The sequence below is a fragment of the Rhizobium albus genome, from assembly GCA_030160035.1.
Classification (GTDB): domain Bacteria; phylum Pseudomonadota; class Alphaproteobacteria; order Rhizobiales; family Rhizobiaceae; genus Georhizobium; species Georhizobium albus.
The window spans coordinates 280069-1202814 of sequence record BSNO01000003.1; the positions used below are offsets into that span (position 1 = coordinate 280069).

General features: G+C 62.4%; 842 protein-coding genes, 5 tRNA genes, 8 pseudogenes and 2 other annotated features (2 of these 857 cut by a window edge). Of the genes and pseudogenes, 509 read left to right on the top strand and 346 right to left on the bottom strand.

The window, feature by feature from the left end; translation table 11 throughout:
* The 3 genes from QQL76_RS09160 to QQL76_RS09170 all read left to right on the top strand — a co-directional run.
* Positions 1 to 90, top strand: partial view of a glycerate kinase type-2 family protein gene (locus QQL76_RS09160; RefSeq protein ID WP_499208343.1) — the final stretch only. Its footprint begins 1185 nt before the window's first position; only the last 90 of its 1275 coding nucleotides appear in the window; its start codon lies off the left edge, out of view; its stop codon occupies positions 88 to 90.
* A gap of 106 nt (positions 91 to 196) precedes the next feature.
* Positions 197 to 1549 (top strand): putative bifunctional diguanylate cyclase/phosphodiesterase, encoded by a 1353-nt coding sequence (locus tag QQL76_RS09165; protein WP_126011615.1) that lies wholly within the window; start codon positions 197 to 199, stop codon positions 1547 to 1549.
* Positions 1550 to 1650: 101 nt separating this feature from the next.
* The gene (locus QQL76_RS09170) at positions 1651 to 2508 is read left to right on the top strand and encodes a DMT family transporter (protein ID WP_499207360.1); all 858 of its coding nucleotides are present in this window, start codon (positions 1651 to 1653) and stop codon (positions 2506 to 2508) included.
* A 9-nt stretch (positions 2509 to 2517) separates the two neighbouring features.
* On the opposite strand, the gene QQL76_RS09175 is transcribed toward QQL76_RS09170, so the two are convergent.
* Positions 2518 to 4146: a long-chain-fatty-acid--CoA ligase gene (locus QQL76_RS09175; protein WP_499207361.1), complete on the bottom strand. Its 1629-nt coding sequence runs from the start codon at positions 4144 to 4146 to the stop codon at positions 2518 to 2520.
* 225 nt (positions 4147 to 4371) lie between these two features.
* Here QQL76_RS09175 and QQL76_RS09180 point away from each other — a divergent pair, with 225 nt between their 5' ends.
* On the top strand, positions 4372 to 5103 hold the full coding sequence (locus QQL76_RS09180) for a LuxR family transcriptional regulator (protein ID WP_499207362.1): 732 nt from the start codon (positions 4372 to 4374) through the stop codon (positions 5101 to 5103).
* Here QQL76_RS09180 and pcaQ read toward each other — a convergent pair.
* The gene (gene pcaQ / locus QQL76_RS09185; protein ID WP_126011607.1) at positions 5100 to 6020 is read right to left on the bottom strand and encodes a pca operon transcription factor PcaQ; all 921 of its coding nucleotides are present in this window, start codon (positions 6018 to 6020) and stop codon (positions 5100 to 5102) included. The genes QQL76_RS09180 and pcaQ overlap by 4 nt on opposite strands.
* Before the next feature lie 88 nt (positions 6021 to 6108).
* Between pcaQ and pcaD the strand changes: the two genes are divergently transcribed.
* From pcaD to QQL76_RS09235, 10 genes are all read left to right on the top strand, one after another.
* On the top strand, positions 6109 to 6912 hold the full coding sequence (gene pcaD, locus QQL76_RS09190) for a 3-oxoadipate enol-lactonase (RefSeq protein ID WP_499207363.1): 804 nt from the start codon (positions 6109 to 6111) through the stop codon (positions 6910 to 6912).
* Positions 6909 to 7310 carry a 4-carboxymuconolactone decarboxylase gene (gene pcaC / locus QQL76_RS09195; protein ID WP_404862717.1) on the top strand — a complete coding sequence of 134 codons (402 nt, stop codon included), beginning with the start codon at positions 6909 to 6911 and terminating at the stop codon, positions 7308 to 7310. Before pcaD ends, pcaC begins: the two co-directional genes overlap by 4 nt.
* Before the next feature lie 9 nt (positions 7311 to 7319).
* A complete protein-coding gene (pcaH, locus tag QQL76_RS09200) occupies positions 7320 to 8060 on the top strand; it encodes a protocatechuate 3,4-dioxygenase subunit beta (protein ID WP_126011603.1) in 741 nt (246 codons plus the stop codon).
* Entirely contained in the window at positions 8060 to 8674 is a 615-nt protein-coding gene (gene pcaG, locus QQL76_RS09205) for a protocatechuate 3,4-dioxygenase subunit alpha (protein ID WP_499207364.1), read from the top strand. The genes pcaH and pcaG overlap by 1 nt, the downstream gene beginning before the upstream one ends.
* A 24-nt stretch (positions 8675 to 8698) precedes the next feature.
* The gene (locus QQL76_RS09210) at positions 8699 to 9556 is read left to right on the top strand and encodes a CoA transferase subunit A (protein WP_499207365.1); all 858 of its coding nucleotides are present in this window, start codon (positions 8699 to 8701) and stop codon (positions 9554 to 9556) included.
* On the top strand, positions 9553 to 10368 hold the full coding sequence (locus tag QQL76_RS09215) for a CoA-transferase subunit beta (RefSeq protein ID WP_499207366.1): 816 nt from the start codon (positions 9553 to 9555) through the stop codon (positions 10366 to 10368). The genes QQL76_RS09210 and QQL76_RS09215 overlap by 4 nt, the downstream gene beginning before the upstream one ends.
* Complete coding sequence (pcaF, locus tag QQL76_RS09220; protein WP_499207367.1) at positions 10361 to 11566, top strand: thiolase family protein; 1206 nt, start codon at positions 10361 to 10363, stop codon at positions 11564 to 11566. The genes QQL76_RS09215 and pcaF overlap by 8 nt, the downstream gene beginning before the upstream one ends.
* Before the next feature lie 85 nt (positions 11567 to 11651).
* Positions 11652 to 12716: a 3-carboxy-cis,cis-muconate cycloisomerase gene (locus tag QQL76_RS09225; RefSeq protein WP_499207368.1), complete on the top strand. Its 1065-nt coding sequence runs from the start codon at positions 11652 to 11654 to the stop codon at positions 12714 to 12716.
* A gap of 4 nt (positions 12717 to 12720) precedes the next feature.
* Positions 12721 to 13206 carry an SAM-dependent methyltransferase gene (tsaA, locus tag QQL76_RS09230; protein ID WP_499207369.1) on the top strand — a complete coding sequence of 162 codons (486 nt, stop codon included), beginning with the start codon at positions 12721 to 12723 and terminating at the stop codon, positions 13204 to 13206.
* 99 nt (positions 13207 to 13305) lie between these two features.
* Positions 13306 to 14118, top strand: coding sequence for a class I SAM-dependent methyltransferase (locus tag QQL76_RS09235; RefSeq protein ID WP_499207370.1), 813 nt, complete (start codon positions 13306 to 13308; stop codon positions 14116 to 14118).
* A gap of 3 nt (positions 14119 to 14121) precedes the next feature.
* Here QQL76_RS09235 and QQL76_RS09240 read toward each other — a convergent pair whose 3' ends face one another.
* Both QQL76_RS09240 and QQL76_RS09245 read right to left on the bottom strand, forming a co-directional pair.
* Complete coding sequence (locus QQL76_RS09240; RefSeq protein WP_499207371.1) at positions 14122 to 14889, bottom strand: anti-sigma factor family protein; 768 nt, start codon at positions 14887 to 14889, stop codon at positions 14122 to 14124.
* Positions 14886 to 15431, bottom strand: coding sequence for an RNA polymerase sigma factor (locus tag QQL76_RS09245; protein WP_499207372.1), 546 nt, complete (start codon positions 15429 to 15431; stop codon positions 14886 to 14888). Before QQL76_RS09245 ends, QQL76_RS09240 begins: the two co-directional genes overlap by 4 nt.
* A gap of 178 nt (positions 15432 to 15609) precedes the next feature.
* Between QQL76_RS09245 and QQL76_RS09250 the strand changes: the two genes are divergently transcribed.
* A complete protein-coding gene (locus tag QQL76_RS09250; RefSeq protein ID WP_499207373.1) occupies positions 15610 to 17202 on the top strand; it encodes a S8 family serine peptidase in 1593 nt (530 codons plus the stop codon).
* A 19-nt stretch (positions 17203 to 17221) separates the two neighbouring features.
* On the opposite strand, the gene arsB is transcribed toward QQL76_RS09250, so the two are convergent.
* From arsB to QQL76_RS09265, 3 genes are read right to left on the bottom strand one after another with little or no spacing between them, the layout of a single operon-like run.
* A complete protein-coding gene (arsB, locus tag QQL76_RS09255) occupies positions 17222 to 18301 on the bottom strand; it encodes an arsenic resistance protein (protein ID WP_499207374.1) in 1080 nt (359 codons plus the stop codon).
* 18 nt (positions 18302 to 18319) lie between these two features.
* The gene (locus tag QQL76_RS09260) at positions 18320 to 18841 is read right to left on the bottom strand and encodes an arsenate reductase ArsC (RefSeq protein ID WP_499207375.1); all 522 of its coding nucleotides are present in this window, start codon (positions 18839 to 18841) and stop codon (positions 18320 to 18322) included.
* Between the two features lie 9 nt (positions 18842 to 18850).
* The gene (locus QQL76_RS09265; protein ID WP_499207376.1) at positions 18851 to 19183 is read right to left on the bottom strand and encodes an ArsR/SmtB family transcription factor; all 333 of its coding nucleotides are present in this window, start codon (positions 19181 to 19183) and stop codon (positions 18851 to 18853) included.
* Positions 19184 to 19358: 175 nt separating this feature from the next.
* Between QQL76_RS09265 and QQL76_RS09270 the strand changes: the two genes are divergently transcribed.
* The 8 genes from QQL76_RS09270 (at position 19359) to QQL76_RS09305 (ending at position 30592) form a co-directional block, all read left to right on the top strand.
* Complete coding sequence (locus QQL76_RS09270) at positions 19359 to 20012, top strand: ABC transporter ATP-binding protein (protein WP_499207377.1); 654 nt, start codon at positions 19359 to 19361, stop codon at positions 20010 to 20012.
* Positions 20009 to 22507 (top strand): ABC transporter permease family protein, encoded by a 2499-nt coding sequence (locus QQL76_RS09275; RefSeq protein WP_499207378.1) that lies wholly within the window; start codon positions 20009 to 20011, stop codon positions 22505 to 22507. The genes QQL76_RS09270 and QQL76_RS09275 overlap by 4 nt, the downstream gene beginning before the upstream one ends.
* Positions 22497 to 23579 (top strand): lipocalin-like domain-containing protein, encoded by a 1083-nt coding sequence (locus QQL76_RS09280; RefSeq protein ID WP_499207379.1) that lies wholly within the window; start codon positions 22497 to 22499, stop codon positions 23577 to 23579. The genes QQL76_RS09275 and QQL76_RS09280 overlap by 11 nt, the downstream gene beginning before the upstream one ends.
* Positions 23580 to 23762: 183 nt before the next feature.
* On the top strand, positions 23763 to 24854 hold the full coding sequence (locus QQL76_RS09285; RefSeq protein WP_499207380.1) for a HupA family protein: 1092 nt from the start codon (positions 23763 to 23765) through the stop codon (positions 24852 to 24854).
* Positions 24855 to 24941: 87 nt separating this feature from the next.
* Positions 24942 to 26300: a porin family protein gene (locus tag QQL76_RS09290; protein WP_499207381.1), complete on the top strand. Its 1359-nt coding sequence runs from the start codon at positions 24942 to 24944 to the stop codon at positions 26298 to 26300.
* A 72-nt stretch (positions 26301 to 26372) separates the two neighbouring features.
* Positions 26373 to 28568: a sensor histidine kinase gene (locus QQL76_RS09295; RefSeq protein WP_499207382.1), complete on the top strand. Its 2196-nt coding sequence runs from the start codon at positions 26373 to 26375 to the stop codon at positions 28566 to 28568.
* On the top strand, positions 28565 to 29248 hold the full coding sequence (locus tag QQL76_RS09300; protein ID WP_126011566.1) for a response regulator transcription factor: 684 nt from the start codon (positions 28565 to 28567) through the stop codon (positions 29246 to 29248). Before QQL76_RS09295 ends, QQL76_RS09300 begins: the two co-directional genes overlap by 4 nt.
* A 78-nt stretch (positions 29249 to 29326) precedes the next feature.
* On the top strand, positions 29327 to 30592 hold the full coding sequence (locus QQL76_RS09305; RefSeq protein WP_499207383.1) for a c-type cytochrome: 1266 nt from the start codon (positions 29327 to 29329) through the stop codon (positions 30590 to 30592).
* Positions 30593 to 30596: 4 nt separating this feature from the next.
* Here the strand turns inward: QQL76_RS09305 and QQL76_RS09310 are convergent, their stop codons facing one another.
* Positions 30597 to 32645 (bottom strand): 4Fe-4S binding protein, encoded by a 2049-nt coding sequence (locus QQL76_RS09310; RefSeq protein WP_499207384.1) that lies wholly within the window; start codon positions 32643 to 32645, stop codon positions 30597 to 30599.
* 119 nt (positions 32646 to 32764) lie between these two features.
* On the opposite strand from QQL76_RS09310, the gene QQL76_RS09315 reads away from it, so the two are divergent.
* The 17 genes from QQL76_RS09315 to QQL76_RS09395 all read left to right on the top strand — a co-directional run bounded on the left by QQL76_RS09315 (position 32765) and on the right by QQL76_RS09395 (position 48702).
* The gene (locus QQL76_RS09315; RefSeq protein ID WP_499207385.1) at positions 32765 to 33499 is read left to right on the top strand and encodes a lipoate--protein ligase family protein; all 735 of its coding nucleotides are present in this window, start codon (positions 32765 to 32767) and stop codon (positions 33497 to 33499) included.
* Entirely contained in the window at positions 33496 to 34065 is a 570-nt protein-coding gene (locus QQL76_RS09320; RefSeq protein ID WP_499207386.1) for a DUF6505 family protein, read from the top strand. Before QQL76_RS09315 ends, QQL76_RS09320 begins: the two co-directional genes overlap by 4 nt.
* 5 nt (positions 34066 to 34070) lie before the next feature.
* Entirely contained in the window at positions 34071 to 35075 is a 1005-nt protein-coding gene (locus QQL76_RS09325; protein WP_499207387.1) for a DUF6352 family protein, read from the top strand.
* Positions 35076 to 35115: 40 nt separating this feature from the next.
* Entirely contained in the window at positions 35116 to 35619 is a 504-nt protein-coding gene (locus tag QQL76_RS09330; protein WP_499207388.1) for a DUF3305 domain-containing protein, read from the top strand.
* Between the two features lie 16 nt (positions 35620 to 35635).
* On the top strand, positions 35636 to 36376 hold the full coding sequence (locus QQL76_RS09335) for a DUF3306 domain-containing protein (RefSeq protein ID WP_499207389.1): 741 nt from the start codon (positions 35636 to 35638) through the stop codon (positions 36374 to 36376).
* 282 nt (positions 36377 to 36658) lie between these two features.
* A complete protein-coding gene (locus QQL76_RS09340) occupies positions 36659 to 37273 on the top strand; it encodes a TorD/DmsD family molecular chaperone (RefSeq protein WP_404862691.1) in 615 nt (204 codons plus the stop codon).
* Between the two features lie 110 nt (positions 37274 to 37383).
* A complete protein-coding gene (locus tag QQL76_RS09345) occupies positions 37384 to 37590 on the top strand; it encodes a hypothetical protein (protein WP_151984656.1) in 207 nt (68 codons plus the stop codon).
* Between the two features lie 12 nt (positions 37591 to 37602).
* Positions 37603 to 40554 (top strand): formate dehydrogenase subunit alpha, encoded by a 2952-nt coding sequence (locus QQL76_RS09350; protein ID WP_499207390.1) that lies wholly within the window; start codon positions 37603 to 37605, stop codon positions 40552 to 40554.
* Between the two features lie 15 nt (positions 40555 to 40569).
* Positions 40570 to 41166 carry a formate dehydrogenase FDH3 subunit beta gene (gene fdh3B, locus QQL76_RS09355; protein WP_126011546.1) on the top strand — a complete coding sequence of 199 codons (597 nt, stop codon included), beginning with the start codon at positions 40570 to 40572 and terminating at the stop codon, positions 41164 to 41166.
* A gap of 67 nt (positions 41167 to 41233) precedes the next feature.
* Positions 41234 to 42244 carry a formate dehydrogenase subunit gamma gene (locus QQL76_RS09360; RefSeq protein WP_210210785.1) on the top strand — a complete coding sequence of 337 codons (1011 nt, stop codon included), beginning with the start codon at positions 41234 to 41236 and terminating at the stop codon, positions 42242 to 42244.
* A 152-nt stretch (positions 42245 to 42396) separates the two neighbouring features.
* The gene (locus QQL76_RS09365; RefSeq protein ID WP_499207391.1) at positions 42397 to 42588 is read left to right on the top strand and encodes a hypothetical protein; all 192 of its coding nucleotides are present in this window, start codon (positions 42397 to 42399) and stop codon (positions 42586 to 42588) included.
* 366 nt (positions 42589 to 42954) lie between these two features.
* Positions 42955 to 44091, top strand: a complete 1137-nt coding sequence (locus QQL76_RS09370; protein WP_499207392.1) for a TRAP transporter substrate-binding protein — start codon at positions 42955 to 42957, stop codon at positions 44089 to 44091.
* Positions 44092 to 44175: 84 nt separating this feature from the next.
* Positions 44176 to 44793, top strand: coding sequence for a TRAP transporter small permease subunit (locus QQL76_RS09375; RefSeq protein ID WP_126011540.1), 618 nt, complete (start codon positions 44176 to 44178; stop codon positions 44791 to 44793).
* A complete protein-coding gene (locus QQL76_RS09380; RefSeq protein ID WP_499207393.1) occupies positions 44790 to 46205 on the top strand; it encodes a TRAP transporter large permease in 1416 nt (471 codons plus the stop codon). The genes QQL76_RS09375 and QQL76_RS09380 overlap by 4 nt, the downstream gene beginning before the upstream one ends.
* Positions 46198 to 47559, top strand: a complete 1362-nt coding sequence (locus tag QQL76_RS09385) for an amidase (protein ID WP_499207394.1) — start codon at positions 46198 to 46200, stop codon at positions 47557 to 47559. The genes QQL76_RS09380 and QQL76_RS09385 overlap by 8 nt, the downstream gene beginning before the upstream one ends.
* A 25-nt stretch (positions 47560 to 47584) precedes the next feature.
* Positions 47585 to 47743 (top strand): hypothetical protein, encoded by a 159-nt coding sequence (locus tag QQL76_RS09390; protein WP_499207395.1) that lies wholly within the window; start codon positions 47585 to 47587, stop codon positions 47741 to 47743.
* A complete protein-coding gene (locus QQL76_RS09395) occupies positions 47740 to 48702 on the top strand; it encodes a 2-hydroxyacid dehydrogenase (protein WP_499207396.1) in 963 nt (320 codons plus the stop codon). The genes QQL76_RS09390 and QQL76_RS09395 overlap by 4 nt, the downstream gene beginning before the upstream one ends.
* Positions 48703 to 48898: 196 nt before the next feature.
* Here QQL76_RS09395 and QQL76_RS09400 read toward each other — a convergent pair whose 3' ends face one another.
* From QQL76_RS09400 to QQL76_RS09410, 3 genes are all read right to left on the bottom strand, one after another.
* On the bottom strand, positions 48899 to 50074 hold the full coding sequence (locus QQL76_RS09400; RefSeq protein ID WP_499207397.1) for an acetyl-CoA C-acyltransferase: 1176 nt from the start codon (positions 50072 to 50074) through the stop codon (positions 48899 to 48901).
* Between the two features lie 93 nt (positions 50075 to 50167).
* Entirely contained in the window at positions 50168 to 51142 is a 975-nt protein-coding gene (locus tag QQL76_RS09405; protein ID WP_499207398.1) for an NAD(P)/FAD-dependent oxidoreductase, read from the bottom strand.
* Positions 51139 to 51591, bottom strand: a complete 453-nt coding sequence (locus QQL76_RS09410; protein ID WP_499207399.1) for a DUF3429 domain-containing protein — start codon at positions 51589 to 51591, stop codon at positions 51139 to 51141. Before QQL76_RS09410 ends, QQL76_RS09405 begins: the two co-directional genes overlap by 4 nt.
* Positions 51592 to 51773: 182 nt before the next feature.
* Between QQL76_RS09410 and QQL76_RS09415 the strand changes: the two genes are divergently transcribed.
* Positions 51774 to 52421 carry a BA14K family protein gene (locus QQL76_RS09415; protein ID WP_499207400.1) on the top strand — a complete coding sequence of 216 codons (648 nt, stop codon included), beginning with the start codon at positions 51774 to 51776 and terminating at the stop codon, positions 52419 to 52421.
* Positions 52422 to 52459: 38 nt separating this feature from the next.
* On the opposite strand, the gene QQL76_RS09420 is transcribed toward QQL76_RS09415, so the two are convergent.
* Positions 52460 to 53410, bottom strand: coding sequence for a LysR family transcriptional regulator (locus QQL76_RS09420; RefSeq protein WP_499207401.1), 951 nt, complete (start codon positions 53408 to 53410; stop codon positions 52460 to 52462).
* Positions 53411 to 53513: 103 nt separating this feature from the next.
* Here QQL76_RS09420 and QQL76_RS09425 point away from each other — a divergent pair, with 103 nt between their 5' ends.
* From QQL76_RS09425 to QQL76_RS09460, 8 genes are read left to right on the top strand one after another with little or no spacing between them, the layout of a single operon-like run.
* Entirely contained in the window at positions 53514 to 54584 is a 1071-nt protein-coding gene (locus tag QQL76_RS09425) for a maleylacetate reductase (protein ID WP_499207402.1), read from the top strand.
* 44 nt (positions 54585 to 54628) lie between these two features.
* Positions 54629 to 55903 carry an ABC transporter substrate-binding protein gene (locus QQL76_RS09430; RefSeq protein WP_499207403.1) on the top strand — a complete coding sequence of 425 codons (1275 nt, stop codon included), beginning with the start codon at positions 54629 to 54631 and terminating at the stop codon, positions 55901 to 55903.
* A gap of 53 nt (positions 55904 to 55956) precedes the next feature.
* Positions 55957 to 56676 carry an ABC transporter ATP-binding protein gene (locus QQL76_RS09435; RefSeq protein WP_499207404.1) on the top strand — a complete coding sequence of 240 codons (720 nt, stop codon included), beginning with the start codon at positions 55957 to 55959 and terminating at the stop codon, positions 56674 to 56676.
* On the top strand, positions 56676 to 57386 hold the full coding sequence (locus tag QQL76_RS09440; RefSeq protein WP_499207405.1) for an ABC transporter ATP-binding protein: 711 nt from the start codon (positions 56676 to 56678) through the stop codon (positions 57384 to 57386). Before QQL76_RS09435 ends, QQL76_RS09440 begins: the two co-directional genes overlap by 1 nt.
* The gene (locus tag QQL76_RS09445) at positions 57383 to 58246 is read left to right on the top strand and encodes a branched-chain amino acid ABC transporter permease (protein ID WP_499207406.1); all 864 of its coding nucleotides are present in this window, start codon (positions 57383 to 57385) and stop codon (positions 58244 to 58246) included. The genes QQL76_RS09440 and QQL76_RS09445 overlap by 4 nt, the downstream gene beginning before the upstream one ends.
* 10 nt (positions 58247 to 58256) lie before the next feature.
* A complete protein-coding gene (locus tag QQL76_RS09450; RefSeq protein WP_499207407.1) occupies positions 58257 to 59345 on the top strand; it encodes a branched-chain amino acid ABC transporter permease in 1089 nt (362 codons plus the stop codon).
* Positions 59346 to 59347: 2 nt separating this feature from the next.
* Positions 59348 to 61132: an FAD-dependent oxidoreductase gene (locus QQL76_RS09455; protein ID WP_499207408.1), complete on the top strand. Its 1785-nt coding sequence runs from the start codon at positions 59348 to 59350 to the stop codon at positions 61130 to 61132.
* A 5-nt stretch (positions 61133 to 61137) separates the two neighbouring features.
* Entirely contained in the window at positions 61138 to 61995 is an 858-nt protein-coding gene (locus QQL76_RS09460) for an intradiol ring-cleavage dioxygenase (RefSeq protein WP_499207409.1), read from the top strand.
* 81 nt (positions 61996 to 62076) lie between these two features.
* Here QQL76_RS09460 and QQL76_RS09465 read toward each other — a convergent pair whose 3' ends face one another.
* Both QQL76_RS09465 and QQL76_RS09470 read right to left on the bottom strand, forming a co-directional pair.
* Positions 62077 to 63468, bottom strand: coding sequence for an NAD-dependent succinate-semialdehyde dehydrogenase (locus tag QQL76_RS09465; protein WP_499207410.1), 1392 nt, complete (start codon positions 63466 to 63468; stop codon positions 62077 to 62079).
* Positions 63469 to 63741: 273 nt separating this feature from the next.
* On the bottom strand, positions 63742 to 64503 hold the full coding sequence (locus QQL76_RS09470) for an SDR family NAD(P)-dependent oxidoreductase (protein WP_499207411.1): 762 nt from the start codon (positions 64501 to 64503) through the stop codon (positions 63742 to 63744).
* A 360-nt stretch (positions 64504 to 64863) separates the two neighbouring features.
* On the opposite strand from QQL76_RS09470, the gene QQL76_RS09475 reads away from it, so the two are divergent.
* From QQL76_RS09475 to QQL76_RS09510, 8 genes are all read left to right on the top strand, one after another.
* Positions 64864 to 66066: a transporter substrate-binding domain-containing protein gene (locus QQL76_RS09475; protein ID WP_499207412.1), complete on the top strand. Its 1203-nt coding sequence runs from the start codon at positions 64864 to 64866 to the stop codon at positions 66064 to 66066.
* Positions 66063 to 66716, top strand: a complete 654-nt coding sequence (locus QQL76_RS09480) for an ANTAR domain-containing response regulator (RefSeq protein ID WP_499207413.1) — start codon at positions 66063 to 66065, stop codon at positions 66714 to 66716. The genes QQL76_RS09475 and QQL76_RS09480 overlap by 4 nt, the downstream gene beginning before the upstream one ends.
* Positions 66717 to 66749: 33 nt before the next feature.
* On the top strand, positions 66750 to 67994 hold the full coding sequence (locus QQL76_RS09485; RefSeq protein ID WP_425364938.1) for an urea ABC transporter substrate-binding protein: 1245 nt from the start codon (positions 66750 to 66752) through the stop codon (positions 67992 to 67994).
* Positions 67995 to 68068: 74 nt separating this feature from the next.
* Entirely contained in the window at positions 68069 to 68941 is an 873-nt protein-coding gene (locus QQL76_RS09490) for an ABC transporter permease (protein ID WP_499207414.1), read from the top strand.
* Positions 68941 to 70038 carry an ABC transporter permease gene (locus QQL76_RS09495; protein ID WP_499207415.1) on the top strand — a complete coding sequence of 366 codons (1098 nt, stop codon included), beginning with the start codon at positions 68941 to 68943 and terminating at the stop codon, positions 70036 to 70038. The genes QQL76_RS09490 and QQL76_RS09495 overlap by 1 nt, the downstream gene beginning before the upstream one ends.
* Positions 70038 to 70757 (top strand): ABC transporter ATP-binding protein, encoded by a 720-nt coding sequence (locus QQL76_RS09500; protein WP_126011496.1) that lies wholly within the window; start codon positions 70038 to 70040, stop codon positions 70755 to 70757. The genes QQL76_RS09495 and QQL76_RS09500 overlap by 1 nt, the downstream gene beginning before the upstream one ends.
* Positions 70750 to 71466 (top strand): ABC transporter ATP-binding protein, encoded by a 717-nt coding sequence (locus QQL76_RS09505; RefSeq protein WP_499207416.1) that lies wholly within the window; start codon positions 70750 to 70752, stop codon positions 71464 to 71466. Before QQL76_RS09500 ends, QQL76_RS09505 begins: the two co-directional genes overlap by 8 nt.
* Before the next feature lie 39 nt (positions 71467 to 71505).
* The gene (locus QQL76_RS09510; RefSeq protein WP_499207417.1) at positions 71506 to 72507 is read left to right on the top strand and encodes an acetamidase/formamidase family protein; all 1002 of its coding nucleotides are present in this window, start codon (positions 71506 to 71508) and stop codon (positions 72505 to 72507) included.
* Positions 72508 to 72583: 76 nt separating this feature from the next.
* Here the strand turns inward: QQL76_RS09510 and QQL76_RS09515 are convergent, their stop codons facing one another.
* On the bottom strand, positions 72584 to 73054 hold the full coding sequence (locus tag QQL76_RS09515; protein ID WP_404862660.1) for a fasciclin domain-containing protein: 471 nt from the start codon (positions 73052 to 73054) through the stop codon (positions 72584 to 72586).
* 252 nt (positions 73055 to 73306) lie between these two features.
* On the opposite strand from QQL76_RS09515, the gene greA reads away from it, so the two are divergent.
* From greA to QQL76_RS09570, 11 genes are all read left to right on the top strand, one after another.
* The gene (greA, locus tag QQL76_RS09520; protein WP_499207418.1) at positions 73307 to 73789 is read left to right on the top strand and encodes a transcription elongation factor GreA; all 483 of its coding nucleotides are present in this window, start codon (positions 73307 to 73309) and stop codon (positions 73787 to 73789) included.
* Between the two features lie 55 nt (positions 73790 to 73844).
* The gene (locus QQL76_RS09525) at positions 73845 to 74318 is read left to right on the top strand and encodes a DUF427 domain-containing protein (protein WP_499208344.1); all 474 of its coding nucleotides are present in this window, start codon (positions 73845 to 73847) and stop codon (positions 74316 to 74318) included.
* 227 nt (positions 74319 to 74545) lie between these two features.
* Positions 74546 to 74755: a cold-shock protein gene (locus QQL76_RS09530; protein ID WP_499207419.1), complete on the top strand. Its 210-nt coding sequence runs from the start codon at positions 74546 to 74548 to the stop codon at positions 74753 to 74755.
* A 129-nt stretch (positions 74756 to 74884) separates the two neighbouring features.
* A complete protein-coding gene (locus tag QQL76_RS09535) occupies positions 74885 to 75109 on the top strand; it encodes a hypothetical protein (RefSeq protein ID WP_499207420.1) in 225 nt (74 codons plus the stop codon).
* 36 nt (positions 75110 to 75145) lie between these two features.
* Positions 75146 to 75526: a DUF6481 family protein gene (locus tag QQL76_RS09540; RefSeq protein WP_499207421.1), complete on the top strand. Its 381-nt coding sequence runs from the start codon at positions 75146 to 75148 to the stop codon at positions 75524 to 75526.
* A 224-nt stretch (positions 75527 to 75750) separates the two neighbouring features.
* A complete protein-coding gene (locus tag QQL76_RS09545) occupies positions 75751 to 76128 on the top strand; it encodes a CopG family transcriptional regulator (RefSeq protein WP_499207422.1) in 378 nt (125 codons plus the stop codon).
* A gap of 35 nt (positions 76129 to 76163) precedes the next feature.
* Entirely contained in the window at positions 76164 to 77450 is a 1287-nt protein-coding gene (locus QQL76_RS09550; RefSeq protein ID WP_499207423.1) for a CE1 family esterase, read from the top strand.
* A gap of 338 nt (positions 77451 to 77788) precedes the next feature.
* On the top strand, positions 77789 to 78049 hold the full coding sequence (locus tag QQL76_RS09555; protein WP_499207424.1) for a hypothetical protein: 261 nt from the start codon (positions 77789 to 77791) through the stop codon (positions 78047 to 78049).
* Positions 78046 to 78342 carry a hypothetical protein gene (locus tag QQL76_RS09560; protein ID WP_499207425.1) on the top strand — a complete coding sequence of 99 codons (297 nt, stop codon included), beginning with the start codon at positions 78046 to 78048 and terminating at the stop codon, positions 78340 to 78342. Before QQL76_RS09555 ends, QQL76_RS09560 begins: the two co-directional genes overlap by 4 nt.
* On the top strand, positions 78335 to 78481 hold the full coding sequence (locus tag QQL76_RS09565) for a hypothetical protein (protein ID WP_404862651.1): 147 nt from the start codon (positions 78335 to 78337) through the stop codon (positions 78479 to 78481). Before QQL76_RS09560 ends, QQL76_RS09565 begins: the two co-directional genes overlap by 8 nt.
* Before the next feature lie 215 nt (positions 78482 to 78696).
* Positions 78697 to 78849 carry a hypothetical protein gene (locus tag QQL76_RS09570; RefSeq protein WP_164527950.1) on the top strand — a complete coding sequence of 51 codons (153 nt, stop codon included), beginning with the start codon at positions 78697 to 78699 and terminating at the stop codon, positions 78847 to 78849.
* Positions 78850 to 78948: 99 nt separating this feature from the next.
* On the opposite strand, the gene QQL76_RS09575 is transcribed toward QQL76_RS09570, so the two are convergent.
* Complete coding sequence (locus QQL76_RS09575) at positions 78949 to 79284, bottom strand: DUF982 domain-containing protein (protein ID WP_499207426.1); 336 nt, start codon at positions 79282 to 79284, stop codon at positions 78949 to 78951.
* A 230-nt stretch (positions 79285 to 79514) separates the two neighbouring features.
* Between QQL76_RS09575 and QQL76_RS09580 the strand changes: the two genes are divergently transcribed.
* Positions 79515 to 80012: a peptidase associated/transthyretin-like domain-containing protein gene (locus QQL76_RS09580; RefSeq protein WP_499207427.1), complete on the top strand. Its 498-nt coding sequence runs from the start codon at positions 79515 to 79517 to the stop codon at positions 80010 to 80012.
* A 5-nt stretch (positions 80013 to 80017) separates the two neighbouring features.
* The gene (locus tag QQL76_RS09585; protein ID WP_499207428.1) at positions 80018 to 80629 is read left to right on the top strand and encodes a ferric reductase-like transmembrane domain-containing protein; all 612 of its coding nucleotides are present in this window, start codon (positions 80018 to 80020) and stop codon (positions 80627 to 80629) included.
* On the opposite strand, the gene QQL76_RS09590 is transcribed toward QQL76_RS09585, so the two are convergent.
* From QQL76_RS09590 to QQL76_RS09615, 6 genes are all read right to left on the bottom strand, one after another.
* On the bottom strand, positions 80630 to 81601 hold the full coding sequence (locus tag QQL76_RS09590; RefSeq protein ID WP_499208345.1) for an NAD(P)H-binding protein: 972 nt from the start codon (positions 81599 to 81601) through the stop codon (positions 80630 to 80632).
* A gap of 170 nt (positions 81602 to 81771) precedes the next feature.
* Positions 81772 to 82218 (bottom strand): ribose 5-phosphate isomerase B, encoded by a 447-nt coding sequence (gene rpiB, locus QQL76_RS09595; RefSeq protein WP_404862647.1) that lies wholly within the window; start codon positions 82216 to 82218, stop codon positions 81772 to 81774.
* Between the two features lie 21 nt (positions 82219 to 82239).
* Positions 82240 to 83517 carry a TRAP transporter large permease gene (locus QQL76_RS09600; protein ID WP_499207429.1) on the bottom strand — a complete coding sequence of 426 codons (1278 nt, stop codon included), beginning with the start codon at positions 83515 to 83517 and terminating at the stop codon, positions 82240 to 82242.
* 5 nt (positions 83518 to 83522) lie between these two features.
* Positions 83523 to 83990, bottom strand: a complete 468-nt coding sequence (locus tag QQL76_RS09605; protein ID WP_126011458.1) for a TRAP transporter small permease — start codon at positions 83988 to 83990, stop codon at positions 83523 to 83525.
* 73 nt (positions 83991 to 84063) lie between these two features.
* Positions 84064 to 85053, bottom strand: coding sequence for a TRAP transporter substrate-binding protein (locus QQL76_RS09610; protein ID WP_499207430.1), 990 nt, complete (start codon positions 85051 to 85053; stop codon positions 84064 to 84066).
* A gap of 42 nt (positions 85054 to 85095) precedes the next feature.
* Complete coding sequence (locus QQL76_RS09615) at positions 85096 to 85836, bottom strand: FadR/GntR family transcriptional regulator (protein WP_499207431.1); 741 nt, start codon at positions 85834 to 85836, stop codon at positions 85096 to 85098.
* A gap of 125 nt (positions 85837 to 85961) precedes the next feature.
* Between QQL76_RS09615 and QQL76_RS09620 the strand changes: the two genes are divergently transcribed.
* The 11 genes from QQL76_RS09620 (at position 85962) to QQL76_RS09670 (ending at position 97525) form a co-directional block, all read left to right on the top strand.
* Positions 85962 to 86816: a DeoR/GlpR family DNA-binding transcription regulator gene (locus QQL76_RS09620; RefSeq protein ID WP_499207432.1), complete on the top strand. Its 855-nt coding sequence runs from the start codon at positions 85962 to 85964 to the stop codon at positions 86814 to 86816.
* A complete protein-coding gene (locus tag QQL76_RS09625; protein ID WP_499207433.1) occupies positions 86813 to 87622 on the top strand; it encodes a BtpA/SgcQ family protein in 810 nt (269 codons plus the stop codon). The genes QQL76_RS09620 and QQL76_RS09625 overlap by 4 nt, the downstream gene beginning before the upstream one ends.
* Before the next feature lie 4 nt (positions 87623 to 87626).
* Entirely contained in the window at positions 87627 to 88610 is a 984-nt protein-coding gene (locus QQL76_RS09630) for an ABC transporter permease (RefSeq protein WP_126011448.1), read from the top strand.
* Positions 88607 to 89707 carry a M42 family metallopeptidase gene (locus tag QQL76_RS09635; protein ID WP_499207434.1) on the top strand — a complete coding sequence of 367 codons (1101 nt, stop codon included), beginning with the start codon at positions 88607 to 88609 and terminating at the stop codon, positions 89705 to 89707. The genes QQL76_RS09630 and QQL76_RS09635 overlap by 4 nt, the downstream gene beginning before the upstream one ends.
* The gene (locus QQL76_RS09640) at positions 89704 to 91206 is read left to right on the top strand and encodes an FGGY-family carbohydrate kinase (protein ID WP_499207435.1); all 1503 of its coding nucleotides are present in this window, start codon (positions 89704 to 89706) and stop codon (positions 91204 to 91206) included. Before QQL76_RS09635 ends, QQL76_RS09640 begins: the two co-directional genes overlap by 4 nt.
* A gap of 44 nt (positions 91207 to 91250) precedes the next feature.
* Positions 91251 to 92246, top strand: a complete 996-nt coding sequence (locus QQL76_RS09645; RefSeq protein WP_499207436.1) for an autoinducer 2 ABC transporter substrate-binding protein — start codon at positions 91251 to 91253, stop codon at positions 92244 to 92246.
* A gap of 64 nt (positions 92247 to 92310) precedes the next feature.
* Positions 92311 to 93801, top strand: coding sequence for a sugar ABC transporter ATP-binding protein (locus tag QQL76_RS09650; protein WP_499207437.1), 1491 nt, complete (start codon positions 92311 to 92313; stop codon positions 93799 to 93801).
* Positions 93798 to 94811: an ABC transporter permease gene (locus QQL76_RS09655; protein WP_499207438.1), complete on the top strand. Its 1014-nt coding sequence runs from the start codon at positions 93798 to 93800 to the stop codon at positions 94809 to 94811. Before QQL76_RS09650 ends, QQL76_RS09655 begins: the two co-directional genes overlap by 4 nt.
* Before the next feature lie 22 nt (positions 94812 to 94833).
* Entirely contained in the window at positions 94834 to 95832 is a 999-nt protein-coding gene (locus tag QQL76_RS09660; RefSeq protein WP_499207439.1) for a dihydroxyacetone kinase subunit DhaK, read from the top strand.
* A gap of 11 nt (positions 95833 to 95843) precedes the next feature.
* Positions 95844 to 96452, top strand: a complete 609-nt coding sequence (locus QQL76_RS09665) for a dihydroxyacetone kinase subunit L (RefSeq protein ID WP_499207440.1) — start codon at positions 95844 to 95846, stop codon at positions 96450 to 96452.
* An 11-nt stretch (positions 96453 to 96463) separates the two neighbouring features.
* Positions 96464 to 97525: an aldo/keto reductase gene (locus tag QQL76_RS09670; RefSeq protein ID WP_499207441.1), complete on the top strand. Its 1062-nt coding sequence runs from the start codon at positions 96464 to 96466 to the stop codon at positions 97523 to 97525.
* 255 nt (positions 97526 to 97780) lie between these two features.
* Here QQL76_RS09670 and QQL76_RS09675 read toward each other — a convergent pair whose 3' ends face one another.
* Positions 97781 to 105271 (bottom strand): peroxidase family protein, encoded by a 7491-nt coding sequence (locus tag QQL76_RS09675; RefSeq protein ID WP_499207442.1) that lies wholly within the window; start codon positions 105269 to 105271, stop codon positions 97781 to 97783.
* A 402-nt stretch (positions 105272 to 105673) separates the two neighbouring features.
* Here QQL76_RS09675 and QQL76_RS09680 point away from each other — a divergent pair, with 402 nt between their 5' ends.
* Both QQL76_RS09680 and QQL76_RS09685 read left to right on the top strand, forming a co-directional pair.
* The gene (locus QQL76_RS09680; protein WP_499207443.1) at positions 105674 to 107035 is read left to right on the top strand and encodes a sensor histidine kinase; all 1362 of its coding nucleotides are present in this window, start codon (positions 105674 to 105676) and stop codon (positions 107033 to 107035) included.
* Positions 107035 to 107694 (top strand): transcriptional regulator, encoded by a 660-nt coding sequence (locus tag QQL76_RS09685; protein ID WP_499207444.1) that lies wholly within the window; start codon positions 107035 to 107037, stop codon positions 107692 to 107694. Before QQL76_RS09680 ends, QQL76_RS09685 begins: the two co-directional genes overlap by 1 nt.
* 30 nt (positions 107695 to 107724) lie before the next feature.
* On the opposite strand, the gene QQL76_RS09690 is transcribed toward QQL76_RS09685, so the two are convergent.
* Both QQL76_RS09690 and QQL76_RS09695 read right to left on the bottom strand, forming a co-directional pair.
* Positions 107725 to 108075, bottom strand: a complete 351-nt coding sequence (locus QQL76_RS09690; protein ID WP_499207445.1) for a DUF2200 domain-containing protein — start codon at positions 108073 to 108075, stop codon at positions 107725 to 107727.
* A 100-nt stretch (positions 108076 to 108175) separates the two neighbouring features.
* Positions 108176 to 109123 (bottom strand): helix-turn-helix transcriptional regulator, encoded by a 948-nt coding sequence (locus QQL76_RS09695; RefSeq protein ID WP_499207446.1) that lies wholly within the window; start codon positions 109121 to 109123, stop codon positions 108176 to 108178.
* A 97-nt stretch (positions 109124 to 109220) separates the two neighbouring features.
* Here QQL76_RS09695 and QQL76_RS09700 point away from each other — a divergent pair, with 97 nt between their 5' ends.
* The 3 genes from QQL76_RS09700 (at position 109221) to xth (ending at position 111594) form a co-directional block, all read left to right on the top strand.
* The gene (locus QQL76_RS09700; protein WP_499207447.1) at positions 109221 to 109979 is read left to right on the top strand and encodes a Rossmann-fold NAD(P)-binding domain-containing protein; all 759 of its coding nucleotides are present in this window, start codon (positions 109221 to 109223) and stop codon (positions 109977 to 109979) included.
* A 206-nt stretch (positions 109980 to 110185) separates the two neighbouring features.
* Positions 110186 to 110821: an alpha/beta hydrolase family protein gene (locus QQL76_RS09705; protein ID WP_499207448.1), complete on the top strand. Its 636-nt coding sequence runs from the start codon at positions 110186 to 110188 to the stop codon at positions 110819 to 110821.
* Positions 110818 to 111594: an exodeoxyribonuclease III gene (gene xth / locus QQL76_RS09710; RefSeq protein ID WP_499207449.1), complete on the top strand. Its 777-nt coding sequence runs from the start codon at positions 110818 to 110820 to the stop codon at positions 111592 to 111594. The genes QQL76_RS09705 and xth overlap by 4 nt, the downstream gene beginning before the upstream one ends.
* 74 nt (positions 111595 to 111668) lie before the next feature.
* On the opposite strand, the gene QQL76_RS09715 is transcribed toward xth, so the two are convergent.
* Genes QQL76_RS09715 through QQL76_RS09725 form a run of 3 tightly spaced genes read right to left on the bottom strand, consistent with a single transcriptional unit; the run spans position 111669 to position 113843 of the window.
* Entirely contained in the window at positions 111669 to 112400 is a 732-nt protein-coding gene (locus tag QQL76_RS09715) for an amino acid ABC transporter ATP-binding protein (protein ID WP_499207450.1), read from the bottom strand.
* Positions 112397 to 113071 (bottom strand): amino acid ABC transporter permease, encoded by a 675-nt coding sequence (locus QQL76_RS09720; protein WP_499207451.1) that lies wholly within the window; start codon positions 113069 to 113071, stop codon positions 112397 to 112399. Before QQL76_RS09720 ends, QQL76_RS09715 begins: the two co-directional genes overlap by 4 nt.
* Positions 113072 to 113078: 7 nt before the next feature.
* Positions 113079 to 113843 (bottom strand): amino acid ABC transporter substrate-binding protein, encoded by a 765-nt coding sequence (locus QQL76_RS09725; protein ID WP_499207452.1) that lies wholly within the window; start codon positions 113841 to 113843, stop codon positions 113079 to 113081.
* Between the two features lie 370 nt (positions 113844 to 114213).
* Here QQL76_RS09725 and QQL76_RS09730 point away from each other — a divergent pair, with 370 nt between their 5' ends.
* Positions 114214 to 115209 (top strand): L,D-transpeptidase family protein, encoded by a 996-nt coding sequence (locus QQL76_RS09730; RefSeq protein WP_499207453.1) that lies wholly within the window; start codon positions 114214 to 114216, stop codon positions 115207 to 115209.
* Between the two features lie 95 nt (positions 115210 to 115304).
* Here QQL76_RS09730 and QQL76_RS09735 read toward each other — a convergent pair whose 3' ends face one another.
* The gene (locus QQL76_RS09735; RefSeq protein ID WP_499207454.1) at positions 115305 to 116267 is read right to left on the bottom strand and encodes a helix-turn-helix domain-containing protein; all 963 of its coding nucleotides are present in this window, start codon (positions 116265 to 116267) and stop codon (positions 115305 to 115307) included.
* Between the two features lie 162 nt (positions 116268 to 116429).
* On the opposite strand from QQL76_RS09735, the gene QQL76_RS09740 reads away from it, so the two are divergent.
* The 3 genes from QQL76_RS09740 to QQL76_RS09750 all read left to right on the top strand — a co-directional run bounded on the left by QQL76_RS09740 (position 116430) and on the right by QQL76_RS09750 (position 121155).
* A complete protein-coding gene (locus tag QQL76_RS09740; RefSeq protein WP_499207455.1) occupies positions 116430 to 116660 on the top strand; it encodes a hypothetical protein in 231 nt (76 codons plus the stop codon).
* Positions 116661 to 116931: 271 nt separating this feature from the next.
* Positions 116932 to 120399 carry a S8 family serine peptidase gene (locus tag QQL76_RS09745; protein ID WP_499207456.1) on the top strand — a complete coding sequence of 1156 codons (3468 nt, stop codon included), beginning with the start codon at positions 116932 to 116934 and terminating at the stop codon, positions 120397 to 120399.
* Between the two features lie 90 nt (positions 120400 to 120489).
* Positions 120490 to 121155, top strand: a complete 666-nt coding sequence (locus tag QQL76_RS09750; RefSeq protein WP_499207457.1) for a hypothetical protein — start codon at positions 120490 to 120492, stop codon at positions 121153 to 121155.
* Between the two features lie 125 nt (positions 121156 to 121280).
* Here the strand turns inward: QQL76_RS09750 and QQL76_RS09755 are convergent, their stop codons facing one another.
* A complete protein-coding gene (locus QQL76_RS09755) occupies positions 121281 to 121817 on the bottom strand; it encodes a SixA phosphatase family protein (protein WP_499207458.1) in 537 nt (178 codons plus the stop codon).
* Between the two features lie 181 nt (positions 121818 to 121998).
* Between QQL76_RS09755 and QQL76_RS09760 the strand changes: the two genes are divergently transcribed.
* Positions 121999 to 122154: a hypothetical protein gene (locus QQL76_RS09760; protein WP_499207459.1), complete on the top strand. Its 156-nt coding sequence runs from the start codon at positions 121999 to 122001 to the stop codon at positions 122152 to 122154.
* Between the two features lie 60 nt (positions 122155 to 122214).
* Here the strand turns inward: QQL76_RS09760 and QQL76_RS09765 are convergent, their stop codons facing one another.
* Positions 122215 to 123558, bottom strand: coding sequence for a UDP-glucose dehydrogenase family protein (locus QQL76_RS09765; protein ID WP_499207460.1), 1344 nt, complete (start codon positions 123556 to 123558; stop codon positions 122215 to 122217).
* 290 nt (positions 123559 to 123848) lie between these two features.
* On the opposite strand from QQL76_RS09765, the gene QQL76_RS09770 reads away from it, so the two are divergent.
* From QQL76_RS09770 to QQL76_RS09810, 9 genes are read left to right on the top strand one after another with little or no spacing between them, the layout of a single operon-like run.
* On the top strand, positions 123849 to 124970 hold the full coding sequence (locus tag QQL76_RS09770; protein WP_499207461.1) for an NAD-dependent epimerase/dehydratase family protein: 1122 nt from the start codon (positions 123849 to 123851) through the stop codon (positions 124968 to 124970).
* Positions 124967 to 126982 (top strand): Rossmann-fold NAD(P)-binding domain-containing protein, encoded by a 2016-nt coding sequence (locus tag QQL76_RS09775; protein WP_499207462.1) that lies wholly within the window; start codon positions 124967 to 124969, stop codon positions 126980 to 126982. The genes QQL76_RS09770 and QQL76_RS09775 overlap by 4 nt, the downstream gene beginning before the upstream one ends.
* Positions 126983 to 128281: a TIGR04295 family B12-binding domain-containing radical SAM protein gene (locus QQL76_RS09780; protein ID WP_499207463.1), complete on the top strand. Its 1299-nt coding sequence runs from the start codon at positions 126983 to 126985 to the stop codon at positions 128279 to 128281.
* Complete coding sequence (locus QQL76_RS09785) at positions 128266 to 129426, top strand: glycosyltransferase family 4 protein (protein ID WP_499207464.1); 1161 nt, start codon at positions 128266 to 128268, stop codon at positions 129424 to 129426. Before QQL76_RS09780 ends, QQL76_RS09785 begins: the two co-directional genes overlap by 16 nt.
* On the top strand, positions 129423 to 130520 hold the full coding sequence (locus tag QQL76_RS09790) for a CgeB family protein (RefSeq protein WP_499207465.1): 1098 nt from the start codon (positions 129423 to 129425) through the stop codon (positions 130518 to 130520). The genes QQL76_RS09785 and QQL76_RS09790 overlap by 4 nt, the downstream gene beginning before the upstream one ends.
* Positions 130517 to 131620 (top strand): CgeB family protein, encoded by a 1104-nt coding sequence (locus tag QQL76_RS09795; protein WP_499207466.1) that lies wholly within the window; start codon positions 130517 to 130519, stop codon positions 131618 to 131620. Before QQL76_RS09790 ends, QQL76_RS09795 begins: the two co-directional genes overlap by 4 nt.
* Positions 131617 to 132687, top strand: coding sequence for a CgeB family protein (locus QQL76_RS09800; protein WP_499207467.1), 1071 nt, complete (start codon positions 131617 to 131619; stop codon positions 132685 to 132687). Before QQL76_RS09795 ends, QQL76_RS09800 begins: the two co-directional genes overlap by 4 nt.
* On the top strand, positions 132684 to 133475 hold the full coding sequence (locus tag QQL76_RS09805) for a class I SAM-dependent methyltransferase (RefSeq protein ID WP_499207468.1): 792 nt from the start codon (positions 132684 to 132686) through the stop codon (positions 133473 to 133475). The genes QQL76_RS09800 and QQL76_RS09805 overlap by 4 nt, the downstream gene beginning before the upstream one ends.
* The gene (locus QQL76_RS09810) at positions 133472 to 134455 is read left to right on the top strand and encodes a UDP-glucuronic acid decarboxylase family protein (RefSeq protein ID WP_499207469.1); all 984 of its coding nucleotides are present in this window, start codon (positions 133472 to 133474) and stop codon (positions 134453 to 134455) included. The genes QQL76_RS09805 and QQL76_RS09810 overlap by 4 nt, the downstream gene beginning before the upstream one ends.
* 20 nt (positions 134456 to 134475) lie before the next feature.
* Here the strand turns inward: QQL76_RS09810 and QQL76_RS09815 are convergent, their stop codons facing one another.
* The 5 genes from QQL76_RS09815 to QQL76_RS09835 all read right to left on the bottom strand — a co-directional run bounded on the left by QQL76_RS09815 (position 134476) and on the right by QQL76_RS09835 (position 139489).
* Positions 134476 to 135864, bottom strand: coding sequence for an alpha,alpha-trehalose-phosphate synthase (UDP-forming) (locus tag QQL76_RS09815; protein WP_499207470.1), 1389 nt, complete (start codon positions 135862 to 135864; stop codon positions 134476 to 134478).
* Positions 135861 to 136748 carry a trehalose-phosphatase gene (otsB, locus tag QQL76_RS09820; protein ID WP_499207471.1) on the bottom strand — a complete coding sequence of 296 codons (888 nt, stop codon included), beginning with the start codon at positions 136746 to 136748 and terminating at the stop codon, positions 135861 to 135863. Before otsB ends, QQL76_RS09815 begins: the two co-directional genes overlap by 4 nt.
* A 424-nt stretch (positions 136749 to 137172) precedes the next feature.
* Positions 137173 to 137472 (bottom strand): hypothetical protein, encoded by a 300-nt coding sequence (locus QQL76_RS09825; protein ID WP_499207472.1) that lies wholly within the window; start codon positions 137470 to 137472, stop codon positions 137173 to 137175.
* Positions 137473 to 137494: 22 nt separating this feature from the next.
* Positions 137495 to 138700 (bottom strand): EAL domain-containing protein, encoded by a 1206-nt coding sequence (locus QQL76_RS09830; RefSeq protein ID WP_499207473.1) that lies wholly within the window; start codon positions 138698 to 138700, stop codon positions 137495 to 137497.
* A gap of 75 nt (positions 138701 to 138775) precedes the next feature.
* A complete protein-coding gene (locus QQL76_RS09835) occupies positions 138776 to 139489 on the bottom strand; it encodes a response regulator transcription factor (protein WP_499207474.1) in 714 nt (237 codons plus the stop codon).
* A gap of 214 nt (positions 139490 to 139703) precedes the next feature.
* Between QQL76_RS09835 and QQL76_RS09840 the strand changes: the two genes are divergently transcribed.
* Entirely contained in the window at positions 139704 to 142652 is a 2949-nt protein-coding gene (locus QQL76_RS09840; protein WP_499207475.1) for a hybrid sensor histidine kinase/response regulator, read from the top strand.
* Positions 142653 to 142704: 52 nt separating this feature from the next.
* Here QQL76_RS09840 and QQL76_RS09845 read toward each other — a convergent pair whose 3' ends face one another.
* A complete protein-coding gene (locus tag QQL76_RS09845) occupies positions 142705 to 144633 on the bottom strand; it encodes a methyl-accepting chemotaxis protein (RefSeq protein WP_499207476.1) in 1929 nt (642 codons plus the stop codon).
* Between the two features lie 374 nt (positions 144634 to 145007).
* Here QQL76_RS09845 and QQL76_RS09850 point away from each other — a divergent pair, with 374 nt between their 5' ends.
* The 3 genes from QQL76_RS09850 to QQL76_RS09860 all read left to right on the top strand — a co-directional run bounded on the left by QQL76_RS09850 (position 145008) and on the right by QQL76_RS09860 (position 148120).
* Positions 145008 to 146414 (top strand): NAD(P)/FAD-dependent oxidoreductase, encoded by a 1407-nt coding sequence (locus tag QQL76_RS09850; RefSeq protein ID WP_499207477.1) that lies wholly within the window; start codon positions 145008 to 145010, stop codon positions 146412 to 146414.
* 192 nt (positions 146415 to 146606) lie between these two features.
* Complete coding sequence (nadE, locus tag QQL76_RS09855; protein ID WP_499207478.1) at positions 146607 to 147218, top strand: NAD(+) synthase; 612 nt, start codon at positions 146607 to 146609, stop codon at positions 147216 to 147218.
* The gene (locus QQL76_RS09860; protein ID WP_499207479.1) at positions 147188 to 148120 is read left to right on the top strand and encodes a nicotinamide-nucleotide amidohydrolase family protein; all 933 of its coding nucleotides are present in this window, start codon (positions 147188 to 147190) and stop codon (positions 148118 to 148120) included. Before nadE ends, QQL76_RS09860 begins: the two co-directional genes overlap by 31 nt.
* A 130-nt stretch (positions 148121 to 148250) precedes the next feature.
* On the opposite strand, the gene QQL76_RS09865 is transcribed toward QQL76_RS09860, so the two are convergent.
* The 4 genes from QQL76_RS09865 to QQL76_RS09880 all read right to left on the bottom strand — a co-directional run bounded on the left by QQL76_RS09865 (position 148251) and on the right by QQL76_RS09880 (position 152071).
* Positions 148251 to 148484, bottom strand: coding sequence for a DUF6894 family protein (locus tag QQL76_RS09865; RefSeq protein WP_499207480.1), 234 nt, complete (start codon positions 148482 to 148484; stop codon positions 148251 to 148253).
* A 125-nt stretch (positions 148485 to 148609) separates the two neighbouring features.
* The gene (locus tag QQL76_RS09870) at positions 148610 to 149068 is read right to left on the bottom strand and encodes a hypothetical protein (RefSeq protein ID WP_499207481.1); all 459 of its coding nucleotides are present in this window, start codon (positions 149066 to 149068) and stop codon (positions 148610 to 148612) included.
* Between the two features lie 241 nt (positions 149069 to 149309).
* Positions 149310 to 151217 (bottom strand): glucose/sorbosone family PQQ-dependent dehydrogenase, encoded by a 1908-nt coding sequence (locus QQL76_RS09875; RefSeq protein ID WP_499207482.1) that lies wholly within the window; start codon positions 151215 to 151217, stop codon positions 149310 to 149312.
* Positions 151218 to 151333: 116 nt separating this feature from the next.
* A complete protein-coding gene (locus QQL76_RS09880) occupies positions 151334 to 152071 on the bottom strand; it encodes a DUF2243 domain-containing protein (protein WP_499207483.1) in 738 nt (245 codons plus the stop codon).
* Between the two features lie 139 nt (positions 152072 to 152210).
* Between QQL76_RS09880 and QQL76_RS09885 the strand changes: the two genes are divergently transcribed.
* The 5 genes from QQL76_RS09885 (at position 152211) to QQL76_RS09905 (ending at position 155108) form a co-directional block, all read left to right on the top strand.
* Positions 152211 to 152801, top strand: a complete 591-nt coding sequence (locus QQL76_RS09885) for a hypothetical protein (protein WP_499207484.1) — start codon at positions 152211 to 152213, stop codon at positions 152799 to 152801.
* A 32-nt stretch (positions 152802 to 152833) separates the two neighbouring features.
* Positions 152834 to 153688 carry an NAD(P)H-binding protein gene (locus QQL76_RS09890; protein ID WP_499207485.1) on the top strand — a complete coding sequence of 285 codons (855 nt, stop codon included), beginning with the start codon at positions 152834 to 152836 and terminating at the stop codon, positions 153686 to 153688.
* 38 nt (positions 153689 to 153726) lie between these two features.
* Positions 153727 to 154122 carry a DoxX-like family protein gene (locus tag QQL76_RS09895; protein ID WP_499207486.1) on the top strand — a complete coding sequence of 132 codons (396 nt, stop codon included), beginning with the start codon at positions 153727 to 153729 and terminating at the stop codon, positions 154120 to 154122.
* Between the two features lie 19 nt (positions 154123 to 154141).
* Positions 154142 to 154591, top strand: coding sequence for a DUF2269 family protein (locus QQL76_RS09900; RefSeq protein ID WP_499208346.1), 450 nt, complete (start codon positions 154142 to 154144; stop codon positions 154589 to 154591).
* A 61-nt stretch (positions 154592 to 154652) separates the two neighbouring features.
* Positions 154653 to 155108: a hypothetical protein gene (locus tag QQL76_RS09905; RefSeq protein ID WP_499207487.1), complete on the top strand. Its 456-nt coding sequence runs from the start codon at positions 154653 to 154655 to the stop codon at positions 155106 to 155108.
* Between the two features lie 51 nt (positions 155109 to 155159).
* Here the strand turns inward: QQL76_RS09905 and QQL76_RS09910 are convergent, their stop codons facing one another.
* From QQL76_RS09910 to QQL76_RS09965, 12 genes are all read right to left on the bottom strand, one after another.
* Entirely contained in the window at positions 155160 to 155372 is a 213-nt protein-coding gene (locus QQL76_RS09910; protein WP_499207488.1) for a hypothetical protein, read from the bottom strand.
* 17 nt (positions 155373 to 155389) lie between these two features.
* A complete protein-coding gene (locus QQL76_RS09915; RefSeq protein WP_499207489.1) occupies positions 155390 to 155590 on the bottom strand; it encodes a hypothetical protein in 201 nt (66 codons plus the stop codon).
* A gap of 48 nt (positions 155591 to 155638) precedes the next feature.
* Positions 155639 to 156151: a ferritin-like domain-containing protein gene (locus QQL76_RS09920; RefSeq protein WP_499207490.1), complete on the bottom strand. Its 513-nt coding sequence runs from the start codon at positions 156149 to 156151 to the stop codon at positions 155639 to 155641.
* A gap of 28 nt (positions 156152 to 156179) precedes the next feature.
* A complete protein-coding gene (locus QQL76_RS09925) occupies positions 156180 to 156575 on the bottom strand; it encodes an HIRAN domain-containing protein (protein WP_499207491.1) in 396 nt (131 codons plus the stop codon).
* A gap of 12 nt (positions 156576 to 156587) precedes the next feature.
* The gene (locus QQL76_RS09930; protein ID WP_499207492.1) at positions 156588 to 157412 is read right to left on the bottom strand and encodes a manganese catalase family protein; all 825 of its coding nucleotides are present in this window, start codon (positions 157410 to 157412) and stop codon (positions 156588 to 156590) included.
* Between the two features lie 238 nt (positions 157413 to 157650).
* Complete coding sequence (gene treY / locus QQL76_RS09935) at positions 157651 to 160050, bottom strand: malto-oligosyltrehalose synthase (protein ID WP_499207493.1); 2400 nt, start codon at positions 160048 to 160050, stop codon at positions 157651 to 157653.
* On the bottom strand, positions 160047 to 161873 hold the full coding sequence (malQ, locus tag QQL76_RS09940) for a 4-alpha-glucanotransferase (protein ID WP_499207494.1): 1827 nt from the start codon (positions 161871 to 161873) through the stop codon (positions 160047 to 160049). The genes treY and malQ overlap by 4 nt, the downstream gene beginning before the upstream one ends.
* Positions 161870 to 163663 carry a malto-oligosyltrehalose trehalohydrolase gene (gene treZ / locus QQL76_RS09945; protein WP_499207495.1) on the bottom strand — a complete coding sequence of 598 codons (1794 nt, stop codon included), beginning with the start codon at positions 163661 to 163663 and terminating at the stop codon, positions 161870 to 161872. The genes malQ and treZ overlap by 4 nt, the downstream gene beginning before the upstream one ends.
* Entirely contained in the window at positions 163663 to 165762 is a 2100-nt protein-coding gene (gene glgX / locus QQL76_RS09950; RefSeq protein WP_499207496.1) for a glycogen debranching protein, read from the bottom strand. The genes treZ and glgX overlap by 1 nt, the downstream gene beginning before the upstream one ends.
* Before the next feature lie 2 nt (positions 165763 to 165764).
* A complete protein-coding gene (glgB, locus tag QQL76_RS09955; protein ID WP_499207497.1) occupies positions 165765 to 167954 on the bottom strand; it encodes a 1,4-alpha-glucan-branching protein in 2190 nt (729 codons plus the stop codon).
* Positions 167951 to 171253, bottom strand: a complete 3303-nt coding sequence (gene treS / locus QQL76_RS09960; protein ID WP_499207498.1) for a maltose alpha-D-glucosyltransferase — start codon at positions 171251 to 171253, stop codon at positions 167951 to 167953. The genes glgB and treS overlap by 4 nt, the downstream gene beginning before the upstream one ends.
* On the bottom strand, positions 171250 to 173238 hold the full coding sequence (locus QQL76_RS09965) for an alpha-1,4-glucan--maltose-1-phosphate maltosyltransferase (RefSeq protein WP_499207499.1): 1989 nt from the start codon (positions 173236 to 173238) through the stop codon (positions 171250 to 171252). Before QQL76_RS09965 ends, treS begins: the two co-directional genes overlap by 4 nt.
* Before the next feature lie 146 nt (positions 173239 to 173384).
* Here QQL76_RS09965 and QQL76_RS09970 point away from each other — a divergent pair, with 146 nt between their 5' ends.
* Positions 173385 to 173645 carry a DUF2934 domain-containing protein gene (locus QQL76_RS09970; protein ID WP_499207500.1) on the top strand — a complete coding sequence of 87 codons (261 nt, stop codon included), beginning with the start codon at positions 173385 to 173387 and terminating at the stop codon, positions 173643 to 173645.
* 239 nt (positions 173646 to 173884) lie between these two features.
* On the opposite strand, the gene QQL76_RS09975 is transcribed toward QQL76_RS09970, so the two are convergent.
* On the bottom strand, positions 173885 to 175000 hold the full coding sequence (locus tag QQL76_RS09975; protein ID WP_499207501.1) for a mandelate racemase/muconate lactonizing enzyme family protein: 1116 nt from the start codon (positions 174998 to 175000) through the stop codon (positions 173885 to 173887).
* A 403-nt stretch (positions 175001 to 175403) separates the two neighbouring features.
* Between QQL76_RS09975 and QQL76_RS09980 the strand changes: the two genes are divergently transcribed.
* The 5 genes from QQL76_RS09980 to QQL76_RS10000 all read left to right on the top strand — a co-directional run bounded on the left by QQL76_RS09980 (position 175404) and on the right by QQL76_RS10000 (position 180562).
* Positions 175404 to 176387 (top strand): TRAP transporter substrate-binding protein, encoded by a 984-nt coding sequence (locus tag QQL76_RS09980; RefSeq protein WP_499207502.1) that lies wholly within the window; start codon positions 175404 to 175406, stop codon positions 176385 to 176387.
* Between the two features lie 20 nt (positions 176388 to 176407).
* Positions 176408 to 176890, top strand: a complete 483-nt coding sequence (locus QQL76_RS09985) for a TRAP transporter small permease (protein WP_151984252.1) — start codon at positions 176408 to 176410, stop codon at positions 176888 to 176890.
* Positions 176891 to 176923: 33 nt separating this feature from the next.
* On the top strand, positions 176924 to 178210 hold the full coding sequence (locus QQL76_RS09990) for a TRAP transporter large permease (protein WP_499207503.1): 1287 nt from the start codon (positions 176924 to 176926) through the stop codon (positions 178208 to 178210).
* 62 nt (positions 178211 to 178272) lie between these two features.
* Complete coding sequence (locus QQL76_RS09995) at positions 178273 to 179208, top strand: Gfo/Idh/MocA family protein (RefSeq protein WP_499207504.1); 936 nt, start codon at positions 178273 to 178275, stop codon at positions 179206 to 179208.
* Complete coding sequence (locus QQL76_RS10000; RefSeq protein WP_499207505.1) at positions 179201 to 180562, top strand: MmgE/PrpD family protein; 1362 nt, start codon at positions 179201 to 179203, stop codon at positions 180560 to 180562. The genes QQL76_RS09995 and QQL76_RS10000 overlap by 8 nt, the downstream gene beginning before the upstream one ends.
* A gap of 9 nt (positions 180563 to 180571) precedes the next feature.
* Here QQL76_RS10000 and QQL76_RS10005 read toward each other — a convergent pair whose 3' ends face one another.
* Both QQL76_RS10005 and larB read right to left on the bottom strand, forming a co-directional pair.
* A complete protein-coding gene (locus tag QQL76_RS10005) occupies positions 180572 to 181654 on the bottom strand; it encodes a LacI family DNA-binding transcriptional regulator (RefSeq protein WP_499207506.1) in 1083 nt (360 codons plus the stop codon).
* Positions 181651 to 182403: a nickel pincer cofactor biosynthesis protein LarB gene (gene larB / locus QQL76_RS10010; protein ID WP_499207507.1), complete on the bottom strand. Its 753-nt coding sequence runs from the start codon at positions 182401 to 182403 to the stop codon at positions 181651 to 181653. Before larB ends, QQL76_RS10005 begins: the two co-directional genes overlap by 4 nt.
* 140 nt (positions 182404 to 182543) lie before the next feature.
* On the opposite strand from larB, the gene QQL76_RS10015 reads away from it, so the two are divergent.
* From QQL76_RS10015 to larE, 7 genes are read left to right on the top strand one after another with little or no spacing between them, the layout of a single operon-like run.
* Positions 182544 to 184259 (top strand): IlvD/Edd family dehydratase, encoded by a 1716-nt coding sequence (locus tag QQL76_RS10015; RefSeq protein ID WP_499207508.1) that lies wholly within the window; start codon positions 182544 to 182546, stop codon positions 184257 to 184259.
* A 10-nt stretch (positions 184260 to 184269) separates the two neighbouring features.
* Complete coding sequence (locus QQL76_RS10020; RefSeq protein WP_499207509.1) at positions 184270 to 185592, top strand: nickel pincer cofactor-dependent isomerase, group 22; 1323 nt, start codon at positions 184270 to 184272, stop codon at positions 185590 to 185592.
* A 1-nt stretch (position 185593) separates the two neighbouring features.
* A complete protein-coding gene (locus QQL76_RS10025; RefSeq protein WP_499207510.1) occupies positions 185594 to 186685 on the top strand; it encodes a Gfo/Idh/MocA family protein in 1092 nt (363 codons plus the stop codon).
* Positions 186686 to 186710: 25 nt separating this feature from the next.
* Positions 186711 to 188432: a GMC family oxidoreductase gene (locus QQL76_RS10030; protein ID WP_499208347.1), complete on the top strand. Its 1722-nt coding sequence runs from the start codon at positions 186711 to 186713 to the stop codon at positions 188430 to 188432.
* Between the two features lie 20 nt (positions 188433 to 188452).
* Entirely contained in the window at positions 188453 to 189949 is a 1497-nt protein-coding gene (locus QQL76_RS10035; protein WP_499207511.1) for an aldehyde dehydrogenase family protein, read from the top strand.
* Positions 189950 to 189969: 20 nt separating this feature from the next.
* Complete coding sequence (larC, locus tag QQL76_RS10040; protein ID WP_499207512.1) at positions 189970 to 191244, top strand: LarC family nickel insertion protein; 1275 nt, start codon at positions 189970 to 189972, stop codon at positions 191242 to 191244.
* Positions 191234 to 192019 (top strand): ATP-dependent sacrificial sulfur transferase LarE, encoded by a 786-nt coding sequence (gene larE / locus QQL76_RS10045; protein ID WP_499207513.1) that lies wholly within the window; start codon positions 191234 to 191236, stop codon positions 192017 to 192019. Before larC ends, larE begins: the two co-directional genes overlap by 11 nt.
* A 15-nt stretch (positions 192020 to 192034) precedes the next feature.
* On the opposite strand, the gene QQL76_RS10050 is transcribed toward larE, so the two are convergent.
* Both QQL76_RS10050 and QQL76_RS10055 read right to left on the bottom strand, forming a co-directional pair.
* Entirely contained in the window at positions 192035 to 192829 is a 795-nt protein-coding gene (locus QQL76_RS10050) for an enoyl-CoA hydratase/isomerase family protein (protein WP_499207514.1), read from the bottom strand.
* A gap of 36 nt (positions 192830 to 192865) precedes the next feature.
* A complete protein-coding gene (locus QQL76_RS10055) occupies positions 192866 to 193804 on the bottom strand; it encodes a dihydrodipicolinate synthase family protein (protein WP_499207515.1) in 939 nt (312 codons plus the stop codon).
* Between the two features lie 281 nt (positions 193805 to 194085).
* On the opposite strand from QQL76_RS10055, the gene QQL76_RS10060 reads away from it, so the two are divergent.
* The 8 genes from QQL76_RS10060 to QQL76_RS10095 are packed head-to-tail and all read left to right on the top strand — an operon-like array spanning position 194086 to position 204850.
* Positions 194086 to 195639, top strand: coding sequence for a CoA-transferase (locus QQL76_RS10060; protein WP_499208348.1), 1554 nt, complete (start codon positions 194086 to 194088; stop codon positions 195637 to 195639).
* A gap of 47 nt (positions 195640 to 195686) precedes the next feature.
* Positions 195687 to 197375 carry an ABC transporter permease gene (locus tag QQL76_RS10065; RefSeq protein WP_499207516.1) on the top strand — a complete coding sequence of 563 codons (1689 nt, stop codon included), beginning with the start codon at positions 195687 to 195689 and terminating at the stop codon, positions 197373 to 197375.
* Between the two features lie 34 nt (positions 197376 to 197409).
* On the top strand, positions 197410 to 198417 hold the full coding sequence (locus tag QQL76_RS10070; protein ID WP_499207517.1) for an ABC transporter substrate-binding protein: 1008 nt from the start codon (positions 197410 to 197412) through the stop codon (positions 198415 to 198417).
* A 3-nt stretch (positions 198418 to 198420) separates the two neighbouring features.
* A complete protein-coding gene (locus QQL76_RS10075; protein WP_499207518.1) occupies positions 198421 to 199572 on the top strand; it encodes an ABC transporter ATP-binding protein in 1152 nt (383 codons plus the stop codon).
* Positions 199569 to 200645: a mandelate racemase/muconate lactonizing enzyme family protein gene (locus QQL76_RS10080; protein WP_499207519.1), complete on the top strand. Its 1077-nt coding sequence runs from the start codon at positions 199569 to 199571 to the stop codon at positions 200643 to 200645. The genes QQL76_RS10075 and QQL76_RS10080 overlap by 4 nt, the downstream gene beginning before the upstream one ends.
* A gap of 27 nt (positions 200646 to 200672) precedes the next feature.
* Positions 200673 to 201566, top strand: coding sequence for a dihydrodipicolinate synthase family protein (locus QQL76_RS10085; protein WP_499207520.1), 894 nt, complete (start codon positions 200673 to 200675; stop codon positions 201564 to 201566).
* A 57-nt stretch (positions 201567 to 201623) separates the two neighbouring features.
* Entirely contained in the window at positions 201624 to 203243 is a 1620-nt protein-coding gene (locus tag QQL76_RS10090; RefSeq protein WP_499207521.1) for a fucose isomerase, read from the top strand.
* Positions 203243 to 204850: an FGGY-family carbohydrate kinase gene (locus tag QQL76_RS10095; protein WP_499207522.1), complete on the top strand. Its 1608-nt coding sequence runs from the start codon at positions 203243 to 203245 to the stop codon at positions 204848 to 204850. Before QQL76_RS10090 ends, QQL76_RS10095 begins: the two co-directional genes overlap by 1 nt.
* Before the next feature lie 28 nt (positions 204851 to 204878).
* Here the strand turns inward: QQL76_RS10095 and QQL76_RS10100 are convergent, their stop codons facing one another.
* A complete protein-coding gene (locus tag QQL76_RS10100; RefSeq protein ID WP_499207523.1) occupies positions 204879 to 205646 on the bottom strand; it encodes an IclR family transcriptional regulator in 768 nt (255 codons plus the stop codon).
* 207 nt (positions 205647 to 205853) lie between these two features.
* Between QQL76_RS10100 and QQL76_RS10105 the strand changes: the two genes are divergently transcribed.
* The 8 genes from QQL76_RS10105 to QQL76_RS10140 all read left to right on the top strand — a co-directional run bounded on the left by QQL76_RS10105 (position 205854) and on the right by QQL76_RS10140 (position 215005).
* On the top strand, positions 205854 to 206777 hold the full coding sequence (locus tag QQL76_RS10105) for a dihydrodipicolinate synthase family protein (RefSeq protein ID WP_499207524.1): 924 nt from the start codon (positions 205854 to 205856) through the stop codon (positions 206775 to 206777).
* A gap of 115 nt (positions 206778 to 206892) precedes the next feature.
* On the top strand, positions 206893 to 207891 hold the full coding sequence (locus QQL76_RS10110; RefSeq protein ID WP_499207525.1) for a dihydroxyacetone kinase subunit DhaK: 999 nt from the start codon (positions 206893 to 206895) through the stop codon (positions 207889 to 207891).
* 11 nt (positions 207892 to 207902) lie between these two features.
* Positions 207903 to 208502 carry a dihydroxyacetone kinase family protein gene (locus tag QQL76_RS10115; protein ID WP_499207526.1) on the top strand — a complete coding sequence of 200 codons (600 nt, stop codon included), beginning with the start codon at positions 207903 to 207905 and terminating at the stop codon, positions 208500 to 208502.
* Positions 208426 to 209328, top strand: a complete 903-nt coding sequence (locus tag QQL76_RS10120) for an HAD family hydrolase (RefSeq protein ID WP_499207527.1) — start codon at positions 208426 to 208428, stop codon at positions 209326 to 209328. The genes QQL76_RS10115 and QQL76_RS10120 overlap by 77 nt, the downstream gene beginning before the upstream one ends.
* Before the next feature lie 489 nt (positions 209329 to 209817).
* On the top strand, positions 209818 to 210798 hold the full coding sequence (locus tag QQL76_RS10125; RefSeq protein WP_499207528.1) for a TAXI family TRAP transporter solute-binding subunit: 981 nt from the start codon (positions 209818 to 209820) through the stop codon (positions 210796 to 210798).
* Positions 210799 to 210883: 85 nt separating this feature from the next.
* Positions 210884 to 213550: a TRAP transporter permease gene (locus QQL76_RS10130; protein WP_499207529.1), complete on the top strand. Its 2667-nt coding sequence runs from the start codon at positions 210884 to 210886 to the stop codon at positions 213548 to 213550.
* A 10-nt stretch (positions 213551 to 213560) separates the two neighbouring features.
* A complete protein-coding gene (locus QQL76_RS10135) occupies positions 213561 to 213986 on the top strand; it encodes a universal stress protein (RefSeq protein ID WP_499207530.1) in 426 nt (141 codons plus the stop codon).
* A 167-nt stretch (positions 213987 to 214153) separates the two neighbouring features.
* The gene (locus QQL76_RS10140) at positions 214154 to 215005 is read left to right on the top strand and encodes a YihY/virulence factor BrkB family protein (RefSeq protein ID WP_499207531.1); all 852 of its coding nucleotides are present in this window, start codon (positions 214154 to 214156) and stop codon (positions 215003 to 215005) included.
* 65 nt (positions 215006 to 215070) lie between these two features.
* On the opposite strand, the gene QQL76_RS10145 is transcribed toward QQL76_RS10140, so the two are convergent.
* From QQL76_RS10145 to QQL76_RS10165, 5 genes are all read right to left on the bottom strand, one after another.
* Positions 215071 to 215331 (bottom strand): DUF6894 family protein, encoded by a 261-nt coding sequence (locus QQL76_RS10145; protein ID WP_499207532.1) that lies wholly within the window; start codon positions 215329 to 215331, stop codon positions 215071 to 215073.
* Positions 215332 to 215529: 198 nt separating this feature from the next.
* A complete protein-coding gene (locus tag QQL76_RS10150; RefSeq protein WP_499207533.1) occupies positions 215530 to 217515 on the bottom strand; it encodes a hypothetical protein in 1986 nt (661 codons plus the stop codon).
* Positions 217516 to 217625: 110 nt separating this feature from the next.
* Positions 217626 to 218852, bottom strand: a complete 1227-nt coding sequence (locus QQL76_RS10155; RefSeq protein ID WP_499207534.1) for an ATP-grasp domain-containing protein — start codon at positions 218850 to 218852, stop codon at positions 217626 to 217628.
* Positions 218853 to 219109: 257 nt separating this feature from the next.
* Positions 219110 to 219580 (bottom strand): DUF421 domain-containing protein, encoded by a 471-nt coding sequence (locus QQL76_RS10160; protein ID WP_499207535.1) that lies wholly within the window; start codon positions 219578 to 219580, stop codon positions 219110 to 219112.
* A 68-nt stretch (positions 219581 to 219648) separates the two neighbouring features.
* Positions 219649 to 219960: a YrhK family protein gene (locus QQL76_RS10165; RefSeq protein ID WP_499207536.1), complete on the bottom strand. Its 312-nt coding sequence runs from the start codon at positions 219958 to 219960 to the stop codon at positions 219649 to 219651.
* A 159-nt stretch (positions 219961 to 220119) separates the two neighbouring features.
* On the opposite strand from QQL76_RS10165, the gene QQL76_RS10170 reads away from it, so the two are divergent.
* Positions 220120 to 220569 (top strand): DUF305 domain-containing protein, encoded by a 450-nt coding sequence (locus tag QQL76_RS10170; protein ID WP_499207537.1) that lies wholly within the window; start codon positions 220120 to 220122, stop codon positions 220567 to 220569.
* 239 nt (positions 220570 to 220808) lie between these two features.
* Positions 220809 to 221078: pseudogene (locus QQL76_RS10175) on the top strand (NADPH-dependent oxidoreductase); the annotation flags it as partial.
* 108 nt (positions 221079 to 221186) lie between these two features.
* Here QQL76_RS10175 and QQL76_RS10180 read toward each other — a convergent pair.
* Positions 221187 to 222548, bottom strand: coding sequence for a PRC-barrel domain-containing protein (locus QQL76_RS10180; protein WP_499207538.1), 1362 nt, complete (start codon positions 222546 to 222548; stop codon positions 221187 to 221189).
* Between the two features lie 392 nt (positions 222549 to 222940).
* On the opposite strand from QQL76_RS10180, the gene QQL76_RS10185 reads away from it, so the two are divergent.
* A complete protein-coding gene (locus QQL76_RS10185; protein WP_499207539.1) occupies positions 222941 to 223216 on the top strand; it encodes a hypothetical protein in 276 nt (91 codons plus the stop codon).
* Positions 223217 to 223346: 130 nt separating this feature from the next.
* Here the strand turns inward: QQL76_RS10185 and QQL76_RS10190 are convergent, their stop codons facing one another.
* From QQL76_RS10190 to QQL76_RS10210, 5 genes are all read right to left on the bottom strand, one after another.
* A complete protein-coding gene (locus QQL76_RS10190; protein ID WP_499207540.1) occupies positions 223347 to 224831 on the bottom strand; it encodes a SulP family inorganic anion transporter in 1485 nt (494 codons plus the stop codon).
* A gap of 78 nt (positions 224832 to 224909) precedes the next feature.
* Positions 224910 to 224965, bottom strand: a sequence feature (sul1 is cis-regulatory element that is thought to sense ions involved in sulfur or methionine metabolism; They are found in Alphaproteobacteria).
* Between the two features lie 180 nt (positions 224966 to 225145).
* Positions 225146 to 226396 carry a glycosyltransferase gene (locus tag QQL76_RS10195; protein WP_499207541.1) on the bottom strand — a complete coding sequence of 417 codons (1251 nt, stop codon included), beginning with the start codon at positions 226394 to 226396 and terminating at the stop codon, positions 225146 to 225148.
* A gap of 221 nt (positions 226397 to 226617) precedes the next feature.
* Complete coding sequence (locus QQL76_RS10200) at positions 226618 to 226866, bottom strand: DUF6894 family protein (RefSeq protein ID WP_499207542.1); 249 nt, start codon at positions 226864 to 226866, stop codon at positions 226618 to 226620.
* Positions 226867 to 226971: 105 nt separating this feature from the next.
* On the bottom strand, positions 226972 to 227265 hold the full coding sequence (locus QQL76_RS10205) for a helix-turn-helix domain-containing protein (RefSeq protein ID WP_499207543.1): 294 nt from the start codon (positions 227263 to 227265) through the stop codon (positions 226972 to 226974).
* Positions 227174 to 227734, bottom strand: coding sequence for a Crp/Fnr family transcriptional regulator (locus QQL76_RS10210; protein WP_499207544.1), 561 nt, complete (start codon positions 227732 to 227734; stop codon positions 227174 to 227176). The genes QQL76_RS10205 and QQL76_RS10210 overlap by 92 nt, the downstream gene beginning before the upstream one ends.
* A 576-nt stretch (positions 227735 to 228310) precedes the next feature.
* On the opposite strand from QQL76_RS10210, the gene QQL76_RS10215 reads away from it, so the two are divergent.
* The 3 genes from QQL76_RS10215 (at position 228311) to QQL76_RS10225 (ending at position 231912) form a co-directional block, all read left to right on the top strand.
* Positions 228311 to 228772 (top strand): (2Fe-2S)-binding protein, encoded by a 462-nt coding sequence (locus tag QQL76_RS10215; RefSeq protein WP_499207545.1) that lies wholly within the window; start codon positions 228311 to 228313, stop codon positions 228770 to 228772.
* Between the two features lie 9 nt (positions 228773 to 228781).
* The gene (locus QQL76_RS10220) at positions 228782 to 231094 is read left to right on the top strand and encodes a xanthine dehydrogenase family protein molybdopterin-binding subunit (protein ID WP_499207546.1); all 2313 of its coding nucleotides are present in this window, start codon (positions 228782 to 228784) and stop codon (positions 231092 to 231094) included.
* 179 nt (positions 231095 to 231273) lie between these two features.
* Positions 231274 to 231912, top strand: a complete 639-nt coding sequence (locus QQL76_RS10225) for a DedA family protein (protein WP_499207547.1) — start codon at positions 231274 to 231276, stop codon at positions 231910 to 231912.
* Here QQL76_RS10225 and QQL76_RS10230 read toward each other — a convergent pair.
* Both QQL76_RS10230 and QQL76_RS10235 read right to left on the bottom strand, forming a co-directional pair.
* Complete coding sequence (locus QQL76_RS10230) at positions 231909 to 232919, bottom strand: aldo/keto reductase (RefSeq protein ID WP_499208349.1); 1011 nt, start codon at positions 232917 to 232919, stop codon at positions 231909 to 231911. The genes QQL76_RS10225 and QQL76_RS10230 overlap by 4 nt on opposite strands.
* 101 nt (positions 232920 to 233020) lie before the next feature.
* On the bottom strand, positions 233021 to 234019 hold the full coding sequence (locus QQL76_RS10235; RefSeq protein WP_499207548.1) for an MBL fold metallo-hydrolase: 999 nt from the start codon (positions 234017 to 234019) through the stop codon (positions 233021 to 233023).
* A gap of 122 nt (positions 234020 to 234141) precedes the next feature.
* On the opposite strand from QQL76_RS10235, the gene QQL76_RS10240 reads away from it, so the two are divergent.
* Positions 234142 to 235059 (top strand): LysR family transcriptional regulator, encoded by a 918-nt coding sequence (locus QQL76_RS10240; RefSeq protein WP_499207549.1) that lies wholly within the window; start codon positions 234142 to 234144, stop codon positions 235057 to 235059.
* Positions 235060 to 235078: 19 nt separating this feature from the next.
* On the opposite strand, the gene QQL76_RS10245 is transcribed toward QQL76_RS10240, so the two are convergent.
* From QQL76_RS10245 to QQL76_RS10260, 4 genes are all read right to left on the bottom strand, one after another.
* Positions 235079 to 236491, bottom strand: coding sequence for a sensor histidine kinase family protein (locus QQL76_RS10245; protein ID WP_499207550.1), 1413 nt, complete (start codon positions 236489 to 236491; stop codon positions 235079 to 235081).
* A complete protein-coding gene (locus QQL76_RS10250; protein ID WP_499207551.1) occupies positions 236488 to 237213 on the bottom strand; it encodes a response regulator transcription factor family protein in 726 nt (241 codons plus the stop codon). Before QQL76_RS10250 ends, QQL76_RS10245 begins: the two co-directional genes overlap by 4 nt.
* A gap of 280 nt (positions 237214 to 237493) precedes the next feature.
* Positions 237494 to 238006, bottom strand: coding sequence for an SDR family oxidoreductase (locus tag QQL76_RS10255; RefSeq protein ID WP_499207552.1), 513 nt, complete (start codon positions 238004 to 238006; stop codon positions 237494 to 237496).
* A 4-nt stretch (positions 238007 to 238010) separates the two neighbouring features.
* Entirely contained in the window at positions 238011 to 238904 is an 894-nt protein-coding gene (locus tag QQL76_RS10260) for an AraC family transcriptional regulator (protein WP_499207553.1), read from the bottom strand.
* 434 nt (positions 238905 to 239338) lie between these two features.
* Here QQL76_RS10260 and QQL76_RS10265 point away from each other — a divergent pair, with 434 nt between their 5' ends.
* From QQL76_RS10265 to QQL76_RS10290, 6 genes are all read left to right on the top strand, one after another.
* Complete coding sequence (locus tag QQL76_RS10265; protein ID WP_499207554.1) at positions 239339 to 240094, top strand: SDR family NAD(P)-dependent oxidoreductase; 756 nt, start codon at positions 239339 to 239341, stop codon at positions 240092 to 240094.
* A gap of 789 nt (positions 240095 to 240883) precedes the next feature.
* Entirely contained in the window at positions 240884 to 241537 is a 654-nt protein-coding gene (locus QQL76_RS10270; RefSeq protein WP_499207555.1) for a helix-turn-helix transcriptional regulator, read from the top strand.
* Between the two features lie 476 nt (positions 241538 to 242013).
* On the top strand, positions 242014 to 259380 hold the full coding sequence (locus QQL76_RS10275) for a carbohydrate-binding protein (protein WP_499207556.1): 17367 nt from the start codon (positions 242014 to 242016) through the stop codon (positions 259378 to 259380).
* Positions 259381 to 259522: 142 nt separating this feature from the next.
* The gene (locus QQL76_RS10280) at positions 259523 to 261250 is read left to right on the top strand and encodes a type I secretion system permease/ATPase (RefSeq protein WP_499207557.1); all 1728 of its coding nucleotides are present in this window, start codon (positions 259523 to 259525) and stop codon (positions 261248 to 261250) included.
* Positions 261240 to 262550, top strand: a complete 1311-nt coding sequence (locus tag QQL76_RS10285) for an HlyD family secretion protein (protein WP_499207558.1) — start codon at positions 261240 to 261242, stop codon at positions 262548 to 262550. The genes QQL76_RS10280 and QQL76_RS10285 overlap by 11 nt, the downstream gene beginning before the upstream one ends.
* A 44-nt stretch (positions 262551 to 262594) precedes the next feature.
* The gene (locus QQL76_RS10290) at positions 262595 to 263212 is read left to right on the top strand and encodes a hypothetical protein (protein ID WP_499207559.1); all 618 of its coding nucleotides are present in this window, start codon (positions 262595 to 262597) and stop codon (positions 263210 to 263212) included.
* Between the two features lie 428 nt (positions 263213 to 263640).
* Here the strand turns inward: QQL76_RS10290 and QQL76_RS10295 are convergent, their stop codons facing one another.
* The 4 genes from QQL76_RS10295 to QQL76_RS10310 all read right to left on the bottom strand — a co-directional run bounded on the left by QQL76_RS10295 (position 263641) and on the right by QQL76_RS10310 (position 266928).
* Entirely contained in the window at positions 263641 to 264183 is a 543-nt protein-coding gene (locus QQL76_RS10295; protein WP_499207560.1) for a DUF1003 domain-containing protein, read from the bottom strand.
* A gap of 243 nt (positions 264184 to 264426) precedes the next feature.
* Positions 264427 to 265158 (bottom strand): hypothetical protein, encoded by a 732-nt coding sequence (locus tag QQL76_RS10300; RefSeq protein WP_499207561.1) that lies wholly within the window; start codon positions 265156 to 265158, stop codon positions 264427 to 264429.
* A 551-nt stretch (positions 265159 to 265709) separates the two neighbouring features.
* Positions 265710 to 266003, bottom strand: coding sequence for a hypothetical protein (locus tag QQL76_RS10305; protein WP_499207562.1), 294 nt, complete (start codon positions 266001 to 266003; stop codon positions 265710 to 265712).
* Positions 266004 to 266166: 163 nt separating this feature from the next.
* The gene (locus QQL76_RS10310; RefSeq protein ID WP_499207563.1) at positions 266167 to 266928 is read right to left on the bottom strand and encodes a Crp/Fnr family transcriptional regulator; all 762 of its coding nucleotides are present in this window, start codon (positions 266926 to 266928) and stop codon (positions 266167 to 266169) included.
* Between the two features lie 387 nt (positions 266929 to 267315).
* Between QQL76_RS10310 and QQL76_RS10315 the strand changes: the two genes are divergently transcribed.
* From QQL76_RS10315 to QQL76_RS10325, 3 genes are all read left to right on the top strand, one after another.
* A complete protein-coding gene (locus QQL76_RS10315) occupies positions 267316 to 267681 on the top strand; it encodes an SPW repeat domain-containing protein (RefSeq protein WP_499207564.1) in 366 nt (121 codons plus the stop codon).
* A 221-nt stretch (positions 267682 to 267902) separates the two neighbouring features.
* Entirely contained in the window at positions 267903 to 268820 is a 918-nt protein-coding gene (locus QQL76_RS10320) for an NAD(P)/FAD-dependent oxidoreductase (RefSeq protein ID WP_499207565.1), read from the top strand.
* Between the two features lie 727 nt (positions 268821 to 269547).
* Positions 269548 to 270426, top strand: a complete 879-nt coding sequence (locus tag QQL76_RS10325) for a formate/nitrite transporter family protein (RefSeq protein WP_499207566.1) — start codon at positions 269548 to 269550, stop codon at positions 270424 to 270426.
* A 303-nt stretch (positions 270427 to 270729) separates the two neighbouring features.
* Here QQL76_RS10325 and QQL76_RS10330 read toward each other — a convergent pair whose 3' ends face one another.
* The gene (locus QQL76_RS10330; RefSeq protein WP_499207567.1) at positions 270730 to 271236 is read right to left on the bottom strand and encodes a hemerythrin domain-containing protein; all 507 of its coding nucleotides are present in this window, start codon (positions 271234 to 271236) and stop codon (positions 270730 to 270732) included.
* Positions 271237 to 271391: 155 nt separating this feature from the next.
* On the opposite strand from QQL76_RS10330, the gene ccoN reads away from it, so the two are divergent.
* From ccoN to ccoS, 8 genes are all read left to right on the top strand, one after another.
* The gene (gene ccoN, locus QQL76_RS10335) at positions 271392 to 273014 is read left to right on the top strand and encodes a cbb3-type cytochrome c oxidase subunit I (protein ID WP_499207568.1); all 1623 of its coding nucleotides are present in this window, start codon (positions 271392 to 271394) and stop codon (positions 273012 to 273014) included.
* A gap of 11 nt (positions 273015 to 273025) precedes the next feature.
* Positions 273026 to 273757, top strand: coding sequence for a cbb3-type cytochrome c oxidase subunit II (gene ccoO / locus QQL76_RS10340; RefSeq protein ID WP_499207569.1), 732 nt, complete (start codon positions 273026 to 273028; stop codon positions 273755 to 273757).
* 10 nt (positions 273758 to 273767) lie between these two features.
* Positions 273768 to 273938, top strand: a complete 171-nt coding sequence (locus QQL76_RS10345; RefSeq protein WP_499207570.1) for a cbb3-type cytochrome c oxidase subunit 3 — start codon at positions 273768 to 273770, stop codon at positions 273936 to 273938.
* Complete coding sequence (gene ccoP / locus QQL76_RS10350; RefSeq protein WP_499207571.1) at positions 273935 to 274786, top strand: cytochrome c family protein; 852 nt, start codon at positions 273935 to 273937, stop codon at positions 274784 to 274786. Before QQL76_RS10345 ends, ccoP begins: the two co-directional genes overlap by 4 nt.
* A gap of 153 nt (positions 274787 to 274939) precedes the next feature.
* Positions 274940 to 276511: an RdxA/RdxB/FixG family protein gene (gene ccoG / locus QQL76_RS10355; RefSeq protein ID WP_499207572.1), complete on the top strand. Its 1572-nt coding sequence runs from the start codon at positions 274940 to 274942 to the stop codon at positions 276509 to 276511.
* Positions 276508 to 276999, top strand: coding sequence for a FixH family protein (locus QQL76_RS10360; protein WP_499207573.1), 492 nt, complete (start codon positions 276508 to 276510; stop codon positions 276997 to 276999). Before ccoG ends, QQL76_RS10360 begins: the two co-directional genes overlap by 4 nt.
* Positions 276996 to 279224 carry a heavy metal translocating P-type ATPase gene (locus tag QQL76_RS10365; RefSeq protein ID WP_499207574.1) on the top strand — a complete coding sequence of 743 codons (2229 nt, stop codon included), beginning with the start codon at positions 276996 to 276998 and terminating at the stop codon, positions 279222 to 279224. Before QQL76_RS10360 ends, QQL76_RS10365 begins: the two co-directional genes overlap by 4 nt.
* On the top strand, positions 279221 to 279376 hold the full coding sequence (ccoS, locus tag QQL76_RS10370; RefSeq protein ID WP_126011282.1) for a cbb3-type cytochrome oxidase assembly protein CcoS: 156 nt from the start codon (positions 279221 to 279223) through the stop codon (positions 279374 to 279376). Before QQL76_RS10365 ends, ccoS begins: the two co-directional genes overlap by 4 nt.
* 767 nt (positions 279377 to 280143) lie before the next feature.
* Here the strand turns inward: ccoS and QQL76_RS10375 are convergent.
* Both QQL76_RS10375 and QQL76_RS10380 read right to left on the bottom strand, forming a co-directional pair.
* Positions 280144 to 281565 carry a M20 family metallopeptidase gene (locus tag QQL76_RS10375; protein WP_499207575.1) on the bottom strand — a complete coding sequence of 474 codons (1422 nt, stop codon included), beginning with the start codon at positions 281563 to 281565 and terminating at the stop codon, positions 280144 to 280146.
* Between the two features lie 111 nt (positions 281566 to 281676).
* Positions 281677 to 282597, bottom strand: coding sequence for a MurR/RpiR family transcriptional regulator (locus QQL76_RS10380; RefSeq protein ID WP_499207576.1), 921 nt, complete (start codon positions 282595 to 282597; stop codon positions 281677 to 281679).
* Positions 282598 to 282666: 69 nt separating this feature from the next.
* Between QQL76_RS10380 and QQL76_RS10385 the strand changes: the two genes are divergently transcribed.
* The 5 genes from QQL76_RS10385 to QQL76_RS10405 all read left to right on the top strand — a co-directional run bounded on the left by QQL76_RS10385 (position 282667) and on the right by QQL76_RS10405 (position 286840).
* On the top strand, positions 282667 to 283443 hold the full coding sequence (locus tag QQL76_RS10385) for a type 2 periplasmic-binding domain-containing protein (RefSeq protein ID WP_499207577.1): 777 nt from the start codon (positions 282667 to 282669) through the stop codon (positions 283441 to 283443).
* 83 nt (positions 283444 to 283526) lie between these two features.
* Positions 283527 to 284216, top strand: coding sequence for an ABC transporter permease (locus QQL76_RS10390; protein ID WP_499207578.1), 690 nt, complete (start codon positions 283527 to 283529; stop codon positions 284214 to 284216).
* Positions 284213 to 284956, top strand: a complete 744-nt coding sequence (locus QQL76_RS10395) for an ABC transporter permease (protein WP_499207579.1) — start codon at positions 284213 to 284215, stop codon at positions 284954 to 284956. Before QQL76_RS10390 ends, QQL76_RS10395 begins: the two co-directional genes overlap by 4 nt.
* The gene (locus tag QQL76_RS10400) at positions 284943 to 286061 is read left to right on the top strand and encodes a succinylglutamate desuccinylase/aspartoacylase family protein (RefSeq protein ID WP_499207580.1); all 1119 of its coding nucleotides are present in this window, start codon (positions 284943 to 284945) and stop codon (positions 286059 to 286061) included. The genes QQL76_RS10395 and QQL76_RS10400 overlap by 14 nt, the downstream gene beginning before the upstream one ends.
* An 11-nt stretch (positions 286062 to 286072) precedes the next feature.
* Positions 286073 to 286840 carry an ABC transporter ATP-binding protein gene (locus QQL76_RS10405; RefSeq protein WP_499207581.1) on the top strand — a complete coding sequence of 256 codons (768 nt, stop codon included), beginning with the start codon at positions 286073 to 286075 and terminating at the stop codon, positions 286838 to 286840.
* A gap of 115 nt (positions 286841 to 286955) precedes the next feature.
* On the opposite strand, the gene QQL76_RS10410 is transcribed toward QQL76_RS10405, so the two are convergent.
* The gene (locus QQL76_RS10410; RefSeq protein ID WP_499208350.1) at positions 286956 to 287393 is read right to left on the bottom strand and encodes an Lrp/AsnC family transcriptional regulator; all 438 of its coding nucleotides are present in this window, start codon (positions 287391 to 287393) and stop codon (positions 286956 to 286958) included.
* A 123-nt stretch (positions 287394 to 287516) separates the two neighbouring features.
* Between QQL76_RS10410 and rocF the strand changes: the two genes are divergently transcribed.
* Both rocF and ocd read left to right on the top strand, forming a co-directional pair.
* Positions 287517 to 288440: an arginase gene (gene rocF, locus QQL76_RS10415; protein ID WP_499207582.1), complete on the top strand. Its 924-nt coding sequence runs from the start codon at positions 287517 to 287519 to the stop codon at positions 288438 to 288440.
* Complete coding sequence (ocd, locus tag QQL76_RS10420; protein WP_499207583.1) at positions 288437 to 289495, top strand: ornithine cyclodeaminase; 1059 nt, start codon at positions 288437 to 288439, stop codon at positions 289493 to 289495. Before rocF ends, ocd begins: the two co-directional genes overlap by 4 nt.
* A gap of 202 nt (positions 289496 to 289697) precedes the next feature.
* Here ocd and QQL76_RS10425 read toward each other — a convergent pair whose 3' ends face one another.
* A complete protein-coding gene (locus tag QQL76_RS10425) occupies positions 289698 to 290273 on the bottom strand; it encodes a tautomerase family protein (protein WP_499207584.1) in 576 nt (191 codons plus the stop codon).
* Between the two features lie 90 nt (positions 290274 to 290363).
* Between QQL76_RS10425 and QQL76_RS10430 the strand changes: the two genes are divergently transcribed.
* The 14 genes from QQL76_RS10430 to QQL76_RS10495 all read left to right on the top strand — a co-directional run bounded on the left by QQL76_RS10430 (position 290364) and on the right by QQL76_RS10495 (position 305819).
* Positions 290364 to 291245, top strand: coding sequence for a GntR family transcriptional regulator (locus QQL76_RS10430; RefSeq protein ID WP_499207585.1), 882 nt, complete (start codon positions 290364 to 290366; stop codon positions 291243 to 291245).
* Between the two features lie 33 nt (positions 291246 to 291278).
* Complete coding sequence (locus QQL76_RS10435) at positions 291279 to 292520, top strand: ABC transporter substrate-binding protein (RefSeq protein WP_404861766.1); 1242 nt, start codon at positions 291279 to 291281, stop codon at positions 292518 to 292520.
* Positions 292521 to 292601: 81 nt separating this feature from the next.
* Entirely contained in the window at positions 292602 to 293474 is an 873-nt protein-coding gene (locus QQL76_RS10440) for a branched-chain amino acid ABC transporter permease (protein ID WP_499207586.1), read from the top strand.
* 6 nt (positions 293475 to 293480) lie between these two features.
* Entirely contained in the window at positions 293481 to 294458 is a 978-nt protein-coding gene (locus tag QQL76_RS10445) for a branched-chain amino acid ABC transporter permease (RefSeq protein ID WP_499207587.1), read from the top strand.
* Positions 294451 to 295206, top strand: a complete 756-nt coding sequence (locus tag QQL76_RS10450) for an ABC transporter ATP-binding protein (RefSeq protein ID WP_499207588.1) — start codon at positions 294451 to 294453, stop codon at positions 295204 to 295206. The genes QQL76_RS10445 and QQL76_RS10450 overlap by 8 nt, the downstream gene beginning before the upstream one ends.
* Positions 295199 to 295948, top strand: coding sequence for an ABC transporter ATP-binding protein (locus QQL76_RS10455; RefSeq protein ID WP_499207589.1), 750 nt, complete (start codon positions 295199 to 295201; stop codon positions 295946 to 295948). Before QQL76_RS10450 ends, QQL76_RS10455 begins: the two co-directional genes overlap by 8 nt.
* 3 nt (positions 295949 to 295951) lie before the next feature.
* Positions 295952 to 297217: a 3-isopropylmalate dehydratase large subunit gene (locus QQL76_RS10460; protein WP_499207590.1), complete on the top strand. Its 1266-nt coding sequence runs from the start codon at positions 295952 to 295954 to the stop codon at positions 297215 to 297217.
* A gap of 2 nt (positions 297218 to 297219) precedes the next feature.
* Positions 297220 to 297735: a LeuD/DmdB family oxidoreductase small subunit gene (locus QQL76_RS10465; protein WP_404861770.1), complete on the top strand. Its 516-nt coding sequence runs from the start codon at positions 297220 to 297222 to the stop codon at positions 297733 to 297735.
* Positions 297732 to 298607: an isocitrate lyase/PEP mutase family protein gene (locus QQL76_RS10470; protein ID WP_404861771.1), complete on the top strand. Its 876-nt coding sequence runs from the start codon at positions 297732 to 297734 to the stop codon at positions 298605 to 298607. Before QQL76_RS10465 ends, QQL76_RS10470 begins: the two co-directional genes overlap by 4 nt.
* Positions 298604 to 300295: a hydantoinase B/oxoprolinase family protein gene (locus QQL76_RS10475; protein ID WP_499207591.1), complete on the top strand. Its 1692-nt coding sequence runs from the start codon at positions 298604 to 298606 to the stop codon at positions 300293 to 300295. The genes QQL76_RS10470 and QQL76_RS10475 overlap by 4 nt, the downstream gene beginning before the upstream one ends.
* 8 nt (positions 300296 to 300303) lie before the next feature.
* On the top strand, positions 300304 to 302358 hold the full coding sequence (locus tag QQL76_RS10480) for a hydantoinase/oxoprolinase family protein (RefSeq protein WP_499208351.1): 2055 nt from the start codon (positions 300304 to 300306) through the stop codon (positions 302356 to 302358).
* Positions 302359 to 302361: 3 nt separating this feature from the next.
* The gene (locus QQL76_RS10485; RefSeq protein WP_499207592.1) at positions 302362 to 302976 is read left to right on the top strand and encodes a cysteine hydrolase family protein; all 615 of its coding nucleotides are present in this window, start codon (positions 302362 to 302364) and stop codon (positions 302974 to 302976) included.
* Positions 302973 to 304406 (top strand): FAD-dependent oxidoreductase, encoded by a 1434-nt coding sequence (locus QQL76_RS10490; RefSeq protein ID WP_499207593.1) that lies wholly within the window; start codon positions 302973 to 302975, stop codon positions 304404 to 304406. The genes QQL76_RS10485 and QQL76_RS10490 overlap by 4 nt, the downstream gene beginning before the upstream one ends.
* 369 nt (positions 304407 to 304775) lie before the next feature.
* A complete protein-coding gene (locus tag QQL76_RS10495) occupies positions 304776 to 305819 on the top strand; it encodes an ABC transporter ATP-binding protein (protein WP_499207594.1) in 1044 nt (347 codons plus the stop codon).
* A gap of 9 nt (positions 305820 to 305828) precedes the next feature.
* Here the strand turns inward: QQL76_RS10495 and QQL76_RS10500 are convergent, their stop codons facing one another.
* Positions 305829 to 307577, bottom strand: a complete 1749-nt coding sequence (locus tag QQL76_RS10500; RefSeq protein WP_499207595.1) for an ABC transporter permease — start codon at positions 307575 to 307577, stop codon at positions 305829 to 305831.
* A gap of 17 nt (positions 307578 to 307594) precedes the next feature.
* Entirely contained in the window at positions 307595 to 308566 is a 972-nt protein-coding gene (locus tag QQL76_RS10505) for an ABC transporter substrate-binding protein (RefSeq protein ID WP_126007288.1), read from the bottom strand.
* 297 nt (positions 308567 to 308863) lie between these two features.
* Here QQL76_RS10505 and ugpB point away from each other — a divergent pair, with 297 nt between their 5' ends.
* The 4 genes from ugpB (at position 308864) to QQL76_RS10525 (ending at position 313082) form a co-directional block, all read left to right on the top strand.
* Entirely contained in the window at positions 308864 to 310177 is a 1314-nt protein-coding gene (gene ugpB / locus QQL76_RS10510; RefSeq protein WP_499207596.1) for a type 2 periplasmic-binding domain-containing protein, read from the top strand.
* Between the two features lie 107 nt (positions 310178 to 310284).
* On the top strand, positions 310285 to 311169 hold the full coding sequence (ugpA, locus tag QQL76_RS10515) for an ABC transporter permease (RefSeq protein WP_499207597.1): 885 nt from the start codon (positions 310285 to 310287) through the stop codon (positions 311167 to 311169).
* Between the two features lie 3 nt (positions 311170 to 311172).
* The gene (gene ugpE, locus QQL76_RS10520) at positions 311173 to 312021 is read left to right on the top strand and encodes an ABC transporter permease (protein WP_499207598.1); all 849 of its coding nucleotides are present in this window, start codon (positions 311173 to 311175) and stop codon (positions 312019 to 312021) included.
* Between the two features lie 2 nt (positions 312022 to 312023).
* Complete coding sequence (locus QQL76_RS10525) at positions 312024 to 313082, top strand: sn-glycerol-3-phosphate import ATP-binding protein UgpC (RefSeq protein ID WP_499207599.1); 1059 nt, start codon at positions 312024 to 312026, stop codon at positions 313080 to 313082.
* 658 nt (positions 313083 to 313740) lie between these two features.
* Here the strand turns inward: QQL76_RS10525 and QQL76_RS10530 are convergent.
* Positions 313741 to 315921 carry a TonB-dependent hemoglobin/transferrin/lactoferrin family receptor gene (locus tag QQL76_RS10530; protein ID WP_499207600.1) on the bottom strand — a complete coding sequence of 727 codons (2181 nt, stop codon included), beginning with the start codon at positions 315919 to 315921 and terminating at the stop codon, positions 313741 to 313743.
* Positions 315922 to 316108: 187 nt separating this feature from the next.
* Between QQL76_RS10530 and hemP the strand changes: the two genes are divergently transcribed.
* The 6 genes and pseudogenes from hemP to QQL76_RS10560 all read left to right on the top strand — a co-directional run.
* Positions 316109 to 316300 (top strand): hemin uptake protein HemP, encoded by a 192-nt coding sequence (hemP, locus tag QQL76_RS10535; protein WP_499207601.1) that lies wholly within the window; start codon positions 316109 to 316111, stop codon positions 316298 to 316300.
* A gap of 8 nt (positions 316301 to 316308) precedes the next feature.
* Entirely contained in the window at positions 316309 to 317358 is a 1050-nt protein-coding gene (locus tag QQL76_RS10540) for a hemin-degrading factor (RefSeq protein WP_499207602.1), read from the top strand.
* Positions 317359 to 317366: 8 nt separating this feature from the next.
* The gene (locus tag QQL76_RS10545; RefSeq protein ID WP_499207603.1) at positions 317367 to 318260 is read left to right on the top strand and encodes a heme/hemin ABC transporter substrate-binding protein; all 894 of its coding nucleotides are present in this window, start codon (positions 317367 to 317369) and stop codon (positions 318258 to 318260) included.
* Positions 318257 to 319354, top strand: coding sequence for a FecCD family ABC transporter permease (locus tag QQL76_RS10550; RefSeq protein WP_499207604.1), 1098 nt, complete (start codon positions 318257 to 318259; stop codon positions 319352 to 319354). Before QQL76_RS10545 ends, QQL76_RS10550 begins: the two co-directional genes overlap by 4 nt.
* A gap of 7 nt (positions 319355 to 319361) precedes the next feature.
* A complete protein-coding gene (locus QQL76_RS10555) occupies positions 319362 to 320147 on the top strand; it encodes a heme ABC transporter ATP-binding protein (protein WP_499207605.1) in 786 nt (261 codons plus the stop codon).
* Between the two features lie 347 nt (positions 320148 to 320494).
* Positions 320495 to 320712 (top strand): annotated as a pseudogene (locus tag QQL76_RS10560) (transposase); the annotation flags it as partial.
* Positions 320713 to 320889: 177 nt separating this feature from the next.
* Here the strand turns inward: QQL76_RS10560 and QQL76_RS10565 are convergent.
* Together QQL76_RS10565 and QQL76_RS10570 are read right to left on the bottom strand one after the other, a co-directional pair.
* On the bottom strand, positions 320890 to 321873 hold the full coding sequence (locus QQL76_RS10565) for a substrate-binding domain-containing protein (protein WP_499207606.1): 984 nt from the start codon (positions 321871 to 321873) through the stop codon (positions 320890 to 320892).
* 13 nt (positions 321874 to 321886) lie between these two features.
* The gene (locus tag QQL76_RS10570) at positions 321887 to 322750 is read right to left on the bottom strand and encodes a fumarylacetoacetate hydrolase family protein (protein WP_499207607.1); all 864 of its coding nucleotides are present in this window, start codon (positions 322748 to 322750) and stop codon (positions 321887 to 321889) included.
* A 125-nt stretch (positions 322751 to 322875) separates the two neighbouring features.
* Here QQL76_RS10570 and QQL76_RS10575 point away from each other — a divergent pair, with 125 nt between their 5' ends.
* The 5 genes from QQL76_RS10575 to QQL76_RS10595 all read left to right on the top strand — a co-directional run bounded on the left by QQL76_RS10575 (position 322876) and on the right by QQL76_RS10595 (position 327243).
* Complete coding sequence (locus tag QQL76_RS10575; protein ID WP_499207608.1) at positions 322876 to 323538, top strand: FadR/GntR family transcriptional regulator; 663 nt, start codon at positions 322876 to 322878, stop codon at positions 323536 to 323538.
* A gap of 76 nt (positions 323539 to 323614) precedes the next feature.
* A complete protein-coding gene (locus QQL76_RS10580) occupies positions 323615 to 324436 on the top strand; it encodes an ABC transporter ATP-binding protein (protein ID WP_499207609.1) in 822 nt (273 codons plus the stop codon).
* The gene (locus QQL76_RS10585) at positions 324436 to 325314 is read left to right on the top strand and encodes an ABC transporter permease (RefSeq protein ID WP_499207610.1); all 879 of its coding nucleotides are present in this window, start codon (positions 324436 to 324438) and stop codon (positions 325312 to 325314) included. The genes QQL76_RS10580 and QQL76_RS10585 overlap by 1 nt, the downstream gene beginning before the upstream one ends.
* On the top strand, positions 325311 to 326189 hold the full coding sequence (locus QQL76_RS10590) for an ABC transporter permease (RefSeq protein ID WP_499207611.1): 879 nt from the start codon (positions 325311 to 325313) through the stop codon (positions 326187 to 326189). Before QQL76_RS10585 ends, QQL76_RS10590 begins: the two co-directional genes overlap by 4 nt.
* 16 nt (positions 326190 to 326205) lie before the next feature.
* A complete protein-coding gene (locus QQL76_RS10595) occupies positions 326206 to 327243 on the top strand; it encodes an ABC transporter substrate-binding protein (RefSeq protein WP_499207612.1) in 1038 nt (345 codons plus the stop codon).
* A gap of 207 nt (positions 327244 to 327450) precedes the next feature.
* Here QQL76_RS10595 and QQL76_RS10600 read toward each other — a convergent pair whose 3' ends face one another.
* From QQL76_RS10600 to QQL76_RS10625, 6 genes are all read right to left on the bottom strand, one after another.
* On the bottom strand, positions 327451 to 328806 hold the full coding sequence (locus QQL76_RS10600) for a four-carbon acid sugar kinase family protein (RefSeq protein WP_499207613.1): 1356 nt from the start codon (positions 328804 to 328806) through the stop codon (positions 327451 to 327453).
* Complete coding sequence (locus tag QQL76_RS10605; RefSeq protein WP_499208352.1) at positions 328803 to 330062, bottom strand: ribulose-bisphosphate carboxylase large subunit family protein; 1260 nt, start codon at positions 330060 to 330062, stop codon at positions 328803 to 328805. Before QQL76_RS10605 ends, QQL76_RS10600 begins: the two co-directional genes overlap by 4 nt.
* Positions 330059 to 331021 carry an NAD-dependent epimerase/dehydratase family protein gene (locus QQL76_RS10610; protein ID WP_499207614.1) on the bottom strand — a complete coding sequence of 321 codons (963 nt, stop codon included), beginning with the start codon at positions 331019 to 331021 and terminating at the stop codon, positions 330059 to 330061. Before QQL76_RS10610 ends, QQL76_RS10605 begins: the two co-directional genes overlap by 4 nt.
* 33 nt (positions 331022 to 331054) lie before the next feature.
* Complete coding sequence (locus QQL76_RS10615; protein ID WP_126011276.1) at positions 331055 to 332347, bottom strand: TRAP transporter large permease; 1293 nt, start codon at positions 332345 to 332347, stop codon at positions 331055 to 331057.
* The gene (locus QQL76_RS10620; RefSeq protein ID WP_499207615.1) at positions 332344 to 332859 is read right to left on the bottom strand and encodes a TRAP transporter small permease; all 516 of its coding nucleotides are present in this window, start codon (positions 332857 to 332859) and stop codon (positions 332344 to 332346) included. Before QQL76_RS10620 ends, QQL76_RS10615 begins: the two co-directional genes overlap by 4 nt.
* A 62-nt stretch (positions 332860 to 332921) precedes the next feature.
* Positions 332922 to 333884, bottom strand: a complete 963-nt coding sequence (locus QQL76_RS10625; protein WP_126011272.1) for a TRAP transporter substrate-binding protein — start codon at positions 333882 to 333884, stop codon at positions 332922 to 332924.
* 150 nt (positions 333885 to 334034) lie between these two features.
* Here QQL76_RS10625 and QQL76_RS10630 point away from each other — a divergent pair, with 150 nt between their 5' ends.
* Positions 334035 to 334847, top strand: a complete 813-nt coding sequence (locus QQL76_RS10630; protein WP_126011270.1) for an FCD domain-containing protein — start codon at positions 334035 to 334037, stop codon at positions 334845 to 334847.
* Positions 334848 to 335538: 691 nt separating this feature from the next.
* On the opposite strand, the gene QQL76_RS10635 is transcribed toward QQL76_RS10630, so the two are convergent.
* The 3 genes from QQL76_RS10635 to QQL76_RS10645 all read right to left on the bottom strand — a co-directional run bounded on the left by QQL76_RS10635 (position 335539) and on the right by QQL76_RS10645 (position 339641).
* The gene (locus QQL76_RS10635) at positions 335539 to 336384 is read right to left on the bottom strand and encodes an alpha/beta hydrolase (protein ID WP_245451344.1); all 846 of its coding nucleotides are present in this window, start codon (positions 336382 to 336384) and stop codon (positions 335539 to 335541) included.
* A 1242-nt stretch (positions 336385 to 337626) separates the two neighbouring features.
* On the bottom strand, positions 337627 to 338970 hold the full coding sequence (locus QQL76_RS10640) for a sensor histidine kinase (protein ID WP_499207616.1): 1344 nt from the start codon (positions 338968 to 338970) through the stop codon (positions 337627 to 337629).
* Positions 338967 to 339641 carry a response regulator transcription factor gene (locus tag QQL76_RS10645; protein ID WP_499207617.1) on the bottom strand — a complete coding sequence of 225 codons (675 nt, stop codon included), beginning with the start codon at positions 339639 to 339641 and terminating at the stop codon, positions 338967 to 338969. Before QQL76_RS10645 ends, QQL76_RS10640 begins: the two co-directional genes overlap by 4 nt.
* Before the next feature lie 271 nt (positions 339642 to 339912).
* On the opposite strand from QQL76_RS10645, the gene QQL76_RS10650 reads away from it, so the two are divergent.
* Positions 339913 to 340818 (top strand): LysR family transcriptional regulator, encoded by a 906-nt coding sequence (locus QQL76_RS10650; protein ID WP_499208353.1) that lies wholly within the window; start codon positions 339913 to 339915, stop codon positions 340816 to 340818.
* Positions 340819 to 341189: 371 nt separating this feature from the next.
* On the opposite strand, the gene QQL76_RS10655 is transcribed toward QQL76_RS10650, so the two are convergent.
* Entirely contained in the window at positions 341190 to 342134 is a 945-nt protein-coding gene (locus tag QQL76_RS10655) for an alpha/beta hydrolase family protein (RefSeq protein ID WP_499207618.1), read from the bottom strand.
* Between the two features lie 65 nt (positions 342135 to 342199).
* Positions 342200 to 342958: an SDR family oxidoreductase gene (locus tag QQL76_RS10660; protein ID WP_499207619.1), complete on the bottom strand. Its 759-nt coding sequence runs from the start codon at positions 342956 to 342958 to the stop codon at positions 342200 to 342202.
* A gap of 95 nt (positions 342959 to 343053) precedes the next feature.
* Here QQL76_RS10660 and QQL76_RS10665 point away from each other — a divergent pair, with 95 nt between their 5' ends.
* Entirely contained in the window at positions 343054 to 343968 is a 915-nt protein-coding gene (locus tag QQL76_RS10665) for an AraC family transcriptional regulator (RefSeq protein WP_499207620.1), read from the top strand.
* Between the two features lie 118 nt (positions 343969 to 344086).
* Here QQL76_RS10665 and QQL76_RS10670 read toward each other — a convergent pair whose 3' ends face one another.
* Positions 344087 to 344641, bottom strand: coding sequence for a TetR-like C-terminal domain-containing protein (locus QQL76_RS10670; protein WP_499207621.1), 555 nt, complete (start codon positions 344639 to 344641; stop codon positions 344087 to 344089).
* 125 nt (positions 344642 to 344766) lie between these two features.
* On the opposite strand from QQL76_RS10670, the gene QQL76_RS10675 reads away from it, so the two are divergent.
* A complete protein-coding gene (locus tag QQL76_RS10675) occupies positions 344767 to 345207 on the top strand; it encodes a nuclear transport factor 2 family protein (protein WP_499207622.1) in 441 nt (146 codons plus the stop codon).
* Positions 345204 to 346037 (top strand): NAD(P)H-binding protein, encoded by an 834-nt coding sequence (locus tag QQL76_RS10680; RefSeq protein ID WP_499207623.1) that lies wholly within the window; start codon positions 345204 to 345206, stop codon positions 346035 to 346037. The genes QQL76_RS10675 and QQL76_RS10680 overlap by 4 nt, the downstream gene beginning before the upstream one ends.
* 488 nt (positions 346038 to 346525) lie before the next feature.
* On the opposite strand, the gene QQL76_RS10685 is transcribed toward QQL76_RS10680, so the two are convergent.
* Positions 346526 to 347887, bottom strand: a complete 1362-nt coding sequence (locus tag QQL76_RS10685; protein WP_499207624.1) for a sensor histidine kinase family protein — start codon at positions 347885 to 347887, stop codon at positions 346526 to 346528.
* Positions 347884 to 348543, bottom strand: a complete 660-nt coding sequence (locus tag QQL76_RS10690; RefSeq protein WP_499207625.1) for a response regulator transcription factor — start codon at positions 348541 to 348543, stop codon at positions 347884 to 347886. The genes QQL76_RS10685 and QQL76_RS10690 overlap by 4 nt, the downstream gene beginning before the upstream one ends.
* Before the next feature lie 144 nt (positions 348544 to 348687).
* Between QQL76_RS10690 and QQL76_RS10695 the strand changes: the two genes are divergently transcribed.
* From QQL76_RS10695 to QQL76_RS10730, 8 genes are all read left to right on the top strand, one after another.
* A complete protein-coding gene (locus tag QQL76_RS10695; RefSeq protein WP_499207626.1) occupies positions 348688 to 349008 on the top strand; it encodes a PepSY domain-containing protein in 321 nt (106 codons plus the stop codon).
* Positions 349001 to 349672, top strand: a complete 672-nt coding sequence (locus tag QQL76_RS10700; protein ID WP_499207627.1) for a cytochrome b/b6 domain-containing protein — start codon at positions 349001 to 349003, stop codon at positions 349670 to 349672. The genes QQL76_RS10695 and QQL76_RS10700 overlap by 8 nt, the downstream gene beginning before the upstream one ends.
* A gap of 184 nt (positions 349673 to 349856) precedes the next feature.
* Positions 349857 to 350219: a hypothetical protein gene (locus tag QQL76_RS10705; protein WP_499207628.1), complete on the top strand. Its 363-nt coding sequence runs from the start codon at positions 349857 to 349859 to the stop codon at positions 350217 to 350219.
* A gap of 39 nt (positions 350220 to 350258) precedes the next feature.
* Positions 350259 to 350729, top strand: a complete 471-nt coding sequence (locus QQL76_RS10710) for a DUF2271 domain-containing protein (RefSeq protein ID WP_499207629.1) — start codon at positions 350259 to 350261, stop codon at positions 350727 to 350729.
* Positions 350730 to 350740: 11 nt separating this feature from the next.
* Positions 350741 to 352948 carry a PepSY domain-containing protein gene (locus QQL76_RS10715; RefSeq protein WP_499207630.1) on the top strand — a complete coding sequence of 736 codons (2208 nt, stop codon included), beginning with the start codon at positions 350741 to 350743 and terminating at the stop codon, positions 352946 to 352948.
* The gene (locus tag QQL76_RS10720; RefSeq protein WP_499207631.1) at positions 352929 to 353909 is read left to right on the top strand and encodes an FAD:protein FMN transferase; all 981 of its coding nucleotides are present in this window, start codon (positions 352929 to 352931) and stop codon (positions 353907 to 353909) included. Before QQL76_RS10715 ends, QQL76_RS10720 begins: the two co-directional genes overlap by 20 nt.
* 5 nt (positions 353910 to 353914) lie before the next feature.
* Positions 353915 to 354205, top strand: coding sequence for a hypothetical protein (locus tag QQL76_RS10725; RefSeq protein ID WP_499207632.1), 291 nt, complete (start codon positions 353915 to 353917; stop codon positions 354203 to 354205).
* Positions 354202 to 354903, top strand: a complete 702-nt coding sequence (locus QQL76_RS10730; protein ID WP_499207633.1) for a VIT1/CCC1 transporter family protein — start codon at positions 354202 to 354204, stop codon at positions 354901 to 354903. Before QQL76_RS10725 ends, QQL76_RS10730 begins: the two co-directional genes overlap by 4 nt.
* A gap of 259 nt (positions 354904 to 355162) precedes the next feature.
* Here QQL76_RS10730 and QQL76_RS10735 read toward each other — a convergent pair whose 3' ends face one another.
* A complete protein-coding gene (locus QQL76_RS10735; protein WP_499207634.1) occupies positions 355163 to 356731 on the bottom strand; it encodes an ABC-F family ATP-binding cassette domain-containing protein in 1569 nt (522 codons plus the stop codon).
* A gap of 413 nt (positions 356732 to 357144) precedes the next feature.
* Here QQL76_RS10735 and QQL76_RS10740 point away from each other — a divergent pair, with 413 nt between their 5' ends.
* The 3 genes and pseudogenes from QQL76_RS10740 (at position 357145) to QQL76_RS10750 (ending at position 358961) form a co-directional block, all read left to right on the top strand.
* Positions 357145 to 357501 carry an iron chaperone gene (locus QQL76_RS10740; protein ID WP_499207635.1) on the top strand — a complete coding sequence of 119 codons (357 nt, stop codon included), beginning with the start codon at positions 357145 to 357147 and terminating at the stop codon, positions 357499 to 357501.
* A 515-nt stretch (positions 357502 to 358016) separates the two neighbouring features.
* Positions 358017 to 358193 (top strand): annotated as a pseudogene (locus QQL76_RS10745) (helix-turn-helix domain-containing protein); the annotation flags it as partial.
* Positions 358194 to 358262: 69 nt separating this feature from the next.
* A complete protein-coding gene (locus tag QQL76_RS10750; RefSeq protein WP_499208354.1) occupies positions 358263 to 358961 on the top strand; it encodes a LysR family transcriptional regulator substrate-binding protein in 699 nt (232 codons plus the stop codon).
* On the opposite strand, the gene QQL76_RS10755 is transcribed toward QQL76_RS10750, so the two are convergent.
* On the bottom strand, positions 358952 to 359437 hold the full coding sequence (locus tag QQL76_RS10755) for a RidA family protein (protein WP_499207636.1): 486 nt from the start codon (positions 359435 to 359437) through the stop codon (positions 358952 to 358954). The two genes, QQL76_RS10750 and QQL76_RS10755, sit on opposite strands and share 10 nt — an antisense overlap.
* 282 nt (positions 359438 to 359719) lie before the next feature.
* Between QQL76_RS10755 and QQL76_RS10760 the strand changes: the two genes are divergently transcribed.
* From QQL76_RS10760 to QQL76_RS10775, 4 genes are read left to right on the top strand one after another with little or no spacing between them, the layout of a single operon-like run.
* A complete protein-coding gene (locus QQL76_RS10760) occupies positions 359720 to 361099 on the top strand; it encodes an amidase (RefSeq protein ID WP_499207637.1) in 1380 nt (459 codons plus the stop codon).
* A gap of 37 nt (positions 361100 to 361136) precedes the next feature.
* On the top strand, positions 361137 to 362123 hold the full coding sequence (locus QQL76_RS10765) for a TRAP transporter substrate-binding protein (protein ID WP_499207638.1): 987 nt from the start codon (positions 361137 to 361139) through the stop codon (positions 362121 to 362123).
* A gap of 21 nt (positions 362124 to 362144) precedes the next feature.
* Positions 362145 to 362654 carry a TRAP transporter small permease gene (locus QQL76_RS10770; protein ID WP_499207639.1) on the top strand — a complete coding sequence of 170 codons (510 nt, stop codon included), beginning with the start codon at positions 362145 to 362147 and terminating at the stop codon, positions 362652 to 362654.
* A gap of 12 nt (positions 362655 to 362666) precedes the next feature.
* Entirely contained in the window at positions 362667 to 363941 is a 1275-nt protein-coding gene (locus tag QQL76_RS10775) for a TRAP transporter large permease (protein WP_499207640.1), read from the top strand.
* Here QQL76_RS10775 and QQL76_RS10780 read toward each other — a convergent pair.
* Together QQL76_RS10780 and QQL76_RS10785 are read right to left on the bottom strand one after the other, a co-directional pair.
* Positions 363938 to 364447, bottom strand: coding sequence for a hypothetical protein (locus QQL76_RS10780; RefSeq protein WP_499207641.1), 510 nt, complete (start codon positions 364445 to 364447; stop codon positions 363938 to 363940). The genes QQL76_RS10775 and QQL76_RS10780 overlap by 4 nt on opposite strands.
* A gap of 262 nt (positions 364448 to 364709) precedes the next feature.
* Positions 364710 to 364783: transfer RNA gene (locus QQL76_RS10785), tRNA-Gln, on the bottom strand.
* Between the two features lie 605 nt (positions 364784 to 365388).
* Between QQL76_RS10785 and QQL76_RS10790 the strand changes: the two genes are divergently transcribed.
* The 14 genes from QQL76_RS10790 (at position 365389) to QQL76_RS10855 (ending at position 379074) form a co-directional block, all read left to right on the top strand.
* Complete coding sequence (locus QQL76_RS10790) at positions 365389 to 367131, top strand: Ppx/GppA phosphatase family protein (protein ID WP_499207642.1); 1743 nt, start codon at positions 365389 to 365391, stop codon at positions 367129 to 367131.
* The gene (locus QQL76_RS10795; RefSeq protein ID WP_499207643.1) at positions 367128 to 367844 is read left to right on the top strand and encodes an RlmE family RNA methyltransferase; all 717 of its coding nucleotides are present in this window, start codon (positions 367128 to 367130) and stop codon (positions 367842 to 367844) included. The genes QQL76_RS10790 and QQL76_RS10795 overlap by 4 nt, the downstream gene beginning before the upstream one ends.
* Positions 367845 to 367990: 146 nt before the next feature.
* On the top strand, positions 367991 to 368998 hold the full coding sequence (locus QQL76_RS10800) for an MBL fold metallo-hydrolase (protein WP_499207644.1): 1008 nt from the start codon (positions 367991 to 367993) through the stop codon (positions 368996 to 368998).
* A 240-nt stretch (positions 368999 to 369238) separates the two neighbouring features.
* Positions 369239 to 370744: an IMP dehydrogenase gene (gene guaB / locus QQL76_RS10805; protein ID WP_499207645.1), complete on the top strand. Its 1506-nt coding sequence runs from the start codon at positions 369239 to 369241 to the stop codon at positions 370742 to 370744.
* Positions 370745 to 370747: 3 nt separating this feature from the next.
* A complete protein-coding gene (locus QQL76_RS10810) occupies positions 370748 to 371164 on the top strand; it encodes an MAPEG family protein (RefSeq protein WP_404862526.1) in 417 nt (138 codons plus the stop codon).
* Positions 371165 to 371215: 51 nt separating this feature from the next.
* Positions 371216 to 372499 (top strand): RsmB/NOP family class I SAM-dependent RNA methyltransferase, encoded by a 1284-nt coding sequence (locus QQL76_RS10815; RefSeq protein WP_499207646.1) that lies wholly within the window; start codon positions 371216 to 371218, stop codon positions 372497 to 372499.
* A gap of 69 nt (positions 372500 to 372568) precedes the next feature.
* The gene (locus QQL76_RS10820; RefSeq protein ID WP_499207647.1) at positions 372569 to 373024 is read left to right on the top strand and encodes a TspO/MBR family protein; all 456 of its coding nucleotides are present in this window, start codon (positions 372569 to 372571) and stop codon (positions 373022 to 373024) included.
* 86 nt (positions 373025 to 373110) lie between these two features.
* A complete protein-coding gene (locus QQL76_RS10825) occupies positions 373111 to 373566 on the top strand; it encodes a PaaI family thioesterase (protein WP_126011205.1) in 456 nt (151 codons plus the stop codon).
* Entirely contained in the window at positions 373563 to 374264 is a 702-nt protein-coding gene (locus QQL76_RS10830) for a 5'-methylthioadenosine/S-adenosylhomocysteine nucleosidase (RefSeq protein ID WP_499207648.1), read from the top strand. The genes QQL76_RS10825 and QQL76_RS10830 overlap by 4 nt, the downstream gene beginning before the upstream one ends.
* 41 nt (positions 374265 to 374305) lie before the next feature.
* Entirely contained in the window at positions 374306 to 375874 is a 1569-nt protein-coding gene (gene guaA / locus QQL76_RS10835; RefSeq protein WP_126011201.1) for a glutamine-hydrolyzing GMP synthase, read from the top strand.
* A 122-nt stretch (positions 375875 to 375996) separates the two neighbouring features.
* Positions 375997 to 377175: a two-component system sensor histidine kinase NtrB gene (locus tag QQL76_RS10840; protein WP_245451339.1), complete on the top strand. Its 1179-nt coding sequence runs from the start codon at positions 375997 to 375999 to the stop codon at positions 377173 to 377175.
* Positions 377168 to 377779 carry a response regulator transcription factor gene (locus tag QQL76_RS10845; RefSeq protein WP_404862519.1) on the top strand — a complete coding sequence of 204 codons (612 nt, stop codon included), beginning with the start codon at positions 377168 to 377170 and terminating at the stop codon, positions 377777 to 377779. Before QQL76_RS10840 ends, QQL76_RS10845 begins: the two co-directional genes overlap by 8 nt.
* A 78-nt stretch (positions 377780 to 377857) precedes the next feature.
* Positions 377858 to 378211 (top strand): response regulator, encoded by a 354-nt coding sequence (locus QQL76_RS10850; RefSeq protein ID WP_164527930.1) that lies wholly within the window; start codon positions 377858 to 377860, stop codon positions 378209 to 378211.
* A 200-nt stretch (positions 378212 to 378411) separates the two neighbouring features.
* Positions 378412 to 379074, top strand: a complete 663-nt coding sequence (locus tag QQL76_RS10855; RefSeq protein ID WP_499207649.1) for a Crp/Fnr family transcriptional regulator — start codon at positions 378412 to 378414, stop codon at positions 379072 to 379074.
* A gap of 27 nt (positions 379075 to 379101) precedes the next feature.
* On the opposite strand, the gene cueR (QQL76_RS10860) is transcribed toward QQL76_RS10855, so the two are convergent.
* Genes cueR (QQL76_RS10860) through QQL76_RS10870 form a run of 3 tightly spaced genes read right to left on the bottom strand, consistent with a single transcriptional unit; the run spans position 379102 to position 380208 of the window.
* The gene (gene cueR, locus QQL76_RS10860; RefSeq protein ID WP_499207650.1) at positions 379102 to 379500 is read right to left on the bottom strand and encodes a Cu(I)-responsive transcriptional regulator; all 399 of its coding nucleotides are present in this window, start codon (positions 379498 to 379500) and stop codon (positions 379102 to 379104) included.
* 24 nt (positions 379501 to 379524) lie between these two features.
* Positions 379525 to 380001, bottom strand: coding sequence for a DUF305 domain-containing protein (gene copM, locus QQL76_RS10865; protein WP_499207651.1), 477 nt, complete (start codon positions 379999 to 380001; stop codon positions 379525 to 379527).
* A gap of 9 nt (positions 380002 to 380010) precedes the next feature.
* Complete coding sequence (locus QQL76_RS10870) at positions 380011 to 380208, bottom strand: heavy-metal-associated domain-containing protein (RefSeq protein WP_499207652.1); 198 nt, start codon at positions 380206 to 380208, stop codon at positions 380011 to 380013.
* 165 nt (positions 380209 to 380373) lie between these two features.
* On the opposite strand from QQL76_RS10870, the gene QQL76_RS10875 reads away from it, so the two are divergent.
* Positions 380374 to 382869 carry a heavy metal translocating P-type ATPase gene (locus tag QQL76_RS10875; RefSeq protein ID WP_499207653.1) on the top strand — a complete coding sequence of 832 codons (2496 nt, stop codon included), beginning with the start codon at positions 380374 to 380376 and terminating at the stop codon, positions 382867 to 382869.
* Positions 382870 to 382935: 66 nt separating this feature from the next.
* On the opposite strand, the gene QQL76_RS10880 is transcribed toward QQL76_RS10875, so the two are convergent.
* The gene (locus tag QQL76_RS10880; protein WP_499207654.1) at positions 382936 to 383964 is read right to left on the bottom strand and encodes a TerC family protein; all 1029 of its coding nucleotides are present in this window, start codon (positions 383962 to 383964) and stop codon (positions 382936 to 382938) included.
* A gap of 268 nt (positions 383965 to 384232) precedes the next feature.
* On the opposite strand from QQL76_RS10880, the gene QQL76_RS10885 reads away from it, so the two are divergent.
* The 13 genes and pseudogenes from QQL76_RS10885 to QQL76_RS10945 all read left to right on the top strand — a co-directional run bounded on the left by QQL76_RS10885 (position 384233) and on the right by QQL76_RS10945 (position 396471).
* The gene (locus QQL76_RS10885; protein WP_499207655.1) at positions 384233 to 385363 is read left to right on the top strand and encodes a glycosyltransferase; all 1131 of its coding nucleotides are present in this window, start codon (positions 384233 to 384235) and stop codon (positions 385361 to 385363) included.
* A 1-nt stretch (position 385364) separates the two neighbouring features.
* On the top strand, positions 385365 to 386324 hold the full coding sequence (locus tag QQL76_RS10890; protein WP_499207656.1) for a UDP-glucuronic acid decarboxylase family protein: 960 nt from the start codon (positions 385365 to 385367) through the stop codon (positions 386322 to 386324).
* A gap of 12 nt (positions 386325 to 386336) precedes the next feature.
* Complete coding sequence (locus QQL76_RS10895; RefSeq protein ID WP_499207657.1) at positions 386337 to 387497, top strand: MFS transporter; 1161 nt, start codon at positions 386337 to 386339, stop codon at positions 387495 to 387497.
* 154 nt (positions 387498 to 387651) lie between these two features.
* Positions 387652 to 388941, top strand: coding sequence for a peptide transporter (sbmA, locus tag QQL76_RS10900; RefSeq protein WP_499207658.1), 1290 nt, complete (start codon positions 387652 to 387654; stop codon positions 388939 to 388941).
* Positions 388942 to 388960: 19 nt separating this feature from the next.
* A complete protein-coding gene (locus QQL76_RS10905; protein ID WP_499207659.1) occupies positions 388961 to 389542 on the top strand; it encodes an NnrU family protein in 582 nt (193 codons plus the stop codon).
* 191 nt (positions 389543 to 389733) lie between these two features.
* Positions 389734 to 390384: pseudogene (locus QQL76_RS10910) on the top strand (tetratricopeptide repeat protein); the annotation flags it as partial.
* Between the two features lie 337 nt (positions 390385 to 390721).
* Positions 390722 to 392161: a ribosome biogenesis GTPase Der gene (gene der / locus QQL76_RS10915; protein ID WP_499207660.1), complete on the top strand. Its 1440-nt coding sequence runs from the start codon at positions 390722 to 390724 to the stop codon at positions 392159 to 392161.
* Positions 392162 to 392484: 323 nt separating this feature from the next.
* Positions 392485 to 393552 (top strand): cell wall hydrolase, encoded by a 1068-nt coding sequence (locus QQL76_RS10920; RefSeq protein ID WP_499207661.1) that lies wholly within the window; start codon positions 392485 to 392487, stop codon positions 393550 to 393552.
* A gap of 262 nt (positions 393553 to 393814) precedes the next feature.
* Positions 393815 to 394180 carry an AtpZ/AtpI family protein gene (locus QQL76_RS10925; protein ID WP_126011176.1) on the top strand — a complete coding sequence of 122 codons (366 nt, stop codon included), beginning with the start codon at positions 393815 to 393817 and terminating at the stop codon, positions 394178 to 394180.
* 68 nt (positions 394181 to 394248) lie between these two features.
* Positions 394249 to 394998, top strand: a complete 750-nt coding sequence (locus QQL76_RS10930; RefSeq protein ID WP_126011175.1) for a F0F1 ATP synthase subunit A — start codon at positions 394249 to 394251, stop codon at positions 394996 to 394998.
* Positions 394999 to 395077: 79 nt separating this feature from the next.
* Complete coding sequence (locus tag QQL76_RS10935; protein ID WP_126013498.1) at positions 395078 to 395305, top strand: F0F1 ATP synthase subunit C; 228 nt, start codon at positions 395078 to 395080, stop codon at positions 395303 to 395305.
* A gap of 82 nt (positions 395306 to 395387) precedes the next feature.
* The gene (locus tag QQL76_RS10940) at positions 395388 to 395981 is read left to right on the top strand and encodes an ATP synthase subunit B family protein (RefSeq protein ID WP_499207662.1); all 594 of its coding nucleotides are present in this window, start codon (positions 395388 to 395390) and stop codon (positions 395979 to 395981) included.
* A gap of 10 nt (positions 395982 to 395991) precedes the next feature.
* Positions 395992 to 396471, top strand: a complete 480-nt coding sequence (locus QQL76_RS10945; RefSeq protein WP_499207663.1) for a F0F1 ATP synthase subunit B — start codon at positions 395992 to 395994, stop codon at positions 396469 to 396471.
* A gap of 65 nt (positions 396472 to 396536) precedes the next feature.
* On the opposite strand, the gene rnhB is transcribed toward QQL76_RS10945, so the two are convergent.
* Positions 396537 to 397202, bottom strand: a complete 666-nt coding sequence (gene rnhB, locus QQL76_RS10950) for a ribonuclease HII (protein ID WP_499207664.1) — start codon at positions 397200 to 397202, stop codon at positions 396537 to 396539.
* 267 nt (positions 397203 to 397469) lie between these two features.
* The gene (locus tag QQL76_RS10955; protein WP_499207665.1) at positions 397470 to 398627 is read right to left on the bottom strand and encodes a radical SAM family protein; all 1158 of its coding nucleotides are present in this window, start codon (positions 398625 to 398627) and stop codon (positions 397470 to 397472) included.
* A 117-nt stretch (positions 398628 to 398744) separates the two neighbouring features.
* Here QQL76_RS10955 and QQL76_RS10960 point away from each other — a divergent pair, with 117 nt between their 5' ends.
* Positions 398745 to 399263 (top strand): glycosyl transferase family 2, encoded by a 519-nt coding sequence (locus QQL76_RS10960; protein ID WP_499207666.1) that lies wholly within the window; start codon positions 398745 to 398747, stop codon positions 399261 to 399263.
* Here QQL76_RS10960 and moaB read toward each other — a convergent pair.
* From moaB to QQL76_RS10980, 4 genes are all read right to left on the bottom strand, one after another.
* Positions 399226 to 399792 (bottom strand): molybdenum cofactor biosynthesis protein B, encoded by a 567-nt coding sequence (moaB, locus tag QQL76_RS10965; protein ID WP_126011169.1) that lies wholly within the window; start codon positions 399790 to 399792, stop codon positions 399226 to 399228. The genes QQL76_RS10960 and moaB overlap by 38 nt on opposite strands.
* The gene (locus tag QQL76_RS10970) at positions 399789 to 400712 is read right to left on the bottom strand and encodes a 4-(cytidine 5'-diphospho)-2-C-methyl-D-erythritol kinase (RefSeq protein ID WP_499207667.1); all 924 of its coding nucleotides are present in this window, start codon (positions 400710 to 400712) and stop codon (positions 399789 to 399791) included. Before QQL76_RS10970 ends, moaB begins: the two co-directional genes overlap by 4 nt.
* A 3-nt stretch (positions 400713 to 400715) precedes the next feature.
* Positions 400716 to 402617, bottom strand: a complete 1902-nt coding sequence (locus QQL76_RS10975; RefSeq protein WP_499207668.1) for a tetratricopeptide repeat protein — start codon at positions 402615 to 402617, stop codon at positions 400716 to 400718.
* A gap of 147 nt (positions 402618 to 402764) precedes the next feature.
* Positions 402765 to 403781, bottom strand: a complete 1017-nt coding sequence (locus QQL76_RS10980) for a polyprenyl synthetase family protein (RefSeq protein WP_499207669.1) — start codon at positions 403779 to 403781, stop codon at positions 402765 to 402767.
* A gap of 110 nt (positions 403782 to 403891) precedes the next feature.
* Between QQL76_RS10980 and QQL76_RS10985 the strand changes: the two genes are divergently transcribed.
* From QQL76_RS10985 to QQL76_RS11015, 7 genes are all read left to right on the top strand, one after another.
* On the top strand, positions 403892 to 404119 hold the full coding sequence (locus tag QQL76_RS10985) for a putative signal transducing protein (protein ID WP_126011166.1): 228 nt from the start codon (positions 403892 to 403894) through the stop codon (positions 404117 to 404119).
* Between the two features lie 7 nt (positions 404120 to 404126).
* Positions 404127 to 404921: a tRNA1(Val) (adenine(37)-N6)-methyltransferase gene (locus tag QQL76_RS10990; RefSeq protein ID WP_499207670.1), complete on the top strand. Its 795-nt coding sequence runs from the start codon at positions 404127 to 404129 to the stop codon at positions 404919 to 404921.
* A 114-nt stretch (positions 404922 to 405035) separates the two neighbouring features.
* Complete coding sequence (locus QQL76_RS10995) at positions 405036 to 405902, top strand: S49 family peptidase (protein ID WP_499207671.1); 867 nt, start codon at positions 405036 to 405038, stop codon at positions 405900 to 405902.
* Positions 405903 to 405925: 23 nt separating this feature from the next.
* Positions 405926 to 406123, top strand: coding sequence for a hypothetical protein (locus tag QQL76_RS11000; RefSeq protein ID WP_126011164.1), 198 nt, complete (start codon positions 405926 to 405928; stop codon positions 406121 to 406123).
* A 115-nt stretch (positions 406124 to 406238) separates the two neighbouring features.
* Positions 406239 to 407186 (top strand): glycine--tRNA ligase subunit alpha, encoded by a 948-nt coding sequence (locus tag QQL76_RS11005; protein ID WP_499207672.1) that lies wholly within the window; start codon positions 406239 to 406241, stop codon positions 407184 to 407186.
* A 36-nt stretch (positions 407187 to 407222) separates the two neighbouring features.
* The gene (glyS, locus tag QQL76_RS11010) at positions 407223 to 409538 is read left to right on the top strand and encodes a glycine--tRNA ligase subunit beta (RefSeq protein WP_499207673.1); all 2316 of its coding nucleotides are present in this window, start codon (positions 407223 to 407225) and stop codon (positions 409536 to 409538) included.
* 65 nt (positions 409539 to 409603) lie between these two features.
* Positions 409604 to 409981, top strand: coding sequence for a PH domain-containing protein (locus QQL76_RS11015; protein WP_404862498.1), 378 nt, complete (start codon positions 409604 to 409606; stop codon positions 409979 to 409981).
* Between the two features lie 117 nt (positions 409982 to 410098).
* Here the strand turns inward: QQL76_RS11015 and QQL76_RS11020 are convergent, their stop codons facing one another.
* Positions 410099 to 410584 (bottom strand): hypothetical protein, encoded by a 486-nt coding sequence (locus QQL76_RS11020; RefSeq protein ID WP_499207674.1) that lies wholly within the window; start codon positions 410582 to 410584, stop codon positions 410099 to 410101.
* A gap of 113 nt (positions 410585 to 410697) precedes the next feature.
* Complete coding sequence (gene purD, locus QQL76_RS11025; protein ID WP_499207675.1) at positions 410698 to 411966, bottom strand: phosphoribosylamine--glycine ligase; 1269 nt, start codon at positions 411964 to 411966, stop codon at positions 410698 to 410700.
* A gap of 143 nt (positions 411967 to 412109) precedes the next feature.
* On the opposite strand from purD, the gene ubiA reads away from it, so the two are divergent.
* Positions 412110 to 413075 (top strand): 4-hydroxybenzoate octaprenyltransferase, encoded by a 966-nt coding sequence (gene ubiA / locus QQL76_RS11030; RefSeq protein ID WP_499207676.1) that lies wholly within the window; start codon positions 412110 to 412112, stop codon positions 413073 to 413075.
* Between the two features lie 63 nt (positions 413076 to 413138).
* Here the strand turns inward: ubiA and QQL76_RS11035 are convergent, their stop codons facing one another.
* From QQL76_RS11035 to QQL76_RS11050, 4 genes are all read right to left on the bottom strand, one after another.
* Positions 413139 to 413540 carry a hypothetical protein gene (locus tag QQL76_RS11035; protein WP_126011157.1) on the bottom strand — a complete coding sequence of 134 codons (402 nt, stop codon included), beginning with the start codon at positions 413538 to 413540 and terminating at the stop codon, positions 413139 to 413141.
* A 219-nt stretch (positions 413541 to 413759) separates the two neighbouring features.
* Positions 413760 to 414341: a DUF6101 family protein gene (locus QQL76_RS11040; RefSeq protein ID WP_499207677.1), complete on the bottom strand. Its 582-nt coding sequence runs from the start codon at positions 414339 to 414341 to the stop codon at positions 413760 to 413762.
* Positions 414342 to 414508: 167 nt separating this feature from the next.
* Positions 414509 to 415948, bottom strand: a complete 1440-nt coding sequence (locus tag QQL76_RS11045; RefSeq protein WP_499207678.1) for an FAD-binding oxidoreductase — start codon at positions 415946 to 415948, stop codon at positions 414509 to 414511.
* Positions 415949 to 415968: 20 nt separating this feature from the next.
* Positions 415969 to 416970: an L-threonylcarbamoyladenylate synthase gene (locus QQL76_RS11050; protein WP_499207679.1), complete on the bottom strand. Its 1002-nt coding sequence runs from the start codon at positions 416968 to 416970 to the stop codon at positions 415969 to 415971.
* A gap of 247 nt (positions 416971 to 417217) precedes the next feature.
* Between QQL76_RS11050 and QQL76_RS11055 the strand changes: the two genes are divergently transcribed.
* Together QQL76_RS11055 and QQL76_RS11060 are read left to right on the top strand one after the other, a co-directional pair.
* On the top strand, positions 417218 to 418993 hold the full coding sequence (locus tag QQL76_RS11055; RefSeq protein ID WP_499207680.1) for an acyl-CoA dehydrogenase family protein: 1776 nt from the start codon (positions 417218 to 417220) through the stop codon (positions 418991 to 418993).
* Positions 418994 to 419004: 11 nt separating this feature from the next.
* Positions 419005 to 419766, top strand: a complete 762-nt coding sequence (locus tag QQL76_RS11060; protein WP_499207681.1) for a Clp protease/crotonase-like domain-containing protein — start codon at positions 419005 to 419007, stop codon at positions 419764 to 419766.
* A 16-nt stretch (positions 419767 to 419782) separates the two neighbouring features.
* Here the strand turns inward: QQL76_RS11060 and QQL76_RS11065 are convergent, their stop codons facing one another.
* Complete coding sequence (locus QQL76_RS11065) at positions 419783 to 421039, bottom strand: class I SAM-dependent RNA methyltransferase (RefSeq protein WP_499207682.1); 1257 nt, start codon at positions 421037 to 421039, stop codon at positions 419783 to 419785.
* Positions 421036 to 421827: a TlyA family RNA methyltransferase gene (locus QQL76_RS11070; RefSeq protein WP_499207683.1), complete on the bottom strand. Its 792-nt coding sequence runs from the start codon at positions 421825 to 421827 to the stop codon at positions 421036 to 421038. The genes QQL76_RS11065 and QQL76_RS11070 overlap by 4 nt, the downstream gene beginning before the upstream one ends.
* A gap of 279 nt (positions 421828 to 422106) precedes the next feature.
* Between QQL76_RS11070 and QQL76_RS11075 the strand changes: the two genes are divergently transcribed.
* A complete protein-coding gene (locus QQL76_RS11075; RefSeq protein WP_499207684.1) occupies positions 422107 to 423063 on the top strand; it encodes a sensor histidine kinase in 957 nt (318 codons plus the stop codon).
* A 22-nt stretch (positions 423064 to 423085) separates the two neighbouring features.
* Here QQL76_RS11075 and dxs read toward each other — a convergent pair whose 3' ends face one another.
* A complete protein-coding gene (gene dxs, locus QQL76_RS11080) occupies positions 423086 to 425020 on the bottom strand; it encodes a 1-deoxy-D-xylulose-5-phosphate synthase (protein ID WP_499207685.1) in 1935 nt (644 codons plus the stop codon).
* 400 nt (positions 425021 to 425420) lie between these two features.
* Here dxs and QQL76_RS11085 point away from each other — a divergent pair, with 400 nt between their 5' ends.
* The gene (locus QQL76_RS11085; RefSeq protein WP_499207686.1) at positions 425421 to 426938 is read left to right on the top strand and encodes a putative bifunctional diguanylate cyclase/phosphodiesterase; all 1518 of its coding nucleotides are present in this window, start codon (positions 425421 to 425423) and stop codon (positions 426936 to 426938) included.
* A gap of 20 nt (positions 426939 to 426958) precedes the next feature.
* Here the strand turns inward: QQL76_RS11085 and QQL76_RS11090 are convergent, their stop codons facing one another.
* From QQL76_RS11090 to QQL76_RS11125, 8 genes are all read right to left on the bottom strand, one after another.
* Entirely contained in the window at positions 426959 to 427222 is a 264-nt protein-coding gene (locus QQL76_RS11090) for an exodeoxyribonuclease VII small subunit (protein ID WP_499207687.1), read from the bottom strand.
* The gene (locus QQL76_RS11095; protein ID WP_499207688.1) at positions 427219 to 428148 is read right to left on the bottom strand and encodes a histone deacetylase family protein; all 930 of its coding nucleotides are present in this window, start codon (positions 428146 to 428148) and stop codon (positions 427219 to 427221) included. The genes QQL76_RS11090 and QQL76_RS11095 overlap by 4 nt, the downstream gene beginning before the upstream one ends.
* Positions 428149 to 428170: 22 nt before the next feature.
* Positions 428171 to 429268: a 3,4-dihydroxy-2-butanone-4-phosphate synthase gene (ribB, locus tag QQL76_RS11100; RefSeq protein WP_126011144.1), complete on the bottom strand. Its 1098-nt coding sequence runs from the start codon at positions 429266 to 429268 to the stop codon at positions 428171 to 428173.
* Between the two features lie 49 nt (positions 429269 to 429317).
* The gene (aroC, locus tag QQL76_RS11105; RefSeq protein WP_499207689.1) at positions 429318 to 430430 is read right to left on the bottom strand and encodes a chorismate synthase; all 1113 of its coding nucleotides are present in this window, start codon (positions 430428 to 430430) and stop codon (positions 429318 to 429320) included.
* Positions 430431 to 430541: 111 nt separating this feature from the next.
* On the bottom strand, positions 430542 to 431141 hold the full coding sequence (locus QQL76_RS11110) for a histidine phosphatase family protein (protein ID WP_499207690.1): 600 nt from the start codon (positions 431139 to 431141) through the stop codon (positions 430542 to 430544).
* A gap of 25 nt (positions 431142 to 431166) precedes the next feature.
* Complete coding sequence (gene fabI / locus QQL76_RS11115) at positions 431167 to 431985, bottom strand: enoyl-[acyl-carrier-protein] reductase FabI (RefSeq protein ID WP_499207691.1); 819 nt, start codon at positions 431983 to 431985, stop codon at positions 431167 to 431169.
* 98 nt (positions 431986 to 432083) lie between these two features.
* Positions 432084 to 433151: a DnaJ C-terminal domain-containing protein gene (locus tag QQL76_RS11120; protein ID WP_499207692.1), complete on the bottom strand. Its 1068-nt coding sequence runs from the start codon at positions 433149 to 433151 to the stop codon at positions 432084 to 432086.
* 70 nt (positions 433152 to 433221) lie between these two features.
* Positions 433222 to 433548, bottom strand: a complete 327-nt coding sequence (locus tag QQL76_RS11125; protein WP_499207693.1) for a hypothetical protein — start codon at positions 433546 to 433548, stop codon at positions 433222 to 433224.
* Positions 433549 to 433711: 163 nt separating this feature from the next.
* Here QQL76_RS11125 and pdxH point away from each other — a divergent pair, with 163 nt between their 5' ends.
* Positions 433712 to 434332 (top strand): pyridoxal 5'-phosphate synthase, encoded by a 621-nt coding sequence (gene pdxH, locus QQL76_RS11130; RefSeq protein ID WP_499207694.1) that lies wholly within the window; start codon positions 433712 to 433714, stop codon positions 434330 to 434332.
* Here pdxH and QQL76_RS11135 read toward each other — a convergent pair.
* The 4 genes from QQL76_RS11135 to QQL76_RS11150 form a co-directional block, all read right to left on the bottom strand.
* Positions 434315 to 435388, bottom strand: a complete 1074-nt coding sequence (locus tag QQL76_RS11135; protein WP_499207695.1) for a polysaccharide deacetylase family protein — start codon at positions 435386 to 435388, stop codon at positions 434315 to 434317. The two genes, pdxH and QQL76_RS11135, sit on opposite strands and share 18 nt — an antisense overlap.
* 63 nt (positions 435389 to 435451) lie before the next feature.
* Entirely contained in the window at positions 435452 to 436177 is a 726-nt protein-coding gene (locus tag QQL76_RS11140; RefSeq protein ID WP_499207696.1) for an NAD-dependent deacylase, read from the bottom strand.
* 16 nt (positions 436178 to 436193) lie between these two features.
* Positions 436194 to 437609, bottom strand: a complete 1416-nt coding sequence (gene tldD, locus QQL76_RS11145) for a TldD/PmbA family protein (protein ID WP_499207697.1) — start codon at positions 437607 to 437609, stop codon at positions 436194 to 436196.
* A 127-nt stretch (positions 437610 to 437736) separates the two neighbouring features.
* Positions 437737 to 438366, bottom strand: a complete 630-nt coding sequence (locus tag QQL76_RS11150) for an invasion associated locus B family protein (RefSeq protein WP_126011134.1) — start codon at positions 438364 to 438366, stop codon at positions 437737 to 437739.
* Positions 438367 to 438690: 324 nt separating this feature from the next.
* Between QQL76_RS11150 and coxB the strand changes: the two genes are divergently transcribed.
* From coxB to rnhA, 11 genes are all read left to right on the top strand, one after another.
* Complete coding sequence (gene coxB, locus QQL76_RS11155) at positions 438691 to 439590, top strand: cytochrome c oxidase subunit II (RefSeq protein WP_499207698.1); 900 nt, start codon at positions 438691 to 438693, stop codon at positions 439588 to 439590.
* A gap of 18 nt (positions 439591 to 439608) precedes the next feature.
* Complete coding sequence (gene ctaD, locus QQL76_RS11160) at positions 439609 to 441267, top strand: cytochrome c oxidase subunit I (RefSeq protein WP_126011132.1); 1659 nt, start codon at positions 439609 to 439611, stop codon at positions 441265 to 441267.
* Between the two features lie 108 nt (positions 441268 to 441375).
* Positions 441376 to 442338: a heme o synthase gene (cyoE, locus tag QQL76_RS11165; RefSeq protein WP_404862475.1), complete on the top strand. Its 963-nt coding sequence runs from the start codon at positions 441376 to 441378 to the stop codon at positions 442336 to 442338.
* Between the two features lie 11 nt (positions 442339 to 442349).
* Complete coding sequence (locus tag QQL76_RS11170) at positions 442350 to 442502, top strand: cytochrome c oxidase system small membrane protein (RefSeq protein ID WP_164527743.1); 153 nt, start codon at positions 442350 to 442352, stop codon at positions 442500 to 442502.
* Between the two features lie 11 nt (positions 442503 to 442513).
* Positions 442514 to 443128 (top strand): cytochrome c oxidase assembly protein, encoded by a 615-nt coding sequence (locus QQL76_RS11175; protein WP_499207699.1) that lies wholly within the window; start codon positions 442514 to 442516, stop codon positions 443126 to 443128.
* Positions 443129 to 443187: 59 nt separating this feature from the next.
* Positions 443188 to 444066 carry a cytochrome c oxidase subunit 3 gene (locus QQL76_RS11180; RefSeq protein ID WP_499207700.1) on the top strand — a complete coding sequence of 293 codons (879 nt, stop codon included), beginning with the start codon at positions 443188 to 443190 and terminating at the stop codon, positions 444064 to 444066.
* 103 nt (positions 444067 to 444169) lie between these two features.
* A complete protein-coding gene (locus QQL76_RS11185) occupies positions 444170 to 444559 on the top strand; it encodes a DUF983 domain-containing protein (RefSeq protein ID WP_499207701.1) in 390 nt (129 codons plus the stop codon).
* Complete coding sequence (locus QQL76_RS11190) at positions 444543 to 445316, top strand: SURF1 family protein (RefSeq protein WP_499207702.1); 774 nt, start codon at positions 444543 to 444545, stop codon at positions 445314 to 445316. The genes QQL76_RS11185 and QQL76_RS11190 overlap by 17 nt, the downstream gene beginning before the upstream one ends.
* Positions 445316 to 446350 (top strand): 4-hydroxy-3-methylbut-2-enyl diphosphate reductase, encoded by a 1035-nt coding sequence (gene ispH, locus QQL76_RS11195; RefSeq protein WP_499208355.1) that lies wholly within the window; start codon positions 445316 to 445318, stop codon positions 446348 to 446350. Before QQL76_RS11190 ends, ispH begins: the two co-directional genes overlap by 1 nt.
* A gap of 2 nt (positions 446351 to 446352) precedes the next feature.
* Positions 446353 to 447324: a homoserine kinase gene (locus tag QQL76_RS11200; protein ID WP_499207703.1), complete on the top strand. Its 972-nt coding sequence runs from the start codon at positions 446353 to 446355 to the stop codon at positions 447322 to 447324.
* A complete protein-coding gene (rnhA, locus tag QQL76_RS11205) occupies positions 447321 to 447773 on the top strand; it encodes a ribonuclease H family protein (RefSeq protein WP_499207704.1) in 453 nt (150 codons plus the stop codon). Before QQL76_RS11200 ends, rnhA begins: the two co-directional genes overlap by 4 nt.
* Positions 447774 to 447780: 7 nt before the next feature.
* Here rnhA and QQL76_RS11210 read toward each other — a convergent pair whose 3' ends face one another.
* Positions 447781 to 448266 carry a peroxiredoxin gene (locus tag QQL76_RS11210; protein WP_499207705.1) on the bottom strand — a complete coding sequence of 162 codons (486 nt, stop codon included), beginning with the start codon at positions 448264 to 448266 and terminating at the stop codon, positions 447781 to 447783.
* Positions 448267 to 448403: 137 nt separating this feature from the next.
* Positions 448404 to 449180, bottom strand: a complete 777-nt coding sequence (locus tag QQL76_RS11215; RefSeq protein ID WP_499207706.1) for a protein-disulfide reductase DsbD domain-containing protein — start codon at positions 449178 to 449180, stop codon at positions 448404 to 448406.
* Between the two features lie 250 nt (positions 449181 to 449430).
* Between QQL76_RS11215 and QQL76_RS11220 the strand changes: the two genes are divergently transcribed.
* Positions 449431 to 450039, top strand: a complete 609-nt coding sequence (locus QQL76_RS11220; RefSeq protein WP_499208356.1) for a YqgE/AlgH family protein — start codon at positions 449431 to 449433, stop codon at positions 450037 to 450039.
* An 8-nt stretch (positions 450040 to 450047) separates the two neighbouring features.
* On the opposite strand, the gene QQL76_RS11225 is transcribed toward QQL76_RS11220, so the two are convergent.
* The 4 genes from QQL76_RS11225 to thrC all read right to left on the bottom strand — a co-directional run bounded on the left by QQL76_RS11225 (position 450048) and on the right by thrC (position 456354).
* Complete coding sequence (locus tag QQL76_RS11225; RefSeq protein WP_499208357.1) at positions 450048 to 452900, bottom strand: EAL domain-containing protein; 2853 nt, start codon at positions 452898 to 452900, stop codon at positions 450048 to 450050.
* A 53-nt stretch (positions 452901 to 452953) separates the two neighbouring features.
* On the bottom strand, positions 452954 to 453541 hold the full coding sequence (locus QQL76_RS11230) for a GNAT family N-acetyltransferase (RefSeq protein ID WP_404864563.1): 588 nt from the start codon (positions 453539 to 453541) through the stop codon (positions 452954 to 452956).
* A gap of 83 nt (positions 453542 to 453624) precedes the next feature.
* Entirely contained in the window at positions 453625 to 454932 is a 1308-nt protein-coding gene (locus QQL76_RS11235) for a M16 family metallopeptidase (RefSeq protein ID WP_499207707.1), read from the bottom strand.
* 6 nt (positions 454933 to 454938) lie between these two features.
* Positions 454939 to 456354, bottom strand: coding sequence for a threonine synthase (gene thrC, locus QQL76_RS11240; RefSeq protein ID WP_499207708.1), 1416 nt, complete (start codon positions 456352 to 456354; stop codon positions 454939 to 454941).
* Between the two features lie 205 nt (positions 456355 to 456559).
* On the opposite strand from thrC, the gene QQL76_RS11245 reads away from it, so the two are divergent.
* The gene (locus QQL76_RS11245; RefSeq protein ID WP_499207709.1) at positions 456560 to 457114 is read left to right on the top strand and encodes a hypothetical protein; all 555 of its coding nucleotides are present in this window, start codon (positions 456560 to 456562) and stop codon (positions 457112 to 457114) included.
* A 24-nt stretch (positions 457115 to 457138) separates the two neighbouring features.
* Here QQL76_RS11245 and QQL76_RS11250 read toward each other — a convergent pair whose 3' ends face one another.
* Positions 457139 to 457828, bottom strand: coding sequence for an HAD family hydrolase (locus tag QQL76_RS11250; RefSeq protein WP_499207710.1), 690 nt, complete (start codon positions 457826 to 457828; stop codon positions 457139 to 457141).
* 196 nt (positions 457829 to 458024) lie between these two features.
* Between QQL76_RS11250 and QQL76_RS11255 the strand changes: the two genes are divergently transcribed.
* Positions 458025 to 459173, top strand: a complete 1149-nt coding sequence (locus tag QQL76_RS11255; RefSeq protein WP_499207711.1) for a site-specific DNA-methyltransferase — start codon at positions 458025 to 458027, stop codon at positions 459171 to 459173.
* A gap of 72 nt (positions 459174 to 459245) precedes the next feature.
* On the opposite strand, the gene QQL76_RS11260 is transcribed toward QQL76_RS11255, so the two are convergent.
* Together QQL76_RS11260 and mutY are read right to left on the bottom strand one after the other, a co-directional pair.
* Positions 459246 to 459860, bottom strand: a complete 615-nt coding sequence (locus tag QQL76_RS11260; RefSeq protein WP_499207712.1) for an HAD family hydrolase — start codon at positions 459858 to 459860, stop codon at positions 459246 to 459248.
* Between the two features lie 24 nt (positions 459861 to 459884).
* Positions 459885 to 460973: an A/G-specific adenine glycosylase gene (gene mutY / locus QQL76_RS11265; RefSeq protein WP_499207713.1), complete on the bottom strand. Its 1089-nt coding sequence runs from the start codon at positions 460971 to 460973 to the stop codon at positions 459885 to 459887.
* Positions 460974 to 461088: 115 nt separating this feature from the next.
* On the opposite strand from mutY, the gene QQL76_RS11270 reads away from it, so the two are divergent.
* The 5 genes from QQL76_RS11270 (at position 461089) to ppdK (ending at position 469197) form a co-directional block, all read left to right on the top strand.
* On the top strand, positions 461089 to 461586 hold the full coding sequence (locus QQL76_RS11270) for a DUF721 domain-containing protein (RefSeq protein ID WP_126011114.1): 498 nt from the start codon (positions 461089 to 461091) through the stop codon (positions 461584 to 461586).
* A gap of 118 nt (positions 461587 to 461704) precedes the next feature.
* A complete protein-coding gene (locus QQL76_RS11275; protein ID WP_499207714.1) occupies positions 461705 to 462448 on the top strand; it encodes a DsbA family protein in 744 nt (247 codons plus the stop codon).
* 90 nt (positions 462449 to 462538) lie between these two features.
* Positions 462539 to 466000, top strand: a complete 3462-nt coding sequence (smc, locus tag QQL76_RS11280) for a chromosome segregation SMC family protein (protein ID WP_499207715.1) — start codon at positions 462539 to 462541, stop codon at positions 465998 to 466000.
* 87 nt (positions 466001 to 466087) lie between these two features.
* Positions 466088 to 466399, top strand: coding sequence for a PilZ domain-containing protein (locus QQL76_RS11285; protein WP_499207716.1), 312 nt, complete (start codon positions 466088 to 466090; stop codon positions 466397 to 466399).
* Positions 466400 to 466524: 125 nt separating this feature from the next.
* Positions 466525 to 469197 (top strand): pyruvate, phosphate dikinase, encoded by a 2673-nt coding sequence (gene ppdK / locus QQL76_RS11290; protein ID WP_499207717.1) that lies wholly within the window; start codon positions 466525 to 466527, stop codon positions 469195 to 469197.
* Between the two features lie 69 nt (positions 469198 to 469266).
* Here the strand turns inward: ppdK and QQL76_RS11295 are convergent, their stop codons facing one another.
* Entirely contained in the window at positions 469267 to 470079 is an 813-nt protein-coding gene (locus QQL76_RS11295) for a hypothetical protein (protein ID WP_499207718.1), read from the bottom strand.
* 198 nt (positions 470080 to 470277) lie between these two features.
* Positions 470278 to 470670: a hypothetical protein gene (locus QQL76_RS11300; RefSeq protein ID WP_499207719.1), complete on the bottom strand. Its 393-nt coding sequence runs from the start codon at positions 470668 to 470670 to the stop codon at positions 470278 to 470280.
* Between the two features lie 230 nt (positions 470671 to 470900).
* Here QQL76_RS11300 and QQL76_RS11305 point away from each other — a divergent pair, with 230 nt between their 5' ends.
* Complete coding sequence (locus QQL76_RS11305; protein ID WP_499207720.1) at positions 470901 to 471773, top strand: DUF1499 domain-containing protein; 873 nt, start codon at positions 470901 to 470903, stop codon at positions 471771 to 471773.
* Positions 471774 to 471778: 5 nt separating this feature from the next.
* Here QQL76_RS11305 and QQL76_RS11310 read toward each other — a convergent pair whose 3' ends face one another.
* Entirely contained in the window at positions 471779 to 472681 is a 903-nt protein-coding gene (locus tag QQL76_RS11310; protein WP_499207721.1) for an MBL fold metallo-hydrolase, read from the bottom strand.
* Between the two features lie 119 nt (positions 472682 to 472800).
* Between QQL76_RS11310 and QQL76_RS11315 the strand changes: the two genes are divergently transcribed.
* The 7 genes from QQL76_RS11315 (at position 472801) to QQL76_RS11345 (ending at position 478125) form a co-directional block, all read left to right on the top strand.
* Positions 472801 to 473397: a biotin transporter BioY gene (locus QQL76_RS11315; protein WP_404862456.1), complete on the top strand. Its 597-nt coding sequence runs from the start codon at positions 472801 to 472803 to the stop codon at positions 473395 to 473397.
* Positions 473398 to 473613: 216 nt separating this feature from the next.
* Positions 473614 to 474519, top strand: a complete 906-nt coding sequence (gene cysD, locus QQL76_RS11320) for a sulfate adenylyltransferase subunit CysD (RefSeq protein ID WP_499207722.1) — start codon at positions 473614 to 473616, stop codon at positions 474517 to 474519.
* Positions 474519 to 476459 carry a bifunctional sulfate adenylyltransferase subunit 1/adenylyl-sulfate kinase gene (gene cysN, locus QQL76_RS11325; RefSeq protein WP_499207723.1) on the top strand — a complete coding sequence of 647 codons (1941 nt, stop codon included), beginning with the start codon at positions 474519 to 474521 and terminating at the stop codon, positions 476457 to 476459. The genes cysD and cysN overlap by 1 nt, the downstream gene beginning before the upstream one ends.
* A gap of 127 nt (positions 476460 to 476586) precedes the next feature.
* Entirely contained in the window at positions 476587 to 477207 is a 621-nt protein-coding gene (locus tag QQL76_RS11330) for a L,D-transpeptidase (RefSeq protein ID WP_499207724.1), read from the top strand.
* Positions 477208 to 477344: 137 nt separating this feature from the next.
* Positions 477345 to 477419, top strand: a tRNA-Gln gene (locus tag QQL76_RS11335).
* Between the two features lie 77 nt (positions 477420 to 477496).
* Positions 477497 to 477955 (top strand): MaoC family dehydratase, encoded by a 459-nt coding sequence (locus tag QQL76_RS11340; RefSeq protein ID WP_499207725.1) that lies wholly within the window; start codon positions 477497 to 477499, stop codon positions 477953 to 477955.
* Between the two features lie 93 nt (positions 477956 to 478048).
* Positions 478049 to 478125, top strand: a tRNA-Pro gene (locus QQL76_RS11345).
* Between the two features lie 78 nt (positions 478126 to 478203).
* Here QQL76_RS11345 and QQL76_RS11350 read toward each other — a convergent pair.
* Positions 478204 to 480483 carry an MHYT domain-containing protein gene (locus tag QQL76_RS11350; RefSeq protein WP_499207726.1) on the bottom strand — a complete coding sequence of 760 codons (2280 nt, stop codon included), beginning with the start codon at positions 480481 to 480483 and terminating at the stop codon, positions 478204 to 478206.
* A 267-nt stretch (positions 480484 to 480750) separates the two neighbouring features.
* Here QQL76_RS11350 and QQL76_RS11355 point away from each other — a divergent pair, with 267 nt between their 5' ends.
* From QQL76_RS11355 to QQL76_RS11380, 6 genes are all read left to right on the top strand, one after another.
* Positions 480751 to 481878, top strand: a complete 1128-nt coding sequence (locus tag QQL76_RS11355) for a type 2 periplasmic-binding domain-containing protein (RefSeq protein WP_499207727.1) — start codon at positions 480751 to 480753, stop codon at positions 481876 to 481878.
* Positions 481879 to 481955: 77 nt separating this feature from the next.
* A complete protein-coding gene (locus tag QQL76_RS11360; RefSeq protein ID WP_499207728.1) occupies positions 481956 to 483020 on the top strand; it encodes an ABC transporter ATP-binding protein in 1065 nt (354 codons plus the stop codon).
* On the top strand, positions 483013 to 483894 hold the full coding sequence (locus QQL76_RS11365; RefSeq protein WP_404862449.1) for an ABC transporter permease: 882 nt from the start codon (positions 483013 to 483015) through the stop codon (positions 483892 to 483894). Before QQL76_RS11360 ends, QQL76_RS11365 begins: the two co-directional genes overlap by 8 nt.
* The gene (locus tag QQL76_RS11370; RefSeq protein ID WP_499207729.1) at positions 483891 to 484700 is read left to right on the top strand and encodes an ABC transporter permease; all 810 of its coding nucleotides are present in this window, start codon (positions 483891 to 483893) and stop codon (positions 484698 to 484700) included. The genes QQL76_RS11365 and QQL76_RS11370 overlap by 4 nt, the downstream gene beginning before the upstream one ends.
* Before the next feature lie 89 nt (positions 484701 to 484789).
* Positions 484790 to 485926 carry an Mrp/NBP35 family ATP-binding protein gene (locus QQL76_RS11375; RefSeq protein ID WP_499207730.1) on the top strand — a complete coding sequence of 379 codons (1137 nt, stop codon included), beginning with the start codon at positions 484790 to 484792 and terminating at the stop codon, positions 485924 to 485926.
* Between the two features lie 121 nt (positions 485927 to 486047).
* Complete coding sequence (locus QQL76_RS11380) at positions 486048 to 486803, top strand: SDR family NAD(P)-dependent oxidoreductase (RefSeq protein ID WP_499207731.1); 756 nt, start codon at positions 486048 to 486050, stop codon at positions 486801 to 486803.
* On the opposite strand, the gene QQL76_RS11385 is transcribed toward QQL76_RS11380, so the two are convergent.
* Positions 486800 to 487534, bottom strand: coding sequence for a DUF3750 domain-containing protein (locus tag QQL76_RS11385; protein WP_499207732.1), 735 nt, complete (start codon positions 487532 to 487534; stop codon positions 486800 to 486802). The genes QQL76_RS11380 and QQL76_RS11385 overlap by 4 nt on opposite strands.
* Positions 487535 to 487641: 107 nt before the next feature.
* Here QQL76_RS11385 and QQL76_RS11390 point away from each other — a divergent pair, with 107 nt between their 5' ends.
* Positions 487642 to 488649 carry an asparaginase gene (locus QQL76_RS11390; protein WP_499207733.1) on the top strand — a complete coding sequence of 336 codons (1008 nt, stop codon included), beginning with the start codon at positions 487642 to 487644 and terminating at the stop codon, positions 488647 to 488649.
* Between the two features lie 22 nt (positions 488650 to 488671).
* Here QQL76_RS11390 and QQL76_RS11395 read toward each other — a convergent pair whose 3' ends face one another.
* Positions 488672 to 490045 (bottom strand): TIGR03808 family TAT-translocated repetitive protein, encoded by a 1374-nt coding sequence (locus QQL76_RS11395; RefSeq protein WP_499207734.1) that lies wholly within the window; start codon positions 490043 to 490045, stop codon positions 488672 to 488674.
* 188 nt (positions 490046 to 490233) lie between these two features.
* Between QQL76_RS11395 and QQL76_RS11400 the strand changes: the two genes are divergently transcribed.
* Positions 490234 to 490737: a YciE/YciF ferroxidase family protein gene (locus QQL76_RS11400; protein WP_499207735.1), complete on the top strand. Its 504-nt coding sequence runs from the start codon at positions 490234 to 490236 to the stop codon at positions 490735 to 490737.
* A gap of 57 nt (positions 490738 to 490794) precedes the next feature.
* Here the strand turns inward: QQL76_RS11400 and QQL76_RS11405 are convergent, their stop codons facing one another.
* From QQL76_RS11405 to QQL76_RS11425, 5 genes are all read right to left on the bottom strand, one after another.
* Positions 490795 to 491184, bottom strand: a complete 390-nt coding sequence (locus QQL76_RS11405) for a type II toxin-antitoxin system death-on-curing family toxin (RefSeq protein WP_499207736.1) — start codon at positions 491182 to 491184, stop codon at positions 490795 to 490797.
* Positions 491181 to 491402, bottom strand: a complete 222-nt coding sequence (locus QQL76_RS11410) for an AbrB/MazE/SpoVT family DNA-binding domain-containing protein (protein ID WP_126011033.1) — start codon at positions 491400 to 491402, stop codon at positions 491181 to 491183. Before QQL76_RS11410 ends, QQL76_RS11405 begins: the two co-directional genes overlap by 4 nt.
* Positions 491403 to 491456: 54 nt before the next feature.
* On the bottom strand, positions 491457 to 493604 hold the full coding sequence (gene scpA, locus QQL76_RS11415; RefSeq protein WP_499207737.1) for a methylmalonyl-CoA mutase: 2148 nt from the start codon (positions 493602 to 493604) through the stop codon (positions 491457 to 491459).
* The gene (locus tag QQL76_RS11420; protein ID WP_499207738.1) at positions 493601 to 494965 is read right to left on the bottom strand and encodes a methylmalonyl-CoA mutase family protein; all 1365 of its coding nucleotides are present in this window, start codon (positions 494963 to 494965) and stop codon (positions 493601 to 493603) included. Before QQL76_RS11420 ends, scpA begins: the two co-directional genes overlap by 4 nt.
* 174 nt (positions 494966 to 495139) lie before the next feature.
* Positions 495140 to 495490 (bottom strand): hypothetical protein, encoded by a 351-nt coding sequence (locus QQL76_RS11425; RefSeq protein ID WP_126011030.1) that lies wholly within the window; start codon positions 495488 to 495490, stop codon positions 495140 to 495142.
* A 164-nt stretch (positions 495491 to 495654) separates the two neighbouring features.
* On the opposite strand from QQL76_RS11425, the gene QQL76_RS11430 reads away from it, so the two are divergent.
* Entirely contained in the window at positions 495655 to 497241 is a 1587-nt protein-coding gene (locus tag QQL76_RS11430; protein WP_499207739.1) for a helicase HerA-like C-terminal domain-containing protein, read from the top strand.
* A 61-nt stretch (positions 497242 to 497302) separates the two neighbouring features.
* Here QQL76_RS11430 and QQL76_RS11435 read toward each other — a convergent pair whose 3' ends face one another.
* Together QQL76_RS11435 and QQL76_RS11440 are read right to left on the bottom strand one after the other, a co-directional pair.
* Positions 497303 to 498085: a L,D-transpeptidase gene (locus QQL76_RS11435; RefSeq protein WP_499207740.1), complete on the bottom strand. Its 783-nt coding sequence runs from the start codon at positions 498083 to 498085 to the stop codon at positions 497303 to 497305.
* Positions 498086 to 498225: 140 nt separating this feature from the next.
* Entirely contained in the window at positions 498226 to 498876 is a 651-nt protein-coding gene (locus QQL76_RS11440) for a (S)-2-haloacid dehalogenase (protein ID WP_499207741.1), read from the bottom strand.
* Between the two features lie 170 nt (positions 498877 to 499046).
* On the opposite strand from QQL76_RS11440, the gene QQL76_RS11445 reads away from it, so the two are divergent.
* The 4 genes from QQL76_RS11445 (at position 499047) to QQL76_RS11460 (ending at position 502231) form a co-directional block, all read left to right on the top strand.
* Complete coding sequence (locus tag QQL76_RS11445) at positions 499047 to 499922, top strand: branched-chain amino acid aminotransferase (RefSeq protein WP_499207742.1); 876 nt, start codon at positions 499047 to 499049, stop codon at positions 499920 to 499922.
* A 125-nt stretch (positions 499923 to 500047) separates the two neighbouring features.
* Positions 500048 to 500650, top strand: coding sequence for a superoxide dismutase (locus QQL76_RS11450; protein WP_499207743.1), 603 nt, complete (start codon positions 500048 to 500050; stop codon positions 500648 to 500650).
* A gap of 150 nt (positions 500651 to 500800) precedes the next feature.
* A complete protein-coding gene (locus tag QQL76_RS11455) occupies positions 500801 to 501253 on the top strand; it encodes a c-type cytochrome (protein ID WP_126011024.1) in 453 nt (150 codons plus the stop codon).
* A 72-nt stretch (positions 501254 to 501325) separates the two neighbouring features.
* Positions 501326 to 502231, top strand: a complete 906-nt coding sequence (locus QQL76_RS11460) for a cytochrome c (protein WP_499207744.1) — start codon at positions 501326 to 501328, stop codon at positions 502229 to 502231.
* A 27-nt stretch (positions 502232 to 502258) separates the two neighbouring features.
* Here QQL76_RS11460 and QQL76_RS11465 read toward each other — a convergent pair whose 3' ends face one another.
* A complete protein-coding gene (locus QQL76_RS11465; RefSeq protein WP_126011022.1) occupies positions 502259 to 502603 on the bottom strand; it encodes a hypothetical protein in 345 nt (114 codons plus the stop codon).
* A gap of 101 nt (positions 502604 to 502704) precedes the next feature.
* Positions 502705 to 504801, bottom strand: a complete 2097-nt coding sequence (locus QQL76_RS11470; protein WP_499207745.1) for a S9 family peptidase — start codon at positions 504799 to 504801, stop codon at positions 502705 to 502707.
* Between the two features lie 163 nt (positions 504802 to 504964).
* On the opposite strand from QQL76_RS11470, the gene QQL76_RS11475 reads away from it, so the two are divergent.
* Positions 504965 to 505132 (top strand): hypothetical protein, encoded by a 168-nt coding sequence (locus QQL76_RS11475; protein ID WP_404862429.1) that lies wholly within the window; start codon positions 504965 to 504967, stop codon positions 505130 to 505132.
* A 16-nt stretch (positions 505133 to 505148) separates the two neighbouring features.
* Here QQL76_RS11475 and msrB read toward each other — a convergent pair whose 3' ends face one another.
* On the bottom strand, positions 505149 to 505562 hold the full coding sequence (gene msrB, locus QQL76_RS11480) for a peptide-methionine (R)-S-oxide reductase (RefSeq protein WP_499207746.1): 414 nt from the start codon (positions 505560 to 505562) through the stop codon (positions 505149 to 505151).
* 225 nt (positions 505563 to 505787) lie between these two features.
* Here msrB and QQL76_RS11485 point away from each other — a divergent pair, with 225 nt between their 5' ends.
* The 10 genes from QQL76_RS11485 to QQL76_RS11530 all read left to right on the top strand — a co-directional run bounded on the left by QQL76_RS11485 (position 505788) and on the right by QQL76_RS11530 (position 513861).
* Positions 505788 to 508166 carry a monovalent cation/H+ antiporter subunit A gene (locus tag QQL76_RS11485; protein WP_499207747.1) on the top strand — a complete coding sequence of 793 codons (2379 nt, stop codon included), beginning with the start codon at positions 505788 to 505790 and terminating at the stop codon, positions 508164 to 508166.
* A gap of 1 nt (position 508167) precedes the next feature.
* Positions 508168 to 508587, top strand: a complete 420-nt coding sequence (locus QQL76_RS11490) for a Na(+)/H(+) antiporter subunit B (RefSeq protein WP_126011019.1) — start codon at positions 508168 to 508170, stop codon at positions 508585 to 508587.
* On the top strand, positions 508587 to 508964 hold the full coding sequence (locus QQL76_RS11495) for a Na+/H+ antiporter subunit C (RefSeq protein WP_499207748.1): 378 nt from the start codon (positions 508587 to 508589) through the stop codon (positions 508962 to 508964). The genes QQL76_RS11490 and QQL76_RS11495 overlap by 1 nt, the downstream gene beginning before the upstream one ends.
* 18 nt (positions 508965 to 508982) lie before the next feature.
* Positions 508983 to 510551 (top strand): monovalent cation/H+ antiporter subunit D, encoded by a 1569-nt coding sequence (locus QQL76_RS11500; RefSeq protein WP_499207749.1) that lies wholly within the window; start codon positions 508983 to 508985, stop codon positions 510549 to 510551.
* Positions 510548 to 511021: a Na+/H+ antiporter subunit E gene (locus QQL76_RS11505; protein WP_499207750.1), complete on the top strand. Its 474-nt coding sequence runs from the start codon at positions 510548 to 510550 to the stop codon at positions 511019 to 511021. The genes QQL76_RS11500 and QQL76_RS11505 overlap by 4 nt, the downstream gene beginning before the upstream one ends.
* A complete protein-coding gene (locus QQL76_RS11510) occupies positions 511018 to 511365 on the top strand; it encodes an MrpF/PhaF family protein (RefSeq protein WP_499207751.1) in 348 nt (115 codons plus the stop codon). The genes QQL76_RS11505 and QQL76_RS11510 overlap by 4 nt, the downstream gene beginning before the upstream one ends.
* Entirely contained in the window at positions 511362 to 511727 is a 366-nt protein-coding gene (gene mnhG / locus QQL76_RS11515) for a cation:proton antiporter (protein WP_499207752.1), read from the top strand. Before QQL76_RS11510 ends, mnhG begins: the two co-directional genes overlap by 4 nt.
* Positions 511728 to 512037: 310 nt before the next feature.
* Positions 512038 to 512466 (top strand): Ros/MucR family transcriptional regulator, encoded by a 429-nt coding sequence (locus QQL76_RS11520; RefSeq protein WP_499207753.1) that lies wholly within the window; start codon positions 512038 to 512040, stop codon positions 512464 to 512466.
* Between the two features lie 209 nt (positions 512467 to 512675).
* Positions 512676 to 513107, top strand: coding sequence for a helix-turn-helix domain-containing protein (locus QQL76_RS11525; RefSeq protein ID WP_499207754.1), 432 nt, complete (start codon positions 512676 to 512678; stop codon positions 513105 to 513107).
* A complete protein-coding gene (locus QQL76_RS11530; protein ID WP_499207755.1) occupies positions 513097 to 513861 on the top strand; it encodes a DUF6456 domain-containing protein in 765 nt (254 codons plus the stop codon). The genes QQL76_RS11525 and QQL76_RS11530 overlap by 11 nt, the downstream gene beginning before the upstream one ends.
* Positions 513862 to 513867: 6 nt before the next feature.
* Here the strand turns inward: QQL76_RS11530 and QQL76_RS11535 are convergent, their stop codons facing one another.
* Both QQL76_RS11535 and QQL76_RS11540 read right to left on the bottom strand, forming a co-directional pair.
* Positions 513868 to 514287, bottom strand: a complete 420-nt coding sequence (locus tag QQL76_RS11535) for a SufE family protein (RefSeq protein WP_126011012.1) — start codon at positions 514285 to 514287, stop codon at positions 513868 to 513870.
* A gap of 79 nt (positions 514288 to 514366) precedes the next feature.
* Complete coding sequence (locus tag QQL76_RS11540; RefSeq protein WP_499207756.1) at positions 514367 to 514792, bottom strand: DUF5330 domain-containing protein; 426 nt, start codon at positions 514790 to 514792, stop codon at positions 514367 to 514369.
* 471 nt (positions 514793 to 515263) lie between these two features.
* Between QQL76_RS11540 and QQL76_RS11545 the strand changes: the two genes are divergently transcribed.
* From QQL76_RS11545 to QQL76_RS11555, 3 genes are read left to right on the top strand one after another with little or no spacing between them, the layout of a single operon-like run.
* Complete coding sequence (locus QQL76_RS11545; RefSeq protein ID WP_499207757.1) at positions 515264 to 516898, top strand: sensor histidine kinase; 1635 nt, start codon at positions 515264 to 515266, stop codon at positions 516896 to 516898.
* Positions 516858 to 517958 carry a peptidoglycan-binding domain-containing protein gene (locus QQL76_RS11550; RefSeq protein WP_499207758.1) on the top strand — a complete coding sequence of 367 codons (1101 nt, stop codon included), beginning with the start codon at positions 516858 to 516860 and terminating at the stop codon, positions 517956 to 517958. Before QQL76_RS11545 ends, QQL76_RS11550 begins: the two co-directional genes overlap by 41 nt.
* Before the next feature lie 9 nt (positions 517959 to 517967).
* Positions 517968 to 518312 (top strand): DUF1491 family protein, encoded by a 345-nt coding sequence (locus tag QQL76_RS11555; protein WP_499208358.1) that lies wholly within the window; start codon positions 517968 to 517970, stop codon positions 518310 to 518312.
* Here QQL76_RS11555 and QQL76_RS11560 read toward each other — a convergent pair.
* A complete protein-coding gene (locus QQL76_RS11560; RefSeq protein ID WP_499207759.1) occupies positions 518299 to 519327 on the bottom strand; it encodes a DUF2336 domain-containing protein in 1029 nt (342 codons plus the stop codon). The two genes, QQL76_RS11555 and QQL76_RS11560, sit on opposite strands and share 14 nt — an antisense overlap.
* A 205-nt stretch (positions 519328 to 519532) precedes the next feature.
* Between QQL76_RS11560 and QQL76_RS11565 the strand changes: the two genes are divergently transcribed.
* On the top strand, positions 519533 to 519715 hold the full coding sequence (locus QQL76_RS11565) for a hypothetical protein (protein ID WP_499207760.1): 183 nt from the start codon (positions 519533 to 519535) through the stop codon (positions 519713 to 519715).
* 3 nt (positions 519716 to 519718) lie between these two features.
* Here QQL76_RS11565 and QQL76_RS11570 read toward each other — a convergent pair whose 3' ends face one another.
* The 3 genes from QQL76_RS11570 to QQL76_RS11580 all read right to left on the bottom strand — a co-directional run bounded on the left by QQL76_RS11570 (position 519719) and on the right by QQL76_RS11580 (position 523132).
* Entirely contained in the window at positions 519719 to 520279 is a 561-nt protein-coding gene (locus tag QQL76_RS11570; protein WP_404862416.1) for a DUF1254 domain-containing protein, read from the bottom strand.
* Entirely contained in the window at positions 520272 to 520868 is a 597-nt protein-coding gene (locus QQL76_RS11575) for a DUF1214 domain-containing protein (RefSeq protein ID WP_126011005.1), read from the bottom strand. Before QQL76_RS11575 ends, QQL76_RS11570 begins: the two co-directional genes overlap by 8 nt.
* Before the next feature lie 104 nt (positions 520869 to 520972).
* A complete protein-coding gene (locus QQL76_RS11580; protein WP_499208359.1) occupies positions 520973 to 523132 on the bottom strand; it encodes a transglycosylase domain-containing protein in 2160 nt (719 codons plus the stop codon).
* Between the two features lie 167 nt (positions 523133 to 523299).
* On the opposite strand from QQL76_RS11580, the gene QQL76_RS11585 reads away from it, so the two are divergent.
* The 33 genes from QQL76_RS11585 to QQL76_RS11745 all read left to right on the top strand — a co-directional run bounded on the left by QQL76_RS11585 (position 523300) and on the right by QQL76_RS11745 (position 553791).
* A complete protein-coding gene (locus QQL76_RS11585) occupies positions 523300 to 523764 on the top strand; it encodes a YcgN family cysteine cluster protein (protein WP_499207761.1) in 465 nt (154 codons plus the stop codon).
* A gap of 178 nt (positions 523765 to 523942) precedes the next feature.
* Entirely contained in the window at positions 523943 to 524110 is a 168-nt protein-coding gene (locus QQL76_RS11590) for a hypothetical protein (protein ID WP_164527916.1), read from the top strand.
* Positions 524111 to 524373: 263 nt separating this feature from the next.
* Positions 524374 to 524733 carry a hypothetical protein gene (locus QQL76_RS11595; protein WP_499207762.1) on the top strand — a complete coding sequence of 120 codons (360 nt, stop codon included), beginning with the start codon at positions 524374 to 524376 and terminating at the stop codon, positions 524731 to 524733.
* Positions 524720 to 526018 (top strand): DNA-packaging protein, encoded by a 1299-nt coding sequence (locus tag QQL76_RS11600; protein ID WP_499207763.1) that lies wholly within the window; start codon positions 524720 to 524722, stop codon positions 526016 to 526018. The genes QQL76_RS11595 and QQL76_RS11600 overlap by 14 nt, the downstream gene beginning before the upstream one ends.
* A gap of 19 nt (positions 526019 to 526037) precedes the next feature.
* Positions 526038 to 527225, top strand: a complete 1188-nt coding sequence (locus QQL76_RS11605) for a phage portal protein (protein ID WP_499207764.1) — start codon at positions 526038 to 526040, stop codon at positions 527223 to 527225.
* A gap of 73 nt (positions 527226 to 527298) precedes the next feature.
* Positions 527299 to 527604, top strand: coding sequence for a DUF6107 family protein (locus QQL76_RS11610; protein WP_404862411.1), 306 nt, complete (start codon positions 527299 to 527301; stop codon positions 527602 to 527604).
* 55 nt (positions 527605 to 527659) lie between these two features.
* On the top strand, positions 527660 to 528229 hold the full coding sequence (locus QQL76_RS11615; RefSeq protein ID WP_499207765.1) for an HK97 family phage prohead protease: 570 nt from the start codon (positions 527660 to 527662) through the stop codon (positions 528227 to 528229).
* Positions 528222 to 529466 (top strand): phage major capsid protein, encoded by a 1245-nt coding sequence (locus QQL76_RS11620; protein WP_499207766.1) that lies wholly within the window; start codon positions 528222 to 528224, stop codon positions 529464 to 529466. Before QQL76_RS11615 ends, QQL76_RS11620 begins: the two co-directional genes overlap by 8 nt.
* 71 nt (positions 529467 to 529537) lie before the next feature.
* The gene (locus QQL76_RS11625; protein ID WP_499207767.1) at positions 529538 to 530107 is read left to right on the top strand and encodes a head-tail connector protein; all 570 of its coding nucleotides are present in this window, start codon (positions 529538 to 529540) and stop codon (positions 530105 to 530107) included.
* Positions 530104 to 530439, top strand: a complete 336-nt coding sequence (locus QQL76_RS11630; RefSeq protein ID WP_499207768.1) for a head-tail adaptor protein — start codon at positions 530104 to 530106, stop codon at positions 530437 to 530439. Before QQL76_RS11625 ends, QQL76_RS11630 begins: the two co-directional genes overlap by 4 nt.
* Positions 530436 to 530840, top strand: a complete 405-nt coding sequence (locus QQL76_RS11635; protein WP_499207769.1) for a DUF3168 domain-containing protein — start codon at positions 530436 to 530438, stop codon at positions 530838 to 530840. Before QQL76_RS11630 ends, QQL76_RS11635 begins: the two co-directional genes overlap by 4 nt.
* Positions 530841 to 530925: 85 nt before the next feature.
* The gene (locus tag QQL76_RS11640) at positions 530926 to 531336 is read left to right on the top strand and encodes a phage tail protein (RefSeq protein ID WP_499207770.1); all 411 of its coding nucleotides are present in this window, start codon (positions 530926 to 530928) and stop codon (positions 531334 to 531336) included.
* A complete protein-coding gene (locus QQL76_RS11645; protein WP_499207771.1) occupies positions 531333 to 531683 on the top strand; it encodes a gene transfer agent family protein in 351 nt (116 codons plus the stop codon). Before QQL76_RS11640 ends, QQL76_RS11645 begins: the two co-directional genes overlap by 4 nt.
* Positions 531684 to 531742: 59 nt before the next feature.
* Complete coding sequence (locus QQL76_RS11650) at positions 531743 to 531910, top strand: rcc01693 family protein (RefSeq protein ID WP_499207772.1); 168 nt, start codon at positions 531743 to 531745, stop codon at positions 531908 to 531910.
* On the top strand, positions 531907 to 532452 hold the full coding sequence (locus QQL76_RS11655) for a phage tail tape measure protein (RefSeq protein WP_499207773.1): 546 nt from the start codon (positions 531907 to 531909) through the stop codon (positions 532450 to 532452). Before QQL76_RS11650 ends, QQL76_RS11655 begins: the two co-directional genes overlap by 4 nt.
* 1 nt (position 532453) lies before the next feature.
* Positions 532454 to 533092: a DUF2460 domain-containing protein gene (locus QQL76_RS11660; RefSeq protein ID WP_499207774.1), complete on the top strand. Its 639-nt coding sequence runs from the start codon at positions 532454 to 532456 to the stop codon at positions 533090 to 533092.
* Positions 533089 to 533982, top strand: coding sequence for a phage/gene transfer agent baseplate hub protein (locus QQL76_RS11665; RefSeq protein ID WP_499207775.1), 894 nt, complete (start codon positions 533089 to 533091; stop codon positions 533980 to 533982). Before QQL76_RS11660 ends, QQL76_RS11665 begins: the two co-directional genes overlap by 4 nt.
* A complete protein-coding gene (locus QQL76_RS11670) occupies positions 533979 to 534431 on the top strand; it encodes a C40 family peptidase (RefSeq protein ID WP_499207776.1) in 453 nt (150 codons plus the stop codon). Before QQL76_RS11665 ends, QQL76_RS11670 begins: the two co-directional genes overlap by 4 nt.
* Positions 534431 to 538270, top strand: a complete 3840-nt coding sequence (locus tag QQL76_RS11675; RefSeq protein WP_499207777.1) for a glycoside hydrolase/phage tail family protein — start codon at positions 534431 to 534433, stop codon at positions 538268 to 538270. Before QQL76_RS11670 ends, QQL76_RS11675 begins: the two co-directional genes overlap by 1 nt.
* Before the next feature lie 28 nt (positions 538271 to 538298).
* Positions 538299 to 538505 (top strand): hypothetical protein, encoded by a 207-nt coding sequence (locus QQL76_RS11680; protein ID WP_499207778.1) that lies wholly within the window; start codon positions 538299 to 538301, stop codon positions 538503 to 538505.
* Between the two features lie 169 nt (positions 538506 to 538674).
* A complete protein-coding gene (locus tag QQL76_RS11685; protein ID WP_499207779.1) occupies positions 538675 to 538890 on the top strand; it encodes a hypothetical protein in 216 nt (71 codons plus the stop codon).
* Between the two features lie 57 nt (positions 538891 to 538947).
* Positions 538948 to 539637 (top strand): response regulator transcription factor, encoded by a 690-nt coding sequence (locus QQL76_RS11690; protein WP_404862398.1) that lies wholly within the window; start codon positions 538948 to 538950, stop codon positions 539635 to 539637.
* On the top strand, positions 539609 to 541048 hold the full coding sequence (locus QQL76_RS11695; RefSeq protein WP_499207780.1) for a sensor histidine kinase: 1440 nt from the start codon (positions 539609 to 539611) through the stop codon (positions 541046 to 541048). Before QQL76_RS11690 ends, QQL76_RS11695 begins: the two co-directional genes overlap by 29 nt.
* 217 nt (positions 541049 to 541265) lie before the next feature.
* Positions 541266 to 541622: an RT0821/Lpp0805 family surface protein gene (locus tag QQL76_RS11700; RefSeq protein WP_499207781.1), complete on the top strand. Its 357-nt coding sequence runs from the start codon at positions 541266 to 541268 to the stop codon at positions 541620 to 541622.
* Between the two features lie 126 nt (positions 541623 to 541748).
* Positions 541749 to 542984: a tetratricopeptide repeat protein gene (gene ccmI / locus QQL76_RS11705; RefSeq protein WP_499207782.1), complete on the top strand. Its 1236-nt coding sequence runs from the start codon at positions 541749 to 541751 to the stop codon at positions 542982 to 542984.
* The gene (gene ccmE / locus QQL76_RS11710; protein ID WP_126010992.1) at positions 542981 to 543430 is read left to right on the top strand and encodes a cytochrome c maturation protein CcmE; all 450 of its coding nucleotides are present in this window, start codon (positions 542981 to 542983) and stop codon (positions 543428 to 543430) included. Before ccmI ends, ccmE begins: the two co-directional genes overlap by 4 nt.
* A gap of 40 nt (positions 543431 to 543470) precedes the next feature.
* Positions 543471 to 545483 (top strand): heme lyase CcmF/NrfE family subunit, encoded by a 2013-nt coding sequence (locus QQL76_RS11715; protein ID WP_499207783.1) that lies wholly within the window; start codon positions 543471 to 543473, stop codon positions 545481 to 545483.
* On the top strand, positions 545480 to 545959 hold the full coding sequence (locus QQL76_RS11720; RefSeq protein WP_499207784.1) for a cytochrome c-type biogenesis protein: 480 nt from the start codon (positions 545480 to 545482) through the stop codon (positions 545957 to 545959). The genes QQL76_RS11715 and QQL76_RS11720 overlap by 4 nt, the downstream gene beginning before the upstream one ends.
* A 130-nt stretch (positions 545960 to 546089) precedes the next feature.
* On the top strand, positions 546090 to 547625 hold the full coding sequence (locus QQL76_RS11725; protein WP_499207785.1) for a Do family serine endopeptidase: 1536 nt from the start codon (positions 546090 to 546092) through the stop codon (positions 547623 to 547625).
* A 211-nt stretch (positions 547626 to 547836) separates the two neighbouring features.
* Positions 547837 to 548517 (top strand): response regulator transcription factor, encoded by a 681-nt coding sequence (locus tag QQL76_RS11730; protein WP_499207786.1) that lies wholly within the window; start codon positions 547837 to 547839, stop codon positions 548515 to 548517.
* 4 nt (positions 548518 to 548521) lie between these two features.
* Positions 548522 to 549934 carry a sensor histidine kinase gene (locus QQL76_RS11735; RefSeq protein WP_499207787.1) on the top strand — a complete coding sequence of 471 codons (1413 nt, stop codon included), beginning with the start codon at positions 548522 to 548524 and terminating at the stop codon, positions 549932 to 549934.
* A gap of 25 nt (positions 549935 to 549959) precedes the next feature.
* Positions 549960 to 552959: a bifunctional [glutamine synthetase] adenylyltransferase/[glutamine synthetase]-adenylyl-L-tyrosine phosphorylase gene (locus QQL76_RS11740; RefSeq protein ID WP_499207788.1), complete on the top strand. Its 3000-nt coding sequence runs from the start codon at positions 549960 to 549962 to the stop codon at positions 552957 to 552959.
* Between the two features lie 199 nt (positions 552960 to 553158).
* Positions 553159 to 553791, top strand: a complete 633-nt coding sequence (locus tag QQL76_RS11745) for an EF-hand domain-containing protein (RefSeq protein ID WP_499207789.1) — start codon at positions 553159 to 553161, stop codon at positions 553789 to 553791.
* A 333-nt stretch (positions 553792 to 554124) separates the two neighbouring features.
* Here the strand turns inward: QQL76_RS11745 and QQL76_RS11750 are convergent, their stop codons facing one another.
* A complete protein-coding gene (locus QQL76_RS11750; RefSeq protein WP_499207790.1) occupies positions 554125 to 556506 on the bottom strand; it encodes a PAS domain-containing sensor histidine kinase in 2382 nt (793 codons plus the stop codon).
* A 135-nt stretch (positions 556507 to 556641) separates the two neighbouring features.
* Positions 556642 to 559287: a M1 family metallopeptidase gene (pepN, locus tag QQL76_RS11755; protein ID WP_499207791.1), complete on the bottom strand. Its 2646-nt coding sequence runs from the start codon at positions 559285 to 559287 to the stop codon at positions 556642 to 556644.
* A 255-nt stretch (positions 559288 to 559542) separates the two neighbouring features.
* Here pepN and QQL76_RS11760 point away from each other — a divergent pair, with 255 nt between their 5' ends.
* Entirely contained in the window at positions 559543 to 561849 is a 2307-nt protein-coding gene (locus tag QQL76_RS11760; protein ID WP_499207792.1) for a xanthine dehydrogenase family protein molybdopterin-binding subunit, read from the top strand.
* A gap of 208 nt (positions 561850 to 562057) precedes the next feature.
* Positions 562058 to 563002 (top strand): DMT family transporter, encoded by a 945-nt coding sequence (locus QQL76_RS11765; RefSeq protein WP_499208360.1) that lies wholly within the window; start codon positions 562058 to 562060, stop codon positions 563000 to 563002.
* Positions 563003 to 563005: 3 nt separating this feature from the next.
* On the opposite strand, the gene QQL76_RS11770 is transcribed toward QQL76_RS11765, so the two are convergent.
* A complete protein-coding gene (locus tag QQL76_RS11770; protein ID WP_499207793.1) occupies positions 563006 to 563518 on the bottom strand; it encodes a CBS domain-containing protein in 513 nt (170 codons plus the stop codon).
* 260 nt (positions 563519 to 563778) lie between these two features.
* Here QQL76_RS11770 and QQL76_RS11775 point away from each other — a divergent pair, with 260 nt between their 5' ends.
* Positions 563779 to 564981: a sensor histidine kinase gene (locus QQL76_RS11775; RefSeq protein WP_499207794.1), complete on the top strand. Its 1203-nt coding sequence runs from the start codon at positions 563779 to 563781 to the stop codon at positions 564979 to 564981.
* Between the two features lie 18 nt (positions 564982 to 564999).
* Here QQL76_RS11775 and QQL76_RS11780 read toward each other — a convergent pair whose 3' ends face one another.
* Positions 565000 to 566271 carry an MFS transporter gene (locus QQL76_RS11780; protein WP_499207795.1) on the bottom strand — a complete coding sequence of 424 codons (1272 nt, stop codon included), beginning with the start codon at positions 566269 to 566271 and terminating at the stop codon, positions 565000 to 565002.
* 170 nt (positions 566272 to 566441) lie between these two features.
* Positions 566442 to 567341 (bottom strand): uracil-DNA glycosylase, encoded by a 900-nt coding sequence (locus QQL76_RS11785; protein ID WP_499207796.1) that lies wholly within the window; start codon positions 567339 to 567341, stop codon positions 566442 to 566444.
* A 167-nt stretch (positions 567342 to 567508) separates the two neighbouring features.
* On the opposite strand from QQL76_RS11785, the gene QQL76_RS11790 reads away from it, so the two are divergent.
* The 4 genes from QQL76_RS11790 to QQL76_RS11805 all read left to right on the top strand — a co-directional run bounded on the left by QQL76_RS11790 (position 567509) and on the right by QQL76_RS11805 (position 571873).
* Complete coding sequence (locus tag QQL76_RS11790; protein WP_499207797.1) at positions 567509 to 569179, top strand: electron transfer flavoprotein-ubiquinone oxidoreductase; 1671 nt, start codon at positions 567509 to 567511, stop codon at positions 569177 to 569179.
* 12 nt (positions 569180 to 569191) lie between these two features.
* A complete protein-coding gene (locus QQL76_RS11795; RefSeq protein WP_499207798.1) occupies positions 569192 to 570064 on the top strand; it encodes an exonuclease/endonuclease/phosphatase family protein in 873 nt (290 codons plus the stop codon).
* 76 nt (positions 570065 to 570140) lie between these two features.
* Positions 570141 to 570755, top strand: a complete 615-nt coding sequence (locus QQL76_RS11800; protein WP_499207799.1) for a LysE family translocator — start codon at positions 570141 to 570143, stop codon at positions 570753 to 570755.
* Between the two features lie 164 nt (positions 570756 to 570919).
* Complete coding sequence (locus tag QQL76_RS11805; RefSeq protein ID WP_499207800.1) at positions 570920 to 571873, top strand: diacylglycerol/lipid kinase family protein; 954 nt, start codon at positions 570920 to 570922, stop codon at positions 571871 to 571873.
* On the opposite strand, the gene QQL76_RS11810 is transcribed toward QQL76_RS11805, so the two are convergent.
* Positions 571842 to 573344 carry an AMP nucleosidase gene (locus QQL76_RS11810; protein WP_499207801.1) on the bottom strand — a complete coding sequence of 501 codons (1503 nt, stop codon included), beginning with the start codon at positions 573342 to 573344 and terminating at the stop codon, positions 571842 to 571844. The genes QQL76_RS11805 and QQL76_RS11810 overlap by 32 nt on opposite strands.
* Before the next feature lie 309 nt (positions 573345 to 573653).
* Between QQL76_RS11810 and QQL76_RS11815 the strand changes: the two genes are divergently transcribed.
* Positions 573654 to 575621 (top strand): HAMP domain-containing methyl-accepting chemotaxis protein, encoded by a 1968-nt coding sequence (locus tag QQL76_RS11815; protein ID WP_499207802.1) that lies wholly within the window; start codon positions 573654 to 573656, stop codon positions 575619 to 575621.
* Positions 575622 to 575777: 156 nt separating this feature from the next.
* The gene (locus tag QQL76_RS11820) at positions 575778 to 577781 is read left to right on the top strand and encodes an AI-2E family transporter (RefSeq protein WP_499207803.1); all 2004 of its coding nucleotides are present in this window, start codon (positions 575778 to 575780) and stop codon (positions 577779 to 577781) included.
* A gap of 15 nt (positions 577782 to 577796) precedes the next feature.
* Here the strand turns inward: QQL76_RS11820 and QQL76_RS11825 are convergent, their stop codons facing one another.
* Positions 577797 to 577964 carry a hypothetical protein gene (locus QQL76_RS11825; protein ID WP_499207804.1) on the bottom strand — a complete coding sequence of 56 codons (168 nt, stop codon included), beginning with the start codon at positions 577962 to 577964 and terminating at the stop codon, positions 577797 to 577799.
* 178 nt (positions 577965 to 578142) lie between these two features.
* Here QQL76_RS11825 and QQL76_RS11830 point away from each other — a divergent pair, with 178 nt between their 5' ends.
* The gene (locus tag QQL76_RS11830; protein ID WP_499207805.1) at positions 578143 to 578838 is read left to right on the top strand and encodes a glutathione S-transferase family protein; all 696 of its coding nucleotides are present in this window, start codon (positions 578143 to 578145) and stop codon (positions 578836 to 578838) included.
* 5 nt (positions 578839 to 578843) lie between these two features.
* Here QQL76_RS11830 and QQL76_RS11835 read toward each other — a convergent pair whose 3' ends face one another.
* Positions 578844 to 579194, bottom strand: coding sequence for a DMT family protein (locus QQL76_RS11835; protein ID WP_126010970.1), 351 nt, complete (start codon positions 579192 to 579194; stop codon positions 578844 to 578846).
* 199 nt (positions 579195 to 579393) lie between these two features.
* A complete protein-coding gene (locus QQL76_RS11840; protein ID WP_245451326.1) occupies positions 579394 to 579741 on the bottom strand; it encodes a DUF2147 domain-containing protein in 348 nt (115 codons plus the stop codon).
* A 504-nt stretch (positions 579742 to 580245) separates the two neighbouring features.
* Here QQL76_RS11840 and QQL76_RS11845 point away from each other — a divergent pair.
* Positions 580246 to 580512 carry a sel1 repeat family protein gene (locus tag QQL76_RS11845; RefSeq protein ID WP_126010969.1) on the top strand — a complete coding sequence of 89 codons (267 nt, stop codon included), beginning with the start codon at positions 580246 to 580248 and terminating at the stop codon, positions 580510 to 580512.
* Between the two features lie 58 nt (positions 580513 to 580570).
* On the opposite strand, the gene QQL76_RS11850 is transcribed toward QQL76_RS11845, so the two are convergent.
* Both QQL76_RS11850 and QQL76_RS11855 read right to left on the bottom strand, forming a co-directional pair.
* Positions 580571 to 581683, bottom strand: coding sequence for a pyridoxal phosphate-dependent aminotransferase (locus QQL76_RS11850; protein ID WP_499207806.1), 1113 nt, complete (start codon positions 581681 to 581683; stop codon positions 580571 to 580573).
* Positions 581684 to 581705: 22 nt separating this feature from the next.
* Positions 581706 to 582137 (bottom strand): YqaA family protein, encoded by a 432-nt coding sequence (locus QQL76_RS11855; RefSeq protein ID WP_404862374.1) that lies wholly within the window; start codon positions 582135 to 582137, stop codon positions 581706 to 581708.
* 223 nt (positions 582138 to 582360) lie between these two features.
* On the opposite strand from QQL76_RS11855, the gene QQL76_RS11860 reads away from it, so the two are divergent.
* From QQL76_RS11860 to fhuB, 5 genes are all read left to right on the top strand, one after another.
* Positions 582361 to 583323, top strand: coding sequence for an AEC family transporter (locus tag QQL76_RS11860; RefSeq protein WP_499207807.1), 963 nt, complete (start codon positions 582361 to 582363; stop codon positions 583321 to 583323).
* 137 nt (positions 583324 to 583460) lie between these two features.
* Entirely contained in the window at positions 583461 to 585593 is a 2133-nt protein-coding gene (locus tag QQL76_RS11865; RefSeq protein WP_499207808.1) for a TonB-dependent siderophore receptor, read from the top strand.
* A 7-nt stretch (positions 585594 to 585600) separates the two neighbouring features.
* Complete coding sequence (locus QQL76_RS11870) at positions 585601 to 586425, top strand: ABC transporter ATP-binding protein (RefSeq protein WP_499207809.1); 825 nt, start codon at positions 585601 to 585603, stop codon at positions 586423 to 586425.
* On the top strand, positions 586422 to 587309 hold the full coding sequence (locus QQL76_RS11875; RefSeq protein ID WP_499207810.1) for an iron-siderophore ABC transporter substrate-binding protein: 888 nt from the start codon (positions 586422 to 586424) through the stop codon (positions 587307 to 587309). Before QQL76_RS11870 ends, QQL76_RS11875 begins: the two co-directional genes overlap by 4 nt.
* Complete coding sequence (gene fhuB / locus QQL76_RS11880; RefSeq protein ID WP_499207811.1) at positions 587299 to 589287, top strand: iron ABC transporter permease; 1989 nt, start codon at positions 587299 to 587301, stop codon at positions 589285 to 589287. The genes QQL76_RS11875 and fhuB overlap by 11 nt, the downstream gene beginning before the upstream one ends.
* Before the next feature lie 30 nt (positions 589288 to 589317).
* Here the strand turns inward: fhuB and QQL76_RS11885 are convergent, their stop codons facing one another.
* On the bottom strand, positions 589318 to 590499 hold the full coding sequence (locus QQL76_RS11885) for a GGDEF domain-containing protein (RefSeq protein ID WP_499207812.1): 1182 nt from the start codon (positions 590497 to 590499) through the stop codon (positions 589318 to 589320).
* Positions 590500 to 590725: 226 nt separating this feature from the next.
* Between QQL76_RS11885 and QQL76_RS11890 the strand changes: the two genes are divergently transcribed.
* On the top strand, positions 590726 to 591403 hold the full coding sequence (locus tag QQL76_RS11890; protein ID WP_499207813.1) for an HAD family hydrolase: 678 nt from the start codon (positions 590726 to 590728) through the stop codon (positions 591401 to 591403).
* A 36-nt stretch (positions 591404 to 591439) separates the two neighbouring features.
* Here QQL76_RS11890 and QQL76_RS11895 read toward each other — a convergent pair whose 3' ends face one another.
* The 7 genes from QQL76_RS11895 to QQL76_RS11925 form a co-directional block, all read right to left on the bottom strand.
* Positions 591440 to 591832, bottom strand: a complete 393-nt coding sequence (locus tag QQL76_RS11895) for a DUF983 domain-containing protein (RefSeq protein ID WP_499207814.1) — start codon at positions 591830 to 591832, stop codon at positions 591440 to 591442.
* Between the two features lie 229 nt (positions 591833 to 592061).
* On the bottom strand, positions 592062 to 594293 hold the full coding sequence (locus tag QQL76_RS11900) for a tetratricopeptide repeat protein (RefSeq protein WP_499207815.1): 2232 nt from the start codon (positions 594291 to 594293) through the stop codon (positions 592062 to 592064).
* Positions 594290 to 595279: a family 8 glycosyl hydrolase gene (locus QQL76_RS11905; RefSeq protein ID WP_499208361.1), complete on the bottom strand. Its 990-nt coding sequence runs from the start codon at positions 595277 to 595279 to the stop codon at positions 594290 to 594292. The genes QQL76_RS11900 and QQL76_RS11905 overlap by 4 nt, the downstream gene beginning before the upstream one ends.
* A gap of 50 nt (positions 595280 to 595329) precedes the next feature.
* Entirely contained in the window at positions 595330 to 597780 is a 2451-nt protein-coding gene (locus tag QQL76_RS11910) for a cellulose biosynthesis cyclic di-GMP-binding regulatory protein BcsB (RefSeq protein ID WP_499207816.1), read from the bottom strand.
* On the bottom strand, positions 597777 to 599966 hold the full coding sequence (bcsA, locus tag QQL76_RS11915; RefSeq protein WP_499207817.1) for a glycosyltransferase family protein: 2190 nt from the start codon (positions 599964 to 599966) through the stop codon (positions 597777 to 597779). Before bcsA ends, QQL76_RS11910 begins: the two co-directional genes overlap by 4 nt.
* Positions 599967 to 600147: 181 nt before the next feature.
* The gene (bcsN, locus tag QQL76_RS11920; RefSeq protein ID WP_499207818.1) at positions 600148 to 601098 is read right to left on the bottom strand and encodes a cellulose biosynthesis protein BcsN; all 951 of its coding nucleotides are present in this window, start codon (positions 601096 to 601098) and stop codon (positions 600148 to 600150) included.
* Between the two features lie 161 nt (positions 601099 to 601259).
* The gene (locus QQL76_RS11925; RefSeq protein ID WP_499207819.1) at positions 601260 to 602162 is read right to left on the bottom strand and encodes a LysR family transcriptional regulator; all 903 of its coding nucleotides are present in this window, start codon (positions 602160 to 602162) and stop codon (positions 601260 to 601262) included.
* A gap of 102 nt (positions 602163 to 602264) precedes the next feature.
* Here QQL76_RS11925 and QQL76_RS11930 point away from each other — a divergent pair, with 102 nt between their 5' ends.
* The 3 genes from QQL76_RS11930 to QQL76_RS11940 all read left to right on the top strand — a co-directional run bounded on the left by QQL76_RS11930 (position 602265) and on the right by QQL76_RS11940 (position 603873).
* Positions 602265 to 602594 carry a nuclear transport factor 2-like protein gene (locus QQL76_RS11930; protein ID WP_499207820.1) on the top strand — a complete coding sequence of 110 codons (330 nt, stop codon included), beginning with the start codon at positions 602265 to 602267 and terminating at the stop codon, positions 602592 to 602594.
* The gene (locus tag QQL76_RS11935) at positions 602591 to 603373 is read left to right on the top strand and encodes an SDR family oxidoreductase (RefSeq protein WP_499207821.1); all 783 of its coding nucleotides are present in this window, start codon (positions 602591 to 602593) and stop codon (positions 603371 to 603373) included. Before QQL76_RS11930 ends, QQL76_RS11935 begins: the two co-directional genes overlap by 4 nt.
* Before the next feature lie 182 nt (positions 603374 to 603555).
* A complete protein-coding gene (locus QQL76_RS11940; protein ID WP_499207822.1) occupies positions 603556 to 603873 on the top strand; it encodes a hypothetical protein in 318 nt (105 codons plus the stop codon).
* A 254-nt stretch (positions 603874 to 604127) separates the two neighbouring features.
* On the opposite strand, the gene QQL76_RS11945 is transcribed toward QQL76_RS11940, so the two are convergent.
* Both QQL76_RS11945 and QQL76_RS11950 read right to left on the bottom strand, forming a co-directional pair.
* Positions 604128 to 604988 carry a Rossmann-fold NAD(P)-binding domain-containing protein gene (locus QQL76_RS11945; protein ID WP_499207823.1) on the bottom strand — a complete coding sequence of 287 codons (861 nt, stop codon included), beginning with the start codon at positions 604986 to 604988 and terminating at the stop codon, positions 604128 to 604130.
* A gap of 379 nt (positions 604989 to 605367) precedes the next feature.
* The gene (locus QQL76_RS11950) at positions 605368 to 606459 is read right to left on the bottom strand and encodes a PAS domain S-box protein (RefSeq protein ID WP_499207824.1); all 1092 of its coding nucleotides are present in this window, start codon (positions 606457 to 606459) and stop codon (positions 605368 to 605370) included.
* A gap of 416 nt (positions 606460 to 606875) precedes the next feature.
* Between QQL76_RS11950 and QQL76_RS11955 the strand changes: the two genes are divergently transcribed.
* From QQL76_RS11955 to QQL76_RS12005, 11 genes are all read left to right on the top strand, one after another.
* Positions 606876 to 607451, top strand: a complete 576-nt coding sequence (locus tag QQL76_RS11955; protein ID WP_499207825.1) for a GAF domain-containing protein — start codon at positions 606876 to 606878, stop codon at positions 607449 to 607451.
* Between the two features lie 370 nt (positions 607452 to 607821).
* Positions 607822 to 608808, top strand: a complete 987-nt coding sequence (locus tag QQL76_RS11960; protein WP_499207826.1) for a GlxA family transcriptional regulator — start codon at positions 607822 to 607824, stop codon at positions 608806 to 608808.
* Positions 608809 to 608874: 66 nt separating this feature from the next.
* On the top strand, positions 608875 to 610629 hold the full coding sequence (locus tag QQL76_RS11965; RefSeq protein ID WP_499207827.1) for a putative bifunctional diguanylate cyclase/phosphodiesterase: 1755 nt from the start codon (positions 608875 to 608877) through the stop codon (positions 610627 to 610629).
* Positions 610630 to 610795: 166 nt separating this feature from the next.
* Positions 610796 to 611662: a helix-turn-helix transcriptional regulator gene (locus QQL76_RS11970; RefSeq protein ID WP_499207828.1), complete on the top strand. Its 867-nt coding sequence runs from the start codon at positions 610796 to 610798 to the stop codon at positions 611660 to 611662.
* 95 nt (positions 611663 to 611757) lie between these two features.
* Positions 611758 to 614736, top strand: coding sequence for a xanthine dehydrogenase family protein molybdopterin-binding subunit (locus tag QQL76_RS11975; RefSeq protein ID WP_499207829.1), 2979 nt, complete (start codon positions 611758 to 611760; stop codon positions 614734 to 614736).
* Complete coding sequence (locus QQL76_RS11980; RefSeq protein ID WP_499207830.1) at positions 614733 to 615560, top strand: FAD binding domain-containing protein; 828 nt, start codon at positions 614733 to 614735, stop codon at positions 615558 to 615560. Before QQL76_RS11975 ends, QQL76_RS11980 begins: the two co-directional genes overlap by 4 nt.
* Positions 615548 to 616060, top strand: coding sequence for a (2Fe-2S)-binding protein (locus QQL76_RS11985; RefSeq protein WP_499207831.1), 513 nt, complete (start codon positions 615548 to 615550; stop codon positions 616058 to 616060). Before QQL76_RS11980 ends, QQL76_RS11985 begins: the two co-directional genes overlap by 13 nt.
* Positions 616053 to 617573 carry an acyl-CoA synthetase family protein gene (locus tag QQL76_RS11990; RefSeq protein ID WP_499207832.1) on the top strand — a complete coding sequence of 507 codons (1521 nt, stop codon included), beginning with the start codon at positions 616053 to 616055 and terminating at the stop codon, positions 617571 to 617573. The genes QQL76_RS11985 and QQL76_RS11990 overlap by 8 nt, the downstream gene beginning before the upstream one ends.
* Before the next feature lie 33 nt (positions 617574 to 617606).
* Complete coding sequence (locus QQL76_RS11995; protein WP_499207833.1) at positions 617607 to 618413, top strand: enoyl-CoA hydratase/isomerase family protein; 807 nt, start codon at positions 617607 to 617609, stop codon at positions 618411 to 618413.
* 87 nt (positions 618414 to 618500) lie between these two features.
* On the top strand, positions 618501 to 619766 hold the full coding sequence (locus QQL76_RS12000) for a benzoate/H(+) symporter BenE family transporter (RefSeq protein ID WP_499207834.1): 1266 nt from the start codon (positions 618501 to 618503) through the stop codon (positions 619764 to 619766).
* Between the two features lie 539 nt (positions 619767 to 620305).
* Complete coding sequence (locus QQL76_RS12005; protein WP_499207835.1) at positions 620306 to 620695, top strand: glycosyltransferase; 390 nt, start codon at positions 620306 to 620308, stop codon at positions 620693 to 620695.
* A 161-nt stretch (positions 620696 to 620856) separates the two neighbouring features.
* Here the strand turns inward: QQL76_RS12005 and QQL76_RS12010 are convergent, their stop codons facing one another.
* The 3 genes from QQL76_RS12010 to QQL76_RS12020 are packed head-to-tail and all read right to left on the bottom strand — an operon-like array spanning position 620857 to position 622783.
* Entirely contained in the window at positions 620857 to 621591 is a 735-nt protein-coding gene (locus QQL76_RS12010) for a hypothetical protein (RefSeq protein WP_499207836.1), read from the bottom strand.
* A 21-nt stretch (positions 621592 to 621612) separates the two neighbouring features.
* A complete protein-coding gene (locus tag QQL76_RS12015) occupies positions 621613 to 622347 on the bottom strand; it encodes a HupE/UreJ family protein (RefSeq protein ID WP_499207837.1) in 735 nt (244 codons plus the stop codon).
* Between the two features lie 58 nt (positions 622348 to 622405).
* A complete protein-coding gene (locus QQL76_RS12020) occupies positions 622406 to 622783 on the bottom strand; it encodes a hypothetical protein (RefSeq protein WP_499207838.1) in 378 nt (125 codons plus the stop codon).
* A 102-nt stretch (positions 622784 to 622885) separates the two neighbouring features.
* Here QQL76_RS12020 and QQL76_RS12025 point away from each other — a divergent pair, with 102 nt between their 5' ends.
* From QQL76_RS12025 to QQL76_RS12040, 4 genes are all read left to right on the top strand, one after another.
* Positions 622886 to 623164 carry a metal-sensing transcriptional repressor gene (locus tag QQL76_RS12025; RefSeq protein ID WP_499207839.1) on the top strand — a complete coding sequence of 93 codons (279 nt, stop codon included), beginning with the start codon at positions 622886 to 622888 and terminating at the stop codon, positions 623162 to 623164.
* Positions 623165 to 623176: 12 nt separating this feature from the next.
* The gene (locus QQL76_RS12030) at positions 623177 to 624499 is read left to right on the top strand and encodes an MFS transporter (protein WP_499207840.1); all 1323 of its coding nucleotides are present in this window, start codon (positions 623177 to 623179) and stop codon (positions 624497 to 624499) included.
* A 44-nt stretch (positions 624500 to 624543) separates the two neighbouring features.
* A complete protein-coding gene (locus tag QQL76_RS12035) occupies positions 624544 to 625266 on the top strand; it encodes a nickel/cobalt transporter (protein ID WP_499207841.1) in 723 nt (240 codons plus the stop codon).
* Positions 625267 to 625512: 246 nt separating this feature from the next.
* Positions 625513 to 627831: a heavy metal translocating P-type ATPase gene (locus tag QQL76_RS12040; RefSeq protein ID WP_499208362.1), complete on the top strand. Its 2319-nt coding sequence runs from the start codon at positions 625513 to 625515 to the stop codon at positions 627829 to 627831.
* A 33-nt stretch (positions 627832 to 627864) separates the two neighbouring features.
* On the opposite strand, the gene QQL76_RS12045 is transcribed toward QQL76_RS12040, so the two are convergent.
* From QQL76_RS12045 to QQL76_RS12085, 9 genes are all read right to left on the bottom strand, one after another.
* Entirely contained in the window at positions 627865 to 628329 is a 465-nt protein-coding gene (locus QQL76_RS12045; RefSeq protein ID WP_499207842.1) for a c-type cytochrome, read from the bottom strand.
* Between the two features lie 201 nt (positions 628330 to 628530).
* Entirely contained in the window at positions 628531 to 628899 is a 369-nt protein-coding gene (locus QQL76_RS12050) for a hypothetical protein (RefSeq protein ID WP_499207843.1), read from the bottom strand.
* A gap of 19 nt (positions 628900 to 628918) precedes the next feature.
* A complete protein-coding gene (locus QQL76_RS12055; RefSeq protein WP_499207844.1) occupies positions 628919 to 632059 on the bottom strand; it encodes an efflux RND transporter permease subunit in 3141 nt (1046 codons plus the stop codon).
* 10 nt (positions 632060 to 632069) lie between these two features.
* Complete coding sequence (locus QQL76_RS12060; protein ID WP_499207845.1) at positions 632070 to 633746, bottom strand: efflux RND transporter periplasmic adaptor subunit; 1677 nt, start codon at positions 633744 to 633746, stop codon at positions 632070 to 632072.
* Between the two features lie 99 nt (positions 633747 to 633845).
* Positions 633846 to 634277 carry a hypothetical protein gene (locus QQL76_RS12065; protein ID WP_499207846.1) on the bottom strand — a complete coding sequence of 144 codons (432 nt, stop codon included), beginning with the start codon at positions 634275 to 634277 and terminating at the stop codon, positions 633846 to 633848.
* 158 nt (positions 634278 to 634435) lie between these two features.
* The gene (locus tag QQL76_RS12070) at positions 634436 to 634564 is read right to left on the bottom strand and encodes a hypothetical protein (protein ID WP_499207847.1); all 129 of its coding nucleotides are present in this window, start codon (positions 634562 to 634564) and stop codon (positions 634436 to 634438) included.
* Between the two features lie 12 nt (positions 634565 to 634576).
* Positions 634577 to 634978: a Cu(I)-responsive transcriptional regulator gene (gene cueR / locus QQL76_RS12075; protein WP_499207848.1), complete on the bottom strand. Its 402-nt coding sequence runs from the start codon at positions 634976 to 634978 to the stop codon at positions 634577 to 634579.
* A 119-nt stretch (positions 634979 to 635097) separates the two neighbouring features.
* On the bottom strand, positions 635098 to 635637 hold the full coding sequence (locus QQL76_RS12080; protein WP_499207849.1) for a DUF305 domain-containing protein: 540 nt from the start codon (positions 635635 to 635637) through the stop codon (positions 635098 to 635100).
* Between the two features lie 455 nt (positions 635638 to 636092).
* Positions 636093 to 636290: a heavy-metal-associated domain-containing protein gene (locus tag QQL76_RS12085; protein WP_499207850.1), complete on the bottom strand. Its 198-nt coding sequence runs from the start codon at positions 636288 to 636290 to the stop codon at positions 636093 to 636095.
* Positions 636291 to 636442: 152 nt separating this feature from the next.
* On the opposite strand from QQL76_RS12085, the gene QQL76_RS12090 reads away from it, so the two are divergent.
* The 5 genes from QQL76_RS12090 to QQL76_RS12110 all read left to right on the top strand — a co-directional run bounded on the left by QQL76_RS12090 (position 636443) and on the right by QQL76_RS12110 (position 642307).
* A complete protein-coding gene (locus QQL76_RS12090; RefSeq protein WP_499207851.1) occupies positions 636443 to 638959 on the top strand; it encodes a heavy metal translocating P-type ATPase in 2517 nt (838 codons plus the stop codon).
* Positions 638960 to 639088: 129 nt separating this feature from the next.
* The gene (locus QQL76_RS12095) at positions 639089 to 639562 is read left to right on the top strand and encodes a DUF411 domain-containing protein (RefSeq protein ID WP_499207852.1); all 474 of its coding nucleotides are present in this window, start codon (positions 639089 to 639091) and stop codon (positions 639560 to 639562) included.
* Between the two features lie 556 nt (positions 639563 to 640118).
* Positions 640119 to 640793 (top strand): SDR family NAD(P)-dependent oxidoreductase, encoded by a 675-nt coding sequence (locus QQL76_RS12100; protein ID WP_499207853.1) that lies wholly within the window; start codon positions 640119 to 640121, stop codon positions 640791 to 640793.
* Positions 640790 to 641566 (top strand): SDR family NAD(P)-dependent oxidoreductase, encoded by a 777-nt coding sequence (locus tag QQL76_RS12105; RefSeq protein ID WP_499207854.1) that lies wholly within the window; start codon positions 640790 to 640792, stop codon positions 641564 to 641566. The genes QQL76_RS12100 and QQL76_RS12105 overlap by 4 nt, the downstream gene beginning before the upstream one ends.
* A gap of 54 nt (positions 641567 to 641620) precedes the next feature.
* On the top strand, positions 641621 to 642307 hold the full coding sequence (locus tag QQL76_RS12110) for a DUF3047 domain-containing protein (RefSeq protein ID WP_499207855.1): 687 nt from the start codon (positions 641621 to 641623) through the stop codon (positions 642305 to 642307).
* Positions 642308 to 642330: 23 nt separating this feature from the next.
* On the opposite strand, the gene QQL76_RS12115 is transcribed toward QQL76_RS12110, so the two are convergent.
* The 11 genes from QQL76_RS12115 to QQL76_RS12165 form a co-directional block, all read right to left on the bottom strand.
* The gene (locus QQL76_RS12115) at positions 642331 to 643854 is read right to left on the bottom strand and encodes a class I adenylate-forming enzyme family protein (protein ID WP_499207856.1); all 1524 of its coding nucleotides are present in this window, start codon (positions 643852 to 643854) and stop codon (positions 642331 to 642333) included.
* The gene (locus QQL76_RS12120) at positions 643851 to 644675 is read right to left on the bottom strand and encodes a Clp protease/crotonase-like domain-containing protein (protein ID WP_499207857.1); all 825 of its coding nucleotides are present in this window, start codon (positions 644673 to 644675) and stop codon (positions 643851 to 643853) included. Before QQL76_RS12120 ends, QQL76_RS12115 begins: the two co-directional genes overlap by 4 nt.
* Positions 644672 to 645091: a PaaI family thioesterase gene (locus tag QQL76_RS12125; protein WP_499207858.1), complete on the bottom strand. Its 420-nt coding sequence runs from the start codon at positions 645089 to 645091 to the stop codon at positions 644672 to 644674. Before QQL76_RS12125 ends, QQL76_RS12120 begins: the two co-directional genes overlap by 4 nt.
* Positions 645088 to 646065, bottom strand: coding sequence for an acyl-CoA dehydrogenase family protein (locus QQL76_RS12130; RefSeq protein ID WP_499207859.1), 978 nt, complete (start codon positions 646063 to 646065; stop codon positions 645088 to 645090). Before QQL76_RS12130 ends, QQL76_RS12125 begins: the two co-directional genes overlap by 4 nt.
* A gap of 43 nt (positions 646066 to 646108) precedes the next feature.
* Complete coding sequence (locus tag QQL76_RS12135; RefSeq protein ID WP_499207860.1) at positions 646109 to 647305, bottom strand: acyl-CoA dehydrogenase family protein; 1197 nt, start codon at positions 647303 to 647305, stop codon at positions 646109 to 646111.
* 12 nt (positions 647306 to 647317) lie between these two features.
* Complete coding sequence (locus tag QQL76_RS12140) at positions 647318 to 648493, bottom strand: thiolase family protein (RefSeq protein ID WP_499207861.1); 1176 nt, start codon at positions 648491 to 648493, stop codon at positions 647318 to 647320.
* Positions 648490 to 650601 carry a fatty acid beta-oxidation multifunctional protein gene (locus tag QQL76_RS12145; protein WP_499207862.1) on the bottom strand — a complete coding sequence of 704 codons (2112 nt, stop codon included), beginning with the start codon at positions 650599 to 650601 and terminating at the stop codon, positions 648490 to 648492. Before QQL76_RS12145 ends, QQL76_RS12140 begins: the two co-directional genes overlap by 4 nt.
* Positions 650594 to 651403 carry an IclR family transcriptional regulator gene (locus QQL76_RS12150; RefSeq protein WP_499207863.1) on the bottom strand — a complete coding sequence of 270 codons (810 nt, stop codon included), beginning with the start codon at positions 651401 to 651403 and terminating at the stop codon, positions 650594 to 650596. The genes QQL76_RS12145 and QQL76_RS12150 overlap by 8 nt, the downstream gene beginning before the upstream one ends.
* A gap of 7 nt (positions 651404 to 651410) precedes the next feature.
* The gene (locus QQL76_RS12155) at positions 651411 to 652748 is read right to left on the bottom strand and encodes a TRAP transporter large permease (protein ID WP_499207864.1); all 1338 of its coding nucleotides are present in this window, start codon (positions 652746 to 652748) and stop codon (positions 651411 to 651413) included.
* Between the two features lies 1 nt (position 652749).
* Positions 652750 to 653262 (bottom strand): TRAP transporter small permease, encoded by a 513-nt coding sequence (locus QQL76_RS12160; RefSeq protein ID WP_499207865.1) that lies wholly within the window; start codon positions 653260 to 653262, stop codon positions 652750 to 652752.
* Between the two features lie 132 nt (positions 653263 to 653394).
* Entirely contained in the window at positions 653395 to 654450 is a 1056-nt protein-coding gene (locus QQL76_RS12165) for a C4-dicarboxylate TRAP transporter substrate-binding protein (protein ID WP_499207866.1), read from the bottom strand.
* A 439-nt stretch (positions 654451 to 654889) separates the two neighbouring features.
* Between QQL76_RS12165 and QQL76_RS12170 the strand changes: the two genes are divergently transcribed.
* The 5 genes and pseudogenes from QQL76_RS12170 to QQL76_RS12190 all read left to right on the top strand — a co-directional run bounded on the left by QQL76_RS12170 (position 654890) and on the right by QQL76_RS12190 (position 661926).
* Complete coding sequence (locus QQL76_RS12170; RefSeq protein ID WP_499207867.1) at positions 654890 to 655837, top strand: GGDEF domain-containing protein; 948 nt, start codon at positions 654890 to 654892, stop codon at positions 655835 to 655837.
* 48 nt (positions 655838 to 655885) lie between these two features.
* Positions 655886 to 657139: a sensor domain-containing phosphodiesterase gene (locus QQL76_RS12175; RefSeq protein ID WP_499208363.1), complete on the top strand. Its 1254-nt coding sequence runs from the start codon at positions 655886 to 655888 to the stop codon at positions 657137 to 657139.
* A gap of 691 nt (positions 657140 to 657830) precedes the next feature.
* The gene (locus tag QQL76_RS12180; protein WP_499207868.1) at positions 657831 to 659399 is read left to right on the top strand and encodes an ABC-F family ATP-binding cassette domain-containing protein; all 1569 of its coding nucleotides are present in this window, start codon (positions 657831 to 657833) and stop codon (positions 659397 to 659399) included.
* Between the two features lie 374 nt (positions 659400 to 659773).
* Positions 659774 to 661002, top strand: a pseudogene (locus tag QQL76_RS12185) (IS3 family transposase).
* Positions 660055 to 660171: a sequence feature (AL1L pseudoknot), on the top strand. It overlaps the preceding pseudogene by 117 nt.
* 414 nt (positions 661003 to 661416) lie before the next feature.
* Positions 661417 to 661926: a GAF domain-containing protein gene (locus QQL76_RS12190; RefSeq protein WP_499207869.1), complete on the top strand. Its 510-nt coding sequence runs from the start codon at positions 661417 to 661419 to the stop codon at positions 661924 to 661926.
* 147 nt (positions 661927 to 662073) lie between these two features.
* Here QQL76_RS12190 and QQL76_RS12195 read toward each other — a convergent pair.
* The 4 genes from QQL76_RS12195 to QQL76_RS12210 all read right to left on the bottom strand — a co-directional run bounded on the left by QQL76_RS12195 (position 662074) and on the right by QQL76_RS12210 (position 666491).
* Positions 662074 to 663218 (bottom strand): IS3 family transposase gene (locus QQL76_RS12195; protein WP_499207870.1). Its coding sequence is split into 2 segments (ribosomal slippage): positions 662074 to 662951 and positions 662951 to 663218, totalling 1146 coding nucleotides; the frame shifts between segments, so codons are not numbered across the junction.
* A gap of 130 nt (positions 663219 to 663348) precedes the next feature.
* Entirely contained in the window at positions 663349 to 664806 is a 1458-nt protein-coding gene (locus QQL76_RS12200; RefSeq protein WP_499207871.1) for an ATP-binding protein, read from the bottom strand.
* A gap of 121 nt (positions 664807 to 664927) precedes the next feature.
* Positions 664928 to 666205 (bottom strand): hypothetical protein, encoded by a 1278-nt coding sequence (locus QQL76_RS12205; protein WP_499207872.1) that lies wholly within the window; start codon positions 666203 to 666205, stop codon positions 664928 to 664930.
* A gap of 31 nt (positions 666206 to 666236) precedes the next feature.
* On the bottom strand, positions 666237 to 666491 hold the full coding sequence (locus QQL76_RS12210) for a hypothetical protein (protein ID WP_499207873.1): 255 nt from the start codon (positions 666489 to 666491) through the stop codon (positions 666237 to 666239).
* Positions 666492 to 667088: 597 nt separating this feature from the next.
* Here QQL76_RS12210 and QQL76_RS12215 point away from each other — a divergent pair.
* From QQL76_RS12215 to QQL76_RS12245, 7 genes are all read left to right on the top strand, one after another.
* The gene (locus QQL76_RS12215; protein ID WP_499207874.1) at positions 667089 to 667400 is read left to right on the top strand and encodes a hypothetical protein; all 312 of its coding nucleotides are present in this window, start codon (positions 667089 to 667091) and stop codon (positions 667398 to 667400) included.
* Between the two features lie 139 nt (positions 667401 to 667539).
* On the top strand, positions 667540 to 668529 hold the full coding sequence (locus tag QQL76_RS12220) for a hypothetical protein (RefSeq protein WP_499207875.1): 990 nt from the start codon (positions 667540 to 667542) through the stop codon (positions 668527 to 668529).
* On the top strand, positions 668529 to 669074 hold the full coding sequence (locus tag QQL76_RS12225) for a hypothetical protein (protein WP_499207876.1): 546 nt from the start codon (positions 668529 to 668531) through the stop codon (positions 669072 to 669074). Before QQL76_RS12220 ends, QQL76_RS12225 begins: the two co-directional genes overlap by 1 nt.
* Positions 669071 to 671068: an ATP-binding protein gene (locus QQL76_RS12230; RefSeq protein WP_499207877.1), complete on the top strand. Its 1998-nt coding sequence runs from the start codon at positions 669071 to 669073 to the stop codon at positions 671066 to 671068. Before QQL76_RS12225 ends, QQL76_RS12230 begins: the two co-directional genes overlap by 4 nt.
* Positions 671062 to 671442 (top strand): DUF6634 family protein, encoded by a 381-nt coding sequence (locus QQL76_RS12235; protein WP_499207878.1) that lies wholly within the window; start codon positions 671062 to 671064, stop codon positions 671440 to 671442. Before QQL76_RS12230 ends, QQL76_RS12235 begins: the two co-directional genes overlap by 7 nt.
* Positions 671439 to 672236, top strand: a complete 798-nt coding sequence (locus QQL76_RS12240; protein WP_499207879.1) for an ATP-dependent metallopeptidase FtsH/Yme1/Tma family protein — start codon at positions 671439 to 671441, stop codon at positions 672234 to 672236. The genes QQL76_RS12235 and QQL76_RS12240 overlap by 4 nt, the downstream gene beginning before the upstream one ends.
* A gap of 458 nt (positions 672237 to 672694) precedes the next feature.
* Positions 672695 to 673051, top strand: coding sequence for a hypothetical protein (locus QQL76_RS12245; RefSeq protein ID WP_499207880.1), 357 nt, complete (start codon positions 672695 to 672697; stop codon positions 673049 to 673051).
* Positions 673052 to 673386: 335 nt separating this feature from the next.
* Here the strand turns inward: QQL76_RS12245 and QQL76_RS12250 are convergent, their stop codons facing one another.
* The 4 genes from QQL76_RS12250 to QQL76_RS12265 all read right to left on the bottom strand — a co-directional run bounded on the left by QQL76_RS12250 (position 673387) and on the right by QQL76_RS12265 (position 678496).
* A complete protein-coding gene (locus tag QQL76_RS12250; protein WP_499207881.1) occupies positions 673387 to 675237 on the bottom strand; it encodes a hypothetical protein in 1851 nt (616 codons plus the stop codon).
* Between the two features lie 417 nt (positions 675238 to 675654).
* Positions 675655 to 675744: transfer RNA gene (locus QQL76_RS12255), tRNA-Ser, on the bottom strand.
* A gap of 89 nt (positions 675745 to 675833) precedes the next feature.
* A complete protein-coding gene (locus tag QQL76_RS12260; protein WP_499207882.1) occupies positions 675834 to 677033 on the bottom strand; it encodes a polysaccharide biosynthesis/export family protein in 1200 nt (399 codons plus the stop codon).
* A gap of 263 nt (positions 677034 to 677296) precedes the next feature.
* A complete protein-coding gene (locus QQL76_RS12265; RefSeq protein ID WP_499207883.1) occupies positions 677297 to 678496 on the bottom strand; it encodes a capsule polysaccharide biogenesis protein in 1200 nt (399 codons plus the stop codon).
* A 118-nt stretch (positions 678497 to 678614) separates the two neighbouring features.
* On the opposite strand from QQL76_RS12265, the gene QQL76_RS12270 reads away from it, so the two are divergent.
* The 3 genes from QQL76_RS12270 to QQL76_RS12280 all read left to right on the top strand — a co-directional run bounded on the left by QQL76_RS12270 (position 678615) and on the right by QQL76_RS12280 (position 681568).
* The gene (locus tag QQL76_RS12270) at positions 678615 to 679874 is read left to right on the top strand and encodes a capsule polysaccharide biogenesis protein (RefSeq protein ID WP_499207884.1); all 1260 of its coding nucleotides are present in this window, start codon (positions 678615 to 678617) and stop codon (positions 679872 to 679874) included.
* Positions 679875 to 679953: 79 nt separating this feature from the next.
* Complete coding sequence (locus QQL76_RS12275; RefSeq protein WP_126010861.1) at positions 679954 to 680742, top strand: SDR family oxidoreductase; 789 nt, start codon at positions 679954 to 679956, stop codon at positions 680740 to 680742.
* An 85-nt stretch (positions 680743 to 680827) separates the two neighbouring features.
* Complete coding sequence (locus QQL76_RS12280) at positions 680828 to 681568, top strand: DUF6030 family protein (RefSeq protein ID WP_499207885.1); 741 nt, start codon at positions 680828 to 680830, stop codon at positions 681566 to 681568.
* A 2-nt stretch (positions 681569 to 681570) separates the two neighbouring features.
* Here the strand turns inward: QQL76_RS12280 and QQL76_RS12285 are convergent, their stop codons facing one another.
* The 12 genes from QQL76_RS12285 to rfbA all read right to left on the bottom strand — a co-directional run bounded on the left by QQL76_RS12285 (position 681571) and on the right by rfbA (position 694778).
* On the bottom strand, positions 681571 to 683751 hold the full coding sequence (locus QQL76_RS12285; protein WP_499207886.1) for a glycosyltransferase family 2 protein: 2181 nt from the start codon (positions 683749 to 683751) through the stop codon (positions 681571 to 681573).
* 93 nt (positions 683752 to 683844) lie between these two features.
* Positions 683845 to 684858, bottom strand: coding sequence for a glycosyltransferase family protein (locus QQL76_RS12290; protein WP_499207887.1), 1014 nt, complete (start codon positions 684856 to 684858; stop codon positions 683845 to 683847).
* A gap of 106 nt (positions 684859 to 684964) precedes the next feature.
* Positions 684965 to 686233: a KpsE/RkpR family capsule polysaccharide export protein gene (locus tag QQL76_RS12295; protein ID WP_499207888.1), complete on the bottom strand. Its 1269-nt coding sequence runs from the start codon at positions 686231 to 686233 to the stop codon at positions 684965 to 684967.
* Between the two features lie 16 nt (positions 686234 to 686249).
* Complete coding sequence (locus QQL76_RS12300; protein ID WP_499207889.1) at positions 686250 to 686912, bottom strand: ABC transporter ATP-binding protein; 663 nt, start codon at positions 686910 to 686912, stop codon at positions 686250 to 686252.
* Between the two features lie 10 nt (positions 686913 to 686922).
* Positions 686923 to 688200 (bottom strand): KpsE/RkpR family capsule polysaccharide export protein, encoded by a 1278-nt coding sequence (locus tag QQL76_RS12305; RefSeq protein ID WP_499207890.1) that lies wholly within the window; start codon positions 688198 to 688200, stop codon positions 686923 to 686925.
* Positions 688201 to 688233: 33 nt separating this feature from the next.
* Positions 688234 to 689289, bottom strand: a complete 1056-nt coding sequence (locus QQL76_RS12310; protein ID WP_499207891.1) for a hypothetical protein — start codon at positions 689287 to 689289, stop codon at positions 688234 to 688236.
* A gap of 27 nt (positions 689290 to 689316) precedes the next feature.
* Entirely contained in the window at positions 689317 to 690144 is an 828-nt protein-coding gene (locus tag QQL76_RS12315) for a class I SAM-dependent methyltransferase (protein WP_499207892.1), read from the bottom strand.
* Positions 690145 to 690335: 191 nt separating this feature from the next.
* Positions 690336 to 691310, bottom strand: coding sequence for a sulfotransferase family protein (locus QQL76_RS12320; protein WP_499207893.1), 975 nt, complete (start codon positions 691308 to 691310; stop codon positions 690336 to 690338).
* Positions 691295 to 692197: an SDR family oxidoreductase gene (gene rfbD / locus QQL76_RS12325; RefSeq protein ID WP_499207894.1), complete on the bottom strand. Its 903-nt coding sequence runs from the start codon at positions 692195 to 692197 to the stop codon at positions 691295 to 691297. Before rfbD ends, QQL76_RS12320 begins: the two co-directional genes overlap by 16 nt.
* Positions 692194 to 693246 (bottom strand): dTDP-glucose 4,6-dehydratase, encoded by a 1053-nt coding sequence (gene rfbB, locus QQL76_RS12330; protein WP_499207895.1) that lies wholly within the window; start codon positions 693244 to 693246, stop codon positions 692194 to 692196. Before rfbB ends, rfbD begins: the two co-directional genes overlap by 4 nt.
* Before the next feature lie 61 nt (positions 693247 to 693307).
* The gene (gene rfbC / locus QQL76_RS12335) at positions 693308 to 693859 is read right to left on the bottom strand and encodes a dTDP-4-dehydrorhamnose 3,5-epimerase family protein (RefSeq protein WP_499207896.1); all 552 of its coding nucleotides are present in this window, start codon (positions 693857 to 693859) and stop codon (positions 693308 to 693310) included.
* 40 nt (positions 693860 to 693899) lie between these two features.
* On the bottom strand, positions 693900 to 694778 hold the full coding sequence (gene rfbA / locus QQL76_RS12340) for a sugar nucleotidyltransferase (protein ID WP_499207897.1): 879 nt from the start codon (positions 694776 to 694778) through the stop codon (positions 693900 to 693902).
* Positions 694779 to 695354: 576 nt separating this feature from the next.
* On the opposite strand from rfbA, the gene QQL76_RS12345 reads away from it, so the two are divergent.
* Entirely contained in the window at positions 695355 to 702848 is a 7494-nt protein-coding gene (locus tag QQL76_RS12345) for a type I polyketide synthase (protein WP_499207898.1), read from the top strand.
* A gap of 2 nt (positions 702849 to 702850) precedes the next feature.
* The gene (locus tag QQL76_RS12350; protein WP_499207899.1) at positions 702851 to 704266 is read left to right on the top strand and encodes an aminotransferase class I/II-fold pyridoxal phosphate-dependent enzyme; all 1416 of its coding nucleotides are present in this window, start codon (positions 702851 to 702853) and stop codon (positions 704264 to 704266) included.
* 78 nt (positions 704267 to 704344) lie between these two features.
* Here the strand turns inward: QQL76_RS12350 and QQL76_RS12355 are convergent, their stop codons facing one another.
* The 12 genes from QQL76_RS12355 to QQL76_RS12410 all read right to left on the bottom strand — a co-directional run bounded on the left by QQL76_RS12355 (position 704345) and on the right by QQL76_RS12410 (position 717054).
* Positions 704345 to 705421 (bottom strand): DUF475 domain-containing protein, encoded by a 1077-nt coding sequence (locus tag QQL76_RS12355; RefSeq protein ID WP_499207900.1) that lies wholly within the window; start codon positions 705419 to 705421, stop codon positions 704345 to 704347.
* A gap of 96 nt (positions 705422 to 705517) precedes the next feature.
* Complete coding sequence (locus tag QQL76_RS12360; protein ID WP_499207901.1) at positions 705518 to 707023, bottom strand: tripartite tricarboxylate transporter permease; 1506 nt, start codon at positions 707021 to 707023, stop codon at positions 705518 to 705520.
* A gap of 10 nt (positions 707024 to 707033) precedes the next feature.
* Entirely contained in the window at positions 707034 to 707498 is a 465-nt protein-coding gene (locus QQL76_RS12365) for a tripartite tricarboxylate transporter TctB family protein (RefSeq protein ID WP_499207902.1), read from the bottom strand.
* Positions 707499 to 707636: 138 nt separating this feature from the next.
* Positions 707637 to 708623, bottom strand: coding sequence for a tripartite tricarboxylate transporter substrate binding protein BugD (locus QQL76_RS12370; protein WP_499207903.1), 987 nt, complete (start codon positions 708621 to 708623; stop codon positions 707637 to 707639).
* 188 nt (positions 708624 to 708811) lie between these two features.
* The gene (locus QQL76_RS12375) at positions 708812 to 710149 is read right to left on the bottom strand and encodes a sigma-54-dependent transcriptional regulator (RefSeq protein WP_499207904.1); all 1338 of its coding nucleotides are present in this window, start codon (positions 710147 to 710149) and stop codon (positions 708812 to 708814) included.
* Positions 710146 to 711990 carry a sensor histidine kinase gene (locus QQL76_RS12380; protein WP_499207905.1) on the bottom strand — a complete coding sequence of 615 codons (1845 nt, stop codon included), beginning with the start codon at positions 711988 to 711990 and terminating at the stop codon, positions 710146 to 710148. The genes QQL76_RS12375 and QQL76_RS12380 overlap by 4 nt, the downstream gene beginning before the upstream one ends.
* Before the next feature lie 115 nt (positions 711991 to 712105).
* Positions 712106 to 713953 (bottom strand): ABC transporter ATP-binding protein, encoded by a 1848-nt coding sequence (locus tag QQL76_RS12385; RefSeq protein ID WP_499207906.1) that lies wholly within the window; start codon positions 713951 to 713953, stop codon positions 712106 to 712108.
* A 71-nt stretch (positions 713954 to 714024) separates the two neighbouring features.
* On the bottom strand, positions 714025 to 715233 hold the full coding sequence (locus QQL76_RS12390) for an energy transducer TonB family protein (RefSeq protein WP_499207907.1): 1209 nt from the start codon (positions 715231 to 715233) through the stop codon (positions 714025 to 714027).
* The gene (locus tag QQL76_RS12395) at positions 715230 to 715625 is read right to left on the bottom strand and encodes an ExbD/TolR family protein (RefSeq protein ID WP_404862301.1); all 396 of its coding nucleotides are present in this window, start codon (positions 715623 to 715625) and stop codon (positions 715230 to 715232) included. The genes QQL76_RS12390 and QQL76_RS12395 overlap by 4 nt, the downstream gene beginning before the upstream one ends.
* Before the next feature lie 22 nt (positions 715626 to 715647).
* Positions 715648 to 716031, bottom strand: coding sequence for a biopolymer transporter ExbD (locus QQL76_RS12400; RefSeq protein ID WP_404862300.1), 384 nt, complete (start codon positions 716029 to 716031; stop codon positions 715648 to 715650).
* Positions 716031 to 716741: a MotA/TolQ/ExbB proton channel family protein gene (locus tag QQL76_RS12405; RefSeq protein WP_499207908.1), complete on the bottom strand. Its 711-nt coding sequence runs from the start codon at positions 716739 to 716741 to the stop codon at positions 716031 to 716033. Before QQL76_RS12405 ends, QQL76_RS12400 begins: the two co-directional genes overlap by 1 nt.
* A gap of 16 nt (positions 716742 to 716757) precedes the next feature.
* Positions 716758 to 717054 carry a hypothetical protein gene (locus QQL76_RS12410; RefSeq protein WP_499207909.1) on the bottom strand — a complete coding sequence of 99 codons (297 nt, stop codon included), beginning with the start codon at positions 717052 to 717054 and terminating at the stop codon, positions 716758 to 716760.
* A gap of 328 nt (positions 717055 to 717382) precedes the next feature.
* Between QQL76_RS12410 and QQL76_RS12415 the strand changes: the two genes are divergently transcribed.
* Positions 717383 to 717736 carry a PRC-barrel domain-containing protein gene (locus QQL76_RS12415; RefSeq protein ID WP_126013397.1) on the top strand — a complete coding sequence of 118 codons (354 nt, stop codon included), beginning with the start codon at positions 717383 to 717385 and terminating at the stop codon, positions 717734 to 717736.
* 112 nt (positions 717737 to 717848) lie between these two features.
* Here QQL76_RS12415 and QQL76_RS12420 read toward each other — a convergent pair whose 3' ends face one another.
* The gene (locus tag QQL76_RS12420; protein ID WP_499207910.1) at positions 717849 to 719372 is read right to left on the bottom strand and encodes a helicase HerA domain-containing protein; all 1524 of its coding nucleotides are present in this window, start codon (positions 719370 to 719372) and stop codon (positions 717849 to 717851) included.
* A gap of 312 nt (positions 719373 to 719684) precedes the next feature.
* Between QQL76_RS12420 and QQL76_RS12425 the strand changes: the two genes are divergently transcribed.
* From QQL76_RS12425 to QQL76_RS12440, 4 genes are all read left to right on the top strand, one after another.
* Positions 719685 to 720845 (top strand): DegT/DnrJ/EryC1/StrS family aminotransferase, encoded by a 1161-nt coding sequence (locus QQL76_RS12425; RefSeq protein WP_499207911.1) that lies wholly within the window; start codon positions 719685 to 719687, stop codon positions 720843 to 720845.
* Positions 720846 to 720972: 127 nt separating this feature from the next.
* Complete coding sequence (glmU, locus tag QQL76_RS12430) at positions 720973 to 722331, top strand: bifunctional UDP-N-acetylglucosamine diphosphorylase/glucosamine-1-phosphate N-acetyltransferase GlmU (RefSeq protein ID WP_499207912.1); 1359 nt, start codon at positions 720973 to 720975, stop codon at positions 722329 to 722331.
* Positions 722332 to 722382: 51 nt separating this feature from the next.
* Positions 722383 to 724209 carry a glutamine--fructose-6-phosphate aminotransferase gene (gene glmS, locus QQL76_RS12435; protein ID WP_499207913.1) on the top strand — a complete coding sequence of 609 codons (1827 nt, stop codon included), beginning with the start codon at positions 722383 to 722385 and terminating at the stop codon, positions 724207 to 724209.
* A 357-nt stretch (positions 724210 to 724566) separates the two neighbouring features.
* On the top strand, positions 724567 to 725619 hold the full coding sequence (locus tag QQL76_RS12440; protein ID WP_499207914.1) for a porin: 1053 nt from the start codon (positions 724567 to 724569) through the stop codon (positions 725617 to 725619).
* A gap of 210 nt (positions 725620 to 725829) precedes the next feature.
* On the opposite strand, the gene QQL76_RS12445 is transcribed toward QQL76_RS12440, so the two are convergent.
* Together QQL76_RS12445 and QQL76_RS12450 are read right to left on the bottom strand one after the other, a co-directional pair.
* Positions 725830 to 726708: an alpha/beta fold hydrolase gene (locus QQL76_RS12445; RefSeq protein ID WP_499208364.1), complete on the bottom strand. Its 879-nt coding sequence runs from the start codon at positions 726706 to 726708 to the stop codon at positions 725830 to 725832.
* A gap of 50 nt (positions 726709 to 726758) precedes the next feature.
* The gene (locus QQL76_RS12450) at positions 726759 to 728858 is read right to left on the bottom strand and encodes a lytic transglycosylase domain-containing protein (RefSeq protein WP_499207915.1); all 2100 of its coding nucleotides are present in this window, start codon (positions 728856 to 728858) and stop codon (positions 726759 to 726761) included.
* A 328-nt stretch (positions 728859 to 729186) separates the two neighbouring features.
* Between QQL76_RS12450 and dapA the strand changes: the two genes are divergently transcribed.
* Both dapA and smpB read left to right on the top strand, forming a co-directional pair.
* Positions 729187 to 730068 carry a 4-hydroxy-tetrahydrodipicolinate synthase gene (gene dapA / locus QQL76_RS12455; protein ID WP_499207916.1) on the top strand — a complete coding sequence of 294 codons (882 nt, stop codon included), beginning with the start codon at positions 729187 to 729189 and terminating at the stop codon, positions 730066 to 730068.
* A gap of 12 nt (positions 730069 to 730080) precedes the next feature.
* On the top strand, positions 730081 to 730554 hold the full coding sequence (smpB, locus tag QQL76_RS12460) for an SsrA-binding protein SmpB (RefSeq protein ID WP_126010834.1): 474 nt from the start codon (positions 730081 to 730083) through the stop codon (positions 730552 to 730554).
* Positions 730555 to 730562: 8 nt separating this feature from the next.
* On the opposite strand, the gene QQL76_RS12465 is transcribed toward smpB, so the two are convergent.
* From QQL76_RS12465 to QQL76_RS12480, 4 genes are all read right to left on the bottom strand, one after another.
* On the bottom strand, positions 730563 to 731453 hold the full coding sequence (locus QQL76_RS12465; protein ID WP_499207917.1) for a GNAT family N-acetyltransferase: 891 nt from the start codon (positions 731451 to 731453) through the stop codon (positions 730563 to 730565).
* 119 nt (positions 731454 to 731572) lie between these two features.
* On the bottom strand, positions 731573 to 732421 hold the full coding sequence (locus QQL76_RS12470; RefSeq protein WP_499207918.1) for a hypothetical protein: 849 nt from the start codon (positions 732419 to 732421) through the stop codon (positions 731573 to 731575).
* 211 nt (positions 732422 to 732632) lie between these two features.
* Positions 732633 to 733301: a uracil-DNA glycosylase gene (locus QQL76_RS12475; protein ID WP_499207919.1), complete on the bottom strand. Its 669-nt coding sequence runs from the start codon at positions 733299 to 733301 to the stop codon at positions 732633 to 732635.
* The gene (locus QQL76_RS12480) at positions 733298 to 733879 is read right to left on the bottom strand and encodes a LabA-like NYN domain-containing protein (protein WP_499207920.1); all 582 of its coding nucleotides are present in this window, start codon (positions 733877 to 733879) and stop codon (positions 733298 to 733300) included. The genes QQL76_RS12475 and QQL76_RS12480 overlap by 4 nt, the downstream gene beginning before the upstream one ends.
* 185 nt (positions 733880 to 734064) lie before the next feature.
* On the opposite strand from QQL76_RS12480, the gene rpoZ reads away from it, so the two are divergent.
* The 10 genes from rpoZ to QQL76_RS12530 all read left to right on the top strand — a co-directional run bounded on the left by rpoZ (position 734065) and on the right by QQL76_RS12530 (position 743281).
* Positions 734065 to 734481 (top strand): DNA-directed RNA polymerase subunit omega, encoded by a 417-nt coding sequence (gene rpoZ, locus QQL76_RS12485; protein ID WP_126010830.1) that lies wholly within the window; start codon positions 734065 to 734067, stop codon positions 734479 to 734481.
* A gap of 113 nt (positions 734482 to 734594) precedes the next feature.
* The gene (locus QQL76_RS12490; RefSeq protein ID WP_499207921.1) at positions 734595 to 736844 is read left to right on the top strand and encodes a RelA/SpoT family protein; all 2250 of its coding nucleotides are present in this window, start codon (positions 734595 to 734597) and stop codon (positions 736842 to 736844) included.
* Between the two features lie 96 nt (positions 736845 to 736940).
* Positions 736941 to 737531, top strand: a complete 591-nt coding sequence (locus QQL76_RS12495; RefSeq protein ID WP_499207922.1) for a DUF2062 domain-containing protein — start codon at positions 736941 to 736943, stop codon at positions 737529 to 737531.
* Positions 737528 to 737932 carry a holo-ACP synthase gene (gene acpS, locus QQL76_RS12500; RefSeq protein ID WP_499207923.1) on the top strand — a complete coding sequence of 135 codons (405 nt, stop codon included), beginning with the start codon at positions 737528 to 737530 and terminating at the stop codon, positions 737930 to 737932. The genes QQL76_RS12495 and acpS overlap by 4 nt, the downstream gene beginning before the upstream one ends.
* Positions 737933 to 738132: 200 nt before the next feature.
* The gene (gene lepB, locus QQL76_RS12505) at positions 738133 to 738888 is read left to right on the top strand and encodes a signal peptidase I (protein WP_126010826.1); all 756 of its coding nucleotides are present in this window, start codon (positions 738133 to 738135) and stop codon (positions 738886 to 738888) included.
* Positions 738889 to 738904: 16 nt separating this feature from the next.
* Positions 738905 to 739621 carry a ribonuclease III family protein gene (gene rnc / locus QQL76_RS12510; RefSeq protein WP_499207924.1) on the top strand — a complete coding sequence of 239 codons (717 nt, stop codon included), beginning with the start codon at positions 738905 to 738907 and terminating at the stop codon, positions 739619 to 739621.
* Between the two features lie 13 nt (positions 739622 to 739634).
* Complete coding sequence (gene era / locus QQL76_RS12515; RefSeq protein ID WP_499207925.1) at positions 739635 to 740576, top strand: GTPase Era; 942 nt, start codon at positions 739635 to 739637, stop codon at positions 740574 to 740576.
* A 67-nt stretch (positions 740577 to 740643) separates the two neighbouring features.
* Complete coding sequence (gene recO / locus QQL76_RS12520; protein ID WP_499207926.1) at positions 740644 to 741390, top strand: DNA repair protein RecO; 747 nt, start codon at positions 740644 to 740646, stop codon at positions 741388 to 741390.
* 186 nt (positions 741391 to 741576) lie between these two features.
* Positions 741577 to 741969 (top strand): hypothetical protein, encoded by a 393-nt coding sequence (locus tag QQL76_RS12525; protein WP_499207927.1) that lies wholly within the window; start codon positions 741577 to 741579, stop codon positions 741967 to 741969.
* An 85-nt stretch (positions 741970 to 742054) separates the two neighbouring features.
* Positions 742055 to 743281: a PqqD family peptide modification chaperone gene (locus tag QQL76_RS12530; RefSeq protein ID WP_499207928.1), complete on the top strand. Its 1227-nt coding sequence runs from the start codon at positions 742055 to 742057 to the stop codon at positions 743279 to 743281.
* 6 nt (positions 743282 to 743287) lie between these two features.
* Here QQL76_RS12530 and QQL76_RS12535 read toward each other — a convergent pair whose 3' ends face one another.
* A complete protein-coding gene (locus tag QQL76_RS12535) occupies positions 743288 to 744529 on the bottom strand; it encodes an MFS transporter (RefSeq protein ID WP_499207929.1) in 1242 nt (413 codons plus the stop codon).
* Between the two features lie 282 nt (positions 744530 to 744811).
* On the opposite strand from QQL76_RS12535, the gene nadA reads away from it, so the two are divergent.
* Positions 744812 to 745885, top strand: a complete 1074-nt coding sequence (gene nadA / locus QQL76_RS12540; RefSeq protein WP_499207930.1) for a quinolinate synthase — start codon at positions 744812 to 744814, stop codon at positions 745883 to 745885.
* Between the two features lie 67 nt (positions 745886 to 745952).
* Here the strand turns inward: nadA and QQL76_RS12545 are convergent, their stop codons facing one another.
* Entirely contained in the window at positions 745953 to 746522 is a 570-nt protein-coding gene (locus QQL76_RS12545; protein ID WP_499207931.1) for a LysM peptidoglycan-binding domain-containing protein, read from the bottom strand.
* Between the two features lie 77 nt (positions 746523 to 746599).
* Between QQL76_RS12545 and QQL76_RS12550 the strand changes: the two genes are divergently transcribed.
* Positions 746600 to 748150 carry an L-aspartate oxidase gene (locus tag QQL76_RS12550; protein ID WP_499207932.1) on the top strand — a complete coding sequence of 517 codons (1551 nt, stop codon included), beginning with the start codon at positions 746600 to 746602 and terminating at the stop codon, positions 748148 to 748150.
* A 12-nt stretch (positions 748151 to 748162) separates the two neighbouring features.
* Complete coding sequence (gene nadC, locus QQL76_RS12555) at positions 748163 to 749041, top strand: nicotinate-nucleotide diphosphorylase (protein ID WP_499207933.1); 879 nt, start codon at positions 748163 to 748165, stop codon at positions 749039 to 749041.
* A gap of 104 nt (positions 749042 to 749145) precedes the next feature.
* Here the strand turns inward: nadC and QQL76_RS12560 are convergent, their stop codons facing one another.
* On the bottom strand, positions 749146 to 749937 hold the full coding sequence (locus QQL76_RS12560) for a DUF4394 domain-containing protein (RefSeq protein ID WP_499207934.1): 792 nt from the start codon (positions 749935 to 749937) through the stop codon (positions 749146 to 749148).
* A 239-nt stretch (positions 749938 to 750176) separates the two neighbouring features.
* Between QQL76_RS12560 and QQL76_RS12565 the strand changes: the two genes are divergently transcribed.
* Positions 750177 to 750719, top strand: coding sequence for a sigma-70 family RNA polymerase sigma factor (locus tag QQL76_RS12565; protein ID WP_499207935.1), 543 nt, complete (start codon positions 750177 to 750179; stop codon positions 750717 to 750719).
* The gene (locus QQL76_RS12570) at positions 750716 to 751438 is read left to right on the top strand and encodes an anti-sigma factor (RefSeq protein ID WP_499207936.1); all 723 of its coding nucleotides are present in this window, start codon (positions 750716 to 750718) and stop codon (positions 751436 to 751438) included. The genes QQL76_RS12565 and QQL76_RS12570 overlap by 4 nt, the downstream gene beginning before the upstream one ends.
* A 19-nt stretch (positions 751439 to 751457) precedes the next feature.
* On the opposite strand, the gene QQL76_RS12575 is transcribed toward QQL76_RS12570, so the two are convergent.
* The 7 genes from QQL76_RS12575 to QQL76_RS12605 all read right to left on the bottom strand — a co-directional run bounded on the left by QQL76_RS12575 (position 751458) and on the right by QQL76_RS12605 (position 755900).
* Positions 751458 to 752432 (bottom strand): NUDIX hydrolase, encoded by a 975-nt coding sequence (locus QQL76_RS12575; RefSeq protein ID WP_499207937.1) that lies wholly within the window; start codon positions 752430 to 752432, stop codon positions 751458 to 751460.
* Positions 752429 to 752962 carry a tyrosine phosphatase family protein gene (locus QQL76_RS12580; RefSeq protein ID WP_499207938.1) on the bottom strand — a complete coding sequence of 178 codons (534 nt, stop codon included), beginning with the start codon at positions 752960 to 752962 and terminating at the stop codon, positions 752429 to 752431. Before QQL76_RS12580 ends, QQL76_RS12575 begins: the two co-directional genes overlap by 4 nt.
* A gap of 1 nt (position 752963) precedes the next feature.
* Complete coding sequence (locus tag QQL76_RS12585) at positions 752964 to 753542, bottom strand: YfbR-like 5'-deoxynucleotidase (protein WP_499208365.1); 579 nt, start codon at positions 753540 to 753542, stop codon at positions 752964 to 752966.
* 41 nt (positions 753543 to 753583) lie between these two features.
* The gene (gene ygfZ / locus QQL76_RS12590) at positions 753584 to 754435 is read right to left on the bottom strand and encodes a YgfZ/GcvT domain-containing protein (protein WP_499207939.1); all 852 of its coding nucleotides are present in this window, start codon (positions 754433 to 754435) and stop codon (positions 753584 to 753586) included.
* A 102-nt stretch (positions 754436 to 754537) separates the two neighbouring features.
* On the bottom strand, positions 754538 to 754807 hold the full coding sequence (locus QQL76_RS12595) for a hypothetical protein (protein ID WP_126010810.1): 270 nt from the start codon (positions 754805 to 754807) through the stop codon (positions 754538 to 754540).
* A 90-nt stretch (positions 754808 to 754897) separates the two neighbouring features.
* Positions 754898 to 755395: a TIGR02301 family protein gene (locus QQL76_RS12600; protein ID WP_499207940.1), complete on the bottom strand. Its 498-nt coding sequence runs from the start codon at positions 755393 to 755395 to the stop codon at positions 754898 to 754900.
* A gap of 46 nt (positions 755396 to 755441) precedes the next feature.
* A complete protein-coding gene (locus tag QQL76_RS12605; protein ID WP_499207941.1) occupies positions 755442 to 755900 on the bottom strand; it encodes an NUDIX hydrolase in 459 nt (152 codons plus the stop codon).
* 64 nt (positions 755901 to 755964) lie between these two features.
* Between QQL76_RS12605 and QQL76_RS12610 the strand changes: the two genes are divergently transcribed.
* Genes QQL76_RS12610 through QQL76_RS12620 form a run of 3 tightly spaced genes read left to right on the top strand, consistent with a single transcriptional unit; the run spans position 755965 to position 758103 of the window.
* Complete coding sequence (locus tag QQL76_RS12610; protein ID WP_499207942.1) at positions 755965 to 756648, top strand: DUF2799 domain-containing protein; 684 nt, start codon at positions 755965 to 755967, stop codon at positions 756646 to 756648.
* Positions 756649 to 756700: 52 nt separating this feature from the next.
* Positions 756701 to 757477 carry an SOS response-associated peptidase gene (locus tag QQL76_RS12615; protein WP_499207943.1) on the top strand — a complete coding sequence of 259 codons (777 nt, stop codon included), beginning with the start codon at positions 756701 to 756703 and terminating at the stop codon, positions 757475 to 757477.
* Positions 757478 to 757488: 11 nt separating this feature from the next.
* A complete protein-coding gene (locus tag QQL76_RS12620) occupies positions 757489 to 758103 on the top strand; it encodes a LysE/ArgO family amino acid transporter (RefSeq protein ID WP_499207944.1) in 615 nt (204 codons plus the stop codon).
* Positions 758104 to 758130: 27 nt separating this feature from the next.
* On the opposite strand, the gene QQL76_RS12625 is transcribed toward QQL76_RS12620, so the two are convergent.
* The gene (locus QQL76_RS12625) at positions 758131 to 758316 is read right to left on the bottom strand and encodes a hypothetical protein (protein WP_499207945.1); all 186 of its coding nucleotides are present in this window, start codon (positions 758314 to 758316) and stop codon (positions 758131 to 758133) included.
* A gap of 438 nt (positions 758317 to 758754) precedes the next feature.
* Here QQL76_RS12625 and cysS point away from each other — a divergent pair, with 438 nt between their 5' ends.
* Genes cysS through rarD form a run of 5 tightly spaced genes read left to right on the top strand, consistent with a single transcriptional unit; the run spans position 758755 to position 764262 of the window.
* Complete coding sequence (gene cysS / locus QQL76_RS12630; protein ID WP_499207946.1) at positions 758755 to 760242, top strand: cysteine--tRNA ligase; 1488 nt, start codon at positions 758755 to 758757, stop codon at positions 760240 to 760242.
* Positions 760239 to 760733, top strand: a complete 495-nt coding sequence (locus QQL76_RS12635) for a GFA family protein (protein ID WP_499207947.1) — start codon at positions 760239 to 760241, stop codon at positions 760731 to 760733. The genes cysS and QQL76_RS12635 overlap by 4 nt, the downstream gene beginning before the upstream one ends.
* Positions 760730 to 761689, top strand: a complete 960-nt coding sequence (gene pip, locus QQL76_RS12640; RefSeq protein ID WP_499207948.1) for an alpha/beta hydrolase family protein — start codon at positions 760730 to 760732, stop codon at positions 761687 to 761689. The genes QQL76_RS12635 and pip overlap by 4 nt, the downstream gene beginning before the upstream one ends.
* Positions 761686 to 763302: a (R)-citramalate synthase gene (gene cimA / locus QQL76_RS12645; RefSeq protein WP_499207949.1), complete on the top strand. Its 1617-nt coding sequence runs from the start codon at positions 761686 to 761688 to the stop codon at positions 763300 to 763302. The genes pip and cimA overlap by 4 nt, the downstream gene beginning before the upstream one ends.
* Positions 763303 to 763314: 12 nt before the next feature.
* Positions 763315 to 764262 carry an EamA family transporter gene (rarD, locus tag QQL76_RS12650; protein WP_499207950.1) on the top strand — a complete coding sequence of 316 codons (948 nt, stop codon included), beginning with the start codon at positions 763315 to 763317 and terminating at the stop codon, positions 764260 to 764262.
* 15 nt (positions 764263 to 764277) lie between these two features.
* Here the strand turns inward: rarD and QQL76_RS12655 are convergent, their stop codons facing one another.
* The 3 genes from QQL76_RS12655 to QQL76_RS12665 form a co-directional block, all read right to left on the bottom strand.
* Positions 764278 to 765519: a glycerophosphodiester phosphodiesterase family protein gene (locus QQL76_RS12655; RefSeq protein ID WP_499207951.1), complete on the bottom strand. Its 1242-nt coding sequence runs from the start codon at positions 765517 to 765519 to the stop codon at positions 764278 to 764280.
* 71 nt (positions 765520 to 765590) lie between these two features.
* Positions 765591 to 767138, bottom strand: coding sequence for a carbon-nitrogen hydrolase family protein (locus QQL76_RS12660; protein ID WP_499207952.1), 1548 nt, complete (start codon positions 767136 to 767138; stop codon positions 765591 to 765593).
* A 96-nt stretch (positions 767139 to 767234) separates the two neighbouring features.
* Positions 767235 to 767855 carry an LOG family protein gene (locus QQL76_RS12665; RefSeq protein ID WP_499207953.1) on the bottom strand — a complete coding sequence of 207 codons (621 nt, stop codon included), beginning with the start codon at positions 767853 to 767855 and terminating at the stop codon, positions 767235 to 767237.
* 168 nt (positions 767856 to 768023) lie between these two features.
* On the opposite strand from QQL76_RS12665, the gene QQL76_RS12670 reads away from it, so the two are divergent.
* The 5 genes from QQL76_RS12670 (at position 768024) to pssA (ending at position 774089) form a co-directional block, all read left to right on the top strand.
* On the top strand, positions 768024 to 769955 hold the full coding sequence (locus QQL76_RS12670) for a LysM peptidoglycan-binding domain-containing protein (protein ID WP_499207954.1): 1932 nt from the start codon (positions 768024 to 768026) through the stop codon (positions 769953 to 769955).
* Between the two features lie 160 nt (positions 769956 to 770115).
* On the top strand, positions 770116 to 770433 hold the full coding sequence (locus QQL76_RS12675; protein WP_499207955.1) for an ArsR/SmtB family transcription factor: 318 nt from the start codon (positions 770116 to 770118) through the stop codon (positions 770431 to 770433).
* 3 nt (positions 770434 to 770436) lie between these two features.
* Positions 770437 to 772332: an ABCB family ABC transporter ATP-binding protein/permease gene (locus QQL76_RS12680; RefSeq protein ID WP_499207956.1), complete on the top strand. Its 1896-nt coding sequence runs from the start codon at positions 770437 to 770439 to the stop codon at positions 772330 to 772332.
* Between the two features lie 130 nt (positions 772333 to 772462).
* The gene (locus tag QQL76_RS12685) at positions 772463 to 773161 is read left to right on the top strand and encodes a phosphatidylserine decarboxylase (RefSeq protein WP_126010791.1); all 699 of its coding nucleotides are present in this window, start codon (positions 772463 to 772465) and stop codon (positions 773159 to 773161) included.
* A gap of 43 nt (positions 773162 to 773204) precedes the next feature.
* Positions 773205 to 774089, top strand: coding sequence for a CDP-alcohol phosphatidyltransferase family protein (pssA, locus tag QQL76_RS12690; RefSeq protein ID WP_499207957.1), 885 nt, complete (start codon positions 773205 to 773207; stop codon positions 774087 to 774089).
* A 6-nt stretch (positions 774090 to 774095) separates the two neighbouring features.
* On the opposite strand, the gene QQL76_RS12695 is transcribed toward pssA, so the two are convergent.
* The 4 genes from QQL76_RS12695 to radA all read right to left on the bottom strand — a co-directional run bounded on the left by QQL76_RS12695 (position 774096) and on the right by radA (position 778477).
* Positions 774096 to 774833, bottom strand: a complete 738-nt coding sequence (locus QQL76_RS12695) for an SDR family NAD(P)-dependent oxidoreductase (RefSeq protein WP_126010789.1) — start codon at positions 774831 to 774833, stop codon at positions 774096 to 774098.
* A 9-nt stretch (positions 774834 to 774842) separates the two neighbouring features.
* Positions 774843 to 776318, bottom strand: a complete 1476-nt coding sequence (gene purF, locus QQL76_RS12700; protein ID WP_499207958.1) for an amidophosphoribosyltransferase — start codon at positions 776316 to 776318, stop codon at positions 774843 to 774845.
* 100 nt (positions 776319 to 776418) lie between these two features.
* Positions 776419 to 776991, bottom strand: coding sequence for a CvpA family protein (locus tag QQL76_RS12705; protein WP_404862251.1), 573 nt, complete (start codon positions 776989 to 776991; stop codon positions 776419 to 776421).
* Between the two features lie 76 nt (positions 776992 to 777067).
* Positions 777068 to 778477 (bottom strand): DNA repair protein RadA, encoded by a 1410-nt coding sequence (radA, locus tag QQL76_RS12710; protein WP_404862250.1) that lies wholly within the window; start codon positions 778475 to 778477, stop codon positions 777068 to 777070.
* A 106-nt stretch (positions 778478 to 778583) separates the two neighbouring features.
* On the opposite strand from radA, the gene QQL76_RS12715 reads away from it, so the two are divergent.
* On the top strand, positions 778584 to 779171 hold the full coding sequence (locus tag QQL76_RS12715; protein ID WP_499207959.1) for a dioxygenase family protein: 588 nt from the start codon (positions 778584 to 778586) through the stop codon (positions 779169 to 779171).
* Here QQL76_RS12715 and QQL76_RS12720 read toward each other — a convergent pair.
* The 11 genes from QQL76_RS12720 to rpsF all read right to left on the bottom strand — a co-directional run bounded on the left by QQL76_RS12720 (position 779168) and on the right by rpsF (position 788893).
* Positions 779168 to 779479, bottom strand: coding sequence for a type II toxin-antitoxin system RelE/ParE family toxin (locus QQL76_RS12720; protein ID WP_499208366.1), 312 nt, complete (start codon positions 779477 to 779479; stop codon positions 779168 to 779170). The genes QQL76_RS12715 and QQL76_RS12720 overlap by 4 nt on opposite strands.
* Positions 779461 to 779739 carry a ribbon-helix-helix domain-containing protein gene (locus tag QQL76_RS12725; protein WP_499207960.1) on the bottom strand — a complete coding sequence of 93 codons (279 nt, stop codon included), beginning with the start codon at positions 779737 to 779739 and terminating at the stop codon, positions 779461 to 779463. Before QQL76_RS12725 ends, QQL76_RS12720 begins: the two co-directional genes overlap by 19 nt.
* Positions 779740 to 779829: 90 nt before the next feature.
* Positions 779830 to 780789, bottom strand: a complete 960-nt coding sequence (locus QQL76_RS12730; RefSeq protein ID WP_499207961.1) for a cupin domain-containing protein — start codon at positions 780787 to 780789, stop codon at positions 779830 to 779832.
* Positions 780789 to 781967 carry a GNAT family N-acetyltransferase gene (locus QQL76_RS12735; protein ID WP_499207962.1) on the bottom strand — a complete coding sequence of 393 codons (1179 nt, stop codon included), beginning with the start codon at positions 781965 to 781967 and terminating at the stop codon, positions 780789 to 780791. The genes QQL76_RS12730 and QQL76_RS12735 overlap by 1 nt, the downstream gene beginning before the upstream one ends.
* Positions 781968 to 782098: 131 nt before the next feature.
* The gene (gene alr / locus QQL76_RS12740; protein ID WP_499207963.1) at positions 782099 to 783235 is read right to left on the bottom strand and encodes an alanine racemase; all 1137 of its coding nucleotides are present in this window, start codon (positions 783233 to 783235) and stop codon (positions 782099 to 782101) included.
* A complete protein-coding gene (locus QQL76_RS12745) occupies positions 783232 to 784764 on the bottom strand; it encodes a replicative DNA helicase (RefSeq protein WP_126010781.1) in 1533 nt (510 codons plus the stop codon). Before QQL76_RS12745 ends, alr begins: the two co-directional genes overlap by 4 nt.
* A 208-nt stretch (positions 784765 to 784972) precedes the next feature.
* A complete protein-coding gene (locus QQL76_RS12750) occupies positions 784973 to 786217 on the bottom strand; it encodes an SAM-dependent methyltransferase (RefSeq protein ID WP_499207964.1) in 1245 nt (414 codons plus the stop codon).
* 132 nt (positions 786218 to 786349) lie between these two features.
* Positions 786350 to 786973: a bL9 family ribosomal protein gene (gene rplI, locus QQL76_RS12755; protein ID WP_499207965.1), complete on the bottom strand. Its 624-nt coding sequence runs from the start codon at positions 786971 to 786973 to the stop codon at positions 786350 to 786352.
* A 29-nt stretch (positions 786974 to 787002) separates the two neighbouring features.
* Positions 787003 to 787983: a DUF2232 domain-containing protein gene (locus QQL76_RS12760; protein WP_499207966.1), complete on the bottom strand. Its 981-nt coding sequence runs from the start codon at positions 787981 to 787983 to the stop codon at positions 787003 to 787005.
* 190 nt (positions 787984 to 788173) lie between these two features.
* Positions 788174 to 788422, bottom strand: a complete 249-nt coding sequence (rpsR, locus tag QQL76_RS12765; RefSeq protein ID WP_007196805.1) for a 30S ribosomal protein S18 — start codon at positions 788420 to 788422, stop codon at positions 788174 to 788176.
* Positions 788423 to 788434: 12 nt separating this feature from the next.
* Entirely contained in the window at positions 788435 to 788893 is a 459-nt protein-coding gene (gene rpsF / locus QQL76_RS12770) for a 30S ribosomal protein S6 (protein ID WP_499207967.1), read from the bottom strand.
* On the opposite strand from rpsF, the gene QQL76_RS12775 reads away from it, so the two are divergent.
* The 8 genes from QQL76_RS12775 to gmk all read left to right on the top strand — a co-directional run bounded on the left by QQL76_RS12775 (position 788892) and on the right by gmk (position 795954).
* On the top strand, positions 788892 to 789191 hold the full coding sequence (locus QQL76_RS12775; RefSeq protein ID WP_499207968.1) for a hypothetical protein: 300 nt from the start codon (positions 788892 to 788894) through the stop codon (positions 789189 to 789191). The genes rpsF and QQL76_RS12775 overlap by 2 nt on opposite strands.
* Before the next feature lie 76 nt (positions 789192 to 789267).
* Positions 789268 to 790257, top strand: coding sequence for an ACP S-malonyltransferase (gene fabD / locus QQL76_RS12780; RefSeq protein WP_499207969.1), 990 nt, complete (start codon positions 789268 to 789270; stop codon positions 790255 to 790257).
* A 42-nt stretch (positions 790258 to 790299) separates the two neighbouring features.
* Positions 790300 to 791037 carry a 3-oxoacyl-[acyl-carrier-protein] reductase gene (fabG, locus tag QQL76_RS12785; protein ID WP_126010776.1) on the top strand — a complete coding sequence of 246 codons (738 nt, stop codon included), beginning with the start codon at positions 790300 to 790302 and terminating at the stop codon, positions 791035 to 791037.
* Between the two features lie 272 nt (positions 791038 to 791309).
* Positions 791310 to 791546, top strand: a complete 237-nt coding sequence (locus QQL76_RS12790) for an acyl carrier protein (protein WP_126010775.1) — start codon at positions 791310 to 791312, stop codon at positions 791544 to 791546.
* Positions 791547 to 791661: 115 nt separating this feature from the next.
* On the top strand, positions 791662 to 792924 hold the full coding sequence (fabF, locus tag QQL76_RS12795) for a beta-ketoacyl-ACP synthase II (protein ID WP_499207970.1): 1263 nt from the start codon (positions 791662 to 791664) through the stop codon (positions 792922 to 792924).
* A gap of 182 nt (positions 792925 to 793106) precedes the next feature.
* A complete protein-coding gene (gene mltG, locus QQL76_RS12800) occupies positions 793107 to 794339 on the top strand; it encodes an endolytic transglycosylase MltG (protein WP_126010773.1) in 1233 nt (410 codons plus the stop codon).
* A gap of 57 nt (positions 794340 to 794396) precedes the next feature.
* Positions 794397 to 795281: a YicC family protein gene (locus QQL76_RS12805; protein WP_499207971.1), complete on the top strand. Its 885-nt coding sequence runs from the start codon at positions 794397 to 794399 to the stop codon at positions 795279 to 795281.
* A 13-nt stretch (positions 795282 to 795294) separates the two neighbouring features.
* Entirely contained in the window at positions 795295 to 795954 is a 660-nt protein-coding gene (gene gmk / locus QQL76_RS12810) for a guanylate kinase (protein WP_126010771.1), read from the top strand.
* A gap of 83 nt (positions 795955 to 796037) precedes the next feature.
* On the opposite strand, the gene rsmA is transcribed toward gmk, so the two are convergent.
* The 6 genes from rsmA to lptF form a co-directional block, all read right to left on the bottom strand.
* Positions 796038 to 796871: a ribosomal RNA small subunit methyltransferase A gene (rsmA, locus tag QQL76_RS12815; RefSeq protein ID WP_499207972.1), complete on the bottom strand. Its 834-nt coding sequence runs from the start codon at positions 796869 to 796871 to the stop codon at positions 796038 to 796040.
* Complete coding sequence (gene pdxA, locus QQL76_RS12820; protein WP_499207973.1) at positions 796868 to 797881, bottom strand: 4-hydroxythreonine-4-phosphate dehydrogenase PdxA; 1014 nt, start codon at positions 797879 to 797881, stop codon at positions 796868 to 796870. Before pdxA ends, rsmA begins: the two co-directional genes overlap by 4 nt.
* Positions 797882 to 797893: 12 nt before the next feature.
* The gene (locus QQL76_RS12825; protein ID WP_499207974.1) at positions 797894 to 798853 is read right to left on the bottom strand and encodes a SurA N-terminal domain-containing protein; all 960 of its coding nucleotides are present in this window, start codon (positions 798851 to 798853) and stop codon (positions 797894 to 797896) included.
* A gap of 130 nt (positions 798854 to 798983) precedes the next feature.
* Complete coding sequence (locus QQL76_RS12830) at positions 798984 to 801311, bottom strand: LPS-assembly protein LptD (RefSeq protein ID WP_499207975.1); 2328 nt, start codon at positions 801309 to 801311, stop codon at positions 798984 to 798986.
* 29 nt (positions 801312 to 801340) lie between these two features.
* On the bottom strand, positions 801341 to 802426 hold the full coding sequence (gene lptG, locus QQL76_RS12835; RefSeq protein WP_499207976.1) for an LptF/LptG permease family protein: 1086 nt from the start codon (positions 802424 to 802426) through the stop codon (positions 801341 to 801343).
* Between the two features lies 1 nt (position 802427).
* A complete protein-coding gene (lptF, locus tag QQL76_RS12840; protein WP_499207977.1) occupies positions 802428 to 803624 on the bottom strand; it encodes an LptF/LptG permease family protein in 1197 nt (398 codons plus the stop codon).
* A gap of 343 nt (positions 803625 to 803967) precedes the next feature.
* Here lptF and QQL76_RS12845 point away from each other — a divergent pair, with 343 nt between their 5' ends.
* From QQL76_RS12845 to QQL76_RS12860, 4 genes are all read left to right on the top strand, one after another.
* Positions 803968 to 805458, top strand: a complete 1491-nt coding sequence (locus tag QQL76_RS12845) for a leucyl aminopeptidase family protein (protein ID WP_499207978.1) — start codon at positions 803968 to 803970, stop codon at positions 805456 to 805458.
* Positions 805459 to 805465: 7 nt separating this feature from the next.
* Positions 805466 to 805918 carry a DNA polymerase III subunit chi gene (locus QQL76_RS12850; RefSeq protein ID WP_499207979.1) on the top strand — a complete coding sequence of 151 codons (453 nt, stop codon included), beginning with the start codon at positions 805466 to 805468 and terminating at the stop codon, positions 805916 to 805918.
* A gap of 31 nt (positions 805919 to 805949) precedes the next feature.
* Complete coding sequence (locus QQL76_RS12855; RefSeq protein ID WP_499207980.1) at positions 805950 to 806939, top strand: magnesium transporter CorA family protein; 990 nt, start codon at positions 805950 to 805952, stop codon at positions 806937 to 806939.
* 102 nt (positions 806940 to 807041) lie between these two features.
* Positions 807042 to 807263 carry a hypothetical protein gene (locus tag QQL76_RS12860; RefSeq protein ID WP_126010762.1) on the top strand — a complete coding sequence of 74 codons (222 nt, stop codon included), beginning with the start codon at positions 807042 to 807044 and terminating at the stop codon, positions 807261 to 807263.
* A 46-nt stretch (positions 807264 to 807309) separates the two neighbouring features.
* Here the strand turns inward: QQL76_RS12860 and QQL76_RS12865 are convergent, their stop codons facing one another.
* The gene (locus tag QQL76_RS12865) at positions 807310 to 809208 is read right to left on the bottom strand and encodes an ABC-F family ATP-binding cassette domain-containing protein (RefSeq protein ID WP_499207981.1); all 1899 of its coding nucleotides are present in this window, start codon (positions 809206 to 809208) and stop codon (positions 807310 to 807312) included.
* Between the two features lie 173 nt (positions 809209 to 809381).
* On the opposite strand from QQL76_RS12865, the gene QQL76_RS12870 reads away from it, so the two are divergent.
* Positions 809382 to 810071: a glutathione S-transferase family protein gene (locus tag QQL76_RS12870; protein WP_499207982.1), complete on the top strand. Its 690-nt coding sequence runs from the start codon at positions 809382 to 809384 to the stop codon at positions 810069 to 810071.
* 108 nt (positions 810072 to 810179) lie between these two features.
* Complete coding sequence (gene ndk, locus QQL76_RS12875; RefSeq protein ID WP_126010760.1) at positions 810180 to 810602, top strand: nucleoside-diphosphate kinase; 423 nt, start codon at positions 810180 to 810182, stop codon at positions 810600 to 810602.
* 100 nt (positions 810603 to 810702) lie between these two features.
* Here ndk and QQL76_RS12880 read toward each other — a convergent pair whose 3' ends face one another.
* The 5 genes from QQL76_RS12880 to QQL76_RS12900 form a co-directional block, all read right to left on the bottom strand.
* Positions 810703 to 811443, bottom strand: coding sequence for a phosphoadenylyl-sulfate reductase (locus QQL76_RS12880; RefSeq protein ID WP_499207983.1), 741 nt, complete (start codon positions 811441 to 811443; stop codon positions 810703 to 810705).
* Between the two features lie 129 nt (positions 811444 to 811572).
* The gene (locus QQL76_RS12885; protein ID WP_499207984.1) at positions 811573 to 812052 is read right to left on the bottom strand and encodes a molybdenum cofactor biosynthesis protein MoaE; all 480 of its coding nucleotides are present in this window, start codon (positions 812050 to 812052) and stop codon (positions 811573 to 811575) included.
* Between the two features lie 6 nt (positions 812053 to 812058).
* Entirely contained in the window at positions 812059 to 812316 is a 258-nt protein-coding gene (gene moaD / locus QQL76_RS12890; protein ID WP_126010757.1) for a molybdopterin converting factor subunit 1, read from the bottom strand.
* Positions 812313 to 812897, bottom strand: a complete 585-nt coding sequence (pgsA, locus tag QQL76_RS12895; RefSeq protein ID WP_499208367.1) for a CDP-diacylglycerol--glycerol-3-phosphate 3-phosphatidyltransferase — start codon at positions 812895 to 812897, stop codon at positions 812313 to 812315. Before pgsA ends, moaD begins: the two co-directional genes overlap by 4 nt.
* Positions 812898 to 813143: 246 nt before the next feature.
* Entirely contained in the window at positions 813144 to 813452 is a 309-nt protein-coding gene (locus QQL76_RS12900; RefSeq protein ID WP_499207985.1) for a hypothetical protein, read from the bottom strand.
* A gap of 31 nt (positions 813453 to 813483) precedes the next feature.
* Between QQL76_RS12900 and QQL76_RS12905 the strand changes: the two genes are divergently transcribed.
* A complete protein-coding gene (locus QQL76_RS12905; protein ID WP_499207986.1) occupies positions 813484 to 813654 on the top strand; it encodes a hypothetical protein in 171 nt (56 codons plus the stop codon).
* A 20-nt stretch (positions 813655 to 813674) separates the two neighbouring features.
* Here QQL76_RS12905 and uvrC read toward each other — a convergent pair whose 3' ends face one another.
* Together uvrC and QQL76_RS12915 are read right to left on the bottom strand one after the other, a co-directional pair.
* Positions 813675 to 815759, bottom strand: coding sequence for an excinuclease ABC subunit UvrC (gene uvrC / locus QQL76_RS12910; protein WP_499208368.1), 2085 nt, complete (start codon positions 815757 to 815759; stop codon positions 813675 to 813677).
* A 94-nt stretch (positions 815760 to 815853) separates the two neighbouring features.
* Positions 815854 to 816621: an SDR family oxidoreductase gene (locus tag QQL76_RS12915; protein WP_499207987.1), complete on the bottom strand. Its 768-nt coding sequence runs from the start codon at positions 816619 to 816621 to the stop codon at positions 815854 to 815856.
* Positions 816622 to 816960: 339 nt separating this feature from the next.
* Between QQL76_RS12915 and QQL76_RS12920 the strand changes: the two genes are divergently transcribed.
* Positions 816961 to 817629, top strand: coding sequence for an outer membrane protein (locus tag QQL76_RS12920; protein ID WP_499207988.1), 669 nt, complete (start codon positions 816961 to 816963; stop codon positions 817627 to 817629).
* A 105-nt stretch (positions 817630 to 817734) separates the two neighbouring features.
* On the opposite strand, the gene QQL76_RS12925 is transcribed toward QQL76_RS12920, so the two are convergent.
* The 4 genes from QQL76_RS12925 to QQL76_RS12940 form a co-directional block, all read right to left on the bottom strand.
* Positions 817735 to 818328, bottom strand: a complete 594-nt coding sequence (locus tag QQL76_RS12925; RefSeq protein WP_499207989.1) for a glutathione S-transferase family protein — start codon at positions 818326 to 818328, stop codon at positions 817735 to 817737.
* 33 nt (positions 818329 to 818361) lie between these two features.
* Positions 818362 to 818940, bottom strand: a complete 579-nt coding sequence (locus QQL76_RS12930) for a ribonuclease T2 family protein (RefSeq protein ID WP_499207990.1) — start codon at positions 818938 to 818940, stop codon at positions 818362 to 818364.
* 71 nt (positions 818941 to 819011) lie between these two features.
* Complete coding sequence (locus QQL76_RS12935; protein WP_499207991.1) at positions 819012 to 819449, bottom strand: hypothetical protein; 438 nt, start codon at positions 819447 to 819449, stop codon at positions 819012 to 819014.
* A gap of 97 nt (positions 819450 to 819546) precedes the next feature.
* A complete protein-coding gene (locus tag QQL76_RS12940; protein WP_499207992.1) occupies positions 819547 to 820413 on the bottom strand; it encodes a 23S rRNA (adenine(2030)-N(6))-methyltransferase RlmJ in 867 nt (288 codons plus the stop codon).
* An 81-nt stretch (positions 820414 to 820494) separates the two neighbouring features.
* Here QQL76_RS12940 and QQL76_RS12945 point away from each other — a divergent pair, with 81 nt between their 5' ends.
* Positions 820495 to 822627 (top strand): molybdopterin-containing oxidoreductase family protein, encoded by a 2133-nt coding sequence (locus QQL76_RS12945; RefSeq protein WP_499207993.1) that lies wholly within the window; start codon positions 820495 to 820497, stop codon positions 822625 to 822627.
* Between the two features lie 12 nt (positions 822628 to 822639).
* Here the strand turns inward: QQL76_RS12945 and purN are convergent, their stop codons facing one another.
* Positions 822640 to 823320, bottom strand: a complete 681-nt coding sequence (gene purN / locus QQL76_RS12950) for a phosphoribosylglycinamide formyltransferase (protein WP_499207994.1) — start codon at positions 823318 to 823320, stop codon at positions 822640 to 822642.
* Positions 823317 to 824393, bottom strand: a complete 1077-nt coding sequence (gene purM / locus QQL76_RS12955) for a phosphoribosylformylglycinamidine cyclo-ligase (protein ID WP_499208369.1) — start codon at positions 824391 to 824393, stop codon at positions 823317 to 823319. The genes purN and purM overlap by 4 nt, the downstream gene beginning before the upstream one ends.
* A gap of 197 nt (positions 824394 to 824590) precedes the next feature.
* On the opposite strand from purM, the gene QQL76_RS12960 reads away from it, so the two are divergent.
* From QQL76_RS12960 to ppx, 5 genes are all read left to right on the top strand, one after another.
* The gene (locus tag QQL76_RS12960) at positions 824591 to 825124 is read left to right on the top strand and encodes a CDP-alcohol phosphatidyltransferase family protein (protein ID WP_499207995.1); all 534 of its coding nucleotides are present in this window, start codon (positions 824591 to 824593) and stop codon (positions 825122 to 825124) included.
* Between the two features lie 109 nt (positions 825125 to 825233).
* Positions 825234 to 826367, top strand: a complete 1134-nt coding sequence (locus QQL76_RS12965) for an AI-2E family transporter (RefSeq protein ID WP_499207996.1) — start codon at positions 825234 to 825236, stop codon at positions 826365 to 826367.
* Positions 826368 to 826370: 3 nt separating this feature from the next.
* Positions 826371 to 827078 (top strand): P-loop NTPase family protein, encoded by a 708-nt coding sequence (gene hdaA / locus QQL76_RS12970; RefSeq protein ID WP_499207997.1) that lies wholly within the window; start codon positions 826371 to 826373, stop codon positions 827076 to 827078.
* A gap of 82 nt (positions 827079 to 827160) precedes the next feature.
* The gene (locus QQL76_RS12975; protein WP_499207998.1) at positions 827161 to 829404 is read left to right on the top strand and encodes an RNA degradosome polyphosphate kinase; all 2244 of its coding nucleotides are present in this window, start codon (positions 827161 to 827163) and stop codon (positions 829402 to 829404) included.
* A gap of 8 nt (positions 829405 to 829412) precedes the next feature.
* Complete coding sequence (gene ppx / locus QQL76_RS12980) at positions 829413 to 830933, top strand: exopolyphosphatase (RefSeq protein ID WP_404862215.1); 1521 nt, start codon at positions 829413 to 829415, stop codon at positions 830931 to 830933.
* A 144-nt stretch (positions 830934 to 831077) separates the two neighbouring features.
* Here ppx and QQL76_RS12985 read toward each other — a convergent pair whose 3' ends face one another.
* Together QQL76_RS12985 and rnd are read right to left on the bottom strand one after the other, a co-directional pair.
* Positions 831078 to 831317 carry an amino acid transporter gene (locus QQL76_RS12985; RefSeq protein ID WP_499207999.1) on the bottom strand — a complete coding sequence of 80 codons (240 nt, stop codon included), beginning with the start codon at positions 831315 to 831317 and terminating at the stop codon, positions 831078 to 831080.
* Positions 831318 to 831329: 12 nt separating this feature from the next.
* On the bottom strand, positions 831330 to 832484 hold the full coding sequence (gene rnd, locus QQL76_RS12990) for a ribonuclease D (RefSeq protein WP_499208000.1): 1155 nt from the start codon (positions 832482 to 832484) through the stop codon (positions 831330 to 831332).
* Positions 832485 to 832679: 195 nt separating this feature from the next.
* On the opposite strand from rnd, the gene aspS reads away from it, so the two are divergent.
* Entirely contained in the window at positions 832680 to 834470 is a 1791-nt protein-coding gene (aspS, locus tag QQL76_RS12995; RefSeq protein ID WP_499208001.1) for an aspartate--tRNA ligase, read from the top strand.
* 5 nt (positions 834471 to 834475) lie between these two features.
* The gene (locus QQL76_RS13000; RefSeq protein WP_499208002.1) at positions 834476 to 835147 is read left to right on the top strand and encodes a pyroglutamyl-peptidase I; all 672 of its coding nucleotides are present in this window, start codon (positions 834476 to 834478) and stop codon (positions 835145 to 835147) included.
* On the opposite strand, the gene QQL76_RS13005 is transcribed toward QQL76_RS13000, so the two are convergent.
* Entirely contained in the window at positions 835101 to 836282 is a 1182-nt protein-coding gene (locus QQL76_RS13005; protein WP_499208003.1) for an aq_1923 C-terminal domain, read from the bottom strand. The two genes, QQL76_RS13000 and QQL76_RS13005, sit on opposite strands and share 47 nt — an antisense overlap.
* Positions 836283 to 836461: 179 nt before the next feature.
* Between QQL76_RS13005 and parC the strand changes: the two genes are divergently transcribed.
* Both parC and QQL76_RS13015 read left to right on the top strand, forming a co-directional pair.
* Complete coding sequence (gene parC / locus QQL76_RS13010; RefSeq protein WP_499208004.1) at positions 836462 to 838711, top strand: DNA topoisomerase IV subunit A; 2250 nt, start codon at positions 836462 to 836464, stop codon at positions 838709 to 838711.
* Positions 838712 to 838739: 28 nt separating this feature from the next.
* The gene (locus tag QQL76_RS13015) at positions 838740 to 839099 is read left to right on the top strand and encodes an MliC family protein (RefSeq protein ID WP_499208005.1); all 360 of its coding nucleotides are present in this window, start codon (positions 838740 to 838742) and stop codon (positions 839097 to 839099) included.
* A 27-nt stretch (positions 839100 to 839126) separates the two neighbouring features.
* Here QQL76_RS13015 and QQL76_RS13020 read toward each other — a convergent pair whose 3' ends face one another.
* The 3 genes from QQL76_RS13020 to hemB all read right to left on the bottom strand — a co-directional run bounded on the left by QQL76_RS13020 (position 839127) and on the right by hemB (position 841683).
* A complete protein-coding gene (locus QQL76_RS13020; protein WP_499208006.1) occupies positions 839127 to 839882 on the bottom strand; it encodes an aspartate/glutamate leucyltransferase in 756 nt (251 codons plus the stop codon).
* Positions 839883 to 840062: 180 nt separating this feature from the next.
* The gene (locus QQL76_RS13025; RefSeq protein WP_499208007.1) at positions 840063 to 840548 is read right to left on the bottom strand and encodes an RDD family protein; all 486 of its coding nucleotides are present in this window, start codon (positions 840546 to 840548) and stop codon (positions 840063 to 840065) included.
* An 88-nt stretch (positions 840549 to 840636) separates the two neighbouring features.
* Complete coding sequence (gene hemB, locus QQL76_RS13030; protein WP_499208008.1) at positions 840637 to 841683, bottom strand: porphobilinogen synthase; 1047 nt, start codon at positions 841681 to 841683, stop codon at positions 840637 to 840639.
* Between the two features lie 90 nt (positions 841684 to 841773).
* On the opposite strand from hemB, the gene QQL76_RS13035 reads away from it, so the two are divergent.
* From QQL76_RS13035 to QQL76_RS13045, 3 genes are all read left to right on the top strand, one after another.
* A complete protein-coding gene (locus tag QQL76_RS13035) occupies positions 841774 to 842283 on the top strand; it encodes a DUF6163 family protein (RefSeq protein ID WP_499208009.1) in 510 nt (169 codons plus the stop codon).
* A gap of 134 nt (positions 842284 to 842417) precedes the next feature.
* The gene (ldtR, locus tag QQL76_RS13040; protein WP_499208010.1) at positions 842418 to 842924 is read left to right on the top strand and encodes a MarR family winged helix-turn-helix transcriptional regulator; all 507 of its coding nucleotides are present in this window, start codon (positions 842418 to 842420) and stop codon (positions 842922 to 842924) included.
* Between the two features lie 384 nt (positions 842925 to 843308).
* Positions 843309 to 844580, top strand: coding sequence for a L,D-transpeptidase family protein (locus tag QQL76_RS13045; RefSeq protein ID WP_499208011.1), 1272 nt, complete (start codon positions 843309 to 843311; stop codon positions 844578 to 844580).
* A 509-nt stretch (positions 844581 to 845089) separates the two neighbouring features.
* On the opposite strand, the gene QQL76_RS13050 is transcribed toward QQL76_RS13045, so the two are convergent.
* Positions 845090 to 846061, bottom strand: a complete 972-nt coding sequence (locus QQL76_RS13050; protein WP_499208012.1) for a phytanoyl-CoA dioxygenase family protein — start codon at positions 846059 to 846061, stop codon at positions 845090 to 845092.
* Positions 846062 to 846187: 126 nt separating this feature from the next.
* On the opposite strand from QQL76_RS13050, the gene QQL76_RS13055 reads away from it, so the two are divergent.
* From QQL76_RS13055 to QQL76_RS13095, 9 genes are all read left to right on the top strand, one after another.
* Positions 846188 to 847075, top strand: coding sequence for an AraC family transcriptional regulator (locus tag QQL76_RS13055; protein WP_499208013.1), 888 nt, complete (start codon positions 846188 to 846190; stop codon positions 847073 to 847075).
* Positions 847076 to 847184: 109 nt separating this feature from the next.
* On the top strand, positions 847185 to 848504 hold the full coding sequence (glyA, locus tag QQL76_RS13060) for a serine hydroxymethyltransferase (RefSeq protein ID WP_499208014.1): 1320 nt from the start codon (positions 847185 to 847187) through the stop codon (positions 848502 to 848504).
* A gap of 8 nt (positions 848505 to 848512) precedes the next feature.
* Positions 848513 to 848995 carry a transcriptional regulator NrdR gene (gene nrdR / locus QQL76_RS13065; RefSeq protein ID WP_126010729.1) on the top strand — a complete coding sequence of 161 codons (483 nt, stop codon included), beginning with the start codon at positions 848513 to 848515 and terminating at the stop codon, positions 848993 to 848995.
* Positions 848988 to 850112 (top strand): bifunctional diaminohydroxyphosphoribosylaminopyrimidine deaminase/5-amino-6-(5-phosphoribosylamino)uracil reductase RibD, encoded by a 1125-nt coding sequence (gene ribD, locus QQL76_RS13070; protein WP_499208015.1) that lies wholly within the window; start codon positions 848988 to 848990, stop codon positions 850110 to 850112. Before nrdR ends, ribD begins: the two co-directional genes overlap by 8 nt.
* Positions 850112 to 850717 (top strand): riboflavin synthase, encoded by a 606-nt coding sequence (locus tag QQL76_RS13075; RefSeq protein ID WP_499208016.1) that lies wholly within the window; start codon positions 850112 to 850114, stop codon positions 850715 to 850717. Before ribD ends, QQL76_RS13075 begins: the two co-directional genes overlap by 1 nt.
* Before the next feature lie 113 nt (positions 850718 to 850830).
* On the top strand, positions 850831 to 851289 hold the full coding sequence (ribH, locus tag QQL76_RS13080; protein ID WP_499208017.1) for a 6,7-dimethyl-8-ribityllumazine synthase: 459 nt from the start codon (positions 850831 to 850833) through the stop codon (positions 851287 to 851289).
* The gene (gene nusB, locus QQL76_RS13085) at positions 851286 to 851837 is read left to right on the top strand and encodes a transcription antitermination protein NusB (RefSeq protein ID WP_499208018.1); all 552 of its coding nucleotides are present in this window, start codon (positions 851286 to 851288) and stop codon (positions 851835 to 851837) included. Before ribH ends, nusB begins: the two co-directional genes overlap by 4 nt.
* A gap of 20 nt (positions 851838 to 851857) precedes the next feature.
* Positions 851858 to 853084: an MFS transporter gene (locus tag QQL76_RS13090; RefSeq protein WP_499208370.1), complete on the top strand. Its 1227-nt coding sequence runs from the start codon at positions 851858 to 851860 to the stop codon at positions 853082 to 853084.
* 210 nt (positions 853085 to 853294) lie between these two features.
* A complete protein-coding gene (locus QQL76_RS13095) occupies positions 853295 to 855433 on the top strand; it encodes a sodium/proton-translocating pyrophosphatase (RefSeq protein WP_499208019.1) in 2139 nt (712 codons plus the stop codon).
* Positions 855434 to 855508: 75 nt separating this feature from the next.
* On the opposite strand, the gene QQL76_RS13100 is transcribed toward QQL76_RS13095, so the two are convergent.
* Positions 855509 to 856024: an outer membrane protein assembly factor BamE gene (locus QQL76_RS13100; protein ID WP_499208020.1), complete on the bottom strand. Its 516-nt coding sequence runs from the start codon at positions 856022 to 856024 to the stop codon at positions 855509 to 855511.
* 178 nt (positions 856025 to 856202) lie between these two features.
* Here QQL76_RS13100 and QQL76_RS13105 point away from each other — a divergent pair, with 178 nt between their 5' ends.
* From QQL76_RS13105 to QQL76_RS13135, 7 genes are all read left to right on the top strand, one after another.
* Positions 856203 to 856769, top strand: coding sequence for a ubiquinol-cytochrome C chaperone family protein (locus tag QQL76_RS13105; RefSeq protein ID WP_499208021.1), 567 nt, complete (start codon positions 856203 to 856205; stop codon positions 856767 to 856769).
* Positions 856766 to 857320: a DUF177 domain-containing protein gene (locus tag QQL76_RS13110; protein WP_499208022.1), complete on the top strand. Its 555-nt coding sequence runs from the start codon at positions 856766 to 856768 to the stop codon at positions 857318 to 857320. Before QQL76_RS13105 ends, QQL76_RS13110 begins: the two co-directional genes overlap by 4 nt.
* A gap of 154 nt (positions 857321 to 857474) precedes the next feature.
* Positions 857475 to 858527 (top strand): phosphate acyltransferase PlsX, encoded by a 1053-nt coding sequence (gene plsX / locus QQL76_RS13115; protein WP_126010720.1) that lies wholly within the window; start codon positions 857475 to 857477, stop codon positions 858525 to 858527.
* 34 nt (positions 858528 to 858561) lie between these two features.
* Positions 858562 to 859533, top strand: a complete 972-nt coding sequence (locus tag QQL76_RS13120; RefSeq protein WP_499208023.1) for a beta-ketoacyl-ACP synthase III — start codon at positions 858562 to 858564, stop codon at positions 859531 to 859533.
* Between the two features lie 117 nt (positions 859534 to 859650).
* Entirely contained in the window at positions 859651 to 859986 is a 336-nt protein-coding gene (locus QQL76_RS13125) for an integration host factor subunit alpha (protein WP_126010718.1), read from the top strand.
* A 131-nt stretch (positions 859987 to 860117) separates the two neighbouring features.
* Complete coding sequence (locus QQL76_RS13130) at positions 860118 to 860639, top strand: MerR family transcriptional regulator (RefSeq protein WP_499208024.1); 522 nt, start codon at positions 860118 to 860120, stop codon at positions 860637 to 860639.
* 114 nt (positions 860640 to 860753) lie between these two features.
* A tRNA-Pro gene (locus QQL76_RS13135) sits at positions 860754 to 860830 on the top strand.
* Between the two features lie 14 nt (positions 860831 to 860844).
* Here the strand turns inward: QQL76_RS13135 and hmuQ are convergent.
* Positions 860845 to 861159 (bottom strand): antibiotic biosynthesis monooxygenase family protein, encoded by a 315-nt coding sequence (gene hmuQ, locus QQL76_RS13140; RefSeq protein ID WP_499208025.1) that lies wholly within the window; start codon positions 861157 to 861159, stop codon positions 860845 to 860847.
* A 200-nt stretch (positions 861160 to 861359) separates the two neighbouring features.
* Here hmuQ and QQL76_RS13145 point away from each other — a divergent pair, with 200 nt between their 5' ends.
* Both QQL76_RS13145 and QQL76_RS13150 read left to right on the top strand, forming a co-directional pair.
* Positions 861360 to 862403, top strand: coding sequence for an aldo/keto reductase (locus QQL76_RS13145; RefSeq protein ID WP_499208026.1), 1044 nt, complete (start codon positions 861360 to 861362; stop codon positions 862401 to 862403).
* 16 nt (positions 862404 to 862419) lie between these two features.
* Positions 862420 to 863448: an AbrB family transcriptional regulator gene (locus QQL76_RS13150; protein WP_499208371.1), complete on the top strand. Its 1029-nt coding sequence runs from the start codon at positions 862420 to 862422 to the stop codon at positions 863446 to 863448.
* On the opposite strand, the gene QQL76_RS13155 is transcribed toward QQL76_RS13150, so the two are convergent.
* The 4 genes from QQL76_RS13155 to QQL76_RS13170 form a co-directional block, all read right to left on the bottom strand.
* Positions 863390 to 864598, bottom strand: a complete 1209-nt coding sequence (locus QQL76_RS13155) for an O-antigen ligase family protein (protein ID WP_499208372.1) — start codon at positions 864596 to 864598, stop codon at positions 863390 to 863392. The two genes, QQL76_RS13150 and QQL76_RS13155, sit on opposite strands and share 59 nt — an antisense overlap.
* Before the next feature lie 80 nt (positions 864599 to 864678).
* On the bottom strand, positions 864679 to 866238 hold the full coding sequence (locus tag QQL76_RS13160) for a sugar transferase (protein WP_499208027.1): 1560 nt from the start codon (positions 866236 to 866238) through the stop codon (positions 864679 to 864681).
* A gap of 47 nt (positions 866239 to 866285) precedes the next feature.
* On the bottom strand, positions 866286 to 867467 hold the full coding sequence (locus QQL76_RS13165) for a glycosyltransferase family 4 protein (protein ID WP_499208028.1): 1182 nt from the start codon (positions 867465 to 867467) through the stop codon (positions 866286 to 866288).
* Positions 867468 to 867472: 5 nt separating this feature from the next.
* On the bottom strand, positions 867473 to 868045 hold the full coding sequence (locus QQL76_RS13170) for a polysaccharide biosynthesis/export family protein (protein ID WP_499208029.1): 573 nt from the start codon (positions 868043 to 868045) through the stop codon (positions 867473 to 867475).
* Positions 868046 to 868276: 231 nt separating this feature from the next.
* On the opposite strand from QQL76_RS13170, the gene QQL76_RS13175 reads away from it, so the two are divergent.
* On the top strand, positions 868277 to 870478 hold the full coding sequence (locus QQL76_RS13175; RefSeq protein ID WP_499208030.1) for a GumC family protein: 2202 nt from the start codon (positions 868277 to 868279) through the stop codon (positions 870476 to 870478).
* 27 nt (positions 870479 to 870505) lie between these two features.
* Here QQL76_RS13175 and QQL76_RS13180 read toward each other — a convergent pair whose 3' ends face one another.
* Together QQL76_RS13180 and QQL76_RS13185 are read right to left on the bottom strand one after the other, a co-directional pair.
* The gene (locus QQL76_RS13180; RefSeq protein ID WP_499208031.1) at positions 870506 to 871708 is read right to left on the bottom strand and encodes a GNAT family N-acetyltransferase; all 1203 of its coding nucleotides are present in this window, start codon (positions 871706 to 871708) and stop codon (positions 870506 to 870508) included.
* A gap of 145 nt (positions 871709 to 871853) precedes the next feature.
* A complete protein-coding gene (locus tag QQL76_RS13185; RefSeq protein WP_126010708.1) occupies positions 871854 to 872081 on the bottom strand; it encodes a DUF2842 domain-containing protein in 228 nt (75 codons plus the stop codon).
* Between the two features lie 136 nt (positions 872082 to 872217).
* On the opposite strand from QQL76_RS13185, the gene QQL76_RS13190 reads away from it, so the two are divergent.
* Positions 872218 to 873339, top strand: a complete 1122-nt coding sequence (locus tag QQL76_RS13190; protein WP_499208032.1) for a COX15/CtaA family protein — start codon at positions 872218 to 872220, stop codon at positions 873337 to 873339.
* A 30-nt stretch (positions 873340 to 873369) separates the two neighbouring features.
* Here QQL76_RS13190 and argC read toward each other — a convergent pair whose 3' ends face one another.
* The 5 genes from argC to QQL76_RS13215 all read right to left on the bottom strand — a co-directional run bounded on the left by argC (position 873370) and on the right by QQL76_RS13215 (position 877138).
* Positions 873370 to 874311 carry an N-acetyl-gamma-glutamyl-phosphate reductase gene (gene argC, locus QQL76_RS13195; protein WP_499208033.1) on the bottom strand — a complete coding sequence of 314 codons (942 nt, stop codon included), beginning with the start codon at positions 874309 to 874311 and terminating at the stop codon, positions 873370 to 873372.
* Between the two features lie 78 nt (positions 874312 to 874389).
* Complete coding sequence (speB, locus tag QQL76_RS13200; RefSeq protein WP_499208034.1) at positions 874390 to 875346, bottom strand: agmatinase; 957 nt, start codon at positions 875344 to 875346, stop codon at positions 874390 to 874392.
* A 178-nt stretch (positions 875347 to 875524) separates the two neighbouring features.
* On the bottom strand, positions 875525 to 876013 hold the full coding sequence (rpsI, locus tag QQL76_RS13205) for a 30S ribosomal protein S9 (protein WP_404862181.1): 489 nt from the start codon (positions 876011 to 876013) through the stop codon (positions 875525 to 875527).
* Positions 876014 to 876015: 2 nt separating this feature from the next.
* On the bottom strand, positions 876016 to 876480 hold the full coding sequence (gene rplM / locus QQL76_RS13210; protein WP_126010703.1) for a 50S ribosomal protein L13: 465 nt from the start codon (positions 876478 to 876480) through the stop codon (positions 876016 to 876018).
* A gap of 208 nt (positions 876481 to 876688) precedes the next feature.
* A complete protein-coding gene (locus tag QQL76_RS13215; protein WP_499208373.1) occupies positions 876689 to 877138 on the bottom strand; it encodes a PaaI family thioesterase in 450 nt (149 codons plus the stop codon).
* A 108-nt stretch (positions 877139 to 877246) separates the two neighbouring features.
* Here QQL76_RS13215 and QQL76_RS13220 point away from each other — a divergent pair, with 108 nt between their 5' ends.
* The gene (locus QQL76_RS13220; protein ID WP_499208035.1) at positions 877247 to 878071 is read left to right on the top strand and encodes an enoyl-CoA hydratase; all 825 of its coding nucleotides are present in this window, start codon (positions 877247 to 877249) and stop codon (positions 878069 to 878071) included.
* A 12-nt stretch (positions 878072 to 878083) separates the two neighbouring features.
* Here the strand turns inward: QQL76_RS13220 and QQL76_RS13225 are convergent, their stop codons facing one another.
* Complete coding sequence (locus tag QQL76_RS13225) at positions 878084 to 878731, bottom strand: RraA family protein (RefSeq protein ID WP_499208036.1); 648 nt, start codon at positions 878729 to 878731, stop codon at positions 878084 to 878086.
* A complete protein-coding gene (locus QQL76_RS13230; RefSeq protein ID WP_499208037.1) occupies positions 878728 to 879423 on the bottom strand; it encodes a fumarylacetoacetate hydrolase family protein in 696 nt (231 codons plus the stop codon). Before QQL76_RS13230 ends, QQL76_RS13225 begins: the two co-directional genes overlap by 4 nt.
* Positions 879424 to 879605: 182 nt before the next feature.
* Here QQL76_RS13230 and QQL76_RS13235 point away from each other — a divergent pair, with 182 nt between their 5' ends.
* The 8 genes and pseudogenes from QQL76_RS13235 to QQL76_RS13270 all read left to right on the top strand — a co-directional run bounded on the left by QQL76_RS13235 (position 879606) and on the right by QQL76_RS13270 (position 885866).
* Complete coding sequence (locus tag QQL76_RS13235) at positions 879606 to 880628, top strand: ABC transporter substrate-binding protein (protein ID WP_499208038.1); 1023 nt, start codon at positions 879606 to 879608, stop codon at positions 880626 to 880628.
* The gene (locus QQL76_RS13240) at positions 880625 to 881440 is read left to right on the top strand and encodes an ABC transporter ATP-binding protein (protein ID WP_499208039.1); all 816 of its coding nucleotides are present in this window, start codon (positions 880625 to 880627) and stop codon (positions 881438 to 881440) included. The genes QQL76_RS13235 and QQL76_RS13240 overlap by 4 nt, the downstream gene beginning before the upstream one ends.
* The gene (locus QQL76_RS13245) at positions 881437 to 882312 is read left to right on the top strand and encodes an ABC transporter permease (protein ID WP_499208040.1); all 876 of its coding nucleotides are present in this window, start codon (positions 881437 to 881439) and stop codon (positions 882310 to 882312) included. The genes QQL76_RS13240 and QQL76_RS13245 overlap by 4 nt, the downstream gene beginning before the upstream one ends.
* A 35-nt stretch (positions 882313 to 882347) precedes the next feature.
* Positions 882348 to 883076 (top strand): GntR family transcriptional regulator, encoded by a 729-nt coding sequence (locus QQL76_RS13250; RefSeq protein ID WP_499208041.1) that lies wholly within the window; start codon positions 882348 to 882350, stop codon positions 883074 to 883076.
* A 125-nt stretch (positions 883077 to 883201) separates the two neighbouring features.
* A pseudogene (locus QQL76_RS13255) lies at positions 883202 to 883567 on the top strand (VOC family protein); the annotation flags it as partial.
* A 33-nt stretch (positions 883568 to 883600) separates the two neighbouring features.
* Complete coding sequence (locus QQL76_RS13260) at positions 883601 to 884173, top strand: CoA-binding protein (RefSeq protein WP_499208374.1); 573 nt, start codon at positions 883601 to 883603, stop codon at positions 884171 to 884173.
* Positions 884174 to 884238: 65 nt separating this feature from the next.
* Positions 884239 to 885522, top strand: coding sequence for an O-acetylhomoserine aminocarboxypropyltransferase (locus QQL76_RS13265; RefSeq protein ID WP_499208042.1), 1284 nt, complete (start codon positions 884239 to 884241; stop codon positions 885520 to 885522).
* A complete protein-coding gene (locus QQL76_RS13270) occupies positions 885522 to 885866 on the top strand; it encodes a cupin domain-containing protein (protein ID WP_499208043.1) in 345 nt (114 codons plus the stop codon). The genes QQL76_RS13265 and QQL76_RS13270 overlap by 1 nt, the downstream gene beginning before the upstream one ends.
* A gap of 9 nt (positions 885867 to 885875) precedes the next feature.
* Here the strand turns inward: QQL76_RS13270 and QQL76_RS13275 are convergent, their stop codons facing one another.
* The gene (locus tag QQL76_RS13275; protein ID WP_499208044.1) at positions 885876 to 887120 is read right to left on the bottom strand and encodes a cytochrome P450; all 1245 of its coding nucleotides are present in this window, start codon (positions 887118 to 887120) and stop codon (positions 885876 to 885878) included.
* A gap of 105 nt (positions 887121 to 887225) precedes the next feature.
* Here QQL76_RS13275 and QQL76_RS13280 point away from each other — a divergent pair.
* The 5 genes and pseudogenes from QQL76_RS13280 to hupB all read left to right on the top strand — a co-directional run bounded on the left by QQL76_RS13280 (position 887226) and on the right by hupB (position 893939).
* Positions 887226 to 888325 (top strand): annotated as a pseudogene (locus tag QQL76_RS13280) (NAD(P)/FAD-dependent oxidoreductase).
* Positions 888326 to 888463: 138 nt separating this feature from the next.
* On the top strand, positions 888464 to 889096 hold the full coding sequence (locus QQL76_RS13285) for an ATP-dependent Clp protease proteolytic subunit (RefSeq protein ID WP_126010692.1): 633 nt from the start codon (positions 888464 to 888466) through the stop codon (positions 889094 to 889096).
* Positions 889097 to 889437: 341 nt separating this feature from the next.
* Positions 889438 to 890715: an ATP-dependent Clp protease ATP-binding subunit ClpX gene (gene clpX / locus QQL76_RS13290; RefSeq protein ID WP_126010691.1), complete on the top strand. Its 1278-nt coding sequence runs from the start codon at positions 889438 to 889440 to the stop codon at positions 890713 to 890715.
* A 318-nt stretch (positions 890716 to 891033) separates the two neighbouring features.
* Entirely contained in the window at positions 891034 to 893451 is a 2418-nt protein-coding gene (lon, locus tag QQL76_RS13295; RefSeq protein ID WP_499208045.1) for an endopeptidase La, read from the top strand.
* Between the two features lie 215 nt (positions 893452 to 893666).
* A complete protein-coding gene (hupB, locus tag QQL76_RS13300) occupies positions 893667 to 893939 on the top strand; it encodes a DNA-binding protein HupB (protein WP_126010689.1) in 273 nt (90 codons plus the stop codon).
* A gap of 88 nt (positions 893940 to 894027) precedes the next feature.
* Here the strand turns inward: hupB and QQL76_RS13305 are convergent, their stop codons facing one another.
* The 9 genes from QQL76_RS13305 to dgcN form a co-directional block, all read right to left on the bottom strand.
* On the bottom strand, positions 894028 to 895662 hold the full coding sequence (locus QQL76_RS13305) for a M20/M25/M40 family metallo-hydrolase (protein ID WP_499208046.1): 1635 nt from the start codon (positions 895660 to 895662) through the stop codon (positions 894028 to 894030).
* On the bottom strand, positions 895655 to 896689 hold the full coding sequence (locus QQL76_RS13310; RefSeq protein WP_499208047.1) for a class 1 fructose-bisphosphatase: 1035 nt from the start codon (positions 896687 to 896689) through the stop codon (positions 895655 to 895657). The genes QQL76_RS13305 and QQL76_RS13310 overlap by 8 nt, the downstream gene beginning before the upstream one ends.
* A 32-nt stretch (positions 896690 to 896721) precedes the next feature.
* Complete coding sequence (locus QQL76_RS13315) at positions 896722 to 897696, bottom strand: peptide ABC transporter ATP-binding protein (RefSeq protein WP_499208048.1); 975 nt, start codon at positions 897694 to 897696, stop codon at positions 896722 to 896724.
* A complete protein-coding gene (locus QQL76_RS13320; RefSeq protein WP_499208049.1) occupies positions 897693 to 898715 on the bottom strand; it encodes an ABC transporter ATP-binding protein in 1023 nt (340 codons plus the stop codon). Before QQL76_RS13320 ends, QQL76_RS13315 begins: the two co-directional genes overlap by 4 nt.
* On the bottom strand, positions 898715 to 899653 hold the full coding sequence (locus tag QQL76_RS13325) for an ABC transporter permease family protein (RefSeq protein ID WP_499208050.1): 939 nt from the start codon (positions 899651 to 899653) through the stop codon (positions 898715 to 898717). The genes QQL76_RS13320 and QQL76_RS13325 overlap by 1 nt, the downstream gene beginning before the upstream one ends.
* A gap of 9 nt (positions 899654 to 899662) precedes the next feature.
* Positions 899663 to 900667: an ABC transporter permease gene (locus tag QQL76_RS13330; RefSeq protein ID WP_499208051.1), complete on the bottom strand. Its 1005-nt coding sequence runs from the start codon at positions 900665 to 900667 to the stop codon at positions 899663 to 899665.
* A 56-nt stretch (positions 900668 to 900723) separates the two neighbouring features.
* Positions 900724 to 902319, bottom strand: a complete 1596-nt coding sequence (locus tag QQL76_RS13335; RefSeq protein ID WP_499208052.1) for an ABC transporter substrate-binding protein — start codon at positions 902317 to 902319, stop codon at positions 900724 to 900726.
* 280 nt (positions 902320 to 902599) lie between these two features.
* Positions 902600 to 903583, bottom strand: a complete 984-nt coding sequence (gene dgcA / locus QQL76_RS13340) for a dipeptide epimerase (RefSeq protein WP_499208053.1) — start codon at positions 903581 to 903583, stop codon at positions 902600 to 902602.
* 3 nt (positions 903584 to 903586) lie between these two features.
* Positions 903587 to 904582 (bottom strand): N-acetyltransferase DgcN, encoded by a 996-nt coding sequence (dgcN, locus tag QQL76_RS13345; protein ID WP_499208375.1) that lies wholly within the window; start codon positions 904580 to 904582, stop codon positions 903587 to 903589.
* Between the two features lie 183 nt (positions 904583 to 904765).
* Here dgcN and QQL76_RS13350 point away from each other — a divergent pair, with 183 nt between their 5' ends.
* A complete protein-coding gene (locus QQL76_RS13350; protein WP_499208054.1) occupies positions 904766 to 905782 on the top strand; it encodes a DUF808 domain-containing protein in 1017 nt (338 codons plus the stop codon).
* A 128-nt stretch (positions 905783 to 905910) separates the two neighbouring features.
* Here QQL76_RS13350 and xseA read toward each other — a convergent pair whose 3' ends face one another.
* Together xseA and QQL76_RS13360 are read right to left on the bottom strand one after the other, a co-directional pair.
* The gene (gene xseA / locus QQL76_RS13355) at positions 905911 to 907509 is read right to left on the bottom strand and encodes an exodeoxyribonuclease VII large subunit (RefSeq protein ID WP_499208055.1); all 1599 of its coding nucleotides are present in this window, start codon (positions 907507 to 907509) and stop codon (positions 905911 to 905913) included.
* Positions 907510 to 907554: 45 nt separating this feature from the next.
* Entirely contained in the window at positions 907555 to 908505 is a 951-nt protein-coding gene (locus QQL76_RS13360; RefSeq protein WP_126010679.1) for a LysR substrate-binding domain-containing protein, read from the bottom strand.
* Between the two features lie 275 nt (positions 908506 to 908780).
* Here QQL76_RS13360 and QQL76_RS13365 point away from each other — a divergent pair, with 275 nt between their 5' ends.
* Positions 908781 to 909068, top strand: a complete 288-nt coding sequence (locus tag QQL76_RS13365; RefSeq protein ID WP_499208056.1) for a DUF1127 domain-containing protein — start codon at positions 908781 to 908783, stop codon at positions 909066 to 909068.
* A 114-nt stretch (positions 909069 to 909182) separates the two neighbouring features.
* On the opposite strand, the gene QQL76_RS13370 is transcribed toward QQL76_RS13365, so the two are convergent.
* From QQL76_RS13370 to QQL76_RS13410, 9 genes are all read right to left on the bottom strand, one after another.
* The gene (locus tag QQL76_RS13370; protein WP_499208057.1) at positions 909183 to 909989 is read right to left on the bottom strand and encodes a DUF937 domain-containing protein; all 807 of its coding nucleotides are present in this window, start codon (positions 909987 to 909989) and stop codon (positions 909183 to 909185) included.
* Between the two features lie 75 nt (positions 909990 to 910064).
* Positions 910065 to 911438, bottom strand: a complete 1374-nt coding sequence (locus tag QQL76_RS13375; protein WP_499208058.1) for a glutamate--cysteine ligase — start codon at positions 911436 to 911438, stop codon at positions 910065 to 910067.
* 153 nt (positions 911439 to 911591) lie between these two features.
* Entirely contained in the window at positions 911592 to 912329 is a 738-nt protein-coding gene (locus QQL76_RS13380) for a 16S rRNA (uracil(1498)-N(3))-methyltransferase (RefSeq protein WP_499208059.1), read from the bottom strand.
* Positions 912330 to 912360: 31 nt separating this feature from the next.
* The gene (locus QQL76_RS13385) at positions 912361 to 912987 is read right to left on the bottom strand and encodes a hypothetical protein (protein WP_499208060.1); all 627 of its coding nucleotides are present in this window, start codon (positions 912985 to 912987) and stop codon (positions 912361 to 912363) included.
* Between the two features lies 1 nt (position 912988).
* On the bottom strand, positions 912989 to 913744 hold the full coding sequence (locus tag QQL76_RS13390) for a metallophosphoesterase family protein (protein ID WP_499208061.1): 756 nt from the start codon (positions 913742 to 913744) through the stop codon (positions 912989 to 912991).
* Between the two features lie 2 nt (positions 913745 to 913746).
* Positions 913747 to 914439: a LutC/YkgG family protein gene (locus tag QQL76_RS13395; protein WP_499208062.1), complete on the bottom strand. Its 693-nt coding sequence runs from the start codon at positions 914437 to 914439 to the stop codon at positions 913747 to 913749.
* Entirely contained in the window at positions 914432 to 915862 is a 1431-nt protein-coding gene (locus tag QQL76_RS13400; RefSeq protein ID WP_499208063.1) for a lactate utilization protein B, read from the bottom strand. The genes QQL76_RS13395 and QQL76_RS13400 overlap by 8 nt, the downstream gene beginning before the upstream one ends.
* Before the next feature lie 2 nt (positions 915863 to 915864).
* Positions 915865 to 916644 carry a (Fe-S)-binding protein gene (locus QQL76_RS13405; RefSeq protein WP_499208064.1) on the bottom strand — a complete coding sequence of 260 codons (780 nt, stop codon included), beginning with the start codon at positions 916642 to 916644 and terminating at the stop codon, positions 915865 to 915867.
* Entirely contained in the window at positions 916641 to 917465 is an 825-nt protein-coding gene (locus QQL76_RS13410) for an FCD domain-containing protein (protein WP_499208065.1), read from the bottom strand. Before QQL76_RS13410 ends, QQL76_RS13405 begins: the two co-directional genes overlap by 4 nt.
* Before the next feature lie 169 nt (positions 917466 to 917634).
* On the opposite strand from QQL76_RS13410, the gene QQL76_RS13415 reads away from it, so the two are divergent.
* Positions 917635 to 918954, top strand: coding sequence for a DUF3422 family protein (locus QQL76_RS13415; protein ID WP_499208066.1), 1320 nt, complete (start codon positions 917635 to 917637; stop codon positions 918952 to 918954).
* A 159-nt stretch (positions 918955 to 919113) separates the two neighbouring features.
* Here the strand turns inward: QQL76_RS13415 and QQL76_RS13420 are convergent.
* Positions 919114 to 920004, bottom strand: a pseudogene (locus QQL76_RS13420) (LysR family transcriptional regulator); the annotation flags it as partial.
* 194 nt (positions 920005 to 920198) lie between these two features.
* On the opposite strand from QQL76_RS13420, the gene QQL76_RS13425 reads away from it, so the two are divergent.
* Entirely contained in the window at positions 920199 to 921689 is a 1491-nt protein-coding gene (locus QQL76_RS13425) for an FAD-binding oxidoreductase (protein ID WP_499208067.1), read from the top strand.
* Between the two features lie 23 nt (positions 921690 to 921712).
* Positions 921713 to 922746: the 5' portion of a glycolate oxidase subunit GlcE family protein gene (gene glcE, locus QQL76_RS13430; RefSeq protein ID WP_499208376.1), read on the top strand. 202 nt of this gene lie beyond the right edge of the window; only the first 1034 of its 1236 coding nucleotides appear in the window; its start codon is at positions 921713 to 921715; its stop codon lies beyond the right edge, outside the window.

Here is a 922746-nt window from a genome sequence, read left to right on the forward strand (position 1 = left end):
TTCGAAGCCTCCGGCGACCTGATCGTGACCGGGCCGACGCGGACCAACGTCAACGATCTCCGGCTGATCCTGATCGCGCCGAAGGGCTGAGAGAACCACCGATTACGGTATCTTGAGGCCGTTGAAGATGAATTGTTAAGGAACCAGCGCCCATCTTGCATCTGATGACTCGCCAGAATGTTTCAGAACTGGACTGATGATGCCGCAGCTGGGCGCCGATGAGGTGGAAAGCACCCGCGAAGCCGTGTTGACCCACACCGACGCCCTGACCGGTCTCGGCAACCGCAGGCGCATGCGCGAAAAGGTTGAAGGCCTCGCAGCCGAGCGCGCCGAGGATCCGGCACCCTTCACCATCGGTCTTGCCAATCTCGACGGCTTCAAGCCCATCAACGACCTCTTCGGCCATGGCGCCGGCGACGTCATCCTCACTCAGGTTGCACACAGGCTGAAGGCCTGCATGCCCGATGGCGCGACTGTCGTTCGACTTGGCAACGACGAATTCGGCTTCGTGCTGCCGCTGGTGTTCGATTCCCGCGGCGCCGAAAAGATGGCGCGCCTGATCAAGGATGTTCTGTCGGCTCCTTTCGATCTCGGTGCCCGCACAGTGCGTTTGACCGCATCGTTCGGCTTCTCGGTCTATCCGTTCGCCGGAACCGATTTCGACAGTCTGATGAGCTGCGCCGAGACGGCGCTCTACCGCTCCAAAAGGCGCGGGCGCAGCCAGATCACGGTCTATTCGCAGGAGATCGCCGAGGAATTCCGCCGCGCGACCGAACTGGAACAGGCACTGCGCCGCGCGATCATCGCAGACGATGTCGCCGTGCATTTCCAGCCGATCGTTCGCCTGGCCGATGGCCAGATCATGGGGTTCGAGGCACTCGCGCGCTGGCATGACGCCGAGCTCGGCTTCGTGCCGCCGAACGTCTTCATCACGCTTGCCGAGGAACGCGGCTTCATCGACCTCCTGACAGAAGTGCTGCTGAAGAAGGCAGCCGCGACCGCGTTGCGCTGGCCGGAGGACATGTACCTGTCCTTCAATCTGTCTTCGGCGCAGCTCGTCGATCCTATGACGAGCCTGTCGATCCTGGCCATCCTCAATCGCGCCGGCCTCGACCCACGCCGGCTCGAGCTGGAAATCACCGAAACTGCGATGATGTCGGATCCCGACATGGCGCAGAAGATCGTCACCGAACTCCGGGCTGTCGGCATCAAGATTGCCCTCGACGATTTCGGAACGGGACAATCGAGCCTCGGCCGCCTGCGCGACTTCACCTTCGACAAGGTGAAGATCGACCGCGCCTTCGTGTCGGAAATCACCCGCGACCGTCCGTCGGAACATATCATCAAGGCCATTCTGGCCATGTGCGAGGGCATGGATCTCGCCGTCATCGCCGAAGGCATCGAAGAGGTGGAGCAGGCCGCAAAGCTGATCCAGCTCGGCTGCCGGCTCGGACAGGGCTATCTCTACGGAAAGCCGATCAAGGCATCCGACACCCTGCGCCTGATCGCCGCCAACGCCCGTCCGCTGGAAGCCATCGCTATCGCCTGAGTCTCATCCAAGACCATGGTCGGGTTCCCGGGTGGTTGCAGTGCCTCACCCGAAGGTTAGTCTTGCGCCGTCAGCCAAAGTTCGTTGCTGGATCAGACTTCATGCCAATGACAGCGTTTCTCACCGCCATCGCCATGATTGCTTTTGCGGCGAACTCGATCCTTGCGCGTGAAGCTTTGGCAGACGGCGCCATGGATGCTGCTGCTTTCACCGGATTGCGTCTCGCATCGGGCGCCGTAGCGCTTGCGCTCGTTCTTGCCCTGCGGCGGACGGCCAAAGGAAAAGTCGTGCCAGGGAGTTGGCTGTCCGCGCTGGCGCTTTTTGTCTACGCGATCGCTTTCTCTTTTGCCTATGTGCAGCTCGGCGCTGCAACCGGCGCGCTCGTTCTCTTCGTCTCCGTGCAGTTGACCATGATCGGCTGGGGCATCGTGCGTGGCGAACGACCACGTGTCATGCAATGGGCGGGTATCGTCATGGCGCTTGCAGGCTTCGTTTATCTCGTGTCGCCGGCTCTGACGCGGCCGGACCCGGTTGCGACGACGCTCATGATCACGGCCGGCATCGCCTGGGGCGTTTATTCGTTGCGAGGTCGCGGCAGTCGCGATCCGATTGACGATACGGCAGGGAACTTCATCCGCACCATGCCACTTGCGCTGGCTCTGCTGGCTTTCGCCATTTTGGTCCAGGACAATCCCGCGGGCACACTGTCGGGCAGAGGCATCGGACTGGCCGTCGCCTCGGGCGTTCTCGCATCCGCCGCCGGCTACGTGGTCTGGTACCGAGTTCTGCCGCATCTGGCGGCGATAGCTGCAGCGATCGTTCAGCTGTCCGTGCCGGTCATTACTGCTGCCGCCGGCGTGCTGTTTCTGGCCGAGCCAGTGACCATTGAACTGGTTCTCGCCGGCATGCTCATCCTCTCGGGCCTCGCCCTTGCGATCGCTGCACGCCGAAAAGCCTGAGCTTCCCTGTCAGCCGTCTGTGAACCGGAAGTCCTTCATCTGCTCGCGCAGCGTGGTCTTCTTGATCTTCCCCGTTGCGGTGTGGGGAATTTCATCGGTGAAGACGACCTCGTCCGGCATCCACCACTTGGCGATCTTGCCCGACATGAAATCGAGAATTGACTGCTTGTCCGGCTGACGGCCTTCCTTGAGCACGATGACGAGCAGAGGGCGCTCGTCCCATTTCGGATGAGCGACGCCGATGACGGCGGCTTCGGCAACATCTGGATGACCAACGGCCAGGTTTTCAAGATCGATGGTTGAAATCCATTCGCCGCCCGATTTGATGACGTCCTTGGCCCGATCGGTGATCTGCAGATAGCCGTGCGCGTCCATATGGCCGACGTCGCCCGTATCGAACCAGAGCTCCTCGTCGAACTGCTCGGCGCCGCGGCCCTTGTAGTAGCTGGACGACACCGCGGGGCCGCGCACCTTCAGGCGCCCGAAGGTCTTGCCGTCCCAGGGCAGGATGCGTTCCTCGTCGTCGACGATCTTCATTTCGACGCCGAAGGGCGGATGGCCCTGCTTCACCTGCAGGTCGAGCTTGGCCTCCCCGGTGAGATGCGCGTAGTCCGGCTTAATCGAGCAGACCGTCCCGAGTGGGCTCATCTCAGTCATGCCCCAGGCGTGCATCACGTGAACGCCGTAGCGGTCCTGGAAGGCCTGCGTGATCGCACGGGGGCAGGCCGAGCCGCCGATGACGACGCGTTCGAGATCGGGCAACTGTCCGTGTTCCTTTTCCAGATGCTGCAGCAGCATCAGCCAGACCGTCGGGACCGCGGCCGTGATCGTCACCTTCTCGTTCGTGAGCATCTCGTAGATTGACTTGCCGTCCATGCCCGGTCCCGGAAAGACCAGCGTCGCGCCGGCCATCGGTGTCGAGAACGCCGTCGACCACGCATTGGCGTGGAACATCGGAACGACCGGCATCATCACGTCGCGCGAGGCAATGCCCAGCATGTCCGCCTGCAGCGCTGTCATGGCATGCAACACGTTCGAGCGGTGCGAATAGACGACGCCTTTCGGATCGCCGGTCGTGCCCGACGTGTAGCACATGCCTGCAGCCGTGCGCTCATCGAAGTCCTTCCAGCGGAAGTCGTCGTCGGCTTCGGCAAGCCAGTCTTCATAGGCGACGGCAGGGAAGGGAAGATCAGCGGGCATATGCGCTGCGTCTGTCAGAATGACGATCCGCTTCAGGCTCGACACCTGGGGTGCGATGGCCTTGACGATGGGCAGAAAGGTCAGGTCGACAAAGAGAAGCCGGTCTTCCGCATCGTTCACGATCCAGGCGATCTGGTCGGGAAAGAGCCGCGGATTGAGCGTGTGGTAGATGGCGCCGATGCCAAGCGTGCCGTACCAGACCTCCAGGTGCCGCCACGTGTTCCAGGCAAGCGTCGCCACCCGGTCGCCGAGCGCGATGCCTTCCATGTCCAGCCGCTTCGCTAACTTAAGTGCGCGGTTACGAACGGTTCGGTAGTCCGTGCGATGGATCGGGCCTTCCACCGATCGGGAGATGACAGGTCGACCACCATGATAGTGTGCCGCATGATCGATGACCTTGTGACAAAGAAGCGGCCATTCCTGCATCAGTCCCAGCATGCACGTTCCTCCATTCCCCGCAGCCTCCTCGCTGCGTTCTTGGCCGACTATGGAGCGGTGGGGCGCATTATGAAAGATGGGCCTTTCGTCGAGGTGCTGACGGCTAGCATTGATCCGCATCAAGGGAAGTTTCTTGTTTGCTGATAATGCGTCCTATAAGAATTGATTCACGGCACGAACGAGACCCAAGAATCGATCCACTTCAGCCACCCGGGCGCCTCCATCATGAAGTCAGGCCTATCCGGCGACGCGCCTCTCGACCAGTTGAAGGAAATCACGACTCTTCAAACGCAGTTCGAGGTTTTTCGCCAGTTCAAGAAGACTGTAGAGCTGTACGGTTACCGGTGCTTTCTGGTGCTGCGTCTGCCGCCGCCAACCTCATTGGACCTGGCCGAAAACTCCATCATCACGAATTTTCCCGCTGAATTTCTGGGCGCTTTCGATCGGCAGAAGCTGATGCGCAGCAGCCCCCTGTTTGCCCGCTTGCGTACGTCGATCCTTCCTTTTTCGTTTCGCTATGCCGAATTCGTCGCTGGCCGGAGCGCCAAGGACGCGACGATGGCCGCCAAGCTCTACGAGGAGTTCGGGCTGGTCGATGGTATCTGCCTGCCGGTTCAAAGTGTGGAAGGCGATCGCTGTGCCGTCGTCTTCGCCGGCGAACGGGACCCGCTCGACAACGACGCGATCGCGCAATTGATGCTGCTGACGCTTCACCTCTTCCAGCGCTTGGGCGAAGTCTCTCAGCGCTCGGCGAAACTCGAGCAGCCGCTGACCGAACGCGAACTCGAATGCCTGACATGGACGGCGGCGGGCAAGACGAGCGCGGACATCGCGCAGATCCTCGAACTCTCCGAACACACGGTCAATCACTACCTGAACCGCGCAACCAAGAAGCTCGATACGGTCAACCGCACCCAGGCGGTGGCAAAGGCGCTCCGCCGCAGCCTTATTCGCTAGCCGTCCGCCGTCTGCCGTGCAACGGCGCGGACAGATTGCATGAAGATGGAGAGCGCCAGCGACTGGTCTCCGGTCCCCCGCGTCGTCAGGCCGACCGAGCCGACGGTCTCGCTCGTATCGATCGGCAGGCGAGCGACGCGCCCGTCGCGAATGTCGTTGGCGACAGCACCCTCCGATATGATCCAGATCGCATCATGTGCCCGGATGTAAGCGCGCCCGAATGCGTCTGACACGGTCTCGATGCGCACCGGCAACTCGGCGATCCCGTTGGTGACGAGGAAGCGATCGACGAAGGGGCGGATGACGGCGTTCGGCGTCGGCATCAGGATCGTATAGTCGCGCAATTCGCCGAGCGAAAAATTGGGCTTGCTCATCAGCGGGTGGCCCGTTCGAACGGCAAAAATGACGTGCTCTGAGTAGAGCGGTTCGAAGGAGAGGCCGATCATCATCTCCGGCGGCGCAAGGCGCCCGACGACGAGATCGAGCGCGCCGGTGCGCAACTGTTCCAAAAGCACGGAATTGTCGCCTGTCACCACCGTGATTGGACTTCCCGTGTTCTCCTTCAGGAACTGCGCCACCGCATCGGGCATGATCCGTGCTGAAACAGTGGGCAGCGCTCCGATGCGGACCGGCGGCCCTTCCGAGCGCAAGGCCTGCTGAATGGAATCAACGCCCTGCCTGAGCGCAGCGACGCTCGAACCCGCATGACGTAGGAACACCTCGCCGAAGCGCGAGATGCGAATGCCGCGGCCATCCTTCTCGAACAGCCGCACGCCGAGTGCATCTTCGAGCTCCCGGATCGTGCGCGTGACCGCCGGCTGGGTGAGCGCCAGCACGTCCGCTGCCTTGCTCACGCTCTTCTGGCGGGCTACCTCCATGAAGGTCTGGAGATGCCGAAACTTGATCTGCTGGTCCATCGCATACCGAAAAGATTATGGATCAGGCCCAAGAATATCATTTTACCATACCGATACAATTTGCTTTGAAAGCCTGAGGGAGAATTCGATGCAGTTTCACAAGGTCAACGGCGTCACACTGCATTATCAGCTGATCGGCGCGCCCGAAGGGCGCCCTGTGCTGGTCTTCGCCAATTCCCTCGGCACCGATTTCCGCATCTGGCGTGATGTCATAGTCCGGCTCGTCGGCGAGTTCGCGATCGTGCTCTACGACAAGCGCGGCCACGGACTGTCCGATGTCGGCGAGACGCCCTACACGATCGACGATCACGTCGACGACTTGTCCGGCCTGCTCGACCATCTGCGCGTGCGCAAGGCTGTCATCTGCGGGCTATCGGTCGGCGGGCTGATCGCGCAGGGCCTTGTCCACAAGCGCTCCGATCTCGTGCGCGCCCTCGTTCTTTGCGACACCGCCCACAAGATCGGAACGGCGGAAATGTGGGATGCCCGCATCCGCGCGATCTACGAAGAAGGCATCGAGGCGATCGCCGACCTGATCCTCGAGCGCTGGTTCACCGTCGATTACCGCAAGCCCGACAACGCCGAGTTCACCGGCTACCGCAACATGCTGATCCGCACGCCGCGCGATGGCTATACCGCCACCTGCGCCGCGATCCGGGACGCCGATTTCACCGAAGCTGCGAAGCTGATCGACGTGCCGACCATGTGCGTTGTTGGCACCGAAGACGGCTCGACACCGCCAGAACTCGTCGGTGAGCTGTCCCGGCTGATCCCCGGTGCCCTTTACCAGGAGATCCCGCAGGCCGGCCATCTGCCCTGCATCGAGCAGCCGGTGGTTCTGACGGACGCCATCAAGCTGTTCGTCGAAAAGATCACGAAGGAAGGCAAATGAGCGCCACGACAAAATCTCCCCGCCACATCGAAGGTATGGCGACGCGCCGCTCGGTGCTCGGAGATGCGCATGTCGACAGGGCAGAGGCGGCGAAGTCGGAATTCGATGCGCCCTTTCAGGAGATGATCACCGAGGGCGCCTGGGGCACCGTCTGGTCGCGGCCGAACTGGACGAAGCGCGAGCGCTCCATTGTCACGATCGCACTGCTTGCAGCACTCGGCCATGACGACGAGGTGGCGATGCATGTGCGCGCCACCGCCAACACCGGCGCGAGCGAAGACGATATCCGCGAAGCGCTGATGCATGTGGCGATCTATGCCGGCGTTCCGGCCGCCAATCACGCGTTCAAGATCGCCAAGCAGACGTTGAAGGAGATGGCTGCCGAAAAGGCGGCTTGAGGAGCGACGATGTCGAACAGGAAACCCGAAACCGGTGCCTTCTTTCCGCGCGATCGCGCCTGGCAACCGGACGCTTACACGCCGTGGTACAAGACGAGCGTGCTCCGCTCGCCGCAAAAGGCGCTTCTGTCCATCAACAACACCCTGTCGGAGATGACCGGCCCGGTCTTCGGCCACGACATCCTCGGCGAACTCGATGACGACCTCATCCACAATTTCGCCAAGCCTGGCGAAAGCGCGATCGGACCGCGCATCATCGTCCATGGCCGCGTCATGGACGAGCGGGGCAGGGGCGTCGGCGGTGCGCTGCTTGAATTCTGGCAGGCGAATGCCGGTGGCCGCTACCGCCACAAGAAGGAGGGCTACGTCGCCGCGCTCGATCCGAATTTCGGCGGCTGCGGGCGCACCATCACCGATGAGGACGGTCATTACTCGTTCCGCACCATCAAGCCGGGGCCGTATCCATGGCCGAACGGCGTCAATGACTGGCGCCCGGCCCACATCCATTTCTCCGTCTTCGGCCATGGCTTCGCGCAGCGGCTGATCACCCAGATGTATTTCGAAGGCGACCCGCTGATCCCGCTCTGCCCGATTGTGAAGACCATCGCCGATCCGAAAGCGATCGAGGACCTGATCGCACCGCTCGACATGGCCAACACGATCCCCATGGACGCCAGCGCCTACAAGTTCGACATCGTCCTGCGCGGCCGCCGCTCGACCATGTTCGAGAACCGGATGGAGGGGAACTGATGCCGCAATCGCTGAACCGCCTGAAGGAATCCGCGTCGCAGACGGCTGGTCCTTATGTCCATATTGGGCTGACGCCGAATTTCGCGGAGATTGGTGGCGTCTACGCCGATGATCTCGGCAGTCGCATGCTGACGGGCGATGCCAGTGGCGAGCGCATCACCATCAAGGGACGCATCTTCGACGGAACGGGCACGCCGCTGAAGGATGCGCTGGTCGAAATCTGGCAGCCGGATGCGGCAGGGCTTTTCAATTCGCCATCCGAGATGCGCGGTTCGGCCGATCCGCATTTCACCGGCTTCGGGCGTTGCGCGACCGATATGGCAAACGGCGAGTTCGTCTTCGAGACGATCAAGCCGGGTCCGGTTCCCTATCCTGACGGCCGGATGCAGGCGCCGCATGTCACGCTCTGGATTGTCGCGCGCGGCATCAATATCGGCCTTCACACCCGCATGTATTTTTCCGACGAGGAGAAGGCCAATGCGGACGATCCGTTGCTCAACCGGATCGAGCACCGCCACCGCGTCGCAACGCTCATCGGAAAGCGCGATGGCGATGTCGTGACCTTCGACATTCACCTGCAGGGCGACGACGAAACCGTCTTCCTCGATATCTGACGACAACCAACAGGCAGGAAATCCATGGCGAAGTTCCAGGATTTGAAGACAGCCGTCGCGGAGAATCTCCATGACGGCGATATGGTGGCCTTCGAGGGCTTCACCCATCTGATACCGCATGCGGCGGCCCACGAAGCGATCCGCCAGGGCCGGAAAGACCTGACGCTCGTGCGCATGACGCCGGACGTCATCTACGACCAGATGATCGGCATGGGCATGGCGAAGAAGCTCGTCTTCTCATACGCCGGCAACCCGGGCGTTGGCCTTCTGCGCCGGCTGCGCGATGCGGTCGAAAACGGCTGGCCGAACCGGCCGGAAGTGGAAGAACACAGCCATGCGGCGATGGCCAATGCCTATGAGGCGGGCGCAAGCGGCCTGCCATGCGCCATCTTCCGCGGATACCTCGGCGCCGGGCTCGAACAGGTAAACCCGAACATCAAGCGCGTCGCATGCCCGTTCACCGGCGAAATGCTGGCGGCTGTGCCGTCGGTGCGCCCGGATGTGACCTTCATCCACGCGCAGAAGGCGGACCGGAAGGGCAACGTGCTCGTCGAAGGCATCATCGGCATCCAGAAGGAAGCGGTGCTTGCCGCCAAGCGTGCCGTGGTGACGGTCGAGGAAATCGTCGAGAATTTCGACGACGTGCATCCGAACGCCTGCATCCTGCCCCGATGGACGGTCACCGCGATCTGCGAAGTGCCGGGCGGCGCTCATCCTTCCTATGCGCACGGCTATTATGACCGCGACAACAAGAGCTATCTCGACTGGGACAAGATCGCCGCCGAGCGCAACAGTTTCCAGGCATGGATGCAGGACAATGTGTTGAACGCCGGTCCGCAAGACTTTGCCGGACGCGTCGAGCATTTGAGGAGCGCCAAATGAGCGATCTTGGTTTTACGCCCGATGAGATGATGACAATCGCTGCGGCGCGCGCGCTGAAGAACGACGACGTCTGCTTCGTCGGCATCGGTGCGCCATCGGCTGCCTGCAACGTGGCGCGGCTGACGCATGCCCCGGACATCACTCTGATCTATGAGTCCGGCACGATCGGCACGGCGCCGGACGTGCTGCCGCTCTCAATCGGCGACGGCGAACTCTGCGACACGGCCGTTACCACGGTGTCGGTGCCGGAGATGTTCCGCTACTGGCTGCAGGGCAGTCGCGTCACGATCGGTTTCCTTGGCGCCGCGCAGCTCGACAAGTTCGGCAACATCAACACGACCGTCATCGGCGACTACGACACGCCGAAGACCCGCCTGCCTGGCGGCGGCGGCGCGCCGGAAATCGCCTCGTCTTCGGGTGAGATCTACATCACCATGAAGCAGACGAAACGCGGCATGGTCGACAAGATCGACTTCTTCACGTCCTTCGGTCATGGAACCGGTGGCAAGGACCGTGAAAATCTCGGCATCAAGACCAAGGGCCCGACGCTGCTGATCACCGATCTGGCGATCTGGAAGCCCGATCCCGAGACCAAGGAATTCACGGTCGTTTCCATGCATCCGGGCGTGACGCGCGAGCAGGTTCAGGAAACCTGCGGCTGGCCGGTGAAGTTCGCCGATCAGGTCGAGGTCACGCCGGCGCCGGACGAGACGGAACTGAAGACGCTGCGCGATCTTCAGGCAAGAACGAAGGCCGCCCATGAGGGAACCGGCCGTGGCAAGAACAAATTCGGGAGCCAGCGCGATGGCTGAAGCCTATATCTGTGATTACATCCGCACGCCGATCGGTCGCTTTGCGGGCGCGCTTTCGTCCGTGCGTGCCGACGATCTGGGCGCCGTGCCACTGAAAGCGCTGATGGAGCGCAACGCGTCTGTCGACTGGGCGGCGATCGACGAAGTCATCTATGGCTGCGCCAACCAGGCCGGCGAGGACAACCGCAACGTCGCGCGCATGTCGTCGCTTCTGGCCGGCCTGCCGGTTGAAGTGCCCGGCACCACCATGAACCGGCTTTGCGGATCGGGCATGGACGCCGTCATCGCCGCGGCCCGTGCCATCAAGGCTGGCGAAATCGACATTGCGATTGCCGGTGGCGTGGAATCCATGTCACGCGCGCCCTTCGTGATGCCGAAGGCGACGAGCGCCTTTTCGCGCGACAATGCGGTTTATGACACGACGATCGGCTGGCGCTTCGTCAATCCGTTGATGAAGAAGCAATACGGCGTCGATTCCATGCCGGAGACCGGCGAAAACGTCGCCGCCGACTGGCAGGTGAGCCGTGAGGACCAGGACAAGTTCGCCGTGCGCTCGCAGCAGAAAGCCGGTCGCGCCATGGAAAACGGCAGGCTGGCAAAGGAAATCACGCCGGTCTCGATCCCGCAGCGCAAGAAGGACCCGATCGTCGTCGATCGCGACGAGCACCCACGCCCCGACACGACGTTCGAAGCGCTGGCCAAGCTGCCGACCCCGTTCCGCGAAGGTGGCACGGTCACGGCCGGCAATGCCTCCGGCGTCAACGATGGCGCGGCAGCGCTGATCGTCGCATCGGAAGAAGCGGCCCGCAAACATGGGCTGACCCCGATCGCCCGCATCCTCGGCGGTGCGACCGCGGGTGTCGCGCCCCGCATCATGGGCTTCGGGCCTGCACCGGCCGCAAAGAAGCTCTTCGCTCGCCTCGGTCTTGGAGCCGGCGATTTCGACGTGATCGAGCTCAACGAAGCCTTCGCGAGCCAGGGCTTGGCGACGCTGCGCGATCTCGGCATCGCCGATGACGACGAGCGCGTGAATCCAAATGGCGGCGCCATCGCGCTCGGCCATCCGCTCGGCATGTCCGGCGCGCGTATCACCGGCACGGCAGCGCTCGAACTCGCCGAACGCGACGCAAGGCGCGCGCTCTCCATGATGTGCATCGGCGTTGGCCAGGGCATTGCGATCGCGCTCGAGCGGGTCTGAACCATCGAACTTAGCTCAAAGGGCCGGTGTCATCGCCGGCCCTTTGGCGTTATAAGGCGGCCATCTTGACTGCCGGGAGGTATCGATGTCGCTGTCGCTTTTTGAGCACCCCGTGCTCGCCGCACATTTCGGGGACGACGCGCTCGCCGCTCATTTTCGGCTGGAAGCCGAAATCTCCACTATGCTGACCTTCGAAATGGCGCTGGCGGAAGCGGAGGCCCATGAGGGCCTGATCGCTCCGGAAGCCGCCGCTGCCATTGCAAAAGCCTGCGAGGACTTCGCGCCGGATTTCGATGCGTTGCGCGAGGGCGTCGCCCGCGACGGCCTGATCGTGCCCGAACTCATCCGCGAACTGCGCAAGACCGTGCCGGAGCCCCACGCGGCGCATCTGCATTTCGGCGCGACCAGCCAGGACGTGATCGATACGAGCCTCGTTCTTAGGCTCAAGATGGTGCTGCCGATGCTGGCGGCGCGGCTGGAAAACCTGATCGCCGCCCTGCAGGACCTCGACGAGCGCTTCGGCCACAACCATCTCATCGGCCGCACCCGCATGCAGGCCGCGATACCGATCCCGGTCGGATCGAGGCTGCGCGCCTGGATGATGCCGCTGTCGCGCGCTCTGGACGAACTGGAAGACATCGGCCCGGAACTGTTGCAGCTGCAGTTTGGCGGCGCTGCCGGTACGCTCGAGAAGCTCGGCGATGACGCGGCAGGCGTCGCGGCGCGGGTCGGTTACCTGCTCGATCTGGAAGTTCCGCAATCGAACTGGCACTCCCAGCGCGATTCCATCGCCCGCTTTGCCAACTGGCTGTCGCTGATCTCCGGCGCGCTCGGCAAGATCGGCCAGGACGTCGCGCTGATGGCGCAGAACGAAATCGGCGAGATCGCCATGACCGGCGGCGGCGGCTCATCCGCAATGCCGCATAAGCAGAACCCGGTGCGCGCAGAAACGCTGGTGGCGCTCGCACGCTTCAATGCCACCCAGCTTGCGGGCATGCACCACGCGCTCGTCCACGAGCAGGAACGCTCGGGCGCCGCATGGTCGCTCGAATGGATGATCCTGCCGCAGATGGTGGTGGCCGCCGGCGCCTCGACACGGCTCGGCGGCGAGCTTCTGGATTCCATCGAACGCATTGGCGCAGCGGAGTAGCGGCATGGCTGAAGCAGCGGTCCATCGCTCCGACAGCATTCGCGACGGCGAAGTGCAGGGCAGTCTGCCGGAGCATTTCGACGCGTCTGTCTATTTCATCGGTCGCATCCACACGCCGTTCAAGACGCGGGCAGACTGTCCGCGCAGGGGCGATCCGGAGCAGGGACCGGACTGCACGATCGAGCTCGATGCCCGCTTTGCCGATGCGCTGAAGGGCCTGGATGCCTATGAACACATCGCCGTGCTCTACTGGATGGATCAGGCGCGGCGCGACCTTTTGGTCCAGAACCCCAAGCACGATGGCGGGCTCGTTGGCACCTTCGCGCTGCGCTCGCCGGTCCGCCCGAACCCGATCGCGCTTTCCATCGCTCGGCTGATCAGGATCGATGGCGCGACGCTGACGGTGCGGGGGCTGGACTGCGTAAATGGCACGCCGCTGATCGACATCAAGCCGGAATTCACCGGCGGGCGCAAACCCTGTCACGCTTGATCGCCGCCCCAGCGCCCTTGCCGCACGGCGTTCCTGCCGATAGGACCGCGCGAGAAAAGGCGGCCAGCGCCGTCATCAGCCGATGGGATTTGTAAGCCGATGAGCGATTTCGACGAGGATGCACTGGCCGAGGCGTATAATCGCGGGCTGGACCTGGAAAAGGCCGGACGTCGTGAGGAAGCCGCCGTCTTCTATCGGCGCGCACTGGAGCTCGATCCCGACGATCATGGCGGCGCTGCCGTACGGCTTGCCTCCATGGGCCTTGCGCCCGCACCGGACAAGGCGCCCGATGCCTATGTCATGACCCTGTTCGACCAGCATGCGGAAGTGTTCGACAGCGTGCTCGTCGACCAGCTCGGCTATTCCGTCCCGATGATGCTGGGCGACGCGCTTCCGGCGTTCCTGCCCGACGGTGCGGCCCGCCTACTCGACCTCGGCTGCGGCACGGGCCTTGTCGGCGAAGCGCTCTATGACAGTGTCGACCATGCGGTGGGTGTCGATCTCTCGGAACGCATGATCGAGATCGCCGACGAGCGCGAAGTCTATGACGAGCTTTATGTCGCCGAGATAGGCCTTTTTCTCGAGGAGAGCGAAGCACTGCCTTTCGATCTCGTCGTGGCTGCGGACGTGCTGCCTTATATGGGCAAGCTCGAACGCTTCTTCTCAGGCATCGCGAAGCATACGACGACTGCCGGCCTGCTCGCGTTTTCCAGCGAGACACTGCCGGACGAGGCCTTTGGCGGAGCCGATTTTACCGTCGGACCGCATCAGCGTTTCGCCCATCCGCTCAGCTACATCGATCGCCTGCTCACCGTAAATGGCTTCGAACGGCTGCTGGCCGAACCGATCGTCGTGCGCCACGAGCAGGGCACGCCCGTGCCCGGCCATCTGGTCATTGCGCGCAAGAGCTGAACTTCAGCGGAACGCCGCGAGCGCCGCCGCTTCGTCTTCGAGAGAGAGTGGGGCGCCAGCGTCGATACCCGTCAAATAGGCGTCGAGCGTGTCCAGCGAGGAAGCCGGCTGATAGCCGGTTCCGTCGGCCGAGCCGGTTCCCATGGCGAAGGTGAGCTGCCAGTCATCGGTCGTGCGACAAGCGACGCCGACGAATGCCTGCTCGGAAGCCAGTTCGAACTCGCGGCAGACACGGTTTGCACCATCCGTGAAGGTCGAGACGGCCGTCAGCGTGCCGGCGCCCGCAATTTCGGTCGTGTCGCCCGATGCCGTCGTCAGCAACGCGTCATCAAGCCCCGGAACGTCGATCAGCGCGACCTGTGCCGAACCGGCAGGCGCTGAACCCTGGCCGGCCATGTAGCCGGCAAGACCGGCAGCGACGATGGCGACGGATGCGGCGGCAGCCATGGCAAACCGCGCAAAGCCACGCCGGTTTTCGTTGGCTGCTGCAGGGACCCGACCCTTCTCTCGGAAGGGCAGAACGGTCGCCGCTGCAGCAGGTGCGGCAATCATCCGCTCGACTGCCGCCTGCAGCGATGGCGGCACGGGCTGAGCGAGTTGGCTTGCAAACACGCCCTCGGCCAGTTCGCGCGCTTCCATGAAGAGCGCAACGCGCTCGGCAAGCGCCGGATCGTCGTTCATGGCGGCTTCGACGCGCTCCATTTCGGCGTCGTCAAGTTCGCCATCGGCGAAGGCCATCAATGTCTCGTCGCTGAAATCGTGTGTCGTCATGATCCGTGCCCGTCCTCTTCAGGCTGAGAACGTCGGGCATCGGCGTTTATTCCACCGCCCTCGACAAGTTTCTTGCGCGCTCGTGCCAGCCGGCTCATCACGGTGCCGATCGGGATGCCGAGAAGTTCCGACACTTCCTTGTAGGACATGTCTTCGGCGCAGACGAGCAGCAGAATTTCGCGCTGGTCGTCAGGCAGCGCAGCGATGGCGCGCGACACGTCGCCGAGATCCATGCGGGCATGCGCTTCCCGCGCGCCGTCTGTGCCAACGAGATCGATCTGCGTGTCGATGTCTTCGGCCTGTCCGGCCGACTTGCCCTTCCGGATCTGGTCGATCCAGAGATTGCGCATGATGCGGAACACCCACGAATCGAACCGTGTGCCCGGTGTAAAGCCAGATGCATTGGCCAACGCCTTCTCGCATGCGGCCTGCACAAGGTCGTCGGCGCTGTCCATATTGCGCGTCAGCGTATAGCCGAACCGGCGCATATTGGGCAGGAAAACGATGAGCCGTCGCCCGATCTCATCTCTGGCATCCGTCACGCGTTATCGATCCTCAAAAGTTCATGACGGGGCCGGAATAAGTGGGCGCCGCGGCCGTTATGCAGCATATGGTTTTGAAAGCGGCAACTGAAATTCGCGTCACGCAAGCATAAAGTGCAGATCGACTTGCCGCCCGAATGAACCAATCCAATTAGCGCGTCGAATGGAGATTTCGATCGTGATCAGCATCGTCAGGTTCATTGCCGCTTGCGGCCTGGCCGTTACAGCCGCCTTGCCGAATGTCCCTGTCGGCACGGGCACGCTGGTTGCCGGCGCAGCCCTCGTTCACGCAACCGCTCCCGCTTTCGCTCAGGAAGGCGATGACGGTGACGATGGCGACGACGGGGATGATGGCGGCGGTGGCGGCGGTGGTGCTGGCCCAAGCGGCGGTGGCCGATCGGGCGGAGATGGCGAAAGCCGGCAGTTTCGCGGCGGCAGCGGTCAGGCACCCGAGTTCATCCGGCGACCATTGCGCACACTTCGCTCGCTCTTCGATCAGGGATCGCCGCCGCCGAGGCAGGCCCGCAGAGCAGCACCGCAGCCGGCACCCTTGCCGGACCGTGCCGCGCGCGAACTGACGGCACTTGGTCTGGACGACGACGACGTGGCCGCACTCGAGGCCCAGGGCTTTGCCGTGGACGAGCGGGTGCTGATCGAACTGCTCGGCGGCGAACTGGTGCGTCTCGTTGCACCGGACGGCGTGTCGCTGGAAGAAGCGCGTGCCACCGTCGCCGGCCTCAACGCGACATCGGCCGTGGATTTCAACCATTATTACCGGCCCGAGGCCCGCCCGCTCGAAGACTGCGAAGGCATGAACTGCCCGGCCACCGAACTCATCGACTGGCACTTTGCAGCGACCGAGGACGGATGCGTGGTGCCGGCACGGATCGGGCTGATCGATACCGGGATCAACCCGGACCACGATGCATTCTCCGCCGGCTCGGTCACGGTCCTCGATCGTGTCGGCCAGGCCGAGGAGACCTCCGACCTCAAACACGGCACCGCCGTCGCAGCGCTTCTCGTCGGATCGAAGCAGGAGCGCACGTCCGGCCTTCTTCCCGGCGCCGATCTGGTTGCGGTCGATGCATTCCAGACGGCAGGCGCCGATACGAGGGCGACCGCCTACGATCTTGTGCGCGCCATCGACCGGGTCGCACGCGAAGAGATCGCGGTCCTCAATCTCAGTCTCGCCGGTCCGGCGAATGAACTGCTCGAGCGCACCGTTGCAGCCATCGCTGAAAACGGGATCATCCTGGTGGCAGCGGCCGGCAACAATGGGCCGAGCGCACCGCCTGCCTATCCTGCAGCCTATGAGGATGTGATTGCGGTGACAGCCGTTGATCGCAGCCGGCGGCCTTACCGGCGAGCGGGGCAGGGCGACCACATCGATATCGCCGCACCTGGCGTGGAGATATGGACGGCGGCGTCGATTTCAGGCGCCCGACCGAAGACGGGCACCTCCTTTGCCGCGCCCTTCGTGACGGCCGCGATCGCGCTCGCCAAGGCCGTCGATCCCACCATGGATGCGGCGACGATCGCGGGTCATCTGGAAGCGAGCGCCGATGATCTCGGTGATCCTGGACGCGACGCTGTCTTCGGCTGGGGCCTGCTCAACACGCCCGCACTGTGTCGCGCCGTCACCGCGGCGCAGGAGGAAGACGACGCGTCGATGCTGATTTCGGCGTCGGAGGAAGGCTCGGGCAATATGGTTGCGGGCGCCGATCCCAATGTGGGTCCGGCAACCGGCGGCAGGGCAAGCGGCGTTCGCTAGAGCCCCAGAGGAGGACGGTTCAGTCGGCCGGGAACCAGTGCTTTGTGCGGTTTGCGAACGCGACCAGCGAAAGCATCACCGGCACCTCGACGAGCACGCCGACCACGGTCGCAAGCGCGGCGCCCGAGCCCAGTCCGAAGAGGCTGATGGCGACGGCAACGGCGAGTTCGAAGAAATTAGAGGTGCCGATCAGCGCGCAGGGAGCCGCGATGGTGAAGGGCAGGCGCCACGCCCGTGCCGCGAAATAGGCGGCGAAGAAGATGCCGTAGGACTGGATTAGAAGCGGCACGGCGATGAGAAGGATTACCAGCGGCTGTTCGAGAATGACTTCTGCCTGGAAGCCGAACAGCAGCACGACGGTGACCAGCAACCCGAAGACGGAAGCTGGTTTCACGCGGGCACTGAAGCGGGCAATGGCTGCGTCTTCCTCTACCTTGCTTCGCGTGCCCCGGCTGAGCTTTACGCGCGTCAACGCGCCTGCCGCCAGCGGGATGACGATATAGAGCCCGACAGAGAGAAGCAGCGTCATCCATGGCACGACCAGATCGGTGACACCGAGCAGAAGCGCGACGATCGGGGCGAATGCGAACACCATGATGACGTCGTTCACCGAGACCTGGACGAGCGTGTAGTTCGGGTCGCCGCGGGTCATCTGGCTCCAGACGAACACCATGGCCGTGCACGGCGCTGCCCCGAGCAGGATGAGGCCGGCCAGATATTGCTCCGCATCGGCCGGCGCGATCAGGTCTGCGAAGACATACTCAAAGAAGAGCACGCCGAGCGCCGCCATCGTGAATGGCTTCACGAGCCAATTGATGACGATCGTCACCACGAGGCCCTTTGGTTTGGCACCGACCTGGCGCAGGCTCTTGAAGTCGACACCCACCATCATCGGATAGACCATTGCCCAGATCAGCACGGCGACCACGAGGTTGACCGAGGCGTATTCGAACGCCGCCAGGCGCTGGAAAAGTCCAGGAACGAGATTGCCGAGCAGCAGCCCGGCGAGGATCGCCGCACCGACCCAGACTGAAAGCCATTTCTCGAACGGCCCGATGCCGGCCGGAGCCGGCGCCTCGGCGGAAGTGTCGATGGACATGGACGAACCTTCAGGCGGTCAGGATGCGCGCAGCGTGTCGTCTGCGGATGAGCGCCCGATTGCCTCGATCTGGCGCTGAATGGAGAGGCGGTCGAGCGACGCGAAGGGCAGGGCCGTGAACACCGAAATGCGGTTGGACAGCATGCGGAAGGCGTCTGCAAAAGCGAGGTGCTTTTCTGCGTCCGTTCCGGTCGCAGCCGCCGGATCCGGCACGCCCCAGTGCGCGGTCATCGGCTGGCCCGGCCAGACGGGGCACTGCTCGTTCGCGGCGTTGTCGCAGACCGTGAACACGAAATCCATCACGGGAGCATCCGAGGCGGCAAACTCCTCCCAGCTCTTGGAGCGGGCAAAGCCAGTGTCGAAGCCGGAGTGTTCCAGCAGCGACAAGGTGTAGGGGTGGACCATTCCGCGCGGCTGCGATCCCGCTGAGAAGGCGCGGAAGCGCCCGTTCCCAATTTTGTTCAGGATCGCTTCGGCGAGTATCGAGCGGGCTGAATTGGCGGTGCAAAGGAAAAGAACGTTAAAGCTGCGGTGGGTCATGGCGCTCTCTCAGCAATGACAGGTGATGGCCTCGATGACGGGCTGGCAGAGCTCGGGCGATCCGGCGCAGCAGTCCTCCATCAGGAAAGCCAGAAGGTCGCGAACGCCGGTGAAATTCGCACGATAGAGGATCGAACGCCCTTGGCGTTCCGCGGTCACCAGCCCGGCATGGTCGAGAATCTTGAGATGGGCAGACAAGGTGTTTTGAACCGCGCCAAGCCGCGAAGCGATTTCACCGGCCGGAAGCCCCTCGGCGCCGGCGCGTACCAGAAGGCGAAACACATCGAGCCGCGTTTCCTGGCCGAGTGCCGCAAGCGCTCCGAGTGCAGATAACTTGTCCATATATCCAGCTTTCTAGAATTATGAGTTAAATAGCAGGTCGTTCGGTGACACGCAAGTGACGATCATCGCCGATCCGCGCTTAGCGCGGCCGGTCGGCTGAGCCATGCGACACCGCAATCCATGGCCTTCGCGCCTGGCGCACCCTATCTTTCACATGTGCATGCGAAAGAGCCAGATGCTGACCCTCCGGAATGTTTCAAAGACCTACCCATCGGCGCAGGGGCCCGTTCACGTCCTGCGCGGTATCGATCTTGATCTGCCAGCGGGGCAGACGCTGGCGCTGACCGGCGAATCCGGCAGCGGCAAGAGTACGCTTCTGCACCTTGCCGCGGCACTCGACGCGGCTGACGGCGGTGAAATCGTCGTTGCGGGCCAGAGCCTGGTCGGCATGGGCGACAGTGCGCGTGCCCAGTTGCGCCGCGAGCGGATCGGCCTCGTCTTCCAGCAGTTCAATCTGGTGCCAAGTCTGAAGGTTCGCGAAAACCTTGCGTTCCAGGCGCGCATCGCCGGTCGGCATGACCCGGCCTGGGTCGAGAGCCTGACGCAGAAGCTCGGCCTTTCGAAACTCGTCGACCGTTATCCCGAGCAATTGTCAGGTGGCCAGCAACAACGCGTCGCCATCGGCCGCACGCTCGCCTGCCGGCCGAACCTCATTCTCGCAGACGAGCCGACCGGCAATCTCGATGAGGAGACCAGCGATGCGGTGCTGAAACTCTGCCTCGATCTCGTCGAGCAGACCGGAAGTGCGTTTCTGATGGTGACGCACAGCCCCCGTCTGGCAGGCCTGCTCGGGCGGCGCATTCACTTGAGCGCAGGCCGGCTCGCGTGAAGCGTCATCTCTGGACGCTCGCGGTTTTGCTGTCGCACTGGCGGAGGCGTCCGTTCCAACTGATGACGCTCGTCATCGGACTTGCGGTCGCAACTGCGCTGTGGAGCGGCGTGCAGGCGCTGAACGTACAGGCACGGCAAAGCTATGACCAGGCCGCAAGATTGATCGGCGGCGACGCGTTTGCGAGCCTCAGGCCCACCAACGGGACGAATTTCGAGCAGGCGCTTTACGTCACACTGCGCCGCGCCGGCTGGGATGTGTCGCCTGTCATCGAAGGCGATGTGCGCATCGCCGACCGAAGCATCCGCATCGTCGGCATCGATCCGGTGACGCTGCCGCAGGGTGCCGGCCCGATCACGCGCGATGCGCTGGATGATGGTCCGGAGACCGCCGACGGGAGCGGCGAGAGCCGCGCCGTGCGCCTGCTGACGGCGCCGTCTCTCGCGCTTGGGGATGCCGAGACGGTTGCGGCGCTGGGCGGCGTGGATACGCGACCAACGCTCGGAAACGGCGGACAGCTGCCGCCGCTCGTCGTCGCCACTTCCCTGCCGCCCGAGACACTGGTGACGGATGTCGGCGTGGCGCAGGCGCTCCTCGATCAGCCGGGGCGGTTGTCTCGCCTGATCCTGACCGCTGCGCCTGAAACGCGTTCTCAATCTCTGGCAGATCTGACCGGCGGCGCGCTGGAGCGGGTCGAACCGGACGACCAGGGCGATCTGGAACGGCTGACAGACAGCTTTCACCTGAACCTCACGGCCTTCGGCTTCCTGTCCTTTCTCGTCGGCCTGTTCATCGTCCATGGTGCGATCGGGCTTGCCTTCGAACAGCGTCGGCCGATGCTGCGCACCATGCGCGCGTGCGGCGTCTCGGCGCGCGCGCTGACAGCCGTGATGCTGCTTGAACTGACGACGATCTCGGCGCTCGCCGGCATTATCGGCACGGTTGCCGGTTATGTCATCGCCTCGGCTTTGCTGCCGGACGTGGCGGCAAGCCTGCGCGGTCTTTACGGGGCGCGTGTTGCCGGGGAACTGTCGCTGCAGCCGAGCTGGTGGCTGGCCGGCGTCGCGATTAGCGTCATCGGTGCTCTCGTCGCCGCGGGATCGAGCCTCTATCGCGCCTGGCGCCTGCCACTCTTCGCCACGGCACAGCCGGAAGCCTGGGCCGGTGCCGAGGCGCGGGCGCGCCGCTGGCAACTGGCTGCGGCGGTCTTCCTTGCAGCGATCGCGATCGGCGTGCTGCTCCAAGCCTCAGGCCTGGTTGCGGGCTTCGTGCTGATGGGTTCAGTGCTGCTTGCCGCAGCGCTGCTGTTACCATCGGCTCTGGTTGGGCTGCTTGCCATCGCGCAGCGCCTTGTGCGCGGGCCGGTGGCGCAATGGTTCTTTGCGGATGCCCGCCAGCAATCGGGCGGCCTGTCGCTCGCCCTGATGGCGCTGCTTCTTGCACTTGCCGTGAATATCGGCGTCGGCACGATGGTCGACAGCTTCCGCCAGACCTTCACCGGCTGGCTCGACCAGCGCCTCGCCGCCGAACTCTATGTCGGTGCGCGAGACCCGGCGCGCGCCGCAGACATTGCCGACTGGCTCGAGACGCGGAACGATGTCGACGCAGTGCTGCCCGTTTGGGACGCGGAAACACGCTACCGAGGTTTTCCTGTCGAGGTCTTCGGTTTCTCCAACCACCCGACTTATTCCGATCATTGGCCGCTCCTGGCGAGCCTTCCCGATGCCTGGAGCGAGGCGGAGGCCGGGCGCGCGGTGCTTATCAGCGAACAGCTCGCACGCCGCTTTGCGCTTGCCCCCGGCGACCCTATCGACATTGCCGCGCCCGGAGGCGACTGGGACGGCACGGTTGCCGCGATCTATTCCGACTATGGCAATCCGCGCGGTCAGGTCATGATCGCGGTGGATGAGCTCGTCGCGCGCTTTCCTCACGCAGAGCGCGGCAATTTTGCCGTGCGCGTTGCGCCGGAAGCTGTCGATACCGTCATGGACGATCTGACGGCGGCGTTCGGTGCGGGCACGGTGGAAGTGGTCGACCAGCGCACCATCAAGGATATCTCTCAGCGGATCTTCGATCGCACCTTTGCCGTCACGCTCGCACTCAATACGCTCACTCTTATTGTTGCCGGCATCGCGCTTCTGGCCAGCCTGCTGACGCTCGCAGATGCGCGGCTTCCGCAGCTTGCACCGCTTTGGGCGCTGGGCCTTACGCGGCGTCGGCTTGCCGCGATGGAACTGATCAAGGCCGCGACACTTGCGCTTCTGACAGCGCTTCTTGCCATCCCGCTCGGCCTGGCGGTGGCGTGGATCCTCACCAATGTCATCAATGTGGAAGCCTTCGGCTGGCAGTTGCCGGTCTACGCCTTCCCCGAACAATGGCTGCGGCTCATCGTTCTGGCGCTGATCACCGCAATCGCCGCTGCCGCTTGGCCGGCACTCAGCCTTCGCCGCATGCCGCCAACGAAACTGCTCAAGGTGTTCGCCGATGAACGTTAGAGCCGTGCTGTTCATTTTGCTGGTCTTCGCCGTACCGGCCTTTGCGCAAGGGTTTGCGGGGCTTGGCACCGATGCGGAAGGCTATAGTACCGTGGAGCCCGGCCGCACCTTCTCGTTTCCGGTCGATCACGGCCCGCACGAAGGCTTTCGCATTGAATGGTGGTACGTCACCGCCAATCTGGAGGATACGGACGGCAACGATTACGGCCTGCAATGGACCCTGTTCCGCCAGGCCTTGGCGCCGGGTGAAGAAGGCGAGGGCTGGGAAAGCAGCGCGCTCTGGATGGGCCATGCTGGCCTGACGACCGGCGAACGCCATTTCAGTGCCGAAAAATTCGCCCGCGGCGGCATTGGTCAGGCCGATGTCACCGCCGCTCCGTTCGAGGCGTTCATCGATGATTGGGCGCTCACCGGAGATATTGCTGCTGAACAAGCACCAGACGGCGACACGATGGCCGAAGTCGCGGTCAACGCGACCGGAGCAGATTTCAGCTACGCGATGACCCTCACCACCGAGCGTGCGCCCGTGTTGCAAGGCGAGGCGGGTTACAGCGTCAAGTCCGATGCCGGCCAGGCATCCTATTACTACAGCCAGCCATTCTATCGGGCGGAAGGGACGATCACCGTAGACGGTGAAGCAATTCCGGTCACGGGAACCGCATGGCTGGACCGCGAATGGTCGAGCCAGCCGCTCGCGGACGACCAGGAAGGCTGGGACTGGTTCTCGCTGCACCTGCCAGGCGATGACAAGCTGATGCTGTTTCAGGTGCGGTCGGAAGATGGATCGAGCTATTATTCCGGCACTTGGTTCACCCCGGATGGCGTGGCGACCCCGCTCGCCAATGACGCGATCACCATGACGCCGCTCGGCACGACCGATATCGACGGGCGCCTCGTGCCGACGCAATGGCGTCTAGAAATCCCCTCCCGCGATTTCGAAATCACCACAGAGGCGCTCAACCCGCAAAGCTGGATGGCGACGACGTTTGCCTATTGGGAAGGCCCGATCCGGTTCTCGGGCACCCATGAAGGCAAGGGCTACCTCGAAATGACCGGCTACGACTCCGACTGAGCGGACGCTCCATTCCTCGCCGACCTCACCTGTTCAGGTGATAGCGGGGCGATTTTCGCCGTGATTGTATCCCCGCCAATGGCAGCGCCGCGCTCGACCGTCCGTCGAGCAGGCGCAGCCGGGCAGGGGGCTGGGGAAATTGCATGAATCCACCTGCTTGAAACAATCAACAGGAGCAGGTGGATGAACAAGCCAGTGGCAAGATTTTTGGTTCTCGGGATGGCATCGGCATTGGCCGCATGCAGCAGTTCCGGCAGCAGCGGCGTCGCGGGAGCGGGAGCAGGCGGTGGCGGAGGTGCATCCGCCGGTGGCTCGCTGCCGATCACGGCTCAAGGCCGCATGCTCGCCGTGCGCCTCCCGGCCAACGTCACGTCGACCGTCAGCTCGTTCAATCAGCTGCCGCAACTCGATACGCCTGCCACCTCGGCCGTGGCGCTCGATCGCACCGCCGCTGGCGGTGTGGGTATTTCGGGCTCTGCGAAAGAAGATCCGAGCCCCAACAACAACCAGGGCGCCGCCGGTATCGCACCACCGGCCCTGATTTCGGCATCGGCTGACGGAACCCTCGCCGGCGGTGCGGCGATCATCGGCCTGACCGATGCCAAGGGCAACGTCTATTTCGAGAATGGTAACTTTGGCGATCCGCAGGTTGAAAGCGCCAATGCGGCGATCAGCAGCGTCAGCGTCTACAATGTCAGCGCCACCGAGCAGATCGTTCTGTCGGACGCGACCACCATCCGCTACCGCGACGGCAATGCTGGCGATACGGCGGCAAACTACGGCGTCGGCTATGTCGGCAATGCCACCACCAATATGCCGACCTCCGGCACGGCGAGCTACAAGGGCTTTTTCGAAAGCGGCCAGTCGATTTATACGCGACCGGATGGCTCGGTCGAGAATTTCGGCTTCGACAACAACGCCACTGTCGCGCTCGCTGCCGATTTCGCAGCCGGCAAGGTGACCGGCGGCATCACCGGCGGCCAATTGCGCGCCTTCACCAATCTCGGCCAGAACGTCGTCGATGTCGCGCCGACGATCACCGGCATGGCGATCGACGCCACGATTACCGGCGCCGATTATGCGGGCACCGCGCGGCTCGTTGACGCGCAAGGAGCGGCGGTCGGCACCGTATCGAATGGCGAGGCCATCGGCAGCTTCTTCGGAAACGCTGGCCGCGAAACGGTGGCCGCGGTGTCCATCGAAGGCAACGCCACGCTCGAGGGTGGGGCGAGCGATTATGTCTTCCAGGGCGTGATCGGGGCGGTGAAGCAGTAGCGGCAAGCGGGGCCCATGGCCGTGGCCGCCACCCTTCACAAACCGCGCCCGCGCAGAACGAGGTCGCTGCCACGCGGCAGCGTCCGGATGCTTAGCATCTGGGTGCTGATCGTCCTGTTCGTCACCGTTCCGCTCGCTTTGGCGACACCGGGGGAAGTGGCAGGCGAAGGCGAGTCGACCGCCTCGCCTTCGCCTGCCGCGCGCTACGGCGACCTCACCCAGGCCGAGCGCATTCAGGCCATTCGTGGTTTCATCGAGCGGGGGGATCTGGATACCGCGCAATTGCTGCTCGCCAACTCCCGCTTCGATGAGGGCGACCTCGGCTATCAAGCAGCTTTTCTGCAGACCATCGTACTAGAGCGGCGGGGTGAACTAGCCGAAGCGGAACAGCTGTCGCGGACGATCCTCGCAGAGCGGCCCGAGTTCGATCTCGTTCGGATGCATCTTGCACGCATTCTCGCGCGGCAGGGCAATGCCACCGGTGCGACCTATCATTTGCGCCTGCTTGCTGAATCCAGCAGCGACCGCACGTCCCGCGAGCGGTTCGAAAGCTTCATCGACGCGCTGGACGCAAACCGGCCGTTCACTGTGGGCGGGTTCATCTCTTTTGCGCCCAGTACGAACGTCAACAATGGCAGCTCCGGCACGCAGGTCATGCTCGGCGGCCTTCCCTTCACGATCGATGAAGGCGGACGGGCGCAGTCCGGCATGGGCGTTCGCGCCGGTCTGAACGCCGGTTACTCGCATGCGCTGAACGAGCAATTCACGCTCTACACCGCTGGATCGGCCGTGTTTTCGGATTATTCCGGCAAGGATTTCGACACTCTGGTCGGCGATCTGCGTGTCGGCATGCGCTACCGCACGGCAAGCCGCATGCTGAGCGCGGAATTCATCGCCGACCGGCGCTGGTTTTCGACCACACCATCGGATTACGGCATCGGCGGCCGCATCTTCGGCAGCCAGGCGCTGATGCCCAAGCTGATCGCGTCCGGCGAGTTGCTCTTCATCGATCGAACCTATGACGATATCCCGTCGGCGGCAGCCGAGACGGTGCGGGCAAATGGCAGGCTGAGCTACTATCCAAGCGCCGCATTCTCGGTTTTCGCGGGTGCCGGCGGCGAGTGGGAACAGGTGGACGGGCGGCCCCACAACGCCTTTGACGGCGCCTTCGTTGAGATCGGTGCGACCCGGCAGTTCGCCTACGGCATCACCGCGTCCTTGCAGGCCAAGGTCGGCAAGCGTGACTATGAAGCCGATTTTCCCGGCATGACCGAGCCGCGAGAGGACGACTATCTCGAGCTTCGCAGCGGCTTCGTGAAGCGGGACTGGCAGTTTCAGGGTTTCACGCCGCAACTGGCCGTCAGCTACTACGACCAGTCAAGCAACGTGGTCTTCTACGACTACGACAAGCTCGGCTTCGACATCACACTGACCAAGGAATTTTAGAAAATGCGAGAATTCAGTTGAGTGGTCGCAAGTCTTGGCTCTAGACTTCGGATCGGGGATTGACTGGGGGCGGTGCCGCGGCGCCGTATTTCGCCTGTGACGCTGGTCCAGCGCTTTTCACTGGCCTTGACGATCATCGCGCTGGTAACGGCGCTGACGATGCTTGTCGCCATGCGCAATCCCCACCTGGGATTGCTTCTGGAACTGGATGCCGACGCCGGCACTGTGCTGGTCTCGGGCTCAAGTGGTCCGGCGGCAGAGGCAGGCGTCCTATCCGGATCGCAGCTGATCTCAATCGCTGCCGCCGCTGATCCGACAGAAGCGATCCTGCTTGAGCCGCTGGACCTGATCGACGAGCCCGACACGCTCGACTACGCAACTTACGATCGCTTCGTCGATCGGCAGGGCGAACTCCATGGCGCGTTGTCCGCCGGACCGGTTGCGGTGACGGTGGCCGAGCCAGGCCAAGATCAGCGCTCGATCACTGTTCGGGCGACCGCATGGCGACCGATATCGGCATTGCCCTTCGCATTCTGGTACCAGATCGCCTGCGCCGTCATCATCTGCGTCATCGGAGCCTGGGTGCAGTGCCTCAGCCCCAAGGATGGCAAGGTCCGCTTCTTCGCCTTCGCCGGATATGGAGTTGCTTTGGCCGTCTTCAGCGCGGCGGCTTACTCGACCCGCGAACTCGCGCTGTCGGAGCCGGTCTTCCGCAGCCTGTCCATCCTGAACAACATCGGCGCCATGTCCTTCGGCATCGGCATGATCGGGCTTTTCGCCCGCTATCCAGTCGATCTGAAAATCGCGCGCCTCACCAATGGCCTGATCGCAATCTTCGTCCTGTGGATCGCAGCGACCCACTTGCGGATTTTCTACGATGCCGGGCTCGGCACCATGGGCTATCTCGGCATCCTGTGCGAGATGATTGCGATCGTCGTTCTTACCGGCGCGCAATATGTGGCAACGCGGCGCGATCTTGCGGCCCGCCGTGCGCTCACCTGGCTCGGCGTCAGCGTCATCCTGGGCGCAGGCGCCTTCGTGCTCCTGGTCGCGGTGCCGTTGCTCATGGGATTGAACGTCGTCCTGCCGCAGGGCTACGCCTTCGGCTTCTTCGTCCTGATCTATCTCGGCGTCGCACTTGGGCTGACGCGATACCGGCTGTTCGAGCTCGATCGTTGGGCGTTTTCGATCTTCACCTACGTGCTGGCAGCGTTCCTGTTCGCGGCTATCGATTTCACGCTGATCGGCATGCTGGCGCTGACGCCAGCCGTCTCGCTCGGCATCACCGCGGTGCTCGTTGGCCTGCTTTACCTGCCCGTGCGCAACCTCCTGATGGCCAGATACATGGCGCGCAAGGAGCTGGATCCGCTGGCGCTTTATCGGGCCTCGACGGAGATCGCGCTTCAGACTTCGAGCGAAGCCCGTGCCGAGCGGTGGCGGCAGGCGCTCGTCGAGTATTTCGAACCTCTGCACGCGGATGTGCCGGAAACTTCCGGCCAGAGCCCCGCCATACGAGATGACGGCGCGACACTGCTGCTTCCTGCCTATGACTGGTCGCCTCCTTTGCGATTGCGTCATCCCAAGCGCGGCCGCGCCCTGTTCGGAACGCCGCATCTCGCCATCGTCGAGGATTTCGTGCGGCTGGTGGCGGCTGCGGAGGAACAGCGCGATGCCTATGACCGGGGCGTCAAGGAGGAGCGCGGGCGCATCGGCCGCGATCTGCACGACAGTGTCGGCGCACGGCTTCTGTCGAGCTTGCGCGCCACCGACGACACGGATGCACGCCAGATGGTGCGCAATGCGCTTGGCGACATCCGCGAAATCGTCGGAGGCCTTTCGGACCGCCGCGAGACGCTGGCAAACATCATCGCCGAACTGCGCGCCGAGACGATGGAACGGCTGGATGACGGCACCGTCGAATGGCCGCTGTCCGAGGCCGACCGTTCGGGTCTCGTGCTGCCTTATCTGGTGTTCCGCAACTTCACCTCGGCGCACCGCGAACTTGTGACCAATGTCATCAAGCACGCGCCGGGCGCGGATATCGTCGTGACGACCGAGCTTCTCGGCGATCGTCTCGTGCACACAGTGGAAAACACGCTGCCGGGCGCGGCGTCGCAGGAAAACCGACGGGCGTTCTCCGGCAATGGCCTTGAAAACATCGCCGCGCGCGCCCGCCAGACCGGCGGCCAATTCGACTACCAAGTGACGCCGAAGGCCTTCATCGCGACCATCAGCCTGCCGGTCGCCATCGGAGCCGTCGCCGCATGAAGGTGGAGCGGGTTCTGGTTATCGAGGACAACGCCCGCGCCAGACAGTGGATGGTGGAATGTGTCGCTGCCGGGTTCCCGGGCGCGCAGGTCAGCGAGGCGACGTGTCTTGAAGATGCGCGGCGATGCCTGCGCAATGCCGTGGCGTGGGCGCGGGCGCACGGACTTCCCGGCGCGTTCGATCTCGTTCTGATCGATATCGGCCTGCCGGATGGATCGGGCATCGATCTCATCGAGGAGATCAACGCATGCGACAGCCACTGTGCGCCTGTCATCACCACGATCTTCGATGATGCGCAGCAGATCTTCGACGCAATTTCCGCCGGTGCACGGGGCTACCTTTTGAAGCATCATGACACCGAACGGTTCATCCAGCTGATGAAGCGCATCATCGACGACGAGCCGCCGCTGTCGCCCGCCGTCGCGCGTCACGTCATGACGGCGCTGCAATCCCTGAACGCGCGCATGGTGCCGGATGCAGCGCTGACCGCGCGCGAGGAAGAGGTGCTCACCCTTCTGGGCCGGGGGTTTCAGCTGAACGCGGTGGCGAAGACTTTGACGATTTCGCAAAACACCGCATCCACCCACGTGAAGTCCATATATCGCAAGCTCAACATCAAGACGCGGGCCGAGGCGGCCCTTGCCGCCCGCGACCGCGGCCTTCTTCAGCGCGAACACTGACCGAAGGTAGCGCCAGCCCGAGGGTTGACGCGCGCGGCCAGCCGGCCAACATGCCGGTCTTTCGGAGAGATGTGCGCAATGCGATGGATCGTCGGGGCCGCTGTGGCCGTTCTTTTGGCAACACCGCTTCTGACCTTGCCGGCGGCAGCCGATTTTCGTGGCCATGGCGGGCCGATCCGGGCGCTGGCCGTCTCGGCTGATGGATCGCAGATCCTGTCCGGCTCCTTCGATACGACCGCTATTCTCTGGAGCCGCGATACAGGCGCCGCTGTCTCCGTGCTGCGCAGCCACGACGAATCGGTCAACACGGTGGCGCTGTTGCCCGGCGGCGGCATGGTCACCGGCGGCCAGGATGGCCGCATCGTCATCTGGAACGCCGATGGTGAACCGCGCGAGCTTGGGCGACACGATGGCCCGGTGGCGAGCCTCGCCCTGTCGGCAGACTCCAGAACCGTCGCCTCGGCCTCGTGGGACGGAACGGCGCGACTCACGCCACTTGACGGCAGTGATTATCGCTCGCTGACCGGTCATCAAGGCAACGTGAACGCGGTCGCGTTCCTGCCCGACGGCCGGGCCGTGACGGCTGGATATGATGCAACACTGCGGATATGGCCGCTCCAAGATGGGCCTGCGGAAGTGATCCCGGTCAACGCACCGTTGAATGCGCTCGCAGTCATGAGTGACGGAACGATCGTCGCCGCGGGTGTTGACGGTCGGCTTCGGATCCGAACCTTGGACGGCGCGCTCCGCGAGATCGAAACAGCGCCTGTTCCCGTAACGGCACTTGCCATTTCGCCGGACGAGGCAACGATCGCCTCCGCCGCGATCGACGGCTCGATTTGGCTGGTGGACCGGGCAAGCGGCTCGGTGCGCCTCACGCTGCAGGGCGCCGACAGTCCGGTGTGGTCGCTGGCGTTCGATCCCGGCGACGGCAGTCTTCTTGCAGGCGGCGGGGACCGCGTCATCCGCCAGTGGGATGCGGCGACCGGGGAGCGGCTGAACCGGACCGACGCGGGCGAAACGATCGAGGATTTCGGCGACAGTCGAGGTGCCCAGGTCTTTGCCGCCTGCCAGGCCTGCCACACACTGTCGGAGGATGCCGGCAATCGCGCCGGGCCCACGCTGCACGGTATTTTCGGTCGCCGCATCGGCACTGCCGAGGGCTACAACTATTCCGAAGCGCTCAAGGGCATGGACATCGTCTGGACCCCGCAAACCGTGTCCGAGCTCTTCGATGTCGGCCCGAACCACTACACGCCCGGCACCAAGATGCCTGAGCAGCGGATCACCGATCCCGCCGATCGCGCAGCGCTCATGGAGTTTCTGGAGGAGCGGACCCGGTAGCCTCTCAATGTCGGCTCTGGTTCCGCTCTTCGCGTTCGCGCAGATAGTCGTCCGTGGTGCGAACCGTGCGCGTTTCGGCCTGGTGCGGATCGAAGCTTTCCTTGACGACGACGGCCACGCGGCAATCCTCGCACATTTCCAGAACCCGACGGCGCTGTTCGCCCTCCGGCCCTGAGAACATCCAGTGGCTTTCGAGCTTCTCGATCACACGATTGATCGTCGAGCGCGTGCCGAAAGCCTTGCCGCATTCGATGCAGTGATGCGGTTCTTCCTCTTTCAGCAGCCGCTTGGGCTCTGCCCAGGACGTGAAATCGAGCCGTGGCGCAAGCGTGATGACATCTTCCGGGCAGGTTGCTTCGCAAAGGCCGCACTGCACGCAGAGGCTTTCCGAAAAGCGCAGCGTCGGACGGTCCGGATTGTCGGTGATCGCATTGGCGGGGCAGGCGGACACGCAGGAGAGACACAGCGTGCAGCCATTGACATCCACCTCGATGCCGCCGAAAGGCGCACCGCGCTCAAGTGCGATCACGTCGACCGGCGAAGGTGCGGCACGATGCAGTTCGCGGAAAGCGAGTTCGAGCAGCCCGCGCTTTTCCGGCGGCGGAAGGAAACTCGCCGGCACCGCCGTGCGGGCGGGCATCGCACAAGGGGCTGCAAGCGCCTCGCCGAGCTGGTCCGGATCATCCGTCTCGATCAGCTGGACGAGATCATCGCCGTATCCAAGTTCGGAGAAGATGCGGTTGGTCATTGCCAGAATGGCCGTCAGGCCCGACAGATCGTGCTTCGGCCTGGCGCGGGATGCGAGGAACACGCGGTCTGCGCCATAGGCGACGGCCGCTGCCAGAAGTTCCGGGCCGGTCTGCGTGATCTCGTTGACGAGCAGCGGGATCACCCGCGCCGGCAGGCCCTGGCCAAAGCGCGCAAGCGCATCGATGAGCGGCGCGCCATGGTCGCCATCGTGCAGCAGGATCGCGGGCCTCGTGCCGCCTGCCTTGAAATAGGCCGAGAGCATGACGCGCAGTTTCTCGGTGACGGCATCGACCGGCGGCAGCGCGTATGAAACGGCACCGGTCGGGCAGGCGCCGGCGCACTGGCCGCATCCAGCGCAGATGGCAGCGTCGATCGCGACATGATCGCCGTCCGGGGTGATCGCGCCGGTCGGGCAAAGATCGAGGCAGCGGGTGCATCCGGTGATCGTCGAGCGGGAATGGGCGCAGATCGATGCATCGAAGGTCACGTAACGCGGCTTGTCGAAGATGCCGACAAGGCCCGATGCCTTGAGGATCAGCCGCTCGATGGCCGCGTTGTCGCGCGGATCGACGCGCAGATAGCCGTCACGCAGGTCGTCGGCGGAAAAGAGAGGCTGGTCGCCGGTCAGGTCGATGATGAGGTCGCAGCTGGATTCCGCGCCATTGCGGGCGGCACCGAAGATCAGCTTCGAGCGCGATGAGGGCGACGGAAGCGCATAGTCGTCGATGGTGAGCTCGAACGCGCCGAGATGACCCGACGCATTGCGAACCCGGCCCTTCAGCACGGGAAACACCGTTTTTGCCGGCGGCGTCACGTCCTTCGGATCGACGAGGAGCACGGTGATGTCGAGATGATCGGCAAGCCGTGCCGCCACCTCGATCGCGGTTTCGTCGCGGCCAAGGACGAGCGTTACCCCTTGCGATTCGAGCGACACCGTCGAAATGGGCGGCATGTCGACCGCCGCAGCGGCGAGAAGTGCTGCCATCTTGGGGCCTGCTTGGCGTCCTTCGGCGGACCAACCCGCCTGTTCGCGGATGTTGACGAAGGACAATGCGCCGGTGAACCCGGCATCCTCGGCCATTTCGGCAAAGAGCGGCTCTTCCTGTGTGCAGGCGACGGTGATGGGACCGCCATCTTGCAGAGCCGCAGCAAACCGCGTGCTCTCGTGACGGCACAACTGGTCGGCGCGCTCGAAGCTGCCGGTGCAGCCGCGCGCGATCGATCCCTCGTCGAGCGCCATTGTCTTTTCGCACGAGCAGATGAATACACGGCGCTCTGAAGCGCGGCGCCTCGTCTCTGTCATTCCGTCAAACCTCCAGGCCACTCGTCCGCGTGCGATGACGCCGGTTCCGGCCTTGCATTGCCCCATCGGGCACCCTTACTTTTGAGCGGTTCTAACTTAGCCCCAGAGGAATGTCACGAATGCTGAGTGCAGCCGGGGAGGGTGCATTGGTCCTCCCGCCGCTTTTCGAAGCCGTTTTGATCGCTGATCCAAGCGACGTCCATGCCCATGCGTGCCGAATTGCCGCGCAATCGGGCGCCGGAACGCTGGTTTATGCGATCTCGGAGGAAACGGTGGCGCTCGCTATCGTGCTTGAGCCGGACAAGCCGCTGGTCGCTGCGCGCCTCGCCTTTTTCGCCGGTATGGCTGCGATGGGTGATTCGCTTGCCTTCCATTGCGTGCCCGAACGGCAGGTCGCTTTCGCCTGGCCCGACGAATTCCTGTTCGACCTTGCCCGCTTGGGCGGGGCGCGGCTCGCCGTGCCTGAAGGCACCGATGATGACGATGTGCCCGAATGGATGGTCTTTTCCGTCGAACTGATCCATGCCCGGCCGAGCCTTGCCGATCCGGGGGCCTATCCTGGCTCGACATCGCTCGTCGAAGAAGAGTTCGATCCGCCGGAAGCGATCATCGAGAGCTTCACGCGCCACCTGATGCGCGCTTTCGACGCAATGGCGACCGAGGGCATGTCCGCCGTGACGACGGCCTATCTGGAGCGCCTGCAGGCCAATACCGACCGCGATTGGATGATCGACGGCCGCGGCGATCTCCTGCAGCGTGGCGAGCCCGGCGCTGCGCCGACCCGTCATAGCCTGTCGAACGGCCTTGCCGCCTGCCGCTGGTACGACCCGGTCCGCAAGGCGCCGCTTCTATGAGCGCACCGATGAAGCTGCCCCGCACGATCCGGATGGATCCGTCCGATACATTCGTGTTCGCAAAGGCGGCCGAGCCTGGCGAGTGGGCGGTCGCGGGCACGTTTCTGTTCCATGGCGCGAAGATCGCCGATCTTGGGCCCAAGCAACGTACCGCTTTTCGGGCGGGCTTTCTGGGGATCGAGAGCTTCGGCCATTCGACGCTCGCCGTCGTTTCCGAGGTGGTCGGCGACGAAATGGAGGAAGCGACGCACAGCCTTGCCGCACAGCTTGTGCGTCATTGCGGGGCCCCGAGCGTGGAGGTGGCGCTGCCGGCGGCGCGCGAGGAAATCGCATTTGCGGCCGATCTCTGTCGCGACCATGCGATCGGCACATTGCTGGCGCTTCACCGCGCTGAAGAGGACGGCCAGATCCGCGAGCGGTTCCGCACCTTGCGTCCGCGCGCCGAAACGACGATGGCGGGGCCAGGGCTGAAGGGGCTTGATCGCGCCTTCCTGGTGATCGAAACGGATGACGACGACGACCAGCCGGAAGAGCAAGTCGATCTTCTGTCGCTTGGAAAGGAATAGAGTACGTGCGGGAATTTTGGGTATCGAGCGGCCATCACATGGTGCGGCGTCGCGACGATGGGCGGCTTTCAGTGACCGACGAGTTGCTGCTGACCTATCTGGCGCGGCCGGAGATCGTGCCGCCGGAAGATGCGTGCGTGGTGGAGCGCGCGCTTTATCAGCAGCTGAAGGCTTCGCCGCGCGCAGCAGTCGACGCCGCAACGATCGCCTCCATGGCGGATGCCGATGCGCGTGAGAACTGGCAGTTTCTCATCGCCTACCGCGACCTCCTCATTCGTGAGGAGAGCATCGAGGGCGCCTATTTGGCGATCGTCAGGGAGCGCATGCCGGTGCCGCCGCTCTTCCTGAACCAGCTGGTCCATCTCATCCTGCGCAATGCGCTTGAAGGCTGCAGCGATCCCTACGTGCTGCGCGCCGCCGAACTGATGTTCAGGCCGCAGCGCGCGTCCGTGCTGGAGGGTGCACTGTTGCTGGCCGATCAGGAGCTGGTCGAAGAGCGCGAGCGCGAGCAGCACGAAAAGCCCCTGGCCGCGATGTTCGCCGGTGAACCGGGAAGCGAACTCGACGTGCTCGACGAGGACAACGCCTGGACCTATTGGAGCCGATCCGACGCGCACTCCATGGCGCTCAATTTCGGAGGCGATCCGAAAAGCCGCACGGGTCTTGCCGTCGCACTGACCGTCTTCATCCACCATCTGCTCGGGACGAAGGTGACGATCGAGCCTTTGATCGACGTCAAGGAAGTGGACTTCCGCTGGTTCGTCGGTCTCGATCAGGATGCCACGACGCTTGGGAATAGGCTCTGGCGCGGCGAAGAAGTACCATCCGATCTGACGGAGCGTCTGATCGGCCTGTTCCGGCTGGATTTTGCCGAGGACGAGGGGCAGCAAAGGCAGTCGGAAGGGCCGGTCTATCTTCTGATGACGATGAGCCCGGACAAGACCGTGCGGCTGAAGCCTCAAAATCTCGTCACCGGTCTGCCGCTCGCCGAGGACCGACCGGCCGCGTGAACACGAGACAGCGAGACCGTCGCTGTCGGAAAGGAGACCCATGCCAAAGCTTTTCTGTCGTCTCGGCATCGTCACCGTGTCGAGGAAGCCGGTGACGCGATGGGGCAAGCGAGGCTTCGCCCCGCACTCGGTCCTTCCCGACGTCGCGGCAACGCCGGCGGGCGAGCGCTTGAGCCCGCCCGGCGACGTCGAGCTCTATTATGCGGGCGACTTTCAGCTGATGCTCTATTCTGGCGAAGCGGCGCATTATCGCGACAATCTGTTCGCCAAGCCGACTTTGTGGGTGGCGATGCGTCCCGACGACCCGAAGGGCGTCGTTATGCTGACCGCCGATCCTTACGAAGGCGAGGCCCGGGCTGGTGACGAAGCACTCGTCGTCGCTGCATTGCCGATGCCGCCGAGCGTTGCCTTGTGGGTGGAGGGCTTCATGTCGCTTCACTACAAGGAAGAGGTCTTCGTGAAGCGCAAGCGCAAGCGCGCCGATCCCGATGCGCTGACCCGCGGCGGCAAGCGCGTGCTCGACAAGGACGAATTTTTGCCATGACCGGGAGCAAGAGGCGATGAGCGGCAAGAACGAGGACGGCGGCTTCCTGTCACGCTGGTCGCGCCGCAAGCGCGCCGCAGCGGTCGAGGAGGAGCCTGCCACCGATCTTGAGATCGGGCCGAACGACGCCGGCGGCGCCGAGACGGATGGTACGGTGATCCGGGGCCAGGTCGAAGGGCAGGCTGATGCGCCACTTGCCGGGGATGTGGCTCCAGAAGAGACCCTAACCAAGGAAGAGATCGAGGCGCTTCCGCCGCTGGACACAGTCACTTCGCGCGAGGAATTGCAGCTCTTCCTGCGCAACGGCGTGCCCAAAGCTCTGCGGCAGGCGGCTTTGCGCAAGGTCTGGATGCTCAATCCGAAGATTTCCGGCTATCTCGATGTCGCTCGCGACTACGCCTATGACTGGAACGTCGCGGGCGGCGTGCCGGGCAATTCCGGAACACTGTCGCCAGGTGAAGCACTGCGAATGGTCGACAAATTCCTGCAGAAGAAGCCGGAACCAGCGGATGAGCCTTCGTTGAGCGAAAAAGCACCCCAGGTCGCCGCAAAAGCACCGGAGGTCGCCGAAATTGCAGCCGAAGAGATAGAAACGACCGCTGAATTTCCACAGGATCAAACGGAAACCGACACTGTCACCGATAATCCACAGGATACGACTTTCGTCGCAGATGCCGAGGTGACCGTGCCGGACACTGACAGCGCTCCAGGCGATATTGCCCCCCGGAGAAGACATGGAAGCGCCATTCCGCGCTGATCAGTGAACACTCGCGATATGTCTGGTCATGCACGCTCTACGTCGAACGCTGCTCTAAGGAAAATACCGGATGAATCGCAGGAATTTGCAGGATTATGGGATATCGCTTTCCGCTGAAGCAATCGTATAAGACCTAAATCCTGTGCGTTTTTATCAGGAATTTCACGGACTTGACGCATTGCTGCAATGGTTGCACGCGGCGTTGCGTTCCCTCATGTTTTGTAACAACAAGAAATGGTTGGGATCGAATCCCGATCTTCTAGGGTAGAGGAGCGCGGCGCGTTGAGCGCAGTCGAAAGAACACGGGCGGGTAACGTCAAAGCCGACGAAGTCGATTTTCTGCGCGCGCAGGAATACCGGCTACTCGCGGCGCTTTTGCGTGGTGCGCCCAGCGCCGACCTGCTGTCGGACCTTTCGCAGTTGCGCGGCGACGAGACGCCGCTCGGTTCGGCCCATACCGCGCTGGCTTCGGCTGCGAACGAGGCGGATCCTATTGCTGTCGACCGCGAGTTCTTCTCGCTCTTCGTCGGCGTCGGTCGTGGCGAGCTTCTGCCCTACGGGTCGTTCTATCTCACCGGGTTCCTGAACGAGCGCCCGCTCGCCGCGGTGCGCCACGACATGGCCAAGCTCGGCCTGGAGCGGGCTGAGGGTCTCTTCGACCCGGAAGACCACATCGCGACGCTGTGCGACGTGATGGCGGCGCTGGCGACCGGTGACGTCCCCGCGGATGCTGTCAGCGAGGCCGATTTCTTTCGCTGGCATCTGGCGCCGTGGGTTGATCAGTTTTTCGCCGATCTGAAGACCGCGCCTTCAGCATTCTTTTACCGTCACGTGGCGGAAGTCGGATCTGTCTTCATGGCCGTGGAGCGCGAAGCCTTCGCCATGGACGCCGCCTGATTGAGTGCCGGCCGCGAATGCGGCCTAAAAGACTGAACTCGACCGGTCGCGAAAGCGGCCCAAAAGACTGAACTTGAACTGTGGGGCAAGAGCCCCGATGGGAGATTGAGATGACGATCCAGGACGACCAGAAGGGTCTCGGGCGCCGCGGTTTCCTCGGCGCATTTGCCGGTGTGGGTGCCGCTGCCGCCGCGGTTGCCGTTGGCACCGGTGGCGTTCAGGAAGCCGCTGCACAGGAAACGGACGATGAGAAGCGCAAGGCGCGCTATCAGGAAACCGACCACGTCAAGGCTTTCTACCGCACCAACCGCTACTGAGGGGAGGGCGTCATGCTCGTCAAACGTAAAGCCGGCGCAGCTTCGCGCAGCAAACTGCAATCCGTCGTGGCCGGGCTCGCATCCGCCGCACTCGACCGACGGTCGTTCCTGAAGCGCTCGGGCATCGCCGTCGGCGGCCTTGCAGCCATCGGATCGCTCGGCGCGGGCGGGATCCGCAAGGCGCAAGCCGGCCCGACGATGGAAGGCGTGGAAATCGAAGTCCGCAAGAACATCTGCACGCACTGCTCGGTCGGCTGCACGGTCACCGCAGAGGTGCAGAACGGCGTGTGGACGGGCCAGGAGCCATCCTGGGCAAGCCCGATCAACCGCGGCACCCACTGCGCCAAGGGTGCATCGGTGCGCGAGTTGGTCCATGGCGACCGTCGCCTCAAATATCCGATGAAGAAGCAGAACGGCGAATGGGTGCGCGTCTCCTGGGATGACGCCTTCTCCGAAATCGGCGCGAAGCTCGGCGAGATCCGCGAAGAGTCCGGTGCTGATTCCGTCTACTGGCTCGGTTCGGCGAAGTTCTCGAACGAGGGCTCCTATCTCTGCCGCAAGCTGGCGGCCTTCTGGGGCACCAACTCGGTCGACCACCAGGCGCGCATTTGTCACTCCACCACGGTCGCAGGTGTTGCCAACACCTGGGGCTACGGCGCGATGACGAATTCGTACAACGACATCCGCAATTCCAAGACCATCATCTTCATGGGCTCCAACGCCGCCGAGGCGCACCCCGTCTCGTTGCAGCACATTCTGTCGGGCAAGGAACAGCAGCGCGCGAACGTGATCGTTCTCGATCCGCGCTTCACGCGCACCGCCGCTCACGCAACCGAATATGTACGCATGCGCTCCGGCACCGACATCGCGGTGATCTGGGGCATCATGCACCACATCTTCGCCAATGGCTGGGAAGACCAGGACTTCATCGATGCCCGTGTCCACGGCATGGACCAGATCCGCGCCGAATGCGACAAGTGGACCCCGGAAGTCGTCGAGCGCGTGACCGGCATCCCGGGCGAGCAGCTGCGCCGGGTCGCTGAAACCTTCGCGACCCAGAAGCCCTCCACCTTCATCTGGTGCATGGGCGGCACGCAGCACACGGTCGGAACGGCCAATGTGCGCGCCTATTGCAACCTGCTTCTGGCAACGGGCAATGTCGGCGGCAACGGCATGGGCGCCAACATCTTCCGTGGCCACTGCAACGTGCAGGGCGCGACGGATCTCGGCCTCGATATCACCAACCTGCCGCTCTATTACGGCTTGGCTGAGGGTGGCTGGCGCCACTGGTCCCGCGTCTGGGATGTGCCTTACGAGTATTTCGTCTCGCGCTTCGACGAAGTGCCGGCGAAAGACGGCCGCGAGGGTCGCACGCGCGAGCAAAACATGCAGACGCCGGGCATTCCCTCGACCCGCTGGTTCGATGCCGCAACAATCGATCCGGAGCAAATCGACCAGCGCGACAACATCCGCGCCATGATGGTCCTGGGCCACGGCGGCAACACCGTGCCGCGCCAGGCCGAGGTGAAGGCCGGTCTGGAAGCGCTCGATCTTCTCGTGGTCGTCGATCCGCATCCGACGTCCTTCGCATCGCTGCATGCGCGCCCGGACAACACCTATCTGCTGCCGGCAGCAACGCAGTTCGAATGCTCGGGCTCGCGCACCTGCTCCAACCGTTCGATCCAGTGGTACGAAAAGGTCGTGGAGCCGGTCTTCGAAGCTGCCAACGACTATTGGATCCTTTACCGTCTGGCCCAGGAACTCGGCTTTGCCGACGAGATGTTCAAGAACATCGAGATGGTCGAAGGCAAGTTCGGTCCCGAGCCGCAGCCGGAATCGGTCATGCGCGAAATCAACCGCGGTGGCTGGTCGACCGGCTATTGCGGCCAGTCGCCCGAGCGGCTCAAGGCGCACATGGCCAATCAGGACAAGTTCGACCTGGTGACGCTGCGCGCGCCGGCGGACGATCCGGAAGTGGGCGGCGATTATTACGGTCTGCCCTGGCCCTGCTGGGGGACGCCGGAAGTCCGCCACCCCGGGACGCACATCCTCTACAACACCAACCTTCACGTGATGGACGGCGGCGGCAACTTCCGTCCGCGCTTCGGACTGGAGTACGAAGGCCAGACGCTGCTGGCCGAAGGCACATCGTCGCTGGGCGCCGAGCTCGACGACGGCTATCCCGAGTTCACCATGGCGGTTCTCCGCGAACTTGGCTGGGATGCCGATCTGACAGCCGAGGAACTGGCGCAGATCGAGCGTCAGGGCGGCGCCAATGTCGATGCCGTTTCCTGGTCGACGGATCTCTCGGGCGGTATCCAGCGCGTGGCGATGCTGCATGGCTGCGTGCCGTTCGGCAACGGCAAGGCCCGCGCGGTTGCGTGGAACCTGCCGGATCCGGTCCCGCAGCACCGCGAGCCGATCTACACGTCCCGCCCGGATCTCGTCGCCGAGTTCCCGACGCGCGACGATGCCCGCGAATTCCGTGTGCCGAATATCGGTCGCACGCTTCAGCAGGCAGCGGTCGATCGCAACATCGCACAGGCCTTCCCGATCGTCCTCACCTCCGGCCGACTGGTCGAGTATGAAGGCGGCGGCGAAGAAACCCGTTCGAACCGTTGGCTGGCCGAACTGCAGCAGGACATGTTCGTCGAGATCAACCCCGCAGACGCCTCCGCCCGCGGCATTGCCGACGGTAGCTGGGTGTGGGTGAGGGGACCTGAAAACGACAGCCGGGCCCGCATGAAGGCGCTTGTGACGGAACGTGTCGGCCGGGGCGTCGCCTTCATGCCGTTCCACTTCGCCGGCTGGTTCCAGGGCGAAGATCAGCGCGGCAACTACCCGCAAGGGGCCGACCCGATCGTGCTTGGCGAAAGCGTGAACACCATAACGACTTACGGTTACGACCCGGTCACCGGCATGCACGAAGGCAAAGCGACGCTTTGCCAGATCGAAGCCGCGTAAGGGGAGGATGAACAAATGGCACGAATGAAATTTCTCTGCGACGCGGATCGCTGCATCGAATGCAACGCCTGCGTCACCGCATGCAAAAACGAACACGAAGTGCCGTGGGGCATCAACCGCCGCCGCGTCGTGACGATCAATGACGGCCTGCCGGGCGAGCGCTCGGTATCGATGGCCTGCATGCACTGCACCGATGCGCCTTGCGCCTCGGTCTGCCCCGTGGATTGCTTCTACACGACCGCTGATGCCGTCGTTCTGCACTCCAAGGATCTGTGCATCGGCTGCGGCTATTGCTTCTACGCCTGCCCATTCGGCGCGCCGCAATATCCGAAAGTCGGCAACTTCGGCTCGCGCGGCAAGATGGACAAGTGCACCTATTGCGCCGGTGGTCCGGAAGCCGACATGACGATGGCCGAATATGAAAAATACGGTGCCAACCGTCTGGCGGAAGGCAAGCTGCCGCTGTGCGCCGAGATGTGCTCCACCAAGGCACTTCTCGCTGGCGACGGCGACATCATCGCCGAAATTTATCGTGAGCGCGTGACCACCCGTGGTTACGGTTCGGGCGCCTGGGGCTGGCAGACGGCCTACCAGGAAAGCATCAACGTCTAAGGCGCGTGCGTGCCGGCCGCGCTACCCGCGCGACCGGCCAACAGGCAAGGCTGTAAGGAGACCGGAAATGGTCGCTCAATCTTATTTCGCCCGCATCACGCTCACGCTTGCGATGCTGGCAGCTCTCTTCTTCGCAGCGCCGATGGCCGGCGCGCAGGAACCCGTCAATCCAACGGCCCGCTCCGTGCAGGAACAGCAATTGCTGGAAGCGCTGCAGGGTGGCAACGCCATCTCGGGCCGCGTGTCGATCCCAGACCAGCGTGCCGCTGACCTGATCAAGCCGGAAGGCCGCAACTGGTCGGGCACTCACAATAGCACGGTCTACTGGACGACGACCGCCGTCGTTCTCGGCATGCTCGCTCTGTTGACCGTGTTCTATTTCGTGCGCGGACGCATCCGTCTCGAGCACGGCTTTGCCGGTCGCACGATCAAGCGCTTCAATTCGTTCGAGCGTTTTGCCCACTGGCTGACCGCCGTGTGCTTCATCCTGCTGGCGCTGACGGGTCTCAACCTGATCTTCGGCCGCTACGTGCTGATCCCGCTTTTCGGCGCGGACACGTTCGCCACGGCGACGCAGCTCGGCAAGGTGGTTCACAACTACATCGCCTGGCCGTTCATGCTCGGCATCGCGATCATGCTGGTCGTCTGGATCAAGGACAACATCCCTGGCCGGATCGATCTCGACTGGATCAAGGCCGGCGGCGGTATGCTGAAGGGTGGCGGCCATCCGCCTGCCAAGCGCTTCAATGCCGGTCAGAAGATCATCTTCTGGTCGGTCGTGCTCGGCGGCGCGGCCCTGTCCTTCACAGGCGTGCTCCTCCTCTTCCCGCAGCTGGCGGGCGAGCCTGGAAACTGGCAGCTGGCACAGCTGGCGCATGCGATCATCGCAGCCGTCATGACGGCCGTCATTCTGGCGCACATCTATATCGGTACACTCGGCATGGAAGGCGCTTTCGATGCGATGGGCAGTGGCCAGGTGGATGTGAACTGGGCACGCGAACACCATTCGCTCTGGGTCGCCGAGCGCGACACTGCAGTCGAAGGTGAGCCACGCGGACACGTCGCTCCGGCGGAATAAGTCGCCCGCGGCGATGGTCAATTGATGAATGGAGGACCGTGGCGCGATGGTCCTCCGCAGTGGTGATATCGGTTGCGCGGGTGCAGCACCGATCTTGGGGGTTCGGTCAGTCCAGGCTTCGGTGCCGCACTGACCGCGAAAGGACATAGACCATGAAAACATTCCTTTTGGCGGCGATTACGGCTGGGGTCCTGGCCTATGGCGCCAATTTCATCCTGAACAGCAACTGGCAGGCGACGTCCGCCACCGCTTATACGACCTCCGGCGCGCGCGTCGGGGATCCAGGCGACAATCTGGTTGGCGCCGACTGGCCTGCTGCAGCCGAATCCGAACAGGACAGCTGAGTTTTCTTCATCAAGCCCGCACCGCCAAACAGGCGGTGCGGGCGCGGCCCTTCTGCGCTGCAGTAAATTCCACGCCCGCAATGCTGCGGTGCGCGTCGAAAGTCGAGCAGATCTCCTTTCGATATTGTCACTTCCAAGATCAATCACATCGATACTGCTGATTCAATCGGTTAAAGCAACCGATTAGCTTTATCGTGAATTTTGTGCAGTGCAGCGATCTTTGCCTTTGTGTCTACGACTTTGGTTGCACTGCGTTTGGCGCGGAAAAGCCAGCGAAAATAGTTGATTGATCAGGGGCGATGACTATGATCGCCGCCAACAAGAAGAACAACGTGAACAGCTTGCTTGCTTCAATGGGAGAGAGAAATGACTTCAACAGATTCAAAGAGCGTATCGCGCCGTCGGTTCCTTAAGGGCACTGCGGTCATCGGTGGTGCAGCTGCCGGTTCAACGCTCGCTGCGCCCGCCGTGCTTGCGCAGGCGCCGCTCGTCGTCCGCATGCAGACCTCGTGGCCATCCTCGGACATCTGGCAGGAAATGGCCCAGGACTACGCCGATCGCGTCGAGGCCATGTCCGGTGGTCGTCTCTCGATCGACCTTCTGCCTGCCGGCGCGGTCGTCGGCGCCTTCCAGGTGATGGACGGCGTTTCGGACGGCGTCATCGATATGGCGCACTCGGTCTCGGCTTACTGGTACGGCAAGCACAAGGGTGCTTCCATGTTCGGAACGGGCCCTGTTCTCGGCGGTAACCCAACCACGCTGCTGTCCTGGTTCTACGCTGGCGGCGGCAATGAGCTCTACCGCGAACTGACCCAGGACATCCTCGGTCTCGATGTGGTCGGCTTCCTCGGCATGCCGATGCCTGCGCAGCCCTTCGGTTGGTTCAAGAACGAAGTGAACACCGTCAGCGATATCCAGGGCTTCAAATACCGCACCGTGGGCTTGGCTGCCGATCTTCTGCAGGGCATGGGCATGAGCGTGGCGCAGCTTCCGGGCGGCGAAATCGTTCCCGCCATGGAGCGTGGCGTTATCGACGCGTTCGAATTCAACAACCCGACGTCGGACCGTCGCTTCGGCGCGCAGGACGTGGCCAAGAACTACTATCTCGCCTCCTACCACCAGGCGGCCGAGCAGTTCGAGTTCATCATCAACCGTCCGTTCTTCGAAGACCTCGATGAGGATCTGCGGGCGATCCTTCAGTACGCGGTCGAAGCATCGGCCACCGCCAACACAGCCAAGGCGCTCGACAACTATTCGCGCGACCTTGCCGAACTGCAGAGTGGCGGCGTCACCGTTCACCGCACCTCGAGCGAAATCCTTCAGGCGCAGCTCGATGGCTGGGATCGGGTCATCGAAGAGCAGCTTGAGACCGACGAGTTCATCGCGCGCGTTCTGCAGAGCCAGCGCGATTGGGTCGAGCGCGTCACGTACTACGAGCTGATGAACGCGCCGGACTATCGTCTGGCCTACGATCATTACTTCCCGGGCAAGCTCGCCATCTAATTCACTGCAATCTTGAAGATATCGAAGCCCGGCATCGTGTTCGCACCTTGCCGGGCTTCTTCAACCCACCTTCCGGGGAATCCCATGGTTCGGTTCATCAATTTCGCCGATGCGTTATCTGCATGGTTCGGCAAGGCTTTCGGCTGGCTGATCATCATGATGTCGTTCGGAATGGGCTACGAAGTTCTGGTTCGGTACATGTTCAACAGCCCGACGCCCTGGGCCTTCGACGTGTCGTTCATCATGTATGGCGCGCTGTTCATGATGGGCGGGGCTTATACCCTGTCCCGTGGCGGCCACGTGCGAGGCGACTTCGTCTACCGAACATGGACGCCCAAGACCCAGGCGACGGTCGAGCTCGTTCTCTATTTCCTGTTCTTCTTTCCGGGCATCCTGGCGCTCATTCTCGCAGGCTGGAAGTACGCCTCCCGCTCGTGGAGCTATGGCGAGGTCAGCATCAACAGCCCGGCCGGCATTCCGATCTATCAGTTCAAGACCATCATCGTTGCAGCCGGCATCCTTCTGTTCATTCAGGGTATCGCACAGGTGTGCCGCTGCATCCTGTGTCGCCGGGAAGGGTATTGGCGCGAGCCAGAAGAAGACGTGATGGAAACCGAACAACTCCTCGCGCGTGAAACCAATCCGAATCTCACTTCGGTCGATAAAACGCCAAGCGTTGGCCCCGATGGAGCGGCTCGATGACCGACCCTCAAATTGCAATCGCGATGCTGGGAATTTTCATTTTCCTGGTGTTTCTTGGATTTCCAATCGCCTTCACGCTCATGGCGATGGGCATCGGATTTGGCTACTACGCCTATTTCGATCCGTCCCGCATGTGGCGCAGCTATAACAGGCTTGCTGAAGACTCCGGCTTGTTCGAGCAGGTCAGTCTCTGGATAGACGGGTTCTTCACGAACCGCATTTTCGACCTCTTCGTGAACCAGACTTATACGGTCATGGCGAACGAGGTCCTGACGGCGATCCCGCTGTTCCTGTTCATGGGGTACATCGTCGAGCGCGCGAATATTGTTGAGCGGCTGTTCACCACGCTGAACATCGCAGCAAAGAATGTTCCAGGTTCGCTTGGCGTTGCGGCGCTCATCACTTGCATGTTCTTCGCGACTGCGACGGGCATCGTCGGCGCCGTTGTCACGCTGATGGGCTTGCTCGCGCTGCCTGCCATGTTGCGTGCTCGCTATGACCACTCCTTCGCATCGGGCATCATCTGCGCCGGTGGAACGCTCGGCATCCTTATTCCGCCGTCGATCATGCTGATTGTGTATGCTGCGGCATCTGGCGTCTCGATCGTCCGTCTTTATGCAGCTGCGCTTCTGCCCGGTCTGTTGCTCACCGGCCTTTACCTGATCTACGTCGTCAGCCGGTCGATCGCCCAGCCGCATGTCGCGCCGAAACCTGCACCCGGTGAAATTCCCGAAGTGCCGCTCGGCAAGCTTCTGGTCATGGTGTTCACGTCATTCGTGCCGCTGGCGTTCCTCATCCTGTCGGTCTTGGGCTCGATCCTCTTCGGCCTGGCAACGCCAACGGAAGCGGCGTCCATCGGTGCGTTGGGTGGCCTGTTCCTCGCCGTCGTCTACCGTGCGCTCACATGGCAGAGACTGCGGGAATCCGTCTACCTCACCGTCCGTACGACGGCGATGGTGTGCTGGCTGTTCGTCGGCTCTTATACCTTCTCGTCGGTGTTCTCCTATCTCGGCGGTGAAAACCTGATCGCTCACTTCGTCGAAGGCCTGGACCTGAGCCCGGTCACCTTCCTCATCCTGGCGCAGCTCATCATCTTCCTCTTGGGTTGGCCGCTGGAGTGGTCGGAAATCATCATCATCTTCGTTCCGATCTTCCTGCCGCTGCTGGATCAGTTCGGCGTGGACCCGCTGTTCTTCGGCGTTCTCGTGGCTCTGAACCTGCAAACGTCGTTCCTGACACCGCCGATGGCAATGTCGGCCTATTACCTTAAAGGCATAGCGCCTGCTCAGGTGAAGCTGACGGAGATCTTCAAGGGATGCATGCCGTATCTCGCCATGGTGATCATCGCGATGGTGCTGGTCTACGTCTTCCCGCAAATCGTGTTCTGGCTGCCGAGTTTGGTCTATGGTTAAGCGTAAAGCAGCTCCCGAAGCATTGATTGCTTTGGGAGCGGTTGCCCTGCGAGATCGGTTGGCAAGCGGGGCTCTGCGGGCCGTCGATCTGGCTTCTGCCTGCCTCGAAGTGATTGCGGCGCGTGAACCGGAGGTTCACGCCTGGGCCTGGCTCGACTCCGACTACGTCTTGAAGCAAGCCGAAGCTCTCGATCTGAGGCGAAAGCAGGGGCGCCCCATCGGGCCGCTTCACGGATTGCCGGTCGGCCTGAAGGACATCATCGACACCGCCAAAATACCCACGGAAAACGGGACGGCACTTGATCGGGGGCGGGTGCCGCGGGAGGACGCCTTCATCGTGGCGCGCCTGAAGCAGGCAGGCGCCGTCATCATGGGCAAGACGGTCACGACCGAACTTGCCTTCCTGAATTCGGCCAAGACGACCAACCCGCACAATTTCGAACACACGCCCGGCGGTTCTTCGTCCGGATCGGCCGCAGCCGTTGCCGCCAACATGATTCCGCTGTCGGTCGGTACGCAAACCGGTGGCTCGATCATCCGGCCCGGCTCGTATTGCGGCGTCACCGCGTTCAAGCCGACGTTCGGCATGGTGCCGCGTACCGGCGTCCTGCGGTCTGCACCAACGCTCGACACGATCGGGGTTTACGGCCACTCTGTCGAAGATGCCGCCTTGCTTGCCGATGTGCTGGCGGGTCACGATCCTCTCGATCCTGCGACAAGCCCGATCCCTTCGCCGCGCCTTTACGAGACAGCCAGTGCCAAGCCGCCACTAAAGCCGGTCTTCGCCTTCGTCCGGCCGTTTGGCTGGGATCAGGCTGAACCGGAAATGCAGGAGGCGGTGCTCGAGCTTGTCGAGTTCCTGGGCGAGCAGTGTTTCGAAGTCGCGCTTCCGAGGGCATTCGAAGAAGCACTCCAGCAACACCGCACGATCTACGCGGCCGAAATGGCCAAATGGTATTACCCTTATGAAAAGCGCGGTGGGGATGATCTTCCGGCTTCCGTGAAGACGCTGATGAGCGAGGGCAAATCGCTGCCAGCGCGCGACTACATCGCCGCGCTCGATTGGACGGCGCTGTTGAACGGTGCGCTCGGCGAGATCTTCGAGCGGTGCGACGCCATGATCATGCCGGCGGCCACCGGCCCAGCGCCGAAGGGCTTTGAAACGACGGGAAGTCCGATTTTCAACAGCGTGTGGACGCTCAGCGGTACACCTGCGGTCAGCATACCGATCTTTGCCGCCGGCAACGGCCTACCGATGGGCCTGCAGCTGGTTGGACCACGCGATGGCGACGGCAGGCTGCTCAGGACCGCGCGCTGGCTTGTCGAGCACGTCAAACAGGCCGATGCTGCCTGATGTCGAAGAAGAGGGAAAGAAGTTCATGAGCAAGCTGGTGGCACTCATAGCGATCGTCGCGCTTTGCGCCTTTCTGGGCATCCTGCTGTTTGAAGTGCCGCGTCTGGATCTCGGTATTCTCATCGTCTTCACGTTGATTTTGGCTATCTACGATTTCTTCAAGCCTTCCAATCGCGCCCGGTGAGCAGGCCATCGCTCCTCATCACGAGACGGCTGACCGATGCCGTGCTCGAGCGTGCCGCGCGTGATTATGACGTGCAGCTCAACGCGGACGACCACGTCTTTTCGCGCAAGGAACTGCTCGACCATTGCCAGGGCGTGGACGCGGTGCTGCCCTGCCATTCGGAACGGTTCGATGCCGACGTGCTGGCGCAACTGCCCGATCGCCTGAGGATCATCGCGAACCATTCCGTCGGGACCGATCACGTCGACCTGAAGGCAGCGAAGGCGCGCGGGATCATCGTCACGAACACGCCCGATGTTCTGTCGGACGCAACGGCGGAGATCGCGATGCTCTGCATGCTGGGCGCGTCGCGACGTGGCGCCGAGGGCAACCGCATGGTGCGTGAAGGCAAATGGAATTTCTGGTCGCCGGCTTTCATGGTGGGGCGTCAGGTCACCGGCAAGCGTTTCGCCGTGCTCGGCATGGGTCGCGTGGGGCAGGTGGCCGCCGAGCGCGCCCGCGGCTTCGGCATGGAGATCCACTACCACAATCGCCGCCGGCTCCCGATCGAGCTGGAGAAGGGAGCGATCTTCCACGACAGCGTGGAATCGTTGCTGGCCGTGGCCGACGTGCTGTCGCTGCATTGCCCGACGACACCGGAGAGCATCGATCTGATTAATGCTGAACGGTTGGCACTGCTGCCGGACGGCGCGATCCTGGTCAACACGGCACGGGGCGCGCTGATCGATGAGCGCGCGGTCGTCGAGGCGCTGAAATCAGGCAAGCTGTTTGCGGCCGGACTGGACGTTTTCAAGGACGAACCAGGCGGCAACCCCGAGATTGCGGCCTTAAATAACGTGTTCCTGCTGCCGCATATCGGCTCGGCGACATTCGAGACGCGTGATGCGATGGGCAATCGTGCGTTGGATAATCTCGATGCATTTTTTGCGGGAAGGGAGCCGGCAGATCGCGTCGCTTGACGTTTCCTGCCGGCTCGACCCTCAGCAAAGACGCCCCCAGCCTCTCTGCCCCAGCCCGAAAGCTGATGAGCAACAATGTTGCCGGATCGGGCTCAAATGCAATGGGTTGAAACATGAGCGCGCCCGATTTGGTTCAAAAGCTGCAAAGTTGCAACATTCGGCGCGTGCCCGTTCAGCTGGCAGTAACCATAATCGATCAGGAAACACGCTCTACCGCGATCGCCGTTGCCTCGCCGCCGCCGATGCAGAGCGTCGCCACGCCCCTTTTCAGATCGTGGGTCTGGAGGGCGGCCAGCAAGGTGACGAGAATGCGCGCACCGGACGCGCCGATCGGGTGCCCAAGAGCGCAGGCGCCGCCATGGATGTTGACCTTCTCGTGAGGGAGGTCGAGCTCGTGCATCGCTGCTAAGGCGACTACGGCGAAGGCTTCGTTGATCTCGTAGAGATCGACATCGCCGGTCTGCCAGCCGATCTTGTCGAGCAGCGATTGCACGGCGCCGACGGGTGCTGTCGTGAACCATTGAGGCTGGCGTGCGTGGCCTGCGTGGCCGACGATGGCCGCAAGCGGCGCGATGCCACGCTTCTCTGCCTCGGATCGCCTCATCAAGACGAGCGCCGCGCCACCATCCGAAATCGAGGATGAATTTGCAGCGGTTACGGTTCCATCGCTGCGGAAGGCCGGCTTGAGCGACGGGATCTTGTCGGGGCGCGCCTTGCCGGGCTGCTCGTCGACCTCAACGCTGCCCGCTTTCGTCTCGACCGGCACGATCTCGCCGTCGAAGCGCCCGGCCAGGATGGCAGCCTGCGCCCGTTCCAGCGACGCGAGCGCGTAGTCGTCCTGTGCCTTGCGGGTGAACTGATAGTGCTCCGCCGTATCCTCGGCGAAGGTCCCCATCAGCCGGCCCTTGTCATAGGCATCTTCCAGGCCGTCCAGAAACATGTGGTCGACCATGCGGCCATGCCCGAGCCGGTAGCCGCTGCGCGCCTTGTCGAGCAGGTAGGGCGCGTTCGACATGCTCTCCATGCCGCCCGCGACCACGATGTTCGCGCTTCCGGCGACAACCAGATCGTGCCCGAGCATCACGCTTTTCATGCCGGACCCACAGACCTTGCTGATCGTGGTTGCCGGCGTGCTTTCCGGAAGTCCAGCGCCGATCGCCGCCTGGCGCGCCGGCGCCTGGCCGACGCCGGCTGACAGAACGTTGCCCATCAGCACCTCGTCGATGTCCGCAGGCTCCAGGCCTGCACGTTCGACGGCCGCACGGATGGCAGTCGCGCCGAGCGCCGGTGCGGCAACTCTTGCAAGCTCACCCTGGAAGCCACCCATCGGCGTGCGTGCCAGTGAAACGATCACGATCGGATCTGCAGTCATGTCTTCTCCCAGCATGGGCTACCCATTGGCTGAGAAGATAGACGCGGAGGCGCCGAGTGACCAGATGGCCTGGCGGGGGTCAATCGTTGATGGTCAGGCGGCCTTGATCCGCTCGGCTAGCGTCAAGGCCGAGAGGCAGATGTCCTCGATCCGGTTCGTCGCCGTCCAGTCACCGGTGGCTGCCAAGCCTTGCGCGGTACTGAGCCATGGACCGCTGCGCTGCCGCGTTTCGGTGAAGGCGGCACCCCAACGATGCGCCTTCAGGAGCGCCGGCTCCGGAAGATCGAAGGGCAGCGAAGCCTTGAGAGCCGCATAGAGCAGCGGCGCAAGATTGGGGGCGGCGATGTCGACGTGGTGCCGCGACCAGTCGCTTTTCGTCTGGGCTACGAGCGTGGTGACCGAACGGTCCCGTCCGGGCTTGGTGCTGTCGACGGACAACCAGTCGAACGGGCCATCGATGACGCGCGCTGCGATCCAGTCCTCAGTCCATGGTTGGTCGAAGGCCACCATCAAGGCATGGCATGGTCGCATGGCGTCCGTGATGAAAGGCGCGTCCTTGCCTGCTGCCGGGAAAAGCATGCGGGCGTGGCGGGCAACGGAAGCCGAGACCACGAGGTCGAAGTCGCCGAGCGCTGTTCCCTCCATATCGACAAGGGTGTGAGGACCACTCTTCGAGGTGATCGGCGCGACATCGACGCCGCTTTTGAGGTCGACACCATCGGCCAGCGCCTTGGCGATGGCATTCATGCCCGGCACTGCAACATAGTGAGGTTCGTTCGACTGGCGCGGTCCGAGCACCTTGCCGTGGGAAACCGTCACCAGTGGTCCTCGCCACTCATCGACCAGATTGCGGTGACGCAGCGGCTCGAGCCAGTCGGCGAATGCCCGGGTTCGAACGGTGAAGGACTGCGCCCCATGGTCGAATGCGTATTTGTCTTCCCGCCGCGTCGACATCCGACCGCCGGCACCGCGTCCTTTTTCGAAGACGGTAATGTCGAAATGCTCCTTGAGGGCATGGGCGAGCGTCAGCCCGCCGATGCCGGCACCAACGACGGCGATGCGTTTCATGCAGTCACTCCAAGGAGAATGCACGCCGTGGCGACGGCAGCGGTAATGGCGACGCGAAGCCGGAAGAACCAGGCAGGCAATATTACGTCGCGGTAAAGCAACCGGTCGATCAGAAGCAGCGTGATGAAGACCGCCGCCAGGAGAATGAAGCCGAGCCCGGGTGCGACGAGGGCGCCGATCCACGCCAGCAGCGCCGTAACGTTGCTTGCCACGAGCAGCGACGGTGCCATGCGCGGCGAAGCGAACAGCGCCGCGCCCCAGTGTATGCCCGAAACGAATGATGCGATGACCGCACCGTAAATCTGCACCGTCAGCAGCCATGCGCTGTCGCCGAACAGCGCATCCAAGAGTCCCCCCGCAAAGGGCAACCCGCCGGCAGCCGTCAGCCCGACGGCAATGAGGCGGCATTGAGAATCGTGGAAAGGAGGGTTGGCTGAACCGGTCTGCATGGCCGCATTACGCTGGGATGTGCCGGGCCGATCAGTCGGCTGACGGAATTTTCACCGTCACCGTGCGAGGCGCCCGATTCCGCCTGACCGCAGCGCACTTCTCCCGGTCGAAAATTGGTCCAGAAATTTCGGAACGGACCCGCTTGGCGTGCATTCTCCAGAAAACTGATGGGGAATGCGCCATGAAAAATCTACTCGCGATATTCGGAGGATTTACTGTTTCGCTCGGCATGTTTGTTGGTGGTCTCGCCGTTGCAACCTATTTCCTCGCAGTCGATCCAGTCGCCGAACCTGCCCGTGCCGGTGACGTTGCTGAAATCTGGACCATCGAGCCGCGCCGCGTCGACACAGCTTCTCAGGATTACGAGCGGATCGGTGACCCGGTTGCGGCTCCAGATGAGGTGATGATGGCGATGGCCAGCACCGGCACGCTAACGGATGCCAATTCCCCGTCGCTCGACGGCGGAAGGGCTGACGGCTCCTATGAGGTGGCGAGCCTTTCGGGCGACGTCGAGCTTGAGCAATCCGAGCCGACCGCGCTGCCCGCTGCACATGTTGCCTGGTGCGCCAATCGCTACCGCTCCTATCGCGAAGAAACGAACACCTACCGGCCATATAGCGGCGGTGAGCAGACATGCGTATCGCCATATGCCGAGGAGCAGGTCGGCGGCCGATCCGGCGAGGCGGCTGTTCAATCGGCCAGCGTCTCAGGGATGGCCAGTGGTCTGAGTGCAAGCCACATCCGCGATTGCCAGAGCCGCTACCGTTCCTATCGCGTCTCCGACAATTCCTATCAGCCCTATGGTGGCGGCCCGCGCCGTCAGTGCTGATGCAGAGGTCGACGGGCCGGCTCCTGAAGCTCGGACCGTCAACTTCGCCAGAGCGAATTCTGCTCCTGCTGCATGATCAGCTGGGCGAGGTTTCGAAACTCGCTTTCGACGAAACGCTTGAAGCGCCGAATGGCTGGCCGCACCTCCATATCGCGTTTGGTCAGTATCCCAAGGCTGCGTTCGGGATGTCCGATCCGCACAGACAGCGCAGCAAGCATTTTTTGCCGACGCGCCATGAACACCACGGAATAAGGCAGGACGGTTAGAACGTCCGACTGCGAGAGGATGTTGGTGATCGACGCCAATGATCCGCCTGAAAATGAAATCTTGAAATCCGTGACGCCGATCTCGCCCAGCACATGGCGCATGTCCTGGTAAAGCGGGCTCGACGCGGGCGGGGCGATCCACGCATAGGGCGCAATGTCGGTCAGGCGCAACGGCCGCTTCATCAACAGCGGATGGTTGATGCCGCAGGCGATGACATTGCGGCCCGGCAAAACCGGCTGGAATGAAAATCCGGCAGGAATCGCGGCGGGGTTCAGTGGACAGACGGCGAGATCCAACGTGCCGGCATCGAGTTGGGACATCAGCTCGGCCGCATAGGCATAGGATTGCTCGATCCGCACCTGTGGGGAAGCGCGCTGGAACTCTGCGATGATCGATGACACCACTCCATCCATGAAGACGGGCGTTCCTCCGATGCGCACAATGCCGCGGTGCCCAGCCTTGTAGGTTCCGACGATGGCGGATGCGGTCTTGCCCGCACCACCGATCTTGCGGCCCTCGACGGCGAGTGCCTGGCAGAGTTCAGTCGGCACGAGCGGCCGGCGTCCCTTTTCGAAGAGCGGTGCACCAATGCGCTGCTCCAGCATCGCAACGGTGCGCGAGACGCTTGGTTGAGTGCGCCCAAGCGCCGTTGCGCCCTCGGTGAGGCCACCTTGGTCGACAATGGCAGCGATGATCTCAAGATGTCGAGGGTCAAGCTTCATAGCAATGAGTTATGTTATGTCCCGGCAAACTGATCAAGCTGGTATGTAGTTTAAGCTAGTGTCCGCTCATGTGCTGGTTGGAGGACCGGCGCAGGAGGATCAGATGCACTTCCAGCCAGAGTTTGCTTTCGATGCCCAAGCCGTCCGCGTGCGTTTTGCGCCGGGGGTGCGCCGCTGCGCGGGGGAAGAGATCGCAAGGCTCGGCTGCTCGCGCGCACTGGTGCTCTCGACGCCGCCGCAGGCGGATGCTGCCATGGAAATGGCGCAGGAAATTGGGGATGCGGCCGTTGGCGTCTTCACGAAGGCAGCGATGCACACCCCGGTCGCGATCACCGAAGAAGCCGTGCAGCACGCACGTGAAGTGCGCGCCGATTGCATCGTGGCGATCGGCGGCGGCTCGACGACCGGGCTCGGCAAGGCCATCGCACTGCGCACCGACCTGCCGCAGATCGTGATCCCCACCACCTATGCCGGTTCCGAGGTCACGTCGATCCTGGGCCAGACGGAGAAGGGCGAAAAGACCACGATCACCGATCCCAAGGTGCGGCCTGAAGTCGTGCTTTACGATGCCGAGCTGGTGCGCAGCCTGCCTGTTGCGATGACGGTGACGAGCGCGCTGAATGCGATGGCCCATGCTGTCGAAGGTCTCTATGCGCAAAACCGCAACCCGGTCTCGACGCTGATGGCGATCGAAGGGCTCGAAGCCTTCGCGGCGTCGCTGCCCGACGTCATGCGCAACCCGCACGATCTCGAAGCGCGCGGGGCGACGCTTTACGGCGCCTGGCTCTGCGGCACCGTGCTCGGCCAGGTCGGCATGGCGCTGCATCACAAGCTTTGCCACACGCTTGGCGGTTCGTTCGATCTCCCGCACGCCGAAACGCACGCCGTCGTGCTGGCCCACGCGATTGGCTTCAACGCGCGCGCCGCAGGTCGCGAGCTTGAACCCGTGTCGCGCATCTTCGGCGACGATAGACCGGGGCAGGCGCTCTATGATTTTGCCAAATCGCTGGATGCGCCGCTTGGCCTGCGCGAGATTGGCATGAAGGAGGCAGATCTTGGACGTGCCGCTGATCTCGCTGCGGCCAAGCCCTACTGGAACCCGCAGCCCGTCAGCCGCGACGAGATCTTGAAATTGCTGGAGGCTGCCTGGGCAGGAGACCCGCCAGCTTTCTGACCGAACATCTTTGGCAAGTCATTTTTGGGAGGAGAACCAAAACCATGATTACGCGTCGCACATTGTTGAAGGCCTCGGCCACGACCAGCCTTGTTGCCGCTGCAAGCAGCTTTCCCATGCCCGCGATTGCGCAGGGAGCGCGCATCAAGCTCGGCTATGTGAGCCCGCAGACCGGGCCACTCGCAGCCTTTGCCGAGGCTGACAATTTCATCCTCGCGAACTTCGCCGAAAGCGCAGCCGCCGCTGATTTCGAGATCATCGTGCGCGACTCGCAGTCGAACCCGAACCGCGCGGCGGAAGTTGCCCAGGAACTGATCATCTCCGACGAGGTCGACCTGATGCTGGTCGCCTCCACGCCGGAAACGACAAACCCGGTGACGACGACCGCCGAGGCCGAAGGCATTCCGGTCATCTCCACGGTTGCGCCGTGGCAGCCCTGGTTCATCGGCCAGCAGGGCAACCCTGGTGCGCCGGACAGCTGGCGGCCTTTCGACTACGGCTTCCACTTCTTCTGGGGTTTGGAAGACGTCATTTCCGTTTTCACGGCCATGTGGAACCAGCTCGAGACCAACAAGACCGTCGGCGGTCTGTTCCCGAACGACGGTGACGGGAACGCCTGGGGCGATGCGCAGAACGGCTTTCCGCCGGTGCTGGCAAGTCAGGGCTTCACCCTCATCGATCCGGGCCGCTACCAGAATTTGACGGACGATTTCTCGGCGCAGATCAACGCGTTCCGGCAGGGCAATGTCGAGATCGTCACCGGCGTGCCGATCCCTCCCGATTTCACGACCTTCTGGACGCAGGCGCGCCAGCAGGGCTTCAACCCGAAGGCAGCGTCGATCGGCAAGGCGATCCTCTTCCCGCAGGCTGTCGAGGCGCTGGGCGATGCCGGGCACAATCTGTCGTCGGAAGTCTGGTGGTCGCCGAACCATCCGTTCAAGTCCTCGCTAAACGGCCTGTCCGCAGGCGAGGTCGCGGCCGCCTATACGGAAGCAACCAGCCGCCAGTGGACCCAGCCGATCGGCTTCGTCCATGCGCTCTTGGAACTTGCCGTCGACGCGATGGGCCGGACGAGCGATGTCACCGATCGCGATGCGGTAGCCGAAGCCATCGCCGCATCCGACCTGCAGACGATCGTCGGCCGTATCGCCTTCGATGGCGCGGGCCTGCCACCCTTTGCCCAGGCGAACGTATCGAAGACGCCGCTCGTCGGTGGCCAGTGGCGCCTGCGCGATGGCGGTGGCTACGACCTCGTGATCGTCGACAACACCGGCCAGACCGACATTCCGACCGCCGGCACGATGGAAGCGATCGGCTGAATTGCAGACGCCCGGACGCATCGTGCGTCCGGGCATCAGGCCGGAAAGGCATCATGGCACTCATCTCGCTCGACAGGGTCAATCGAAGCTTCGGCGCGCTCACCGTTGCCGACGGCGTCACCTTCGACGTCGCCGAGGGCGAAGCCTTGGGCATCATCGGGCCGAATGGCGCGGGCAAGTCCACGCTCTTCAACCTGATTGCCGGCAACATCGCGCCCGAGAGCGGCACGATCCGCTTCCTGGGCGAAGACGTGACGAAGACGCCGGCCATGCGCCGCTGCATCGCCGGCATGGGCCGCTCCTTCCAGATCCCCCAGCCCTTTTCCAAGCTGACGGTGTTCGAAAACCTGCTCGTCGCCGGCGCCTTCGGCCGTAACCGGTCGGAGGCCGATGTCGCTCAGGATTGTGCCGAAGTGCTGCGCAAGACGGGGCTGCTCGCCAAGGCAAATACCGTCGCGGGCGCGCTCTCTCTTCTGGAGCGCAAGCGCCTGGAACTCGCCCGCGCGCTCGCGACCGATCCGAAGCTTCTGCTCCTTGACGAGATCGCTGGCGGCCTGACCGAGGGCGAGTGTGGCGAGCTCGTCAAGACGATCAAGGCGATCCACGCCGGGGGCGTCACCATCATCTGGATCGAGCACGTGCTTCATGCGCTGAACTCGGTCGTGGAGCGCCTGCTGGTCCTGCATTTCGGCAAGGTCATCGGCATCGGCAAGCCGGAGGCGATCATGGCCTCGGCCGAAGTGCGCGAAATCTATCTGGGGATCGAGGTCTGATGGCGCTGCTCTCCACCCACGGTCTCACCGCCCGTTATGGCCAGTTCCAGGCGCTTTTCGGCGTCGATATCGAACTGGGGGAGGGCGAGTGCGTCGCCATCATCGGGGCCAACGGTGCCGGCAAGACGACGCTGATGCGCTCCATCTCCGGCGTCCTGCGCAACGCACCGGCTTCCGTGCGCCTGCGCGGCGAGGAGATCGGCGCGCTGCCGGCCGACGAAGTGATGAAGCGCGGCATCTCCATGGTGCCGGAGGGCAGGCGGCTCTTTCCGTCGCTGACCGTGGAGGAAAATCTCTTGATCGGCGGCCAGGTGCGCAAGGGTTCCGGCTACTGGACGCTGGAACGCATCTACGCGCTCTTCCCGATCCTCGCCGAGCGCCGCCGCAATGCCGGCACGGCGCTTTCGGGCGGCCAGCAGCAGATGGTCGCGATCGGCCGCGCGCTGATGGCCAACCCGGATGTGCTGCTGTGCGACGAAATCTCGCTCGGGCTCGCGCCCGTCGTCATCAAGGACATCTACAAGGCCGTGCCGCTCATCCGTGAAAGCGGTGCCTCGATGATCGTCGTCGAGCAGGATATCGGCCAGGCGCTGAAAGTGGCCGACCGCGTCTATTGCATGATGGAAGGCCGGGTGACGTTGTCCGGCCGCCCCGAGGAGCTGACGCGCGAGGCGATCCACGCCGCCTATTTCGGGGTGCAGCACGCATGAACTGGCTCGACACCATCGTGCAGGGCGTACTGCTGGGCGGACTTTATGCGCTCTTCGCTGCCGGCCTCAGCCTTGTTTTCGGCATCATGCGGCTGGTCAATCTCGCCCATGGCGACCTGATCGTGCTCGCCGCTTATCTCATTCTCGTCATCGTCTCGGTGCTCGGCATCTCGCCCTTTCTGGCAGTCACGATCGCACTGCCGCTGATGTTCGCGAGCGGCTATGTGCTGCAGCGCGTGGTGCTGAACCGCGTGCTCGGCGAGGACATCCTGCCGCCGCTGCTCGTCACCTTCGGCATCTCGGTCGTGCTCCAGAACACGATGCAGGAGGCTTTCTCGGCCGACACGCGCCGGCTGCCGCCGGGCGACATCGGCACCGCCTCGCTGCAGGTCGCAGGCCTCAACATCGGCGTGATGCCGCTCCTGACCTTCGCCTCGGCGGTCCTGGTGATCGTCGTCCTCAACCAGATCTTCTATCGTACCGCGCTCGGCCGCGCCTTCCGCGCCACCTCGGACGACGCGACGACGGCCAGCCTCATGGGCATCCGCCCCTCGCGCATCTTCGCGCAGGCCACCGGCATCGCGCTGATGATCGTCACGATCGCCGCGCTCTACCTCGGCATGCGGGCGAATTTCGATCCGTCGATTGGCCCGGCGCGGCTGATCTATGCCTTCGAGGCCGTCATCATCGGCGGGCTCGGCTCGCTCTGGGGCACGCTGGCGGGCGGCGTCATCATCGGCGTCGCGCAGACGGTAGGCGCGGCGATCAATCCGGAATGGCAGATCCTGGCAGGCCACGTCGCCTTCCTGCTGGTGCTGCTCGTCAAGCCGCGCGGGCTCTTCCCGCGGGCGGTGGACTGAGGGCCGCGCCATGACCATGCACGCAATCCGGGCCTATACAGTCGAGACCCGCACCCGCGCATCCACCATCGCCTTGGTGGTCGCTGTCCTCATCATTGCGGTCGCCATCGTGCTTCCCGCCTTCGCGTCTCGGCGTCTCGTCCAGGAGCTCTTCTTCATCCTGACCATGCTCACGCTGGCGCAGTTCTGGAACCTGCTTGCCGGCTATGGCGGGCTTGTCTCGATCGGGCAGCAGGCCTTCGTCGGCATTGGCGCCTATGCGCTGTTCGGCTCCGTCATCCTCGGCGCTGTCGATCCGCTGACGGCGATCCTCATCGGCGGCGTGGCCGCGCTCGTGCTAGCCGTGCCGTTTGCTTTCTTCGCCTTCCGCCTGAACGGGGCTTACTTCGCCATCGGCACCTGGGTGCTGGCCGAAGTCGTCCGTCTCTCGGTCGCACAGTGGCGCGCGGTCGGAGGCGGCACAGGCACGTCGCTGCCGCGCGAGGCAACGGACGCCATTCCGTTTGTCGGCGCGATCGCGACGCTCTTCGACGTGCGCGACCCCGCAGCGCGCGACATCCTCGCCTACTGGCTGGCGCTGGCACTGGCCGTTGCCGCCATCGGTGGCATCTACTGGCTGCTCCGCACCAAGCGCGGCCTCGCGCTCGCAGCCATCCGCGACAATTCCGAAGCGGCGCGCTCCGTCGGTGTCGATGCCGCGCCCATCAAATGGTTCGTGTTCCTGGCAGCCGCCTTTGGCACGGGCCTCACCGGCGCGCTGATCTACCTGCAGAAGGCGCGCATCTCGCCGGACGCCGCCTTTTCGGTCAACGACTGGACGGCCTACGTCATCTTCATCGTCGTCATCGGTGGCATCGGCACGATCGAGGGGCCGATCATCGGCGTCATCGTCTTCTTTCTGCTCCAGTCGATGCTGGCCCAGTACGGCACCTGGTACCTGATCGCGCTCGGCACGATCGGCATCGTCGTGATGCTGTTTGCGCCCCGCGGCATATGGGGCCTGATCAGCGATCGCACCGGCTTGCAGCTCTTTCCCATCCGCCGGCGCCTCGTCGTCGGCGACGCATTCAAGCAACAATCCGCCTCCAGGGAGGAATAGACATGGCTGACATCAAGACCGACGTGCTCGTCATCGGAACCGGCCCGGCCGGCTCGGCGACCGCGGCGCTGCTCTCGACCTACGGCGTGGAGAACATGGTGGTGAACCGCTATCGCTGGCTCGCCAACACACCGCGCGCCCACATCACCAACCAGCGCACGATGGAAGTGCTGCGCGATCTCGGCCGTGAGGTCGAGGCGGAAGCCTATCTGCACTGCACGGAACAGGAGCTGATGGGCGAGAACATCTTCTGCGAAAGCCTCGCCGGCGAGGAGATCGGTCGCATGAAGAGCTGGGGCAACCACCCGCTCTCGCGCGCCGAACATCAGCTCTCCTCGCCCTGTATGATGAACGACCTGCCGCAGACCTACATGGAGCCGATTCTCTTCAAGACGGCTTGTTCGCGCGGCACCCAGCCGCGCATGTCGACGGAATATCTGCGCCACGAGCAGGATGCAGACGGCGTGACGACCACCTGCCTCGACCGGCTGACGGGCAAGGAAATCACCATCCGCTCGAAATATCTCGTCGGCGCAGATGGCGGCAATTCGCGTGTCGCCGAACATGCCGGCCTGCCCTTCGAGGGCCAGATGGGCGTCGGCGGATCGATGAACATCCTCTTCCGCGCAGATCTTTCGCGGTATGTCGCGCATCGCCCGTCGGTGCTCTACTGGGTCATGCAGCCGGGCGCCGATGTCGGCGGCATCGGCATGGGCCTCGTGCGCATGGTGCGGCCGTGGAACGAATGGCTGATCGTCTGGGGTTATGACATCAGCCAGCCGGCGCCCGTCGTCGATGACGCGTTCGCAACCGGCGTCGCGCGCCAGCTTGTCGGCGATCCGGAACTCGAGATCGAGCTTATCTCAGCCAATACCTGGACCGTGAACAACATGTACGCGACCCACATGCAGAAGGGCCGCGTCTTCATCATGGGCGATGCCGCCCACCGCCATCCTCCGTCGAACGGGCTCGGCTCCAACACGTCGATCCAGGACGGGTTTAATCTCGCCTGGAAGCTCGCCGCCGTGGTCAAGGGCCAAGCCGGCCCCGGCCTGCTCGAGACCTTCTCCGTCGAACGCGCGCCGATCGCCAAGCAGATCGTGACCCGCGCCAACCAGTCGATCGGCGAGTTCGGCCCGATCTTCGAGGCGCTCGGCATGACCGGCGGTACGGATGTGGAGAAGATCCAGGCCTCGATGGATGCGCGCTGCGACGCGACACCTCAAGCCGAGCGGCAGCGCGAAGCGATCCGCCAGGCGATCGCCTTCAAGAAGTACGAGTTCGATGCGCACGGCGTGGAGATGAACCAGCGCTACAAATCGAGCGCAGCGGTGACGGAAGGCCAGATGGAGCCGGCCTTCGAGCTCGACTCCGAACTTCATTATCAGCCGACCACTTGGCCGGGTGCCCGCATCCCGCATTGCTGGATCTACGACCAGGCCGGCCGCAAGCACTCGACGCTCGATCTGACCGGAAAGGGCCGCTTCACGATCCTCACCGGCATTTCCGGCGAAGGCTGGGCTGCAGCGGCGGCCAAGGCCGGCAAGGCGCTCGGCATCGACATCGCGACAGTCGTCATCGGCCCGCGCCGGGCTTTCGTCGACCATGAAGGCGAGTGGGCGCGTGCCCGCGAAGTGGGCGACAGTGGCTGCGTGCTCGTGCGGCCAGACCACCACGTCGCCTGGCGGGCCGAGGAGATGGTCGCCGATCCGGCCGGCGAACTGACGCGGGTGCTGTCGACCATCCTCGATCGAAACAGCATCGCGGTGCGCCAGGCAGCGGAGTGACTTCGATGAGCAAAGAGACCGGTATCGACTATTTCACCGAAGCCCGTTCGGTCGAGGTCGTCAACACCCGCATGGCTGCGGACATCGATCCACGCCTGGCGACCATGATGACCTCGCTCGTCAAGCACCTCCACGCCTTTGCCAAGGACGTGGAATTGACGCAAGGCGAATGGGCGGCAGCGATCGACTTCCTGACGCGGACCGGACAGATGTGCGACGGCAACCGGCAGGAATTCATCCTGCTGAGCGACGTGCTGGGCGTCTCCATGCTGGTCGACGCGATCAACCACCGTCGCCCGTCGGGCGCGACGGAAAACACAGTGCTTGGCCCGTTCCATGTTCCCGATGCGCCGCGCTATGACATGGGCGCCAATATCTGTCTGGACGGCAAGGGCGAGACCTGCCTGTTCGAAGGCAGAGTCGTCGATCTCGATGGCAATCCCATCGAAGGTGCAACCATCGATGTCTGGTCTGACAATGCCGAGGGCTATTATGACGTCCAGCAGCCCGATATCCAGCCAAAGTGGAACAACCGCGGCATCTTCGTGACGGGTGCGGAAGGCACATACAGCTTTCGCGGCATTCGCCCAGTCTCCTATCCGATCCCCGACGACGGACCAGTCGGCCAGATGCTGAAGGCACTTGGCCGCCACCCCAACCGGCCGGCCCACATGCACTTCATCGTGACTGCGCCCGGATACGAGACGATCGTGACCCACACCTTTGTCGATGGGGACGAATGGCTGACGTCGGACGCCGTCTTCGGCGTCAAGGCATCACTCATTTCAGCCATCGAGAACGGCGTGCCGGGCGACACCGACTGGCGTTCGACCTTCGATTTCGTGATGGAGAGGCAAGCCTGAGCCTTTGCGGCACGGATTGGCTAGGGCAGGGGACCAGGCGAGGCCGGCTCAATCGCCGGCCCCGAGCTTTGGGTAATCGTATCAGGCTGCTTTCGCGGGCAGCGTGATCGCCTTGATGTTCACGAATTCCTTCATGCCAAAGCCGCCGTGCTCACGGCCATAGCCGGATGCCTTGACGCCACCGAAGGGCATCTCCGGCGTCGCGACGTTGAAGTTGTTGATGAACACCATGCCCGTGTCGAAGTGATCGCGGGCGAGGTCAAGTGCACGAGCCTCATCCTTGGAGAAGATGCCGCCGCCGAGTCCATAACGGCTGTCATTGGCGATCCGCATCGCGTCCTCATCATCCTTAGCGCGAATGATCGAAGCAACCGGGCCGAATAGCTCATCGTCATAGGCGGGCTGGCCGGGCGCGACATCGACGAGAACCGTCGCGGGATAGAAGAAGCCGTCACGCTCGGGCACTTCGCCGCCGGTGAGACAGCGCGCGCCATTGTCGACGCTCTTCCTGACCTGTTCGTGAAGCTCGTCGCGCAAATCTTCGCGAGACATTGGCCCGAGACCCGTCGCCTTTTCATTCGGGTCGCCGAGATCAATGTCCTTCATCTTCTCGACGTAACGTTCGACGAAAGCATCGTGGATTGCATCGACGACGACGAAGCGCTTGGCGTTCACGCAGGTCTGGCCGTTGTTGTAGATGCGGCCCTGAACGCAGGTCTCTACGGCGAGTTCGAGATCGGCATCGGAAAGAACCACATAGGCATCGTTCGAGCCGAGCTCCAGCACGGTCTTCTTCAGCTCACTGCCGGCCTTTTCGGCGACCGCGCGTCCGGCCTTCTCGCTGCCGGTCAGTGTCACGCCCCGAACCAGCTTGTGTTCGATCAAGGTATTGGACTGGTCATGGTCGATGATCATGACGGTGAAGAGCCCCTTGGGCAGGCCGGCTTCCTCGAAAATGTCGCGCAGCATCAGGCCTGAGCCGGTGCAGATTTCGGCATGCTTGAGCAGCACGCCATTGCCGGCCATGAGGTTTGCGATCGCATACCGCACGACTTGGTAGGCCGGAAAGTTCCAGGGCTGAATTCCGTAGATGACGCCGATCGGGCTGTAGTTGACCACGCCGCGGCGGCCATCGTTGAGCGCGCGTTCTTCGTCTGCCAGCGCTTCCGGACCCTTCTTGGCCGTCCAGCGGCAGATCGCAGCGCAAAGCGCCACCTCGTTGCGGCTGTCTTTCAGAAGCTTGCCCGTTTCGTCGGTCATCAGTTGAGCGAGCGCATCGGTCGATTGCTCAAGTCGATCGGCAATAGCCGAGATGATCTTGGCGCGTTCATCCAACGGCCGCAGGCGCCATTCGTCAAACGCTGCGTGGCAAGCCTCCAGCGCCGAAATCATCTCCTGATCCGTCATGTAGGTGTAGCTGTCGATCTGCTGTCCGGTGAGAGGGTTGACGGTCTTGATCGTGCGGTCGTTCATGAAGTCTCCATCGTGTCGGCCAGCCAGCGATTGAACGCTGGCCGGCCATCCTTCCTATCGGGGTGGAGGGGCAACACGACGGGGCTGCAAACAGTTCCAGCAAAGCTCGCCCACCACTTTTGCGCGTGTGCGGGGGTACACGAATTGAGGCGGTGCTACGGGGGGGGTAGGGAGCCTCAACAACGAGAAGCGTCGCGCTCTGCACGAACGCGCCGTCTCGTAGGCCTCAGAAAGGCGAATTTCGTTGAAGTCAGTTCGCCGCGAGCCGCGGGCTCAGAACTGGACGCCGCGTGTCAGTGCCCCATCGATAACCAGATTGGTTCCGGTGATGAAGCTCGCGGCGGGGCTGGCGAGGAACACGGTGCCGTTCGCGATTTCCTGCGCCGTCGCCATCCGACCTGTCGGGTTCAGGCCGAGCGCGGTCTTGAACAACTCGGGATTGCCGGTCTCGATCTGCTGCCAGATACCGCCTTCGAAATAGGTGTTGCCAGGCGATACCGAATTGGCACGGATCATCTTGCCGGCAAGCTGATAGGCGAGCCCCTGCGTATAATGGATGATCGCCGCTTTCATCGTGCCATAGGGGCCGGCGGCAAAGTCGATCTCGCGGCCCGAGACACTGGAAATCGTGACGATGGATGCCTTGCCGCTCTGCTCGAGATACGGCATTGCCGCATCGACAAGATTGACTGTGCCGAGCATGTCCGTCTCGAACGACTTGCGCCAGCTTTCCTCATCCGGCCCGATAGAGAGCGCGCTCACATTGGCGATGACGATATCGATGCCGCCGAACTCTGAGGCGACGGAGGCGACGAAATCCCGCAGCGCGGGGCCGTCGGACACATCGACAGCCGATCCGGTCGCGCGAACGCCCTTGGCCTTCAACGCCTGAACCGTCGGATCGATGTCGCCGGCACTGCGCGCGCAGATTGCGACATCGGCACCTTCGGCTGCCAGTGTTTCGGCGATTGCCCTGCCAATGCCCTTGGTGCCGCCGGTGACGATGGCGCGCAGTCCCTTCAAGCCCAGATCCATGATGATCTCCCTCTGAAAATGTTCTGATTTTGATGGTTCGGTTACAGCATCAAGAGCGCCGACGCGAGGCGCGGGCTCTGGTGCGGACGGCACAGCATTGGGCCGATGGCAGATGCAAGTTGCACCCGCGATCCGGGTAATGTCCGCGAAATCGCTCTTGGAAGCAAGTGTCGCCTGGCGCGCATTTTCGTTGCAAATCTTACCCAAGGGTTGCTTGACAAGATCACGATGTTGCGAGAAGCTGAATATTAGGCGCAGAGCAAGGATGCTCAATTTCGCGCCAAATCTTTCGTATCATGACGATGGCGACGCCGCCCGCAGCACCAGTGCTGGCGGGCTATTTTGTTTTTGGGAATGCGAATGACGGTTCCGACATATCCGATTGGCATACTTGTCTCGACGACGGGTACCTATGGCACCGTCGGACGCTCCATGCTGAACGGGGCGTTGCTCGCCTGCGCCGAAGTGAACGCCGATGGCGCCATACGGCTCGAGCCTGTGCACCGCGATCCGGCCGGGCAGCCGGCAGCCTATGCGGATGCGGCCCAGACGATGATCGACGATGGGGTGCGCCATATCGTTGGCTGCTACACCTCGTCGAGCCGCAAGGAGGTCATTCCGCTCGTCGAGAAGCACGATGCGCTGCTGTGGTATCCGACCCATTACGAAGGCTTCGAGAGCTCGACCAACGTCGTCTACACCGGTGCCGCACCCAATCACCATATGTCGCCGCTGGTGGACTACCTGATCGACAATCACGGCGCCCGGGCGTTCTGCGTCGGTTCGAACTACATTTGGGCCTGGGAAAGCAACCGCATCCTGCGCGACTGCATCCACGCCAAGGGCGGCGTCACCATTGCGGAGCGTTACCTGGCCGTCGGCGAATGCGATGTCGACCAGGTGATCGACATGATCTTCGACAGCGAACCGGACTTCGTGTTCAACACGCTGATCGGCGGCTCGGCCTACGCCTTTTTCGAGAAATTCCGCCGCGCCTGCGTCGAGCGCGGCATCGACCAGGTCGCCCGCTACCCGGTCGCAAGCTGCAATCTCTCCGAACCCGACCTGTCTGAGATCGCCGTTGATTGCCGTGACGGCCATCTGAGCTCCAGCGTCTATTTCGCCACGCTTGAAAGCGCGGAAAACAGGCGCTTCGTCGAAAATTATCGCGCTCGGTTCCCGCAAGGGCCGGCGATCTCTGCTGAAGGCGAGGCGGCTTACATCGCAACCCATTTGCTCGCCAAGGCACTTGCGATTGCCGGATCGGAGGCGTGTGGCGACGTCTACGCCGCCGTGGCAGGTCTCGCCATGCAGGCGCCACAGGGCCGGGTCGCGATTGACCGCGAGACCCATCACGCCTTCCTCACGCCGCGCCTCGGCCGGTCGCGAGCCGACGGCGCCTTCGACATCGTTGCGGAAGCGCGCGCGGCCGTGCGGCCTGACCCCTACATGGTGCGCGCGTCGCAGCCCCTGCAGCAAGCTCCCGCCGTTTCACCTCAAGAACGATCCGCAAGGCCCAACCAAAGGCCCAATCTGAGGCCGCATTTGAGGATTGTGCCATGACCGCCCCCCGCTTCGTGCAGAATTTCAGTCAATGCCGGGCGACCATCGTATCGCGCGATGCCCGCGCACTCGACATGCTCGAACGCACTTTGATGAAGCTCGGCCTGTCGGTCTCCTATGCGGTGCTGGACGGCGACAAGGCCAGTCTGGGCGCAGAGACGCTTGAAGCAGGGCGGGACATTCTCTTCGTCGACGGCGATCTCGACAGCCCGCTCGACATTCCCGTCACCACGGTCGGAGAAAACCCGATCGTGCCGGTGGTTGGCCTCATCGGCGTCGAGGCGCCCAGCCGCCTGCGGCAGCTCGTGCAGATGGGCGCCAGTGCCTATCTCCGCAAGCCCGTCCATGGCGCGACGGTCTATTCCGCACTGGTGCTCGGCGTGAACGCGTTCAACCGCAAGCAGACACTCGAACAGTGCCTGGAAACGCATGAAACGCGGCGGCGCCAGCGCCGCTCCGTCATCAAGGCGGTCATCGAAATCATGCGGTCCGACAATGTGGACGACGACGAAGCCTACGCAAGGCTTCGCCGGATGAGCATGCGCAACCGCGTGAGCGTGGAAGACTTCAGCGAACACTTCGTCCAGATGCGGGCGATGGTGAACCCGCGCGATTCAAGCCCCGACAGAAGGCGCGAGATCGCGACGTAAAACCCCAAGAGGAGACTGTAAATGAATGGAAGAATGAAAAACGTCGCATTCGCGGCGGCGGGTTCGCTCGCCTTGATTTCAGGGCATTTGCCCACCGCGGCGCTGGCCCAGGAAGGCGAGCCGATCAAGGTCGGCGTGCTCGAGGATCAGTCGGGCGATTTTGCCGCCGCGACGATGGTCAAGGTGCACGCGATCGAACTTGCCGCCGAAGAGATCAACGAGGCCGGCGGCATTGCCGGCCGCCCGATCGAACTGGTCATCTACGACACGCAGTCCGACAACACGCGTTACCAGGAATTCATGCGCCGCGTGCTGCAGCGCGACCAGGTGGATGTGGTCTTCGCCGGCTTCTCGTCCGCTTCGCGCGAGGCCTACCGGCCGATCGTCAACCAGTTCGACGGCTTCGCCTTCTACAACAACCAGTATGAGGGCGGTGTCTGCGACGCGAACATGGTGGTCACAGGCGCAGTGCCCGAGCAGCAGTTCTCGACGCTCATTCCGTGGATGATGGAAGAGTTCGGCCCGAACGTCTACACGATCGCCGCCGACTACAATTTCGGTCAGATCTCGGCCGAATGGGTCCGCAACATCGTCGCCGAGAACGGCGGCACCATGGCAGGCGAAGAGTTCATTCCGCTCGGCGTCTCGCAGTTCTCGCAGACCATCCAGAACATCCAGGCGGCTCAGCCGGACTTCGTCGTGACGCTACTCGTTGGCACCGCGCAGGCCTCCTATTACGAACAGGCTGCTTCGGCCAATCTCGGCCTGCCTATGGCATCGTCGGTCAACGTGGGCCAGGGCTATGAGCACAAGCGCTTCACGCCGCCGTCGCTCGCCAACATGTTCGTGACGACGAACTACATCGAAGAAGTCGACACGCCCGCAAGCGCGGACTTCCTCGAGCGCTTCCGCGCCAAGTTCCCGGATGAGCCCTACATCAACCAGGAAGCGGCCAACTCCTACATCGCGCTCAATCTCTACAAGCAGATGGTGGAACGCGCCGAAGGCTCGACCGATCGCGAAGAATTGCGCTCCGTGATCGCTGAAGGCGATGTCTGCTTCGACGGTCCGTCCGGCAATGTCTGCATCGACCCGAAGAGCCAGCACATGTCCCACACGATCTATCTGGCCAAGGTAGAGGAGGACCACTCCATCTCCTTCCCGACCGTGTGGGAAGACATCAAGCCATACTGGCTTGGCGATGCCGGTTGTGACCTGACGGTCAGCGACCCGAGCGAGCAGTACACGCCGTCGAGCCCTCCGACTGCCGCGAACTGATCGCTTGAAAAGCGGCCCGGCATCCCATCGCCGGGCCGTGACCTGCCTCCAGGCCGTTTGGGACGTGTCAGTTCATGGAATTTCTCACTTCAATCTTTGCCGCCTTCTACCAGTTCGGCGACGCCTTCGCCTTTCTGGTGCTGTCGGCCTGCGGGCTCGCCATCATCTTCGGCATGATGGGCGTCATCAATCTCGCCCATGGCGAATTCATCATGTGCGGCGCCTATGTGACCGTGATGGCGACACGCGCAGGCATACCCTTGCCGCTTTCCATTCTTCTGGGATCGCTCGTGGCAGGCATCATCGGCATTGCGCTGGAGCGCCTGGTGATCCGCCATCTCTACGGCCGGCCGCTCGACACGATCGTGGCCACCTGGGGCGTTAGCCTGATCGCGACGCAGGGCACGCTCATCGTGCTGGGATCCACCATGCAGGGCGTCGGAACGCCGCTCGGTTCGTTCGTCGTCGGCAATTTGTCCTTCTCGACTTACCGCATCGTCCTCATTTTCGCAGCGCTGGCCGTGCTGGGCGGGCTCTACCTGCTGTTCAACAAGACGCGCTTCGGCATCCTCGCCCGCGCGACCATCCAGGTGCCGCACATGGCTGAAGGCCTCGGCGTCAACACCCGGCACGTCTATGCGCTGACCTTCGGTCTCGGCGCAGCACTCGCGGGCCTGACCGGCGGCCTCTACGCGCCGACCATGACGATGGTGCCCACCATGGGCGCGACCTTCATCGTCGAAGCCTTCGTCACGGTGGTCGTCGGTGGCGCGGATGTCTTCCTCGGCACGGCTCCGGCCGCCGTCGTCCTCGCGGTGGTGAAAGCCGGCATGACATCCTGGCAAGGCCAGCTCTTTGGACAAATCGCGCTTCTCATTGCCGTGGTCATCGTCATCCGGCTGCTGCCACGCGGCATTTCCGGCTTCATTCTCAAGGAACGTGCCTGATGACGCTCAGTGACGTGCAACCCCGGCGGCGCTCACGCCTTGCCGCCGCATTCAGCCGGCTGGAAGGTCCGCAGACGATGGGGCGAGGCCCCGGCTTCTGGGCAGGCTTCCTCATCGTGGTCGCCCTGGCATCCGCCTATCCGCTCTTTTCCGACGGGTACACCGTCGGCAACACGGTCTACTTCTTCACATGGACCTTCATGGCCATGGGGCTTAGCCTGATCTGGGGATATGGCGGCGCGCTCTCCTTCGGGCAGACCGCGTTCTTCGGTCTTGCCGGCTACACCTATGGCGTGCTGACCATCAATATCGGTGCGGAATACGGCTTCACGCTCGTTGCCCTTTTGCTTGCAATGCTGGTTGCCGGGGCGCTGGCGGCGCTCATCGGCTACTTCCTGTTCTTCGGACGCATCACAGGCGTCTTCCTCGGCATCGTGACGCTGTCGATCACGCTCGTCTTCGAGCGGTTCATGGCCCAGACGGCAGGGCCGCAATGGGCGATCGGCTCGGCCCGGCTCAACGGGTATAACGGCATGAGCGGCATGCCGCCGCTCACCATCCCATGGCCGTCCGGCGACATCGTGCTCTATCCGGACGTCACGCTCTACTACGTGGTGCTGGGTCTCGTCGTTCTCGTCTATCTCGGCCTGCGCATGCTGGTGAATTCGCGCTTCGGCAACGTGCTCGTGGCGATCCGCGAGAACCCCGAGCGGGCCGAAATGCTCGGCTACGATATCCGCAAATATCAGCTCGGCGCCTTCGTCATCGGCGCCATGCTCGCCGGCCTGTCCGGTGTGCTTTACACGGCCTGGGGGCAGTACATCACGCCCTCCAGCATGAGCATTACGGCAGCAGCACTTCCCATCGTGTGGGTTGCAGTCGGCGGTCGCTCCGATCTGACGGCGACGCTGGTCGGCACGCTTGTGGTGCTCGGCGGCTTCCAGGCGCTGACCATCTACGGCAGCCAATATGCGCTGATCGTGATGGGTGCGCTGCTGGTCGTGACCGTGCTCGTCGCGCCGGAAGGCATCATCGCCGCCATCGCCAAGCTGCCGGCGCGACTGAGGGCGCGGTCGCAAAAAGGGGAGGCGGTCTGATGGCGCTTCTGCAGACCAGCGGTCTCAACAAGCATTTCGGCGGGCTGCACGTCACCAACGACGTGAACTTCGATCTGCAGCCGGGCGAGATCCATTGTCTGATCGGCCCGAACGGGGCAGGCAAGTCGACGCTTTTCCGCCTGATCCTCGGCGAGCATCTGCCCTCCAGCGGAACGATCCACTACGATGGCACCGACATCACGACGGCCAAGCCGTTCCAGCGCATCCGCAAGGGCATCAGCGTCAAGTTCCAGGTGCCCGGCATCTTCAAGGCGCTCAAGGTGCGCCAGAATCTGGAAATCGCCCTTCAGCACCATCTCGAAGGCCATTCGCTCGGTGAGGAAATCGATCGTCTTCTCGAGTTCCTGAACCTGACCGACGCTGCCGATCAGCTTGCCGGGAATCTCAGCCACGGCCAGAAGCAGTGGCTCGAGATCGGCATGGCGATCAGCCTCAAGCCGAAACTTCTGCTGCTCGACGAACCGACCGCCGGCATGACGCCGGACGAGACTTTCGCGACCGGCGAGATGGTGCAGAGGTTGAACGCCGATGGTGTGACGGTTCTGGCCGTAGAACACGACATGGCGTTCGTACGGCAGATCGCGCAGCGCGTCACGGTCCTGCATTTCGGCCGTATCTTCGCCCAGGGCACGATTGACGACATCGTTGCCGATGAGCGCGTCGCGGCGATCTATCTCGGCGAGGGCCACCATGACTGACATTCTTCTGAAGACCGACAGCCTCTGGGCCGGATATGGCGGCAAGCCCGTGCTGCAGGGTGTCGATCTTGCGATAGGCAAAGGCGAGATCGTCGCCGTCATCGGCCGCAACGGCGTCGGCAAGTCGACGCTGATGAAGAGCCTGATCGGCTTGCTGCCGAGCTTCAAGGGCGGCATCACCTTTGGGGATACGGATATCCGGAAGCTGCCGGCGCACAAGCGTGCGCGCCTCGGCATCGGCTACGTGCCGCAGGGCCGCGATGTCTTCCCGCGCATGACGGTGGAGGAAAACCTGAAGGTCGGCGCGTCGATCGCGCCGGGCGCGAAGGTGGACCCGGCGATCTACGACGAGATCTACCAGTATTTCCCGATCCTGGCCGAACGTCGCACCCAGCGCGCGGGAACGCTTTCCGGTGGCCAGCAGCAGCAATTGGCGATCGGTCGGGTGCTTGTCGGGCGCCCGTCGCTGATCCTGCTCGACGAGCCGTCGGAAGGCATCCAGCCATCCATCGTGCAGGACATTGCCCGCATCGCCGTCGAACTCAATCGGTCGACTGGCGTCGCCATCGCCTTCGTCGAACAGAACATCGACATGATCCGAGCAATGGCGCAGCGCTGCTACGTCATGGACAAGGGCCGCATCACGGCCGAACTGACGCCCCAGATGCTGGATAGCCGCGAAACGGTGCGGCGCTATCTGGCGGTGTGAACGAATTGAACGAGAAAAGCAGTCTGAAGGAGGACGCCAATGAGCTGGTTTGACGAGTCCATCATGGCACGGAAGGCCGTCGCCAAGGGGAAGCCCGGCGAGCACCACACCATCACCGAGGCGGAGCAGGGCATCTATCACTATGTCTACGGCGCTTTCGTCGAGCCGAAGCTGCACGTCCAGCCAGGCGCCGTCATCTCGGCTGAAACGCATGATGCGTTCGAGGGCAAGATCAAGCATGAGACCGACAAGCCGTCCGAGATTCTGAACTTTCCCTATCTCAACCCCCAGAACGGGCCGATCTACGTCGAGGGTGCCGAAAAGGGCGACACGCTCGCCGTCTACATCAAGGAGATCAAGCCGCGGGGCGAGCAGCCGTCGGGCACCACCGTGCTGCTGCCGGAATTCGGCGGTCTCGTTTCGACCGGCGACACCGCCATGCTCAACCCGCCCTTGCCGGAGCGCGTGAAGAAGCTCCACGTCGATGCGGAGAAGGGCGTGAAGTGGAACGACCGTATCACGCTGCCCTACGAGCCGTTCATCGGAACCATCGGCACATCGCCCGAAATCGAGGCGATTTCCTCGCTCGTCCCGGACTACTACGGCGGCAACATGGATCTGCCGGATGTCGCACCCGGCGCGGTCGTTTATCTGCCGGTCAACACCAAGGGCGCCTATCTCTATCTCGGTGACTGCCATGCGGCTCAGGGCGACGGCGAGCTGTGCGGCGTCGCGGTCGAGCACCCGACCGTGACGACGATCCAGGTGGACCTGATCAAAGGCTGGACGATCAAGACCCCGCGTCTTGAGAACGAGCAGTTCTACATGACCATCGGTTCGTCGCGCCCGCTCGAGGACGCGGCGCGCCAGGCCTACCGTGAACTCACCCGTTGGCTCGCAGCCGATTTCGGCTTCGAGGAACTCGATGCCTACATGCTGCTGACCCAGTGCGGCCGCATGCGCCTCGGCAACATGGTGGACCCCAAATACACGATGGGTGCCTCGATCCTCAAATCGATCGCCGGCCCTTATCAGGGCTAGGCAAACCCAGAATAGATGACGGCCGGACCCGATACAGATCAGGCCCGGCCGCTTGATATGCGCGTGCCGAGAGCGATTACATGCCTGGCATGATCACGGCGTCGATCACGTGAATGACGCCATTGTCGGCTGCGATGTCTGCCTGGGTGATGTTGGCTTCATTGACTTTCGCGCCGCCCTCGAGCGTGAAGGTCACATCGCTGCCTTCGACGGTCGCAGCGGTCATGCCTTCCGTCAGGTCTGACGAGGCGACTGCGCCCGGGACCACGTGATAGGTCAGGATCGACACCAGCTGGTCGCGGTTTTCCTCGAGCAGCAGGTTTTCGACCGTGCCTTCGGGCAGGGCCGCGAAGGCTTCGTCCGTCGGTGCAAACACGGTGAACGGACCTTCGCCCTTCAGGGTATCGACCAGTCCGGCTGCTTCGACTGCGGCGATCAGCGTCGTGAACGTGCCGGCTTCTGCGGCGGTGTCGACGATGTCGGCGGCCAAGGTCGACGTCGTCATCGTGATGGCGGTTGCACCGGCAATGAGCAGGGTCTTCAGCATAGCGAGGTCCTCGTCTGTGGTTGGGAGCGACCTTCATGGTCGTCTCTGGCCACCGTTACGAGCCTTTGAACGGGCTGGTTTGGGCCGATACCGCGATCCGCCATCACGTCTGTGTCAGCCATTTTTGATCCGGATTGCCAAAAAAATGTCATGCAGTTGCAGAGCGGGCAGTGAACTTTGGAGGATCCTGTCGGTTATGCCGATCAACTCTGTTATGAGCCCAAGTCGATCCGAACCGGTTCAGGTGCCGTCATGAGCGTCGCATTCGTCAAGGAAGAAAGTGCCGAGGCTGCATCGGAAACCGTGCTGCCCGCCCGGCCGATCTCGGACCGCATCAATCTTGTGACCGAAGAGGGTCTGAAGATGCTGCAGAACGCTTATGCGGAAGCGCAGCAGGCTCTCGATGCGGCCAACGCGCTCGACGACATCAATGAGCGCCGAAGGCAGACGGCGGTGCCTGCGCGCGATCTGCGGTATTTCTCCGAACGCCTGAGAACCGCGCAGCTGACACCACCACCGGCGAACGCTGATGTGGTGGCCTTCGGTCACACCGTGACCTTCGAGCGCGACGATGGTCGCACGCAAAGCTACCGCATCGTGGGCGAGGATGAGGCCGATCCCGCGAAAGGCACAATCTCGCATGGTTCGCCGGTTGCGTTGGCATTGTTCGGCAAAAGCGTCGGCGACGTTGCGCAACTGGGCAAGGATGAGCTCGAGATCATCGCGATCGCCTAGCCGAGAGGGTTCCCGCTCCCATTGATGGCCGCGCGTGCCGCCCAATATAGGCGGGATGACCGATCTCCCGCGCGAAAACGTTCAATCTTATCCTCGTCCTCCGGCGCTCCAGCCTGTGCCCCAGCGGATCCTGATCCGTCTCGGCGGCGCAGTCGTTGCGGATACGAACCGGGCAATGCGCGTGCTGGAAACGCATCACGCGCCCACCTATTATATTCCGCCCGACGACGTGACGGCGACGCTGCGCCCAGCTGCCGGTCAAAGCTTCTGCGAGTGGAAGGGGTCTGCCCGGTATTTCGACGTCATCGCCGGCGACAAGATCGCCTTGAAGGCCGCATGGGCCTATGATCGTCCGACGGACCGCTTCAAAGCCATCGCCGGCTTTGCCGCTTTCTATGCCGGTCTCATGGATGAAGCCTGGGTCGGATCGGAACGCGTCGTGCCGCAGCCCGGCAATTTCTATGGTGGCTGGGTCACGTCCAACCTGGATGGTCGGATCAAAGGCGCGCCCGGCACAACGCATTGGTAGGTATTCGTTCGGCGGTACAACCAGAATTTACAGATTTGCCGTCTTGAAAACCAAAAGTTGACAAACGGCGATCTACCGTCTATCTTCCGGACATCGATATTTGCTTGCCGAGCTTTGGTTATCGCGCGATTGGCACCGCGTTCTCAACGGATCTCCCTTTCAAAAATCGTTCTCCTCCGCAGCGCATCTGCGTTGCGGTATCGCAATACGCTATGAAAGGGTTCATCATGACCACTGGCACAGTAAAATGGTTCAATTCCACCAAGGGCTTCGGCTTCATTCAGCCTGACGATGGCGGCGCCGATGCGTTCGTCCACATTTCGGCTGTCGAGCGCGCTGGCATGCGCGAAATCGTCGAAGGCCAGAAGCTGGCTTACGATCTGGAGCGCGACAAGAAGTCGGGTAAGATGTCGGCTTGCAACCTGCAGGCTGCTTAATTCGGGGTCCGCGTTCCTTTGACCACGGATGTACTGGCATTGTTGAAAGCATGACACCGACGAGGTCAGGCAATTTGCCTGGCCTTTTTTTGTGCCGCTGATTGACCGCCACACGGGAATTCGACGATCATGACACAGATCTTCTCCAAGTCTCGCCAACAGGCCGAGATCGCCTTTGACAAGGCGCGTTCGCATTCGCTTGGTAAGACTCGCGTCGTGGAAGAGCTCGACACCGCCGTTGAGGCGCGCGAGCAGAAAACGGCACGACTGAAGAAGGCCCGCTTGGAAAAAGAGATGCAGGATCTCGCTGCGAAGGCGAGTGAAACTCCCAAGAAGAGCGGCAAAAAGGCCTGACAGGCCGACAACGACACATTCGACGGAACAAAGATTTTGAAGAACAGCAGAAGCAATGATCTCGCAGACCGCCGCGAGGCTGCCAACAAGGCAAAGGCGGCCCTTCTCGAAGCACACCGCGCCATAAAGGCTGCAGCTGAGCCGAACCTGAAGGAAAAGCAGGCTGAGCGGCTTGCGATCGCCGCCGCGCGCGAAGAGCGTAAGGCTGAGCGCGAGCGCCTGAAGCGGGAAGAAAAGGAACGCATCGAAGCCGAAGCGGCCGCCCGTCAGGCAGAAGCCGAGGCACTGGCCAATGCAGAGGCCGAAGCCCGCGAGAAGGCCGAGAAAGATCGCATCGCGCGCGTGTTCGAAGACGAGGCTGCACGGAAGGCCGAGCGCGACCGGCGCTATGCCAACCGCAAGGCGCGCCAGCGCTAGACGGACTTTCCATCCAGTTTTCGAAACACCTCGAGGCCAGCAGTTGGCCTCGAGGTGTTTTTTTATGTGCGGATATCACCGCAAGCTGTGTGCATACAGCGATCAAAATCCGACGCCGCGCAATGCCTCCCCTTGCAAACCATCTTCAGGCCATCCACATAACATCCAGAAGGATGTTAACCATGCCCAAGCGCGCTAGCACTGCCAATGAAAAGTCCGGTGAGATGGAGAAGATCACCGTCAATCTGGGCTATGTCGACCTGGGGCGGATCGATCTGCTCGTGCGGGAAGGGTTCTATTCCAACCGCGCCGATTTCATCCGCACCGCGATCCGCAATCAGATCGAGGTGCATCACAGCACCGTGGCGCAGACGATCGAGCGGCACACGCTGGAACTGGGGCTGCGCGTCTTCGACAAGGCCGCGCTCGAAGCGGCGAGGGCCGAAGGGGAACGGCTCCATATCAAGGTTATCGGCCTGGTTCGCATTGCCGATGACGTCACCCCGGATCTCGCCTTGGCGACGATCGGATCGATAACGGTGCTGGGTGCTCTTCAAGCCAGTGCCAAGCTCAAGGCCGCCTTGGCGGACCGTATCCGGTAGGCGCGCGTCGCCACCGTGGAAAAAAGGCCAGCACCATGAACGAGATTTTCGCCGCGGCCATGCGCCAGGCAACGGAGCACACGCGGGCGGCCAATCTGACCGAAGCGACCCGCATCATCCAGGCGGCGCTTGCCGGCCGCTCGAGCAGTCCGACCAGTGGCGAGACCAAAGCCGAGATCGTCCCCGCCGCCACCCAAAGCGCACGTACACGATTCAAGGCCGATCCGAACGCCGAAATCATCGAACCTGAAGCGGTATCGACGCCCAAGCCTGCGCAGCCGGCCGCCGCAGCTCCTTTTTCGGCAGCACCGAGCGCTGCAAGCGCGCCGCGGATGAGAATGCCTCTTGCCGATACGCTGCGCGTGTTGCGCGACGGGAAAGCGGGCTTGGGTTCTCCCGACCTCTCCAGCGCATTCGCACCGCTCGGAGGTCAGGCAAGGGTCTCGGTGCAAATTCCGGCTGGTGCGGCTTTCGAAACGCGGTCGTTTTCATGCAGGGCTGGCACGCGGACCTACAAACTCTACCGTCCCGCTTCGCTGTCCGGTGCGCCGAACGGGCTGATCGTGATGCTGCATGGCTGCAAGCAAGATCCCGATGATTTTGCCATTGGCACCGGCATGAACGCTTTGGCGGAAGAGGAAGGCCTGATCGTGGTCTATCCCGGCCAGACATCCAGCCATAACGCCTCGTCCTGCTGGAACTGGTTCCGCCCGGGCGACCAGATGCGAGACCGGGGCGAGCCTGCCATCCTCGCAGGCCTGACGCAGGAGATCGCCAAGGAATTCGGGGTGGGTCGCGATCGCACCTTCATCGCCGGTCTTTCCGCCGGAGGCGCAATGGCTGCCATCATGGGTGAGACTTATCCCGATGTCTTTGCGGCTATCGGCGTTCATTCCGGCCTCGCCCATGGTTCGGCCAACGATGTCGTTTCAGCCTTTGCCGCGATGCACGGTGATGCCGGCCGAGCGCCGACGGTCTCCAGGAACTCCGCCCCGACCGCACAATTCGTTCGCACCATCGTCTTTCAGGGGCGGTCAGATCACACGGTTCATGTGTCCAATGCGGAGCGCATCATGGCCATGGCGACATCGCGAATGGAAAGCCAAGACGCTCAGTCTTCCCATGGTAGCTCCAGCGACGGTCGAAGCTTCGAGCGCAAGGTGGTGAGGGACGGGGCGGGGCGGATCGTTGCGGAATACTGGATGATTGATGGCGCCGGGCATGCGTGGTCCGGTGGCGATGCAAGGGGTTCTTACGCCGATCCGAAGGGGCCTGATGCGTCGCGCGAAATGGTCCGGTTCTTCCTGCATGCGTCTCGCTGACCGGCGACGCTTTCTCCGCGTCCCTCAGCCTCGGAAATTGCCTGTAAACGCGTGTTATAGCCCTTACAGATCGACCATGCGCCTTGATTGAAACGCAATAGAGGCGCATGGTGAGGTTTCGCAGATTTGGCCACTTTGGCTTCCGCAGTGCCGACCTCATTGGGCTGCCGATTTCCTCCGAATTTTCGACAGCTTGAAGCGCGCCCCTCCGTCCGACGTCGCCATATGCGCCGTTGCTACGGAAGCCTTGCGAAACGTCGGTGCATTCTTATCGGCGAATGACAGGTACGGCGCGAAAACTTGGCAGCAAACGCGTGCCAATGCGGAGAAACGGTTTCATGACAACGCGCACCAGCCAGACCGTCTTCCGCTTCGAGGCGCCTTTCAGGCTGCCCGGTTTCGATGCCGTCCAGCCAGCCGGCCAGTACCGTGTCGACTATGACGAGGAACTGCTCGAAGCGGGCTCCAGGCTTGCATGGCGCCGTGTCGGCGCATTCATTCATCTCCCTGCTATCGGGATAAATGGGGCCACACAACAAATGGTCCCGGTCGATCCGGCCGCCCTCGAAGCAATGCAACACAAGGATCAGCAACCATGACAACTCCATCGATCGGGCGGCCACAGGCCCGTCAGGTGCAAAGACAGGTCGCGGCGCATCGCTTCGTGATCGGGCAAGTCGTTCAGATCAAGAGCGGCCTTGCGCGCTCGCAGACGCCCGCCACCACCTATCACGTCACCGCCACGCTTCCGCCCCGTGGAAATTCCCTGCAGTACCGCATTCGCAACGACGAAGAGCGCCATGAACGTGTTGTGACGCAGGACGATATCGAAGCGGCGGCCGACCAGCAGAACACATCAACGCTCAGTGAAAGGACCTTCGGACATGGCTAAGGGACAGATGAAGAGCAACAAGGAAATCAGGAAGCCGAAGAAAGACAAATCGGCTGCTCCGAAGACCGAAAGCACGTTCGGCAGCCAGATGAAGACGGCTTCCGGCGCTGGTGCGACCGCCAAGAAGTCGAAAGGCTAGATCGCCAACATTTTTCCGCCGACGCCAAGCCCGCTGCTGATGCCGCGGGTCGTCGTCGTGCGAGGTCAGGAATGGCGATGAGGCTTTGCTCCAGAACGAGCAGATACCGCACTGCAGTGGCTTTCCGGCCATGACTGCAGCTCGCATGCCCGCACGCATTGCATTGCATTGCCTACGAGATGATCGTGCGCAGGACGTTATAAGGAGACGATGAAATGCCCAGAGCGCCGAACTACAATCACGAACGTCAGGAACGCGACCGCGCGAAGGCGAACAAGAAGGCGGAGAAGCTCGCTGCAAAGGCAGCCGCCAAGACGCGGGATGGGGATGGAACCGCAACCGGATCAGACGAGCAATCCGAGGACTAGAGCGGTTCCAGGTGAAGCGGACACCGCTGCACTGCTCTTGAACGAACACAGCTTGTCAAAAACTGAGAACGATGAAGCGCTGCGGTATAGACCGCAACTTCAGCTCGAAGCGGGCATCGTCTTAGGATCGACGAAAACGCCTGCTTCGCGGGCCGCGGCGACAAATGCTCGACGCGCGCCCATCGGAGGTTTGCCGGCGTTCACCACATCGGAGCAGGCCTGGATGGCGGCACGATGCTTCTCGGTGCGCTTGCCCGGCCATTGGTTGAGCAGAAATTCGGAGGTATCGCGGGCGGTTTTGAGCGTGAGCAAAGTGCCCGCCGCATCCACCTTGACGATGATGGGGGTGTCGAATTGATCTTTTTGCATGCCCGCTCTTACGGCAGTCCGAACCAATAAGCGAGGAAATAGGGCGTTCGTGTTGTGCGACACCACGCGGCCAGGCTTTCAAGCGATCATGATTGCGGAACGATTGTCAGGATCCGCGCAGAAACACCGACAAAGCCCCGCACCTCACATCTGCAGTAATGCCGGCCATCACGAAATCGTGGCTGCGCTTGCCTTCGCCGTGATTGCTCCGAGCGGCGTGAAAAACTACCTTTGCCGACAACGCCCAAGCGCTTCCTGGCTCACGGAGCCCAACGATCCGAGAAGGAAGACCTTCGATGACGCTGTATCCCATCACCCGTCGTACTCTCGTTCTTGCCGGCGCTGCCGCTGGTGCAATGGCCATGCCCGGGTTGCCCGGTTTGACAGTCCCGGCACGCGCGCAAGGTCTTGCGCCGACGCAGACGATGCGCGGCGGCGCCAACAATTACTTGCCCGGCGCTCCGATCGTCGAGCGCATTGGCGGCGGCGGCTTCTGGATGACGGGCACCGTGCGCCGGGCCGGCGATGGTGCGCCTCTGGAAGGCATCCGCATCCAGATCTGGGCCCACACGACAGAGGGCCGCGAGAACGATCCGCATAGCCATGGCGCCACACTGACGGCCGCCGACGGGACGTTCCGGCTGGAAATGCCGCAGATCGTGCCCGTTTTCGGCCAGCCCCACGGCCATCTGGCCTATGACGACGAGGCGTTCGAGACGGTCTTCCTGCGACCCGTGATGGCAAGCGCCAGCGATACGAGCCTCAGCGCGGATTTCGTTCTTCAGCCGGCTTGATCCGCGTGCGTTCAGTGCGTGCCGTTTCGATCTGGCTTGGCGTTGCGCTTGCCGTGACCGTCCCGATCGCCGTTGCGGCAGCGAGCCCGCTGCTTCAATGGCGCGATCCGATCTATATCGCAGCCTGCTTTGCCGGGATTATCGCGCTGGCTCTGGTGTTTGCGCAGCCCTTGCTTGCGGGCGGCTATCTTCCGGAAGTGTCGATCCGCAAGGGCAGGCGGGTCCATTCCTTCGTTGGGGTGCTGCTCGTGACAGCGGTTCTCGTTCATCTGGTCGGGCTTTGGATCACCAGCCCACCGGATGTGGTCGATGCGCTTCTCTTTCGCTCGCCGACGCCGTTTTCTGTCTGGGGCGTCCTCGCCATGTGGGCAGTTTTCGCGGCCGCCATTCTGGCCGCTTTGCGCCTCCGCCTGCGGCTCTCGCCCAGGATCTGGCGGTTGGGGCACACGGGCCTTGCCGTGGTCACCGTGATTGGCAGTGTCGTCCACGCCCTGTTGATCGAAGGCACCATGGGCACGGGCTCTAAAGTGCTCCTGTGCGCCCTCGCGCTGGCCGCCACGCTGAAAGTGGTTCTCGATCTCAGGTCATGGACCTTGCTCACCCGCGCAAGGCGGTGATCAGAACACCGCGTGGTCGCCGCGCTCGACCGAAACTTTACCGGCGATGATTCGCCCATAGAAATCGAACAATGTTTCGGACCCGGTCGATGGGGTCTTGGCCGCGTCGTAGCGCCCGCTCTCGGGATCCAGCACGAGCATCGATTCCGTCGCGTAGTAGCGACCGATGCGGGCAAGCTCCGCCTTGTCGGCGAGCGACGGCACGATGCGCCCGGACACGCTCAAAGTCTTGATGATCGCATCGAGCAGCGCCACCGGCACGTGGCTGAATTTCGGTTCCTTGCCGAGCAGCATGAAGAGATGCTCGCCCTGTTGCCTTGGCGTGATGGCTTCGCCCGGCCCGCCGATCGGCAGCACGCGATTATGCAGGTTTTCGTCGTCGAGGCACTGCGCAAGGTAGGCGCCGAGATCGCCGTCGCTGATCGGCTTGCAGGCAGTCAGTTTGCCATCGCCGAAGAGGAGGAACGGCTTGCCCTTCTTCAGCCGATCGATCTGGCCGGAGAGCGACTTGAAGAACGCGGTCGGGCGGGCGATCGAATAGGTCATGCCGGATTGCATAAGCAAAGTTTCGAAGGCGAGCTTCGCCTGCTGGAACGCGAGCAGCGGCTTCTGCACGCAGATGGCCGATAGAAGCACGAAATGCGAGACGCCGGATGTCTGCGCGGCGGCAAGCGCGTCAACGTTCGCCGTGTGGTCGATCGCCCATGCGTCCCTAGGAACCCCGGTTCGCGAAGCCAGGCAGGAGACGACGGCGTCGAACCGCTCTCCGGCGAATCCGTCCTGCTCGATGGACCGGGGGTCGGTGATGTCGCCGTAGCGCAGGCTCGCACCACGCAAGGCCGTCAGCGTCTTTATCGGCTGCAGCAGGTTAGGGTTGTGGGCAGGGCGTCGAAGGAAGCAGACGACGTCGTGGCCGGCAGCAACCAGTGCCGGCACGGTGGCCCGGCCGATGGTGCCGGTGGCACCCAGCACCATGACGCGCTTCGGTTTGGGGGAAATGGGTGCCGAGGGCGGAATTGCGTTGGTCATCGTCACCCGAGCGCCAAGAACGACATCGATCCTAGCTGCTGCCGAAGACGAGCTCAATTCCGCTCAGGGCAGGAAAGGCCCGCACGCGACGGGCCTCTCCAGCGCTTGTCTGATTAGCGTTCGCCGTCCATTTCGGCCAGCTTTCGCACCCGGCGGCGAAAGTCTTCGTCAGTCGAGAATTCGGCTTCGAGATACGACGTGACGAGATCCTTGGCGAGCCAGGCGCCGACGATCTGGGCACCGATGCACATGACGTTGACGTCGTCGTGTTCCACAGACTGGTGCGCCGAATGGATGTCGTGGCAGACGGCTGCGCGGATGCCCTTCACCTTGTTCGCCGCAATCGAGGCGCCGACCCCGGTGCCGCAGACCATCAGGCCCCGGTCGGCCGTTCCGTCGATGATGGAGGAGGTGACGGTCTTGGCAATATCGGGAAAATCGACCGGCTCCGGATCGTAGGAGCCGGCGTCGTGAACCTCATGCCCGAGCGACTTGATGTGTTCGATGATGGTTGCCTTGAGCGGGAAGCCGGCGTGGTCGGAACCGATGACGATGCGCATTGTGGGGAAGATCTCCGGAAGTTACTGAGCGATCATGCGGGGCAGCCACAGCGTGAAATCCTTGGCAAAGGTCAGGATTGCAAGCGTGGTCAGCAGCGGAATGTAGAAGGGCAGAAGAGCCTTGAGCAGCTGTCGAATCGACACCTTCGCGATGTCGGCGACGAGGAAGAGCGACAGGCCCATCGGCGGTGTGAGAAGCCCGAGCATCAGGTTGAAGATCGTGACGATGCCAAGCTGCACGGGGTCGACGCCGGCCATGACGAGCGGCGGCGCGATGATGGGAACGAGAAGCAGCGTCGCCGTCGTTGAATCGAGGAACATGCCGGCGATGAAGAAGATCAGGTTCGCGATGATCAGCAGCATGATCGGGTCGCTCGAGAGCGTCAGCAGCGCTGCCGCAAAGGTCTGCGGGATCTGCTCGACGGCGAGAATCCAGCCGAAGAGCGCTGCAGCAGCCACGATGATCAGGATCGCCGAAGAACTGCGCGCCGTCAGGATGGCCGACGTCCAGAGGTGCTGGAGCGTCAGTTCGCGATAGAGAAGCGCGCTGATCAGGATGACGTAGACGGCCGTCATCGCAGCCGCTTCGGTGGGCGTGAAGGCGCCGTAGGTCATGCCGGCGATCATCAGCGCCGGCGCAGCGATTGCGGGCAGTGCCGGCAGGAAGCTCATGATCGCCTCGCCGGCGGTTGGCCAGCGCTCCGCACGCGGGTGTTTGTGGCGCGTCGCGACGATGAACACGGTCAGCATCAGGAGGAAGGTGCAGAGGATTGCCGGCATGATGCCCGCGACGAGCAGTTGCACGATCGAAACGCTCGTCACTGAGCCGTAGACGATGAGCGGGATCGAGGGCGGGAAGATCGGGCCGAGTGTTGCCGAGGCGCCGGTGACCGCTCCGGCGAATGCGGGATCGAAGCCGCGCTTCTTCATGGCATCGATCTCGATGCGGCCAAGCCCGCCGATGTCGGCAAGTGCAGCGCCCGACATGCCCGAAAACACAAGGCTGCCGAAGACGTTGACCTGCGCGAGCCCGCCCGGGATGCGGCCGACGAGCGTATAGGCGAAGCGGAAGATGCGGTCGGTGATGCCCGACAAATTCATCAGATTGCCGACGAAGATGAAGAGCGGCACGGCCACCAGCGGGAATGAATCCAGCGCATAGGTGACGCGCTGTGCCAGGAGACCAAGCGGCAGACCCTCGATCAGAACGTAGGCGATCGATGGCAGCAGGATGGCATAGACCACCGGGAAGCCCATCATGAAGAGCGCCAGGAAGGCGATGACGACGATGAAACCCATGATGATCAGACCGCGATGTTGGTGTCAGCCTGCGGCGGCTTGCGCAGGTGCAAAAGGTGGACGATGGCGGCTCCGGCGAAGCCGAAGAGCGCTGCCCCAAGGAATATCCAGAACGGGATGCCGAGCGTCGGCGTCGCGTTGGTGAGGTTGCGCGAGATGTTCGTCGCCGTCACGTAGCCCATGAACCCGGTCGCGCCGATGGCGCAAAGCGAGATGAAGAGATTGAGCATCCGCCGCGCACGATCCGGAAGTGCTGCCTTGAACTCGCCCATGACGATGTTCTCGCCATGCTCCACGACCAGTGGATAGGCACAGAAAATCAGGCAGATCAGCAGGAAGCGCGTGAATTCCTCCGCACCGATGAACGGCAGGACGAAGACGCCGCGCATGATCACCTGTGCCGTGGGCACCAGGACGAGGCCGGCCATGATGATCACCACGAAGGTGGTGAGGATACGTTCGGGAAGACGCATGGGTCGTGCTCCATCGGATGCCTGGCGACGGGTAGCCGCCAGGCATTTTCGGGGACCTTCAGATATCAGCCGATTATTCGACAGCCTGGATCTGCTCGATGAGCGGCGTGAAGTTCGGGAAGTCCTGCGCGATCTGGGCGCTGACGCCCTCACGGAACGCGTCGAGGTCGAGGCCATCGGCTTCCGTGAGAATGGTCATGCCGCGACCCTTCAGTTCCTCGACGAGCTCGGCTTCGCCTTCGGTCGCCATCTGCAATGACTTTTCGGCTTCCTCATCGAGCACCGTGGTGATGGCGGTGCGCTGCTCTTCCGTGAGGCCCTGCCAGACTTCCTCGTTGACGAAGACGGCCAGCACGGCGCGCATGTGGCCGGTCATCGAGACATGCGACTGCACCTCGTTGAGGTTGTTCGACGCGATCATGGTCAGCGGGTTTTCCTGGCCGACGACGACGCCGGTCATCAGAGCGGTCGGCAGTTCGGCAACTTCCACCGGCGTCGGAATGGCGCCGAAGCCTTTGACCATCGACACCCAGAGCTCGAGCGGCACGGCGCGGAACGGCTTGCCGGACAGGTCTTCGGGCGTCTTCACTTCGAAGTTGGACGAAATGTGCCGGTCACCACGATAGATGCGGCCGATGATGCGCACGCCCTGGGCAACGAGCTGCTCGTTGATGGCCTGCAGAGCAGGCGAGGTTTCCGGGTCGGTCGCGGCAAGCGCATGGGCGCCGTCGCGGTAGATGAAGGGCGCGTTGAACACGGCCACTTCGGGAACGAGGCGCGCGAGCGATGCAAAATCGTGGTGCCCCATGGAGATGGACCCCATGCGCACGCCGTCGACCATTTCGGCGACGCCACCGAGCTGGCTCGCCGGATAAACCGAGACGGTCACGTCACCGTTGGTGGCAGCATCGATGCCCTCGGCTGCCTGGGCCGCGAAGATCGTCTGGATGTCGCCTTCGGCGCCCACATGCGCATAGCGCAGTTCGGCAGCAGAAGCGGCGCCGGTCAAGGTCAGCGCAAAGGCTGCGCCGGTTAGAAGGTTGATGATGGACTTGTGTAGCATGGTGAAAATCCTCCCATTTGTTCATGCCAGTTGAGTAGTTGCTTAGGTCTGCGGCCTCCTTGTGAAGGCCGAGATGAGGCTCCGGCGACGGAATTCGTCGCCGATCGAGAAATGGTCCCTGAGCTTGCGGTCGGCCGCATCCGCATCCCTGTCGACGATGGACAGAAATACTTCCCGATGCGCCTCGACCAGATAGTCGACGATGCCCGGCTCCGAAATCGTCACCTCACGCCGCTGCACGTGGCTGCGCCGAAGCAGCTCACCAATCGCGCCGTAAAGTGTGGTCAACGCCTCGCTGTGGCTCGCTTCGACGATCGCGTGGTGGAACGCGAAATCGGCTGCGGCACCCTCGACCGGGTCGTGCAGCGTATCCATCAGCCGGGTCAGTTTGGAGCCGATGCCCTTGAGATCGGTTTCGGTCGCGCGCGAGCAGGCGAGCCGGATGGCCTGGCATTCGATCGCGACGCGGGCCTGCATGACATCGTCGAGGATGTCGGGCTGCTGGGCGAGGCTGAAGGTGAAGAAGTCCGAAAGCACCGTGATGTCGGCCTGGCGGACATAGGCGCCTTTGCCATGACGAATATCGAGAAAGCCGAGCATGGCGAGCGAGCGCAACGCTTCGCGCAGCAGCGGCCGCGAAATGCCGAGCGAAAGGGCGAGTTCACGCTCCCCCAGCAGGCGCTCGCCGGGCTTCAGCGAGCCGTCGAGCAACGCGTCGCGGAAGAAGCCGAACACCTTCTCGGCACCCGAAACGTCGCTGTTTTCGGCCAGCATGGTCGACATCGCCCGCAAGCCCCTCCCAGTGGCCTTACTGTGGTCTGACCACTGATTCCTCAACTCCTGCCCTTCTGTCAAGTCAACGAATGTTTCGCTTTCGAGATCGACCGAACGATCCACAGAGCGGCCGATTGACCGCGAGCAAAACAATCACTAATGATCATGGCATGGAGGAAGAGCGCAGACGGGAGGTTCGGTTTCCGCAGGAACGTCATCGCAAGATGGCGGATCTCATTGCGCTGCGCGGCCACATCAGTGTGGACGAACTCATCGAGACATTTGCGGTGTCGGGGCCGACGGTGCGTCGGGATCTCGACTTTCTTGCGCGGGCCGGAATCGCAGTGCGCACCCATGGCGGCGTCACCGCGTCGGACAGGGCGGCAGGGCAGGAACCGCTTTTCATGGAAAAGCTGCGCCGGCAGCAAGCGGCCAAGATTTGCATCGCACAAGCGGCCGCGCGCCAGATCGAAGACGGGATGCGGGTCATGCTCGATTCCGGTACGACGGCTCTGGCGTTGGCGCGGATTCTGGCGGGCAGAGCCATCAGGATGATTGCTACCGATATCAAGGCCGCAGAAGCGGCCGCCACCGGTGAGACCGAAGTCATGATTGCCGGCGGCATGGTGCGCAACGGCTATTTCGGCATCGTCGGCGAGGAGACGGCAGCCGCGATTTCCGCTCAGCCAGAGGCCGACATCTTCTTTCTTTCCGCCGACGCGGTGGACGGCAACGGCGTGTCCAACGTCACCATCGAAGAGGCGCGCGTGAAGCGTGCGGCCATCGCCAATGCGAAACGCACGGTCCTGATCGCCGACCATACCAAACTCGACCGGCGCGAGCCGGCAGAGGTGTGCGCCTGGAGCGCCATCGACCTGTTCATCACTGACCGCCACTCAGGCGCCGTCGCTCAAGCCTATGCAGGCGCAACGACCCGAGTGGAATTGTGCAGCCCAGGAGCGGGCAAAGAAGGAAAAACAAAAGCATGAAAAAGTTCAGCGCCTTGTTCGGCGGCACCAAACCCGTCATCGCCATGGTGCATCTCGCCCCCATGCCGGGCACGCCGCTTTACGATGCCGAAGGCGGTGTCGAGGCGATCGTCGAAGCCGCACGCCGTGATCTCAAAGCGCTGCAGGATGCCGATGTCGATGCGGTGATGTTCGGCAACGAAAACGATCGCCCCTATGAACTTAAGGTCGACACGGCCTCAACCGCCACGATGGCCTTCGTGATCGGCCAGTTGCGCAAGGACATCCAGAAGCCGTTCGGCGTCAACGTTCTGTGGGACCCGATGGCGTCCGTCGCGCTTGCGACCGCGACCGGCGCATCCTTCATGCGCGAAATTCTGACGGGCACCTATGCGTCCGACATGGGACCCTGGACGCCGAATGCCGGCAAGGCGATGCGCTATCGCGATCGGCTGAACCGGTCCGATCTCGTGATGCTCGCCAATGTTTCGGCCGAATTCGCCTATTCGCTCGACCGGCGCGATCTCGCCGATCGGGCCCGTTCCGCAGTCTTCTCGTCGATCCCTGACGCGATCCTCGTATCCGGCGCCATCACCGGGGAAGCAGCCGAGATGGCCGACCTCATCGCGGTGAAGAAGGTTCTTCCCGATACACCGGTTCTTGCCAACACCGGGGTCAAACATTCCACCATTGCCGATGTCTTCAAGGTTGCGGATGGCTGCATCGTCGGGTCATCCTTGAAAGTCGACGGCGACACGTGGAAAGCGGTCGATGCCGCACGGGCTGCCGAGTTCATGCGGCTTGCCAAGGCTGCTCGAGGAGACTGATGGCATGAATGCCAGGCGCGACACGACGACCCAATACACGATCGGCCTGGGCGTTCTCGCGCTGGCGATCTTCGTGACGCTGACCTTCTACGCCCCCAACTTCCTATCGCGCGCCAATCTCAATTCGATGGGCTCGCAATTCCCGGAGTTCGGCCTGCTGGCGCTCGGGCTGCTCCCGGCAATGATCACCGGCGGGATCGATCTGTCGGTGGTCGCGATCGCCAATCTGGCATCGATCGTCGCGGCACTCCTGTTGAGGGCAGGGCCCGAATACGCGTTGCTGGCGATCCCCGCCGCACTCCTCACCGGCCTCGCTTGCGGGGTCTTGAACGGCTGCCTCATCGCCTATCTGCGATTGCCTCCGATCCTGGCGACGCTCGGTACGCTACAACTCTTCGGCGGCATCGCGATCGTCATCACCGGCGGGCCATCGATCACCGGCCTGCCTGCCTGGTATAGCGCCTGGGGAACTTGGTCGATCGGCGGGTTTTTGCCGGTGCCCCTGATTGTCTTCACCATCGTTGCAATCGGCATGGGCCTCTTCCTGCGCTTCTCCGCCACCGGCATGCGCGCCAGGCTTTATGGCGCCAATCCGCTTGCGGCACGCTTCGTCGGCATTCAGGAGCGCAAGCTCGTCATCAAGATCTACGCGACCGCCGGCGTCATCGCTTCGATCGCCGGTCTGGTGATCCTGGCGCGCGCCAATTCGGCAACCGCCGATTACGGAGCGTCCTACCTGCTCCTGGTCATCCTCATCAACATTCTCGCCGGCGTCAGCCCATTCGGCGGCGTCGGGTCTACCATGGGCGTCGTGCTTGCGGTGATCACGCTGCAGCTCATTTCGTCCGGCCTCAACTTCCTCGCCTTCACGGCCTTCACCCGTGACCTTTTCTTCGGCGGCCTGCTCATCGCCATCATGTCGATCCGCGTCATAGCGGAAGGCCGGCTGGGCGATTTCAGGACGCTCATATCAAGACGGCAGACATGACCCAGCAACTGCGCAAAGACCTCCACGACCTGATGCTCATTCCGGGCCTCTCCGGCCATGAGGACCGGGTGCGACGCCATCTGCGCGCCCTCATGGAAAAGGAAGGCTTCGACTGCCGCACCGATACGCTCGGCAATCTGATCGCGACGCTCGATGGCGACGAGGGTGCGCCGAGCGTGATGCTGTTTGCCCACACCGATCAGCTGGGCTTTGTGGTGCGCAAGATCGAGGCGAGCGGTCTGATCCGCGTCGAGCGGCTCGGCGGCATTCCCGAGAAGGCGCTACCGGCACAGAGCGTTCTTCTCTGCGTCGGTGAGGGCCGCGACGTGAAGGGGATCATCGCCAACAAGAGCCATCACGCGACGCCGCCGGAAGAAAAGTACAAGGTCACGCCCTACGCCGAACTCTTCATCGATATCGGCGCGGAAAGCGCCGACGCGGTGCGCAAGCTCGGCATCGAGATCGGCACGGCGGTCGTTTACGAACCGAATGTCTTCGATCTCGGCGAGCACCGCGTCGCCGGAACGTCGGTCGACGACCGGGCCGGCTGCGCCGTCATCGTGGGAGCGGCTCGGCGGCTGAAGAAGGTCGCGTCGCGCCCGACCATTCATTTCGTCTTCGCCGTGCTTGAGGAATTCAACCTGCGCGGCGCCATGGTGGCAGCGCAGGCGCTGAAGCCCGATATCGCGATCCAGCTCGATCTCGCGCTGACGTCGGACACCCCGGACATGGCCCATCGCGGCGAGGTGGTGATGGGCGAGGGCCCGGCGATCTCGCATTACTCGTTCCATGGACGTGGCACGCTGAACGGCACGATCCCGCATCCGGCGGTCGTCGACGCCGTTCAACGCACGGCCAGCGAAGACGGAATCCCGCTGCAGCATACCGCCCATGTCGGCGCGCTGACCGATTCCTCCTACGTTCAGCTGGTCGGCGAAGGCGTCGCCTGCGTCGATCTCTGCTTCCCCAGCCGCTACACGCACACCTCGCTCGAGGTCTGCGACATGCGCGATCTCGAGGGGCTGACCGCGCTCGTCACCGGGGCCATCATCCGCATGGGAACCGGCTTCGATCTCGACCGGGACAGCTATACATGAGCCGCGCCTTCCTCGGGATCGATATCGGGACCTTCGAGACCAAAGGCGTCGTCGTGTCGGACGAGGGCGTGATTCTGGCGTCGGCCCGCCGTGCGCATCGCATGGTCGTGCCGCGCGCCGGTTGGGCCGAACACGATGCCGAGGAGACCTGGTGGCAGGAATTTCGCGATATCGCGCGCGAGGTGATCGCGGCATCCGGGCTTCCCGCATCAGCGATCGCCGGCGTCGGGGCAAGCGGCATCGGACCTTGCATGCTTCCTGTGGATGACGAGGGCGCGCCGCTGATGAACGCGGTGCTCTACGGCGTCGACACGCGTGCCCATGCCGAAATCGAAGATCTCACCGCAAAGATCGGGGAAGAGACGCTGCTGCGGCGCACCGGCAACGGTCTGACGTCGCAGTCGGTGGGGCCAAAAATCCTGTGGCTGAAGCGCAACCGGCCGGAGATCTACGAAAAGGCGGCCGGCTTCGTAAATTCCTCCACCTTCCTCGTCGAGCGGCTGACCGGCGAACGTGTGCTGGATCATTATTCGGCGGCAAGCTTCTCCCCGCTTTACGACGTGGAGACCAATGACTGGGCCGACGATCTCATGGACGGCATCGTCGAGCGCGAGCGCCTGCCGCGGCTTCTCTGGTCGTCCGATATCGCCGGCCACATCACCAAATGGGCTGCCGAGGAGACCGGTCTGGCCGAAGGCACGCCCGTCATCGCGGGCACGATCGATGCAGCTGCCGAGGCTTTGAACGTCGGTGTCTCGCGCCCCGGTGAGATGATGCTGATGTATGGTTCCACCATTTTCATCATCATGGTCACCGACAAGCCGTCGCAGGACGCACGCCTGTGGTATGCACCATGGCTCTTCGAGGGGCGCCACGCCGTCATGTCCGGCCTGGCGACGAGCGGAACGCTGACGCACTGGTTCCGCGATCGCTTTGCGCGGGAACTGCCGGCTGAAGACGCTATGCGAATGCTTGCCGAGGAGGCGGCCGCGACGCCGGCAGGCGCCAACGGGCTCTTCGTGCTTCCCTATTTCTCGGGCGAACGCACGCCAATCCACGATCCCCATGCCAAGGGCATGATCTTCGGCCTCGATCTCACGCATGAGCGCGGCGACATCTACCGCGCGGTGCTCGAGGGGATCGCCTATGGCGTCCGGCACGTGCTGGAAACCTATGGCGAAACCGGCAATGCGCCTTCCGCGATCACAGCTGTCGGCGGCGGTGTGCGCAACGCCGTCTGGCTGCAGGCTGTCTCCGATATTTCCGGCAGCGCGCAGACGCTGCGCCGCGAAAGCTTCGGCGCGAGTTACGGCAGTGCCTTTCTTGGGGCGATCGGCACGGGCGCGGCAAGCGAGGGCGACATCGACACATGGAACCCTCCCGCCGGTCATATCGATGCGAACCGCGCTTTGGCGCCGCTCTATGACGACGGATTCAAGACATATCGTGGCCTCTACGAGGCGACGCGGAGCTTCATGCACGCCGAGCGCAGCGCATGAAAGGGGAACGGCCTTCCCAAAAGGCCACAACAGGGAGAGTGAACATGGCGTTTGGTTTGAAGAAGTTGCTGATGGGAGCGGCAGCCGTTTCCGTCCTGGCAGGTGGCGTTGCGATCACTGCCAATGCGCAGGACACCCGCGAGATCGTCACCGTCGTGAAGCTGTCGGGCATCGCATGGTTTAATCGTATGGAAGAGGGTGTGCAGCAATATGCCGAGGCGACCGGCAACAATGCCACCCAGGTCGGTGCGGCAACGGCGGACGCCGCCCTTCAGGTTCAGCTTATCGAAGATCTGATCGCCCGCGGCGTCGACGCGATCACCGTCGTGCCGAACTCGCCCCAGGCTCTCGAGCCGGTCCTGGCGCGTGCGCTTGAAAACGACATCGTCGTCATCGGCCATGAAGGCGCGACTCTTCAGAACGTGACCTACGATCTCGAAGCCTTCGACAATGCCGCCTATGGTGAGCACCTGATGGAGGCGCTGGCGCAGAAGATGGGCGGCGAGGGCGAGTATGCCGTGTTCGTCGGCTACCTGACCTCGGTGACGCACAATGAGTGGGTCGACGCCGCGATCGCCTACCAGGAAGCAAACTACCCGAACATGACGCTCGTCGGCGGCAAGCAGGAATCTGCCGAGCAGCAGCAGACCGCATACCAGAAGATGCGCGAATTGCTGCGCACTTACCCCAACCTGAAGGGCATGCAGGGTTCGGCCGGTGAAGACGTGGTTGGCGCCGCACTCGCAGTCGAGGAAGCGGGTCTCTCCGACCAGGTTTCGATCGTCGGAACCAGCTTGCCGTCGGTTGCAGGACCGTATGTCGAAACGGGTGAAATCGATCTCATCTCCTTCTGGGATCCGGCTCTCGCCGGCTACGCGATGAACGTGCTGGCCGAAAAGGCCCTGAACGGCGAGACGATCGAAACCGGGGCTGATCTTGGCGTTGAAGGCTACAACGAAGTCCGCGTCGACGGTAAGGTCATCTACGGCCAGGCATGGGTCGACGTGAGCGCCGACAATCTCGACGAATACGACTTCTAAGCGGACAACAAGGGGCTGCCGCATCCGCGGCGGCCCCAAACCACCAATCTGACTCGGAGCCCCGATGTCCGACCCCGTTCTGCAGATCGACGGCATTCACAAGGCCTATGGTCCCGTTCGCGTGCTCGCCGATGTGGCGCTGACCTTGCATGCGGGCGAAGTGCGCTGCCTTGCCGGCGAAAACGGATCCGGCAAGTCGACGCTGATCAAGATCATGTCGGGTGTTGTGCCAAAGGATGCGGGGACCGTCCGTATCGCTGGCCAGGAGCTTTCCAACGATCCGGCGGCGGCGATCAATGCTGGACTGTCGGTGATCTATCAGGACTTCTCGCTCTTCCCCAATCTCACCGTGGCCGAGAACATCGCGTTCCTGCGCAATGTCGCCCATGGGGAGCGCTGGCACAAACGTGGCAGCGATCGGCAGCTTGCTCTCAACACGCTGAAGCGCATGGGTGTCGACATCGATCCGTCGCAGCCGGTCGAACTTCTGCCGGTCGCCTCCAAGCAGTTGATCGCCATCGCGCGTGCGCTTGCCAATGACGCACGCATCATCGTCATGGACGAGCCGACGACCGCGCTGACGCGCAGCGAAGTGAAGCGCCTGCAGGGCATCATCGAGGCGCTGAAGAAGGATGGCGTCGCGTTCCTGTTCGTCAGCCACAAGACCGAAGAGATATTCGCCTTCTGCGACACCATCACGGTGCTGCGCGATGGCCGCGTCGTCTCGCAGGGGGGAGCGGACGAATTCGACGCCGATCGCCTCGGCCGCGACATGACCGGCCGTGATATCGAGACCCATCGCCTGCCGCGCGAACTCGCGCCCACCGCAGCGCCGATCATGGCGACGCGCGGCCTGACACGGCACGGCGTCTACTCCGATGTCGATCTTTCGATCGCGCCGGGCGAGATCGTGGCTCTTGTCGGCCTGCTCGGGTCCGGGCGAACGGAACTGGCTCTGTCGCTCTTTGGCCAGATCGAGCCGGACGAAGGCGTGATCGAGTTCAAAGGCACTATTCGGCGCTTTCGCGAACCGCTGGAAGCGATGGACGCCGGTATCGCCTATGTGCCTGAAGATCGCCTGACGGAGGGATTGTTCCTCGATCAGCCGATCGGCGACAACATCTCCGTTGCGTCCCTGAAGCCGTCGGGAATTGTGGATCGCTCAGGGCTGCGCGAGCGTGCGCGCGAAGCCGTCAAGCGCTTGCGTATCAAGACGCCCGGCATCGAACCTTCGGTCGCGACTCTGTCCGGCGGCAACCAGCAGCGTGTCGTCCTCGCACGCTGGATGGAACGCAACCCGGAACTGATGATCCTCAACGGGCCAACGGTCGGCGTCGACATCGGCTCCAAGCGTGAGATTCACGAAATTCTGCTGGATCTGCGCAAGAGCGGCACCGCAGTGCTCGTCGTTACCGACGATCTCGGCGAAGCGCTCGCGCTTTCCGACCGCATCCTGGTCATGGTACGCGGACGGATCACGGGTGAGTTCACGGCCGACGAGATTGACGAGGAACGGCTGTCGCTTTCCGTGACCGAGGAGGCACCGGCACGATGAATGCCGCCACACGCATGTTCATGTCGCCGCAAGGCGTGGTGCTGATCGCAGCCTTGCTGTTCGCGCTCGTCGTCGGCTTCATCAACCCCAATTTCCTGTCTCTGGCGACCGTTATCGATCTGCTGCGCAATTCGCTGGTGACGGCGATCTTCGCGCTCGGCGTCATGATGGTGCTGGCTTCGGGCGGGATCGACGTCTCGTTTCCGGCGATCGGCGCCTTTGCCATGTACACGACGATGTCGCTTGTGCTCGGTGTTGATTTCGACGTGCCGATCATTGCGCTGTTCGTGATCAGTGCCGCCATCGGCGCATCGCTGGGCTTGGTCAACGGCATCCTCATCGGCGGGCTTGGGCTGCCGACGCTGATCGTCACGCTTGGCACGCTCAGCCTGTTTCGCGGCGCGCTTTTGACGTTCGTCGGCACGACCTACATCACCAACGTGCCGCGCAACGTCATCTCGTTCGCACGCACGATGATCGTGCGGATGGAGAACGCGGTCGGCCAGCTCGCTTCGCTACCGCTGTCCTTCGTCGTGCTTGTCGGCGTCACCGCCTTCGTCGCGATCATCATGAACCTCACGAAGTTCGGCCGCGCCATCTACGCGATCGGCGGCTCGGAGGAGGGGGCACGACGGATCGGCATCAAGGTCGGCCGCACCAAGGTGCTCATCTACGTGATCGTCGGTGCCATCGCCGGCCTCGCCGGCATGACCCACATGACGCTGTCGCGCATGGCCAACCCCTTCGATCTCGTCGGCATGGAACTGAACGTCATCGCCGCTGTCGTGCTCGGCGGCGCGCGCATCACCGGCGGTCATGGCACGGTCACCGGCACGCTGCTCGGCGCGCTTCTGATCACCATGATCAACACGTCGCTGCTCAGCGCGGGCGTGCCGTCCTATTGGCAGCGCGTCGTCGTCGGCGCGCTCATCATCATCGGCACCGGCCTGCCGATCGTCATCGATCGATTGGCCAAACGCCGCGAGCGTCTGGCACAGGCAGCGGTCTGAATTTCGGGAAGGAGCCCAACTCATGAAGAAGATTCTGAACAATCCGGCTGATTACGTGGACGAGATGCTGGACGGTTTCGTTGCCGCGCATCCGCAGTTCTACGCCCAGCCGGAGCGGCGGGTGATCGCCCGGCCGGAGGGCGCGACGAGCGGCAAGGTCGGTATCGTGAGCGGCGGCGGATCGGGTCATCTGCCGGTCTTCACCGGCTATGTCGGCCCGGGCTTCCTCGATGCCTGCGCCGTCGGCGACGTGTTCGCCAGCCCGTCGGCCGAGCAGATGGCAAGCGCCATCCGCCATGCCGATGGCGGCGCCGGCGTGCTGCGGCTTTACGGAAACTACGGCGGCGACGTCATGAATTTCGACATGGCCGGCGAAATGGTCGACATGGAGAACGACATTCGCACCGCCACCGTGCTTCTGGCCGACGACATCGTCTCGGCCGGCAAGGACGAGGCTGAAAAGCGCCGCGGCGTCGCCGGCATGATCTACGCGTTCAAGATCGCCGGCGCCTGTGCCGACACGAAAGCCGATCTCGACGAGGTCACGCGCGTGGCGCAGAAGGCCGCCGATGCGTGTCGCTCGATCGGCATGGCGCTGACGCCCTGCATCGTGCCGCAGGCCGGCAAGGCCAATTTCGAGCTCGGCGAGAACGAGATGGAAATGGGCATGGGCATTCATGGCGAACCCGGCATCTGGCGCGATGCGCTGCGCCCGGCCGACCAGATCGTCGACGAGATGATCGACCGGATCCTTGCCGATCATCCTTTCTCGAAGGGCGACCGGCTCTCCGTCCTCGTCAATTCGCTGGGCGCCACGCCGCTCGAAGAGCTCTACATCATGTACCGCAAGGTCAAGCAGCGCTTCGACGCCATCGGCGCCGAGATCGTCATGCCGCTCGTCGGGCGCTACGCGACGTCCATGGAGATGACCGGCGCCACGATCACCACAATCGCTCTGGATGACGAGCTCGAACGCTACCTGAAGGCGCCGGCTGCCTGTGCCTATTGGCGCGTCGGGTGAGGGCGAAGAGCATGGCGACACTTGATAGCGCACGTCTCAAGGCTGCCCTGCAGCGGGTCGCGGCAGGCGCGGCCGCGGCGGCGGCGGAACTCAATGCGGCCGACGGCCAGCTCGGCGACGGCGATCTAGGCATCACGGTCTCGAAGGGCTTTGCCGCGGCCGCGGAAGCTGACCTTCCCAGCGATCTCGGCATGGCCTTCCTGGAATGCTCGAAAGCCTTCCAGCGCGTGTCGTCCTCCTCCTACGGCACGCTCGTCGCGACAGGCTTCATGGCTGCGGCCAAGAGCGCAAAGGGCTTCGAGACGCTCGAGGTCTCCGCGATTCCGGCGCTGGTCGCTGAGGCGCGGGACGCGATGATGGCGCGCGGCAAGGGCGAGCTCGGCGCCAAGTCGGTGCTCGACAGCCTCGATGCCTGTGCGAAAGCGATCGAAGACGCCGACGCCGCCGAGATGGGCGACAAGGCCGTCGCCGCCGCACGCCAGACGCTGCAGGACTTCAAAGGCAGGCCCTGCAAGCTCGGCCGCGCCCGCATGTTCACCGAAAAGAGTGCCGAACTCGACGACCCCGGCCAACTCGCCTTTCTGCGCATCGTCGAGGCAGCCGTTCCAACGGCCGAATAGGACAAGAGAACATGCAGTATCGCACGCTCGGCCGCTCGGGCCTCAAGGTTTCCGCCATCGCGATGGGGACGTTCTCCTTCGGCGGCAAGGGCGACTTTGCCATGGTGGCCAATCAGGGGGTCACCGAGGCGCGTCGTCTCGTCGATGCCTGCATCGACGGTGGCATCAATCTCTTCGACACGGCCAACATGTATTCGCTCGGTCGTTCCGAGGAAATTCTGGGCGAGGTGCTGGAGGGCAAGCGCGACGAGGTGCTGATCTGCTCCAAGGCGCGCATGAAGATCGGTGACGGCGTGAATGACGAGGGTGCGTCGCGCTATCACATCATCCGTGAGTGCGAACGCAGCCTGAAGCGCCTGCGCACCGATCGCATCGATCTTTATCTGATGCATGAATGGGATGGTCTCACGCCACTCGAAGAGACACTTTCAGCGTTCGAAACTCTGCAGGCGCAGGGCAAGATCCGTTACGCTGGCTGTTCGAACTATGCCGGCTGGCAGTTGATGAAGGCCCTCGGCATTGCCGAACGCGAGCGCCTGCCGCGTTTCGCGGCCCAGCAGATCCACTACACGCTGGAAGCCCGCGAGGCCGAATACGAGCTTCTGCCGATCGCGGTGGACCAGGGCGTTGGCGTGATGATCTGGTCGCCGCTTGCGGCCGGTCTCCTGTCGGGCGCGTTCACCCGCGATACGTTCCCGCAGGATTCGCGTCAGGCCGCAGGCTGGTCCGAGCCGCCGATCCGCGACCAGGAGCGCCTTTGGGCCATCGTCGACGTTCTGCGCGAGATTGCCGCCGAGCGTTCGCTGACGGCAGCACAGATATCGCTGGCATGGACACTGTCGCGTCCCGGTATCGCAACGCTCGTCACCGGCGGACTGACACCGGAGCAGTTTCAGGAAAACATCGCCGCTGCCTCGGTGGAACTGACACCGGAGGAACTGGAACGCCTGAACCAGGTCAGCCGCCCGCCCTACATCTATCCCTACTGGCACCAGCACAATTTCGCAGCCGACCGGTTCAGCCCCGCCGATTGGGCGCTGCACGACAGCTATCGCGATCTGGGCAAGATCTGAGCTTTCGGGACGTCTGCTCTACGGGGAGGCTTCGGGCGTTGCGCTGCCCTGAAAACACAAACTTGGCCTTGCGGCCAAGTCGATGTGAAACGGGGCGGCGGCATCACCGGACAGGGGGAAAGCGTGGCGACCGGAGAGCTGCGACCTATCGCTGCCGCAGCCTGAAGGGCTAGTTCCTCCGATCACACGCACAAGGCCGGTGACACCGCCTATCGACCTGCCGGCGCTTCTTGCCGGCAGGCAGTCTGGGTGGGCTCAATTGAGCCCGATGAAGTCGTCCTCCGTCAGGTTGATCCGACCCTTCAGGCCGAACTCGAATTCGGCCGCGTTGTCGGCATCGATGTTGCCACGCACGATCGTGAATTCACCGTCTTCGCGGGTCACGTGCTCGAAGGTGATCTGACCGGCGGCGGTAAAGGTCGTGCCGCTGGTGAGCGAAAAGTTCTGTTTGCCGCCGGCTATCACATTCGCGTCGATCGCCGAGATGTCGATCCGATCACCCGGCTGGAAATTGACGATCGTGTCACCATTGGCGCTTTTCGCCGAAAGGAAGCGGAACGTGTCGCTTCCGTCCCCACCGTCGAGCACGTTGATCGCGTCGCTGGCGATGATGGTGTCGTTGCCGCCCCCTCCGATCGCGTTTTCGATCGAGTAGATCACGTCACGCACACCCGATGCGGTCGTCACGCTGCCCCGTTCGTTCAGGCCGTTGCCGAGATTGATCGTCAGGGCCTCGGTGAGTGCGGCGTAGTCGATCGTGTCGATGCCTTCGCCACCCCAGTAGATGTCGGCGTCGTCACCGACCGTGGCGATGAACAGGTCCTTGCCCGCGCCGCCGAAGAGCTTGTCGTTGCCTTCGGCACCGATGAGGACATCGTCGCCATCCTCGCCATAGACGGTGTCGTGACCCCAGCCCGCATCGATCCGGTCGTTTCCGGCCCCGCCGAAGACATCGTCCTGGTTGCCATGGGCATGGATGATGTCGTCGCCATCGCCACCGAAGATCGCGTCTTCGCCGTCGCCGGCCGTGATGGTGTCGTTGCCGCCGAGCGCGATGATCGTATCGGCCTGCGGCCGTCCCACCAGGATATCGGCGCCTTCCGTGCCGATGATCTCGCCGGGATTGGTCCCGCCGATTACAACGACGGGCGGAACGCTCGGCGTGGTCGGAGGAGGCGGAGGCGTAACGGTGCCATTGCCTGTTCCTGTTCCCGTGCCAGTTCCGGATCCGTTGCCCGTACCAGCTCCTACGCCGCTGCCTGTGCCGTTGCCCGATCCGGAGTCGGTACCAGTGCCTGTACCCGTACCCGTGCCAGTCCCCGAGCCTGTTCCGGCTCCGGCTCCGACATCTTCGCTGTCGTCGTCGCAATCCTCTTCGTCATGATCATCATCGTCATGGCCGTGGTCGTCGTCATCGTCCTGATCGTCGTCGTCTTCATCTTCATGGCCGCTGCCCTGGCCGTGATCATCCTCGTCCTCGTTTTCGTCCTCATCGTCATGTGACGGCAAGGCGGTGAAGCCGGGCATGCCATTCGGAGCGGAGAAGGAGATCGAGCGCCCGTCGGGACCGGTCAGGGTCGTGACGCCGCTCTCGTCGATCTCGACGCCGAAGTCGGCGATCGTGGTGCCTGCGGGCAGCTCGATCACATCCTGCGGCCGGAGTGCGCCGACGATCGTGTCGCTGCCGCCATTGGAGCGGAACACGATGCGGTGGGCGGACGTAAGGGCTGAAATGTCCACCGTGTCGTTGCCGGTGCCGCCATCGATGGTGATGGTGGAGAAGTTCAGGCTCGTCGTGTTGAAGTTGCCGAAGACTGCGATCGTATCGCCGCCATTGAGCCCGGTGTCCAAACCGCCGCCGTTGTTTGCCGTCACGTTGAGCGTGTTGACGATGATTTCCTCGATGTTGTCGAGTTCGGCGACGACAGTGGTCACGCCGTTCGCGGTACGGGTGATCACGATTTCCGTCGTCGCTGCGAAGCTCGTTCCAAGCGAACCAGCAAGACCAGCGTTCTGGCCGCCGGTCATGGCGTAGATCCGGAAGGTTTCCGCTCCTGCCACACCGGTCAGTGCGTAGGTGTCGGTCCCGGCGCCGCCATCGATGCGATCGCGCCCGTCGGTGCTCAGCTGGTTGATCCGATCGGTGCCGGCCCCGCCATTGATGACATCGTCGCCGGCGCCACCATTGATCGTGTCGTTGCCGCCGTTGCCATTGAGAATGTCGTTGCCGCCATTGCCATTGATCGTGTCGTTTGCGTTGTTCAGGAAGCCGGTATTGCCGCCATTGGCAATGTCATCTCCGGCGGTGCCGTTGAAGGTAATGTCGATCCCGAGGAACGGCGTTGCATTCCAGACATCGCCCACAACCTGCGTCGGTCCGGAGAAGACCGTCTCGCTGTAGCCGTTGCCGTCCGTGAAGCTGACACCGACGCGCAGGATGTTTCCAACCTGGCCGCCGATGCCGAGCAAGCCGTCAGTGGGGGTGAAACTGCCACCTGTCGCACCGGCAATGTTGGTCCAGGTCTGCCCACCGTTGGACGACTGCTGCCACTGGTAGCTGAAGGTGCCGAGGCCGTTGCCGTCTTGAATGCCGGCGGTATTGACCGTCAGCTGCACGCCTTCCGTCGGCGACACCAGTCCGTTGGTCGGCGTGGGGTCGATGATGATCGGGGCTCCGGTCGCGGCAATATTCGGCGGAGGTGCTATGACGCTCATCGCCACCTCGCCATCGGCAAACCGCACCCGCTCGATATTGAACAGTCGGTCGGTGCCGTCGGACTCCAGCGCCCGCCCTGTGGTCGGATCGACCACGGCATCGCTGACTGTGGTGTGCTCGATCGTCACGCTGCCGTCGGTGTTCCGCGTGACCGTGTAGTTCGCTCGAACATCCCAGTAGACCGCGACGTCGACATCCGTGGGCTTACCGCCATCGACAATTTCACGGACGATGTTGAGCGTGCCGGGGTTGACGGTGCGGCTGAACATCAGCTGGTCGAGTGTCTTGCCACCGAAGGCCGCCACGGCTCCGGCAAGCGGTGCGCCGGCGACATAGTCGGACGCGAGATAGACCCTCTCGCCAAGCCCGTCGGTCGTGTAGGCGGTGCCGTTGTGCACGAAGGCGATCCGGACGTTCAGCCACTTGTCGCCATCGATGATGTCGTTGCCGCCCATGCCGCGGATCACGTCTGAGCCGGCGCCGCCAAGCAGGATGTCACCGGCTTCGGTCGTGTCCATGACGATGGTTTCGGTCTTGCCTGCAACCGTCACCGTTTGGCGTTCGAGGTGCGACGTGAGGCCATCAAGCCCTGAAATCAGGCCGAGGTTCTTGGCCAGCAGCGCATTGGAATAGCTTTCGAGCGGCGCAGTCGGGTCGATCTGCGTGCCGTTGCCATTGGCATCATAGGCGCCGATGACGACGTCACGTCCAGTGAGTGTATCGTTGCCGTTCCAGCCCGACAGGCCTTCCACCAGGTCGAACCGGTCGCGCAGGATGTTGTTCTGCTGGTTGGTGAAGATGGAAATGTTCATGTCGCTGTTGGCGGCAGTCGCATCGCCCTTGTGGATGGCCCAGTCGAAGCCGGCCATGCCGTTGTTGCGCTGGATGCCGGAGCCCTGGAACATGATGTCGTCGCCGGATTCGGCGTCGTAGTCGTTGTCGTTGCCGCGCCCGTTCAAGACGTCGTGGCCGATGATCGTGGAGTTGAAGAACAGTTCTGAATTTTCGCCAGCGAGCGTATCGAAGCTGTCGCCCCCCTCGAGCCAGTCGTCACCTTCGTTGCCAAGCAGGAAGCCGAAGCCTTCCCCGCCCCGTATGAAGTCGTTGCCGAGCCCGCCGGAAATATGCTTGTCCTCGGTGCCCCCGAAGATGAAGTCCTGGCCTTCGCCGCCGAAGACGAGGTCGATGCCCATGCCGGGATTGATGACGTCATTGCCTTCGTCGCCGTGGATGACGTCGAATTCGCCGATGTCCGAACCGCGATCGGTGATGAGGTCGTCGCCGGCGCCACCGAAGAGATGGTCGACACCGAAGCCGCCTTCGAGATCGTCGTCACCGTCTTCGCCCCAGAGCGTATCGTCGCCTGAACCGCCGGTGATCTTGTCGTTCCCGTTCGTGCCGCCGATGACCACATGCTGGTCGCCGAGGAACTTGATGGAGCCGGGGCCGCGCTGAACGAGCGAGTTTCCGCCGCTCAGCATGCCACCGAGGATCGGATCCTCTGATGTCGGATCGGCTGAGCCGAGGCCGGCGTTCCACTGCTTGGACTGATCCATTTCCAGGATGAAGTCCGCAGTCTGGAAGGCTGCGCCATTGACGTGCAGACCGCTGTGTTCGGTATCGGTGTTGCGGCGAAGCAGTTCCGCAAACGAGTCCGCTTCCAGTTCGTTCAGCAGGTTCAGGCCCTGAGCGCGGCTGAGATAGTAGAAGCGATCGCCTTCCTGCAGACGCTCCATCTGGTTTTCGAAAACCAGCGTGAAGGTGGAGCCCAGCATGCCGCCGAACGCCATCTTGGCTTCCGCAAGGCCGCCGATCCAGAAGTCGACGTCGTTCAAGCCGCCGAGCTTGCCGCCGGCATAGGCGCCGGTCGCGTTCAGGAAGTCGAGCCGGTCGGCCGGTGCGCCGTCTCCGCCGAGCACCAGTTTCATGGCTGCGTCGCGCTTTGCCTCGGCCGTGGTCGCACTGGTGATGGTGCTGTGGGTGCCGTAAGCCGCGATGAAGTTTACGACAGAGAGCGGGTTCTTGATGTTCTGGGCGAAATCCGTCCAGCTCTCGTAAGGCTTCAGATAGGTGTCGTTGCTCTGTGCGTAGAATTGCGCGCGTGCCTCGTTCAGCGACGGGATGCCGGTTTCACGGGCACGCGCCATGTTGAGGGCGGCAAGGTCGAGCGGCAGGCCGACGAGATTGTTGCGCAACGCATCGGTCATGAACTCGTCGATTTCGTTGCCACGCTGGCGACCCATTCCGCGCAGGATCGCACCGGCTGCCTCCTCGGCGTTCACTCCGTAGCTGTCGAACAGAACCGGGTTGAGGAAGGCTTCGATCAGGCCCGGATCATCACGGTTGGCGGCATCGCCGCCGATGCCGAACACATCCACCTTCTCGTTGAGCATCGAGTGGCCGAAGCGATAGACGACCTGCGCGAATTCTTGGCTGATCGAGGGATCGATATCGATGGAGTTGGAGAAGAGGAAAGCGTCCACCTGCGGCGCGACGGCGCGAGCAAACTCTTCGAAGACCAGATGCTGGTAGACCATCTCCGTCGAGAAGCGTGACGCCTGGAACAGCCGCTCACCATCCCAGACGAGATTGGCGCCGGCTGCCGGCAGAGCGGTGAGCTTATGGCCGTCGAGCAGCCATTCGTTGATGAAGGCGAGGTCGTTCGAAGCGAGCACCGTTGCCTTGATTTCGCTGACCTGCCGGTTGTGCTCACCATGGAACACAGTGTGGATCGACGTGAGAGCGATGTTCTCGTTGCCACGACCGTCGCCGACGATGAAGTGGCGATCGAGCAGTTCGTTGTCGTAGGCAACTTTGTTCAGTCGGGTGTCAGTGGTGATCGAGTTGCCTGTATCGGTGTCGACATCCGCCTGCACTTCAATTTGGGGTGTAGCGCGGTTCCCGTCATGGTCGTAGGTCGTGCCAGGGACCGCATTGTGTGCGATGTCGTTAAGAAAGGCACGACCGGCCGAAGCGAACTGGAAGCTTACGGTTGCGCCTGCGGGCACGGCGATGCCTGCGGCTGTAAGATCGGCGAGGGCAAGTTCGGAAGGGTGCAGCCCATCGGCATGACCCTCCTTCACAAAGGCAGTGCGGCCGACAACGGCGCCGTTGACGGTAAAGGTAACGCCGATCGTCGCCATGGCAAAACCGTTCGGTCCGCGCACGAACTCGCCATAGAGGTCGGTTGCGAGAAGCGGAACGCTGAAAACGTCGGCATCCTTCAATTCGATGCCAAGCATTGTCTTGGCGTGGGCTTTGATATCAGCCCAGGTGGGTGGGCCACCGGCTGAACCTTCCAGCATGTGACCGGTGGCGGCCGCCTTGCCATTGACCAACGCATATTCGCGCAGGAAGGTCTGGTGCGAAGCGTTGGAGGTATAGACCTGGTTGAGGTCGATCCAGGGCGTCGTCTCGTTGGCGTTTTCGCGGATGTCGTCGTCCGTGCCGAGCACGCCATCCGGGCCCGGCTGGTTGGTCGCCCGCGTCAGCACCATGAAGTTGGTCGGACCTTTGCCGTAGAGCGGGTCGTCCGGATGGAGCGGGATCAGGACCTGGCCGCTGCCGCCCTTGGTGGTGAGATCCAGCCCGTGGTCGAAGAACTGGCCGAAGATCGTGAAAAAGCCGTTATAGGGCGCGGTATCGCCGAGATCGGCCGCGACGTTCGGGATGAGCACATTGATCCCGTCCATCTGCACGCCATGCGACGTGACGAGATCGATGACGGCCTGGTCCGCAGCATCCGCGGCAGCTTGGGCGGCGGCAGTGGCTGCCGTGCCGGTCGGAATGGCCGCGAGGTCGGAAAGCGCGTCGGCTAATGCAGCTTCGGCGGCGGCAAGCGCACTCGTGGCAGTGGTCAGTGTCGCCGTTGCCTGGGAAAGCGCCAGTTCGGCTGCGGAGAGGGCCGCCTGCGCGCTGACCACGGCTGCAGCAAGCGTCGACTGGGTGGCGATGGCGGTTTGGAGGGTGGACAGCGCCGTGGCATGCGTTGCCTGCGCTGCAACGAGAGCTTCGTCGGCTGCCTGATCCGCATCGAGAGCCAGTTCATAGGCAAGGGCGGCATCGTCCCGCGCCTCGTTCGCTGCGGCATAAGCCTCAGCGTTCGCCGCAGTCGGGGCTTGCTGGAAAGTTATCAGTGCGGCCTGGGCCGCATTGGTCGCGAGGGCGAGATTTGCGGAAGCGATATTCTTGGCGTCTTCGGTCGCCGTCGCGTTCGCCTGGGCAATGGTGCGATCGGCCAGTGCGGCTGCAGCGGCAGTATCGGCTGCGGTGACTTCGGCAGCCTGGGTGTCGCGCGCCGTGACAGCGCCCTGGAGTGCCTGCTGGGCGGATGTTACCTGACCATCGGCGGCCTGCTTGGCGGCAAGCGCAAGATCATAGAACGATTGCGCCGAAGCCTTGGTGGCTGTCGCTGCGTCGACGATCGCCTGTGCCGCAGCAACTGCCGCGTCGGCCGCCGTATCGGCGGTATCGACCGCCGCGTGCGCGGCTTCTGCGGCCGCGAGCAGGCTTCGAACCTGCTGCACGATCGCCAGCGCCTGCGCGCTTGGAACACCCTCGACGGTCAGCGCAGCCATGAGGGCCGCAGGATTCTTGAGCGTTTGATCCGCAACCAGGTTGGAAATCACGCGCGGCTGGGAATCGTAGACGATCCCGTTCGGCTGGGCATAGGATGTCGGCGCGCCTGCCGGCGTACCGGGTGCATGCAGGCCAGCCGGCGAACCTTCTGCGGGCTTAAATACCGGATCGAGCAGCCGGTCCATCAACTGGGTGGAGGAGCCGAGCATTTCGCTGCCCGGCATGAAATTGTTGAAGCTGCCGTCAACCGTGCGCAGGCCGAACGGCATCAGGCCCGCCTGGGTCTGGCCGAGCACGCCGCCGGGGATGCCTCCCGCTCCATTGACCAGCGTCGCGAGCTTCGCGGCGATTTCGGCCGGGGTGTCGTTGCCATCGATTGCCGCGCTGTGCGCTTCGGCGATCTTGATCTGCTTCAGGATGAATTCCAGATCGTGTTGAACCAGCTTGACCATCGTATCCTCCTCGCGAGCGCTTGAGCTCCGGTTGTTCGGGTCGAGAGGAGACAAAGCAGGGCCGTCGGCAGAATGGCGACCATCCTGACCCGTCGGAGTACCTTTTGAGCTGGCTTGCCCCGCCGCTTCTCGGTTCTCGAAGTGAGGACAAGGATAGGATGGGCCACCAATCGGCGTAACGCCTGATCGTCCGGCAGATCGGGTAGCGCTTCGTAGGAATACAACTCCGGCGTTTGTGCCGTCGCGGTCATGACGGAGGTCATCCATGGACCATGGACCTAGTCTATGTTCGACCATGGACCGCTTGCGGAACCCGAGACTTCAGGTCTTTCTTCTTCTCGGATCATTGGCGGCGCGGGAAAACGCGCCCCGAGAAGAACGTTGCAGGCCTTGGGATCGCCCATGCTGGTACTGGATGCCGATATAGCGAAGCGTTTTGCGCTGTTTGGCGGCGCAGTCGTCATTGCAACCACGGCGCTTGTCGGTTGGATGAGCACCACGCTCATCACCCGCAACGTGCTCGGCACGGCCGCATCGTCGACCGCGCTCTTCGTCGACAGCATCGTCACGCCGCACGTGCAGGATCTCACTGTTGCTGCCGTTCTTCCGGATACCGCGATCGAAGCCCTGGATCGCACGTTCCTCGACCCTGTGCTGCGCGACCGATTCCCCTTCATCGAGATATGGAAAGCCGATGGCACGATCGTCTATTCGAACCACCGCGAGATGATCGGCCGAACCTACCCGCCGCCGCCCAGCCTCGCGGTCGCTTTTCAAGGCGAGATCGCTTCCGATTTCACGGATCTGAGGGCGCAGGAACACACGGTGCGCCAGCTCGACGAAGAATATCTCGAGATCTACACGCCGATCCGCGATCTCGGCGGGGGGACGATCATCGCGGTGGCCGAGATCCATGAAAGTGCGGAAGCGGTGCGCCAGGAGCTGGACTTCGCGACGCGGCGCAACTGGGCGCTCGTCGTCACGCTGGCCTTGCTGGTCATGGCCGGGTTGCTCACCGTCGTCATGCGCGGCAACGCGATCATCCGGGCGCAGCAGCGCGGGCTGGTCGAGCGCATCGAGGAAACGGAGCGTGCGCTCGACGAGGTTCGGCGCCTGAAGGATGCCGTGCAGTCGGCGACCGCCCGCCTCGTCGAGCGCGAGGAGAAGGCCTATCGCCGTATCGGCGCCGACCTGCATGACGGCCCGGCTCAACTGATCAGCTATTCGACGCTGAAACTCGAGCAGATCAGACGCGCGCGGTCTATCGCGGAGCGCTCGGCGATGATCGAGGACGTGGAGCGGGCGCTTGTCGAAGCCGTCGGCGAAATCCGCAACATGTCACAGGGCCTCGTCCTGCCCGATCTCGATCGGATGCCTGTCCCGAAACTCATCGACGCGGCCATCGGCGCCCATGAGGAACGCACTGGAAGCAAGGTCGACCGGTTCATCACCATCGACGATCCGGTGCTGTCGCGATCCTTCAAGATCTGCGTCTACCGCTTTCTGCAGGAGGCGCTCTGGAACGTGCACCGCCATGCACCTGGAACGGCGACCACGGCCTGCTGCGATATCGATGCCGAGACGGTGCGTGTCAGCGTATCCAATCTGCCGAACGAGAACAGCGCATCATGGGACGGTCGCCCCGGCCTCGGTATCTCCGGCCTCAAGGAGCGCGTCGAAAGTCTGGGCGGAACCTTCACGATCGCCCATGACGGGCAGATGCCGACGAGACTTGAAATGACATTGCTGAAAGAGACTGCTTAATGGCCCGATCGGTTTCCGTCATCGTCGTCGACGATCACTCCATCTTCCGCGCAGGCGTCGTTCAATCGCTGGCACTGGATCCTCAGATCCGTGTCATCGCGGAAGGCAGTTCCGCCGATGAAGCCGAGGCGCTGGCCGAAAGGCTGCGCCCCGATATCGCGCTGATCGATGTCTCCATGCCCGGAGGAGGGATCGAAGCCGCGCGGGCGATCACGCAGTCCGTGCCGGAGACCAAGGTGGTCATGTTGACCGTCTCCGAGAACGACGACGATGTCTTCGATGCGGTGGAGGCCGGCGCCATCGGCTACATCCTGAAAGGCACCTCCGCCCGCGAACTGATTTCCGCCGTGCAGAATGTCGCGTCCGGCCAGACGCACATGGCGCCGAAACTCGCGCTGGCTCTTCTGGCGCGCGCAAGGCGGCGCGACCAGATCGATCCTCAATGGACAGCACTGGAAAGCCTCACGCCACGCGAGCGCTCGGTGCTCAGCCTCGTTGCCAGGGGGCTCAGCAATCGGGAAGTGGCAACGACGCTCCAGGTGGGGGAGAAAGCCGTCAAGTCACATCTCACCGGCATTTTCGGCAAACTCAAGGTGCGCAATCGCACCGAGGCGACACTCATCGCCAAGGCCTATGAGAAGCAGATTGCCGAGTGGTGAGCGGGTGAAGACAGGTGCTTGCGCCTACGATCATTCTCGCAGGATCTTCTGCATTGCCTTCCCCTTCGCAAGCTCGTCGATCAGCTTATCCAGATAGCGGATTTTCTGCATGAGCGGATCTTCGACCGCTTCCACGCGAACGCCGCAGATGAGACCGGTGATGAGCGCACTCTTCGGATTGAACGCGGGCGCCTGCTCGAAAAAGGAGGCGATGTCGGTCTCCAATTCGATTTGCCGTTCCAGGCCAGCCTGATCATAGCCGGTGAGCCAGCAAATCACCCGATCGACCTCGTCATTCGTCCGCTGCTTGCGCTCCACCTTCTGCACATAGAGCGGATAGACCTTCGAGAACTTCATGGAGAAGACGCGGTGGCCGGACATGAACAGTCCTCATGTTGGCGGACCTACGAGCCGCTGATTGTCGAGACACGAGAATAAAAGGAAATCTCAGCCGCGTGCACTGGTCAATGCGCGATGAGGATCAGGCGATGGCACCATCGAAGTCCTCTGCCATGGTACCGGCAGGAATGGCAGCCGTATCGCGCGCATAGCGGGCTGGTGAGACGCCGACGCCGCGCATGAAGGCGACGCTGAATGCGGCTGCAGACCGATAGCCCACCAGCCGCGCAATCTCGCCGACACTTCTCTCCCGCTTGCGCAGCAGATCTTTGGCCAGCGCCAGGCGCCAGGCCTTCAGATATTCCATCGGCGCCATCCCCACTTCGTTTTGAAAGCGGTCATGGAAGCCGGAGCGCGACAGGGCTGCCTCGCGGGCCAGTTCCGCAACCGTCCACCCGCGCCCGGGGCTGGCATGCATGGCCCTGATGGCCAGCGCTAGCCGGTCATCAGATAGTCCGCGCAACAGGCCTGGCGCCTCGCCGAGATCGGCCGCCGATCGCAGCGCTTCTATGAGGAGCACCTCGAGCAGATGCTGCAGGACGACCTCGCGACCGGGTTTGCTGCCCACGGCCTCTTCGCCCAGCAATTGCATCAGCATAGCGAGCCGATGCTCGCCGCGCACGACGACGAGTTCCGGAAGAAGCGATGAGAGCAATACCGCGTCCTCGGACTGGAAAATGCAGTAGCCGACGAGCGCCCGCATATCGACCGGACCATCCACCCTTCCCACGCGGTAACCACCCTCGGGCAGGATGATCGGCTCGACAACCATGTCCGCGTCGACGCTTGGGGCCTCGCTCCACATCATGAAATCCTGGGCGGACGGAATGAGGATGAAATCGCCTGCGTTGACGATCACGTCGCCATCTTTCGCGTCTCTGTAGCGCACGCTGCCCATGATGACGGCGACATAGTAGGGATTGGGCGATTGTGTTCGCCGCACGCGCCAGGGGCCCGAGCCGGTAACGCACTTCGAAAAGGGTGCACCCGGCTGCAGCAAACCAACGATCTGAGCAAGGGGATCGGCCATTCTGGACGCTTTCGAAATTCTGTTGGACGCTTGAGCATAGAACGTCCAGTCTACCGTGACCATCTCCCGTTCTGTCACTCAAGAACAGGATCCTGTCATGACTGAGAACAAACGCATCGCACTTGTCACCGGCGCCAATCAGGGCATCGGGCGTCAGATCGCGACCGACCTTGCGGGCAAAGGCCTGACCGTATTGCTCGCCTCGCGCAATCTTGACCGCGGCAAGGCAGCGGCCGAAGAAATCGAAGGCGATGTCCATCCGATCCAGCTCGACGTAACGGATGAAGCGTCGATCCGTGCCGCCGCAGAGCAGGTATCCGAAAAATTCGGCCGCCTCGACATTCTGGTCAACAACGCTGCCATCTCCCGCGCCAACGGCCAGCTATCGGAGACGATGCAGGACTATATCGAGCGGTCGCGCGCAACGGTCATCGCAATCGACGAAGTGCGGACCATCTGGGAAACAAATGTCTTCGGCGTTCTTGCCGTTACGCAGGCGTTAGTTCCGCTGTTGCGCAAGTCGGACAGCGCCCGCATCGTCAACGTGTCGAGCGGCCTCGGCTCGCTCACTGTCAACGCTGCGCCTCATCCGCATCGGGCGACCTTCAACCCCGGCTATGGCGCGTCGAAGACCGCGCTGAACGCGATCACGCTTGCTTTTGCGATCGACCTTGAAGCTGAAAACATCAAGGTCAACGCCGTCACCCCGGGATACACCAGCACCGCGCTCAACATTTACGAAGGCCACGAAACGGTCGAGCAGGGGGCCGCCGAAGCCGTGCGCGTCGCTTTGCTTGGCAGTGATGGCCCGACGGGCACGTTCACGGGATCGGTCAACGAAACCGTCCCTTGGTAATCGCGTCCGGACCCGCCGGCTTGTCGCTGGCGGGTCCGGATACGCCATCGACGACCGACATGTGCGTCACCCGGAGGCCAACATGTTGACGACGCAGCACCCTCGCTTGCAGAACAAACGCTAGTTTGTCTGAGATTGGCTGCGGTCGTCAGGACGAAACCCATCGGCTGGCTGGACGTTAGCGATCATCGAATAGGGGATCGCGCATGTCATTTCTCATCGAGGGACCGGACGACGCCTTCGCGACGCTCCTTCTCGCCCATGGCGCGGGTGCTCCGATGGATTCCGACGCGATGAATGCCATCACCGAGGCCCTGGTGCGGGCAGGGTTCCGCGTCGCGCGGTTCGAATTCGCCTATATGGCAGCCCGCCGTCAGGGCAAGCGCAGCCCACCGCCGAAAGCCGAGCGGCTGCTTGACGAATACCGCCAGTCGGTGGCGGCACTCGACTGCAACGGGGCGCTGATCATCGGCGGCAAGTCGATGGGAGGCCGGGTCGCATCGATGGTAGCCGACGAGCTCCACGACGAAGGCACCGTCGCCGGCCTGGTGTGTCTCGGTTACCCCTTCCACCCGCCCGCGAAGCCTGAGCAACTGCGCACGGCTCATCTCGAACGGCTCGAAACGCCGACGCTTATCTGCCAGGGCACGCGCGATCCCTTCGGCACGCAGGCGGAAGTCGCGACCTATGCGCTCTCGGATGGGATCGAGATGCTGTGGCTCCAGGACGGCGATCACGATCTGAAGCCGCGCAAGAAGCTCTCCGGCTTCTCCCTGTCCGACCACCTGGCGACGCTCGCCCAGACGACGCGAGACTGGGCGGAGCGCGTGCTGCGTCCATGAAGATCGCGACCTTCAACATCAATGGCGTCAAAAAACGGCTGCCAAATCTCATCGCGTGGCTGGAGGTCGCACAGCCGGACATCGTCTGCCTGCAGGAGCTGAAGGCGGAGCAGGGTGCCTTCCCGCAAGATGCGATTGCAAAAGCGGGCTATGATGCGGTCTGGGCCGGGCAGAAGAGCTGGAACGGCGTTGCCGTGCTCTCGCGCGTCGGCGCGCCGGTGATGACCCGCCGCAGTCTGCCGGGCGATCCGGCCGACCAGCAGGCTCGCTACATCGAGGCGGCCGTCGCCGGCATCCTCATCGCCTCGATCTATGCGCCAAACGGCAACCCGCAGCCCGGACCCAAATTCGACTACAAGCTCGCCTGGCTCGCCCGGCTGAAAAAGCATGCCACGCAGTTACGCAAATCCGGCGCGCCGGTCGTTCTTGCGGGTGACTACAATGTTGCCCCGACCGATCTCGACATCTATCCGACGAAATCCTGGGATGACGACGCCCTGATCCAGCCCGAAAGCCGTGCCGCCTATCGAAGCCTCATCGGCCGCAGCTGGCTCGACGCTCTGCGCCATTGCTATCCCGACGAGCGTATCTACACCTTCTGGCACTACAAACGCATGCGCTGGCCGCGCGATGCCGGGCTGCGCCTCGACCATTTGCTTCTGAGCCGCAACCTGCGCGAAAAGCTGGAAGATGCGGGAGTCGATCGCGCGGTGAGGGGGCTTGAAGGCGCCAGCGACCACGCGCCCGTCTGGATCAGGCTATCCCCGCGCTGAAGGCTTGGAGTCCGGATTATCGATCTGAAGTTGCTGGGAATGACGTGCGGCGCGAGAGAAAACGGCCAGTACCTTCACGTCACTCTGCGCAGGAAATCGCGGGTGCGCTGATCCTGCGGATCGTCGAAGATGGCTTCGGGCCGGCCCTGCTCGACGATGCGTCCGCCTTCCATGAAGATCACGCGGTGGGCGATTTCCCGGGCGAACTGCATTTCGTGGGTGACGATCAGCATCGTCTGCCGGCTCTCCGCGACGCGGCGCATCAGGTCGAGCACTTCGCCCACCCACTCGGGATCGAGCGCGGAGGTGGGTTCGTCGAAAAGCATGAGATCCGCATCGAGCGCCATCGCCCGTCCGATGCCGACGCGCTGCTGCTGGCCGCCCGAAAGCGCCGCCGGATAGGATCCGGCCTTGTCCGATAGCCCGGTTTCACCGAGAATCGTGTCGGCGCGGGCTTCCGCTTGCGCGCGCGACTGGCCGTGGACGGTGACGAGCGCCTCCGTGATGTTCTCCCGCGCAGTCTTGTTGGCGAACAGCGAATAGTTCTGGAAGACAAAGGCGGTACGGCGCCTGAGCGCCAGGATGTCTTTGCGCGTCGCCCGCGCTGCATCGACGGTGAGGTCGCCGATCGAGATGATTCCGGCGTCGGGACGGTCGAGGAAGTTGATGCATCGGAGCAGCGTCGACTTGCCCGTGCCGGAGGGCCCGATGACGACGATCCGCTCGCCGGCCTCGATCTGCAGATCGATGCTGGCGAGTACGGTGTTGTTGCCGAAACGCTTTGTCAGTCCTTCAAGTCGGATCATCGCGCATAGGCCTTGTTCAACCGTTCCTCAAGCAGGCGCTGGACGAAGGACAGTGCCTCGACGATGATCCAGTACAGGATTGCGACGACGACGAATGCTTCGAAATAGAGGAAGCTTCCGGCCGCTTCCTTCTGGGTCGCTCCCATCATCTCCGTAACGCCGAGCGTGAAGGCGAGCGACGTCCCCTTGATCATGTCTATGAAGTAATTGACGAGCGTCGGGGCGGCGACGCGTGCCGCCTGAGGCAGGATGATGCGTCGCATCATCTGGATTTGCGTCATGCCGACGGCCTGGCTCGCTTCCCACTGGCTTCGGTCGACGCCGACGATCGCAGCACGGATGCTTTCGGCCATGTAAGCCGAGAAATGCAGTGTCAGGCCCATGATCGCGGCGGTCACGCCGTTGATCTGCGTCAGAACGGAAAAGACCTGCGGGAGCCCGTAATAAAACAAAAACAACTGCACCAGCAGCGGCGTCCCGCGGAAGAAGCTGATGAAGAGGACGACCAGCCGGTCGAGCACGGGAACGCGCACGACGCGCTCGACGGCCAGAAGCGACGCGATGATCAGCGCCAGCACCATGGAAACGCTCGCCATGGCGAGCGTCAGTGGCACATAGCCAAGGATGACGGGCACGAGACCAAGCATGTACTCCAGATCGAGCGCCCGCATGCCTCACTTACTCCGGCTTGGTGATGTCGGCGTCGAACCACTTCTGCGAGATTTCCGTCAGCGTGCCATTTTCGCGCAGGGTGTCGACAGCCGCGTTGACATCGTCCCTGAGCGCGCGCCCTTCCTCGTCGTCGCGGAAGGGATAGGCATTGCGGATTTCGCTGAAAGGTGTGCCGGCAAGCGCCAACGGCAGCGGGCTCTCCTTGATCACCTGGGCTGAGGAAACGCGGTCCATCACGAAGGCGTCGACGCGGCCGAGCGCCGTGTCCTGCTCGATATTGCTTTCGTAGGTGCGGATATCGATCTCGTCGGCATTGGGCAGTTCGCGCAGAAGGGCCTCGAAATTGGAACCGAGATTGACGGCGACGGACTTGCCGCTGAGATCCTCCGGGCCCGAGATGGTGTCCTCGCTGCCCTCGCGCGTCACGATCTGCGCGCCGTCATAAACATAAGGCTCGCTGAAGATGAAGGTCGCCTCGCGTTCCGGCGTGATCGTGATCTGGTTTGCGACCGTGTCGATGCGGCCGGCCTGCAGCGCGCCGATGAGACCGGAAAACGACATGGTCTCGAACTGAATTTCGCGTCCCAGTTCTTCTCCGATCGCTTTCATGAGGTCCACCTCGAAGCCCTGCAGTTCATCCTGCCGAACGAAGGTGAAGGGAAAATAGCCGCCCGACATGCCAACAGTGATCGGCTCCGCGCTCTCCTGCGCGTAGGAGGGAACTGTAAAGGTGGCCACGGCGGCCGCGGCGAGCATTGCCTTGAGCAACATGGAACTGTCTCCTATCAATGGCGATCCGCAAAAGACCACCAGCAGAATTATGAACGCTTGATCGAGGATATGGCTGCCGATCACCGATGAGACAATGGCACGACCGGGTAAGTCCAACCAATATCGCAAAGGAATGGAGTTTGCTTTTGCTTGACCGGCCTGTCCGCCATTTTGCCGGCCTCCTCTCCTCAGCTTGGTGCCTTCAAACATCTACTGTCTTGAGGTGTGATTTGGCCGACCCGAGGCGTCTGCGATAGGAACGTTATGCCGTCTGCCCGGGGTCGAGGGGCTTATCGTTAATCGCCTCTTAATGCGCGGTGGCTAGCCTCGTCGTTTGAACGAAAGCCGCGCACAAATCGAGGAATGCTGCATGTCACTTCGCCTCACTGCAGTCGTTGCCGTGCTGGCGATGTGTTTGTCCGGTTGCGTTTCGGTCATGGACGAGTTCGCCGACCGCGGAAACGTGCCGATCCCCACAACGCTGGTCGCCCAAATGAGCGAGAAAGGCATGTCGCCTGCGTCCCCGGTCCTCATCCGGATTTTCAAGGAAGAGAGCGAACTGGAGATCTGGAAACAGGATCGGACAGGCAAATTCGCCCATCTGAAAACCTATCCCATGTGCCGCTGGTCCGGCAAACTTGGCCCGAAGACGACTTCCGGCGATCGTCAGGCGCCCGAGGGGTTCTATCATGTGACCGCGGCGATGCTGAACCCGCAGTCGCAATACCACCTCTCGTTCAATCTCGGCTATCCCAACCGGCTCGAAAGCGCGCTCGGCTACACGGGCGCATCGCTGATGGTGCATGGCGCGTGCTCGTCTGCGGGCTGCTTTGCGATGACCGACGAGGGCGTCGCGGAAATCTATGCCGTGGTGAGGGACGCTCTCGGGTCCGGGCAGCAGAGCGTTCAGGTGCAGTCCCTGCCGTTCCGGATGAACGCGCGCAACATGGCCCGACACCGGGGCAATGCGAACATGCCGTTCTGGAACAATTTGAAGGAAGGCTACGACATCTTCGAAGCGACACGCCGACAGCCCCAGGTTTCTGCCTGTGGAAGGCGCTATGTCTTTGACATGATGTTTGCCGATGCTGCTTCGCTCGATCCTTTGGCAGCATGTCCGGTCGCCGAGCAATCCGAAAATCCGCTCGTCGCCGCTCTGCGCGCAACGGAAGCCGTGGCATACGAGAAGGCGATCAGCGCCGAGACCCTTGCGCCCGTGCATGCCTATGTGGATGGCGGCATGCATCAGACCTTTCGGTCACTCCTCGAAAAGCGCGGTGCCGATCGCCTGTCGAAGATGTCCTCCCGCACCCGTGTTCCCGTCAGCCGCCCGGATGCCGCGCTGGTCGACCCGTACCGGCCGTAAGAGTAAGACGAGGATGATTCCGAAGAGCGTGCGCCGCTGACGGAAGCGATCACGTCAGGCCACGCACGCCGCCCGCCAGACTCACCTGATCGTTGCTACAGCGCATGCAGCCAGGCGCCAAAGGGCTGGCTTCGCGTGTCGATGCGGTAGGCCGGCGGCAGGTCGTCCTGTTCGTGCACGGCGGCGCGAACGTCGCGCGGGCTCATGCCGAACTTGCGGCGGAACGCGCGGGAGAAATGTGCGTCGCTGCTGAAGCCTGCCTCATCGGCTATGTCGCCGATCCGGCGGCGCTCCTCGCGGTTGCACAGCAGCCGATAGGTGTGGTGCAGTCTGGTCTCCTGCACATAGTGGGAGACGCCGCCGAGCGGCTCGAACAGCCGGTAGAGCGTCGAGCGCGAAACGCCGCAATGATGGGCAATCTTAGCCGGGCCCAAGGCGGGATCGGTAATGGTACGCCGAATGTAATCCTGCGCGCGCTGGCGCGTGGCAATCGCGATCGCTTCGCGCCCCCGGTCCCTGCTGGAGGGCGCTTCGCACAGCGTCGCCGCAATCAGGTCCGTCAAGGTGGTTGCAACGCCAGTCGACTGATCGAGACGCAAGGTCGGCGCGTAGGTCGGCAGCATGTCGAGAAAGCCGCTCAAGAGCTGCACCCCCGCATCCGGCACCAGAACGCCGTGCAATCGACCCGGATCGCGCACGGCCTCGCTCATGACTTCCCGCGGCATGATCAGCGACACGTTGCGGGGCGAAATTTCCTCGAAATCCTCAAGCGTCTGACCGAAGTCGACGACATTCAATCGATGGCCCTGCGGCGTCGCATCGAGCCGGATCATCACATGGTCGAGCATGTCCGAGCGCATCTTGCGGGCGCTTCGGGCGAAGTGAAACGTGGACGTGCGCATTTCACTGATGATCATCCGGCCGAGCTGCGTGCTCTGCACGTTGATCGAAAAGGGGGATTCAGGATCAAACTCCGTCTCGAACATCACCCCAACACGATGGCTCCAGAAATTGGTATCCTTGGAGTGAAGCCGCTGTGTCGGTGCAAGGTTCGTCAAAGTTCTCTCCTCTTTGGCGAATGGATGAATGTCGACTGAGTTAGGGCATACACACTGAGATTGGAACGGCCAGTCAAATTCGGGTGAAGAGCCTGAGACGCGCCGACTAACAGTTTCTCCGGCGCCAACGGTAGATTTGCAGTACGGGTCTGGGGGGCCATCATGCAAGTCGAGCCGCTTCGCCAAAAACGGGCGCAGTCAAAGATTGAATCGGCGAACGCGCAGTCCGCGGTCGCAACCGCTTGCATAGGGCTTCTCTTCACGCTGGTGCTGACGATGGCCGCAACCGAGCCGTTGCCAGATGAGCGGATGCCGCACCTCTCCTCCTATCTCGACCTCGTCCACGATCATTCCGTGACGATCGGGTCTGTGCGTCCGCAGGACGGGATCTAAGGCCAGCGCTGCGCGGGGTCGCATTTTCTCCGGGCCGAGGTCACCTGCACGGGTGAGACGCAGGGATAAGAAACAGGGCTATTTTTGATACGTCGTCGCTAACGGTTTCAAGAGCTAGGTTGCTAGAACAATCGCGGGCGGAAGCATTGGGGGCTTTCTGAGCGGCGATCCGGAACGACAAAGGTTCCGGCCGGCAACGCTGTGGGAACGCGGTCGATGTGGCGTCCATCGCATCATCATCGCAGTTCTCTTCAGGTTGGCACCCAAGCGCATGCACTTCTTTGAATCTTCCACTAGCCGGTCCGGCACCCGGACCGCCGCACTCGCAGCCATGTTTCTCGCCGGCGTATCGGCGCTGACGCTCGCTCCTGCACATGTCGGCGCAGCTGAGCGCACCCCTATCGCGGCGCAGACATCGGAGCAGGCCGAGCTTTCAAAGCGTTTGGCAGAGGCGATGGCGTTGGCGTCGCGTTACGGCCAGCGCTCCGTCATCGCGTCCATCATCGAAAATGTGCGGTTGGCGCCCGAGCATGCGGCGCTCATCGAATCGGCCGCGGTCGCTCATTCGACACTGGCCGGCGAAACGATCGGCAAGGCAAAGGACGTTGGTCTTGCAATGGCTGCGGCCTCAGCCGGCACCGCACTCCCGCCCGGCGCGGACCCGGCGGTGCCAGTCTCCGAGCTTAGCGAAGAGGAAGCCAATTTCGGCTGGCTGATGTCGGGTGCCGATGCGGCAGACCGCATGGGCCTCACGGGTAAAGGTGTGACTGTCGGTGTTGTCGATTCCGGCATCGCGCGACGCCTGGACGGCTCTGCCCACCCGGAATTCGAAGACCGGATCGATCCGCGCTCGACCAGCTATTTCTACTGGATCGACCCCACGGTTACTCCCGAAGAATTCCAGCGCGATCCTAAAGGAGCGCTTCAGAAACTCTTCGATCAGGAAACAGTGAACGGCTTCGATGACGTAGACGGCCACGGAACTCACGTGGCAGGCATCATCGCTGCAGCCCGCGATGGAAAGGGTATGGTTGGCGTTGCTCCGGGCGCAAACATCCTTTCGATCAATACGATTCCAGCCAATGGAAGTTTTGGTCCTCTGCCGCTTATTGCGCTGCAAGTTTGTGGGCCAAGCTTTCTGACATCGAACGGCGTCGACTGTGCGCCGAAGCTTCCTACCGAGCAGTATGTGGCCGAAGCGATTCGCTATCTGACAACACAGTCTGATGTGCGCATTACAAACGGCTCTTTTGGCCCTAGCCCGCAACCGGGGGAGGCGACTGTCAACGTAGGGGTGGAAAAGCCATCCTTTGACGCACTCAGTGACTACGTGATGTCCGGCAAAATCTGGGTTGCTGCCGCGGGCAATGGTTTTGACATCGCCCCCATCAAGTCCGAAAGCCCGGACGGGCTTGGCATCGCACCATTCATATCGCCCGAAAATCTCGGTATCACGAACTCGATTGGTGCCCCTGTCTTTGATGATGGCGGGCTTGGCCTCGACTATTCGCATCTTCATCCGGACCAGTTGGCAGCTCTGGAAGCCGCAACTGGAGAGGCCTACGGCCGCATCGTGACCGTCGTCGCCGTCGGCGCCCAGAAGCAGATCTCGATGTTCTCGAACCGCTGCGGCGTGGCTGCGCGCTGGTGCATCGCCGCGCCAGGCGGCGATTTCGTCGAAGATGCGGACGGTAAACCGACAGAGCGTTCGATCTTTTCGGCCATTCCGCAAAACATTGCAGACACCAACCCCGCATTTCCGAATGGAGATGCTCCGCCCTATGGGTTCAAGGCAGGAACGTCGATGGCCGCTCCGCATGTCGCAGGCGCGCTCGCGGTGCTCGTCGAAGCCTATCCCGGCTTCACACCTGGGCGTATCGTCGAGATCATGTTCCAGACCGCGGAAGATCTCGGTGCGCCCGGCATCGATGAGATCTTCGGCCATGGCCTTCTGCGGCTCGACCAGGCGTTGCAGGGACCGATCGGCCTGACTGGCGATTCCTCCGAACTCTATCAGGCGAATGTCGATGATACCCATCTCTGGCGCTTCAGCTTTGCCTCCGACGGAGCTCTCCTCAAGACGGGGCAGGGCCTGCTGACGACCGCTGCGGACACAACTATTTCGTTCGGTCAGGAAGCGGCCATCATCGAAGGCGGGCTTCAGGTCGATGGACGCTTTGCGGCTCCGCGTCTCTTTGTCGGCCCCGGCGCATTGCTTGGCGGTTCAGGCTTTATTCAAAGCGATGTCGGGGTGGCGGGCACTATCGCGCCCGGCAGTTCGCCAGGCACGCTGACAGTCTCGGGCACCGTGGGCCTTCTCGACAGCGCCACGACGGCGATCGAGATCGACGGAGCCGGCACCGGCAATGGTGCGGGGAACTTCGATCGCATCATTGCGCTCGGCGCATTCGATGCTTTCACTGCCGCCGGCACGCTTGCACCACAACTGCGCGGCATCACCGGCCCGGCGACGAACAGCTTCGTCCCCGCGCTCGGCGAGACCTTCAGGTTCGTCGAAACACCGAATGGCGTCGTCGCTGGCTCCTTCGCCAGCCTGACCCAACCGACCGATGGACTGCCTGAGGGCTCGCGCTTCGATGTGCTCTACGGCCAGCAAACCTTGTCGCTCGTGGCAACGCCGTCGGATTACGGCACTGCGCTTGCGGCCGGTGCCGCAGGCAACCAGACGGCTGCACGTTCCGTCGGGGCCGCGCTGCAAGCCATCCGTCCGGCGGCCGGCACGCGTCCGAGCGCCGAAGCGGCTGCGATCTTCGACCCGCTCTACCGCCTCGGCGCGAATGCCGTCCCGATCGCCTTGTCCGGCGCCGCGGGAACCATCCATGTCGATGTCGCACAGGAAAGCCTGAGTTCCATCGGACGTTTTTCGGATGTACTGGCCACCCGCCACACCGGCTTGACCGCAGAAGGCGCTGCTACCGGCACCGTCTGGGCGACGCCGTTCCTCGGTGGCGTGCAGGTCTCCGGCAACGGCGAAGGCTTTGATGCTGATTTCAGAGGCTTCGCCCTCGGCATCGAAGGTTCGCCCGATGCACTGTTCGGCAATCAGGCGTCGATCGGCTTTGCCGGTGCCTATTCCACCAGCAGCCTCGACGATTGGACGGGCACCGCCGACATCGACGTCGTGCAGGGCGGCGTCTACGGCTCCTACGACTGGTCGGGCGTGATCGTTTCAGGCGCGGCCGGTCTCTCCTATGCGTCGGGCGACACGCGCCGCGCCGGCATCCTGGGTGTCGCCGAAAGTTCTTTCCGGGGCTTCGGTGGCTTCGCGGACCTTGCGGTGTCGAAGCCCTACACGTTCGACGTCGGAACGGTGGAGCCCTTTGCCGCCATCGGCTACCGGGCACTGGATCGCCGTGGCTTCAGTGAGGCAGGCGCATTTGCGCTCGACATCGCAGGCAAGACCTACGACCAGACCTTCGCCACGGCAGGGATCGCACTGTCCCACAGTTTCGAGCTCGGCTCGGTGACGCTCGAGCCGCAAGCGCGGCTTGCCTATCGCTTCGACTTCGATCGGGTTGATGCCTCCGGGACTGCCTCCATCCTCGGTGCATCCTTCGAAGCCGCTGGTGCCGATATCGGTCGCCACGCCTTTGTCGGCTCGTTCGGGGTCGAAGCGGCCCTTTCGGACACGGTGTCGCTTTCGGCCGCCTACGAGACGGAAGTGCGCTCCGACTTCGCCTCCCACGGGGCGCGGGTCAACCTGATCGCGCGCTGGTAGCGGCGAAACGATCGACGACATCGCTTCCCGGTCATGTCGCGACGGCGGCGGACCGGGATAGATCCTCCAACTCCAGGAAACATGAAGACCATGAAGCAAGCTCTTGCGGCGCTGATGATCCCCGCACTTCTCGCCATCGCCGGCTGCCAGACCACGGCGGACGCGCAGAACTCGATCAGCTCATCCTATGTCGGCACACCGGCCGACGATTTCTTCGCCCGTCACGGCGCCCCATTCTCCACCTATCAGCGACAGGATGGTGGACGCATGTACAGCTGGCGTGGCGGCGAGCGCACCGTGTCCGTCGCACCGCCGCCACCACCTCCGCCACTGCCAGGCTTTGGGCAACCGGCCTTTGGCCAACCTGCATTCGGCCAACCTGCGTTCGGTCAGCCGGCCTTTGGCCAACCGTTCGGCACGGCACCGTTCGGCCAGCAGGCGACGTCGCAGACAGTCTTCGCCGACAGCCGCAGCCGTACCTCGACGCAGGAATATACCCGCGCCGACGGTACCCGCGTGACGGAATCGCAAACGCGCTCCTCCGGCGTCAATGTCGGCTTCGATCCCAGCCGTCTTGCTGGTGCAGCTCTCGGCGCCCAGCCGGCCGCGCGCCCACAAGGCCAGACGCGCCAGCTCCTCTGCGAGCTCTCGATCACGGCAGATGCCAACAACACGATCACTTCGATCAGCGTCCAGCGTGATACGCAGGGCGTCGGCGCCAGCTTCTCGCGCTGCGCCGAAGTGTTCGGCTCGTAACAACGGCCATAAGACATGGATGGTCGCTATTACGATGATCGGCGGCGACCATCACGTCGGACGGTGGCTCGATGATCAGCTCTGCCCGCTAAACGAACAGGCCTGAAATCCTGCTGGAAGAGCAGCTAGCTCTTCACGGCTTCGGTGATGGAACGCGGCGTGTCGAAACGAGCGAGCTGACCGGAGCCCTCTCCAACCTCGGACCAGCGCGACGAGCCAAGTTCGATGACGGCGAGTGCGGCCGTCGGAAACTTGACCTTGATGCGGCTCAATGCAAGGGCGTCCCCGCCATGGCATAGAAGACGGGTCAGGTCTTCAAGGCCGGGATTATGGCCCACCAGGAGCACCGAGTGCTTGTCCTCGGGAAGAGTTCGCACCTCTGCAAGCACCTGTGCGGCATCCGCCTCGTAGATCGCCGGTCGCATGTCCGCTTCGGGAACCGCTGCCGCGGTCGCAAGCTCTTCGCCCACGATCTCCCACGTCTGCAGAGTGCGGACGGCGGGTGACACAAGCACATGATCGGGCAGGAGCCCGCAATCGATCATATGCTGCGCCATGGTTTTGCTCGCATTCTGTCCGCGCTCGGCAAGCGGGCGTCTTTCGTCCGGAACTCCGGCCGGCCAATCGGATTTTCCGTGACGCAAAAGCATCAAACGGCGCATGTCGAGACCCTGTCGGTTGGAGTATGCTGGAAACAGTCCCTCGAAGACGGCCTGCCTTGAATCGTGCACGAATACGAGCGCAGTTCATAGAAGACATGGCGTCACGTGATCCAAGCGCAAGAAGTTCGCCGGCGCACTGGCAAAGCTACAGACGGCGCTCGGCGAGCACAATGATCGCGTCGTGATGCATCGTTTGATCCACACCGTCATAGAAACCGAGCCCTCTGCCAAGGCCCATCTCGCGACCGGTTTCGTGCTTGGGCGCAACGCTGCTCTCCTCGCCGATGACGATGAGGGCCTGCTGAAGGTCTGGCGCCGCTTCAAGGCGAGCAGCTGATCACCTCCGGTCGCAGCGGTGCCGGCGCGCGCCTGTCTGGCGCTATCGCCTTCTCCCTCATCATTCGGCCGGAGCATGGACCTGCGCCGGGCGTCCTACGCCGAAATAGTCGAGCCCATGCGCTAGAATTTCGTTCGGCTTGAAGGCGTTGCGATAATCGAAGAACGATTGGCCGCGCATCGTGCCGGCAAGGCGCCCGATGTCGAGAGCGCGGAAACTCGACCATTCCGTCAAGAGCACGATGGCATCGGCATCCTTTGCGGCCTCATAGGGGCAGGTGCAGAGCTCCACATCGTCAAGCAGCGCCCGTGCGTTTGCCATGGCGTGAGGATCATGCGCGCTCACCGTGACGCCTTCCTTCTGCAGCATGGAGATGACGGTAAGGCTCGGCGCATCGCGCATGTCGTCGGTCTCCGGCTTGAAGGCAAGGCCGAAAATGGCCACGCGCGCCTGTCGCCGTGCAGTGCTTTCGCTGTCTTTGATCCTCAGCGCGTCGAGCACTCTGCGCGCAATCTTGCGCATGCGGTTTTCATTGCGTTCGATCACCAGTTCCACGAGCGGTTGCGGCGCGCCATGGGCCTTGCCGGCATGCGCGAGGCCACGCGTGTCTTTCGGAAAGCAGGAACCCCCGTAACCCGGTCCGGCCTGCAGGAAGGCCGTGCCGATGCGGGCATCGAGCCCGATGCCGCGCGCGACGTCGCCGACATCGCCGCCGATTTTTTCGCAAAGATCCGCGATATCGTTGATGAAGCCGATCTTCATGGCGAGAAAGGCGTTCGCGGCGTATTTGATCAGCTCCGCATTGGCCGGCGTCGTCATCACGAACGGCACGTTCCGCGCCCCGAACGGAGAATAGAGCTTCCGCATCATCGCCGCGCCGTGGTCGTCGAAGCTGCCGATCACGATCCTGTCCGGATGCTGGCAGTCCTTGAGCGCAGACCCTTCGCGCAGGAATTCGGGATTCGACACGACCGTTACGCCATCGGCGGACGCCCGCGTCTGGAGAATGGCGCTCACCCGCTGCGCCGTCCCCGGCGGGACGGTGGACTTGATGACGACCACCGCACGGGATTTCAGATGCGGGCCGATCGATGCAGCCGCCGCCTCGATCTGGGAGAGATCGACGCCGCCATCTGCAGCCGATGGCGTCCCGACAGCCAGGAACACGATGTCGGCTGAGCGTACGTTCGTGGCCACGTCGGTGGTGAACCGCAGCCGACCAGCCTTCGCAGCCTTTTCGATGACGACGTCCAGCCCAGGCTCGTAAATCGGCATGCGACCGGCATTCAAGGCTGCAACGCGGGCTCCATCCGTATCGATGCAGGTGACGCTGTTTTCATGGCTTGCGAGACACGCGGCAGTCGTGAGGCCGACATAGCCCGCACCAATGACAGCGACTTCCATAGGGTTGCTCCTCGATCGGAATAGAAAGCTTCGCCGGTGATCCGGCACAACGGGCCTCCAAACCGGATGAAGCTGCAGATGTTCCGGAAGAAGCTTCAAGCTTCCTCCACGGCCGCAAGTGCCGTCCGCCACAGGACAAATGATTGCCGATCCAAGGGAACATCATCCTGCTGCGCTTGTTCGGGGTCCCAAACGGACTCAGGCGAGGCTCCACTTCATGCTTTCTCAAAACGGTATTTCCCCATTCTCTGTCCGCGGTGCCGTGAATCCATGCCGCGGTGAGCGCTGACATGGCCGAGCACGTTCTCGTAACCGGTGGCATGGGCTTCATCGGGCGCCGCGTCGTCGCCGAATTGCAGTCGCGCGGAGCGCGGGTGCGGGTGCTCGACAGCATGAACGAGCAGGTTCACGGCGAAGCCAGCAACCCAACGGACGTCGCTGCCGAAGCGGACATCGAATTGCAGATCGGTGACATTCGGGATGCCGATGCCGTTTCCGCAGCGCTCGAAGGTATCGATGCCGTCGTGCATCTCGCGGCTGAAGTCGGTGTCGGCCAGAGCATGTACGAAATCGAGCGATACACGGCCGTCAACGAACTCGGCACTGCCGTCCTCTTCCAGCAGATGCTGAAGCGGCCGATCCGCCGCATCGTCACCGCGTCCTCCATGAGCATCTATGGCGAGGGTCTTTATCGCGCTTCCAGCGGCGCTCTCGTCGAGGACGCGCGGCGCGTATCGGCCGTCGATGGCGGCGTGCAGTGGGATCCGGTCGATGCGAGTGGCGGGGTGCTTCAGCCGATACCCACGCCGGAGTGGAAGCGCCCGACGCTCTCATCGGTCTACGCGCTGAACAAATACGCGCAGGAGCAGATGACGCTGATCGTGCCGCCGGCCTACGGCGTCGAAAGCGTCGCTCTCAGGCTTTTCAACGTCTTCGGGCCGGGGCAGGCGCTGTCCAATCCATACACGGGCGTGCTGGCCATTTTTGCCGCGCGGCTCTTGAACGGGCGCGCGCCGATGATCTTCGAGGACGGCGAACAGCAACGCGATTTCGTGCATGTCGACGATGTTGCGCGCGCCTTTGCGGATGCGCTCGATAAGCCTGGATTGTCCGGCGAGGTGATGAATATCGGGAGCGGCAGCCCGATCTCCATCGGCGATCTCGCGCGCCGGTTTGCGGCCGTGATGGGCCGGGAAGACCTCGCGCCAGACATCACTCGGAAGGTGCGAACGGGCGACATCCGCCATTGCTTCGCGGATATTGCCAAGGCTGAAGCTCTGCTTGGCTATCGGCCGCGCCAGAACCTCGATGACGGGCTCGCAAAACTTGCAGACTGGGTTCGGACCCAGAAGGCGGATGACCGTGTGGATGCCGCCAGCAGCGAGCTCGCCGCGCGGGGGCTCGTCACATGAAGACCCCCGAACGCGACGCGCCAGGTGTCGTCGAATGGTTCCGCATCGGCGAACATGACGCGGTAGACGACGCGCTGCGCCTGATGCGCGCGATCGGCGTCAATCGCCTGCGGACCCATCTCTCCTGGGCCGACTATCACACGACGGAGGGGCGTGCATGGTACGACTGGCTGATGCCGAAGCTCTCGTCCGAGGTCGAGCTTCTGCCTTGCGTGCATTACACGCCGCCTTCGCTTTCCGAGAACGGCAAGTCAAACGGCCCGCCGAAGGACCTCCAGGCGCTTGCAGACTTCGCCGACGAGATCATCACGCGCTACGGCGCGCATTTCGAGGCGCTGGAACTCTGGAACGAGCCCAACAATCTGCTGGATTGGGACTGGCGGCTCGATAACGACTGGGTGAAATTCTGCACCATGCTGGGCATGGCGGCGCACTGGACGAAGGCGCGGGGAAAGAAGGCCGTGCTTGGCGGTCTTTGTCCGACGGACCAGAACCTGCTGCGCGTCATGGGCGAACGCGGACTGTTCGAGCATCTCGATGTCGTCGGCATCCACGGCTTTCCCGGAACGTGGGACAGCGAAGAGGCTGCATGGGACGGCTGGGAAGACCTTCTAGCGGCGACACGCGCGACGGTCGGCCCCTTCAACCCGAACCTCGAATTCTGGATCACCGAGACCGGGTATTCCACCTGGCGCCGTGATGGAGCGGCTCAGGCCAGGCGTTATCTCGAGGCCATGGGGTCAACGGCCGATCGCGTCTACTGGTATGCGCTCAGGGACCTGCCGGTCCATGTGGCGAGCCAGGAAGGCTACCATTTCGACGAACGGCATTATCATCTCGGTCTCCACGATGAGACCGGCCATCCGAAGCTGACCGCGCGGCTTCTGGCGCATGGAGGTCCGGCTTTGCTCGCCGAGGTGCTGTCCCTGGCGCGGCCGGCGCCGGCGATCGTCGGGCGCAAGCCCATCGTCGTTACCGGCGGCGCCGGCTTCATCGGCAGCAATGTGGCGGCAAGTCTGGCAGCCGACGGCCACGATGTGCTTGTTCTCGATGCGTTGATGCGCGACGGCGTCGAGAGCAATCTCGCCTGGCTTCGGCAGCGTCATCCGCAACGCATAAGCGCGATCATCGGCGATATCCGAGACGTGGATGTCTGCCGCGAAGCGATGCGGGACGCGGCCGGTGTCTTCCACTTCGCCGCGCAGGTCGCCGTCACCTCGAGCCTCGTCGAACCGGTGGAAGATTTCGGCATCAATCTCTCCGGCACGGTCAACATGCTGGAAGCAACGCGGCGCAAGCCGGTGCCATTCATTTTCGCCAGCACGAACAAGGTTTACGGTGATCTTGCAGATGTCGCGCTGACGTTGAACGACGGCGGTTACCGCCCGGTCGACGGCAAGCTGCACAAGTCGGGGGTCGGCGAGAGCCGGCCAATCGAATTTCACACGCCTTACGGCTGCTCGAAGGGCGCGGCCGACCAGTATGTGCTCGACTATGCCCGCAGCTATCAGGTGCCCACGGCGGTGCTGCGCATGAGCTGCATCTACGGCCAGCGGCAATTCGGCACCGAAGATCAGGGCTGGGTCGCGCATTTCCTCATCCGTGCGCTGAAGGGCGAGCCGATCACCATCTATGGCGATGGGCACCAGGTGCGCGACATCCTGCATGTGGATGACGCGGTGCGCGCTTACCGTACCGTCTTCGACCGTATCGGCGACGTCTCGGGCGAGGCGTTTAATCTCGGCGGCGGGCCGCGCAATGCGGTCAGCCTGCGCAGTCTGATCGCCCATATCGAAAGCGTGACGGGGCGGGCGGTCGATACGCGGTTCGAGGATTGGCGGCAGGGCGATCAACGCTACTACGTCTCCGACACAAGTCGGCTCACCGACAAGCTCGGCGTGAAGCCGAGCATCGACTGGCGTCGGGGCGTCGAGGCGCTGCGCAACTGGCTGGAAGATGCCGTCGTGCCAGCGCATTCCCATCCTGCCAATCCCATTTCAGAGGTGCTCTAGATGCGCATTGCGCTGGTCAATCCCGCCTGGGATTACACGAACTCCATCTATTTCGGCTGCCGCGAAGCGCATCTGCCGCTGGAACTCGGTTACGCCCGGGCTTTTCTGCTCGCTACCGGCCATGAGGCAGTGATTTTCGACGGCCAGCTGGAAGAGCGTGACAACCAGGCTCTCGGCGATGCGGTGGCGGCGTTCGCGCCGGATGTCACTGTCGTTGCCACCGCGCCGACCTATCTCTTCTGGCGCTGTGCGCCACCCGAGCTGCGGGTGCCGGCCGAGTTTCTGGCGCATCTCGATGGGCGCGGCGGGATGACCGTCGCGGTCGGGCCGCATGGCTCGGTAACACCTCGGCCGACCTTGCAAAAGCTCGGATGCGATTTGGTCGTCATGGGCGAATGCGAGGAAACGATCGCAGAACTCGTGGCCGCGAACCTCGATCGTGCGGCGGTATCCGGAACGGCCTGGCTCGATACCGCGGGCGAACTGGTCGCACGCGGCGGGCCCCGCGCCAGCACCTTCGTCGATCATCCTCCGCTCTCCTGGCCGGCTGAATGGGTGAAGCGGCATCACCACCATCATCACCGGTTCGATGGCGTGGCCGATGGTCCGGGCGCCGAAGTGGAGGCCTCGCGCGGCTGCCCATACAACTGCTCCTTCTGCGCAAAGATCGATTTCCGCGACAAGTACCGCCGGCGCGCGCTCGCACCGCTGCTTCAAGAGATCGACGGTCTCATCGCGCAAGGGGTCACCTACCTCTATTTCATCGACGAAATTTTCCTCCCGCAGGAGCCGCTCCTGCGTGCGCTGGCGGAGCGGGATGTGCGCTTCGGCATCCAGACCCGGATCGATCTCTGGAAGCCGGACATGCTGGAGCTTCTGGGAGCAGCGGGCTGCGTCTCCATCGAAGCGGGCGTCGAGAGCCTGACCGTGGAAGGCCGCGCGGCGCTCGACAAGAAGTGCCGCATGACGACGGAGGAATTGACGGATCGGCTCAGCCACGCACGGCGCTTCGTCCCATTCGTGCAGGCGAACCTGATCGAAACGGTGAGCGATGACGCGATCACCGTCGAGCGCTGGCGTGAGGCGATGCGCGCGGCCGATGTATGGGCCAATGATCCCGTGCCGCTTTACCCATATCCGAGTTCGCCCGACTATCGAAAGCTGTGGGGCGCACCCGACGATCTCGCCTGGGAGCGGGCCCATGCCCATTATCTCGAAGCTTTCCGGCAGTTCAGCGATATTCAGGAGCAGATGCCGCTCCCGCTCGCGCAGCTGGAGGCTTCATGCTCGCACCGGTGAACCACCCTTCGAGCAAAGTACGAAAGATTGCGCTGACGACCGATGCCGTCGGCGGCGTCTGGACCTACACGCTCGATCTGGCGAAGGCACTGGCCGCGTCCGGCATCGAGGTCGAGCTCATCGTTCTCGGCCCTGCGCCGGCGCTGCATCAGCAGCATGACGTCGCTGCCGTCCCGGGCATCCGGCTCAGCATGTTCGATCTGCCGCTCGATTGGACCGTCGCGAATCCATCCGAACTCAAAGATGCCAGCGCCGCACTCTTTGCACTCATGAGGACTCTCGGCGTCGACCTCATCCACTTGAACAGTCCGGGGTTGGCAATAGCTGCGACGGACGACGTGCCTCTGGTGCTCGGGCTCCATTCCTGCGTCACGTCCTGGTGGCAGGCGGTCCGGCCTGGCGAACCGATGCCGGCCGATCTCTCGTGGCGGCATGGCTTTGTCAGCCGAGCCTTGAGCAGCGCCGATGCGGTGATCGTCCCCAGCCGGTCGTTCGGCGACACGGCCCGCCGGATCTATGGCGAGAGCATCCGCATCCTCCCGATCCACAATGGCCGTCGGTCTACTGGTATCCGACACTCGGCTGAGGATAAGAACACCTCGCTTGTGCTTACGGCGGGGCGCCTCTGGGACGAGGCCAAAGGGGCGGCAACGCTGGACGCGGCTGCAGGCTTGATGTCGCGCCCGATCCATGCGGCGGGACAGCTCGCCGATCCCATGACGGGAGCGACGAGCGCGCAATTCGACAACCTCAAGACGCTCGGGACACTTCCGGCGCAGGAGATGCGCTCATGGCTCGAACGCGCGGGTATCTTCGTGTCCGCTGCCCGCTACGAACCCTTCGGGCTTGGCGTGCTGGAAGCAGCACAGGCAGGCTCGGCGCTCGTTCTTTCGGACATCGATACCTTTCGCGAACTCTGGAACGACGCCGCGATCTTCGCGGCCCCGGGCGATCCTGCCGCCTTTGCCGATGCGATTGAGACTCTGATCGCCCAACCGCAACGGCAGACCGAACTCGGCGCGCGCGCCCGAAGACGGGCAGAGGCCTACACGATCGATCGCATGGTCGCGGAGACGTCGGCGCTCTACGCCGAACTCGTCGCCCACCATGTGCCCCGATCCATCCTCAGCGGAGCGACTGCATGAAGATCGTATATTTCACCCATTCGCTGCGTTCGTGCTGGAACCACGGCAACGCGCATTTTGTCCGCGGCGTGGTACGGGCGCTCGTCGCGCTCGGCCATGATGTCGATGTGGTCGAGCCTGAAGATGGGTGGAGCCTGACACAACTGAAGAATGATCGGGGGGAAGAGGCGCTCGGGAAGTTCTTTCGCGCCTTTCCCGATCTGAACAGCCAGTTCTATCGGCCGGCCGAGATCGAAGCCATCGTGGACGGCGCCGATGTCGTGATCGCGCATGAGTGGACCGAGCGCGACGTGCTCGCAAGCCTCGGCTCCCTACGACGTCGCGGCTCGACCTTCCGGCTTCTTTTCCACGACACCCATCACCGGGCCGTCAGCGACCCCACATCGATCGAGCGGGAACTGCTGCAGGATTTCGACGCTGTTCTTGCGTTCGGTGAAAGCCTGTCGGACGTCTATCGCGGCTGGGGATTTACGGCGTTCACCTGGCACGAGGCCGCCGATACATCACATTTCTACCCCCGCCACAGTTTGCATCGCGAGGGCGTCGTCTGGATCGGGAACTGGGGCGACGGGGAGCGGACGGAAGAACTCGAGACCTACCTCTTTCGTCCGGTGCAGGAAGAAAACCTGCCGCTGACCATTCGCGGTGTCCGTTATCCCGAAAACGCTCGCGCGCGGCTTCGCGAAATCGGCGCGCATTACGGCGGGTGGATCGCCAATGTCGACGCTCCCGACCTCTTCGCCCACCATCTCATGACCGTGCATGTGCCACGACGCTTTTATGTCGAGAACCTGCCGGGCATACCGACGATCCGGATGTTCGAGGCGCTTGCCTGCGGCATTCCGCTCGTCTCGGCAGCCTGGCCAGATGAAGAGAGGCTTTTCCGGAAGGGAGATTACCTCATCGCCCATTCCGGGGATGAGATGCGTCGTCATCTGCGCGCGCTGAAACAAGATGCAGGACTGCGTAACGAACTTGCGGAGCGTGGCCGTGCGACCATCCTCGCGCGCCACAGCTGCGCTCACCGCGCCGCGGAACTGATCGCGATCGTCGAAGACCTCGACGCCCCTCACACGGAAAGGGGTGCCGCATGACCAGCATCGCGTTCTACGGCTCGAGCCTTCTGTCGTCCTACTGGAACGGGGCCGCCACCTATTACCGCGGAATTCTCAAGGCGCTGGCTACGCTCGGCTACGAAATCACGTTTTACGAGCCCGATGCGTTCGACCGGCAACAGAACCGTGACATGGATGAGCCGGACTGGGCGCGCGTCGTCGTCTATGCCGCCACCCCTTCAGGCCTCGCGGAGGCTCTTGAGGGAGCCCGCAATGCCGACATTGTCGTCAAGGCAAGCGGCGTCGGCGTGTTCGACGATGAACTTGTGGCAGCGCTTCTGACCCATGCGCGGAGCGACGCGCTCAAGATCTTCTGGGATGTCGATGCGCCGGCGACGCTTGCGGCGCTGCGTGACGATCCGAATGCGGTTCTCCACCGCATCCTGCCGAAGCTCGATGTCGTGCTGACCTATGGGGGCGGCGATCCGGTCGTCACCGCCTATGAGGCACTCGGTGCGAAACGGTGTCTTCCGGTCTATAACGGGCTTGATCCCGACACCCATTTTCCAGTGCCGCCCAACCCGCGCTTTGATGCCGATCTTGCCTTTCTCGGCAACCGGCTTCCCGACCGCGAGGCACGCGTCGGCACGTATTTCTTCGACGCGGCGCGGCGCCTGCCGGAGCGACGCTTCATCATCGGCGGTTCAGGATGGGAGCCGCATCAGCTTCCGGAGAATGTTTCCCACATCGGCCATGTCGGCACGAAGGACCACAATGCCTTCAATCGCTCGCCGCTCGCCGTGCTGAACATCTCGCGCGACGCCATGGCCTCGGTCGGATTCTCACCGGCAACCCGCGTTTTCGAAGCGGCGGGGGCAGGGGCGTGCCTCATCACCGATGCATGGGAAGGGCTGGAACTCTTTTTGGAGCCGGATGTCGAGGTTCTGGTCGTCAACGGGACCGAAGACGTCGTTCGAACCTTGCAGAACCTGACACCGGAGCGCGCCAACGCGATCGGCGAAGCCGCGCGGCGCCGGGTTCTTGCAGACCACACTTATGCCAGCCGGGCGCTTCTCCTCGATGGGGAACTGCGCGCGCTTCTCGCAGACGCTTCGGGCAACGACAGGATGATCGCATGAAACTCGTCTTCTTCGGCCTCAGTCTCTCTTCATCCTGGGGTAACGGCCACGCCACGACGTACAGAGGTCTTCTAAAGGCGCTCCACGACCGCGGCCACGAGATCCTGTTCTACGAGGCCGACGTGCCGTGGTATGCCGATCATCGCGATCTGCCGGATCCTGACTATTGCACGCTGAGACTCTATGGCAGCCTCGACGAGATCGTTGAAGCCGACCTCAGCGATGCAGACGCCGTTATCATCGGATCCTTCGTGCAGCAATCGGATGCGCTCGTCGACCTCGTCGAACGATCCGGCGCGCCACGGCTTGCCTATTACGATATCGACACGCCGGTCACGGTCGCCAAACTCGATGCTGGCGGAGCGGATTATCTCGATCCCGCGATCATCCCGCGCTTCGATATCTATTTTTCCTTCACCGGCGGTCCCATCCTGAAAAGGCTGCAAGAGCGGTACGGCGCGCGTGACGTATGCCTGCTTGGTTGCAGCGCCGATCCAACCGTCTATCACCCGATCGACGCATCACGACCTCACGCGCTCGGTTATCTCGGAACCTATGATCCCAGCCGGCAACCGACACTGGATCGGCTCCTCATCGAGCCGGCGCGACGGATGCCGAACGAACGCTTCATCGTCGCCGGACCGCAATATCCGACGGACATCGACTGGCCGTCCAACATCGACCGCATCGATCACCTGCCGCCGTCACGCCATGCCGAGTTCTACAATTCGCTCCGCTTCGCGCTGAATGTGACACGCGCCGACATGGTCGCCGCCGGCTATAGCCCGAGCGTGCGCCTGTTCGAGGCAGCCGCCTGCGGTCGCCCGGTCATCACCGATGCTTGGCCGGGGCTCGAGGCGTTCTTCTCTCCCGACCGTGAGGTGCTCGTGGCGCGCACGGCAGAGGATGTCGTGGCAATGCTCGCCATGGACGTCGCGCAAGCGGAGGCGATCGGCGAAGCCGGCCTCCGGCGTGTGCTCAAGGACCATACGGGTGACGCGCGCGCTCAAACGCTGGAAGACGCCTTGTTCGCTTCGTCCGGCAATGCCAGGGAGGCGATCGGATGAGCCAGTCCGCGCTCACCACTGAGATCGATCGGCTCGGTCCGTGGTTTCACAACATTCATCTTCCAAGTGGCCATCAGACGGCGCCGGATCATTTCTTCGGCGATTTTCCAATGACCAAATGGCGCCAGATCGCGCCGTTTCTTCCCAAGGATTTGTCAGGCAAGACGGTTCTCGATATCGGCTGCAATGCCGGCTTCTACAGTTTCGAACTGGCGGCCCGCGGTGCTGACGTGCTCGGCATCGACATGGACGATCGCTATCTCGAGCAGGCGCGATGGGTGGCGCAACGCAAGCAGCTTTCCGATTGCACCAGGTTCAAAAAAGCCTCCGTCTACGAGGTTGGGAATCTCGACGCGGGGCAGTTCGACATCGTGCTTTTCATGGGCGTCTTCTACCATCTGCGCCATCCGCTGCTGGCGCTCGATCTCATCCAGAGTCTTGAGCCCGAGCTTCTGGTTTTCCAGACGCTGACGCATGGCGACGAGGTCGTGTCTCCATTCAGCTGGACGGAAACGAATTTCCAAACCCGCGATCGGCTCGGCGAGCGTGGGTGGCCGTCCATGGCCTTTATCGAAACGACTTTCGCCGGAGACCCGACCAATTGGTGGGTGCCGAACCACGCCGGTGTCGAAGCGATGCTCAGAAGCGCCGGTTTCACCGTGACGGCGCGGCCCGGCCACGAAATCTACGTTTGCAACGCGGCTGAGGCGGCATCGAGGCCATATCTCGATGAAGCGCACCAGGATGCCCGTTCCATCATGTCCAATGCTCAAGGATCTCAGCGATGATCGGCAAAACCGTTCTCGTCACCGGCGGTGCCGGCTTTATCGGTACCAATCTCACGGCTAGGCTTCTTCAGGAAGGCGCCTCGGTCATCATCGTCGATAATCTGCAGACAGGGGAGATGGCCAATCTGGCGCGCTTCGACAAGAAACTGCCGCTCAAATTCTTGCGCGCAGATATCAGCGATCCACTGCCGGCCCTCGGGCACGTCGATGAAATCTACAACCTTGCCTGTGCCGCTTCACCACCACATTATCAGGCCGATCCGGTCCACACGATGATGACCAGCGTCACCGGCACGCTCCAGCTGCTCAGGCTCGCCGAGGCGACGGGTGCGCGGCTCGTGATGGCCTCGACCAGCGAGGTCTATGGCGACCCCAAGGAGCATCCGCAACGCGAAAGCTATCTTGGCAATGTCAGCACCACCGGGCCGCGCGCCTGCTACGACGAAGGCAAACGCGCAGCGGAAACGCTCTGCAGCGACTTCCAGCGACGAGGGGTCGATGTCCGGATCGCCCGTATCTTCAATACATACGGGCCGTTCATGAGGAGCGACGACGGCCGCGTCGTGTCGAATGTCATCTGTCAGGCACTGACCGATCAGGACATCACCATCTATGGCGAAGGACACCAGACGCGGTCGTTCTGCTTCGTCGACGATCTGGTCGACGGCTTGATGCGGTTGATGCACGTTAAAACTGCGCCGGACGGGCCCGTCAATCTGGGCAATCCCGAAGAGTTCACGATCCGGGAGATGGTAGACGTCGTGCTGGAGCGGATCGAGACACGCTCGGCGATCGTTCATCGGCCGCTGCCGCAAGACGATCCGCAGCGCCGTTGCCCCGATATCGGGCGCGCGCGCGAACTACTTGGCTGGGAGCCCCGCATTCCCTTCCGGGTCGGTCTCTTGCAGACGATCGGCTGGTTTTCAGCTGCGCTCGAAGATCGGGCGGAAGCGACGGCTCAACGCGCGGCCGTCGCCTGAAAGGTCAACGCTCCTGGAGATTAGATGGCTGCCAGGCGAGGGCCCTTGAGAGCGGGAGACGATGCGGGATGCTCGCAGCCTGCCAGCCGCTCCAAGAACGTCTCGAGCCACCACTGCGCATCATGCTCGGTGATCCGCTTCAGCAACGCAGCGTGCCGCGCCTGGCGCTCGTCGAGTGGTATGGCCAACGCGTGATGGATCGCTTTTGCGACGCCATCGGTGTCGTACGGATTGACGAGAAGCGCTTCGCGCATCTGTTCGGCAGCCCCTGCGAAGTGAGACAGCACGAGCACGCCCGGATTTTCCGGATCCTGTGCCGCTACATATTCTTTTGCGACGAGGTTCATGCCGTCCCGCAGAGGTGTCACCAGACCGACATTGCTGGTGCGGAACAAGGACGCCAGCTTTTCGCGCGCGACGTTGCGGTGAATGTACTTGACCGGCGTCCAGTTGAAATCGGCATGCCGACCATTGATGGCCCCTGCGAGACCTTCCAGCTCGCGTCGAATGTCTGAATAGGCCGACACGTCCTCACGCGTCGGTGGCGCGATTTGCAGATAGGAGACTGCGCGCTGGTGCTCCGGATACAGCTCCAGCAGCCGGTTGAACGCGCGCATGCGCTCAGGCAGGCCCTTGGAGTAGTCGAGACGGTCGACCCCGATGATCTGAGCGCGTCCGAGGATGCCGCGTCGGATGCGGTCCAGCAGCACGTCGTCGCTTGCATGATGTGCAAGCTTGGCGAAGTCATCCACGTCGATCCCGATGGGAAACGCATCTGCCTCGGCCTCTGCCCGATCCGGGTGTTCGATGTGCTCCAGGCAATTGCGGAAGTTCTCGAGATCGGTCTCCGTTTGAAACCCTACAAGGTCATGGCTGAGGAGAGCATCGAGCAGATCTTGATGATGCGGCGATGCCGACAAGACGTCATGCGGCGGGAACGGGATGTGGAGGAAGAAGCCGATGCGTTGGCGGCAACCCAGCCGTCGCAGCTCCAGTGCCATCGTCAGCAACTGATAATCGTGGATCCAGATGACGTCGTCCGGTTGGAGCTGCTGCGCCAGCATGCGCGCGAAATAGGCGTTGACGCGCCGATAGCCGGCATAGGCCTCGTCCTGATTACGCACGAGGTCGAGACGATAGTGGAAGAGCGGCCAGAGAACCGAATTGGCATAGCCGACATAAAAGCAGTCGTAATCCTCACGCGTGAGCGGCGCTGAGACCATTTTGACGTTGCCGATCTCCGTGACCGATGGCTCGTCCGGAATCTCGGCCTCGATCTTCCCGTTCCAGCCGAACCAGAGACCTCCACGGCTGCGGATAGCATCGGCGAGACCGACGGCCAGCCCACCGGTCTGGGTCTTCTTGCGCAGGTCTGCGACCCGGTTGGAAACGATGACGAGCCGGCTCATATCTTGCCCCCACTTGCAGCCTTGGATGCTTCAGAAAGCTGGCCCATCCAATCGATCAAAGCCGCCACATCGTCGACACGTTGCGTCGCGGTGGTGGGGCCTGTTCCGACTTTGATGGTGATGCCGCCTTGTTTTCCGACCCATCGAAAGCCGGCCTCGTCGGTCACATCGTCGCCGGCGAAAACCAATAGTCGCCCTTTGAACGCCGGGAGAGTGGCGAGCTTGGCGATGGCCGATCCCTTGTCTCCCCTCCCTGCCATGATCTCCACGACCATTTTCCCGCGAATGACTTCCAACTGGGGATGTCCCTTGACGATGCTCTCCACCAGAGCAAGGCAAGCATCCTTGTGCTCGGGCGCCTGGCGATAGTGAAGCGCGACCGAGGCCGGCTTAACCTCGACACGCAACCGTTTGTCATGCCGGGCAAAGGCCCGCATCGCATCCACGGCGTGGGCCAGCCCCTTGAGGTCGACCCCCTCCTGTTGAAGCGGGCTGCCTGGCAGCTTCAGTTCCACGCCATGTGAGCCGGCGAGGGGAATATCGAGCGGCGCAAGCAGAAAGAGAAGCGTTTCTATGGGGCGACCCGACACCACAGCCAGCGCGCCATTCGTCGCCGCGTAGATATCCGCCAGCAACTTCAACGTTGCGGGATGGATCGCCACATCTTCGGGCTGCTCCATGATCGGCGTCAGTGTGCCGTCCAGATCGAAAAAGAAGGCCGCATTGGCAAGCGAAATGTCCGACAGCGTGGTGTCGGTGCGGAAAGAAAGAGGGTCTGGGTTGAGGTCTCTTTGCATGATGAGCTCGCAGGCGGCTGATGGGTGTCCAAGTCGCCAGCAAGCAGCTTGTTCCGATATCTGCGCAAATTCCTGGATTGTCGGCATTTTTCGGCCTCGACAGGTGGGCCGCGGGAGCTAGGCGAAGCTCACTCCCGTAGGAGCGCCCGCGGCCCGTGCCTTCCAGAGGGGCAGATTCCGAAAGGCTTCTTCCAATCAAAGCAACTGGCCGAAGTTCCCCGTGGTCAGAACCATCTCGATCATCAATTCAGGGAAGGTGGCCACTGCGATGGCCGAAGGCTCTCGGCGAACGGACCCGTTTGCAGGCCTGCGGCACCTACCGCTTCACGCAATCGGAAGCGGATCGTTCGCTGCAGTGGCGCCGCCGAACGTATTCTCATCGACGATCAACCGGATAAGCGCTCTAGATTTCCGAAGACGCAAGCTCGTTGGACGCGAAAAGACGTGCAATTGACGCCCAGAACGGCAGACTGGGAGCAGAAGAAACTGTCGTACCCATCGCTGTCGATATTTAGGCGATCAGCTTTTCCTCGACCGTCCGTTCCACCATGGTGGCTATGGCTTCGAGTGCGTCGGTGATCCCGACGGTTTGGAAGCCGGCAGACTTGTCTGCGACCGCGACGCCGATGCCGCTCAGTTCTGCGCTGATCATGTCCGCAGCGGCGCGGGGGTCCGCATCGGTCAGGCATGTGCGAACCAAAGCAAGGGCGCAGGCAATGCGGGTGCCGACGAGTTGCTGGTTGAGAAGGCGGTTCTGTTCCACCAGAGAGTCGAGAATCTCGGTAAGTTTCGGCATCAGTTCGGTGTTCATTGTGTCCTCTCCAACCTGGCGCTTATTGAAATAGGTGTGTGAGATCGGCGCCTGCCGCTGCGGGCGCGGGTTTGCCGAGAAAATATCCCTGCGCGTAGTCGCAGCCGAGTTCCTTGAGCGTGTCGAACTGGCTCGGCGTCTCGATGCCTTCGGCGACCACCGTCTTCCCTAAGGCTCGAGCCAGACTGATGATCGCTTGGAGAAGCGCCCGCGCATCCTCCTTTTCGTCGATGCCAGTGGTGAACTTGCTGTCGATTTTGAGGACGTCATACTGAAACTGTCGCAGGTGGCTCAGGCTTGCGAAGCCGGTTCCAAAATCGTCGAACGCTATCGACAGTCCTGCGTCCTTCAACTTCTGGAAGGCATTCTGCACCCTGGCGCAACCATCGTCGAGCAGAACGCCTTCGGTCATCTCGATCTGGATGTAGGACGGGTCGAGATCGCTCTCGGAAATCGTGTCGATGATCCGCTGGGCGAAGCATTCCGATGTATCGGCCACTTCAGCCGGTGATACGTTGATGGCGATGTGACCGAAATCATGGCCCGCCTGCAGCCAGGCCTGCGCCTGGGCAATGGCCTGATCCAGAGCGAACCGTCCGAGCATCTTGAGAAAATTGCTGTCGTTCATCGCTTCGGCGAAGCGACCCGGTGTCAGAATCTGCTCGCCCCTCTTCCAGCGCGCCAGCGCCTCGTAGCCGCTCAGCCCGCCGGATCGGACGTCGATCTTGGGCTGAAACCACAGGCAGAATTCGCCCTGCAACAAGGCTCGGGTCGCTTCGGAAACAGCACTTTGCTCGCTCGAAAGCTCTTGGGGCGAGGGGAGGTCTTCTACCCTGCGGGCAAAACCCGCGGCTTTCCGCTCCTGCGCGTCATACCCCCACAGCCAGAGCTGCCATACCGCCTTCACGCCATTGGCTTGCGTCAGCGCCGTGCAGATATAGGTCGCCTTAGAGCTGGGGCGCGTGATGCTGCGGGTCCGGAACAATTCCCAACTGATGGAATTCGGAGCCTTCCAGACGTCCCGGCGCGCACCGCAAGGGGCGCCATTTCGTACAGGGGTCACAACGACCCCGTCCGGCTCGAAATCCAGTTCGACCAGTGTCAGGCCGGCGACCTTCAGCAACGCCTTGTGCAGTGGAGACTCGGTGAGAGCGGATTGTCTTGACAGTCCCTGCTTCTTGGCCGCTCTTCGAGACGCCGAAGCAACGGAGCGGCGGGCGGGGCCCATCAGAGAAATCAGCTCGCGTGTTTGACAATCAATTTCAACCACAACCTGCGCCCCCTCTGCATTACATTTTATCTCTCACCTCGTGAGGCGGTACCCGATGCCTCTCACGGTCAGTAGTTTTGAAGCTGCGTCCGATGACAAGAAGGACAGCTTTTTGCGTATCCGATTGATGTAGACATCGATCGTCTTGTCGGTGGACATGTATTCGCGAGAAAATGCCTCGCGCGAAATGAACATCTTGCTGCAGTCTTCGCCGCGCTTCTGTTCGAGACATTCGATGATGCGGGCTTCCGCTGCGGTCAGTTCCTGGGTCTGTGCATCCAACACCATCGTTCGCGCGGAAAGATCGCATTGGATCGCGCCGATCTGAACATGTCGGCTCGCCGGTTTCGCACCTTTCGCAACCTCGCGCATGGCGATCACCCGTGCGGCCCGCGCGCGCAGTTCCTTCGTGCTGAACGGCTTCATCACATAGTCGTCCGCCCCGCCTGTGATCGCTTCGGCGCGTGTGTCCGCGTTCCCTCCGCCGGAGATGAGGATGACCGGCAGGGAGGATTTGGCGCGAATTTCATCCAGCAGCTCAAGCCCGCTCCCATCAGGTAAATTGACGTCCATTAGCACGCAATGAAAGAACTCGAGCTGTCCTGTGAGCGCCATTCTCAGCGTCTGCTTCGCCGATCCAATAACCTTGAGATGATCGCGCGAGTCGGGCCAGGTGTGTATTAGCATATTAGCGATATTGGCATCATCTTCGACGACAAGTATATTTAGGCCCATCGGGATATTCACCAGCAGTCTGTGCGAGTCTCGATTTATTCGAGCGCACTCTGTTCGCTAATCAAACTATCTCTGGAGATTTAACACCAAAATATAATTGGGTAAAAAAGATTAAATGGCATGTCGGCTATGCTAAAACTTTAGTGGAACAAGTGATGGCCCACTTGTGCGTGAGCCTTGGAAGGTTCTAAGCCGACAGCGTTATCAGGCGACGGCCATCTGAAGAATGAAGTCGGTCACGAAACTCTCGATCCTTCTCAACCTCTGTTTCAGTGCAGCGATAGCTGTGGCCGTTTCGTTGATCGTCACGGCGGACCGAGCGGATACGATCGAACGAGGCTACAAGGAGGCGGAAAGCCTCAACGCTGCTCTTGCTCAGCAAATGAGCCAGATACTTGGCCTAACCGTCGCGACGCTGCGCCTGTACCTGTCGGACATCAATGCCCAAGGATACAGCAGCGATACGGCCGAAGCGATACTCACCGACAATTTCCTCACGTCGGTGCAGGAAATTCCGTCACTTTTCGGTCTCTACGTCATCGACCGCAATGGATATCGTGCAGTCTCCACCGACAACCGGCTGACGGTGACGGCTGACATGCGCGAGGCGCCGGAATACCAAGCGGCGTTGAGGGATCCCTCGCCCCACGTGATCACGTCTCCTCCGCGAATGGTCAACGTCTTCGGCGATCCCAACGACGATACTTGGGTCTGGATGATCTCCATGCCTATCGTGAACGCGGCCGGCGAATTCGATGGCGTGCTTTCCGCTGCCGTGTCCGTCGATGCGCTCGCATCGATCGTAGCCTATCATGCAACGCGTTATGGTGCCGTTGCTGGCGTGATGACCAATGACGGGTATCTCGTGGCGCGCGCGCCGCTGGATCGCTCGCTTCTTGGGAAGAACATTTCCGATCGCCCGATCTACCAGGAGGCACGCCGCGCAGCGCTAGCGCGAACGCGAAGCAGCTCTGCCGATGGAATTGAACGTTTTATCGTAGCGCAAACAATTCCGCGGTTCGACGCCTACGTCTATGTCGGTCATTCGATTTCGTTTGTCCTTGCTCCATGGTGGACACGCAGCATTCTCTTGATCGCCATGGGTGCAACCGCGTCTCTGCTGGCAGCCTTGATGAGCTACCTCATCTTCCGGTCGCAAAGGATCCGACGCGATCTCGAACAGGAGCGGCTGCGACGCGGCAACCTCCTCGCCAGCGCCTCCATCAACATGGTGCAGATCGAGCATGCGGATGCGGTCGTGCAATATGCCGGCATCACCGCTCTCGCCTTGACGCAGGGGCGGACATCCACGATCCAGCTTTTCGCCTGCGACTGCCACAACACCCAGTCGACCTTTCCGCCCACCCAGCATGCAATCAATCTGTTGGGCACACCCGTTCAGAGCCGGCTCGAAGCAACGCGCGTTAGCTTTGTGCTAACCGATGTCGAGATGATGGAGATGGTCGGGCCGACGGGCAGTGCGGAACCGTTGAGCGCGCTCTATCTGATAACCCCGGTCATGGGGAAGTTAGGCGAAGTTCTCGGCGCCGTCATCATCGGGCGAGAGAAGGGGGAGTTCGACTCCCACCATCAGGCAGAGATCGCGCAACTGGCGTCGGTGATGGCGACATGCATCGAAAACCTGTTGTTGATCGAAAACAGGATGGCTGCCCTGGAAGGCCAGCGCGCTGCCCGATCACAGATGCAGGCCGTGTTGTCGTCGATCACCGACCCGGTTTTCGCCTTGGATAACGACTGGCGCATCGTCTATTTCAACCACGCGGCTGAGGAAGATGGGTGGCAGCCGGCAGATCGGATAATAGGCAGTATCTTCTGGGACGTCTTCCCTGAAGCTGTCGAGACCGAGGTCTTCGGCGAGTATCAGCGCTCGAAATCGAGTGGACAGCCGACGGCTTTCGATCTCTATCTACCGCTGAACAAGCGCAATTATTTCGTCAGTGCCTTTCCTCATGAGGAAGGCCTGACAGTTTATTATCGCGACGTGACCGATCAGAGAGATCTGGAGTCGCGGGTGCGCCAGCAGCAAAAGCTCACTGCGATAGGGCAACTCACCGGCGGGATTGCTCACGATTTCAACAACATCCTCACCGTCATCATCGGTTGCACCGAAGCGCTGCTCGACAATGCGAAAGATCTGACGGCCCCAGCGGCGATCCAGTTGAACATGATCAAGCAGGCCGGTGATCGGGCTGCGGAACTGACGCACCGGCTGCTCGCCTTTGCCCGGCGCCAGCCACTCAATCCGCAAGTGAGCAATATCGTCGATCTGCTGCGCGAAGCCGTTCCGCTGGCCCAGATCAGTGCCGGCGGATCTGTCGCTCTCGAGCTGTCCACCGCACCTTCTTTATGGAAAGCTGCCGTCGATCGCGGCGAATTGCAAAATGCGCTGCTGAACCTTGTCCTCAATGCGCGCGACGCGATGCCGAGCGGAGGTCGCGTGCTGATCGAAGCGACGAACCGAACATTCGATGAAACGGTGGCTTCAGATCGCGAAATTCGCGCCGGCGACTATGTGATGGTCGCGGTTTCGGACACCGGTGTCGGCATGAGTGCGGAGCAGCAGCTTCAGGCTTTCGAGCCGTTCTACACCACGAAGCGACCCGGGGAAGGCTCAGGCCTGGGTCTGCCGATGGTTTACGGCTTCGCCAAGCAAACCGGGGGCGACGTTCGCATTTACAGTGAGCTGGGGATCGGCACGACCATTGCGATCTATCTTCCACGTGCGACCGACGAGACTGCCGGAGTGTCCGATGTCCCCGCCGCACCAGTGATCGGGGGCAAGGGGCGCGTTCTACTCGTCGAGGACGACGATCTCGTTCGGATGCACACCGAAGCCTGTCTGCGCAAACTCGGTTATGAAAGCGTCAGTGTTCCCGACGGCAACGCTGCGCTGAGCGTCCTTCATGAAGGAGAAGTTTTCGAGATTTTGTTAACCGACGTGGTCTTGCCCGGTGGTCTCAACGGCAAGCAGGTGGCGGATGCCGCGTCATCACATCTGCCGTCGATCAAGATCGTCTATATGTCGGGCTATACGGAGAACTCGATCGTGCATCACGGCCGGCTCGACCCCGGCATCACGTTCCTGAGCAAGCCGTTCCGACTTTCGGAACTCGACGCGAAACTTCGCGAAGTTGTCGATGGCCTACGAAATTGATGCCGCGCCGCTGTCGGTGACAGCGGCGCGGCATCGATGGCGGCGAATGACTTCAGAACTCTTGCCAGCCTGAGCCGCCGGTCGAGCCGTTGGCGACACGCCGCTCCATCGGGGCGGCACTCGCCATCGAAAAGGATGGAGTCGAAGGCTTCGCCATCAATTTCGACATTTCCCGCAGGGACGAAGCAGGATCGCGCATCGGCAGCTTGAACTTCGCCGTGATCTGGCGGAGAGCGCTGGCTTCATGCGCCAGACCTTCCGTCGCCGAATTGCTCTGCTGAACCATCGCCGCATTTTGCTGGGTCAGCTGATCCAGGTGACCAACGGTCGAGTTGATCTCGGAGATGCCGATTGCCTGTTCGTTGGCAGCGCTGGTGATCGCCTCCATGTGCTGATTGATCGACAGAACATAGCGTTCGATGGACGCAAGCGCCGTGCTGGTCTGCCGCACGAGATCGACCCCTGCGCGAACCTCCTGGGATGAGCTGGAAATCAGTTGCTCGATCTCCTTGGCTGCACTGGCCGAGCGCTGGGCGAGCTCCCGCACTTCTTGCGCGACGACGGCGAACCCCTTGCCGGCATCCCCGGCGCGTGCCGCCTCGACGCCGGCATTGAGAGCCAGCAAGTTGGTCTGGAAGGCGATTTCGTCGATGACGGCGATGATGCTCGCGATCTGCTGCGACGAGCTTGCGATGCGCTGCATGGCGGCCTCGGCATCCTTGACGATCTCGCCGGACTGCTTGGCACTCGCATTGGCATCTTGAGCGACCGCGCGCGCCTCGGCCACTCGCAACGCGGAGTTCTTCACGTTGACCGTGACTTCTTCCAGAGCCGATGCCGTCTCCTCCAGCGAAGCCGCCTGCTGCTCGGTCCTGCGCGCAAGATCCGATGTGCCGGAATTGATCTCGGACGCACCCGATTGAATGGAGACGACAGCGCCGCCGACCGCTCCGAGCGCCTCTCCAAGCTGAGTGATCGTGTGGTTCAGGTCCTGGCGCAGTCCGTCAAATTCGGGAGCGAAGGGCGTGTCGATCTGGAACGCGACATCGCCTTCGGCCAGCCTTCCAAGGGCTGTGGCGAAACCTTCCACCGCGTTGCGGACCCGCGCGTTCGCTGCGTCTTCGGCAGCCATCTGCAGCGTCTCCCGCTCGGCCTCGCGTTTTTTACGTTCGTCGGCCGCCTGAAGCTCGAACTGATGTTTGGCAACAGCGGACAGACGAAGCTCCTCGATGCTCCGACCGAGCGCGCCCATTTCGTCTTCCCGCTGCCGATAGGGTACATCCACCTGAAGCTGCCCTTCACGAATGTCTTTAAGGACATTCTGCAACAGGAGGAGCGGCCGGATCAGCGACCGGGAGATCACGGCGATGCTGAAGACCACGATGAGGAAAAGCAGGCTGCCAGCGCCAATGGTCGCGATCGCCGCATTGCTTGCTGCCGCATCCGCTGTGCTTTGGCGCTCGGTGAGCAGCGAGCCCTCGAGCTGAACACCTTCATCCAGTTTCGCGCGGATGCCCCGGAACATCTCCCGCCCTGCATCGACGAGGCCCGCCTTGACCGTGTTGACCTCTGACTCCTGCGCAGCCCGGATCATGCCGGAGACGGCCGTCGCTTCCCACTCGTCACGCAACCGCGCAAGCTCGGTCAGCGTCTGCTGCTGCACGGCGTTGTCCTCGGTCAGCGTGGTGGTGCGGGCATGGATCGTGTTGAAACTGGCCTTGTACTCCTCGAAGCTTTCCAGGTAGCTCGGATTGGCCGTCGTCAAATAGCCCCGGATCGACGATTGCTGGAGCGCCAGCAGCGTTTCCATCTCCTTCAACTCGGAGATGACCGTCATCGTATGCATGTTCCAGCGGGTCGAATTCTTCAGCAGGTCCAGCGCCATATACGTATAGGCGAACGCAGCTACAGATGTGCCCATGAGAACGATAAAGCAGAAATAGACCTTCTTCTTGATGCTGATTGCTTGCCACTTGACCACGACAGAGTCCCCTTAGAACGACGAGAGCGCCTGCGCCCGAACCAAGGAGAGCCTGTTATGCAGAGGCAAAAATCCGAATTAACTCAAATTGAAATAGATTAAACTCGGCTGCCTGCGAGCCGGAGACCCGCGCGGCGTGGACGGTTCGAGGGCCGTTTCCGCCCTCAGTGCGAGGTTTTCGTTTGATTCTTACGAACAAAGCGCCGGTTGAGCTGTTCGGCGGGCTGGAAGGTCCAATGCCAGCGGTTTCTGGTGTCGGCTCAATGAGCCCGCGAAGGCTCCAGGCGTCGGAGCCGTCGCGGGATTCTCTGTGACGAGTCCAAATGATCGCCATCAGCGGGCGTCGGGAAGCGATTTAGACAGGAGCTTCGTTCATGGATTCACGCGTGCCCAACCATCACGCACCCGGCTCACGGCGCACCCGCAAGTCCGATGTCGTCATCGTCGGAGCGGGATTTGCGGGTCTCGAAGTCGCGAAGGAATTGGGCAGTGCTGGCGTCGAAACGGTGGTGATCGATCGACACAATCATCATCTTTTTCAGCCGCTCCTCTATCAGGTCGCGACCGCAGCGCTGTCGTCGACCGATGTCGCCGAGCCCATTCGAAAGATCCTTCGCGGCAAGGAATCGGTCCAGGTGCTTTTCGGCGAGGTTTCTGAAGTCGATCCCGTCGATCGCGAGATCCGGATGACCTGTGGGCAGCGCATCGGCTTCAACCATCTCGTGCTCGCGAGCGGGGCCGGTCACAGCTACTTCGGCAGGGATGAGTGGGCGCAATGGGCGCCTGGGCTGAAGACAATTGAAGATGCACGCCACATCCGGTCGCAGCTGCTTTTGACCTTCGAGCGCGCGGAGCGCACGGACGATCTCGTCGAACAGCAAAGACTTCTCAATGTCGCGATTATCGGCGGTGGGGCCACCGGCGTAGAGCTTGCCGGGGCGATTGCTGAATTGAGCAGGTTCACGCTTGCCCGCGACTTCCGCAGCATCAACTCGGCAGCGGCGAAAATCACGCTGATCGAAGCGGGGCCACGATTGCTGGCTGGTTTTTCCGAGGACACCTCTGCCTATGCGAAAGCGAGGCTGGAACGATTGGGCGTTCAGGTTCGAACCGGCCAGGCGGTCGACCATGTCGGGCCGACCTCGATCAGCATCGCCGGAGACCACGTACCGGTTGGCCTGGTGATTTGGGCCGCTGGCGTCGCTGCCTCGCCGCTTGCCAAGCAACTCGGTGAGACCGACAGAGCAGGGCGCATCGCCGTGGACGAGACATTGTCGGTTCGCGGTCAGCCCGGCATCTTCGCTCTTGGCGATGTGGCCGTTTTTCGAGACGAGAGCGGGCAGGCCCTGCCAGGTCTTGCGCAAGTGGCCAAGCAGCAGGGGGCACATCTCGGCCGCTCGCTGGCAGCACATATCACGGCGGGCGCTCCTTTGTTGCCTTTCCGCTACGACAGCCGCGGCAACACGGCGATCGTCGGACGACATGCGGCGGTTTTCGAGCATGGAAAGTTCAAGGTGAAGGGCTGGTTCGCCTGGCTCGCCTGGGCCGTGATCCATGTGTATCTTCTGGTCGGCTTCCAGCATCGCTTCATCGTCTCGATGCAATGGCTGTGGCGCTATCTGACCTATGACCGCGGGGCACGGCTGATCGCCGGCGACTACGTGGAAGTGGACGATCCTTCCGTCGCACCTCTGCCGCGCGAAAGAGTGCGCAAGCCCGAGCATTCGACACCGGTTTCATCTGACGGGAAGGACCAGCCCGCCGAAATTGCTTCTTCATGAAGAAGAGCGGGCGCGCCGCAAGGTGATGCTGCCGGTCCCGGCCCGAATTTGGCGTTCTGTCGTCTGATCCAGCACTCCTACGACCGCACGCCTTCAGCTTTACAACAATTCCAGCGAGCCGAATCCAGGACTTAAGCCAGCTTCCAGGAACCCCGGGCTGTGGAGTTGGTTGGGACGGCGGAGGAAAAGCCGATGCATCATCTCGACGAAATTCTCGAACTGTCGCGGCAGAAACAACGAGGACAACTCTCTCCCTGGTTCGATGCGCAACTGCGTGAGCAGATCGAGGCCGAACAGTTTCTTGAGCCGTCCGTTTTGCGTGACCTGAGCCAGCGGCTGATCCGGCAACTGACGGACTATCGTGAGCAGGCGGGTATGTCGACCGCCGTCCTTGGAATGTCCGGCGGGGTGGACAGCGCTCTGACCGCCGCAATCTTGAAGCGGGCCGGGTGGCACGTCGTCGGTTACACGCTCCCGATTGAACAGGACCCAACCGAAACCGAACGTGGTGTCGAGGCTTGTAATGCTCTGGGCCTCGAGCATCTGCATCTCGACCTGTCGCAGCAGTACCGGGCTCTCTTGGACACATTCAGCCCGCTGGATCCCGCTTTCGCTCAGTCCGACACGGCGGCCGCGCGGACGCGACGCGGCAATCTGCGTGCGCGACTTCGGATGATGACACTCTACGACCAAGCTCATCGCTTCGGCGGGCTGGTCGCGAGCACGGACAATTTCTCCGAGCTGGGCGCTGGCTCTGGACGCTTCACGGGGATGTGGGCGACCTGGCGCCACTGCAATCGCTGATCAAGTCCTGGGAAATTCCTTGGCTGGCGCGGGAATTGGGCGTTCCCGAACGAATTCGGCGCGCCAAGCCCACGGACGGCCTGGGGATCGGGGAGGGGGATGAGGCACAGATCGGCGCCACTTATCTGGAGTGGGACATCACTATATTCGCGGTGGTCGAAGCGCTCCGCCACGATCCGTCACTGACTGTGGAGCGTCTGATCGACGCTCTCGGTGCACAGGACGATCCCGTCGCGCAAGAGACGATCGCGACCGTGATGCGACGGGTTAAGGCCACCTGGTTCAAGCGTATGAACCCGATTGTCTTTTCTCATCCGCAGGCCGATCGGTTCGGCATGTTGACGATGATCGACGATCGCTTTTTCCGACCCGAGGTGCTGCGCGTCGAGCACGCTCTTTCGTCGTTCTCGGGCGAGATCGCGAGAGCCGGCCAGCTTCTCGCAAACGAGCTACAGGAACGCGACATGCGGCTGGTGACGGCGGAGTCCTGCACGGCAGGTCTGCTCGGCGCCTGTGTCGCTGCCGCACCGGGGAGTTCGTCGGTCTTGGAAGGCAGCTTCGTTGCCTATCGTCCTTCAATGAAGATCGATGCGCTGGGCGTCTCGGAACAGCTTATTGAGCAACAGACCGTGTACGATCCTAAGGTAGCCCTTGCGATGGCGGAGGGTTCCCTGCAGCGCGCTCCGTCCGCCGATATGGCCGTGGCGATCACAGGAGTGGCTGGACCCGCCCCGGATGAGGGCAAGCCGGTCGGACTGGTCTATATTGCGACGCTCGACCGAGACGGCGCGTCGAAGGTAACGGAGAACCACTTCGAAGGGCAGCCGGCCGAGATCGTCGCGGCTACCCTGTTGCAGGCGCTCCATCAGAGCAGGGCGATGCTGGTCGCCTCAAATTCTTGAGATCATGGTCCTTGGCATGGGTGCGGAGAAATCCTCACTCCGCTTGCACCTTGACCACATGGATCGAAGTTCAGCTTCGCGCTTTCGATCCAGCGTGCCGTTGACCACCTAAGGAATGCACTGACGCATCTTACGTGTCTTGAGCGCTGAAATCGAACCGGCACTCGTGAATACAGGATCCAGTGGCATCCCTGACTTGGATGACCAAGTGTCTTCTGGGGCCGTCGGGCAGGAGTTCTCGCGCGATATCGCCAAGCGCATCGGCCGCTGCCGCTCGAACATCTGAAAGCCGATCAAACTCGAGGCCCACGTCGTCCCTGTCGATTTTGACACCATCAACAAGATCGAAAAAGTATCGAGCCATCCCTGCCTCTCATTGTGCTGCGCGTTTCAAGCGTCCAAGCGCGGTGTTGCGCGAACGTTCCCGGTCACGACATCCCGTTCGCGATGCTGCAGACCTGGACGCCATGGTTGAGCCAAGCGCAGCTCTCACCTGCACCACGATGCATTGGAAGGTTCCTGAAGGCCGTACACGCGAACACTTGGCACGATCGAAGCGTCCGGAACGATCGTCCGGACAAGGTGGCTCAGTTCCAGCAGCGCTCTCGAAGGTGCCTCACCCACCGTGACAGTCTCGATGCGCCATGCGCTGGTCTGCGCGATGTCGCGCAGCGCGGCAGGGGCATCTCGACCCGGACCTGATACGAGGATCAGCGTCGAAGGCCCAGGCTCACGTTCAAGCAGCTCGAGAAGTTGCCGTCTCGCTGGTTTGGTGCACGTCTCATCAGCCGCGTCACGCTGCGCCAGAATGCGAAAGCGAAACCGTGCGTAGCTTTGGAAATACCAGAAGCTATCGCTCTCCGGTACCTGGCCACGGATGGAAACTGTGGCGATCCTGCGCCGGTTGCCGCGCTCGTCTGATGCTGCCGCGCGAACGACGTTACCCACGTCCACGACAGGTCCATCACGGTGACCCGCATGGACATCCAGGAAATTCAGGTTGTCGAGCCAGATATGGACTGATCCATTGACGAGGCTTGGATGCCGCCTGGCTCTTCCGACTTCACCAGGAAAACGCATATGTGGTTTCGTCTTCAGCGTTTCGGCAATCATCCCATCCTCCCGGAGCCAAACCGTCCTGTGGCCGAACCGGGAGAATGGGATGATGTTCCTGTTGCGCCGCGGTAGATCAGTGAGTTTCGGCAATTTGCTCCGTTGTCAAAACGCCGAACTCGTTGCCCCAATTGTTGCGGATGTAGGTCGTGATTTCCGCAAGATCGTTGTCGCTGAGGCGTTCGCCGAAGGGCGGCATGTAGCCGAAGCCGTGCACGACAGCCCTTGCCACGAAGTCATCGTCGCCAAGGCGCTCGTTGCCGGCGAGGACTGCCCCCGCGCCGCCTTGGCCACGGCCATCAGCACCATGGCACATCGCACAATTGGCCGCGTATTTGGGTCCGCCAAGCGCCGCGACATCGGCGATGTTGGACTCCTCCGTGACGGAGACGTCTTCACCGCCGGTCTCCTCTTCGGTTCTTGCCGTTTCCGTGCCGGCCCCTGTCGCGGGGTCCTCCCATTCCTGCGGCGCCTCCGCCGTGGAGCCGGTTCCGGCCAAAGCCTCTTGCGTGGTCGATGGTCCGCTGGCGAAGCCGAGACCGCCACCGTCGGCGCCATAGGTGAACATCAGGATGGAACCAGGATTGTGAATGACGGACGTGTTGAGGCCGTCACCGAACTTCTGGGCGGCGGATCCGAAGGCATCTGTCGCGATGAACACGGTGCGGTTGTCAGGCGCAACGATCACGTCGCGGTAGCGGTTCTGGGTCGAAAGCCATGCAACGGGATCGCCGTCGGCTTCCTGTCCATCCTCCGACAGGGGCTGCACATAAAGCGTCCCGTGCTTCAGCGTTGGAATAAGAACGGAGTTGTCCCATTCGGCGATGCCGTCATCGCCCGCTTGATATGGCAGAATGGAGGACGGGGCCATCGTCGGGTCGCAGATGTAGCCACAGATCGCACCAATCGGATAATCGTCTTCGACTGTCCAATAGGTTGCAAGAGGCTCTACCATGTCAGCCTCGAAGCTGCTTTCCTCGAACTGCGGAACAGTGTCCGGAACCGGATTGGCCGTGAGGTCGACATCTTCGGGCGCTTCGCTCCAATTGATGTAGCGATAGGCTTGGTCATCGATCGTTCCGGCGACCCGGGGCCAGCCGTAATTGCCGCCCGAGCGAATGATGTTGAGCTCGTCGTCGGTCGCCGGTCCGTGTTCGGCTTCGTAGAGCGTGCCGTCCGCACCGAAAGCAAGGCCTTGGGGGTTGCGGTGGCCGTAGCTGAAGACATGGCTTCGCACTCCCTCGATCTCCGGATTGTCGTGGGGAATGGAGCCATCGAGGTTCAAGCGCAAGATCTTGCCCGAATAGGTGCGCCAGTTCTCGTCATCCACCTCGTCCTGCGTCGGAAGTGCGAGTGCAAGATTGGGCCGACGTTGGTTGCGCCCGAAATTGGCACCCTGCTCGCCGATGGAATAGTAAAGCTTATCGTCCGGCCCGAAGACGACACGCCCGGCATTGTGGTCGTTCCACGCTGGCAGGCCGCTGAGGACGATCTCCGGCTCGACGAGTTGCTGCATGGCGTCATCGTAGCGGTAGCGCACGATCTGCGCAGCGGGATCAGGCGCCTCGGCCGTGCCGTTGTTGATCGTGTAGCTGAGATAGACGAAGTCGTTGCCGGTTCCCTGAAGGAGCTCCGGGTGCAGGGCGAGACCCAGAAGGCCCTCATGTTGCGGGCCCGTGTAAACGTCCGGAATGGTGAGAAGAACCTGTTGGCTGCCGCTGGTCGGCTCGATGCGGGTAACTTCACCGCTCGTGCGTTCCGTCAGCCATATCTGGTCATCCGGTCCCCAGCGCATCGCCCACGGATTATCGAGGCCCGATGTTAGGACGCGTGAAGCGAACAGTGAATTGTCGCCAGTCTCGATTTCCACGGGGACCACCTGGGCTGCAGCATAGCTGGCGCCGACGACAAACGCACCGACCACGAGGACGCTCGCCCTCAATCGGCGGGCGTTGCGTTGCAGGCGGCTTTTTCTGTCGGTCATGTCGGCACTCCGTTCTGAGATGAGGATCGCTCGGCGGCACGCCGATCATCACGCCAACCGCCCACGCCGGTCGCTGTTCCATGCGGCAGCACTTTTTCCGTTGCCCGGTGGCGCAGTTAGATCCGGCTCCAATCCAGACAGCCGGCCGGAATGCCAGAACCGCTAACGAGGAGGGCGCCATTGGCGTAAAGCGCCCATCGGCGCTCAGGCGCCAAGTCCGTGACGACGACACCCATGGCCGGATCGTGCCAGACCAGCCGCGCATCGAAGCGCCTTAGAGTGTCCAGCACCCGTTCGGGACCAAGCGCAGGACTGAAGACGATCGTCGTGAAGGGTTGATCGGACGGCGGTTTGAATGTCCATGCTGCAAGGCCTGCTGTCGCCAAGAACAGAAGGAGCAGAGGGGCGCCTGCGACTGTGGCAGGCTTTCTTCGTGAACGGTGTTGAAAGAACACGCCGAGCATCAAGGGCAGCACGCCAAACCCGACGAACCAAAGAAGGTCCCACAACAAGGGGATTTCGCTGTCGACCCTGATCCGGTGGATGCCGAGCAGCCAATGCGACAACAGTCCATCGACCACGCGCCAAAGCCCGAAGCCGATGAGCAGAAAGCCCCACGGCCTGCCGCGAGCCTTTGATCGCCAGAGACCGATGAGGGCAACGGCTGCAAACACATACATCAGTGCATGGAAATAGCCATCCCACAGGATCTGCAGCCGCAGGTCGTCCATGCCGGGCACGAGGCTGAGCAGATGATGCCACTGCAGGATCTGATGGAGAAGTATGCCGTCGAAAAAGCCGCCGAATGCAAATCCGAGCAGCAGGCTCCACGGGCTCGGTGATTGTTCACGCATGACGAAACTCCCCTTGGCGGCCGAACATCACGAGCGGACCGATGTTCCAGAGGAGGCAAGGCGACCCGTCTAAACGCGATTTCCAGGAACATGCGCCTCGACATCATGTTGGGAGAGCCACCAATGATGGAGTCCGAGCATGGCAAGACTGCTTTTCGGTGCACTGGCAGGCGTCGCAGCAACAGCCGCGATGACCCTGACCATGAACCGGCTCTTCAAGAGCCTTACCGACGAAGATCGATACGCTCTTCCCCCGCGCGAACTGGTTGGGGCAGCGGCCCACGGGCTTGCCCATGAAGAGACAGACCAGTCGGAAGGCCCACCGTCTGGAGATCCGAAAGCTTCGTCCTCGACGCAAGCCATTGCCGCGCATTTCGCGTTCGGCGCGGCAACCGGCGCATTGTTTGCGGCGCAACCGAGGAGGGACGTTGCCACGGGAACCCTCTATGCATTGGGCGTGTGGTCAGCGAGCTACCTGGGCTGGGCTCCGGCTTCGAGATTGCTGCGCCTCGCAACTCAACATCCCGCGAAGCGCAATGAATTGATGCTCGGCGCACATGTCGTCTGGGGATCGACGCTGGCCCTCGTGCTCACTGGCATAGAGGGCGCAGCGCGCAACTCCTTTGCTGCGCGCGGTCGGCCACTCGCCGACGAGACGCCACGTCAGAATCGTCGCTTAGAAGGCCGAGGGCCATCTCCGGCGCAGCCGAACCGGTCATCTGCTCGATGACCGAAACGATGTCGCAAACCGGAGCGGACCGCATGATCATTGTCATCGCTGGCGCAAATGGTCTGATCGGTTCGGCGATCGGTGCGCGACTGGCCGCAGAACATACGGTCATCGGCGCAGTCCGACCTGGAGCGGCAGGTCCCCTTCCGCTCTGGATGGGTCGCCGTGTGGAGGCCGATGCGTCGGCGTCTCCGGAAGAATGGCGCAGCATCGTCTCGGGAGCCGATGCCGTGATCAACTGCATGGGATCGTTGCAAGACGGCTGGGGACCGCTCAATTCGCTCCAAGTGGTTCACCTGCGCGGTGCAGAAGCGCTATTCGACGCCTGCGAACAAGCTGGCGTCCGACGTGTCATCCATTTTTCTGCGATCGGCGTGGATCGGCAGCAATTGTCCGATTTCTCCAGAACGAAGCGCGGTGCCGAAGAGGCTCTGGCCACGCGGGACCTAGAATGGGTCGTTCTTCGGCCCTCGGTCGTTCTGGGTGAGCCCGTTTTCGGCGCGAGCGCGCAGTTTCGGGGGCTTTCGGCTTTGCCGATCTCGATGGTTCCTCCAGACGCAGGCGCGTTGCAGGTGGTGCAACTCGACGATGTGGTGGAGACCGTTCAAGCCCTTCTGCACCGTCCAGACATTTCCCGACGTGCTTTCGATCTTGCAGGGCCCGAACAGCTCGCATTCGCCGATGTGGTCGATCTTTACCGGCGTTGGCACGGCTGGAGCCCGGCTCGCCCCTGGCGCGTCCCCAGGCCGATCATGAAGCTGGCCTTCACCTTCGGCGATTTTCTGGGGACGCTCGGCTGGCGCCCGGCACTTCGCAGCAATGCTTCGCGCGAACTGGTGCAGGGCGCTGTGGGGACAATGCTCCGTGGCGGGATGCTCTTGGCATAGAACCTCAAAGCCTGTCGGCCGCGCTCACTGCCCGTCCGGTGACAGTTCAGGACCGGTGGTTTGCCAAGCTCTTTTTCCTGAAGCCGCTCGCGCTGATGACATTCGCGCTGTTCTGGATCGCAACGGGGCTGATTTCCATTGGCCCAGGCTACGAAATCGGCGTCGCGCACATGCTTGCTGGCGGGGCAGGGAACTGGTCGGGTCCCGTGGTGATCGCAGGCGGTCTCGCCGACCTCGTCATCGGCTTGTTGATCGCATTTCGCCGAACCGCCCGGCTCGGCCTCTGGGCCGCGTTCTTCCTGTCGCTCTCCTACGCGGTCATCGGCACGCTCATTTTGCCGGCGCTCTGGATCGAGCCGCTTGGCCCGATGCTGAAGATCTGGCCGATTATCTGCCTCAACCTGTTTCTCCTCGCAACGCTGGAGGAACGTTGATGGACTACTTCATCCTCAAATACACATTATCGGGGCGGCGGTTCTTTTGGGGACCGGGGCCGGCATCGCCTTCTTCATGCTGCTTGCGCACAGAACGGGCGATGCCGCTACGGTCGCGGCGACAGCGCGCATCGTGGTGATCGCGGATTTTGTGTTCACGGCGACTGCCGTTGTCGTCCAGCCGATCACCGGCGTCGCACTGATCTACGTCACAGGATATTCCTTTGCCGAAGATTGGGTGTGGGTCTCCATCATGCTCTACATCGTCACGGGGCTATTCTGGTTGCCAGTGGTGTGGATGCAGTGGCGCATGCGCGATCTTGCTGCTGAGGCCCAAGCGTCGGGTGAGCCGCTGCCATTGCTCTACCACCGGCTGTTTTCGTGGTGGTTCGCATCTGGGTTTCCAGCGTTTGCCGCAGTCGCTGCCATCTACTGGCTGATGATCACCCGTCCAATCGACCTCTTTTAGACGCCCTCCAGGCGGAACATCGGGCCGCGCGGCGTCTTTCGAAGATCAAAGGAGCGTTCTCATGGACAGAAATGTCGCCATTCTTGCGGGCACCGGCGCGGCGATTGCCGCCGTCGCAGCCGTCGCAATCGCTGCCAAGCGCGAAGGCACGTCGCCTCTGCGACCGATCAACGCCAGCAGCCACATCGTATGGGGCGAGAAAGCCGGCAAGATTTCGGATCTGGATGCGCGGCACACGGCGCTGGGACTTGCCATCAACGTTGGCGCCGGCTTCTTCTGGGGCAGCGTCATGGCGTCGCTCCGAAGCCGCCGTTCGGATCGCAGTGAAGCCAACATCATGTCGGACGCGGCAACAGTCGGTCTTTTGGCAAGTGTGGTCGATTACGGGATCGTGCCGCGCCGACTGTCACCAGGGTGGGAAAATGCCGTCTCTCCGGCTTCCGTGGTATTTGGTATGGCGTCGATGGCGGCGGGGCTCGCCGCAGGTACGTGGATTGCGGAGCGTCAAAACCGCTAAGCGGGCCAGACGAGGTTCGACATCGAAGCTCGTCTGGCCCCGACAGCGCGATCAGTTCGCGGGTAGCGGCGTTTCCGGTTGATCCACCGGCAGCTCCGGGTCCTGCGGCACGTTTTCCTCCGGCACCGCCCAGGGCTGCGTCTCGGTTTCGAGCCGCCCTTCGGTGGGCCGGTCGTTGTCGACCCCGCCTCGCCCGAGATACCAGACAAATCCGCCTATGATGATGGCCGCTGCCACGATAGCGAGGAGTGTTCCTCTAGCCATTTGTTGGACCTCTGCTTTCAAGGAGTATTGATGTCGCCGACGGCGCTCGGCGGGGTGTCCGAAACATCTTCCGGAGCATTTGCTTCGTCGCTGCTCTCGATCCGCACCGGAGCCTCGTTCAAAGCCGCATCCTGACGGGATGTCAGCATGTACGCTGCCACCGCGCCGATGAAGACGAGGCCCGCCACAATGAAGATCACGTCATATCGCTGTCTCATGGTGCCTCCCACGGGGTCAGCCAAGGTGCTGGCCCCACTGCCGGGTGATCAGGCCCGCGCACTGCGGGCAGTTGTATCGGCTTCACGGGAGAGGAACTGGCGCGTGATCGCATCGCTGTGCTGCTGCAACCAATCCGCCATGGCGATCTCTTCTTGCAGGATGCGCTCGCAGACCGACCGTGTCTGCTGGTCACCTGCTGCTTCTGCAGCTGTCACGAGGATGCGGTAGGAGGCGATTTCCATCTGCTCGAACGCGTAGCTGAAGAGCACCGTCTTGACGACTTCGTCGCCGGCCATGGCCTTGCCCATGTCCTGGAACATCGCACTGGTCTTCGCCATCAGATCCTTGGTCGTGGACGTGCTGGTGCCGCGTCTCTCCAGACATTCCTCGAGCAGCTTGCGCTGGTTCGTCGTCTCGTCCTGGTGCTGGCGGATCCGGTTTGCGAGATCCGGATAATCCTTCAGGCGGTCCGATGCAGTGGAGAGCATGGTTTCTGCCTGCTCTTCGGCAGCATGGGCATCGCGGAGCCAGTTGTTGAGATAATCGTCAATGGTGGTCATTGGAAATCCTTTCAATGATTTCGAAGTTTCAGTTGGGTACCAGCGGCGCTGCGTGAACGCTGACGGAGAGCTCGATGCCACTCCGTCCCGCGGCCGTTACGGTCGCCCCGAGCGCGAACCCCGCATCCATAAGCGGTGCGAGTATTCGCGACTGGTCAGTCGGCAGGTAGCCGATCGGTTCAGCGTCAGGCGCACGGCTGACGCTGATGGAGTTTGTGTCGTATGTCCGAGCAGGTTGCCGCTTTAGCCAAAGCGGCTCACCTGTCCGTGCGGCTACGTCGCCAGTCCAGCGAGAGACATAGCTTCGCAGTTCGGCAGGTTGGGACTGCGGCCGCGCCGCATGTGCGACGGTGTGCGCCGCTCCCGACAGTCCGACAGACGCGGCCCCAAGGCCGGTTGCCGCGAGAAAGATGCGCCTTCGCATGACCACACCCTCCTATTCCTGCTCTGCTTGCGCACCGGAATTGGGTTTTGCGCGTCCGAGCTGAGGCTCTTCGCCGAGCGGCTCCATGGGACGCGTGCTGAACTCGCCATTACCGTCGATCGAGGTGCCGGAGGACCAGCGACCGGATGCGGGTTCACTGTCGTCCTTCTTGAAGCCCAGATAGGCGTAGCTGAATTCCTGGTTTTCCTCCTCCTGCGGGAAGGAGTTCGGAATGGGCATCACGTTTTCGAGGCCGCCCAATTCTTCGATGGCTGCCATCCACTGGTTCTGGTGCATCGTGTCGCGGGCAATCAGGAAGGAGAGCATCTCCTTCATGCCCGGGTCGTCCGTCATGTTGTAGAGCCGGACGGCGAGGGCTCGACCGCTCGATTCTGCCGTGACATTTGCCAGCATGTCGGCGCCGATGTTGCCCGATGCGTAGACATGGGAAGCGTTGAACGGAACGCCGTTGCTGTTTTCCGGCAGGGCTGCCAGTCCCGTCGAAAGGATGTGGCGCATGTTCATGCCGTTCAGCACGGAACCGCCGACAGCATCGCGCGATACATCCTCCTGGATCGACAGCGGAGCGTTCTCAAGATTGAGCGCCACAGCCGTCGCCAGCATTTCGATATGGCCCAGCTCTTCGGCCGCCGTATTCAGAAGCAGATCCCGAAATTTGGGGTCTCCGCGGGCGCCCCACGCCTGAAACATGTACTGCATAGCAACGCGAATTTCGCCTTCCACACCGCCAATCGCCTGCTGAAGTGCACGCGCAAAGAGTGGGTCAGGTCGCTCCACTCTTACAGGAAACTGCAACTTGCCGTCCGTGTAGAACATCGAAATCTCCAATATCTCTGTAGGATTGCGGCGACCCAACAGATCGATCCGCCGCATGTTCCGAGAAAAAGAGGGATTGTTGCAAAGAAGATAATCGGTGTCTGAGTGATGAAGTGAAAGAACAACCTCGCGTCGCAGCTGCTCATCGAAGCAGTTGATGAGAGAAAGCATTCGCCTTCGCGCCGTTTATAAACATTATCTATTCAAGGGCCTGCTGCACTTGCAGGCTGGGCTGCTGCTACTTGTCCGAGGACAGAACGACGATCGGCCCGTCCTGGAAGAGCCGCGTCAGGGTGATGTCGCCCTTGAGACTGACCCTGCGGCGCGTGAGGAGATTCCTGAAGCCACCTTCCAGCCCCGTTTTCAGAACGGTGTCCTGCCAGATCTCAGGCGGGATCAGCTTGCCATCGAGAAGCGAGCCGGCGTGGCGTGGCACGGCGACGATCACATCGCTTTCCTCAAGGCGTGTTGCGAAAGCAAAGCAGTGTTGCTCCAGAGTGCCTTTGCTCGCAAGAGCCCGATAGGTGGCGGGCAGCGTTTCCGTCCTCAGCGACAGCAGAGACTTGATGATGATGGACTTCGCATTGGGCTGGAGCCAGTTCTGCCAGGTAAGCGGCGTTGACCGGTTGAGGTGCTGGATCTTTTCGAACGGGATCGGGCGGCGGTTATCTGGATCGACGAGGCTATCATCGAAAAGCTCGGTTCCCTGATAGATGTCGGGCACGCCGGGCAGCATGAGCTTGATGGCCGTCTGGGCGAGGCTCGTGAGCCATGCAGCCGCATCGAGAGCCGACATGAACGCCCTCATATCTTCCGCGAACCGTCCGCTGCGTTCGAAGAGAAGGTCGTCCAGAAAATCTTGCGCCTTTTTTTCGAATGTCAGGTCGGGCTCCAGCCAATTCGTATCGCTTTTCGCTTCCCGCAAGGCTTTCGTCAGATAGGGACCAAGGCGCTTTTGAAGATCGGCGACATCCGCCAAGGGCGCATCCAGCCGAGGCCAGAGCCCCACAAGCGATTGAAGGACGAGCCATTGCACATCCAGCGGCGGCAATGCAGCATCCTGCCGGCACCATGCACGCGCCAACTGCTCGAATTCGGTCGCAAACTCGCTCAGCACATAAAGGCGCGCCCGTGCATCCTCGCCGCGCTTCGTGTCGTGGGTCGCTGTCGCGCGCATGCCCCGAGGCTGATGTTCCACCAGCCGCGCCAGCCGCTCGTGGGCTCCAGCCGATGATGTATCATAGGCGTCCGCAGCGTGGCCGCCCACCTCGTTGCCGGCGAGAAAGCGCACGTCACGATAGAAGAGCGTATCCTCGACGGACTTGGCCATGATCGGTCCGGTCAGCTGCTGGAAGCGCGTGCGAAAGACATCGGAGCCATCTGACAGCAGAAGCGAGGCGACGGCATCGACATGGCTTTGGTCCGCATGCCGTGCCGCCGCACCGATCATCGTGTCAATGATCGCGCGGTCCTTCGGTGTCAGTTCCTGTGCCGTGACATAGGTGCGATAAACCGGTGCGGCGCAAAGCAGTTCCTCAACGGCGCGCTGGAGGGGCTCGCGCTGCTTCCCGAGATGCTCTGTCGCGATGTCCACAAGCGTTGTCGTCTCGCCTTCGAAATTGTGCGTGATCATGCGCAAGCGGATCTCGCGCAGAGCTTCGCTTTCGTTGAACGGAACGCCCGTCAGCTGGCCAAAGGCGTCGCTCAACGCGTGTGCGCCTTCCGCATCGGTAAAAAGCCGCGTCATGGCGGGAATGAATTCGTATCCGGTCGTCCCGTCGACGGGCCATTCCGCTGGCAGCTGCTCATCACCGGCCAGGATCTTCTCCACGACGAGATAGGCATCCGGGCCGATCGCGGAGCGCAACCGTTTGAGATAGGCGGTCGGATCGGCAAGACCGTCGACGTGGTCGATGCGCAGACCGTCGATCTGGCCGCCATGCAGCAGGTCCAGAGCAAGGCGATGGCTTTCTCGAAAGGTCTCCTCCTCTTCGACCCGTACACCGATGAGGCCTGTCACTTCGAAGAAGCGACGGTAGGACAGCGTGCGTCGTGCCTCCTTCCAATGCATCAGTTCGTAGTGCTGTTCGGCGAGAAGCTCCTTGATGTCGACCGCATGGGCATGCGCCGCACGTTCCGGCGAAAGCGGGAAAAGCTGGTCGAAATAGGCGATGTGACCCGTTCCCGTCGCGTCGCGTTCCAGGTGAAGTTCACCATCAGCGAGAACCGCCTCGAGCGGCTGGCCGAGAACGGGAAGCGTGATGGGGCGGGACCAGTCGACATCGAAATGCCGAGCATGGGGGCTGGCCTCGCCTTGCCGCAGCACATCGTTCCACCAGGGGTTTTCCGGCGATGCAGCCATGTGGTTCGGCACGATATCGAGGATGAGGCCAATCCGGTGCTCCCGCAGAGTTTGGACCAACCGGTCGAACCCGTCGCGCCCGCCGAGCACAGGGTCGATTTCGTTATAGTCCGTGACGTCGTAGCCGTGGGTGGAATCGGACGCAGCAGTGAAGATCGGCGACGCATAGAGATGGCTGATGCCGAGTTCTGCGAGATAGGGAACGAGGCTGCAGGCTTCTTCGAAATCCATTCCGTTGCGGAACTGCAAACGGTAGGTGGAAGTAGGAAAGTTCATGCGCGTCGTCCCGCATTCATGGCCGCGGCGACTGCTTCGAACACAGGATCATCCGCGAAGTCTTCAAGGGTCAGCGAACAACGCATCCGCCAGTTTGGATAAGCGTCTGTGGTGCCCGGCACATTGGTGGGGCTCGTTTCGCCCGAAAGATCGGCAAAGCGGACGACCGCGAGCGCAGAGGGCGCCTTGGCGATGGCGCCATGCGCGGCAGAGACGATCTTGAGGTAGGCCTCACTCCCGGCACCTGATGACACATCGCTCGGCGACAGATGCAGAAGATCTGCGAGCGCTGTGCGCTCCGTCGCACGCTCGACGCGGTGCTCCTCGGCCTGCGCCGCGCTCACCAGGCCAAAGCGGGCCCGCATCTCGATATCGAGGCCCCGCAGCCAGCCTTTCAGCGTCGGCAGATCGTGCGTGGCGAGGCAGGCCAAAGCCATCGGCGCATAGTCCGCAATCGGCGTGAACGCATCATCGGTCTTTTCGAAGAACAGCACCTTGTAGGCGAGGATGCGGGCATCTTGCATCAGATCGCGGAAGCCGGGCGGCACGATCCCCAAATCCTCGCCGATCACGATCGTCCGATGGGTCTCCGATAATTCTGCCAGCAGCGACAGGATGGCCTGGATCGGCTGTCGCACATAGGCACCATCCTTGGGCGTCTTGCCGTCCGGAACGAGGAAGATCTGCCAGATGCCCATGGCATGATCGAGCCGGATCGCGCCCGCATGGCGCATCGCTGCCTGGTAAGTCGCGCGCAAAAGGTCAGCATTCGTTGCCCGCAGGCGAAGCGGCGATAAGGCCGTCAGCCCCCAGTCCTGCCCACCGGCGGTGAACATGTCGGGCGGCGCGCCGACCCGTGCGCCGTCGATGTAATCCCGGCGATAGCTCCATGCGGCCGAGCCGTCCGGCGCTTCCCCGACCGCCATGTCAAGATAAAGCCCGATGCGCATGCCGGCGTGACGGGCCGCATCCGCTGCATCCTTGAGCTGCCGGTCGGCGATGAACTGCAGCCAGGCGTGAAAGCGGACGTCGCTCTCATGTGCCGCCTCGAAATCCCGGACGGCATCTCCATCCGGGTCCTGCCGGTCGACAGGCCAATCGAGCCATCCGGCCGAACGCCCCTCGGCGACCATGTGCGCCGACAGCGCCTCGAACAGGCTGTGCCGATGAAGCGCCTCGCCTCCAGCTCGCAGAAACGACTGAAGCGCGGGGTCGCTGTCGGGGCGGCCGCTCTCCCAGATCTGGCGCAGCACCCGCAGTTTGAGCGCGGCGACACTCCCGTAGTTCACGTGACCGGCCGCGCGCAGCGTTGAAATGATCGCCAGATCCGACGTGTCTGGTTCGAAACCTTCGACGGCATCGACCGCGATGTAGAGCGGATTGAGGAAGAGCCGCGAGGAAGGCGAAAACGGGCTGCACCGGTCGGGCTCACTGAGAAAGAGCGCGTGAAGCGGGTTGAGCCCGACAAAGTCCGCGCCGGCCTTGGCTGCGATTTCGACGAACCGTGCGAGATCCCGGAAGTCTCCGATCCCCCAATTGGCGTCCGACCTCAATTCGTAAAGCTGGAGCGCAACGCCCCAGGCACGCTCGGTGCCGAACCACGCCGGTACGAAGCAGCGACGCGCTGCCTGTGTGGGCAGTTTGAGCGGTGCCGGTGGGATGGCGTAGCCAGCATCATCTGCGTCAGCTTCAAGCCCTATTGCAGCAAGGATCGATCCGATCGTTTCCGGCGCGAGATCGTCCGGCCAATTGCCGTCCTCGTCGGGCGGCGCGACCAGCCCATGGTGGCGCGCCAGGCGCTGGAGTTCCGCATCCGCGATCATGACGACGTCCACGCGATGGAGACTGTGTAAGGCCCAATGGTGCCGTTCCCGATTTCGCCATGGGTGAAGATCGGGTTTTCTGGCCAGTCGGGTGCAGATCGGGGCTGATCGCCGAGATTGGCGACGAGCGAAAGGCTGCCTTCGGAAAAGCGCCAGGAGACAACGAGCATCGTCTCGTCCGCATGCTGGACAAGCCCGCCTTGCCACTCTGTTTTCAATAGCGGCACGATCTCTCGGCTACGCAGGGCAAGCAGTTTCTGCCAGAAAGACAGCCAATACGCACCGTCATCCGAACCGCGCGCATTCCAGTCGATGCGGGACGCCTCGAAGGTGGCGAGATCATTGGGGTCGGGGATGTGGGCGAGTGCCTCGCCGTCATGCCCGAAGGCGGCAAAATCGGCAAATTCCCGCCTGCGGCCCTCACGCACCGCATTCGCCAAGTCGCCTTCGAAATCCGTGAAGAAGCAGAAGGGCCGTCTCTCTCCCCACTCCTCGCCCATGAAGAGAAGCGGCACATGGGGCGACAGTGCTAGGATCACCGTCAGGGCTTCGACCATCGGCTGCGGCGCGAGCGACAGAAGCCGTTCGCCGAAGGCGCGGTTGCCGACCTGGTCGTGGTTCTGCAGGAAATCGATGAAGGCTGTCGGCGGCTGCCCGGCGCTCGGCTCGCCGCGCTTTTCGCCTGTCACATGCGACGTCTCACCCTGATAGCCGAAGCCCTCGGCCAGGATGCGCGCGAGCATAGGTATGCGGTCCTTGGCGAAGTCGCGGTAGTAGCCGTCGGTCTCGCCGCTTGCGATCACATGGGCGACGTTGTGAAAGTCATCGTTCCATTCTGCGGTGAAGAGCGACGGCTGTCCGGCTTCGTGGTGCGGATGAAGCGCGACGATGTTGCGATTGTCCTCCGTCATCAGATGGATGTGTCGCTCTGGAAGAGAGCGCCGCACCTCCGCGGCCAGCGCCACGAGAACCTCGGGTTCACTCTGGGGGTCACGCACATGATCGATCGCGTCGAGCCGCAACCCGTCGAAGCGGAACACGTCCAGCCAGTAGAGCGCGTTCTCGATGAAGAACCGCCGGACGGGCTCGCGCTGATAGGCGATCGCGGCGCCCCAGGGTGTCTGGCGCGCTTCGTCGAAGAAGCTTGAAGCATAGGCGTTGAGGTAATTCCCCTCTGGCCCGAAGTGGTTGTAGACGACGTCGAGGAAGATCATCAGGCCATGTGCATGGGCCGCATCCACCAGGCGCTTGAGCTCGTCCGGTGTGCCGTAGGCCGGGTGCGGGGCATAGGGCAGCACCCCGTCGTAGCCCCAGCCGCGATTGCCCGCGAATTGCGCCACCGGCATGAGTTCGATCGCCGTGACACCGAGTGCTGCCAGATGGGGCAGCCGGTCGATGATCGCGAGGAACGTGCCTTCTTCGGTGAACGTGCCGACATGCAGCTCGTAGATCACGGCCTCGGCGAAGGGCCGCCCGCGCCCGTTCTCGTTCTGCCAGTGATAGAAGTCGTGATCGACGACGAGCGAGGCATCATGCACGTCGCCCGCCTGCGCCTGGGCTGCCGGGTCTGGCACCGCCTGGCCTCCCGGCAGGACGAAGCTGTAGCGAGCGCCGAGGGCGACATTTGCGACGATCGCTTCATGCCACCCGTCCACGTCGCGGGCCATGGCGATGTCTTCATCGTTCAGCCGCAGCGTCATGGCATTCGCATCGGGAGCCCAGATGCGAAAGGACGTGCGACCGTCCCCCATGACGCTCGGTCCCCAATTCCGCTTGCGCCCATTCTGCATCATCGGCTCCTTGCCAGGAGGATGAGGGCGCGGCCGGGGCAGTCGAGATCTCCCAGATGGCGGCCTGGCTCTCGCTCTGTTTCACCGTCCGTGTCGTCCATTGTGGCCTGATAGGTGGAAAGCACCTCCACCCACTCCTGCGCCGGCGCGCCCGGCAATGCATGGAACCGAACCGGCTCGTGATGCGCATTGAAAAGGATCAGCAATTGGTCGTCGTCGGTGCCGCAGAGAAGCAGGCCGAAGGAGCGCGTGTGCGGCGCGTCCCAATCTTCGGGCTGCATGTCCTCCCCGTCCGGGCGGATCCACCGCACGTCCGGCGCACCATCACGTGTCCCGTTGCCATGGAGGAAGCGCGGTTGCCGCAGGAGCGGATGGCGCCGGCGAAGGGCGATCACCTGCTGCACGAATTCCATGAAGGCCTGCTCGCCCAGGCCGCGGTCTTCCCAGGAGAGCCAGTTCATCGCGTTGTCCTGGCAGTAGGCATTGTTGTTGCCGCCTTGCGAGCGTCCGATCTCGTCACCCATCAGGATCATCGGCGTGCCCTGCGAGAACAGAAGCGTCGCGAGCATGTTGCGGCGCATCTGGTCGCGCAGTGCGAGAATGTCCGGATCGTCGGTCGGTCCTTCCACGCCCCAGCTGGCACTCAGATTGTGGGAGTGGCCATCGGCATTGTTCTCGCCATTCGCATCGTTGTGCTTGTCGTCATAGGCGACGAGATCGGCGAGCGTGAAGCCGTCATGGGCAGTCACGAAGTTGATGCTCGACCAGGGCCGCCTGCCGCGCTTGTCGAACCGGTCGGCCGAGCCCAGGAGGCGCGCAGCGAGTTCCGGGGCATGGGCCTCGTCGCCGCGCCAGAAGCCGCGCACCGTGTCGCGGTAACGGTCGTTCCACTCCGCCCAGCCGGGTGGGAAGTTGCCGAGTTGATACCCATCGCTGCCGGTATCCCACGGTTCGGCAATTAGCTTCACCGCTGAGAGAAGTGGATCCTGGCGCACCGCATCGAGGAAGATGGCGTTCGGATCGAACATGTCGCGGTCGCGCCCGAGCGTGCTCGCAAGATCGAAGCGGAAGCCGTCCACATGGCATTCGCCGACCCAGTAGCGCAGCGAGTCCATCACCATCTGCAGCACGCGGGGATGGCGCATGTTCACGGTGTTGCCGCAGCCCGTCGTGTCGAAGAAATAGCGCGGGTCGTCGCCGAGCAGGTAGTAGCTCGCATTGTCGATGCCCTTGAAGGACAGCGTCGGTCCGAGGTGGTTGCCTTCCGCCGTGTGGTTGTAGACGACGTCGAGGATGACCTCGATGCCGGCATCGTGCAGACGGCGCACGAGCAGCTTGAAGTCATGGATCGTGCCACCGGGCGCGATGTAGCGCGGCGCCGGCGCGAAAAAGCCGATCGTGTTGTAGCCCCAGTAATTGCTGAGGCCCTTCTCCACGAGATAGCGGTCGTCGAAGAAGGCCTGCGTCGGCATGAGCTCGACCGAGGTCACGCCGAGATCGACCAGGTGATCGATCGTCCGCGGATCGGCAAAGCCTTCGAACGTGCCCCTGATATGGGGCGGCAGATCGTTACGAAGCGCCGTCATGCCCTTCACATGCGCCTCGTAGATCACCGTCTCCGACCAGTTTGCATGAACCGGCCTGTCGGCACCCCAGGTGAAGGCCGGGTCGACCACGACGCATTTCGGCATCACGAAGGCGGAATCGCGCCGGTCGAAGGAGAAGTCTTCGCGGTGATGGCCGACCCGGTAGCCGAAGAGCGCGTCGTGCCAGCGGATCTCGCCGTGGAGCGCGAGCGCATAGGGGTCGAGAAGCAGCTTGTGCGGGTTGAACCGATGCCCTGCTTCGGGCGCGTAGGGTCCGTCGACGCGGTAGCCGTAGAGCTGTCCAGGCCGCACGTCCGGCAGATAACCGTGCCAGACCTCGTCGGTATATTCGGGAAGAGGCACGCGATCGATTTCGCGGCGTCCGGCGCTGTCGAACAGGCAAAGTTCCACCTTGGTGGCATTGGCGGAGAAAAGGGCGAAATTGACGCCCGACCCGTCCCAACTGGCACCGAGCGGATAGGGAAGGCCGGGCCGCACGATGCGTTTCGCCATGGTCAGGATGTCCTTGTGGGCGTGAGGAAAAGGGTTGCGAGTGGTGGCAGGGTGAGCGTGAGCGACTGGGGCTGGCCGTGCCAGGGCTGGTCGTCGGTCGCGATGCCGCCGGCATTCGTGACGCCTGAGCCGCCGAAGGCCGGATCGTCCGTGTTCAGGATTTCCTGCCACGCGCCGGCTACGGGCACGCCAATGCGATAGCCGATCAGGACCTGCGGCGTCATGTTGGCGACGACGGCAACGGGCGGCATGTCTGGCTCGCCGAAGCGCAGGAATGAAAAGACGCTGTTGGTCGTGTCCCCGCCTTCGATCCACGCGAAACCGGAGGGGTCGCAGTCTCGCTGATGGAGCGCGGCTTCACTGCGATAAACGCCGTTCAGCGCCCGCACGAGCGCCTGCGTTCCTCTGTGGAAGGGGTCGTCGAGCAGATGCCAGTCGAGCGAATAGTCGTGCCGCCACTCCCGCTCCTGCGCGAATTCCCCGCCCATGAACAGAAGCTTCTTGCCCGGATGGCCCCACATGAAGCCAAAATAGGCGCGCAGGTTTGCAAATTTCTGCCAGCGATCGCCCGGCATGCGGGTGAGGAGCGAGCCCTTTCCGTGCACCACTTCGTCATGGCTGAGCGGCAGCACGAACTTTTCGGAGAAGCCGTAATGGATGCCGAACGTCATCTTGTGATGATGATGGCGGCGGTAGAGCGGGTCTTCCTTCATGTAGGCCAGGGTGTCGTGCATCCAGCCCATGTTCCACTTGTAGTCGAAGCCAAGGCCGCCATCCTCGCTCGACCGGCTGACGCCCGGCCAGGCGGTCGATTCCTCCGCGATCATGACGGCGCCATCGGCGGTCTCGTGCACCAGCCGGTTCGCCTCCTGGAGGAAGGAGACGGCGTCGAGGTTCTCGTTGCCGCCATAACGGTTGGGGATCCATTCGTCGTGCTTGCGGCTGTAGTCGAGGTAGAGCATCGAGGCGACGGCATCGACGCGCAGACCGTCAACATGGAACCGGTCGAGCCAGAAGAGCGCGCTCGACGTCAGGAAATTGGCAACTTCGGTGCGCCCGAAATTGTAGATCAGCGTGTTCCAGTCCTGATGGAAGCCGAGGCGTGGATCTTCATGCTCGTAGAGCGCCGTCCCGTCGAAGCGCGCCAGCCCGTGCGCGTCGCTCGGAAAATGCGCCGGCACCCAGTCCATAATCACGCCGATGCCGGCCTGATGCAGCCTATCGACGAGGCGGGAGAAATCCTCCGGGCTCCCGAAGCGGCTTGTCGGTGCGAAAAGGCCGATCGGCTGATAACCCCAGGACCCGGTGAAGGGGTGCTCCGTTAGCGGCAGGAACTCCACATGGGTGAAGCCCATGTCCACGACATAGTCGACGAGTTCCTCGGCTGCCGTCGCATAGTCGAGCAACGCGCCATCGGCGCCGCGTCGCCAGCTGCCGAGATGCACCTCGTAGATCGAAATCGGCTGGTCCGGCCGTTGCAGGTTCTGTCTGCGGGAAAGCCAGTCGCCGTCGTCCCACGACACATCGCCAAGCCCGTGTACGATCGAGGCCGTCGCCGGCGGCGTTTCCTGATAGAACCCGAAAGGATCGGTCTTGAGCGGTAGCCGGGTGCCATTGGCCCCGATGATCTCGAATTTGTAGCGATGCCCCGGTTCGACGCCCGGGATGAAAAGCTCGAAGAGGCCGCCGCCAAGCCGTCGGCGCATGGGATGGCGCCGCCCATCCCAGAGATTGAAGTCGCCGACGACCGCAACTCGTCGAGCGTTCGGCGCCCACAGCGCAAAGGCCGTCCCGGCCACACCCTGGTGCACCATGGGGTGGGCACCAAGCCTTTGGTAGAGCTGTTGGTGGCGGCCCTCCGCGATCAGATACTCGTCGAGATCGCCAAGTACAGGGCCGAAGCGATAGGGATCTTCCAGAACGTGGTGTGCGCCGTCCCAGTGCACATCGAGCTGGTAGAGCCCGCTCGGCGCACCCCGGACGATGCCCGAAAAGAGACCGGCAGGATCGATGCGGTCGAGCGCCTCCGCCTCCTGACCATCAGGCCAGACGACTGCGACCGAAAGAGCATCGGGCAGAAACGCTGTGATCCGTAAACCGTCAGGCGTGGCATGGGGTCCGAGAAGCGAAAACGGGTTGCCGAAGGTGCCATCCACGATCGCAGCAATGTCGCGGTCATTGAGGTCCGTCATGACGTGCACCCGCTGTCGCGATCGAGGATATCGATGAGGCCCTGCAACGGTATGTCGACCCAGTGCGGACGGTTAGACAGCTCGTAAGCCACCTCGTATGCGGCCTTCTGAATCTCGAAGAGATCGAGAAGGCAGAAGATGTGGGCGCGATCTGCGGGCACGGTGGTCGCATCAGCCATGGCGGCGAGATAGGTTTCGACCAAGCCGTTCCGGCTTGCTTCCAGCCATTGATCAGCCGCACGTGCGACGGCATGTGGATCGGCTTGCGGCAGCGTTCGCAACCCTTCCTGAGCCTGCGCCGCTGCATAGGCGAGTGACCGGAGAATGCCGGCGAGATCGCGCAGCGGTGACGTCTTCTCGCGTCTACTCTCCACGTCTCTGCGCGGCTCGCCCTCGAAGTCGATGATGGAGAAATCGTCACCAACGACGAGGACCTGGCCGAGGTGATAGTCTCCGTGAATGCGCGACAGATAGCCGTTCATGGGTGTCGCCAGCGCTGCACGAACCCGCTCATGCAGATCCGCCTTCCGTTCAAGAAGAGTAGCCGCAAGCTTGCTACCGGCTTGCGCCAGACCTGCTCGATCAAGGCGCTGCAGCATATCGTCGACCTCTGCTTCCACCTCCGCGACCCAGCCTGCGATATCCTCGGCAAGCATGGGACGTGGTGCGAAGGCTTCATTGTCGGTCTGCCGGGCAAGGGCCCGGTGCAGATCAGCCGTCCGTCGGCCGAGCTTTTCCCCGATCAGGAGATGTGGCGGAAAGTCCGGCATGGCGTCTTCGACAGCAGAAGTGGGAAGGGATGTTTCAACTGGGGCAAGCGCCAGCTCCTCAAGCGCGCGCTCCAGTCCCTCCGTCACCACCGTCCACGCATCCCCCTGGTTGCGGGTGAAGGCGAAGATCGAAGCGAGCGCAAAGCTCTCGTCCGCGTCGCGCAGCCATACGGCGCCGAGATAAGCGGGGGTGTGGGCAAAGCCCGCATCCTCGGTGAGATAGCGCGTCATCTCGATCTCGGGTTGAACGCCCGAGCGCAGCCGCCGGTAGACCTTGAGCAAGGCCTCGTCACCAAGCGCGACAGAGACGTTGCTCTGATCGAGGCTCAGCGTTCGAACATCGATCTCCTTGAACTCCATGGCCCGCAGGCGTTCGTTGCCTTCGAACACCACCTCATGCGACCCAGTCTTGATGGTCGCGCTCTCCTGTGCCAACAGGACGCAACTGCGCGCGAAGTCGGCTTCGAAGGTCGCATCCACGAGCGCGCCGACCACCGGCCCGCGGCGCAGCTTTGCCAGTGTTCGCCCAAGCGTCGGCGCTCCAAAGGTAAGGTTTTCTTCACCCCAGCGTGCCGCAAGCGGCATGAAGTAGCGACGCGTCTCGCCGCCGAGCGGGACATCGGCGAGCGCAAGCCGGAACCGGTCATCGACGGCGCCCAGATCCGTGATGGCCGCTCGCCCAGCGAGCTCGCCATGGGCACCCGACCAGCGCTGCAACGGCAGAAAGCTCGGCAGCACCTCCGTCTCCAGCAGCGTGCGTGCTTCGCCGGAAAACAATCCGCCAATCTCCGCGCTCCGGACGGGCAGGGTCACGAACTCCGGCAGGATCTCCGGCACGGGCCGGTGCCATGTCGGCGCGTCGGCGTCCTGCGTCAGCGCAAACCAGAAGAAACCGAAGGCCGGCAGCGTGACGAGGTAGGGCAGATCGCCAATCGGCGGAAAAGGAGAGTGGCTCGTCAGTTCAACGGGAACATGCGCTTTCCATTGGGCGAGATCGAGTTCCACCGCCTGGGCCGAGCGCGACAGATTGGCCACGCACAGAATGGTCTCCCCCTCGTGCTCGCGCACATAGGCGATGATGTGCCGGTTTGCCGGATAGAGCAGCGTCATGTTGCCCCGACCAAAGCTTGCGTGTCGGCGCCGGACGCCGACGAGACGGCGCACCCAGTTCAAAAGCGAGGAGGGGTCGTTTTCTTGGCGCTCCACATTGATCGCGCCATAGCCGTAGACCGGATCGAAAATGACCGGCAGATAGAGCTGCTGCGGATCGGCGCGTGAGAAGCCGGCATTGCGGTCCGACGACCATTGCATGGGCGTCCGCACACCATCCCGATCGCCGAGATAGTAGTTGTCGCCCATCCCGATCTCGTCGCCGTAATAGAGGATCGGCGTGCCAGGCATCGACAGAAGCAGCGAGTTCAAAAGTTCGATCTTGCGCCGGTCGTTCTGCAACAGCGGCGCGAGACGCCGCCGGATGCCGAGATTGATGCGCGCTCGGCGATCGGCCGCATAGGTCTGCCAGAGATAGTCACGCTCTTCGCTCGTCACCATTTCGAGCGTGAGTTCGTCGTGGTTGCGCAGAAAGATCCCCCACTGGCAGTTCTCGGGGATCGGCGGCGTCTGGCGGATGATGTCGGTGATCGGGTACCGGTCTTCCCGCGCAAGCGCCATGTAGATGCGCGGCATCAGCGGGAAGTGGAACCCCATGTGGCATTCGTCGCCTTCGCCGAAATAGGGTCGCGTATCCTCGGGCCACTGGTTCGCTTCGGCAATGAGCATCCTATCGCTGTAGCGCTCGTCGAGCGACGCGCGGATCTTCTTCAGGACCTCGTGCGTCTCCGGCAGGTTCTCGTTATTGGTGCCTTCGCGCTCGACAAGATAGGGAATTGCGTCGAGACGCAGGCCGTCCACGCCCATCTCCAGCCAGAGATGCATGACCTTCAGCACCTCGTCCAAGACGCGCGGATTGTCGAAGTTGAGATCCGGCTGGTGCGAATAGAAGCGGTGCCAGAAATAGGCTTTCGCGACCGGATCCCACGTCCAGTTCGAGGTCTCCGTGTCGGTGAAGATGATCCGCGTCTCCGGGAACTTCTCGTCCGTGTCGCTCCAGACGTAGAAGTCGCGCGCAGCCGATCCCGGCTTGGCATGGCGCGCACGCTGGAACCACGGATGCTGATCGGACGTGTGGTTGATGACCAGTTCCGTGATAACCCGAAGCCCACGCTTGTGCGCAGCGGTGACGAAGGCTCTGAAGTCCCGCATGCGGCCATAGACGGGATTCACCTGCCGGTAGTCGGAGATGTCGTAGCCATCGTCGCGCAACGGCGACGGATAGAAGGGCAGGAGCCAGACCGCCGTGGCGCCAAGCGCTTGTATATAATCGAGCCTCTCGATCAGGCCCTGGAAGTCGCCGACGCCGTCGCCGTTGGAATCGTGAAACGCCTTGACGTGCAGCTGGTAGATAATCGCGTCTTTGTACCAATCGGTCTGGGAACGATCGATTGCGTCATTAGGCTGGATGAGCTTCATGCCGTCACCTCGTCGAGCGAGAACAGGCGCCAGACGGCATAGGGCCGCTCCAGCGGGTCGAGGCGCAGGCGGTGCATCTTGCCCTGCCAGATGAACCGGTTGCCGTGGAGCACGTCTTCCACGCCGACAGCGCCATCGTCGTCGAGCCCGAACTCCCAGAGCGGCACCTCGAATTCGAAGTCCTGCGGTTCGCGGGCGTTCAGGTTGACATGGAAGAGGAAGAGATCGCCGGTCAGGCGATCATGCCGACCGTAGGAGAGAACGTGCGGGTTGAAGGCGTTGAAGAAGGAAAGCTGCTCCGGTTCCAGAATGTGCGGATGCGCGTGCCGCAGCGCGTTGATCGCGCGAACGTCGTCCTTGATGTTGCCGGGAGCATCGAAGTCGCGATGTCGGAGCTGGTACTTCTCTGAATCGAGATACTCCTCCTTGCCCGGCACCGGCGCGGCCTCGCAAATCTCGTACCCGGAATAGATGCCGTAATTTCCGGTAAGCGTGGCGGCGAGCACGAACCGGACCTGAAAGCCCGCGCGGCCGTTTTCCTGCAGGTAGTATGGGTTGATGTCCGGCGTGTTGGCGAAGAAGTTCGGCCGCATGTAGTGGCGACACGTCTCGATAGTCAATTCCGTGAGATAGGCCTCCAGCTCGCTCTTGGTGTTGCGCCAGGTGAAGTAGCTGTAGGACTGCGTGAAGCCGAGCTTGGCCAGCCGCTTCATCACCTTGGGGCGTGTGAACGCTTCCGACAGGAAGATCGCCTCGGGATGCCGCGCCTTGACCTCGCCGATCATCCATTCCCAGAAGGGGAACGGCTTGGTGTGCGGATTGTCGACGCGGAAGATCGTGACGCCATGGTCGATCCAGAACAGGACGACATCGCGCAGCGCAAACCAGAGATCCGGCAAGGCCTGTCCATAGAAATGGACGTTGACGATGTCCTCGTACCTTTTAGGCGGGTTCTCGGCGTATTTGATCGTGCCGTCCGGCCGCCAGTCGAACCACTCCGGATGGTCCTTGATCCAGGGGTGGTCGGGCGAGCACTGGATGGCGAAGTCGAGCGCGATCTTCAGTCCACGCGCCTCGGCCGCTTCGACGAGCGCATCGAAATCTTCAAGCGTGCCGAGTTCGGGATGGAGCGCATCGTGGCCGCCGTCCGGCGAGCCGATCGCATAAGGGCTTCCCGGGTCCGTCGCGGAGGCGGTCAGACGGTTGTTCGGTCCCTTGCGGTGTGCACGTCCGATCGGATGGATCGGTGGGAAATAGAGCACGTCGAATCCGAGATCGCGCACATAATCGAGCCGGTCGATCACATCGCGCAGCGTCCCGTGCGTCTGATCGTCGGGTCCGCAGGATCGCGGAAAGAGCTCGTACCACGCACCCGTCGCAGCGATGACCGGATCGACGACCACGCTGATCTCGTGCTCGTGGAGTGTCTGATCGAGTCTTGGGCCGCCCGTTGCGGCCAGGTCGGCAAGCTCTGACCCGAGAAGGATCTCACTCGGGTCGCTGCCCTGATGGATCCGCGCTGCAAGATCGGCCGCATCCGGTCGTTCGGACAGAAGGCTCTCGGCGAGCAGAAGACCCTCGTCGATATCCACCTGTTTCAGGACGCCGGCTGCGGCTTTCTTCGCTGCATCGCGCTGCCAGGTGCCGAAGGCGTTCCGCCAGGCAGCGATCGTGAAGCTGTGGGTGCCGATGTCTAGAAACGTGATCGCTGCCACCCAGCGATCGTTCTCCTGATGCACCAGCGGGACGACGGTCCATGGCTCAGACGCATCCGCCCGATGCCGGACTTCCGCCCCCAGCACCTCATGGCCGTCGCTGAAGATGTCTGCGCTAACCTGCATAGGAATGCCGACTACGGCCTTTGCCGCAAAGCGGCCGCCATCGATTTCGGGTTCGACATTTTCGATGGCGATGCGTCGCGCTGCCAGATCAGCCAGCGGCGACGATCGCAGCGACGAGAAATTTCCATTGGCCGTTTGGTGCATCCGAGACTCCCGCGAGGAGGTCTCCCAAGCAGGTCAGGCGCCAGTTGTTCCTTGCTGGCCGAGGTTTTCTTCTCACGCGCTGAACAAAGCGCCCGAGAAGCTGTTCGACCGGCGTGGGATATCCAACTTTCGCAAGAGGACCCGAGATGGACGATGCCGACCGCCAGGAAAACAAGCTCAGTCAGATCCGCGCGAGGGCTTATGAGCTATGGGAATCAGAAGGGCGACCGGAGGGTCGTCAGGATGTTCATTGGCGCTTGGCTTGTGAAGAATTCGCGGAAACCGAGACCGCCGGTCAGCCTCAAGATGAGGCGACACCCGATGTTGTGACAGCCAGCGTTGAAAGCCCGCCGCCCGCGCCGAAGCGCGCCACGAAGCCAAAATCACCCCGGCAGATCAAGACCTAAGAGGTATCGCCCGTTTGGCTCTACTCCGCTTGGACGCATCGCTCGGAAGTTGCCGCGCTAGCGCATCCGGGCGAGGGGCTAACACGCGATCTCTTGATCGCCGCGCACAGTCGCGCGAATTCGATTTGCCGATGCAGATGCCGACGGTCTCCGGGGCAGGGGTGGTTGCCCTGTCTGACCGATGCGATTTATGACCGACAACGGCTGAGATGCGCAATTAACCGCGCCTCCTCAACGGATCAGGCTTCGTCGAACTCCGTAATAAAATCCATGTCCAGCTCCAGCCCATGGCCCGGGCCGGCGGGGATCTCGATGAAGCCGTCGTTCGGCAGCGGCGCGTTTCGCACGATCTTGTTCGAAACATCCTCGAAGATGCGCAGGCGTTCCAGGAAAAGCGCGTTCGGCATCACGCTGACGATGTGCATGTGCATGTGCTCCATCGCGTGGGGGGCAAATTTCAGGTTCCACGCCTGCGTCAGCGCCCCGATCTTTAGCATTTCCGTCATGCCGCCGGCGCGCGCGCCGTCGAGTTGGATGATGTCTGCCGCTTCGCCGAGGATGAGGTCGCGCGCACCGTATTTCGTATATTCATGCTCGCCGGTGGCCAGGGGAATGCTGGTGCCGCGCCGCACCCGGGCAAGTCCGGGTATGTCGTCGGCGAGAACCGGTTCCTCGAACAGATAGATGTCGAATTCCTTCGCGCGATCGGCGAATTTGATGGCCGTTCCGGCGTCCCAGCAATTGTTGGCATCGATCAGCAGCCGGACATCGGGTCCGACAGCCTCTCGGACTTTGCGCACGCGCGCGAGATCGCGGTTGAGGTTCCGCGCGTTGTCCACGCCGACTTTGAACTTGATCTGACTATAGCCTTCCCCGACCATGCCCACCATTTCGTCGACCAGTTGATCGTCGTCATAAGATGTCCAGCCGCCGCTGGCATAGACGGGCAGGCGGGTCTTCCCGCCACCCAGCAACCGGTAGAGAGGCAGCCCGATGATCTTTCCTTTGAGGTCCCAAAGAGCGAGGTCCACCGCGCTCAATGCGCAATAGGTCAGACCCTTGCGGCCGACGCCTCTCAGGTAATGAAACAGTTCCTCCCACAGCACTTCGGTATCCAGAGGATCACGACCAGTGATCCTCGGAGCGATGTTGTGGCGGATCAGGCTTCGCGTCGCTTCACCACCGACCTCGTGATAGGTGAGGCCGAAGCCTTCCAATCCCTGATCCGTTGTGATCCGCACCACTGTAAAGCCGATCGTCTCGACGGTGCGCGTTGCATCGGCAAAACCTGCAGGGACGGGCGAAGACACCAGATGGACGTCGACCTTGGCAATGCGATGTTGATGCGTGGTCATCTGAATGCTCCGTTTCGAGTGGTGGTTGCCGTCAAGCCGAATAGGATATGTAAGCGGTTTAATCAATGGGTCTGACACACTCCAAGATGCGTTGATCGAGGGGCTCGATGGGGAACAAAGCGCGCCATTTGAGAGCGCCGGCGCCAAAACTTTCAGGATTGCTAATGGTGGAGATCGCCGGGTGCGCGGGTGTTTTGGGAGGTAGGTCAAAGGTTGTCGAGGGCAGCCTGACTTTTTTAGTGGCGAGTGAATTGACGGACCAAAAAAGCAATGCGAATATGTAAGCGATTACACAAGACGCCGTAATCAGGGAGAGATGGTCGGGGTTGTGCGGGTATTCCGCAAATTTGATGGCGCTGTCGCTGTCGACATCCCCGGCCGCATTGAAAAGGAGGAGTAAACGGTGAATTCGAAGCTTCTATTGACGACGGCAATCTCGCTCGTGCTGTCCGCAGGGCTTGCGGCTGCTGCTGATGTGACATTGCGCGTCGGAACGGTCTACCAGACGACCCATACGATCTCCCAGGGCAGCGCCGAGTTCGAGCGCCTCGTCGAAGAGAAGTCGGATGGCGCCATCGACGTTCAGGTCTTCTACGCGGAGGAACTCGGTTCCGAACGCGAGATGGCCGAGATGACGCGTGCCGGCGGTCTCGAGATGGTGCTGAGCGGTCTGCCGGGTACCGGTTCCTTCGTCCCCCAGCTTGAGGTGATGGAGGCCTTCTACACCTACGCGGACGTCGAAGATCTCGCGAACGTCTTCAATGCGATCTCAGACGACCTGAACGCCTTCATGGAGCCGCAGGGCTTCCATCTCGTCGGCACAATGTACCAGGGCCCACGCAATCTTCTTTCGAAGACCCCGGTGCGCTCGCTTGAAGACATGGCCGGGCTGAAGCTGCGCATTCCGCAGACGCCTCTCTTCGTCGCGCTGGCCCAGACCTGGGGCGCGACGCCCACGGCCATCAGCCTTGGCGAAGTCTACACCTCGCTTGAATCGGGTGTAATCGACGCTGTCGACGGTACTTCGGAAACGATCGTGTCGAGCAAGTTCTTCGAACGGGCCGGCTATCTCACGCTGACCCGTCACAACTTCTATCCGCAGCCGATGGTGGCCAACAAGGCATGGTGGGATGGTCTCAGCGACGAGCACCGCCAGATCATCGAGGAAGCTGCGGCCGAAGCCGGCGAGTTCCAACTCGGACTTCACAAGGCGGCCGACGAAGCTGCCATGCAGGCCATGGTCGACGGCGGCGTCGAGATCATCGAAGTCGATATCGCACCGTTCCGCGAGCCTGTGCTGGCGGCGATGGACGAGTATGTGAAGAGCAAGGGTGACGACGTCTACGCCGTCTACCAGAAGATGCTCGAAGCATCGAGCGCCGAGTAATTTGAAGAGTGAGGCCGGGGATGACAAGCGCTTATATCAAAACTCTTGAAACGCTCATCATTCTCGGCCTTGTCGCCATGGTGAGCCTGACGCTGAGCTCGACGTTGATCCGGCTCATTCCGGGTCAGGGCGGCATTTATTGGGCTGAAGAAGTCAGCCGCTACATCAGCATCTGGGTCGTGTTCCTAGCCGGAGGTCTCGGCATCCGGTACTGGATCCACCTGAACGTCGATATCTTCGTGATCATGTTGCCGGGACGCGCTCAGAACTGGCTGATGATTTTCTGCCTCGGCTTGATGCTGCTGTTCGAAGGCGTTCTCCTTTGGTTCGGAGGAACGCTGACGATCTCGAACCACGCCCAGCAGTCCGCCTCTCTCCAAATGCCCATGAGCTATGCCTACGCCGCGATTCCGGTCGGCGCAGTCATCATGATCGGTGAGACGCTCCGCCTGATCTGGCGCGAGTACACGTCTCAGCCGCGAGAATTCTTCGAGGCGGACTGAGCGTTTCGTCTGCTGCTTGCCAAGGCTTGTCTCATGATTCCTGTTCTTTTCAGTTCGTTTCTCATTCTGCTTCTGATTGGCGTACCGATCGCTTTTTCCATCGGTCTTGCATCGCTGCTTCCCATTTATCTCGAAGGCAATCTGCCGCTGTCGCTCGTGATCAGCCGGATGTTCGGCGGAATCGATTCCTTCCCGCTGATGGCGATCCCGTTCTTCATTCTGACGGGCACCTTAGCGAACGCCTGCCGGATGACTGACAAGATCATGGACCTTGCCGCGTTCATGGTCGGCCGCATGCGCGCCGGCCTCGCGCACTGCGATATCATCGCCTCGATCCTTTTCGGCGGCATCACAGGCTCTGCCGTTGCCGACGCTGCCTCGCAGGGATCTGTTCTAATCCCGAGCATGAAGGCCCATGGCTATCCCGCAGGATATGCCGCCGCGGTGACCAGTTCGTCATCGGTGATGGGATCGATCATCCCGCCCAGCACGCTTATGATCATCTATGGCTATTTGACCGGCGTCTCCACGGGCAAGCTCTTCCTCGGCGGCGTCATTCCGGGAATCCTGGTCGGACTGACATTGATGCTCGTCGCGCATCTCGAAGCGGTCCGTCTCGGCATCGGCGTCGACCATGACGCTCGCAAGCGCGACTGGGGCAATTTCCTGAAGGTGCTGCGCGGTTCGGGCCCCGCCATGCTGATTCCGATCATCATTCTCGGCGGCATCACCGGCGGTTTCTTCACCCCAACTGAAGCAGGTGTCATCGCGATCGGCACGATCCTGATCCTCGGCACATTCGTATATGGCGGCTTTACCCGGGAGAGACTGCGCAAAGCGTTTTTGAATGCTGGATTCACCACCGCGATGGTGATGCTAATCCTGGCGACATCAACGGTTTTTGCAAACCTGATGACCCGGGCGCGCGTCCAGGCTGAGATGATCGAGTTCCTGCAAAGCGTCACGGCCGTTCCGGAATTGCAGATGGCGCTGGTGATTCTTGCACTGCTCGGTCTTGGCCTGTTCATCGATGCGACCGCTGTCCTCATCATGTTTGCCGCACCTCTGGCGGCGGTCAGCGCCGGTCTCGGCTACGATCCGATCCACGCCGGCATCGTCTTCGTGATCGCATGCCTCATCGGCGGCCTCACGCCGCCCGTTGGGACGCTTCTCTTCATCGGCGCGGGGATCGCCAGGATCAGTATCGCAGAGGCGTCGAAGTCGATCCTGCCCTTCGTTCTCGCCCTGATCATCGCGACCTTCGTGTTCATGTTGGTTCCTCCGCTGGTCACCTGGCTGCCTAATCTCGCTTTCGATTGATCCGTGATCGCGCGCCGGCTGTGGCAGCGCGCGCTCTGGATTGAAATCTCGAAGGAATCCAAATGCTGAAATTCGGTGTGTGTGGCACGGCTTTTTGGGCCGACAATGTCCATATTCCCGGCCTCTTGGCCAATGAGGATGTGGAACTGGTCGGGGTCTGGGGCCGCGATGCCGGGAAGCGGGGCGACCTGGCCTCGAAGCACGGGTTGCGTGCCTTTCCCAGTTTCGAGGCGCTGTGCGATGAGGTGGATGCGCTGTCCTTCGCCGTCCCGCCGACCATCCAAGCAGAACTGGCGCCGCAGGCGATCGGGCGAGGCCTGCACGTCATTCTCGAAAAGCCGCTCGGTCCTACTCTCGATGAGGCCAACGCGATCGTCGAGGGCATCCGCAATCGCGGCACATCGGCAGTTTGCTTCCTGACACGCATGTTCGTCGACGAAGTCACTGACTTCGTTTCCGAGGCGCGCAAACTTCAGCCGGTCAAAGGCGAGGCCAGCTTTCGCTCGAACGCGTTGCTGGAAGGACCATATGCGTCGTCCTCCTGGCGCCAGGAACGGCATGGTGCCTTGCTGGACGCAGCGCCCCACGGCATGTCGGTGCTCGTTGCCGCATTGGGCCCGATCACGGAAGTTTCGGCACAATGGGCGGGTGACGGCACGTACTCGCTGGCCTTCCAACACGCCGGCGAAATCACCTCGACGCTCGATCTGAATTTGCGCGATACCGAAGTTCAGTTCGCCGAACGCTACGCGTTCGCCAACGACCGCGAGGTCTCTCTCCCGAAGCTCGCTTACAATCGCAAGGCGACCTTCACGCGCGCCAGCGAAATCCTGGTCGAGCAGGTCAAGCTTGGCCGTGAGCAAACACAGAGTCAGCTGGGGCTCGCACTTCACCTGGTGGCGGTCGCACAGGCCGCTCAGGAAAGCCTGGCGAGCGGAGGCAACGTTCAGAAAGTTGCGCCGACCGACCATCGTCTCGAAGGAGCGGTGAATGGCTGAGCATGTCGCCTATGGCCGCTTGCTCGCGCGGTTCGCCGCTCAGTGGCGCACGCGCGCGATGAGCGAGGAGGTCGCGCTCAAGACGAGGCTCCACATCATCGACACGTTGGCTGCGATCGTGTCCGGTTCTGCGCTGGAAGCGGGGCGGGCAGGGCAGCGATACGTCGAGGCCCTCGGTGGGCGCCAGGTCGCATCCGTCATCGGCACATCGATCAAGGCGCCGATCATCGAGGCCGCGCTTGCCAACGGTATGGCTGCCCATGCGGACGAATCCGACGATTCCCACGAGACGAGCCAGACCCATCCCGGCTGCGGGGTCCTTCCGGCGGTGCTTGCCGTTGCCGAAGAGGTTGGCGCGACAGGGCAGGAATTTATTGAGGCCGTCAATCTCGGCTATGAAATGACCATCCGGTTTGGCGAGGCGATGGCGCCAGCCATGAGCTTTGCGAAGTCTTCGCTGTCCTGCCACGCATTCGGCCCGCTGTTCGGCGCGGGGTTTGCTGCTGGCTACCTGATGCGCTTCGACGAGGAGAAATACCTCATCCTGCTGAACTACCTGGCGCAGGAGGCATCAGGGCTGACGACATGGCGGCTGGATGAAGCCCACACGCTGAAGAGCTACGTTTTTGCAGGCATGCCAGCAAGCAACGGAGTCAAGGCTGCGGCCTTCGTGCGGTCGGGGTTTACCGGTAGTGGTGATGTCCTCAACCCGGCAAACCGCAACTTCTTCGACGCGTTCTCCGAGGCCATGAAGCCCGAGAAACTTTACGAAAATCTCGACGGCCCTTGCCGCATCCTGGAGACGGATTTCAAGAAATACAGTGTGGGATTTCCGATCGCCGCGCCGATCTCGGCGCTGGAAAGCATCCTTGATGAGCATGCGGTCAACGCTGGCGACATTCGGGCGATCCGGATCCGATATCTCGACGATTGGTACAAGGTGATCGGTGACGAGAACCGCATGCCGGATCTGAACCTGCGCTACTGCATGGCTGTCACGATCCTGGATGGCGCGCTCACATTTGCGGCAGCCCATGACGAACAGCGGATGCTCGACCCTGCCGTGCGTGCGCTTGGCGAACGGATCAACTTTCTGCCGGCGAAGCCTGGGCAGGATCGCTTCGAGGCACGATTGGAAGTGGACCTATCGACCAGCACGCTTTCTGCGTCCCAAGGTCTCTTCGTGCTCGGTCGGAAGGAAAACCCGATGAGCGTCGAGCAGGTGCACGAGAAGGCGCGCGAGCTGCTGGAAATGGTTCTGGCCGCCGATGCGGCGCAATCCGTGATCGATCACGTGCACGCTCTGCACGAGGCACCCGACATTTCAGCTCTCGTCAGAACCATGGCAGTCTGACCGGAGACGTCAGATGTCCATTTCTCGCGGAGCGCCGGTCGAAGATCGGATAATCAATTGCGCGTTGACGCGGATCGGGAGCGCGATCTCCTCTCCATCGAGAACGTTCATCACATAGTTCGCGATGACTTGTCCCATCTCACGGCTGGGAACATCGACAGTGGTGAGCGGCGGGTCCACATGCCGCGCAAGTTCGATATCGTCGAAACCGGATATCGAGATGTCGGCCGGCACCGAGAGGCCCTGCGCCTTCGCCTCGATGACCGCGCCGGATGCGAGGTAGTCGTTGGTGCAGATCACGGCGGTCGGCCGCATCGGCTCCTCGATGATCGCTCGCATGCCTTCTCGCCCACAGCCGATCGTCCACTGCGGAACGATCTTGAAATGTTGCGGGCGAACCGCGATCCCTTCCTTGGCCAGCGTATCCTGAATGCCGTTGATGCGCAGACGGATGCGGTCGTTATGGGCGTAATTGGCGGCGATCACGCCGAACGAGCGATGGCCGAGATCGATCAGGTACCGCACCATGTTCGACATCTCGTCGTAATTGTCGATGCCGATGCAGTTCGTGCGTCCGAAGGCGCCGGTCGTGTAAACGATCACGTGCAGCACCTTGCGCTGCTCCAGCATCGTGAACAGTTCCTGGGGGTGGTCTTCGCCCATGATCACCAGGCACTCGACGCCGTTCTGGACCATCTTCGCCGCCTGATCGAGCGTTCTGGCCTCAGAAGCATCGGGACGGCCGAGCAGCAGCGTGTAGCCGCCCGAACCGAGTGCCTGCTGTAGGGATTCTAGCATCGTCGCGATGGTCTGGTGACCGAGCGTCGGGATGAGGGCGCCGATCGTGCGCGTCCTCTGGCTAGCGAGCGCCTGCGCCGCGCCGTGGGGGATCCAACCGAGCTCGGCGATGGCGGCTTCGACCCGTCGCCGGGTTTTCTCCGTGACGGTGCTTGGTGCGTTGATGACGCGAGAGGCCGTCGCGGTCGATACTTTTGCCAGGCGCGCAACATCCTCGAGCTTGACGCCGGCTTGCGTTGAGCGGCGCGAGCGGGTCTTCCGGACTTGCTTGGCTTCTTCTGCCGTATCGCTCAAACGCCCGATCCTCTTCGTTCCGCCTGCGGTGCCACCGCCAAGTCGCGGTCATTCTTCACGTCGGCCAGTCGTTGTCCGATCAACAGCATTTTGCGCGCCGCAGCTGCAGCACCAAAGCCGTTGTCTATATTGACCGTCACGATGCCTGGCGCACAAGATGCGAGCGCGGAAGTCAATGCGGCATGTCCGCCTGCCGACACGCCATAGCCGACGGATGTGGGCACGGCGATCACCGGTGCATGCACAAGCCCTGCCAGAACGCTGAACAGCGCGCCTTCCATTCCGGCAACTGCGATGATCAGTCGATACGACCGGATTTCATCGATGTTGTCGAGAAGTCGCCATAGGCCTGCGACACCGACATCGGCGAAAAGCTTTGACCCATGGCCGAAGAACTCCAGAGACCGAAGCGCTTCCCAGGCGACCGGCATGTCCGATGTCCCGGCGGCGACGACGGCAACGTCCAGGCTTTTGCTAAGCGCGGGTCCGCCAGAGCCGATCCGGGCGGTCGAGGACACGCGATCATAGTGTAACCGCAATCCCAGCTTCGACAGCGCCTCGGCTTTTTCCGGGGCCAGCCGGGTGATCAGCGCGCTGTCACGGCGGTCTTCGATCTCGCTGAGAATGTCTGCCAGTTGTTCTACGCTTTTACCCGAGGCGAAGATGGCTTCCGCGACGCCGGTTCTCGAAGCGCGATCACGGTCGATCAGGTGCTCCACTGGACCATCGTCTGGCCTCTGTTCATTCAAGCGATTTCCCGTGATCGGCACGGCGGCTCCTTGCGGTTGACGATGGACAAGACGAATTCGATCCCCTATAGCAGACGTAATTGTAAGCGCTTACTTTATCGATGTCGACTGATCTCTTAGTAGGATGAGAGCTGGAAAAAATGAGCAAAGCCAAAGGTATGCGCAAGGGGTTGGCCGGGTATGGCGATGCGGGCTTTTCCCTGTTCCTGCGAAAGGCTTTCATCAAGGCGATGGGCTATTCGGACGATGCGCTCGATCGTCCAATCATCGGTATCACGAATACCTATTCCGGCTTCAATGCGTGCCATCGCAATGTGCCCGACATGATCGAGGCGATCAAACGCGGCGTGATGCTGGCCGGTGGACTGCCGGTCGATTTCCCTGTGATTTCCATGCATGAGGCCTTCACCAATCCGACCAGCATGTATGTGCGCAATCTCATGGCAATGGATGCCGAGGAGATGATCCGCGCGCAGCCGATGGATGCTGTCGTGCTGATCGGTGGGTGCGACAAGACAGTGCCGGCGCTGCTGATGGGCGCGGCAAGTGCGGATGTCCCTGCAATCATGACCGTGACCGGTCCGATGATCACCGGCAGCCACAAGGGCGAGCGGCTCGGTGCCTGTACCGATTGCCGGCGTCTTTGGGGCCAGCACCGCGCGGGCGAGATCGACGAGGCGGAAATCGAGGAAATCAGCGGCAAGCTGGCGCCAGGCGCCGGCACCTGCATGGTGATGGGTACGGCGAGCACGATGGCGCTGGTCACAGAAGCCATGGGCATGATGCTCCCCGGTGGCGCGTCTATCCCGGCAGTCCATGCCGATCGTATGCGCCATGCGGAAGCGACAGGTGCCCGCGCCGTGGAAATCGCAGCGGAAAATCTGCGTCCGTCGATGATCATGAACAAGGCGTCGATGCGCAACGCCATGCGCGTGCTTCAGGCGGTTGGCGGCTCGACCAACGGTGTCGTCCATCTCGCCGCCATCGCCGGTCGGCTTGGATTCGATTTCGATCTCGAAGACCTCGATCAACTGGGTGCCGAGACGCCCGTTCTGGTCGACCTCAAGCCATCCGGTCAGCATTACATGGAGGATCTCTTCCGGGCGGGTGGGTTGACCACCGTCTTGCGGGAGATCCAGGATCTGCTCGATCAGGACTGCATGACGATTACCGGACGCACGCTTCGCGACAACATCGAAGCGCAGCCGCCAACCTGGAAGCAGGACGCTGTTCGTCCGATCTCGGATCCGATCCACCAGGGCGGCGGGATCCGTTTGCTCAGAGGAAATCTTGCGCCCAACGGTGCCATCATCAAGCAGGCTGCCGCGACGAAATCGCTCCTGAAGCACAAGGGGCGCGCAGTGGTCTTTACGTCTCTTGCCGACATGGCGGATCGGCTGGACTCGCCGGATCTCGATGTTGCCGCCAACGATGTTCTCGTCCTGCAAAATGCCGGCCCGAAGGGCGCGCCCGGCATGCCTGAAGCGGGCTACATCCCGATCCCGAAGAAGCTGGCAGCGCAAGGCGTGAAGGACATGGTGCGGTTGTCCGATGCGCGCATGAGCGGCACTGCCTTCGGCGCGATCGTCCTGCATATTTCCCCGGAAGCTGCAGCGGGTGGCCCATTGGCGCTGGTGCGTGACGGCGATGAGATCGAACTCGATGTTGAAGCTGGACTTCTGTCGCTGCACGTCAGCGATGAGGAGCTTGAGCGCCGCAAGACTGAATGGTCGCCGCCATCGCACGTAAAGGCCGAACGAGGCTACGCGAAGCTCTACTACGACGAAGTGCTCCAGGCCGAGGACGGCTGCGACTTCAACTTCCTGCGCGCCAAGCCACGCAGTTTGCACGACTGAGGATATCGTCATGCCGAGTGCACAGTTTCCCGAGCTGAGGTTCAAGCATCTCGAAGACGTCGTCCTGCCGAAGGTGGCGCGCGTCCGTCTGCGCCATCCGGCCGGCGATCCGATTACCGACATCCCAGGTGCAGCGGAGAAGGCGATCCGCTCCTCCGCACGGCTGAACGCCATGCCGGCCGGAAGCGCGATCGCCGTCGCACTGGGCAGCCGTGGGATCAACAGCATCCCGACGGTCGCCCGCACGGTGATCGACACGCTGAAGGCCATGGGCCATGCACCCTTCGTGGTTCCGGCGATGGGGAGCCATGGCGGCGGGACGGCGGAAGGCCAGGTGAAGGTGCTCGCCAATCTCGGTTTGACGCCCGAAGCGCTCGGTTGCGAGATCAGGGCAACCATGGACGTCGTCGACTATGGTGAGACCCCAGACGGGGCACGCTGTAAGTTCGACAAGAACGCAGCAGGCGCCGATGCGGTCGTGGTGATCAACCGCGTGAAGTCCCATACGACCTTCGATCGGCCGATCGAGAGCGGTCTGGTCAAGATGACAGCGGTCGGTCTCGGCAAAGCGGATGGGGCGCGGGCCGTCCATCGCACCGGTCCGCCGGCACTCAGCGAGACCTTGCCGGCGCTCGCGAAGATCGCGCTTCAGCATTCGCCGATCGCATTCGGCATTGCGCTCGTCGAAAACGCAGCGAAGCAACTGGTCGTGCTGGAAGGCGTTGATCGAGACGACTTCTTCGAAGCGGACGAGCGTCTTCTCAAGCTCGCCAAAACCCACATTGCGCGACTGCCCTTCGACCACATCGATGCTTTGGTCGTCGAGCAGATCGGCAAGGATATTTCGGGCGCAGGCATGGATCATGCGGTGACGGGGAGGGCGGATCTCCGATCGATACCCAATCCGCCTCCCTTCGTTTCGCGGATCGCGGTACTCGGCCTATCCAAGGCGACTGGCGGCAACGGGCTCGGTGTCGGTCTCGCCGATTTCACAACACTCGACGTCGCCGCCAAGGTCGACGTGCAGCAGATCTACATGAACTCGTTGACTTCCACGCTCGTCGAGAAATCGCGCTTTCCGATCGTGCTCCCGGATGACCGCGATGCGTTGCGCGCGCTCGTTTCAACCTCCTGGTCTAGAACCGATCCGGAAACCGGGCTCTGCATCATCCGCTCGACGCTTCACCTGGACGAGGTCCTGCTGTCCGAAGCGCTTCTGACCGCCATGCGCGCCAGTGCAAACTACGTGGACGAGGGGCCCCTGGAGGATCTTCGGTTCGACGAGGCGGGTCGGCTCCTCACCCGCGCCTATGCAGCGGATATGGCGGCCTGAAATGAGCGATCGGGACAGGAAGCGGTTGCGCGTCGCCATCATCGGCTGTGGATGGGTCGCCGGCAGCCAGATCGAGCGGGGCTTCGATGCCCTTAACGATCGTTTCGACGTGTCGGCATGTTGCGATCTCGACGAGGTACGGGCTAGGTCCTTTGCGGACAAGCACGGCATAGAGCGGGTCGCCAGCTACGAGGCCATTCTGGCGAGTGACGAGGTGGACGTCGTCAGCATCTGCACGCCGCCTTCCATGCATCATGCGATGGTGATGGCGGCACTCGAGGCCGGCAAGGACGTGATTTGCGAAAAGCCTTTCACCAGCTCGTTGCGGCTGATGGACGAAGTCATCGCAGCCGAAAAGCAATCCGGACGCCGGGTGATGCCGATTTTCCAGTACCGCTTTGCTCCGGGCATCGCGAAGATCAAGGCGCTGATCGCATCGGGTTTGTGTGGTCGCGCCTATGTTTCCTCCGTGGAGACGGCATGGCTTCGCGGGCCCGCCTACTACTCGGTGCCATGGCGCGGCAAGTTCGCGACCGAGCTGGGTGGCGTGCTCTTGACCCAGTCGATCCACATCCACGATCTATTCGCGTGGCTGATGGGCCCGATTGCCGAAGTGCGGGGCTTCAAGACGACCAGGGTCAATCCGATCGAAGTGGAGGATTGCGCGGTGGCGAGCCTTCGCATGGCCGATGGCTCTCTCGCCTCACTGACCGCGACGCTCGGTTCGGTTCGTCCGAGCACCCGCATCCGGCTTTGCTTCGAGAACATGGTCATCGAGCGTTACTGCCGTGACGAAAACGCGATCCGCCCTGGCTACGAGCCATGGGAAGTGACGGCGGCGGCGCCGGAGCTGCAGGAACAGGCAGATGCGATCCTGGCCGCAGCACCCGTCGGGCGCGAGGACTTTGCGGGCCAGTTCGAGGATTTCGCGGACTCACTCCTGAAGTCGCGCCCATTCGCCGTCACGCTCGAGGATGCCCGGCGATCGCTGGAACTCATCACGGCACAGTTCCACGCGGCCGAAACGGGAGAAACGGTCATTCTGCCCATCACGGAAGAACATCCGCGTTACGATGGTTGGGTGCATGTCTGAGAAGGCAACCGGCGAGATGGCCGAGATTTACGACTTCATCATCGTGGGTGGCGGAAGTGCAGGGTGCGTGCTCGCCAACCGGCTTTCATCCGATCCATCGACGCGGGTGCTCCTGATCGAGGCGGGCGAAGACACGCCCCCGGGCCGCGTTCCTACGCCGATCCTCGACAGCTTTGCCGGACTTGCCTACCTGAATGCACGCTTCCTCTGGAACGATCTGAAAGCGACGACGGAGGCCTCTTCCCCGGAAAAGCCGGATGCATCGCGGCCGTTGCGCAAATACGAGCAGGCGAAGGTTCTGGGTGGCGGGTCCGCGGTTAATGGACAACTCGCCAACCGCGGTGCGCCGCATGACTACGACGAGTGGGAAGCCAAGGGCGCATCCGGCTGGCGGTGGGAAACGGTGCTTCCGTACTTCAGGAAGCTCGAGCGCGACGTCGATTTCGATGGCCCGCTGCACGGGCAGGACGGACCGATCGCGATCTCGCGTGTCGACGAAAGCCTTTGGCCCGAACATGCCCATGCCATGGCGCGCGCATTCAAGAACGCTGGCTTCGCCTATGTTCCGGATCAGAACGGCGAGTTCGTCGACGGATATTATCCGGTGGCAATCAGCAACATCTATGACCGCCGCGTAACGACGGCGATCGGCTATCTCGGCTACCGCGTGCGCAGCCGCGAGAACCTGACTCTGATGACCGACACGCAGGTCACGGGCCTGTCGTTCGAGGGCCTCACCTGCACCGGCGTTTCGGCAGTGACGGGCGATGCGCCGGAGCGGCAATATCGTGCGCGGGAAGTCATCCTGTCGGCGGGCGCGCTCCACTCGCCGGCACTTCTCCTGCGCGCCGGGATTGGCCCGGCCGATGACCTCAAACAACTGGGCATCGATGTCGTGGCGGATCGCCAGGGCGTCGGCCGCAGGCTCATGGACCATCCGTCGGTCGCCGTTGCGGCCTTCATCAAGCCGGGAGCTCGGATTAACGGACGGACCCGGCGCCACCTCATGCTTGGACTGCGCTTTTCGTCCGAGCTTCATGGCGCACCGCGCGGTGATATGGCCGCATCGATCGCCTCGAAGTCTGCCTGGCACGATGTGGGCAGTCAGCTTTCCACCGTGAACATGTGGGTCAACAAGACCTTCTCGGAGGATGGTTCGGTGACCTTGGCCAATCGCGATTGGCGCATCGAACCGAAGATCGACTTCAACCTTCTGTCGGACAGCCGCGATCTCGATCGGATGATGCTCGGCTACCGCAAGCTTGCGGCAATCGTACTGAGCGAAGAGCTTGCAGGTGTGGTGAGCGACGTGTTTCCCGCAAGCTACAGCGACAAGGTTCGCCAGGTCGGCGCACTCAACGCACGAAACCGTCTGGCGACTGGCATGCTTGCACGCCTGCTCGACGGTCCCGAAAAGCTGCGTAGCCTTCTGATCAACACGTTGATCGTCGAGGGCGACCCGATGTCGGTCCTGATGAAGGACGATCATGCGCTCGAGGCGTTCATTCGACGCGCTGCTGTCGGCGTGTGGCACGCGTCCTGTTCCTGCCGAATGGGAGCGCATGACGACCCCAGGGCCGTGACCGATTTCGACGGGCGCGTTCACGGCGTCAACGGCCTGCGCGTCGTCGACGCCTCCATCTTTCCCGGAATTCCGAGCGGGAACACCAATTTGCCAACGATCATGGTCGCCGAGCGCATCTCGGACATCATCCTCGAGCAGAGGCGCCGCCAGGTAGCGGCCTGATCGACATCAGGAGAGAACCATTGCAGCATTCCACCGGACCCGGCCCGCTGAAACTTCCCGAAAAGCCGCGCGACTATTCTGCCCTCATCGACGGGCGCTTCGTGAGGGCAGGTGAGCGCGACGTCATCGAACGGGAAAACCCAGCGCACGGAACGGTGGTCAGCCGCTATCCCAAGGCGACGGCCGAGGATCTGCGCGAAGCCCTAAAGGCCGCCCGGCGCAGTTTCGATAGTGCCGTCTGGTCCGGGCTGTCGGCCGCCGACCGCAGCCGGATCCTGCTCAAGGTCGCAGCATTGATCGATCAGCATCGCGTCGAACTCCGCGAGATCGAGTGTCTGGAAGTCGGCAAGCCGATCGGCTTGGTCGACCGGGAGATCGGCGGCACGATCGCCCATTGGGAGTACGCCGCAACGCTCGCGCGTCACAGCTATGGCGACACCTATGACACATTCGGAAACGGCGCACTCGGGCTGATCCTGCGCAATCCGGTCGGCGTGGTCAGCATGATCACGCCCTGGAACTATCCGCTGCTGATCAACAGCCAGAAACTTCCCTTCGCTCTCGCCGTTGGATGCTCCGCCGTGGTGAAACCGAGCGAGCTGACCTCAGGCTCGGCGCTCCGTCTCGGCGAGCTTCTGATGGAAGCCGGCATCCCGGCAGGCGTCGTCAACATCATCGCCGGCACGGGCCTCGATCTCGGTGAGGAGCTTTGCTGTGCCGAGGAGGTCGACATGATCTCGTTCACCGGTTCAACGGCTGTCGGTCGCAAGATCGGTGCGCTTGCCGGAGAGCGGCTGAAGCGCGTGTCGCTCGAACTGGGCGGAAAAAGCGCACATATCGTGTGTGCGGACGCCGATCTCGATCTGGCTGCCGAGAAAGTGGCGCTGGGCGCAACGCGCAATGCCGGCCAGGCATGTGTTGGTGGAACGCGGCTCGTCGTTGAACGATCGATCGCCGAGAAGTTCTGCGAGGCCGTCCAGGCCGAAATCTCCAAGTTGAAGGTCGGCGATCCGCTGGATCCGGAGACGACGCTCGGACCTCTCGTGAGCGGCCTTCAGAAGCAGCGTGTCGAGGGCTACATCGCTGATGGTGAGCGAGCGGGTGCGCAGCGCTGGTCGCTCGAAGCCGATCGTGCGGTCAGCGCGCTGCCGGGCCATTTCGTCCAGCCGACGGTCTTCACGGGCGTCGAGCCTGCCATGAAGATCGCGCAGGAAGAAATCTTCGGCCCGGTGCTCTCCGTTCTGACGTTCGACGATTTCGGCGAGGCTGTTTCCATTGCCAACAGCACGTCGTATGGACTGGCAGCGGGTGTCTGGACCAATGATCTGAACACAGCGATCCAGTTTTCGCGCAAGCTCGTCGCAGGATCGATCGAGGTGAACACGTTCCTCGCCGGCGTTCCGGAACTCCCCATCGTCGGCCACCGCGACAGTGGCGTCGGACATGAGCGCGGCCGCTTTGCCATCGACGAATTCACGGAGCTGAAGACTGTCCAGCTGCAAACGCGGCCCATCTGACGCATCGACGAAAGAGTGCTATGGCGCAGAACGCAGCAACGAAGACCAGGCTCAATCTGCATCTCGATGCGGTGGGCGGAATGGCGGGCGACATGTTCGTCGCTGCGGTGCTCGACGCGTTCCCTGACCTGCAACCAGCGATGCTTGCCGATGTCAGCGCGGTTCTTCCGGCGCACATCGGCGAGCCCGCCATCGAAGCTGGCCAATCATCCGGCCTTCGCGTACTGCGTTTTCGGCTCGCCTGGGCGGAGCGGGCGCCGGAGAGTCCCGCTCATCATGGGCATGGCCATGATCATCATTCACATGGTCACCATAGCGGGTCGCAGGGAAAGCGCGAAGCTGCCTCGGACTACCGCTCGCTTCGCGCGCGGATCGAGACGGCAGCGCTGTCCGAAGGAACGGCGGCTCATGCCAGCGCCATCCTGCGCATTCTCGCCGAAGCCGAAGCCCACATTCACGGGACGTTGTTGGATGATGTGCATTTCCATGAAATCGGCGATTGGGATTCGCTGATGGACGTCGTGGCTGCCGGCAGCCTCATCGCAGCGTTGGAGCCGGCTGAGTGGAGCGTCTCGGACCTGCCGAGAGGCTCCGGGCTGGTCTCGACGCAACATGGGCTGTTGCCAGTGCCTGCGCCCGCCACCGCTGCCATCCTCGAAAGCTTTCGCTGGCGCGACGATGGTGTGGCCGGCGAGCGCGTGACGCCGACGGGTGCGGCGATCTTGAAGCATCTCTGCCCCCCCGATCCGCCGCGGCCAACAGCGCTTGGTCGACTGATCGCCACCGGAACAGGCGCAGGAACGCGCGATCTCAAGGCTCTTCCAAACATCGTCCGGCTCTCGGCGTTCGACGCGGGCGCATCATCCGCACAGGAAGAGATCGAGGTCATGTGCTTCGATGTCGACGACATGACAGGCGAGGAAATCGCGATCTCGGCCGATCGCCTGCGGGCCGCCGATGGTGTGATCGATCTGAGCCTGATGACTGTTCAGGGAAAGAAGGGGCGTCCCGCTACCCGGTTCCAGCTCCTCGTTCGCCCTGATGCTTCGAAGCAGGTGAGCGACCTCGTTTTCCTGGAAACCTCGACGCTCGGCGTGCGGATCAGTCTCCAGCAGCGCCGCGTATTGACGCGTGCGCATGCGCTGCGTGAGGGCCGTCGCGTCAAGACGGCTCAGCGTCCCGGTGGCGGCGCAAGCACCAAGATCGAATCGGACGAGCTGGCCGATATAGCGGGGCTCCAGGCACGTCGCGACCTGGCGCGGCGGATCGAGTGGGATGATGCCGATGACGATTGAGCGCCCGGTTGACCGGCTCAGGATTGTTCTTCGCCCGTACGACAGCCTCACAGTCGCCGTTTCCGGAGGTGTCGACAGCATGACGCTCGCGCATGTCGCGCATGGCATCACGCAATTGACTGTCTTCCACGCCGTCTCCCCGGCAGTCCCGATGGAAGCGACAGCAAGGGTGAAGCACCATGCGGCTGAGCAGGGCTGGCGGCTGACGGTGGCGGAAGCCGGCGAAATGTCGGATGCGCGCTATCTCACCAACCCGCAGAACCGTTGCTACTTCTGCAAGACGAACCTCTATGACCGCATCCGCGCGAATGTCGGCGACGCGATTGTCGCCTCCGGCGCCAATCTGGATGATCTCGGCGATTATCGTCCCGGCCTACTCGCCGCCAGGGAGCGCGACGTCGTCCATCCGCTGATCGAGGCGCAACTGACGAAGCGTGACGTGCGGGATGTCGCGGCGAAACTCGGCTTGACGGATCTCGCCGAGCTGCCGGCCCAACCCTGCCTGTCGAGCAGGATCGAGACGGGCATTTCGATCAATGCGGGTGATCTGGCGTTCGTCGAGCAGATGGAGATGCGTGCGCGCGCGCTGCTGCCGGATTTCCAGCACGTGCGGTGTCGCATCCGCTCGGTCGGTGTGGTGCTGGAAGTGGATGATCCGGAGGATCCGCGTGTCCTGGCACTGCGTGAGATGGCTGCAGCAGCTGCCCATGCGCACGGATCGCGGCTCGAAAGTATTCAACGGTATCGAATGGGCTCAGCATTTTTGAAACGCTGAGCCCGCTGCGATGTCTTAGCGGCCCTTGAAGACGGGCGGGCGTTTTTCGGTAAATGCCGTCATGCCTTCCTGCCGGTCTTCCGTCATGCTGTTGCGCCAGATCGCGTCGCGCTCGAACGCGATGCCGTTCTCGAGCGTTGCACCGACCGCCGTGCGCACGCAGGCCTTGGTGTTTCTGACTGCGACCGGCGCTCGTGAAGCGATGATGCTGCCGATTTCGATGGCGCGGTTGACGGTATCGGCAACGGGGCACACCTCGACCACGAAGCCAAGTTGGTAAGCGCGTTCGACTTGAAGCGGCTCACCACTGAACAGCATGTAGGATGCGACATTGGCACCAAGTTTGCGTGGAAGACGCTGCGTGCCGCCATCGCCGGCCATCCCGCCGATCTTCACTTCCGGCTGGCCAAACTGCGCATTCTCGCCGGCGATGATGAAATCGCAGACCATCGCCAGTTCGTTGCCCGCGCCGAAGCAGATGCCGTTGACGGCAGCGATGAGCGGCTTCGAGAAGGCTTCGATCGCGCGCCAGGCGGCGACGCGGCGCGGATTGTTCGATGTGGCCGGAGGCCCGAACGTCACCATTTCCTTGATGTCCGCACCGGCGGCAAACGTTGCCTCGGTGCCGGTCACGACGACGCAGCGAATGTCGTCATTCCGGTCGAGTTCGACCAGCAGGCGCCCGAGTTCGATCACCATCGAGCTATGCAGCGCATTCTTCTTTTCCGGTCGGTTGATGCGGATGAGCGCGATGTGGCTCGCCGGATGTTCGATGACGATCTTGTCGGAGTGGTTTTCTGTAGGGCTCATGATACTTCGTCGTTTGGGTTTTCGATAAGCGCGATATCAGCGCCCGAGCGGCAGATAGGCCGGCGCCCCAAGTCCATGCTTTTCGAACAGCATATCCGCCTTCTGTCGATCGGCAGCGGTAATGGTGGTTTGGGGAGCGCGCGTCTTGTCGGTCGGGATGACGCCCTGGCGCATAAGCAGATACTTCATGCGTGCCCGGTAATCGCGCAGCGGGTTCGACCAGCAAAGCCGCGCCATCGGGCCGATCTCGTTCCAGATCTGATAGGCTTCCGTTGCCTTGCCAGCAGCCGCCAGCTTCTGCATCTCGACGAGCTTGGCAGTGAACGCGCCGGCCAGGCCGATCAACGCGCCCTGGCAGCCCATCAGCATCGCCTCCAGCACGAACGTGTCATTGCCGGTCAAGACGGCGATGCGTCCGTTGGTCTCTTGCGCTTCTTCGACGATCTCCCAAGTGCGATCGATGTCGAAGGCCGCATCCTTGATTGCAACGACGTTCTTCAGTTCGGCAAGCTTGGCGATCGTTCCCACCGGATAGCCGGCATTGGCGGTCTGGAAGGCGATGAGGGGAACATCCACGGCTTCTTCGACGGCGGCATGATAGTCCACCACGATCGATGCGGGCAGGGGCTTCGAGAGAAACGTCGGCAGCGGCGGGAAGACGACGAGACTTTCGGCGCCCGCATCCACCAAGCGTTTTGCGTGGTCGACGGCACCCTGCGTGTAGGGTGCGATCAGCCCCGCCACGATCGGAACTTCGCCGGCTGAGATCTGCCGGCTGCGCTTGACGGCTTCGACCTGTTCGGAGTGCTCGAGAGCCGTTGCTTCCGCCGCAGCCATGTTCACGGCTAGTGCCGAAATGCCGGAGCCGATCAACTGGCCCATGTAGGAATCGAATGTTCTCCAGTCGACAGCCGCATTCTCGAGGAAAGGCATGATGGGCGCGGGGATGATGCCGCTTTGCAGTCGCTGACGCATGGAAACTCCGACGTTCGATGATCGATTGCCTCTGATCTGCCACACCGCATGAAGCGTGGAAAGAAAAAAATGTAAGCCTTTACATCATAAATATCACTGACGCCGTAATTGTATCAGGCGATGAAGCGATAACCTCTTGTGAGGATTGAGATATCGCCGAAACTTCAAGGCCCCGTCGCATCCTTTTGCGCTCTTGAATGAAACGGGACTGGGGCAATTGCCAATGATAGCGCTTTCAGATAGCCTCCCTTGGAACGTGTCGAGGGAGAAGAAACTTGCGTGTGATTTCGGGCGACCAGGCGGCAGAGCTAGTTCCCACTGGTGGGACATTGGCAATTTCAGGAGGCGGCTACCGCGTCGTTCCAGAAGCTTTGATTGCAGCCTTGGCTGATAGATTTTCGAAGGCGCAAGCGCCGGGCAACCTCACCGTTGTTGCCATCGCTATGGTGGAGCGGGCGCGCGGGGGGAAGGGCGGAGCCGACAGTGGCCTCAACCGCCTCGCGGTGCCAGGGCTGATGTCCAAAGTGATTACTTCGAGCTTCAGCCGTTCCTCCAGCAACGCTTTGAACGTCTTGATCGATAGCAATCAGACGGCCGCCTACAATCTTCCGATGGGCACACTGGTTCAGCTGCTCCGTGCGACAGCGGCTGGACGCTCGGGCTTCGCCACACCGGTGGGCATCGGCACGTTCGTCGATCCGGAGCTTGGTGGCGGCAAGGTCAACGCAGCTGCGCAGGCGGATTTCTGCCGGCGGACGACGCTCGAAGGCGAGGACCTCATCTACTATCCGCGCCTGCCGATCGATGTCGCCTTCATTAAGGCAAGCGCTGCCGACATGCGCGGCAATCTCTTCTTCGATCAGGAAGCCTTCGATCATGGAACGATCGAACTCGCCATGGCTGCGCACCAGTCTGGTGGCAAGGTGATCGCCGAAGTGAACCGCATCGTTGAGGTGGGCGAGATCCACCCCCGCATGGGTCGCATTCCGGGCAGCATCGTCAGTGCCGTGGTGGTCCAGCCTGATGTCTGGGAGGACGAGCAGGCCCCGCATCTGACGGGGGCCGAGCGCATCGAACTGCCAGCGACAAGCCATCGCAATCTGCCCCGAGATTTCGTGGCGCGGCTCGCCGTCAGCAAATTGCCGCAAGGTGCCATGGTCAATCTCGGTGCCGGCGTTCCCATGTACGAAGTACCTGAAATGGCGCGTGCTGCCGGACGCGACGACCTCTATTTCACGGTCGAGCAGGGACCGATGGGCGGCTGGCCGCAGGTGGGCGGCGTCTCCCGCAATCCCGAGATCATTCTCGACCAGAACGAGGTGTTCCAGTTTTACGAGGGCGGTGGCCCCGACGTCTCGATCCTGTCCTTTGGCGAAGTAGACCGGCACGGCAACATCAATGTCAGCCGCTTCTCGGGCATGCTGCCTGGGTGCGGTGGCTTCGTGAACATCGTTCACGGCGTGCGCAATCTGATGTTCTGCGGAACGTTGACCACAGGCGGCCTCGACGAGACGCATGGCGAGAACGGGCTGACGATCGCAAAGGAAGGACGCATCCGTCGCTTCGTCGAAGCCGTCGAGCAGATCACGTTCAATGCGCGCCTTGGTCTCGAAAGCGGCAAGACCGCAACGATCATCACCGACCGCGGCGTCTTCTCCGTCACGCCTCAGGGCCTGGTCCTGACGGAAATCGTGCCAGGCATCGATCTGCAGAAAGACGTGCTCTCGCACATCCCGTTCGACGTCGCGGTTGCGCCGGACCTGAAGACCATCGATAGCCACCTGCTGGTGCCGGCCGGCACGGCAGTGCGCGAGTTGGAAACGGCCTCGCGATGATGTCCGCCGAGGCAGCCGCTACGGTCGATCGAGCATCGACAGGCAAAATGCAGCGATCCGGCTCAAGCGGCTGGTCGCTGACCGCGGCTGGCCTGTCGGTTGTATGCCTGGTCATCTTCATCGGCGCACCGGTTGCCGCGATCTTCCTGTCCAGCGTCTACCAGGATGGCTGGACACTTGAAGCCTACCGCGATTTCCTCTCCAGCCCACGGCTTCTCACGGCGACTTGGAACAGCCTTCTCGTCGCCATCGGCATCGCGGTTCTGAGTGTCGTCATCGGTGCGCCGCTCGCTTTCGGGGTCGCGCGGACCAACATGCAACTGAAGCGCATCGTGCGCGCCACGATGATCCTCGCCCTGATCAGCCCCGAGTTTCTGCTCGCCATGGGCTACATACTGATGGCCGGGCCGAACGCGGGGTATGCCAACGTGGCCTTGCGGGCCGTGTTCGGCATGCAGTCGACCGCCGGACCGATCGACATCTTCAGCCTCTGGGGCCTGGTGCTCACCGCGCTTCCGAACGGTGTTGCCTTCGTCTTCCTCGCGCTCACACCGGCGCTCGCCAACATGGATCCCGCGCTTGAAGAGGCGGCACGTCTGAAGGGCGCGTCAGCGCTCGAGGCCATTCGCGACGTGACCTTGCCGCTCATGCGTCCGGCCTTGCTCGCCGGCGCGCTTCTCGCCTTTGCGACATCGCTTGCCATGTACGGTCCGCCGGAAATGCTCGGCATCGACGTGTTGACGGTCTCGATCCGCAACGCGCTGCTTGGGCTCGATTTCGCCTCCGCGTCGGTCGCGGCGGTGGTGCTCGTGCTGCTGTCGGGCATTGCGCTTGGTGGTCAGCGCCTCATGCTGCGCAACGAGGATCGCTACCGCACGCTCGGCGGCAAAGCCTTCGCGCCAAGGCGCATCGATCTCGGTTGGGCAACGCCGCTCCTGACCGCGCTTGCAGTCTTCTATGTCCTGATCGCCTTCGTCCTCCCGTATGGAACGATGATCGCCGTCAGCCTGATGAAGAGCATCGGCAACGGCTTCAACATCGCCAATCTGACGCTCGACAATTATCGTGTCGTCCTGTCGGATGCATCCATCCGCAAGGCGGCGCTGCTCAGCGTATCGCTTGCTGCATCGGCAGCAACGATCGTCGTCGCCATCGGCGTCATCGTATCCTACGTCATCCTGCGGACCCGGTTTGCCGGTCGCAGTGCGCTCGATTATCTTTCCATTCTGCCGCTCGCCGTGCCCGGAACGGCCATCGCCTTCGCGCTGATCGTCATCTACCTGAACTGGCCCGGCAACCTGACCGGCATCTACGGCACGCCGACGATCCTGCTCGTCGCCTATCTTGCGCGCTTCATTCCCATCGGCGTGCGCAACGGGCAGACGGCACTGCTCCAGATTTCGCCGGAAATCGAGGAATCCTCCCGCGTCTTCGGCGCGACGGAGTTCCAGACGCTGATGCGCATCACGCTGCCGCTCATTATGCCGGTCGTCATCTACACCTGGCTGCTGGTGTTCATTCTCGCGATCCCGGAACTCAGCGCTTCCATCATTCTTCGCGGCTTCAGCACGCAGACGATCTCCACCTCGCTGCTCAGCGTCTGGAACGGCAATGGCGGTCTCGCCGTCGCCTGCGCCTACGGCGTCTGCATTTTCGTCAGCGTGTCGCTCTTGTTTCTCATCGCGGCCCTTGTCGGCCGCAGGTCCGCGCTCATGCGCGGTTTCACCATCGGCTAGGGAGGAGCCCATGCCGAAACCAGGGAGAGTATCCATGAAATTGACAAGGACAGTCACAGCGCTTGCCTGCATCTTCGCGGCAGCGCCCGCATTCGCGCAGGAAGGCCCGTTGCAGATCTATTCGGCCTATCCGGACGAGCACATGAAGGCGCTCGTCGACGGGTTCGCGGAGCAGTATCCGGACGTCGAAGTGCAGATTTCGGTCCAACCGGGTGAGCAGCTCATCTCCACGGTTGAACTCGAACTGCGCGCAGGCCGCCCGCAGGCTGATGTCATCGGACTGAACCAGGCCTCCATCGCTTCTCTCCAGGCCGCTCATTCGGCATTCGCCGCCTATAAGCCCGCAGGGCTGGAGGGTGTGCGCACCGAAGTGCTCGACGAGAGCGGTACGTCGGTTCCGGCCTGTGTCAATCTCTATCTCATCCAGTACAACACCAACGCCATTAGCGAAGCCGATGCGCCGACGGACTGGGCCGGGTTGCTCGATCCGCGCTGGAAGGACCAGCTTGCTCTCGCCGATCCGGCAAGCTCGCAGTCCGTTCATTCCTTCCTGTGGTTCATCACCGAGCATCTGGCCGACGAAGGCGACGACTATGGCTGGGGCTACTTCGAGCGCTTGGCCGAAAACGCACCGCGTCTGGAGCGCTCGCACGGCACGATCCGCGACATGACCGCGAGCGGCGAGCGCCCGATCGCCGTTCAACTTCTCGCCAATGGCCAGACGTCGGCCAATCGCGGCGACCCGACGAGCCTCGTTTGGCCGAGCGAAGGATCGCCGGGCGAAATCTCGTCCTTCGCCATGTTCGAGCAGTCTGACAACCAGGAAGCGGCTCAAGCCTGGCTCGACTATATCGTGTCGCCGGAAGCACAGGCAATCATGCCCGACGCGCTTGGCTGTGCACCGGTTCGCAACGATGTGGACTACACGTTCCCGGATGGGACGGCAGTGAGCGATGTCACGATCGTTCCGGTCGACGCCGATTTCATCGCCAATGAGCGCGAAGCGCAGGTCGAGGCGTTCGATCAGGCTTTCGGCCGCTGACCGATGGCCGCTGCAGCAGCACTCTCTGCCGCTGACACTGTTCAGGCGCAAGATCTGCGCCTGAACGATGTCTATAAATCCTATGGCAACTACGAAGCGGTCCGCGGCATTTCGATCGATGTTCCGAAGGGCTCCATGGTGTCCCTGATCGGGCCGAGCGGATGCGGCAAGACGACGACACTGCGCATGATTGCCGGTCTGGAGCCGCTGTCGAGCGGGTCGATTACTGTTGGATCGAAGCTCTTGTCCGACGCGACCGGCGCGGTTCCGCCGGAGCGGCGCGACATGGGCATGGTCTTCCAGAGCTACGCGCTCTGGCCGCACATGTCCGTTGCCGACAATGTCGGCTACGGGCTGAAGCGCAAGGGGCTAAACGCCACCGACATCGAACGCCGCGTCTCCGATGTGCTCGCCATGGTTGGAATGGTCGATCATGTGGGCCGTTACCCGAGCCAGCTGTCTGGTGGTCAACAGCAGCGCGTGGCATTGGCGCGTGCCGTCGCATCGCGGCCGCAGATTCTGCTCTTCGATGAGCCGCTCAGCAATCTCGATGCAGTGCTCAGGGAGCAGATGCGCTTCGAGATCCGAGACCTGCAGCAGAAGCTCGGCATCACCAGCGTTTATGTCACACACAGCCAGGAAGAGGCGCTGGCACTTTCCGACAAGATCGTCGTGATGAGCAAAGGGCTCGTCGTCCAGTCTGGCACGCCAGCGGAGATCTACGAGCGGCCGAAGACCGCGTTCGTGGCCGGCTTCATCGGCCTGACCAACACGCTGACGCTGAACCGACTCCTGAGTGACGACCAGATGGCGGTGGGTTCGTTCGGCGCGCATCGCGTCAAGGCAAGCGGTGCGGCGATGAACGGCGAAACGCAGCAGTTTCTCGTTTCGGTGCGTCCTTCGGAGATCACGCTAAGCGCCGCTTCCGCGTCGCCCACTGCCGGCATGAACCGGCTCGTGGGCACCATCCAAACCGTCGTCTTCACCGGCGGCATCGTCGATTATTTCATTGCCTGCGATGGACCCGGCCAGACGACGCTGCGCGTCCAGACCACACCGCCGGCGCGCTTCGAGCCAGGCGCGCAGGTTGCCCTGGAATTCGATCCGGCACGGACCGTCGTCCTCGAAGATCAAGTGAATGGAAAGTCCCAATGACGATCAAATCCGCGCGCAGCTGGATGCTGCGCTTCCCCTCCAACCGTCTCGCGGCGGAGCGGAGCGACGAGTATTTCGAACTGATCGGCGTCACGGTTGTGGACAGTTCGGGCGAGGAAGGAACCGGCTGGACTTTCACCTCCGACTATGGTGGCGGCGAAGCCGTACGCGCGCTTCTCGATGTGGTGCTCCTGCCGCAACTGCAAGGCCGGGAAGCTGCCGAAGTCGAAGTCATCAACGACGAGCTTTTCCATCGCACGCATCGTCTCGGCCACGGCATTGCCAGCATGGCGATTGCCGCAATCGACGTCGCCCTATGGGATCTGGTTGCGCGCATGCGCGGCGTGTCGCTGTCGAAGGCCCTCGGCCAAAGACGCGATCGCATCCCGAGCTACGGCAGCGGGAAGGCAAGCCCGTCGCTGCCGCTGGAAGACCTCGTGTCGAGCTCGGTCGAATATATCGAGGAAGGCTTCGATGCGGTGAAGATCCGTGTCGGTCGCCAGCCCGACAAGGATATCGAGCGTGTCCGTGCGGTCCGCGAAGCGATCGGTCCGGAGCCCCGTATTCTCTGCGATGCCAATGAACGTCTGAGCCTGCCCGCTGCCCTCTGGCTCGGCAAGCAGCTGGGCGATCTGGACATCTATTGGTTCGAGGAGCCTATCCTGTCGCAGGACATCGAAGGCTACAAGCGGCTGAGGTCGCAATTGCCGATGGCGATCGCGTCGGGCGAGCACTTCCATTCGCGCCGCGATTTCGCGCCCTTCGTCTCTGCAGGCGCACTCGATGTGCTGCAACCGGACCTCTGCTTCGTCGGTGGCTTTACCGAGGCGCTGAAGATCGGGGAGATGGCCGACACGTTCGGTCTGGCGGTCGCGCCGCATTTCATGACCGTGCTGCACGTCCATCTGGCTGCTGCTTTGCCGAGGGCGACCTATGTCGAGTTCTATCCCTTCATGGATGATCTCCTAGAGCATGGTCTCGAGGTCGCGGATGGCCATGTCATTGTGCCCGACCGACCGGGCCACGGTGTGACCTTCACCAATGCCGCGCGCGACAAATATCTCGTGCGCTGAAGCCTTCTCCAGATCGAGTTCAATCCGATGGCAAATCGCAATCCGGTACTTCTGGTACCGCTCATTACCCCGCTGCTCGACGATGGATCCATCGACGGCACGCAGCTTTCCGCAATCGCCCGCGATGTGATGGAGCAAGGCGCAGCCGGCGTCGTCCTGTTTGGCACGCTGGGCGAGGCCCAGTCTTTCTCCGTGACTGAACGGAAGGCAGCGCTTGAAGCGCTCGTTGCCTCAGGCTGCTCACCCGACGTGATCATGGTCGGCATCGGCGCTGCTGCCCTGACCGATGTCGTGGAGCTTGCAAGGCACGCGATCGGGCAGGGATGTTTCCGGCAGCTGCTGCTACCCCCGTTCTTCTTCAAGGGCATTTCGAATGAGGGCCTGGAAGATTTCATCACTCAGGCCATCGACAGGATCGATGACGATCGGCTTCGCCTTACGCTCTACGATATCCCGAGCGTCGTTTCCGTCTCGATCGAACGGCGCGTCATCCGCTCGCTGATCGATCGCTACGGTCCGATCATCGCGGGCATCAAGGACAGTGTTCCCGACGCCGCGCATGTGCGCGACAGCGTGACGGATTTTCCGGAACTGGAAGTCTTCGTCGGCAACGAGATCTTTCTGCCTGAGGCGATCGCGCTCGGCGCTGCCGGTGCGATCTCGGGTCTTGGCAACATCGCGCCCGCACAGATGGCACGCATCGCGAGCAGCGAAACGAAGGCGGACGATCCGGTCTTCCAGCAGATGTGCACGCTCTACGCCGCGATCGCTCGCCATCCCGTTGTCCCCGCCGTCAAGGCACTGGCTGGCTGGCGTTTCGATCTGGAGGAGCTCGCCACCGTGCGGCCTCCACTCAAGACATTCGATCTCAAGGCCGCGCCGGATCTGATCGAGATCCTGCAAGAGCTTCATCGCCGATAGAACGCATCCGCTTCGAGCTCTGGAGGCTTGCAGCGGTGGCAGGGAGGAGGATTTGGAATGACCAAGGAAGTGGTTTTGATCGCAAGCGGCGATCTGCGTGAGAGCGCCAATTTGAAGTGCTGGCCCGCCCAGAGCGACATGGAAAGGCGGCTGTCAGCAGCGTTCGCCCGCCATGGCGCATCTATCAAGCGGGGTCACCCGGTCAAGGAAGATGCCGGGCATGGCTTCATCGCCACGCAGAAGGAAGGCATCGATGTCTTCAGGACGATCGACCCCGACGCTCCGCTCGTCGTGGCGGAAGCCGTCTGGCAGTATTCCCAGAACGTCCTTGCCGGGCTGATCCGCCATCGTGGCCCCATTCTCACCGTGGCAAACTGGTCTGGCACCTGGCCTGGACTGGTGGGGCTTTTGAACCTCAACGGCTCGCTCACCAAGGCCGGCGTGACCTATTCCAGCCTCTGGAGCATCGATTTCGAGGATGACTGGTTCGACGCCAAGCTCAAGGAATGGCTGACCACCGGACATGTGGAACAGGATGCCTCCCACGTTCGGGATTTCCAGCCTTCCTCCGTCGCTGCCGAGGCCGACGCGCTGGCCGAGGAGATCGCTGTCGATCTGTGGGCCAATCGCTCGATCATGGGCGTTTTCGATGAGGGATGTATGGGCATGTACAATGCCATTATCCCCGACGAGATGCTTTTCCCGCTCGGCATCTTCAAGGAACGGCTTTCGCAGTCGTCGCTCTACTACGAAGCGACGCAGATCTCCGAAGCCGAGGCTCGCGCGGTCTATGATTGGCTGATCGAACGCGGCATGACGTTCCATCTGGGTTCGGATGAAGCGACCGAACTCACCGAGGGCCAGGTTCTCGATCAATGCCGCATGTATATCGCGGCGGTCCGCATGGCCGATACGTTCGGCTGCGAGACGATCGGGATTCAGTATCAGCAGGGCCTCAAGGACCTTTTGCCGGCGTCCGATCTAGTTGAGGGCTTGCTGAACAATGACGATCGACCTCCCGTGAAAGACGCGGACGGCCGCATCATCAGGGATGGCCAGGCCATCGTGCACTTCAACGAGGTCGATGAATGTGCGGCCGTCGATGGCTTGCTCACGAACCGTATTCACCGAGCACTGGGTCAACCGGTCGAGACGACGCTGCATGATCTGCGCTGGGGCGATGTCGACCAGAGCAGAAGCGTCGATGACTACGTCTGGGTGCTCGAGATTTCGGGCGCTGCCCCTCCGGCTCACCATGAAGGCGGCTACCGCGGCTCGCAGTCGATGCGCCAGCCGCCCATGTTCTTCCGCAAGGGTGGCGGGACATTGCGCGGTGTCGCCCGTCCGGGCGAACTTGTCTGGTCGCGCATCTTCATCGCCGATGGTCGCCTCTGCATGGACATCGGCCGCGGCCGGGCTGTGTCGTTGCCGCAAGAGGAAACCGATCGGCGCTGGTCGCTGACCAACCAGGAATGGCCGATCATGCACGCCGTCTTTGTTGGCGTGAGCCGCGACCAGATGATGGCGCGCCATAAGGCCAATCACATCCAGGTGGTCTACGCACACGATGCGGCCGCTGCCGATGCGTCCTTGGCTGCTAAGGCGGCGCTCGCGAGCAAGCTCGGCCTCGACGTGAAGCTGTGTGGTGTATCGCTCGGGAAGGCTGAGAACGCGTGATGTCCGGTCCCTGCTTCATCGGCGTCGATGTCGGGACAGGCAGCGTGCGCGCAGGCGTTTTCGACGAGGATGGCGGCCTGCTCGGATACGCGTCCCGGCCGCTCAAGCTCTGGAAGAACGGCGACCATGTGGAGCAGTCCTCGGCCGATATATGGACGAAGACTTGCGAAGCCGTCCGCGAGGCTCGCACTGCGGCTGATGTCGCCAAGGAGCGTGTCGTCGGGATCGGCTTCGACGCGACCTGCTCCATGGTGGTCGTCGGCAAGGATGGCGAGCCATTGCCTGTTGGCCTCTCGGGCGAGCACGCGCGCGACGTGATCGTCTGGATGGATCATCGTGCATTGAAGGAGACGGACGACATCAACGCGACGTCCCATCCGGTGCTGTCCTTCGTCGGCGGCCAGATTTCCCCGGAGATGGAGACGCCGAAACTTCTTTGGCTGAGCAGACATGCACCCGAGACCTTCGCCAAAGCGGGCCACTTCTTCGACCTGCCTGACTATCTCAGTTTCCGGGCGACCGGAGACAGTGCACGCTCGAATTGCACGGTCGTTTGCAAATGGACCTATCTCGGCCACGAAAAGCGGTGGGACCGGTCCTATTTCGAGGAGATCGGGCTTGGCCGGTTGGCTGACGAAGAGTTCGACCGCATTGGTCCTTATGTGATCGATGTGGCGACACCGATCGCGTCCGGTTTGAAGGAAAGCGCAGCGATGGAGCTCGATCTTCAGGCGGGAACTGCCGTCGGCGCCTCCCTGATCGATGCCCATAGCGGCGGCCTTGGCACGCTTGGAGCCGGTGGCAGGGATCCTGCAACGGAAATGGCGCTGATCGCAGGCACGTCGGCGTGTACCATGACGCTGTCGCGTGAGCCGCGGTACGTCGAGGGCGTGTGGGGACCGTATTTCGGGGCGCTTCTGCCGGGCTTCTGGTTGAATGAAGGCGGCCAGTCTGCATTCGGAGCCGCCCTCGATCATGCCGTGTCTCTCCACCCGGCCTTTGCAGCCGCCAGGGAGGCGGCCGAAGCTGCCGGGCAGCCGTTGCTGGCTTTCCTGGAGGAGGCGGCCGTTCAGCGGGCCGGGACGCTGGAGGCAGCATCACTGATTGGCGCCGGGCTCGACGTAGTGCCGGAATTTCTCGGCAACCGTTCGCCCGATCCGGATCCGCATGCCAGCGCCATCATCTCAGGTTTGCGGCTCGGGACGGACCTCGACGACCTCGTTGACCTCTATGTCGCGACGCTCCGCGGGCTTGCCTATGGCACCGTCGACATCGTCGAGCGGCTGCGTGCGAACGGCCAGACGATCGACCGACTGATCCTGTCGGGCGGCTTCGCCAAAAGCGCCCTCATGCGCCGAATCTTGGCAGATGCCAGCGGCTCCGATGTCGAGCTAGCAGGTTCGAAGGAGCCGGTGCTGCTGGGCGCAGCGATGCTCGGCGCTGTCGCGGCCGGAGTGTACGAGGATGTTGGCGAGGCCGCGTCCCGCATGGTCCATCGCGGCGACAATCTCCAGGCAGACCCCGCACAGGCTGCGTTTCATGCCAAGGCACATGCGCGCTACGGGCTTTTGAAACAGGTCCAACGCGAGCTCCGTGCCCTGGTGTAGGTAGGCCGATGCCACGAACACGCGACCTTCAGGTCTCCGGACGGAAACCAAGACGAAGCGAGACCGTGTTTGCGTGGTGTGTGACCAGTTCGGCAAATGCCAGGATGCGGTCGCCGGACACTTTTTCGGTGTCTCCGCTGACGCTGATCGCCGCGAAGACAGAGCCTTGCGAGTTGCGGATCGGCGCTGCGACACAGGATGTGCCCGGCGTTAGTTCCTCATCATCGAGCGCATATCCGGTCCGGCGGATTTTCGTGAGTTCGGCTTTTAGAAGATCCGGGTCGCAGATCGTGTTGGGCGCCAGGCGCACGAGTTTGCGCGCGAGAAACCGATCGATCGCAGCGGCCGGCTGGAAGGCGAGGGCGACCTTGCCTGACGCCGTTGCGTGGGCCGGTGACGATTCAAGAACAATTAGCGTATTCACGCGCCGGCCGTCCGGGTCGGTTCGGTTGATCACTGTAGAGCTTTTGCCGTCGAAGACGGAGAGATGCACCGTCTGGCCGCTTGCCCGTGTCAGGGCCTCGACGCTGTCCTTGGCCTCGCGATGCAGATCCATGTTCGCCAGAACCGTCGTGCCCAGTTCGAACAGCTTCATGCCCAGCCGGTACTGGTCGCGCTCCCGCTCCTGCTCGACCATTCCGAGGTCGCGCATCGTGCGCATGATGCGATGGACGGTCGGCCTTGGCAGATCCAGGCGTTTCGCGATTTCCGAGACGGACAACTTGCGGTCGTATTCGGAGAAGCAGTCCAGGATCGCGACCACCTTCGCCAGGCTTTTCAGATTTTCGGAGCTCATCGGTTCAGCAAGGTCCTCGATATGCCAGGCAGCGACAGAGTGCGGACCACGGATCCACATCATGCGGCAAACAGCAACTCCGATTGCGGGTCAATGGATCATCCACCACGAACCACAATCCTGCAATTAAAATCCGTAATGCGGACTACTTGACCGGAATGCGAACATATGGAAGATGGCGCCAACTAATGCACAGAGGAGTTGCTCATGCCCCGCGTCCTGACCAAAGAAGACATCGTTGGAATTTTCCCGCCTGTCGTCTCGCCCTTCACGAAAGACGAAGAACTCGATCTCGCTGCCCTGCGTCGCGAAATCGACTACAACATCTCGTTGGGCGTCACGGGCGTCTGCGTTGGCGGCTCGACCGGTGAAGGCCACGCGCTCGACGCCGAGGATCTCGGTCAGCTGGTGAAGACGGCCCAGGAGACGGCGGCAGGACGCGTGCCGGTCATGGCCGGGATCATCACAACATCGACGCGTGAGGCCGTGAAGAGGGCGAAGGTCGCCCGCGACGCCGGCGCACAATGCGTCATGGTCACGCCGCCGATCTACCAGATCTGCTCGGACGACGGGATCTACGACTTTTATGCGACGATCCATAAGGAATCCGGCCTGCCGACGATGGTCTACAACGTCCTGACCTTTGCGCCTGTGACGCCGGCATTGATGCGCCGCATGGCCGGCAACCAGCACGAGACGGGCCTCATCGCCACCAAGGAAAGCATCGGCGGCTCGCTTGAAACCCTGACGGAACTGCTCGACACGATCGGTGACAAGATCTCGGTCACCTGGGCCCATGACTGGCTGCTCTATCCGGGGCTGGCGATCGGCGCCACCGGCTCGGTATCCGGCGCAGCGGCGCTCCTGCCGCGGCATTGCCTGGCGCTCTGGGATGCCGTTCAGTCCGGCAACGTAGCGTACGCCCAGCAACTCCATTTCGCGATCACGGATGTCTGCAGCCAGATCAGCCGCTACAACTGGCCGGCAGGGGTGAAGGCGTGCATCAACATGCAGGGACGCGATGTCGGACCGTGCCGCGCACCGTTCAATCGCGTGCCGGACGAGCAGCTGGAGCGGATCGCTGCGGCACTGAAGCGCGCTGACGCCATGGATCTGTCCGCCGCAGCCTGAGAAGGCGCCTGAACTGGCAATGCTGGTCGGCGAACCGGCATTGCCGCACAACCGGGCGCGGCGGCGTTGCTCGATTGTGTTGGACTGAGACCGGACGTTGTTGGGAGGACCGCCGATGAAGAAGATTCTGAACAATCCGGCTGATTACGTGGACGAGATGCTGGACGGCTTCGTTGCCGCGCATCCGGAGTTCTACGCCCAGCCCGAGCGGCGGGTGATCGCCCGGCCGGAGGGCGCGACGAGCGGCAAGGTCGGCATCGTGACCGGCGGGGGATCGGGCCATCTTCCGGTCTTCACCGGCTATGTTGGCCCGGGCTTCCTCGATGCCTGCGCCGTCGGCGACGTGTTCGCCAGCCCGTCGGCCGAACAGATGGCAAGCGCCATCCGTCATGCCGACGGCGGTGCCGGTGTCCTGCGGCTTTACGGAAACTATGGCGGCGACGTCATGAATTTCGACATGGCCGGCGAGATGGTCGACATGGAAAACGACATCCGCACCACCACCGTGCTTCTGGCCGACGACATCGTCTCGGCCGGCAAGGACGAGGCGGAAAAGCGCCGCGGTGTCGCCGGCATGATCTACGCGTTCAAGATCGCCGGCGCCTGTGCCGACACGAGAGCCGATCTCGACGAGGTCACGCGCGTGGCGCAGAAGGCCGCCGATGCGTGTCGCTCGATCGGCATGGCGCTGACGCCCTGCATCGTGCCGCAGGCCGGCAAGGCCAATTTCGAGCTCGGCGAGAACGAGATGGAAATGGGCATGGGCATCCATGGCGAACCGGGCATTTGGCGCGATGCGCTGCGCCCGGCCGACCAGATCGTCGACGAGATGATCGACCGCATCCTCGCCGATCATCCTTTCTCGAAGGGCGACCGGCTTTCCGTCCTCGTCAATTCGCTCGGAGCGACGCCGCTCGAAGAGCTCTACATCATGTACCGCAAGGTGAAGCAGCGCTTCGACGCCATCGGTGCCGAGATCGTCATGCCGCTCGTCGGGCGCTACGCGACCTCGATGGAGATGACCGGCGCGACGATCACGACCATCGCTCTGGATGAAGAGCTCGAACGCTATCTCAAGGCGCCGGCTGCCTGTGCCTACTGGCGCGTCGGGTGAGGGCGAAGAGCATGGCGACACTTGATAGCGCACGTCTCAAGGCTGCCCTGCAGCGTGTGGCTGAAGGCGCGGCCGCCGCTGCGGCAGAACTCAATGCAGCTGACGGCCAACTCGGCGACGGTGATCTCGGCATCACGGTCTCCAAGGGCTTTGCCGCGGCGGCGGAAGCCGACCTTCCCGACGATCTCGGCATGGCCTTCCTGGAATGCTCGAAGGCCTTCCAGCGCGTGTCGTCCTCCTCCTACGGCACGCTGGTCGCCACCGGCTTCATGGCTGCGGCCAAGAGCGCCAAGGGCTCCGAGACGCTCGATGCCTCCGCGATTCCGGCGCTGGTCGCTGCGGCGCGGGACGCGATGATGGCGCGCGGCAAGGGCGAGCTCGGCGCCAAATCGGTGCTCGACAGCCTCGATGCCTGTGCGAAAGCGATCGAAGGCGCCGACCCCGCCGAGATGGGCGACGAGGCCGTCGCCGCCGCACGCCAGACGCTGCAAGACTTCAAGGGCAGACCCTGCAAGCTCGGCCGCGCCCGCATGTTTGCCGAAAAGAGCGCCGAACTCGACGACCCCGGCCAACTCGCCTTCCTTCGCATCGTCGAGGCAGCCGTTAGCTAGCAGCAGGCCGAAGCCGCCTTGGCTTGTTCTGGAACCAGGACACGCCGCTGGTGAAACCGACCAGCTTTATGGAGAGATCAGCATGGCAGGAAAAGCAGATTTGGTGGCCGGAAAGGTAAAGGCGTTGATCTTCGATACCGGAGGCACGGTTTTCGACTGGCACAGCGGCGTAACCGAAGCTCTGTCGAGGATCGGCTCCGAATTCCGGATCGACGCGGACTGGCTGGCTCTGACCAAGGAGTGGCGGCGAACGTCGACCGACATGGTCAAGGAGGGACTGCCGACGGATGGCGGCCGCGCATCGATCGACATGGACGGCGTCCTCCGGCTGACGCTGGACAGGATGCTCGAGGAACGCGGGATCGAAGGATTTTCGAACGAGGGAAGGGCGCGCCTGGTTCATGCCTGGCACGATCTCGATGCATGGCGCGATGTCGTTGAGGCTCTGCCGCGCTTGAGGCGAAAGTTTATCGTATCGCCGTTCACGATCCTCAATACCCGCCTGGTGATCGATGCGTCGCGGCGGGCAGGATTGAGCTGGGACTGCATCATCTCCTGTGAAATGATCGGTATTTACAAGACGTTGCCGGGTTCCTACGCGACCGCGGCCCGGTGGCTTGGGCACCCTCACGACGAAATCCTGCTCGTGACCACGCATAACAACGATCTTCAGGCCGCCCATGAAAATGGCTTCCCAACCGCCTTTGTCTATCGTCCCGACGAATGGGGCGACATTCCCTCGCTAGACCCCGAGCCGGATCCGCGCGCCGATCTGGTCTGTCAGGATTTCAACGATCTTGCGGCGCAACTGGGTTGCAAAAGCTAGCGTCACCGCTTTGCGCAGGATAGGGCCGCTGTGGGGTGGACAGGTGGGACGTAAGCCCCTTCCGACATCATTTGGCGAGACTGAGACCATGTGTCCCAACGCACTGCCCTTTCGGCACGTTATTGACTTCGATGATTCTCGCCCGCGGCCATGGCAGCAAGTCGGCCGCGGGCTGAATCACTCAAAGACCGACGTCTCGGGGCCCAATCCGTCAGAACTTCTGACAGAAGCTTTCGTTGCCCGCATGCGATAAACGCGAAGATCTAAGCTCTGTGAACCGATTGCCTAGGTGCAACCGGTTCAACTGACGCTAGCGGCTCGAACCTGGGACACCGATAGTCTGACGCCCCAAACCACCGTCGCTCCCGTAAAACTTGAAATGTGGCTGAAAATAAGCCGTTATGTGGCGAGGTCTACGACCTCGAAAAGCTCCGGCGCCAAGCAGACGCGCATTGAAAGTGCTGCAGAACAGACTAACGGGAGACACGAATGACCCTCACCAAGATCCACATGACCGGCGTTGCCGCCGCTCTTGCCGCGACGCTGGGTGCAGGCACTGCGCTTGCCCAGGACCAGCAATTCATCTCGATCGGCACAGGCGGCGTCACCGGCGTCTACTATCCGGTCGGCGGCGCCATCTGCCGCCTGATGAACCAGAACCGACGCGAGCACGGCATCCGCTGTTCGGTGGAATCGACCGCGGCCTCCGTCTATAACGTCAACGCCATCCGTGGCGGCGAACTCGATTTCGGTGTCGCTCAGTCGGACGTTCAGTACAACGCCTATAATGGCGAGGCTGATTTCGAAGAGCTCGGCGCCCAGGAAGATCTGCGAGCAGTCTTTTCGCTCCACAATGAGCCTTTGACGATCGTCGCTCGGGCCGATGCCGGCATCGAATCCTTCGCCGACATCGAAGGCAAGCGGGTCAATGTCGGCCAGCCTGGCTCCGGCACGCGTTCGCTGATGGATCTCCTGATGGCAGAGCGTGGCTGGACGACTGCAAACCTCGCCGTGTCTGCTGAGCTTGCGCCTGCCGAGCAGAGCGCAGCGTTGTGTGACAACAACATCGATGCTTTCGCCTATGCCGTCGGGCATCCGGCCGGCGCCATCCAGGAAGCCACCACGACCTGCGACAGCGTTATCGTCAATGTCGATGGGGAAGAGGCTCAGGCGCTGCTCGACCAGTACCCCTACTACACCGCCGCAACGATCCCGGGCGGCATGTATCGCGGCAATGACGAGGACATCACGACCATGGGCGTCGGCGCGACGCTCGTCGCTTCGGCCAATGTGGACGAGGAAGTTGTCTACCAATTGGTCAAGGCCGTCTTCGACAATTTCGAAGACTTCAAGAGCCTACACCCGGCGCTTGAGAACCTCGAAGCTTCCGCAATGGCGAACGAGGGCAATTCGGCTCCCCTGCATCCAGGTGCCGAGCGGTACTTCCGCGAAGCCGGCCTGATCGAATAGTCAGGCCTCGTGAACGCGCGGCGAGAGCGCCGCGCGTTCATATCGCTTTATCGGCGTAAGCCGCCTCCACGATGAAAGACGCGCCATGAGCGACGGTACCCGGGACGTCGACGCCCGCAAGAGCATGAACGATGACGAACTCCAGGATCTCGTCGCAGCAACCGACACGGGTGCACGCAATCCCGCGGGAACGGCGGGCTTTGTCATAGCCGGCGTTGCGCTGCTGTGGTCGCTCTTCCAAATCTACATTGCGTCGCCGCTGCCGTTCATGCTCGCTCAGGCGACTGGCTTGCAGGTGGTGCTGAACGACACGCAAAGCCGCTCGATCCACCTGGCTTTCGGTGTCTTCCTTGCTTTCATGGCCTTTCCGGCCTTTGCCAGCTCGCCACGCAATCGCATCCCGCTGCTCGACTGGGTCCTGGCGCTGGCGGCCGCATTCTGCGCGCTCTACATCTTCCTCTTCTACCGAGATCTGGCACGCCGGCCCGGCCTTCCGATCACGCAAGACATCGTGGCCGCAGGCATCGGCATGCTGCTGTTGTTGGAAGCCACGCGCCGCGCGCTCGGACCACCGCTTGTCGTCGTTGCCGTCGTCTTCCTGGCCTACGTATTCTTCGGCTCGTCCACCCTGGTCCCCGACATCATTCGCTGGGGCGGAGCCTCCTTCTCTCGCGCCATGGATCAGATGTGGCTGTCGACCGGCGGCGTCTTCGGGGTCGCGCTTGGCGTATCGACAGCCTTCGTTTTCCTGTTCGTACTGTTCGGCTCGATGCTGGACAGGGCAGGGGCCGGCAACTTCTTCATCAAGCTCGCCTTCGCCCTGCTCGGACATTTGCGCGGAGGTCCCGCCAAGGCGGCCGTGCTGGCATCGATGATGACGGGTCTTATTTCCGGCTCGTCCATCGCCAATGTGGTGACCACCGGCACATTCACGATTCCGCTGATGAAGCGTGTGGGCTTCTCGTCGGAAAAGGCCGGCGCGGTCGAAGTCGCAAGTTCGGTAAACGGCCAAATCATGCCGCCGGTGATGGGCGCTGCTGCCTTCCTCATGGTGGAATATGTCGGCATTCCCTATATTGACGTCATCCGCCACGCGTTCTTGCCGGCACTGATTTCCTACATAGCGCTGCTCTACCTCGTGCACCTTGAAGCGGTGCGCAACGACATGCCGGCGCTGCCGAAGCGTGTCGACCGGTCGGGACGCGAAGCGCTGCTGCGGACACTGATCGTCATGCTTTCGATCGTGCTGATCGTTGGTGCGATCTATTACGCGATTACGTTCGTGCGCTGGCTCGTTCCGGCCATCTCTGCGCCGGTTCTGCTGCTGTCCCTACTCGGCGCCTATGTGGCGCTGATCTGGTATGCGGCGAAGTCGCCGGAACTGGAAATCGACGATCCCGATGCAGAAGTGGTCGAGCTGCCGATCGCATCGGAAGTTCTGAAGACGGGCCTTCATTACCTCATCCCGCTCTTCGTCCTGGTCTGGTTTCTCATGGTCGAGCGCCTGTCGCCCGGCCTGTCGGCGTTCTATGCCGTCATGACGCTGATCGTGATCACGATCACGCAGAAGCCGCTCAAAGCCTTCGTCCGGGGTATGCAGTCTGACGAGACGCGCCGCGCCATGCGCGAAGGCTTCGATGATCTCATTGTGGGCATGATCCTCGGCGCCCGCAACATGATCGGCATCGCTTGTGCCACCGCTGCAGCCGGCATCATCGTCGGTACCGTCACGCTGACCGGCATCGGCCAGGTCATGGCCGAGTTCGTCGAATTCCTGTCGGGTGGCAATATCTTCCTGATCCTGGTCTTCACCGCCATCATCAGCCTGGTGCTTGGCATGGGCCTGCCGACCACGGCGAACTACATCGTCGTGTCGTCGCTCATGGCGCCTGTCATCGTCGAACTCGGTGCGGCGAACGGCGTGCTCATCCCGCTGATTGCGGCGCACATGTTCGTCTTCTATTTCGGCATCATGGCCGATGTGACGCCACCGGTCGGCCTTGCTTCGTTCGCGGCAGCTGCCGTATCGGGCGGTGATCCGATCAAGACCGGCTTCACGGCGTTCTTCTACTCCCTCCGTACGGTCCTCCTGCCGTTCATTTTCGTCTTCAACACGGATCTCCTGCTGATCGACGTCGGCGTTGCAGGCGCCATCTGGATATTCATCAAGGCAACCTTTGCTATGTTGATCTTTGCGGCTGCGACGCAAGGATTCTTCATGGCGCGCAGCCGCATCTGGGAATCCGCGATCCTGCTGCTCGTCACGTTCCTGCTGCTGCGCCCCGGCTTTTTCCTTGATCTCGTGCAGGCACCTTACGACACCGTGCCGCCGCAGCAGGTGTTCCAAGTCGTCGAAGCAGCGCCGGACGGTGGCGAAATCCGTCTTGAGATATCGGGTCCCGATTTCGATAATCCGGACACGATCGTCAGCCGAACCATGGCGTTCGGTCTCGGCGAAGCGGGCGCACCAGGCGAAGTGCGGTTTGAGGAAGCGATCGGCCTGATGGCGATGCTGGATGGCGAGCGTGTGGCGCTGGATGAGCCGCTCGACCTCAACAGCCTCGCGGGTAGGACGCTCGGTGACCTCGACTTCTATACCGATCCGCCCGTCCAGATCACCCTCGTCGAGGTCCCAGCCGAACGTCTCCCGCGCGAGATCATGTACATTCCAGGCTTTCTGCTGTTTGGGCTGGTGTTCTTCACCCAGCGCCGACGGGGCGGCACGCTTTTCGGCAACCCGCAAGCCAGGTAAGGGGACGACGATGTACAGCGAAATCCTCGTTTCTCTCGATCTCGGCGACAAGATGATGGCCGAGAAAACACTGAGCACGGCGATCGATTACGCCAAGGTCTTCGGTTGCCGACTGCATGTGATGACGGTCGTGCCTGACTACGGGATGGCGATCGTCGGCGGCTTCTTCCCGAAGGAGCATGAGCAACAGGCGATCCAGCACATGGACGGTCTGCTGCACGCCTTTACCAAGGCGCACGTGCCGGCCGACATCCGCCACCGTCATATCGTCGGGCATGGGTCGATCTATCGAGAGATCTTGCGCTACGCGGATGTCGCTAAGGCAGATCTGATCATTCTCGCCGCTGCCACGCCAGGCCCGGAAGATTTCCTCATCGGCCCGAATGCCGCCCGCGTCGTGCGACACGCGAAGATCTCAGTTCTTGTTGTGCGGTAATCTGCGAACGAAACGAACACTACTGAGCTCGGACTTCAGTCTCGCCGCAACTTGCGCACACACTTGAGCGTTCGCCGGATGAAGAGGCCTGTTCCCGCACTCGGCGGGCGGACCGGTCGCGAATGCGTTTGACCTGGTACCAGCCTACACTTGCTCGGAGGATGGTCTTGATCGGATTGTCAGGTGTCAAAGAAGTCGCAATATCGGCCGCGCAGGGTTGGTTGAACGATCGAGCGTTGAGCCTTGGTGCGGCAATCGCGTTCTACACGCTCTTCGCGCTCGCTCCCATGCTCCTGACAGCCGTTGCCGTGGCGGGATTGGTGTTCGGCCAGGAAGCGGCCCAAGGCGCTCTCGTGGGAGAATTGGGCGGACTTTTGGGTCCACGGGGTGCGGAGGCGCTCGAGGCCATGCTGGCGAATACGCGCGACACAGGAAGCGGTATCATCGCAACTATTGTCGGGACGGTGACTTTCCTCGTGCTCATGACCGGCGCCTTCGTTCAATTGCAGGACGCACTCAACCTGATCTGGAAAGCCCCGCCTGCTCGCCATTGGGGACTGGCCTTGGCACGCAGCCGGCTGATGAGTTTCGCCTTCGTCATTGGCATCGGATTCCTGCTGCTGGTCTCGCTGGTCATCGACGCAGGCCTCACCGCAGTTGGTACCTATCTTGGCGAGAAGCTTCCAGGCTGGTCAGTGGTTTTGTTCGCGTTCAATTCGCTGTTGGCCCTCGCCAGCGCTAGTGCAATGTTCACGGCAATCTTCAAGGTTTTGCCGGATGTTCCGGTAGCGTGGCATGACGCGTGGGTCGGCGGGCTGCTGACGGGGCTGATGTTCACGCTCGGCAAGTTTTTGATCGCCTTCTATATCGGCAGCAGCGGGGTCGCATCGACATACGGGGCGGCTGGGTCTATCGTCACGATACTTCTCTGGATCTATTACTCATCCCAGATCGTGCTGTTCGGCGCCGAAGTTACGAAGGCTTACGCGGAAGTCCGCGGCGACGCCGATACTCGGTAAAGATGCCCAGCCAATCCGAGAATTTACATCGAAGAATATGTTGTGTCCGCCGCACCAGTATTGCGTCAGAGAACTGACTCGTCGTCGAACGCCCGGCAATCCGCCCCTTGGGAATCGACAGTGCATTCGTAGACGTAGGACCCTTCCTCGTCCCTCACTTTGACGACGACGTGACGCCGCGAACCGTCTGGCAGGATCTCACGTGTGATCTGCCCAACGGTATTCATTGCTGCAGTACGCGCTCCTTCAAGGTCGACCATCTGCAGACCCTGATCATCCTTGGCGATGCGCGTTCCATCCACGACGTCGAAAAAATACCTGGCCATTTCCTTCTCCCCATGGGGCGAGCCCATCATCGGACGAGGCCTCGCCTTGATCCCATGGAAAGGAAACGGCTGGGTATATGAGTTGTTCCGGAAATTGGCATATCCCACGGATTTTGAGTTGAGCCTTCTGGATCCCGCAGTAAGCGGGGATGAGATCGACCGGTGGCCGGTTGAGGCGCTGGGCGTCGAAGCGGTGGACTATTCGGGCTGGCGGGACATTCCCCATCCGGCTGCGGTCAATGCGACCACTTTATCGACCAGGCTGGCTGGCACGATGGAGCAGTCCCCAGCTGAAATGGGATCATCGTGGAAGATGTACACATAAGCCGCGAACTGCTCGAAAGGCAGAGAGGCTTCCCCAAAGCGCTCCCCATGACCTTCCGTCGACACGACAGTGCCGTTACCCCAATCCTGGCCACTGTCATTGTTGGGGTTGTAAAAATAAACGCGCATCACTCCATCTTGGTCCAGCGAAACCCTGATCAGGCTGATGGCGTGCCACCCAATAAATGTGCCGGTGTTGGTCGTCGCCGCTATTCCGACTGGTTGCGGGTGAACGATCTGCTGATGACCGTTCCATGTCGGATGATACGCGGCACAGAACCGGCTTACGAAATTTCGGTGCTCCGCCAAAAGCCCGCTGTTGACGTCGACGGCGATATGGAAATCGCGCCCCACCCACCAGCCATGCAGTTCAGGGTTGATCCAGCGATGGGGATCCTCACCTCGGTTCCCGCAGCGGCGGCCCATTTCCGCATAGAGCTTATCCAGGTGAGGCACGAGGATCGCTGATATCGGGTCGGTGTCCAGCACGGGGGTCGTCACCAAGCCGTGCCCGAGATCTTTGCTTTCGATCCGCTGCCCCTCGAAATGCATGATGAGATTATCGTGCAGCGCCGTTTGGGCCACGATATGCAGCAGGTAGTCCGGATCATTCAACGCCCAAAGAGAGAGTGCTCGGGCTGATTGGCAGGTTGGATTGTTGCCCTGACCCACGCCGAGCGGCAGGCCAAGCATCTGCAGCAGCCCGGCCACGAGGTAAGCCCTCGGCTCAACCCTTGTGCCGAACCTTTGCGACAGCACCGTCTGCACCGCGTTGCAAATGGTCAGATCGAGCATTCGCCAGAACGACGGGGCGACAGGTGGTGAATACAGGATCCCTCGCTCCAGCATGAGCGCCAGACCCAACACCGCCTGCGCGGTTTCGGGGAAGACCGCAGTACGGATAAGGTCGTGGGTCAGCGCCGAATAGCATCGCATCGCATCGAGCCCGGTGCTGCTCAATCCAAGTGCTCTGCCCAGAAGCGCGTCGCTTCGGTGGTCGACCGCCCAACGGACGAATGCGGGATGATAGTCGGAGACGATGCCTGTTTCATGCATGCGCTTGGCGAGCGTTTCGGCTTCGAGCTTGAGCGTTTCGTCGTCTGCTGAAGAGAGGCGGTCTCCGTAGCGGCATAGGCCGGGGTCATCGGCGCATAAAGAGGTGGGGGAAAACGCGGCCTCGACAAGCCGCCTGGCCCGATCGGACAGGTGGGATCGGGGAAAGTTGGCGTTCGATCCTGTCACCGCGATTTGGGCAATCATCCCTTTGATGTGGTCGATCTGGATTGGACGCTGGGCAAGCACACGATGGACCTCATCCACGAGCTTCTCCTGGATGGTCATCGGTCCGACGATTTCGAGCAGAGTCGAGAAGAGGCGGTTTATTGCTGGATCGAGAGACCCGGCCGACGCCCGGCTGGCTTCGTCGCTTGTACCGAATATGCGGGCGAGGTTGAGCGCCAACACCTTGGCCAAGAATTCCGATGCTGCCTCAGCCGTCAGTCCGGTCTTCTGATATGAGCCGCTGGCGACTACGCCGAAACGCAAGAGGCTCATGCATTCAAGCATCTTGGTTTGAAGCGGACCATCTCTCAACGTACCGCCGACCAGGCCGGGCAAGAGAGCTTCCGGACGGTCCCAATCGGAGCCCGCAAACAAGCCTGCAGCATCGGCTCTGGCCACTCTGTCACGCAGTACAGCCAGTCCGCCATCGTTCACCATGATCCTGCGAGCGACGTCGAGCAAACGGCCTTGATAGTTGGCCTTCGCGAAGGACGATGCATTCTCCAATTGCTCGAGCATGCGGTCGAACTGTCCGACAGTTTCAGCGAGCGGTCGCCGTGTCATTTCCAGGTGGTTCATCAATGTTCCGTGCCTGTGGCTTGCGGTTCCGCCCTGTGGACGGTTTGTCCAGCATGCCGCAGGGCTCAGTCTCGATCGATAGCGACCTGCGCCAGAGAACGAAGCAATCGCTAGACGTAAAAATCCAGCTCTTCCTGTCGTTTCAGCAGGTCCCGCATTTGGTGCGCGTCGCTGCCGAAGAAGTAGACCAACCCCCAATGGGTCCCAAACGCCGTGCGCTTGGTCACTTTCTGCTCCATCGGCGGCGCAAGTTCGTGGAACTCGAAATAGCTATGGTTCTCGGTTTCGTCGGGTATCTGCAACTCGCTCACCACGCGCCGACGCGGATAGACGCCGAAACATCCCGCATGTCCCTGCGCTCCAGTGACAGGTTCCGGGAAAAATGCATCCAGTTCATCTTGTGTCGACTTCGGATCGAAGGCGAGCACCAGCGCCTGATAAGCATTGAAGCCGTAGGCACGTTCCATCAGCTCAAACGCATTGAACCCTGGCGGACGATAGGCCACTTCACCGAAATAGAGCGTACCGTCATTCGTGACGAAGTATTCCGGATGGATGAAGCCAAAGTCGATATCGAACACGTCGATCAGCTTTTCGATCTGTTCCGTAATGCGGCCGCGCCACTTTTCCAGTTCTGGCGTGGCAGGCACAAAGACAGAGTAACCAAGCGTCACATACTCCGATATGTTGAGGAACTGGATTTTTCGGTCCTTGATCCAGGCTTCCACCGCAAATTCCCAGCCGTCCAAATGCGATTCCAAGAGAGCGGGAAACTCGTCGTCTGAAATCGCATCGACGTCGTCGGCAGTCCTGATCACGCGGTGCCCGAGACAGCCTGCCTTGTCGAAGGCTTTCATGTGGATCGGATCGTTCACGTCGCCTTCGAGCTTGAGCAGCGTTTGGTTGACGCGCTTCAGGAACCGAATGACATCGGACTTGTCCATCGCCTCTTCGAAGATGCCCACTCGGATACCGCCGAGCTGGGCGCGACGCTTCATCAGGGACTTGTCACGAAACAGCATCGACTGACCAAGAAGACGCGGATTGCCGAGAAGGACGGAATTGATGGCGCCAGCCCACTCCACAGTTTCTTCGAACAGCGGGATGGCAACGTCGACGCCCATGTCTTTGAGCGTCTGCGCAATTTCATGCGAGCGGTCATTCAGCCGCTCGAAATCCCATTTGATGAACGGGATATCGTTGGCGGTTGCATACTCCTCGGCCCAATAAGGCGCGACGACGACATAGCGGCGATCGAATTTCGCGATTGCCTCAATCGCCTTGAGACTCCATCCAAGAATGGCGACATAGCCCTTTTCGGGATCTGCTGCAGTCATACGATCTCCCAGCCCGGCCCGCGAGAGGCCGTGATTTTAATTTGATCATCGAATTAGATTGTTCTGTATTTGGGTATCACAGCGCTGCAAATAACGCAAACAGCCGAGACGGCGCCGGATGCTCGGGAATAATGCTTCGAACTTCGAAATTATTTTTGGCGACTTGGCTACGGATGTCGGAGCCAGTTCAACTGCTCCGCGAGATAATGCATGATCGGCCAATGCTGAACTGGAATGGCCTATGTCGGCGGCTCGCCTTACGCTTGTTTCAGCCCCACACTGAGCGTCCCATCGCTTTCCATGATGACATAGTCGACCGACGCGACGGTCGTTCCGCCAGCGCTGCGGATGGCACTTAAGGCTTCATCCTGCGTGACCCGTTGATGTCTCATCGTCTCCTGGCAGAAGGCGCCATCCCTTGCAAGGAGCGATGGCTCCGAGCGGGCTACGGAAGCAATGCGCTTCGACCGGACGGACATGAAGGTCACGAGATATTGGAGGAAGATCAGCAGTGCGAGCGCGGTTGCGCCTTCAGCGAGCGCCACGCTTTCTTGCAGGAGGATAGCTGAAAGCGTGGATCCCAGCGCGATCGTGACTACGAAGTCAAACGCATTCAACTTCGCGAGCGTGCGTTTTCCAGAAACGCGCAGAAAAACCACCAGCGAGGCATAGGCCAGAACACCCACGATTACTGTGCGGATGATGCCTTCCCAGTTCTGGAAGAACATGTCGCTCCAATTCATGGAAGCTCCTTATGTAAACCGCGTTGTCAACTTCGAGGCAAGAGCAGAAAGGCTCAATCCATATCGCGCACGCCGCTCCAGCCGGCTCGACGGGCTAGGGCGTCCACATCACCAAGTGCGGCGTAGCGCACTTCCCTCGATATCCTGATGATTGGCTTCAGCAGGAAAAAGAACGATCCGACTATGTAGAACCACGTCGCGATCGCTTTCGTCTCATCACTCAGCGAAAGAATGCTGCCTGTCAGAAAGCAAAGTGCAGCAGCGACGTCGACGATCGTATGCAGCAGTTCCGACATTGCATAGATGCGCTTGTGAACCATCAGATGGCTTCTCGCATCGACATGAAAAAGCTGTGTCGGCTTCATCGTGCACTCCACATCAACTGTCCTGTGCAGTCGAACACCTGCCGGAGCCAGATGTTTCGCATAGCTCCTGGAAATGGCTGGACGCCGCGTTCTTTAGATGTCTGATGGAACAACGCAGCAGGCGCGTTCTTTGCGGGAAAGAACCTGAAGGAGCGCGTCATGAGCTACACCCGCTTTGGAGCGATGATCGTCACGTCGACCATCGTGATGTTCGGTCTGATGTATCTGAACACCTATGCTGCCGATCATGTCTTCTACAGCCAGACCCGTACCTGGATGGCGCTCTACATGGGCGCCGCCATGGCCGTGATCATGCTTGCTTATATGGGGGCAATGTACCGCAACCGGACAGTGAACATTGCCATCGTCGCACTCAGCGTCGTCATCTTCGGAGCAAGTTTATGGTTGTTGCGAAGCCAGACCACCGTCGGTGATGTTGCCTACATGAAGGCGATGATCCCGCATCACTCTATCGCGGTGCTGACCAGCGAGCGTGCCCGGATCAGGGATCCGCGGGTCCGCGCACTCGCCGACGAAATCATCAATGCCCAGGTGCGGGAAATCGACGAAATGAAGCGTCTGATCATTGAGCTCGAACAGGCGCAATAACGCGGCGCGGAGATCTAGCCGGCGTCGGGTGACAGCGCTTTTTCGAGCTCACGGATGACGTCCATGACGAATCTCGATCGTCATCGGCTTGAGGATCAGCAAGCTCCGGATTGTCCGCCAGCGGATTTCCAGCGAGCATCTCGACCGTCTCGTCATCCCGCACCATCCAATGACGGCAGATGTTCAGACGGTCGACGATCTCGTCTTTGCTCGCTGCTCCGGGAAGAAATCGATCCCGATACAATCGGGTCGGTCTTGTGGCCGTCGTCGGCAACGAAGACGGCGCCCATCATGTGTCTGCAGAGCTTTATCAGGCACTTAACGACGTGGGATTCGCACTCGCTCCGAATGCCGTGAGCTACTGGGTCGGGGAGGCGATGTCAGCAGTCGATTTTCGCGATCTGGATGATGTGCCGGAGGCGGTGACAGCAGCGATACGTATGGCGACGCGAAATGCAGTTCATCTCGCGCGTCTGCTGAAAGCGGAGCCCTTCGGGCCTGTGCTTTGAGATCAAACGCGGCAGTCGGTTCTGACGCCGGCAAAACCGGCATGCCACCGCCAACATAAAAGGCCGGGCGCTCACCGCCCGGCCATATTGTTTGAAGGTCTTCGGCTGCTAGAGGCTGCTCATGTCGATCTCTTGAGTGCGCCGAAGCTCACGAACGCCATTTGCGTCGAACGGCGGCAAATCACGGATCTCGTCCTGCGTCATTCCTCGCAGGATCAGCACGTCTCGCTCATCATGCATCGATAGTCGATCGAACGGCAGGGCGACCTCCCGCTCACCAAGCCCCAGGAAGCCGCCGTGAGCGAGGATGGCAAAGACATCATCTCCATCGGACACGAGCCGATCGACTGTACCAAGCTGGTTGTCGCGGGCGTTGTAGACGTCACGGCCGATGATCTCGCTGACCGCGACGGCCTGCCTCGTCTCTGAGGACACGGACTGGCGTTCATTGCGGTCAGCCGACTGTTCGGACGACTGAGCCGATCGCCTTGACGCGTCGCCTTGCCGCTCCTCCTCATTGGGGAGCGTTCGGGCTTGCCTCTGGTTTGCCTGCTCCGCCGCCGGTCGATCGTCTGAGCTGCGCTCCATGCTGATTTGCGGTTCACCGGACTGGGAGAACTCGATCTGTGGTTCGCCTTCGCTGGTTAGTTCGATATTGGGCTCAGCCCGCTCGTACCGAATACGTGGCTCCGCACGCTCGATCTGGACGTTCGCATTGCCGTCGTCGTTCCTCTGTGTGCGCGCGATCACGGGTTCTCCACTGCGCACATTGACTTGCGCTTCGTCGCCTTCCCGGACCGCGATCTCGGGTTCCTGTTGCTCGACCGATACGCGCGGCTCGCTTTGAGAAACTTCGACCTGCGGCTCGGGTGAGCGCACATTGACGTCGGGCTCTGGCATTCGAACAATGATCTCGGGCTCCGGCTGATCGATCGTTATTGTCGGCTGGGGCATGTGAACCCTTACCGTAGGCTCTGCCTGACGCACTATGATCTCCGGTTGGCCCTGGTTCACCGTGACCTCCGGCTCCGCCGCGCTCACAGTTATTTCTGGAGCGGGCTGCTGAACCGTGACTGTTGGTTCCGGTTGTTCCACGATGATGCGGTCTCCGGTCTCCGCGCTCTCGTCGCCGCGTGTCTGCGCTTCTTCCAATGCCGCCTCGGCTCGTTCGACATAAACTGCGCATTGTGTGGGATCGCCGACGTCAACAGCTACGTCGGCATTGTCGATCCAGGCTTGCTGGAACCGTTCGGCGTTTTCCTCCGAGATGCGCTGCAGATCCGTGCAGGCGGTGTTCGAAGCATTTCGTTGCCCGATCATACCCTCGCCACCGCGAGCATCCTGTGCTTGTGCCAGGGGAGTGACAGCGGTGCTGCAAAGCAGCGTGAGTGCCAATACAGATTTAGTATTCATGAGATGGTTCTCCTTTGTTTCGAATGTTTCCGGATGGCCGTCTTTGACGACTTTCACTGACGCTTGGACCACGCGCGGAGGCTGGCCGAAGCGAGAAGCGTGACGATGCCCTCAACCCAACTCTTGTAGTGTCTTGGAATCGAAGAGGCAGCGGAGGCCGGAAGAGGACACGGAGCCCTTGCCTCCGGCATCCGCCCACCCGAATGGACCCGTCAGCAACGGTGTCCAACGTGACGCATGGTCAGCCGAGCTGCGTCCAGAACTGATCGGTTCTTTCGCGGTCTTCCATACCGGCTTCCGGGTCGCCAAATCGGCTGCGATCAACGGAGGGGGCGTTCTCCATCTCGCTCCCTGAAGAGCGGTGGAGCCCTGCCAACTGTGGGCCTCTCGCTATGTTCCAAAAGAAATTTTTCGTGATGCCGGCAGGAAATGACGCGACGGATCGGAACATGGCGCGTGGCGTCTCGTTGGCCCTGGAGAGAAAAAAGGAGACCGAGATGGCTGAGAGAGCAAAGAGCGCCCAGCGGACCGAAGTCGATATTGCATCCGAGCGCATGGGCCGAAACCGGCTTCAAGGCGATGATCAATCCAACGTGCACAACGAGAGACAAGCCGTTCCCGATGTGAAGCAGGAAACGGACGAAGTCATCGAGAGCTTCGAGAAGTTGGACAAAGACCATCGGGCGAAGAGCGACCTTGGAAAGGGCAACCGAAGCGGAGAGTGATGCCCGATACTCAATCCTTACCCAATGGCCCGCGCCTCTCGAAGGTCGCGGGCCAATTTGTGATTCCACCACCGGTGACTGCTGCACCTGGCAACAGGCTACTTCGAGGCAGCGTTGCGGAAAAAAGGCTTCAATGCGCCATCAGCTTGTCGAGCGAGCCTGGCTTATCGTGAACAGCTAGGCGATCGACGATGGTCTCGCTTGCCTCGTTCATGCCGACGATCTCGACCTTGGCTCCGTCTCGGCGAAACTTCAGAACAGCCATGTCGAGCGCAGCCACGCTAGAGATGTCCCAGATATGGGCGCGCGAGACGTCGATTGTGATCTTCTCCAGCACCTCCCTGAAATCGAAGGCCGCCATGAAATCTTCGGCCGAGGCGAAGAAAAGCTGACCTTCGACCGTATAGGTGCGGTGGCGCCCATCGCCGCTGAGTGTAGAGGAAACACGGAAGAGCTGCGCAATCTTCCAGGCGAAGAAGATGCCCGACAGCAGCACGCCGATGAGGACGCCATAAGCAAGATTATGGGTGAAGACGACGGTGACGACGGTCGCCAGCATGACGATCGACGATGAGCGCGGATGATCCTTGAGGTCGGCGATCGACGACCAGGAAAAGGTGCCGATCGAGACCATGATCATGATGGCGACGAGCGCCGGCATTGGGATTTGGCTGACGAGGTCGCCAAGCACCAGGATCATGAACAAGAGGAGGATGCCGGCTGCGAAGGTTGAGAGCCGACCGCGCCCACCTGACTTCACATTGATGATCGACTGGCCGATCATCGCGCAACCTGCCATGCCGCCGATGAAGCCGGTGGCCGTATTGGCAATTCCCTGGCCGATGCATTCCTGGTGGCGATCCGATGGCGTGTCGGTCAGATCGTCCACGATCTGCGCCGTCATCAAGGATTCCAGCAGGCCGACCACCGCTACGGCCGCCGAATAGGGCAGGATGATCACCAACGTCTCGAAAGTCAGCGGAATGTCCGGGATCAGGAAGATCGGCAGGGTGGAGGGCAGTTCACCCATGTCGCCCACGGTTCGAACGTCGAGGCCAAAGACGATGGCCAGGGTCGTGAGCACCACGATGCAGACCAGCGGCGACGGAACGGCCTTAGTGAGATAGGGGAAGAGATAGATGATGGCGAGGCCGCCCGCGACCATGACATAGGTCAGGTTCGGAACGCCGACGAGCTCGGGGATCTGCGCCATGAAGATGAGAATGGCCAGCGCGTTGACGAAGCCGGTCATCACCGAGCGCGAGACGAACCGCATGAGCGCGCCAAGCTTCAACAAGCCGAAGAGAATTTGCAGCAGGCCCGCCAGAACGGTGGCGGCCAGCAGGTACTCAAGCCCGTAGTCGCGCACGAGCGTGACCATGAGCACAGCAGTCGCAGCAGTGGCAGCCGAGATCATGCCGGGACGTCCACCGACGAAGGCGATGAGCACGGCGATCGAGAACGAGGCATAGAGGCCGACCCGTGGGTCGACGCCAGCGATGATCGAAAAGGCGATGGCTTCGGGAATGAGCGCCAGGGCAACGACCAGGCCCGAAAGCAGGTCGCCGCGCACATTGCCGAACCATTGCGCGCGGTAAGCGGACAAGGAAGTCATGAAAATCCAGATGATGAGAAAACCAAACCAGCGGCCTCTTCTGAGAGAAGGGTCGCACCGGAAGACGGTATTTGATCTAGTTGTCCGGCGGATCGGCGGCCGGAAGAGCCACCCGGAATTTCACCGGGTCCTGATGGATGACGCCTCATAACGTCACATCGGGCCAGATGGCAACCCGCGCCAGAGCACGAAGAGCTAATAAGCCGCTGACGGCTCGCCTGTTTTACGAAGCCGCGCTTTTGACGCTCAGCGGTGTTGACAGGCGATGCACCCCGATGTTGCTCCAATGAGCAATCGGCTGGCATCCAATGGCGTCAAGATGCCCTGCTTGCTCGGGAGCCTACACGCTCCAGAAAATCGATAGCCGTCTCAATTCCACGATCCGTTCCGATCGCAGTACCAAGCGCGTTCGCCTGAGATCGCATCGCCGGGGCGTCCATCGCGATCAATGCTTGGGCCAGCAGGGGTGCGTTCAATGTCTTTCGATCCAGAGGCGCAGGACCAGCTCCGAGGGCTGCGACCCGTCTCCCCCAAAAGGGCTGGTCTCCGAAGAACGGGATGATCTGTGTCGGCAGGCCCGCCCGTAAGGAGGCAGCAGTCGTCCCCGCGCCGCCGTGATGGACGGCCGCCGATGCCCTGGGAAGAAGAACATCATGCGGTGCACTTTTGACGAAAAAGGCGCGATCGCTCATTTTGCCGAGGTCGATCGCGCCGCCGCCAACCGCCAACAGACCCCGCTTGTCGGTCACGGCGAGGGCATCGAGGATTATCCCGGTCATCTTCTCCGGGTCGAGCCCCGGCATGCTGCCGAACCCGAAATAGACCGGCGGCGGCCCAGCGTCGAGAAAAGCCTCCAGATCCGGATCGGGCTGCCAGCCAGGCTCGTCGAGAAACCAGTAGCCAGTGACCAGAACATCCGGTCCCCAATCGTCGGGTTTAGGAAGCACTGCCGGGCTGTAAGCGTAAAGCGTACCTGCACGTGGCTTGCGCTTGAGTTGATCGTCCAACCCAGGCGTCACTTGTCTCCAAGCCTTCAACTCCCGTGCGAAAAGCAGTTCGGCCGCGTGGATCGCGAGCAAATGACTGACCCGGTTGAATGGGCCCAGTGACGAGAAAGGAAGCAGAGGCGACGGGAAGACCGAGGTAGGTGTTAAGCCGGGGACGGGGGACGCCAGCACATGCGGCACGTCGAGAGCACTGGCTATATAAGGCGCCGCAATCGACTTCGGGTGATAGAGGATCATTTCCGGGTTGAAGTCGTTCGCCATCTGCCACTCGGCATCGAGCAGCTTCCTCATCAACGGTCGGACTTCTTTCAAGAGCTTGAAGCCGGCGCTGAACCCTTGTCCTCCAGCGACGGCTGCCTTCCCCTCAGCCGTGTTCAGCAGCGCCAGAAATTCGGCTGGCAGGCCCCTAAAGCGAACACCGTGCCCCGCAGCGAATTCGGAAAATTGGATGGGGGCGGCAAGCTGAACTTGATGGCCTCGTCCCTTAAGGCCCCGAGCAAGCGCGACATAGGGTTGAACGTCGCCACGCGTGCCGAGCGTATGGATCGCGATCCGCATGGCGCCAGAATAGAGTAGGTGGCGCGCAATGTCTGCTGATCAAAAAAAACGGAATCGAGGAGCTAACAGTCAACTTTCGGTGATGAATGCGCGTTTAGAGATCATTTTTCAAGCGCAATCGCTGGGGCCGGCCGTCAATCTCTGAGCCGGGATTGGACTTCTGTCGGCGCCCGATATTTCGGTGAAGGCGCAAGTCGACAAGTAACGTGGCGTCACCAGCCCTACTGAATCGCAGTGCGTGTGAGTTGGAGGCAGTCGCTCGATACTGCGATGTTGTCGTCGGTCCGGACGTTGATCTGCAGCGTTGCTGATCGCCCGCTGCCAAACTGTTCGCGTGCGATGTCTATCAGCGCTCGCAGCGACTCTTTTCTGGCAGCCTGCAGATTCGGCAGAACCTGACCGACATCGTCGCGTTCAGTTCCCTGGGCATCGACGACATCGAAATAGTACCTCGGCATGGTCTGACTCATTTTATATCCCCCTCTGGATACGTACAATGTCGACGGTTGGATGTATCCTCGGACCAGCTCTGCAAAACTCTGATCGAGGTCCGCCAGTCAAGACTGTCGAAATGGCTATGCGTTCGTTCGACTGACGGGGTGATCCACCGGCAGATGAAGTTGCAGATAAGAATCATCGAAGCGGCCAATCTCCGCCAACGCCACAGGCTCGATGATGCGGATCGTGCCAGTTCCCCATTCGATCATACCGTCACGAGCAAGTTGCCGTACACACCGGTTCGCATGAACGGTCGACATCCCAAGCGCATCTGCAAGGTCAATCTGAGACATCTGCCATTCTGCGTGATCTCCGGCACTCAAACCGGCTTGGCCGAGGCGGACTCTGATTTCGCTCAGAAGGTGAGCCATCCGAACGACACAGTCTCGCTGCCCGAGGTTCAGTATCCACTCGCGTGCGACCGAGGCGTCCCGGGCAACCGATCGGGCAAAAGTTTTGGCAAAAAAAAGGGTCGGCTGCCAGCTCCTCGAAGTGTTCGTGCCGGATAATGCCGATCCGGCACGCAGTCATCGTTGAGATGGTGCTGTCGATGTTGCTCAAATAGAAGCTGTGTAGATCCGGCAGATCCCCGGGAAGATGCAAGGCTATGATTTGGCGCTTGCCTTCAAAGTCCATTTTCGACGAGTGCGCCATTCCTTCGATGATCAGGCAGGATTGGACACTCGGATCCATTTCATGAACGATGTCGTGACGAGCTGCGAGTTCGACTATGCGAATGGGGAGCGTCGCTAGCGCCTCTCGCTGCGCGGTCGATAACGTCTCGGAACATCCCAGTCTGTGCTCTAGGAGCGCAATGGCGCTTCGGTGGTGACGAAACATGCTCGTGCTCCGGAATTGGCGGGAGCACGCGGGGTCTCACCAGCGTCATAAGCCAGTTGTGAAATGACGACCGAAGCCTTTAAGCACCATTCGAGTCGGCCCTGGTCAACATATGTTAAAGGCTGCCGAAGTCTTCTGAGCCGACCGCGGGCAAGCCATCATTGGCGCCTGGTGCGATAGGGAAGCGGCTGTCCCAGCTGACGGGCCGGTGACCGACGCGTCCTCGACGTCGCTTGCCTCCTCGAAAGAGAGCGTCTCGCGATCAGCGCCTAATCCGGTGGTGACACTGTATCCGTTTGTAACGGTGCCGGCGCAGATTGGGCGTGCGGGCGCTGAAGCGGATACAAATCAGTACAATCGGTGACACGCCCGGCACAGCCCCGCGACCGACGGCGCCTAGCTTGCTCCTCGAAGCAGCGGTTACCCCCATCTTTGCCCCGTGGATGCGCCCGGGACACTGACCTCCACCGCTCTTCCGGAGGCGCTGCCGGCGCACAGCCAGCGCGCCTCCGTCCCTGTCATCGCGGTCTCAGTGGGAGGTTTGCACTGAGCCCGCATCGCCGATGCGGAGCAATCATGGTCGCCTTCACCGTCAACAACCGACCAGCCGATGTGGCAGTCGATCCGGACAAGCCGTTGCTCTGGGTGCTCCGGGAAGATCTTCAGGTGCTCGGTCCGAAATATGGCTGCGGCGTCGCACAATGCGGCGCCTGCCGCGTGCTCATCGACGGTGTTTCGACCCCCTCCTGCATGGTGCCCGTCGGCAGCATTGCCGGCGCGTCTGTCATCACAGTCGAAGGCCTTGCCGACGAAGATGGCAGTTTGTCCTTCGTCCAGCGTGCCTGGATCGAGGAGCAGGTGCCGCAGTGTGGCTTCTGCCAGCCCGGTTTCCTGATCGCCGTGACCGAACTGCTGCAGCAAAACCCCGATCCCTCCGACGACGAGATCGATGCGGCGATCACCAATATCTGCCGCTGTGGAACCTATCCGCGCATCCGGCGCGCCATCCATCGCGCAGCCGAACTCGCCCGAGACTGAGGAGCCAACATGCCGAAGATCCTGTCCAGACGCACCTTTCTCATGACCGGCGCTGCCCTCGGCGGAACCGCGCTCGTCGCAGCCGTCGGCGGCATTGGTTACCTCGCCACCGTCGACGTCGACGGGCTGCATGGTGGCTCGGTGGAGGGCGAAAGCGCCACCTTGAATGCCTTCGTCGTTCTCCACTCCGACGGCAGCGTGGTCATCAACGTGCCGCGGACCGAGATGGGGCAGGGCATCCACACCGGCCTCGCCATGGTCGTGGCAGAGGAAATGGATCTGCCGTTCGACGAACGCATCCGGGTCGAGTTTCCGACTGAGGCGCATCCGGCCTATTCGACGTGGTTCAACGTTCTTCAAGTGCGGCCGGAGGAAGCCAGCGGGCCGGTTGTCTGGGTTGGCAGGCGTGTGCTCGGTCTGCTCGGCTTCATCTCGACAGGCGCCTCCTCGTCAACGATGTCGCTGTGGCATCCGATGCGCGTCGCCGGTGCCTCGGCCCGCCAGATGCTGATTGCCGCAGCTGCAGCGCGTCTCGACGTCCCGTCAACGGAACTGGTCACCCGTGACGGTTTCGTCTTGCACGAAAGTTCAGGACGCAGCCTGTTCTATGGTGAACTCGCGCGTGAGGCAGCAGCCCTTACGCCTCCCGCCGATCCTGTCCTGAAACCTGCAGCGGACTGGCAAGTGATCGGGACACGGCAAGCGCGTGTCGATCTTCCTGCCAAGGTGCGTGGCACGCCGATTTTCGGGATGGATGTGACAGTGCCGGATATGATCTACGCAACGATCCGTCACGCGCCAGTCTTCGGCGCGCGCGTCTTGCGGATCGTCAACGAGGCCCATGTCCGCGCCCTTCCAGGCGTCCTTGATGTGACGATCGTGAATGATAGCCACGTAGCGGTCGTAGGAGGCTCTTGGTGGCAGGCAGAACAGGCCGCTTGGCAACTTGAGGTAGAGTGGGCAGGTACAGCGGACGATGCCATTTCGAGCGCCGACTTATCCCGCGGCCTCCGGGCGTCACTCAACGTTTCAGAGCCCTATGAGGTCCATGCCGAAGGTGATGCAGGTGCCGTCATCGAAGCGAACGCCGCATCAACGATCGAAGCCGTTTACGAAGTTCCCTTCGTGGCCCACGCCTGCATGGAGCCTATCAACGCAACGGTGATCGTCCGGGAAGATGGATCGGCGGAAGCCTGGGTCCCGTCGCAGGGGCCGCTCAACATTCGCGTTGGCGTGGGAACCGGCACTGGCTGGGCCGGTATCGAACCGATTGCGATCACGTGCAACGTCACGATGAATGGCGGCGCCTTTGGGCGACGCAGCGACCAGGACGTGATTGCGCAGGCCGCTTTTCTGGCTGCGCGTCACCGCGGCCGTGCCGTTAAACTGATCTGGCCGCGCGAGGAGGACGTCTCGAGAGGTCTATTCCGCAGTCATGCGGCCGCGAGGTTGCGGGCAGCGCTGGGGCCGAACGGCCTGCCGATTGCGTATGATGCGCTTGGAGCGAGCCAGTCCATCATTCAGTCGGTAGCCAGCCGTAACCTGCCGTTCAACCCTGGCCCTGATGGAGACAGGCTGACGGTCGAAGGATTGGACAAGCAGCATTACGCCATTTCCGCCAGGCGCGTGCGCAGCCAGAATGTGCCAAGCCATGTGCCGATCGGGCTGTGGCGCTCCAACGGATACTCGTTCAACACCTTCTTCACCGAAAGCTTCATCGACGAATGCGCGCTTGCGGCAGACGCCGATCCGCTGGCCTACCGCCAAGCGATGCTTCGTGACAGCCCGCGCCATCGCGCCGTCCTCGATCGCGTAGCCGAGATGGCGGACTGGGGAGCACCCATGACGCCGGGTCGTGGCCGAGGCATCGCCATCGAGGAATGTTATCGCAGCGTCGTCGCGCAGGTCGCGGAAGTCACCGTCGCCGAGGATGGCGCAGTGAAGGTCGACCGCATCTTCTGTGCGGTCGATGTGGGCCTCGTCATCAATCCCGACCAGGTGATCGCCCAAATGGAAGGCGGCGCGCTGTTCGGGGTGACCAGTGCCATGATGAGTGAGATCACCGTGCAAAACGGCTCGGTGATGCAGACGAATTTTCACGATTTTCCCATGCAGCGGCTCGCCGATGCCCCGGAGGTGATCGTGGAGATCGTCGAAAGCGATCTGCCGCCGGGCGGCGCTGGCGAGCCAGGCATCGTGCCCACCGCCGCGGCGATCGCCAACGCGATCTTCGCCGCCACCGGCAGACGCCTGCGATCACTGCCGCTGGCCGTGACGGAGACAATAGGCGAACGCCGGACCCGGTCCGTCCTCAAAAGCTGATCATCGCCACCAATACCGGGCCGAGGCGCCTTTGCGCTCGGGCCGGCCCGAACGGGATCGCCAAAATGGGCCCCCCTAGCCCCGCTGGCGATCTCTGCGGCCACCGAAGTCCTCTCCCCCCAGAGACCTTCGGTGGCCAGATTTCAAAGACCCCTCTCGCCATCATGAAGGACAAGCCGTTGGACCAGGATATCGCCACCTCTCTTCTGGCTTGGGCAAGCGCTTACGGGCTGCTCGGTGTGTTCATGATCGGCATGGCGGAGCGCTTCGTGCCGCTGCTGCCGTCGACCGGCTTTCTCCTGGCAATCGGGGTCGGGGCGTCGAGCGGTGCCTGGTCGCTGCCGTCTGCAATTCTCGCCAGCACGGTTGGCAGCCTGATCGGCTGTGCCGCCTGGTACTTTGCAGCACGGATGTTGGGAGACGTGCGGTCAACGCGGATCCTGGCCAGGCTCGGTCGCCTGTTCGGACTATCCTCCGAGCGGGTGATGACGAGGACGGACGCCTTGCAGCGCAAGAACGCGGCTCTCGCATTTTCATCGCAGCTCTTGCCCACGGTGCGGCTGTTCTCACCCGCCTTTGCCGCCATCATCGGCACCACCTGGCGTTCATTCCTGATGGCATCGGCGGCGGGCATCTTCGTCTGGAATGCGGTCTTCATCCTCGCCGGCTACAAGGCTTCCTACTGGATGAACCCAGCCGACACGATGATGGCGTCGATCGTCCTCTACGGCGCCATGTCGATTGGCGGCATCGGCTGGCTCTGGATGCGCCTTAAGGCACAAAGGCAGCAACGGCTCGCATCGCGTTCACATCGTTAATCGATCAGTCGGTCCTGCGCCGCCGCCTGAGCTTGTCGGATCTGGCCGCGATAGAGATCGCCCTTGCCGGGGTACCACGGCATCGCGCCGATCGTGTCGAAACCTGGGATCGTCTCCATATGCCGCACCATGCGCTGCCGCATAGCCTGGTCGGGCAGGGGCCCGCGCATCGCCCCGAGATTGTCGGTCATGTGGTCCGGATTGGATGTTCCGCAGAGCACGCAGGTAATCGCTGGATGAGCGATCACCCATTTGAGGAAGAACTGCGCCCAACTCGTCGCCCCAAACTCCCCGGCGAAATCGGGCAAGGGCCGATCCTGCACGATATGCATCAATCGCGCCTTTTCCAGAGGCAGGTTGATGAGCACGCCCACGCCGTTATCGGCTGCACTGGGCAGCAGGCGCTCCTCAGCCGATCGATTGAAGATGGAATAGTTGGTCTGCACCATGTCGACCTGACCACCGGTCACGAGGGCTTCGAGCTCAGCCTGATAGGACGACTCGTGATGCGTCACGCCGACATGATCAATGTGACCTTCTTGCTTCCAGGCCTGCATCAACGGGATCACCACACCGGCATTGGTGATGCTGTGGCACTGCATCAGGTCGATCTTTGATCGCCAGACGCGCAGTTTCGACTGCTGGAGGCTGGCCTCGGCGTGACTGGTGTCTCCGAGGTATTCGCCGGTCGACCAAATCTTGTTCGCCAGGAAGACGTCCCGTGCTTCCTCCATTTCGGACAAGATGGCGCCGACGGTGACTTCCGCGGAGCCGTAAAGAGGAGACGTGTCGATCACGCCTCCGCCGCCTGCTGTGTAGCGCGCAACCGTTTCGCGCAGCCGGTCACGGCTGTCACCTGGGATCAGGTCGAAAGTGAGGAACGTGCCGAGCCCAAGTGCAGTGACGGACCGCCCGGTCCGCCCGATCTGTCGCGTGATGACAGGGCCTGTTGGTGCCGCCGTGTCGGTCGCCTGCGCATTGGCGCGCGTTGTGCCGGTTGCCGTCATGCCAATGGCGGCCGCGCCGGCCGTGGCGGTCAAGAAGCTGCGTCGATCAATGTCCACGAAACAATCCTTTATTTAAATCGTCAGGGGAAAAGGAAGAAAATTCAGAACTGCCAGCCTGAAGGGACCCAGGCATACGCGTTGTCGGTCCGCAAAATTCGGCCGAGACCGGGAAACGGGTAGTGGAAGCCGAGAACAAGCATCCGATCGGCGGCCGCTCGATCAAAGATGCGCTGGCGGGCGATTGCCGCCGCTTCCCCATCCCGGTCGGGTCCGGGACGCCAGTTTCGGTCGATATTGACGACCGGGTGATAGGCAAGGTCCGCGGTGAGGAGCAACTGCTCGCTCCCGGCCTGAACCAGGAATGCAGCCATGCCTGGCGTGTGCCCCGGTGCCGCGATCGTGGTCAGGCCGGGCAGAATGTCGGTGCCGGCCTCGTAGAGTTCGATATCAGCGGCGAAGGGTTCGAGGCTCGCACGGATGTTCGCCGCGAAGCGTCGCCGGAAATCGGCGGGCACCGGCATGTAGGAAAGATCGGGCTCTTCCTCGATGAAGAATGTCCAATCGGCTCTTGGCGCCATGATCGTCGCCCGCGGAAACGCGCGGCTGCCATCCGGCATCAGCAAATTGCCGACGTGGTCCGGATGCGTGTGCGAAATGACCACCAGGTCGATGTCGTTTCGGGACAGCCCGATGGCTTCAAGATTGGCGAAAAGTTGCCCGCCATTCGGGCCCATCGTCGTGCCGGCACCCGCTTCAAGGAGGACGCGTCGTCCGTCGATTTCAAGCAACAGGGTGTTCAGGTTCAGCGTCATGAGATCGGTCGGCAGAAATGCGCGACGCAGAACCTCTTCCAGTTCCGCTTCCGGCGCATCGCCGGCATAGACGGTCGGAGGGCCGCTGATGTTTCCATCGCTGAGTACGGTCGTCACGATGTCGCCGATGGTGAAGCGATAATAGCCGGCATTGTCCAGCCTCGTGGTCGGCACCGGCGCCGGTTGTGCAGCAACGCCGCTCAATAGAGGACCAGTCAGTAGCGCCCCCGATGCGCCGGCCATGGCCGTCAGCATGATCTTGCGTCGGTTGCTCGTCAGCATGGTCATCTCCTCGTTTATGCTGGCAGCGGAGCAACCCCGGCTGCCCACTGATCGCGGCGAGAATGACGTGTGGATACTGCAATGATAAGATCACCAAAATCGAACGAGCTGATCTGGAAAACAGAGCAATGAAATCCATCCGCTTGGACCATCTCGAAACATTTGCGCTGATCGTGCGGTGCGGCGGCTTCCGCGCGGCGGCGGCAGAGCGCGGCGTTTCGTCCTCCGTCATGAGCCAAACGATGGGTGCCTTGGAACAAGCGCTCGGCCTTCGACTGCTGAACCGGACCACACGGAGCGTTGCACCGACGGAAGCCGGCGAACGCCTGCTGGAGCGGCTCCGACCGGCGCTCGACGACATCCGCCTTGCGCTCGTCGAACTGGATCAGTTGCGCGAAACGCCGTCGGGGACGCTGCGCATCAACGCGCCGGCGCCGGCCGTCGATCACATCCTCTGTCCATTGGCGTTCGACTTCATGGACCTGCATCCCGAAGTCGATGTCGAGATCATCAGCGACGCCGCGATCATCGACATCGTCGAACAGGGTTTTGATGCGGGTGTCCGTTTTGGTCAGCAACTGGCCCAGGATATGATCGCCGCGCCTCTCGGTCCGGCATTGCGCTACTCCATCGTCGCCTCCCCGGACTATGTCGCGCGCCATGGCAAACCGGCATCCCCAGCCGATCTCCTCGACCACAATTGCATCCGCCGGCGCTATCCCGGTGGGCGCCTGGCGATGTGGTCTTTCGAGAAAGCCGGCGACGCAATGGAAGTCGCACCATCCGGCCGATTGACCCTCAGCTCGGCGCAGGGTGAGCTCCAGGCTGCGATCGCGGGGCAGGGCATTGCCCATGTGTTCGATGATTATGCCAAAAGCGCCATCGCCGATGGCAGGTTGATCGAACTTATGGTCGACTGGAGCCCCAGATTGCCGAGCTGGTATCTCTACTATCCCAGCAAGCGGCACCACAGTGCGGCCATGAAGGCGTTCCTGGACTTCGTTCGACGGTCGACGCGGACACGGGAGCCCGAAAAGCCGGATTAGTTTCGATCTTGGGGAAGCGTCAGCCCGGCAAAACGACGGCTGCCTGCAAACCGGGCTCGCGCGGTGACAGGATGATGTCGCCGCCATGCTGGCGCGCGATGGCACGGGCTATGGACAGGCCGAGACCGATGCCACCCGTTTCGCGGGAGCGGGAGCCCTCCAGCCGGAAGAAGGGGGCGAAGACCTCCTCGACGCTGCCGAGCGGGATGCCGGGCCCATCATCCTCGACGAGGATTTTGACGGTCGAAGCCTCGACGACAAGCCGCACTTCGGCGCCGCCGGCATAACGAACGGCGTTCTCGATGAGGTTCCGGATGACCCGCCGCAAACCCTCCGGCCGGCAGCGATAGTTGAGCCGTTCGCTCGGCACGAAACGCACCGGTTGGCCCAGTTCGGCGAGGTCGTCGCACACGCTTTCGACCAGAGCGCTGAGATCAATGGTTCGCGTCTGCTCCGCGCTCGTTTCCTGGCTCGCAAGCGACAGGGTGGATTCCGTCATGGCCTGCATCTCGTCGATGGTCTCGAGCATCCGATCCTGCAGTTCGGGATCTTCGACCAATTCCGCGCGCAGCCTGAGCGTCGTCAAGGGCGTGCGCAGGTCATGGCCGATCGCCGCAAGCATCCGCGTTCGATCGGCAACGAAGCGATGAAGGCGCTCCTGCATGCTGTTGAAAGCAATGGTCATGCGCCGGATGTCTTCCGGGCCGCTCTCACGCAGCGGTGCAACCGGCTCACCGCGCCCCAGGGTTTCCGCTGCTTTTGTCAGCTGGCGCAGAGGGCTTGCGATACGCCGCACCGTCAGCACGCCGACCAGCGAAACGAGGATGGCTGTCAGTGTCAGAGACAGTGGCACATGGGTTCGCCAGATCGAGGGGTTGATGGCCTTGTAAAAGGCCGCGTTTAAAACCTGGCCGTCATCGAGCGGCACGATGACGCCGGCGCCACTTCGTTTCGCGAAGTCCAGATAGCGGGCCATGACCGGCAGTTCCGCCTGGCCCGTAGCCGGCATCGTCCAGGTTGCGCCGTCCAGGAAGTATTGCGCATCGGCACTCGCTGGCAGGCTGGTGGCATTGTCCACCCTATCCTCGTCGCTGAGCATGTCGCCAAGCGGGATCTGGAACTGGGCGAATGCTTGCTGCACCCATTGGTCCAAGGCGACGGGCCTGCCATCGGAGATCCAGAAACGCGATGTGTCGGTGCTGCTGATGCGAATGAGATCGTAGCGCAGCTCATCGGGTGCGGTCTCGACCAGCCGGGACACCGCAGCAGCGCGGTTGCTCAATTCGGCGCGGGCGGAGGCGCGTAGATCGGCCTGCAGATAATCCCACATGATCACGAGGCCAATGGCCTGCGACGCGAAGAGGGCGACCAGCATCCATGACAGAAGCTGCGCGGTCAGGCTTTTTTGCCAGAGGCCGAACAGGGACTTCATACGGCGTAGACCTCCGGCATGAAGCTGTAGCCGCCGCCACGGTGCGTCTGGATGATCGTCGGGTTCTTCGGGTCGATCTCCACCTTCCGGCGCAGGCGGCTGATCTGGTTGTCGATCGACCTGTCGAAGGGGTCGGCTTCCCGCCCGACCGTGAGATCGAGCAATTGATCGCGGCTCAAGACCATGCCGGGGTGTTCGACGAACACTTTCATCAGACGGAACTCCGCGGTCGACAGAGGCACGCCGACGCCGTCGTCACTTTGCAGTTCGCGGCGCCCGAGATTGAGGACCCAGCGGTCGAAGCGCATGGATCCCGTCCGTCGCGCGGCGCGCTGTGGCGGCAGGCTGTTGACCCTGCGCAGCACGGCCTTGATGCGCGCCAGAAGCTCGCGGGATGAGAAAGGTTTGACGAGGTAATCGTCGGCGCCGAGTTCCAGTCCGATGACGCGGTCGGTCTCATCCGTGCGGGCCGTCAGAAAGATGATCGGGATCGCCGAACCGGCGCGTGCACGCAATTCGCGGCACAGAGTGAGGCCGTCTTCACCGGGCATCATGATGTCGAGGACGACGAGGTCCGGTGCCCCGCGTTCCACGAGGCGGCGCAACGCCGTGCCGTTTTCGGCAGTGCTCACCCTATAGCCCTGTTGCTGCAGGTATTTGCCGACCAACTCGCGGATCTCGCGATGATCATCGACGACGGCAATGTGCGGCACGTGCTCCATGGTGGCCTCGGTGTCTGAAGAACAACCGCCTTATAACGCCGTCCGGCCCGTGAGGCTCGCGGGAAACTGTATCCGTTTGTAACGGCGGTGGCGCGGATTGGGCGTGCGGGCGCTAGAGCGGATACAAATCAGTACAATCGGTGACACGCCCGGCACAGCCCCGCGACCGACGGCGCCTAGCTTGCTCCTCAAGACCGCGACGTCATTGTGGGCTTTCGACCTGTTCCAGCGACGACGAGAAGGTGATCTTTAGCCTCGTTCAAAGCCGACAATTCCGCACTCAGTCCTGAGCGGTCGGCCGCACCACTATGCTGCCGATCTCGACGTCATCAGGCTGTTCGATTGCGAAAGCGATGGCGCGTGCAATTGCATCCGGCGAAATGGCGATCTCCTGCTTCTGCTTGTTGATGGCCGCTTTGATATCGGGATCTGTAATTGAAGCCGTGGCAAAGTTCGTATCCACGAAACCAGGCGATACTTCCGTCACTCGCAGATGAGGTCCAGACTCCTGCCGAAGCGTCTCGGTAGCTGTCCTGAGAGCATTCTTCGTTGCAGCGTAGACGCCCATTGCCGGGGTGATCTTCAACCCGGCAGTCGACAGAACATTGATCACATGGCCTTGCTGTTGACGCGCGAAGACCGGGAGTGCCGCAGCGATCCCATAGAGCGCGCCCCTGAGGTTAACGTCGATCATGGCATTCCACCCGTCGACATCCAGCGCATCAAAGCGCGATATGGGGCCGATGCCGGCGTTGTTGACGATGACGTCAAGGCGGCCGAAGCGCTCGCTCACACTCCTAAGCGGCTGGCTGCATCCGCGCCTTTGCCGCCTTGATGTCGCGGGCAGGCGGAGAGCCAAACATCCGCCCATACTCCCGCGTGAATTGCGGGACGCTTTCGTAGCCAACAGCGTATGCCGCGTTGCTGATCATCTGCCCTTCGGACAGCATCAGCCGTCGGGCCTCGATCAAACGGAGCTGCTTCTGAAACTGCAGCGGCGACAATGAGGTGATCGCTCGAAAGTGCTCATGGAAGGACGATATGCTCATTCTTGCAACCTGGGCCAGATGGTCGACCCTCAACGGTTGGGCGAACTCCTCACGGATCAGTGAGACCGCGCGCGAAATGCGTTGGGCGTGACTGTCCATGACACCCAGGGCGCGAATGGCGCCCCCATGTCGACCAGACAGCAGCCAGAAATGCAGCTCGCGGATGAGCGCCGGCTGCAGAATATGCACCGATGCGGGTCTGTCGAGAAGGCGCATCAATCGCAACGCCGAGTCAATCACTTCCGTTTCGGTTGGATCGACGCATACGGGTGCGCCAGCGATAAACGGCGAGAAGCCCATCTCGACGACGAGATTTTCGACAACAGCAAGATCCAGGTCGATGACAAGCGCCAGATAGGGGGCGGCCAGGCTCGCTTGAGTTATCTGGCTGACTGTCGGCACATCGGCGGTAATGAGAAGAGAATCTCCGGCGCCGAAGTCGAATGTCTTGTTCCCCATGGTGACGCGCTTCTTGCCTTGAAGCACGAGAGCGACAAGCGGCCGGTTGATGGCATACTGCAAAGCCGTCGGCGCAGTTTCGCGGATGACGGTGAGATACGGAATGGGTGTCTTGATAACGCCGGTCCCATTCGCGTGTGTCTCTGCGAAGTTTTGAACGGTTTTGAGCAGATCGTGGGCCATGGTCTCCTTCTAGATCATGCAACTCAGGCCCACAATATCCGTCGGAGGAATAGGCAATAATCTCCGAGTTTCCGGCAACTTGCGTGTTTTGGGAGCCCTGCACGCCGGATGACCCATGCCCTCATCAAAGCGGATGTTGCCTCGGCGGCGCTGCTCAAGGTTTGGAGCCTCAGCCAAGCACTACGCAGTGAGCTCGAAATGCCAGGCGGTTGCATCGCAGTAGAAAACTAGTGGTGGCGCTGGCGGTGTTCGACGCACAGTGCACCGGCAAACGATATTCGGTCACGCAGCACGTCATGAAGCCCTGGCGTTGATTTGAAGTTCGAAGCAGCTGCGGACAAATAAGCAAGAACGCCCGACGATCCGGCAACTTCCCAAGCATCCGCTGGACGATAGTGGGCTCTTACAGAACCCATCAGCAAAGGACTTATCTGATGACCACCATCTCAATAGTTACAGGCGGTAGTCGCGGCTTGGGGCGCAACACGGCCGTCAGCATCGCCCGTCGCGGCGGTGACGTTATCCTGACTTACCTCAATGGCACCGAGGCCGCCCAGGCCGTCGTTGAAGAAATCGAAGGTCTTGGCCGCAAGGCCGTCTCTCTTTCTCTGGACGTCAGCGACATATCCGCTTTGCCCAGGTTCGTGCAACGCGTGAACTCCGCGCTGCAGTCGACATGGGGTCGGACCAATTTTGATCACCTCATCAACAATGCCGGCCACGGCGAGATGGCTTCGATCGCAGAGACGACCGAAGGGCAGTTCGATGGCCTGTTCAACGTCCACGTCAAGGGTGTCTTCTTCCTGACGCAGGCACTGCTGCCGCTGCTCGTGAACGGAGGTCGCATCATCAACTTTTCGTCGGGTCTGACCCGTGTTTCGAACCCCGGCTTTTCGGCTTATTCGGCTGCCAAGGGCGCGGTAGAGATTTTGACGCTCTATATGGCCAAGGAGTTCGCTGATCGCGGCATTACTGCCAATGCAGTGGCGCCAGGTGCGATCGAGACAGACTTCCTCGGAGGTGCGGTCCGCGACACGCCAGCGTACAACGAGGCATTTGCCGGGATGACAGCACTCGGTCGAGTAGGACTACCCGACGATATCGGGCCGGCAATCGCGAGCCTGCTCGGTCCGGAAAATCGTTGGGTCACGGCACAGCGGATTGAGGTGTCTGGCGGTCAGAACATCTGACATCGGGGCTGCTTTAGCACTTAGATCGAGTTCCCGATGAGGCCGCCGGTTACAACGCGGCGGCCTCTAGTTCCAGCAGTAGAGCAGGGGCGTTGCGCCCATGGCGTCGCCTCCGTGCCCCTGGCTGAAGTTCACAGAGGCGACACCAGGATCGCTGCGCAATCGCGCCGCGTCGTGGGAGGAAGGCAGGCTAAAGAGGCGGGCATAGTCTCGGCTGAAATGCACAAGGCTATCGTTTCCTACCCGGCTGGCCGCACGGCTTACTTCGGATTCGCCGACGGGCAGCCATCTTGCGGCCTATAATCGCTGCGTTTTTTGAAACCTTCGCGGGCTGTTGCACGTAGGCGCCTTGAAGTGGCGGTGAAGGGATGAACGTTTATTCCCGCGATGTCTGCCAATTCCTCGCACGGCAGGGGCTTGCTTGGGTGCATATCACGCTTGCCGACTGCGCACCGGACCTAGTTCACGATGTTCCGGCTGCTTGAAACGGATAGATTTCAATCCTTGTCGACGGCAGAAGGGGATGGGTGAATCCTAGGCGGATGGCGGGAGCCCTTGTTCGCAGCACGATAAAGTGCAGCAAAAGCGAGTTGTCCGGGAATACGGTAAGCACTCGATAAGAACCCATTTTAATCAAATGATGCTGGAGCCTGATGGTTAAACATCAGATATGCCAAATATAAGAAGTATCAAAGGCTTTGCAGTTAAGGTTAATAGATCTTTAAGGCGGACTAGACCCAAATGCTGTGATACCGAACTCGTGCCACTCCGGATTGTACCGAGTTGAGTATGTCGAACATAGCCATCATCACGGATAGTGCCTTATTATCGACTGTAATCGATCGCGCAGTTGCTGCCTCCTTTGATGGCACGCGGCGGCAGTTTGGTTTCCGTTCGATCCCGCAAGGGGAAAATCTTCGAGACAGCATCGTGATCATCGATGCAGTCTCGCCCGATGCCGTCATTCAGTTGCTGGAGGCACGGCGAGAGACGGTCGATCTGGAGCGCACCATCATCCTGATGCGATCCGATCAATTTTGTGAAGACTATTCATCCATAGTCGGGCGCGTCGGCGGGTTGCTGCCTGCTGACTTCAGCGTCGAAGAAATCGCGCTCGCGGCGAAACTTGTTCGGCGAGGATTGTCGATGGTTCCCTCAGCTGTATTTGCGTCACTAGACGCCGACGAATTTGCTGATGCGGCAACGGATGCAGCGCCTTTGACAGAGCGCGAAGACAGCGTGCTCGATCTCATCGCCGAGGGCGCTGGGAACAAGACGATCGCCCGACGCCTGAATATCAGCGACAGCACGGTTCGCGTTCACGTCCGGTCAATCATGAAAAAGCTCGGCGTCCAGAACAGGACGCAAGCGGCACTGCGCGCCGTACTTCAGCGTACGCCACAACGGCAAAGCGCTTCGGTAAAGCTGCCCTTCAAACGGTAGTCTCACTCTTCAAGCGGAAACGAAATCACCCGCCGTTTGCCGCCATATCGGTGCTGAGGTGCAAGCACCTTAGCCATTGATCGATGCATGCCTCAGAATCAATGCATGGGATTATCTGCCTCCACCGGCGCGAATTCAAGCCGGTGGTAATGTGCGATTCTGCACAACGTATTCAGTTTGAGGCGACATTTGTGCCGAATGGCTTACTCTCCAAAACCAACTTCCGCGGGAAGCACAAGGCTGCGCTTATATATATGCCGAATGTCGCTTCGTCCGGCACGTTATGTTTATCCAAGCAGGCGTTACTAAGCGATTCGCTTAGATCTGAGTGGCTTGAGTAGGTCATTTGGCCCCCATAGAGCGACCTTTCTTCTATATCCCGCCGGCACGGCCCATGAAATCCTTAAGGCAACGTTAACGCTCGTGTGTCCGGGCATGAGGGACGTACATCAGCGTGGTCTCTCAAAGGGGGAATCATGGATAAGGAATTCGGTCTCGAGCTCAGCTCGAACGACGTCGTCGACGGAACGACATTTGCCGCTGATCTGAATTCGCCGTTCGGCAGCGGTCACTCTTCCGCTCAGAGCGGCAGCGAAAACTACGTTTTGGATGTACCGACCGGCGGCTGCAGCGAATTGGTCGTTCAGTACGCCAATGGCTTTTCGGAGAATCGAGAAGCGACTTTCTCGGTCGACGGTGGAAGTCCTCACGTCATCACGTTCCCGAGCACGGGCGGTTGGCAAGCTTTTGGAACTGTTCTGGTGCGGATTGCGCTCGATTCCGGCACCTATACGATCAGCGTCGCTTCGCTCAATAGTTCCGGCCCCCGCATCGTTGCCATTGCGGCTAGTGACGGTACGCCTGCGACCGGCACCCAGATCGGCGACGGGCTCGGCTTGATCAATGCGTTGAACCTCGCGGGCATCGCCGCTCTCGCTCTCGCCACCAAGGTCGAGGATGGTGCAGCGAACACGCCGAACGACTTCGACGAACTTCTTCCTCTCGCGAACCTGCCGGCGCTCGACAGCGACGCGGGTATTCCGCTCAACGAGGACGATGTCGCCCAGCTCGACGGTTATCTGCCGCCGCTGGATAGCGGCTACGGCGACTATCTGGGGCCTCAGGGCGATGGCGGGTCCGTCGGTTCCGGTTCGCCGCTGCAGCGAGGGACGACTTTGGGCAACGGGGCCGGTGGCACTGATCCAGCGTCACTGGACGCGCCGGTCTACACGGACGTCGACAGCTTCTCCGGTCCGAGCGAAATGCCGATGATGAGCGCCTTCGTCAGCGACGAGGGCTTCGTGACGGCTGCGCTGGCAGAAGAACCGGACGTCAGCCTCGGAACGCTCGTTCCAGGTACGACGCTTCGGCTCGAGGCTGAGAATGCGTTTGTCGGCAATGCCATCCCGACCAGCACGTTGGGCAATCCAACTGCAGTCTCGACCACGACTGCGACGTCGCCAAGCGACATTTCTAATGCCGATGCCGCCAGCGGCGATGCCTATGTCGATTTTGCTGGTATCCCGGGTAACACTAGCGCTGGTTCCGGCCAGTTCATTGAATGGTCGTTCACGGTCGGGACCGCCGGCTGGTATGACATAGACGTGGGCTATGCCTTCAACGCCGTTGGCGTAAACCGCTCCATGCGGCTCGATGTGAACAACGAGCTGTGGGACCGCATTTTCGACATGCCGTCCACCGACAGCAACGAAACCTATCGAGAAGCAACCACCCGCGTCTACCTCAATGCCGGCGTGAACGATATTCGTTTGACCGCCAACGGCTTCAGCGGCCCGAACATTGACTACCTCGATATCCGACAAGCTGATCCGAACGTCATCGTCATACAGGCCGAGGATCTCGCGCCGAACACGACGATTACGACGCCCACCAGTGCCAACCGTGCAATCGCGCCTGAGTTCCTGGCCGCACGAAATCCTACGGTTAGCTCAAACGAGAACTTCCGGGTTGGCGCAGAAGGCGAATCCTATCTCGATTGGGGGGTCGCCAATACGTTCGCTGAATTTTCGGTCAATGCACCGACAGCGGGAACGTACACGATCACACTGGTCTATACGAACGGTGACGGTGGCTCGGCCGCGCGTCCGCTCATCCTTTCCGGTTTGCCGGACGGTGCGACCGCGCAGTTTGCGATCCTGGCTACCAATGGCGGAGCACGTACAGTACTTCCAAGCGACGTTTCCGATATCGATCCAACGCCTGGTGGTAGTGGTGAAGACGCAAATGTTCCCGCGACCGCGAGCGGGTGGGAAAACTGGACCAGCGAAACCATCACGGTCACGCTGCCCGCCGGCGTCTCGACCCTGCGGCTGACCTCGACCACAGCCAATGGACCAAATATCGACAAGATCGTCATCGCGCTGACCCAGCCGACGGTTCCCGTCGAGCCCGTCAACACGGCGCCGACCGCTGACGATCTGGTCATTTCGGACGCGCAGGAAGACACGGTCCGCCGTATCGACATTACCGATGCCATCGACGATGCGGACGCTGGCGACACGCTTTCCGTAGTCGCTTCGGTTCCCGCGGCGCAGGGTACCGTGTCGGTCGTCACTCTTCAGGGCCGCACCTACATCGACTTCACCCCGGCCACCAACTTCAACGGCCCGGCGACCATCAGCTATACCGTCACCGACCAGGACGGCGCCGCGAGCGCTCCGGCGACAATCAATGTCAATATCGCGGCGGTCAACGATGCGCCCGTGCTGTCCGGCTCCATCGCCGCGCAGACGATCCCGGCCACAGGTGGATCCTTTTCACTCTCGGGCCTTACCAAAAGCGATGTCGACGGCACGGTCCCCACGTTCGAGCTGGGTGGCGATCTGCCAGCCGGCGTCACTCTTTCGGGTGAAACGGTCAACGTTGCTGCGAATGTCGCCCCGGGCACCTACACCATTCAGGTGAATGCCACGGACGGTCAGGCGGACTCCGCGCCTATCTCGTTCACGCTAACGGTGCAGGCACCTGTCGTTGAAGAACCCGAGGAGCCGACCAACACGGCGCCGACTGCCGCCAATGTCACCGTGCTGGATGCGCAGGAAGACGCGGTCCGCCGCATCGACATCACCGGTGCCATCAATGACGTCGACGCGGGCGATACGCTTGCGGTCGCCGCTTCGGTCCCTGCGGCGCAGGGTACCGTTCTCGTCGTCACGGAAGGCGGCCGCACCTACATCGACTTCACGCCGGCCCCGAATTTCAATGGCCAGGCCACCATCAGCTACACCGTTACCGATCAGGCGGGCGCTTCAAGCGCACCAGCTGCGATTGCGGTCACCGTCGCTGCAGTCAATGATGCGCCGGTCCTGTCCGGCACCATCCCGACGCAGACCGTTCCGGCCACCGGCGGCACGATTTCTCTGTCCGACCTTACATCGGTGAGCGATGTGGACGGAGACGTTACCACGCTCGAATTGACAGGTTCAGGCCCTGAGGGTGTGTCGCTCGCGAATGGCATTCTCACTGTCGCGCCGAACGTTCCGGCAGGTTCCTACGTGCTGCAGATCGTCGCCTCCGATGGCGACCTGGATTCAAACGCCATTTCCTTCACGCTCACTGTGGAAGCTCCGATCGTAGAAGAGCCAGAGGAGCCAGCACCGTTTACGCAGATCCTCATTCAGGCGGAAGCCGGCGTTCTCACGATCCTCAATCCCGGAAACAATACCAACGTCACAACAGTTCGCGATCCCTCCAACCGCGAACAGAACGAGGCGTTGCCTACCGGTCTCCGTCCGGGTCTCACCGGCAGCGGTTATCTGGATTTTGGTGACACGCCGGGCGACAAGGCCACTTACAGCTTCACTGTCGCCGAAGCGGGCACCTACGATCTGCACATTCGCTATGCGAGCAACAGCGCTCGGCCGCTGGCCTTTTCGATCGACAACAATGCGCCGAGCAATTTGCCTTTTGGCGCGACAGGAACAAATGTTTCCGGGTCGACCGAAGGCTTCAACAACTGGTCAGTTCAGAAGGTGACCGTAACGCTTGCGGCTGGCACCCACAGCTTCTCGCTGGCAATCCCGGCCGGAGCAAATACTGGCCCCAATCTCGATGCCATCGCGATTACGCAGACCGGCGTCGCGGCCGTGTTTCCAGTTACCAACTCCGCGCCGATCGTCTCCTCCGAAACCTTTTCGGTCTTCGAAGGTAACACTGCTGTCGGCACCATCGTGGCCGGCGATATCGACGGCGATGCCGTGCGCTATTCGCTTGCCAGTCCTTCGGATAACGACAATGCGCTGTTCACGATCAACCCGCAGACCGGCGCCTTGTCCTTCATCGCAGCACCCGACTTTGAAGCGCCTGTCGGTGGCAGCAACGTATACACCGTCGTCATTGTCGCCTCGGACGGCGCGCTGACGACGCAAAAGACCATCACCGTCACCGTGACCAACGACCCGGCCGACGATGTCGTGCCGGACACGACTGCCGACGAGGGCAATGATCTTGCGCTTTCGGTCGTCGATATCTCCGACCCCACGGCCGCCGTCTTCGCGATCGCTGGTGCGGATTCCGACATCGTTTCCTTCACCGTTTCGGTCAATGGCGGGGCGGCTGTTGCCGTCACGCCAGTCGGCGGCCAGATCACGCTCGACCTCGGCGATCTCGATCCGGGTTCCGTCGAAGTCGAACTGACAGTCACCGACGACGCCGGCAATTCGGCAAGTGCTGGAACAACGGCAACGATCGATGAAGATAATTCCGCTCCGTCGATTTCCAGCGAACCCAGCTTTACCGTAGCCGAAAACATGACCGTCGTCGGCACGATCGTCGCGAGCGATCTGGATGGCGATACGCTGACGTATCAGCTCTCGGGTGCTGATGCCTCCAAGCTGTCGATCGACGCCAATGGTGTCATTTCGCTCAATGCTGGTGCGAACTTCGAAGCCGCTGACGACGCTGATGGCGATGGTGTCTACGAAGCGACCGTCACCGTCAGCGATGGTACGGCTTCCACGACGCAGGACATCACCATCACCGTCGGCGACGTGAACGAAGCACCGTCGGCGATCTCGCTTTCTGGTGCGCAGTCGCTCTCCGAAGAGGCCGTTGCCGGCACCGTCGTTGGTGTCGTTGCGGGCGTTGATCCGGACTCCGATGCGCTGACCTTCACCGTCAATGACGATCGTTTCATCATCAACAGCGCCGGCCAACTGGCTGTCGCAGACGGCGCGACATTCGATTTCGCGGCGGAGCCGCAGATCGCAGTGACCATCACCGCAACCGACCCTTCAGGCCTGTCGACCACTCGTGACTTCACGCTCGGTATCGTGGACGTCGCCGAGCCGCAGGAGCCGATCGGCATGGTCTTCGACCAGTCTACGCTCACATCTTACAGCACCCAGGATCGCGGGGCCGGCGCGTCCGTTGCCGATGCTGGCGCGACACTTACTCTCGCCGGCAACCTCTGGAAGCGCGCGCCGCTGCCGGAGAGCTACACGATCACGGAAGGCACCAAGATCACATTGACCGTGACGCTCGGTACCAATCTGTCGGAGATTGTCGCCATCGGCTTCGATGACGATGACAATCCTTTCGAAACGAGCGATCGGTCCGTCTTCCAGATCGCCGGAACGGAAAGCCAGGCGGCCTTCGTCGATCTGCGCAACGGCAATAACGGCACGCCGGGCACGACGTTCACCGTGACGATCGACTTGTCGACCCATGCCGGCAAGACGATCTCGTCGCTCGTTTTCGTCGCCGACGATGACCAGGCGAGCAACGGTGTCGGTTCGGTCTCCTTCAGCAACGTGCAGATCATCGAAGGGCCGGTCGATCCCGACCAGAACGATGCCCCAACCGTCATTGGCGGCGGTGTCGCCGATCTCAGCCTGCCGGAACGCAGCCAGCTCGAAATCGACATGCCATTCGTCGATGCGGATGGTGATGCACTGAGATACAGCTTCACCGCGACGGATGCCGACGGCAACCCGGTTGCCGGCTTCGAAAACCTCTTATTCGCGCAAGGCACCCTGAGCGGCATCATCCAGGCTGCGCCGAGTGCGACACCCTATACAATTACGATTACGGCTGATGATGGCCGTGGCGGCGTTACGACAACGGAATTCCAGCTGACTGTCGAAAACGTCAACGATGCACCCGTCGTCAACGTCGTCGCTTTCGAACCCTATTTCGGTGCGGTCGGCGAAGAATTCGACGGTATCGATCTCGCCATCTTCGCGGATGCATTCTCGGATATCGACGGCGACAGCCTTGTCCTGTCTGTCGAAGGCCTGCCGGCAGGCCTCAGCCTCAACAGCGAAGGCGTGATCGTCGGTACTCCCACCGCAACGGGCGACGGCACGATCACGATCGTCGCCACGGATCCGTCCGGTGCCCGCGCATCCTTTGAGCTTGAGCTGACGATCGATGGCTCGGCGGTCGGCGGTACGACCGTTGTGGAAGCAGAAGCCTTCACCGATCTCGCGGACGCCGACGCATTCTATGTCGCGGCTGCTCCGGGTGCATCGGGCAATCAGGCAATCCGCACCAACGCCAATCAGACCGGCACCGTCTCTACCGTTCTCTCTGAGAACGGTCTGGCGGAAGGCTGGTACGAGGTCTCCATCACGGTCTTCGACGAAACGGACGGCGAGGCGACCTTCAGTTTCACGATCGGCGATACGGTGCTCGCTAGCGGCCTGTCCTTCGACGATGCCGGAACCTTCGACAATCCGAACCAGGCGCGTGGAAACGGCGGCCAGGTCGGCAATCTGAAAACCATCACCTTCACCACTCCCGTCTTCATTGATGCGGCCACCATCGCCACCATCACGGGGATTGCGGACTCCGGCGAGTTCCTGCGCATCGACAAGCTCACCTTTACGAGCGTCGAGCAGCCGGAGCTTGCCCCGGTCAATATCGTGCTCGATACGGCGGCGGTCGATGAGAATGCGGCCGGCGCCGTCATCGGTACGCTCGCCGCGATTGATCCCGACGGGAGCTCGGCTGCCATCGTCTACACGACCACCGACGAGCGCTTTGTCATCGATGGAACGCAGCTGCGCCTCGCACCGGGTGTGAGCTTGGATCATGAAGCCAGCGAAACCGTCTCGGTTTCGATCACGGCAACAGACGCTGCAGGACTGTCCACGACCAGCGTATTGACCATCACGGTCGGCGACATCAACGAAGCCCCGGTTCTCGGCGCGGGGGCGGCGATTGAAGACGTGACGCTCGTCGAGGGCACCGCGCAGACGATCAACGTTGCTGCAGCTCTCGGAGCGACTGATCCAGATGCTGGAACAACGCTGAGCTACGCGGTCGCGCTTCAAGGTGGCGGCACGCTGCCCGCGGGCATCACACTCACAGGAGGCATCCTCACGATCGCCGGTACAGTCGTTGCTGGCACTTACGCCCTCGAAGTCCTTGCGACCGATGGTGCGCTGAACACCGCCCCGGTTGCCTTCACGGTGACTGTCGGTGAGCCACCCGTTTTCACGCCGATCGTTCTTCAGGCAGAAGACGGCACGATCGCGCTGGCTGCCGCTACTAACGGCAACGCAACGGTCACGGTCGTGCGTGACGCAAGCAATCCGGAAGCTGGCGGCTTCTCCGGCCTGCGCCCGGATTTCAGCGGCACTGGCTACCTCGATTTCGGTGACGATGCAGGCGATACGGTCACCTACACGTTCACGGTCGCTCAGGCCGGCACCTACGATCTCAACGTGCGCTATGCATCGCAGGACTTCTCCGGCGCGCCGCGCTCACTTGCCATCGGCGTCAACGGAACAGTTGCCAATGCCGTCTTCCCCAATACGGGACCCGCGACGGGCGATCCGCTTCTTCAGGGCTTCAACTTCTGGAGCTTCCTTACCCAGACCGTGACACTGCAGGCCGGCGTCAACACCATCACCTTTGCAATCCCTGCAGGGGCGGGGTCAGGGCCGAATCTCGATCGCATCGAAATCACGCCTGCCGGTACTGGCCCAATCGAGGTCGACGTCTCGGCTGATGAAGATGGCAATCTTGTTCTTGCCGCTCCGGCGACTCCGATCGACATCGCCGAAGCAAGCGCGATCACGCTTTCGGTTGCTGGTCTGGACGACGATATCGTCAAGGTCGAAATCAGCCTCGACGGCGGTGCGACCCGTATCGATGTCACGGAGCTTCTCGATGTCGATGGCAACTTCGTGTTCGACGGCACCGGTCTCAATGCCGGCACGTCCGAGATCACCATTGTCGTAACCGACGAGGCTGGAAACGAGGCCGAGGCGACCGATACGCTGACGATTACCGACGAAGCGACGCCGATCATCGTCGATCCGTTCACCATCCAAGCCGAAGACCTCACCCGGGTGACGGTCAACGACACGACCGCTACGGGCCAGGGCGCGCTTACCCGCGTCGTCACACAGGCCAATCCGGATGACTTCGGCAACTTCCGCGCCGGTGCCGTGGGCAACGCCTACATGGACTTCGGCGGTCAAGTCGGCGATGCCATCACCATCAACGTCGATGCACCTGCTGCCGGCACTTATCTCGTCACGTTCCGCTACAGCAATGGCGCTGCGGACTCGCGCGCTCTCAATCTGACGCTGAACAATGGCGACGTGATCAGCCTGCCGTTCACCCGTGGGCCTGGAACCGGCGACCTCGCTTGGAACAGCTGGGTCGAGCAGACCGTCGAATTGACGTTGGTCGAAGGCTCGAACCAGATCCGCCTGGCAATCCCTGCCGGCAATATCGGCGGCCCCAACATCGATGAGATCAGCTTTGAGTATCTGAACGGGACCGTTCCCGTCGATCCGGTCGAACCGTTCTCGCTGACGATCGAAGCCGAAACGTTCATCATTGCGGACATCGAGCCGGTTGCCGGAACACCGGCCGACACGGTTGCCCGCGTTCCTGGCGAAGACACGAATGAAGCTGGCGCCAACGCCGGCAACAGCGGTCCAGGCCAGATCTACGACTCTTTCGGCTTGCGTCCGGGCTATGAGGGCACCGGTTATCTCGATACCGGCAACGATATCGGCGATGCTGCCAGCTTCTCGCTGACGGCACCCGGTGCCGGCACCTATCAGCTGACCGTGCGTTACGCCAATGGCGGGGCAACCGACCGCCCCATGACGCTGTCGGTCAATGGTGTGGAGCAGACGATCGACTTCCCTTCCACCATCCCTGCTGGCGGCACCGCCGACGCGGGCTGGTCGAACTGGCAGGAGATCACGGTCGACATCGAGCTTTCCGAGGGCGTCAATATCATCTCGGTGGCCAATGAGATCGCCAATGGTCCCAACATCGACAACGTCACGATCAGCCGTGATGGCGACGGTCCGGTCGACCCGGAGGTTCCGAGCGAGCCAGGCGAACGCGAGACGATCCTGATCAACTTCCAGGACGGCACGGCGCCGAAAGCGCCGGGCTACCTCGTTGCGAACTTCGTCGGCTTCGGTGATCGCGGCAACGGCTATTCCTACGGCTTCGTCACCGAAGCGTCGGCGACCGACGCCGACGGTACGACCGCGACGCCGATCAACGCCGCGCTCTATCCGACCGTCGCGATCAACGAACGCACAGGGCAGGGCGAAAGCTCCAACGTCGACGACGGTCGCAACTTCGACAGTTACGACCCGCGTCTCACAGGCTACGCGCATTTCGACCTGCGTGGAACGTTCCCGGCCGGTGAGGCTAACCGCGTTGCATTCGAAGTCGCCCTTGAGAACGGCTGGTACGAGGTCACGGTCGCCGTCGGCGATACCGGTGGTCCGAACGACAGCAACAACAAGCTGGAGATCGAAGGCGCACTCGTTTCGAACTTCGTCCCGACCAATTTCTACAAGACCGAACTGAAGACGGTTCAGGTCAAGGTCGAGGATGGCTTCCTGACGCTGGCTGCGCCGGATGGCGAAGTCACCGAAATCCAGTATCTGGAGATTCGCGAACTGCCGGATTTGACACCGGACGACGAGCGCGAGGCGCCCGAAGATTATGCGCGCTTCGTTGGACCTCGTGCGATTGCCGGTGTCGGTGAAGGCCAGATCGTCGTCGATCTGGATCAAGCGAGCGGCGCGATCACGACGGTCGATCCGACGTCCGACATCATTCTCGGCATCGAGGTGGCGCCGAACCGCGGTGGCGCGCTTCTGGAAAGCCTCACGGATGGCTCGATCAAGCTTTATGAAACTCTGACCGGCCAGGAGGTCAATTTCAGCATCAATACGACTGCTGGCTTCGACTCGCTGACGATCTCGCCAACGGGGGGGCTGAAAGCCTTCACGAGCTACACGCTCGTGATCGATGGCTTCCAGGATCGCGGTTCAAATGCCGATATCGACGCACCGACGCGCGAGTTCTTGAAGTTTAGCTCCACCTTCACGACCACGGCGCAGCCGGAAGTCGAGGCTCGTGAGGTTGCCTTCGTCGAAACGATCGAACTCAATGGTTATGCCGACAACGCATCGCTGTATACGTCGATCGAGATCTCGCCGGACGGCCAGCATCTCTACGTCGGCACGCTCAACGGCCTGATCAAACGTTGGGATATCGATCCGCAGGATGGCTCGCTTTCGAACGAGCAGACGCTAGAGCTCGACTATCTGCAGGAAGGCGCTCGCTCCCGCGGCATCATCGGGTTCGTCTTCGACCCAACCGACCCCAACGTCATCTGGATCACGGACAATTTCCCAGTTCCGCTCGACGGACGTGACAATGCGGTGCCTGAATTCTCGGGCCGCGTCTCGAAAGTGACGATCGGCGAGGGCGACGCCTTCACCGGCACCGCAGAGACTTACATCACGGGCCTGCCGCGTTCCAACGGCGACCATGTCACGAACAGTCTAGAGTTCCGGGCCAACCCGAATGCCGGCCAGCCGAATGAGCCGGACTTCCTCCTTTATCTCATCCAGGGATCCAACTCGGCGATGGGCCAGGCGGACTCTGCCTGGGGCTTCCGCCCGGAACGGCTTCTCAACGCCGCGATCCTTGAAATCGACCCGACTCGCGAGGCTCCTCCCGGAGGCTTCGACGTCTCCACCGAGCCGATACCGGATAACGGCCTGAATCGTCGCTTTGGCTACGAGAACGTTGTCAACGGCCAACTCGTGCCGACCGACGACGGCAACCTGAAAAACGGCGGCATCGCCATCAATAGTGGCGAATTCATCGGAAACTTCCTGCATTTCGATGCGAACGGCGTTGCTTCGGTGCGTTCGGGCACGAACTTCAACTCGACCATCATCGAAGAATTTTACAATCCATATGCGGACGACGCGGTCCTGAAAATCTTCGCGACCGGACAGCGCAACGGCTACGACCTGGTCTGGCATTCTAACGGTAAGCTTTACGTCTCGGCCAACGGCTCGGCGGCAGGCGGCAACGTTCCGAACAATCCGAACACGCCGCAGAACGAGGCGGTCAACAATGTCGGCGTGCAGAACGACTACTTCTTCACCATCAGCGAAGGCTCCTACAGCGGCCATCCGAATCCGCTGCGTGACGAGTTCATCCTGAACGGCGGCAATCCGACCTCCGGTGCAGACCCCAACCAGGTCGGAAACTACCCGGTCGGCACGCTGCCGGATCCGAACTACGATCCCAACAATGCTTATTCGCTTGGCCAGAATCGTTCGCCGAACGGCGCAATCGAGTACAAGAGCAACGTGTTCGGAGCAGGCCTGCAAAATGCGGTGATCTTCACCGAGTACTCGAGCGGCAACGACCTGCGTGCCATGATCCTGGACGACGACGGCAACGTGATCGATGACTTCGTCATCCGCGATCCCGATGGCAGGGTCATCAGTCATCCGGATCCGCTGGACGTCATCGAAGGTCCTGGCGGTCGGCTGTACCTCCTCACCCTGAACCGCAGCGATGGGTCGAGCCAGATTGTGCGTCTGGAGCCGGCACCAGGCGGCATCATCGCCGACAACACAGCCGATGCGGGAGGCGACCTCGCGCTCGTCCTCTTCGACGGCAGCGACGTAGAAGCGACAGTCTTCCAGGTCAACGGCCTCGACGACGACATCCAGACAATCCGCGTCAGCTTCAACGGCGGCCAGGCACAGACCGTCACGCTGAATGCGCAGAACCGTTTCACTGCGGATGTCAGCAGTTTCGGCTCGCCGGTCACGGCAACGCTGACGGTCCTCGACGACGCGTCGAACACTGCGGTCGAAACGCTCACCTTCACGCCTGGTCAGGCGCCGACCGAATTCGTCAGTCTCATCGTCATCCAGGCAGAAGACGCGACGCCGGGCGATGGCACTTCGGTCTCGACACCAAACGACGTCGACGCCCAGATCGAGATCCGGACTGATCAGAATCGCGAGCCGAACGCGACCGGCACCGGCTACGTCAACGGCCTGCGCCCAGGCGCATTCGGTAATGACGGCAACACGGACAATCTCGACGGGACTCCGGGCGGCTATGCCGACTTCGGTTCCACCAATGCCGACTTCATCACGTTCGCCTTTAATGTACCGAGCGACAGCGCGGGCGAAGCCCTGCTCCGCTTCCGCTATGCCAACGGCGCCACGACTGACCGTCCGCTTCAGGTCGAGGTGAACGGCACCATCGTCACCGTACAGTCCTTCGTCCCGACGGCTGTCGCCCCGGCCGATGGCTGGACCGTCTGGTCCTTCGTTGAGATCCCGGTTTCGCTCGCTGCAGGCCAGAACACCGTGACGCTGCGCTCGGTCGCCAACACGGGCCCGAACATCGACCAGCTCGAAGTTCTGGTTGCTCCGGACAGCGCGACGGGTCCAAATGACGGCGAAGAAATCGTTGATGGCATCACCTATGCCATCTACGAAGCTGAAAATGCTGCCTTCACCGGCGACCCGGCCATCGTCACGACCGACCGCGACCAGTCCGGCGACTTCGTCGATTTCGTCGGTCCCGACACGGAAACAATCACTTGGACCGTGACGGCCAGTGCCGCAGGAGTTCACGGGCTCGACATCCTCTATGCACTGGGTGCCGGCAAGGCCGCCCGTCCGATGACACTCACCGTCAACGGACAGGTCGTCGAAACACTGGCCTTCAACGCAAACAGCAATGCCGCGGAAACGATTTGGGGGCCGCAATCGACGCTCGTCAATCTGGTCGCAGGATCGAACACCATTGCGCTCACCGCTCCCGGTGGGGTCGGTCCGAATGTGGATTATCTGCGCGTCAGCACCGAGCCACTATCGGTGTTCGAGCCTGACTATGCCGAGATCGTCGGTTCCGGCCGCATCGAACTCGAGACGACGGATGGTTCGGCCAACATCGTCAATGGCAGCACCGTCGACTTTTACTTCACCGTGGCTTCTAACGGTGTCTATAAGCTCGACACTGCCGCCAATGCCAGCGCCACCAACGGCCAGGGCCTGACCTGGTTGCTGAACGGTGTCGAACTGGATGAAACGGCCTTCCCGGGCGTCGGAACTGCCGGCGAGCAGTCGGTCTACATCGAGCTGACTGCCGGCACGCAGTATCAGCTGCGCGTTATCTCGAACGCGCCGGGCGCCAATGGCATCGACTATCTCGATGTCCAGCCGGCACCTGGCAACGCCAACGCCGATATCGGCATCCAGAGCCTGGATCCGGCCTATTTCGACGATCGTCTGCACTTCTCGTATCTGGAGAATCCGGACGCGGTAGCGCCCGACGATGCGGATCGGGATTTTAAGGACACAGGTGTGGTTCGGATTTCGAACACGGGCACCGAAACGCTCGAATTCCTCGAAAGCCAACTCACCGGTCCGTTCGTTCTGGCCAATCCGGCGCTCTTCGAAGGGCTGACGCTCGCTCCAGGTGCATTCGTCGACGTTACGGTGCTCTTCAACCGAGCAGCCTACACACCGCCGACCACCAACATCGACGGAACGTCGACCACCTTCTTCGGTGAACTGACGCTTCGCACCAACGATGCGGACAGCCCCGTCGCGACCGTCGATCTCGCCGGCTTCTGGCAGGCGCGCGACGAAGGCGGACAGGAGCCGAACGTCAACGAGATCTGGCAGATCTTCGGCTTCGGTAACCGCATCGAGGGCTTGCGCCTTCAGGGTGGTGGCGAGAATTCGACGCTGAGCACGAACGACGTCTTCGCGAAGACAGACGAGACAGAGGTGCTCTCACCGTATTGGCGGATCGCCGAAGGGTTCACCCAGGCGAAAATCACCCAGGTCGCCGCCTTTCACGGAACGGGCGGAGCCACGATGGGCATCCACAACCCGGGCAATAAAGGTCAAGGCACCACGTTCTGGAATCACGAAGGAACGGACAACCAGCGCCTGCTGCCGAACTCGGGCAATGACACCACGTTCTCGACACGGACCTTCAGCAATGCCGACATCAGTGATGGCTGGCTTGGCAACGAAGTGTTCGGCATCAACGTAGCTGGACTGTCCACCGACCCGAGGCTGAACCCGACCGGCGGCGTCATCGTCCCGGGAGCGCAGCAGGGTCACACGGTCAAGGTGTTCCAGGCGCTCGACGCTAACGGCAACGTAATCCCGAACGTCTTTCTCGGCGTGATGGACTACACCGGCATCAACTACGACTATAACGACAACCTCTTTGTCATCGAGGGTGTCGAGCCGGTGGGCTTTGGCCAGGAACTGGTCGTCGAAGGCCTTGATGATGCGGCGGCGGATGATCGTCTCGTCTTCACCAACATCGACAACCCGGCCAACGCCCAGCAGACGTTCCGCAACGAGGCGACGTTTACGATCTCCAACGACGGCTTCGTGCCGTTGACGATCGAGGACATCCTGATCGGCAATGGCGATGCCTTCGAGATCGTCGGCGCGGTGCCGACGACGATCGCGGCGGGCGGTAGCGCGCAGGTCACCGTCCGCTTCGTCGGCGAACACGCAGGCACCTCGTCCGGCGCTGAGCTCATCTCCTCGACGCTGACGATCGTGTCCAACGATTTTGCCAACGGACAGAAGGTGATCCAACTCGCAGGTCTCGCTCAGGAGTTCTCGGAAAACGGGTCTGAGCCGACTGTTGCGCAGATCGTCGAAGCCTTCGGATATTCGACCGACATGGCACAGGGCGAACTCGCGGCGAATGGCGCCGTCGAGGCAGTCGGCGACGAAGTTTTGATGCCGTACCTGCAGCGTCTCAATAGCTCGCAGCCGATCGAGATCATCCAGATCGCTGCCTTCCTGACGCAGGGCAACGTCGCGCGTCTCGGCTATCACGGCCTCGGCTCTTCGGACGTGACCAATCTCTTCGCCAATGACGATCAGCAGGGCCAGACGGTTCTGCCGGATCAGCTCCAGGCCGGAGCGGGTGCGGGGGCGAATGTCGCGCGCGGCACCATCAACCAGAATGGCCCGTTCGGTCTCTACATCTCGGTCGATGGCCGTCCGACCTATTCGTCTTGGACGGATCCGGAAGCCAACAAGATCGACCCCGATTTCGGCCAGCTGGTCGGCGACAACCAGGGCCACCTGCTGCGCTTCTTCCAGGCGATCGATGCGGCAGGCAATGTGATCGAAGGCACGTATATCGGCATCCAGGATTATCCGGGTGCCGGGAACTACGACTACAACGACCACATGTTCATCATCAAAAACGTTCAGCCGCACCAGCTGACCGCGGCAAATGATGCCAATGGCAACAGCATCAACGACGCACTCGAGAACGATGCGGACGATGATGGCACGGTAGACTTCTTCGATCCCGACATCGACCCGATTGATCCAGTGGATCCGGGGAGCAAGGGCGCCTATGTGCTTGGGGTCAATTTCGGTGGTGGCGCGATCGCCAACGATCCGGTCCTTGGCCTGGCTCTGATTGCCCAGACCGATCCGCGGGTATCGTTGACGGGTGCGGTAAATACCGGACCAGGCGTCGATGCTCCATCGAACCCGAATGGCGCCGGGGCAACCCCGGGTTCCGCCTTCGCAACCTACGAGGATGGGTCAGACTGGACCGCGTCGATCGACGTTCCAAACGGCACCTACGTCGTGACGCTCTATACGCAGGAGACCTATTGGAACGCGCCGGGACAGCGGCAGTTCGATATCTCGGTCAATGGCCAGCAGGTCGTCACAAACCTCGATCCGTTCGCGGAAGCCGGCGGTGACGAGCCGATCGCCATCGAAACGATTGTCACAGTCACCAATGGCGAGATCGTCATCGATCTCTCGGCTGACATCGACAATGCTGCGCTGAACGCGGTGACCATCCATCAGCTCGCTCAGCCGGGGTCCAACCAGACGCCGTTCCTCGGCACACCATTCCTCGTCGATGCTGACGGCGTCATCATTGATGCCGACGACTATGACAATGGCGGCCAGGGTATTGCCTATAACGATACGCCGGGTCTCCAAGGTGGCACGAATGGTGGACGCGCAGGCAGCTCCGTCGAAGTGACCGGGGGAGGTGATATCGGCTGGATCGATAACGGCGAGTGGCTGGAGTACACCATCAATGTTGCAACAGCAGGCGAGTACGATCTCGATATGCTGCTCTCCAATGGGGGCGGTGCGGGTCGTGCAGCAACGGTCAGCTTCTATCGTCCAGGTGAAGCAAGCCCCTACGCAACGACTGGAACGATCGCCAATCCGAGCACCGGCAGCTTCAACAGCTTCGTCAACCGCTCGGTGGATGGCATCGATCTCGAGGCGGGCACGCAGATCGCCCGCGTCACCTTCACCGGTGGCAGCCAGGATTTCCGGTCCTTCGCGCTGACGCCAGTGACACCGGTCGTGGCTCAGACGCCATTCGGTGGCACCGCTCCAAGCTTCAATGCTCAGGGCATTCTGACGGTCGATGCGACGAACTTCGACAATGGCGGGCAGGGCGTCGCCTACAACGACAATCCTGGCCTCGATAACGCAGCGAACGGGGTTCGCCCTGGTCGCGAGGTCGAATTCGTCGGCGCTCAGAACGACATCGGGCATGTGCTGCCCGGAGAGTGGGTCGAGTACACGATCAACGTTCCTGCTGGCGGGCTGTACAGCTTCTCGGTCAACGCGAAGACACCGGTGACCGGTGCCACGGTTGCCGTTTCTCTCGCAGGTGGAGCGCAACTCGGTACGGTGACGCTCGCTGACGGCCATGCTGGCGGCAGCAACTTCGCCAGCGCACCATTCGTGCAGAGCAGTGAAATCGACCTGGCATTGGCAGCTGGGCCGCAGACACTGCGCCTGACTTTCAACGGACCTTTGGCCTCGAACGGCTACGTGCTCGATCTGCGATCGTTCACGCTGGAGGCCAATAACCTTCAGACGCCGTTCAGTGGCACGGCACCCGTGTTGGACAGCGACGGCCTGACGATCGAGGGCATTGCTTACGACAATGGTGGCCAAGGCATCGCCTACAACGACGCCGCGGGTCTGCAGGGCGGAACCAACGGCGGTCGTGCCGGCAGCGCCGTCGAAGTCACATCGGGCGGTGATATTGGCTGGATCGGCGGAGGCGAGTGGCTGGAGTACACGATCAATGTGGCGGAGGCGGGGACCTACCTGTTCAACCTTTCCATGTCGCTCGGAGAGGCTGGCGGTCCTAACCGCTCGGTGACGGCAACCTTCACGAACGGATCGGCTGTCGATACCGTTACGGTGGGAACGCCACGCACCGGTACCTGGACGAACTTCCAGGATACCGACTCGGCTGCGGTGACGCTGGATGCCGGAACGACTGTCGTCCGGTTGACCTTCAACGGCGGCTCGCAGGACATGTCGTCCTTCTCGCTGGAACCGGCTGCGGCGCCAGCCTCTGCAGGCGCCGGCATCTTTGCAGCTGCGGCAATGTCACCGTTCGTCTTCGATGAGCCGGAAACGTCGGTTCCGGACGGCCTGGATGGCTGGCAAACGTTCAACGACGATGACGCGGGGCCGAGCAATGTCTGGTCGTCCTTCGGCTACGACCTCATGAACTGACGCAAAACTCCGGTGGCTTCCAGAAAGCCACCGGAACTCACGACAGTCGTGGCTTGGTTGTCATCAACCCTGATCAAGTTTTGTCGTGTCGAACTGCCGATTAACGTGCTTAATGTTGAGTTAATGCTTTCGGGGCGGGACTATGTTCAAGCGTAAATCTGAAGTCTCTGTCGCCAGCGCGATCCGCACCTGTCGGTCGGCGTTCCTGGGAATCTTCATCGTCAGCGCGGTGATCAACCTGCTGATGCTGACCGGACCGCTGTTCATGCTGCAGGTCTATGACCGAGTGCTGGCAAGCGGCAGCGTGCCGACTTTGATCGTTCTTGCGGGCATTGCGTTAGGCCTTTATCTGTTCAGCGGCGTGCTCGACATCCTGCGATCCCGCGCGCTGACCCGGATCAGCATGCGGGTCTACGCGCGGCTGTCCGATCCCGTACTGCGCGCCAATATCCGCATGCCGATTGTCGGGGGGCACAAGGCGGCGGGTGTCCATCCCGGCCGGGATCTCGATGCCGTGCGCCGGTTCCTGGCTTCACCGGGACCAGCTGCGATCTTTGATCTGCCGTTCATGCCCTTCTACTTCATGATCATTTTCCTGTTCCATTTCTGGCTGGGTGTTCTATCGCTCGTGGGCGGACTGCTCATCTTCGGTCTGGTGGTGGCGAATGAGCTTATGTCGCGTGAACCCACGCGCGAACTCGGCAGCCGGAGCGGCGCTCAATCCAAGGTCATGGACAGCGCACGGCGCAACGCCGAGGTGATCAGTGCGATGGGCATGCTCGGACGCCTGTCGGAACGCTTTTCGGAACTAATGGCGCCACATGTGGCCGCTCAGCAGGCCGCTGCCGATCGCAGCAATTTCTTTTCGTCGGTCATCAAGCTGCTGCGCTTGGTGCTCCAGTCGGCAATGCTCGGGCTCGGTGCCTATCTGGCGATCCTGCAGGAAATTACGCCGGGCGTCATGATCGCGTCTTCCATCATCATGGCCCGTGCGCTTGCGCCTATAGAACAGGCCGTCTCGCACTGGCCGTCCTTCGTGGCTTCCCGCCAGGCGACAGCCCGCCTCGATCAGGCGCTTCAGGACACTGATCGGCAGACGGCTTCTGGTGGCCTGCCGCTCCCGACGCAGGACGTGACGATCATGGAATTGGCGACGAGCGCTCCGGGTGAGCCCGTCGTTTTGCTTCAAGGCGTCGCGCTGCAACTGAAGGCAGGCGATGGCCTCGGCGTCATCGGGCCATCCGGTTCCGGTAAGACGAGCCTGGCGCGTGCCCTCGTGGGAGTATGGCCTCATCTGCGTGGCGCGGTTCGCCTCGATGGCTCCACACTCGACCAGTGGAGCGAGGACGAGCGCAGCAAGATCATCGGGTACCTTCCGCAGGATGTCGAACTCTTCGACGGAACAGTCGCCGACAACATCTGCCGCTTCGAAAAGAAGCCGGACATGCAGGCGATCGTTCAGGCGGCCAAGCTTGCGGGTGTTCATCGCCTGATCGCCAATCTTCCGGACGGCTATGGCTGCGTCGTTGGCGAAGGTGGAGCCCGCTTGTCGGCCGGCCAGCGCCAGCGCCTCGGCCTCGCGCGGGCGTTATACGGAAATCCGTTCATGATTGTGCTCGATGAGCCGAACTCCAATCTCGACATTGAAGGCGAGCAGGCGCTGACAGCGGCGATCAGTGAAGTGCGTGCGCGCGGCGGCATCGTCGTCGTCATCGCGCACCGGACCAGCGCGCTGTCGGCGGTCAACAAGGTATTGATGATCCAGAACGGTCAGCAGGTCGCTTTCGGCGATCGTGATGATGTTCTTTCCGGCCTTGCGGTGCTCGACCGCCCGGCAGCCAACCAGAAGGCATTCAGCCATGCGGTCTGACGATCTCGACCGGGCCATCCGAGGCTCGATCACCAAACAGCTGTCCACATCTCTGCTGCTGTGCGCCGCCCTGGTGGCAGGCTTCGGCGGCGTGGCCGCCTATGCCGAAATCAACGGCGCCGTCATCGGCTCGGGGCAGATCATCGTCGAGGGGCGCACGAAGCACGTGCAGCACCCCGATGGCGGTATTATCGGTGCAATCGATGTGGACGAAGGCGATCGGGTGGAGGCGGGCCAGGTACTCTTCCGGCTTGACGACACTATGGCGCGGGCCAGTCTCGGCATCGTCGACAGCCAGCTGGAGCAGTTGCTGGCACAGGAAGCCCGGCTTCTTGCCGAGCAGGCGCGCAGCGACAGCATTGTGTTTCCCGAGCCATTACTGTCTTCTTCGACCGAGCGCGCCGAGCTTTTGATGGATGGCCAGCGCGAACTGATGGGCGCACGCCGACTGACACGTGAAGGTCGCAAGGCGCAGCTCGCCGAGCAGATCAACCAGTTCGGCGAGCAGATCGCCGCGCTGGAATCACAGCAGCAGGCTGTTGTCGAGAACATCGCGCTACTGGACGAGCAAATCTCCGACTTCGCGCATCTGCACGAGCGCGGTCTCGTGGTCGACTCCCAGATGATCACCATCCGTCGCGAGAGGGCTTCCCTCACGGGCAGCCACGCGGCGCTGACCTCTGAAATCGTCGAGATTCAGCAGGCGCGCACTGCAACGGAACTGGAGCGCGTGCAGGTCGACGAGGAATTCGATCAGGCAATCCTGACCGAACTGGATGAAAAGCGTGGCGAAATTGCGCGGTTGCAGGAAGAGCGGATCACGGCGATCGACCGTCTGCGCCGGCTTGACGTGCGTGCGCCACTGACAGGCTTCCTGCATCAGCTCAATGTGAGCACGATCGGCGGAATCATCCAGGCGGGCGAAACGCTCGTTAGTGTCATTCCGATGGAAGATGACCTGATTGTCGAGGCGAAGCTGTCTCCCGGCGATGTGGATCAGGTGACGGCGGGACAGGTTGCGCGCATCCGTCTGACCGGTCTCAGCCAACGCGTGACGCCCGAGCTTTCGGCCGGCGTCATCGATGTCGCGCCTGATCTCACCATGGACGAGCAGTCCGGGCAGTCCTTCTATACGGCTCGCTTGCGGATTTCTGAGGAAGAGCTCGCCAAAGTGGGCGCGGACAAGCTGCGTCCGGGCATGCCGGTGGAGGTGTTCTTCGAGACAACCCGCCGAACCATTCTGTCCTATCTGGTCAAGCCCGTCAGCGATCAGTTGCATCATGCGATGCGTGAGGAATGACGGTCAGTCCCAAAACTGCAGCCAAAGAACGCGGGGGCGTCGAAATGGTCGAGAAGAACAGTCAGGTCGAGAATTTTAAAACGAGCGACCTCATCCGTTTTGACGCAGACTCCGCCAAGGCGGTCGCGCTGGATAGTGAGCAAGCCGGCTCGGGACAACCTGAGCCCGCCGCACAGGCGGGTGGAAAGCGGGTTGTTCGGCTGGGCCGCGATCGGCTTCAGGCGGCACGCAACGTGCGGGCAGCGAGCGAGCCCGCGACTTCGACAGATGATCTTCAGTTGCAGATGGACCGACTCGCGGAAGCAGTCCGCGCAATCGAGCGCTCTGAGACATTGGACAATGCGACGCGCCAGCTGAACGCCATGAACGACAAGCTGACCGCGATTGCAGGCTCTGTCGAATTTACTGAAGCCTACGCCGCAGTCGGCATGGCAGACCGGATCGTGGAGCGTCTCGGTTCAGAGCTGAAGGATCGGCAGGCCGATCAGCAGCGCATTTCGCATCTGAAGCGGCGGTCCTTGGTCGGGCTGTTCTTAGCGGCGACACTGGCTGTGCTGCTCGTTGCGGAGATCCGCGACGACGTGGTGTCACGCGGTAGTCCGGTGCTTGCCGCGACGGCTGGCAACTGGATGAGCTCACTGTTCGAACGTTTCCCCCGCTAGCACCGTGCCGTCTCTGCGACGCCGAGTGAATGGCATTTCGAAACACAGCGCTGAGGCGGGCATCAACCGAGGCCTGATGGCAATCCCGGCCGAACTACTGACCGTGTTCCCCAGTCCGACAATCGACTTTAGTCAAAGCTGCGGCCGTCCGTGGGCTCGTCGGAGACGAAATCGAGCCTGCGGGTCTGATGAAGTTCTGTCTGGAACATGTTCGCGGCGCTGAAGTTCGATCAGACCATGACCAAAAGACATCGCATCAAGTTGCTTACTACCGACCCTTCCAAAGCGGAGATCGTTCTCCGCAGACCCATGCAGGTGACCGTTGTTGCTTGCGTCTCCCTGACTGTCGGCTTGGCGCTGGTCGCTGTTGGAACCCTGCTGACTTGAAAGCTTTGCGGGCATGATGGAAGCCCGGTCGACGCGGTTCCTCAGGAAGATGCATCCTGCCGTCGGTCTATTTCATCCAGAACGTGTTCAGGAGCGACATCGCATTCAAGTTGATGAAGCTCGTCATCTGCGGGTGTCTTCACGTTCAGCTTGTGCGCAATGGCGGCTGTCATGGAAATGAGCTTCGTAATCTCGTGTTCGGCAAGCAGATTGGTCTGCAGGTCGAGCTTGGCTCGGCGGTCACTCAGCTCCGCCATCCTGTTTTGACTGATCAGCACGAACGTCGAGAGAAAAATCGCCTCGACTGAGGCAATCATGGCCAGCACCACGAGCGAGGAGTCCCAGGGCTCGATTGGCGTATGGCCTAAGTTGATCAAGATCCAAGCGCCGAAAAACGCAAAATGCAGATAGACCGAGGCCATGCTGCCTGTGAAGCTCGTGACACTCTGAGCGAGCCGCTCCTGCAGTGTCGCACGAGCTTGATGTTCGGTCTCACGCTTCTCAAGCGCATCGATGTTTCGCGATAAGGCGGGTGCGAGGCCTTCTGGACCGGGCGGTGGAACAACAGGCGATCGGTCGATCACAACACTACCTCCTCAATGAAGGTAACGAAGTGGAAGCCGTGGCGAATGTTCCGGTGCGTTCGCGGGGCTGCAGAGATGCTCGCGACGATGCTGGAGATCGCTTGCTTGCCTCTTGAACCCACAGATATTTCAGCAATTTTCTCTTGGTTTCGTTGCTCGTTAGCTGTCACGGGATGTGCCAACCACAGGACGAGCGAACCGGCCGGAACAGGTTCGTTTCTGCTCCGGCCGACTCTGTTCTCATTACTGCTGAGTTTCGACGAAAGCACAGATCTGAGTCATGTTTGCGCTTGTGATGGCGTTGTCCGAGCCCGCCGCCAGGTCTCCAGCTGTCGTTCCAGTTTCGCCAGAGGTACCGGCTGAAGAGCCAGCGGTTGAGGTGCCGGTGCTGGTCGAGCCACTCGATGTGGTTCCGGCCGTGTTCGCCTCACCTGAGCCTGAGCCTGACCCAGCGCCGCCGCTGGACGAGCTGTCAGAAGATGATCCGCTGCCGCCATCGGAAGAAGAACTAGTGCTGCCGCCGGACGTGGTGCCGCCGGAAGTGGTGCTGCCGCCAGACGTGGTGCCGCCGGCAGCGCCAGCGCTGGAACTGCCGGTGTCGGAGCTGCCGGATGCGGCACCGGTCGAGCCGCCGGAAGCAGATGTGGAGTCGGTGCTACCGCCCGTGGTGGCACTGCCACTGGCTTCGGCAGACATACCCATTGCTTCGCAGTCCGTTCGTACCTGCTCCTTGTCCTCGTCGGAGAGGCTGGCCCATTCCGACATCAGTTCGTCACTGGCGCGCAGGGTTGTGCCATCATCGGAGAAGAAGGCGCCGCGGATGTCCTGGCTCCAGTCCGGCGAATGGGCGCTCGTTGCACCGGCGGCGCTTCCCGATCCTGTGGCGGCTGCGCCAGAACTGTCGGTTTGCGCCCATGCAACCGAGGCAAGTAGCGACGTCAGAAGTGTCGCTGAGGTAAGTTTCAGTCGTGACATCGGAGGTCTCCTTGTGTTGTCGGCCGCTTGGATGTTGGCGGCTCTTCCGAACAGGAGGTGTCTCGTGATGTTCCATGCTTACCAAAGGCCATACCAGCGGGCATCAGCCTCGTTGGTAGGAACTCTCAGTTCTGGGTACGGTTGGGCGAGGGCACATAGTTGCCGCTGTCAGGCGCGTCTCGCTTCTGATCCTGCCTGCGTCCCATCTCACGTTCCGCAGACTCCGTCGGAGTTGTATCGGATTCGCTTTCGGGTCGATCAACTTCCCGCGGCTGCGCAGGTCCCTGTTCGTGGTCAAGATCCGTGTTTCTATCGTTGGACGTCTGACTGTCTTCTCGTCCGGTCCGGCCGCCGGTGTTAGACTGCGATTGCATTGTCGCATCCGGAGCTTGGCCGAATTTGGTGCCACCAAGGTGGCCGCCCCATTGGTGTTTTCGCCTTTCGGATCTTAGGATTCCTTATTGGACATTGTCTTCTCCTGTTACGTGAGCAGATGCCACGCTAATCAACCACTCTCGGCGATGCTCCGGTATCCGTAGGTCGACGCTGACCTAGCGCGCGTCTCCGTACTTCGTTTCTCCGACTTTTTTCGCCAGATCCGCAAACGACAGGGGCTCGCCGGAATTTGCATTGGCAAGTTGAAGCAGTCGGATAGGAAAGCAGACAGCATCGCGGTTTGCGGGTGACAAATGGCCGGACCTGTGGTCGCTATTGGCGCCAGTCTCTGCCCTGCGAAGCGCTGTCTCGATGTCTGCTCGCGAGAGCAAGCCCTTCGCGACGAGCTCTCGGTTGATCGCGGCTATCGCAAGGCAAAGCCCCTCAAGCTGAAGATTCGCAGTGTTCATTGTGTCTTCCTCCTGATGTCGAGGAAGAACATTCAATGGCGCCGAATGATCCGAGAGGGCCATGATCAATTGGCCTGCATCAACGCAGCCCGGCGACGACAAATCCTAGGGCGCAATCTCGGAAACCCTTTGAAGAGAGTTCCGATCTCAGCAGCGCGGTTGCCTAGGATGAGGTGGAGATTTCAGCGCGCGCTGCAAACTCTTCGGCAATCCGGATGAATTCCGGATTGAAATGGGCCAATCTCGCCAAGCCGTCGGGGTGCTTCAGTTTTATATGTGTTCCCTCCCAAATAACGAGACCACGCCGCCTGAGCGACTGAAGGGTGCGGTTCAAATGCACCGAAGACAATCCCAGAAGGTCGGCGACATCTTCTTGGGTAAGGGGGCAGTCGAAGTCGTAACCTTGGATCAGTCCCATCGCCCGCAGCCGCGCAGACGTTTCGTACAGGAAGTAGGCCATGCGTTCGCTTGCGCTGCGTCTGCCATGAAGCAGCACCCATTCGCGCGTGATCGCATGGCGTGTCAGTTCCTCGTAGAAGAACGAGAATAACAGCGTCGGCGAACGCGACGTCAGGTCGGTCAACGCTTCGCGATCGAATAAGATTGCAGTGACGGTGGACGCGGCCGCAACCGTGTCGGGCGCGCCGAAGGGCATTGATGGGCCCTTTTCACTGAGTTCGCCTGGGAGCATGATTGAGACGATCTGCCGTCTACCATCAGATAGGAACTTCTGTCGCAGAGCCCACCCCTCAGCAATCAACCAAACTTTCGCCTGGTGATCTCCCTGTTCGACGAGAACCTGGCCCCGTTCGAACCTCTTCGGCGGTCCTGCAAGAGCGCTCAGCTTTTGGATATCTTTGGGAGGGATTGGATTGCCGCCTGACAGCCGATGAACCAGGAAACGGATGGCATCGTTGGTAGACAACTTTCAGTCTCTTGATCGTTCTGAAACAAGCATATTATGGCGCGGAGCGCGTATATTAAACCGGCCGACGCTTCGTCAAGCCCCGAAATGTTTGGCGTATTTTAGAATATAAAACAAAAAGGAAATTTATTGAGTATAGACTGGCATCTCCGTTAATAGGAGGTATGAATAGCCGCCGCTCCCGATGCGTCCACATCCCGTGGATACATAGACACGCTCTCTGTTCTTAAGCGTGGATCAGTTCGCGGCGATTGTTGCGACAATCGAAAACCGAAAGCGCCGCCTGATCTCTCGGTTGATCAATCTATCTCCAGCGAAGCTCTGTGGTTCAGGAACAATGGCCGGGCCAAGCTATTGGCTGGCATCATAGCTTCATGGGAGACAAGCATGCTTTCGACCCGCGTCCACGGCATGATCGATTACCTTGTTGGCGTGCTTTTGATCGTCGCGCCTTACGCGCTCGGTTTTGCGGATGGCACAGCGGCACAGTTTGTGCCGGTGCTGCTCGGCGTCTTCGTGATCGTCTACAGCCTGGTCACCCAATACGAGCTGAGCATTCTGAAGCTCATTCCAATCTCGGTGCACCTGATCCTTGACGCAGGAGGGGGGCTGCTTCTCATCGCCTCTCCCTGGCTCTTTCACTTCGCTGACGTCGTCTGGTTGCCGCACGTGGTGGTGGGGATCGTGGACATCGGCGTTGTCTTGTTGACCCAACGAAGACGCCTGTCGCCCCAAATGCGCACGGGATCATGAAAACCGTTTGATGTTTCCACGATCGTTTCGCTCGTCAGATCTTCCACGAGGAGGAGGGCGGGCTTTGTGAAGGAACAAGAGCGCTGTTGTCCTGTTCGGTGCGGGAGGCAGCCTAACTGGTCTTGTCTCCCTTCATTGGTCTCAGAAACTGGACCAGCACTTCACACTCTCAACGCTGTTGATGTTCGCTGCTCTACGGCGAGCAAGCTTGGGGTAGTTCCATGTCTGCAAATCAGGACGTTCTCGATTGTTTCATCATTGGTGGTGGCCCGGCTGGACTGACGGCAGCCATTTATCTGGCGCGGTTCAACCGAAAAATCATGTTGGCTGACGCTGGCGAAAGCCGTGCCCTGCACATCCCGAGGGCCTACAACTGCCCAGGGTATCCAGAGGGTATTTCGGGGAAAGAGCTTCTGAGGCGCATGCGGAGACAGGTGGCGCAGTATCACGTGCCGACGACGGTCAGCCATGTCGCTTCATGGCGGCTGGGTGACGAGGGATCGATCATGATCAATGTCAGCGGAACGATCATAGAAAGCCGCAGTGTCCTCCTTGCGACCGGAGTGGTTGACCTGGTGCCCGATCTTCCAAAGAGGCGCGAATTCCTGGCGAGAGGTCATCTTCGTCTTTGTCCGATCTGTGACGGTTACGAGGTGCGCAACAAGCGGTTGGGTGTCATCGGTTCTGACAAACACGCGCTCCGGGAGGCCATCTTTCTTAAGACCTTTACAAGCCGGGTAAGTCTGCTCGCCAATGATCCCAGTGAGTTCCCGGCTGAACTGCGTGAGCGTGCCCGATCTGCCGGCGTCGAGATCACTGATGATGTTCTTGATGTATTCGCTGGAGAGGCTGGCTATGAAGTCGTCTCCAGGAAGGCAGACGTGATCCAATTCGATGCGATCTATCCGGCCCTAGGCTGTTCCCCGCGTTCGGAACTGGCTGTCACGGCGGGTATCGACGTCGATGGCCAAAGACACATCCTCGTCGACCGCCATCAACGCTGCAGCGTTCCAGCTGTTTATGCCGCGGGCGATGTGGTGAACTCGCTCAACCAGATCGCCGTTGCGTTTGGGCAAGGGGCTTCTGCTGCCACGGCAATCCACAACGATCTCAATGCCCGCACTTGCCCGGCGCCCTAACGGCATCATCGAGAGGCTAGCTGATGCTGTCCTACTCCGCTAGCCTCGGATCGTGAGTGTATGCGTTTGATCGACCCGGCTATCGCGACAGCCGAAAAACGGCCGACTGGGAACCGTAACTGGTAACCATGATTGCCGATCGCCCCATTTCCTTGCGTAGACAAGGAACAGCACGTCTTCCGACAGGTTGCACCGTCGGAGCGGATCTTAAAACTAGGCGCCTTTGTGAAATGGCTTCATACAGAGACAGCATTTTGCAGGATACGTGCCGAGTTCTTTTGTTCGGTGCGTGCGCAGCAATGTCATCATTATCTCTAGGTGTTCTTTTGAAATGGTCAATCATGCCTAGTGCAGACGGTGGTCAGGCAGGGATTTTGCTGTCGATTCTACAAATTATAATCGAATGCTGCGACCTTGGGCAATTCACGGACTGGAGCCACAGCGAGGCAGCTAAAGCAACTGCGGATGTCACAACAGCAATTGCACCGATCAGCAGCTAAGGACCATGGGAGCGCTCCCAGTAGGAACCGGAGGAATGCTGACGTTGGCCTCCGCGGTCAACTGGAGCAAGAACTTCGGAGCGACATAGCCTTCAAGTTCAATCAGCAAAACCTGGGGCGAGCGCATCAACAAAAGACCTGGCAGCCACAGCCGACCTGAGCGCTGGGACTTCCGAAAGGGAGCATCAAGTAACCTTGCCCACCGCTCCAGAAGGAAGGGCCATCTCGTGCAGCACGATACCGATCGGAACCGGCTCACACCTGCTTCCGAACTGTCCAATTTGAATGAGCAGGAAAAGAAGGCGGTCGATCATCAAAGCCGTCCCAGCGCGGCGCTGATCCACGAGACCATTCGGGCGGAGGGGGAACGGGAACTCAACCGAAGCAGCGTGGCTCTGATGCTGTCAGGCTTCGCTGCCGGCCTATCGATCGGCTTCTCCGTTGTCGTTCCGGCGATCCTGATGGTGGCCCTGCCAGATACCTCTTGGGAGCACCTTTTAACGTCACTCGGATATACGGTTGGCTTCCTGATCGTGGTTCTAGGCCGCCAGCAACTGTTTACCGAAAATACTCTTACGCCCGTCCTGCCGCTCCTCAAGTTCCGCGACGGGTACCACCTGGCGCAGGTTTTTCGGCTCTGGGCCATCGTGCTCGGTTCGAACATTGCAGCAACCTGGGTATTCTCGGCGGTCCTGGCGCACACACCCGTATTTGATCCGGAAATCCGCGCCGCAATGGCGGAGTTCTCACAGAATGCCATCAGGAACGATTTCTGGCCGACCTTCTTGAAAGCGGTTTTCGCGGGATGGCTCGTCGCCTTGATGGTCTGGCTTATGCCGGCCGCTGGCGATGCCAAGGCTTTCGTGATCATCGTCGTCACTTACGTCGTAGCGCTCGCCCACCTTGCACACATCATAGCGGGGTCGGTCGAAGCTTCCTTCCTCGTCCATCTGGGCCAAGTGACGGCGTCCGAATACGTGATCCGCTTCTTCCTGCGCACCCTGCTCGGCAACGTCTTGGGCGGCGTGACCCTGGTCGCCTGCCTGAACTTTGGACAAGTTGCGCCCGAACTCGAAGAGGATGACGCGCGGCCCAACGCCGATTGACGGCCGCTCCAAACTAACCTCAGATCCTATTCAGTGACGGTGCCCCGAGCAGCGAAGCGAGTCCGCGTGGAATGGTTATTTCTACATCCTCCACGCATTGGCCGAACTGAGTCGGAAGTTTTGTGCGCCTAGGATCGTATAGCTGCCGTGCAACGCAGGCCTCGACGACGGCCTGCAACCCCATTCCGGCCCAAAGCGGGTGATTTGCAAGCGACCGGTTGCGCACGATGGAGTGATCCAATTCGAGCACGATCGGTATGTCGTCGTGCCAGATCTGATGAGCTCGATACACGTTCCGGCTGATCAGGCGCGGGGCTGACGGAGGAGCGGAACGATATGCTCGTGCTCAAAGGCGATGTGCCGGCGCAGAGCTTCGAAGAAAGCGCGCAGCGTAAAGCCCAACGCCTCGGGATTTTCGATGCGGGCACCGTGACCGATGGAGAGCAGGCTTTCGGTCAAATCTCCCGCCAGCGTCTCGTCCTCCACATGTTCGGCTTTGAGGCGCCGGACAGAAGCGATGCGCTGGTCGTCGATCGCAAACAGGGGAAACACCGCTTCCTCCTCATAGCGCTGCGCGTCGCGCACCAGCGGCACCAGACGCGCGGCAACCGTCAGGCAGAGATGCCGGTCGACCGGCCCCGGCAGCGCATCTGCAATCCGCTCAAGTGCGTCGCAAAGCACAAGCTTTGCCGCGTGGCGGTGCTGAATGCCTTCGCAGGGTGCGGGGCGGAGAGGAGGGCATGCCGGCGCTGCAGGGCACTGCGAGCGCGCTGCGCAATCCTGATCCTTACCCGCCTCCAGGATGATCATGGCCGTCAACCTCCCCGTCTGTTCAAACGCCAAACTGATCGAATAAGCGGCGCGCGGGCTTGACCTGGATCAAGGCAGGAAGGGCGAAAAGCCGTGATGAGTGCAGGCAAGGCCGGATCATCGGCCAGGCAGTGGCATCGGGAGCCTGAACCATCATGACATACGGTCCACAGACCATAGGCGTCGGTCTGTTCGCCTTTCTAGCGCTGCTGGGTGCGGCCTTTGCAGCCGACCCTCTCTTTGCGCAGCACATGGGGATACTCGCTATCGTGCTCGCAATTGCCACGGTGGTGATGCTGCGCCGCCAGTTCTTCGCGCCAGCCAAGACCAAGGTCGACACCGGCTATATGGACGAAGTCGTGCGCTACGGCTCGATCGCCACAATGGCCTGGGGCATCGTCGGCCTGCTCGTCGGCGTGGTCGTCGCGCTGCAGCTTGCCTGGCCGGCCTTCAACATCGAGCCATGGTTCACCTTCGGGCGCATGCGGCCGCTGCACACCTCGGCCGTCATCTTCGCCTTCGGCGGCAACGCGCTGATCGCGACGTCCTTCTACGTCGTGCAACGCACCAGCCGCGCGCGGCTCTTCGGTGGCGACCTCGCCTGGTTCGTCTTTTGGGGCTACCAGCTTTTCATCGTCATGGCCGCGACGGGCTACCTGCTCGGCATCACGCAAAGCCGCGAATATGCCGAGCCCGAATGGTATGTCGACCTCTGGCTGACGGTGGTCTGGGTCGCCTATCTCGTGGTGTTCCTCGGCACAATCCTGAAGCGCAAGGAACCCCATATCTATGTCGCGAACTGGTTCTACCTCGCCTTCATCGTGACCATCGCGATGCTGCACGTGGTCAACAATCTCGCGATCCCCGTCTCATTCCTTGGCGTGAAGAGCTATTCGGCCTTTGCCGGTGTGCAGGATGCGCTGACGCAATGGTGGTATGGCCATAACGCCGTCGGTTTCTTCCTGACCGCCGGCTTTCTCGGCATGATGTATTACTTCGTGCCCAAGCAGGCCGCCCGCCCGATCTATTCTTACCGGCTGTCGATCATCCACTTCTGGGCGCTGATCTTCCTCTATATCTGGGCCGGTCCGCACCACCTCCACTACACCGCGTTGCCCGACTGGGCGCAGACCCTGGGCATGGTGTTTTCCATCATGCTGTGGATGCCCTCCTGGGGCGGCATGATCAACGGCCTGATGACGCTGTCTGGCGCCTGGGACAAGATCCGCACCGACCCGATCATCCGCATGATGGTAGCGGCCATCGCCTTCTACGGCATGTCGACCTTCGAGGGGCCGGTCATGTCCATCAAGGCCGTTAATTCGCTGTCGCACTACACCGACTGGACGATCGGCCATGTGCATTCCGGTGCGCTGGGATGGGTCGGGCTGATCTCCTTTGCCGCGATCTACCACATGGTGCCGAAGCTCTGGGCGCGCGAGCGGCTCTACTCGGTGCGCATGGTCACCTGGCACTTCTGGCTCGCGATGCTCGGCATCGTCGTCTACGCGGCCGTCATGTGGGTGTCAGGCATCATGCAAGGCCTGATGTGGCGCGAGTACGACGCTCAGGGCTTTCTGGTCTACTCCTTCGCCGAGACCGTTCAGGCGATGTTCCCCTACTACGTCATGCGGGCGATCGGCGGCGCGCTGTATCTGGCAGGTGCCCTGATCATGGCCTTCAACATCACCATGACCATTCTTGGCCACCAGCGCGAGGAGCAACCGATCGGCGCGCCTGTCGCCAAGGCTCCTTCCTCCCTGCAGCCGGCCGAATGAGGAGGCACACAATGGCACTGATGGACAAGCACGCAATCCTCGAGCGCAACGCCACGCTGCTTCTGGCCGGCTCTCTGCTCGTGGTCACGGTCGGCGGCATCGTCGAGATCGCCCCGCTCTTCTACCTAGAAAACACCATCGAGAAGGTGGAAGGAATGCGGCCCTATTCGCCGCTCGAGCTTGCCGGCCGCAACATCTACATCCGGGAGGGCTGCTATGTCTGCCACTCGCAGATGGTCCGCCCCTTCCGCGACGAGGTGGAGCGTTACGGGCATTACAGCCTGGCCGCCGAATCCATGTACGACCGGCCGTTCCAGTGGGGATCAAAGCGCACGGGGCCTGATCTTGCGCGCGTCGGCGATCGCTATTCCAACGAATGGCACGTTCAGCACCTCATGGACCCGCGCTCGGTCGTGCCGGAATCGATCATGCCGAGCTACGCATTCCTGAAGGATACACCGCTCGATCCGCGCGGTTTTTCCACGCATCTCGTCGCCAATCAGCGCCTAGGCGTGCCCTACACCGACGATATGGTGGCAGTCGCCGAGGCCGACCTCACAGCACAGGCCGATCCCAATGCTGCGCAAACCGATCTGCTCGCCCGGTATCCCAAAGCCAAGATCGGCAATTTCGATGGCGATCCGCAAGCACTAACCGAGATGGATGCGCTCGTTGCCTATCTGCAGATGCTGGGCACGCTGATCGATTTCGAAACCTACGACGAAACGGCCGGCTACCGGTGAGGAGGCGCTGATGGACACCTATACGGCCATGCGTGCCTTTGCCGACAGCTGGGCACTGCTTGCGATGACGCTTTTCTTCTTCGGCGTCGTCATCTTCGCGCTGCGGCCTGGCGGGCGCAACGCTTCACACCAGGCTGCCCAGATCCCGCTGATCGACGAACATCCGGAACCACGCCCATGAGCGAGAAAGAGATCGACGACGTCACAGGCGTGGCCACGACCGGCCATGAATGGGACGGCATAAAGGAACTGAACAATCCGCTGCCGCGCTGGTGGGTGTGGACCTTCTATGCCACGATCGTCTGGGCGTTTGCCTACACGATCGCTTACCCGGCCTGGCCGCTCATCTCGAGCGCCACCGGCGGCATGCTCGGCTATTCGAGCCGGCAGGATGTACGGTCAGCGCTCGATGCCGCCGAAGCTTCCAAGGCCGATTATGTGGCTGCAGTCGAGGCGGCCTCGGTCGACGATATCCTCACCGACGACGCACTGCGCACCTTTGCTACCGCTGCAGGTGCGGCTGCCTACAAGGTCAATTGCGTCCAGTGCCATGGTTCCGGTGCGACCGGCTCGGCTGGCTACCCCAACCTGAATGACGATTCCTGGCTCTGGGGCGGCAAGCCGGAGGACATCCGGTTGACGATCGCGCATGGCATCCGCTTTGCCAGCGACGACATGACCCGCTTGTCGGAAATGCCGCCATTTGCCGACATCCTGAGCGAGACGGAAATCGGTGAGCTTGCAGGCCATGTCGCTTCTATGTCGGCGACACCGTCGACTGGTGCCGGCGCCGATCTTTACGCCACCAACTGCGCCGCCTGCCATGGCGATTCCGGCGAGGGCATGGTCGAACTCGGCGTGCCGAACCTCGCTGATGCGATCTGGCTCTATGGGGCAAGCGAGGAGGAGATCGCCGCCCAGATCCGCGCGCCGCGTCACGGCGTGATGCCGGCCTGGCAGGATCGCCTTGGTGAGACCACGGTCAAGGAACTCGCGGTCTACGTTCACTCTCTCGGCGGAGGTCAATGAGAGAGTAGGGCGCGACGCGATGACGAGGCGCGTGGCGGCCAACGGAGGTCCGGCAGCAATGCCGGGCCTCTTTCTTTTGCGATTTGATCCTGGTCAAGGCCGGACAGCCGGACCGGTGCGAAGGATGATCGCAACAAGGGGCCTCGTCATCCCATGACAGCATTCGACACGTCGATCGAGCGGAACGCCATCGAGCAGCACACGGCCGAGCCGGTGAACGCCGCGAGCATCCGCCAGCCGCTTTACGCGCCGCGGCGCAAGATCTTCCCCAAGCGTGCGGAGGGAACGTTCCGCCGCTTTAAGTGGCGCGTCATGCTGATCACCCTCATGATCTATTACGTGACGCCTTGGCTGCGCTGGGACCGCGGCCCGCACGCGCCCGACCAGGCCGTGCTGGTCGATATGGCCAATCGACGGTTCTACTTCTTCTTTATTGAGATCTGGCCGCAGGAATTCTGGCTCGTGGCGGGGCTGCTGGTCATGGCGGGCTTCGGCCTGTTCCTCGTCACGTCTGCTGTCGGGCGCGCCTGGTGCGGCTACGCGTGCCCGCAGACGGTCTGGGTCGATCTGTTCCTCGTTGTCGAGCGAGCCATCGAAGGAGACCGCAATGCCCGCATCAAGCTCGACGCCGGCCCTTATGATGCGCGCAAGCTTGCCTTGCGGGTATCCAAGCACGCCATCTGGCTCCTAATCGCAGTCGCGACCGGCGGCGCCTGGATCTTCTACTTCGCCGATGCGCCGAGCTTGTTCGTCGGCCTCTTCACCGCCCAGGCCGCGCCGATCGCCTACATCACCATCGCCGTGCTGACGGCCACGACCTACGTCTTCGGCGGGCTCATGCGCGAGCAGGTCTGCACCTATGTGTGCCCCTGGCCGCGCATCCAGGCGGCGATGCTCGACGAAAACTCGCTGACCGTCACCTACAATGACTGGCGCGGCGAACCGCGCTCGCGCCACGCCAAGAAGGTGCTGGCTGCCGGCGAAGCGGTCGGCGATTGCGTCGACTGCAATGCCTGCGTCGCCGTCTGCCCTATGGGCATCGACATTCGCGACGGCCAGCAGCTCGAATGCATCACCTGCGCTCTTTGCATCGATGCCTGCGATGGCGTCATGGACAAGCTCAACCGCGACCGCGGCCTGATCTCCTACGCGACGCTTGCCGACTACAACCAGAACATGGCGCTGGCGACGGCAGGCGGAACCAGCGCGATCGATCCGAAGCGTATCCGCGGCAGGGATGGGCGCCTGCTCCCAGGGATCACCAATGTCCGCTTCACCCGCATCGTGCGGCCGAGGACGATGGTCTACTTCGCGGCTTGGTCGCTGGTCGGTCTTGCCCTTCTCTACGGCTTGATGACGCGCGACCGTCTTCAGGTGAACGTGCTGCACGATCGCAACCCGCAATATGTCCTGTTATCCGACGGTGCGATCCGCAACGGCTATACCGTCAAGCTCCTGAACAAGATCCCTGAGCCGCGCGCCGTCGTGATCTCGCTTGAGGGCTTGCCGGATGCGGCCATGAGTGCCGTCGAAATCAACGAGCCGGCATCGCGAAAGCTGGCGGTCACGTTGGAGCCGGACCGCCTGCGCACGCTGAAAATCTTCGTGGCCCAGCCCGCCGCAGCGATCGCCAGCTCCATCCAGTCCTTCCGCTTCGTCGTCGAAGATTTGTCAAGCTTCGAGGCCGACTCTTACACTGCCAGTTTCGAGGCACCGCAGCCATGACGACAAGGCAAGGCACGGGCACCTTCACCGGGCGCCATATGCTCCTCATCATGCTCGCCTTCTTCGGCGTCATCATTGGCGTGAACGTCACCATGGCGACATTGGCCGGGACGAGCTGGACGGGTTTCGTGGTTCCCAATTCATACATTGCGAGCCAGGAGTTCAACGGCAAGGTCGAGGCGGCCCGCGAGCAGATTGCGCTCGGATGGACCGCATCGCTGACGCTAGACGATGGCACGGTCTCGCTGCGCCTCGCAGATGCCGGAGCGGCGCCGATTCCGCTATCGGCCGCCGAACTCGTCTTCCGCAATCCGGCGACCGAAGCGCACGACACCACCACCCCGCTCGTTCCTGGCGCCCGCGGAATGGTCGGCGCGGCAAGGCTGCGCGATGGCCTCTGGGTCGTCGAGATCGACGCCGTCACCATTGACGGCCGGGCCTGGCGGGAGACGCGACGCATCATCCTGAGCGACGGGAGGCTGAAATGAGCTGCTGCGCGCCGGGGGCGGAAACGCTGCCGTCACAATCGCTCCCATCCGACGAAGAGCTTCTCCTCGTCAGTCGCCCGCTTGGCAACGGCCTGCGCCAGGTCGACCTGTCGGTTCCCAACGTCCATTGCGCCGCCTGTATCCGAACTGTCGAGAAGGCACTTGCATCGCTGCCCGGCGTGGAGGATGCGCGCGTCAACCTCTCGACCAAACGCGTCTCAGTCCGCTTCGAGGAGGGAACCGTGCCACCGGTGACCCATAGGCTCGCCACGGCCGGCTATCCGGCGCATCTGGCCGAAGACGTCGCCGAAGACGGCGACGCTGAACTCTCACGCCTGCTGCGCGCGGTCGGCATTTCGGGCTTTGCCGCCGGCAACATCATGCTCTTGTCGGTATCCGTATGGTCGGGTGCCGAAGGCGCGACCCGAGACCTGTTCCACTTCGTCTCTGCGCTGATCGCCCTGCCGGCGCTGATCTATGCGGGCGGCATTTATTTCCGCTCTGCCTGGAATGCGCTGTCGCATGGGCGCATGAACATGGACGTTCCCATCGCTGTCGGCGTCAGCCTCGCCTATGCGATGAGCCTCTACGAGACGATCACGCACGGCCCGCATGCCTATTTCGACGCCTCCGTCTCGCTGCTCTTCTTCCTTCTTATCGGCCGCACGCTCGACCACGTCATGCGCAACCGTGCTCGGACAGCGGTTCGCAACCTCGCCCGCATCGCGCCGCGCGGCGCGCTGGTGATCGAACCCGACGGCGAGCGTCGATACCGGCCGGTCAGCGAGATCGAATCGGGCATGCGGCTCTTGATCGCTGCCGGCGAGCGCATTCCGGTCGACGGACGGATCGAAACGGGCGCTTCCGATGTCGACATGGCGCTGGTCACGGGCGAAAGCCGGCCCATCCGCGTCGAAGGCGGTGCGAGCGTTCGCGCCGGTGCACTCAACGTCACCGGACCCCTGTCACTGGTGGCTGAGCGCAGAGCATCGGACTCTTTCCTCGCCGACATGCTGCGCATGCTGGAAACGGCCGAAGGCGGCCGCGCCGGCTATCGCCGCATTGCCGAGCGCGTGTCGGCGCTCTACGCGCCCGTCGTGCATTTGGGCGCGCTCCTGACCTTTCTCGGCTGGATGGCAGTCAGCGGCGACTGGCATCGCGCGATGACGATCGCGATCGCCGTTCTCATCATCACCTGCCCCTGCGCGCTCGGGCTCGCAGTTCCGATCGTTCAGGTCGTCGCGGCGCGCCGGCTTTTCGAGGCGGGCATTATGGTCAAGGATGGCTCGGCCATGGAGCGGCTTGCCGAGGCGGATCATGTGATTTTTGACAAGACAGGCACGCTGACGCTTGGCGAAATGCGGCTGACGAATGCCGATGCAATGAAGCCGGCAATGCTAGAGCGGGCCGCAGCGCTTGCGCGTCAGTCGCGCCATCCGGCCTCGCGCGCCATCGCCGGGGCGGTAGGTGACGACTGGGGCGGCACTCTGACCGATATTCGAGAGGTGCCTGGAGACGGCATCGAAGGCCACGACGCCGACGGGGTCTGGCGCCTTGGCCGCGCCGCCTGGGCCGGGCGCGACGGTGCGGGGTCGGGAACCGTTCTGACGCTCGACGGGATCGAGAAAGCGCGTTTCAGCTTCGAGGATCGCCTGCGCCCCGGTGCGGCGCAAGCCGTTGCAGCTCTCGCTTCCGTCGGCCCCGTCGAAATGCTATCGGGCGACACGGGAGACGCCTGTCGCAAGGTGGCGGAAGTCGTCGGCATCGCGGCTTGGCACGCGGGCATGCTGCCCTCCGACAAGCTACAGCGGATCGCGGCACTGGAACGAGAGGGCCGCAAGGTCCTGATGGTCGGCGACGGCATCAACGACGCTCCTGCACTCGCGGCCGCCCATGTCTCGATCGCACCCTCAGAGGCGGCCGATATCGGCCGCGCCGCTGCCGATTTCGTCTTCATGAAGGGCAGTCTTGACGCGGTACCCTTTGCCCGCTCGATTGCGCTTCAGGCAAACAGGCTGGTGCGGCAGAACATTGGCTTCGCGATCGCCTACAATGTCGTCGCCGTGCCCATCGCCGTCCTCGGCCACGCCACGCCGCTCATTGCAGCAATCGCCATGTCGGCCTCATCGCTCGTAGTCATCGCCAACGCGCTGCGGCTCGGCTTCACCGCCAAGCGCCCAGTCGTGTCTGCTGGACAGGCAATCCAACGGGAGGCGCTCGCGTGACCATGCTTGTCTACCTCATCCCGGTGGCGCTGTTTCTCGGCGGCATCGGGCTCATCGCGTTTCAGTGGGCGCTCCGCAGCGGACAGTACGACGATCCCGACGGCGCCGCCGAGCGCATCCTCATCGATGATACGCCAGAAGATCCAATTTGAGCCGTGAAAAGGCCCGATCGTGGCGTGAAGCGTAATTGCTAGCGATTGTAGAAGCGGGCGTGCCGTTCGGGGGAGAGATTATCGTGCCGATAACGAGCCGCAGTCGCTGCAGCCGTTACAGAGGGCTAAAAGACGCCGAGAAGCGAAATTGAAACGCCTGCTATCAAGGCAACGGCCGCAACAAGTATGACGACGTCGGTGACGTGGAAGAGACCTTCCTCAGATAAACGAGTTGGCTCGATATGCCTGCGCCTGGTGAACATTGCTGACGACAATTGTTGATGTTGGTTCTCGTAGATAAAGCCTGAACGCTGGAGAGACATTGATCCAAATCAAATTCTCAACAGAGCGCTTTGAGATTCCTCACCATCTCTCCGGTTTCCGGCCCGAAGCCCGAATAGCTGCCGTTGAGCTGAGGCTGATCTTAGCAGCGGCCTGCGGCCCCGAAGACGAAGTGCAACATGCCAAGAGCGGATAAACGTTCAACACATCGACAGTTGCTGGCATCCGTTCACACGAGCCGTTGCGTTCAAATGACATCACCGCGCAAGGGAGCGATCTTGTTCTGCGCCGAGGACATCGTCTGCAACGCGTTGACAATATCCGATTGGCAGCCGCCAGCCTTTGCGCCAATGATGACGGCGCCTAGGAGGGCCGGCCGAAACCATTGGCCGGCGGGTGGCGTCGGCCAGTATGTGGTGCCACGATCTCGGCGGGACCTGCACCGCCGCTGACAACACTCTGACGCAGCCCTGTCAGCGTTTGCGCTACGGCTGCTGCGGTAAGACGGGTGCCTTCACCTGCGGCGGAATCGGGCAGATATAGGGCCGATGTTGCGTCCGCGCCTTGAGCTCGGCCTTGGCGGCTTCGATAAGACGCGGATTACGGATCACGTCAACCGCTGTCGAGGCCATCACTTTCGCGGCATGAACCAGACCTTTATGCGCAGCTGCCGCCTTTCCCTGAGCCGTGATCTGCCACGAATGGCCCGGGGTTCCGATCGCGTGGGTGGCAACACGCGCTTGTGCTGTTGGAATCACCCAGCTCACATCCCCGACATCGGTAGATCCGATCATTGCCTCTCCAGCTTGGCGAAAAGGGATGATGAAATCGCAAAGTGCCTGGCCAGGCTTCGGTTCGATCCCGCAACGTCGGTAGTCGCTGGCAATGTCGTCTTCGCTCAGCGTCGCCTGTATTCTGGCAGCGAAGTCGCGGTCGGCGTCATTGAAGGCGACCGGGCCGAGCCGCTCCAGATTGGCCTGCATGGCTTCGTCGAGCGGCGGGTTGGCCAGCAGATTGGAGACGGCGCTGAGGACCCGGAACTCGACATCCGTTTCGGTCATCATCGCCGCCCCTCTTGCAACCTTGATGACCCGCTCGTTGAGCACCAGCATGCCATGCACATCGCGTGCGCGCACGGCGTAGCGAACCGTCGCCTTGCCCTGCACGACGTTCGGCGCGATGCCACCGGCATCTATCATTGCGTAGTGGATGCGGGCCGATGATGGCATGTGCTCGCGCATATAGTTGACGCCCACATTCATGAGTTCAACGGCGTCGAGGGCCGACCGCCCGAGATGAGGGGCTGCCGCCGCATGGCTCGACCGGCCTCTGAAGGTGAAGTCGATGCGCGTGTTGGCGAGCGACTGCATGTCGTCCACTCGCGTCAGCGAGGCTGGATGCCAGGTCAGCGCGATATCGACGTCGTCAAAGGCACCTTCTCGCACCATAAAGGCCTTGGCGGCTCCGCCTTCCTCTGCCGGGCATCCATAGTATCGCACAGTGCCGGGAAGGTCGTTCTCCGTCAGATAATCTTTGAGCGCCGCGGCCGCGAGAAGGGCTGCGGCGCCGAGAAGGTTGTGGCCGCATCCATGGCCGTAGCCGGTGCCGGGCAGGGGCCTCGGTTCGGCAATGTCCGCTTCCTGACTCAAACCGGGCAGCGCATCATACTCGCCCAGAAAGGCAATCACCGGCCCGCCATTGCCCGCTTCACCCATCACGGCTGTGGGAATGCCCGCCAGCTGCTCTGAGATCCGAAAGCCTTCTTCCTTCAACATTGCTTGATGCTCGGCGCAGGAGAGAAACTCGGCGTAGGCAATTTCCGGCATGGCCCAGATGCGGTCGCTCAAGGCGGTGTAAGCCTCAGACCGCGCGTCCACCAGATCCCAGATTCGGTCCGAATTGGTCATCTTCTTTCCTTTTCAGCGGCCATCAGGCCAGCCTCGCAGCAAGCTCAATAAGTGATGTTCGGCGATCGCTGGTTTGCTTCGCATACGATCTCGCCAAATGCCCCGTCATGCCTAATCTGAGTCGTCGGCAAGATAGGCCGACATGATCGCTGCGAGGCGACCAGCGCGTTTGACGTGTGCGGGATCGGACAAGAGAAAGTCCGAAAGCAGAGCCTCGATGGTCGCAAGACCCGGAAGGCAAGAGGACGACAGGATGGGGTGTTGGGCCGGGGCGAGCATCAGATGATGGCAAACCTGTGCCAACGGTGCTGCAGGTGAATCGGTGAGTGCGATCAGCTTCGCACCATTCGAGCCGGCAATACGCGCGAGATCCGTGACATCCTTCGAATATCGCGGGAAGGAAATAGCGACGACAAGGTCGCCTTCGCCTGCCGACATCAGCCGGCCAGCGGCAACTTCCGTGCCGCCATACTGCACGACGTTGACGACCCCTTCGCGATATGGTTGGAGACCCAGCGTCAGGATTGCGGCTAGGTGGGCTGAAAGCCCGAAACCCATCACCCAAACCTGGCGTGCCTCGCGCAGCATTTTTGTTGCCGTCTGCACGGCTTCGCCCGTGACCGGATCACCGAGCGCTTCGAGCTGGGACGCTGCGGCCATAAAGGACGCCTTGATCGGCGACGCGCCGGTCTCGCCCTCCGCCAAGCGGCTCTCCAGTTTGGTGACCGGCGCAATGAGCGCGTGCACCGTACCGGCGACGCCAGCGCGAAAGGCGGAGTAATTGTCGAGGCCAAGATCGCGGACATAGCGGCTGATGGTGCTCGGTGAGATCCCAGAGACGCGTGACACGTCTTCGATACCATGCGTAGCGACAAAAACAGGGTCGCGCAGAACGAATTCCGACAGCGCCCGCTTGGAACGCGACCCCTCGCGCAATTGCGTCAGGACCTCTTGACCGAGGGGGCTGTCGGCGAAATTGCGCACAGCGCCGGCGGCCCAGCCTGATTGAGTTGTTGACGGATTGATTTTCATTTTGCAAACATATGAAAGTTAATCCGTCACATCAAGCGGCCGGGGTCGGCCTGCCACAGGAGTTTAGTCATGCGCACCATTTTCGCAGCGCTGTCCATAGCCGCGATGTTCTCGACTTCCGCACTTGCTCAAGATGTCGTCCGCATCGGCGTCGAAGGCAACTACCCACCGTTCAGCCAAGTCGCCCCAGATGGCACGCTATCCGGTTTCGACATCGATATCGCCAACGTCATCTGTGAGCGGATGGAAGTGGAATGCACGCTGGTGCAGCAGGAATGGGATGGAATGATCCCGGCATTGTCCGCCAACAAGTTCGACATGATCGTCGCGTCGATGACGATCACCGACGAGCGTAAGCAGGCGGTCGATTTTTCCGATCCGTACTATGATGTACCCTCGCGCTTCGTCGCCGCCGAAGGCGCCTTCGAAGGCTACAGCCCCGAAGAACTGGCTGGCAAGACGATCATCGTGCTGCGCAACAGCCCGCGCGCGAAATATCTGGAGGCCACCTATCCCGAGAGCGAAATTTTGGCGGTCGACCGTGAACCGGCCGTCTATCTGGAACTTGCCGCCGGTCGTGGTGATATCGCATTCGGCTCGTCCGTCGTTTCCGGTGAGGCGTTCCTGAACCAGCCCGAGGGGAAAGGCTTCGCGCAGGTCGGTGAAACGATCACCCTGACCGACAGCGTCGATGGCGGCGTTGGCATCGCGTTTCGAAAGGGTGACGAGGAACTGCGCACCCGGGTGAACGAGGCGCTGGTCGAGATCATGGAAGATGGCACCTACGACAAGATGGCGGCCACTTATTTCGATTTTGACATCACGCCGCCCCACGCCCGCGACTGAGCAGGCAACAGAAAGCTGCCCCGCCCGGTTCACGGGCGAGGCACTTCAGAAACATGCGTTGACGCACAGTTTGAGAGCAGGCGATGTTTCAGGGCTATCTGCCGATGATCTTGGACGGTTTGAGGGTCACCCTCTCGATTGCTTTCGTGTCGCTTTGCATAGCCACAGTCTTTGGCATGCTCGGAGCGAGCGCCAAGTTGTCCTCCTCGCCCGTGCTGCGTCATACCGCTGGCGCCTACACGACCGTCATTCGAGCGCTGCCAGATCTGCTTCTCATGCTGATTGTGTTTTACGGCGGTCAAATCCTGCTCAACAGGTTCACTCAAGCGCAGGGTTTGGGCTACATCGACATCGACGCGTTTGCCGCGGGAACGGTCACTCTCGGCTTTGTCTTCGGCGCCTATCTGACGGAAACTTTCCGCGGCGCGATGCTGGCCATCCCGCGCGGGCAGATGGAGGCTGGCCATGCTATGGGGCTTTCGCGCCTTCAGGTGATGCGCGATATCGTCATCCCGCAAATGGTTCGCCATGCAATCCCCGGCTTCACCAACAATTGGCTGGTTCTTCTGAAAGCGACGGCTTTGATTTCCATCATCGGCCTGGATGACATGGTCCATCGCGCCTCGCTTGCTTCTGCCGCAACGCGCGAGCCCTTTACCTTTTATGCGCTGATCGGACTGATTTATCTCGCAGTCACCACCGTCTCGATCGTGACGCTGGGCGCTCTAAACCGACGCATGTCTCGCGGCATCAGGGCGGAGGCCGCACGATGATCAACTGGTCGCTCGTCGTCGAAATGTTGCCGGCCTTTTTCTCTGGCCTGCAGATGACCCTCGTCCTGCTCGTCACGTCCGCCCTAGCGGGACTTGTGCTCGCCGTGCCGCTGGCCGTCGCTCGTTCCGCGCATAGCAGACTAGCAAGGTGGCCGGTCTTCGGCTTCACCTATGTGATCCGCGGCACGCCGCTGCTCGTCCAGCTCTTCATCATCTATTACGGCCTCCCGCAATTCGGCCTGATCCGCAACAGCACGCTGTGGCCACTGCTGCGCGATCCGTGGTTCTGCGCCTGGCTCGCCTTCACGCTGAATACGACCGCCTACACGACCGAGATATTTGCTGGCGCTATCCGCACAACACCCTCGGGCGAGATTGAGGCGGCGCGTGCGATGGGGCTGAGCCGCGCGCAGGTCTTTCGTGATGTATTCTGGCCGGGCGCCTGGCGCCGCGCGCTGCCGCAATACGGCAACGAGGTCGTCCAGCTGATGCATGCGACAGCGCTTGCCAGCACCGTCACCATCGTCGAGATCCTGCGGGTCGGCCGCGATGTTTACACCAACTATCTCGTTCTTCCGGAAAGCTTCGGCATGGCCGCCGTCTTCTATCTCGCCCTCACAGTCACGATCACCTTGATCTTCCGCGCGCTCGAACGCCACTTCCTGCGCCATCTTGATCCGCGTTCCAGCGCTACTACCGTCGCTGCGCAGCAAACCGGAATTCAAAATGTCCGTGCTTGAAAAGAGTTTCACCTTTGCCGGTCGCGGGCCTGGTAGCCGCCATGAAGTGCTCAATTTGAGCTTCGGCGATCCCGCAGCCCGGCCGCATGTGCATATACAAGGTGGTCTCCACGCCGATGAGGGGCCAGGCATGATGACCGCCCGGATCTTGGCCGACTTTCTGACGCAGGCAGAAGCTGAAGCCCGACTTCGCGGCCATGTGACGGTCGTACCCTTTGCCAATCCGCTCGGACTCAGCCAGTTCCTCCACGGCGACCATTCCGGCCGTTTCGATCTTTATGACGGACGCAATTTCAATCGCGACTATCCGGACCTGACGGAAGAGGTGGCGAGACGCGTTGCCAGCCGGCTCGGCGACAATGGTGCTGAAAATGTCAGGCTCATTCGCGAGGCGCTGGTTGCCGCCCTGGCCGAAAAACGGCCCATCGGCCCTGCCGATACGCTGCGACACCATTTAATGGGTCTCGCGCTCGCGGCGGATGTCGTGCTCGACCTGCATTGCGACGGTGAGGCAGAGATGCATCTCTACACCCAGCCGGCCGCCGTTGAACGGCTGGCGCCGCTTGCAGCACTTCTTGGCTGCCGCGCCGTTCTCGTTGCCGAAATTTCCGGTGGCAACCCGTTCGACGAGGCGCTCGGCGGCCCATGGGCTGCGCTTGCTGCCCGTTTCAGCGGCCGGCCGATACCGCTCGGCTGCGCCACCTGCACGGTGGAACTGCGCGGCCGCTCCGATGTATCACGCACTCTTGGTAGCAAGGACGCGGCCGCGATCCTCGATTATCTCGTCCACCTGGGCGTGATCGAAGGTGCGATCGACCTGCCTGAGGCCCTCTGCGAGCCGACGCCGCTTGCCGGTTCCGAAGCACTGAGCGCGCCGGTTGCGGGGCTTCTGTCCTATGCTGTCGAACTTGGAACCCATGTGGCGCCCGGCGATGTGGTTGCCGAAATTATCGATCTTGTCTCAGGACAGGTCACGTCCGTCGCAGCCTCCACATCGGGCATCTTCTATGCCCGTCCTGCCACCCGCATTGCCGAGGTGGGCAAGCGTCTCGGCAAGATCGCAGGCACCGCCGCCTTTCGTCACGGCCCACTCCTCAGCCCGTGAAGGATCCCGTCATGCCGGTTCTCCTGGAAGCCACAGACATCCGCAAGCGCTTCGGCGCGCACGACGTGCTGCGTGGCATCGACCTCAAGGCTGAAAAAGGCGACGTGATCTCGATGATCGGTGCATCCGGTTCGGGCAAGAGCACATTCCTGCGCTGCCTCAATTTTCTCGAACACCCGACGGAAGGGCAGATCGCCTTTGCTGGCAAGCCGCTTGCCTGCAAGCGCGACCGAAATGGCGACCAGATCGTGGCCGAGGAAACAGAGCTCCGGGCTTTTCGTTCGCGGGTCACCATGGTGTTTCAGCAGTTCAACCTGTGGTCGCACATGACGGCCCGTGAAAATGTCATGCTTGGGCCGATCCGCGTGCATGGCCGGTCGCGCAGCGAGGCGGGCGAGCGTGCTGATCATTATCTGACGCGCGTCGGCGTTGCTCACCGCCGCGATGCCTATCCGGGCTTTCTGTCCGGTGGCGAACAGCAGCGCGTGGCGATTGCCCGGGCGCTGGCGATGGAGCCGGAGTTGATGCTTTTCGACGAGCCGACCAGCGCACTCGATCCCGAACTCGTAGGCGAAGTGCTGCGCGTCATGCGCAACCTTGCAGAAGAAGGGCGCACCATGATCGTCGTCACGCATGAGATGAACTTCGCCCGCGATGTCTCGAACAGGGTGATCTTCCTAGACAAGGGCGTGATTGCCGAAGAAGGCGACCCGCGCGAGGTGCTGCGCCAACCCCGCACCGAACGGCTCCAGGGCTTCCTGGCCGCACAGGCTGCTTGAGGCCATCACAGATTCGTGCCGAATGCGCATCGTCGTCTCACCTTGGGCGATACAATGATGCCTCTCGTATCAAGCATGTGTCCCAGTCCGCAATTGCCGATTGAGCCGCGTCACGTCAGAGGCGCGCGCGGGCACTGCGTGGCGTCGAAAGCAAAAGGCTCGTTTCACTCGCGGTGATGCCGGGCACGAGCCGGATACGACGCAGGACGGAATCGAATTCCCCGAGGCTCGATGTGGCCAGCTCGACGATCAGGTCCCATCGCCCGTTGGTGGTGTGGATCGCCGATACTTCGGGAAAGCCTCCCAGCGCGCGGATCACCCGCTCCGTCACGTGACCCTCGATTTCGATCATCGTGATGCCGCGGACCGGCACCTCGACGACGTCGGACTGCAGGATGACGGTGTAGCCGAGAATGATCCGCGCGCGCTCGAGGCGCTCGATCCGGTTGCGGACCGTGGCGCGCGAAACGCCGAGATCGACAGCGAGATCGGAAAGGCTTCGGCGGGCGTCGTGCCGCAGCAGGGTGATCAGTCGGGTGTCGAGATCGCTTATGTCCATAACGGTGATTAGCACTGCCGTTTTGCGCTGTATAGGTTTCCGATCCGACAAATTGGCCTGTTCACCTTGCCAGGCGTCGATGGTCCACTGATCGCAAGATGGGCCAGGGGCAGACGAATGAAGTGCACGTTGATCGGCGTACCGGTGCAGGATGGCGCCTCTCGCCTTGGATGTGAGATGGGGCCGAGCGCGCTTCGAACTGCGGGGATCGGACCGACGCTCCGCGAGCTTGGTCATGATGTGAATGACTTCGGCGACATTCGTGTCGAAGACGCGCCGGACCGCCGCCATCCCAATGGTGCGGTCCATGACCTCGGCAAGGTCGCCTTATGGGTGGAACGGTTGGCCGAGACCGCCTATGCCCACAGCGATGGCGCCATGCCAATTTTTCTCGGTGGCGACCACGTTCTGTCCGCTGGCACCGTTGCCGGCCTTGCGCGCCGGGCGAGCGAGCAGGGGCGCCCGCTCTTCGTGCTCTGGCTGGATGCCCATACGGATTTCCACACGCTGGAAACGACCGACAGCGGCAACCTTCACGGCATTCCCGTCGCCTATTTCACGGGCCAGCCGGGCTTTGGGACGGACTTGCCGACGCTTGAGGCTCAGGTCGATCCAGCCAATGTGTGCATGCTCGGTATTCGCAGCGTCGATCCTGCCGAGCGCAGCGCATTGGCCGACCTGCCGATCACCGTCCACGACATGCGGGCGCTGGACGAGCAGGGTGTCGCGCCTCTGCTCGGCGCGTTTCTGGAGAAGGTCGCCGCGGCAAACGGCCGGCTGCATGTCAGCTTCGACGTCGATTTCCTCGATCCGGAATTCGCGCCGGCCGTGGGCACGACGGTGCCCGGCGGCGCCACGTTTCGCGAGGCGCATCTCGTCATGGAGATGCTTCACGACAGCGGCCTGGTCGAAAGCCTCGACCTCGTCGAACTCAACCCGTTTCTCGATGAGCGCGGGCGCACCGCGAGCCTGCTTGTCGATCTCGTCGCCAGCCTGATGGGCCGCCGCATTCTCGACCGACCGACAAGGAGCTTTCGATGATCCCCAAACTCAATATCGTACCGTTCGTCAGCGTCGATCATATGATGTCGATCGTGCTGGCGAAGGGCGTCGAGCGCTTCATGGTCGAGTTGGCAGGCTACATCGAAGAGGATTTCCGCCGCTGGGACATGTTCGACAAGACGCCGCGCGTGGCCTCGCATTCGGCTGAAGGCGTGATCGAACTGATGCCGACGTCGGATGGCGCCCATTACGGCTTCAAATACGTCAATGGTCATCCGAAGAACACGCGGGAAGGGCGCCAAACAGTCACGGCCTTTGGCGTCCTGTCGGATGTGGGCAATGGCTATCCGGTTCTGCTCAGCGAAATGACCATCCTGACGGCGCTTCGAACGGCTGCGATGTCGGCCCTCGCAGCACGCTATCTGGCGCCGAAGGGATCGCGTGCCATGGCGATCATCGGCAATGGGGCCCAGTGCGAGTTCCAAGCGCTTGCCTTCAAGGCGCTGCTCGGCATCGAGAGCGTGCGCCTGTTCGACATCGATCCGGAGGCCACGAAGAAGGCCATGACGAACCTTGCCGGCTCCGGCCTGACGCTTGAACCTTGCGGGTCTGCAGAGGCAGCCGTGCAGGGCGTCGACGTCATCACCACCGTCACCGCCGACAAGCAGAACGCCACGATCCTGACCGACAACATGATCGGCTCCGGCGTGCATATCAACGCGGTCGGCGGCGACTGCCCGGGCAAGACCGAACTGCATCGCGATATTCTGCTGCGCGCGGGCATTTTCGTCGAATTCGAGCCCCAGACGCGCATCGAAGGCGAAATTCAGCAATTGCCGGCCGAGCATTCGGTTCAGGAACTCTGGAAGGTCATACGCGGCGAGGCGCCGGGGCGGGCGGACAGTCATCAGATCACGCTGTTCGACAGCGTGGGTTTCGCCGTCGAGGATTTCTCGGCACTGCGCTACGTGAGGGACTGCCTCACCGACACGGCCTTCAGCATCGACCTCGACCTGCTGGCCGATCCGGACGAACCTCGTGACCTGTTTGGCATGCTGCTGCGACATAAAAAAGTTGCGCCTGCGGCTCCCTGATCGCGTCCAGCCCTGCATCTCCAAGACGCCGCTCGCGACGACGGCTGCATCACGCCGATCGATCTTATAGCGCTCGATGAGGGCGAGTAGGGCTGGCGGCCTCTGCCGCCGGCTTGAGTGGTAGATTGAAGCCCCAGGAAGGTTGGACACCACTCGCACAGAATCGCCCAAGACGACAGCTATTCGGTCAGCGGCCCGCGGCTTACGGGGCGCTCGCCAAGGTAAGGGATAGATCGTTCCAGACGTCTTGCCGGCGGATGCGTTCTGCCTCGACCTCGAAGCGATCGATGAAACGGGCTCCCTCAAAAGGGCTGCCGTCGAGGCGTTCGCCGTTCAGCGTTCCGGTAACGAAGACGGTCGTGATGGTGCCGCGATAGCTCTCGTCGACGGTCTCGATCGTCTTGCGCACAAAGCGGTAGCGAGGTGCCGCAAATGCGACGAGCTCTTCGAGCTTGGTCAACGCGGTGCCATTGCGGGGGCCCGGAAAGACCATCGTGAAATCCGGATGGACATGGCTGCGTGCGGCTTCGAGATCGCGGTCCTCCATGAGACGAAGGAACTGAAGGACGATGTCGCTTGCCGGGCGCAGTGCTTCACCGGGCGTTCTGGGCACTCGGCCGCGCATGTAGTTCGTTGCGTCGACCTCATCGAACGCCACGGTGACTGCATCCAGCGGCGCCTTCAGCGTGGCGGCGACGGCATCCGTCAGCCGCTCGGCGAGCCTCACCCGGACCTCTTCAGAATACCCCCGTATCAGCGTCGTGCGAACAATCGGCATGAAAATTGGCTCCCGACGAAATTTTGATGCTTGTCATAATGATATATTGTTATATCAATAGTCAACGACAGCAGCGGGGATGGTCTTTCGGTGGTCAGTCGCACAGAGATCGATGAGGCACATGGGCGGCAGCCGGCGACAGGGTCGTCCCGCCGCTCGCGCATCGACCCGGCCTCGCGTGTGCCGCTCTACCACCAGATCCTCGTCATCCTGCGCAATCAAATCTTTTCCGGCGAGCTTCAGCTCGGCGCTGTGCTGCCGGGCGAGCAGGAGCTGGCCGAGCTCTTCAATGTCTCCCGGATCACCGCCAAGCGCGCACTCAATGAACTGGCCGATGCGGGTCTGGTCGTGCGCGAGCGTGGACGTGGGACTCGCGTGTCCGATACGCCGCCACCACCGACGCTGAAAACGTCGGTCGAGGGGTGGTTCGAGAACATATCGCTGATGGGGGTTGCGACCGACGTCGCGGTCCTGGAATTCGACTATGTGCCTGCCAGTCCCGATGTGGCGCAGGCGCTGTCAATTCCGGCGGGAACGACCGTGCAGCGGACGGTGCGCGTGCGCTATCTCGACGGCGAGCCGATGTCGCACCTCCTGACATTCGTTCCCGAGGATATCGGGCGCTCGTTTGATCGCGACGAGATGGGAAATTTCGCGCTGCTTACCCTTCTGGAGCGCTCCGGCGTGAAGGTGGCAGATGCGCGCCAGACAGTTTCAGCTGCGCTGGCCGAGCCTGATATCGCAAGCGCGCTTTCAATCCATGCCGGATCAGCGCTTATCGATGTCAAGCGTGTGGTGCGAGACACGCGCGCCCGGCCAGTTGAATACATCCGCGTGCTTTACCGGCCGGACAAGTATCAGTTCGAAATGAACCTGAAGCGCGTTCACAAGCGCGAAGGCATGCATTGGCAGTCGGAGACGCCGAACATGCCGCCCGAGATCGCCCCACACAATAAAAACAACCGGGGCTGATGAGAAGCAAACCTGCCAGAGAGGACAACAACCATGACCAAGACGACACCATTCAGCATCAAGCGCCGCACCTTCATTGCGGGATCGGGCGCAGCGGCCCTTGCCGCCGGCGTCACGGGGTTTCCGGCCGTGCTGCGCGCGCAGGCACCTGACCCGGTCCGCATCGGCCTCGTGCATCCCGTTACCGGGTTCATTGCCTTTTCGGGCACCCAGTGTCGCGCGGGCGCCGAAATGGCCATCGCCGACATCAATGCGGCAGGTGGCATCCAGTCGCTCGGCGGCGCGCAGCTCGAAGCGATGCTCGCCGACAGTCAGGGCCGGCCGGAACTCGGCGCATCGGAGACCGCGCGCCTGATCGAAGGCGGCGCAGCCGGCATCGTTGCGGGCTTTTCCTCTGCCATCTCGCTCGCCACCACGCAGGAAGCCGCCAAGACGAACACGCCGCATGTGGTGGACGTCGGCGTCGCCGACGATATCGTCAATCGCGGCCTGACGAACACCTTCCGCTTTGCGCCCGGCTACGGCGCCGTGGCGCAGTCGGCCGTCGCCCGCCTGGATGAGATCAACAAGGCGGCAAACAGCCCCGCGAAGACGGCGGTCATCATTCACGAAGAATCGCTCTTCGGCACCGGCACCGCCAATCTGATGAGTGAGGAGCTGCCGAAGATCGGCATCGAAGTCCTGTCCGTCATCCGGCACGCCAATCCGACGCGCGACTTCACCAACATCGCGCTGCAGCTGCGTTCGCTGCAGCCCGATCTCATCATCCCGGCGAACTACTACAACGAGTACGTGCTCCTCGCGCGTACGCTTCGCCAGCAGCGCATCGAGGCCAAGGGCATCTATTCAGTTCTGGGCGGCGCAGCCTCCAACGTGCAGTTTGTCCAGGAATTTCCGGAAGCGGCAGAGTTCATCATGGATTGCAACCACTGGTACGATCCGAACTCGGAAGTGGCACTGCAGCGCCGTGCAGCTGCCGAGGCCAAGAACCTCTTCTACACCTACGAAGTGTTCTGCGCTTACAACGCAGTCGCCTTCCTGGCGGACGCGATCGAGCGTGCGGGCTCGACTGAAAAAGAAGCGGTCATCGAGGCGCTGAACGGCTCGACCTGGGACAATCATGGCATGCCCTATGGCCCCACGGAGATCGTCAACGGCCAAAACCAGGGCGCGCAGGCGGTGAACACGCAGGTACAGAACGGCAAGATCGAGGTCGTCCTGCCGGCCGAGTTCGCCTCGGCGGAAGCAGTCTTCCCGATGCCTTCGGCTGGCTGAGGCCAATTCGCCGATATTGCGGGGCGGTAGCGCCGTCCCGCGACCATCTCCCGCTCATCCTCCACGCACTGGAAAGGTGTCATGGTCGATCCGGTCATTCTGATTCCATCGCTGATCAACGGCCTCACGACGGGCGCGCTCTACGCGCTCGTCGCGCTTGGCCTCACGCTGATCTACGGCGTTCTCCACATCATCAATTTCGCGCATGGCGCGCTTTTGATGCTGGCACTTTTCGGCGTTTTCTTCTTGAACCAGATCTTTGGGATCGATCCCTACTGGGCGCTCCTGATCGTGCCGCCGGCGATGTTCGTGATCGGTTACGGCCTGCAGCGCGGCATTATCGGGAAGGCGAGCCACGGTCGAGACGAAAACATCCTTCTGGTGACGCTCGGGCTCTCGATTATCATCGAGAACATGTCGCTCTATTTCTTCCGCTCCGACACACGGACGGTGGACACGCCGTATTCCTTCGAAGTGGTGGAATTCGCCGGTGCCTTTCTTCCGTTGCCGAAGGTGATCGCCTTCTTCGGCGCCCTCATCACGGCCGGTCTCCTTTGGGCCTTCATGTCCAAGACCGACCTCGGTCGAGCCATCCGTGCACTTGCCAAGGAGCGCAAGGGCGCGCGCCTCGTCGGCATCAATGTCGACCATGTCTTCGCCATGAGCTTCGGCATCGGCATCGGCTGCCTCGGCGTCGCCGCCTGCCTTTTGATGCCGAGCTACTACGTGAACCCGCAGGTCGGTTACGGCTTCGTGCTGATCGCCTTCACGACAGTGGTGCTCGGCGGCATGGGATCCTTCGTCGGGGCCATGATCGGTGGTCTCATCATCGGCGTCGTCGAAGCGATGGGTGGTCTCTTCCTGGGGGATAGCCTCGGCCAGTTCGGCATCTTCGCCATCTTCATCCTCATCCTTCTCTTCCGCCCCACCGGGCTTCTCGGACACAAGGCGTAAGGCGGCATGATCAATCGCAATCAACTTCTGACGCTCCTCATCGTCTTCGCCATCATCGGCACGGCGCCTTTCCTGATCACGCGGGAATCGACGCTCAACACCGTCATCCTGATCCTCTACGTCGCGCTGCTCGGCCAAGCCTGGAACATCCTCGGTGGCTATGGTGGCCAGTTCTCCTTCGGCCATGCAGCCTTCTTCGGTACGGGCGCCTATTCCGTCGCCGTCCTGCAGCTGCAATACGGCATCAATCCCTGGATCGGGCTCTTCATCGGCGGGCTGCTCGCCATGGGCGTTGCGCTCTTCATCGGCTTTGCGAGCTTCCGTTACGGTCTACGCGGCTCCTATTTCGCGCTGGTGACGCTCGCTTTTGCCGAGGTGCTGCGCATCCTGTCGAATTCCGTCTCGTTCACGGGGGGAGGGGTCGGCATTCTGATCCCGCTCAGCCGCGATCCGGCCAACATGCAGTTTGCCAACAATGTCGGCTATTTCTGGCTGATCTGGGCTCTCTGTCTCGCCTGCTTCCTCACCGTGTGGTGGCTCGGACGCTCGCGCTTCGGCGCATGGCTACAGGCCGTGCGCGACAATGAAGACGCGGCACGCGCGCTCGGGGTCGATGTCTTCGCGACCAAGATGAAGGCCGCGGCCCTGTCCGGCTTCTTCTCCGGCCTCGCGGGCGTCTTCTACGCCCAGTTCTATCTCTATCTCGATCCCGCGATTGCGTATGGCTCAGCCGTGTCGATCGAATCCCTGCTGGTGCCGATCATCGGCGGCATGGGGACCCTGTTCGGCCCGCTCATCGGTGCGGCCGTTACTCATCTGCTTGCGGAGACGACCCGTCACTTCGTCGGCGACGTGCCGGGGATCGCGCTCGCGATCTATGGCCTGCTGCTCATTCTCGTCGTCATGTTCCTGCCGCGCGGCCTGATCAGCATCTTCGGTCGCATCGGTGGACTTTTCGGATCGCGGAGGGCAGCCGATGCTTGAGGTCGACGGGATCACCAAGTCCTTCGGTGGATTGAAAGCCGTTGATGGCGTGTCGCTCTCGGTGAAGCAGGGCAGCCTCGTCTCGCTCATCGGACCCAATGGCGCCGGCAAGACGACGTTCTTTGCATTGATTACCGGTTTTCACCGCCCTGACGGCGGCACGGTCCAGTTCGACGGCAAGAACATCATGGGTGCCAAGCCGAGCGATATCGCGCAGGCCGGCATGGTGCGCACATTCCAGATCGTGCAGCCCTTCGCAGGCCAGACAGTGCGTGAGAACATCGCTGTCGGCGCGCATCTTCGCCATGCCTCGCGCCGCGACGCGCTGGATCGCGCCGCCGAAGTGGCCGAAAAGGTCGGGCTCGGCGACAGGCTCGATATGGACGCAGCAAGCCTCACGGTTGCTGGTCGCAAGCGGCTCGAAGTCGCTCGTGCGCTCGCAACAGATCCAAAGCTCGTTCTTTTCGACGAAGTGCTTGCCGGTCTCAATCCGAGCGAGATCCGCGACGTCATCCCCGTCATTCGCGCGGTGCGCGACAGCGGCGTGACCATCTTGCTGATCGAACACGTCATGCAGGCCGTGATGCAGCTTTCCGAATACACCTGGGTGCTTAACCAGGGACGGCTGATTGCGGAGGGACCGCCGCGCGCGGTCGCGGCGGACAAGGCCGTCATCGAAGCCTATCTCGGCCCAGGCATGGCCGCGCGGCTCAGCGCCCAGGCAAAGAGGGAGCCGGCTCATGCCTGACGCTGCAATCGTTGAACGGCCGTTGCCAACGGCCTCGACCGTTCTCAGCGTCAAGGGGCTTCGAGCCGGCTATGGCGCAGTAGAGGTCCTGCGCGGCATCGATATCGAGATCCGCAAAGGGCAGATCGTCGCGCTGCTCGGGTCGAACGGTGTGGGCAAGACGACATTCAATGCCGTTGTGTCGGGTCTGATCAAACCCTGGTACGGCGACGTCGTCTTCAAGGGAAGCAAACTCCCCGGCGGACGGGCGGAGGCTGCAGTGGATGCAGGGCTCAGCCTTGTGCCGGAAGGGCGCTTGATCTTCCCGAACATGACGGTCCACGAGAACCTCGTGCTTGGCAGCTATCGCCGTGGACGCGCCAATCGCGACACAAATATCGATAAGGTGGTCGGCGTCTTCCCGCGGCTTAAGGAACGCTTCTCCCAGAAAGCAGGCACGCTTTCGGGTGGCGAACAACAGATGCTGGCGATCGGCCGCGGCATGATGGCGGAGCCGGAATTGCTCATCCTCGACGAGCCATCTCTTGGACTGTCTCCGCTTCTCGTCGAAGAGATGTTCAATCTCATCAAGCGCCTGAACGAAGAGGGTCTGACGATCCTGCTCGTCGAGCAGAACGTCGTTCAGTCGCTCGAAATCGCAGATCATGGGTTTGTGCTCGAGAACGGCGCGATCAGCCTTTCCGGCTCGGCGCGCGAACTGATGGACGATCCAGACCTCCAGCGCTCCTATCTGGGGATCTGAGCGATGCCTCAAAGTCTTGCACAGAAGATCATTGCGCGTGCATCCGGACGCAGCCATGTCGCAGTGGGCGATGTGGTGACCGCTCGGGTCGATCTCGCCATGATCCACGATTCCGGCGGGCCGCGCCGGGTCGAGCCGATCCTCAAGCGTCTTGGCGTCGGCCTTCACGACAAGGACAAGGTCGTCCTCGTCTCCGACCATTACGTGCCGGGTGACACGGAAGAGGGGGCTGCAATCCTGCAACTGACCCGCCGCTGGGCAGCCGAGAAGGGCGTGACCTTCTATGATGGCGAAGGCATTTGCCACGTCGTGCTACCTGAGAGAGGGCATCTGAAGCCCGGCATGTTCGTCGTCGGCGGTGACAGCCACTCGCCGACCGGTGGCGCCTTCGGTGCCTACATGTTCGGTATCGGCGCGACAGAGATGGCAGGTGTGCTGGCAACAGGCGAAATCTGGATCAAAGTTCCAGAGACGATCCGCATCGAGTGGTCCGGAACGCTCGGGCCGCGCTTGATGGCCAAGGACATGCTGCTTGCGATGTGTGGCCGGCTTGGCATGGATGGTGGACGCTATCAGGCCATCGAATATGCCGGCGATACTGTCCGCGGGCTTGGCATGCAGGAGCGGATGACGCTCTCCAACATGGCCGCCGAACTGGGGGCCCAGGCGGGTCTGATTGCTCCTGATCAAACGACGATGGCGTGGCTAGCCGAGCATGGCGCGACCGATTTGCCCGATCCGGCGCACTGGCAACCGGATATTGATGCGGTTCCGGACGAGCTTCACCGGTTCGATGCGGAGACACTCGTGCCCCAGGTTGCCGCGCCCCATTCTCCCGCCAATTCGGCCCCCATCGATGCATATGAGCCGACGGACATCGACGTCGCCTATATCGGAGCCTGTACCGGGGCGAAATATGCCGACCTCAAGGCGGCAGCCGAGATCATTCGCGGGCGCACGCTTGCAAAGGGCGTCGAGCTTCTCGTCGCACCGTCCTCGAAGCGCGATCAGGATCGCGCCGCCGACGAAGGCATCATGAAAGTGCTCGAAGATGCCGGTGCAAAAGTGCTGCCGAATGCGTGCGGTATCTGCGCCGGCTATGGCTCCGCGCGTCTCGGCGAGGACGTGACCTGCATCTCGACAACGGCGCGCAATTTCCGCGGCCGCATGGGCGCACATTCATCGAAGGTCTATCTCGGCTCACCCTATACGGTCGCCGCATCCGCTCTCGCGGGGCGGATCGTCGATCCGCGCGATATCGGAGCATGACGATGGTTTTCCCCAGTCACCGTGCCTTCGTTTTAGGCGATGACATCGACACCGACGCGCTTGCCCCCGGCCAGTACATGGGCGGCGGCATCGAGGCGCTCGCCGCCCATTGCCTCGAGGCTGTGGACCCGGACTTCGCGTCATCCGTGCAGCCGGGCGACATCGTCGTCGCTGGCAAGAATTTCGGTATGGGATCGTCCAGGGAGCAAGCCGCGCAGGCACTCCGCCATCTCGGCATTGGCGCAGTCGTTGCGCGATCCTTCGCCGGCATCTTTTATCGCAACGCGATCAATCTCGGCCTTCCAGTGTTCGTCTCGGCTGGAGACACCTCCATGCTTCGTCCCGGCGACCCGGTCGAAATCGATATCGACGGCGCAGCTCTTGTCACGCAAACCGGGCGGATCGCGCTCGAGCCGCTGCCCGATTTCCTCCTGGACATGATCGCCGATGGCGGCCTCGTTCCTCATCTCGAAAAGCGGTTCGCCGCAAGCGCCAGCCCGAAGGAGACTGCAACATGACGCGCCTCAAAGCGCGCCTCGCAGAGCAGCGCATCGTCGTCGCTCCAGGCATCTATGATGGATTGTCAGCGCTCGTCGCTGAACAGTGCGGTGCCGAGGCGATCTATCTGTCGGGCGCTTCGCTCGCCTACACCCGTTTTGGTCGACCCGATATCGGGCTCGTTTCGGTCAGTGAGGTGGCCGATGCGGTCGGCGCCATCTGCGAGCGGGTTTCGCTGCCGCTGATCGTCGATGGCGACACAGGCTTCGGCAATGCACTGAATGTGCAGCGCACGGTGCGCATGTTCGAACGCATGGGCGCTGCCGCAATCCAGATTGAGGACCAGACGATGCCCAAGCGGTGCGGGCATCTGAACGGCAAATCGCTGGTGTCCACCGGCGAGATGGTCGGCAAGATCAAGGCTGCGGCCGATGCACGTCAGGACGAGCATTTTGTCGTTATCGCGCGCACCGACGCGATCGGTGTCGATGGGTTCCAGGCTGGGCTCGACCGCGGCGCGGCCTATGCGGAAGCGGGTGCCGATGTCGTCTTCGTGGAGGCACCGAGGTCGGTCGACGAGATGGAGTCCATCGTGTCCACCCTTGGCTCACGGGTTCCGCTGATGGCGAACATGGTCGAAGGCGGAAAGACGCCGACGCTGACAGCCAACGACCTGGAAGCAATCGGCTTTTCGCTCGTCATCTTCCCCGGCGGGCTTACCCGCGCGGTGGCACGCACGATGCGCGCCTATTTCGAGAGCTTGCTGGCGCACGGATCCAACGCGCCGTTCAAGCAGCACATGTACGACTTCGCCGGCATCAATGCCGTTGTGGGAACCGACGAAATGCTGGCTGCGGGTGCAGCCTATGACGAAAAGAGGTTCGAACCATGATCGATCCCGTTCTTCTCGCCATCCTCAAGGGACGGCTTGAACAGATCGCCGACGAGATGGATGCGACGCTGTTCCGCTCTGCGTTCAACCCCATCATCGCCGAGGCCCACGATGCCTCGCACGGCATCTATGATGCGGTCACCGGAGACACTCTGGTACAGGGAAAGTCCGGACTGCCCATCTTCGTCGGTGTCATGGCCTTTGCGGTAAAGGCGGTCATCGAGAAGTCAGCGAAATCCGGTGGCCCCAAGGACGGCGACGTCTGGATCTTCAACGACCCCTATGCCGGCGGCACGCATTTGTCCGATTTCAGGTTGGTGCGTCCCTTATTCCGCGATGGCAAGGTATTCTGCTACCTCGCCTCGGTCGGCCATTGGCACGATGTGGGCGGCAACGTGCCGGGCAACTACAATCCGGTCGCGACGGAAAGCTTCCAGGAGGGGATGCTGATCCCGCCGGTCAAGCTCTACGACCGTGGCGAACTGCGTCAGGACGTGATCGATATCCTGTCGTCGAATTCACGCCTGCCCAACTCGCTGTTCGGCGATCTCAACGGCCAGATCAACGCGCTCGATCTCGGCGTCAAGCGCATGGAGGAGCTTCTTGCCGACTATGGCGACGGCACAGTCGAGGCGGCGCTCGGAGAACTGAAGGCGCGCGCAGCCCAACTCATGCGGGCAGAGATCAAGGCACTTCCGCAGGGCACCGTCTCGGCTGAGGATTTTCTCGATAATGACGGCATTGTCGACGAACCACTGCGCATCGCGCTCGATCTCAAGATCGAAGGCGAACGCATGGTGATGGATTTCTCGCGCTCGTCTCCAGCCTGTGCCGGCCCCGTCAACATCTCGCGCGCCACCACCATTGCCGCCTGCTATGTGGCGCTCAAGCATATTTTCGGCGATGTACCGGCCAATGCCGGCGTGCTCGAGCCGGTCGAGTTCGTGATCCCCGAGGACAGCCTGCTTTCGGTCCGCGCGCCGAAGCCCGTCGGCGGCTACACCGAAACGATCCTGCGCCTGATCGACGTGGTCTTTCAGGCAATCGCGACCATTGCGCCTGAGCGGTCCAATGGCTGCGCTTACGGCACGATCAACGCACTGTCGCTCGCCGGCTATCGTGGTCCGGACAAGAAACGCTGGGTCATGTTCTCGTTCTTCGGTGGCGGCCATGGTGGCCATCCGGAAGGTGATGGGCTGAACCACGGCAATGCGCCGATTTCGACGGCAACGATCCCGCCGCTCGAGATCCTTGAGGCGGCCTATCCCGTCATGTTCACGCAATGGGGGCTGCGCCAAGATTCCGGCGGAGCCGGCAAGAGCCGCGGTGGACTCGGCGCCGTTTATGAGCTGGAACTCCTGGAGGAAGAAGCCGACGTTTTCCTGTTCGGCGAGCGCGGTCGCTTTGCGCCGAAAGGCGTCGTCGGCGGCGGCGATGCGGCGCTGAACCGCTTCAGCTACGAGCAGACCGATGGCGAGAAGACCCCGCCCATGGCGTCCAAGATGGTCGGCATCAAGCTGAAGCGCGGCCAGAAGGTCAGGCTCGAGACGCCGGGCGGCGGCGGTTACGGCGATCCGGCGGAGCGCGATCGGGCAGCCATCGAACGTGACGTGGCACTCGGTTTCGTCAGCGAGGAAGCGGCCGAACGCGATTACGGGTTCCAGTCGAACAAGAAGGACGCGGCCTGATGGGTGGCATGAGTTCGAAGCGCTACGTGATCGGCGTCGATGTCGGCGGTACCTTCACCGATATTTTCGTTTACGACCAGATTGCGCACACCGTGCAGACGACGAAGATTCCGTCGACGCGTGGCGACCAGTCGCGCGGTTTCGCCGAAGGCATCGCGCGCATCGTGCCGGACTTCTCCGAAATCGCGACCGTCGTTCACGGCACCACTGTCGGCACCAACGCGCTTCTGGAACGTAAGGGTGCGCGCACGGGCATCATCACCACGCGCGGCTTCCGCGACATCCTCGAGATGCGCCGCCGCGATCGTCCGACGACCTGGGGCTTGTGGGGCCAGTACCAGCCCGTCATCAGCCGCGAGGATCGCGTCGAGGTTTCCGAGCGCGTGCTCGCGGACGGAACCGTGCGCGAGGCGGTCAACGACGATGAAGTCCGCCAGCAGGCCGAGGCGTTGAAGGCCGCTGGCTGCGAGGCCGTCTGCGTCTTCTTCGTCAACGGCTATGCCAACGACGCCAACGAGCGCCAGGCCGTGGAGACCGTGCGCGCCGTCTGGCCCAACGGATACGTCACGGCGGCGACTGAGATCGTGCCGGAAATCCGTGAGTTCGAGCGGCTTTCGACCGCTGCGCTCAACGCCTATCTGCAGCCGGTGGTGTCGTCCTATCTCGACCGCCTGGAAAAGACGCTAAAGGAGCGCGGCTTTGCCGGCGACATTCTGATCGTGCAGTCGAATGGCGGTGTGATGGCGATCGATACCGCCAAGCGCTTCCCTGTGCGCACCGCGCTCTCCGGCCCGGCGGCCGGCGTCATGGCCGCGCAGGCGATAGCGCAGGCGGCAGGCTTTGCCAATGTGATAACCTGCGACATGGGCGGCACCTCCTTCGACGTGTCGCTTGTGGCGGCTGGCGAAAGCGCGTTGTCGGCGCAGACGTCGATCGACTTCGGGCTCGTCGTGCGCACGCCGATGATCGAAATCTCCACCATTGGTGCCGGCGGCGGGTCGATCGCAGGCATCGACAATGGCGGCATTCTGCAGGTCGGGCCGGAATCGGCGGGCTCCGATCCCGGACCGGTGTGCTACGGGCTCGGTAACGACCGCCCAACGGTGACGGACGCGAACGTGGTGCTCGGGCGCATCAATGCCGAGCGTCCCATCGGTGGCAAGCTTGCGCGACTCGACGTCGAGGCTTCGCGCCGTGCAATCGCCACCCATGTTGCCGACCCTCTCCGGATTACCGTTGAAGACGCCGCCGAGGCGATCCTCAAGATCGCCAATGCAAAGATGGCAGGAGCGATCCGGCTCGTCTCGATCGAGCGCGGTCACGACCCGGCCGAGTTTTCCGCCATGCCCTTCGGCGGCGGTGGTTCGCTGCACACAGGCGCGCTCATCAAAGAAGTGGGGCTCAAATCCGCGCTCGTCCCGCGCTTCCCCGGCGTCACATCCGCACTTGGATGCGTGGTCGCCGACATGCGCCATGACCGTGTGCAGACCGTGAACCGCCTGCTCGACGGCCTCGACGCAGGTGCCTTGGGCGAAGAGATGGTGCGCGTTGCCGATGAGACGGCCTTGCTTCTCGATCAGGCGGGCGTCGCTTTCGAACGCGTGGACCGGATCTACGAGCTCGACATGCTCTATCTCGGCCAGACGCATACGGTTTCGGTGCCGCTCGACATTCCCGTCGCCGGTCTGACTGGAGACGGCGTGCGAACTGCCTTCGAAGACGCGTACCGGACAACCTTCGGACGTCTGCTCGACGGTATTCCGATGCGCGTTATGAACTACCGCATCGCCGTCATCGGGCGCAGGCCGGCCTTCGACATGGGCGCCTTCGCGCCGGTGACGGACCGGACTGCAGAACAATGTCGCACCGGATCGAGGCACATCTATGCCGACGGCGCCTGGCATGATGCCGTGCTTTATGACCGTCATGCGTTGCCTGTCGGAGCCCGGGTTGAGGGCCCGGCGATCCTCGAACAGGCGGACACCACGATCTTCATCGATCCGGGGCTCAAGGGCACCGTCGATGCGTTCGGCAATGTCGTCATCGACAGGATGGCGGGCTGAGTCATGGCTGGAGGCTCTGTTGATTTGGCGCGAACAGCGCTTCTGATCGTCGATCTCCAGAATGACTTCGTCCATCCCGATGGCGCCTATGGGCGGGCCGGGCAGACGGCGGAGATGATCGCAGCACTGCCCGAACGTCTTCGGCCGCTGGCCGAGGCGCTTCGGGCTCGCGGCGGCTTTGTCGTCTCGACGCAGTTTACGCTCGTGCCGGGTCGCGGCGGTGAGCCCATGATCTCGCCGCACCTGAAGGAACTGCGCCCGTTCCTTGCAAAAGGGGATTTCGAGCCGGGCAGCTGGGGACATCGTCTCGTCGATACGCTCCAGCCCGCTGACTTCGTCGTTGAGAAGGTCGCCTATTCGGCGTTCTTCCAGTCGCGGATGGAGTTCGTGCTGAAGAAGGCCGGGATCGACACGCTCTTCGTCTGCGGCATCGTGACCAATGGCGGCGTGGCGTCGACGGTCCGGGACGCGCATGTTCGCGACTTCCGCACCTTCGTTCTGTCCGACGGCTGCGGGTCCTTCTCGCAGGCGACCCATGACAACGCCATCCGCGATCTCTCGACCGTCACCAAGGCAATCACGGTCGCAGACGCTCTGGCGATGGTGACCGGCGCATGAGCGCTATCCTGCCGGCAGCCGAACTGCGAGCGGACGCCGCGATCGATGTGGCGGTCATCGGCGCTGGCGCCTGCGGCTTGGTGGCCGCCATGCGCGCAGCCGAAGCAGGCGCGGACGTGCTGGTGCTTGAGCGCGACGCCAAGGCCAGCGGATCGACCTCCATGTCCTCGGGCTTCATCCCGGCACCGGCAACGCGCTTCCAGCGCGCCATCGGGATTGACGACGACACGCCCGATCGCTTCGCGGCCGACATTCAGTCCAAGACGAAGAACCGAGCCGACGCCGGCCTTGTCGAGACGGTTTCAAGCGCGATCGGTCCGGCGCTGGAATGGCTGGGCGACAGCCACGGCCTCGAATGGATCGTGCTTGATGATTTCCTTTATCCCGGGCACTCTCGCCACCGCATGCATGCGGTACCGGAAAAGACGGGCGCCGCGCTGCTCCAGCGGCTCGCAACAGCCGCTGACGCCGCGGGCGTGATGGTCGCAACCGGGGCGCATGTCACCGGACTCTTTGTCGAAGGCGATCGCATTTGCGGGCTCCGCATCGAGCGAGCCGACGGTCAGGAAGAGCACCTTGCATGCAATGCTCTGGTGCTCGCATGCAATGGCTTTGGCGGCAACGCCGAGATGGTGGCGCGCCATATCCCCGAAATGGAAGGGGCTCCCTATTACGGACACACCGGCAATCAGGGCGATGCGGTGCTCTGGGGGCAGACGTTGGGCGCAGACATTCGAGATCTCTCCAGCTATCAGGGCCACGGCTCGCTCGCTTACCCGCATCAGATCCTGATTTCCTGGGCGCTGATGATGGAGGGCGGAGTTCAGGTCAACGCAGAGGGCCGCCGCTTCTCCAACGAGCATGGGGGCTATTCGGAGCAGGCCGTCCACGTGCGCGCACAGCCGGGCGCTATGGCCTGGAACATCTACGACCAGCGCATCCATAACTTCGCGCAGTCCTTCCCGGATTATCGCGATGCGATGGAGGCCGGTGCAATCCGGCAGGCGGCAGATATTACGGGTCTGGCACGCGTGATCGGCGTCGAAGCCGGCGCACTTTCGGATACATTCGAAGCCGTAGCCGCCTTTCAAGACGGGACAGCCGATGACACCCACGGCCGAGATTTTTCGACCAAGCCGGCGCTGGAAGCCCCTTATTTTGCGGTGAAGGTCACCGGCGCGCTTTTCCATACGCAAGGCGGATTGATGGTCGATTCCTCAGCCCGCGTGCTTTCGGTTTCAGGCATGCCATTCGCCAATCTGTTCGCCGGCGGTGGAGCCGCCTGTGGCGTATCCGGTCCCGAGGTGTCCGGTTACCTCTCCGGCAACGGCCTCTTGACCGCTGTCGCTCTCGGCTACATCGCCGGCCGCGGCGCGGCGCAGGTGGCACTGGTACAACAATCACCCCTTTCAAGAGCCCAAATTTTATGAACTCGACGGTAGAGCAACTGGTTGAACTGACGTCAGAGGCCAAGTTGAGGTCGAAAGCCATTTTCGAGTTCAACCACTTTTCAAGCGGCAGCTAGCCGCCCGCGGCACCCAAAAACGGACTGTCCAAACTCGGCCCCGAATCCGCCAAAGAAATTATGGTGTGGCCCTGCCTCCTCGGACGCCTGCTAGAACCAAGAGGGTCGACCGCGACGAGGAGAGCGAACCGTGGGTCATAAGGCAGGGATTTTCGTTTTGCATGAGGACCTCTGTAAGTCGTTTGTCCTTCAAGGCACCAAAAAATGAATCGCCAGCTTCCAGCTTGGTCGACACTGTCGCTCGACTGTCACAAAAGGCTGGCAAGCAGCGCTGATGGTTCACATCAGTCTTGCCGGCATTACCCGCCGCTTCGGAGCCGAGCGCGCGCTCGACACGGTTAGCCTCGATCTGCCTGCCGGATCCTTCACTTCGTTGCTGGGGCCGTCGGGCTGCGGGAAGACGACGATGTTGCGACTGATTGCGGGTTTCGACAAACCCGATGAGGGAACCATCAAATTCGACGGGCAGACTGTTGCCGATCGGGATCGTCATGTGCCGCCAGAACGGCGCGGCGTTGGCGTGGTATTTCAGTCCTACGCGCTCTGGCCGCATATGGACGTAGACTCAAACATTGCCTACCCGCTTGCGACCCGTGGCGTGTCGGGCGCCGAGAGCGCGCGGCGGGTTGCCGAAGTTCTGGAGACGGTGGGTCTTGCCGGCTTCGGGAAGAGGCGCGTCGAAGAACTGTCCGGTGGCCAGCGGCAGCGCGTGGCGCTCGCGCGCTGCGTGGTGGCAGAGGCGCGGATCATTCTCTTCGACGAACCCCTCGCAAATCTCGACATGCATCTCCGTGCCACCATGGTCGATGCCTTCCGCGATATTCACCGGCGCTTGGGCGCAACTATGGTCTATGTGACGCACGACCAGTCGGAGGCACTCGCCCTGTCCGATCGCATCGCAGTCATGAAAGACGGGCGCATCCTGCAATGCGCGGCCCCGACCGAGATCTATCGCGCCCCGATCGATGAAAGCGTGGCAGGCTTCGTTGGCCGCGGAGCCCGCCTCGATGCGACATGGCACTCGGGCGGTGAAGGCACGGCGGACGTCGAGATTGGCGGACACCGGTTCTTTGCGCGCTGCTCTGCTTCCGTCAGCGGTCCGAAGGTGCGCGTTCTGCTGCGCCCCGAGGCCCTGTCGCTCGCCGCAACGGGCATACCGGCGCGCGTCGTGTCGACAATCTATCGTGGGCCGGTTTTCGAAGTCTCTCTCGAGATCCCCGGTCAACGGGAGCTCGTCGTGGTCGATTGCGCCGAGCCGCCGGTGCCGGGTGCGAACGTTCAGATCGCTGTGTCGGATGCCTGGATCATTCCGCGCTGAGGTGAAGGCTCAACGCCAGGGCAGAACGCCTTGCGGCAAACGGGTCGCCAGCCGGTCGAGCACGGCGAGCAAGGCAACGACAACGACGACCGTCGCGACGGCAATCGCGGCAGCCTGCGGTCCGAGCCCCGCTTCCTGAAGGCTGAACAGAACGACACCGAGCGTCTCATTGCGGCTCGACCACAGCAGCGCCGACACGGTGAGCTCGTTGAAGGCACTCATGAACACCAAAAGCGCAGCAGCCACGGCGGCCGGCGTGGCGAGCGGTGCCGTGATGGTCACCACCCGGCGCAGCGGCGAGGCCCCGCAGGTCGCCGCCGCCTCGTCGAACTCCAGCGGAATGCGCGTCACGGCATTGGCCACTGGCTTCATGGCGAGCGTCAGGAACCGCATGAGATAGGCGATGAGAATGATCCAAGCCGTGGCGTAAAGACTGCCGATCAGTGGCAGCGGCCGCAGGAACAGCAGGATGCAGGCGATGGCAAGCACGATACCCGGCAGCGCATAGGGCAGCTCGGCGATGCCTTGCAGGATCCGGCGTGACGGCGTGCTGAACCGCTCCAGCACGATGGCGATCGGAATGGCGACTGCGGCCAGGATCAACGCCGCAGCACCCGCCAGCATCGCCGAATTCTGGAACGCCCGGATCGTCGATGCCTGCCGCAGCAGGACCTCTTCGAAATTGGCAAAAGTCATGGTTTGTAGGGTCAGCGGAACGCCGAAGGCGGGCACCAAGGATGTGGTCAACAGCGCAAGGGCCGGCATCAGCAGCACGACTGTCAAAAGCAGCCATGCGAGGCCTGCAGCGGGATAGCGCCATTGCCCCAGGCTGATCCGTGCCGCTCGCCCCTGACCGTAACGGGTCGTGCGCCCGCGCATCGCGAAGGATTGCGCGAGGATCCCGAGAAGGGCGAGCACGCCGATGAGAACCGACAGGCTTGCCATCTGCGGCAGGACGCCGGGGCCGAAGCTGGACATCTGGCGGTAGATGAGCGTCGGCAGGGTCAGGTAGTTGACCGGCAGCCCGAGGAGCGCGGGAATCCCGAAATTGCCGATGCCAGACACGAAGGCGAGCGCGCCGGCTCCAGCGATCCACGGCCGCATCAGGGGAAGAACGATCGTGTAGAGCGCGCGCAACGGAGTTGCACCAGAGGCGCGTGCGGCTTCGATCAGGTCGCCCGGCAGCCCGACCAGGCCGGCGCGAAGCGTGATGAAGACGATCGGCGCGTGCTGGACGCCGAAGAGCAGGATGATGCCTTGTCGACCGAGGATGGGGTTCGGCGTTCCGGGTGCTGGCGCGATCCCCAGCATGTTGAGAAGCGTGCTGGACGGGCCGGTCATGTGCAGCCAGGAGAGCGCTGTCACCTGCGGCGCGATGATCAGCGGCAGAAGCAGTAGGAAGCCGAGTGAGCGCCGCGTCGGCATATCGGTCATCGCCACCGCAAAGGCGAAAGGCCCGCCGATCAGAAGCGCGATCACGGCGCCGAAGAAGGCCGTGTCGAGCGTGTTCCACATGGCGCGCAACGTGGAGGCGCGTGTCCACTGCTCACCGACGATCGAGAGATCGAAGACGAGCCCAGGCGCAACCGCGGCCAGAATGATCCGCGCGATCGGCAGGAGGCCGAGAACGAGGATGACGCTGATGACAAAGAGGGCCGCGATGCGCGGCCCAACCCTGTTGGCGATTGCCGCCCCCCGCAGGCGATGTGCGAGCGGGGCGGCGGCTTGGCCGGACAGGCTGTGTGAAAGTTCAGGCATTTGCCCTCGGCAAAGTCCTACTGGCCCATCAGTTCGGAGAAGCGTTCCTTGTTCGCAGCGTCGTCGGCAAGAGCGGCAGCGGCGTCATAGGGAAGCACGTTGATGGTCGACCGATCCGGGTACCCTTCGGGCAAGCCTGCATCGGCGCGGGCAGGAATATAGCCTTGCTGGACTGCGAGCGACTGACCTTCTTCGGACAGCAGGAAGTTCACGAACGCCTTGGCAGCCTCAGGGTTCTGCGTGGTTGACAGAATGGCGACCGGCTCGGTGACGGCCGAGACGCCTTCGGTCGGGAACACGAACTCCACCGGCGCGCCTTTGGCTTTTTCGCGGATGGGCATGAAGTCGACGATCATGCCGTAAAGCTTGTCGCCGCCCGAGACCGCCTGCAGAACGTCGCCATTGCCGCCCGATGCCTGCGCACCGTTTTCAGCCAGCGCACTGTAGAAATCCCAGCCATTGTCCAGGTTTCCGGTAAGCGTCACGGTATGGATCATCGCGGCGCCCGATGTCAGGGGGCTCGGCATCGCGATCATGTTTGCCGCTTCCGGCTTGGTGAGATCGAGCCAGCTCGTCGGAACCATCGGCGCGTTGGTGTTGTAGACGATGCCGGTGGTGATCAGCTTTGTCGGGAAATAGGTGCGGTCGGCGTCGACGAGCGCTTCGTCGATCCCTTCGATCTCAGCTTCTGGGAAGGCGAGAAGCCGGCCATCGGCCTTGAGGCCTTCCATCGTGACGATGTCGGCGATCAGGAGCACGTCTGCCTGCGGCTGGCCGGCCTCGATCTCGGCCGACAGCTTCGCCATGATCCTCGGCGTGCCGTCGCGCACCCACTCGACGGTCACGTCCGGATATTTTGCCATGAAGGCATCGGCGGTCTGCTGCGCATCCGTGTTCGGCTGGCTTGTGTAGAGAACGAGCGTGCCCTCGGCTGCGAGAGCGGACGATGATGCGGCGGCAAGCACCAGGGCGGCGAGAAGTGTGCGCATGTTCAAAGCTCCGTTGTGCAAGGGGCACAGCCGGTAGCCCCGCCCCCTTCGACTGCGGCTCTTCTAGTGGCGCTCTATAACGGTTGCGTGACGCTGCGGCGCATGTCGCCCTGAAGAGCATGCGGGCAGCGGCGTGGGTGACGAACACGGCGTTTGCAGACGAGGACGAATGCGTCTCGGCTTGCAGTTGCACTGTCATCCAAGCGTCATTTCAGGTTCAACCCACTGTCACGCTTCGGCTCTATCGCTGCGCCTGCGTCGCCGTCTGTCTCGGCGCGCAGGGTCCAGGAGAGAACCATGAAGAAAGCACTTCTGGCAGCGCTGCTGCTGTCGACCAGCCTGACGCAGGCAAACGCTGCCGAAATCCAGTGGTGGCACGCCATGGGTGGCGAATTGGGCGCGAAGCTCGAAGCCATCGTCGCTGATTACAATGAGAGCCAGGACGAGCACACGGTCGTGCCGACCTACAAGGGCACGTACCCCGAGACGATGACGGCAGCCATCGCCGCGTTCCGCGCCAACGAGCAGCCGCATATCGTCCAGGTCTTCGAAGTCGGCACCGGCACCATGATGGCCGCCGAAGGCGCAGTCTATCCGGTTTACGAAGTGATGGCGGACGCCGGCGAAGAATTCGATCCCGCCAACTTCCTGCCTTCGGTCGTCGGCTACTACACCGACACGGACGGCAACATGCTGTCGATGCCGTTCAACTCGTCGACGCCGATCGTCTACTACAACAAGGACGTTTTCGCAGAAGCCGGTCTCGACCCCGAACAGCCGCCGCGCACCTGGGAAGAGCTGGAGCAGTTTTCCCAGCAGATCATCGAATCGGGTGCAGCCACCTGCGGCTTCACCTCCGGCTGGATCTCCTGGATTCACCTCGAAAACCTGTCGGCCTGGCACAATCAGCCGATCGGCACGATGGAGAACGGCTTCGGCGGCCTCGGCACTGAACTGACCGTCAATGGCGACGTCCAGACCCGACACTGGGAAAACCTGGCCCGCTGGCAGCAGGAAGGCATCTTCCAGTATGGTGGACCGGTCGGTGGTGACGATGCCCCGCCAAAGTTCTACGCCCAGGAATGCGCGATCTACATGAATTCGTCCGCCTCGCGCGCCGGTGTCGTCGAAAATGCGACCGACTTCGAAGTCGGCTACGGCATGCTGCCCTACTACGAGGATGTCGAAGGCGCTCCGCAGAACTCGATCATCGGCGGTGCGACGCTGTGGGTTCTCCAGGGCAAGGCAGAAGAAGACTATGCCGGCGTTGCCGACTTCTTCTCCTATCTGTCGTCGCAGGAAGTTCAGGCCAAGTGGCACCAGGAAACCGGTTACCTGCCGATCACGCAGGCTGCCTATGACCTCGGCCAGGAGCAGGGCTTCTACGCTGAAAATCCAGGTTCCGACGTCTCGATCGAGCAGATCACGCTCAACGAGCCGACCGAAAACTCCAAGGGCCTGCGCTTCGGCAACTACGTCCAGATCCGCACGGTCATCGACGAGGAATTCCAGGCACTCCTGGCCGGCAGCAAGACCGCTGAAGAAGCGCTCGACGCTGTCGTGGAGCGGGGCAACGAGCTGATCCGCGAATTCGAAGAGATCAACGGCTGAACTTTTTGAAGCCAACAGCTTCAACCTGTCACCTGCAGGCGGGCCGATCTCATCGGTCCGCCTGCACCGTTCCGAATGGGTTCCTGCCCGTCAATCCCGGTTGATCGATGCAAAGCAAGCGGACTGTCTTTTCCAATCGGGCGCTGCCCTACATGCTGCTGGCGCCGCAGCTTGCCGTGACCGCGATCTTCTTTCTCTGGCCGGCAGCACAGGCGTTTCGCCAGTCGTTCCTGCGCGAAGATGCGTTCGGCTTCTCAACGCAGTTTGTCTGGTTCGACAATTACATGCGGCTCTTCCAGAGCGCGAGTTACCTCAACTCCATGGCCGTCACGGCTGTCTTCGCAACGAGCGTTGCCGTCCTGTCCATCGTCATTGCCCTTGCGCTGGCTGTCGCCGCCAACGGCATGATCCGCAGCCAGCAGACCTACAGCACCCTCATCATCTGGCCCTATGCCGTCGCACCGGCCGTTGCGGGCGTCATGTGGTGGTTCATGTTCAATCCCACGATCGGCATCCTGTCCTATCTGATGCGCCAGGCGGGCTATAACTGGAACCACGGCCTTGATGGCACCGACGCGATGATCCTCGTCGTGATCGCGTCGAGCTGGAAGCAGATTTCCTACAACTTCCTGTTCTTTCTCGCCGGGCTGCACGCCATCCCGCGCTCGCTGACAGAGGCTGCGGCGATCGACGGCGCGGGCCCGATCAAGCGTTTCTTCACCATCACGCTGCCGCTCTTGTCGCCGACGACGTTCTTCCTCGTCGTGGTCAACGTCGTCTACGCCATGTTCGACACGTTCGCGGTGATCCACGCGACCACAGAAGGCGGTCCCAACCAGGCGACGAACATCCTCGTCTACAAGGTCTTCGACGATGGCTTCATCGGCTTGAACCTAGGCTCGTCGGCGGCGCAGTCGGTCATCCTCATGGCGATCGTGACGGTCTTCACCTTCATCCAGTTCCGCTACATCGAACGGCGCGTGGAGTACTGACCGATGATCGAGAACCGGCCGCTCCTGAAGCTTACCGCGCACCTCGTCCTGATTGCCGGCGTCGCGCTCGTCGCGTTTCCCGTCTACCTCGCAATCATCGCCTCCACCCATGGGCCGACCGATTTCATGTCTGGCGTCATCCCGTTGCTGCCGGGACCGCATGCCGTGGAGAACTACCGGCAGGTGCTCGCGTCGGGCGTCTCGACCTCCGGAATTCCGCCGATCAGCCTGATGATGACGAACTCGCTGATCATGGCGTTGACGATCGCCATCGGAAAGATCGTCATCTCGCTGCTTTCCGCCTTCGCGATCGTCTATTTCCGCTTCCCGTTTCGCGCACTCGCGTTCTGGGCGATCTTCGTCACGCTGATGCTGCCGGTCGAAGTGCGGATCGTGCCGACATTCCAGGTGGTCGCCAATCTGGGGATGCTCAATTCCTACGCGGGCCTGTCGATCCCGCTGATCGCGTCCGCGACGGCGACGTTCCTGTTCCGGCAGTTCTTTCTGACTGTGCCGGACGAATTGATGGAAGCCGCACGCGTCGATGGCGCAGGTCCCATGAAGTTCTTCTTCGACATCCTGCTTCCGCTGTCGCGCACCAACATCGCCGCGCTTTTCGTGATCCTCTTCATCTATGGCTGGAACCAGTATCTCTGGCCGCTGCTGATCACGACGAGCTCGGATTATTACACCGTCGTCATGGGCATCAAACGTATGGCCGACGTGGCCGACAGCTACCCGCAATGGAACACGGTGATGGCCACCGTCGTGCTCGCCATGCTGCCGCCGGTGCTGGTCGTCATCTGCATGCAGAGGCTCTTCGTGAAGGGCCTTGTCGAGACGGAGAAATAGTCATGTCGGCGATTGAACTCAAAAACCTGCGCAAGGTGTATCCCGGTGGCGCGGAAGCTGTATCCGGCATCGACCTCGCGATCGAAACCGGCGAGATGGTCGTTCTGGTCGGTCCGTCGGGATGCGGAAAGTCGACCCTGCTGCGCATGATCGCGGGTCTCGAGACAATCACGGACGGCACCGTCTCGATCGCCGGCCGCGTGGTCAACGACAAGGAACCCGCAGAGCGCGACATCGCCATGGTGTTCCAGAACTACGCGCTTTACCCGCACATGACGGTGCGCGCGAACATGGCCTACGGGTTGAAGAACCGCGGCACGCCTAAGGCGGAGATAGAGCGGCGCGTCGCCGAGGCTTCCCGCATCCTGCAGATCGGCGACTATCTCGATCGCAAGCCTCGTCAGCTCTCCGGCGGGCAGCGCCAGCGCGTGGCTATGGGACGCGCCATCGTGCGCGAACCTGCGGCGTTCCTCTTCGACGAGCCGCTGTCGAACCTCGATGCCAAGCTGCGCGTGGAGATGCGCGGCGAGATCAAGCTGTTGCAGAGACGGCTTGCGACGACCTCCGTCTACGTCACACACGACCAGCTCGAGGCGATGACGCTCGCGGATCGTCTCGTCGTGCTGAACAAGGGCCGGATCGAGCAGATCGGGACCCCGCTCGAAATCTACCGCCATCCGCAATCCACCTTCGTGGCAAGCTTCATCGGATCACCGGCGATGAACCTGATTTCGGCCACCCGCGACGGCGACGGCCTGCGCCTGTCCGACGCCACGCTTCCGCTGGCCGGTCGTTCGCTGCCCCAAGGTCCTTTGACCATCGGAATGAGAGCGGAAGACATAACCCTCGCGCGCCGCACCGGCGAGCCGCAGGGGCTTCCGGTCCGGATCGCCTATGTCGAGGAATTGGGCGCAAGCCGCCTGGTGCATGGACATCTCGGCAGCGAGCGCATCGTGGTCTCGGCGCCGATCGATGGCGAACTGGACGACACGATGGATGCCCGCATCGATCCGGCTTTGCTGCATGTCTTTGCGGCAGACACCGGTAGGCGGCTTCAGTAGGTCACAGGGGTGGAAAAGCGATCAACCGAAAGAGCCTGTCTGGCACAGACGTCCGGATCGCGACGATGCCCAAGCTGAATTCATAACGACAGCTCGCAGGCATTTTCCAATGACGCGGTTAGACGGAAGCTGATGGACGTGTTGAGGGTTGGACTTGCCGAATTGATCGACCGCAGCCGTTTCGATCAGAAATGCCATCGGCGCACTCTTCACGACAGAGCTCTTCCAACTCTTCTCGATAATGCCGATGTGATCGGGTTCGATCGATAATCCTATATTCCATGACAGCTGCTCGATTTCGATACCCGCAATCGGACAGACTGCTCACGGCCGAAGGGCGTCGGCAGGAAATTATTGCCCGAATGCGATAGTCGGGCTGTTGCCATGGCCACTTTGGCGTGGATGCCTGCCCAACCGCTTCTGAGCAGTCAAATCGGGAAAGTGGACGTTCCGGGGGGCGCTGCGCTGCAACGGCAACGCCCCCATTCCCAGCCATCGAACCAAGCTTGTACTTCGCCTGAAAGCGGACGTTCTTCCAACTTCTGCGGAACGTTGCGATTATGCAAGATCCATGAAGATAGACCTGTCTGTCGTGAGGGTCAAAGGCAACAGCAGCCACGCACGAAGACGTTGCTGAACTATCGCCAGCGCTGGGCCTTCATCCGCCCCAGCGCGCCGTGAGACCGACCTTGAAGGAGACGCCGGGTTCGAAGATCGTGCTCGTCGTGGTCGCATTGAGTGGATTGGCGTAGCGCTCGTCGAAGAGGTTGTCTACGCGGGCGTTTAAGCGGAGATTGTCGGTCGCTTCGTAATCGATGAAGGCGTTGACGAGCGTGTAGTTGCCGTTGAAGGCCGCTCCGCTCGGCGGGATGTTGTGCTGTACCTCACCGCCGATTGTCAGTCTTTCGTCAAGCACCCGCATTGCGAGGTGGCCGGTCACCTGCGACGACGGCTCCGTCACCAGATCGGAGCGCACGCCGTCGGCAAGTGTGAAGCCTTCGATGAAGGATGCGGACAGCCCGCCGAAATAGCGGCCCTGGTCGTAGAATGCTTCAAGCTCGAAACCCTGGATCTCGGCCGAGGCGAAGTTCTGGTACTGGAAGCAGGTGGGAATCCTGCCGGGCCCTGGGATGAACGTGCATCCGCTTCCCGGCACAAAGGCCGAGAGCGTTTGGCCGCCGATATAATCGTCGATGTCATTGTGGAAATAGGCCGCCTTGAGGCGCAGCGTGTCGCCACTCTGGAAGATGCCGTCCTGGCTGTAATTGATGCCGATTTCCCATGTCTTGGCTGTTTCAGGCCGCAGATCCGGGTTCGGCAGGAACGGAAAGACGACACCGTTCGGATGCAGGCCGCTGATCAGCGTCTCCGTGACGCTCGGGGAACGATAGCCTTCCGCATAGGTCCCATAGAACTGCAGCCCGTCCAGCGCATCGCTTTCGAACGGCGAGACCCCGACCGTCAGGCGCGGCGATAGCCGGTCGCCGTCGCTTTCGGCATCGGTTCCGTTCAGGCGGTAGCCATCGTAGCGCAATGCGCCGATCACTTCGAGCCAGTCATAGGTCATCTTGTTCTGCAGATAGGCGCCGTACACCTGCCGCTGGCCCGATGGCGTGTAGACGTCGCTCCCGCCCGCCGGACTGGATGTCACCACATCGTCCTGTAGCCAGTCGCCGCCATAGGTCAGCTCATGCCGGACAAGGCCGGTGTCAAAGCGCGACGTGTTCCAGAGATCGATCCCGTAGGTTTCGAGATCGTAGCGCGTGCGCGATCCGGCCGGGATGACGATCGGCAAACCCGTTGCGGACGAGAACTGGCGCGCATCGCGCAGGAACGTCTGGTCGAGATCGACGAGGTTCGCCGAGACGTTCAGATGCAGATCGAGCCAGGTTTCGGCCGGGTCGCGCAGATTGTAGCGCGCCGAGAAGGTGTTCTGCTCGAGATCGGCGTCGTAGGTATCGGCGCCTTCGGTCCAGCTATCGGACGTGCCGGACCAACCGAGCTTCAATTCGCTGAAATCGCTGGGCCGAATCGTCGCCTTGGCGAGCCCGCTCAGGACGTTGAAGCCTGTCCCGGCAACCGTCGTGCCAGCGCCATCCTCGTAGTCGGAATAATCGCGCCAGACGACGTTGCCCAGAACGTCGACCGCGTCATTGATGCGGTAGGCACCAACGGCGCTCGTCGTCCAGCCGTCACCATTGCTCTCATACTGTCCGGTCAGCGAGCCGGCGACTGTTTCGCCGGGTCGCAGCAGGTCTTCCGCATCCTTCGTCTCGAAGAACACAACGCCGCCGATCGCGCCCGAGCCATAGGTGTTTGCGACCGGTCCGCGCACCACGTCGACCTGCTTGATCAGGTTTGGATCGAGAAAGAAGAGGCTCTGCGTGCCGTGTCCCGAGCGCTGGAAGTTCTGGCGCGCCCCATCGACGATGACGGACACGCGACCGAAATCCTGCAAACCGCGGACGTTTATCGATGATGCAACACGCTTGGCATCGGCCTGGATGTTCACCCCTGGAACAGCAAAGAACACGTCGGCCGGCGTCGTCGCCATGCGCTGACTGATCTCGGTGGCATCGACCTGGCTGACGGAGGCCATTTGCTCGATGGGCGATTCGCCGGTGCGGCTGACGACCGTCAGCCGATCGAGCAACGTCATCGGGCCTGCATCGGCCTCGACGATAATCGCCGCTGTATCGGCTTCCGTCTCTATCTCGCCGACGACATTTTGGGCGCTTGCCTGTGTGGTGAGACTCGCCACAGCGACGCCCGCGAGAAGCATTCCGATCCGCATTCTGTTCAAGGACGCGTCGCCGCGACCTGCCCCATATCCAGCCATTTCCACTCTCCTGATTTCGGTGCGCTGGCTGGCGTCGGGCTTGCTCGCATTCGGGTCCGACGGGCTTGGTATGGCCGCCGGTGTTGCGCTTGCTATAAAACATGATAATAGCAGTCAACAATAGCTAATTTTGACGTGTCGCCCAGCCAGCCTTCAGCAAGCCAGGCGCGATTATGGGATCGACAACATGAGAGCGGATCACGCATCCACCACCACGCAGACGCAGAAACCGAGCCATGCCGCTACGCGGCCTGGGGATGTGCGCATGCTGAAGAGCAGCGACCTGTTCGGAACCGACATGGAAGTGCAGATCGCCCATGACGGGACGCTCTACCGGTTGAAGATCACCCGGCAAGGCAAGCTGATTTTGAACAAATAGAGGTCGTCATGAGTGCAGTTTCAAAACCGTCGGCAGAGGCCATTCGCCAGGCGCGCGCCGCCAACCCGAGCATGCGGGAGCGCGATCTCGCGCATCAGCTCGCCATCTCCGAAGCGGAGTTCGTGGCAGCCTGGTGTGGAGATGGCGTGCGCCGCATCGAGCCTGATGTCGGACGTCTGCTTGCAGGCATCGGCGCGGTGGGCGAGGTCATGGCGCTGACGCGTAACGAAGACGCGGTCCACGAAAAGATCGGTGTCTACGAGAACATGCAGGCGGGCGCAGCGAACGCGATCGTTCTCGGCAAGGACATCGACCTGCGCATCTTTCCGAAACAGTGGTCGCACGGCTTCGCCGTCGAAAAGCGCGACGGGACGGACGTGAAACGCAGCCTGCAGTTCTTCGATGCAGCGGGAGATGCCGTCCACAAGATCCATCTCAGGCCGGCTTCGGACGTCGTCGCCTATGAAAAGCTTGTCGACGCCCTGCAACGCGAGGGAGACGAACCGGTTGCGATTGTTCCGCGCGTTCCGCAGCAGCGCCAGCCACGCGCTGTCGGCGCCGATGCGGTGCGCGAGCGCTGGAGCGCCATGACCGATCCGCATCAGTTCTTCGGGCTTTTGCGAACGTTGAAGCTCGAGCGTCTCGATGCCGTCGACTTGGTCGGGCCAGATTTTGCCTGGCCGCTGGAAGGCGGCGTTTTGCAGGCGATGTTCGATGGTGCGGTGGCGCAGCAGATCCCGATCATGTGCTTCGTCGGAAATCGCGGGTGCATCCAGATCCATTCGGGTCCGATCACGACCGTGAAGCCGATGGGACCTTGGATCAACGTGATGGACCCGACTTTTCACCTCCATCTCAGAGCCGACCGGGTCTGCCAGCTTTGGGCGGTGCGAAAGCCGACCAAGGAAGGCCACGTCACGTCGCTCGAAGCCTATGACGCGCGGGGCGAACTGATCATCCAGTTCTTCGGCAAGCGGCATGAAGGCGAAGACGAGCGCGGCGATTGGCGGCAACTTGTCGAGACCATGCCGCGCCTCCAGCAATCGATCGTCGCGTGAGCGCCGACATGAGGAACCGACGCACATTCGCTGTCCGATCGCTCGACCCTCTGGCGCTGATCGCCATGATGGTCACCGCTACCAGCGCGGTCTCGGCGCAGGAACCTGCCCAGCGCGTGCTCACGATCGGCGGCTCGTTGACGGAGATCGTCTACGCGCTCGGCGAGGAGGATCGGCTGGTCGGACGTGATCAGACGAGCCAGTACCCGGCGGAGGCCGGCTCGCTACCGGACGTCGGCTACATGCGAGCACTCTCGCCGGAAGGCGTTCTCTCGATAGATCCGGATCTCATCATTGCGCTGGAGGGCGCCGGGCCGCACGAAGCGATGGAGGTGATCGAAGCCGCCAGCGTTCCGATCGTGACGGTGCCCGAGCGCTACGATGCCAAGGGCGTCGTCGCCAAGATCGAGGCGGTCGGCGCTGCGCTCGGTGTCCCGGACAAAGCTTTGGAACTGGCAGAGCGTGTCCGTGGCGAGCTGGAAGCCTCGGCGACTATCGTCAGTTCTGCGGAAGATCCAGCCACGGTTTTGTTCATCCTGAGTCTTGAGGGCGGGCGCATCATGGCGTCCGGCACGGGTACGGCAGCTGATGGGATGATCGTCTTGGCCGGCGGTGAAAATGCGATCGGCGACTTCGCCGGGTATAAGCAATTGACGGACGAAGCGATCATCGACGCTGCGCCAGACGTGATCCTTCTCATGGATCGGGGTGGGGCGACACACGATCCGGCCGTCAATGACATCGCGGCACATCCAGCTCTTTCGGCAACGCCGGCGGCCCAATCTGGCCGTATCATCCGCATGGACGGCTCCTACCTGCTCGGCTTCGGTCCGCGCACGGCAAAAGCGATGACCGAACTCAGCCGGGCTCTCTACCCGCCTTCAGATGCGGTAGCGCAATGAGCATCGGCGGTTTCATCGGCCACTCGGCTGCACATTCCAGGCGCGTTGCGAGGCTGAAGGGCGATCGAAGACAGCTTGCCCGTCGCACGATCGCGGGCCTCGCGGTGCTTCTTGTGTGTGTCTGCACGATCAGCCTGACGTCCGGTGCCTCGACCGTCTCGTCCGGAGATCTGCTGCGCAGCCTCGTCGAATCGGAAGCGCTGTCGGCGCGCGACCGCATCATCGTCATCGACATTCGCTTGCCGCGCATGGTGCTCGGTGTCCTGATCGGCGCAGCGCTCGCGGTCTCGGGTGCCGTCATGCAGGGTCTCTTTCGCAATCCCCTGGCGGACCCGGGACTTGTCGGCGTTTCCGCCGGAGCAGGGCTCGGGGCGATTGCGATGATCGTGCTTGGCGGCACCATGCTTGCGCCCATCGCGCTCGTCTTCGGCCTTTTTGCCTTGCCGGTCGCGGCTTTTATCGGCGGGCTCTTGACCACATTGGTGCTCTATCGCATCGCCACGCGCAACGGACAGACATCGGTCGCCACCATGCTTCTCGCGGGCATCGTCCTCGGAGCGCTGGCCGGCGCACTCTCCGGAATTCTGGTCTATCTCGCCGACGATGCGCAGCTGCGCGACCTCACATTCTGGGGGCTCGGGTCGTTGGCCGGCGCGACCTGGATCAAGATCGCGACGGCCGGTCCCATTATCGTCGGGGCTTTGCTCGCAGTATCGTTCGTGGCGCGCGGCCTGAACGCGATGGCGCTCGGCGAAGCGGCAGCACATCAGCTCGGCTTTGCGGTGCAGCGGATAAAGCTCATCGCGATCGTCAGCGTCGCCGCAGCGGTCGGCGCGTCGGTCGCCGTTTCGGGCGGCATTGGCTTCATCGGCATCGTTGTGCCGCATCTCCTGCGTCTCGCCATCGGGCCTGACCATCGTTACCTGCTGCCAGCCTCAGCACTTCTCGGCGCGTCCATGCTGTTGCTCGCCGACGCCGTCGCGCGCATGATCGTGGCGCCCGCCGAATTGCCGATCGGCATCGTCACGGCGCTCTTCGGTGCGCCCTTCTTTCTGTGGATCCTGCTTCGCCGTCGCGGCGTCGTCGATCTGTGAGGCGACGATGAGCTTCATTGCGCAAGGTGTATCGGCCACGCTTGGCTCACGCCGCGTCCTGCAGAACGTCGACTTCGAGGCAAAGGCCGGAGACGTCACGGCCATCGTGGGCCCGAACGGATCGGGCAAGACCACGTTTCTGAAGGCTCTGTCGGGCGAACTTCGCGTCGACGGTCATGTCTTTTTGGATGGGACTGACATCAGAGGTTTGAAGCCCTGGCAGCTGGCCGAACGGCGCGCCGTTCTTCAGCAGGCGACCACTATGGCCTTCCCCTTCAGGGTGTACGAGGTCGTGCAACTCGGGCTCTCCCGCCCAGTTGATCGAAATTCATCGGATAAGCTTATCGGCCAAGCCTTAAGCATGGTCGGGTTGGCTGGCTTTGGCGAGCGGCTATACCAGGAGCTTTCCGGTGGCGAACAACAGCGGGTCCATCTGGCGCGCGTGCTGTGCCAAGTCTGGGAACCCGTGAAGAACGGCAGCGCCAGCTATCTCTTCCTGGACGAACCAGTCGCCAGTCTCGACATCCGCCACCAGATTGCGATCATGGAGATCGCCCACGGCTATGCTCGGCGCGGCGGCGGCGTCATTGCCGTGATGCATGACCTCAACCTGACCGCCATGTTCGCCGACCAGGTCTTTCTGATGCGGTCGGGGAGCGTGATTGCGAACGGACCACCCTCAAAGACGTTCACAAACGCGCTTTTAAGCTCTGTCTTCGACGCTCCGCTCGCCGTCAACGTGGTGCCGCATGACGACATACCCTTCGTGCTGCCGCAAAGCCGGTGGGTCTGAAGACATGGTGCAACTAGGGCAGATCTCAGCGCACTGAGTTAGTCTACCAAATGCCGGGGTCGGAAGTTGTCGCTGAAATCATCAATGGCAGCTATATGGTCCTCGGCGCCCAAAACCGGACCGACCGGAATCGGCCCCCCGCCGCGCCAATGCCCTGCGGCATTTTCTTTCTTGGCCAATCAAAGCCGAGGAGAAATCACATGGGCAATTCTATATCCAATGATGCCAGCCGGGAGCGCGCTGCCTGGAACGCCGGAAAGAAAGTCGGCACCAAGCGTCCGTTCACCCTGAATAGCCCCTAGATTTGTAGATGCCTTCTTTCCTAATTTTGAGGCAGGAAGAGCATCATGAGCAAATCGCATTTCAGCGAAGATTTTAACGTGACGCCGTGCGTCAGATCACGGAGCGAGGCTGTCCGGTTGCGGAAGTTTCTCAGCGGCTCGGGGTCAGCCAGCATTCCCTGTACGAATGGAAGAAGAAGTTTGCTGCGTCGAGTGCCAAGGGCAACGACAAGGCCGAGGAGATCAGGCGGCTGAAGAAGGAACTGGCTCGCGTTACCGAGGAACTTGCGCCCCGTATTGACGGAGCACGTAAGCGCCTTTTGAGGAACAGAAGAGCCCTTCTCGCGCTGAGGCCGTGCGGATAACTACCAAAGCTCCGATGCTTCTCACTCCAAGCTGAGCGAAGCAGAACCCAGGATGGTCTCGACTCGACAGCCATCCGGCCACGTCGAAAACGAACTTCAACTGTCAAGCATACTCTCGTGAAACAGATCACGTGCCGAAATCGAGGCGGTGAGCAGACCATCCGCTCGAGCGTATCGCAGCATGGCTTCTACTTCTTGGCGGTTTCGCTCGAAGCCATATGCCCAGTAATCGTCGCCCAAAAGGCGCGACGTTTCCTCGAAATGGGCGGCGACCCAAGGCATGGAGATGCGCAGGAAATTAATCTTCTGAAGATCGTCCATCGCCGATTGCTTTGCCACCGAAAATGCGTCGAACAGAGCCTTTGGCAGCCAAGGATGTGCATCCGCCAGCGTTCGGCGGAGTGCGATGCAATGCATGATAGGAAAGAAGCCCGTCGCCCGGTGATACGCGATTTCGGCTGACTTGAAGTCGGGGAACAGCCTTTTGACCGAACCGTCGCCCCGCAGATAGCCGCTCGGCGGGCGCGGCGTGATGATGGCGTCGATCTCGCCGCCCGCCAGCAGGCCGCTCAGCGTCTCATCCGCCGCGATGCGCTTCAGCCGGATGCGGTCCGGCAGCGTGATCGGGGTTCGCTCGGTCCCGCCAGCTTCCTCCTGGCTGCCGATCACCCATTCGACGTCCTCGGGCTTTACGCCGTGCTGGTCCGACAGGATGCCGCGCACCCATAGGGCTGCTGTCTGCTGGTATTCCGGCAAGCCGATCCGCCGGCCAGCCAGGTCCTCCGGCCGCTCGATGCCCGCACCGGTTCGGATGAACACGCCCGAATGGCGAAAGGCGCGGGAAGGGAAAACGGGAATGCCGATATAGTGGCTGTCGCCTCTGGCCGTCGTCACCATGTGGCTGCCCATCGACAGTTCGGTGACGTCGAAGGTCTGCTCGCGCACCGCCTGCCGGAAGAGATCTTCCGGCTCACCAGTGGTGAACTGTGCGTCGACGCCCTCGATCTTCACGCGCCCGTCGATAACGGGGCGTGTGCGGTCGGACAAGGTGCAGGCGATTGTCAGGGCAAGCTCGGTCATGGGTGTGTAGTCCTCAGGCGCAACGGTTTTCGAGTGTGCCGATGCCGCTGATCGTGACGGCGATGGTGTCGCCGCTCTTCAGGAACACCGGTGGATCGAGCCCGATGCCGACGCCGGCTGGCGTGCCCGTGGCGATGATGTCGCCCGGCTGCAGCGTGATCCCGGCCGACAGCGTGGCGATCAGGGTCGGGATGTCGAAGATGAGATCGCGCGTGTTGGCGTTCTGGCGCAATTCGCCGTTCACATGGCACTGCACCGTCGTGTTCTCCGGGTCGATCTCGTCGGCGGTCACCACGTAAGGGCCCATCGGCGCGAAGGTGTCGAGCGATTTGCCGAGGAACCACTGCTTGTGGTTCTTCTGCAGATCACGCGCCGTCACGTCGTTTACGATCGTGTAGCCCCAAATATGGGCGTAGGCGTCTTCCTTGCTGATGCCGCGGCCGCCCTTGCCGATGATGACCGCAAGCTCGGCCTCGTAATCTACCTTCTGCGTGATGGACGGGTGCAGCTCGATCGCCGCATCGGGTGCGATGACGCTGCTCGGGAGCTTGGAGAAGAGCGCCGGGTGATCGTCGATGTCCTTGCCGGCGACGGCGCCCGCTTCATAACCGCTGCGCGCGAATTCCTTGGCATGTTCGCTGTAGTTCTTGCCGACGCACATGATGTTGCGGCGCGGCTGTGGAATCGGAGCGAGAAGTTCGATGTCGCCGCGTGCCACCGTGTCGACCACGTCTTGAACAGCGTCGATCACGGCTCCGGTTTCGATCAGGGCGATCAGGTCCGTGTGGCTCGGGTCCAGCAATCCGAAGCGTTCACCTCCGTCCAGGACGACGGCCAGGCGACAGCTTCCCTTATGGGTCACGGATGCGAGCTTCATGATATGGATCTCCTCGAAATGATGAGCAGTTCATCACCCCAGCAAACCAAATTGTCAACCACATCCATTATTGGTTGACAATAATTCTCTATCTGGTCTACCAATTTGGCAACAAGGATCGATCCATGCAGCGCGCGAACCAAGGTGTGCGGGACTTTATTCTGGAGGGCATAGAAGCCGGACGTTTCGGTCCGGGCGTTCGGCTGCCGACGGAGCGGGCGCTGTGCGAAACGCTGTCGGTGACCCGCACCGCCGTGCGCAACGCGCTTGCGGTTCTGGAAGGCGAGGGCCGTGTGGTGCGTGCGCCCGGCAGCGGAACGTTTGTGGCCGACGCGCTGCCGAACAGCCCGGCCCGCACGAGCGACATCGTCTCGAGCCCCGCTCAGGTGATGGAGGCGCGATTGGCCTTCGAACCACAGATGGCACATCTCGTCGTCGCCAATGGCACGGCGTCCGATTTCGCACGGTTCCAGGAATGCGTCGAGCGTGGCGGATCGGCCGAGCGCATGGAGGATTTCGAGTATTGGGACGCGGCGCTTCACGAGGCGATCGCCGAAGCCGCCCGCAATCCCCTGATCGTCGCCGCCTACGGGCTCATTACCCAGGCGCGTGAGCAGGGCGAATGGGGCGACCTGAAACGCCGCAGCCTCACCGATGAACGGCGCGCCCATTATCAGGTCGAACACGAACGCATCGTCGCCGCGTTGAGAAGGCGTGATGCGCAGAAGGCCGAAGAGGAAATTCGTGCGCACCTCATCCGCGTGCGCTCGAACCTGCTCGGCATCTGAACGGGCCCGCAACGCCGGTCCCAAGCCGTGAGGAGACGGTCGGACTTGCGCAAGAACAATCGATCGGGAGGATCGCGTGACAGCAGTTGCATCGACAGTATCGGGCATTCGAGGCGGGCCGGACGTCTCATCCCGCAGCCCGGAGGCCCCTGCGGTCATTTCCGCCGATAATGTCACCAAGACGTTCGGCGGCGGGCGGGTCGTGGCGCTGGAGGATGCATCCTTCGATATCCGCCCCGGTGAATTCATCTCGCTGGTCGGCCCGTCCGGCTGCGGCAAGTCCACCTTGCTCCGCATCATCGCCGGTCTGATCGACAAATCCGGCGGCTCGCTCAAGGTGCATGGCGAGGAAACCATCGCGCCTCGTCGCGACGTCGCCATGATGTTCCAGAAGCCGACGCTGCTCGAATGGCGCACCGCCGTCGAGAACGTGCTGCTGCCGAGCGAAATTGCCGGCACCGTCACCGATGACGACCGCCGGCGCGCGCTCGGCCTGCTGAAACTCGCTGGGCTGAAAGACTTTGCGTTCTCGTTCCCCCAACAACTTTCAGGCGGAATGCAGCAGCGCGTCGCCCTGGCCCGCCTGCTGCAGACCGGCGCGGACATTCTTCTTCTCGACGAGCCTTTCGGCGCGCTCGACGAGTTTACCCGCGAACATCTCAATGTCGAACTGATGCGGATTGTGGGCGAGGTCGGTGCGACGACGCTTTTCGTGACCCACAACATCGGCGAGGCGATCTTTCTGGCGGACCGCGTTTTCGTGATGACGCCGCGGCCGGGCCGCCTGGCCGAAATCATCGACGTGCCCTTCGAGCGTCCGCGTCAGCCGGCGCTGCAACTGACGACCGAATTCAACCAATTGGTTGCCCGCGTTCGCTCCGTGCTGGGAGGCCATTGATGGCCGATCAGGCGACGACCAATGCCGACCAATTGGCGAAAGATGACCGCAAGACCGGGATCGGCGTCGTCGCCACCCATACCGCGATCTTCCTGGCTCTGATGGGGCTCTGGGAGCTCGCGGCGCGGGGAGGGCTGCTCGACCCGCTTTTCTTTCCGCTGCCGAGCGATATCGTCGTCTCGTTTTATCGGCTCTACATCACCCAGGCGAACATCTGGTGGCATCTCGGCATGACCATGACGGAGGTCGCCGTAGGCTTCGTCGCCGGCTCCGCGCTTGGCATCGGGCTGGCGCTGATCGTCGGCATGTTCGATCGGGTGCGCCGTTACCTGAAGCCCTACATCGTCATTCTGGAGGCGACCCCCCGCATCGCCATCGGCCCGATCGTCATCGCCGCATTCGGCTTCGGCTGGACGTCGAAGACCGTCATCGTGATGCTGGTCTGCTTCTTCGCGCCCTTCGTCAACACGCTAAACGGCATGGCGAGCGTCGACGATGAGGAACTGGCCATGATGCGCTCGATGCGCGCAAGCCGGTGGCAGACCTTCACGAAACTCATGCTGCCCGACGCGCTGCCGGAAATCATGGCCGGCCTTCGCCTTGCCATGGCATCGGCCCTTGGCGGCGCGCTGGTTGCGGAGTTCATCTCGGCTAATGAGGGCATCGGCGTGCTGCTGGCGCAATATACCGGCACGCTCAACATGGCGTCCGCTTTCGTCTGCGTCTTCACGCTGACCGGTCTCGGCTATCTGATCTTCCGCTCCATGGAGGCGCTTGACCGCTACATCGTCTTCTGGACCGACCGCGACCGCACGGAAGTGATGGGTCGGGTGCGCGCTGCCAAATGGAAAGGTCTCGTCAAGGAGGCCTACGCATGAGCGCCAATACCACCACCGCCTCGACCAGCGGACGAGCCGGCTTTCCGGCCATGTGCTTCGCGATGGCGGCCGCCAAGCATCTTTCCGTTTTAGCCGTCATCATCATCGTCTGGGAGGGCGCTTCGGCGCTTGGATGGATCGATACGATCCTGCTGCCGACGCCGACAGAGATCGGCCGCGGCATCGTCGATCTCTACGTCACGAACCGGCAGATCTACGGCCATTTCCTGATCACCTTCTACGAGGCCTTTGCCGGCTTTCTGATCGGCGCGGGTGTCGGGATCGCGATTGCAGTGGGCTCGGCGTTGAGCAGGCGTTTTCGCCGTTACGTGTCGCCCTACGCGGTCATCCTGAACGTAACGCCGGGCTTGGCGCTGACCCCCATCATCATCGCCTGGTTCGGCTTCGGCTACAGTTCCAAGATCGCGCTGGGCGCTATCGTCTCGTTCTTCCCCGTCTTCGTGAACGCGCTGATCGGCCTGACGCGGATCGACCCCGAAATGGACGAGATGTTCCAGTCCTTGGGTGCGACGCGATTGCAGTGCTTCTTCAAGCTGCAGATTCCGGAAGCGCTGCCGCTCATCTTCGCGGGCTTCAAGATCGCGATTACCACGGCGCTGGTGGGCGCGGTCGTCTCGGAATTCTCGCAAGGCACGGCGGGCATCGGCGTCCTGATGCAGCGCTTCGCGTTTTCGCTCGACATGGGCTCGGCGATCGCGGCGCTGCTGAGCATGTCGCTGCTCGGGCTTTTGCTCTTCACCATCATCGAATTGTGCGACGTGCAGGTGGTTTTCTGGCGCAGGGAGGCGCGCAGGAACGAGGTGAGCCGACGCCGCCAGCAGCGCTGGGCGCATCTTTTGAAAGAAAAGAACTGAAGCCGGAGGAAAACCCATGAGACGTGCAGTGAAGATGAGCCTTCTCGCCGCAACGGCGATGATCATTGGTGGAACGGCGGTGGCGCAAGAGATCACCCAGATCAACGCCATCATGCCGAAGCAGCGTTCGGCCAACTACTTCCCGCTGATCGTCGGCGAGGCTCTCGGTTATTTCGAGGAGGAGGGTGTCAACGTCAATCTGCTGCCGTCGACGACGCCGATTCCGTTCGTCAGCTTCATCCGCAACGGCCAGGCCGACATCGCCATGCTCGATCCGGCCGAAGTGCTGCAGGCAAAGGCCGCGGGCGCCGACATTCGCGTCGTCTACGAAGTCATGCAGCAGGCGCCAGACGGCATCGCCATTTCCGGCGAGAGCGCCATCACCGACGTTGCTGAACTGGAAGGCGAAACCGTCGGTCTCGTGTCCGACCGCGATCTCGTGACGCTGAAGATCGCACTCGATGCGCGTGGCCTGACCGAAAATGACGTCACCAGCGTTGTTGTCGGCGAGGCGGGCCCGACGCTTGCTGCGGCGTTCATGGACCAGACGGTCGCGGCCATCGCGGGTTCCGGACCGGACTGGCTCGCGATCCAGGCAAATGGCATCCCGATCAAACTGATCACGCCGGAGGAAGTATCGGCAAAGCCTGGCAACACCTTCGTCATTTCCGGTGAAGCAGACGAAGCCAAGCGCGTGGCGATCCAAGGCTATCTGCGGGCATGGTCGAAGGCGATGTATGTCGCCGAGGTCGATCCGGAAGTGGTGGCAGCGATTGCCCGCGAGGCGGTGCCGGAAGAGTGGGAGGATCCCGAGTTCGGTCAGCAATATCTTGACAACGCGATCCGGCTGAATGTTTCGGTGACGGACAATCTCGGCGATCTCCAGACGGAAATCTGGCAGAACATCCAGCCAGCGATGCAGAAATTCGGCGTCATCGACGAGATCGTGGCCAACGAGGAATTCCTCGATCCTTCACTCATCGAGCCCGCCAACGACTGGGATCGCGCCGAAGTGGAAGCGGAAGTCGCCGCTTGGCGTGAAGAGAATATGTAGAGCAATGGGCGCCGCAAGATCCGCAAGGGTTTCGCAGCGCCACTTTTCACGACAGTGAGTTCTTTAAACTGCGCTGCAAGACTGAGCCGCAGAAAGCCTACGCGGGGAATCGAAAGTATACCCGTATCGATCGATCTTGAGTTTCGCGCGAGCGCCGGTCGATCATGGGTGCAGATACGGCGGCCTGCTCCGAAGATTTGTCGTGGCTTAGCCTAAAGCATCGACAAACAACGATGCTTGACCGAGCTGTCCACCCTTCAGCACGAGCTCAAGCCTACTGAAAGGCTCTTCGTGGCTGTGCGAGGCGCATATCGGTGCGCCCCGGCCCAAAGGATACTTCATTTCCAGCGCGTGGATCGGCAATGCTTCGAGAACGCGTCCCGATGTATCTCCACCAGCGACGACGAGCCGGGTCAGATCAAAACGGGACACGCAGGCGTGGGCCAACGATCCCAAAGCGCGACCGATGCTGTCCTGAGCCTCGTCGAACGTCATCCCGCTTTGCGCAGCGCGCTCTTTGAGCCTGCTGAAGTTGGGATCATCCACCGTCCGGGCGGCGTATACGATCACGCCCCGAGATTTTGCGAACCCCTCGGCAATCGCTTCTTCGACACGGGTCAATTCGGCGACGGCGGTTTTGCGATCGCTGGTCGCGATCACATCGAGCCGGATAGAGGCGAAGCCAGCGGCCTCGGCCGCGGCGATCTGTGCGGCAGTGACCGGTGAACAACTGCCCGAGAGCACAAGCAGCCGATCGACTGGTGGAGGTGAGGCGAATTCAGGCGGCTGCGCAGGGAGCAACCCCTGTTCGCGCCAGTGCGCGACCAAGGCGTATTGCAACCCGGAAGATGACGCCGAGAACAAACTGCGCTCGCTGTTCTCCCAGACAAGGCGACCGGCGATTGCCTGCGTTTGCGTGTCGGCGACGTCGATGAACGTCACTTGGTTGGCGTCACGCGCAGCCAATACCTTCGGGGCAGCTAGGCCCGATTGCATCTCACCAATGTCGATCGAACCAACGGGTGCATTCGTCTGCTGGGAGAGATGCAAACGCAGATCAGCTTCGTGCATCGGTGTGACCGGATGGCGCGACATGGTCGGGTGACGGTCGATGCGATGGGCGGTTCCGGCGGCGACGGCAAAAAGGTTGGAAAAGATCTGCCACCGCCCGAGTTGCGGTGCCCCCACGATGCAGGGCGACCAATCTGGCTCGAGAACGTCTCGGCCGATGTCGATGGCCTTACCGATCGATCCGATGCGGGCTGAGGAATCGAAGGTCGAACAGAATTTATATTGCAGGATACGCGGGTGGCGTGCCGCCAACGCGGCGAGTGCAGGGCGCAGATTGGCTTCCATCCACACTGGATCTTTCGAGCGGGCAACGCCGGCGATGCCAATGACGGGATAATCAGCGAACTCTGCAAGCGTTTCCTCGCTCGGCGTCCCGGCGAAGAGCACCGTCTTCAGGCCTGCAAGGGCAGTCACTTCCATGGCATCCGTGGAGCCGGTGAAGTCGTCGCCATAAAACGCCAGCAAAGTCCCATTTGGAAATGTTGGGGTCATTGGAATGTCTCCAGCGCCTGAGCAAGCGAGCGCGATGATCGCGCCGCAGTTTCTAGCGGAATGCCCGAGCGGGCTGCATCCCAAGCGAAGCGCAGCGCTTCGACGCCGGCACTTACGCCGCTTGGATGAGCAACGACGCCTCCACCGGCACAGTGGATGAGGTCTGCCGATCCGAGACGGCGCCACGTGTCGTGGGCTTGATGAACCGTTTGGCCAGAGCTGAATACGGGCATCACGGTCAGAGGGCGATCTTGGTACATGGGCGTCAAACAAGCCCGTGCAGAAGCAATGACGCTGTCGTCATCCTCCCAGAATTTGTTGCGAATGCCGTTGACGTGCATGTGATCAACGCCGGCAATCCGCCAGAACTTCTGCCAGGCGAGATACGAGAATCCATTGTCGGATGAGCGACCGAGATAGCCCCAGCCATTTCGATGTGCGTGGATGGGCAAGCTGCAGTGCTTGCGAAATGCCGAGAAGCCGGTGAGGCCAACGCTGTTCAGGCTCAGCATGACGCAGGTCCCGCCGAGAGCCTGGACCAGATCGTGCCGGCGGCGCATCTCATCCAGCTCGCCCGTCAGATTGGCAGCATACATCACCCGCCGGCCCGTGCGCTGGGCATGGCGGTCGATGACCTCCAGCACCGCGCGCGCCCGTTCGTCGAATGGGCATGACGGTCCGTCGGCCTGCAATTCATCGTCTTTGATGAAGTCGATGCCCCCCGCACAAAGCTCTTCTACGAGTTCAGCAGTCTCTTCGACACTTAGGCCAACCGAAGGCTTGATGATGGTGCCGATCAGTGGACCCTCGGCGACGCCGGAGAGGCGGCGAGTGCCAGCCACGCCAAATCCAGGTCCCGGATAGGCGTCGGCAAATACGCCTGGAACCGAGACGTCGAGAAGCTTGAGGCCGGCAACCTGCCTGAGTTCGAACAGGTTTCCGGCGACGGTGGCCAGCAGATTGGGAAGCGACGCGCCGACATTGGCTAACGGCCAGGACACAGTCAGCCGGTAAGTCTTGGGGCTGCCTTCTCCTGCCGAGCCGGGCAGGGAGGGGTTTCCCTCATCAGGAGCTTCTGCAATTTCTTCTACGCGCGCTGAAGAACGCTCGCGCAGTGCAACGCTCTCATTGGGCAGAGCGATGAACGTACCGCTTGATTGCTCGCCTGCGATCGCTTCTGCAACGGCCTGAACGTTGCCCTTGCTGCGCAGCAAATAGCTCGCCCTTATCCGCTCCCGGCTTTGATCGGGGATCATGCGGCCCGACCGGCTGTCGCCAGCCAAGTGTGGTAATCTTTCAGACCATCTCGAATGTCTGTGAATCGCGGCTCGAACTGAAGCTGGCGCTTGGCTTTCGAAATATCGAGCGGTGCCCCGCGCTGGAAAAAGAGGCCGTCGCCCAGACGCATGTCGGTCGGCCGGCCAACGATCTCGGCGACGTGCGCGACGATGTCACGATGGCTGACGGCAACCCCGGATGAAATGTTGAATGCGCCGTCCGCATCTTCAGGATTGGCATCGAGAAGGGCCACGATGCCGGCGGCCGTATCCCGCACGTGCGTCCAGTCCAGAGACTGATCCCCACCAGTCGGCACTTCGATCCCATGGAGCCCTTCCAGACCGCCGAACATCGCCTGGTAAAGCGTGTGCATACGAGACGGAAGTTTGCCGGGGCCGTAGACGAAATAGAGCCGCGCCTGGCGCACGTCGATGCCGTAGGTCACGCCATACTGATCTGCCAGAACTTCATTGGCGACCTTCGTGGCGCCATAGAGATCGCTCGCCATGAACGGCAGTTGCTCAGTCTGGCCGCCAGCTTGGGTTCCGTAAACTGCTCCCGAGCTGAGATTGATGAATTTTGGAACGCCGAGGATGCGACAGGCATCCAGGACATTCAGCATTCCCATGGTGTTGATCTGGATGTTGCGGAAGGGGCGAAGCTGAAACGTGGGGCCAGCAATCACCGCGACACCGAAGATGACCGCATCGATGCGGCCCTCGTAGGCCCGCATGCGTTCGAACACGGTGTGCGTATCGAGAACATCCACGTTCTCGAAGGTCAGGCGCTCGGATACCGCTTCGAGATAATCAAGCCCGAGGCCATCCAGACCCCGCGCGCCCAGGTCAAAGATGACGACGTCTTCGCCGCGCTGCGCGAGGTCGTGCGCAACCCACGATCCGACATGGCCGAGACCGCCAAACACCAAAATTGCCATTGATAAAGTCTCCGGAAGTAGGTCCTCCCGCTGCTATCGCAGCAGGAGATTGGGCAGGAACATGACCAGCCCGGGAATGAAGGTAATTGCGAGGAGCATCCCGAACAGCGGGATATAGAAGGGCATGATCTCGCGCACGAGTTCGCCATACGGGATGTTCGCCACTTTCTGCACCGTGAATAACACCGTTCCGACGGGTGGCGTGACCAATCCGATCATAAGATTGAAGATCATTGCGACACCGAAGTGGACTGGATCGATGCCATAACTGACGACCAGTGGGACCAAAATCGGCGTGAGCAGGAACAGCGCGGGGACAGAGTCGATGAAGCAACCGATGACCAGCACGAATATCATCAACAGGAAGAGCAGAAGGTACTTGCTCTCGATCGCACCGGACAGGAAGTCGATAATCTGGCTGGTCACCTGATAACGCGCCAGAACCCAGGCATAAAGCGCCGAGCCGGCGATGATGACCAGAAGGGCCGCAGTATCGACAGCCGTATCCCTGCAGATCACCCAGAATTCCCGGAGTGAAATCGTGCGGTACACCAGGAATGCGATGATCATGCAGTAACCGACGGCGATCACCGATGCCTCTGTCGGCGTGAAAATGCCCGAGAGGATGCCTACGATGATGATCACCGGCGTCATCATCGGCAGGAAGCCCGCGCCGATCGCGGCAATGATCTCTGACAGTTTGGCTCGCTTAGACACGGGATAACCCCGACGGTGCGACATGATGAAAACCAGCGCCATCAAAGACAGTCCCATCAAGATCCCTGGAATGATCGATCCAAGGAAGACGGCGGCGATCGATGTGTTGGCGAGCGCGCCATAGATGACGGCCGGTATCGACGGTGGGATGATCGGACCGATTGTTGCCGAGCTGGCAGTCACCGCAGCACTGAAGCCGCGATCGTAACCGTCTTTCTCCATGGCGCGCATCTGCACCGGGCCGAGCCCGCCAGCATCGGCAACGGCAGACCCCGACATGCCCGCAAAGATCATGCTGGAGAGAACATTTACGTGCCCAAGCCCGCCGCGCAGATGACCCACGAGTGAGCGGGCTACGTTGAAGACACGGTCGGATATGCCCGAGGCATTCATCAACCGGCCTATGAGAAGAAAGGCCGGAATAGCCAAAAGCGTGAAGCTGTTGACACCGTAAAGCGTGCGCTGCGCAAGCATCTCGTAAGGGATATTGTCGAAGCCGCGGTTGGACAAGAGCACCGCGACTGAGGCGCCGATCATGGCGAGACCGACGGGAACACCGACGATCATCAGCACGATCAGTGTGCCAAACAATGCGAGAAGGATGATCATGACGCGTGCGCCTCCGAAGATGTGCGACGGAAGGTTGCTACGACGTCTTTCGCAAGCAGCGTGATGTAGAGAGCCAGCCCGAGAGCCTGAACGCCGTAGAGCCAGGCCATTGTCACTGGAAGCGTGCTTGCAGCGACATTGCCGGTTTGGTTGATCATGCGCATCGCACCGAAGAGCACTGCGACGGCGATGGCGATGGTCAGCAGATAGCCGATTGCCTCAATTACGCTTCTGATGCGGGTGGACAGCATATCGAGCACCAGCGTGACGCGAATGTTCATGCCATAGCGCTCTGCTACGGCCAGACCCAGAAAGATTTGGGTGATGTAGAGATAACGTGACGCTTCGTCCGTCCACGGCACCCCAATCGCGAGAGCGTAACGTGAGACTACTTGAATGAGCATCACGGCCAGCATGCCGATGAACGCCAAGATCATGGCCGTCTCGACGACAGTCCAGAATGCACTTTTCGGAGGCGGCGCTGGATCCAACAGCGTATCCACGTCTGACATCGGTCCCATCCTTTGATTGAGCAAGGGAACGCGCCGCTCAGTTAGAGCGGCGCGCACAGCCGTTAGTCGATCTGAGACAGAACGTAGTCACGCACTTCCGGTGCGAATGTATCGGCAACACGACGGATAGCCGGCTCGGCTTTCGCGCGGAAAGCATCAACATCAGGCTCGGTCAGTTCCATGCCTGCGTCGACGAGTTGGTCGTAGACCTTGGCTTCATTGCCCTGGACAAGCTCATCGCCCCAGGCAATGGCTTCATCGATGGCCGCCTGAATCAGAACCCGATCGTCTTCTGACAGTCCCTCATAGAAGCCATTATTCATGAGCCAGTGGAAGAACGAGTAGACGTGTTCCGTCTGGTTCACATGGCTCTGAACTTCAAAGAGCTTGCCGTTGTAGATGAAGTCGACGGGGTTTTCCTGCATTTCGATCACGCCCGTTTGCAGGGACGTGTAAACTTCCGGCCAGGCGATCGGGCTCGGCAGCGCGCCGATCTCGCTCCAGATTTCAACCCAAGGGGTGATCTCCGGGATGCGCAAGCGGGCACCAGAAACATCGTCGGGGCTGAGCACCGGAACCTTGGAGGTCAGGTTCCGGGGATTGCGGATCGACAAACCGACGAGGCGAAGATTGCCGTTTGTTACGAGCGATTCCTGAACGGCGTCGCCGATCTCGCCTTCGTACACGCGTCTTGCGTCCGCGCTCGAGTTGAACACGAAAGGAAGATCGGAAGCTGCGTAGGGTGCTGCGTAGAGAGACATCGGCATTGAGCCGCCAAGTGCGATTTGGTACTCGCCGATGCTCGCGCCCTCAAGATGATCGCGCTCACCACCAACTTCCGTTCCAAGAAGAGTGACCGTGAACCGGCCCTCGGTACGCTCTTCGATCGTTTCCTTTAGCCGCTCCCCCACTTGAAACATTTCGTGCCCGGGATCGACGTGAAGCGCGATCGCGATGTCTTCCGCGAATGCAGGCGTGGTGAAAGCAGCACCGACCAGCAGTGCGGCCATGATGTGACGGGTCATTGTTCAACTCCTCCCAAAGTTCATGCGTCGGGGACGACGCACTGCCGTGCTGTGCAAGGCTGTCGAATGCTCCTCAATCGCGGCTCCCCACCTCCCGCGAAACTGGTCTGACCATCAGACCATCTGAACGGTTGCATTTGTTCTTCGGAAATGGTGGTGTTGTCAACAGAGGTCGGTCACGCCGATCAAAAGTCTCAGGAGAATTCCGTGGCAACTGATCAGTTGGAGACGGGACGCAAAGACGTGGATCGAACGATCAAGCGCCGCCGAATGCACGAAGACCTCGTGGACATGCTTGCAGCGGATATTCAGGAAGGCGTGTATGCACCTGGCGACTCGCTGCCATCCGAGCGGGCGCTCATGGATGAGTATGGCGTATCGCGTCTCACCGTTCGCGAGGCGACTGCTGCTTTGGAGGCGATGGGACTTATCGAAACGCGTCCGGGTACCCGCGCGCGTGTCTGCGCGCCGCAGCCGGAATTCTTGCTCGGCATGCTGTCGCAGGCTGCGACGTTCTATCTCCAGCAACCCGGCGGGCTCAGATCCTTCAGCGAGGTCCGTCAAATCGTCGAAGCAGGCGTCGCACGTCTGGCTGCGCCCACAGCGAGCGACGCCCAGATAAGAGCTCTCGAGGAGGCTCTATACGCCAATCGAGAGGCTATCGGAGACGCAGATTTGTTCGGACGAACCGATATCGCGTTCCATCAAAAGATCGCCGATATCGTCGATAACCCCATCATCAACGCATTTTTCACGGCGATCGACCGCTGGCTCCATGAAGTACGACACACGAGTCTGAAGATTGAGGGGCAAATGGACACCGCCTTTGCGGCCCATGAGCGCATCTTCAGGGCGATCAAGGAGCGTGACCCCGAAGCTGCCGAGCGTGAAATGTTGAACCATCTCCGCCAGCTTGCCAGCATATACCCGCCTGCGCCGGCGTCCGGGAAGAGCAGCTTGTAATCGGAATGATCTCGCCCAAAACGGATGGTTTTTCGCTCTCGCTGCGGCCGTTCGATTTTAGGATCAAACCGGCGCCGAAGAACAATCGCTTTAGTCGGTTTTGAGACCGATACCGAGAGTAGATCTGCGGCATTCATTTCGCCCGGAAGAACTAGGATTATCAGCCCCCGGCGTCTTCTGGCCGCCTATTAACGTCAGCGGTAGCTATCGGCAATCGGCGTGAATAGCGACGTTCTCGCTTCGCTGGGACGGCGGAGCAGTGCGGCGACTGTTCAACCAGTCCAAACCGAAGGCTGGAGTGCTTTGCCTTGACATCGGCTGGCCCAGTTGAGCATCCGTCCACCAGCGTCTGCTTTTGGGCTCATACTTCGAAGCGCCTATCGACCGGGATGGGGCGCAAAGCTAACGCTTAGACGTTGGCCCCGAATAGCTTGGGAATTGATTTCCCGTCCACCCCGTCAACGTCAGCTTTGCGCCCCTTTTTGGACGCTAAAAGGAAGCTCTCCTTCACCCAAAAGCGGACCTACCATTCTGAACTCAACGAAGAGCCAGGTTCTTCAACTCGGCAGATTCGTCTGAATGCCGGATCGGCTGACCGGGAGGCGAGCCATCTCGCCGGTCTCGGCGTCAGTGTTAGACTCGCTCGAAAGTAAGTCTTGCTCAGCGTCGTTGTTAAACGCCATTCGCAGCTTTATTTACCAGCGATCGTGGCAGCGAAATGCGCAACTACATCAACAACATCGGGCGCGATGGGAAGGTCAGGGTCTGCATATGTTGCAACGTTAGCTGCGACGTCTTCGGACGCTACAGTCTTGAGCACGTGATTGACGTCCGGAAGCAGAGAGAGCTTTGCGTCAGTCGCCGCGTGCGCCAGCATCCGTGCATCCTGTAAGCTAACCTGCAGGTCGCGTGTGCCTTGCAAAACCAGTATCGGAACTTGGACTTGCGCTGCAAGTTTCAGCGGGTCGTACGAGATCGCATCGATCAGGTAGCCCTGAACCTCAAGCCGAAAAAGTGGCTGAAGTTCGGAACTGAGCGCGCTCGGATCGACCCGTCTGCCGCGTTTCAGTTCCGCGAGTGCCAATTCCGCCTCCATCAGGAAAGGTGCATTGGCGGCGTTGGCGCGCAACTGCTCAAGAAGCACCGCATCCAATGGCCTGCCGATGCTTGCGATCAAAATCAGCCCACAGGCGTCTGTGAGACGTGTCATGGCAGCTAGGGCGACGAGTCCGCCTTCGCTGTGCCCAATCGGGATGACGCAGCGCGCACCAGAATTTGCGGGCAGCCGCTCTTGAATGGCTTCAATCCACGCTCGGAGGTCGTCGCCATAGGCTGCGATCGTCACATTGTTTGGGTCTTGGGCGGCACCTATGGATCCGAACATGCCACGCTTGTCGATGCGCACTGAAGCATACCCCTTAGCAGCTAGCTCCTCTGCAAGCAGTCTGTAGGGCGCCGCAGTAATACCGAGAGGCGAGTTGCCGTCACGATCGGTCGGACCCGATCCTGGCACGATCAAAAACACCGGCAGGTCCATGGAAAGCGGCACTTCGCCGGACGGGAGAGTCAAGGTCCCAGCGAGTGGCCCAGTTGGACCCGCCGCAGTCAGTTCTTCGTGTACAGACATTCTCATTCCCGCGTTCATACCGTCATTTGCTTGGGAGATGGCAAGAGCGGTCGCTGCGATGCAAACCAACAAAATGGACAACCGTGTGATCATCGTGACAGTGGATCGCTTGTGTTTATCCTCGCCATACTCTCGCCTACCGCAATATCGAAGTCGGTTCTTGCGCACCTTGAGGCTGCCAAAAACTTGCGTAGCGATGCTGCTGTCGACACCACACCGGATCTCGCTCAGCTAGCCGTTGCCGTCCTCAAGGTGGCGATCCTTGAGCACGAGTGTCAGGCCAACTGAGCAAGAGAGGTGTGTCACTTCCTAACGGGGAAGCTGGCCCGAATCTTTCCCCATCAACGGTGCGGACTGTTTAGCCGCAGAGAAAGGCGAAACAGTGCCATTGTTAGCCAATATCAGTCGACGGTCTGCCTCATGGCCGGCACTCGCGCCGATCAGGATCACGCCTGCAACGGTCCAAGCGCGCACGATCAGTCATCTCCTGAGCGTTCCTCGCAACCTCCTGCGTCAGTCGCATCCGCTCAAGCGAATCCCGCTGTGCGTTGTCCCGCCGTGCCTGTTGTTCCAGCATGCAGTTTGTATAAGCGCGAGACCCAAAGGGAGCCCCAAAGCTTTCGCAGGTGCCCGCGTCCCTGTACTGCCCTTCTTGCGCGGACACGCAGCCCGTTACAGCGAGGCCGATCAGGGCGATGGAGAAGATGGTTATCGCAGACCCACGATGTTTGGCGGAAGGGTGTCTAAGCATTCTGTTAATCTCCTTGTAAATTGAGGTTGGACGTTTTCTCGGCGGCACAAAGAGGGCGAAGCGGTGCCCCGAAAATCCGTCATCACGGCGCCAAGAAGCAGGCACACATTGCGGCAACATTGTCTGAGATCGAAAAATGCGCGCTGAACAGCCGAGTATGCTTTTTCAGCCATCACTACGCGCGCCATTCCTGCATCGCTGCGAGGCCGAGCGCCGACGCGATGACGATCATCCCGGTATGGAGGCAGTGCAGGGCGGCGCGGGGGTCAGACCGACCCTTCTTGTTGTTGGCGGAAAGAGAACACGACGAGAAGGCTGACCATGATCGAGACGGGCAGGGTCATGCGGACGTCATGCCCGTGCCCGAGTACCATCTCGCTCGAATAGACGCAGGAGTTGCATCAACAGTTTCCGGGCGGCCAGTCCTTGATCGAGGGGAAATCCAACCGGACGATCGTGCCTCCGGCGGGCGCCGCTGTGATGGTGACGCGGCCGCAATGGTGGTCCAAGACCTGCTTCACCAGATTGAGCCCAAGACCAGTACCTGAGGCCCGCGGCCTTAGCCGATAGAAGGGTTCAAGCACCCGTTCGTGTTCCTCTCCAGGTATGCCGGGTCCGTTGTCCTCCACTTCCACGGAGGAACCGTCGACCCGCACGATCACCTCGTCCCCGCCATGCTCGACAGCATTCTGAATGAGATTTGCGAGCGCGCGCTCTATCGAGCTCGGATTGCCCAGTATCACCCCAGGCTGCTCTACGACCACTCCGATTGCCTTGTTCACAGCGATCAGCAATGGTGCCTGATCCGCAGCGACGCTGCGGGCAAGCGCAACCAGGTCGATCCGGTCCCTTGGCGCGTCATTGTCCAGCCGATGAAGATCGAGCAATTGCTCCGACAGCGTTCCAAGCCGGGATAGGTCGAGCGAGAGCGCCCGCAGACTTTTGTCGCTCGTGGCATCGATCTTCATTCTCAAAATTGCGATTGGCGTGCGCAGCTCATGTGCGGCCGACGCGATGAAGCGGTTCTGACGATCATATCCGGCATCAAGGCGATCGAGAGCTTCATTGACAGCTCGGACGAGCGGGCCAATCTCCCGTGGAACTCTGTCCTCCGAAAGGCGGATGCCGCGACGCCCGACGTCGATCCGCGCTGCTTCTTCCGCAGTCTTGGTGATGCCGGCCAAAGCACGTCTGACGATCATTGGCGTCGCGACGATGGAGACCAGAGCCAGTGCGAGGAAAATCGCGGCTGCCACCATATTGGATGCCATTGTGATGAGCGCTGTGAAGGGGGTGACCCGCCCATGCGCAATAATCTTCATGTCGCCTAAGGGACCAGCAACCTGGCGGACGACGGCAGAAAGGGTGAAGGGCTCGAACTGCCCACGCATGTCTGCCGAGGACAGTTTGTCGAGATGGGGGATAAGGGGGGCGTACTCAGCAGGTACTTGCCCGAAGGTAACCAAATTGGTGTCGCTCAGCCTGGCAGCGAACCAAAGGTCTGGCGACTCCTCTTGAAGTTTCGCCAGTTCGGGTGTCACTTTCACCATCGGAACTCCAGCCGCATCCCGAACGATCGAGTTTGCGGCGACCTTTGTAACGGCTTCCTCGACATACATCCCATCGGGAGCCGAACTCACGATAAAGACGATGAAGCCAAGGGCGGCTGCCGCGACCGTCAGAAACTGGAGGATAAGTTGCCTGCTGATAAGGCGAAACTTCAATGATGGCTGACGGCGCTTCAATCCATTTCCCTGAGCAGATAGCCCACCCCTCTTACCGTATGGATCTCGACGCCAGCGCCTGAATCGCTGAGTTTTCGACGCAGGCGGGAGACATGAGAGTCGAGTATGTTCGACTGGATCGTATCGTCGAAGCCGTAGACCGCTTCCTCAATGGACTCGCGCAGGACAGCACGCCCGCGGCGGCGAAGCAGTGCTGTGAGCACCCTCACTTCTCGTCTCTGCAGGTTCAACCGCGTTCCGCGCACTCTCGCTTCGCCATGAGCCATATCGAACACGAGGTCACCGATAACAATCTCGTCTGCTGCAAGTGCATTCGGACGGCGACGGACAGCCCGAATGCGAGCGAACATTTCCTCCAGGTCGAACGGCTTCACCAGGTAATCGTCGGCACCATAGTCAAGCCCGGCTACCCGGTCGGTCAGTTCACCGCGCGCGCTTAACACGATGATCGGAACGCCCGGAGCGTCGATACGCAGTTGTGGAATGAGGCTTAGGCCGTCGCCGTCGGGCAGCGTGCGATCGAGCAGAACGAGATCGTGGACGCCAGACCGCGATGCTTCGCTGGCGAGAGACAATCCTGCCACCCAGTCGACGACGAACTGGTCGCGTTCAAGCGCGCCGCGTAAGGCTTTGGCGAATTCGGCCTCGTCTTCAACGAGAAGTACTCTCATTTTGCGTCCTCGATTGCTCACGTCCTCGCTGGAGCACATGCATGAGTCGATGCACGTGCTCCTTCACGGAGTTATCCAGCACCGTTCGTCTACGGAGCTGACACATTATGCAAATGGAAGAGGTGCGGATCTTTCCGAATGAACCTTGATCGGTCCATCTGACCGATCAAGATGTTGTGAAGCCTGAGACAGCCGCTGCAGGTTTGATGACCAGGCCGCCTGCGGTGATCGCTAGCGAGGGTGCTGGTGTCAGGTCAAGATCTATCTCATCATCACGAATTTAGGGGCCGTCGACCTCAAACTTCTCGTCATTCTCGACGTGCTGCTGGACGAAGCGCATGTCAGTCGCGCTGCGCGGAGGCTGAACCTGTCGCAGCCGGCGGTTTCGTCTGCGTTGCAGCGTTGCCGGCACCTTCTGGAGGACAAACTCCTAGACCGCGGACGCGGCACCATGCATCGCACTCCGCGTGTCGATGCCCTGCGTAGTCCACTAAAATCGCTGCTTGCGGGGGTGCAGGATCTGATCGATCCGGCGGAGGTTCCACTTGCTGAACTGCAGCGTGTCCTCAGAGTCACCGCGGCAGACCTGCCGATCGCTGTTATCGCAGAACCGCTTCTGGAGAATCTTGAGCGGATGGCGCCGCACGTCTCTGTCGTTTTCCAGCCCTGGCACGGCGCGGATGCAGCAGCTTCGGCGTTGCGAAACGGCGATTCGGACATTGCGATTTCGGTTTTCGATCGGGTCGAGGAGGAAATCGAACGACGCACACTGCTGGAAGAAACCTATGTCGTTGCGATGCGACGAGATCATCCTGCAGCCAGAGGCTTCGACCTCGATGCTTGGCTCGCCTGGCCGCATGTGGTCGTTTCCGGCCGAGGCGAGATGCGCACACCGCTCGATGCGCAACTGGCTGCCATAGGTCGTCAACGTCAGGTCGGGTTAGTGGTGCCAGCGTTCCAACTTGTTCCCGGCTTACTTGCTCGCACCTCTCTTCTTGGGCTCCTGCCGGCGCACAGCCTCCGCTGGCATCAACACGATGCTCTTATTGCGGTGACGCCGCCAATTCCCATTACGGGATTTCCTCTGCAGATCGCTTGGCATAGCCGGCAATCTGCCGACCGTGGATTGCGACACGTGATCTCGATGATTGAGACGTTGTTCGTGGAGATGGTTTGAGGCTGCTGTCGACAGCCAGGTTGCCGCAGCTGTAGCGCCAGACGCACAGCATACCTCGCCACAACGAACGTGGTCGCCACGCAAGCGCTTCTTGGTTGCCCGCGCCTCACCACCTTCAACTACGGCCGGTCACTTGAAGATCGGAGTAGGGCAGGGCAGACCATCCATTCCCGATCGAAATCCGCCGCTGGCAATTGGGGTGAGAGGGCCCACGGCCCAATTCCAATCGGCGAATTCAAACCAGCGCCGATTCATCTGGCCGATGCATCCAATGGGCTCCCTTTGCAGTGCTGGACAAATATCCGCGATTTCCGAGAGCCGCGATTGGATATGGATAGGTCCGCCGCACTCGTGAGAGACTGCTGCTGCGACTATTTTCCTTTCTCAATAAGGAATGCCAGTCTCGAAGCATCACCATCCAGAGCCGCGCGCCCCCGTTCCCAAAGCTCCGTGTCGATGCCCATGCGCTTGGACAACCAAGCGAGTGTCAGGCGTCGCACTGTTTCGAGCGCGTCGGGTATTTCAGCCTCGGTCTCCTTGGCATCAAGGCCCGCAATGCCTCCGAGGCCGTGGCCTACCCCAGCGATGGTCAAAAGGGCCTCAGCCCCGGGGGCGTCGCTGAAAGCGTCGGCATGCCATTCGGGTCCACGCAGCGTGAAGTGCGGGTTGTCGTCTGCCCCGCAGACCACCATGAGCGGCTTTCGGATCGTGCCGAAATCCACGTCGAAGAAGGGAAAACGAGCGGCGCTCTCAACCGTGAGATCGTCTCCACCCCGGCCCGGTGCGGCCAGCAGGACGCCTGCGCCGATGCGCGGGTCCGAGAAATCCTCATCCTGGAGCCGCGCGCCAAGCAAAAGAGCCGAGGTATGGCCTCCAAAGGAGTGCCCGGCCACGGCGATCCGGCTGCGGTCCAAGCGTCCCGCCACGGCCGGTGCCTGTCGCTCCACCTCGTCAAGGCGGTCAAGGACCGCTTGCATTTCGGCTACCCGTTCGCGCCAGTAGAATGGCGCTTCTGGCTGCCCGGGGCCGAGCCCGCCCAGACGAGAGCTCGCATGGGTCGGCTGGATGATTGCAAGTCCGCGTTCTGCCCAGAACTGGACCAACGGTGCGTAACCGTCCTTGGAGGGGATGTACTTCGACGGTCCGTATCCATGCGAAAACAGCAAGATGGGGAGGTCTCTTCCCGAGGCCGGCGCGGTCAGCCGGAGTTCCAAAACCGGACGGTTTGGCAGGCTCAACCGGATCGGCGTATAAGCTACGGTCAGTAGTGGTTCGGGTGTTGGCAGATGCAAAGCGAGGTTGATCAGTCGGTTCATTCCGTCTCCTTGAGCAGCCACGGCAGGCGACAGTGGCCGCCGCGGCCACCTTTGGGCAGCAGGCGTTAAGCTGCTGCGCTACCCGCATTCTGGAACAATGCATGCGCGTCGGGACCGGCAGGCAGCATCATCGGGGAGTCGACATCGGTAACCGCGCGCCAGACAGCATTCGACACGTCCAGAGCCGACGTCTTGTCCGTCGCATCCCGCAGCGACTGCAAATAGTCTTGCACGAATGCTCTGTAAGCCTCGGGCACATCCATACCCATCCGCGCCACAGCGTTCCGACCGAACGAAGTCTCCGGCGCGCTGCCAGGCAGCACGAGGCGGGCGCGCACGCCGAACTCGGCGGCTTCGATGGCGAAGCTTTCTGTGAAGGCGTTAATGGCAGCCTTGCTCGCCGAGTAGATCGACAGGGCAGGCAGCGGGCGCAACGTCACGCTGGAGCTGATGTTCACGATGACACCGCTTCGGCGCTGGCGCATTCCCGGCATGACTGCCCGTGACATAGCCATGGTGCCGAGCACGTTGATCTGGAAAAGCTCGCGTGCCTTGTCGATGTCCGCGCCTTCCAGCACGTTTAGCATACCGACGCCGGCATTGTTGACCAGCGCATCGATTCGACCCGTTTCGGAAAGCGCTGCCTCAATGCTCTCCGGCTTGGTTACGTCGAGCGAGACGATGCGGAGGTTGTCAGTGACTGGCAACCCCTCTGCTGAGGGCGATCGCATCGTCGCTATGACCTCCCAGCCTTCGTCCAGGAAACGTGCGGCGATGGCCTGTCCGAAGCCTGAAGAACAGCCTGTGATGAGGATACGGGGCATGGCTCTTTCCTTTTCTGTGAGACCGTGAGATAGACCCAGAGGTTCGGACTAGCCATGATGTAAAGTCCGTCATGATTCATCGAGAGTCCGAATGCATGCCCGAAGTCGCATCAGACCCGCTGGCTAGCGTCGTCGCTCTTCTCAAACCTCGACCGGACATCTCCAAGATGGTCGTGGCCGGAGGGCGCTGGCAGGTCGAACGCACCGACATGGCGAGCCCGTTCTATGCCGCCAATGTCGAGGGGTGCGCACACCTGGTCGTGGAGCGGCAAAAGCCGATCCTGCTGAGGGCAGGGGACTTCGTGATTGTACCGGAGCTCAACAGCTTCACGCTGACCAGCGAACTCCCGCCGCCACCTGGCGTTGTCAAGCGTCCGCTCGAGACTGGGCCGGGCATATTCCGCCTTGGGCCGGTCGACAGCCCCGTCGAGATGCGAGCCCTTGTAGGCCACTGCCGGTTCGACGCGCCCGACAAGGCACTTCTTCTCTCCGTGCTCCCGCAGATGATCCACGTCCGGGGGCAAGACCGGCTCACGGCACTTGTGATGATGATTTACGATGAGACAAGCGCCGAACGGCCCGCCCGTGCCATGGTTCTTGATCGACTGCTGGAGGTCCTGATGATCGAGGCATTACGGTCGGGTGCAAGCCCTGATCTTCCGCCTGGTCTTGTGCGTGGCCTGTCAGACCCCAGGCTTGGCGTCGCGCTGCATCGGATCCACAACGCAGGAGACAGCTCCATCACCGTGAAGGGTTTGGCACAGGAGGCCGGAATGTCCCGTTCGGCCTTCTTCGAACGGTTCAAGGCCACGCTTGGCTGCGCGCCCATGGAGTATGCAATACGTTGGCGAATGGCGGTTGCGCGCGACCTCCTGCTGCGCGGTGAACTGACCAACGCTGAAATTGCGCATCGGGTCGGCTATGGATCGGCCAGCGCGTTCGGCATGGCGTTCGTTCGCCATTGGGGCATGTCGCCCAGAGCGTTCATCGAAGGTCGCGCCAAGGATTAAGGCGTTCGAAAAATCTCTGCTGCCGCCCACCGGGTCGCACGGCTTCGACGGTTCAATTGCAGCCCGTCGGCCCCTGGAGGCAAATGCTCTCGCAGCGATGACGCGCAAACGAGTTTGGTCAACGCCGGCGAGCGGAACCCTTCAGTGCAGCAATAATTGCGACGGCTTCGCTGGCGAGTTGATCGCGCGTGGGGGTTACCCCCAGGACCACCATGCGCCAGTACAACGGGGCCGGAAGCAAGTCGAGCGCTAGGTCCCGATCGACGCCAGCATCCAACTCGCCCCGCCTGATCGCGCGGTCCAGAATGACCTGAGCTTGCTCTCGGCGGGCATGCGCTACCTGAGTGTTCAATTCCCGCATCGGAGCAGACCGCGCAGCTTCGGCATGAAGATCCGGCAGGATGCGACGGATTGTTGGGTGGCGAAAGACCACTCGCAGGCGGATTAGGAAAGTCAAAACGTCAGCTTCGAGACTTCCGTGGTCTTCTGGCATGGCTAGCTTCAGCCCGAGTGATGACACGGCTGCCGCTGCGAATTCATGGTGCGACGAGAAACGGCGATAGATTGCCGCTTTGCCTGCCCCGGCTCTGGCAGCCACGCGTTCAAGACTTATGGCAGCAAAGCCACGTTGCGCCCATTCTTCGAAGAATGCGCGGTAAAGAGTATCGGTCAATGCAGCGCTCTTCACAGCCGCTCCAGACGGCTTTCTTCTGGTTTTTAGGACGGAACGGTTGCGTTCCAACGAAGCGCCTCCTATATCGTCGATACGTTACCGTTCCGTCCATATGAGGTTTCATGATGTCTGACAAGTTCGATAGCTTCTCCGACCTGCTTCGCGGAGCATTGGGTGAACGGCTCGCCCCTGCGGACATCTTGCTCGACATGTTCACCGATGATGTTCTCTTCGAGTTTCCCTATGCGCCCGATGGGCTGCCCGGCCGACTGGAAGGGACACCGGCCCTTGCGGCTCATCTCGAGAAACTCGGTCCATTACTCACCTTTGGGCCGATGCACCTGGGCAATGTTCATGCCGTCGGCGAAACAGTGATCTTCGAGTTTTCTTGCACCGGTCAGGGTGTGAAAACGGGCGCTCCATACGATCAAGTCTATATTTCGGTCGTCACTCTGCGCGAAGGGCGCATCGCGCACTATCGTGACTATTGGAACCCGCTCGTCGTGCTGACGGCGTTGGGGGGTACGAACGCCGCCGCCGCCGCATATGCCGGTGCAGCCCAATGATGGTCGAGCGGGTCCTCATTACCGGTGGCAAAGGCAAGACTGGACGTCGCGTGGCGTCTCGCTTGAGTGCCGCTGGCATCAACGTCGACATCGGCACACGCACGCCAGACGGTCGCCAAGACAGGCGTTTCGATTGGTCAGATCCAACTTCTGCATCCGCCTTCGAGGGATGCGATGCGGTCTACCTTGTAGCGCCGACCGATCGCACGGACCACTTGGCAGTCATGCAACCTTTACTGGAGGCGGCGATGGCACGCGGCGTCCGGCGCTTCGTTCTGCTCAGCTCGTCGCTTCTGGAACCCGGCGGTCCCATGATGGGTGAGGTTCATGAATGGTTGGCAAAGAGCGCGCCGGATTGGGCCGTCCTGCGCCCGTCTTGGTTCATGCAGAATTTCTCTGAAGGGCCACACGCCGGGACGATTTGGGAAGAGGGGGCTATTTACACAGCCACCGGCGCCGGACGTGTTGGCTTCATCGACGCCGAAGACATCGCCGCCACGGCCGCAGCGTGCCTGACTGCCGCAACGCCACTCAACTCCGACGTTGTGCTGACGGGACCGGAGGCATTGAGTTACGACGATGCCGCAGCGATCATCGCTGCGGCTCTTGGTCGTCCAGTTCACCATGTATCGCTTGACCCGGCCTCTCTGACAGCGCGTCTGGTGTTGCAGGGATTACCGGCCAACTATGCCGAGACGCTCACGGCTTTGGACGCACACATCGCAGCAGGCGCTGAAGATTGCACGACTTCGGGCGTTGAACAGGTGACAGGGCGACGGCCCACGCCATTTCGCGCATTTGTGCAGCGCGTCCTCGAACGGTGGAAGTGACGCGCGAGGCCCCGGATCAAACCTTTGAGGGGATCTGGTCTTAGCCCTTCGACGCAGGCCGCAGCAGCCCGCCTCAATCATCTGTCTGTTGCGGGTGGCACGTCGCGAGCACCAGGCAAACGAGTTTCAATGACCGAAAAAGGATCGCAAGCGGTCGTTAAGAACAGCCTCAGCTTAATGGCAGCTTCTCGTGCGTCTTCACCCAAAATCGGACTGTCCGGAAACGGCCCCCAAATCGCCTTGGGAAATTATTTCCTCAATTTGATCCGCTGACCGTACGTCGACTACGGAAATGGGTTAGGTGACGGACTGCCCGCTTCTGTTGACGAGCATCGGTAAGCACACTGTGGCTCCGCACTACCCCACGATCTGCTTCGTTCACGATACCTCACTGTTCCTTTTGGCATATCACTATCAGATGTTGGCATCTGATCGATCGCCGCAGGACAGGAACAAGCGCCGGCAGAACCGCCTTTTGGAGCAATCCCTCAGATGAACGCTGCATTAGGGGAAGCCTCGGGGTCGTCGGTGGGCAACCTAATGGATGCCTCGAAACCGGACGATCCTCTGGACCTCGGCGATTTCAGGCTGAGCGAGGTGCCGATCCGATTCGCGATGGCTGCGACGATGGCAAGGCCTAGCCCGCTGCCATCGCTATTCGCGTTCGCTCGTTCGAAGCGTGCCGTCAGGCGGTCGAGCATTTCGCGCGGCACCACGGGACCATCGTTCGCGACAACGAGGTGGCCGTCCGCCGTCAGCGTCACCTCGACTGCCAAATTTTCCGCTCCGTGACGGAGAGCGTTTTCCACAAGGTTTCGGCACAAGATGGCGAAGGCGTCGGGGTCAAGGTCCGACATGACGGCTGCGTCGGGAAGGTTCAGGACGATGCGGCCAGGAGCGCCCGCGCGTCCTATATCGTCTACCACGACGCGTGCGACCGCCTTCAGGTCTGCGCTCCGGTCCATCCGCAGCCTCCCGCCTTCCGCCCGCGCGAGCTGCATGAGGCGTTCGGAGAGTCGGGTCAGACGTTTGAGTGTCGCCTCGATCTCAGTGGCACGAGCTTCGGTCGCCGGCTCGTGCGTCTCCGTTTTCAGCCGCTGCGCCTGGGCGATTGCGCCGGCCAACGGCGTTCTCAACTCGTGTGCCGCGTTCGCGGCAAAGCTGCGCTCGGCCTCGAACGCATCGCGCAGCCGGGCCAGAAGACCGTTGAGTGTCGCGGCCAGCGGACCAATCTCCGTCGGCAGATCGCTCGCGGGAACCTCCGACAAGTCACGGGCACTGCGCGCCTCCAGCCGAGCGCGGAACCGGCGCAGGGGATCCAGGCTGAAGCGGACCGCCAGGATGATGGCCGCAAGCGCGACCGGCAGGACGATCAGGAGCGGCAGGCCGAGCCCCATCTGGATCTCCCGCGCGACCGACGCGCGATGGGCCAGCGGCTCGGCCACGGTAATCCGGATCGTGTCCTGAAGCGCCGCGTCGCTGTAGAGCCGGTGGGTTGCGGTCTGCCGAAATCCCTGACCGTCCCAGGGTGGGAACACGGCAGGGTCGGCCGCGTGCGATTGCAGCAGGATGCGCCCCTCGACATCGCGCACGAGGTAGGTGAAGAATTCGTCGTGCTCCCGGATGGGCGCGAGCCGCTGCGTCACGCCCTGATCTTCCCGCCCGACGATATCGGTCACCGCAAGCGGCAGGATCCGTTCCGCAGTCTCCCGCAGGGCGCTGTCGAAGACCTCGTCCAGCTCGCCCCGGACGATCACGGCCGTTACCGTCGCCGCGAGCAGCCACAGCACCGTAAGCGCCAGGCCGAGCGACAGGCCGAGCCGGCCCTGAAGGCTCGCAGGCCATTTCATGATTTGCCGAGCCTGTAGCCCATGCCGCGCTCGGTCTCGATGACCGAAGCCCCGAGCTTCTTGCGCAGGCGGCTGACATGGACCTCGATGGTGTTGCTCTCCACCTCGGCATCGAAGGCGTAGAGCTTCTCCTCCAGCTGTGCCTTGGACAGCAGTTGACCGGGGCGTGCGAGGAAGGCGTCGAACAGCGCCCATTCCCGTGCCGTCAGTTGCACTGGTTTGCCGTCCCGGTGAACGCTGCGCGCCGCGAGGTCGATTTCAAGCGGCCCGTGGCTAACGATGGGGTTCGGGTTGCCGCTGTAGCGCCGGGCGACTGATCCGATCCGGGCGGAGAGCTCGGCCAGATCGAAAGGCTTCACGAGATAGTCGTCGGCGCCCGCGTTCAGCCCCTCGATCCGATCCGAAACTTGGTCGAGCGCGGTCAGGATGATGACCGGGGTCACGTCTCCGCGCGCGCGCAGGCTCTTCAGGAAGCCGATCCCGCGACCGTCCGGCAGCATCAGGTCGAGCAGGATCAGGTCATAGGACGCGGATTTCACAGCGTCGCCGGCCGCATCGAGGCGCATCACCCAATCGACCGACTGCCCATCGGCCGCGATCTGGTCGCGCACCGCCGCGCCAAGCACCGTGTCGTCCTCGATCAGCAGGATGCGCATGCTCGTTCCCGTCCTCTTCCGATGACCCTCCATGATCCGCCTGGCTGACACGAAGCTGAAGATGCGGGGTACGTCCCTTCAGGCTGCTGTCAGCTTCGCCGCGCATGAATTTCGTCAAGATGGCCGCATCGAGGAGTTTGGCCCATGAAGAAGACATTGACCATTTTCGGCTTTCTCGCGGTCTTCCCGGCTGGAGTCGCGCTGGCGGACGACGACTGCTTCGTGCCGATGGCCGACTGGCAGCCGCGCGACGCCGTCGCCCAGCTGGCCGAGGAGAACGGCTGGACGGTGCGCCGGATCAAGATCGACGACGGCTGCTACGAAATCGACGGCCGCGACGCCGAGGGGCGCCGGATCGAGGTGACCGTTCATCCGGCGACGCTCCAGGTGATCGAGTTCGAATACGAGGACGAGGACGACGACGATCGCCCCCGCCGGGATCGCGAGGGAGCCGACGATGACTGACGCAATCCCACACCAAGGGCCAGAGATGAGCACGGGGCCGAGCAGCAAGGTCCGTGTCTGGGATCCGCTGGTCCGCGTGTTCCATTGGGGCCTGGTCGCAGCCTTCGCGACCGCATGGCTGACTGCGGACGAGCTGCAACCTGTCCATGAGTTCGCAGGCTACACCGTCGCCGCACTTGTGGCCTTCCGGCTGGTCTGGGGCCTCGTCGGCAGTCGCTACGCGCGCTTCGCCCAATTCCTGAAAGGCCCCGGCGAGACGCTGGCCTATCTCGGAGACATGACCCGCGGACGCGAGCGGCGCTACCTCGGCCACAACCCGGCGGGCGCGGCGATGGTCGTGGCGCTGCTGGTTGCGCTGTCAGGGACGGCTTTCACCGGCTGGCTCATGGAGGACGAGGCCCGTCTGGCGATGCTTCCGTCCATGCCCGCCATCGTGGCGCCCGCCTGGGCCGACGACGACGGTGGCGAGCGCGAATATGGCGAGCGCGGTGAAGTCGAGGGCCCGCTGAAGGAGGTCCACGAGACGCTCGCCAACCTGATGCTGCTGCTTGCCGCGCTGCATGTGGGCGGCGTCGTGCTGGCCTCCTTCCGTCACCACGAAAATCTGGCGCGCGCCATGGTGACCGGCGACAAGCGCGGACCCGGTCCCGGCGACATCGCCTGACAGCACCCAACCCCACGGCCGACCGTCCCTTCGGCCCCGCCTGGCCTCGCCCTCACGGGCGGGGCCTTTTTTCGTCCGACGCTCTCTTCCTGACAGCAAGCTGAAGCGGGAATCGCGGACGCGTCAGGAAGCCCTCAGGTCGGATCTCCAGATTGTCCTCAGCAGATGACAAGGAGACCCTGCCATGAAGAAGACCCTGACACTTCTGGTCGCATCCACGGCACTGACCGCTGCGATCGGCGTCCCCGCCTGGAGTGCCATGCAAGCCCCAGCCGATGGCGTCCTTCGGCCCATTGCCGCGCTCTTCGATGATGCCTCGCAAGCCATGCCGCTCGTTCTCGCAAGCGACGATGACGACGACGACCGATGGCGGGACGGTTCGCGTCGCGGTCACGACGATGACGACGATGACGATGACTGCGACGACGATGATGACGACGACGATTGCCGCGGTGGCGCTCGCAATCCCGCGCCCGCCGGCACAACCGCCCCTCCGCAGAACGGTCTCTTCGGGAACGGCGCACCTCCGCAGGTTCAGGTGAACTGAACCGCTCTCGAGCCCCATCTCCGAACAAGGACCATCCCGATGAAATCGATTCTCGCAACGCTCGCGCTGACCACGGCGTTGACGATTCCCGGCCTCGCCATGGCAAGGCCGGTGACGCTCACCACGACCCTCAACAATTACGGCGGCGACGGGGCGTATCTCGCGCTCTACGTCACCGACGCCTCGGGCGCCTATGTCGGCAGTCTCTGGATGGCTGGAGGCAAGTCCAAGTACTACGAGCATCTGAGCGACTGGTACCGCGCCACCGGCGGCGACACCGCGCAGGTCAACGGCATCACCGGCGCCAGCGTCGACGCGGGCCGCACGCTCGAGATCACGCTCGACCTCGCCGACGCGCTCTTCGACGCGGGCTACACTCTCCACATCGACGCGGCCGTCGAGGACATGCGCGACAGCCCGAACGAGGTGGCCGTACCGCTCACGACCGATGGCGCGGGCACGCCGGTGACCGGGCGCCGGTACGTCGCCAGCTTCGCCTACGACATGTGAGGAGCGGGGCCATGATCCGCGCACTCCATCGCTGGCCGGGTCTTCTGGCCCTCGCGCTCGTCACCATCCTGAGCCTGAGCGGCGCGGCTCTGTCGGTCTTCCCTGCGGCCGAGCGCATCACCGCGCCGCAGGCGGAAGCCGGACTGACTGTCGCCGCTCTCGCGGACCGCATCCAAGCCGTCTATCCGGGCGTCGAGCAGATCCGCCGGTCGCCCTCAGGTCGGATCACCGCCTACTGGTTCGATCAGGGCGCGCCGGGCGCCGCCGTGATCGACCCGGCGACGGGCGAGGGCGTGGCCTCGGCCGACCCGAACCAGGCCGAACGCTGGCTGACCAACCTGCACCGGTCGCTGTTCCTCGGTGATGGCGGCCGCTTCGCCATGGCTGCAGGGGCCGCCGCCATGCTGATCCTCTCGCTCTCCGGGGCCGCCCTTGTCGTGCGGCGGGCTGGCGGTTGGCGGCACTGGTTCGCGCCCCTGCGCGGACCGCTCGCCGGGCGGCTGCACGCCGAGATCGCCCGGATTGCTGTCGTCGGCCTCGTCCTGTCCTCCACGACCGCCCTCTGGATGACGGCGTCTACCTTCGATCTTCTACCAGACGGAGGCTCCATGCCGGCCGTCCCCGCCGAGGTAAGCGGGGAGACGGGGTTCGCGCTCGATCAGATGATTACGTTGCGGCAGACGCCCGTCGCCGAGCTGCGCGAGCTGAGCTTTCCCTATCCCGGCGACGCGACGGACGTCTTCACGGTCAAGACGGACCGGGGCACGGGATATCTCGATCAGGGCGACGGCGCTCTCCTGGCCTGGGCCGACCTGACAGGATGGGAGCGCGTCTCGGAGACCATCTACATGCTGCACACCGGACAGGGGGCGGCGACGCTGGGGCTCGTGCTCGGGCTCATGGCGCTCGGCGTGCCCGCGATGGGCGCGACGGGTGTGGTGATCTGGCTCGCCGGGCGGCGCGGTCGACCGCGCATCCGGGGAAATCAGCCCGCCGGTCGCGCCAAGACGATTCTGCTCGTCGGCAGCGAGGGCGGCAGCACCTGGGGCTTCGCCGCGACCTTGCAGGCCGCACTTACAGAAGCCGGGCAGAGCGTCCATGTCGGCCCGATGTCGGGCTTCGCGCCGGAGCGATATGCGCGGGCGGAGCGGATCATCCTGCTCGCCGCGACCTATGGCGACGGGGCGGCGCCGGCCTCAGCGAAAGGCTTTCTCGACCGGCTGAACGCTTCCGACCGCGCGCCGAACATCCCTCTCGCGGTACTCGGCTTCGGCGACCGGAGCTTTCCGGCCTATTGTGCCTTCGCCAAGTCCGTCGCGGCAGCGGCGGAGGCGAAGGGCTGGCCCGAACTGCTGGCTCTCGACACCATCGACCGCCAGTCTCCGCAGGATTTCGCGCGTTGGGGCCGGGCGCTCGGAGACGTGCTCGGGATAAGACTCGAACTGTCGCACCGGCCTGTCCAGACGCAGACGACCACGCTGACCCTCGTCTCACGGCGCGACTACGGCGCCGAGGTGCAGGCGCCGACCACGATCCTGCGCTTCGCGCTTCCGCATGCCTCGCTCTGGCAACGTCTGCGCGGCGCCGGGTTCGCCCGGTTCCACGCGGGCGACCTGATCGGCATTCTGCCCGAAGGAGGCGCCGTCCCGCGGCTCTACTCTCTCGCCTCCGGACGCCGCGACAGCTTCATCGAGATCGTGGTCAAGAAACATCCCGGCGGCCTCTGCTCGGGTCAGCTCACGGCGTTGGAGCCGGGCGACACGGTGGCCGCCTTCCTCCGCCGCAATCCGGGTTTCCGTCCGGGCCGGAGCCGCGCGCCGCTGATCCTGATCGGGGCGGGCACGGGGATCGGACCGCTTGCGGGCTTCGTGCGCGGCAACGCCCGCCACAGGCCGATCCACCTCTTCTTCGGGATGCGCCATCCCGACAGCGACTTCTTCTACGGCGAGGAGCTGGTGACTTGGCAGGACGAGGGGCGTCTGACGCGGCTGGTCACGGCCGTCTCACGCGGGGCGCGTCCCCACTATGTCCAGGACGCGCTGCGCGGCGAGGCCACTCAGGTCGCGGAGCTCATCCGCAATGGGGCGCGCGTGATGGTCTGCGGCGGACGAGACATGGCAACTGGCGTGGCGGATGCGCTGGCCGAGATCCTCGCACCGGCCGGGCTGACGCCGGCGGTCCTGAAGGCGGAGGGGCGGTATGTCGAAGATGTCTACTGAGCGCGTTCGCATCGCCCTGAACGGACCGACCATGGGTACGCGCTGGTCGGCACTGTTCTTCGCGGAGCCGGACTTCGACCCGGCCCCGATCCGCGCGGCGCTGCAGGCGGCCGTGGAAGAGGTGGACGGACAGATGTCGACCTGGAACGCGGGCAGCGACCTGATGCGGCTCAACGCGGCGCCGGTGGGAGAATGGGTGGCGGTGCCCGCGCAACTGGCCGCGGTCCTGCGCCTCGGCCTCGAGATCGGGCGCGCCTCGGGCGGGGCGTTCGACATTGGCATGGGCGACGCGGTGACGGCCTGCGGCTTCGGGCCCGGGGACGCCGCGCCGGATGGCATCCGCGCCGCGATGACCGCCTCACGCCGCCCGGCACATGAGGCGCTGGAGATGGACGATGCCCGCGTGCGCAAGGCCGCATCCCTGAAACTCGACCTCAACGGTATCGCCAAAGGCTATGGCGTCGACCGGCTCGCCGAGACCCTGCGCGATCATGGGATTTCGGATGGACTCGTCGGGATCGATGGCGAAATGCGTGCAATGGGGCTCCGGCCGGACGGCGAGGCCTGGACCATCGCGGTCGAGGCGCCTGACGCCGAGCGCCGCACACCGCATTCGATCCTCGCGCTGCAGGATGCCGCCGTCGCCACCTCGGGCGACTACCGTCACTGGGTCGAGGTGCAGGGACGCCGCCTGTCGCACACGATGGACCCGCTGCGCGGCGCGCCGCTGATCGCGTCGCCGGCCTCGGTAACCGTCGTGGCTCGAACCTGTGCCGAAGCCGATGCGTGGGCGACGGCCCTCATGGTGCTTGGGCCGGACAAAGGCGCGGCGCTCGCAAGACGAAGCGGGCTCGACGCCCTGTTCCTCTTGCGCGATGATGATGCCAGCGCACGGGGCGTGGGAGTCGGACGACTATTTTCCGAAGAGCCAGCGGCAATCGCCTCAGCCGAGGGGAGATAGGCCGCATGGAGACGACACGGACCGACCGCTTCAAGACCGCTATCCTGCTCATTGCCGCGACCGGCCTAATTGCGGGACTTGCCTTTCACCTTTCTGGCAGAACCGAGACAGCGAGCCTGGTCTGGATCGCCGGCTCTTTCCCACGATGGAGGTCGATTGGGGCATTTCAGCAGGAGCTCCTCGAAGACGCCGTGATCCCAGACGAGTTGCGCTTTGCGCCCCACGAGCCCGCCACTCTGAAATTGAAGGCTGTCTCTGATGGGCAGATCGATTTCGTGCAAGGAAATACAACATGAGCCGCCTTTCGCATTTAGAAATCCACATGGTGCATCGCATCGGTTGGCTACGGGCGGCGGTGCTCGGAGCCAACGACGGACTGGTGTCGACTGCGAGTCTTGTGGTCGGCGTCGCCGCAGCGGGATCCGGAAAGTCGGAGGTCCTGATCGCCGGGATGGCTGGCCTCGTCGCCGGTGCGATGTCCATGGCGGCTGGCGAGTATGTCTCCGTAAGTTCCCAGACTGATGCTGAAAGGGCCGACTTGGCCCGCGAAACCCGCGAACTTTCAGAGACGCCCGAAGCCGAGCTAGAGGAGCTGACAAATATCTATGTGGACCGAGGGCTCGACCGTGATCTGGCCGAGAAAGTCGCTGTTCAGTTAACCGAGCGCGACGCCTTAGGAGCGCATGCACGCGACGAACTCGGGATCTCAGAGACCGTCACGGCTCGCCCGATTCAGGCGGCTTTGGTTTCCGCGCTGACGTTCGCCGTCGGGGCCGTGGTGCCCCTGATCGTCGCGTTGCTGGCGCCCGAGGCGCAGATCGCAGTTCTTGTGGCGGCATCAACGGTTGCTGGTCTGGCCGTCCTCGGCGGCCTCGGAGCATCCGCTGGCGGTGCGGCGCTTGTTCGCGGGGCTGCGAGGGTCACGTTATGGGGGGTGCTCGCGATGGCCGCGACAGCAATGGTAGGAACTCTGTTCGGTGTTACGGTAGGTTAGGAAATCCGCTGATCTCGAAAACTGGCTGCTTTTCCTCGCGCAGACTTACTCCTTGGCATTCTGCTGTGGATCATTTCGAAACGTCACCTTTTTTCGTTCAAAAGCCGACAAATCAGCAGTCTGCACCGAAAGCGTCGATGAATAAACATCTCCTAACCTCTAGAGAACCGTGTGACGCCTGTGGCTGGACTGGGATATTTTTTGCCTGACGGCTTGCCGACATAAAAGTCCCGAAGCTGCCTTTCGATCCACCGCAACGTCAGAGTTCGTAGACGCGATCGAAGCCAACCCGCTCCACAAAGGACTGATCGTGGCTTACGACGAGAAGCGCACCATCGAAGTCCCGCAAAGCGTTCTCCAGGAGCTCGACCGATTCGATGTCGAGGTGATTGGTCGGTTCATCCAGGATGACGAGCCATGGCGGCGGCGACCCCGATAGCGTCGCGGCAAGGCCCGCCTTCAAACGTTCGCCGCCGGACAGCGTCCTGACGACCTGGTTCGCATCCTGGTTGCGAAATGCGAAGCGGGCACAGATCGCGTAGGCTTCCTCGTCGCTGGCATCCGGATGCAGCCGGCGGATGTTGTCCAGAATGCTTTTGTCGGGATGGAGCAGGCTGACATGCTGGTCGAGTATGACGATGCGGCCCGCGGCGCGGTGAACCGTTCCCGCCATGGGCGTGAGCAACCCTGCGGCGACGCGCAGAAGCGTCGTCTTACCGCTGCCGTTTGGCCCCTTCAAGGCGACGCGTTCTGGCCCGTTGATGCGCAAGTTCCATGGGCCAAGGAGACGATCCCCGGCTTTGGCCACCACGCCATCCATGGAGAGAACGTTGGCCCCAGAGGGTAGCCCGGTCGGTGGAAGAGCGATCGTCAGCGGTGTCATGACCTCCACCCTCGCACGAGCCTCTTCCGCCTCTGTCAGGGCTTCGCCCAAGCGTCGATCGTTGATCGCCTGCGCCCGCCCGCCGCTGTTCTCCGCGCGCTCGGCCCGCGCATCCAGCAACAGCTTCGGCTCAGACCCCTTGGACGCGAACGAACGTCCCGCTCTGTCGCGTCGCTCCTTTGCTTCGCGCTGTGCTTGGGCGGCTTGGCGTGCCTTGCGTACGCTGGCATCGGCGCGCTCCAGCTCGGCGCTGGCGCGGCGCCGATCCTTATCTCGAGCAGCGACGAAAGCAGACCAACCTCCGCCGAAACTGCGTGCTCCGATCGTCGTCAACTCCAGAATGCGGTCCACGTCTTCCAGAAGCTCTCGATCATGGCTGGCGACAACGACACCTCCGGACCAATCCCGCATCAGGCCACGGATCGCAGCACGACCGGCGACGTCGAGATTGTTGGTTGGCTCGTCCAGAAGCAGGAGGTCCGGTGCCTCGATGACGAGACGGGCAATGCCGACGCGCATCCGCTCGCCACCCGACAGCGTTCGGAGACGACGGTCTAGCGGCAAGTCGGGGAGCCCGACTTGTAGAAGGGCTGCACCGATGCGGCTCTCCAATGTCCAGTCCGCGGTATCCAAATCGATGGCGGTGCCGTTCCCCGCCAGGATGCGCACCAGCGTCTCCAGACGGTTCGCGACGCCAAGCGCTTCGGCCAAGCTCCAGTCCCCGGGCATGTCCTGCTGGAGAATGCCGACCGTTCCAGCACGACGCACAGTGCCGGACGATGGCTCAGCGAGGCCAGCGGCGATGCGAAGGAGAGTGGATTTGCCGGAGCCGTTGCGGCCAACAATCCCAACTCGTTCTGAACCGATCGCGACCGTTAGATTATGAAAGAGCGGGTGATCAGACGTTCGAGCGGAGACAGTATCGAGCGTGAGGAAGGCAGACATGGGCAACCGTGACAGGTCTTGAAACAAGGCGAATTGCGTCGTTCATCCAGTTATTCACGGCTGCACTCCTTCTATGGTCCACCTTCGACATATTACCTGAGTGCCTTCCATTCAACCGAACGGCCGGCTTTAGGCATCCGAAGACAGAACCTGGACTCTCGAAATGGGGTCGGAAGCCGTCTTTGAAACAGCTTACGTTTAATGGCAGCTTCTCGTGCGTCTTCACCCAAAATCGGACTGTCCGCTTTCGGCCCCGTTCCTGCTGCGGGAAATCATTTCCCAACTTTGATTAGTTGAGCGAGCGACAAAGACCGTGGTGGGCTTAGTTGCGAGGGGCAGCTTTTGAGCGAGCGTGGCACTGAAGCAGTCATACCTCTACTTGCACGAGCACATTCGATGGTCGATGATCCGGCATGACAGAGTTGTTTGACCATGATGCATACATAGCTGCGGCGCCGGAAGCTCTTCGGCCGCAACTTACCGTCGTTCGTGCTCGCTTCAAGCAGGCTCTTCCTGATGCGAAAGAGGTGATGCGATACGGCATGCCAGGCTTCACTGCTGGAGGCGTGATGATCGTTGGCTACGGAGCGTTCAGCAAACAGTGCGGCCTCTATGTCAGCAAAGGCGCGATCAACGCACACGCTGACGATATCGCCGCAGCTGGGCTAAAAGCGTCCAAGACCGGTGTTACATTCTCACCAACAAAGCCGATACCTGACGAGCTCATTACGGCGCTAGCCGTGGCATCCCGCAAAGATGCGGCGGTCTGACCGCCAATGTCCAAATGAGGTCCAAGCCGCTTTAAGGACTGGTCGAGGCTCACGGCTGCTATCAGGCTCTCGGCATCTAAAAGCGGACAGACCGCTACCGGCCCCTAAGGCGTCCGAGGGAAGACTTTTCCTAGCTTGCCCACTCCGGCGCCGCCCCCGACTAGACCGATGCCGGAGGCCGAATGTCGGCTTTCTCCGCTTCTTCGCTAGAACCGGAGAGACCGCTCACGGCCCCGCAGGCGGCGGGAGAAAATGCTTCTCGACTAGGCTTGGATGAGTGAACACTTATAGCGAAGGGATGATGAGCTACATTGTTGGGATAGTGCGCTTCTGCTGAAGGAAAGTCCCGCTAACTCTTCTTTGCACGCACATCATACGAGTCATTAAGCGCTTCAATGGAATTGTGCGCACCTTGCGTCTCGGCGGCGATATGTGCGTTGTGGTCGAGTTTGAACCAATAGGCCGAGTCCCGCGCGTTACGCTAAGCGCATTGCAGCTGGTGATCCGAGGGAGCAATGATCAATTTAACTGCATGTCGATACTTTCTCGAAGTGTTGCATCTAGGATCTATTCGCCTTGCTGCGGATCGCTTGCATGTCTCTCCGTCTGCCATCAGCAGACAAATCGCCAAACTTGAGAGAGAGTTTGGCGAGACACTTCTTGATCGACGCGCAAACGGCGTCCAATTGACCGAAGCCGGAAGGCTTGCGGCTGAGCATTTCGCATCCATTCTTGATCAGATTGATCTGATCAGAGGCGAGATGTCGGATCTTCGAAAGCTGAAATCCGGCAACGTCTCCGTGGCGACCGTCGATGGGATCACCGATCCCTACCTGTCGGAGCAGATCCTCGCCTTCCGCAAGAAATTCCCGGCCGTGGATTTCCGCATGCGCATTCGCGGGCGCGAGCGCGTTCTCGAAGCTCTGGAAAAACGCATGTGCCAGGTCGGCTTCGTCTACGATCACTTCTCACATCCGATGATGGAGATCGTCGGGCAGTGGCGCCAGCCGCTTTTGGCGCTCGTGCCGCCATCCCATCCCTTCGCGGATGGCAGACGCGTTCAGCTTTTTGATCTTGCGGCATGCGACTGCGTCCTGCCCGACGACAGCTACGGCATCCATCATCTGGTCAACAGGGCATTCCGGAAATTCGGCGGCCGGCCGAAGCCGATCATGGTCGCGGATCAACTCCATTTCCTGATCCGTCACGCGATCCGATCCAACGCGATCGTCTATGTGCCGCTCCAGGCAGCCTTGCGCGAGGTGGAAGCCGGCGAACTCGTTCCGCTCAACCTCGATTGCGCGGATTTCGAGCATCGATTCATCTACGCGATCGTGCGTCGGGATCAGCGACGGTCACCGGCCTGCGATGCCTTCATCACCATGCTGACCTCCAATTTCCCGAAACACGAGAAATCGGATGCTAGCATGCTAAAGCGGATCAGAGCCGGTCAGGCGTGAAGCTCGATCGTGATGTCGGCTTCGACCGGGGCGTTTAGGCCGAGCTCATGCTGGGTGAGAGCCGCGCGGGCATGCTTGCCGTTTTCTTCGCCCCAGAGTTCCACAAACAGGTCGGAAGCGCCGTTCAGCACAAGGTGCGGTTCGGTGAAGCCTGGCGCGCATGAGACGTAGCCGATCATTTTGATGATCCGCTTGACGCGATCGAGATCACCGAGCACCGCCTTCATCATCGCCAGATGATTGATCGCCATCAGACGGGCAGAGGCATAGCCCTGGTCGATGGTCAGGTCCGATCCGACCTTGCCGACATAGGGCAGCACATCGTTGTCGTTCTCGTCCGGCTGCGTGCCGAGCGTGCCGGATGTGTAGAGAATGTTCCCGACGACGACGCCAGGCAGGTAGTTGCCGATCGGCTTAGGCCGGCGCGGGAGAATGATCCCCAGACCCTTCAGGCGTGCTTCTGTTGAATGCGGCATCGGACATACTCCCGTTGAGTTGTTTTAGGTGACCGCAAACTAAGTAATCCGACGGCGTCCGGGAGTGCGTAGTCGGCAACGAAGCGTTGTCCTTTCGGCAACGCCTCATTATTCTGATCGATAGCGTAGGGATGGAAATAGTAGAAAATTCAATGACTAAATGAATCGGTTCTGACGGTGGAGGATCGGTCGGGTGCTGCAGCGCAGCGAATGCGCTGCTAGTCCAGCAGGGAATTTCTCGTATGGTCCGGACACTGTGTCACACCAGCAGGGGCCAACGGGGTGCATTCAAGACCACTGTCGAAAATCGCAGCGGACCTCCGCAACGGCGACACCAGGCCGTCGGACCTGATCCGCGAAGCGTCGGAACGCTACGAGGCGACAGAGGGCAAACTCCACGCTTACCGCACCTGGGCAGGCGATCGGGCGACCGAACAGGCGGCGGCGCTGGACAAGCTGGTCGCAACGGGCATCGATCTCGGTCCGCTGATGGGCATCCCTATCTCCGTCAAGGACCTGTTCGGGGTTCCGGGGCTTCCGACATACGCGGGCACGAACGCAACCTTTCCGCGCGAATGGGAAGCGGCCGGCCCGGTGGTCGGCGCAGTCCTGTCGCAACTGGGGATCGTGACGGGCAAAACGCACACGGTCGAATTCGCCTTTGGCGGGCTCGGCACGAACCCGCATTGGGGAACGCCCATCAATCCCTGGTCATCTCCCGACGAACCAAAGGCGCCCGGCGGATCGAGCGCCGGTGCCGGCGTGTCTCTGGCGCAAGGCTCCGCGCTGCTTGCGCTCGGCACCGATACGGCTGGATCGGTGCGCATTCCGGCATCCTTCACGGGCCAGACCGCGCTGAAGACCACCCATGGGCGCTGGTCGCTCGAAGGCATCGTTCCCCTGTCGCCGTCGCTCGATACGCCGGGCATTTTGGCGCGCACCGCCGCCGATCTGGCCTATGCCTTTGCCGCGATCGATCCAGAGTTCGGATCGGAGATCCTTCCAGCCGAACTGGCCGGACTTCGCATCGGCATCATCCGAAACACTGTTTGGGAAGGCATAGACCCCTCCATCGCCGAAAACACCCTCCGGGTGCTACGACAGATCGAACAGGCCGGCACGCGAACGAACGACGTCACGCTCGCTCGCGTCGACGAGGCGCTGGCGATCTTCCGCGCAGGGGGGCTCGCTGCCGCAGAGCTTCGCGCATTCCTCGATCGGAATTTTCCGGAGCGGATCGCAGCGCTCGATCCGACTGTCATGGCGCGGGTTGAAGCGGCGGACCAGATCACGGCGTCCGATTATCTGCAGCGTGCGGCCAATCTCGCGCAGTACGGGCGAGAGGCCGTTCGCGTATTCGATACCGTCGACCTTCTCGTGTCGCCGACCATCCCGATCGCGGCTCCAGCTCTTGCCGATCTCGCCGACGCCGAGACCTATCGGCAGGCCAATATGTTGGCGCTGCGCAACACCGCGCTCGTGAACCTGTTCGGCTGGTGCGCCGTCACGCTTCCCACCGGACTGGACGCCCATGGCATTCCGTCGGGTCTGCAGATCATCGCACCGCCAATGCAGGAACGCCGCCTCCTCGCGGCAGCATTGGCATTAGAGACTGTCATCGGATCCGGACCCGAATTGCTCGGGAAGGCGCCGTTGGCTTGACCCACCCCTTGAGAAGCCCAACCGAATAGGAGAGACCATGAAACTCTGGAGTAAAGCCATTATTCTGGCCGTCGGTGTGACGTTCAGTGGCGTGAGCCATGCGGCGGATTTCAACTTCACCTTCGCGCATGTGCTGACCGAAGACACGCCGAATGCCCGCGCCGCCGTGGTCTTTAAGGAAGAAGTCGAGAAGAACTCGGACGGCCGTATCGAGATCAACATCCGCCCGGCTGCGCAATTGGGCGGCGATGTCGAGATTATCGAACAAACCCAGATGGGTCTCGTGCATCTTGCGATCCCGCCGACAGGCAACCTCGCTAATTTCAACGAGCAGATGTACCTGTTCGACCTGCCGTTCCTGCTCGGCGACAACGACGCGATGATGCGTGTCCTCGACGGCGAGGTCGGCACCGAGCTGCTGGGCACGCTCGACGGCAACAACCTTCACGGCATCGCCATGTGGGGCGCCGGGTTCCGCCACATGACCAACAACATCCGCCCGATCAACGGCCCTGACGATCTGGCCGGCATCAAGATGCGCACGCTCCAGGCGCCGACCATCCTGTCGACCTACCGCGCCTATGGCGCAAACCCGACCGCGATGGCCTATGTCGAGGTCTATAACGGCCTCCAGCAGGGCGTCATCGAAGGCCAGGAAAATCCGCTCGCCAACATCGCCTCGATGAAGTTCCACGAGGTGCAGGACTACATGACCCTGACCGGCCACGCCTACCACACCTATGCCGCCGTCATGAACAAGCAGGCCTGGGAAAGCCTGCCGGAGGATCTGCAGACTGTCGTCGAGGATGCGATGATCGTGGGCCGCGACGCCGCGCGCCAGTTCACGGAAGAAGACGAGTCCCAGATTCTCGAGGACATCAAAGATCAGATCGAGATTCAGGAACTCTCCGAAGAGGGTCGCGCGGCCTTCGTCGAAGCGTCCCAGCCGATCTATGACGAGTTCCGCGAAAAGGTGACGCCTGCTTTGATGGACAAGGCGATCGCCCTGGCGAACGGCGAATAACCGAAACAGAGGGCCGCGGGCATGATCACCTGGCTGAACAGAATAGTGGACGTGATCGAAAACACGCTGGTCACCGGGTTGATCCTGACCGCGACCCTCGTTGCCGTCGCGCAGGTCATCGCGCGCTATGTCTTCAACAACTCGCTCTACTGGTCGGAAGAGGTCATCCTCTATTCCTTCATCACGATGAGCTTCCTCACCATGGGCATGGGCGTGCGCTACGCATCCCATATCAGCGTCGAGGCGGTGTACGCCTTCGTTCCGCCGAAAGCCGTGCGTCCGCTTCAGATCGGTTCGGCCTGTCTCGGGCTGATCTTCGCCGGTGTGGTTATCTGGTACGGCAGCAAGCTCGTCGTGAACACGTCCCGCATGGGACAGCTCTCGCCGGCCCTGCGCATCCCCGTCGGCTACATCTACGCCGTGATCCCGATCGCCGCTGGCCTGATGGCCACGCGCTACCTCCTGGTCATCCAGGACCTCATCTTCGGGCGCAGCTACACGCCGCCTGAAGTCGATATCAAGACGAGCTGAGGATACTCATCCATGGTCGGCGCCCTCGTACCTGTCTTCTTCGGCCTGCTGGTTTTCGGCCTTCCGATTTTCGCAGCCCTTGCGCTCTCGGTAGCAGCGGCCCTCTATTTCTGGGGCGGCGTCGACCCCGTGCTCGTGCCGATGCGCATGTTTTCCGGCATGAACAATTTCTCCTTGATGTCGATCCCGTTCTTCATCCTGGCGGCCGAACTAATGCGGATCGGCGGTCTCTCGGAACGCCTCATCAACCTCGCGCGCGCCATTGTCGGGTGGCTGCCGGGCGGGTTGGCGGCAGCAGCCGTCGTCGCCTGCCTGATGTTCGGGTCCATCTCCGGTTCGAGCCCCGCGACGGTAATCGCCATCGGGTCGATCCTCTACCCGGCCATGGTGAAGGCCGGATACGACAAATATTTTTCGATCGGTCTGATTACGACTGCGGGGACACTTGGACCCATCGTCCCGCCGTCCATCGCCCTCATTATCTACGGTTCCGTCACCGGCACTTCTGTAGGCAAGCTCTTCGCGGCGGGCCTCTTACCAGCCTTGCTCATCGGGGGGATTCTGATCGCCTATGCAAGCTGGTACTCCGCCCGTAAAGGCTACCCGCGCGATGCCATGCCGAGCGCATCTAGCATCTGGGCAGCACTGAAACAGTCGGCTTGGGGTCTCGGTCTACCGGTGATCCTGCTGGGCGGCATCTATTCCGGCGTGTTCACACCGACCGAAGCTGCCGCGGCTGCATGTCTTTATGGCTGGATGGTCGGCGCAATCGTCTATCGCACGATCTCCGCCAAGGGCACGCTGATCGTTCTTCGCAATACTGGATTGATCTCAGGCCCGTTGCTTCTCATCACCGCCGGAGCATCGGCCTTCTCGTGGTTACTTGCCAGTTCCGGAACGCCATCGCAACTGGCGAATTTTATCCTCAGTGACACCAGCAACGCGATTGTGGTCATGCTGCTGTTCAACCTAATCCTGCTGATTGCTGGCTGCTTCCTAGACAGCGCTTCGGCGATCATCATCCTCGGGCCGCTGATGATGCCAATCGCCGCGCAGGTCGGCGTGGACCCGATTCATTTTGGTATCATCATGCTGGTCAACCTCTCAGTCGGCATGTTGACGCCGCCCGTGGGTCTCAACCTCTTCGTCGCGATGGGGGTGGCGAATATGAAGCTGGGTGAGGTTTTCCGCGCTACGCTACCGACCATCGGGCTGATGCTGATCGCATTGGTGATCCTGACCTACATCCCCGCTATCAGCATGCTGCTGCCGAACAACTTTTTTTAAGTCGAAGTAGCGGCGTCCCGGTTGAGCAGCGTGTCCTCAAGTTCAACCTGCCCCATGCGGAAGAGCACGTCGCGCAGGAAGGAGTTGCGCGTCCTGCCTTCGCGGTCGGAGAGGATCGCTTTGCGCTCGGCGCGGTAGGTGGCTTCGATGAAGGGAATGTCCTCAGGCTCTGCGCCTGCGCCGTACAGCGCCTCACGGACGTCGCCTGCCTCCTCGAATGAAAGCGTCTCGCCTGTCCCATAGGCATGGAGCAGTCGGTAGGCGAGGCCGACCTGACGGTCCGCTGCCCGCTGCTCGGGATCACGGATCGTCCCGGTCCGCTTGGCGGCGCGGTCGAGCGCCTCGAGCTCGGCCCGCATGGCGTCCGCCTCGAGGGCGAAGATTTTCGCCAGCTGTTCTCGTGTCGCCATCCGCGTCTTCGGTACCAGTTCCATTTCGAGCAGGAGTGCGTTTAGCCGCCGTGCGACGGCCGACGCCTTCTTACGGTCCGAGAGCCTAAGGCTCAATGAAAGCCGGGCATATCTTCCTGAGACCCGAAAGCCGACGGGAATGCGTGCCCGCCAATAAAAAACCGGTCCTCTGAGAACGAGGTTCTCGACTTGGTGTCTGCGCAGTCCCATCCGCCCGTGCTCCGCCGGCCCAGGGCGGATGGACACCACCTGTGGGCATCAGTTGTGGGCACCAGTCGTGGCGGGCCGTTTGGACGCAAAAGCGCGTCAGGCCGAAAGGCCGAAATTCCGCGATTTCAAAGGGTCTGGGAGGCGAATTTGGCTGGGGAACCTGGATTCGAACCAGGACTAACGGAGTCAGAGTCCGTGGGTCTACCGTTAACCTATTCCCCAAAGCCGAGGAAGCGCAAGCGCCTTCGAAACGGCGGGTGCATGCTTGCGAAGATCGGTCCGGTAAGGCCGCCCGCCGCTGTTTCGAGGCCGCCTTGTAGCATATTCGACCCGTCGATCAAGACCCCGTTGCATGCCTGCGGGCATAATTTGGCGGGCCGCGCGGTGGAGCGGTGCCGCTTTGCGATGGGCTGTGAAGGTGTGTCGAAACGAGAGAGTTCGCGTCTACGGGAGAGCTGGGCGCCGGCGGGTCCCAAAAAGCATTTTGTCAAATGCGTTCCGGCTGATAGGCTTTGCCCAACGATGATAGACGAGCGCTTTTCGCGGTGCGCATTTTTGCTGCCGCCCGCGACGCGCCGACAGGAACTGACGTGAAGAACCCCGAAAGCGGCACGGACGTGCCGACAAGAGGGGCGCCAGATGAGGATCACGGACAACGTCATGCGCCAACCGGCCAACCCTCCAGCCGCAACGGAAAGAACCGCTCAAGAAGCGCGGGCTCCAATCGCGGCAGGACAGGTTCGGCATCGGCCGGCCCGGCGTCGACAGGTGATGCTCTAGCGTCCGGCCAGGCCCCGCGCCTGGACGGCGAAGCGCGCCCGCATACGATGGCTGCCGACCCACTCGGCGACGCCGCTCGCGCCAAGGATGGAAAGAGGCGGCGCAGACGGCGCCGCAGGGGCGGAAACACCGCAACGTCTCAGGCGGCGCATGTCGGAGCAGGCGGCGGCGGCGACGCCGCGTCGATTGCGGCTGAGCGGTCGAAGGGCGACGCTGGACATCGCGCGGCGGGCCGACATCCGGTCACAGATGCGCTGACCAACAACGACACCCATGGCGCCGCCGCCGGCAAAGCGGGCGCTGCATTGCGCGACACCGAAGGTCTTGCGGACGGTGGCCGTGACCAGGGGCGCCAGCATTCCGAGGACCAGAAGTCGGGAAGCCTGCGTGCAGGTAACCAGCGTGCGGGCGAAGAGCGCCGGGGAGACCATCGGCCGGGAGACCATCACCCCGGTGCGACACGCTCGAAATCGCGCAAGCGCCGTCAACGCGCAAAGCGCGCCAAGACGATGCGCCCGGGAGGCATGATCGGCGGGCCTGCCGGTGCTGTTGTGGCCGAGGGCAACGCCCCGGCCGGTGCCGCCGGCAACACCGCCACGGCTTCCGCCCGCGCAGAGGCAGCCCAGCCTTCCTCTGCGTCGGCGCAGGCTGGTGGAAACGGCGCCAGCGCAGCCTCTGCGAAAGCTGATGCCGACGATCGGCGCAACAGTGCCGCCGCGCCGCTTTATGCTGCGCTCGATCTCGGCACGAACAATTGCCGGCTTCTGGTCGCTTCGCCGACCCGGCCGGGCCAGTTCCGCGTCGTCGATGCCTTCTCGCGTATCGTGCGGCTCGGCGAAGGTCTTGCCGCGTCGGGCCGCCTGTCGGACCGGGCGATGGACCGGGCGGTGGATGCCCTGAAAGTCTGCGCATCGAAACTGGCGGACAAGCCCATCCGCAAGGCGCGCCTGATCGCAACGGAAGCCTGTCGGGCTGCCGAGAACGGCGCCGAGTTTCTCGAGCGGGTCCAGCGCGAGACGGGCCTCGAACTGGAAATCGTCGACCGCGAGACCGAAGCGCGGCTTGCCGTCTCCGGCTGTTCGTCGCTGGTCGAGCAGGGCACGGACTCCGTCGTGCTGTTCGATATCGGCGGCGGGTCGTCCGAGATCGCGGTGATCGATCTGCCGCGTGAGAGGTCCGGCCGGCTGGCCAACCACATTCGCGCATGGACATCGTTGCCGGTGGGCGTCGTCACCTTGTCGGAACGCTTCGGCGGCCGCGACGTAACGCCGGACACATTCCAGGCGATGGTTGCCGATGTGGAGGTGATGCTGTCGTCGTTCCTGGCCCCGGATCTGCCCGGCATGGGCGGCGACACGGGCGGAAATTTCCATCTAATCGGCACTTCAGGAACCGTAACGACGCTGGCCGGTGTCCATCTTGGCCTGCCGCGTTATGATCGGCGGCGCGTCGACGGGCTCTGGCTGACGAGCGACGAGGTCGATCGCATGCTCGACCGGATTCTGTCCTGGGATTTCGACCAGCGCTCGGCAAATCCGTGCATCGGGGCCGACCGTGCCGATCTGGTGTTGGCGGGTTGCGCGATCCTTCAAGGCATTCGCCGTCGCTGGCCGGCTGAGCGCCTGCGCGTGGCCGATCGCGGCCTGCGGGAAGGGCTTTTGACCGACATGATGGCGGCCGATGGCGTCTGGCGACGGCGCCGGTCGCGCTTTCCGGCCACCGATCGCAACCGATCGCGCTTCGATGGGCGCAACGAACAAGGCCGCAAGGGCGGGGAGGGCACGAGTTGACGGGGCCGATCAAGAGCGGGCGCAAGCTCGGTCAGAAAGTCAAGAAGGGCAAGCTCAAGGCATCGTCCAGGCGATGGATCGAGCGACACATCAACGATCCATATGTGCAGCGGGCGCAGCTCGAAGGCTATCGCTCGCGCGCGGCCTACAAGCTTCTGGAGATCGACGAGAAGCACAAGATCCTGAAGGGCGCCCATCGCATCATCGATCTCGGCGCGGCGCCGGGTGGCTGGTCGCAGATCGCGGCCAAGGTCACCGGTTCGGCAGATGAGGCGCCCCGCGTCGCTGCCATCGACTTCCTAGAAATGGACACGATCCCCGGCGTTCACATCCTGCTGATGGATTTTCTGGATGACGACGCACCTGCCAAACTGGTCGAGGCCTGCGGCGGCCAGCCGGATGTCGTTATTTCCGACATGGCGGCGCCGACAACCGGCCACAAGCGGACGGACCATCTGCGCACCATGCATCTGAGTGAGGCTGCCGCCCATTTCGCGGTGGATGTCCTGCGCCCCGGCGGGCATTTCCTGGCGAAGACCTTCCAGGGCGGCACCGGCCACGATCTGCTGACTATGCTGAAGAAGAATTTTCGCAGCGTCATCCACATCAAGCCGCCATCGTCCAGGCAGGAATCGGTCGAGATGTTCGTGCTGGCCAAGGGCTTCAAGGGCCGCGCGGAGGAAGCGACGGACGACGCCCCGGCTGAAGACTGATCTTCACGATCCTGTGAAACCGGGGGCTTCGCCACAATTCATGATTGCCTTCACGGCGTTCGGTCCCACTTCAGGCGCTGTCGACACTTGCCATGAAACGTGCCGGGCGGTTGAAGCCCGGCCCCCAAAATCCCGGGAGATTTTGCATGACACTTCGCCAGAAATCGGTGATCGGTGCTTCGCGCCGCGATATGTTCAAAGCTGCAGGACTGGTTGCGGCCGGCCTCGCAGCGCCTCAGATCATCACGCGCGCAGCGTTCGCGCAAGATGCATCGACACCGGAGGCACCCATGGGGCAGTTCAACCGTTTCCAACTCGGCAGCTTCGAGATCACGACGCTGAGCGATGGCGGCCGGATCACGGACGATCCGCATACGATCTTCGGCGCAAATCAGCCGCAGGAAGACGTTGCAGCACTTCTGGAGGAAAATTTCCTGCCGACTGCGCGGATGCGCAACAGCTTCACGCCCACCCTGATCAAGGCCGGGTCCGACCTTGTGCTTTTCGATACCGGCAATGGCGAGGCAGCGCGCGAAGCGGGCGCCGGCCAGATGCTCGCCTCATTGCGCGCATCGGGCTACCAGCCGGAAGACGTGACGGTCGTCGTCCTGACCCATCTCCACGGCGATCACATCAACGGCCTGATGGAAGGCGGAGCGCCGACCTTCGCCAATGCCCGCTACGTGACCGGCCAGCAGGAATTTGATTTCTGGACCGATGATGCCCGCGTCGGAACCCCGGCCGAGGGCAACCATGGCGCCGTGATGAGCCGCGTCGCACCGCTGGCCGAGCAGATGACGTTCATCGGCGATGGTGACGAGGTGGTTTCCGGCGTGACCGGCATGGCTGCCTTCGGCCATACCCCCGGCCACATGATCTACATGGTCGAATCGGACGACCAGCGCGTCGTGCTCACCGCCGACACGGCCAATCATTTCGTCCTGTCGCTGCAGCGCCCGGATTGGGAGGTCGTCTACGACATGGATAAGGCGGCCGCCGCCGAAACGCGCAAGCGTGTGTTCGACATGCTGGCAACCGATCGCACGGCCTTCATCGGCTATCACATGCCGTTCCCGGGCGTAGGGTTCGTCGAGAAGCTCGATACCGGCTATCGCTTCGTGCCGAAGAGCTACCAGTTCGACGTCGACGCCTGATCGTCGCACAGGGGCGGTCCATGGCTTTTCATTGGCGGCGGGCCATGGTACCAGCCCTCGCCAATCATAAAGCGTTTCCCGGTGAAGTGGATGCCGGTTTGCCGTCCGGAAACGCGACACAGCAAATTTCAGGGTGATTGGGCGTTCACGCGAAAAGCGAAATCATCCTGAGGATTGAACGATCACATCCCGCTTCGCCCGGCGAAGCGGGATGGTTCATATCAGAGACGAAGGTTGGCCATGGCGAAGATCATTGATTCCTCAACCGGCGCCATGGCGCTGACATTCGACGACGTGTTGTTGCAGCCCGGACATTCGGAGGTCATGCCGGGGCAAACGATGATCGCCACGCGCATTGCCGACGGTATCGAGCTCAACCTGCCGATTCTCTCCTCCGCCATGGACACGGTGACCGAATGGCGGCTCGCCATCGCGATGGCGCAGTCCGGCGGCATTGGCGTTATCCACCGCAATCTCTCGCCGATCGAGCAGGCCGAACAGGTTCGCCAGGTCAAGAAGTTCGAAAGCGGCATGGTCGTGAACCCGGTGACGATTGGGCCGGACGCGACGCTTGGTGACGCCCAGGCCCTGATGAAGGCGCACGGCATCTCAGGTATTCCGGTGGTCGAAAACGGCGGCAATGGCGGCCAGACCACGGGCAAGCTGGTGGGTATCCTCACCAACCGCGACGTGCGCTTTGCATCAGATCCGGCGCAGAATATCCACGAGCTGATGACGAAGGACAACCTGATCACGGTTCAGGAAAGCGTCAGCCAGGACGAAGCTAAGCGGCTCTTGCATCATCACCGCATCGAGAAGCTCCTGGTGGTCGATGCCGATCGCAATTGCGTCGGCCTCATCACCGTGAAGGATATCGAGAAGTCGCAGCTCAACCCGAACGCCTCGAAGGATGCGCAAGGGCGCCTGCGCGTTGCGGCCGCGACCAGCGTCGGCGACGACGGCTTCGAGCGTGCCGAGCGCCTGATCGATGCCGGCGTCGACCTGATCGTCGTCGATACGGCACACGGTCATTCGCAGCGCGTTCTGGATGCGGTCGCGCGGGTCAAGCGCCTGTCGAACTCGGTCCGCGTCATGGCCGGCAATGTGGCGACGGGCGACGGCACCAAGGCGCTGATGGATGCGGGCGCCGATGCGATCAAAGTGGGCATCGGGCCCGGCTCGATCTGCACCACGCGCATCGTGGCCGGTGTTGGCGTGCCGCAGCTTTCGGCAATCATGAACGCCGTGGAAGTGGCGCGTGGCGCCGGCATCCCGGTCATCGCCGATGGCGGCATCAAGTTTTCCGGCGACCTCGCCAAGGCGATGGCGGCCGGTGCCGATGCGGTGATGATCGGTTCGCTGCTGGCCGGCACGGACGAGAGCCCCGGCGAAGTCTATCTGCACCAGGGCCGCTCCTTCAAAGCCTACCGGGGCATGGGCTCGGTCGGCGCCATGGCGCGGGGCTCGGCTGACCGCTACTTCCAGGCCGAAGTGCGCGATACGCTGAAGCTCGTGCCCGAAGGTATCGAGGGGCAGGTGCCCTACAAGGGACCGGTCTCCGGCGTCCTGCACCAGCTGGCTGGCGGTCTGCGTGCCGCCATGGGCTATGTCGGTGCTGCCGATCTCAAGCAGTTCCACGACCGGGCAACCTTCGTGCGCATCTCGAACGCGGGCCTGCGCGAAAGCCATGCGCATGACGTAACGATCACACGCGAGAGCCCGAATTACCCGGGCGGCGGGAACTGAGCGATGAATTCCATCTCCATCTTCTGGCCAGTCATCGTTCAGGTAGCGCTGATTTACGTGATCTACCTCATCGCATCGAACCGCCGCGTCGGCGCGGTGAAGCGAGGCGAAGTGAAATCGCGCGAGTTCCTGGTTCCGATCAACGAGCCGGCACAGAGCGCAACGGCAATCCGCAGCCTTGTGAACCAGTTCGAACTGCCGATGCTGTTCATCTTCGTCTGCATCGCGTTCTACCTCATCTCCGCGGTCAACATCGTGGTGCTGGTGCTCGCATGGGCCTTCGTCATCAGCCGTATCGTGCATGCGGCGATCCATGTGACGACGAATGCCCTAATGCAGCGCCGCGCGGCCTTCATCGTCGGCTTCTTCATCAACGGTCTGCTCTGGCTCTATTTCGCCTATCGGCTGGCGATCGCCTGACGGTCGTCTTGAAGCTCGCTCAATTTCGTCGTTCCCGCGAAGGACCCCGCCATGCGACTTGGTGGAAGGCTCTCGGCAGCCATCGACATTCTCTCAGACATCGAAACGCGCCATCGCCCCGTTGCCGAGGCGCTGAAGGATTGGGGTCTGTCCCACCGGTTTGCGGGCTCGGGCGATCGCGCTGCGATCGGCAACATCGTCTATGACGCGCTCAGGCTGAAGCTCAGCCATCGATGGCTGATGCAAAGCGACGAGCCGGCGGCGCTCGGCTTCGCCGTGCTTCTGCGCCAATGGGGCTACACGGCAGAAAGCCTCGCGGCCGAGCTCGATGGCGACTCTTTCGCGCCCGCCGCGCCGTCGGAGATGTTCGAGACGTTTGCTTCACGCGACTTGAACGAGGCGCCGCCGCATGTGCAGGCCGATTTGCCGGAATGGCTGCAGGGCGAATTCGAAACGGCCTTCGGCGAGCACTGGATTACCGAGGCGCAAGGGCTGAATGGCCGGCCGCCGCTCGATCTGCGCGTCAACCGGTTGAAGGCGAACCGCGAAAAGGTGTTGAAGGCACTCGCGCGTACCGGCGCCGTACCAACCGAGATCGCGCCTGATGGCATCCGCGTCGCGCCTGTCGAGGGATCTGGGCGCCACCCGAACGTCACCGCAGAGCTTTCCTTCGCGAAAGGCTGGTTCGAGGTGCAGGACGAAGGCAGCCAGATCGCCGCGTTGCTGACCGGAGCATCCGGTGGTCAGGTTCTCGATTATTGCGCGGGCGGCGGTGGCAAGACCTTGGCGCTCGCCGCGAGCATGGGCAACAAGGGCCAGATCCACGCCTATGATGCCGATCGCCACCGGCTTGCACCTATCGTGGAGCGCTTGAAGCGCGCGGGCACGCGCAACGTCCAGGTGCACGACCAGGCAGCCCAATTGGAGCCGCTCCAGGGACGGTGCGACCACGTTCTGATCGATGCGCCCTGCACGGGCACGGGGACATGGCGCCGCCGGCCCGATGCCAAATGGCGCCTCACGCCCGAAACGCTGGCGCAGCGTATGGCTGAGCAGGAAACCGTGCTCGAAGCGGCCTATCGCTTCGTGAAACCTGGCGGCGAACTCGTCTACGTAACCTGTTCACTGCTGCCGTCGGAGAATGCAGGGCAAATTGCCCGTTTCCGTGAGCGCCACCCGGAATTTCAGCCGGTCGAGATTGCGGCGCGTTGGGAAAGCACCTTCGAAAAAGCACTGCCTGCCCATGCGGATCCTGAGAATGGAATGGTGACACTCACCCCGGCGACCACGGCAACGGATGGCTTTTTCGTCTCCGTCATGCGCCGATTGTCCTGAGCGGTTCGCAACCCTGGAAAGCCTGGCGCGTTGCGCCATGTCTGATCCCGATCCACGACAAGGCTTCCCATGCGCAACCTTCGCCTGCTCATTCTGTTCGTCGCGCTTTCGCTTGGGGGCGGAATTCTCATCGGCCTCTCCAACGCGCCAGGGCCGTGGTACGAGAGCCTGGCAAAGCCGCCGTTCAATCCACCAAACTGGGTCTTCGGGCCCGTCTGGAGCGTGCTTTACGTGATGATCGGCATCGCCGGCGCGCGCACTTTCGCGCGCGGTGCGCGATCGGCTGCAATGATCGTCTGGTTCGTTCAAATGGCGCTCAACTTCGCCTGGACGCCGGCGTTTTTCACGGCGCAGCGGCCTGAGCTTGCGCTGGTGGTGATCATCCCCCTGCTGCTTTCGATCCTTGCGTTCATCGCGCTCACCTTCCGGCGGGATCGACTGTCGAGCCTCCTCTTCGTTCCCTACGCTGCATGGGTCGGTTTCGCGACTGCGCTGAATTTCGAGATCTGGCGGCTGAACGCCTGAGCCTGATAACCACGTTGCGGCGCGGCCTCTTGCCGCGGCCATGACCGCGTGCTTATTTCGCAGATGCGAAAAGAAAGGTTTCGGCCATGAACGCCGAACAGATCAATCCTGATTTCAAGACGCGCGTGCGCCAAAGCTTCGCCCGGCAGAAAGCGATGACGACGATCGGCGCCGAGCTTATCACCGTCGAGCACGGCACGATCGAGATCGAAGTGCCGTTTGACGAGAAGCTGACGCAGCAGCACGGCTTTCTGCATGCCGGCATCATATCGACAGCGCTGGATTCTGCGTGTGGCTATGCTGCCTATTCGATCATGCCGGCCGATGCCGCCGTGCTGACCATCGAGTTCAAGATCAATCTCCTGTCGCCCGGCCGTGGCGAGCGCTTCATTTTTCGTGGCGAAGTCACCAAGCCCGGTTCGACCATCATCGTCTCCGACGGCCGCGCCTATGCCATCGGCGGCGCAGAGCCACCGAAGCTGATTGCCTCCATGACCGGCACGATGATGGTGGTGCAGGGCAGGGACGGTTTGACCGGATGAAGAGCAGCGGGCACCCGGACAGGCATTTGCGTGATCCCGCGCCGCTGACTGACGTCGCCGGTCATTCTGTGCTGTTCGTGATGGCCGCGTCTGCGGAATACGGTCGCCATCTGCAACTGCGCTTCGAACCTCTGATGACAGGCGTCGGGCCGGTCGAAGCCGGCGTGGTGATGGGTGCCACACTCGCGATCTGCGCAGCTGCCGGAAGTCTGCCTGATCTCGTTGTTTCTTTGGGCTCCGCAGGCTCCCGCACGTTGGAGCAGACCGGCATCTACCAGGCGACGACCGTTTCCTATCGCGACATGGATGCGTCGCCGCTCGGTTTCGCCAAAGGCGTCACGCCTTTTCTCGGTGAGCCAGCGGATATCGCATTGCCGCACCTCATCCCGGGTATTCAGACTGCGCGCCTGTCCACCGGCGCGAACATCGTTTCGGGCGCGGCCTATGACGCGATCGACGCCGACATGGTGGATATGGAAAGTTATGCCATTGCGCGTGCCTGCCGTTTGTTTGCTATCCCGCTGATCGTGTTGCGCGGAATTTCCGATGGCGCGGCCGAATTGACCCATGTCGACAACTGGACCGAGTATCTGCACGTCATCGATGAAAAGATGGCTGCCTCGGTCGACATGCTCGCGGAGGCGCTCGAGGCGCAGGCGCTGACCGGCATCCGTTCAAAAGCAACGGCAAACCTCTGAACGCCGTTGCAACGCCGTCGCGTTTTGACTAGAGCCTCGCCATGACACAATCCATCGCCGCTCACCCCGATACCGTCCTCATTGTCGATTTCGGCAGTCAGGTCACGCAGCTCATCGCAAGGCGCGTCCGCGAGGCCGGCGTCTACTCGGAAATCGTGCCGTTTCAGCTCGCCGAAGATGCGTTTCACAGGCTTTCGCCGAAGGCAGTCATCCTGTCCGGCGGCCCCGCATCGACCACCGATATCGGCAGCCCGCGCGCGCCTCAGGTGATCTTCGAAAGCGGGCTGCCCGTGCTCGGCATCTGCTATGGCGAGCAACTGATGTGCGCCCAGCTTGGCGGCGCCGTCGAAGGTGGCCATCACCGGGAATTCGGACGGGCCTTCCTGGATATCCGCAAGGACAGCGCCCTGTTCGACGGGATCTGGGAAGTCGGTAGCCGCCATCAGGTCTGGATGAGCCACGGCGACCGCGTGACGGCGCTGCCCGAAGGCTTCGAGGTGATCGGCACATCAACTGGCGCGCCCTTTGCGGCGATTGCCGACGAGAAGCGCCGCTTCTATGCCGTGCAGTTTCACCCGGAAGTGATCCACACGCCGGATGGCGCGAAGCTTCTCTCCAACTTTGTGCACAAGATTGCCGGTCTCGCCGGCGATTGGACCATGGCGGCCTATCACGAGCAGGCCGTGCAGGCGATCCGCGATCAGGTCGGCGACGGTAGGGTGATCTGCGCGCTTTCGGGCGGCGTCGACAGCTCCGTTGCCGCATTGCTCATCCACGAAGCGGTCGGTGATCAGCTCACCTGCATCCTCGTCGATCATGGCCTGATGCGGAAGAACGAAGCGGCGGAAGTGGTGGCGATGTTCCGCGAGCACTACAACCTGTCGCTGATCCTCGTCGACGCATCGGACCGGTTCATCGGCGCGCTGGAAGGCGAGAGCGACCCTGAGAAGAAGCGCAAGACCATCGGGCGCCTCTTCATCGAGATCTTCGAGGAAGAAGCCGGCAAGCTCGGCGGCGCCGATTTCCTCGCGCAGGGAACGCTCTATCCGGACGTCATCGAAAGCGTCTCCTTCACGGGCGGGCCGTCGGTCACCATCAAGTCGCACCACAATGTGGGCGGATTGCCTGAACGCATGAACATGAAGCTCGTCGAGCCGCTGCGCGAGCTCTTCAAGGACGAGGTCCGCGTTCTCGGCAAGGAACTGGGCCTGCCGGACAGCTTCATCGGCCGCCATCCTTTCCCCGGTCCAGGCCTTGCGATCCGCTGCCCGGGTGGCATCACGCGCGAAAAGCTGGAGATCCTGCGCGAAGCCGACGCGATCTATCTCGACGAAATCCGCAAGGCAGGGCTCTACGACGCCATCTGGCAGGCCTTCGCCGTGCTCCTTCCAGTCCAGACGGTCGGCGTCATGGGCGATGGTCGCACCTACGAATTCGTCTGCGCACTGCGCGCCGTCACCTCGGTCGACGGCATGACCGCCGATTTCTACCCCTACGACATGGACTTCCTCGGCCGCGCCGCGACCCGCATTATCAATGAGGTCAAAGGCATCAACCGCGTCGTCTACGACATCACCTCGAAGCCCCCGGGCACGATCGAGTGGGAATGATTGGTAGGTTGCGCGCCTAAGAGAGGGCGCGGGCGCTCCAGGGTTGCATTGAACGGCGTTTACGCGCTTCCTCATAACGCGCTATTGCTTCCTTTGACGACGGAGACGGAGCAAGAGAGGCGTTGAAGGAGTTTGAGCAGAAGGCCGGCCACTTGGCGCAGCCATCGCCGGGCTTCGGATCCGTATCCGAAGCGCGGCTGGCCAGCATGCTCGATACCGCGGTCGATGGCATCGTCGTCATCGACGAGCGCGGGACCATTCTTGCCTTCAACAAGGCCTGCGAAAAACTTTTCGGCTATTCGGCTGCCGAGATGGTAGGCCGCAACGTCAAATCCCTGATGCCGCGCCGCTACGCCGACGAGCATGACGGCTATCTGACCCATTATCGCGACACAGGCGAGCGGCGCATCATCGGCATCGGCCGCGAGGTCGAAGGCATGCACAGCGATGGCACCATCATGCCGGTCGAGCTGTCGGTTGGAGAAGCGAAGACCCCGGACGGGCGGCAGTTCATCGGCATCCTTCGCGATCTGCGCGCTCGGCGCGAGACGGAGGACCGCATGCGCGATCTCCAAAGCCAGTTGATCCACATGGCGCGCGCCTCCGCGATCGACGAGATGGGCTCGGCGCTTGCCCACGAACTGAACCAGCCTCTGACGGCGCTGATGCTCTATCTCGATGCTGTCCAGCGCGCCGCAGCGAAAGAGTGGAAGGTTGGCGACATGCGCGCGCAGGCCCTGTCGAATGCCGTGCGCGAGGCGCAGCGTGCAGCCGGTATCGTCCAGCGTATGCGTGGCTTTCTCGACCGAGGGGATCAGCGCCGTCGCCTCGTCGACCTGCGCAAACTTCTGGACGAGGCGCTGGATTTGACCCGGATGGGACGCCGGTCGGCCCGCGTCGCGATCAAACGCCATGACGATCCCGACCTGCCACAGGTCGAGGCCGATCCGATCCAGATGCAGCAGATTTTTGTCAACCTGCTGCGCAACGCGTTCGAAGCGGTCCAGGGTGTCGACAAGGCAACGATCGACATTGAAACTCGCCGTGACGGGTCCTGGGTCCAGGTGGTTATCGGCGACAATGGCAAGGGCATCCCGGCTGCCGCCATGGATGATTTGTTCAAGGTGTTCTCCTCGAGCAAGCGCAAGGGCATGGGGCTCGGCCTCGCCATCTCTCGATCGATTGCCCAGAGCCACGGCGGGGATTTGAGCGTCGACCCGGGAGGCCAGGGGCGGGGCGCGCGCTTCCAGCTGACATTGCCGCTTGGCGAAGGCATTGCGGGAGATGGCGCCGATGACTGATGGCAAGGGCGCCAAGCGCATTCACGTGGTGGATGACGACGCAGCCGTTCTCGATGCGCTCGGCGTCATTCTGCGCATGGAAGGCTACGAGGTCGAAGGCTTTGCCTCCGGCGACGCCTTCGTACGCTCGATCGCATCGCGTGCACCCGATTGCGTGATTCTTGACGTGCACATGCCCGGCCGATCGGGCCTCGATATTCTCCGCATCCTCGACAAGAGCCGCTATCCGGCACCGGTCATCGTCATCACCGGCCAGGGTGATATCCCAATGGCGGTCCAGGCGGTCAAATCGGGCGCGGTCGACTTTCTCGAGAAACCCTTCGATGTCGATGTTCTGCTGGAGCGGGTGAAGCAGGCGATGGAAACTCCGGCTCCGCCGGCGAGGGGCGGCGAGGGGTTCAATGGCCGTGACAAACTGACCGGTAGGGAAATCGAAGTTCTTGACCAGGTCGTCGCGGGCGCCCGCGACAAGGAGGCGGCGCTGGCACTGGGGATCAGCCCCCGCACGGTGGAGGCGCACCGCAAAGCGATCATGGCCAAACTTGGTGCCAGAACGCTTGCCGATCTGTTGCGGATCGTGTTGTCAGACCGCAGTGAGCGCTGATCGTTTGAGCCACCTCAATATTTGGCGCGCGGGATGTGGGACGATCAACGTCAGCATCACCGCGAAAGATCTCGCTTCATGAGCCTGCATGTCGTCGTTCGGGATACCGGGCTGGGAGATTCTCTCATGCTCGTGTTGAAGCAGCAGGGCTTTGCTGCCCGCCTTCACGTCGAAACGGCCAGTCTTTGTCGGCAGGAGGCATTGTCGCCCGAGGATACGGTCATCCTCGACCTCGATCTTCCGAACGGGCAGGCCGCGGGATTGGTCGACAGGATGGAGCGCGAGCAGACGCCCTGTCGTTTGATCGTGCTGGCTGGCGTGACGAGCCGTGCGGCACGGGCGCGGCTGGGAACCGCAGGTCCCATGGCTGTGCTGACGAAGCCCTTCGCCGCATCCGACCTTCTCGCCCTGCTCGGGACGCCGCTGCATTAGAGCGTTTCCAGGTGAAGTGGACACAGGTTTACCGTTCGGAAACGCGTTAAATCAGAAACTTATAGCCGTTGAGCGGTTCGAAGAAACGCGAAACTGCTCTAGCGCGCTTGCCTTAGGGGATTTCCCTGAGCGATGGGCCGAATTTTTCTGATGAGCAGGGTCGATTAAACTGCTTTGGATCAAAATTCCGGAGCAGGACCATGACCATTGCGGAACGCAGTTTCACCACGACCGAAAGACCGCAGGCACGGGGCAAATGGCGCAGCTTCATGTCGCGCGAGATCGTCTGCCATCAGGATGATCCCGTCACCGATATCTACCGGGTCGAGACAGGCGCGGTGATGCTCTACCAGATCCTGCGCGATGGGCGCCGACAGATCGTCGACGTGCTCTATCCCGGCGACTATTTCGGCTTCGGCGACGGCACCATCCAGGATTGCTTTGCCGAAACCTTGATGGCCTGTGACGTGATCGCCTGGCGCCGCGACGATGCGTTTTCCACGGTGGAATGGTGTCATGCCTTTACCGCCGCGATGCAACGAAAGCTCGGCGCCATGCATGATCACGTGACGCTGCTTGGCAAGAAAACCGCGCTTGAACGCGTTGCGAGCTTTCTGATGCGCTTCGTGCCGGAGTGCAGCGGACGCCTTTGCAACGGGGCGCCGCCTGCGGACTATGGAAGGGTCACGCACGACGTTTACATGTCGCGCCGGGAGATCGCCGATTACCTCGGTCTGACGCTTGAAACCGTCAGCCGAGCCATTTCGCAATTGAAGCGGGAGGGCATGATCGAGGCGCCGCGGCCAACGCAGATCGCCATCAAGGAGATCTGCCGCATGTGCAAGGTTGCCGCGCTGCACTGATCCCGCGCGGCCGCCGATCCCGCCAGTTCAATGACTGGCGGGTTTGCCGGACAAGCCCTCGATGATCGGGCATTCGGGACGGCTGTCGCCGTGGCACGTCTCCACGAGGTGGCCGAGCGTTTGCCGTAGTGCAGTCAGCTCAGCGATCTTGCGGTCGATTTCGCCGAGCTTCTCCAGCGCGATGGCCTTGACGTCGGCGCTGGCCCGCTCTCGATCGGAATAGAGCGACAGCAACTGGCGGCATTCGTCGACGGAAAAGCCGAGGCTGCGCGCGCGCTGGACGAAGCGCAGCCGGTGGATGTCATCCTCGGAATAGTCCCGGTAGCCGTTTGCGGCGCGGTCGGCCTTGAGAAGACCGATCTCTTCATAGTAGCGGATCGTCTTCGTTGGCAGTTTGGATTGCCTGGCAGCGGCACCGATGTTCATGGATGTGTCTCCCGCAGATTGCGTTCAATCGGCGTTTTCGGCCAGCCACGCGGTCATCTCGGCGATCTCGGCTTCCTGCGCGGCGATGATGGTTTCGGCAAGCGCGCGCATCTCGGCGTCTTCGCCGTTATCGAGCAGCACCTCGGCCATGTCGATCGCGCCCTGGTGATGGGCGATCATCCCGCAGGCAAAGGCAACATCCGCGTCCTCGTTCATCATGCCCTGGTGCATGGCCGGCATCGTGATCGCCATGCGCCGCATGTTTTCCTGCACATGGTCCGGCATGCCTTCGAGTGACTGGGCGTCCATGCCGCTCATGTCCATTGCGCCCATGTCCATGTCATGGCCCGCGCCGTGGTTCCCGCCGTGGCCCATCTGGGAATGATCCTGCGCGGCCACGCACTGTGATGGCAGCTGGAACTCGCTGTCCTGCGCCAGCGCAGGCACGGATCCGGCAAGCGTCAGTAACAGGGTCGCGGTAAATGTGGATGTGAAACGCATGTCGTGTCCTCAGTCCAGGTGTTTCGGCGGAAAGCCGGCCGCTTCGAGCTTGGCGATCAGAGCGGCAGGGGAAGCATTGGAGCCGACGGTAACCAGACGCTTGTCGAGGTCCACATTGACGGAGGCTGCCGGGTCGACCGACTGGATCGCCTTGGTCACGCCCCTGGCGCAACCGCCGCAATGCATGGCCTCGATTTCGAACTTCATGATCTTTCTCCGTCATCGACCGGTTCATTGTGCACGATGCAGCTTCCAGCCGATGGAAGGTCAAGCACCTTAGTCGGCCGGAAATTTTACCGATCGCTCCTTGACGTTCCATCGACTGGAAACCCCACATAGGAAGCAATCGAGTTTCTGAAAGGAGCAGGCATCATGTCCGCGCTGCAGGAATTGCGCGACGCAACCGCAGCGAACGGAGCGTCGGCGCGGAAATTGACGATCCCCGTTGTCGGCATGACCTGTGCCTCCTGTGTGGGCCGCGTCGAAAAGGCGCTGACGCGGGTCGAAGGCGTGGCCGCTGCCCATGTGAACTTGGCGACCGAACGGGCCGATGTATCGCTCAAGGGCGTCGTGGATCACAAGGCGCTGATCGCAGCCATCGAGGATGCAGGCTACGAGGTGCCGGCCGCACGGCACGAACTCGCAGTCGACGGCATGACCTGCGCCTCCTGCGTGGGGCGGGTCGAACGGGCTCTTGCCGCCGTGCCCGGCGTACGAACTGCGTCCGTCAACCTCGCCAGCGAACGGGCGGCGGTGACGGCCGATCCGACCATAAGCACCGCGGATTTGATCGCCGCCATTAACGGCGCCGGTTACGAGGCGCACATGTTGCAGGGCGATCGGAACGCGGAAGACCACGCGGCACGGCGCGATGCCGAGCGGCTCCTTCTGAGGCGCGACTTGATGATCGCAGGAGGGCTGACACTTCCCGTCTTCGCTCTTGAGATGGGGTCCCACACGGTGCCTGCGATCCATGATTGGGTCATGGGGACGATCGGCATGCAGACCAGCTGGCTGATCCAGCTTGTTCTGACCGCCATCGTGCTCTTCTGGCCCGGCCTGCGCTTCTATCGCATCGGCCTGCCTGCGCTTCTTAAGGGAGCGCCGGACATGAACTCGCTGGTCGCCGTCGGCACGCTTGCCGCCTTCTCCTATTCACTGGTGGCGACGCTCGCGCCGCAGCTCTTACCGGCCGGCACCGTCAACGTTTATTTCGAGGCTGCTGCCGTCATCGTCTCGCTGGTCCTTGCAGGCCGCTATCTGGAAGCGCGGGCAAAGGGCCGGACGTCGGATGCCATCAAGCGGCTCGTCGGCCTCCAGCCAAAGACAGCGCGGATCCATCGCGACGGCAAGACGCTCGAATTGGATGCCTCCGAAATTCGCCTGGGTGACCTCGTGGATGTGCGGCCCGGCGAAAGGCTCGCAGCCGATGGCGAGGTGGTCGAAGGCAGCTCCTTCGTCGACGAAGCGATGCTGACCGGCGAGCCCGTGCCGGTCGAGAAGCGACCGGGAAGCGCCGTGGTTGGCGGGACCATCAACCAGACAGGCGCTCTCACGGTGCGCGCCACGGCGATCGGTCGCGACACGATGCTGGCGCAGATCATCCGCATGGTGGAGGAGGCGCAAGGCTCCAAGCTGCCGATCCAGGCTCTCGTCGATCGCGTCACGCTCTGGTTCGTGCCGGCGGTGATGCTGGCTGCCGCGCTGACCTTCCTCATTTGGCTGATCTTCGGGCCGCAGCCGGCCATGAGCTTCGCGCTGGTCAATGCGGTCGCGGTGCTCATCATCGCGTGTCCCTGTGCCATGGGCCTGGCGACGCCGACATCGATCATGGTCGGCACGGGCAGGGGAGCGGAACTCGGTGTGCTGTTCAAGCAGGGCGAGGCACTGCAGAGCCTGAAGGATGCCCGAGTGGTCGCGCTCGACAAGACCGGCACGCTGACCGAGGGCAAGCCTGCACTCACCGATCTTCACGCTGCCGATGGCTTCGCGCGCAGCGAAATCCTGTCCCTCATCGCCGCCGTCGAGGAGCGGTCGGAGCACCCGATCGGGCGTGCCATCGTCGAGGCCGCCGAAGAAGACGGGCTCCAGCTGCCGGCGGTCACGTCATTCGAAAGCGTTACCGGTTTCGGCATTCGCGGCGTAGCAGAAGGGCGCCGAGTCGAGATCGGCGCCGATCGGTTCATGGCGAGCCTTGGGCTCGAAACGGGCCGGTTTGCCGAGATCGCAACGCGGCTTGCCGGCGAAGGAAAGAGCCCTCTTTATGCCGCGGTTGATGGGCGGCTTGCGGCCATCGTGGCGGTGGCCGATCCGATCAAGCCGTCCACGTCCGGTGCGATCCACGCCATGCACGCTCTGGGGCTCAAGGTCGTCATGATCACCGGCGACAACCGCCAAACCGCCGAGGCGATCGCGCGTCAGCTTGGCATCGACGAGGTGGTTGCCGAAGTCCTGCCGGATGGCAAGGTGGAAACGATCCGCAGGCTAAAAGCCGATGGCTCAGGGGTCGCCTATGTCGGCGACGGCATCAACGACGCGCCGGCGCTTGCCGAGGCGGATGTGGGCATCGCGATCGGCACGGGCACGGACATCGCGATCGAGGCAGCTGATGTCGTTCTGGTCTCGGGGAAGCTGACCGGTGTTCCGACCGCGATCGCCCTGTCGCGGGCGACGATGCACAACATCCGCGAGAACCTGTTCTGGGCGTTTGCCTACAATGCAGCGCTGATCCCCGTTGCCGCGGGCGTGCTCTACCCGGCCTTCGGGATATTGCTTTCGCCGATCCTGGCAGCCGGCGCCATGGCGCTTTCGAGCGTCTTCGTGCTTGCCAACGCGCTTCGGCTTCGTCGCTTCAGCATCAGCGCCTGACCGGCAACGAAAAAAAGGGCGCAGCCGCAAGGCCGCGCCCTTTCTGTTCAATGATCGCGTATCCGTTTAGCGGCCGAAATTTTCGGCCGGGTTGGCTTCCGGCGAATCGGCTGCAGGTGCCGCTTCGCGCTCTTCCTTGCGGGTCACCCAGAGCGAGGCGAAGATACCCGTCAGCAGAATGCCAAGCGTGATCGAGAGCGATACGGCCGGCGGGATCTTTGCGAGACCCAGCATGTCGGCCAGGAAGACCTTCGAGCCGATGAAGATCAGCACGATCGACAGAGCGTATTTCAGGTACACGAAGCGGTGGATCATCGCCGAGAGTGCGAAGTAGAGCGCACGCAGGCCGAGGATCGCGAAGATGTTCGACGTGTAGACGATGTACGGATCGGTCGTGATCGCGAAGATCGCGGGGATCGAGTCGACGGCGAAGATGACGTCGGCGATTTCGACCAGAACCAGCGCCAGAAGCAGTGGCGTGGCAAAGGTCTTCAGCTTGCCGGTCTTCGGGTCTTCCTGCTTCACGACGAAGTTGTGGCCGTGCAGCTGATCCGTGACGCGGAACCGCTTGCGCATGAACTTGAGCACGGGATTATTCGCGACGTCATAGCCGTGATCGGACGCAAAGAGCATCTTCACGCCCGTGAAGACCAGGAACGCGGCGAAGAGGTAAAGCACCCACTCGAAGTTTTCGACGATAGCGGCACCCGCAGCAATCATGATGCCGCGCAGGATGATGACGCCGAGAATACCGTAGAGCAGGACGCGGTGCTGATATTCACGCGGGATCGCGAAGTAGGAGAAGATCATCGCGATGACGAAGATGTTGTCCATCGCAAGGCTCTTCTCGACCACGAAGCCCGTGAGGTACTCCATGCCCGACTGTGGCCCAAGCTGGTACCAGACGAAACCGCCGAAAAGCAGGCCGAGGGTGATGTAAAAGCCCGAAAGAAGCAGGCTTTCCTTCATTTCGATCTCACGCGTGTCCTTGTGAAGAACGCCGAGGTCGAAAACGAGAAGGACGATAACGAGCGAGATGAAGCCAAGCCACATCCAGAGTGGCTGGCCGAGAAAGCCGTAAAAGAGAAAGTCCATGAATATAACGCCGCCGACCCAAAGGTTGGTGTTTGCAGCCCGACATCACGAAGTGGGTCGGAAGCTTTCGCCAGAGGGGCCCGGAGCTGCGTTACGGGGCGGCAGATAAAGGCAGGCCCTTTAACGATCAAGAGGCCGGGGTCAAATTTTTCGTGAATGGTTGCGCAAGCATCGCGCGACAAGTGGTGGTGACGACAGGGAGCGATTTCACCATCGCCTTGACGCCTTCGATCCGATAGAAGAGCGCCGCTGCGATCGGAGAGGCCAGGTGCCGGAATTGGATGTCGACAAAGGGCTGGATGCCCCTTCAAAGCAGGATATCCTGGAGATCGGCGAGACCGGCCTTTTTCATTGGGCCATGCCGGAAAGGACGGAGGCGCTTTACGCGAGCTACCGCGCCGATCTGCGCCAGGGTCGCCCTTATCTCGGCCTGCGCGATTTTCTGGCGATCCGCCGGGCGATGCGGAGCGGCCGGTATCGTCTAGTGGTCGTCCATCCGCCCTTTTATGCCGGCTGGCAGCCGCGATCGTATTTAGCGGCGCTGAAATTCTCGCTATTTCGGGGCGATATCCGCGAGACTTGGGGGGCGCTCACCAGCCCGCTCTTCTTCGAACTCCTGCGCTTCGTTGCGCTAAAACCGCTGATTGCCATTGAGCGATCCGACAGTTTCGGCATTCCGAGCCACCACTTCGCCTGGATCGACAAGGCAGATGCCTATTGCAAGCGCGAACTGCCGGTGGATCATTGGCAGGTGTTCTACGGCTCCGGCCATCGGCGACTTCCCGGCGCGAGCTTCCGCCGAAAGCCGCGCTGGCTGAAGCGCCTTGCAAAGCTGAAACCGATCGGCCTCGGCCTCAACAGGCAGCAGACCGAAGCGGCGGATAAGGCATTCGGCGCTGACAAGACGGCGGATGTGTTCTTCGCCGGCGGGATCGACGGCAACAGCCATGTCCGGTCGCGCATGCCTGCCTTGATCGCGGCGCTGCGCGCCGCCGGTGTGACGGTCGATGTTCCTGAAGGTCGCTTGCCGCTCGATGCTTTCATGGCGCGTTGCGCCAAGGCCTGGATCACGCTGTCGCCGGAAGGGCTCGGCTGGGATTGCTACCGCCACATGGAGGCGGCGATCGCGGGCTCCGTTCCGCTCGTCAATGCGCCGACCATTGATCGATACCGCCCACTCAAGGTCGATCGCCACTGCCTCGTGTATTACCCGGACGAGGAAGCGCGCGCGGTCGAGAGCGTCGTGGCTGCGCTTGCGGACAAACCGCGGCTGCGGGACATGGCGCATGCCGCCCGCGCGCATGCCTTGTCGAACCTGACGGAACGAGCGATCACCGAAGCATTGCTTGCCGAATGGGCGGGCGGGCCACCGGATGAATTGAAGAAGAAAGATCAATGACATGCCGAGACTGATGGACAGCCGCAAGCGTATCCTCATCACCGGTGGCGCCGGCTTCCTCGGCTCGCACCTGACGGACCGGCTGCTTGCCGAGGGTCATGAAGTCCTGTGCCTAGACAATCTCTTCACCGGCTCGAAGCGCAACATCGACCATCTGCACGCCAATCCGCGGTTTGAATTCCTGCGCCACGACGTGACGTTCCCGCTCTATGTCGAGGTCGACGAGATTTACAATCTCGCCTGTCCCGCGTCGCCGATCCACTACCAGTACGATCCCGTCCAGACGACGAAGACCTCGGTGCACGGCGCGATCAACATGCTCGGGCTTGCCAAGCGGCTGAAGTGCAAGATCCTCCAGGCATCGACCAGCGAGGTCTATGGCGATCCGAGCGTTCATCCGCAGACGGAGGATTACTGGGGCAACGTGAACCCGATCGGCCCGCGCTCCTGCTATGACGAGGGCAAGCGCTGCGCCGAAACGCTGTTCTTCGACTATCACCGCCAGATGGGCCTCGCCATCAAGGTCGCGCGCATCTTCAACACCTATGGTCCGCGCATGCATCCCGCCGACGGCCGCGTCGTGTCCAATTTCATCATCCAGGCGCTGCGGGGCGAGCCGATCACGCTCTATGGCGATGGCTCGCAGACCCGCTCGTTCTGTTATGTCGACGACCTCATCGACGGTCTCGTCCGCCTGATGAACACCGACGAGACCGTGACGGGCCCCATCAATATCGGCAACCCGCGCGAAATGACGATCCGCGAACTTGCCGAGCGGGCGGTCGCCATGTCGGGCTCGACCTCCAGCATCGTTTACAAGCCGCTTCCGACCGACGATCCGAAGCAGCGCCAGCCGGACATCACCCGCGCGCGCACGACGCTCGGCTGGGAACCGAAGGTGACGCTGGAGGAGGGCATGCAGCGCACGATCGATTATTTCCGGCAGTTGGAAACGGCATAGACGGGCACCGCGATGACAAGCGCCACCGCAAAGCCACTCTGGACGGTTGCGCTTGCCGGCATGGTGACGATGGCCGTCGGCATGGGGATCGGCCGCTTTGCCTTCACGCCGATCCTGCCGCAAATGATGGCCGAACGGGGCATCGATGCAGCCCAGGCCGGTCTCATCGCATCCGCCAATTACGCCGGCTATCTGGTCGGCGCGGTCCTCGCCGCCTTTGGCTGGGCCGCGGGGCACGAACGCCGCATCGCGCTCGGTGCGATTGCCGCAAACACGGTGCTGCTCGCTGCGATGGCTGTCGCAGAAGATGTTGCGGCCTTTGCGCTGTTGCGTTTTTCAGCCGGCGTGGCCAGCGCGTTTCTGATGATCTTTTCCGCCGGCATCGTGCTCGGCCATGGCGCACGCGCCGGGAAACCCATCGTGCAATCGGTGCATTTCGGCGGAGTCGGCATCGGCATGGCGCTGTCGGCGGTGCTTGTTGGCGCTCTTGGTTTTGCGGGGCAGGGCTCCGTGCAGTCATGGCTCGCGATGGCAGCGTTATCAGCCGGCGGCCTGCTGTTCGCCGTCGCCTTCCTGCCTGCGCCTGTTGCGCCCGCAAGCGGCGCGACCGGGCGGGAACAGCCCCTGACGTGGTCGCCGCGTCTTGTCGCGCTGACAGCAGGCTACGGCATCTTCGGCTTCGGCTATATCGTCACTGCGACGTTCCTGATCGCGATCATCCGTTCGGATGGCGGCAGCGTCGGCTTTGAAGCGCTGGTGTGGCTTTTAACAGGGCTTGCGGCGGCCGTGTCGGTGGCGGCCGCTCAGCCCCTGGTCAAAAGGTTCGGCGTAGCGAAGGTGATGGCGGCGGGTTGCCTTGTCGAGGCACTCGGCGTGGCAGCGAGCGTCCTCTTGCCATCCCCCTTTGGACCCCTCGTTGGCGGCGTTCTTCTGGGCGCGACATTCGTGGTCATCACCGCCTACGGGCTGCAGTTTGCGCGATCGCTTGCGCCCGACAGTCAGCGGCGTAGCCTCTCCTTCATGACCGCGGCCTTCGGCATCGGTCAGATCGTCGGGCCGGTGGTCGCAGGCTATCTCGCGGAACGGTCGGGCAGTTATCTCATTGCCAGCCTGCTCGCCGCCTTCGCTCTCATCCTGTCGGCTGCCCTGGTCGTTCGCTCCGCTCGCGCGTAACGGACGTCTCCCGTTTTCCCGCCATTTGCGCAGGGGAAGACAAGATTAAACCTTTGTCATGGTTGGGGTTGTCCGTTGCGGTGCGCAGGCAAGTGTCCTAGCGTCGCGACCGGCCACTGAAGCCCCCGTACAATTTGAGACAGTTTGAGGTCACGTGTTCGAATCCTTCTTTCCGAAGCCGAAACCCTTCTTTCTGTCAGCGCTTCTCTGGACCGCCTGCGTCGTCGCTTTCTGGTACACGATCGGCGATAGCGTCGCTGAGGCAATTGGCTTCCAGTTCGCTGCACCGGACAGCGCTCCGATCATCGGGCTCGGATATTTCGTCACGCCCCAGTTCATGTGGTTCTATCTGGTCTTTGCGGTGGCGACCGCCATGTTCGCCGGCTTCTGGGCCTGGTACGCGCCGCATCCGTGGCAGACATGGTCGGTGCTGGGTTCTGCCCTCATCATATTCACCACGTATTTCTCGGTGCAGATCAGCGTGGCGCTCAACAATTGGCGCCGGCCATTCTTCGATCTGTTTCAGGCGGCGCTGAGTGGTGAAGGCGAGGTTCAGGAAGCGGATTTCTATATCCTGATCATCCAGTTCGCGGAGATCGCCTTCGTCTCCATGGCCATCTTCGTAGGCGTGCGCTTCTTCGTCAGCCATTACATCTTCCGCTGGCGCCAGGCGATGAACGATTTTTACATGTCGTTCTGGACTCGCGTGCGCCACATCGAAGGTGCCTCGCAGCGTGTTCAGGAAGACACGATGCGCTTCGCCGCGATCATGGAAGGCTTGGGCGTCGCCTTGATCGACGCCATCATGACCCTGTTTGCGTTTCTGCCGGTGCTTTGGGTGCTGTCCGACTATATCACCGAAGTGCCGCTGCTCGGGCAGATCCCGAAGCCGCTGTTCACCGCCCTTCTGTTCTGGTCGGTCTTCGGAACCGTGCTTCTTGCAGCCGTCGGGATCAAGCTTCCTGGTCTGGAGTTTCGGAACCAGCGCGTCGAAGCTGCCTACCGCAAGGAACTCGTCTACGGGGAAGACGATGGCGACCGCGCTCAGCCCCCGACCGTTCGCGAGCTTTTCGGCAATGTGCGCCGCAACTATTTTCGGCTCTATTTTCACTATATGTATTTCAACATCGCGCGTGGATTCTACATCCAGGCGGATGCGATCTACCTCAACATCATTCTTGTTCCGACGGTCGTCGCGGGCGCCATTACGCTAGGCATCTGGCAACAGATCCTGACGGCGTTCGGCCAGGTCTCGTCCTCGTTCCAGTTCCTCATCAATTCCTGGACCACGATCGTTGAACTGTTGTCGATCCACAAGCGTCTGGCTGCATTCGAAGCTGCGATCTTCGGTGGTAAACTGCCCTCGATCGACGAGAAATATCTCGCCGAGCATGGCCCGAACCCAGCAGCCGATGTTCCCGAACCTTTGACGCCGTCGGCTTGACCAAGAGGATAAGTGAACCGTGTTCCTGTTGATCGCCGGCATCGTCATCTTCCTCGGCATTCACTCTACGCGTATCGTCGCGCCGAATTTCCGGCGCGATTTCATTGCGCGGCGCGGCGAGCGTGCCTGGAAGGGCCTCTATACGATTGTAGCCCTCCTCGGTTTTGTGATCCTCGTCTGGGGTTATGGCCAGGCCCGGATGACCGCGCCAATCCTTTATGATCCGCCCGTCTGGACGCGGCATATCGCGCTGCTCTTGATGCTGCCGGCGATGATCCTGCTTGTCGCGTCACAGGGTCCGACAGGTCGCATCAAGGCGGCGGTGAAGCATCCCATGTTGCTTGCGGTGAAAATCTGGGCGCTCGCGCATCTGCTTGCCAATGGCGATCTCGCCTCTTTCATCCTGTTGGCGAGCTTCCTGGCATGGGCCGTGGCCGATCGCATCTCGGAGAAGCGACGGTTGCGTGCCGGTGAGACCCGGCTGCCGGTTGCCGTTTCCGCGCGTGGCGACATCATCGCGCTGGTCGCGGGGATCGTGCTTTATCTCCTGTTCGTGTGGCGCTTGCACCTCTGGCTGATCGGCGTCGCACCGATAGGCTGAGAAGCCAGTCGATCTCTTCCGGCGCTAAAACAGGCACCGCCCCCTTACACGGCGCGCAAAATCGTCTAGAAGGCCGGCTTGTGCGAATTTGAGTGCTTTCGAACGAAGCTTGCAGATCGGCAGGCGCGCGAAAGTGGATGCCAAGGGCAGTTGCCGGTTGAGCGCTGCGCGGCTGCATGACGGGATTTGGAATGACTGACGACAGTTTCTTCCGTGAAGTGAACGAGGATGTGCGCTCCGAGCGGCTGCGCTCCTTCTGGAGCCGTTTCGGCTGGATGATCATCACGGCCGTCATCGTCATCATCGCGGCGACCGCTGCCTGGGGTGGTTACACCTATTGGCGCACGCAGCAGGCCTCGCAGGCCGGCGATGCTTTTCTCGAAGCGCTGACGCATGCTCGCGAAGGCCGCACCGAGGAAGCACTGGCCGCGTTGGACGCGCTGGAAGCGGACGGGTTCGGCTCCTATCCCGTGCTGGCGCGGATGCGTGCCGCGACGCTGAAGGCCGAAGCCGGCGACGTCGACGCGGCCGTAGCCGATTTCCGGGCGATCGGTGATGACACCTCGGTTCCCATCGCCATCCGGGAAGCTGCTCGCATCAGGGCGGCCTATCTCCTCGTCGACCATGGCTCCTACGATGACGTCGTGGCTGTCGTGAATGATCTCGCCGAAAACGATGATCACGCCATGCGCCATTCGGCGCGCGAAGCGCTTGGTCTTGCGGCCTGGCGCGCCGAAGACATCGAAACTGCGCAAGGCTGGTTCGACCGGATCGCGTCCGATGGTCAGGCGACGCCGGCCTCGGCCGAGCGCGCGGAGATCATGCTCGAAGTGATCGCCGCCTATGATCCCGACGCTTCGACGGCGCCGCCGAGCCAGCCGCCTGCTGCACCTCCCGCTGCACCGCTGTCGCTCGAGGACCTGGCGCCCGGCCTCATGCCAGGCAACGCACCAGATGCCGCTTCCGATGAGCCTGCAAACGATGCTAATGCTCCGGCCGAAGGCAATGGCGAATTGAATACGGCACCGGAAACGGTTCCTCTGGAATCGTTGGAAGCCGAAGACCCGTCCTGACGCCCGCCAAGGGCGGCGATGACGGCAACACCTCTTTCTCGGGCCCGCTACGGGCCCGAAGCGCGTCTTGAACGGGTCATGGGCGCGCCCACGGCAGGATAACAATATGAGTTTCACCGTCGCCATCGTTGGACGGCCGAATGTCGGCAAATCGACGCTCTTCAATCGCCTTGTGGGCAAGAAGCTGGCGCTCGTCGACGATACGCCCGGCGTCACGCGCGACCGCCGGCCGGGCGATGCGCGGCTGATCGACCTCGAATTCACCATCATCGACACGGCTGGTCTGGAAGAAAGCGGCGCCGAAACGCTCGAAGGGCGCATGCGCGGCATGACCGAGGCCGCCATCGACGAGGCCGACCTGACGCTGTTCCTGATCGACGCCAAGGTCGGCGTCACCCCGGTCGATGCTGCCTTCGGCGAAATTCTGCGCCGCAAGGCCAAGCCTGTCGTTCTGGTCGCCAACAAGTCCGAAGCACGCGGTTCGGACGCCGGTTTCCTCGATGCCTACAATCTCGGCCTCGGCGATCCGTGCCCCATTTCGGCCGAGCACGGCGAGGGCATGCTCGATCTGCGCGACGCGATCGTCGAGAAGATCGGCGAAGACCGCGCTTTTCCGGAGGACGTCGAGGACGAGGACGACCAGGCGATCGCCAATGTCGACGTGCCGCTCGACACGGACGACGACGAGGACGCGCCTGAGCCCGCCTATGACGAGACGAAGTCGCTGCGCGTCGCCGTTGTCGGCCGTCCTAACGCCGGCAAGTCGACCATGATCAACCGCTTCGTGGGCTATGAGCGGCTGCTCACCGGCCCAGAGGCCGGCATCACGCGTGATTCGATTTCCGTCGAATGGGATTGGCGCGGTCGTCGCATCAAGATGTTCGATACGGCGGGCATGCGCCGAAAGGCCCGCGTTCAGGAAAAGCTGGAAAAGCTCTCCGTGGCCGATGCGCTGCGTGCCATTCGATTCGCCGAAGTCGTCATCGTCGTACTCGATGCGGCGATCCCCTTCGAAAAGCAGGATCTGCAGATCGCCGATCTCGTGCTTCGTGAAGGCCGGGCGCTGGTGCTTGCCTTCAACAAGTGGGATGCGATCGAAGATCGTCAGGAGACCTTGGCGAAGCTGCGCGAAATGACCGAGCGGCTCCTGCCGCAGGCACGTGGCATCCGTGCCGTGCCCGTTGCCGGCAAGACCGGCGAAGGCCTCGACAAGCTCATGCAGGCCGTAGTCGACACCCACAAGGTCTGGAACGTCCGCATCTCGACCGCCAGGCTGAACCGCTGGCTGGAACAGGTAACGGCGCAGCATCCGCCACCGGCAGTGGCCGGCCGGCGCCTCAAGCTCAAATACATGACGCAGATCAAGGCGCGTCCGCCGGGCTTCATCGTGTCCTGCACGCGGCCCGATGCGCTGCCGGCGTCCTACACGCGCTATCTGACGAACCAGTTGCGGGTCGACTTCAACCTGCCTGGCGTTCCGATTCGCTTGAGCTACCGGAAGTCCGACAACCCGTTCGCACCGAAGAAGACGCGCAAGATCTACTAGAGCGATTGATCGCCTCGGCGAATCGCCGCGTTGCGTGCGGCGATCTTTCTTGCCGCGTTCTGGACGACGGATCGTCCCAATCTGACCTCGAATCGCCCCTACGTGCCGCATCCGCACGCCTGTCCCGCCGCGGTTAACCTCCCATCAAGGTTAATCAATCATTCTCAGCGCATAGGGATCAGGACGAGTTCGGGTGTTGGAGTGTGCAAGTGGCGGGGCGTAATCGTGGATCGAAGCGACAGACACGCAAACTGAAGACCGGACGCGCTGCATGGGCAGCGCCGCTTCTGTTTGCCTGGGTAGGCCTCCTTGCGAGCCCATCCATGACGGCGTTTTCCGACATGGCGAGCATGGTCGGCCAGACGGACACATCGGCCCGGTGGCGGGCTCACATGATCGCCGCACCGGCGGGCTCGCTTCACACAGCCGAATTCCGGTTTGCCGACGCGATGACGACCGGCACGGTCGGTGCCGGCGTCGAGCTTCAGGACGGCGAGCGCATCGCCTTTCGCGGCGCCGACGACAAGAACAGCGTGACGGCGGACGAGGATCGCGTGAACCGCTCGTCCAAGCGCGGGCGCATCCTGTCCATTGCGCCGATCCAGCCGCCCAAGGCCTTTTCGGCGGGCTCCATTCTGGAGCGCACATCCAGTCTCTTTCGTCCCGAAGCGCTGGACGACAGCAGCCTGATGGCCTTCGTTGCCCCGGAATTCGACGGCAAGGAAATCCAGATCGCGCAAACCTTCTACCCGCATGAGCAGCCATCGGTGAATGGCGTATCCTCGATGCTTGCCGATCTGGTGACGAACGACCGGCCGGATGTGCTCGCCACGGCCTATGCGCCGACCGGTCCGAATTATGCGACAGAATCACCCTTTGCGTCCGTCCTTCGAGAGAAGGAAGAAACCGGCCGTTTCATTCCGCCGGTTCTCGACAACGACCATTACTGGGCATCCACGCCGCTGCCGCCGCGCGTTTTTACCGCAGTTGAGCAGAAGTGCCTCGCGGAAGGCATCTATTTCGAAGCGCGTGGCGAAAGCGTGAAGGGGCAGGCGGCAGTCGCCCAGGTGATTCTCAATCGGGTGCGCAATCCCGCCTATCCGAACACGATCTGCGGCGTCGTCTACCAGAACAAGAATTGGCGCAATCGCTGCCAGTTCTCGTTCGCCTGCGACCGTATACCCGATGTCGTGCGCTCGCCGCGTCACTGGGACATTGCGGAAGAGATCGCCATGGCGACGACGGCCGGCAAGATCTGGCTGTCGGAAGTCGGTTCTTCGACGCATTACCACGCGACCTACGTCAATCCGCGCTGGGCCCGTTCCATGTCCAGGATGGGTAAGATCGGCCTTCATATCTTCTACCGCACCCACGGCGGCGGCTGGAGCTGACCGCCCAGGCCTGTCGGGCATGAAGGCGCCTATGATCAGCTGATGCCAGTCTTGCGCCGACCCGGACATATTGGCGCATGCCGGGATGTGGCGCCGGAATCAAGCTAAGTCATTGATTCGGAAGGGCAAACGGCGGAGCCGAATAGGCTTGTCGTCACCTTGACTATAAAACACCCTAAAACTATGGTGCGCCCGACTTCAGGGCAGCTTTTCGGCCGCTCGGCAAGGCCTTATGGGTCGAACATTCTCGAAAGAGTTCGGTATGCGCGAGACATTGCCAGAAAACGGCAAGGACGACGCGAACAACCGGTCGCAGCCGTTCGACGATGCCGAGTTGGCCAGACGCCGCGATGCCTTGGCCGCATCGATCGGCAAGCAGCGCGAGAAGTCCGCGCTCCAGGCGGAGAAGGACCGGGATGGTTCGGATACGGGCTGGGGTGTCGCCGTCAAGGTGTCGAGCGAGTTCATCGCCGGCATCGCGGTCGGCGCCATCCTTGGGTACGGTTTCGACAGTTATTTCGAAACGTCGCCTTGGGGATTGATCGTTTTATTGATGCTTGGCTTCGCCGCCGGCGTTTTGAATGTGCTTAGGTCCGTCGGTAAGGTTGCCGACCGGCCAAAACTATGACAATCGGTCGTCGCGTCGACGGCAAGTAGAAATTCCGCTCACACTCGAGCGATGGACGGGGCAGGAAATTGGCAGACGATCCAATCTCACAGTTTCAGATTTCACGACTGGTCCCAATCGAGATCGGGAATCTGGACTTCTCCTTCACCAACTCCTCGCTGTTCATGGTTGCGACGGTTGCCGCTGCCGGCGGGTTCCTGTTCCTGACGACGGCCAATCGCGGTCTGGTCCCGGGCCGGATGCAGTCGATCTCCGAAATGTCCTACGAGTTCATCGCGAATATGTTGCGCGAAGGGGCGGGGACGCAAGGGATGCGGTTCTTCCCGCTCGTCTTCTCGCTCTTTATGTTCGTTCTCGTGGCGAACCTGATGGGCATGGTGCCGTATTTCTTCACGGTGACCAGCCACATCATCGTGACATTCGCGCTTGCCATGCTCGTGATCGGAACCGTCATCGTTTACGGTTTCATGAAGCACGGTATCGGCTTCCTCAAATTGTTCGTGCCCCATGGGGTGCCGCCTTTGATCGTGCCGCTCGTTTCGGCCATCGAAGTCATTTCGTTCCTGTCGCGTCCGATCAGCCTTTCCGTTCGTCTTTTCGCGAACATGCTGGCCGGTCACATCACGCTCAAGGTCTTCGCCGGCTTCGTCACCTCCATGAGCGCGCTCGGTGCGCTCGGTGTCGTCGGCTCGATCCTGCCGCTCCTGATGACGATCGCGCTGACGGGTCTCGAATTTCTTGTGTCCTTCCTGCAGGCCTACGTCTTTGCCGTTCTGACCTGCATGTACCTCAACGACGCCCTGCATCCTGGACACTAGACGCAGGGCTCGCACGACATCGCCGGCATCCGTCCGCCGGTATCCTTAAACCGCACCAATCTTGATGAAGGAGTTCACTATGGAAGCGGAAGCAGCACGTTACATCGGCGCCGGTCTGGCTTGTCTCGGCATGGCGGGCACCGCCCTCGGCCTCGGCAACATCTTCGGCAGCTACCTCTCGGGCGCTCTGCGCAACCCGTCGGCTGCAGACGGCCAGTTCGGCCGCCTCGTATTCGGCTTCGCCGTTACGGAAGCTCTCGGCATCTTCTCGCTGCTCGTCGCTCTGCTGCTCCTCTTCGCAGTCTGATACGAACGCAGTGCATGCCTTTCGGCCACGCCCTTCCGCCTGAAGCGGCAGGCGTGGCCGATCCCCATATGCGGAGAGGATAATGCTCGTTACCCCGTCATTCGCCCAGGATGCGGAACCGGTCCCAACCGAGAACCTCAACACCGAGACCGGTGTGGAAGATCATGGTGCCGAAGGGTCTGGCCTGTTCCCGCCTTTCGACTCCTCGACCTTTGCGTCGCAGCTTCTTTGGCTCGCGATCACTTTCGGGCTGTTCTATCTCTTCATGCAGCGGGTCATCGTCCCGCGCATCGGCGGCATTCTCGAAAACCGCCGCGACCGCATTGCGTCGGACTTCGATGAGGCCGAGCGGCTGAAAAGCGAAGCCGACGAGGCCATCGCTGCCTATGAGCAGGAATTGGCCGAAGCGAAGTCCAAGGCCAGCTTGATTGGTCAGCGGGCACGCGACGATGCTAAGGCTGAGGCCGACATCGAGCGCACGCAGATCGAATCGGATCTCGCCGCCAAGATGGCCGAAGCCGAAAAGCGCATCACCGAAATCAAGGCGCGCGCACTCGGCGAAGTCGATGTCATCGCAGAAGATACGACCGTCGCCATCGTCGAACAATTGACCGGCTCAACGGTCACTCCGGCAACTGCAAGCGCAGCCGTCAAGGCTGTTGCCAACGACGAGTAGGGAGAGCCAGATGGACGCTACATTTTGGGCCTTTGCCTCCCTTCTCATTTTCCTCGCCCTCATCGCCTATCTGAAGGTTCCGGGCATGATGGCAAAGGCGCTCGACAAGCGCGCCGATGCCATCCGCAACGAGCTCGATGAAGCGCGGCGCATGCGTGAAGAGGCCCAGCAGCTGCTGGCCGAGTATCAGCGCCGCCGTAAGGACGCTGAGCAGGAAGCCTCCGAGATCGTCCAGTCTGCAGAGCGCGAGGCTCAGGCCATCGTGCGTGAAGCCAAGGCGAAGACCGAGGAATATGTGACGCGTCGCACGGCCATGGCCGAAGAGAAGATTGCCCAGGCAGAAGCCGATGCAGTGAGCGAAGTGAAGGCTTCGGCCGTCAACCTCGCGATCGCGGCAGCAGAGCGCATCATCGTCGAGCGCAGCGATGCCAGCGTGCAGAAGGCGCTGTTCGACAAGTCGATCGGCGAAGTGAAGCAGCGTCTGAACTGAGCTTCGATTGATATCGGGCTGAATTTGAGGCCGGGCGGAAACGTCCGGCCTTTTTCCGTTTCAGATCAACCGATCTGCCCGTCAACCTTGATCGGCCGGAAGCTCAGGCGGTGCAGCGGGCAGGGTCCGACGAGCGCCAAGGCCTTGCGGTGCATCTCTGTCGGATAGCCCGCATGGAGCTGGAAGCCGTAATCGGGATAGCTGTGATGGAGCCTGGCCATCATGCGATCGCGCACCACCTTGGCGACGATCGAGGCGGCTGCGATGGAGAGCGAGCGCGCGTCACCCTTGACGATGGCATCACCCCCGCAGGCAAGACCTGGCGGAACGTCGCGGCCGTCGATCAGCGCATGGCAGGGCATCTCCGGCAGGCCGGCAAGCGCGCGGCGCATGGCGTCGAGGCTCGCCTTGCGAATGTCGATCGCGTCGATGCGCCTTGGGCATGACGAGGCGATCGACACATCACCGCTGGCAAGGATCTGATCGAAGAGCTCTTCGCGGCGTTTCGCCGTCAGCTTCTTGGAATCATCGAGCCCGTCCGGCACGGCCCCTGCGCGGAACACCACCGCTGCTGCGACGACCGGCCCGGCCAACGGCCCGCGCCCGGCCTCGTCGAGCCCGGCGATCAGGCGGAGCCCCCGGCTGATGGCAGCCAGCTCCAGCGAAAAATCTGGACCTTGCGGAAACTCGAACAGAAGCTCGGGTTCGGGCTTTTTCTTGGTGCGACTCATGCCACCGCTTTTCGCACCGTGCCGCGGCACCGGCAAGACTGGCTCAAGGCCAAAGCTGTGACTTGAGCTTGAACAAGTCGCATGGAAGCGGGCGGCGTGCTCAACAAAAGCGAGGGCGGGCCGCCACATCCATTGGATGCGACGGCCCGTCCATCGGGGTCTCGAAACGGGCGACGGATGGGGCAGGGCCGGCCGTTTTGCTCGAGACCATGACAGGCGCCGCGTTTGCGGCGGACGGCGTCTGTCAAAGCGAAATGCGCGCTAAGCTCAAAGCAGCGCCAATTGAACCCCATTGCCGAGCGGCGGGACGAAGAGGTCGGTGCGCAGCTGCCGCCGGCTCGTGTTCAAGCCAAGCCGCTTGGCTGCGAGCGTGAAGCGGCGCCCAAGCTGCCAGGCATAGGGACCGGCCCCACGCATCCGCTTGCCGAACTCCGCATCGTAATCCTTCCCATCCCGCATCGACCGGATGAGCGACATCACATGCCGATAGCGGTCAGGATAATTGCGCAGCAGCCAGTCGCGAAAGAGCGGGCTCACCTCATGCGGCAACCGCAACAGCACGTAGCCTGCCTCCTTGGCGCCTGCGGCCGCCGCAGAGTCGAGAAGCCGCTCGATCTCGTGATCGTTGAGCCCCGGAATGATCGGCGCCGTCATTACCGACACCGGTATGCCCGCTTCGCTCAGTGTGCGCACGGCTTCCAGGCGTTTCGCCGGTGTCGATGCGCGCGGCTCCATGCTGCGGGCGAGCTTGCGGTCGAGCGTGGTGATCGACAGCGCCACCTTGGCAAGACCCTTCTCGGCCATCGGGCCGAGGATATCGATGTCGCGTGTCACCAACGCTGACTTGGTAACGATGCCGACAGGATGGTTGGCGGCAGACAGCACTTCCAGGACCTGCCGCATGATGCGCCACTCGCGCTCGATCGGCTGGTAGGGATCGGTGTTGGTGCCGATCGCGATGGAGCGCGGCACGTAGCCCGGCTTCGCCAGCTCGCGCTCCAGAAGCTTCGCTGCATCGGGCTTGGCGAAGAGCTGTGATTCGAAATCCAGACCGGCGGAGAGGCCCATATAGCTGTGGGTCGGCCGGGCGAAACAATAGATGCAACCATGCTCGCACCCACGATAGGGATTGATCGACCGATCGAAGGAAATGTCGGGCGACTGGTTGCGCGTGATGATCGTCCGCGGCTTCTCGACCTGCACCTTGGTCTGGAACGGCGGCAAGTTTTCCAGACTTTCCCAGCCATCATCGAACACATGACGGCTTTCGGTTTCAAACCTGCCAGCAGGATTGAGACCCGCACCACGGCCGCGCCGACGCTCGTCGCTGACCCGCAGTTCCGATTGCCGGACCAGGAAGTCCGCAATATCCGGCCGATGCAGTTCCGAAAACGCCGTGTTCTTCAGGTTGGTCAGGGCCGTCATCTGCGCCTCCATCGGGAATCGCGTGTTGATGACTTTATTCCTATACGAGCAAATGAAACAAAACAAGAACATTTAGCGGCGTTGGCATTGTGCGCTGCAATAGTCTAAATCGAGAGGATGATCTCCGTTTTGATAGAAGCAGGCCAGGATGACGAAGCGCTGGCGCTGACGCTCGCCATGCTCGTACCCGGTGCGGTGGAAGGCGTCATCAGCGATGTCACCATCATCGATCGCGGCATGAACGAAGCGTCGCGCACTGTCGCGGATGCCGCCGGTTGCCGGATCCGCCCGTCTTCGGAGGTCCATGAGGCGCTGCTTGGGGCGCGCTCGGACTGGCTGATGATGATCGAGCCGGGGGCCCGGCTGTTGCCCGGCTGGATCGACCGTCTTGCATCGCATCTCGGCTATGATGGTCGCCCGGCGCGTTTCAAGCGCGCGCAACAGGTGCGGGCGTCGGTACTGGAGCGCTTCCGCCAGCAGCGCTCGGCGCTCGCTTTCGGGCTGGTCGTCAAGAAAAGCGCCATCGCGCCGAGGCTCGAAGGGGCAGTTGGCCTTCGCGACGTGGCGAAGCTGGTCAAGCCGGTGACGCTGGATTGCGCTATCGTGCCGGCCGGGCGGTCGCCGCGCCGCGCTTGAGGTGCTCGTCGAGCCGCGGCATGATTTCCACGAAATTGCACGGCATGTGCCGGTAGTCGAGCTGTAGCTTCAGGATGCCGTCCCAGGCATCCTTGCAGGCGCCGGGGGAGCCGGGCAGCACGAAGACGAAGGTCGCGTTCACCACGCCGCCGGTCGCGCGTGACTGAATGGTGGATGTGCCGATCTTGTCATAGGAAATTCGGTGAAAGACTTCGGAAAATCCGTCCATCCGCTTCTCGAAGATCGGCTCGAGAGCATCGGGCGTGACGTCGCGACCCGTAAACCCCGTCCCGCCGGTCGAGATGATCACGTCGATATCCGCACGCTTGCTCCATTTGAGCACCTGCTCGCGAATGGCGGGAATATCGTCGGTGACGACGGCCCGCTCCTTCAGCACATGCCCGGCCTCCTCGATGCGTGCAACCAGCGTGTCGCCGGAACGGTCCTCTGCGATCGAACGCGTGTCGGAGACCGTCAGCACCGCGATACCGACGGGCACGAAGGAACGGGTCTCGTCGATACGGCTCATTGGCTGTTCTCCGTGGCGAAGCTGCGGGTTGCTGTCACATACCAGTGCGGCGCGTGTTCTACGATTTGGGCGGCCGCGCGTGCCGCCTGATGTGGATCGGCATAGAGGCCGAAACATGTCGCGCCCGATCCCGACATGCGAGAGAAGAGGGCATCGCTCGTCTCCAGGGCTTTGAGCGCCTGTTCGATCTCCGGCACCAATCCGATCGCGGCAGGCTGCAGGTCGTTGCGCGTCTCGCGCAGATAGTCGATCACGCTGCTCGACGTCGAGAGACCTGACACAGAGGGCAGCGGCGGATTGTCTTTGCGGATAAGCGCGGCGAACACCGCCGGCGTCGCCACATGCACGCCCGGATTGACGAGCACGAGATCGAGGGCCGGAAACCCTTCGATCGTCCTTGTGTGTTCACCGATGCCGCTAGCCATTTGAGGCTGGCGGGACAGGCACATCGGGACATCGGCCCCGAGATCGCGCGCCAACGGCCTCAGATCGATATCTTCTGCATGCCACAGCGCCTGAAGCGAGCGCAGCGCAGCCGCCGCGTCTGCGGAACCTCCGCCTATGCCGGACGCGATCGGAAGATGCTTGTCGAGTTGAATCGCCACCGGCGGTGCGCTCCGGCTATCTGCCGCGAGCGCCGACCGCAGGTGGTCGCGGGCGCGGCTGACGAGATTGTCTTCGTTCTGGGAGAGCTTTTCGCTGAACGGCCCCGACAGCACCAGCTTATCGGATGCCGCCGGTTCGATCGTCAGAGTGTCGCCGGCTTCGGTGAACACGACCAGCGTTTCGAGCAGATGATAGCCGTCTGAACGCCGGCCGGTCACATGAAGCGCGAGATTGATCTTGGCGGCCGCATGCTGCGTGACGAGCGCAGCAGAACCGGCCGAAGGCGTGGCATCCCAATCGATCGTGGCTGCCATGGCTTAGCGAGCAACGACATCCCGCGTGAAGGTGCGGTGCAGCTCAGGCAGATCGGAGCGCTCGTCGGGATCGGCGACAGCCGGCGGCGTCCGGCTCTCTTCAGGTCCACCATTGGCCGTTGCGGGCGGCGGTGTGTCGTCCAGACCGTCCTCGATCTTCGCCTGGATCAACGGGATCTGATCGTCCTCCGGCTCCAGCGTCAAAGCGCGGTTCCATTGGAACACAGCTTCGAGCCTGCGGCCCACCCGCCAATAGGCGTCGCCAAGATGATCGTTGATCGTCGGATCTGCCGGGCGCAGTTCCACAGCGCGCTCCAGCTCCTGAACCGCGGCTTCGTAGTCGCCAAGGCGGTAATGGGCCCAGCCGAGCGAATCGACAATGTAGCCGTCGTTCGGGCGCAGAGCGACCGCCTGCTCGATCATCTCCATGCCCTCGTCGAGGTTCATGTTCATGTCGACCCAGGAATAACCGAGATAGTTCAGCACCTGCGGCTGATTGGGGAAGAGCTCCAGCGATTTCAGGAAGTTCGGTTCGGCCTGCTCCCAGTCTTTCAGGCGCTCGTAAGCGATACCGCGCTGGAAGAAGATGTTCCAATGTCTGCGCTCCGCATCGTCACCGATCACCTCGGCTGCGCGGTCGTAATTGGCGGCCATCTCGTCATATTGCTCGGCCGAGGAAAGCACGCTGCCATAGGCGAGGTAGGAGCGCATGTCGTTCGGATCGGCTTCGATCAACGATTGCAGATAGGCCTTCGCTTCCTCGGTCCGGCCAAGATCGGCGAGGTTTAGCCCGAGTTGCAATTCTGCGATGCGGCGCATCGGAGAATCTTCCGGAATACTCTCGTAGATCGCGATCGCCTCTTCGGACCGCTCCATGTTCTCGGCAAGCCCGCCGAGAAGAATGAGTGTTGCGGCATTTTCCGGATCCAGCACGCGCGCCAGCTGAAGATAGAGCGTCACGATCTCTTCGGCGCCTTCGCGGTTCAACGCTGCGGCAACGGTGTGAAGCACCGAGGCGGCGCCATCCTGCGCGGTGTCGATGTCCGAAGGAGGGCTCTCGCCGCCTTCGATCGACTGGCGCAATGCGGTCAAGGGCGCGTAGTCGGGCGAGAACGTCTCGCCCGTGGAAATCACGTCGAGGGCGGCCTGCTGGTTGCCCTCACGGGCTTCCAGCGCCGCAAGCGCCATGACGGCGCGCATATAGGTGTCGGGCGCCGCACCGCCGCCAGCCTGGTCGGTGATCGCAGCATTCAGCCGGCTGCGCGCCTCGGCGACGTTGCCGCCGGCAGCCGCGATCGATCCGCCATGGAAGTTGAGGAAGATGCCGTACCATTCCGGCCCTTGAAGCTCGTCGATCATCGTCAACGCTTCGTCGGTCTCGCCCTGGCCAAGCCGTGCCCAGGAGCGCAGCAAACCGGAAAGCAGCCGGTCAAGCTCGTTCACACCATCATAGTCGAGCAAGGTCTCGACCGTGTTGAATTCCCGATTGCGGAGTGCTTCGACGGCGCGGATCAGATCCGTTGCCCGCTCGATCGAGGCATCGTCCTTCAGTTCTTCGGCAAGCATCAGTCCTTCATCGAACTGACCCTCGGCGATGTGGGCAAGCATAAGCCGCTGCTTGATCTCGTTGTTGCCCGGATCGAAGGCGAGTGCCCGGGCATAGAAACCGATGGCCGATGCCGTATCCCGATCCACATCCGCGGTGCGCGCTGCCAGGAATGCGCCGGCGAAGCTACCGATCGATTCGGCATCCAATGGGATGGCGGGGACGTCTTCCGCTGCTTCCGCGGGAGGCGGCGAAGCCTCCTGTGCATTTGCCGACATCAGAGCGGAAAAGCCGACAACCGCGGCAATCAAGCCGATCGCCGCTGATCCAGCCAGCCGCTCGATCCATCCCTTCAGCATTCGCAAGCCCTTCCAGTCTTAGGCACGGTCGCGCCCGTTGGGCCACCGTCTGACAGCACAGCATGGCTTTTTTTGGTGGCTTGGCAATAAGCGCCAGGTCACGCCTTTGTGTGCGCGGCAAAGCGCGCCTTGGCCGATGTTGCGCCCTCAGGTCACGCGGCTGATGCAGAAATCGATCACTTCGAGCAACGCCGCCTTGTGTTCTGATTCGGGCATCGGGGCGAGCGCGTCGCGCGCCATGTCGCCATAATGGTTGGCGCGCGCGATCGTGTCCGACAAGGCGTTGTATTTGGTCATCAGGCCGAGCGCCTTCTCGAGCGCCATATCGTCGTTCTCGCCTGTTTCGATTGCCGAGCGCCAGAAGGCGCGCTCGTCTTCCGTGCCGCGACGGTAGGACAGGACGATCGGCAGCGTGACCTTGCCTTCGCGGAAATCGTCGCCGACATTCTTGCCGAGATCGGCAGCCTTGCCGCCATAGTCGAGAACGTCGTCGACGAGCTGGAAGGCGAGACCGAGATTGGTGCCGTAGGACGAAAGCGCCTTGCGGGTCGCCTTGTCGGACCCGGCAACGATCGGCCCCACTTCGGCAGCCGCGGCAAAGAGAGCGGCGGTCTTGGCGCGGATGACGGCGAGATAGTCGTCTTCCGTCGTTTCCATGTTCTTGGCGACGGACAATTGCAGCACTTCGCCTTCGGCAATGACGGCTGCCGCGCTCGACAGCACGTCGAGCGCATCCAGCGAACCGACCTCGACCATCATCTTGAACGCTTGACCGAGCAGGAAGTCGCCGACGAGCACGCTCGCCTGATTGCCCCAGATGATGCGCGCCGTGGAGGAGCCGCGACGCATGTCGCTTTCATCCACCACGTCGTCATGCAGCAGCGTCGCCGTATGCATGAACTCGACCGAGGTCGCGAGCTTGATGTGATGATCGCCGGAGTAGCCGCACATCTGCGCAGCCGAGAGCGTCAGCATGGGGCGCAACCGCTTGCCGCCGGACGCAATCAGATGCCGCGCGATTTCCGGAATCATCTCCACATGGGAGCCAGCCTTAGCCAGGATCAGTTGATTGACGCGTTCCATGTCGGCTTTCGTCAAATCCTGCAAAGGTTTGACCGACGCTGCCTGATTCTTTTTCTCGTCCAGCGGGATGACGACGCCCACGCGCTCACACTCCTGTTCAAATCATGGTTGAAAGCATAGAAAGGGGCGGGTTGCCCGGCAAGTGGCGAATTGGCGCGCTCACAGCGACGCGCAGGATGAAAGGAACGGCCATGGAGGAATTGATCAGGACGAACGATCCGGTGATCATCTCCTTTGCCGAGAGTCTCCTGAAGGAAGCGGAGATCGGCTATTTCATCGCCGACCAGAACATGAGCATCGCGGAAGGTTCGATCGGCGTGCTGGCCAAGCGCATTCTTGTCGATTCCGACCAGGCAATCGCGGCGCGCCGCCTGATGATCGACGCCGGCATCGGCCAGGAACTGCGCGAACAGCGGTGAGAGTTCGGTGACCGGATCTTCTGTCCTTGAAGACGATCAATTCGCCGAGACGGTCGACGCTTTCCATCGCGGCGGCTTCGCGCTCGTGCAGCCGAAGGGCAGGGGCCATCGCGCCGGCATGGATGCCATGCTTCTGGCCGCGATGGTGCCTGGATCGGCCAGAGGCCAACTTGCCGATCTCGGCGCCGGTGCCGGCGCAGCCGGCCTGGCCGCTGCCTCACGCCTCGGCGCACTGCACGTCACCCTGTTCGAGCGCTCCGCGATGATGGCGGAATTCGCCCGCAAATCGCTCGATCTCGAGCAAAATCGGCATGTGCGCGATCGCGTCGATATCGTCGAGGCGGATGTGACGCTGACGGGCCGTGCGCGTGTCGCCGCCGGCCTCAAGGACGATGCCTTCGAGCACGTCATCATGAACCCGCCCTTCAATCCAGAGGCGGACCGCCAGACGCCGGACCGGATCAAGGCCGAAGCTCATGCCATGCCGACGGGCCTGTTCGAGAACTGGATCCGCACGGCATGCGCGATCGCAAAGCCCGGCGGGCAGTTATCCCTCATCGCGAGACCCGTCTCGATCGGCGACATCATCGCCGCATGCGGGCGCCGCTTCGGTGGCCTTCAGATCACGCCTGTCCATCCGCGCGTGGGCGAGCCGGCGATCCGCATTCTCGTCACCGCGATCAAAGGCAGCAGGGCCTCCCTCATTCTGCGCTCGCCCCTGATCATGCACGAAGGCGAAAGTCATGCCTTCTCGCCGGCGGTCGACGCTATGAACAACGGGCTTTGCGACTATCCCCGCTGAGCAGCGGACCACGTTCCTGAGCGATCGCTGCAACTGTCCGGGCGCCATTGCGTTTGGCAGGACGGACCATACATCTTCCCAAGACAAGAACCTTCAAGCAGGCAAGGCGGCGCAATGGCATTCTATGACGCTCTTCTCCCAAGGCGGATGAAGAAGGACCTCACGATCATTCCAGTTGTCCGCCTGCAGGGAACGATCATGACCGGCGGAAGCCAGTTTCGACCGGCCCTGAACCTGGCAAGCGTCGCCGGTAGCCTGGACAAGGCCTTTTCGATGAAACGCTCGCCTGCCGTCGCCATCATCGTCAATTCGCCAGGCGGTTCGCCCGTGCAGTCGCGCCTCATCTTCAAGCGCATCCGCGATCTGGCCGACGAGAAGCAGAAGCGCGTCCACATCTTCGTGGAGGATGTCGCTGCGTCCGGCGGCTACATGATCGCGCTTGCCGGCGACGAGATCATCGCCGACCCGTCCTCCATCGTCGGCTCGATCGGTGTCGTCTCCGCCTCTTTCGGCTTTCCGGAGCTTTTGAAGAAGATCGGCGTGGAGCGCCGCGTCTATACGGCCGGCCAGAGCAAGGTGTCGCTCGATCCCTTCCAGCCGGAGAAGGAAGCCGATGTCGAGCACCTGAAGTCGCTGCAGCGGGATGTGCATGCGACGTTCATCGATCTCGTTAAGGCGCGCCGTCAGGGCAAGCTTGCGGCGGACGATGACACGCTCTTCAACGGATTGTTCTGGTCCGGCGTAAAGGGTCGCGAGCTTGGGCTCGTCGATGAGCTCGGCGACATGCACGGTTTTCTCAAGGCTCGTTACGGCGAAAAGATGCGCACACGCCTGATCGCGCCTCGGCGCGGCCTCTTTGGCGGCCGGATCCCGGCTTCCATCGGTGGCGACGATTTCGCTCAAACTATTGCCGCAAGTGCGACGCAGGGTGTTGCGGATGCATTGGAAAACAAGGCAATCTGGGGCCGTTACGGCTTGTGAAGACTGATCTCCCGGAGACAAGAATGCCGCAGATCCTGCTTTTGGCAGCGGTGGGGGCGATTGCCTGGTATGGCTATCGCCGCCTGCTGAAGGAGGCCGAGCGCGTGAATGCCCGTGTCCGCCAGGCCGAGAAGGAAGCGGAAAACCGCTCGACCGGAACACTGGTCAAGGATCCCGTGACGGGCGAATACCGGCTGGAAAAACGCGACAAGACGGACTGACCGGCGGTGCTTCGGCTCCCGCCGCCGCTTGACCGGCGATAGCCTGCGTGGCACCTGTCCCGCGACCTTTGAGGCGGATGCCGCCACACCAAGCTTGACCGGACCGGGACATGTCATGACCACCGACCACATGAACCCCACGCGCTCGTTTCAGGGCCTGATCCTGACGCTTCACAACTATTGGGCAAGCTATGGCTGCGTCGTGCTGCAGCCCTACGACATGGAAGTCGGCGCCGGTACGTTCCATCCGGCAACGACGCTGCGGGCGCTCGGGCCGAAGCCCTGGAACGCTGCCTATGTGCAGCCCTCGCGCCGCCCGACCGACGGTCGCTACGGGGAAAACCCGAACCGGCTGCAGCACTATTACCAGTACCAGGTCATCCTGAAGCCATCGCCGCCGAACCTGCAGGAGCTCTATCTCGGCTCGCTGAAGGCGATCGGACTTGACCCGATGCTGCATGACATCCGCTTCGTGGAAGACGATTGGGAAAGCCCGACGCTCGGTGCCTGGGGCCTCGGCTGGGAATGCTGGTGCGACGGCATGGAAGTGTCGCAGTTCACCTATTTCCAGCAGGTCTGCGGCATCGAATGCGCGCCCGTGGCCGGCGAACTGACCTATGGCCTGGAACGCCTCGCCATGTATGTGCAGGGCGTCGACAGCGTCTACGACCTCAATTTCAATGGCCGCGAGGGCGACGAGAAGGTCACCTATGGCGACATCTTCCTGCAGGCCGAGCAGGAATATTCGAGGCACAATTTCGAATTCGCCAACACCAAGATGCTGCTCAAGCACTTTGAGGACGCCGAAGCGGAATGCCAGGCTTTGCTGCAAGCGGGAGCGCCGGGCGATAACTCCAATCAGCGCCTGCACAAATGCGTGTTGCCCGCCTACGACCAGTGCATCAAGGCAAGCCACATCTTCAACCTGCTGGACGCGCGCGGCGTGATCTCCGTCACGGAACGCCAGAGCTACATCCTGCGCGTCCGCAACCTCTCCAAGGCGTGCGGCGAAGCGTTCCTCCTGACCGATGCCGGCGGAGCATCGATCGCCGCCGCAGCCTGACGGCTGGCTCGCCTCCCATTCATTTCGGATACACCCATGCCCGATCTTCTGCTTGAACTTCGTTCCGAGGAAATTCCTGCTCGCATGCAGCGCAAGGCTGCAGGCGATCTGCGCAAGTTGGTGACGGATGCGCTGGTGGATGCGGGGCTGACCTATGAAGGCGCGCAGGAATACTGGACGCCGCGCCGGCTGACGCTCGACATTCGCGGCCTGACGGCGAAGTCGGCCGATCTTAAGGAAGAGCGCAAAGGACCGCGCACCGACGCGCCGGAAAAGGCGATCGAGGGGTTTCTGCGCGGGGCAGGGCTCGCCTCCATCGACCAGGCGAAGATCGTCTCCGACCCGAAGAAGGGTGAGTTTTACGTCGCGATCATTGAAAAGCCGGGCCGCGCTGCCGAGGCGATCATTGCCGATGTGATGCCTGGCATCATCCGCGATTTCCCTTGGCCGAAGTCCATGCGCTGGGGCAGGGCCTCGGCAAAGCCCGGATCGCTGCGCTGGGTGCGCCCGCTGCAGTCCATCGTCTGCACCTTCGGGCCGGAGACGGAAGAGCCGGTCGTGGTCGATTTCGAGATCGACGGCATTCGCGCCGGCAATGTGACCTACGGCCATCGCTTCCATGACCCTGACGCGATTACCGTGCGCCGCTTCGACGACTACGCCGACAAGCTGATGAAGGCGAAGGTCGTGCTCGATCCCGCGCGCCGCAAGGAAATCATCGCCACGGACGCGAAAAACCTCGCCTTCGCCTCGGGTCTCGAATTGGTCGAGGACGAGGCGCTGCTTGAAGAGGTCTCCGGTCTCGTCGAGTGGCCGGTCGTCCTCATGGGCTCGTTCGACGAGGCATTCCTGTCGATTCCGCCGGAAGTCATCCGGCTGACGATCAAGGCCAACCAGAAATGCTTCGTGCTCCGTCCGCAGTCGGGCGAGGGGCTGGCGAACCGGTTCATCCTCGTCGCCAACATCGAGGCGAGCGATGGCGGCAAGGAAATCATCTACGGCAACGGCAAGGTCGTGCGCGCGCGCCTCTCCGACGCGCTCTATTTCTGGCAGTCCGACCAGGGCGATCTGCCCGACCTTGACATGCTGACGGCGTCTGCCGAGAAGTTTGGTCTCGACCTGAAGAAGCCGCTCGACCAGCGCATGGCCAAGCTCGACCATCTCGGCGTGACGTTCCATGCCAAGCTCGGCACGCAAGGGGAGCGCGTCGAACGCATCCGGCGCCTGGCGCGTGAACTGGCCCCGATCGTCGGCGCCGATCCCGATCTTGCCGACCGCGCCGCCGTGCTTGCCAAGGCGGATCTGACCACCGACGCCGTCGGCGAGTTCCCCGAGCTCCAGGGCCTGATGGGCCGTCGCTATGCCGAATTGCAGGGCGAAAACCCGGCGGTCGCCGCTGCCATCGAAGATCACTACAAGCCGCTCGGACCCACCGACACCGTGCCTCGCGACCCCGTCACCATCGCCGTAGCGCTTGCCGACAAGCTGGATTTGCTTGTTGGGTTTTGGGCGATCGATGAGAAGCCAACGGGGAGCAAGGATCCTTACGCGCTGCGGCGTGCGGCGCTCGGGGTTATCCGGCTGGTGCTGGAGAATGGGGTTTCCACCAACTTGATGGATATTCTGGGCTACAATTCATACACGATGCACTTTTTTGATTTCTTGGATTATATCGCTAGCGACCGGTATGCAGAAGAACGTTTTAATAAAAGTAATGTTCGAGGACAAAGGTCAGAGTTGTTGCTTCACGGCGAATTGGCGTTACACGGACGTGACCCCTCATTTGATCATAGTGCTTCCAAGTATGAGCATGATCGTGAAAGATTGACGGGGTTGGACCTCCTCTCCTTTTTCCACGATCGCCTCAAGGTCTACCTGCGTGACCAGGGCGCCCGGCACGATCTGATCGACGCTGTCATCACGCCTGAAGCAGACGACCTCCTGGCCGTCTCCCAGCGTGTTCAGGCGCTTGGTCAACTGCTTGAGACGGAAGAGGGAAAGAACCTTCTCGCTGGCACCAAGCGCGCGGCGAACATTCTGGCGGCGGAGGAGAAGAAGGGCACTGTTGTCGCCGATGCGGTCGATCCTGCACTCCTGCGCACGAACGAGGAGAAGCAGCTCTTCAACGCGGTGATTCAAACCGAGAGCGAAGCCGGCCAAGCGATTCAGAATGAAGACTATTCGGCCGCCATGCGCGCGCTTGCGGCATTGCGTGAGCCGATTGATTCATTCTTCGAACATGTCCTCGTAAATGACGAGGATGCCAGCGTTCGGGCCAACCGGTTGGCGCTTCTGGCGCGTATTCGATCCGCCACCGCGCAGGTTGCCGATTTCTCCCGCATCGTGGGCTGAAACCAATAACAGTCCCTGACGTTTCTCCTGCGAAATTTCGCAGGGGCAATCTGGAGACAAAGCGCATGGGACTGTTCAGCGGCCTGCTAGGCCACGCGTCCGACCTCGACATTGCAGGCGTGACGGAGGAATTGCGGCCGATCCTGGCGGATGGCGAGGAAGTCGAACTCGGCTTCCAGATCATCCGCGACCAGATGATTTTCACCGACCGTCGCATCATCCTGATCGACAAGCAGGGCATGACCGGGCGCAAGCGCGAATATCTGTCGATCCCGTATAAGTCGATCACCATGTTCTCGGTCGAGAACAATGGTTCGTTCGACATGGATGCCGAGATGAAGGTCTGGATTTCAGGCCAGGGCGCGCCGATCGCGAAGACGCTCGACCGCAAGTCGAACGTCGCCGGTATCCAGAGCGCGCTGGCGAAGGGCGTCTGCCGTTAGAGCGTTTCCAGGTGAAGTGGACACCGGTTCGCCGTCGGGAACGCGGCAATCAAAAACTTAGAGCGGTTGAGCGATTCGAAGAATCGCGAAGCTGCGCCAATCCGGCGGATGCTCGGATCAGTTCAGGCGAAGCTCGAAGGTCGTCGCGCTCATCGATCCGGAAAGCGATGACGTCTGCGCCTCCATGTCGATGCCCTGTGCCGGGATATCGAGCGTGGCGCTCGGTGTTGGCATTACAGGAGAGATGATCTCGACCGCTTCGTCGCCGGCTGGCTCGGTCGAAGCCGCGGCGGCCATAGGACGCTGTTTTCCATAAAGCAGATCTGCGCTCGTGATCGTGACGACCGGGGTGCCGCCGAGCATGTTATCGCTGCGCGCCACCTTTTCTACGCCATTCTCCTGGAATGTGCGTGCCCCTTGCGCCTGAAGCGCCATCAGGTCGATCTCGGCCTGGGTCTGCCGCTTTTCAGGGCAGGTGGTGCAGGTGATCACGTCCACGCTGGAAAAGCCCGGCTCGCGCGGCTGCCAGGTTTCGACAGACTGCGCTGCCGCCGGCAAGCATGCCACAGAAACCAAGGAGACTGCGAAAAGAACGCGCAACATGATCGACCCCCGATAAGCCTGGCCGCCGCAAATTGGAGGCGGAGTTGACCGCGAGGGTAGCGGCTTCACCTTTCGATCCGGTGTCGGAAAGTGCTTAATGATCTCTTAGCGGCTCAGCGATCGAGTGCCCGCCAGCCGATGTCACGCCGACAGAACCCGTCGGGCCATGCAATGCGGTCGACGGCCTGGTAAGCGCGGTCTCGGGCGCCGGCCACATCTCTTGCCATCGCAGACACGCTGAGCACGCGTCCGCCATTGGCCGTCAGCTGTCCGTCACTCAGCGCCGTTCCGGCATGGAACACCTTCGCGCCTTCGACCGCGTCAGCTTCGGCAATGCCCTCTATCGGCGTGCCCTTCTTGTAGGCGCCGGGATAGCCATTGGCGGCCATCACCACGGTCAGTGCCACATCGTCGTGCCAGCGCGCGCTCATGGTCGCGAGCGTTCCGTCGGCAGCTGCCTTCATCAGAAGCAGGATGTCGTCCTTCAGCCGCATCATCATCACCTGGCACTCCGGATCGCCGAACCGCACATTGTATTCGATGAGCTCGGGGCCTTTCTCGGTGATCATCAGGCCGGCATAGAGCACCCCCTTGAAGGGCATGCCGCGCGCCTTCATCCCACGCAGCGTCGGCTCGATGATCTCGCGCATGGTGCGCTCAACCATCTCGGGCGTCATCACGGGAGCGGGCGAATAGGCGCCCATGCCGCCGGTGTTGGGGCCCGTGTCGCCATCGCCGACGCGTTTGTGGTCCTGAGCGCTGGTGAGCGGCAGAGCGGTCTCGCCGTCGCAGAGGCAGAAGAAGCTCGCCTCCTCCCCATCGAGAAAGGCTTCGACCACCACTTCGGCTCCGGCATCGCCAAAGGCACCTTCGAAACAATCGTCGATGGCGGCCAGCGCCTCGTCTAGCGTCATGGCGACGGTCACGCCTTTGCCGGCGGCCAGCCCATCGGCCTTGATGACGATCGGCGCGCCCTGCGCACGGACATAGGCCTTGGCCTTGGGCGCATTGTTGAAGCGCTTATAGGCGCCGGTGGGGATGGAATACTCCGCGCTAAGATCCTTGGTGAAGCCCTTGGAGCCTTCGAGCTGCGCGGCAGCGGCCGTCGGACCGAAAGCGGCGATGCCGGCTGCATCGAGCGCATCGACAAGACCAGCGACCAAAGGGGCTTCCGGCCCGACCACGACGAGGTCGACGCTGTTTTCGCGGCAGAACGCCACCACGGCATCGTTGTCGGCGGTGTTCAGCGCGACGATCTCGGCTTCGTCCGCGATGCCCGGATTGCCGGGGGCGGCATAGAGGCGGCCGAGCAACGGGGAGGCGGCGATCTTCCAGGCAAGCGCATGTTCGCGGCCACCCGATCCGATGAGAAGCACGTTCATGAAGCTCAAGTCCCCGGCAGGTCAGTGTTGCGGGTGGGTAAAGCCTGCGAGGGCAACTGGGTCAAGAGGGTGGGCCAAGAGGGCACTCGACAGCCGGGCGCGTGAGCCTTGACCGCGCAAGGTCGCGCTGCCACTGATCCGGCATGAACGACACATCCCATATGGGCGACCGCGTCGCCGACGCACCATCCGGAAACTTCGTCTACAAGGTGCTGCCGCGCACCCTGTGGCCCTACGCGCAGCTTGCCCGCTGGGACCGGCCGATCGGCTGGCAGCTGCTCCTGTGGCCATGCCTCTGGTCGGCGGCGCTCGCCGGCAACATGCCCGGTGCGCTCGAAGCGGGGTACACGCTTGGCGATCTGGTGCGCCACTGCGTGCTCTTTACCATCGGTGCGATCGCCATGCGGGGTGCCGGGTGCACATATAACGATCTCGTCGACCACAAGATCGATGCCAAAGTGGCGCGAACACGATCGCGTCCGCTGCCGTCGGGTCGTGTGAGCCGCGGCCAGGCGCAAATCTTCATTCTGCTGCAGTCGCTTGCCGGCCTTCTCGTCCTTCTGTCGTTCAACGGTTTCGCGATCGTCCTCGGCTTCGCCTCGCTCGCCTTCGTCGCCATCTATCCGTTTGCAAAACGCTTCACCGACTGGCCGCAATTCTTTCTTGGCCTCGCCTTTTCCTGGGGAGCTTTGATGGGTTGGGCGACGGCTTTCGGAACACTGTCAGTGGCGCCCGTCATCCTCTATGTCGGGGCGATCCTTTGGACGATCGGCTATGACACGATCTATGCGCATCAGGACAAGGAAGATGACGCGCTGGTTGGTGTGCGTTCCACCGCTTTGCTCTTCGGGGATCGAACGAAGGTGTGGCTGGATCGGCTCTATGGGGCAGCCGTGCTTTGCATGCTGGCGTCGTTCGTGCTGACGGGCGTGCATGTGGTGGCCTATCTTGGCCTCGCAGCGGCGGCTGCGCATTTTGTCTATCAGACGCGCAAGCTCGATATCGACAAGCCCGACGAGTGCCTGAAGCTGTTCAAGTCGAACACGGTGGTCGGTGCGCTGCTCTTTGCAGGATTGCTTGCAGGTGCGGCATTCCGGCTGACAGCCTGACGGCGATATGAAAAAGGCCGGGCAAAAAAGCCCGGCCTTCTTAGAATAGAAATTGACGTTAGCTTACTGTGCGGCGCCGTCGACGACTGGACCACGCGGCGTCTCGCCTTCTGACATGTCGTTGTCAGCCTGCGAAGCATCAGGGCCGGTGGTGACGCCGGAAGCATCTTCGTCGATAAGTTCTTCGTCATCGACGACTGCTGCCGAAGGCGATTCACCATCATCGCCGTCATTGTCAGCCTGCTCTTCGTCCGGGCCCGTCGTGGTGCCCATGACTTCAGTGTCTTCTTCTTCGATGATCGGGCCATCCGGCGATTCGCCGGCGTCGGCGTTGTTGTCGGCTGCCTGTGCAAGGATGATCGGCGCTTCTGCGCGATCGGTTGCGCTGTGATCGCCAACCATTGGGGCGGCAATCGCTGCGGAAGACATCAGCGTAGCGGTAAGAAGTGCGATAACCTTGGTCAAAGTCGTTCTCCTGAGAATCTCGGTGGCAGATTTATTTCTGTCTTATTGATCGTTCAGCTTCGGGATCACGACGCTTAGCCTTATTTGAACAGTCATTAAGACTGTCGAAGGGCGCGTCGTGCAGTGCCGATGCTGTAAGAACGACGACTGAACTTTATCGTTCCACGAGATATCAGATATTTGTATTTAAGATATCGATATATTAGAGATCTGTGGATGTCAGCGACGCGCTATGATCTCTTCACCGTCGATGACGAGACAGGATATTCCGAGCGAGCCGGTCTTGCGGCGCACCAGAAAGCGCGGCCGGCGATCGGCAAAGAAAGAATGATGGCGCCGCGGGCGCGTACGACCGACAGTCAGCGGACCGATGGCGTTTTCGAGCGGGCGTGCCACGCCGTCTGCCTCGACCATGAGCATGGGCAGGTTGAAGACGCTGGCCCAACTGCGCCAGTCGGCTGCGATATCGCCGAGATCGTGCGAGACGAGCAGCGGAACGCACAGCTCGGGATCGGTGTGGTGCAATTCCAGCGTGACAGTGATCTGGCCATCGCCATGATCGATGGCCCGGGCAGCGACGCCTGCGAAGATGCGCGAGGGGAGTGCGACGGACAGCGGCAGGCCGCTTCCCGGCAGCTTGCGACGCATCACCGCGCCGCGTTTGTCGATCGTGATCGTGACCGCTTCGGCTTGGCTGCGCGCGCAGTAAGTGACGTGCTGCGGCAGATGGCCGGGATCCAGCCGGAGTTCGTGACCTGCCCAGACGGGCTTGCATAGCGACTTCAGAACCGTGTTCGACATTGACCACACCCTTGTTGACACTCTCGAGAGCCGGTTTTCCGGTCTTCCCGCCGGAGCGCTTGGTCGCGCCCTCTGTTGTGTCTGACTTTAGGGTGCCGGGGTTCCGGCCCACTTAAAAATCGCAGTTAAAAAACCTTGACCTTTCCGATGGTTACCAAATCGGAAGCTCAGCGCGTCCGCAGTACCTTTCCGGGATTCATGATGCCGGCCGGATCGAAGGCCGCCTTGATGCGCTGCATGAGGTCGATCTCGATGGGCGCGCGGATGGCGGCGAGTTCGTCCCGCTTCATCTGGCCGATGCCGTGCTCCGCGGAGATCGACCCGCCGAAGGAAAGCGCCAGAGCGTGAACCTTCGCGCTGACCGCGTCCCAGTGGGCCAGAAAGGCCTCACGGTCGGCGCCGACCGGCTGGGAGATATTGTAGTGAATGTTGCCGTCGCCGAGATGGCCGAAGGCGACGATCCGCGCGCCGGGCACGACTTCCTGCACAAGCGGCTCGGCCTGCGCGAGGAACGTGGGAACGGCGGCGACAGGCACCGAGATGTCGTGCTTGATCGATCCGCCCTCGGGCTTCTGCGCCCAGGAGAGCGCTTCGCGCATGTGCCAGAATTCACGCGCCTGTGTCTCGTTTTGTGCCAGGACCGCGTCTGCGGCGATGCCGTCTTCAAGCGCCGCACTTAAGAGATGCTCCATCTGATCCCGCGCGGCCTCCTCGGAGAGGTTCGACGAGATCTCGATCAGCGCGTACCAGCCATGAGGCTCAGCAAAAGGATCGCGTACGCCGTCGATGTGTCGGGCTGTGAATTCGACGCCGATGCGCGCCATCAGTTCGAATGCCGTCAGCCCGCCCCCGGCAAGCGCCTCGGCCCGGCGGAAGAGTTCAAGTGCCCCCTCAGGCGATTTCATCCCAGCGATCGCGACCTGCCGGCCGGCAGGCATGGGAAAGAGCTTCAAAACAGCCGCGGTGATCACGCCGAGCGTCCCCTCCGCGCCTATGAAGAGATCGCGCAGATCGTAGCCGGTGTTGTCCTTCTTCAGCTTGCGCAGCGCCGTCCAGACCTCGCCGGTCGGCAACACGACCTCGAGCCCCAGGCAAAGCTGGCGCGTATTGCCATAGGCGAGCACCGCCGTGCCGCCGGCATTGGTGGAGAGGTTGCCGCCGATCTGGCAGGAGCCTTCTGCTCCGAGCGAAAGCGGAAAGAGCTTGCCCACATCCGCCGCCGCTTCCTGGATCGTCTGCAAAACGACGCCAGCCTCCACCGTCATCGTGCCACCCACAGCGTCGATGTCGAGGATCCGGTTCATGCGGGTGAGCGAAAGGATGATGGTCGGTGGACCATCCGCCAGCGGCACCTGGCCGCCGGTGAGCCCCGTGTTGCCGCCCTGGGGGATGATCGCGGTCCCGGTTTCGGTCGCAAGCTTCAGGATCTTGGCGACCTCCTGCGTCGTCCCGGGTCGCAGCACGAGCGGGGTTGAGGCGTGATAGAGATCGCGGTGCTCTTGGGTGAAGCCTTGCGTGTCCGATGGCTCGGTCAAAGCGTTGCCGAGCCCGACGATGGCAGCGAAGCGCTCGATGAGGGATGCGGTGAGGGAAGGGGAGAAGCTCATTTGAGACGATCTAGGGCAAATCAACCGAATTGGGTACCGGCTTGAGGCTCGACGCCACGCGGTGCGGCAGCGCGCTGCAGCCGATCATTGATGGCTTCCCCAAGACCGGTGGTCGGGATCGGCGCGAAGACGATCCCCGATCCGCCGAGCCGGTCGGCACGCTGCATCGCGTCGAACAGCTGCGCTGCCGCCTCCGTGAGACGCCCCGACGGGCTGAGATCGATAATAGCGCGGGCCTGCTCCTTGCCGATAATGGGCTGGTCGGCAAAATTGATCAGCACTTCCGAAGGCGCGACCGAAGTCACGTTCAACCGAACCGGCGCATCCGGCGCATAATGCGAGGCCATCATGCCCGGTGCCTCCAGCACGCCCGGCGTCGCATGGCGAAGCAAGGAATGCCCGGTGACCGCCTCGATCTCGTCACGCGACAGACCGCCGGGGCGCAACAGGATCGCGCGGTCGCTTTCGACCTTCACGATCGTCGACTCCAGCCCAACGGCGCAGGGGCCGGCATCGAGAACGAGCGACACGGCATCACCGAGATCGTGGGCGACATGCTCCGCGCGTGTCGGGCTGATGCGGCCCGAGCGGTTGGCGCTTGGCGCTGCGATTGGCCTGCCGAATGTCCGGATGATGTCGCCGGCGATCCCGAGCGGGACCCGCACCGCCAATGTGTCGAGCCCTGCGGTGACCAGCGAGGCCACCGGCGATTGTCTGAGACGCGGAAGGACGAGGGTTAGCGGTCCCGGCCAGAAGGCATCGGCGAGTTTCTCCGCAAGCGGCTCGAAGCGCACATGCGCCTCGGCCATGCCGCGGTCGCTCATATGGCAGATCAGCGGATTGAACCGCGGCCGACCCTTGGCGGCGTAGATGCGGGCAACCGCCTCGCCATTGGTGGCATCGGCGGCAAGCCCGTAGACGGTTTCTGTCGGCAGGCCGAGCAGATCGCCGCGCGCAAGCACCGAGCAGGCTGCGTCGATGGCGCGTTCCGGTGCATCCGCAATGGAAAGAATGTCGGCCAATTGAAGCTCCGCGCGTCCGCCGGTTCGCATGAAAGGCTCGGGAAACCACCGTTTCCGAAGCTGAGATCATTCATTCGATGGCCATACAGCATCATTGCGCAAAGACAACATCCCTTGCCGTATATCTTACCTTTACGTAAAAAGCAGAAAGTGCGTCCCGCCCGTCTGAAACTAGATGACGAGCAGGGTCGCAATCGATCGATGTTCCCGGCTATGACAGGGGCCGGCTATGACAAGGGAGAGTGTCATGTACCGCGCACCCGTTTCTGAAATCGCATTTTCGCTGAAGCATGTGGCAGGCCTGAAAGAGGCGCTGGACGGTGAACGTCTCGGCGATCTCTCCGAAGATCTCGTCGATGCGATCCTGGAGGAGGCGGGCCGTTTCGCGACCGACCAACTCGCCCCGACTGCCGAAATCGGCGACAAGCACGGCACGCCCCTGAAGGACGGCGTCATCACCATGCCGCCCGGCTGGAAAGATGTCTATCACCGGTGGATCGAGGGCGGTTGGAACGCGCTCTCCGGCCCTGAAGCCTATGGCGGCCAGCAGCTGCCGACCATGCTGTCCGTCGCCGCATCCGAAATGTGGGCCGCCGCGAACATGGCCTTCGGGCTCGGCCCGCTTCTGACGGTCGGCGCGGTCGAGGCGCTGGACAAGCACGGATCGCAGGAGCTGAAGGACCGCTATCTCGCCAAGCTCGTCTCCGGCGAGTGGATGGGCACGATGAACCTCACCGAGCCGCAGGCGGGCTCTGATCTCAATGCGCTCAAGGCACGCGCGGAACGCCGCGACGATGGCAGCTACCGCATCTTCGGCCAGAAGATCTACATCACCTTCGGCGAGCACGATCTCACCGACAACATCATCCATCTGGTGCTGGCGCGTCTTCCCGATGCGCCGGCCGGCACGCGCGGCATTTCGCTCTTCCTGGTGCCGAAGTTCCTGCTGGATGAAAACGGCGCTCCCGGCGTGCGCAATGACGTGTTCTGCAACGGCATCGAGCACAAGCTCGGCATCCACGGCTCGCCCACCTGCACGATGATCTATGGCGACGGCAAGCATGGCGACGAAGCCGGTGCGATCGGCTGGCTGATCGGCGAGGAAAATCGCGGTCTGGCCTGCATGTTCACGATGATGAACAACGCCCGCCTCAATGTGGGCGTGCAGGGCGTGGCCGTGGCGGACGCCGCCTATCAGAAGGCGCTGGCCTACGCGATGGAGCGCCGCCAGGGCAAGGCGCCGGGCGCTACGGACGAAGGCATGAGCCCGATCATCGAGCACCCGGACGTCCAGCGCGACCTTCTGACCATGAAGTCGCTGACGCAGGCCGCCCGCGCCATCTGCCACGCCTGCGCCCATGCGATCGACCACGCGCATGCTGCGGAAGGCGACGATGCGCGCCATTGGCAGGAGCGCGCCAATCTGCTCACCCCCGTGGCCAAGGCCTTTTCGACCGATGTCGGCTGCCAGGTCGCTTCTATCGGCGTGCAGGTGCATGGCGGCATGGGATTCGTGGAAGAGACCGGTGCTGCCCGTTACATGCGCGATGCCCGCATTGCGCCGATCTACGAAGGCACGAACGGTATCCAGGCGATCGATCTCGTCATGCGCAAGCTGCCGCTTTCGGGTGGCCAGCAGGTCGCCGGCTACATCGCGGAGCTGCGCGACATTGCGAATGCCGTGACAGCGTCCAACCGCGAGGGTTTCGGAACGACCGGCGAGCGCTTGTCTCGCGCGATCGACGATCTCGAAGCCGCGACGACCTGGCTTGGCGAAGCCATTCAGGCCGGCCGCCAACAGGAGGCCTTGGCAAGCGCGCAACCCTATCTACGCCTCTTCGGGCTTGCCGCCGGCGGGGTCTATCTCGCCAAGGGCGCACTGGCCTCGGACGAGGCTGCGCGCGTCGCGCTCTGCCGCTTTGCTGCAGAAAACCTGTTGAACGAAACCGCAGCCTTGAAGATCAGCGTCATCGAAGGTGCCGGAAGTCTGATCGCGGCGCGCGGCGCCCTGACGGCGGCATGAGGACAGACAGCATGAGCGACGACACGATCCTGATCGAGCGGCCTGAGAGTGCACCGGGCGTGCAGATCATCCGCATGAACCGCCCGGAGAAGAAGAACGCGCTGACCCGCACCATGTATGCGGCCATGACCGATGCCCTGCGGCAGGGCGATGCCGACCCGGATGTGCGGGCGCATCTTTTTCTCGGCGCGCCCGGCGCCTTCTCGGCCGGCAACGACATGCAGGACTTCCTTGCCTTCGCCATGGGTGGATCGCTCGGCGCCGAAGTCATCGACTTCCTGAAGACGCTTGCGACCACGCGCAAGCCGCTGCTTGCCGGCGTCGATGGCCTGGCCATCGGGGTCGGCACGACGCTGACCTTCCATTGCGACATGACGATCGCCTCCGACCGGTCGCTGTTCCGCACGCCCTTCACCGATCTCGCCATCGTCCCGGAAGCAGCAAGCACGCTGCTTCTGCCCAACATCGCAGGCCATCAGCGCGCTTTCGCCATGCTCGCCGCCGGACTTCCGTTCTCGGCCGAAGACGCGCGCGAGGGGGGCTTCGTTTGGCGCGTCGTACCGGCGGACGCTCTGGAAGCCGAGGCACTCTCCCTGGCCCGCGACATCGCCGCGAAACCGCCCCAGGCGCTCGCCATCGCGCGCGACCTGATCCGCGGCTCCGAGCAGCAGGTGCTGGAGCGGATCGATGCCGAGGCCGAGCACTTCAAGGCTCAGTTGAAATCCACTGAGGCGCGCGCCGCCTTCGAGGCATTCATGAGCCGGAAAAAGTAGCGCCAGCGCTTCTCGCTCAGCCCTTGCGCTCCAACAGCGCAACAGCTTCCACATGGGGCGACCAGAGAAACTGGTCGATCGGCTGCACCGAGCGCAGCGTGTATCCGCCGTCGATCAGGAAGCGGAGATCGCGTGCAAGAGTGGTCGGATTACAGGAGACGGCTGCGATGCGCTTGATCGAGGAGCGGGCGAGTTCGCGCGACTGGGCTTCCGCACCTGCCCGTGGCGGATCGAAGACGAGACCATCGAAAGGTTTGAGGTCGCTGCCCATCAGCGGACTGCGAAAGAGATCCTGCTTCTGATGCGAGATCGGGCGCAGCCCCTGTGTCGCACGCGCCGCCGCATCGAGCGCAGTCAGGGCGAGCCGGTCGTTCTCCACCGCATGGACGGGAGCGAATTCCGCCAGCCTCAGCGCAAATGTGCCGCTGCCGGCAAAGAGGTCGCCGATGCGCTTCGAAGGCTTCAGATGCGCACTCACGATGGCGGCCATGTGATCTTCGGCCGATGCGCTCGCCTGCACAAAGCCGCCGGGTACCGGCGTGACGGAGGCTTTGCCGAACTGGATGATCGGTCGGCGCGGCTCCACGAGCACCTCGCCGTCGACGGTGACGCGGGCAACTTCGCTCAGACCCAGGATCGTCTCGATTGCCAGAAGCCGCCGCCGGTCCTGAAGCTTCATCGGTCCAGCGATGGCGATGTCGAGCCCTGATACGGTTGCAAGCACGCTCACCCGAAACGGAGACGTGCCGGTCGCTACCGCCGTCGCGACACGCCGGATCGTATCCAGCCGCTGTGATATGGCCGGCACGGCAATCGGGCAAACGCGGATCGGCACGATCTGATGGGAGCGGGCGGCCGCTAAGCCGAGGATGACCGATCGATCAGTGCGCAGGCCCGTCAGAACAAGGCGTCTGCGTTCGCCCGGCTGCGCCGCAATCAACGGCTCGAGAGGAATGTCGATCTTCTGCTCGGCAAGCGCCTGGCGGACCAGATCGGTCTTCCAGTCGCGATAGGCGGCCATGTCGTAATGCTGCAGGGAGCACCCGCCGCAGGCGCCGCCTTCACCATCCGGCCCAAAATGCGGGCAGGGCGGCTCCACCCGCAGAGGCGAGGCGCTCTTGACCGCCATCAGCGTTGCCTTGGCTTTCTCGCGCGCGATCGAGACGGTTTCGCCCGGCAGGGTGAACGGCACGAAGACGGAGCCGGTTTCGGTGTACGCCACGCCATCGCCTTGAGCACCGAGTTCGCTGATGTCGACGGTTTCGGCGCTCATGTCTTTTCTCCAGTCAGCAGATATTCCTGATTGCCGTCGCCGCCTGCGATCGGCGATGGCATGAAGCCGATCGCACGCCAACCCGCTTGCGTGCCGAGCCACCGCTCCAGATCCCGCGCGATCTCGATCCCCTGCGCCGGATCCTTCAACAGCCCGCCTTTTCCGATCGCATCGCGGCCGGCCTCGAACTGCGGTTTGACGAGAAGCACGCAAAACGAACCGGGCGAGGCGAGCGCCAGCGCCGGCGGCAGGGCGAGCTTGAGCGAGATGAAGCTCACATCGCTGACGATGCAGTCGATCTTTGGATGCCCGATCTGCTCGGCCGTGAGGTTGCGCGCATTCAGGCCTTCGAAAGACGTGACGGCGTGGTGCGCTTCAAGCGAAGGGTGCAGCTGGCCGTGTCCCACATCGACGGCAACGACATGGGCAGCGCCGCGTTCGAGCAGCACCTGCGTGAAGCCGCCTGTCGACGCACCGATGTCGAGGGCGGTGCGACCGGTGGGATCGAGGTTGAAGGCATCGAGCCCGGCAACGAGCTTGAGTGCTGCGCGTGAGACATAGGCGCTCGCATCATCCGCAATCGACAGCGCATCTGCGGCAGCGGTCGGGTGACCCGGCTTGCGCACGACCGCGCCGTTCACCGTGACCGTGCCGCGCACGATCGCATCGCGTGCACGTGAGCGCGTATCGTAAAGCCCGCGATCGACCAGTACACGATCCAGCCGTTCGGTGGCGGAGGCCTCGCCTGGCGTAGCACTGTCGGCATTCTGGAGGTTGTGTCGTGTCATGCGCTGGCTATGCGCGTTGGTCGGGCGCAAGACAAGCACTGTCGCGGAAATGAAAATAAACCTTTGTATTAGTATATTCTTTCTTAGCGATCCAAAATGTGTCTACGTATTGTGACAGTGCCATTGCTTTTCGCGCGAATTCTGGTTTGGTGCGGCCAAAGAAGGTCGCGCCTCCGCGCGTAGTTCGGCGTGGGATTCGTGCAGCAGGCTTCTATCAGTTCCGTCCAACGTATGCTCGATCGCACCCAGACTCTTCGGGTGAGCCCTGCAAAGCGTTGGTTGTTCGCCATCATCGCATTCGCCCTCGCATTGGCCGCACGGCTTTGGCTCGACGCGCGGCTGCCCCCTGGGTTTCCATATCTGACGTTTTTTCCTGCTGTGATTCTCACGACGTTCTTCGTGGGGCTTGCACCCGGCATTGCTGTCGGCATCGCGTCCTTTTTTGCGGCCTGGTACTTCTTCATCGCGCCTGCGGGGACCTTCGAGCTCAACGGACCGGCGATCGTCGCACTCGGCTTCTTCGTGGCCATTGTCACGGTGGATATTCTTTTGATTCACTGGATGCATGTGGCGCTCGATCGATTGAAGCGCGAGCAGATGGTATCGCACCGTCATGCGGAAGAGCGCGATGTTCTCTTCAAGGAAATGCAACACCGCGTTTCCAACAACCTTGCTGTCGTCAGCGCGCTGCTGAACGCGCAGAAGCGTGCATTACCCGAAGGTGAGGCTGCAACCGCGCTTGCCCAGGCCGCGACGCGGGTCAATCTCGTCGCTCGCATGCAGCGCGATCTTTATGATCCCGCCCATCAGACCCTCGATTTTGCGGCCTATCTCAAGGCGCTGGGCCCGGATATCCTCGAAGCGATGGATGCACGCCATGTCACCTATCATGCCGACGTGGCTGCGATCGACGTGTCTTCGGACATGGCGGTTCCGCTCGGCCTCATCGCGACGGAACTGATCTCGAATTCCATCGAGCACGCATTCGCAGACAAGCGCCAAGGCCGCATCCACGTTGAATTGTCGGAAGTCGACGCCGCGTCGGGCTCCTTCCTGCTGCGGGTCAGCGATGACGGTCCCGGCTGGCCCGAGGCGTTCAAGCCGGACACGTCGCGCAATCTCGGCATGCGCATCGTGGTATCGCTGGCCCAGCAGATCGGCGGCCAGTTCAGCTATCACAATGATGGCGGCGCCGTTTCCAGCCTCGCCTTTCGCATCGATGGCCGCAAAGCCTGATCGGACTGATTGGTAACGCCGTTCAGGCCTTTGCCGGAAGCTCGACGCCGTGCTGTTCGAGCGCCCGGAAGACTGTGTCCACGATGCCCTTGCGGTCGAGGCCTGCCTTGGCGACCATGATTTCGGGCTTTGCCTGGTCCATGAAGATGTCGGGCATCACGAGCGAACGCACCTTCAGCCCATTGTCGAGCAGGCCTTCGTTCGAGAGATAGTGCAGCACGTGGGAGCCGAAGCCGCCGACTGCTCCCTCCTCGATCGTGATCAGCACCTCGTGCGTGGCAGCGAGTTCCGCGATCATCCCCTCGTCCAGCGGCTTGCAGAAACGAGCATCGGCAACCGTTGTCGACAAGCCTGCCGCATCGAGGTCTTCCGCTGCAAGCAGCGCATCGGCAAGCCGTGTGCCGAATGAGAGAAGCGCGACCTTCGTGCCCTGCTTGACGATGCGGCCCTTGCCGATCGGCAGGATCTCGCCGCGCTCCGGCATCTCGATACCGACACCTTCGCCGCGTGGATAGCGGAACGCGATCGGGCCATCGTCATAGGCGGCAGCCGTGCGCACCATGTGCTTGAGCTCGGCTTCGTCCGCCGGCGCCATGACGACGAAGCCGGGCAGGGTGGCCAGATAGGTGGTGTCGAACGAACCCGCATGCGTCGCCCCATCGGCACCGACAAAGCCGGCGCGATCGATGGCGAAGCGGACGGGCAGGTTCTGGATCGCCACATCGTGCACGACCTGGTCGTAGCCGCGCTGCAGGAAGGTCGAGTAAATCGCCACGAACGGCTTCAGCCCCTCCGTCGCCATACCGGCCGCGAAGGTCACGGCATGCTGCTCGGCAATCCCGACATCGAAGGTGCGTGCCGCAAATTCCTTGGCGAACTTGCCGAGGCCTGTGCCGTCCGGCATGGCAGCGGTCACCGCGACGATCCGGTCGTCCTGGCGTGCTTCGCCGATCAGGGCGTCGGCAAAGACGTTCGTGTAGCTCGGTGCGTTCGGCTTGGCCTTCGCCTGCGTGCCGGTGATTACATCGAACTTGGAAACACCGTGGTACTTGTCGGCAGCAGCCTCGGCCGGCGGGTAGCCTTTGCCTTTCTGGGTGACGACGTGGATGAGTACCGGCCCGCGCCCATTGTCGCGCACATTGCGCAGAACGGGGAGCAGGTGGTCGAACGAATGCCCGTCGATCGGCCCGATGTGATAGAAGCCCATCTCCTCGAACAGCGTCCCGCCGGTCACGTAGCCGCGCGCATGCTCCACGGCGCGCGTGATCGCGCGGTCGACAGATCGGCCGAGATAGGCCGTCAGCTTCTTGCCGAATTCGCGGATGCCCATATAGGTCCGGCCCGATGCCAGACGCGCCAGATAGGCGCTCATGGCGCCGGTCGGCGGTGCGATCGACATGTCGTTGTCGTTGAGGATGACGATGAGCCGCGCATCGAGTGCGCCGGCATTGTTCAGCGCCTCATAGGCCATGCCGGCTGACAGCGCGCCGTCGCCGATGACGGCGATGACGTGCCGCTTCTTGCCCGTCAGGTCGCTGGCGACCGCCATGCCGAGGCCGGCGGAAATGGACGTCGAGGAGTGTGCGGCCCCGAAGGGGTCATAGACGCTTTCGTCCCGCTTGGTGAATCCGGACAGTCCGTCTTCCTGGCGCAGCGTGCGGATGCGGTCACGCCGGCCTGTGATGATCTTGTGCGGATAGCACTGGTGGCCGACATCGAAGATCAGCCGGTCTTCCGGCGTGTCGAACACCTTGTGGATGGCAAGGGTCAGCTCCACCACGCCCAAGCCGGCACCGAGATGTCCCCCCGTGACCGAAACGGCATCGACCATTTCGGCGCGCAGCTCCTTGGCAAGCTGCGGCATCTGCCGATCGTCGATCGCCTTGAGGTCCGCTGGCCACGTCACGCGGTCAAGCAGCGGAGTTTCCGGTTTCGCGGTGTGGGGAAGTTGCGTCACGCTGGCCTCGTTCCGCACGGCTTCTTTTGGGCCGTGTCCGGTGTTGTCGTTTCGGTCCGTCTCGCCGCGACCGATCGGGTAAAGGTTGTTCCTATCCAATGTCGCCGCTGTGGCAAAGGGATGAATTCCGCCTGCGCCCTATGGATGTGTCCTTTGGACACCCGGGCGATGTATCACCAGATATGGCGAGGCAAGGCGAAACTTGCACCCCCGGCCGGCATGAAATGTGCGGGAAGCCATGTCGAAAGAGGTCGAACGGACGGGCAAGCAGGCGAGCTGACAGACGCTCGCCGCCAGGCTCCATCGGTTGGCCTTTGCGAAAATACTGAATTTCAACCGTGCCTTAACATCTGGGCGATAGGCAGGAACAGGCTGAGTTAAACGGGGCCTGACCGACGCAATGGGACTGATAGCAACGATCCAACGCCAGAGCCGTCGATCCTATCTGGTGTCGCAATGTTCGCTTGTGGGGGCGCTGACGGCCACATCCGCCATCGCCCTGTCAGCGGATGCCACAGGTTCCATCGTCGCGACATCCGCAGCTGCGATGGCGGCAGTCGGGTTTTCCATGTTCACGCTCCATCATGCCAGGCGCGGTGTCTACCGAAAGCTTGAGCACGCCCACATCGCCGATGGCGAGCGGCAGCGCATGATGGAAAGCGATGTCATGACCGGCGCCCTGGCGCGCCGACATTTTATGGAATGTCTCGATCAGGCCGTTCGCAGGACCGATGTGCCCGTCACGCTGATGCTGATCGACATCGATCATTTCAAGCAACTGAACGACACGCTGGGACACCCGGCGGGCGATGCCGCACTCGTTCACCTCAGCAATTGCCTTCGCTATCAATTCAAGACGGGGCAGGTGGGGCGGCTCGGCGGCGACGAATTCGCGGTGCTTTTCACCGGCACGTCCGAGACCGAAATCGCGCGCCAGACCGCAGCGCTGCTGCGGCTGGTCGCCAAGCCCTTCCGCCACGCAGGCCATGACATCGCGCTCAGCGTCTCGATCGGCACTGCCACGTCGATCGATCGCGCTCACGACGCAAGCGGGCTGTTCCAGAATGCGGATCTGGCGCTTTACGCGAGCAAATCGGCTGGGCGTGGACGGGCAACGACGTTCGAGGAATCCATGCTGCATGATCGGCGCCGGATCCGTTATCTCCAGCGTGAACTTCGGGCCGCGATTTATCTCGATCATCTGGAACTGCATTACCAGCCTGTGGTCGATGCGCAGACACAGGTCAAAGGCTTTGAGGCGCTGGTGCGCTGGCGTCATCCGGTACGAGGCCTGATTCCGCCGGTCGAATTCATCCCGGTCGCGGAATCATCGACCCTGATCGATCTTCTGGGAGAGTGGGTCTTTAACCGTGCCTGCCAGGATTTCGTTCGCCTCGGCCATCTGAACGTCAGCATCAACGTGTCGGGCGAGCAACTGAAGCGCGACAATCTCGTCACGATGGCGGAACAGGTGCTGCAGCAGACGGGGTGTTCGCCCGATCGCATCGTTTTCGAGATCACCGAAACTGCGGCGACAGAGGCGAGCCCGGACGTCCTGCGCCGGCTGAACAAGTTGCGCGAAATGGGCATCCGCTTGGCGCTGGACGATTTCGGCACCGGCCATTGTGGCTTCAACTATCTAAAAACGCTGCCGATCGACGTCATCAAGATCGATCGCAGCTATATCAGCAATCTTGGGAAGGACAGGCTCGCGCAGGTGCTGGTCTCGGCACTGACGGAAGTGGGCCGCATCCAGGGCGTCTCGGTCGTGGCCGAAGGTGTCGAGACGGACGAGGACTTCCAGCTGGCCAAGGCTGCTGGCTGTGATCGCTTCCAGGGCTACGCGATCGCTCGCCCGCAGCCACTTGAACAGATTGATCTTTCAAGAATTGGCGGAATGCTGGCCGAAGCCTCCTGAAGCGCTGCTTTAGGCGAAGGTCAGGCGTCGTCCAGCGGCTCTACGCCCGTCGGCCTGCCGTTTCGGTCGAGCCTGATCTTTTCGACACGATCCTCTGCCGCTTTCAGAAGCGTTTCACAATGCTTCTTGAGCGCTTCGCCGCGCTCATAGATGGCGATCGAGCGGTCAAGCGGCACATCGCCCCGTTCCAGATCCGATACGATGCGCTCCAGTTCGGCCAGAGCCTGCTCGAAGCTCAATCCCGCGATCTCGGCGACGGCATCCGGTTGCGCGTTCATGGTCATCCTCTCATCAGTCTCTGGACATGGGTTGCGGCCGACTCGGCCAGCCCAACCAGATCATAGCCACCCTCGAGCAGGCTGACGATGCGGTGGCCGGTGTGGCGTTCGGCAATCTCCATGAGTTTTGCAGTGGCCCAGTCGAAATCGTCGGCGACCAGATTGATCTGCGCCAGCGGATCGCGGTGATGCGCGTCGAATCCGGCCGAGATGATGATCAGATCGGGCATTGCATCCTCGATCGCCGGCAGGATGCGCGACTTGAACGCCTCGCGGAAATGATCGCCACCCGTGTTGGGCGACAGTGGCGCATTGACGATGTTGCCCTTTGTGCCCGTCTCCCCGACTGCGCCGGTGCCGGGATAAAGCGGCATCTGGTGCGTCGAGAGATAGAGCACCGACGGGTCGCTCCAGAAGATGTCCTGAGTGCCGTTGCCGTGGTGGACGTCCCAGTCGATGATCGCGACGCGGTCGCAGCCATATTTGCGCTGGGCATGGCGGGCGGCGATAGCGGCATTGTTGAACAGGCAGAAGCCCATTGCCTTGTCCGCTTCGGCGTGGTGGCCGGGCGGGCGAGACGCGACGAAGACGTTGTCGGCCTTGTTGGTGAAAACGTCGTCGACAGCGGCCATAGCGGCGCCGACGGCCGTCAACGCCGCTTCAAGGCTGCGCGGGCTGGCATGGGTATCGGCATCGATCTGCGTCATGCCTTCTTCGGGGATGCTGCCGCGAACGCGGTTCAGGTAGCTCTCCGGATGCGCAAGCAGAACTGCCTCTTCCGGTGCCTGTTGCGCCTCGACGCGCACAAGCGCATCGAAGTTTTCATGCTCCAGAGCAGCAGCCACGGCCCGCAGGCGATCCGGGCGCTCGGGATGCCCGGCGGGCACCAGATGCTCCAGGAAGATCGGGCTCGTATAAAGCTTGGTCGTCATGACGCGCTTCCCCGGGGTGTGATCAAGAGCAGATTTCGGTCTCGGTGATGGCGATGCCGAAGCCTTCCAGCCCGACATAATGTCGTTCGCGCGAGGCGAGCAGGCGGATCGACGTGATGCCGAGGTCCTTCAGGATCTGAGCGCCAAGGCCGATTTCCAGCCATTCGTTCTCGCGGGCTTTAGCCTCGTCATGTTCTTCGGTGCCGAGCGCTGCGCGTCCCGCATTCTGCTGGCCAACGCCGACGGAGCCCTCACGAAGATAGACGATCACGCCGCGCCCGTGGGCCGCGATACGCTGCATATAGGCATCGATCGGGCGAGGCGTGCCGAACACATCCTGCACCGATCCGACCTGGAGCCGCACTGGCACGTCCTCGCCGTCACGAATGTCGCCGAAAACGATGGCGAGATGATGCATCGGGTCCCAGGGAAGGGAATAGGAATGCGCGACAGCGCGCCCGTGCGGCGTCTCGATCGGGAAGGTGGCGTTCTGCTTGACCAGCGTTTCCTTGCGCTGCCGATAGGCGATCAGGTCGGCGACGGAAACCTGCTTGAGGCCGTTTGCGTCGGCAAAGGCAGCCACCTGCGGTCCGCGCATGACGGTGCCATCGTCATTGACGAGTTCGCAGATGACGCCGACGGGCGGCAGATTGGCGAGCTTGCAGAGGTCGACCGCCGCTTCCGTGTGGCCGGAGCGCATCAAGACGCCGCCCTCGCGTGCAACGAGCGGGAAAATGTGGCCCGGCCGCACGAAATCGACCGCACCGGCATTGGGATTGGCAAGGTTGCGTGCCGTCAGCGTCCGGTCGTCGGCCGAGATCCCCGTCGTCGTGCCGTGCTTGTAGTCCACCGAGACGGTGAAGGCCGTCGTGTGCGGCGCATCGTTTTCAGCAACCATCGGGCCGAGATTGAAGCGCTTGGCGTCTTCGCGCGTCATTGGCGTGCAGACGATGCCGGATGTGTGGCGCACGATGAAGGCCATCTTCTCGGGCGTGCAATGAACGGCAGCGACGATCAGGTCGCCTTCGTTTTCGCGCCCGTCATCGTCGGTGACGACGACGATTTCACCTGCTTCGAAGGCCCGCAGAGCTTCGACAACGCGTTTCTGGTCGTATGGCATGACGTGTTCCTAGCAAGCGTATGGACGCAACTCGTGTGGCGGAGGGGCTTCAGTCGTCGTCGGCAAGTCTCGACCGGCCGGTCTGCCCTCGGTCCCTGAGATAGTGATCGGCGATCGTGCAGGCGAGCATGGCCTCTCCGATCGGAACGGCGCGGATGCCGACGCACGGGTCATGGCGACCCTTGGTGCGGATATCGACTTCGTTTCCGTCGGCATCGATGCTGCGGCGCTCGTTCAGGATCGACGATGTCGGCTTGACGGCGAAGCGCGCCACGATCGGCTGGCCTGTGGAAATGCCCCCCAGAATGCCGCCGGCATGATTGGAGAGGAAGATCGGCTTGCCATCGGGGCCGATGCGCATTTCGTCGGCATTGTCTTCGCCGCGGATCGTCGCTGCCAGAAAACCGTTGCCGATTTCCACGCCCTTGACGGCGTTGATCGACATCAGCCCGGCGCAAATGTCCTGGTCGAGCTTGGCGTAGATCGGTGCGCCGAGCCCTGCCGGCACACCTTCCGCCACCACTTCAATGATGGCGCCGACCGACGAGCCGGCTTTGCGCACCTCGTCGAGATAATCTTCCCACACCGGCACGATCTCCGGATCGGGCGCGAAAAACGGGTTGGTGTCGACGCAATCCCAGTCCCAGTTGCGCCGGTTGATCGGGCGATCGCCGATCTGCACGAGCGCGCCACGGAACTTCACACCGGGAAGCACCTTGCGGGCGATGCCGCCGGCCGCCACGCGCGCCGCGGTTTCGCGCGCCGACGAGCGCCCGCCGCCGCGATAGTCGCGCACGCCGTATTTGACGTCATAGGTATAATCGGCGTGGCCGGGCCGATACTGGCGCGAAATCTCGGAATAATCCTTGGACCGCTGGTCAGTGTTCTCGATGACGAGCGCGATCGGCGTGCCGGTGGTCACATAGGTGAACCCGTCTTCCTGCGGCATCACGCCTGAGAGAACCTTGACGACATCATCTTCACGACGCTGCGTCACGAAACGCGATTGCCCTGGCTTACGCTTGTCGAGCCAGTATTGGAGATCGGCCAGCGTGAAGGCGATGCCGGGCGGGCAGCCATCGACCACGCACCCAAGCGCCACACCATGGCTTTCACCAAAGGTTGTCACGCGGAAAAGATGGCCGAAAGTGTTGTGCGACATGGGGTGCCTGGGTGCATCTCAAGTGAAAGCGGAGCCTGATCTAACGCAAGCCTTGTCCATGCGCAAACGTCGGACGCATGGCAAATGGGGGGCAGGGCGGGTGCCGCAGCGTCAATCACCGGCGACGGGCAGCCAGGACGCGGAACCGTCCTTGATGAGCACGATGCGATCCTGGTGCACCGGCATGACCACGGCATCCTCGGCAGGCAACTGGCCAACCAGCTTGAACAGCGAGCGAATGACCCCACCATGGCAGACGCAGATCGTCGGCCGATCCACGGTCGAAAGCCAGGATGCAACGCGCCAGGAGAGGATCTCATAGCTCTCGGCATCGTTTCCGGGCGGAATGAAATGCCATTTGTCGGCTTCGCGCTTTGCGACCGCGTCGGGCTGATCGAGCGAGAGTTCCTCGAGCGTGCGCGTTTCCCAGTCGCCGAAGCACACTTCGATGATGCGATCGTCGGTCCGGTAATCCGCGACCGGCAGGCCGATTTCGGCGCGGATCAGCTCCATCGTCTCGCGGGTCCGCCCAAGCGGGCTTGCCACGAAATCGAACTCGGTGATCGTGCTTCCCAGTTCCTGGGCAAGCAGGCGGCCGTTCACGCGGGCCTGACCGCGCCCGATATCGTTCAGCGGAATGTCGCGCGCGCCCTGGAAGCGATCTTCGGCATTCCAGTCCGTCTGGCCGTGGCGGATGGCATAAATCAGCACGTCACGGCCTCGTGGAAGGGGATGCTCAGTCCTTGACGACCGAAATATCCGGCGCATCGACCGCCTTCATGCCGACGGTGTGATACCCCATGTCGACATGGTGGATCTCGCCCGTGACAGCGGTCGAGAGGTCCGAAAGGAGGTAAAGCGCCGAGCGCCCGACTTCCTCGATCGTGACCGTCCGCTTCAGTGGAGCATTGTACTCGTTCCACTTGAGAATGTAGCGGAAATCACCAATGCCTGAGGCCGCGAGCGTCTTGATCGGGCCCGCCGAAATGGCGTTGACGCGGATGCCGCGATTGCCGAGATCGACGGCGAGATAGCGCACACTCGCCTCGAGCGCCGCCTTGGCGACACCCATGACGTTGTAGTGCGGCATGACCTTCTCGGCGCCGTAATAGGTGAGTGTCACCACCGAGCCGCCGTCGTTCATGATCTTCTCGGCGCGCTTGGTCACGGCGGTCAGCGAATAGACCGAAATATCCATCGTGCGCATGAAGTTCGTGCGCGACGTCTCAAGATAGCGTCCCGTCAGCTCGTCCTTGTCGGAGAACGCGATGGCGTGCACGACGAAGTCGATCTTGCCCCACTGGCGCTCGACTTCGGCGAAGACGGCATCGATCGTCTCTTCATCGGCAACATCGCAATGGCCGGCGACGATCGCGCCAAGCTCTGCCGCCAGGGGCTCGACCCGCTTGCGCAGCGCGTCGCCCTGGTAGGTGAGTGCGATTTCCGCACCGTTTTCTGCCAAGGTCTTCGCAATGCCCCAGGCAATCGAGCGGTTGTTGGCGAGGCCCATGATGATGCCGCGCTTGCCGCGCATCAGCCCCGTTGCCTGATCCATGTCTCTCTCCTCGGCTTTCCAAGTGCGAGAGCCTATTGCACAGGCCTTCCGATGGTTCAAGGGAGACCTGAACGCTATCCCGGGGCGGTTTTCGCTCTTCAGACGAACCAGGCGCCGCGCTGCATGCGCAGAAGATCGGTGAGCTTTTCATCCGTTTCGGCCGGCAGCATCAGCCGCAATTCGCACACGAGATCGCCGCGCGCACCGCCGCTGGTGGGCAAGCCCCTGCCAGCCACGCGAATGCTGGCGGCCGAATCCGACCACGGATCAACCTTGATCGGCGTCGGTCCGTCGAGGCTTTCCACGGTCAGCGTCGCGCCGAAAACCGCCTGGTCCAGGGTGAGTGGCACTGCCAGAACCAGATCGCGCCCTTCGCTGCGGAAGCGCGCGTCCTTTTCGTAAACGATCGCGACGCAGAGATCGCCGCGCGAGCCCGCATCCGCCCCGCTGCCCTGTCCCGAAACACGGACGATCTCGCCCTGGAGTGCGCCGCGCGGCACCTTGACCGAAACCGTCGACCCATCGCCGCGCCGCACCTCGTGCTCGCCACCATTCATGATCGTGGCCAGAGGAACCTCGAGCCGCACATGCGTGTCGCTCGCCCCTGTTTCGTCGCGTGGGGTGATCAGGCCGAAAAGCGGCTTCAACGCGCGATCGAAGAGCGACCAGCTGCGCTGAGGCTTGGCGGGATTGGCTTTTTCCGTGCGCGGCTCGGCAGGCGCACCGTCCACCGGTACGTCATCGATCCCAGGCGCATCATTGATGGTCGCGCGCCCCGCCGCCCGTGCAGCGTCGGCGGCGGGCTTGGCCTGCTGAAAGGCCTCGCCGAAGATGCGTTCAGCAACATCCTCGGGCCGCTCCTGCGGCTCCGGACGGCGGCGGTTGATATCGGATGCGGCAAACGGGTCGGCTGTTCGCTTCCCTGCCGCGCTGGCTGGCCGCCTGCGGCCGCGCGCATCGATAAGCCCTTCATCGAATTCGCGACGCCGGTCTGGATTGCCTAGGATTTGGTAGGCCGCGTTGATTTCCGAGAAGCGCTCCTGCGCGCCGAAATCACCGGGATTCTGGTCCGGATGAAACGCCATGGCGAGCCGGCGGAAGGCGCTCTTGATCTCGTCTTTGCCGGCATCGGGCTGAACGCCGAGTATAAAATACGGATTACGCATGACCGATTCTTCCATGGACCGAGATGCAGTCTAGGAAGAGATTGCTAATTGAGGGTTTATGCCGATTTTTTCATGTTCCAGGCGAGAGATTGACGATCTGCCAGCGTTCGCCGTCATTGCTGCAGCCGAGACCCTGGAACTGCCGACGTCCGAACACGTCGCGACGTGTCGTGGAAAACCGGCGGCAGGTGGCATCGTCTCGCTGTTCTTCAGCTACATAGCCGATGACGCCTGTCGTTCCCGTGGAAGGATTGGCCCAGGCAAAGGGTCCGTCCGGCGTGCGGGCAAGGTCGATATCGGCGACGGCCGCTATGAGGGCCGCGTCGTCGCTGCCGGCGATTGGACCGGCCGGCCTGTTGATGGAGCCGGTCACGGTGTGATCGACGCCAAGCGCCATGTCCACGTCCGTCCCGATACATCCACTGAGTGCGAGGGTCGGGATGCCGACACACATGGCTCTGCATGCAAGGGTGAAACGGTCGCGCAATGTCATGGACTTGTGCAGGATGGGCACCATATGGTCGACGCAATTGAAAACGGAAGGCGCATCTGAATCCACAATGAGCGATACATCCTTAACTCAAGGTAACTTCACCGAGGCGACGGACCCCATCGCTCTGTTCGCGGGCTGGCTGGAAGAAGCCGTGGCGAGCGAAGTCAACGATCCGACGGCGACGGCACTGGCGACGGTCGACACCGACGGTCTGCCGGATGTGCGGATGGTTCTGCTCAAGGGCTTCGATGATCGCGGCTTCGTTTTCTACACGAATTTCGAAAGCGCCAAGGGCTCGCAGATCCAGGCGACCATGAAGGCCGCCATGTGTTTCCACTGGAAGTCGTTGCGCCGGCAGGTTCGCGTTCGCGGACCGGTCGAAATCGTGACAGAGGCGGAGGCGGACGCCTATTACACATCGCGTCCCCGAGGCAGCCAGATCGGCGCCTGGGCTTCCGCGCAGTCGCGACCGCTGGACGACCGGGCGACCCTGGAAAAGGCAGTGGCCGACCTGACCGCACGCTATGGCGACGAAACCATTCCGCGCCCACCCCACTGGTCTGGCTTTCGCATCAAGCCGGTCGCGATCGAGTTCTGGAAGGACGGCGCGTTTCGCCTGCACGACCGCATCAAGTTCACGCGCCAGGACGAGGGCGCAGCCTGGGATCGCCTACGCCTCTATCCCTGAGCGGCGTTTCATCATGCGGAACGGCAATCCGGAAGCGAGCGCACGGACATAGCGCGCTCGCTGAAAGTGACCGTTGAGCGAAATGCGCGGCAGGCTGAACGGTGAAAGTGTCAGTCCGGCAGCGTCGATCACGCCGGGCTGGGTCGTCACCGCGAGCTTGAAGCCTGCCGTCCCGGAGGCTGTGAATTCCCGTGGTCCCGCTGCGCAGACGCTGCCATAGGGATAGGCAAATGTCGCCGGGCGCTTGCCGGTGATCTCGCCGATATAATCTGCAGAGCCGCTCAGCTCTGCGTGAAGACGCTCCAGCGTGACATGCGCTAGGCTCGGATGGGTAAGACTGTGGGCGCCCAGCGAAACCAGCGCTTCAGAATCAGTGAGAGCCGCCAGTTCGGCACTGTCCATGATCTCGCTTTCGATGAAGTCCAGTGGCTCGAGCCCGGCGTCCCGGGCAACGATGTCCAACACCTGAATGCGCTCATCCTGATGGCCGGATCGAATTGCAGCGGCAAGCCGCGCAAAGGCGAGTGACTTCAACGCGATCGTCGTCGTGGAGAGTGTCTCCAGCCCGCTGCCGAAATCAAAGGTCAGCGAGTTCTGGTTGCCAAGCAGCGTCGCCGCCGTTTCCCACCAGGCGGAATGGGTGCGCTCAACAAACCCACGAGTCACGAAGATCGTGTGAGGCACGTTGTGCCGTTTGAAGACGGGAAGCGCGTGGTCGCGATTGTTGCGATAGCCGTCGTCCAGCGTGAAGGCGAAATAACTGTCGCTCGCATTGCCGTCCCGCACGTGATCGGGAAGATCTTCCAGCCGCACCGGCTTGAAGCCGTCCGCGATCAGGGAAGACAAGGCGACGTCGAGAAATTCAGGCGTCACTTCCAGATGCGCGTTCGGCGCAAACGGTGCGCGTACAGCCGGGCGCACATGATGAAGCGTGAAAATCAGCGCACGGGGGCGCTTGGAGCGGCCGATGCCTGCGCGGGAGGCGAGGTGAAACGTCTCCAGCGCTGCGGCGACCGCAGCTTTTCCCAGGCCATGTCTGGCGAGTGTCGTCCCCACGCCGCCCTCGATCCCCCAACGCCGATCGTGCTGCATTCAGCTTCGAGTGTTAGGGGATGGACATTAATCTTTGTTGAAGATCGTTCCCGCAAGCAGACTGTCGACAAAGGCGGGCACGAGCATAGACGCCGTTCCGGTTTCGGAGCGATGAAAGCGCGAATGCCCGGCGGAGGGCTCGAGGTTGAGCTCGACGGTCAGTGCGCCGGCGCTGCGTGCTTCTTCCACGAAACCGGCGGCGGGATAGACGGTGCCGCTCGTGCCGATCGACACGAAGAGGTCGGCTGCCTGGAGACGGTCGCAAATCCTCTCCATCTCATAAGGCATCTCGCCGAACCAGACGACGTCGGGGCGCATTCCACCACCCATGCTGCAGGAGGGGCAGGGCGTCAGCGTGTCCATCTCTCCACGCCAAGGGTGGCGCTGCCCGCAGTGGAGGCAGAGCGCCTTTGCAAGTTCGCCATGCATGTGCATCAGCTTCCGGCTGCCGGCGCGCTCATGCAGATCGTCGATGTTCTGGGTGACAAGCAGGAAGTCACCCGAGAATTCCTGCTCAAGCCGCGCGAGCGCGAGATGCGCGGCATTGGGCGCGACGCTGTCCAGCCCGGCACGCCGCTCGTTGTAGAAATCGTGAACCCGATCCGGGTCGCGGGCAAAGGCCTGCGGTGTTGCCACATCCTCGATGCGTACCCTCGACCAGATGCCGCCCTTGTCCCGGAATGTCGCCACGCCCGATTCGGCCGAAATGCCGGCGCCGGTAAGGATGACGATGGAGGAGGGGCGAAACGCCATTGCCGACGTTGTCCAGTCAGGCTTCGGTGCCGCCGACCGTGGTCTGCTCCATCTTCAGGTGTGGCTGGCCGACGCCGACGGGCACCCACTGGCCCGCCTTGCCGCAATTGCCGACACCGGTGTCGAGCTTGGGATCGTTGCCGATCATGGAAATGCGCTTCATCGCGTCGGGTCCGTTGCCGATCAGCATCGCACCCTTGATGGGGTGACCGATCTTTCCGTCCTCGATCATGTAAGCCTCGGTGCAGCCGAAGACGAACTTGCCGGAGGTGATGTCCACCTGTCCGCCACCGAAGGAGACAGCGTAGATGCCCTTTTTCACCGAAGCGATCATTTCTTCCGGCGTGTGCTGGCCGCCGAGCATGTAGGTGTTCGTCATGCGGGGCATCGGTGCATGGCTGTGGCTTTCGCGACGACCATTGCCGGTCGGCTTCATGCCCATCAGCCGGGCGTTCTGACGATCCTGCATGTAGCCGACGAGCTTCCCATCCTCGATAAGGACATTGTAGGCGGACGGCGTGCCTTCGTCGTCGATGGTGATCGAGCCGCGGCGTTCGCCGATCGTCCCGTCATCCACCACCGTGACGCCTTTGGCGGCGACCTGTTCGCCGAGAAGCCCGGCAAACGCCGAGGTCTTCTTGCGGTTGAAGTCGCCTTCGAGCCCGTGGCCGACGGCTTCATGCAGCATCACGCCCGGCCAGCCATTGCCGAGCACGACGTCCATCGTCCCGGCCGGAGCAGGGCGCGCTTCGAGATTGACGAGAGCCTGGCGAAGAGCCTCGTCGGCGCCGCTGCGCCAGTTCTCGGCCACGACGAAATCGCCAAAGCCGTGCCGGCCGCCCATTCCGAAGCTGCCGCTCTCCTGGCGGTCGCCATCGCCAACGACGACTGAGACGTTCACTCGGGTCAGCGGTCGCACGTCACGCCGCCGCTCGCCATCGGCGCGGATGATTTCCACCACCTGCCAGCTCGCGCCGAGTGACACGGTTACCTGCCGAACCTTGGGATCCCTGGCGCGCACATAGGCATCGATTTCCTGCAGGAGCTTCACCTTCTGCTCGAAATCGGGCTGGCCGATCGGGTTCTCCTCACCATAAAGGCTGCGATTAGTGCGCTGCGGAGCCGCCGCATAGCTGCCAGAATGCCCTACGGTCACGGCCGAAACCGCATCGGCTGCACGTTTGAGCGCAGCCTCGGACAGTTCGCCCGCATGGGCATAACCGATGGCCTCACCCGCCACGGCCCGCAATCCGAAGCCTTGATCGGTGTTGAATGTACCGCTCTTCAACCGGCCATTGTCGAAGAGGAGCCCTTCGGACTGGCGGTATTCGAGGAAGAGTTCGCCATCGTCTGCGCCGCGCAGCGTGTCGGACACGATCCGCTCGATCGAGGCTGCGGAGATATCGAACTTGTCGAGCAATTGATCGGTCACGAAGAGGCTCCCGGACGCTTGAAGTGGTCCGGGTCATATAGGCCTTGGCCGGATGGAATCACACCCTCAGAAACGGCAAAGCCGCCCATGAGGCGGCTTTGGAATACGCGTGGCGGCCGAGGCAGCCTCAGGGCAGGGCAGCGAAGCCTGCTTCGAAGCCGTCCAGATCGACCGGTATGCCGATGCCTTCTTCCGGCGTCTGAAACACGATGAACGTCGCGGTCGTGCCGCTACCCATGGTCTCGAGCAGTTCGTCTTCCAAAATCACCTCAGCGTAACAGCCGTCGGTGAAGCAGCGCACGAAATAGGCCCGGCCGATATCCTCGCCATCGACATTGAGACCGAGGCCGTTGGGCAGAAGAACGCCGAGTGGCGCAAGGACGCGCAGGATGCGGGCCTGATCGTCGGCCGTCTTCAGCACGACGACCGAAAGACCGACTTCCGGGCGGTCCTCGGCGATCACGTTCTGCATGAGCGCACATTGCTCGTCGGGCGCGCCAGCCTGTTCGTCGCAGACGATCGACCAGGCACCATGTGTGGAGCGAACGGCGCCGCTCTGTGATGGCGAAGGCTGAGTCTCCGGCAATGTCTGGGCTTCCGGCGCAGGCTCGCCTTCAGCCGGCGTTTCTGCCGCCGGCGCTTCGGCCGGAGCCTCGGCATCCTGTGCCTGGGCTGAAAGAGGGAGTGCGGCCAGGGCCAGGAATGCGGCGCCGGCGGTGGCGCTCCGGATGAAGACAGACAGTGGGCTCGGCAGCATCGGCGACCTCGAAATGGCGAATCACAGGCAGGAATTTGACGGCGCGCGGCCGAAAATGAAAGCCCGGCCGGCGGAGCCTTCCCGCATATCCATCAATAACGGCCAGAATCGTGCAGCTAGACGCAAATAAACAAAGAGTGGAGACATGGGAGGCAGGCGTGGACGCCCCACCTTAAGACTATGGCGCGTCGGGTGCAAAATGCCGCATGAGAAGCGCCTTCCGCATGTTGCGATAGCCTGTAAATTATGGTTCTAAGCGGGCAAGAAAGTCCGGCTCGGTACAAGATTGTGCCTGCAATGGGCCATGCTTCAAGGAGATTGGGTGTGAGATACATCTCATTTGCAGCGCTGACCGCTATGGTTTCGCTGCTTTCTGCTACCGGGGCCAACGCGGATCAGCCGGTCGACTGGCAGGTGCGTTTTCAGCCGGCAGCGACTGGAATCATGCAGGAAATCACGTGGTTCGAGATTTACACGCTGTGGTTCATCGTGCCGATCACGCTGCTCGTTCTCGGCCTTCTCGCCTATTGCGCCATCAAGTTCCGTAAATCGGCAAACCCGGTTCCGTCGCGCACCAGCCACAACACGCTGATCGAAGTTGTCTGGACCGTCGCGCCGGTCGTGATTCTCCTGGCGATCGCCGTTCCGTCCTTCCAACTGCTCTCCGCCCAGTACGATCCGCCGGAAGAAGCCGCGCTGACGATCAAGGCGACCGGCTACCAGTGGTACTGGGGCTATGAATACCAGGCTGAAGCGGAAGAGGGTGGCGAGCCGACGGAAGTCGTCTTCGATTCCTTCATGCTGCAGGACGCCGACCGCGAAGCTGCCGGCAAGACCGATGTTGCCGCTTATCCGCGTCTGCTGGCCGTCGACAACGAAGTCGTTGTGCCGGTGAACCAGACCGTCCGCCTGCTCATCACGGCCGGTGACGTTCTCCACTCCTTCGCCATGCCGGCTTTCGGTGTGAAGATGGACGCCGTGCCGGGCCGTCTGAACGAGACGTGGTTCAAGGCGGAGCGTGAAGGCCTCTATTACGGCCAGTGCTCAGAACTGTGCGGTAAGGATCACGCCTTTATGCCGATCGCGATTCGCGTTGTGAGCGAAGAGCAGTACAATTCCTGGGCTACGGCCGCTGCCGCCAATGTCGGCGAAGCGAACCGCGCTCTCATGGCTGCGATCGAGGCTGAAAAGTCCGTCGACGTTGCCGAAAACGATGCACAGTAAGAACTAGGAGCGAGGCTCATGGCCGGTTCGACCGCTGCTCACGACGCCCATCACGATCACGTGCCGCAAGGCTTCGTGAAGCGGTGGATGTTCTCCACCAACCACAAGGACATCGGTACGCTCTACCTGATCTTCGCGATCATGGCGGGCATCATCGGTGGCGCCCTGTCCATCTTCATGCGCATGGAGCTGCAGGAGCCGGGCATCCAGATTTTCCACGGCCTCGCAGCCATGGTCTACGGCTTCGAGGGTGATGCAGCCCTCGACGGCGGCAAGCACATGTACAATGTGTTCACGACCGCTCACGGCCTCATCATGATCTTCTTCATGGTCATGCCGGCGCTCATCGGCGGCTTCGCCAACTGGATGGTGCCGATCATGATCGGTGCGCCGGACATGGCGTTCCCACGCATGAACAACATCTCGTTCTGGCTTCTGCCGCCCGCATTCATCCTGCTGCTGCTTTCGATGTTCGTCGAAGGTCCGGCCGGTGCCTACGGTGTCGGTGGTGGTTGGACGATCTACCCTCCGTTCTCGACATCCGGCCAGCCTGGGCCAGCCATGGATCTCGCGATCCTGTCGCTGCACATTGCCGGTGCCTCGTCGATCCTCGGTGCGATCAACTTCATCACCACGATCTTCAACATGCGCGCTCCGGGCATGACGCTGCACAAGATGCCGCTCTTCGCCTGGTCGGTTCTGATCACCGCCTTCCTGCTTCTCCTGTCGCTGCCCGTTCTCGCTGGTGCCATCACCATGCTTCTGACGGACCGCAACTTCGGCACGGCGTTCTTCGATCCGTCGGGCGGTGGTGATCCGATCCTCTTCCAGCACCTGTTCTGGTTCTTCGGTCACCCGGAAGTGTACATCCTGATCCTGCCGGCCTTCGGCATCGTCAGCCACATCATTTCGACCTTCTCGCGCAAGCCGGTGTTCGGCTATCTCGGCATGGCCTACGCCATGGTCGCGATCGGCGCCGTCGGCTTCATCGTGTGGGCCCACCACATGTACACGGTCGGCCTGTCGCTCGACACGCAGCGCTACTTCGTCTTCGCTACGATGGTCATCGCGGTTCCGACGGGCGTGAAGATCTTCTCGTGGATCGCGACGATGTGGGGCGGTTCGATCTCGTTCCGCACGCCGATGCTGTGGGCGATCGGCTTCATCTTCCTCTTCACGGTTGGTGGCGTCACGGGCGTGCAGCTCGCCAATGCGGGTCTCGATCGCTCCTTCCATGACACCTATTACGTCGTTGCGCACTTCCACTACGTGCTGTCGCTCGGCGCCGTCTTCGCGATCTTCGCAGCCTGGTACTATTGGTTCCCGAAGATGACCGGCTACATGTACAATTCCATGGTCGCCAAAACCCACTTCTGGGTCACCTTCATCGGCGTGAACCTCGTGTTCTTCCCGCAGCACTTCCTGGGTCTGGCCGGCATGCCGCGCCGTTACATCGACTACCCTGATGCCTTTGCAGGCTGGAACGCGATCTCGTCCTACGGTTCGTACATCGCCGCCATCGGTGTCCTGATCTTCCTCTATGGCGTCTGGGAAGCCTTCGCCAAGAAGCGGATCGCGGGCGACAATCCATGGGGTGAGGGTGCAACGACACTCGAGTGGCAGCTGTCTTCGCCGCCGCCGTTCCACCAGTGGGAGCAGCTGCCGCGCATCAAGTAAGCGGCAGCCGACCAGGGTTGATGAACAAGAGACCGCCAGCATCGTTTGGCGGTCTCCGACTTGAGAGAAGACTAAAATCTGCGCGTCCCGCGCGAAAGGTTGAGTTGAATGGCCTACACCAGCGATCATGATGTCGCCGTGCCTGAAATCGTTGGCGGATCCGATGTCCGCATGTCCGAGGCCAGCGCACGCGACTTCTTCGATCTCCTGAAGCCGCGGGTCATGTCGCTCGTGATCTTCACGGCCTTCGTCGGCCTTTATCTCGCGCCCGGCGACATCCACCCGTTCATCGCCGGCGTTGCCGTGCTCTGCATCGCCGTCGGCGCAGGCGCCTCCGGCGCGCTCAACATGTGGTACGACGCCGATATCGACGCGGTGATGACGCGAACGGCAAAGCGTCCCATTCCCGATGGCCGGGTGACCGGTAGCGAAGCGCTGGGCTTCGGCCTGATCCTTTCCGTTTTCTCGGTGATTACGCTCGGACTGCTCGTAAACTGGGCCGCTTCCGCGCTTCTGGCTTTCACCATCTTCTTCTACGCCGTCGTCTACACGATGTGGCTGAAGCGCATGACGCCGCAAAACATCGTCATCGGCGGTGCTGCCGGCGCTTTTCCGCCCATGATCGGCTGGGTCGCCGTCACCGGCTCCATCTCGATCGAAAGCGTCGTGCTTTTCCTGATCATCTTCCTGTGGACGCCGCCGCACTTCTGGGCGCTCGCGCTTTTCAAGCTGCGTGACTATGGCGATGCCGGTGTTCCGATGATGCCGAACGTCAAGGGCGAGGCGTCCACCAAGACGCAGATGTTCTGGTATGCGGTCGCAACGGCCGTTGTCGGCGTATCACCGTACTTCCTCGGCTTTGCCGGTCCGGTCTATGCCGCCGTCTCGCTGCTGCTCGGCGCCGAGTTTGTCCGCCATGCCTACAAGGTCTGGAAGATGCCGGAAGACGATCGCGTCATGGTGCCGGCCAAGAAGCTGTTCGGTTATTCGCTGATCTATCTCTTCGCGATCTTCGCATTGTTCCTGATCGACGATTGGGCGATGCGGGCCTTCACAGCGTTTGCGGCATGATGGAGGCAGCAATGGAAACTGTCGAACTGACTGAAAAGCAGAAGCGCGCACGCCGCAACCGGTCCATCGCGATCGGCATCGTTCTGGCGCTGCTTGTCATCCTGTTCTACGCGGCAACGGTCATCAAGATCGGGCCGGAGATCATGAACAAGCCGATGATCTGAGGGAGACGCACGTGGCCGATCGTAACGACACTGCAGCAGAAACGAAGAAGCCCGCCAACAACCGCGGCATCGTGATCGCGTGTCTGGTTTTCGCCTCGACCATGGGCGGCATGGCTTATGCAGCGGTGCCGCTTTACGAGCTGTTCTGTCAGGTGACAGGCTATGGCGGCACGACGCAGCGCGCCGAACAATATTCCGACACGATCCTCGACCGCACGGTCAAGGTTCGCTTCGATGCGAACGTGAACGGCCTGCCCTGGACATTCCGCCCGAAGCAGCGCGAGGTCGAAGTCCGGATCGGCGAGACGATTCAGGTTGAGTACATGGCGACCAACAACAGCGAGCGCACGACGTCCGGTCAGGCGACCTACAATGTCACGCCACAGACCGCCGGCGCTTTCTTCAACAAGGTCGAGTGCTTCTGCTTCACCGAGATGAGCCTCGAACCCGGTGAGTCGATCGACATGCCGGTCGTGTTCTTCGTGGATCCGGCGATCGTCGATCAGCGCGAGACGCAGAACATCGAAACGATTACGTTGTCATACACGTTCTTCCCGCACGCCACGGAAGCTGCACCCGTTGCTGCAGCGCCGGTCGGCGACGAGAAGAATTCGGACAGTCTCTAATGGAATAAGGCGGTCCGTCGGGTTCCGCCTGCAAGGAAAGGTCAATCGGGGATCAGTTCATGGCCGATGCACATACGAAAAATCACGACTATCACATCATCGACCCGTCACCCTGGCCCCTGGTCGCTTCGATCGGCGCTCTGGTCATGGCCTTCGGTGGCGTCGGCTACATGCGCTATCTTTCCGGTGGCTCCTTCAACATGTTCGGGGTCAACTGGGCGAGCCCGTGGCTCTTTTACATCGGCCTCGCGATCGTGCTCTACACCATGTATGGCTGGTGGTCGGACACGGTAAAGGAATCGCGCGAGGGGCATCACACGCGCGTCGTGTCGCTGCACCTGCGCTACGGCATGATCATGTTCATCGCTTCCGAAGTGATGTTCTTCGTCGCCTGGTTCTGGGCCTTCTTCGATGCGAGCCTCTTCGCTGACGAATCGATCCAGGAAGCCCGCGTGGCCTTCACGGGCGGCCAGTGGCCACCGGCCGGCATCGAGGTGCTGGATCCGCTGCACCTGCCACTCTACAACACCGTCATCCTGCTGCTTTCCGGCACGACGGTCACCTGGGCGCACCATGCGCTGCTGCACAACGACCGCAAGGGCCTGATCTATGGCCTGTCACTGACGGTCGCGCTCGGCGTGCTGTTCTCCTACGTCCAGTATTATGAGTACGTCCACGCGCCGTTCGAATTCGCGAACTCGATCTACGGCGCCACCTTCTTCATGGCGACGGGCTTCCATGGCTTCCACGTCATCGTTGGGACCATCTTCCTGGCCGTCTGCCTCATCCGTGCGCTGAAGGGGCACTTCACGCCGCAGAAGCACTTCGGTTTTGAAGCTGCTGCTTGGTACTGGCACTTCGTCGACGTGGTGTGGCTCTTCCTCTTCTTCTCGATCTACGTCTGGGCATCCTGGGGCGCACCGATCGCTGCGCATTGATGTCGCATCGCTGTCCGGGCCATGGCCCGGGCAGCCTAGAATGCTTATATCTGGGGCGGTCCGATCCAATCGGGCCGCCCATTTTCATTGCGTGAGGCCGAACATGTACGAGGACCACGCCCATCACCCCGCAGTCGATCCGGTTCGCGCAGGCTTGAAGGGCGTCTGCCCGCGCTGTGGCGAGGGGCGTCTTTTCGATGGCTTCCTGAGCCTGAAGCCCGAATGTCAGGCGTGCGGGCTCGACTATGGATTTGCCGATGCCGGCGACGGGCCAGCGGTCTTCGTCATCATGATCATCGGCTTCCTGGTCGTGGGGATGGCCCTTTGGGCTGAACTGACCTTTCAGCCGCCGCTGTGGGTGCACCTGCTGCTCTGGGCGCCGGTGACGCTGGTTCTGTGCCTGGCGCTTCTGCGGGCACTCAAGGGCGTACTGATCACGCTGCAATACAAGCACAATGCACGCGAGGGAGCCATCGATGACGGCAAACGCTGATAGGCCAATCGTCGTGCGCGAGCGGCGCAGGCCGGGGCCGATCTTCCTCGTGGTGATCCTTGCCGCCTTCGGCGCGTTGATCGCGCTCGGAACGTGGCAGGTGGAGCGCCTGCAATGGAAGGAAGCCCTGCTGGCGACGATCGAGCAGCGCATCGTCGCCGAGCCGATGGCGCTCCCCGAAGCGGAAGCGCTGTTTGCCGCCGAGCAAGACGTGGAGTACGTGCCGATCCGCCTGAGCGGGACGTTCGACCACGCCTCCGAGCAGCATTTTCTCGCCACGCACCAGGGTCAGTCCGGCTGGTATGTCTACACACCCCTCATGCTGGAAGACGGCCGCTCGATCATCGTCAACCGAGGCTTCGTGCCTTACGACATGAAGAACATCGCAGACCGTCCCTGGCGGGAGCCGACGGGAATCGTCGGTTTTGACGCTCTCGCCCGCAATCCGCTGTTCGAAAAGCCGGGCTTCGTCGTGCCGGACAACGCGCCGGCCGATAATCTCTGGTACTGGAAGGATTTCGAGGCCATGCGCCAAGCGATGGGCCTGCAAACGGAGACCCTCGTGCCGTTCTTCGCAGATATCCGCACCTATGATGCGCCTGTGAACAACTATCCCATCCCCGGCGTGACCCAGGTCGCTCTGCCAAACAACCATCTGCAATACGCTGTCACCTGGTACGGCCTTGCCGCGGCCCTTGCAGGTGTGGTCGGTTTCATGTTTCTACGCAGGCCGCAGGACAGCGACCGCGAGGCATGATGACAGAGGTAACGAACGAGGCGAGGGTTCCGTTGACGATCCGGCTGTGCGGCCCGAGAGGGTTCTGCGCAGGCGTCGATCGTGCAATCCAGATCGTCGTTCTCGCGCTGAAGAAATACGGTGCACCGGTCTATGTCCGCCACGAGATCGTCCACAATCGCTATGTCGTCGAAGGCCTCGAGGCCAAGGGCGCGGTGTTCGTGGAGGAACTTCACGAGATACCCGAGGAACACCGCGGGCAGCCCGTCATCTTCTCGGCCCACGGCGTGCCGAAATCCGTGCCGGCCGATGCGCAAGCGCGCAATCTCTTTTATCTCGATGCGACCTGTCCGCTGGTCTCCAAGGTCCACAAGCAGGCCATGCGCCATGAGCGGCAGGGCCGGCATGTGCTCCTGATCGGCCATGCAGGCCACCCAGAAGTGATCGGCACCATGGGGCAATTGCCGGAAGGCGCGGTGTCCCTCATCGAAACGGTCGAGGATGCCCGCGCCTATGAAGCGGCAGACCCCGACAATCTCGGTTTCGTAACCCAGACGACGCTGTCGGTGGACGATACGGCCGGCGTCATCGCGGCGCTGACAGAGCGTTTCCCCAATCTGAAGGCGCCGGCGGCCGAATCGATCTGCTACGCAACGACCAACCGGCAGGATGCGGTGAAGGCGGCAGCACCCGGAACCGATCTTTTCCTCGTGGTGGGTGCCCCCAACTCGTCGAATTCCAAGCGCCTGGTCGAAGTGGCCGTGCGGGCGGGCGCCCGGCACGCGCTGCTGGTCCAGCGTGCGGACGAGATCAATTGGGATCATCTCGGCCCCTTGAAGACCGTTGCCCTGTCGGCCGGCGCCTCCGCGCCGGAAACGATCGTCAGTGAAATTATCGAGGCCTTTCGGCAGCGGTTCGATGTCATCGTCGAACTGGCCGAAACCGTGCAGGAAGACGAGACATTCCTCGTCAATCGCGAATTGCGCGATACGGAACTGACGGTGGCCGACATGGCCTTCGTCAACGGCGAAGCTCTCGCCATCGGAGCACGCTGACCTTGGCCGTCTACACCGATATCACCGAGGATGAACTTGCCGTCTTCCTGGCCGACTACGACGTCGGCTCGCTGCTGAGCTACAAGGGCATTGCCGAGGGGGTCGAGAATTCGAACTTCCTGCTCCACACCACGGCCGGCTCCTTTATTCTGACGCTCTATGAGAAGCGGGTCGACAGGCGCGATCTGCCGTTCTTTCTCGGCCTGATGGAGCACCTTGCCGGGCAGGGGCTCAATTGCCCGCTGCCGATCCGCAAGCGCGATGAAGGTGTGTTGAGCGAGCTCGCCGGCCGTCCGGCCGCGATGATCTCTTTCCTGGAGGGCATGTGGCTGAGGCGGCCGCGCGCCGAGCATTGCCGCGAGGTGGGTGCAGCACTTGCGCGCATGCATGTGGCGGGTGATGGCTTCGAACTCGGTCGGGCTAATGCGCTGTCGGTCTCGGGCTGGCGCCCGCTGTGGGACATGTCGCGTGACCGTGCCGAAACGGTCGAGCCGGGGCTGGTGGCCGAGATCGAGTGGGAACTGGACAGCCTGGAGGCCGCCTGGCCGTCCAATCTTCCGAGTGGGGTCATCCACGCCGATCTCTTTCCAGACAACGTCTTCTTCCTCGGAGACGAAGTTTCCGGGCTGATCGACTTTTATTTCGCCTGCAACGACCTGCTCGCCTATGACGTCTCGATCTGCCTCAACGCCTGGTGCTTCGAAAAAGATGGGTCCTTCAACATGACGAAGGGCATGGCGCTTCTGGATGGCTACGATTCGGTACGCAAGCTGACGGATGCGGAGCGCGCCGCGTTGCCGCTTCTGGCACGAGGCTCGGCGCTCCGTTTCTTCCTGACGCGTCTCTATGACTGGCTGACGACGCCGGAGGGCGCACTTGTCGTGAAGAAAGACCCTAAGGAATATCTGAGGCGCTTGCGCTTCCACAGACAGATCAAGGACGCGGCCGAATACGGGCTTCGCGAGACAGCATGAAGACAGTTGAGATTTACACCGACGGCGCCTGCTCGGGGAATCCGGGGCCGGGCGGCTGGGGCGCGATCCTGCGTTTTAACGGCGTCGAAAAGGAACTGTCGGGCGGCGAGGCCGAGACGACGAACAATCGCATGGAATTGATGGCGGCGATCGCGTCGCTTGAGGCCTTGAAGACACCCTGCACGGTCGATCTCTATACCGACAGCGTCTATGTGCGCGACGGCCTGACCAAGTGGATCCATGGCTGGAAAAAGAACGGCTGGAAGACCGCCGACAAGAAACCGGTCAAGAATGCCGAGCTGTGGCAGGCGCTGGATGCGGCGCGCAATCGCCACGAGGTTCGCCTGCACTGGGTAAAGGGCCATGCCGGCCACCCGGAGAACGAACGGGCCGACGAGCTGGCACGCCTCGCCATGGCGCCGTTCAAGGCGGCAAGGCGTGCCGGCTGATTGAGGATCAGAGCTGCTCGAGAATGGCGGCGGCACCCGACTTGGTGGCCTGACCCGGCGCGTCTTCGACGTTCAGCGCTTTGACGACGCCATCCTCGACGACCATCGAATAGCGCTTGGAGCGCACACCGAGTGTGCCGGCGGAGAGATCGGTTTCCATGCCGATGGCCTTCGTGAACGAGGCGTCCCAGTCGGACAGGAAGCGGATCTTGCCTTCGCCGCCGGAGGACTTGCTCCAGGCCGACATCACGAAAGCATCGTTGACGGCAACGACGGCAATGTCGTCGACCCCCTTGCCGAGGATGGTGTCGCGGTGTTCGATGTAGCCCGGCAGATGGTTCATGTCGCAGGTCGGCGTGAAGGCGCCGGGAACGGCGAACAGGACGACTTTCTTGCCAGCAAAGACGTCAGCTGTGGAGACCTCTTCCATCCCGTCAGACGTCTTCTCCTTGAATTTTGCTTCCGGCAGCTTGTCACCGACTGATACGGTCAAGGCAATTCTCCTGTGTGGCTTGATGAGTGAGCCGAATGGCGCGGATCGCACGCTAGAGAATTTAGGCGTGGCATGGAAGAAGGCGCAGCGCTTCCGATGTCGTTTCCCGCTGCGCATGGGGCCGGACGGCAGTTTCCTTATTCGGCGTGCATGACTTGCTGGATGCTGTGCGTGTGGGTCTTCAGCACGAGGGCCAGCGGTGCGGCATCCGCTCCATCGTCGATCGGCTGCCGTTTGACCTTCACGGCGAAGCGGCTTGTCTGACCCTGCGTCGCGATCTTTCTCGGCGTGCCGAGCCGCCACCCCGGTGGCGTGGCGATGAAGAGCTCAGCCGCCGCGGCCGCTTCGGCAGAGGGAAGATGGGCATCGACCAGGAGCCGATCGTGCTCGCCGGGCTCGCGCGTGATGGCGTCGATGCGCATCTCGGCTGTCTGATCGCCTGGCAAGGATGAAAACGCCTCATCGACCAGCGCTGTTTCAATGGGAGAAGCGCCCTGCGACAGCGCCACATCCAGTTGCGCATCGACGGGGATGCAGACGCTCTTGCACACGCCGATCAGGATATTCGCAGCGAGGTTCGCGGTATCGTCTGCAGTCTCCTGCTGGAGGCGAAACGGCAGGCGGACGGATGATGTGTAGCCAGCCCAGATCGCGTACCCATCGTCGACCCGCTCAGGCGCTGGAAAGAAAAGCTCGACGGCAGATAGATTGGTGCTGCCGGAGATGGTCATCTGCGGCGGCAGGCCGCTGTCGCCCGGATCGACCCAATAGGTCTTCCAGCCCGGTGTCAGCTCGATGTCCAGCATGCCGCGAATGACGCCGTCGGCATCGGGCGTGCTGGTGACGATCCGCAGGCGGCCGCCTTCATGGTCGACCCACTCAGACGAAGCGGCGAGGGCTGGACCTTGCGCCAACGCTGCAACCAGAGCGAAAGCGGCAAGCCCACACCCAAAAAGGGCGTGCGGTCCGGTTTTTCCTGCGTCGGCAGTGTTTTGCGTCATGACGTCTGGCTTAGCGGCTCGGTTTCACCGCAGCAACTCACAGCTTGAGGCGCGATGATCATAAACGAGTGACATCGCGCCTGTCTGACAGTCGCGAAATATTGATACGTCGAATCGCGCCGAAATTGCTTTCCATTTCGCCGTGGCTTGTTACCCTCTGCGCATGGTCATCGGCGCGCTCAAGCATGACAGCAAGGAACGCAGCTACCTCGACGGGCAGCTGCTGATTGCCATGCCGCATATGCTGGATACCAACTTCGATCGCACGGTGATTTACCTGTGTGCGCATTCCAGCGACGGCGCCATGGGCTTTGTCCTCAATCGCCCGCAGCCGATCACCTTCTCGGATCTTCTGGTTCAGCTGAACGTGATCAAGAGCAACGAGGCGATCCGGCTGCCGCGCCGAGCGCAATTGATCTCGGTGCAGGCGGGCGGTCCGGTGGAAACCGGGCGTGGTTTCGTGCTCCACAGCGACGATTACATCGGCGATTCAACCATGCCCGTCTCGGACGAGATGTGCATGACGGCAACGGTCGATATCCTGCGGGCAATCTCGCAAGGCCGTGGACCGCACCGCGCCATGATGATGCTTGGTTACGCAGGATGGGGCCCAGGGCAGCTGGAAGCGGAGATCACCGAGAACGGCTGGCTGACTTGCCCGGCAACCGATGATGTCGTCTTCGACCGGGCGATCGGCGACAAATACGAGCGCGTGCTGGCATCCATGGGCATCGATCCCGCAATGCTGTCGCGCGAGAGCGGCCACGCCTGAGGGACTGATCAGCTCGCCTTGGACAGCGGAAAACGCTCGCGAAGCAACTGCTTGATGGCAGGCGCACGCATGGCCGGGCCGAACAGGAAGCTCTGGCCGAAATCGCAGCCCATTTCGAACAGCTCGCCCGCATCCTCGTCGTGCTCGATACCCTCGGCGACAACCTTCATGTCCAGGTCCTTGGCCATGGTGATGATCGAGCGCAGGAGCACCGCGCGCTTGTCGCTGGTGTCACGCACGAGCGACTGATCGATCTTCAGCGTGTCGAAGGGGAAGCGCGTGAGATAGGCGAGCGAGGAATGCCCGGTGCCGAAATCGTCGAGCGCCAAGCCGATGCCGATCTCTCCCATGCGGGCAAGCACAAGTGCCGCCTGCTCAGGATTTTCCATCACGACGGACTCGGTGAGTTCCAGCTTCAAATGATGCGGCTTGCAGCCGGTTTTGGTCAGCGCCGCGCGGACATCGTTGCAGAGATCGTTGCGCAGAAGCTGCGCGCTGGAGATGTTGACCGACACCGAAACCGGCACTTCGCCGACATCGCCCTGCCAGTCCTTCAAGTCCGACGCAGCCTGCTCGATGGCGAAGACGCCGAGCGCGAAGATGAGATCTGAGCTTTCGGCGATCGGAATGAATTCCGCAGGCGGGATGGCGCCCCGACGCGGATGCTCCCAGCGCATGAGCGCCTCGAAACCGACGATCTCGCCATCCTCCAGGCGCACGATCGGCTGATAGGCAAGCCCCATTTCCTTGCGCTCTAGCGCCCGGCGGAGATCCGATTCCAGATGCAGCTTGTCCGTGCCGACCGTCTTGAAAGCCGGGCGGAAGGGCTCGATCCGGTTCCCGCCCTGACGCTTGGCGTGGTACATGCCGAGTTCGGCATCCTTCATGAGGTCGTAGGCGGACGTGCTGTCGTCGACGAACGAGACGAGGCCGATCGAGGCCGTCAGAATGATCTCGCGCTTGGCGAAGACGATCGGCACCATGATTGCCTTGTTGATTGCCTCGGCGAGCGCCGCGACTTTCGCCGGTGCCTGCTCGGACAGAAGGATGAGGCCGAACTGATCGCCGGTGATGCGGGCAAGCGTGTCCTGAGGCTTCAAAAGGCGCTTGAGACGGCGGGTGATCGTCAGAAGGATCGTGTCGCCGGCCGACATGCCCAGATTGTCGTTGACCTGCTTGAACCGGTCGATGTCGATCATGAAAACTGTTGGCCGCATGGCTTCCTGCGAGGCCGACATGCGGGTGAGGGCGTCCAGCCGGTCGAGAAACAGTTCGCGGTTCGGCAAACCGGTCAGATTGTCGTGCACCGCATCGTGGAGCAGGCGCTCCTCGGAACTCTTCTGCTCGGTCACGTCGATCATGGTGCCGACGCAGCGGATGACTTCGCCGTTGGAGCCGACGACCGGACGCGCCCGCAGCGACATCCAGTGATAATGCGCGTCTTCGGCCCGCAGACGGAACTGATGGTTGAGCCGGCCCTTGCGGTGCTCGATCATCACGTCGAGCGCACTGCGGAAACGGTCCCGATCGTCCGGGTGGATCTGCGGCAGCCAGTTGCGGGCAGCGCCGTTCAACGAACCATCCGGCAGGCCGAGCTGCCCTGAAATGTCGGGAATGGTGACGACACGGTCGCGGGCAACGTCCCAGTCCCACACGGTATCGCCGGCGCCGCTGAGCGCGAGCGACTGCCGTTCCAGATCGCTGAAGAGGCCCTGCTGCAGGACACCGCCGGCAAAGGCGTGCTGCATGACCGTAAAGCCGATCAGGAGCACGATGAGCACCAGGCCGCCGCCAAGGGCCGGCTGGATGATGTCGTTGTCGAGCTGCCCCGTCACCGTCATCCAGGCGCCGAAGAGCCAGACGAGGATGAGCACCCAGGTAGGCACCAGCATGATCGCCCGGTCGTAGCGGTTGAACCCGAGATAGGCGATGAGCAGCAGGCCGACGACGCCTGTGGTGGCGAAGGAAATGCGCGCGAGGCCGGCTGCGATCGCTGGATCGTAGATCGCGACTCCGAAGATCAGGCCGAGCGCGATGATCCAGGCGAGCGTCGCGTAGCTGAGATTGGTGTGCCAGCGATTGAGATTGAGATAGGTGAACAGGAAGATCACGAGCCCGGTCGCCAGGAACACTTCCGTGCCCGCGCGCCAGATGCGTTCATCGGCGGGCGTGACGCTGATCAGTTTCGACAGGAAACCGAAATCGACGCAGATATAGGCGAGTACCGCCCAGGCGAGCGCGGCTGTCGCCGGCAGCATCGACGTGCCCTTCACGACGAACAGAATGGTGAGAAACACCGCGAGAAGGCCCGCAATGCCGAGCACGATGCCCTGATAGAGCGTGAATGCGTTGACCGTGTCCTTGTAGGCATCCGGCTCCCACAGATAGATCTGCGGTAGCTCGGGCGACGACAATTCGGCAACGAAGGTGACGATCGATCCCGGATTGAGCGTGATCTGGAACACGTCGGCATCAGGGCTTGCTTGGCGATCGAGCGCGAAGCCTTCGCTCGGCGTGACCGAAATGATGCGCTGCGAGCCGAGATCGGGCCAGATCATGCGCGAGCCGACGAGCCGGAAATGCGGCGCGACGATCAATCGATCCAGCTGCTCGTCGGAGACGTTCGCGAGCGAAAAGACGGCCCAGTCGCCGGAGTGCTGTGGCGACGAAGCGCGCACTTCGATGCGGCGCACGATGCCGTCGGTGCCGGGGGCGGTGGATACCTGAAACGCCTCGCCGCGATGGGCATAAATATCGGTGACGGCGGTCAGATCGAGCGCGGTTTCGTCGCGGGATATGGCGACGGGATCGGCTGCTCGGGCCAGCCCCGGCAGCAAGGCCGCCAACAGGCCTGCGAGCATGAGGACTATCGAAATCAGGGCGATAGCGGGCCGGCGGTTGCTGTCCGTCCTAATCATCGAGCCTCGATCTTCATCATAGTCGAACCGATATCCGCGGAGTGCGGATCGGTTTCGAAGCGGCCGGCAGCCGCATCGTTCGTCAGACGTGCGTAGAGCAGGTGGTCGCGCCATACGCCGTCGATCTTGAGGTAGCCCCGCATGTAGCCTTCCCGGCGAAATCCGGCCTTTTCAAGGAGCCTGATGCTTCGCTCATTGTCGGGGATACAGGCTGCCTCGATGCGGTGCAACTTCAGCTGCGTAAAGATGTGGGGAATGAGCGCCTGAAGCGCCCGCGACATGTGCCCCTGGCCGGCATAGCGCTCGCCCATCCAGTAGCCGACCATGCAGCTCTGGGCAGCGCCACGGCGGATATAACCGATCGTTAGGCCGCCCATCAGTTCGTCGTTCGACTTGCGGAAGAGAAACATCGGGATCGCATGACCCTCGGCGAAATCGCGCTCGTATCGACCGATGCGGCCGAGAAACGAAACGCGCGACAGTTCGTCGGGCGCCCAGCTCGGCTCCCAGGGCTGAAGGAAGGCGCGGCTTTCCATCCGCAGCGCCCGCCAGGCGGCAAAGTCCGAGCGGGCAGGAAAGCGCATGTAGCTGTCGGGCGTCTCGACCGGAAGCGGATCGCTGCGTCGAGACAGGAAACCGAACACGACCTAGCCTTAGCCGGACGCGGTCAGGCGCTGGCGGCGCGCGCGGATGCGGCGCCTCCACCACCCGTCGATAGGCTGTTTCGGATTTCCTCGAAGGACGGCAGGCTTTCCAGCGGTCCGATCGCGGAAATGGTCGGCACGGTGTCGAAGAACAGCCGTCCCGCAAGGTCCGTCAGGCGCGCCGGCGTCAGATTGGCGAGCCGATCCATCAGTTCCTCGTTCGGAATGGGACGTCCGTAGAGCAGCATCTGGCGCGCGATCTGGCTCGCACGCGCCGCGGGGCTTTCCTGTGCCATCAGCAACTGCGCGCGTGTCTGCGCCCGCGCACGGTCGATCTCCTGCACATCGACGCTCTCCGCGACATGACGCAGTTCCTCGATCAGCACCGGCACCAGTTCCGGCAGGTCATCGCCACCGGTCGCCGCATGAATGCCGAAGACGCCGCTGTCGGAGAAGCCCCAATGAAAGGCATAGACCGAGTAGCAGAGGCCACGCTCCTCACGCACCTTCTGAAAGAGGCGCGACGACATTCCGCCGCCAAGCACATTGGCAAGGAGTTGGGAGCAATAGAAGTCGCGCACGTGATAGGCGCGGCCCTCGAAGCCGAGCAGGAATTGAGCATCCATCAAGTTACGGGATTCGCGATAATCGCCGCCGATATAGCGCGCTGGAGTGACGACGCTGTTGTCGTTTCCCCCCTTGGGGATCGAAGCGAAGCGATCTTCGACCTGACGCACGAAGCTGTCGTGATCGATCGCGCCAGCGGCAACGATGATCATCCGGTCGCTCGTATAATGGCGGTCGAGATAGTGTCGCAGGTCCTTGGGCGCGAAGGATTTCACCGTCTCCGGCGTGCCGAGAATGGCGCGGCCGAGAGGCTGGTCGCGGAAAGCAACCTCCGAGAAGCGGTCGAACACGACATCGTCCGGCGTATCGTTGGCAGCGCCGATTTCCTGAAGGATCACGTGTTGTTCGCGCTCGAGCTCTTCTTCGTCGAAGCTCGATTCGGTGAGGATGTCGGCGAGAATATCGACGGCCAGCGGCACGTCGTTCTTCAGGATGCGCGCGTAATAGGCGGTCGTCTCTACCGATGTGGAGGCGTTCACCTCGCCACCGACATTCTCGATTTCTTCGGCGATCTGGCGGGCGGTGCGTCGCGCCGTGCCCTTGAAGGCCATGTGTTCGAGCAGATGGGCGATGCCGTGCTGGTTTTCAGTCTCGTTGCGTGAGCCTGCCTTGATCCAGACGCCGAGCGCGACGCTCTCCAGATGAGGCATCATCTCGGTCACGACTGTCAGGCCGCTTGCAAGCCGGGTACATTGTACGCTCATGAACTCTCAGTCTTTCTGCGCCCGGCCATCGGCGGCACGGGCGTTGGCGAGGATGAAAGCCTCGACCGCGGAAAGGTCGCCCGGCAGCGTATCGAAGCGCTCCTCCCTGTCCATGAGATCAGAGAGCCACGCCGGCAAGGCCGGGTCAATACCGCACGCAGATTTTACGGCGTCGGGGAATTTCGCCGGATGTGCGGTGGCAAGCGTGACCATCGGTGCCTGCACCACCGATTCGCGCGCAGCGACATGCATGCCGGTCGCCGTATGCGGATCGATCACCATGCCGGTCGTCTTGAAAACGGAGCCGATCGCCGCCGCGACCTCGTCCATGGAGGCGCGTCCGGCGCCGAAGCCCGCGCGGATTTCCGCAAGCGCATCGGCTTCGATATCGAAGGCGCGAGACTGCTTCAGCCTGGCCATCGCCTGTCGAACCCGCTCGGCGTCCCGGTCCAGAGCTTCGAACAGAAGCCGTTCGAAATTGGACGAGATCTGGATGTCCATGGACGGCGAGGTGGTGGCGACGACCGAGTGCATCTCGTAACGCCCGGTCTGGATGGCGCGGGCGAGAATGTCGTTTTCGTTGGTGGCGACCACCAGCCGCTCGACGGGAAGACCCATGCGCTTGGCCGCGTAGCCGGCAAAGATGTCGCCGAAATTGCCTGTCGGAACGGTGAAGGAGACGGCGCGATCGGGTGCGCCAAGCGAAACGGCGGAGGAAAAGTAGTAGACGATCTGGGCCATGATCCGTGCCCAGTTGATCGAATTGATGCCCGACAGCCTGACCCGATCGCGGAACGGCGCGTCGGCGAACATTGCTTTCACGAGATCCTGGCAGTCGTCGAAATTGCCTTCGATCGCCAGCGTCCGGACATTGGCCGCCGTCGTTGTCGTCATCTGGCGCTGCTGCACCGGTGAGACGCGGCCCTTCGGAAATAGGATGAACATATCGGTGCGGTCGCGGCCGGCAAAGGCCTCGACAGCCGCCGCACCCGTATCGCCCGACGTCGCGCCGACGATCGTGGCGCGCTGGTCACGCTCGATCAGCACGTGGTCCATGAGGCGCGCGATCAACTGCATCGCGACGTCCTTGAACGCCAGCGTCGGGCCGTGGAAAAGCTCCATCAGGAACCGGTCCGCACCGGTCTGCACGAGCGGCACGATCGCTTCGTGGCGGAACGTCGCATAGGCCTCGTCGATCATCCGACGCAGATCTCCGGATGAGATATCGTCGCCGACCAGCGGATGCATCACGGTGAAGGCGATGTCCTGATAGCTCTTGGCGCGCATGGCCTTGATGTCGGCTGCGGAGAATTGCGGCCATTCGCGCGGTACGTAGAGGCCGCCATCGCCGGCAAGGCCGGCAAGCAGTGCATCGCTGAAGCCAAGAGCCGGAGCGTTGCCCCGCGTCGAAACATAGTCCACGAAAAGATTCCCATGTCTGCGAAGGAAGTGGCCGCCGTAGACGGTCGCGGCGACCTATAGACCATCGCCATGGTTCAAGGAAAGGCCGATGGCTAACCGTCGCGAAGCGGTGCGGATGGGCTGGGATATGGTTAGCAAGCCGTTTGATGCGGAGCGCGCCTCGTGTATATCGTCCACCAACCGGTCAGAACGGAGGCTCTTGTCTGTGTCAGTTCTCAATCTTCGTCGTGGTGCTGCGCTGATGTCGCTGGTCGCGCTTGTGGCATGTTCGCCCTCGGGTGGGGGAAGCGGTCCATTGGCCACGGCGGTGCGCGGCGGGCCGGATACGGCTGCGGCAACGACGCCGGTGGTTCAGGGCACGTGCCCAACCGTCGGTCTGCGCGACGGCACTGCGTTCTATCGTACCTATGCCGGCAACGACCAGAGCGACCCGGCGCAGGTGCGTTACCAGGTGTCGCTCGCCGAAACGACACGGCAGTGCACGCTGAGCGGCAGCGAGATCGTCATGAACGTTACCGCTGCCGGCCGCATCGTCGTCGGTCCGGCGGGAGCGCCCGGCACGGTCCAGATGCCAATCCGCGTGGCAGCGGTGCGCGGTGAAGAGGTTCTCTATTCCCAGCTCACCAATTTCTCGGCCACGGTCGACCAGGGCAGCGGGCAGTTTCTCTTCTCGGACACCAATGTTCGAATTCCCGCCGCCAACGCGCGCGGCGTCCGCGTCTTCGTGGGGTTCGACGAAGGCCCGTACGACACGCCGTAAGCGCCACGAACAGAGCGTCGGGACTCAGATGAGTTCCGACCAGCCGGCAAGCGCCTTTACGGTTGCCGGCAAATCCGCCATCCGCGACACGACAGTCTGGGCGCCGGCGTCCATCAGCCGTCCCGCAAGCGCCGGATAGGCGTGCGAGGCGCCGGTAAAGCCGATGACCCGCATACCGGCAGCCGTCGCCGCCGTAACGCCGTGGACGGAGTCCTCGATCACGACGACGCGGGCAGGATCCGCCTTCATCTGCTCCGCACCGTGCAAGAAAATGTCGGGCTTCGGCTTGGTGCGGTTTTCGCCAAGCGATTTTGCCGAATAGATGTTCGGCGCAAAACTGTCCCAGAGCTGCGTGCGCTTGAGCATGATCTCGAGGCGCTTCGTCGAAGAGTTCGAGCAGATGCATCGGGGCGCATCGATCTGGCGCAGTGCCGATGCCACGCCCTCGATCGCTTTCACACTCTTGGCCAGCTTTTCGTCGAGAAGCTTTTCGGACTTTTCAAGCAGTGTCGCCTGAAGCGGTATCGACGCTTCGCGCTCGACCGTCAGCAGAATGTCTTTCCACGTCAGGCCCGCAAAGCGCTCGGCCATTTCGCCAGCCTCGATGGGATAGCCAGCCTCGGTCAGGATACGCGCCTCGACTTCCGCTGCGATGATCTCGGAATCGACGAGCACGCCGTCGCAATCGAATATGATGAGGTCCAGTCCGTCCATGGCGCGCAGGCTTTCTTACTCAACAATCTTTGCAATTTGCGGCCGGCATATCATGCGCCGCAGCCTTCGAACACCCTTAGCGCCCGCATGATCCGTTATCGATCGGCGCATAAATCGATCGGGCTTCAGGCTTTCGTAACCATATTCGTCAACCATGAGGACAAGTTGTTCCGAGTAATGCGTAACCGGGTATCCCATGGCCTCCGTGACTGCCTCCGCCGCCCGCGCCAGGGCGACAAGTGTTAAGCCGTCCACCACGACGGGTTTTCCGATCAACACGATCCTGAAAGGCGACTGTGTTGCTGCGCTCGAGAAGCTGCCGTCGCAGTCCGTCGATCTGATCTTCGCCGATCCACCCTACAACCTGCAGCTTGGCGGTGACCTGCATCGCCCGGACCAGTCGAAGGTCGATGCGGTGGACGATCACTGGGACCAGTTCGCATCCTTCGAGGCCTATGATGCCTTTACCCGCGCCTGGTTGCTCGCCTGCCGCCGGGTGCTGAAGCCGACGGGGTCGATCTGGGTCATCGGCTCCTACCACAACATCTTCCGTGTGGGCGCGACGCTGCAGGATCTGAACTTTTGGATCCTGAACGACGTCGTCTGGCGCAAGACCAATCCGATGCCAAATTTCCGTGGGCGCCGGTTCCAGAATGCCCATGAAACCCTGATCTGGGCGAGCCGGGATCCCGACGCGAAGAGCTACACGTTCAACTACGATGCGATGAAGGCGGCCAATGACGATGTGCAGATGCGCTCGGACTGGCTGTTTCCCATCTGCTCGGGCGGCGAGCGGATCAAGGATGAGGACGGCCGCAAGGCACACCCGACCCAGAAACCCGAAGCACTGCTGGCCCGCATCATGATGGCTACATCCCGCCCGGGAGATCTCGTGGTTGATCCCTTCTTCGGATCGGGGACGACCGGCGCCGTCGCCAAGCGGCTGGGTCGCAATTACGTCGGGATCGAACGCGAACAGTCCTATATCGACGTTGCCGAGCGGCGCATTGCAGCCGTCGAACCGCTCGGAAAAGCCGAATTGACGATCGTTTCGAGCAAGCGCGCCGAGCCGCGCGTAGCGTTCAGTGCGCTGGTGGAATCCGGAATGATCCTGCCGGGCACGGTGCTGACGGACCAGCGCGGCAAGTTCAGCGCCATCGTGCGCGCCGACGGCACGGTAACGAGCGGCGGCGAAGCGGGCTCGATCCACCGGATCGGCGCGAAGGTCCAGGGTTTCGAGGCCTGCAATGGCTGGACCTTCTGGCACGTACGCCGTGAAGGACGCCTTGATCCGATCGATGCGCTGCGCCGCATCGTGCGCGATCAGATGGCGATCGCCGGCTGATCGAAAGACTTCATAGGCAGCGTCGAGATAGACGCCGCCCTTAGAACCCCTCGACGGTGTGAGTACCTCCAGTCACGTCGAGAGGCCGAAACGCTCAAGGTCCGCCTTGAGCGTTTTGGCGTTCTGGAAATGCACGGCCTGCCAGCCGGCATCGATCGCGCCTTGAACATTGGCCAGCGTGTCGTCGATGAAGAGCGATGCCGCCGGATCGAGGCCGAAAGTCTCGGCGTGGATGTCGTAGATCGCTCGATCCGGCTTGATGACTTTGATCTCGCCCGAAACCGTGACCCCGCGCGGCCTGTTGAGGAAATCGAAGCGCTTTCTGGCCTCGGCGAACGTATCGGCGGCAAAATTGGTCAGCATCGTCACGTCATGGCCGGCATCGATCAGGCCCAGCATGATGTCGACGCTCTCTTCATAGGCGTGCGGCACCATCTCGTGCCAGTGCTGCCGAAAGGCGCGGATGTCTTCGGCGTGCTCCGGGTGCGTGGCGATCAGGAGCGTCTCGGCTTCCTCCCACGTGCGGCCGCGATCCTGCTCGATGTTCCATTCATGCGTGCAGATTTCGGCAAAGAAGCGCTGCCGCTCCGCCTCATCGGGGATCAGGCGCTTGTAGGGCAGGTCGGGATCGTAATGGATCAGCACCTTGCCGATGTCGAACACGATGTGGCGGATGGCAGTGGTCATGAACAAGTCCGAATAGTGAGAGGGTCAGAAGATGTCGGGGATAGCGCAGGCAAGCGCCTTCTTCATGACAGTCGGCAAAGCTTCGCCTGAAATGTCGTCACGGGTCGACCACCAGCCGATGTTGGTCGCAGGCCTTTCGGAGAGCTCGGCCCGGTAGACGTCGAGCCGCAATTCGAAATGGGTGAAGACGTGCTTGATCGTGCCGGCAAGCGTCCAGGCAGCCGGGAACGGCGCGGCCTCGGTAGAGGTGTCACCATCGAGCCGCGCGGTGAATTCGGAGGTCGGCACCTCGCTCATGCCGGCAAGCAGGCCCGTGCCAGGGCGTTTGCGCAGCAGAACGGCGCCGGCGGGATCGACCGCGACGAAGGCGGCTGCGCGCCGGACCGGCTTTTCTTTTTTGGCCGCCTTCAGCGGAAAACGCTCCGGATCGCCGTTGCGAAGAGCCATGCAGCGGTCGCGCAGCGGGCAAAGGATGCAGGATGGCCGACGCGGCGTGCAGATCGTCGCGCCGAGATCCATGGTCGCCTGGGCAAAGTCTCCCGGCCGGGCGGCGGGCACCTCGGTCGCGACAAGCCTGCGGATCTCGGGCTTGGCGGCGGGCAGGGGCGTTTCGATGGCGAAAAGGCGGGTGAAAACCCGCTCCACATTGCCGTCGACGACGGGTTCGGCGCGGTTGAAGGCGATCGCGGCAACCGCACCGGCCGTATAGTCGCCGATACCAGGCAGCGAGTGCAGACCGGTGGCGTCTGATGGAAACTTGCCGCCATGATCCCGAACGACCGCTTCGGCGGCGCGCTTCAGATTGCGGGCGCGCGAGTAGTAGCCGAGCCCGGCCCAGGCCTTCAGCACGTCTTCTTCATCGGCCGCGGCGAGATCGGCGACCGTTGGCCATAGCGCCAGAAACTTCGCATAGAACGATCCAACGGCCTGCACGGTCGTCTGCTGCAGCATGATTTCAGAGAGCCACACCCGGTAGGGATCGGCGCGCTCGCCCGCCTGCTGCCGGCCGGGTGTGACCCGCCATGGCAGCTCGCGGTGGTGCCTGTCGTACCAGGCCAGCAAGGCATCGGCGATTCTCTCGGACGGAGCGGATTGCGCAGCGGACCGGGCCATTCAGGCCAGCCTTTCGGCAGTGGTGCCGATCCTGTAAGGGTGGGGGGATTGAAGCTTCATCACCGGCTCGATACCACGGCCTTCAGCCGCTTTCCAACGGGAACGACAAGCCGCGATGCGACGCAAAACGCTCTTCCAGATCGCCGAGATCGCCAATGGCCTTGTCGATCCGATCCTTGCCAAGCGGGCGGGCATCAACACGATGCTGCTCGGCTCCTGGGAAGATATTGCCGGACCGGAATTTGCTGACTGCACGAAGCCGGAAAAGATCGTCTGGCAGCGCCGCGCCAGTGAAGGACAGGCGGATGGCGGCTTCGAGCCCGGCACGCTGGTTGTCGCCTGCGAAGGTGCGCGCGCCTTGTTTCTCAGCCATCAGCTGGGCGAATTCATCGACAGGATCAACGGCTTCTTCGGCTTTCCGGCAGTGCAGCGCATCAAGATCGTCCAAAAGCCGGTGACACCGTTGAACCGGCCAAAGCGACGGGCTCCGCCGCTGCCGCAGGACAAGGCGCAGCATTTGTCGAAAATGCTGGGCGACATCGAAGACGATCGACTGAAGGCTGCTCTGGAAAAGCTTGGCAGGGCTGTGATGACCCAGAAGAAGCACGGCTGAGGTGGCGATAGGCTCACGCCTTGTTGAAGCGCGGCGATTAAGGCTCTCTTGTTCCGCCACAATTGTCACTATATCGGTCGGTACCACCGCAGACATGTGAAAAAGGGTTGATTGCCTCATGACGAACCGCATCGCGACGCCAACCGCCAAGCGCCAGACAATCGCGCGCCTCGCCGCCGTGAGCCTGATGGCGCTCGCCGTCGCGGCCTGCGCCGATGAAGCCAACTCGCAGACGGCGACGAGCGAAGCGCCGATCGAACTTGCACAGGCCGACACCGGTTCGGCCGCTGCCGTCGAAGCGCCTGCATCGCAGGGCAGCGTCGATATGGAAGCCGTGCTCGAGGAAGGCCCGCTGCCAGAGATGTTTCTGGGCGAGGCCGATGCGCCGGTTACCATCGTCGAATACATGTCGCTGACCTGCCCGCACTGCGCATCGTTCCATAACGAGACCTTCGATGCGCTGAAGACGAAGTATATCGACGGCGGCCAGGTGCGCTTCATCGTGCGCGACTTCCCCTTCGATCCGCGCGCTGCCGCCGGTGCGATGCTTGCTCGCTGCGCGCCAGAGGGACAGTATTTCCCGATGGTCGACATGCTTTTCGAACAACAGTCGAGCTGGGCTGCTGCACAGGATGCGCGCGGTGCCCTGCTTCAGATCTCGCGGATGGCCGGTTTTACACAAGAGTCCTTCGAGGCTTGCTTGACGAACCAGGAACTTCTGGATGATGTGAATGCCGTCAGGCAGAAAGCCGCAGAGGAATTCCAAGTTCAGTCTACGCCGACCTTCATCATCAACGGCGAGCGCTATGCCGGGAACATGTCGATTGAGCAGATGTCCGCAATCATCGACGCCAATCTCTGACCGCACAATTTCATTCCTGGAAAAGGCGGATGCGCTCGCGCGTCCGCCTTTTTCTTTGATGGCAGCGCTCGTCTTGCGGGACCGTGACGGATGAAGTTCACCAAGCTTCGCCTGATCGGCTTCAAATCCTTCGTAGAGCCTTCCGAATTCATCATCGAGCGCGGGTTGACGGGTGTCGTCGGCCCGAATGGCTGCGGAAAGTCCAATCTGGTGGAAGCGATCCGCTGGGTGATGGGCGAAAACTCCTACAAGAATATGCGCGCGTCCGGCATGGACGACGTGATCTTCTCGGGATCCGGCAATCGCCCGGCACGCAACACGGCTGAAGTTGGCCTCCACCTCGACAATTCGGACCGCACGGCACCGGCCGGTTTCAACGACCACGACGAAATCCAGGTGACGCGGCGCATCGAGCGGGAGGCGGGGTCCGTCTATCGTATCAACGGCAAGGAAGCGCGTGCCAAGGACGTGCAGCTGCTCTTCGCCGACGCCTCGACCGGCGCGCGCTCGCCTTCCATGGTGGGGCAGGGCCGCATCGGCGAGTTGATCCAGGCCAAACCGCAGGCCCGCCGCCAACTTCTGGAAGAGGCAGCCGGCATTTCAGGCCTGCATTCGCGCCGCCACGAGGCCGAGCTGCGCTTGAGGGCAGCCGAGACGAACCTCGAACGTCTGGACGACGTGACCGGTGAATTGCGCAGCCAGATCGACAGCTTGAAACGACAGGCGCGGCAGGCAAACCGCTTCAAGCAACTGTCCGCCGACATTCGTGCTGCCGAGGCGACGCTGCTCCACATTCGCTGGGTGAGCGACAAGAAGGCCGAGGGCGAAGCCCAGTCCGTTCTTGCGCAGGCGACGAGCACGGTGGCCGAGCGGGCGCAGGCGCAGATGGAAGCGGTGAAGGCGCAGGCGATCGGCGCGCACCGGATCCCCGAATTGCGCGATGCGGCTGGAAAAGCAGGCGCTGCGCTGCAGCGGCTCGAAATTGCAAGGACGCAGCTCGACGCCGAAGTCGATCGCATCACGCGGCGCCGCGAAGAGCTGCAGCAGCGGCTGGCACAACTCGTTCGCGACGTCGCCCGTGAAGAAGCGCTCATCGCCGATAACAAGGGCGCGATTGCAAAGCTCGACGCCGAGCAGGCCGAACTGAAATCGTTGCTGGCCGCATCCGTCGATCTCGAAACACAGGCGAGAGCTGCGGTCGAACGGACTGCGACCGCTTTGACTGAAGCTGAATCGGTCGTCGCCGCGGTCACGGCCGAGCGGGCGGAAGCTGCGGCGGCGCGCAACCAGCATGAGCGCAGCCTCCGCGACCTGACCGATCGGGAAGCCCGTACGGCCGGGCAACTGCGTTCCATCGAGAAGGAACGCGACGAGATCAACGGGAAGATCGCAGGCTTGCCCGATCCGGAAGCGAAACGGCAGGCGCTGGAGGCCGTGCTGGCAGAGGCGGAGACCCTGCGGCTGCAACTGGTCGACGCGGAAACTGCACTGGAGCAGGCGCGCGAGCGCGAGCCACAGATGCGCGGCCCTCTCGACAAGGCCCGCGCGGCGCTGAATGCCATCGAGACCGAGGCGCGCACGATCCGCAAGATGCTGGCAGGCGGAGCGGCTAGTGGCGCCTATCCAGCCGTCGTCGAAAGCATGCGAGTGGACCGCGGCTTTGAAAAAGCCCTTGGAGCGGCGCTCGGTGACGATCTCGATCAACCTCTCGACGAGCGCGCGCCCGCCCATTGGCGTTTCACGGGCGACGGGGAGGCTGACGGAGATCTGCCGGAAGGCGTTCAATCACTCGCCAACCATGTCGATGCACCTCAGGCGCTGGCGCGACGGCTGCGGCAAGTAGGGCTCGTTGAAGCCTCGGACGGGCCGCGCATTCAGGCGCTGTTGAAGCCTGGGCAGAGGATCGTGACCCGCAACGGCGCTCTGTGGCGGTGGGATGGCTTCGTGGCCGGCGCGGACGCGCCGACGGCCGCGGCACTCAGGCTCGAGCAGAAAAATCGGCTGGCAGAATTGGATGCCGAGGCGGTTGCCGCCTCCGAGGAGGTTAGGAAGGCGGAGGCTGCGCTCGATGCCGCCAAGACCGCTGTCCAGTTGGCCACGGAAGCAATGAAACTCCTGCGCGGCAAGCGCGACGAGATGGCGCGGCAGGTCGACCGTGCCCGTGACGCATTGCAGGATGCCGAACGTGCCGCCGGCCAGTTCGCGAGCCGCAAGGCGGTGCTCGATGAAACCCATGCGCAGACATCCGCCACGCTCGCCGAACTGAGCGAAGCGCTGGCGGCAGCCAGGGCGCAGCTTGCCGAGGCGCCGGATCTGTCGGCCCTCGATCAACGCTTGTCCGCCGCTACGCTCGTGCTGGCACAGGGCCGTACGGCCGCGGCCGAGGCGCGGTCGCGGCACGATGCGGGGTTGCGGGAGAAAGAAGCCCGTGGACGCCGCATCGAGGCAATCAACGGGGAGCGCAAGGCGTGGATGGAACGCGCGGCGGGCGCCGAAGCGCATATCGCGGAGCTCAAGAAGCGGCGGGAAGAAGCAAGCGCCGAGGCCATGACGCTCGATACATCGCCCGACGATCTGGACGAGAAGCGGGTGGCACTTCTCGGGCAGTTGAAAGAGGCCGAGAGGTTGCGTCGCGAGGCGCGTGACCGGTTGAACGAGGCCGATGCCCGCCAGAAGAAGCTTGATCAGGCTGCCAATGATGCGCTTTCCGCGCTGGCTTCCTCGCGCGAGGAGCGCGGGCGAGCGGAAGAGCGCCTGCACGCCGCGCGCGAACGGCGCGAGGAGATCGAGGCGCGCATCCGCGATGCGCTTGGCTGCCATCCGCACGAGGCCATCCGGCACACCGGGCTTGGTCATGACCAGCCTTTGCCCGATCCGCTGGTGACCGACCGAAGGCTGGAGCAGCTGAAGGTGGATCGCGAAAGGCTCGGCGCCGTCAATCTTCGGGCGGAAGCGGAAAGCCAGGAACTCTCCGAGCGGCTGGATCAGATCGTCGGCGAGCGGGAAGACGTGATCGAGGCGATCCGCAAACTGCGTGGCGCCATCCAGAGCCTCAACCGCGAGGGCCGCGAGCGCTTGCTGGCGGCATTCGAGGTGGTGGACCAGCAATTTCGCCGCTTGTTTACCCATCTCTTTGGCGGCGGGACGGCGGAGCTTCAGCTCATCGAATCCGACGATCCGCTGGAGGCTGGGCTCGAAATCCTCGCCCGGCCGCCCGGCAAGAAGCCGCAGACCATGACGCTATTGTCTGGCGGCGAGCAGGCGCTGACGGCGATGGCGCTGATCTTTGCGGTGTTCCTGACCAACCCGGCGCCGATCTGCGTGCTCGACGAGGTGGATGCACCCCTCGACGACCACAATGTGGAGCGCTTCTGCAATCTGATGGACGAGATGGCGGCATCGACCGAGACGCGGTTCATCCTCATCACCCACAATCCGATCACCATGGCGCGCATGAACAGGCTCTTCGGCGTCACCATGGCAGAGCAGGGCGTGTCCCAGCTCGTCTCCGTGGACCTGGAAACAGCCGAGCAAATCCGCGAAGCGAGCTGATCGCTTCAATTTGAGCCTTCGCATTTCCTGACGCGAAACACCTGCTCCGGCATGATACACCCTGGTCAGCGGTGGTTGTCGGAGAGCATGATGCTTCCAGACCAGCGGCGCGAGCCGCGACGGCGATGCGATTTTGATGTCCAAATCAGGCATGGCGAGCGCACTCATCGCGGCCGTGCCTTCGATCTGTCGCGCACGGGAATATCCATTCGGATCAGCGCCTATGCTTCGCTCAACAAGGGCGACGAGATCGATATTTACGCGCCGGAGCTCGGATGGCTGCAGGGCCGCATCGTCTGGCGCTCGCCGCAGCGCATCGGCGTGATCTTCAAGCGGTCGACCAACACGACCGCCAAGGTCGAGTCGTTCTTCCGGTCAAGAGCGCTTGCCCGCGCCTGAGCGGCCAGTGTCATCCAGGTCTTCTCTTCAGACGATGGTGCACACCACCAAAGACACCGTTTATTCCGGCGCCGATATTCTATAAGCGCACTGCAGACGGTTCGACGTCCAACGGGAGAAGCTGGATGGCAAAGTGGGTCTATGGTTTCGGCGACGGCAAGGCTGAGGGCAGCGCGTCCGACCGCAATCTCTTGGGAGGCAAGGGCGCCAATCTCGCCGAGATGTGCGGTCTGGGGCTTCCCGTGCCCCCCGGTTTCACCATCACGACCGAGGTTTGCAAGTGGTTCTACGACCACGGCAAAGCCTATCCGGAGACGCTGAAGGCCGATGTCGATGCCGCTCTGGCATCCGTTGGCCGCTCGGTCGGACGTGAGTTCGGTGGCCAGGAAAAGCCGCTCCTGCTCTCCGTGCGCTCCGGCGCGCGCGCATCCATGCCGGGCATGATGGACACCGTCCTCAATCTTGGCCTCAACGACGAGACGGTCATCGCTCTCGCCAAGGATGCCGGTGACGAGCGCTTCGCCTATGACAGCTATCGCCGCTTCATCCAGATGTATTCGAGCGTCGTTCTCGACGTCGATCACGAGCACTTCGAGGAAATCCTCGAAGACGCCAAGGCAACGCTTGGCTACGAGCTGGACACGGACATGAGCGCCGCCGATTGGCAGGGCGTGATCACCCGCTTCAAGGCACTGGTCGAGCAGGAAACTGGCGCACCGTTCCCGCAGGAACCATCCGACCAGCTTTGGGGCGCGATCGGCGCGGTATTCTCGAGCTGGATGAACGCGCGCGCGATCACCTACCGCCAGCTTCACAACATTCCCGCAGCCTGGGGCACGGCCGTCAACGTGCAGGCGATGGTGTTCGGCAATCTCGGCAACACTTCAGCCACGGGGGTCGCATTCACGCGCAATCCATCGACCGGCGAGAAGCGGCTTTACGGCGAGTTCCTCGTCAACGCGCAGGGCGAGGACGTCGTGGCCGGCATTCGCACGCCGCAAGACCTGACCGAGCAGGCGCGCATTGAATCGGGCTCCGACAAGCCGTCGCTCGAAAAGCTGATGCCCGACACGTTCCGCGAATTCACTTCGATCTGCGATCGGCTGGAAGCGCATTACCGCGACATGCAGGATGTCGAGTTCACCGTCGAGAGCGGCAAGCTCTGGATGCTGCAGACGCGATCCGGCAAGCGCACGGCGAAAGCTGCGCTGAAAATTGCCGTCGACATGGCGGCGGAAGGCGTGATTACGCCGAACGAGGCGGTCTGCCGCGTCGATCCGGCTTCGCTCGACCAATTGCTGCACCCGACGATCGATCCGGGCTCGACCCGCGATGTGATCGCCAAAGGCCTGCCGGCATCGCCGGGCGCGGCGACCGGTGAAATCGTCTTCACCTCCGAAGATGCCGTCGCCAAGGCCAAGGAAGGCCGGCCGGTGATCCTCGTGCGCATCGAGACGAGCCCCGAGGATATCCACGGCATGCATGCGTCGGAAGGTATTCTGACGACACGCGGCGGCATGACGAGCCACGCGGCCGTCGTCGCCCGCGGCATGGGAACGCCATGCGTCTCGGGTGCAGGCGGCATCCGCGTCGACATGAAGGCCGAAACGATCCAGACGCCATCCGGCTTGCTGAAAAAGGGCGACGTCATCACGCTCGACGGTTCGACCGGCCAGGTCATTCGCGGCAAGGTAACGATGCTGCAGCCGGAACTCTCCGGCGATTTCGGCAAGCTGATGGAATGGGCGGATGCGGCGCGCCGCATGAAGGTGCGCACCAACGCCGAAACGCCCGCAGACGCGAAAGCCGCGCGTTCATTCGGTGCCGAAGGCATCGGCCTTTGCCGCACCGAGCACATGTTCTTCGAAGGCAAGCGCATCGTGGCAATGCGCGAGATGATCCTTGCCGACAACGAAGCAGGCCGCCGCGAGGCGCTCGCCAAGCTATTGCCGATGCAGCGTTCCGATTTCGTCGAGCTGTTCGACATCATGGCGGGCCTGCCGGTGACGATCCGGCTTCTCGATCCGCCGCTGCACGAGTTCCTGCCGAAGTCGGACGAGGAAATCGCGGAAGTGTGCGAGGCGATGGGTGTCGCCGAGGACCTTCTGCGCGAACGTGTCGAGGCGCTGCACGAATTCAATCCGATGCTTGGCCATCGCGGCTGCCGCCTTGCGGTTTCCTACCCCGAGATTGCGGAGATGCAGGCGCGCGCGATCTTCGAGGCGGCTGTCGAAGCTGCCGGCAAGGCGGGCGAGATGGTCGTGCCGGAAGTCATGGTGCCGCTCGTCGGCCTGAAGAGCGAACTGGACTTCGTGAAGGCCCGCATCGATGCCGTCGCCGAAGAGGTGATGGCGGAAACCGGTGCCCGCTTCGACTATCTGGTTGGCACCATGATCGAGTTGCCGCGCGCAGCGATCCGCGCTGGCTCGATTGCCGAGACCGCGGAGTTCTTCTCCTTCGGCACGAATGATTTGACGCAAACGACCTTCGGCATTTCGCGCGACGATGCCGCCACCTTCCTGCAGACCTATCAGCAGAAGGGCATCATCGAGCAGGATCCGTTCGTGTCCATCGATATCGACGGTGTGGGCGCGCTTGTGGAAATCGCCTCGAAAGCAGGACGTGATCGCCGGCCGGACATCAAGCTCGGCATCTGCGGCGAGCATGGTGGGGATCCGTCGTCGATCACGTTCTGCGAGGAAACGGGGCTCGACTATGTGTCGTGTTCGCCGTTCCGCGTTCCGATCGCACGGCTTGCAGCAGCGCAAGCCTCGATCCGCGGTGCACAGGCCGAATAGTCGTCACGCTTCGATTCAGCCGGGGTGCGCAATGAGCGCCCCGGCGACATCCTGGAACGGCAGAGCGTATCAGAGCGACCGGAAGCGGTCGCAATAGTCTTTCACCCAGGAAACAGGCTTGCTGCCGAAGCGCCACTCCGTGCCCCACCGCCTTGCGCCGTCTTCGAGAAGCAGCGAGTGGTAGTCCGGGCGCCCGTGGAAAGTCAGCACGCTGAAGTTTCGCGGGCGGGCAGGGGTGGTGAAGACATAGTTCAGCGGCCAGTGCCAGGCACAATGCCGCTTGAAGCTGCCGCACCATGAGTTCGGCCAATAGTGCCGACCCTTGGCATGCGCATCGATGAAGATCTGGTCGTTGTGATATTGTCTCATCACGCCGCCCGGATCCTGCTTGAACATAGACCAGAGATGCGTCTGCTCGCCTGCGCGAAAGCCCACCACCGATGAATTCGAGCCCCGGTTCGGCCGCCAGTTGACGGGCAGAGCACGCCAGATCGTCGGATTCCATTCGCGGATCACGTGAAGCCCACCGAGAGTGGTGATGCGATCGAACATGCGCGTGAGATTGCCGGTGATCATGAGATCGAGATCGAGGAAGAGGACCGGAGTTCCCTTAGCCAGGATGTCGGGAATGAACATCAGCAGCTTGGGAAACATGCCGTGTGTCCAGACCGATCTGTCGATTGGCATGTCGGGGATCGGGCGCGTTTCGATCTTGTTCAGAAGACCGCCGGTCTGATCCGTGAAACACAAGAAGCGGAACTTTCGCCCGCCCATCTGGCTCTCAGCGGCCCGGTAGAGCGTGTTGACATAGTCGGCTCCGTAGCGATCGCCCCATTTCAGCGTGAGGATCGTGGGATCGGCAGTGACGGATGTGGGGTTCAATAGAGCGCACCCGGATAGAGCAGAGCGGGCCGGCCGATCCTATTCTCGGCAAGCCACAGAAATAGGCTCAGCGGCGCTGTGGAGGCGTCGGGGAGTCAGTGATGCGGCACATAGCACCAGCGCCCCGCAAAATGAACGGAAATATGCCGTTGCGACCGCTTGGAGGCCGATATTGCCGTGTAAAAGTGTGTGTCGGGCTTAAAAATGCTGGTGAAGCGTCAAGAAAGCTTCGGCGAAGCGGGCAAGATCTGCCGTTTCCTGCGTGACCATGTCGACGCTGACCGACGAGCCGTCTTCGCTGAGAACAACGAAGACGATCGTGCCGCCCGCTCCGATCGGCATGCTGAGGGCCGCGATACGCTGCTTGCCTTCCAGAATGCCGGATGCCGGCAGATCGAACAGGTAGGTCCCGCCAAGCGCCCGCGTGACTTCGCGGACACTGTCGGCGAACCCGTTGGCACCGGGCTGCGCACTGTCGAGCGCCATTTCAAGTTCGAGAAGATCGAGGGCATAGTCGCGCCGCGGGCGCGGCAACAAGGGCGACGAATTGGCGGCAACGCCGGCCGCAGCCGACGGGATAAAGGTCCCCATAGGTCTCTCCGTACCTAAACAAACCAGCCCGCCCCGCAAGCTTTCGCCTACGCCTTCAAACATTTCTGCAAAGCTTGGCTTAACTGTGGCAGCAAGAGCGCGCGCACTGGCTGACACGATGGGCGGGAGTCGGATAAGAGCAGACAGGGGCAGGCAAGGAGAAGCAGTTGATCCGGACGGCGGTGCGATATGAACGGCCACGGTCGCGAAGCGGGGCGTGGGCTGGCCGCATGGGCGTCTTCGCGATTCTGCTCTTCGGTTTCGCCGCGACGGGCCAGCGCTTCGGCATGCTGCAGACCGACAATTTCGTCGCCATCGCCGGCTTGTCCCTGGTGTTCGCCGCGCTCGCGTTGCTGCTCGGGCTCATCGGCTTATGGCGGTTATGGTCGGTCGGCGCCAAGGGGGGCAGATCGTCCTTCTGGGGCATCATACTCGCGATGGCGGTGGTCATTCCATCGGCGATCGGAGCGGCCCAGTTCATCGAAAAGCCCTATCTCCACGACATTTCGACCGACAGCGTCGACGAGCCACAGTTTCTGCGAGAGCCGGTGTTCGTGCAAAGCTGGTTGTCCCGGATGGTGCCACGCCGGCAGGAGCCGACCCTGGCGGTACAGGCCGCCGCCTATCCGGGACTGACCGGTCGCCGCTATGAAGGCGCGATCGACCGTGTGTCGACGGCGGTTGCGACCGTGCTCGACCAGCGAGGTATCGCGATTGTCGAGACAGACGGCTTCAATCCGGTTGTTCCTGCCGAACTGCTCGAACCTCTCGATGAAGAAGAGATCGAGGAGAGCGCCGTTGGCAGTGCGCCGCCGCCCGAAATCCTGAACCCGCCGCTGCCCATGCCCGCGCCGCGTGACCCCGTTTCTGCCGCACCCTTGCTCCGTCCTTCGCGGGTGGTGATCCAGGGTGAGGCCTCCACGCCGGTGCTCGCGATCAAGTCCGATGTCGTCATTCGGCTGATCGAGGAGGCGGAAACGACGCGCGTCGACATGCGGTCCTCTACGCGCTACGCCGGCCATGATCTGGGCTTGAACGCACGCACGATCGAGCGCTTCCTGACGGCATTGGATGCCGAGCTGCTGGGCGTTGCTGTAGATTAGGTGTCTTAGCCAGGCAGATAGATCGCATCGATGGCCGGGGAGCTCTCGGTGGCGACGGCACCGCGCGCAACGAGATCTTCCAGATGGGCAAGCACGGACAAGGCGGCCGCACCGTGGAGCCGCTTGTCGGTGTCCCGGTAAATGACCGCCACGATATCGGCGACCGTGCGATCGCCTTGGCGAACCCGCTCGAGGATCGCAGTCTCACGCATGCGCCGATGGGTCCTGAGCCCGCGAAGGAACGCGCGCGGCTTGGTGACCGGGCCGCCATGCCCCGGCAGATAGAGACGGTCGTCGCGTTCGAGCATGCGATCGAGAGAGGCCATGAAATCCGACATTGCCCCGTCCGGCGGGGCGACGATGGTTGTTGCCCACGCCATCACATGGTCGGCCGAAAACACCACGCCATCCTCCAGCGCGAAGGCGGCATGATTGGCCGTGTGGCCCGGCGTGTGGATCGTCGTCAGGCGCCAGCCGTCGCCATCGATGACCGCTCCGTCCGCAAGCGAGAGATCGGGCCTGAACTCCATGTCCGAGGCTTCCTCCAGCGGATTGACTTCGCCGAGATAAAGGGGCCGGGCTGCCCGGTGCGGGCCCTCCGCGACGATCATCGCGCCCGTCTCTTGTGTAAGACGCCGCGACAGCGGTGAGTGATCCCGGTGCGTGTGGCTGACGGCGATGTGGCTGACCGGTCGGCCAGCGATTGCCGCAAGGAGCGCCTGATAATGCGATTCTATCTCAGGACCCGGATCGATGACGCAAAGCGTCTCCTTGCCAACGATATAGCTGTTCGTGCCGTGAAAGGTGAGGGGCCCCGAATTCGGCGCGGTGATTCTGACCACACCCTCCGCCACCGGCACGGGCGTCCCATGGGCGGGCTCGAACTTGGTATCGAAGGTGAGGGCCATCAGCGTTCTTTCGGGGAGCCTTCGGGGAGGATGGTTGCCGCTCCTCGCCCTTCACAATATAGGAGGAGTCACGGTATTCGGCGATCGACGCTCAAGCCCATTTGCATGAGGAACCATTCATGGCAACCGCACTGACCTCCCGTTCTCTCGTTTCAACCGCGTTGCCGCAGTCCGGCACCGGCCGCATCGTTGCGCAGATCATGCTGGCTGTCGCCGGCACGTTGCTCCTGACGGTTTCCGCCAAGGCTAAGGTCGTGTTCGGACCGGTCGACCTGTCGCTGCAGACGCTTGCAATCTTTCTGATTGCGGCAGCCTTCGGGATGCGCCTCGCAGTCGCGACGCTTGTTCTCTATCTCGCACAGGGCGCCATGGGCCTGCCCGTCTTCCAGAGCACGCCCGAAAAGGGCATCGGCATCGCCTACATGCTCGGCACGACCGGTGGCTATCTCGCCGGCTTCGTCGTCATGGCGGCAATTGTCGGCTGGGCAGCGGATCGCGGCTGGGACCGCAACCCCTTCAAGTTCTTCGGTGCGATCGTCGTGGCCGACGTCGTCATGCTCGCCATGGGCTTTGCCTGGCTGGCACTGCTGATCGGTGCCGAGCAGTCCTGGCAGTTCGGCGTCGTGCCGTTCATCGTTCCGGACCTGATCAAGGCTGCGCTCGCAGCATCCATCGTGCCGGCAATCTGGGGTCTGATCGCCAAGTTCAGCCGCTGATCCAGGCCAAACGACACGCATTTAAAGGAGGCCGCGCGGTGCGTGGCCTCCTTTTTCGTGACAGGCTGCAAGAATAACTTTCCGAGCCCATCGGCAAACTCGCAATAAAATCTCTCGGATCACGCTGCGGCTTTCGATAGCGTGCAGCCAATTGGAGGAGCCGGGGCCGGTGAAAAACGGGCCCCGGTCCTTCTGCATTTCGACCGGTCAGGCCTTATGAACAAACCTCTTTCCCATCTCGAACGGCTCGAAGCGGAGTCGATCCATATCTTGCGCGAGGTCGCGGCGACCTTCCAGCGCCCGGTCATGCTCTATTCGGTGGGCAAAGACTCCTCCGTCATGCTGCACCTGGCGATGAAGGCGTTCTACCCCGCCAAGCCGCCATTTCCCTTCCTGCACGTCGACACGACCTGGAAGTTCCGGGAAATGATCGAGTTTCGCGACCGCATGGCGCGCGAGCGCGGCTTCGATCTCGATGTGCACATCAACCAGGATGGCGTGGAGCAGGGCATCAACCCGTTCGATCACGGCTCCAACACCCACACCCACATCATGAAGACCGTTGCGCTTCGCCAGGCGCTCGACGCCGGGCGCTATGACGCTGCCTTTGGCGGCGCGCGCCGCGACGAGGAAAAGAGCCGGGCAAAGGAGCGCATCTTTTCCTTCCGCAATTCCAGCCATGCCTGGGACCCGAAGGGCCAGCGGCCGGAGATGTGGAAGATCTACAACACGCGCGTCGGCCAGGGCGAATCGATCCGCGTCTTCCCGCTGTCCAACTGGACCGAGCTCGATATCTGGCAGTACATTCTCGCCGAAGAGATCCCGATCGTGCCGCTTTATTTTGCCAAGAAGCGTCCTGTCGTCGAGCGCGACGGCATGCTGATCATGGTCGACGACGATCGCATGAAGCTGCAGCCGGGTGAGAAGATCGAAGAGAAGATGGTGCGGTTCCGCACGCTCGGCTGCTATCCGCTGACCGGTGCAATCGAGTCGGAAGCCGACGACCTGCCGGGCATCGTGCGTGAAATGCTGATTGCGCGCACCTCCGAGCGGCAGGGTCGCCTGATCGACCGCGACGAAGCGGGCTCCATGGAAAAGAAGAAGCGCGAGGGCTATTTCTGATGCGCGCCACAGCGATTTCAGAGGCAACGACGAACGATGCAGCCGGCGATGCCGCCGCAACCGTTGCCGATTACCTTGCTAAGCAGGAAAGCAAGTCCTTCCTGCGCTTTCTCACCTGCGGCTCGGTGGATGACGGAAAGTCGACGCTGATCGGGCGTCTGCTCTACGACACCAAGCTGATCTTCGAAGACCAGCTTGCCGCGCTCGAGCGCGATTCGAGGAAGCACGGCACCACGGGCGAAGACATCGACTTCGCGCTGCTCGTCGACGGCCTGGAGGCCGAGCGCGAACAGGGCATCACGATCGACGTCGCCTACCGGTTCTTTGCGACCGACAAGCGCAAGTTCATCGTCGCCGACACGCCCGGTCACGAGCAGTACACCCGCAACATGGCGACGGGCGCTTCCACGGCTGATCTCGCCATCGTGCTGATCGATGCGCGCCAGGGCATCCTCACCCAGACGCGGCGCCATTCCTTCATCGCGTCGCTGCTCGGCATTCGCCACATCGTGCTGGCCGTCAACAAGATCGACCTGGTCGACTTCTCGCAGGAGCGCTTCGAGGCGATCCGACGCGATTACGAGATTTTCGCCGCGTCGCTCGGCTTCCGTTCGATCACCGCGATCCCGCTCTCGGCCCGCTATGGCGACAACGTCACCCAGCCTTCGGCGAACATGCCCTGGTATGACGGGCCGTCGCTGCTCGGGCTCCTCGAAACGGTGAATGTCGATGACGATCTGGCGGGCAAGCCATTCCGTTTCCCCGTGCAGTTCGTCAGCCGGCCGCATCTGAATTTCCGTGGCTTCCAAGGCCAGGTCGCGTCCGGCCGCGTTGCGGTCGGGGATACCGTCGCCGTGGCGAAATCGGGCGTGACGACCCGCATCAAGCGCATCGTCACCATGGCGCCCGACGGCACCGATCTCGATCTTGACCAGGCGCGCGATGGGCAGAGCGTGACCTTCGTTCTGGCAGACGAAGTCGACTGTTCGCGCGGCGATATGCTGGTCGATCCGCAGGCGGCGCCGGTGATTGCAGACCGGTTCGACGCGCGCCTCGTCTGGTTTGCCGAGCGGGCGCTTGTTGCAGGCCGCCAGTACATTCTGCGCACCGAGACCGACCAGACAGCCGCCGCTATTGCGGTGCTGCAGAACCGCATCGACATCTCGAAGCTCGAAGAGGTGAAGGCCGACACGCTTGCACTCAACGATGTGGGCACGGTGACGATCGCTGCACAGCGGCCGATCGCGTTCGATCCCTATCGCGCCAACCGGGCGACCGGTGCCTTCATCCTGATCGACCGCATTTCCAACCAGACGGTTGCGGCTGGCATGATCACGGCGCAGGCAAGTGGCTCTGCTGGCCAGCACCGCCTCTTCGATGTGACGCAGAAGGACCGTGCCGCCATCAAGCATCAGAAGCCGGCGATCCTCTGGTTCACCGGGCTTTCGGGAGCGGGAAAGAGCACGATCGCCAACACGCTCGAGCGACGCCTGCACGGCCTTGGCCTCCACACCTACGTGCTTGATGGCGCCAATACGCGCCAAGGTCTGAACCGTGGGCTTGGCTTCGACGCGGCCAGCCGTCGCGAGGAGGTTCAGCGCATCGCCCATGTGGCGAAGCTGATGGCGGATGCCGGCCTGGTCGTGATGGCCTCCTTCATCTCGCCGCTGCGCGAAGAGCGCCAGATCGCCCGCGACATCGCCGGGGACAACGCGTTCCTGGAAATCTTCGTCGATGCCGACCTCGAGGACTGCATGCAGCGCGACCCGAAGGGGTTCTACAAGCTCGCGCTCGAGGGTGAACTGAAGCACTTCACCGGCGTAAACGAGCCCTACGAGGCCCCGGATTCGGCCGATGTGCATTTGCGCGTCAAGGGCCGCACGCCGGAAGAACTGGCAGCCGAGATCGAAGCCGCCTTGAAGGCCAAGGGCCTGCTTTAGCAAAACCGGCTGGTGAACCCGGTGATGGAAGCGGCGACGATAAGTGACTGCTTCCATCGAAACCAAGCGTTAACCACGAGCCCGTATTCAGTTAACGATTACGGGGACCAGGTTTTTCGGGGGCGTCATGTCGATCACACGCAGAGGCATTCTTTTCGGGATGCCACTCTTCTTGGGCGCCTGCACGGCGTCGTCGGAATATCAGACGGCCCGGCTGAACTACGCGGCGCTGCCGGCGGAGCGGTTCCCGCTCGATGCCGTGCCGCTGCAGGAGATCGACCCGGAACTCCGCCGCCAGGAAGTCGCGTTCGATGGCGACTACGAAGCCGGCACCGTCGTGGTCAACACGCCTGAGCGTCGACTCTATTACGTGCTCGGCGGGGGCAGGGCGCTGCGCTACGGCATCGGCGTCGGTCGCGAAGGACTGGCACTGCGCGGCAACGCCACCGTCGGTCGCAAGGCCGAATGGCCGAATTGGACCCCTACGGCCAACATGATTCGGCGCGATCCACGCAATCTGCAATTCGCATCCGGCGTCCCCGGTGGGCCGACCAATCCGCTTGGCGCCCGCGCGCTTTATCTCTATCGCAATGGCCGCGACACCATGTTCCGCATCCACGGCACCAACCAGCCGCGCTCGATCGGGCAAGCCATGTCGAGCGGCTGCGTGCGCATGCTGAACCACGACGTGATCGATCTTTACGACCGCGTCCCAACCGGCAGCCGAGTCGTGGTGATCCAGGCCTGACCAGTCGCTTCCCGCGAACTTATCAAGGCGGCGTTCGGCCAACGATCGATCCTGTGAAATTTGTGATCCGCTCTTGATTCCTGCCGGGATCAGGGTAAACCGGCCACGGTCGCATTGCCCGACGGGCAAGCCGCCATTGGGGCGTAGCCAAGCGGTAAGGCAGCGGTTTTTGGTACCGCCATTCCCTGGTTCGAATCCAGGCGCCCCAGCCATTTCCCTTCATGTCAGACTTTCCGGTTTCGCGCAGACGGCTTAAGGCTGTTTGTGTTGATCGGCGACGGAGAGCAGGATGGCGGGTCTTTTCTACGAACAATTCAGCGTCGGCCTGACATTCGATCATGCGATCCGGCGCACGGTAACCGAGATGGACAATGTCCTGTTTTCGGCGATGACCCACAATCCGGCCGCGCTGCATCTCGACGAACACTACTGCCAGACGCAGACGGAATTCGGCCAGCGGATCGTCAACAGCGCCTTCACGCTGGGACTGATCGTTGGCATTTCAGTGGGCGACACGACGCTCGGCACCACAGTTGCCAATCTGGGCTGGGACGAGGTCAGGTTTCCGCGTCCGCTCTTCCACGGCGACACGGTGCATGTGCGCTCGACGGTGCACGAGATGCGCGAAAGCCGCACCCGGCCGGAATGCGGGATCGTCATCTTCCTGCATGAAGGCTTCAATCAGAAAGACGAATTGATCGCCACGTGCAAACGCTCGGCATTGATGCTGCGCAAACCGATGGAATGAGTGGGCGGGGGCCTTGAAATTCTACCGATGATGATTTTCCGGCTTGCATCGACCAGACCAAATCGCTAGTGAAGCCGGGCCTTCGGGCCATGTCGGAGTGTAGCGCAGCCTGGTAGCGCACCTCGTTCGGGACGAGGGGGTCGCAGGTTCAAATCCTGCCACTCCGACCATCGTTTTCAGGGCTTCCCGGGTCCTTCTTTGGATCAGTTTCTCGCCGATTAGGTTGAGCAATCCACCTTTTCATTCGCTCAGCGGACGGAGGACAGCGCCGGTGCCCCGGAGGCGGGCATTGGCGCGCTCGTGAGCGCGCTTGCCACAGCGTCTTTCAGCTGGTCGTGCGTGAACGGCTTGCCGAGCATCGGCAGTTTGAGCTGCTCGTTTTCCGGGATTTCGGCATAGCCGGTGACGATGAGGATCGGAAGTTCGGGACGGCGCTGGCGGATCGCGCGGGCGAGTTCGGTGCCGGTCATTCCTGGCATGGCGTGGTCGGTCACGAGCAAATCGATGCCGTCGTCCTTGTCCAGCATGTCCAGTGCCATGGTGCCGGAAGAGGCTTCGATCACGTCGTGGCCGAGTTCCTGCAGAAGGTCGACGGTGTTCATCAAAACGAGGAAATCGTCGTCGACGGCCAATACCTTGAGTGGTCCGGCGCTCGCCTGCTGCATCGGCAGCGCTGAGAGAGCGGTTCCCGCCTCGACATCGGCAGCGGGCAGCCAGAGCGTCGCGCGGGTGCCGGAACCGAATTCGCTTTCAAGCACCAACGCGCCACCGGATTGTTCGGCGAAGCCATGCACCATGGAAAGGCCGAGGCCGCTGCCGCGTTCGAGGCCCTTGGTGGTGAAGAACGGATCGCGTGCCCGTGCCAGCGTCTGCGGGTCCATGCCGATACCGTCATCCGCGATGTCGACGCGGATGTAATCGCCGGCCTTCAGACCGTCGACATCGCCGCTCTGCAGGTTGCTGCGCTTGGCGGATACCCGGATCGTGCCACCCTCCGGCATGGCGTCCTTGGCGTTGACGGCGAGATTGATGATGCTGATCTCGAGCTGATGCGCATCGACATGGGCGGTTGCCCCTTGTGGGTCGAAATCCGTCTCGAACTGGATCTGCGGGCCGAGCGAACGCTGTAGCGTGTCTGTGATGGATTGGAAGAGGTGCGGCACGGAGACGGGCTCGGCCTGCAGCGTCTGCTGACGGGCGAAGGACAACATGTGCTGAGTCAGCACCGAGCCGCGGCGCGCACCCTGCATGGCGTTCTCGATCAGGGCGTTCGCCCGATCATCCTGCGCGTAGCGGCGTTGGAGCAGTTCGAGGTTGCCGAGAACCACCGCCAGCAGATTGTTGAAATCATGCGCGATGCCGCCGGAGAGCTTGCCGATCGCTTCCATTTTCTGCGTCTGGCGCAACGCTTCTTCGGCACGCTTGCGCGCCGTCACGTCGATCAGTCCGCCGGAAACCGACAGAATGTCTCCATCGCTTTCGAGACGCGATGACATCAGCACATCGATCGGCACGCCGTCTCTCGTGCGGAAACGGTATTCCACATCGTCCATTGCCTGGCCTTGCAGGAGAAGCGGCCAATCGTGATCGAGAAACTTCTGGGCGGACTCCGGCTCCATGAAGAAGGCGAGGCGTTCGCCGTGCACGTCCTCCCGGTTTCGACCAAGAAGCTGCAGCCAGGAATCGCTGGCTTCCAGAATGGTGCCCTTGCCTGAGAGCGAGTGCAGCGGCAGCGGCGTGTGGCGATAGAGCGCGCGGAACTGTTCTTCGCTGCGGCGAAGGCGGTGCGCTTCCTGTGCCGCCATCTGAGCCAACCGCCGATCAACGACGGCTGCGGCCAGCGCCAGTGCCAGAATGACGAAGGTGATGACGGCGATGCCGACGGCGAGATTGCCATGGTTGAGGCCGAAGCCGGTGACGGCCTGCCCTCCCTCAACCGACGGAACGAAATGTGCCGCATGCATGCCGGCGTAGTGCATCCCCGAAACGGCAACTCCCATGGCCAGCGCAGCACCGATACGCAGGACGGGCCGCGTCTCGACGAGTGCCAACCAGAGGGCCGCGGTCGACGCTCCGATGGCGATCACCACCGATATGCCCACCCAGAACGGGTTGTAATGCATCTCCATGGGCATGCGCATGGCGGCCATGCCGGTATAATGCATCGCCAAAATACCGGCACCCATCAGGAGGCCGGCAATGAGCAGCGGCCGAAGGCCGCCATCCGCATCGCGCGCCACGGCGAAGCCGAGCCCTGTGACGCCGATGGCCAACACGAGCGAGAAGAGCGTGAGCGCCGCGTCGTAGGTGATGGTAACGCCGGGCAGGGAAAGAGCCAGCATGGCGACGAAGTGCATGGACCAGATGCCACCGCCCATGGCGAGCGCGGCCGTGCCGAGCCAAGCCATCGATGCTCGTTTGCCGGAAGCAGCCCTCAGCCGCCCGGCCAGATCCAGCGCCGTATAGGAGGCCGCAATGGCGATCAGGATCGAGAGCGCGACGAGGGCGGGATCGTGATGGCCATGCATTCTTTGTTTTCCGGCGGGCAGCTTGTCCGCGCTCTAGCACCTAAAGCGACAGCTTAAGAAGTCAATTCACGAGCACAGGGCCGCTCGTGCAATAACATGGGTCAATCTGGACGCGCTTGGAGAGGCTTTTCTTTCGACTATGCATTCTTTAGCACTGTCTCATCGATCCGTCACAGGTCATGGGCCTTGTCATCTGATTGTAACGGATCAAGAATATCGGCAACGCGCGGTCAGTCCTGCCCGCGACGATCAAAAGGGGAGACGTTCATGAACTTCATCAAGCGCCGCACCATCCTGACCGGTGCGGCATCGGTCGCCGGCCTGTCGCTCGCTTCGCCTTTCGTTTCACGCCGAAGCTATGCGCAAGGGTCTTCCGGCTCCGTCAATATCTTCGCCTGGGCAGGTTATCTCAACGACGAGATGCTTTCCGCCTTTACGGAAGCCACGGGCATCGAGGCCAACTACACGCCTTACGGCACCAATGACGAACTGCTGAACCAGCTGCGCGCCAATAACGGTGCTGGTTTCGACATCATCTGGCCCACCGTCGACCGCGTCCCGAACTATGTGGAATTCGGTCTCGTGCAGCCGCTGGATATCTCCAAGATCGAAGTCGATCGCTGCTTGCCGAGCGCCTGGTCAAGCTCCGAGAACCTCGGTGCCGTCATCGACGGCGAGCGTTATCAGGTTCCGACCGACTGGGGCACGGAAGGCATCGCGTTCGATCGTGACCAGATGCCGCTCGAATTCGGCACGGCATCCTACGGCGATATCTGGAAGCCGGAAGCCGAGGGTCTCGCCACCGTGCGCGGCCATTCCGGCCTTGTCGGTCTAGGCCTCTGGCTGGAAGCCGAAGGTCGCCTGCCGATGCCGATGCGCGAAGCCTTCGTTTCCGAAGAGAACATGGTCGCGATCTATGACGTGATCCTGGCGGAAGCGATTGCCCGCAAGGCCAACATCGCCCAGTTCTGGACCAACGAAAACGAAGCCCAGGGCGCATTCCGCGTCAATGGCTGTGCTGTCGGCCAGACGTGGGATTCCACGGCCGCAGCACTGGCAAAAGAAGGCCTGAATGTTGGCTTCCTCGCTCCGAAGGAAGGCGCGCTGACCTGGATGGAAGGCGTTTCGATCCCGGCCGGTGCCGAGAACCTCGATCAGGCTTACGCCTTCATCAACTGGTTCCTGACGCCGGAAGCAGGCGCCATGTACACCAACGCAACGTCGATCAACTCGACCGCCGTCGGTGCTGCCGAACTGACGTCGGACGACGCCAAGGCCTTCTTCGCCAACGCCTATCCGGGCGATGCACTGGAGAAGCTGTGGTGGTGGCCGATTCAGGAAACCTGGTTCGTCGAAAAGCGCAACGAATATCAGGACCGCTTCCTGTCCGCCTGATCCGACGATCGTAAGGGGTCGGCTGAACGCCGGCCCCCCACTCTTCATCTTCAAAATTCCGCAACTTTCGAGGCTTCATGTCCCATTCGGTCGAACTGCAGGATGTCGGCATGACATTCGGCAAAACCCGCGCCGTCGGCGATGTGAGCTTTACGGTGGAAGGTGGCGAATTCTTCTCCATCCTCGGCCCCTCGGGCTGCGGCAAGACGACGATCCTGCGCATGGTCGCAGGCTTTCTCCAGCCGACCGAAGGCAAGATCCTCATCGGCGGCAAGGACATGGCGGGGCTCGGCCCCGATCAACGCCCGACCGCGATGATCTTCCAGTCGCTGGCGCTTTTCCCGCTGATGCCGGTTTGGGAAAACATCGCCTTCGGGCTGGAGGCCCGTGGCGTCGCGAAGGCCGAACGTCGCCGGAAGGCGGACGAGCTGCTCAAGCTGATTGCGCTCGAAGGCTATGGCGACCGGATGCCGGGTGAGCTTTCAGGCGGCCAGCGTCAGCGCGTTGCCATCGCCCGCGCGCTCGCGGTGGAGCCTCAGGTACTGTTGCTCGACGAACCGCTTTCCGCGCTCGATTTGAAACTGCGCCAGCACATGCGCGCGGAACTGCGCGCCCTGCAGAAACGCACGGGCGTGACCTTCATCTACATTACCCACGACCAGTCGGAAGCGCTCGCCATGTCCGATCGCGTTGCAGTGATGAGCGCCGGCGTGCTGCAGCAGGTGGGTGCGCCGCGTGACCTTTATGACAACCCGGCGACGCCTTTCGTGGCGAAGTTCGTCGGCGAAACCAACGCCTATCCAGGCATCGTCCGCGCCATCGACGGAAAGACAGCCAGCATCGAGACGGCTCATGGCACGATGCGGGGCAGGGCGGGCCCGGCACTTGCCGTTGGCAGCAAGGCCAGTCTCTATGTGCGGCCGGAAGCGCTGAAAGCCGCTTCGGTCGACAATGCGGTCGCGGCAACCGTCGATCGCTTCGATTTCGAAGGCGCCTTCGCGCTGATCCATGCGCGCCTGCCCGACGGCGCGCCGCTCGTCGCCTCCGTCGGCAGCCTGGATTTCGCCGATGCGCCAAAACCGGGCGAGACGGCCCGCTTCGGCTTTGCACCGGACCATGCCGTGGTGCTTGCCGATGGGTGACGTCTTCAAGCGGTTCGGGGGCGGGCTCGGCACGGTCTTCACCGCGCTGGTGCTGGTCTGGCTGGCCGGAATGGTGCTGGCGCCGAACATCACCATGATCGACTATGCGCTGCGGCCGAACCTGCCGCCTTCCGCGATTGGCGGCGACCAGGACGTCTATTCGCTGAGCAACATTCTGTACCTTGCCGGCGAGGACGTGCACCGCGCGATCTTCTTCAAGACGATCTGGGCAAGCGCGCTCGTTGCGTTCATCACCTTCGTCGTCTGCTATCCCATCGCCTACTGGCTCGCGCAGAACGCGACACCGAACCAGACGGCGCTGGTGCTGCTTGCGCTGACGATCCCCTTCTGGATCAACGAGGTGCTGCGAACGCTTGCATGGTACATCCTGCTCGCGTTTCGCGGACCGCTCAACGAAGCACTGCTCGCGATCGGGATCATCGACGCGCCGGTGCGCTGGTTCGGCGATACCGGCGTGCTCGCCGGCATGGTCTACGCCTACATCCTCTTCATGCTGTTCCCGATCTACAACGCCATCGAGAGCCTCGAAAAATCGCAGGTCGAGGCGGCCAAGGATCTGGGTGCTTCGACATGGCGCATTCACGCCCGGGTAGTCATCCCGCATGCGAAGGCAGGCATCGCGACGGGTTGCGTCTTCACCTTCATGCTGGCGGCCGGCTCTTACGTCGCCCCCGCACTGCTCGGCGCGCCCGGCAGCCGCTGGTTCACGCAGATCATCTACAACTGGTTCTTCGAAGGCGGGAACTGGAACCGCGGCGCGGCCTATGCGCTGGTGCTGCTAGTGCTGTGTCTCGTCGTCGTTCTGGTGACGTTGAAGCTTGCGCGCGTCAATTTGACGGATGTCGCGAAATGAGGGCGAGCGACGTGATCCGCAACGCGCTCTTCGCGCTCTATTTCGTGGCGTTCTTCGCCTATCTGTTCCTGCCGCTCGGCATCATGGGGGCGGCGACGTTCAACGAAAGCCGGTTCCCGACCGTCACGCCGTGGCAGGGAACGACCCTGCAATGGTTCAACGAATTGTGGGCAGATGCCGCGATGTGGCAGTCGCTGTGGACGTCGATCATCATCGCCTTCTTCGTCGTTCTCGTCTCGTTGCCGATCGGCACGGCAGCGGCGCTCGTGCTGACCAGCCTGCACCAGAAGGCCCGCGGTCCGCTCTATGCGGTGATGGTCTCGCCGCTTCTGACGCCCGGCGTCGTGATCGGCATCGCGACGCTCGTCCTGTGGCGCCAGCTCGGCGTGGGTGGCGGCGTGTTCCTGATCGTGGTGGCCCAATCGAGCTACATCATCTGCTACGTGATGCTGATGATCGCGGCCCGCTTGCAGCGCTTCGATCGGACGCAGGAGGAGGCGGCGCTTGGCCTCGGTGCATCGAAGTTCATGGTGTTCCGTCGCGTGCTGCTGCCGTTCCTGAAGCCGGCGCTGATCGCAGCCGCGTTTCTGGCCATTCTGCAATCGATCGAAAACTACAACACGACGCTCTTCGTGCGCGGCTTCGATACGCCGTTGACGGTCTATATCGCCACCAAGGTGCGCACGGGCCTGACGCCGGCAGTCAATGCGCTCGCGCTCATCATGATCACCGCATCGATCCTCGGCGCGATCGCCTATGAGGTGCTGCGCCGGCGTGAAGCCCGTCGCAAGGCGAATTTGGCCTGAGCTTTCCACCAAAAGAGAAGGCTTTTGCACTTGGATCGGCGAACGGAAGTCATTAGCTCTGGCCCAAACGAAATGGGAAGGCCGAAGCCATGGCAGCGCCGAGCAAAGATGACGTCCTCGATCGATTGAAGCAGGTGCCGGGCCCCGACGGGCAGGGCAATATCGTCGAACTTGGACTCGTGTCCGACGTCTTCATCGCCGACGGAAAGGTCTTCTTCTCGATCAGCGTGCCAGCTGCCCGTGCCAAGGAGCTGGAGCCACTCCGCGCGGCAGCTGAAGATGCCGTGAAGACGATCCCCGGCGTGTCCTCCGCCATGGTCGCGCTGACCGCGGAAAAGAAGGCAAGCGCCACCGCGCCGGCTCCGAGCGCGCCGGCTGGCTCAGGCGAGCCCCGTCGCGAGCCTGCTCCCCGTGCGAAATCCGAGGTGGAAGGCATCGGCGCGATCATTGCGGTCGCCTCCGGCAAAGGCGGTGTCGGCAAATCGACGACCGCGGTCAATCTCGCTCTTGGCCTTAAGGGCCTCGGCCTGAAGGTGGGCGTTCTCGATGCGGACATTTACGGCCCTTCCATGCCCCGCCTGCTACATATCGGCGGCCGCCCCAAGACGGTGAACGGCCGCACGCTCGTGCCGATGGAGGCCTATGGGCTGAAGGTGATGTCGATCGGTTTCCTCGTGGACGAAGAGACCCCGATGATCTGGCGAGGGCCGATGGTGATCTCGGCGCTGACTCAGATGCTGCGCGAGGTCGCCTGGGGCGAACTCGACGTGCTGATCGTCGACATGCCGCCGGGCACCGGCGATGCACAGCTGACCATGGCGCAGCAGGTGCCTCTGGCAGGCGCGGTGATCGTCTCGACGCCGCAGGACCTGTCGCTCATCGATGCCCGCAAAGGCTGGAACATGTTCAAAAAGGTCGACGTGCCGCTGCTCGGGCTGGTCGAGAACATGAGCTATTTCGTCTGCCCCGATTGCGGCTCGACTCACGACATTTTCGGCCATGGCGGCGCGCAGAAGGAAGCCGAGAAGATCGGCATTCCCTTCCTCGGCGCCGTGCCGCTGCACATCGACATTCGCGAGATGTCGGATGCGGGAACGCCGGTCACGGTGACGGCCCCCGATGGTCCCCACGCCAAGATCTACGGCGAGATTGCCGAAAAGGTCTGGAGCAATCATCTGGCGCGCAAGGAAAGCGCCAAGGGCGGCCCGGCGATCGTCTTCGAATAATACGGATCGCTTGATCCCTGTTCGTGCATTTGCAGCAGGGATCGTGCCATAGTGCCGTTCCACCTTTGGGGAGGCATCGGCATGAGCGGCGCGGTCGACGAAGAATGCGGGGTGGCAAGCGATGGCCAGTGAGCGCCACGTGGTCGTCACCGGTGGGGCATCGGGCATCGGTCTTGCCACGGTGCACGCGCTCGTCGATGATGGCTACGCCGTCACGATCATCGATGCTGGCGGGTCCGCCATTTCCGCAGCCGAAGAAAGCCTCGAAGGCGAAGACGTGTTCTGCACGAGAGCGGACGTGACCGACGAGGACGAAATCGCGGAAGCTTTCGAAGCTGCCGCCGAAGAGTTCGGGCCGATCACGGGACTGGTCAACGCCGCCAATATTCTCCGCGTGGCGCCATTCGAAGCAACGAGCGCGGAGCTTTTCCGCCAGATCCTCGACGTCAATCTTGTCGGCGCGTTCATCACCTCCGCCGCGGCGCTCGATCGCATGGGGGACACGCTATCGATCGTGAATGTGAGCGCCGTGTCCGGCATGAGAGCCAATGCCGGTCGCGCCGCCTATGGCGCTTCAAAGGCAGGGCTGATCAGCATGAGCCAGGCTATGGCGGTTGAACTGGCGGCAAGCGGCATCCGGGTCAACTGCGTCGCGCCGGGACCGATCAATACGGAGACGACCATCGACACCCACTCGGCAGAAGATCGGGCACGGTGGTCGGAACGGGTGCCACAGCACCGCTACGGTTTGCCGGAAGAGGTGGCGGCCGCCATTCTGTTCCTGCTGTCGGACCAGGCGAGCTATATCAACGGCCAGGTTCTGGCTGTCGATGGCGGCTTCTCGGTCGCGGGGCTTATGCGGCCTGTCGGGCGTTAATAGACGGAGACAAGGCCGAAGGCCGGCACCTTGATGCCGATGCGTTTGATGTCGATACCGGCGACGAGGCCCATCAGATGGATTTCGAAGCCGCTGTGCCAGCCGGCGGAAAACCCAGCCAAGCCAAAGAGTGTCGCGTGCACATCGAGCCCGTCATCCGACACGGCAAAGAAGCGCCCGCCTGAGAGGTAATCCCGACCCACCGCGTTGGGCGGGAGCACGAGGCCGAGTTCAGGCACGTCACGCAGGACATGGGCGACGAAGGAATTGGAGTTCGGACCGGGATAGATGCGGTACCCGCGATCGCCGTTCGCGCCCTGATGCGGATAGGCAGCGATGGCTGCTTCCACCTTCGGGATCAGCCGTTCCGCCTCGGCGCCATGCACGCTGCCGACGATCTCCGGCAGGTTGGAGTACCAGCGCGCATCGGCAGGATAGCCGTCCATGCGCACCGGGCGACCCCAGCCCACCTTGTCGTAGCGGTGATAGCGCTCGCCTGCGCGCTTGGTGACGATCCAGCTGTGGGTGGCGAAAGCGCCCTTCATGCCGCCGGTGCGTGCCGCCATGATGTAGATCGCAGCTTCGGACGTGGAGGATGCGTCCGGCAGCATGCCGCTTGCCGACCAGTCCGCCTGGCGCCAGGAGGACGGCCGGTCGACGCTCGCCCACCAAGCAGCTGACGCGAGGGCCGGTGCGATGAAAATGGCGAAAACGGCAATGATGATGGCCATCACGGAACGCGCACGGCGCCTTCTTTGCCGATCTCCAGGTCCATGTTGCATCGCTTCGAGCCAACCCCTATCAGTTCGCCCATCCAACAAGAGCTTGAGGCGAATTCATGTCCAATCCCGTTCTGGTCGAAGTGACGCGCGGCGCGCTGGTCGAGAGCCGACACCGGGGCGCCATCGCCGTTGTCGACGCAGACGGGAAGATGGTGCTCGGGATCGGCGATGTCGAGCGCCCGGTGTTTCCGCGATCCGCCGTCAAGACGATGCAGGCACTGCCGTTGATCGAGAGCGGCGCGGCTGATGCTTTCGGGTTTGGCAACGCCGAGCTGTCGCTCGCCTGTGCGTCCCATTCCGGCGAGGCGGAACATGTGGCGCTGGCGGCAAGCATGCTCAACCGCGCTGGCCGCGATGCCGATGTGCTCGAATGTGGCTGCCATTGGCCGTTCGATCAACATGTTCTGATCGATCTGGCGAAAAGCGGCAAGGCGCCGACGGTCCTGCACAACAACTGCTCCGGCAAACATGCGGGCTTCGTGGCGACATCGGTGCACGCCGGAATTCCGACCGAAGGCTACGTGACCTACGATCACCCCATTCAGCGCGAGATACGCGGTGTGATGGAAGCACTGACGGGAACGGCGCTCGAAATGGACAAGTGTGGCACGGATGGCTGTGCCATTCCAACCTATGCCGTGCCGCTGGACCGGCTGGCGGACGGGTTTTCGAAAATGGTCACGGGCAGGGGCCTCGAGGCAGAGCGTGCCAAGGCGGCGCGCCGGCTGTTCGACGCGTGCATGGCCGAGCCGTTCTACATGTCGGGTTCCAAGCGTGCCTGCATGCACCTGATGCAGGCGGCACCCGGCCGGATCTTCGCCAAGACCGGCGCGGAAGGCGTGTTCTGCGCAGTGTTACCCGAGCAGGGGCTCGGCATCGCGCTGAAATGCGACGATGGCGGCACGCGCGCTTCCGAAGCGATGATTGCAGGTCTGCTGGCGCGCCTGCTGGGTTCCGACGATCCAGCCTACGCAGCGCTTGATGCTCTGGCGAACAAGACCTTGCGCAACTGGAACGGCACCGAGGTCGGGCAGATCAGAGTGACTGACGCTTTGACGCGGTGACGCCGGCGCCTCTCCACGCACGCTAGATGACGCGATTGCGTTCCACCGTCAGGTGAGCAGGCGCCTCTTCCCCCGAGGTGAGGTCGGCGGTCGCCGGCTCCCCCCAGCGGAAGCCGACGACCGCGCCCTCCGGAGTTCCTTCGATTACATTGTCGGAAATGAGCGCCTGCTGCGCTTCTTCTACGACTGTGACCGCAACGCCGACCGGTACAGCACGCACAATGTTGCCGGTCACGGATACGTTGCGGAGGAAGGGCCCCCAGCCCATGAGAATGCCCCATTTCGAGACATTCTCGATCGAATTGCCGGTCACTGCCGTGTCGGCTTCGATGGCGATGCCCCAGCCGAAGCCGGGGCCAACCGGTTCGTAAGGATCGGGCGCAACGATGTTGCGCACGATGTTGTTGGCGACCGTTGCCAACCGGCCCCCCTCGTTGAAGTTGGCGACGGAGATGCCGTTGGCTCCACCATCGATGAGGTTTGACGCAATGACGGCGCCTTCGAAGGAAAACTCCGAGTAGAGCGCCGTCTCACCGGAGCGCAGGCATTGATTGCCGACGATCTGGACGTTCGAGCCGGAGTTGGATCGGATGGCCGAGAACGCGCAATCGGACACTTGGTTGTTGGCGATCATCACGTTCGCAGCGCGAAAAACATTTATGCCATTGCCGTTTTGGCCAGTACCGCCATCGGCGGCGCCGATGCGCTCGACGCGGTTGTTCGTCACGATCGAGTTGTCCGGCCCATCCTCCCAGCGATGGATGAGGATGCCGCCATTGGCACAGTCGAAGACGTGGTTGTCGGTGACCGTCAGCCCCGTCGACTGGACGGAGTAGATGCCGACGCCGGCCGCACCTGAGATGCGTGTGCGACGGATGCCGCCGCCACAGCCCTCGAGCGCCAGCGCATTGCGCTGGCTTCCGATAAATTCACATTCGTCGAGATCGAGCCGCGAGACGTTGCGTGCCACGAGACTGCCGGTTGCCCAGGTGTCGAGCCAACGGTTGGCGCCATCGACAACGATGCCTTTCAGTGAAACCGTCTCGGCGTTCTCGGCGGCAAGAAACGAGCCTTCGCCCGTGTAGACGAGACGTGAAGCGCCGGGCACGCCCATCAGCCGCGCGCCGGCCGGCAGGGTGATGTTGGAGACGCGGTAGACGCCGGGCGGCAGGAACACCGGTTTTCCCTCAGGCGCAGCTTCGGCGAGCAGGCGGTTCAACAGCGCCCCCTGATCCACATCGGTGCCGGCACGCAGGCCGCCAGACTGCGCGTCGATCGCCCCCCGAAGATCGACCTGCGCGAAAAGCTGGCCGGCGCGCGCCGGCACCGATACGGAAACCGTGCACGCGGCTGCAGAGGCCAGAACCGCCTGGATTGCCGCTCGCCGTCTCATCATGGTTACGCCTTCCTTGCTGCGTTCAGCTCAGCAAACGGCGTGCCAACCGATCATGTGTCGTTATGAGACAGGGCGACCGTGCAGTGTGCAGAGATTTTGTGAGGGCGTGAGGAACATCGAGCGCAGTTGAAGCTTGGATGGGCCCACCGCCGATACCCGGCGACGCAACCATCAGAAGGATGCCCACCATGGCCAAAGAAAAGACTCTCCAGGATCTCTTCCACGATACGCTCAAGGACATCTATTACGCCGAGCGTAAGATCCTGAAGGCGCTGCCGAAAATGAAACGGGCTGCTCAGTCGGAAGAGCTGAAGGCAGCATTCGAAAAGCATCGTGAGGAAACCGAAGGCCAGATCGAGCGCCTGCAGCAGGTATTCGAACTCATCGGCAAGCGCGCACAGGGCAAGACCTGCGACGCGATTGAAGGGATCATCGCCGAAGGCGAAGAGATCATGGACGAATTCAAGGGCACGGCAGCGATCGATGCAGGCCTGATTTCGGCCGCACAGGCTGTCGAGCACTACGAGATCGCACGCTACGGCACGCTGAAGCGCTGGGCGGACACGCTCGGCATGAAGGACGCTGCCAAGCTGCTCGATGAGACGTTGCAGCAGGAAGGTAAGACCGACGAAGACCTGACTACGCTGGCCGACAAGGTTGCCAATCCGGCTGCCATGGAAAAGGCTGCCTGAAGTGTGACGATGTGATCGCGGCCCGCCATTCCACTTGAGGGTGGCGGGTGCTCGATCTTATTCGGCAATGGGGACGACGTGATCGCGGAAAAACCGCGTCGCGCCGTCCTCGTCGATTTCGCCCGCTGCGACGCCGAGAACGAAGGCGTAGAGCTTCGCATCATCCGTTTCCAGCATGAAGCCGTTGCTCATCAGGAAGACACCGGCAGAAACGATGGCAATACGCTTGTTGCCGTCAACGAACGCATGATTTTTAGCGAGCCCGAAGAGATAGGCAGCGGCGAGCTCGCAGATGTCTTCGCATCCGTAAGCCGCCTTATTTTCGGCCCGAGCCAGCGCGGATTCAAGGGCACCCGGATCGCGTAGGCCCTCGGCACCACCATGGCGCCTCAACTGCTCGCGATGCATGGCCTCGACAAGTTGCCGCGACAGGAAGTCCCAGCTCATTCCGCCAGCTTTTTGAGAGCGACCTTGTATCGGTCCATGAACTGATGGGCGAGCTTCATCTTCTCGGCAAAGTCATCTTCGGCAGGTTTTAAGAAGATGTTGCCGTTCTCTTCACGCAGTTCGAGCGTGTCGCCAGACTTCAAGCCATGGCGCTCAAGCACCTCCTTCGGCAGGATGATGCCTTCGGAATTTCCAATGCGACGGACCTGAACGTTCATGGCGACCTCCAATGTAATAACTGACGTTATAACGTGGGACGTCGCCGGTCAAGATCAAGCCGCTTGTGGCTTGCTTCGGATGGCGGCGATCAGTTCGAGCGCCGCTTCGGCAATCACGGTACCCGGAGGAAATATCGCGTCGGCGCCGGCACGGCGCAATGCCTCGAAATCGTCCGGCGGAATCACGCCGCCGACCGCGATCAGTACGCCGTCGCCACCGCGCTTATCGAGCGCAGCTTTCAGTTCGGGGACGAGCGTGAGGTGACCGGCAGCCAGCGAGGAGGCGCCAACAATGTGCGCGCCTTCTGCAAGCGCAAGATCGGCGACCTCTTCCGGCGTCTGGAACATCGCACCGACGATGACATCGAAGCCAAGATCGGCAAAGGCTGTGGCGATGACTTTCTGGCCACGATCATGGCCGTCCTGTCCCATTTTCGCGACCAGTATCCGCGGCTTTACGCCCGTTTCGCGTAGAAAAGCCTCGACTGCCCGGACAGCTTCCTCGAAGGCTGGGTTCTCGCCGCCGATCTCCTTCCGGTAGACGCCCGAAATGGTGCGAACCTCTGCCACGTGGCGGCCAAATGCCTTCTCGAGCGCGAGGGAGATCTCGCCCACAGTGGCTCGGGCGCGCGCTGCTTCCACGGAGAATGCGAGCAAATTGCCCTGGCCGGAGCGAGCAGCTTCGGTCAGCCGATCGAGCGCGGTCTCGACGGCGGCCACATCGCGCGTGCCCTTCAATTGCTGCAGCTTGGACAGTTGGCGGGCGCGCACTTCGGCATTGTCGACCTTCAGCACGTCGACGTCGATTTCTTCCGACGTCCGGTAGGCATTGACGCCGACGACCGTCTGCTGGCCGCTGTCGATCCGCGCCTGGGTGCGGGCGGCGGCTTCCTCGATCCTGAGCTTCGGGATGCCCTGTTCGATCGCCTTGGCCATGCCGCCGAGGCTTTCCACCTCTTCGATGTGCGTGAGCGCGCGGGCAGCGAGGTCGTGCGTCAGCCGCTCGACATGGAAGGAGCCGCCCCAGGGATCGATGAGTTTGGTGGTACCGGATTCCGCTTGGAGAATGAGCTGGGTGTTGCGGGCGATCCGCGCGGAGTGATCGGTCGGCAGCGCCAACGCCTCATCGAAGGAATTCGTATGGAGCGATTGCGTGTGGCCCTGCGTCGCCGCCATGGCCTCCAGCATGGTGCGCATCACGTTGTTCATCGGATCCTGCGCCGTCAGCGACCAGCCGGAGGTCTGGCTGTGGGTGCGCAACGCCAGCGAGCGCTGATCCTTGGGATCGAAGTTCTTCTTCATCAACGACGCCCAGATGAGCCGGGCCGCGCGCAGCTTCGCGACTTCCATGAAGAAGTTCATGCCGATCGCCCAGAAGAAGGAGAGGCGGGGCGCAAAAGCATCGATGTCCTGGCCGCTCGCGACACCGGCACGCGCGTATTCGATGCCGTCGGCGATCGTGTAGGCAAGCTCGAGATCGGCCGTCGCTCCGGCCTCCTGCATGTGGTAGCCGGAGATCGAGATCGAATTGAATTTCGGCATCTTTTCCGCCGTGTAGGCGAAGATGTCCGAGACGATCCGCATCGAAGGTTGTGGCGGGTAAATGTAGGTGTTGCGGACCATGAACTCCTTCAGGATGTCGTTCTGAATGGTCCCGGCAAGCTTCTCGGGCGGCACGCCCTGTTCCTCGCCGGCAACGATATAGAGCGCCATGATCGGCAGCACCGCTCCGTTCATGGTCATTGATACGGTCATCTCGTCGAGCGGGATGCCGTCGAAGAGCTGCTGCATGTCGAGGATGGAATCGATCGCGACTCCGGCCATGCCGACATCGCCGGCGACGCGCGGATGGTCGCTGTCATAGCCGCGGTGTGTCGCGAGATCAAAGGCGATCGACAGGCCTTTTTGGCCGGCAGCGAGGTTGCGGCGGTAGAAGGCGTTTGATTCTTCGGCGGTCGAGAACCCGGCATATTGGCGGATTGTCCAGGGCTTCTGAACATACATTGTCGGATAGGGACCGCGGATGAAGGGGGCAATGCCGGGATGGCTGTCGAGATAGGGCAGGCCATCGATATCGGCCGCACCATAGCTTTGCCGAACTGCGATCCCTTCCGGCGTCTGCCATTCGCCGCTTGTAGCGGTTGGAACCTCAATGGCGGGCGACTGCCAGCCGATCGTGGTGAAATCGGGAAGCTTGCTCATGCGGCTTCTCCCGTCTCGAGCATCTCGTCGAGCCGAACCGGTGATAGGGCACCGCGTTCCATGGTGGAAGGATCGCGCTCCATCGATACCGTCATCGGCCGATCACGCGTCGGTTGAAAGCGTGTCGTGCCGATGATCGTGCGTTGCCCGGCGGCTATTGCTTCATGACGCGCACGTCGCTTCTCCGCGATGCGTGCGGTGATGAGCCCATGCTGGATGCTTTGCGCCAGACCACCTTCGCCCTCGATCTGCTGGAAGACCTGCCAGCCCAATTCAGCTAGCTCTCCGGTGAGATGCTCGATGCCGCCGGAGCCAGCGCCGGGATCGAGAACATGGGCGAGGTGGCCCTCATCGATCAGGACAGCCTGGGTGTTGCGGGCGATGCGGCGGGCGAAACGGTCGGGAAGGCCAAGTGGTAATGTATGGGGGAGAACGGACACCGAATCCGCGCCACCGATGCCCGCGGCGAACACCGCGATGGTGTTGCGCAGGATGTTGGTTTCCGGGTCGCGCTGCGCAAGCATACGGTAGGAGGTCTCGGCATGGAGATGCGCGCCGAAGGGTTCCTCGATGCCGAGCAGTTCCATCAAACGCGCATGGAGGATGCGAAGCGCCCGGAACTTGGCGATCGTCAGGAACTGGTCCTGGTCGGCCGAAAGCACGAATTCGGTCGCGGCGAGCGCCGAACCCACATCGATCCCCGTCCGTTCTGCCATGCGCAGTGCCTCGACGGCAGCGGCAAGCGTGAAACCGAGTTCCTGGGCTTCGCTCGCACCGGCGTTGTGCGCAAGCGTCCCGTCGGCGCGCATCACAGTCCCATCGAGGTCGAGATCGAAGGCCCGTGCGATCACATCTGGCCCATGCTGGACAAGCGGAGAAATGCCGAGATCCACATGGGCGGTGCCGTCTTCGGGCTGCGCTTCTAGCCCATCCAGAAGCGCGCTCAAATCCCTGGCCGGTGCATCGAAACGAATTTCCTGCACGGCACGGATCGTCGCCAGATGCTTGGGGAGTTGATCGATATCGACGCCGAAACCATAGGCCGAGGCAGCGCCGGTCAGAGATATCGACAAACCCGTGGCGCCGCCGCCGATGTCCGCTTCGATCTGCACTTCGGCACGCGGCAGGTCGGGGTCGTCGAGCCTCTGGGAGATCGTCCATGGCTGCGTCGGATGCGAACGGGTTCTTAAAGAAGCGTCGGGAACGCGAACTGCGATCGGGCCGAATGCGATGCCGTCATCGGTGTGGCTGACAAGCTCGTCATCGAAGCTTGCACCCTTCAAAGCGCGCAAGACGAGAGCGCGCCAATCCTCTGCAGAGGAGGGGCTGAAGGCAGTTGTTTCGAAAAGATCAGGCGTCATAGAAGCGTCTCCCACCGATTTGCGGTGCGAGGCGGACAATATGGGGCCCGCGACGGCCGTGCAACGCGACGGAAGACCAAGGCGGGCGGCTGAAGCAGCCCATCAAACAAAAAAGGCAGGCTCAGGCCGTGGACGATGTCCGAACCTGAGCCTGCCTCAAGAGTGATGCTCGGCTCAGACGAACTGGCTGAGACCGGGGATGGAGGCGACGACCTGGTCGACCGTCTCTTCGCCCACATGCTGCTTGGCGAAGGCAACCGTTTCGCGGGCGACGCCGGAGATTTCGCCCATGCCGAGGCCGGCCGACATCAGCTGTTGGCCGAGACCCATGACGCCACCGCCGGTGGCTTCGCCGCCATGCTCCGCGACGGCTTCCGGGCCGCCGGGGATGCCTTCGACCATCTTGGCTGCAGGTCCATCGGCGCCTTCGCGCTGCAGGAAACCGAGGATGAGGCCAACGGCCTTGCGGGCAGTTGCATCATCGATGCCGACATTGGCCGTGATGCGGGAAATCAGTTCGTCCATCTTCTGGCTCCTTCTCCCTTGGATGACGTGTACGTCAACGTCATATGGGCGTTCCCTCGCAATCGCAAGCTCTCGCGCGACGTCGTCTGAATGAGCTTTTGCAAATGGATCAGCTTTGCGCAACATACGATCACAGGCGTTCTTCGAAGGGATGACGAGGCCACATGCTGCAGGATGGAAAGCTGTATATCGGAACCAGCCGTGATCCCGGCGATGCCAACAAGAAGGGCGAGTATCTCGATCTCAAATACGCCAATCGCCACGGCCTGATCACCGGCGCGACGGGTACGGGCAAGACCGTCACCTTGCAAATTTTGGCGGAAGCGTTTTCCGCAGCGGGCGTTCCCGTATTCTGCTCCGATGTGAAAGGCGATCTGGCCGGTCTCGCCATGGCGGGGGAGAGCAAGGGGTTCCTGGAGGAGCGCGCGCAGAAGATAGGCCTCGATTCCTATGGATACCGGGCAACGCCCACCGTCTTCTGGGATCTTTTCGGCGAGAAGGGTCACCGCGTCCGCACGACCATGACCGAGATGGGCCCGCTTTTGCTGGCGCGCATGATGGACGCTTCTGAAGCGCAGGAAGGCGTGTTGAACATCGCCTTCAAGATCGCGGACGAGCATGGCTTGCCGATCCTGGATCTGAAGGATCTGCGCAGCCTCCTCATCTATATGAGTGAGCAGGCGAGTGCTCTTTCGGCGATCTATGGAAATATTTCGCCGCAGTCGGTGGGCGCGATCCAGCGCAGCCTTCTGGTTCTGGAACAGCAGGGGGCCGAGCAGTTCTTCGGCGAACCGGCGCTTCGGATCGAAGATTTGATGCGCACGACGGTCGACGGTCGCGGCATCGTCAATGTGCTCGCCGCCGAACGGTTGATGATGAACCCGCGGCTTTACGCGACGTTTCTGCTTTGGCTGCTTTCGGAACTGTTCGAGGAACTGCCCGAAGTGGGCGATCCGGAAAAGCCGAAGCTCGTCTTCTTCTTCGATGAGGCACATCTTCTGTTTTCTGAAGCGCCAAGGGTGCTTCTGGAGCGGGTCGAGCAGGTCGTTCGGCTGATCCGCTCGAAAGGGGTCGGCGTCTATTTCGTCACGCAGAACCCGCTCGATGTGCCAGAGACTGTGCTGGCACAGCTTGGCAACCGCATCCAGCACGCGCTGCGCGCCTATACGCCGCGCGAGCAGAAGGCCGTGAAGGTGGCGGCCGAGACGTTCAGGCAAAACCCCGAATTCGATTGCTTCGAGGCCATCACGCAGCTCGGCACCGGCGAAGCGCTCGTCTCCACACTGGAACCGAAGGGCGCGCCATCCATGGTGGAGCGCACGCTCATCCGTCCGCCGTCGTCCCGGCTCGGACCGATCGACGATGCCGAGCGGCGCGCGATCATGGCGACGTCGCCGGTTGCGGGGCTGTATGATCGCGACGTGGACAGTGAGTCCGCCCACGAGATTCTGACGGCGCGCGCGGCTCAGGTGGCCGCAGCGGAAGAAGAGCGGCGGCGCAAGGAAGCCGAAGCGGAGACAGAAGTTCAGGAAACGCGGCGCTGGACCCTGCCGGGCTTCGGCGACAACGAGGCCGATGACTATGATGACCGCGGACGAAAGACGTCGGGACGGCGGGCCACGCCTCGCTCCGGCTATCAGCGGCAGACGGTGACGGAAACCGTCGTCAAGACCGTTGCGCGAACGGCGGCAAACCAGATCGGCCGCGCTCTGGTGCGCGGTATTCTCGGCAGCCTGAAGCGCGGGCTCTGAAACAAAAGAGGCCGGGCGGAGCTAAGCTCAACCCGGCCTCTCTATCAAAGCGCGATTAAAATCAGGCGACGGTCGGTGCTACCATGCGCGGCAGGTTGCCCGTGACGAGGATGGGCGTTCCGTTCGGGACGCGGTCGTGCAGATCGATCACGTCCTGGTTCAGCATGCGCACGCAGCCGGAAGACACCGACTTGCCAATCGTCCACCATTCCGGCGAGCCGTGAATACGGTAGATCGTGTCGACGCCGTTCTGGAAAATGTAGAGCGCACGCGCACCGAGCGGGTTGTCGAGGCCTGGATCCATGCCGCCATTCGCGATGGAGTAAGGCTCGAGCTCAGGCTGGCGGGCGACCATCTCATCTGGCGGAGTCCAGCGCGGCCAGGCGCGCTTGTACTGGACGACGGCGCGGCCCTGCCACGCGAAGCCTTCACGGCCCAAGCCGACGCCGTAGCGCATTGCCTGGCCGTCTTCCCGCGTCAGGTAGAGGAAGTGGTTGTTGGTATCGACCACAATCGTACCTGGGCGTTCGCCGGTCGGATCCTGAACGAGCTGGCGCAGATAGACGGGGTCCATGCGCTCGACCGGGATGGCAGGAAGCGGGAACTGCTCCTGCGGCATCGGTGCGTACATGGATGCGAACGGGCTCACGCTCGGCGGGATGCCGGCGCCACGATCGAGCGGCGACCGGTAGAGCGGATTGGTTTCGGCGTTGAACTCTGCCGTGGACATGCCGGTGGTGCAGCCCGCCAAAGCGAGAAGCGATGCTGCGCCGCCACCGAGAAAGGCACGGCGGCCGAGTGCGGAGTGATCCCGCCGCTCCCGGACTGTGTTGGAAATACTCATCATGTGTCCCGCTGTTAGGAAACGTTATCGAAATGACGTGGGTACCGATTTGTTCCCGCATTGTGTCGGAGTGCAGGCAGTATGTTGCGCAAATGTAACACTCGTGATCGACCTTGCATTCATGCTCAGGCTGCGGAGGTTCAAAGGCCCGAAAGGCTGGGCAGGATCAGGGATGGCGCAAGATCCTGATATTCGTCCGGCATCTGGTTGCGATTGATCCACACCGGCCGAAATCCGAATTTTGCAGCACCTGCAATGTCCCAGCGATTGGATGATTGGAACGAGATCGCTTCGGGATAGGCCCGATAGCTCGTGGTCACGAGCTCGTATACTTCCGGTGCCGTCTTAAAGACGCGCAGAGCATCGACGGAGAAAATGTCGTCGATGATTTCATCCAATGCGGCATTGCGGACGGCTGATTCCAACATTGCGGGCGATCCGTTGGAAAGAATGGCGACTTTGGCGCCGCGGGCCTTGAGTGCTTTGAGCACACCCGGAACTTCAGCATAGCAGTCGAGCTTGAAATAGGCATCGAGCAGGGTAGCCCGCACCGAGCGATCGACGTCCGGCATTGAGGCCAAGGCGAAATCGAGCGCTTCTTCCGTCAGCTGCCAGAAGTCACGATATGCGCCCATCAGGCTTCGGACCCAGGAATATTCCAGCTGTTTGGCGCGCCACAATTGCGAGAGTGCCGGACCCTGAGGCCCAATGACGGAGGCATGCCGGCGGACTGCGGCGTGGACGTCGAAAAGCGTGCCATAGGCATCGAACACGTAAGCGGCATGGGTCATCGACAAGCTCCTGCGATCGCTTCTCTAAATACAAAACGATCATCGCACCGCGGTATCACGCAGTGACGAGCGATGGAATGCAAGACCGGCAGGCGCGCCACCGGTTGCCCTCGCGTTGACCTTCGCGCCGGCCCGGCGCTAAGCAGGCAGTAAATCGAGGAGATATCGACATGACCGTAGACACAAGAGCGCAATCCACCACCTGGACCTATGTCGACGGTGACTGGCATGAGGGCAACCCGCCTCTGATCGGTCCGCGGTCGCATGCCATGTGGCTCGGATCCACCGTGTTCGACGGGGCGCGCTGGTTCGACGGTGTGGCGCCGGATCTCGATCTGCACTGCCAGCGCGTCAACGCGTCGGCGAGCGCACTCGGCATGATCCCGACCGAAGAGGCGGGGTCGATCGAAGGTCTAGCCAAGGACGGCCTGAAGAAGTTCGACGGCAAGACGGCGGTCTATATCCGGCCGATGTATTGGGCCGAGCATGGCGGCTATATGGGTGTTCCGGCCCAGGCGGAATCGACGCGCTTCGCGCTCTGCCTCTACGAATCACCGATGATTGCGCCGACCGGCTTTTCGGTGGGCGTTTCGCCCTTCCGCCGGCCGACGATCGAAACGATGCCGACCAACGCGAAGGCCGGATGCCTTTATCCCAACAACGCGCGTGCGATCCTCGATGCGCAGAGGCGCGGCTTCGACAACGCGCTCGTGCTAGACATGCTGGGCAACGTTGCGGAGACGGGGACCTCCAACATCTTCATGGCGAATGACGGCGTCGTCTTCACGCCCGCTCCCAATGGTACCTTCCTCAGCGGCATCACGCGCGCCCGTGCGATCAAGTTGCTGCGCGACGCGGGGATGGAAGTTGTCGAAAAGAGCCTCCGCGTTGCCGATTTCCTGGATGCGGACGAGGTGTTTTCGACCGGCAACCACTCCAAAGTGGTGCCGGTGACCCGGGTCGAAGATCGCGAAATGCAGGCCGGACCGATCGCAGCTAAGCTCCGCTCGCTCTACCTCGATTGGGCCCGCGGTTTTCCGGTCTAAGCGCGCAGAAGAGGCCGTTTGCGAGGAACAAATAGGTGAGCGGCACCGTTGCCGGTCCGAGCCCCGGCGCCTATGTAGCGATGGGACTGAATTTTAGAAATCTCTATATTCGAAAGGAGAGCGATATGGCTTTCGAACTTCCGGACCTGCCGTATGCCTATGACGCGCTGCAGCCCTACATGTCGAAGGAGACGCTCGAGTATCACCACGACAAGCACCACAATGCTTACGTGACGACGGGCAACAAGCTTCTTGAAGGTTCGGGCCTCGAAGGTCAGAGCCTCGAAGACATTGTGAAGGGCTCCTACGGCAAGAACCAGGCGCTCTTCAACAACGCTGGCCAGCACTACAACCACAAGCACTTCTGGAACTGGATGAAGCCGAATGGCGGCGGCAAGAGCCTGCCCGGCGATCTGCAGAAGGCGATCGACAGCGACCTCGGCGGCTATGACAAGTTCCGCGAAGACTTCATCGCTGCCGGCACCGGCCAGTTCGGCTCGGGCTGGGCCTGGATTGCCGTGAAGAACGGCAAGCTCGAAATCATGAAGACGCCGAACGGCGAAAGCCCGCTGGTTCATGGCGCAACGCCGATTCTCGGCGTCGATGTGTGGGAGCATTCCTATTATATCGACTACCGCAACGCGCGGCCGAAATATCTGGAAGCATTCGTCGATAATCTCGTGAACTGGGATTATGTCGACGAGCTTTATCAGGGCGCCCGTGGCTGAGGTCACGCCCTTCACACGTTTATGTGATCCAAACCCCGGTCTTACAGGCCGGGGTTTTTGTTGTGCCGTCACAGGCCGATGACCAAGATGCGGTTGTGTCGCAGACCGCGCCGCACGTGCCAGTTCCCGCAAAAGCAACGGAGATCGACGATGAAGTCCAGACTAGCCATCGCAGCAGCACTGCTTTCCATCTCGGCGGCACTGATCCATCCCGCATCGTCACAGGACGGCGTGCCGCAGGAAGTTCGTCAGGATCTGATGGATGAAGTCGGCGATGCGACAGGCGTGATGGGCAACATGGTTCGAGGTCGCACGGATTATGACCCGGGAGCGGTCGCAGCGGCGCTGCAGACGATTTCGGAAAACACGGCGGTCTTCGCCGACTACTTCCCTGAAGGGTCGGAGACAGGCTACGAGACCGAAGCGCTTCCGGCCATCTGGGAAAACAAGGCGGATTTCGAGCGGCTCTCCCAAGAAATGTCCACCAAGGCGGCTGAACTTGCCGCCGCGGTTCCGGCTGATCTTGCCTCCTTCCAGCCGGTCTTTCAGGACTTCACGCGCGGATGCGGCGCGTGTCACGAAGATTACCGCCAGGACAACTAATCATCCGAGGCGATCCCATCACCGTCGAGCGGGCCTTTGTGCTGGCTCGACGGACAGAAGAATGGAAAGAAAATGCTGAAACGCATCGCGATCGCGTTGGTCATTCTGGCAGCGGCGCTCGGCGGGACTCTGTGGGCGGTAGCTGCGCCGGACAGGCTGCCCGAGACGGCGTTCGAAGGCCTGGGCGAACCGGATCTCGCCAATGGTGAGCTGATCTTCAATGCGGGCAACTGCGCCTCGTGTCATGGTGCGTCCGAGACAAGCGATGCGGCGGACGATGCGGTTGTGCTCACCGGCGGCCATGCCATCGAAAGCGATTTCGGCACGTTCCATGTCCCGAATATCTCCAGCGGACCGGTGGGGATTGGCGACTGGAGCTTCGAGGACTTCGCCAATGCGATGCTGCGTGGCGTGGCACCGGATGGCAGCAACTACTATCCCGCTTTTCCCTATGCCTCCTATTCCATGATGGATATCGCCGACGTCAATGATCTGTGGGGCTATCTCCGGTCGCTGCCTGCCAGCGACAATGAAGCGCCGGCCCACGAGGTGAGCTTTCCGTTCAACGTCAATCGCGCCATCGGCATCTGGAAGTATCTCTACATGCCCGACGGCGCCTATGTGTCGATCGATCCGAACGACACGGTGCTGCGGCGTGGCCAGTATCTCGTGGAGGCTGTCGGTCATTGCGGCGAATGCCACACGCCGCGCGATATTCTGGGTGGGCTCGAGACCGACCAATGGCTGGCCGGCGCACCCAACCCGAGCGGGCAGGGCACAATCCCCAATGTCACGCCGGCTGGAAGCGTAGCCGACTGGACCGCTGACGACCTCGCCTACTTCTTCGAATCGGGCTTCACGCCCGACTTCGACAGTGTCGGCGGCTCGATGGTCGCGGTGCAGCGCGGTCTCGCCACTCTGCCGGCGTCAGACCGGGAAGCGATTGCCGCTTACCTCAAGGTCATACCGGAACACTGAAACTAGTCATGGCCGCAGGCCAGACTTTCAAGCCGCGTAAGAACGGCACCACCGGTTGAACACGATGTGTGCAGCACTTTGCGCCGCATAAAGCCAAGCCTCGCATTCGGCTTCTGTGCGGAAGCAATGAGCATCGGTGTACTGGTTGATGCCATCGTCGCCCGTGAACGCGCTTTCCTGAGCACCGCGTACGAAGCCTTGCCAGTAGCTGCCACCCTGCTGTTGCAGGACGTTGCAATTTGCGCCGGATGGGCCACCGAAAAGACCTTGAGCGGCGGCCTCTGGAACGGGCAAGGCCAAGATACTTGCGGCCGCGACGCCAAGGCTGGCCAGCGCCACGCGTGCTGTGCCCTTTATGCTGCGATCAGTCATCGGATCCATCCTCCTGGTATCGAGCACTCCACCCGTTGATATGGAGACTCAGATGTTACCGGAAACGGGTCGTCACGGCGATGTGACCGCTTAACTCTCATTCATGCGGCCTTGCCGACCACTTTCAGTGCAAACGCGTATTCATGCGCGATCTCTTCCAAGCGCTGGAAGCGACCGGATGCGCCGGCATGGCCCGCATCCATGTTCGTCTTGAAGAGGATCGGTCCGCCGCCGGTCATCGTCTCGCGGATGCGGGCGACCCATTTTGCCGGTTCCCAATAAGTGACGCGCGGGTCGGTCAGGCCGGCAATCGCGAAGATCGGCGGATAGGTCGTCGCCGTCACGTTCTCATACGGAGCATAGGAGGCGATGAGATCATAGGCATCCTTGGATGCGATCGGGTTACCCCATTCGGGCCATTCCGGCGGGGTGAGCGGCAGGGTGTCGTCGAGCATCGTGTTCAGCACGTCGACGAACGGAACGGCCGCGATGATGCCGCCGAACTTTTCAGGCGCCATGTTGACGACGGCGCCCATCAGCATGCCGCCCGCCGATCCGCCCTGTGCGACGATTTTCGAGTGGCTGGTGAAACCTTCGGCGACGAGATGATCAGCCGCGGCGATGAAATCGGTGAAGGTGTTGAGCTTATGCTCGCGGCGGCCCTTGTCGTACCAGCCAAACCCCTTGTCCTTGCCGCCCCGGATATGGGCGATCGCGTAGACGAAGCCGCGGTCGACCAGCGACAGGCAGTTTGTGTTGAAGGACGCGGGGATGGTAATGCCGTAGGAACCATAGCCATAGAGCAGGCAGGGCGCGCTGCCATCGAGCGGCGTGTCCTTGTGATAGATCAGGCTGACCGGCACCGTTTCCCCGTCGGATGTGGGCGCCATGACGCGTCGCGTCACATAGTCGTCCGGATTGTGGCCCGATGGCACTTCCTGTGTCTTCAGCAGCGTCCGCTCGCGCGTGCGCATGTCGTAATCGTAAAGCTGCGATGGCGTCGTCATCGACGAGTAGCTGAAGCGGATGATGTCGGTGTCGTATTCGAGCGAGCCTTGCAGACCGAGCGAATAGGCCTCCTCGTCGAAGGCGATCGCGTGCTCTTCGCCGGTCTCACGGTCGCGCACGATGATGCGTGGCAGGGAGTTTTCCCGTTCCAGCCAGACGAGGAAGCGGGAAAACGCCATGTGCGCCAGAATGAGTCGGCCCGGCTTGTGCGCGACCACGTCGCGCCAGTTTGCGAGTTCCGGCTGATCGACCGGTGCCTCGACGATCTTGAAATCCTCAGCCCCACCGGCGTTTGTGAGGATGAAGAAGACATCGCCGCCTTCGGTCAGGTCGTATTCGATGCCGGTTTCGCGCGGCGCGACGAGCTTTGGCTCGGCAAACGGATCATTGGCCGGCAGAAGGCGGAATTCCGACGTTTCATGATCGTGGATGTCGATGAAGATGAAGTCATCAAGGCGTGAGCCGCCGACGCCCATGAAGAAGCCGGTGTCGGTTTCTTCATAGATCAGGCGATCCTCGGTGACCGATGTCCCGAGCCGATGGAAGAATATCTTCGATGGACGATGGTTCTCGTCGAGCCGCGTATAGAAGAAGCCGGAACCATCGGCGCACCAGGTGCCGCCGCCGCCCGTATTCTCGACGATGTCTTCCAGATCCTGCCCCGAAGCGAGATCGCGCACCTTGACGGTGTAGAACTCCGAGCCCTTGTCGTCGTAACCCCAGATGGTGCGGGAATGGTCGGGGCTGTGGCTTGAGCCGGCGAGACGGAAGTAATCTCTGCCTGCGGCCTCTGCATCGCCGTCCAGAATGATCTCGCGGCCGCTTCCGTCGCGGGCTTCACGAAAATAGCGGGGCTGCTCGCCGCCGGTCACAAACTCGGTGCCGTAGGCAAACGGCCCATCCGGCGAGGGGACGGAGGAATCATCCTCCTTGATCCGCGCCTTCATCTCCTTGAATAGCTGATCGCGAAGCACCGTCGTGTCGGCCAAAGCTGCGCGCTGATAGGAGTTTTCTGCCTCCAGATGCTGCCGGATCTCCGGCTCCAGCGTCTCCGGGCGCTTGAACATCTCCTGCCAGTTCGCCGTCCTCAGCCACGCATAGTCGTCGGTCCGGGTGACGCCATGGCGAGTATCCGTGGTCGGACGACGCTCCGCGCGAGGGGCATCTGGAAGATCGTTGAAGGCGGTCAATGCGCTGTCTCCAAGTGTAATAGTTCGTGTCGGTATGTGAACGGATAAGCCACATCCGTCCTTGATGAATGGCTGATGAATGGCATCATCAGCCTCGGTTCAGCGAACTGCTGCCACATTTGCGTCATGCTCGTGTGGCGGTCGCCGGGCGAAGAGGGAAAAGATGATGCGTTGGATCTTCGTTGCGGTCTGGATTGGTGGCCTTGTGTCCGCAGTGCTGGCCGTAGCTGCAGTGCCGGAGCGCAACGCCTCCGGCATCGTCAACATCCAGCAGCTGTCGCCAAACGCCGTCGACCACACCCGGCTCGAACGCGAGGCCGAGCGGTTCTGACGCCGGCCGTCGCGCATCATCGGTTGTCGGGATCAAACGCCATCGCCACGCCGTTCATGCAGTAGCGCAGGCCCGTCGGGCGGGGGCCATCCGGAAAAACGTGGCCGAGATGCGCGTCGCAATCGGCACAGCGGATCTCGGTTCGGGTCATGAACCATGACCGATCCTTGTGCTCGCTCACGGCTTCAGGCTCGACAGGCTCGTAAAAGCTCGGCCAGCCGGTGCCCGACTCGAATTTCGTCTCCGACCGAAACAGCGGCTTATCGCAGCAGATGCAACGATAGAGCCCCGGTGCCTTCTGGTCCCAATTCGGACCGGTGAATGCTCGCTCGGTTCCGTGCTTGCGGGTGACATGGAACTGCTCCGGCGTCAGCTGCTCGCGCCATTCCGCTTCGGACTTTTCGACTTTCAGTGCCTTGGTGTCGCTCATGTGATGACCATTCGCTTGCGTCGATGCTCGTGTGGTGACAGGTAGTTACTCAACACCGCAAGACAATGATGTAAGTGATCGATCGGCCGATGATTATTGTCGACTGTTGTCAATAACGTAGACGATCCACTTGCATGGGAACGCGCCTCAAATTAAGTAGGCCGGCACGTTTTCGCCGCAATCCGTGCGGCGGCAATCCTGCGATAAGAAGGTTCGGGAGAGACCATGGGTGCCGAAGCGGCAGGCACGACGCTGGCGATGATGCTGCTGCCGTTTATCGCGGCGCTGTTCGCACCTTTTCTCGTTCGTCAGTTGAAGCAGAATGCCGCCTGGGTGCTGGCGGCCGCACCTGCCGCGATCTTCATCTACATGCTGGCGCATCTCGATGCGGTCAGCGCGGGTGGGACGATCACGGGCGGCTTCGCCTGGATACCGAGCATTGGCGTCGACTTCTCCTGGTACATCGACGGCCTGTCGCTCACCTTCGCACTGCTGATCTCCGGCATCGGCACGCTCATCGTCATCTATGCGGGCGGGTACCTCAAGGGGCATCCGCAGCTTGGGCGCTTCCTGTCCTTCATCCTGCTCTTCATGGGCGCGATGCTGGGACTGGTGCTTGCAGACAACTTCCTCACGCTGTTCGTCTATTGGGAGCTGACGTCGATCACGTCGTTCCTGCTGATCGGCTTCGATCACACCCGAGAGGCCTCGCGCCGCGCTGCCCTTCAGGCGCTGATCGTGACCGGCGGGGGCGGGCTCCTGCTCTTGGCCGGCTTGCTTCTCGTCTGGAACGTCACCGGCATCGGTTCGATGTCGGAACTCCTCGCGGCCGGCGACGTGATGCGCGACAGCCCTTACTATCTGGCAGCTCTCATCCTCGTGCTTGGCGGCGCGTTCACGAAATCGGCGCAGTTTCCGCTGCACTTCTGGCTTCCGAACGCCATGGAGGCGCCGACGCCCGTTTCGGCCTACCTGCATTCGGCGACAATGGTGAAGGCCGGTGTCTACCTGCTGATGCGGCTCAATCCCGCATTTGGTGACACGGTGGCATGGGAAACGATTTTGCCCGTCTTCGGTGGCACGACGCTCATCGTCGGCACGCTGCTTGCCGTGCGCCAGACCGATCTGAAGCTGATGCTCGCCTATACGACGGTGTCTTCGCTGGGCCTGCTGGTGATGCTCACCGGCTTCGGGAGCGAGCATGCGATCGAGGCGGCTGTGCTCTATCTTGTGGCGCATTCGCTCTTCAAGGGCTGCCTGTTCATGGTGGCCGGTACGATCGACCATGAAGCGGGCACCCGCGACGTGACCAGGCTCCGCGGCTTGCGGGCTGCGATGCCCATTACCTTTGCAGCCGCGCTGGCAGCGGCGGTTTCGATGGCGGGCCTGCCGCCATTCTTCGGATTTCTGGCCAAGGAAGAGATCTATTATGCACTTTGGGCGACGAGCCCCTGGGCCTTGACCTTCACGCTGGTCGCCATTGTCGGCAATGCGCTGATGCTGGTGATCGGCTTTGCCGTTGCCTTGAAGCCGTTCCTCGGCTCGCCGGTGCAGACGCCCAAGCACGCGCATGAAGGGCCGGTGATGTTGTGGCTCGGCCCCGTGGTGCTTGCCTCCGCCGGTCTTCTGGCTGCGCTTCTGTCAGGCTTCTTCCATGCCGGGATATCGACGCCGATGGCGTCCGCCGTCGCAGGGGAGGCGACGCCGGTTTCCATTTCGCTGATCCCGTCGATCGGAATGCCGCTTTTCCTCTCGATCCTCACCGTCGCCGTCGGGATCGGTGCCTATCTGGCGGTGGACCAGTTGCGGGGAGCGATCGCAAAGGTCCTTGCAGCCATCGGGTGGGGGCCGGACCGCGGTTTCGACCAGTTCATGCGCGGTCTCGTCCGCTTCTCGTTCCGCGCTACGGCACTTCTTCAGCCCGGGCGGCTGGACTTCTACGTGAAGGTGACATTTGCCTTCATCGCGCTCGCGCTTCTCCTGCCGATGGTGATGTTCGACGAACTGCCACAATGGCCGGCCTGGCCGAGCGACATCCGTTTCCACGAACTCGCCATCATCGGCATCGGCATTCTCGGTCTCTTCGCGGTGATCGTCGCCAAGGATCGCCTGACAGCCATCGTGTCGCTCGGTATCCAGGGTTTCGCCGTCGCGCTGATCTTCATGCTCTTCGGCGCCCCGGATCTGTCCTTTACCCAGTTCATGGTCGAGACCCTGTCGGTCGTCATCCTCGCGCTGGTGATGACCCGCCTACGGCTGAATGCCTCCGACTACCGGCCGACGGGCGAACGGATCGTCAGCGGCGCTATCGCGATCGCGGGCGGGTTGGCCTTCACGCTCTACCTGCTGAAGGTCACGCAGGGCACGCTCGACATGCGGCTGACGGAGTTCTTCAACGAATTCTCCCGTCCGATCGCCCACGGCGCCAATATCGTGAACGTCATTCTGGTGGACTTCCGCGGCACGGATACGCTGGGTGAGATTGCGGTGGTGACGGTTGCCGGTCTGGCCATCCTCGCACTGCTGCGCGTGCGCACACGTCATCGAACGCGGTCGGTGGTGGATGCGCCGATCGCACCGCGAACAGCCGAAGGCGAGGCGTGACATGCGTACCCTGATTTTCAGAACCGTCGCACCTTACCTCTCCACGCTGATGATCGTTTTCTCGATCTTCGTTCTGCTGCGCGGCCACAACGAACCGGGCGGTGGCTTCATCGGCGGGTTGATCGCGGCGTCGGCTCTCGCGATCTACGGCATCGCCTCCGGCGTGGCGCCCGTTCGCCGCGCGATCTATTTTCACCCGATGAACATCGCGGCCTTCGGCGTGGTGCTTGGCGCCGTCGCCGGGGTCGTCTCGATCTTCGTCGGCGTGCCGTTCATGACCGGCCTGTGGATCTATCCCGTGATCTTCGGGGTCGAGGTTCCGCTCTCGACCGTGTTGTTCTTCGACATCGGCGTCTATTTCGCGGTTGTCGGTACGATCGGTTCGATCGCTCTTGCGCTGGAAGAAAGGGACGAGATCTGATGGAACCGGTTCTCGCGATTTTCGTCGGACTGCTTTTCACCACCGCCATCTATCTGATGACGTCGCGCCACACGATCCGCATCCTCATGGGCGTGGCGGTGCTTGGCAATGGCGTGAATCTCCTGATCTTCACGTCGGGCCGGCTCACGCGCGACGTGCCGCCGATCATTCCGGCCGGGCTCGACGCGCCGCTGATCCCGATTGCCAATCCGCTTCCGCAAGCGCTGATCCTCACGGCCATCGTCATTTCATTCTCGTTTTTCGCCTTTTTGCTTGTGCTGGGCTTTCGCGCATACCAGGAGCTGGCCACCGACGATTCCCGCGACATGCGTCTGGCCGAGCCCGCGGATGACCCATTGCCGCCGCTGGGCTACTAGCAAGGACCACTGATCAAGATGGCCGGACCTTCCGAGGCAGCAATCGATTATTCCCGCGCATTCGTGATGGAGCCGCTGGCGCTGGCCGACTGGCTGGTGATTGCGCCTGTGCCGTACTGCCTGATCGCCGGCGCACTGCTGATGATGCTGCGCAAGAACGCAGAATTGCAGGCGAAGGCTGCGATCATCGGGCTGATCGGCTTGTTCGTGTTGTGTGGGGCGCTGCTGGCGCATGTGGTCGAAAACGGTCCTGTGACCATGACCATGGGGCGGTGGCTGCCGCCTTTCGGCATTTCGTTCACGGTGGATGTACTGGGAGCGATTCTTGCGGTTACGGCTTCGATCGTGGCTGTAGCCTGCGCGATCTACGCTGCCGAGGATGTCGACACCACCGGCCGCCGCTACGGCTTCTTCTCGTTCCTCTTCCTGATGATGGCCGGCGTGATCGGCGCCTTCGTCACCGGCGACATCTTCAACCTGTATGTCTGGTTCGAAGTTCTGCTGATCGCCTCTTTCGGTCTGCAGGTGCTTGGCTCTGAAGATCGCCAGATCGACGGCGCGACGAAGTATGCGTTCCTGAATTTGATTGCGACGACGATGTTCCTCGTCGCGACCGGCTATCTCTATGGCGTGTTCGGCACGCTCAACATGGCCGATATTGCGGCGCAGACGCGCACCATAGACGATGCCCGTCCGCTCTACACGCTGGCGGCGCTCTACCTCTTCGCCTTTGGCATGAAGGCAGCTGCGTTTCCGGTGAGCTTCTGGCTTCCCGCCTCCTATCATACGCCGAAAGTCGTCGTATCCGCGCTCTTTGCCGGCCTGCTGACGAAGGTGGGCATCTATGCGCTGGCGCGCACGCTACTGATGCTGTTTCCGGACCAACGCGACGCGTTTGCGGATGTCATCGCTTGGGCCGCGATGCTGACCATGCTGCTTGGCGCGTTCGGGGCGCTTGCCCAGACCGACTATCGGCGCCTGCTCGGCTACCTAGTCGTTTCGGGGATCGGCATCATGCTCGCAGGAATTGCGCTCGCGACAGTCGAAGCGCTGTCGGCGGCGATCTTCTACGCACTGCATTCGATGGTCGTCATGACGGCGCTTTACGTGGCGTCTGGCATCGCTGCCCGGATCGGCAAGTCTTTCTCTATGAATGATCTGGGCGGACTCTACCGGAGCAACGTGCTCTTTGCGGCAATGTCGCTGGTGTTGTTCTTTTCGGTCTCCGGTTTGCCGCCTTTCAGCGGCTTCTGGCCGAAGGCCATGCTGGTCCGTGCATCGCTGGACGCCAGCGCGAGCGGGCTCGCGACGATCATTCTCCTGACCGGCTTCCTGACGACCATTGCCGTTGGCCGCGTCTGGGCTCACGCCTATTGGAAGCCGGCGCCGGAGACTATGGGCACACCGGCAGCGGCGCAGATGAAGATGACGTCGCTGCTGCCGCTTCTCGCTCTCGTCGCCCTGACTGTCGGCTTCGGCGTGTTTCCCGAAACGCTGCTGCAGCTGAGCGACAGTGCGGCAGCCGGTCTACTCGATCCGTCTGCCTACATCCAATCGGTCTTTCCCGCGGAAGGAGCCGTCAATTGAAGCTGTTTCTCGCCAATATTCTTCTGGCATTCGCCTGGGGTGCCGTATCGGGCTCTTTCTCCGAGCTGAACATCGCTTTCGGCTTTGTGCTCGGCTTTCTGGCACTGATGCTCATCCGCGAGCAGGTCGGCTCGGCGAGCTATCTGACGCGGGCGAAGCGAATCCTCGCCCTCGTCCTTCTGTTCCTCAAAGAACTGGCACTGTCGGCTTGGAAAGTGGCCGTGCTGGTCGCCTCGCCGAAGATGGACGTGAAGCCCGGCATTCTGGCGCTGCCGCTCGATGTGGATCGCGATGGCGAAATCACGCTGCTAGCCAACCTGATCACGTTGACGCCGGGCACGCTGTCGCTCGATGTGTCGGACGACAAGAAGACGCTGTTCATCCATGCGATCGACTGCTCCGATCCTGATGGCATCAGGCGCGACATCAAGGGCGGGTTCGAGCAACGCATCATGGAGGCTTTCCGGTGACAGAGCTTGGACCGATCCTCGAAGCGTCTTTGACCTTTGCCTTCGTTGTCTTGAGCTTGGCCCTGCTCCTGTGCGTCTATCGCGTCATCAAGGGACCGACGCTGCCCGACCGGGTCGTTGCACTCGACATGCTGGTTGCCGTCGCAATAGGGCTGATAGCGGCCATCGGCATCTATACGGGCTTCACGCTCTACGTGGACATCGCGATCGCTCTCGCACTTGTCGGCTTCCTTGCGACCGTCGCGTTTGCACGTTTCATTCTCGTCAACGCCGAGCGCGGTGCGTCCCAGCCGAATGGCACTGCCAGCCGCGAGCAAACCGCAGTCGAAGAGAGAGCGTCATGACCCTCGCGATCGAACTTGTCACCGCTGCGCTCGTGGTCGTGGGCGCGATCTTTTCGCTTCTGGCGGCCGTCGGCATTGTCCGGCTGCCCGACGTGTATTCGCGTATGCACGCGGCATCCAAGGCCGGAACCGTGGGCTCGGGCCTTCTGCTGATCGCGCTTGGTCTTCATGCGCTGGATGGCGGCACCTTCATGCGCGCCATCGCCGGCGTCATTTTCCTGCTTTTGACTGCACCGATCTCGGCGCATCTTCTTGCCCGTGCCGCTTATGCTGCTGGGTATACCTTGTCGCCGCTGACCGTGCTGAACGAAATGCCCGTCGAACCGGGTTCGGCTTCAGCGTCGGGATCCAGGTCTGATTAAGCGGCCAGTAGGCAGTCGCTCGTCATGGGAGCATGCCCTCAGCAGCCGGCGCTATGCACGGTGCGAGATGGTCGCTGTTCTGTGTCCGTTCCCATTCTTGATGTTAAGCGGATGTAGAGTGTTGGCAAAGAATACAACTCAGACGCGCTCGGCACGATTTTCATAACGATTTGAATCTTGGACAATGGATAGATTATTCATTGGCATCAAAAAATATCGGATTTTCCACTTTATCTTTCTGTTATAATATGAAAAACAGCGATGAATCGCCGTGTTGAATGCGTTTTGGATAGAGGTTTCGGGGCAGTCGATGGATGAGACGAGTGAGATGGACAATAAAGAACTGATCGTGGAACTTACGGCCGAGGTCGTAGCTGCCTATGTCAGCAACAATGTCGTGCCCGTCGGTGAATTGTCTGCTCTGATTGCTGATGTGCATCATGCCCTGGGCAACATGACAGTGCGACAGGAAGCTGTTGTTGTCGAAAAGCCGAAGCCGGCCGTGCCGATCAAGCGCTCCGTCCAGGATGACCAGATCACCTGCCTCGAATGCGGCCTCAAGTTCAAATCGCTGAAGCGCCACCTGATGACGCACCATACGCTGAGCCCGGAAGAGTATCGCGAGAAGTGGGACCTGACCGCAGACTATCCCATGGTTGCCCCGGCCTATGCGGAAGCCCGCTCGCGCCTCGCCAAAGAGATGGGCCTCGGCCAGAAGCGCAAGCGCCGCGGAAAGTAATCCCAGGCTTCCAGGCCTGTTGAAGAGAGCCCAGCCGGCTAGCCGGCTGGGCTTTTTCGTTTCCGAAACGGGGATAACCTTCCATTTCTCATGGCACGCGTATCAGCACCTGTTGCGATTATGCGCCTCGCATTCACATTTCCGTGGAGTCACTTGTCCCCGCACCGCGGGTTGGATTAAGAATATAATCCTATATGCAGGAGACGAGCATGCCACCCCAAATTTCGACCGCGCCCACAAGTGAACGCATCCGGCCAGGCGGATCGCTGCCGGACTTCGCCTCAGCTGTGAACGTGCATCTCGTGGACCAGTGCCGGGCGATCCAGGCGGTGGTTGACGAGATGGACGCGCTGGTTGCCGGCGAGCCGGCGCCCAAGAGAAGCCACAGGCGAGAAGGAGCGGCATCGCGCCGCGCGATGGTTCAGCGACGGCAGATCGCGATGTATGTGTCGCATGTGGTGCTGTGCCACTCCCTCACGGATCTGGGCCTCGCATTCGGTAGGGATCGAACGACGGTGAGCCATGCGTGCCATGTCGTGGAGGACCGCCGCGATGATCCGGCATTCGATCGCTTCATCGCCTCCATCGAGCGCGTTGCGGCCGCGGTTTTCCAGCGAGATGGGGGCGCGCGTGGGTTCTAGTGTTTCCGACCAATCCAATCTCGCGCGGCAGACCCTCAAGCTCGTGCGCTTTTGTACGGGCGGTGTAACAATAGAGAGGACATCGAAGGCGATCATTCTCACGGCGCTCGATGGCAAGACGGTGCGGGTGGCGTCATCGCTGCTTTGCGCTGCGCTGCGGGCGGGGCTGCTTATGGAGACGGAGGATGGGTTGCGCGCCACCGACGCGGGCTTGAGCTTTGCGCGACGGGCCTTGGCCGGCGCCGGACTCGATGGCGGCGATATGTGCTTTCAAAGCCAGCATGGGCAGATCAAGAGGGACACGGTCACGATCGACGGACAGCAAGCCATCGTCGCGCGCAACATGACAGAATCGCCGCTGGCTGCGATCGCGCGCATGAAGGGCAGGGACGGGCAGGCGTTCTTGAGCGGGCACCAGCGTGAAGCCGGCGAGCGGCTTTCGCGCGACTTCGTGCGAGGACACATGCAGCCACGCATTTCGGCGAACTGGGAAGCGAGCGTTGCCAGCTCCTCCGGACGCTCGGCAAACGGTACGGCTGACATATCGGATTCGGCGATGGCCGCCCGCCAACGCATCGACCGGGCCATGCAGGCCATCGGTCCGGAGCTTTCCGGTGTCGTCCTGGATGTCTGCTGCTTCGAAAAGGGGTTGGAACTGGTGGAACGCGAGCGCCAATGGCCGGCACGGTCGGCAAAGATCATGCTCAGGTCCGGGCTTTCGGCGCTGAGCCGCCACTATGGCTTCACACGATGAATGATCTCAGGCGGCGGCGCGTTCGGCTTCGCCCTTGATGCGCGCGACCATGGAGCGCAAACCGTTGGCGCGCTGCTGCGACAGGTGCTCGACAAGCCCCAGCTCATCGAAAAGGTTGGAAGCGTCGAAAGCCTCGATTTCGGAAGCTTTGCGGCCGGAGAAAGCACTGAGAGCGATGGCGACGAGGCCCTTGACGATGTGGGCATCGGAATCGCCGCGGAAATGCAGCACAGGATCGCCCTCGGACCCATCGCGCCGGGAGACGAGCCAGACCTGGCTGGCGCAGCCCTGAACCTTGTTCTGGTCGACCCGCTCGTCGTCGGTCAGCGGGTCGAGCGTACGGCCGAGTTCGATCACGTAGCGATAGCGATCTTCCCAATCGTCGAGAAAGGCAAAATCGTCCTTGATCTGCTGCAGCGGCGTCATGATCGGTCCCGTCTCTCAAGTGTCTAGCCGCATATAGGCGACGGATACCCGAAAATCACGGGGAAAAGGGCGGACAATTTCAATCGAGCGGCTGCGGCGCGGTGTAAGGCCTGACGGTCGGGGGCAGCATGACCGCGGCCTCTTCGGGCGTGGAGCCAGCCACCGCGGGAGCGGCTTCGGCGGTTGCACCAAGAACGGTGCCGGTCGCAAGCGGATCTGCGGCACCATTGCCGTCGCCTAGCGCCGAGTCGAGATATTGATAGGCAATGCGCGCCCCATCGCGGGCCCGAAGACCAAGTGCGTTCAAAGTTTCGCCGCCGGTGACGCAGACATCGGGGTGGCGCTCGCACATGGAGCGGATGTCCTCGATCGCCACGCCGAGTGCGAAGATCGTTTCCCCGACCGCCAACGGCTGCTCGTTTTCGCTGGTCTCTCTGCTTTCCAGAAGAGGAAGGCTGAGCAAGACAACCGAAAACCAGAATGCACCTTTCAGCAGAAATCCCATCGTTCAAGCCTTCCCGCAGAGTTCGATCCGGGTTTCTGAACCGTCCCGGTATCGCTTGTTGAGAAGGACCATAACGCAAAGGTTCAAATGCCCGTTTGAGCCGAGCCGCAGAATTTGATTCAAATTTTATCGATCGATGGCAGCGCCAACTTGGTGAAACGCTTCAGGGGCAATTGTATCAAATGCCCGGATTGGCTGGCTTTCGATGCCACGAAACCAGGACCGGCAGCAGGGCCTGGTCAAAATTTCGGGGGCCATTGCGAGACCAAGCGTTAACCATACCGACGGTTCCACCGGGCGCATCCTGCCATTTCCGCTGAATAGGCCGCGTTCGGTCAAACCACTGCCTTTCGGCTTATCCATTCCTTAAGGGCGGGGGTGCAACCTCGGCTTCAAGACGATGAGATTTTTGTAACGAGTTCGGACCCGTCGGTGACATTCTGGAACGCTATGCATAGCAGGGTCGCGACCATGATCGGTCGTGCCGCCAGCGCCTGCATCAACGAAGCCCTCAACGAGGGGCCGGAGATGGATGCGCAGGTGAGGATGATGCGCGTGCTGTTGACCAGCGCGCTTGCCGCGCCGCTCTTGCTGCTGCCACTCGTCGCATTTCTGGCCGCACCTGCTGTGGCCTTGCCAGCGGCCATCATCGCATCCGCAATTCTTCTGAGCGCTGCAGCCATGCTGGGCGTGACCGGCTCGCGGCGTCTCGGCGCAGTGACGCTCGGCGCGCTGGTCGCCGGTACTGCGCTCGCCGGCGCTATGCTCGACACCAGTGGCACGGAGCTGAGTGTCGTCGTCTGCGCGCTTATTGGCGCGATGCTTCCCGTTCTGGTGCTTGGCTTCCGGAACGTCGATGGCTCGTCGCAGGAACGCGAGATTGCGCCAGTCGACGACTTTGCGCTGGCGGCGCACATGTCCGGCTTTGTGGCGCTGCTCGACGAACAGGGCGCTCTGCTGCGCGCCGGCGGTCACGAGCTTGGCGATTTCGCTGAATGGATCGACGTCAACCGTCCGCGCAGCATGATCGAGCGCATTCACGTTTCGGATCGACTGCCCTTCATGCAGGCGCTCGACCGCATCCGTCTCGGCGGAGCGCGCGAACGGCTCATGGTGCGGCTGCACCGGGCCGCGATGGACCGGCAGTTCGTCCATGTCTCGATCGATCTCTCGCCCCGCCTTCTGGCGACGGGCGAGGTGAGCGACATCATCGCTCACATGCGGATCGTCGACGAGGAGATCGAACTGCGTGCCGAATGCACTCGGCTCGTGGATCTTGCCGAGCAGGCCGAGGGCGAGAAGACCCGCTTCCTCGCTGCCGTGAGCCACGAGATGCGCACGCCACTCAACGCCGTCATCGGGTTCTCCGAGATACTGGCACGGGAATATTTCGCGCCGCTCGCCGATGAGCGGCAGCGCGAATATGTCGGCCTGATCAAGCGGTCGGGCGAGCACCTCCTGTCGCTGGTCAACACGATGCTCGACATGAGCAAGATCGAGAACGGGCGCTATCGGCTGATCCATGAGGATTTCGATGTTGCCGCTGCCGTCGACGACTGCGTGAAGATGCTCGGCCTGGAAGCGGAAGACAAAGGGCTGACGCTGACGGCGCGCGCGCGCCGTGCGGGCCTGCTGAACGCCGACCAGCGCGCCGTGCAGCAGATCCTGATCAACCTGATCGGCAATGCGATCAAGTTCACCGAGCCCGGTGGCGTCATCACCGTCGATGCGACCCGCAGCGGCGCGATGATCCGCCTGACGGTGTCCGACACGGGCATTGGCATGCCTCCGGAAATTCTGAGCCGCGTCGGCGAACCGTTCGTTCAGGGTGACGAGGGCTATGCCCGACGCCACCAGGGAACGGGGCTGGGCCTTTGCCTTGTGAAGGGGCTCGCAAGCCTCCATGGTGGGCGGGTCGTGATCGACAGCGTGATCGGCCGCGGCACGGCCGCGACGGTGGAACTTCCTGCCGAAGGGGTGGACAGCACCGAGCGACAGGCAGACAACAGCGCGCGCATGGTGGAGTTTCCACCGCGATTGAACACGAGGGAGAAGAAGACAATCAATGCCGGCAAAGTCCACGAAACGACCGCGAAAACAGCCTGAACCCCGCCGCAAGGCGCGGCGCTCTCCTGGTTTTGCGTCGCGGACTTTCGACGCAGCCGGGCGGCTCATTGCGCGCCATCCGTCGCTTGCCGCCGGTGGCGTGGTTTTTGCCGTTGTCTTCAGCTTCGTTACCGCCAACGCCATCTGGTATCAGCCGGGCGGGCATCCTTCGCCGCTCCTGTCGACGCGGACCGGCATCGCGCCCACCCCAGCGCCGCTGATGACGGCCGACGGGGTTGAGCCTCGACAGATCGAACAGGCAGGGCGCGACAGTCTGGGATCCGAAGACGGCGTGGAGACGATCGAGGATATTCTGACCCCGGTGCCTGCACGACGCGTGCAGAGCGTCGTCATCGAACGGCCGGAAGACCGGGACATGGCAACTGCCAGCATTCCGCCCGAGGCGGAGACGACGGTCGACGACATCGTGCGACCGTCCGCCCCGCAAGCGGCAGCGGAACGTGCGTTAATCGGCGAGATCCAAGCAGAACTAGCGCGGCTCGGCCACTACACCGGTGCCGTAGACGGGCTGACCGGGCCACAGACGCGCGCAGCGCTTGCAGCATTCGGAGCGGCTTCGGGCTCGGAAGGGCTCGGCCTGACCGCAAGCACGCTGCAGCGCTTGAAAGCCGCCGAGCGTGCCGCCCCGCCCGTTGCGCAGCCGCAGGCACGGACCGAGGCCCAGCCGCAGGCACGGACCGAGGCGCGGCCTGAAGCACGGCCGGAGCCAGCGATTGTTCAACGGGTCAGCGTCTCGCCGAACGAAACAGCGGCACTGACGCCGCCGGCAGCGCTCGGTGCCCGCGACAGCAGTGACTATTATACCCCGCCGGCCGACATTCCGACCGCCGGTGGCTCGGGCTCGACCGACGTCGAGACGGTGCGCAGAATCCAGCAGGGGCTCGTCAACATCGCCTATGCCGATGTGGCCGTGGACGGCATGCTGGGCAGCCAGACGCGACAGGCCATTCGGGAGTTCCAAGGCGACTACCGCCTGCCGACTACGGGTGAGCCCGACCAGGCAGTTCTCGACAAGCTTCAGGAAATCGGGGCTTTCTGAAGTCCCATGATGCGTCTCAAGAGCGATATCTTTGTATCGGCGCTGATCCGGCGCGTGTTCGCCGACGGTGGCTTTGCCGCTGTGGAAGCGAGTGGGGCGCCGGAAGCGGGCGCGATCTTCGTGCGATGCCGCTACCGCGACGGCACGGAAAGCCTGTTTGGCCCGGCTCCGCAATCGATCTTCGAGGATGGAGAGGCAGCCGGTGACCGGCTTTTCGAGCTGCGGTTGGAGCGGGTAGAGCACGAGAAGGTCCAGGCCCTGCTGGCCAAGGAACGCAACTTCGACAGCGATCTCTGGATCGTGGAGATCGAGGCGGACGATCCGCTGCGCTATCTTGGTGTCAGGCCCGCCTGAGCGGCACACCACGTTGGAGGGCGTTGCGCTTGGGCGATTGATCCGCCCGCACGTCGCGGCGAGCGCTGTCGGCAACGACAGGCTGATGCGCTGCGCGCCTTGAAATCCAATCGGCCCGCTGCCAGGCCATGACCTTCTCGACGCATTCGACGAACGAACAGGAGCGCAGCAGCTGGAGCGAACGGCGCTCGCCGTCTTGTCCATCCGCAAGATGCGGGAAGAAACGCTCGAGCGCTGCGATGATCATCGTGTAGCGCAGGCCCAATGCCACGAGCGTTTGTGCAAGCTGGGCGCCCGACACGTCCATCATGATGCGCTCGGCGAGATCGAAACGCGATGCGAGCGCATCGGCGAGCGCCGTGGCGAAATAGATCGTGTCGCCTTCCTCGACGTGCCGGATGAGGCGGCTTTCCACATCCGGTGCAATGCGCGCCGGCAATGTTGGCGGGTCTGCGTAGTCCGGCGTGTTGCGCATGACGATCGACCGAAGCTTGTTGCGGATGTCTTCTTCGCGAGCCTGCCGTTCGACGGCGGACGGCGTGCGGGAGGCAGGCTCGGCCGCTGCAGCCGATGTGTCGCGAAGCGAGAGCGTCCGCTTTACTGCCGGATGGGCAATGGCGGACAATGCGGCAAGCAATTGGGGTGACACCGAGCGCCGACGTGCGGCGGCGCGGGCATGGGCAACGCCGTGCTTTTGCACCGCTTCGATGAGCAGGGACTCGTCGATTGCGCTGGAGTGCACGATGAAGGGAGCCGCGATACCGACCGGTTGATCCAGAATGAGACGGCTGGCGGCCTCGGGCATGATCGGCGCGCGCGACAGGGCCGCTGCTGCCGTACGCTTTGCTTCTTCCGAAGCGGCCTCAAAGAGTGGGACGAACAGGTCGGCGAATTGCTTGAGATCGCGCTTGCTGGGCTCAGGCATGGCCTCAAAGCTGGCAACCGTCGCCAAGAGCACCGCATCCTTGCGGCCGGCTCGCCCTGAGAGTTCGAGATCACGAAAACGATCGGACACGTGAACCAGCACCTACGCAAAACAAAAAGTGATGAACCGAGACTAAACAGAAAGGCTTAGCAAGGTGTTAACCATCTGCTGGCTGAATGGCGCAATGGACTGTGGGCACGGGGCTTTTGACGATGATTCGCAAGCCGTTGCGGGCCGCAGATCCTGGGTGAAAACGTTCAGCGTTCATCCGTTTGGGCAACTGACGGAGAATGGCATGGCAGCGATAATTTCATTGAGAGACCTCGATCGTCGGCCGCGAGGCGCGAAGCGTCCGGAGCCATCGGAAAGTGCAACGATCCTGATGTTCACAGGCGTGCGGATCGACCGGTCCGGCAAAGGCCTGCCGGTCGTGCAGATACGGCGTGACGAGGCAGAACGTCCGCACGACGGGCGCTGAGGTTCAATCAGCCAGCGGCTCTTCGCGGCAGGTGGCCGACGACAGGAAGTCGTTTGCCTGAGCCTGCATCGTCTGGTCCGGCACGACGGTGCGCATCAGCACATAACCATCTGTGACATCCGTTTCGACGAGGACGCTGCCTGCAAGGTTCGGCGGCAGGCCCTCGCGCAGCCGGATCATTTGCAGAGGATTGGCGAGCGTCACGTTCATGCCGCCCCCCTCGGAGGTCCGGTCATTCATGCTGAAGAGCTCGTTGGAACGCCGGTCGAACACCGCGAGCGACCAGAAGGGCACCGCGCCTTCGGCCTGAAGATGGATCGGCGCGTCGGCAAGAACGAAGCGGCAGAGATAGGTCGTGGAATAGGGGGTGTCAGAGACAAGCTCCGTCGACGTTACCTCAGCGCTAACCGCGGAAGCCGGCAGGAAGCGATCATTCGCCGGCAGAGATGAAATGCGTGAATAGACGTCGTCACTCGCAAAGAAGGGCAGAGTGAGGATGATCACGATATGCAGCACGAGCGCGCCGACGAGACCCGCGAGAATGGCGAAGACGAGATTACGCATCGGCGCAATCCTGACGCTCGATCTCAGGCATCTCCAGATCGATCAGCCCGAAGTTGCCTGCGGCCGGGGTGTCGAAGAGGAGGAATTCGATGCCGAAAGGACCGTCTCCAGACAGAAACAGCCAGTTGCCGGAGCGGGCCTCCGCGCCGAGACGAATTTCGAACGCACCGTCAGGCGCGCGCAGCACGCTTGCGGAATGCAGGGCACGCGAAAATGGCGGTTCGGCGTGGCTGATCTCACCGGACAACCCAGTCAGGCGCATGATCCAGACGCGGCTTGCAGGAACCTGGCCCGCAACCAAATAGGCGCAGGATGCGAGAAGTGGCGCGCCGGAGGTATCGGTCGTCGCCCGAAAGACGAGGCCTTCCGCCTGCCCAAGGCCGGAGCCATCGCCGAGCGCCCGTCTTGCCTTGTCATAGGGATTGGCGCCCGCGGTCTGCGCCAAGGGGTTGGCGACCCAAGGGCCGATCTCCAGGACATCGAAGGGATCTTCGGCATCGAGTGCGATCTTGGTGGCGGCAATGCCTCCACTGAACGCGATGGCGAGAGCAAGGCCAATGAAAAAGGGAATACGCAGCGCACCGATCATGGCCGCTTTCCTGCGTAAGGAGCATGGCCGTCCGATGGCACGACAACGCCGACAGGATCACGCCCGGTGATGGGTGGTACCTCAAGGATCACAGCAGGCATCAATCAGAGATCGCCGCCATCGATGCGATCGCGCAGTTCGGCCAGTTCGCCTTCCGGACGCTCAGCCTCATCGACGCCGAAACTTTCGACCATCTGCCGCAGGATACGAGTGCCTTCCTGCGATAGGGCGCGCTGACGCACCGGACGCGCTTCGCCCGCCTCGGCGATCTGCGGGCTGTTTGCGTCGACTGCGGCGGGTGCTTCAGGCTCGACGCCGGGGATGGCGCGCAGGTCGATGCCGTGATGGGCAAAATCCATCAGCCGCTTGAACGTCATCGCCGGGAGCGAGCCGCCCGTCATGTTGTTGGTCGCGGTGAAGTTGTCGTTGCCGTACCAGACTGCAGCGGTGAAGTTGCCCGTGTAGCCGATGAACCACGCATCGCGGTAGGACTGTGACGTGCCCGTCTTGCCGGCGGTGCGGATGCCGTCGAGCTTGGCGCGCCGGGCGGTACCCCATTCGGGGATCTGCGCCATCATCGTGTTCATGGAAACGGCTGCTTCTTCGGAGATCGCCCGTTCGGGCTTCGGAGCATCACGGCCGTGGTCGAACAGGACTTCGCCGCGATAGTTCAGGATTTGCGTGATGCCGTGCCGATTAGCCTGCATGCCGCCGGCCGGGAAGGTCGCATAGCCTGTGGCCATGTCCATCACGGTGATCTCCGACGTGCCGAGCGGCATGGTCTTGTCGGTGCGGACGGGTGTTTGCACGCCCATGCGCTGCGCCGTTTCCGCAATGCGGTCCGTGCCGAGATGATCGCGGGCAAGACGCACGGGAACCGTGTTCAACGATTTCGCGAGCGCGGTCGTCAGATTGACGGAACCCGAATAGCCGCGTGTGTAATTGCGGGGCGACCAGCCGTTCCAGGTGATCGGGGCATCGGAGATGACCGAATCGGGTGTGAACCCGTTTTCCATTGCCGTGGCGTAGACGAAGCCTTTGAAGGACGACCCCGGCTGACGCAGCGCTTTCGTCGCACGGTTAAACTGGCTTTCGCCATAGTCGCGGCCGCCGACCATGGCGCGCACTGCGCCGCCATTCTCGATCAGCACGACCGCACCCTGGGTGACGTCGAAGCTCGCGCCGCTCTGGCGCAGGTCGAACTCCAGCGCGTCTTCAGCAGCTTTCTGCAGGTCGAGGTCGATCGTCGTGCGCACGATCAGCGAATGCTCGGGAAAGCTGCCGGCGATGCGCTGAACTTCCTCGAACGCCCAGTCGAGGAAATAGTCGGGTGCATCCTTGGTGCCGCGATCGATGACGCTTGCGGGGTTGCGCCGGGCACCGATGACCTGTCCCTCGGTCATCAGGCCGCCCTGGACGATGTTGGTGAGCACCTGGTTCGCGCGGGCACGTGCGGCCGGCAAATTGTTGTGCGGGGCATAGCGGGCCGGCGCCTTGAACAGGCCCGCGAGCAGTGCCGATTCGGCCAGCGTCACATCCGTGACGGGTTTGCCGAAATAAAACTGCGAGGCGGCAGCGATGCCGAACGTGCCGCCGCCCATATAGGCGCGGTCGAGATAGAGGCCGAGGATCTCCTTTTTGGAGAGATTGGCCTCCAGCCAGATCGCGAGGAAGGCCTCCTTGATCTTGCGCTCGATCGTGCGCTCATTGCTGAGGAAGATGTTCTTTGCGAGCTGCTGCGTGAGCGTCGATCCGCCCTGAACGACCGAGCCTGCGCGGGCGTTCTCGCCCATCGCACGGGCGAGGCCGACGAAATCGATGCCGTAATGCTCGAAGAAGCGCCTGTCCTCGGTGCCAAGAACGGCCTTGACCAGATGGTCGGGCAGGGCATCGACCGGAACGGAATCCTCATGGATGATGCCGCGATGGCCGATTTCATTGCCGTAGCGATCGAGAAACGTGACGGCGAAATCGTCCTGCGCGCGCCAGTTGCCATAGGTCGCATCGAACGCTGGCAGCGCAAGTGCGAGGAGAAGCACGAAGCCGGCGGTGCCGAGCGTCAGGCCTTCGCCCATGATTTCCACGACGAGCCGCTTGGTCCCTCGCACGCGGAAACGGCGAAAGAAAATGGTGATTTCTTCCCAGGTCTCGCCGAGGCCGGAGCCTGCGCCCCAAAGCGTGGAATCAAGCCAAGAATCAAGCCGCAACAGGAGGTTGCGACGCCGGCGTGGCCTGTTGCCCTGACTGAAGGGATCCTGCACGATCGATTACGCCCCGCTGTACACGAACCACCGGCGTATGGCAGCCGGCAGACCTGCGGCCGAAAATGCCGCAGCCGATGATCGCCCCTTGAGGTTTAAATTTTGTCGCAGTTTGCGGAAAAGAACAAGCAATCCGGCATTGCGCCGGGCTCAAAGAAAAGTTGCGCGGCATGAATGACACACCCTTTTGGCAAACGAAGACTCTGGAGCAGATGAACGCGGCCGAGTGGGAAAGCCTGTGCGACGGGTGCGGGCGCTGCTGCCTCAACAAGCTGGAAGACTGGGATACCGGCGAGATCATCTGGACGAGCGTGCGGTGCCGCCTGCTCGACGACACGACGTGTCGCTGCTCCGATTACGAAAACCGGCAGGCGCAGGTACCGGACTGTATCGGCCTGACGCCGAAGGAAGTGCGCAGCCTGAGCTGGCTGCCGCCCACATGCGGCTATCGCCTCGTGCGCGATGGCGAAGACCTCTACTGGTGGCACCACCTGATTTCGGGCAGCCGCGACACGGTGCACGAGGCTGGCGTTTCGGTGCGCGGCCGCACGGTGCCGGAGGAGGGGATGGAGCTGGAAGACTACGAGGACCATCTGGTGGAATGGCCCTTCGAAGTGCCGGACACGGCGCGGTAAATACCGGCCTTCAGCCTTCACTGCAGCCGCAGGCGGCAGATGCATGTGAAGGTGAATCACGCGTTACCGAAACCCATGCGCTGAACGCACGGCTCCTTCACGCAATCGGCCATTCATATTGCGGTGCAATAAACCCATATTGCTGATGCACAGTGAATGACACCTTTTGGAGAAGATGATGAGCACCCCCCGCAGCTTCCGTGACCGCGTTTCCGGCTTCGCTACCTACATGAGCGGCCTGCGTGAATGCGCCGCAGCAGTTGAAGCTGGCCGCAAGCCGAGCGCCCGTGCGCTCAACTCGATCGGTCTGGACCCGAAGTCCTTCGACGGCATCAACTGGCGCTAAGAGCGACTGCTGATCCGGTCGACAGACCGACACTCCGAAGCCACCGCCGGCCAACGTCGCGGTGGCTTTTTGCATTCAGCTGCCTGCTTGGTGGTATAGGAAAAAATTCCTTGACACCGTGACGGTGGTTTGATAGGGTTCATCTACAGTCGGAAAAGTGCGGCTGGCGGGGCAGGGCGGCTGGAGCGCCCTGGCTTTGAGACGGATAGACCGAAGTTGAGCGCTGCTTTTGCGGCGCTTTTTTTATGCGCGGTGGGTGGATGATGGCGAAGACGGCAGCGGAGCGGAAGGGCCTGAAACTCCTGGACCGGCTCTGGCGAAGGCTCGAGCGCGAATACGGCGCGTTCGAAGTGATCAGAGCGCGATCGGAGAAAGAGCGGGCGGAGCGCAGTGACGCAGACGCACTGCGCGACATCAAGTCGATCCTTGATCTGATCGTGAGCTTCGCGAAGACCCATGAGAAACTTCTGGAACTGATCCTGGCCGATGTCTTCAGCAGGGACGCAGATGTGAAAATTGATCGGGAGCGGCTGGCGGCGCGCGTTTCGGCCCGGATCGAGGCGCTTTTTGCGGAGCGGATCAAGCTGGAGAGGGAGCCGGGCGGCGCTGATGGGGACGAGTGACGCAGGACTGACAAAGGGACTGTCGCAGGACGAGCAGACATTTATCGATACGGACTGGGCCTATCAGGGGAGGAAGGCCCAGCATCCGCCGGACGGGAATTGGCGCACCTGGCTTTTGATGGGCGGGCGCGGATCTGGAAAGACCCGCGCGGGATCGGAGTGGGTGCAGGGTATGGCATCCAGCACCGGGCGCCAAGCAAACGGGACGGGAGCCACCCGCCCGGAAATGCGGATCGCGCTTGTAGGAGAAACGCTCGGCGATGCGCGAGAGGTGATGATCGACGGCGTATCGGGCATTGCGCGGATCGCGCGACACGACCGCCCGCGGTTTGAAGCCTCGCGGCGCCGGCTGGTCTGGGCGAGCGGCGCGGTGGCGCAGATTTTCTCGTCAGAGGATCCGGAAAGCCTGCGCGGGCCGCAATTCGAGCTGGCCTGGTGCGACGAACTGGCCAAATGGCGGCACCCGGACGAGACCTTCGACATGCTGCAATTCGGACTGCGGCTCGGTGAACGGCCGAGGCAATTGGTGACGACGACGCCGCGCGCAGTGCCGCTTTTGAAGCGGATCATGGCCGACCCGACGACGGCATGCGTAAGGATTGCGACACAGGACAACAGCGCCAATCTCGCACCGGGATTTCTGGAGGCGATCGAGGGTCGCTATGGCGGAACCCGTCTTGGACGACAGGAACTGGGCGGCGAGTTGATCGAAGACCGGGAAGACGCGCTCTGGTCGCGCGCTCTGGTCGAACGGGCACGCCAGCGACTTGCAGGAAAGCTCCATCGCATCGTCATTGCGGTCGATCCGCCGGCGGCGGCGGCCGCGCCTGGGTCCTGCTGCGGGATCGTCGTCGCGGGACTGGACGACGCGGACCACGCGGTGGTGATTGCCGACGGGTCGGTCGCTGGTGCGACGCCTGCCGGCTGGGCACAGCAGGTGGTGGCGCTTTATCGCCGCTTCGGGGCCGATCGGGTTGTCGCGGAGATCAACCAGGGCGGCGACATGGTTGCGGCCATGCTGCGTTCGGTGGATGCGAAATTGCCGATCGCGACGGTGCGGGCAACGCGCGGAAAGTGGCTGCGCGCCGAGCCGGTCGCAGCGCTTTACGAGCAGGGCCGGGTGCGCCACGCGGGCGCCTTTCCCGACCTTGAGGATCAGATGTGCGATTTCGGGCCGGACGGGCTTTCAGGCGGACGTTCGCCGGACCGCTTGGACGCGCTCGTCTGGGCCATCACGGCCCTGCTGCTCGGCCATGATGGTGCGCCGCGCGTTCGCGGAATTTAGAACCAAGCGAGGACGACAGATGAAATTCTCTTTCAGCCTGCCTTGGCGCAAAGCCGAGGCCGGGGCGCGGCCGGCTGTGGAAACCAAGGCCAGCCAGTTCGGCGCGGGCTTCGTCGCCTTGCACCAGACGGTGGGTGCGCAATGGTCGGGCCGATCCTTCGGGGCGCTTGCTCATGCAGGCTACATGCGAAACCCGATCGGGCACCGTTGCGTGCGGCTGATTGCCGAAGCGGGCGCCTCGGTGCCGCTGATCGCCTATGAGGGGGACCGGGAGCTCGATCGCCACCCGGTCCTGGAGCTGATGGCGGCGCCCAACGGCAGCCAGGCGGGCGTGGAATTTCGCGAAGCGCTGATCGGGCAGCTGGTGCTTTCCGGTAATGCCTATGTGGAGGCGGTGGGGATCGGCGAGCGGCTGCGGGAGTTACATCTCCTGAGGCCTGACCTCGTGACGCCGGTGGAGGATCGGAGCGGCTGGCTCACCGGCTATGACTATAGCTGCCGTGGGCAGAAGCGACGCATCGGGCTTGGCCATGCTGGCGAAGGCGGGCTAATGCACTTGCGGCTGTTCAATCCGCTCGATGCGCATATGGGCTTTCCGCCGCTTGCCGCTGCCGCGATGGCGCTCGACCTGCACAATCAGGCCGCGATCTGGAACAAGGCCCTGCTCGACAATTCGGCACGGCCGTCCGGCGCGCTGGTCTACCAGCCGAAAGAGGGCGGCAACCTCACCGAGGAGCAATATGAGCGCCTGAAAGAAGAGCTGGAGGAGGGCTATTCCGGCGCAAGGCGCGCGGGGCGGCCGCTTCTTCTGGAAGGTGGGCTCGACTGGAAAGCGATGGCGCTGACGCCGCGCGAGATGGATTTCGTCGAGGCAAAGAACGGTGCTGCGCGCGATATCGCACTCGCACTCGGGGTGCCGCCGATGCTGCTGGGGATACCCGGTGACAACACCTATGCAAATTACCAGGAGGCGAACCGCGCGTTTTACCGGCTGACGATCCTGCCGCTGATGACGCGCATCTGTGCGCGCCTGACGCACTGGCTTTGCCCGGCGTTCGGTGACGACATCCGCATCAATTTCGACACCGACCAGATCGCGGGGCTCGCCATCGAGCGGGAAGCCGACTGGAAACGCCTGCAGGCTGCGGATTTCCTGACCGAGGACGAGAAGCGAAAAGCCGTGGGATATGAACCGCTTGAGCGGTGAATTGGATTCAGACCGGCAGCGGGTTGAATCGATCTCTCAAGGGAACGGGCAGGGGGTGAATGGAGAAGCGACGATGACGGACCTGATTCAGGACATCGGCCTTTTGCTTGCGAAGGGTCTCGGCGCCATGGCCGGTGCGATCATCTCGCTGATCTACCTCCTCCCGAAAAGCAGGCGCGAAGCGGCGGGGCGCTTCTTCATCGGGGTCGCGAGCGGGATGATCTTCGGCGGTGCGGTGGGCGTTGCGCTGTCCGACTGGCTGGCGATCGGATCGCGGCTGACACCGATCGAAATCACGCTGATGGGCTCTGCCGCAGCGAGCCTTTGCGCCTGGTGGGCTCTCGGCGTTCTGGCCCGGCTGGCCGAACGCTGGAAATAGCAAAGCCCGGCCGGGGCGGCTGAAGCGGGCGTCATTCGAGACATGAGGAACGACCATGAGTGCAGACGCGATCATCGCCTGCAGACAGAAGAAATATGCCGATCTGGCACTGGAGACAGTGACGGAGGCGGGGCGGTTCTCCGGTTATGCCAGCGTCTTCGACGCCGTCGACCTCGGTCGTGATGCGATCGCGCCCGGCGCCTTTGCGACTTCGCTGAAGGCACGCGGCTCCAGCGGCGTGAAGATGCTGTTCCAGCACGATCCCAATATTCCGATCGGCCGGTGGGTGTCGATCGTAGAGGACCGGCGCGGCCTCAAGGTGACAGGCCAATTGGCGATGGGTGTCGCGCGGGCGCGGGAGATCCATGAATTGATGCGGGCCGGCGCGATCGACGGGCTGTCGATCGGCTTCAAGACAGTTCGGGCGGAGGCCGACCGCATGCGCAACGTGCGCCGCATTCTTCAGGCCGACCTTTGGGAAATCTCGGTGGTGACATTTCCGATGTTGCCCGAAGCGCGGGTGGCCGCGGTGAAAGCGGCCGGCCGGGAGCAATTGTCGCTGGCGTCGATCATTCGCCAAGCGACTGAGATCATGCAGCAGAAAAAAGGACGATATCATGGATGAGCAGGCAGGCGTGCGCGCACCGGAAGTGAAGGCAGCCGATGAGGATGTCGGGGCAGCTTTCGGCGCCTTCATGAACCAGTTCGAGGCGTTCAAGGATGAGAACGAGCAACGACTGGACGAACTGAAAAATCGCGGCGCGGAAGATGTGGTGACGCGCGAAAAGCTCGACCGCATCTCCAAGTCGATGGACGCCCAGCAGCGATTGATCGATGAGCTGGTGCTGAAGCGCGCCCGCCCGGCGATCGGTGGAGCGACAAGCGCGCAGATGCTGGAGCGCAAAGAGGCGTTCGAGCGCTATGTGCGCCGCGGTGACGAGAACGACCTGCGGACGATCGAAGCCAAGGCGATGTCCTATGGCTCCGATCCCGATGGCGGCTTTCTGGTGCCAGATGAAATCGACACCGAGATCGGCCAGCGTTTGAGCTCGCTGTCGCCGATCCGGTCGATCGCGACGGTCAGGCAAGTCTCCGGCGCGGTACTGAAGAAGCCGTTTGCGGTTTCGGGCATGGCTGTCGGCTGGGTCGGCGAGACGGCGGCGCGGCCGCAGACGAACACGGCGCAGCTTGCCGAGCTGTCTTTCCCGACGATGGAACTCTACGCGATGCCGGCGGCGACCGCTTCGCTGCTGGAGGACAGCGCCGTCGACATCGAGTCGTGGATCGCATCGGAAGTCGAGATTGCTTTTGCCGAACAGGAAAGCGCCGCCTTCATTGGCGGCGACGGTGTCAACAAGCCGCGCGGCATCCTCGACTACGACACGGTTTCGGAGGCCACCTGGACCTGGGGCTCGATCGGAACCGTGGCGACCGGCAGCGCCGGCGCACTGGATGCCGACGCGCCTTCCGATGTGCTGATCGACACGATCTATGCGCTGAAGGCCGGCTATCGGCAGAACGCCTCCTTCGTGATGAACCGCAAGACGCAGGCGGCCATCCGCAAGATCAAGGACGCGGACGGCAACTATATCTGGCAGCCGCCGGCGACGGCCGGTGCGCGCGCTGCCTTGATGGGCTTCCCCGTCGTGGAGGCCGAGGACATGCCGGACATTGCGGCGGATGCGACGCCGATCGCGTTCGGTGATTTCCGGCGTGGCTACATGATCGTCGACCGCACGGGCGTGCGCATCCTGCGCGATCCCTATTCGGCGAAACCCTACGTGCTGTTCTACACGTCCAAGCGCGTGGGTGGCGGCGTGCAGGATTTCGACGCGATCAAGCTTGTGAAGTTCTCCGCCTAAGCGACGCCGCAACGACGGCATGCCCCGTTCCGGAGCGACCGGGACGGGGTCGATTTCAAAGGACATGGGACATGACGATTGTCGTGACGGACCCGGCCGTCGGCGAAGCGCTGACGCTTGCCGAGGCGAAGACGCATCTGCGCGTGGAGACCGATCTCGAAGACGGACTGATCGAAAGCCTGATCCGCGTGGCGCGGGAGTATCTGGAAAGCGTGACCGGCCTGGTTCTGCTGGAACAGGGCTTTCGGCTTTTCCTGGACGATTGGCCGAAGGCCCATGCGATCCTCCTGCGCCGGCATCCGGTGAAAAGCCTCGATGCCGTCATTGTCTATGACGCGGAGGGGCTGCCGGAGGACGTTGATCTGGCAAGCGTTCGGCTTGATCGGACGCGACGTCCGGCCCGGCTGATCGTTTCGGCGATCAAGGCGCCGGCGCGGATCGTCAACGGCATCGAGGTGGAATTTCGGGCCGGCTTCGGTGAGAGCGGCGCCGATGTGCCCGACGTGCTGAAGCGGGCAATGCTCATTCATGTGGCCGCAATGTACGAACTGCGCTCCGGCGTTCCGATCGGCCAGCAGCCGGCGCTCGTGCCGGATGGCTATGACCGGCTGATCGCGCCGTGGCGGCGGCGGTCGCTATGAGGCCGGGCGCGGTAATCGACCCAGGGCATCTGCGTATGCGGCTTAACCTGGAAGCGCCCGCCGATGATGACGATGGCCAAGGCGGCTCGACCGGGGAGTGGCAGCATGTCACTGGCCTCTGGGCGAAGCTTGAACCTATCAGCGCCTCGCACCTGGAGCAGGCATCACAGATCCAGCAAGCGGCAAGATACAGGGTGACGCTGCGCCACCGGCCAGATGTCGCCATCGGCATGCGGTTCACCCGGTTCGAGCGGGTGTTCCATATCCTGACGATGAGCGATCCCGACGAGACCGGGCGCTATCTCGTCTGCGCGTGCGAGGAACGGTCATGAGCGCCGCGCCGAACTTGCAGCAGGCGATGGTTTCAGCACTTCGAGCCGACGATGAGCTGATGTCGAACCTGAAGGTGGCGGACATCTTCGATCGACAGGTTCAGGGTGCCCGGCTGCCATACATCGTGCTCCACGCTTTCGAGACTAGGGAGTGGAGCACGGACGAGGATTGCAGCGAAGAGCACCGCGTCACGCTCGCCGTCTATTCCGGCGAGAACGGCAGGCGTGAGGTGCAATCGATCCTGAAGCGGCTGCGGCTGGTGCTGCATGACGCGGCGCTTTCGCCTGTCGACGCGCGGCTGGTCGGCCTCAGAGTCGTTTCGACCGATGTGAGGCGCGTGGAGAAGAGCCGGTTGCACCGAGGAACGATGGTTTTACGGGCGTTTACCGAAAGCGCCTGATTCAGATTGCGAGCGCCGGTCAAACGACCGGCAGGATGACGTTGTGGCTCCCACACGGGGGCCTTTTTCATGTTTGGAGATGGCCATGGGTGCGCAGAGGGGCAAGGACCTGCTGCTGAAGATCGAGAGTGGCGGGCAATTCGTGACAGTCGCGGGGCTGCGGGCAAAACGCCTCGCATTCAATGCGCAGACCGTGGACGCGACGGACTCAGAATCCGCCGGCCGGTGGCGCGAGCTTCTGGCGGGCGCCGGCGTGCAGCGGGCCTCGGTCTCGGGATCGGGGCTTTTCAAGAATGCAGAAAGCGACGCGCTGACGCGCACGGTCTTCTTCGCAGGCCAGATCGTGGACTGGCAGATCGTCGTTCCAGCTTTCGGCACGCTGTCTGGCCCTTTCCAGATCACGGCGCTCGAATATGCCGGGCGGCACGACGGCGAGATCACCTTCGAGATCGCCATGGAATCGGCAGGCGCGCTGGAATTCGGGAGTGACGCATGACGTTGCGCAAGATCACCGCGAACCCGAGGCGCGGCGAAATCGCCGCACCGATCGACGGCGAACAGCGGGTGCTGTGCCTGACGCTCGGCGCCTTGGCGGAACTGGAAGCGGCGTTCGGCGCCGACGATCTCTCCAAGCTCGTCGACCGATTTGCCACGGGTGGTCTCTCCGCGCGGGACATCATGCGCGTGGTTGGAGCGGGTCTGCGTGGTGGGGGCAATCTCTTCACCGATGACGAGGTGGCGCAGATGACCATCGATGGTGGTGCGCGCGGCTTTGCCGAACTGGTCGCTCAATTGCTGGAAGCGACATTCGGCGGCGGGAGCGCTGCCGCCACAAACCCTTGAATGCCGCAGATGCAGTCGAGCGACGAGAGGGCGCGCCACCTTTCCCCTGGGAAGGGGTGATGCGCATCTCGCTCCTGCATCTGCGGCTGTCGCCCGATCAGTTCTGGCGCATGACACCCCGCGAACTCGCGATGATTTTGGCGACCAGTCGCTCCACGCAGGCGCCGGACCGTGCGGCGCTTGACGACCTGATGCGCAGTTTTCCAGACAGGGAACAGTTTCCATGACCGAAGACCTTGCCTATCGCGTCGAACTGGACAGCCGTCCTTTCGAGCGCGCGCTGGGGGATCTTGAATTGCGAGCCGAGCGCCTGGGAAGTGCTCTGTCCGGTGCGATGCGCCGTGCCGCGGTCGAGGGCCGCGATCTCGACCAGGTGTTGCGCGGGCTGGCGTTGCGGATGAGCGACATCGCGCTCGATGCCGGCCTGAGGCCGCTGCAGAATGCCCTTTCAGGCGCTGTCTCCAATTTTGCCGAGAGCGTCGCCGGGCGCGTCGTACCCTTCGCCAAAGGCGGGGTCGTCTCGACGCCGAGCTATTTTCCGATGGGTGGCGACATCGGCTTGGCCGGCGAGGCGGGCGCTGAGGCGATCCTGCCGCTCGCTCGCGGGGCCGACGGCAGGCTGGGCGTTGCCGCAGGCGCAGGCCAGGGCGCGGGCGCGCCGATCGTCTTCAACGTGACCACGCCCGACGCGCAAAGCTTCCTGAAGTCGGAGGCGCAGTTGAGCGCCATGCTGGCACGCGCTGTCGGCCGCGGGACAAGGGGGCTCTGACATGACTGACTTTCACGACGTGCGCTTTCCGCTGCGGCTGGCAATCGCGACGAGTGGCGGCCCGGCGCGACGGACAGACATCGTGCAGCTGAACAACGGTCGCGAGCAGCGCAATGCGCGCTGGGCCAACGCGAGGCGCCGTTACGACGCCGGGACCAGCGTCCGAACGCTCGACGATCTGCACACGCTGCTGGCGTTCTTCGAGGCGCGGCGCGGACAGTTGCACGGCTTTCGCTTCCGCGACCCCATCGATTTCAAGTCTTGCGCTCCCTCTATCGCCATTGCTGCGACGGACCAGCAGATCGGCGTCGGTGACGGCGAACGAGCACGGTTCTCGCTCGTGAAGCACTACGGCGATGCTGCTGCATCCATCTCCCGGTCGATCAGCAAGCCCGTGCAAGCTTCTGTGCTGGTGGCGATCGACGGAGAGGCGGTGCCGGTCGATCGGTACGTGGTCGACGCGATGACCGGCGACGTCGTTTTTCTAACCGGTTTCGAGCCGGCTGCCGGAGCCGCCGTTACGGCTGGCTTCGAGTTCGATGTCCCAGTCCGCTTCGACATGGATCGGCTCGAGATCAGCCTGACCGCCTTTAAGGCGGGCCAGATCCCTTCGGTGCCGATGGTGGAGATCGCACCATGAGAGTTCTGCCAGAGCCGCTGGCGACGCATCTTCGCCAAGACGCAACGACGATGTGCAATGCCTGGAGGCTGACACGGGCCGATGGTGTCGTGCTTGGCTTCACCGACCATGATGCGACGTTGAGCTTTGCCGGAACGGCATTTTCGCCCGTGAGCGGCTTCGTTGGTACCGAGGTCGAAAGTGGGCTGGGGCTTGCTGTCGATACGAGCGAGGTCGCAGGCGCATTTTCCTCGGACGCGATCACCGAGCAGGACCTGAAAGCCGGACGCTACGATGGCGCGCGCGTGGAGCTTTTTGCGGTCAACTGGATGGCGCCGGCGGGGGGCCATATGCTGATGCAGGTTTTCGATCTGGGCGAAGTTTCGCGTGCTGGACAGGCGTTTCGTGCCGAGCTGCGCAGCATGGCGCAACAGCTCGACGCCGTCCGGGGGCGTGTCTATGGCCGCCGCTGCGATGCCAATCTCGGCGATCACAGATGTCGCGTAACCCTCGATGCGCCAGAGCTGACTGGAGTGGCGACCGTCATTGCCGTTGCGAACGGAGCAAAGCTGCGGGTCATCGGGCTTGAGAGCTTCGAAGATGGCTGGTTTCGCTACGGCCTTGCCACCTGGCAGAGCGGTGTGAACGCGGGACTGTCGGTCGCGGTGCTCAGTCACACCCGGCACGACGACGGCACGGAGATCGAGCTATGGTCGCCGATGGCCGACGCGCCGCAGGAAGGCGACATGCTCAAGCTCACGGCGGGCTGTGACAAGACGTTCAAGACGTGCCGAGAAAAGTTTTCCAACGGCCTGAATTTCAGAGGGTTTCCGCATTTGCCGGGTTCCGACTTCGCCTATGGCTATGCCGGCGAAAATGGTCTGCACGATGGCTCGCCGGTGGTGCCATGACGACGGCGGCGGACGTGACACGCCAGCTCATCATCGACGAAGCGAGGCGGTGGTTGGGCACGCCTTATCGGCATCAGGGATCGAGCCTGGGCATCGGCTGCGACTGCCTTGGCCTTGTTCGTGGCGTCTGGCGCGCCGTGTACGGTTGCGAACCGGAGGCGCCTGGTCCCTACGCTGCGGACTGGGCAGATGGCAACCAAGGCGAGCGTCTCCTGGAAGCGGCTGAGCGGCACTGCGGCGCGGGTTTCGGCCTCGCAGCCGCGCAGCCGGGTGACCTTATTGCGCTGCGCTGGAGGCCCGGTCAGCCGGCCAGGCATATCGGCATCTTGAGCGGCCCCGACCACTTCATCCACGCCTACGAGCAGGCGAGCGTCGTCCAATCGGCCCTGGTGCCTTCTTGGCGGCGTCGTGTCGCCGCAGCCTATCGCTTTCCGGGGATCACCGACTGATGGCAACCATTCTTTTGCAGACAGCCGGAGCGGCATTCGGCAGCCTGTTCGGTCCATTCGGCGCGATCGTCGGTCGTGCGGCAGGCGCCTTGGCGGGTGCTGCGGTCGACCGTGCGCTGATCGGCGGCGAAACGCGGCGGGGACCGCGCCTCGAAGGCGGGCGCATTCCATCTGCCGACGAGGGCGCGGGGATCAACCGCCTGTATGGCACTGCGCGGATTGCAGGCACGCTGATCTGGGCGACGCGCTTCGAAGAGGCCGTGACGCGGGAGCGACAAGGTGCGAAGGGCGGCGGCCAGCGGGTCGAGACCTACAGCTATTTCGGCAATTTCGCGATCGGTCTGTGCGAGGGCGTGATTGCCGGCGTGCGGCGCGTCTGGGCCGACGGACAGGAGCTCGACCTGACCGCAATCGAAATGCGGGTCCATAGCGGCACGGAAGAACAGCTTCCCGACCCGCTGATCGACGCCAAGCAGCGCGACGGCGAGGCGCCGGCTTATCGTGGCCTCGCCTATGTGGTGTTCGAGCGCTTACCGCTCGACCGTTTCGGCAACCGGATCCCGGTGCTGACATTCGAAGTGATGCGCCCGATCGGTCGGTTGGAGCAGGGGCTGCGGGCCATCACCATGATCCCGGGCGCAACGGAACACGGCTATCAACCGGCACCGGTGTCGGAGCGAGTGGGCGACGGCGAGGGGCAGTTTCTCAATCGTCACGCCTTGCATGCAACGAGCGACTGGGTTGCATCGCTCGACGAGTTGCAGGCGCTCTGCCCCAATCTTGAAAGCGTGGCGCTGGTTTGCGCCTGGTTCGGCAGCGACCTCCGTGCGGGGGCCTGTCGTATCGATCCGAGGGTAGAGGTGGCTTCGCGGCTGGACGAGAGCCAGCCCTGGTTAGTTGCGGGTATCGGTCGGCAGTCGGCCTTGCTCGTTTCGAGGAAGGACGGTTCGCCCGCCTATGGCGGCACGCCGAGCGATGCGAGCTTGCGTGCAGCCATTGCCGATTTGAAGGCGCGCGGGTTGAAAGTCTATCTTTATCCGTTCGTGATGTTGGATGTTCCACCTGGGAACGGCCTGCCGGATCCGGAAGGCGGAGCCGAGCAGCCGGCTTATCCGTGGCGAGGTCGCATCACAAGTTACCCGGCGCCCGGCCGCCCGGGCAGCGCCGATCGCACAGCGGCGGTGCGGGCTCAGGTGGATGCCTTCTGCGGACCCGCACTGCCGACGGACTTTGCGGCCGGTGCAGGAGGCGTCGTCTATTCCGGCAGCGATTCCGGTTATCGACGGTTCATCCTTCACTACGCGCATCTCGCAGCGCAGACCGGCGGCGTCGATGGGTTCATCCTGGGCTCGGAGATGCGCGGCCTGACGCGTCTGCGGGACGAGAACGACGCATTCCCGTTCGTCGATGCGCTCATCCGCCTCGCCGACGACGTGCGCTCCGTCATGGGTCCCGCCACTCGCCTGACCTACGCCGCCGACTGGACCGAATATTTCGGCTATCGACCGGATGACGGCAGCGGCGACGTTTTCTTCAATCTCGATCCGCTTTGGATGAGCGACGCGATCGATGCGATCGGGATCGACAACTACATGCCACTTGCCGATTGGCGGGACGGTGATGTCACCGATGGCAATCCCGATGGGTTCGCCAACCCTACCGATCGGGAGGGGATGCGGTCACAGATAGCGGGCGGTGAAGGGTTCGATTGGTATTATGCGACGGCCAGCGACCGCGCCGAGAGGCGTCGCACGCCGATCGCCGATGGTGCGCACGACAAGCCCTGGGTCTTCCGGACGAAGGATCTGGAAGGCTGGTGGAGCAATCCTCATTTCGAGCGGCGGGGCGGTGTGGAACGCGCGCTGCCGACCACCTGGCTGCCAGGCGGAAAGCCAATCTGGTTCACCGAGCTTGGCTGCCCGGCAGTCGACAAGGGAGCCAACCAGCCGAATGTTTTTCCCGATCCGAAATCGTCGGAAGGGCAAATTCCATATTTCTCGACCGGCGCGCGGTCCGATCTCATTCAAAGACGCTTCATGGAGGCTCATCTCGACCATTGGTCGAGCAGTGATGTGCCAGTCGGCATGGTCGACCCAGCCCACATCTTCGGATGGACCTGGGATGCGCGCCCCTATCCCGCTTTTCCGGCTGACAGCGCTGTCTGGTCCGATGGGGCGAACTGGCGCACGGGCCATTGGCTGAACGGCCGGCTGGGGACCGCGGCCATGGCAGACATCATCGAAGCGATCGGAATCGACCACGGCGTTTCGTCCATCCGGTGCGACGATCTGAACGTCGATCTCATCGGCTATGTCCAGAGCGAGCCGATGACGGCACGCGCTCTGATCGAACCGCTTCTCGAACTTGCTCAGGCGGATGCCCATGAAAGTGCAGGCGTCATCCGCGTCCGCTCAAGGTCTACCAGCGTTGTGGCGCCCCTGGCAGCGGATGTGCTTGTCGAACCTGACGAGGCTGCGACGATTGCGTTTGTGCGATCGCAGCCAGACGAGCTCGCCGTTCAATGCATCATCGACCACATCGATCCCGACAGCGAGTATTCGGCGGCCATCGGCAGGTCCCGCAGGCTGGAAATGTCGGAGACGCGGCTGCAGCGGCTCTCGCTGCCTGCTGTGATGACCGAGGAAACGGCTGGGGCGCAGGCGGAGGCCTGGTTGCGCGACCATTGGGCCGGAGGTGAGCGGGCGACTTTCGCTCTGCCGCCATCTCGGATCGAGGTCGAACCGGGTGACGTGCTGCTTCTGGAAGAGCAGGGCACGACACGCTGGGCAGTGACCCGCGTCGAAGATGGCGGCTCAAGGCGGATCGAAGCGAGCAGCATCGCCGAGGCTCAGCCGAAATTGCCGGGTACCGGTGGAACGAGGCCACCGTCACTTCCTGACAGGCTGGCGCCCTGGCTGCCCATGATCGAGCTGATCGATCTCCCTGTACTCGACGGCTTCGATGAAACAGGGTGGTTCAAGGCGGCTCTCTGGAGCAGGCCGTTCAAGCGCGCTCTCCTTTCCATGTCCGAAGGGGAGGAAGGCTTTCGCGAGAGAGCAGAAATCGAACGACCAGCTCGCATGGGCGTGCTGACCACTGCGCTGCAGCCTGGTGTCGCGAACCGGTTCGACCGTTCCGGTACATTGTTTTGCCGGCTGGCCTTCGGCAGCCTGGAATCTGCAACCGAGCTTGCTGTGTTGAACGGCGCCAACGCGCTGGCAGTGCGCAGCAATTCCGGTGCCTGGGAGGTTGTTCAGTTCACGCACGCCGAGGAGACCGAAATCGGTCACTGGCGACTGAGCGGCCTGCTCCGGGGGCAGGGCGGCACGGAAGACGCGATGCTTACGGGTGCAGACATCGACGCGCGCATTGTGGTGCTGGATGAGGCGTTGGCGCCGATCCGGTTGCGGCCGAGCGAGGTGGGCATCCCCTTCAACTGGCGAATTTCGGCGACCGGCGGAGAAGTACAGCAACTGGGGACACCAATTGCAGGCGGAACTCGAGCGCTGACGCCGCTTGCGCCGGTGCATCTCGAAGCCTTTCGGGATCAGGAGGGAAGCATCGACATTTGCTGGATCCGGCGCGGTCGTATCGATTCCGACAGTTGGCTCGACAGCGACATACCGCTTGATGCTGACGGCGAGCGATACCGCCTTCAGATTGAGGACGAATCTACGACCCAGCACGTCGTGGACGTCTTCGAGCCCCGGTTTCATCTTTCGGACGCGGAGCAACGCGCGATCTTCGGCGCGCCGCCTTCGATCATCGAGATCACAGTTCGCCAGATCGGATCGCGCATGGCTCTCGGGCTTCCGGCGCGCGCCGTGATCACCCTTTGACTTTCTTCAATCTGACAGGAGAATGAGTATGGATCCCATCAAGCCCTGGTATATGTCGCGCAGCATCTGGGGCGGCCTGATCGCCGCTGCAGCCTCTCTTGGAAGCCTTTTCTGCGTGACGCTCGAAACGGGTGACCAGCTCATTTTGACGGAGGCATTGCTCCAGGTCATAGGTGCTTTGGGTGCGGCGGCCGCGGTCTATGGTCGGTTTGCAGCCACAAGCCGCCTGTTTTAGAGACGAGGGACGCCGCAGGCGGGGCCGGCGGCGTCCCCTCAAAGAAGATTGCTGGCATTCATTTGCCGTTCAGTGTGCCTCCGGTAAAAGTGCGCCTATGAAACGGACAGCATCAATCGGAACCGCAATGCTAGCGTCACTTCTTTTTTCGGCCGTGGCCGCGACTGCAATGCCGACCGTTCAGGTCGACCACCAGCGGCCGCTCACCCAGATGGTGCAACTCGACTGCGGCGGCGCGGCACAGCGCGTCGTGGCCGAGACCGGTGGCACCCTGCTGTCCGTATCGCCAGGTCCGAACGGAACCTGCAGCGTGACGGTGCTGATCCCCGGCAATGGCAGCGACGACAGGCCGCGTCGCGAAACGCGGACCGTTCCCGCTGGTTGACGCAAGCGCCTTCAACAGGCACTGAACCATAATCTTTTCAAGGCGCGGGCCAGCTTTATGCGGATATTGGTTGTCGAGGATGATCGCGATCTCAATCGCCAACTGAGCGATGCGCTGGTTGATGCCGGCTACGTCGTCGATCAGGCCTATGACGGCGAGGAAGGCCATTTTCTCGGAGATACCGAGCCCTACGATGCAGTCGTATTGGATATCGGTCTGCCGGAAATGGATGGCATCAGCGTCCTGGAGCGGTGGCGCTCGGGTGGACGATTGATGCCTGTGTTGATCCTCACGGCCCGCGATCGCTGGAGCGACAAGGTTGCCGGTATCGACGCCGGTGCCGATGACTACGTGGCGAAGCCCTATCATCTCGAAGAAGTGCTGGCGCGCATCCGCGCGCTCATCCGTCGGGCAGCCGGCCATGCCTCCTCGGAACTGAGATGCGGCCCCGTGCTGCTCGACACCAAGGCTTCAAAGGCAAGCGTCGACGGCCAGCCGCTCAAGCTCACCTCGCACGAATATCGGCTTCTCTCTTACCTGATGCATCATATGGGCGAGGTGGTGTCGCGCACCGAGCTCGTCGAGCACATGTACGACCAGGATTTCGACCGCGATTCCAACACGATCGAAGTGTTTGTCGGCCGCCTGCGCAAGAAGATCGGCGGAGACTACATCGAGACGGTGCGCGGTCTCGGCTACCGCATGCAGGAGCCCGGCAATGGCGGCGGCACGGCCGAAAAGGGTTAGTTCTCTCACCTTACGCGTGTTGGCGGTTTCCACGCTTTGGGCGGTGATCGCGCTCATCGCCGTCGGTCTCATCATCAACACGCTCTATCGCCAAGGCACGGAACGCGGCTTTCGCGAATTGCTGCGCGCGCATCTCTACAACGTCGTGAACTCCGTCTGGATCAACGGCGAGGGCGAGTTGCGCGGAGAACCCGAATTCGGTGATCTGCGTTACTCCCAGCCTGCAACCGGCTGGTACTGGGTCGTGGAGCCGATCGAAGGGTCGAATTCGCCGCCGAAATCCTCGATCTCTCTCGGGGGCCGGTCGCTCGACCGGCCGAGCCAGGAAGAAATCTCCTTCAACGCCCTCTACGAGCGCGCCTATAACGTCGTCGATCCGTTCGGCAACGATGTCGTCGTCATGGAGACCGAAGTCGAACTGAACGACGAAGGGCGTGTCGCGCGCTTTCGCGTGACGGGCAATCGCGATGCGGTCGAGGCCGACGTGGCCGAATTCACCAACCGACTGACGATTGCCCTTGTCATCTTCGGCGTAGCGTCGCTTTTCGTGAATGCCGGCGCGATCCTGATCGGGCTGCGGCCACTGGACAGCGTGCGTCGCGCACTCGAAAGCATCCGGACCGGCAAGAGCTCATCGCTGAACGATGAATTCCCTCGCGAAATTGCGCCCTTGGCCGGGGAAGTGAACGCCCTGATCGACACCAACCGAAGGGTCGTGGAACGCGCCCGCATGCAGGTGGGCAACCTTGCGCACTCGCTGAAGACGCCGCTGGCTGTGCTGCTCAACGAGTCGAAGAGCATGACCTCCGAGCATGGCGACCTTGTCCGCAATCAGGCGGAAACCATGCAGCGGCAGGTACAGACCTATCTCGATCGGGCGCGTATCGTCGCGCAATCAGGATCCATTCTTGCGAGAACCGAGGCAGAGCCAGCTTTCGAACGTCTGATACGGGTGATGCGCCGGCTGAATCCCAATCTGGCTTTCGAGTTAAGCGTGAAACCCAAGGGCGTATGGATCGCGCTCGAGCAGCACGATCTCGAGGAGATCGGCGGCAACCTGCTCGACAACGCCGCCAAGTTCGCCCGCAGCCGGATCAAGGTGAGCCTCGCGGTCGGCGCTGTCGCTCCGGCCCGTCCCGACGATGGACCCAGCGATGGCTGGCTGACGCTGGTTGTGGAGGATGACGGGCCCGGACTGACGGCAGACCAGATGGCGGAGGCCGTCAAGCGCGGTCGCCGGCTCGACGAAAGCAAGCCCGGCACGGGGCTGGGGCTTTCCATCGTCGACGAGATCGCGCGGGAATATCACGGCGTTCTGCGGCTGACGCAGAGCCCGCTCGGTGGACTTCGCGCGGAAGTCACGTTGCCTGCCATCAAGGAAGCGGCGTCTCGGCTGCGACTGCGCTCGTAGGTCGCGAATTCGTCATTTGTTCTGTTGCCTTATCGGCCACAATGCGGCCATAAGCATCGGGCACCCAATTTGCGTGCCGATAATGGCTCCTGCGCCGGAAATTATACTTTTAGCGATGCTTCACTCCCTGCAGCACACAACGAAGTTCCTGGTTGTCATTGCGCTAGGCGCTTTGGCCGGATGCGCGTCTTCGCAAACCGGCAGCTCGACACTCGCCATGTTGCCGGCTTCGCTCAGCAGTGAGCGTGGGCAGACGGCCGAGAACGCCTTTCTGACCGCGTTGAATGGCGGGATCATCGCCCCGGTTGCCGGCAACACGCTCTCGGAACGAGATCTGCGCAAGGCGCTGGAAGCGGAATACAACGCGCTCGAGGCAGCCCCCGTAGGCCAATCGGTGGCCTGGACCAACGAACGATCCGGTCTGTCCGGCGAAGTTGCGGCAGCCCAGGCCTATCAGGTGGGTTCCCAGAACTGCCGCCAGTACACGCACACTCTGCGTGGCAATGGCCAGCCGATCGTCGCAAGAGGCACGGCATGCCGCTCGGCGGAAGGCACCTGGACGCCGCTGACCTGATTGCACCGGCACAGGCTGATTTTTCAGTCTGAAACGGCCGTGCCAGCTTGCGACCAAACGCCCCGAGACCAAGGTAACCTTTCCTTTGCTCTTGGAAGATGAGAGCCCGTCGGATATTCGATTGACATGATGTTCTGGGTACTCGCCGCCGTTCTGACTGCCCTCGTGACGATTGCGTTGTTGCTGCCCCTGGCGCGCGGCAAGCGCGCCGGCAGCGACGCGGAATACGATGTCGAGGTCTATTCCGACCAGTTGGCCGAAGTCGAACGTGATCGGGCAGGCGGCCTGATCGGCACGGACGAGGCAGCACACGCCCGCGCCGAGATCGGCCGTCGTCTTTTGCGGGCAAAAAAAGCGCAGTCTGCCGCAACAGACCGCCGCGGCGGAGGTCGCCTCACGACCGCTGCCCGCCTGTGCGTTCTCGTCGGCGTTCCGCTCTTGGGAATGAGCGTCTATCTCGCGACCGGCGCTCCCGGTCTCCCGGATCAGCCGCTTGCATCGCGTGCCACGACGCCTGAGGAAGCTTCTCCGATCGCGACGATGATCGCTCAGGCAGAGCAGCACCTTGAGGAAAACCCGGATGACGGGCGCGGCTGGGATGTTCTAGCGCCGATCTATCTTCGGGCAGGGCAACTGCAGGAAGCGCGCACGGCCTACCTGAACGCCATCCGCCTCTTGGGCCCCACCTCGGCCCGCCAAAGCGGCTACGGTGAAGCGCTTGTCGCGCTCGCCAGCGGCGTCGTCACCGAAGAGGCCGCTGTGGCTTTTCAGTCCGCGCGTGAATTGCAGCCGGACGAGCCGAAGGCAGCGTTCTATCTGGCCCTGGCGCTGGAGCAGGAAGGGCGCGACGATCGTGCCCTTGAAGCGTTCCGCCGGCTTGCAGAACAGTCGCCGCCTGACGCTCCCTGGATGACGGTGGTGAACGAGAAAATCGCGGCGCTGGGCGGGCAGGTTGCCGACATTAGTCCTTCCGGCCTGCCGCCTTTGAGCCTGTTGCCGGGTGCCGAAGCAGATGCAAATGCCGATTCCGGCGATGTCGCGTCAGTTCAGCCGCCGCTTCAGCCCGGCCCATCGCAGGACGATCTGGCTGCGGCGCGTGACATGAGCGACGAGGAGCGCCAGGCCATGATCGAAACGATGGTCGGCAACCTTGATCGTCGCCTTCGAGAGAACCCGCAGGACATCGAAGGATGGATCCGATTGGTTCGTTCCTATGGAGTGCTCGGTCAGCCCCAGCAGGCCGAAGAGGCGCTTGCCCGGGGGCTTGCCGTGTTCCCTGAAGAGAGCGAAGATGGCCGGGCACTGCTTGCCGTCGCGCGCCAGGTTGGAGTTGACCGGCTGGAAGAGGAGGGTGCGCAATGACGCGCAAGCAGAAACGCCTGGCGGTCATTGCCGGAGGCATGGGCGTCGTCGCGGTTGCCGCAGCCCTCGTTCTGGTCGCGCTGCGTGACGAGATTGTCTTCTTCCATTCGCCCAGCGATCTTTTGACCAACGCCGTGGAACCCGGCACGCGCATCCGTCTGGGCGGCCTGGTCGCCAACGACTCGCTCAATCGCTCCTCCGGCACGCTCGTTCGGTTTGCCATCGAAGATGGCGGCAGCGAGGTGGAAGTGGAGTACAACGGCATCCTCCCGGATCTTTTCCGCGAAGGGCAGGGCGTCATTACTGAAGGGGCGTTCCAGCCGGGAAGTCCGGTTTTCGTCGCGGACACAGTTCTTGCCAAGCACGACGAGAATTATATGCCGCGCGAAGTTGCCGACAGTCTGCGCGAGCAAGGCGTCTGGCAGGGTGAGGGGGAGGCCAATTGATCGATCGTCGATTGGTCACGGATAAGGGAGAGATAGGCGCATGATCGTCGAACTCGGACATTATGCGTTGATCATCGCCTTTGCGACGGCGCTGGTGCAGTCGGTTCTGCCGGTCGTCGGCGCACGGCGCGGCGATCAGTCCTTGATGGCGATCGGGGATACCTCTGCCATCGTCTCCTTCCTGCTCGTGCTTTTGTCGTTCTGCGCGCTGACCTACGCCTATGTGGTTTCCGACTTCTCGGTCCAGAACGTCTACGAAAACTCCCATTCCCTGAAGCCGATGATCTACAAGATCTCCGGAGTCTGGGGAAACCACGAGGGCTCCATGCTCTTGTGGATCCTTATCCTCGTCTTCTTCAGTGCGTTGGTCGCCTTCTTCGGTCGAAACCTGCCGAAGTCCCTGCGCGCCAATGTGCTCGCCGTTCAGGGCTGGATCACAACGGCGTTCCTGCTCTTCGTGTTGCAGACCTCGAACCCCTTCGCGCGGATCGTACCCACTCCGATGGAGGGCCGCGATCTCAATCCGATCCTCCAGGACATCGGGCTCGCGATCCATCCGCCGCTGCTCTATCTCGGCTATGTCGGCTTTTCGATCTGCTTCTCCTTCGCCGTCGCAGCGTTGATCGAAGGTCGGATCGATGCGGCTTGGGCGCGCTGGGTGCGGCCCTGGACGCTGACGGCCTGGATATTCCTGACCGGCGGCATCGCCATGGGTTCCTACTGGGCCTATTACGAGCTTGGCTGGGGCGGCTGGTGGTTTTGGGACCCGGTCGAAAACGCGTCCTTCATGCCCTGGCTCGCGGGCACTGCGCTTCTGCATTCTGCGCTCGTGATGGAAAAACGCGAGGCGCTGAAGATCTGGACGATCCTGCTCGCGATCATCACCTTTTCCCTGTCGCTGCTCGGCACCTTCCTGGTGCGCTCGGGCGTGCTCACGTCGGTCCATACCTTTGCATCCGATCCGAGCCGCGGTGTCTTCATTCTCGCCATTCTGGTGGTCTTCATCGGCGGCGCTTTCGGGCTTTTCGCGCTGCGGGCAACCTCGCTGAAATCCGGTGGATTGTTCCAGCCCATCTCGCGTGAAGGCGGACTGGTGCTGAACAATCTCTTCCTCACGACCGCCACTGCGACGGTGCTGATCGGCACGCTCTATCCGCTCCTGTTGGAGACGGTGACGGGCGAAAAGATTTCCGTCGGCCCGCCATTCTTCAATCTGACATTCGGCCCGTTGATGATCCCGCTGCTCTTGGCGGTACCGTTCGGCCCGCTGCTGGCCTGGAAGCGCGGCGATCTGCTCGGCGCTGCTCAAAGGCTCTATGTTGCAGCCGGTCTCGCTCTGCTTGCCGGTCTCATCGTTGTCTATTTCACAACTGGGGCGCCGGTGCTCGCGGCGCTCGCTCTCGCCATCGGCTTCTTCGTCATGTTCGGCGCGGTCACCGATCTCGCGTTGCGGGCAGGCGTCGGCAAAGTGTCGGCCGGCATCGCGATGCGTCGGCTCGCCGGCCTTCCGCGATCGGCCTTCGGTGGCGCCATGGCGCATTTCGGCCTCGGCGTCATGGTGATCGGCATCGTGGCGGTCACCGCATTCGAAACCGAGGCGGTTGCCGAAATGGCGCCGGGCGAGACGATCGATGCCGGCGGCTACACGCTTCGCTTCGATAGCATGGACCCGAACCAGGGCCCGAACTACGTCGAGGATGTCGGCCATTTCACGGTGCTGCGGAATGGCGCGGAAATCTCGCGCATGGATTCTGCAAAGCGCGTCTACACCGCGCGGCAGATGCCGACGACCGAAGCCGGGATACTTACCCGGGGCTTCAGCCAGCTTTACGTGTCGCTTGGCGACTTCGTCACGCCGGAGGGCGCCGAGGCGCCGACCGCCATCGTCGTGCGCGTCTGGTGGAAACCGCAAGTCACGTTGATCTGGATCGGCTCGGTCATCATGGCATTCGGCGGGTTGATATCGCTGTCGGATCGTCGCCTGCGCGTCGGCGCACCGAAGCCGCACCGGCAGCGCAAGGCTGGCGGTCCTGTGATGGAGCCGGCGGAATGATCGGGGGCGCGCGCATTATGGCCCTCCTGATCGTCGTCATGGGGCTGGCGTCGCCCGCGTTCGCGGTGCAACCCAACGAAATTCTGGACGATCCGGCTTTGGAGCAGCGGGCACGCTCTATCTCCGCCGAACTGCGCTGCATGGTCTGTCAGAACCAGTCCATCGATGACTCCGATGCGGAACTGGCGCGGGATCTTCGCGTGCTTGTGCGGGAACGGCTGGTGTCGGGTGACACCGATGAGCAAGTCTACGACTACGTGGTTTCCCGCTACGGCGAGTTTGTGCTCCTGCGTCCTCGCCTGTCGATCCAGACGCTTGCGCTCTGGGCCGCACCCATTCTCGTCATGGGCGCTGGCATCGCCGCCATCGCAACGTTCCTGCGCAATCGTGATCCGCTCCAGGCCGGTCCGACACTGACAGAGGGCGAGGAGAAGGCGATCGCCGATCTGCTGAAAGAGCGCTCCAACCGCAGCTGACGGCGTCAAGCTTCGCCAACATTACCAAAATTTCATGTCGAGGACAGAGCGCCGTAATGTGACGTGCCCTATCTCTATGTCGACGCTGCCAAAGCAGCACGAAATCGGCAAGAACGAGGGTTAGACGTCCATGAAATCGAACCAGTCCTTCCAGACAAAGCTGAAAAGCATCCTGGCCACATCCACCATTGCTGGCGTCGCCGGTGTGATGCTCGTCACCGGCGTGCCGGCAACCATCAGCGCGATGGCCGATCCAGTCCGGATCGAGGCTCCGACAACCGCGCCAAGCTTCGCGGATGTGGTTGAGGCCGTTTCGCCGGCTGTCGTTTCCGTCCGCGTCCAGGGAGAAGCGGAAGAGGTCGCGCAAAACGAGGGCTTCGGTTTCCAGTTCGGACCTCCCGGCCTGGAAAATCTGCCTGAAGACCATCCGATGCGCCGGTTCTTTGACGAATTTGGTGGCCCGAACTTCGGCCAGCCCGGCCGACCCGACCGGCCGAACCGTCCCCGTGGTCCGATGCCCGTTTCTCAGGGATCCGGCTTCTTCATCTCTGATGATGGCTATCTCGTCACCAACAACCACGTCGTCGAAGGCGGTTCGAGCTACAGCATTATCCTCGATGATGGCACCGAATTGTCGGCCGAGCTGATCGGCACCGACAGCCGTACGGACCTTGCCGTTCTGAAGGTCGATGCGGACCGAGAATTCACTTATGTCGAATTCGGTGACGATCAGGGCGCGCGGGTCGGCGATTGGGTCGTTGCAGTCGGCAACCCGTTCGGTCTGGGCGGCTCCGTCACTGCCGGCATTATCTCCGCTCGCGGTCGTGAAATCGGTGCAGGACCCTACGACGACTTCCTGCAGATCGACGCAGCCGTGAACCGCGGCAACTCGGGCGGCCCGACGTTCAACCTCTCCGGTGAAGTCATCGGCGTGAACACCGCCATCTTCTCTCCTTCCGGCGGCAATGTCGGCATCGCTTTCGCGATCCCGGCCACTCTCGCACAAGACGTTGTGCAGGATCTGATCGAGAGCGGCAGCGTCAGCCGTGGTTGGATCGGAGTGCAAATCCAGCCAGTCAGCGAAGATATCGCTGAGTCCCTCGGATTGGCCGAAGCTTCCGGTGCTCTCGTCACCGCGCCCCAGCCCGATGCGCCTGCAGCTGCGGCCGGTATCGAATCGGGTGACGTCGTGACGGCCGTGAACGGTGAAGCCGTTGAAAATCCGGGTGACCTTGCCCGCCGCATCGCTTCTATCGAGCCGGGCACCGAGGTCGAGCTTTCGGTCTGGCGCAATGGCGCTTCGGAAACGGTTGCCGTCACGCTCGGTACGTTCCCGGCGGACGAGCAGCAGGCATCCGCGACGGAAGAACCAGTACCCGCGCCTTCGAGCGGTGGGGAGCTGACCGAATTCGGCATGACCGTTGCCCCCTCGGACGATGGCAATGGCGTGGTCATCGCTGAACTCGATCCAGACGGCACGGCTGCGGAGCGTGGCTTCCAGGTCGGTGACGTGATCGTGCGCGTGCAGGATCGCGATGTCGCGAGTGCCGAAGACATCACGGCAGCCGTTGCGGCCGCCGCTGAAGATGGTCGAGGCGCAGCGCTTTTCCAGCTGCGCAGCGATGAGCAGAACCGCTTCGTCGCCCTGCCGATCGATCAGGGCTGAGCGGAGCGAACCGAGGGCGGACCGTGACGTGGGTCTCCGGTCCGCCGTCTTCGCCCGAGGATGCGCAACCCTGCCCGCGACGCCAGATCCTCGGACGGAGACTTGAAGAGACGGCGAGCCGCCCCCCACGGCTCGCCGTTTCGCATTCGGGTGCGACCGATCCAATTCCCAACCCTGTCCAAGCGTTGAAATTGTGCCTATGAAAGAATTCATGAAAATCCTGCTGATCGAAGACGACCGAGAGGCTTCGACCTATCTGGTCAAGGCGTTTCGCGAGTCTGGAATCGCGGCCGATCATGCAGCCGATGGCGACACCGGCTTTCATATGGCCAGCCAGAACATCTATGACGTTTTGGTCATCGATCGCATGCTGCCGAAGCGCGACGGCCTGTCGATCGTCTCGGAACTGCGTCGGCTCGGCAATGAAACGCCGGTCCTCATCCTGTCCGCGCTCGGCCAGGTCGACGATCGCGTGACAGGCCTGCGCGCAGGCGGCGACGATTATCTCCCCAAGCCCTATGCGTTTTCCGAACTCCACGCCCGCGTCGAAGTTCTCGCGCGCCGCAAGGTTGGCACGCGTGAAAGTGAGACCAGCTACCGGGTCGGCGATCTCGAACTCGATCGACTGTCCCACGAAGTGCGGCGGGGAGGGCGCGACATCACGCTGCAGCCGCGTGAGTTTCGGCTTCTGGAATATCTCATGCGCAATGCCGGCCAGGTGGTGACGCGGACCATGCTGCTCGAGCATGTCTGGGATTACCACTTCGATCCGCAGACCAACGTCATCGACGTCCACATTTCGCGCCTGCGATCGAAGATCGAGAAGGATTTCGACCAACCCTTGCTGCGCACGGTGCGCGGTGCCGGCTACATGATCAAGGCGGATAGTTGAGCCGATGAAGCGGCTGCGCGCCCTCTTCGGCACAACGGCTGTACGCCTGTCGGCGCTTTATCTCGGCCTCTTTGTGCTCTGCGCCGTGGCGCTGGTCTTCTACGTGACCGCCATCTCCGGCAATCTCTTGCGCGCCCAGACCCAGGAAGCGATCGATGCGGAGATGCGGTTTCTTTCGCGGGCCTACCAAACCGGCGGCATTACCCGCCTCGTGCGCGTCGTCGAGCGTCGGTCCCGCCAGCCGGGGGCGGGGCTCTATACGATCACTGCACCGAACGGCGAGATCATCGCCGGCAATGTCGCTTCGCTCCAGCCGGGCACGCTGGACCGCGAAGGCTGGACAGCGCTTCCCTTCCGCTACGATCGCTATACCGAGAACGACGATACAGCGCGCCAGCATACCGCGCTTGCCCAGATCGTGTTCCTGCCGAATGGCATGCGCCTGCTGGTGGGCCGCGATCTCGGCGAGCCGGAGCTCTTCCGCAACCTCGTCCGGCGCGCGCTCGTCATCGCGCTCGCCATAATGGGGTTCGGCGCGCTGGCCATCTGGTTCTTCGTCGGCCGCCGCGCCCTTCAGCGCATCGATCGCATGGACCAGGCAAGCCGCAAGATCATCGCGGGTGATCTGGGGCAGCGTCTGCCAGTGGGCAGTTCAGGCGACGAATTCGACAGGCTTTCGGAATCGCTGAACGCGATGATCGGCCGGATCGAAAAGCTCAACGAAGGCCTGCGCCAGGTCTCCGACAACATCGCCCACGATTTGAAGACGCCGCTGACACGGCTGCGCAACCGCGCCGAGATGGCGCTCGCCGCAAGCGATACGGTCGATGACTATCGCGGCGCCATGGAGGATGTGATCGGCGAGAGCGACCAGCTCATCCGCACCTTCAACGCGCTTTTGATGATTGCCCGTGTCGAGGCAGGATCGGCGGCTGCCGAGCTCCAGGATATCGATCTGTCGGAGATCGTCACCGACACGGTGGAGCTCTACGAACCGCTTGCCGAGGATGCAGGCGTCACCCTGACCACCGCGGTCGCGCCCAGCATCTCCGTCAAAGGCAATCGGGAACTGGTCGGCCAGGCGCTGGCCAATCTTATCGACAACGCGATCAAATATTCGTCTGGCCTGCCGTCGGCGCGGATCGACGTGCGGCTGGAGCGACTGGCAGAAGGCCCGACGATCACGGTGGCCGACAACGGGCACGGCATTCCGGCCGACAAGCGCGCCGCTGCCGTTCAGCGCTTCGTCCGGCTCGATGACAGCCGCTCGCGCCCGGGCACCGGCCTGGGGCTGAGCCTTGTGGAGGCGGTGATGCATCTTCATCGCGGCCGGCTTGAACTGCTGGACGGCCTCCCGCATGAAGAAGCCGATGATTTACGGCCGGGACTCGCCGTCCGAATGCTGTTCGACGGCTAAGAATTCCGGCGCCTGGGAGGGCGACGTGACGAAGACTGAACTGACCACCGCCGCCCCCCTTGCCGACCTTCTGGCTTCGCCGCTTCGGCCGTTGTCCAAAGTCGACGAGAAATCGGCTCGTTCGGCATTGAAGGATTTTGCCGCGCGGGCTCCCGCATTGGGGGAGGCGCTGGCGAAGAACAGCGCGCTCGCCGCTTTCCTCGCGGCGACCTTCTCCCTGTCACCATTTCTGCGCGATACCGCTTTCGCAGATCCGGCGATGCTGGCGCGCGCGGTTACCGAACCGCTCGATCACAATCTTGACGCGCTGTGCCGGCAGGCACGCCAGGCGTGGAAACCTGCCGGAGACGCTGAAGGCCCGGTAACCGAGCAGGCCCTGATGGCCTCGCTGCGGCGGCTGAAGCGCGAGGCGGCGCTGACGCTCGGGCTGGCCGATCTTGCAGGCGTCGCATCTGCCGCCGAAACGACCGCCTGGCTGAGCGATGTGGCCGAAGCAAGCCTCGCCGCCGCAATCGATTTCCTGCTGCTCGGTCTGGATGATGCCGGCAAGATCACGCTGCCCGATCGCGCCAGTCCGTCCCAGGGCTCGGGCCTCATCGTGCTGGGCATGGGCAAGCTCGGCGCGCGCGAACTGAACTATTCTTCCGATATCGACATCGTTCTGTTTTTCGAGCCGGATGCCCGTGTGCTGAAGGATCCGGGCGACGGGGCCGATCTCTTTTCCAAGATGGCGCGCCGGCTGATCCGCATCATGCAGGAGCGCACCGGCGATGGATATGTCTTCCGCACCGATCTCCGGCTGCGTCCGGATCCCGGCTCGACGCCGCTCGCGATCCCGGTCGAAGCTGCGCTGAATTATTACGAGGGCAGGGGCCAGAACTGGGAGCGCGCCGCCTTCATCAAGGCGAGGCCCGTCGCGGGCGATCTGGAGGCCGGTCAGCAGTTCTGCCGCGAGCTCGTACCCTTCGTCTTCCGCAAATATCTCGATTATGCGGCGATTGCCGACATCCATTCCATCAAGCGCCAGATCCACGCCCATCGCGGTTTCGGCGATATCGCGGTCAAGGGGCACAACGTCAAGCTCGGCCGCGGCGGCATCCGCGAGATCGAGTTCTTTGTCCAGACACAGCAGCTGATCGCCGGTGGCCGCATGCCGGCCCTGCGCGGGCGGCGCACCGACGAGATGCTCCAGGCGCTGGTGCAGGCCCGGTGGATCGATGCCGAAACCGCCGAGACGCTGACCGAAGCCTACTGGTACCTGCGCGATATCGAGCACCGCATCCAGATTGTCGGTGACGAGCAGAGCCACACTTTGCCGGAGACCGAAGCGGAGCTGAAGCGCATTGCCTATCTCGCCGGGCACAAGGACACCAAGGACTTCGCCGCCGACTTCACGCGCCGTCTGAAGACGGTCGAGCACCACTATGCCGAACTCTTCGAGCACGAGAGCCATCTCTCCGGCGAGGCCGGGAACCTCGTCTTCACCGGCGAGGATGACGACCCCGACACGATGGCGACGCTGAAGCGGCTGGGCTTCGACAAGCCCTCGGAGATCGCGAAGATCATCCGCACTTGGCACTATGGCCGCTACCGCGCGACCCAATCTGCCGAAGCGCGGGAACGCCTGACCGAACTGACGCCGAAGCTTCTGACCGCGTTTGGCCGCACGCGGCGCGCCGATGAGGCATTGCTGCGCTTCGACAGCTTCCTCTCCGGCCTGCCATCGGGCATCCAGCTGTTCTCGCTGCTCAGCCAGAACCCGGGGCTGCTTTCGCTCATCGTCACGATCATGTCGTCGGCGCCGCGTCTGGCCGACATCATCGCGCGCAAGCCGCATGTCTTCGACGGCATGCTCGATCCGTCGCTGCTCGCCGAACTGCCGACGCGCGACTATCTCAAGCAACGTCTCGATGCGTTTCTGCTCGGCAATTTTGCCTATGAGGAGATCCTCGATCGGCTGCGCATCGTCGCTTCCGAACAGCGCTTCCTCATCGGCGTGCGCCTGCTGACTGGTGCGATCAACGGCGAGCGCGCCGGGCGGGCGCTCACCGATCTGGCCGACCTCATTCTCGCAACGACGCTGCAGGCAGTGGAAGCGGAAGTCGCCGCGGTGCACGGCAAGGTGCCCGGCCAGCGCGTGGCCCTGCTTGGCATGGGCAAGCTCGGCAGCCACGAAATGACGGCCGGTTCCGATATCGATCTGCTCCTGATCTACGACCACGACCCCGAGGCCGATGAATCTGACGGTAAGAAGCCCATCGACCCGCCGCGCTATTTCGCCCGGCTGACGCAGCGCCTCATCGCCGCCCTGTCGGCGCCGACATCGGAGGGTGTGCTCTATGAGGTCGATCTGCGCCTGCGCCCTTCCGGCAACAAAGGCCCGGTCGCGACCCGCATCAACGCGTTCGCAAAATATCAGCGCGAAGAAGCCTGGACATGGGAGCACATGGCGCTGACCCGGGCGCGGACCGTCGCGGGTGATGAGAGCCTCAGGGCGGATGTCGACACGATCGTGGCCGAGATCATTGCCGGTCGGCCGGATCGGGCGAAAATCGCGTCCGACGTCTTGGAGATGCGCCAGCTGATGGATCAGGAAAAACCACCGAAGAGCAACTGGGACCTGAAGCTCATTCCCGGCGGTCTGGTGGACATCGAGTTCATGGCGCAGCATCTGGCGCTCGTGGAGGCATTCCCGGACGGCGCCGAGCGACCGACGACCACCGCTGATGTGTTGACGGCTTTGGGGCCAAGGAAGCTTAAAGCCGACGATCTGGAGACGGTGCTGGCCGCTTTGTCTCTCGAGACGGAGCTTTCGCAGATGATGCGGCTCTGCCTCGACGGCGATTTCGACCCCGCCGAGGCCCCCGCCGGCCTGATCGACCAGCTCTGCCGAACGGCCGAATTGCCGGACCTGAAGACGCTCGAGGCGGATCTGAAACGGCAGGCAAAGCAGGTGCGCACGATCATGCTCGGCCTGTTGAACGCCGATATCGGACAGGCCTCCGCGGCGCGCAGCAAGGGTTGATCGACTCCAGCTTCGAGCGGCAAGTCTCTGCAAAGATTACTGAATTGTAATGCCGTGGTCATCCGCCATTCATCGGCCGAATGGCACCTTCCTTCCCAGAGCTTCGGTTGAACGCCGCGGCTTTGCCGGACCGGATCCGGTCGATCTCAATGGCCCGAAGCCGCTTGGAAGCGGACTGCGCCCACGAAGGAGTATGAGGATGACAATCGCACGCAAGGCCACTTTGGCGACATTGATCGCGGCCCTTCTCGCCACGTCGAGCTTCGCGATCGCCCAGCAATCCGATAACGCCGACGACCAGACGGTGCCCGCGATCGAAGAGCCGATGGACGATGATGCCGGTTCCTTGGAAGGCGACGATGCGGACATCATGGAAGAAGACGCCGATGCCGGCCCGGCCATGCGCGGCCCCGGTCGCCGCGCGGACCGCATGCTGCAGCGGCTCGATCAGGACGGCTCGGGCGATATCAGCGTCGAGGAATTCAGCCAGCGCCGTCTCGGCTGGTTGAGCGAAGCCGATGCGGATGGTGATGGCGTGATCTCCATGGAAGAACTGACGAGCGCCATCGACCAGCGCCGCCAGGAACGCCGCGAAGCCCGCTTGCTGGCCCGCTTCGACATCAATGGCGACGGCCAAATTACCATCGAGGAACTGGAGCGCCACCAGGAAAAGCGTTTCGCTCTCATGGACCGCAACGATGACGGCGTGCTGACCGCAGACGAAATGCCCCGTCGCGGCGAGGGCATGCGCGGCCCGCACGGCCGCATGGGCCACCACGGGAAGGGTCCTGGGGGCGGTCACCACGGCATGATGGAGCGTTACGGCCGATAGGCGCGGCCTTCTTGCTCAGTGCAGATCACTCCCGGGCTAGAGCGTTTCCAGGTGAAGTGGCTACCGGTTCAGCGCCGGAAACGCGACAAATCAGAAACTTAGAGCCGTTGAGCGATTTGAAGAAACGCGAAACTGCTCTAGGTCCGGGGGTGAAAGTCATTTGAATCGCCTTCTCATGGAGCACCGCAGATGGTCGGGACAAGCCCGACCATGACGGTGAAGCGATAGAGCCAAACACTTCGGATTCCCGTCATCCTCGGCCTTGTGCCGAGGATCTACCGCACCATCCAAGCAACGAGTGCCAATGGATCCGCGTCAGACGAACGGGTAGCCTCAAGCCACCCGCGCTTCGTACCGTCCCTGCTCATTGGCGAACGCGATGACGTTCGACATGCGGCGCTGCTCGCGGTTGGGGATGCGGATCGAGACGATGGTTCCGACGCCTTCGATCGACTTGATGCGCATCGTTCCACCGTGCAGTTCGGTCAACGACCTGGAAATTGCGAGCCCTAGACCCGAGCCGCCATTGGTGCGCGAGAACTGGTTCTGCACCTGCTCGAAGGGCTGTCCGATCTTGCCGAGCGACGATTTCGGAATGCCGATGCCGCTGTCGGCGATCGACAGGATGACGGCACCGGACACTTTGCGCGCGGTGACGGCCACGCGACCACCTTCGTCGGTGAATTTCACGGCGTTCGACAGAAGGTTGAGCAGGATCTGCTTCATCGCACGGCGGTCCGCCGGCAACGCCAGGCCCGGCTCGATGCGCTGCACCACGTGAAGGTGCTTCTTTTCCGCCGGGATGGCGGTCAGGCGCATGGCTTCCTCGACGAGAGGTGCCAGGTCGATCGCTTCGCGCTCCAGCTTCATCTGGCCGGCCTCGATCTTCGACATGTCGAGAATGTCGTTGATGACGTTGAGCAGATGCGTGCCGGATCCGTGGATGTCGCGGGCATATTCCACGTATTTGTCCGAGCCGAGCGGTCCGAACATGCCCGTGTGCAGGATTTCCGAGAATCCGATGATGGCATTCAGCGGTGTGCGAAGCTCGTGCGACATGTTGGCGAGGAAGGCCGACTTCGCCTGGTTGGCCGCCTGGGCGCGTTCCTTCTCGGCCATGTAGTTGGCGTTGAGCTCTGAGAGCTCGACCGTCTGGCGCTGCAGCTTCATGCGCGAGTTCGACAGGTCGCCGATGGTCGCCATCAGGCGCTTCTCGGAATCGGCCAGCCGCTCCTGCTGGCGCTTCAGCTGCGTGATGTCCGTGCCGACCGACACGAGGCCGCCGTCGCGCGTGCGGCGTTCGTTGATCTGCAGCCAGCGCCCGTCGGCAAGCTGCACTTCGCTCGTCTGCGACTGCTGGATCGTGCCGCCATCGGCCATGCGGCGCTCCACCACCGGCCGTGTCGAGGCCGCATAGACCACGGCGCGCGGCGTGCCGGGGCGCAGCACCTCGTCCGGCAGGCCGTACATGGTGCGGTAGTTTGAGTTGCAGAGCACGAGCTCTTCGTTCTTGTCCCAAAGCACGAAGGCTTCGGACGTGCTTTCGATCGCCTCGAACAGGCGCTGGTCGGCCTCGGCCGTCTTCTGCACGAGCTTGTGCTGCTCGGTCACATCCATGGCAATACCGATGAGATGTGTCTGGGTCGACGAGCGGTCGATCACCTGCGCACGGGCGCGCATCCACACATAATGCCCGTCGGCGTGGCGCATGCGGAAAATCTGGTCGACCTGCTTGGTCTCGCCGCGTGCGATGGATCGGGCAATCGAATAGAGATCGCTGTCGTCGGGATGCATGAGCCGCATGGCATCCCCGAACGACAGCACGCAGTCGCGCGGCGGCATGCCGAGCATTTCGTACATCGAGCTCGACCAGTACATACGCCCCCGCGCCATGTCCCAGTCCCACAGACCGCAGCGGCCGCGCGAGAGCGCCGTGTCCACCCGATGATGCGATTCCATGTAGATGTCGTCGGCTTCCCGTGCCCGGGTGGCCTGGCTGAAATAGGCGTAGAGGATGACGAGCAGCACTGCCGACGTGGCCGTGAACAGCGTGACGTTCAGCGACACGGAACGGCGCCAGTCCTCCATGATCGGCGTCAGCGGTGCAAGCGTCAGCACCGAACCTTCGCCCGATGGCAGATGGGATACACTGACGAGATAGGACACGTCGCCATGCTCGATCTCGCCGACACCGGCGCGCTGGCCGAACCGCCACATGGCGGAGCTTTCAGGCGCGAGCACATGGGCGGAAAGGCCGATGAGAGAGGAGCCATTGGCCGTTGCAGCAAAGACCCGCGCCGTGGTGTCCGCCACGAGCATGATCTGGCCTTCGCTCAGCCGTTCCGCAGGCAGCAGCCGGTTGAGGCGCGCCTCGGTATCCCAGCGGGCGGTGTCGCCCGATAGATCGGCATCCGACAGGATGGCGCTCGCGGCAGTAACGGCCATGACGACGGCGTCGCGGCCTTGATCGATGGCGGCTTCGCGCTGCCCGGTCAGGTCGACAAGACGCGCTGCCCCTACCACCAGCAGGAAAACGACGATGAGGATGGGTATGGAGCGCTTGAGATACGGTTCAGCCTTGACCAGCTGCGCGTAAGTCGGCCGGGCGAAGAGCTTGGCGTGTCCTGCGAGATTTCCATCCCACGCTTTCGCCCCACCCTTGTCGGTGGACATGGCAAGGCCATCGGCCGCGCCCAAAGGCTGCGCTTCCGCCATCGTTCCCAACTTCCTTCTGGAGCGATTCGGCTATCCCATCTCCGAATCTGCCCTAAGGAATCATGGGCGAATCGTGTTGTCCAGAGCCGGCGGCAATCTTTCTTTAACCTTCTCGGCCCCCGCGTTTCAGGTGCCCTATGCCAGCGTTCGTTTCACGATGTCGCTGACGTCGGTGGAGAGCCCCTCGGCCGCGGCAATTCGCGAAAGCGCAGCGCGTGCGTGTTCGCGTCGACCGGCTTCAAGCGAGCGCCAGGAGCGCATGGAGGTCAAAAGGCGGGCGGCGAGCTGCGGGTTGCGGGCGTCGATCGCAAGCACCTGATCGGCGAGGAACCCGTATCCCGCGCCGTCTTCGCGGTTGAACCCCGTGGGGTTGCCCGATGCAAAGGCGCCGATGAGCGCCCGCACGCGGTTCGGGTTGGAGAGCGCGAAATGGCGTGTTTCCATCAGCCCCTTCACATGATCGAGCGTATCGGCGCCCGGCGCCATGGCCTGAATCGACAGCCACTTGTCGATCACCAGCGGGTCGCCGCCAAAGCGTGTCTCGAAAGCCGCGAGAGCTTGTGTGGCCTCGGCCGATCCCGGGAAGAGATGCGCCAGAACCTGAAGCGCCGACGCCATGTCCGTCATGTTGTCGGCTTGGTCGAAAACGCCAAGCGCGCGTTTGGAATCCGCATCGGCAATCGAGAGGTAGCTGAGCGCAACGGCCCGCAGCGCGCGCTTGCCCGCACTGATCGCATCCGGCGAGAAGAGCCCGGGCGTCGCCATCTCGTCGAACAGTTTTTCCGCAACCGGTCTGAGCACCTGGGCGACCGCGGCAAGCACGGCATCGCGGCCGCGCTTGATCGCATCTGGATCGATGTTGCTGCCGAGTTCACGCGCAATGTCGGCCTCGCTCGGCAGGCTGAGCGCCTGGGCGCGGAAGGCCGGCTCCAGCGTCTCGTCGCTGGCACTGGCGATCAGCGCCGCGATTAGGTCGGGGTCGACCGACACCGCCCGACCGTCACGCGAGAACTTCGCCGCATCCAGCAGAATCCGCATCGCAAATTCGTTCAGCGCCTGCCACCGGGCAAAGGAATCGCTCTCGTGCTTCGCAATATGGGCGAGATCGGTCGATGCCTGTTCAAAGGACAAATTGATCGGCGCGGAAAATCCGCGGTTGAGCGACAGCACCGGCCGGCCGCCCATGCCCTTGAAAACGACACTCTGGCGGCGTTCGGTCAGATGGATCACGTCGCCATCGACGCGCGCACCTGAAACCTCCGCTGGTTCAGCTTCGCTTCCGTCTTCGAGCAGCAGCCCAAAGCGCAGGGGGATGTGCATGATCTTCTTGGCGCTTTCACCCGGTGTTGCGGCCACCGACTGTTCCAGATCGACAGTCAGGCTGTCGGAACGCTGGTCGTAGTTGACGGACACGCTGACGGTCGGCGTGCCGGCCTGATGGTACCAGATGGCGAACTGGGCAAGGTTGGTGCCTGTCGCATCCTCGAAGGATTTGACGAAATCCTCGATTGTCGCGGCTTCACCGTCATGGCGCTCGAAATAGAGATCCATGCCCTTGCGGAAGCCCTCGGCGCCGAGGATCGTCGCGATCATGCGCACGACCTCCGAGCCTTTCTCGTAGACCGTCGCCGTGTAGAAATTGTTGATCTCGCTATAGGTCACCGGCCGGGGCGGGTGTGCGAGGGGGCCCGCATCCTCCGGAAACTGGTGAGCCTTCAAGAGCCGCACCTCGGCAATGCGCTTGACCGGGCGCGAGCGCATGTCCGCAGAGAATTCGTGATCGCGGTAAACGGTCAGCCCTTCCTTGAGGCAGAGCTGGAACCAGTCCCGGCAAGTGATTCTGTTGCCGGTCCAATTGTGGAAGTACTCATGCGCGATGATCGCCTCGATATTGGCGTAGTCGGCATCGGTCGCAGTCTCAGGGTCAGCCAGCACATATTTGTCGTTGAAGACGTTGAGACCCTTGTTCTCCATCGCCCCCATGTTGAAATCGGACACCGCGACGATTTGGAAGATGTCGAGATCGTATTCGAGCCCGAAGACGTCCTCGTCCCACTTCATCGAGCGCTTCAGCGCATCCATGGCATAGGCCGCGCGCGACTCCTTGCCGTGCTCGACATAGATCTTGAGACCGACCGACCGGCCCGACGCGGTGGTGAAGACATCGTCGACGACGCCGAGGTCACCGGCGACCAGCGCAAAGAGGTAGGACGGCTTGGGGTACGGATCGTGCCAGATCGCATAGTGCCGGTTTCCATCGAGCGCGCCGGCTTCCACGGGATTGCCATTCGAAAGCAGGAGCGGGGTCTCGCTCCGGTCTCCCTCGATCCGAACGGTGTAGACGGCGAGAACATCCGGCCGATCAAGGAAATAGGTGATCCTCCGGAAGCCTTCCGCCTCGCACTGGGTGCAATAGACGTCATTCGAGCGATAGAGCCCCATCAGCTGCGTGTTGGCGGCCGGGTCGAGCCTTGTCGTGACCGTCACGGAGAAAGTGCCATCCGCCGGCAGATCGTGGATCGTGAGCCGATCCGGCGTGACGTCGTATCTCTGGCCCTCCGCGGTTTCATTGTCGATGGAAAGCGAAACCAGTTCCAGCGCGTCGCCGTCGAGCACCAGCGGTGCATCGGTCGGAACGCCATCGCGGCGACGGAGCGTCATCTGGCTCACCACTTCCGTGTCCGCGCCGGCCAGGCGGAACGTCATCGACACCGTCTCGATGGCAAAATCGGTCGGACGGTAATCGCTCAGATGAAAAACCTGGCCGGTCTCGGTACGCATGAATGGCACGCCTTGCTGACTGTGAGAAAATAGTGCTGTCCTATCGGAACAGCGTTGCCATGGAAAGCGCGGCGGCAATGCTGGCGCCGATGGGCAAACGATGTTTTTACCTATTCGGGCTCGACATTCGCGCGCTTGGATTTAACTATCGGACGGTCAGAAAGCGGCCGGTGCGATCTCAGCACCCGTTTCGCTTTCGCGTCATTCGGCTCCGTCTCCCAAGCCGCCTTCATCGACGAGATACAGGACAATTTCATGACGATCGCTACACCGAAATTCGGAGTGGGTGCTTCCGCCTTGCGCAAGGAAGACGATGCGCTGATCAAGGGCGAGGGCCGCTATACCGACGACGTCAAGCGCGAAGGCGCGCTGCATTCCTATGTGCTGCGCTCGCCCCAGGCAGCCGGCTCCTTCAAGATCGGGTCGCTCGACGAGGCAAAGGCGGCGCCCGGCGTGAAGCTTATCCTCATTGCCAAGGACATCGCTCATCTCGGCCCGATCAAATGCATGGCCAAGGCCAAGCAGCCGAGCGGCGAGGAGCACCCGGTGCGCGATATTCCGCTGCTGGCTGCGGACCGGGTGAGCTATGTAGGCGACGCGATCGCCTTCATCGTTGCCGACAGCATCGATCAGGCACAGGACGCGGCCGAACTGATCGAGGTCGATTACGATGCCGAAGACGCCCAGACCGATCTTGCGACCGCGCTCGATGAGGGGGCGCCGCTCGTCTGGCCGGAACTCGGCAGCAATCAGCTCTATCTCCACGAGAACGGCAACTGCGAAGCGACGGCCAAAGCCTTCGATGCCGCCGCGCATGTCACCACGATCCAGTTCGTCAATAACCGCCTTGTGTCGAACTATCTGGAGCCGCGTGCCTGCGTCGCCGAGTGGGATGATGAAGCAGGCTTCACCATCGTGGTCGGCAGCCAGGGCGTTCACTCCATGCGCCGGGCGCTGGCGCAACACGTCTTCAAGATGGATCTCGATAAGGTCCGCGTCATCAGCCATGACGTCGGCGGCGGCTTCGGCACCAAGATGTTTGCCTATCGCGAATATCCGCTCGCCATGGAGGCTGCACGGCTCCTGAAGCGTCCCGTCAAATGGACGTCCGATCGCACCGAGCATTTTCTCACCGATGCGCATGGCCGTGACAATCTTGTCACCGCGTCGATGGCCATGGATGCGGATGGCCGCTTCACGGGCCTCCGGATCGAGACGATCGCCAATATGGGCGCCTATTGCCACACATTCGGTCCGAACATTCCGGTGATCGGCTCAACCATGTCGACTGGCGTCTACGACATTCAGAACCTCGATCTCACCATTAAAGCGGTCATGACCCACACCGCGCCGGTCGATGCGTATCGCGGCGCTGGCCGGCCCGAAGCTGCCTATCTGATCGAGCGCCTGGTCGATGCCTGCGCGCGCGAAACCGGCCGCAAGCCGGAAGAGCTTCGCCGTATCAATTTCATCCGGCCCGAGCAGTTTCCCTACAAGACGCCCACCGGCCGCCAATACGACGTGGGCGAATTCGACGGGCACATGACCCAGGCGATGGACCGTGCCGGCTGGGCTGATTTCGAAGCCCGGCGCGCGGAAGCGGCGTCTCGCGGCAAGCTGCGCGGCATCGGCATGGCGACCTACATCGAGGCCTGCGCTTTTGCCGGCTCCGAACCGGCCCATCTCGAACTGAACGGTGACGGCACGATCACGCTCTTCATCGGAACCCAGACGAACGGGCAGGGCCATGCGACGGCCTACAGCCAGTTCATCGCGGAAAAGATCGGCATCGATTTCGACAAGATCATCGTGCGCCAGGGCGACACCAAGGAGCTCGATCGCGGCGGCGGCACTGGCGGTTCGCGGTCGATTCCGCTCGGCGGCGTCTCGGTCTCCAACGCCTCCGAGATTCTTGCCGAGAAGATCCGCAAGCTCGCCGGCAAGGAACTGGAAGCCGGGCCAGAGGATATCGAACTGGTCGATGGCCAGGCGCGCATCGTCGGCACGGACCGCGCGGTCAACTACGGCGATCTCGCAAAAGGCGCGACCGATCCGGAAGATCTGAAAGCCATGTCCGACATCAAGCAGGACGAGGCGACCTATCCGAACGGGACCCACATCGCCGAAGTCGAGATCGATCCCGAGACCGGCCATGTGGATGTTGTCGCCTATACGATCGTCGACGATTTCGGCGTGACGGTGAACCCTATTCTTCTCATGGGCCAGGTCCATGGCGGCGTCGTGCAGGGCATCGGCCAAGCGCTCGGCGAGCAGGCGGTCTACAGCGACGACGGCCAGCTGATCACCGCCTCCTTCATGGATTACGCCGTGCCGCGGGCAGACAACGTGCCGTTCATCCAGTTCGAGACGCGCAATGTGCCGTCTACGACTAACGCGCTCGGCATCAAGGGCGCGGGCGAGGCCGGCACGATCGGGGCGTGTCCGTCGATCATGAACGCCCTTGTTGACGCGCTCGATGGCCCGCTCGGCATCCGCCACGTAGAAATGCCCGCAACGCCGGATCGGATGTGGGCACTGATCCAAGACGCGAAGGGCCACTAAGCGCCGAAATAACCCTGGGCGAGGGACGGTCTTCCGGTTCTTGAGGCTGGTTTCGTCTCTGCGGCCGGTGTTTTTTCAGACATCGGCCGCGTTCCCGGCTAATCAGGGTTGCTTACCAAACCCCTTGAGTCGTGCCGTGACCCCTCCTTCTCCTGCCAGGCAGGCCAATTCGTCATCCCCGGAAGCCGCATCAGCCGCGCCGGGTGACGTGTCTGCTCTCGCTCCCGATCCGGAGACGATCCGCGGCATCCTGCTCAAGATCGCCTCCGTCACGGTCTTCATCGGCATGTCCACCTGCATCAAGGCGGCGGGTGAGGGGATTCCTGCAGGTCAGATCGTTTTCTATCGATCGCTCTTTGCGATGGTGCCGATCCTCACCTACCTGGCTCTGCGCCGGCAGCTGCGCACCGCTTTCGCCACGACAGCACCCCTGTCGCACGTCCTGCGTGGCCTTGTCGGCGTCTGCTCGATGGGCCTCGGTTTCTACGGCCTCACCAAGCTTCCCCTCCCGGACACCATCGCGCTCGGTTACGCGATGCCGCTGCTGACAGTCGTTTTCGCGGCGATTTTCCTGAAGGAGCAGGTGCGCATCTACCGCTGGAGCGCAGTGCTCGTCGGTCTCGTCGGCGTCATGATCATATCCTGGCCGCGCCTCACGCTATTCAACAGCGGCGTCGGGTCGTCCGAGGAAGCGTTCGGCGTGCTGGCCATTCTCGCCTCCGCTGCACTCGGCGCCTGCGCGATGATCCTCGTGCGGCGGCTCGTCGCCACTGAGCGGACGCCGACGATCGTGCTCTATTTCTCGCTCTCGGCGACGCTGCTTGCGCTTTTGACGCTGCCATTCGGCTGGGCAGCACTCGACGCGGAGCGGTTCGCTCTGCTCATGGCTGCCGGCTTCTTCGGTGGTGTCGGGCAGATCCTGCTGACCCAGTGCTACCGCTATGCCGATGCTTCGACGATCGCGCCGTTCGAATACACCTCCATCATCCTCGGCATCGCGATCGGCTATCTGATGTTCGGCGACGTGCCGACCTGGTCGATGCTGCTTGGCACGGCCATCGTCATCTGTGCCGGCATCTACATCATCGTGCGCGAACATCAGCTCGGCCTCGAGCGGCGTGCCGCGCGACGGCTCGTCACGCCTCAGGGTTGATCGCTAGCTCGTCAGGAAGGCGATCAGAATCACCGTGTAGACCAGGATGCCGGCGCCAATCAGCACGAATTGCAGGTTGGATGAGATCGTCGCCCGGGTAACGTCGCGGGCATGGTCGATCATGTCGGGCCAGGTGTAGGAGACGAAGTCGCCCTGCGTCATGATCGCCGTCACGCGACCTTCGTTGTCCACCACGGGCAACCGCCGGAAACGTTCGTTCGACATGATCTGCAGCCATTCGACGACATTGTCGTCGGCATGGGCGACCTTGACGTTGCGGGTCATGATGTCGCCGAGCATCGTCTGGTGCGCATCACGGCCCTGGTTGATGAGCCGCTTCATCAGATCGCGCTCCGTGACGATACCCAGAAGCTTGTTCTGCGGATCGACGACGACCACCGAGCCGTAATTCATCTCCGACATCTGCTTTACCGCTTCGCTCACCGGCGTATCGGGCGGGAATGCGAGCGGTTTCGGCTTGTTCATGAACTCCTTGCGTTCGCGTATGCGCATCATGATGCTCCCGGATGCAAAGCCCCCATGCCGAGAGGTAGCGTATCATGCGGTGAGGCATAGCGTCGCAGCAGAAATTATGAGGCCCCGTCTTCAACACGGCGGGGGGCTGGCGGACTTGGCAAATGGCGGGAAGGTGAGCCAAAGCTTGGAAAGCGCAATGGCAGATCCCATCTGATGCGCCGAACGAAACAATGCTCGGACCGACCATCAACCGGGCACCACGACGGGGCCGCCAGAGGGGCGGGGGACACGCATCATCCATGAATGAATCGCTTCAAGGCACCCTGGCGGTCGAAACGTTGACGACCGACGAACTCACCTACCGCCTGTCCCAGCAATCGCTGCTCGCCGAATTCGCAAGCTTCGCCCTGCAGTCGCGTGATCTCGACGCAGTGCTGCAGCGAGCGACGGAACTGTGCTCCGCTGGCCTGCGCACGCCCTATGCGAAAATCCTGTGTTACCGGCCCGAGCAGAACGACCTCCTGATGGTCGCCGGCGTCGGCTGGGAAGAAGGCTCGGTGGGCAATGCGGCACTTGGTGCCGATCTGGCCTCGCCGGCGGGCTTTGCCTACCATACGCGTCAGTCGGTCCTCTCGAACCATCTGGAGCACGAGGAGCGGTTCCGCACACCCGAACTTTTGCGCAGGCACAACATCCGTCGCGCGATCAATGTGCTGATCGAGTATGGCGACGGGCCGGAACGCTTCGGCGTCATGGAGGTCGACAGCCCCGATGCCGGCATGTTCGACACCTCCGACGCGCATTTCCTGGCGGGTTTTGCGGCACTGCTCGGCATCGCCATCGAGCGCCAGCATAAGGACCGGCTTCTGGCGCAGGCGCTGGAGCACCAGTCGCTTTTGACACGTGAAATGAGCCACCGGGTGAAGAACTCGCTCGCTGTCGTGTCCAGCCTGCTGCGCATCCAGGCGCGCGGCGGCGTGTCGGACGAGGTGCGCAAGGCGTTGGACGATGCAGGATCGCGAGTCGCGACCGTTGCGCAGGTGCACGATCATTTGTGGCGCGGCGAGATGGTGGGCGAGGTCGACCTTGTCGGGTTCCTGCGCGATCTCTGCCGCAACCTCGAAGGTGCCGGTCCCGGCCATCCCATCTCATGCGAAGGCCCGTCGCCGCTCCAAATGTCGGCCGACCGCGCCATCCCGCTGGGGCTGTTCGTCAATGAAACGATCACCAACGCGATGAAATACGCCTATCCAGAAGGCCAGCATGGCCCGATCTCCGTCAAGGTCGACGCCGATGACGAGCGAGTCACGGTCAGCGTGAGTGATCAGGGCAACGGTTTCCCGCCGGACTTCGACTTCGAAGCCGCCCGCGAGAGCCTCGGCCTCAAGATCGTGAACTCTTTTGCGCGGCAGTTGGAAGCGGAACTCAAGATCGAGCCCCGCGCCAATCCCGGCTGCCGCTTCACGGTCAGCTTCGCGCGCAGCGCTTCAGTCGCGCACTAGGCGGTTCAAGCTCACGCCTCAAGCCGCTGGCCGCTCCTGGATCACGTCGTCGGGGGTGGCGTCGACGCGCGGATCCAGTTCCACCGTCTGTGGGGTCTGCCCCTTGCCGATCGGGATCGCGCGGAAATCGGACCGCGCCTCCTCGGCCGGCTTGGCGCGCTTAGTGGTGCGATAGAAGGCGTAGGCCGAATAAAGCCCGAACGCCGTGGCGATTGTCGCAAAGAGCGCCCACGGTCCCAGCGCATCCATGGCTGCACCCGTGATAAGCGGGCCGATCATCGTGCCGAAGCCATAGATGATCAAAAGCCCGCTCGAAACCTCCACGAAAGCGTTCGGCTCGGCATGGTCGTTCGCATGAGCGACATTCAGCGAGTAGATCGGGAAGAGCACCGAGCCCAGGAGGAACATCGTCAGGAAGAACGCCCAGCGGCTGTCGACGCCGACCAGAACGGCGGCAAGCGACAGCACCAGGCCGACCAGCCCTGCGAAGATCATGACATAGCGGCGGTCGGTGCGGTCAGAGAACCGGCCGAGCGGGATCTGGAACACCGCTCCGCCGATCATGGCGGCGGCGAGCATTGTCGCGCCTTCCGCGGTGGAGAGCCCGCTCTGCTGCGAATAGACGGGCCCGAGATTGCTCCAGGCGCTCGCGATCGCTCCGGCCAGCACGGCGCCGACGACGGAGGCTGGCGAGTTGCGGAAGAGCTTGCGGATGTCGAGCGTCACCTGGCTCAGCGGCTGCGGCGACTGCGCGCTCGATATCCCGGTCGGGATCACCGCCAGGCTGTAGAGCAGCGCGCCGACGATGAAGAGCGTGGGTCCGGCCGCATCGCCAAGAGGAACGGCGAACTGGCCCATCATGAGGCCAAGCATGGAAATGGTCATGTAGACCGAAAACACGCTGCCGCGCGTTTCGTTGGTGACACGCTCGTTGAGCCAGCTTTCGATGACCATGTAGCCACCGGCGATCGAAAATCCTGCCACCGCACGAATGAGGATCCAGGCCAGAGGATGGACGATCAGCGCATGCATGAGCACCGATACCGACATCAGCGTCGCGAGCACGGCGAAGACGCGCACATGCCCGACGCGCAGCACAAGCCGTGGGGTCAGCACGCACCCGGTCGTGAAGCCGATCGCATAGCTCGTGGCCATCAGTGAAACCGACAGCGTCGACCAGCCCTCGGCGACGGCGCGAAGCGGCAGCAGATATCCGGCAAGACCGCCTGCCATCAGCATCAGGAACGCTGAAAAAAGCAGACTGCCGATTGGCAAAAGATTGGTGACCATGGGCAAACGCCGCCGATTTTGTTGTTGTCGTTTTGGGCAAGGATGTGAGGACGGGTCGCGAAGCAGTCTGACCGCGACGCCCGCCCTGAACCTCGAATTGCACGAAATCATGGCAGACGACGGCTCAATGACGACACCTCAGCCGTCATCCGGCGCCAAACTTCGGAAAATTACGCGTCGAGCCGGGCTTTGAGTGCCAAAAGGTCGCGCCAGGCGACTTTCTTGTGGGCCGGACTTGCGAGCAGAGCCTGTGGGTCGAGCATCGGCAGTGCCGGCCAGGTGCGATCGCCAAGCCGATAATCCGTCCAGGTGCCACACTGCGCGGTGATGTTGCCGGTCATGTCCATCAGCCCCTTGGTCACGACATTGCCGAGGACAACCAGGATTTCCGGATCGACGAGCTCGATGTGGCGCTCGGCAAAGGGCCGGCAAAGCGCCACCTCATGCGGCGTCGGCGTTCGATTGCCGGGCGGCCGCCAGAAAATCAGATTGGTGAGATAGGTTGTCTCACGGTTAAGCCCGATTGCGCCCAGCATCCGGTCGAGCATCTGGCCCTCGCGCCCGACGAAGGGGAGGCCTTGCAGATCTTCCTCGCGGCCGGGCGCGCCGCCGACGATCATCACCCGCGCCTGCGGATTGCCATCGGCAAAGACTGTGGTTTTGGCGCTGAATTTAAGGCTGCAGCCGGCATAGTCGCTCACGGCCGCGCGCAGTTCGGCGAGCGTCGTGGCCTGCCGTGCCTTCTGCCGCGCATCGGCGAGCGCGACCTCGTCGGGAATGATCCCGATGGGCATGCCGGAGGACTGCTGCGAGGATTGGACGACGCGGCCTTCGCCCGGACCCTCGCGCGGCGTGGCCGGCAGAGGCCGCGGATCCCGCTCGCCTGGCCGAACCGACACATCGGCACGCCCGGCGATCGGACCGGACCGCTCGGATCGCAGGGCAGCACTCTCTGCGAAACGATCGATAGCGGCATCTTCCAGCATGCAGTCGACACCGGCATCGGCGTAGAAGGCGAGCAGGGCAGCCAGATCGCGATCTGAGAGCTGGGCGAGATCGTTTGAATGCATGCCCCTCAATTATCGTCCTTTCGCGGCGCTGGCAAACGGAGAGGGATTTCCCGGCCGACTCGGGAACGGGACGGGTCGACAATGTGTTGACGTTTTGCCATGGAGAGTAAGCTTTCAGCGGCGGTGCGTGCCGGCATCTCTGCTCCAGACGAATGAGGAAAGACCGGATGAACGACACGACCGAGGCTGCAATCGAACGCGAAAGCATGGAATTCGACGTCGTGATCGTCGGCGCTGGCCCCGCTGGTCTGGCAGCCGCGATCCGGCTGAAGCAGCGCGATCCTGAAATCAACGTCGTCGTGCTCGAAAAGGGCGGCGAGGTCGGTGCCCACATCCTGTCAGGTGCCGTCGTCGATCCATCCGGCATCGACCAGCTCCTGCCCGATTGGCGCAGCGAGGCCGATCATCCCTTCAAGACCCCCGTCACCGAAGATCAGTTCCTCATTCTCGGCCCGGCAGGCGGCATGCGCCTTCCGAATTTCCTGATGCCGCCGCTGATGAACAATCACGGTAACTACATCGTGTCGCTCGGCAATGTCTGCCGCTGGCTTGCCGGCAAGGCGGAAGAGCTGGGCGTCGAGATCTACCCGGGCTTTGCAGCTGCCGACCTGATCTATGACGATGCCGGCGCCGTCATCGGCGTGGTGACGGGCGACATGGGCGTGGAGCGTGATGGCACGCGCGGTCCGAGCTTCCAGCCCGGCATGGAACTGCTTGGCAAATACGTGCTCGTCGGCGAAGGCGTGCGCGGCTCGCTCGCCAAGAAGCTGATCGCCAAATATGCGCTTGCCAAGGACAGCGAGCCGCAGAAATACGGCATTGGTCTGAAGGAGCTGTGGGAGGTGAAGCCTGAGAACCACCGCCCAGGCCTCGTGCAACATTCCTTCGGCTGGCCGCTCGATTACAAGACCGGCGGCGGCTCGTTCCTCTACCATCTGGAAGACAATCTCGTCGCCGTCGGCTTCGTCGTCCACCTGAACTACAAGAACCCGCATCTGTCGCCCTTCGACGAATTCCAGCGGTTCAAGACGCATCCGAAGATCGCCGACGTGTTCGAAGGTGCCAAGCGCGTATCTTACGGCGCTCGGGCGATCTCCGAAGGCGGCTTCCAGTCGGTACCGAAGCTCGTCTTCCCGGGCGGGGCGCTGATCGGCTGCTCGGCCGGCTTCGTCAACGTGCCGCGCATCAAGGGTTCGCACAACGCGGTGCTGTCTGGCATGCTGGCTGCCGAACATGTGGCGGATGCGATCAAGGCGGGACGCTCGCATGATGCGGTCGAGGGATACGATCAGGCCTGGCGGACATCGCCGGTCGGCGAGGACCTGAGCCGGGTACGCAACGTCAAGCCGTTCTGGTCGCGCTTCGGCATGGCCGGCATTGCGCTCGGCGGCATCGACATGTGGCTGACGACGCTGTTTCGCGGCTGGTCGCCTTTTGGAACCCAGAAGCACGGCGTGGCAGACCATGAAGCGCTCGAGCCGGCCTCCAAGCACAAGAAGATCGATTATCCGAAGCCAGACGGCGTCCTCACCTTCGATCGGCTCTCATCGGTCTACCTCTCCAACACCAATCACGAGGAGGATCAGCCGGTCCATCTCCAGGTGAAGGACATGGAGCTGCAGAAGAAGTCCGAATGGGGCGTCTTCGCCGGCCCATCGGCGCGCTACTGCCCGGCCGCTGTTTATGAGTGGCACACGGAAAGCGGCGGCGAGCCGACCTATGTGATCAACGCGCAGAACTGCGTGCACTGCAAGACCTGCGACATCAAGGATCCCAACCAGAACATCAACTGGGTCCCGCCGCAGGGTGGGGAAGGGCCAGTGTATCAGAACATGTGAGGCACCGGGCGGATGCTGGTCCGCCTGTCGGCGCTTCTCGCTGCAATGGCGATCATCGTCGGCTGCACGTCGTTGCCATCTAACGACCAGCTGGACGGCACCCGCCTACGCGTCGCCAGCCTCAATGCCCTTTATATCCGCCCGTCGGGTCCGCGTTTTGAAGCGTGGCTCGATCGGCGAGAGGCAATGGTGTCCGCCATCGCCGAGATCGACGCGGACATCTTCGCACTGCAGGAAGTCGAGACATTCGACGGAAGGCCGCTGAATGAGGGCAATCTTCAGCTCGATTTCCTGATGGAGCGCTTGCCGTCCTATGGGTTCGCGGCAATCCGACCGCCTGAATCCGTGCCGTCGACCCAGCCGATCCTTTACCGCAAAGACCGGTTCAGGCTGCTCGACGAGGGGTTCTATTTCTATCCCGGCCAGGGCGATCCCGTTTTTCCCCGCCGCGCCGATGGGCGACAGAACCGCTATGCAAGCTGGGCGCTCCTTCAGCCGCTGGAGGGTGGTCCACCGATCCACGTCCATAACTTCCACTTCGACCATCAAAGCGGCACCCGGCGACAGGAAGCCGCTTCCCGGATCGCCACAGATATAGCCCCGGCGATCGCCCGCGGCGAGCCGGTGCTCGTCATCGGGGACCTCAACGCGCTGCGCCATTCGCCCACAGGCGCAATCCTGCGCCGGGCGGGCCTGGCGTTCTCACAGATTACCGGCCCGACGTTCCACTTCGGAACCGGCATCGGCGCTTTTCCGGCGATCGATCATCTTCTTTATTCCGAGCGCTTCGAACCCGTTGGCCGCGGTGTCGTGTTCCGGCGCAATTATGATGGCCAATTGCCCTCGGACCATCATCCCGTCGTCCAGGACTTCATCTTGCACTGAGGCGGTCGATGCGCTTTCCTGGGCGCGGCTTCAGGCGTATTGTCCACGCCTCTAATCTCATCGTGGATTGCCTTTCATGGACCTCGCTGCCCTGTCCGTTTTTGCCGGTGCGCTTTTCGTGGCTGCCGCTTCGCCGGGACCCGGCATCGCCGCCATCGTCGCGCGGGTGCTGGGCGCCGGCGCGGGCGGTGCTGTGATCTTTACGGCCGGGGTCGCCTTCGGCGACGTGCTGTGGCTTTCCGCTGCGATCGGCGGCCTCGCGCTGCTGGCCCAAAACTTTGCGCTCGTCTTCCAGGCGGTGAAATGGGCGGGCGTGCTCTATCTCGTCTATCTGGCCTACAAGATGTGGACGTCCGCGCCAAAGCCTACGAATGTGCGCGCCGCGGAGGGCGGTGAGCATCCGCTGGTGCTGTTTTCGGCGGGGCTCGCGGTGACGCTCGGCAATCCGAAGACCATGGTTTTCTACATGGCGCTCCTGCCCAATCTCATCGACCTGGAAGCGGTCACGATGCTCGGCTATGTGGAGCTGTCAGCGATCACGCTTGCCGTTCTCGCCATCGTCTTCGGGTTCTATATCGTGCTCGCGGCCCGGGCGCGGCGGCTTCTGACGAGCGCCCGCTCGATGCGGATCGTCAACCGCTTTTCCGCCACGGCCATGGTCGGCGCTGCAGCGTGGGTCGCAGCCCGCTGACTCTCAATCAGAATTCGAGCAACAGGCTGTAACTTTTCGTTCGCTTGACCGTTTAGGCGGCGGCACCAATATGGTGTCGCGCCCTCGGGCCAAAGCTGGCTCCCATCTTTGTTTTTCAGATGGATGAGGCAGGCGCGTCCCGACCGCTGATTGGATCCTCGACCATGAATGTGCATGCAGTCTTCAACCGCGACGGCGGAACGTTCCGCACGATGGATATGGAAGCGTTCTGCCATACCGCCACACGCATCTTCGAAGCGCATGGCCATACGCTCACCTGCGAAAACGTGACCGGCAAGCAGATCAAACGGAAGCTCGAGGCAGTCGCGGCCAAGGGTGACGTCGATGTTCTCTTGGCCGGCGGTGGTGATGGCACGATTTCCACGGCGGCCGGCATCGCCTGGAAAGCCGGCATGCCACTCGGCGTGGTGCCGGCAGGCACCATGAACCTTGTTGCGCGAACCTTAAAGGTGCCGCTCGACCTCGAAGAGGCGCTCGAGGCCCTGGCGGCCGGCGAGATCATGGATGCCGATATTGCAAGCGCCAACGGCCGCGCCTTCGTGCACCAGTTTTCGATCGGCATGCAGGCCCGCATGGTCCGGCTGCGCAACAGCTACTCGTTCAAGTCCCGCTTCCAGAAGATCATCGCGACGAGCCGTGCTGCCATGGGCGTAATCCTCGATCCGCCGGTCTTCAAAGTGTCCATCGATATTGATGGCAAGTCCGAGACCCGCAAGGTGTCCGCGATCGCCGTCTCCAACAACCACTATGGCAACGATTCCCTGCTCTATGCGGACACGCTGACAGGCGGCCAGTTGGGTGTCTATATCGCCAAGCCGCTATCGACGGCCGGCATGACGCGTCTTGCGGCCGACATTCTGCGCCGTCGCTTCCGCGAGAACGAGAATATCGACGAGATCGGTGCCATGAAGGTGCACCTCTATTTCCCCAAGCTCTATTCCAAGGCGCGTTCCGTCATCGACGGCGAATTGGTGGAGCTGGAGCGAGACGTCACGATCAAGCTCCACCCGGGCGAGTTGAAGATCCTAGCGCCCAGCCAGACAGCTCTGGACGCCAAGGGCGCATCTACTGGAAAGCAGTCTCGTAGAAGCTCCTGAGCTTGCGCGAATGCAGCCGCTCCGGCGGCATGGCGGCTAGCTTTTCCATCGCGCGGATGCCGATTTCGAGATGCTGGCTCACCTGCGTCCGGTAGAACGCCGTTGCCATACCGGGAAGCTTCAGCTCGCCATGAAGCGGCTTGTCAGAGACACAAAGCAGCGTCCCGTAGGGCACTCGGAAGCGGAAGCCGTTTGCGGCGATCGTCGCCGATTCCATGTCGAGCGCGATCGCGCGTGACTGGGAGAGCCGCTTGACCGGTCCGCGCTGGTCGCGCAGTTCCCAGTTGCGGTTGTCGATCGTGGCAACCGTGCCCGTGCGCATGATGCGCTTCAGATCATAGCCTTCGAGCCCTGTGACTTCGGCAACCGATTCCTGCAGCGCGACCTGGATTTCGGCGAGCGCCGGAATGGGCACCCACACGGGCAGATCGTCGTCGAGCACGTGGTCTTCGCGCACATAGGCGTGCGCCAACACGTAGTCGCCCAGCGTCTGGCTGTTGCGCAGGCCGGCGCAGTGGCCGAGCATCAGCCAAGCATGCGGCCTGAGCACCGCGATGTGATCGGTAATGGTCTTCGCGTTGGAAGGCCCGACGCCGATATTCACCATGGTGATCCCGCCATGGGACTTCTTCTTCAGGTGATAGGCCGGCATCTGTGGCAGCCGCACGCCAGCCACGCCTTCCGTCGGCTCGTCCGAGCCTGCGGGCGTCATCAGATTGCCCGGTTCGACGAAGGCTTCATAGCCACCGCCACCTTCCGCCATCAGGCGGCGGGCGAAGGCGCAGAATTCGTCCACGTAAAACTGGTAGTTCGTGAACAGGACGAAATTCTGGAAATGGTCGGCATTGGTTGCTGTGTAGTGTGATAGCCGCGCCAGCGAGTAGTCTATGCGCTGCGCGGTGAAGGGCGCGAGCGGCGAGGGCTCGCCGGGACCAGGCTCGTAGGAGCCATTGGCGATTTCGTCGTCCGTATTCGTCAGGTCAGGGGTATCGAACAGATCCCGGAGCGGTACAGTGAAGTTTTCCGCAAAGGACGCTTCCACATAGGCGCCTTCGCCGAATGCGAAATGCAGCGGGATCGGCGTATCCGATTCCGACACGACGATTGGTACGCCGTGATTCTTCAAGAGGAGCCCGATCTGGTCCTTCAGATAGGGTGCGAACAGTTCCGGTCGCGTGATCGAGGTCGTGTAATGCCCGGGCTGGGTCACATGCCCATAGGAGAGGCGCGAATCAACATGGCCGTAGGAGGTCGTGTAGAGGCTGACCTGCGGGTAGTAGGCGCGATACCGCGTGGCGGGCGGAACGCCTTCACTCAGGCCTCTAAACGCGTCGGTCAGGAACGCGGTGTTGCGGGTATAAAGCTCCGAAATGGCTCCCAGCGCTTCATCCGGATCAGAGAATGATCGCGGTTCGTAAGCGTCAGGTGACAATATGCGGGCGTCGGTGTGGTCGAAAGTCTTCTTGTCCATGCTCTACTATAGGCATCGCTTCGTGACAGGGAAATCGCCAACGCCAATTTTCCACGCAAGGTATACCTACTGGAATTGATGATGCGCAATTAATGCCTTCTTCATAGACGACTGCCACCAATGATATGGCTTGGAGACTGGTACTTCGCCACCAGATTGCATGATGCAGTTCTCCCGGATGCCCCCATCGGCGGCATGGCGTTGCGACGAGATGATCTCTCGGCGCGTCCCTCTCATCAACGATCGTCAAACAGCCGTTTAACGGCCCGCTTTCGCGCGGGACCGACGCTATGTCCATGGGAACAACGAATGTCGAAGATAAAGATAAAGCAGCTGCTGCCGGCCCTTTTCGCGCTGATGGCGCTCATCGCGCTGGCTCAGGGCGCACTCGGCTATTCGGCGGTGGCGACACTGCGGGAGCAGGTACAGGAATTCAGTGAGCGTCGTGTCCAGATCGGTCAGCTGATCAACCAGATCGATGCTGCAACGGCCGACATTCGATTGGCGCACGCAAACCACACCATGGCTATCACACCGGAAGAGACGGCTGAGGTCGAAGACCGGATCGTGCGCCGCATGGAGCGGCTGAATGAGTTGAACGCTCTGTACTTGACCTATCTGACGACGGATACGTCCCGCGGTCTTCATGCCGAGTTCACACAGGCTTGGGATGCCTACATGGTCTCTGCAAACGAGATGCTGGAGCGTTCGCGCCTGAACCGGAAAGGCGCCGCCCAAAGCATGTTCATGGGCTCTTTGCGTGTTGCCTATAACGAAATCGACAGCCGCATCGTCGCCATGCTCGATTTCAACAATCAGATGAATGATCGCGCCGTGGCAGAAGCTGAAGCAGCCTACGAGCAGGCGCGCCTCGTCACAATCGGTGCGGTCCTCCTGTCTATCCTGCTGGCGATCGGCGCAGGCATGCTTGCACTCAACCGGATCTCCAAGCCCATCACCCGCATCACCGCGTCGATGAACGCGCTCGCTGCGGGCGATCTGCAGAGCGAAATTCCCTTCTCCGACCGCAAGGACGAGATCGGTGACATGGCGGCATCGGTGGCGATCTTCCGTGATGCCGGTCGCGACAAGATCCGTCTGGAGCAGGAAGCAGAGGACGGTCGCTCGCTGACCGAGAAGGAGCGGATCGCCCGCGAAGCCGAAAAGGCGCGGGAAGCAGCGCAGATCGAAATGGCGATCACAGCCATCGGCGAGGCGCTCGGCCGCTTGGCGGATGGTGATGTTGCCTATCGCATCGACACCGAATTCTCAGGCAAGCTCGATCGTCTGCGTATCGATTTCAACGAGGCCGTGGCTAAGCTTGAGGAAGCGCTGCGGGCTGTCGGCGGCAATGCAAGCGGCATCTATGCAGGGTCGGAAGAAATTCGCGCCGCTGCCGACGATCTCTCCAAGCGCACCGAACAGCAGGCGGCCTCCGTCGAGGAAACCGCAGCGGCACTCGAGCAGCTGACGACGACGGTGAAGGACGCGACCCGCCGCGCGGAAGAGGCTGGCCATCTCGTCGCCAAGACCCGCGAAGGTGCTGAGCGTTCCGGTGAGATCGTCGCCAGGGCCGTAGGCGCCATGGGCGCGATCGAAGCTTCCTCCGACAAGATCGGAAGCATCATCGGCGTTATCGACGACATCGCGTTCCAGACCAACCTTCTGGCACTCAACGCGGGTGTCGAAGCCGCACGGGCAGGTGACGCGGGCAGGGGCTTTGCGGTCGTCGCCCAGGAAGTCCGGGAGTTGGCTCAGCGCTCCGCTCAGGCAGCCAAGGAGATCAAGACGCTGATCACCAGCTCCGGTGCACAGGTCAAGGAAGGGGCATCTCTCGTCAGCGAAACCGGCAAGGCGCTGGAAGCCATCGTGGTCGAGGTGCAGGAGATCAACCGCCACGTCGTTGCGGTCGTGGAAGCCTCGCGCGAGCAGTCGCTCGGTCTCAGCGAAATCAACACCGCCGTGAACCAGATCGACCAGAACACCCAGCAGAACGCCGCCATGGTGGAACAGTCCACGGCGGCAAGCCATAGTCTGGCCCGGGAGGCGACGGCGCTCAACGAACTGCTCGCGCAGTTCAAGATCGGCGGCATGGATGGCCATGAAAGCCGCTCGTCGACACCAAGGCAGCGGCCCGTTGTTGCAGCGGCCGAGCACGGTGCGTCGAAACGGCCGGAATCGCCGGCCCGCGCGCTCGGCCGCAAGCTTGCCGGTGCATTCTCTCCGCGCAGCGAAGGCAATGCGGCGCTGAAAGCGTCGGACTGGGAAGAGTTCTGATCGCAATGCTCGAGAGCCCCGCTTCAAAAGCGGGGATCGGGGAGGAAAGGGCGGCCTGATGGCCGCCTTTTCTTTTCATGAGATCGCCCTAAGGAACCAATTGAGGCAGGCCCCGTTCTGGTCCTGTCTGACCGTCGCTCGCGGTGAGGCATCGAATTGGGTGCGAGCGTGGTGGAATTCATGCCGCAGCAGGACAGCAAGCGAAGCGCAGCCATAGCCGGCAGCGCTTTAACTCCTAAAGTCACACCATCAGGAACGGCCGTTCGTCAGGCCGCCCCCTTCGGCCCGCAGTCGCTCATCGCCGCGATCGCCGTTGTCACGGCGCTTTATTTCGGTCGGGACGTGTTCGTGCCGATCGCCTTGGCTGTCCTTCTGACCTTTCTTCTTTCGCCGATTGTATCGCTGCTGCGGCGCTGGCGAATCCCGAGATCCATTTCGGTGGTCACGGTCGTCATCATGGCGATGTTCGCAATCTTCTGTTTCGGTGTTGTCGTCGCCAATCAGGTGAGCGTACTCTCGTCGAACCTCCCGTCCTACCAATTCAATATCCAGAACAAGATCCGTGATCTGCGCGAGACGCAGTTGGCCAGCGGCTCCTTCGACCGCGCTGCAGCGATGCTGGAGGCGATCGAGCGGGAAATCAGACAGGCCGAGGAGGAAGACGCGGCAGACGCAGAGGCGTCGGGCGAACCGGCGCCGATTCCAGTGCGGATCGAAGAAGCGCCTCTTACCCCTTTCGAGATGCTGCAGACATTCGTCGTGCCGCTGATCGAGCCGCTGGCGACCGGCGGTATCGTCATCGTCTTCGTGATTTTTATGCTTCTGCGGCGGGAAGATTTGCGGGACAGGTTCATCCGGCTCGCCGGGTCGACAGACATTCACAAGACCACCAATGCCCTGCAGGATGCGGGGCGTCGCGTTGGCCAATATCTGTTGATGCAGCTGGTCGTGAACGTCACATACGCCATCCCGGTTGCTGCGGGCCTCTGGTTCATCGGCGTGCCGAACGCGCTATTGTGGGGACTGCTCGCCCTTGTACTACGCTTCGTGCCCTATGTCGGTCCGATCATCGCCGCCTTCTTCCCGCTGGCGCTGGCGATCGCGGTCGATCCGGGCTGGACGATGCTGTTCTATACCGCGGCATTGCTCATCACGCTGGAACTGATTTCCAATAACCTGATTGAGCCGTGGCTTTACGGGTCGCGGACAGGCCTCTCACCGGTCGCGATCATTCTCGCGGCGATTTTCTGGACGTGGCTCTGGGGGCCCATAGGCCTCCTTCTCTCCACGCCCTTGACGGTCTGCTTCGTCGTGCTTGGGCGCCACGTTCAGCAATTCGAATTTCTCGACATTCTCCTCGGCAACGAACCGGTCCTCGCCCCGCACGAGCGGCTTTATCAGCGCTTGCTGGCCGGCGATCCGGACGAAGCGACGGAACAGGCCGAGATTTTTCTGCGTGAACGTCCGATCCGCTCATTCTACGACGACGTGGCCATTCCAGCGCTCGTGCTGGTCGAGCATGACCGGTCGCGCGGCGTTCTGGACGATGCCCATCGCGAAATGGTCGCAACGAGCGCGGTGGAACTTGTTGAAAACCTGTCGGAGCATGAGGATGTCGAGGCTGCCGAGGACGCGAACGAAAGAGACCTGAAACACGCCGCCGGTGCGGATTTGAAGCTGAAACCAGGGCGCATCGTCTGTGCGGGTGCCCGCGGCAATCTCGATGATGCGGCAGCCTTCATGCTGCGCGATGCGCTGGAGCATGCTTCGATCCACGCACTGGACGTGCCGCACGAGATGCTTCAGCCGACCCAGCTTCGAAGTTTCGATTTCGACGACATCGGCACGATAGTCGTGGGCTATTTGAACAGCGAATCGATTGCCCACGCCCGTTATCTGGTGCGCCGCCTGCGGCGCCAGAGTCCCAAGCTGACGATCATCATCGCATTTTGGGGTGCGACAGGTGGCCGGGACGAGTTGGCGAAGATCGAAGACGCGATCCGTCCCGACGCGGTCTTCACGACAATCGTGGAAGTCGTGGCAGCTCTCCAACCGCTAGCGGAAGTGTCGAAGGAAGCTGAGGCGAAAGCGGCGGTCGAGGGTGCGGAGGAAGATCACGCATCTGTCGGGCTTCTGTCGGAACCGCAGCCTGCCGTTTGATGACGATCTTGCGTGTCAGCCGGCCCGCTGCAAACTGACATAGAGCACGAGGCCAGCACCGCTGATGCTGTTCTCGGCGCCGGCATTGGCCATTGCAAGGGCGCCCATCGGCCCGACGAAGGTGGCTGTGAGGAGGCAGATGCGCAGAGCAGTCGCGATGCCTCGCTTGGACCTGGCGATCATGACTGTCACTCCTCTCAACCCAGCGGCCCATCCGCTGTTCGTGTCGCCTTTATAAGAAAGAGCTTCTGAACGCGGTCTGAGGCTCGCGTTCATCCAGCGTTCAGACAATCCGCTTCGGCCGCTTGCATGGCCGAATACCAAACCTACCTTGATGCCAACGCAACAGGAGGCTCGAAAGATGAACGACAGGCCTATCGAACTGCATTACTGGCCGACACCAAATGGCTGGAAAGTCACGATTTTCCTTGAGGAGATGGGTCTTCCCTACGACGTCAAATACGTCAATATCGGCAAGGGCGAGCAGTTCGAGCCGGAGTTCCTGAAGATCGCGCCGAACAACCGTATGCCCGCGATCGTGGACCCGGACGGTCCCGGTGGGCAGCCCATTTCCGTCTTCGAATCGGGCGCCATCCTTCAGTATCTGGGCCGCAAGACCGGGCAGTTCTACCCAAGCGACGAGCGGGAACGTGTCGAGGTCGATCAATGGCTGTTCTGGCAGATGGGCGGTCTGGGGCCGATGGCCGGCCAGGCCCATCATTTCCGCCAGTACGCGCCGGAGAAGGTGCCCTACGCCATCGATCGCTATACCAACGAAGTGAACCGCCTCTACGGCGTCATGAACAGGCGGTTGGCCGACCGTGAGTTTCTCGCTGGCGCGTATTCCATCGCCGACATGGCGTGCGTCGGGTGGGTCAAGCCCCACGCCAATCAGGGCCAGGATCTGAACGACTTCCCCCATCTGAAGCGCTGGTTCGAGACGCTGCTGGCCCGTCCCGCGGTCGTGCGTGGCCTCAAGGTGGGAGAGGAGCACCGCCGCAACATCGCCAATGACGATGAGGCGAAGAAGGTGCTCTTCGGCCAGCGCGCGCGCTGAGTGATCTAGCCGAGCGGCGCCTTGAACACGAAGAAGGCGCCGCCGGCGATCATTGCGAAACCGACGAGGTGGTTGATCGTCAGCTTCTCGCCGAGGAAATAGACCGAGAAGAAGGCAAAGATCACCAGTGTGATCACTTCCTGCATCGTCTTCAGCTCGGCTGCCGAATATACCTGATGTCCGATGCGGTTTGCGGGCACGGCGAGGCAATATTCGAAGAAGGCGATCCCCCAACTGGCCAGGATCACGATCCAGAGGGCCTTGTTCTCGAACTTCAGATGTCCGTACCAGGCGAACGTCATGAAGACGTTCGACAGCGCGAGAAGCACGATCGGCATGATGGCGGCGTAAGTCATCGAGGATCCCCGGGAGGAAGGTTGACAGCGCGAATCGCGAGGCGATCCATTCGCTCTATACCGCCTCTCAAATTCCGACCAGAGAGATGAGCGCTCAGCCTTTAGGGTCACCCATGCCGGCTTCAGTCAGCTTTCCTGCGCACGCAAAAAAGCCGCCGGAGCGGATGCCACGGCGGCTAATGTCAGAACGTGAAACGATCTACTGGCGCTGCCAGGTCTCGCCGCGGCACAGAACCGCGAGCACACAGCCTTCGAGGCGCATGTTGTTGCCGTCCACAGCCGCTTTGCCCCTGTAGGTCTTGTCTTCGGCCAGATCGGTGATCGAGCCGGAATAGTTGGTGCCCGAACCGGCCATCGCACCGATCTGCTGGCCCTGGAACTCGCCGTTCTGAACGGTTCCGCAGAAGCCGTCGCTGCACGGCGCGAAGGTCACGAGCGTGCCCGTGGACGGACGCAGCCACGTGCCCTCGATCGGCTCGGCGGCATTCGCCTGAGCCGCAAGGCCAAAACTCATCACGCCTGCCAGAATGACTGCGCGCATCATCATCGATTGTCTCCTCCTCAAGAGCGATCGCCGAAGCCTCCCGGGCGACCGTGCCCTCTTATAGATGACGCGCACGTAAGCGTAAACAGAATTGGCGCTTTGCGTGCGCATCTCGCCGTGGAAATTCCGGTCCGGCAGCTTGAGTATCCGTCCCGATAAAAATCACCGCCGTTTTTCGTGGTTAGCAGCCGGTAAAAATCGCTCGGTAAACATCCTCTAAAATTTGTCTCAAAAGCGCCGCGTCGCAGCGGGTGCGATGTTTAACGAAAACCCAAATTTACCAAGCATTTGAACTTTGTTTGTCTCCAGTTAAGCACGCCTTTTAACGGCGGTTTCAAGCCTTCCGGGCATAGTAGGTCACATCAGGGAGACGCCGCGGCAAGACGGCGCTGACACCCCGGAAAGACCAGAAAACCGGCACCGGGCAAGAAAAAGAAAAGCAAAAGACGCTCTCGAAGAGTGCGACAGGGACAACGAAGAAAACGAATTCGAACGGGGATATGAGATATGGCTCGCTTTGACATTCTGGATCACGAAGTTTCCGCCCAGGGCGGCAAGACCAACGCAGACGTCTTCTGCGAAATGGGCCTGATGTATGCGACCGGCCGCGAATGCGGACAGGATCTGGTCGCAGCCCACAAATGGCTGAACATCGCCGCCATCAAGGGCTCCGACCGCGCCGCCGAACTGCGCGCCGACGTTGCCGCGACGATGTCGAAGAGCGAGCTCGCCGCGGCGCTGCGCGCTGCCCGCGAATGGATGACGATGCACTGATCGATCGCTGAGGGACCGGCAAGACGCTCCACAAGAAGGGCGCGGCCGGAGATTTCCCTCAGCCGCGGGCGGCTTTCAAGGCCGCTGGCAGCCGTTCTGCAAAGACATCGAGCTCGGCCTTTGGCGCCGCGCTCACACGGATGCACCGGTTCAGCGGTGCGACGCCGGGCATGCGCACGAAAACACCGCTTTCGACGAGTGCGGTCAGCACGCTCTTCGCGAACACACCGTCCTGGCCGCAGTCGATGGTGACGAAGTTGGTCGCCGAGGGCAGTGGCGTCAAACCATTGTCGCGTGCGATCTCCGCGATCCGTTCACGCGCTTCGGCCACGGCATCGACGACGCTCTTAAGATAAGTCTGGTCGGCAAGTGCTGCCTGCGCCGCGATCTGCCCCTGGCGGTTGACGCCGAAATGGTTGCGGATCTTGTCGAAGGTGCGGATCGTATCCGGCGCTCCGATTGCGTAGCCGACCCGCATTCCTGCCAGCCCATAGGCTTTCGAAAAGGTGCGCGTGCGGATCACGTTCGGCCGGTCGAGAAAGGCATGTGCCGCAGGCAGCGTGCCATCAGGCGCGGTTTCGCCATAGGCTTCATCCAGCACCACCATGGTCGTCTCCGGAACGGCATCGACGAACGCGGCCACCTGGCCGGCGTCGACGAAGCTGCCCATCGGATTGTCCGGATTGGCGAAATAGACGAGTGGTGCGTCTTCCCTGCGGCAGGTTTCGGCGAGTGCCTGCCAGTCCTCATGATCGTCCCGATAGGACACGGTGACGAGCCGTCCGCCAAACCCGGCAACATGGTAGTTGAAGGTTGGATAAGCGCCGAGCGACGTCACCACCGGCGTGCCGGGCTCGACGATCATCCGCACGATCAGGCCGAGCAGGCCATCGATCCCTTCGCCGACTGCAACTGCGTCATAGGCAACGCCGAGATGCGCCGACAGCGCGCTCTTCAGCTGGTAGTTCTCCGCGTCGCAGTATTTCCAGGCTTCCTTGCCCGCTTCAGCCATGGCCTCGACGACCCTGGGCGAGGGGCCGAAGGCGCTTTCATTGGCGCCGATGCGCGCATCGAACGGCCGTCCGCGTTGACGCTCCTGGGTCTCCGGCCCGACGAAGGGGATCGTTGCCGGAAGACCGGCGACGAGTGGCGTGAACCGCGAAAATCCCATGAAGCGCTCCTTGTCCGGTGGCTCAGCGCGCAATGGCCGAGGTCGTGTAGGCAATGACGATGTAGCGTGCACCTTTGCCGATCGCCACGAGAATGATGAAGGTGAGCAGCTTGGTTTTCATCACGCCGGCAAAAAGCGTCAGCGCGTCGCCGAACAGCGGCACCCATGAAAACAGGAGCGCATAGACCCCGTATCGGCTGAACCAGCGTTGCGCCTTGTCGAGCTTGTCGGGCGAAACCGGGAACCACTTCCGGTCGCCAAAGCGCTCGACATAGAGGCCGAGAATCCAGTTGATGATCGATCCCGCCACGTTGCCGACCGTCGCCACTGCCACGAGCACCCAGATGGCGGTCGTGCCAGTGCTGATCAGATAGATGAGCACTGCCTCAGATGTTCCAGGCAAAATGCTCGCCGAAACCATGGCGGAAAAGAACAGGCCTATAAGTTCGGTCAAAGGAGATGGTCCTGGGATTGCTGGAGCCGAGAGGCGTCCAGGCGGGCGGCTGCGTTGGGTTAGCGTTTGCCATGCCTTCGAGGCTGCTGCAATCTTCGTCGGGGTCAGACGCGTGATTGCCTGGCAGCAAGGGTGTACAGGCGCAAATTGCGGGCGTAAGCAAGCTTTGCCCCCTATCGCTGGCACGATCGCCTTCGCCGCCCCCACCTTCCAAAAGTTTGCCATGCCGCCCTTCGTCGAGACGATCCTTTTTATCTTTGCCCTGATCGTCATCGGTTATGGTGCGGCCGCCCTCGGCCTCTTGAAAGCCCAGACGGGCGAGGGGCTCAGCACCTTCGTCGTCTCCGTAGCTCTGCCGATGCTTCTTTTCAGAACGCTGCTCGCAGCCGACTTCGGCTCCGGTCTGCCCTGGGGGCTTTGGATTGCCTATTTCTCAGGAATTGCCGTCACCTGGACGCTCGGGCACATCACCATCCGGCAGGTTTTCGGGCGAGACGCACGGGCAGGCGTCGTGGCCGGCGTGACATCCGCCTTTGCCAATCTGGTCCTTCTTGGCCTCCCGCTGATCGCCGGCATCTACGGGCCCGAGGGCCTGTTGTTGCTGAGCCTGATCATCTCCATCCATCTGGTGATCCTGATGGCTGTGTCGATGTTGCTGTTCGAATGGGCGCAGCACAAGGATGGGGTGTCGAAGGGCTCGATCGGGATCGTCGCTTTCGTGCGGAGCTTCGGCCTGCAACTCATCCGAAACCCGTTGATCGTCGGCATTCTCTGCGGGCTGATCGGGCGCCTGATTGGCCTCGAACTGCCATCGCTCGGCAGCCGTCTCGTCAACAGCCTCGCCGATATCGCAGCACCCCTGGCGCTTTTCGCCATGGGCATGAGCCTGCGCAATTTCGGGCTTGCCGGACATCTGATGCCCGCCGCAGCGCTGACCTTCCTCAAGCTGATGGTCATGCCCACGGTGGTCCTCGTCATGGCGCTCATCCTGGAATTGCCACCACTGACCGCACAGGTCGCCGTCGTTTCGGCCTCGATGCCCGCAGGCGTCAATTCCTGGCTGATCGCCAACAAGTTCAACACTGGCCAGCGCCTCGCCTCGACGGCCATGACCATGTCGACGCCGCTGGCAGCCTTGTCGACGCTTTTCTGGGTTTTCGTCGCAGGCCATGTCTTCGGCGGCTGAACCCATTCTGGAGCAGAGAGTTCAAGTTTGAAGTTGACTCGCATCATCAACTTTAATATCGCGCCCCTTGGCTAGGCCATCGGGGGCGTCATTTCACATGCCCTTGGCGGTGGCGGCCACATCGCCAGGGGATCATGATGGCCGCAACGTCCTTCCAAACAGTGCTTCGATTCGCCCTTCTCGCCGGCGTCTGCCTCCCGGTGGCAGCGCTTGCGCAAACGCCTACCGAACTGGAATCGATCGAGGTGCAGGGCGTCTTCGACGACGGGCAAGGGCCGTTCGAAGGCTATGCCGCCGAGGCGAGCGTCAGCGCCACCAAGGGCGGGCGCCCGATCATCGAAACGCCGCAGGCCGTCAGCGTCGTGGGCGCCGAGTTCATTGCCGACACGGCGGCCCGCACGGTCACCGAAGCAACGCGCTATTCGCCGGGCATCCGCTCGGAGACGTTCGGCAACGATGCCCGCAACGACTGGTTCCTGCTGCGCGGCTTTACCTCCCAGGTGAGCAGCTATTTCGTCGACGGCCTCGCGCTGAAGTCGAGCGACAGTTTCGCCACCTGGAAGATGAACCCCTATCTGCTCGAGCGTATCGATGTGCTTCGCGGCCCGTCCTCCTCGCTCTACGGTTCGTCCAACCCTGGTGGCCTCATCAACATGGTCACCAAGCGCCCGACGGGCGAGACCGGCGGAGAGATCACGACCGGCATCAACGAGCATGGCCGCGGAATATTCGGCATCGACGCGCAAGGCGTTGCCGGGCGTTCCGGTGATTGGGCCTGGCGCTTTGTGGCTTCGGGCAATGCCGGCGACACCGAATATGAATTCATCGACGACGACGGCTTCGCCATCATGCCGTCGCTCACCTGGACGCCGAGCGAGGATACGACCCTCGAACTCTACGCCAATGTTCAGGCCTTCAGCACCAATGGCCAGAACTTCCTGCCCTATGTCGGTACCGAGGTCGACGCGCCCTTTGGCCGGATCGATCCGGAAACCTTCACCTCGGAGCCCGGATACGATGCGTTCAAGCGGACCCAGGCCATGGCGGGGTACGAATTCGAGCATCGCTTCAACGACCGGGTGACGGTGCGCCAAAACCTGCGCTACGCCCATCTCGACATCGACTTCACCAATGTCTACGGCGTTGGTTACGCGGCCGGCTCGCCCACGGCGACGAACGCCGATCTGGCGCGCTTCAACTTCATCACAACGCCGCAACTCGGCCTGTTCTCGGTCGACAACCAGGCGGAATTCTTGGCCGACACGGGTGCGCTTTCGCACACGCTGCTTTTCGGGGTGGACTATGCCCGCTTCGATCTCGATGACGAGGCCGGTTTCGACTTCGCCCCGTCGCTCGATCTCCTCAACCCGGTCTATTCCGGCATTACCGCACCGACGACACGCTACAGCGACCAGAGCACGGTCCAGCAGCAACTCGGTCTCTACGTGCAGGATCAGATCGAGTACGGAAACTGGGATCTCGTCCTGTCCGGCCGGTCGGATTTTGTCGACACCGACATCGACAACAATCTGGGCGCCGACAGCTCCCAGTCTTCCGAAGCGCTCTCAGGTCGTGCAGGCCTGATGTACGGCTTCGACAACGGCATCTCGCCCTATGTCAGCGTGTCGCGCTCGTTCCTGCCCGTCATCGGCACCGACAGCGTCTCGGGCGCGGCATTCGATCCGGAAACGGGGATCCAGTACGAAGCCGGCGTGAAGTACCAGCCCGCCTTCCTCGGCGGCGGATATATCGGCCTTTCCGTCTTCGACCTGACGCGCGAGAATGTCGTGACGTCCGACGGCATCAACTTCAATCGCCAGATCGGCGCCGTGAATTCGCAAGGCTTCGAACTGGAAGCGGCCGGCCAGATCACGCCGGATCTGAAGTTCGTCGGCTCCTATACCTGGTACGACCTCACGATCGAAGAGGGCAATCCGGTCGAGATCGGCAATGTACCCACCGCCGCACCGGAGCAGTTCGCATCGCTTTGGCTGGATTACACCGTTCCGCAGGGCGCGCTTGAAGGCGTGAGCGTCGGCGGCGGCGTGCGCTATGTCGGGCGCTCCTATGCCGACACGGCCAACACGCTCGAGGTCGGCGACACCGTGCTCGTCGATGCCGCCTTGCGTTACGAGAAGGATGCGTTCGCGGCCGCACTTAACGTCTCGAACCTCTTCGACGAAACCTATGTCGCTGGCTGCAGCAGCCCAACGGCATGTTTCTACGGCGAAGGCCGCGAAGTCGGCCTCACGCTGAGCTACCGGTGGTGACGGCACGATGACGGCCCTTTCCGCCTCGCCGTTGACAGGGGAGCCCGTAGCGCTCGACGCTGCGAGCTTCACGCTGGACAATGTCGGCCTGACGATCGGCCCCGCGCGGATACTGTCCGGCATAACGAAGCGGTTCGAAGCCAACCGCATCTATGGCCTGATTGGCCCGAACGGCGCGGGCAAGACTTCCCTTGTGCGCATTCTGGCCCGCCATCATGAGCCGAGCGAGGGCAGGGTTCACTATGAAGGGCGCCCGCTCGGCGATTGGGCGGCGCGCGCCTTCGCCTGCAGCGTCGCCCACATGCCGCAGCAGCTGCCTTCCAGCCAGCAATTGTGCGTAAAGGATCTGGTCGCGCTCGGGCGTTACCCGTGGCACGGACCCTTCCGCCGCAAATCCACGGCAGATCAAGCCGCCATCGAGGAGGCGATGCGCGTAGCCGACGTGGCGGATTTCGCCGACCGGCTGGTCGATACATTGTCAGGTGGCGAGCGCCAGCGTGTCTGGGTGGCAATGATGGTGGCGCAGGCCGGCCGGTTCCTGCTGCTGGACGAGCCGACAGCCGCGCTCGATATCGCCCATCAGGCGCACCTGCTTGAGCTTCTGCGCGGCGTTGCTCGCGCGCGCCGGTTGGGCATCGTCATGGCCTTCCACGACATCAACATCGCCGCCACCTTCTGCGACGAAGTGCTTGCCATGAAGAACGGCAAGCTCATCGCCAGCGGCACGCCGACCGAAATCATCACGCCGGAAATTCTGAGCGCTGTCTACGACATCGATATGGCGACGATGCCGCATCCGACAACCGGGCGCCCCATCGGGTTCATCCGATGAGACGAGCGGCTTGGCTGCTGGCGCTTCTGTTCGCCTCGCCCATCGTGCCGGCCGCTGCCCAGACGGCTGCGCCACGTGTGATCGCGGTCGACTGGGGCCTTGCCGAAACCCTCGCTGCCATCGGCGCGCCGCCAAGCGGCCTGCCGGAGATGGCCGGCTACGATGCATGGGTGAAGACCCCACCCATGCCGTCGGAGACTGCCGAGCTCGGCCTGCGCGTCACGCCGAGCCTGGAGTTCCTGGCAGCCGCAAAGCCGGATGTCATTGCAGTCACCAGCCAGTTCGCAGCGATCGATCCTATCCTCAGCCGCATTGCGCCGACCCGTTCGCTCGACATCTACACGAGTGAGTTGACGCCGTTCGACCATGCAGTGGTGGCCGCCCGTACGCTTGGCGAGATGACAGGCCGGGAGACGGCCGCAGAAGAATTGATCGCCGACACCGATCGCCGGATTGCAGCGCTTGAGGAGCGCATTGCCGGTCGGGCGACGAAGTCCGTGCTGATGGTGAGCTTCATGGACGACCGCCACGTGCGCGTCTTCACCAAGGGCAGCCTGTTCGACGATGTGATGGCGCGTGCCGGCCTTTCCAACGCATGGACGGAGGCTGGCAATTTCTGGGGCTTCGCAATGGCCTCCATCGAGAACCTGGCCCGTTTGGACGACACCGCGATGCTGATCGTCGAGCCGATCCCGGAATCGGTGCGGCTGAAGCTCGAAGACCCTGAAAGGCGCAGCTTGCTCGGCCAGCTCCCCGCCTTCGCTCCCGGCAATTATCGCCTGATCCCGCCCGTCTGGCAGTTCGGCGCATTGCCATCGGCAGGCCGCTTCGCCGATCTGCTTCTTAACGAAGCCGACTTCCTGGAGCGCACCGATGCGCTCTGATCCCTCTATCTCGCGGACCGGCTTCGTTCTGCTCGGCGCAGGCATAGTGCTGGTCGCAGCCCTTGTCCTGCTCAATCTCGAACGGCTGCTGCCCACGACTGGCCTATCTGGTCTTTTTGGTGGAGAGGCGCTGCCGCTGACCGACGGCCTGATCCTCAATTACGCCTACTGGCCGCGTCTGCTGACGGCACTCCTGGCCGGTGCGGCACTGGGACTGGCCGGGGTCATCTTTCAGCAGGTCCTGCAAAATCCCTTGGCAGCTTCGGAGACATTGGGTGTCAGCGCTGGCGCGCATCTGGCGCTGACGCTTGGGCTTCTGCTCGCGCCGGCGCTGCAATCGGTGCATCCGGAACTCTTCGCGGTCGCCGGTGCATTCTCGGCCTGGGGCCTGATCGCGCTGATCGCAAGGCGCCACCGCGGCGATCCGCTGACGCTTATTCTCACCGGCTTCGTTGTCAGCTTCGCGCTCGGCGCGGTCTCGAGCCTCCTGATGCTGCTCAATCAGGAATATCTCACCTCGCTCTTCATCTGGGGGGCCGGGTCGCTGGCGCAGGATGATTGGAGCTCGGTCGGCTTTCTTGTGCCAAGGCTCGCCGCCTGCATCCTGATCGTTGCGCTTCTGTCGCGCGCCTTGCTGCTGCTGGGCTTCGGCGACGATGCCGCGCGTGGTCTTGGCGTTTCATTGAAATTCGCCCGCCCGCTACTGCTCGGTGTGGCGGTGTTTCTCTCGGCAAGCGTCGTGGCAAGCGTTGGCGTGATTGCTTTCATCAGCCTCGCAGCCCCACATCTGGCGCGCCTTGCCGGTGCCGAACGCCTGTCGTCGCGGCTGATCGGCGCGCCGATTGCCGGCGCTCTGCTCGTGCTCGTAATCGATCAGGTCATCCAGCTTGCAACGCCCGGACAATCGGCCCTGCTGCCGACCGGCGCCGTGACGGCGTTGATCGGTGCCCCGATCATGATCTGGCTCCTGAGCAGGCTGCCGGCCATAGCGCTTGAGGGCAGCGGCCGCGTCGCCTTCGTGACCTCCGCCTTATCAGCGCGCCCCGTGAAAGCCCTGATGGTGGCGGCGCTGGTTCTCGTAGCGGTGCTCGGCGCTGCCTTACTGGTTGGCCGCGGTCCGGAAGGGCTCACCTTCGGCTTCAATGTCGGGGCAGGGGCCATGGAGTGGCGCCTGCCGCGCGTCATCGCTGCGGCGGCTGCCGGTCTCGGCATCGGCGTCGCCGGAACGCTGGTGCAGCGATTGTTCGCCAACCAGATGGCGAGCCCCGAAATCTTGGGCGTCGGCGGCGGCGTTGCCGTCGGCCTCATCGTGTCGCTGCTCCTGTCGTCGACCGCCGGCGTCGGCCTGCAACTGCTTGGAGCGATCGGTGGAGCGTTGACCGTCATGGCGCTTCTGATGGTGCTGGGAGGCCGACGCGGCTTCCAGGCCGAACGCCTGCTGTTGATCGGCATCGCGGTGACCGCTCTGCTCGACGGCGTCGTGCTCCTCTTCCTGGCGCTCGGCGATCCGCGTTCGTCGCAGGTGCTGGCCTGGATGGGTGGTTCGACCTATCGCGCGACGATGGAGCTGGCTCTCGCCGTTGCCTTCATCTCGATCGCGAGCCTCGCCGCTGTGCTGCCCTTCGCGCGCTGGCTCGACATCCTGCCGCTCGGCGACGAGGCGGCGCGCGGTCTCGGTCTGCCCATCCGCGCCGTTCGCTTCACCATCCTGATCGTTTCGGCCATCGTGACGGGTGCCGCTGCGCTCGTCATCGGACCGATGAGCTTTGTCGGCCTGCTTGCACCCCATGTCGCGAACCTCGCTGGCCTGCGCCGCGGACGCCATCAGGTAATCGCGGCAGCGCTCATCGGCTCGGCGCTTGTGGCATTTTCGGATTGGGTCGGCCGCATCATCTTCGCGCCCACCGAACTGCCAGCGGGCATTCTCGCGGTTTTCATCGGCGCCTCGACCGTCGCGATCTTCCTGTTCCGGCGATAGGCTCTCAACGCGTGGCGACGCCGCCTGCGCTCAGGCGGCTGCCGACACCGAAACTGCGCTGCCGCTGGCCGCAGGTGCCGGGGTGTCGTCGGCCACAACACGGTTTCGCCCCGTGCTCTTGGCGACATACATGCGCGCATCGGCCCGGCTGATGGCAGCGTGGATGCTGCGATCGACCGCGCGGATGCTCGCGGTTCCGAAGCTTGCGGTGATCGGCTCCTTGATGCCGATCATCGAGAAGTCGGTTTCGCCGAAAGCTTCCCGGATGGTTTCGGCGACGCTTGCGGCTTCGAGATTGGAATGCGTCGGCAGGAAGATCACGAATTCCTCGCCGCCGAACCGTGCCGCGTGCGCTGTTGAGGGCAGGGCATGCTTCAAGAGCGCGGCGAAACCGGCGATCACGCCGTCGCCGGCAGCGTGACTGTAGAGATCGTTGATCCGCTTGAAGCGATCGATGTCGCACAGAATGACGGCGCCTTCGCTCATTCTGTCGATATGAGCGAGCGTCATGTTTTCGAAGCCGCGCCGGTTGAGCAAGCCGGTGAGATAGTCGGTCTCCGCCGCGTCGCGATAGCGGTCCAGAACGTCAAGCGCGACCGCGCCAAGCCCGACCAGCGCGAAACTGAGCCCGATCAGTGTTCCGCTCACTTGCGCCGCATAGGCATAGAAAGACGTTGCGTAGGTCGCAAAGCTTGAATCGGCTGGAGCGATCGCGGCAAAGACCAGGGCGCGGCCGACGAAGTCGAGGGTCGTCATGACGGCGAGAACGACCAGAACCCTGTCCACCATCTGCCGGGGCCAACCGCCAAGGCGTGCGATCGGGAGAAGCAACAGAAGCCCGCATGTGAGATCGACGGCAAGAAGCTCGGATCGCAGACTTTCGGCTGCGAAGATTGCGTAGACGACGAGACCGAACCCGACCAGGGAAAGCAGAATCCGACGGCCGACCTGAAGCCGCTGCGCGAAGTGCGCCGACAGCCCGAGCGAAAGCGCGAGATAAGAGAGGATAAACACCGCGTCGACGAGCAGCGTGCGCATCGCGTCGCCGAGCGGCTGGAACGCAACTTCACCGGCAAACGCGATCGCATGCCCGAAGAAGCCGAGCGCCCACCAGATCGCGACGCGCGATCCATAGAACCACACGAGCAGATAGGCGCACGCAAAGATCAGCATCACCAGCGGCGGCAGGAATGTGAAATTGTCCGTATCCAACCGCTCGCCCCGTCAGCTGCGCCGATGCCCCGGCGCGAATGATAGAGCCTGTTCCCCAATGCGATCTTAACGCGGCGAAGCCATGCGGGCGCGCTTGCCGTTGCGATCGAAAAGGTGGAGGATGGACGCCTCATCCGAACGTCGGTCGCATGCCAACGGGTTCTGCCGGAGCTCCGCCTGCCTTGGCTGCGCCGAACAAGCTGCACTCGAATTATCGGCCCGCTCTATGAACTTCCATGCGCATGTCCTCAGCAGAACCTTCGATGCACTGCTCTTCGACATGGACGGCACGATCCTGACGTCGATCAAAGCTTCGGAACGTGTCTGGGGTGCTTGGGGGCTGCGGCACGGTATCGATCTCGATACGTTTTTGCCGACGATCCACGGGGTGCGTGCCATCGACACTATCCGCAGGCTGAAACTGCCGGGCATCGACGCCGAGGTGGAAGCAGCCAGGATCTTGCGCGCCGAAATCGACGATACGGAAGGCGTAGAGCCGATCGCTGGCGCGGCTCGATTCCTGGCGTCCCTGCCGGCTGATCGCTGGGCTGTCGTGACGTCAGCGCCCCGCGCACTGGCCGAGTGCAGGATCTCGGCAGCGGGGCTTCCGATGCCGCCGCAGATGATCACCGCCGAAGATGTCGCAAAGGGCAAGCCCGCTCCCGATTGCTTTCTGATGGCAGCGCAGCGCCTCGGCGCAGATCCAATTCGCTGTCTGGCGTTCGAGGATGCTCCAGCAGGCATCACCGCCGCGGAGACGGCCGGTTGCGCGGTCGTCGTTATCACGGCAACGCACGCTCATCCTCTCTCGACGCACCACGTCCAGGTCTCGAACTACAGCGATTTCCGGGTGGCGCCGGGAAGCGCAGCCGGCATTTCCTTCGAAGGCCGATCGGCCGGCTGATCGTGCCAGATCAATGGTGTCGAAGGTGGTGCCCGGCTAGTCGTTCCGCCGAACCAGCTTGCCCTCTTCGGCCTTGTGGTGGAACTGGCTCGCGACGAGCCATCCCTTGAGCGGCCTAAGCGGCGGAATGCAGGTCGCCAGGATCAGCGGCAGCGAAACAACGAGGTGGAACCAGAAGGGCGGCTGAAAAGACACTTCGGCCCAAACGGCAAAAAGGACTGAGGGCACACAACCGAAGATGATGACGAAAAAGGCAGGACCATCGGCAGGGTCCGCAAAGGAATAATCAAGTCCGCACACCTCGCACCGCGGCGCGAGCTTCAGGAAACCATTGAAAAGATGACCCTCGCCACAGCGCGGGCAACGGCCTTTGATGCCGACGCGCCACGGTTCGAGTGGTGGATACTGGTGGTCATCCTGATGGTTCATGATATCGCCTTTCGGCCGTTCGTCTTTTGAGAAGGATGAAGTCATCCGCATCGCTGTCACCGGCGCGATGCCAGAAGCCGTCTTGTGGGGCGAACTAGCGCCAAGCGGTGGTGTTCCGACAGATCATGCTCTCAATGCCTGAAGGTCGAATTCCTGTTTCGCGGGGAACGACGGACGCCGCGGTAAGAGTTTCCCTGCCTTAGTTGCTGCGCCGTGGCATCCAAAGAACCTAGCGCTGGCGACCCGTCTGTTCGCGAACTGCGGCCAGGCCTCGAAGCCCATCCCGGTTTCCAGTGCCTGCGACGGCCTGGAACACGCGCTCCGCATCGCCGTAGCGCCGGAGGTTCAGATAGGCGTAGCCGCGCAGAACCATCAGGTCGTTGCGCTCCGGCGCGATCTGCGCGCGCTGGTCGAGCGCCATCAACGCCTCGACATAGCGGCGCTGCTCGAAGGCGCCGGAAGCACGCTCCGAGAGAATATTGGCTTGGAGCTCGCCGGCGCGCTCGGCCGTCATCGGCGCACTCGCCGCCGCAACGGCCGCCTCGTCGACGAGACCCGCGCGCAAATAGGCAAGGCTTTGGCCATAGGCGGCATCCCTGGCCGTGTCGCCTTGCCCCCGCAGCGCGACTTCGAAAGCCTTCGCGGCTTCGAGCGGGCGGTTGATGTCCATCAGGCACCAGCCGCGCGCAAGCGCTGAAGCGGGCGAGAGAGATTCGGGATTGAGCGTTTGTGTGCAGCCGCCGGCCGCGCGGGCTGGAGCCTGCTGCTGGATTGCTTGCGGACGGGGAGCGGCAGCCATGACGGATGCAGCCTGCGGCGGCGCCTGTTGCACCGGCTGTTCGGCCGTATAGGCAAGCGGCGTTGTCATGGGTTCGGTGTTGGCAAGGGGAGCGGCCTGTGCGGGCGCAGGAGAGGGAGCTGAAGCCGGTGAAGGCGAGCCGGCAGGCGCGAGAGAGGGCGGTGCAGGGGCGGCTTCGGCCTGCGGCGTGCCGACAAGCACGATCCGCTCCGATCGCCCGGCCCACAGCCGCTTCAGTTCCGCGAGCCCGGCCGTATCTGCCAACTGAAACCGAGTGAGAGCAAGCCCGTAGGCAGAAGCCTCATCCTCGGGGTCGAACTGCAGGGCGCTTGCAAACCATTGGCCGGCCGTCTCGTGCTGGCCATAGGCGCGCGCATACCAGCCAAGCTGCTGAGCCGCCGGCGCGTTGCGTGCTTCGGCCACTTCGCCGACGATGCGGGTCAGAACATCGCCGCTGAGCACGACACGGGGTTCGATGGCGAGCAGATTGGCAGCGGCGGCGAGATAAACGCCGCGCCGCTCGACGTTCTCGTCGCGGTAGGGATATACGATGTCCTCCGCATCGGCGAAGCGGTCGAGGGCAATTAGCGCCAGGGCCAGGCCCTCGGCCGCATCTCCTTCCGCCTCGCGCTCGAGGGCCATGCGGAACAATTCCTCAGCCGTTTGCGCATCGTCATTGCCGAGATAGTACCAGCCGAGCAGCCGCGCATCGCTCGCGCCGTCGCCTTGGCGTGCCAGCCGCTCGACGCGGGCAAGCGTTTCCGCGTCGATCACGAGCGAATCGTCATCGCCCGCCGCAGCCAGAGCATCGCGTGCAATGTTGTCGCGCACCGGCGCGAATTCGCCCGCACCGGCGTTGTCGAAACGCTCGAGCGCCAGCAATTCGTCCCGCATCTCGGCGCTCAGCAACTGCGCGGCGTTCTGCATCGTGGCAAGCCGTTCCGCCGTGTTGTCGCAATTGGTCAATACGTAGCGATAGGCGTCGCGGGCCCGCCCCTGACGCTCTGTCATCGCAAAAGACTCCGCCACCCGCCACAGCACGTCGACTTCGCTGCAGGTCAGAAGTCCCGGATTGGAAGAGCCGATGCGGATGACCGTCTCATATTGATCGAGATTGGACGCGTTGACGAGACGCTCGCGCGCTTCGGCCAGCGTCAAGCGGTCTAGAAGGTCAACGGGCGGTTCCCAGTTGGGATCGTTCATCTGGCGCGTGGCGATCGCCTCGCGTGCCTCGGCAAACCGCCCCTGCGAATAAAGCATCCAGATCGCTTCGAGCAGTGAGTCGACACTCTCCGGCACCGCGAGAGGGTCGGCCGGCGGGGTCCATTGCGGATAAAGAGCCCGCAGGCGCGCGATTTCGATCTCCAGCCGTCGGGTATCTCCCTGGCTCGCGAAATAGCGAAGCGCCGTCTCGTCGATGACGGGCATCGGCTGATCCGCCGCAGGTGCCGATGCCGGTGCCTGAGCCGGCGCTTGTGCGACAACCGGAGGCTCCTGTGCCGGAGCAGGCTGCTCTTGCGCCGCAAACGGTTGCGCCGGGGAGACCGCACCAGTCGGCTCGCCCGGACGCGCGCCTTCTAGAATTTGCCAGTTCTGTGCCAGCGCCGATGAGGCCAGTGCCAGGCTGACCGTGAAGGCGAGAGCTGCCGTGCGCGCCTTCATTCGAGGCATCCCGAATGGTTCTCGCGCAGATGCGAGAGTGCCAGAAGATGAAGCGTGGAAGGATAGTAGACGGTTGGCGCGAAGGTTTGCAGATCGGATGGGATCGCAACATCGTCGACGACGCAGGAGATCATCGCGGGAATGATCCGATAGCCGGCATCGCTCAGCGTTTCCGTTACGTCGCCCGTCGTCAGGTCGATCAAGTTCAATTCCCCGTCGTCACCCACCATGCCGTCGCGCAATCCGTTGAGATAAGCCGCGTCGCCCATCCCGCCTCGCATCAGGTAGAGCGGGATTCGCACGGCATTATAGCTGAATTCCGCTGGAAATCCGTCGGCTGGTCGAGGCTCGCCCGCAAGTGACAACCAGTCCGGCGGCATCTGGCGATCGGAGAAGCGCGCACGTGCCGCAAGAGCGACGCCGCTTTGCGCAATGGCATCCCAATCAGTGTTTGGCGCCAGTTCGGCAAGCACCGGAAACGCCTCGAACACCCAATAGGAGAGATTGACGATCGGCCCGTCCTCGCGCTCCTCGGCTGAAAAACCGGTGGCCCCGGCCGAAAGTAGAAGTTGCCCCTCGTGCTCGAAGGTCAAATGTATGCCGATCGCCTCCGCCATGCGCGTCGCGGCTTCGGTGAAGCGCGGATCCTCCCAACCTGCGCCGGCCCTCGCGAGGGCATAGGCGATCAGAATGTCGCCATCGGTGGCATTGTTGATGTCGGTGACGTTCGGCGTCGCGTCGGCCTGCCATTTCCAGGCCGCCAATCCGTCGTCGCGCAGCAAAAGCTCGTTGCGCGTGAATGTCCAGATACGCTCGAAATCGGCCCGAGCTCCTGCAATCTGTGCGAGGAGCAGACCGTAACCCTGTCCCTCACTGTGGCTGATGCCGTCATTGGCATCGTCGAGCACGCGGCCTTCCTGTGTGACGAAGCGGCTGCTGTAGAGCGACCATTCCGCTTCGCTGATGGGGGGAAGGCTCTGGCTCATCGCTGGCCCGATGGTAAGTGCGAGAAATGCGGCGGCAACGGCATGGCGCTTCAACGGCGTCTCCCAAGCCGCGAAAGCAGGCCCGACGTCGCAGCCCCGACCACGACGCACACAAAAACCAGTGCAAGCGCATAGGACAGGATGTTCGACGAAAGCCAGTTCGCAGCGATAAGGCGGTAATTGGAGAAGGATGGCGGCTGCGACTCGATCAGTGAAATCGTGCCGGATTCAAGCACCCGCCCCGGCAGACCGTCAGCGGAGAAGGCGGTCAGATGGCCGGCCAGCTGGCTCCAGTTTGCATTGCGCACGAGTTCGCGTGCACCCTGTTGCATGCCCGCTTCATCCGGTGCCGTCACGACCGTCCAGGTGCCGGTCCCCGATGGATTGATGCTTTGCGCAACGACCATCGTATCCCCTTCGGCAGGCACGAAGGGGGCGTCCTGCTCAGGCGCGAAGCGCAGCATGTCGCTGGTGATGTTGAAGGTTTCCGAAGCCCAGTTGCGCACGGCATCCGTAGTGCGGGCGATCCAGCCTGCCTGCATCTGACCACGCCAAGCCTCCATCGTCACCGGAACGCTTTCGCCCGCAACGGGACTGCCGATCTGGCCGGTAGAGCGCGCCGGCGCCCAATTCGTGGCAGCTTGCGTATCGATCCCGACCTGCGTCAGAACATTACCGGCTATGCTTGCCGGCGTGCCGAAGAAGATCGCGTTCCGGTCGCGCGCGATTTCGGCCGACATGACCAGTTGTGTCGGAACGATGCGCCCGCTCGCGACCGACATCCGCGCCAGGAAATTCGCAGCTGCCGAAAGGCTCGCCGTCGATCCCCGGCCGATCATCAACGGCACTGGATCCTGCGAAAGGTTGTACGGGTAGCCGGTGCCGGCAACGGCGGCGAGATTGGGGATCTGGCCGATGCGCGCGAAATCCGGAAGAACGAACTGCGACGTGTCGAAGATCGCAAAACGCGGCGTGGTGTCGGTGGTGGCGCCCGGCGCACAGACTTCGTCGGCACGGGTGATCAGGTCGACCTCGAACAGCACCGTGTTCACGCCAGGCTTGAAGTGCTCCATCGTGACCTTGATGGGAAACTGACGCAGGACCGCGCCGCGCCGCGCCGTCATGGGCACGGATGTCGCGATATTGCCGTTGACATAGACGTTGATGAGCCCGCCCGGCAGAACGGCAGCCGTGTATGCGGCGTCGAGCAGTATCCGCGCTTGTCCGTAGGAGCCGGCATAGAAGTCCGAGGGCACGGCAAATTGGAAGGCGCGGGCGTAGCGCCGTCCCGAGAACTGTTCCGAACCGATGCCGAGTTCCGCGAAGCTGAGGGAGCGCCCTTCGTAGATCATCGGCGCATTCGGAGTCCAATTCGTCTCGGTTGTCAGAAATTCTCGCGGTGCGCCGGCCGGCCGATCCACCTGCTGCGCAATCTGCGTGATGGCTGTCAGCCATTCCTGCTGGGTCTGGCCGGTCACGATCAATTTGGGCGAAGTGCCGCCTTCGCCATCGACAAGCATGAGCGTCGGGCCGTTGATCTGCGCGGGCTCGATCCCGGCGAGATCCGCGATGTCCTCCGCTGTTCCTGCAAACACGCGCAGGTCCGGGCCGTCGATCAGCCCGTCCTCGTTCGGCGCTATGGAAAACTGCGGATCCGGAAAGCTGGACGAGAGTGCGATCGCCTGGGTCAGTCGCAGCAATTCGGCGCCGATGTCGCTGCGAGCCAAAACAGGTGCGATGATCGCGATATCCGCGCTGCCGTTCATGTCGCCGCTGAGCGCACGCAGATCCTCCACGCTTGTGAGGCCGATTGCGTCGGATGTCGGAAAGGCGAGGAACGTGCGTGCTCCGTCGAGCTCGGTCCAGAGCTCGTAGGTCGATTCGATGCTGCAATCCGTCCGGTGCCGCTGAACCGCCTGAACGGAGATCTCGTTGCGTCCCGGCTGCAGCACGCCGTCCGCCAGATCGACGGTGAGTTCGCCCGGGTTGCCCGGCGCCTGGATGCTTTCGTGAAGAACGGACACGCCATTGATGGAAACTGACAGGCGCGACGCCTCAGGCGCAACGACCACGGCGTTGCGGTAGCCGACGTTCAGCCGCACGGGTGACGCTGCCTGTTCCTCCGTCAGATAGATCGCCCAGTTGCGCCGACTGCCCTCACCATTCAGCCTCAGCAACGGCTCCGGCAGAAGATAGCGAAGCGTGTCAGCTTCGGCAGATGTTGCGGGCTCGGACGCCTCTGGGTCAGGCGAGGCCGACGGCGCCGGGTCCGCATCCGGACGACCGTCTGGATCAGTGAGTGAAGGCGGCTCGACGGCTTCGGGCGTCGCCGGCTCTGGTGTCTCGCTATCTGATGTCGGTTCTTCCGGCGATGCCGGTGCTTCGGGGGCCAAATCTTCCTCGATAACGGGTCGTTCGGGCGACATGTCGAACGGCGTGCCTTGCGCATGGGCATCGGCGGCGAGGAGCAGTGCTGCAAGGGCGATCGCAGTGCGCGTCATGCGCGTGCCCTCTTCGCTTGCGCAGGGGCGCCCACGGCGGAATCCCCGGTCCGGAACAGATAGGTGATGCCGCGGACGGTCTGATAGAGCGCAAGGCGCAAAAACCATGCTGTTCCGAGCAGTACACCGGGATTGCGCCGGCGCGAGGCCTGGAAATGGGTCCACTGACTTGCGTTGGCGAAGATCAGATCGGCGACCATGCGGTGATGCACGGTCTTCATGCGCACAAAGGAACAGCCAATGGCCACCGCGTCGCCTTCACGGTCCTTGTTGCGGATCGTGACCGGCAGGATTTCCGGCTCCGTGCTCCAATGCGGCGTGAAGCGGATGCTGGCTTGGCCGGTGTCGACGGCTGCAAGCGCGCTGTGGCCACTGACGCGAAGGCGGGCGCCATTGACGGAGACGTCTTCGATCGTGGCAGGCACCCAGATGTCGCCCACGCCGAATTCGCACCGCCGGTTGATCTGAACGCGCCGGGTCGCCGCCCGCTCGCGCCGTTCGGCAACCACACCGAGCGCCGCTCCTGCCATGACGAGGTTGAGAAGGTTCCAGGCACCCACGACCAGCGTGACATCCGCCTTGTAGGGTTCCGCATAGATGCGCCACACCGTCACGAAGACGCCGATCAGCAGCACGCCGAAGATGACGAAGAATGGCCGCGACAGCTCCGACAGGCGGCTCGTCGTGATCGTTTCATCCTTCGCGGTCACCTTGAACGTCGGCTTGCGCGGATTGAGCGCGACCGAAATCACCGCCGGCAGAAGGTGGACCGTCTGGATGTATTCGTAGAGCTCGGAGATCCAGGGCCAACGGAACGACCCGTAGAGGTAGTTCTGCATCATCAGGTTCACGGCCATGTAGCTGAGCGTGTAGGCGAGAAACTCGCCTCCCGAAGCCGTGAAGATCTGAAGATCGAGAAAGAGGTAGAACAGCGGCGCGAAGAGGAAGATCGTGCGCGGGAACGGAAACAGCCAGAACAGCGTCGACGACATGTAGCAAAGGCGCTGCGGAAAGGAGAGCCCGCGCTTGAGCAGAGGAAACCGGAACCGCAGGATCTGCATCATGCCCTGCGCCCAGCGCGAGCGCTGCCCGATGAAGCTCGAGAAGGTCGCAGGCTGCAGGCCGGCAATCAGCGGCTTGTCCACATAGACGCTGTTCCAGCCGCGCGAGTGCAGCTCGATGGCCGTCTCACAGTCTTCGGTGATGGAAATGCCGCTGAAGCCGTTGCTTTCCTGAAGCGCTTCGCGCCGCAGCACCGCCGCCGATCCGCAGAAGAACGCCGCGTTCCATTTGTCGAGCCCGCGCTGGATGACGCCGTAGAACATTTCGTTCTCGGACGGCATCTTCTCGAACGTCTTCAGATTGCGCTCGAGCGGATCGGGATTTAGGAAGAAGTGGGGCGTCTGGACGAGGAACAGTCGCTTGTCCTCGTTGAAATAACCCACCGTCTCGCGCAGGAACGACCTTGCGGGCGCGTGGTCGGCGTCGAAAACCGCGACGAGATCGCCCGTCGAATGGTCGAGCCCGTTGTTGAGGTTGCCGGCCTTGGCGTGCTCGTTGCGGGCTCGGGTAAGGTAGCGGGCGCCGAGCTCTGCACAAAGCTTCTGCAGATTGGCGCGCCGCGCTTCCGCAATCTGGCCTTCGATGACGTTGTCGGAATTGCGCTTCTGGTCCGTGCCGCCGTCGTCGAGCAGCCATACGGTCAGCCGATCGGCCGGATAGTCGAGCGCCATTGCAGCCGCGATCGTGTCCGCCAGAAGCACCGGGTCTTCGTTGTAGGACGGGATGAAAACATCGACGCCCGGCAGGTCGTCCTCATCAACCGGCTGAGATGGGCGCGAGGGCAGGGGCCGCGCAACGATGAAGAGACTGAGGAACAGCATGAACACGCTGTACATTTCGGCCAGATAGAGCAGCAGGCCGGGAATGAAGCTTTCCAGCTGGTTGACGGGTGGCAGCGTGCTGGTCGTGCGCCAGTAGACATAGCGCAGCACGATGGCGGTGCCGAACGCCAGCGCCACCAGCCGCCACGTGCCTTCCGATTTGAAAAGCTTCAGGAGTATCATGATCAGCAGCACGATCGTGCCGGCAATCAAGTGCGTCTGCAGGTTGATCGGTAATGAGACGATGAAGACGATGCAGGCGGCCGCGATGAACCAGACGAAGGCGAACAGGGGCTTGGCCATCAGAAGGGTCCCGGCACGATAGTGATCATCTCAAGTCGCTCCAATCCTCAAATTGGCTGACAAGTCTCGGCGGACATACGCCACGCCGTTTGTGCGGGTTTCCCGAAAACCGTCGACATGCTTAATCAATCCTCAAGCGACAGGGCAATCCAGTGGTGCATGAATTAGAGAGCAACATTACCTAGGGTTGTACTTGACGCGGCGACGCCTCGTGGGAAGGCGCCGGGGCGACTGTCGGAGGTGCTGGAACGACGGGGACAGCCGTCGCAGCACTCGGCGGCGGTGGCACGATCGGGCCACGCACGACGGGCGTAGTGACTGGAACCTGTGCAGGCGCGGGCGCCGGGGCGGGTGCTGAAGCGCGGCGGCTGACGGGGCGTCGAACGGGCTCGGGCTCCGGCTCGAGAACCGTTTCGAGACGCTGCGGAACTGCTGGAAACACCGGCTTGCCTGTCACGCCCAATCGTGGGTCGGGCGGCGGCGGTGGGCCAAACGGGTTCCAGCCCGCTGCCGGGAAACCGCCGGTCACGGTATAGCCGTACATCACGGAAAGCAGGGCTTCTTCGCTTGCTCCCGTTTGACACAGGCGCAGCCGTGTCTGCATCGTTCCCCGCGGCGAGAAGGGTGCGGCTCTAGTCGGCCCGGTCGCCCGCTGCCAGGCGTAAAGGCATAGATCGCGCCCGCTGCGCCCCACCGCATAGCCGAACGGCCCGAAGCTGTTTTGCGCATAAAGCGGCGAGCGCTGCATCGCAACGCCAGGAAATGCGGCACGCATCTCGCGCTGGATCGTCGTTTCTGTGATAGGCAGATTGGACAGCGATGTCTGTCCTGCCTCCGTGCCCATCGGCCCGAAAAGCTGGACGCGCAGCAGGTTCTGACCGGGAACGTTGGAGGCCGCCGACAGCGCAACATCCTGTTGGATCGCGTTGGAATAGCGTCGTTCCACGACATCGACGACCGAAGGGCCTCCGGGCGGCGGCAAGACCAGCGCTTTGACGGCACCGATGCGCTCATTGGTGGATGCACGCTGCAGATCCGTCGGCGTACCGCACCCGGCGAGAATAAAGCCAAGTAAGGCAATAGAAGTTGCGCTGACGAGGCGCGCCTTCCCATTTGCTTTTTCGTGCCGCATGTCGATCGTTTCAGGGTCGAATCAATTGAGCCTACAGTGGTCGACAGAATTCCCGAACGCAATTGCCGGATTGCTTCAGAAACGCATCCGAGGCGGCACTGATGCATTCTGGCACAGCTGTTGAATCGCATTGCGTAACGGGTTTTTATTTAGGCAATTGATTAGCTTTTGCCCACCGACCCGATCGCGCGGGCCATGTCGATGAAGGCGCGAAACGCAGCAGATGGGTTGCGGCGGCCCGGATAGTAGAGGCAGAGCGGTGCGCGCTGCGGTGTCCAATCCTGAAGCAGGCGCACCAGGCGCCCGGCGGCGATGTCATCGCGCACATCGGCTTCCATGAAAAAGCCGATGCCGGTTCCCTCCAGCACAGCAATGCGGGCGAGGCTCGCCTCATCGAGCGTGATGGGTCCTTGAACATCGATCTGCACTGCATCTCCCTCCTTCTCGAAGTGCCAGCGATAGAGCGCGCCGTTGGGCAAACGGATGCGGATGCAGGAATGGGTGAAGAGATCCGACGGGACCATCGGTGATCCCCGCGCCTCGAGATAGGCGGGCGCTGCAACGACGGCAAAGCTTTGAGGCTTCCCCACCGGAAGGGCAATCATGTCGGTCGGAACGAGGTCGGCGCTGCGCAGACCGAGATCGAACCCTTCGGCGACGATGTCGACGATCCGCCCCTCCGTCACGAGGTCGATGTGAACCTGCGGGTAGCGTCGCACGAAGGCAAGGACGAGCGGGGCGAGAATTTCCCGCGCAGCCGTCGGGAACGCATTGATGCGTAAGGTGCCGGACGGAATGTCCTGTTGCGAGCGCGCGACCGCCATGGCCTGCTGGATTTCCCGCAGCGCCGGACCGACCTGCTCGACGAATTGGCGGCCGGCGTCCGTGAGCGAAACGCTGCGCGTGGTCCGGTTGAAGAGGCGTACGCCCAACCGCTTTTCGAGCTTGCCGATGAGGTTGCTCAGCGCAGTCGTCGACAGGCCGAGATTGAGCGCCGCTGCGCGAAACGAGCCCTTGTTGGCGATCGCGATGACCGCATCAAGTTCCATGAGACCTTCGCGCATTGTCCCGCTTTTCCAAACTCCTCGTCCGCCTTTGTCCCAATTATCGCGAGGGTCGTCCAGCCTTACCTTGCTGTCAGCCGATGCCATCAAAGGAGAACAGTCATGGGTCCGCATCTGCCCAAGATCATCGCCGAATATTTCGAGACAGACAGAACCGGAAGCGCGGAAGAAGTGTCCGCGCTCTTCACGGAAGACGCCGTCGTACGCGACGAGAAAAGGACGCATGTCGGGCGCGATGCGATCCGAGAGTGGAAGGCGAACGCGTCGAGCGAATACAACTACACGACAGAGCCTTTTGCGATCGCGGACAGTGCTGGCCGGAAGGTCGTCACGAGCCGCCTCGTCGGTGACTTCCCGGGAAGCCCCGTCGATTTGCGCTATTTCTTCATCCTCGATGGCCACCAGATCGCGGATCTGGAGATCGTTCCATGACGCCGTTTATCGATCTTGCGGGAAAACGCGCGCTGGTGACTTCCGGCACGAAGGGGGCAGGGGCTGCGACAGTCGCGCTCTTCCGTTCGCTCGGTGCCCGCGTCATGACGAGCGCACGCACCAAGCCTCAGCCTTTCGATGACGACATTGCTTTCGTCGCAGCGGACCTGACGACCGTTGAAGGTTGCGCGACGCTCGCTGCCGCTGTGCTTGACGAGATGGGCGGTGTCGACGTCGTCGTCCACATGCTGGGCGGATCATCGGCACCGGCTGGCGGGTTCGCGGCACTCGACGACGGTGAGTGGAAGAAGGAACTCGATCTCAATCTGATGCCGGCCGTGCGGCTCGATCGCGCGTTGTTGCCCGGGATGCTCGATCGCAAAAGTGGCGTCGTCATCCACGTCACTTCGATCCAGGCGACACTGCCATTGCCGGAAGCAACCACCGGCTATGCCGCCGCGAAGGCCGCGCTCTCGACCTATAGCAAGAGCCTATCGAAAGAGGTTGCACCGCGCGGCGTGCGGGTCGTCCGGGTATCACCCGGCTGGATCGAGACGGAGGCTTCCGTGAGCCTTGCCGAGCGGCTTGGCGCCGAGCACGGCGGCGGCGTGGAAGAAGGCAAGCGGCTGATCATGGCCTCGCTCGGCGGCATCCCGATCGGCCGACCATCCACTCCGGACGAGATCGCCAACCTGATAGCCTTCCTCGCATCCGACCGGGTAGCGAGCATCAACGGTGCCGAATTCATCATCGATGGCGGTACTGTGCCGACGGCATGACGGCCGAGACTGTCGGCGCATTCGGCCCGGTTGAGCGCGGGCCGAATGCCTCTCGCCTCGTGGGGACGACACAAGCTCCACGGCCGAAGTCTGTCGACAGCAGGCATACAGCCCTTTGGTACTGCCCCGGAACATCGCCCATCCAGACCTGTTCCGTCTCCTCACGGAGAAGGAGATGTCCGATGTCCAAGATCATGAAAGTCGCAGCAATGATTGCCGCACTCGCCGTTTCCAGTGGAGCGGCCTACGCTCAATGCGCCGACACTGAAGCAAATGCCACCGGGTCGATCTCCAAGGACGGATCGATCGCGCCCTTGGAAGGTGCTGCGGATTCGAACGCCAATGCGGAAACGGGAAGCGTCGCCAAGGATGGATCGACGATGCCGCTGGAAGCCAACGAAGACCAGGCAATGTCCTCCGATGACGTAGCGGCGCAGCAGCAGGGCGAGGAAACGTCTGCAGCAGCTGCCGACGAAGACTGCCCGGACGACGCTGGCTGAGGAAGTTCCGATCGGCGGTGCTGCTGCCCCACCCACCACGTTCGCGATACTGTCCAGCGGCAACCACATGCTGCAACGCGCCGCGTCCGAAAACCCGAACGCCGACGCGTTGACGGGATTAGGCCCGTCAACGCCGCCGCATGGATCGGCGTGAGGGTCCTGATGGGCCTTCCTGCCGTGATCGGCAGAGCGCTGAACGGCGGCAAACTCGTCCTCTGGCGCTGACGGGGCGAGAGGACGAGCCAGACGTCGTTTCAGTTCAGACCGCCATTTGCGTAGATGGTCTCGCCATTGACCCATCCGCCACTGTTCGAGCAGATCATCGCGATCACTTCGGCAATGTCTTCCGGTTGGCCGAGCCGGCGCAGCGGCGTCGCTTCGGGAATGCCTCGAAGCGCGTCCTCACCGTGCTGGCGCAGCAGCTGGGTGTCCACGGCGCCAGGCGCGACCGCATTGACGGTGATGTTACTCCCGGCAAGCTCTTTGGCCAGAACGCGCGCATAAATCTGCAGGTCCGCCTTGGTGCCGGCATAGGCGGCGGCAGCAGGCGGGGTCTGCCGCACGATTCCCGATGAGAGGGTGATGATGCGGCCGCCTTTCCTCACGGTGCGCGCTGCCTCGCGAAATGTGTTGAATCCGCCCTTCACGTTCGTGGCGATCATGCGATCAAAGGCAGCGTCGCTCATTTCCGCAAAGGGGCTGACATTCATTATGCCGGCATTGCCGACAACGACATCAACGCCACCGAACGCCTCCTCATTGGCCGCGAACAGCGCGCGCACAGCCTCTGGATCGGCCACATCCGCCTGTAGCCAGATTGCGCGCCCGCCTTCAGCTTCGATTTCGGCGACGACTTGAGCAGCCAGATCGATGTGCGTGAGGCAGTTGACGGTGACGGCATAGCCGTCTCGCGCCAGACGCTTGGCGGTGGCCGCGCCGATGCCGCGGGACGATCCGGTTACGATGGCAGCGCGGCCGCTTCCGGGAAGGGCGCTCTCTTGTGTCGCCGTCTGCGCAGATGCCGTTCCGCCAAGAGCAAGGGCTGCCGGGGCTGCCGCGGTGAGCGCGAGAAAGGTGCGGCGGGAATTGTCGGGAGTGTCGGACTTATCGGTCATGCTGGAGGCTTCTTTGAATTGGTTCCCGCGAGAGGTCGATCCGCACCCGCCAGTCTTGGTCATGCGGGTGCATGAGCCGACGCCCGACGCGGGCATCTCTCGGAGAAGGTTGAAATTTACGAGCGAAGCAGAAGTCGGGTGCCGGTTCCCGCGCGGGTGTATAGCCGCCATGTTTCGTTCCGGCACATGGCCGTCGCTTCGAGCCTCAATCTAGCCGGTTCGGGCCGAGCCCGAATGCTCGAAGCTCGATTAAAGCTGCCTATTCCTGGATTCTGGAGTTTTCCGGCTCGGGCGGCGCTCCATACGATCGTGGATGGAGGGCCGGAGCATCTGCTGCTCTTATCAAACGGCCGAATGGCTCGAGTGAGCTTTCGTTACCTCACCGAAAGGTCAGCGGTTGGTTCAATTCGTGCGCCAGCGCGCCAGCCATCTGCCCGGCTGCGCTCAAACGGGACGCATGAAGAAGCTCCAACTGAAGTTCCTGCGCACGCACATCCGCGCGCTCGCGTTCATTTGCTTCGAGCGTCAGGCGTCCGAGCGCTTCCGCCAACTCCGATGTTCGTGCCGACACCCGCTGCTCCAGCGAGTTGTTAAGGCGCCGAAGGTTTTCTTCGAGCCGTTTCTGCCCCCTCAGATCGCGGCTGACGGTCGCCATGTTCATCGGATGACCCGTGCGCAGGTCATCGATACGGAACCAGTCGACCAGAAAAGGAATGTCCTCTCCCGTTACAAAGTGGCGGAACTTGAGCTCACCAAACCAGCGCCCTGTCTTCATCACTTGCGACATCAATTCAAGATGTGCGCGAGTTTGCTCACCTGGAGCCAAGAAATCGAAGACGGCATGTCGCTGCGCCTCCTCGATGCCGGCCAGCCCCAACAACTCGCAGCCGGCCTTGTTGAGGTACTTCACCTTTCCGTCCAAGCGTGCGAAACCAACGAATTCGGACGATCGATCGATCAAGCTCGCTAAACGACGTTGCTGAGCCTCCGCGTGCCTGCGCTGGAAGGCGAGTGTTGCATGGCTCGCCGCGATAGTGAGAAGCAGCCGATGCGTTTCGCTCGGAAAATTGGGGTCGAGGGAACCAACAGCAATTCCCGCGTCGCTGCCAAAGTCCATCGAAACTGTCGTCATGCGCAGAGCTCCCGTTCCAAACGGGTCGTCGATTGCGACTGTCTGCTCGCGGGTGCAGAGCTGTGCGCGACGGAGAATGCATTCGATGCGATCAGCCGACTCGACGGTGACGGCTTGGCTTGTTCGCATGACTTCGACCGCAGCTTCATCGCCCAGCCCAGGCGCAGCAACGTAGACGACGTCCGCATCCAGCATCGAAATCAACGCCGCTGCCACACTGTCGGCAATCTGCCGCGGATCGTAGTCTTTCCAAATTGCAGGCAGCGTCGAGAGCGCCACAAGATCGCGGATGCAATGCCGTAGCTCTTGCGGCTCGAAAAGCTCGTCGACCCTGAGCATGACGCATGATCCCTATCGAAAACGCCATTCGGACCTTCAGCGCCTGTCCAGAACGCTGAAGCAGAACGACAGAAATTCGCTTCCGGAGATAGCGGCTGGCGACAGGCCGTCTGTGCTTGCGCAGGTGTGCGCATGCCGAGGGTGCCATCAAAGAGAGCTGACAAAGCCCAGACGACGGAGAAACCACTCTCCGAACGTATCCTGTTTGAACCATACATTACATGGTTCAGATGCCCAGCGAATTCATTCCAAGGGAATGGCCGAGGGCTCGGCATTTATGGGTGGTCGGCAGCCCCCCAGAACGGCGGGATGACCTTGCAATTGCGCAAAATTGCTTAATGGTCTCGCCACCGGTGCCCATTACATTTCCGGTCTCGCCCACGCGCGAGCGCAACACTGCCGGCGTAGGTACGACGATGCAACGACTTACCGAACCGTTGGACGCTGCGATTGGACAAAAGATCGAAGCCTCCTTGGCGCGGCTGAGAAATTCCAGCGACTTCAATCTGGATTTGCTGCCGGTGCTCGATGTTGCCATTGGTATGACCGGCGCAGACATGGGAACGCTGCAGCGCTACGACGGCAGCACCGACCAGCTCATACTCGTTGCAAGCCGCGGCTTCTCGAGCGAAACGCTGAGCTTTTTTAGCGTTGTCCGTCGCGACACAAGCAGCACGTGCGCGGCCGCCCTTGCGCGACGCATGCGGGTTTTCGTCCAAGACATTTCAACAAGCTATCTTTTTGTAGGCACCCGCGAACTCGATGTGCTGAGCGCCAATGGCGTTGCTGCCGTGCAGTCAACACCGTTGATCAGCAGCAATGGCCGGTTTTGCGGGGTGCTTTCAACACATTTTCGCAAAATGCAGCCAGAAAACGCATTCGATTATGCACCGCTCGATCGATTTGCCGTCCAGATTGCGGACAGCTTAGAACACCGAGAGGGCCTGACGCCAAGCCGACAAGCGACCCGCATACCGGATCGGGGAGACTGATATGAACGCGATGACCCGGCTCATTCCATAGGCGGGACCCTACTGCGCGAGTACCGGCATGTCTGCGCATTTTGCAACTCGGCAGCGCAGGAATACGCCACATCGCTCCCTTCGTCTGCGACAAAAGGGTGGAAGCCGTCAAAGTACGTGGATAGACGACGGCAGTGCACGAGAATTTTGGCGGCGCTCTTGCCCGGGGACGTTCCGCGAGGGAGGTGACAAGTCGTCGGCGTCGTCTTTTGCTGGCCAGCACAAGATCTCATTCACTTTGACTGCTTGGTGGCCCTGTGCGACCGTCCCTTGGGAGAGACCGGCGCCGACGCGCAACATCGTCGATAGCCTCGAGTCTGCAAATGGAAGAGATGTCCCAATGCGGATCGTCATCTTCGTGCCTGCGGATGTGCATTCGCTGGAACTCGCGGGTCTTATGGACGTCTTCGCCGAGGCGAACGCCCATGCAGGGAAGATATTCTACGAAGTTGACATCCTGACGGAAGAAGATGGCGCCATTCGTTGCGCTTCCGGGCTCAGGGTTTTGCCAGACTACAGGTTCGATGCATATCCAAACATCCCCGACACCCTGCTGGTGGCCGGCAGCGTCGGAGTTCCACAGCGGCCGAACAGGCAGGTCATCGACTGGTTGAACAGTATTGCTCCTCGGACGCGGCGCTATGGGTCCGTCTGTACAGGCGCATTCGTGCTCGGCGCGGCAGGTCTCCTAAAGGACCGGCGCGTTACCACGCACTGGCAGTTTGCGTCTCTGCTCGCCGAGCGTTTTCCTGCGACCCGTGTCGAAGGGGACCGGGTGTTCATCCGCGACGGCTCGATGATCACCTCAGCTGGGTCAAGCGCAGCGATCGACCTCGGCCTTTCGCTCGTCGAGGAGGATCTCGGACGCGAAGTCGCGCTTTACGTCGCCCGCCGGCTGGTCGTGTTCCTGAAGCGGCCGGGCGACCAGTCACAATTTAGCGTCCACCTGACCGCCCAGGCGGTCGGCCGGACCCGTCTCCACACCGTCCAGCAATACGTGCTCAACCATCCTACCGCCGACCTGTCGGTCACCGCGCTGGCAAAGATCGCGGCCATGAGCGTGCGCAATTTCACGCGCGTTTTCTCTCAGGAGGTCGGGATATCGCCATCGGATTATGTCGAACTGACGCACATCGACGTCGCACGCTTCCTGCTGGAGGGAAGCCGGCTGTCGATTGCAGCAATCGCGGACAGAAGTGGTTTCGGGTCGGCGCGCGCCATGCGCCGCGCCTTCCTGGCGCATGTCGGGGTGAGGCCGTCCGACTACCGCGAGCGATTTCGGACGGCCGGCGATGGCTCAAGGCCCAGTTTGTCCGACAACGGCTAACGATTGTCCTGAAACCACCCTGGCCGTCGATTGTCCCTCTTCGGATGGAGGCCCATAGCTCCTGTCATGGAAGAGATCAAAAACTTTGTAGCATCGGACTTCACGGGGGGCGTGGCCCCCTTAGCCAACGGTGGGCTTCTCAGCGCCGATGCGGTTCAGTCACTTCTTCCGGCTCTCGTCGAGGAATTGACTGACGGGGTCGTGATTGCTCAGCGTGCGAACGCCAACACCCCCTTGCTTTATGTCAACAAATCCTTCGAAAATTTAACGGGCTACACGCGACATGAGGTCATTGGAAAGGACTGCCGCTATCTACAGGGCAGCGAACGCGACCAACCTGAGATCTCCCGCATTCGCGCTGCGATCGAGGCGGGCGAGCCGATAGACACGACGCTGCGAAATTATCGCAAGGACGGATCGGCCTTCTGGAACAGTCTCAGTCTCAGACCTGCACGTGTCGGCGATGAACTGCTTTATGTGGGCATAATGCGCGATGTCTCGGCGATCCGGCAGGCGCATATGGCTCTAGATCGCGTCGCAAATCTGGACGGGACCACGGGGTGCCTCAACCGCCAGTCTTTCATCCTGTCTGTTGAAGAGCGTTTTGCGAAACGTACCGCGACCCTGCTGGTCCTGAAATTGGATGCAATCGGCTTTCACGATCTCAACACTGGATATGGCTTTGAAGTCGGCGACGCTCTGCTTGCCGAAACTGGGCGACGGCTCCGGGATTTTGGGGCTGCACTCGTGGCCCGGATGGGTGCGAATGAATTTGCGCTCGCTTTTGAACTGCCCGATGAAACAAGCGCCGACGCAATCGTCAATTCGGTCTCGACTGTTCTTGCTGCAGACTTTGTGGTGGCAGGGGTAAGCGTCTCGCTGCGTTTCGCAATCGGCTATTCGATCGGCCAGACGGGACGAAGTGCGATTTCTCTCATTCGCAATGCCGGGACCGCACTATGGGCTGCCAAGTCGGACCCTTTGGGAGGTCCTCGCCGGTTTCGCGACGCGGATTTCGAGCAGGCCCGCCGTCGTGTGCGGCTGACGCGCGAATTGAAGATCGCTGTCGCAAACGAGGAGTTCGGGTATCACTTTCAGCCTCAGGTCGACCTCGCAACCGGCGACTGGCTTGGCGCCGAAGCGCTGATCCGCTGGAACCATCCGCTGTTCGGGTGCCAACTTCCCGGCAGCTTCATTGAAACGGCTGAGCGATCGGGTTTGCTTCTCGAACTGACCGGACGAAGCCTGATGACCGTTGCGACCTTTGCCAAGCGGATCAACGCACGCCGCGAGAGGCCGCTACGCTTTTCAGTGAATGTCTCAGCCGGAGAATTCCTGCGGCACAACATGGATGAGATGGTGGGGCGGGTCCTGCGCCTGACTGAGGCGAAACCGGCGTGGATGACGCTGGAGATTACCGAAAGCATGTTTCTCAGCGACACGCCGGGCGTAAGGGACGCCTTCGAACGATTGCGCCAGATCGGCATCGGTTTGTCGGTCGACGACTTTGGCACGGGGTACTCGAACCTGCGCTCACTCGAAACCTTTCCTGTGACCGAGATAAAGATCGACCGCAGCTTTGTCGGCAACTTAGCGACAGATTCATCGAAGAGAATCATCGTTCGGGCCGTTATCGATCTGGGAAGTGCGCTTGGTCTGACAGTGGTCGCAGAAGGCGTGGAAACGGAGGCCCAGCGCGTCATGCTTTGCGACATGGGCTGTCCTGTCGGCCAAGGCTACTTATTCGGAGCCCCGACGGATGAGGAAGGTTTTGCCGTCCGGTCAGGGCCGAGTGCGACAGATTCAGCGGAGGCAACATGAGATCGGCTCTGGTGCTTGCCGTTCACGAGCGGACATGCCAGCCGCATTCACGCGGTTTTCTCCAGCCTAGACTTTGCTCCGCATTGTTGCAGGGCTCCAGCCATAATTGACAGGTTCAGCGGATCGCAGCAGTCTGAGCACCATTTAACTGGTCGCGGCACTCATCATGTCCAATGCACTACGCATCGCCAGGGGTCGCTTCGGGCGGGTGGCACTTCTGAATATGGACAGGCCGTTGGTGCGTCATGCGCATCCGCACTGCCATGTGCTGCTGAAGGTCGAGGGCGCCGACACTCAGTTCTTCGTACGTGACCGTGCTGTTCCCTTGACCGATGAAACGGCGGTGCTGATCAACGCTTGGGAGCCGCACGCCTACGACCATGATCTGGCACGGCCGAAGACGGTGATCCTGGCGCTCTATATCGAGCCTCAGTGGCTGCAGCACTTCCGCAAGAACTGGGGTGCGAGCGACGCGCCGGACTTTTTCGAGGCCGCAGCCGGCTCGATCACACCCGATATCAGGCGGCTCGCCCGCGAGCTCGCAGAGGCGATGGTGCATGCGCCGGATGCTGCTGCGCTGCACGAAGACATGCTCGGCCGGCTGATGATCACTGTCATCGAGCGGTTCACCGCCTGGCGCAGCGTGCCCCAGTCGATCAGCGCGCTGGCCGCGCGTGAACCTTCCGATTTTCGCATCCGTAAGGCGGTGATGCTGATGACGGCGAACCCCGGCGTGATCACCGACATGGACACATTGGCAACCGATGTCGGCATGTCGCGGGCGCACTTCTTCCGGCAGTTCGAAAGCGTCATGCGCGTTAGCCCGCGGGTCTATCTCAACGTCCAGCGGCTGGAACGCGCAGTCAGCGCGGTCTCCGACGGGGAAGAGACATTCGCCGCCATCGGCGAGCGGCTCGGCTTCTCGGTTCCAGCGCATTTCTCACGCTTCTTCCACGACCACGCCGGGTCCTCGCCAAGCGTGTTTCGCTCCGTTACACGCCTCGCCAGGTCGCAATATGAGACTTCTCGGTAAGTCATGAGACGTCCCGGTATCGCCGACTAGTCTCAACGGCTGTTTCCTCCACGCCATGGTGCTGCTTCCAACGCATGCGCCAGGGAGGAGACGCCATGAACGAGCTAACGAGGCCGCAAAGCCTCGTCGGACAGTCTGTCGAACGTGTCGAGGATGCGAGCCTTCTGAAAGGCCGCGGACGCTACATCGACGATCTGCCGACGCGGCGCGATACCGCCTACGCCGCTTTCCTGCGCTCCCCGCATGCGCATGCCGAAATACGGGCTATCGACACCGATAAGGCCAAGGCGCATTTAGGCGTCTACGCGGTCCTCACGGGCGAGGACGTCGCAAGCCTGACCAACAGCCTCGTCGTCGGCGTGAAGGCCGATGTGGAATGCTGGCCGATGGCCCGCGACCGCGCCCGCTATGTCGGCGAGCCCGTCGTGCTCGTGGTGGCGGAGAGCCGCTATATCGCCGAGGACGCGCTGGACCTCGTGGAGGTCACTTACGAGACGCTGCCGCCGGTGATGGATCCGCGCGCAGCGCTTGCCGACGACGCACCCGTCCTCCATCCGTCGCTTGGCACGAACCTGATCAATGAGCGTTCGTTTCGCTACGGCGATCCCGAGGCTGCCTTCGAGGCTGCCGCACACCGCATTTCGATCACGACGGCCTATCCGCGCAATTCCTGCACGCCCATCGAGACCTATGGCGTCATCGCCGAATACGACCCTGGCGAAGACGCCTATGACGTCACGGCGAACTTCCAGGGTCCCTTCTCCATCCACGCGGTTCTGTCGCGTGCGCTCAAAGTCCCCGGCAACCGCATGCGCCTGCGCACCCCGCCGGATTCCGGCGGTTCCTTCGGCGTCAAGCAGGGCGTGTTTCCTTATGTGGTGCTCATTGCCATTGCTGCACGCGTTGCCGACAGGCCCGTCAAGTGGATCGAGGATCGCCTGGAGCACCTGACCGCGTCGGTCTCGGCGACAAATCGGGTAACGACACTGGAAGCGGCGGTGGAGCCGGACGGCCGGATCACCGCGCTCTCCTGGGACCAGATCGAGGATTGCGGCGCGCACCTCAGGGCGCCCGAACCGGCGACGCTCTACCGCATGCATGGCAACATGACCGGCGCCTATGCGATCGACAATGTCGCCATCCGCAACCGGGTTGTCCTGACGAACAAGACGCCCACTGGCCTCAACCGGGGTTTCGGCGGCCCGCAGATCTATTTCCCGCTGGAGCGGCTCGTCCACAAGATCGCCGACGAACTCGGCCTAGACCGGCTCGATGTGATCCGGAAAAACCTGGTGCCGAGCGACGCCTTTCCCTACCGCACCGCGACCGGCGCGCTTCTGGACTCGGGTGACTACGAAGCCGCGCTCGACCGCGCTGTCACCAAAGGTGGGCTCGGCGAACTGATGGCCCGGCGCGATGCGGCCCGCGCGGAAGGCCGACTCTATGGCATCGGTCTCACCGCCGCGGTGGAGCCGAGCGTATCCAACATGGGCTATATCACCACGGTGCTGACGCCGGAGGCACGCGCCAAAGCCGGCCCGAAGAACGGCGCACAGGCCGTGGCGACGGTCGGCATCGACCCGCTCGGTTCGGTCACCGTCAAGGTTGCATCGGTACCGCAGGGGCAGGGCCATCGCACGGTGCTCGCCCAGGTTGTCGCTGACCGGCTGGGTCTTCCTCTGAGCGCCGTCCGGGTCAACACGGAACTCGACACCAACCGGGACGCCTGGTCGATCGCATCCGGCAATTATGCCAGCCGTTTCGCACCGGCCGTCGCCGGAACAGCACGGCTGGCCGCTGACCGGCTGCGCGGCAGATTGGCGACGATTGCTGCCGCACAGCTGAATGTCACTGCCGACAACGTCGACTTCGCAGATGGCAAGGTGTTCGACCGTGGCAATCCCGACAACTCCGTCTCGTTCGCGCGCGTCGCCGCAGCAAGCCATTGGGCGCCGGGAACTGTCCCGGAAGGCACCGGGCAGACCATTCGCGAAACCGTGTTCTGGACGCCCGACGAACTGACCGCGCCAACGGCCGAGGATGGCATCAATTCATCGCTCTGCCACGGCTTCATCTTCGATTTCTGCGGCGTGGAAATCGACCGCGACACCGGCGTTGCCCGTATCGATCGATACGTCACCATGCATGATTGCGGTACGATCCTGCATCCCGGCATGGTGGATGGCCAGGTCCGCGGCGGCTTTGCCCAGGCAGTGGGTGCTGCGCTCTACGAAGAATACGCCTATGGCGCCGACGGGTCTTTCCTCACCGGAACGCTCGCCGATTATCTGATCCCGACCGTGATGGAGACACCGGAGCCGGTGATCCTCCATTTCGAAAGCCCGTCGCCCTTCACGCCGCTTGGCGCAAAAGGGGTCGGGGAAGGCAACTGCATGTCGACGCCGGCTTGCATAGCCAACGCCATCGCCGATGCCACGGGCGTCGAGGACCTGACGCTGCCGCTCTCGCCGAGCAAGATCTCGGCGCTCATCCACGGCGACGAAAAGCCCTCGGCCCGGCCGAAGAACGACGCGAAGCCGCTGAAGGCGCGCGAGGGCGAACGCGCACTGTCCGGCGAAGGGTCGGCCGAAGTTTCCGCCACCCGCGAAGATATCTGGGCGATGCTGCTCGATCCAAAGACGCTGGAAGCGATCATTCCCGGCGCCCACAAGGTCGAGAAGATTTCCGACACGCATTTCCGCGCCGACGTCACCTTGGGGGTTGGCCCCGTCAAGGGGCGCTACCGCGCCGATATCGAACTGTCCGACATGGTCGAACCCGAGGCGGTGACGCTGTCGGGCGGCACGGAGGGCGCTCTCGGATCCGGGCGAGGGCAAGGGCGCATCACGCTGACCGCGACGGAAAACGGCACCTGCGTTTCCTACAGCTACGAAGCCGGCATCGGCGGCAAGGTCGCGTCCATCGGCGGACGCCTGCTCGACGGCGCGGCACGCGTGGTCATCGGCCAGTTCTTCCAGTCGCTCGCCCGGTATGCCGGGCGCGGCAAGGCCGCCGAAGCTCCGTCGACCGGCGTGCTGGCCCGATTGAAGTCTCTACTGGGGAGGCGCGCATGAAGCCCGCAGCGTTCGACTACCTGCAGGCCGCAACGCTCGATGAGGCCCTGGATGCACTGCACGAAGCGGGCGGCGACGCGCGCGTCATCGCAGGCGGCCAGTCACTGGTGCCCATGCTGAACATGCGCCTCGCCCGTCCTGCAGTCCTCGTCGACATCATGCGCATCGAAGCGCTGCAGAAGATCGAGCGAAGCGGCGGCGACATCCTCATCGGCGCCGGCGTGCGGCAGGCCAAGCTCGAAGCGTGGCCGGATCTTGTCGACCGCTTGCCGCTGGTGGCGATGGCCTTGCCGTGGCTCGGCCATGTGCAGACCCGGGCGCGCGGAACTGTCTGCGGCTCGCTCGCCCATGCCGATCCGAGCGCGGAACTGCCGCTCTCGCTCATCGCACTTCGGGGAAGCGTGCATCTGCGCACCAAGCGCAAGAAGCGCACGGTCAGCGCCGAAGATTTCTTCCTGGGCATGATGGCGACGGACCTCGCCGAGGGCGAGATGATCGAGGCGGTGTCGTTCCCGGCCCGGGCCGATGGCACCGGTTACGGCTTCAACGAGATCGGGCGGCGCCATGGCGATTTCGCCATCACGGCGGTGGCCGCAGTGATGACCGAGCACTCCGCATCGATCGCCATTGCCGGCGTGGACGACCGCCCCCGGCGTTTCGACGTGCCGTTGCCGGGCAATTCCGGCCTGGACGATGCCCTGAACGAGATCGCCTGGGACCTGAACGCCCGCGACGACATCCACGCCTCGGCCCGCTACCGGCGCGAACTCGTCAGGCGTCTGGGCCGCCGCACCATCGAGGAGGCTGCCGCATGTCTCGCCTGAATGCCCACGAGAAAAAGACCGTCACGTTTAAGCTCAACGGTCTGCCCGTCAGGGCCGATGCGGAAAGCCGGATGCTTCTGAGCGACTTCATCCGCCACGAGATCGGCCTGACCGGCACCCATGTCGGCTGCGAGCACGGTGTCTGCGGCGCGTGCACGATCCAGGTCGATGGTGCACCGGCACGTGCCTGCCTGATGCTCGCCGTTCAGGCGGAAGGAGCCGACATCCGCACCGTCGAGGCGCTGTCGCCCGGGGAAGGCAGGCTCTCTACGCTCCAGGCCGCATTCAAGCGGCACCACGGCCTTCAATGCGGCTTCTGCACGCCCGGCATCCTGATGTCGCTCGATGCGCTGATCAGCGCACGGCCCGACGCGGGCCGCGACGAGGTGCGCGACCATCTTTCCGGTCACCTCTGCCGGTGCACCGGATACGTGACGATCGTGGAGGCCGCGCTGTCGGCTCTCGATGAAATCCGGAGGGAGGTGAAGAGCAATGTTTGATCTGGGAACGAGTTTCGTAGCGAGTGTGGATCGCGATCCGCATGCGCTTGCCATCGTGGATGGTACAACACGGCTAACCTATGCCGAATGGTATGCGCGCATTTCGGCGCTGGTCGAGGGCCTCGGGGAGATGGGCCTGACGCGTGGCGATCATGTGCTGACGGCCATGCAGAACCGCTGGGAGAATGCGTCGCTGCACTGGGCGTGCCAGTTCGCCGGCATCATCGTCACGCCGCTCAACTGGCGGGTCAAAGCCGACGAGGTCGATCACGGGGTCGACGATTCCGGCGCCAAGGCGGTGTTCTACGAGGAGGTCACCGAAGACGCCGTCGCAACGTCTGCCAAAGCTGCCGGCATCATCCGCAAGTCCGCCGCCGAGCTGGCTGAACTGATGCAGGGGAATGCGCCGCTCGCCGTGCCCCAGGCTTCGGCGGAAGACTGGTCGCTGATGCTCTACACCTCCGGCACGACATCGAAGCCCAAGGGCGTGCCGCGCCGCCATCGTGCCGAACGGGCCGGAGCGCTCGCCCATGTGGCGCAGAACCTCTATCGCCATGGCGAGCGCACGCTCGGCGTCATGCCGCTCTATCACACGATGGGCGTGCGCTCGCTCATCGCGTCCTCGCTGACCGGCGGCGCCTTCATCTGCCTGCCGCGCTTCGATGCCGGAAAAGCCATCGATCTCATCGAGGCCGAGGCGATCACCAATCTCTACCTGGTGCCCACGCTCTATCACGACGTGATCCATCACGAAGGCTTCTCTCCCGAGCGCGTGAAGTCGGTCACCAAACTTGGCTACGCGGGTGCCTCGATGACGAACGGGCTTCTGCGCAAGCTCGACGACGCCTTCAAGCCCGAACTGTTCGTGAACCACTACGGCTCGTCCGAGATCTACACGTTCAGCATCGAGCAGAAGGCGGCGGCCAAACCTGGCTCTGCGGGGCGTGCCGGCATCAATCAGATGATCCGTGTCGCCAAGCTGAACGCGGCCGATCCCGATGAGCTTGCCGTACCCGGCGAGGAAGGCGAGATCATTGCGCTCGCCAAGAGCGACGAAGCCTTCGAAGGATACTGGAACCGGCCCGAAGCGACCGAAAAAGCTCTGCGCAAGGGCTGGTACTTTACCGGCGACACCGGCTTCTTCGACGAAGACGGCGATCTCTTCGTCACGGGCCGCGCCGACGACATGATCATCACCGGCGGCGAGAATGTGTCGCCGGTCGAGGTCGAGAGCTGCCTGTCGCTGCATGACGACGTCGCCGAAGTGGCTGTCGTCGGCCTTCCGGATGAACGCTGGGGCAAGGTCGTCACCGCCTTCGTCAAGCGTCGCGGCAACGTGACGGCCGAAGAACTCGACCAGCACTGCAAGGCCTCAGGCCTCGCCAATTTCCGCCGGCCCCGCCGCATCGTCTTCGTCGAGGACATCCCGAAATCGCCCGTCGGCAAGATCCTGCGTCGCATGCTGGTCGCCGGCGAATATCGCGAAGAACAACGCATTCCCGAACATCAATAAGCACTCAGCCTGCTGACCAGAAGGATTTCCCACATGGCAGATAAAGCCACTTTCGACGACAAGCGCCTCGCCGACCTCGACGGCTTCACGGTCGTCATCGACGCGGAGCGCCAACGCGCCGACATCACCTTGGATCGGCCGCCTTACAACGTCGTCTCCATGCTGGCACGCGACCAGCTCCGCCTCGTCTTCGAAGCGCTCGATGAGGACGACCGCGTTCGCATCATCGTCGTCACCGGCGCGGGCGAGCATTTCTCGTCGGGCGGCAACATCAAGGGCTTCCTCGAAGCGACCCCGGAACATGTTTCCAAGCTCGCCTGGAACATCGCGGCGCCTGCGCGCTGCTCCAAGCCGGTGATTGCCGCCAATCGTGGCTATTGCTTCGGCGTCGGTTTCGAACTGTCGCTCGCCTGCGATTTCCGCATCGCGACCGACACGACGCGCTACGCGCTGCCGGAGCAGAAGCTCGGCCAGATCCCGGGCTCCGGAGGCTCCGCACGCCTGCAGAAGATGGTTGGCGTCACGCGCAGCAAGAATATCGTCATGCGCTCCATGCGCATCACCGGCAAGCAGGCCTATGACTGGGGCATTGCCTCCGACGTCGTCGCCGATACCGATCTCGAAACCACGGTCGATGCGCTCGTCGAAGAACTGATCGCTTTCTCGCCGATCGCCCAGCGCACGGCGAAAAAGCTCCTTAATGACACGGACGACGCGCTGCTCACCACCGCGATCGAGCTGGAAGGGCTCAATTACAGCCGCCTGCGCCAATCCGACGATTTCCGCGAAGGGGTCAACGCCTTCCACGAAAAACGGGCCGCCGTCTTCGTCGGCCGCTGACAACAAAGCCGGGCCCGGCAAGCGGGTCCGGCATTTTTTTCACCGGGCCGCACCAGGGGACGCGGCCCATTCTGGGAGGAATTTTCTATGATTACGGAAACAAGACGCATCATCGAACCGGCACCGGGCTTCGCGTCCGGATTGCGCGACTTGCCGAAGCATCTGACGGTGAAGTCGTTCAGCGCCGGCCTTGTCGCCGCGATCTTCGGTTGCTCCGGCCCGGCGCTGATCGTCATCGGCGCTGCCAATGACGGCGGCCTGACCAGCGGCCAGACCGTCGCCTGGCTGTTCGCCATCTATTTTCTCGGCGGGTTGATCAGCCTGTTCCTGGCATTGCGCTACAAGCAGCCGGTCACCGGCGCCTATTCGATCCCCGGCGCCGCGCTGGTTGCCGGTTCGCTCGCCACCTTCTCCTTCGACCAGGCCGTGGGCGCCTTCATCATGGCAGGTGTGATCGTCTTCGTTCTTGGCATTTCCGGCCTCATCGGCAAGGTTATGCGCTGGATCCCGATGCCGATCGTCATGGCCATGATTGCTGGTGCGCTGATGCGCTTTGCGACCGGCGCAGTCGGCTCGCTCGGCACCGCACCGCTGATCGCGGGCGCAGCCATCATCGCCTTCTTCGTGTCGATGCGCATGACAAAGACGATCCCGCCGGTGCTTGCGGCACTCGTTGCCGGCCTCATCGCCGCTTTTGCGACCGGTTCCGTCGGCGGCGCTGCGACCGACATTGCCTTTGTCTTCCCGGAATTCACTGCGCCGACCTTCACCTTCGACGCTTTCCTCGCGATTGCCGTGCCGCTGGCACTGCTCGTCATCGGTGCCGAAAATGCGCAGGCGACCGGTGTGCTGATGGCCGAAGGCTACAAGCCGCCGATCAACATGATGACCGTGATCTCGGGGGTAGGCGGCGTGGCTGCTGGCCTTCTCGGCGGCCATAATGCCAACATCGCCGGCCCGATGACCGCGATCTGCTCCTCCGAGCAGGCCGGCGACAACAAGGAAGGCCGGTACGCCGCGACAGTGGTCAACGGCATTCTGTTCGGTACCTTCGGCATCGTCGCCGGCGCAGCTGTGCCCGTCGTCATGTCGCTCCCGGGAGCGCTGATCGGAACGGTCGCGGGTCTCGCGATGATCGGCGTGCTTCTCGCTGCCCTTCAGAACGCGTTCGGACGGTCACTCGGCAACCAGACCGGTGCCTTCGTTGCGCTTGCCGTGTCGCTCTCCAACATCACGCTGCTCGGCATCAGCGCTCCCTTCTGGGCGCTCGTGGCAGGCGTGATCGTCTCTGCGGTTGTCGAACGACACGCATTGACCACGACACGCGCCGAAGGAGCAGCAGGCGCCAGCTAAAGCGCCTCGCGTACATAGCGTCCGGCCAAGTAGGGCCGGACGCTAGACGCATCGCCCGACGATACATCCAGCGATACATGGAAACCAGATTCCACCTCAAAACTCCTTTAAAAGGAGCTGCAGGAAATGATTTCCCGAACCGGATCAGCCTGTTAGCTAAAATTGAGGTAGAATGCGCCAGGATATGGCGGAGAGGAAGGGACTCTAACCCAATTAAGCCAAGAAGCAGCTCCGGCGGACCAACCCCGCAGCAAATGCCATCAGCGATACATTCGAGGCTACATAGCACGATACATCGGCCATGGGAGCCCTTCGAAAAAGGACATTGGGGGTAGGGCGATAAAAGCTGGGAAATCGTTTCCCACGGCAGAATTTGGGCCGTCACCAGACGGTCCGCTTCTAGGCGCCGAGGGCTAAATAGCTGCCGTTAAGATTGGGCAAATATATACGACGGCTTACGACCGACAGCTGACAATCGGGCCTTGGTTTCGGTCTTAACGTAAGCAGACATTTCTCGTCGTGTATTTTATTCTGACACCATGCGGATCGCGATCCATACGCTCGGTACACGCGGCGATATTCAACCCTATGTCGCCCTTGCTCGGGGTCTGAGGGCCCGAGGTCATGAGGTTCAGCTTGTTGCTCCCATCCAGTTCTCCGGGATGGCCGCAGAGCATGACGTTCGCTTCATGGGCCTGCCGGCTGAATTTCTGGCGCTGCTGAACACTGCTGAGGGGAAAGCAACTGTCGCAGGAGGAAAAGGGTTCAGAGCTGGCTTCAAGCTTCTCAAACAAGTCCGACCGCTGATGAGGAGACTGCTTGATGCCGAGTGGCAGATAGCTTTCCGCTTCAACCCGGATGTGATCGTCTATCATCCGAAATCGATTGCAGCGCCTTACATAGGCACGAGCTGCCGAACCAAAAGCTGATGTCGCTTCCGCAGAGAAGAGCCGCACCAAATAGCCTCATATGTTTTTCGAGACGTCATTGGCTGCGACTGAGCGCGCGTTTCTCCAAAGTGCTCTTGGGGGGTCAGCCGCCGTTCAACCTCATCAGGTGGCGGCGCGTCTGCACGCGCCGCCATCTTAACTTAGACCAGCCGCTCGATGGCGGTGTAGGTCCCGCTGGTGCGCAAGGTCAGCGATACGGGTGCATCGCCACGATTGCGCCAGAACCAGCCGTGCTTTCCGGTGAAGGCCGCTTGGAGCTGACCGTCATCGGCGGCAACGCTACGACCCTTTTCGTAGCTGATGTTTTGCCCACTGCCATCACCATGCGTGTCGTAATTCACGGTGCCGCCTTCTGAGACGGCCCATGCGAAGGCCGCAACCTCACCTTCGACCATGGTCAGCTTGATCTCCGCGCCCTCGCCGGGCTGGAGGACGATGGTCATCTCATCCTGGCGCTGCTCCTGCGCTGCGGCGGGCGAGACGATAAGCGCGCCGATCGTGCCGAGGATGCTGGACTGGCGCTCGGGTGCCGGTGGTGCCGGTGGCGGCGGCGGAGCGACAGGGGCGACGACCGGGGCAACCGTGGTGGTTTCGGTGCGCGTCGAAGAACCAGTATCGACCGCAGTCGGATTGGCACGGTTTGCCGCGTCCATCGCAGCATCGGCTTCCGCTTCCTCGGCGAGCTGCATCTTGATCTCGCCCATCTCGGTAAGATTGAGAGCGGTGCCGACGCCGGTCGGATCAATCCCGTATTCGGACGGAAGCACGACGGTAACGAGGAGAGCTCCCGCTGAGACGATGGCGATCGCAGTGGAGCGCAGAAGCTTGCCAGTGGACGGAAGTTCCGCGCGGGTGGGCATGTCTGTGTTGTACATGGAATTATCCTTTCAGATGTCTCAGGAGACGACGTAGCCAGCGACCTGGTAGCCAAATAGCAAGAAACCAGCGGTCATCATCGCGACGTTGGCGGTATAGGCATGGCGGAGGAAGCTTGGACTTCTGCGCCAGAACCCCATGACGATCAGGATGGCGCCCAAGGCGAGAAGCTGGCCGATCTCCACCCCGACATTGAAGGCCAGGAGGTTCGGAACTAGGCCATCGGGCGCGATGTCGTATTCCAAAATCTTGGTCGACAGTCCGAAGCCGTGGAAGAGACCGAAGATCAGCGTCGCAGCCTTGGTGTTTGGCTGAAAGCCGAACCAGCGCTGGTAGGCGCCCATATTGTCGAGCGCCTTGTAGACGACCGACAGGCCGATGATTGCATCGATGATGTAGCTGTTGATGCCGATGTTGAAGTAGACGCCGAGAAGCATGGTCGTGGAGTGACCGATGGCAAACAGCGTCACGTAGATGGCGATGTGCTGCATCCGGTAAAGGAAGAAGATCACGCCGAGCAGGAACAGGATGTGGTCGTAACCGGTGACCATGTGCTTGGCCCCCAGATAGATGAACGGAATGAGGTTCACTCCGCTGATTTCCTGGATGTAGCCTTGATCGCCGGCGGTGACCGCGTGGGCCAGCGCCGAGGACGCGCAGGCGATCATCAAGCCGAGCGCGATGAGTCCGGTCGTGAGGTGGGGAGCGAACGCCGAAAGCGTTCGACCGACACCCCGAGAAGGTGGTCGTGTCATGGATCGATATCCGCATTGAGGAAGAACAAGCCTCGGTTTTCCAAGGCCGAGCTATCGCTCAGGCGCGTGGCGGTCGATCCAGTTCGAATATCTGCAATGGGAGAATGTCGTAAAAGCTCGCGACATCCCAGCTCTCGTTGGCGGCGGCAAGCATGGATGGCGTCGCGGGCGGGTCGCCTGGCGTGTCGTGCAAATGGTCCGACGCATCATGACCGTGGAGATGGCCCGAGTGGGCCTCATCGCTCCAGCCATCGTCATGGGAATGCCCGTGTTCTGCAATTTCTGCGGAAAGCGCCTGATGGCGTTCGGCCTCTGCCTGCGCAACCGTGAACGGATCATGGGACATTGATCCCGTCGGCGGCGCCAGCATAAGCGACAACGCCATTGCACAGGCGATGACGACGCGCAGCGCGACGCTCTGAAGACGGTTGACCATAATACCAGCGATACCCCGCGATGGTTAAGAGAACCTTTCCCGCGATTCGGTGGCGAGATGATGGCGCTTGCCCCATCCTCCCGGGGGGGATAGCTTCTTGCAATGACTCATGCCGACCTTCATGCCTCTCACCCCGACATCGTCAAGCGCCTCAAGCGCGCTGAAGGACATCTCAAGAGCATCATTGCGATGATCGAGGCGCAGCGTCCGTGCCTCGACATCGCGCAGCAGATGCACGCCGTGGAGAAGGCCGTTCAGCAGGCCAAGCGGACCCTCATTCACGATCATCTCGATCATTGCCTGGGCACACCGAGCAACCGCGATGCAGGTCCGGACCGCCAGTTCGTCGATGACCTCAAGGCACTGGCAAAATATCTCTGAAGGCATTTCCTCATGATTGCCGTTCTCAAGAACCGCACCTACCGGCATCTCTTCCTGGCCCAAATCCTCGCGTTGCTCGGCACCGGGCTTGCGACGGTGGCGCTCGGCCTGCTTGCTTTCGATCTGGCCGGCGAGAACGCGGGCGCCGTGCTTGGGACCGCGCTTGCCATCAAGATGGTGGCCTATGTCGGCGTCGCGCCGATCGCTGCTGCCTTTGCCGAGCGGCTGCCGCGCCGGACAACGCTTGTCGTGCTCGATCTGGTCCGGGCTGCTGTGGCCGTGCTGCTTCCGTTTGTTTCGGAAGTCTGGCAGGTCTATGTGCTGATCTTCGCGCTCCAGTCCGCGTCTGCTGCATTCACGCCGACGTTTCAGGCAACCATTCCCGACGTGCTGCCGGACGAGAAGGACTATACGCGGGCGCTTTCCCTCTCCAGGCTGGCTTATGATCTGGAAAGCCTCGTCAGCCCCATGATTGCCGCCGCTCTCCTAACCGTCATCAGCTTCCACAATCTCTTTGCCGGCACGGTCGTTGGCTTTCTTGCATCCGCAGCCCTCGTGCTGACGGTCCTTCTTCCGAGCCCGAAGCCGAGCAAACCTCGCGGCATCTACGATCGCACCACGCGCGGCATCCGCATCTATCTCGCCACTCCCCGCCTGCGCGGATTGCTGGCCATCAACATGGCCGTTGCCGGCGGCAGCGCATTTGTCATCGTCAACACCGTCGTCTACGTCCAGGCGATCTTCGGTCTTGGGCAGAGCGAAACGGCTGGAGCGCTCGCCGCTTTTGGCGGCGGGTCCATGGCGGTTGCGCTGTTGCTGCCCAGATTGCTCGACAGCCTCGCCGATCGTCCCGTGATGCTTGCAGGTGCCTCGGTGATCACGATCGCCACAGGTGCCGCCGCATTCATTCAGTCCTACAGCCTGCTGCTTCTTGTTTGGGCCTTCATGGGCATCGGCTTTTCTCTCGCGCTCACGCCTTCCGGCCGGCTGCTCAGGCGCTCGTCCCATCCGGAAGATCGTCCGGCATTGTTTGCCGCGCAATTCGCCCTGTCCCATGCGTGCTGGCTCGTCACCTACCCGCTTGCGGGATGGGCCGGCGCCAGCCTCGGGCTGCCGGCCACGGCCACGATCTTGGCTACGATCGCAGTCGCGGGCGTGACCTGTTCGGCCATGCTTTGGCCTGCCGGCGACCCTGAGATCGTCGAACACGACCATGCGAACCTGCCGGCTAGTCATCCGCACTGGACGCAAGGCGGGCATGCAGGCAACCGACGCCACGCCCATGCCTTCGTGATCGACGATCTTCACGATGCGTGGCCACAAGCGCGCCCTTGAAGAAGCGCCAATCCGGCCCGCATCGGAAAGCGTAAACCACTCCGTTGCTCGTCCAGAGCCTGATCGACATCCAGCGCGACATCTATCTGACCTTTGCCGACACGATCCGGGCATTCGCGTCCGGCGGCGGATGGCTGGACCTGGCGACGTTTCTGCCGATGACGATAGTCTTCGGCGCCGTCCATGCGCTGACGCCGGGGCACAGCAAGACGGTTCTGGCGACCTATCTCGCCGGATCGACGATCTCTGTCCCACGCGGTCTGGCGGTTTCGCTGACCTTGTCGTTTACCCATGTCCTGATGGCCGTGATCATCGCGCTGTTCTCGCTGCCGCTCATTTCCATCGCACTCTGCAGCGTCGGTCGCGCTCCTGCCATGGAAAATGTCAGCCGCGGTCTCCTGGGCCTGATCGGACTATGGATGCTGTGGCGCGCGGTACGTGGGCACCGACACGGTGATGGTGATAACAAAGGCTTGCTGGTCGGCATCGTCGCCGGGCTGATCCCGTGTCCGCTCACGTTGTTCGTCATGATCTTTGCAATGCAGCGCGGCGTCACCGAGGCTGGGCTGGCCTTCGCCGCCATGATGATGCTCGGCGTCGCAACGACGCTTTCGGCTGTTGCGCTGGCGACTGTCTTCTTCCGTCAAGCGATTGCAGCCTTGATTGCGTCACATCCCTTGCTGCTTAACCAGGTGAGCCGGGTGATCGAAGGACTGGCCGGTCTGATTCTGGTCCTGATCGCGTTCCGGACAATCGCGGAACCCTAGATAGCGGACGCATGTTTTCCAAGACGACTTACAATTTCTCCTGAAATGCTCGAACTCATTGGCCCGCCGAATGGTTGGCAACGATCGACTTTTCTACCGACCTCAGAGCTTGACCTTCCAGCAACAGAAAGGAGCACAGTGATTATGAAGGCCGGCGCATAGGTCTTCACGCGGCTATGACCGCGAAAGGAGAACATCATGTCCACCGTCGATCCTCACGAAGGCCACCTGCATTCAGACGCCGAAATGCCGACGCACCAGGATGAACCTGCAAGCGGCCCGACGGCTATCGACCCCGTCTGCGGTATGACCGTAAGCGTGAAGCTGGACACCCGGACAGAGAACTTTGGTGGCGAAGACTTCCATTTCTGCTCAAGCAAGTGCCAAACCAAGTTCCAGGCGGATCCCTGGTTCTATGCCTCAGGTCGAGCCGCAGGACGGAAGAAGGCGGCCCCTGCCAACGTCCAATACACCTGCCCGATGCATCCCGAGATCATCCGCGATGCGCCGGGATCCTGCCCGATTTGTGGAATGGCACTGGAGCCGATGGTCCCCTCGGACGAGTCCAGCGAGGAACTGACCGACTTCACGCGTCGGATGTGGATTTCGGCGGCGGCGGCGGTGCCGCTCATGGTGCTGACGATGGGCGAGCTTGTCGCCCTGCCGGTGCGCGACTGGGTCGGGCATCAGACGGCGAGCTATCTGGAGTTCGTGCTGGCGACGCCGATCGTCCTCTGGGCCGCGCTGCCGTTCTTCCGCCGCGGCTGGGACTCGGTCCTGAACCGATCGCCGAACATGTGGACGCTGATCAGCCTCGGCGTTGGGGCGGCCTTTCTCTATTCGCTGGTCGCCACGTTCCTACCGGGCTTGTTTCCAGACCAGTACCGCATGGGCCACGGCGTCGGCACATACTACGAAGCGGCCGTCGTCATCGTGGCTCTGGTCTTCGTCGGCCAGGTTCTCGAATTGCGGGCGCGCGAACGCACCGGGGACGCGATCCGCGCGTTGCTTGATCTCGCACCGAAGACCGCGCGGCGCATCCTGCCGGATGGCACCGAATACGACGCGCCGCTGGAGAACATCATGGAGGGCGACCGGCTGCGGGTGCGCCCCGGCGATGCGGTCCCGGTGGACGGGACGGTGATCGAGGGACGCTCGTCCCTAGATGAAAGCATGCTGACCGGCGAGTCGATGCCCGTGGAAAAAGGCCCTGGCGACGCCGTGACTGGGGCCACGATCAACAAGAACGGCAGCCTCGTGATCGAGGCAGGCAAGGTCGGCGCCGATACCGTGCTGGCTCAGATCGTAGCCATGGTCTCGAACGCCCGCCGGTCGCGCGCGCCTATCCAGGGACTGGCCGATAGGGTTTCCGGGGTGTTCGTGCCGACGGTGGTGGTCATCGCCATTGTCGCCTTCATCGTCTGGCTGACTGTGGGGCCCGAGCCTGCACTGGTGTTCGCCATCGCCTCGGCGGTGTCGGTGCTCATCATCGCCTGTCCCTGCGCGCTGGGGCTGGCGACGCCGATTTCCATCACCACGGCTGCGGGACGCGGCGCGCAGGCGGGCGTGCTGATCAAGGATGCCGAGGCGCTGGAGCGCATGGCGGCGGTCGACACGCTGATCGTGGATAAGACCGGCACCCTGACCATGGGCAAGCCGAAGCTGACGGATACCGTGGTGTTGGGGGATATCGCCGAGGCCAGCCTGCTATCGCTTGCGGCCGCGCTCGAGCGCGGCTCGGAACACCCACTCGCCGAGGCAATCGTCGAGGGATCTGAGGCCCATGGGGCGCCGCGTCAGGAGGCCGTGGATTTCCAGGCGGTCACCGGCAAGGGCGTGCGCGGCACGGTCGGCGGGCGGGAAGTGGCGCTCGGCAATGCGGCGATGATGCGCGAGATGGGGGTGGACACAGGTCTGGCCGAAGCGAAGGCCGACGGCCTCCGCGCCGAGGGCAAGACAGCGATGTTCATCGCGTCAGGCGGCGTACTCGTTGGTATCGTGGCTGTGGCTGATCCGATCAAGGACAGCACCGCACAGGCGATCCGCGAACTGCATGCGCAAGGGCTGCGGGTCATCATGGCGACCGGCGACAATGAGCGCACGGCGCAGGCGGTGGCAAGCAAGCTCGGAATCGACGAGGTGCGCGCCGGCGTCCTGCCCGAGGACAAGAAGGAGCTGATCGACCAGTTGCGCCGCAACGGCCACAAGATCGCGATGGCCGGCGACGGAGTGAACGATGCGCCAGCGCTCGCCGCCGCCGACGTGGGTATCGCCATGGGCACCGGAGCCGATGTGGCCATGGAAAGCGCCGGGATCACCCTGCTTGGCGGCGACCTCTTGGGGATCGTGCGAGCGCGCAAGCTCGCGCGCGCCACGCTCCGCAACATCAAGCAGAACCTGTTCTTCGCCTTCGCATACAACGCTCTCGGCGTCCCGGTTGCGGCAGGGCTACTCTATCCGGTCACCGGCATGTTGCTGTCACCAATGATTGCAGCGGCGGCGATGAGCTTGTCGTCCGTGTCGGTGATCAGCAACGCGCTGCGACTGCGGCGGATCGAGCTGTGAAATACTGCGGACGTCTCAAGGAGTCTGAAGCGGTCAATTGACAGCGACCGCCTTCGATCTTTGCGCCTGCGTTTCTCGAATATCTTCCGGCCACGTAGACTTGATATAGTCGAGGATGGCCTTGATCTCACGGTCGTTCAGCGCCGAACCAAAGGCCGGCATGCCTGACGTGAACGTTACGCCCATATCATCAAGCACCGCCTGGCCACCGCGGGTAATGTAGTCGAGCAGCATCGTATCGTCGTGGTGCCAGGTGTGCCCGGTCTCGTCATGGGGCGGCGCAGGATAGAGGCCGTTGGCATCAGGGCTGCGCCAGTCGGGCTGTCCCTCAAGGTTAACGCCATGGCAGGTGGCGCAGTGCTCCACGTAGAGCACTCTTCCCGTGACCGTGTCCGCCTTTGCGAAGTGCAGAAAACTCGCGGAAGTCATCAGCAAAATACCGAACGTCAATGTTGCGGGAGTTATATGCCTGACATGATACATTGGTTCCCGGATCATCGGGTTGCTCTCCAAAAGTCGTCTAAGCGTCATGACGACCAACGAGTGACAGAGAGCGGACACTGCGCGCCAAAGTCTTGATGTAAATTTGCTGGCGCCCAAGCCGCGACATCCAAAGCGACAAGGGCCGCCAACGCGACGCATCCGCTCTTACCAGGCCTACTCCGTATCGCCGGCAGCCCTCCGTTTGGTCGGGTATGGTCACTCGAACTTGGCTTGCGACGTAGCCCCATCTGGCGCCGTCAGTTGAACCGCACCTTTGACCGGAGAAGCAACTGGAGCTGCCGCCTGTCCCAAGAGTTGCGAACCGCCCGAGGGCTCCAGAGACACCCTTTGAGGCTTGCCTCCTACAATAAGGATAGCTGTACCTTTGAATCCTTCGCTGGGCACGGGCGCGTCGGACGCATCGCTCAGATAGACTTCGACACTCGTGTCTTTGGTGACGAGTTCGACATGATGCGTTCCTGCATCGACCAACGTGCCGCCATTGGGACCCGGTCGAGGTTCATGCGCATTCGCAATGCCGGGCATAGCCAGCGCTGCAGCGAGGGCGAGGATTCGGGAGTTCATTGTTGGTTTCCTTGTTTCTTCAGAAGGATTGCGGAACTGCGCTCGTGGGCATGGTTGCGGTCTCGCGTTCAACGCGCGCGGCATCGACCAGTCGCTTCAATGACTTCTCGCCATAGCGCAGGAAGAGGACAGGCGTCAGGAAGGTGTCCAGCAGTGTCGATGACACCAGTCCCCCGAAGATCGTCACTGCGACAGGATGCAGGATTTCCTTCCCGGGAGACGACGGATCGATCATCAACGGCACGAGCGCGACGCCCGCGGAAAGCGCGGTCATGAGAACAGGCGTCAGACGCTCGAGGCTCCCCCGGACCACAAGATCGCGTCCAAAGGGTAAACCCTCATGGATCGCCAGATTGATGTAGTGACTGATCTTGAGGATGCCGTTCCGTGCCGCGATGCCCGTCAGCGTGATGAAGCCGATCATCGAGGCCACCGAAAGTGGTTGGCCCGAAAGCCAAAGCGCGGCCACCGAGCCGATCAGCGCGAGGGGCACGCTGCCCATGATGATGAGAGCGCAGACCGCCGATCGGTAACGGCTGTAGAGAATGGCAAAGATCATCGCCAGCGAGATCAGGGAGAGTGCGCCGATCGTCCTGGTCGCTTCCTCCTGAGCTTGGAACGTTCCCTCAAGGCTTGTCGAAAAGCCCGGCGGCATCTGCGCCGCCGCGATCTCGCCGCGGATGCCTTCAATCACCGCGGCCATATCGGTTTCTCCGTCAGTGTTGGCCAGCACCACCACGCGCCGGCGCCCGTTCTCGCGAAGGATTTGATTGGGGCCATCGGTCTCGCGGACGTCAGCAAGCTCGCGCACAGGCACCCAGCCCGCCGGTGTTTCGATCAGGAGGTCCCCAAGCGACTGCGTCGTGCGCGCGGTGTCGTCCAGCCGCAGGACCACCTCATAGGATCGATTGCCGTCGACGAGACGGGAAACGACACGTCCGTTGGAGAGTTGCTCCAGTTCCTCGGTAATCTTCGCGGGCTGAATCCCGTAGAGCGCCGCACGATCGTAATCGATATGGATTTCAAGCTGCGGGATGCGCACCTGCTTTTCGACCTGCAGATCGACGATGCCAGGAACATTCTCCATGCGTCCGCGCATGCTCTCGGCAAGCGATCGCAACGTGTCGAGGTCGTCGCCATAGATCTTGAGCGCGATCTGAGCCCGCACACCAGACAGCATGTGATCGAGGCGGTGCGAAATCGGCTGTCCGACGTTTACGGAGACCGGAAGGACTGCCAGACGCGAACGGATGTCCGCGACGATTTCCGTTTTTGCTCTTCCCTCGATGAGATCCACCTCAATCTCCGAGGAATGAACGCCTTCGGCATGCTCGTCGAGTTCGGCGCGTCCCGTCCGGCGGCCGACGACACGAACCTCCGGCACCTCCATGATCAACCGTTCGGCGATCAGCCCGACGCGGTGGGACTCCGCGAGCGAGATGCCGGGGTTGAACGCCATCGAGATGGTCAGTGTCCCCTCGTTGAAGGGGGGCAGGAAGGCGCGGGGCAGCGCTGTCGCGGCTACCACCGCAGCGACGACACCGATCAACGCTATTCCCATAAGCATGCGCGGCCAGCGGAAGGCACGCTCGAGAAGCGCCTTGTTGCCGCGCTTGAGCCACCGGACAAGGAACCCCTCGTGCTCATCGAGCCGCTTGAGGCTCGGCAAAAGGTAATAGGCCATAACCGGGGTCAGCGTGATCGAGACGACGAGACTTGCTAGGATGGAGATGATGTATGCCTGGCCGAGAGGAGCAAAAAGGCGTCCCTCGATGCCGGACAGGGCGAAGAGTGGTACGAAGACCAGAACGATGATGACCGTCGCGTAGACGATACCCGACCGCACCTCCTGTGAAGCACTGACCACCACGTCGAAGGTGGATCGCGGGTTGCCGAGCTCCCTGTTTTCGCGCAGGCGCCGGAAGATGTTTTCGACATCCACCACCGCGTCGTCGACGAGTTCGCCGATGGCGATCGCCAGACCCCCGAGCGTCATCGTGTTGATGGACAGACCCATCAAGTGGAAGATGATGGCAGTCGCAAGGATCGAAACGGGAATTGCGGTGAGCGAGATGACCGTTGTTCTGACATTCAGAAGAAAAGCGAACAGGACGATCGCGACGACGACGATGGCCTCCAGCAGGACCGTCTGCACGTTGGAGATCGAGGTCTCGATGAAGTCCGCTTGCCGGAATAACACCTGGTCGGCCTTGATACCGTTCGGGAGAGAGGCGCTTATTTCGCCGAGCGCCGCTTCAAGTTGGCGCGTTAAGCCGATCGTATCGACATCGGGCTGCTTTTCGACCGAGATGATGACGGCCGAACGGCCCATATAGCCTGCTTCGCCGCGCTTCAGCCGTGCGCCGAACGAGACGTCCGCAACCTGATCGAGAAGAATTGGCTGTGTGCCAATGTTGGCGACGACAATGCTGCGCAGGTCGTCGAGGCTGAGTGTCCGACCGATATTGCGGATCAGGTACTCGCGTGCGTGCTGGTCGGTGAAGCCGCCACCGGTGTTGGCGCCGAAAGATGTGAGCGCCGCTTCGACCTGTTCGAGTGTCACACCGAGAGCGCGCAGCGCTGCCGGGTTCGGCGCGATCCGGAACTGGCGAACCTCGCCGCCGATGGGGATGACCTGTGCGACGCCAGGAACGGCCAGAAGACGCGGCCGGACGAGAACATCGGCCGCCTCGCGCAATTCCATGGGCGATACGCCGTCCGGCGCCGTCATAGCCACCAGCATGACCTGGCCCATGATCGACGAGATCGGGCCCATCTGCGGTGCGACGTCCGGCGGCAGCTGGTTTCGCACCAATGCGAGACGTTCCGCGATCTGCTGGCGGTTCAGATAGATGTCGGTGTCCCAATCGAACTCGACATACACGATCGACAGCCCGACCCCGGAAACGGACCTGACACGGGAAACCCCCGGCAGACCGTTCATCTGCGTTTCCAGGGGATAGGTGATAAGTTGCTCGACCTCAGGTGGTGCCAGTCCCTCCGCCTCTGTCATGATTGTAACGGTCGGACGATTCAAATCCGGGAAAACGTCGACCGGCAGACGCATGGAGACGAAGGCGCCGTAGATGACGAGGACCGTCGCCAGGGCCAGGACAAGCATGCGGTTCCGCAGCGACTGCGTGACAAGAAACGTAAACATTTTTGTCGCCTCAGCGGATCTGGTTGAGCAGTTCGGCGCCCTGCGTCACAACGCGGGCTCCTGGCTCGACGCCGGCGGCCACCAATACTCTGTCGCCGTCCAGCGGCATGATCCGCACCTCGCGGGGCTCGAACCGTTCGGCGCCGACGTGGAGGAAGACCATATCCTGCCCGTTCGCACCGCGCAGGACGCTCATGCGGGGAATCGCTAGACCTTCCTCAGTCTCCTGTGTCTGCCCCAGGACCGAGAGCATCTGGCCGAGCCTCAGTCCTTTCGTGTCGCTTTCGATACTGAAGTGGACGGGGACTGCCTGACTCCGGTCGGCAAAGCCTGCACCCTCGAACTTCAGGGCGAGGGCACGGTTGGATCCATCGCTGGCAGCCGCAGTATCGAACTGTCCGTCGTTGCCGTAGGCGAGCGCCTCGACCCAAAGGCGGGCCGGATCAACAATGTGAAAGATCACCGCGTTGCTTTCGGCCATCTGTCCCGCAACGGCGTTGGATGCGGCGATGATGCCGGCGACGGGGGCGACGAGCGGCTCCGGCTGGACCTGGACCTGCTCCAGGGCAGACCGACGCTCTTTCAGCCCCTCAAGCTCGATCTTGGCTTCATCGAGCGTCGTTCGAGCGACCGCACCACTCGCGACCAGGGTCTCGAAGCGTCTGATCCTCTGCTCCGCTATCGTGATCTCCTGCGCGAGCTCGCTCTGACGTTGCCGGACATCGGACTGGTCGATCATCTGGAGAGGGGGCGTGATCTCCGCAAGCACATCGCCGGCCTCAACGCGGGCGCCGAGCCTCGGGAAGCCTCCTTCAGGTGGCGACAGCCGGCCGGCGATCGCCGCCTGCACGTAACCGCTGGCGTTCGGATCGGGGATAATGCGGCCCGGCATCTCGACGCTGCGCCGGTGTGCCTCCTGCGCGGCGAGGATGGTTCTGATAGCGAGGATCCGCTGCGACGGCTTGGGCACGAACACCGTCCCGTCCGGGAGCCGCTGGGCCACGTCCCGGCCGGACGGCACGGGCATCAAAGCTGCCTGATCTCCGTGATCGTGCCCCTCATGGGCGACAGCAATCGATCCCGCAAAAATGACAAAGAGGACGGCGCCAGTTCCAGCAGCGAAGACTGTGCGGCGGCGAAACACCGCCATGACGAGAAGGCCACCCAAAAAGCCGAGGATGCCCACGGCGATGAGACCCGGGTCATTGCGCGACAGGCGATCGCGCAGGTCCGTGGCAAGCACTTCCTGCATCTCATCCGCAAAGGCTGAGTTTGCGAGCCAACCGGATCGTTGGGCGAGCACAGGCGCTGCGACGTCGGGCACCGACAGTGTGGCGGTGAGAAAGTCGATGTCCGAGCCGCTCGAGACAGTGAAGATGAGGTCGTATTCGCCCGGTTGCAAAGACCAGGGCGCTTCAATGCGATAGATCTCGGCTTCGGCAACAGCACTTAGTGGGCCTGCGGGAGTCTCGACCTCGATGACGGCGTCCGTGACGGGTTCGTTGGTCTCGAACCGGTCAAGGTAGATTTCAAGCGATCCGCCGCTTGCGACGGCGACGAGTTCGAAAAGCGCACTTTGCGCCTCGGTGCGTGGAACGCTTTGAGAAACAACGACCGGCGGGGCATCGCCGTGGTCGTGGCCTTCATGAGCGTAGGACAAAGGAAGGAACAGAAGCGTAGCGGTCATGGCCGCCGCCGCAGCAGCAATACGGAAATTCATCGAAAACCCCGGTCTGAAGATCGAAAAGGAGGCATGCAAAAGCTTTGCACGCCGCCGTCTTGTCATTCAGACAAAGATTTGAGGTGGCCTGATCAAGCCATCCTTGTCGATGTCGGCCATTCCATTCGGCCCGATGTGCCAATTCATTCCGTCAGAGAAAATCGGAGGAAGAGCAACAATCTCGCTCACAATCCCTGAAAGACACCCGGTGGTGCCAATGCCACAGCATGAACTGTCAGCACCCCGATCGGAAGTGGTCGGCCGGTCGATTTCTCTGGAGATCGACGGCTCTGTTACCGATGACTTCGCGTCTTGATCGTCGATGAGTTGAACATAATCCGCGAGTTCAACCGAAAGGGCTTGGATCGATGTTGCACGCGTGGCGGTGCGCTCTGCGTGGACCCCATGCGCCTGTGCCGTTGTCGTGCTGAAAAACATCGAGCTTGCGAGCACAAAGGCCGCAAGCAACACCGACATCTTTTGCAAGCCCTGCAGCATGAAGCTTCCACGATCCGAATCAGGAGGTCATTTGGGATGGAGATTACGGCTAATTTAGCGCTGTTATCACAACCAGCCTTACCCCGTATGCGTTAACACGATGATTCATCTCGGCGATAAAATCGTAAGGCCTCCCCGCGTCAACAGCTTCGAGAGCGCTACCGCTTGAAGAAGATGTATTTCACGAGGGCGGCAATGACGAGCACCAACAACACTGCAAGCACGAGGCCCCAGAGCCCCATGCCCCACATCATGCCGTCGCCCATCATCATGCCATCTTCCATCATTGTCTCAGCCTTTCACGCTGTTTGTCGCGTCGTTGCCGCCAACCCGTCGATGATCGGGCATTCGGGGCGGGCATCGCCGTGGCAGTTCTCGACCAGATGCCCAAGCATATCCCGCAGTCCGGTCAGCTCCGCGATCTTTCGGTCGATTTCGCCGAGTTTCTCGGTTGCGATCGCCTTCACATCCGAGCTGGCGCGGTCGCGGTCGGTGTAGAGTGATAGCAGCTGCCGACATTCTTCGACCGAAAATCCGAGGCTACGGGATCGCTGGACAAAGCGGAGCCGGTGAACGTCTTCGCTGGAATAATCGCGGTACCCGTTGGCAGCCCGATCGGCGGTTAGCAGACCGATGTCCTCGTAGTAGCGGATCGTCTTGGGCGGCAGGCCTGATTGTCTAGCGGCGTTTCCGATGTTCATGGCGCGTCTCCTGACCTTGGCCTTCCACCATAGGAGCTCCAGCTACTGGAAGCTCAAGAGGTTCAAAACTAATGGCAAAGTGCTGGCCGCGCGGATTTTCCCGCGCGGCCAGCAACAGCTCAGTTGGCGTTTTCAGCCAACCAGGTGGTCATCTGCTCGATCTCGCCGACCTGTGCAGCGATGATTTCTTCGGCGAGCGCGCGCATCTGCGGATCCTCGCCATGCTCAAGCAGCACCTCCGCCATGTCGATGGCGCCCTGATGGTGAGCGATCATCCCGCAAGCGAAGGCCACGTCGGCATCCTCCATCATCATGCCTTCGTGCATTGCTGGCATGCTGATCATCATCCGGCGCATGTTCTCCTGGACATGCTCGGGCATGGATTCCAAGTCCATGCCGGCCATTCCCATCATGTCCATCATCCCGGAATCCATGGCTGCGGCCTGATCTCCCTCCATGCCACCATGACCCATTGCCGAGTGGTCCATTCCGCCCATGGCGGTCGAAGAAGTGCACTGCTCAGGCATCTGGAATTCCGCATCCTGCGCCAAAGCAGGTACCGAGAACGCGATTGCGGCGACTGCCGCGGCGAGGATCGTTTTTGTAATCGTCATCTTGAGTTCTCCTGAATGTATGAATTGTCGCGCGATCACAGCCACGCGCGTCGTGGAGGGGGCAGGATGACGCCGGGATTGTTGCCCAAGCCGCGCACCGGCGGGGCAACCGTCGTCTCGCTTCGGGCAATAACGGTGGTCATTTCGGGTGCGTCGACAGACATGCCCGGATGACAATGAGTCATCATGCAGCAACCGACTGCCGAGGGCTGGCAGTCTGCGTCAAGGGTAACATGGTGAACCCGCTTGGCGCCGATCTCTTGGGCGTGTGCGTCGTGGCTGTGCAAAGCCGTGATTGCAACGTGATCGGTGGAAGACGCGGCATCCGACTTAAGCGGCGGCCAAACGAGGATTACGGCCAGCGCCACCAGGCCTGCCAGTGCAAGTCGCCATATTTGATCAGACCGCTTCATCGGTACTCTGCGTCTCTGGATCATAAAATCAACAATGCATTCGACATATAGGCCCGGGGTTTCGGCTCACAACGGCATCCGGCCGCATTACCCCGCACGGCGGGGCGGATATCCGACCTCCTCGAGGGCTGCCACAACCGCTGACTCGTCAGCAATAGACACCACATTGACGCTCTTCTGAGGCAAATCGATGTCGACCTTTGCATGTGGGTCTACAGAATGGATCGCTTTGGTGACGCTCCGGGCGCAGCCGCCACACGTCATGTTGTCGATCTGAAACTTCATGGGTTTCTCCTCGGATGGATCTGGTTTGAACCGAAGATGGAGATTCCAGTACGTGGAAGGTCAAGGGGCGACATCACGCAAAATAGGTGTTGACCTTCTAGTGGATGGAACGAGCAGAAGAACTCCAACAGCATTCGCCATTGGAGTTGACGATGAACGTCCACGCGACTGAAAGCGCCAAGATCGCTTCCAACCTGACATCAAAACCAACCGCCGTTTCGCTTCCTATCGTTGGGATGACCTGTGCGTCCTGCGTCGGGCGGGTCGAGAAGGCTCTGAACCGTGTCGAAGGAGTGGAAAAGGCGACGGTCAACCTCGCCACAGAGCGAGCCGATATAACCTTGGTCCAGCCTGTCGATCAGGCCAGTCTGGTCCGGGCGATCGAAGACGCAGGGTATGAGGTTCCGAGCCGTTCGATCACGCTCGCTATCGACGGCATGACCTGCGCCTCCTGCGTGGCGCGCGTGGAAAAGGCGCTGCTTGCAGTTCCGGGCGTCGCGTCCGCCACCGTGAATCTGGCCACCGAACGGGCGTCGCTTTCGACCTCCGGCACGGTCACGGATCGCGATCTCGTCTCTGCAATCGCCTCGGCAGGTTACGAAGCGCGGACGGTCAGCGGCAGCGAAGACAACGAGGCGCATGCGTCCCGAAAGCAGGCGGAGCAAACCGCTCTGGGCCGCGACGTCACTGTTGCGGCCCTCCTGACGCTGCCTGTATTCGTGCTGGAAATGGGCTCGCACCTCATCCCAGCGGTTCATGACCTCGTCATGAACACCGTCGGCATGCGCGAAAGCTGGTATCTGCAGTTCGTTTTAACGACAGTGGTGCTGTTCTGGCCAGGTTTGCGCTTTTACCGGATCGGACTGCCGGCGCTCATCAAGGGCGCGCCAGACATGAATTCGCTCGTCGCCGTCGGCACGCTGGCCGCCTGGACTTACTCGGTGGTGGCGACATTCGTGCCGCAGCTTTTGCCCGCTGGAACGGTGAACGTCTACTTCGAGGCTGCCGCCGTCATTGTCACGCTGATCCTTCTCGGTCGCTACCTGGAGGCTCGGGCAAAGGGTAGGACCTCAGAAGCGATTAAACGCCTTGTCGGTCTCCAGCCCAAGACAGCGCGCGTTCGACGCGATGACGAGTTGGTCGAATTGGCGCTTGCTGACGTCGTGACGGGCGACCTTGTCGATGTCCGCCCCGGAGAGCGGATTGCCGTGGACGGCGAGGTCGTTGAGGGCGCGTCCTTCGTCGACGAAGCCATGATCACGGGAGAGCCGGTGCCGGTCGAAAAAAGGCCGGGCGCGACCGTGGTGGGCGGCACCGTCAACCAGACTGGTGCGCTGACATTCCGCGCAACCGCAGTCGGTGCCGACACAATGCTCGCACAGATTATCCGCATGGTTGAGGAGGCGCAGGGATCCAAGCTTCCCATTCAGGCGCTCGTTGATCGCGTGACGCTGTGGTTCGTGCCCGCCGTCATGGCGGCGGCAGCGCTGACCTTTTTCGCTTGGGCGGTTTTCGGCCCAGAACCTGCCATAACATTCGCGCTCGTCAATGCCGTCGCTGTGCTGATCATCGCATGCCCCTGCGCGATGGGGCTGGCCACGCCTACGTCGATCATGGTCGGAACTGGGCGTGGTGCGGAGATGGGCGTGCTGTTTCGCAAAGGCGAAGCGCTGCAGTCGCTCAAAGACGCCCGCGTCGTGGCCCTCGACAAGACGGGGACGCTCACCGAAGGCAAGCCCACATTGACGGACCTGGAGACCACGGTCGGTCATGCCCGCGAAGAAATTCTGGCGTTGGTGGCCTCGGTGGAGAGGAAATCGGAGCATCCGATCGCGCGCGCCATCGTCGAAGCCGCTGAGGCAGACGGGCTGAAGCTGTTCGATCTGTCCCGGTTCGATAGCGTGACGGGTTATGGCGTCAGCGCCGATGTCGTCGGCGGACGCCGCGTCGAGATCGGCGCCGATCGCTTTATGGAGAAGCTCGGGCTCGATGTAGGAGCGTTCGCGACGATTGCCGCGCGATTGGCCGACGAGGGCAAGTCGCCTCTCTATGCCGCCGTCGACGGCGAGCTAGCCGCAATCATGGCCGTCGCCGATCCGATCAAGCCATCCACGCCGGAGGCCATCCAGGCTATGCACGCCCTCGGATTGAAGGTCGCGATGATCACCGGCGACAATCGGCGCACGGCAGATGCCATCGCACGACAGCTCGGGATCGACGAGGTTGTGGCCGAGGTGCTCCCAGATGGCAAGGTGGAGGCCGTCAGGGCACTTAAGCGCGAGTATGGCGGGCTAGCCTATGTCGGGGACGGCATCAACGACGCCCCCGCATTGGCCGAAGCCGATGTCGGCATCGCCATTGGAACGGGAACCGACATCGCCATAGAGGCCGCCGATGTGGTCCTGATGTCGGGCAGCCTCAAAGGCGTTCCCAATGCGATTGCGCTGTCCAAGGCAACCATCCGGAACATTCGGCAGAACCTGTTCTGGGCCTTCGCTTACAACACCGCGCTCATCCCGGTTGCGGCAGGTGCGCTCTATCCCGCCTTCGGCTGGCTCCTGTCGCCAGTGCTAGCCGCTGGCGCCATGGCGATGTCGAGCGTCTTCGTGTTGGGCAATGCCATGAGGCTGAAGCGCTTTCGGACTCCGATCGCCGACGTCGGTCGATGACGAGGCATTGTAAAATGCGTCGCATGGCACGCTCTGGCCGTCTGCGGTAGACAGACAAGAACCTTGGAAACAGATGGCTCAAGCCACCGCGAGAGATTGTGATAGACACCTCGGAATATGGAGGAAGAGATGGACCTGATACTTTCCCGTCGAGGCTTCATCCTAGGTGCATGCGCTGCATCGGTTGCCGCTGCGGTTCCCACGATGGCCGACACGAAACCTGCTCTCCATGTGCTCAAGGATCCCAACTGCGGATGTTGCTCGGCCTGGGTCGAGATCATTCAAGCAGAGGGGTTTGAAGTGACTGTCGAGGAGAGCACCGGCACGACGCTTGCGCGCTACAAGATCGACAACGGCATCCCGCAAGGAATGGGTTCTTGCCACACCGGCAAGATCGCGGGCTACGTGATTGAAGGTCATGTCCCGCCCGCCGATATCCGGCGGCTGCTTCAGGAACGCCCGGACGCCATTGGCCTTGCCGTGCCTGGGATGCCCTACGGATCGCCGGGCATGGGCCCGAAGACTGAGCGCGAGGCCTATGAGGTGTTCTTGATCCGGCGCGATGGGTCGACCGAAGTCTTCTCGAGCTATGGCGCCGCCTGAGTTCCGGGCGTCTATCGCTCGTAGCGGGAGCGTAGGGCCACTCTCGCATTGGCTCGATGATCATCGGTCTACTCCTCATTGGCACCATGAGGTCCAAAAAATGCCAGGCGCGCTCATTCGATAAAGATCACCCGCTTCAGAACGTGAACAATGAAGTTGCCACTCAATTGTCCGTGCCTGGTGCAGTCGGTGACACTCTGGTATCAGCCGGTCGGGAAATGTTTTCCTATACACGCTTCCGCAGCCGTTTCCGGACAGTCTTGTTTTGGAAATCGAAGCGGGATGGCCGTTGTTGAATGCGGGTGATCGCTACGACGGCTCGCAACCCCAATCTGATGTGGCATCCTCTCGCCAGCTGCGGTTAGAAAGTGTGTTTCTGATTCGCGTCCTGCGAAACTCCGGTTTCGAGGAACTCACCGGCCCTCAATTCAACGTGAGATGAGCCGACGGCAGTTTACCCGGTCGCGCGCTCGTGTTCCTTCGCACTCTGTACTTAGCGAAGGGATGTCGCGTGTTGAAATGGCAGGCCCCACATCGGCGCTCGAGAATCTATCTGGTGACCGGCGCAAGTTCCGGGATTGGGCTCGCGGTCGTGAAGCAGCTCTGCGCGCAGGGCCATCGCGTCATCGGGACAGGCCGGAGATCAGGCACATCCTTGCCGGTCGACTATCCCGATATCGACTATCGCGCCGTTGATCTGACCGAGGCGGCTGCAATCGAGCGCTTCATCGACGATGAGATAGACGGCCTGGATCGGGCGATCCTCTGCGCCGGCGCAGGCTTTTATCGAACCATTGAAGAGGAGCGAGCAGGCGAGGTCGAGCACATCGTTTCGATCAATTTCACCGCCCAGATCCGTCTTGCACATGCACTTTACGGAAAGCTCGCTGCGCGCAAAGGACGTCTGGGCCTGGTGGGCTCCGTCGCCCACAAGGGCGCGGCCGCCATGCCAGTCTATGCGGCGACGAAGGCCGCGCTCGATGGGTTCGGGCGTGCGCTCGCTCTGGAATGGCGAGACCGTGTTGCCGTCCGTGTGTTGCATCCCGGTCCGACTAGGACAGGGATGGCCGAGCAGGCTGGGCGGCCGGCAGACTGGCTCACGAAGCTGATGCTGCCGCCACATGCCGTTGCGGACATGGTCATCGACGGGCTTGAAGCTGACAGGGGCTATCGCCGGACGATCTCTTACGGCCGATATCTGACCCGACTGCCGTTGCGAGCCGCGCGATGACGCGCGTGCTCATCACGGGCGGGGCGAAGGGGTTAGGGCGCGCTTGCGTGCGCACCGCACTGAAAAACGGTGGCCATGTGACCGTTCTGGATGCCGACGCGAGCGGGCTGACGCAACTGCCGGACGGCGTTTCGGCCATCCATGCCGATCTCGCTGATGCAGCCGAACTAAGATCGGCCATCAATCGACTGAGCGCTTCAGAGCCATTCGACATCGTCATCATGAATGCCGGCATCAATGCGACCGGGCCGTTCGAAACGCTTCCGGTGGAACGGCAGGCAAAGCTCATCGCCGTCAACCTGACCGCACCGATGGCGCTCACCACCGCCTTGATCCAGGCCGATAAGATCGCGCGTGATGGACGGCTCGTTTTCGTCGGCTCCCTGTCCCATTTCGTCTCTTATCCGGGTGCCAGCACCTACGCCGGCACCAAGGACGGTCTAACTGTCTTCGCGCGCAGCCTGCGGCGGCATCTGCGTCGGTCTCTCGGCATCCGCGTTCAGGTGGTCGCACCCGGACCCATGGACACCGATCATGCAACAGAGCACTCCCCGACGCCTGACGATCGGGGAACGAGGATGCATCCCTCCGTCGTGGCCGACACCATCTGGCGGAGCTGGTCGGGCTTTCTTATCGTGCCGGGCATGGCGGCCAGCGGCGCCTCTATCCTCGGCCGGCTGCTACCGGGCATGGCCGGCAGGATCATGCGGCGTGTGATCTTCGAAAAACTTCAAGCCCGAACGTCGGAGCCGAGCAACCTGTCTTCGCGGTGAAGAGCTTTCCGTAGCGAACTGTGTCCATAACGATTTTTGACGAAGGAGCTGCCTATGACCTCGATAAAGTTTCCCATGACGCGTCGAGCCTTTGGGCTTGGCGCAGCTGCAGCCGCTGGAACGCTGTTTGGCGGAATGGGCGTCGCTCATGCCGCTGAGGTCCCGTTTGACGGGTCCTGGGAGCATCTCACCTTTCGCCGTCTCGAGCCCAATCAGTTCACGGTGGGCAACGGGCAACTGCGCGTCGTCGCCGATGGCAGCTCTTCGATCTTCTACCGCATGCTGGAGCCTTCTTTTCACGGGGCCCAAAGGGCTAGCTGGACATGGCAGGTCGACAGCTCGGTGCCGCCATCGGATCTGTCCACGATCGGCTCAGACGATCGCAATCTCGGGATTTTCTTCGTCAGCCTCGACCCCGCTGGTGCCGAACGTGTCCGTCCGGGAACCAATATCCGCAGTCTCATGACCAACCGGTCGGCCCGGATTCTCATGTATACTTGGGGCGGTAACACGGCGCCCGGCACCGTTGTGCCGAGCCCGCATGCACCAGAGCGTCTTCGCAACCTGATCACGCGACCGGCGGAAACAGGCCGCTTCACCGAAATGGTCGACCTTGCAGCAGATTTTCCGAAGGTTTTTGGTCAACCGCTAGAACGTCTTGTCGCCGTTGCGGTTTCCTCCAACAGCGAAAACACGCCGGCGCGCGTCGAGGCGACGGTCTCCGGGTTCAGTGTGACGTAACGACCGCAGGCGAGCGGTGCCCGCTAACGGATCACCTGAACCCGCTCCAGTTCCTCAGCGAAGAACTCGATCAGCTTCTGCTTGAGGATCTTGCCGGTCGGCGAAGAAGGCAGGGCGGTCGTCACCACTATGCGTGAGGGCCGCTTATAGGGCGAAAGCCGCTCGGTCACATGCGCCTGCAGCTCGCGCTCGGTGAGCCGGTCGGGGTCCTTGGTCTGGCAGAATGCCAGAACCTCCTCATTGCCACCTTCGATGCGGCGGCCGATGACTGCCGTCTGGATAACCAGTGGATGGTCGTTCAGCGCTGCCTCGACCTCGGGCGGGTAGACGTTGAAGCCACCACGGATGATCAATTCACGCACGCGGCCCGCGATATGGAGGTTGCCGGCTGCATCCATTCGGCCGAGATCGCCGGTCGAGAAGAAGCCATCTGCGTCGAAGACGGCGGCAGTGGCTTCGGGATTGCGGAAATAACCCAGCATCACATGGGGCCCGCGAGTTTGGATTTCGCCCACGCCGTCGGGGCCCACTCCGCGAAGCCGAAGTTCTACCCCTGGCAGGGCGGGACCGACGCTGACATCGGCCACGCCGGGTGGGTTCGTGGTCAGCGTGGCGCCGGCCGTCGTCTCGGTCAGCCCGTATCCGTTCTGCAGCGCCGTGCCATAGAAGGTCTCGGCGCGCCGCTTCCAGTCGGGATCAAGCGGCGCCGCCCCTGACGAGACATAGCGCAGCCGCCCGGGCGGCAACCGGTCCATTCCGCGGGCCTCGGCCTCGGCCATGATCAGGGCGTGCATCTGCGGTACAGCCGGAAAGATTGAGACATCTGCCTGCAACGCATCCAGCGCTGCGCCGGCCGAGAAGCGCGGGAACAGCCAGAGCTCGGCGCCCGCGACCATCCCAGCAATCATCATCGAGGTCACGCCAAAGACATGGGTCATTGGCAGCGCGCCCAGGATCAGGTCGCCTGGCCCCATATGGCGCATTCTGGCAGAGGTCTGGCCGCCAAATAGCAGGTTTGCATGGCTGAGCATCACGCCTTTCGGGGTACCGGTCGACCCCGTTGTGTAGAGGATCAGCCCAATCTGCTTGTCATCGGGCTGCACCGGTTCGGGCTCAGGGCTACCTTCGGCAGTCTGGATCGCCAGCTGCCCAAGGGGCGTGTGCCACGCCGGTGCGGCGGCGCTCCCGGCATGGTCAAGGGCCGATGTCGAGACTTGCGTCAGATAGACCGTCAGCCGCGGATCGGCGTGCTCGGCGATGCGGCGAAGCTCGTGTTCGGTCATCCGGGCGTTGATTGGCACTGCAATGGCGTCCAGCCGCGACGCCGCCATGATCAGCGCCACGAGGGCCGCACAGTTTTCGGCCAGGATCAGCAGACGGTCGCCGGGCCGAAGGCCGCGAGTGGCCAATTCGTCGGCCATGGCCCGGACAATCTCGTCCAGCTCGGCGAAAGTAATGCGCCGACCGTCATGGTCACGCAGCGCAGGAGCTGTCGGGCGCGCGCTGTGCTGAGCCTCGAGCGGGTGGTGGATTCGGGTCATGGTCATCGGCGTCTCTGCTCTCTGGTCAGCACGGTGATGTCGTGGCGCCGAAAGGCGGGCAGGCGGCGGTCGCGACGTGCAGACAGGCCCTCGGCGGCTTCTGCGCCAGCCAGGGCGTCCGCCATAGCCTCGGCCTCGGCGTCAAGTTGGGGGTCGAAGTCTTGCGCCCGGGCTTCGGCGAGCAGGTGCTTGATGGTGGCCTGAGAGTCCAACGGCCCCTCGGCCAGACGGGCAGCCAGCTCGGCAGCGCGCAAGGCGGCTGATCCAGGCGGCACAAGATCGGTCACGACGCCCATCGCGGCCAGGGTGGGAGCGGCAACCGGCTCTCCGGTCAGGCACATGCGAGCGGCGAAGGCAGCCGGCACAGCGCGCGCGAGCGAGGCGGTCAGGCCGCCATCCGGCACCAGGCCGACTCGGACATAGGCAGCGGAAAAGCTGGCATCATTGGCCGCCACCAGGAGGTCGCAGGCAAGTGCAATTGACAGACCTGCGCCGGCAGCCCCGCCCTCTACAGCGGCAATAACGGGCCGGGGGCAGGCGCGGATCGCGCGGATGGTTGCGTGCAGCTCTTCGATCCGGGCGCGTCGATCTTGCCGGCTCATGGCGGCACGCTCGGCCAGGGTATTCAGATCACCGCCCGCGCAGAAATAGCCGTCTGCCCCGGTCAGCACGACCGCCCCGAGCCGGTTTGCCGCCGCTGCCTCGATCAGAGCAGCCTGGATTTCAGCGTACATTCCCGGAGCCACCGCGTTCCGGCGCCCTGGATTGCGAAGCGTGACCAGAAGGTGGTCCCCGCGATCCTGTCGATCGGCCGTTGCCGCGGTCATGGTGCGGCCTCAGCCGGCACGCGCTTGAAGACGCCCGAGGCCGTGGCGATCAGGGTGCCGTCGTCCTGGACAAGGTCCGCCCCCACGAAGACCAGGCTGCGCCCACCGCCGATGACGCGGCCCGTAGCCGTGACGCCGCCCGGCCGTCCTGCGCCGATGAAATCCGTGTTGAGGGAGATCGTCAGAAACGGCTGCCGGCCGCTGTCGTCCAAAGTCAGGCTGGCGGTCGCGCCGCAGGCATTGTCCAGCAGCACCGCCGCGATGCCGCCATGCAGCACGCCATGCCGGTTGGTGTGGCGCTCATCCACGACCAGCCGGCAGCGGGCGCGGCGGTCGGGCTGGCCGACATCCAGCGTGTAGCCGATCAGCCGCTGCGTGCCCGTCTCGTCGCGGATGATGCCGTGCCCGGGTGTCATGCCGCGCTGGCCGCGCTGACTGCTATGAAGCGCTCAAGGTGATGATCGCTGTCCCCAAAACGGGCATCGGCGGCCAGAAGGCGGCGAGCAAGGGGGGCCAGCTCGTATTCTTCCGTCATGCCGATGCCGCCATGGAGTTGCACCGTCTCTTCCGCGACCAGCCGCGCGACCCGGCCAACCAGCGACTTGGTCGCCGCCACGTGTCGGTCGCGTCCCGGACCGTCCAGATGTGCGGCCAGGTTCCAGACCGCCGAGCGCGCCTGTTCGATCTCCGTCAACAGGTCAGCCATTCTGTGCTGGATCGCCTGAAACGAACCGATGGGGCGGCCGAACTGCTTGCGCGTCTTCAGGTAGTCGGCTGTCAGGTCGGTGGCCCTTTCCATCACCCCCAGCGCGTCGGCGCAGACCGCCAAGACTGCTGCGGCGACGGGACGATCCAGCAGCGCCAGGTCGCCGATCCGGCGGGCCGGTACGTCGCGAAGCGTCATCTCGGCCGCGCGGCCGCCATCCATCAGCGCGTAACCGCGCATGCTGAGCCCTTCGGCCCCGGCCTCGGCCAGATAGAGGCCATCGGTCGCGCGGAAAATCAGGTGGCTGGCTTGATCGGCTCCGTGGACGAGTGACTTCTCGCCTGTCAGCCGATCCGCCGCCGCACGGGTGGCAACGGTCCCGTCATAGCGCTGCCCCGGTTCGTCCAGACCGACCGCAATGCGTGCCGCGCCGATGGATGCCGCCTCGGCCAGATCGGTTTCTCCCGCTGCTGCCAGAATGCCAGCGCCCAGAAGCACGCTGTCCAGGAGCGGTGTCACTGCGCCCGCGCGGCCAAGCGTGCGGAACACCATCAGAATGTCAGGGCCGGTGCCGCCGAAGCCGCCAGCCTCTTCCGGCAGCAACGCCGCTCCCACGCCCAGCTCGAAAAGTGCTGCAGCGTCGCTGCCGCGTTCCAGCGTGCGGGCCAGGCTTTCGCCCAGCATCGTCTGTTCGTCCGTAAATCCGAATTGCATTGTCGTGCCCTTATCAGAGGCCGAGCAGGGATTTTGCGATGATCCCCCGCTGGATTTCGTTCGAACCGCCATAAATCGACAGCTTGCGGTTGTTCAGATAGCTGCGCGTTGCGCCCGCGGCCTCGGCCGGTCCGGGCGGCTGGTCGTCATTTGCTCCTTCCAGCGCCTCGGAGGGGAAAGCCAGCGCCCAAGGCCCGACGGCGCGGCGCGTCAGGTCGTTGATCGCCTGCCGGATCTGCGTGCCTTTCAGCTTCAGCATCGAGCTTTCCGCCCCCGGCGCCTGTCCTGCCGCGGCCTGCGCCAACATCCTGAGATTGGTCGTGGACATGGCCATTAGGTCGATCTCGACCTCGCCCATGCGGGCAGCGAAAAGCGGGTTCTCGGACAAGGGGCGGCCGTTGGCGACCTGCGCGCGCGCGATGCGCTTCAGCGCGGCAAGACCGGCTGTCGCGAAGCCCACTCCTGCTATGTTCGTGCGCTCATGCGTCAGGAGATATTTGGCGTAGGTCCAGCCCTTGTTCTCCTCGCCGACCAGATTTTCCACCGGGACCCGAACGTCGTCGAAGAAGACCTCGTTCACCTCCGGCGTTCCATCGAGGAGAACGATGGGCCGAACGGTGATGCCGGGCGCAGTCATGTCGATCAGCAGGAAGCTGATGCCTTCCTGTGCTTTCGCGGCAGGATCGGTTCGCACCAGGCAGAAAATCCAGTTCGCGTGCTGGCCAAGGGTTGTCCAGGTCTTCTGGCCGTTGACGATGTAGTGGTCCCCGTCGCGCACCGCCGTCGTCTTGACCGTGGCGAGATCGGACCCGGCGCCCGGCTCGGAATAGCCTTGGCACCACCAGTCTTGACCATCGAGAATACGGGGCAGAAAACGGTCCTGTTGCTCCTTGCTGCCGAACTTCTGAAGCACTGGCCCCAGCATGGCGATGCCGAAAGGCAGGACGCGCGGGGCATGTGCCAGCGCGCTCTCCTCCTCGAAGATATGGCGCTGGATCGCGGTCCAGCCCGCGCCGCCGAATTCATTCGGCCAGTTGCCGGCCAGCCAGCCCTTCTCGTTCAGGACGGCGTGCCATTCCTCGATCTCGTCCTTGGTCAGTTCGCGGCTAAGGCGCACCTTCTCGGACAGACGAGCGGGTAGGCGGTCCTTCAAGAATTGCCTGACTTCGCCACGGAAGGCCTGGTCTTCAGGTGAGAAATTCATGTCCATCTTGTCGTTCCTTCAGAATATCTCGATCAAGCCGGCAGCGCCCTGGCCGCCGCCCACACACATGGTCACGACGCCCCATTTCGCCCCACGCCGCCGCCCCTCCAGCAGGACATGCCCTGCAGTGCGGGCGCCGGTCATGCCAAACGGATGGCCTATGGCGATCGAGCCGCCGTTGACGTTGAAGCGCTCTGGGTCGATCCCGAGGCGGTCGCGGCAATAAAGCGCCTGGCTCGCGAAGGCTTCGTTCAGTTCCCACAGGTCGATATCGGCGACCGTGAGGCCCGCCCGCTCCAACAGGCGCGGGACGGCGAAGACGGGGCCGATGCCCATCTCGTCTGGCTCGCAGCCGGCGATCGTGAAGCCCCGGAAGGCGCCGAGCGGGGCAATCCCCTCGCGCGCGGCCAGATCGCCGTCCATCACGACCAGCGCCGCCGCCCCATCGGACAACTGCGAGGCGTTGCCAGCGGTGACGAACTTGCCCTCACCCTTAACGGGGGCGAGGGCGGCAAGCGCTTCGCGCGTGGTCGAGGGGCGGTTGCATTCGTCGCTATCAAGCGTGAACTCTTCGTGCCGCGCCTCACCCGTCGCCTTGTCGGTAACAGCACGGGTAACGGTGATCGGCACGATCTCACTTTCGAAGAGGCCGTGCTCCTGCGCAGCGGCGATGCGCTGCTGCGAACGCAGGGAATAGTCGTCCTGCGCCTCACGGCTTACGCCGTAGCGGCTGGCCACGATGTCCGCCGTGTCGATCATCGGTAGGTAAAGATCCGGCCGGTGGGCATCGAGCCAGTCTTCGCGCGATGGGCGGGGGGGCGGCTGCACCAGGCTGATGGACTCGACGCCACCGGCCAGCACGGCCCCGGCTCCCTCAGCCCGGACCATATGCGCCGCCATGGCCAACGCCTGAAGTCCAGAGGCGCAGAAGCGGTTTACCGTCGTGCCAGCGACCGAGACCGGGAGGCCCGCGCGCAGCACGATCTGCCGGGCGATGTTTCCGCCGGTGACGTATTCGGGGTAGCCGCAGCCCCAGATGCTGTCCTCGATCAACGCAGGGTCGATGCCTGCTCGCTGCACCGCGACGGCCGCCACATGACCGCCCATCGTCGCGCCATGCGTGAGGTTCAGGCTGCCCCGGCCCGCCTTGCCGATGCCGGTGCGGGCGGTCGAGACGATCACAGCGTCCTTCATGTCAATTCCTTCTGCTTGGATGCGTCGGCAAAGCCGTCTCCTTCGGCCGCAAGCCGGGCCAGAAGCGGAGAGAGCTGCCAGAAATACGGATCATCCTCGGCCAGGCTCTGGATCCGCGCTGCAATGCGATCCAGCCCTTCTGCTTCGGCCCAATGCATCGGACCGCCTTTCCAGCGGGGAAAACCGTATCCGTGCAGCAACACCACGTCGATGTCGGAGGCGCGCGCGGCGATGCCCTCGTCCAGGATCTTCGCGCCCTCATTAACCATCGCGGCCATGTAGCGATCCTGGATCTCGGCCTCGGTGAAGCTTCGCGGCGTGATGCCCAAATCGCGGCGGATCCCGTTCAGCACCGCCTCCATCTCGGGATCGGGACGCCCCTGCGGCGCGGCGTCGTCATAGATGTAGTAGCCGCGCCCCGTCTTGCGCCCGAGGCGACCGGCCTCGGCCAGACGGTCTGCGAAGACCGGCACGCGCTCACGCGGGTCGCGGGTCGCGGCCTTGCGCTGGCGTGTTGCATAGCCAATGTCCAGCCCGGCCAGATCGCCCACCTGATAAGGCCCCATGGCGAAGCCGAAGGCGCGAACGGCGGCGTCAACCTGATAGGGCGTGGCTCCGTCCAGCACCAAATGATCGGCCGCCGCGCGGTAGGTGGACAGCATACGATTGCCGATGAACCCGTCGCATACGCCCGAGCGCACGCCAATCTTGCCCATGCGCTTGGCAAGCGCGAACGCCGTGGCAGTGACTTCGGGGGGGGTGCGGTCTGCGACGATGATCTCAAGGAGCCGCATTACATTGGCTGGCGAGAAGAAGTGCAGGCCGATCACGTCCTGCGGCCGCCCCGTTGCATCCGCGATCAGATTCACATCCAAATAAGAAGTATTCGTCGCCAGCACGGTGCCCGGGCGACAGACGCGGTCCAGCGTGCGGAACACCTCCTGCTTGACGGCGAGATCCTCGAAGGCGGCCTCGATCACCAGATCGACATTTGAGAGGGCATCGTAATCCGCGGCTGCCTGCAGCCGCTGCGCCAGAAGCTGCAGGCGCGTGTCGGCGTTCAGCTTGCCCCGCTTGACCGCGCCGTCCAGCATCTTTCCGATCCCCGCCATCGCCCGGTCTGCGGAGGCGTCGTCACGCTCGACCAGCGTTACTTGCAGGCCAGCGATCAAGGCCGCCGCCGCGATGCCCTGGCCCATCGTGCCGCCGCCAACGATGCCGATACGGTCCACCTGGCAAGCGCTGACCCCGGCCAGATCCTCTTGGCGCGCGGCACGACGCTCGGCGAAGAAGGCGTGGACCAGCGCTGCGCGCTGCGGCGTCTGCATCAGGTCCCTGAAGGCGCGGCGCTCATGCGCCATCCCTTCGGCGAAGGACATGCCCATGCTCTCGACGAGGGTATCCAGCGCGCGCAGCGGCGCGACCTGGCCGCGCGTCTTGCGCTCGACTTCAGCGCGGAAGCCGGCAACACGATCTGGCTGCGGGGCAGGGGACGCACGTTCCGACAGGCGGTGTGGGCCACATCCGTCTGCGAGAAGACCCCGCGTAAATGTCAGGCCAGCGGCGCGGGGATCGGTCTCGTCCGCGAGTACGTCAATCAGGCCTAGCCGCTCCGCTTCCTCGGCGTCGATCTGACGGCCCGAGGTGATGAGTTCGGCGGCCGCCTCAAACCCGATGGCGCGGGGAAGACGCTGCGTTCCCCCCGCACCGGGCAGCAGGCCCAGGGTCACTTCGGGCAGGCCAAGGCGGGTGCCGGGCAACGCCACGCGGTAATGTGCGCCAAGCGCGACCTCTAGCCCGCCGCCCAGCACCGTGCCATGCAGGGCGGCGATTACTGGTTTCAAGGACGCCTCGATCCCGGTGATGACATCAGGCAAGATGGGCGCGACTGGTGGCTTGCCAAATTCGGAAACGTCCGCCCCGGCAACGAATGTTCGGCCGGCGCAAAAAAGAACGGCCGCGCGAGCCTCGGGGTCGGCGGCAAGGCGTACCATGGCCTCGGCAAGTCCCTGGCGCACGGCGGCTGAAAGGGCATTGACCGGGGGGTTGTCGATTTCGATCAGCGCGATCTCGCCTTCGCGATGATAGGCTACGAGGTGTTCAGGCATATTCAGCCTCCGTGCGGATCACGCTGGGGCCTTGCCCGGTCAAGCGTTCAAGGGTGCGGACCGCAGCCGCCAGACGAGGGCCAACCTCGCTGTCCATGCGGTCGGATGAGGCTTCGGTCGGCAGAGCGCCGCAGGTGAAGACCACTGGTTCGGCTAGGTTGCTGCTGCGGAAGGGAACCGACACTGCGTTGTAGGCAGCCGGCGTCCCGCTGCCAGCCGGGGCGGAGACGAAGCCACGTCGCGTCAACGCCTCGCGGGACGCCCCACGGTCCTGAAGCAGCAGATCAAGCGGCTCGCGCGCGGCGGGATGTTCGACACAGACCTGCGCGATCTCGCCTGGCGTCGCCGCTGCGATGAAGGCCCGTGTCGAAGAGAAGGGCTGAAGCGGGATGCGTTGGCCGACTTCCAGCCAGATCGAGGCGACCTGCGTCGGACGCCAGGTGCGGATCAGCACCAGTTTGTCGCCGTCGCGCACGGCGAGCACCACCAGCGTTCCGGTCTCTTCGGCCAGACGCTGCATCAGATCATGTGCTGGCACCAGGAAGGATAGTGAGGCTGCAGCCACATGGCCCACAGCGACCAGCGTCGGGCCGGGGCGGAAACGGTCGTCACGTGGCGACTGGACCAGATAGCCCAGCTGGCCGAGCGTAAAGGTCAGCCGTGATACTGTGGATTTCGGCAGCCCCGTGCGTTGCGCGATTTCGCCGTTGCTGAGCCCGTCATCGGTTACGCGGAAAGCGCGTAGGACGGAAAGTCCGCGGGCGAGGGTGGTGGCAAAGCGGGGATCGTTCAGATCTGTCATGGGTGCCTCAAAAGCCGTAGGGGATAACGGTCGAGATTGCCGGCACCATGATCAGGATCGCAAGCACCACGAAGTCCATGGCCAGAAAACGCATGACTCCTGAGAAGATGAGGTCGATCTTGATGTCTCGCCCGGTCACATTGCCGATGACGAAGACGTTCAGCCCGACCGGCGGCGTGATCAGGCCGATCTCCAGCAGCTTGACGACGATAACGCCGAACCAGATCAGGTCGAGACCCATGTGGTCGACAAGCGGGATCACGAAGGGGAGCGTCAAAACGATGATCCCGACCGGGTCCAGAAACATCCCCAAGACGATGTAGAGCAGCGAGATCGCCAGCATGAGCGTCAGCGTCGACATGCCTGCATCCGCCACCCAACCGGCCACCATGCCGGCTGTTCCGGTCAGCGCGATGAACGACACGAAGATCTTCGCCGATGCTGCGATCAGGAAAATGGCAGAGGTCTGGACCAGGCTCTCGCGAATGGCGACCCACATGGTCCGCAGCGTCAGCGAACCCTCGACGAGACCGATCACGATGGTCAGGGCGACGCTGATTGCAGCCGCCTCGGTGGCAGTGAAGATGCCGCCATAGATGCCGCCAATAATGACGAGGAAAAGAACTGCTGCAGGCCAGGCGGACAAGGCTGCACGGCGTCGAGCCCCTTTGGCCAACGGCCGCGGATCGACGGGCGCAGCTGAAGGATCACGCGAGGTCCACCACATCACCACGATGATGTACCCGAGCAGCGTCAGCAGTCCCGGCAGGATACCGGCCAGAAACAGGCTGCTGATCGATGTCTCGGTGAAGATGCCGTAGAGAATGAAGAGCACCGAGGGTGGGATCAGCGAGCCGAGAGTACCGCCGGCTGCGACCGAGGCCGTAGCCAGCTTGGGATTGTAGCCAAGGCGCAGCATTTCGGGCACGCAGATGCGGCCCATTGTCGAGGCGCAGGCGATGGAAGAACCCGAGATCGCCGAGAACCCGCCACACCCGATGAGCGAGGCGACGCTGACCCCGCCCGGAACGCCGCGCAGCCAGACATTGGCGGCGTCATAGATCCGCGTCGTGATGCCGGTGTAATAGGCGATGTTTCCGAGCGCGACGAAGAGCGGGATCATCGACAGGTCGTAAGAGTGGATCAACTCGAAGAAGCTGTTCACCACCATCGACGAAGTGGGGTTGATCGCCCTTTCCGGCATGAAGGTACCGGTCCTGAGCGCGTAGATCATGAAGGTGCCGACCGTCGCCACGCCCGCCAGCACAAAGGCAATGGGAACGCGCAGCGCCAGAAGCACGATGACCATGGAGACTGCAATCAGGCCGATAGTGGATGCATCCATGTCAGACGGCCTCTTCTTCGGTGAGCTCTGGCGTGTCCACTGCGCCGGTGCGGCGCAGCCGAACGATGTCTTCGAGCGCGACCAGGGCCAGGCGGATACCCATCATCAACAGACCCACAAGAAAGACGAGCTTCATCGGCCAACGGGGAATTCCAAGCAGCCCGTCATAGAACTCGCCCGACCGCCACGAGCCCGACAGGTTCCGCCAGCTTGCATAAATCAGTGGCAGCATAGCGAGCAGGGCGATGCACCAGCCCATGATGATCAGCACACCGCGTGCGCGTGGCGAAAGGCTGTCGGTAACGAAGGTGACAGCGATATGGGCGCGATTGGCGGTCGCGGCCGCCAGCGGTAGGACAATCGTTGGGACCATCAGCTCGCGCACGATGATGACGATGTCGGGTACGCTTTGGTTGAAGAACTGTCGCCCAATCACATTCGCCGTGATCAGGATCGTCAGCGCCAGCGCCGCAAGGACTGAGAACTCGAGCATGATACGTTCGATGGCCTTCATGGCAGCATCTCCGGTGGGGATCGGCCGCAGCCTGCCTGTGGGCGTGCAGGCTCAGCGGGTGCAAGTGAGGCGCGCGCGGGTCTGCCGCGCACTGCCCTGTGGGCCTGGATCGGACCCGTCTGCTTCCGCTGATCAGTTAGCCTGTTCGCCCCAGGGGTAGCCCTCGCTATCGCGCAGCGCGGTGTATTCCGCGACCAGCTCTCTATAGCGATCGACCAGCCCCTGGCCGTCGAGACCCGCACTGTTTGCCCGCTGGATCCATTCGTCGATGTATTTCTCGCCGGCTTCCGCCAGGCGGGCGCGATCCTCGTCCGAGATGGCCAATGTTGGCGTGCCCTGGTCCTTTAGGACTTGGACAGACCGCGCGTTTGCATCGTTCAGGATGCGCCCGAACTCGTCGGCCAAGCCTTCGCCTGCGGCCATCAGCGCCTCTTGCTGCTCGGGCGGCAGCATGTCGAAGCTGTCCTTGTTCATCATGATGCCGAGCGCGCCGATCTGGCCGTAATCGAGGGCGGTATAGCTGTCGAAGACCTCGTTGAAGCGTAGCGCCTCGACTAGATAGGGGTAGGTTTGCGTGCAGTCGATGAGCCCGGTCTCAAGCCCCTGATAGGCCTCGTAAACCGACATGTCGACGGGGGTGGCGCCCAGATCGTTAAAGACGCGGCCATAGGCGCCGACGCCCCGGATCCTGAGCCCGCGCACATCATCCAGCGTCTCGATGGTCGCACCCTTGCACCCGACTTGGACCGCCGAAGTCGTATAGGTTCCTACATAAACCAGATTCTGGCGCGCGAGGTTCTCGCGGATCTGCTCGTTCTCTCGCATGATCCGGTCGGTTGCCTTCATACCGACCCAGGGATCGGGATTTGGGATCGGAAGATCCGCTAGTCCATAGGTGATCATGTCCTGCGGGAAATAGACGCCGATGACCGAACCCATGTCGGCAACCCCGTCACGGATGGATTGGACGGCAGCCTTTTCTGAAAAGAGGGCGCCGCCCCAGTTGATGTCGATGGTCAACTGTCCGTCTGTGCGCTCCGCAACCTGATCGATGAACCACTGTGTCGCTTCGGCGCGCACGCCGCGGTTGGGGCCCGCCTCGCCATAGATGAGTGTCATGGCGTGCGCCGCGTTGAATGCACCGCAGAACAAGCCGATTGCCGCACAGGTCGCTGTCAAATGTTTCATGGTGGATCTCCTTCTCCCGTTCCACAATATGGCACACTGTTTCATATAATGGAACCACCAAAAAACTGGCGAATGCTGTTGCATGTGTGTTGTGCGTCGATCGGAGGTTCGCGGGCTTGGTGAGCAGGCCGAGTAATAAGCCACGATAGTAAGGGCAGCGCTGGCCGGCATGCAGGTCGCTCGGTGTCTTGAGGGCGCTTCAAATAGTCCTACGGCCGGTGCAATTTCTCGGGTAACAGCGAGAAAAGCAGCACCCAGCACGATTTGCAGGTGCGCAACGGCCTCATGGAAGCCGAGCCGCGATAATTTTGCCAGCTTCTTTTGAAATGGTCTGCTGTTCTGGAACGGTCTGCGTTTCCCTCCGACATGTGAGGCAGCCGTTTAGATTTCCTTTGCCTCGTTGTGTTTAGATCGCGCAGTCCTCGAAGAAGAGTCCGCTATGCAGACACTAGACAATCCATTTGAGTGCCACTCGGTTCTCTTTGATGTTTGCTCGCGCTCGCCCAATTTGATGGCGGTGTTTGATGCAAACGATCGTCTCGTTTTTGCAAATGACGCGTTTTGCGAAGCGTTTGCTGTCGCTCCTTCAGAACAGCCTTCCTGGCGCGACATGATGAAAGAAAATTATCTGCGGGGCCGCGGACCGCTCATCGATACGACCGATATCGATCAGTGGCTGAAGGAAGCAGAGGGTAGGCGTGGAACGCGTCCATACCGAGCCTTCGAAGCACAAATGATTGATGGCAGGCATTTCTGGATCACGGAAACCGTCGATCGACACGGATTCCTCTTTCTTACAGCCTTCGAGATTTCATCCCTGCGCCTCTCAGGTCAGCAACTGCGCGAGGAGCGAGACATCGCACGCAGGGCCTCCTGGACAGACGACCTCACCAATATTCCCAATCGAAGATACGTTCTGAAGACGATACAGGAGTGGCTCTTGAGCCAAGATGCCCGATCGTCATCGGGAAACCACGCTCTCGCCCTCCTGGACCTCGATCGGTTCAAATCGGTCAATGATCAGTTTGGGCATGATGTGGGTGACACCGTGCTCGTTCAGTTCTCGCAGACTATCCTCGCCGGCATTCGCAGAAACGACTTGTTCGGCCGGATGGGTGGAGAAGAGTTTCTGCTGTTTCTGCCGCATTGCAGCCTCGACGAGGCCACCCAGCGTCTGCTCACCTTGCAGGATGATTTACGTAGGATCGAGTTTGCAGATGCACCGGGATTTCGCTGCACTTTCTCCGCGGGGGTGATCCGACTTCGAACATCTACCGCGCTTGATCGTGCCATAGCGGCGGCTGACGAGCGTCTTTATCTCGCGAAATCTCAAGGCCGGGACCGCATTGTCGCCATGCCTCGAAGCCGACGATCAATGCGTTCTTAAGGAATCCCTGAAACGATAGAACTATCATTGGGAGGACCCGACGTGCAGATGCTACTAAATGCGATCCACGAAGTACCGGAAAAGCAGGGAGCTCGATCGGAGACCCTCCAACGCGCTTTGGAGGCGGTGCGAACGCATTTGGGTATGGAGGTTGCCTACCTCTCCGAATTTGTCGGTGATACGTCCGTTTTTCGGGCCGTTGACGCACCCGGACTTGAGCACATGATCAAGCCGGGGGATAGCCGCTCACTGGATGATGTGTATTGCAGGCATATCCTGGCCGGTCGACTTCCAGAGATCATTCCGGACACGTCCAAGGAACCGATATGTCAGGAAATGCCGATCACGGCAGCCGTACCCATCGGGTCACATGTGTCGATCCCGATCGTGTTGCCTAACGGCCAACCCTACGGAATGTTTTGCTGCCTGAGCCCGTTTGCCAATGATTCTCTCAATGCCCGCGATCTTGATGTCGTCAGGCTCTTTGCTGATCTCGCATCGCATCAGATCGCACAGGAGGTGGCCGAGCAGAATGAGGTCGCTTCGAAACAAACTCTCATTCGGCAGGTGCTAGACCAACGCGAATTCAGGCTGGTCTTCCAACCCATCGTGGACTTCTGCAAGGGCAAAACACGAGGCTACGAAGCGCTTTGTCGTTTTGACCCCCTTCCTTATCGATCGCCCGATCTCTGGATCAATGATGCAAAGACTGCAGGTTTGGCTGTCGAGCTTGAACTGGCGATCATCGATAAAGCTCTCGGGATGTGGACCGATAACTTGACGAGTTCATATCTGGCATTGAACACCTCGCCCACCACCCTTTGTGATCCGCGTCTGGAGCTCTTGCTGAGCGAGCGTGATCTGTCATCCATCGTCATCGAGATAACCGAGCACAACGCGGTCGACGATTATAAGCTGCTGAACGAGCAGCTGAATAACCTCAGGAAGCTTGGCGCGAAGGTGGCGATCGATGATGCGGGAGCAGGGTTCTCCAGTCTGCGCCATATTGTTCAGTTGTCGCCAGATCTTATCAAGCTGGACATGGCGTTGACGCGCGGCATTGATACGGATGCATCGCGACGCGCCCTGGCGTCTGCATTCGTCTTCTTTGCGCGAGAAACGGGAGCTGAAATTGTGGCGGAGGGCATTGAAACCGAAGCGGAGCTGCAAACACTTCGGGCGCTCGGCGTCAACTCGGGTCAAGGATACTACCTCGGAAGACCGCTTGAGTGGGAGGCTCTTCAGATGCTTCTCGATTGTGATTGCAGTTCCCATGCCTATCTTGGGCAGCACCACGCTTGAGCCAGCGCACAGGCTGCGGAAGCGGCCTCCATCCGCCTAACGCGTCCGACACCAAGTCAAGTGACTATCTCGGTTTAGTATCGTTTGGAATGGCTATCGGCGCTCTCTTGCCAGAGCGCGTTTGCGTCCACCACGTTTTCGGACCGTCCGTCGCCCATCCTTCAAAATTCCGGGAGAGCTTCTTCCAGTTCACCGCAACACAGTCCCACTTCAATAGCAGGTGCAGGCAACGGCAGCCGAACCGCCGTCGCTGCAATGGCAGTTCCAGCGAACGTGCTCGCAGAATAGCATCGTCCGACCAGCTGGATACGTGTCGGTCGACACGCGGCGCAAAGCCAAACATGGCATAGACCCGCCCCTGCGAATAGCTCTTTGTTCGACTACCCAAATCACGTTATCGGGGCATGCTGGGAAATGATTTCCTGCCGGCGCCTTCGGGGCCGAAAGCGGACAGTCCGATTTTGGGTGAAGACGCACGAGAAGCTGCCATTAAACGCAAGCTGATTTCAAAGACAGCATCCGACCCAATTCGAGAGTCTAGGTTCTGTCGTAGGATGCCTAAAAGCGGCTGGTCGGTTGCAGGGAAGGCACTCAGGTCATATGTCGAGGGCGAAGCTTAGAAGGAGTGCAGCCGTGAACAACAGGATGAGCAACACCATTCGCATTGTTCTAGACCCTGTCACGGTTGCCTATGTCTGCTTTTCTTACGCTCGATTCCGTCTCCGCTCGAACGGCTGATCAAACGCTCTTTCACGATCTAACGTGCGCGATTGGCGCAGAACGCGTTGGGGTCGTTGGCCGCAACGGGGCCGGCAAATCCACTCTTCTTCGCATCGCCGCTGGCCTCGCTGAGCCATCATCCGGCACTGTGCGTCGTGCTGGAACGGTCGGCATTCTCCAGCAGGACATGCCCGGGGAATGGAGCGTGAGCGAAGCGCTTGGTGTCGCGAACCGTTTGGAGACGTTGGAGCGCATCCTGGCGGGGAACGGCACCGCCAACGATTTCGATACCGCGGACTGGACATTGGAGAGCCGCATCGGTGCGGCCCTTCTACAAGTCGGGCTTCCCGACTTGCCGCTAGACCGTCGTCTCCGAACGCTGTCGGGTGGCGAGCGGATGCGCGTCGGCATTGCCCGTCTCGTCATCGAGGCACCGGACCTCCTGCTTCTGGACGAGCCGACCAACAATCTCGACGTCGCCGGTCGTGCTGCGATCCGTGGCCTGATGCGGGATTGGTCCGGAGGTGTCGTTGTCGCCAGCCATGATCGAGAGCTTCTGGAAGACGTGGACCGCATTCTGGAGTTGACGACGATCGGAGCACGCAGTTTCGGCGGAGGTTGGTCTGCTTTCGTCGCTGCTCGAGATAAGGATCGGCGCCGCGCCAGCGCCGAGCTGGAGCGCGCCGATGCCAGCGTACGCAAGGCACGCCAAGCCGCACAAGCACAGCGCGAGGCGAAGGAGCGACGCGACAGAGCGGGACGGGCGTTCGCGTCCAAGGGGTCTGAGCCGAAGCTGCTGCTGGATGCGCGGGCCGAGCGCGCGGAGAACAGCGGCGGGCGGGCGCAAGCAATCAACGATCGACGTTTAGGCGAAGCCCTGACAGAGGCGGAAGAGGCTCGTGCGAGGGTGGAAGTCCTGACACCGCTGACGATCGCTCTTCCACCGAGCGGGCTACCCTCTGCGGCCAGTGTTCTCTCCATGGATGGCGTGGTGGCCAAAGCCGGGGATCGTCTCCTTGGCCCATGGAACTTGCGCATCAACGGGCCTGAACGCGTCGCCTTGAAGGGGCCAAACGGCAGCGGTAAGACGACGCTTCTGCGCGTCGCCGCAGGTTTGCTCACGCCCGTGGCTGGAACGGTTCACCGCGCCAAGGGGCGCATCGTCATACTCGACCAGCATGTCAGCCTGCTCCATCCCGACAAAAGCATTCTGGACAACATCCGCCGGCTGCATCCGGATACCAGCGACGAGGAAGCCTACGCAATCTGTGCCCGCTTTGCATTTCGCAACCGGGATGCGAACCAGGTCGTCAGGACGCTCTCCGGCGGCGAACGTTTGAGGGCGGGCCTTGCTGCAATGCTATCGGGTTCGACGCCGCCATGGCTCGTCATCCTGGATGAGCCGACCAATCATCTCGATATCGACTCGGTCGAATTCCTAGAGAACGCTTTGCGGGACTTCGACGGTGCGCTTCTCGTCGTAAGCCACGATCAGTCCTTTGTGGAGCGGGTCGGCTTCGATCGCGTCTACGAACTCTGACTTTGCGGTGGATCGAGAGGCACCTTCGGGACGATTGTGTCCGCAAGCCGTCAGGCGCAAAAGCCTCCCAGGCCGGCATAGGCGTCACACGGTCCGCTGGAGGTTAGGAAATGTTTTGCTGCCAACGGCTTCGGGGCAGTGCCCAGACAGTCCGTTTTTTGGGCATCGAGAGCCGGATGACTGCCGTTGAACAGGGCCGATCCAGACGACGAATTGCAACCCCATCATATTTATTGGCAACCTTCCACCAGCTCCGGCTGGAAAGTAATCACTCAACTCACGTCTCGTGCCATCATAAAGCATCGGCTTCGAGGAACTCACTGAACCGCCCCGAGTTTGCCGGAGGCTCCAACTCCTGAGAAGGTGGAGCCATCATGAGCAAGACGACGAACAAGTTTTCCCCGGAAGTGCGCCAGCGCGCCGTGCGGCTAGTGCTGAATCACGAACATGAACACCCCTCCCGCTGGGCCGCGATCATGTCGATCTCAGCCAAGATCGGCTGCACGGGCCAGACGCTGAACGATTGGGTAAAGAAGGCCGAGGTTGACGCCGGCAAGCGAGATGGGGTGCCGACCGAGATGGCCGAGAGGATGAAGGCTCTGGAGCGGGAGAACCGGGAGCTTCGGCAGGCCAACGAGATCCTGCGCAAGGCTTCCGCTTATTTTGCCCAGGCGGAGCTCGACCGCCCATTCAAACGATGATCGCGTTCATCGACGATCACCGCGAGGCGTATGGGGTCGAGCCGATCTGCAAGGTGCTGCCGATCGCCCCGTCGACCTACCGCGACCATGTTGCCAAGCGTCTCGATCCCGAGAAGCTTTCGGTGCGGGCGAAGCGGGACCTGGCGCTGAAGCCGGAGATCGAGCGTGTCTTCGCCGAGAACTTCGAGGTGTATGGGGCGCGCAAGGTCTGGCGTCAGATGCTGCGCGAAGGCTTCGCCGTCGCACGCTGCACAGTCGAGCGGCTGATGGCCGACCTAGGCCTTCATGGCGTCATCCGCGGCAAGCCGGCCCGCACCACCGTGCAGGACAAGGCTGCGCCATGTCCGCGCGACCATGTGAACCGGGTCTTTAATGCTTCAGCCCCGAACAGGCTCTGGCTCTCGGACTTCACCTATGTCAGCACCTGGTCGGGCTTCGTCTAAGTAGCCTTCGTCATCGACGCCTATGCTCGCCGCATCGTCGGCTGGCGGGTGAGCAGAACGGCGCATGCCAGCTTCGTCCTCGACGCTCTCGAACAGGCCCTGCACGAAAGGCGGCCCATCCATCGCGGCGGCCTCGTGCATCACTCCGACAGGGGCTCTCAATATGTCAGCATCCGCTACACCGAGCGTCTGGCCGAAGCGGGCATAGAGCCCTCCGTCGGCAGCGTCGGTGACTCTTACGACAACGCGCTGGCCGAGACGATCAACGGGCTCTACAAGGCCGAGGTCATCCATCGGCGCGGGCCATGGCGAAGCTTCGAGGCGGTCGAGTTCGCCACGCTGACCTGGGTTGACTGGTTCAACAATCGCCGGCTGCTGGAGCCCATCGGCAACATCCCGCCAGCCGAAGCCGAGGAGCGCTACTACGCCATGCTGGAAGAACCGGCCATGGCGGCGTAACTCAAACGAAATGGCCTCCGGCAAATACGGGGCGGTTCATATCGCTGCTAGCCATCGAACCGATCAAGGAGCGTGCCTTTGGCCACTGGTCAATGGGATATGTAGGGCGCTCAGAAGCCAGCGAACGACGTTTCGCCAAGCTGGGTATTGTCAGCAATTTCGATCCAACGCGGCTCAACGGGCACCAGTTGCATGCCATATTGCGCGATCTAACGCTTGGGGAAGAGCTTGCTGTCTAAGGGATCTGTTCCTGCGGCTGCGACATGCGACAGCGTCCAGATTAGCTCTGTCCCTTCATCGGCGGACGCTGATGGCTTGGTAACCAGTCAGTCGGCTCTGCGGACATCGCTCAAGCGTATTTTATCAGTTCAAAACAAGACTCGACGAAAAGCGACGCCAGACTGAAAGCATTTGATGGCCTCTAACCAGCCGAATGTTATCGGTCGCAGCAGCAAACTCTTCGCATCGGAAACATCGATGACTACAACCCGATCTTATCCTGTTCCTCACGACGAGGAGGCACGCCTCAAAGCTCTGGCCACCATGGCGGTGCTCAACACGCCTCCTGACCAGGCTTTTGACATCATCCTCGATCTGGCAAAGCACCTGTTCCAGGTTCCGATAGCACTGGTATCGATCGTCGGGCGCGACAAACAAATCTTCAAAGCGCGCTTGGGCCTGGATGTGTGTGAGACCGGCCGGGATATCTCATTCTGCGCCCACGCTATCGTTCAGCGAGATGTCCTTATCATTACGGACGCCAGCCGTGACCCCCGTTTCTCGACGAACCCGCTTGTGACAGGGGAGCCGTTCATACGTTTTTACGCAGGCGCGCCTCTGATAGGTCTTCGTGGACAACCCATTGGTACGCTTTGCATCTTGGATCGCGTGCCACGAACAGGTTTTTGGAGCACGATCAGATGACGCTGCGCAAGCTTTCGCACATGACCATTCTACGCATGATGACCCGGAGCGTCATTGATGCCAACATGGAGAAACTCATGCCTTCGCAGGCTTAAATTCCCAGCTTAATGAGCACCTCCCCGATCCCTGGACAGACTTCGGCGTGACTTAAGCTACTGCCTGCACCTGCTGATCGGTTTCGATGCTGGTGAAGTAGACCACGGCGGGCGGCTGTCCGCCATGGGCGGCGTGTGGCCGCTGGTGGTTGTAGAAGGTGTTCCACCGACCGACCCCTGCCTTGGCCTGTGATCCGGTTTCCCAAGCGTGCAGGTAGACGCATTCATACTTCAGCGACCGCCAGAGGCGCTCAATAAAGATGTTGTCGAGACAGCGACCCTTGCCGTCCATCGAGATCCGGGTCCCGACCCGCTTTAGCCGGTCGGTCCAGGCGAAGGACGTGAACTGCGAGCCCTGATCAGTGTTCATGATCTCGGGCGAGCCGAAGCGATGGATCGCCTCTTTCAGCGCATCGGCACAGAAGTCCGCCTCCAGCGTGATCGAGATGTGCCAGGTCAGCACCTTGCGGGTGAACCTGTCCATAATCGCCACCAGATAGAGGAAGCCACGCCGCATCGGCAGGTAGGTGATGTCAGCGCACCAGACCTGATTAGGCCGGTCGACCCGCAACCCGCCCAGCAAATAGGGGTAGGTCTTGTGCCCCTTCGCGGACCTGCTCGTGTCCGGCTTCTGGAAGATCGGCATCAGCCGCATGAGGCGCATCAGCCGCCGAACGCGCTTGACGTTCACGGCATGGCTCTCGTTCCGCAGGTGCCAGGTCATCTGCTGCACGCCGTAGAACGGCGTCTCCAGGAACTGCTTGTCGATCAGCTCCATGAGGGCGAGGTTCATCTCTGTCTCGCCCTGCGGCGCGTAGTAAAACGAAGACCGTGAGATCGACAGCAAGCGGCATTGCGCACCCACCGACAGAACGGGGTGGTTCCGTTCGATCATCCCGCGTCTCATTTCCCGCCCCAAGGCTTGAGCTTTCGCGACAAAAAATCGTTGGCTACAACCAACTCCCCGATCTTGGCGTGCAGCGCCCGAACGGTCTTCTCGTCAACCTCAGCGGTCTTCTTGCCGCCCCGCTCGAAGATGTCCGCCGCACCGTCAAGCAGCGCCTTCTTCCACTGGTGGATCATTGTTGGATGCACGCCATATTCGGCGGCCAGTTCCGACACGGTGCGTTCGCCCTTCACGGCTTCCAGCGCCACGCGAGCCTTGAAGCCCGCGTCATGGTTCCTGCGTTTGCGCATGTTCTGATCTCCTCGTCATTGGAGATCAGCAGACGTCAGATCGTAGCTTCCGTGACCGTCCGATTTCTGGGGAGGTGCCCAGTTCTATCAAAACAGGACCTTCAGACTGTCAGTTTGCCAGCGCAGGCCGCTACCGGCTTAGCAATCTTGCGAGTGCGACGGACAATGTGACTGCACCTTTGCGCTCAACGAGCCATTTGTCGCGCCTAAGGCGCTGGATGGCAACCTTGAGGATGCGCGGTCCGAGCCCGGTGCGGGCGCGGATTTCGGCGGGTGCGAGCGACGTGTTGCCTGCCGCGGTCAGGCAGGCGAGGACTCGTTCATCGGCGGCGTTGCGGCCGGCGCGCAGGAGCGCGATCCGTTCCGCGGTGGTGCGGATCGTTCCGACGGAAGCTGCGAGGCGCTCGCCTTGCGGGGTGATCCTGATCTTCGCGCCGGAACCGAAGCTTACCAGCCTGCGCGTCAGAAGGTCGGAGATCGCGGTCTGGAATGCTGCGCGCTGTTGGGTCGAGGCGACCACTAGGGCGAGCGAGTCCCGTTGCAGGCCGGCGCGCCCGAACGGAGCGAGCGCCGACAACAGGGTGGTCGCAAGGTTGTCACCATCGCTAGTCGTTGCGCACTCGACGAGGTCGGGTGCATCGGCAGGCGCGACATCGCCCGGCGAGACAACATTGCCTGTGGCCTGCGGCACCGTGCATCCGTTCGGGGCGCCTGTGGTCACGATCGCGCGCACCTCGTCGATCGGCGCCACCGGAAGATCGAGCTTCGCAACCAGTTGGTCGTTGCCGAGTTCGCCCGACAGGGGTTTGCGGATGTAGGCTTGTGTCCGCCTGCCGCCCCCAATGGCAGGGCCGTTGATCAGGAATTGCCCAGGCAGGAAGTCGCGCAGCTCGAGCGCCTCGGCGGCCGACAGGCCGAGTTCGTCGCGTACGCGCTTGCGGTCGTTAGCTTCATCGAAGCGTCCGAACAGCTGGATCGCCATCTGCGAGGTCAGGCCGCGCGAGACGTCGGGAAGTCGCTGGGTAGCGCCCGCCAGACTCAGCCCCTTCCTGCGGCCCTGCTTGGCGACGCGTACGATCGCCGCGGCGGCCTTGGTCCTGCCGCGTTCGGGCGCGAAGTTCTGTACCTCGTCGATCATGATCAGGCAGGGCTGGTGCAGGTGCGGCGGTAGCTTCATCATCGCGTCGAGGAACCGGGCGATGATGTCGTTCTGCTCCATTACATCAATCGTGGAGATGTCGAGGACCACGGAGGCGCGCATCGTGAAGAGCCGGGTCAGGTGCTTGAGGACGCCCGAGATCGAAACCCCCGGATCGCCGTGCTCGCCGCCCGCGACGAGGATGCCGTTAGAGGCCGCGTCGCGCAGGCTGGCGAGCGTTCCGTCGGAATCAAACACGAAGACCTGCATGCCTGCCGTCATTGCGAGTTCGAGAAGCTTGCGCGCCGCGACGCTCTTGCCGGAGCCGGTGCGGGCGGCGATCAGGATGTGCTTACCCACAAGGGCCTTGAAGTCGATGGCTACGGGCTTGCCATCGGGCGTGTCGGCGAGGACATAGTCGTGTGTGATGCGGGTAGAATTGAAGGTCATAAGCAAGTTCCTTGTTTGCTGAAGAAGGTATCCGGACCGTCCGCCTGGACGCTTGTTGGGTTTGTGAAAGCCGGGCTCAGGCCGTCGGCATCTGTGGGCCGTGGGCAGGAGAGGTCGTGATCTACGTCTCAGTCTCCGCCGTCGCGGCCTGCGTCGAGGCGGCAGCCTTGTTGGCATTACGCCTGGCTCTGAGCTCCGCCCTGGCCTCGTCCTTCCTTGCTTTCGCGCGGGCCTTCTTCTTCTTCAGCTTAGCGCTGGCCACGGCCTTCTCGGCCTTACGGGCATCCGCTTCCGCCTGCTTGGCGATCTTGTCGATCACCGCGTTGGCTTTGGCGGCGCGGGCGCCGAGCATCCATTCAAGCTGCGGCACGACGGTGTCGCTCAGCCAGAACGATACTTTGTTGGCGTTCGGCCAGCTCTCGACGCCGCCGAGGTCCTGAAGCACCTGCCAAAGCGCGTACCACTTGTCGTCTCGTGTCAGTGGCCGCACATGCACCGTCCCCTCCGGAAATCCCTCTGCAGATTCTGCGAGCCAGGTGAGGCTCTCGATGAGCTGTCGCACCAGGCGTGCATCAAGCACGATGCCCCGCTGGATGTGGCTGACGATGAGGCGCTCGCCCTGTCTCTCGCGTTCGAGCACCGCCTGGATCGCTTCCAGGAGCCCGGTCCCGGTCGTCAGGAGGCTGTCGATGCCGAGCGCCGACTTCTCGGCGATGCGTGCCTTGAGGCCTGCAGCGCCACCGTCATCCGGCGTGGCTGCCTTCCCACCGTCTTTGATGCCAAGGATCTCCTTGGCACGGTTGACGGTGAGCTTCTCACCCGCCTCGCAGATGGCGAGCGCCTCCTCGACCTTCTCGGGCTCAGAGCTCGCCATGTAGTAGAGGACGGTCGCCGCGACGCTGCGGGCGACAAGGCGATCGTGGAAGTCCTGCAGGTTGCGGTGGACGCGGAAGTAGTTCTCCGCGCCGTTGCGGGTGAGGCCAAGAATCGGCTTGACGAGCCCCTCGAAGGCCTCCTGGTCATCGGCGATGCCGTGCAGGGTCGCTACCAGTTCACCGTATTCGAAGACCTGCGCGGTCGAGCGGCGCCCGATCTCATTCGACCGGATGCGCAGGGCCTCGTACTGCTCGATCTTCTCCGGCGGGATGCCAAGCTTGGCGTAGTCCGGCACCGTCTCCTGCGAAGCCGCAGCATCCGAACCCGCCTTTACGGGCTTGCGCCCGGTGCTGGATGTCGTGCTGGCCTCGTCACCAGTCTTGGTAGGTGCCTTCTTCGCGGAAGCGCGCGCCTTTCCGGTGGCTTTAGGCGCCTCCGCCCCCGAGGTGGGAGAGGAAATGTTTTCCTGCCAGAGTTGGCTCGAGGAGGGGTTGCGGTCAGCGTTATTGTTGGCGTCGTTCATCATAGTAGTGGTTCCTTCTGCCCTTGCGGCGCTAATGGGAGTGGTAAGTTCGTGGCCGTGTCTGCGTGATTGCGAGGTCGGCTATCGGAGCCTCGTCCTCGACAAGGCGCAGACAGAGCGCCCGGGTCGGCTGAGCGACCACAGCGGCAGTGCGGCGTGCGCAGATGGCGTTGAAGATGATGCGCTGACGGGCAGCTGCCGCAAGCGCCTGACGGATACCGCTGTCGCTGGGCAGCGAAAGGCGATCGCCCACCTTGCGGCGAGCGGAAGGGTTGAGCGTGTTCATGGCGAACACCTCCTCAAAATGCGGACGGACCGCAGCCAGTCCCAGACGCGAACGGCTTCCGCGGCAAGGAGGATGTGGGGAGCGAATGCCGAGCGCGCGTCAGCGCGAGCGCATTCTTGAGGTCAAAACAGGAAAAGCCCGATCCGTCGGGCAACGACGGAGCAGGCTAGCTTATTGAGCTGGCGAGATGAACGAAGTGGTTCATGGGCTGCCTCCGTTGGCAGGCTGTGGGACCATCCCGACAGCGAGGACGCGTGGCATAGCCCGGAAGATCCTAACCGATCGCAATGACCAAACGGAAAATTTTAAGTATCTCCAAAAAAGTGCTGGTCACCCGCGCGAAGGACGCGATCGGCGTCTGTGGCGAACTCATAGCGGCGGCTGATATGGCGCCGCCGCGCACATGGCAGACCAGGGTTCCGTTAACCTTGCGATCGCTGAGATTGCCTTGCGATCGTTTTGCGGGCTCCAGGACGAAACGGATCCTGCGATGGTCTGCGGGCTTCGGGGCGATCCCGAGCCGACTGCGGCCTCCGACGGTGCTACCAACACTGCCGAAGGCCTGACCCGCAACCTTCTCACGAAAGGCCACAGGCTATGACGAACTCTATCTTCTCCGACCTCTTCAATGAAGCCGAAGGCGCCGCGAGCCCCCAGCTTCCTGAACTCGCCTCGAAGCAACCCGCGATGTCATTGAGCCCGTTGGCGCTGATCCGGTCACTGGCCGACCAGCTCGAAACCAGCAGGGCCCGAGCGGCCGAGGCCGAACGCCAGCTTGCCACCCATCACCGCCATTGCATCTGCCGGGCTGGCGAGATCGCGACGGAGGAGGCCGAAGCAAAGATGATCGCGGCGGATATCCCGTCGAGCTCGACAGAGGATGGTAGCGCCCCCAGCCTCGCTACCTGATCGGGTCCCGCGGCCCAGCCAGACCTCCCGGTCCCCACCAACCAATCATCCTGATCCCTCGACACGAACGGCCATGCCGGGCGCAGCACCCTTGCGCAATGGCGTCGGCCGTCCGGTCTCACCCATCGGAGTACCTTTCATGCGCCTGACTTCTCCCCACCTCGCCACCGACACGTCCTTCGCTTCACTCAATGTGGACGAGCTTCTGCCCACCTTCGAGCAACTCGTTGCCGATACGGTGGCGCAGGTCGAGGCCTGTCCTGCCAAATCCGATGCGACCTTTGCGGGCTATGAGAGCCTGTTGGCCGCCATCCGCTCGGCAACGACGCTCGAAGGCATGCTGCTCGAAAAAGGCGTCGCGCTGGTCGCCGAGACCCATCCGGACCTGACGATCGTAACGCTTGATCGGTCGCTGCCTGTCCATGAGGCGGCGAAGGCTCTCTTCAAGCGCAACGACTGGTCGAAGGCAGCATTGCTGCGGCTCAATTCCGAGGTCGCTACACGTGAGTTCTACAAGCCCGACCTCCTGATTGTCTCCGCTAGCCGCCAGCTGGCGCTGATCATCGACGTGAAGAGGTCGGTCGCCTCCTACAAGCAACGCACCCTGAACGAATTGCGATCGCGCATGATGGCGAGTGCGCTGGTGGTCCGCGACGTCCTGGAGCGTGATCACGATGCCCCGCCGGTCGCGCGTGCCGACATCGCCATCATCGATGGGGCAAGCGAGTGCCGCGACGAGAAGAAGGGCATCTTCGCCCTTGCCGATCTTGACTGGCTGCTCCGGATCGAAGGTGCCGCCGATGCCATTGGACGTTTGCGCAGCCTCTATGGCCTCAAGGTGCGCGCGCTGCTCGACGCCCGGTGCGAGGCCATCGTCGCGCCACTGCTCGCCGAGCGCCGCGGCAGGTGGCATGAGCGCAGAGGCGGGAACGCCGCCAGCGAGACGACTGCTGTCGGCGCAGATGCCGCAGCTACGAAAGGGGCCGGCGCCGAAGATGATGCGCCGGAGGACGAGCTCGAAGACGTAGAGGCGACGGACGCTGCTTCGGCCGCACCGATGTCGGGACCTGCCTCTGCACCGAGCCGACCGCGCATTGCCGTCGGCATCGCTTCTCGGGGCGTGCACTGATGGAGTGCACCAATCCACCAGAACGCTCGCCGGTCGTCAGCCTCTGTGATGTGCGGCGCGCGCGCCAGCATGCGCAGACCGCTGAGCGAGCGGCAAACCTGACGGGTTCCTTCCCGGACCTTGCCGCCATTGCCCTTGAGCCATCTTACGCAGTCCGCCGCCGCAAGCTGGCTGATGCGATGCGGCAGGTCAGTGGAAGCGAGCCGGATGCGCCTGTCCTCGATCACCAGATGATCCTGCTCGGTCTCGCCGCAGGCCATGGCTGCGCAGGTCATGGCAGCGATGACGGCAGCGCCGATAATGGTGAGCCCTGGCCGCTCGGCAGCGGCTTTGCCGACCCGGCCGTCATTGTCGGTCTCGTTCTCCATCATGTCGAGCACGGCGCAAAGCGCGGCATGGCCATCCCGAAGTCTCTGCTGGCCGCGCTCGATCATCACGTCGAAGCAGGAAGTGCTGCTGCCCGGCTGGTGCGCGACTGGCTGAATGCGCGCTCCGTCCCGTGCGGCAGGCGTCGGCTTTGGGTTCGTGAGGGAGGCAAGCCATGAGCGCGCGGCTGAAAGCCCATCTGCTTCGCCGCCTGCGCCACGACGCAAGGCTGCGGGCCATCGATCGCGCACTGGAGCAGGGCCTGCTGGCCAGCACCGACAAGGAACGTTCGGGTTCAGCGAACAACAGTAAGTTGCCTAAATCAGTCCGGCGGCGAAAAGTCGTGGAAGAAGATGACAGTGGCTTCTTCTTCCATAGCCATGCGGGCGAGGAGGCGACGGACATCCCCCAGCGTCTGTCGCTTGGCGACCGGCTGAAGGGCCGCAAGCGTCTGGAGGCCGCGCGTATCCTGAAGCGGCTTGGCTTGGTGCTGCCGGTTGACGAGATCGATCATGCCACCGCCGTTGCAGTCGCCGATGTCCTGCAGGCGGTCCGTGAAGCTGCCGTCCCGCATGCCGATGAGGTGGCGGTCATGCTGCTGCTCGCCGACGCCGTGGCAGGCGAGGGCGGTTCCAATGATGGCTGGCAGGCCATCCTGCGACGGCCAGACTGGAGCGTCGTCGTTCTGTCGCCCGTCGACGGGTTCCGGCTGCGCCTCATCCGCATGCTGAAGGACGGTGCCTTCGGAACGACTGTCGGCGTCTTCAACGGCTACGAGTTGAGCGGCGACCTGACCGCCATGCCACCGCGCTACGAGCGCGGTCGCACGGTCATCGTCTTCCGAGGCGACCCTGACGAGAAGTACGCTTCGGTGGAACGCGACGAGCCCGCCGCCTTCGCCGCGCGGCTCGCCATTCCCGTGCTCGGTATCGGCACTGCGGTCGAGCATCTGCCAGCGCGGCTCTGCCGATCCGCTGATCTGACACTTGAGACCGGGCCGCTGACATTGGCCATCATCGGCGACGCCTTACGCGAGGTCTTGGGCGCAGCTCCTGCTGATCTCACGCAGCACCTTACGGAGACTCAGGCGGCATCGCTTTCGCTCCATGATCTTGTCGTCGCCGTGCGGCCGGGCCTTGCACTCAATGACGTCGTGGCGACGCTGCAACGGCTGGCAGGTGCCGAGGGCGGCGCTGGCCGCTCGGGGGCAGGTGGCAACAGGGACGGCAAGACGGCCTGTGCAACGCGATCGTCTTCAGCGCGTAGCGGGTCGTCTTTCGACAGCAAGGGCCGTGGCGGGCGCACCATCTCGTCGGGCAGCGGGATCATCGAGCCGCAGAGCTTGCCCGATGCCACCAGCGATGACGTGGCGCCCATGCCCTCAGGAGCTCAGGGCACGGCTCGCGCCTCGCCACCGATCAGCATCGAGACTTTGCATGGCTATGGCGAGGCACGGTCCTGGGCACTCGATCTCAAGCAGGATCTGACGCTCTGGAATCAAGGCACACTGCCCTGGTCGCAGCTGAGCACGCGGCTTCTGCTCTCCGGCCCGCCGGGCACGGGCAAGACAACATTTGCGCGGGCGCTCTGCAACACGCTTCAAGTTCCTTTGGTCGTCACGTCCGTCTCGACCTGGCTGGAGCCTGGCTATCTCGGCGATGTCATCAAGCGCATGCGGATCGCGTTTGAAGAGGCGCTGGCCCATGCGCCCGCCATCCTCTTCATCGACGAGATCGACGGCATCGGCAGCCGCAACCGGGGAGGGGAGTATGACGACTACTGGACGGGACTAATCAACAAACTGCTCGAACTCATGGACGGGTCGGTGAAGACCGAAGGCCTGATCATCGTCGGCGCCACCAACCATCCGGGCGTCATCGATCCGGCGATACGCAGGTCGGGGCGGCTCGAGACCCATCTCGAGATCCCGCTCCCTGACGTCGACGCGATTGTCGGCATCCTTGCGCACCATCTGGGAAATGACTTCCCGAACGTGGTCGCGTCAAAGCCAGAGGCGCCGGAATTGGGACCGAGCAGCACCGCCGAGGCGCATGCGGCTCCCCCGCCGCCACGAGCTGACAGCGCAGGAGCGGTCCGCTCATCGGCCGCACCAACTGGAGCAACATCAACAACCTCACCCAACCTGCTGGAAGTGGAGCCACGCCGATGCTGATCTTCGACCTCAACAGCCCATGCACCAACGCCCGCCTCGGCATCCTGCTGGAACGGCTGAAGTCGCTTGTTGCAGATATAGAAGCCGTGCAGGCCGGAACGACACCGCCATCGCTCAACGAGGACGCGCCGCTCCTCGACGACTGGCGCGACACCGAGACCTATCGCCCCGTCTGGTGTCTCACGGGACGTTCGAACGGGCATCCGCTGCTGCCCGGCTCCGGGCGGATGATCATGACTTCCGAACTTCATCTCATCTCGCGCGACGGCCGCTTCGCCCGCACCGCCTCGCGCTGGTATCTTCTCGGGGACTATCGACAGGTTCCGGACAACGACCTCGACGCCGAGCCTGGGGCAGGGAGGAGGATGCAATGAGCAAGCAAGAGATCTCTGACCTGCGCCCGCTTGCCCGTCTCGCCGTTGGCCGCAGCGGCGCGGACATCGAGCGCATCGTGCGTGAGGCGCGGCGTGCCGCACGTCGAGAAGCAAGACCCCTTCGCTGGGACGACATTGTCGACACTCTCGGTGCGGCCCGTCGCGGACGCCCGGAAGACCTGCGATGGCGCATGGCGGTCCATGAAGCAGGCCATGCGCTCGTCCATCTCGTTGTCCGTCAAGCAAGTAGAAGTGGTCACGGCAATCTGACCGTCATGTCGATCGAGGCCGATCACGGCGGCATGGTTCATGTCCAGCCGGAGCCACATGTTGAAGAGACGCAAGCCCATCTCATGGGGCTGATCACCGTGCGTCTGGCAGGGCGCGTTGCCGAGGAGATCGTGCTTGCTGATCCGGTCGCCGGATCAGGCGGGGCGCCCGACAGCGATCTGGCTCAGGCGACCGATCTTGCCGTCATGCTGGAAACGACGCTCGGCTTCGGACGCCACCAGCCGCTCGTCTATCGCAGCATGATCGACCGCAGCCACATGCTGGCGCTGGACCAGCGTCTTGCCGGTGCCGTCCATGAACGGCTCGAAGCCTGCCGGGGGAGGGCGCACGCGATCCTGACGGCGGAGGCGGAGACACATCTCTGGCTCGCAAGGACGCTGCTGCGCCACGGCGTCCTCGAAGGTGACGAGCTTGCCGAGATCGTGAGGGAAGCACGGCGTCGGCTGGCAGCAGGCGCCGCAGGGACGGCGGGACCTGATGTCGATGAAGGATCGCCTTGTTGAGCCTCTGGCAATGGACCGTGGCCAGGGCAGGGCACGGCAGCGACAATGACTACCAACGTCGGCGACGCGGGGCAGATCGACGTGATCCGACGGTTGATGAAGTGCCCGCACGTCATCTCGATTTGCGGTCATCTGATTCAGAGATTGGGACGAACGATTCAATGCGCCGTGCCAGCGTTGCGCAACTCGGTGTCTCCGATTCCTGGCTCTGGACCAGCGTTGCATGCGCAAACGGGGTTTGCGGGACAAGGCGAGATGAGGTGCCCGCGACGCGATCTGCATCGAGATGATTTGCGGTCATCCGATTCAGAACCCAGGGCTGCTGATTCAAGAATTGCTACCAACGATTCCCATCTCCGGACAACCGTTACATGCAAACCGCGTTTGTGGCTTGCATGGCCGCCGGTCACGCTTCTCGGACGGCAATGACGCCGTGTCGAGAAAGAAGGGCCAGCGATATGGCGAAACGTGGGGGAGGCCGCGACGAGCGGCTGCGCAAGCAACGCGAGTACCAGAGGAAGTACCGCAAGCGGGTGAAGAGTGGTCGGGCCCCGGACCGCGATGAGATCGCGCGCCAGCTTCTTCACTATGCGATCACCGAGAACCTGAAACGGGATCGCGAAAGCGAGCTCTGGCATATGGCCGACAGCGTGATCGAGCGCCTCGTCGAGCGGGGCTATGACCTCGAGGCGTCGAGAGAGGTCTTCGTCGGTATCGTCGACCGCTACGAGAAGGGCTGGACGTTCCAGCGCCGGGTGCATCTGCTGCCGCCGCCTGAGGACGCGGCCGGAGACGAGGGCGACAGCCGCCACTGACCGGAGTTCCAAGGCGTCGGTGCGGGTTCGTCCCCATCGGCGCGCCCAACGACCCTGGCCCAATAGCCGCCATCCTGCATGAAGCTCGCCCGGTTCTCCTGGCGGGCTTTATTTTTGGCGACACGCTTGGCCACTGCCTGATGGGGTTCAGCCGTGCTCAGTCCGGCGTTCCATCAAACGTCGTTTGCTCCTTTCATGCGTATTCCCCCCGTTACTCCTTCAAACGCGGTTTGCGAAACATGCGATGCCAGGATTGGGGACAAACGATTCAGGGCTTTGGGTTTATCCGCCTGCATTCCAACGAGGCATTTGTATCCCGCAGGCCGAAGGCCTAATCAACGACGCGACTTCGGTCGCCTGCCGCGGGTACGCCGTGCTTTGTAGAGCTTGTCGAAATCCAGCCCCCTAAACATCGAGTAGTCCACTTCTTCGTCGAGCTCGGCAAATGCCAGTTCGCGCGCGCGCTTCTCACTGATCGACTTGAAGCCATAAAGATCGTGCTCCTCTTCCAGCTTGTGTCCTGCTTGAAGGCGCCGGTCGCGCGGGTCGATCTTGTTGTCGCGCATCAGCTCGATGTGACCGCCACGTAAGGAATGGAAGACCTCCCTACCTTTCCCATCGATCCCTGCTTTGTCGAAAAGACGCTGCATGTATGTGCTGGCCTGCTTGCTGGGATCCTTGAGGCTGGTGAGCGTTGGAAACAGAAAAGCATCGCCCAGTCTTTGCGCCCATTCGGTGAACCCGATCTCGCGGAGAAAATCATGCAGCACAAAAAAGGTGGTGCTCTGATCGGTCTTGATCGGAACGCGCTTCCAGATTCCTTCCTCCGTCAGAACAATACCAGAAGTCTGGGCGACCCAGACGCCCGGATATTTTTGGCGAATGTCGCTTCCCGTCAGGTGGGCCAGCAGACCGAGACGGCGTCCCGTCAAGTTCCCGAGCAATGGCAGGAGGGCTTCGTCGAGCAGTGCGCCAGCGACACCCGTCCGGAAGATGTTGCCCAGTTGCTGCGTACTAATCGGCTCCGCCGACTGTGCAGGAGCTGCGGTGTCGGGATAGCGCAGCCTGACACCGGTGAGCGGATTGTCGTAGTTGTAGGTCGTTGTCTGCGATCCGATCACCGTCTTGGCGATTGAGACGTAGCCGTTTTCAAACACGGATCGTTTAAGCGGCTTGAACTTCAAGTCTGCGTTCCGCGCCAGGATCTCCCAGGCGCTCAGATGAGGCGGCCTGTGGCGCTCAAGAGCGGGCCAGTGGGTCATCAAGGCGATGTAGGCCTGAAGGTCAGCCCCGGTGTAGGTATCCACGGGGTGGTCGCCGATCAGCTCAAGGAAGATCTTAAGCCTGTTGCGTGCTGTCTTGATATCCTTATTGTCCTGCCCGACCTTGATTGCCCGAACTGAAAAATACTCCTCCGCGATTTCACTCAGCCTTGGCAGATTGGAAACCTTGCGATCGACCGTTCGACGATCGAGCAGATGGGCCGGGATGATCTTCCCGTCCTGGTCTCGATAGATGCGCGTCTGGGAGCCAGGAGCGGTGGGTTGCGACGACGCCGGAGTGACGAAGGGGGACGAAATTCGAACGGTGGGAACAGCGGCGTCAGGGGCAATTCCATCCACGATCGTTTGGCGTGACGCCGCCTGCATGCTGTGGCGGCCTGGATGCAAGTCGCGCTCGATTTCCGGTACGCCGATGGTCGGCGGTTCGGGTGTGGCCTCTAAGGCTGCGGGCGGACGAACCGCATCCTCTTGATGTTGGTTCAAAGGAGGCAATGCCTGATCCGGACGGGTCGTTTGCGCTTCCGACTGACCCTTCGTCGCCACCTTTTGTTCAGATGCCGCCGGGGCCAATGGCTTGGACAACGGGCTCAGAGAGCCGGCCTCGCCGAGGAAGTTTAGCGTCTGGTTGACCCGTTCGACGGCCTGCGCCTTGAGGAGTTCGGCGTTGTCCGTGATCAGCGGGCTGGCGGCATCTCCTTTCGCCAGCTCACGGTTCAGCATCACAAGATCGCGCAAGCCTCTGAACGCTGGCATTTGATGCGGCGGTGTGGGAGGCGCTGGTTTTGAGATGATCGTATGCATCGCCTTGAGGTAGCCCTTGACCTCGGCTGCGGTTAGCTGCGGCGTTTCTCCGCCGAACATCAGCCCATCCGAGTCGGTCGGGGATCGGGCGTCTTCTGTCATTCGTTCAGTCCTAACCTGTTCGAAACGATCGCGCGCGAGCGCCGCGAGAAGTTCGGCCCTAGCACGGGCCTGCTTTGCCGTCAGCGCTCCGAGCCCGATTCTTACGATCCGTGCGCCTGGCCCGCAAACATCCTCGGGCATCCTGATCTGAAAAAGATAAACAGACCCCGACCGCACCAGATATCTGCCGGCTGAGACAGCCTTGGCGCTGCGTTTGCGTGAGACATGGTCTCTTGCGCTGGATCGATCGCTAGCAGGATCGCCAGACGATACATCCAGCGATACCTCTGGCGATACACCGCGCGATACATGGAAATCAGAATCCACCTCAAAACTCCCGAGAAAGGAGCTGCAGGAAATGATTTCCCGAACCGGATCAGCCTGTTAGCTAAAACTGAGGTAGAGTACGCCAGGAAATGGCGGAGAGGAAGGGATTCGAACCCTCGATACCGTTCCCGGTATACTCCCTTAGCAGGGGAGCGCCTTCGACCACTCGGCCACCTCTCCGTAACGCCTGTGCGTCCTAAAGAAAACTGCCGGACTAATCAATGCGCCCGGCAGGAAATTCGCGTGCAGGCGGTTGCCTGCGCTGCAGTTTATTCGCTGAGCGTGATCACGCCGCTTGCGACGCCGACAGGCTGCGACACGAGCGACAGGAAGCGCTGGATGTCCACGGTCGGATGGCGCGATGCGTAGATCACGTCGCGATTCTTGACCGGGAAGGTCTGGCCCGTGATGAAGCTGTCGGGATTGCGCATGTCGAACTGGTAGACAATCGGGAAGCGGCCGTTCTTGTCGGTCGCGTAACCCTTGTCCATCAGCGCCTTGAAACGCGCGTCACCGATGAGGAGCTTGACGATTTCCGGCTCCTCGTAGCGGAACACGAAGTAGCCGCGCGCGTCGACCGATGCATCCTCGCCGCCGCCTGCAAGCGCGATCGCCTCCAGGAGGTTCAGGTCGTTCGACCCGAATGGAATGCGCGAATTGGACGACGTTTGGCCGAGGATGGTGAACGTGCGCGGATCATGCGTTACGAAGACCTGGTCGTTCGGCTGCACGAAGATGTTTTCGGACGGATCCTCGATGATCGACTTCAAGAGCACCGTGCCGGTGCTCTGGCCGCGGGTCAGCGTCACATAGGTCTCGTAGGGCTCCTGGCGCGGGCCGCCGGCCTTGGCGATCACATCCATGATTCGGTCGCCGCTGAGCGACAGCGACACTTGCTGGGAAGCGTTGACCGCGCCGGCCACCGTGACGGCGCGCGAGTCGGTAGACGTCGTCGTGATGATGACGTCGGGCTCGACGGCCTTGTCACGCAGCGACGATAGAATCGCCTGGCGCACCTGTTCGGCCGTCCGTCCCGCGAACTGGACCGAGCCGACGTAAGGGATCGGCACCCGGCCGTCCGGCTGGACGATGAGCTGCAGCGACGTCTGCTTCGATTCGGCGGTGGAGAACAGGCCGCTTTCACCCGCCTCGAAGATCGTGACCTGAACCTGGTCGCCGACACCGATGAGGGCCGTGTTGCCGGCGCTGCCAATGCCGAAGCGGCGGTTGAGCATGCGTGCGGTGTAGTCGGCGACGAGGCGTGCGGAATATGCGTCCACCTGGACGACATCGAAAACCGTAGCGGTGGGGCGGTTCTGCTCGGCGGCGGATTGACCGGCCGTGGACGCAATGGAGAGCGCGCTTGGGCCTTCGCCCGGCAGCGCCTGGCAACCGGCCAGAACGCCGAGGCTTGCGGTCGCACAGATGAGCTTGACGCGCAGGGCGGTCCCAGACTGTCGACTAATCAAAATGGTATGTCCTCACTCGCATTCGGTACTCGAGCCCCGCCCGGCCGCATCATTAGAACGTGGTGCCCAAAAGTAAACCAAAGCCGCGATTGGCGTTCGGGAGAGGCGGCCGGTGTGTCCTTTTGGCACCAAGAATGCAAGCGCGGCCACTCCGCCAGAAGAAACGATAGAGCCTGATCGGTAAACAATGTCTTGCGTGCCAAGATGCCGGGGCGGGCCCGTCACGTCCCAATAGACCACTTGGCCACCGATTGAAATGCCATTCAGAAAGGCGGCGGAGCAAGGAGGCGATCGGCAACGGCGCGTGCGCCGGGGATTGCGCCTTCTCCTTCGAAAGCGCCGGGAACGAGCACGGTCGTCTTCAGGAATTTCAGAAAGTCCGACACCCGCGCCGGCGACGGCGCCTGAGGCGCCTGCCAGAAGCGCTCCAGTGCCTGGTCGTCGGTGAGCCCCTCAAGATCGTAGATCGCGCTTCCCAACACCTTCACCGGCCGACCGAGGGAAAGTGCCGACAATCCGACCGTCGAATTCACGGTAACGATGCCGGCCGAGCGCTGCATCAGCCGCTCGAGATCGCCGCCGTCGAGAAAAATCACGCGCTCGCAGCCATGCTGCCTTTTCAAATCCTCGATGATCGCGGCCCAGGGCGTCAGCCCGTTGTCGATCGGGTGGACCTTGACCACCAGCAGCGCGTCTTTCGGCGCGTGCGCCGCAAAGGACGAGACCACATCGGCGAGAGCCGTTCGTAGCCCGTCGCGATAGCCGTGCTGGCGGATTTGGTAGTCCGTCTCCAACTGCAACGGAAAGAGGAAGACGCGTCCGTCATGATGCTCGATCTCGGCCAGGGCCTCGTCTCGAGCTTTGCGTCGCGCCGGACGCTTCAACGCCTTGCCGATCCAGCCGCGCCATTCGTCCAGCGTCCCGTGAAGGGCGTGGTTGCGGTAATGCGGGTAGGCAAAGGGCGCGCCGACGAGATTGGCGAAATGAAAAGCCACGTCATAGGCCGCATAGAGAAGGAAGCTCGACTTGAACGACCGCGGCTCCGCAACGGGAAATTGGGATGGCCGATCAGCCTCGAACGCAGCCGGTATGCCGGAATGTCCGCCCATGCCATTCGGCTCGATCGTCAGCAGCCCGGGGCGCAGATAGCCTTGTTCGACGATGGATATGCGAACGCCGAGATCCCGGGCGACGCCGATCGCATCCCGGTGAAACTGCCGTCCGTCGCCGAGGCAGACAAGATCGGTGATCGCCCTGTTCTTCATGATTGCGCGCACGGTCTCCGGCCAGTCTTCAGGTGGCTCTCGAAACTCGATGTAGTCGCCCGCGCCCGGCAGCCAGAAGAGCCGGTCGCCGGGGCAGGTGCCAACCCTCAACGTCTCGGCCCCGGAGCGCCTCAACTCACGCGCAACACGGGCGAAGAAGGGAGAGGAGGGGCCTTGCAGGAAAAGGAAACGGCGCACTGGCAGGCGATCTGTCATAGAGGCTGGGTAAACGCGCCAGGCGCGCACATGGCATTTAACATTGCACGCGCAGTCGGCCTGTGCAATCGACGGGCGCCGATCCACCGCAGCTTGCGCAATGTCTGACACCAAACGCCTGACGATCCTTTTTCTCCAGGGCCACCCATCGCGCTTTTGGAGCGCGCTTGGCGATGGCCTTGATGCGGCCGGCCACCGCGTGCTCAAGATCAATTTTTCGCTCGGCGATCGCGTTTTCTGGCGCCGCAAGGGTGCCGTCGACTATCGCGGACGCACGGGCAATTGGGGCGCCTGGCTGACCGATTTCATCCGGACCAACGGTGTCACCGACATCTATTACTACGCCGACCGTCTGCCCTATCACGCCGAAGCGCTGGAAATTTCTCGGTCGCTTGGCGTGCGCTGCTGGGCGATCGAATTCGGTTATCTGCGTCCGGACTGGCTGACCTTCGAGCCGGAGGCGATGGGCGCGCGCTCGCTCTTTCCGAAGACGCGTGAGGGCATCGCCGAGCGTGCCGAGCGCCACGTCCTGCCGGATCTACGGCCGCGCTATCACCACACCTTCTCCGAGGAAGCCTTCGGCGAGGTGACCTTCGCACTGCTCTCGGAAGTGGGGCGGCCGGTCTATCCCTTCTATCGCTCCGATCGCTACTACTGGCCGGGCTTCGATTATCTTGCCTGGCTCGTCGTCCTGGCCGGCGAATTGCGCGCCAAGCGTCGCGCGGGTGAAGTCGAAGCGCGGCTCATGCGCGAGAACGCGCCCTACAACATGGTCGCGATGCAATTGCAGCAGGACTACCAGATCCGCGCGTCGTCACCCTATGATCACCTGGAAGAGTTTCTCGAAGAGATCGTCTCGTCGTTTGCCAAACACGCGCCGGCGGACCGGCGGTTGCTCTTCAAGATGCACCCGCTCGACAACGGGCTCGAGAACTGGCCGCGCCGGCTGAAGCGGCTGGAAAAGCGCTATGGCATCGTCGGACGCACCGATCTCATCCGTGGCGGCGATCTCGGCAATCTCATCCGCTCGTCGCAGGGCGTCATCTATGTGAATTCGACCGTCGGCCTGCACTGCATCATGAACCGCAAGCCGTCGATCGCAATGGGCTCGGCCGTATTCGACATCGATGGGCTGACCCACCAGGGCGGCATCGATAGCTTCTGGCGCGATCCGGAGCCCGTGGATGGGCCTTTCCTCGAGCTCTTCCTGCGGGCATTGATGGATATTCAGGTGCGCGGCACATTCTATGGCGAAGAGGGCAGGGAAGCCGCCATCGCCGAGATCGTCCGGCGCATGGATGCCTTGGCGGAGAGCGGCGAAACCGGATACGGCCTGCCGCCGCTGCCGCTCGCGCACTGAGCGTTTTCAGGTGAAGTGGCCACGATTCACCGTCCGGAAACGCGACAGATAGGGAACTGAGCGTTAAACAGGAAAAGCGATGCAGCATGTCGTCATCACTGGAGGATCGAGCGGCATCGGCGAGGCCTTCGCCCGCCTGCATCTTGCCCGCGGCGACCGTGTGTCCCTGATCGCGCGGGATGCCGAACGTCTTGCCGCCTGCAAGGAAAGGCTCGCGGCGTCAGGCGGCACCCTGTCCGCCCATTCCGCCGATGTGCGTGACGCAGCGGCGCTGGAGGCAGCAATCGCCGCTGCCGAATCGGAGTTCGGCCCGACGGCGCGTCTGATCACCTCGGCCGGCGTTGCCGTCCCAGGCTATTTCGAGGCGCTGGATGCCGACAGCTTTCGCCAGCAGATGGACATCAATTTCCACGGGACGGTCCATGCCGTGCGCGCCGTCTATCGGGGCATGACGCAGAGACGCAGCGGCGAGATCCTGCTGGTCTCGTCTGCCGCAGCCTTTGTGGGTCTGTTCGGCTATACGGCCTATGGCGCATCGAAATTCGCAGTTGCTGGCTTTGCGGAATCGTTGCGGGCGGAAGCGCGCCGCCATGGCATCAAGGTCGCCGTCTGTTTTCCGCCAGACACAGAAACGCCGCAGCTGGAAGCGGAGAACCGGCTGAAGCCGCCGGAGACCGCAAAAATTACGAAGACCGGCGGCATCATGACGGCCGAGCAATTGGCGACAAGCGTCGTTCGCGAGTTCGAGCGGGGCAAATTCGCCATCTATCCCGGGTTGCGCGTGTCGCTTCTCGGCCGATTTTCCAGCCTTGCCCGTCCCGCGATCAACCACTGGCTGGATCGAACGGCCGAGCGTGCCGATCGTTAGCTTGGTTGATGTGACCTCCATCCCTCGCATGCTAGGTTGCACGCGAAGAGGACGATGGACTGAATTGGTTTCAAGGATGAGGACAGTGCGCCCACTGCGATCGCGCAAAACGGCTTTCGGTCTCGTCGCAACGTTTGCCCTCGTGGCGGTCGTCGAGCCGTCACCCACATTCGCCCAGGCGTCGGAGCCAGAGGCAGAAACGAGACAGACAGTCGAGCCGATCGACAAGGGCGGTCGCATCAAGTCGCTGCGCAAGCCCACGGACCGACCGTCGCGGCTTCTCTCGAAGCGCGTGGAGCGCGTGACGGCGCGACCAGAGGTTCTGTGCGGCGCCTTGTCCGTCTTCGGGCTGGTCGAGCCGGGCCTGCAATCGGTACTTTTGCGCAACGGCGCTTGGGAGTGCTCCCCGGTGCTCGCCAATGTCGAACCGGTGCCCGAGGAGGGGCCCGCAACGTCTCTGTTCACGCTGGTGCGCGGCCGCGGGAGCCTCGATCCGCCGACGATCCGAATCAAGCTGAACGAACTGGATCCCGCGACGTCCGATAGCGCCCGCAATACCGTGCTGAGTGCCATGCGGAGCGCAGTGCGCAATTACGGCATGGAACTGCCGACGGGTCACATCGCTGCCCTGGAAGACATGGAGCGCGTCGATAGGGTCGAAAACGGACTCAGGCTGCGCATCACGCCTGAAATGGGCGATGCGCGCCGGCTGAACATTCTGCTGGAATTTGTCGGCGAGCCCGAGCCCGAGCCTAAGGAAGCGGCCTCGGACATGGCGTCTCCCGAACCCGCTTCGCTGGAAGAGCGCATGGGCGCGGCAGACTAGGCTTAGTGCTTCGGCAGCCAGTGCCGCGCCTGCGGCAGGTGGTCGAGCTTCTGCAGTTCCGGGTTTGAGCGATCGCGCGAATGCAGCGGGCTCGAGGCCGGATCGACGAAATGCGTCGTGCGGTGCAGACGGCGCAGATTGTCTTTCTCGCGCTCGAAGCGCACCTTGTTCTCCGGGCTTCTTTCTGAGCCGCGCGTTGCGGACTCGTGGTGGTGCAGGCAGGCAAACGGCGTCCAGATCACCCGCCAGCCGGCACGATAGGCGCGCAGGCAGTAATCGACATCATTGTAGGCGACGGGAAAATTTTCCTCGTCGAACGCGCCGATCTCGGCGCGGCAGTCGCCCGAAATCAGCATCGCCGCCCCTGTGACGCAGCTCATCGACGAACGCACATGCAGCCGGTTCATCGGACCGGGAAAATTTGCCGAGCGATTGAGATACCAGTGGCCGGCAAGCCCACCGAAACCGGCGATGACACCGGCATGCTGGATCTTGTCGTTGGGATAGAGAAGCTTGGCCCCGACAATGCCGGCTTTTTCATAGGCCAGACACGCAACCATTTCCTTCATCCAGCTCGGATCGATGACGGAGATGTCGTTGTTCAAAAGCAGGAAATGCTCGCCCTTGGCCTTGGCGATGCCCTGGTTGACCGCGCGAGAGAAGTTGAACTTGGCCGGCTCGATGTCGACGGAAATGTTGGCGTGACGCTTCGTGATCTGGTCGTAGAGCGAAAGCACCGCAGGGTCGGTCGTACCGTTGTCGATGATCAGGACTTCGAAGTCCGGATAGTCGGTCTTCTCCGTCAGATCCGAAAGGCAGCGCTGGATGAGCGGCAGTCCATTCTTGTTGGGGATGATGACCGAAAGTTTCGGCAACGCATCGCGCAGGCGCAGAAACTCGACCTTGTGCAGCGTGTCGGTGAGCGCCGGGACGATCTCCACGTCGTCGCCGCGCCTGCCATAGGCTTCCTTCATGGCGCGCCGTGCGCTGTCGGTCGATGGTCCCATGTTCTGGCGCGAATAGGTCCTCCCGTCCCGGCGCCACCAATAGGCGGGATAGGGCAAATGGATCACTTGGTCGTCGGTGAGGTCCGCCAGATACCGCAGCAGCAGATCATAATCCTGAGAGCCCTCGAAACCGGGGCGCAGTCCGCCGATGGCGCGCAGGCGTTCGGCGCGATAGACCGAGAAATGGTTGATGTAGTTGACGCCGGAAAGCAGCACCGGGTCGTAGGCGGGTTTCGCCATCAGGCTGGTGGGCGTGAGGCGCCCGTCGGTCACTACCTCATCGGTATAAAGGAATTCAACGCCCGGATTGCGCTCGATCGTGGCGCGGATCAGCGCCAAAGCCGACGGCGCGATCGCATCGTCATGGTCGAGGAGCGCGATCCATTCGCCGGTGGCAACCGCGATGCCGGAATTGGTCGTCTCGGCGATGCCGCGATTGACCGGATTGCGCACCACGATCACATCTTCGAACTCAGCCGCCTTGTCGAGCCAGGCTTGTGTCGTGGAAGAGGGGGAGGCGTCGTCGGAGAGGATCAATTCGACCGTGCCGGCCATCTGTCTCCGGAAGGACCGCAGCAATTCGTCCAGATATCGATCCGGCGCATTATAGACCGGCACCACAAGGCTGAGAAACGGCTTCTCGGAGAGTGCGAACGACAGCTCCGCCGTCTCGATGGCCGCCAGCTGGTAGATTTCTTCCAAATGGTGGGCGAGCTTGTTGGTCTTGCCGAAGCCGAAGGGCAGACCCGAGAAGATCAGCCGGCTCAGCCGCCCGAACTTGCTGCGAACCGCACCAGGCGTTCCCTGGCACCAGGCCTCCGCGACGGCTTCGGCCTCGGCTCGACTGCGGAAGGCGTCGGCGTGGCAGGTGAAGTCTCCCGGCCGGTTGTTCGGATCGAGCCGGATTGAACGGACAGTGCCGATGCCGCCGACATCGATCAGAATGGCATGGCGGCGCGAACTGCGCGGATTGAAGGACTGGCGTTCCTTGAAGCCCAGGCCGAAGTTCACATAGAGCTGCGGCTCCATCGTGCCTTCCTCGACCGACAGCCGGAAAACGAGATAGCGCTTCTCGCGGATGAAAGGCAGCCTCACGACGAAACGGGGGTCGTCGCCAAGACTGCGCCAGACCACGGGCGGCTCGATTTCGGCGAGATCGTTGATCGGCTCAAGCATGACGGCCTGTTTCAAGAAGGATCGGGAAGTCGGTGCGTTAGGCGCTCCACGGCGCATGAATCGGCTGCTTTCTGGAAGACTTGCCGCCCATAGTCAACGCGGCGGCGCGGGCGAAAGGTTGAGGTCGGGAAATCGAAGATCGTCCGCCATGGCGGCCACGACATCGCGCGTGGCCTGCGCGGCCTTCTCGCGCCGCTGCGGATTGTCGGCGAGATCGAGAACAGTTTCCGCCCAGATGTCGGGATTGTTTCCGATATGGATCTCGTCCGGATGCCGCCGCGAGGAATAGGCGGGGCTGTCGGAAAAGATCGCTGCCGCCCCGAGGCGGGCGCAGTCGATCCGCTTTGTATCGGCACGCGCAGCATTCTCGCGATTGTCCATCAGCGGTACGGCAAAGATATCTGCCCCGTTCTCGCGCGAATGGCGGCGATACTCCGGCCAGCGCATCAGAGGAACGATCCGCAACTGGTGCTCCGGCAGGCCAGCTGAGAGCCAGAGCTTCCGATCGTCCCCCTGTGCCAGAATGTCGAACCGGACATGCGGGTGCCGCGCCACCACCCGCTGCGCGATCGGCACCAAAAAGCGGTGTTCCCGGCCATGCACGCCGGTTGCGTGGAATGCCACGCTCACCGGTCCTTTGGATGATTTGGCGCTGAGCGGCAGATGCTCGTCAGTATCCGGGGCAGGCGGGAGCAATGATACCGGGCGACCACCGGCTGCGAGTGCTTCCTTCAGCGCCGGCGTGGAAGCCCAGACATGCGTGAGCAACCGGTTCAGACGACGGAGCGGCAGCAGCGTCATCGACGCCAGATAAAGGCGATAATGCCAGACCGCTTCGGAGCCCGTAAGCAAGGCGGCAATGTCGTCATCGATGAAGAGTGCGACACCGGCGAGCTTGGAATGGTTCTGCTCGAGCCAGCGCAGTTGGGCCGGCTTGATATAGCGGCAGATGATGACGAAGAGCCCGGCGGGATCGATGCCCTCGAGGCTCTCGCTGTCGATGCAGCGCGACTGATAGGGAAGCGGCGCCAAGGCCTTGAGGCGAGCTTCGAAATAATAGCTGTAGGTCGGGTTGTTGCCTTTTCGAAGCACGAGAACGCTGCGCATCGGTGGTCGGCCGTTCCGTGAAGCGAGCGCGTGCGGGCGGGGAACAGCCCGGTAGGCGCGATCGGACCACCGGTCGAAAAGCGACCGCTGAGAGCCGATGACGGCATCAGCCAAGGCGGGTTCTCACGATCGACAGGATGCCGGCCACGATGCCGAATGTGAGCAGGCTCACGACGAAGATGATCATGCTCCAGAAAGCGCGGCGCGGATACTCCGCACCGTCCGGCAGCGTTGGCGCCAGGAACGGGTCGAGATACATCAACTGCTGCTGGCTGAGATATTGAAGCTGTTCCAGCGCCGTGATGCTTGCCGTCAGCTGCTGCTCCGCAATCGTCTGTTCCAGGGTCAGCTGCGAGAAGACCGTGGATGTGTCGGCCAGCGTCGTGCCGCCGCCGTTGGTGCTGGCAATCTGCGAACGCAACTGCGCGATCTGCTGGTCCTTCGCCTCGATTTCGCGCGCAAGCACCCGCATTTGCGGCGCATCGCGTGAGACATTGTCGCTCACCGCGTTCATGCGGCCTTCGAGCTCGATCTTTTCGCCCATCAGCTGTGTGAGGAGGGCGGACAGCGACGTGGAGGTTTCTTCCACGGCCAGGATGCCGGACTCGTTCCGCGCCGTCTCAAAGGCCTGCCGCGCCCGGCTGAGGCTTGCCGTCGCACGCTCAACCTGAGCTCGCGCGGATGCGGTCGCATCGTTCCAGATCCGGTCGTTGAGGTCGTTGATCAGGGCTTCCGAAGCGGCGACGACCTCCTGCACGATTGCCCTTGCATCCTCGGCACTGAAGGCGCGGACCTGGACTGTTATGATGCCGCTCGACGGGCTGATGCCGACATCGACCATGGATTCCCAATATTCGAGCCGCTCCTCGATCGTCTCGCCTTCCGGCAGCCGCGCCAGCCAGTCTGCCTGGTCGGAACTATAGCGCCCGATGAAGTCGGCCTCGCGCTCCAGCCGCTCCAGCATTGTGCGGCTGATGATGTAGTTGGCGACGATTTGCGTGTCCTGCACGATCTTGGCGGAAGGAATGCCGCTCATATCGCCGAACTGATCTGCCGCCTGCATCGGCTCGGAGGTGCGTACCGTGAAGCGCGTTTCCGACATATACTGGTCAGACGCGAGCAGACCGTAGTAAAGACCGCTGGCGATGTTCGGCAGGGCAAAAAACAGGGCGAAGGCTGCGATGAACAGCGCCTTCATGAGCTTGTCGATGCCGCGCGGGCGCAAGCCGACCGAAGCATAAAGCTTGCCGCGCTGCGATGTCGTCAAACGCAGTTTGCGCGCCACGACCGCCAGCGCCGTCGTCGCCTGCTTGTTGCGATCGAGCGCCGACATTGGCTGGCGATCGCCGGTGATCTCGTCGGGCCTGTTGCTCATCGGTCTGCGCCCAGCATCATCGGTTCAGCCTGTAATACGTCTCGATCGCATTCTCGACATCGTCGAAATAGATCGGATGACCATCGACCAGCACGATACCGCGCTGGCAGTAGGATTTGACGGTGCTCATCGAATGCGACACGACGATGAGGTCAGCGGTCTCCTGGCGCCGCAGAAAGGCCTTCCGGCACTTTTCCTGGAACCGCGCATCACCGACCGCCGTGATCTCGTCGATCAGATAACAGTCGAATTCTATGGCCATTGAAAGACCGAAGGCGAGGCGGGCCGACATGCCCGACGAATAGGTCTTGATCGGGGCCTTGATGTAGTCGCCGAGCTCGGCGAAATCCTCCACGAACTCCGTCACTTCGCCGACATCCGCGCCATAGGCGCGTGCAACGAATTTCAGGTTGTCGCGCCCCGACATCATCGGGTGGAAGCCGCCGGCGAAACCAAGGGGCCAGGACACCCGGACATTGCGCTTGATCTTACCGGAATTCGGCAGTTCGGAGCCGGAGATCAGCCGCAATGTCGTCGACTTCCCCGCGCCGTTGACGCCGAGGATCGCGTAGGAATAGCCTCGCTCGAACGCAAGCGAGACCTTGTCCAGGATCATCTTCTTGCGACCTTCGGTCTTGTAGTACTTGGTGACATTGCGCAGTTCGACCGTCGTTTCCATCCGTCAGCCCTCAGGTCCGATGGTCTTCGACGGAGGCGATGATGAGGGCAACGATGCCCCAGGCGATCGCGCAACCGAGCAGGATCAGCAGCGGCATGACGAAGCGCTGCGGGTAGCGCGCATCTTCCGGAACGCTCGGCTCTACGAACACGGTCACGTAGACCGCCTGCCGATCGGCCTCCAGTTCAGCCTGAGCGAGATTGCGCCGTGCAGCTTCGTAAAGGCCTGAGGCCAGAAGACGCTCCGTTTCATATTCGGCGAACTCGCGCAGATAACGCGACAGGTTGCCGTCTGCGGTGTCGCCTGAGGCCAGTTGCCCACGCAGTTCGGCGATCTGCGTATCGAGGGCCTGCTGCGTGCGCTGCAGCTGTCGCACCTGCGGAGCGTCGCTGATGGAATTCTGCGCGAGCACGAACAACCGGCTATCGACGGTCAGCTTCTCCTGGAGCAGCCCGGTCAGAAGCTGACCGGTCTCTGTTGCCTGTGCTTCGACGCTGAGGATGCTGCGATCGTTCTGGAATTCGTTGAGCTGCGCCAGCGCCTGCTCGTAGCGCCCGGCTGTGGACGCGACCTCCTGTTCGGCACGCCTGATATAATCGGCGCGCGCCCGCTCGGAGAGCTGGTTGACGAGGATTTCGCTCTCTTCGATGATGAGCTGGGCCAGTTCACGGGCATCTTCGGGCGTATGAGCGCGCACGCGCAGCGTGATGATGCCGGATGGTCCGTCGATGTAAGTGGTGACCTGGTTCGACCAATAATCCAGCAGATCTTCGCGCGTGGCATCGTCGGCAAGGCGCGAGAAGTAGTCGATCTCGTCGCGCTGAAAGTAGCTGCGCAGATCGACGCGCTCTTCGATGCGACGCAGGATCTCTGTGGAATGGATGAAGCTTGTGACGACATACCCATCCTGCGCCAGGGGGCTCGTCGTCAAAAGCTGGCCGCTGGCATCGCTGCTGGAACCGGACGCAAGTGAGCGCACCGCGAAGCGCGTCTCGGCCACATACTGGTCGGTGGCCATGGCGAAATAATAGAAGCACGCGAGGATGAAGGGCAGGGCGACGCACACGAGCAGGCTGATCGTGCTGAGCCGCCAGAAACCGCCGCCGCTCGCCGTTTGCGGAGCTGCTGTGGTTGTCTCGGCATCGATTTCCTTGACACCGACGGCTGTCCCGCTGGTCGTGCTCGGCATGGTGCCATCGCCTGTGCGCAGGCTGCGGCCGTCGAGCGCCTCTGCGTCGACCTGAAAGGTCCCGGACTTGTCCTTCTGCGCGGTTTTGGTGGCCGCCATGGGCAGTTCTCCAGCAGGGCGCTCAAGCCCTGATCAAAAGTCCGCGGTTCGCTTGTAGCTATCAAGGATCGCCTGGCGTGCGAAATGGTAGACGATTATGTCCTTTTCGAGCAATTTCTCGGCAATCGGCAGGTCGCGAAGCCGATCGGCAATGGATGCGATCTGCGAAAAATTGCTCGCCTCCGGCAAGGTCGAGGGCTCGACGCCGATCAATTCGGCAATCGGTTCGATATAGGTCTCAGGCGCCTCGCGCAATCCGACCACCGCGAAACGTGACAACATGTCGACCGCCGCCGGTACAGCATTAGGACCAAGGGTTTCTTCACCGGATGACAATGAGATTTGTCGGGTCAGAGGAGCGTTCAGGATGCGAGAGACAGGATCCGGCATGAATTTCAAAGCTTCTTTAAGCAAAGACGACGAGCCGAGATCCACATCAGCAAAATGTTCAACCGCGGGGCCGAACGTCATCCGGTCACGATCTCCGAAGATACCTTGCGGCACCGACTTGAACCGTTGCAGCAGGAACAGGCGCTCAGCCAGTTCCATATAGGGGTCGTTGATGACGGCAATCGCTTGAAAGTCGCGGTCGAGAAATTCAGTGAATGTTTTGATCTGCAAGCGTCCGGCAAGATAGATCGACGGAACGGCGTTCAGGTGAAACATCTGTTGCACCGTTTCGAGACCAAACCGGTCGACCCCATCAGCGCCATACTGGAAGTGCGGCCTGATCGCCTTGTCCATCGCCAGAAAGGGAATCATCTGCGTTTCGACGCGGACCAGCTTCTTTTGGACGAGATCGCTCCTGGGAGCGCGACGATAGATAAGAAGGCCGGATTTGTGGTCCCATACGGAAAGCTCTGATCTTTGCTGGATGTCCGGCAAGAGCGCCTCATCCACGCGGAACCCGATCATTCCGGTTTCATGCCGACCTGCGCGAACGACAGCTTCGCGCATTTCGTTGCATTCCATCTCAATCAAGGTGTCGGGGCCGTCGCGCACAATGATCCGCGGCCGATCTGCGAAGCCGTCCGGAACGAGATATCCGCTGATCGAGGAGCCCGTGTCTTGTTCGAGATTGAAAAGCAATGTGTAACTACTCGAGACTAGGAGACATCATGATGTCCTGCGGGCGAGGAGCGAAAAACAGGGGCCGTAACGGTGGTCCCGCTCTTCGCCCATGACTTCGATGCTCTTAAAGCCAAATGAGGTCAGAAGCATCAGGAGATCGGTCCGATTCATCCAGTAATGCCGGTCGCGCGGCCCACCGCAAAACGATGCCGTAGCTGATGTTCTCTTGTAGCTTCGTTCATGAAGCCTGACGCGCATATTGTTGTAGTCGCGCGCCACAACCTTGCCAGAGAATGGTTTTCGCCAACGCTCCCCCTCTTGGGGATCATCTGGAAAGTAATGGGTCCAAAGAAAAACGGCATCTGAGCGGGCGGCCAGGAGCTCAAGCAAATCGATGGGATCGGACATGTGATAGAGTACGCCCGAAGCCACGATGAGATCATATCTCTCCGGGCTCTTTTTCAGCCAGTGCAGAGCGTCCCCAAGGTGGAAGTGCGCAGAACTAATTCTCAAAATCTCCCGGGTGACGAGACAGCGTAAGTAGCACAGCCGATTGGCTTCTACCGCATCGATCCGCTCCGGGCGTTGCTGGTCCAGCATATATGTGTGCATTCCTTCCAACGGCCCGATTTCCAGTATCCGCTGGCCCGAGAGGGAGCCCATCCGCTCCAACATCCATGCGATCCTTGGATCGGCAAAAAGTGCCATTGATCCTGCGGTCAGCTGAAGCTCTTCTGGAAAGCTGCCTGTCCAGCCAGGTAGAAGATCAATGGCATTCTGATGGGAAGGAAGGCCGGGCTCATACTGATCAAAGACAACATCGCCACGAACACGGCGTGAGAACTTCAGGCCGGATTTGGTCAGGTGAACCACAGCAACTCCGAATTTTATACCGGCACCGTTGGGCTTTGGCGCTGGGTGACTTCTCTTATCACAAAGACCTGCGCGCTCCAGAAGATGTTGGACCGCATACCTGGGTCCCACAAGATGTCACGCTGAAAAGCCGGCACTGCGGGATCGATGCGTCGTATGGCGGCTCGCTCGGCAGAGACATCGAGACTGCTTCAGGGTGAACCGCTGGTCGAACGGCTCGTGGATGAGCCGCCTGATTCGGTGCGAAGCCGCGCGAGTTGTGCTTCCGCCTCCTGCAACCTTGCAGCGATGCCTCTGGCTTGCAGCCCAACGGCGATGGCAGCGGTGGTGACCGGCGCGAAGCAACCTTCTGAAGCGCGGAGCTTGTCTTCGATATCGGTGAGCGTCCCGAGGATGTCTGCTTCCTCGACGCCTTTCTCCAATGCCAGAAGTCGTTGATAGCTCACGTTGACCCATTCGGGCAGCACCGATGTCGCCGCGCTCTCAGCGTGATGGCGCTGATCAGCGGATAGGAATGAGCCAATGCTGTCGTCCGTAGCAGACCCATCCATGCTGACATCGAAACGCTCGGCAATCCGCTGCGCGACGCCTTCCCAAGCACCCAGCAGACTGTCGAAGGTTGTCACGACCCGAGGGGAATGCCGCGTGAATCGCTCGGCATCTAATACATGGCGAAGCCAGATGATCTGCCCAAGCGCCGGATGCATCCCGTCGCGCGCTTCGAGGGAAGCCGCGACTTCGGCTGGATGCCGCAGCGGCAGGATCGGCATCGGCTGAATATCAAGCGAATCGAGCACTTGTCGCCAGAACGGATAGAGGCGGCAGATACGCGGATCCTTGAGGACTATAGTCCCGGCATCGCCGAATTCCTCGGCAAGGATCGCGCGGGCCGCGGGCTCAAAAGCGGTCAGCTCGGAAGAGGACAAGAAGCTCGCGTCGATGGCGCGCCAGTCATACCACGTGCTGCCGGTGGCCTTCAGAATGCGATCGTTGAGATCGCAGATCGGCTGCGACTCCCAATGGCCGAGCGGATTTCCCGCACCCGCACCAATCAGCGTGCGGGGAAGTTCTGCGCCAACCAGGGCGAGCACGCGCGTGAGCGCGCTCGTGCCGGAACGGTGCATGCCGAGAACGACAAAGGCGCGACGCCTCAAGCCTCGCACCATTGATCCACCGTCCGATCCACATGGGTGGTCCAGTGCGGCATCTGCAGGGCGAAAGTGCGCTCGATCTTGTCGATGTTCAGTCGCGAATTGGCAGGACGCTTGGCCGGCGTCGGGTAGTCTACCGTGGCGATCGGCTTGATCCGGTCGGGGCTTGCCTTGAGAGAGCGGCCATTGGCGCTGGCTCGTTCGATGACGTGGCGCGCAAACCCATGCCAGCTCGTCTCTCCAGCGGCCACCAGATGGTAGATGCCCGAGATTGAGCGTAGCCGATCCGGATCGAGGCTTGTCGAACCGAGTGCGATCGCCGTCACGTCGGCAATCAGTTCGGCCGAAGTGGGGGCACCAACCTGATCGGCGACGACGGAGAGTTCCTCGCGATCGGCGGCCAGCCTCAGCATCGTTGCGGCAAAATTCTTGCCCCGTCGGGCATAGACCCAGGACGTGCGGAAGACCAGGTGAGCAGCACCCGATCGGACAATGGCTTGCTCACCGGCAAGCTTCGTTTGGCCATAGACACCGAGTGGCCCGGTCAGATCATCCTCGCCATAAAGCCCGTCCTTCGATCCATCGAAAACGTAGTCGGTCGAATAATGGACAAGACAGGCGCCCAAATCTCGGGCTGTCTCCGCAAGCGCCGCGACGCTGAGATGATTGACCCGATCTGCCGAAGCCTGATCGTCCTCAGCCTTATCGACTGCGGTATAGGCGGTGGCGTTGACGATGACCTTCGGCCGTTCGCTCAGCGCCTCGATGGCAGGTCGAACCGCATCGGGATCGTTGAGATCGAGCCGGCTACGATCGAGCACGGCAGAGAGCCCAAGAGGGGCGAGCGCCCGCTTCAACTCGTAGCCGACCTGCCCATTTCCCCCAATCAACACGACACTCATGCGTATTGCTTCTCCAGCCAGTTTTTGTAGGCGCCGGATGTGACGCGGTCGACCCAGCCGTGGTTTCCGAGGTACCAGTCGACGGTGCGGGCAATGCCGGTGTCGAAGGTCTCGGCGGGCTGCCAGCTGAGTTCGGTCGCGATCTTGGTGGCGTCGATGGCGTAGCGCTTGTCGTGGCCTGGCCGGTCGCGGACATGGGTGATCTGGCTGGCGTAGCTTTGGCCGTCGGCGCGCGGGTGGCGCTCGTCGAGAAGCGCGCAGATGGTGCGCACCACCTCGATGTTGGTCTTCTCGTTGAAGCCGCCGATATTATATTTTTCGCCGAGCCGTCCGGCTTCGAGCACGCGGCGGATTGCCGAACAGTGGTCGCCGACATAGAGCCAGTCGCGGATCTGCGTGCCGTCGCCATAAACGGGCAGGGGCTCACCTTTAAGCGCCCGGTGGATGACGAGCGGGATCAGTTTCTCGGGGAAGTGATAGGGTCCGTAATTGTTGGAGCAGTTGGTGATGATCACCGGCAGCCCGTAGGTGTGGTGATAGGCACGGGCAAAATGATCCGCCGCCGCCTTGGAGGCCGAATAGGGGCTGTTCGGCTCGTAGGTGTTGGTCTCCGAAAACGCCGGCGCATCGGGGTCGAGCGAGCCGTAGACCTCGTCGGTCGAGACATGGATGAAGCGGCGGCCTTCGGCTGCAGCGTTCGGTCCCCAGGCATGACGGGCGGCTTCGAGCAGGCGGAAGGTGCCGGTGACATTGGTGTCGAGAAAGGCTTCCGGGCCATGGATCGAGCGATCCACATGGCTCTCGGCGGCAAAATGGACGACGGCGCGGATATCGTCGGAGGCGAAGATACTCTTCAGCGCATCGGCGTCGCAGATATCGGCCTGGACGAAGCGGTGGGCGGGATTACCTTCAAGCGATGCCAGATTGTCCATGTTGCCGGCATAGGTGAGCTTGTCGAGATTGATGACGGGCTCGTCGCTGGTCTTCAGCCAGTCGAGGACGAAATTGCTGCCGATGAAACCGGCGCCGCCGGTGACGAGAATGGTCATTTAAAAAGCTGTCCTGTCGTCTCTCGAACCCAACCGATGGAGAAGGGCCGCCTGCCGTCAATCAGTCAAAATGCTTCGCATCCTTCAGAGGCGGAGCTTTGCCATCCTTCTCCGACACCTGGATGACGCCCGGATCGATATGCCAGTCGATGCCGAGCTCCGGATCATTCCAAGCGATCGCACCTTCGCACTCCGGCGCATAGGTGTCGGTCGTCTTGTAGAGAAACTCGGCATGGTCGGAAAGTGTGACGAAACCATGGGCAAAGCCCGCCGGGATCCACAGCTGCCGCTTGTTCTCGGCCGAAAGCACCGCACCAACATGCTGGCCGAAGGTCGGGGAGGAGCGGCGGATATCGACGGCGACGTCATAGACTTCACCGGATACGACGCGCACGAGCTTGCCCTGCGCATGCGGCGGCAGCTGGTAGTGCAGGCCGCGCAACACACCGCGCGATGAGCGGGAATGGTTGTCCTGGACGAAAGCGACGTCCGCTCCGGTGCCCTCACGGAACCGTGCCGCGTTGAAGCTCTCCATGAAGAAGCTGCGCGCGTCACCGAACACCTTCGGCTCGATTAGGAATACGCCGGAAAGCGCTAATGCCTCAAATTGCATTCCAACACCTTGCAGTTTCACAGAGTTTTTGACGCAAAACTTATGCCAGCACCCGATCGCTCAAGAGCTGGATCAGGTAGCGGCCGTAATTATTCTTCGCCAAGGGAGCGGCAAGCGCCTTCAGCGCATCCGCATCGATCCAGCCGGAGCGATAGGCGATCTCTTCGGGGCAGGCGATCTTCAGGCCCTGGCGATGCTCCAGCGTGGCAATGAAGTTGCCGGCATCGAGCAGGCTGTCATGGGTGCCGGTGTCGAGCCAGGCATAGCCTCGGCCCATGATCTCGACGTTCAAAAGGCCCTCATCGAGATATTGCTGGTTGAGATCGGTGATCTCCAGCTCGCCGCGATGCGACGGCTTCACTTGACGGGCCCTTTCGACAACGGACCCGTCATAGAAATAGAGCCCGGTGACCGCGTAATTGGACTTCGGCTGCTTGGGCTTCTCTTCCAGGCTCAGCACCTTGCCGTCCTGATCGAACTCGACGACGCCGTACCGGTCCGGATCCTGGACGTGATAGGCGAAGACGCTGGCGCCCTTCTCACGCGACGCCGCATTGTCGAGCAGCCGGCGCAGATCCTCGCCATGGAAGATGTTGTCGCCGAGCACCAGCGCGCACGGCGAGCCATCGAGGAACTCAGCTCCGATCAGGAACGCCTGCGCCAGGCCGTCGGGCGACGGCTGCACGGCATAAGAGAAGCTGATGCCCCAGCGCGAGCCATCGCCCAGCATCTGCTCGAAGCGCGGTGTGTCCTCCGGCGTCGAGATGATCAGGATGTCCCGGATGCCTGCATGCATCAGCGTCGAGATCGGATAATAGATCATCGGCTTGTCATAGACCGGCAGCAGCTGCTTCGAAACCGCACTGGTCACCGGATAAAGCCGTGTTCCGCTCCCGCCTGCGAGAATGATGCCTTTCATGCTGAGTCCGATACCTCAAAGTTTGGTTCCAAGTCATCCGAAGCGCCTTCGCTCTTCAGAACGCAGATGCAATATCGAATGTCGCGAAGAAAAGGCCTTGCACGGCAAAGTCAATCGGAATCGTTAGCCAATGCTGACTGTAAAAGCCTTTGCTAACCCGTAGGGCGCCCGATCAATACATGAGAATGCGTCACATGTTGCGTGATGTCGCAGCCCCATGGAGCGCGCCGCAGAAATTAAGAATTAAGACAAGCACACGTATGACGTGTATCAGGCGTGCCTGCTTCGGCTGTGGTGTGTCATCGAGCGTTTAGCAGGCATGTGCGTGCCTCCGCAGCGCAAAATAGTTGCAACCTAACGGGTGAAATGCCTCGGATCACCGAAAAGCTCGATTTCGTCGCATCCTTTCGCCGCAATCGCGCCATTTTCGATCTGTGTTCATAGTCTCAATTGTTCCAGGCGCCTCCCTGTGCCAAGCAGCCACAGTGGTGGACGGAGCCGGCTTCAAGGGTTGCATTGGCCGGGACTTCACGGCATTGACGGAGTCTTATCTTCCACAATGCTGCGTGCGGGTACATGACAGTAGAAATAATTGGCCGCGCTTGTGTCGTTCCTGGAGCGGGCAACCCGGAAGAGCTGTTCGATCTTCTGAAGAACCGGCGCTGCACGGTGACGGAAATTCCGCACGACCGTTGGGATCATGCGCGCTACTGGCATCCGCAGATCGGAACGGCTGGCAAGACCTATACTTTTGCGGCCGGCGTGATCGGCGACCTTTATGCGTTCGACGCCAACGTCTTCGGCATGTCGCAGCGCGAGGCAATGCATCTCGACCCGCAGCAGCGGCTTGTTCTCGAACTGGCATGGCGCGCTCTGGAAGATGCGAGCATCGACCACGCATCGATCCGCGGAGAGAACATCGGCGTCTACGTCGGGGCATCCAGCCTCGACCACGCCAATCTTCTGTCCGAAGATCCGGCAGCCGGCGGTCCGTATTTCATGAGCGGCAACACACTGTCGGTCGTCTCCAACCGCGTTTCTCATATCTTTGGCCTGCGTGGGCCAAGCCTTACCGTTGATACCGCCTGCTCGTCCTCGCTCATTGCGCTCGATCAGGCGATGAAGTCGCTGGAAGCCGGCGTGATCGACACGGCCATTGTCGGCGGCGTCAGCATTCTTGCGCACCCGCTACCCTTCGTCGGCTTTGCCCAGGCGCGCATGCTCTCACCGGATGGGCTTTGCCGCGCCTATGACGACCGCGGCATCGGTTATGTCCGCGCTGAGGGTGGAGCGGTCTTCGTGCTCCGTCGCACCGATCGGGCGCTCAAGGAGCGTGACCGCAGCTACGCGACGATCGTTGCGTCCGCCACGAATTCCGCCGGTCGCACCAACGGCATCTCGCTGCCGTCGCGCAACTCGCAGGCGGCGCTGCTGCGCTCGATTTACGGTGAGAACGGCGTCGATGTCGGCCAGCTGGCCTTCGTCGAAGGGCACGGAACCGGCACCAAGGTCGGCGATCCGGCCGAGCTGTGGTCCATCGGCACGGAAATCGGCCAGAAGCGCAGTGCGCCGCTTCCCGTCGGTTCGATCAAGTCGAATATCGGCCATACGGAGCCGGCATCGGGCGTGCTCGGCCTCATGAAGGCGGTGCTCGCGCTCGAGCACAACTACGTGCCGGCATCGCTGCATTTCGAAGTGCCGAACGAGAACATCGATTTCGATGCGTTGAATGTCCGCGTCGCGTCCGAACCGATCGAACTGCTGAAAAGCACACGCCGGCGTTACGCCGGGGTCAATTCCTTCGGCTTCGGTGGCGCAAATGCGCACATCGTCATCGCCGATCCGGCGAACGATCAGCCGCGGCCGGACGCTGTACCGGGCAGGGGCGTCTTCGTGGCGTCTGCACAGACGACGTCAAGCCTCGACAACCTCCTGAGCTCCTATCGGGATATGCTGTCAAAGGGCAGCAAGACGCAGCGGCAGAACGTGGCCGCTGCCGCCGGCGCAAACCGCACAATGCTGAAGAGCCGTTTCGTCGTGAACACGAGCGAGCCCGACGCCATCGTCCATGCCATCGATGAATATCTGAACGATCGGCCTGGCGCCGCCGAAGTGGCGGACGCGCCGCTCGCCGAGGGCAAGGTCGCGTTCGTGTTCTCCGGCAACGGCTCGCAATGGGCCGGCATGGGGATCGACGCCTTCAAGCAGAACATCCATTTCCGGCAGCGCTTCACGGCCATCAGCGCGCTTTTCCAGCTGCATGCCGATGTCGTCCTTTCAGACCTGCTCTTCGCCGAGGATCTCGGTGCAAGGCTTGCTGACACCAAGATTGCACAGCCTCTGCTGTTTGCAGTTCAGGCGGCGCTTGCCGACACGCTGGTCAAGCTCGGCATCAAGCCCTCCGCCGTCCTCGGCCATTCTGTGGGCGAGGTGGCCGCGGCCTACGCTTCGGGCGCCATCCAGCTCGTCGATGCCGTCTCGATCGTTGCCAAGCGCTCGTTCCATCAGGACCGCCTCGCAGGTTTCGGCAAGATGGCGGCCGTCATGCTGTCGGCAAATGACGCGATGGATCTTGCCAAGGCCGAAGGCCTGAATTCCCTGTGCGTCGGTGCTTTCAATGCCCAGAACTCGGTCACCATGACCGGGCCGGCGGACGAGATCGAGGCGTTCCGCGATGCTGCGCGTGCGCGCAAGATCCCGGCGTCCGTCCTCGATATCAACTATCCCTTCCACCACCCGATGATCGACATGGCGCAGGAAGCGTTCCTCGCCGACCTGACGCAGATTTCGCTTCGTCCGACGGAGGTGGATTTCATCTCGACCGTTACCGGCGCCAAGCTCGGTGGCAAGGCGCTCGACAGCTCCTATTGGTGGCGCAATGTGCGCGAGCCGGTGCTGTTCCAGTCGGGCGTGGAAGCCGCCATCGAGCAGGGTTGCACGGTTTTTATCGAGATCGGCCCGCGCCCGGTTCTTGCGGCCTATCTGCGCGATGCCGTCAAGGCGCGAGGTATCCCCGGTGTTGCCATTGCGACGCTCGCCAAGGAGCCGATCGGCCAGAATGGAGATCCGGTCGGACGCTCGCTGTCGCGCGCCATCGCGCATGGTGCCGCGTTCGACGCGAAAGCATGTCTTGGCGAGCGCAACGCATTCGTGCGGCTGCCGTCCTTGCCGTTCGAGAAGGCGATTGTCAAACCTGCCCGGACAAGCGATGCGGTTGCGCTGTACGGCCGAGATGTCGATGAGCCCTATACGCTTGCCGGCTGGCGCGTCGATCCGCTGAGCGGGCATTGGAAGAACCATGTCGACCGGCATCTCTTCCCCGACCTCGCCGAGCACGTGGTCGACGGCAAGCCGATCCTGCCGGGTAGCGGCTTCATCGAGATCGCGCTCAGCGCACTGCGCCAGTACCATGCGATCGATACGGTCGAGGTCACCAATCTCGAAATCATGCGCCCCCTGGAACTGCAGGCGACCACGCTGACCGAGCTTTCCACCGTGATCTCGCCGGAAACCGGTGACATCGAAATACGCTCGCGTGAACGTTTGAGCGATGACGACTGGACGCTGCATGCGGTTGCCCGCGGCCGGGCGCTGCGCGACGGCGCGATCAAGACGGCGCCGCAAAGGCCGAAAGGCAGTCCGCTGCGGACCTTTACCGCGGCTGACGCCTACAAGACGGCCAAACGCTTTGGCCTCGATTACGGTCCGAGCTTCCAGCTCATGAAGCGGGCCGAGCTGTTCGAGGGCAACGTCATCGTTGCGACCCTGGTGACTGCGGCGAAGCCTGCACATCGCTATGTCAGCTACGGGCTCAACCCGGTTTCTGTCGATGCGGCATTCCACGGTCTCGTGGCGCTCTTCGGCGAATATACCGGCGCTCTCGGCGGTGCACCTTACATCCCGGTCCGCTTCGGACGAATCCGTCTGCTGAAGCCCGATGCCGAGCTGGCTGGTGCGCGCATCGACATCGACCGCGTATCGGAACACTCGATCCGCGCTTCCTTCACATTCTTCGACAAAGCCGGCAACGCCATCGCGGATGCATCCGACTGCCGGTTCCGCCGTACCTATCTGCGCCAGCACCGCACGCTTTACGACACCTCGTTCCACTACCAGGCGCTGCCCGCTGTCGCTGCGGGTAGACTCGCCAACGATCGTGTCGGCAAGCTCGCACCGGCAGCCGTCACGATCGGCGAGAACGACACGACCATCATGCTGAAGGCTGCGATCTATCGCGCGTGTCATGATATCGCCGTTCGGCTTGCCGATCCGCGCCATCTGGTCATGCCGCATAGCCTGCCGGAAAACGCCGGGCTGCGCAGCCATCTGGCCTATTGCCTGTTCATTCTCGAGCAGGCCGATCTCGCGCGCAATTCCGAGCGCGGCTGGGTGATCGAGCCGGATTGCGAATTGCCGCCGCTCGACCAGATCCTGGCTGACGTCGTCAGAGGCGATCCGGCCCGCGCGGTCGAAGCCGTTCTGGTCAACGACGCCTATCGCGAGACCATCCACCGGCTGGACAGCCTCGCTGCCGGCGCCGACATCGCCGAACTCAACGGCAGCTTCATCGCGGAAGCCACCCGGTCGCATTACGACATGCATGGTGCTGGCGCCCAGTTCCGCTCAGCTGCATTGATCGACGCCTTGGCGGCATCACTCGAAGCCGCGACGACCCGTCCGTCCGGTCAGTTGCGCGTGCTGGAGCTGGAAAGTGTTTCCACCGCGCTTAGCCGCCGCATGGCCGATCTCGTTCGTCGCCATGGTGGCAGCCTGGTGGTGGCCGAAGGCCGCGATGGCGCCCGTCGCCGCCTGGAAATCGAGTTCGAGAAAGAGCCGCGCGTCGACGTGATCGAGCCGCAGGCGCTCGCGTCCGATGCCGGCTTCGATATCGTGGTCAGCGCGTCGAACGCGCTGTATGGCCTGTTGGAAAACAGCGCCGAATACCGGCAGCGGCTGAAAACTGCGCTGCGCCAGGATGCGCGTCTGCTGTTCATGAGCGATGCGCCGCACGCGCTGGTCGATTTCGTCTTCGGTCTGAGCGACGATTGGTTCGCCGGCAGCCAGGATCCGCTGTTCCCGGTCGGCCGCTATGGTGGAAGCGAAGACTGGCAGCGGCTGTTCAAGCTTGCTGGTCTGCCCAATGCAGAAGTCGAAACGCTGCAGCCTGGTTCAGGACCCGTTTTGGCGGTGCAGGGTCAGATCTCCGATGTCGCAGACGCCGTGGCGCCGGTAGCGGCTGCTGATGCAGGCGCCCCGATCATCGTGGCGGGCGCAGAAGCAAAAGAGGCAGCGCGGTCTTTCGGCTCAGGCTCGCTCCATGTGCTGACGGGCGAGCTGGATGATGACATCGCGCTGGTTGATCAAGCCGTGGGCGCCGCCGTCGAACAGGGCAGGCCGCTTCTCTATCTCTGCTCGAAAGAAACGACCGAGGCGGGATCCGAGACGCTTCTTCGTCACACCTCGTATCTAAGCGCTGTGGCCGAAGCTTTTGCACGGCTGGGCGGCGAGGGCATCACGCCCGCGCCGCGTCTCGCTGTCGTCATGCCGGGCGGTGCGCCTGGTGGCAAGGCTGGCCAGGATCCATTCTCCGCGTCCAATAGCGGCATCTGGACCTTCCTGCGCGTTCTGAAAAACGAATACAGCTTCATCGACGTAACCAGTTTCGATACCGGCGATGCCGTGATCGACGACGCGCTGGCAGCGTCGATCACATCGAAGCTTGAAGGCAAAGTCCAGGATCGCGAGTTTGTTCTGGACGCGACCACGGGGGCCTTCAACCGCCTGCGCGCCGTACAGGGCCCGGTAACCTCCGACGTCTCCCGCACCCGCTCTTTCGCTGGTGCAACGATCCGCCAACTGGTTGCTTCGCAGCTCGGCAGCATCGTTTGGGAAGAGGTCGCGCACGAAAAGACACCCGGACCGCGTGAAGTCGTGGTCGATGTCGCCGCAACCGGCCTCAATTTCCGAGACGTCATGTGGGGCATGGGTCTCTTGCCGGAAGAGGCGCTCGAAGACGGCTTTGCCGGCGCCACGATCGGCATGGAGTGCTCGGGTCGCATTGCGGCCGTGGGGGCTGAAGTTGAAGGCTTCGCGCCTGGAGATGCGGTGATGGCCATTGGCCCGGCTGCGTTCTCGACGCAGATGGTGGTCGATGCCGCCGGCGTTGCGCCCTTGCCACCCGAGATCGACATTGTCTCGGGAGCGACGCTGCCTGTGGCGTTCCTGACCGCCTATTACAGCCTTGTCGAACTTGGCCGTCTTCAGCCGGGCGAAACCGTGCTGATCCATGGCGGCGCTGGTGGCGTCGGTTTGGCTGCCCTGCAGGTCGCCAAGCAGCAGGGCGCGCGCGTGTTCGCAACCGCCGGCACGGTCGAAAAGCGCCGCTACCTGGAAATGCTCGGCGCCGATGCCGTGTTTGATTCCCGGTCGCTGAACTTCGTCGACGACGTGCTGGAGGCGACCGGTGGCGAAGGCGTGGATGTCGTCCTGAACTCGCTCTTCGGCGACGCAATGGAACTCTCCATTGGCCTCGTGAAGCCGTTCGGCCGGTTCCTGGAGCTCGGCAAGCGCGACTACTATGCAGACAGCAAGATCGGCCTGCGGCCTTTCCGTCGCAATGTCAGCTATTTCGGGATCGATGCCGACCAGCTGCTGGTGGCGAAGCCCGAGCTGACGCGGCGCCTGTTCAAGGATCTCTCCGTGTTCTTCGCACGTGGCGATTTCACCGCGCTGCCCTACCGGCAATTCGCCTTCGATGAAATCCGCGGCGCGTTCCGGCTCATGCAGGGCTCCGGCCATATCGGCAAGATCGTGATCACCCCGCCAGAATCGGGAGTCGACGAAGTGCGCCGGGCATCCGGTGCCAAAATGTCGGTCGATCCGCGCGGTATTCATCTGGTCGTCGGTGGCATCGGCGGCTTCGGCCTTGCGGCAGCTTCGTGGCTCGTCGACATGGGCGCCAAGAAGATCGCCCTCTGTTCGCGTGGCGGCCGAGCGGATCAGGAAACGGAAGCGGCCATCGCCGCCTGGGCCGAAAAGGGCGTCACCGCGAGCGTCCATGCATGCGATATCACCGATGAGGCGCAGGTCGACATGCTCTTGCAGCGGCTGCGTCGCGACGCACCTTTGAAAACGGTTGTCCATGCCGCAATGGTTCTCGACGACGCCCTGATCTCCAACCTGACGCCCATCCGCAACCGTCCGGTCATCGAGGTGAAGGCATTGGGTGCCGCCAATCTCGACCGGCTGACACGGGTCGACGATCTCGATCATTTCATCCTCTTCTCGTCGGCAACGACGCTGATCGGCAATCCCGGCCAGGCCAACTATGTGGCAGCCAACGGCTTCCTCGAAGGTCTCGCTCGCGCCCGCCGCGCGGAAAATCTGCCGGCGCTGGCGATCGGCTTCGGCGCGATCGGCGATGTGGGCTTCCTGTCGAAGAACGAGGCGGTCGGCGAGCTGCTCGCCAAGCGCATCGGCGACAGCGCGCTTGCTTCGCACGAAGCCCTGGAACTCGTTGCCAACTACGTCGCGCAGGACCCGGGCACGGTCGATGCTGCCGCCGTGATGATCTCGCAGATCGACTGGGCAACCGCGCACAACCTTGCCCTGTCGAAGACGCCGCTCTTCGAAACGGTGCTGCGTTCGGTCGATCAGTCGGCGCTGGCGGCCGATGGTGGCGAGATCGATCTCGTGGCGATGATCGCCGGCAAGTCCTCCGATCACGCCCAGCAGATCCTTTACGATCTGATCGCGGGCGAGATCGCGGCCATCCTGCGCATTCCGATCGACAGCATCTCACGCAACCGTGTCTTGAAGGAAATCGGTCTCGATAGTCTGATGGCGATCGAGGTGGGATTGGGCTTCCAGAAGCGCACGGGTTTCGAGATGCCGCTGAGCGGCGTGTCGGACACGACGACGGTCGGCGATATCGCGGTCAAACTCTATGATCGGGTGCAAAAGGCCGCCGGCGCGGATGATGCCGAGGAGCAACCGGCACCGGAAGCTGCGGGCCTCGTCGGTTCGCTGGCCCAGAAGCACATCGAGAATCGTCAGGCAGGGACGCCCTAGGAATGAGTGAAGACTCCAAGTCGGCGAACGGCACCGGAAACTCCACCGGTCGCGCCGTCCGCTCCAGCGTGCTCGATTACATGCGCAAGAGCAGCAATGCGGCCGCACCCGATCGTTTCGACAGATCGACGAGGCGGGCGGCCGTCAGCCGCAGCCTGCGTGCGACGCCGGCCTTCGAGGATCTTCCGGAGTACAAGCAGGTCGTAGCCCAGCGCTCGGCCGGCGAGCAGCTCGGCATGGGCAATCCGTTCTACCGGGCGCATGAAGGATCGGCCGGCGCCACGACGCGGATCGACGGCCAGAACCTGATCAATTTCGCGTCCTACGATTATCTGGGGCTCAACCGGCATCCGAAGGTCATGGAAGCCGCCAAGGCCGCGATCGACCGCTATGCGATTTCTGCTTCTGCAAGTCGCCTCGTCGGCGGGGAGCGCCCGATCCATACGCAGCTGGAGCAGCAGATCGCCCGCATCTACGATGTGGAGGCGGCTGTCACCTTCGTCAGCGGCTACCTGACCAATGTTGCGGTGATCGGCGCGCTTCTTGGGCCGAACGATCTGGTGATCCACGACGAACTGATCCACAACAGCGCCGTTTCCGGCATCCGCCTGTCCGGCGCCACGCGGCGGTTCTTCAAGCATAACGATCTGAAGAACCTCGAAGAGCTTCTGATGGCGACCGCCGGCGAATATCGCCGCACGATGGTCATCGTCGAGGGCGTCTATTCCATGGACGGCGACATCGCCGACCTGCCGGGTCTGGTGAAACTGAAGCATGACTACGGCTTTTGGCTGATGGTCGACGAGGCGCACTCGCTCGGCGTCCTCGGACAGCGCGGCTTCGGCACGATGGAGCATTTCGGCATTGCGCCGGAAGACGTCGACATCCGCATGGGAACGCTGTCCAAGACGACATCGTCCTGTGGTGGCTACGTGGCCGGAACGAGCGCTCTCATCGATGTGCTGAAGGCGTCTGCCGGTGGCTTCGTCTACAGCGTCGGTCTGGCTCCGGTGCTTGCGGCGGCAGCCAGCGCAAGCCTGGAAGCACTGTGCGATGAGCCGGAGCGTGTCGAAAAATTGAAGCGCAACGGACAATACTTCGTGGAAGCAGCGACCCGGGCTGGCCTGGATACGGGGCTCAGCGTTGGCTACTCGGTCGTGCCGATCATGGTGGGCGACAGCGTGCGCGCCGCGCGGCTATCCAACGATCTGATCGCCGATGGCGTGAACGTACTGCCGATCATTCACCCTGCCGTTCCGGAAGGGCAGGCGCGTCTGCGTTTCTTCATCACCAGCGACCATACGTTCGAGCAACTCGATCATTCCATCGCCGTGACCGAAAAACGTCTGCGCGAGCTGGAGGCGGCCAATTTCGGTGTTGCCTCCGTCGATTTCGCCGCTCTCTCCAAGTTTCTTTAGGTTTTTGATCCCCTCATGAAAAAGCCCGAGGCTGCGATCCGCAGCCTCGGGCTTTTCGTTTCAAGCTTCGCCCAAGCGTCAGTGCGCGTGAGGCGCCGGCGTCACGTCGCTGTCTTCCACGCCATGCTTGCGGTTGTAGCGGATCGACGACCACAGCGAGAGACCGATGAGGGCCGCGCCGCCAAGGCCGGTGATCACTTCCGGAATGTGGGTCAGCGACTGCGCGTACATGATCACCGAGAGGATCAAGATCGCGTAAAACGCGCCATGCTCGAGATACCGGTACTGGGCAAGCGTGCCCTTTTCCACCAGCATGATGGTCATCGAACGCACATACATGGCGCCGATGCCAAGGCCGATGGCGATGATGAAGAGGTTGTTCGTCAAGGCGAACGCCCCGATCACGCCATCGAACGAGAAGGATGCATCGAGCACTTCGAGATAGAGAAACGCGCCGAAGCCGCCCTTGGCTGCGCCTTCCAGCGCCGCCTGCTGCTGGTCGAGCACGTTGCCGAGAACGTCGACTGCGAGGAAGGTCACGAGACCGTAGATCGCCGAAAGGATGAATGTGGCCGACTCCGTCTCGTCCAGGAACGATGCGAAGATCAGCATCAGGATCAGCACGAAGGCGATCTCGACGCCCTTGATCGCGGCGAACTTGGATACGCGCGACTCGATTGCGTGCACCCAGTGAATGTCCTTGTGTTCATCGAAGAAGTAGGTGAGCGCGACCATCATCAGGAAGGTGCCGCCGAAAGCTGCGATCGAGAGATGCGCGTCGTTCATGATGCGCGAATATTCTTCCGGCTCGGCGATCGCGAGCTGGATAGCTGCCCACGGGCCGACATTGGCTGCGATCACCACGATCAGCAGTGGGAACACGATGCGCATGCCGAATACGGCGATCAAGATACCCCAGGTAAGGAAGCGCCGCTGCCAGACCGGCGTCATTTCCTTCAGCTTGTTGGCATTGACGATCGCGTTGTCGAACGACAGCGAGATTTCCAGAACGGCCAGAACGACGCAGATGAAGAAGATGGAGAGCGTGCCGGAGACCGTCCCGGTGAAGTTCCACCCCACCCAGGCGCCGAGTGCGAGGCCCACGACGGTGACGATGAATGCCCAGGTGAAGTAGCTGTAACTGGATTTTTCCATGAGGAAGCCTTGGAGGTAGGGGTTGCCGCCGGGCGGCATGGTGCCGCACCTATACGCCGACGCGCGCCTGAGACAAGCGCGCGCCGATAAAAACTGTCAATCGTCTTCGACAAACACCTCTTCGCGCTTCCTGCGCACCGACGGCAGCACCGCGACGACGACGGCGGCAACCGCGAAGGCGAGCAGAACGGCCGAGATGGGACGTTCAACGAAGATCATTGGATCGCCGCGCGAGATGATCATGGCGCGTCGCAGATGCTCTTCCAGAAGCGGTCCGAGGACGAAGCCGAGAAGTAGGGGCGCTGGCTCGCAGCCCAGCTTGACCAGCAGGTAGCCGATGAAGCCGAAGACGACGATCGCATAGACGTCGAAGACGTTGAGGTTGATCGAGTAGCAGCCGATGCAGGCGAATGCGATGATCGCCGGGAAGAGCACCTTGTAGGGGATCGTCAAGAGCTTCACCCAAAGGCCGATCAGCGGCAGGTTCAGCAGAACCAGCATCAGATTGCCGACCCACATCGACACGATGATGCCCCAGAAGAGGATCGGTTCGTCGTTGATCACGTTCGGACCGGGCGTAATGCCCTGAATGATGAACGCGCCGATCATCAGCGCCATGACCGGATGCGCCGGAATGCCGAGCGTCAGCATGGGGATGAACGAGGTCTGCGCGCCGGCATTGTTGGCTGATTCCGGGCCCGCTACACCCTCGATCGCGCCTTTGCCGAACGTTTCGGGGTGTTTTGATATGCGCTTTTCAAACGAGTAGGAGGCAAAGGACGACAGGACGTGGCCGCCGCCCGGCAGAATGCCAAGCACCGATCCGAGCGCGGTGCCACGCAGCACCGGCGCGATGATGCGCTTGAAATCGTCTTTGGTCAGCCAGAGGTTTTCCACCTTCTTCACCAGCACGTCCCGCGTCGTCTCGTGCTCGAGATTGCGCAGGATCTCAGCAACGCCGAACACCCCGACTGCGACCGAGACGAAGTTGATGCCCGAGTAAAGCTCGAAAAAGCCAAAGGTGAAGCGCGGTGTGCCCGTGTAGATGTCCTGACCGACCATGCCGAGCAGCAGGCCAAGCACGATCATCGCCAGCGCCTTGAGCACGGAACCGTGGGCAAGCGCGATCGACGCGAGGAGTCCGAGCACGATCAGCGAGAAATACTCCGGCGCACCGAAATTCAATGCCGCACGGGCAAGCGGTGGTGCTGCAACGGCGAGGATCAGGGTCGCCACCGTGCCGGCGAAGAACGAGCCGAGCGCGGCGGTCGCAAGCGCTGGTCCCGCACGCCCCTGTTTGGCCATCTCGTAGCCATCGATCGCCGTGACGGCAGACGAGGATTCACCTGGCAGGTTGATCAGGATCGCCGTGGTCGACCCGCCATATTGAGCGCCGTAATAGATGCCGGCGAGCATGATGAGCGCCGTGACCGGCTCGAACGAGAATGTGATCGGCAACAGCATGGCGATTGTCGCAGTCGGGCCGATGCCTGGCAGAACGCCGACCAGCGTACCGAGCAGCACGCCGACGAAGCAGTAGAGCAGGTTGGTCGGGTCGAGGGCAGCGGAAAAGCCGATGCCGAGATTGGCGAGAAGTTCCATCGGCTGGTCCTCAGAGTGGTAGCCACGGGCCAAAGAGCGCGATCGGCACGCTGAGCCCGTAGATGAAGATTGCAACGCAGAGCGCCGTGATGCTCGTCGCGAGAACAAGCGCGCTCGCAAGCGTGTTTCGGCGGCTGGCGAGGCTCGCCATCAAGAGCGCTACGAAGAGGCTCGGGACCAGGCCAAGGCCGCGAATAGTGAAGCCGAAAAAGGCGATGGCACCAAGCAGCAGCACCATCCCGCGCCATGGCACGATGCCGAATTCGGAAGGCTGCGCATCACGCGCCATGCCTTTGACAACGATGGCGATGCCGAGGATGCACATGAGGCCGGCGAGCACGAGCGGGAAATATCCCGGTCCCATGCGAAGCGCCGTCCCGATCTGGTAGCCGGAGGCGGCATAACCGAACGCGATGCCGATCCCGATGAAGATCAGGCCGGACGCAATGTCATTGAAGGATTTCTGGTTGCCCATGGAGAGTCGTCGCTCCCTGTGGCGCGGACCATCTGTGTCCGCAGCCTGAGCCGCGCGAAGCGGCGGTCCTCGATCAAGAAGATGTCCGGGGCGCGTTTTGGCGCACCCCGGGTCAGTCGTATCAGCCGAAGCCGCTGCTTACTGCTGAGCCATTTCGCCCGCAGCTTCGATGATCGGAGCCCACAGGTCGATTTGCTCGGAGAGATATGCCTCGTGTGCCTCCGGCGTTGCCTCTTCCAGCGAGACCGGCCTGGTGCCGAGCTCGGCGAAGCGCGTGATGACGTTCTCGTCCTGAAGCGCCGTCTGAAGCGCGGCGGTCAGTTTCTCGATCACTTCCGGCGGCGTGCCGGCAGGAGCGTAGAGGCCATGCCAGACGCCGACCTGAAACTCTTCGAGGCCCGCTTCAGCGGTCGTCGGGAGGTCCGGCAGTGCGTCGAGGCGCTCGGGTGTCGTCACGGCGTAGCCTTTGACTTCGCCGCTGGTGATCTGACCGGTCGTGTTGGTGGTCTGGTCGCACATGAAGTCGACCTGGCCGCCGAGAAGATCGGTCATGGCAGGACCCGTGCCCTGGTAGGGAACGGTCGTGACCTGCGTGTCGATGGCGCTCATGAAGAGCAGGCCGCAAAGGTGCGACGCAGCGCCGATTCCGGCATTGGCGTAGGTGACGCTGTCGGCATTTTCCTGAACGTAGGTGACGAGCTCTTCGAACGTATTCGGCTCGAAATCCTTGCGGGCGATGACGGTCATCGGGACGTTGGTGACGAGGCCGATCATCTCGAAATCTTCGAGCGGGTTGTAAGCGAGATCCGGGTAGAGCGTCGGCGCGGTCGACATGCCGATATGGTGCATCAGGATCTGATAGCCATCGGCTGGCGCATTGGCCACCTGAGTGCCGGCCAACGTACCGCCGGCTCCGGCGACGTTCTGGACGATGACCTGCTGACCGAGTTCGGCCGACATGGGCTCGGCGATCAGACGGGTAACGGTGTCGGTGGGGCCGCCGGCCGCGAAGGGCACGACGATGGTGACCGGGCTGGTCGGATAGTCGGCCTGCGCGAAAGCGATGCCGGCACTGACGGACGTCATTGCAGCAGCCGCCAGAAGAGCGGTCGTAAGTTTTTTCATGATTTCCTCCCAAACGATAGAGCCACTGACAGACCGCCAGTGGAGATCGTGGGTCATTAAGAGCGGCTCTTAACCCCGTGGCAACATATCAATGGGGCATCCCGCATGATTGGAAGCGGCGGGCGGTCCGAATGGGTGGAAAACGTAACATAGGGGCAGTGCCATGGGTCGTCGGCGACCCATCAGGATCAGTTCTGGTTGTGATCGCGTCGATCAAGGCCGTAGCGCTGCATCTTTTCGTAAAGCGTCTTGCGGGAGATCCCGAGTTCTTCATAGACCGGTTTGAGGGTACCGCCATGGGCAGTGAGCAGGCTCGCGATCACGCCACGCTCGAATTCCGATACGCGCTCCGACAGCCGGTTGGAAACGGCAACTGGCTCGGCTTCGGTGGCAAGGCCAAGCCCGATGACGTAGCGTTCAGCCGCATTGCGCAACTCGCGCACATTGCCGGGCCAGAGCCTGTTCGATACCTCGCTCATGACGGAGGGAGGCACGTCGATGTCTTCGCGCCGATGCCGTGCCGCCGCCTCGCGAACGAGCTGGAGAAAGAGCAGGGGCACGTCCTCCCGCCGCGCTTGCAGCGATGGCACCCGCAGCGTCACGACATTCAGCCGGTAGAGCAGGTCGGCCCTGAACCGTCCGGCGGCGACGTCTTCGTCGAGTTCCGTCTTGCTTGTTGCCACGAAGCGCACGTCGAGCGGCAAGGTCTCGTTGGAGCCGAGACGGCTGATCACCCGGTCCTGGATGACGCGCAGAAGTTTTGCCTGCAGGCCGATTGGCATCGAGCCGATCTCGTCCAGCAGCACGGTACCGCCACGCGCGTGCTCAAACTTGCCGTATCGCGCCCGCATGGCACCTGGAAAAGCACCGGCCTCGTGGCCGAAGAGCTCGCTTTCGATCAGCGCTTCGGGCAGCGCGGCGCAATTGATCGCGATGAAGGGCTTGCCGGCACGGGACGAGAAATCATGCAGCGCGCGAGCCACCACCTCCTTGCCGCTGCCGGTCTCGCCGATGATCAGCACGTCGGCATCGGTAGCGGCAACGGCGCGCAGCCGATAACGCAGATCGATCATCACCTGGGTTCGGCCGGGCATGCGGGCTTCCACGTCATCGCTTTTGCCGGCGACGGCGCGCAGCAGCCGGTTCTCGAGCACCAGCCGACGCCGGTCGATCGCGCGCGCTGCCACATCGGCGAGATGCTGGGACGTGAACGGCTTCTCGATGAAGTCATAGGCGCCTTCACGCATGGCTCGCACGGCAAGTTGCACGTCGCCATGGCCGGTTGCGAGGATGACCGGAATATCCGGATCGATCTCGTGGATGCGGCCCATCAGCGTCATCCCGTCCATGGCCGGCATGCGGATATCGGTGATGACGATGCCGTTGAAGCCTTGCGTCGCCAGTTCCAGCGCCGCCTCCGCATGGCCGAGACTGCGAACCTGGAAGCCGGCAAGATCGAGCGACTGGGCGGCGGAGCGCCGGACTTCCTCCTCGTCGTCGATGAAAAGAACGAGCGGCGCCTTCATTCGGCTGCCTCGTTCAAGCTGAGCTCGGCGGCATCGAGCGCGATGGTGAAGACCGCGCCGCCTTCAGGATGACGCTCGACACTCAAGTTCCCGCCGAAGTCCTTGACGATGTTGTAGGAAATCGAAAGCCCAAGACCGAGGCCCTTGCCGACGCCCTTGGTCGAGAAGAAGGGGTCGAACACGCGCCCGACAATGCCCTCCGGTACGCCGGCACCGCGGTCGCGGACGGTGATCAGCACCTGCGAACCGGAGCTGCGGGCCGTCAGATCTATGCGACGGTCATCCAGCCCTTCGACGGCATCGGCCGCGTTGGAGATGATGTTGACCAGCACCTGCTGCAGCCTGACCGGCCCGGCGCGGACGATGGGCGGTACCGGGCCGAGGTCGATGTGGATCTCCGCGTCTGCAGCCTTCAGCCGCCACGCGATGACTTCCATCGTGTCTGCGACCACCTGCTCGAGCGGAACGGCGCGGAGCTGCCGGTTCGGCATGCGCGCGAAATTGCGCAGATGCTTGCTGATCGAAGCCATGCGCTCGGTGAGCTTGGAAATCCGGGCGATGTTGTCGCTCGCCTCGACGACCCGGCCGCGCTCGATCAGCACGGCGGCGTTGTCGGCATAGTTCCTGACCGCGGCAAGTGGCTGGTTGAACTCGTGCGAAAGGGCTGCCGACATCTGGCCGAGAGCCGCAAGCTTGCCGGCCTGCACGAGATCGGTCTGCGTCTGGCGCAATTGCTGCTCCGTCGCCCGGCGCTCGCTGACTTCCGTTTCGAGCTGCCGGTTGACGGCTGCAAGATCGGCGGTGCGTTCGGCGACCCTCTGCTCCAGCTGTTCGCGTGCGGCACTCTGCAGTCTCGTGCGCTCTTCAAGCCGTGCGCTGCGCTGCAGGATGAAGGCGGCCGCAAGCGTTGCGAGCCCCAGCACCATCAGCGCAGCGGCGATGAGCGTGAGGGCTTGGGTGCGCGCCGATGTCGTGTCGAGAAGAACCCGCACCGTCCAGCCGGCTTCGTCCATCGGCTCGCCGAGCATGAGAAATTCTTGGGAAGCGCGTGATCCGCCGATCGCGATCAACTGGTGTTCTTCAACCGAGCGTGCGCGGCGTATCGGCAGATCGAAAAGATCCGCATCGGCATAGCGCCGCGAGATCTGCGTGCGCTCGATGCGATCGGGTGTCAGAGGCTCCAGCGCGGAATAAAGCCATTCCGGGCGGCTCGTCATGAAGACGATCTCTTCGGGATCGGTGACGATGATCTCACTGTCGCCACCGGCCCAGGTCGCCTCGATCATGTCGACATCGACCTTGAAGACGACGACTCCGCGCACCACGGCCCCGATCCGGATCGGTGCGGAGAAGTAGTAGCCCCGTTTGAGCGAGGTTGTGCCGAGCGCGAAGAACCGCCCCTGCCGGCCCTCGACAGCCTCGGTGAAATAAGGGCGGTAGGAGAAATTCTCCCCGATGAAGGAAACGTCGCCATCGAAATTGCTTGCCGCGATCGTCTCGCCGTTCGGCAGCATGACATAGATGTCTGAGGAGTTCAGCAGCGCGTTGATGCGCTTGAGATACGCGTTGCCGCGGTCTCTAAGCGCTTGATTGTCGGCATCGATCACCATCGCCTGAATGATCGGATAGTCAGCCACGACCGATGGCAGCGCCTCATAGCGTCTGAGATGACCGCGAAGCGCCGCAACCGCGAGCCGCAAGGTGGTCTGGGCCCGGGTCTCGGCTTCGTCCAGATAGGCGCGCTGGGCGAGAGGGGAGCCAAGCGCCACGATCAGCGTGGCGAGAATGGCGAACGACGCCCCAAGCAACAGCCAGCGCTGGAACGGTGACACGACTTTCACTGCTCGGCCCATCCTGATCGGGCCGCTGTCATGTGTCGGCCCCAGCGGCACTATACCCAAGCGCAAGTCCTGCACAACAAATCCGCGCGGCAGATCAGTCCCTTGGGCCGCAACGTCAGGACCGCGCCGCCTTCGATATCTCCTCGACCGTCCCGCTCTCGCGCGGCGCTTCGCCGGTCTGGATGCTCCACAGCGTACGGTAGAGGCCCGGCTGGCGGATCAGCTCGGCATGGGTGCCGGATTGGGTGAGGCGGCCCTGTTCCATCACATGGATCGTGTCGGCATGCACGACGGTCGACAGACGGTGGGCGACGAGAATGACGGTGCGCTGACCGCGCATCTTGGCGAGCGACCGCTGGATCGCGGCTTCCGTCTCGTTGTCGACGGCGCTGGTCGCCTCGTCGAGAATGAGAATGCGCGGGTCGAGCAGAAGGGCGCGTGCGAGCGCAATACGCTGGCGTTGGCCGCCCGAAAGCTTCTGGCCATATTCGCCGATCGAGGTGTCGTAGCCATCGGGCAGGGCGCTGATGAAGCTGTCTGCCTCCGCAAGCCGGGCCGCCGCTATGACCTCGTCACGGCTTGCGTCAGGGCGTCCATAGGCGATGTTGTCTGCCACCGAGCCGGCAAACAGCGTCACTTCCTGCGGCACCCAGGCCATCGAGCGCCGAAGCGCCTTGATCGTCCAGCGATCGAGCGTGACGTCGTCGAGCGCGATGGAGCCTGACTGAGGGTCGAGGAACCGACCGATCAGCTTGATCAGGGTCGACTTCCCGCCGCCGGTCGGACCGACGAGCGCAACCGTGTGGCCTGCTGGAATGTCGAGATCGATCCCGTTGACGCCGCCATTGCTCGTCTCGTAGCGGAACGCGACGTTCTTCAGGGCGAAGCGGCCGTCGACGGCAACGTCATGGGTGCCCTCGTCCTTGGCGATCGGCTCGTTGAGCAGGCTCAGAATGCGCCGCGTCGATGCCATCGCGCGCTCGTAAAGATCGACGACTTCGGCCAGGCCGGTCATTGGCCAGAGCAGCCGCTGGGTAAGGAAAACGAGAAGGCCGTAAGCGCCGACTTCCATCGTGCCGTTTAGCGTCATCCAGCCGCCGATGAGAAACGTCGCCAAGAAGCCCGACAGGATCGCCATGCGGATGATCGGGATGAAGGCGGACGAGATACGGATCGCGGCGCGGTTTGCGGTCAGATAGCCGACACTTTCCTGCGACAGCGCTTCCGTCTCGCGTTCTTCGGCGCCAAAGGCGCGGATTGTGGCGAGGCCCTGCAGGTTGGTCGTCAACTTCGCACCCAATTGGCCAGCACGTGCGCGCACCGTGTCGTAGCGGGTCTGGGCGCGCTTCTGGAACCAGAACGCGCCAAAGATGATCGCCGGGACCGGCAGGAAGGCGACGACCGCGATGAGCGGCGAGACGATGAAGAAAACCGTGCCGACGAGGATGACGGCGGCAAAAGTCTGGATCAGCGTGTTTGCGCCACCGTCGAGAAACCGCTCTAGCTGGTTAATGTCGTCGTTGAGGATGGTGACGAGGTTGCCGGAGCGCTGCTCCTCGAAGAAGCGCGTCGGCAGATACTGTGCGTGGTTGTAGCAAAGGATGCGCAAGCGGTGCTGCACGTCCTGCGCCAACCCGCGCCAGAGCACCTGGTAGATATATTCGAACAGCGACTCGCCGAACCAGATGAGGAACGTGGCGATGCCGAGCGCGATCAGCTGGTCGGTCGGGTCGCTCAAGCCGAGCTGCGCCACGAAGGACGCCTCGCCGCGCACCACGACGTCGAGCGCGATGCCGATGAGGATCTCCGGCATCACGTCGAAGATCTTGTTGATGATCGAGGAGGCCGTCGCCATCACCACGCGGCGGCGTTCGTCGCGGATCAGGCGAAAGAGCACCACCAGCGGATGGCCACGAGTCAGATCGGCATTGTCGAGGTGGATGCGAGGCGGACGGTCGGCCATGGTCAGGGATCTTCGCCAGAAATATGCCGGGTAGGGCATGCGGGAAAATGGAGCGTCGAGCTATAGGCGGCTCAGCGCGTGAATGCCAGCGGCACCGTGAAAGGCCATGAGGAGCGGCCTGCTGCCTGAGGAATTTGCGGGAAGGGCGCGGCCCGCTGCACGGTTTCGATGGCCGCCTGATCGAGCACCGGCGAGCCAGAACTGCGCACGACGGAAATGCCGCTGACTCCGCCGCCTGCCGCAATGGTGAAGCTCACATGCACTTCGCCTGTCAGGCGGTCCCGCCGCGCAGCTGCCGGATAGCGCAGCGCGCGCCGCAGCTTTGTCACCACCTGGCCTGGATAGTTGGAGACTGCAGCGTTGCCGGCGACTTGCGCCTGGGCACTGGCCTGTGACCCTTGCGTGGCCGCGCCAGATTGCGCCTGGCCATTGCTGGTGCCCTGGCGCTGCTGTGCCTGTTGCTGCCCTTGATTGCCCTGCGGTTGTGGCGCCGGGCGAGCCGGTTCCGCGACCTGGCGCGGCGGTGGCGGGGGCGTATAGGCGGGACGGGGCGTCGGGATCGGCGCATTTGCAATGGGGTCCGGCAGCGGCTCGATCGTCTCTGCACTGACGATCGGTGCCTCTTCGGGCGCGCTTTCGGCTTCCAGCGGCTCCGGCTCCACGGGCACCGTTTCCTGCTCCACCGTTTCGGATGGCTCGGGCTCGATCGGTGCCGGCTCTTCGGCAACGACGATGCCATCAGCCGAAAGGGCGATCTCCTCGACCGGCGCTTCCGGCAAAGTCTCTGCCTCGGACTCTGGCGTTTCCACAGGCGCTTGCTGCGGCGTGATGGGCTGTTCGGCCGTTTCCACCGGCTCGACGGGAGCGGTCTCTACCGGCTCGGGGGCAACTTCGCCCACCAGTTCTGCGTCCTCGAACGCGTTGCCGATCATCGAAACCGAAATGGGGCCACCCCCAGCGATCTGGATATCCGGCGTCCGGTTCATGAAGGCAGCCGTTGCCCCCAGATGGATGGCGACGGAGGCGAGCAGGGCAATCGTCTGAAGCGACAGACCGGCGCCGTGGCGGCCGCGCGCAACGAGCGGCAGATCCGCGGGCTCGATGGCATCTGCGTCGGCGGTCGATTGCGCTGGCAGTGATCGATGAGCATCGGCCAGCCCCTCGATCAACGTCGGCTGCGTACCGGCTGGGATAAATTCGATCGGCTCGAAGTCGCTGCCGCCGGCGGGAGGCTCGGCGTCATAGCTCGTCAGCGCGATCAGGGGCTGCGGGCGGCTCATGGTGCGGCGCGCTCCGTCATGACGGTCACAGTCTCGACGCCGAGCGCACGCAAGCCGCTGGCGATCTCGATCAGGTCAGATGCGGGCAGCGCTCGATCGACGAGCAGCTTGGGCCTATCCGCAGCATTCTCGCCGTCGGTGTATTCGGCAGCCCAGGTCTCGAGCGTCACTGGTTGGCCGCGATACCAGAGCGATCCATCGGCGCGGATCGCGAGCGTGTCGGCCGGTGCCGTCCGTTCTGCTTCGCTCGTGCTGATCATCGATACTTCCTGGTCGATGGGCGGCGTCAGCGATCCGGCGACCAGAAAGAAGATGAGCATGAGAAACACCACGTTGATGAGCGTGATGGTGTTCTCGGGCGCTGTCTTCTTCTTGGGGGCGGGCAGTTTCATTGCTTCGTTCCAATCGCCATCGTCATTGCGCAACGCTCAAGGGGATGGCGCTTGCGCCGCGGATCGCCTCGATGGCGCTGATCAATTCCTGCGACTGCGCCTCGCCGCGCACCAGAAGCACGGCCGATTCCGCGCCGCTTTCTTCAAGCCGCGCGACCTCTGCGGCGACGCTCGCAATATCGGCATGGGCGAGGCCATTGACGCTCCACCCGTCATCCGCCAACCGCACCAGCACGTCCGGCGTGCCGGACGAGCCGGTCGTTGCCTGCGCGCCCGTCAGCTCAACCTCGGCAAACCGCGTGAACGTCGAGGAAAGCATGAAGAACAACAGCAGCAGGAAGATCACGTCGATCAGCGACGTAAGCGACAGCCGTCTTGCTCTTCGGACGGAGGCCTGGACGCGCATCAGTAGGCAGCGCTCCGCGCGTCGACGGTGGCGGCAAAATCGCGATGTGGTTCGCTCTCATGCCCATCGCGCAGGCCGAGCGCGCGCGACGATAGGAACGCACCGGTAAGCGTCTCCACGGCGACGCGCTCGTTTTCGACGCGGGACTCAAACCAAGTGAGAAGCAGCGACACCGGCATCGCGACCGCGAGGCCGACAGCCGTGGTCAGAAGCGCGACCCAGATGCCGCCGGCGAGAATGGACGGATCGACGGCATTGCCGGCGCCTTGCAGGCTCTGGAAAGCCTCGATCATGCCGAGAACCGTGCCGAAAAGGCCGAGAAGCGGCGCAATCTGCGCAATGGCATCCATCGCACGAAAGCCCCGCTGCAGCTTGTGCAGGCGGTCGACGGCGATACGGCTGACTTCTTCCTCGACCGCCGCTTTGGACACCGAGCGCCGCACGGATAGCCGCATGGCGGTGACCATGGTTTCGGAGACGAGCGAACGGTCGTTTGCCACCGCTGCTTCCGCGCCGCGATAGTCTCTCTGGCTCCATAGCTCGATCGCCTTTCGGGCCCGTCCGTGTGCCCCGACGCGCTCGCGGGCGAACTGCACGAACTTCATCAGGATCAGCGCGAGCGCGAACACCGAAAGGACGAGCAGGACGCCGACGACCCAGCCGCCGAGCTCGAGAAAATTGGCGATGATGTCGATGATCTGGTTGATCACGCTGTGCCCTCCGGCGTCAGTTGGACAATTCGATGTCGGATCGGCTCGAGGCCGCGAGTGAGACGATGCAGGCGTCCTCTGGCAGGTCATCGCTCTCGCAGGTCGCCACATCGTTCACGAGCACGCGGGACAGCGATGAACAGGCCGCTCCACCAATGTTGAACTGACGAACGCGCGTGCGGCCTGCGGGAACATCCTGAAAGTCGAGCACCGTCATGCGCTCCACCAGGCCTTCACCGTTGAAGAACACCATTTGATACGAAGCCTTGGAGATATCGCTACCGAGCCCGCTTTCGACGACGAACGTCATCATGCAGCCGTTCTCTGTCTCTGCCGTAGCATTCAATTCCAGCGATAAGCCCCGAGGCTCCGGCGCCGTCTGCGCTTGCGCCGGCACGGCCAGGAGGGCGCAAAGAAGAGAGAGAAGGGAGGGCGCTGCACGGTTCATGAAGATCTCGAGCTCGGTGGATCCGGAAGTTTCCGACCGCTTAGCAGCACCTCGACCTAATAGTCTACCAAAAAACTCACCTTTAGCGTGGGTTCACGCGAGAAGGCGGTGTTAAATGTTGCGTGAAGCCAAATCGAGGAACCTCGGATTCCCCGTAGCGTTTCCCCTGCATCGAAAAAGGGAGTGCAGAACGATGAACGTCTCTTCTGAAAATATCCGCGCGACACGCGTTGAAGGCACCGAAGTCCGCAACAGCGCGGGCGAGCACCTCGGCAGCGTCAACGACCTTGTTATCGGAAAGCGAGATGGCAAAGTGAAGTACGCCATCATGTCGTTCGGTGGCTTCCTCGGGATCGGTGAGGAATATCACCCGCTGCCATGGGAAAAGCTCACCTATGATGAGCGCCAGGGCAGCTATGTAGTCGATCTTTCCAAGGATCAGCTCGAAGGTGCACCGCGCTACGCCCGTGAACGCGAGTTCGACTGGGGCGATACCGAAAGCACCCGCCGCATCAACGACTATTACGGCGTTCCGCCATACATCTGATCTTCGAACATAGCCGGCTCTGAGGCGACATCAGAGAGGAAACCACCTTGGCGGGCCGCATCGGCCCGCCCTTTTCGTTTCCAGACCGGCTATATTGGTTTCCTAGGGAGACTTAAGCTGCAGACAGAGAAACAGGGTTTGCTTCCGGCCCGTCGGCAGCCCCGGGACCGGTTTCGCAGCCGAGATCCGGGAAAGCCACGATCCGTTTGCCGGAAAAATCTGTCCGCACCACCGTCAGCCCGCGCTCCTCGAAATAGTCCAGCAGCCGTCGCGCCCGGCGCGTAGAATGTGTGCCGTAGGCCCGGGCCAGTGTCGCATCCGACGGGCAGGCGGCACCCGTGAGCGCTGCCTTCGCGACCAGTATGAAAACCGCCTGGACATCGTCGGGCAGAGACTCCGCCAGATTGGTGACCTGCCGCCAGTCGTCGCTCGCCGCCATTTCCGCATCGATGCCGACGCGGGCGAGCGCAAAGCGCCGCCGGAAGACGGCGAGAGTCACAGCCGGCCCGGGAAGCCTTGCGATACGGGCCCGCACCAGAAAATCCTGGTACAGCTCGCCGTCGCTCCGGAATGCGGCGTCGGGATCGGCGACGATGGCCGTCAGCAGCCCGTCGATCATCCGGTCGCGCTCGAAAGCCGCCGTTTCCGTCTCGGCTTCGCTTAGCTCCTCTTCGTCCTCGTCCTGCGCGCCGGCCGGAGCGGCCTTGGCGAGTTCGGCCAGAATATCGGTTGTGGGTCGCGGCGGCGGTGCGGTTCGGCGCGTCATCACGACCGGCTCGGCTGGACCCGGCGTAAAGATCAGATCACGTGCTTCCTCCGGTGCTGGCGCGTCGGGCAGGGGCGTCAATTTCGGGCTGGTCGAGCGGGCTTCGGTCTCGACCCGTCCGATGGCGATCGGCAGCGGACGACGTGAGAGCGCCGGGCCAAGCGCCACGAATTGTCCGCGCTTCAGGTCTCTGAACATTTCCGCCTGCCGCCGGTCCATGCCGAGCAGGTCGGCGGCGCGCGCCATGTCGATGTCGAGAAAGGTGCGGCCCATCAGGAAGTTCGAGGCTTCGGCCGCGACGTTCTTGGCGAGCTTGGCGAGACGCTGCGTCGCGATCACTCCGGCGAGTCCACGCTTTCGGCCACGGCACATGAGATTGGTCATGGCGCCGAGCGAAGCGCGTCGCGCATCTTCGGCCACGTCGCCGGCTGCCGCAGGCGCGAACAGCTGGGCCTCGTCGACCACCACGAGGACCGGGTACCAGTAGTCGCGCTCGGCATCGAACAGGCCGTTCAGAAACGTTGCGGCCGACCGCATCTGCTGGTCCGCCTCGAGACCTTCGAGGTTGAGGACGCAGGAAACACGGTGCTGACGGATGCGCGCGGCGATGCGCAGCAATTCCTGTTCCGAGCGTGCCGCATCCACAACCACATGGCCGAACCGGTCGGCAAGGGTGACGAAGTCACCTTCGGGATCGATGATGCACTGCTGGACCCAAGGCGCACTCTGCTCCAGGAGCCGCCGCAGAAGGTGCGACTTGCCGGAGCCGGAATTGCCCTGAACGAGAAGACGCGTCGCGAGCAACTCTTCGAGATCGAGCAAGGCCGGCTTGTTCTCGCCTGTCTCTCCCATGTCGATGTCGACGCGCATTTGGTCTCCCGGATGTCAGCCAAGCCGTCTACCTAGCATCTCGAAGCCCGGTCATTCGCCCCTCGTGGCGCAAAACCCACAGATGTTTGGCGATGGGTTGCTATCACGCACCATGAACTGACCCAATCTCTCGTGCATGGCGCGCACGTTGGGGCGGGTTGTTGCATGGGTGATTCTGTGGCAGTCATCGAACCGATCGGCTGCGTACCGCGCCGGGTTCCCCCGCACATTATCGCCTGTCCGCGATTGGACAGCATGAGCGCGTATCCGGTATTGCGATGCCGGTCGCCCCAATTGCATGAAAGGCCAGTCATGTCGGAACAACCCATTCCATTCATCGATCTCGCAGCCCAGCAGGCCGTGATTCGTCCCAAGATCGACGCTGCAATTGCGCGTGTCCTCGATCACGGCCAGTACATCATGGGCCCCGAGGTCGCCGAGTTGGAAAAGCGCCTGGCCGAGTTCTGCGGCGCGACCCATGCCATTGCCTGCTCCAACGGCACCGACGCCTTGGCTCTCGGTCTGATGGCGAAGGACGTGCGTCCCGGCGATGCGATCTTCTGCCCGAGCTTCACCTTCGCCGCCACCGGCGAAGTCGTCGCCTGGCTTGGCGCGACACCTTATTTCGTCGATATCCTCGAAGACACCTACAACATGGATCCGGAAAGCCTGAGCCAGGCGATTCTGGACGCCAAGGCTGCCGGTCATCGTCCTGTCGGCATCATCCCGGTCGATCTGTTCGGCCAGGCAGCCGATTACGATCGGATCGAGCCGATTGCCGAGGAAAACGGCCTTTGGATGATGTGCGACACCGCTCAAGGGTTCGGCTCGACCTACAAGGGTCGCGTCACCGGTTCGATCGGCCATATCGCCACGACCAGTTTCTTTCCCGCCAAGCCGCTCGGCGGCTATGGCGATGGCGGCGCCATCTTCGTCGGCGACGACGAACTGGCCAAGATCATCCGGTCGCTGGTCAACCACGGCTATGGCAGCGAGCGCTATGACAATGTCCGCATCGGCATGAATGGCCGGCTGGATTCGATCCAGGCCGCCATCCTGATCGAGAAACTCGCGCTGTTCCCCGGCGAAATCGAGGCGCGAGACAGGGTCGCGAAGCGCTACAGCGATGGACTTTCAGACGTCGTCGTCACGCCTGTCGTCATGGAAGACACGCGTTCGACCTGGGCGCAGTACACGATCAGAGCACCCGGTCGGGATCGCTCAAGCATTCTTGACGCGCTCAAGGCGAAAGGCATCCCTACGGCGATCTATTATCCGAAGCCGATGCACGTGCAGACTGCGTACCAGCATTACCCCAAGGCGGGTGGTGCGCTGCCGGTCTGCGACAGGCTTGCAGCCGAGGTCTTCAGCCTTCCCATGCACGCCTATCTCGACGAGGCGACGCAGGATCGCATCATCGATGCGGTGCGAACCGTAGTTCCCACAATTGTGAAGAGTGCAGCCGCCCGTTAATCGGGAATTGGTCATGCTGCGTCGAGAGAGGCCGACAGATGCCGGTGTTTGCTTTTTGGCAAGCCCGGCAAGCTAGGCAGGCAGTCGATCGGCTTTTTCGAGGGGCTTTCAGGGACAAGGATCGACTATGAGCGGCAGATCATGCTTGGCGGTGGTTCTGGCAGCGGGCGAAGGCACGCGGATGCGCTCCGACCTGCCGAAGGTGCTCCATAAGGTGGCCGGTCTTCCAATGGTTGGCCATGTCGCGGAAGCCGCGCGGCAGGCCGGCGTCGATCGCCTCGCGGTGGTGGTCGGCCGGGGCGCCGAAGCGGTCTCGGCGGCACTGAGCACCCATGACGTGGCGACACATCTTCAGACGGAGCGGCTCGGAACGGGCCATGCTGTGCTTGCCGCCCGCGATACGATCGCGCTTGGCTTCGATGATGTGCTGGTGCTCTTCGGCGATACGCCGCTGCTTTCCACCGAGACGATCGAACGTGCCCGAAGTGCGTTGGCATCAGGCGCCGATATCGCTGTCGTCGGCTTCCATGCCGCGGATCCAACCGGCTACGGTCGCTTGATCGTCAAAGGCGACACGGTTTCCGCCATTCGTGAACACAAGGATGCGAGCCCAGAGGAGCGCCAGATCACGCTCTGCAATGGCGGCGTGATGGCGATTTCGGGCAGCCGGATACTCGGCTGGCTCGACCGGATCGGCAACGACAATGCCAAGGGCGAATATTACCTGACCGACATCGTCGCGATCGCCGTATCGGAAGGCGCACGCGTCACTGTCGTAGAGGCGCCCGCCGAAGACCTCATGGGTGCCAACACCCGTGTCGAGCTAGCCGAGCTCGAAGCTGCCTGGCAGCGCCGCCGCCGCCGCGAGCTGATGCTGTCCGGCGTGACGATGCAGGCGCCCGAGACGGTGTTCCTCGCCTATGATACCGCGATCGAGCCCGACGCATTCCTGGAGCCGAACGTTGTCTTCGGCCCTGGTGTCACGATCGGAGCGGGCAGCGTCATCCGCGCATTCTCCCACCTGGAAGGCGCGACGGTTGCCGCCGATTGCGAGATCGGTCCATTCGCGCGGCTGCGGCCGGGCGCGGACCTGTCCGAAAAGGCCAAGGTCGGCAATTTCTGCGAAGTGAAGAAGGCCAAGATCGGCAAGGGCGCCAAGATCAATCACCTGACCTATATCGGCGACGCCGAGATCGGCGCGAAGTCCAATATCGGCGCCGGTACGATCACCTGTAATTACGATGGCATCAACAAGCACCTGACGTCGATCGGCGCCGGTGTCTTCGTGGGTTCGAACACGTCTCTGGTTGCCCCGGTCGCGATCGGAGACGGTGCCTATATCGCATCGGGCAGCGTCATCACCGAAAACGTATCAGCCGATGCGCTGGCTCTCGGGCGCGCACGCCAGACCGAAAAGCCGGGCCGGGCAGTCGATATCCGTGCCCGCAACGAGGCAGTGAAGGCGGAACGATCCGCCGGCAAGTGACGCGCGGCTTCGGTCGCACCTTTGAAGATTGAGATAGCGGGGACAGCCAGCATGTGCGGAATCATTGGAATCATCGGCACCGAGAGCGTGGCGCCGCGCATGGTCGATGCGCTGAAGCGGCTTGAATATCGCGGCTATGATTCCGCCGGCGTCGCGACGCTCGAAGACGGCAAACTCGATCGCCGCCGTGCCGAAGGCAAGCTCGTCAATCTGGAGAAGGTGCTGGCCGGCAACCCGCTCGCCGGCACGATCGGCATCGGCCATACGCGCTGGGCGACCCATGGCGCGCCCACCGAAAATAACGCGCACCCGCATTTCGTGGGCGGCGTCGCCGTCGTGCACAATGGCATCATCGAGAATTTCGCAGCGCTTCGTAGCGAGTTGCGTGCCAAGGGCATCACCTTTCACTCGGAGACCGACACCGAAACGGTCGCCGCGCTCATCTCTACGCTGATTGCGGAGGGCGCCGATCCCGTGGCGGCCATGCGCGAGGCGGTGAAGCGCTTCGAAGGCGCCTATGCGATTGCGGTGATGGTTGAAGGCGAGGGCGGCATGCTGTTGGCGGCCCGCCACGGACCACCGCTCGCCATCGGTCACGGCAATGGCGAGATGTTCCTGGGCTCCGATTCCGTCGCGCTGGCGCCCTTCACCGACCGCATCACCTATCTGGAAGATGGCGACTGGGCGGTCGTGACCGCTGATACCGCCACCATCTACGACCGCAGCGGCGCCGCGGTTACGCGCTTGGAAACCCGGTCGCAGGTCATAGCGAGCGCGGTCGATCGCGGCAATCACCGCCATTTCATGGAAAAGGAAATCTACGAGCAGCCGGAAGCGATCAGCCGGACCATGAGCCGCTACATCGATTTCGCCGAGCTGAAGAGCAAGCCGATCGATGGCTCGATCGACTTTTCGGCCATCGATCGCCTCACCATGTCGGCCTGCGGCACCGCCTTTTATGCCGGCGTTGTTGGCAAGTACTGGTTCGAGCGCTATGCCCGCCTGCCGGTGGAGATCGATATCGCGTCGGAATTCCGCTACCGCGAGATGCCGCTCGGCCCGCGCGATGCGGCGATGTTCATCTCCCAGTCCGGCGAGACCGCCGACACGCTCGCCTCACTGCGCTACTGCAAGGACAATGGGCTGCCGATCGGCGCCGTGGTCAATGTCCAGGAATCGACCATCGCCCGCGAAGCCAACGCGATCTTTCCAACGCTTGCCGGCATCGAAGTCGGCGTCGCGTCGACCAAGGCATTCACGGCGCAGCTCACCGTGCTCGCGTCGCTCTCCATCATCGCCGGCCGGCAACGCGGCACGATCGATGACGCGCGCGAAGCCGAGCTCTGCCAGGCTTTGGTCGAGATCCCCGGACTGATGACCAAGGCGCTGAACGAAATCCAGCCCCAGATCGAGAAGCTGGCGCAGGAACTGTCCCATTATAAGCATGTGCTCTATCTCGGCCGCGGCACGTCCTTCCCGCTCGCCATGGAAGGCGCTCTCAAGCTCAAGGAAATTTCCTATATCCACGCCGAGGGTTATGCGGCCGGTGAGCTGAAGCACGGGCCAATCGCGCTGATTGACGAGACGATGCCCGTCATCGTCATCGCGCCTTATGATGCGGTGTTCGCAAAGACCGTTTCCAACATGCAGGAAGTCGCGGCGCGCGGTGGACGCATCATTCTGATCACCGACGCCGAAGGTGCGGCCGCGGCAGACATGGAAACGATGGCGACGCTCATCGTGCCGAAGGTTCCAGAGATCGCAGCCCCGATCGTCTACTCCGCACCCATCCAGTTGCTCGCCTATCACACCGCCGTATTCATGGGCACGGATGTCGACCAGCCGCGCAATCTCGCCAAGTCGGTCACCGTCGAATAATCGACTCGCATACGAATCGTGGGGTGCAGCGCCCCCGATTCTCGGCCTTTCAGAGCCCTTGTCGGCCCCTCACGCGGTTGCAGACCGTTCCAATTTCCCTTTTTTCATTAATCATCTTTTAAGGGGTGGATGGGCCCGCGGCGAAATCGTGGCTTTTGTGCAACAAGGCCATTCCATAGGGGCCACATTCATGCCCAAAAGCGGAAATGCAGATTGCTTCAAATGCGCCGCCGCGTATTTTCAATCTCGGAAGCGCGGACAGCAAGTCCAACTTCTCTTGTTGGGGATGGGGCAGGGAAAGCTGTCCTTCAGCAAAATACCCAGACCCGTTTGAAACTTTTGACTGGAGGTCAGAAAATGAACATTAAGAGCCTTCTTCTCGGCTCCGCTGCGGCTCTGTTCGCAGTTTCTGGCGCCCAGGCTGCTGACGCGATCATCGCTGCTGAGCCTGAGCCCCTGGAATACGTCCGCGTCTGCGACGCTTTCGGCACTGGTTACTTCTACATCCCCGGCACCGAGACTTGCCTTTCGGTCGGCGGTCGTATCCGCCTCGACTACGGCTTCGGCGCAAACGGCTTCACGAACCCGGTTTCGGGCGAAGAAGGCTGGGCAAAGCGTTCGCGCGCTTACCTCTACCTCCGTTCGGCAACGGACACCGAGTGGGGCCCGCTCACGACCTACACCGAAATGCAGATGCAGATCGACAACAGCGACTATTTCGATCCGGCTGACGCTTTCAACAGCGAACTCGGTGCCACTGCAGAATCGCGCCTGCCTTTCGCCACGATCTCGCTCGGTGGTCTGACCATGGGCAAGAGCGAATCCATGTTCACGCAGTGGACGGATTACGCTGGCTCGGTCATCAACGATGGTATCGTTGGTTTCGGCCCGTTCGACGCTCAGCTGATCAGCTACACCTATGACGCCGGCAACGGCTTCTCGGCAATGGTCTCGATCGAAGACGACATCTCCGCTGGCATGGGCTACATCCCGGACGTCGTCGCTGGTGCTAAGTACGAAGCTGGCGCATTCGCTCTGTCGGTTGTCGGTGGTTACGACGAAAACATCGACGAAGGCGCTGTCAAGGCTCGCCTCGACGGTTCGTTCGGCGGCTTCTCGGCCTTCGTAATGGGTGGTTACTCCACGAACGAAGCTGGCAACCGCTTCGCAAACTGGGGTGGCGACTGGGCTGTTTGGGGTGGTCTGTCCGCTCCGGTCACCGAGCGCATCACCTTCAACACCCAGCTGTCGTATGACGAAGACGAAACCTTCGGCGCAGTCGGCAACCTGGTCTTCAACGTTGCTCGCGGCTTCGACGTCACGACTGAAGTCTTCTACGTCGACAACTTCGACGCAGTTGGCGATGTCGACGACATCGGCGGCACGATCCGCTTCCAGCGCACGTTCTAATCGGTTCCTACCGGTTTGATGGAAAGGCCCGGCAGCAATGCCGGGCCTTTTCGTTTGTTGGTCTCAGACAGGTGGGGGAGAGCATCGTTGAGAAAATGGTTCTGGCCAGCACTGGTCATCGCGGCACTGATCGTGACGCTCACGCTTTGGTTCAGCTGAAACGAGAGCCAGGTCACAAAGGCGCAATAGCTTGTAAGACTGCACGCGGTCTTATAGCGAGGCGCGCTCGATGAATTGCGCAATTGCAGTGGGAATGTCCGCGCTATGGGGCAGGGGGGCGTGGCCTTGCCCGGCAACGACTAGGGTCTCCATGCCGGGGTGCCGCTTCTCCATCTCCGTCACGGTCGCCTGCGATAGAAGCTGAGAGTTCTCGCCACGGATCGTCATGACCGGTACGTGAGCCAACGCATCGAATTGCGGCCACAGCGTCGGAAGCTGCGTGTTGAAGTCGATCGCGTTGAGCTGCTTGATGATCGCCTGATCGAAGTCAGGAACGATCTTGCCTTTGCGTTCGACATAGATGGCTTCGGCCATCTCCCGCCAGTCGCTTGGCCCAAGCGCGGGAAAAGCTTTTCCGTGCGCTTGCTTGAGGATCTCCACGGCTTGATCCCAATCTTTCGGTTGGGGAAGGCGGGTCAGATAGCCGCGGATCTGCGCAAGCCCGGCGCCTTCGATCACAGGCCCGGCATCATTGAGAATGGCGGCCGCAATCATCGTGGGTCGGGTCGCGGCCAGAAGGTGGATGATCAGCGCACCGCGCGATGTGCCGAAAAAGATCGCCCGTGGGACATCGAGTGCGGCCAGCGCGGCCTGAACGTCGTCTGTCTCGACTGTGAGCGAATAATTGCCGGCATTCTTGTCGCGATCTGAACCGCCGCGCCCGCGATAGTCGAGGCAGATGACGCGGCGAGGCTCGACCGCAGGCGCCATCGAGCCATTGCTGAACACCGTCGCAAATTGATGGAAATCGCGGGCGTTACGGGTAAGACCCGGAAGGCAGACAATCGGCAAGTGTCCGCTGCCGGCTGGCCCACGGTAATCGCGCGCATGCAGGCGCAACCCATCCGCCGCGCTGATCGCGACGGACATAAAGCCGGCTGCAACGGCTGGTGAGGTTGCGTTGCCGCTGATCGTTTGGCTCACGTGCGCCCGAAGCGCAGATCATGGACGATGTCCGTCTGTGCCCCGAGCCGCGTCTTGTAGACCTGGTAGTTCTCCATGACGCGCTGCACGTAGTTGCGCGTTTCCGGGAACGGGATGCGCTCGATCCAGTCCACGACCTCTTCGATCGACTTGCCACGCGGATCGCCGTAACGCGCGATCCACTGGGGCACGCGGCTCGGCCCGGCGTTGTAGCCGATGAAGGTGAGGATGTAGGACCCACCGAAGTCGGCGATCTGTTCGCCAAGATAGTGGGCGCCGAGCGTTGCGTTGTAGCCGGCGTCTTCGGTAAGCCGCGCCGGTGCGTAGGAAAGGCCGTGGCGGGCGGCAACACCCTTTGCCGTTCCCGGCAGAAGCTGGAGCAATCCGCGGGCATCTGCAGGAGAGACGGCGGCCTTGTTGAACTCGCTCTCCTGGCGGGCGATCGAATAGGCAAGCGCTTTGCCTGAGCTCGAAATGTTCGCGCTCGGCGGAATCACGCCAATCGGGAAGGCGAGAGCCGCTACATCGACGCCGCGATAGAACGCTGCCTTGCCGACGCGCAGCGCGGTCGTGTGGTCGCCGCGCGATTCGGCCATGTGCGCGAGCAGTGCCAGTTCGCCGGGGCTGTCGATCTGGTCGGCAAGGGCCCGGTAGAGAAGGTTCGCCCGGCTCTCATGGCCCGCATTCTGCAAGCGGCGGATGGCGGTCGCTGCCTGCCGGCTCGCGAAGCGGTCCCGTTCGGCCTGGGTGGGAGAGGGGTATGCGACGCTCAGCGCATTGCGGCCGATCTTTGCTGCGGCCAGCTGGCCGTAGAACGTCGTCTGGTGTTGTGCGGCCGCGGCGTAATATTCACGCGAATTGCCCGGTCCGCCTGCCTCGGCCGTGCGACCAAGCCAGTAATAGGCGCGCGACGTGGAGAGTGGACGGTTGGAGATTTCGCGGATGCGCTGGAAGTGCGTGTGCGCGGCAGACGGGTTGTTCAGCGCCCGCAGCGCGTACCATCCCGCATGGAACTCCGCATCGACGCGGTCGACCGCGCCTTCGGCAAGATGGTTGCTGACGATGCGGTAGGCGAGGCTTGGATTGCCGGCATCCATGACGCCGCGCGCGACGATGCGCTGCTCGTTCCACCAGGCATCCGGTTCGATGATGGCGGCCTTGTCGCGTGGGGCGCTCAGCAGCAGTTCGGCGGCTTCTGTATATTTGTCCTGCTGGCGCAGATAGCGGATGCGCGCATGCAGATAGCTCGGATCGCGGTGCCAGGATCTGTCGACCGCGTTGAGCAATGCACCTGCGTTCGATGCACGTTGGGCGATGGCAGCCCGTGCGCGGAAGAGCGAGTTCGCTTCGCCCTTCGACGCGAAACGCTCGGCTTGGGAAACGCGGTCGCGATAAAGCAGCATATCCATGCGGCGCTTGTGGTCGGCGACGGTGAGAATGCTGTCGAACTCCCGCAGGAAGAGGTTTTCCTGGTTGGTGTTCATCGTGTCGTTGTGCCACGCCCGTGAAACGAGCGCTTTGGCCCGGCCGAGATCACCCTTCTGCTTCAGCGCGCGGGCAAGCACGATCACGCCCTCCGGCGTTGTAGGATCGCTGTTGGCAAACGCCGCGATGACCTGGTCCGGATGCGGGTTCTCCTCGTGAAGGGCGCGCTCGGAATGGCCGCGCAACGCGTCGAGACCCGGCCAGCCCTGAAGCTGGCTGGCAGCTGCCGCGATCTCGCGCGAGGGAACGCCCTTTGCGCCGGAAAGCGCGATAGCCCAGGTGAGAATCTGCCGGTCGAGGCTGCCTGCGGGCATGCTGTCGCGCACCGAGCGGGAAACCGTCACGTCGCGGCCGATCGCGTCGAGGCCGCGCTTCAACGCTGCGCTCGCAGTGCCTGATGTTTCTGCCGGGCTCGTCGGCCGCAGGATCGCACCGGTGATATCGCCTGCCGAAGGAGCCGGAACTGCCTGATACCCGGTGGCGACGGTGGCCATGTCGGGTCGGAACACGGGCATCGGAACCGTGCTTGGCGGCACGAACTGCGCTTGCGCTGCCGTCGAGGATAGAGCCACGAGCGTTGCGACCAGGAGAATAGGCGTCTTGTTCGGCATGATCAGGTGCGTCTCTAACGATGAACTCGGAACTGATTGCCCGTCATGTGGTCGCGCGGGACCACATTCCTTCGGGTCTGGATGATCGTGCCATGGCATCGGTGAAGCAACGGTTAATCAATGGTTAGGTCTCACGCTTAAATTGTACCGAAAACCCTTGAGAACAGGGCGCCTCGGAGCTGAAATCGGGCTTTGCCGTGCTTGCGGCGCATTCCGCAGGCGACTATGGTGCGCCGCTTCGATCCGGCGGCACCAACCGCTTCGTGAGAATGCATAGCACAATATGGCCAAAGCATGGGATGCTTTCGGCCCGCCTCCGGGAGCCGTAATGTTCAAGGGATCCATTCCAGCGCTTGTGACGCCGTTCGACGACGATGGAGCCATCGACGAGAAGGCTTTTCGCGCCCATGTCGAATGGCAGATCGAGGAGGGCTCGACAGGCCTGGTCCCGGTCGGCACCACGGGTGAGTCGCCGACGCTGTCGCATGAGGAGCACAAGCGGGTCATCGAGCTTTGCATCGAAGTGGCGGCCGGGCGCGTGCCGGTCATGGCGGGGGCAGGGTCCAACTCCACACACGAGGCCGTCGATTTCGCCAAGCACGCCGAACAGGCTGGGGCCGATGGCATCCTCGTCGTCACGCCCTACTACAACAAGCCGAACCAGCGCGGTCTTTACGAACACTATGCCGCGATCGCGCGCGCCGTGACGTTGCCGATCTTCATCTACAACATTCCTGGCCGCTCGATCATCGACATGCTGCCGGAGACGATGGCGCGGCTTCACGCGGAGTTTCCGCATATCGCCGGCGTCAAGGATGCGACGGCGAAGGTGGATCGCGTCTCCGAGCAGCGCGCCGCCTGCGGATCGGAATTCATCCAGCTGTCGGGTGAGGATGCGACGGCGCTCGGCTTCAATGCCCATGGTGGCGTCGGCTGCATTTCAGTAACGGCGAATGTCGCGCCGCGCCTTTGCGCGGATTTCCAGTCGGCGATGCTTCAGGGCGATTTCCGCAAGGCGCTTGGGCTTCAGGATCGGCTGATGCCGCTCCATCGCGCTCTGTTCATTGAACCGAACCCGGCAGGTGCCAAATATGCGTTGTCGAAGCTTGGCCGCATGAAGAATATCCAGCGCAAGCCGCTCGTGCCGGTCGAGGCAGCAACCGCGGAGCGTCTGGATGAAGCTCTGCGTCACGCCGGGCTTACAAACTGATCGGGACTGAACATGGCTAAGCCGGGTACGCCGGCGCGCAAGATCGTTGCGGAGAATCGCAAGGCGCGTTTCAACTACGAAATCGTCGATACGTTCGAAGCGGGGCTCGTGCTGACGGGCACCGAGGTGAAGTCGCTGCGCGAAGGCAAGGCGAACATCGCTGAGTCTTACGCCACGGAGGAGGGCGGTGAGCTGTGGCTCATCAACTCCTACCTGCCGGAATATCTGCAGGCCAACCGCTTCAACCATGAGACCAGGCGTCGCCGAAAACTGCTGCTGCACAAGAAGGAAGTCGATCGCCTGTTCGCCTCGGTGAACCGGGAAGGCATGACGCTCGTGCCGCTGAAGGTCTATTTCAATGAGCAGGGCCGCGCGAAGCTGGAACTGGCGCTCGCCCGCGGTAAGAAGCTGCACGACAAGCGAGAAACCCAGAAGCAGCGCGACTGGCAGCGCCAGAAATCCAGGCTGCTGCGCGACCACGGCTAAGCCGTAATCTAGATCCGGGCCAGTTCCGGTAGCCGGCCGATCCTGCCCTTGGGCGATGGCCGGCCGAGCGAAAACAGTATTCCGGCTGCCTCGTCCGTCTCCGACCGCTCAAGCTTTTCTGAATCCTCGATGCTCAGCCAGCCCTGCGGGTTGAAGCCGAAGCTCACCGTTTCGACCGGCCCGCTCGCCAGCATCGGAACGTGGGCCATGATCGTGATCTTGCGGGGCGTGACGATGTCGCAAATGTGCAGGTTTGCGCCTGTCTGCTGCACGATCACGATGGCTTCGGGATCGATCAGACGTTTCACCGTGAGCGCGCGGTGGCTGAGATGCCAAAGCAGGATCGGGTAGTAGTTGACCGCGCTGAAGTCTTCGCTGAGTTCGATCGCCTCGCGGCACGCGCTTCTGAGCAGCGCCCGGTCATCGGCCGAGCCTATGTCGAGATCGACTGCTGAGACAAGCGAGGGAAAGGCCGATACCGGCAGCTGGAACTGCCACTCGGTGATCCTCTCGAAGCCAAATCTCGGGTAGATTGCAACGGTGTCGGAGACGGCGAAGATCAGCGTCGTGCGGTTGTCGAGCGGCGGGAGCGCCAGAATATGCTCCATGAGCCGGCGCATATGACCTTGGTTGCGCCGATCCGGCCGGGTTGCGATAGCACCGAGCTGGTAACCGGCGGAAATCGCGCCATCGACAATGAAGCGCATCGACATGCGCCCGACAGTCGCGATGATCTCGTCGTTTTCCATGAGCGCGAAGGCCGTGTAATCGTCGCCCCACCCGCCGCGGTCAGCCCAGGGCCTGAATTGTTGTTCGCCGGAAACCTGCGTGATGAACGCGACGTAGCTGTCGTGCAGCCCATGGTCCCGCGGACCTATCTCCACGAGCGCAGTTTCCATGGTGGGAAAATCTCGAGGGAATGTAACAAGCATATCGTTACACCATTTGCTGTGCCGTAGCTTGCGAAATTTGGGGGTGTCACGGCTCGATTCGCGACACCCCGGCACTTATCGTCCGATCACTGGAGGCCAGCCTGCTGCACCAGGTTGCACAGCGCGTCCAGGTCCGGCGAATATGCTTCCCGCGGCGAAAGCACTTGGCGGCAGGTCAGGAGCACCTTCTGCCGGTCGCTCGCGGACATGTTGTTCCAGCGGTCGATCATGCCTTGCATTTCAGGCGTGCCCGGAATGCCAGGGGTGCCCGGCGTACCGGGTGTTCCAGGGGTGCCTGGCGTACCTGGCGTGCCAGGGGTACCGGGTGTACCAGGCGTTCCGGGCGCACCCGGTCCACCGATGCCGACATCCACGCCGGCGTCGATGCCGTCATTGCCGCCAATGGAAACGCCGCCGCCGGCATTGATCCCGCCGCCGCCGCCAATCGAGGCGCCCACGCCAGCGTCGACGCCGTCGCCGCCGCCGATCGAGGCGCCCACGCCAGCGTCGACGCCGTTGCCGCCGCCGATCGAAGCACCGGCGCCTGCGCCGATCCCGTCACCGCCACCGATCGAGGCGCCGGCACCTGCGCCGATACCGTCACTTCCGCCAACGGAAGCTCCGGCGCCTGCGCCAATCCCGTCACCGCCTCCGACTGAAGCTCCGGCACCGGCGTCGACACCACCTCCGCCGCCAATTGACGCGCCGGCACCGGCGTCCACGCCGTTGTCGCCGCCGATCGATGCACCGACGCCGGCTCCGATGCCGTTGTCGCCACCGATGGATGCGCCGACACCAGCGCTGATGCCATTGTCACCGCCGATGGAAGCGCCGACCCCGACGCCGAGGCCCTGTGCTGAGAGAGGACCGGAAGAAGCCAGAAGGACCGCCGTCATGGCGGGAACGAAGAATGCAGTTCGTGATGGTTTGATCATCAGAATACCTCCGCTTGCCGCGTGGACATTCACGCTGCTAAGGGGACGCGACGCGGCGCGCATTAGTTGCAGAATGCACGCACACACAGCTTGTGCTGATTAATCGCCTCTTAATCCTGCCGCCAGATTTCGTCTCATAACGAAAATCGCCCCTGGAATTTCAGGGGCAAACGGTGCAGCCGGCAATGATCGTTGAAATTGCCCTGTCTTGCTACCGCAAGCGATCATAGGCGGAACGAAAGACGTCCTTGAACATCGCCTCCGTCAAACGCCCGGTATTGGTGTTGTATCGAGAGCAGTGATAGCTCGCGAGCAGGTCGACCTGACCGATCTGGCTCTGCGCACCATGGCCGAACGGATGATCGGCAACACGTGCGCCCAGCGTCCGCACAGTTGAATCATGCGCGATCTTGCCGAGCGTCACGATAACGCGCAGCGCCGGCATGTCGGCGAGGCTTGCGGCGAGGAACGGTCGGCACGTGGCGATCTCCGCGCCTACCGGCTTGTTTTCCGGCGGAACGCAGCGGACGGAGTTAGTGATCGCGGTCCGCACCAGAGTGAGCCCATCATCGGGCCGCGCCTGGAATTCTCCGGTTGAGAAGCCGAATTCATTCAGCGTCGTATAGAGAAGATCGCCGGCATAGTCGCCGGTGAAGGGGCGCCCGGTCCTGTTGGCCCCTCGAAGCCCCGGTGCAAGGCCAACGATCAGAAGCTCGACGGCGGATGGTCCCTCCGGCGGATAGAATGTCGGCACCGGCGCGTTGAACCAGTCGGAATGAACCGTTCTCTGTTCAAGAATAAAGGAGCGCAGGCGAGGGCAACGCGGGCAGTCGCGCGGCGGGTCGATCGGAAAGGCGAGGCCGCCTTCGGCAGCACTCAATGGTCGTCGTCCTCGTCATGGACGGGTTCGACCGGACGGACGGGCCGCTCCGACGGCGCACGGCCAATCTCGGCCTTCAGCGAGACGAGGTCGATGAAGTGATCTGCATGGCGGCGCAGATCGTCGGCGATCATCGGCGGTTGGCTTGCGAGCGTGGAGACGACCGACACCTTGCGGCCGCGCCGCTGGAGCGCATCGACCAGCGACGTGAAATCGCCGTCGCCCGAGAAGATGACGAAATGATCGACCGTATCGGCCTGCTCCATGGCATCGATGGCAAGCTCGATGTCCATGTTGCCCTTGATCTTGCGGCGACCCGAGGCGTCGGTGAATTCCTTGGCCGGCTTGGTCACCACCTTGTAGCCATTGTAGTCGAGCCAGTCGATCAAGGGACGGATCGACGAATATTCCTGATCTTCCACCAGCGCCGTGTAGTAATAAGCGCGCAGCAGATATCCACGCTTCTGGAAAGCGACGAGAAGCTTCTTGTAGTCGATGTCGAAGCCGAGACTGCGTGACGCTGCGTAGAGATTGGCGCCGTCGATGAAGAGGGCGATCTTCTCGCGGGGGTCGAACATGGGCATGCGCTTTCGAAACGAATGAACGAATGATCAGCGCAGCGGCAAAATAAACGAGATCGGCATTGAAAACGACGCGACCGACCCCGGCGCTACGCCAGGAGCCATAACTCCCTTGAATTAATACAGCCCAGAAGGTATGGAAAGCCCAATCCCGCAAATTTCATGTTCGCAAAGGACAGGCAATGGCCCGTGTCACAGTCGAGGATTGCATCGACAAGGTCGACAATCGCTTCGAACTCGTTCTTCTCGCCAGCCATCGCGCTCGGCTGATCTCGCAAGGCGCTCCCATCACGATCGATCGTGACAACGACAAGAATCCCGTCGTTGCCCTCCGTGAAATTGCTGACGAGACCCTGTCGCCCGGCGACCTGAAGGAAGATCTCATCCACTCGCTGCAAAAGCACGTCGAAGTTGACGAGCCGGAGCCCGATCATTCCGCACAGTCGACCGTCGCGCCCGAGGCCGGCCTTGGCGAGACCGTCGATGCCGCTTCCGCCGAAGACGAGGAAGACAAGATTAACTTCGACCAGATGTCGGAAGAAGAACTGCTCGCCGGCATCGAAGGCCTTGTGCCGCCGGAGAAAAACGACGACTATTGATTTGCGCGGACGGTTTGCCGTCCCCATTTCTTCATGATGGATTGGCGCCGGTGGAAGAGGGGAAATCTCTCTTTACGCCGGCGTCTATCGTTTAACCGGAGCACGCACCCAAGATGATGCGCCAGTACGAGCTCGTCGAGCGCGTGCAACGCTATAAGCCTGACGTCAACGAGGCCTTGCTCAACAAGGCCTATGTTTACGCGATGCAGAAGCATGGCAAGCAGAAGCGGGCAAGCGGCGATCCTTACATCTCCCATCCTCTCGAAGTCGCCGCAATCCTTACCGATATGCGTCTCGACGAATCGACCATCGCCGTGGCGCTGCTGCACGACACGATCGAGGATACGACTGCCACGCGGGACGAAATCGACGGCCTGTTCGGCGAAGATATCGGCGCGCTGGTCGAAGGCCTGACGAAGATCAAGAAGCTCGATCTCGTCTCCAAGCGCGCCAAGCAGGCCGAAAACCTGCGCAAGCTGCTGCTGGCCATTTCCGACGACGTGCGCGTTCTTCTCGTCAAGCTGGCCGACCGGCTCCACAACATGCGCACGCTCGACCATGTGCCGCCTGAAAAGCGTGCGCGCATCGCCGAGGAGACGATGGATATCTATGCGCCGCTTGCCGGCCGCATGGGCATGCAGGATATGCGCGACGAGCTGGAAGAGCTCGCGTTCCGCCACATCAATCCCGAAGCGCACGCAACGGTGACCAAGCGCCTGGCTGAGCTTTCGGCGAAGAACCGCGACCTGATCCGCACCATCGAGCAGGACTTCACGGCGCTGTTCACCAACAACCAGCTGAAGGCCACCGTCACCGGCCGGCAGAAGAAGCCCTATTCGGTCTTCCGCAAGATGCAGTCGAAGTCGCTCTCTTTCGAGCAGCTGTCGGACATCTATGGCTTCCGCATCCTGGTCGACGACATTGCCTCCTGCTACCAGGCGCTCGGCGTCGTCCATACCCGTTGGTCGGTCGTGCCCGGACGGTTCAAGGACTATATCTCCACGCCGAAGCAGAACGACTATCGCTCCATTCACACGACGATCGTCGGGCCATCGCGCCAGCGCATCGAGCTGCAGATTCGCACCTACCGCATGCATGAGATCGCCGAATACGGCGTTGCGGCGCACGCGCTCTACAAGGATAGCCTGAAGGGCGGTGGCGATCTTCTGACGCGCGACAGCCGCGCCTATTCCTGGCTCCGCCACACGATCGAGCAACTGTCTGAAGGCGACAACCCGGAAGAATTCCTCGAACACACCAAGCTCGAGCTTTTCCAGGACCAGGTCTTCTGCTTCACGCCAAAGGGACGCCTGATCGCGCTGCCCCGCGGTGCGACGCCGATCGATTTCGCCTATGCCGTCCACACCGATGTCGGCGATACCTGCGTCGGCTGCAAGATCAACGGGCGTATCATGCCGCTCGTCACCCGCCTGAACAACGGCGACGAGGTCGAGATCATCCGGTCCGGCGTTCAGGTGCCACCGCCGGCCTGGGAAGAGATCGTGGTGACCGGCAAGGCACGCGCGGCGATCCGCCGGGCGACCCGTGCTGCCGTGCGCAAGCAATATGCCGGCCTCGGCTTCCGCATCATCGAGCGCAATTTCGCTCGGGCCAACAAGCAGTTCACCCGCGAACTCTTCAAACCGGTGGTCCACCGCGTCGGCCACAAGGATGTCGAGGACGCGATTGCAGCCGTCGGTCGCGGCGAATTGTCGTCGCAGGACGTCCTGAAGGCCATTTATCCGGAACACATCGAAGATCGCACCGCTATCACCAAGGCGGCAGCGGACGAAGGCTGGTTCAACCTGCGCAGCGCCGCAGGCGTCATCTTCCGTGTCCCCGGTGCGCGCCGCATCAACGGTGCCTCGGCCAACGGCGCATCGGCATCGGGTGGGGAAGGCGAGGGGACCCGCGAGCCGCTTCCGATCCGCGGCGTCGACCAGAATGCCCGCGTGGTGTTTGCACCGGCCGGGGCCGTCCCGGGCGATCGAATCGTCGGCATCATGAACGACGACAAGGAAATCACGATCTTCCCGATCCAGTCGCCCATGCTGACCCGGTTCGACGATCAGCCGGAGCGCTGGATCGATATCCGCTGGGACATCGACGAGGTGCGAAAAGTGCGGTTTCCGGTCCGCATTCTCGTCAATGCACTGAACGAGCCAGGCTCGCTGGCGGAGATGGCCGAGGTAATCGCCGGCCGCGATGCCAACATTCGGACATTGTCCACCGTCAGGGTCGCGTCCGACATCACCGAGCTTCTCATGGATATCGAGGTGTGGGATCTCAAACAGTTGAATCAGCTTTTGATGCAGCTTAAGGAAACCGCGTGCGTTTCGACTGCTGCGCGCGTGTATGAGTAGCGGTGCGGGCTTCCTTTCGGGAAGCAGCTGCCGCGAGGTCGGACAGCGGCATGGCGTTGGTGTAAGAAGCCATGCATAGGGACTTCAAGACGCCACATGCTCTTTCGTAGACGCAAGAAGCTCAGCCTTTTGGAACGGTTGCGCCTGTTCGTATGGCCGCAGAAGTCCTTTGCCCGCTCCATGCGCTATCTCGGCAAGCGCGTGCTTCGGCTGAACGCGACGCCGCACGCTATTGCAGCCGGTGTCGCAGCAGGCGTCATCGCGTCCTGGACACCGCTGATCGGCTTCCACTTCGTGCTGTCCTTCGCGCTCGCCTATGTTTTCGCCGGCAACATGATCGCCGCCGGCATTGGCACGGCGTTCGGCAATCCGCTGACCTTTCCCTTCATCTGGGCCTCCACGTTCAAGCTCGGTCACATCATCCTCGATCGCGGCAAGCAGGAGGTCGAGCATGTCTCGATCAATCTCGGCGATCTGCTGAGCCGTATCGACTGGACCCATCTCTGGCAGCCGATTCTCAAACCCATGCTCATCGGCAGCATCCCACCGGCATTCGTATCGGGCGTCTTCTTCTATGGGCTGACCTTCTACAGCGTCCGCGCCTTTCAGAAGCGCCGCAAGCGCGTGCTGGCAGAAAAGGCCGAGGCGCGGGCGATTGCGCGTTCGACGGCAGGAGCGCCTCTGTGATCGTCGGCATCGGCAGCGACCTGATCGACATCCGTCGGATCGAGAAGACGCTCGAACGCTTCGGCGACAGGTTCATCCAGCGTTGCTTCACCGAGGTGGAACAGGCCCGTTCCGAGCGCCGGAAGGAGCGTGCAGCCTCTTACGCCAAGCGCTTCGCCGCCAAGGAGGCTTGCTCGAAGGCACTCGGTACCGGGCTTTCGATGGGCGTGAACTGGCGGGAAATGGGCGTGGTGAACTTGCCGGGCGGCAAGCCGACGATGGAATTGCTGGGCGGCGCTGCCAAACGTCTTGCCGATCTTCTGCCGGAAGGTCACGATCCCGTCGTTCACCTGACCATCACCGACGACTACCCTCTCGCGCAGGCCTTCGTGGTTATCGAAGCCCGCCCTTCCGGCAATTAGGTCCGCGGCATGCTGCCGCGAAGCCTGCATCGCTTTGTTGCCGGTCTCAAGCGAAGAGGTTAAAGAAGTCGCCCGGAGGCACTTGAGCAGCCGCCACGCCGCCTGTGCGCGACAAGCCTTGAGCTTCACGCGGGCACTTGTCGGAAATTGAACGATATTGACCGGTTCCACGTTGCTGGAGGTGCGGTCCAGGGGAACCGATGAGCGTGTCCGACACTGGCAAGAAACAAAAATCCGGCGCCCTTGGCGAGAACATCAAGGTCATCCTGCAAGCGCTTGCTCTGGCGCTGGTCATCCGCACGCTGCTGTTTCAGCCCTTTTCGATTCCATCGGGTTCGATGATGCCGACGCTGCTCGTCGGCGATTATCTTTTTGTTTCTAAATACGCCTATGGCTACTCGAAATACTCGCTCCCCCTGTCCCCGGACCTCTTCGAAGGCCGCATCTGGGGTGCCGAGCCCGAGCGTGGCGATGTCGCGGTGTTCCGCTATCCGCCCAATCCCGATCTCGACTACATCAAGCGCGTGATCGGCCTGCCGGGTGACACGGTCCAGATGCGCAACGGCGTCCTCTTCATCAATGACGAGGCTGTCGAACGCGAGCAGGTGGGTACCTATCGACCCGAGGGGCGATATGACCGTGGCGAGGAGGTGCCGCTTTATCGCGAGACGCTGCCGAACGGCGTCTCCTACAACACGCTCGATCTCACGCCGAATTCGCCCGGAGACAACACGCGTGAGTTCCTCGTGCCTCCCGGCCATTACTTCATGATGGGCGACAATCGGGACAATTCCGCCGACAGCCGCTTCGAAGTCGGCTTCGTGCCATTCGAGAATTTCGTCGGCCGCGCCAACATCATCTTCTTCTCCATGGATGCCGGCACGTCGCCTCTGGAGCTCTGGAACTGGCCGAGCGACCTGAGGTTCGACCGCCTCTTCCAGTCCGCGCAGCAATGATCCTTAGGCCCGCGCCATGAAATCGAAGGCGCTGTCCAAAGGCGAGATCGAGCGTCTTGAAGACCGGATCGGCTACAGCTTCGCCGAGCCCGAGCGGCTGGAGCGGGCATTGACCCATTCCAGCTCGCTGGCCGGAAAATCGGGCAAGCCCGCCAATTACGAGCGGCTCGAATTTCTGGGCGACCGCGTGCTCGGCCTTTGCGTGGCCGAGATGCTGTTCACTGCGTTTCGCTCGGCAGCGGAGGGCGAGCTCTCCGTGCGTCTCAATCAGCTGGTGAGCGCGCAGACCTGCGCGGCGGTGGCCGACGATCTGGAACTGCATGAGTTCATCCGCACCGGCAGCGACATCAAGTCGGTGAAGGGCAAGCGCATGGCGAGCGTGCGCGCCGACGTCATCGAGTCTCTGATTGCGGCGATCTATCTCGATGGCGGACTTGAGCCTGCGCGTGGCTTCATCGAAAGGCTGTGGGGCGAGCGCGCCAGGCGCGAGAATGCCGCGCGTCGCGATGCGAAAACGGAACTGCAGGAATGGTCCCACGCGCGCTCGGGCTCGACCCCGCTCTACCGCATCCTGGATCGGTCGGGGCCGGACCACGATCCGCAATTCACGGTCCGTGTCGAGATCGAGGGACTTGAGCCCGAAACGGGTGTAAGCAGATCGAAGCGCACGGCTGAACAGGAAGCGGCCACGCGCATGCTGGAACGCGAAGGCGTCTGGCCACAAAAATCATAAGGAAAAACTGTCCATGAGCGAAGAGATCGACGAGCGGGTTGCCGAAGACGGGACGCCCCCGGCAGCGACGCGTTCTGGCTTCGTGGCGCTCATCGGCGCGCCGAATGCCGGCAAGTCGACTTTGCTGAACCAGCTGGTCGGCGCCAAGGTGTCGATCGTCAGCCACAAGGTCCAGACGACGCGTGCCATCGTGCGCGGAATCGTCATCGAGGATGCGACCCAGATCGTGTTCGTTGACACGCCGGGCATCTTCAAGCCGCGGCGTCGGCTCGACCGCGCCATGGTCACGACGGCATGGGGCAATGCCAAGGATGCCGACATCGTCCTGTTCATGATCGATGCCGAGCGAGGAATCGTCGGCGATGCTGCCACCATCCTCGAAGGCATGAAAGATATTCATCATCGCAAGATCCTGATCTTGAACAAGATCGATCAGGTGAAGCGCGAAAAGCTCCTGGAACTGGCGGCTGCCGCCAATGCGGTCGTGCCGTTCGACGAGACCTTCATGATTTCCGCGCTTGGCGGCTCCGGCTGCAAGGACGTGTTGAAGTTCCTGGCGAACGCGCTGCCTGAGGGCCCCTGGTATTATCCGGAAGACCAGATTTCCGATCTGCCGATGCGTCAGCTGGCAGCGGAAATCACCCGCGAGAAGCTGTACCTCCGGCTGCATCAGGAACTGCCGTACTCGTCGCACGTCGAGACGGAGCGCTGGGAAGAAAAGCCCGATGGCAGCGTGCGCATCGAGCAGGTGATCTATGTCGAGCGCGACAGCCAAAAGAAGATCGTGCTCGGCAAGGGCGGTGAGACGGTCAAGTCGATCGGCCAGTCCGCCCGCAAGGAAATCGGCGGCATCCTCGATCAGAAGGTGCACCTGTTCCTGTTCGTGAAGGTGCGCGAAAACTGGGGCGACGATCCCGAGCGCTACCGCGAGATCGGCCTTGAATTCCCAAGCTGACGTCCCGACCTCTTCTGCCATCGCCGGTGTTGCCCGGCTTCTTTCCGAGTGAGGAACCGCTCACGCCATGGAGTGGCAGGATCAGGCCATCGTTCTGGGCGTGCGCCGGCACGGTGAGACGAGCGTCATTGCCGAGGTGATGACGCAGTCGCGTGGCCGTCATCTCGGCATGGTGCGCGGCGGCCGATCCAGGCGCATGCAACCGGTGCTGCAGCCCGGCAACCGCGTCGAGGTGACATGGCGGGCCCGCCTCGATGAGCATCTCGGCCAGTTTCAGGTGGAGCCCGTATCGCTCAGGGCCGCACGGCTGATGGAAACGGCGACCTCCGTCTACGGCGTCCAGGCGATGGCGGCGCTGTTGCGCCTGCTTCCCGAGCGTGACCCGCATTTGCGCCTCTACAATGCGCTCGACATCATTCTCGACAGCCTGCATGCGCCGCACGAAGCAGGCGAGCTCTTTGCCCGGTTCGAGCTGGCCATGCTGGACGAGCTGGGCTTCGGCCTCGACTTATCGGCTTGCGCGGTCACCGGAACGACTGCCGACCTCGCTTTCGTCTCTCCGAAGACAGGTCGCGCCGTCTCGCGCGCGGCGGGGCAGGGCTGGGCGGATCGCCTGTTTTCCTATCCGGATTTCCTGGCGCGGCAGGGCGCCGAAGCGGCCGACGAGGCGGCGCTCGCGGAAGCATTTCGGATGACGGGCTATTTCCTCGATCGCGATATTTACGGGCCGCGCGGGCTGAAACCGCCGGAGGCCCGCGAAGGGTTTATCCAGGCAGCGCTAAAGGCCGCACGCGCTGCCAACCCTTCGGCGTGAGCGCCTGCACAATTAAAATTATCGCGAATCAAGGGTTTACAAGAAAATCAGCGCATTTTTGCGATGACCGGGAATAGCCGGCTCGATCTTCCGTTTTCCCAGTATGCCGCGGCGACGCGGGGGCAGGCTTCCAAGGGCGACCCCAACGACACCGGGCAACACTGCGAAAAACGATAGGAGATGACAATGTCGGATCAAAACACGAATGGCAAGGTTGCTGCAGCGGTCGAAGACGATCAGCCGAATGTTGGCCGCCGCAAGATGCTTGCAATGCTTGGCCTCACCGCTGCTGCAGCCTACGCAGCGCCGACCCTTTTGAGCATCCGTGAAGCGCGTGCTTCTGGCGGTTCGGGCGGTGGCTCTGGTGGCGGTTCCGGTGGCGGCTCGGGTGGCCGCGGCGGTTCGGGCGGACGCGGTGGTTCCGGCGGACGCGGCGGTTCTGGTGGACGTGGCGGTTCGCGCGGCTCTGGCGGTCGTGGTGGCCGTGGTGGCTGGGGTGGCCGCAGCGGGTCGGGCCGTCGTAATCCGCAGAATCTCGGTGGCTTCTTCCGCGGCATGCGTGACGATATGCGCTGGTAAGTTTTCCATAAATGAAGGAGGCGTCGCCTGTTCGGGCGACGCCTTTTTCGCTTATGCTAATGGACATGCAATTTTGGAGGTCGCGGTGCGCTTACTCTGTCTGAAGGGTCTGCCGGGACCGATCGAGTTCGCTTCGCCTCTCGAATTCGTCGCCGACGATGTGAAGCGCGTGCTGGTTGGGTGGCCGGAAGTCGCGTGCGATGAGCTTTCGTCGCGCGAGCCGTTGATGACTGTTTCCGGCTCGCCCGACGCGGTTCGTCTCAACCATCGCTATATGGACACGCCGCGGATCGAACCGTCACCCACAAGCGCCATCTGTTCACTGATCGTCGAACTGATGGCCGACTTCGTGGAAAGCGACGACAGCCTCGGCAATCTGCATGCCGGAGCCGTCGAGTTTGCGGGCAGGCTCGTGGTTTTCCCGGCCACGAACCGCGCGGGCAAGTCGACCCTCGTGGGAGCTCTCGCCTCTAAAGGGCATCGTGTTTTCGCCGACGATCTTCTGCCGATCGACCTCGTGCGTCTCGAAGCGATCGCCTCTGGCTGCCTTCCGCGCCTGCGCCTGCCGCTGCCGGAAAGCGCGCCCCACACACTGAAGAACCACCTCGCCGCCAATGCCCTGCTAAACGACGGCTACTACACCTATCTCCCGGCGGCCAATGCGCAGCTCGCGGTTGCCCATGGCGACCGGTCGAAACTCGGCGCACTCGTGCTGCTCGACCGCCGCGAGGAGGGTGTCATGGCCTCCATCGAGGCGATTGAACCCGATGAGGCCCTGTTGCGTGTGCTGCTGCAGGACACGAAAAGCGGCCTCGGCACCTGGACACTCGACCGTTATCTCGCGCTTGTCGGCACGATCGGCATCTATCGTCTGGTCTACAGCCGTGTGGACGACGCGGTGACCTGCCTGCAGGCAAAGTTCGCCTCCTGGCCAGAAGAAGATTTCGCTTTACCGATCGAGCGCGCGGCGGAGCCGGATGAAGACGCAGACGATGATGATTTCGCCTTTGCGCCGAAGCCGGGTCAGGCGCTGATCGCGCGCGCGCCCCATGTGGTGGCACGGGTCGTGGGCCAGGCGGCCTTCCTCGTCGACCTCGACAGCAACGACATCCACCACCTCAACCAGGTCGGCTTGGCGCTCTGGAACCTCATTGCCAAACCGCTCGATGTCGAGACGATCGTCGATATCTTCCAGGAAGCGTTCCCTAATACGCCAGAGGCGCAACTGCGCGCAGATCTCGCCGCAGCCGTCGACCGGTTTTTGGAATCCGGTCTTGCCGTGCTGGAGCCGCCGCTTGCCGTCAGTGCGTGACGATGCCTATTCGGCGGGCGCGAGCACCGGCCGTGCCACAGGCTTTTCGGCAATCGGCAGATGGACCACGGCTGCAAAGAGGCCAAGCGCGACGCCGAGCCACCATACCGGATCGTAGGTGCCGAACCGGTCGTAGAGATATCCGCCGAGCCATACGCCCAGAAATGAGCCGATCTGGTGGGAGAAGAACACGATGCCGCCGAGCATGCCGAGATAGCGTGTGCCGAACATGATCGCGACCAGCGAATTCGTCGGCGGCACGGTCGAAAGCCACAACAGTCCCATCGCGACGGAAAAGACGATCACCGAAAAACCCGTTTGCGGCAGAAGCAGGAAGGCGGTGACCGCGATCGAACGCCCGATATAGATCAGCGCAAGGAAGATGGGCTTGGAATAGCGCTGGCCAATGATGCCCGACGCGATGGAGCCGATGATGTTGAAGAAGCCGATGAGCGCGATGGCGGTTACCGCGTAGGAGGCGTCGATCCCGATATCGCCGAGATAGGCCGGGAAATGCGCGGTGATGAACGCGACCTGGAAGCCGCACACGAAGAACCCGGCGGTGAGCAGAAGATAGCTTTGATGGCCGAATGCCTCGCGGAGTGCGGCGGCGATCGACTGATCGACGTCGGTCTGCTTCTGCGAGCCGGATGACGAGTTTCCGCGCAGCGGCACGGCGAGCACCGGAATGGCGAGCATGATGATCGCGAGCACCACCAGCGCGTCGGACCATCCGAGCGAATCGATCAGGCCCTGGCTGATCGGGGCGAAGACGAACATGCCGGCCGAACCCGCCGCAGTGCCGAGGCCGAACGCGAAAGAGCGCTGCTGCGGTTCCACATTGCGGGCAAAGGCGGCGAGGATGACGCCGAACGAGCCGGCAGCCACCGCCAGGCCGACAAGCACGCCGCCGCCGATATGCAGCCAGACCGGCGCATCGGCCGTCGCCATGGTGACGAGCCCAAGAGCATAAAGAACGGCGGAAAGGAGCAGCACGCGCCACGTGCCGTATTTGTCGGCGATCGCGCCGAAGAAGGGCTGACCCAATCCCCAAAAGAGGTTCTGCAGCGCCATGGCGAGACCGAAGGTGGTTCGATCCCAGCCGGTATCCTGCAGCATGGGCAACTGGAAAAAGCCCATGACGGAGCGCGGCCCGAAGCCGATCATGGCGATCAGGCAACCCGATACGATGATCAGCCAGGGAAATGCAGCCGGCTTTTGCAAGGCGCTCTTGGCTTGGTCGCTCATCGAAGGCTCCGCTTGTTTCGCACGGCTTATCGTGTGGTGATGGCTATATGAGTGCCATTGCACTTAGATTCTTCTAGGACAGGGCCCGAACCTCTGGAAGCGACTTTTTCACATGCCACCTTCAAGCGAATTGATGATTGCGCAAAGGCTTCAAGCACGTCACCGGCTTGCATTCGCATCGGCGAGCGCCTAAATCGCTGTGTGTCGGCGCTGCCGATTTTCTTTTTGTCGCCCTTATGCTCAAACTGAGCATTATGCGGCCGGGGACCGGAGGATGTGCCCATGTCACCCGCAGCACTCGCCATCAAGGCCGAAGGATTTCCAACGACCGCAGCCGAGCGGTTCGGCGTCGCCGAGCGCCCGTCGCTTGCCTTCACGCCGGAAGTCGCACGTGCGACGGAGCATCTCTACGAGCGGGTGAAGCACCACATCCCGGCCATCGAGTGGCCGATCCACGCGCCCTACATCTACGCCATCAATCGCCTGAAGGCCGAGCGCGGCGCAGTCATCCTGGCCCACAACTATCAGACACCGGAGATCTTCCACTGCGTGGCCGACATCGTCGGCGACAGCCTCCAATTGGCGCGCGAGGCGGCGAAGGTCGATGCCGAGATCATCGTTCAGTGCGGCGTGCATTTCATGGCCGAGACGTCGAAGCTGCTCAATCCGGAAAAGACGGTGCTCATCCCGGACATGCGCGCAGGGTGCTCGCTGTCGGAGTCCATCACGGGCGCCGATGTGCGCCTGTTGAAGGAGCGGTACCCTGGCGTACCGGTCGTCACCTACGTGAACACCTCCGCCGACGTGAAGGCCGAGACCGATATCTGCTGCACCTCCTCGAACGTCCTTGCGGTCGTCGAGAGCCTGGAGTCCGATACGGTTCTGTGCATTCCCGACGAATATCTGGCGATGAACGTCGCCAAGCAGACCAAGAAAAAGATCATCACGTGGAAGGGGCGCTGCGAAGTACATGAGCGCTTTTCGGCGGCAGAACTGGTCGCCTATCGCGAGGCCGATCCGTCGATCCAGATCATCGCGCACCCCGAATGCCATCCGGACGTTATCGCGGTTTCTGACTTCGCCGGCTCGACTTCGGGCATGATCGATTACGTCAAGACCAATCGGCCGGGCCGCGTGCTGCTTGTGACTGAATGCTCGATGGCGTCCAATGTCGAGGCCGAGGTGCCGGGAGTCGAATTCGTCAAGCCGTGCAATCTGTGCCCGCACATGAAGCGCATCACGCTGCCGAAGATACTCGATTGCCTCGTCGACATGCGCGAGGAAGTAACTGTGGATCCCGCCATCGCCACTCGCGCACGCCTCGCCGTCGAGCGCATGATCGATCTCGTCAGCTGATATCAATCCGATGACACCGATGATGACGATGCCTGGGCTGCATCGATGCTCCCGGCGCGCGGAAAGCCTAGCTCGCCGGGAGGATGATCGTTTGGCCGACCGAGAGCCGGTTCGGCTGAATGCCGGGATTGACCTGGATGAGGGCACTCAACGGAACGCCTGCGGATGCGGCGATGCCGCTCAGCGTATCGCCGCGCCGGATCGCATAGCTGCCACCGGCATTGCCCGTATCGAGACTGCTTCGGCGCATGGGCGGCTCGCCGGGCTGACGGAACGTTGGAGCCGGCTGCACGATGGGCGCCTGGCGCGTGGCGTTGACGCTGGGGCGCGGCGCGATGTCGTTGTTCAGCGAGTCCGGAACGGCGCTCGTGCGACCGCCGGGGATGCGCAGCAGGCCCGGTCGATTGAGATCACGGCCCGGATTGGCGCGGCGCAGATCGCCGACCGTCGTGCCGCAGCGCTGCGCAAGCGCAACCGCGTTGGTGCCGACGCCTGTCTGGGTTCGCGCAGTGCATTGGGCGAGTGCATCGGTGCCGAAGCCTGGAAGCGGCGCTGCGGTGTAGATCATGGCGGCGACGAAAATCCCGCCGATTCTCCTGTTGACCGGGCGCACCATCGGTTTGTTCAGAATGCTCATCCCATGAAGATAGGTCCTCACCTGCCCATCGTCCAATCACGGCTTGGCGATACAGCCGCGGCGATCGGAAGTCGCTCATGAGTACCGGCCGGACTGGAAAGGGCGGTATCGTCATCATCGGCGGCGGCCTCGCCGGGCTTTTTTGCGCTCTGAAGCTGAGCCCGCTTCCGGTGACGGTGCTGGCAGCGGCACCGATCGGCGAGGGGGCATCGTCCGCCTGGGCGCAGGGCGGCATCGCCGCTGCCGTCAGCGACGAGGACAGTGCCGAGGAGCATCTGGCTGATACGATCGCCGCCGGTGCCGGCATCGTCGATATCGACATGGCGCGTTTGATGGTGCGGGAGGGACCGGAGCGGGTGCACGACCTGCTCGCCTATGGCGTGCCATTCGATCGCGATCTGGAAGGGCGGCTCGCACTTTCCCGCGAGGCGGCCCACTCCCAGCGCAGGATCGTGCGCGTCGGTGGCGACATGGCGGGCCGGGCGATTATGGAGGCGCTTGTCGCTGCGGTCAGGCGCACCCCGTCGATCACCGTGATCGAGAACCTTCAGGCCGAGCGCCTTCTCGTGGAAGACGGCGCCGTCTGCGGGGTGGTTGCCCGTACCGATCGCCGGCATGGTGCGCGGCTGCGGTTTTCGGCGAGCGCTGTTGCCATCTGCACCGGCGGCATCGGCCATCTCTATCGGCTCACCACCAATCCTTCGGAAGCCTCTGGAACCGGCACCGGCATGGCGGCACGCGCAGGCGCGGTCATCGCCGATGCCGAATTCGTGCAGTTTCACCCGACCGCGCTCGATGTCGGCCGTGATCCCGCACCGCTTGCGACCGAAGCTTTGCGCGGCGATGGCGCGACGCTGATCAACCGTACCGGCGACCGGTTCATGCAGGCGATCCACCCGGAAGCCGAGCTTGCCCCGCGCGATATCGTCGCCCGCGGCATCTTCGCCGAAATCCAGGCGGGCAGGGGTGCCTTTCTGGATTGCCGGCAGGCGATCGGTGATCATTTTCCTCAGATGTTTCCGACGGTCTATCGGCACTGCATGGAGGCCGGCATCGATCCAGTGACGGCGCCCATTCCAGTCGCGCCAGCCGCCCACTACCACATGGGCGGCATCTGGACCGATGCGGATGGTCGCACGTCTCTGAAAGGTCTTTACGCGGCCGGCGAAGCCGCCTGCACCGGTGTGCATGGGGCCAATCGGCTGGCCTCGAACTCGCTTCTGGAAGCGGTGGTCTTCGCAGCGCGGATTGCCCAGGCCATCGCGTCCGGCAATGCAGGGGGCGCCCTGTCCGTACCGATCGTGCAAGAGGGGGCGTCGGCAGACGACCACGAAGCCGATCGGCGGATCATGGCCGATCTCCGCGACATCATGAACCGCAATGTCGGCGTGCTGCGCGATCGCGCGGGTCTGACGGATGCGCTGAGAGCCATGGCTACGATGCGCGGCGGTGACAGCATCGAAAACAGCCTGGCGGTCGCACGTCTGGTCACGCTCGGCGCGCTGTTGCGCGAGGAAAGTCGCGGCGGACACTTCCGGAGCGGTTGGCCGGCCGAGGAGCAGGCGTTCGAACGGCGCAGCGCGCTGAAACTCGCTGAAGCCGAAACAATGATCGCGGATATCATCTGAAGGACGAGACCCATGACCGACAGACCCTACAGGCCCGAATTGCCCGGTCTCCTGATCGAGGATGCGGTTCGCGCCGCTCTGCAGGAAGATCTCGGCCGCGCCGGTGATCTGACGACCGCAGCGACCATCGCGCCTGACAGAGAGGCGACTGCCACCTTCAACGCGCGGGATGGCGGCGTGATCTGCGGCCTGCCCATGGCAAAGGCGGCATTTCGGCTGATGGACCCGGACATCTCGTTCGAGCAGCTCGCCCATGACGGCGATCGGGTCGCGCCGGGTACGGCCATCGCCCGCGTGTCGGGCAAGGCGCGCGCCATCCTGTCGGCCGAACGTACGGCGCTCAACTATCTGATGCACCTCTCGGGCATCGCGACGGCGACAGCGATCTATGTCGATGCCATCGAGGGCTCTGCTGCGCGGGTCTGCTGCACGCGCAAGACCGTTCCGGGCCTTCGGGCTTTCCAGAAATACGCCGTGCGCTGTGGCGGCGGCGCCAACCACCGCTTCGGGCTCGATGATGCCGTTCTCATCAAGGACAACCACATCGCCGTTGCCGGCGGTCTGACGGCCGCGATCGAGCGCGCCCGCTCCTACGTAGGGCACTTGGTCTGCATCGAGATAGAGGTAGACACACTTGATCAGCTCGCCGAAGCGCTGACGGCCGGGGCGGATGTGATTCTGCTCGATAACATGGGCCCACAAGCCCTTGAAAAAGCTGTGCGGATGAAGAATGAGACACGTCCGTCCACCCGTCTCGAAGCTTCAGGCGGAATCAGCATCGAGACGATCGCTGCCATCGCTGCGACGGGCGTCGACCTCATCTCGACATCGAAGATCACGATGGCCGCGGCTCCGCTCGACATCGGCCTCGATATCCAGATCGGTGTCTGACTTCTCAGAAGACCGGCGATCAAGCCGCCGGAAAGATTCACAAAAAAAGCCGCCGGCGATAAAGCCGGCGGCAAGTTGACCCGTCCACGGGGAGACTTCGGGTATTACATGGCTTCCGGCAGAACCGTCAGGTCACGCAGATCGCCATCGACGCCGGTAATCGCACCGGCTTCAGTGGCGGCACCGGTTTCCAGATCGACCGTGTAGAGCGTGCCACCGGTTGCGAGCCAGGCGGTGTTCGTGCCGTCTTCGGTGGTCTGGACGTCGAAGGCGAAGGTGTCGCCTGCGCTTTCGATGCCGAGCTTGCCGATGGCTGCGAGCGTGCCGTCATTCGGCGATGTCTGCTGGATCAGCGCACCAATCGTGGCGTCGATGTCGTACATGGCGGTCGATTCGGCAGTGCCGAACGAATTGATGTAGGCAGCAGCCACGATGTTCGGCGCTTCGCCGGCATGCATGTCGCTGTCTTCGAACGCCAGTTCGCCATCGACCGTCACTTCGCCCGTGTCGATGTTGACGCGGTAGTTGGTGGTACCCGTCATGTAGCGCAGACGGTCGGCCATCGGGTTGAAGTCGACGACGACCGGTGCGTCACCGATTTCGAGCGGCGTGTTCATCGTGGAAAGCTCGGTCGCTTCACCGGTTTCCAGATCGATCGTCACGACAACGCTTTCAGGCGTAACGCCGACGATTGTGCTGTTGGCCGGGCGGTAGTCGATGCCGACCAGCGAATCGACGCCGGTGACGTCCATCGTCTCGGAGACTTCCAGCGTTTCGCTGTCGAAGAGGACCAGCGTCTTATCGCCGGTGAGGCCGAGCACAGGGGCTGCGAAGCCGGTTGCGCCGGTGAGAAGAAGAACTGTCGAAGCTGCAAGTGCTGTCTTGAAACCCTGCATGGTCGTGAACTCCCGTTGTTGGTTGCGAAGAGGCGGAGACGCCCCGTTCATGGTCCAGACACGGGGGCAGGCTGTTTGGATGCACCCGGCGCAATTTTTATTTTTTGCATCCGTTTGTCGCACCCGCGGGTATCGGAAGGGCACACTGCTTTACGAGAGGCATTTCGATGTGGCACTTGATGGTTGCGCCGGACAGCGTGACAGGGATCGGGTTTGGGAAAAGCCGTGCAGGTAGCAACGTGACATTGAACCATGCCGAGGCCTTGGCAGGCTGCGCGCGTGGCGATCGCCAGGCCTTGAAGAGCCTCTTCGACACCGAAGCGGGGCGGCTTGTTGCCGTTGCGCAGCGCATCGTTCGCCGGCGTGATCTTGCCGAAGAGATCGTCCAGGAAGCCTTCATTCAGATCTGGCGCAAGGCGCACCAGTATTCGCCCGATCGCGGATCGGCGCGCGGGTGGATCTATGCGGTGGTGCGCAACCGCGCGCTTAATGTCCTGCGTGACGGCGGCCGCGAGGAACTGGCGGAAGAAACCGATCTCGACACGCTGCGCGAAACCGCGACCGTTCATGCGGCCGACGACGTGCTCTCGCGGCTCGACCAGGAAAGCCGCCTGCGCCAATGTCTCGAGGCGCTGGATGAGCAGAAGCGCCGCAGCATCCTGATGGCGTATATCTCCGGCTACACCCACGGCGAAATCGCGGGGCGGCTCGGGGTCCCGCTTGGAACCGCCAAGGCGTGGGTGCGCCGTGGCCTCACCACGCTGCGGGGGTGCATGGAATGACCAGCACGCCTCTCAGCCCAAGCGTTGACGACCGGGCCGAAGACTATGTGCTCGGTCTGCTCGATGCGCGTGAAGAAGCCGCCGTCGAGGACGACATTGAGCGCGATCCGGAATTGCGCGCCGCAGTTGCGAGGGCGCGCGACCGCTTCCACGAACTTGATCTTGCCGCTCAACCCGTCGCGGTCACACCAGGCCTGTGGCAGCGCATCGAGAGCGCGCTGCCGACAACCGGGTCGAGCGCGCCGACCATCACGGCCGCCCCGGCACGGGCCGCAAACGACAATGCGGTGCGACGCTGGCGCATTGCTGCACTCTCAGGCATGGCGGCGGCCGGCATCCTTGCCGCGGCGCTTCTCGTGACACCATCGCAGCAGCCGCAGGCGCAGGTGGTCGCGGTGCTGATCGACGATGCGGGCGAACCGCTTGCAATCGTCGAGGATTACGGCGATCGCACAAGCCGGGTCACGCCGCTTGCCGAAATCGCCGTTCCGGCAGACCGTACGATGCAGGTCTGGACATTGCCGAACGAAGATCTCGGCCCTGTGTCGCTGGGCCTTATCGACCAGTCGGAAACGACTTTGCTGGATAACGGTCCGTCATTGCCGCTGCCGCAGCCGGAACAGCTCTACGAGATCACGATCGAGCAGGAGGGCGGCTCGCCGACGGGACGGCCAACCGGACCGATCGTCGGCAAAGGCTTTGCCAAGCGGCCGCTATAAAGCGTTTCCAAATGCATGATCAGCCCCGGCCGCCGAGCTTGAGGCCGGGCGCTGGCCGCTCGTCCAGGATCTTGCGCCGGAAACGGTAGAGCGCGGCTGGCCGGCCTCCGGTGCGGGCACTGGTTTCACCTGTCGGTTCCACCAGTTCCGCGCCTTCGACCAGGCGGCGGAAATTTTGCTTGTGCAGATGCCGCCCGGCAATGGCTTCCACCGTCGCCTGCAGCTCCGTCAGCGTGAAGCGCTCCGGCATCAGTTCGAACACGACCGGCCGATACTTGATCTTGCTGCGCAACCGCGACGCGGCCGTTGCCAGCACGCGGCGGTGGTCGAACCGCATCTGGACGCCGAGTGGCTGGTCGAGACCCGTCGACGCGACCCGCCCGTCCGTCACCGCTTCTTCGAGAAGGCCGGCTTCATAGAGCAGCTCGTAGCGCTCCAGCACGCGCTCCTCGTCCCAGGGAAAATCGTCGAGGCCGAAAGCGAGGCGCAGGCGGGAGTGCTTGCCCGGCAGGCGCGCTGATCGGCTCTCGGCCTGCGGAGCACCCGCCCAGGCAATCAGCCGCGGCAGGATCAGCGCGTCCAGCATCTTCGGTCGACCCTGGCGCCAGTCTTCCCAGGGCAGGAAGCGATAGATGCCGTGCCAGCCTTCGCCGTCATCGGCCGGGTCGTCCTCGGTCGAACGGGTCAGCGCCAGATAGCCGACGGAGACGATGTGAGGGCCGGTATCCGCCTCCTGCTTGTGCCGGCCACGATCGCCGAACGTGTAGAGCTGCTCGACATAGCCGAGCGACAGGCCCGTTTGCGCGCTTACATAAGCACGCAGGCCCATTTCCAGCGTCCGGTGCTGACGCGGGTCGAAAGGCCCGAGCGGCAGGGAGGCGAGGGCCGCTCGGTCGGAGACAGTGAGAACGCGCGGCTCGGATCCGGCGACGGTGATGATGGCCGCTGTCAATCCGATCTCGATGGCCGTCAGCCCGGCACCTTCGCCGCTCATGCCGGCGCACTGCGTTCAAGTTGAAGCGGAAAAACGAAGGGAATGCCTTGCGCCGTGTCGGCGCCACGGCCGATCGACTTCACGGCCCGCACGAGGGCGCCGTTGCGGCCAAGAAGCGCGTCGCCGATCTCGATCAGTCGCGGGTTCGGTGTTGCGAACGGCGCCGCCCGGCGCAGCGCCTGCGCCAGTTCCGCGTCATCGAGATCCGGGTCGAGCGATAGCGCCGCAATCAGCGCGGCGGCGGGTGAACGCGACACGCCCATCCAGCAATGGATGAGAAGAGGCTGCGTTTGATCCCAAGCACGCACGAAATCGACGAGCTGGCGCACATGGCTTTCCTGCGCAAGAACCAGTCCATCGATGGCAACGGCAATGTCGTTCAGCCCGAGCTGCAGATGATTGTCCGCCGCAATCAAGCCGGGGCGGTGCAGCGCCTGATGCTCCGCGAGAAGGCTGACCAGTGCGCCGGCACGGTGGCGAACGGCCGTTTCGGCAACCCTGTTCAGCGGACAGACCACCAGAAACGGCATCTCAACCGGCCTCCGCCCGACGCGCGGCTTCAGCCACCGCGAACCGTTCGAGAAAGAGCGTCTGCGCGTCTTCCGTCGCCAGCGGCTCGATCGACAGCATATCTGGCGAAACACCGCGCGGCGTGCCGAAATAGAGACGCGCCTCTCTTTCGCTGAAGCCGGCAAGCCGCGTCGCCTCGAAATAGGCCGCAATGGTATCGGCCCGCTTGATCATGGCCTTGGTCGCCGCGGACGGCACCGAGGGCAAAGAGAATCTGAGGTGAATCGCGCTCTGAAGACGGGCTTCTATCTCCTTGTAATGGCCGCCAAGAACCGCCTTGAAGGGCGAGATCATGTCGCCGATCACATATTCAGGTGCATCGTGGAGAAGCACCAGCATCCGCGTGGCCGGATCGAGCGTGAGATTGATGCGCGTGGCGATCTCCTCGACCAGCACCGCGTGCTGCGCCACCGAAAACGCATGCCGCCCGATCGTCTGTCCGTTCCAGCGCGCAACGCGCGCCAGACCATGGGCGATGTCGGAGATCTCGATATCGAGCGGAGAGGGGTCGATCAGATCCAGCCGGCGGCCGGAGAGCATGCGTTGCCAGGCCCGGCCGTCGCGGCGCGCGTTCACAGGCGTTACGCCTCGCTCGCCTGCAGGTCGGTTGGAAAGCTGAGGCCGGTCCAGTCTGCCAGGCGGATGTCGACCGGCTGGTCGCCTGCGTGAATCGCCTTGCCAGCGGCAATCGCAGCCCCGGCCTTGTCGATGCGCACGATCGCAAGCCCCTCGCTGCCGGAACGGCTGCCAAGCGTGCCGATCGAGCGGTTGTCGACGGTGATGTCGATATCGCCCGTCGGCAGATCCTGCGACCCCGAAACCAGCACCAGCCGCCGACGCGCAGTCGCCCGGTGCTGCATGCGCGAGACGACTTCCTGGCCGACAAAGCAGCCCTTCTTGAAGGAAACCCCGCCATTGCGGTCCATCAGCACGTCGTGCGGGAAAGCATCGGAGGGCGGAAAGTCGGCGCCGAGCTCCGCGACGCAATTGGCGATGCGAAGCTTCACGTAATCTTCCGCCGACCCGGTCACCCGCTCGTGCCGTGGCGCGTAAAGGCGATAGACCGTCTCTGTGCTTCGAAAGCGTGTATCGCGCAGCGCACCTCCCGGCCGCTCTTCCTGCCAGATCGCCGTGACGTGCAGGTCGTCCGCGCGCGCCATCTCGAGCTTGGCGCGCAGCCGGTAAAGCGTCATGCGGCGGACGAAATCGTCGGCGTAGGCGGCATCGATATCGATCAGGAAGCCGGTATCCGCGTCGCGGGCGATCACGAAATCGAACATGATCTTGCCTTGCGGCGTCAAGAGCGCGCCCGCTACGGCATCGCCGGCGGCAAGCCCATCGAGATCAGGCGTCAGGACGTCCTGAAGAAGCCGCTGGGCATCCGGTCCGATAAAGCGAAGAACGGCGCGATCTTCCAGGGTGACGATCGGCATGAGGGCGGAGCTCCCGTCAAAATCTCTTGGCGCTCGGCACAGGTAGCGTTCGGTCAGCGGCCCCGCAAGGGTGACAGAGTAGCGGTCTAAGAAGGCCGAGTTCTACTGCAGCGCGCGATCGGGGGAAAATTCACCCGCCAGCAGTCGCTCCTTGAGGTCTGCAAGAAGTTCGTCGGCACCTTCTTCGCCGTAGAGGCGGACAGTCTCGCGCATCGCGGTCGCCAAAGCCGCATCGACGAGAATTTCAGGCTCGATGCCGTCGGCCACGCCATCGGCCCAGGCATCGTTCTGGTGTTCGAGCGCGACCTGCATCTTTTCATGCACGATCATCTCGTCAATCTCGTTCAGGCGATGTTCGGTGGCGATGGCCATGGGCGAGAATCCATATTTCCGTTTCGTTAAGCTCTAGCACGCCGCTTCCCAAAACGGGACGCCTCGCTGCCAAAAGAGGTTAACAAGGCCCTAATTCCCGAACCTTGCGATGATTTCAGACGCCAGTGTTGCGCCTTCGCTACGGTATCTGGCCCGTGCTGCTTCCGCCGATGGCGTGCACCGCGTGTAGACCGACGCAAAACTGCGGTAGCCGCGATTGAACGCTGCCGTCAGCCGCGCGCTTCTGGCTGCTTCGGGCGCTTCCGCGGCAATCAGCTGCTCCATGAGGTCGCGCCAGTCGGACACGTCGCTCGATGAGGCAGCCTCCTGGCCGTCGTCGGCGTCGCTCGCAGGCTCGGTCCGGCACAGCGTCTGCAGGTAGTGCACAGACCCGACGATCTCCGAAAGCCTGATCAGCCGGTCGTCATAGGGCACTTCGGGTGGCGCCGCTGGTTGTGGGGTGGTCGTCGATTCGTCTGTGCTTTCCATCGCGTCCGGAGCCGCCGGCTCCTGCGCAGCGCCGGGCTCGATCACAGGCAACGAGAGCAAGACCGCGAGCAGGAGGGCAACGAGCGAAGGATGCAGCAAGCGAATCGTTTTTCCTGTCCCTGTCAGTGTCATGGGTGGAGGGCTATCAGCTTTCCGTGTCGAGGCTAAGGCGGATCAGTCCAAGTTCCACCAGACATTCGCGCACGCTCGGCGGCATCGGCAATTCATCCACGTCCTGCGCTCCGAACCAGCCCGCCTCCAGTGCGTCGTCGCTCGCGATCGGCCGCGACGGGCCCGTTGGATCGAGTGTCGCCTTGTAGACCGTGAGACTGAACCAGCTCGTGACACGCCCATCCGCATTGACGTCCTTCAGGTCATAGCTCTTGAATGGCACGGGCGCTTTGCCGATCAACCCGGTCTCCTCGCGCAATTCTCGAAGCGCCGCATCTTCCAGGGCCTCCCCCTCGTCGACGCGCCCGCCGGGAAATGCGTACAGGTCCTGCGCGGGCGGATTGGCGCGCTTGACCAGGAGCACGCGAACGCCATCGACAAGGATCGTCGAGACGGCTGCACGTGGCTGTTGAAACTCAAGATCAGACGACATTTTGCCTTTTCAAAGATCCCGCTAAGTAGCGTAAGCTTCCATTAGAAAATGCTTGGGGGCATTCATGATTTTGAAGACGGCTGCAACGCTGGCAATGCTGGCCGGTCTTGGACTGGCACTGGCATCCTGCCAGACATTGAACGAGGCTGAATGTCAAACCGTGAGCTGGCAGACGCTGGGCCAGCAGGACGGCGCGCAGGGCAGGGCAACGACCTATATCGGCCGACATCAGGAGGCCTGCTCGAAACATGGGCTGCCGATCGACACGGTTGCCTGGCAATCGGGCTGGGAGCAGGGCATTCGTCAGTATTGCACGCCGGACAACGCGCTGAATCGTGGCCGCAACGGCCAGTCGGGCGAGAACAATTGCCCTGCTGATCTCTCCGCCGGCTTCTCCAACGCCTATCAGGTCGGCCGGGCCGTCTATGATGCGCAGGTCGAGCGCGACCGGCTGACAAACGACCTCAATGCGGCGACGCAAAGCATTGTCAGCGCTGCAACGACCGAGGAGCGCGCCGTCATCCAGACGCGGCTTGTCACACTTCAGGCGCAGATCCCCGAAGCGGAACGCCGGTTGAGCCGCGCGCGCGAGCGCTACGACGACTATCGCTTCGGCGGATATCGTGGTGGCTTCCCTGGCGCTGCGGGCTATGTCGGCCAACCGGTCTATGGCGGCGCGCCGAGGGCGATGCCCGTCATCCAGCCGCCTCTTACCCCGGCCTATTCAGCGCGTCCCGGCGCTTATTGATCGCAGAAAAGGCCGCTTGACCGGGTGAAGCCCCGGTGGCATCGCTTCTGGCATGTGTGGTCGTTTTGCACTTTCAGCGATGCCGGAAGAAGTTCGGGAATTCTTCAGCCTCATGGAGCTGGAAGACTTTCCGCCCCGCTACAATATCGCGCCGACACAGCCGATCGTGATCGTGCAGGCGACGGAGCCGGCCAATGAAGGCTCCAACCGGCCGGACCGGCAGGCGCTTCTGGTGCGCTGGGGGCTTCTGCCGCGCTGGGTAAAGGACACCAAGGCCTTTCCGCTGCTGATCAATGCACGCTCGGAGACGGCGGCGGAGAAAGCGGCGTTCAAGGCGGCCATGCGCCATCGCCGAGTGCTCGTGCCTGCATCGGGCTTTTACGAATGGCGGCGCGGCGAAGGCCGCAAGGCGCGCTCGCAGCCGTTCTGGATCCGCCCTCGCGGTGGCGGCGTGATCGCTTTTGCCGGCTTGATGGAAACCTATGCGGATGCAGCAGGCGGCGAGATCGACACCGCCGCGATCCTGACCACCGCTGCCAACTCCGCCCTGTCTTCCATCCACGACCGGATGCCGGTGGTGATCGAACCGGGCGACTTCGCGCGCTGGCTTGATTGCCGGACCCAGGAGCCGCGCGACGTGGCGGATCTGCTGCGGCCGGTATCCGAAGAATTCTTTGAAGCGATTCCCGTGTCCGAAGCGGTCAATGCCGTTGCCAACGAAAACGCCGCGCTGCAGGAGAGGATCGACCCGCTCGCCGAACCGCCGCCACCTGCAGCGGACGAGCCGGCGGCGGAAAAGCCGGCCGGCGCGCAACTCAGCCTCTTCTGACTGGTCTCCCCATGAATCCCATTCTTCTGCCGGCGCTGTCCGGCTTCCTGCTTGGCGGCAGCCTCATCGTCGCCATCGGCGCGCAAAACGCGTTCATCCTGCGCCAGGGCCTCTTGCGCCAGCACGTCTTCATCCTCTGCCTGGTCTGCGCTCTATCGGACGCGCTGCTGATTGCGGCAGGCGTTGCAGGTCTCGGCGCGCTGATCAGCAATGCGCCGAGCCTGATCTTCGCCGTCACCATCGGTGGCGCGCTGTTTCTGATCACTTACGGGTTTCTCGCGTTCCGGCGCGCCCTGCGGCCGGAGGCCATGCGCTTGAGCGCCGAGGGCGGAGCCGGCTTGAAGCAGGCGCTGGCGACATGTCTCGCCTTCACCTTTCTCAACCCGCACGTCTATCTGGACACGGTGCTCCTCATCGGCTCGCTTTCCGCGCGCTATGAGGCCGGAGCGCGGCTTGCCTTCGGCGCCGGCGCCATGACCGCATCCTTCGTGTGGTTCTTCGGGCTCGGCTACGGCGCGCGGCTCTTGGCGCCACTCTTTGCGAGACCCGCAGCCTGGCGGGTACTCGATGTCATAATCGGCTGCGTCATGTGGCTGATCGCAGCCGGACTGATCGCGCGTCTCTGACCGCTCCTGATCGGTCGCGCGACAGGATCAATCCAGCTCGCGCACCGATTTTGGCCGGAACCGATCCTGCTTGTGGCCAAGCTTGGCCGTCAGCGGAGCCGCTGCGCGAACCGCGCCGCTTCCGATCGTGCCATAGCGCTTTTCGAGCGCCACGTCCTCGCGCTCCTGCTTCTCGTTGCCGTTGACCGCTTGGCGCTTGGTCTTGCCGTCCATTAAATTCTCCTCCGTAGGCCTCTGCTTGCCTCTGCCTGATCCTATTAAATCACGGCTTTTTGCAGGAAATGGGGTAACCAGAAAAAGAAAGGGCCCGGTGCGCTTTTGCAACACGCGACCGGGCCCAGTGACCGGCCCGGTGATTGGGGCACCTGGCGGACCGGAACGATGATCGGCACGACTGAATGCCGTACCGGACCGGTCGTCCATCCCCCGAACGGGTGAGGCGGTTGCATTTTCGCTAAGTTGCGCGGGACTTGACCGCTTGATGGCAAGGCGCGATAAGCTTTTCCCATGCAACAGCGTCATGGCGCCTTCGCCAACTGCATTTGCCGGATCATTATTCGCTAGCGACACCGCTGGCCCGGCCCGTTTTGTCCCGACAAGTCCTCGATGACGACAAACGCCCCGGCCAGCAGGCACGGGAGATTGTCATCCATGGGCGAGAGGCCTGAACTCAAGCTCTACAACACCCTCACGCGGACGAAGGAGGTTTTCGCCCCCATCGATCCCGACAATGTGCGCATGTATGTCTGCGGACCGACGGTCTACGACTACGCCCATATCGGCAATGCGCGCCCCGTCATCGTCTTCGACGTGCTCTTCCGGCTTTTGCGCCATCTCTATGGCGAGGATCACGTCACCTATGTCCGCAACATCACCGACGTGGACGACAAGATCAACGCGCGGGCATTGCGCGATTACCCGAACCTGCCGCTGAACGAAGCGATCCGCGCCGTCACCGAAAAAACCGAGGCGCAGTTTCAGGCCGACGCGAAGGCGCTCGGTTGCCTGGCGCCGACGGTCCAGCCCCGCGCGACCGACTTCGTGCTGCCCCGGCCGGACCACAAGACGGACATGGTGAGCCTGATTCAATCTCTCATCAGCCGCGGCCATGCCTATGACGCGGCTGGTGAAATCCTGTTCGACGTGTCGTCGATGCCGGATTACGGCAAGCTCTCCAACCGCAAGCTCGAAGACCAGCAGGCCGGCGCCCGCGTCGCCGTCGAGCGGCACAAGAAAAACCCCGGCGACTTCGTGCTCTGGAAGGAATCGTCCGCCGAAGAGCCCGGCTGGGACGCGCATTTCCACATGTCCGATTCCCGCAGCCTCGCCATCCGCGGCCGACCCGGCTGGCACATCGAATGCTCCGCCATGTCTGCCGCCTATCTCGGCCAGACCTTCGACATCCACGGCGGCGGGCTCGACCTCATCTTCCCCCACCACGAAAACGAAATCGCCCAGTCCTGCTGCGCCCACGGCACGGATAGGATGGCCAACATCTGGATGCACAACGGCTTCCTCCAGGTGGAAGGCCGCAAGATGTCGAAAAGCGAGGGCAATTTCGTCACGATCAACGAATTGTTGGAGACGGAGAAATTCGGGGGCAGGAAGTGGCCGGGCGAAGTTCTGCGTCTGGCAATGCTGATGACGCATTACCGTGAGCCGATCGATTTCAGTGTGAGGCGGCTGGAGGAGGCGGAAAAAATCTACGACTCGCTAGTTTCAGCTGCCGCGTTAGCGCCTTCGCCAATCCTTGATCCCGGAGTTGTCCTATTGCTGGCTAGCGACCTCAATGCTGGCGATGCAATACGTCATCTCCAAAGACGACGTAATGAAGCGGTTCACGGAGTTGGTTCGTTTGCCGCGGCACGCCTGTCGTTCGGTATGGATCTGCTTGGCTTAAAACGAATGTCTATCAAAGAGTGGATGCGCCAGAAGGAGCTGCTGGTCGGAATAATTCATCCCAAAGACCGGGTTTCCATTCAAAAGTCGATCGATCACCGCCTCCAGCACATCGCAAACAAAAACTGGCCCGAAGCCGACCGCATCCGCGACGATCTTCTTGCGCAGGGTATTCAGCTGAAAGACGGCAAGGATCCCGCAACCGGCGAACGCGTGACCACATGGGAGGTCAAGCGATGACCCTTTCCTCCACGCCAGAGTTTTCCGGCGGGTGCCAGTGTGGGGCGGTGCGGTTTCATATGCGGGGGGCGCTCGGCAAGGCGTCGATCTGCCATTGCCGCATGTGCCAGAAGGCCTATGGCAATTTCTTTGCGCCGCTGGTTTCGGTGGAAGCGGAGCGCCTGGCGTGGACCCGCGGCGAGCCGGCGCGCTACCGTTCCTCCAACCATGTGGCGCGTGGTTTTTGCGCCGATTGCGGCACGCCGCTGACCTATGAGGCGCCGGACGGCATGGCGCTCTCCATCGCAGCCTTCGACGATCCGAGCGCGATCGCGCCGGTCATCGTTTTCGGCGTGGAAGGAAAGCTGCCCTATGTGGACGCGCTTGCGGCACTTCCCGTGCGCACCACCGCCGACGATGAGGTCGAGAACCCTTTCCTGACATCGATCCAATCCTATCAGCATCCGGATCACGACACCGATCGCTGGCCTCTGGAAGGCGACGACCGATGAGCGCGTTGCGTGGCTTCTACCCCGAGATCGAACCCTACGAGACCGGCACGCTCGATGTCGGCGATGGCCATGTGATCTATTACGAGCGCGTCGGCACGAAAGGCGCAAAGCCTGCCGTCTTCCTGCATGGCGGACCGGGTGGCGGCATCTCGCCGAAGCAGCGCCGTGTCTTCGATCCGACGCGCTACGACGTGCTGCTGTTCGACCAGCGCGGCTGCGGCCGCTCGACGCCTTTTGCGGAGCTCGAGGCCAACACGACCTGGCACCTGGTGGCCGATATCGAGCGGCTGCGCGAAATGGTCGGCGTCGACAGTTGGCTCGTCTTCGGCGGGTCCTGGGGATCGACGCTGGCGCTCGCCTATGCCGAGACGCACCCGAAACGCGTGTCGGAACTGGTGCTGCGCGGCATCTACACGCTGACCAAGGCGGAGATGGACTGGTACTACCGCTTCGGCGTCTCGGAGATGTTTCCCGACAAATGGGAGCGCTTCGTGGCCCCAATTCCGGAAGCGGAACGCGGCGACATGCTCGCCGCCTACCGCAAGCGCCTGACGAGCGAGGATGCCGCCACGCGCCTTGCCGCCGCCAAGGCCTGGAGCGTGTGGGAAGGTGAGACGATTACGCTTCTGCCCGAGCCCGAGACCAGCACGGTCTTCGGTCAGGATGAATTCGCGCTCGCCTTCGCACGGATCGAAAACCATTTCTTCGTCCATGCCGGTTGGCTCGACGATGGCCAGCTCATTCGCGACGCGCACAAGATCCGGCATATTCCGGGTGTCATCGTTCACGGCCGCTATGATATGCCGTGCCCGCTGCGTTTCGCGTGGGCGCTGCACAAGGCCTGGCCAGAAGCCGAGTTCCACATTGTCGAGGGTGCAGGCCACGCCTTCACCGAGCCGGGAATCCTCGACCAGCTGATCCGCGCGACGGACAAATTTGCAGAGTGCGCATCATGACACGCGAACGCCTCTACCTTTTCGACACGACCCTGCGGGACGGGCAGCAGACGCCCGGCATCGATTTTTCGGTCGAGGACAAGACGCTGATCGCGTCGATGCTCGATGCGTTCGGTTTGGATTACGTCGAGGGCGGCTACCCTGGCGCAAACCCGACCGACACGGCTTTTTTCGAGAAGAAGCGCACGAAAAAGGCGGCCTTCGTCGCCTTCGGCATGACCAAGCGGGCAGGGGTCTCGGCGTCTAACGATCCGGGGCTTGCGGCGCTCATCCAGGCGGCGGGCGATGCCGTTTGCTTCGTGGCGAAGAGCTGGGACTACCATGTCGACGTCGCGCTCGGCATTTCCAACGAGGAAAACCTCGACTGCATCAGGGCTTCGGTCGAGGCGACCATCGCTGCCGGCAAGGAAGCGCTGGTCGATTGCGAGCACTTCTTCGATGGCTACAAGGCCAACCCGGCTTACGCCACGGCATGCGCAAAGACCGCCTATGAGGCGGGCGCGCGCTGGGTGGTGCTCTGCGACACCAATGGCGGAACGCTGCCCGGCGAAGTGGCCGAAATCGTCAAGAATTTGATCGAAGCCGGCATCCCTGGCGACCATCTCGGCATCCATGCCCACAACGATACGGGCCAGGCGGTCGCCAATTCGCTGGCGGCGGTCGAGGCGGGCGTGCGCCAGATCCAGGGCACGCTGAACGGCATCGGCGAACGCTGCGGCAATGCCAATCTCGTGACGCTGATCCCGACGCTCATTCTCAAGCCGCATTATGCCGAGCGCTTCGAGCTCGGCATCGATAGCGAAAAGCTCACCGATCTGACGCGGCTGTCGCGGACCTTCGACGAGCTTTTGAACCGTAATCCAGAGCATCAGGCGCCCTATGTGGGCCAGTCGGCCTTCGCGACCAAGGCCGGCATCCACGCATCGGCCCTGTTGAAGGACCCGAAGACTTACGAACATGTCGACCCGGAAAGCGTCGGCAACCAGCGCCGCGTCATGGTGTCCGACCAGGGCGGCAAGTCCAATTTCCTGAACGCGCTGAAGCGGCGCGGCATCGAGGTCGCCAAGGACGATCCGAAGCTCGACAGGCTGATCTCACTGGTCAAGGAGCGAGAAGCGTCGGGCTATGCCTATGAGGCGGCCGATGCGAGCTTCGAGCTTCTGGCGCGCCGCACGCTGGGCCGCGTACCGGATTTCTTCGAGGTGCAGAGCTTCCGGGTCATGGTGGAGCGCCGTTTCGATGCGCTCGGCAATCTGAAGACCGTGTCGGAAGCCGTCGTGCGCGTGATCGTTGATGGCGAAGAGATCCTGTCGGTGGCCGAGGGGCAGGGCCCGGTCAACGCGCTCGACATTGCGCTGCGCAAGGATCTGGGCAAGTTCCAGGCCGACATCGCCGATCTGGAGCTGGTGGACTACAAGGTCCGCATCCTCAATGGCGGCACCGAGGCCATCACCCGCGTTCTGATCGAATCCAGTGACGCGACGACGGATCGCTGGTGGACCGTCGGCGTTTCCGACAACATCATCGACGCCTCCTTCCAGGCGCTGATGGACAGTGTCATCTACAAGCTTCTCAAGAATCGCGAACAGGCCGGCCGCGTCGCCGCCGAGTAGGCAGTACGAACCATGAAACGCTCTGAAGATTGCGGCGCGCCGGGCCCGGCAGCAGCCGGCGCAAACACGCCGGTCGCAACCGGCGACACCGCGCAGGGCTTCATCACGGCCGGCGCCGCCTATCTCTTGTGGGGTCTCGTCCTGCCGTTCTTCATGAAGGCGCTCGACCACATCAACCCGGTCGAGATTGTCGCCCACCGCATTCTCTGGGCAGTGCCGGCAGGCGCCGTGATCCTCATCTGGCTTGGCCGTACCGCCGACCTGATGACGACGTTCAAGTCGCCGAAAGTCGTTGCCATGGCAGCGGTGACCGCCACCATCATCTCGATCAACTGGGGCGTCTACGTCTATGCGATCGCGTCCAACCAGGCGCTCGAAGCCTCGCTCGGCTATTACATCAACCCGCTGATCAGCGTGCTGATGGGCGTCTTCCTGCTTGGTGAAAAGCCGAACCGGCTGCAATGGGTGGCGATCGCGCTCGCAGGTCTCGCCGTCATCATTCTCACGGTCTTCGCCGGCAAGCTGCCCTGGATATCGCTGGTGCTGGCTTTCTCCTTCGCGACCTACGGCTATCTGCGCAAGACACTGCCGATCGGCCCGAGCCAGGGCTTCCTGCTGGAAGTTATTATTCTAACCCCGATCGCTCTCGTGCTGATCGGCTGGTTCATCGCGCAAGGGGACAACCATTTCCTCGCAGGCAGCAGCTTCGATACCTGGATGCTGATTGCCGCCGGGCCCGTCACGGCGATCCCGCTCGTGCTCTTCGCCTTCGGCGCCAAGGGTCTCCGCCTCGCGACCATCGGCCTGATGCAGTACAGCGTGCCGACGTTGGTGCTGCTGATTGCGGTGTTCTTCTTCGGAGAGCCATTCGCCGGGCCCCAGATCGTGGCTTTCGCCCTGATCTGGATTGCGCTGGCGATCTACACATCGACGCTCTTGAGGCGGCCGAAAGCGGCTTGAGCACCGGAAAGGTGCTCAGTCGAGCCCCATGCAGTTGGCGTAGAAGGTCGTCGTGGCCGGCCAGTCGGAAAAGACGCCCATGACGCCGACGTCTTTGGCGAGCACATCGAGCACCGTCAGAACGTCGCCATCGCGCTCGATGGCATCCGAGACCGACTGGAAGTAGTAGCCGCCACCTCCCGCGAGCGGGCCGGAGCGTTCCAGCGACCAGGCGAGGATCTCAAGGCCCGCGTCCTTGGCTGCGGTCGCATAGGCCGACGGCACGATGGTGCCATTCTCGTCGGTCGTCACCAGCATCCATATCGGCGGCGCGATGATCTTCAAACCGCGCTCGGCAAGCTCTTCCATCGACGGATCGAGCGTCGCAAGATCCATCGGGTCGAAGCTATCCTCGCTGTCGCGGCCATCGAGATAGACGACCCGATCGGCAAACTCCGGTTGGGTTTCGATCCAGTACCAGACATCGTTCAGATCGAAGGACTGAGGGTAGACGTTCACGGGATCGATACCGGCCGCGCGATAGTCCTCGAGCATCTGCGCGGCGTAGTCTTCCTGCGTGTAGCCGCCCTCATAGGGCATTGCCACCTCCGGCGCTTTGAGTTCCGGCGTCATCTTCACGCCCAGCTCGGCAAAAAGCGCGATGGACTCGGCATGCGTCATCAGCGTGCCGTTCTGCGCGTAGAGATCCGTCCGCCACGCCGCCGTGCCGCCCAGATAGGCTTCGACGCTGGTGGCATCTGGATCGGAACTGTCCATCTTGCCGCGAAGCGTCTGGAATTCCGCGAGCGTGACATCCGATGTGCAGCACTGCGCCGAAGCTTGACGGCCGGTCTGCGGGTCGGCCGGTGTGAAGGGCACGCTGCACTGGTTGGCGAGGTCGGTCGCCAGAATGTTCGTCGTGGTGTGCAGATCGCACTGGCTGTGCCGGCAGACGAGTTCGCGATCCTTGGTGAAGGCCACGTCGCACTCCAGAACGCCTGCGCCCATGCGGGCGGCGGCGACATAGGATTCGCGCGTGTGCTCCGGAAACTGCAGCGGCGCGCCGCGGTGTCCGATTGAAAACTCGCTGCGGTAGAACGGACCCGCCTCGCAAGCCTGGAGCGCCGCTTTGAGCTCACCGTCTTCCAAATCATCGACGAGATAGAAGGGGCGTGGACCAAGATCGGCCGGAACCTGCTCCTGGGCAAAACCGGCGGTGGCCGCAAAAGCGATCGGCACCTGCCAAACAACGGTCAGAAAAAGAGTTCGAATCGACATCGGCAAGGTCCCAAGCTGCGTTGAACGTGGGACCAAATCAGGTTCCGCTGACAGTCATGTGACGGTCTTGATCAACCGCCGTCGCTCCACCTGACCCGATAGAGATCGAAGCGCCGATCGCGCAGATTGCGCACCGCTCCCTGGGCGCGCGCCCACTGGATGGTGCCGATATTGAGGTCGGCGACGGTCACCATCTCGACATTGACGCTCGCTTCCGCCGCGATGCCGTCGCGGGCGAACGGCATGTCGCACGGCGTCAGGATCGCGGACTGCGCGTAGTTGATGTCGAGATTGTCGACATTGGAGAGATTGCCCGTAATACCCGATGTCACGACATAGCACTGGTTTTCGATCGCACGCGCGGCCGCACAATAGCGCACGCGCAAATGGCCGTGCCGCGTATCGGTGCAGTAGGGCACGAACAGGATGCGCGCACCCTGGTCGGCGAGGCGACGCGCGACCTCCGGGAATTCCGAATCGTAGCAGATCATCACGCCGATCGGTCCGCAGTCGGTGTCGATAACGTCGGTCACGTCACCGCCGACGATCCCCCAGTATTCGCGCTCGTCCGGCGTCGGATGAAGCTTCTCCTGCGCATGGATCGTGCCATCGCGCAGGAACACATAGGACACATTCTGGATATCGCCGTCCTCGGCAATCGTGGGGTGCGATCCGCCGATGATGTTGATATTGCAGCCAAGCGCCATCGCCTGCATGCGCTCCACGAATTCCGGCGTATAGGCGCTGAGCCTCTTGATCGCCTCCGAAGGCGGCCGCTCGGGTTCACTGGACAGGAGGATCAGCGTGAAGAGCTCCGGAAAAACGACGAAATCCGAGCCGTAATCGGCCGCGACTTCGACGAAATAGCGCACATGATCGAAGAACTCGTCATGGGTCGTGACCTTGCGCGCCGCGATCTGGACCGTCGTGACGCGCACCGTATCGCGGCCGCGATGCGAAAGCGGCTGTGTCGCGGCTGCCGGATCGAAATAGGGGTTGTTCCAGACCATCAACGCCGCGTGGCCGCCGGCCGGCTTGTCTTCCGGATGATAGCGGCGCAGGACACGGACAGGCTCGAAGCCGAGCCGCATCTGGAACGAGATCACCGGATCATCGACGTCGCGCGTTTTGACCGCTTCGAGATAATCGTCCGGCTTCGGATAGGCCTTCTTGGCGCGTTTGTAACCGGCAAGCCTTCCGCCAAAGGCGATGCCCTTGAGGTCGAGCTGTTCGCACAGCCGCTGGCGGACCTCGTAGAGCCGCTTGCCGATCTTGGCCCGCCGTCGGCCGGGATCCACGCAGATCTCCACGCCATAAAGCCAGTCGCCCTTGCCATTGTGCCGGCTTGCATAGCCACCGCCGGTGATGTCGTCCCAAGTGTGCTGGCGAAAGATCTGCCGCTCCGCCAGCTGCAGCGTGGCAGCATATCCCACAATCTCGCCATCGAAGACGGCCACGAACTGACCTTCCGGAAACGCATTGATCTGCCCCCGGATGATGCCCGGCTGATACGGCGTCTCTTCCGGATAGACGCGCGAGGTCAGCGCGATGATCGCCTTGACGTCGCCGGCGACGGCGTTGCGGACTTCAAGACGGGGCTTTTCGGACAATGTGGGCATGGATCGACGGAAACTCTCAGCGGGAGGACGATGGTGCGGCAACCCACAACATAGTCACGCGTGCCGAGACGGAAAGCTTTTGATGCAGAACCGGGCCTACATCCGATCGATGATCTCGGCTTCGCCGGATTTGCCGTTGGGCTGGCTGCCGGCTGCGATGATGGCGGGGACGATGTCGTCGACCCGGTCGATGACGAGGGGCTGCACGAGATGCGCCGTATGCAGGAAACCCTCGGCCGCCATGTGGTCCATCAGCGCGATCAGCGGGTCCCAAAAACCATCGATATTGGCGAGCACCATCGGTTTCTTGTGCCGGCCGAGCTGCGCCCAAGTCATGATCTCGATGATTTCCTCGAGCGTCCCGATCCCGCCGGGCAGGGTGACGAATGCGTCGGCGCGTTCGAACATGGTGTGCTTGCGCTTGTGCATGTCCTCGGTGACGATCAGTTCGTCCAGCTGGCCGAGCGCCTGTTTCGTGGCCTCTTTTTCCATGAGGAATTCGGGGATGATGCCCGTCACCGCGCCGCCGCCATTGATGACGCCATCGGCGACCGCGCCCATGACGCCGCGTGTTCCACCACCATAGACGAGTCGAAGTCCGTGCGCGGCGATCGAACGGCCAAGCGCTCGTCCGGTTTCGGTGTAGACGCCGTTACGACCGGGCTGGGAACCGCAGTAAACGCAGACGGCGCGAATCTCTTTCATCGATTGGGTCATACTGGGAGGAAGCCTTCCAAAGCTGCGTGCGTCAAGCACCGTCGGGCCGGACCATCAGTTGAATTCGAAGCGCATTTGAAGCAATTGGCACGATACTTGTTACGTGTCTCCAAAATCGCTAGCGTGTATTAAAATTGAACGGGTTCGGGCCCCGTTTGGAGAAATTCGATGAATCAGGGGAATGGCGGGCTTCTGGCGCTGTGTGGACTGCTGGGGGTGATCGCTTTCGGCGTGCTCTTCGTGGCTCCGCGCTTCTTGGAGCCGGCGACAGAACAAACGGCAGTAGAAGAAACGGCAGTCGAAGAGGCGGCTGGGTTGCCTGAAACGGCACCCGCCGTGACCGCATCCGAGCCGAGCGGTGGTGATCGGACGGCCGAGGGTCGGCAGGATCGCACAGTTGCCGATGAGGACGCCGCACCGGAAGCGCCGGCCGTCGCCGACCAGCAAGCTGCGCCTGCCGATGTGGCCGCTGGCACCCCGGCACCCATCGACGAAATGACGCAAGCACCAACCGCAGCAGAGCCTGCCGTCGAAGCTGATGCTGATGCTCAGGCTTCGGATGAGACATCGGAAACGGCAGCCGATGTGAGCACCGACCCTTCGGAGCCGGGCTTCGACCTGCTGCGCGTCGAGCCGGATGGCTCGACGGTGATCGCCGGCCGCGCCGAGCCAGGCACGCGCGTAGACGTCATGAATGGCGAGGATGTCGTCGCTTCCGCCGATGTGGGTCCGAGCGGCGATTTCGCGGCGGTGTTCGACGAGCCACTGGAACCGGGCGATTATCAGCTGACGCTGCGCGTCACCGGCGACGACCAGCCGGAGGTGTTTTCCGAGGAGGTCGCGACGATCAGCATCCGGCGCGATGGCGGAAGCGAGCTGCTCGCCATGGTCACACGGCCCGGCGAGGCAAGCCGTATCGTCAACGTCCCGAGTTCGGGCGGCGAGGGGATGCCGCAGGCGTCGAGCGACGTCTCCCAGACGCTGGCCGCAGAGACGAATGCTGCGGAAAGTCAGGAAACAGCGACACCGACAGCCGATGCCGCGGGAGAAATGGCGGAGCAGGAAGAGGATGCAGCTTCCGCGGCAGAGGTGCCGGCCGATAGCGCTGAATCCGCTCCCGCTGTGTCCGATGCGCAGGCGGATGTGGCGGCACTTGCCCCCGAGCCGGAGCAGGAAGCAGCGCAAGCGCCCGCGGCCACCACTGCACAAGTGCGCATCGATGCTGTCGAAGTCGAAGACGAGCGGCTTTTCGTGGCCGGTTCGTCACCGCGCGGCACCGAGGTGCGTGTCTATGCCGATGATCAGTTGATTGGCGATGACAGGGCAAACAGCGAAGGCCGCTTCCTCGTCGAGGGCAGGATGGCGTTGAGCGTTGGCGAGCACACCATCCGCGCCGATCTCGTCGATCCTTCGGGAACGGTGGTCGCGCGCGCTCTGGTTCCATTCGATCGACCGGAGGGCGGCATGGCCGCGGCAATTGCCGCAGCGGAGGCCCCGTCGATGGGAGAAGACATCGCGGTCGTCACCGATCCGTCCCCGCTTGCCGTCGAAACGCCCGAAGACCGGCTGGCGGCAGCCGCGCCCGATGAGGCTGCGACCGGCGGCGAGACGACGGCGCCTGGACGGACCGATCGTGTTGCCGCGACCGGACCCGCTGCGTCGGCGCCCGGCACGTCCGCGCCCGACGCGTCTGCACCCCAGCCAGCGGTCGAGGCACCCTCGAGCGAGGATCCAGCTACAGCCGGCGACACGTCGCCAGCCTTCAGCCCGGCGGGTGAAGCCGATACCGCATCGAGCGAGGCGCCGGCACCGGCTGAGACCGAGACGGCCGCTGCCCAACCGGCAGACGAGCCCGTGACGGTGACGCAGGAGGCACTGACGCCATCGCCCGCTTCGGTCATCATCCGTCGCGGCGATACGCTGTGGCAGATTTCCCGGCGCGTCTACGGGCAGGGCGTGCGGTACACGACGATCTATCTTGCCAACCAGCAGCAGATCGCCAATCCGGACCGCATCCTGCCGGGGCAGATCTTCAGCGTTCCCGACGAAGCGCTGGAGAATTCCGAGCAGCTTCACCGCGATCGGCTTCGGGCGAACTGAAGCCGACAGTCGCGGCCGGATTGAAGCGTCGTCCGACTGATCGTAGGACGCCGATAGGCTTGCCCGCGATCTAGACATGGAATGCTTCATCGTATATCGCCGATGAACGATGCATAGCTGCTGCCCCTCATCCTCGGACGCCGCGAAACGCGATGCGGTGATGGCCGAGCGCCTGCAGGCGTTGGCCCATCCCGCTCGGCTGAAGATCCTGCGCCTGCTGGCTCACCGTGACGCGTGTTGCTGCAAGGATGTGGTCTTGGAGATCGGTCTTGCCCAATCGACGGTCTCCCAACATCTGCGCACGCTCGTGCAGGCGGGGCTCGTCCTCTACCGGCCAGACCGCCAGGCCTCTCGTTACAGTCTCGATGAGGAGGCGGTGTCGCAACTGGCCAAGGACCTCGGCGGATTGCTTGAAAGTTGCTGCAGTGCGCCGAAGACGGCGCGATGCGATGAGCCGGTCGGTGCCGGCGGAAGGTAAAGATTGATGGCTTCGAAGACTGTGTCGGCGGATTCCGGCAATCCGCTGCAAACGTTGCGCAACCTCTGGCCCTATATGTGGCCGTCCGCTCGCCCGGACCTGAAGCGCCGTGTCGTCTGGGCGACGCTGTTCCTCGTCCTGTCGAAGATCGTGCTGATCGTCGTGCCCTATTTCTTCAAATGGGCGACGGATTCACTGAATGGCGAGTTGGCGATGCCGGATTTCGTGCCGCAGCTTCTACTCGGCGGCGTCATGCTGGTGATTGCCTATAACGTTGCGCGCATCGTTCAATGGGGCCTGAACCAGCTGCGGGACGCGCTTTTCGCCAGCGTTGGGCAATATGCGGTGCGGCGTCTCGCCTACCAGACCTTCGTGCATATGCACCAATTGTCGCTGCGCTTTCATCTCGAGCGGCGCACCGGCGGCCTGTCTCGCATCATCGAGCGTGGCACCAAGGGCATCGAGACGATCGTGCGCTTCACGATCTTGAACACGGTGCCGACGCTCCTGGAATTCGCGATGGTCGCGGCGATCTTCGCCTTTGCCTTCGGGTTTTCCTATTTCGCGATCACCGCTCTGACGGTCTTCTTCTACAGCTGGTTCACGATCCGCGCCTCTGATTGGCGCATCGGCATCCGCCGCGCGATGAACAATTCCGACACCGAAGCCAACACCAAGGCGATCGACTCGCTCCTCAATTTCGAGACGGTCAAATATTTCGGCAACGAGACGATGGAAGCCAAGCGCTTTGATCAGTCCATGGAGCGCTACGAGAAGTCGGCCACACAGGTGTGGACCTCGCTCGGCTGGCTCAATATGGGGCAGGGCGTCATCTTCGGTATCGGAATGACACTGATGATGGTGCTGTCCGCCATGGCGGTGCAGCGCGGCGAGCAGACGATCGGCGATTTCGTCTTCGTCAACGCGATGCTCATGCAGCTTTCGGTGCCGCTGAACTTCATCGGTTTCGTCTACCGCGAAATCCGGCAGGGCCTGACCGACATCGAACAGATGTTCGATCTCTTGGAAGTCGATCCCGAAATAACGGACAAGCCGGGCGCCGCTGCCCTTGCTGTGAGCACCGGCGCGATCCGTTTCGACAATGTCCATTTTGCCTACGACCCGGCGCGGCCCATCCTGAAAGGCATCTCCTTCGAGGTGCCGGCTGGTCATACTGTCGCTATCGTCGGACCTTCGGGTGCAGGCAAGTCGACCATCTCGCGGCTGCTCTATCGCTTCTATGACGTGCAGCAGGGCAGCGTGACGATCGACGGGCAGGATGTACGCGATGTCACCCAGAAGTCTCTGCGCGCCGTCATCGGCATGGTGCCGCAGGATACGGTGCTCTTCAACGATACGCTGGAATACAACATCCGCTATGGCCGCGTGGATGCGAGTGAAGCCGAGGTTCACCAGGCCGCCGAGCTGGCGCAGGTCGGCCGCTTCATCTCGTCCCTTCCCGAGGGGTATAAAACGATGGTCGGCGAGCGCGGGCTCAAGCTTTCTGGCGGCGAGAAGCAGCGTGTCGCCATCGCGCGCACGATCCTGAAGGCCCCACCGATCCTGATCCTGGACGAGGCGACGTCGGCGCTAGATACCGCCACCGAGCAGGAAATCCAGACATCGCTCGATTTCGTCTCCAAGGGTCGCACCACGCTCGTGATCGCCCACCGGCTGTCCACCGTCATCGGTGCCGACGAGATCATCGTGCTGCAGGATGGGAAGATCGCCGAGCGCGGGCCGCATGCGCGCCTGATTGCTCAGGGCGGTCTTTATACCGCGATGTGGGACCGCCAACGCGAGGCGATCGAGGCGGAAGAGAAGCTCAAGAAGGTGCAGGAAGAAGACGAGTTGGGCGTGGTCGTTCGTCGCAGAACTCTCGAGGGCGACCCTGCCTGATCCCTTCGAGGCCTATTCAAGGAACCCCAATTGCCGCCGGACCGTTGCCGCTGAGGTGCTGACGCGCTAGAGCCCTCCCATGCCAATCGGGGCCGGCGCCTCGAAGCAATCGATATCGGAGTGAGAAGACATGGACGTCTGGCACAGCATCAAAAACGTGCTCGTCCCAGTGCGGCGGGAGGGCTATCCCTTCATCGCGGTATTTCTGTTGGCAGCGATCCTGCTTGGCTTCGTCGCCGATTGGCTGTTCTGGATCGGGCTGATCCTGACGGTCTGGTGCGTCTATTTCTTCCGCGATCCGGAGCGCGTGACGCCGATCGACGAAGATTTGGTGATCAGCCCGGCCGATGGCAGGGTTTCGGCGGTCACCCGCGTAGTCCCGCCGGCGGAACTGGACCTTGGTGCCGCACCGATGCTGCGGATCTCCGTGTTCATGAACGTTTTCGACTGCCACGTGAACCGCGCGCCGCTCGCCGGTTCAATCGACCGGATCGTCTATTCCAAAGGATCGTTTCTGAACGCCGAACTGGACAAGGCGAGCACCGAGAACGAGCGCAACGGCATGGTGATCACGACAAGCCGGGGCGAGATCGGCGTTGTGCAGATCGCGGGCCTGGTTGCCCGCCGCATCCTTTGCTTCGTCGAGGAAGGCGATCGCCTGGAGACAGGCGGGCGATTCGGCCTGATCCGTTTCGGCTCGCGGCTCGATGTCTTCCTGCCGGAAGGCGCGCGCCCGCGCGTGGCTGTAGGGCAGACGGCGATTGCAGGGGAAACGGTGATCGCGGAATTCAATTCGCCCAAGGGCCCTGTGGTCACCCGCCGCGACTGATCTGTGCAATCAAACAAAGCTTGAGAACCATCGAGGACGACGGATGACAGAGCGACCCCGCGACGACGCCGAGACCGACGATTTCCTCGATCAGCCGTTCAGTTCGTTCGATCCTGATCACGACGAGGGCGACCCGGACAATGCGATGGGGCCGCGCCTGCGCGAGATCTCCTTCCGCATGATGATCCCGACTATCATCACCGTGCTTGCGATCTGTGCCGGTTTGACCGGTATCCGGCTGGCTTTCGAAGGCCGGGTGGAACTCGCTGTTATCATGGTGCTCGTCGCGGCGTTTCTGGATGGCGTCGATGGCCGCGTCGCGCGCCTGATGAAATCCTCATCCCGCTTCGGCGCTCAGATGGATTCGCTCGCCGACATCGTCAATTTCGGCGTCGCTCCCGCACTGGTTCTCTACGCCTATCTCCTGAACCAGGCAGAGTCGTTCGGCTGGATCGCAGCGCTTATCTACGTGCTTGCAGCGGCTCTGCGTCTTGCACGCTTCAACGTGATGGACGAACGTCCGAAGGCGAAATGGCAGTCGAACTATTTCGTCGGTGTGCCGGCACCCTTCGGCGCCATGCTGGTGCTGCTGCCGGTCTATCTCGGCCATCTCGGCTTCGAGCCGGGACCGGTCTTTGCCGGTGCCGCGATTATCTATACGGCACTCATCGCGTTCCTGCTGGTCTCGCGCCTTCCGGTTTATTCCGGCAAGGCCGTGGGCCGCATCCGCCGCGATCTGGTGTTGCCGGTGCTGATCGCGATCGCAATCTACGTCGCGCTTCTGATGAGCTATATCTGGGCAACACTCGCGGTCACCGCTTTGATCTATCTGGCGACGCTGCCAATGGGTTACCGCGCCTGGCGCCGCACCTATGGCCGGCCGAAGGGGGCAGCAACGGTCTCGACGGAAGAGCCGGACCGTTTGTGACCCGGATTATTCCGGATCGCGATAGGCGAGGAAGCGGTCCTGCCGCACGTCGAAAAGCATGCCGTTTTCCGTCAGTGCCGGATCGGCGAGCTTGACGATCTTGGCGGCGACGTCGCGTGGATCGGGCAAGGTCGACGGGTTCTCACCCGGAACCGCCTGCGCCCGCATGGCGGTGCGGGTGGCGCCCGGGTTCACATTGTTGATCCGCACGCCGAAATTGACCAGCTCGTTCGCCCAGACCCGCGCCATGGCTTCGATCGCAGCCTTGGAAGCGGCATAGGCGCCCCAAAAGGGCTTGCACGAATGGGCAACGCCGGATGACAGGAAGATGCCGCGCCCGGCGTCCGACGCCTTGATCAGCGGCTCGACAGTGCGCATCAACCGCCACGTGGCGTTGACGTTGATGGTCATCACCTTCTCGAAGTCCTTCGCCTTGGTGTGCCCGAGCGGCGCGATCGTGCCGAGCATGCCGGCATTGGCGACGAGAACGTCCAGCTTGCCCCAGCGCTCGTGAATCGAGCCGCCGAGCGCATCGATGGCTTTCATGTCCGCAAGGTCGAGCGGCACCAGCGTCGCAGTGCCCCCGACGGCCTTGATTTCGTCGTCGAGCTCTTCCAGGCCACCGACTGTTCGGGCAACGGCAATCACATGCGCGCCGGATTTCGCCAGCTCGAGCGCGGTGAAATAGCCGATGCCGCGCGACGCGCCGGTGACGAGCGCGATGCGCCCCTTAAGGTCGAGCATGAGGGTCACTTATCCGTTGTTGGCAAGAAGCGAGAGCGTGCGCACATTATCGACGCCCTCGTGGTCGGTGAGCTGCGTCGGGTAATCGCCGGTGAAGCAGGCATCGCAGAACTGCGGCTGCTCGTTGTTGCGCGATGGTTCGTTGACGGCGCGGTAAAGTCCGTCGATCGAGAGGAAGGCCAGGCTATCGACGCGGATAAAATCCGCCATCTCCTCGATCGACATGCGTGAGGCGAGAAGCTTCGCCTTTTCCGGCGTGTCGACCCCGTAGAAGCAGGAGGACATGGTCGGCGGCGAGGCGATGCGCATGTGCACTTCGCGCGCGCCAGCTTCGCGCACCATCTGCACGATCTTCTGCGAGGTGGTGCCACGCACGATCGAATCGTCGACCAGCACCACGCGCTTGCCTTCCAGCATGCGCTTGTTGGCATTGTGCTTGAGCTTCACGCCCATATGCCGGATGGCCGCGGTCGGCTGGATGAAGGTACGGCCGACATAGTGGTTGCGGATGATGCCGAGTTCAAACGGAATGCCCGACCCTTGCGCGAAGCCGATGGCCGCGGGCACGCCGGAATCCGGTACGGGCACGACGAGATCAGCATCGACCGGGCTTTCGATGGCGAGCTCGGTGCCGATCTTCTTGCGCGCTTCGTAGACGTTGCGGCCTTCGATGATGGAATCGGGCCGCGCGAAATAGACATATTCGAAGATGCAGAAGCGCGGCTTCGTCTTTTCGAACGGGAAGCGGCTCTCGACGCCCTTGTCTGTGACGATCACCATTTCGCCCGGCTTGATGTCGCGCACGTAGCGCGCGCCGATGATGTCGAGCGCACAGGTCTCCGAAGCGAGTATATAGGCGCCGTCGAGATCGCCCAGAACCAGCGGGCGGATGCCGAGCGGATCGCGCGCGCCGATCATCTTCTTTTCCGAAAGGCCCACCAGCGAGAACGCGCCTTCGAGCTGCGTGATGGCGTCGATGAATTTGTCGACCAGTTGCGTGCCGCTCGAGACGGCGATCAGATGCAGGATCGTCTCGGTGTCGGAGGTCGACGAGAAGATCGCGCCCCGCTTCTGAAGCTGCTTTTGCAGCGTCATCGCATTGGTGATGTTGCCGTTATGGGCAACGGCGAACCCGCCGCCGGCGAATTCCGCGAAGAAGGGCTGCACGTTGCGCAGGCCTTCGCCGCCGGTCGTGGAATAGCGCGTATGGCCGATGGCGCGGCTTCCCTGCAGCCGGTCGATGACCGACTGCTTGGTGAACGTGTCGCCGATCAGGCCGATGTGCCGCTCCACGAAGAACTGCTTGCCGTCGTAGGAGACGATGCCGGCCGCTTCCTGGCCGCGATGCTGCAAGGCATGAAGCCCGAGCGTGACGACGGCTGCAGCATCCTGCCTGCCATAGATCCCGAAAACCCCGCACTCGTCACGGAAGGCATCGCCTTCGTCTTCGAGCGTGTTTGTGGTCTCACTCGTTTGAAGCGTCATGGTTCGGACCTTTGCTCCTGGCCGATCGGCCGACGATCGGCGGGGATGCCAAAATCAGCCGTCATGCAGGCATCGCTGCCTGCTTCAGATAAGCACTTTGTCAGTTCGCGCCAGTGTCGGGTGCAGGTGGTGCCGCACCCGTTGCGTCGACTTCCACCTCGCCGCCGCGCAGACGATCCAGAATCGTCGCATCGGCATCTTCCGGCAGAATGTTGACGAGACGCTCGCCCAACTGATCGAGAAGCGGCTTGGATTTCGCCTCCGTGACCCATGGCGGCTGGCGCGGCTCGTCGATCAGCCAGTTGAGGAACAGCATGCCAACGACGACCAGCAGCACACCACGCGCAGCGCCGAAGACAAAGCCGAGCGTGCGATCGAGCGCGCCGATGCGGCTGTCGATGATGAAATCCGCGATCCGCATGGTGATGAAGGACACGATGATCAGCGCGATCAGAAAGATGATCGCGGCCGAACCGATCGTCGCGACCGTGTTGCTTGTCGTGTAGTCGGCCGCATAGGGTAGAAGCAGCGGGTAGAAGTAGAAGGCTGCGAATGCAGCCGCGATCCAGGATGCAACGGACAGCACCTCGCGCGAGAAGCCACGTACCATGGCAAGCACCGCCGAGAAGAGCGTGATCCCGATCAGGATACCGTCCAGGATTGTGATGGGCATTGTCGGTCTTATACTCCAGGAAGCGCGCCACGGGCCTCGTGACGATCGCCGCTATTTGGTCCCTTGAGAGATACGCTCAGAGCGTTGCGTCTCCGCTATCGTCGTTTGGCCGCTTCTTCGAGCCGGCAATTTTGACCACCAGATCCGCAAGCGCCTCGATCTCGGTCAATCCGGCCTGGCGAGAGGCGGGTATTTCGGCCGATGCGCTGGGCAGTACCGCCCGTTGGAATCCCAGTTTTTCGGCCTCCTTGAGGCGTTGCGCCGTGTGCGCCACAGGCCTCACGGCTCCCGACAGGCTGATCTCGCCGAAATAGACGCAATCGGCCGGGAGAGCAAGGCCGGCAAGTGAGGAAACGAGCGCCGCGGCGACCGCCATATCGGCCGCCGGCTCGCTGACCCGGTAGCCGCCGGCGACGTTCAGATAGACGTCATGCTGGGCCAGCCGAACGCCGCAATGGGCTTCCAGAACCGCGAGGATCATGGACAATCGCGCCGAATCCCAGCCGACGACGGCGCGCCGCGGCGTGCCGAGCGGCGAGGGCGCGACAAGCGCCTGGATCTCGACGAGGATGGGCCGCGTGCCCTCCATCCCGGCGAAGACGGCAGCACCCGGCGCCTTGGCGTTGCGCTCCCCCAGAAAGAGCTCGGAGGGGTTGGAGACTTCGCGCAGCCCCTTGTCCGACATTTCGAAGACGCCGATCTCGTCGGTCGGCCCGAACCGATTCTTCACCGTGCGCAGGATGCGATAATGATGGCCGCGATCGCCTTCGAAGTAGAGCACGGCATCGACCATGTGCTCGACGACGCGTGGGCCTGCGATCTGGCCGTCCTTCGTGACATGCCCGACGAGCACCACGGTGGCGCCGGTCTGCTTGGCAAAGCGGATCATGGCTTGCACGCCGACGCGCACCTGGGTCACCGTACCCGGTGCGCTTTCAGCGAGATCGCTCCACAGCGTCTGAATGGAATCGATGATGACGAGGTCAGGCCGCTTGCCTTCAGACAGCGTCGCGAGAATGTCCTCGACATTCGTTTCCGCGGCCAGCAGCACGTTCGTGTCGGCCGCATGCAGGCGCTGTGCGCGCAGGCGAACCTGCGCAACCGCTTCTTCGCCGGACACGTAGATGACACGGCTGCCCAGCCGCGACAGGGCGGCCGCCGCCTGCATGAGCAGGGTGGATTTGCCGATGCCGGGATCACCGCCGATCAAAAGGGCCGATCCGCGTACGAACCCGCCGCCCGTGGCGCGGTCGAGCTCGGCAATGCCGGTTGGGATGCGCGGTGCTTCCTCGATTTCGCCGGAGAGCGCCGTCAGCGCGACTGGTCGGCCTTTCTTGGGCGTGCGGCCCGGCCCGCCGCCGATGCCCGCGGTCGGGTCGTCCTCGACGATCGTGTTCCACTCGCCGCAGCCTTCGCATTTGCCGACCCAGCGCGCGTGCACGGTGGCACAGTTCTGGCAGACGAATTGCGTGCGGGCTTTGGCCATGCGGACGTCGACACTTTCGGCTGATGCGCAAAACGGCCCGATGCACTAGCATGGACAGGGGAAAGCGCGAACCCCGCGCGACCCTTTGAAGCGCAGGAGGCCCGCCTTGGTCACAGCATTTTCTCGTCGCGCGTTTTTGAACGCCTGGGCTGCCGCGCCGATGTCGTTGGCGCTTGTCGGTCCTGCGTCGGCGCAGGGAGCACAGCTACCGCTGACGCCGGCCTGCGGCCCCGAGGATAGGATAACGCAAGCACAAACCGAAGGCCCGTTCTACACGCCGCAGACGCCCGAAAAGCGAGATTTTCGTAGCGACAAGGCAGGGACGCCGGTCACCGTCTTCGGCTTCGTCGTCGACCCGGCATGCCGTCCACGCGCGAACATGATCGTCGATCTCTGGCATGCCGATGATGCGGGCAGCTACGACAATTCGGGCTATGCCTTTCGCGGCTATCAGGTGACCGACGCCAATGGCCGCTTCATCTTCGACACCATCATGCCCGGCCGCTATCCCGGCCGCACGCGACATTATCACGTGAAGATCGCGTCTGGCGCCGGCGTGGACCTGACAACGCAGCTCTATTTCCCCGGCGAGCCCGACAATGACCGCGATGGCATCTATGATCCAAGACTGCTGATGGAGATGAGCGAAGCAAGCGACGGCTTGCTCGGCAGATTCGACTTCGTACTTGCCTAGGTATCGGACGCGGTGAAGTCGTCGGAGCTGATATCGCGGCGGCCATGCAGGAAACGAAGTATCCGCACCTCGACATCGTCTATCCGGTAAACGATCAGACGCTCCCGATAAGCCATGCTACGCAGCTCTTCAGCAAGCTCGGTGCGATCACGCCCATGATGTTCGGTCTCGGCGATCCACTGAGCTCGTGCCATGAGCGCTCTAACAAAACGTTCTGCGGCGATCGGGTTGTCGGTGGCGATATAGAAGAAGATCTCTTCGAGATCGGTCTCGGCTTGCCGGGATACGATCAGTTTTCTGCGCTTAATCGCCTCTTCCCCTGCTCAATGATGTCCGCGACGAAATCATCAACAGAGTCCACAACCGTGTACCGACCAGCCGCGATATCGGCGTCCCCTTCGGCTATCAAAGCCCTCAGCTCCGCAAGCTTCGCTTCCTCGTTCTCCAGCAGGCGGAGCGCTGCGCGCACGACTTCGCTTGCATTGTTGAACCGCCCGGATGCGATCTGGGATTCGATGAAGCCGTCGAAATATTCGCCGATGACGATGGAGCGCTTGTGGGTCGACATGCGTGAACTCCCCTGTGAAGTGGTTAAGCCTAGCACAGGGGAAGAACAGTTGCTACTCGCCCCAGGAGTGAGCCGAGGGCGACCGACTGCTCAGGACGCTTCCGCCTTCGCAGCCCCAGCCGTCTTGCCGTTGCGGTAATAGTAATTCGCGCGCTTGCCGAGAACGAGGGCGCGGATCGACTTGCGCAACCGCTCGGACTTGCGCAGCGGCTCGACGGCGAGCGCGCCCATTTGAACGGCGAGGATCTTCGTCTCGTCCCAAACGCGATGCATACCCGGCGCCGCCTGCGGGAAACCACGTCGGCGCAGCAGGGAGTTGGCGAGGTAGAGGCTGTTGCGGCGCTTCACGGCGCGGCTTTTCCACGTGATCGCGAGCGAGATCGAATAGCTCTCCTTGGTCTGCACGTAGTGCGGCCAAAGATAGGGCACGAAGAGGCCTTCGCCCGGCTTCAGCGCATTGTGCATGCCGCGATCCTCGAAGGCAGGATCGAACGTCATGTTGCGGTGGCGCGTCAGCGAATGCTCGATCAGATCTTCCGACAGGATCGCACGGTCTTCGTTGTCATAGACGTTGAACTGCTTGTCGCCATGGATCTGGACGAAGAAATTGTCCTCGCCATCCAGGTGGAACGGCGTCGTCGAGTTGGGTGACGAGACGAAGAGGAAGCCCTGGATGTCGGTGAAGCCCGCATCGACAACCGACTTGTGGCCGCGCGCCCGGGCAACTGAGTTCAGCGCGTCTTCGAGAAGCTGACGATAGGCCGGTTCGACCTCGATCCGCTTGAGCACCATCCAGGCCCCGGCCGTCTCGATGCGGGCGACGACCTCGTCAGGCGTCAGATCGACCAGAGGGGTGGTCGACGGATCCTGCGAGATGCCGACCTTGCCGGAATTGTACTCGATCCTGTCACCCGGCAGCTTGCCGACGAGTTCCAGAATGGCGGGAAGCGTCAGGCGCGGATCGCCGGCGAGATCGTGCGAGATGCGGAAGGGCCGCAGCGGGAAATGGCTCTGGAATTCCTGATTCTGAACGTGAAGAAGGGAAGACATCAGTTAGGTTTCCTTCTGGTCCGCATGGTGGTGATGAGGGATTTGGCGAGCGCGCGGGCGCGGTAGCGCGCATCGAAGGCGGCGATGCAGAGATTGACGGCCGGCCCCTTGCGGGTCGGGATAAAGAAGTCGCACACGGCAATCCGCTCGCGCCAGACATGGTCGATCATCGGATGATCGGCGATGGCCACTGAGTCTGCACGATCGATGGCCGGGTCGTCGCAGAGGTGCCGCGTCAGGTCGACGGTCAGTTGAACGCCTGGCGAGTAACGTTCGAACGTTTCGTCATAGGCGGTCTTGAAGAAGAATGCGGAGCGACCGCTGCGCAGCACGAGGCCCGAAGCGATGACGGCATCATTGACCAACAATTCGCAGATTTCGATCTGGCCGCGGCTGGCCAGTGCCCGGCTTGCACCACTGATATAGGCAGTGTCATTCGCGTCGTTGGCGAATGCCGTTCCGCGCCGTCCTTTCCAGCCGCTGGCTTCCAGGGCCAGAAACCGGGTGATCGCAGCCTGGACTGCATCGGACGAACGGGCAATGCGGAATTCAACGGGCCCCATGTCTTCCAGGCGATGCCGCAGCCGGCGTAGTTCCTTCAGTTTTTTCGACCCCATGCCACCGCGCAGATAGGCCTCCGAGTTACCCAAGGCTAAAAGTCCGGCTCGCTCATGCGCGTTTCGGATGATCGGCTTCAATCCGCGTTCAGCGAGCGCAGCCGTGAAGGCCTTTGCTACCGGGCCATCCTGCGTCATCGCGCCAAGCCCGATCAAAGCCGCACCCGCGTCGTTTGCGGCATCGATCAGGTTTCCCGCGGCGCGCACGGGATCACTTGTCCCGAGCAGCGGCGTTCCCAGCGGAAGATAGGGTTGTGCGAAGACGAATGCCGGGACGGGCAGGCGGAGCACATGCCAGGCGTGGGTAAGGGGCAGCAGTCCGTTGATGCCGAGAGGCCCGCGCGAGACCAGCATTCGGCTCAGGCGTGCCTGTCGTGTGTTGAGCGTCAACGACAGATAGTGGCCGGGCGAGAGGAAGCCGTTGGCTTCCAGTGCCGTATCGGCCAGCGCCCGCCAGGCTTCAGGGTCGACCTCCGCTGGTCGCATGGCTATTCCATGCGCGCTGCTTCTGCCATCGACCTTCAGGTCGGCGATTGCTTCGAAGTCGACCACGGAATGCATGAATGCCAACTTTCCATCCCAGGCATCCGCTCATCGAATGCATGCAATGGAAATAGTCCGGCATAGTCGATCAAACAAACGGAAAGACAATAAATGGTAAATGAGACAGGTCGCTTAAAATTATACGTAAATTATAGTGATGAAGATCGGTAGTTCCGGGCGTAACGAGATCCAAGCGACGTCAGTATTTCATATCCGATCGTACCCGCTGAGCGGGCCAGATCGTCGAGCCGATGGGACTTCCCGATGAGTTCTACGAAGTCGCCGCACCGCACCTCCTGTCCCACGACATCCGTGACATCGAACATCGTCAGATCCATGGTGACCCGTCCCAGAACGGGAATCGCTTGGCCGTGCAGCGATGCGACGGGCGCCGGAGCATCGGTGTCGCGCAGTGGAACGCCGGAGCCGGAAAGGCTGCGCAGATAGCCGTCCGCGTAACCGACGGCGCAGACCGCAATCTTTGTGTCACGTGTCACCCTGGCGGTGCCGCCATAGCTGACCGCGCTTCCCACCGGAGCCCGCCGAATCTGCAGGATGCGCGCTTTTGCCGTTGCGACAACCTGCATTGGGTTCTCAGCCCGGTTCACGGCTTCGCCACCGTAGAGCGCGATCCCAGGCCGGGTCAGGTCGCAGAGATAGGCGCCACCCAGGAAGATGCCGGCGGAATTGCTGAGACTGGATTCGATGCCTTGAAAGGCGCTTCTAACCGCCTGGAAAGACTCGAGCTGTCGCGCGTTGTCGCCGCGATCCGGATCATCAGCACAAGCGAGGTGGCTCATGATCAAGCTAGGCCGGTCATCGGCTTCGCGTTCGGCAAGGGCGAGGGCTTCCGGTATCGTCACGCCCAGCCGGTTCATTCCCGTGTCCACATGCAGCGCATAGGGCAGTCGACCATCGCGCGTGCACGCCTCGTCCCACAACTGAACCTGCTCCATCGAGCACAGGATCGGCGTAAGGCGATGTTTGCGGAAACGCTGCTCTGTGCCGGGATAAATTCCGTTCAGCACGAGGATGCGGGCATGCGGTGCAAGGCGCCGTGCGGTGATGGCCTCGTCGATCGTCGCCGTGAAAAAATCGCGGCAGCCGGCTTCGCTTAGCGTGCGGACAACCGGTTCGATGCCAAGCCCATAGCCGTTCGCCTTGACGACCGCGCTTGCACGCGCGGGCCCTGAACGCGCCGCCATGGCGCGCCAGTTGGCCGCCAGCGCAGCCAGATCGATGTCGAGCGTGAGCGCCGGTGGCGGCGTGTGGTCTTGAGCCGTCACTCGTGGCTATCGTGCGAATACTGCAGATAGGATGTGTCGGCGAGGTCGGAGAAGCGCGTGAATTCTGCCTGGAATGCCAAGGTCACCGTGCCTGTGGGGCCGTGGCGCTGTTTGGCGATGATGACGTCGGCCATGCCGCGGGCCCGGTTCATCTTCTCTTCCCAAGCGAGATAGGCTTCGTCCTTGTAGTCGCTCGCGATCTGGTCGGGCGAGCGGCGTGGTTCGGAGTTCTGCACGTAGTACTCGTCGCGGTAAACGAAGATCACCACGTCGGCGTCCTGCTCGATCGAACCGGATTCACGAAGGTCGGAAAGCTGCGGGCGCTTGTCTTCGCGGTTTTCCACCTGACGGGAGAGCTGCGACAGCGCGATGATCGGAACCTGCAGCTCCTTGGCCAGGGCTTTGAGGCCCGTCGTGATCTCGGTGATTTCCTGAACGCGGTTTTCGCCCGCTTTCTTGGAGCCGGTCATCAGCTGCACGTAGTCGACGACGAGCACGTCGAGACCGCGCTGGCGCTTCAGGCGCCGTGCACGCGCCGACATCTGGGCGATGGAGATACCACCGGTCTGGTCGATATAGAGCGGGATCTTCTGCATCATCTGCGAGCAGGCGACGAGCTTCTCGAAATCGGCCTCGGTGATCGAACCGCGGCGGATCTTGGAGGACGAGATCTCCGTCTGCTCCGAAATGATACGCGTGGCGAGTTGCTCGCCAGACATTTCGAGCGAATAGAAGCCGACGACACCGCCATTGGCCGTCTTCTGCGAGCCGTCCGGCATCACTTCGCCCGGCTGGTAGGCCTGTGCGATGTTGAAGGCGATGTTGGTGGCGAGCGACGTCTTGCCCATGCCCGGACGTCCGGCAAGGATGATCAAGTCCGAATGCTGCAGGCCACCCATTTTCTGGTCGAGCGTCTGGATGCCGGTGGAAATGCCGGAAAGTCCGCCGTCGCGCTGATAGGCGGCACCCGCCATGTCGATCGCGGCCGCGACGGCGTCGTTGAAGGACTGGAAACCACCGTCATAGCGGCCGGTTTCAGCCAGCTCGAACAGGCGCCGTTCTGCGTCTTCGATCTGGCCCTGCGGCGGCATGTCGACCGGCGCATCATAGGCGATGTTGACCATGTCCTCGCCGATCGTGATCAGCGCGCGGCGCAGCGCCAGATCATAGATCGCGCGGCCATAATCCTCGGCATTGATGATGGTGACGGCTTCTGCGGCGAGGCGCGCGAGATACTGCGCCATCGTCATGTCGCCGATCTTTTCATCGGACGGTAGGAAGGTCTTGATGGTGACGGGGTTCGCCGTCTTGCCCATGCGAATGATGTCGCCTGCGACCTCGTAGATCTTGCGGTGCAGGGGCTCGTGCAGGTGGACCGGCTTCAAAAAGTCCGAAACGCGATAAAAGGCGTCGTTGTTGACGAGGATTGCACCCAGCAGAGCCTGCTCGGCTTCGATGTTGCTCGGCGCTTCGCGATAATGCTGGTTGGCTGCTCCGACCTCTGCGAGCTTGCGCACGGCTTCATTCATGATTTTTCCCGACGATCCCTGTCCATAATTCCCGCACGGACTGACTAGACCTAAGGGGCCACGGGGGCGAGGGGCATGTTCCAGCAATCCGTGCCCGGCCTGGAACTGTGAGTCATTTCCACACTCGTCCACAGCCCGCCCACGTCAATCTGTTAGCCGCAAGCGGGAAACATTTGACCGTGGGAAACCTAGCACGATTCGGCTGTTTTCACCCCGTCCGTCTGGGCTGGATGTGCGCGGTGAGCTGGCGTTCCGCGTCGCTGATGTAGTCGCGTGTCAGCGGCACCGCCTCGATGTCATGGGCGAGCTGGATCTGGAAAACCATGAGGTTCTGCCAGCGGAAAGCCGATTCGGATGCCGCAAGGTAAAATTCCCACATCCGGCAGAACGCCTCGTCGTAAAGCGCCTTTGCCTCGTCGCGGCGTGCCATGAAGCGCCCACGCCAGTCCCGCAGCGTATCCGCGTAGTGCAGGCGGAGAATCTCGACATCCATGATCTTGAGGCCGGAGCGTTCGATCGGCGGGATGACTTCCGAAAGCGAGGGGATGTAGCCGCCTGGGAAAATGTATTTGGTGATGAACGGATTGGTCCAGGAAGGGACATCCAGGCGTCCGATCGCGTGGAGCACCATGACGCCGTCTCTCTTCAGCAGTTTGGCGCACTGAGCGAAATAGGTGTCGAAGGCGGCCTTGCCCACATGCTCGAACATGCCAACCGAGACGATGCGATCGAACCGGTCATCGAGCTTTCGGAAGTCCTTGAGGAGAAACCGAACGCGATGCTCCTCGCGTGGCAGGATCCGCCGGTTGGCGTAGGCCAGTTGCTCGTCCGAAAGCGTGATGCCGGTGACATCGGCATCGAAGCTGCGCGAGAGGTAAAGGCCGAGCCCGCCCCATCCCGATCCGATATCCAGAACCGAGAGGCCTGACCGATCGAGAAGCAGCTTGGCCGCGATATGCTCCTTCTTGGCGCGCTGCGCCGCCTCCAGGCTCATGCCGGGCTCGCGGTAATAGGCGCAGGAGTACTGCCGGTCCTCGTCGAGAAACAGGTCGTAGAGCTTGCCCGATAGATCGTAATGGTGCTGCACATTGCGCCGCGCGCGACCGATGCCGATGCGCAGGCTCCGCTGCGAGAGGGCCAGCCGTATCCGGTTCAGTGCCCGCATCCATGGCGCCGTCGCCGTGGCGTAAGGTCCCGAATTCGTGAAAAGCAGTTCGAGCAGCGCGAAGATATCGCCCTCGACCATGTCGATCTCGCCCTGCATGTAGCATTCGCCGAGCTTCAGCGCCGGGTCGAGCGCAACGGCTCGTTCCGCACGGGCAGTGTTGAAGCGCAGATGGACAGGATTGCCAGAACCGTCGCCATAATGGCGAACCTGTCCGGCATGGTCGGTCACGGCCAGATTGCCCCGGGAGACGATCCGGCCGGCAAGAGAGTTGATCAAGGGGTTCATCCGTCCCTCCTCAACGCACCGTTGTGGAGAGAATGATCCTAGATTGTCGCCTTTTGATCAATAAAAAACGGCGCCGCGATGCATGCGGCGCCGTCTGTCATTGAGTCTCGAAGCTAAAGCGGAGACCGAAAATCAGTCCTTGGCTTCGTCTTCGTCGCCTTCGGCTTCTTCCGGTGCGCGACGATTGTCGTCTTCATCGTCGTATTCTGCGTCCGGATCGAAGAAGCCGTCTGCCGGCAGCGAGTCGTCAACGCCGTAGATGGCGTCTGCCGAGGTGAGGGTTTCGCCGGCTGCCTGGCGCTCAGCTTCTTCAGCCGAACGGGCAACGTTCAGCTCGATTTCGGCATCGACTTCGCCATGGAGAACAAGCGTGACCTTGTGCAGGCCGATGGTCTTGATAGGCAGGTTGAGGTCGACCTGGTTGCGACCGACCGAGAAGCCTTCCTCGTTGAGGAGAGCGGAGATGTCGCGGGCTGCGACCGACCCGTAGAGCTGGCCGGTCTCGCCAGCCGAGCGCACGACGATGAACGTCTTGCCGCTCAGCTGGTCGGCGATCTTCTGGGCTTCGGACTTGCGCTCTTCGTTGCGCGCGACAAGCGTGGAACGCTCGGCTTCGAAGCGCTTCTTGTTGGCTTCGTTGGCGCGCAGCGCCTTGCCCTGAGGCAGGAGGAAGTTGCGGGCATAACCGTCCTTGACCTTGACGGTGTCGCCCATCTGGCCGAGGCGGCCGATGCGTTCGAGCAGAATGACGTCCATTTTGAAGTTCCTTCTATCGGACTATGTGTTCAGTCGTTGTCATTGGCATTGTCCGGACCGTTTGGCGGACCGGTCCGGCTGACCGGAACCGCGCGCGCGGTTTCGATCATGCCGGTAAGCAGGAAGAAGACGAGCGGCAGCGTGAAGAGCACGACCGCGAGATAGGCGCCCCAGAGCACGAAGGGCCGGAAGGTCTTGCCGCGCGTGCGATGATGCATCACGGCAAAGCCGGCAAGCGTGAAGCCGGCGGCGAACGCTCCGGCGATGACCGCGCCGATCAGCGCGATCCCGCCGCCGAAAAAGCTCATTATGAGCCCGACGGCGAAGAGGTAGAGGCTCGTGCGGGACATGCGCAGACTTGCCGGCACGTCATCCTTGGGGCGGCGCTGGCGGCCGGACATGCGCACGATCGCATGGGCGAGGTAAAATGATCCGAAAAGGATCATGACCCAAAGCGCACCCTGAACGATCGGCAGCGCGGTCAAGAAGAACGATGCGTAGGCCTGGCGCTCGGCAGCGTCCGGCTGAAAGTCCGGGCTCTGCTGGGCCATGATGTCGAGGAACTGATTGACGATCTCGCCGATCATCGCCGGCCCGTAGCCCATCGAATAGCCGACCACGACGAGACCCGCGATGACGAGCAGGCAAAGCTGGAGCAGGATATCGGAGAGCGGATACCAGGCGAGCGCATTCTTCGGGCCGCCGATTTCCTCGGCCGGGCGGGCCAGATTGGCCAGATGACCGATCCAAGCGGCAGGCGCGAGCGTCGTTGCAGTAAAGACGAGGCCTGCGGACGGCGACAGCATGACGGAGACGATGCCACCGGCAACGGCCGCGGCGACGAAGCCTGCCGTGTTGGTCCAGCCGAGGCTGGCAATCAGGATGGGGAGCGTGGCGGCAGCAAAAAGCACGATGGACAGCGCCGTCGGCTCACCCGCGCTGATCGACAGCAGGGCTGCAGCGGCACCGGCAAGCACGCCGATCATCAGGGATGATGATGTGAAGTTCATCAGGTCTCGCTGTCCTGCTTCGTGGAGCAGTTAGGGAAGGTCGCCGACAGAGCAGGCGCTCGTTCCCAACTTGGGTTCTCAGAAGCGTTTCAAAGTCTGGAAACGCGATAAGTCGATTTAGGTCTTCCCCGCGCCCATCGCGACGAAGCAACCGGACGGCGACGGGCGCCGTCCGGCCAGATGTCAGGTCCTACTTGAGGACGTAGGGGAGCAGGCCCAGGAAGCGGGCGCGCTTGATGGCCTTGGCGAGTTCACGCTGCTTCTTCTGCGAAACGGCGGTGATACGCGAAGGAACGATCTTGCCGCGCTCGGAAATGTAGCGCTGCAGCAGGCGAACGTCCTTGTAGTCGATCTTCGGCGCATTGGCGCCCGAGAACGGGCAGGTCTTGCGGCGGCGATGGAACGGGCGGCGCGTCGGGATCTGATTGATATCGACCATTGTTATGTCTCCTTATCGGTCGTCGCGACGCGGACGGTCGTCGCGGTCGTCACGGCGCGGGCGGTCATCGTCGCGGCGCGGACCACGGTCGCCATCACGGCGCGGGCCACGGTCACGGTCGCCATCGCGGCGAGGACGGTCGTCGCGGTCGCGCTTCTGCATCATGGCCGACGGGCCTTCTTCGTGCGCTTCGACGCGAACGGTCATGTAACGAAGGATGTCTTCATTGATGCGCATCTGGCGTTCCATCTCGTTGATGGCCGCTGCCGGAGCTTCGATGTCCATCAGCGCGTAGTGCGCCTTGCGGTTCTTGTTGATGCGGTAGGTGAGGGACTTCAGGCCCCAGTTTTCGACACGGCCAACCTTGCCGCCGTGTTCCTCGATGATCCCCTTGTACTGTTCAACGAGACCTTCGACCTGCTGGGCCGACACATCCTGTCGGGCCAGAAATACATGTTCGTAGAGCGCCATGAGTGGCTTGCCTTTCTTCATTGTCATGGCCCGGTATCGGCGGCTAAGCCTCAACGACTTTGTCTGGATCGGCTGGCGATCCGGGAAAGGCGTCAGAACGGTCGAGAGCGGAGACACGGGAGGCGGGAAGGGTTTTACCTTCCAGGCAGGCGTTGCTTTTCTAGAGCGCGGCCTGTCCCTCCGTTCAGCCACCAGCCAGATGACCGGGCATGTGGAACGCCGCGCTTATACGGATTTTCAGCGTCAAAGCAAGCGCAAGGCCGTGCAAAATCGCCATTTCAAAGGATCGCGCGCTTGACACTGGGGCGCCTGGGGGATGACTAAGGCCCCGAAAAGCCTGCGCGGCGACAAGAAAATACAAGGATGGAAGCGCCATGAGCACAGCCTTCACATTTCCCGGCCAGGGCAGCCAGGTCGTCGGCATGGGCAAGGCACTGGCCGATGCCTATCCCGAAGCACGCGCCATCTTCGAGGAAGTCGACCAGGCTCTCGGCCAGAAACTTTCTGCCCTGATGTTCAATGGCCCGGAAGATGAACTGACCCTCACATCCAATGCCCAGCCGGCGCTGATGGCGGTGTCCATGGCTGTCATCCGCGTTCTCGATAAGAGCGGGTTCTCGATCCATGACCGCATTGCCTATGTGGCAGGCCATTCGCTTGGCGAATATTCGGCGCTTTGCGCTGCCGGTACGTTTTCGCTCAGCGACACGGCGCGGCTTCTGCGTATCCGTGGCGATGCCATGCAGGCCGCAGTGCCGGTCGGCGAGGGCGCCATGGCCGCCATCATCGGTCTCGAGCATGACGACGTGGAAAATGCCTGCCGTGACGCGGCAGTCGACGGCGTCTGCCAGATCGCCAACGACAATGGCGGCGGCCAGATCGTTATCTCGGGCGCGGCCGCGGCTGTGCGGACAGCGATGAAGTTCGCAACCGATCGCGGTGCGAAGCGCGCGCTGCCTCTGCCGGTCTCCGCACCCTTCCATTCGGCGCTGATGCAGCCGGCCGCCGAGCGGATGCGTGAAGCGCTGTCAAAGGTCGAGATGAAGGAGCCCGTCGTGCCGCTGATCGCCAATGTGCGCGCAGCGCCCGTGAGCGATCCGACCATCATCGCGGATCTCCTGGTCGAGCAGGTGACCGGACAGGTGCGCTGGCGCGAAACGGTTCAGTGGTTCGCCAAGAACAATGTCACGACGCTTTACGAGATCGGCGCTGGCAAGGTGCTGTCGGGTCTCGCGCGCCGGATCGACAAGAGCGTGGAGACGCGCACCCTCGGCACGCCGGCAGAGATCGACGCGTTCTTGGCCGATCCACCAGCTTTGCCGACGGCGCCGAGCTCTGCCCCGCCGCTTGAGCCGCTCGAATAGCGGCCTCCCAATTTGACCATTTGAGAATCGAAGGACCTGAAGATGTTCGACCTTACGGGAAGAAAAGCCCTTGTGACCGGCGCGTCCGGTGGGATTGGTGAGGCGATCGCCCGCATTCTCCATGCGCAGGGAGCGACCGTCGGCCTGCATGGCACCCGCCAGGAGAAGCTTGAGACGCTAGCGAACGAGCTTGGCGAACGCACGATGATCTTCCCGGCCAATCTGTCTGACCGTGACGCCGTGAAGGCGCTTGGCGAAAAGGCGGAAAAGGATCTCGAAGGCGTCGACATCCTCGTCAACAACGCTGGCATCACGAAGGATGGCCTGTTCGTGCGCATGTCCGACGCCGACTGGGACAGCGTGCTCGAGGTGAACCTCACCTCCGTCTTTCGTCTCACGCGCGAACTGACGCACCCGATGATGCGTCGCCGCTACGGCCGCATCATCAACATCACCTCCGTGGTCGGTGTGACCGGCAATCCGGGGCAGGCGAACTACTGCGCCTCGAAGGCCGGCATGATCGGCTTTTCCAAGTCGCTGGCCCAAGAAATCGCGACGCGTAACGTGACCGTCAATTGCGTGGCGCCCGGCTTCATCGAATCAGCGATGACCGACAAGCTCAACGACAAGCAGAAGGACGCCATCCTGTCGGCGATCCCATCGCGCCGCATGGGCACCGGCGCCGAAGTGGCCTCTGCCGTGGCCTATCTCGCATCGAGCGAGGCAGCCTACGTCACCGGGCAGACGATCCACGTCAATGGCGGCATGGCCATGATCTGAAAAAGCCTTGCATCCACCGGAACCAACGCCTTCCACAGGCGCTATGGGTCTTCCGAGTGGATGGAAAGCGTGTTAAGGGCCGCATCCAACTGGGGACGTGAAAGGCACCTTGGCCAGCGCGGCCCGAAGTGACCGGCGGTAGCCGTTCATGCCGATCGAATGTGGTTCACCAGGCGCATCCGTGGCAATTCATTGCCAAGTACAACTTGATTAGCACTGTTGCTGGCTTTAACGAGGCAGCACCGAACATAAAGAAGGTCGAGGAAACCGACATGAGTGATATCGCAGATCGCGTGAAGAAGATTGTGGTCGAGCATCTTGGTGTTGAAGCCGATAAGGTCACCGAAGGTGCCAGCTTCATCGACGATCTTGGCGCAGACAGCCTCGACACCGTCGAACTCGTCATGGCGTTCGAAGAAGAATTCAGTGTCGAAATCCCGGACGATGCAGCCGACACGATCCTGACGGTTGGCGATGCCATCAAGTACATCGAGAAGCAGCAGGCCTGATCCTGGCTCTCGCGGACTCCGCCGCGCGCATGTCGCGGCGGATCCGGACATCACGACGGCGCGTTCTTGCCGTCGTGCCCAACGATAAACGCTGGACATGACGGATCGACAGGCGATGAGACGCGTGGTTGTCACTGGAACCGGTATGGTGTCGCCCCACGGCGCGGATACCGAGACCACCTGGAAGCGTATTCTGGACGGCAAGAGTGCCGCTCGTCGCATCGAGGAATTCGAGGTCGATGACCTCGCAGCAAAGATCGCCTGCCGCATTCCGCTGGGCGACGGTTCGAATGGGACGTTCAATCCGGATGACTGGATGGACCCCAAGGAACAGCGCAAGGTCGACCCTTTCATTATCTATGCCGTCGCGGCAGCCGAACAGGCGCTGAACGATGCCAACTGGCATCCCGAATCTGATGAAGACCAGATTGCCACCGGCGTTCTGATCGGCTCGGGAATCGGCGGAATTGAAGGCATCGTGGAGGCCGGCTACACGCTGCGCGATCGCGGTCCCCGCCGTATTTCCCCATTCTTCATTCCCGGCCGCCTGATCAACCTCGCCTCCGGCCAGGTTTCGATCCGCCACAAGTTGCGCGGTCCGAATCACTCCGTTGTCACTGCCTGTTCGACCGGCGCCCACGCCATAGGCGACGCGGCGCGCCTCATCGCGCTCGGCGATGCGGATGTCATGGTGGCAGGCGGCGCGGAATCGCCCGTCAGCCGCATCTCGATCGCGGGCTTTGCCGCATGCAAGGCGCTGTCCACGCAGTTCAACGATGAGCCTGAACGCGCATCGCGCCCTTACGACAAGGACCGCGACGGTTTCGTCATGGGCGAGGGTGCCGGCATTGTTGTGCTGGAAGAGCTGGAGCACGCCAAGGCGCGCGGCGCCAACATCCTTGCCGAAGTGGTCGGATATGGCCTTTCGGGCGACGCCTATCACATCACGGCTCCCGCCGAGAACGGTGACGGCGCCTATCGCTGCATGATGGCTGCGCTGAAGCGCGCCGGTCTCGATGCATCCGACATCGACTACATCAACGCCCACGGCACCTCCACCATGGCCGATACGATCGAACTGGGCGCCGTTGAGCGCCTGCTCGGCGATGCGGCCGGCAAGGTTGCCATGTCGTCGACCAAGTCGGCGATCGGCCATCTATTGGGTGCAGCCGGCGCGGTGGAAGCGATCTTCTGCGTGCTCGCCATCCGCGACAACATGGTGCCGCCGACGCTCAATCTCGACAATCCGAGCCGCGAAAGCGCGATCGATCTCGTGCCGCACAAGGCCAAGGCCAAGCAGGTGGATGTCGCGCTCTCCAATTCGTTCGGCTTCGGCGGAACGAACGCATCGCTGGTGATGCGCCGCTATCAGGCCTGATCTGGCACCGCGGTTCCCTGTCGATATCCCGCTTTTGACACAATGCTTTCGTTTAGAGCAGGCGTGGAATCGGCTAGAAGTGGCACCTCCAAGGCCATGGGAAGCCATCGCCATTCTTTGAGATTGAAGCTTCTGCTGGTGTCGCTGCCTTTCTCCTCCAAAAGGGAGAGCAGCGACCGGGCATGAACACAAGCGACCAGGACCACGACGTCATGACAAGCCAAGACACGACGCCGGGCGAGAAGGGGCCGATCATCCCCAAATCGGCCAACGAGGCATTGAAGCCGGAAAAGGCCGCGCCTCCGCCGCCGAAGCGCTCACGCCGCGCCCGCAGCCAGCCTGTCATCTTCATGAACTTCGTGCTGTCGCTCATCGTCGTCATGGTGCTCGGTGCCGGCGCCGTTCTCTATTTCGGCAAGGTCGAGTTCGAATCGCCTGGCCCTCTCGCCCAGGCGACCACGTTCGAGGTGCGCGAAGGCGCCGGTATCATCGAAATCGCCAACGGGCTGGAGCGCCGCAACATCATCTCCGACGCGCGAGTCTTCCGCTACGGGACAGAGGCCACGATCGGCAACGACACGCTGAAGCACGGCGAATACGAAATCGAAGCCAATGCCTCCATGCGCGAGATCATGGAACTGCTGCGCTCGGGCGAAGGCATCCAGTATGCTGTCGCCGTCCCGGAAGGCCTGACCGTCTACCAGGTATTCCAGCGCCTTGCCGCTCATGAGATGCTCGAAGGCGATCTGCCGGAAGCGTTGCCGGCGGAAGGTTCGCTGATGCCGGACACATACAATTTCCGTCGCGGTACCACCCGCCAGAGCATCATCGATCAGATGACGGCTGCTCAGACCGCGTTGGTCGACCAGATCTGGGAGCGGCGCGATCCGGATCTTCCGATCGAGACCAAGGAAGAGTTCGTCACGCTGGCATCGATCGTGGAGAAGGAAACCGGCCGGGCCGACGAACGGTCGCGCGTTGCCGGCGTCTTCATCAACCGCCTGCGCGAAGGCATGCGCCTGCAGTCGGATCCGACGATCCTCTACGGCATTTTCGGTGGCGAGGGCCGTCCGGCCGACCGGCCGATCTACCGGTCCGATATCGACACGCCGACACCCTACAACACCTACACGATCAACGGTCTGCCGCCTGGGCCGATCGCCAATCCGGGCCGCGCGTCTCTTGAGGCTGTGGCAAATCCGTCGACCACCGAAGATCTCTACTTCGTCGCCGATGGCACAGGCGGACACGCTTTCGCGCGCACGCTCGACGAGCACAATCAGAATGTTGCCCGCTGGCGCCGCATCCGTGCCGAGCAGGAGGCCGCTGCAGCCGCTAACCCGGAGGACCCGGCCGACGAGATTGCGCCGATGGATGACGGCCAGGGCGATTACGAAGGCGAAATCATCGAGTGACGGCTAAGTTCAGGCCGTCTGCTACCCTCCAGATCATGACGAACGGGGCTCCAGGCGATGTCACTTCAATCGATGACCGGCTTCGCGCGCAGCGAGGCCGTTTCGGGTCGCCTGCGCTTTGTCTGGGAAATGCGCTCGGTCAATGGCAAGGGCCTGGATCTGCGGCTGCGTCTGCCGCCGGGCTTTGATCGCTTGGAGACCGAGGTTCGCGCGCGGCTGGCGGCGAACTTCAATCGCGGCAACATCCAGGTGAGCCTGAATGTCAGCGGCGACCGGGCAGCAGCGGTACCGGTCGTCAACGCTGAAGCGCTGGCGATCGTTCTGAGCTTCGCCGAAGTGCTGAAGACGAAGATCGATGCGACACCGCCGTCGATCGACGGGCTTCTTGCGATCAAGGGCGTGGTGGACCTCAAGGAACCCGAGGACAGCGAGGAAGATCAGGCTGCCTTCGCACACGCCGCGCTGGACGCGCTCGATCACGGCGTTGCCGATCTTGTCGAGGCACGGGTGTCCGAAGGCGCAGCGCTGCGCAGCGTTCTGGAAGGTCATCTCACGACGATCGAAACGCTTGCCGACAGGATTGATGCCGATCCCTCACGCAGCCCCACCAACATTCGCCAAAGGCTGGAAGCCCAGGTCGCACAGCTGACATCAGCCGGCGGCCTCGATCCGGAGCGCCTGCACATGGAAGCAGTGCTGCTCGCTGCCAAGGCCGATCTGCGCGAAGAGCTCGACCGCCTGCAGGCGCATGTGGCTGCCGGCCGCGAACTGTTGTCGAAGGGCGGGCCGATCGGCCGCCGGCTTGATTTTCTTGCGCAAGAATTTAACCGCGAAGCGAATACGATCTGCTCCAAGTCCAATGCTGCCTCCGTGACAGCCAATGGCATGGAATTGAAAGTGGTGATCGACCAGCTGCGCGAGCAGGTTCAAAATATTGAATAGAACGGGGCAGGGCATGGCGGAGTATCAGCTACCATCGGCGGCGATCACGAGACGAGGGCTCATGCTTGTGCTCTCATCGCCCTCTGGCGCCGGCAAATCGACGATCGCGCGCAACCTGCTCGAAACGGATCCCGGGCTCTCCATCTCCGTCAGCGTGACGACGCGAAAGCGGCGCGGCAACGAGATCGAAGGCGTGCACTACCACTTCATCTCCCAGCGCGAATTCGAACGCCTGCGTGATTCCGGCGCGCTGCTCGAGTGGGCGCAGGTGCATGGCAATTTCTACGGCACGCCGCGCGAGCCCGTCGAAGAGGCGATGGCCGAAGGCCGCGACATGCTGTTCGACATCGACTGGCAGGGCGCGCAGCAATTGCAGGAAAACATGCGCGCTGACGTCGTGTCGGTCTTCATCCTGCCGCCCACAATGGCAGAACTCCGTTCCCGGCTGCATCGCCGGGCAGAAGACGCCGAGGATGTGATCGCGACGCGCCTAACCAATGCGCGCGACGAAATTGGGCATTGGCGCGAATATGACTACGTCGTCATCAATGACGATCTGGACCGTGCCTTCCCGGCCGTGCAGGCGATTGTGAAGGCGGAACGCCTGCGCCGGGACCGTCGCCCGGGCCTCTTCGATTTCGTGCAGGAACTTTTGGGTCAGGACGCCCAGTAGAGTGTTTCCAGGTGCAGCGGATACCGCTTCACCGTCCGCAGACGCGACAGATCCAAAAACTGCTCTAGACGCCCGTTTCCGCGTCAGAGCAATCGGGCGAGCCGGCAGAATTCCTCGACACTCAGCGTTTCGGCGCGGCGCGTGGGTTCGATCTCGGCCTTGGCAAGCAGCACTTCTCCACCAAGCGGCTTCAGGCTCTGACGCAGCATCTTGCGACGCTGGCCGAAGGCTGCCTGGGTGACGCGTGCCAACGCGTCGCCGTCGCATGGGATCGGGTGAGGGCGCGGCACGAGATGAACGACCGATGAGGTGACCTTGGGCGGCGGCGTGAAGGCCTGCGGCGGGATGTCGAAGGCGATGCGCGCATCCGTGCGCCAGCCAGCCAGCACACCAAGGCGTCCATAGGCATCGCCATCCGGTTCCGCGACTATACGGAGCGCCACTTCCCGCTGGAACATCAGCGTCAGCGATTCGTAGAAGGGTGGCCAAATAGGGCCGGTCAGCCAGTTGACGAGCAACTGCGTGCCGACGTTGTAGGGCAGGTTCGCCACGATGCGGAGCGGGCCGGGGCCGGCCGCCTGAACCGAATGATAATCGAAGGCAAGCGCGTCTCCTTCGACAACCTCGAGCTTGCCCGGATAGTGATCGGCGATTTCGGCAAGCGCCGGCAGACAGCGCGGATCGCGCTCGATCGCGATGACCTTCGAAGCGCCAAGCGCCAGGAGCGCGCGTGTCAGGCCGCCGGGGCCAGGGCCGATTTCGATCACCGTCACGCCTTCGAGCGGACCGGACGCGCGCGCGACCTTCTGGGTCAGGTTCAGGTCGAGCAGGAAGTTCTGGCCGAGCGCCTTCTTTGCCGCAAGCTCGTGGCGGGCGATGACGTCGCGAAGCGGCGGCAGGCCATCGAGCGCGCTCACGCGCGCCTCGACGACATGTCATCCGCCATACGGATCGCCGCTATCAAGCTATCGGCACGCGCGACACCCTTGCCGGCAATATCGAACGCCGTACCGTGATCCGGCGAGGTGCGCACGAAGGGCAGGCCAAGCGTGACATTGACGGTATCGTCGAAGCCGAGCGCCTTGGCGGGGATCAGCGCCTGATCATGATACATGCAGACGGCGACGTCGTAGCGGGCGCGCGCGGCATCGTGGAACATGGTGTCGGCGGGAAGAGGACCGGTGACATCGATCCCGAGCGCCTGCAGATCGCCGATCGCCGGGTTTATGGTCTCGAGTTCCTCGCGCCCCATCGTTCCGCTCTCGCCCGCATGCGGGTTCAAGCCCGAGACCGCAATGCGCGGCTGCGTCAGCCCGAAGCGCGTCTTCATGTCGTCGGCTGTGATCTTCACTGTCTCTACGATCAACGCCCGCGTGAGAGCCTTTGGGACTTCGCTGAGTGCGATGTGGATGGTGACGGGAACCGCCTTGAGCAACGGTCCGGCCAGCATCATCACCGGCGTGATCGGACGGCCGCTCATGTCGGAGGCGCGTGCTGCAAGGAATTCCGTATGCCCAGGAAAGGCAAAGCCTTCGCCGTAGAGCACCGACTTGGCGATCGGGTTGGTCACCATGGCGCGCGCGAGGCCACAAAACGTCATGCAGGCCGCGCGGTCGATCGCTTCCACGATCGCGGCAGCAGCCAGTGCGTTGGGCTCACCCGCTGAAGCAGCAGCTGAATTGCGGAGAGGGAGGACGGGGAGAGCTTCGTCGAAAACGCCGGCGACGTCCTCGTTGCCGATCTCCTTGATCGGAACATCCAGGCCAAGCAGGGTCGCCCGATCGCGCAGGACCTGAGGGTCGGCGAGGACAGCAAAATTCGGCAGCGCGAGTTCGCGCCGCTTCAGATAAGCGTCCAGCGTGATGTCCGGTCCGATGCCTGAAGGATCGCCCATCGTCAGGACGATGGGATGCGCGGAATTGCTCACAAGGATTGTCTTTTAGCGATAGCTGACGGCAGCTTTGGCCTTCAGCTCCTCAAGGAACCGTTGCGAATTTTCCTGGCTGGCCTGGTTTTCCTGGTCTTCGGCGCGGAAGACCATTTCGGCTGCACGGTCATCCGATACCTGGCGAGCCTGGCACACGGCGATGAATTCGACGCCGCGCTCTGTCGAGCGGACAGACGTGGTGCCACCTTCGGCGGTGCTTTCGATCTGCGACTTCCAATCCGGCGGCAGCTCCGGCTGCATGAACCGGCCGAGTTCGCGAATGGACACGTCACGAAGTGATGCTGCGAACTGCGTGCTGGCGGCGCAGCCGGGGAAACGTGCGCGTGCCTGCTCGGCCTCGCGCTGGCGCTGGCTCAAAATGGCGTTGCGCTGCGCGGCAGGCACGACGAAGATCACCTGCTGAAGGATGTATTCGGTGGTGGTTGGCTTGTTGTCGCCGCGCTCCAGCATGCGCGCCACGAGATCCTGCTGGCTCATCCGGCCGCCGCTGCCGCCCTGTCCCGCGTAGCGTGCATTGACGACGCGTGGCCAGGTCATCTGCGCGCGCACGAAGCCGCGGAAATGATCCATGCCGACGCCGGCCTGGTTCAGCACCTGCGTCAGTTGTTCGATGCTCAGATTGTTGCCGCTGGCGAAATTGTTGACCGATTGCGTGACCTGGTCATCGCTCACGACACCGCCGATCCTTGCTGCTTCCTGCATCTGGATCGCTTCGTTGACGAGCTGCTCACGGGCTTTCTCGTTCAGATTGCCCGTGTCACGCTGCAGCCTGAGAAGTCCGACCCGGCGCTCGACGTCGCCCGTGGTGATGGCCTGGTTGTTCACGACCACCGCGATCGAACTCGCTGCCACTGCAGGGGCATGCGGAAGAACCGTCGCAGTTGCAGTCAGAAGCGCCAGGGCAGCCGCCGCCAAGGACGTGCGCGCAAACCGCTTGTGCCTGTCGATCATGGGTCGTGCTCCAGAAATCATGAAATGTCGCTGCATTCGATCTTTGTATTATGACGCCGCGCGCACCGAGATGGAAGGCGCAGGCGGTGTCTTGGTCGACCGATGGGGCGATTTCAAGGCTTTAAAGCACTCAGAATGCGCCGAACCGATCCAAAGCGCCGCCCGAACTGATGTCGCCGAGCGTCCGGAAGGTCAATTGCGCGCCGACACTCCAGTCCGAGCCGGAAAGCTCGCGCTCATCGCGTTCCTCGATATAGGCGATGCGGAACGTGAAGCACTCGTCGTCATAGCCGAAGCCGATTGCCGAAGTGGTGAGGACGCCCTCGCGCGCATCGTAGGACGCGGCACCAAACACGCTCCAGTTTTCCGCAAAGCGCAGTGCGCCGCTGCCGCGCACTTCATAACGGTCGACGTCGAAATTGTATTCGGGCTGTTCGCGCTGGTACGTCACGCCGCCTTCGAGCGACACGGTCTCGTTGGCGTAGGTCGCGCCGGCGTCGAACCGGTTGATGTCCATCGTCTCCTTGCTGAACCGCGATCCCGCGCGGAAGCCGAGATCGGCCGGTGTCATCAGCGCCACTTCGCCGACAAAGTCGGAGACATCCGTTTCCAGGCCGGAATTGGCTCCGGCATTGACGAAGTCGTCGCTCGCGAAGGAGTTGACGCCGCCGAGATGGTAGGACTGGCCGACGACCGCGTTCAGCGAATAGCCATTTGCGAAGCTGCCCGTGTAGCGCAGGCCGAGATTGGCGCGTGTGCCGCCTTCGATCCGGTCGTAGCCCGAGAACTTGTCGCGTTCGAAGAGCGTGGTCGCGTCGAACACGAAGCTCTGGGCGTCTTCGTTGGGAAGCCTGCCTGCCATCTGTTCGTTCGGACGCACGAAGAGCTGACCGATCGGCTCGATGATGTGGGATGAGCCCGATCCGGGTGAGGTCAGCAGCAACGGATAGCGCGCTTCCAATCCGGCCGTCGCCATCGAGCGCGCGTCGAAATCGTTGACCGCCGGAGTGAAGGCGGAAATCGCGCTCGTCTCATCCAGCTCCGTCGAGTGAAGATCGCCGCGAAGCGCGAGGATCGGTGTGATCACGAGACCAGAACCGGTCACGACGCTACGCTTCCACTCGGTCTCACCCGTCAGCCGCGACGTCGTGCCGTCGATTCCGCGGATACGGTCACGACCAGTCCCCGGAAAATTCTCGAAATCCGCTCGGGTGCGGGTCAGGCTCGCTAGGTTCACGTCTGCCGTCAGTTCACCGCCGAAGACAGGGTCGCCAGCGGTGTAATTGTAGTCGAGCGACGGGTGCACGAAGGGCTGTTGTGCATCCTCGATATCCGTCAGGCGCGGCGACTGCACGTCGAAATACATGCCGCGCAGATCGAGGTAATTGCGGTCGCGAAGGCCGGTCAGATAGACCTCTGACGTTTCGCGCTCATTGTTGAAATAGTCGATGCCGTAGGTCTGCCCGAAATTGCTGTCGGACTGCACCGTCAGGTCCCACCCATAGGACCAGCTTTCGTTGATGTTGAACCGACCGGTCGTGTTGAAGAGGCCGCGTGCATCCTCAAGACGGTCGACGGTGCGCGCGTCGAAATCTTCCGGGCTCAGCTGATAGATACCGGCTGCGCGGACCGTGACGTCGCCTGTTGCGAACCGGCGGCGAAACTCGGCTTCGGTCAGGAACCCCTGCGAACTGTAGCCGGTCACGGCAACGGTCGCATCCATATGCGGTGTCAGGGCGAAGTAGTAGGGCACCGTCACGCCGAGATCGAGCGTGCTCGAAAACGAGACCGACGGTGACAGGAAGCCGGAGACGCGCCGGTTCTGATAATCCGGCACGACCAAATAGGGCAGGTAGGCGATCGGGCGACCGAACAGCTCGAAGCTCGCCTGCTCCAGACGAATCGTCTGGTTTTCGCCGTTCTGGATGACGCGCCGGGCCTTGATCTGCCAGAGCGGTGCCTTGCTAGGATCTTCTTCGCAGATATTGCAGGCCGTGTAGGTGCCGTTGTTCAGCGTCGTCTGCGTGCCGCCGGTTCGCTCAGCGCTTTCAGCGACGAGCCGGGTGTTGTCCGGCGTCTCGATGCGCAGCGCGTTGACGAAACCATCGGCAAAATCGTCCGTCAGGTCGAGCTCATCGGCATAGATGCGGTTGCCGCCCGGTTCGACCAGTTCGATGCCGCCGACCGCCATGAGGCGGCCCGTGCGCTGGTCGTATTCCACGCGATCCGCCACCATTTGGTAGCCGTCATAATCGATCTGCACCGCGCCCTGCGCAATCACGCGCTCGGAATCGAGGTTGTAGAGCAGCTCGTCGGAACTGAGGAGAAACCGGGCATCCGGATCGGCGCTGGCGAGCACCGGCTGTTCCTGGGCATGCAGCACATGGGTCAGTGTCAGCGAGGAAACGCCAAGCAGCAACGCAGCCGCGCCGGCCTTCAAGCCGGAACGCACTGACACATCAATTCTGCCGAACGCGACGCGAACCACTAACCGTCCTCCTTGTGCAGGAGCACGGTCACTCCGAGGGCAAACGCCACGAAGACCGGCAGCCATGCTGCAACAAACGCTGGAATTGCCCCTGACTCCCCGAAGGTCCTGACCAAAACAGAGACGACATAAAGCACGAAGCCTGCAACGATACCACCCAAAATGACGCTGCGTGCCTGCCCGAACCGTGCGAAAGTCAGCGAGACTGTCGCGGCGATCACAGCCATTGCCGCGATCAGAAAAGGTCTTGCCAGAAGTATCTGAAATTGTGTGGAAAACTGCGCGGCTGAAAAGCCGAGCGAACGGGCCACCTCGATCTTTTGCGGCAACGCCCAGATCGAAACCGATTCAGGGTCTGTCAGCCGCTCCTGCACATAGGCAGGCCGCAGGCTCGTGGGGACGTCGATCATGCCGATCTCTTCCGGCTCCGCCCCCGCCCGGAAGCGCCGTGCGCCATCCACAGCCCAATAGCCATCTTCGAGCGCGGCACTCTCCGCTTCGATGCGCGAATCGACGGCGCCGTCCTGGTCGAAGAACACCATGGTGACGCCGAACATCACCAGCCCACCATCGATCGCGCCCCGGGCACCGATGATCATCTCCTGATCGCCGCTCTTCTGGCGCAGCCAGGGAACGATGTTGTCGGAGGAGGGCGCCTGATTGCGGTTGAAGATCACGCTTTCGAGGAATTGTGCCTGCGTGAAGCCGGCCGACGCCAGCGGATTGAAGACGGCGACGGCGAACACGCCTGCTGTCAGCGCCGCCGCACAGATCGGCAGCATGAATTGCCAGACCGAGACGCCGACCGAACGGGCGATCACCAGTTCATAGCGCCGGTTCAGCTGAACCAGCACGGTGATTGCGGCGAAGAGCGCCGCAAAGGGCAATGCCTGCTCGGCGAAGCCCGGTGCGCGATAGATCGAGAGAAGCGCGACGTCGAAAACGGAAATGCCTTCGACATCCGGTACCCGCTCGAGCAGCACCGTGAGGTCGATGATCAGGATCAGCGAGAAGATGCCGAACATGATCGCCGTCAGCGTGACGAGGTATCGAACGTAGAAATAGAGATTGAGCGTGCGTCCCATGTCAGTTCTGCGCTCCGCTTTTCACGGAGGCGGCCGTGGCACGCCGGCTGATGGCAACGACTCGGTCGCTGACCTGCTCGATCAGCCGGGCAACCGGTCGCGGCAATGCGGGTCTGATGTCCTTGGCAAGCAGGAAGAGCAACAGCCCGCCCACGGTCAGCGGCAGAATGTAAAGCAGCGCGATGCCGAATGCCGATTGAGCGGCGATGTCTTCGAGCAGATAGGACAGCAGGAAATAGGTGACGCCGAGGGTGAGCGCGGTGGCGGTCATCGTGCCGTTCACTTCGCGCGACGTCCGCGCTTCTCCGGCGACCAGCACACCGATAAGGCCCATGATCACGGGAAGCGTCCAGTTCGTCATGCGCTTGTGCAATTCGGCGGAGAACTCGCGCGGATTTTCCTGGAACCGCGGGTTTTCCGGGTCGGGATTGAAGAGATACGGCGTCGTCTGGTCCTTGGGAAAGACGATGTAGGCGCCCGCGGCCGGCGCAAAGGCAGACAGGTCGAATGCGTAGGACGCGAAGCGCACGATGGAGACGGCGTCGCTGTCCGTATCGCGCTGGTGCAGCTCGCCATCGCGCATCAGCAGCAGTTGGCGGCCCTCATTGTCTTCGGCGATTGCCGCTTCGCGGGCGAAATAGGTGAGTTCCTGGTCCGGATCGCGCCGATCGGCGATGAACAGGCCCCCGAAGCCGCCGTTGGGCACGCGTTCGGCGATATGCACCGTCAGCCCGTTGTCGATCGTCTGGAACGTGCCTTCCTGCAAGAGCGACGTCAAAAGGTTCGCGCGCACTTCCTCGATGAAGGTGCGAAACTCCTGTCGCGAATAGGGCGTGACGCCGTTTTCGAGAACGAAGGATGCGGCGCCCGCAAGCAGGCCAAGGATGAGGACCGGCACCACGATCAGGCGCTTCGGCCCGCCGGACGCCTTGATGACCGCCATCTCCGAATCGGCGTTCATCGCCTTGAATATCTGCACCGTCGCGAGCAGCAATGCGAACGGCATGATGAGCGGGATGACTGAGGGAATCAGCAGCGTCGCGACATAAAGGAAGCTGACGATCGTGGAGCCGCTATCGGTCGCGACATTCAGCCTGTTCAGGCCCTGGACGATCCAGACGATGGCGGTAATCGCTGTCAGAGTTCCGAGGAACGTGGTGGCGATCCGCCGGAAGATGTACCACTCGATCAGCTTCATCGGGCCTGTTTTTCATCACTCTGGTCGTGATGCAAGCCGGCCGATCGGAAGGCATGAGCATCCGTCAGGCTGTAACTCTGCATCGTGCCCCGCCAAGCGCTGCCGATAGTCGCGCCGAATGGCTAAAACTTGGCGAAGAAACACGGTAAACGAAGCGTAATCGTCGATCCGCGGCACGTATGCACCATGGGCGGCATTGCCTTTCACGTTTCGTTGAACAGCGTTTCGTCCATGCCGTCGGGGAGGTCTCTGCGCGCAGTTGCAGGTGCTGCGCCCTTGCCTTCGAGCCTGAAAAATCCGACACCTCGCTTCACAGTCTCATTGAAGGGAATACCGTCGCGCCATGACCAGGAAACTCAGCATCGCCTTCGCCAAATCCGCAAAGTCCAACGAGGGTGTCGCGGTTTTTCTCGCTCCAGCGAAGGATCGGCTTCCGGCATCTCTCGCTGAGGTAGATCCGGGCGGCGTCGTGGCCAAGGCTGCCGAGATCGCCGAGTTCAGCGGAAAATCGCTGAGCGCGGTGGACGTGCTGGCGCCTGCCGGTGCCACGACAAACCGCATCATGGTGCTCGGAACGGGAGAAACTCCGACGCACAACGACTGGACCGATCTCGGCGGTGCGCTCGTCGGTCGCCTGAAATCGATCCGCAACGTCACCGTCTATCTCGATGTGAATGGCGCGGAGACCGGTGCGTCTGCCGCCGCCAATTTCGCATTGGGCATGATGCTGCGCAATTACAGCTTCGACGGTTACAAGACGAAGAAAAAGGATGACGACAACGGCAAGTCGGAAGAAGGCGATGTGTCGGTCACGATCGTGACGCCGGATGCGTCCGCCGCCAAGAAGGCCTATGCCGAATTCTCCGGCACGGGCGAGGGCGTGCTTCTTGCGCGCGATCTCGTCAACGAACCGGCGAACGTGCTCGGCCCCGTCGAATTCGCCAAGCGCGCATCGGAGCTGGAGGCGCTTGGCGTCGACATCGAAGTCCTCACCGAGAAAGAGATGAAGAAGCTCGGAATGGGCGCTTTCCTCGGCGTCAGCCAGGGATCGTCGCGTCCGCCGCGCATCGTCATCATGCGCTGGAACGGCGGTGAGAAGAACGCCGCACCGATCGCCTTTATCGGCAAGGGTGTCGTGTTCGACACGGGCGGCATCTCGATCAAACCCGCAGCCGGTATGGAAGACATGAAGGGCGACATGGGCGGCGCTGCGGCCGTCACCGGCCTGATGCATGCCCTGGCATCGCGCAAGGCCAAGGCGAACGTGGTCGGCATGATCGGGCTTGTCGAGAACATGCCGGATGCCAACGCCCAGCGCCCCGGCGATATCGTAACCTCGATGTCCGGCCAGACGATCGAGGTGATCAACACCGATGCCGAAGGCCGGCTCATCCTGTGCGACATGCTCTGGTACTGCAACGATCGCTTCAAGCCGGGCTTCATGATCAACCTCGCGACGCTGACGGGCGCAATCCTGGTCGCGCTCGGCAATCATCACGCCGGCCTGTTCTCCAATGACGACGTTCTGGCGGAACGCCTTTCGGAAGCCGGCGAAACGACTCGCGAGAAGGTCTGGCGCATGCCGCTCGGCAAGGACTACGACAAGATGATCGACTCGCGCTTTGCCGACATGAAGAACACGGGCGGTCGCTATGCTGGCTCCATCACTGCCGCGCAGTTCCTGCAGCGTTTCGTCGGCAAGACGCCCTGGGCGCATCTCGACATCGCAGGCACGGCGATGAGTTCGCCGCAGACGGAGATCAACCGGTCCTGGGGGTCAGGCTACGGCGTCCGCCTGCTCAACGAACTGGTGCGCGCCCACTACGAAAACTGATCGGGCGATGACTGAAATCCTGTTCTACCACCTGACGGAATCCCGCCTCGAGCAGGCTTTGCCGCCGCTGCTGGAAAAGAGCCTCGAGCGGGGCTGGAGGGTGGTGGTGCAGGCTTTGGACGATGTCCGTCGCGATGCGCTGGACACCGTCTTGTGGACCTACAGCGACGACAGCTTCCTCCCGCATGGGCTCGATACCGAAGCCCATGCGGACAGCCAGCCGATCTTGCTGACGGCAGGGCAGGCGGAGGCTGTGAATAGCGCCACCGTCCGCTTCATGGTCGATGGCGCGGCGCCGCCGGACATTTCGAGCTATGAGCGGGTGGTCTTCATGTTCGACGGACACGATGATCGTCAGCTGGCGACGGCCCGCGATCAGTGGCGACGCCTGAAGTCCGAGGGCCATGCCCTGACCTATTGGCAACAGGGCCCAGGTGGCCGCTGGCAGAAAAAAGCCTGAGCGACAGCGCCGGGATGGGTTGGAAGTCGACATGATCACCACGTATCGGCTCGTCGAAGGCAAGCTCGAAGCCACGCCGCACGAAGCTGGCGCAGACATCTCCAGGGAAACTTTCGAGGCGGCCGTCTGGATCGATTGCCAATCTCCGACGCTCGCCGAAGACGTGATCCTGCGCGACGCGACTGGGATCGATATTCCGACTCGCGCTGAGATGGATGAAATCGAGACGTCGAGCCGGCTCTATAGCGATGGCAACGCCGCCTACATGACGGCGATGTTGCCCTCCGCGACCGATACGCAAAATCCGGTCACTCTGCCCGTCACCTTCATCCTCGCGCCCCGGCTCCTTGTCACCGTACGCCATCACGAGCCGCGCGCATTCTTGAACTTCGCATTACGTGCTCAGAAACTGCCGATGGACGGACGCGATGCCATCGCCGTCCTAGCGGGCCTTCTCGATGCTGTGATCGATCGGATCGCCGACATTCTCGAGATCGTCGGCAAGGACATCGATCTGATCTCGAAGGACATCTTCGCCAACGCCTCGACCGGGCCAACGAAGGGCAGGGACTTCCAATCCATCCTGAAGGCCATCGGCCGGCAGGGTGATCTGCTGTCGATGCTGCGCGACAGTCTCGCGACGCACGACCGGCTGTTCTCCTTCTTTGCCAATGTCGCCAACCAGCGTCACTGCGATCGCGACACCAAGGCTGCGATCAAGACGCTCTCTCGCGATGCGGCGTCCCTGTCGGACCATGCATCCTATCTGTCGCAAAAGATCGTCTTCCTGCTCGACGCGACGCTGGGTCTGATCTCGATCGAGCAGAATGCCATCATCAAGATATTCTCGGTCGCCGCAGTGATATTCCTGCCGCCGACGCTGGTTGCCTCGGTTTACGGGATGAACTTCGAGTTCATGCCCGAATTGAACTGGGCCTATGGCTACCCCTATGCCTTGGGGCTGATGGTGTTTTCGGCTGTCGTACCCTATCTCTTCTTCAAGCGGCGCGGCTGGCTCTGAGCTTTTACGCTCTGTTATGTATGTCTTTTCACATATGCAGAACGTGATTTGCGCGAGCGATGTCATCACGGGCACTATGCGTCTTTCCCGAGGAGATGCGCCATGATTGCTGTAAAGCTTGAGCCGGATCCCGTCATGGAATTGATCGCGGATTACTGCGCCGGAAATCATGCCGGTGGTTGGCCTTTGTCCCTATCGGAGGGCGTGGCGACCGTTCGCCGTTGGCAGCCGAACCTTGCCATGACCGATCAGGAAATCAGGACGCGCGTGGCGAAATTCGCCGTCGGCCGTGGCCTGAACGTGCATTTCGACCAGCCGGTCTGACGTCCAAAGTCAGAAAAGAATGCGAGCGGGCCGGAAGCGGTCGTCATCAGTCGATGGCGACCGCTTCTTCATATTCGGCTGACAGTGTCAGCCACTGCTCTTCGGCGTCGACAAGCCGTCTTTCGCAATCGGTCCGTTCCTTGCCAAGCGCGACGATCCTGGCCTTGTTGTCATAGACTGCCGGATCGGCAAGTTCGGTGTCGATGGCCAGGATCCGCTTCTGCAGCTTCGCAGTCGTCGCTTCCAGTTCACCGATCTTCTTCTTCAGTGGCGCCATTTCCTTGCGGCGATCGGCGGCAGCCTTGCGCTGGTCGGACTTCGAGCGCTGTGCTTCGGCAGCGGCCTCTTCGGCAAGACGGCGCTTGTCGGAATTCTTGGGCGAGCCGCCGACGATCAGGTTGCGATAGTCTTCCAGATCGCCGTCATAGGCCTTGACCGAGCCGCCGCCGACGATCCACAGCCGTTCGACCGTGGCCTCGATCAAATGGCGATCGTGGGCGATCAGAAGCACGGCGCCGTCGAAATCATTCAGCGCCTCGACCAGCGCCTGGCGGCTGTCGATATCGAGGTGGTTCGTCGGTTCGTCGAGGATAAGCAGGTTCGGCCCCTCGAAGGTCGCAAGCCCCATCAGGAGCCGCGCCTTCTCGCCGCCTGATAGATCCTTGGCCGGCGTATCCATCTTCTCGGTCACGAGCCCCATCTGCGCGACGCGCGCACGCACCTTGGCTTCCGGCGCGTCCGGCATCAGGCGGCGGATATGCGCGACGGCGGAGTCGCCGGGGATGAGGTCATCCAGCTGATGCTGAGCAAAGAACCCGATCTTCAGCCCCGGCGCGACGGTCATCTGGCCATCGGCGAGCTCCAGACGGCTGGAAATCAGCTTCGCGAAGGTGGATTTGCCGTTGCCGTTCGAGCCGAGCAGCGCGATACGGTCGTCGGCATCGATGCGCAGATTGAGGTGCCGCAGGATCGGCTGCCCGGGCGTATATCCAACCGATCCGCTCTCGATCGCGATGATAGGCGATGCCACCACCTTTTCCGGCGCCGGGAAGGTAAAACCGGCGACATGTTCCTGCGATACGGCCGCGATCTCGCCCATGCGCTCCAGCGCCTTGAGGCGCGACTGTGCCTGGCGCGCCTTGGACGCCTTGGCACGGAAGCGCTCGACGAAGGATTCCATGTGCTTGCGCTTGGCCATCTGCTTCGTGCGCGCTTTGGTTTGAAGCTCTTCCGCTTCCGCCTTCTGGCGGGCGAACTGGTCGTAGCCGCCGCGATAGAAGGTGAGCTTCTTGTGCTCCAGATGCACGATCGAATTGACGGCCTTGTTCAGAAGGTCGCGGTCGTGGCTGATGATGATGACCGTATGCGGGTAGCGCCGCACATACTCCTCGAGCCACAGAGTGCCTTCAAGGTCGAGATAGTTCGTCGGCTCGTCGAGGAGCAGCAGGTCGGGCTCGGCGAAAAGCACGGAAGCGAGCGCAACGCGCATGCGCCAGCCTCCGGAAAAGCTCGATGCTGGTCGCTTCTGCGCAGCCTCGTCGAAACCGAGACCGGAGAGAATGCTGGCGGCCCGCGCTTCGGCCGAATGCGCGTCGATATCGACGAGACGCGTCTGGATATCGGCAATGCGGTTGGGATCCGTCGCCGTCTCGGCTTCCGCCATCAGCGCGGCGCGCTCCTTGTCGGCCGAAAGCACGATGTCGAGCAGCGCGTCCTCGGTCGCGGGTGCTTCCTGCGCAACGCCGCCGATGCGTGCACCTTTTGGCACATGCACGAAGCCGCTTTCAGAGGCCAGGTCGCCGGTGATCGCTCGGAAAAGGGTTGACTTGCCGGTTCCGTTACGCCCGACGAGGCCTGCCTTCGTGCCCGAAGGCAGTGTGACCGAGGCATGGTCGATGAGAAGGCGCCCGGCGATGCGGAGCGAGAGGTCGCTGATCTGAAGCATGGCGGCTTCTTGGCTGATGGAGGCGTTCTTGGCAAGGAGCGTTCCGGCAAACGCTAGGCGTTCGCCGGGAAGAGAGGGCATGCGGCGCATCGCATGTTATGGATGCGGTCACAGCACCATGGCATAGGCACTGAATTGCCTATCTGTGGGCCAGCGCAGAGGGAGATCGCTACATGACCATTCAACTCTACGAACTCGTTGGTAGCGATCCCACGCGCCCTTTCAGTCCGCATTGCTGGAAAGTCGTGATGGCGCTCGCCCATAAGGGGCTCGAGTGGGAAAGCCGGTCCGTTCCCTTCACCGAAATTCCGAAGATCGAAGATGGCAGCGGCATCGTGCCGGTCATTTGCGACGGAGATGCGACCGTGTCCGACTCATTCGCGATCGCGCTGCATCTGGAAAGGACGCGACCCGATAGCCCGTCGCTGTTCGGCGGACCGGGCGGTGAGGCGATGGCCCGGTTCGTCGAAGCCTGGTGCCAGACGCAGATTCACGCGATCATCGGCAAGGCGGCGATCATGGACGTGCATGACGCCCTGTCACCCGATGACCAGGCGTTCTTTCGCAAGAGCCGCGAAGCCCGCTTCGGCATGCCGCTGGAGGAAACGCGCGAGCGTGGGCTGTCGGAACTCGGAAAACTGAAAGCGAGGCTGGAGCCGGTGCGCGCCATGCTGCGCCACCAGCCCTTCATCGGTGGCGCAAGTCCACTTTTTTCCGACTACATCCTGTTCGGCGCTTTCCAGTGGGCCAGGATCATCATGCGCGAACCGCTGCTCGGCCATGATGATCCTGTGCTGGACTGGTTCGAGACCTGCCTCGATCTGCACGGCGGGATCGGTCGCGCGGTACCGGCCGCCGCCTGAGCCCAGCCGCCGTCTCGTCGTCGTGTCTTGTGTTCGCAACACTTGGCGGCTATGGAGGCCGCCAAATTCTCCCGACATTCCGTCAAGCAAAAGAACAGGGAAAACCTCATGGCGATCGAACGCACCTTTTCGATGATCAAGCCCGACGCAACGAAGCGCAACCTCACCGGCGCCATCACCAAGATGCTGGAAGACGCCGGCCTGCGCGTCGTCGCTTCCAAGCGCGTATGGATGAGCCTGCGCGAAGCCGAAGGCTTCTACGCGGTCCACAAGGATCGTCCGTTCTTCGGCGAACTGACCGAATTCATGTCGTCGGGCCCGACGATCGTTCAGGTGCTGGAAGGCGAGAACGCCATCGCCAAGAACCGCGAAGTCATGGGCGCAACCAATCCTAAGGACGCTGCAGAAGGCACCATCCGCAAGGTGCACGCGCTCTCCATCGGCGAGAATTCGGTGCACGGCTCCGACGCTCCCGAGACCGCAGCGGAAGAAATCGCCTACTGGTTCTCCGGCACCGAAATCGTCGGCTGAATCGATTTCTCGACAGCAGGCCCTAAACGGCTGATGCAGAGACAAAAAAACCCGGAACTCAGGTTCCGGGTTTTTTAGTTCTTGGGAGTGATGATCGCGATCAGGCGGCTGGCAGAGCCGAGGCGGCACCGGCGACATGCAGGCCGCATTCGCGCTGCTCGTCGCGCTCCCACCACCAGCGGCCGGCACGTTCGTCTTCGCCGGGTTTGATCGCGCGGGTGCAGGGCGCACAGCCGATCGACGGATAGCCGCGGAGGTGGAGCGGATTGACCGGAATGCTGCGTTCCGCAACACGAATCCGGATATCTTCGAGCGTCATGTCCGCGAGCGGATTGATCTTCAACAGTTCCCGATCGGCGTCCCATTCGGCAAAGGGCACGCTGCCGCGCGCTGCCGACTGGCCACGTCGCAGTCCGGTGATCCAGATATCGGCCCCCGCCAGCGCCCGACCGAGCGGCTCCACCTTGCGAATGCCGCAACAAGCGTGGCGCGCTTCGACGCTTTCATAGAACCCGTTCATCCCGTAGGTCGCCACGAACTGGTCGACCGCGCTCGGTTCCGGAAGGAAACGCTCGATCGAAATGCCGTAACGCGCCTCGGTCTCCTCGATCAGATCCACCGTCTCGTCGAAAAGGCGCAACGTGTCGAGCGTGACGATCCGCGCCGAGGGCAGGGCGCTCACGAGCGCATCGGTCACCACCTGATCCTCGATGCCGAGGCTGGTCGTGAAGACGATCGAGTGGCCGGCACCTTGCAGCCATGCCAGCCGGTCTTCCAGCGACAGGCTGCCGAACAGGCATGAGATGTCGCCAATCAGGACATTCGCTTCGTCGCGTAGCATGTTCACTCCAGTGCTTCTTCGCGCCGATTTTCGCCATTTATCGGCGATCGACGGCGTAAAGACGAGGCAACCCATCCTTCGAGTAGCGCTCTTTGAGAAAAAGCCTACGCCTGAAGACCGGCTGACGGGTCAGCTTTCGCCGCCGACCTTTTGCCATCGAAGCCGTGCCTCGTCGTCGGCGTCGCGCGCAGCCACCCAGTCGCCGGTCTGGCCACTTGCGGCGTGCTCCTTCTTCCAGAAGGGCGCCGAGGTCTTCAGATAGTCCATCAGGAAATTCGCGCCATCGAATGCCGCCTGCCGGTGCGACGAGGCGGCGACGACGAGCACGATGTTGCCGCCGGGCGCGATTTTGCCACAGCGATGGATGGCGGTGAGGCCGCTCAATCCAAACCGGGCAATGGCTTCGTTCGCGATGCGGCCGATTTCCGCCTCGGCCATGCCAGGATAATGTTCGAGCTCGAGCGCCGAGAGCCGACCGTTTTCATCGCGGCAAAGGCCCGTGAACGTCACTACGGCGCCGATATCGGTTCGTCCCGCTGCCACTGCTTCGATCTCTGCAGCGACGTCGAAATCGTCAGCCTGAACGCGGATGGTCGGTGTGACGGCCATGGCTCTTCATCCGCCGGTCATCGGCGGGAACAGTGCGATTTCGCGCGCATTGCCGATCGGCTCGCGATGGTCGGCATGCTCCTGATCGAGCGCCACTCGGATCACATGGGCGTGCTGCAGCGCTGCCTCATATTCGTCGCCCTGCGTCTGCAGATAGGCGAGCAGATCGCTGACGCTGACGACACTTTCGGGCAGTTCGCGCTCTTCTTCGGACTTGCCGATGCGCTCGCGCACCCAGGCGAAATAGATGAGCTTCCGCTTCATTCGGTCACCACATGCTTCAACCCGGCCCGGAAATAATCATAGCCGGTGTAGATCGTGATTAGCGCCGCGGCCCACAGCAGCGCGATGCCGAGCTCGGTGGTATAGGGCAGGATCTTGTCGCCCGCAGGGCCGGCGAGAAGGAAGGCAAGCGCGACCATCTGGATTGTCGTCTTCCACTTGGCGATGCGCGTGACGGGCACGGACACCTTCAGGGCTGCCAGATATTCGCGAAGGCCCGAAACGAGAATCTCACGGCAGAGAATGGTGATCGCCGCCCAGATCGTCCAGCCGGCGATCGTGCCGTCCGCCGCCATCAGCAACAGCACGGACGCAACGAGCAGCTTGTCGGCAATGGGATCGAGCATGCGGCCGATATTGGACGACTGATCCCAAAGGCGCGCAAGATAACCGTCGAGCCAGTCCGTGAGCGAGGCGATGACGAAGAGCACGAGCGCCGACCATCGCGCAAAATCCGACCCGTGCAGCCGGCCTTCGACGAAGAAGCACAGGACGATCAGCGGCACCGCCAGGATGCGACCGTAGGTCAAAAGATTTGGGATGTTGTAGACCGGCGAGGCCATGGTCACCTTCGATTTCAAAGTGGTGCCAGATGAACGGTCGATAGCCATGGCGTCAACCTCCATTTTGTCCCAACTGGACCGCGTCGGCCCAACCATCGCAGAGCTGCGCGACGGACTGATGAATCATTCGTAACCGAGCCCGCCGCATTTCAAACGATTGTTTCGGCGGTTTCTAAAGAAGAACGCGCTAAACACCCGGCCGATCGATCTGACATGGAGAATAGTAATGATCGGAGCTCTTATCGGCTACAGGCAGCCACAGGCTTCATCGTCGCAGCAATCGTCCCCACCTTCACAGTCCGCCAACGCATCGACGCAGACTTCTGGCTCCTCCGCTCCCTCGACGGTGAGCAGCGCTGGCTCGGCGCCGGCTGCATCGTCGCCGACCGCCGGTGCATCCACGACGCCGTCGCCCACAGCTTCGACGCGAGCGGCGGGCACCTCGTCATCGGCGCCGAACGGAAGGCCGCTGGAAAGCACCTCCGCTGCGTCGTCAAGGGACAGTCTCCCAGCGACGTCCCGCGCATCGAGTGCGAGTGCAGAACGCGGCTTCACCAGGCTTGAGCCGCTGCCGACCGAACAAACCGTGCGGGATCCCCGTGCTGCAGCTCTTGCCGTTCTTGAAGCCATGCGGCTCGACAGCATGATCGGCAGCCTCGGCCAGGCAGGCGACGCCGATGCCGGAGCGAAAGACGACGGTTTCCAGGCACTGGTTGCCAAGCAGAGCGAGATCGCACGCCGCTACGCCGAGTTCTGATGCTGAAAAAGCTTCCGGCGCTACCGGGCGCCGGAAGCATCCGGGTGGAAGTGGTTGTAGATCGAGATCGCCATCGCTTCTGAAATCCCGTCGACTGCGCGCAGATCCGTCAATGCCGCGCGCGAAACCGCCTTGGCCGTCCCGAAATGATGAAGCAGCGCGCGCTTGCGCGCCGGGCCGATGCCGCCGATCTCGTCCAGCGGGTTCTTCACCATTTCCTTCTTGCGCCGCTGGCGGTGCGAGCCGATGGCGAAGCGATGCGCCTCGTCGCGCAATCGCTGCAGGAAATAAAGCACCGGATCGCGCGGCGGCAGGGTAAAAGGCTGCTTGCCTTCCATGAAGAAGCGCTCGCGCCCGGCCTCACGGTCCATGCCCTTGGCAACGCCGATCGCCGTCACCTTGTCCCTGATGCCGAGCGAAGCCAGAATTTCCCGCACGGCCGTCATCTGTCCCTGGCCGCCATCGATGAGGATGAGATCGGGCCAGGCGGGCAGCGGCGCATCAGTGTCGTCGTCACCCGACGACTGGTCCGTGGCGGTTTCCAGCGGATGCTCCTTGATCAACCGCGAGAAGCGCCGCTCCATCACCTCCCGCATCATGCCGAAGTCGTCGCCCGGCGTGATGTCGGTCGAGCGGATATTGAACTTGCGGTAGTGGTTCTTCGCAAACCCCTCGGGGCCGGCGACGATCATCGCGCCAACGGCGTTGGTGCCCATGATGTGTGAGTTGTCGTAGACTTCGACCCGTCGCGGCTTACGCTCGAGGCCGAATGTCTCCTGAATGCCCTGTAGCAACCGGGCTTGCGAGGCCGTTTCCGCAATCTGCCGTCCATGAGCTTCGCGGGCGTTGCTGAGCGCGTGGTCCACGAGCTCCTTCTTCTCCCCGCGCTGCGGCACCGAAATTGCGATCTTGCGCTCGCCTTTGAGCGACAATGCTTCCGCAATCAGCGATTGTTCCTCGACCTCTTCGGACAGCAGAATCTGCTTCGGGATCGGCTTGTCGTCGTAGAACTGGGACATGAATGCCCCGAGGATCTCGCCGGCGGAAAGCTGCGGGTCGGCCTTGGGGAAATAGGCCCGATTGCCCCAATTCTGGCCGGTGCGAAAGAAGAACACCTGAATGCAGGCAAGCCCACCCGCGAGATGGATGGCAAAGATATCCGCCTCGTCGACAGAGCGGGGGTTGATGCCCTGGTGGCTCTGCACATGGCTGAGCGCCGACAAACGGTCGCGGAACACGGCCGCGCGCTCGAAATCGAGATCTTCCGATGCCTGCTGCATGGCCTGCGAGATGTGCGACTTCACCTTCTGGCTCTTGCCGGAAAGAAAATCCTCCGCTTCCTGCACGAGCTCGGCGTAGTCCGGCAGGCTGATCTCGCCGGTGCAAGGGCCCGAGCATCGCTTGATCTGGTAGAGCAGGCACGGCCGTGTCCGGCCCTCATAGACAGAGTCCGTGCAGGTTCTGAGGAGGAATGCGCGCTGCAGCGCGTTGATCGTACGGCCCACCGCGCCCGCCGATGCGAACGGCCCGAAATATTCGCCTTTGCGCGCACGCGCGCCGCGGTGCTTGAAGATGGCCGGTGCCGGGTGATCCCCGGTCACCAGAATATAGGGAAACGACTTGTCGTCCCGCAGCAACACATTGAAACGCGGCCGCAAGCGCTTGATCAGATTCGCTTCCAGCAGAAGCGCTTCTGTCTCGGTCCGCGTGGTGACGAATTCCATATGCGCGGTTTCGCGCACCATGCGGGCGATGCGATTGGAATGAACGCGGCCCTGAGCATAGTTCGCGACGCGCTTCTTCAGGCTGCGCGCCTTGCCGACATAAAGCACGTCGCCCTTGGCGTTGAACATCCGGTACACGCCAGGCCCGTTCGGCAGCCGCTTGACGAATGCCTGGATGACATCCGGCCCCTGCAGCCCGGGCTCAGGCTTGGTCAACGCCTCCCAATCGATCGCGGGGCCACTTTCCTGCGCAACCGCTTCGACCTCATCCGTCTCCGAGTCGAGGTCTTCGTCGGGCAGGGAATCAGGCGAGATATCCGCATCCGCGATCGTCGAGAAATCGAGCGCATCCACGTCGATCCCGATGTCTTCCGCCGGCATGCGCGGCGACAACCCACGCGCAGCCTTGCGTTTGAACAGGTTGCGGGGCGCGGACTTCTTGGCTGGCTCCTCGGTCACAATGGCACTCTGTCTGTTATTCCCTGGCGTTCACGACGTCCGGCGTTTCCCATGCGAGATGCTGGCCACCGTCGAGCGCGATCATCTGGCCCGTGATGGACGGCGTGTCGAACAGATAGCGGATTGTGCGACCGAAATCAGGCAGATCCGGGCCGTATCCCAAGGGAACGCTTTGTGCCTGGGCGGCAAAGTCGGCAGCATCCTGCCGCTCATTGGCAAGCGTCGGGCCCGGACCGATGGCGTTGACGCGGATCCCCCGCGGCGCAAAAGCCTGTGCCATCGTCTGCGTCGCGGTCCACAGCGCCGATTTGGACAGCGTGTAGGAAAAGAACCGCGGCGTGAGCGCCCATACGCGCTGGTCGATGATGTTGACGATGAGACCGCCATTGTTCCCGGCGCTGCCGGCGAAAGCGGCCGAGATCGCCAAAGGCGCTTTGACATGCACGGCGAAGTGGCGGTCGAAGGAGGTTTCGTCGAAACGATCCGCTTCGTCGGCTACGAAAACCGAGGCATTGTTGATGACGACGCCGATTGGCCCGATGGCGGATTGCGCCTTGTGAAGAAGTTCAGCCGCCTCAAGCGGTACTTCCAGGTTGGCCGTGACTGCGGCAGCCACTGCCCCATTCTGCCTTAATGTGGCAGCGAGCGTTTCAGCGTCCTCTGCGTTTCTGTTGGCGTGTATCGCTACGGCGAAGCCGGCTTCTGCCAGATCGGTGGCGATAGCGCGTCCTATTCGTCGTGCAGCGCCCGTGACCAGCACGGCCTTGGGGGGGATGACTGTCATGAAGCTCTCGGTGACCCCGCGCGAAGCCCTGATTTCCAGGGGGTTCCGGCAAATTGTGTGATTATGTTGCAACAGTGCGGATATAGAAAATCGGGGCCAGGAACAAAGGGGCCGCGCAGGCTTTTTATCGGCAGTCGCATGAATGTGGAATTCGAGACAACCGCTCCTGTTGCATAATTGCAGCACCGCAAGGTGATTGGAGGCTGGCCACTGAATCTCCACATTCCGGCTTAGACGCCGCCGCATTCGAGGGTCATTCAGGCCCTGCTAGGGCGGGGCAAGAACGATAAACGTCCACCCGTTCGCCATGCGACCGGAAATTGTATTAGGAGAAGTAAAATGCGTGCACTTAAATTGGCTGGTCTGGCCACGGCAATGGTTCTTCCGCTTACGGCTGGCGCCTTTGCAGCCGACGCCATCATGGCTCCGCCGTCCCCGCCGCCGGCAGCAGCGCCAGTTCAAGCTGCACCTGTGCAGCTCTGGACCGGTCCTTACGCCGGTGTGTTCCTGGGCTACAACTGGGGTGACCACGAAGACATCATCGGCGATGACTCCGACGGCATCTCTGGCGGTGCATACGCTGGTTACAACTACCAGTTCGACAACTTCGTTGTCGGTGCTGAAGCCGATCTCGGCTACTCCGACGTCAGCGGCGACGGCATTGCCAGCGTTGCTGGTGTGACCACCGCTCGCGAAGGCGAAATGGGCCTGTTCGGTTCGGTCCGTGCACGTGCCGGTGTGGCCTTCAACCCGTTCCTCATCTACGCAACGGGCGGTGTGGCTGTAGCTGACATCGAGTACAACCAGTTCGACGGCAGCGACTCCTCCACGGCAGTCGGCTACACCGTTGGTGGTGGCGTTGAAGGCATGGTCACCGACAACATCACGGCTCGTCTCGAGTACCGTTACACCGACTACGGCAGCGACGACTACAACATCAACGGCAACTCGTTCTCGTCGGCTTACGACGAGCACAGCGTCCGCGCTGGTGTAGGCTTCAAGTTCTAAGCCGATCGATCGAAACTGCTTTCGAGCGGTTAGAGAGCCGGGGTGCCTTGCGCGCCCCGGCTTTTTCTTTTGCCCGCGAGGGGATTGCCGAGGAAAAAGTCGCCGTTACTGCGGCTTCAGCCGCGCATAGTCGGCAAAGAACGTCTCGAACTTCTTCGGCCAGTTCTTCAGCTTCGGCCGGCCGCGCTCCCACTTTCCTTCAAAACGCAGGGACAGGTAGCCAAGCAGAGCTGCTAGCGCGAAATGGCCGCCATTCAGCGACTTGGTCGTGCGCGGCAGGTTCGCTTCGAGATGATCGAGCGCCCGCTCCACCTTCTTCCACTGCTTGTCGATCCACTCCTGGTGCACCTTTTCCTCCGGGCGGAAGCGCCGCTCATAGACCATGGCGAGCAGGCAATCGCAGGTGCCGTCGCAAAGCGCTTCCAGCACGTCCACCTCGGTGCGCTTTGCCGGATTGCGCGGATAGAGCTTGCGCCCTGTCTCGCGGTCAATGAACTGCATGATCGCGCGGCTGTCGAACACGGCATTGCCGTCGTCGGTCAGGAGAAGGGGGATCTTGCCGAGCGGGTTGTTGACGACGAGTTCGGCCGGTTCCGCATTCGTGTCGGTCAGCACGCTTTCGAAGGACAAGCCCGCATAGGTCGCGGCCATACGCACTTTGGCCGAATAGGGCGAGGCGGGTGAAACGAGGATACGCAAGGGCAAACGTCCTTCTTCTGGATAATGGAAAGGCTACCTGGCTGGCACCTCGATGAGGCGCTGGCGGCAGCCGCGGGCATCGACCTCGCGACACGCGCGAAAATCGAGATCTTTGGTAAGGCAGATGCGGACTTCGTCCAGCGCGCCGGCTGAACAGGTCGCCGCGATACCACCCTCGGACAGTCCGGGATTGGCGTTGAGAAAGCTGGTTTCCACATCCGCAGGCGAGAGGCTGACCGGGCCGCGCCCATCGAGCTCGTCTGGAATCTGGACGCGCTCATACGCGTCGCGGGTCAGTTCCAGATAATCCTCGGGAGACAATCCCGTGCAGGAGCCATGCTTGCGCCATTGATGGCCGATCAGGCCCATGCTCGGCATGATGTCGAAATAGTCCTGTCCGAGTTCGCGCGGAACCCGGTCGTCATGGCGGGTTGCGCAGAATTCGGGGAAACCCTGCTCATATTGCGGCCAAAGGCCGTGCACGATGAAGCCGAAATCGGCATTCGATCCGCATTGCTGACGATTGTCGCGACCATCGAGCGCGCAGAATGTCGGGGACCAGGAGAGAGACAGGACGTAGAAATCGAAGTCGCCCGCACGATCCTGAGCCACTGCCGGTGCGAGCTGCAGTCCTGCGGCAAAGAGTGCAGCATAGAGGGCGTGTCGGAGCGAAGAGGCGAGCCTCACCGCAGAGACGCGCAGGTCGCTCCATAGACATAGAGCGGGTCGAGACCGGCAACGCAGGATTCGACGTTGTCGCCGATCGCGCCAGCAAAGCCCATGTGAGTCTCGATGAGATACCAGGTCGTCCGGGTCGTGTTGTCGTTGAGATTGGCCGTTGCACGGCAATAATGGCGCTCGATCAGGTTGCGCTCGGTACGAGGCTCATAGCGCGTATAGGTGATGTTGGAGAAATCGTTGATCGAGAGACCGCGCTTCAGGAGATTGGCATCGGCATAATCGAAGCGCTCGACGACGCGCGTCAGCACTTTGTGCTCGTTGCAGATCGTGACCGGCGCGGCGATCGCGGCGGGACCCATCAGATAGTCCGCGGCGCTGGCCGGGATGGACGCCGTCGCGACGGTGAGAAGCGCAAGAGCGCATTTGGCGACAGACTTCATCGAGGCAAACTCCTGAACGTTTTGCAATTTCGGCGAAGAATGGTTGCGGCCATGCCACGCGTCAAGGTGAAAGCGCGGTCGAAGAGCCGTTTTCGCGTCACTGTTGCGGGCTTGCCGTCACCGGCTGAAGCCGTTTCAAGCGGAACCCGGCTCCTTCACCTTCGGCCAGAACCTTGGTCAACCACGGCAGCAACGCATCCAGTTCGTTTTCGAGCGTGAAGGGCGGGTTGACGATGACGAGGCCGGAGCCGTTGAGGCCCTTTTCGGTTCGTGGATCGCGCACCCAGAGTTCTGCGCAAAGGACATCCTCAATGCCGAGCGCTTCGATCCGGCGGTGGAAGGCTTCGACGGCCGCGTCCTTCTTCAGCGGATACCACAGGCAATAGGTGCCGCCCCGCCACCGGCGGATGGCGCGGGCAAGGCCGTCGGTCATGCGCTCGAATTCGCCTTCCTGCTCGAAGGGCGGATCGATCAGCACGAGGCCGCGCTTTTCTTTGGGCGGCACATGGGCGCCCAGTGCCAGCCAGCCATCGAGCGCAATGACGCGCGTCTGGAAATCACCGGCAAAGACCAATCGCAGGGTTTCGGCATCCGAGGGGTGCAGTTCGATCGCCGACAGCCTATCCTGTGGGCGAAAGAGCATGCGTGCGATTTTCGGCGAACCGGGGTAGTGCGTGACGCCGCTCTCGGGGTTCAACGCCCGCACCTGGTCGAGATAGGGCGCGATCAGCGGCGCGATCTCGACCGGCACATCCGCATCGAGAAGGCGGCCGATGCCGCCGATCCACTCGCCGGTTCGCTGCGCTTCGTTGGAGGTGAGATCATAGAGCCCGATGCCCGCATGGGTATCGATGACGCGAAAAGCCTTGTCCTTGGCCTTCAGATACGCGACCAGCCGCGCAAGCACGATGTGCTTGAGGACATCGGCGAAATTGCCTGCGTGATAGATGTGACGGTAATTCATGGGCGCGTTCTAAAGCGATCGAGATGCATGCGTCACGGGAATTGTTTGGTTCCGTTCCCCGCATCGCATTATAGAGAAGGCATGAACGAAGCGAGCCCCATCACCGCCGGCCGGGTCAAGTCTGCGATCCGCATCGGCCATTCCGCCTGTCCCCACGACTGCCCGTCCACCTGTGCGCTCGAAGTCGAGCTTCTCGACAACGGCACCATCGGGCGCGTGCGCGGCGACCCGGCGAACTCCTACACGGCCGGCGTCATCTGCGCCAAGGTCGCGCGCTACGCCGAGCGCATCCATCACCCGGACCGCCTGTTGAAGCCGCTCCGGCGGATCGGGGCGAAGGGCGAGGGCCGCTGGCAGGAAATCGGTTTTGACGATGCGCTCGACATCGTCGCCGAGAAGTTCCTCGAAGCCGAAAGCCGGCACGGTGCCGAGGCCGTCTGGCCATATTTTTACGCCGGAACGATGGGCCTCGTTCAGCGCGATTCCATCAACCGGCTGCGCCACGCGCGCAATTATTCCGGTCAGTTCGATTCGATCTGCACCAACATGGCCTGGACCGGCTGGGTGATGGGAACCGGCCGGCTCGTCGGCCCCGACCCGCGCGAGATGGCGGTGTCCGACTGCGTCGTGATCTGGGGCACCAACGCGGTCTCCACGCAGGTCAATGTGATGACCCACGCCGTGCGCGCCCGTAAGGAGCGCGGCGCCAAGATCGTCGTCGTCGACGTCTACGACAACCCGACGATGAAGCAGGCGGACGTCAAGCTGATCCTGAAGCCCGGCACGGATGGTGCGCTCGCCTGCGCGGTCATGCATGTGCTGTTCCGCGAAGGCCTTGCCGATCGCGCCTATCTGGAGCGCCACACCGACGACCCGGCCGGGCTTGAGCGGCACCTCGCCACCCGCACGCCGGAATGGGCTGCAGCGATCACCGGGCTCTCCGTTGCCGAAATCGAATCGTTCGCGCGGCTCGTCGGCACGACCAAGCGCACCTTCTTCCGACTGGGCTACGGCTTTACCCGCTCGCGCAACGGCGCGGTCAACATGCACGCGGCCCTGTCGATCGCCGCCGTCACCGGCGCCTGGCAATATGAGGGGGGCGGTGCCTTCCATTCCAACAGCGACATCTTCGGCCTCGACAAGACCGAGATCATGGGTCTCGATTTCAAGGACCACGGGGTGCGCGCACTCGACCAGTCGCAGATCGGCCGCGTCCTGACGGGCGACGCCGAAGCACTGCGCAACGGCCCGCCGGTCACGGCCATGATCGTGCAGAACACAAATCCGGTGAACGTCGCGCCCGAGCAGCGCCTCGTCAAAGCTGGGTTTGCGCGCGACGATCTCTTCGTTGCCGTGCACGAGCACTTCATGACCGAGACGGCGGAGATGGCTGATATCGTGCTTCCCGCAACGATGTTCCTCGAACATGACGACATCTACCGCGGCGGGGGCCAGCAGCACATTCTGCTCGGACCGAAGCTCGTCGATGCCCCGGAAGGGCCGCGCACCAACCTCGAAGTGGTCTATGGCCTTGCCGAGCGACTGGGTGTTGCCGACCAGGTACAGACCGGACTCGATGCGCGAACGCTCATCGACAACATGCTGAAAAAAGGCGGAAAGATTGGCTTCGATGCTCTCCGGGACGAGAAGTGGATCGACTGCCAGCCGGACTTTGCCACCTCGCATTATCTGGACGGCTTTCACTGGCCGGACCGCAAGTTCCGGTTCAAGCCGGACTGGACGGGCACCATGGCTCCAAACCGGCCGCCGGCGACCGTCGGTTCGCTCGGGCCGCATGAGCGCCTGCCGGAGTTTCCGGACCATGTCGACCTGATCGAAATCGCGGATGCCGCGCACCCGTTCCGTCTCGCCACGTCGCCGGCGCGCAACTTCCTGAACTCGACCTTTGCCGAGACCAAGGGATCGACGACGCGGGAGGGCCGGCCCTCGGTTCTGGTCCATCCGGACGACGCGGCCGATCTGGCGATCGAAGAGGGCGATGTTGTCCGTCTCGGCAACGAGCGCGGCACCATCCGCCTTCATGCGCGCATCGATGCCGGCCTTAAGCGCGGCGTGCTCGTGGCGGAAGGCATCTGGCCGAACAAGGCGCATCTCGATGGCGAAGGCATCAATGTGCTTACGGGTGCCGATCCCGTTGCGCCATACGGCGGCGCCGCCTTCCACGACAATCACGTTTGGATGGAAAAGGCCTGAGGCCGGACCGGCCTAGCTGGTAGCGACTTCCAACGCCGGCGAGATCAGCATCGCCGGATCGTCGCTGCGCGGCGCACCGACCGTCTGGGTCTTGCCGCCTTCGTCAAGCCCAACGGCGCCTGTCGCGACCAGCCGAAGCGCATGGGCGTAAAGCCGATGTTCGGCCGCAAGCACGCGCCCGGCAAGCGTCTCGGCATCGTCCTGCGGGTAAACGGGCACCACCGCCTGCGCGATGATCGCACCTTCATCCATCCCTTCATTGACGAAATGGACAGTGCAGCCATGCACACGCACGCCGGCATCGATTGCCCGCTGGTGGGTGTGGAGGCCGGGAAACAGCGGGAGCAGGGAAGGGTGGATGTTGAGGATGCGCCCCTCATGCGGCCGGATGAAGTCTGCCGAAAGCAGCCGCATGTAGCCTGCCATGCAGATCAGGTCCGGCTCGATCTCCGCAAGCGCTGCTAGGATCGCCGCCTCGTGGTCGGCCTTCGATCCATAGCTCTTTCGCGCGAACACGTGCGTCGGTATTCCCAAAGCCTCGGCCCTGGCGAGACCGCCAGCATCAGGCTTGTCGGAGATGACGGCGACTATCTCGGCTGGGAAGTCCGGGGCTTCACACGACTTTGCCAAGGCCAGCATGTTGGAGCCGCCGCCCGAAATGAAGGCGACGACGCGCTTGCGCGGCTCGCTCATAGACCGAGCTTGCCCTTATAGATGACGCCTGCACCATCCCCGCTGCGTGCACGAAGGCGCCCGAGCGGCACGACGATCTCGTCTGCCTCCGTCAGGGACTGAATGACCTGTGCGGCTTTGTCTTCGGCAACGACCACGATCATGCCGATCCCACAATTGAAGGTGCGCAGCATCTCTTCAGGCGCGACGCCGCCTTCCTTGGCGAGCCAGGCGAAAAGCTCGGTGACCGGCACCTGATCGAGATCGATTTCGGCGGCAAGCGTCTTCGGCAGCACCCGCGGAATGTTTTCGGGAAATCCACCGCCGGTGATATGGGCAAGGCCTTTGATTGCGCCGGTCTCGCGGATCGTCTTCAGGAGCGATTTCACATAGATGCGCGTCGGCGTTATCACCGCGTCGGCAAGCGTGATGCCTTCGCCGAAGGGAACGGGCGCCGTATAGGAGAGGCCCGACCGCTCCACGATGCGCCGCACCAGCGAATAACCGTTGGAGTGCAGCCCGGAGGAGGCGAGACCGAGCACGATGTCGCCCTCCGCCATCTCGCCATGCGGCAGCAGCGTGCCGCGCTCCGCTGCACCGACAGCAAAGCCTGCGAGATCGTAGTCGCCCTTGGCGTACATGCCCGGCATTTCCGCCGTTTCGCCACCGATCAGCGCGCAGCCGGCCTGGCGGCAGCCTTCGGCGATGCCGCTGACGATCGCCGCACCCTGATCCGGGTCGAGCTTGCCGGTCGCGAAATAGTCGAGGAAAAAGAGTGGCTCTGCACCCTGGACGACGAGGTCGTTGACACACATGGCGACGAGGTCGATTCCGACCGTTTCGTGCTTGCCGGTTTCGATCGCGACCTTCAGCTTCGTGCCGACGCCGTCATTTGCGGCCACCAGCACGGGGTCCGTAAAACCCGCTGCCTTCAGGTCGAAGAGACCGCCAAATCCGCCGATCTCTCCGTCCGCACCGGGCCGGCGCGTGGAGCGAACCATCGGCTTGATCTTCTCGACCATCGCATTGCCGGCATCGATGTCGACGCCCGCATCCGCATAGGTGAGCCCGTCCTGTTTCCCGGCCTCGGCCATGAGCGTCTCCTGATCAAGAAAGCTGTCCGCGATGGCGCGAGGAAATGCCATGCAGTCCCCGCAAAGGCAAGTTTGAGGGGTGGCGAAAGCCCTATAATCCGCAGAAGAGATCGAACAATGCGCTTGAAAGAGGCTTGGAGGCCATGAACTGTGCTACCCAGCTGAACGCAAGCCATCTGTTTTAAAGCCAAGGCCGCATGACCATCCCCAACCTCATCACCGTCGCACGGCTGCTCTGTGTGCCGGCCCTGGTCTACGCAATGATCCTCGGCGAGCTGCAACTGGCGTTCGGCCTGTTCCTGGCTGCGGGAATTTCGGATGCGGTGGATGGCTTCATCGCGCGCCACTTCAACCAGCGTTCCGAACTCGGGACCTATCTGGACCCGATCGCCGACAAGCTGCTCCTCGTGTCGGTCTTCGTGATGCTGACCTGGCTTGCTGTGTTGCCGCTCTGGTTTCTGATATTGGTGGCGTCGCGTGACATCCTGATCGTCGCGGCCGTGCTTCTATCCTCACTGATGGCGCAGCCGGTGAAGGTGAGGCCGATCCTGGTTTCGAAGGCGACGACCGCGTTCCAGATCGCCCTGGCTCTGGTCGTACTCGGAGAACTGGCCTTTGATCTGAACCTCAGCGGCGTTGGCCACACGCTGCTGATCCTGACATCCGCCTTGACCGTCCTGTCCGCTGCGGCCTATCTCATTGACTGGCTGCGCCACATGTCCGACGACTGATGCGCGCCGCTGGACGAGGCCTCTGGACGCCTCGAAAAAGCGCCCATTTCAAAGTTGAAGGTCCAGCGTCCCGGTCTGACGGGGCAGTGTGGTTGCTGCGGAGACTGCCATGACGTTCGTTTTCAACCAGTCTTCACTGCGCCGCCAGATCGTCTTCTGGCTCATCGCCCTTGCCGTGTTCATCGGTTTCATTTTTCTGTTCCGCAACGTGCTCTTGCCGTTCGTCGCGGGCATGGCGCTCGCCTATTTTCTTGATCCTGTCGCCGATCGGCTTCAGAGATTGGGTCTGAGCCGGCTGATGGCGACGGTCGTCATTCTCTTGTCCTTCCTGCTCGTTTTCGTTCTGGTGCTGATCATCGTCATTCCGGTTCTGGTGGGCCAGGCGATGGAGTTCGGTCAGAGGCTTCCGGAATACATCACGCAGTTGCAGACGCTGATCACCACGGCCGACCAGGATCTGTTTCCCCCATGGGTCGAGGATCAGATCGCCAATTTGCGGGAAAGCTTCGCGGGCCTGCTTTCGCAGGGTGCGGGATTGGTCGGCACGCTGGTCGCGCAGATCTGGACCTCGTCCATGGCGCTGATCAACGTGCTGGCGCTTCTGGTCGTCACTCCGGTGGTGGCCTTCTACATGCTGCTCGACTGGGATCGCATGGTGGACAAGGTCGACAGCTGGGTGCCGCGCGACCACGTCGAGGACGTGCGCGAGATCGCGCGCGACATGGATCTGGCGATCGCGGGCTTCGTGCGCGGGCAGGGCACCGTCTGCATCATCCTCGGTCTCTTCTATGCCATCGGGCTCAGCATGGTGGGGCTGAACTTCGGCCTTCTGATCGGCATGTTCGCCGGTCTCATCAGCTTCATCCCTTATGTCGGCTCGCTGATCGGCCTCGTGCTGTCGATCGGCGTCGCGATCGTCCAGTTCTGGCCGGATTATTTCTGGGTGCTGACAGTGGCCGGCATCTTCTTTGCCGGACAGTTTCTTGAGGGCAACATTCTCCAGCCGAAGCTCGTCGGATCGTCCGTTGGTCTTCATCCCGTCTGGCTGATGTTTGCGCTGTTTGCGTTTGCATCGCTGTTCGGCTTTCTCGGAATGCTGATCGCGGTGCCCGCGGCGGCTGCAGTCGGTGTTCTGGTGCGCTTTGCCCTGAAGCGGTATCTTCAAAGCGATATGTTCGCGCCGTCGCTGACCGTTGAGAAGCCGACGCTCATCGAGCCGGGCCAGAGGCGCAAGCCGGAGTAGGCAATGGCCAGACGCAATAGTCTCCAGACCGGACGCGCCGAGCAGTTGCCGCTTGAACTCGGCCATGCCGCAGCGCGCGGGCGCGAGGATCTGATCGTTTCCGACCCGCTCAGCGCCGCCATCGCGCTGATCGACCGTTGGCCCGACTGGCCGTCGCCCGTCGTCATCCTTTGCGGGCCTGCAGGCGCGGGAAAGACACACCTCGCCGAAATCTGGCGCGAGCGGGCCGATGCGTCCGTGCTCGATCTGGCCGACAGCACGTCACGAGCCTTGGAGGCCGCCCGTACGCACCCGGTGATCCTCGAAGATGTCGACCGGAAGGCGATCGACGAGACGGCACTCTTCCACCTCATCAACGAGGTGCGATCCGCCGGCAGCTTCCTGATGATGACGAGCCGGCTCTGGCCTGCCGCCTGGCCGGTCTCGCTGCCCGATCTCAAATCGCGGCTGAAGGCTGCCACGGTCGTCGAGATCGGCGGGCCCGACGACGGCCTTCTCGCCCAGGTGATCGTCAAACTGTTCGCCGACCGGCAGATCGCGATCGATCCCAAGGTGGTCGATTATCTGGTGGCGCGCATGGAGCGCTCCTTCGATGCCGCTTCTTGGCTCGTCGCCGAGATGGACAGGGTCGCCCTGTCGCGCCGTGTCCGCCTGACGACGAGCCTCGCGAGCGAGGTGCTGTCGAGATATCAGGACGATCGCCCCAGCTGATCAATTGGCCGAATGGCACTGTCATGCATTCTTCGCTAGATTTGGTTAGGTGCACCGGAGAGGCCGGAACCGAAGAAAGCTGATGTGCATGACCGACAAACAGGACAACGCTGCAATAGCAGAGCCACTCGCCGTTGAGGCTCCGAAACGCGAGCGGGATGAGACGCCCGCGACCAGCCTGGATCCCGAGCTGTTCGAAAGCCCCAGCCGGTTCGTCAATCGCGAGTTCTCCTGGCTCCAGTTCAATCGCCGCGTCCTGCTGGAAACAAAAAATCTCGCCCATCCGCTTCTGGAGCGTGTGCGGTTTCTCTCGATTTCCGCCGCCAATCTGGACGAATTCTTCATGGTGCGCGTGGCCGGGCTGGAAGGTCAGGTTCGCGAAGGTATCGCCACGCGCTCGCCCGACGGTCTGACACCGGCCGAACAGCTCGACATGATCCTGGCGGAGGTCGGCAAGCTGCAGATGGAGCAGCAGGCATCGCTTGCCGATCTGCAAAACTATCTGGCGAAGGAAGACATCCACATCGTCCGCCCGGATCGGCTTGAAGCCGATGACAGGCCCTGGCTCGAAGACGAGTTCCTGCGTTCGATCTTCCCGGTTCTGACGCCGCTGTCGATCGATCCGGCGCATCCTTTCCCGTTCATTCCCAATCTTGGCTTCTCGATCGGTTTGCAGTTGGTGAGCAAGACCGGCCGCGATCCCATGACGGCGTTGCTGCGTATCCCGACGGCGCTCGACCGCTTCATTCGCTTGCCGGATCAGGGCACGCGCATCCGTTACATCACCATGGAAGATGTCATCGGCCTCTTCATCGGCCGGCTCTTCCCCGGCTACGAAGTGAAAGGCTCCGGCACGTTCCGCATCATCCGCGACAGCGATATCGAAGTGGAGGAAGAGGCCGAAGATCTTGTTCGACTTTTTGAAAGCGCGCTGAAGCGCCGTCGCCGTGGCTCGGTCATCCGCATCGAATTCGATAACGACATGCCGCGATCCCTGCGCCAGTTCGTTATCGACGAACTGAACGTTCCAGAAAACCGCGTTGCACTTCTGCCAGGCTTCCTGGCGCTGAACACCATCTCCGAGATCGTCAAGGCGCCTCGCGACGATCTGCGCTTCGAACCGTACAACGCCCGCTTCCCTGAACGCGTGCGCGACCATGCCGGCGACTGCCTGGCAGCGATCCGCGAGAAGGACCTCGTCATCCACCATCCGTACGAATCGTTCGACGTCGTCGCACAGTTCCTTTTCCAGGCCGCTCGCGACCCGAACGTTCTTGCCATCAAGCAAACGCTCTACCGGACGTCGAACGACAGTCCGATCGTGCGCGCCTTGATCGACGCTGCCGATGCCGGAAAGTCGGTGACGGCGCTTGTCGAACTGAAGGCGCGTTTCGACGAGGAGGCGAATATTCGCTGGGCCCGGGATCTGGAGCGCGCCGGCGTTCAGGTGGTCTTCGGCTTCATCGAGCTGAAGACGCATGCCAAGATGTCGCTGGTCGTGCGCCGTGAGGAGAAGGGGTTGGTCAGCTACTGCCATCTCGGTACGGGCAACTATCACCCGGTCACGGCCAAAATTTATACGGATCTTTCCTTCTTCACCTGCAACCCGGCGATCGCCAAGGACGTCGCGAATGTCTTCAATTTCATCACCGGCTATGGTGAGCCGGAGGGTGACATGAAGCTCGCGGTTTCGCCGCTGACGCTGCGCCAGCGCATTTTGAGCCACATCGAAGGCGAGATCGCTCACGCAAGTGCTGGAAGACCGGCTGCCATCTGGATGAAGATGAACGCGCTCGTCGATCCGGAGATCATCGACGCGCTTTACCGGGCGAGCCAGACTGGCGTTGAAGTCGATCTGGTGATCCGCGGCATCTGCTGCCTGCGCCCGGGCGTGCCTGGCTTGTCCGAACGCATCCGCGTGAAATCGATCATCGGACGCTTCCTGGAGCACAGCCGCATCTTCTGTTTCGGCAATGGCGATGGCCTGCCGTCGGAACGCGCACTCGTCTATATCGGATCGGCAGACATGATGCCGCGCAATCTGGATCGGCGCGTCGAGACGCTCGTGCCGTTGACGAACAAGACCGTGCATGAACAGGTTCTGTCACAAATTATGCTCGGCAACCTTATTGATAACCAGCAGAGCTACAAGATATTGGAGGATGGGACGTCCAGCCGACAGGAGGCGCGTCCCGGCGAAGAGCCGTTCAATGCGCAGGTCTATTTCATGACGAACCCCAGCCTGTCCGGCCGAGGAGAAGCCCTGAACTCCAGCGCCCCGAAGCTGATAGCCGGTTGGATTTCCGGCAAGAAAAGCAGAAGCTAAAATATTGCATGGTTGAATCCGAAGCGCGTGGCCGTTTGCCCGGCATTCACCCGATATCGGTCATCGATATCGGGTCGAACTCTGTGCGTCTGGTTGTTTACGAAGGTCTTAGCCGCTCACCGACCGTCCTCTTCAACGAGAAGGTTCTCTGCGGGTTGGGTCGAGGCTTGGCTGAAACCGGCCGGATGGAAGAGACCGGTGTTGAGCGGGCGATTTATGCGCTGCGCCGCTTTCGCGCCCTATCGGATCAGGCACGCGCGACCCGCATGCATGTGCTGGCGACTGCCGCTGCCCGCGAGGCTGAAAACGGACCGGAATTCGTCAAGCGCGCCGAAGCGACGCTCGGCACCTCGATCCGCATCCTGACGGGCGAGGAAGAAGCGCTTTTCTCTGCATACGGCATCATTTCCGGCTTCCATGCGCCGGACGGCATCGCCGGCGATCTTGGCGGCGGTTCGCTGGAACTCGTCGACATCGTTGGCAACGAGATCAGCCGCGGCATGACTCTGCCGCTCGGCGGGCTGCGGCTCGCCGATACCGCGCACAGCAATCTCGATGAAGCGGCCGCGATCGCAAAGCAGCAGATCGCGCGGGCGGATATGCTGACAGCCGGCCGCGACCGCACCTTCTACTGCGTTGGCGGCACGTGGCGAAACATTGCTCGTCTCCACATGGAAGCCACCGGTTACCCTCTGCACATGATGCAGAATTACGAGATCCCGTACGACACCGCGATGGCATTCCTGGACGCCATCGTTTCCGGCAAGCTTGCCAAGGATGATGCGATGCGGGTGGTCTCCAAGAGCCGCCGCGCGCTGCTGCCCTACGGCGCCGTGACGCTCAAGGAAACGATCGAGCGGATGAAGCCGAAGACGGTCTGCTTCTCGGCTCTGGGCGTGCGGGAAGGGTATCTCTTTTCTCTGCTGAGCGAAGAGGAGAGGGCCCGGGATCCGCTTCTGACCGCTGCCCATGAACTCGCCGTGCTTCGCGCGCGTTCGCCCGAACATGCCCGCGAGCTTGCCGACTGGACGGGCGAGATCTTCTCGGTATTCGGCGTGGAAGAAACGCCGGAAGAAAGCCGTTACCGGCAGGCGGCCTGCCTCATGGCCGACATTTCCTGGCGCGCCCATCCCGATTACCGCGGCCTGCAGGCGCTCAACATCATCGCCCATGGCTCCTTCACCGGCATCACCCATGCCGGCCGGGCCTATATCGCGCTTGCCAATTATTACCGCTTCGAAGGCCTGAACGACGACGGCGCGACGAGCCCGCTGGCAGCGATCGCGACTCCTCGGCTGCTGGAATGCGCCAAACTGCTCGGCGGCCTGCTGCGCGTGCTTTACCTCTTTTCCGCGTCGATGCCGGGCGCGGTTCGGCGTCTATCGGTCGAAAAGGGGGAGGGGGAAAACGCGCTCGTCTTCGTGGTACCGGCCGACATGGCACGCTTCGAAGGAGAGCGGCTCGAAGGCCGGCTGCAACAGCTCGCCAAACTCACCGGCCGCGATCTGAGCTTCCGGTTCTGTCACTGACGATCTGAACGCGGAGGTAATAAAGCGGCCGAACGGATCAATTCGTCGGCTTGCGATCGCTCAGGACAACCAGCAGATAGCCGAACAGACCAGCGGCGATGAAGAGCGACGGGACGCCAAGGACGAGATAAAGCTCAAGACTAGTCATGTCTTCAATCTCCCAAGAACGATCCGTGCAACCAGATGTAATGCTGCACTCAACAAAAGGCAAATGACGCCGATAAGCGCCAGGCCTTCGACGCTGAGACTGGACTCCGCCGACGAGACATAGGTGATGAGAGGCGCAAAACCGCCGATAGCCATGACCGCTATGGCGAGTCCATTCAGCCACGTCGCCGTCAGCTTCGTGCGCTCATTGTGAATGGTGGTCGCGAGATCGCTCACGCCGGTGCGCCTTTAGCCGATGTCGAGTGTGTCCACGCGCTTTTCTTTGAAACGCAGCGCCAGGCGGCCGTTGATCAGGTCCAGAGCCTTGTCGCCGAACATTTCGCGCCGCCAGCCATGGAGTGCCGGCACGTCTGCATCCTCGCCATTGGTCGCGATCTGCTCCAGATCGTCGGCATTCGCGATGATCTTGGGTGCGACGCCTTCGCGTTCCGTGATGAGCTTCAGGAGCACCTTCAGAAGTTCGGTTGCCGCACCGGCACCCTCGGGGGCGGCGCGCGCACGCTCCAGGCGGGGCATGTCATCCTTTGGAATCGCCAGTGCCTCGTTGACGGCCGCGATCACCGCCTGGCCTGCCTGCGACCGCTCCCAGCCGCGCTGAATGGTGCGCAGTCGCGACAAGGCTTCGGTATCCTTCGGCGCCTGCTGCGCAATCTCGTATATGGCGTCGTCCTTGAGCACCCGGCCGCGCGGAACGTCGCGGGCACGCGCCTCGCGCTCGCGCCATGCGGCAACGGTCTGCAGGATTGCGAGTTCGCGAGGCTTCTTCACCCGCATGCGCAGCCGCTTCCAGGCGTCGTCGGGATGAAGATCGTAGGTCTCGCGCGATTCCAGAACGTCCATCTCTTCCTTGAGCCAGTGTGTGCGGCCTTCTCGCTCCAGCTCGGTCTTGAGGTGCAGATAGACGTCCCGCAGATGCGTGACGTCGGCCAGCGCATATTCGAGTTGCGTGTCCGATAATGGTCTGCGGCTCCAGTCGGTGAAGCGCGACGTCTTGTCGATGCGCCCGCCGGTGATGCGCGCCACCAGCTGGTCGTAGGAGATCGAATCGCCGAACCCGCACACCATCGCCGCGATCTGCGTATCGAAGATCGGGTGGGGAATGAGATCGCCCAGGTGGAAAATGATCTCGATATCCTGACGTGCCGCGTGAAAGACCTTGGTGATCTTCGTATCGGCCATCAGTTTGAAGAACGGGCTGAGGTCGATACCGTTCGCCAACGGGTCGACGATGACGGCGAGGTCCGGCGACGCCATCTGGATGAGGCAAAGCTGCGGCCAGAATGTCGTTTCGCGAAGAAACTCCGTGTCGATCGTCACGAACTCGGAAGTGGAGAGCCTGTCGCAGGCGGCCGCAAGGGCGTCGGTCGATGTAATGATGTCCATGAATGCTCTATATAAGAGGGGTGGGCTATTGCAAACGGCTCGCCGCAGCCCAAGTGCTTGCCCGCGCCAATCCTTGACAAACCGGCCTTGCCATGCGCTTGTCCGGCGCGAATTTCAGGGGCGGCGGCCGCCATTCGGACATGGCTGCATAAGCGCTCCCGAACTATGTCCAAGCAAGAATTCCGGGATCAATTGATGCACCGTTATCGCAGCCATACCTGCGCCGCCCTTCGCAAGGCCAATGTGGACGAAACCGTCCGCCTCTCGGGCTGGGTCCACCGTGTGCGTGACCATGGCGGCGTGCTCTTCCTCGATTTGCGCGACCATTACGGCATCACGCAGGTCGTCGCCGATCCTGATTCCCCGGCATTCAAGGATGCTGAGAAGGTCCGCGGCGAGTGGGTCATTCGCATCGACGGCAGGGTCAAGGCGCGCACCCAGGAAACCGTCAACGCCAAGATGCCGACGGGCGAGATCGAGATTTACGCCACCGAGATCGAAGTGCTGTCCGCGTCAAAGGAACTGCCGCTGCCTGTCTTCGGTGAGCCGGATTATCCGGAAGACGTGCGCCTGAAGTACCGCTTCCTCGATCTGCGCCGCGAGACGCTGCACAAGAACATCATGACCCGCACCCGGGTCATTGCCGCGATGCGTCGTCGCATGAACGAGATCGGCTTCACCGAATTTCAGACGCCGATCTTGACCGCATCGTCGCCGGAAGGCGCGCGCGACTTTCTCGTGCCGTCCCGCCTGCACCAGGGCGAGTTCTACGCGCTGCCGCAGGCGCCGCAGATCTACAAGCAGCTTCTGATGGTGTCGGGCTTCGACCGCTACTTCCAGATCGCGCCGTGCTTCCGTGATGAAGATCCGCGCGCCGATCGCTTCTATGGCGAATTCTACCAGCTCGACCTCGAAATGAGCTTCGTCGAACAGGACGAGATCCTCGGAACGATGGAGCCTGTCCTGCGCGGCATCTTCGAGGAATTCGCCGAGGGCAAGCCGGTCACGCCGAGCTTCCGGCGCATTCCTTACGACGACTCCATCCGCACCTATGGTTCGGACAAGCCGGACCTGCGCAACCCGATCGAGATGCAGGACGTGTCCGAGCATTTCCGCGGCTCTGGCTTCAAGGTGTTCGCCAACATTCTCGCCGGAAGCGACAAGGCCGAAGTCTGGGCGATCCCCGCCAAGACCGGTGGCTCGCGCGCTTTCTGCGACCGCATGAATTCTTGGGCGCAGGGCGAAGGCCAGCCGGGCCTCGGCTACATCTTCTGGCGTGAGGAAGGCGGCAAGATCGAAGGCGCCGGCCCGATTGCCAAGAATATCGGCGAGGAGCGCACCGAAGCCATTCGCCAGCAGCTCGGCCTGGAGCCCGGCGATGCGTGTTTCTTCGCCGCCGGCGATCCGAAGAAGTTCTACAAATTCGCAGGTGCTGCTCGTGACCGCGCCGGCGAGGAACTCAACCTCATCGACCGCGAGCGCTTCGAGCTTTGCTGGATCGTCGACTTCCCCTTCTACGAGTGGAACGAGGACGAGAAGAAGATCGATTTCGCCCACAATCCGTTCTCGATGCCGCAGGGCGGCATGGAGGCGCTGGAAGGCTCCGACCCGCTCAGCATCAAGGCCTATCAATATGACCTGGTCTGCAACGGCTTCGAGATCGTTTCGGGGGGCCTGCGCAACCACAAGCCCGACCTGATGGTCAAGGCATTCGAGATGGTCGGCCTGTCGAAGAGCGATGTCGAGGAGCGCTTCGGCGGTCTCTACCGCGCGTTCCAGTACGGCGCACCGCCCCATGGCGGCATGGCGGCCGGCATCGATCGCATCGTCATGCTCGTTTGCGGCGCGCGCAACCTGCGCGAAATCGCACTGTTCCCGATGAACCAGCAGGCGCAGGACCTTCTCATGGGCGCTCCGGCACCCGCCGAGAACAAGCAGCTCGTCGATCTCGGGCTGCGCGTCATCCCAAAGAAGAAGGACGACTGATCCCGATGGCGGGCGAGGGCGCAACGGTGTTGCCCCGCGTGCTCGTCACGGGCTTTTCCGTCTTCCCCGGCGCCCCGGTCAATCCGACCGAGGCGCTGGCACTTCTCCTGAGCCTCGATCCGCCGACCGAAGGCCTGGAAGTCTTTCAAGCGGAAATCCTGCCAGTGGAATATGCGCGTCTTGCTGACCGCCTCTCCGCGATCGGCCGCGCATTTCGTCCGGACATCGTCATTCAGTTCGGCCTCGCCCGGCGCGCGATCGGTTTTCGGCTGGAGGGGCTAGCTCGCAACAGCCTTAAGCACGCACGTCCCGATAATCAGGGCCATCTTCCGGCAAGTGAGCGGATCTGCGATGGGCCGGAAAGCTGGACGTCCACACTGCCGCTCAATGCCATCGCCGACGATCTTAAGGCCGAGGGCCTGCCGGTCGAATGGTCGGACGATGCCGGTGGCTATCTCTGCAACATGACGTTCGCGCTTGCCCGTTCAGGCACCTGCGAGGGGCTGCAGGCCGGCATGACAGGTTTCATCCACGTACCGCCTCTGCCGGAGGATGCGCTCGATGGCGAGCTGCCGATGAGTGCCACGGATCTCGAACGCGGCGCACGGCTGATCATCGCCCGTTGCGTGGCTACCTGGACGGAAGCGGGTCGCTCAGATCGAAATTCGAAACGCTGAGATTGAGCAGGTCGGGCAGGGCCTGCGGAAACATCATCGCAGCCGCCGCGATCTGCATCACGGGCACCGGCTGAGCCGGCGCTGCCTTGATCTCGAACGTGTCCGGCTCGATCAGGAAGGCGTTTGCGACCTCGAGAATTTCGGCCTGCAGGCGCGGGTGGCCAAGGCGCGCCACGGCAAGCGGCAGCATCATGCGCGAGACGCTGGTCATTTCTGCCGCATTCAGGCCCTGGGTGCTTCCGGTGTAAGCGAGGATACGGCCCGTCAGGCCCGTATCCAGAAAGCGGATGGAGCCGTTGGAGAGCACGGCCGACCCCATCGCATCCGCAAGGGCAGCCAGAGCGACGCGGTCGCTGTCCGAGCCACCGGTCGGGCGCATCATGGCCCAAGGCGTCTCCGCAAGGCCGGCAATGTCGAAATCGAAGGTCAGTATGCCCATTTCGTCGAGCATCAGGCTTAGGTCGGGCACCGTCAGCGTGCCGGCCGCCTCGTTCCAGCGGCTGGTGACATGCATGGAACCAGTGAGCATGTCGTAGCCCATCGCTTGGAGGCCTCGCACGACGACTGGATGCCCGGCTAGAGCGGGATCGATCTCCACGCCGCTCGCTTCGACCGACGTTTCTACCGTTCCGTCAAGCGCCGGCGTGACCTCGATCGTCGTCGATACGGCCGAATAGACCGGGACGCCGTCCATTACCACCGAGACCGATCCAGTCATCGCCTGGTCGTAGGAGGCCCGCCGACCGGCATCGGCAAACAGGTCGACACCGCTCACCATGATGTCCTCGACCGTCACCCGGCCGCCGGTCTGGCTGACCTGAAGCGTCGGTATGAGGATCTGCGCCACATTGAAATCGCCGGCCGCACTGCGGGACACGCCGTCAAAGATGACGGTGTCTATCGGCACCGGCTGGCCGCCTTCGGGCGTTACCGTCACATCGGAAAAGGTCAGTCGCTCGCCGTCGAGATCGACGCGTTCGTAGCTGAACGTGCCATCCTCGATCGCGACCGAGTTGAGCATGCGGTCGAGAAGCGCATCGGCCACGCCATCCTGGGCAAGCGCTCCGTCCGACAGAACCACGCATCCACAGGCGACCATGAAGGCAAGCGAAGTCACGGGCATTTTCGAAGCCATGCGTAGGTCTCTCTTGCAGCAGTCATGCGGGAGATTCGTGTCCTGTCCATCATGGCCGGATTATTGTCCTGATGAAGGCAGCGGGTCCAGAAGACATGCGTGTGGACAAGTCCCGTGACGCAAGCCCGGAGAAGGCTCCGCCTCTTTACGCTCGACACCCCAGGCGATAAGCCCGACGGATGGGTAAGGACCTTGGACCGCCGCGATCACCGGACGAGATCGAACCGATCGATCTGAAGAAGGCGCTCGAAGAGCGCTACCTTGCCTATGCGCTCTCGACAATCATGCACCGGGCGCTGCCGGACGTGCGCGACGGGCTGAAGCCGGTTCACCGCCGCATCATTTATGCCATGAGCGAGATGGGTCTGCGTTCGGCCGGATCCTTCCGCAAATGCGCAAAGATCGTCGGCGAGGTCATGGGTAACTTCCACCCCCATGGCGACCAGTCGATCTACGATGCGCTGGTGCGTCTGGCGCAGGATTTCGCCGTTCGCTATCCGCTGGTCAACGGCCAGGGCAATTTCGGCAATATCGACGGCGATAACGCAGCCGCCATGCGTTACACCGAATCGAAGATGACGGCCGCCGCCGAGCTCATCCTCGAAGGCATCGACGAGGACGCCGTCGATTTTCGCACCACCTACGACGAGGAAAACAGCGAGCCTACCGTTCTGCCCGGCGCATTCCCGAACCTGCTCGCCAATGGCTCCACCGGCATTGCCGTGGGCATGGCGACCTCGATCCCGCCACACAATGCCGCCGAACTCTGCGACGCCGCTCTCCATCTGATCGAGCATCCCGATGCGTCGGTCGAGGATTTGATGGAGTTTATTCCAGGGCCCGATCTGCCGACCGGTGGCGTCATGGTGGAGAGCCGGGGCTCGATCCTCGAATCCTACCGCACCGGTCGCGGTGGCTTCCGCGTGCGGGCGCGCTGGGAAACCGAGGACACGGGCCGCGGCGGCTATCAGATCGTCGTCACGGAAATCCCGTACATGGTGCAGAAGGCACGGCTGATCGAAAAGATCGCCGAGCTCTTGAACGCCCGCAAATTGCCGCTGCTCGACGATGTCCGCGACGAATCGGCCGAAGACGTGCGCCTGGTCCTGATCCCCAAGAGCCGCACGGTCAATCCGCAGCTTCTGATGGAATCGCTCTTCCGCGTCACCGATCTCGAAAGCCGCATCCCGCTCAACATGAACGTTCTGAGCATGGGCCGCGTGCCGAAAGTCATGGCGCTGAACGAGGTGCTGTGGGAGTGGCTGGAACACCGCAAGGACGTGCTGCAGCGGCGGTCGCGCCATCGCCTCGCTGCCATCGAGCGCCGGCTGGAAATCCTCGGCGGCCTTTTGATCGCCTATCTGAACCTCGACGAGGTGATCCGCATCATCCGCGAGGAGGACGAGCCGAAAGAGGTGCTGATCGCGACCTTCACGCTGACCGAGCTTCAGGCTGAGTCCATCCTCAACATGCGCCTGCGGCACTTGCGGCGCCTCGAAGAGATGGAAATCCGGCGTGAGTTCGACGAGCTTACGGAAGAAAAGGCCAAGATCGAAGGCCTGCTGTCCTCCGACGTCAAGCAGTGGCAGGCGGTGTCCTGGCAGGTGAAGGAGGTCAAGAAGACCTTCGGCAAGGACACGAAGCTCGGCCGCCGCCGCACGCAGTTCGCCGATGCGCCCGAGACCGATCTGGAGGCCATCCAGCAGGCGATGATCGAGAAGGAGCCGATAACGGTCGTCATCTCTGAAAAGGGATGGATCCGCGCACTCAAAGGCCACATGTCCGATCTCTCGAGCCTCGCCTTCAAGGATGGCGACAAGCTGAAGACCGCGTTCCCGGCCCAGACGACCGACAAGATCATTCTGGTCACCACCGGCGGCAAGGCTTTCACGCTCGGCGCAGACAAGCTGCCGGGCGGACGCGGGCACGGCGAACCGCTGCGCATCATGGTCGAGATGGACAACGACCAGGATATCGTCACCGCCTTCGTCTATGACGCGACCGCCAAGATGATCATCGTCTCCGGCGAAGGAAATGGCTTCGTTGTCGCCGAAAGCGAGCTTGTCGCGAACACCCGCAAGGGCAAGCAGGTGATGAACGTCAAGCTGCCGGACGAGGCGCGCATGGTCGTTCCCGTCTCCGGCGACAGCGTTGCCGTGATCGGCGAAAACCGCAAGCTCTTGGTCTTCCCGCTGGTTCAGATTCCCGAGATGAGCCGCGGCAAGGGCGTGCGCCTCCAGCGCTACAAGGATGGCGGCATCGCCGATCTCAAGTGCTTCGCCATGGCCGACGGTTTGAGCTGGGCCGATTCGGCCGGTCGGTCCTTCACACGCAACCGGGAAGAGCTGACCGAATGGCTGGGCGACCGAGCCCAGGCTGGCCGCATCGCTCCGAAGGGTTTCCCGCGAAGCGGCAAGTTCACTGGCTGAAGCTCCGAGAGAGGGGACGAGGTCGAACATGGTCCGCTTCGCATCCACAGCTCTCGGCGTCACTGTACTGGCATTGGTGACGTCGGCGTTCGCCCAAGACGAGGCGCCTGCCTATGAAGGCGTCGTCGCCACCTATGTCTGCGCCGACGGCGCTGAGATCGACATCGCCTATCTCAACATGGCGAGCGGGCTATCGCTTGCAGTCGTGCGCGCCGACGGCGTCATGCACGTGATGGAGACCATCATCAGCGGCTCCGGCGCGCGCTATGCGACGGCCGGCGAAGGCGAACGCTTCGTCTGGTGGTCCAAGGGCAATAAGGGAAGTCTGTACCGTGGCAGCGATGGCGCAGAAGAGATCCTGCATCAGGACTGCATCGAAAAGGATTAGAAGCGGCCTGCCAAGGCCTGCCTGAGATCAGACCGCGTCGCGAAACCGTTCCCAGCCACGCGCGCCGAGATGTTCCTGGGGCAGGAACTTCGTCTTGTAATCCATCTTCCGCGAGCCGGCGACCCAGTAGCCGAGATAGACATGCGGCTGGCCGCGCTGGCGCGTGCGCGCAATGTGGTCGAGGATCATGAAGCTGCCGAGCGAGCGATCGCGGTGCTCTGGATCGTAGAAGGAATAGACCATCGACATGCCGTCGCCCATGACGTCTGACAGCGCCACGGCGATGAGCGGCCCCGTCGACTTGCCGGTGATGCGGCTGTCGGGGTCGGCGATCCGGTATTCGATGATCTTCGTCTCGACATGGCTGTCTTCGACCATCATCGCGTAATCGAGCACGGTCATGTCCGACATGCCGCCCTTGCGGTGCCGAGCATCGAGGTAATCGCGAAACAGCGAATATTGTTCGCTCGACGGTTCTGCCGGATATTCGATCGCGATGAGGTCGGAGTTGCGTTGAAGCACACGGCGCATCGAGCGCGACGGCTGAAACTCATCGACGAGAATGCGCACGGAAATGCAGGCACGGCACGTCTCGCAGGCGGGGCGATAAGCAATGTTCTGCGAGCGCCTGAAGCCGCCCTGCGTCAGCAGATCGTTGAGATCGCTCGCTTTCTCGCCGACGAGATGCGTGAAGACCTTCCTCTCGAACTGGCCTTCGAGATAAGGGCAGGGCGAGGGGGCCGTCAGGAAAAACTGCGGAGATTGGACGGGATGGCTGGTCATCGCGCTCGATCGAAGATTCTTGCCCTCTTGATCCCCCATACCATGGCGCAAGCTGCGGAAACGTCAACTGGATCGTTGAAGACCGACCGCGTCGGCTGACTGCCGAAAGGAAAAGGGCACGGTGCGCTCGGCATCGACGAGCCCGCCCGCGCGGGCTCGTCTCTTCGTGTCGATAAAAGCTCAGCGAAGCGCGCTGGTGCGCAGCACGACGGTGCCGAGCAACATGTCGTGAACCAGTCGCTTGCGGTCGAGAAAGAGGCTCGCCAGCAGGATCAACGGCGTGAGGATCACGTTGCCGGCCCAGAAGACCACCGCGTGAACCATGGCCAGCATCGTGTCGACTGGACGGCCGTCGGTGCGCGCGATCATGATGCCCATGAGCCGCATGCCGGGCGTCGCCTGGTTCGGCCCGCCCATCGTGAAGCCCACATAGGGCAGGGCGACGAGCGCGAAGAGCACACCATAGAGCGCCCAGCCGAGGCCGAGCGTCAGAAGGCCGATGAAGAACACGATGACCGCGACTGGAATGCTGAGCAGAAGCACGATCGTGTAATCGATGCAGAAAGCCAGCATGCGCCGCGTGCGCACGCCTTCGTAGGAACGCCAGTCGTCCAGTGCGCCGGTCTGCAGCGGTACGGCTTCGTCAATCTGGGCCTGCGTCGTCATCGTCCAATCCGTCCTCGTTCTTGCCCCTGATCGGGCCGCACTGATGTGGGGAGGGCGGTTGCTTTATTCAACGAGGTACGAAATCACGTCACCGCCGCGAAAGCAGCGTGGCAACCTCCGGTGCGAAATAGGTGAGGATGCCGTCGCAGCCGGCGCGCTTGAAGGCGAGCAGGGTTTCCAGCATCACCTTCTCGCCGTCGATCCAGCCATTGGCGGCGGCAGCCCGGATCATCGAATATTCGCCCGACACCTGGTAGGCGAAAGTCGGCATGGCGAAGGCGTCCTTCAGCCGCGCGATGATGTCGAGATAGGGTTGCCCCGGCTTCACCATCAGCATGTCGGCGCCTTCCTCGACGTCGAGCGCCGCTTCGCGCACGGCCTCGTCGCTATTGGCGGGGTCGATGTAATAGGTGCGCTTGTCGCCCTTCAGCAATCCGCCGGTGCCGATCGCCTCGCGGTAAGGCCCGTAATAGGCCGACGCGAATTTCGTCGCATAGGACATGATGCCGACATTCTGGTGCCCGGCCTCATCGAGCGCCCGGCGGATCGCGCCGATGCGTCCATCCATCATGTCGGATGGCGCGATGATGTCGGAACCGGCATCGGCCTGGATCACGGCCGCCTGTGCGATTTGAGAAACGGTGTCGTCGTTGAGGATCTGGCCGTCCTTCAGGATGCCGTCATGGCCGTGGCTGGTAAAAGGATCGAGCGCCACGTCGGTGATGATCCCGATATGCGGCACTGCCTTCTTGATGGCCCGCGTCGCCTCGTTGATCAGATTGTCGCTCGCGAGGCTGTGCGAGCCCGTCTCGTCGCGCAGATTCATGGAAATGTTGGGGAAGGTGGCGAGCGCCGGAATGCCGAGATCGGCCGCGCGCTTGGCTTCTTCCACCGCCATGTCGACGGTCAGCCGCTCGACACCCGGCATGGCATCGATGCTTTCGCGACGATTGTCGCCCGGGATCAGGAATATCGGCCAGATCAGATCGTCCACCGTCAGCCGGTTCTCCTGCACGAGGCGGCGCGTCCAATCCGCCTTGCGGTTGCGGCGCATGCGGCGGTGGCCGGTGATGTCGTCGACGAGATTAGAACCGGTCTGATGACCTGTAGCGGGGGAGGTGACGTGCCTGTTCATGGCCGGCTCCTGGATGCGTTTCTTGAGCTTCTGGCAGCGGACGCTGCGGCTGGCCGGGCATAGCACAGCCGCAATCGCGCCACTACCCGCATGGCATTGCGCCTTGAGCGTCTCGATGTCGCGTGGCACACACGGGCGACGATGAATGACGGAAACCAGACGATGCTGCTTGAGAGCGATGCGCGACCGAGGGAAACGCTGACCTTCCGGCTGTTCAACATCTTCCAGCGGCTGGTCGCGATCGGCGCGCTGGTATCGGCGTTGCATTACTGGGCATTGTTGTCCGGCCTCTATGGCGGCGAATTGTGGCGCTTCGATCTGATGCCCGTCCATTGGCGGGTCGCTGCCACCGCGCTTGCGGTCCTGTTTCCCGTCGCAGCCGTCGGGCTGTGGATGCCGGTATCCTGGGGGCCGGTCATCTGGTTCTGCGCCGCAGCCACCGAAATCACCATGCATCTCGGCTTTCCGTCGCTCTTCGGCCAGAACCTTGTCGTCGCCGCGCTGCACATCCTCGTCATTTCGATCTATGCAGCTTTGCGCGGCGTTCTTTATGTCGAGAAGCTCCGTTCGCGCCGACCGGTAAGGGTTGATTCACTCTGACACACGGAGGCACTTCGGTAAGGCGCTGTTAATGCTAGCCTTTAAGTCCAATTTTATGGGTATTCGATAGGGTCTCTCCCAAGGCGGAAGAAAACAACAGCCGCCAACAGGGATCACGGAGAGGCTCGAAAACAATGGCACAGGCAAAGCTGCAGTCCAACGAAACGCAGAACCGCGAAGGTGCTCTTCGCAATCTTTATCTGGAATCGCTCCAGTTGGTGGAGCGCCTTCACCGCCGTCTGCTCGACGTCATCAAGGATGAGTTCGACCGCAAGGGACAGAGCGACATCAACGCCGTCCAGGCGCTGCTCCTGTTCAACATTGGCAATTCGGAGCTGACCGCAGGCGAGCTTCGTTCGCGCGGCTACTATCTCGGCTCCAACGTCTCCTACAACCTCAAGAAGCTGGTCGATCTCGGCTTCATCAACCACCAGCGCTCGCGCATCGACCGCCGCTCGGTCCGCGTCAGCCTGACCGACAAGGGCAACGAGATCGCCAAGGTCGTCGGCGCGCTCTATGACCGTCACATCGGCTCGATCGAACAGGTCGGCGGCATCGGCACCGACGATTTCGAGAAGATGAACAAGTTGATGCAGCGCCTCGACCGGTTCTGGAACGACCAGATCCTCTACCGCCTCTAAGGCAACCCGACCTTCGACCACCTCCGGTCCCGACCTCCGATCGCTGCAGCTTCCCTGCTGTTGCGACCGGAGGCCGCAGGTCGTTTAAGTTGCAGTCCTGCAACGGCGAAGATCGTATTTCGCTGTTCCTCGTCCAAGCCGGTTCCCGGCCATTCCTGAATCACGAATTGGCCATATTGCGATGACACCTCTTTGGATGAAGAGGGCAGACGGGGCGTTCCAATGTGCCGCCGAGCTCGCCGAAACCCCAAAGTACCGACGCTCGCGAATTTGTGAATGCGATCGCGGACCGGCAGCTTTCCAGGGTTTCGTTTCATTAACTATACGGATGATAGCTTCACGGCTCCTGCGTCTAGAACGTCCCGAATGAAATGGTGTGGTTGAATGGCGATGAAAAACGGATTTGAACGGCTGTCCCGGCGCGCGTTTCTTTCGAGTGCGGCAACGGTAGGTGCTACCGCTTTTGCTGGAGCAGCAAGTGCCCAGACTGTGCTCGATTCCATTCTGAATGCACCTCGGCGCGGCAACTGGGACGACCAGTTCGATGCTCGTGGCACGCGCGGCGTCGAGCAGGTGACCTCGAACGTTCCGGTGCTGAGCCTCGATACGGTGAATTACACCAATTTCGCGCTGATCGATTACCAGAACATCGTCCGTAACGGTGGCTGGCCCTATGTGCCGGAAACGCGCCTGCAGCTCGGCGCGACCGACCCGGCCGTCCAGCCGCTGCGCCAGCGCCTGATGATTTCCGGTGATCTGCCAATGGATGCCGGCATGTCTCTGGCTTTCGATTCCTACGTGGATGGAGCAGTCAAGCGGTTCCAGGCGCGCCACGGCCTTCCTGCCGATGGTGTAATGGGCGAACTGACCTTCAAGGCGCTGAACGTGCCGGCTGATATCCGTCTCGGCCAGCTCGAAACCAACGTCGTGCGCCTGCAGACAATGGCCGGCGATCTTGGCCCGCGTCACGTTGCGGTCAATATTCCTGCGGCGGCGATCGAGGCTGTTGAAGGCAATCAGGTCGCTTCGCGCCACACGGCCGTTGTAGGCAAGATCGACCGTCAGACCCCGATTCTGAATTCGCAGATCCACGAGGTCATCCTTAATCCGACCTGGACCGCGCCGCGCTCGATCATCGAGAAGGACATCATGCCGCTGATGCGGCAGAACCCGAACTATTTGACGGAAAACAGCATTCGTTTGTTCGACGGGCAGGGCAATGAAGTGCCCCCGTCCTCCGTCGACTGGAACGCCGCACAGGCACCCAATTTGATGTTCCGGCAGGACCCCGGCGCGATCAACGCCATGGCTTCGACCAAGATCAACTTCCACAACGAGCATGCCGTGTATATGCACGACACGCCGCAGCAGAACTTGTTCTTCAACGAGGTTCGCTTCGATTCGTCGGGCTGTGTGCGTGTGCAGAACGTGCGCGATCTTTCGCTCTGGATCCTGCGTGACACGCCGGGCTGGAACCGCCAGCGGATGGAGCAGGTGATTGCGACCCGCCAGGTCAACCCGATCGCCGTCAACAATCCGGTGCCGGTGTACTTCACCTACATCACGGCCTGGGCGACGTCCGACCGCGTGGTGCAGTTCCGCGACGATATCTACAAGCGCGATGGCGCGCCGGAACTGGCGATGCAGGAAGGCTGATCTTCCTGATCAACCGGAATCTTCTGATGGCCGCCGAAAGGCGGCCATTTTGCTTTGTGCGCCTCTACAATGACGCTAGGGGGCTTCATCTGGCCGAGCAGCGCAGGGCTTGGCTGCGGCAAAGCGCCCATGCTCCAGCACGAGGGTGCAGGTGATCAAAGACTCATATCGGTTGAGGGCCTGAGCTGATGGCGTGAAGGCCTCCACAACGAGCCCAATCGTCATCGCGATGATCAGCGCGAGCGCGCCGAGCAGTATGGATTTGAGGAAGCACGTTCCGCGAAGTCGGATGCACGTTTTGTCATTCAAGAATCTCCTACCGATCTGCTGTCCACGCACCCAACACGCATCATCGGGAGACCGTTCCTCATCTCAACGGGCGAGCGGCGCCATCCCCCAAGATCACGCCGCTCATGGATAATGAAGTGTTACTGAAGGCGAGCGTCGCCGAAAACGAAAAGGGCGCCCGCATCAGCGGACGCCCTTCCGTAAAGCAGGTAGTCCGAGACTTACCAGCGATCGAGGCCGAGCAGCTTGCGGCCGAGCGGATTGAGCTCGGCGACAGGGTTCTGCTTCTCCAACTCGCGCGGGTCGCCGGGGAAGGGGTTGCCCTTCGGTGCTTCGCGCTCCTGCCAAAGCCGGATCCGCTCGTCGCGCACGCGGGTGTTATCGAAATCGCCGGGGAACATGGAGATGTACTGCGCCATCCGGACGCGATTCTCCGAGCGGTTCGGCCGCACGCCGTGAGCCAGCAGTGAGTTGAAGATCAACAGGTCGCCCGGTTCCATGTCGATATTGACGATATCGTAGCCGGTGGTGTCGGGCTTAAAAGGATTGCGGTCCTCCGGCTGGCGATCGCACCACTCTTCAAGCTCGGCAAAGAGGTCGGGAACGCACTGGAAGCCACCTGTTTCCTTGTCCTGCTTGGCAAGCGAAAGCACGCCCTGCACGCTGATCGGGAACGGCCGCACCGACGTGTCGACATCGAAATGGATGAAGCCGTTTTCCTGCTGGGCGGCACGCGCTGCCTTGTTCGGGGGATTGAGGTTGGCGCGGTCGATGGCCACCCAGAGGTTTTCGCGGTCCCAGATGTCGACGAAGGCATCGTAGACGCGCTGGGTCTGGCGGTTATCCCAGAGCGTCTGGTGGTTATAGACTTCCACCATGCCCGCGTTGTTCAGTTCCTTCATCTTGTATTCGCGCAGCTGCGGCTTGTACCAGGTCGACGGGTCGTTGCGATCCATCTCCTGGAACTCCCACAGCATGTCGATCACGGCATCGCACTGTTCCTTGGGAACGGCGCCGCGCACGATGACATAGCCGCGCGTCGTCCAGTGCTTCCAGTCGTCCTCGGACAGGACGCGCAGCGGCAAGGTCTTTTCGATGTCCTTGAGTTGGGTGGTGACACCCATGGCCTGGGGGTGATCGCCGTGGCCGTCTTCTTCCTCGACGACCGGCTGCTTCAGGGCTGCTTGGTACATGGTCTCCCTCCCATCGGGTCAACATGACAATGATGACGAGAGATTACGCGCTCCATCAAACGCATGTTGTCGTGTTCTGGCAGATTCTGGTAGGATACTGGCGTGACGTGAGAGGAGGGCGCGTTTATGAGGCCGTTTCTGGAAAAGATTCGCCAGTCCGATGGCGCATCCTGGGCCTTTCTCGATCGCGTCCTGCCGGACGGCATCCCTTTCGAATGGCATCATCATCCCGAATACGAGCTGACCCTGACGTTGAACAGTCGCGGTCACCGCTATGTCGGCGATCACATCGGCGCCTATGACGATGGTGATCTCGTTCTGCTCGGACCGGGACTGGCGCATAGCTGGGCATCCAGCGACAAGGTCAATGACGCCGGACCCCATCGCGCGCTCGTCATCCAGTTCACGGAAACATGGGCGGGCTCGCTGACGGCCCTCTTCACCGAAATGGCGTCGTTGCGCCATCTGCTGACCGAAGCTGACCGTGCGGTCTGTTTTTCGCCGGAGATCGCTGCCGCGGTCAGGCCGGATCTCGAAGCGCTGGTGGATCTGCCGGCCGACGAGCGGCTCGTGCGCCTGCTCTCGGTCTTTGCGCGGTTGACGCGCGACGAGCACCGAAGCCTGTTGGCAAGCCCCGGCCGCGCGCTCGCCACCACCTCCGAAGCCGATCGTCCGCGCATCGACAAGGTGCTGGAGCATCTTCATGCCAACCATCGCGAGCCGATCGCCATTGCCGAACTTGCCGAGATTGCCTGCCTCAGCGAATCGGCGCTTCACCGCATGTTCCGGCGCCAGACGCGCCTGACGCCGCTCGAATATCTGACGCAGCTGCGCATTGGGCACGCGTGTTCGCTGCTGATCGATACCGATCGGCCAATCCATGTGATCGCCGACGAGGTCGGCTATCGCAACCTCGCGCTGTTCAATCGCATCTTCAAAGCGCGCCGTGAAATGACACCGCGGGAGTTCCGTTCCGCCTATCGTCGCGGGCAGCATCCGCATCTGGCCGCCTGATCGGCCGCAGCCACTGCGAAAGTGCCGCAGTACAGGTCGTTCATATTGCTCTCGCTGCCTGCCGGGTTTAAGAGGGCGCCACGTCAAGAGCGAAAGGACTTCAGGGCCCATGTCCACTGCATCCCAGGCTTCCGCCAAGCGTTTCGCCGACGCTTTCTTCAATCGCTCGCTTGCTGAAGCCGATGCCGAGATTTTCGGCGCGATCGGCAAGGAGCTTGAGCGCCAGCGTCACGAAATCGAACTGATCGCATCCGAAAACATCGTCTCGCGCGCCGTCCTGGAAGCTCAGGGCTCGGTGATGACGAACAAATATGCCGAAGGCTATCCCGGCAAGCGCTATTATGGCGGCTGCCAGTTTGTCGATATCGCCGAAGAGCTTGCCATCGAGCGTGTGACCAAACTCTTCGGTTGCGGCTTCGCCAATGTGCAGCCGAATTCCGGCAGCCAGGCGAACCAGGCGGTGCTTCTCGCCCTGTCGAAGCCCGGCGACACCATTCTCGGCATGAGCCTCGACGCCGGCGGTCACCTGACCCATGGCGCCAAGCCGAACATTTCCGGCAAGTGGTTCAATGCCGTTCAGTACGGTGTGGTCTCGTCCACCGGCCTGCTCGACTACGATCAGGTCGAGGAACTGGCCCGCGAACACAAGCCGGCGATCATCGTGGCTGGCGGTTCGGCCTATTCGCGCCAGATCGATTTCGCCCGTTTCCGCAAGATCGCGGACGAAGTGGGTGCCTATCTCTGGGTCGACATGGCGCATTTCGCCGGTCTCGTTGCCGGTGGCCAGCATCCAAGCCCGTTCCCGCATGCCCATGTGGCGACATCCACGACCCACAAGACGCTGCGCGGTCCGCGTGGCGGCATCGTCCTCACCAATGACGAGGCGATCGCCAAGAAGATCAATTCGGCCGTTTTCCCCGGTCTCCAGGGCGGCCCGCTGATGCATGTCATCGCCGGCAAGGCAGTGGCATTCGGCGAAGCGCTGACGCCTGAATTCCGCAACTATACGGCGCAGGTCGTTGAAAACGCCAATGTCCTGGCCGAAACGCTGGTCGAAGGTGGCCTGCAAATCGTCTCCGGCGGCACCGACACGCATCTGATGCTTGTCGACCTGCGTCCGAAGAACCTCACGGGCAAGGCTTCCGAAGCTGCACTCGGCCGCGCCTACATCACCTGCAACAAGAACGGCGTACCGGACGATCCGGAAAAGCCGATGGTCACGTCCGGCGTTCGCCTCGGCACGCCGGCCGGCACCACCCGCGGTTTCGGCAAGGATGAGTTCCGTGAAATCGGCCGCCTGATCGTCGAAGTGCTCGACGGACTGAAGGCAGCCAATTCGGAAGAGGGCAATGCCAAGGTCGAGGAAGCGGTGAAGGCCAAGGTAATCGCGCTCACGGATCGCTTCCCGATCTATCCGCATCTCGGCTGACCGGCCTTATGCGCTGCCCCTACTGCTCGTCGGAAGACAGCCAGGTCAAGGATTCGCGTCCGGCAGAGGATGGTGCAGCCATCCGCCGCCGTCGCGTGTGCCCGGATTGCGGGGGCCGCTTCACGACCTTCGAGCGGGTACAACTGCGTGAACTGACGGTCATCAAGAAGACCGGCCGGCGCGTGCCCTTCGATCGCGACAAGCTGATGCGCTCCTTCGAGATCGCGCTGCGCAAGCGGCCGGTGGAGCGTGACCGGATCGAGCGCGCCGTCTCCGCCATCGTCAGGCGTTTGGAAAGCTCCGGCGAACAGGACATCCAGTCCGAGCAGATCGGGCTTCTCGTCATCGAGGCGCTGAAGGCGCTCGATGACGTCGGTTTCGTCCGCTACGCCTCGGTCTATCGCGACTTCTCAGGCCCCGAAGACTTCGAGAACGTCATCAACGAACTGACCGCCCGCATCAATGCGGACACCACCGCTGCGAATGACTGAATGTGCTGACGGCGCCGCGGTGACGGCCGACGATCGCCGCTTCATGGCAGCCGCAATCCGGCTGTCGCTGCGCCACTCAGGCCTGACCGGCTCCAACCCATCCGTCGCGACCCTGATCGTTGCCGACACCGGTCATGGCCCGGTCATCGTCGGCCGCGGGGTGACCGCGCTTGGCGGCCGGCCCCACGCCGAAGCCGAGGCATTGGCAGAAGCCGGCGAGCGCGCCCGTGGCGCAACCGCCTATGTCACGCTCGAACCCTGCGCCCATCACGGCCGAACGCCGCCTTGCGCCGAGGCGCTGGCCCGATCCGGCATCAGGCGCCTGATGGCCGCGACGATGGATCCGGACCACCGCGTATCCGGCAAGGGCTTCGAGATCCTGCGCGCCGCCGGCATCGAAACCGTGCCCGGTGTGTCGGCGGAGGCCTCCGAGCATGCGCTGGCCGGCTATCTCATGCAGCGCACGAGCAACCGGCCGCATGTGACTCTGAAAGCGGCAGTTTCGGCAGACGGCAAGATCGGACGGGCCGGGGCAGGGCAAGTCGCGATCTCCGGAGACGTGTCGCGCGCGCAGTCCCATCTGATGCGCGCCGAAAGCGATGCGATTCTGGTCGGGATCAACACCGTGCTCGAGGATGATCCGGCGCTGACATGCCGCTTGCCTGGGCTGGAGCGCCGGTCGCCGATCCGCATCGTCCTTGACGATCATCTGCGCCTGCCGCTCGACAGCCAACTCGTGAAAGCCGCGCGCGATGTGCCGCTCTGGGTCGCCACGACCAGCGAGGACGACAAGGCCCGCCGCGCGCTGGAAAGTGCCGGCGTCGAGATTGTTGCCTGCGCCCGCCACAATGGCCGCATTGCCTTGCCGGAACTTCTGGACGATCTCGGCGCTCGCGGCGTCTACACATTGCTCGTAGAAGGCGGCGCGTCGGTCGCAGCGTCGTTTATCCGCGACGATCTTGTGGATCGGATCGCGCTTTTCACCAGCACCGTGACGGTCGGTGATGACGGCATTGACGCTCCGTTCACGTCCGCCGCCATGCCCGCAGGTTTTTCACCGCGCCGGACGATGCTTTATGGCAGCGATCGGTTCGAAGAATGGAAGAGAGAGCGCTGATGTTCACCGGGATCGTCACGGATATCGGCCGGGTAATGGCCACGCAAAAGCTCGATCACGGGCTGAAGCTGCGCATCGCAACGTCCTATGATCCTGCCGGCATCGATATCGGCGCCTCGATCGCCTGCTCCGGCCCCTGCCTGACCGTGACTGCGCTTTCGGCGCCAAGCGAAGAGCACTGGTTCGAAGTGGAGGCATGGGAAGAAGCGCTGCGGCTGACCACGATCGGCGAATGGACGGTCGGTGCGCGCGTCAACCTGGAACGCTCGCTCAAGATCGGCGATGAACTGGGCGGACACCTCGTTTCCGGCCACATCGACGGGACAGCCACGATCATCTCCGTGGAGAGCGAAGGCGATGCGACCCGCTTTACGCTGGAAGCACCGGCTGAATTGGCTCGGTTCATCGCGCGCAAGGGCTCCGTGGCGCTCGACGGCACGTCGCTCACGGTCAACGGCGTCGATGGTGCACGCTTCGACGTGCTGCTCATCCGCCATTCGCTCGAAGTCACAACCTGGGGCGAGCGCAAGGCGGGCGACCGCGTCAATCTCGAAATCGACCAGATGGCGCGCTACGCTGCACGGCTGGCGGAGTTCGCCGCCTGAGATGCCGCTTGGCGGGCGATTGGGCTTGCCAAAGCAGACGGCACATGGTTTGACGCGCTCCACTCCCATATGACCCACACATCGCCGCATTCCGGCGCAAGGATACCCGTTTCATGGCGCAATCCGAGAAGCTTCATCTGTTGATCGTCGAGGCGCGTTTCTATGACGATCTCGCCGATGCCCTGCTCGAGGGCGCCAAGGCGGCTCTGGACGAAGCCGGCGCAACCTACGACCTCATCACCGTACCCGGTGCGTTGGAGATCCCGGCCGTCATCTCCATGGCGCTCGACGCGGCCGATGAAGGCGGCACCGATTATGACGGCTTCGTCGCACTCGGCACCGTCATCCGCGGCGAGACCTACCATTTCGAGATCGTGGCCAATGAATCGAGCCGTGCGCTGACCGATCTTGCTGTCGACGAGGCGCTCGCGATTGGCAACGGCATCCTGACCGTCGAGAACGACGAGCAGGCGTGGGTACGGGCACGCAAGCACGAGAAGGACAAAGGTGGTTTCGCAGCGCGCGCGGCGCTGACCATGATCGCCGTCAAGAACAGGCTGAACGCAGCGTGAGCGACAAGGACCGACAGGAACAGGTTTCAGGCCGCCCAGCCGGCGAGGTGAGACCCGCAAACCAGCGCGGCGCCGCACGCCTCGCTGCCGTGCAGGCGCTCTACCAGATGGACATTGCCGGCACCGGCGTGCTGGAAGTGATCGCCGAATACGAAAACCATCGCTTGGGCCGTGAGATCGACGGCGACACCTACCGGCAGGCGGATGCGGCATGGTTCCGCTCCATCGTGTCCGGCGTCGTGTCCGATCAGCGCAACCTCGATCCGCTGATCGCCTCGGCGCTCACGATGGATTGGCCGCTGTCGCGTCTTGATTCAACGCTGCGCGCGATCCTGCGTGCAGGAACGCTCGAACTGTCGACCCGCAAGGACGTGCCGGTCGCCGTGATCGTCACCGAATATGTCGATATCGCCCAGGCGTTCTATGTCGGCGAAGAGCCGAAGATCGTGAACGCTGTGCTCGACAGGCTCGCCCGCCAGTTGCGCGGCGACCGGTCACCTGCTCAAGGTGGACCGGCCAGTTCCGACAAGGCTCCGTCCTCCAAATGAGCGCATCTGCCCGTGATCACATGAGCGGGCAGGGCTCTTCGACAGCAAGAAGCGCGCGGATCAACGCCGTCGTTCTTGCGGCCGCGCAGGCGGTTGTGGGCGCTGCCGCCCCGATGACGATCTCCATGGGCGGCCTTGCGGGCTATTATCTTCTCGGCAGCGACAAATCGCTCGCGACGGCGCCGGTGACAGGATTCACGGTCGGATTGGCGCTCGGCGCCTTCGGTGCGGCGGCCATCATGCGGGTGACGGGGCGTCGGCTGGGCTTCATGGTCGGTGCCGCGTTCACCGCAGCCGGCGGCGCGCTCGCAGCGCTCGCCCTTTGGATCGGCTCCTTCTGGTTCTTCGCCTTCGCTCTGGCGATCATCGGCTGCGGCGGCGCCTTTGTGCAGCAATACCGCTTTGCTGCGGCCGACAATGCGCCTCCGCAGTTCAAGGCGCAGGCGATCTCCTGGGTGCTTGCCGGTGGGGTCTTCGCTGCCGTCATCGGTCCCCAAACGGTGATCTTCAGCCGGGAGATGTTCCCGACAGTCCCCTTCGCCGGCATCTTCGTAGCGATGATCGGGCTCGGCCTTCTTGGAGCGCTGATCCTGTCGTTGCTGCGCGAAAGCAAGGATGTCGTCGTCGACCCGGCGACGCAGTCGGCTGCCGATCGCCCGCGTCCCTTGCGCGACATCGTCTCACAGCGTCGCTTCGTCACCGCCATGGTGTGCGGGGTGGGCACCTACGCGCTGATGACCTTCATGATGACAGGCGCGCCGCTCGCCATGGTCGCCTGCGGCTTCTCGGCCGATCTCGCCACGCTCGGCATACAGTGGCACGTGATGGCGATGTTCGCTCCGAGCTTCTTCACCGGTCATCTCATCCGCCGGTTCGGAGAAGCGACCATCGTCGGCATCGGCCTCGCACTCTTGCTGGTCTGCGCCTTCATTGCCTTCATCGGCATCGAGCTTTGGAATTTCTGGCTGGCGCTCGTTCTGCTCGGAATCGGCTGGAACTTCGGCTTCATCGGCTCGACCGCCATGGTCACCGCCACGTACCGGCAATCGGAAAAGAACAAGGTGCAGGGCTTCCACGACGGCTTCCTGTTCTCGCTGGTGGCCGTGGCGTCGCTCGCCTCAGGCGGCGCGCTGAACCATTGGGGTTGGGAAGGCGTCTCGCTGGTCTTGGTGCCGATCGCGAGCCTCTGCCTCCTCGTGCTCGGGCTCCAGGTCGTGAGCGACAGGCAAAAGCAAGCCTCCGCCTGAAGCGCTAGCCGCGGCGGCCAAACCGCCTCGAGCGGCTGCAACTTATAACTTTCTCCTTATGTTCAATGCACTTGACCGGGCTTGACCGTAGGGCAATCATCCCGCCCACTGCGACCGAGCGTCGCAGAGCCCGAGTGGCTTGGCGATTCGGGAGGAAGGCGGCGTCGGGGACTCGAGGCGCCGAAAAGACCACCAGGAGGATTAAGAGGAATGAGCATTTTGATCGCCGTCATTGCTTGCGGCCTGCTTGCGATTGCCTACGCCATCTGGGCGACGCAATCGGTTCTCGCAGCCGACCAGGGCAATGCGCGCATGCAGGAAATTGCCGGTGCCATCCGCGAGGGCGCACAGGCCTATCTCTCCAGACAATATACGACCATCGCCATCGTCGGCGTCGTCGTCTTCGCCTTGACCTGGTGGCTTCTCGGGGCAACCGCCGCGGTCGGCTTCCTCATCGGCGCCGTGCTGTCCGGCGCAGCCGGTTTCATCGGCATGCATGTATCGGTGCGCGCCAACGTCCGCACCGCGCAGGCCGCTGCACACAGCCTGTCGGCCGGTCTCGACATCGCGTTCAAGTCCGGCGCCATCACGGGCATGCTCGTTGCCGGTCTCGCTCTGCTCGGCGTCGCCGTTTACTTCTTCATCCTGACTGCAATCATGGGCTTTGGTCCCGGCGACCGCGTGGTCATCGACGCGCTTGTTGCGCTTGGCTTCGGCGCATCGCTGATTTCGATCTTCGCCCGTCTCGGCGGCGGCATCTTCACCAAGGGTGCGGATGTCGGCGGCGATCTCGTCGGCAAGGTGGAAGCGGGGATCCCGGAAGACGATCCGCGCAATCCGGCAACGATCGCCGACAACGTCGGCGACAATGTCGGCGACTGCGCCGGCATGGCGGCTGACCTGTTCGAAACCTACGCGGTCACCATCGTCGCGACGATGGTGCTTGGCGCGATCTTCTTCGCCGGCACCGAGATTCTGGCAAGCGTGATGCTTTATCCGCTGGCGATCGGCGCTGCCTGCATCGTCACCTCCATCGTCGGCACGTTCTTCGTGCGTCTCGGTTCGAACGGCTCCATCATGGGCGCGCTCTACAAGGGCCTGCTCGTGACCGGGCTCCTGTCGATCATCGGACTTGGCGCCGCCACGTCACTGACCATCGGCTGGGGCTCGATCGGCCAGGTCGATGGCATGGACATCACCGGAACCAATTTGTTCCTGTGCGGCATCCTCGGTCTTGCCGTGACCGGCCTCATCGTCTGGATCACCGAATATTATACCGGCACCAACAAGCGGCCGGTCAATTCGATCGCCCAGGCATCCGTCACCGGCCACGGCACCAACGTCATCCAGGGGCTTGCCGTCTCACTGGAATCGACCGCACTGCCGGCGATCGTCATCGTCGCGGGCATCATCTCCACCTTCCAGCTCGGCGGCCTGCTGGGCACCGGTATCGCCGTCACGGCCATGCTCGGTATCGCCGGCATGATCGTGGCGCTCGATGCCTTCGGCCCGGTCACCGACAATGCTGGCGGCATCGCAGAAATGTCCGGCCTGCCGCCGGAAGTCCGCCGCTCCACGGATGCGCTCGACGCGGTCGGCAACACCACGAAGGCGGTCACCAAGGGCTATGCGATCGGATCGGCGGGCCTCGGCGCGCTCGTCCTTTTCGCTGCTTATTCCAATGACCTGGAGTTCTTCGCGGCGAATTCGGAGCAATATCCGTACTTCGCCGACATGGGAGATATCTCGTTCTCGCTCTCGAATCCCTACGTGGTCGCCGGCCTGATCTTCGGCGGTCTCATCCCCTATCTCTTTGGTGGCATCGCAATGACGGCCGTAGGCCGGGCTGCGGGCTCCATCGTGGAAGAGGTGCGGCGCCAGTTCCGCGAGGATCCGGGCATCATGGCCGGCACGTCCAAGCCGAACTATGCCCGCGCGGTCGACCTTCTGACCAAGGCCGCCATCCGGGAAATGATCATCCCGTCTCTGCTGCCGGTGCTCGCCCCGCTCGTCGTCTATTTCGGCGTGCTCTTGATCTCCGGATCGAAGGCCTCGGCATTTGCGGCGCTTGGCGCATCTCTGCTCGGCGTCATCGTCAACGGCCTGTTCGTTGCCATCTCCATGACGTCCGGCGGTGGCGCATGGGACAATGCCAAGAAGTCCTTCGAGGATGGGTTCATCGACAAGGACGGCGTCAAGCACGTCAAGGGGTCGGACGCTCACAAGGCATCGGTGACCGGCGATACGGTCGGCGATCCCTACAAGGATACGGCCGGACCGGCCGTCAACCCGGCGATCAAGATCACCAACATCGTGGCGCTGCTGCTTCTGGCAGTCCTCGCCCACTGATCCTGATTACAGTCAAAGAAAAAGGCTCCGGGGTCGCCCTCGGAGCCTCTTATAATTGTGAACTTCAGCGCCCCGTCAGTAGGGGTTGCCGTCGCTCGTCTGGCCGAACGGGTTCGGTATCGCGCCGCCGCCTTCGCCGGGACCAGCAAGCAACTGACCGAGGAAGGTGAGATCGCGGCCGCCGGTTGGCGTCGTGCGCGAGATCAGGTCGAACACGCGACCATCCTGCAAGGTGTAATTGGCGATCTGGCGAACTGTGCCTTCTGACGTGAAATAGACCGCGAGCACGCGCTGATCGACGAGGCGCGGCTTCATGAAGGCGACGGGACGGCTGCGCGTCTGCGAGATGTAGTAGAAGACCTCGTCATTGTCGAAGGTCGCGGTCGTGGACGGCGTGCCGAGCGAAAGGAGAACCTGTTCGCGGCTGGAGCCGACCGGCACCAGGGCCAGCGTGTCCTCGTCGAGCACGTAGCCCTGCTTCAGAACTTCCGATGTCGAGCAACCCGAGACGACCATGGCGCCAGACAGTGCGACAACCGCCACACCGGCACGCAGGATCGTACCGCCATACTTGAAATACCGTCGCGTCAACGACATCTCCCTTCATGATCCTGTCACTGCAAGAATTGCCGGCGACAGTGTGCGGCGCAGTGTTGGCCACCGCAGCCCATTTGCTTTTCAGGCTCGCTTCGGTAAACCAGCCGCCGTTGAGTTGCAACATGCCCGAGGCGGGCACGGCTCCTTGAGAAACCGAGACCTGGGCGATTTGATGATTTTTTCGCTATTCGGCCGCAGAAAGACCAACCAGCGCGTCGTCGACGATACCTATGTGCATCTGACCGAAGCGGCACGTCAGCCGCTCTTCTATGAGCGCTTTGGCGTGCCCGACACGGTCATGGGCCGTTTCGAGATGGTGGCGGTGCATATGGTGCTGTTCCTGCGTCGTGCCGGCCAGGCGGACGGACCACTTCGCGCCTTTACCCAGGAGATGGTCGACACCTTCTTCCAGGACATCGACCATTCGATCCGGGAGATCGGCATCGGCGATACCGGCGTGCCAAAGCGCATGAAGAAATTCGCCAAGATGTTCTACGGCCGTGTCGAATCCTACAGTGTGGCGCTCAACGCGGGCGACCGGGTGGCCCTGTCGGAAGCATTGTCGCGCAACGTCCATCCGACGTTCCCGTTCTCGCGCGATAGCGCCGAGGGACGGGGCATGCACGCTTTGGCCGATCATCTGGTTGCGCTGGAGGCGCATCTCGCCGGTCAGCCCGATGGCTCGATCATGGACGGGCGTCTGTCCTTCGTCGTGCCGGAAGTGAGGGAGGCCGTATGAGAGACCCCGTTCAGCCATTTTCGTTCGCCGTCAAGGTCGGCCATGTTTCGGCCAACCCGATCACCGTCCACATGGAGGCGGATGAGCGGGAACGTGCTGCCCTGGCCCAGACATGGGGCGTTCTCTCCGTCAGCGCATTCTCCGCAGACTTTTCCGTGGTGCGCTGGAAGCGCGACGGCATCCGCCTGTTCGGCACGGTGCATGCCGTGCTGGAGCAGGCATGCGTGGTGACGCTCGAGCCGATCGAGCAGACTATCGAGGAAGAGATCGAAGTGCTCTTCGTGCCGGAAGGCTCGAAACTCGCCCGCAATGAAGTCGTCAATGGCGAGTTGGTCATCGATGCGGACGCGCCCGATCTGCCCGAAGTGTTCACCGGTGACACGATCGACGCAGGCGCAGTTGCGGCCGAATATGCCGCGATGTCGATCGACCAGTATCCGCGAAAGCCAGGCGCCGAGTTCGTCGAGCATATCGAAAGCGACGGCCAGGAAGGCGACGGCAAACCATCGCCATTCGCAGTATTGAAGGGCTGGAAAAGCGACAGCCAGTAAAACGAACAGCGCCACGCGGAGCGATCTCCCGGCGCTCATTCTGGTGATGTCGTCTCTTTTTCGTCCCGGTCGAGTTGTGTGACGGCGCAAAAACAGTATTTTCGGCCCCGCTCAGGAGCCGTTCGGCCCCCGAAAGCAGATTGGACGAGATAGCGTGATTACAGTTTCCCTCGATGCGATGGGCGGCGACGAAGGCCCTGCGGTGGTCATTCCGGGCGCTGCAAAGGCTCTCGAGCGCTATCCAGACGTGCGGTTCATCATCTACGGGATCGAATCGCAGTGCCTTCCGGTTCTGGAGCGCTTTCCGAAATTGCAGGCGGCAAGCCGGTTCGAAGCTTGTGAGATCGCAGTTCGAATGGACGACAAGCCGAGCCAGGCGCTCCGCAAGGGCCGCTGGCGCTCCTCCATGTGGAAGGCGATCGAGGCGGTAAAAAGCGGAGAGGCCGATGTCTGCGTCTCGGCCGGCAACACCGGCGCTTTGATGGCGATGTCCAAATTCTGCCTGCGCACCATGGCCAACATCGAACGTCCCGCCATTGCGGCGATCTGGCCGACGCTCAAAGGCGAGAGCATCGTGCTCGACGTCGGAGCGACAGTCGGCGCAGATGCCCAGCAGCTGATCGATTTCTCCGTCATGGGTGCGGCCATGGCCCGCGCGCTCTTCGGCGTGAAGCGGCCGACTGTTGGCCTCCTCAACATCGGTGTCGAGGAAATCAAGGGCCAGGAAGAAGTGAAGGAAGCAGGCCGGCTCCTGCGCGAGGCCAAGTTCCTCGATCTCGACTATCACGGCTTCGTGGAAGGCGACGATCTCGGCAAGGGCATCGTCGATGTCGTGGTGACCGAAGGCTTTGCCGGCAACATCGCGCTGAAAACCGCTGAAGGCACGGCGCGCCAGATCGCGTCCTACCTGAAATCTGCCATGTCGCGCACGTGGCGAGCAAAGATCGGCTACATGTTCGCCCGCGATGCTTTTCAGCGGCTGAAGGAGAAGATGGATCCGCGCCGCGGCAATGGCGGTGTGTTTCTCGGCCTCAACGGAATCGTGATCAAAAGCCATGGCGGTACCGACGTGGAAGGCTTCGCGGCTGCCGTCGAAGTCGGGCTCGACATGGCGCGCAACGATCTGCGCAAGAAGATCGAAGCGGATTTGAACCTCTATCACGCGCGCCGGGCGCCGGCGCTGGCACGGGCCGAAGCCGCGATTTGACGCGGCGTCCATCTCTGCCGGAACGGGAAATTTGATGATCAGAACAGTCGTCCGGGGCGTTGGTTGTGCATTGCCCAAGCGCATCATGCAGAACCGTGATTTCGAAAATGTGGTCGATACCAGCGACGAGTGGATCGTCCAGCGCACCGGCATTCGCCAGCGTCACATCGCAGGCGAGGGCGAAACGACGGCATCGCTCGGTGAAGCGGCCGCACGGGCTGCGCTCGACAATGCGGGGCTGACACCCGACGACATCGACTTGATCATCCTGGCCACCTCGACACCGGACAACACGTTCCCTGCGACGGCCGTCAACATCCAGGCACGCCTTGGCATGACGCATGGCGCAGCCTTCGACGTTCAGGCCGTCTGCACGGGCTTCGTCTATGCGCTCACGACAGCCGATCTCTACATCAAGGGCGGGATGGCACGCCGCGCTCTCGTCATCGGCGCCGAAACCTTTTCGCGCCTGCTCGACTGGAACGACCGCACGACCTGCGTGCTCTTTGGAGATGGCGCCGGCGCGCTCGTCGTCGAGGCCGCGGAAGGCGAGGGCACGGTTGCCGATCGCGGCATTCTGACGACCCACCTGCGCTCCGACGGTTCCCACAAGGAAAAGCTCTATGTCGACGGTGGACCGTCCTCCACCGGCACCGTCGGCCATCTGCGCATGGAGGGCCGCGAGGTCTTCAAGCATGCGGTGGGCATGATCACCGATGTCATCGAGGCTTCCTACGAATCCACCGGCCTGTCCTCGGAAGATCTCGACTGGTTCGTTCCCCATCAGGCCAATGTGCGTATCATCGACGCGTCGGCCAAGAAGCTCGGCATCGCGCCGGAGAAGGTCGTCATCACCGTCGATCGTCACGGCAACACATCTGCCGCCTCCATCCCGCTGGCACTCGCGACGGCTGCAGCCGATGGCCGCATCAAGAAGGGCGATCTCGTCCTGCTTGAGGCCATGGGCGGCGGCTTCACCTGGGGTGCTGTCCTCGTTCGCTGGTGATCGGCGCCCGCTCCAAAAGCATCAGGCGTGCTTCCTTGACGCGTCGCTCAAAGGCCAATAATCTCAATTCATTGGAACGTGTTTTGACATTCGTTTTCGACATTTCGGAACGGGATTATGAGCGGAAAAACGATTACCAGAGCTGACCTGGCCGAGTCCGTATTCCGCAAGGTGGGCCTTTCCAGAACCGAATCTGCCGCCTTGGTCGAGATGGTCATCGAAGAAGTCTGCAACGCCATCGTGCGGGGGGAGACTGTCAAGCTGTCGTCCTTCGCGACGTTCCAGGTTCGCGACAAGAACGAGCGTGTCGGTCGGAACCCCAAGACTGGCGAGGAAGTGCCGATCTCGCCGCGCCGCGTCATGACCTTCAAGGCTTCGAACGTACTGAAGCAGCGCGTGTTGAAGACCCACCGCGTTCGCCAGACCGGACAGAAGATCGCTTCCACCGCCTGACCGGCGAAGGTCGCTCCCCCGAATTCTGTGCACCACATGCGCCCGGGGCTTGAAATAAGTCCCACAAGCGATTGAAATGCATGCCATTAGGCCCCCTCGATGTGGTGCTCCTCGTTGCGACGGAGGTTGGCATGGAAAAAAGTCCGGACGCGTTTCGCACGATCAGCGAGGTCGCAGACGACCTCGATCTGCCCCAGCACGTCCTGCGGTTCTGGGAAACCCGGTTCACCCAGATCAAGCCGATGAAGCGGGGTGGCGGGCGGCGTTATTACCGGCCCGACGATATCGAGCTTCTCAAGGGCATCCGCCATCTGCTCTACGATCAGGGTTACACCATCAAAGGCGTGCAGAAGCTTCTGAAGCAGAACGGCCCGAAATTCGTCATCGCTGTCGGCAATGGCGATGTCGCGTCGATGGAGGCGCTGACTGCCGAAGCCGCAACCAATGCGCCGAGCATCGAGGTTGCCGAGCCGGATCAGGTCATCGGCCGCCCCAAAGTGCCGACAGGTCGCCGATTGTTCGGCTTCGGCGGCGAGGGCGACAAGGCTGCGGCGACTGATGGCGCTGCGCTGTCGAAGGAAAACAAGGCGCTGTTGCAGGAGGCGCTGTACGATCTCCTGGAATGCAAACGCCTTCTGGACCAGGTTCGGTAACCCATCGGCCGAGCGGCGCGCCGACCCATGAAATTGCGCTTGGAATTGCGCGGGGGCGGGCTTGCCTTGATCGCGGTGAACGACTAGACAGTCCGAGCCTTCACGAAGGCAGGTCGGAGCGTAGCGCAGCCCGGTAGCGCACTTGACTGGGGGTCAAGGGGTCGTGGGTTCGAATCCCGCCGCTCCGACCATTCTCCCCCAAAATTCATGCCCCCTCGACAATCGTAAAGCCCTCGAACTGCGGCGGGCCGAGATACTCGGCTTTCGTGTCGCCGGCATTGCGATGTGCCTGGCGGAACGCGTCGGACTTCGTCCAGTCCTTGAACGCCGCTTCGGACGCCCAGACCGTGTGCGAGGCGAAAAGCGTGTAACCCTCATCCTCATGGACTGGCCCGCGCAGGAGATGGAACTCCTTGAAGCCCGGCACGTCTGCCAGCGACGAACTTCGATTCTTCCAGATATCCTCGAACGCCGTTTCCGACCCGGACTTCACCTTGAAGCGGTTCATGGCAATGAACATGCGATCTCCTGTTCCAGTTGGCACGGAATGGAACATGGCGCTGCCGGGCCGCTGGATCAACCGCACCTACGCGGCAACCGGCGCAAGGAATGAGTGCCTCCGCCACCCAAGGGGTTGAAAAAGCGGTGGCGGCTGGTCAAGAAGAGAACTGCCGGTGGCGGCCGCCGCATGGCTTTTCACGACAAGCATGAGGATGCGCGATGATCTACCGCAAGCTCGGTCGCACCGATATTGACGTCAGTGCCATCTGTCTCGGCTCGATGACCTGGGGCACGCAAAACAGCGAGGCTGAGGCACACGAGCAGCTCGATTACGCGGTGGAGCAGGGCGTCAATTTCATCGACACCGCGGAGATGTACCCAACGAACCCAATGTCGAAGGAGACGATGGGCGACACCGAGCGCTTCATCGGCAGCTGGCTCGCGCGCTCCGGCCGCCGCTCGGATGTGGTGATCGCCTCGAAGATTACCGGGCCGGGCAGGGACTATGTGCGCGGTGGTCGCAAGATCGATCGCGCCGGCATTCTGGAGGCCGTGGACGAGAGCCTGAAGCGCCTGCAGACGGATTACATCGATCTCTATCAGCTCCACTGGCCAAACCGTGGCTCCTATCATTTCCGCCAGTCCTGGAGCTTCGATCCCTCGAAGCAGGACAGGCAGCAGGCGCAGGATGACATCACCGAAGCACTGCATGCGCTGGACGAGGTGGTGAAGGCCGGCAAGGTGCGCCATGTCGGGCTGTCGAACGAAAGCGCATGGGGCACGGCGCAATATCTGAAGATCGCTGAAGCGAGCGGCCTGCCCCGCGTGCAGTCGATCCAGAACGAATACAGCCTGATGCAGCGCATCTTCGATCTCGATCTTGGCGAGCTTGCCCATCACGACAATGTCGGCCTGCTTGCCTATTCGCCGCTCGCCGCGGGCCTTCTCACAGGCAAATACCAGGGTGACGTGACGCCAGCCGGCACACGCCGCGCGGCAACGCCGGATCTCGGTGGCCGCATTGGCGAAATTTCGTTTGCCGTCGTCGAGGAATATCTCGCGGTTGCGCGCAAGCACGAGCTCGATCCATCCCAAATGGCGCTCGCCTTCTGTCTAACCCGGCCCTTCATGACGTCCGTGATCATCGGCGCGACGACGATGACACAGCTGCGCACCAACATCGCCTCCGTCGACGTGACGCTCGGCGACGATGTGCTGGAAGACATCCAGGCCGTGTATCGGCGCTACCCGGTGCCGATGTGAGCCACACCTGGTGACCATGCGGCAGATCAGCGATACGGCGATCATCCTCGCGATCGCCGCTGTCGGAGCGGCCATCGCCTCGCTGATCGGCTTCCCGGCGCCGTTTCTGACCGGCCCGGCTGCGGCGGTGTCGCTCGCGGGCGTTGCCGGGGCAAAGCTCAACCTGCCGATGCCGCTCGTCAATTTCGCGCTCATCATGATCGGCATGAGCATCGGGACTGGTGTGACCCCGGAGGTCATCGACACCGCGCGCCAGTGGCCGGCGAGCTTCATCGTGTTGGCACTCAGCCTCGTCGTCATCATGATCGCGACGAGCCGCTATCTGATGCGGGCTCACGGCTATGATCGAAACACGGCGCTGCTGTCGGCGGCGCCCGGCCATTTGTCCTATGTCCTGTCGCTGTCGTCCGACCTCGATGCCGATATCCGCAAGGTCAGCATCGTCCAGTCGATCCGTGTTCTGGCGATCACGCTCATCATCCCGGTCGCGATCACCGCAATGGGCGGCAGCACCAATCTGCCCGGCACGGCGCTTGCGACGATGGAGCCGCTCGCTATCGCACTGATCTTCGTCGCTTCATTGGCTGCAGGCATGCTGTTCAAGAAGCTGCAGGTTCCGGCAGCACTTCTCATCGGCGGCATGGTGATTTCGACCTTCACCCATCTCACCGGCATCGTGTCCGGCGTCATGCCGAATTGGCTTCAGATGCCGGCCTTCCTGGTGATGGGGGCTATGATCGGGTCGCGCTTCTCAGGCGTGACGCCACAGATGCTGAAGAGTTCGGTCACGGCAGGTTTCGCCATCACCGTGCTGGCGACTGCGCTCGCCGGAGCGTTTGCGGCCATCATCGCGATCTCGCTCGGCCTGCCGATGACGCAGGTGCTGATCGCCTTCGTGCCGGGTGGGGTGGAGGCAATGGTGGCGATGGCGGTGCTGCTCGACGCGGATCCGGCCTTCGTGGCCGCCCATCACGTCATGCGGCTCTTCATCCTGACCGCGCTGGTGCCGCTGCTGCTCGGGCGCCAGAAGAAGCCGCAGACCTGACGCGTTCGCGCTGATACCGAGCCTCCAAGGCAAAGCATCCCCAGAGAATACCGAGCAGTAGATAGAAATGGCGCCAGTGATCCGTATCGATCACGGTGCCGATAAGGATATGCCCGAAGAAGACGATGTAGGTCGTCAGCAAAAAGGGCTGCCATGGCCGGTCGCGCAGCAGGTAACGGAAGCCGAGCGTCAGCGTCCAGATCATCAGGCCGAGATAGGTGACGAAGCCGAGCCAGCCATAGTCCATCAGCGCCTTCAGCCAGATATTGTGCGTGTCCTCACCATATATCGTGCCGAAGACGACGGCGCCGACGCCGAGTGGCTTCTCCATGGCCAGGATGAAGCCGATCTTGTGGCGTTCGAATCGGCCGAAGCGCGCGCCGTCATAGTCCTGCACGAGCTGTGCGCGCACCGTGAAGAGATCGGACACCGCATCGAACTGCAGCGCCACAGCGAGCGCGCCGATCATCGCGAGGATCGCGCAAAGCGCCAGCGTGAAGATCCGCAGCCGGAACTTGGCGCTCTGCGAGCTGATCAGCATGGCAAAGACCATGATCACGATGCTGACCGCGTAGAGCCCCCAGGCGGCGCGCGAGAAGGACAGGAAGATCGCAAAGGTCAAAATGAGGAGGGCACCGAGTGTCAGCGGTGCGGCCGTGATCTTGCCGGTCAGCAGGCTGTGAATGAGATAGAGCGCCGGCAGCACGAGATAGGGGCCGAAGACGTTCGGGTCCTGGAAGGCGCCGCGCGCGCGATCGTAGAGCGTGAACATCTCAGCGCCGGGGATCGCGCCGAAATAGCCGAGAATGCCGAGCATGGCCGTTGCCAGCGCGCCGCAGACATAGGCGAGAAAGATCAGCTTCAGCCGGCGATGGTCGGCCTCGATGATCACTGCAAAGAAGATCGACGTCAGCGCCAAGAACAGCGACACCGCCATGTAAAGCGGCCCGCCTTCCAGATTGGCCATCTGGGTCAGCGCGATCAGTCCGCCGACATTGAAGAGGATCAGCAGCACGATCAGCGGCATGATCGCGCGCGACAGGGATATGCCGAAGACGGCCCAGAGCCCGATCAGGCCGACCATGAAGAGTTCGTAAGGCGCCGGTTCGTTGATAACGAAACCGGAGAGGAACACGCCAAACGCCACCATCGCCGCACCGACGATACGAAATGAATGAGATACCGGCGCAGAGGCCGGCCTGAACGTCTCATGGGCGTGGCCGACGAGGCTCAATAGGCGTTCTCCGTATTGAGCAGGCGCAGCGGTGTCAGGAACAGGATCTTGAGGTCGAGGAAGAGCGACCAGTTCTCGATATAGTAGAGATCGTAGGCCGTGCGCTGCTTGATCTTCTCGTCGCTGTCGATCTCGCCGCGCCAGCCATTGATCTGCGCCCAGCCGGTCACGCCTGGCTTCACGCGATGACGGGCGAAGTAACCATCGACCACCTCGACGAAGAGCCGGTCGCGGGTCTGCGCCATCACGGCATGGGGGCGGGGGCCCACGAGCGATAGACTGCCTTTGAGCACGTTGAAGAGCTGCGGCAGTTCGTCGATCGACGTGCGGCGGATAAAACGGCCGACAGGCGTCACGCGCGGATCATTCTTGGTGACGGCGAGCAGGGCGGTCGGGTCGCTCATCTCCGTGTACATCGACCGGAACTTGAAGACCTCGACTTCCTCGTTGTTGAAGCCATGGCGCTTCTGCTTGAAGAGAATCGGACCCTTCGACGTCGTCTTCACCGCGATCGCGGCTCCAAGCATCACCGGCCAGAGAACCAGGAGCGCACCCAGCGAGAAGCAGATGTCGAAGATGCGCTTGGCAACCGAATCCCAATCGCGGATCGGTCGATCGAAGATATCGAGCATCGGCACGTCGCCGACATAGGAATAGGAACGCGGCCGGAAGCGGAGCTTGTTTGTGTGGGCGGCCAGTCGGATATCGAGCGGCAGCACCCACAGCCGCTTCAACAGTTGCAGAACGCGCGCCTCCGCCGTGATCGGCAGCGCGATGATGAGCATGTCGATGCGCGCGCGGCGGGCGAAGTCCACGAGATCTGTCGTATTGCCGAGCTTCGGATAGCCGGCGACCATGCTTGGCGAACGGGCCTCGTCGCGATCGTCGAAGAGGCCGCATATGCGGATATCGTTGTTCGGCTGCTGCTCGATCTGGCGAATGAGGGTCTTGGCGGTCTCTCCGCCGCCGACGATGACGGCGCGCCGTTCCATCGTGCCATCGCGTGCCCAGCGCTTGATGGCGAAGGCGGTGAACTGGCGGCTGACGAAGAGGAACGCGCAGCCGAAGAGGAACCAGCCCGCGATCCAGAGGCGCGAGAATTCCTCGCCGATCTTGAGAAAAAAGGCAGCCACCGCCATGATCGCGATCGTCGCGCACCAGGCGATCAAAGCGCGCTTGAGCGTTCGTATTGGCGTTCTGAGCGCCGGAACCTGATAGGCGTCGGCCGCTTGGATGAGGAAAACGGCAAGCAGGGAGCCGATGAGGATGGATGTCGGGTAGCTGATCGCGAAGGCTTCCTGCGGCAGCACGTAGATCAGATAGATGCCCATGGCGCCCAGAAAGAGCCCGGCGAATTCGAACAGGCGCAGGAGCCCGACGATCATGCGCGGCGAATAGCTTTCTTCGCGCAGCTGCGAAGCAATCTGGTCAGCCAGCCGTCGAGTTTCCTCAGATACGCTTGCCCCAGGCGCTGCTGTCGGCCCGGCTTCGTTGCTGGAGAGCTGCTCGCGAAGCGCCTGCGGGTCGAACAGCGGGGCACGTTTCTCGTTCTTCATGAGCGCACGGACCTCTTCATCGATCCACAACGCCTATCAGGAAGGAGCTAAGAAAGGCTTGATGGGAAGCGTTTGAGGCCCCGCGCTTTCGCCTCGGCAAGCGCTGCGCCATAGGCGGACATGACGCCGTCGGCCATGGTTTCCACCGAGAAGCGTTGCGCGAATTCTGCCCGATCGGGCATGGCCGCGTTGAGGCTCGAAGGGTCCAGAATCGCCTTCGACATTGCCGCTGCAAGCGAGGGGGCGCTGCCTGGTTCGACCAAGGCGGCACTGTCTTTGCCCAGGATTTCGGGAATGCCGCCAACACGGGTGGCGATAACCAGCTTTGCGCCCGCAACCGCTTCCAGCACGATGTAGGGCATCGCTTCCGCTCGTGACGGCACGACGACGGTCCGCGCCATCGCAAACGCCTCGCGCGCCGGCATGGCGGGGCGCATGGTGACCCGGTCTGCGAGACCGAGCGTCTGGAGGGCCGATTGATAGCGCGGCTTGTCGTCGCCATCCCCGACCATCAATGCCGAAAGAGGCCGCCCCGACAGCCGCTCTGCCTCGACGAACGCGTCGATGAAGACGTCCGGGCCCTTCAGGTCCCGCATCATGCCTATATAGAGGAAGTCGACGGCGGGCTCGCTCAAGCCAACGGGCTCGAACTCAGCGGGGCGGAGGCCATTATAGACCGTCTGAGAGGCGGTACGCGGCGCACCGATCTTTCGCGCGTAGACGTTGCCCTCGTAGTCGCAGACGAAGACGAGTCGATCCGTCATGCGCTCGAGGAAGCGCTCGATCGCGAAGAACACGCGGCCCCTGGTCGAGCCGGGATCGTAATGCAGGCTTCCGCCATGCGGGGAATAGAAACGGGCTACGCAATACCCAGATGCCCGTAGGAACGTGCCGGCGAGCCGGGCATAGGCGCCACCTTTGGCGCCATGCCCATGCAACACATCCGGCCGCAATGCCTTGATTTCTCTGTAGCTCTTTACCCCGGCGCTGAGATCGCTCGGGCTGATGGACCGCTGCATCGGCAGCCGGGTCAGACCCAGCGCCAGATGCGGACGAATGCTTTCGAACAGCGCGTCTTCGTAAGCGCCGCCTGTTGAACTGTCGCAGACGATGCCGACGGCATGTCCCTGTTGGCTGTGGCGTTCCGCCAGATCACGCACATGGCGGAAAATCCCGCCGACGGGCGATCGAAAGCAGTGAATGATGCGCAGCGGTCCTTGAGTGGACATCTGGCTCAGAACAGCCGCTCGCGGACGTAGATGGTGTCTCCGGCAATGATGGGATCGGAGATCGGTACGCGGCCCGTGATCACCTCGCCGTTGATCTTGCGGGTAACGTCGGCATCGTTTTGATTGGCGCGCGACGTGAAGCCACCGGCAATCGCAATGGCGTTCTGCACAGTCATGCCGGGCACGTAGGAATACTGGCCGGCAGCACCCACTTCGCCCATGATGAAGAAGGCGCGGTACTGATCGACTTCGACCGTGACGTCCGGATCGCGCAGATAGCCTTCGCGCAGCTTTGCAGCGATGGCGCCTTCCAGTTCCTGCACCGAACGGCCGCGGGCCGGTACCGAGCCAATCAGCGGAAAGGCGACGTAGCCGGCCTGGTCAATGGAATAGGTGCCTGTCAGGCTCGCCTGCTCGAAGACGGTGATGCGCAGCCGGTCACCCGCATCCAACTGGTAAGGTTGGATGGTTGCGGCGCTGAATCCCTCCGGTGCCGGTCGGTAACCGGAGCATCCGCCAAGCAGCAGCGAGGTGGCAAGAGTGAGAAGCAGCGCCCGGGGGCGAGAGATGGCGATCATGAGTATCCGTCCGTGCGCGTTCGACGCGGCCGATCAAGGCTCCTCCTCTTATCGAACTGTTAGGGTTAATGGCCGGTAAAGAGGCGCTGAAAGAAGACGAGGCCAAGCATTCATTCGATAGGATGCTGAAATTAACGGTTGAGTTACCATGATTATTTACGGTCGCTCTTGAAGCATTCCGCACGCGCGCCACTGCGCCCCATAGTCGCGGAGATCCTGAAGGAGCCCAGAATGTCCGGCAATCTATCGTCACGCGGGGATGTCGATATCGATTTGGCCGGGCTGGCCGCTGCGCTCTGGGCGCGCAAGTTCGCCATTGCGGCAAGCGTGCTCATCGTCGGCGCGCTGACCTATTTCACCACCAGTTCCATGGCGCCGCTCTACCGCAGCGAAGCCCGCATCCTCATCGAAGAGCGCGGTTCGGCCCTGTCACGGACGGGTGAGGGTGGTCAGACGCGGGATCTCGTGCTCGACGAGCAGGCCATCGCGAGTCAGGTGGAAGTTATCCGATCCTCCGACCTTCTGCGTGAGGTGATCACCGAACTCGACCTCGGCAGCCGCGCGGAATTCGATCCGGCAGGCCAGCCGTCGATGATCGGCGACCTCCTCGTGCTGCTCGGCATCGGCAGCGATCCGATCGACGACAGTGCGCAGCAGCGCGTGCTGGAAGCCGTTCGGGAAAACCTGCAGGTCTATCAGGTGCAGAATTCGCGCGTGATCGCCATCGAGTTCTCTTCCCAGGATCCCGAACTGGCAGCCGCTGTCGCCAACGGTCTTGCCGGGGCCTATCTCCAGGTGCAGAGCGGCGCCAAGCTTGATTCCAATGCCGATGCTGCCGCCTGGCTCGAGCCTGAAATCGCGGAACTCCGTGGCCGTGTGCGTGATGCGGAAGCCAAGGTCGCAGCCTTCAGGGCAGACAATGGTCTCCTGCTCGTGACCGAGAACAACACGCTCGTGACGCGGCAACTGTCGGACCTGACGACCGAGCTCTCGCAGGTCCGCGCGCAGCGCGCCGACGCCGAGGCGCGTGCCGCCAATGTTCGCTCGGCACTCGAATCCGGCCAGTCGGTCGATGCCGTCAGCAGCGTTGTCGACTCGCCACTGCTCCAGCGCCTGCGCGAGCGGCAGTCGGAAATCGAAGGCCAGATTTCGGACCTCTCGATCACGCTGCTCGACAACCACCCACGCATCCGCAGCCTGCGTTCGCAGCTTTCGGGCATCGGGACGCAGCTGAACGAGGAAGTGCGCAAGGCGCTTGCGAATCTCGAAGCCAATGCCGCCGTTGCCCGGTTGCGCGAAGCCGAACTGACCGAGCAGCTCGACGTCCTGAAGCAGAGCTCGGCGCAGGCCGGCGCTGACGAAGTCGAACTGCGCGCACTCGAGCGCGAAGCGCGTGCCGAGCGCGATCTCTTGGAAACCTATCTCGCCCGTTTTCGGGAGACGGTTTCGCGCGGTGATGCCAACGCGTTGCCGGCCGATGCACGCATCATCTCCCGTGCTGGTGTAGCGAGTGAGCCCTATTTCCCGAAGGTGATCCCGGCCGTCATCGTCGCGATGCTGGCTACGGCACTCATCCACATGATCATCATCCTGCTGATCGAGCTCTTCTCCGGCCGCGCGCTCCGCGAACGGGTTGTCGTGGATGAGATGCGCGAGGAAACGACACCGCTGGAGCCCGGCCGCATCGCGACAACCGGCACGGCGACGGCGAGCCTGGCCCGGCAGCCCCTGACGGCATCCGCTCAAGCTGTACCGGCCGCAGCGCCTGCACATCCGGCGGAGCCGCTGACGCAGCCGGCGCAGGCGATCGCCAAGGCTGCCGCACTGCCGGTGGCCGAGGACGAAGAGGACTTTTCCGTCGATGGCGTCGCCGCCGCCCTGATCTCCAAGCGCGTCCAGGTGGTCGCCGGCATTTCGCCGGAAGGCGATGCGGCAACGCTCGGCGCCGTTCTTCTGGCACGCGCCGTCTCCGATCGCGGCCATCGCGTCCTGACAATCGACATGACCGGCGCCGGCCTGCCGGGGGCAACCATGGCAGGGGCGGGCCTTCCCGGCATCACCGACCTTCTCTGCGGATCGGTCTCGATCGCCGAATCGATCCACGCCGACTACGCCTCGTCGGCCGACATCATCCCGCTTGGAACGGCCGATCCGGAGACCGCCATGCGCGGTGCATCCCGGATCGCCATGATCATCGAAGCCCTGTCGGATGCCTACGACACGATCATCGTCGAGTGCGGCAGCACCGAGATCACGGCTGTTCAGAAGATGCTGGCAGACCGGCCGATCACCGTCGTCATGTCCGTCGTCGATCCGGACGCCCCGATCATCGCGGAGGAATTCGAAGCGCTGGTCGAAGCAGGATATGATGACGCTTTGATCATGCTCGTCGACGAGGACGGCCCCCAGTCGACCCGCAGCAACGCGGCCTGAAGGTAGCGGTGCCTTTAGCCTGGGCGGTCAGGATATCCGGCGCTGAATGGCCCGGGCGATCTTGTCGAGACGCGGGTTGGCCTTGATCGCCTGCTTGGTCGAGGCGATGGCGCGCAGCGTCGCGCCAACGGCACGGCCCTTCATCGTCAGCGGCAGGTAGCAATCGTACTGCGTCGTGATCTGATCGCACCAGGACCGCTTGTAGGCCTCGTCGCCGATGCCGAAATCGAACATCATCTGGCCGTTGGCGCAAGCATCTTCGATCAGGCGGTAGAACAGGAACTCGCCGATGCTGAGCTCGCCCGCCATCTCTTCGTCGATCGAGCCGAACTGGCAGATGAGATGCCCGTTCTTGCGCGTCACGCCTGAAATCGCGCCGTAGCGTCCATCGGTGAGCTGCACGGCCGAGAGCCGCAACAAGGGTACGTTCTCTTCGGTCTTCGTGACGACCAAACGGCGGAAGAAATCCTGCACGTCGGGCTTGGCGAACACGTCGAGCTTGCCTTGCTTGTCGAAGCGGGCAGCCTTCTGGACGAAAAACGCTTCCAGCAGGCGAAGCGCCGTTTCGGGATCGTCGCCATGCACGATTTCGTAGCCGCCCAGTTCCTCCAGCGTGCGTTCGCCGAGGCGGTGCTTCTTGCGCCGCTTCTTGCCATTGATGCGCGACAGCGCCTTGTCGAAGCCGCCGTCGAGCGTCATCTGGAACGCCTGGTTGTTGCTGACGACCCGGTCGAGCGGCATCAAGGGATTGTCTACCCCGCGCCAGCTCTCCGGCGTGCGATAGAGCGCGAGAAGATCGAGATTGAGCCCGGCCTCAGAGAGCGCAGCCGAAAGAAGCGGCGGCGAAAATTGCATGTTGTCGGGTGAAAACAGACCGAAATTCAAATTGCTGTAGGACGTGCCGATATAGCGGCCGACCTTCGCGCCCCCCTGGCTGATGATTTCGAGCGGCAGCATGATCCGCCCGCCGCCGGTGAAATGAAGGAGCACGACGACCGGTTCGGTACCCGTTGCCTCGAGCCAGTTGCGGCACCAGTCGTAGCTGAGATGGACGGAGGTGAAGAACTGCGTCTCCAGCGAACGCCACTGCCGTTCGGCCGCTTCGATGCTGGCGAAGATCTCCACGCGTTTGACCGTCTGGGCATCACCTTGAGCCGGAACATGCGACGTCACTCCCGCGATCAGCGGTGCGTCCGTCGGTTCGCCGGCTGTCTTGCGGGCAACTTCCATGGGTACGATCCTCGTCATCAAACGACCTCGTCACGATGCGCGCGAGGATGGGGGATCGTCCTGAACAAAGCGTTGTCTAGACAACAGTCGAAGCGGTCAGAACCTCTCAAACACCCGCCTAAGTCTTCCTATGCTTTCGCCGCCGTTAATCCAAAAGGTCGGATTTTTCTTTTGGAGGGCGTTCCATCCAGCTGATGAGCAGCATGGCCGGCACGACCCAGAGAACACCGGTGAAGAGGAAATAGAGAAGATGCACCCACCAGGGTGACTCCGCCAGGCGATAGGTCGCGATGGTCGTGGCGACGAGCGCATAGATGATGACCAGTGCGACGATGGCGAAGGCGCCGATGAATTTCTTGAGGCGGACGGGCATGGTGGTCTCCTTGATCTTCCACATAGCCGGTCGGACGCTTCAGGCAAAGCGGCGCGACGCCATGCCGCAAAGCTCTTCGCCTTGAATTGCAGGGCAGGGTGGGGCAAATGCCATGGCAATCTGCAAGGACAGTGCAATGACCGTACTCGATGCCGTCTCACCCGCTTCCAGCCCATCCGAAATCGCCGCCCAGGCCCGACGCGGCGAACTGGAGACAAACCGCCGGATGCTGCGGCTCTGGCTTGGCATCGTCATGCTCGCGATTTTCGCGCTCGTGGTTGTCGGCGGCGCGACGCGGCTGACCGAGTCAGGGCTCTCCATCACCGAATGGAAACCCATCCACGGCGTCATCCCGCCGCTGAGCGCGGAAGAATGGCAGGAGGAATTCGACCTCTACCGTCAGATCCCGCAGTACCAGGAAGTGAACCGGGGCATGAGCCTCGACGAGTTCAAGGTCATCTTCTGGTGGGAATGGGCCCACCGTTTCCTCGCCCGCGCCGTCGGCGTGCTTTTCGCCGTGCCTCTCGTCTTCTTCTGGGCCACCGGACGGATCGAGCCACGACTGCGGCTGCCGCTCGTCGGTCTTTTCTTCCTCGGCGGCCTGCAAGGCTTTGTCGGGTGGTGGATGGTTGCATCCGGCCTCACCGAGCGGGTCGATGTCAGCCAGTACCGTCTCGCAGTTCATCTGACGCTCGCCTGCATCATCTTCGCCAGCATCATGTGGGTGTCGCGGGGCCTCGCGCCGCACTCGACCGACGCCCCCCCGACCGAGCGCTCCCATCTGGCCGCCGGCGGTCTTGCTCTTTTCGTCCTTTTCCAGATCTATCTGGGCGCGCTCGTCGCCGGCTTGAACGCGGGCTTTGCGTTCAACACCTGGCCACTCATCGACGGCGCCTTCATTCCCGCCGGTCTGTTCGTGATGGATCCGGCCTGGCTGAACCTCTTTGAAAACGTCAAGACGGTGCAGTTTGTCCACCGGATGACGGCCTACGCCCTCTGGTTCGCCGCGCTGGCGCACATGGTCGTGGCGTTGCGCCATGGCGCCGGCAGCACCCATGCCAATCGTGCCGTGGTGCTGTTCTTCCTCGTCACCATGCAGGCGCTGATCGGCATCATCACGCTCGTCATGGTCGTGCCGCTCAACTGGGCGCTCCTGCACCAGGCCTTCGCCGTCGTCGTCCTCGGCTTCGCAGTGGCCCACTGGCGCGCCTTTTATGGATCCTACGCGCCCACAGGCCGGCTCGCCGCCGCCGGGTGATCGATCATCAAAATGAGGTAGTGGCGCCTGTCAGTCGACAGGCGTGATCCCGAGCATCAGGTCCATGTTCTGAACCGCGGCGCCGGAAGCGCCTTTGCCGAGATTGTCCAGAACGGCCACCACATTGACGTGCTCGCCGCCTTCCGAACCGAACACGTAGATATTCATTGTGTCCTTGCCGTTGAGCGACGTCGGATCGAGGCGCTGGATCGCCATGCTCTCGTCAAGATCGACGACCGTGACGATATCCTGCCCACGATAATGCTCGGCCAGCGCCTCATGCACGCTGCGCAGCGAAGGTGAACCGTCGAGATCGGCGAGATGCAGTGGCGCCTGCACGGCCATGCCCTGCGCAAAACGCCCGACGGACGGCGAGAAAAGAGGCGTACGGTGCAGGCCGCTCCGCATCTTGATCTCGGGCACATGCTTGTGAGCAAGCGTCAACCCGTAAAGGAAATGGGGGGCGCCGAGATAGTCGGGACGGCTCTCGTCTTCCATCTGCGCGATCAGCTGCTTGCCACCGCCCGTGTAGCCGGAAACGGCGTTGATGCTGACCGGGTAATCGGCCGGCAGCAGCGCCGCGTCGACCAGCGGCTTCAGAATGCCGATGGCGCCGGTCGAGTAGCAACCAGGATTGGATACGAACCGCGCGGACGCGATCTGTTCGGGGCGTTCGGGGTCGGATTCGGCGAAGCCATAGACCCAGTCCGGATCGACGCGGTGCGCGGTGCTCGTGTCGATGATGCGCGTCGTGGACGAAACGCCGAGCATCGACACCGCTTCCTTCGCGCCGTCGTCGGGCAGGCAGAGTATCGCGATATCGGCTTCTCGCAAGAATTCCTCGCGTAGTGCGATGTTGCGGCGCTCCTCCTCGGGAATGGAGATGATCTCGATATCGGTTCGCTCCGCCAAGCGGGAGCGGATCTGCAGACCCGTCGTGCCATGCTCGCCGTCGATGAAGATCTTCGCCATGTCCATCATCCCGTTTGCGAGCAAATCCAGTCGCTTGAACGCGAGATCGGATTCACCCTGTGAGCGCGTTGAATCGAACTATGAACGCTCGATCGCGCGCCGTTCAGCCATGAGGCCGAGCGTATACATGGCGACACTGGCACCGGCAATGGCGGTGACATCCGCGTGATCGTAGGGTGGGGACACTTCGACCACGTCACCGCCGCGGATATCGAGGCGCCGCAACTGCCGGAGGATCGAAAGCATCTTGGCCGTCGAAGGGCCGCCTGCAACGGGCGTTCCAGTGCCGGGAGCGTAAGCCGGATCGAGGCAGTCGATGTCGAATGTGAGGTAGGCTGGGCGGTTGCCGACGCGCGCGAGGATCCGAGAGGCAACGTCGCCCGTGCGCATCTCCTCCAGCTCGTGACCGTAGATGATCTGAATGCCGAAATCTTCGGGCGCATGCGTGCGGATGCCGATCTGGATAGACGTGTCCGGATCGACGAGGCCCTCACGCACGGCGCGTGCGACGAAGGATCCGTGGTCGATGCGCTTACCGTCATCGTCCCATGTGTCCTGGTGTGCATCGAATTGGACGAGGGAAAGCGGGCCGTGACGAGCGACATGCGCCTTCAAGAGAGGCCATGTTACGAAGTGATCGCCGCCAAGCGTGAAGAGAAACGCTCCGGTATCGAGGATACGGCCGGCTTCCGCTTCGATCCGGTCCGGCGTTTCCTGGTGATTGCCGTAGTCGAGCAGGCAATCGCCATAGTCGACCACCGCAAACTCGGCGAACAGATCCCGTTCGAACGGATATTGCGGGTCGTTGTCGAAGATGGCGGAGGCGCGGCGGATCGCCTGCGGGCCAAAGCGTGCACCCGGCCGATTGGAAACGGCAGCATCGAACGGGATGCCCCAGACCACCGCATCAGCGCCGGCGACGTCCTTGCGGTAGGGCCTGCGCATGAAGGAGAGGGCGCCGGCATAGGTCGGGTCGGACGCGGCCCCGGTCAATTCGCTGGCATTGAAGGCGTGATCGATCGACTTCGATGGCATTGGCTCTGATCCTTTTCGGATGGATGGCAGCAGCCTGGAACCAGCGCTGCGATATCGAAAATTGGTAAGGCAGCCATAAGATGGGACGAGGGAAGCCGGTTGGGAAGGCCGATGCTGCATCGCAACGAAAAAAGGCGGAGCCGAAGCCCCGCCTTTTGATCTGGCAGTCGTCCGAAGCTTAGCGCTTGGAGAACTGGAACGAACGACGGGCTTTCGCCTTACCGTACTTCTTACGCTCAACGACACGGCTGTCGCGCGTCAGGAAGCCGCCCTTCTTGAGGACGCCACGCAGTTCCGGCTCGTAATAGGTGAGAGCCTTGGAGATGCCGTGACGAACGGCGCCGGCCTGGCCGGAAAGACCGCCACCAGCGACCGTTGCGACGATGTCGAACTGGCCGGTGCGTGCCGCAGCGACGATCGGCTGCTGCAGAACCATCTGAAGAACCGGACGTGCGAAGTACTTTTCGAACTCGCGGCCGTTGATGGTGATCTTGCCGGAGCCTGGCTTGACCCAAACGCGCGCGACAGCGTCTTTACGCTTGCCGGTTGCGTAGGAACGGCCCTGTGCATCGACCTTGCGGACATGCGCCGGCTGAGAAGCCTGGGCGGAGCCGGCGGTCACGCCGGTTGCCTGGCCGAGGTCCTGGAGGGAATTCAGTTCAGCCATGATCAGGCAGTCCTCTTGTTCTTGGTGTTCAGCACGCCGATGTCGATCGTCTCGGGCTGCTGGGCTTCATGCGGATGGTTCGAACCGGCATAGACGCGCAGGTTCTTCATCTGGCGACGGCCGAGCGGGCCGCGCGGGATCATGCGCTCGATGGCCTTTTCGAGAATGCGCTCCGGGAAGCGGCCTTCGAAAATCTGGCGCGCGGTGCGCTCCTTGATGCCGCCGGGATAGCCGGTGTGCCAGTAGTACTTCTTGTCGGTGTACTTCTTGCCCGTCAGCACGGCCTTTTCGGCGTTGATGATGATGACGTTGTCACCATCGTCGACATGCGGGGTGTAGGAAGGCTTGTGCTTGCCGCGCAGGCGGGTGGCGACGAGGGTGGCGAGACGGCCGACAACGAGTCCTTCGGCGTCGATCAGCACCCACTTCTTCTCCACCTCTGCAGGCTTCTGCGAGAAGGTCTTCATGAATATCACTCTTTCGTTCGGGTCCCGAACCATGCGTGCACGGCAAGGGCGCTTCTTGTTGCTTGTCTTGGCAAGGCCAAGTGCTGCCCGCATGGATCCACGCGTGGCTGCGAGCGGTGTATAGACTAACCGCCCGAAACGCGCAATCGCAGTGAATAAGGGTGTTGTAAAAACAACTCAGCAAAAACAAAGGCTTATATATGTGGTATTATTTTACCGCAGTTTCTGCCCGCGGTGGGATCGAATAGGTGGCCGATGCCTGCGCCACTATGGTCCCTTCTTCGTCCGCGATGATCACGTCGACGACCGCCAGACGCTTGCCGAGCTTGAGCAGCCGGCAGCGGGAATAGAGCGGCACACCGTCAGCGGGCTTGCGCAGGAAATTGATGGTGAGATTGGTGGTGACGGCCAGCGCAACCGGCCCGATATGGGCGAGAATGACGACGTAAGCGCCGAGATCGGCAAGCGCGAACAGAGTGGGACCCGAAACTGTCCCGCCCGGCCGCAGATGGCGACGATCGGGCATCAGCCGCAACACGGCGGCACCCGGTTCGATCTCGGTCACCGCATAGAACGGTCCACCCTCGTTGATCTGTGGAAATTCCTGCGCCAGAAAGGCCTCCAGCGCGTCGATGGTCATGACCGGCTTCACGGCAATCCTTTGGTCTCGATCTTGAGCGCGCAGTTGAAAGCGCTGGTCCGGCCCCGTCAAGTCGTGCCAGAAATCGCCTGACGCAGGGAATGAAAGCAGAGGAGCCGGCAGAGCATGGCCGACATCGTTTCGATGAAGCAGAAGCAGGACACGGACGCGCTGGTCGTCGCCCAGAAGTACGACGGCATCCTGCGGCTGTCGCTCAAAAATCCGCCGGCGAATGCCCTGTCCGTCGCGCTTATGGAAGCGCTTCTGCGCAACCTGGAAGAGGCGCGTGACGACGCGGAGACGCGCGTCATCATCATTGCCTCGCTCGCAAAGGTGTTTTCCGCTGGCCACGACCTGAAGGAATTGCAGCGGCATCGCTCCGAAGACGACCGTGGCCGCGCATTCTTCGACGAGACGATGCGGCTCTGTGCGAAACTGATGCAGACGATCGTGGCGCTGCCGAAGCCCGTGATCGCCGAAATCGACGGGATCGCTACGGCGGCCGGCTGTCAGCTCGTCGCCTCCTGCGACCTCGCGATCTGCACCGACACCTCCGGCTTCGCGACGCCGGGCGTCAATATCGGCCTTTTCTGCTCGACGCCGATGGTCGCGCTGTCGCGCGCCGCGCATCGCAAGCAGGCGATGGAAATGCTGCTCACCGGCGAGACGATCGATGCCTCCACCGCCAAGGAATTCGGCATCGTCAACCGGATCGTGCCGAAGGAATATCTGCGCCAGGTGGTTGACAAATACGCAGCCGTCATCGCGTCGAAATCGCCGCTGACGGTGAAAATCGGCAAGGAGGCGTTCTACCGCCAGGCGGAAATGAGCCTTGAAGACGCTTATGATTACACGGCGCGCGTGATGGTCGAGAACATGATGGCGCGCGACGCGGAAGAGGGCATCTCCGCCTTCATCGACAAGCGCAAGCCGGAATGGACGGGGGAATAGGCCAGAGTCGCTCTACCGGTCCCTGAGACCGAGCAGATCCATCGTAGTCCGCCCAGCCCTCAGAGCGGCGCGCAGGGCGTCCTCTTTCTCCTCGCGTTCACGGGCTGCGTCGACGGCCGCAGAAATCATCGCCCGAGGCACGATGACGACGCCATCCTCGTCGCCAACGACGAGGTCGCCGCGATGGATGGTGGTGTTCCCAAGCGTGATCGGTGCGCCGAGCGGCGATGTCCGGAGCTTGTCGGTGCCCTCGATGCACAACCCCCGGGCAAAGACCGGAAATCCCATCGTCCTCAGTGTCGTAGCGTCGCGCACGCAACCATCGATGATAAGGCCGGCGATCGCGCGCGCCAGGCAGGCTTCGGCAAGCACATCGCCGAACGGTCCGTCGCTCATCGATGCTTCATGATCGACGACGAGAATTTCGCCGGGAGCCGCGGCCTTGATGGCCTTGTGGATCATCAGATTGTCGCCCGCGGGGCAGAAGACCGGGAACGCCGGGCCGCAGAGCCGGATATCCCGATCGATCGGTTTGATGGCGGCGGGCAGGGCGCCGATCCTGCCCATCGCTTCATGCAGAGTGGCGGACGAAAAATATGCCAGGGCAGCAAGCTGCCCCGGATCCACCGGTGCAAGATCTCCGTCCGCCCTGTCGTTCACTTGACCGGGTCGCCGATCTTGACGGTCAGCGGCTCGAGCCCGTCGATCGTGCCGATGAGTTCGTCGCCGGTCTTGACCGGGCCGACGCCGTGCGGCGTGCCGGTGAGGATGATGTCGCCCGCCTTCAGTTCATAGAATTCCGAAAGCTTGGATATGATCTCGGGCAGCGACCAGATGAGCAGGCTCACATCCGAATCCTGGCGCGTTTCGCCATTCACTGTGAGCTTGATGTTGCCCTTCTCGATGTGCCCTGACTTCTCGACCGGCGTGATCGGACCGCACGGGCAGGACTCGTCGAACGACTTGGCGATCTCCCAGGGGCGACCGCCGCCCTGGATGTCGCGACGCGTCATGTCGATACCGACGCCGTAGCCGTAGACATGGTCGAGCGCCTGGTCCTCGGGAATGTTGTAGCCGCCCGATTTCAGCGCCATCACGAGTTCCAGTTCGTAATGGAAGTCCTTCGTCATCGTAGCGTAAGCGATGGTGGAGCCGGACTGCACGATGGAATCCGTCGGCTTCTGGAAGAAGATCGGCGGGTCGCGATCCGCGCTGCCGCCCATCTCTTCCACATGCGCCACATAATTGCGACCGACGCAGTAGATCCGGCGGACCGGGAAGCGCTCGTCCTTGCCGACCACCGGCAGGGACGCCGCTTTCGGCCGCTCGATGACAAAGCCTTCATGACCCATGATGTTCTCCTCCTCAGGGTGCCGGCGCAACAGACGCCAGTTGTGAAATCGATGAAAAACGGTTTAACGCAAAAAAATAGATATTTGACAACAAAAAAATGAAAAGTATGGTTTGAAGCGTGGCGGCGCCACAGGTCCGATTGGGAGTTCGGGCCGAATTCAACATCCAAGGGAGGATGGCTATGCATGGATATCGGAATTGGCGGATCGCGTTCGCAGCGTCACTGCTCGTTGCTGCTCCGCTCGGCGTGACGGCGGCGAATGCCCAGGACATGATGCAGCTGACGGTGGCGGTGCCGAACCCGTCGGCGATCAACAACTTCCCGCTCTTCGTGGCCATGGGCGAGGGCTATTTCGCCGAGGAAGGGCTGGAGCTCACGGTCGAAGCTTTGAATGGGTCTGCGGCCGTTCTCCAGGTGATGGCATCCGGCCAGGCGCAGATCGGCAACCCGGGACCCGGCCCGCTGCTCTCAGCCCGTGCGCGCGGTGAAGACGTCGTCTTCATCTACAACCAGTATCCGAAATCCATCTTCGGCCTCATGGTGCCGGAAGAATCCGAAGCGCAGGGACCGGCTGATCTCGACGGCGCAACCGTTGGTGTGGGCACGGCCGACGGCGCCGAAGTGGCGTTCACACGCGGCATTCTTCAGGATGCTGGCCTTACGGAAGGCGAAAATTACACGTTCCTCACCGTTGGTGATGGCGGCACGGCAGCCGCTGCGTTCCTCGGCGAGGAAGTCGATGCGTATGCCGCTGCCGTCAGCGATGCGGCCATCATCGAGTCTCGCGGCATTCCGCTGCGTGAAATCACGCCTGAGGAATATTTGTCCTTCTTCGGCAATGGCTGGGCGGTCACGGGCCAGTTCATCGAAGAGAACCCGGAAGCGGTTGAAGGCTTCGGTCGTGCGCTGGTGCGGGCCACCCGCTTCGGTCTCGACCCGGCCAACCGTGAAAAGGTTCTCGAGCACACGACGGCCGGCAATCCCCAGGAAGGCGAGGACACCGAGTTCGCCAACGCGCTGCTCGATGCCGTGATGGAGCGCATCCAGCCGGTCGACGACAGCAATGGCTACGGCTACCAGCCGCCGGAGCACTGGGAAGCCTGGCACCAGAGCCAGCTCGACACGGGCGGTCTTGCCGAACCACTGGAAAATCTCGAGGAAGCCTACAACAACGACTTCGTCGAAGCGTGGAACGCGCAATGACCTTAGCGGCACAAAAAGCCGCGGCAGTGCAGGCCGACCTAAAGGGTCGGCCTGTCTATCAGTTGCGCGGCGTTTCCAAGCACTATGCCCACGGGCATATCAAGGCACTCGATACGATCGACCTGACTTTGCGGGAGGGCACGTTCTCATCCGTAATCGGTCCGTCGGGATGCGGAAAATCCACGCTTCTGAAGATCATGGCGGGTCTCGTCTCGCCGACCAGGGGCAGCGTCGTGCTCGAAGGCAAGCCCGTCACCGGTGCACGCCGCGACATCGGCATGATGTTCCAGCAGGCGACGCTCTTTCCCTGGCGCACGACGGTGGAAAACATCCTGCTGCCGATCGAGGTACGCGATGGCCGCGCCGCCGCCAAGGCAGCACGTGGGGCGGCAGAGGAACTGCTCAACACGGTAGGCCTGAAGGGCTTTGAGGATGTCTATCCGACGCAATTGTCGGGCGGCATGGCGCAGCGCGCTGCCATCTGCCGGATGCTCGTCACCAAACCGAGCGTACTTCTTCTCGACGAGCCCTTCAGCGCGCTCGACGAGCTCGCCCGTGATTTCATGAACATCGAGCTTCAGCGCATCTGCCTGGAGCGCAACGCCACCGCGTTTCTGGTCACGCACTCCATCCCGGAAGCCGTCTTCCTGTCGGACATCGTCTACGTCATGTCGTCGCGGCCCGGTCAGTTCGTCGAGACGATCGAGATCGACCTGCCGCGGCCGCGCACCGTGGAGATGCTCGTCGATCCAGCCTTCGGTCAGTATGTAAACCGTATCCGCAACCGTCTGGACAAGGGAGCCTTCGTATGAGCTCGGTATCGACGGATATTCCCATTCACGCCGACGGCGAGACGGTCTTCCCGGACACTGTCTGGGAGGAAGAGGTCGCCTTCATCGACCGCATCCCGCGCCCGATTGCGATGATCGGCATCCTGATCGTGTTCATCGCCGTCTGGCAGGGGCTCACTTCCTTCGGCATCGTCTCGCGCATCATCCTGCCGACGCCGTGGGAGACGGCGAAGGACATCGTGTTCGTCGGCAAGAATCTTTTCAGCGGCGGCTACATGCTGGAGGCCTTCTGGATGACGACCAAGGCGGTGCTGATGGGCTTCGTCTATGCTCTGATCTTCGGCTTCTCGCTCGGCATTCTCGTTGGCGAAACCTCCTTCGGCGAACGGGCTGTGCTGCCTTATCTCGTCGCGATCGACACGATGCCGAAGGTCGCTTTCGCGCCGCTGTTCCTGGCATGGCTCGGCTTCGGCATTGCATCCAAGGTGGCGCTCGCGGCCTTCATCGCGACCTTTCCGATCGTCGTGGCCGTCGCGGCCGGCCTGCACGCGGCCGACGACAATGCCTGCATGCTCTTTCGCACCATGGGCGCGACCCGCTGGCAGACGCTCTTCAAGATGAAGCTGCCGACGGGCCTGCCGCATATCTTCACTGGTTTGAAGATCGCGGCGGTGGGGGTCATGGCCGGCGCGATCACGGCGGAGTTTCTGGGGGGCGGAAACGGCTTCGGCGAATTGATCCGGGTTGCTGCATCCCAGCTTAATACGCCGCGCGTCTTTTCCCTGATCCTCTATCTCAGCCTGCTCGGCTTCGCGCTATTCTGGTCCGTGGTCTGGCTTGAGCGCCGTTTGGTGTTTTGGCATAGCTCCACCGTCTCGGGCATCAACAAATAGGGATGGCGCAATGAGCGCCATCGGCATCGGAATCCATGACAATCATCGAGGCATTCGATTCGAAATCGTCCGCTGGCGAGGCGCGGCGGGAAAAGACCACGGCCGCGACCCTCGTCTATCGGGAACTGCGCCGTGACATTCTTCAGGGCCGCCTGAAGCCGAAGCAAAAGCTGCTGATCGAGGCTTTGGCCGAGCACTATCAGGTCGGCGCCAACCCGGTGCGCGAAGCCCTGAACCGCCTCTCCAGCGAACGGCTCGTCGATCGCGAAGAGCAGCGGGGCTTCTTCGTGCCGCCGCTCTCCCTCAGCCACTTCCGCGAACTGGTGACGACGCGCTGCTGGCTGGAGTCGCGCGCGCTGGAGGAGTCGATCGCCAACCGCACGGACGTATGGGAAGAGCGCATCGTGGTCGCCTTCCACCGCCTGTCGCGCACACCCTTCAAGGCTCCTCGAGAAGATGGACAGGCCGAGAACCACGAGTGGGAAGCACGGCACCGCGTCTTCCACGAAGCCTTGATTTCCAACTGCGGATCGTCCTGGCTTCTGAAGTTTTGCGGCGAGCTCATGGATCAGGTGGAGCGCTACCGCTACATCTCCATGACGACCACCTATCCTCGGCGGGATTCGAACGAGGAACACAGGCTGATCATGGAAGCGACGCTGGATGGCGACGCCGCGACGGCCACGGAACGGCTGGTGTCGCAGTATCAGCTGACCCTGAAGCTGCTTGAAGAACAGTCGTTCTTTCCCGGCGCAGACGACTGAGCCCACTTTCGAATATCTGCGTGAACCTCGACCTTGCCCGCCAGTTTCGCTAGACCTCGCGGAGCCGGCGCCGTTGCTGCGCGATCAGGTGGTCGGCGTCGGCGCGAGGGGCGGAGGACATCAGAATGACTTTACCGGAACCGCGTATCTCGCTCATCACGCTCGGCGTGCAGGATCTGAAGCGCGCGACCGCGTTCTACGAAGCGCTCGGCTGGCGCCGCGCGGCACCGTCGCAGCCGAGCGTCACCTTCATCCAGTTGGGGAACATCGTCCTGTCGCTCTTCTCATGCGAAGAGCTTGCGAAGGATGCTGGGGTCTCCGCAACGGGCGACGGATTTTCAGGCATCACGCTCGCCTACAATGCCCGCTCCACCGACGAAGTGGACGCGATCGTGGCGCGGGCGATCGAGTGCGGCGGCACTTTGGTAAAACAGCCCGAAAAGGTCTTTTGGGGCGGCTATTCGGGCTACTTCGCAGATACCGAAGGGCATCTCTGGGAGGTCGCCCACAACCCGTTCTTCGCAATGGACGATGCCGGAAACCTGAAGCTGCCGCTCGTCGACCACGATCGCTATGACGACGCCTACATTGCCGACGCTCTGCGGTCGGTTAAATCGATCGCCATCGTCGGCGCTTCGGCCAACTCCGTTCGGCCGAGCTACTTCGTCGCCAAATACATGATCGACAAGGGGTACACCGTTTTCCCCGTCAATCCAGGCCAGGCGGGGAAGGAAATTCTCGGACGCCCGGTTTCCGCAACGCTCGCGGACCTTCCGCAGCCCGTGGATATGGTCGATATTTTCCGGGCATCGGACGCGGTGCCTGGCGTAACGGACGAGATCCTGGCCATGCCGGTGCTGCCCAAGGTCGTGTGGATGCAGTTGACGGTGCGCGATGATGCATCGGCCGAGCGGCTTGAGAAGGCGGGGATCAAGGTGGTGATGAACCGGTGCCCGAAGATCGAATATGCGCGCTTGTCCGGCGAGATCGGGTGGAGCGGCGTCAACAGCCGCCGGATTTCATCGCGCAAGCCGATGATGCGCTCGGGCTACCAGAGTTTCGGGATCGTCGCTCAAAACGATGATTCGGACGATTAGGATTTGATGCTACCGGCTTGGGGCGCTTGGCCTTTCAAGCCGAGACACAGTGGAGGAGAAAGCTCATGTCGAAGAACGAACCGGGATTTGCGACGCTTGCCATCCATGCGGGCGCGCAGCCAGATCCGACGACCGGGGCGCGGGCGACGCCGATCTACCAGACCACGAGCTTCGTTTTCAACGATGCCGATCACGCAGCATCGCTTTTCGGCCTGCAGGCCTTCGGCAACATCTACACCCGCATCATGAACCCGACGCAAGCGGTGCTCGAAGAGCGCATCGCAGCGCTCGAAGGCGGCACGGCGGCCCTGGCGACGGCGTCCGGCCATGGTGCGCAGTTGCTGGTCTTCCACAACATCATGCGTCCTGGCGACAATTTCCTCGCGGCCAGACGACTTTACGGCGGCTCGATCAACCAGTTCGGCCACGCCTTCAAGAATTTCGACTGGCAGGTGCGCTGGGCCGACCCGGCCGATCTCTCCTCATTCGAGAGCCAGATCGATGAGCGCACCAAGGCGATTTTCATCGAAAGTCTCGCCAACCCGGGCGGGACCTTCACCGATATTCAGGCGATCGCCGATCTCGCCCACAGGCATGGTCTGCCGCTGATCGTCGACAACACGATGGCTTCGCCCTACCTGCTGCGTCCGCTGGAGCATGGCGCCGACATCGTCGTCCATTCGCTGACGAAATTCATCGGTGGCCACGGCAATTCCATGGGCGGCATCATCGTCGATGGCGGCACCTTCGACTGGTCCGCATCGGGCAAATACCCGATGCTTTCGGAGCCGCGGCCGGAATATAACGGCATCGTGCTGCACGAAACCTTCGGCAATTTCGCTTTTGCCATCGCCGCGCGCGTGCTTGGCCTGCGCGATTTCGGCCCGGCGATTTCGCCGATGAACGCGTTCCTGCTGCTCATGGGCGTCGAGACGCTGCCGCTGCGCATGCAGCGCCATTGCGACAATGCGCTCGAAGTCGCCCGCTGGCTGAAGGCGCACGGCAAGGTGTCGTGGGTGAACTATGCCGGCCTGGCGGATGATCCGAACAACGCGCTTCAGAAGAAATACGCGCCGAAAGGCGCGGGCGCCGTCTTCACCTTCGGGCTGAAAGATGGCTACCAGGCCGGCATCCGCTTCGTCGAGGCGCTGGAGATGTTCTCGCACCTTGCCAATATCGGCGACACGCGCTCGCTCGTCATCCATCCGGCTTCCACGACACACCGCCAGCTGACCGAAGAGCAGCAGATCGCCGCCGGCGCTGGCCCCGACGTCGTGCGCCTGTCGATCGGCATCGAGGATGTCGCCGACATCATCGGCGATCTTTCCCAGGCACTGGACAAGGCGTAATGGTCAAGGCGCTGCGGGTCGAAACCGCCAATACCGAAGCGGAGGCCGGCGCGCCTCCGCCGGAGCGCATCATGTCAGGTGACCCGCGCTTCACCACCTGGAACATCGAAGACAATGGCAGGGGTCTCTATGCCGGCGTCTGGGAAGCGACGCCGGGCAAATGGGTCATCTCCTACGAGGAGTGGGAGTATTTCCGCGTCATCTCCGGCCTCTCGATCGTGACGGAAGAGGGTGGCGAGCCGGTCCGATACGGTCCGGGCGACGCCGGCATCATCCGCCCCGGCTTTCGCGGCACCTGGGAAGTCGTGGAAACGACCCGCAAGGATTACGTCATCTCTATCTGACGGCGTCTGTCACCAGCGGCAGGCGAGGCGCTCGAGCCCGTGGAAATGATAGCTGTCGCGGTAGCGCGGCGGCTCTCCGAGCGAAAGACCCGGCAGCCGTTCAAAGAGAATCGGCAGCGAAACCTGCATTTCCAGCCGCGCGAGTGGCGCGCCGATGCAGAAATGGATGCCGGCGCCGAAGGAGACGTTCGCGCCGTCACTGCGAGCGGTGTCGAACAGGTCGGCGTTTTCGAAGCGTCGCGGGTCGCGATTGGCCGCACCCAGCATCAGCCCGATCCTGTCGCCCTTCTTCAGCGCAATGCCGTCCTCGAGCACGACATCCTGCAGCGCGTAGCGCGTGAACATGTGGAGCGGCGCATCGAAGCGCAGGGCTTCCTCTACGGTCGCGGCCGTGGATCGCTCGTCGGCAAAGAGAACCGCCGGATCGCTGCCTGCCTCCAGGATCGTCTTCACCGCATTGCCGGTCTGGTGCACGGTCGCTTCGTGGCCGGCGTTGAGCAGCAGGATCGCGGTCGAGATCAACTCGTCCTCGCTTAACCGGCCGCCATCCTGTTCGGCGGCGATCATGTGGCTGATCAGATCGTCGCGTGGGTCGGTGCGCCGCTTGCCGACAAGGCCGCGCAGATAGGCGGCAAAGTCCCGAGCGGCCGTATTCGCATCGTCCTCGGCGGCGCGGTCGCGGCCGAACATGTACATGCGCACCATGCGGTGCGACCAGTCGAGCAGGTCGGGCACCCGATCGTCCGGAACCCCGAGCATGCGGGCAATCACGGTGGCGGGAATGATTTCGGCATAGGCCGACAGAAGCTCGGCTTCGCCGTTTCCCTCAAAGCCGTCGATCAGCTGATGGCAGAGCGCGGCGATCTCCGGTCGCAGACGGTCGACGTGGCGCGAAACGAATGCCCGGTTGACCAGCGTGCGCAGCCTGGTGTGGACCGGCGGCTCCAGTTCCAGCAGCGAATGTGCTTCGACCGCGTCGAACTCGGCGAGGTGGGAGGCCGGCTCCGGCAGGCCGAGCTCGTCGCGCGTTGCCACATGCAAGATCTGGCGGCCGAACCGCCGATCCCGCAGCAGCGCGTTTACGGCATCAAAGTCGGCAAAGCACCAGAAACCGTAGTCTTTCCAGAAGAATGCGAGCGCCTGCGCATGCAGCGCGGCATAGACCGGATAGGGATCGGTGAAGAACGCCGGATCGCGCGGATCGAGCGACAGGTGCCGCTCATCGAGCGCCAGAAGAGGTGCGTGTGCGCCCAAACCATATCCTTTCAGCGGATTTTGCCGTAGTTCGGCAAGCGATAAGCACGGGGCTTCGCTTTGTGAAGCCCGCCCGTGCAGCGAGCCTGAGAAGTGAGGCATGAAATGAATATCATCATCGTGGGTGCCGGCATCGCGGGCCTCTCGACTGCCTGGTCCCTGGTCAAGGCCGGTCATCAGGTGACGCTCATCGAGCAGGGACCGATCCCTAATCCGCTGGCCGCGTCCGGCGATCACCACCGCATCATCCGCCGGGCCTATGGCAAGGCGTCCGGCTATGGGCGCGCCATCACGGAGGCCTATGACGCCTGGGACGAGCTATGGGCTGATCTCGGCGAAAGCCATCTGGATGCCCGTGGCTTCATGTGCATTTCGCGCGAGCCCGGCGACGAGGCAGAAGAGATGCGCGACGGCCTGGCTGAGGGCGGCTACCCGTTCGAGGAGTTGGATGCCGCCGAGACCGCGCGACGCTATCCTTTCCTCGACGAGCAGGCGATCCGCTTCGCATTCACCTCGCCTGAGGGCGGTGCACTACACTGCCGGCGCATTGCGTCGGGGCTCGCCACCTGGCTGCGTGCTGCCGGGCGCAGCTGGAAGAAGACGCCAAGGTCATCGCCGTGGATGCCGAGGCGGGTGCGGTGCTGCTGGAGGATGGCCGTCGTTTCGAGGCCGACCAGGTGGTCGTCACGGCCGGTGCCTGGGTCCTGAAGCTTTTTCCGCATTTGGGCGTCGACCTGAAGACCTATCGCACCGCCGTCGTCTATCTCGATCCACCGGCCGAATTTGCCGAGGCTTGGGCCATGGCGCCCGTCATCCTCGACGTCGGCGGCAAGACGGATGGCTACATCATCCCGCCATCGGGCGACGGTGGTCTTAAGTTCGGTTCGGGGCTGCACAAGAGACCGCACGACGATGCCGATGTGCAACGCGAGCCGGCTGAAGGCGAGGGGGAGACGATCCGCGACCTCTTTGCGCCCCCATTCCTGCGCCTTGCAGAGTATCAAGTGCGCCAGACCGTAACCTGCGCCTACACCTTCACCGAGGATCAGCGATTCTACGCCGCCGAATTCGGCCGATGCGTCGCCGTCTCCGCCTGTTCGGGGCATGGCTACAAATTTGGCGCTGCGGTGGGGCGTCGGGTCGCGCGCTTCGTCAACGACCAAAATTTTGCGGCTCTGCAATCCTGGCTCAGGGCCGATCCTTAAGGTTAAGACGTCGAGCCCATTTCAATCCATGGGTCTCGTCTTGAAGACAGGCATATCCACACTCTATGTAAGGAATGGCAGGATTACGTGATTCTCGTGGCCGGTTCGGAGCCGCAAGTTTTTTCAAGGACTGATTGCATGACAAGAACGGTTGATACCGCAATGGCGCTGGTGCCGATGGTCGTCGAGCAGACGAACCGCGGCGAACGTTCCTACGACATCTTCTCGCGCCTTCTGAAAGAGCGGATCATCTTCATCACCGGTCCGGTCGAGGACCAGATGGCGACGCTCGTCTGCGCACAGCTGCTTTTCCTCGAGGCTGAAAATCCGAAGAAGGAAATCGCGCTCTACATCAATTCGCCGGGCGGCGTCGTCACGGCCGGCATGGCGATTTACGATACCATGCAGTTCATCAAGCCGGCGGTTTCGACGCTCTGCGTCGGCCAGGCGGCATCGATGGGCTCGCTTCTGCTGTGCGCCGGCCACAAGGACATGCGCTTTGCGACGCCGAATGCCCGCATCATGGTGCACCAGCCTTCGGGCGGCTTCCAGGGCCAGGCATCCGACATCGAGCGCCACGCCCAGGACATCATCAAGATGAAGCGCCGCCTCAACGAGGTCTACGTCCAGCACACCGGACAAGATTATGACACGATTGAGCGTACGCTGGACCGCGATCACTTCATGACGTCGGAAGAAGCCCGAGATTTCGGCATCGTCGACAAGGTCATCGCGTCGCGCGAGGCAATGGAGCAAGAAGCCGCGAAGTGACGGCTTGGACCGATTGAGCAGGCGACCCGATCGGGCGGCTGCTGCGCCATGTGGGGCGAAGCAGCCGTTCTAACGCGGCAAGTGTGACGATCCGGTCTCACCGGGCAACAAAGTCGTAGCGGCTAGCCTGTTCGTAACCGTGCTGGATTGTTGCCGAGGCTCGGCAAATCTGATTTTGTCAACCCTCAGGCTATAGATGTCGCTATAGGACATCAATTGGTGCCGGATACAGGCGACCCCCACCATCCAGGGTCGCTGACGAAGGGCACCCGGGCGGCATGCCCGAACGCAGATTGAACAGGTTTCGGCACCCTTGTCGAAAGTGCTGGAAGGGAATGGATATGAGCAAGGTCAGCGGCGGCAATAGCGGCGACTCCAAGAATACGCTTTATTGCTCTTTCTGCGGCAAGAGCCAGCACGAGGTGCGCAAGCTCATCGCAGGTCCGACCGTTTTCATCTGCGATGAATGCGTCGAACTCTGCATGGACATCATCCGCGAGGAAAATAAATCCTCGATGGTCAAGTCGCGCGACGGCGTGCCCACGCCACAGGACATCATCAAGGTTCTCGACGAGTATGTGATCGGCCAGCAGCAGGCCAAGCGCATCCTCTCGGTCGCGGTGCACAACCACTACAAGCGCCTGGCGCACGCAGCGAAGAATTCCGACGTGGAACTCTCCAAGTCGAACATTCTGCTGGTGGGGCCGACGGGTTGCGGCAAGACCTATCTTGCCCAGACGCTCGCGCGCATCATCGACGTGCCGTTCACGATGGCCGACGCGACCACGCTGACCGAAGCCGGCTATGTGGGCGAAGACGTCGAGAACATCATCTTGAAGCTGCTTCAGTCGGCCGATTACAATGTCGAGCGGGCGCAGCGCGGCATCGTCTATATCGACGAAGTCGACAAGATCTCGCGCAAGTCGGACAATCCCTCGATCACCCGCGACGTGTCGGGCGAGGGCGTCCAGCAGGCGCTTCTGAAGATCATGGAAGGCACGGTCGCATCCGTTCCTCCGCAGGGCGGTCGCAAGCACCCCCAGCAGGAATTCCTGCAGGTGGATACAACGAACATCCTCTTCATCTGCGGCGGCGCATTCGCCGGCCTCGACAAGGTCATTTCGGCGCGTGGCGAGAAGACGTCGATCGGCTTCGGTGCGACGGTCAAGGCTGCTGAAGATCGCCGCGTCGGCGAAGTATTGCGCGACCTGGAGCCGGAAGATCTGGTGAAGTTCGGTCTCATCCCGGAATTCATCGGCCGTCTGCCGGTCATCGCAACGCTCGAAGATCTCGACGAGGATGCTCTCATCCAGATCCTGTCGGAGCCCAAGAACGCGCTGGTGAAGCAGTATCAACGCCTGTTCGAGATGGAAGATGTCGACCTGACCTTCCACGAGGATGCGCTTCGTGCCATCGCCAAGCGGGCCATCACCCGCAAGACCGGCGCTCGCGGCCTCCGCTCGATCATGGAGAAGATCCTGCTCGACACGATGTTCGAGCTGCCGGCGCTGGAAGGCGTGCGCGAGGTCGTCATCTCAGACGACGTGGTCGATGGTGCCGCGCGCCCGCTTTACATCTACTCCGAGCGCGAAGAGGAAAAGGGCAACGCGACAGCGTGATCCCGACCCCCTATCGGCTCTGAAAGTCTCGGCCGAAAGCCCGCCCCACAGGCGGGCTTTCGTGTTTCTGGAACTTCGGCCCCCGTCCCTTTCGAAGAGCTGTTGATGCTGAGAAATTCGCGACGTTTTGACAATTGCATGACAGCCGCTTTCCGAAGGATGATGATGTGACTCGTGGCCGTGGCGGCCACTTGAAACGCGTACGGGATAACGCCACTTAACTTTCAACGATCGAGGGCTCCAAACCCCCGTTTTCCGCCGATCGGCGGCTCCCGCTAGTGCCGCAAGGCACGCCCCGCGGGCAAGAAAGGAAGATTGATGACCGACAAGACCATGACAGCAGCCGCGGATGCCTATCCCGTCCTCCCGCTGCGCGACATCGTTGTGTTCCCACACATGATCGTGCCGCTCTTCGTGGGCCGTGAAAAATCCATCCGCGCACTGGAAGAGGTCATGGGTGGCGACAAGCAGATCCTGCTTGCAACCCAGACCAACGCTGGCGACGACGATCCGGAACCCTCCGCAATCTACAAGATCGGAACGGTTGCAAACGTCCTGCAACTTTTGAAACTGCCGGACGGCACCGTGAAGGTGCTGGTCGAAGGACGCGCGCGCGCCGAGATCACCGGCTATTCGGACCAGACCGATTATTACGAAGCGACTGCCAAGCCGCTCGACGAGCCGACCGAAGATCCGGTCGAACTCGAGGCGCTGGCGCGTTCGGTCGTCACCGAATTCGAAAGCTATGTGAAGCTCAACAAGAAGATCTCGCCGGAAGTCGTCAGCGCGGCCAGCCAGATCGACGATTATTCCAAGCTCGCCGATACGGTCGGCTCGCACCTGTCCATCAAGATCAGCGAAAAGCAGGACATGCTGTCCACGCTTTCGGTGAAGAAGCGTCTGGAAATGGCGCTCGGCTTCATGGAAGGCGAGATCTCTGTTCTGCAGGTTGAGAAGCGCATCCGCTCGCGCGTCAAGCGCCAGATGGAGAAGACCCAGCGCGAGTATTATCTCAACGAGCAGATGAAGGCGATCCAGAAGGAACTCGGCGACGGCGACGACGAGCGCGACGAGATGGCCGAACTGGTCGAGCGCATCCAGAAGACCAAGCTGTCGAAGGAAGCGCGCGAGAAGGCCGATGCCGAGCTCAAGAAGCTGAAGCAGATGAGCCCGATGTCGGCGGAAGCCACCGTCGTGCGCAACTACCTCGACTGGCTGCTCGGCCTGCCGTGGGGCAAGCGATCCAAGATCAAGACCGACCTCAACAATGCCGAGATGATCCTGGAGACCGATCACTACGGTCTAGACAAGGTCAAGGAACGCATCGTCGAGTATCTCGCCGTCCAGGCGCGGTCCAACAAGATAAAGGGCCCGATCCTCTGCCTCGTCGGCCCTCCCGGCGTCGGCAAGACCTCGCTCGCCCAGTCGATCGCCAAGGCGACCGGCCGCGAATACATCCGTATGGCGCTTGGCGGCGTGCGGGACGAAGCTGAAATCCGCGGCCACCGTCGCACCTATATCGGCTCGATGCCTGGCAAGGTCATCCAGTCGATGAAGAAGGCGAAGAAGGCCAATCCGCTCTTCCTGCTCGACGAAATCGACAAGATGGGCATGGACTTCCGCGGCGATCCGTCATCGGCGCTCCTGGAAGTCCTCGATCCGGAACAGAACTCGACCTTCATGGACCACTATCTTGAGGTCGAATACGACCTCTCGAACGTGATGTTCATCACGACGGCGAACACGCTGAACATCCCTGCGCCCCTGATGGACCGCATGGAGATCATCCGTATCGCCGGCTACACCGAAGACGAGAAACTGGAGATCGCCAAGCGTCACCTTCTGCCGAAGGCGATCCGCGATCACGCTCTTCAGCCAAGCGAGTTCTCTGTGTCGGACGCGGCGCTGATGGAAGTCATCCGCACCTACACGCGTGAAGCAGGTGTCCGCAGTCTGGAACGCGAGCTGATGAAGCTTGCCCGAAAGGCCGTGACGCGGATCCTGAAGGACAAGGACCTGAAGACGATCGAGGTGACGCCGGAAAACGTTTCGGAATTCCTCGGCGTGCCGCGCTATCGCCACGGCGAGATCGACGGCGAAGATCAGGTCGGCGTCGTCACGGGTCTGGCCTGGACCGAGGTCGGCGGCGAATTGCTGACGATCGAAGGCGTCATGATGCCCGGCAAGGGCAAGATGACGGTGACCGGCAATCTGAAGGACGTGATGAAGGAATCGATTTCCGCAGCGGCATCCTATGTCCGCTCGCGTGCCGTCGATTTCGGCATCGAGCCGCCGCTCTTCGACAAGCGCGACATCCACGTGCACGTGCCGGAAGGCGCAACGCCGAAGGATGGTCCGTCGGCCGGTGTGGCCATGGTAACGGCGATCGTGTCGGTCATGACCGGCATCCCGGTTCGCAAGGATGTCGCCATGACGGGTGAGATCACTCTGCGTGGTCGTGTCCTGCCGATCGGTGGATTGAAGGAGAAGCTTCTCGCGGCGCTTCGCGGCGGCATCAAGAAGGTGCTGATTCCCGAGGAAAACGCGAAGGATCTTCCGGAAATCCCGGACAACGTGAAGAACGGCCTGGAAATCGTTCCGGTCTCGCGCCTCGGCGAGGTGCTGGAACATGCGCTGACGCGGGTACCGGAACCGATCGAATGGGATGCGGCATCGGCAAGCACTGTCGTTGCCCCGGAACTCGCCGACGATCACGGTGTGACCATCGCGCACTGACGCTTAAACGGCCACCTGCAGCGGGCATCATGTTCACGCTGCGACAACCAAGTGGAAAACCGGGCCAAGTGCCCGGTTTTTTCGTAGTGATATGCTGAAAACGCTGGAAAACCGGGCTTTTCCGTGCGATTGGCATTCGATTGCCAGGCGTCTGGACTAGGATGCCGAGCCAGTTTCAGTGAAACGTTTCGTACCAATTGGAAAGGGGTGGAAACATGAACAAGAATGAACTCGTCGCTGCCGTCGCCGAGAAGACCGGCATGGCAAAGACCGAGGCGGGCTCCGCTGTTGAGGCCGTCTTCGAAGTCATCACCGGCGAATTGAAGTCGGGTGGCGACGTGCGCCTCATTGGTTTTGGAAATTTTTCGGTATCGCGCCGCGAAGCTTCGAAGGGCCGTAACCCCTCGACTGGCGCGGAAGTGGACATCCCGGCACGCAACGTTCCCAAGTTCTCTGCCGGTAAGGGCCTCAAGGACTCCGTCAACTAAGACGGTCCTCAAGGACGGAAATTCGAAAAGCCCGGGTTTTCGCCCGGGCTTTTTTGTTGGAACTGAACTGGAAGCCCACGCTGAGGGTTCAAGCCCTCAGGACATCGTCGATCACGGTTGCCAAGAGATCTGGCAGAACGCGAAACGTGTAGTCGCCGTGGGTCCTCTCCAGGAAATGGTGATAGTCGCGACCCCATGGGCCGATATTCACGGTTGGGATCGGCGGATAGCCCGCATCTTCGGCAAAGCGGATCGAAGACCCCCAGAGCGGCATTTGCTCCCGGATACCCTCGAGGCTTGCCGAGGCGTTGCGCGCAAGGAAGCTGATGTCCGAAATGGCGGGGAAGAACTCGCGGGATTCCACCGACAGCTCTTCCTGCACTGCGATCCTCGCCATCGCGGCCTCGATTATCTTGCGTGTAAGCGCGGCGGCTTCGTCCGATGGCCATGCGATGGCAGGGTAGGGTGTCGATGCGATCCCGATCACAACGGCGGCGCCCGGAAGCTGTGCTGCATCCAGCGTCAGTTCCATCAGCCGGCGTGACCGCTCGGGAAGGTCGAAGCCCGATTGCTCCAGTTCCGCCGCCGCCTGATCGAACTGGTTGTCGAACTCGGGACTGGCGGCTCGGGCACGTTCGCGCAGTTCGGCAAAGGTCAGGATCGAGACGTCGTCCCAGAGCGGGCTTGCAGAAAGCTTGAACGAAGCCGCGCGCTCCTTCATGCGACTGGCAGCACGGGCAACAGCAGCCCCAGCCATCTCGCGCGCCATGACGATGATGTCTTCCGGGCGCCGGCGGTGCATCAGCACGTTCCAGTAAAGCCAGGCCCGTCCCGGCGTCGTGACGTTGTAGACGCTCTTTGCATCCTTGAGCGACAGCGCCGTTGGCGGCGCGGCGACCTCGTCGCCCGTCATCTCGCCCAGCGCCGGCGCGCATTCGAATTCGATCGCGAGCTCCGCCGCAAGATAGGCCGCGTTGATGCCGTCGAACGGGTAGCAGGCGTGGGCATCCTTGCCGGCGACGAACGCGCTCAAAAGCACCTTGCCGATCGTGCCGAAGGTTGCGACCCGGCCGTTTTGACCCGTCTCGGCATCGCAGGTCGCATCGAGATTGAGAGCGACGATGGGCTGAAGTCCACGTGATTGCAAAAACTGGGGCAGCATGGCCGAGACCGCGCGCATGCCGGCAGAGTTTTCCTCCTCGTCCGGCGTCGCAATCAACAGCAAGTTTCCGATGCGATCGTCGCTTTCTGCAAACTGCTCCAGCACGGCAAGCCCTGCCGCCACGCCGGATTTCATGTCGAGCATACCGCGACCGGGCACGAATTCGCCGCTCTGTAGATCGGCAAGTGCCTGGGGATAGCCGCCAGTGGCTTCGAGCCGTGCGATCAGGCCTTCCCGCAGCGCATCCGGTGATCCCGCAAGCTCCGAGAGGTCGCCATAGTCATCGACAGGCACGACATCGAAATGGCCAGCCAGGATGATGGTCCGACTTCCTGAACCCCGCACGAGCGCCAGCACATTGGCCCGGCCGTTGGGATCGCCCTCGATCGGGGCGAGCGTGAGATCGGCGGGATTGGCTTTGAAGTACGGGTGCTCGGCGATGAGCCCGTGCAACCGGCTGGCAAAGGCCGCTTCGTCAGGCGTGCCGGTGACGCTCGGCCACCCGACGAGCGTGTGGGAGAGCGCGCGGGCACGCTCCGTCAGCCGCTCGCGCTCACGCACGGTCGCGCGTGCTCTCGCTCGCTTCGCGGTGATAGGCGGCGACGGTCTCGACTTCTTCGCGCGACCCCATGATGACGCTGACGCGCTGGTGCAGTTTTTCAGGCTGCACGTCGAGGATGCGCTCGTAGCCGGTGGTTGCCACACCGCCTGCCTGCTCCATCAGGAAGCCCATCGGGTTCGCCTCGTACATCAGGCGCAGCTTGCCCGGCATGTCCGGCTTCCGCTTGTCCCAGGGATACATGAAGATGCCGCCGCGCTTCAGAATGCGGTGGATGTCGGCGACCATCGAGGCCGTCCAGCGCATGTTGAAGTCCTTGCCGCGCGGGCCGGTCTTGCCTGCAAGACACTCGTCCACATAGCGCTGCATGGGCGCATCCCAGTGCCGCTGGTTCGACATGTTGATGGCATACTCGGCGCTGGTTTCCGGTACCCGAAGCCGCTCGTCGGACAGGACCCAGGAGCCCATCTCGCGGTCGAGCGTGAACTCGTAGACGCCCGTGCCGACCGTCAGGATCAGAAGGGTCTGCGGACCGTAGATCGCATAACCGGCAGCAACCTGGCGCGTGCCCGGCTGCAGGAAGTCCTCTTCGCGGATTTCGCGGCCCGATGCGTCGGCTGGCGCCTCAAGCACGGAGAAGATGGTGCCGACCGACAGATCGACGTCGATGTTGCTGGAGCCATCGATCGGATCATAGACCAGCAGATATTCGCCCTTGGGGTAGCGGTTCGGAATGCGATGGATGGTGTCCATCTCTTCGGACGCCATGGCGGCGAGATGGCCGCCCCACTCGTTGGCGTCGATCAGAAACTCGTTGGCGAGAACGTCGAGCTTCTTCTGCACCTCGCCCTGGACGTTTTCACTGTCGAGCGAGCCGAGATTGCCGCCAAGCGCTCCCTTGTTGATCGTATGGCTGATCGCTTTGCAGGCGCGCGCGACGATCTCGATCAGAAGGCGCAGTTGTGCCGGAAGCGCTTCTTCCTTCCGCTGCTGCTCGATGAGAAACTGCGTCAGTGTCTTGCGCTTCATGGCTCGGTCCTCCGCTAAAAACTGGCAACGTTCTAGGCCGCGACGCTTTTTTCCATCGACAGCGGGAAGAAGCAAGCGGCATCGCGGCCTTCAACCGGCATCAATGGCGGCATCTCGCGCCGGCACTTGTCTTCGGCGCGCCAGCAGCGCGGATTGAACGGACAGCCGGGCGGCGGATTGAGCGGGGAGGGCAGTTCGCCCGTAAGCGGAATGCGCTCCTTCTGCCGCTCGGGATCGGCCATCGGCGTCGCCGAGAGCAGGGCCGCCGTATAAGGATGCTGCGGATCGGAGAACACGCGCTCGGCAGTGCCGAATTCCACGGGCTTGCCGAGATACATCACCATGATGTCGTCGGCGATGTGGCGCACGACCGACAGATCGTGGCTGATGAAGAGGTAGGCGAGGCCGAGCTCGTCCTGCAGGTCCATCAGGATGTTCAGCACCTGCGCCTGGATCGAGACGTCGAGCGCGGACACCGGCTCGTCCAGAACCAGGATCTTCGGGTTGAGCATCAGCGCGCGCGCAATGGCGATGCGCTGGCGCTGACCACCGGAGAACATGTGCGGATAGCGCTCGTAGTGCTCGGCACGCAGGCCCACGCGCGCCAGCATCTCGTGTGCCTTGCGGCGGCGCGTCGCGGAATCGTCACTGGTGTTGATCTTCAGCGGCTCCTCGAGGATCGCTCCGATCTTCTGGCGTGGGTTGAGCGAGCCGTAAGGGTTCTGAAAGATGATTTGCACCTTGCGGCGCAATTCTGCAGTTGGCCCGGTGACGGGAATGCCGTCGATCTTGAGCTCGCCCTCGGTCGGCGTCTCGATCATCGTGACGAGGCGGGCGAGCGTTGATTTCCCGCAACCGGATTCGCCCACGACGGCAAGCGTTTTGCCGGCTTCGAGACTGAAGGAAACGCCATTCAGCGCCTTGACCGTCGCCGGTGAACTGAAGGCGCCGCGCTTGACCTCGTAGTGGCGGTGCAGGTCGGTTCCTTGAAGGACAAGCTCACTCAAATCAGTTCCTCCTGCCGTTCTGCCAAGGCTGCTGCAGGCGCCGGATGGCCTTGCGGTACGCCATCGACGAGCGGGTAATTGCAGAGCGCGAGCCCGAGTGACGCCGGCTGGCGCTTCACGGTGCGGCGGCAAAGGTCGGTCGCAAAGCTACAGCGCGGCTCGAACAGGCAGGCCGGCGGCCGGTCATTCGGGCCCGGCACGACGCCTGGAATCGACGGCAAGCGCTTGTTGCCGCGCGCCCGCTCGGGAAGGGCGGCCAGAAGCGCGGCGGTGTAGGGATGATGCGGATCGCGGAAGAGTTCCCTGACCGGCTGCTCCTCCACCTTCTGGCCCGCATACTGAACCTGCACGCGCTCGGCGGTTTCGGCGACCACGCCCATGTCGTGCGTGATCAGGATCAGGCCCATGTCGGTCTCCTTCTGGAGCCGCACGAGAAGATCGAGAATCTGAGCCTGAATGGTGACGTCGAGCGCCGTCGTCGGCTCGTCGGCGATCAGGAGCTTCGGGTTGCAGGACAGCGCCATAGCGATCATCACGCGCTGGCTCATGCCGCCGGAAAGCTGGTGCGGGAAAGCCGAGAGACGTTCCGCCGGCGCGGGGATGCCGACCAGTTCCAGAAGCTCGATCGACCGCTGACGCCGCTCCTTGCGGCCGAGCCCGAGATGCTTGCGCAGCATTTCGCCGATCTGGAAACCGACGGTGAAGCACGGATTGAGGCTCGACATCGGCTCCTGGAAGATCATGGCGATATCCTTGCCGATGATCCTGCGCCGATCGCGCGCCGACATGCCGATGAGATCGTTGCCTTCGAAGCGCATCACATCCGCTTCGATTTTCGCCGTCCAGGGCAGGAGCCCCATCAGCGCCAGCATCGACACCGACTTGCCGGAGCCGGACTCGCCGACGATCGAAAGAATTTCGCCGGCATCGACGGTGAGGCTCACGCCATCCACCGCCTTGAAGGGGCCAGACGACGTGTCGAAAGTGACGGTGAGGTTTTCAAGTTCGAGAAGCGGCATCAGGACCTCTTCAGCTTGGGGTCGAGCGCATCACGCAGGCCATCGCCCATCAGGTTGATGGCGAGGACCGTGATCAGGATGGCAAGACCCGGGAAAGTGACGACCCACCAGGCGCGCAGGATGAATTCGCGCGCTTCCGCCAGCATCGTGCCCCATTCGGGTGTCGGCGGCTGGGCCCCCATGCCGAGGAAGCCGAGTGCTGCGGCGTCGAGGATCGCGTTGGAGAAGGAGAGCGTCGCCTGCACGATCAGCGGGGCGAGGCAGTTCGGCAGGATCGTCACGAACATCAGGCGCAGGCGGCTGGCACCGACGACGCGGGCGGACGTCACATATTCCCGCTCGCTTTCGGCCAGCACCGAAGCGCGCGTCAAACGCACGAAATGGGGCTGAAGCACGAGCGCAATGGCGATCATCGCATTGGTCAGGCCTGGGCCGAGAATGGCAACGAGGACGAGCGCCAGCAGGAGCGACGGGAAGGCGAGGATCACGTCCATGACGCGCATGATCACCGTATCGATCCAGCCTCGGAAAAAGCCCGCGACCAGGCCGAGCAGCACGCCGGACGAGACAGAAAGAATAACGACGACCACGCCGATGAAGAGCGAAAAGCGTGCGCCATACATCAGTCTCGAAAGCACATCGCGACCAACGGGATCCGTACCAAGGATATAAGCGCTGCGGCCGCCTTCCTCCCACATGGGCGGAATGAGCAATGCATCGCGGTTCTGGATCGTCGGCGCGTGCGGCGCCAGCAGCGGCGCGAACACGGCGATCGCGACGATGATCAGGAAGATCACGAGACCGATGACGGCGCCCTTGTTCTGGCTGAAATAGTACCAGAACTCCGAAAGGCCGGAACGTGGCTTCGCTGCGGTTTCGGGCACTCCCGCCTCGGTCCGTTCGTCGATGGCGGATTTTTCTGCTTCGATATGGGACATGGCCGCTTCCTAGTGCCGGATTCGCGGGTTTATCAGCCCGTAGAGCATGTCGACGAGAAGATTGACGAACATGATGATGATGGCGATCAGCAGGAGACCGCCCTGGACGACGGCGTAGTCGCGCCGGAAGACCGAATCGACCATCCACTTGCCAATGCCGGGCCAGGAGAAGATGGTTTCCGTCAGGATCGCGCCGGCAAGCAGCACGCCGACCTGAAGGCCGATCGTGGTGACGACCGGGATCATGGCGTTGCGCAGCGCATGGAGCCCGATGACGCGCCGTGGCGACAGTCCCTTCGAGCGCGCGGTCCGCACATAATCTTCGCCGAGAACCTCCAGCATGGCGGAGCGTGTCTGGCGCGCAATCACGGCAAGCGGAATGGTTGCGAGCACGATGGTCGGCAGGATCAGATGGCTGAGCGCCGACAGGAAAGCGCCGTCCTGACCCGACAAGAGGCTGTCGATCAGCATGAAACCGGTGACGGGCGGAAAGAAGTACAGCAGCGATATGCGGCCCGAAACCGGCGTCCAGCCGAGCGTTCCGGAAAAAAGGATGATGAGCAGCAGGCCCCACCAGAAGATCGGCATGGAATAGCCGACAAGCGCGGTACCCATGACGGTCTGGTCGATCCAGGTGCCGCGCTTGACTGCGGCCAGCACGCCAAGCGGGATACCGAGCGCCGTTGCCAGCACGATGGCGCAGAGGGCGAGCTCGATCGTGGCTGGAAACAGCGTGAAGAATTCGTCGAGCACCGGTCGGCGGGTCACGATCGAGGTGCCGAGATCGCCCTGCAGGATGCCCATGAGGTAGTCGAAATACTGAGCGACCAGCGGTCGGTCGAAGCCCATTTCAGCGCTCAGCTGCGCATAGCGCTCCGCGCTCATGCCCCGCTCGCCGGCAAGCAGCATGATCGGATCGCCGGGCAGCAGGCGGATGAACGCAAACGAGATGATCGAAACCCCGATGAAGGTCGGGATGATCAGCGCCAGCCGTGAGAGAAAGAACCGTAACATGGCAAAAACCGGGAGCGGCTCATCACCGCCCCCGGCTCCCTGTCTTTGAACAGACTTTATTCGGCGATGTCGACGCCGTCGAACGTCATGTCGCCGAGCGGGCTCTGAACGAAGCCGGTGACTTCGCTGCGCATCGGAACGTAGACGACCGAGTGAGCGATCGTTGCCCAGGGGGCTTCCTGCTTGAAGATTTCCTGAGCCTGCGTGTAGAGCTCGGCACGCTCTTCCTGGGTCGGAAGCGTCTTGGCTTCCTGGACGAGCGCATCGAACTCCTCGTTGCACCACTGAGCGCGGTTTGCGCCGCCAACAGCATCGCAGCCGAGAAGAACGGCGAGGAAGTTGTCCGGATCGCCGTTGTCGCCGGTCCAGCCGAGAAGCACAGCACCGTCGCGGTCTTCAGCCGAAGAACGCTCCAGATATTCGCCCCACTCGTAGGAGACGATCTCGACGTCGACGCCGATCGCATCGAAGTCGGCCTGCATCAACTCGGCCATGCGGCGTGCGTTCGGGTTGTACGGACGCGAAACGGGCATTGCCCAGATCTTCATCGAAAGATCGGTGACGCCGGCCTCTTCGAGAGCCGCGCGGGCAGCTTCCGGATCGTATTCATCGTCGACGAGGTTGTCGTTGTAGGACCACATTGTCGGCGGGATCGGTGCCTTGGCGACGGTGCCAGCGCCCTGGTAGACGGCGTCGATGATCGCCTGCTTGTTGATCGCCATGTTCAGCGCGCGGCGCACTTCAGGACGATCGAAGGGCTCCTGCGTCGTGTTGTAGGCGAAGTAGCCGACGTTCAGGCCTTCCTGTTCCATGACGGTCAGGTCGGCGTTCTGCTGCAGGCTTTCGAGGTCCGCCGGGTTCGGGTAGGCCATGATGTGGCACTCGCCCGCAGCCAGACGCTGCTGGCGAACCGAAGCGTCCGTCGTGATCGCGAAGACCAGATCGTCGATCGGCTCTACGCCAGCCCAGTAATCGTCGAAGGACGAGTAACGGATGGCGGCATCGGCCTGATAAGCGACGAACTGGAACGGGCCGGTGCCGATCGGCGCCTGGTTCAGCTGCTCGGGCGTGCCGGCTGCTTCGAGCTGGTCGGCATATTCCTTCGACATGATCGAAGCGAACGGCATGGCGAGGTTCGCGAGGAACGGTGCGTTCGGTGCCGTCAGCGTGAACTTGACCGTCAGATCGTCGACCTTTTCGATCGAAGCGACGAGGTCAGGCATCGACATGGAGTTGTAGTACTCCCACGAAGCGCCCGAAACATAGGCGTTGTAGGAATTTTCCGAATTGCCCTGGCGATCGAACGAGAAGATCACGTCATCGGCGTTCAGGTCGCGGGTGGGCGTGAAGCTGTCGCTGGAATGAAACTTGACGCCTTCACGAAGCTTGAAGGTGTATTCCAAGCCGTCTTCGGAGACTTCATAGCTTTCGGCAAGGCCGGGCTCGGTCTCGGTCGTGCCCTTCTTGAACTCCAAGAGGCGGTTGTAGATCGGGTGTGCGGAAGCGTCGAAGGTCGTGCCGGACGTGTAGAGCGCGGGGTCGAAGCCTTCCGGCGAGCCTTCCGAGCAATAAACGAGCGTCTTGGCCTGCGCAGCCGCTCCGAAGCAGGCCACGAGCATCGTCGTAGCCAAAAGCGTCTTGAGGTGACTCATAATAGCGTTCCCCTGGAACTGGTTTTGAAGGAAGTTTTCTTTTGAACGCCTGAACCGATCCGAATTGGTGGAGAAAACGGCCATCAGGTAGGGTTCTGGTCAGGAGCAAACGTCAATCCGAACCGAATTGCAACGTGAGCCTCGTGCTTTTTTTGACTGGATGATCAAACCGTGAAGTCAGCGCAACAAAATTGCGCTGACTTTATCCCGCGAGATCATTTCGCTCAATATTGCTGCATTGCAGCATGATCGTGCTGTGGACAGGCTCTCCAGCGCAATATTATCCCCAGAGTGCGGGCGGCGCCGGCCGGACCATCGAGCCTTCGTAATGCATGGCATGTTCGCGGTCCTCGGCAAGCAGAAGAGGCCCATCGAGATCGACAAGCTCGGCCCCCTGCGCCACGAGAAGAGCGGGCGCCATTGCAAGGGATGAACCCACCATGCACCCGACCATCACGGTAAATCCTGCTTGCCGCGCGGCTTGGCGCAGCGCCAGCGCTTCAGTCAGACCGCCCGTCTTGTCGAGCTTGATGTTCACCATGTCGTATCGCCCTTCCAGCTCGGCGAGCGAGGCGCGGTCGTGGCAGCTTTCGTCGGCACAGACGGGCAGGGGGCGCTCGATCTCGCCGAGCATGGCGTCCTGCCCGGCAGGCAGGGGTTGTTCGACCATGGCTACGCCGAGCTTCAGGAGGTAGGGCGCGATGTCAGAATAGAGCTCCGTCGTCCAACCTTCGTTGGCGTCGACGATGATCGTCGTAAGCGGTGCGCCGGCGCGCACCGCTTCGAGCCGCGCGATGTCGTTCTCGCCGCCGAGCTTCAGCTTGAGCAGGGGCCGAGCAGCGTGCTCCTCCGCCTTCCGACGCATCGTTTCCGGCTCGGCCAGCGACAGGGTGTAGGCGGTCTGAAGCGCCGTCGGCGCCGGCAGACCCGCCAATTCGTGAACCGGGCGTCCGGCCCGCTTGGCTTCGAGATCCCAGAACGCGCAGTCGAGCGCGTTGCGGGCGGCGCCTGCTGGCAACCGCTCCTGCAGGCTTTGCCGGTCGATGTTTCCGGAAGCGATCGCATCGGCAAGGTGCCGGATTTCGGCAATCACGCCTTCGACGGTCTCGCCATAGCGAGCATAAGGAACGCACTCGCCCCAGCCCATGAGATCGCCATCGGTGAGCTTCACGGTGACGACGCGCGCATGGGTGCGCGAGCCGCGAGAGATGGTGAAGACATCCTTCAGCGCGAAGACATCTTCGGTAACGTCGAGCTTGATCATCGCTCAGGCCAGCGCTTCGACGAGCCGTGCGGCGCCGTGGCGATAGGGATCGACGGTGGGAAGGCCCATTCGCGCTTCGATGTCCTCCAGCAATCGGCGCGCGTCGTCCTCACCGAGTGCTGCGGTGTTGATGGATATGCCCGTAACGACGCAGCCGGGATTGACGATGCGAGCCATTTTCAAGGCGATGTCGCGCAGATCTTCCAGCGATGGCAGCGCATAGGAAGGCAGGCCGCGCATATGGGTGCGTGTCGGTTCGTGGCAAAGCACCAGAGCGTCCGGCTGACCGCCATGGATCAGCGCCAGCGTCACGCCGGAATAGGAGGCGTGGAAGAGGCTTCCCTGTCCCTCGATGAGATCCCAGTGATCAGGATCGTTGTCGGGGGTGAGCCATTCGACGCTTCCGGCCATGAAATCGGCAACGACGGCATCCAGCGGAACGCCGTTGCCGGTGATGAGGATGCCGGTCTGACCGGTTGCCCGGAACGTCGCCTTCTGGCCCCGCGCCGTCATTTCCCGTTCCATGGCGAGTGCCGTGTACATCTTGCCGACCGAGCAATCGGTGCCGACCGCCAGGCAGCGCTTACCCCGCCGACGTTCGCCGTTCGCGATGGGATAGTCGACGCTCGGCACGCGCACATCATGCAGCGACCGCCCGTTGGCCTCGGCGGCGCGCACCAGTTCAGGCTCGTCCGTCAGGAGGTTGTGGAGACCGGAGGCAACGTCGAGGCCGGCTTCGAGTGCCTGAACCAGAACCGCGATCCAGTCCTTCGAGATCACGCCGCCCCGATTGGCGACGCCGACGACGAGCGTCTTGACGCCATTAGCCACGGCTTCCTCGATCGTCATGTCGGGCAGGCGCATGTCCGCCTTGCAGCCGGGCAGCCGAAATTGCCCGATTGCGAAATCCGGCCGCCAGTCGCGGATGCCCTGGGCAACCTTCGCCGCAAGAGGATCGGCGGCATCACCGAGAAAAAGCAGATAGGGCGTAGCAATCATCGTCATTTCGCAGTCGGCTCCGATATTCGTTGCCCCAAGCCTATCGATGCCCCCGATGCGGCGAAAGAGGGGGAAGCTCGCGGCATACAAAATCTCGTTATCAGGAACGCTCTGGCGTCGCCGGACTTATAGGTTAGATTTCACCCGTTTCTGACCTTCAATTTCACCATCCGTGAGACGCGAATGAGCGGTTTGCTGGCACTTCTCGATGACGTCGCGGCCCTGACCAAGCTTGCGGCAGCGCAATTGGATGACATCACCGCGCAGGCATCGCGCGTCGGCGTCAAGGTCGCCGGCGCCGTGATCGATGATACGGCAAAGGCCGGAGCGAAGTCGCTCGGCGTCGTCGTGGATGACGCGGCGGTTACGCCAAAATACGTCCAGGACCTTCCGGCCGCCCGTGAACTGCCCATCGTCTGGCAAATCGCGCGCGGATCGATCTTCAACAAGCTGGTCATCCTGCTGCCGGCAGCGCTGCTGCTCGACACGTTCGCGCCGTGGCTGATCACGCCACTGCTCATGCTGGGCGGCTCTTATCTCTGCTTCGAGGGCGCCGAAAAAATCCTGCATCTCTTCGCGCCGCATGAAGAGGGGAAGGAACACGCTGAGACGATCGATGCCGCACATCTCGAGAAAGAGCGCGTGGCGGGCGCCATCAAGACCGACTTCATCCTGTCTGCTGAAATCATGACGATCGCGCTCGCCGCGATCGAAGCGCAAGGCGTCCTTTCGCGTGGCGTGGTGCTCGCGCTTGTCGCCATCGGCATTACCGTACTCGTCTATGGCGCCGTAGCACTCCTGGTGAAGGCCGACGATTTCGGGTTGAAGCTTGCGCAGGTCGGCAGGCTCGGGGTCACGCGCTCCATCGGGCGCGGCATCGTCAAGGGCATGCCGAGCGTGATGACGGCGATCTCCACCATAGGTACTGCCGCCATGCTGTGGGTCGGCGGCTCGATCGTGCTTCACGGGCTCGAAGAGTTCGGGTTTGGAGCGCTCAGCCATGTCATCCACGATATCGCGCATGGCGCGGGGGCGCTCGTGCCGGCGGCTGAAGGCGCAGTCACCTGGATCGTCACCGCAGCGCTGGACGGCGTGTTCGGTCTCGCGCTTGGCTTGCTGCTGGTGCCGGTGGTCACACGCGTGCTCACGCCGATCGCGAATGCGTTTCGCGGAAAGAAGGAAGCCCCCGCCGCTCATTGAGGGGAACGGGTCCGATCGCGGGAACCGCTAAAGCGTTTCCAGGTGAAGTGGATACCGGTTCACCGCCGGAAACGCGACAAATCAAAAACTTAGAGCCGTTAACTTATTCGAAGAAACGCGAAACTGCTTTAGAACAGTGATCCCTGTTTCGGCTTGATCGCATCGCCCTCGGATGCAGGCGCCTTTCTGACCGGCTTCCTCGGTGCGGAGCCGTCCAAGGCGAGCGCATCCACCGTCCCGTCGGCAAATTTCAGCGACAGGCGCTGGCCGGAATTGACCTGTTCAGCAAGCGACAAGGCTTGCCCCGTTTCATCGCGCACGATCGCATAACCGCGCTTCAGCACATTGTCCGGATTGAGCGAGCCGAGCACGCGCGACTGCTCGACCATCTGGCTGCGCAGGCGCTCGAGCCGCCGCGCCATCACCCTGTCGGCACGCTCCTGCCGGGTGGCCACCGTCTCGGACAACCGTTCGATGCGCAATTCGATGGGGCGGAGGCTGAGCTGGGATTCGATTCTCGTCAGGCCTGAGCGCGTCCGGTCGAGCCGGCGCTCGACGATGCGCTCCCCCCGGGTGATGAGATCAGCAACCCGTTGGCGTCGATCCTTGATGCGGGCCTCGAGCGTCGTCGGTGTCAGCCGGCTTGCCCGCGCCTCGAAGGCCCGGCGCTTGTTCAAGGTGTTCAGTTCCAGCGCGCGACCGAGCTTCGCGGAAACCTCGTCGAAATGCCGCCGGGGCAGCGCAAACAGCGTGTCGATCGAGGGCAGGGCGCGCGCCGTCTGCCGCAACACCTGCCGCCGCTGGTCGAGGTGGCGCGACATGCAGCCCGAAAGCCTGGCCGAAAGCTGGGCGAGCCCGGCTTCGAGATCGGCCCTGACCGGCACGGCCATTTCCGCAGCGCCGGTCGGCGTCGGTGCACGGCGGTCGGCCGCATGATCGATCAGCGTCCAGTCCGTCTCGTGGCCCACCGCCGAAATCAAGGGAATGCTGGAACTCGCCGCCGCGCGCACGACGATCTCGTCGTTGAACCCCCAGAGGTCTTCAAGGCTCCCCCCGCCTCGGGCGACGATCAGGACATCGGGCCGCGGGATGGCACCTCCGGCCGGCAACGCGTTGAAGCCGTTGATCGCGTTGGAAACTTCCATGCCGGTGGTCTCGCCCTGAACCCGCACCGGCCAGACGAGCACATGCACGGGGAAGCGGTCACGGATGCGGTGCAGGATATCGCGGATGACGGCACCGGTCGGCGATGTCACGACGCCAATGGTCATCGGCATGAAGGGCAGGACACGCTTGCGCGCATCCTCGAACAGCCCCTCGGCGGTAAGCTTGCGCCGGCGCTCTTCCAGAAGCGCCATCAGCGCGCCGGCCCCGGCGGGCTCCAGCGCCTCGATCACGATCTGATATTTCGATGAGCCGGGATAAGTCGTGACCTTGCCCGTCGCGATCACTTCCATGCCTTCCTCGGGCTTGAAGCGAAGTTTGGCGAAGGATGTGCGCCAGATCACGGCCTCGATGCGCGAACGATCGTCCTTCAGCGAGAAATAGGCGTGGCCAGAAGAATGCGGACCGCGATAGCCGGAAATTTCACCGCGCACGCGCACATGGCCAAACGCATCTTCCACAGTGCGTTTGATTGAGCCCGAAATCTCGCTGACCGTGAATTCCGTCAGATTCGTCACGGCCTGGGATGCCGTCGGAGAATTGATATTGAAAAAGTCGCTCATCGCACCATTGCGCCCGGTTGCTTCGAGAGGGTCAAGCGATGCGGCCTACCAGCCCGGCATCAGATGGCCATTGCGCTGGCGCGGGCGCATCTGCACGAAGCCCTGGTCGCTCTCCTCCATGGCAGCGAGTGGCATCGGCGTGATGTTGTCGAGGCTTGCCGAAATGTGCTGGCTGATCGCGTTCATCAGCGATGCCGGGACGCCGGGCCGGCGCATGATGCCGATCTGTGCGGGCGCCAGCGGCGGGAAACCGTCCGCCGGCGAGAGGATACGCATGCCGGGCCGAAGCGCCGCTTCGGGCAAAAGCGATACGGCAAGACCTGCGAGCACCGCAGAGGCGACAACGGTCGAGGACCAGCTGGTGAACAGGATCTGATACTCGCGATTGACCGAATCGAGCGCCGAGCAGGCAAGCTGGCGCCACTGGCAATTGCGCCGTCCGACGGCAAGCGGCAGCGGCGTCGTCTCATGCGCCGTGTGGTTGGCCGAAGACACCCAGTGAAGCGGTTCGGTACGCACCACCTCCGATTGGCGAACGCGCGGATTGTGCGTCACCAGCGCGATGTCGAGTTCGCCGCGCGCCATCTTCTCGCCGAGATCATTGGAGGATTCGCATACGATGTAGAGTTCGACATTCGGGTTTGACTTGGCGAAGCGCGCGATGATCTCCGGCAGGAAACGGTCGGCATAATCGTCCGGCGTGCCGATTCTGAGCAAACCTTCCAGGCGGTTCTCGTCGAAGGCGGCAAGCGTCTCCTCATTCAGGCGCAGCATGCGCCGCGCATAGATGATCAGCTTCTCGCCGTCTTCCGTCAGACGGTTCGTGCGCCCGTCCTTGACGAAGAGCGGCTTGCCGATCCGCTCCTCCAGCCTGCGCATCTGCATGGAAACGGCCGACTGCGTCTTGTGAACGCTGTCGGCCGCGCGGGTGAAGGAACCTGCATCGACGATGGCAGCGAAGGTCTTGAGCTGATCGATATCGAGGGGGGCCGGCATGGGCGTCGTCCGCATCATAAAGATTGATGCTTATCATTAGAAACATTCGCTGGAACGATCAATGCGATTCTGCGATCACTCTCAGCGTTCACACTCGTGATCACGGAAAGCCGCCACAACCGACGGGGTCCATTTCAAGAATGGCTCCGCGTCGGGCGGATTTTTGCGGCCTCGAGCAAGCGGACCGGGCACGTCAAGAGAGCACACGCTGCCCGAACGAAAACTGCTCTCCATCATCGGTCGCCGGCTGGAAACCGGCGCGAAGGAGCACTGCCATGAAGACGATCGAAACCCGCCCCGATCTCGATATCGCCCCCGCACGGATCACTGCTTCGGTGGTTCTGAAAGCGATGGCATACCGTCTTCTTGCCGTGTTCCGCGCTCTGCGAAATCGCAAACAGGTCATGTATCTGGAGGACTTCACCGAGGAGCAACTGGCCGATATCGGCCTCACGCGCGGCGATCTCCTGAATTCGCTCGAGCGTCCCTGGTACGACGACCCGTCGCAGCATCTGTCGCGCTCTGCGTGGCAGCGGCGCACGCGCATTCGCTCGCGGGCGTGACGTTCGACGGACGGCCTGCCCCATCCGTCCAGCGCGGTGCTCTCGTTGCCCCGAGAACCGCGCACAGCGCATGCCCCGCACCGAGCGGGGCATGCGTCGTCTTAGGCTTGACCATCAGGTCTGGCGCTTCATGCCATCCAGATACTGGTCGAAGATCTGGTCCATGGATTTGGCGTAGCCGGTCTGTACCTCGCGTCCCGCATCGAACATCTCGCCGAACAAACCGTCCAGCGTAGTCTTCTGGTCGCCAGGCGTCTGCTCAGGTGGCGGTTCGTCTGCTTCCGGCGGCGGCTCGGTGTCCGATGTCCAATACTGGCCGAACATCGTGTCCATCATGTCGTTGAAATTCCCGAACACCGGGTTGTCGAAGGGCGACGTCGATTGCGGCTTCGGTTCCGGCAGGTCGTCCCGCCCAGCCGCCTGGTAGCGGATCATCTGTTTCAGCATGTCGCCGAAGACGTCGGGGCCGGATGACATCTGGCTTTGCGCCCGCGCCATCTGCTCGTTCGCCTGGGTGTAGAGCCCGCCCATGACCATGGAGGCAAGCACGGGCAGCATCTGCTTGAAGATGTCCTGGCCGATGCCGGTCGCCGATGCCGCCTGTTCCGCAACCCGGCGGCTGAGATCCTTGGACCCGAAGATATGGCCGAGGATGCCGTTGCCTTCCTCCACGCCCTGCGGTGTGAACGCAGCCTGCACGTCCTCGAAATAGCGTCGGTGGTGACCATCGGCGAGCGCTGACAGAAAGGATGCCATCGGTGCGGAGCCGGCGGTATTACGCTTCAGTCCCGCCGAAAACGCGGGCGCGAGCGCCGCCATCGCCTGCGCGACCTGCGCTTCCGAAAGGCCGAATCGGCGGGCCATCTCGGCGGTGGCATGGCCGTTGGCGGCCTGCTGCATCATGTCGTAGATCGGCATCATCGGCGGTCGTCCTCCCAAACATCTGCTTGGCAGGAACTATAGGCCGAAAGCGCTCACGCCGAAACGGCCGAGGCGTCAGTAGGCGTACTCGTCGAAGACCGGCTCCACCGAGCCGTTCCACCGGCCCTTGTAGAGCGACAGCATCTGCCCCGCCGCCGTCTCGCCACGCGCGACGATCTCTTCCAGCGGCGCAAGGAAATGGCTCTCGTCATTGCCTTCGTCGTTGAGGCGGGCGCGGGATTGAAGTCCCTTGCGGGCAATGTCGAGCAGGTCGCGGGAAAGCTGGTGCAGCGAACGTCCGTCGATCTCCGCATCGAGACCCTGGACCGGTACTGCGTCGCGCAGTGCACTGACCTGATCGAACGTCCAGCCTTTCGTCAGCTGTTCCGCCGCATCGAGTGCTTGGCCGTCATAGATTAGGCCGACCCAGAAAGCGGGCAGGGCGCAGATGTTGCGCCACGGACCGCCATCGGCGCCGCGCATCTCGATGAAGCGCTTCAGCCGCACATCCGGGAACAGCGTGGAGAGGTGGTTTGCCCAGTCGCCCATGGTGGGCAGGCCATCCGGCAACTCGTCCTTCAGCGCGCCGTCCATGAACTGCCTGAAGGTGACGTGGGTGCAGTCGTGATAGATGCCGTTGCGCGTCACGAAATACATCGGAACGTCGAGCGCCCAGTCGACATAGTGCTCGAAGCTGAAGCCCGGCTCGAAGATGAAGGGCAGGAGTCCCGCACGCTGATTGTCCGTATCCCGCCAGATGTCGCCCCGCCAGGAAAGGAAGCCGTTCGGCTTACCTTCCGTGAAGGGCGAGTTGGCGAAGAGCGCCGTCGCGATTGGCTGAAGCTTGGTCGAGACCTGCATCTTGCGGCGCATGTCGGTCTCGCTTGAAAAATCGAGGTTCACCTGGATTGTGCAGGTCCGGTACATCATGTCGAGACCCTGCTTGCCGACCTTGGGCATGTAGTTCGTCATGATGTCGTAGCGCGATTTCGGCATGCGCGGCGTCTCGGCCAGCGACCATTTCGGGCTGCCACCAAGGCCCAGGAAGCGGATGCCGAGCGGTTCAGCGATTTCGCGCAGCTGCGCCAGATGAGCGTTCGATTCCCGGCACGTCTGGTGGATGGTTTCGAGCGGCGCGCCGGAGAGTTCGAACTGGCCGCCAGGTTCGAGCGAGATCGCACCCTGGCCGGTCGGCTCGACGAGACCGATGATCTTGCCGGCGTCGATGATCGGCTCCCAGCCCAGCATCCGGGTCATGCCGTCGAGCAGCGCCTTGATGGAACGCTCGCCCTCATAGGGAACGGGCGTGTTGCCGTCGATGAAGAAGGGGAACTTCTCGTGCTCGGTGCCGATGCGGAAATCGGTTTCCGGCTTCGATCCGTCTGCGAGATGGGAAATGAGCTCGGCCTTGGAGGCGATCGGCGTCAGGTCGGTCGTGTCGCGTGCCATGAAGCTCTCTGCGGGTGTTTATCTGGGCCGCCCCGATCTTGCCGAGCGGGATGCTCGCTGCTTGAACCAGAAGGCGCGCGGAGCGCAAGCAAAAATCATTGAACCCGCTGTCAACGGAAGGAAAGAGGGCTAGGCCTTTCGTACCGTCCGAGCCTAGCGCCAATCGCCAATCGTCGCCTGCAGCACGGCAAGCGCCGCGACGGCTGCGGTGTCCGCCCGCAGGATCCGTGGCCCCAGCGGAATAGCGGTGACGAAGGGCAGCGCATGGAGCATGCGGCGCTCATCTTCCGAGAACCCGCCTTCCGGCCCGACGAGCAGCGCCAGTTGCGTCTCGGCAATCGCGCTTAAAGCCGCGACGGGATTTTGCGTCTCGGCTCCTTCATCGCAGAAGACGATCCGGCGCTCATGGTCCCAGCCGGTGAGCAGCGGCTCAAGCTTCAGCGGTTCGCGAACCTGCGGAATAGCGAGGATGCCGCACTGCTCGGCCGCTTCGCGCGCATTGGCCGCCAGACGCTCGACGTTGACGCGGTGAACCTGCGTGTGCTGCGTCAGCACCGGCTGCAGAATGCCGGCACCCATCTCGACCGCCTTCTGCACCATGTAGTCGAGCCGCCCCTGCTTCAGCGGCGCGAAAAGATAGTGCAAGTCGAGCGGGGCGGGCTGGGGACGCACCTGCTCGACGGGCACGATTTCGACGCGCTTTTTTGCAGGCGAGGTCAGCCGGCAAAGCCATTCGCCGTCACGCCCGTTGAAGGCGAGCACTTCGGCGCCTTCGCCGAGGCGAAGCACGTTCAAGAGATAATTCGTCTGGTCCTTGTCGAGCGGCAGGGATTGCTGGTCGGCGAGGTCAGCTTCGACGAAGAGGCGTTGCAGTCTGAAATTGGCGCGCATGCCAACGCCATGCATGAGGCGCGCTTGGAACTCAAGTGGCGTCCGCGAGCCCGGAAGGATGGATCGCGGGCTTGTAGCCTGCCTCAAGTGCTCGAAGCGTGGATGGTGGCGTCAGGATGGCACCGTCCCCGACGTCTGGAACTGGCAGGTCCCGATACCCATCGAACGACCACCCCAGAAGCTTGCCACCTTGAACCAGCCAAGGGTGTCCTGCGATTTCGACGAGGCTGCCGTCCGGCAATGAGGAAAGATCGCGCAAGTGCAAGCGGCGACGCACAGGATTGCCGAGCCGCTCGCTGTGGAGCACGGCGTCCATCCCGCCAGCCTTCGCCGACGCCAGGCCGTTGCCGATTGCAAAGCAGCGGACAAATGCTTCAGCGCGCGATCGCTGGCATTCGAAGCAGGGTCGGTGACCCGCCGCCAGTGCAGTCGCTTCGTCGAGGAAGAACAGCTCCGTATAGCTGTCACCCATCACGGTCCGCTGTCTCCCGCGAAAGGCGCAAAGGCAGATGATCCAGGCCTTGGATGCGAAGCGACGGTGCGTCAGCGTGCGCGTCAGGGGATCGTGGATACGGCCGCCGCGATTGCCCATGAACAGCCCCCGCGCGGGATGGGCATGGATCGCGCCGAACGGATCGACCCGATTTTGGAGCGGCATGTCAGCCTCCCAGCTCACCCTTGGCGCGATGGACCGTGTAGATGCTTTTTGCGTCACCTTCGAGGATCAGCGCGGTCAGTTTCTCGCGCACATAGACGCCGGTGTCGATATTGATCCGGTTTGGCCGCAGGTCTGCTTCCTCCTGCGGCGTATGGCCATGGACGACGATTTTTGGATGCAGCCCCTCGTAAGAGAGAAACTCGCGGCGGATCCACATGAGTGTGTCGGGTGTCTGCGCTTCCAGCGGCACCATCGGCCTGATACCCGCGTGGCAGAAGAAGAAATCGCCGAAGGACACCGAATAGGGTCTCTGCTCGAGAAAGCGTCGGTGCATCGACGGCAGCGCGTTGATGAACTGATCGGCGCTGGCGAGAAAGACGTCATCGCCATCAGTGGCGAGCGTGACCCCGTAGGAGCGGGCCGTCTCCTCGCCGCCATTGGTGGCAAACATGCTGGCGGGGTCAGGCTCGCTTAGGAAGTCGAGCATCGCCTGGTCGTGGTTGCCGCGAAGCGCGATGATGCGGGCATCCTGTGCCATGCGACCGATCAAAAAATCGAGTACGCCCTTCGAATCCGGCCCCCGGTCGACATAGTCGCCGACATGGACGATCCGCCAGTCTTTCGCAGGCCGAAACCGCAAATCCTCGTCGATGCGCCGGTGCATGGCACGAAGGAGATCCGCATAGCCGTGGACGTCGCCGATGGCGTAGATGCGAAGACCATCGGGCGCACAGGCTTCTGCGAGCTCGATCCCCATCGTCAGCCGCCGGAATCGACCACGATGATGTGCAGCGCGCGCGGGCCATGGGCGCCGAGAAGCAGCGTCTGCTCGATGTCGGCCGATCGCGACGGTCCCGTCACGAAATTGACGACGCGACTCATCTTGCCCTTGCCGAACATCTGACGCACCCGCCGCCAAACCGCTTCCATGTCGCCTTCGATATCGGCGCCATCGATGACGACAAGATGATATTCGGGCAGGAAGTTGATCGTGGTCGGATTGTCGGCGCCGGCTGTGAGCACGACGGTTCCGGTTTCGGCCACGCCGGCGATTGCATGGCTGAGACCAGCCATGTCCAGGCCGTCGCTCGGCCCATCGACGACGCTCAAAGATGCGGCAGCCTGCCAATCCGCGCTCCGCAGACGCGGATCGCTGCCGATGCGAATGGCCGCAGGGAGATTGCGTTCGCGCAGGTACCGTCCGACGCAATCGGGCAGGGCGGCATAGCTGGGCACCCTTTCCACCGTCGCCTGCACGGCCTCTGCCTTTTCTATGAACAGCGCCTGCCGCGCGTCCTTCGGTAATTGCCCGCGTTGCGGAACGACGCCGAGCGGCGCATTGCCGAGACGCTCCGAGACCACCTTCCGGCGGTCCGCATCCGACGTCGTGCGGCCGTTGACGGCGCGTATCCGGTTGAGGATTCCGGCGCGTGCGGTTGCTTGATCAGCCATGGTGTTCAGCCTTTGCACGCGCTGCGTATTGCTGCTGGAACGTCTTGCCTTCCGGCGCCGGCAAGTCCCGATGGGTCGTCCAGCCTGAGGCGAGCGGCAGGCTCTTCAGCCGGTGGCGGTCGCCGCCGAGCTTCGCGATGATCGGCATCGCGATCGACACGGCAGCGCGATAGAGCGCCGGCCGCTTGGCGAAAAAGGCCCAGAACCCGAGGCCGAAGCGAGCGGGCTTCGGCGATAATTGCCGCTCGAACTCGTCCTCGCGCCAGTGCCGCATCATCTTCGGCAGGGGAATGCGCATCGGACAGACGGATTCGCAGCGCCCGCAGAAGGTGGAGGCATTCGGCAAATGGCCTGCCTTGTCGATGCCGTTGAGCGATGGGGTCAGCACCGCGCCCATCGGTCCCGGATAGACCGAGCCGTAAGCATGGCCGCCGACGGCGTGATAGACCGGACAATGGTTCATGCAGGCGCCGCAACGGATGCAGCGCAGCATCTCCTGGTATTCGGTGCCGAGCATCGCCGTGCGGCCATTGTCGAGCAGCACGACGTGATATTCCTCCGGACCATCGGGGTCCTCTGCGCGCTTCGGGCCGGTGGAGAAGGTGGTGTAGACCGACATCTCCTGGCCGGTCGCCGAGCGTGCGAGCACCCGCAGGATCTGGCTCGTATCTTCGAGCGTTGGCACGATCTTCTCGATCGAGGCGACGACGACGTGGCAGCGCCCGAGCGTCTGCGTCATGTCGCCATTGCCCTCATTGGTCACGATGACCGAGGAGCCCGTTTCCGCGACGAGGAAATTTGCGCCGGTAATGCCGACGTCGGCCTGGAAATAGCGCTGGCGCAGCACCGCGCGTGCTTCGGCAAGCAGCGTCACCGGTTCGGTCAGGTCACGATCGAGCTCCAAATGCGTGTGGACACGGCGGAAATCGGCTTCGACCTGATCTTTGTTCAGGTGAACCGCCGGCGCGATGATGTGGCTCGGATGCTCGCCGCGCAGCTGGATGATGTATTCGCCGAGATCGGTCTCGACGGGCTCGATGCCGTGTTCGCTCAGGTAGTCGTTGAGATGGATCTCTTCCGAGATCATCGACTTGCCCTTGGTCACGGTCTTCGCATTGCGCTTGCGGCAGATCTCGAGAATGATCCGGCGCGCATCCTCGGCATTTTCCGCCCAGTGCACGTGACCACCGGATTCGGTCACCCGCTTCTCGTATTCCTCCAGATAGAGGTCGAGATGGGCGAGCGTGTGATCCTTGATCGCCTTGGCATTGTCGCGCAGCGCATCGAATTCGGGCAGGGCTTCGGCCGCCTTCGCCCGCTTTTCGATGAAGTTCTTCTCCACATTGCGCAGCGCCTTTTGCAGCTGCACGTCTGCCAGCGCCTTGACGGAGTTCTGTTTGAATTCGTGCGAGGTGAGTTGCATGGTCAGCGTCCCGATCCGGCGATGGGCGGTGTGTCGGTCATGCCGGCCAGCACTTCCGCCACGTGCCGCACTTCTGTCTTCGCGCCCTGGCGCTTCAGCTTACCTGCCATATTCATCAGGCAGCCGAGATCTCCGGCAAGCAGCAGATCGGCATCGCTCGCCTCGATATTGGCTGCCTTCTTGGTGACGATGGCGTTGGAGATGTCCGGGTACTTCACACAGAAGGTGCCCCCGAAGCCGCAGCAGACATCCGCATCCTTCAGTTCCTTGAGATCAAGACCGTCGATCGAGCCGAGCAGCGCGCGGGGCTGGCTTCGCACGCCCAGTTCACGCAGTCCCGAGCAGGAATCGTGATAGGTCACGGTCCCGTCGAAGGAGCCCGGAACGTCGGTCATCCCGCGAATATCGGTGAGGAACGAAACGAGTTCGTGGACCTTGGTCGAGAAGTCTGTCGCGCGCTTCTCCCAGACCGGATCGCCGGCGAAAAGCTCCGGATAGTGCTTCTTGAGCATCGCCGCGCAGGACCCCGAGGGCGCGACCACATAGTCGAAGCCCTCGAAGGTCTCGATCACCTGGCGCGCAATGTCGGCGGTATCCTTGCGGTCGCCGGAATTATAAGCTGGCTGGCCGCAGCAGGTTTGCGCGCGTGGCACGTCCACCGTGCAGCCTGCCGATTCCAGAAGCTTGATCGTCGCAAAGCCGACGCTCGGCCGGAAAAGATCCACGAGGCAGGTGACGAAAAGGCCCACCCGCGGAGTGGTGGTGGGGACGTTCAGGCTCACTCGGCGGCCTCCTTGTTGGCGATCATGGCTTGTGCCTTGGCCGCTTTCGGGGCGCGGCGTTGCTTCAGGCGCATGGCGGCGATCTGTTCCCAATCGTCCACGCGCTCGGCTTCTTCCATGGTTTTGGATACGAAATCGATATGGTCCTGCGCCGCCTTGCGGGCGCGGTCGGGATCGCCTGCGATCACCGCCTGGGCGATGGCGCAATGCTGATCGAGAAGAGTGTCACGGGCACCCGGCACCCCGTAGATCAGGGCGCGATTATAGAAGACGCCGTCGGCGAGAAGCCGGTAGCAGGACCGCAGCGTATGGAGCAGCACGATATTGTGCGCCGCTTCGCCGACAGCATCGTGCAGTTCGACGTCGAGCTCGGCTTCCTCGGCGAAGTCGGCGCGGCCGTGGGCTTCGCGCATCGTGTCGACCAGCGCAGACAGCTGTGCTCGATCCGCTGCAGTGGCCCGCCGTGCTGCAAGCTCCGCCGTCATGCCCTCCATGGCGCGACGATATTCGAGATAATCCTCGGTCGCGCGCCGGTGCCGCCCGATGAGCTGCACAAGCGCCGGCGCGAAGATCTGGCCGACGATGTCGGCAACGAAGGTGCCGCCGCCATGGCGTGAATGGACGAGCCCGCGCAGCTCCAGCTCCTTCAGCGCCTCACGCAGGATCGGCCGGGAAACGTCGAGCTGTTGAGCGAGATCGCGCTCACCCGGCAGGCGATCCCCAGGGCGCAGAACGCTTTCCAGGATGAGTCGCTCGATCTGCAGCACCACGGCATCCGCCGTGCGCGCGTGGTCGATGCTCTTGAAAATGTCGGAACTCATGGGACGTCGCTCCGCCGCGCACCGTCGGCGCCTGGTCAGCGCTGAAACTATCAACTGAAGCAGCCAGTGGTCAATAATCTTTGCCAGTTGTGTTTCGGTTCGGCCCCTTGCTCAATCGCGCAGCGACGCCGATAGTGCACCCTGGGTTCGTGGTCTCGAGGGTGCTGAGTTGAGCAGGGGCAGTTTTGGTTTTCCGGTCGCACCGCAGCGTGCCAAGGCGCTCGGCGAGATCCACGCGCGCCCATCGCCGCTTCTGGAAACGCCCCGCGTCATCGTTCAGCTGGCCTTCATGACCGATGGCGGGGCGAGCGTCGACCACGCCGTTCTCGCTGATCTGATCCGAGCCCGTGGCCTGTCCGCACCGCAGAAGGATGCCCGGCATCACACCTTGTCCTGGGGGCAGGGCATGCTGCGATGGGAGCGCCATACGGAGTTTTCGACCTACGCCTGGGAAGGGCCAGTGCCGGATCGATTCGACGGCGAACTCGTCGGCCATCCCTTCGGCGACGGCTTCAATCCTCCAGGCAGCCTCATTTCCGGCGTTCGGCTGGAAATCCGCAAATGGACCGACGAGGAGGAAGCGCAGGCAATTCGCATCTTCGATCCGTCGAGCCTCTGCTATTCGCTGGTGGAAGACGGGCGCGCTGCGGCGCTGACCGATTTCCGGCAGGACAAGGACGGGCTGACCCGCATTCTCGTGCTCGACAAGGGTCTGTCGCCGGCGCGAGCCGGTGCGCTGACCCAGCGCCTGATCGAGATCGAAACCTATCGAACGCTTGCCATGCTGGGCTTGCCGCAGGCCCAAACCCTGTCGCCGGAAATTCGGCGCATCGAAGACAGGTTGACCGAGATCACGCAGAAGATGCGGGAAAACGCGCGCGAAGACGCAGACGCGATGCTGACGGACATCACGCGTCTTGCCGCTGAACTTGAAGCGAATGCCGCAGCCGGTCTCTACCGTTTCGGTGCGAGCCGCGCCTATGACGGCATCGTGCTCGAGCGCATCAAGGCGCTGCACGAACAGGCGGTGCCCGGCTACGACACCTGGGGCGCGTTTCTGGAACGCCGCGTGGCTCCCGCAATGCGCACCTGCCGGTCGGTGGAAGAACGCCAGGTCAATTTGTCGCGCAAGCTGGCGCGTGCCACGCAGCTCCTTCGAAGCTGGATCGACGTGGAGCTCGAGAAGCAGAACTCGGCGCTGCTGCATTCCATGAACCGCCGCGCAAAACTGCAATTGCGCCTTCAGCAGACGGTCGAAGGGCTCTCGGTCGCAGCCATCTCCTATTACGTCGTTGGGCTCGTTTCCTATCTCGCCAAGGCCCTGTCGGATCTTGGCTTGCCGATCGATCCTGCTCTGGTGACGGGTTTGTCCGTGCCTGTCATCGTGTTGATCATTTTCCTGATCGTGCGCGGCATTCGCCAGCATCATCGCCGTGAAGACGAAGACGCCGCCAAGGGCAAAACCTCTGACGGCGACTACGATATCTGAGCGATTCGATGTAAGCCGCGAAAGCTACTCGGCAGCGGCCTTGCCATCAGCCTGTGCCGCAGCAGCCTGTTCCGTGGCCTTGGCGGCCGATGCCGCCTCCGCCTGTTTCACGGCATTCTTCCGCAGCGCCGCAAGATCGGCCACCTGTGGTTTCGGCAGGTCCCAGTAGGGCGTCGGTCCGAACAGGGCTGCAAGAAAATCGATGAAGACGCGGATTTTGGCCGGCAGGAATCGTCGGCTTGCATAGACGGCATGGATCGCCACGTTCCGCGATCCTTCATAGTCGGGCAGAACGCGAACAAGCCGGCCGCTCGCCAATTCGTGACCGACATCCCATGTCGACCGAAGGGCGATGCCGACGCCTCCGATGACGCATTCGCGCACGACTTCGGACGAATTGGTGGCAAGCGGCCCGAGCGGCCGGTAGATCAGCGCGCCGTCCGGTCCCTCCATCTTCCAGGGCTCGCTGTTGTGCGACGGGATGCAGACGTGACGATCAAGCTCGCCGATCTTCTTCGGCTCGCCCATCCGCTCGATGTAATCGGGAGAAGCGCAGAGAATGCGCTGCACAGGCGCGAGCTTGCGCGCGACGAGGCTCGAATCCGACAGTTCGGCAATGCGGATCGCCACGTCATAGCCGTCGCCAACAATGTCGACGAATTCGTCCGACAACACCAGATTGACGGCGAGATCCGGGTTGGCCTGCATGAAGCTGTTGATGTGGGGCGCAATGTGCATGCGTCCGAACGACGTGGGCGCGGAGACCTTCAGCGTGCCGCGAGCAAGTGCCGAACGTCTGGAGACGAAGGCTTCGGCCTCCTCGATCCCGGCCAGAATGGCCAGAACGCGCTCGTAGAAGCCATGCCCCGCTTCCGTCAGTGAGATTTGCCGCGTGGTGCGCTGCAGAAGTCGCGTGCCCAGGCGATCTTCGAGGCGACGCAGTCGTTTCGAGACCACGGCCGGCGACAAACCGAGTTCTCTACCGGCAGACGACATGCTGCCGGCTGCGACGACGCGCGCAAATATTTCAAGATCGCCCAGATTGTTCATCGCATCCTCGGCTGACGGCCCCCAACTCGACCCCGGTTTTGTGGAGCCAAACGAGTGTTACGCAGCACGTCGCGGATTGGATTTCGACCTTCGCAGTATTCGCGCGAAAGCATCCTTGCGGCCGATTGCGGATGCCCTGGATTGTCTGGTAAACAAAATAGACCACACGCGGGAAGCTAAACGGGAGATCACCCATGCTCAAGATGCCGGAGCCGGATGCGGACGTCCTGGCGCGCCGCAAGAGCATCGTTGCCGATCTGCGCGATATCGTGCCGGGCGAGGGCGTGGTCGATGCCACCAACGAGATGCGCGCCTTCGAGACCGATGCGCTGACGGCTTACCGACAGATGCCGCTCGTCGTCGTCCTGCCGGAGACCGTGGAGCAGGTGAGCCGCGTGCTGCGCTATTGCCACAAGAACGGCATTCGCGTCGTTCCGCGCGGTTCGGGCACGTCGCTGTCCGGCGGTGCGTTGCCGCTTGCCGACGCCGTGCTTCTGGTCATGTCGCGCTTCAATCGCGTTCTGGACATCGATTACGCCAACCGCGCGGTCGTCGTGCAGCCAGGCGTCACCAATCTCGGCATCACACACGCGGTTCAGGACGAAGGCTTCTATTATGCGCCGGACCCATCGTCGCAGATCGCATGTTCCATTGGCGGCAACATCGCCGAAAATTCCGGTGGCGTGCACAGCCTGAAATACGGGCTGACCACCAACAACGTGCTCGGCCTCGAAGTCGTTCTGATCAATGGAGACATAGTCCGGCTCGGCGGTAAGCATCTCGATTCCGAGGGCTATGACCTGCTGGCCCTGATGACCGGCTCCGAAGGTCTGCTCGGCGTGGTCACGGAAATCACCGTGCGCATTCTGCAAAAGCCGGAGACGGCGCGCGCAGCGCTGATCGGCTTCCCGACCTCCGAAACCGCCGGCCAATGCGTGGCGGACATCATTGCTGCGGGTATCATCCCCGGCGGCATGGAGATGATGGACCGGCCGGCGATCCACGCAGCCGAAGACTTCGTGCACGCCGATTACCCGCTGGATGTCGAAGCGCTGCTGATCGTGGAGCTGGATGGTCCCGAAGCCGAAGTCGATTTCCTGCTTGCCGAAGTCGAGGCACTGGCGCTTCGAAACGGCGCGACGACGATCCGCGTGTCGAAGAGCGAGGAAGAACGCGCCACCTTCTGGGCAGGCCGAAAAGCCGCCTTCCCATCGGTCGGCCGCATCTCGCCCGACTACCTTTGCATGGATGGAACGATCCCGCGGAAAGAACTGCCGCGCGTTCTGGCCGGCATGCGGGAGCTCTCGGAGATCCACGGCCTTCGCGTCGCCAATGTCTTCCACGCCGGCGACGGCAATCTCCATCCTCTTATTCTCTACGATGCCAACAAGCCGGGCGAACTGGCCGCTGCGGAAGCGTTCGGGGCCGATATCCTGCGGCTTTGCGTGAAAGTCGGCGGCGTCTTGACCGGTGAGCACGGCGTCGGCGTCGAGAAGCGGGATCTGATGCCGGAGATGTTCAACGAGATCGATCTGGATCAGCAGATGCGGGTCAAGTGCGCCTTCGACGAGAAGCATCTGCTGAATCCCGGCAAGGTCTTCCCGCAATTGCGTCGCTGCGCCGAACTCGGCCGCATGCACATCCATGCCGGCGCAATGCCGTTTCCAGACATTCCGCGGTTTTGATGATGGCAGCCGGACAGGTGACTATGACAAGCGGCGATCCTCATCTTCGCCCCACGACCGAAGACCAGGTGCGCGACGCCGTTGCCTGGGCCGCCGCTGAAAAGACGCCGCTCGAAATCGTCGGCCACGGGTCCAAGCGCGCGATCGGCCGGCCGATGCAAACGGCGGAAACGCTGTCGCTTGCCGACCTCAAGGACGTGACGCTTTACGAGCCCGACGAGCTGGTGCTGGCCGCCTTCGCCGGGACGCCGCTTGCCGAACTGGAAGCGTTGCTTGCCGAAAACAACCAGCGTTTCGAATTCGAGCCGATGGATTACGGGCCGCTTCTCGGTGAAGAGCCGGGCAGGGGCACGATCGGCGGCATGCTGGCGGCCAATCTCGCCGGGCCACGGCGGCTGAAGGCGGGAGCGGCGCGCGATCATGTGCTCGGCATCCGCTGCGTCACCGGGCGGGGCGAGATCGTCAAATCGGGCGGCCGCGTCGTGAAGAACGTTACCGGTTACGACCTTTCCAAGGGCCTTGCAGGTTCCTGGGGAACCCTTGCCGTGCTGACCGAAGTGACCATGAAGGTGTTGCCGCGCGCGCAAACCGAAGCGACCTTGGTGTTGTTCGGGCTGACCGACAGCGACGCGACGGCCGCGATGTCGCTCGCCATGGGATCGAGCGGCGAGGTGGCGAGCGCTGCCCATCTGCCGGAAAGCGTGAAGGGTCGTTTCATCGACGGTCAGCTGCCGCGTGCGGCGACCGTGCTGCGGCTCGAAGGCTTCGGTCCGTCGGTCGACTATCGTTTTGAAAGGCTCGCACAGCTGCTGGCGCCATTCGGGCCGACCGAAAGGCTCGATGACGCCCTGTCACGCCAGCTCTGGCAGGAAGTCCGAGATGTGAAGCCCTTTGCCGATGGCACGATGAGGCCTGTCTGGCGCGTTTCCGTCGCGCCGATGGAAGGCCATGCGCTGGTGGCAGCGTTGCGGCTCAAGGCCGGGATCGACGCCTTCTACGACTGGCAGGGTGGGCTTGTCTGGCTGCGCATGGAGGCGGGCGCCGATGCGGTCGGCCT

Coding starts and splice junctions, on each gene's coding strand:
- QQL76_RS11370 (WP_499207729.1), top strand. CDS start 483,891: ATGAGGGCGAGCGACGTGATCCGCAACGCGCTCTTCGCGCTCTATTTC.
- QQL76_RS09805 (WP_499207468.1), top strand. CDS start 132,684: ATGAGCCAGTCCGCGCTCACCACTGAGATCGATCGGCTCGGTCCGTGG.
- QQL76_RS10115 (WP_499207526.1), top strand. CDS start 207,903: ATGGCGACACTTGATAGCGCACGTCTCAAGGCTGCCCTGCAGCGTGTG.
- QQL76_RS11220 (WP_499208356.1), top strand. CDS start 449,431: ATGGTCATCGGCGCGCTCAAGCATGACAGCAAGGAACGCAGCTACCTC.
- QQL76_RS13015 (WP_499208005.1), top strand. CDS start 838,740: ATGGTCCGCTTCGCATCCACAGCTCTCGGCGTCACTGTACTGGCATTG.
- QQL76_RS10755 (WP_499207636.1), bottom strand. CDS start 359,437: ATGCCGCATTCAACAGAAGCACGCCTGAAGGGTCTGGGGATCATTCTC.
- QQL76_RS10105 (WP_499207524.1), top strand. CDS start 205,854: ATGCCCCGCGTCCTGACCAAAGAAGACATCGTTGGAATTTTCCCGCCT.
- QQL76_RS11545 (WP_499207757.1), top strand. CDS start 515,264: ATGATCGGTCGTGCCGCCAGCGCCTGCATCAACGAAGCCCTCAACGAG.
- QQL76_RS11270 (WP_126011114.1), top strand. CDS start 461,089: ATGCGACGCAAAACGCTCTTCCAGATCGCCGAGATCGCCAATGGCCTT.
- nadA (WP_499207930.1), top strand. CDS start 744,812: ATGTCACCCGCAGCACTCGCCATCAAGGCCGAAGGATTTCCAACGACC.
- QQL76_RS13270 (WP_499208043.1), top strand. CDS start 885,522: ATGGTCAAGGCGCTGCGGGTCGAAACCGCCAATACCGAAGCGGAGGCC.
- glgB (WP_499207497.1), bottom strand. CDS start 167,954: ATGACGGACCTCAATGACCGCGACATTGCTGCGATCGTGGATGGCACC.
- larC (WP_499207512.1), top strand. CDS start 189,970: ATGGCGCAGAACGCAGCAACGAAGACCAGGCTCAATCTGCATCTCGAT.
- QQL76_RS13230 (WP_499208037.1), bottom strand. CDS start 879,423: ATGGGTCATGAAGGCTTTGTCATCGAGCGGCCGAAAGCGGCGTCCCTG.
- QQL76_RS12465 (WP_499207917.1), bottom strand. CDS start 731,453: ATGGAAACTGCGCTCGTGGAGATAGGTCCGCGGGACCATGGGCTGCAC.
- QQL76_RS12030 (WP_499207840.1), top strand. CDS start 623,177: ATGATTGCCGTTCTCAAGAACCGCACCTACCGGCATCTCTTCCTGGCC.
- QQL76_RS09175 (WP_499207361.1), bottom strand. CDS start 4,146: ATGCTGGGACTGATGCAGGAATGGCCGCTTCTTTGTCACAAGGTCATC.
- QQL76_RS13125 (WP_126010718.1), top strand. CDS start 859,651: ATGAGCGGAAAAACGATTACCAGAGCTGACCTGGCCGAGTCCGTATTC.
- QQL76_RS10220 (WP_499207546.1), top strand. CDS start 228,782: ATGCCGAAGATCCTGTCCAGACGCACCTTTCTCATGACCGGCGCTGCC.
- lon (WP_499208045.1), top strand. CDS start 891,034: ATGACCGACAAGACCATGACAGCAGCCGCGGATGCCTATCCCGTCCTC.
- QQL76_RS12015 (WP_499207837.1), bottom strand. CDS start 622,347: ATGACACGACCACCTTCTCGGGGTGTCGGTCGAACGCTTTCGGCGTTC.
- QQL76_RS11125 (WP_499207693.1), bottom strand. CDS start 433,548: ATGGCGCTTGGCGTCGATCACACCGTGACCGGCTCCATCAACAGGCCG.
- pcaH (WP_126011603.1), top strand. CDS start 7,320: ATGTCGAACAGGAAACCCGAAACCGGTGCCTTCTTTCCGCGCGATCGC.
- QQL76_RS10555 (WP_499207605.1), top strand. CDS start 319,362: ATGAGCTTCATTGCGCAAGGTGTATCGGCCACGCTTGGCTCACGCCGC.
- mutY (WP_499207713.1), bottom strand. CDS start 460,973: ATGGCCCGGTCCGCTGCGCAATCCGCTCCGTCCGAGAGAATCGCCGAT.
- QQL76_RS13090 (WP_499208370.1), top strand. CDS start 851,858: ATGAGCGGGCAGGGCTCTTCGACAGCAAGAAGCGCGCGGATCAACGCC.
- QQL76_RS11960 (WP_499207826.1), top strand. CDS start 607,822: ATGCGGATCGTCATCTTCGTGCCTGCGGATGTGCATTCGCTGGAACTC.
- QQL76_RS12225 (WP_499207876.1), top strand. CDS start 668,529: ATGGAGTGCACCAATCCACCAGAACGCTCGCCGGTCGTCAGCCTCTGT.
- QQL76_RS09640 (WP_499207435.1), top strand. CDS start 89,704: ATGAGCCGCGCCTTCCTCGGGATCGATATCGGGACCTTCGAGACCAAA.
- QQL76_RS10185 (WP_499207539.1), top strand. CDS start 222,941: ATGGCGCGTGGCGTCTCGTTGGCCCTGGAGAGAAAAAAGGAGACCGAG.
- QQL76_RS09765 (WP_499207460.1), bottom strand. CDS start 123,558: ATGGAAGTCGCTGTCATTGGTGCGGGCTATGTCGGCCTCACGACTGCC.
- QQL76_RS12130 (WP_499207859.1), bottom strand. CDS start 646,065: ATGCTGGGCGAAAGCCTGGCCCGCACGCTGGAACGCGGCAGCGACGCT.
- QQL76_RS11355 (WP_499207727.1), top strand. CDS start 480,751: ATGAACTTCATCAAGCGCCGCACCATCCTGACCGGTGCGGCATCGGTC.
- QQL76_RS12805 (WP_499207971.1), top strand. CDS start 794,397: ATGTCACTTCAATCGATGACCGGCTTCGCGCGCAGCGAGGCCGTTTCG.
- QQL76_RS09825 (WP_499207472.1), bottom strand. CDS start 137,472: ATGAACACCGAACTGATGCCGAAACTTACCGAGATTCTCGACTCTCTG.
- QQL76_RS11085 (WP_499207686.1), top strand. CDS start 425,421: ATGGGACTGATAGCAACGATCCAACGCCAGAGCCGTCGATCCTATCTG.
- QQL76_RS12095 (WP_499207852.1), top strand. CDS start 639,089: ATGGACCTGATACTTTCCCGTCGAGGCTTCATCCTAGGTGCATGCGCT.
- QQL76_RS11770 (WP_499207793.1), bottom strand. CDS start 563,518: ATGATGCGCATACGCGAACGCAAGGAGTTCATGAACAAGCCGAAACCG.
- QQL76_RS11570 (WP_404862416.1), bottom strand. CDS start 520,279: ATGCGTAATCTCGTCTTCGCCATTCTCGCGGGTCTCGTCGGCGCGCTC.
- QQL76_RS12245 (WP_499207880.1), top strand. CDS start 672,695: ATGGCGAAACGTGGGGGAGGCCGCGACGAGCGGCTGCGCAAGCAACGC.
- QQL76_RS09800 (WP_499207467.1), top strand. CDS start 131,617: ATGAAACTCGTCTTCTTCGGCCTCAGTCTCTCTTCATCCTGGGGTAAC.
- QQL76_RS10695 (WP_499207626.1), top strand. CDS start 348,688: ATGAAGAAGACATTGACCATTTTCGGCTTTCTCGCGGTCTTCCCGGCT.
- QQL76_RS12165 (WP_499207866.1), bottom strand. CDS start 654,450: ATGAAACATTTGACAGCGACCTGTGCGGCAATCGGCTTGTTCTGCGGT.
- QQL76_RS11555 (WP_499208358.1), top strand. CDS start 517,968: ATGCGTCTCAAGAGCGATATCTTTGTATCGGCGCTGATCCGGCGCGTG.
- ccmE (WP_126010992.1), top strand. CDS start 542,981: ATGACGCGCAAGCAGAAACGCCTGGCGGTCATTGCCGGAGGCATGGGC.
- QQL76_RS13165 (WP_499208028.1), bottom strand. CDS start 867,467: ATGTCCACTCAAGGACCGCTGCGCATCATTCACTGCTTTCGATCGCCC.
- QQL76_RS09315 (WP_499207385.1), top strand. CDS start 32,765: ATGCTGAGTGCAGCCGGGGAGGGTGCATTGGTCCTCCCGCCGCTTTTC.
- pcaD (WP_499207363.1), top strand. CDS start 6,109: ATGCAGTTTCACAAGGTCAACGGCGTCACACTGCATTATCAGCTGATC.
- QQL76_RS10425 (WP_499207584.1), bottom strand. CDS start 290,273: ATGCCGATTGTTCGCACGACGCTGATACGGGGGTATTCTGAAGAGGTC.
- QQL76_RS11475 (WP_404862429.1), top strand. CDS start 504,965: ATGATGCGTTGGATCTTCGTTGCGGTCTGGATTGGTGGCCTTGTGTCC.
- QQL76_RS09425 (WP_499207402.1), top strand. CDS start 53,514: ATGCACTTCCAGCCAGAGTTTGCTTTCGATGCCCAAGCCGTCCGCGTG.
- QQL76_RS11935 (WP_499207821.1), top strand. CDS start 602,591: ATGACGCCGTTTATCGATCTTGCGGGAAAACGCGCGCTGGTGACTTCC.
- rpsR (WP_007196805.1), bottom strand. CDS start 788,422: ATGGTCGATATCAATCAGATCCCGACGCGCCGCCCGTTCCATCGCCGC.
- QQL76_RS11060 (WP_499207681.1), top strand. CDS start 419,005: ATGAGCGACGACACGATCCTGATCGAGCGGCCTGAGAGTGCACCGGGC.
- QQL76_RS10750 (WP_499208354.1), top strand. CDS start 358,263: ATGTCGGATCTTCGAAAGCTGAAATCCGGCAACGTCTCCGTGGCGACC.
- QQL76_RS11625 (WP_499207767.1), top strand. CDS start 529,538: ATGACGATTGTCGTGACGGACCCGGCCGTCGGCGAAGCGCTGACGCTT.
- QQL76_RS10285 (WP_499207558.1), top strand. CDS start 261,240: ATGCGGTCTGACGATCTCGACCGGGCCATCCGAGGCTCGATCACCAAA.
- QQL76_RS09515 (WP_404862660.1), bottom strand. CDS start 73,054: ATGCTGAAGACCCTGCTCATTGCCGGTGCAACCGCCATCACGATGACG.
- QQL76_RS10365 (WP_499207574.1), top strand. CDS start 276,996: ATGAGCTGCTGCGCGCCGGGGGCGGAAACGCTGCCGTCACAATCGCTC.
- QQL76_RS11600 (WP_499207763.1), top strand. CDS start 524,720: ATGGGGACGAGTGACGCAGGACTGACAAAGGGACTGTCGCAGGACGAG.
- QQL76_RS12420 (WP_499207910.1), bottom strand. CDS start 719,372: ATGCGCGTCGACATCGACATGGGAGAGACAGGCGAGAACAAGCCGGCC.
- QQL76_RS11940 (WP_499207822.1), top strand. CDS start 603,556: ATGTCCAAGATCATGAAAGTCGCAGCAATGATTGCCGCACTCGCCGTT.
- QQL76_RS12230 (WP_499207877.1), top strand. CDS start 669,071: ATGAGCGCGCGGCTGAAAGCCCATCTGCTTCGCCGCCTGCGCCACGAC.
- QQL76_RS12160 (WP_499207865.1), bottom strand. CDS start 653,262: ATGAAGGCCATCGAACGTATCATGCTCGAGTTCTCAGTCCTTGCGGCG.
- pcaQ (WP_126011607.1), bottom strand. CDS start 6,020: ATGGACCAGCAGATCAAGTTTCGGCATCTCCAGACCTTCATGGAGGTA.
- QQL76_RS09630 (WP_126011448.1), top strand. CDS start 87,627: ATGAATGCCAGGCGCGACACGACGACCCAATACACGATCGGCCTGGGC.
- QQL76_RS13105 (WP_499208021.1), top strand. CDS start 856,203: ATGATTTTTTCGCTATTCGGCCGCAGAAAGACCAACCAGCGCGTCGTC.
- QQL76_RS13025 (WP_499208007.1), bottom strand. CDS start 840,548: ATGACGACGCAGGCCCAGATTGACGAAGCCGTACCGCTGCAGACCGGC.
- QQL76_RS13260 (WP_499208374.1), top strand. CDS start 883,601: ATGGACGATGCCGGAAACCTGAAGCTGCCGCTCGTCGACCACGATCGC.
- QQL76_RS11150 (WP_126011134.1), bottom strand. CDS start 438,366: ATGCTGCCGAGCCCACTGTCTGTCTTCATCCGGAGCGCCACCGCCGGC.
- QQL76_RS13130 (WP_499208024.1), top strand. CDS start 860,118: ATGGAAAAAAGTCCGGACGCGTTTCGCACGATCAGCGAGGTCGCAGAC.
- QQL76_RS11185 (WP_499207701.1), top strand. CDS start 444,170: ATGTACGAGGACCACGCCCATCACCCCGCAGTCGATCCGGTTCGCGCA.
- QQL76_RS10275 (WP_499207556.1), top strand. CDS start 242,014: ATGGATAAGGAATTCGGTCTCGAGCTCAGCTCGAACGACGTCGTCGAC.
- QQL76_RS11850 (WP_499207806.1), bottom strand. CDS start 581,683: ATGGGATTTTCGCGGTTCACGCCACTCGTCGCCGGTCTTCCGGCAACG.
- treS (WP_499207498.1), bottom strand. CDS start 171,253: ATGAAGCTCATCCAGCCTAATGACGCAATCGATCGTTCCCAGACCGAT.
- QQL76_RS11250 (WP_499207710.1), bottom strand. CDS start 457,828: ATGGACGGACTGGACCTCATCATATTCGATTGCGACGGCGTGCTCGTC.
- QQL76_RS12210 (WP_499207873.1), bottom strand. CDS start 666,491: ATGAACACGCTCAACCCTTCCGCTCGCCGCAAGGTGGGCGATCGCCTT.
- QQL76_RS10870 (WP_499207652.1), bottom strand. CDS start 380,208: ATGAAGTTCGAAATCGAGGCCATGCATTGCGGCGGTTGCGCCAGGGGC.
- QQL76_RS11095 (WP_499207688.1), bottom strand. CDS start 428,148: ATGACGACCAAGCTTTATACGAGCCCGATCTTCCTGGAGCATCTGGTG.
- QQL76_RS11460 (WP_499207744.1), top strand. CDS start 501,326: ATGCTGAAACGCATCGCGATCGCGTTGGTCATTCTGGCAGCGGCGCTC.
- ubiA (WP_499207676.1), top strand. CDS start 412,110: ATGAACGACACATCCCATATGGGCGACCGCGTCGCCGACGCACCATCC.
- QQL76_RS09285 (WP_499207380.1), top strand. CDS start 23,763: ATGAACAAGCCAGTGGCAAGATTTTTGGTTCTCGGGATGGCATCGGCA.
- tsaA (WP_499207369.1), top strand. CDS start 12,721: ATGGCTGAAGCAGCGGTCCATCGCTCCGACAGCATTCGCGACGGCGAA.
- glmS (WP_499207913.1), top strand. CDS start 722,383: ATGTGCGGAATCATTGGAATCATCGGCACCGAGAGCGTGGCGCCGCGC.
- rpsF (WP_499207967.1), bottom strand. CDS start 788,893: ATGGCGCTCTACGAACATGTATTTCTGGCCCGACAGGATGTGTCGGCC.
- QQL76_RS09415 (WP_499207400.1), top strand. CDS start 51,774: ATGAAAAATCTACTCGCGATATTCGGAGGATTTACTGTTTCGCTCGGC.
- cyoE (WP_404862475.1), top strand. CDS start 441,376: ATGGCCTACACCAGCGATCATGATGTCGCCGTGCCTGAAATCGTTGGC.
- QQL76_RS13160 (WP_499208027.1), bottom strand. CDS start 866,238: ATGAAGAACGAGAAACGTGCCCCGCTGTTCGACCCGCAGGCGCTTCGC.
- QQL76_RS10240 (WP_499207549.1), top strand. CDS start 234,142: ATGAAATCCATCCGCTTGGACCATCTCGAAACATTTGCGCTGATCGTG.
- fabD (WP_499207969.1), top strand. CDS start 789,268: ATGAGCACAGCCTTCACATTTCCCGGCCAGGGCAGCCAGGTCGTCGGC.
- QQL76_RS10125 (WP_499207528.1), top strand. CDS start 209,818: ATGACCCTCACCAAGATCCACATGACCGGCGTTGCCGCCGCTCTTGCC.
- QQL76_RS12525 (WP_499207927.1), top strand. CDS start 741,577: ATGTCGGATCAAAACACGAATGGCAAGGTTGCTGCAGCGGTCGAAGAC.
- glmU (WP_499207912.1), top strand. CDS start 720,973: ATGAGCGGCAGATCATGCTTGGCGGTGGTTCTGGCAGCGGGCGAAGGC.
- ribD (WP_499208015.1), top strand. CDS start 848,988: ATGACTGAATGTGCTGACGGCGCCGCGGTGACGGCCGACGATCGCCGC.
- QQL76_RS10280 (WP_499207557.1), top strand. CDS start 259,523: ATGTTCAAGCGTAAATCTGAAGTCTCTGTCGCCAGCGCGATCCGCACC.
- QQL76_RS10015 (WP_499207508.1), top strand. CDS start 182,544: ATGAGCAAAGCCAAAGGTATGCGCAAGGGGTTGGCCGGGTATGGCGAT.
- QQL76_RS11020 (WP_499207674.1), bottom strand. CDS start 410,584: ATGTTGCGCGTTCTTTTCGCAGTCTCCTTGGTTTCTGTGGCATGCTTG.
- QQL76_RS09775 (WP_499207462.1), top strand. CDS start 124,967: ATGAAGACCCCCGAACGCGACGCGCCAGGTGTCGTCGAATGGTTCCGC.
- QQL76_RS09690 (WP_499207445.1), bottom strand. CDS start 108,075: ATGTCCGGCCACCGCGTCTTCTCCATGAAGTTCTCGAAGGTCTATCCG.
- bcsN (WP_499207818.1), bottom strand. CDS start 601,098: ATGCGGCACGAAAAAGCAAATGGGAAGGCGCGCCTCGTCAGCGCAACT.
- QQL76_RS11745 (WP_499207789.1), top strand. CDS start 553,159: ATGACAATCGCACGCAAGGCCACTTTGGCGACATTGATCGCGGCCCTT.
- QQL76_RS11045 (WP_499207678.1), bottom strand. CDS start 415,948: ATGAGCTTCTCCCCTTCCCTCACCGCATCCCTCATCGAGCGCTTCGCT.
- QQL76_RS12670 (WP_499207954.1), top strand. CDS start 768,024: ATGAATCAGGGGAATGGCGGGCTTCTGGCGCTGTGTGGACTGCTGGGG.
- QQL76_RS12140 (WP_499207861.1), bottom strand. CDS start 648,493: ATGAAGGACGCTGTGATCGTCTCGACCGCCCGCACCGGCATCGGCAAG.
- era (WP_499207925.1), top strand. CDS start 739,635: ATGAGCGAAGAGATCGACGAGCGGGTTGCCGAAGACGGGACGCCCCCG.
- QQL76_RS12365 (WP_499207902.1), bottom strand. CDS start 707,498: ATGGGCAACCAGAAATCCTTCAATGACATTGCGTCCGGCCTGATCTTC.
- QQL76_RS09840 (WP_499207475.1), top strand. CDS start 139,704: ATGAAGTCGGTCACGAAACTCTCGATCCTTCTCAACCTCTGTTTCAGT.
- QQL76_RS09740 (WP_499207455.1), top strand. CDS start 116,430: ATGCAAGTCGAGCCGCTTCGCCAAAAACGGGCGCAGTCAAAGATTGAA.
- pcaF (WP_499207367.1), top strand. CDS start 10,361: ATGGCTGAAGCCTATATCTGTGATTACATCCGCACGCCGATCGGTCGC.
- QQL76_RS09420 (WP_499207401.1), bottom strand. CDS start 53,410: ATGAAGCTTGACCCTCGACATCTTGAGATCATCGCTGCCATTGTCGAC.
- ctaD (WP_126011132.1), top strand. CDS start 439,609: ATGGCCGGTTCGACCGCTGCTCACGACGCCCATCACGATCACGTGCCG.
- QQL76_RS09925 (WP_499207491.1), bottom strand. CDS start 156,575: ATGCGAAGGCGCATCTTTCTCGCGGCAACCGGCCTTGGGGCCGCGTCT.
- QQL76_RS09790 (WP_499207465.1), top strand. CDS start 129,423: ATGAAGATCGTATATTTCACCCATTCGCTGCGTTCGTGCTGGAACCAC.
- QQL76_RS10925 (WP_126011176.1), top strand. CDS start 393,815: ATGCGCGAGACATTGCCAGAAAACGGCAAGGACGACGCGAACAACCGG.
- QQL76_RS10200 (WP_499207542.1), bottom strand. CDS start 226,866: ATGAGTCAGACCATGCCGAGGTACTATTTCGATGTCGTCGATGCCCAG.
- cysN (WP_499207723.1), top strand. CDS start 474,519: ATGCGCGCCACAGCGATTTCAGAGGCAACGACGAACGATGCAGCCGGC.
- QQL76_RS12860 (WP_126010762.1), top strand. CDS start 807,042: ATGATTGCTGTAAAGCTTGAGCCGGATCCCGTCATGGAATTGATCGCG.
- QQL76_RS12250 (WP_499207881.1), bottom strand. CDS start 675,237: ATGACAGAAGACGCCCGATCCCCGACCGACTCGGATGGGCTGATGTTC.
- QQL76_RS11430 (WP_499207739.1), top strand. CDS start 495,655: ATGCTGCAGGATGGAAAGCTGTATATCGGAACCAGCCGTGATCCCGGC.
- QQL76_RS11895 (WP_499207814.1), bottom strand. CDS start 591,832: ATGAACCATCAGGATGACCACCAGTATCCACCACTCGAACCGTGGCGC.
- hemP (WP_499207601.1), top strand. CDS start 316,109: ATGAGAGCGGATCACGCATCCACCACCACGCAGACGCAGAAACCGAGC.
- QQL76_RS09970 (WP_499207500.1), top strand. CDS start 173,385: ATGGACGATGCCGACCGCCAGGAAAACAAGCTCAGTCAGATCCGCGCG.
- QQL76_RS11595 (WP_499207762.1), top strand. CDS start 524,374: ATGGCGAAGACGGCAGCGGAGCGGAAGGGCCTGAAACTCCTGGACCGG.
- QQL76_RS09265 (WP_499207376.1), bottom strand. CDS start 19,183: ATGGACAAGTTATCTGCACTCGGAGCGCTTGCGGCACTCGGCCAGGAA.
- QQL76_RS11445 (WP_499207742.1), top strand. CDS start 499,047: ATGACCGTAGACACAAGAGCGCAATCCACCACCTGGACCTATGTCGAC.
- QQL76_RS12745 (WP_126010781.1), bottom strand. CDS start 784,764: ATGAATGAAGCCGTGCGCAAGCTCGCAGAGGTCGGAGCAGCCAACCAG.
- greA (WP_499207418.1), top strand. CDS start 73,307: ATGAGCGTCGCATTCGTCAAGGAAGAAAGTGCCGAGGCTGCATCGGAA.
- QQL76_RS12855 (WP_499207980.1), top strand. CDS start 805,950: ATGATCACCACGTATCGGCTCGTCGAAGGCAAGCTCGAAGCCACGCCG.
- QQL76_RS11720 (WP_499207784.1), top strand. CDS start 545,480: ATGATCGGGGGCGCGCGCATTATGGCCCTCCTGATCGTCGTCATGGGG.
- QQL76_RS12495 (WP_499207922.1), top strand. CDS start 736,941: ATGCTCTTTCGTAGACGCAAGAAGCTCAGCCTTTTGGAACGGTTGCGC.
- QQL76_RS12200 (WP_499207871.1), bottom strand. CDS start 664,806: ATGACCTTCAATTCTACCCGCATCACACACGACTATGTCCTCGCCGAC.
- QQL76_RS09715 (WP_499207450.1), bottom strand. CDS start 112,400: ATGATCCGACTTGAAGGACTGACAAAGCGTTTCGGCAACAACACCGTA.
- ppx (WP_404862215.1), top strand. CDS start 829,413: ATGGTTGAATCCGAAGCGCGTGGCCGTTTGCCCGGCATTCACCCGATA.
- QQL76_RS11870 (WP_499207809.1), top strand. CDS start 585,601: ATGACGGCCCTTTCCGCCTCGCCGTTGACAGGGGAGCCCGTAGCGCTC.
- QQL76_RS11875 (WP_499207810.1), top strand. CDS start 586,422: ATGAGACGAGCGGCTTGGCTGCTGGCGCTTCTGTTCGCCTCGCCCATC.
- QQL76_RS09745 (WP_499207456.1), top strand. CDS start 116,932: ATGCACTTCTTTGAATCTTCCACTAGCCGGTCCGGCACCCGGACCGCC.
- QQL76_RS09725 (WP_499207452.1), bottom strand. CDS start 113,843: ATGTTGCTCAAGGCAATGCTCGCCGCGGCCGCCGTGGCCACCTTTACA.
- QQL76_RS11525 (WP_499207754.1), top strand. CDS start 512,676: ATGCCACCCCAAATTTCGACCGCGCCCACAAGTGAACGCATCCGGCCA.
- QQL76_RS11775 (WP_499207794.1), top strand. CDS start 563,779: ATGAATGAATCGCTTCAAGGCACCCTGGCGGTCGAAACGTTGACGACC.
- QQL76_RS11945 (WP_499207823.1), bottom strand. CDS start 604,988: ATGACCGATAAGTCCGACACTCCCGACAATTCCCGCCGCACCTTTCTC.
- QQL76_RS10830 (WP_499207648.1), top strand. CDS start 373,563: ATGAAGAGCAGCGGGCACCCGGACAGGCATTTGCGTGATCCCGCGCCG.
- QQL76_RS12850 (WP_499207979.1), top strand. CDS start 805,466: ATGACTGAAATCCTGTTCTACCACCTGACGGAATCCCGCCTCGAGCAG.
- QQL76_RS11645 (WP_499207771.1), top strand. CDS start 531,333: ATGACGTTGCGCAAGATCACCGCGAACCCGAGGCGCGGCGAAATCGCC.
- QQL76_RS09435 (WP_499207404.1), top strand. CDS start 55,957: ATGGCACTCATCTCGCTCGACAGGGTCAATCGAAGCTTCGGCGCGCTC.
- QQL76_RS12675 (WP_499207955.1), top strand. CDS start 770,116: ATGGCCGAGCGCCTGCAGGCGTTGGCCCATCCCGCTCGGCTGAAGATC.
- QQL76_RS09880 (WP_499207483.1), bottom strand. CDS start 152,071: ATGCGTGAACAATCACCGAGCCCGTGGAGCCTGCTGCTCGGATTTGCA.
- QQL76_RS11300 (WP_499207719.1), bottom strand. CDS start 470,670: ATGGGGACCTTTATCCCGTCGGCTGCGGCCGGCGTTGCCGCCAATTCG.
- QQL76_RS10715 (WP_499207630.1), top strand. CDS start 350,741: ATGATCCGCGCACTCCATCGCTGGCCGGGTCTTCTGGCCCTCGCGCTC.
- QQL76_RS11910 (WP_499207816.1), bottom strand. CDS start 597,780: ATGACGCGCACTGCGATCGCCCTTGCAGCACTGCTCCTCGCCGCCGAT.
- rplM (WP_126010703.1), bottom strand. CDS start 876,480: ATGAAGACCTTCTCGCAGAAGCCTGCAGAGGTGGAGAAGAAGTGGGTG.
- rocF (WP_499207582.1), top strand. CDS start 287,517: ATGAAGTGCACGTTGATCGGCGTACCGGTGCAGGATGGCGCCTCTCGC.
- QQL76_RS13250 (WP_499208041.1), top strand. CDS start 882,348: ATGACAATCATCGAGGCATTCGATTCGAAATCGTCCGCTGGCGAGGCG.
- QQL76_RS11650 (WP_499207772.1), top strand. CDS start 531,743: ATGCGCATCTCGCTCCTGCATCTGCGGCTGTCGCCCGATCAGTTCTGG.
- QQL76_RS10675 (WP_499207622.1), top strand. CDS start 344,767: ATGTCTGACAAGTTCGATAGCTTCTCCGACCTGCTTCGCGGAGCATTG.
- ribH (WP_499208017.1), top strand. CDS start 850,831: ATGGCGCAATCCGAGAAGCTTCATCTGTTGATCGTCGAGGCGCGTTTC.
- QQL76_RS13190 (WP_499208032.1), top strand. CDS start 872,218: ATGACCGTACTCGATGCCGTCTCACCCGCTTCCAGCCCATCCGAAATC.
- dapA (WP_499207916.1), top strand. CDS start 729,187: ATGTTCAAGGGATCCATTCCAGCGCTTGTGACGCCGTTCGACGACGAT.
- QQL76_RS10095 (WP_499207522.1), top strand. CDS start 203,243: ATGTCCGGTCCCTGCTTCATCGGCGTCGATGTCGGGACAGGCAGCGTG.
- QQL76_RS10260 (WP_499207553.1), bottom strand. CDS start 238,904: ATGGCCCACGATCTGCTCAAAACCGTTCAAAACTTCGCAGAGACACAC.
- aroC (WP_499207689.1), bottom strand. CDS start 430,430: ATGTCGCACAACACTTTCGGCCATCTTTTCCGCGTGACAACCTTTGGT.
- QQL76_RS12570 (WP_499207936.1), top strand. CDS start 750,716: ATGACCAGCACGCCTCTCAGCCCAAGCGTTGACGACCGGGCCGAAGAC.
- QQL76_RS10530 (WP_499207600.1), bottom strand. CDS start 315,921: ATGGCTGGATATGGGGCAGGTCGCGGCGACGCGTCCTTGAACAGAATG.
- QQL76_RS10500 (WP_499207595.1), bottom strand. CDS start 307,577: ATGCCTGAACTTTCACACAGCCTGTCCGGCCAAGCCGCCGCCCCGCTC.
- argC (WP_499208033.1), bottom strand. CDS start 874,311: ATGGCGAAGATCTTCATCGACGGCGAGCATGGCACGACGGGTCTGCAG.
- QQL76_RS10090 (WP_499207521.1), top strand. CDS start 201,624: ATGACCAAGGAAGTGGTTTTGATCGCAAGCGGCGATCTGCGTGAGAGC.
- QQL76_RS11605 (WP_499207764.1), top strand. CDS start 526,038: ATGAAATTCTCTTTCAGCCTGCCTTGGCGCAAAGCCGAGGCCGGGGCG.
- QQL76_RS13020 (WP_499208006.1), bottom strand. CDS start 839,882: ATGACCAGCCATCCCGTCCAATCTCCGCAGTTTTTCCTGACGGCCCCC.
- cueR (WP_499207650.1), bottom strand. CDS start 379,500: ATGAACATCGGTGCCGCTGCCAGGCAATCCAAACTGCCAACGAAGACG.
- rpsI (WP_404862181.1), bottom strand. CDS start 876,013: ATGGCTGAACTGAATTCCCTCCAGGACCTCGGCCAGGCAACCGGCGTG.
- rfbA (WP_499207897.1), bottom strand. CDS start 694,778: ATGAAAGGCATCATTCTCGCAGGCGGGAGCGGAACACGGCTTTATCCG.
- QQL76_RS11795 (WP_499207798.1), top strand. CDS start 569,192: ATGCTGGTCCGCCTGTCGGCGCTTCTCGCTGCAATGGCGATCATCGTC.
- speB (WP_499208034.1), bottom strand. CDS start 875,346: ATGCCATCGAAGTCGATCGATCACGCCTTCAATGCCAGCGAATTGACC.
- QQL76_RS12635 (WP_499207947.1), top strand. CDS start 760,239: ATGACCCTTTCCTCCACGCCAGAGTTTTCCGGCGGGTGCCAGTGTGGG.
- bcsA (WP_499207817.1), bottom strand. CDS start 599,966: ATGGCCAAGCCCCTGTTCGCCTTCGTCTGGTTCATCGCGGCCGCCTGC.
- QQL76_RS10735 (WP_499207634.1), bottom strand. CDS start 356,731: ATGTCTGCCTTCCTCACGCTCGATACTGTCTCCGCTCGAACGTCTGAT.
- QQL76_RS10625 (WP_126011272.1), bottom strand. CDS start 333,884: ATGACCCGTCACATCATGGCCGCACTGCTGGTCGGTGCTGCTTTCACC.
- QQL76_RS10570 (WP_499207607.1), bottom strand. CDS start 322,750: ATGAAGCTCGCATCCGTGACCCATAAGGGAAGCTGTCGCCTGGCCGTC.
- QQL76_RS09875 (WP_499207482.1), bottom strand. CDS start 151,217: ATGACCGACAGAAAAAGCCGCCTGCAACGCAACGCCCGCCGATTGAGG.
- QQL76_RS12000 (WP_499207834.1), top strand. CDS start 618,501: ATGATTACGGAAACAAGACGCATCATCGAACCGGCACCGGGCTTCGCG.
- QQL76_RS10680 (WP_499207623.1), top strand. CDS start 345,204: ATGATGGTCGAGCGGGTCCTCATTACCGGTGGCAAAGGCAAGACTGGA.
- QQL76_RS13220 (WP_499208035.1), top strand. CDS start 877,247: ATGGCCGACATCGTTTCGATGAAGCAGAAGCAGGACACGGACGCGCTG.
- QQL76_RS13005 (WP_499208003.1), bottom strand. CDS start 836,282: ATGGCTTCGAAAATGCCCGTGACTTCGCTTGCCTTCATGGTCGCCTGT.
- QQL76_RS09405 (WP_499207398.1), bottom strand. CDS start 51,142: ATGAAACGCATCGCCGTCGTTGGTGCCGGCATCGGCGGGCTGACGCTC.
- QQL76_RS10085 (WP_499207520.1), top strand. CDS start 200,673: ATGGCAAATCGCAATCCGGTACTTCTGGTACCGCTCATTACCCCGCTG.
- QQL76_RS10615 (WP_126011276.1), bottom strand. CDS start 332,347: ATGATCATCCTTCTCGCATTGTTTGGCACACTGATCGTGCTGATGATC.
- QQL76_RS12235 (WP_499207878.1), top strand. CDS start 671,062: ATGCTGATCTTCGACCTCAACAGCCCATGCACCAACGCCCGCCTCGGC.
- QQL76_RS12385 (WP_499207906.1), bottom strand. CDS start 713,953: ATGGCCGACCGTCCGCCTCGCATCCACCTCGACAATGCCGATCTGACT.
- QQL76_RS09305 (WP_499207383.1), top strand. CDS start 29,327: ATGCGATGGATCGTCGGGGCCGCTGTGGCCGTTCTTTTGGCAACACCG.
- QQL76_RS12170 (WP_499207867.1), top strand. CDS start 654,890: ATGCAGACACTAGACAATCCATTTGAGTGCCACTCGGTTCTCTTTGAT.
- QQL76_RS10130 (WP_499207529.1), top strand. CDS start 210,884: ATGAGCGACGGTACCCGGGACGTCGACGCCCGCAAGAGCATGAACGAT.
- QQL76_RS09335 (WP_499207389.1), top strand. CDS start 35,636: ATGAGCGGCAAGAACGAGGACGGCGGCTTCCTGTCACGCTGGTCGCGC.
- QQL76_RS12775 (WP_499207968.1), top strand. CDS start 788,892: ATGAGTGGCTTGCCTTTCTTCATTGTCATGGCCCGGTATCGGCGGCTA.
- QQL76_RS11835 (WP_126010970.1), bottom strand. CDS start 579,194: ATGACTTACGCCGCCATCATGCCGATCGTGCTTCTCGCGCTGTCGAAC.
- QQL76_RS10665 (WP_499207620.1), top strand. CDS start 343,054: ATGCCCGAAGTCGCATCAGACCCGCTGGCTAGCGTCGTCGCTCTTCTC.
- QQL76_RS13185 (WP_126010708.1), bottom strand. CDS start 872,081: ATGCCCGTCCGCCTCAAGAAATTCATCGGCGCCTTCGCCATCGTCGCA.
- copM (WP_499207651.1), bottom strand. CDS start 380,001: ATGCGTTTCACATCCACATTTACCGCGACCCTGTTACTGACGCTTGCC.
- QQL76_RS10405 (WP_499207581.1), top strand. CDS start 286,073: ATGCCGGTTCTCCTGGAAGCCACAGACATCCGCAAGCGCTTCGGCGCG.
- fhuB (WP_499207811.1), top strand. CDS start 587,299: ATGCGCTCTGATCCCTCTATCTCGCGGACCGGCTTCGTTCTGCTCGGC.
- QQL76_RS12480 (WP_499207920.1), bottom strand. CDS start 733,879: ATGTTCGACCCCCGCGAGAAGATCGCCCTCTTCATCGACGGCGCCAAT.
- parC (WP_499208004.1), top strand. CDS start 836,462: ATGGGTAAGGACCTTGGACCGCCGCGATCACCGGACGAGATCGAACCG.
- QQL76_RS10620 (WP_499207615.1), bottom strand. CDS start 332,859: ATGTCAGACGTGGATACGCTGTTGGATCCAGCGCCGCCTCCGAAAAGT.
- QQL76_RS09535 (WP_499207420.1), top strand. CDS start 74,885: ATGACACAGATCTTCTCCAAGTCTCGCCAACAGGCCGAGATCGCCTTT.
- QQL76_RS10065 (WP_499207516.1), top strand. CDS start 195,687: ATGCAGCGATCCGGCTCAAGCGGCTGGTCGCTGACCGCGGCTGGCCTG.
- treZ (WP_499207495.1), bottom strand. CDS start 163,663: ATGCAGAATGGGCGCAAGCGGAATTGGGGACCGAGCGTCATGGGGGAC.
- QQL76_RS10190 (WP_499207540.1), bottom strand. CDS start 224,831: ATGACTTCCTTGTCCGCTTACCGCGCGCAATGGTTCGGCAATGTGCGC.
- ndk (WP_126010760.1), top strand. CDS start 810,180: ATGGCGATCGAACGCACCTTTTCGATGATCAAGCCCGACGCAACGAAG.
- QQL76_RS10460 (WP_499207590.1), top strand. CDS start 295,952: ATGCCTCAAAGTCTTGCACAGAAGATCATTGCGCGTGCATCCGGACGC.
- QQL76_RS09975 (WP_499207501.1), bottom strand. CDS start 175,000: ATGACCACGCATCAACATCGCATTGCCAAGGTCGACGTCCATCTGGTG.
- QQL76_RS11730 (WP_499207786.1), top strand. CDS start 547,837: ATGAAAATCCTGCTGATCGAAGACGACCGAGAGGCTTCGACCTATCTG.
- QQL76_RS12355 (WP_499207900.1), bottom strand. CDS start 705,421: ATGGAAAAATCCAGTTACAGCTACTTCACCTGGGCATTCATCGTCACC.
- QQL76_RS09815 (WP_499207470.1), bottom strand. CDS start 135,864: ATGAGCCGGCTCGTCATCGTTTCCAACCGGGTCGCAGACCTGCGCAAG.
- QQL76_RS10305 (WP_499207562.1), bottom strand. CDS start 266,003: ATGAACACTGCGAATCTTCAGCTTGAGGGGCTTTGCCTTGCGATAGCC.
- ugpB (WP_499207596.1), top strand. CDS start 308,864: ATGAAGAAAGCACTTCTGGCAGCGCTGCTGCTGTCGACCAGCCTGACG.
- QQL76_RS09865 (WP_499207480.1), bottom strand. CDS start 148,484: ATGGCTCGATACTTTTTCGATCTTGTTGATGGTGTCAAAATCGACAGG.
- QQL76_RS12760 (WP_499207966.1), bottom strand. CDS start 787,983: ATGAACTTCACATCATCATCCCTGATGATCGGCGTGCTTGCCGGTGCC.
- QQL76_RS12445 (WP_499208364.1), bottom strand. CDS start 726,708: ATGTCCGTCGCGATCAGCGCGGCGGATGGGTTGCGCCTGCATGCGCGC.
- QQL76_RS11760 (WP_499207792.1), top strand. CDS start 559,543: ATGACGATCGCTACACCGAAATTCGGAGTGGGTGCTTCCGCCTTGCGC.
- QQL76_RS11815 (WP_499207802.1), top strand. CDS start 573,654: ATGTCGAAGATAAAGATAAAGCAGCTGCTGCCGGCCCTTTTCGCGCTG.
- QQL76_RS12290 (WP_499207887.1), bottom strand. CDS start 684,858: ATGCGCAGCGTTCTCGTGCTTCGAAAAGGCAACAACCCGACCTACAGC.
- QQL76_RS13095 (WP_499208019.1), top strand. CDS start 853,295: ATGAGCATTTTGATCGCCGTCATTGCTTGCGGCCTGCTTGCGATTGCC.
- QQL76_RS12050 (WP_499207843.1), bottom strand. CDS start 628,899: ATGAACTCCCGAATCCTCGCCCTCGCTGCAGCGCTGGCTATGCCCGGC.
- pssA (WP_499207957.1), top strand. CDS start 773,205: ATGACAGAGCGACCCCGCGACGACGCCGAGACCGACGATTTCCTCGAT.
- QQL76_RS12580 (WP_499207938.1), bottom strand. CDS start 752,962: ATGCCGTTTCTGGTGGTCTGTCCGCTGAACAGGGTTGCCGAAACGGCC.
- QQL76_RS12020 (WP_499207838.1), bottom strand. CDS start 622,783: ATGGTCAACCGTCTTCAGAGCGTCGCGCTGCGCGTCGTCATCGCCTGT.
- aspS (WP_499208001.1), top strand. CDS start 832,680: ATGCACCGTTATCGCAGCCATACCTGCGCCGCCCTTCGCAAGGCCAAT.
- QQL76_RS10170 (WP_499207537.1), top strand. CDS start 220,120: ATGAGCTACACCCGCTTTGGAGCGATGATCGTCACGTCGACCATCGTG.
- QQL76_RS09615 (WP_499207431.1), bottom strand. CDS start 85,836: ATGTCGACCATGCTGGCCGAAAACAGCGACGTTTCGGGTGCCGAGAAG.
- QQL76_RS11655 (WP_499207773.1), top strand. CDS start 531,907: ATGACCGAAGACCTTGCCTATCGCGTCGAACTGGACAGCCGTCCTTTC.
- QQL76_RS13035 (WP_499208009.1), top strand. CDS start 841,774: ATGGCATTGCGCCTTGAGCGTCTCGATGTCGCGTGGCACACACGGGCG.
- QQL76_RS11120 (WP_499207692.1), bottom strand. CDS start 433,151: ATGCGTAATCCGTATTTTATACTCGGCGTTCAGCCCGATGCCGGCAAA.
- xseA (WP_499208055.1), bottom strand. CDS start 907,509: ATGAGCGACTTTTTCAATATCAATTCTCCGACGGCATCCCAGGCCGTG.
- QQL76_RS11065 (WP_499207682.1), bottom strand. CDS start 421,039: ATGAGCGCCGAAACCGTCGACATCAGCGAACTCGGTGCTCAAGGCGAT.
- QQL76_RS10890 (WP_499207656.1), top strand. CDS start 385,365: ATGCCGAGACTGATGGACAGCCGCAAGCGTATCCTCATCACCGGTGGC.
- QQL76_RS11990 (WP_499207832.1), top strand. CDS start 616,053: ATGTTTGATCTGGGAACGAGTTTCGTAGCGAGTGTGGATCGCGATCCG.
- purF (WP_499207958.1), bottom strand. CDS start 776,318: ATGACGCTTCAAACGAGTGAGACCACAAACACGCTCGAAGACGAAGGC.
- QQL76_RS11735 (WP_499207787.1), top strand. CDS start 548,522: ATGAAGCGGCTGCGCGCCCTCTTCGGCACAACGGCTGTACGCCTGTCG.
- QQL76_RS11965 (WP_499207827.1), top strand. CDS start 608,875: ATGGAAGAGATCAAAAACTTTGTAGCATCGGACTTCACGGGGGGCGTG.
- QQL76_RS10210 (WP_499207544.1), bottom strand. CDS start 227,734: ATGTTTCGTCACCACCGAAGCGCCATTGCGCTCCTAGAGCACAGACTG.
- pgsA (WP_499208367.1), bottom strand. CDS start 812,897: ATGGCCTCGCCGGTCTACAACATCCCAAATCTTTTGACCTACGGTCGC.
- QQL76_RS13150 (WP_499208371.1), top strand. CDS start 862,420: ATGCGGCAGATCAGCGATACGGCGATCATCCTCGCGATCGCCGCTGTC.
- QQL76_RS11825 (WP_499207804.1), bottom strand. CDS start 577,964: ATGATCGCCAGGTCCAAGCGAGGCATCGCGACTGCTCTGCGCATCTGC.
- QQL76_RS13055 (WP_499208013.1), top strand. CDS start 846,188: ATGAGGCCGTTTCTGGAAAAGATTCGCCAGTCCGATGGCGCATCCTGG.
- QQL76_RS10825 (WP_126011205.1), top strand. CDS start 373,111: ATGAACGCCGAACAGATCAATCCTGATTTCAAGACGCGCGTGCGCCAA.
- lptF (WP_499207977.1), bottom strand. CDS start 803,624: ATGAAGCTGATCGAGTGGTACATCTTCCGGCGGATCGCCACCACGTTC.
- QQL76_RS09985 (WP_151984252.1), top strand. CDS start 176,408: ATGACAAGCGCTTATATCAAAACTCTTGAAACGCTCATCATTCTCGGC.
- QQL76_RS10850 (WP_164527930.1), top strand. CDS start 377,858: ATGAGCCTGCATGTCGTCGTTCGGGATACCGGGCTGGGAGATTCTCTC.
- rnd (WP_499208000.1), bottom strand. CDS start 832,484: ATGGACATCATTACATCGACCGACGCCCTTGCGGCCGCCTGCGACAGG.
- QQL76_RS10770 (WP_499207639.1), top strand. CDS start 362,145: ATGATCACCTGGCTGAACAGAATAGTGGACGTGATCGAAAACACGCTG.
- QQL76_RS09455 (WP_499207408.1), top strand. CDS start 59,348: ATGGCTGACATCAAGACCGACGTGCTCGTCATCGGAACCGGCCCGGCC.
- QQL76_RS11675 (WP_499207777.1), top strand. CDS start 534,431: ATGGCAACCATTCTTTTGCAGACAGCCGGAGCGGCATTCGGCAGCCTG.
- fabF (WP_499207970.1), top strand. CDS start 791,662: ATGAGACGCGTGGTTGTCACTGGAACCGGTATGGTGTCGCCCCACGGC.
- cueR (WP_499207848.1), bottom strand. CDS start 634,978: ATGAACATCGGAAACGCCGCTAGACAATCAGGCCTGCCGCCCAAGACG.
- pip (WP_499207948.1), top strand. CDS start 760,730: ATGAGCGCGTTGCGTGGCTTCTACCCCGAGATCGAACCCTACGAGACC.
- QQL76_RS10110 (WP_499207525.1), top strand. CDS start 206,893: ATGAAGAAGATTCTGAACAATCCGGCTGATTACGTGGACGAGATGCTG.
- QQL76_RS12345 (WP_499207898.1), top strand. CDS start 695,355: ATGACAGTAGAAATAATTGGCCGCGCTTGTGTCGTTCCTGGAGCGGGC.
- QQL76_RS10490 (WP_499207593.1), top strand. CDS start 302,973: ATGAGCGCTATCCTGCCGGCAGCCGAACTGCGAGCGGACGCCGCGATC.
- glyA (WP_499208014.1), top strand. CDS start 847,185: ATGTCCACTGCATCCCAGGCTTCCGCCAAGCGTTTCGCCGACGCTTTC.
- QQL76_RS12305 (WP_499207890.1), bottom strand. CDS start 688,200: ATGGCGGCCACCAAAACCGCGCAGAAGGACAAGTCCGGGACCTTTCAG.
- QQL76_RS11950 (WP_499207824.1), bottom strand. CDS start 606,459: ATGCTCAGGGTCGACGAGCTTTTCGAGCCGCAAGAGCTACGGCATTGC.
- hdaA (WP_499207997.1), top strand. CDS start 826,371: ATGGCCAGACGCAATAGTCTCCAGACCGGACGCGCCGAGCAGTTGCCG.
- QQL76_RS09165 (WP_126011615.1), top strand. CDS start 197: ATGATGCCGCAGCTGGGCGCCGATGAGGTGGAAAGCACCCGCGAAGCC.
- QQL76_RS13350 (WP_499208054.1), top strand. CDS start 904,766: ATGAGCGGTTTGCTGGCACTTCTCGATGACGTCGCGGCCCTGACCAAG.
- QQL76_RS10565 (WP_499207606.1), bottom strand. CDS start 321,873: ATGACCGAGCTTGCCCTGACAATCGCCTGCACCTTGTCCGACCGCACA.
- QQL76_RS11465 (WP_126011022.1), bottom strand. CDS start 502,603: ATGACTGATCGCAGCATAAAGGGCACAGCACGCGTGGCGCTGGCCAGC.
- QQL76_RS09215 (WP_499207366.1), top strand. CDS start 9,553: ATGAGCGATCTTGGTTTTACGCCCGATGAGATGATGACAATCGCTGCG.
- QQL76_RS10450 (WP_499207588.1), top strand. CDS start 294,451: ATGCTTGAGGTCGACGGGATCACCAAGTCCTTCGGTGGATTGAAAGCC.
- QQL76_RS13265 (WP_499208042.1), top strand. CDS start 884,239: ATGTCGAAGAACGAACCGGGATTTGCGACGCTTGCCATCCATGCGGGC.
- QQL76_RS09495 (WP_499207415.1), top strand. CDS start 68,941: ATGACGCTCAGTGACGTGCAACCCCGGCGGCGCTCACGCCTTGCCGCC.
- rfbC (WP_499207896.1), bottom strand. CDS start 693,859: ATGCAATTTGAGGCATTAGCGCTTTCCGGCGTATTCCTAATCGAGCCG.
- QQL76_RS13000 (WP_499208002.1), top strand. CDS start 834,476: ATGGCGGGCGAGGGCGCAACGGTGTTGCCCCGCGTGCTCGTCACGGGC.
- QQL76_RS11925 (WP_499207819.1), bottom strand. CDS start 602,162: ATGCGCGAAGGTCTCATGGAACTTGATGCGGTCATCGCGATCGCCAAC.
- QQL76_RS13180 (WP_499208031.1), bottom strand. CDS start 871,708: ATGGAAGTTGCCCGCAAGACAGCCGGCGAACCGACGGACGCACCGCTG.
- QQL76_RS13395 (WP_499208062.1), bottom strand. CDS start 914,439: ATGGCTGATCAAGCAACCGCACGCGCCGGAATCCTCAACCGGATACGC.
- QQL76_RS13175 (WP_499208030.1), top strand. CDS start 868,277: ATGTCCGGCAATCTATCGTCACGCGGGGATGTCGATATCGATTTGGCC.
- QQL76_RS12155 (WP_499207864.1), bottom strand. CDS start 652,748: ATGGATGCATCCACTATCGGCCTGATTGCAGTCTCCATGGTCATCGTG.
- QQL76_RS12240 (WP_499207879.1), top strand. CDS start 671,439: ATGAGCAAGCAAGAGATCTCTGACCTGCGCCCGCTTGCCCGTCTCGCC.
- QQL76_RS09240 (WP_499207371.1), bottom strand. CDS start 14,889: ATGACGACACACGATTTCAGCGACGAGACATTGATGGCCTTCGCCGAT.
- QQL76_RS11485 (WP_499207747.1), top strand. CDS start 505,788: ATGGGTGCCGAAGCGGCAGGCACGACGCTGGCGATGATGCTGCTGCCG.
- QQL76_RS13285 (WP_126010692.1), top strand. CDS start 888,464: ATGACAAGAACGGTTGATACCGCAATGGCGCTGGTGCCGATGGTCGTC.
- QQL76_RS10215 (WP_499207545.1), top strand. CDS start 228,311: ATGGTCGCCTTCACCGTCAACAACCGACCAGCCGATGTGGCAGTCGAT.
- QQL76_RS10960 (WP_499207666.1), top strand. CDS start 398,745: ATGATCTCCGTTTTGATAGAAGCAGGCCAGGATGACGAAGCGCTGGCG.
- QQL76_RS09650 (WP_499207437.1), top strand. CDS start 92,311: ATGTCCGACCCCGTTCTGCAGATCGACGGCATTCACAAGGCCTATGGT.
- QQL76_RS10740 (WP_499207635.1), top strand. CDS start 357,145: ATGACAGAGTTGTTTGACCATGATGCATACATAGCTGCGGCGCCGGAA.
- QQL76_RS12070 (WP_499207847.1), bottom strand. CDS start 634,564: ATGATGGAAGATGGCATGATGATGGGCGACGGCATGATGTGGGGCATG.
- QQL76_RS10505 (WP_126007288.1), bottom strand. CDS start 308,566: ATGCGCACACTTCTCGCCGCCCTGGTGCTTGCCGCCGCATCATCGTCC.
- QQL76_RS10300 (WP_499207561.1), bottom strand. CDS start 265,158: ATGTCACGACTGAAACTTACCTCAGCGACACTTCTGACGTCGCTACTT.
- QQL76_RS13110 (WP_499208022.1), top strand. CDS start 856,766: ATGAGAGACCCCGTTCAGCCATTTTCGTTCGCCGTCAAGGTCGGCCAT.
- QQL76_RS09235 (WP_499207370.1), top strand. CDS start 13,306: ATGAGCGATTTCGACGAGGATGCACTGGCCGAGGCGTATAATCGCGGG.
- moaB (WP_126011169.1), bottom strand. CDS start 399,792: ATGAGCCGTATCGACGAGACCCGTTCCTTCGTGCCCGTCGGTATCGCG.
- QQL76_RS10075 (WP_499207518.1), top strand. CDS start 198,421: ATGGCCGCTGCAGCAGCACTCTCTGCCGCTGACACTGTTCAGGCGCAA.
- QQL76_RS10550 (WP_499207604.1), top strand. CDS start 318,257: ATGAGCATCGGCGGTTTCATCGGCCACTCGGCTGCACATTCCAGGCGC.
- QQL76_RS10485 (WP_499207592.1), top strand. CDS start 302,362: ATGGCTGGAGGCTCTGTTGATTTGGCGCGAACAGCGCTTCTGATCGTC.
- ccoN (WP_499207568.1), top strand. CDS start 271,392: ATGACATACGGTCCACAGACCATAGGCGTCGGTCTGTTCGCCTTTCTA.
- QQL76_RS09500 (WP_126011496.1), top strand. CDS start 70,038: ATGGCGCTTCTGCAGACCAGCGGTCTCAACAAGCATTTCGGCGGGCTG.
- QQL76_RS09665 (WP_499207440.1), top strand. CDS start 95,844: ATGGCGACACTTGATAGCGCACGTCTCAAGGCTGCCCTGCAGCGGGTC.
- QQL76_RS09720 (WP_499207451.1), bottom strand. CDS start 113,071: ATGCGGGCGCTCGATCTGGAGTACATGCTTGGTCTCGTGCCCGTCATC.
- QQL76_RS10945 (WP_499207663.1), top strand. CDS start 395,992: ATGGACGCTACATTTTGGGCCTTTGCCTCCCTTCTCATTTTCCTCGCC.
- QQL76_RS11680 (WP_499207778.1), top strand. CDS start 538,299: ATGGATCCCATCAAGCCCTGGTATATGTCGCGCAGCATCTGGGGCGGC.
- QQL76_RS11255 (WP_499207711.1), top strand. CDS start 458,025: ATGGCCTCCGTGACTGCCTCCGCCGCCCGCGCCAGGGCGACAAGTGTT.
- QQL76_RS12145 (WP_499207862.1), bottom strand. CDS start 650,601: ATGCCTGAACACCTCGTAGCCTATCATCGCGAAGGCGAGATCGCGCTG.
- QQL76_RS10525 (WP_499207599.1), top strand. CDS start 312,024: ATGTCGGCGATTGAACTCAAAAACCTGCGCAAGGTGTATCCCGGTGGC.
- QQL76_RS09785 (WP_499207464.1), top strand. CDS start 128,266: ATGCTCGCACCGGTGAACCACCCTTCGAGCAAAGTACGAAAGATTGCG.
- QQL76_RS12375 (WP_499207904.1), bottom strand. CDS start 710,149: ATGAAGGCGCCGCTCGTTCTTTTCATCGACGACGAGGAGGAAGTCCGG.
- hemB (WP_499208008.1), bottom strand. CDS start 841,683: ATGAACAGGCACGTCACCTCCCCCGCTACAGGTCATCAGACCGGTTCT.
- QQL76_RS11800 (WP_499207799.1), top strand. CDS start 570,141: ATGGACCTCGCTGCCCTGTCCGTTTTTGCCGGTGCGCTTTTCGTGGCT.
- QQL76_RS12110 (WP_499207855.1), top strand. CDS start 641,621: ATGACCTCGATAAAGTTTCCCATGACGCGTCGAGCCTTTGGGCTTGGC.
- QQL76_RS10800 (WP_499207644.1), top strand. CDS start 367,991: ATGACACTTCGCCAGAAATCGGTGATCGGTGCTTCGCGCCGCGATATG.
- clpX (WP_126010691.1), top strand. CDS start 889,438: ATGAGCAAGGTCAGCGGCGGCAATAGCGGCGACTCCAAGAATACGCTT.
- QQL76_RS13320 (WP_499208049.1), bottom strand. CDS start 898,715: ATGCCGCTTCTCGAACTTGAAAACCTCACCGTCACTTTCGACACGTCG.
- QQL76_RS09675 (WP_499207442.1), bottom strand. CDS start 105,271: ATGGTCAAGCTGGTTCAACACGATCTGGAATTCATCCTGAAGCAGATC.
- QQL76_RS09670 (WP_499207441.1), top strand. CDS start 96,464: ATGCAGTATCGCACGCTCGGCCGCTCGGGCCTCAAGGTTTCCGCCATC.
- rnhB (WP_499207664.1), bottom strand. CDS start 397,202: ATGAGTCGCACCAAGAAAAAGCCCGAACCCGAGCTTCTGTTCGAGTTT.
- QQL76_RS11970 (WP_499207828.1), top strand. CDS start 610,796: ATGTCCAATGCACTACGCATCGCCAGGGGTCGCTTCGGGCGGGTGGCA.
- QQL76_RS10635 (WP_245451344.1), bottom strand. CDS start 336,384: ATGGACCTGCCGGTGTTTTTGATCGTGCCAGGATCGGGTCCGACCGAT.
- QQL76_RS12735 (WP_499207962.1), bottom strand. CDS start 781,967: ATGCATTCCGTGGTCGACTTCGAAGCAATCGCCGACCTGAAGGTCGAT.
- ugpE (WP_499207598.1), top strand. CDS start 311,173: ATGATCGAGAACCGGCCGCTCCTGAAGCTTACCGCGCACCTCGTCCTG.
- QQL76_RS12085 (WP_499207850.1), bottom strand. CDS start 636,290: ATGAAGTTTCAGATCGACAACATGACGTGTGGCGGCTGCGCCCGGAGC.
- QQL76_RS12535 (WP_499207929.1), bottom strand. CDS start 744,529: ATGAGCGACCAAGCCAAGAGCGCCTTGCAAAAGCCGGCTGCATTTCCC.
- QQL76_RS12470 (WP_499207918.1), bottom strand. CDS start 732,421: ATGATCAAACCATCACGAACTGCATTCTTCGTTCCCGCCATGACGGCG.
- QQL76_RS09965 (WP_499207499.1), bottom strand. CDS start 173,238: ATGCACCAAACGGCCAATGGAAATTTCTCGTCGCTGCGATCGTCGCCG.
- QQL76_RS11565 (WP_499207760.1), top strand. CDS start 519,533: ATGGCAGCGATAATTTCATTGAGAGACCTCGATCGTCGGCCGCGAGGC.
- QQL76_RS13370 (WP_499208057.1), bottom strand. CDS start 909,989: ATGATGCCGATCTACGACATGATGCAGCAGGCCGCCAACGGCCATGCC.
- QQL76_RS12620 (WP_499207944.1), top strand. CDS start 757,489: ATGAATCCCATTCTTCTGCCGGCGCTGTCCGGCTTCCTGCTTGGCGGC.
- QQL76_RS09545 (WP_499207422.1), top strand. CDS start 75,751: ATGGAGAAGATCACCGTCAATCTGGGCTATGTCGACCTGGGGCGGATC.
- QQL76_RS11420 (WP_499207738.1), bottom strand. CDS start 494,965: ATGACGCCTGATCTTTTCGAAACAACTGCCTTCAGCCCCTCCTCTGCA.
- QQL76_RS10080 (WP_499207519.1), top strand. CDS start 199,569: ATGACGATCAAATCCGCGCGCAGCTGGATGCTGCGCTTCCCCTCCAAC.
- QQL76_RS10685 (WP_499207624.1), bottom strand. CDS start 347,887: ATGAAATGGCCTGCGAGCCTTCAGGGCCGGCTCGGCCTGTCGCTCGGC.
- QQL76_RS10880 (WP_499207654.1), bottom strand. CDS start 383,964: ATGGACTTTCTCTTTTACGGCTTTCTCGGCCAGCCACTCTGGATGTGG.
- QQL76_RS10810 (WP_404862526.1), top strand. CDS start 370,748: ATGAATTCCATCTCCATCTTCTGGCCAGTCATCGTTCAGGTAGCGCTG.
- QQL76_RS10720 (WP_499207631.1), top strand. CDS start 352,929: ATGTCGAAGATGTCTACTGAGCGCGTTCGCATCGCCCTGAACGGACCG.
- ccoG (WP_499207572.1), top strand. CDS start 274,940: ATGACAGCATTCGACACGTCGATCGAGCGGAACGCCATCGAGCAGCAC.
- QQL76_RS09905 (WP_499207487.1), top strand. CDS start 154,653: ATGGACAGAAATGTCGCCATTCTTGCGGGCACCGGCGCGGCGATTGCC.
- QQL76_RS09170 (WP_499207360.1), top strand. CDS start 1,651: ATGCCAATGACAGCGTTTCTCACCGCCATCGCCATGATTGCTTTTGCG.
- QQL76_RS10155 (WP_499207534.1), bottom strand. CDS start 218,852: ATGACTGCAGCAGATCCCGAAAAGGGCTATGTCGCCATTCTTGGATGG.
- QQL76_RS11975 (WP_499207829.1), top strand. CDS start 611,758: ATGAACGAGCTAACGAGGCCGCAAAGCCTCGTCGGACAGTCTGTCGAA.
- QQL76_RS11550 (WP_499207758.1), top strand. CDS start 516,858: ATGCCGGCAAAGTCCACGAAACGACCGCGAAAACAGCCTGAACCCCGC.
- pepN (WP_499207791.1), bottom strand. CDS start 559,287: ATGCGTACCGAGACCGGCCAGGTTTTTCATCTGAGCGATTACCGTCCG.
- QQL76_RS12615 (WP_499207943.1), top strand. CDS start 756,701: ATGTGTGGTCGTTTTGCACTTTCAGCGATGCCGGAAGAAGTTCGGGAA.
- QQL76_RS11905 (WP_499208361.1), bottom strand. CDS start 595,279: ATGAGCCAGAGCCTTCCCCCCATCAGCGAAGCGGAATGGTCGCTCTAC.
- QQL76_RS12010 (WP_499207836.1), bottom strand. CDS start 621,591: ATGTACAACACAGACATGCCCACCCGCGCGGAACTTCCGTCCACTGGC.
- pcaG (WP_499207364.1), top strand. CDS start 8,060: ATGCCGCAATCGCTGAACCGCCTGAAGGAATCCGCGTCGCAGACGGCT.
- QQL76_RS11140 (WP_499207696.1), bottom strand. CDS start 436,177: ATGGCGTTTCGCCCCTCCTCCATCGTCATCCTTACCGGCGCCGGCATT.
- QQL76_RS09225 (WP_499207368.1), top strand. CDS start 11,652: ATGTCGCTGTCGCTTTTTGAGCACCCCGTGCTCGCCGCACATTTCGGG.
- QQL76_RS12915 (WP_499207987.1), bottom strand. CDS start 816,621: ATGACAGTCATCCCCCCCAAGGCCGTGCTGGTCACGGGCGCTGCACGA.
- purN (WP_499207994.1), bottom strand. CDS start 823,320: ATGAGCGAGCCGCGCAAGCGCGTCGTCGCCTTCATTTCGGGCGGCGGC.
- QQL76_RS09580 (WP_499207427.1), top strand. CDS start 79,515: ATGACGCTGTATCCCATCACCCGTCGTACTCTCGTTCTTGCCGGCGCT.
- QQL76_RS12845 (WP_499207978.1), top strand. CDS start 803,968: ATGACCAGGAAACTCAGCATCGCCTTCGCCAAATCCGCAAAGTCCAAC.
- QQL76_RS12625 (WP_499207945.1), bottom strand. CDS start 758,316: ATGGACGGCAAGACCAAGCGCCAAGCGGTCAACGGCAACGAGAAGCAG.
- QQL76_RS11490 (WP_126011019.1), top strand. CDS start 508,168: ATGCGTACCCTGATTTTCAGAACCGTCGCACCTTACCTCTCCACGCTG.
- QQL76_RS10630 (WP_126011270.1), top strand. CDS start 334,035: ATGGTGGTGTTGTCAACAGAGGTCGGTCACGCCGATCAAAAGTCTCAG.
- QQL76_RS11695 (WP_499207780.1), top strand. CDS start 539,609: ATGGCGGCGGCACGGCCGAAAAGGGTTAGTTCTCTCACCTTACGCGTG.
- QQL76_RS10590 (WP_499207611.1), top strand. CDS start 325,311: ATGAGCGCCAATACCACCACCGCCTCGACCAGCGGACGAGCCGGCTTT.
- QQL76_RS09635 (WP_499207434.1), top strand. CDS start 88,607: ATGACCCAGCAACTGCGCAAAGACCTCCACGACCTGATGCTCATTCCG.
- QQL76_RS11305 (WP_499207720.1), top strand. CDS start 470,901: ATGGGCGTCTTCGCGATTCTGCTCTTCGGTTTCGCCGCGACGGGCCAG.
- smc (WP_499207715.1), top strand. CDS start 462,539: ATGAAGTTCACCAAGCTTCGCCTGATCGGCTTCAAATCCTTCGTAGAG.
- QQL76_RS09260 (WP_499207375.1), bottom strand. CDS start 18,841: ATGACCCACCGCAGCTTTAACGTTCTTTTCCTTTGCACCGCCAATTCA.
- QQL76_RS10445 (WP_499207587.1), top strand. CDS start 293,481: ATGATCAATCGCAATCAACTTCTGACGCTCCTCATCGTCTTCGCCATC.
- dgcN (WP_499208375.1), bottom strand. CDS start 904,582: ATGATTGCTACGCCCTATCTGCTTTTTCTCGGTGATGCCGCCGATCCT.
- QQL76_RS09370 (WP_499207392.1), top strand. CDS start 42,955: ATGACTTCAACAGATTCAAAGAGCGTATCGCGCCGTCGGTTCCTTAAG.
- QQL76_RS10710 (WP_499207629.1), top strand. CDS start 350,259: ATGAAATCGATTCTCGCAACGCTCGCGCTGACCACGGCGTTGACGATT.
- lepB (WP_126010826.1), top strand. CDS start 738,133: ATGAGCGTGTCCGACACTGGCAAGAAACAAAAATCCGGCGCCCTTGGC.
- QQL76_RS10820 (WP_499207647.1), top strand. CDS start 372,569: ATGCGCAACCTTCGCCTGCTCATTCTGTTCGTCGCGCTTTCGCTTGGG.
- QQL76_RS11930 (WP_499207820.1), top strand. CDS start 602,265: ATGGGTCCGCATCTGCCCAAGATCATCGCCGAATATTTCGAGACAGAC.
- QQL76_RS13235 (WP_499208038.1), top strand. CDS start 879,606: ATGCATGGATATCGGAATTGGCGGATCGCGTTCGCAGCGTCACTGCTC.
- QQL76_RS10955 (WP_499207665.1), bottom strand. CDS start 398,627: ATGACGGCCCTGACCAACCTGAAGAACACGGCGTTTTCGGAACTGCAT.
- QQL76_RS12220 (WP_499207875.1), top strand. CDS start 667,540: ATGCGCCTGACTTCTCCCCACCTCGCCACCGACACGTCCTTCGCTTCA.
- ldtR (WP_499208010.1), top strand. CDS start 842,418: ATGGCACAGGCAAAGCTGCAGTCCAACGAAACGCAGAACCGCGAAGGT.
- QQL76_RS09410 (WP_499207399.1), bottom strand. CDS start 51,591: ATGCAGACCGGTTCAGCCAACCCTCCTTTCCACGATTCTCAATGCCGC.
- QQL76_RS10935 (WP_126013498.1), top strand. CDS start 395,078: ATGGAAGCGGAAGCAGCACGTTACATCGGCGCCGGTCTGGCTTGTCTC.
- QQL76_RS11275 (WP_499207714.1), top strand. CDS start 461,705: ATGACGAACCGCATCGCGACGCCAACCGCCAAGCGCCAGACAATCGCG.
- QQL76_RS11405 (WP_499207736.1), bottom strand. CDS start 491,184: ATGAGCTGGGACTTCCTGTCGCGGCAACTTGTCGAGGCCATGCATCGC.
- uvrC (WP_499208368.1), bottom strand. CDS start 815,759: ATGCCGGCGGAAGACATCGGGATCGACGTGGATGCGCTCGATTTCTCG.
- QQL76_RS12360 (WP_499207901.1), bottom strand. CDS start 707,023: ATGGAACTTCTCGCCAATCTCGGCATCGGCTTTTCCGCTGCCCTCGAC.
- QQL76_RS09605 (WP_126011458.1), bottom strand. CDS start 83,990: ATGCGTCTTCCCGAACGTATCCTCACCACCTTCGTGGTGATCATCATG.
- ccoP (WP_499207571.1), top strand. CDS start 273,935: ATGAGCGAGAAAGAGATCGACGACGTCACAGGCGTGGCCACGACCGGC.
- mnhG (WP_499207752.1), top strand. CDS start 511,362: ATGACCCTCGCGATCGAACTTGTCACCGCTGCGCTCGTGGTCGTGGGC.
- QQL76_RS09465 (WP_499207410.1), bottom strand. CDS start 63,468: ATGAACGACCGCACGATCAAGACCGTCAACCCTCTCACCGGACAGCAG.
- gmk (WP_126010771.1), top strand. CDS start 795,295: ATGGCGGAGTATCAGCTACCATCGGCGGCGATCACGAGACGAGGGCTC.
- QQL76_RS09490 (WP_499207414.1), top strand. CDS start 68,069: ATGGAATTTCTCACTTCAATCTTTGCCGCCTTCTACCAGTTCGGCGAC.
- QQL76_RS12490 (WP_499207921.1), top strand. CDS start 734,595: ATGATGCGCCAGTACGAGCTCGTCGAGCGCGTGCAACGCTATAAGCCT.
- QQL76_RS11610 (WP_404862411.1), top strand. CDS start 527,299: ATGACGGACCTGATTCAGGACATCGGCCTTTTGCTTGCGAAGGGTCTC.
- QQL76_RS12370 (WP_499207903.1), bottom strand. CDS start 708,623: ATGAAAAAACTTACGACCGCTCTTCTGGCGGCTGCTGCAATGACGTCC.
- fabG (WP_126010776.1), top strand. CDS start 790,300: ATGTTCGACCTTACGGGAAGAAAAGCCCTTGTGACCGGCGCGTCCGGT.
- QQL76_RS09290 (WP_499207381.1), top strand. CDS start 24,942: ATGCTTAGCATCTGGGTGCTGATCGTCCTGTTCGTCACCGTTCCGCTC.
- QQL76_RS09885 (WP_499207484.1), top strand. CDS start 152,211: ATGGCAAGACTGCTTTTCGGTGCACTGGCAGGCGTCGCAGCAACAGCC.
- QQL76_RS09795 (WP_499207466.1), top strand. CDS start 130,517: ATGACCAGCATCGCGTTCTACGGCTCGAGCCTTCTGTCGTCCTACTGG.
- QQL76_RS11340 (WP_499207725.1), top strand. CDS start 477,497: ATGGCGGGTCTTTTCTACGAACAATTCAGCGTCGGCCTGACATTCGAT.
- QQL76_RS10595 (WP_499207612.1), top strand. CDS start 326,206: ATGAGACGTGCAGTGAAGATGAGCCTTCTCGCCGCAACGGCGATGATC.
- QQL76_RS11310 (WP_499207721.1), bottom strand. CDS start 472,681: ATGGCCCTCACCTTCGATACCAAGTTCGAGCCCGCCCATGGGACGCCC.
- QQL76_RS10265 (WP_499207554.1), top strand. CDS start 239,339: ATGACCACCATCTCAATAGTTACAGGCGGTAGTCGCGGCTTGGGGCGC.
- QQL76_RS10765 (WP_499207638.1), top strand. CDS start 361,137: ATGAAACTCTGGAGTAAAGCCATTATTCTGGCCGTCGGTGTGACGTTC.
- QQL76_RS09320 (WP_499207386.1), top strand. CDS start 33,496: ATGAGCGCACCGATGAAGCTGCCCCGCACGATCCGGATGGATCCGTCC.
- QQL76_RS09345 (WP_151984656.1), top strand. CDS start 37,384: ATGACGATCCAGGACGACCAGAAGGGTCTCGGGCGCCGCGGTTTCCTC.
- QQL76_RS10385 (WP_499207577.1), top strand. CDS start 282,667: ATGCGCACCATTTTCGCAGCGCTGTCCATAGCCGCGATGTTCTCGACT.
- QQL76_RS13390 (WP_499208061.1), bottom strand. CDS start 913,744: ATGGGGATCGAGCTCGCAGAAGCCTGTGCGCCCGATGGTCTTCGCATC.
- QQL76_RS10245 (WP_499207550.1), bottom strand. CDS start 236,491: ATGAAGTCCCTGTTCGGCCTCTGGCAAAAAAGCCTGACCGCGCAGCTT.
- QQL76_RS09695 (WP_499207446.1), bottom strand. CDS start 109,123: ATGGCCGATCCCCTTGCTCAGATCGTTGGTTTGCTGCAGCCGGGTGCA.
- purM (WP_499208369.1), bottom strand. CDS start 824,393: ATGGCCGAGGCCGGGAAACAGGACGGGCTCACCTATGCGGATGCGGGC.
- QQL76_RS13385 (WP_499208060.1), bottom strand. CDS start 912,987: ATGCCGCTCCAAAATCGGGTCGATCCGTTCGGCGCGATCCATGCCCAT.
- QQL76_RS10845 (WP_404862519.1), top strand. CDS start 377,168: ATGACTGATGGCAAGGGCGCCAAGCGCATTCACGTGGTGGATGACGAC.
- QQL76_RS12870 (WP_499207982.1), top strand. CDS start 809,382: ATGACCATTCAACTCTACGAACTCGTTGGTAGCGATCCCACGCGCCCT.
- QQL76_RS12550 (WP_499207932.1), top strand. CDS start 746,600: ATGAGTACCGGCCGGACTGGAAAGGGCGGTATCGTCATCATCGGCGGC.
- QQL76_RS11750 (WP_499207790.1), bottom strand. CDS start 556,506: ATGGCGGAAGCGCAGCCTTTGGGCGCGGCCGATGGCCTTGCCATGTCC.
- QQL76_RS10775 (WP_499207640.1), top strand. CDS start 362,667: ATGGTCGGCGCCCTCGTACCTGTCTTCTTCGGCCTGCTGGTTTTCGGC.
- QQL76_RS10375 (WP_499207575.1), bottom strand. CDS start 281,565: ATGACCAATTCGGACCGAATCTGGGATCTGGTGGACGCGCGGTCTGAG.
- QQL76_RS13375 (WP_499208058.1), bottom strand. CDS start 911,438: ATGGCACGCGACACGACCGACCTGACGCCGATCGCCTCCAAGGCCGAG.
- QQL76_RS09450 (WP_499207407.1), top strand. CDS start 58,257: ATGACCATGCACGCAATCCGGGCCTATACAGTCGAGACCCGCACCCGC.
- QQL76_RS10600 (WP_499207613.1), bottom strand. CDS start 328,806: ATGACCCCAACATTTCCAAATGGGACTTTGCTGGCGTTTTATGGCGAC.
- QQL76_RS12825 (WP_499207974.1), bottom strand. CDS start 798,853: ATGATCGACAGGCACAAGCGGTTTGCGCGCACGTCCTTGGCGGCGGCT.
- malQ (WP_499207494.1), bottom strand. CDS start 161,873: ATGATCGCGGATGCGGAACTCCAGCGCCTGGCGCGCCACCATGGGCTG.
- QQL76_RS11375 (WP_499207730.1), top strand. CDS start 484,790: ATGGCAGCGCCGAGCAAAGATGACGTCCTCGATCGATTGAAGCAGGTG.
- QQL76_RS11865 (WP_499207808.1), top strand. CDS start 583,461: ATGGCCGCAACGTCCTTCCAAACAGTGCTTCGATTCGCCCTTCTCGCC.
- QQL76_RS12120 (WP_499207857.1), bottom strand. CDS start 644,675: ATGACCGCGGCAACGGCCGATCGACAGGATCGCGGGGACCACCTTCTG.
- QQL76_RS09685 (WP_499207444.1), top strand. CDS start 107,035: ATGGCCCGATCGGTTTCCGTCATCGTCGTCGACGATCACTCCATCTTC.
- xth (WP_499207449.1), top strand. CDS start 110,818: ATGAAGATCGCGACCTTCAACATCAATGGCGTCAAAAAACGGCTGCCA.
- cysS (WP_499207946.1), top strand. CDS start 758,755: ATGGGCGAGAGGCCTGAACTCAAGCTCTACAACACCCTCACGCGGACG.
- QQL76_RS09810 (WP_499207469.1), top strand. CDS start 133,472: ATGATCGGCAAAACCGTTCTCGTCACCGGCGGTGCCGGCTTTATCGGT.
- QQL76_RS10725 (WP_499207632.1), top strand. CDS start 353,915: ATGGAGACGACACGGACCGACCGCTTCAAGACCGCTATCCTGCTCATT.
- cimA (WP_499207949.1), top strand. CDS start 761,686: ATGACACGCGAACGCCTCTACCTTTTCGACACGACCCTGCGGGACGGG.
- QQL76_RS10160 (WP_499207535.1), bottom strand. CDS start 219,580: ATGTTCTTCCAGAACTGGGAAGGCATCATCCGCACAGTAATCGTGGGT.
- QQL76_RS12920 (WP_499207988.1), top strand. CDS start 816,961: ATGCGTGCACTTAAATTGGCTGGTCTGGCCACGGCAATGGTTCTTCCG.
- QQL76_RS10895 (WP_499207657.1), top strand. CDS start 386,337: ATGACAAGCGCCACCGCAAAGCCACTCTGGACGGTTGCGCTTGCCGGC.
- QQL76_RS10055 (WP_499207515.1), bottom strand. CDS start 193,804: ATGCGTCAGCGACTGCAAAGCGGCATCATCCCCGCGCCCATCATGCCT.
- guaA (WP_126011201.1), top strand. CDS start 374,306: ATGACACAATCCATCGCCGCTCACCCCGATACCGTCCTCATTGTCGAT.
- nrdR (WP_126010729.1), top strand. CDS start 848,513: ATGCGCTGCCCCTACTGCTCGTCGGAAGACAGCCAGGTCAAGGATTCG.
- QQL76_RS11230 (WP_404864563.1), bottom strand. CDS start 453,541: ATGCGCTTTCCTGCCCGCTCGGACTTTGCCGCCTGGCGGGCGCTGCGG.
- rpiB (WP_404862647.1), bottom strand. CDS start 82,218: ATGCGCATCGTCATCGGTTCCGACCACGCCGGCTTCCCGCTCAAGGCA.
- QQL76_RS12395 (WP_404862301.1), bottom strand. CDS start 715,625: ATGAAACTGCCCGCCCCCAAGAAGAAGACAGCGCCCGAGAACACCATC.
- QQL76_RS11535 (WP_126011012.1), bottom strand. CDS start 514,287: ATGACGCCGCTGCAGCAGATCAAGGACGATTTTGCCTTTCTCGACGAT.
- QQL76_RS10000 (WP_499207505.1), top strand. CDS start 179,201: ATGGCTGAGCATGTCGCCTATGGCCGCTTGCTCGCGCGGTTCGCCGCT.
- QQL76_RS09755 (WP_499207458.1), bottom strand. CDS start 121,817: ATGCGCCGTTTGATGCTTTTGCGTCACGGAAAATCCGATTGGCCGGCC.
- recO (WP_499207926.1), top strand. CDS start 740,644: ATGGAGTGGCAGGATCAGGCCATCGTTCTGGGCGTGCGCCGGCACGGT.
- QQL76_RS10855 (WP_499207649.1), top strand. CDS start 378,412: ATGACCATTGCGGAACGCAGTTTCACCACGACCGAAAGACCGCAGGCA.
- QQL76_RS13360 (WP_126010679.1), bottom strand. CDS start 908,505: ATGCCGGCCCCCCTCGATATCGATCAGCTCAAGACCTTCGCTGCCATC.
- QQL76_RS09390 (WP_499207395.1), top strand. CDS start 47,585: ATGAGCAAGCTGGTGGCACTCATAGCGATCGTCGCGCTTTGCGCCTTT.
- QQL76_RS11455 (WP_126011024.1), top strand. CDS start 500,801: ATGAAGTCCAGACTAGCCATCGCAGCAGCACTGCTTTCCATCTCGGCG.
- QQL76_RS12685 (WP_126010791.1), top strand. CDS start 772,463: ATGGACGTCTGGCACAGCATCAAAAACGTGCTCGTCCCAGTGCGGCGG.
- QQL76_RS09485 (WP_425364938.1), top strand. CDS start 66,750: ATGAAAAACGTCGCATTCGCGGCGGCGGGTTCGCTCGCCTTGATTTCA.
- QQL76_RS09700 (WP_499207447.1), top strand. CDS start 109,221: ATGACTGAGAACAAACGCATCGCACTTGTCACCGGCGCCAATCAGGGC.
- QQL76_RS11285 (WP_499207716.1), top strand. CDS start 466,088: ATGATGCTTCCAGACCAGCGGCGCGAGCCGCGACGGCGATGCGATTTT.
- cysD (WP_499207722.1), top strand. CDS start 473,614: ATGAACAAACCTCTTTCCCATCTCGAACGGCTCGAAGCGGAGTCGATC.
- QQL76_RS13410 (WP_499208065.1), bottom strand. CDS start 917,465: ATGAGTTCCGACATTTTCAAGAGCATCGACCACGCGCGCACGGCGGAT.
- QQL76_RS09210 (WP_499207365.1), top strand. CDS start 8,699: ATGGCGAAGTTCCAGGATTTGAAGACAGCCGTCGCGGAGAATCTCCAT.
- QQL76_RS12965 (WP_499207996.1), top strand. CDS start 825,234: ATGACGTTCGTTTTCAACCAGTCTTCACTGCGCCGCCAGATCGTCTTC.
- QQL76_RS11395 (WP_499207734.1), bottom strand. CDS start 490,045: ATGATGAGACGGCGAGCGGCAATCCAGGCGGTTCTGGCCTCTGCAGCC.
- QQL76_RS11805 (WP_499207800.1), top strand. CDS start 570,920: ATGAATGTGCATGCAGTCTTCAACCGCGACGGCGGAACGTTCCGCACG.
- QQL76_RS13425 (WP_499208067.1), top strand. CDS start 920,199: ATGCTCAAGATGCCGGAGCCGGATGCGGACGTCCTGGCGCGCCGCAAG.
- QQL76_RS12285 (WP_499207886.1), bottom strand. CDS start 683,751: ATGCTTGAGCCGATCAACGATCTCGCCGAAATCGAGCCGCCCGTGGTC.
- QQL76_RS11070 (WP_499207683.1), bottom strand. CDS start 421,827: ATGACACGACACAACCTCCAGAATGCCGACAGTGCTACGCCAGGCGAG.
- QQL76_RS09610 (WP_499207430.1), bottom strand. CDS start 85,053: ATGCTACACAAGTCCATCATCAACCTTCTAACCGGCGCAGCCTTTGCG.
- QQL76_RS09330 (WP_499207388.1), top strand. CDS start 35,116: ATGCCAAAGCTTTTCTGTCGTCTCGGCATCGTCACCGTGTCGAGGAAG.
- QQL76_RS13400 (WP_499208063.1), bottom strand. CDS start 915,862: ATGCAACTCACCTCGCACGAATTCAAACAGAACTCCGTCAAGGCGCTG.
- QQL76_RS10815 (WP_499207646.1), top strand. CDS start 371,216: ATGCGACTTGGTGGAAGGCTCTCGGCAGCCATCGACATTCTCTCAGAC.
- QQL76_RS09525 (WP_499208344.1), top strand. CDS start 73,845: ATGACCGATCTCCCGCGCGAAAACGTTCAATCTTATCCTCGTCCTCCG.
- QQL76_RS09920 (WP_499207490.1), bottom strand. CDS start 156,151: ATGACCACCATTGACGATTATCTCAACAACTGGCTCCGCGATGCCCAT.
- hupB (WP_126010689.1), top strand. CDS start 893,667: ATGAACAAGAATGAACTCGTCGCTGCCGTCGCCGAGAAGACCGGCATG.
- QQL76_RS13325 (WP_499208050.1), bottom strand. CDS start 899,653: ATGTCCCATATCGAAGCAGAAAAATCCGCCATCGACGAACGGACCGAG.
- QQL76_RS12725 (WP_499207960.1), bottom strand. CDS start 779,739: ATGTCGACCCACAAGCGCTCCATCGTCATCGGCGAATATTTCGACGGC.
- QQL76_RS13330 (WP_499208051.1), bottom strand. CDS start 900,667: ATGTTACGGTTCTTTCTCTCACGGCTGGCGCTGATCATCCCGACCTTC.
- QQL76_RS09565 (WP_404862651.1), top strand. CDS start 78,335: ATGGCTAAGGGACAGATGAAGAGCAACAAGGAAATCAGGAAGCCGAAG.
- QQL76_RS09560 (WP_499207425.1), top strand. CDS start 78,046: ATGACAACTCCATCGATCGGGCGGCCACAGGCCCGTCAGGTGCAAAGA.
- QQL76_RS10495 (WP_499207594.1), top strand. CDS start 304,776: ATGGTTCACATCAGTCTTGCCGGCATTACCCGCCGCTTCGGAGCCGAG.
- QQL76_RS09310 (WP_499207384.1), bottom strand. CDS start 32,645: ATGACAGAGACGAGGCGCCGCGCTTCAGAGCGCCGTGTATTCATCTGC.
- QQL76_RS11845 (WP_126010969.1), top strand. CDS start 580,246: ATGGCTCGCTTTGACATTCTGGATCACGAAGTTTCCGCCCAGGGCGGC.
- QQL76_RS10940 (WP_499207662.1), top strand. CDS start 395,388: ATGCTCGTTACCCCGTCATTCGCCCAGGATGCGGAACCGGTCCCAACC.
- QQL76_RS11665 (WP_499207775.1), top strand. CDS start 533,089: ATGAGAGTTCTGCCAGAGCCGCTGGCGACGCATCTTCGCCAAGACGCA.
- QQL76_RS12300 (WP_499207889.1), bottom strand. CDS start 686,912: ATGGAAACGACGGTCGAACTGCGCAATGTCACCAAGTACTACAAGACC.
- QQL76_RS10205 (WP_499207543.1), bottom strand. CDS start 227,265: ATGGCTCACCTTCTGAGCGAAATCAGAGTCCGCCTCGGCCAAGCCGGT.
- radA (WP_404862250.1), bottom strand. CDS start 778,477: ATGGCCAAAGCCCGCACGCAATTCGTCTGCCAGAACTGTGCCACCGTG.
- QQL76_RS11830 (WP_499207805.1), top strand. CDS start 578,143: ATGAACGACAGGCCTATCGAACTGCATTACTGGCCGACACCAAATGGC.
- QQL76_RS12425 (WP_499207911.1), top strand. CDS start 719,685: ATGTCGGAACAACCCATTCCATTCATCGATCTCGCAGCCCAGCAGGCC.
- QQL76_RS10875 (WP_499207653.1), top strand. CDS start 380,374: ATGTCCGCGCTGCAGGAATTGCGCGACGCAACCGCAGCGAACGGAGCG.
- der (WP_499207660.1), top strand. CDS start 390,722: ATGAGTTTCACCGTCGCCATCGTTGGACGGCCGAATGTCGGCAAATCG.
- QQL76_RS09660 (WP_499207439.1), top strand. CDS start 94,834: ATGAAGAAGATTCTGAACAATCCGGCTGATTACGTGGACGAGATGCTG.
- QQL76_RS12025 (WP_499207839.1), top strand. CDS start 622,886: ATGACTCATGCCGACCTTCATGCCTCTCACCCCGACATCGTCAAGCGC.
- QQL76_RS10150 (WP_499207533.1), bottom strand. CDS start 217,515: ATGAACCACCTGGAAATGACACGGCGACCGCTCGCTGAAACTGTCGGA.
- QQL76_RS10470 (WP_404861771.1), top strand. CDS start 297,732: ATGACGCGCCTCAAAGCGCGCCTCGCAGAGCAGCGCATCGTCGTCGCT.
- QQL76_RS10920 (WP_499207661.1), top strand. CDS start 392,485: ATGACGGCGTTTTCCGACATGGCGAGCATGGTCGGCCAGACGGACACA.
- QQL76_RS11005 (WP_499207672.1), top strand. CDS start 406,239: ATGACCACCGACCACATGAACCCCACGCGCTCGTTTCAGGGCCTGATC.
- QQL76_RS13310 (WP_499208047.1), bottom strand. CDS start 896,689: ATGAAGCGCAAGACACTGACGCAGTTTCTCATCGAGCAGCAGCGGAAG.
- QQL76_RS11365 (WP_404862449.1), top strand. CDS start 483,013: ATGGGTGACGTCTTCAAGCGGTTCGGGGGCGGGCTCGGCACGGTCTTC.
- QQL76_RS12975 (WP_499207998.1), top strand. CDS start 827,161: ATGTGCATGACCGACAAACAGGACAACGCTGCAATAGCAGAGCCACTC.
- QQL76_RS12150 (WP_499207863.1), bottom strand. CDS start 651,403: ATGACAGATCTGAACGATCCCCGCTTTGCCACCACCCTCGCCCGCGGA.
- QQL76_RS11440 (WP_499207741.1), bottom strand. CDS start 498,876: ATGACCCATGCCGCTTACGTGTTCGATGCCTATGGCACGCTTTTCGAC.
- moaD (WP_126010757.1), bottom strand. CDS start 812,316: ATGAAGCGGAAGCTCATCTATTTCGCCTGGGTGCGCGAGCGCATCGGC.
- QQL76_RS09505 (WP_499207416.1), top strand. CDS start 70,750: ATGACTGACATTCTTCTGAAGACCGACAGCCTCTGGGCCGGATATGGC.
- otsB (WP_499207471.1), bottom strand. CDS start 136,748: ATGCCGACAATCCAGGAATTTGCGCAGATATCGGAACAAGCTGCTTGC.
- QQL76_RS12790 (WP_126010775.1), top strand. CDS start 791,310: ATGAGTGATATCGCAGATCGCGTGAAGAAGATTGTGGTCGAGCATCTT.
- rplI (WP_499207965.1), bottom strand. CDS start 786,973: ATGGACGTCATTCTGCTCGAACGCATCGGCCGCCTCGGCCAGATGGGC.
- QQL76_RS11575 (WP_126011005.1), bottom strand. CDS start 520,868: ATGATCGGTGCGCTGCGTATTCCCTTTTTCATTGGCCTTGCTCTCGCC.
- QQL76_RS12595 (WP_126010810.1), bottom strand. CDS start 754,807: ATGGCCATCGCCACCGAACATCGCCTGAACGAGATTGACGAGATGATC.
- QQL76_RS12040 (WP_499208362.1), top strand. CDS start 625,513: ATGCCGACGCACCAGGATGAACCTGCAAGCGGCCCGACGGCTATCGAC.
- QQL76_RS11225 (WP_499208357.1), bottom strand. CDS start 452,900: ATGCTCGCAGGCCTGTTGGCGGCCTTGCTGCCGGGGCTGGCCCGAGCA.
- QQL76_RS10100 (WP_499207523.1), bottom strand. CDS start 205,646: ATGAGCTCCGAAAATCTGAAAAGCCTGGCGAAGGTGGTCGCGATCCTG.
- QQL76_RS10070 (WP_499207517.1), top strand. CDS start 197,410: ATGAAATTGACAAGGACAGTCACAGCGCTTGCCTGCATCTTCGCGGCA.
- QQL76_RS12390 (WP_499207907.1), bottom strand. CDS start 715,233: ATGAGCCGCCCGCAGCCCCTGATCGCGCTGACGAGCTATGACGCCGAG.
- QQL76_RS11700 (WP_499207781.1), top strand. CDS start 541,266: ATGTTGCCGGCTTCGCTCAGCAGTGAGCGTGGGCAGACGGCCGAGAAC.
- QQL76_RS09510 (WP_499207417.1), top strand. CDS start 71,506: ATGAGCTGGTTTGACGAGTCCATCATGGCACGGAAGGCCGTCGCCAAG.
- QQL76_RS11840 (WP_245451326.1), bottom strand. CDS start 579,741: ATGATGATGCGCGCAGTCATTCTGGCAGGCGTGATGAGTTTTGGCCTT.
- QQL76_RS10575 (WP_499207608.1), top strand. CDS start 322,876: ATGCAGCGCGCGAACCAAGGTGTGCGGGACTTTATTCTGGAGGGCATA.
- QQL76_RS11715 (WP_499207783.1), top strand. CDS start 543,471: ATGATCGTCGAACTCGGACATTATGCGTTGATCATCGCCTTTGCGACG.
- rarD (WP_499207950.1), top strand. CDS start 763,315: ATGAAACGCTCTGAAGATTGCGGCGCGCCGGGCCCGGCAGCAGCCGGC.
- QQL76_RS10390 (WP_499207578.1), top strand. CDS start 283,527: ATGTTTCAGGGCTATCTGCCGATGATCTTGGACGGTTTGAGGGTCACC.
- QQL76_RS09280 (WP_499207379.1), top strand. CDS start 22,497: ATGAACGTTAGAGCCGTGCTGTTCATTTTGCTGGTCTTCGCCGTACCG.
- QQL76_RS12190 (WP_499207869.1), top strand. CDS start 661,417: ATGGCCTCTAACCAGCCGAATGTTATCGGTCGCAGCAGCAAACTCTTC.
- QQL76_RS10545 (WP_499207603.1), top strand. CDS start 317,367: ATGAGGAACCGACGCACATTCGCTGTCCGATCGCTCGACCCTCTGGCG.
- QQL76_RS10145 (WP_499207532.1), bottom strand. CDS start 215,331: ATGGCCAGGTATTTTTTCGACGTCGTGGATGGAACGCGCATCGCCAAG.
- QQL76_RS11860 (WP_499207807.1), top strand. CDS start 582,361: ATGCCGCCCTTCGTCGAGACGATCCTTTTTATCTTTGCCCTGATCGTC.
- QQL76_RS13120 (WP_499208023.1), top strand. CDS start 858,562: ATGATCAGAACAGTCGTCCGGGGCGTTGGTTGTGCATTGCCCAAGCGC.
- QQL76_RS10230 (WP_499208349.1), bottom strand. CDS start 232,919: ATGACGGCAACCGGCACAACGCGCGCCAATGCGCAGGCGACCGACACG.
- QQL76_RS11235 (WP_499207707.1), bottom strand. CDS start 454,932: ATGAGCGTACAATGTACCCGGCTTGCAAGCGGCCTGACAGTCGTGACC.
- QQL76_RS12585 (WP_499208365.1), bottom strand. CDS start 753,542: ATGCTCTCCGGCCGCCGGCTGGATCTGATCGACCCCTCTCCGCTCGAT.
- QQL76_RS12090 (WP_499207851.1), top strand. CDS start 636,443: ATGAACGTCCACGCGACTGAAAGCGCCAAGATCGCTTCCAACCTGACA.
- QQL76_RS12045 (WP_499207842.1), bottom strand. CDS start 628,329: ATGATCCGGGAACCAATGTATCATGTCAGGCATATAACTCCCGCAACA.
- QQL76_RS11090 (WP_499207687.1), bottom strand. CDS start 427,222: ATGACCATGAACGCGCAACCGGATGCCGTCGCCGAGATCGCGGGATTG.
- QQL76_RS11635 (WP_499207769.1), top strand. CDS start 530,436: ATGAGCGCCGCGCCGAACTTGCAGCAGGCGATGGTTTCAGCACTTCGA.
- QQL76_RS10400 (WP_499207580.1), top strand. CDS start 284,943: ATGTCCGTGCTTGAAAAGAGTTTCACCTTTGCCGGTCGCGGGCCTGGT.
- QQL76_RS10660 (WP_499207619.1), bottom strand. CDS start 342,958: ATGCCCCGTATCCTCATCACAGGCTGTTCTTCAGGCTTCGGACAGGCC.
- QQL76_RS11590 (WP_164527916.1), top strand. CDS start 523,943: ATGAGCACCCCCCGCAGCTTCCGTGACCGCGTTTCCGGCTTCGCTACC.
- QQL76_RS12885 (WP_499207984.1), bottom strand. CDS start 812,052: ATGGCCGTCACACCGACCATCCGCGTTCAGGCTGACGATTTCGACGTC.
- QQL76_RS11315 (WP_404862456.1), top strand. CDS start 472,801: ATGGCAACCGCACTGACCTCCCGTTCTCTCGTTTCAACCGCGTTGCCG.
- QQL76_RS09430 (WP_499207403.1), top strand. CDS start 54,629: ATGATTACGCGTCGCACATTGTTGAAGGCCTCGGCCACGACCAGCCTT.
- QQL76_RS12410 (WP_499207909.1), bottom strand. CDS start 717,054: ATGATGACGTTCGTCGTCGAAAGCGGGCTCGGTAGCGATATCTCCAAG.
- QQL76_RS13045 (WP_499208011.1), top strand. CDS start 843,309: ATGGCGATGAAAAACGGATTTGAACGGCTGTCCCGGCGCGCGTTTCTT.
- QQL76_RS10435 (WP_404861766.1), top strand. CDS start 291,279: ATGACCAAGACGACACCATTCAGCATCAAGCGCCGCACCTTCATTGCG.
- QQL76_RS11330 (WP_499207724.1), top strand. CDS start 476,587: ATGTCGATCACACGCAGAGGCATTCTTTTCGGGATGCCACTCTTCTTG.
- QQL76_RS09570 (WP_164527950.1), top strand. CDS start 78,697: ATGCCCAGAGCGCCGAACTACAATCACGAACGTCAGGAACGCGACCGC.
- QQL76_RS11995 (WP_499207833.1), top strand. CDS start 617,607: ATGGCAGATAAAGCCACTTTCGACGACAAGCGCCTCGCCGACCTCGAC.
- smpB (WP_126010834.1), top strand. CDS start 730,081: ATGGCTAAGCCGGGTACGCCGGCGCGCAAGATCGTTGCGGAGAATCGC.
- QQL76_RS11040 (WP_499207677.1), bottom strand. CDS start 414,341: ATGTCGAACACGGTTCTGAAGTCGCTATGCAAGCCCGTCTGGGCAGGT.
- QQL76_RS13145 (WP_499208026.1), top strand. CDS start 861,360: ATGATCTACCGCAAGCTCGGTCGCACCGATATTGACGTCAGTGCCATC.
- QQL76_RS09365 (WP_499207391.1), top strand. CDS start 42,397: ATGAAAACATTCCTTTTGGCGGCGATTACGGCTGGGGTCCTGGCCTAT.
- rnc (WP_499207924.1), top strand. CDS start 738,905: ATGAAATCGAAGGCGCTGTCCAAAGGCGAGATCGAGCGTCTTGAAGAC.
- QQL76_RS10235 (WP_499207548.1), bottom strand. CDS start 234,019: ATGACCATGCTGACGAGCAACCGACGCAAGATCATGCTGACGGCCATG.
- QQL76_RS09910 (WP_499207488.1), bottom strand. CDS start 155,372: ATGGCTAGAGGAACACTCCTCGCTATCGTGGCAGCGGCCATCATCATA.
- QQL76_RS09180 (WP_499207362.1), top strand. CDS start 4,372: ATGAAGTCAGGCCTATCCGGCGACGCGCCTCTCGACCAGTTGAAGGAA.
- QQL76_RS10540 (WP_499207602.1), top strand. CDS start 316,309: ATGAGTGCAGTTTCAAAACCGTCGGCAGAGGCCATTCGCCAGGCGCGC.
- QQL76_RS11810 (WP_499207801.1), bottom strand. CDS start 573,344: ATGGACAAGAAGACTTTCGACCACACCGACGCCCGCATATTGTCACCT.
- QQL76_RS10025 (WP_499207510.1), top strand. CDS start 185,594: ATGAGCGATCGGGACAGGAAGCGGTTGCGCGTCGCCATCATCGGCTGT.
- QQL76_RS13240 (WP_499208039.1), top strand. CDS start 880,625: ATGACCTTAGCGGCACAAAAAGCCGCGGCAGTGCAGGCCGACCTAAAG.
- QQL76_RS10730 (WP_499207633.1), top strand. CDS start 354,202: ATGAGCCGCCTTTCGCATTTAGAAATCCACATGGTGCATCGCATCGGT.
- QQL76_RS09350 (WP_499207390.1), top strand. CDS start 37,603: ATGCTCGTCAAACGTAAAGCCGGCGCAGCTTCGCGCAGCAAACTGCAA.
- QQL76_RS12350 (WP_499207899.1), top strand. CDS start 702,851: ATGAGTGAAGACTCCAAGTCGGCGAACGGCACCGGAAACTCCACCGGT.
- QQL76_RS12880 (WP_499207983.1), bottom strand. CDS start 811,443: ATGCTACGCGACGAAGCGAATGTCCTGATTGGCGACATCTCATGCCTG.
- QQL76_RS09995 (WP_499207504.1), top strand. CDS start 178,273: ATGCTGAAATTCGGTGTGTGTGGCACGGCTTTTTGGGCCGACAATGTC.
- QQL76_RS11670 (WP_499207776.1), top strand. CDS start 533,979: ATGACGACGGCGGCGGACGTGACACGCCAGCTCATCATCGACGAAGCG.
- QQL76_RS10995 (WP_499207671.1), top strand. CDS start 405,036: ATGGCATTCTATGACGCTCTTCTCCCAAGGCGGATGAAGAAGGACCTC.
- QQL76_RS11890 (WP_499207813.1), top strand. CDS start 590,726: ATGAACTTCCATGCGCATGTCCTCAGCAGAACCTTCGATGCACTGCTC.
- QQL76_RS09530 (WP_499207419.1), top strand. CDS start 74,546: ATGACCACTGGCACAGTAAAATGGTTCAATTCCACCAAGGGCTTCGGC.
- QQL76_RS12115 (WP_499207856.1), bottom strand. CDS start 643,854: ATGACCATGACCCGAATCCACCACCCGCTCGAGGCTCAGCACAGCGCG.
- QQL76_RS11900 (WP_499207815.1), bottom strand. CDS start 594,293: ATGAAGGCGCGCACGGCAGCTCTCGCCTTCACGGTCAGCCTGGCACTG.
- QQL76_RS10250 (WP_499207551.1), bottom strand. CDS start 237,213: ATGGAGCACGTGCCGCACATTGCCGTCGTCGATGATCATCGCGAGATC.
- QQL76_RS12415 (WP_126013397.1), top strand. CDS start 717,383: ATGAACGTCTCTTCTGAAAATATCCGCGCGACACGCGTTGAAGGCACC.
- QQL76_RS10645 (WP_499207617.1), bottom strand. CDS start 339,641: ATGAGAGTACTTCTCGTTGAAGACGAGGCCGAATTCGCCAAAGCCTTA.
- QQL76_RS12135 (WP_499207860.1), bottom strand. CDS start 647,305: ATGGACATGAATTTCTCACCTGAAGACCAGGCCTTCCGTGGCGAAGTC.
- QQL76_RS10195 (WP_499207541.1), bottom strand. CDS start 226,396: ATGCGGATCGCGATCCATACGCTCGGCACGCGTGGCGACGTTCAACCC.
- QQL76_RS09915 (WP_499207489.1), bottom strand. CDS start 155,590: ATGAGACAGCGATATGACGTGATCTTCATTGTGGCGGGCCTCGTCTTC.
- QQL76_RS10135 (WP_499207530.1), top strand. CDS start 213,561: ATGTACAGCGAAATCCTCGTTTCTCTCGATCTCGGCGACAAGATGATG.
- QQL76_RS09600 (WP_499207429.1), bottom strand. CDS start 83,517: ATGGGTTTCATCGTCGTCATCGCCTTCCTGGCGCTCTTCATGATGGGC.
- QQL76_RS11055 (WP_499207680.1), top strand. CDS start 417,218: ATGTACCGCGCACCCGTTTCTGAAATCGCATTTTCGCTGAAGCATGTG.
- QQL76_RS09780 (WP_499207463.1), top strand. CDS start 126,983: ATGCGCATTGCGCTGGTCAATCCCGCCTGGGATTACACGAACTCCATC.
- QQL76_RS10360 (WP_499207573.1), top strand. CDS start 276,508: ATGACGACAAGGCAAGGCACGGGCACCTTCACCGGGCGCCATATGCTC.
- QQL76_RS09830 (WP_499207473.1), bottom strand. CDS start 138,700: ATGGGCCCCGCCCGCCGCTCCGTTGCTTCGGCGTCTCGAAGAGCGGCC.
- QQL76_RS09930 (WP_499207492.1), bottom strand. CDS start 157,412: ATGTTCTACACGGACGGCAAGTTGCAGTTTCCTGTAAGAGTGGAGCGA.
- QQL76_RS09440 (WP_499207405.1), top strand. CDS start 56,676: ATGGCGCTGCTCTCCACCCACGGTCTCACCGCCCGTTATGGCCAGTTC.
- QQL76_RS12660 (WP_499207952.1), bottom strand. CDS start 767,138: ATGCCCACATTGTCCGAAAAGCCCCGTCTTGAAGTCCGCAACGCCGTC.
- QQL76_RS11640 (WP_499207770.1), top strand. CDS start 530,926: ATGGGTGCGCAGAGGGGCAAGGACCTGCTGCTGAAGATCGAGAGTGGC.
- QQL76_RS10690 (WP_499207625.1), bottom strand. CDS start 348,543: ATGCGCATCCTGCTGATCGAGGACGACACGGTGCTTGGCGCGGCGGTG.
- QQL76_RS09850 (WP_499207477.1), top strand. CDS start 145,008: ATGGATTCACGCGTGCCCAACCATCACGCACCCGGCTCACGGCGCACC.
- QQL76_RS09475 (WP_499207412.1), top strand. CDS start 64,864: ATGACGGTTCCGACATATCCGATTGGCATACTTGTCTCGACGACGGGT.
- QQL76_RS09270 (WP_499207377.1), top strand. CDS start 19,359: ATGCTGACCCTCCGGAATGTTTCAAAGACCTACCCATCGGCGCAGGGG.
- larE (WP_499207513.1), top strand. CDS start 191,234: ATGACGATTGAGCGCCCGGTTGACCGGCTCAGGATTGTTCTTCGCCCG.
- QQL76_RS11410 (WP_126011033.1), bottom strand. CDS start 491,402: ATGAACGTTCAGGTCCGTCGCATTGGAAATTCCGAAGGCATCATCCTG.
- QQL76_RS11350 (WP_499207726.1), bottom strand. CDS start 480,483: ATGCATGGCCATCACGATCCCGCCCTCGTCGCGCTCTCGATCCTGATC.
- rnhA (WP_499207704.1), top strand. CDS start 447,321: ATGAAGACAGTTGAGATTTACACCGACGGCGCCTGCTCGGGGAATCCG.
- ccmI (WP_499207782.1), top strand. CDS start 541,749: ATGATGTTCTGGGTACTCGCCGCCGTTCTGACTGCCCTCGTGACGATT.
- QQL76_RS11585 (WP_499207761.1), top strand. CDS start 523,300: ATGAATGACACACCCTTTTGGCAAACGAAGACTCTGGAGCAGATGAAC.
- QQL76_RS09380 (WP_499207393.1), top strand. CDS start 44,790: ATGACCGACCCTCAAATTGCAATCGCGATGCTGGGAATTTTCATTTTC.
- QQL76_RS12005 (WP_499207835.1), top strand. CDS start 620,306: ATGCGGATCGCGATCCATACGCTCGGTACACGCGGCGATATTCAACCC.
- ispH (WP_499208355.1), top strand. CDS start 445,316: ATGACAGAGGTAACGAACGAGGCGAGGGTTCCGTTGACGATCCGGCTG.
- QQL76_RS11725 (WP_499207785.1), top strand. CDS start 546,090: ATGAAATCGAACCAGTCCTTCCAGACAAAGCTGAAAAGCATCCTGGCC.
- QQL76_RS09470 (WP_499207411.1), bottom strand. CDS start 64,503: ATGGATCTGGGCTTGAAGGGACTGCGCGCCATCGTCACCGGCGGCACC.
- guaB (WP_499207645.1), top strand. CDS start 369,239: ATGGCGAAGATCATTGATTCCTCAACCGGCGCCATGGCGCTGACATTC.
- QQL76_RS11630 (WP_499207768.1), top strand. CDS start 530,104: ATGAGGCCGGGCGCGGTAATCGACCCAGGGCATCTGCGTATGCGGCTT.
- QQL76_RS12945 (WP_499207993.1), top strand. CDS start 820,495: ATGAACGAAGCGAGCCCCATCACCGCCGGCCGGGTCAAGTCTGCGATC.
- QQL76_RS10050 (WP_499207514.1), bottom strand. CDS start 192,829: ATGAGCCCTACAGAAAACCACTCCGACAAGATCGTCATCGAACATCCG.
- QQL76_RS13170 (WP_499208029.1), bottom strand. CDS start 868,045: ATGATCGCCATCTCTCGCCCCCGGGCGCTGCTTCTCACTCTTGCCACC.
- purD (WP_499207675.1), bottom strand. CDS start 411,966: ATGAACGTGCTTCTCATCGGATCGGGTGGCCGCGAACATGCGCTTGCC.
- arsB (WP_499207374.1), bottom strand. CDS start 18,301: ATGTCCATCGACACTTCCGCCGAGGCGCCGGCTCCGGCCGGCATCGGG.
- QQL76_RS12400 (WP_404862300.1), bottom strand. CDS start 716,031: ATGCGCGTCCAGGCCTCCGTCCGAAGAGCAAGACGGCTGTCGCTTACG.
- QQL76_RS12730 (WP_499207961.1), bottom strand. CDS start 780,789: ATGTCTTCCCTTCTTCACGTTCAGAATCAGGAATTCCAGAGCCATTTC.
- QQL76_RS10970 (WP_499207667.1), bottom strand. CDS start 400,712: ATGGCAGCCACGATCGATTGGGATGCCACGCCTTCGGCCGGTTCTGCT.
- QQL76_RS09460 (WP_499207409.1), top strand. CDS start 61,138: ATGAGCAAAGAGACCGGTATCGACTATTTCACCGAAGCCCGTTCGGTC.
- QQL76_RS13050 (WP_499208012.1), bottom strand. CDS start 846,061: ATGTACCAAGCAGCCCTGAAGCAGCCGGTCGTCGAGGAAGAAGACGGC.
- QQL76_RS09375 (WP_126011540.1), top strand. CDS start 44,176: ATGGTTCGGTTCATCAATTTCGCCGATGCGTTATCTGCATGGTTCGGC.
- QQL76_RS12935 (WP_499207991.1), bottom strand. CDS start 819,449: ATGAAGTCTGTCGCCAAATGCGCTCTTGCGCTTCTCACCGTCGCGACG.
- QQL76_RS12545 (WP_499207931.1), bottom strand. CDS start 746,522: ATGAGCATTCTGAACAAACCGATGGTGCGCCCGGTCAACAGGAGAATC.
- QQL76_RS11985 (WP_499207831.1), top strand. CDS start 615,548: ATGTCTCGCCTGAATGCCCACGAGAAAAAGACCGTCACGTTTAAGCTC.
- QQL76_RS11380 (WP_499207731.1), top strand. CDS start 486,048: ATGGCCAGTGAGCGCCACGTGGTCGTCACCGGTGGGGCATCGGGCATC.
- QQL76_RS10605 (WP_499208352.1), bottom strand. CDS start 330,062: ATGATCCCCGATCAAAGCCGGGAGCGGATAAGGGCGAGCTATTTGCTG.
- rfbB (WP_499207895.1), bottom strand. CDS start 693,246: ATGACCATTCTCGTCACCGGCGGCGCCGGTTTCATCGGCAGCAATTTC.
- QQL76_RS11390 (WP_499207733.1), top strand. CDS start 487,642: ATGTCCAATCCCGTTCTGGTCGAAGTGACGCGCGGCGCGCTGGTCGAG.
- QQL76_RS12605 (WP_499207941.1), bottom strand. CDS start 755,900: ATGTCGTCTGATCTTGAGTTTCAACAGCCACGTGCAGCCGTCTCGACG.
- QQL76_RS12215 (WP_499207874.1), top strand. CDS start 667,089: ATGACGAACTCTATCTTCTCCGACCTCTTCAATGAAGCCGAAGGCGCC.
- rfbD (WP_499207894.1), bottom strand. CDS start 692,197: ATGAGTGTCGTGTTGATTGGGGGAAATGGGCAGGTCGGCTACGAGTTG.
- QQL76_RS13245 (WP_499208040.1), top strand. CDS start 881,437: ATGAGCTCGGTATCGACGGATATTCCCATTCACGCCGACGGCGAGACG.
- QQL76_RS10475 (WP_499207591.1), top strand. CDS start 298,604: ATGATCGATCCCGTTCTTCTCGCCATCCTCAAGGGACGGCTTGAACAG.
- QQL76_RS12060 (WP_499207845.1), bottom strand. CDS start 633,746: ATGACCGCTACGCTTCTGTTCCTTCCTTTGTCCTACGCTCATGAAGGC.
- mltG (WP_126010773.1), top strand. CDS start 793,107: ATGAACACAAGCGACCAGGACCACGACGTCATGACAAGCCAAGACACG.
- QQL76_RS12105 (WP_499207854.1), top strand. CDS start 640,790: ATGACGCGCGTGCTCATCACGGGCGGGGCGAAGGGGTTAGGGCGCGCT.
- QQL76_RS11190 (WP_499207702.1), top strand. CDS start 444,543: ATGACGGCAAACGCTGATAGGCCAATCGTCGTGCGCGAGCGGCGCAGG.
- QQL76_RS11615 (WP_499207765.1), top strand. CDS start 527,660: ATGAGTGCAGACGCGATCATCGCCTGCAGACAGAAGAAATATGCCGAT.
- QQL76_RS11015 (WP_404862498.1), top strand. CDS start 409,604: ATGGGACTGTTCAGCGGCCTGCTAGGCCACGCGTCCGACCTCGACATT.
- QQL76_RS11500 (WP_499207749.1), top strand. CDS start 508,983: ATGGCCGGACCTTCCGAGGCAGCAATCGATTATTCCCGCGCATTCGTG.
- treY (WP_499207493.1), bottom strand. CDS start 160,050: ATGAACTTTCCTACTTCCACCTACCGTTTGCAGTTCCGCAACGGAATG.
- dgcA (WP_499208053.1), bottom strand. CDS start 903,583: ATGATCAAGCTCGACGTTACCGAAGATGTCTTCGCGCTGAAGGATGTC.
- nadE (WP_499207478.1), top strand. CDS start 146,607: ATGCATCATCTCGACGAAATTCTCGAACTGTCGCGGCAGAAACAACGA.
- QQL76_RS11620 (WP_499207766.1), top strand. CDS start 528,222: ATGGATGAGCAGGCAGGCGTGCGCGCACCGGAAGTGAAGGCAGCCGAT.
- QQL76_RS11400 (WP_499207735.1), top strand. CDS start 490,234: ATGGCCAAAGAAAAGACTCTCCAGGATCTCTTCCACGATACGCTCAAG.
- ocd (WP_499207583.1), top strand. CDS start 288,437: ATGATCCCCAAACTCAATATCGTACCGTTCGTCAGCGTCGATCATATG.
- QQL76_RS09730 (WP_499207453.1), top strand. CDS start 114,214: ATGTCACTTCGCCTCACTGCAGTCGTTGCCGTGCTGGCGATGTGTTTG.
- QQL76_RS13335 (WP_499208052.1), bottom strand. CDS start 902,319: ATGAGTCACCTCAAGACGCTTTTGGCTACGACGATGCTCGTGGCCTGC.
- fabI (WP_499207691.1), bottom strand. CDS start 431,985: ATGGATCAGGCAACGGGGCTGATGCGCGGCAAGCGCGGCATCATCATG.
- QQL76_RS10655 (WP_499207618.1), bottom strand. CDS start 342,134: ATGAACCGACTGATCAACCTCGCTTTGCATCTGCCAACACCCGAACCA.
- QQL76_RS09990 (WP_499207503.1), top strand. CDS start 176,924: ATGATTCCTGTTCTTTTCAGTTCGTTTCTCATTCTGCTTCTGATTGGC.
- QQL76_RS10270 (WP_499207555.1), top strand. CDS start 240,884: ATGTCGAACATAGCCATCATCACGGATAGTGCCTTATTATCGACTGTA.
- QQL76_RS09750 (WP_499207457.1), top strand. CDS start 120,490: ATGAAGCAAGCTCTTGCGGCGCTGATGATCCCCGCACTTCTCGCCATC.
- QQL76_RS13380 (WP_499208059.1), bottom strand. CDS start 912,329: ATGCGCGCCAATTTCAGACTGCAACGCCTCTTCGTCGAAGCTGACCTC.
- QQL76_RS10320 (WP_499207565.1), top strand. CDS start 267,903: ATGTCTGCAAATCAGGACGTTCTCGATTGTTTCATCATTGGTGGTGGC.
- lptG (WP_499207976.1), bottom strand. CDS start 802,426: ATGGGACGCACGCTCAATCTCTATTTCTACGTTCGATACCTCGTCACG.
- QQL76_RS10610 (WP_499207614.1), bottom strand. CDS start 331,021: ATGGCAATTTTGGTGTTTGGCGGTCTCGGCCATGTCGGATCGTGGGTT.
- QQL76_RS09480 (WP_499207413.1), top strand. CDS start 66,063: ATGACCGCCCCCCGCTTCGTGCAGAATTTCAGTCAATGCCGGGCGACC.
- QQL76_RS09550 (WP_499207423.1), top strand. CDS start 76,164: ATGAACGAGATTTTCGCCGCGGCCATGCGCCAGGCAACGGAGCACACG.
- QQL76_RS09680 (WP_499207443.1), top strand. CDS start 105,674: ATGCTGGTACTGGATGCCGATATAGCGAAGCGTTTTGCGCTGTTTGGC.
- QQL76_RS13365 (WP_499208056.1), top strand. CDS start 908,781: ATGAAGACGATCGAAACCCGCCCCGATCTCGATATCGCCCCCGCACGG.
- QQL76_RS13155 (WP_499208372.1), bottom strand. CDS start 864,598: ATGGTGGCGTTTGGCGTGTTCCTCTCCGGTTTCGTTATCAACGAACCG.
- QQL76_RS11790 (WP_499207797.1), top strand. CDS start 567,509: ATGAACGACACGACCGAGGCTGCAATCGAACGCGAAAGCATGGAATTC.
- ppdK (WP_499207717.1), top strand. CDS start 466,525: ATGGCAAAGTGGGTCTATGGTTTCGGCGACGGCAAGGCTGAGGGCAGC.
- nadC (WP_499207933.1), top strand. CDS start 748,163: ATGACCGACAGACCCTACAGGCCCGAATTGCCCGGTCTCCTGATCGAG.
- ugpA (WP_499207597.1), top strand. CDS start 310,285: ATGCAAAGCAAGCGGACTGTCTTTTCCAATCGGGCGCTGCCCTACATG.
- pcaC (WP_404862717.1), top strand. CDS start 6,909: ATGAGCGCCACGACAAAATCTCCCCGCCACATCGAAGGTATGGCGACG.
- QQL76_RS09300 (WP_126011566.1), top strand. CDS start 28,565: ATGAAGGTGGAGCGGGTTCTGGTTATCGAGGACAACGCCCGCGCCAGA.
- QQL76_RS10345 (WP_499207570.1), top strand. CDS start 273,768: ATGGACACCTATACGGCCATGCGTGCCTTTGCCGACAGCTGGGCACTG.
- QQL76_RS12180 (WP_499207868.1), top strand. CDS start 657,831: ATGTCTGCTTTTCTTACGCTCGATTCCGTCTCCGCTCGAACGGCTGAT.
- QQL76_RS09625 (WP_499207433.1), top strand. CDS start 86,813: ATGAAAAAGTTCAGCGCCTTGTTCGGCGGCACCAAACCCGTCATCGCC.
- QQL76_RS11685 (WP_499207779.1), top strand. CDS start 538,675: ATGCCGACCGTTCAGGTCGACCACCAGCGGCCGCTCACCCAGATGGTG.
- QQL76_RS10705 (WP_499207628.1), top strand. CDS start 349,857: ATGAAGAAGACCCTGACACTTCTGGTCGCATCCACGGCACTGACCGCT.
- QQL76_RS12065 (WP_499207846.1), bottom strand. CDS start 634,277: ATGCTGCAGGGCTTGCAAAAGATGTCGGTGTTGCTTGCGGCCTTTGTG.
- ccoO (WP_499207569.1), top strand. CDS start 273,026: ATGGCACTGATGGACAAGCACGCAATCCTCGAGCGCAACGCCACGCTG.
- QQL76_RS12705 (WP_404862251.1), bottom strand. CDS start 776,991: ATGCCCATCACAATCCTGGACGGTATCCTGATCGGGATCACGCTCTTC.
- ygfZ (WP_499207939.1), bottom strand. CDS start 754,435: ATGCCGATCGTCACCCTGGAAGATCGCGCCGTTCTTCGCTTTATCGGA.
- hmuQ (WP_499208025.1), bottom strand. CDS start 861,159: ATGTTCATTGCCATGAACCGCTTCAAGGTGAAGTCCGGGTCGGAAACG.
- QQL76_RS11520 (WP_499207753.1), top strand. CDS start 512,038: ATGGATGAGACGAGTGAGATGGACAATAAAGAACTGATCGTGGAACTT.
- QQL76_RS11170 (WP_164527743.1), top strand. CDS start 442,350: ATGGAAACTGTCGAACTGACTGAAAAGCAGAAGCGCGCACGCCGCAAC.
- QQL76_RS12450 (WP_499207915.1), bottom strand. CDS start 728,858: ATGCCGAACAAGACGCCTATTCTCCTGGTCGCAACGCTCGTGGCTCTA.
- QQL76_RS10585 (WP_499207610.1), top strand. CDS start 324,436: ATGGCCGATCAGGCGACGACCAATGCCGACCAATTGGCGAAAGATGAC.
- QQL76_RS10700 (WP_499207627.1), top strand. CDS start 349,001: ATGACTGACGCAATCCCACACCAAGGGCCAGAGATGAGCACGGGGCCG.
- QQL76_RS11660 (WP_499207774.1), top strand. CDS start 532,454: ATGACTGACTTTCACGACGTGCGCTTTCCGCTGCGGCTGGCAATCGCG.
- fdh3B (WP_126011546.1), top strand. CDS start 40,570: ATGGCACGAATGAAATTTCTCTGCGACGCGGATCGCTGCATCGAATGC.
- glgX (WP_499207496.1), bottom strand. CDS start 165,762: ATGGCGAAACGCATCGTGCGGCCCGGCCTTCCCTATCCGCTCGGTGCC.
- QQL76_RS11000 (WP_126011164.1), top strand. CDS start 405,926: ATGCCGCAGATCCTGCTTTTGGCAGCGGTGGGGGCGATTGCCTGGTAT.
- QQL76_RS12055 (WP_499207844.1), bottom strand. CDS start 632,059: ATGTTTACGTTTCTTGTCACGCAGTCGCTGCGGAACCGCATGCTTGTC.
- QQL76_RS11495 (WP_499207748.1), top strand. CDS start 508,587: ATGGAACCGGTTCTCGCGATTTTCGTCGGACTGCTTTTCACCACCGCC.
- QQL76_RS09645 (WP_499207436.1), top strand. CDS start 91,251: ATGGCGTTTGGTTTGAAGAAGTTGCTGATGGGAGCGGCAGCCGTTTCC.
- QQL76_RS11425 (WP_126011030.1), bottom strand. CDS start 495,490: ATGGACGAACTGATTTCCCGCATCACGGCCAATGTCGGCATCGATGAT.
- QQL76_RS12560 (WP_499207934.1), bottom strand. CDS start 749,937: ATGCAGGGTTTCAAGACAGCACTTGCAGCTTCGACAGTTCTTCTTCTC.
- QQL76_RS10395 (WP_499207579.1), top strand. CDS start 284,213: ATGATCAACTGGTCGCTCGTCGTCGAAATGTTGCCGGCCTTTTTCTCT.
- QQL76_RS12205 (WP_499207872.1), bottom strand. CDS start 666,205: ATGAACGACGCCAACAATAACGCTGACCGCAACCCCTCCTCGAGCCAA.
- QQL76_RS10020 (WP_499207509.1), top strand. CDS start 184,270: ATGCCGAGTGCACAGTTTCCCGAGCTGAGGTTCAAGCATCTCGAAGAC.
- QQL76_RS10455 (WP_499207589.1), top strand. CDS start 295,199: ATGCCTGACGCTGCAATCGTTGAACGGCCGTTGCCAACGGCCTCGACC.
- QQL76_RS09385 (WP_499207394.1), top strand. CDS start 46,198: ATGGTTAAGCGTAAAGCAGCTCCCGAAGCATTGATTGCTTTGGGAGCG.
- QQL76_RS12295 (WP_499207888.1), bottom strand. CDS start 686,233: ATGAGCAACAGGCCCGACGAGATCACCGGCGATCGCCAGCCAATGTCG.
- QQL76_RS10480 (WP_499208351.1), top strand. CDS start 300,304: ATGAGTTCGAAGCGCTACGTGATCGGCGTCGATGTCGGCGGTACCTTC.
- QQL76_RS11360 (WP_499207728.1), top strand. CDS start 481,956: ATGTCCCATTCGGTCGAACTGCAGGATGTCGGCATGACATTCGGCAAA.
- QQL76_RS11780 (WP_499207795.1), bottom strand. CDS start 566,271: ATGGTCACCAATCTTTTGCCAATCGGCAGTCTGCTTTTTTCAGCGTTC.
- QQL76_RS10380 (WP_499207576.1), bottom strand. CDS start 282,597: ATGAAAATCAATCCGTCAACAACTCAATCAGGCTGGGCCGCCGGCGCT.
- glyS (WP_499207673.1), top strand. CDS start 407,223: ATGCCCGATCTTCTGCTTGAACTTCGTTCCGAGGAAATTCCTGCTCGC.
- pdxH (WP_499207694.1), top strand. CDS start 433,712: ATGAGCGATACATCCTTAACTCAAGGTAACTTCACCGAGGCGACGGAC.
- QQL76_RS10165 (WP_499207536.1), bottom strand. CDS start 219,960: ATGAAGCCGACACAGCTTTTTCATGTCGATGCGAGAAGCCATCTGATG.
- QQL76_RS11260 (WP_499207712.1), bottom strand. CDS start 459,860: ATGACCACTGCCATCCGCCACATCGTGTTCGACATCGGCAAGGTGCTG.
- QQL76_RS10440 (WP_499207586.1), top strand. CDS start 292,602: ATGGTCGATCCGGTCATTCTGATTCCATCGCTGATCAACGGCCTCACG.
- QQL76_RS11450 (WP_499207743.1), top strand. CDS start 500,048: ATGGCTTTCGAACTTCCGGACCTGCCGTATGCCTATGACGCGCTGCAG.
- QQL76_RS09400 (WP_499207397.1), bottom strand. CDS start 50,074: ATGACTGCAGATCCGATCGTGATCGTTTCACTGGCACGCACGCCGATG.
- QQL76_RS10790 (WP_499207642.1), top strand. CDS start 365,389: ATGGCTGCCGACCCACTCGGCGACGCCGCTCGCGCCAAGGATGGAAAG.
- QQL76_RS12125 (WP_499207858.1), bottom strand. CDS start 645,091: ATGACACCCGGGCACGGCATCATCCGCGACGAGACGGGCACGCAGCGG.
- QQL76_RS12665 (WP_499207953.1), bottom strand. CDS start 767,855: ATGACCCAATCGATGAAAGAGATTCGCGCCGTCTGCGTTTACTGCGGT.
- QQL76_RS09655 (WP_499207438.1), top strand. CDS start 93,798: ATGAATGCCGCCACACGCATGTTCATGTCGCCGCAAGGCGTGGTGCTG.
- QQL76_RS12270 (WP_499207884.1), top strand. CDS start 678,615: ATGTCTGACACCAAACGCCTGACGATCCTTTTTCTCCAGGGCCACCCA.
- QQL76_RS11385 (WP_499207732.1), bottom strand. CDS start 487,534: ATGGCCATCATCATTGCCGTTTTCGCCATTTTCATCGCACCGGCCCTC.
- QQL76_RS09445 (WP_499207406.1), top strand. CDS start 57,383: ATGAACTGGCTCGACACCATCGTGCAGGGCGTACTGCTGGGCGGACTT.
- QQL76_RS12750 (WP_499207964.1), bottom strand. CDS start 786,217: ATGAACCCCTTGATCAACTCTCTTGCCGGCCGGATCGTCTCCCGGGGC.
- QQL76_RS09360 (WP_210210785.1), top strand. CDS start 41,234: ATGGTCGCTCAATCTTATTTCGCCCGCATCACGCTCACGCTTGCGATG.
- QQL76_RS11435 (WP_499207740.1), bottom strand. CDS start 498,085: ATGAGTATTTCCAACACAGTCCGGGAGCGGCGGGATCACTCCGCACTC.
- QQL76_RS12610 (WP_499207942.1), top strand. CDS start 755,965: ATGATTTTGAAGACGGCTGCAACGCTGGCAATGCTGGCCGGTCTTGGA.
- QQL76_RS12960 (WP_499207995.1), top strand. CDS start 824,591: ATGACCATCCCCAACCTCATCACCGTCGCACGGCTGCTCTGTGTGCCG.
- QQL76_RS10985 (WP_126011166.1), top strand. CDS start 403,892: ATGGAGGAATTGATCAGGACGAACGATCCGGTGATCATCTCCTTTGCC.
- QQL76_RS12940 (WP_499207992.1), bottom strand. CDS start 820,413: ATGAATTACCGTCACATCTATCACGCAGGCAATTTCGCCGATGTCCTC.
- scpA (WP_499207737.1), bottom strand. CDS start 493,604: ATGAGCAAGCTTCCCGATTTCACCACGATCGGCTGGCAGTCGCCCGCC.
- rpoZ (WP_126010830.1), top strand. CDS start 734,065: ATGGCCCGTGTCACAGTCGAGGATTGCATCGACAAGGTCGACAATCGC.
- QQL76_RS11540 (WP_499207756.1), bottom strand. CDS start 514,792: ATGGGATTTCTGCTGAAAGGTGCATTCTGGTTTTCGGTTGTCTTGCTC.
- QQL76_RS10330 (WP_499207567.1), bottom strand. CDS start 271,236: ATGATCATCCTGGAGGCGGGTAAGGATCAGGATTGCGCAGCGCGCTCG.
- QQL76_RS12865 (WP_499207981.1), bottom strand. CDS start 809,208: ATGCTTCAGATCAGCGACCTCTCGCTCCGCATCGCCGGGCGCCTTCTC.
- QQL76_RS11980 (WP_499207830.1), top strand. CDS start 614,733: ATGAAGCCCGCAGCGTTCGACTACCTGCAGGCCGCAACGCTCGATGAG.
- QQL76_RS12320 (WP_499207893.1), bottom strand. CDS start 691,310: ATGGTGCGAGGCTTGAGGCGTCGCGCCTTTGTCGTTCTCGGCATGCAC.
- QQL76_RS10465 (WP_404861770.1), top strand. CDS start 297,220: ATGGTTTTCCCCAGTCACCGTGCCTTCGTTTTAGGCGATGACATCGAC.
- QQL76_RS12695 (WP_126010789.1), bottom strand. CDS start 774,833: ATGCTCGACCTTAAGGGGCGCATCGCGCTCGTCACCGGCGCGTCGCGC.
- QQL76_RS12655 (WP_499207951.1), bottom strand. CDS start 765,519: ATGTCGATTCGAACTCTTTTTCTGACCGTTGTTTGGCAGGTGCCGATC.
- QQL76_RS12275 (WP_126010861.1), top strand. CDS start 679,954: ATGCAGCATGTCGTCATCACTGGAGGATCGAGCGGCATCGGCGAGGCC.
- QQL76_RS12575 (WP_499207937.1), bottom strand. CDS start 752,432: ATGAGCGGCGAAGGTGCCGGGCTGACGGCCATCGAGATCGGATTGACA.
- QQL76_RS13075 (WP_499208016.1), top strand. CDS start 850,112: ATGTTCACCGGGATCGTCACGGATATCGGCCGGGTAATGGCCACGCAA.
- QQL76_RS10975 (WP_499207668.1), bottom strand. CDS start 402,617: ATGCTGAAGGGATGGATCGAGCGGCTGGCTGGATCAGCGGCGATCGGC.
- QQL76_RS11690 (WP_404862398.1), top strand. CDS start 538,948: ATGCGGATATTGGTTGTCGAGGATGATCGCGATCTCAATCGCCAACTG.
- QQL76_RS12440 (WP_499207914.1), top strand. CDS start 724,567: ATGAACATTAAGAGCCTTCTTCTCGGCTCCGCTGCGGCTCTGTTCGCA.
- QQL76_RS11785 (WP_499207796.1), bottom strand. CDS start 567,341: ATGCATTCAAACGATCTCGCCCAGCTCTCAGATCGCGATCTGGCTGCC.
- QQL76_RS12175 (WP_499208363.1), top strand. CDS start 655,886: ATGCTACTAAATGCGATCCACGAAGTACCGGAAAAGCAGGGAGCTCGA.
- QQL76_RS09890 (WP_499207485.1), top strand. CDS start 152,834: ATGATCATTGTCATCGCTGGCGCAAATGGTCTGATCGGTTCGGCGATC.
- QQL76_RS11180 (WP_499207700.1), top strand. CDS start 443,188: ATGGCCGATGCACATACGAAAAATCACGACTATCACATCATCGACCCG.
- QQL76_RS11955 (WP_499207825.1), top strand. CDS start 606,876: ATGCAACGACTTACCGAACCGTTGGACGCTGCGATTGGACAAAAGATC.
- QQL76_RS09770 (WP_499207461.1), top strand. CDS start 123,849: ATGGCCGAGCACGTTCTCGTAACCGGTGGCATGGGCTTCATCGGGCGC.
- msrB (WP_499207746.1), bottom strand. CDS start 505,562: ATGAGCGACACCAAGGCACTGAAAGTCGAAAAGTCCGAAGCGGAATGG.
- QQL76_RS10290 (WP_499207559.1), top strand. CDS start 262,595: ATGGTCGAGAAGAACAGTCAGGTCGAGAATTTTAAAACGAGCGACCTC.
- QQL76_RS09555 (WP_499207424.1), top strand. CDS start 77,789: ATGACAACGCGCACCAGCCAGACCGTCTTCCGCTTCGAGGCGCCTTTC.
- QQL76_RS09705 (WP_499207448.1), top strand. CDS start 110,186: ATGTCATTTCTCATCGAGGGACCGGACGACGCCTTCGCGACGCTCCTT.
- ribB (WP_126011144.1), bottom strand. CDS start 429,268: ATGCCATACGACCAGAAACGCGTTGTCGAAGCTCTGCGGGCCTTCGAA.
- QQL76_RS10315 (WP_499207564.1), top strand. CDS start 267,316: ATGCTTTCGACCCGCGTCCACGGCATGATCGATTACCTTGTTGGCGTG.